Source organism: Pectobacterium sp. PL64, from assembly GCF_022477975.1.
GTDB lineage: Bacteria > Pseudomonadota > Gammaproteobacteria > Enterobacterales > Enterobacteriaceae > Pectobacterium > Pectobacterium jejuense.
The window spans coordinates 922,741-1,845,486 of sequence record NZ_CP092070.1 but is presented as its reverse complement, the minus strand read 5'-3'; the positions used below and the strand labels follow the sequence as shown (position 1 = coordinate 1,845,486).

Annotated in this window: 762 protein-coding genes, 6 tRNA genes, 36 pseudogenes, 1 riboswitch and 2 other annotated features (2 of these 807 cut by a window edge); of the genes and pseudogenes, 364 read left to right on the top strand and 440 right to left on the bottom strand. The window is 51.4% G+C overall.

What is annotated here, in order from left to right; all coding sequences use genetic code 11:
• On the top strand, positions 1 to 672 hold the 3' portion of the coding sequence (locus HP572_RS08095; protein WP_205550588.1) for a tagatose-bisphosphate aldolase. Its footprint begins 228 nt before the window's first position; 672 of the gene's 900 nt are visible here — the last part of the coding sequence; the start codon falls outside the window, past its left edge; it ends in the stop codon at positions 670 to 672.
• A 242-nt stretch (positions 673 to 914) separates the two neighbouring features.
• Positions 915 to 2,456: a SpoVR family protein gene (locus HP572_RS08090; RefSeq protein WP_205550589.1), complete on the top strand. Its 1,542-nt coding sequence runs from the start codon at positions 915 to 917 to the stop codon at positions 2,454 to 2,456.
• A gap of 105 nt (positions 2,457 to 2,561) precedes the next feature.
• Here the strand turns inward: HP572_RS08090 and fadR are convergent, their stop codons facing one another.
• On the bottom strand, positions 2,562 to 3,281 hold the full coding sequence (gene fadR / locus HP572_RS08085) for a fatty acid metabolism transcriptional regulator FadR (protein WP_205550591.1): 720 nt from the start codon (positions 3,279 to 3,281) through the stop codon (positions 2,562 to 2,564).
• Between the two features lie 230 nt (positions 3,282 to 3,511).
• On the opposite strand from fadR, the gene nhaB reads away from it, so the two are divergent.
• Entirely contained in the window at positions 3,512 to 5,092 is a 1,581-nt protein-coding gene (gene nhaB / locus HP572_RS08080) for a sodium/proton antiporter NhaB (protein WP_240585289.1), read from the top strand.
• Between the two features lie 194 nt (positions 5,093 to 5,286).
• Positions 5,287 to 5,817 carry a disulfide bond formation protein DsbB gene (gene dsbB, locus HP572_RS08075; protein WP_205550594.1) on the top strand — a complete coding sequence of 177 codons (531 nt, stop codon included), beginning with the start codon at positions 5,287 to 5,289 and terminating at the stop codon, positions 5,815 to 5,817.
• A 203-nt stretch (positions 5,818 to 6,020) separates the two neighbouring features.
• On the opposite strand, the gene HP572_RS08070 is transcribed toward dsbB, so the two are convergent.
• The 4 genes from HP572_RS08070 to HP572_RS08055 all read right to left on the bottom strand — a co-directional run bounded on the left by HP572_RS08070 (position 6,021) and on the right by HP572_RS08055 (position 8,280).
• Complete coding sequence (locus HP572_RS08070) at positions 6,021 to 6,218, bottom strand: DNA polymerase III subunit theta (RefSeq protein ID WP_010275471.1); 198 nt, start codon at positions 6,216 to 6,218, stop codon at positions 6,021 to 6,023.
• A gap of 236 nt (positions 6,219 to 6,454) precedes the next feature.
• Positions 6,455 to 6,901 carry a YcgN family cysteine cluster protein gene (locus tag HP572_RS08065; RefSeq protein WP_015840178.1) on the bottom strand — a complete coding sequence of 149 codons (447 nt, stop codon included), beginning with the start codon at positions 6,899 to 6,901 and terminating at the stop codon, positions 6,455 to 6,457.
• A gap of 122 nt (positions 6,902 to 7,023) precedes the next feature.
• Positions 7,024 to 7,680 (bottom strand): fumarylacetoacetate hydrolase family protein, encoded by a 657-nt coding sequence (locus tag HP572_RS08060; protein ID WP_240585288.1) that lies wholly within the window; start codon positions 7,678 to 7,680, stop codon positions 7,024 to 7,026.
• A 342-nt stretch (positions 7,681 to 8,022) separates the two neighbouring features.
• The gene (locus HP572_RS08055; protein WP_039315168.1) at positions 8,023 to 8,280 is read right to left on the bottom strand and encodes a YcgL domain-containing protein; all 258 of its coding nucleotides are present in this window, start codon (positions 8,278 to 8,280) and stop codon (positions 8,023 to 8,025) included.
• A gap of 136 nt (positions 8,281 to 8,416) precedes the next feature.
• Between HP572_RS08055 and minC the strand changes: the two genes are divergently transcribed.
• Genes minC through minE form a run of 3 tightly spaced genes read left to right on the top strand, consistent with a single transcriptional unit; the run spans position 8,417 to position 10,209 of the window.
• Positions 8,417 to 9,103, top strand: a complete 687-nt coding sequence (gene minC, locus HP572_RS08050; RefSeq protein WP_205550598.1) for a septum site-determining protein MinC — start codon at positions 8,417 to 8,419, stop codon at positions 9,101 to 9,103.
• 20 nt (positions 9,104 to 9,123) lie between these two features.
• Positions 9,124 to 9,936, top strand: coding sequence for a septum site-determining protein MinD (minD, locus tag HP572_RS08045; protein WP_010275490.1), 813 nt, complete (start codon positions 9,124 to 9,126; stop codon positions 9,934 to 9,936).
• Between the two features lie 3 nt (positions 9,937 to 9,939).
• Positions 9,940 to 10,209, top strand: coding sequence for a cell division topological specificity factor MinE (gene minE / locus HP572_RS08040; protein ID WP_005968801.1), 270 nt, complete (start codon positions 9,940 to 9,942; stop codon positions 10,207 to 10,209).
• A 343-nt stretch (positions 10,210 to 10,552) separates the two neighbouring features.
• Here minE and rnd read toward each other — a convergent pair whose 3' ends face one another.
• The 5 genes from rnd to HP572_RS08015 all read right to left on the bottom strand — a co-directional run bounded on the left by rnd (position 10,553) and on the right by HP572_RS08015 (position 17,386).
• Entirely contained in the window at positions 10,553 to 11,677 is a 1,125-nt protein-coding gene (rnd, locus tag HP572_RS08035; RefSeq protein ID WP_240585287.1) for a ribonuclease D, read from the bottom strand.
• A 212-nt stretch (positions 11,678 to 11,889) separates the two neighbouring features.
• Positions 11,890 to 13,575: a long-chain-fatty-acid--CoA ligase FadD gene (gene fadD / locus HP572_RS08030; protein WP_240585286.1), complete on the bottom strand. Its 1,686-nt coding sequence runs from the start codon at positions 13,573 to 13,575 to the stop codon at positions 11,890 to 11,892.
• 338 nt (positions 13,576 to 13,913) lie between these two features.
• Positions 13,914 to 14,510, bottom strand: a complete 597-nt coding sequence (locus tag HP572_RS08025; RefSeq protein WP_240585285.1) for a Slp family lipoprotein — start codon at positions 14,508 to 14,510, stop codon at positions 13,914 to 13,916.
• A gap of 139 nt (positions 14,511 to 14,649) precedes the next feature.
• Positions 14,650 to 15,351 (bottom strand): tRNA (adenosine(37)-N6)-threonylcarbamoyltransferase complex dimerization subunit type 1 TsaB, encoded by a 702-nt coding sequence (tsaB, locus tag HP572_RS08020; protein WP_240585284.1) that lies wholly within the window; start codon positions 15,349 to 15,351, stop codon positions 14,650 to 14,652.
• 115 nt (positions 15,352 to 15,466) lie between these two features.
• Positions 15,467 to 17,386, bottom strand: a complete 1,920-nt coding sequence (locus tag HP572_RS08015) for an ATP-dependent DNA helicase (protein WP_240585283.1) — start codon at positions 17,384 to 17,386, stop codon at positions 15,467 to 15,469.
• 200 nt (positions 17,387 to 17,586) lie between these two features.
• Between HP572_RS08015 and HP572_RS08010 the strand changes: the two genes are divergently transcribed.
• Positions 17,587 to 17,931, top strand: coding sequence for a RidA family protein (locus tag HP572_RS08010; RefSeq protein WP_127156498.1), 345 nt, complete (start codon positions 17,587 to 17,589; stop codon positions 17,929 to 17,931).
• Positions 17,932 to 18,092: 161 nt separating this feature from the next.
• On the opposite strand, the gene HP572_RS08005 is transcribed toward HP572_RS08010, so the two are convergent.
• Positions 18,093 to 18,341, bottom strand: a complete 249-nt coding sequence (locus HP572_RS08005; RefSeq protein WP_240585282.1) for a YoaH family protein — start codon at positions 18,339 to 18,341, stop codon at positions 18,093 to 18,095.
• Positions 18,342 to 18,484: 143 nt separating this feature from the next.
• Between HP572_RS08005 and pabB the strand changes: the two genes are divergently transcribed.
• The 3 genes from pabB to sdaA all read left to right on the top strand — a co-directional run bounded on the left by pabB (position 18,485) and on the right by sdaA (position 22,277).
• Complete coding sequence (pabB, locus tag HP572_RS08000; RefSeq protein ID WP_240585281.1) at positions 18,485 to 19,927, top strand: aminodeoxychorismate synthase component 1; 1,443 nt, start codon at positions 18,485 to 18,487, stop codon at positions 19,925 to 19,927.
• A complete protein-coding gene (locus HP572_RS07995; RefSeq protein WP_119888757.1) occupies positions 19,924 to 20,517 on the top strand; it encodes a CoA pyrophosphatase in 594 nt (197 codons plus the stop codon). The genes pabB and HP572_RS07995 overlap by 4 nt, the downstream gene beginning before the upstream one ends.
• A 395-nt stretch (positions 20,518 to 20,912) precedes the next feature.
• A complete protein-coding gene (sdaA, locus tag HP572_RS07990) occupies positions 20,913 to 22,277 on the top strand; it encodes an L-serine ammonia-lyase (protein ID WP_039511315.1) in 1,365 nt (454 codons plus the stop codon).
• Between the two features lie 91 nt (positions 22,278 to 22,368).
• Here sdaA and HP572_RS07985 read toward each other — a convergent pair whose 3' ends face one another.
• Positions 22,369 to 23,925, bottom strand: a complete 1,557-nt coding sequence (locus HP572_RS07985) for a TerC family protein (protein WP_205550614.1) — start codon at positions 23,923 to 23,925, stop codon at positions 22,369 to 22,371.
• Positions 23,926 to 24,497: 572 nt separating this feature from the next.
• Here HP572_RS07985 and manX point away from each other — a divergent pair.
• The 5 genes from manX to mntP all read left to right on the top strand — a co-directional run bounded on the left by manX (position 24,498) and on the right by mntP (position 28,811).
• Positions 24,498 to 25,466 (top strand): PTS mannose transporter subunit IIAB, encoded by a 969-nt coding sequence (gene manX, locus HP572_RS07980; RefSeq protein WP_240585280.1) that lies wholly within the window; start codon positions 24,498 to 24,500, stop codon positions 25,464 to 25,466.
• Between the two features lie 156 nt (positions 25,467 to 25,622).
• Positions 25,623 to 26,420, top strand: a complete 798-nt coding sequence (locus HP572_RS07975) for a PTS mannose/fructose/sorbose transporter subunit IIC (protein ID WP_010299942.1) — start codon at positions 25,623 to 25,625, stop codon at positions 26,418 to 26,420.
• Positions 26,421 to 26,434: 14 nt separating this feature from the next.
• Positions 26,435 to 27,277 (top strand): PTS mannose transporter subunit IID, encoded by an 843-nt coding sequence (locus HP572_RS07970; protein ID WP_205550618.1) that lies wholly within the window; start codon positions 26,435 to 26,437, stop codon positions 27,275 to 27,277.
• A gap of 78 nt (positions 27,278 to 27,355) precedes the next feature.
• Positions 27,356 to 27,814 carry a DUF986 family protein gene (locus tag HP572_RS07965; RefSeq protein ID WP_240585279.1) on the top strand — a complete coding sequence of 153 codons (459 nt, stop codon included), beginning with the start codon at positions 27,356 to 27,358 and terminating at the stop codon, positions 27,812 to 27,814.
• A 424-nt stretch (positions 27,815 to 28,238) separates the two neighbouring features.
• A complete protein-coding gene (gene mntP / locus HP572_RS07960) occupies positions 28,239 to 28,811 on the top strand; it encodes a manganese efflux pump MntP (protein ID WP_205550622.1) in 573 nt (190 codons plus the stop codon).
• A 64-nt stretch (positions 28,812 to 28,875) separates the two neighbouring features.
• Here mntP and rlmA read toward each other — a convergent pair whose 3' ends face one another.
• The 3 genes from rlmA to HP572_RS07945 form a co-directional block, all read right to left on the bottom strand.
• Entirely contained in the window at positions 28,876 to 29,706 is an 831-nt protein-coding gene (rlmA, locus tag HP572_RS07955; RefSeq protein WP_240585278.1) for a 23S rRNA (guanine(745)-N(1))-methyltransferase, read from the bottom strand.
• A gap of 128 nt (positions 29,707 to 29,834) precedes the next feature.
• The gene (cspE, locus tag HP572_RS07950) at positions 29,835 to 30,044 is read right to left on the bottom strand and encodes a transcription antiterminator/RNA stability regulator CspE (RefSeq protein ID WP_005968829.1); all 210 of its coding nucleotides are present in this window, start codon (positions 30,042 to 30,044) and stop codon (positions 29,835 to 29,837) included.
• 41 nt (positions 30,045 to 30,085) lie between these two features.
• Positions 30,086 to 30,202, bottom strand: coding sequence for a DUF2627 domain-containing protein (locus tag HP572_RS07945; protein WP_085996916.1), 117 nt, complete (start codon positions 30,200 to 30,202; stop codon positions 30,086 to 30,088).
• Between the two features lie 949 nt (positions 30,203 to 31,151).
• On the opposite strand from HP572_RS07945, the gene HP572_RS07940 reads away from it, so the two are divergent.
• The 5 genes from HP572_RS07940 (at position 31,152) to HP572_RS07920 (ending at position 35,802) form a co-directional block, all read left to right on the top strand.
• Positions 31,152 to 32,066 carry a metal ABC transporter substrate-binding protein gene (locus HP572_RS07940; protein WP_039469270.1) on the top strand — a complete coding sequence of 305 codons (915 nt, stop codon included), beginning with the start codon at positions 31,152 to 31,154 and terminating at the stop codon, positions 32,064 to 32,066.
• The gene (locus HP572_RS07935) at positions 32,063 to 32,953 is read left to right on the top strand and encodes a manganese/iron ABC transporter ATP-binding protein (protein ID WP_039315210.1); all 891 of its coding nucleotides are present in this window, start codon (positions 32,063 to 32,065) and stop codon (positions 32,951 to 32,953) included. The genes HP572_RS07940 and HP572_RS07935 overlap by 4 nt, the downstream gene beginning before the upstream one ends.
• A complete protein-coding gene (locus HP572_RS07930) occupies positions 32,953 to 33,816 on the top strand; it encodes a metal ABC transporter permease (protein WP_010275570.1) in 864 nt (287 codons plus the stop codon). The genes HP572_RS07935 and HP572_RS07930 overlap by 1 nt, the downstream gene beginning before the upstream one ends.
• The gene (locus HP572_RS07925; RefSeq protein ID WP_240585277.1) at positions 33,813 to 34,670 is read left to right on the top strand and encodes a metal ABC transporter permease; all 858 of its coding nucleotides are present in this window, start codon (positions 33,813 to 33,815) and stop codon (positions 34,668 to 34,670) included. The genes HP572_RS07930 and HP572_RS07925 overlap by 4 nt, the downstream gene beginning before the upstream one ends.
• Positions 34,671 to 34,941: 271 nt before the next feature.
• Positions 34,942 to 35,802: a fructosamine kinase family protein gene (locus tag HP572_RS07920; protein WP_039469262.1), complete on the top strand. Its 861-nt coding sequence runs from the start codon at positions 34,942 to 34,944 to the stop codon at positions 35,800 to 35,802.
• Positions 35,803 to 35,889: 87 nt separating this feature from the next.
• Here the strand turns inward: HP572_RS07920 and HP572_RS07915 are convergent, their stop codons facing one another.
• Positions 35,890 to 36,438 (bottom strand): YniB family protein, encoded by a 549-nt coding sequence (locus HP572_RS07915; protein ID WP_205550626.1) that lies wholly within the window; start codon positions 36,436 to 36,438, stop codon positions 35,890 to 35,892.
• 306 nt (positions 36,439 to 36,744) lie between these two features.
• Here HP572_RS07915 and hxpB point away from each other — a divergent pair, with 306 nt between their 5' ends.
• Positions 36,745 to 37,410, top strand: a complete 666-nt coding sequence (gene hxpB / locus HP572_RS07910; protein ID WP_240585276.1) for a hexitol phosphatase HxpB — start codon at positions 36,745 to 36,747, stop codon at positions 37,408 to 37,410.
• 102 nt (positions 37,411 to 37,512) lie between these two features.
• Here the strand turns inward: hxpB and HP572_RS07905 are convergent, their stop codons facing one another.
• On the bottom strand, positions 37,513 to 37,845 hold the full coding sequence (locus tag HP572_RS07905) for a cupin domain-containing protein (protein ID WP_010275594.1): 333 nt from the start codon (positions 37,843 to 37,845) through the stop codon (positions 37,513 to 37,515).
• A gap of 317 nt (positions 37,846 to 38,162) precedes the next feature.
• Between HP572_RS07905 and HP572_RS07900 the strand changes: the two are divergent.
• The 11 genes and pseudogenes from HP572_RS07900 to HP572_RS07850 form a co-directional block, all read left to right on the top strand.
• Positions 38,163 to 38,373 (top strand): annotated as a pseudogene (locus HP572_RS07900) (5-dehydro-4-deoxy-D-glucuronate isomerase); the annotation flags it as partial.
• 83 nt (positions 38,374 to 38,456) lie between these two features.
• Positions 38,457 to 39,218 (top strand): 2-dehydro-3-deoxy-D-gluconate 5-dehydrogenase KduD, encoded by a 762-nt coding sequence (gene kduD / locus HP572_RS07895; protein WP_044207793.1) that lies wholly within the window; start codon positions 38,457 to 38,459, stop codon positions 39,216 to 39,218.
• Between the two features lie 273 nt (positions 39,219 to 39,491).
• Positions 39,492 to 41,123, top strand: a complete 1,632-nt coding sequence (pelW, locus tag HP572_RS07890) for a pectate disaccharide-lyase PelW (protein WP_127031028.1) — start codon at positions 39,492 to 39,494, stop codon at positions 41,121 to 41,123.
• Between the two features lie 47 nt (positions 41,124 to 41,170).
• A complete protein-coding gene (locus HP572_RS07885; RefSeq protein WP_005968854.1) occupies positions 41,171 to 42,061 on the top strand; it encodes a carbohydrate ABC transporter permease in 891 nt (296 codons plus the stop codon).
• Positions 42,054 to 42,959, top strand: a complete 906-nt coding sequence (locus tag HP572_RS07880) for a carbohydrate ABC transporter permease (protein WP_044207784.1) — start codon at positions 42,054 to 42,056, stop codon at positions 42,957 to 42,959. The genes HP572_RS07885 and HP572_RS07880 overlap by 8 nt, the downstream gene beginning before the upstream one ends.
• 13 nt (positions 42,960 to 42,972) lie before the next feature.
• Entirely contained in the window at positions 42,973 to 44,100 is a 1,128-nt protein-coding gene (locus HP572_RS07875) for an ABC transporter ATP-binding protein (RefSeq protein ID WP_044207782.1), read from the top strand.
• Between the two features lie 15 nt (positions 44,101 to 44,115).
• A complete protein-coding gene (locus tag HP572_RS07870) occupies positions 44,116 to 45,408 on the top strand; it encodes an ABC transporter substrate-binding protein (RefSeq protein WP_039469249.1) in 1,293 nt (430 codons plus the stop codon).
• Between the two features lie 246 nt (positions 45,409 to 45,654).
• Positions 45,655 to 46,377, top strand: coding sequence for an oligogalacturonate-specific porin KdgM family protein (locus HP572_RS07865; protein ID WP_039496091.1), 723 nt, complete (start codon positions 45,655 to 45,657; stop codon positions 46,375 to 46,377).
• 334 nt (positions 46,378 to 46,711) lie between these two features.
• Entirely contained in the window at positions 46,712 to 47,665 is a 954-nt protein-coding gene (gene paeX / locus HP572_RS07860; protein ID WP_240585275.1) for a pectin acetylesterase PaeX, read from the top strand.
• Positions 47,666 to 47,745: 80 nt separating this feature from the next.
• A pseudogene (locus HP572_RS07855) lies at positions 47,746 to 48,252 on the top strand (metal-dependent hydrolase); the annotation flags it as partial.
• A gap of 239 nt (positions 48,253 to 48,491) precedes the next feature.
• Positions 48,492 to 49,886, top strand: coding sequence for an L-cystine transporter (locus tag HP572_RS07850; RefSeq protein ID WP_039275127.1), 1,395 nt, complete (start codon positions 48,492 to 48,494; stop codon positions 49,884 to 49,886).
• Between the two features lie 97 nt (positions 49,887 to 49,983).
• Here HP572_RS07850 and osmE read toward each other — a convergent pair whose 3' ends face one another.
• Positions 49,984 to 50,313, bottom strand: a complete 330-nt coding sequence (gene osmE / locus HP572_RS07845; protein ID WP_010297828.1) for an osmotically-inducible lipoprotein OsmE — start codon at positions 50,311 to 50,313, stop codon at positions 49,984 to 49,986.
• Between the two features lie 225 nt (positions 50,314 to 50,538).
• On the opposite strand from osmE, the gene nadE reads away from it, so the two are divergent.
• The 4 genes from nadE (at position 50,539) to HP572_RS07825 (ending at position 54,750) form a co-directional block, all read left to right on the top strand.
• On the top strand, positions 50,539 to 51,363 hold the full coding sequence (gene nadE, locus HP572_RS07840) for an ammonia-dependent NAD(+) synthetase (protein WP_240585273.1): 825 nt from the start codon (positions 50,539 to 50,541) through the stop codon (positions 51,361 to 51,363).
• A gap of 88 nt (positions 51,364 to 51,451) precedes the next feature.
• A complete protein-coding gene (yddG, locus tag HP572_RS07835; RefSeq protein ID WP_240585272.1) occupies positions 51,452 to 52,339 on the top strand; it encodes an aromatic amino acid DMT transporter YddG in 888 nt (295 codons plus the stop codon).
• Between the two features lie 131 nt (positions 52,340 to 52,470).
• Positions 52,471 to 54,189: an ABC transporter ATP-binding protein gene (locus HP572_RS07830; protein ID WP_039509227.1), complete on the top strand. Its 1,719-nt coding sequence runs from the start codon at positions 52,471 to 52,473 to the stop codon at positions 54,187 to 54,189.
• Between the two features lie 135 nt (positions 54,190 to 54,324).
• Positions 54,325 to 54,750, top strand: coding sequence for a nitrous oxide-stimulated promoter family protein (locus tag HP572_RS07825; protein WP_240585271.1), 426 nt, complete (start codon positions 54,325 to 54,327; stop codon positions 54,748 to 54,750).
• Between the two features lie 60 nt (positions 54,751 to 54,810).
• Here the strand turns inward: HP572_RS07825 and ihfA are convergent, their stop codons facing one another.
• From ihfA to HP572_RS07725, 20 genes and pseudogenes are all read right to left on the bottom strand, one after another.
• Entirely contained in the window at positions 54,811 to 55,107 is a 297-nt protein-coding gene (gene ihfA / locus HP572_RS07820) for an integration host factor subunit alpha (protein ID WP_009112984.1), read from the bottom strand.
• A 4-nt stretch (positions 55,108 to 55,111) separates the two neighbouring features.
• Positions 55,112 to 57,500 (bottom strand): annotated as a pseudogene (gene pheT, locus HP572_RS07815) (phenylalanine--tRNA ligase subunit beta).
• 14 nt (positions 57,501 to 57,514) lie between these two features.
• Positions 57,515 to 58,498 carry a phenylalanine--tRNA ligase subunit alpha gene (pheS, locus tag HP572_RS07810; protein WP_014915263.1) on the bottom strand — a complete coding sequence of 328 codons (984 nt, stop codon included), beginning with the start codon at positions 58,496 to 58,498 and terminating at the stop codon, positions 57,515 to 57,517.
• A 109-nt stretch (positions 58,499 to 58,607) separates the two neighbouring features.
• Positions 58,608 to 58,733: a sequence feature (Phe leader region), on the bottom strand.
• A complete protein-coding gene (pheM, locus tag HP572_RS07805; protein WP_106120997.1) occupies positions 58,683 to 58,727 on the bottom strand; it encodes a pheST operon leader peptide PheM in 45 nt (14 codons plus the stop codon). It overlaps the preceding feature by 45 nt.
• An 84-nt stretch (positions 58,734 to 58,817) precedes the next feature.
• On the bottom strand, positions 58,818 to 59,174 hold the full coding sequence (gene rplT / locus HP572_RS07800) for a 50S ribosomal protein L20 (RefSeq protein WP_005968887.1): 357 nt from the start codon (positions 59,172 to 59,174) through the stop codon (positions 58,818 to 58,820).
• A 43-nt stretch (positions 59,175 to 59,217) separates the two neighbouring features.
• Complete coding sequence (gene rpmI, locus HP572_RS07795) at positions 59,218 to 59,415, bottom strand: 50S ribosomal protein L35 (protein ID WP_010275699.1); 198 nt, start codon at positions 59,413 to 59,415, stop codon at positions 59,218 to 59,220.
• A gap of 95 nt (positions 59,416 to 59,510) precedes the next feature.
• Positions 59,511 to 60,053, bottom strand: coding sequence for a translation initiation factor IF-3 (gene infC / locus HP572_RS07790; RefSeq protein WP_071822580.1), 543 nt, complete (start codon positions 60,051 to 60,053; stop codon positions 59,511 to 59,513).
• A 2-nt stretch (positions 60,054 to 60,055) separates the two neighbouring features.
• Positions 60,056 to 61,984 carry a threonine--tRNA ligase gene (thrS, locus tag HP572_RS07785; protein ID WP_205550652.1) on the bottom strand — a complete coding sequence of 643 codons (1,929 nt, stop codon included), beginning with the start codon at positions 61,982 to 61,984 and terminating at the stop codon, positions 60,056 to 60,058.
• A 256-nt stretch (positions 61,985 to 62,240) separates the two neighbouring features.
• Complete coding sequence (locus HP572_RS07780; RefSeq protein ID WP_240585270.1) at positions 62,241 to 63,641, bottom strand: amino acid permease; 1,401 nt, start codon at positions 63,639 to 63,641, stop codon at positions 62,241 to 62,243.
• A 127-nt stretch (positions 63,642 to 63,768) separates the two neighbouring features.
• Positions 63,769 to 64,032: a YebO family protein gene (locus tag HP572_RS07775; RefSeq protein ID WP_010275709.1), complete on the bottom strand. Its 264-nt coding sequence runs from the start codon at positions 64,030 to 64,032 to the stop codon at positions 63,769 to 63,771.
• A gap of 228 nt (positions 64,033 to 64,260) precedes the next feature.
• Positions 64,261 to 65,052, bottom strand: coding sequence for a DNA-binding transcriptional regulator KdgR (gene kdgR, locus HP572_RS07770; RefSeq protein ID WP_240585269.1), 792 nt, complete (start codon positions 65,050 to 65,052; stop codon positions 64,261 to 64,263).
• A 214-nt stretch (positions 65,053 to 65,266) separates the two neighbouring features.
• The gene (gene ogl, locus HP572_RS07765; protein WP_240585268.1) at positions 65,267 to 66,433 is read right to left on the bottom strand and encodes an oligogalacturonate lyase; all 1,167 of its coding nucleotides are present in this window, start codon (positions 66,431 to 66,433) and stop codon (positions 65,267 to 65,269) included.
• A 354-nt stretch (positions 66,434 to 66,787) separates the two neighbouring features.
• Positions 66,788 to 67,669: a protease HtpX gene (htpX, locus tag HP572_RS07760; RefSeq protein ID WP_240585267.1), complete on the bottom strand. Its 882-nt coding sequence runs from the start codon at positions 67,667 to 67,669 to the stop codon at positions 66,788 to 66,790.
• 163 nt (positions 67,670 to 67,832) lie between these two features.
• Entirely contained in the window at positions 67,833 to 68,681 is an 849-nt protein-coding gene (locus tag HP572_RS07755; RefSeq protein ID WP_240585266.1) for a glycerophosphodiester phosphodiesterase family protein, read from the bottom strand.
• A gap of 30 nt (positions 68,682 to 68,711) precedes the next feature.
• Complete coding sequence (gene ugpB / locus HP572_RS07750; RefSeq protein WP_240585723.1) at positions 68,712 to 70,046, bottom strand: sn-glycerol-3-phosphate ABC transporter substrate-binding protein UgpB; 1,335 nt, start codon at positions 70,044 to 70,046, stop codon at positions 68,712 to 68,714.
• Positions 70,047 to 70,309: 263 nt separating this feature from the next.
• Positions 70,310 to 71,533 carry an OFA family MFS transporter gene (locus HP572_RS07745; protein WP_205550661.1) on the bottom strand — a complete coding sequence of 408 codons (1,224 nt, stop codon included), beginning with the start codon at positions 71,531 to 71,533 and terminating at the stop codon, positions 70,310 to 70,312.
• Between the two features lie 184 nt (positions 71,534 to 71,717).
• On the bottom strand, positions 71,718 to 72,467 hold the full coding sequence (locus HP572_RS07740; RefSeq protein ID WP_205550663.1) for a LytTR family DNA-binding domain-containing protein: 750 nt from the start codon (positions 72,465 to 72,467) through the stop codon (positions 71,718 to 71,720).
• On the bottom strand, positions 72,464 to 74,209 hold the full coding sequence (locus HP572_RS07735; protein WP_205550665.1) for a sensor histidine kinase: 1,746 nt from the start codon (positions 74,207 to 74,209) through the stop codon (positions 72,464 to 72,466). Before HP572_RS07735 ends, HP572_RS07740 begins: the two co-directional genes overlap by 4 nt.
• 179 nt (positions 74,210 to 74,388) lie before the next feature.
• A complete protein-coding gene (locus tag HP572_RS07730; protein ID WP_240585265.1) occupies positions 74,389 to 76,557 on the bottom strand; it encodes an EAL domain-containing protein in 2,169 nt (722 codons plus the stop codon).
• Positions 76,558 to 76,950: 393 nt separating this feature from the next.
• Positions 76,951 to 77,127, bottom strand: a complete 177-nt coding sequence (locus HP572_RS07725) for a hypothetical protein (RefSeq protein WP_240346330.1) — start codon at positions 77,125 to 77,127, stop codon at positions 76,951 to 76,953.
• A gap of 482 nt (positions 77,128 to 77,609) precedes the next feature.
• On the opposite strand from HP572_RS07725, the gene HP572_RS07720 reads away from it, so the two are divergent.
• The 3 genes from HP572_RS07720 to HP572_RS07710 all read left to right on the top strand — a co-directional run bounded on the left by HP572_RS07720 (position 77,610) and on the right by HP572_RS07710 (position 80,770).
• Positions 77,610 to 78,344: a helix-turn-helix transcriptional regulator gene (locus tag HP572_RS07720; protein ID WP_240585264.1), complete on the top strand. Its 735-nt coding sequence runs from the start codon at positions 77,610 to 77,612 to the stop codon at positions 78,342 to 78,344.
• 501 nt (positions 78,345 to 78,845) lie between these two features.
• Entirely contained in the window at positions 78,846 to 79,196 is a 351-nt protein-coding gene (locus HP572_RS07715) for a Mor transcription activator family protein (RefSeq protein ID WP_010275738.1), read from the top strand.
• Between the two features lie 464 nt (positions 79,197 to 79,660).
• Entirely contained in the window at positions 79,661 to 80,770 is a 1,110-nt protein-coding gene (locus HP572_RS07710; protein WP_240585263.1) for a 4Fe-4S binding protein, read from the top strand.
• 51 nt (positions 80,771 to 80,821) lie between these two features.
• Here HP572_RS07710 and HP572_RS07705 read toward each other — a convergent pair.
• Positions 80,822 to 80,989, bottom strand: a pseudogene (locus HP572_RS07705) (NADP-dependent isocitrate dehydrogenase); the annotation flags it as partial.
• 459 nt (positions 80,990 to 81,448) lie between these two features.
• On the opposite strand from HP572_RS07705, the gene HP572_RS07700 reads away from it, so the two are divergent.
• Entirely contained in the window at positions 81,449 to 81,691 is a 243-nt protein-coding gene (locus HP572_RS07700; protein ID WP_039315293.1) for a hypothetical protein, read from the top strand.
• A gap of 52 nt (positions 81,692 to 81,743) precedes the next feature.
• Here the strand turns inward: HP572_RS07700 and HP572_RS07695 are convergent, their stop codons facing one another.
• From HP572_RS07695 to HP572_RS07645, 11 genes are all read right to left on the bottom strand, one after another.
• Positions 81,744 to 89,735 (bottom strand): LPD38 domain-containing protein, encoded by a 7,992-nt coding sequence (locus HP572_RS07695; protein ID WP_240585262.1) that lies wholly within the window; start codon positions 89,733 to 89,735, stop codon positions 81,744 to 81,746.
• Between the two features lie 125 nt (positions 89,736 to 89,860).
• Positions 89,861 to 90,013: a hypothetical protein gene (locus tag HP572_RS07690; protein ID WP_240585261.1), complete on the bottom strand. Its 153-nt coding sequence runs from the start codon at positions 90,011 to 90,013 to the stop codon at positions 89,861 to 89,863.
• A gap of 19 nt (positions 90,014 to 90,032) precedes the next feature.
• Positions 90,033 to 91,316, bottom strand: a complete 1,284-nt coding sequence (locus HP572_RS07685; RefSeq protein WP_227528163.1) for a hypothetical protein — start codon at positions 91,314 to 91,316, stop codon at positions 90,033 to 90,035.
• Positions 91,317 to 91,588: 272 nt separating this feature from the next.
• On the bottom strand, positions 91,589 to 92,905 hold the full coding sequence (locus HP572_RS07680; RefSeq protein ID WP_240585260.1) for a DUF4670 domain-containing protein: 1,317 nt from the start codon (positions 92,903 to 92,905) through the stop codon (positions 91,589 to 91,591).
• Positions 92,906 to 92,917: 12 nt separating this feature from the next.
• A complete protein-coding gene (locus HP572_RS07675; protein ID WP_240585259.1) occupies positions 92,918 to 93,193 on the bottom strand; it encodes a bacteriocin in 276 nt (91 codons plus the stop codon).
• A complete protein-coding gene (locus HP572_RS07670) occupies positions 93,193 to 93,573 on the bottom strand; it encodes a hypothetical protein (protein ID WP_240585258.1) in 381 nt (126 codons plus the stop codon). Before HP572_RS07670 ends, HP572_RS07675 begins: the two co-directional genes overlap by 1 nt.
• A 3-nt stretch (positions 93,574 to 93,576) precedes the next feature.
• Positions 93,577 to 94,251, bottom strand: a complete 675-nt coding sequence (locus tag HP572_RS07665; protein ID WP_240585257.1) for a hypothetical protein — start codon at positions 94,249 to 94,251, stop codon at positions 93,577 to 93,579.
• An 8-nt stretch (positions 94,252 to 94,259) separates the two neighbouring features.
• Complete coding sequence (locus tag HP572_RS07660; protein ID WP_240585256.1) at positions 94,260 to 94,634, bottom strand: hypothetical protein; 375 nt, start codon at positions 94,632 to 94,634, stop codon at positions 94,260 to 94,262.
• A gap of 2 nt (positions 94,635 to 94,636) precedes the next feature.
• Positions 94,637 to 95,350: a hypothetical protein gene (locus tag HP572_RS07655; protein ID WP_240585255.1), complete on the bottom strand. Its 714-nt coding sequence runs from the start codon at positions 95,348 to 95,350 to the stop codon at positions 94,637 to 94,639.
• Positions 95,351 to 95,636: 286 nt separating this feature from the next.
• The gene (locus HP572_RS07650; RefSeq protein WP_240585254.1) at positions 95,637 to 97,001 is read right to left on the bottom strand and encodes a DUF1983 domain-containing protein; all 1,365 of its coding nucleotides are present in this window, start codon (positions 96,999 to 97,001) and stop codon (positions 95,637 to 95,639) included.
• Positions 96,998 to 98,623, bottom strand: a complete 1,626-nt coding sequence (locus HP572_RS07645) for a hypothetical protein (RefSeq protein WP_240585253.1) — start codon at positions 98,621 to 98,623, stop codon at positions 96,998 to 97,000. The genes HP572_RS07650 and HP572_RS07645 overlap by 4 nt, the downstream gene beginning before the upstream one ends.
• A 109-nt stretch (positions 98,624 to 98,732) precedes the next feature.
• Here HP572_RS07645 and HP572_RS07640 point away from each other — a divergent pair, with 109 nt between their 5' ends.
• Positions 98,733 to 98,954, top strand: a complete 222-nt coding sequence (locus tag HP572_RS07640; RefSeq protein WP_240585252.1) for a hypothetical protein — start codon at positions 98,733 to 98,735, stop codon at positions 98,952 to 98,954.
• Here HP572_RS07640 and HP572_RS07635 read toward each other — a convergent pair whose 3' ends face one another.
• From HP572_RS07635 to HP572_RS07480, 32 genes and pseudogenes are all read right to left on the bottom strand, one after another.
• Positions 98,955 to 100,772 (bottom strand): prophage tail fiber N-terminal domain-containing protein, encoded by a 1,818-nt coding sequence (locus tag HP572_RS07635; RefSeq protein WP_240585251.1) that lies wholly within the window; start codon positions 100,770 to 100,772, stop codon positions 98,955 to 98,957.
• The gene (locus tag HP572_RS07630) at positions 100,769 to 101,431 is read right to left on the bottom strand and encodes a DUF6682 family protein (protein WP_240585250.1); all 663 of its coding nucleotides are present in this window, start codon (positions 101,429 to 101,431) and stop codon (positions 100,769 to 100,771) included. Before HP572_RS07630 ends, HP572_RS07635 begins: the two co-directional genes overlap by 4 nt.
• On the bottom strand, positions 101,431 to 102,012 hold the full coding sequence (locus tag HP572_RS07625; protein WP_240585249.1) for a hypothetical protein: 582 nt from the start codon (positions 102,010 to 102,012) through the stop codon (positions 101,431 to 101,433). The genes HP572_RS07630 and HP572_RS07625 overlap by 1 nt, the downstream gene beginning before the upstream one ends.
• Positions 102,012 to 102,449 (bottom strand): hypothetical protein, encoded by a 438-nt coding sequence (locus tag HP572_RS07620; protein ID WP_240585248.1) that lies wholly within the window; start codon positions 102,447 to 102,449, stop codon positions 102,012 to 102,014. Before HP572_RS07620 ends, HP572_RS07625 begins: the two co-directional genes overlap by 1 nt.
• Positions 102,450 to 102,505: 56 nt before the next feature.
• Positions 102,506 to 102,889: a hypothetical protein gene (locus tag HP572_RS07615; RefSeq protein ID WP_240585247.1), complete on the bottom strand. Its 384-nt coding sequence runs from the start codon at positions 102,887 to 102,889 to the stop codon at positions 102,506 to 102,508.
• Positions 102,890 to 102,959: 70 nt separating this feature from the next.
• Positions 102,960 to 104,183, bottom strand: a complete 1,224-nt coding sequence (locus tag HP572_RS07610; RefSeq protein WP_240585246.1) for a N4-gp56 family major capsid protein — start codon at positions 104,181 to 104,183, stop codon at positions 102,960 to 102,962.
• Positions 104,184 to 104,243: 60 nt separating this feature from the next.
• Complete coding sequence (locus HP572_RS07605) at positions 104,244 to 105,293, bottom strand: hypothetical protein (protein WP_240585245.1); 1,050 nt, start codon at positions 105,291 to 105,293, stop codon at positions 104,244 to 104,246.
• Between the two features lie 556 nt (positions 105,294 to 105,849).
• The gene (locus HP572_RS07600; RefSeq protein WP_240585244.1) at positions 105,850 to 107,988 is read right to left on the bottom strand and encodes a portal protein; all 2,139 of its coding nucleotides are present in this window, start codon (positions 107,986 to 107,988) and stop codon (positions 105,850 to 105,852) included.
• Positions 107,988 to 109,652, bottom strand: coding sequence for a terminase (locus HP572_RS07595; protein ID WP_240585722.1), 1,665 nt, complete (start codon positions 109,650 to 109,652; stop codon positions 107,988 to 107,990). Before HP572_RS07595 ends, HP572_RS07600 begins: the two co-directional genes overlap by 1 nt.
• 47 nt (positions 109,653 to 109,699) lie before the next feature.
• Entirely contained in the window at positions 109,700 to 110,572 is an 873-nt protein-coding gene (locus HP572_RS07590; RefSeq protein ID WP_240585243.1) for a terminase, read from the bottom strand.
• Between the two features lie 225 nt (positions 110,573 to 110,797).
• A pseudogene (locus HP572_RS07585) lies at positions 110,798 to 111,160 on the bottom strand (Gp49 family protein); the annotation flags it as partial.
• Positions 111,161 to 111,242: 82 nt separating this feature from the next.
• Positions 111,243 to 111,650 carry a DUF2513 domain-containing protein gene (locus tag HP572_RS07580; protein ID WP_240585242.1) on the bottom strand — a complete coding sequence of 136 codons (408 nt, stop codon included), beginning with the start codon at positions 111,648 to 111,650 and terminating at the stop codon, positions 111,243 to 111,245.
• A 47-nt stretch (positions 111,651 to 111,697) separates the two neighbouring features.
• On the bottom strand, positions 111,698 to 112,243 hold the full coding sequence (locus HP572_RS07575) for a hypothetical protein (RefSeq protein WP_240585241.1): 546 nt from the start codon (positions 112,241 to 112,243) through the stop codon (positions 111,698 to 111,700).
• 108 nt (positions 112,244 to 112,351) lie between these two features.
• On the bottom strand, positions 112,352 to 112,900 hold the full coding sequence (locus tag HP572_RS07570) for a lysozyme (RefSeq protein ID WP_240585240.1): 549 nt from the start codon (positions 112,898 to 112,900) through the stop codon (positions 112,352 to 112,354).
• Positions 112,893 to 113,081 carry a phage holin family protein gene (locus tag HP572_RS07565; RefSeq protein ID WP_240585239.1) on the bottom strand — a complete coding sequence of 63 codons (189 nt, stop codon included), beginning with the start codon at positions 113,079 to 113,081 and terminating at the stop codon, positions 112,893 to 112,895. Before HP572_RS07565 ends, HP572_RS07570 begins: the two co-directional genes overlap by 8 nt.
• 177 nt (positions 113,082 to 113,258) lie before the next feature.
• Complete coding sequence (locus HP572_RS07560) at positions 113,259 to 114,065, bottom strand: TIGR02642 family protein (protein ID WP_240585238.1); 807 nt, start codon at positions 114,063 to 114,065, stop codon at positions 113,259 to 113,261.
• Positions 114,066 to 114,154: 89 nt separating this feature from the next.
• Complete coding sequence (locus HP572_RS07555) at positions 114,155 to 114,940, bottom strand: BRO family protein (protein WP_240585237.1); 786 nt, start codon at positions 114,938 to 114,940, stop codon at positions 114,155 to 114,157.
• A 16-nt stretch (positions 114,941 to 114,956) separates the two neighbouring features.
• Complete coding sequence (locus HP572_RS07550) at positions 114,957 to 115,400, bottom strand: VRR-NUC domain-containing protein (RefSeq protein WP_240585236.1); 444 nt, start codon at positions 115,398 to 115,400, stop codon at positions 114,957 to 114,959.
• A gap of 2 nt (positions 115,401 to 115,402) precedes the next feature.
• Complete coding sequence (locus HP572_RS07545; RefSeq protein WP_240585235.1) at positions 115,403 to 116,659, bottom strand: hypothetical protein; 1,257 nt, start codon at positions 116,657 to 116,659, stop codon at positions 115,403 to 115,405.
• 22 nt (positions 116,660 to 116,681) lie between these two features.
• On the bottom strand, positions 116,682 to 116,993 hold the full coding sequence (locus HP572_RS07540; protein WP_240585234.1) for a nuclease domain-containing protein: 312 nt from the start codon (positions 116,991 to 116,993) through the stop codon (positions 116,682 to 116,684).
• Between the two features lie 2 nt (positions 116,994 to 116,995).
• Positions 116,996 to 117,643, bottom strand: coding sequence for a DUF1367 family protein (locus HP572_RS07535; protein WP_240585233.1), 648 nt, complete (start codon positions 117,641 to 117,643; stop codon positions 116,996 to 116,998).
• On the bottom strand, positions 117,640 to 119,556 hold the full coding sequence (locus tag HP572_RS07530; RefSeq protein WP_240585232.1) for a DNA cytosine methyltransferase: 1,917 nt from the start codon (positions 119,554 to 119,556) through the stop codon (positions 117,640 to 117,642). The genes HP572_RS07535 and HP572_RS07530 overlap by 4 nt, the downstream gene beginning before the upstream one ends.
• Entirely contained in the window at positions 119,553 to 120,419 is an 867-nt protein-coding gene (locus tag HP572_RS07525; RefSeq protein ID WP_240585231.1) for a phage N-6-adenine-methyltransferase, read from the bottom strand. Before HP572_RS07525 ends, HP572_RS07530 begins: the two co-directional genes overlap by 4 nt.
• Positions 120,416 to 121,195 (bottom strand): KilA-N domain-containing protein, encoded by a 780-nt coding sequence (locus tag HP572_RS07520; RefSeq protein WP_240585230.1) that lies wholly within the window; start codon positions 121,193 to 121,195, stop codon positions 120,416 to 120,418. Before HP572_RS07520 ends, HP572_RS07525 begins: the two co-directional genes overlap by 4 nt.
• Positions 121,192 to 121,419: a DNA translocase FtsK gene (locus HP572_RS07515; RefSeq protein WP_240585721.1), complete on the bottom strand. Its 228-nt coding sequence runs from the start codon at positions 121,417 to 121,419 to the stop codon at positions 121,192 to 121,194. The genes HP572_RS07520 and HP572_RS07515 overlap by 4 nt, the downstream gene beginning before the upstream one ends.
• A pseudogene (gene rdgC, locus HP572_RS07510) lies at positions 121,420 to 122,325 on the bottom strand (recombination-associated protein RdgC); the annotation flags it as partial.
• Positions 122,322 to 123,140, bottom strand: coding sequence for a hypothetical protein (locus HP572_RS07505; protein ID WP_240585229.1), 819 nt, complete (start codon positions 123,138 to 123,140; stop codon positions 122,322 to 122,324). The gene HP572_RS07505 and the pseudogene rdgC, both read right to left, overlap by 4 nt.
• Positions 123,127 to 124,053 carry a helix-turn-helix domain-containing protein gene (locus tag HP572_RS07500; protein WP_240585228.1) on the bottom strand — a complete coding sequence of 309 codons (927 nt, stop codon included), beginning with the start codon at positions 124,051 to 124,053 and terminating at the stop codon, positions 123,127 to 123,129. Before HP572_RS07500 ends, HP572_RS07505 begins: the two co-directional genes overlap by 14 nt.
• On the bottom strand, positions 124,050 to 124,223 hold the full coding sequence (locus HP572_RS07495; protein ID WP_072013586.1) for a DUF4222 domain-containing protein: 174 nt from the start codon (positions 124,221 to 124,223) through the stop codon (positions 124,050 to 124,052). Before HP572_RS07495 ends, HP572_RS07500 begins: the two co-directional genes overlap by 4 nt.
• Entirely contained in the window at positions 124,201 to 124,392 is a 192-nt protein-coding gene (locus HP572_RS07490) for a hypothetical protein (protein ID WP_240585227.1), read from the bottom strand. Before HP572_RS07490 ends, HP572_RS07495 begins: the two co-directional genes overlap by 23 nt.
• A complete protein-coding gene (locus tag HP572_RS07485) occupies positions 124,389 to 124,745 on the bottom strand; it encodes a hypothetical protein (RefSeq protein WP_240585226.1) in 357 nt (118 codons plus the stop codon). Before HP572_RS07485 ends, HP572_RS07490 begins: the two co-directional genes overlap by 4 nt.
• Positions 124,746 to 124,761: 16 nt before the next feature.
• The gene (locus HP572_RS07480) at positions 124,762 to 125,007 is read right to left on the bottom strand and encodes a YdaS family helix-turn-helix protein (protein WP_240585720.1); all 246 of its coding nucleotides are present in this window, start codon (positions 125,005 to 125,007) and stop codon (positions 124,762 to 124,764) included.
• A gap of 108 nt (positions 125,008 to 125,115) precedes the next feature.
• Here HP572_RS07480 and HP572_RS07475 point away from each other — a divergent pair, with 108 nt between their 5' ends.
• Positions 125,116 to 125,853: a helix-turn-helix transcriptional regulator gene (locus HP572_RS07475; protein ID WP_240585225.1), complete on the top strand. Its 738-nt coding sequence runs from the start codon at positions 125,116 to 125,118 to the stop codon at positions 125,851 to 125,853.
• Between the two features lie 156 nt (positions 125,854 to 126,009).
• Here the strand turns inward: HP572_RS07475 and HP572_RS07470 are convergent, their stop codons facing one another.
• The gene (locus tag HP572_RS07470) at positions 126,010 to 126,375 is read right to left on the bottom strand and encodes a hypothetical protein (RefSeq protein WP_240585224.1); all 366 of its coding nucleotides are present in this window, start codon (positions 126,373 to 126,375) and stop codon (positions 126,010 to 126,012) included.
• A 44-nt stretch (positions 126,376 to 126,419) separates the two neighbouring features.
• Positions 126,420 to 126,971 carry a hypothetical protein gene (locus tag HP572_RS07465; RefSeq protein WP_240585223.1) on the bottom strand — a complete coding sequence of 184 codons (552 nt, stop codon included), beginning with the start codon at positions 126,969 to 126,971 and terminating at the stop codon, positions 126,420 to 126,422.
• Between the two features lie 394 nt (positions 126,972 to 127,365).
• Between HP572_RS07465 and HP572_RS07460 the strand changes: the two genes are divergently transcribed.
• From HP572_RS07460 to HP572_RS07450, 3 genes are all read left to right on the top strand, one after another.
• Complete coding sequence (locus tag HP572_RS07460; protein ID WP_240585222.1) at positions 127,366 to 127,623, top strand: hypothetical protein; 258 nt, start codon at positions 127,366 to 127,368, stop codon at positions 127,621 to 127,623.
• Positions 127,624 to 127,778: 155 nt separating this feature from the next.
• Entirely contained in the window at positions 127,779 to 128,048 is a 270-nt protein-coding gene (locus tag HP572_RS07455) for a hypothetical protein (protein ID WP_240585221.1), read from the top strand.
• Entirely contained in the window at positions 128,014 to 128,463 is a 450-nt protein-coding gene (locus tag HP572_RS07450) for a hypothetical protein (protein WP_240585220.1), read from the top strand. The genes HP572_RS07455 and HP572_RS07450 overlap by 35 nt, the downstream gene beginning before the upstream one ends.
• Before the next feature lie 206 nt (positions 128,464 to 128,669).
• Here the strand turns inward: HP572_RS07450 and HP572_RS07445 are convergent, their stop codons facing one another.
• The gene (locus tag HP572_RS07445; RefSeq protein WP_240585219.1) at positions 128,670 to 128,831 is read right to left on the bottom strand and encodes a hypothetical protein; all 162 of its coding nucleotides are present in this window, start codon (positions 128,829 to 128,831) and stop codon (positions 128,670 to 128,672) included.
• A gap of 70 nt (positions 128,832 to 128,901) precedes the next feature.
• Here HP572_RS07445 and HP572_RS07440 point away from each other — a divergent pair, with 70 nt between their 5' ends.
• From HP572_RS07440 to HP572_RS07380, 13 genes are all read left to right on the top strand, one after another.
• Complete coding sequence (locus tag HP572_RS07440) at positions 128,902 to 129,162, top strand: KTSC domain-containing protein (protein ID WP_212768490.1); 261 nt, start codon at positions 128,902 to 128,904, stop codon at positions 129,160 to 129,162.
• A gap of 76 nt (positions 129,163 to 129,238) precedes the next feature.
• Complete coding sequence (locus tag HP572_RS07435) at positions 129,239 to 129,574, top strand: hypothetical protein (protein ID WP_240585218.1); 336 nt, start codon at positions 129,239 to 129,241, stop codon at positions 129,572 to 129,574.
• 137 nt (positions 129,575 to 129,711) lie between these two features.
• Positions 129,712 to 129,858, top strand: a complete 147-nt coding sequence (locus tag HP572_RS07430) for a hypothetical protein (protein WP_240585217.1) — start codon at positions 129,712 to 129,714, stop codon at positions 129,856 to 129,858.
• 12 nt (positions 129,859 to 129,870) lie between these two features.
• Complete coding sequence (bet, locus tag HP572_RS07425; RefSeq protein WP_240585216.1) at positions 129,871 to 130,713, top strand: phage recombination protein Bet; 843 nt, start codon at positions 129,871 to 129,873, stop codon at positions 130,711 to 130,713.
• Positions 130,700 to 132,268, top strand: coding sequence for a YqaJ viral recombinase family protein (locus HP572_RS07420; protein WP_240585215.1), 1,569 nt, complete (start codon positions 130,700 to 130,702; stop codon positions 132,266 to 132,268). Before bet ends, HP572_RS07420 begins: the two co-directional genes overlap by 14 nt.
• A 40-nt stretch (positions 132,269 to 132,308) precedes the next feature.
• Positions 132,309 to 133,448, top strand: coding sequence for a hypothetical protein (locus HP572_RS07415; RefSeq protein WP_240585214.1), 1,140 nt, complete (start codon positions 132,309 to 132,311; stop codon positions 133,446 to 133,448).
• Positions 133,445 to 133,867 carry a hypothetical protein gene (locus HP572_RS07410; RefSeq protein ID WP_240585213.1) on the top strand — a complete coding sequence of 141 codons (423 nt, stop codon included), beginning with the start codon at positions 133,445 to 133,447 and terminating at the stop codon, positions 133,865 to 133,867. Before HP572_RS07415 ends, HP572_RS07410 begins: the two co-directional genes overlap by 4 nt.
• A gap of 15 nt (positions 133,868 to 133,882) precedes the next feature.
• Entirely contained in the window at positions 133,883 to 134,467 is a 585-nt protein-coding gene (locus HP572_RS07405) for a hypothetical protein (RefSeq protein WP_371745327.1), read from the top strand.
• Between the two features lie 14 nt (positions 134,468 to 134,481).
• On the top strand, positions 134,482 to 135,291 hold the full coding sequence (locus tag HP572_RS07400) for a hypothetical protein (protein ID WP_240585211.1): 810 nt from the start codon (positions 134,482 to 134,484) through the stop codon (positions 135,289 to 135,291).
• A gap of 133 nt (positions 135,292 to 135,424) precedes the next feature.
• On the top strand, positions 135,425 to 136,039 hold the full coding sequence (locus tag HP572_RS07395; RefSeq protein WP_240585210.1) for a hypothetical protein: 615 nt from the start codon (positions 135,425 to 135,427) through the stop codon (positions 136,037 to 136,039).
• 65 nt (positions 136,040 to 136,104) lie between these two features.
• Positions 136,105 to 136,581 carry a hypothetical protein gene (locus HP572_RS07390; protein WP_240585209.1) on the top strand — a complete coding sequence of 159 codons (477 nt, stop codon included), beginning with the start codon at positions 136,105 to 136,107 and terminating at the stop codon, positions 136,579 to 136,581.
• An 81-nt stretch (positions 136,582 to 136,662) separates the two neighbouring features.
• Positions 136,663 to 136,899, top strand: coding sequence for an excisionase (locus HP572_RS07385; RefSeq protein ID WP_039315419.1), 237 nt, complete (start codon positions 136,663 to 136,665; stop codon positions 136,897 to 136,899).
• Complete coding sequence (locus HP572_RS07380) at positions 136,889 to 138,028, top strand: phage integrase Arm DNA-binding domain-containing protein (protein WP_240585208.1); 1,140 nt, start codon at positions 136,889 to 136,891, stop codon at positions 138,026 to 138,028. Before HP572_RS07385 ends, HP572_RS07380 begins: the two co-directional genes overlap by 11 nt.
• Positions 138,029 to 138,164: 136 nt before the next feature.
• On the opposite strand, the gene icd is transcribed toward HP572_RS07380, so the two are convergent.
• The gene (gene icd / locus HP572_RS07375; protein WP_039286734.1) at positions 138,165 to 139,418 is read right to left on the bottom strand and encodes an NADP-dependent isocitrate dehydrogenase; all 1,254 of its coding nucleotides are present in this window, start codon (positions 139,416 to 139,418) and stop codon (positions 138,165 to 138,167) included.
• Between the two features lie 130 nt (positions 139,419 to 139,548).
• On the opposite strand from icd, the gene rluE reads away from it, so the two are divergent.
• From rluE to HP572_RS07335, 8 genes and pseudogenes are all read left to right on the top strand, one after another.
• Positions 139,549 to 140,175: a 23S rRNA pseudouridine(2457) synthase RluE gene (rluE, locus tag HP572_RS07370; RefSeq protein WP_240585719.1), complete on the top strand. Its 627-nt coding sequence runs from the start codon at positions 139,549 to 139,551 to the stop codon at positions 140,173 to 140,175.
• Complete coding sequence (locus HP572_RS07365; protein ID WP_095994441.1) at positions 140,168 to 140,614, top strand: NUDIX hydrolase; 447 nt, start codon at positions 140,168 to 140,170, stop codon at positions 140,612 to 140,614. The genes rluE and HP572_RS07365 overlap by 8 nt, the downstream gene beginning before the upstream one ends.
• A 144-nt stretch (positions 140,615 to 140,758) precedes the next feature.
• Positions 140,759 to 141,866 (top strand): annotated as a pseudogene (gene mnmA, locus HP572_RS07360) (tRNA 2-thiouridine(34) synthase MnmA).
• A gap of 2 nt (positions 141,867 to 141,868) precedes the next feature.
• On the top strand, positions 141,869 to 142,507 hold the full coding sequence (gene hflD / locus HP572_RS07355) for a high frequency lysogenization protein HflD (RefSeq protein WP_240585207.1): 639 nt from the start codon (positions 141,869 to 141,871) through the stop codon (positions 142,505 to 142,507).
• A gap of 148 nt (positions 142,508 to 142,655) precedes the next feature.
• Entirely contained in the window at positions 142,656 to 144,026 is a 1,371-nt protein-coding gene (gene purB, locus HP572_RS07350) for an adenylosuccinate lyase (RefSeq protein WP_010275755.1), read from the top strand.
• A 242-nt stretch (positions 144,027 to 144,268) separates the two neighbouring features.
• Complete coding sequence (phoP, locus tag HP572_RS07345; RefSeq protein WP_240585206.1) at positions 144,269 to 144,958, top strand: two-component system response regulator PhoP; 690 nt, start codon at positions 144,269 to 144,271, stop codon at positions 144,956 to 144,958.
• The gene (gene phoQ, locus HP572_RS07340; RefSeq protein ID WP_205550682.1) at positions 144,955 to 146,409 is read left to right on the top strand and encodes a two-component system sensor histidine kinase PhoQ; all 1,455 of its coding nucleotides are present in this window, start codon (positions 144,955 to 144,957) and stop codon (positions 146,407 to 146,409) included. The genes phoP and phoQ overlap by 4 nt, the downstream gene beginning before the upstream one ends.
• Before the next feature lie 135 nt (positions 146,410 to 146,544).
• The gene (locus HP572_RS07335; RefSeq protein WP_240585205.1) at positions 146,545 to 147,666 is read left to right on the top strand and encodes a cupin domain-containing protein; all 1,122 of its coding nucleotides are present in this window, start codon (positions 146,545 to 146,547) and stop codon (positions 147,664 to 147,666) included.
• Positions 147,667 to 147,744: 78 nt separating this feature from the next.
• Here the strand turns inward: HP572_RS07335 and pepT (HP572_RS07330) are convergent, their stop codons facing one another.
• Positions 147,745 to 148,977, bottom strand: coding sequence for a peptidase T (pepT, locus tag HP572_RS07330; RefSeq protein ID WP_240585204.1), 1,233 nt, complete (start codon positions 148,975 to 148,977; stop codon positions 147,745 to 147,747).
• A 359-nt stretch (positions 148,978 to 149,336) separates the two neighbouring features.
• Here pepT (HP572_RS07330) and potA point away from each other — a divergent pair, with 359 nt between their 5' ends.
• The 6 genes from potA (at position 149,337) to HP572_RS07300 (ending at position 154,958) form a co-directional block, all read left to right on the top strand.
• Complete coding sequence (potA, locus tag HP572_RS07325; RefSeq protein ID WP_240585203.1) at positions 149,337 to 150,452, top strand: spermidine/putrescine ABC transporter ATP-binding protein PotA; 1,116 nt, start codon at positions 149,337 to 149,339, stop codon at positions 150,450 to 150,452.
• Positions 150,436 to 151,296 (top strand): spermidine/putrescine ABC transporter permease PotB, encoded by an 861-nt coding sequence (potB, locus tag HP572_RS07320; protein WP_240585202.1) that lies wholly within the window; start codon positions 150,436 to 150,438, stop codon positions 151,294 to 151,296. Before potA ends, potB begins: the two co-directional genes overlap by 17 nt.
• Positions 151,293 to 152,069, top strand: coding sequence for a spermidine/putrescine ABC transporter permease PotC (gene potC / locus HP572_RS07315; RefSeq protein ID WP_039277487.1), 777 nt, complete (start codon positions 151,293 to 151,295; stop codon positions 152,067 to 152,069). The genes potB and potC overlap by 4 nt, the downstream gene beginning before the upstream one ends.
• A 90-nt stretch (positions 152,070 to 152,159) precedes the next feature.
• Complete coding sequence (potD, locus tag HP572_RS07310) at positions 152,160 to 153,203, top strand: spermidine/putrescine ABC transporter substrate-binding protein PotD (RefSeq protein WP_240585201.1); 1,044 nt, start codon at positions 152,160 to 152,162, stop codon at positions 153,201 to 153,203.
• Between the two features lie 211 nt (positions 153,204 to 153,414).
• A complete protein-coding gene (locus HP572_RS07305; protein WP_240585200.1) occupies positions 153,415 to 154,047 on the top strand; it encodes a YbhB/YbcL family Raf kinase inhibitor-like protein in 633 nt (210 codons plus the stop codon).
• Positions 154,048 to 154,091: 44 nt separating this feature from the next.
• Entirely contained in the window at positions 154,092 to 154,958 is an 867-nt protein-coding gene (locus HP572_RS07300) for an AraC family transcriptional regulator (RefSeq protein WP_240585199.1), read from the top strand.
• A gap of 137 nt (positions 154,959 to 155,095) precedes the next feature.
• Here the strand turns inward: HP572_RS07300 and prc are convergent, their stop codons facing one another.
• The 3 genes from prc to HP572_RS07285 form a co-directional block, all read right to left on the bottom strand.
• On the bottom strand, positions 155,096 to 157,111 hold the full coding sequence (prc, locus tag HP572_RS07295; RefSeq protein ID WP_240585198.1) for a carboxy terminal-processing peptidase: 2,016 nt from the start codon (positions 157,109 to 157,111) through the stop codon (positions 155,096 to 155,098).
• Between the two features lie 19 nt (positions 157,112 to 157,130).
• Entirely contained in the window at positions 157,131 to 157,874 is a 744-nt protein-coding gene (gene proQ, locus HP572_RS07290) for an RNA chaperone ProQ (RefSeq protein WP_240585197.1), read from the bottom strand.
• Between the two features lie 84 nt (positions 157,875 to 157,958).
• Positions 157,959 to 158,465: a GAF domain-containing protein gene (locus tag HP572_RS07285; RefSeq protein WP_010275800.1), complete on the bottom strand. Its 507-nt coding sequence runs from the start codon at positions 158,463 to 158,465 to the stop codon at positions 157,959 to 157,961.
• 297 nt (positions 158,466 to 158,762) lie between these two features.
• Between HP572_RS07285 and yebS the strand changes: the two genes are divergently transcribed.
• The 4 genes from yebS to HP572_RS07265 all read left to right on the top strand — a co-directional run bounded on the left by yebS (position 158,763) and on the right by HP572_RS07265 (position 164,601).
• Entirely contained in the window at positions 158,763 to 160,043 is a 1,281-nt protein-coding gene (yebS, locus tag HP572_RS07280) for a membrane integrity lipid transport subunit YebS (protein ID WP_240585196.1), read from the top strand.
• Between the two features lie 2 nt (positions 160,044 to 160,045).
• Entirely contained in the window at positions 160,046 to 162,685 is a 2,640-nt protein-coding gene (locus tag HP572_RS07275) for a PqiB family protein (RefSeq protein WP_240585195.1), read from the top strand.
• A gap of 144 nt (positions 162,686 to 162,829) precedes the next feature.
• On the top strand, positions 162,830 to 164,284 hold the full coding sequence (rsmF, locus tag HP572_RS07270) for a 16S rRNA (cytosine(1407)-C(5))-methyltransferase RsmF (protein WP_240585194.1): 1,455 nt from the start codon (positions 162,830 to 162,832) through the stop codon (positions 164,282 to 164,284).
• Positions 164,285 to 164,409: 125 nt separating this feature from the next.
• Positions 164,410 to 164,601 (top strand): YebW family protein, encoded by a 192-nt coding sequence (locus tag HP572_RS07265; protein WP_010302631.1) that lies wholly within the window; start codon positions 164,410 to 164,412, stop codon positions 164,599 to 164,601.
• Positions 164,602 to 164,620: 19 nt separating this feature from the next.
• Here HP572_RS07265 and HP572_RS07260 read toward each other — a convergent pair whose 3' ends face one another.
• The gene (locus HP572_RS07260) at positions 164,621 to 165,316 is read right to left on the bottom strand and encodes an extensin family protein (RefSeq protein WP_240585193.1); all 696 of its coding nucleotides are present in this window, start codon (positions 165,314 to 165,316) and stop codon (positions 164,621 to 164,623) included.
• Between the two features lie 39 nt (positions 165,317 to 165,355).
• On the bottom strand, positions 165,356 to 166,423 hold the full coding sequence (locus HP572_RS07255; protein ID WP_240585192.1) for a malate/lactate/ureidoglycolate dehydrogenase: 1,068 nt from the start codon (positions 166,421 to 166,423) through the stop codon (positions 165,356 to 165,358).
• A gap of 235 nt (positions 166,424 to 166,658) precedes the next feature.
• Between HP572_RS07255 and HP572_RS07250 the strand changes: the two genes are divergently transcribed.
• Positions 166,659 to 167,141, top strand: a complete 483-nt coding sequence (locus HP572_RS07250; RefSeq protein WP_240585191.1) for a hypothetical protein — start codon at positions 166,659 to 166,661, stop codon at positions 167,139 to 167,141.
• A gap of 42 nt (positions 167,142 to 167,183) precedes the next feature.
• On the opposite strand, the gene HP572_RS07245 is transcribed toward HP572_RS07250, so the two are convergent.
• Positions 167,184 to 167,330, bottom strand: a complete 147-nt coding sequence (locus tag HP572_RS07245; protein WP_205550708.1) for a hypothetical protein — start codon at positions 167,328 to 167,330, stop codon at positions 167,184 to 167,186.
• Positions 167,331 to 167,686: 356 nt separating this feature from the next.
• Positions 167,687 to 167,899 (bottom strand): cold shock protein CspG, encoded by a 213-nt coding sequence (cspG, locus tag HP572_RS07240; RefSeq protein ID WP_010275831.1) that lies wholly within the window; start codon positions 167,897 to 167,899, stop codon positions 167,687 to 167,689.
• Between the two features lie 653 nt (positions 167,900 to 168,552).
• Between cspG and HP572_RS07235 the strand changes: the two genes are divergently transcribed.
• Complete coding sequence (locus HP572_RS07235; RefSeq protein ID WP_240585190.1) at positions 168,553 to 169,146, top strand: hypothetical protein; 594 nt, start codon at positions 168,553 to 168,555, stop codon at positions 169,144 to 169,146.
• Between the two features lie 55 nt (positions 169,147 to 169,201).
• Here HP572_RS07235 and HP572_RS07230 read toward each other — a convergent pair whose 3' ends face one another.
• From HP572_RS07230 to ftnA, 4 genes are all read right to left on the bottom strand, one after another.
• Positions 169,202 to 169,576, bottom strand: a complete 375-nt coding sequence (locus HP572_RS07230; protein ID WP_240585189.1) for a hypothetical protein — start codon at positions 169,574 to 169,576, stop codon at positions 169,202 to 169,204.
• A gap of 70 nt (positions 169,577 to 169,646) precedes the next feature.
• Complete coding sequence (locus HP572_RS07225; protein WP_240585188.1) at positions 169,647 to 170,012, bottom strand: ankyrin repeat domain-containing protein; 366 nt, start codon at positions 170,010 to 170,012, stop codon at positions 169,647 to 169,649.
• Between the two features lie 502 nt (positions 170,013 to 170,514).
• Positions 170,515 to 170,871: a YebY family protein gene (locus tag HP572_RS07220; RefSeq protein WP_240585187.1), complete on the bottom strand. Its 357-nt coding sequence runs from the start codon at positions 170,869 to 170,871 to the stop codon at positions 170,515 to 170,517.
• Positions 170,872 to 171,155: 284 nt separating this feature from the next.
• On the bottom strand, positions 171,156 to 171,662 hold the full coding sequence (gene ftnA, locus HP572_RS07215; RefSeq protein ID WP_010275837.1) for a non-heme ferritin: 507 nt from the start codon (positions 171,660 to 171,662) through the stop codon (positions 171,156 to 171,158).
• Between the two features lie 372 nt (positions 171,663 to 172,034).
• Here ftnA and HP572_RS07210 point away from each other — a divergent pair, with 372 nt between their 5' ends.
• On the top strand, positions 172,035 to 172,265 hold the full coding sequence (locus HP572_RS07210) for a DNA polymerase III subunit theta (protein ID WP_010275841.1): 231 nt from the start codon (positions 172,035 to 172,037) through the stop codon (positions 172,263 to 172,265).
• 350 nt (positions 172,266 to 172,615) lie between these two features.
• On the opposite strand, the gene HP572_RS07205 is transcribed toward HP572_RS07210, so the two are convergent.
• Positions 172,616 to 174,667, bottom strand: a complete 2,052-nt coding sequence (locus HP572_RS07205) for a S9 family peptidase (protein WP_240585186.1) — start codon at positions 174,665 to 174,667, stop codon at positions 172,616 to 172,618.
• A 200-nt stretch (positions 174,668 to 174,867) separates the two neighbouring features.
• Here HP572_RS07205 and purT point away from each other — a divergent pair, with 200 nt between their 5' ends.
• Positions 174,868 to 176,046 (top strand): formate-dependent phosphoribosylglycinamide formyltransferase, encoded by a 1,179-nt coding sequence (purT, locus tag HP572_RS07200; protein WP_240585185.1) that lies wholly within the window; start codon positions 174,868 to 174,870, stop codon positions 176,044 to 176,046.
• A 54-nt stretch (positions 176,047 to 176,100) separates the two neighbouring features.
• Here purT and HP572_RS07195 read toward each other — a convergent pair whose 3' ends face one another.
• Together HP572_RS07195 and zwf are read right to left on the bottom strand one after the other, a co-directional pair.
• On the bottom strand, positions 176,101 to 176,742 hold the full coding sequence (locus tag HP572_RS07195) for a bifunctional 4-hydroxy-2-oxoglutarate aldolase/2-dehydro-3-deoxy-phosphogluconate aldolase (protein ID WP_010275853.1): 642 nt from the start codon (positions 176,740 to 176,742) through the stop codon (positions 176,101 to 176,103).
• Positions 176,743 to 176,914: 172 nt separating this feature from the next.
• Positions 176,915 to 178,390, bottom strand: a complete 1,476-nt coding sequence (gene zwf, locus HP572_RS07190) for a glucose-6-phosphate dehydrogenase (protein ID WP_240585184.1) — start codon at positions 178,388 to 178,390, stop codon at positions 176,915 to 176,917.
• Positions 178,391 to 178,773: 383 nt separating this feature from the next.
• Here zwf and HP572_RS07185 point away from each other — a divergent pair, with 383 nt between their 5' ends.
• Both HP572_RS07185 and pyk read left to right on the top strand, forming a co-directional pair.
• Complete coding sequence (locus tag HP572_RS07185) at positions 178,774 to 179,643, top strand: MurR/RpiR family transcriptional regulator (protein ID WP_039286791.1); 870 nt, start codon at positions 178,774 to 178,776, stop codon at positions 179,641 to 179,643.
• Positions 179,644 to 180,026: 383 nt separating this feature from the next.
• Complete coding sequence (gene pyk / locus HP572_RS07180; RefSeq protein WP_014915164.1) at positions 180,027 to 181,469, top strand: pyruvate kinase; 1,443 nt, start codon at positions 180,027 to 180,029, stop codon at positions 181,467 to 181,469.
• Between the two features lie 154 nt (positions 181,470 to 181,623).
• On the opposite strand, the gene lpxM is transcribed toward pyk, so the two are convergent.
• The 3 genes from lpxM to znuA form a co-directional block, all read right to left on the bottom strand.
• Positions 181,624 to 182,595, bottom strand: a complete 972-nt coding sequence (gene lpxM, locus HP572_RS07175; protein WP_240585183.1) for a lauroyl-Kdo(2)-lipid IV(A) myristoyltransferase — start codon at positions 182,593 to 182,595, stop codon at positions 181,624 to 181,626.
• Positions 182,596 to 182,782: 187 nt separating this feature from the next.
• The gene (gene mepM / locus HP572_RS07170; protein ID WP_095699307.1) at positions 182,783 to 184,105 is read right to left on the bottom strand and encodes a murein DD-endopeptidase MepM; all 1,323 of its coding nucleotides are present in this window, start codon (positions 184,103 to 184,105) and stop codon (positions 182,783 to 182,785) included.
• A 12-nt stretch (positions 184,106 to 184,117) separates the two neighbouring features.
• Entirely contained in the window at positions 184,118 to 185,137 is a 1,020-nt protein-coding gene (gene znuA, locus HP572_RS07165; RefSeq protein ID WP_305852621.1) for a zinc ABC transporter substrate-binding protein ZnuA, read from the bottom strand.
• A 76-nt stretch (positions 185,138 to 185,213) separates the two neighbouring features.
• Between znuA and znuC the strand changes: the two genes are divergently transcribed.
• Positions 185,214 to 185,972, top strand: coding sequence for a zinc ABC transporter ATP-binding protein ZnuC (gene znuC, locus HP572_RS07160; RefSeq protein ID WP_039273309.1), 759 nt, complete (start codon positions 185,214 to 185,216; stop codon positions 185,970 to 185,972).
• Positions 185,969 to 186,754, top strand: coding sequence for a zinc ABC transporter permease subunit ZnuB (gene znuB, locus HP572_RS07155; protein ID WP_014915159.1), 786 nt, complete (start codon positions 185,969 to 185,971; stop codon positions 186,752 to 186,754). The genes znuC and znuB overlap by 4 nt, the downstream gene beginning before the upstream one ends.
• A gap of 100 nt (positions 186,755 to 186,854) precedes the next feature.
• On the opposite strand, the gene HP572_RS07150 is transcribed toward znuB, so the two are convergent.
• Positions 186,855 to 187,814 (bottom strand): LacI family DNA-binding transcriptional regulator, encoded by a 960-nt coding sequence (locus tag HP572_RS07150; protein WP_039556801.1) that lies wholly within the window; start codon positions 187,812 to 187,814, stop codon positions 186,855 to 186,857.
• 460 nt (positions 187,815 to 188,274) lie between these two features.
• Here HP572_RS07150 and HP572_RS07145 point away from each other — a divergent pair, with 460 nt between their 5' ends.
• The 3 genes from HP572_RS07145 to HP572_RS07135 all read left to right on the top strand — a co-directional run bounded on the left by HP572_RS07145 (position 188,275) and on the right by HP572_RS07135 (position 191,620).
• Positions 188,275 to 189,603 (top strand): PTS sugar transporter subunit IIC, encoded by a 1,329-nt coding sequence (locus HP572_RS07145; protein WP_240585182.1) that lies wholly within the window; start codon positions 188,275 to 188,277, stop codon positions 189,601 to 189,603.
• Between the two features lie 166 nt (positions 189,604 to 189,769).
• Positions 189,770 to 190,075, top strand: a complete 306-nt coding sequence (locus HP572_RS07140) for a PTS lactose/cellobiose transporter subunit IIA (RefSeq protein WP_240585717.1) — start codon at positions 189,770 to 189,772, stop codon at positions 190,073 to 190,075.
• A gap of 165 nt (positions 190,076 to 190,240) precedes the next feature.
• Positions 190,241 to 191,620: a carbohydrate porin gene (locus HP572_RS07135; RefSeq protein ID WP_205550728.1), complete on the top strand. Its 1,380-nt coding sequence runs from the start codon at positions 190,241 to 190,243 to the stop codon at positions 191,618 to 191,620.
• 76 nt (positions 191,621 to 191,696) lie between these two features.
• Here HP572_RS07135 and ruvB read toward each other — a convergent pair whose 3' ends face one another.
• The 6 genes from ruvB to aspS form a co-directional block, all read right to left on the bottom strand.
• Positions 191,697 to 192,707, bottom strand: coding sequence for a Holliday junction branch migration DNA helicase RuvB (gene ruvB, locus HP572_RS07130; RefSeq protein ID WP_240585181.1), 1,011 nt, complete (start codon positions 192,705 to 192,707; stop codon positions 191,697 to 191,699).
• Positions 192,708 to 192,714: 7 nt separating this feature from the next.
• Positions 192,715 to 193,332, bottom strand: coding sequence for a Holliday junction branch migration protein RuvA (gene ruvA, locus HP572_RS07125; RefSeq protein ID WP_039469129.1), 618 nt, complete (start codon positions 193,330 to 193,332; stop codon positions 192,715 to 192,717).
• A gap of 91 nt (positions 193,333 to 193,423) precedes the next feature.
• Positions 193,424 to 193,945, bottom strand: coding sequence for a crossover junction endodeoxyribonuclease RuvC (gene ruvC, locus HP572_RS07120; protein ID WP_010307920.1), 522 nt, complete (start codon positions 193,943 to 193,945; stop codon positions 193,424 to 193,426).
• 80 nt (positions 193,946 to 194,025) lie between these two features.
• Positions 194,026 to 194,769: a YebC/PmpR family DNA-binding transcriptional regulator gene (locus HP572_RS07115; protein WP_039480440.1), complete on the bottom strand. Its 744-nt coding sequence runs from the start codon at positions 194,767 to 194,769 to the stop codon at positions 194,026 to 194,028.
• A gap of 23 nt (positions 194,770 to 194,792) precedes the next feature.
• Positions 194,793 to 195,236 carry a dihydroneopterin triphosphate diphosphatase gene (gene nudB, locus HP572_RS07110; RefSeq protein ID WP_240585180.1) on the bottom strand — a complete coding sequence of 148 codons (444 nt, stop codon included), beginning with the start codon at positions 195,234 to 195,236 and terminating at the stop codon, positions 194,793 to 194,795.
• Between the two features lies 1 nt (position 195,237).
• A complete protein-coding gene (gene aspS, locus HP572_RS07105; RefSeq protein ID WP_240585179.1) occupies positions 195,238 to 197,034 on the bottom strand; it encodes an aspartate--tRNA ligase in 1,797 nt (598 codons plus the stop codon).
• 476 nt (positions 197,035 to 197,510) lie between these two features.
• Here aspS and HP572_RS07100 point away from each other — a divergent pair, with 476 nt between their 5' ends.
• From HP572_RS07100 to cmoB, 5 genes are all read left to right on the top strand, one after another.
• Complete coding sequence (locus HP572_RS07100) at positions 197,511 to 198,728, top strand: EAL and HDOD domain-containing protein (RefSeq protein WP_240585178.1); 1,218 nt, start codon at positions 197,511 to 197,513, stop codon at positions 198,726 to 198,728.
• A gap of 91 nt (positions 198,729 to 198,819) precedes the next feature.
• Positions 198,820 to 199,632, top strand: coding sequence for a DUF72 domain-containing protein (locus HP572_RS07095; RefSeq protein ID WP_240585716.1), 813 nt, complete (start codon positions 198,820 to 198,822; stop codon positions 199,630 to 199,632).
• A gap of 156 nt (positions 199,633 to 199,788) precedes the next feature.
• Entirely contained in the window at positions 199,789 to 200,184 is a 396-nt protein-coding gene (locus tag HP572_RS07090) for an MAPEG family protein (protein ID WP_014915147.1), read from the top strand.
• Positions 200,185 to 200,353: 169 nt separating this feature from the next.
• Complete coding sequence (gene cmoA / locus HP572_RS07085) at positions 200,354 to 201,097, top strand: carboxy-S-adenosyl-L-methionine synthase CmoA (RefSeq protein ID WP_039273264.1); 744 nt, start codon at positions 200,354 to 200,356, stop codon at positions 201,095 to 201,097.
• Positions 201,094 to 202,077, top strand: a complete 984-nt coding sequence (cmoB, locus tag HP572_RS07080; RefSeq protein WP_240585177.1) for a tRNA 5-methoxyuridine(34)/uridine 5-oxyacetic acid(34) synthase CmoB — start codon at positions 201,094 to 201,096, stop codon at positions 202,075 to 202,077. The genes cmoA and cmoB overlap by 4 nt, the downstream gene beginning before the upstream one ends.
• Positions 202,078 to 202,249: 172 nt before the next feature.
• Here the strand turns inward: cmoB and cutC are convergent, their stop codons facing one another.
• Together cutC and HP572_RS07070 are read right to left on the bottom strand one after the other, a co-directional pair.
• Positions 202,250 to 203,008: a copper homeostasis protein CutC gene (cutC, locus tag HP572_RS07075; protein ID WP_039544582.1), complete on the bottom strand. Its 759-nt coding sequence runs from the start codon at positions 203,006 to 203,008 to the stop codon at positions 202,250 to 202,252.
• 283 nt (positions 203,009 to 203,291) lie between these two features.
• Positions 203,292 to 203,840 (bottom strand): VOC family protein, encoded by a 549-nt coding sequence (locus HP572_RS07070; protein WP_240585176.1) that lies wholly within the window; start codon positions 203,838 to 203,840, stop codon positions 203,292 to 203,294.
• A gap of 655 nt (positions 203,841 to 204,495) precedes the next feature.
• On the opposite strand from HP572_RS07070, the gene argS reads away from it, so the two are divergent.
• On the top strand, positions 204,496 to 206,226 hold the full coding sequence (gene argS / locus HP572_RS07065; protein ID WP_039286819.1) for an arginine--tRNA ligase: 1,731 nt from the start codon (positions 204,496 to 204,498) through the stop codon (positions 206,224 to 206,226).
• A 150-nt stretch (positions 206,227 to 206,376) separates the two neighbouring features.
• Here the strand turns inward: argS and murJ are convergent, their stop codons facing one another.
• The 4 genes from murJ to rimJ form a co-directional block, all read right to left on the bottom strand.
• On the bottom strand, positions 206,377 to 207,912 hold the full coding sequence (gene murJ / locus HP572_RS07060) for a murein biosynthesis integral membrane protein MurJ (RefSeq protein WP_010306786.1): 1,536 nt from the start codon (positions 207,910 to 207,912) through the stop codon (positions 206,377 to 206,379).
• A gap of 127 nt (positions 207,913 to 208,039) precedes the next feature.
• On the bottom strand, positions 208,040 to 209,020 hold the full coding sequence (locus tag HP572_RS07055; RefSeq protein ID WP_240585175.1) for a Gfo/Idh/MocA family protein: 981 nt from the start codon (positions 209,018 to 209,020) through the stop codon (positions 208,040 to 208,042).
• A 28-nt stretch (positions 209,021 to 209,048) separates the two neighbouring features.
• Entirely contained in the window at positions 209,049 to 209,684 is a 636-nt protein-coding gene (locus HP572_RS07050; protein WP_240585715.1) for a YceH family protein, read from the bottom strand.
• 9 nt (positions 209,685 to 209,693) lie between these two features.
• Positions 209,694 to 210,278 (bottom strand): ribosomal protein S5-alanine N-acetyltransferase, encoded by a 585-nt coding sequence (gene rimJ, locus HP572_RS07045; RefSeq protein WP_014915138.1) that lies wholly within the window; start codon positions 210,276 to 210,278, stop codon positions 209,694 to 209,696.
• Between the two features lie 315 nt (positions 210,279 to 210,593).
• Between rimJ and mdtH the strand changes: the two genes are divergently transcribed.
• The 3 genes from mdtH to HP572_RS07030 all read left to right on the top strand — a co-directional run bounded on the left by mdtH (position 210,594) and on the right by HP572_RS07030 (position 213,519).
• Complete coding sequence (gene mdtH, locus HP572_RS07040) at positions 210,594 to 211,799, top strand: multidrug efflux MFS transporter MdtH (RefSeq protein WP_205550745.1); 1,206 nt, start codon at positions 210,594 to 210,596, stop codon at positions 211,797 to 211,799.
• 306 nt (positions 211,800 to 212,105) lie between these two features.
• Positions 212,106 to 212,753, top strand: a complete 648-nt coding sequence (gene grxB, locus HP572_RS07035; RefSeq protein WP_205550747.1) for a glutaredoxin 2 — start codon at positions 212,106 to 212,108, stop codon at positions 212,751 to 212,753.
• 199 nt (positions 212,754 to 212,952) lie between these two features.
• A complete protein-coding gene (locus tag HP572_RS07030) occupies positions 212,953 to 213,519 on the top strand; it encodes a lipoprotein (protein WP_240585174.1) in 567 nt (188 codons plus the stop codon).
• A 78-nt stretch (positions 213,520 to 213,597) separates the two neighbouring features.
• Here HP572_RS07030 and HP572_RS07025 read toward each other — a convergent pair.
• A pseudogene (locus HP572_RS07025) lies at positions 213,598 to 214,177 on the bottom strand (molecular chaperone).
• 64 nt (positions 214,178 to 214,241) lie between these two features.
• Positions 214,242 to 214,979, bottom strand: coding sequence for a phosphatase (locus tag HP572_RS07020; RefSeq protein WP_240585173.1), 738 nt, complete (start codon positions 214,977 to 214,979; stop codon positions 214,242 to 214,244).
• A 279-nt stretch (positions 214,980 to 215,258) separates the two neighbouring features.
• Here HP572_RS07020 and HP572_RS07015 point away from each other — a divergent pair.
• From HP572_RS07015 to HP572_RS07005, 3 genes are all read left to right on the top strand, one after another.
• Positions 215,259 to 215,348, top strand: a tRNA-Ser gene (locus HP572_RS07015).
• A 222-nt stretch (positions 215,349 to 215,570) separates the two neighbouring features.
• The gene (locus HP572_RS07010; protein ID WP_240585172.1) at positions 215,571 to 216,341 is read left to right on the top strand and encodes a lysozyme inhibitor LprI family protein; all 771 of its coding nucleotides are present in this window, start codon (positions 215,571 to 215,573) and stop codon (positions 216,339 to 216,341) included.
• Positions 216,342 to 216,358: 17 nt separating this feature from the next.
• Positions 216,359 to 217,717: a lysozyme inhibitor LprI family protein gene (locus HP572_RS07005; protein ID WP_240585171.1), complete on the top strand. Its 1,359-nt coding sequence runs from the start codon at positions 216,359 to 216,361 to the stop codon at positions 217,715 to 217,717.
• 108 nt (positions 217,718 to 217,825) lie between these two features.
• Here HP572_RS07005 and HP572_RS07000 read toward each other — a convergent pair whose 3' ends face one another.
• From HP572_RS07000 to rlmKL, 7 genes and pseudogenes are all read right to left on the bottom strand, one after another.
• Positions 217,826 to 219,385, bottom strand: a complete 1,560-nt coding sequence (locus HP572_RS07000; protein ID WP_240585170.1) for a methyl-accepting chemotaxis protein — start codon at positions 219,383 to 219,385, stop codon at positions 217,826 to 217,828.
• Positions 219,386 to 219,814: 429 nt separating this feature from the next.
• A complete protein-coding gene (gene rmf, locus HP572_RS06995; RefSeq protein ID WP_010276992.1) occupies positions 219,815 to 219,982 on the bottom strand; it encodes a ribosome modulation factor in 168 nt (55 codons plus the stop codon).
• A 302-nt stretch (positions 219,983 to 220,284) separates the two neighbouring features.
• Positions 220,285 to 220,852 (bottom strand): annotated as a pseudogene (gene pqiC, locus HP572_RS06990) (membrane integrity-associated transporter subunit PqiC).
• Positions 220,852 to 222,519 carry an intermembrane transport protein PqiB gene (gene pqiB, locus HP572_RS06985; RefSeq protein WP_371745305.1) on the bottom strand — a complete coding sequence of 556 codons (1,668 nt, stop codon included), beginning with the start codon at positions 222,517 to 222,519 and terminating at the stop codon, positions 220,852 to 220,854. The pseudogene pqiC and the gene pqiB overlap by 1 nt, the downstream one beginning before the upstream one ends.
• On the bottom strand, positions 222,479 to 223,723 hold the full coding sequence (pqiA, locus tag HP572_RS06980) for a membrane integrity-associated transporter subunit PqiA (RefSeq protein WP_240585714.1): 1,245 nt from the start codon (positions 223,721 to 223,723) through the stop codon (positions 222,479 to 222,481). The genes pqiB and pqiA overlap by 41 nt, the downstream gene beginning before the upstream one ends.
• 220 nt (positions 223,724 to 223,943) lie before the next feature.
• Positions 223,944 to 225,872: an ABC transporter ATP-binding protein gene (locus tag HP572_RS06975; protein WP_240585169.1), complete on the bottom strand. Its 1,929-nt coding sequence runs from the start codon at positions 225,870 to 225,872 to the stop codon at positions 223,944 to 223,946.
• Between the two features lie 3 nt (positions 225,873 to 225,875).
• Positions 225,876 to 227,994 (bottom strand): annotated as a pseudogene (rlmKL, locus tag HP572_RS06970) (bifunctional 23S rRNA (guanine(2069)-N(7))-methyltransferase RlmK/23S rRNA (guanine(2445)-N(2))-methyltransferase RlmL).
• Positions 227,995 to 228,104: 110 nt separating this feature from the next.
• Between rlmKL and HP572_RS06965 the strand changes: the two are divergent.
• Positions 228,105 to 229,208, top strand: coding sequence for a YcbX family protein (locus tag HP572_RS06965; protein WP_240585168.1), 1,104 nt, complete (start codon positions 228,105 to 228,107; stop codon positions 229,206 to 229,208).
• A 72-nt stretch (positions 229,209 to 229,280) separates the two neighbouring features.
• On the opposite strand, the gene HP572_RS06960 is transcribed toward HP572_RS06965, so the two are convergent.
• From HP572_RS06960 to pepN, 3 genes are all read right to left on the bottom strand, one after another.
• Positions 229,281 to 229,868 (bottom strand): cell division protein ZapC, encoded by a 588-nt coding sequence (locus HP572_RS06960; protein WP_014915124.1) that lies wholly within the window; start codon positions 229,866 to 229,868, stop codon positions 229,281 to 229,283.
• A gap of 201 nt (positions 229,869 to 230,069) precedes the next feature.
• Positions 230,070 to 231,080 carry a quinone-dependent dihydroorotate dehydrogenase gene (pyrD, locus tag HP572_RS06955; protein ID WP_010277017.1) on the bottom strand — a complete coding sequence of 337 codons (1,011 nt, stop codon included), beginning with the start codon at positions 231,078 to 231,080 and terminating at the stop codon, positions 230,070 to 230,072.
• Positions 231,081 to 231,449: 369 nt separating this feature from the next.
• Positions 231,450 to 234,065, bottom strand: coding sequence for an aminopeptidase N (gene pepN / locus HP572_RS06950; RefSeq protein WP_240585167.1), 2,616 nt, complete (start codon positions 234,063 to 234,065; stop codon positions 231,450 to 231,452).
• A gap of 223 nt (positions 234,066 to 234,288) precedes the next feature.
• On the opposite strand from pepN, the gene pncB reads away from it, so the two are divergent.
• The 4 genes from pncB to HP572_RS06930 all read left to right on the top strand — a co-directional run bounded on the left by pncB (position 234,289) and on the right by HP572_RS06930 (position 240,199).
• The gene (gene pncB / locus HP572_RS06945) at positions 234,289 to 235,494 is read left to right on the top strand and encodes a nicotinate phosphoribosyltransferase (RefSeq protein ID WP_240585166.1); all 1,206 of its coding nucleotides are present in this window, start codon (positions 234,289 to 234,291) and stop codon (positions 235,492 to 235,494) included.
• A gap of 393 nt (positions 235,495 to 235,887) precedes the next feature.
• Positions 235,888 to 237,288 carry an asparagine--tRNA ligase gene (asnS, locus tag HP572_RS06940; RefSeq protein WP_240585165.1) on the top strand — a complete coding sequence of 467 codons (1,401 nt, stop codon included), beginning with the start codon at positions 235,888 to 235,890 and terminating at the stop codon, positions 237,286 to 237,288.
• Between the two features lie 295 nt (positions 237,289 to 237,583).
• Positions 237,584 to 238,693, top strand: a complete 1,110-nt coding sequence (locus HP572_RS06935) for a porin (RefSeq protein WP_275901592.1) — start codon at positions 237,584 to 237,586, stop codon at positions 238,691 to 238,693.
• Positions 238,694 to 239,008: 315 nt separating this feature from the next.
• Complete coding sequence (locus HP572_RS06930) at positions 239,009 to 240,199, top strand: amino acid aminotransferase (protein WP_240585164.1); 1,191 nt, start codon at positions 239,009 to 239,011, stop codon at positions 240,197 to 240,199.
• A gap of 78 nt (positions 240,200 to 240,277) precedes the next feature.
• On the opposite strand, the gene HP572_RS06925 is transcribed toward HP572_RS06930, so the two are convergent.
• From HP572_RS06925 to cmoM, 7 genes are all read right to left on the bottom strand, one after another.
• Positions 240,278 to 240,925 carry an MBL fold metallo-hydrolase gene (locus tag HP572_RS06925; protein WP_240585163.1) on the bottom strand — a complete coding sequence of 216 codons (648 nt, stop codon included), beginning with the start codon at positions 240,923 to 240,925 and terminating at the stop codon, positions 240,278 to 240,280.
• 83 nt (positions 240,926 to 241,008) lie between these two features.
• Positions 241,009 to 241,557 (bottom strand): YcbK family protein, encoded by a 549-nt coding sequence (locus tag HP572_RS06920; protein ID WP_240585162.1) that lies wholly within the window; start codon positions 241,555 to 241,557, stop codon positions 241,009 to 241,011.
• A 178-nt stretch (positions 241,558 to 241,735) separates the two neighbouring features.
• Positions 241,736 to 243,472, bottom strand: a complete 1,737-nt coding sequence (gene ldtD, locus HP572_RS06915; protein ID WP_240585161.1) for a L,D-transpeptidase — start codon at positions 243,470 to 243,472, stop codon at positions 241,736 to 241,738.
• A 436-nt stretch (positions 243,473 to 243,908) separates the two neighbouring features.
• A complete protein-coding gene (mukB, locus tag HP572_RS06910; RefSeq protein WP_240585160.1) occupies positions 243,909 to 248,354 on the bottom strand; it encodes a chromosome partition protein MukB in 4,446 nt (1,481 codons plus the stop codon).
• Positions 248,355 to 248,373: 19 nt separating this feature from the next.
• Positions 248,374 to 249,096, bottom strand: coding sequence for a chromosome partition protein MukE (gene mukE, locus HP572_RS06905; RefSeq protein WP_010277044.1), 723 nt, complete (start codon positions 249,094 to 249,096; stop codon positions 248,374 to 248,376).
• A complete protein-coding gene (gene mukF / locus HP572_RS06900; RefSeq protein ID WP_240585159.1) occupies positions 249,077 to 250,402 on the bottom strand; it encodes a chromosome partition protein MukF in 1,326 nt (441 codons plus the stop codon). Before mukF ends, mukE begins: the two co-directional genes overlap by 20 nt.
• The gene (cmoM, locus tag HP572_RS06895; protein ID WP_205550778.1) at positions 250,399 to 251,184 is read right to left on the bottom strand and encodes a tRNA uridine 5-oxyacetic acid(34) methyltransferase CmoM; all 786 of its coding nucleotides are present in this window, start codon (positions 251,182 to 251,184) and stop codon (positions 250,399 to 250,401) included. Before cmoM ends, mukF begins: the two co-directional genes overlap by 4 nt.
• Positions 251,185 to 251,350: 166 nt before the next feature.
• On the opposite strand from cmoM, the gene elyC reads away from it, so the two are divergent.
• On the top strand, positions 251,351 to 252,199 hold the full coding sequence (elyC, locus tag HP572_RS06890) for an envelope biogenesis factor ElyC (protein WP_240585158.1): 849 nt from the start codon (positions 251,351 to 251,353) through the stop codon (positions 252,197 to 252,199).
• On the opposite strand, the gene HP572_RS06885 is transcribed toward elyC, so the two are convergent.
• From HP572_RS06885 to HP572_RS06830, 12 genes are all read right to left on the bottom strand, one after another.
• On the bottom strand, positions 252,151 to 253,044 hold the full coding sequence (locus HP572_RS06885) for a YcbJ family phosphotransferase (protein WP_010277054.1): 894 nt from the start codon (positions 253,042 to 253,044) through the stop codon (positions 252,151 to 252,153). The genes elyC and HP572_RS06885 overlap by 49 nt on opposite strands.
• Before the next feature lie 200 nt (positions 253,045 to 253,244).
• Complete coding sequence (gene pelN / locus HP572_RS06880) at positions 253,245 to 254,558, bottom strand: pectate lyase PelN (RefSeq protein WP_205550781.1); 1,314 nt, start codon at positions 254,556 to 254,558, stop codon at positions 253,245 to 253,247.
• A gap of 305 nt (positions 254,559 to 254,863) precedes the next feature.
• Positions 254,864 to 255,616, bottom strand: a complete 753-nt coding sequence (kdsB, locus tag HP572_RS06875) for a 3-deoxy-manno-octulosonate cytidylyltransferase (RefSeq protein WP_205550783.1) — start codon at positions 255,614 to 255,616, stop codon at positions 254,864 to 254,866.
• The gene (locus HP572_RS06870; protein ID WP_005967647.1) at positions 255,613 to 255,795 is read right to left on the bottom strand and encodes a Trm112 family protein; all 183 of its coding nucleotides are present in this window, start codon (positions 255,793 to 255,795) and stop codon (positions 255,613 to 255,615) included. Before HP572_RS06870 ends, kdsB begins: the two co-directional genes overlap by 4 nt.
• Positions 255,796 to 255,906: 111 nt before the next feature.
• Positions 255,907 to 256,908: a tetraacyldisaccharide 4'-kinase gene (gene lpxK, locus HP572_RS06865; protein WP_240585157.1), complete on the bottom strand. Its 1,002-nt coding sequence runs from the start codon at positions 256,906 to 256,908 to the stop codon at positions 255,907 to 255,909.
• A complete protein-coding gene (msbA, locus tag HP572_RS06860) occupies positions 256,905 to 258,653 on the bottom strand; it encodes a lipid A ABC transporter ATP-binding protein/permease MsbA (RefSeq protein WP_240585713.1) in 1,749 nt (582 codons plus the stop codon). The genes lpxK and msbA overlap by 4 nt, the downstream gene beginning before the upstream one ends.
• Positions 258,654 to 258,690: 37 nt before the next feature.
• A complete protein-coding gene (locus HP572_RS06855) occupies positions 258,691 to 260,964 on the bottom strand; it encodes a ComEC family protein (RefSeq protein WP_240585712.1) in 2,274 nt (757 codons plus the stop codon).
• 369 nt (positions 260,965 to 261,333) lie between these two features.
• Complete coding sequence (tmaR, locus tag HP572_RS06850; RefSeq protein ID WP_005967626.1) at positions 261,334 to 261,651, bottom strand: PTS system regulator TmaR; 318 nt, start codon at positions 261,649 to 261,651, stop codon at positions 261,334 to 261,336.
• Positions 261,652 to 261,783: 132 nt separating this feature from the next.
• On the bottom strand, positions 261,784 to 262,542 hold the full coding sequence (locus HP572_RS06845) for an ABC transporter ATP-binding protein (RefSeq protein WP_240585156.1): 759 nt from the start codon (positions 262,540 to 262,542) through the stop codon (positions 261,784 to 261,786).
• The gene (locus HP572_RS06840) at positions 262,539 to 263,546 is read right to left on the bottom strand and encodes an iron chelate uptake ABC transporter family permease subunit (RefSeq protein WP_240585155.1); all 1,008 of its coding nucleotides are present in this window, start codon (positions 263,544 to 263,546) and stop codon (positions 262,539 to 262,541) included. The genes HP572_RS06845 and HP572_RS06840 overlap by 4 nt, the downstream gene beginning before the upstream one ends.
• Positions 263,533 to 264,495 carry an ABC transporter permease gene (locus tag HP572_RS06835; RefSeq protein WP_174868240.1) on the bottom strand — a complete coding sequence of 321 codons (963 nt, stop codon included), beginning with the start codon at positions 264,493 to 264,495 and terminating at the stop codon, positions 263,533 to 263,535. Before HP572_RS06835 ends, HP572_RS06840 begins: the two co-directional genes overlap by 14 nt.
• A gap of 21 nt (positions 264,496 to 264,516) precedes the next feature.
• A complete protein-coding gene (locus tag HP572_RS06830; RefSeq protein WP_371745326.1) occupies positions 264,517 to 265,461 on the bottom strand; it encodes a siderophore ABC transporter substrate-binding protein in 945 nt (314 codons plus the stop codon).
• 303 nt (positions 265,462 to 265,764) lie between these two features.
• Here HP572_RS06830 and sbcB point away from each other — a divergent pair, with 303 nt between their 5' ends.
• A complete protein-coding gene (sbcB, locus tag HP572_RS06825) occupies positions 265,765 to 267,192 on the top strand; it encodes an exodeoxyribonuclease I (protein ID WP_240585153.1) in 1,428 nt (475 codons plus the stop codon).
• Positions 267,193 to 267,267: 75 nt separating this feature from the next.
• Here the strand turns inward: sbcB and HP572_RS06820 are convergent, their stop codons facing one another.
• From HP572_RS06820 to HP572_RS06770, 11 genes are all read right to left on the bottom strand, one after another.
• On the bottom strand, positions 267,268 to 268,638 hold the full coding sequence (locus HP572_RS06820) for an APC family permease (protein ID WP_240585152.1): 1,371 nt from the start codon (positions 268,636 to 268,638) through the stop codon (positions 267,268 to 267,270).
• The gene (locus HP572_RS06815; protein ID WP_240585151.1) at positions 268,628 to 268,834 is read right to left on the bottom strand and encodes a hypothetical protein; all 207 of its coding nucleotides are present in this window, start codon (positions 268,832 to 268,834) and stop codon (positions 268,628 to 268,630) included. The genes HP572_RS06820 and HP572_RS06815 overlap by 11 nt, the downstream gene beginning before the upstream one ends.
• 410 nt (positions 268,835 to 269,244) lie before the next feature.
• Positions 269,245 to 270,000 (bottom strand): flagellar brake protein, encoded by a 756-nt coding sequence (locus HP572_RS06810; RefSeq protein ID WP_014915103.1) that lies wholly within the window; start codon positions 269,998 to 270,000, stop codon positions 269,245 to 269,247.
• Positions 270,001 to 270,468: 468 nt separating this feature from the next.
• Entirely contained in the window at positions 270,469 to 271,374 is a 906-nt protein-coding gene (citG, locus tag HP572_RS06805) for a triphosphoribosyl-dephospho-CoA synthase CitG (RefSeq protein ID WP_240585150.1), read from the bottom strand.
• Positions 271,352 to 271,879 carry a citrate lyase holo-[acyl-carrier protein] synthase gene (citX, locus tag HP572_RS06800; protein ID WP_205550802.1) on the bottom strand — a complete coding sequence of 176 codons (528 nt, stop codon included), beginning with the start codon at positions 271,877 to 271,879 and terminating at the stop codon, positions 271,352 to 271,354. The genes citG and citX overlap by 23 nt, the downstream gene beginning before the upstream one ends.
• 26 nt (positions 271,880 to 271,905) lie before the next feature.
• The gene (gene citF / locus HP572_RS06795; RefSeq protein ID WP_240585149.1) at positions 271,906 to 273,435 is read right to left on the bottom strand and encodes a citrate lyase subunit alpha; all 1,530 of its coding nucleotides are present in this window, start codon (positions 273,433 to 273,435) and stop codon (positions 271,906 to 271,908) included.
• 53 nt (positions 273,436 to 273,488) lie between these two features.
• The gene (gene citE, locus HP572_RS06790) at positions 273,489 to 274,364 is read right to left on the bottom strand and encodes a citrate (pro-3S)-lyase subunit beta (RefSeq protein ID WP_039357952.1); all 876 of its coding nucleotides are present in this window, start codon (positions 274,362 to 274,364) and stop codon (positions 273,489 to 273,491) included.
• Positions 274,361 to 274,654, bottom strand: coding sequence for a citrate lyase acyl carrier protein (gene citD / locus HP572_RS06785; RefSeq protein WP_040031959.1), 294 nt, complete (start codon positions 274,652 to 274,654; stop codon positions 274,361 to 274,363). The genes citE and citD overlap by 4 nt, the downstream gene beginning before the upstream one ends.
• 23 nt (positions 274,655 to 274,677) lie before the next feature.
• Positions 274,678 to 275,742 carry a [citrate (pro-3S)-lyase] ligase gene (gene citC, locus HP572_RS06780; RefSeq protein WP_240585711.1) on the bottom strand — a complete coding sequence of 355 codons (1,065 nt, stop codon included), beginning with the start codon at positions 275,740 to 275,742 and terminating at the stop codon, positions 274,678 to 274,680.
• An 87-nt stretch (positions 275,743 to 275,829) separates the two neighbouring features.
• Positions 275,830 to 276,714: a fumarylacetoacetate hydrolase family protein gene (locus HP572_RS06775; protein ID WP_240585148.1), complete on the bottom strand. Its 885-nt coding sequence runs from the start codon at positions 276,712 to 276,714 to the stop codon at positions 275,830 to 275,832.
• 115 nt (positions 276,715 to 276,829) lie between these two features.
• The gene (locus HP572_RS06770) at positions 276,830 to 278,200 is read right to left on the bottom strand and encodes a 2-hydroxycarboxylate transporter family protein (RefSeq protein WP_205550808.1); all 1,371 of its coding nucleotides are present in this window, start codon (positions 278,198 to 278,200) and stop codon (positions 276,830 to 276,832) included.
• Between the two features lie 419 nt (positions 278,201 to 278,619).
• Between HP572_RS06770 and HP572_RS06765 the strand changes: the two genes are divergently transcribed.
• From HP572_RS06765 to HP572_RS06750, 4 genes and pseudogenes are all read left to right on the top strand, one after another.
• The gene (locus HP572_RS06765; protein WP_240585147.1) at positions 278,620 to 280,215 is read left to right on the top strand and encodes a sensor histidine kinase; all 1,596 of its coding nucleotides are present in this window, start codon (positions 278,620 to 278,622) and stop codon (positions 280,213 to 280,215) included.
• A gap of 91 nt (positions 280,216 to 280,306) precedes the next feature.
• Positions 280,307 to 281,008, top strand: a complete 702-nt coding sequence (locus HP572_RS06760; RefSeq protein WP_240585146.1) for a response regulator — start codon at positions 280,307 to 280,309, stop codon at positions 281,006 to 281,008.
• A gap of 468 nt (positions 281,009 to 281,476) precedes the next feature.
• The gene (locus tag HP572_RS06755) at positions 281,477 to 283,411 is read left to right on the top strand and encodes a methyl-accepting chemotaxis protein (protein ID WP_240585145.1); all 1,935 of its coding nucleotides are present in this window, start codon (positions 281,477 to 281,479) and stop codon (positions 283,409 to 283,411) included.
• A 340-nt stretch (positions 283,412 to 283,751) separates the two neighbouring features.
• Positions 283,752 to 285,705: pseudogene (locus tag HP572_RS06750) on the top strand (methyl-accepting chemotaxis protein).
• Positions 285,706 to 285,792: 87 nt separating this feature from the next.
• On the opposite strand, the gene HP572_RS06745 reads toward HP572_RS06750, so the two are convergent.
• Positions 285,793 to 286,629 (bottom strand): SDR family oxidoreductase, encoded by an 837-nt coding sequence (locus tag HP572_RS06745; RefSeq protein WP_240585144.1) that lies wholly within the window; start codon positions 286,627 to 286,629, stop codon positions 285,793 to 285,795.
• Positions 286,630 to 286,911: 282 nt separating this feature from the next.
• Between HP572_RS06745 and hisL the strand changes: the two genes are divergently transcribed.
• The 9 genes and pseudogenes from hisL (at position 286,912) to hisIE (ending at position 294,211) form a co-directional block, all read left to right on the top strand.
• Positions 286,912 to 286,959 (top strand): his operon leader peptide, encoded by a 48-nt coding sequence (gene hisL, locus HP572_RS06740; RefSeq protein WP_106389040.1) that lies wholly within the window; start codon positions 286,912 to 286,914, stop codon positions 286,957 to 286,959.
• Positions 286,935 to 287,056: a sequence feature (His leader region), on the top strand. (Overlaps the previous gene by 25 nt.)
• 49 nt (positions 287,057 to 287,105) lie before the next feature.
• Positions 287,106 to 288,005: an ATP phosphoribosyltransferase gene (gene hisG / locus HP572_RS06735; RefSeq protein ID WP_010277135.1), complete on the top strand. Its 900-nt coding sequence runs from the start codon at positions 287,106 to 287,108 to the stop codon at positions 288,003 to 288,005.
• A 5-nt stretch (positions 288,006 to 288,010) separates the two neighbouring features.
• Complete coding sequence (gene hisD, locus HP572_RS06730; protein ID WP_240585143.1) at positions 288,011 to 289,339, top strand: histidinol dehydrogenase; 1,329 nt, start codon at positions 288,011 to 288,013, stop codon at positions 289,337 to 289,339.
• Positions 289,336 to 290,410 (top strand): annotated as a pseudogene (hisC, locus tag HP572_RS06725) (histidinol-phosphate transaminase). Before hisD ends, hisC begins: the two are co-directional and overlap by 4 nt.
• A 15-nt stretch (positions 290,411 to 290,425) precedes the next feature.
• Complete coding sequence (gene hisB, locus HP572_RS06720; protein ID WP_205550824.1) at positions 290,426 to 291,493, top strand: bifunctional histidinol-phosphatase/imidazoleglycerol-phosphate dehydratase HisB; 1,068 nt, start codon at positions 290,426 to 290,428, stop codon at positions 291,491 to 291,493.
• Positions 291,493 to 292,083, top strand: a complete 591-nt coding sequence (gene hisH, locus HP572_RS06715; RefSeq protein ID WP_014915086.1) for an imidazole glycerol phosphate synthase subunit HisH — start codon at positions 291,493 to 291,495, stop codon at positions 292,081 to 292,083. Before hisB ends, hisH begins: the two co-directional genes overlap by 1 nt.
• A 6-nt stretch (positions 292,084 to 292,089) precedes the next feature.
• Positions 292,090 to 292,827: a 1-(5-phosphoribosyl)-5-[(5-phosphoribosylamino)methylideneamino]imidazole-4-carboxamide isomerase gene (gene hisA / locus HP572_RS06710; RefSeq protein WP_127156802.1), complete on the top strand. Its 738-nt coding sequence runs from the start codon at positions 292,090 to 292,092 to the stop codon at positions 292,825 to 292,827.
• On the top strand, positions 292,809 to 293,585 hold the full coding sequence (hisF, locus tag HP572_RS06705; protein ID WP_010277156.1) for an imidazole glycerol phosphate synthase subunit HisF: 777 nt from the start codon (positions 292,809 to 292,811) through the stop codon (positions 293,583 to 293,585). The genes hisA and hisF overlap by 19 nt, the downstream gene beginning before the upstream one ends.
• A 62-nt stretch (positions 293,586 to 293,647) precedes the next feature.
• Positions 293,648 to 294,211, top strand: coding sequence for a bifunctional phosphoribosyl-AMP cyclohydrolase/phosphoribosyl-ATP diphosphatase HisIE (hisIE, locus tag HP572_RS06700; RefSeq protein WP_240585710.1), 564 nt, complete (start codon positions 293,648 to 293,650; stop codon positions 294,209 to 294,211).
• Between the two features lie 60 nt (positions 294,212 to 294,271).
• Here the strand turns inward: hisIE and HP572_RS06695 are convergent, their stop codons facing one another.
• The 7 genes from HP572_RS06695 to serC form a co-directional block, all read right to left on the bottom strand.
• Positions 294,272 to 295,639 carry an amidohydrolase gene (locus HP572_RS06695; RefSeq protein WP_240585709.1) on the bottom strand — a complete coding sequence of 456 codons (1,368 nt, stop codon included), beginning with the start codon at positions 295,637 to 295,639 and terminating at the stop codon, positions 294,272 to 294,274.
• On the bottom strand, positions 295,590 to 296,147 hold the full coding sequence (locus HP572_RS06690) for a hypothetical protein (RefSeq protein WP_240585142.1): 558 nt from the start codon (positions 296,145 to 296,147) through the stop codon (positions 295,590 to 295,592). Before HP572_RS06690 ends, HP572_RS06695 begins: the two co-directional genes overlap by 50 nt.
• Positions 296,148 to 296,449: 302 nt before the next feature.
• Positions 296,450 to 296,734: an integration host factor subunit beta gene (gene ihfB, locus HP572_RS06685; protein ID WP_005967571.1), complete on the bottom strand. Its 285-nt coding sequence runs from the start codon at positions 296,732 to 296,734 to the stop codon at positions 296,450 to 296,452.
• Between the two features lie 89 nt (positions 296,735 to 296,823).
• On the bottom strand, positions 296,824 to 298,497 hold the full coding sequence (gene rpsA / locus HP572_RS06680) for a 30S ribosomal protein S1 (RefSeq protein WP_010277167.1): 1,674 nt from the start codon (positions 298,495 to 298,497) through the stop codon (positions 296,824 to 296,826).
• 116 nt (positions 298,498 to 298,613) lie between these two features.
• Positions 298,614 to 299,291 (bottom strand): (d)CMP kinase, encoded by a 678-nt coding sequence (cmk, locus tag HP572_RS06675; protein ID WP_010277170.1) that lies wholly within the window; start codon positions 299,289 to 299,291, stop codon positions 298,614 to 298,616.
• 222 nt (positions 299,292 to 299,513) lie between these two features.
• Positions 299,514 to 300,803 (bottom strand): 3-phosphoshikimate 1-carboxyvinyltransferase, encoded by a 1,290-nt coding sequence (gene aroA, locus HP572_RS06670; RefSeq protein WP_240585141.1) that lies wholly within the window; start codon positions 300,801 to 300,803, stop codon positions 299,514 to 299,516.
• A gap of 81 nt (positions 300,804 to 300,884) precedes the next feature.
• Positions 300,885 to 301,970, bottom strand: coding sequence for a 3-phosphoserine/phosphohydroxythreonine transaminase (gene serC, locus HP572_RS06665; RefSeq protein WP_039472681.1), 1,086 nt, complete (start codon positions 301,968 to 301,970; stop codon positions 300,885 to 300,887).
• 329 nt (positions 301,971 to 302,299) lie between these two features.
• Between serC and ycaO the strand changes: the two genes are divergently transcribed.
• The 4 genes from ycaO (at position 302,300) to pflA (ending at position 308,711) form a co-directional block, all read left to right on the top strand.
• The gene (gene ycaO, locus HP572_RS06660) at positions 302,300 to 304,063 is read left to right on the top strand and encodes a 30S ribosomal protein S12 methylthiotransferase accessory factor YcaO (RefSeq protein WP_240585140.1); all 1,764 of its coding nucleotides are present in this window, start codon (positions 302,300 to 302,302) and stop codon (positions 304,061 to 304,063) included.
• A gap of 438 nt (positions 304,064 to 304,501) precedes the next feature.
• Positions 304,502 to 305,362, top strand: a complete 861-nt coding sequence (gene focA, locus HP572_RS06655) for a formate transporter FocA (RefSeq protein ID WP_039481374.1) — start codon at positions 304,502 to 304,504, stop codon at positions 305,360 to 305,362.
• 57 nt (positions 305,363 to 305,419) lie between these two features.
• On the top strand, positions 305,420 to 307,702 hold the full coding sequence (gene pflB, locus HP572_RS06650) for a formate C-acetyltransferase (RefSeq protein ID WP_240585139.1): 2,283 nt from the start codon (positions 305,420 to 305,422) through the stop codon (positions 307,700 to 307,702).
• 268 nt (positions 307,703 to 307,970) lie between these two features.
• A complete protein-coding gene (gene pflA / locus HP572_RS06645; protein WP_010277183.1) occupies positions 307,971 to 308,711 on the top strand; it encodes a pyruvate formate lyase 1-activating protein in 741 nt (246 codons plus the stop codon).
• Between the two features lie 79 nt (positions 308,712 to 308,790).
• Here pflA and HP572_RS06640 read toward each other — a convergent pair whose 3' ends face one another.
• Genes HP572_RS06640 through HP572_RS06630 form a run of 3 tightly spaced genes read right to left on the bottom strand, consistent with a single transcriptional unit; the run spans position 308,791 to position 312,821 of the window.
• The gene (locus tag HP572_RS06640) at positions 308,791 to 310,359 is read right to left on the bottom strand and encodes a hydantoinase/oxoprolinase family protein (protein ID WP_240585138.1); all 1,569 of its coding nucleotides are present in this window, start codon (positions 310,357 to 310,359) and stop codon (positions 308,791 to 308,793) included.
• A gap of 10 nt (positions 310,360 to 310,369) precedes the next feature.
• Positions 310,370 to 311,479: a DUF917 domain-containing protein gene (locus tag HP572_RS06635; RefSeq protein ID WP_240585137.1), complete on the bottom strand. Its 1,110-nt coding sequence runs from the start codon at positions 311,477 to 311,479 to the stop codon at positions 310,370 to 310,372.
• A 37-nt stretch (positions 311,480 to 311,516) separates the two neighbouring features.
• Positions 311,517 to 312,821: a cytosine permease gene (locus HP572_RS06630; protein WP_240585136.1), complete on the bottom strand. Its 1,305-nt coding sequence runs from the start codon at positions 312,819 to 312,821 to the stop codon at positions 311,517 to 311,519.
• Between the two features lie 275 nt (positions 312,822 to 313,096).
• Here HP572_RS06630 and HP572_RS06625 point away from each other — a divergent pair, with 275 nt between their 5' ends.
• Positions 313,097 to 314,038, top strand: coding sequence for a LysR family transcriptional regulator (locus HP572_RS06625; protein WP_240585135.1), 942 nt, complete (start codon positions 313,097 to 313,099; stop codon positions 314,036 to 314,038).
• Here the strand turns inward: HP572_RS06625 and HP572_RS06620 are convergent.
• The 6 genes from HP572_RS06620 to lrp all read right to left on the bottom strand — a co-directional run bounded on the left by HP572_RS06620 (position 314,024) and on the right by lrp (position 323,190).
• Positions 314,024 to 315,178, bottom strand: coding sequence for an MFS transporter (locus tag HP572_RS06620; protein ID WP_240585708.1), 1,155 nt, complete (start codon positions 315,176 to 315,178; stop codon positions 314,024 to 314,026). The genes HP572_RS06625 and HP572_RS06620 overlap by 15 nt on opposite strands.
• Positions 315,179 to 315,483: 305 nt before the next feature.
• Complete coding sequence (serS, locus tag HP572_RS06615) at positions 315,484 to 316,779, bottom strand: serine--tRNA ligase (RefSeq protein ID WP_039357860.1); 1,296 nt, start codon at positions 316,777 to 316,779, stop codon at positions 315,484 to 315,486.
• Between the two features lie 103 nt (positions 316,780 to 316,882).
• Positions 316,883 to 318,226 (bottom strand): replication-associated recombination protein A, encoded by a 1,344-nt coding sequence (locus tag HP572_RS06610; protein ID WP_240585707.1) that lies wholly within the window; start codon positions 318,224 to 318,226, stop codon positions 316,883 to 316,885.
• A 7-nt stretch (positions 318,227 to 318,233) separates the two neighbouring features.
• Entirely contained in the window at positions 318,234 to 318,845 is a 612-nt protein-coding gene (gene lolA / locus HP572_RS06605) for an outer membrane lipoprotein chaperone LolA (protein WP_240585134.1), read from the bottom strand.
• A 247-nt stretch (positions 318,846 to 319,092) separates the two neighbouring features.
• On the bottom strand, positions 319,093 to 322,581 hold the full coding sequence (locus tag HP572_RS06600) for a DNA translocase FtsK 4TM domain-containing protein (RefSeq protein WP_240585133.1): 3,489 nt from the start codon (positions 322,579 to 322,581) through the stop codon (positions 319,093 to 319,095).
• Between the two features lie 114 nt (positions 322,582 to 322,695).
• Positions 322,696 to 323,190: a leucine-responsive transcriptional regulator Lrp gene (gene lrp / locus HP572_RS06595; protein ID WP_010277211.1), complete on the bottom strand. Its 495-nt coding sequence runs from the start codon at positions 323,188 to 323,190 to the stop codon at positions 322,696 to 322,698.
• Between the two features lie 585 nt (positions 323,191 to 323,775).
• Here lrp and trxB point away from each other — a divergent pair.
• From trxB to HP572_RS06565, 6 genes are all read left to right on the top strand, one after another.
• Positions 323,776 to 324,738 (top strand): thioredoxin-disulfide reductase, encoded by a 963-nt coding sequence (trxB, locus tag HP572_RS06590; RefSeq protein ID WP_039315633.1) that lies wholly within the window; start codon positions 323,776 to 323,778, stop codon positions 324,736 to 324,738.
• Positions 324,739 to 324,975: 237 nt separating this feature from the next.
• Positions 324,976 to 326,742, top strand: coding sequence for a cysteine/glutathione ABC transporter permease/ATP-binding protein CydD (gene cydD / locus HP572_RS06585; protein ID WP_240585132.1), 1,767 nt, complete (start codon positions 324,976 to 324,978; stop codon positions 326,740 to 326,742).
• A gap of 17 nt (positions 326,743 to 326,759) precedes the next feature.
• On the top strand, positions 326,760 to 328,481 hold the full coding sequence (gene cydC, locus HP572_RS06580) for a cysteine/glutathione ABC transporter ATP-binding protein/permease CydC (protein WP_371745325.1): 1,722 nt from the start codon (positions 326,760 to 326,762) through the stop codon (positions 328,479 to 328,481).
• Positions 328,482 to 328,515: 34 nt separating this feature from the next.
• Complete coding sequence (gene aat / locus HP572_RS06575; RefSeq protein ID WP_240585130.1) at positions 328,516 to 329,220, top strand: leucyl/phenylalanyl-tRNA--protein transferase; 705 nt, start codon at positions 328,516 to 328,518, stop codon at positions 329,218 to 329,220.
• A gap of 112 nt (positions 329,221 to 329,332) precedes the next feature.
• On the top strand, positions 329,333 to 329,551 hold the full coding sequence (infA, locus tag HP572_RS06570; RefSeq protein WP_002211347.1) for a translation initiation factor IF-1: 219 nt from the start codon (positions 329,333 to 329,335) through the stop codon (positions 329,549 to 329,551).
• 169 nt (positions 329,552 to 329,720) lie between these two features.
• Positions 329,721 to 331,166, top strand: a complete 1,446-nt coding sequence (locus HP572_RS06565; RefSeq protein WP_240585129.1) for a PLP-dependent aminotransferase family protein — start codon at positions 329,721 to 329,723, stop codon at positions 331,164 to 331,166.
• On the opposite strand, the gene HP572_RS06560 is transcribed toward HP572_RS06565, so the two are convergent.
• The 3 genes from HP572_RS06560 to clpS all read right to left on the bottom strand — a co-directional run bounded on the left by HP572_RS06560 (position 331,167) and on the right by clpS (position 334,502).
• Positions 331,167 to 331,646 (bottom strand): carboxymuconolactone decarboxylase family protein, encoded by a 480-nt coding sequence (locus HP572_RS06560; protein WP_240585128.1) that lies wholly within the window; start codon positions 331,644 to 331,646, stop codon positions 331,167 to 331,169.
• 232 nt (positions 331,647 to 331,878) lie between these two features.
• On the bottom strand, positions 331,879 to 334,152 hold the full coding sequence (gene clpA / locus HP572_RS06555) for an ATP-dependent Clp protease ATP-binding subunit ClpA (RefSeq protein WP_010277232.1): 2,274 nt from the start codon (positions 334,150 to 334,152) through the stop codon (positions 331,879 to 331,881).
• 29 nt (positions 334,153 to 334,181) lie between these two features.
• Positions 334,182 to 334,502, bottom strand: a complete 321-nt coding sequence (clpS, locus tag HP572_RS06550; RefSeq protein WP_005967385.1) for an ATP-dependent Clp protease adapter ClpS — start codon at positions 334,500 to 334,502, stop codon at positions 334,182 to 334,184.
• Positions 334,503 to 334,924: 422 nt separating this feature from the next.
• Between clpS and cspD the strand changes: the two genes are divergently transcribed.
• Positions 334,925 to 335,146 (top strand): cold shock-like protein CspD, encoded by a 222-nt coding sequence (gene cspD, locus HP572_RS06545; protein WP_010277240.1) that lies wholly within the window; start codon positions 334,925 to 334,927, stop codon positions 335,144 to 335,146.
• Between the two features lie 113 nt (positions 335,147 to 335,259).
• On the opposite strand, the gene HP572_RS06540 is transcribed toward cspD, so the two are convergent.
• On the bottom strand, positions 335,260 to 336,924 hold the full coding sequence (locus HP572_RS06540) for an ATP-dependent endonuclease (protein ID WP_240585127.1): 1,665 nt from the start codon (positions 336,922 to 336,924) through the stop codon (positions 335,260 to 335,262).
• A gap of 326 nt (positions 336,925 to 337,250) precedes the next feature.
• Here HP572_RS06540 and HP572_RS06535 point away from each other — a divergent pair, with 326 nt between their 5' ends.
• From HP572_RS06535 to HP572_RS06520, 4 genes are all read left to right on the top strand, one after another.
• Positions 337,251 to 338,150, top strand: a complete 900-nt coding sequence (locus HP572_RS06535; protein ID WP_240585706.1) for a lysine exporter LysO family protein — start codon at positions 337,251 to 337,253, stop codon at positions 338,148 to 338,150.
• A 189-nt stretch (positions 338,151 to 338,339) separates the two neighbouring features.
• Entirely contained in the window at positions 338,340 to 339,992 is a 1,653-nt protein-coding gene (hcp, locus tag HP572_RS06530; RefSeq protein ID WP_039532868.1) for a hydroxylamine reductase, read from the top strand.
• A gap of 139 nt (positions 339,993 to 340,131) precedes the next feature.
• Positions 340,132 to 341,157: an NADH oxidoreductase gene (gene hcr / locus HP572_RS06525; protein ID WP_240585126.1), complete on the top strand. Its 1,026-nt coding sequence runs from the start codon at positions 340,132 to 340,134 to the stop codon at positions 341,155 to 341,157.
• Between the two features lie 216 nt (positions 341,158 to 341,373).
• Positions 341,374 to 342,810: a DUF2867 domain-containing protein gene (locus tag HP572_RS06520; RefSeq protein WP_240585125.1), complete on the top strand. Its 1,437-nt coding sequence runs from the start codon at positions 341,374 to 341,376 to the stop codon at positions 342,808 to 342,810.
• Here the strand turns inward: HP572_RS06520 and HP572_RS06515 are convergent.
• Both HP572_RS06515 and HP572_RS06510 read right to left on the bottom strand, forming a co-directional pair.
• A pseudogene (locus tag HP572_RS06515) lies at positions 342,807 to 343,635 on the bottom strand (N-acetylmuramoyl-L-alanine amidase). The gene HP572_RS06520 and the pseudogene HP572_RS06515 sit on opposite strands and share 4 nt — an antisense overlap.
• 75 nt (positions 343,636 to 343,710) lie before the next feature.
• On the bottom strand, positions 343,711 to 344,034 hold the full coding sequence (locus tag HP572_RS06510) for a heavy metal-binding domain-containing protein (protein WP_005967367.1): 324 nt from the start codon (positions 344,032 to 344,034) through the stop codon (positions 343,711 to 343,713).
• 196 nt (positions 344,035 to 344,230) lie between these two features.
• Between HP572_RS06510 and artP the strand changes: the two genes are divergently transcribed.
• From artP to artJ (HP572_RS06485), 5 genes are all read left to right on the top strand, one after another.
• A complete protein-coding gene (gene artP, locus HP572_RS06505; protein ID WP_280927623.1) occupies positions 344,231 to 344,959 on the top strand; it encodes an arginine ABC transporter ATP-binding protein ArtP in 729 nt (242 codons plus the stop codon).
• 20 nt (positions 344,960 to 344,979) lie between these two features.
• Positions 344,980 to 345,711 carry an arginine ABC transporter substrate-binding protein gene (gene artJ / locus HP572_RS06500; protein WP_010306421.1) on the top strand — a complete coding sequence of 244 codons (732 nt, stop codon included), beginning with the start codon at positions 344,980 to 344,982 and terminating at the stop codon, positions 345,709 to 345,711.
• Between the two features lie 11 nt (positions 345,712 to 345,722).
• A complete protein-coding gene (artQ, locus tag HP572_RS06495) occupies positions 345,723 to 346,439 on the top strand; it encodes an arginine ABC transporter permease ArtQ (RefSeq protein ID WP_240585124.1) in 717 nt (238 codons plus the stop codon).
• Positions 346,439 to 347,107 carry an arginine ABC transporter permease ArtM gene (artM, locus tag HP572_RS06490; protein ID WP_010277266.1) on the top strand — a complete coding sequence of 223 codons (669 nt, stop codon included), beginning with the start codon at positions 346,439 to 346,441 and terminating at the stop codon, positions 347,105 to 347,107. The genes artQ and artM overlap by 1 nt, the downstream gene beginning before the upstream one ends.
• A 217-nt stretch (positions 347,108 to 347,324) precedes the next feature.
• On the top strand, positions 347,325 to 348,056 hold the full coding sequence (gene artJ / locus HP572_RS06485; RefSeq protein WP_010306608.1) for an arginine ABC transporter substrate-binding protein: 732 nt from the start codon (positions 347,325 to 347,327) through the stop codon (positions 348,054 to 348,056).
• 364 nt (positions 348,057 to 348,420) lie between these two features.
• Here the strand turns inward: artJ (HP572_RS06485) and rlmC are convergent, their stop codons facing one another.
• From rlmC to nfsA, 9 genes and pseudogenes are all read right to left on the bottom strand, one after another.
• On the bottom strand, positions 348,421 to 349,551 hold the full coding sequence (rlmC, locus tag HP572_RS06480; protein WP_240585123.1) for a 23S rRNA (uracil(747)-C(5))-methyltransferase RlmC: 1,131 nt from the start codon (positions 349,549 to 349,551) through the stop codon (positions 348,421 to 348,423).
• Positions 349,552 to 349,676: 125 nt separating this feature from the next.
• A complete protein-coding gene (locus tag HP572_RS06475) occupies positions 349,677 to 350,129 on the bottom strand; it encodes a YbjO family protein (RefSeq protein ID WP_240585122.1) in 453 nt (150 codons plus the stop codon).
• A gap of 207 nt (positions 350,130 to 350,336) precedes the next feature.
• Positions 350,337 to 351,184 (bottom strand): annotated as a pseudogene (gene potI, locus HP572_RS06470) (putrescine ABC transporter permease PotI).
• Entirely contained in the window at positions 351,181 to 352,146 is a 966-nt protein-coding gene (potH, locus tag HP572_RS06465; RefSeq protein WP_010277280.1) for a putrescine ABC transporter permease PotH, read from the bottom strand. The pseudogene potI and the gene potH overlap by 4 nt, the downstream one beginning before the upstream one ends.
• A gap of 14 nt (positions 352,147 to 352,160) precedes the next feature.
• Positions 352,161 to 353,294 (bottom strand): putrescine ABC transporter ATP-binding subunit PotG, encoded by a 1,134-nt coding sequence (gene potG, locus HP572_RS06460; RefSeq protein WP_240585705.1) that lies wholly within the window; start codon positions 353,292 to 353,294, stop codon positions 352,161 to 352,163.
• A 206-nt stretch (positions 353,295 to 353,500) separates the two neighbouring features.
• Entirely contained in the window at positions 353,501 to 354,610 is a 1,110-nt protein-coding gene (gene potF / locus HP572_RS06455) for a spermidine/putrescine ABC transporter substrate-binding protein PotF (protein ID WP_095994334.1), read from the bottom strand.
• 371 nt (positions 354,611 to 354,981) lie between these two features.
• Complete coding sequence (locus HP572_RS06450) at positions 354,982 to 355,461, bottom strand: YbjN domain-containing protein (protein ID WP_010277290.1); 480 nt, start codon at positions 355,459 to 355,461, stop codon at positions 354,982 to 354,984.
• Positions 355,462 to 355,725: 264 nt separating this feature from the next.
• Positions 355,726 to 356,637 carry a 30S ribosomal protein S6--L-glutamate ligase gene (rimK, locus tag HP572_RS06445; protein ID WP_205550870.1) on the bottom strand — a complete coding sequence of 304 codons (912 nt, stop codon included), beginning with the start codon at positions 356,635 to 356,637 and terminating at the stop codon, positions 355,726 to 355,728.
• Positions 356,638 to 356,653: 16 nt separating this feature from the next.
• Complete coding sequence (gene nfsA, locus HP572_RS06440; RefSeq protein ID WP_240585121.1) at positions 356,654 to 357,373, bottom strand: oxygen-insensitive NADPH nitroreductase; 720 nt, start codon at positions 357,371 to 357,373, stop codon at positions 356,654 to 356,656.
• 287 nt (positions 357,374 to 357,660) lie between these two features.
• On the opposite strand from nfsA, the gene HP572_RS06435 reads away from it, so the two are divergent.
• Entirely contained in the window at positions 357,661 to 357,927 is a 267-nt protein-coding gene (locus HP572_RS06435) for a GrxA family glutaredoxin (protein ID WP_010277298.1), read from the top strand.
• Positions 357,928 to 357,997: 70 nt separating this feature from the next.
• Here HP572_RS06435 and HP572_RS06430 read toward each other — a convergent pair whose 3' ends face one another.
• The gene (locus HP572_RS06430) at positions 357,998 to 358,369 is read right to left on the bottom strand and encodes an inner membrane protein YbjM (protein WP_010306649.1); all 372 of its coding nucleotides are present in this window, start codon (positions 358,367 to 358,369) and stop codon (positions 357,998 to 358,000) included.
• Between the two features lie 376 nt (positions 358,370 to 358,745).
• Here HP572_RS06430 and HP572_RS06425 point away from each other — a divergent pair, with 376 nt between their 5' ends.
• The 3 genes from HP572_RS06425 to deoR all read left to right on the top strand — a co-directional run bounded on the left by HP572_RS06425 (position 358,746) and on the right by deoR (position 362,361).
• On the top strand, positions 358,746 to 360,434 hold the full coding sequence (locus HP572_RS06425; RefSeq protein ID WP_240585120.1) for an aspartate:alanine antiporter: 1,689 nt from the start codon (positions 358,746 to 358,748) through the stop codon (positions 360,432 to 360,434).
• 453 nt (positions 360,435 to 360,887) lie between these two features.
• A complete protein-coding gene (gene deoC / locus HP572_RS06420) occupies positions 360,888 to 361,556 on the top strand; it encodes a deoxyribose-phosphate aldolase (protein ID WP_240585119.1) in 669 nt (222 codons plus the stop codon).
• Positions 361,557 to 361,587: 31 nt separating this feature from the next.
• Positions 361,588 to 362,361 carry a DNA-binding transcriptional repressor DeoR gene (gene deoR, locus HP572_RS06415; protein WP_240585118.1) on the top strand — a complete coding sequence of 258 codons (774 nt, stop codon included), beginning with the start codon at positions 361,588 to 361,590 and terminating at the stop codon, positions 362,359 to 362,361.
• Between the two features lie 143 nt (positions 362,362 to 362,504).
• Here the strand turns inward: deoR and HP572_RS06410 are convergent, their stop codons facing one another.
• From HP572_RS06410 to HP572_RS06395, 4 genes are all read right to left on the bottom strand, one after another.
• Positions 362,505 to 363,710 (bottom strand): serine hydrolase, encoded by a 1,206-nt coding sequence (locus HP572_RS06410; RefSeq protein ID WP_240585117.1) that lies wholly within the window; start codon positions 363,708 to 363,710, stop codon positions 362,505 to 362,507.
• A gap of 285 nt (positions 363,711 to 363,995) precedes the next feature.
• A complete protein-coding gene (locus tag HP572_RS06405; protein WP_240585116.1) occupies positions 363,996 to 364,655 on the bottom strand; it encodes a methionine ABC transporter permease in 660 nt (219 codons plus the stop codon).
• Positions 364,648 to 365,664 carry a methionine ABC transporter ATP-binding protein gene (locus HP572_RS06400; RefSeq protein ID WP_240585115.1) on the bottom strand — a complete coding sequence of 339 codons (1,017 nt, stop codon included), beginning with the start codon at positions 365,662 to 365,664 and terminating at the stop codon, positions 364,648 to 364,650. Before HP572_RS06400 ends, HP572_RS06405 begins: the two co-directional genes overlap by 8 nt.
• A gap of 81 nt (positions 365,665 to 365,745) precedes the next feature.
• Positions 365,746 to 366,591 carry a MetQ/NlpA family ABC transporter substrate-binding protein gene (locus tag HP572_RS06395; RefSeq protein ID WP_240585114.1) on the bottom strand — a complete coding sequence of 282 codons (846 nt, stop codon included), beginning with the start codon at positions 366,589 to 366,591 and terminating at the stop codon, positions 365,746 to 365,748.
• Between the two features lie 143 nt (positions 366,592 to 366,734).
• On the opposite strand from HP572_RS06395, the gene HP572_RS06390 reads away from it, so the two are divergent.
• Complete coding sequence (locus HP572_RS06390) at positions 366,735 to 367,352, top strand: glutathione S-transferase family protein (RefSeq protein ID WP_240585113.1); 618 nt, start codon at positions 366,735 to 366,737, stop codon at positions 367,350 to 367,352.
• Positions 367,353 to 367,383: 31 nt separating this feature from the next.
• Here the strand turns inward: HP572_RS06390 and HP572_RS06385 are convergent, their stop codons facing one another.
• The 3 genes from HP572_RS06385 to HP572_RS06375 all read right to left on the bottom strand — a co-directional run bounded on the left by HP572_RS06385 (position 367,384) and on the right by HP572_RS06375 (position 369,648).
• Positions 367,384 to 368,550, bottom strand: coding sequence for a PQQ-dependent sugar dehydrogenase (locus HP572_RS06385; RefSeq protein ID WP_240585112.1), 1,167 nt, complete (start codon positions 368,548 to 368,550; stop codon positions 367,384 to 367,386).
• Between the two features lie 139 nt (positions 368,551 to 368,689).
• Complete coding sequence (locus HP572_RS06380) at positions 368,690 to 369,352, bottom strand: zeta toxin family protein (protein WP_240585111.1); 663 nt, start codon at positions 369,350 to 369,352, stop codon at positions 368,690 to 368,692.
• The gene (locus HP572_RS06375; protein WP_127156872.1) at positions 369,340 to 369,648 is read right to left on the bottom strand and encodes a hypothetical protein; all 309 of its coding nucleotides are present in this window, start codon (positions 369,646 to 369,648) and stop codon (positions 369,340 to 369,342) included. Before HP572_RS06375 ends, HP572_RS06380 begins: the two co-directional genes overlap by 13 nt.
• A gap of 155 nt (positions 369,649 to 369,803) precedes the next feature.
• Between HP572_RS06375 and rimO the strand changes: the two genes are divergently transcribed.
• Both rimO and sanA read left to right on the top strand, forming a co-directional pair.
• Positions 369,804 to 371,117 (top strand): 30S ribosomal protein S12 methylthiotransferase RimO, encoded by a 1,314-nt coding sequence (rimO, locus tag HP572_RS06370; RefSeq protein ID WP_010277324.1) that lies wholly within the window; start codon positions 369,804 to 369,806, stop codon positions 371,115 to 371,117.
• Positions 371,118 to 371,299: 182 nt separating this feature from the next.
• Complete coding sequence (sanA, locus tag HP572_RS06365) at positions 371,300 to 372,079, top strand: outer membrane permeability protein SanA (protein ID WP_240585110.1); 780 nt, start codon at positions 371,300 to 371,302, stop codon at positions 372,077 to 372,079.
• 9 nt (positions 372,080 to 372,088) lie between these two features.
• On the opposite strand, the gene yeiB is transcribed toward sanA, so the two are convergent.
• The 3 genes from yeiB to HP572_RS06350 form a co-directional block, all read right to left on the bottom strand.
• Entirely contained in the window at positions 372,089 to 373,264 is a 1,176-nt protein-coding gene (gene yeiB / locus HP572_RS06360) for a DUF418 domain-containing protein YeiB (protein ID WP_240585109.1), read from the bottom strand.
• Positions 373,265 to 373,385: 121 nt separating this feature from the next.
• Complete coding sequence (gene folE / locus HP572_RS06355; protein WP_005967317.1) at positions 373,386 to 374,048, bottom strand: GTP cyclohydrolase I FolE; 663 nt, start codon at positions 374,046 to 374,048, stop codon at positions 373,386 to 373,388.
• Positions 374,049 to 374,393: 345 nt separating this feature from the next.
• Positions 374,394 to 376,076 carry a methyl-accepting chemotaxis protein gene (locus tag HP572_RS06350; protein ID WP_240585108.1) on the bottom strand — a complete coding sequence of 561 codons (1,683 nt, stop codon included), beginning with the start codon at positions 376,074 to 376,076 and terminating at the stop codon, positions 374,394 to 374,396.
• Between the two features lie 703 nt (positions 376,077 to 376,779).
• Between HP572_RS06350 and HP572_RS06345 the strand changes: the two genes are divergently transcribed.
• The 5 genes from HP572_RS06345 to HP572_RS06325 all read left to right on the top strand — a co-directional run bounded on the left by HP572_RS06345 (position 376,780) and on the right by HP572_RS06325 (position 381,078).
• Positions 376,780 to 377,670, top strand: a complete 891-nt coding sequence (locus HP572_RS06345; protein WP_240585107.1) for a LysR family transcriptional regulator — start codon at positions 376,780 to 376,782, stop codon at positions 377,668 to 377,670.
• Between the two features lie 112 nt (positions 377,671 to 377,782).
• On the top strand, positions 377,783 to 378,904 hold the full coding sequence (locus HP572_RS06340) for an S-(hydroxymethyl)glutathione dehydrogenase/class III alcohol dehydrogenase (protein WP_010294737.1): 1,122 nt from the start codon (positions 377,783 to 377,785) through the stop codon (positions 378,902 to 378,904).
• Positions 378,905 to 378,946: 42 nt separating this feature from the next.
• Positions 378,947 to 379,792: an S-formylglutathione hydrolase gene (fghA, locus tag HP572_RS06335; protein WP_305852620.1), complete on the top strand. Its 846-nt coding sequence runs from the start codon at positions 378,947 to 378,949 to the stop codon at positions 379,790 to 379,792.
• A 167-nt stretch (positions 379,793 to 379,959) separates the two neighbouring features.
• Positions 379,960 to 380,604 carry a glutathione S-transferase gene (locus HP572_RS06330; RefSeq protein WP_240585106.1) on the top strand — a complete coding sequence of 215 codons (645 nt, stop codon included), beginning with the start codon at positions 379,960 to 379,962 and terminating at the stop codon, positions 380,602 to 380,604.
• A 261-nt stretch (positions 380,605 to 380,865) separates the two neighbouring features.
• On the top strand, positions 380,866 to 381,078 hold the full coding sequence (locus HP572_RS06325; RefSeq protein WP_039275478.1) for a KTSC domain-containing protein: 213 nt from the start codon (positions 380,866 to 380,868) through the stop codon (positions 381,076 to 381,078).
• An 88-nt stretch (positions 381,079 to 381,166) separates the two neighbouring features.
• Here HP572_RS06325 and HP572_RS06320 read toward each other — a convergent pair whose 3' ends face one another.
• Positions 381,167 to 382,255, bottom strand: a complete 1,089-nt coding sequence (locus HP572_RS06320) for an oxidoreductase (protein ID WP_240585105.1) — start codon at positions 382,253 to 382,255, stop codon at positions 381,167 to 381,169.
• 265 nt (positions 382,256 to 382,520) lie between these two features.
• On the opposite strand from HP572_RS06320, the gene HP572_RS06315 reads away from it, so the two are divergent.
• Together HP572_RS06315 and HP572_RS06310 are read left to right on the top strand one after the other, a co-directional pair.
• Positions 382,521 to 384,032, top strand: a complete 1,512-nt coding sequence (locus tag HP572_RS06315) for a sugar ABC transporter ATP-binding protein (protein ID WP_240585104.1) — start codon at positions 382,521 to 382,523, stop codon at positions 384,030 to 384,032.
• Positions 384,033 to 384,103: 71 nt separating this feature from the next.
• On the top strand, positions 384,104 to 385,024 hold the full coding sequence (locus HP572_RS06310) for an ABC transporter permease (protein ID WP_207193806.1): 921 nt from the start codon (positions 384,104 to 384,106) through the stop codon (positions 385,022 to 385,024).
• Between the two features lie 424 nt (positions 385,025 to 385,448).
• Here HP572_RS06310 and HP572_RS06305 read toward each other — a convergent pair whose 3' ends face one another.
• From HP572_RS06305 to yieE, 4 genes are all read right to left on the bottom strand, one after another.
• The gene (locus HP572_RS06305) at positions 385,449 to 386,438 is read right to left on the bottom strand and encodes a 2-hydroxyacid dehydrogenase (RefSeq protein ID WP_240585103.1); all 990 of its coding nucleotides are present in this window, start codon (positions 386,436 to 386,438) and stop codon (positions 385,449 to 385,451) included.
• A gap of 424 nt (positions 386,439 to 386,862) precedes the next feature.
• The gene (locus tag HP572_RS06300) at positions 386,863 to 388,992 is read right to left on the bottom strand and encodes a TonB-dependent receptor (protein WP_240585102.1); all 2,130 of its coding nucleotides are present in this window, start codon (positions 388,990 to 388,992) and stop codon (positions 386,863 to 386,865) included.
• Positions 388,993 to 389,334: 342 nt separating this feature from the next.
• Entirely contained in the window at positions 389,335 to 390,810 is a 1,476-nt protein-coding gene (locus HP572_RS06295; RefSeq protein WP_240585101.1) for an amino acid permease, read from the bottom strand.
• Positions 390,811 to 390,945: 135 nt separating this feature from the next.
• Positions 390,946 to 391,818: a DNA-binding transcriptional regulator YeiE gene (gene yieE, locus HP572_RS06290; RefSeq protein ID WP_205550910.1), complete on the bottom strand. Its 873-nt coding sequence runs from the start codon at positions 391,816 to 391,818 to the stop codon at positions 390,946 to 390,948.
• Positions 391,819 to 391,938: 120 nt separating this feature from the next.
• Here yieE and HP572_RS06285 point away from each other — a divergent pair, with 120 nt between their 5' ends.
• Both HP572_RS06285 and nfo read left to right on the top strand, forming a co-directional pair.
• Positions 391,939 to 393,018 (top strand): YeiH family protein, encoded by a 1,080-nt coding sequence (locus HP572_RS06285; protein WP_240585100.1) that lies wholly within the window; start codon positions 391,939 to 391,941, stop codon positions 393,016 to 393,018.
• A gap of 57 nt (positions 393,019 to 393,075) precedes the next feature.
• A complete protein-coding gene (gene nfo, locus HP572_RS06280; protein WP_205550914.1) occupies positions 393,076 to 393,921 on the top strand; it encodes a deoxyribonuclease IV in 846 nt (281 codons plus the stop codon).
• A 108-nt stretch (positions 393,922 to 394,029) separates the two neighbouring features.
• Here nfo and fruA read toward each other — a convergent pair whose 3' ends face one another.
• From fruA to fruB, 3 genes are read right to left on the bottom strand one after another with little or no spacing between them, the layout of a single operon-like run.
• Complete coding sequence (fruA, locus tag HP572_RS06275; protein WP_205550916.1) at positions 394,030 to 395,721, bottom strand: PTS fructose transporter subunit IIBC; 1,692 nt, start codon at positions 395,719 to 395,721, stop codon at positions 394,030 to 394,032.
• Between the two features lie 18 nt (positions 395,722 to 395,739).
• A complete protein-coding gene (gene fruK / locus HP572_RS06270; protein WP_005967280.1) occupies positions 395,740 to 396,678 on the bottom strand; it encodes a 1-phosphofructokinase in 939 nt (312 codons plus the stop codon).
• Entirely contained in the window at positions 396,675 to 397,808 is a 1,134-nt protein-coding gene (gene fruB / locus HP572_RS06265) for a fused PTS fructose transporter subunit IIA/HPr protein (protein WP_119870457.1), read from the bottom strand. Before fruB ends, fruK begins: the two co-directional genes overlap by 4 nt.
• A 334-nt stretch (positions 397,809 to 398,142) precedes the next feature.
• Here fruB and setB point away from each other — a divergent pair, with 334 nt between their 5' ends.
• Positions 398,143 to 399,321, top strand: a complete 1,179-nt coding sequence (gene setB, locus HP572_RS06260; RefSeq protein ID WP_039501323.1) for a sugar efflux transporter SetB — start codon at positions 398,143 to 398,145, stop codon at positions 399,319 to 399,321.
• Positions 399,322 to 399,641: 320 nt separating this feature from the next.
• Positions 399,642 to 400,741: pseudogene (locus tag HP572_RS06255) on the top strand (IS3 family transposase).
• 334 nt (positions 400,742 to 401,075) lie between these two features.
• Here the strand turns inward: HP572_RS06255 and HP572_RS06250 are convergent.
• From HP572_RS06250 to HP572_RS06240, 3 genes are read right to left on the bottom strand one after another with little or no spacing between them, the layout of a single operon-like run.
• A complete protein-coding gene (locus HP572_RS06250; RefSeq protein ID WP_240585099.1) occupies positions 401,076 to 402,908 on the bottom strand; it encodes a response regulator receiver domain in 1,833 nt (610 codons plus the stop codon).
• Complete coding sequence (locus HP572_RS06245) at positions 402,905 to 405,871, bottom strand: ATP-binding protein (RefSeq protein WP_240585098.1); 2,967 nt, start codon at positions 405,869 to 405,871, stop codon at positions 402,905 to 402,907. Before HP572_RS06245 ends, HP572_RS06250 begins: the two co-directional genes overlap by 4 nt.
• A complete protein-coding gene (locus HP572_RS06240) occupies positions 405,871 to 407,079 on the bottom strand; it encodes a DNA cytosine methyltransferase (protein ID WP_240585097.1) in 1,209 nt (402 codons plus the stop codon). The genes HP572_RS06245 and HP572_RS06240 overlap by 1 nt, the downstream gene beginning before the upstream one ends.
• A gap of 308 nt (positions 407,080 to 407,387) precedes the next feature.
• Between HP572_RS06240 and HP572_RS06235 the strand changes: the two are divergent.
• Positions 407,388 to 408,501: pseudogene (locus HP572_RS06235) on the top strand (IS3 family transposase).
• A gap of 246 nt (positions 408,502 to 408,747) precedes the next feature.
• Here the strand turns inward: HP572_RS06235 and HP572_RS06230 are convergent.
• Entirely contained in the window at positions 408,748 to 409,008 is a 261-nt protein-coding gene (locus HP572_RS06230; RefSeq protein ID WP_240585096.1) for a YkgJ family cysteine cluster protein, read from the bottom strand.
• Positions 409,009 to 409,362: 354 nt separating this feature from the next.
• On the opposite strand from HP572_RS06230, the gene yeiP reads away from it, so the two are divergent.
• The 8 genes from yeiP to yejF all read left to right on the top strand — a co-directional run bounded on the left by yeiP (position 409,363) and on the right by yejF (position 418,695).
• Entirely contained in the window at positions 409,363 to 409,935 is a 573-nt protein-coding gene (gene yeiP / locus HP572_RS06220) for an elongation factor P-like protein YeiP (RefSeq protein WP_039357670.1), read from the top strand.
• Between the two features lie 87 nt (positions 409,936 to 410,022).
• A complete protein-coding gene (locus tag HP572_RS06215; RefSeq protein ID WP_240585095.1) occupies positions 410,023 to 411,024 on the top strand; it encodes a GTP-binding protein in 1,002 nt (333 codons plus the stop codon).
• A 38-nt stretch (positions 411,025 to 411,062) separates the two neighbouring features.
• Positions 411,063 to 411,764, top strand: coding sequence for a phosphatase PAP2 family protein (locus HP572_RS06210; RefSeq protein WP_240585094.1), 702 nt, complete (start codon positions 411,063 to 411,065; stop codon positions 411,762 to 411,764).
• Between the two features lie 322 nt (positions 411,765 to 412,086).
• A complete protein-coding gene (mepS, locus tag HP572_RS06205; RefSeq protein ID WP_205550928.1) occupies positions 412,087 to 412,668 on the top strand; it encodes a bifunctional murein DD-endopeptidase/murein LD-carboxypeptidase in 582 nt (193 codons plus the stop codon).
• A gap of 471 nt (positions 412,669 to 413,139) precedes the next feature.
• Positions 413,140 to 414,948: an extracellular solute-binding protein gene (locus HP572_RS06200; RefSeq protein ID WP_240585093.1), complete on the top strand. Its 1,809-nt coding sequence runs from the start codon at positions 413,140 to 413,142 to the stop codon at positions 414,946 to 414,948.
• Between the two features lie 9 nt (positions 414,949 to 414,957).
• Positions 414,958 to 416,055, top strand: a complete 1,098-nt coding sequence (locus HP572_RS06195; protein ID WP_205550932.1) for a microcin C ABC transporter permease YejB — start codon at positions 414,958 to 414,960, stop codon at positions 416,053 to 416,055.
• On the top strand, positions 416,052 to 417,077 hold the full coding sequence (locus tag HP572_RS06190) for an ABC transporter permease (protein WP_240585092.1): 1,026 nt from the start codon (positions 416,052 to 416,054) through the stop codon (positions 417,075 to 417,077). The genes HP572_RS06195 and HP572_RS06190 overlap by 4 nt, the downstream gene beginning before the upstream one ends.
• A gap of 1 nt (position 417,078) precedes the next feature.
• Positions 417,079 to 418,695, top strand: coding sequence for a microcin C ABC transporter ATP-binding protein YejF (gene yejF / locus HP572_RS06185; protein ID WP_240585091.1), 1,617 nt, complete (start codon positions 417,079 to 417,081; stop codon positions 418,693 to 418,695).
• Positions 418,696 to 418,735: 40 nt separating this feature from the next.
• Here the strand turns inward: yejF and HP572_RS06180 are convergent, their stop codons facing one another.
• The 3 genes from HP572_RS06180 to rsuA form a co-directional block, all read right to left on the bottom strand.
• Positions 418,736 to 419,080: a YejG family protein gene (locus HP572_RS06180; protein ID WP_240585090.1), complete on the bottom strand. Its 345-nt coding sequence runs from the start codon at positions 419,078 to 419,080 to the stop codon at positions 418,736 to 418,738.
• A gap of 383 nt (positions 419,081 to 419,463) precedes the next feature.
• The gene (locus tag HP572_RS06175; protein WP_205550938.1) at positions 419,464 to 420,654 is read right to left on the bottom strand and encodes a Bcr/CflA family multidrug efflux MFS transporter; all 1,191 of its coding nucleotides are present in this window, start codon (positions 420,652 to 420,654) and stop codon (positions 419,464 to 419,466) included.
• A gap of 40 nt (positions 420,655 to 420,694) precedes the next feature.
• Positions 420,695 to 421,390 carry a 16S rRNA pseudouridine(516) synthase RsuA gene (gene rsuA, locus HP572_RS06170; RefSeq protein ID WP_240585089.1) on the bottom strand — a complete coding sequence of 232 codons (696 nt, stop codon included), beginning with the start codon at positions 421,388 to 421,390 and terminating at the stop codon, positions 420,695 to 420,697.
• A 213-nt stretch (positions 421,391 to 421,603) separates the two neighbouring features.
• On the opposite strand from rsuA, the gene HP572_RS06165 reads away from it, so the two are divergent.
• The 4 genes from HP572_RS06165 (at position 421,604) to HP572_RS06150 (ending at position 425,274) form a co-directional block, all read left to right on the top strand.
• Positions 421,604 to 421,843 (top strand): YecH family metal-binding protein, encoded by a 240-nt coding sequence (locus HP572_RS06165; RefSeq protein WP_039485634.1) that lies wholly within the window; start codon positions 421,604 to 421,606, stop codon positions 421,841 to 421,843.
• A gap of 2 nt (positions 421,844 to 421,845) precedes the next feature.
• Entirely contained in the window at positions 421,846 to 423,606 is a 1,761-nt protein-coding gene (locus HP572_RS06160) for a DEAD/DEAH box helicase (protein ID WP_240585088.1), read from the top strand.
• Between the two features lie 135 nt (positions 423,607 to 423,741).
• Positions 423,742 to 424,026, top strand: a complete 285-nt coding sequence (gene rplY / locus HP572_RS06155; protein ID WP_240585087.1) for a 50S ribosomal protein L25 — start codon at positions 423,742 to 423,744, stop codon at positions 424,024 to 424,026.
• Between the two features lie 99 nt (positions 424,027 to 424,125).
• Positions 424,126 to 425,274: a DUF1624 domain-containing protein gene (locus HP572_RS06150; protein WP_240585086.1), complete on the top strand. Its 1,149-nt coding sequence runs from the start codon at positions 424,126 to 424,128 to the stop codon at positions 425,272 to 425,274.
• 79 nt (positions 425,275 to 425,353) lie between these two features.
• Here HP572_RS06150 and yejK read toward each other — a convergent pair whose 3' ends face one another.
• Positions 425,354 to 426,364, bottom strand: a complete 1,011-nt coding sequence (yejK, locus tag HP572_RS06145) for a nucleoid-associated protein YejK (RefSeq protein WP_205542090.1) — start codon at positions 426,362 to 426,364, stop codon at positions 425,354 to 425,356.
• Between the two features lie 238 nt (positions 426,365 to 426,602).
• Here yejK and HP572_RS06140 point away from each other — a divergent pair, with 238 nt between their 5' ends.
• The 3 genes from HP572_RS06140 (at position 426,603) to HP572_RS06130 (ending at position 428,751) form a co-directional block, all read left to right on the top strand.
• Positions 426,603 to 426,833, top strand: coding sequence for a YejL family protein (locus HP572_RS06140; RefSeq protein WP_005967239.1), 231 nt, complete (start codon positions 426,603 to 426,605; stop codon positions 426,831 to 426,833).
• Between the two features lie 14 nt (positions 426,834 to 426,847).
• Positions 426,848 to 428,596: an LPS biosynthesis-modulating metalloenzyme YejM gene (yejM, locus tag HP572_RS06135; RefSeq protein ID WP_240585085.1), complete on the top strand. Its 1,749-nt coding sequence runs from the start codon at positions 426,848 to 426,850 to the stop codon at positions 428,594 to 428,596.
• A 78-nt stretch (positions 428,597 to 428,674) separates the two neighbouring features.
• Positions 428,675 to 428,751 (top strand) — tRNA-Pro (locus HP572_RS06130).
• 488 nt (positions 428,752 to 429,239) lie between these two features.
• Here HP572_RS06130 and HP572_RS06125 read toward each other — a convergent pair.
• Complete coding sequence (locus tag HP572_RS06125) at positions 429,240 to 429,752, bottom strand: DUF4823 domain-containing protein (RefSeq protein ID WP_240585084.1); 513 nt, start codon at positions 429,750 to 429,752, stop codon at positions 429,240 to 429,242.
• A gap of 420 nt (positions 429,753 to 430,172) precedes the next feature.
• Between HP572_RS06125 and HP572_RS06120 the strand changes: the two are divergent.
• The 3 genes and pseudogenes from HP572_RS06120 to HP572_RS06110 all read left to right on the top strand — a co-directional run.
• Positions 430,173 to 430,369 (top strand): annotated as a pseudogene (locus HP572_RS06120) (integrase); the annotation flags it as partial.
• Positions 430,370 to 430,406: 37 nt separating this feature from the next.
• Positions 430,407 to 430,640: a CopG family ribbon-helix-helix protein gene (locus tag HP572_RS06115; protein ID WP_240585083.1), complete on the top strand. Its 234-nt coding sequence runs from the start codon at positions 430,407 to 430,409 to the stop codon at positions 430,638 to 430,640.
• On the top strand, positions 430,630 to 430,800 hold the full coding sequence (locus HP572_RS06110) for a type II toxin-antitoxin system RelE/ParE family toxin (protein ID WP_240585082.1): 171 nt from the start codon (positions 430,630 to 430,632) through the stop codon (positions 430,798 to 430,800). The genes HP572_RS06115 and HP572_RS06110 overlap by 11 nt, the downstream gene beginning before the upstream one ends.
• A gap of 146 nt (positions 430,801 to 430,946) precedes the next feature.
• Here the strand turns inward: HP572_RS06110 and HP572_RS06105 are convergent, their stop codons facing one another.
• Positions 430,947 to 432,464, bottom strand: a complete 1,518-nt coding sequence (locus HP572_RS06105; RefSeq protein ID WP_240585081.1) for a hypothetical protein — start codon at positions 432,462 to 432,464, stop codon at positions 430,947 to 430,949.
• A gap of 748 nt (positions 432,465 to 433,212) precedes the next feature.
• Between HP572_RS06105 and HP572_RS06100 the strand changes: the two genes are divergently transcribed.
• Positions 433,213 to 434,103: an oxidoreductase gene (locus tag HP572_RS06100; protein WP_240585080.1), complete on the top strand. Its 891-nt coding sequence runs from the start codon at positions 433,213 to 433,215 to the stop codon at positions 434,101 to 434,103.
• Between the two features lie 220 nt (positions 434,104 to 434,323).
• On the opposite strand, the gene HP572_RS06095 is transcribed toward HP572_RS06100, so the two are convergent.
• Both HP572_RS06095 and HP572_RS06090 read right to left on the bottom strand, forming a co-directional pair.
• Positions 434,324 to 434,653 carry a DHCW motif cupin fold protein gene (locus tag HP572_RS06095; RefSeq protein ID WP_240585079.1) on the bottom strand — a complete coding sequence of 110 codons (330 nt, stop codon included), beginning with the start codon at positions 434,651 to 434,653 and terminating at the stop codon, positions 434,324 to 434,326.
• Between the two features lie 71 nt (positions 434,654 to 434,724).
• Entirely contained in the window at positions 434,725 to 435,261 is a 537-nt protein-coding gene (locus HP572_RS06090; protein WP_240585078.1) for a rhodanese family protein, read from the bottom strand.
• A gap of 407 nt (positions 435,262 to 435,668) precedes the next feature.
• Here HP572_RS06090 and HP572_RS06085 point away from each other — a divergent pair, with 407 nt between their 5' ends.
• Entirely contained in the window at positions 435,669 to 437,069 is a 1,401-nt protein-coding gene (locus HP572_RS06085) for an EmmdR/YeeO family multidrug/toxin efflux MATE transporter (protein ID WP_039468820.1), read from the top strand.
• Positions 437,070 to 437,113: 44 nt separating this feature from the next.
• On the opposite strand, the gene HP572_RS06080 is transcribed toward HP572_RS06085, so the two are convergent.
• Both HP572_RS06080 and ompX read right to left on the bottom strand, forming a co-directional pair.
• Positions 437,114 to 438,283: an MFS transporter gene (locus tag HP572_RS06080; RefSeq protein ID WP_240585077.1), complete on the bottom strand. Its 1,170-nt coding sequence runs from the start codon at positions 438,281 to 438,283 to the stop codon at positions 437,114 to 437,116.
• Positions 438,284 to 438,628: 345 nt separating this feature from the next.
• The gene (ompX, locus tag HP572_RS06075) at positions 438,629 to 439,144 is read right to left on the bottom strand and encodes an outer membrane protein OmpX (protein WP_014914977.1); all 516 of its coding nucleotides are present in this window, start codon (positions 439,142 to 439,144) and stop codon (positions 438,629 to 438,631) included.
• A gap of 376 nt (positions 439,145 to 439,520) precedes the next feature.
• Between ompX and rhtA the strand changes: the two are divergent.
• Positions 439,521 to 440,409 (top strand): annotated as a pseudogene (gene rhtA, locus HP572_RS06070) (threonine/homoserine exporter RhtA).
• On the opposite strand, the gene HP572_RS06065 reads toward rhtA, so the two are convergent.
• Entirely contained in the window at positions 440,397 to 440,948 is a 552-nt protein-coding gene (locus tag HP572_RS06065) for an AAA family ATPase (RefSeq protein ID WP_205550964.1), read from the bottom strand. The pseudogene rhtA and the gene HP572_RS06065 sit on opposite strands and share 13 nt — an antisense overlap.
• A 338-nt stretch (positions 440,949 to 441,286) precedes the next feature.
• On the opposite strand from HP572_RS06065, the pseudogene dps reads away from it, so the two are divergent.
• From dps to glnQ, 4 genes and pseudogenes are all read left to right on the top strand, one after another.
• Positions 441,287 to 441,794: pseudogene (gene dps, locus HP572_RS06060) on the top strand (DNA starvation/stationary phase protection protein Dps).
• Positions 441,795 to 442,183: 389 nt separating this feature from the next.
• Complete coding sequence (glnH, locus tag HP572_RS06055; protein ID WP_240585076.1) at positions 442,184 to 442,930, top strand: glutamine ABC transporter substrate-binding protein GlnH; 747 nt, start codon at positions 442,184 to 442,186, stop codon at positions 442,928 to 442,930.
• A 26-nt stretch (positions 442,931 to 442,956) separates the two neighbouring features.
• Positions 442,957 to 443,616, top strand: a complete 660-nt coding sequence (gene glnP, locus HP572_RS06050; RefSeq protein ID WP_005972676.1) for a glutamine ABC transporter permease GlnP — start codon at positions 442,957 to 442,959, stop codon at positions 443,614 to 443,616.
• Positions 443,613 to 444,335, top strand: a complete 723-nt coding sequence (gene glnQ, locus HP572_RS06045) for a glutamine ABC transporter ATP-binding protein GlnQ (RefSeq protein WP_014914973.1) — start codon at positions 443,613 to 443,615, stop codon at positions 444,333 to 444,335. The genes glnP and glnQ overlap by 4 nt, the downstream gene beginning before the upstream one ends.
• Before the next feature lie 51 nt (positions 444,336 to 444,386).
• Here glnQ and HP572_RS06040 read toward each other — a convergent pair whose 3' ends face one another.
• From HP572_RS06040 to HP572_RS06030, 3 genes and pseudogenes are all read right to left on the bottom strand, one after another.
• Entirely contained in the window at positions 444,387 to 446,255 is a 1,869-nt protein-coding gene (locus tag HP572_RS06040; RefSeq protein WP_240585075.1) for a M3 family metallopeptidase, read from the bottom strand.
• 86 nt (positions 446,256 to 446,341) lie between these two features.
• Positions 446,342 to 447,310, bottom strand: a complete 969-nt coding sequence (ybiB, locus tag HP572_RS06035) for a DNA-binding protein YbiB (RefSeq protein ID WP_240585074.1) — start codon at positions 447,308 to 447,310, stop codon at positions 446,342 to 446,344.
• 94 nt (positions 447,311 to 447,404) lie between these two features.
• Positions 447,405 to 447,758: pseudogene (locus HP572_RS06030) on the bottom strand (recombinase family protein); the annotation flags it as partial.
• Positions 447,759 to 447,935: 177 nt separating this feature from the next.
• Between HP572_RS06030 and HP572_RS22995 the strand changes: the two are divergent.
• A complete protein-coding gene (locus tag HP572_RS22995) occupies positions 447,936 to 447,998 on the top strand; it encodes a hypothetical protein (RefSeq protein ID WP_371745324.1) in 63 nt (20 codons plus the stop codon).
• A gap of 1 nt (position 447,999) precedes the next feature.
• Here the strand turns inward: HP572_RS22995 and HP572_RS06025 are convergent, their stop codons facing one another.
• The 28 genes from HP572_RS06025 to dinG all read right to left on the bottom strand — a co-directional run bounded on the left by HP572_RS06025 (position 448,000) and on the right by dinG (position 473,396).
• Positions 448,000 to 448,620: a tail fiber assembly protein gene (locus tag HP572_RS06025; RefSeq protein ID WP_240585073.1), complete on the bottom strand. Its 621-nt coding sequence runs from the start codon at positions 448,618 to 448,620 to the stop codon at positions 448,000 to 448,002.
• Positions 448,620 to 450,671 carry a phage tail protein gene (locus tag HP572_RS06020; RefSeq protein ID WP_240585072.1) on the bottom strand — a complete coding sequence of 684 codons (2,052 nt, stop codon included), beginning with the start codon at positions 450,669 to 450,671 and terminating at the stop codon, positions 448,620 to 448,622. The genes HP572_RS06025 and HP572_RS06020 overlap by 1 nt, the downstream gene beginning before the upstream one ends.
• A 2-nt stretch (positions 450,672 to 450,673) precedes the next feature.
• Positions 450,674 to 451,255, bottom strand: a complete 582-nt coding sequence (locus HP572_RS06015) for a phage tail protein I (protein ID WP_205550978.1) — start codon at positions 451,253 to 451,255, stop codon at positions 450,674 to 450,676.
• On the bottom strand, positions 451,248 to 452,351 hold the full coding sequence (locus tag HP572_RS06010; RefSeq protein ID WP_240585071.1) for a baseplate J/gp47 family protein: 1,104 nt from the start codon (positions 452,349 to 452,351) through the stop codon (positions 451,248 to 451,250). The genes HP572_RS06015 and HP572_RS06010 overlap by 8 nt, the downstream gene beginning before the upstream one ends.
• Positions 452,342 to 452,689, bottom strand: a complete 348-nt coding sequence (locus HP572_RS06005; protein WP_095699143.1) for a GPW/gp25 family protein — start codon at positions 452,687 to 452,689, stop codon at positions 452,342 to 452,344. The genes HP572_RS06010 and HP572_RS06005 overlap by 10 nt, the downstream gene beginning before the upstream one ends.
• 58 nt (positions 452,690 to 452,747) lie before the next feature.
• On the bottom strand, positions 452,748 to 453,329 hold the full coding sequence (locus HP572_RS06000) for a phage baseplate assembly protein V (RefSeq protein WP_205550982.1): 582 nt from the start codon (positions 453,327 to 453,329) through the stop codon (positions 452,748 to 452,750).
• Entirely contained in the window at positions 453,326 to 454,486 is a 1,161-nt protein-coding gene (locus tag HP572_RS05995) for a phage late control D family protein (protein ID WP_240585070.1), read from the bottom strand. Before HP572_RS05995 ends, HP572_RS06000 begins: the two co-directional genes overlap by 4 nt.
• Complete coding sequence (locus HP572_RS05990; protein ID WP_205550985.1) at positions 454,474 to 454,686, bottom strand: tail protein X; 213 nt, start codon at positions 454,684 to 454,686, stop codon at positions 454,474 to 454,476. Before HP572_RS05990 ends, HP572_RS05995 begins: the two co-directional genes overlap by 13 nt.
• Entirely contained in the window at positions 454,676 to 455,605 is a 930-nt protein-coding gene (locus tag HP572_RS05985) for a phage tail protein (RefSeq protein WP_240585069.1), read from the bottom strand. Before HP572_RS05985 ends, HP572_RS05990 begins: the two co-directional genes overlap by 11 nt.
• Positions 455,605 to 458,016 carry a phage tail tape measure protein gene (locus tag HP572_RS05980; protein ID WP_240585703.1) on the bottom strand — a complete coding sequence of 804 codons (2,412 nt, stop codon included), beginning with the start codon at positions 458,014 to 458,016 and terminating at the stop codon, positions 455,605 to 455,607. The genes HP572_RS05985 and HP572_RS05980 overlap by 1 nt, the downstream gene beginning before the upstream one ends.
• Before the next feature lie 224 nt (positions 458,017 to 458,240).
• The gene (locus HP572_RS22990) at positions 458,241 to 458,384 is read right to left on the bottom strand and encodes a GpE family phage tail protein (protein WP_371745323.1); all 144 of its coding nucleotides are present in this window, start codon (positions 458,382 to 458,384) and stop codon (positions 458,241 to 458,243) included.
• On the bottom strand, positions 458,329 to 458,649 hold the full coding sequence (locus tag HP572_RS05975; RefSeq protein WP_039287185.1) for a phage tail assembly protein: 321 nt from the start codon (positions 458,647 to 458,649) through the stop codon (positions 458,329 to 458,331). The genes HP572_RS22990 and HP572_RS05975 overlap by 56 nt, the downstream gene beginning before the upstream one ends.
• Positions 458,650 to 458,788: 139 nt before the next feature.
• Complete coding sequence (locus HP572_RS05970; protein WP_240585068.1) at positions 458,789 to 459,085, bottom strand: 2Fe-2S iron-sulfur cluster-binding protein; 297 nt, start codon at positions 459,083 to 459,085, stop codon at positions 458,789 to 458,791.
• A 56-nt stretch (positions 459,086 to 459,141) separates the two neighbouring features.
• Positions 459,142 to 459,666: a phage major tail tube protein gene (locus tag HP572_RS05965; protein ID WP_225586214.1), complete on the bottom strand. Its 525-nt coding sequence runs from the start codon at positions 459,664 to 459,666 to the stop codon at positions 459,142 to 459,144.
• Positions 459,666 to 461,093, bottom strand: coding sequence for a phage tail sheath subtilisin-like domain-containing protein (locus tag HP572_RS05960; protein ID WP_240585067.1), 1,428 nt, complete (start codon positions 461,091 to 461,093; stop codon positions 459,666 to 459,668). Before HP572_RS05960 ends, HP572_RS05965 begins: the two co-directional genes overlap by 1 nt.
• Positions 461,083 to 461,280 (bottom strand): hypothetical protein, encoded by a 198-nt coding sequence (locus HP572_RS05955; protein WP_010281040.1) that lies wholly within the window; start codon positions 461,278 to 461,280, stop codon positions 461,083 to 461,085. Before HP572_RS05955 ends, HP572_RS05960 begins: the two co-directional genes overlap by 11 nt.
• Complete coding sequence (locus HP572_RS05950; RefSeq protein WP_240585066.1) at positions 461,277 to 461,744, bottom strand: Gp37 family protein; 468 nt, start codon at positions 461,742 to 461,744, stop codon at positions 461,277 to 461,279. Before HP572_RS05950 ends, HP572_RS05955 begins: the two co-directional genes overlap by 4 nt.
• Positions 461,745 to 462,006: 262 nt before the next feature.
• Complete coding sequence (locus HP572_RS05945; protein WP_240585065.1) at positions 462,007 to 462,318, bottom strand: hypothetical protein; 312 nt, start codon at positions 462,316 to 462,318, stop codon at positions 462,007 to 462,009.
• A complete protein-coding gene (locus HP572_RS05940; RefSeq protein ID WP_010281034.1) occupies positions 462,311 to 462,640 on the bottom strand; it encodes a hypothetical protein in 330 nt (109 codons plus the stop codon). Before HP572_RS05940 ends, HP572_RS05945 begins: the two co-directional genes overlap by 8 nt.
• Positions 462,630 to 463,304 (bottom strand): hypothetical protein, encoded by a 675-nt coding sequence (locus HP572_RS05935; protein ID WP_240585064.1) that lies wholly within the window; start codon positions 463,302 to 463,304, stop codon positions 462,630 to 462,632. The genes HP572_RS05940 and HP572_RS05935 overlap by 11 nt, the downstream gene beginning before the upstream one ends.
• The gene (locus HP572_RS05930; RefSeq protein WP_240585063.1) at positions 463,294 to 463,905 is read right to left on the bottom strand and encodes a transglycosylase SLT domain-containing protein; all 612 of its coding nucleotides are present in this window, start codon (positions 463,903 to 463,905) and stop codon (positions 463,294 to 463,296) included. The genes HP572_RS05935 and HP572_RS05930 overlap by 11 nt, the downstream gene beginning before the upstream one ends.
• 1 nt (position 463,906) lies before the next feature.
• The gene (locus tag HP572_RS05925; protein ID WP_205550997.1) at positions 463,907 to 464,236 is read right to left on the bottom strand and encodes a putative holin; all 330 of its coding nucleotides are present in this window, start codon (positions 464,234 to 464,236) and stop codon (positions 463,907 to 463,909) included.
• A gap of 220 nt (positions 464,237 to 464,456) precedes the next feature.
• A complete protein-coding gene (locus HP572_RS05920) occupies positions 464,457 to 465,824 on the bottom strand; it encodes a TolC family outer membrane protein (protein WP_240585062.1) in 1,368 nt (455 codons plus the stop codon).
• Between the two features lie 2 nt (positions 465,825 to 465,826).
• The gene (locus tag HP572_RS05915; RefSeq protein WP_240585061.1) at positions 465,827 to 467,155 is read right to left on the bottom strand and encodes an HlyD family type I secretion periplasmic adaptor subunit; all 1,329 of its coding nucleotides are present in this window, start codon (positions 467,153 to 467,155) and stop codon (positions 465,827 to 465,829) included.
• A gap of 27 nt (positions 467,156 to 467,182) precedes the next feature.
• Entirely contained in the window at positions 467,183 to 468,910 is a 1,728-nt protein-coding gene (locus HP572_RS05910) for a type I secretion system permease/ATPase (protein WP_240585060.1), read from the bottom strand.
• A gap of 17 nt (positions 468,911 to 468,927) precedes the next feature.
• On the bottom strand, positions 468,928 to 469,239 hold the full coding sequence (locus HP572_RS05905; protein WP_138255449.1) for a protease inhibitor Inh/omp19 family protein: 312 nt from the start codon (positions 469,237 to 469,239) through the stop codon (positions 468,928 to 468,930).
• A gap of 105 nt (positions 469,240 to 469,344) precedes the next feature.
• Positions 469,345 to 470,775, bottom strand: a complete 1,431-nt coding sequence (locus HP572_RS05900) for a serralysin family metalloprotease (RefSeq protein ID WP_240585059.1) — start codon at positions 470,773 to 470,775, stop codon at positions 469,345 to 469,347.
• Positions 470,776 to 471,296: 521 nt separating this feature from the next.
• Positions 471,297 to 473,396: an ATP-dependent DNA helicase DinG gene (gene dinG / locus HP572_RS05895; RefSeq protein WP_240585058.1), complete on the bottom strand. Its 2,100-nt coding sequence runs from the start codon at positions 473,394 to 473,396 to the stop codon at positions 471,297 to 471,299.
• Positions 473,397 to 473,574: 178 nt separating this feature from the next.
• Between dinG and HP572_RS05890 the strand changes: the two genes are divergently transcribed.
• Positions 473,575 to 474,420: an AraC family transcriptional regulator gene (locus HP572_RS05890; RefSeq protein ID WP_240585057.1), complete on the top strand. Its 846-nt coding sequence runs from the start codon at positions 473,575 to 473,577 to the stop codon at positions 474,418 to 474,420.
• Positions 474,421 to 474,471: 51 nt separating this feature from the next.
• Positions 474,472 to 475,119 (top strand): LysE family translocator, encoded by a 648-nt coding sequence (locus HP572_RS05885; protein WP_240585056.1) that lies wholly within the window; start codon positions 474,472 to 474,474, stop codon positions 475,117 to 475,119.
• A gap of 288 nt (positions 475,120 to 475,407) precedes the next feature.
• Here the strand turns inward: HP572_RS05885 and idi are convergent, their stop codons facing one another.
• Entirely contained in the window at positions 475,408 to 475,947 is a 540-nt protein-coding gene (gene idi, locus HP572_RS05875; RefSeq protein ID WP_039273042.1) for an isopentenyl-diphosphate Delta-isomerase, read from the bottom strand.
• 100 nt (positions 475,948 to 476,047) lie between these two features.
• Positions 476,048 to 478,355 (bottom strand): annotated as a pseudogene (gene bglX / locus HP572_RS05870) (beta-glucosidase BglX).
• 393 nt (positions 478,356 to 478,748) lie between these two features.
• Between bglX and HP572_RS05865 the strand changes: the two are divergent.
• Positions 478,749 to 479,435: a glutathione S-transferase family protein gene (locus tag HP572_RS05865; protein ID WP_240585055.1), complete on the top strand. Its 687-nt coding sequence runs from the start codon at positions 478,749 to 478,751 to the stop codon at positions 479,433 to 479,435.
• 76 nt (positions 479,436 to 479,511) lie between these two features.
• Here HP572_RS05865 and pbpG read toward each other — a convergent pair whose 3' ends face one another.
• The 8 genes from pbpG to dusC form a co-directional block, all read right to left on the bottom strand.
• Positions 479,512 to 480,459: a D-alanyl-D-alanine endopeptidase gene (gene pbpG / locus HP572_RS05860; protein WP_010280988.1), complete on the bottom strand. Its 948-nt coding sequence runs from the start codon at positions 480,457 to 480,459 to the stop codon at positions 479,512 to 479,514.
• A gap of 149 nt (positions 480,460 to 480,608) precedes the next feature.
• Positions 480,609 to 481,118 carry a DUF6622 family protein gene (locus tag HP572_RS05855; RefSeq protein ID WP_205551019.1) on the bottom strand — a complete coding sequence of 170 codons (510 nt, stop codon included), beginning with the start codon at positions 481,116 to 481,118 and terminating at the stop codon, positions 480,609 to 480,611.
• A gap of 63 nt (positions 481,119 to 481,181) precedes the next feature.
• Positions 481,182 to 481,538 carry an FMN-binding protein gene (locus tag HP572_RS05850; RefSeq protein WP_371745322.1) on the bottom strand — a complete coding sequence of 119 codons (357 nt, stop codon included), beginning with the start codon at positions 481,536 to 481,538 and terminating at the stop codon, positions 481,182 to 481,184.
• Positions 481,539 to 481,598: 60 nt separating this feature from the next.
• Complete coding sequence (gene cyaB / locus HP572_RS05845) at positions 481,599 to 482,141, bottom strand: class IV adenylate cyclase (protein ID WP_240585053.1); 543 nt, start codon at positions 482,139 to 482,141, stop codon at positions 481,599 to 481,601.
• A gap of 399 nt (positions 482,142 to 482,540) precedes the next feature.
• Positions 482,541 to 483,089, bottom strand: a complete 549-nt coding sequence (locus tag HP572_RS05840; RefSeq protein WP_240585702.1) for a hypothetical protein — start codon at positions 483,087 to 483,089, stop codon at positions 482,541 to 482,543.
• A gap of 17 nt (positions 483,090 to 483,106) precedes the next feature.
• Positions 483,107 to 484,054, bottom strand: coding sequence for a homocysteine S-methyltransferase (mmuM, locus tag HP572_RS05835; protein WP_240585052.1), 948 nt, complete (start codon positions 484,052 to 484,054; stop codon positions 483,107 to 483,109).
• Positions 484,047 to 485,459: an S-methylmethionine permease gene (gene mmuP, locus HP572_RS05830; RefSeq protein ID WP_240585051.1), complete on the bottom strand. Its 1,413-nt coding sequence runs from the start codon at positions 485,457 to 485,459 to the stop codon at positions 484,047 to 484,049. Before mmuP ends, mmuM begins: the two co-directional genes overlap by 8 nt.
• Positions 485,460 to 485,883: 424 nt before the next feature.
• Positions 485,884 to 486,816, bottom strand: coding sequence for a tRNA dihydrouridine(16) synthase DusC (gene dusC / locus HP572_RS05825; protein WP_240585050.1), 933 nt, complete (start codon positions 486,814 to 486,816; stop codon positions 485,884 to 485,886).
• Between the two features lie 227 nt (positions 486,817 to 487,043).
• Between dusC and HP572_RS05820 the strand changes: the two genes are divergently transcribed.
• Positions 487,044 to 487,715, top strand: a complete 672-nt coding sequence (locus HP572_RS05820) for an epoxyqueuosine reductase QueH (protein WP_240585049.1) — start codon at positions 487,044 to 487,046, stop codon at positions 487,713 to 487,715.
• Between the two features lie 53 nt (positions 487,716 to 487,768).
• Here HP572_RS05820 and HP572_RS05815 read toward each other — a convergent pair whose 3' ends face one another.
• A complete protein-coding gene (locus tag HP572_RS05815) occupies positions 487,769 to 489,364 on the bottom strand; it encodes an ABC transporter substrate-binding protein (RefSeq protein ID WP_240585048.1) in 1,596 nt (531 codons plus the stop codon).
• 193 nt (positions 489,365 to 489,557) lie between these two features.
• Here HP572_RS05815 and pepT (HP572_RS05810) point away from each other — a divergent pair, with 193 nt between their 5' ends.
• Positions 489,558 to 490,787: a peptidase T gene (gene pepT, locus HP572_RS05810; RefSeq protein ID WP_240585047.1), complete on the top strand. Its 1,230-nt coding sequence runs from the start codon at positions 489,558 to 489,560 to the stop codon at positions 490,785 to 490,787.
• An 82-nt stretch (positions 490,788 to 490,869) separates the two neighbouring features.
• Here the strand turns inward: pepT (HP572_RS05810) and HP572_RS05805 are convergent, their stop codons facing one another.
• A complete protein-coding gene (locus tag HP572_RS05805; RefSeq protein WP_240585046.1) occupies positions 490,870 to 491,742 on the bottom strand; it encodes a helix-turn-helix domain-containing protein in 873 nt (290 codons plus the stop codon).
• A 115-nt stretch (positions 491,743 to 491,857) separates the two neighbouring features.
• On the opposite strand from HP572_RS05805, the gene HP572_RS05800 reads away from it, so the two are divergent.
• Positions 491,858 to 492,757 carry a DMT family transporter gene (locus tag HP572_RS05800; protein WP_240585045.1) on the top strand — a complete coding sequence of 300 codons (900 nt, stop codon included), beginning with the start codon at positions 491,858 to 491,860 and terminating at the stop codon, positions 492,755 to 492,757.
• A gap of 39 nt (positions 492,758 to 492,796) precedes the next feature.
• Here HP572_RS05800 and rhlE read toward each other — a convergent pair whose 3' ends face one another.
• The 7 genes and pseudogenes from rhlE to HP572_RS05765 all read right to left on the bottom strand — a co-directional run bounded on the left by rhlE (position 492,797) and on the right by HP572_RS05765 (position 501,364).
• Positions 492,797 to 494,209 carry an ATP-dependent RNA helicase RhlE gene (gene rhlE, locus HP572_RS05795; RefSeq protein ID WP_205551043.1) on the bottom strand — a complete coding sequence of 471 codons (1,413 nt, stop codon included), beginning with the start codon at positions 494,207 to 494,209 and terminating at the stop codon, positions 492,797 to 492,799.
• Between the two features lie 367 nt (positions 494,210 to 494,576).
• On the bottom strand, positions 494,577 to 495,386 hold the full coding sequence (locus HP572_RS05790; RefSeq protein ID WP_240585044.1) for an IucA/IucC family C-terminal-domain containing protein: 810 nt from the start codon (positions 495,384 to 495,386) through the stop codon (positions 494,577 to 494,579).
• Positions 495,376 to 496,227 carry an ABC transporter ATP-binding protein gene (locus tag HP572_RS05785; RefSeq protein WP_240585043.1) on the bottom strand — a complete coding sequence of 284 codons (852 nt, stop codon included), beginning with the start codon at positions 496,225 to 496,227 and terminating at the stop codon, positions 495,376 to 495,378. The genes HP572_RS05790 and HP572_RS05785 overlap by 11 nt, the downstream gene beginning before the upstream one ends.
• Before the next feature lie 12 nt (positions 496,228 to 496,239).
• Entirely contained in the window at positions 496,240 to 497,271 is a 1,032-nt protein-coding gene (locus HP572_RS05780; RefSeq protein WP_240585042.1) for an iron chelate uptake ABC transporter family permease subunit, read from the bottom strand.
• Positions 497,264 to 498,253 (bottom strand): iron ABC transporter permease, encoded by a 990-nt coding sequence (locus tag HP572_RS05775; protein WP_240585041.1) that lies wholly within the window; start codon positions 498,251 to 498,253, stop codon positions 497,264 to 497,266. Before HP572_RS05775 ends, HP572_RS05780 begins: the two co-directional genes overlap by 8 nt.
• Complete coding sequence (locus HP572_RS05770) at positions 498,250 to 499,269, bottom strand: ABC transporter substrate-binding protein (RefSeq protein WP_240585040.1); 1,020 nt, start codon at positions 499,267 to 499,269, stop codon at positions 498,250 to 498,252. Before HP572_RS05770 ends, HP572_RS05775 begins: the two co-directional genes overlap by 4 nt.
• Positions 499,259 to 501,364: pseudogene (locus HP572_RS05765) on the bottom strand (TonB-dependent receptor). Before HP572_RS05765 ends, HP572_RS05770 begins: the two are co-directional and overlap by 11 nt.
• A gap of 552 nt (positions 501,365 to 501,916) precedes the next feature.
• Between HP572_RS05765 and hlyD the strand changes: the two are divergent.
• From hlyD to HP572_RS05745, 4 genes are read left to right on the top strand one after another with little or no spacing between them, the layout of a single operon-like run.
• Positions 501,917 to 502,945, top strand: a complete 1,029-nt coding sequence (hlyD, locus tag HP572_RS05760; protein WP_240585039.1) for a secretion protein HlyD — start codon at positions 501,917 to 501,919, stop codon at positions 502,943 to 502,945.
• Positions 502,938 to 504,680: an ATP-binding cassette domain-containing protein gene (locus HP572_RS05755; protein ID WP_240585038.1), complete on the top strand. Its 1,743-nt coding sequence runs from the start codon at positions 502,938 to 502,940 to the stop codon at positions 504,678 to 504,680. The genes hlyD and HP572_RS05755 overlap by 8 nt, the downstream gene beginning before the upstream one ends.
• Positions 504,673 to 505,848 carry an ABC transporter permease gene (locus tag HP572_RS05750; RefSeq protein ID WP_240585037.1) on the top strand — a complete coding sequence of 392 codons (1,176 nt, stop codon included), beginning with the start codon at positions 504,673 to 504,675 and terminating at the stop codon, positions 505,846 to 505,848. Before HP572_RS05755 ends, HP572_RS05750 begins: the two co-directional genes overlap by 8 nt.
• Before the next feature lie 9 nt (positions 505,849 to 505,857).
• On the top strand, positions 505,858 to 506,994 hold the full coding sequence (locus HP572_RS05745; protein WP_240585036.1) for an ABC transporter permease: 1,137 nt from the start codon (positions 505,858 to 505,860) through the stop codon (positions 506,992 to 506,994).
• 322 nt (positions 506,995 to 507,316) lie between these two features.
• Here the strand turns inward: HP572_RS05745 and HP572_RS05740 are convergent, their stop codons facing one another.
• From HP572_RS05740 to moaA, 6 genes are all read right to left on the bottom strand, one after another.
• Positions 507,317 to 508,024, bottom strand: coding sequence for a Bax inhibitor-1/YccA family protein (locus tag HP572_RS05740; RefSeq protein ID WP_095699095.1), 708 nt, complete (start codon positions 508,022 to 508,024; stop codon positions 507,317 to 507,319).
• Positions 508,025 to 508,135: 111 nt separating this feature from the next.
• A complete protein-coding gene (moaE, locus tag HP572_RS05735; RefSeq protein WP_240585035.1) occupies positions 508,136 to 508,588 on the bottom strand; it encodes a molybdopterin synthase catalytic subunit MoaE in 453 nt (150 codons plus the stop codon).
• Positions 508,589 to 508,590: 2 nt separating this feature from the next.
• Entirely contained in the window at positions 508,591 to 508,836 is a 246-nt protein-coding gene (gene moaD, locus HP572_RS05730) for a molybdopterin synthase sulfur carrier subunit (protein ID WP_240585034.1), read from the bottom strand.
• The gene (moaC, locus tag HP572_RS05725; RefSeq protein ID WP_240585033.1) at positions 508,833 to 509,327 is read right to left on the bottom strand and encodes a cyclic pyranopterin monophosphate synthase MoaC; all 495 of its coding nucleotides are present in this window, start codon (positions 509,325 to 509,327) and stop codon (positions 508,833 to 508,835) included. Before moaC ends, moaD begins: the two co-directional genes overlap by 4 nt.
• An 18-nt stretch (positions 509,328 to 509,345) precedes the next feature.
• Complete coding sequence (gene moaB / locus HP572_RS05720; protein ID WP_240585032.1) at positions 509,346 to 509,864, bottom strand: molybdenum cofactor biosynthesis protein B; 519 nt, start codon at positions 509,862 to 509,864, stop codon at positions 509,346 to 509,348.
• Between the two features lie 34 nt (positions 509,865 to 509,898).
• Positions 509,899 to 510,888: a GTP 3',8-cyclase MoaA gene (gene moaA / locus HP572_RS05715; protein ID WP_205551063.1), complete on the bottom strand. Its 990-nt coding sequence runs from the start codon at positions 510,886 to 510,888 to the stop codon at positions 509,899 to 509,901.
• A riboswitch (molybdenum cofactor riboswitch) is annotated at positions 510,876 to 511,024 on the bottom strand. It overlaps the preceding gene by 13 nt.
• Before the next feature lie 410 nt (positions 511,025 to 511,434).
• Between moaA and yvcK the strand changes: the two genes are divergently transcribed.
• The gene (gene yvcK, locus HP572_RS05710; RefSeq protein WP_240585031.1) at positions 511,435 to 512,367 is read left to right on the top strand and encodes a uridine diphosphate-N-acetylglucosamine-binding protein YvcK; all 933 of its coding nucleotides are present in this window, start codon (positions 511,435 to 511,437) and stop codon (positions 512,365 to 512,367) included.
• Here yvcK and HP572_RS05705 read toward each other — a convergent pair.
• The 10 genes from HP572_RS05705 to bioB all read right to left on the bottom strand — a co-directional run bounded on the left by HP572_RS05705 (position 512,343) and on the right by bioB (position 521,665).
• A complete protein-coding gene (locus HP572_RS05705) occupies positions 512,343 to 512,774 on the bottom strand; it encodes a glyoxalase (RefSeq protein ID WP_240585701.1) in 432 nt (143 codons plus the stop codon). The two genes, yvcK and HP572_RS05705, sit on opposite strands and share 25 nt — an antisense overlap.
• Before the next feature lie 28 nt (positions 512,775 to 512,802).
• On the bottom strand, positions 512,803 to 514,815 hold the full coding sequence (gene uvrB / locus HP572_RS05700; RefSeq protein ID WP_205551069.1) for an excinuclease ABC subunit UvrB: 2,013 nt from the start codon (positions 514,813 to 514,815) through the stop codon (positions 512,803 to 512,805).
• Between the two features lie 767 nt (positions 514,816 to 515,582).
• Positions 515,583 to 516,008, bottom strand: coding sequence for a hypothetical protein (locus tag HP572_RS05695; protein WP_240585030.1), 426 nt, complete (start codon positions 516,006 to 516,008; stop codon positions 515,583 to 515,585).
• Positions 516,009 to 516,050: 42 nt separating this feature from the next.
• Complete coding sequence (locus tag HP572_RS05690) at positions 516,051 to 516,491, bottom strand: hypothetical protein (protein WP_095699085.1); 441 nt, start codon at positions 516,489 to 516,491, stop codon at positions 516,051 to 516,053.
• Complete coding sequence (locus HP572_RS05685) at positions 516,492 to 517,184, bottom strand: hypothetical protein (protein ID WP_119889517.1); 693 nt, start codon at positions 517,182 to 517,184, stop codon at positions 516,492 to 516,494.
• 79 nt (positions 517,185 to 517,263) lie between these two features.
• Entirely contained in the window at positions 517,264 to 517,743 is a 480-nt protein-coding gene (locus tag HP572_RS05680) for an Hcp family type VI secretion system effector (RefSeq protein ID WP_240585029.1), read from the bottom strand.
• A 272-nt stretch (positions 517,744 to 518,015) separates the two neighbouring features.
• Entirely contained in the window at positions 518,016 to 518,696 is a 681-nt protein-coding gene (gene bioD, locus HP572_RS05675) for a dethiobiotin synthase (RefSeq protein ID WP_240585028.1), read from the bottom strand.
• The gene (gene bioC / locus HP572_RS05670) at positions 518,689 to 519,450 is read right to left on the bottom strand and encodes a malonyl-ACP O-methyltransferase BioC (protein WP_240585027.1); all 762 of its coding nucleotides are present in this window, start codon (positions 519,448 to 519,450) and stop codon (positions 518,689 to 518,691) included. Before bioC ends, bioD begins: the two co-directional genes overlap by 8 nt.
• Complete coding sequence (bioF, locus tag HP572_RS05665) at positions 519,431 to 520,588, bottom strand: 8-amino-7-oxononanoate synthase (RefSeq protein ID WP_240585026.1); 1,158 nt, start codon at positions 520,586 to 520,588, stop codon at positions 519,431 to 519,433. The genes bioC and bioF overlap by 20 nt, the downstream gene beginning before the upstream one ends.
• Positions 520,589 to 520,627: 39 nt before the next feature.
• Positions 520,628 to 521,665, bottom strand: coding sequence for a biotin synthase BioB (gene bioB, locus HP572_RS05660; RefSeq protein WP_205551081.1), 1,038 nt, complete (start codon positions 521,663 to 521,665; stop codon positions 520,628 to 520,630).
• A gap of 95 nt (positions 521,666 to 521,760) precedes the next feature.
• Between bioB and bioA the strand changes: the two genes are divergently transcribed.
• From bioA to HP572_RS05630, 6 genes are all read left to right on the top strand, one after another.
• Positions 521,761 to 523,065 (top strand): adenosylmethionine--8-amino-7-oxononanoate transaminase, encoded by a 1,305-nt coding sequence (gene bioA / locus HP572_RS05655; RefSeq protein WP_240585025.1) that lies wholly within the window; start codon positions 521,761 to 521,763, stop codon positions 523,063 to 523,065.
• 276 nt (positions 523,066 to 523,341) lie between these two features.
• Complete coding sequence (locus HP572_RS05650) at positions 523,342 to 524,136, top strand: glycoside hydrolase (RefSeq protein ID WP_205551085.1); 795 nt, start codon at positions 523,342 to 523,344, stop codon at positions 524,134 to 524,136.
• Positions 524,137 to 524,357: 221 nt separating this feature from the next.
• Positions 524,358 to 524,765, top strand: coding sequence for a CidA/LrgA family protein (locus HP572_RS05645; protein ID WP_240585024.1), 408 nt, complete (start codon positions 524,358 to 524,360; stop codon positions 524,763 to 524,765).
• Positions 524,765 to 525,460, top strand: a complete 696-nt coding sequence (locus tag HP572_RS05640; protein ID WP_240585023.1) for a CidB/LrgB family autolysis modulator — start codon at positions 524,765 to 524,767, stop codon at positions 525,458 to 525,460. Before HP572_RS05645 ends, HP572_RS05640 begins: the two co-directional genes overlap by 1 nt.
• Before the next feature lie 171 nt (positions 525,461 to 525,631).
• On the top strand, positions 525,632 to 526,522 hold the full coding sequence (gene cdd, locus HP572_RS05635) for a cytidine deaminase (RefSeq protein ID WP_240585022.1): 891 nt from the start codon (positions 525,632 to 525,634) through the stop codon (positions 526,520 to 526,522).
• Between the two features lie 206 nt (positions 526,523 to 526,728).
• A complete protein-coding gene (locus HP572_RS05630; RefSeq protein ID WP_240585021.1) occupies positions 526,729 to 528,426 on the top strand; it encodes an NAD-dependent malic enzyme in 1,698 nt (565 codons plus the stop codon).
• Positions 528,427 to 528,484: 58 nt separating this feature from the next.
• Here HP572_RS05630 and gsiD read toward each other — a convergent pair whose 3' ends face one another.
• The 4 genes from gsiD to HP572_RS05610 form a co-directional block, all read right to left on the bottom strand.
• The gene (gsiD, locus tag HP572_RS05625; protein WP_240585020.1) at positions 528,485 to 529,390 is read right to left on the bottom strand and encodes a glutathione ABC transporter permease GsiD; all 906 of its coding nucleotides are present in this window, start codon (positions 529,388 to 529,390) and stop codon (positions 528,485 to 528,487) included.
• 9 nt (positions 529,391 to 529,399) lie between these two features.
• A complete protein-coding gene (gene gsiC, locus HP572_RS05620) occupies positions 529,400 to 530,320 on the bottom strand; it encodes a glutathione ABC transporter permease GsiC (protein WP_039480114.1) in 921 nt (306 codons plus the stop codon).
• A gap of 108 nt (positions 530,321 to 530,428) precedes the next feature.
• The gene (gsiB, locus tag HP572_RS05615; protein ID WP_240585019.1) at positions 530,429 to 531,973 is read right to left on the bottom strand and encodes a glutathione ABC transporter substrate-binding protein GsiB; all 1,545 of its coding nucleotides are present in this window, start codon (positions 531,971 to 531,973) and stop codon (positions 530,429 to 530,431) included.
• Between the two features lie 25 nt (positions 531,974 to 531,998).
• The gene (locus HP572_RS05610) at positions 531,999 to 533,900 is read right to left on the bottom strand and encodes a dipeptide ABC transporter ATP-binding protein (RefSeq protein ID WP_240585018.1); all 1,902 of its coding nucleotides are present in this window, start codon (positions 533,898 to 533,900) and stop codon (positions 531,999 to 532,001) included.
• Between the two features lie 542 nt (positions 533,901 to 534,442).
• On the opposite strand from HP572_RS05610, the gene moeA reads away from it, so the two are divergent.
• From moeA to HP572_RS05595, 3 genes are all read left to right on the top strand, one after another.
• Positions 534,443 to 535,678 carry a molybdopterin molybdotransferase MoeA gene (gene moeA / locus HP572_RS05605; protein ID WP_240585017.1) on the top strand — a complete coding sequence of 412 codons (1,236 nt, stop codon included), beginning with the start codon at positions 534,443 to 534,445 and terminating at the stop codon, positions 535,676 to 535,678.
• Positions 535,679 to 535,680: 2 nt separating this feature from the next.
• The gene (gene moeB / locus HP572_RS05600) at positions 535,681 to 536,439 is read left to right on the top strand and encodes a molybdopterin-synthase adenylyltransferase MoeB (protein ID WP_240585016.1); all 759 of its coding nucleotides are present in this window, start codon (positions 535,681 to 535,683) and stop codon (positions 536,437 to 536,439) included.
• Positions 536,440 to 536,539: 100 nt separating this feature from the next.
• Positions 536,540 to 537,139, top strand: a complete 600-nt coding sequence (locus tag HP572_RS05595; protein ID WP_240585015.1) for a nitroreductase family protein — start codon at positions 536,540 to 536,542, stop codon at positions 537,137 to 537,139.
• Between the two features lie 70 nt (positions 537,140 to 537,209).
• Here the strand turns inward: HP572_RS05595 and HP572_RS05590 are convergent, their stop codons facing one another.
• Positions 537,210 to 538,124: a lipid kinase gene (locus tag HP572_RS05590; protein WP_240585014.1), complete on the bottom strand. Its 915-nt coding sequence runs from the start codon at positions 538,122 to 538,124 to the stop codon at positions 537,210 to 537,212.
• 275 nt (positions 538,125 to 538,399) lie between these two features.
• Between HP572_RS05590 and HP572_RS05585 the strand changes: the two genes are divergently transcribed.
• Positions 538,400 to 539,875, top strand: coding sequence for a sensor domain-containing diguanylate cyclase (locus HP572_RS05585; protein ID WP_240585013.1), 1,476 nt, complete (start codon positions 538,400 to 538,402; stop codon positions 539,873 to 539,875).
• Between the two features lie 81 nt (positions 539,876 to 539,956).
• Here the strand turns inward: HP572_RS05585 and HP572_RS05580 are convergent, their stop codons facing one another.
• Positions 539,957 to 540,124, bottom strand: coding sequence for a YqaE/Pmp3 family membrane protein (locus tag HP572_RS05580; RefSeq protein ID WP_240585012.1), 168 nt, complete (start codon positions 540,122 to 540,124; stop codon positions 539,957 to 539,959).
• A 154-nt stretch (positions 540,125 to 540,278) separates the two neighbouring features.
• On the opposite strand from HP572_RS05580, the gene HP572_RS05575 reads away from it, so the two are divergent.
• On the top strand, positions 540,279 to 540,665 hold the full coding sequence (locus HP572_RS05575) for a lysozyme inhibitor LprI family protein (protein ID WP_240585011.1): 387 nt from the start codon (positions 540,279 to 540,281) through the stop codon (positions 540,663 to 540,665).
• Positions 540,666 to 540,725: 60 nt separating this feature from the next.
• Here HP572_RS05575 and HP572_RS05570 read toward each other — a convergent pair.
• Positions 540,726 to 540,811: transfer RNA gene (locus tag HP572_RS05570), tRNA-Ser, on the bottom strand.
• Between the two features lie 93 nt (positions 540,812 to 540,904).
• On the opposite strand from HP572_RS05570, the gene mtfA reads away from it, so the two are divergent.
• Positions 540,905 to 541,702 (top strand): DgsA anti-repressor MtfA, encoded by a 798-nt coding sequence (mtfA, locus tag HP572_RS05565; RefSeq protein ID WP_240585010.1) that lies wholly within the window; start codon positions 540,905 to 540,907, stop codon positions 541,700 to 541,702.
• 110 nt (positions 541,703 to 541,812) lie between these two features.
• A tRNA-Asn gene (locus tag HP572_RS05560) sits at positions 541,813 to 541,888 on the top strand.
• 213 nt (positions 541,889 to 542,101) lie between these two features.
• Here HP572_RS05560 and HP572_RS05555 read toward each other — a convergent pair.
• Positions 542,102 to 542,439: pseudogene (locus HP572_RS05555) on the bottom strand (DDE-type integrase/transposase/recombinase); the annotation flags it as partial.
• Positions 542,440 to 542,517: 78 nt separating this feature from the next.
• Between HP572_RS05555 and HP572_RS05550 the strand changes: the two are divergent.
• Positions 542,518 to 542,976, top strand: a complete 459-nt coding sequence (locus tag HP572_RS05550) for a hypothetical protein (RefSeq protein WP_240585819.1) — start codon at positions 542,518 to 542,520, stop codon at positions 542,974 to 542,976.
• 86 nt (positions 542,977 to 543,062) lie between these two features.
• Here the strand turns inward: HP572_RS05550 and HP572_RS05545 are convergent, their stop codons facing one another.
• Positions 543,063 to 543,869 (bottom strand): hypothetical protein, encoded by an 807-nt coding sequence (locus HP572_RS05545; RefSeq protein WP_240585009.1) that lies wholly within the window; start codon positions 543,867 to 543,869, stop codon positions 543,063 to 543,065.
• A gap of 137 nt (positions 543,870 to 544,006) precedes the next feature.
• On the bottom strand, positions 544,007 to 544,657 hold the full coding sequence (locus tag HP572_RS05540; protein ID WP_240585008.1) for a hypothetical protein: 651 nt from the start codon (positions 544,655 to 544,657) through the stop codon (positions 544,007 to 544,009).
• Between the two features lie 308 nt (positions 544,658 to 544,965).
• On the opposite strand from HP572_RS05540, the pseudogene HP572_RS05535 reads away from it, so the two are divergent.
• Together HP572_RS05535 and HP572_RS05530 are read left to right on the top strand one after the other, a co-directional pair.
• A pseudogene (locus HP572_RS05535) lies at positions 544,966 to 545,187 on the top strand (IS3 family transposase); the annotation flags it as partial.
• Positions 545,188 to 545,803: 616 nt separating this feature from the next.
• Positions 545,804 to 545,905, top strand: a pseudogene (locus HP572_RS05530) (mobilization protein mobC); the annotation flags it as partial.
• A gap of 33 nt (positions 545,906 to 545,938) precedes the next feature.
• Here HP572_RS05530 and HP572_RS05525 read toward each other — a convergent pair.
• The 3 genes and pseudogenes from HP572_RS05525 to HP572_RS05515 form a co-directional block, all read right to left on the bottom strand.
• On the bottom strand, positions 545,939 to 546,253 hold the full coding sequence (locus HP572_RS05525; protein WP_240585007.1) for a CcdB family protein: 315 nt from the start codon (positions 546,251 to 546,253) through the stop codon (positions 545,939 to 545,941).
• Positions 546,254 to 546,255: 2 nt separating this feature from the next.
• Positions 546,256 to 546,492: a type II toxin-antitoxin system CcdA family antitoxin gene (locus HP572_RS05520; protein WP_029729596.1), complete on the bottom strand. Its 237-nt coding sequence runs from the start codon at positions 546,490 to 546,492 to the stop codon at positions 546,256 to 546,258.
• Between the two features lie 280 nt (positions 546,493 to 546,772).
• Positions 546,773 to 546,874 (bottom strand): annotated as a pseudogene (locus HP572_RS05515) (DNA primase); the annotation flags it as partial.
• 159 nt (positions 546,875 to 547,033) lie between these two features.
• Between HP572_RS05515 and aztA the strand changes: the two are divergent.
• The 6 genes and pseudogenes from aztA (at position 547,034) to HP572_RS05485 (ending at position 552,294) form a co-directional block, all read left to right on the top strand.
• Positions 547,034 to 547,759, top strand: a complete 726-nt coding sequence (aztA, locus tag HP572_RS05510) for a zinc ABC transporter ATP-binding protein AztA (RefSeq protein WP_240585006.1) — start codon at positions 547,034 to 547,036, stop codon at positions 547,757 to 547,759.
• On the top strand, positions 547,759 to 548,649 hold the full coding sequence (gene aztB / locus HP572_RS05505; protein WP_240585005.1) for a zinc ABC transporter permease AztB: 891 nt from the start codon (positions 547,759 to 547,761) through the stop codon (positions 548,647 to 548,649). The genes aztA and aztB overlap by 1 nt, the downstream gene beginning before the upstream one ends.
• Positions 548,650 to 548,654: 5 nt before the next feature.
• Positions 548,655 to 549,590 (top strand): zinc ABC transporter substrate-binding protein AztC, encoded by a 936-nt coding sequence (gene aztC, locus HP572_RS05500; RefSeq protein ID WP_240585004.1) that lies wholly within the window; start codon positions 548,655 to 548,657, stop codon positions 549,588 to 549,590.
• 27 nt (positions 549,591 to 549,617) lie between these two features.
• Positions 549,618 to 550,754, top strand: a pseudogene (gene aztD, locus HP572_RS05495) (zinc metallochaperone AztD); the annotation flags it as partial.
• Between the two features lie 186 nt (positions 550,755 to 550,940).
• Positions 550,941 to 551,528: pseudogene (gene zinT / locus HP572_RS05490) on the top strand (metal-binding protein ZinT); the annotation flags it as partial.
• Between the two features lie 421 nt (positions 551,529 to 551,949).
• Positions 551,950 to 552,294, top strand: coding sequence for a gamma-glutamylcyclotransferase family protein (locus HP572_RS05485; protein WP_240585003.1), 345 nt, complete (start codon positions 551,950 to 551,952; stop codon positions 552,292 to 552,294).
• A 172-nt stretch (positions 552,295 to 552,466) separates the two neighbouring features.
• Here the strand turns inward: HP572_RS05485 and HP572_RS05480 are convergent, their stop codons facing one another.
• Complete coding sequence (locus HP572_RS05480; RefSeq protein ID WP_205551123.1) at positions 552,467 to 552,712, bottom strand: YmjA family protein; 246 nt, start codon at positions 552,710 to 552,712, stop codon at positions 552,467 to 552,469.
• A 453-nt stretch (positions 552,713 to 553,165) separates the two neighbouring features.
• On the opposite strand from HP572_RS05480, the gene HP572_RS05475 reads away from it, so the two are divergent.
• The gene (locus HP572_RS05475) at positions 553,166 to 554,143 is read left to right on the top strand and encodes a DUF1852 domain-containing protein (protein WP_240585002.1); all 978 of its coding nucleotides are present in this window, start codon (positions 553,166 to 553,168) and stop codon (positions 554,141 to 554,143) included.
• Between the two features lie 30 nt (positions 554,144 to 554,173).
• On the top strand, positions 554,174 to 555,205 hold the full coding sequence (locus HP572_RS05470) for a methionine synthase (protein ID WP_095699060.1): 1,032 nt from the start codon (positions 554,174 to 554,176) through the stop codon (positions 555,203 to 555,205).
• A gap of 114 nt (positions 555,206 to 555,319) precedes the next feature.
• On the opposite strand, the gene HP572_RS05465 is transcribed toward HP572_RS05470, so the two are convergent.
• The 4 genes from HP572_RS05465 to HP572_RS05450 all read right to left on the bottom strand — a co-directional run bounded on the left by HP572_RS05465 (position 555,320) and on the right by HP572_RS05450 (position 558,778).
• A complete protein-coding gene (locus tag HP572_RS05465; RefSeq protein WP_240585001.1) occupies positions 555,320 to 555,859 on the bottom strand; it encodes a DUF2058 domain-containing protein in 540 nt (179 codons plus the stop codon).
• A 179-nt stretch (positions 555,860 to 556,038) separates the two neighbouring features.
• Positions 556,039 to 556,521 carry a cold-shock protein gene (locus tag HP572_RS05460; protein ID WP_240585000.1) on the bottom strand — a complete coding sequence of 161 codons (483 nt, stop codon included), beginning with the start codon at positions 556,519 to 556,521 and terminating at the stop codon, positions 556,039 to 556,041.
• Between the two features lie 161 nt (positions 556,522 to 556,682).
• The gene (locus tag HP572_RS05455; RefSeq protein WP_240584999.1) at positions 556,683 to 558,119 is read right to left on the bottom strand and encodes a glycoside hydrolase family 1 protein; all 1,437 of its coding nucleotides are present in this window, start codon (positions 558,117 to 558,119) and stop codon (positions 556,683 to 556,685) included.
• A 212-nt stretch (positions 558,120 to 558,331) separates the two neighbouring features.
• The gene (locus HP572_RS05450; protein ID WP_240584998.1) at positions 558,332 to 558,778 is read right to left on the bottom strand and encodes a helix-turn-helix domain-containing protein; all 447 of its coding nucleotides are present in this window, start codon (positions 558,776 to 558,778) and stop codon (positions 558,332 to 558,334) included.
• Between the two features lie 66 nt (positions 558,779 to 558,844).
• Between HP572_RS05450 and HP572_RS05445 the strand changes: the two genes are divergently transcribed.
• The 3 genes from HP572_RS05445 (at position 558,845) to HP572_RS05435 (ending at position 561,679) form a co-directional block, all read left to right on the top strand.
• A complete protein-coding gene (locus HP572_RS05445) occupies positions 558,845 to 560,080 on the top strand; it encodes an MFS transporter (RefSeq protein ID WP_240584997.1) in 1,236 nt (411 codons plus the stop codon).
• 168 nt (positions 560,081 to 560,248) lie between these two features.
• Entirely contained in the window at positions 560,249 to 561,448 is a 1,200-nt protein-coding gene (locus tag HP572_RS05440; RefSeq protein ID WP_240584996.1) for a multidrug effflux MFS transporter, read from the top strand.
• A gap of 60 nt (positions 561,449 to 561,508) precedes the next feature.
• Positions 561,509 to 561,679: a hypothetical protein gene (locus HP572_RS05435; protein ID WP_240584995.1), complete on the top strand. Its 171-nt coding sequence runs from the start codon at positions 561,509 to 561,511 to the stop codon at positions 561,677 to 561,679.
• 70 nt (positions 561,680 to 561,749) lie between these two features.
• On the opposite strand, the gene HP572_RS05430 is transcribed toward HP572_RS05435, so the two are convergent.
• Positions 561,750 to 562,385 carry an NAD(P)-dependent oxidoreductase gene (locus tag HP572_RS05430; protein ID WP_240584994.1) on the bottom strand — a complete coding sequence of 212 codons (636 nt, stop codon included), beginning with the start codon at positions 562,383 to 562,385 and terminating at the stop codon, positions 561,750 to 561,752.
• Between the two features lie 56 nt (positions 562,386 to 562,441).
• A complete protein-coding gene (locus HP572_RS05425) occupies positions 562,442 to 562,867 on the bottom strand; it encodes a DoxX family protein (protein ID WP_240584993.1) in 426 nt (141 codons plus the stop codon).
• 89 nt (positions 562,868 to 562,956) lie between these two features.
• On the opposite strand from HP572_RS05425, the gene HP572_RS05420 reads away from it, so the two are divergent.
• Positions 562,957 to 563,349: a helix-turn-helix domain-containing protein gene (locus HP572_RS05420; protein WP_305852619.1), complete on the top strand. Its 393-nt coding sequence runs from the start codon at positions 562,957 to 562,959 to the stop codon at positions 563,347 to 563,349.
• 15 nt (positions 563,350 to 563,364) lie between these two features.
• Here HP572_RS05420 and HP572_RS05415 read toward each other — a convergent pair whose 3' ends face one another.
• Positions 563,365 to 563,703, bottom strand: coding sequence for a helix-turn-helix transcriptional regulator (locus tag HP572_RS05415; RefSeq protein WP_095994191.1), 339 nt, complete (start codon positions 563,701 to 563,703; stop codon positions 563,365 to 563,367).
• A 52-nt stretch (positions 563,704 to 563,755) separates the two neighbouring features.
• Here HP572_RS05415 and HP572_RS05410 point away from each other — a divergent pair, with 52 nt between their 5' ends.
• Positions 563,756 to 564,751: a threonine/serine dehydratase gene (locus tag HP572_RS05410; protein WP_240584991.1), complete on the top strand. Its 996-nt coding sequence runs from the start codon at positions 563,756 to 563,758 to the stop codon at positions 564,749 to 564,751.
• A 45-nt stretch (positions 564,752 to 564,796) separates the two neighbouring features.
• On the opposite strand, the gene HP572_RS05405 is transcribed toward HP572_RS05410, so the two are convergent.
• Positions 564,797 to 565,099 (bottom strand): helix-turn-helix domain-containing protein, encoded by a 303-nt coding sequence (locus HP572_RS05405; RefSeq protein ID WP_240584990.1) that lies wholly within the window; start codon positions 565,097 to 565,099, stop codon positions 564,797 to 564,799.
• A gap of 349 nt (positions 565,100 to 565,448) precedes the next feature.
• Positions 565,449 to 565,889, bottom strand: coding sequence for a helix-turn-helix domain-containing protein (locus HP572_RS05400; RefSeq protein WP_240584989.1), 441 nt, complete (start codon positions 565,887 to 565,889; stop codon positions 565,449 to 565,451).
• A gap of 102 nt (positions 565,890 to 565,991) precedes the next feature.
• Between HP572_RS05400 and HP572_RS05395 the strand changes: the two genes are divergently transcribed.
• Together HP572_RS05395 and yghU are read left to right on the top strand one after the other, a co-directional pair.
• Positions 565,992 to 566,603 (top strand): NAD(P)-dependent oxidoreductase, encoded by a 612-nt coding sequence (locus HP572_RS05395; protein WP_240584988.1) that lies wholly within the window; start codon positions 565,992 to 565,994, stop codon positions 566,601 to 566,603.
• 164 nt (positions 566,604 to 566,767) lie between these two features.
• Positions 566,768 to 567,607, top strand: a complete 840-nt coding sequence (yghU, locus tag HP572_RS05390) for a glutathione-dependent disulfide-bond oxidoreductase (RefSeq protein ID WP_226301706.1) — start codon at positions 566,768 to 566,770, stop codon at positions 567,605 to 567,607.
• Between the two features lie 114 nt (positions 567,608 to 567,721).
• Here the strand turns inward: yghU and HP572_RS05385 are convergent, their stop codons facing one another.
• On the bottom strand, positions 567,722 to 568,690 hold the full coding sequence (locus tag HP572_RS05385) for a chemotaxis protein (protein ID WP_095699050.1): 969 nt from the start codon (positions 568,688 to 568,690) through the stop codon (positions 567,722 to 567,724).
• Positions 568,691 to 569,232: 542 nt separating this feature from the next.
• Here HP572_RS05385 and HP572_RS05380 point away from each other — a divergent pair.
• The 5 genes and pseudogenes from HP572_RS05380 to HP572_RS05360 all read left to right on the top strand — a co-directional run bounded on the left by HP572_RS05380 (position 569,233) and on the right by HP572_RS05360 (position 573,460).
• Complete coding sequence (locus HP572_RS05380; RefSeq protein ID WP_240584987.1) at positions 569,233 to 569,895, top strand: DUF3313 domain-containing protein; 663 nt, start codon at positions 569,233 to 569,235, stop codon at positions 569,893 to 569,895.
• A 34-nt stretch (positions 569,896 to 569,929) separates the two neighbouring features.
• Positions 569,930 to 570,565, top strand: a complete 636-nt coding sequence (locus tag HP572_RS05375; RefSeq protein ID WP_240585700.1) for a paraquat-inducible protein A — start codon at positions 569,930 to 569,932, stop codon at positions 570,563 to 570,565.
• Positions 570,555 to 571,179 (top strand): annotated as a pseudogene (locus tag HP572_RS05370) (paraquat-inducible protein A). Before HP572_RS05375 ends, HP572_RS05370 begins: the two are co-directional and overlap by 11 nt.
• Entirely contained in the window at positions 571,176 to 572,819 is a 1,644-nt protein-coding gene (locus HP572_RS05365; protein ID WP_240584985.1) for an intermembrane transport protein PqiB, read from the top strand. Before HP572_RS05370 ends, HP572_RS05365 begins: the two are co-directional and overlap by 4 nt.
• Complete coding sequence (locus HP572_RS05360; RefSeq protein WP_240584984.1) at positions 572,816 to 573,460, top strand: membrane integrity-associated transporter subunit PqiC; 645 nt, start codon at positions 572,816 to 572,818, stop codon at positions 573,458 to 573,460. The genes HP572_RS05365 and HP572_RS05360 overlap by 4 nt, the downstream gene beginning before the upstream one ends.
• On the opposite strand, the gene HP572_RS05355 is transcribed toward HP572_RS05360, so the two are convergent.
• On the bottom strand, positions 573,438 to 574,052 hold the full coding sequence (locus HP572_RS05355; protein ID WP_205551162.1) for a TetR/AcrR family transcriptional regulator: 615 nt from the start codon (positions 574,050 to 574,052) through the stop codon (positions 573,438 to 573,440). The two genes, HP572_RS05360 and HP572_RS05355, sit on opposite strands and share 23 nt — an antisense overlap.
• A 688-nt stretch (positions 574,053 to 574,740) precedes the next feature.
• Between HP572_RS05355 and HP572_RS05350 the strand changes: the two genes are divergently transcribed.
• On the top strand, positions 574,741 to 575,478 hold the full coding sequence (locus tag HP572_RS05350) for a LuxR family transcriptional regulator (protein WP_205551164.1): 738 nt from the start codon (positions 574,741 to 574,743) through the stop codon (positions 575,476 to 575,478).
• A 33-nt stretch (positions 575,479 to 575,511) separates the two neighbouring features.
• Here HP572_RS05350 and HP572_RS05345 read toward each other — a convergent pair whose 3' ends face one another.
• Both HP572_RS05345 and HP572_RS05340 read right to left on the bottom strand, forming a co-directional pair.
• Entirely contained in the window at positions 575,512 to 577,317 is a 1,806-nt protein-coding gene (locus HP572_RS05345) for an ABC transporter ATP-binding protein (protein ID WP_371745321.1), read from the bottom strand.
• On the bottom strand, positions 577,317 to 579,143 hold the full coding sequence (locus HP572_RS05340) for an ABC transporter ATP-binding protein (RefSeq protein ID WP_305852618.1): 1,827 nt from the start codon (positions 579,141 to 579,143) through the stop codon (positions 577,317 to 577,319). Before HP572_RS05340 ends, HP572_RS05345 begins: the two co-directional genes overlap by 1 nt.
• Before the next feature lie 214 nt (positions 579,144 to 579,357).
• On the opposite strand from HP572_RS05340, the gene HP572_RS05335 reads away from it, so the two are divergent.
• The 6 genes from HP572_RS05335 to HP572_RS05310 all read left to right on the top strand — a co-directional run bounded on the left by HP572_RS05335 (position 579,358) and on the right by HP572_RS05310 (position 586,561).
• A complete protein-coding gene (locus HP572_RS05335; RefSeq protein WP_240584983.1) occupies positions 579,358 to 580,326 on the top strand; it encodes a helix-turn-helix transcriptional regulator in 969 nt (322 codons plus the stop codon).
• A 103-nt stretch (positions 580,327 to 580,429) separates the two neighbouring features.
• A complete protein-coding gene (locus HP572_RS05330) occupies positions 580,430 to 580,852 on the top strand; it encodes a hypothetical protein (protein WP_205551166.1) in 423 nt (140 codons plus the stop codon).
• Positions 580,849 to 582,111 carry an MFS transporter gene (locus HP572_RS05325; protein WP_240584982.1) on the top strand — a complete coding sequence of 421 codons (1,263 nt, stop codon included), beginning with the start codon at positions 580,849 to 580,851 and terminating at the stop codon, positions 582,109 to 582,111. Before HP572_RS05330 ends, HP572_RS05325 begins: the two co-directional genes overlap by 4 nt.
• A gap of 225 nt (positions 582,112 to 582,336) precedes the next feature.
• Positions 582,337 to 584,346 (top strand): TonB-dependent siderophore receptor, encoded by a 2,010-nt coding sequence (locus HP572_RS05320; RefSeq protein ID WP_240584981.1) that lies wholly within the window; start codon positions 582,337 to 582,339, stop codon positions 584,344 to 584,346.
• Positions 584,347 to 584,608: 262 nt separating this feature from the next.
• Positions 584,609 to 585,361 carry a CDP-diacylglycerol diphosphatase gene (locus HP572_RS05315; protein WP_240584980.1) on the top strand — a complete coding sequence of 251 codons (753 nt, stop codon included), beginning with the start codon at positions 584,609 to 584,611 and terminating at the stop codon, positions 585,359 to 585,361.
• A gap of 261 nt (positions 585,362 to 585,622) precedes the next feature.
• Entirely contained in the window at positions 585,623 to 586,561 is a 939-nt protein-coding gene (locus tag HP572_RS05310; protein ID WP_039320420.1) for a LysR family transcriptional regulator, read from the top strand.
• A gap of 12 nt (positions 586,562 to 586,573) precedes the next feature.
• Here HP572_RS05310 and HP572_RS05305 read toward each other — a convergent pair whose 3' ends face one another.
• Positions 586,574 to 587,710, bottom strand: a complete 1,137-nt coding sequence (locus HP572_RS05305) for an ABC transporter substrate-binding protein (protein WP_240584979.1) — start codon at positions 587,708 to 587,710, stop codon at positions 586,574 to 586,576.
• Between the two features lie 132 nt (positions 587,711 to 587,842).
• Between HP572_RS05305 and HP572_RS05300 the strand changes: the two genes are divergently transcribed.
• The 11 genes from HP572_RS05300 (at position 587,843) to HP572_RS05250 (ending at position 601,764) form a co-directional block, all read left to right on the top strand.
• Positions 587,843 to 589,561 carry an ABC transporter permease gene (locus tag HP572_RS05300; protein ID WP_240584978.1) on the top strand — a complete coding sequence of 573 codons (1,719 nt, stop codon included), beginning with the start codon at positions 587,843 to 587,845 and terminating at the stop codon, positions 589,559 to 589,561.
• Positions 589,558 to 590,367, top strand: coding sequence for an ABC transporter ATP-binding protein (locus HP572_RS05295; RefSeq protein WP_240584977.1), 810 nt, complete (start codon positions 589,558 to 589,560; stop codon positions 590,365 to 590,367). The genes HP572_RS05300 and HP572_RS05295 overlap by 4 nt, the downstream gene beginning before the upstream one ends.
• 16 nt (positions 590,368 to 590,383) lie before the next feature.
• Positions 590,384 to 592,177, top strand: a complete 1,794-nt coding sequence (locus HP572_RS05290) for an aryl-sulfate sulfotransferase (RefSeq protein WP_240584976.1) — start codon at positions 590,384 to 590,386, stop codon at positions 592,175 to 592,177.
• A gap of 173 nt (positions 592,178 to 592,350) precedes the next feature.
• Positions 592,351 to 593,271 carry an Rpn family recombination-promoting nuclease/putative transposase gene (locus HP572_RS05285; protein WP_240584975.1) on the top strand — a complete coding sequence of 307 codons (921 nt, stop codon included), beginning with the start codon at positions 592,351 to 592,353 and terminating at the stop codon, positions 593,269 to 593,271.
• Between the two features lie 183 nt (positions 593,272 to 593,454).
• Positions 593,455 to 594,288 (top strand): ABC transporter ATP-binding protein, encoded by an 834-nt coding sequence (locus HP572_RS05280; RefSeq protein WP_240584974.1) that lies wholly within the window; start codon positions 593,455 to 593,457, stop codon positions 594,286 to 594,288.
• Positions 594,285 to 595,121: an ABC transporter ATP-binding protein gene (locus tag HP572_RS05275; protein ID WP_240584973.1), complete on the top strand. Its 837-nt coding sequence runs from the start codon at positions 594,285 to 594,287 to the stop codon at positions 595,119 to 595,121. Before HP572_RS05280 ends, HP572_RS05275 begins: the two co-directional genes overlap by 4 nt.
• Before the next feature lie 83 nt (positions 595,122 to 595,204).
• Positions 595,205 to 596,452 (top strand): MFS transporter, encoded by a 1,248-nt coding sequence (locus tag HP572_RS05270; protein WP_039508944.1) that lies wholly within the window; start codon positions 595,205 to 595,207, stop codon positions 596,450 to 596,452.
• Between the two features lie 10 nt (positions 596,453 to 596,462).
• A complete protein-coding gene (locus tag HP572_RS05265; protein ID WP_240584972.1) occupies positions 596,463 to 597,974 on the top strand; it encodes an ABC transporter substrate-binding protein in 1,512 nt (503 codons plus the stop codon).
• 37 nt (positions 597,975 to 598,011) lie between these two features.
• Complete coding sequence (locus HP572_RS05260) at positions 598,012 to 599,790, top strand: ABC transporter permease subunit (RefSeq protein ID WP_240584971.1); 1,779 nt, start codon at positions 598,012 to 598,014, stop codon at positions 599,788 to 599,790.
• A 166-nt stretch (positions 599,791 to 599,956) separates the two neighbouring features.
• Positions 599,957 to 601,417, top strand: a complete 1,461-nt coding sequence (locus HP572_RS05255) for an AMP nucleosidase (RefSeq protein ID WP_119889462.1) — start codon at positions 599,957 to 599,959, stop codon at positions 601,415 to 601,417.
• A gap of 107 nt (positions 601,418 to 601,524) precedes the next feature.
• The gene (locus tag HP572_RS05250) at positions 601,525 to 601,764 is read left to right on the top strand and encodes a hypothetical protein (RefSeq protein ID WP_240584970.1); all 240 of its coding nucleotides are present in this window, start codon (positions 601,525 to 601,527) and stop codon (positions 601,762 to 601,764) included.
• A 62-nt stretch (positions 601,765 to 601,826) separates the two neighbouring features.
• Here the strand turns inward: HP572_RS05250 and proP are convergent, their stop codons facing one another.
• Both proP and HP572_RS05240 read right to left on the bottom strand, forming a co-directional pair.
• Positions 601,827 to 603,329 (bottom strand): glycine betaine/L-proline transporter ProP, encoded by a 1,503-nt coding sequence (gene proP, locus HP572_RS05245; RefSeq protein WP_240584969.1) that lies wholly within the window; start codon positions 603,327 to 603,329, stop codon positions 601,827 to 601,829.
• Positions 603,330 to 603,603: 274 nt separating this feature from the next.
• On the bottom strand, positions 603,604 to 604,596 hold the full coding sequence (locus HP572_RS05240; protein ID WP_371745302.1) for a helix-turn-helix domain-containing protein: 993 nt from the start codon (positions 604,594 to 604,596) through the stop codon (positions 603,604 to 603,606).
• Between the two features lie 66 nt (positions 604,597 to 604,662).
• On the opposite strand from HP572_RS05240, the gene HP572_RS05235 reads away from it, so the two are divergent.
• Positions 604,663 to 605,649, top strand: a complete 987-nt coding sequence (locus HP572_RS05235) for a class I SAM-dependent methyltransferase (RefSeq protein ID WP_240584967.1) — start codon at positions 604,663 to 604,665, stop codon at positions 605,647 to 605,649.
• Between the two features lie 216 nt (positions 605,650 to 605,865).
• On the top strand, positions 605,866 to 607,410 hold the full coding sequence (locus HP572_RS05230) for a carboxylesterase/lipase family protein (protein ID WP_240584966.1): 1,545 nt from the start codon (positions 605,866 to 605,868) through the stop codon (positions 607,408 to 607,410).
• A 137-nt stretch (positions 607,411 to 607,547) separates the two neighbouring features.
• Here the strand turns inward: HP572_RS05230 and ygjG are convergent, their stop codons facing one another.
• The 3 genes from ygjG to HP572_RS05215 form a co-directional block, all read right to left on the bottom strand.
• On the bottom strand, positions 607,548 to 608,954 hold the full coding sequence (gene ygjG / locus HP572_RS05225; RefSeq protein WP_240584965.1) for a putrescine aminotransferase: 1,407 nt from the start codon (positions 608,952 to 608,954) through the stop codon (positions 607,548 to 607,550).
• A 327-nt stretch (positions 608,955 to 609,281) separates the two neighbouring features.
• Complete coding sequence (gene patD, locus HP572_RS05220; RefSeq protein ID WP_240584964.1) at positions 609,282 to 610,706, bottom strand: aminobutyraldehyde dehydrogenase; 1,425 nt, start codon at positions 610,704 to 610,706, stop codon at positions 609,282 to 609,284.
• 120 nt (positions 610,707 to 610,826) lie between these two features.
• Positions 610,827 to 610,997: a hypothetical protein gene (locus HP572_RS05215; RefSeq protein WP_205551207.1), complete on the bottom strand. Its 171-nt coding sequence runs from the start codon at positions 610,995 to 610,997 to the stop codon at positions 610,827 to 610,829.
• A gap of 257 nt (positions 610,998 to 611,254) precedes the next feature.
• Here HP572_RS05215 and HP572_RS05210 point away from each other — a divergent pair, with 257 nt between their 5' ends.
• From HP572_RS05210 to HP572_RS05195, 4 genes are all read left to right on the top strand, one after another.
• Positions 611,255 to 611,764: an RNA polymerase sigma factor gene (locus tag HP572_RS05210; RefSeq protein WP_240584963.1), complete on the top strand. Its 510-nt coding sequence runs from the start codon at positions 611,255 to 611,257 to the stop codon at positions 611,762 to 611,764.
• A gap of 99 nt (positions 611,765 to 611,863) precedes the next feature.
• The gene (locus HP572_RS05205; protein ID WP_240584962.1) at positions 611,864 to 612,817 is read left to right on the top strand and encodes a FecR family protein; all 954 of its coding nucleotides are present in this window, start codon (positions 611,864 to 611,866) and stop codon (positions 612,815 to 612,817) included.
• A gap of 260 nt (positions 612,818 to 613,077) precedes the next feature.
• Positions 613,078 to 615,756, top strand: coding sequence for a TonB-dependent receptor (locus HP572_RS05200; RefSeq protein WP_240584961.1), 2,679 nt, complete (start codon positions 613,078 to 613,080; stop codon positions 615,754 to 615,756).
• Between the two features lie 117 nt (positions 615,757 to 615,873).
• Positions 615,874 to 616,491 (top strand): heme acquisition protein HasA, encoded by a 618-nt coding sequence (locus HP572_RS05195; RefSeq protein ID WP_240584960.1) that lies wholly within the window; start codon positions 615,874 to 615,876, stop codon positions 616,489 to 616,491.
• An 81-nt stretch (positions 616,492 to 616,572) separates the two neighbouring features.
• Here HP572_RS05195 and HP572_RS22930 read toward each other — a convergent pair whose 3' ends face one another.
• Entirely contained in the window at positions 616,573 to 616,701 is a 129-nt protein-coding gene (locus tag HP572_RS22930; RefSeq protein WP_256462096.1) for a hypothetical protein, read from the bottom strand.
• On the opposite strand from HP572_RS22930, the gene HP572_RS05190 reads away from it, so the two are divergent.
• The 4 genes from HP572_RS05190 (at position 616,700) to HP572_RS05175 (ending at position 623,422) form a co-directional block, all read left to right on the top strand.
• Complete coding sequence (locus HP572_RS05190) at positions 616,700 to 618,559, top strand: type I secretion system permease/ATPase (protein ID WP_240584959.1); 1,860 nt, start codon at positions 616,700 to 616,702, stop codon at positions 618,557 to 618,559. The genes HP572_RS22930 and HP572_RS05190 overlap by 2 nt on opposite strands.
• Positions 618,560 to 618,623: 64 nt before the next feature.
• Positions 618,624 to 619,982 carry an HlyD family type I secretion periplasmic adaptor subunit gene (locus HP572_RS05185; RefSeq protein ID WP_240584958.1) on the top strand — a complete coding sequence of 453 codons (1,359 nt, stop codon included), beginning with the start codon at positions 618,624 to 618,626 and terminating at the stop codon, positions 619,980 to 619,982.
• Positions 619,983 to 619,984: 2 nt separating this feature from the next.
• Complete coding sequence (locus HP572_RS05180) at positions 619,985 to 621,340, top strand: TolC family outer membrane protein (protein ID WP_240584957.1); 1,356 nt, start codon at positions 619,985 to 619,987, stop codon at positions 621,338 to 621,340.
• Positions 621,341 to 622,081: 741 nt separating this feature from the next.
• Positions 622,082 to 623,422, top strand: a complete 1,341-nt coding sequence (locus HP572_RS05175) for an anaerobic C4-dicarboxylate transporter (RefSeq protein WP_039516117.1) — start codon at positions 622,082 to 622,084, stop codon at positions 623,420 to 623,422.
• A 117-nt stretch (positions 623,423 to 623,539) separates the two neighbouring features.
• On the opposite strand, the gene HP572_RS05170 is transcribed toward HP572_RS05175, so the two are convergent.
• From HP572_RS05170 to HP572_RS05145, 6 genes are all read right to left on the bottom strand, one after another.
• On the bottom strand, positions 623,540 to 624,256 hold the full coding sequence (locus tag HP572_RS05170) for an aspartate/glutamate racemase family protein (protein ID WP_240584956.1): 717 nt from the start codon (positions 624,254 to 624,256) through the stop codon (positions 623,540 to 623,542).
• Positions 624,253 to 625,266, bottom strand: coding sequence for a D-cysteine desulfhydrase (locus tag HP572_RS05165; RefSeq protein ID WP_240584955.1), 1,014 nt, complete (start codon positions 625,264 to 625,266; stop codon positions 624,253 to 624,255). The genes HP572_RS05170 and HP572_RS05165 overlap by 4 nt, the downstream gene beginning before the upstream one ends.
• A 21-nt stretch (positions 625,267 to 625,287) precedes the next feature.
• On the bottom strand, positions 625,288 to 626,091 hold the full coding sequence (locus tag HP572_RS05160) for an ABC transporter ATP-binding protein (protein ID WP_240584954.1): 804 nt from the start codon (positions 626,089 to 626,091) through the stop codon (positions 625,288 to 625,290).
• A complete protein-coding gene (locus HP572_RS05155) occupies positions 626,088 to 626,861 on the bottom strand; it encodes an ABC transporter permease (RefSeq protein ID WP_205551229.1) in 774 nt (257 codons plus the stop codon). The genes HP572_RS05160 and HP572_RS05155 overlap by 4 nt, the downstream gene beginning before the upstream one ends.
• 6 nt (positions 626,862 to 626,867) lie before the next feature.
• A complete protein-coding gene (locus HP572_RS05150) occupies positions 626,868 to 627,881 on the bottom strand; it encodes a glycine betaine ABC transporter substrate-binding protein (protein ID WP_240584953.1) in 1,014 nt (337 codons plus the stop codon).
• A 64-nt stretch (positions 627,882 to 627,945) separates the two neighbouring features.
• The gene (locus HP572_RS05145; protein ID WP_240584952.1) at positions 627,946 to 628,968 is read right to left on the bottom strand and encodes a malate/lactate/ureidoglycolate dehydrogenase; all 1,023 of its coding nucleotides are present in this window, start codon (positions 628,966 to 628,968) and stop codon (positions 627,946 to 627,948) included.
• 319 nt (positions 628,969 to 629,287) lie between these two features.
• Between HP572_RS05145 and HP572_RS05140 the strand changes: the two genes are divergently transcribed.
• The 4 genes from HP572_RS05140 (at position 629,288) to HP572_RS05125 (ending at position 633,278) form a co-directional block, all read left to right on the top strand.
• Positions 629,288 to 630,310 carry an ABC transporter substrate-binding protein gene (locus HP572_RS05140; RefSeq protein ID WP_240585697.1) on the top strand — a complete coding sequence of 341 codons (1,023 nt, stop codon included), beginning with the start codon at positions 629,288 to 629,290 and terminating at the stop codon, positions 630,308 to 630,310.
• A 54-nt stretch (positions 630,311 to 630,364) separates the two neighbouring features.
• Complete coding sequence (locus tag HP572_RS05135) at positions 630,365 to 631,231, top strand: ABC transporter ATP-binding protein (RefSeq protein WP_240584951.1); 867 nt, start codon at positions 630,365 to 630,367, stop codon at positions 631,229 to 631,231.
• The gene (locus tag HP572_RS05130; RefSeq protein ID WP_240584950.1) at positions 631,191 to 632,057 is read left to right on the top strand and encodes an ABC transporter permease; all 867 of its coding nucleotides are present in this window, start codon (positions 631,191 to 631,193) and stop codon (positions 632,055 to 632,057) included. The genes HP572_RS05135 and HP572_RS05130 overlap by 41 nt, the downstream gene beginning before the upstream one ends.
• Before the next feature lie 117 nt (positions 632,058 to 632,174).
• Complete coding sequence (locus tag HP572_RS05125; protein WP_240584949.1) at positions 632,175 to 633,278, top strand: iron-containing alcohol dehydrogenase family protein; 1,104 nt, start codon at positions 632,175 to 632,177, stop codon at positions 633,276 to 633,278.
• Positions 633,279 to 633,353: 75 nt separating this feature from the next.
• Here the strand turns inward: HP572_RS05125 and gltP are convergent, their stop codons facing one another.
• Positions 633,354 to 634,670, bottom strand: a complete 1,317-nt coding sequence (gene gltP / locus HP572_RS05120) for a glutamate/aspartate:proton symporter GltP (RefSeq protein WP_039287555.1) — start codon at positions 634,668 to 634,670, stop codon at positions 633,354 to 633,356.
• Positions 634,671 to 634,970: 300 nt separating this feature from the next.
• Between gltP and HP572_RS05115 the strand changes: the two genes are divergently transcribed.
• A complete protein-coding gene (locus HP572_RS05115; protein WP_240584948.1) occupies positions 634,971 to 635,177 on the top strand; it encodes a hypothetical protein in 207 nt (68 codons plus the stop codon).
• Here the strand turns inward: HP572_RS05115 and cbl are convergent.
• Positions 635,165 to 636,118 carry an HTH-type transcriptional regulator Cbl gene (gene cbl, locus HP572_RS05110; RefSeq protein WP_010285215.1) on the bottom strand — a complete coding sequence of 318 codons (954 nt, stop codon included), beginning with the start codon at positions 636,116 to 636,118 and terminating at the stop codon, positions 635,165 to 635,167. The genes HP572_RS05115 and cbl overlap by 13 nt on opposite strands.
• Before the next feature lie 486 nt (positions 636,119 to 636,604).
• Between cbl and HP572_RS05105 the strand changes: the two genes are divergently transcribed.
• Together HP572_RS05105 and HP572_RS05100 are read left to right on the top strand one after the other, a co-directional pair.
• Positions 636,605 to 637,444, top strand: a complete 840-nt coding sequence (locus tag HP572_RS05105; RefSeq protein WP_240585696.1) for an AraC family transcriptional regulator — start codon at positions 636,605 to 636,607, stop codon at positions 637,442 to 637,444.
• Positions 637,445 to 637,692: 248 nt separating this feature from the next.
• Complete coding sequence (locus HP572_RS05100; protein ID WP_240584947.1) at positions 637,693 to 638,688, top strand: DMT family transporter; 996 nt, start codon at positions 637,693 to 637,695, stop codon at positions 638,686 to 638,688.
• Between the two features lie 36 nt (positions 638,689 to 638,724).
• Here the strand turns inward: HP572_RS05100 and HP572_RS05095 are convergent, their stop codons facing one another.
• From HP572_RS05095 to HP572_RS05060, 8 genes are all read right to left on the bottom strand, one after another.
• Entirely contained in the window at positions 638,725 to 639,222 is a 498-nt protein-coding gene (locus HP572_RS05095) for a TlpA disulfide reductase family protein (protein ID WP_174869314.1), read from the bottom strand.
• On the bottom strand, positions 639,209 to 639,925 hold the full coding sequence (locus tag HP572_RS05090) for an ABC transporter ATP-binding protein (RefSeq protein ID WP_010285208.1): 717 nt from the start codon (positions 639,923 to 639,925) through the stop codon (positions 639,209 to 639,211). The genes HP572_RS05095 and HP572_RS05090 overlap by 14 nt, the downstream gene beginning before the upstream one ends.
• A gap of 4 nt (positions 639,926 to 639,929) precedes the next feature.
• Complete coding sequence (locus HP572_RS05085; protein WP_306417416.1) at positions 639,930 to 641,069, bottom strand: FtsX-like permease family protein; 1,140 nt, start codon at positions 641,067 to 641,069, stop codon at positions 639,930 to 639,932.
• Positions 641,059 to 642,348 carry an ABC transporter permease gene (locus HP572_RS05080; protein WP_240584946.1) on the bottom strand — a complete coding sequence of 430 codons (1,290 nt, stop codon included), beginning with the start codon at positions 642,346 to 642,348 and terminating at the stop codon, positions 641,059 to 641,061. The genes HP572_RS05085 and HP572_RS05080 overlap by 11 nt, the downstream gene beginning before the upstream one ends.
• A 2-nt stretch (positions 642,349 to 642,350) precedes the next feature.
• Positions 642,351 to 643,748, bottom strand: a complete 1,398-nt coding sequence (locus HP572_RS05075; RefSeq protein WP_240585695.1) for a Fe-S-containing protein — start codon at positions 643,746 to 643,748, stop codon at positions 642,351 to 642,353.
• A 154-nt stretch (positions 643,749 to 643,902) separates the two neighbouring features.
• Positions 643,903 to 644,430, bottom strand: coding sequence for an iron transporter (locus HP572_RS05070; RefSeq protein WP_240584945.1), 528 nt, complete (start codon positions 644,428 to 644,430; stop codon positions 643,903 to 643,905).
• Positions 644,431 to 644,550: 120 nt separating this feature from the next.
• Positions 644,551 to 646,455: an FTR1 family protein gene (locus tag HP572_RS05065; RefSeq protein WP_240584944.1), complete on the bottom strand. Its 1,905-nt coding sequence runs from the start codon at positions 646,453 to 646,455 to the stop codon at positions 644,551 to 644,553.
• A 543-nt stretch (positions 646,456 to 646,998) separates the two neighbouring features.
• Positions 646,999 to 648,678 (bottom strand): methyl-accepting chemotaxis protein, encoded by a 1,680-nt coding sequence (locus HP572_RS05060; protein WP_240584943.1) that lies wholly within the window; start codon positions 648,676 to 648,678, stop codon positions 646,999 to 647,001.
• 531 nt (positions 648,679 to 649,209) lie between these two features.
• On the opposite strand from HP572_RS05060, the gene fdhF reads away from it, so the two are divergent.
• From fdhF to HP572_RS05040, 4 genes are all read left to right on the top strand, one after another.
• The gene (gene fdhF, locus HP572_RS05055) at positions 649,210 to 651,360 is read left to right on the top strand and encodes a formate dehydrogenase subunit alpha (RefSeq protein WP_240584942.1); all 2,151 of its coding nucleotides are present in this window, start codon (positions 649,210 to 649,212) and stop codon (positions 651,358 to 651,360) included.
• An 815-nt stretch (positions 651,361 to 652,175) separates the two neighbouring features.
• Positions 652,176 to 653,489: a CitMHS family transporter gene (locus HP572_RS05050; protein WP_205551254.1), complete on the top strand. Its 1,314-nt coding sequence runs from the start codon at positions 652,176 to 652,178 to the stop codon at positions 653,487 to 653,489.
• 108 nt (positions 653,490 to 653,597) lie between these two features.
• A complete protein-coding gene (locus tag HP572_RS05045) occupies positions 653,598 to 654,491 on the top strand; it encodes a GntR family transcriptional regulator (protein ID WP_240584941.1) in 894 nt (297 codons plus the stop codon).
• 662 nt (positions 654,492 to 655,153) lie between these two features.
• Complete coding sequence (locus tag HP572_RS05040; protein WP_205551258.1) at positions 655,154 to 656,464, top strand: dicarboxylate/amino acid:cation symporter; 1,311 nt, start codon at positions 655,154 to 655,156, stop codon at positions 656,462 to 656,464.
• An 87-nt stretch (positions 656,465 to 656,551) separates the two neighbouring features.
• On the opposite strand, the gene hypT is transcribed toward HP572_RS05040, so the two are convergent.
• Positions 656,552 to 657,451 (bottom strand): hypochlorite stress DNA-binding transcriptional regulator HypT, encoded by a 900-nt coding sequence (gene hypT, locus HP572_RS05035; protein ID WP_240584940.1) that lies wholly within the window; start codon positions 657,449 to 657,451, stop codon positions 656,552 to 656,554.
• A 221-nt stretch (positions 657,452 to 657,672) separates the two neighbouring features.
• Here hypT and HP572_RS05030 point away from each other — a divergent pair, with 221 nt between their 5' ends.
• On the top strand, positions 657,673 to 658,389 hold the full coding sequence (locus HP572_RS05030) for an aspartate/glutamate racemase family protein (protein ID WP_240584939.1): 717 nt from the start codon (positions 657,673 to 657,675) through the stop codon (positions 658,387 to 658,389).
• A gap of 166 nt (positions 658,390 to 658,555) precedes the next feature.
• Here HP572_RS05030 and HP572_RS05025 read toward each other — a convergent pair whose 3' ends face one another.
• Both HP572_RS05025 and HP572_RS05020 read right to left on the bottom strand, forming a co-directional pair.
• Positions 658,556 to 659,500, bottom strand: a complete 945-nt coding sequence (locus HP572_RS05025; protein WP_240584938.1) for a polysaccharide lyase — start codon at positions 659,498 to 659,500, stop codon at positions 658,556 to 658,558.
• Between the two features lie 224 nt (positions 659,501 to 659,724).
• Positions 659,725 to 660,540, bottom strand: a complete 816-nt coding sequence (locus tag HP572_RS05020) for a MetQ/NlpA family lipoprotein (RefSeq protein WP_305852617.1) — start codon at positions 660,538 to 660,540, stop codon at positions 659,725 to 659,727.
• 385 nt (positions 660,541 to 660,925) lie between these two features.
• Here HP572_RS05020 and HP572_RS05015 point away from each other — a divergent pair, with 385 nt between their 5' ends.
• The 11 genes and pseudogenes from HP572_RS05015 to HP572_RS04965 all read left to right on the top strand — a co-directional run bounded on the left by HP572_RS05015 (position 660,926) and on the right by HP572_RS04965 (position 676,869).
• Positions 660,926 to 661,555, top strand: coding sequence for a response regulator transcription factor (locus HP572_RS05015; protein ID WP_010285873.1), 630 nt, complete (start codon positions 660,926 to 660,928; stop codon positions 661,553 to 661,555).
• A 3-nt stretch (positions 661,556 to 661,558) separates the two neighbouring features.
• Complete coding sequence (locus HP572_RS05010; RefSeq protein ID WP_205551267.1) at positions 661,559 to 663,136, top strand: MASE1 domain-containing protein; 1,578 nt, start codon at positions 661,559 to 661,561, stop codon at positions 663,134 to 663,136.
• 89 nt (positions 663,137 to 663,225) lie between these two features.
• A complete protein-coding gene (gene uhpC / locus HP572_RS05005) occupies positions 663,226 to 664,551 on the top strand; it encodes an MFS transporter family glucose-6-phosphate receptor UhpC (protein WP_014914787.1) in 1,326 nt (441 codons plus the stop codon).
• Positions 664,552 to 664,587: 36 nt separating this feature from the next.
• On the top strand, positions 664,588 to 665,622 hold the full coding sequence (locus HP572_RS05000) for an ABC transporter substrate-binding protein (RefSeq protein ID WP_205551269.1): 1,035 nt from the start codon (positions 664,588 to 664,590) through the stop codon (positions 665,620 to 665,622).
• Positions 665,623 to 665,815: 193 nt separating this feature from the next.
• Positions 665,816 to 667,895 (top strand): annotated as a pseudogene (locus HP572_RS04995) (ABC transporter permease).
• A gap of 5 nt (positions 667,896 to 667,900) precedes the next feature.
• Positions 667,901 to 668,959: a ferric ABC transporter ATP-binding protein gene (gene fbpC / locus HP572_RS04990; protein WP_174435808.1), complete on the top strand. Its 1,059-nt coding sequence runs from the start codon at positions 667,901 to 667,903 to the stop codon at positions 668,957 to 668,959.
• Between the two features lie 200 nt (positions 668,960 to 669,159).
• Positions 669,160 to 670,236: a LacI family DNA-binding transcriptional regulator gene (locus tag HP572_RS04985; RefSeq protein WP_240584937.1), complete on the top strand. Its 1,077-nt coding sequence runs from the start codon at positions 669,160 to 669,162 to the stop codon at positions 670,234 to 670,236.
• Positions 670,237 to 670,564: 328 nt separating this feature from the next.
• Positions 670,565 to 673,696 carry a beta-galactosidase gene (locus tag HP572_RS04980; RefSeq protein ID WP_240584936.1) on the top strand — a complete coding sequence of 1,044 codons (3,132 nt, stop codon included), beginning with the start codon at positions 670,565 to 670,567 and terminating at the stop codon, positions 673,694 to 673,696.
• 259 nt (positions 673,697 to 673,955) lie between these two features.
• A complete protein-coding gene (locus HP572_RS04975) occupies positions 673,956 to 675,218 on the top strand; it encodes an MFS transporter (protein WP_205551275.1) in 1,263 nt (420 codons plus the stop codon).
• Between the two features lie 142 nt (positions 675,219 to 675,360).
• Positions 675,361 to 675,436: transfer RNA gene (locus HP572_RS04970), tRNA-Asn, on the top strand.
• Positions 675,437 to 675,597: 161 nt separating this feature from the next.
• Positions 675,598 to 676,869 carry an integrase arm-type DNA-binding domain-containing protein gene (locus tag HP572_RS04965; RefSeq protein WP_240584935.1) on the top strand — a complete coding sequence of 424 codons (1,272 nt, stop codon included), beginning with the start codon at positions 675,598 to 675,600 and terminating at the stop codon, positions 676,867 to 676,869.
• Positions 676,870 to 677,003: 134 nt separating this feature from the next.
• Here HP572_RS04965 and HP572_RS04960 read toward each other — a convergent pair whose 3' ends face one another.
• Positions 677,004 to 677,318: a helix-turn-helix domain-containing protein gene (locus tag HP572_RS04960; RefSeq protein ID WP_025918867.1), complete on the bottom strand. Its 315-nt coding sequence runs from the start codon at positions 677,316 to 677,318 to the stop codon at positions 677,004 to 677,006.
• 186 nt (positions 677,319 to 677,504) lie between these two features.
• Positions 677,505 to 677,804: a helix-turn-helix domain-containing protein gene (locus tag HP572_RS04955; protein WP_117624984.1), complete on the bottom strand. Its 300-nt coding sequence runs from the start codon at positions 677,802 to 677,804 to the stop codon at positions 677,505 to 677,507.
• A 161-nt stretch (positions 677,805 to 677,965) separates the two neighbouring features.
• Between HP572_RS04955 and HP572_RS04950 the strand changes: the two genes are divergently transcribed.
• The 5 genes from HP572_RS04950 to HP572_RS04930 all read left to right on the top strand — a co-directional run bounded on the left by HP572_RS04950 (position 677,966) and on the right by HP572_RS04930 (position 680,716).
• Positions 677,966 to 678,238 carry a helix-turn-helix transcriptional regulator gene (locus HP572_RS04950; protein ID WP_240584934.1) on the top strand — a complete coding sequence of 91 codons (273 nt, stop codon included), beginning with the start codon at positions 677,966 to 677,968 and terminating at the stop codon, positions 678,236 to 678,238.
• 415 nt (positions 678,239 to 678,653) lie between these two features.
• Complete coding sequence (locus tag HP572_RS04945; protein WP_240584933.1) at positions 678,654 to 679,568, top strand: hypothetical protein; 915 nt, start codon at positions 678,654 to 678,656, stop codon at positions 679,566 to 679,568.
• A gap of 153 nt (positions 679,569 to 679,721) precedes the next feature.
• Positions 679,722 to 679,916, top strand: coding sequence for an AlpA family transcriptional regulator (locus HP572_RS04940; RefSeq protein ID WP_039285716.1), 195 nt, complete (start codon positions 679,722 to 679,724; stop codon positions 679,914 to 679,916).
• Between the two features lie 16 nt (positions 679,917 to 679,932).
• On the top strand, positions 679,933 to 680,517 hold the full coding sequence (locus HP572_RS04935; protein WP_240584932.1) for a DUF2857 domain-containing protein: 585 nt from the start codon (positions 679,933 to 679,935) through the stop codon (positions 680,515 to 680,517).
• A complete protein-coding gene (locus HP572_RS04930; RefSeq protein ID WP_103158133.1) occupies positions 680,507 to 680,716 on the top strand; it encodes a TraR/DksA family transcriptional regulator in 210 nt (69 codons plus the stop codon). The genes HP572_RS04935 and HP572_RS04930 overlap by 11 nt, the downstream gene beginning before the upstream one ends.
• A 394-nt stretch (positions 680,717 to 681,110) precedes the next feature.
• Here HP572_RS04930 and HP572_RS04925 read toward each other — a convergent pair whose 3' ends face one another.
• Positions 681,111 to 684,098, bottom strand: coding sequence for a DEAD/DEAH box helicase (locus HP572_RS04925; protein WP_240584931.1), 2,988 nt, complete (start codon positions 684,096 to 684,098; stop codon positions 681,111 to 681,113).
• Between the two features lie 556 nt (positions 684,099 to 684,654).
• Here HP572_RS04925 and HP572_RS04920 point away from each other — a divergent pair.
• From HP572_RS04920 to HP572_RS04830, 19 genes are all read left to right on the top strand, one after another.
• Positions 684,655 to 684,876, top strand: a complete 222-nt coding sequence (locus HP572_RS04920) for a hypothetical protein (RefSeq protein ID WP_109226165.1) — start codon at positions 684,655 to 684,657, stop codon at positions 684,874 to 684,876.
• Between the two features lie 80 nt (positions 684,877 to 684,956).
• Positions 684,957 to 685,622, top strand: a complete 666-nt coding sequence (locus tag HP572_RS04915; protein WP_240585693.1) for a lytic transglycosylase domain-containing protein — start codon at positions 684,957 to 684,959, stop codon at positions 685,620 to 685,622.
• A complete protein-coding gene (locus HP572_RS04910; RefSeq protein WP_240584930.1) occupies positions 685,619 to 685,900 on the top strand; it encodes a TrbC/VirB2 family protein in 282 nt (93 codons plus the stop codon). Before HP572_RS04915 ends, HP572_RS04910 begins: the two co-directional genes overlap by 4 nt.
• Before the next feature lie 9 nt (positions 685,901 to 685,909).
• Positions 685,910 to 688,657: a VirB3 family type IV secretion system protein gene (locus tag HP572_RS04905; protein ID WP_240584929.1), complete on the top strand. Its 2,748-nt coding sequence runs from the start codon at positions 685,910 to 685,912 to the stop codon at positions 688,655 to 688,657.
• Between the two features lie 23 nt (positions 688,658 to 688,680).
• Positions 688,681 to 689,397 (top strand): type IV secretion system protein, encoded by a 717-nt coding sequence (locus HP572_RS04900; protein WP_240584928.1) that lies wholly within the window; start codon positions 688,681 to 688,683, stop codon positions 689,395 to 689,397.
• 10 nt (positions 689,398 to 689,407) lie between these two features.
• A complete protein-coding gene (locus HP572_RS04895) occupies positions 689,408 to 689,632 on the top strand; it encodes an EexN family lipoprotein (RefSeq protein ID WP_038907531.1) in 225 nt (74 codons plus the stop codon).
• Positions 689,633 to 689,643: 11 nt separating this feature from the next.
• Positions 689,644 to 690,684: a type IV secretion system protein gene (locus HP572_RS04890; protein ID WP_240584927.1), complete on the top strand. Its 1,041-nt coding sequence runs from the start codon at positions 689,644 to 689,646 to the stop codon at positions 690,682 to 690,684.
• 87 nt (positions 690,685 to 690,771) lie between these two features.
• On the top strand, positions 690,772 to 690,912 hold the full coding sequence (locus HP572_RS04885) for a hypothetical protein (protein ID WP_181919098.1): 141 nt from the start codon (positions 690,772 to 690,774) through the stop codon (positions 690,910 to 690,912).
• Positions 690,905 to 691,588 (top strand): virB8 family protein, encoded by a 684-nt coding sequence (locus HP572_RS04880; RefSeq protein WP_240584926.1) that lies wholly within the window; start codon positions 690,905 to 690,907, stop codon positions 691,586 to 691,588. Before HP572_RS04885 ends, HP572_RS04880 begins: the two co-directional genes overlap by 8 nt.
• Complete coding sequence (gene virB9 / locus HP572_RS04875; RefSeq protein ID WP_240584925.1) at positions 691,585 to 692,478, top strand: P-type conjugative transfer protein VirB9; 894 nt, start codon at positions 691,585 to 691,587, stop codon at positions 692,476 to 692,478. The genes HP572_RS04880 and virB9 overlap by 4 nt, the downstream gene beginning before the upstream one ends.
• The gene (virB10, locus tag HP572_RS04870; protein ID WP_240584924.1) at positions 692,475 to 693,707 is read left to right on the top strand and encodes a VirB10/TraB/TrbI family type IV secretion system protein; all 1,233 of its coding nucleotides are present in this window, start codon (positions 692,475 to 692,477) and stop codon (positions 693,705 to 693,707) included. Before virB9 ends, virB10 begins: the two co-directional genes overlap by 4 nt.
• On the top strand, positions 693,697 to 694,713 hold the full coding sequence (virB11, locus tag HP572_RS04865; protein ID WP_240584923.1) for a P-type DNA transfer ATPase VirB11: 1,017 nt from the start codon (positions 693,697 to 693,699) through the stop codon (positions 694,711 to 694,713). Before virB10 ends, virB11 begins: the two co-directional genes overlap by 11 nt.
• A gap of 41 nt (positions 694,714 to 694,754) precedes the next feature.
• A complete protein-coding gene (locus HP572_RS04860) occupies positions 694,755 to 695,057 on the top strand; it encodes a conjugal transfer protein (RefSeq protein ID WP_240584922.1) in 303 nt (100 codons plus the stop codon).
• A gap of 417 nt (positions 695,058 to 695,474) precedes the next feature.
• Positions 695,475 to 695,780 (top strand): hypothetical protein, encoded by a 306-nt coding sequence (locus tag HP572_RS04855; protein WP_240584921.1) that lies wholly within the window; start codon positions 695,475 to 695,477, stop codon positions 695,778 to 695,780.
• Positions 695,777 to 697,639, top strand: a complete 1,863-nt coding sequence (locus HP572_RS04850; protein ID WP_240584920.1) for a type IV secretory system conjugative DNA transfer family protein — start codon at positions 695,777 to 695,779, stop codon at positions 697,637 to 697,639. The genes HP572_RS04855 and HP572_RS04850 overlap by 4 nt, the downstream gene beginning before the upstream one ends.
• Positions 697,640 to 697,647: 8 nt before the next feature.
• On the top strand, positions 697,648 to 698,394 hold the full coding sequence (mobC, locus tag HP572_RS04845) for a MobC family replication-relaxation protein (RefSeq protein ID WP_240584919.1): 747 nt from the start codon (positions 697,648 to 697,650) through the stop codon (positions 698,392 to 698,394).
• A 278-nt stretch (positions 698,395 to 698,672) separates the two neighbouring features.
• A complete protein-coding gene (locus HP572_RS04840; protein ID WP_240584918.1) occupies positions 698,673 to 699,347 on the top strand; it encodes a hypothetical protein in 675 nt (224 codons plus the stop codon).
• Positions 699,348 to 699,363: 16 nt separating this feature from the next.
• Positions 699,364 to 699,804: a DUF488 family protein gene (locus tag HP572_RS04835; RefSeq protein WP_240584917.1), complete on the top strand. Its 441-nt coding sequence runs from the start codon at positions 699,364 to 699,366 to the stop codon at positions 699,802 to 699,804.
• A complete protein-coding gene (locus tag HP572_RS04830; protein WP_240584916.1) occupies positions 699,801 to 700,391 on the top strand; it encodes a DUF4326 domain-containing protein in 591 nt (196 codons plus the stop codon). The genes HP572_RS04835 and HP572_RS04830 overlap by 4 nt, the downstream gene beginning before the upstream one ends.
• A 457-nt stretch (positions 700,392 to 700,848) precedes the next feature.
• Here the strand turns inward: HP572_RS04830 and HP572_RS04825 are convergent, their stop codons facing one another.
• From HP572_RS04825 to HP572_RS04785, 9 genes and pseudogenes are all read right to left on the bottom strand, one after another.
• Complete coding sequence (locus HP572_RS04825) at positions 700,849 to 701,163, bottom strand: CcdB family protein (RefSeq protein WP_240584915.1); 315 nt, start codon at positions 701,161 to 701,163, stop codon at positions 700,849 to 700,851.
• A gap of 2 nt (positions 701,164 to 701,165) precedes the next feature.
• Entirely contained in the window at positions 701,166 to 701,402 is a 237-nt protein-coding gene (locus HP572_RS04820; RefSeq protein WP_014699357.1) for a type II toxin-antitoxin system CcdA family antitoxin, read from the bottom strand.
• A 320-nt stretch (positions 701,403 to 701,722) separates the two neighbouring features.
• Positions 701,723 to 702,563 (bottom strand): annotated as a pseudogene (locus tag HP572_RS04815) (ArdC family protein).
• A gap of 1,091 nt (positions 702,564 to 703,654) precedes the next feature.
• A complete protein-coding gene (locus HP572_RS04810) occupies positions 703,655 to 707,506 on the bottom strand; it encodes a hypothetical protein (protein WP_240584914.1) in 3,852 nt (1,283 codons plus the stop codon).
• A gap of 39 nt (positions 707,507 to 707,545) precedes the next feature.
• Positions 707,546 to 708,517 (bottom strand): reverse transcriptase family protein, encoded by a 972-nt coding sequence (locus HP572_RS04805; RefSeq protein WP_240584913.1) that lies wholly within the window; start codon positions 708,515 to 708,517, stop codon positions 707,546 to 707,548.
• Positions 708,498 to 708,788 (bottom strand): helix-turn-helix domain-containing protein, encoded by a 291-nt coding sequence (locus tag HP572_RS04800; protein WP_111778825.1) that lies wholly within the window; start codon positions 708,786 to 708,788, stop codon positions 708,498 to 708,500. The genes HP572_RS04805 and HP572_RS04800 overlap by 20 nt, the downstream gene beginning before the upstream one ends.
• 51 nt (positions 708,789 to 708,839) lie before the next feature.
• Entirely contained in the window at positions 708,840 to 709,079 is a 240-nt protein-coding gene (locus HP572_RS04795; RefSeq protein ID WP_111778826.1) for a hypothetical protein, read from the bottom strand.
• A 498-nt stretch (positions 709,080 to 709,577) separates the two neighbouring features.
• Positions 709,578 to 710,495, bottom strand: coding sequence for a DUF2971 domain-containing protein (locus tag HP572_RS04790; protein ID WP_240584912.1), 918 nt, complete (start codon positions 710,493 to 710,495; stop codon positions 709,578 to 709,580).
• A gap of 586 nt (positions 710,496 to 711,081) precedes the next feature.
• Positions 711,082 to 711,252 (bottom strand): annotated as a pseudogene (locus HP572_RS04785) (SDR family NAD(P)-dependent oxidoreductase); the annotation flags it as partial.
• Positions 711,253 to 711,333: 81 nt separating this feature from the next.
• Here HP572_RS04785 and HP572_RS04780 point away from each other — a divergent pair.
• Positions 711,334 to 712,440: a hypothetical protein gene (locus tag HP572_RS04780; RefSeq protein WP_240584911.1), complete on the top strand. Its 1,107-nt coding sequence runs from the start codon at positions 711,334 to 711,336 to the stop codon at positions 712,438 to 712,440.
• Positions 712,441 to 712,710: 270 nt separating this feature from the next.
• Here HP572_RS04780 and HP572_RS04775 read toward each other — a convergent pair whose 3' ends face one another.
• Together HP572_RS04775 and HP572_RS04770 are read right to left on the bottom strand one after the other, a co-directional pair.
• The gene (locus HP572_RS04775; RefSeq protein WP_240584910.1) at positions 712,711 to 713,220 is read right to left on the bottom strand and encodes a hypothetical protein; all 510 of its coding nucleotides are present in this window, start codon (positions 713,218 to 713,220) and stop codon (positions 712,711 to 712,713) included.
• Between the two features lie 216 nt (positions 713,221 to 713,436).
• Positions 713,437 to 713,937: a hypothetical protein gene (locus HP572_RS04770; RefSeq protein WP_240584909.1), complete on the bottom strand. Its 501-nt coding sequence runs from the start codon at positions 713,935 to 713,937 to the stop codon at positions 713,437 to 713,439.
• 563 nt (positions 713,938 to 714,500) lie between these two features.
• On the opposite strand from HP572_RS04770, the pseudogene HP572_RS04765 reads away from it, so the two are divergent.
• Positions 714,501 to 715,729 (top strand): annotated as a pseudogene (locus HP572_RS04765) (tyrosine-type recombinase/integrase).
• A 320-nt stretch (positions 715,730 to 716,049) separates the two neighbouring features.
• On the opposite strand, the gene HP572_RS04760 reads toward HP572_RS04765, so the two are convergent.
• A complete protein-coding gene (locus HP572_RS04760) occupies positions 716,050 to 716,928 on the bottom strand; it encodes a LysR family transcriptional regulator (protein ID WP_240584908.1) in 879 nt (292 codons plus the stop codon).
• 97 nt (positions 716,929 to 717,025) lie between these two features.
• Between HP572_RS04760 and HP572_RS04755 the strand changes: the two genes are divergently transcribed.
• Positions 717,026 to 717,634 carry a short chain dehydrogenase gene (locus HP572_RS04755; protein ID WP_023345578.1) on the top strand — a complete coding sequence of 203 codons (609 nt, stop codon included), beginning with the start codon at positions 717,026 to 717,028 and terminating at the stop codon, positions 717,632 to 717,634.
• Positions 717,635 to 717,752: 118 nt separating this feature from the next.
• On the opposite strand, the gene HP572_RS04750 is transcribed toward HP572_RS04755, so the two are convergent.
• A complete protein-coding gene (locus HP572_RS04750) occupies positions 717,753 to 718,934 on the bottom strand; it encodes an MFS transporter (protein ID WP_240584907.1) in 1,182 nt (393 codons plus the stop codon).
• Between the two features lie 99 nt (positions 718,935 to 719,033).
• Here HP572_RS04750 and HP572_RS04745 point away from each other — a divergent pair, with 99 nt between their 5' ends.
• Together HP572_RS04745 and HP572_RS04740 are read left to right on the top strand one after the other, a co-directional pair.
• On the top strand, positions 719,034 to 719,930 hold the full coding sequence (locus HP572_RS04745; RefSeq protein WP_240584906.1) for a LysR family transcriptional regulator: 897 nt from the start codon (positions 719,034 to 719,036) through the stop codon (positions 719,928 to 719,930).
• A 421-nt stretch (positions 719,931 to 720,351) separates the two neighbouring features.
• The gene (locus HP572_RS04740; protein WP_240584905.1) at positions 720,352 to 720,807 is read left to right on the top strand and encodes an Lrp/AsnC family transcriptional regulator; all 456 of its coding nucleotides are present in this window, start codon (positions 720,352 to 720,354) and stop codon (positions 720,805 to 720,807) included.
• A gap of 326 nt (positions 720,808 to 721,133) precedes the next feature.
• Here the strand turns inward: HP572_RS04740 and brnQ are convergent, their stop codons facing one another.
• From brnQ to HP572_RS04710, 6 genes are all read right to left on the bottom strand, one after another.
• Entirely contained in the window at positions 721,134 to 722,450 is a 1,317-nt protein-coding gene (gene brnQ, locus HP572_RS04735) for a branched-chain amino acid transport system II carrier protein (RefSeq protein ID WP_240584904.1), read from the bottom strand.
• 36 nt (positions 722,451 to 722,486) lie between these two features.
• Complete coding sequence (locus HP572_RS04730) at positions 722,487 to 722,777, bottom strand: AzlD family protein (RefSeq protein WP_240584903.1); 291 nt, start codon at positions 722,775 to 722,777, stop codon at positions 722,487 to 722,489.
• Positions 722,774 to 723,505: an AzlC family ABC transporter permease gene (locus HP572_RS04725; RefSeq protein WP_240584902.1), complete on the bottom strand. Its 732-nt coding sequence runs from the start codon at positions 723,503 to 723,505 to the stop codon at positions 722,774 to 722,776. The genes HP572_RS04730 and HP572_RS04725 overlap by 4 nt, the downstream gene beginning before the upstream one ends.
• A gap of 198 nt (positions 723,506 to 723,703) precedes the next feature.
• Positions 723,704 to 724,693, bottom strand: coding sequence for an LLM class oxidoreductase (locus tag HP572_RS04720; protein WP_240584901.1), 990 nt, complete (start codon positions 724,691 to 724,693; stop codon positions 723,704 to 723,706).
• Between the two features lie 152 nt (positions 724,694 to 724,845).
• Positions 724,846 to 726,003, bottom strand: a complete 1,158-nt coding sequence (locus tag HP572_RS04715; RefSeq protein WP_240584900.1) for an NADH-dependent flavin oxidoreductase — start codon at positions 726,001 to 726,003, stop codon at positions 724,846 to 724,848.
• Between the two features lie 176 nt (positions 726,004 to 726,179).
• Entirely contained in the window at positions 726,180 to 727,097 is a 918-nt protein-coding gene (locus HP572_RS04710) for a LysR family transcriptional regulator (protein WP_240584899.1), read from the bottom strand.
• Between the two features lie 192 nt (positions 727,098 to 727,289).
• Between HP572_RS04710 and HP572_RS04705 the strand changes: the two genes are divergently transcribed.
• Together HP572_RS04705 and HP572_RS04700 are read left to right on the top strand one after the other, a co-directional pair.
• Positions 727,290 to 728,213 carry a nuclear transport factor 2 family protein gene (locus HP572_RS04705; protein ID WP_240584898.1) on the top strand — a complete coding sequence of 308 codons (924 nt, stop codon included), beginning with the start codon at positions 727,290 to 727,292 and terminating at the stop codon, positions 728,211 to 728,213.
• 26 nt (positions 728,214 to 728,239) lie between these two features.
• Positions 728,240 to 728,761, top strand: a complete 522-nt coding sequence (locus tag HP572_RS04700) for an NAD(P)H-dependent oxidoreductase (protein WP_240584897.1) — start codon at positions 728,240 to 728,242, stop codon at positions 728,759 to 728,761.
• A gap of 356 nt (positions 728,762 to 729,117) precedes the next feature.
• Here HP572_RS04700 and HP572_RS04695 read toward each other — a convergent pair whose 3' ends face one another.
• The 4 genes from HP572_RS04695 to HP572_RS04685 form a co-directional block, all read right to left on the bottom strand.
• Positions 729,118 to 729,585 (bottom strand): SDR family NAD(P)-dependent oxidoreductase, encoded by a 468-nt coding sequence (locus HP572_RS04695; RefSeq protein ID WP_256462095.1) that lies wholly within the window; start codon positions 729,583 to 729,585, stop codon positions 729,118 to 729,120.
• Positions 729,575 to 729,835 carry an SDR family NAD(P)-dependent oxidoreductase gene (locus HP572_RS22925; protein WP_256462094.1) on the bottom strand — a complete coding sequence of 87 codons (261 nt, stop codon included), beginning with the start codon at positions 729,833 to 729,835 and terminating at the stop codon, positions 729,575 to 729,577. Before HP572_RS22925 ends, HP572_RS04695 begins: the two co-directional genes overlap by 11 nt.
• A 59-nt stretch (positions 729,836 to 729,894) precedes the next feature.
• On the bottom strand, positions 729,895 to 730,497 hold the full coding sequence (locus tag HP572_RS04690; RefSeq protein WP_205551296.1) for a TetR/AcrR family transcriptional regulator: 603 nt from the start codon (positions 730,495 to 730,497) through the stop codon (positions 729,895 to 729,897).
• 92 nt (positions 730,498 to 730,589) lie between these two features.
• Positions 730,590 to 731,999 carry an MATE family efflux transporter gene (locus HP572_RS04685; protein ID WP_240584896.1) on the bottom strand — a complete coding sequence of 470 codons (1,410 nt, stop codon included), beginning with the start codon at positions 731,997 to 731,999 and terminating at the stop codon, positions 730,590 to 730,592.
• Between the two features lie 219 nt (positions 732,000 to 732,218).
• Here HP572_RS04685 and dsbA point away from each other — a divergent pair, with 219 nt between their 5' ends.
• From dsbA to HP572_RS04615, 6 genes and pseudogenes are all read left to right on the top strand, one after another.
• Positions 732,219 to 732,842: a thiol:disulfide interchange protein DsbA gene (gene dsbA / locus HP572_RS04680; protein ID WP_205551300.1), complete on the top strand. Its 624-nt coding sequence runs from the start codon at positions 732,219 to 732,221 to the stop codon at positions 732,840 to 732,842.
• Between the two features lie 648 nt (positions 732,843 to 733,490).
• A pseudogene (locus HP572_RS22985) lies at positions 733,491 to 759,119 on the top strand (non-ribosomal peptide synthase/polyketide synthase).
• Positions 759,109 to 766,137, top strand: a complete 7,029-nt coding sequence (locus tag HP572_RS04630; RefSeq protein ID WP_256462092.1) for a non-ribosomal peptide synthetase — start codon at positions 759,109 to 759,111, stop codon at positions 766,135 to 766,137. Before HP572_RS22985 ends, HP572_RS04630 begins: the two are co-directional and overlap by 11 nt.
• The gene (locus tag HP572_RS04625; RefSeq protein ID WP_371745320.1) at positions 766,082 to 778,192 is read left to right on the top strand and encodes an amino acid adenylation domain-containing protein; all 12,111 of its coding nucleotides are present in this window, start codon (positions 766,082 to 766,084) and stop codon (positions 778,190 to 778,192) included. The genes HP572_RS04630 and HP572_RS04625 overlap by 56 nt, the downstream gene beginning before the upstream one ends.
• Positions 778,087 to 780,258, top strand: coding sequence for an alpha/beta fold hydrolase (locus HP572_RS04620; protein WP_240584892.1), 2,172 nt, complete (start codon positions 778,087 to 778,089; stop codon positions 780,256 to 780,258). Before HP572_RS04625 ends, HP572_RS04620 begins: the two co-directional genes overlap by 106 nt.
• A gap of 89 nt (positions 780,259 to 780,347) precedes the next feature.
• Positions 780,348 to 782,012: a cyclic peptide export ABC transporter gene (locus HP572_RS04615; RefSeq protein WP_240584891.1), complete on the top strand. Its 1,665-nt coding sequence runs from the start codon at positions 780,348 to 780,350 to the stop codon at positions 782,010 to 782,012.
• A 299-nt stretch (positions 782,013 to 782,311) separates the two neighbouring features.
• Here HP572_RS04615 and HP572_RS04610 read toward each other — a convergent pair whose 3' ends face one another.
• The 3 genes from HP572_RS04610 to HP572_RS04600 all read right to left on the bottom strand — a co-directional run bounded on the left by HP572_RS04610 (position 782,312) and on the right by HP572_RS04600 (position 785,876).
• The gene (locus HP572_RS04610) at positions 782,312 to 783,436 is read right to left on the bottom strand and encodes an MBL fold metallo-hydrolase (RefSeq protein ID WP_240584890.1); all 1,125 of its coding nucleotides are present in this window, start codon (positions 783,434 to 783,436) and stop codon (positions 782,312 to 782,314) included.
• Between the two features lie 153 nt (positions 783,437 to 783,589).
• Positions 783,590 to 784,666 (bottom strand): alpha/beta hydrolase, encoded by a 1,077-nt coding sequence (locus HP572_RS04605; protein WP_240584889.1) that lies wholly within the window; start codon positions 784,664 to 784,666, stop codon positions 783,590 to 783,592.
• 64 nt (positions 784,667 to 784,730) lie between these two features.
• Positions 784,731 to 785,876, bottom strand: a complete 1,146-nt coding sequence (locus HP572_RS04600) for an MFS transporter (protein WP_371745319.1) — start codon at positions 785,874 to 785,876, stop codon at positions 784,731 to 784,733.
• A 448-nt stretch (positions 785,877 to 786,324) separates the two neighbouring features.
• Between HP572_RS04600 and HP572_RS04595 the strand changes: the two genes are divergently transcribed.
• Complete coding sequence (locus tag HP572_RS04595) at positions 786,325 to 787,308, top strand: AraC family transcriptional regulator (protein WP_240584887.1); 984 nt, start codon at positions 786,325 to 786,327, stop codon at positions 787,306 to 787,308.
• Between the two features lie 536 nt (positions 787,309 to 787,844).
• The gene (locus HP572_RS04590; protein WP_240584886.1) at positions 787,845 to 788,759 is read left to right on the top strand and encodes a LysR family transcriptional regulator; all 915 of its coding nucleotides are present in this window, start codon (positions 787,845 to 787,847) and stop codon (positions 788,757 to 788,759) included.
• 122 nt (positions 788,760 to 788,881) lie between these two features.
• On the opposite strand, the gene HP572_RS04585 is transcribed toward HP572_RS04590, so the two are convergent.
• The gene (locus HP572_RS04585; protein WP_240584885.1) at positions 788,882 to 789,643 is read right to left on the bottom strand and encodes an IclR family transcriptional regulator; all 762 of its coding nucleotides are present in this window, start codon (positions 789,641 to 789,643) and stop codon (positions 788,882 to 788,884) included.
• A 204-nt stretch (positions 789,644 to 789,847) separates the two neighbouring features.
• On the opposite strand from HP572_RS04585, the gene HP572_RS04580 reads away from it, so the two are divergent.
• Positions 789,848 to 791,185, top strand: coding sequence for an amidohydrolase (locus HP572_RS04580; RefSeq protein ID WP_240584884.1), 1,338 nt, complete (start codon positions 789,848 to 789,850; stop codon positions 791,183 to 791,185).
• A gap of 94 nt (positions 791,186 to 791,279) precedes the next feature.
• Here the strand turns inward: HP572_RS04580 and HP572_RS04575 are convergent, their stop codons facing one another.
• A complete protein-coding gene (locus HP572_RS04575; protein WP_240584883.1) occupies positions 791,280 to 791,870 on the bottom strand; it encodes a flavin reductase family protein in 591 nt (196 codons plus the stop codon).
• Between the two features lie 382 nt (positions 791,871 to 792,252).
• Here HP572_RS04575 and HP572_RS04570 point away from each other — a divergent pair, with 382 nt between their 5' ends.
• Entirely contained in the window at positions 792,253 to 792,585 is a 333-nt protein-coding gene (locus HP572_RS04570; RefSeq protein WP_240584882.1) for a DUF1971 domain-containing protein, read from the top strand.
• A gap of 10 nt (positions 792,586 to 792,595) precedes the next feature.
• A complete protein-coding gene (locus HP572_RS04565; RefSeq protein ID WP_205552328.1) occupies positions 792,596 to 792,934 on the top strand; it encodes a DUF1869 domain-containing protein in 339 nt (112 codons plus the stop codon).
• 228 nt (positions 792,935 to 793,162) lie between these two features.
• Here HP572_RS04565 and HP572_RS04560 read toward each other — a convergent pair whose 3' ends face one another.
• On the bottom strand, positions 793,163 to 794,203 hold the full coding sequence (locus HP572_RS04560) for a sensor domain-containing diguanylate cyclase (RefSeq protein WP_240584881.1): 1,041 nt from the start codon (positions 794,201 to 794,203) through the stop codon (positions 793,163 to 793,165).
• A gap of 439 nt (positions 794,204 to 794,642) precedes the next feature.
• Between HP572_RS04560 and HP572_RS04555 the strand changes: the two genes are divergently transcribed.
• The 8 genes from HP572_RS04555 (at position 794,643) to HP572_RS04520 (ending at position 803,256) form a co-directional block, all read left to right on the top strand.
• On the top strand, positions 794,643 to 796,508 hold the full coding sequence (locus HP572_RS04555) for a beta-glucoside-specific PTS transporter subunit IIABC (protein ID WP_240584880.1): 1,866 nt from the start codon (positions 794,643 to 794,645) through the stop codon (positions 796,506 to 796,508).
• Positions 796,508 to 797,971 (top strand): glycoside hydrolase family 1 protein, encoded by a 1,464-nt coding sequence (locus HP572_RS04550; RefSeq protein ID WP_010304732.1) that lies wholly within the window; start codon positions 796,508 to 796,510, stop codon positions 797,969 to 797,971. Before HP572_RS04555 ends, HP572_RS04550 begins: the two co-directional genes overlap by 1 nt.
• A 93-nt stretch (positions 797,972 to 798,064) precedes the next feature.
• On the top strand, positions 798,065 to 798,904 hold the full coding sequence (locus tag HP572_RS04545; protein ID WP_205552345.1) for a PRD domain-containing protein: 840 nt from the start codon (positions 798,065 to 798,067) through the stop codon (positions 798,902 to 798,904).
• A gap of 236 nt (positions 798,905 to 799,140) precedes the next feature.
• Complete coding sequence (locus HP572_RS04540; protein ID WP_240584879.1) at positions 799,141 to 800,190, top strand: Fe(3+) ABC transporter substrate-binding protein; 1,050 nt, start codon at positions 799,141 to 799,143, stop codon at positions 800,188 to 800,190.
• On the top strand, positions 800,174 to 801,871 hold the full coding sequence (locus HP572_RS04535) for an iron ABC transporter permease (protein ID WP_240584878.1): 1,698 nt from the start codon (positions 800,174 to 800,176) through the stop codon (positions 801,869 to 801,871). Before HP572_RS04540 ends, HP572_RS04535 begins: the two co-directional genes overlap by 17 nt.
• A gap of 21 nt (positions 801,872 to 801,892) precedes the next feature.
• Complete coding sequence (locus HP572_RS04530; RefSeq protein ID WP_014914768.1) at positions 801,893 to 802,582, top strand: ABC transporter ATP-binding protein; 690 nt, start codon at positions 801,893 to 801,895, stop codon at positions 802,580 to 802,582.
• 75 nt (positions 802,583 to 802,657) lie between these two features.
• Positions 802,658 to 802,936, top strand: coding sequence for a type II toxin-antitoxin system ParD family antitoxin (locus tag HP572_RS04525; protein ID WP_205552353.1), 279 nt, complete (start codon positions 802,658 to 802,660; stop codon positions 802,934 to 802,936).
• Positions 802,936 to 803,256 (top strand): type II toxin-antitoxin system RelE/ParE family toxin, encoded by a 321-nt coding sequence (locus HP572_RS04520; protein ID WP_240584877.1) that lies wholly within the window; start codon positions 802,936 to 802,938, stop codon positions 803,254 to 803,256. The genes HP572_RS04525 and HP572_RS04520 overlap by 1 nt, the downstream gene beginning before the upstream one ends.
• Positions 803,257 to 803,358: 102 nt before the next feature.
• Here HP572_RS04520 and iolB read toward each other — a convergent pair whose 3' ends face one another.
• From iolB to HP572_RS04470, 10 genes and pseudogenes are all read right to left on the bottom strand, one after another.
• On the bottom strand, positions 803,359 to 804,195 hold the full coding sequence (iolB, locus tag HP572_RS04515) for a 5-deoxy-glucuronate isomerase (protein ID WP_240584876.1): 837 nt from the start codon (positions 804,193 to 804,195) through the stop codon (positions 803,359 to 803,361).
• 85 nt (positions 804,196 to 804,280) lie between these two features.
• Positions 804,281 to 805,171, bottom strand: coding sequence for a myo-inosose-2 dehydratase (gene iolE, locus HP572_RS04510; RefSeq protein ID WP_240584875.1), 891 nt, complete (start codon positions 805,169 to 805,171; stop codon positions 804,281 to 804,283).
• A 158-nt stretch (positions 805,172 to 805,329) separates the two neighbouring features.
• Positions 805,330 to 807,235, bottom strand: a pseudogene (gene iolC, locus HP572_RS04505) (5-dehydro-2-deoxygluconokinase).
• A gap of 57 nt (positions 807,236 to 807,292) precedes the next feature.
• Positions 807,293 to 808,426: a Gfo/Idh/MocA family protein gene (locus HP572_RS04500; RefSeq protein ID WP_240584874.1), complete on the bottom strand. Its 1,134-nt coding sequence runs from the start codon at positions 808,424 to 808,426 to the stop codon at positions 807,293 to 807,295.
• Positions 808,427 to 808,466: 40 nt separating this feature from the next.
• The gene (locus tag HP572_RS04495) at positions 808,467 to 809,498 is read right to left on the bottom strand and encodes an ABC transporter permease (protein ID WP_010281439.1); all 1,032 of its coding nucleotides are present in this window, start codon (positions 809,496 to 809,498) and stop codon (positions 808,467 to 808,469) included.
• Positions 809,499 to 809,510: 12 nt separating this feature from the next.
• Positions 809,511 to 811,058 (bottom strand): sugar ABC transporter ATP-binding protein, encoded by a 1,548-nt coding sequence (locus tag HP572_RS04490; protein WP_240584873.1) that lies wholly within the window; start codon positions 811,056 to 811,058, stop codon positions 809,511 to 809,513.
• A gap of 72 nt (positions 811,059 to 811,130) precedes the next feature.
• A pseudogene (locus HP572_RS04485) lies at positions 811,131 to 812,070 on the bottom strand (substrate-binding domain-containing protein).
• Positions 812,071 to 812,150: 80 nt separating this feature from the next.
• A complete protein-coding gene (gene iolG, locus HP572_RS04480; RefSeq protein WP_014914760.1) occupies positions 812,151 to 813,137 on the bottom strand; it encodes an inositol 2-dehydrogenase in 987 nt (328 codons plus the stop codon).
• A 753-nt stretch (positions 813,138 to 813,890) separates the two neighbouring features.
• Entirely contained in the window at positions 813,891 to 815,822 is a 1,932-nt protein-coding gene (gene iolD, locus HP572_RS04475) for a 3D-(3,5/4)-trihydroxycyclohexane-1,2-dione acylhydrolase (decyclizing) (protein WP_240584872.1), read from the bottom strand.
• Positions 815,823 to 816,300: 478 nt separating this feature from the next.
• The gene (locus HP572_RS04470; protein ID WP_039468242.1) at positions 816,301 to 817,812 is read right to left on the bottom strand and encodes a CoA-acylating methylmalonate-semialdehyde dehydrogenase; all 1,512 of its coding nucleotides are present in this window, start codon (positions 817,810 to 817,812) and stop codon (positions 816,301 to 816,303) included.
• A gap of 327 nt (positions 817,813 to 818,139) precedes the next feature.
• Between HP572_RS04470 and HP572_RS04465 the strand changes: the two genes are divergently transcribed.
• The 3 genes from HP572_RS04465 to HP572_RS04455 all read left to right on the top strand — a co-directional run bounded on the left by HP572_RS04465 (position 818,140) and on the right by HP572_RS04455 (position 820,779).
• Complete coding sequence (locus tag HP572_RS04465; RefSeq protein ID WP_240584871.1) at positions 818,140 to 818,997, top strand: MurR/RpiR family transcriptional regulator; 858 nt, start codon at positions 818,140 to 818,142, stop codon at positions 818,995 to 818,997.
• Between the two features lie 47 nt (positions 818,998 to 819,044).
• Positions 819,045 to 819,350: a putative quinol monooxygenase gene (locus HP572_RS04460; RefSeq protein WP_240584870.1), complete on the top strand. Its 306-nt coding sequence runs from the start codon at positions 819,045 to 819,047 to the stop codon at positions 819,348 to 819,350.
• A 325-nt stretch (positions 819,351 to 819,675) separates the two neighbouring features.
• On the top strand, positions 819,676 to 820,779 hold the full coding sequence (locus tag HP572_RS04455; RefSeq protein WP_095698951.1) for an ABC transporter substrate-binding protein: 1,104 nt from the start codon (positions 819,676 to 819,678) through the stop codon (positions 820,777 to 820,779).
• A gap of 83 nt (positions 820,780 to 820,862) precedes the next feature.
• Here HP572_RS04455 and HP572_RS04450 read toward each other — a convergent pair whose 3' ends face one another.
• The 36 genes from HP572_RS04450 to wecA form a co-directional block, all read right to left on the bottom strand.
• Entirely contained in the window at positions 820,863 to 821,576 is a 714-nt protein-coding gene (locus HP572_RS04450) for a phage tail protein (RefSeq protein WP_205552371.1), read from the bottom strand.
• A gap of 416 nt (positions 821,577 to 821,992) precedes the next feature.
• Positions 821,993 to 824,095, bottom strand: coding sequence for an efflux RND transporter periplasmic adaptor subunit (locus HP572_RS04445; protein WP_240584869.1), 2,103 nt, complete (start codon positions 824,093 to 824,095; stop codon positions 821,993 to 821,995).
• Complete coding sequence (locus tag HP572_RS04440; protein ID WP_240584868.1) at positions 824,095 to 825,414, bottom strand: efflux RND transporter periplasmic adaptor subunit; 1,320 nt, start codon at positions 825,412 to 825,414, stop codon at positions 824,095 to 824,097. Before HP572_RS04440 ends, HP572_RS04445 begins: the two co-directional genes overlap by 1 nt.
• A complete protein-coding gene (locus tag HP572_RS04435) occupies positions 825,411 to 826,238 on the bottom strand; it encodes an efflux RND transporter periplasmic adaptor subunit (protein WP_240584867.1) in 828 nt (275 codons plus the stop codon). The genes HP572_RS04440 and HP572_RS04435 overlap by 4 nt, the downstream gene beginning before the upstream one ends.
• 111 nt (positions 826,239 to 826,349) lie before the next feature.
• A complete protein-coding gene (locus HP572_RS04430; RefSeq protein WP_205552374.1) occupies positions 826,350 to 827,846 on the bottom strand; it encodes a TolC family protein in 1,497 nt (498 codons plus the stop codon).
• Positions 827,847 to 827,902: 56 nt separating this feature from the next.
• Entirely contained in the window at positions 827,903 to 835,087 is a 7,185-nt protein-coding gene (locus HP572_RS04420) for an Ig-like domain-containing protein (RefSeq protein ID WP_256462091.1), read from the bottom strand.
• The gene (locus HP572_RS22920) at positions 835,038 to 835,622 is read right to left on the bottom strand and encodes a DUF4347 domain-containing protein (RefSeq protein ID WP_256462090.1); all 585 of its coding nucleotides are present in this window, start codon (positions 835,620 to 835,622) and stop codon (positions 835,038 to 835,040) included. The genes HP572_RS04420 and HP572_RS22920 overlap by 50 nt, the downstream gene beginning before the upstream one ends.
• Positions 835,623 to 836,152: 530 nt before the next feature.
• Positions 836,153 to 837,214, bottom strand: a complete 1,062-nt coding sequence (gene adrA / locus HP572_RS04415; RefSeq protein ID WP_240584866.1) for a diguanylate cyclase AdrA — start codon at positions 837,212 to 837,214, stop codon at positions 836,153 to 836,155.
• A 232-nt stretch (positions 837,215 to 837,446) separates the two neighbouring features.
• Complete coding sequence (gene licT, locus HP572_RS04410) at positions 837,447 to 838,283, bottom strand: BglG family transcription antiterminator LicT (RefSeq protein ID WP_205552389.1); 837 nt, start codon at positions 838,281 to 838,283, stop codon at positions 837,447 to 837,449.
• 90 nt (positions 838,284 to 838,373) lie between these two features.
• Positions 838,374 to 839,801, bottom strand: coding sequence for a glycoside hydrolase family 1 protein (locus tag HP572_RS04405; RefSeq protein WP_205552390.1), 1,428 nt, complete (start codon positions 839,799 to 839,801; stop codon positions 838,374 to 838,376).
• 280 nt (positions 839,802 to 840,081) lie between these two features.
• Positions 840,082 to 841,710 (bottom strand): protease pro-enzyme activation domain-containing protein, encoded by a 1,629-nt coding sequence (locus HP572_RS04400; protein ID WP_240584865.1) that lies wholly within the window; start codon positions 841,708 to 841,710, stop codon positions 840,082 to 840,084.
• A gap of 18 nt (positions 841,711 to 841,728) precedes the next feature.
• A complete protein-coding gene (locus HP572_RS04395; protein WP_240584864.1) occupies positions 841,729 to 842,286 on the bottom strand; it encodes a chorismate mutase in 558 nt (185 codons plus the stop codon).
• 390 nt (positions 842,287 to 842,676) lie between these two features.
• Positions 842,677 to 844,812 carry a YjbH domain-containing protein gene (locus HP572_RS04390; protein WP_240584863.1) on the bottom strand — a complete coding sequence of 712 codons (2,136 nt, stop codon included), beginning with the start codon at positions 844,810 to 844,812 and terminating at the stop codon, positions 842,677 to 842,679.
• Positions 844,809 to 845,591, bottom strand: a complete 783-nt coding sequence (locus HP572_RS04385; RefSeq protein ID WP_240584862.1) for a capsule biosynthesis GfcC family protein — start codon at positions 845,589 to 845,591, stop codon at positions 844,809 to 844,811. Before HP572_RS04385 ends, HP572_RS04390 begins: the two co-directional genes overlap by 4 nt.
• A gap of 9 nt (positions 845,592 to 845,600) precedes the next feature.
• Positions 845,601 to 846,278 carry a YjbF family lipoprotein gene (locus HP572_RS04380; RefSeq protein ID WP_305852616.1) on the bottom strand — a complete coding sequence of 226 codons (678 nt, stop codon included), beginning with the start codon at positions 846,276 to 846,278 and terminating at the stop codon, positions 845,601 to 845,603.
• A gap of 75 nt (positions 846,279 to 846,353) precedes the next feature.
• A complete protein-coding gene (locus tag HP572_RS04375) occupies positions 846,354 to 846,656 on the bottom strand; it encodes a hypothetical protein (protein ID WP_240584860.1) in 303 nt (100 codons plus the stop codon).
• A gap of 418 nt (positions 846,657 to 847,074) precedes the next feature.
• Complete coding sequence (gene gndA, locus HP572_RS04370; RefSeq protein WP_240584859.1) at positions 847,075 to 848,481, bottom strand: NADP-dependent phosphogluconate dehydrogenase; 1,407 nt, start codon at positions 848,479 to 848,481, stop codon at positions 847,075 to 847,077.
• 230 nt (positions 848,482 to 848,711) lie between these two features.
• The gene (locus HP572_RS04365) at positions 848,712 to 849,608 is read right to left on the bottom strand and encodes a sugar phosphate nucleotidyltransferase (protein ID WP_095698941.1); all 897 of its coding nucleotides are present in this window, start codon (positions 849,606 to 849,608) and stop codon (positions 848,712 to 848,714) included.
• Positions 849,609 to 849,722: 114 nt separating this feature from the next.
• Positions 849,723 to 850,889 carry a nucleotide sugar dehydrogenase gene (locus HP572_RS04360; RefSeq protein WP_240584858.1) on the bottom strand — a complete coding sequence of 389 codons (1,167 nt, stop codon included), beginning with the start codon at positions 850,887 to 850,889 and terminating at the stop codon, positions 849,723 to 849,725.
• A 186-nt stretch (positions 850,890 to 851,075) separates the two neighbouring features.
• On the bottom strand, positions 851,076 to 852,299 hold the full coding sequence (locus HP572_RS04355; protein WP_240584857.1) for a hypothetical protein: 1,224 nt from the start codon (positions 852,297 to 852,299) through the stop codon (positions 851,076 to 851,078).
• Between the two features lie 9 nt (positions 852,300 to 852,308).
• Positions 852,309 to 853,541: a hypothetical protein gene (locus HP572_RS04350; protein ID WP_240584856.1), complete on the bottom strand. Its 1,233-nt coding sequence runs from the start codon at positions 853,539 to 853,541 to the stop codon at positions 852,309 to 852,311.
• A gap of 47 nt (positions 853,542 to 853,588) precedes the next feature.
• Positions 853,589 to 854,437: a glycosyl transferase gene (locus HP572_RS04345; RefSeq protein ID WP_240584855.1), complete on the bottom strand. Its 849-nt coding sequence runs from the start codon at positions 854,435 to 854,437 to the stop codon at positions 853,589 to 853,591.
• A gap of 332 nt (positions 854,438 to 854,769) precedes the next feature.
• Entirely contained in the window at positions 854,770 to 856,299 is a 1,530-nt protein-coding gene (locus HP572_RS04340) for a hypothetical protein (RefSeq protein WP_240584854.1), read from the bottom strand.
• A gap of 40 nt (positions 856,300 to 856,339) precedes the next feature.
• The gene (locus HP572_RS04335; RefSeq protein WP_240584853.1) at positions 856,340 to 857,323 is read right to left on the bottom strand and encodes an EpsG family protein; all 984 of its coding nucleotides are present in this window, start codon (positions 857,321 to 857,323) and stop codon (positions 856,340 to 856,342) included.
• Between the two features lie 73 nt (positions 857,324 to 857,396).
• Entirely contained in the window at positions 857,397 to 858,293 is an 897-nt protein-coding gene (locus HP572_RS04330; RefSeq protein ID WP_240584852.1) for a glycosyltransferase family 2 protein, read from the bottom strand.
• Complete coding sequence (locus HP572_RS04325) at positions 858,290 to 859,396, bottom strand: glycosyltransferase (RefSeq protein WP_226295452.1); 1,107 nt, start codon at positions 859,394 to 859,396, stop codon at positions 858,290 to 858,292. Before HP572_RS04325 ends, HP572_RS04330 begins: the two co-directional genes overlap by 4 nt.
• A 243-nt stretch (positions 859,397 to 859,639) precedes the next feature.
• Positions 859,640 to 860,497, bottom strand: a complete 858-nt coding sequence (rfbD, locus tag HP572_RS04320) for a dTDP-4-dehydrorhamnose reductase (RefSeq protein WP_240584851.1) — start codon at positions 860,495 to 860,497, stop codon at positions 859,640 to 859,642.
• Entirely contained in the window at positions 860,494 to 861,030 is a 537-nt protein-coding gene (rfbC, locus tag HP572_RS04315; protein ID WP_240584850.1) for a dTDP-4-dehydrorhamnose 3,5-epimerase, read from the bottom strand. The genes rfbD and rfbC overlap by 4 nt, the downstream gene beginning before the upstream one ends.
• Before the next feature lies 1 nt (position 861,031).
• Entirely contained in the window at positions 861,032 to 861,901 is an 870-nt protein-coding gene (gene rfbA, locus HP572_RS04310) for a glucose-1-phosphate thymidylyltransferase RfbA (protein ID WP_039482615.1), read from the bottom strand.
• A 19-nt stretch (positions 861,902 to 861,920) separates the two neighbouring features.
• Entirely contained in the window at positions 861,921 to 862,985 is a 1,065-nt protein-coding gene (gene rfbB / locus HP572_RS04305) for a dTDP-glucose 4,6-dehydratase (protein ID WP_039482619.1), read from the bottom strand.
• A gap of 48 nt (positions 862,986 to 863,033) precedes the next feature.
• Complete coding sequence (locus HP572_RS04300; protein WP_240584849.1) at positions 863,034 to 863,939, bottom strand: glycosyltransferase family 2 protein; 906 nt, start codon at positions 863,937 to 863,939, stop codon at positions 863,034 to 863,036.
• A gap of 58 nt (positions 863,940 to 863,997) precedes the next feature.
• Complete coding sequence (gene wbaP / locus HP572_RS04295; RefSeq protein WP_240584848.1) at positions 863,998 to 865,434, bottom strand: undecaprenyl-phosphate galactose phosphotransferase WbaP; 1,437 nt, start codon at positions 865,432 to 865,434, stop codon at positions 863,998 to 864,000.
• Positions 865,435 to 865,690: 256 nt separating this feature from the next.
• Complete coding sequence (gene wzc / locus HP572_RS04290) at positions 865,691 to 867,859, bottom strand: tyrosine-protein kinase Wzc (RefSeq protein ID WP_240584847.1); 2,169 nt, start codon at positions 867,857 to 867,859, stop codon at positions 865,691 to 865,693.
• A 15-nt stretch (positions 867,860 to 867,874) separates the two neighbouring features.
• Positions 867,875 to 868,309 (bottom strand): protein tyrosine phosphatase, encoded by a 435-nt coding sequence (locus tag HP572_RS04285; RefSeq protein ID WP_240584846.1) that lies wholly within the window; start codon positions 868,307 to 868,309, stop codon positions 867,875 to 867,877.
• A gap of 8 nt (positions 868,310 to 868,317) precedes the next feature.
• On the bottom strand, positions 868,318 to 869,454 hold the full coding sequence (locus HP572_RS04280; protein WP_240584845.1) for a polysaccharide export protein: 1,137 nt from the start codon (positions 869,452 to 869,454) through the stop codon (positions 868,318 to 868,320).
• A gap of 144 nt (positions 869,455 to 869,598) precedes the next feature.
• Positions 869,599 to 870,651: a UDP-N-acetylglucosamine--undecaprenyl-phosphate N-acetylglucosaminephosphotransferase gene (gene wecA, locus HP572_RS04275; protein WP_240584844.1), complete on the bottom strand. Its 1,053-nt coding sequence runs from the start codon at positions 870,649 to 870,651 to the stop codon at positions 869,599 to 869,601.
• Between the two features lie 728 nt (positions 870,652 to 871,379).
• Here wecA and HP572_RS04270 point away from each other — a divergent pair.
• The 3 genes from HP572_RS04270 (at position 871,380) to HP572_RS04260 (ending at position 873,901) form a co-directional block, all read left to right on the top strand.
• Positions 871,380 to 872,966: a TerC family protein gene (locus HP572_RS04270; RefSeq protein ID WP_205552438.1), complete on the top strand. Its 1,587-nt coding sequence runs from the start codon at positions 871,380 to 871,382 to the stop codon at positions 872,964 to 872,966.
• Between the two features lie 135 nt (positions 872,967 to 873,101).
• Positions 873,102 to 873,485, top strand: a complete 384-nt coding sequence (locus tag HP572_RS04265) for a nucleotidyltransferase domain-containing protein (protein WP_240584843.1) — start codon at positions 873,102 to 873,104, stop codon at positions 873,483 to 873,485.
• Positions 873,482 to 873,901 carry a DUF86 domain-containing protein gene (locus tag HP572_RS04260; protein WP_102116605.1) on the top strand — a complete coding sequence of 140 codons (420 nt, stop codon included), beginning with the start codon at positions 873,482 to 873,484 and terminating at the stop codon, positions 873,899 to 873,901. The genes HP572_RS04265 and HP572_RS04260 overlap by 4 nt, the downstream gene beginning before the upstream one ends.
• Before the next feature lie 51 nt (positions 873,902 to 873,952).
• Here the strand turns inward: HP572_RS04260 and dcuC are convergent, their stop codons facing one another.
• The 5 genes from dcuC to apbC form a co-directional block, all read right to left on the bottom strand.
• Positions 873,953 to 875,305: an anaerobic C4-dicarboxylate transporter DcuC gene (dcuC, locus tag HP572_RS04255; RefSeq protein WP_039287778.1), complete on the bottom strand. Its 1,353-nt coding sequence runs from the start codon at positions 875,303 to 875,305 to the stop codon at positions 873,953 to 873,955.
• Between the two features lie 264 nt (positions 875,306 to 875,569).
• Positions 875,570 to 877,405 (bottom strand): outer membrane assembly protein AsmA, encoded by a 1,836-nt coding sequence (gene asmA, locus HP572_RS04250; protein WP_240584842.1) that lies wholly within the window; start codon positions 877,403 to 877,405, stop codon positions 875,570 to 875,572.
• A 63-nt stretch (positions 877,406 to 877,468) separates the two neighbouring features.
• A complete protein-coding gene (gene dcd / locus HP572_RS04245) occupies positions 877,469 to 878,050 on the bottom strand; it encodes a dCTP deaminase (RefSeq protein ID WP_005974037.1) in 582 nt (193 codons plus the stop codon).
• A gap of 107 nt (positions 878,051 to 878,157) precedes the next feature.
• Positions 878,158 to 878,799 carry a uridine kinase gene (gene udk / locus HP572_RS04240; protein WP_010281304.1) on the bottom strand — a complete coding sequence of 214 codons (642 nt, stop codon included), beginning with the start codon at positions 878,797 to 878,799 and terminating at the stop codon, positions 878,158 to 878,160.
• A gap of 188 nt (positions 878,800 to 878,987) precedes the next feature.
• Positions 878,988 to 880,097: an iron-sulfur cluster carrier protein ApbC gene (gene apbC / locus HP572_RS04235; RefSeq protein ID WP_010296744.1), complete on the bottom strand. Its 1,110-nt coding sequence runs from the start codon at positions 880,095 to 880,097 to the stop codon at positions 878,988 to 878,990.
• A gap of 222 nt (positions 880,098 to 880,319) precedes the next feature.
• Between apbC and metG the strand changes: the two genes are divergently transcribed.
• The 6 genes from metG (at position 880,320) to HP572_RS04205 (ending at position 889,886) form a co-directional block, all read left to right on the top strand.
• Entirely contained in the window at positions 880,320 to 882,350 is a 2,031-nt protein-coding gene (gene metG / locus HP572_RS04230) for a methionine--tRNA ligase (RefSeq protein WP_240584841.1), read from the top strand.
• Positions 882,351 to 882,630: 280 nt separating this feature from the next.
• Positions 882,631 to 885,678, top strand: a complete 3,048-nt coding sequence (fdnG, locus tag HP572_RS04225) for a formate dehydrogenase-N subunit alpha (protein ID WP_240584840.1) — start codon at positions 882,631 to 882,633, stop codon at positions 885,676 to 885,678.
• 12 nt (positions 885,679 to 885,690) lie between these two features.
• The gene (gene fdxH, locus HP572_RS04220) at positions 885,691 to 886,599 is read left to right on the top strand and encodes a formate dehydrogenase subunit beta (RefSeq protein WP_240584839.1); all 909 of its coding nucleotides are present in this window, start codon (positions 885,691 to 885,693) and stop codon (positions 886,597 to 886,599) included.
• Positions 886,592 to 887,227, top strand: coding sequence for a formate dehydrogenase-N subunit gamma (gene fdnI, locus HP572_RS04215; protein WP_240584838.1), 636 nt, complete (start codon positions 886,592 to 886,594; stop codon positions 887,225 to 887,227). The genes fdxH and fdnI overlap by 8 nt, the downstream gene beginning before the upstream one ends.
• Positions 887,228 to 887,544: 317 nt before the next feature.
• Positions 887,545 to 888,621, top strand: a complete 1,077-nt coding sequence (locus HP572_RS04210; protein WP_095994062.1) for a sugar ABC transporter substrate-binding protein — start codon at positions 887,545 to 887,547, stop codon at positions 888,619 to 888,621.
• A 14-nt stretch (positions 888,622 to 888,635) separates the two neighbouring features.
• Positions 888,636 to 889,886, top strand: a complete 1,251-nt coding sequence (locus tag HP572_RS04205; RefSeq protein WP_240584837.1) for an LVIVD repeat-containing protein — start codon at positions 888,636 to 888,638, stop codon at positions 889,884 to 889,886.
• Between the two features lie 56 nt (positions 889,887 to 889,942).
• On the opposite strand, the gene HP572_RS04200 is transcribed toward HP572_RS04205, so the two are convergent.
• From HP572_RS04200 to HP572_RS04190, 3 genes are read right to left on the bottom strand one after another with little or no spacing between them, the layout of a single operon-like run.
• Entirely contained in the window at positions 889,943 to 890,683 is a 741-nt protein-coding gene (locus HP572_RS04200) for an SDR family oxidoreductase (RefSeq protein WP_240584836.1), read from the bottom strand.
• 46 nt (positions 890,684 to 890,729) lie between these two features.
• Positions 890,730 to 891,650: an NADP-dependent oxidoreductase gene (locus HP572_RS04195; protein ID WP_240584835.1), complete on the bottom strand. Its 921-nt coding sequence runs from the start codon at positions 891,648 to 891,650 to the stop codon at positions 890,730 to 890,732.
• 19 nt (positions 891,651 to 891,669) lie between these two features.
• On the bottom strand, positions 891,670 to 892,116 hold the full coding sequence (locus HP572_RS04190; protein ID WP_240584834.1) for an ester cyclase: 447 nt from the start codon (positions 892,114 to 892,116) through the stop codon (positions 891,670 to 891,672).
• A 96-nt stretch (positions 892,117 to 892,212) separates the two neighbouring features.
• Between HP572_RS04190 and HP572_RS04185 the strand changes: the two genes are divergently transcribed.
• Entirely contained in the window at positions 892,213 to 893,106 is an 894-nt protein-coding gene (locus HP572_RS04185) for a LysR family transcriptional regulator (protein ID WP_240584833.1), read from the top strand.
• Between the two features lie 330 nt (positions 893,107 to 893,436).
• Here HP572_RS04185 and pgl read toward each other — a convergent pair whose 3' ends face one another.
• Both pgl and HP572_RS04175 read right to left on the bottom strand, forming a co-directional pair.
• Positions 893,437 to 894,435, bottom strand: a complete 999-nt coding sequence (gene pgl / locus HP572_RS04180; RefSeq protein WP_240584832.1) for a 6-phosphogluconolactonase — start codon at positions 894,433 to 894,435, stop codon at positions 893,437 to 893,439.
• A 299-nt stretch (positions 894,436 to 894,734) separates the two neighbouring features.
• Positions 894,735 to 894,822, bottom strand: a tRNA-Ser gene (locus HP572_RS04175).
• Between the two features lie 273 nt (positions 894,823 to 895,095).
• Here HP572_RS04175 and HP572_RS04170 point away from each other — a divergent pair.
• Together HP572_RS04170 and HP572_RS04165 are read left to right on the top strand one after the other, a co-directional pair.
• A complete protein-coding gene (locus HP572_RS04170) occupies positions 895,096 to 895,917 on the top strand; it encodes a pyridoxal phosphatase (protein WP_240584831.1) in 822 nt (273 codons plus the stop codon).
• 171 nt (positions 895,918 to 896,088) lie between these two features.
• Positions 896,089 to 896,967 carry a hypothetical protein gene (locus tag HP572_RS04165; RefSeq protein ID WP_240584830.1) on the top strand — a complete coding sequence of 293 codons (879 nt, stop codon included), beginning with the start codon at positions 896,089 to 896,091 and terminating at the stop codon, positions 896,965 to 896,967.
• A 106-nt stretch (positions 896,968 to 897,073) separates the two neighbouring features.
• Here the strand turns inward: HP572_RS04165 and glk are convergent, their stop codons facing one another.
• Positions 897,074 to 898,039, bottom strand: coding sequence for a glucokinase (glk, locus tag HP572_RS04160; RefSeq protein WP_103970717.1), 966 nt, complete (start codon positions 898,037 to 898,039; stop codon positions 897,074 to 897,076).
• 187 nt (positions 898,040 to 898,226) lie between these two features.
• Here glk and HP572_RS04155 point away from each other — a divergent pair, with 187 nt between their 5' ends.
• The 4 genes from HP572_RS04155 (at position 898,227) to HP572_RS04140 (ending at position 902,932) form a co-directional block, all read left to right on the top strand.
• Positions 898,227 to 899,471: an MFS transporter gene (locus HP572_RS04155; RefSeq protein WP_010302766.1), complete on the top strand. Its 1,245-nt coding sequence runs from the start codon at positions 898,227 to 898,229 to the stop codon at positions 899,469 to 899,471.
• Positions 899,472 to 899,607: 136 nt separating this feature from the next.
• Positions 899,608 to 900,678 carry a sugar phosphate isomerase/epimerase gene (locus HP572_RS04150; RefSeq protein ID WP_103970716.1) on the top strand — a complete coding sequence of 357 codons (1,071 nt, stop codon included), beginning with the start codon at positions 899,608 to 899,610 and terminating at the stop codon, positions 900,676 to 900,678.
• The gene (locus tag HP572_RS04145) at positions 900,675 to 901,826 is read left to right on the top strand and encodes a Gfo/Idh/MocA family protein (RefSeq protein WP_125232488.1); all 1,152 of its coding nucleotides are present in this window, start codon (positions 900,675 to 900,677) and stop codon (positions 901,824 to 901,826) included. Before HP572_RS04150 ends, HP572_RS04145 begins: the two co-directional genes overlap by 4 nt.
• 125 nt (positions 901,827 to 901,951) lie before the next feature.
• Complete coding sequence (locus tag HP572_RS04140; protein ID WP_211006524.1) at positions 901,952 to 902,932, top strand: LacI family DNA-binding transcriptional regulator; 981 nt, start codon at positions 901,952 to 901,954, stop codon at positions 902,930 to 902,932.
• Between the two features lie 74 nt (positions 902,933 to 903,006).
• Here HP572_RS04140 and HP572_RS04135 read toward each other — a convergent pair whose 3' ends face one another.
• From HP572_RS04135 to HP572_RS04115, 5 genes are all read right to left on the bottom strand, one after another.
• On the bottom strand, positions 903,007 to 903,870 hold the full coding sequence (locus HP572_RS04135) for a sugar phosphate isomerase/epimerase (protein WP_180745980.1): 864 nt from the start codon (positions 903,868 to 903,870) through the stop codon (positions 903,007 to 903,009).
• A gap of 237 nt (positions 903,871 to 904,107) precedes the next feature.
• Complete coding sequence (modC, locus tag HP572_RS04130; protein WP_109225954.1) at positions 904,108 to 905,166, bottom strand: molybdenum ABC transporter ATP-binding protein ModC; 1,059 nt, start codon at positions 905,164 to 905,166, stop codon at positions 904,108 to 904,110.
• Entirely contained in the window at positions 905,166 to 905,855 is a 690-nt protein-coding gene (gene modB / locus HP572_RS04125) for a molybdate ABC transporter permease subunit (RefSeq protein WP_039473842.1), read from the bottom strand. The genes modC and modB overlap by 1 nt, the downstream gene beginning before the upstream one ends.
• Positions 905,855 to 906,625, bottom strand: a complete 771-nt coding sequence (gene modA / locus HP572_RS04120; RefSeq protein WP_103970712.1) for a molybdate ABC transporter substrate-binding protein — start codon at positions 906,623 to 906,625, stop codon at positions 905,855 to 905,857. Before modA ends, modB begins: the two co-directional genes overlap by 1 nt.
• A gap of 274 nt (positions 906,626 to 906,899) precedes the next feature.
• Positions 906,900 to 907,055 carry an AcrZ family multidrug efflux pump-associated protein gene (locus HP572_RS04115; protein WP_010302737.1) on the bottom strand — a complete coding sequence of 52 codons (156 nt, stop codon included), beginning with the start codon at positions 907,053 to 907,055 and terminating at the stop codon, positions 906,900 to 906,902.
• A 196-nt stretch (positions 907,056 to 907,251) separates the two neighbouring features.
• Here HP572_RS04115 and modE point away from each other — a divergent pair, with 196 nt between their 5' ends.
• The 10 genes from modE to gpmA all read left to right on the top strand — a co-directional run bounded on the left by modE (position 907,252) and on the right by gpmA (position 919,882).
• On the top strand, positions 907,252 to 908,043 hold the full coding sequence (gene modE, locus HP572_RS04110) for a molybdenum-dependent transcriptional regulator (RefSeq protein WP_116361733.1): 792 nt from the start codon (positions 907,252 to 907,254) through the stop codon (positions 908,041 to 908,043).
• A gap of 40 nt (positions 908,044 to 908,083) precedes the next feature.
• Positions 908,084 to 909,559, top strand: a complete 1,476-nt coding sequence (modF, locus tag HP572_RS04105; RefSeq protein ID WP_130637904.1) for a molybdate ABC transporter ATP-binding protein ModF — start codon at positions 908,084 to 908,086, stop codon at positions 909,557 to 909,559.
• A gap of 198 nt (positions 909,560 to 909,757) precedes the next feature.
• Entirely contained in the window at positions 909,758 to 910,777 is a 1,020-nt protein-coding gene (gene galE / locus HP572_RS04100) for a UDP-glucose 4-epimerase GalE (RefSeq protein WP_103970709.1), read from the top strand.
• A gap of 119 nt (positions 910,778 to 910,896) precedes the next feature.
• Positions 910,897 to 911,943: a galactose-1-epimerase gene (gene galM / locus HP572_RS04095; RefSeq protein ID WP_233965039.1), complete on the top strand. Its 1,047-nt coding sequence runs from the start codon at positions 910,897 to 910,899 to the stop codon at positions 911,941 to 911,943.
• 138 nt (positions 911,944 to 912,081) lie between these two features.
• Positions 912,082 to 912,534, top strand: a complete 453-nt coding sequence (locus HP572_RS04090) for a hypothetical protein (RefSeq protein ID WP_103860252.1) — start codon at positions 912,082 to 912,084, stop codon at positions 912,532 to 912,534.
• A 199-nt stretch (positions 912,535 to 912,733) separates the two neighbouring features.
• Positions 912,734 to 913,087 carry a copper-binding protein gene (locus HP572_RS04085; protein WP_130640847.1) on the top strand — a complete coding sequence of 118 codons (354 nt, stop codon included), beginning with the start codon at positions 912,734 to 912,736 and terminating at the stop codon, positions 913,085 to 913,087.
• A 12-nt stretch (positions 913,088 to 913,099) separates the two neighbouring features.
• Positions 913,100 to 914,359 (top strand): TolC family protein, encoded by a 1,260-nt coding sequence (locus HP572_RS04080; protein WP_116361736.1) that lies wholly within the window; start codon positions 913,100 to 913,102, stop codon positions 914,357 to 914,359.
• A complete protein-coding gene (locus tag HP572_RS04075; RefSeq protein ID WP_240584829.1) occupies positions 914,356 to 915,858 on the top strand; it encodes an efflux RND transporter periplasmic adaptor subunit in 1,503 nt (500 codons plus the stop codon). The genes HP572_RS04080 and HP572_RS04075 overlap by 4 nt, the downstream gene beginning before the upstream one ends.
• Positions 915,855 to 918,992, top strand: coding sequence for an efflux RND transporter permease subunit (locus tag HP572_RS04070; protein WP_240584828.1), 3,138 nt, complete (start codon positions 915,855 to 915,857; stop codon positions 918,990 to 918,992). Before HP572_RS04075 ends, HP572_RS04070 begins: the two co-directional genes overlap by 4 nt.
• A gap of 137 nt (positions 918,993 to 919,129) precedes the next feature.
• Entirely contained in the window at positions 919,130 to 919,882 is a 753-nt protein-coding gene (gene gpmA / locus HP572_RS04065) for a 2,3-diphosphoglycerate-dependent phosphoglycerate mutase (RefSeq protein WP_010302707.1), read from the top strand.
• A gap of 145 nt (positions 919,883 to 920,027) precedes the next feature.
• On the opposite strand, the gene aroG is transcribed toward gpmA, so the two are convergent.
• Positions 920,028 to 921,083: a 3-deoxy-7-phosphoheptulonate synthase AroG gene (gene aroG, locus HP572_RS04060; RefSeq protein ID WP_010302704.1), complete on the bottom strand. Its 1,056-nt coding sequence runs from the start codon at positions 921,081 to 921,083 to the stop codon at positions 920,028 to 920,030.
• Between the two features lie 295 nt (positions 921,084 to 921,378).
• Between aroG and zitB the strand changes: the two genes are divergently transcribed.
• Positions 921,379 to 922,329, top strand: a complete 951-nt coding sequence (gene zitB / locus HP572_RS04055; protein WP_161502738.1) for a CDF family zinc transporter ZitB — start codon at positions 921,379 to 921,381, stop codon at positions 922,327 to 922,329.
• Between the two features lie 7 nt (positions 922,330 to 922,336).
• On the opposite strand, the gene pnuC is transcribed toward zitB, so the two are convergent.
• A protein-coding gene (gene pnuC / locus HP572_RS04050) for a nicotinamide riboside transporter PnuC (RefSeq protein ID WP_130622171.1) crosses the window boundary here: on the bottom strand, positions 922,337 to 922,746 show its 3' portion. 295 nt of this gene lie beyond the right edge of the window; the window shows 410 of its 705 coding nt (coding positions 296-705); its start codon lies off the right edge, out of view; it ends in the stop codon at positions 922,337 to 922,339.

Sequence of the window (922,746 nt, the reverse complement as noted above, 5' to 3'; positions counted from 1 at the left end):
GCCATACCGGGTCTGATAGACGAAGACATTCTGCCCCGCGATACGGGCCTGCTCATCGGGCTTGACGCGTCAGGGTGGGAAACAACGCCAGAAGGCTACCGGATCTCCACGATGGTTGAAGGCGTCACGGCACGTAAAGTGCGTGAATGGGGTGCCACTGGCGGAAAAATCATGATCTACCTTCGTCCGGATAGACCAGACGCCAATACCCGTAACCTTGCCACACTCCGTACCGTGATTCAGGATTTTGCGCAGGAAGATTTACTGCTCGTCGTCGAATTCCTGACCTATCCTCTGGAAAATGAATCTCGCGAAGCCTACACGCGTCTCCTGCCTGAGCTCATTCCAGCAGGCTGTCAGGCCTGTATCGACCAAGGCGCAAAGGTCTTAAAAATCCCTTACCCTGGATCTGATGAGGCTTGTGCACACGTAACCGCGCTCTGCGGTGACATTCCCTGGGCCGTCCTATCCGCCGGCGTCGATCACGCGACATTTCTCCCTCAGGTAGAGAGCGCGTTGAAAAATGGTGCCTCTGGCGTGATTGCCGGTCGTTCTCTGTGGAAGGATTGCATCTCACTCGATCGCAACGTTTCTAAAGAGAAGCTGTCTACGATTGCCGTTTCCCGCCTTAACGACATTCAGGCGCTGTTAAAACGGTATCAACGCCCTTAGTTCAAGCAGCATTTCGCGCTCTCTCCGGGGAGCGCATTTCCCTGTCAATCGACCGCGTAATATCGGTTTCTTTTTTCTCCCCTTAGCGACCTTTCTCCATCAAACACGCGCAATTCGTCAATTGCCGCGTTTCCAAAGCTCAGCTATAACTAAATGAACAACGATGATTTTTTGACAGGAGCCAGCGGGAAGGCAGTAAACGAGATCTCACGTACAGACTTGTTATGTTAGGGGGCGCGCTGATGGCTATATCGACGGATAATCAGGTAAAAAAAACACTTCGCCTGAGTGATGGACCGGACTGGACGTTTGAGTTATTACAGGTTTACCTTGATGAGATTGATCGGGTGGCGAAGCTGTATCGTCTGGCAACCTACCCTCATCAGATTGAAGTCATCACTTCAGAACAAATGATGGACGCCTATTCCAGCATAGGCATGCCGATCAACTATGCCCACTGGTCATTCGGGAAGAAGTTTATCGAAACCGAACAGCGTTACAAACACGGGCAGCAGGGGCTGGCGTACGAAATCGTCATTAACTCCGATCCCTGTATCGCGTATTTGATGGAAGAAAACACGCTGCCAATGCAGGCGCTGGTCATGGCGCACGCCTGCTACGGACACAACTCGTTCTTCAAAGGTAATTACCTGTTCCGCAGTTGGACCGACGCCAGTTCCATCGTCGATTACCTGCTGTTTGCCCGCCAGTATATCGCGCAATGCGAAGAGCGCTATGGCGTGGACGAGGTGGAACGCCTGCTAGATTCCTGCCATGCATTAATGAATTACGGCGTTGACCGCTATAAGCGCCCGCAGAAGATTTCGCTCGAGGAAGAAAAGTCCCGCCAGAAAAGCCGCGAGGCCTACCTGCAAAGCCAGGTTAACGATCTCTGGAAAACCTTACCGCGCCGCGAACAAGGTATCGCACCGGAACAGGCAAGGCGTTTCCCGCAAGAACCGCAGGAAAATCTGCTCTACTTTATGGAGAAAAACGCGCCGCTGCTGGAGCCTTGGCAACGTGAGGTTCTGCGTATCGTGCGGAAAGTCAGCCAGTATTTCTATCCACAGAAGCAGACTCAGGTGATGAATGAAGGCTGGGCCACGTTCTGGCATTACACCATCCTGAACCATCTCTATGATGAAGGCCGAGTCACCGAGCGCTTCATGCTCGAGTTCCTGCACAGCCATACCAACGTGATCTATCAGCCGCCGTACAATAGTCCGTACTACAACGGGATTAATCCGTATGCGCTGGGCTTCGCGATGTTTCAGGACATCAAGCGTATTTGTCAGTCACCGACGGACGAAGATCGCTACTGGTTCCCCGATATCGCGGGTAAAGACTGGCTCGATACACTGCATTTTGCGATGCAGAACTTCAAAGATGAGAGTTTTATCAGCCAGTTCCTGTCGCCTAAATTGATGCGTGATTTCCGGCTGTTTACGGTTCTGGATGACGATCGCAATAACTATCTGGAAATTGCCGCGATTCACGACGAAGAAGGCTATCGTTTGATCCGGCAGGAACTCTCCGCCCAGTACAACCTGAGCCATCTGGAACCGAACATTCAGGTCTGGAACGTGGATTTACGCGGTAATCGGGCGCTGACGCTGCGCTATGTTCCGCATAATCGCGCACCGCTGGATAAAAGTAGCCAGGAAGTGTTGAAGCACGTCCATCGCCTGTGGGGATTTGATGTTTATCTGGAACAGGCTAACACGGATGGCAGCATCGAGTTGATTGAACGCTGCCCGCCGCGTAACGGAACGGCAGCTACATAACGAAAATCGGTTCACAGGTCAGCGATACGACTCAAGAAAAAGGGGATTCAGGCAGCAACCTGAATCCCCTTTTCATATTTTCACAATGACGCTGCGGGATGAGCCTTAGCGGCGTACTTCCGCGATGTCCCGCGGGATCGCGCTCTGCATACTGTGCCAGATCGCCCCACTTTCTTTACCGTAATGCCTGACGACATCCATCACCTGATCGTAGAGCTCTTCGCTGCGCAACGCGTCCAACCGACCGTAAAAATTCACCGCCAGCTTGCGGGCTTCCGGATTGGAAAAATAGTAGCGCCCTACGCGAATATACAGCCCTTTCAGGCCGTTCAGGATCAGACCATAAATCGGATTGCCAGAGGCAAAGGCCAAACCACGGAACACGTTGTAGTCAAGCTGCGCAAAAGCTTCTGCGCTATCGTCTACCGCGCTTGCCTGCGTTAATACATCACGCACCTTTTCCGGGTTATGGCGTAACGCCGTCCGAATAAAAATGGCGGCGATGTTGGTGCGCACGGCCAGCAAGTTATCAATCAGTTGCGGCACGCTATCGTGATCGAGTCGCGCCAGCGTTTCCAGAATATTGAGCCCGGAGGTTTCCCAAAAGTTGTTAATCTTTGTGGGTTTCCCGTGCTGTATCGTCAGCCAGCCATCGCGGGCCAGGCGCTGAAGTACTTCACGCAGGGTAGTACGGGTCACGCCAATCAGTTCGGAAAGCTCCCTTTCCGCGGGCAAAATAGAGCCAGGAGGAAAGCGGTTATTCCATATACTTTCGATAATGTATTCTTCCGCGAATCCAGCCGGACTTTGCGCCTTTATAACCATGTGTTTAATAATCCGTAGCGGTGATTGCCGAAAAAAGCCCAGTCATAATACCAGACGAAAGAATCATGATATAGCGCCGCACTCGGACACCGAACCATTTCAATGAAAAATTGTGACTGCAAACCGCCCTCTCGCGGCGTAGAACGGTAGACTTCTGCCCGTTTGTAAAGTTTTTACGATATGATAAAAACCATCAAACTATTCTAACGAATAAGGATTCTCCTTCCATTATGATCGGCATGCCCCTTCATCGCGCGCTGTTAAAAAATTTTCTGGGATACGCGCCAGACTGGTACAAGTTGACTATTTTTTGCTTCTTGCTGATTAATCCGCTGCTGTTCTATTTTGTCAGCCCGTTTTGGGCCGGTTGGTTACTCGTTGTGGAGTTTATTTTTACGCTCGGTATGGCGCTGAAATGTTACCCGTTACAGCCTGGCGGCCTACTGGCACTACAGGCAATCCTCATCGGAATGACCAGCCCGCAGCAGGTGTGGCATGAGGTCACAGGGAATATTGAAGTCCTCATGCTGCTGGTGTTTATGGTGACGGGCATCTATTTCATGAAGCAACTGCTGCTCTTTGTGTTTACCAAGCTGCTGTTGCGCATTCATTCCAAAACGCTGCTTTCCCTTGCTTTCTGTATCGCCGCGGCCTTTCTTTCCGCGTTCCTTGATGCGCTGACCGTGATTGCCGTTGTTATCAGCGTCGCTATCGGGTTTTATGGTATTTATCACCGCTTCGCTTCTCAACAGGGTGAAGACGAGGCCGATATCAGCGATGACAGCGCGCTAAGCAGCGAGGAGCATCATCGTACGCTGGAGCAGTTCCGGGCGTTCCTGCGCAGCCTGCTCATGCACGCTGGCGTCGGTACGGCACTGGGCGGCGTGATGACGATGGTGGGTGAACCTCAGAACCTGATTATCGCGAAAAGCGCCGGTTGGGATTTCGTCAGCTTCTTCCTGCGCATGTCACCCGTGACCGTCCCGGTGTTTATTTGCGGTATCCTGACCTGCGTGCTGGTTGAGCGTTTTAAACTCTTCGGCTATGGCGTAAACCTGCCAGACAACGTGCGCCGCGTGCTTGAGGATTACGATCGGGATATGACAGAAAAGCGCACGCCGCAGGATAAAGCGCGTTTAATCGTGCAGGCGGTGATTGGCGTCTGGCTCATCGTCGCGCTGGCGTTTCATCTGGCGGAAGTCGGGTTGATTGGCCTTTCCGTGATTATTATGGCGACGACGTTCTGCGGCGTGACTGAAGAACATGCCATTGGTAAAGCGTTTCAGGATGCCATGCCGTTTACCGCGCTGTTGACGGTCTTTTTTGCAATCGTCGCCGTCATTATCGATCAGCAGCTGTTTTCACCGATTATCCACTACGTCCTGCAATCTTCTGAAAGCGCGCAACTGACGCAGTTTTATCTGTTCAACGGCCTGCTCTCATCGATATCGGATAACGTCTTCGTTGGCTCGGTTTATATTAACGAAGCGCGCAACGCCTTTGAAAACGGTCAGATCTCGCTTCCTCAGTTCGAGCTGCTCGCTGTCGCGATCAATACCGGCACCAATCTGCCTTCCGTCGCCACACCGAATGGGCAAGCCGCATTTCTGTTCTTGCTGACGTCCTCTCTGGCACCGCTTATCCGTTTATCTTACGGGCGCATGGTGATCATGGCACTGCCTTACACCATTGTGATGACGCTGGTCGGGTTACTTTGCGTTGAGTTCACGCTGGTGCCGTTCACCGATTTTTTGATGAATAAACAATGGATTTCTTTGCCAGACTTGACCATATCGGGCAGTCACTCATAATCACGATCGTGTATAGTAATCGCGGCAGCGACAATTTCGGCCTTGATGATGTTATCAACACCCTTTTCGCCGCCGCAGAATGACAGAAAAGCATCAAATAAACATATCGTTACGTTTTGCGCAGTGAAATGATGGCAGTGAAGCCAGAACGGTTTACACTGCTGCTTTAATCATGTTTAGCATGGAATATTTTTATGTTGCGATTTCTTAATCGTTGCTCACGCGGACGTGGTGCGTGGCTGCTGCTGGCGTTTACCGCTTTAGCGTTGGAATTGACCGCGCTCTATTTTCAGCATGTGATGTTATTAAAACCGTGCGTGCTGTGTATCTATCAGCGCTGTGCGCTGTGGGGCGTGTTCGCAGCAGGTATTGTTGGTGCCATCGCGCCATCAACGGCGTTGCGTTACCCAGCCATCGCGCTCTGGATATACAGTTCTTATGAAGGGTTCCGACTGGCCTGGAAACACACGGATATTTTGTTAAATCCGTCGCCGTTTACCACCTGTGATTTCTTTGTCAGCTTCCCGTCATGGTTGCCTTTGGACAAATGGCTTCCGGCTATTTTCAATGCGACAGGTGATTGCTCAGTACGTCAGTGGGAATTTCTCTCTCTGGAAATGCCGCAATGGCTGCTTGGCATCTTTGCCGCTTATCTGTTGGTTGCCGTGCTGGTATTGATCGCTCAGCCTTTCCGCCCTAAGCGTCGCGACCTCTTCAGCCGCTGACTGACCATATACCCTAAATAATTCGAGTTTCAGGAAGGCGGCAAGTGAAGAAATCCCGATGAGCTTACTCAGGTAAGTGATTCGGGTGACTGAGCACAGCCAACGCACATGCAACTTGAAGTTGCACGGGTATAGACCGAAAAGCCCGACGAGAGTCGGGCTTCTGGTAACTGTTTCTACGCTTCACAGGCTTGTGCTACCCCTCACTGCTGTGGTCTGTAGATATCGCGATAGTGGCCTAATCTTTCGTTAAAAAAAGGTCTTTTTTCCTGCGGGATTCTTCGTGATATTTCATCTGCGTCGATCTTTTTTTCCTGACTTTCCATAAAGGCAATGGTGGAGGCAGCAAAATCGGTGTACTGCTCGCTGTACTCAAGAATAATTTTCTCAAAGTTAATCACATGCTCTCCCTCCTTCTGGTTTGACTGCTCTAAAATTATACAACACGTCACGATTTATGCCGGAGATGACAGCATGATTCGCACAATGAAAAAGAGAAATGTGAAGTGACAGGCAAAATGCAGAGGGGATGACGAGTGAACGCTGATTATCCCCCAATAAAAAGCCCCTCTTCTGAGTGATTCAGATTGAGGGGCTTCTTGTTTTAACCAGATAGCAGCCTAGCGCCGAACAGACACTATCGCGCCCACTCGGGTTTGTTTAAAATATGGTCCTGCCAGTCCACCACCTCAGTCTCACGCACGGCGATATGGCGCACAGAGATACGCTCACGGTGCATCGCCGTTTTAGTACCGCAGACCAGCGGGTGCCACTGCGGTAAATCTTCACGCTCATGAATCAGGCGATACGCACAGGTCGCCGGTAGCCAGTTAAACGTCAGCAGATTCTCGCGTGTCAGCTTGATGCAATCCGGCTCGTACTCAAAGCGTTTCTCATAGTTACGACACTGACAGCTTTTAATATTCAGTTGATTACAGGCGACGTTGGTAAAGTAGATTTCCTCCGTATCCTCATCAATCAGTTTATGCAAGCAGCACTGACCGCAGCCATCGCACAGCGACTCCCATTCATCGTCAGACATCTCAGACAACGTTTTTTGCTGCCAAAAAGGGCGTTCAGTCATGTCTATTCCAGTTACATTAAGTTGTATAAATCGATAGCGTTGTAAATAAAGATGCGTGATTCTGGCGGGCGCAGCGGGGAAACTTTGCTGCCCGTCGTTCAACACGGGCAGCCGGGGGAGCGTTAGATAATACGCGTGCTTAACGTCCGGTCATTTACCGTAATCGTCAGCATATCGCCCGACAGGATCGGACCGACCCCTTTTGGCGTACCCGTTAAAATAACATCGCCCGCGCGCAGCGTAAAGAAACGGCTCATGTAAGCAATCAGCGGCAGAATCGGCGTAATCATATCACGCGTGTTACCCTGCTGGCGCACTTCATCATTCACTTTTACACCCAGATCGGTTTGCTGCGGATCGCCAAACTCGGCAACCGGAATAAAACCGGAGATCGGGCAAGAACCATCAAACGCTTTGGCTTTTTCCCACGGCTGACCCGCTTTTTTGAAGTCAGACTGCAAATCACGCAGCGTCAGATCCAGCGCCACACCAAAGCCTGCAATCGCCCGGGCGACGCGTTCTTCATTCGCCTGCTTTAACGGCGTACCGATCAGCACAGCCAGCTCGACTTCGTGGTGAACCGAACCCAGATTTTTAGGGATGGCAACGGGCTGGCGTAAGTCACACAGTGCGGTTTCAGGCTTGATGAATAAAACAGGCTCACTCGGGGTCGCATTGCCCATTTCTTTGATGTGTTCTGAGTAGTTGCTCCCGACGCAAACGACTTTATTTACTGGGAAATCAAGCAGCGCGCCCTGCCAGTCTCTGTGTTGATACATGGGTATTCTCCTGCCCTGTCTGTTGGATTATCGCTGCTTTCGTGGCACAGAACACGACCAAAAGGAAAACAGCTATATAAGAACACGATGGTGCAAAACCATCGTTATATCATCGCTACGGGGGTTACCCCAACAGATTTCAGGCGAGCAGGGTTGGAGATCCGGTGAGGGAGAAACGAAGCCCTATCCCATCAAAAAGGGAAACAATTAAATTGTGGCGAGGTAAAACTCAAAAGGTGAATATTTATCGCGCGGAATATCATGCAAACGGCTGAGATATTCCACGCTAAATTATGTTTGCGGCTTTATCTGAAAGTACGCCTTGGTATTATTTTTTTACACTTATACTGGCGTGTTTAATAAGCTCTCGACCGGTGGAGGAACTTGCAGATAAAAGCCCTGTTCTTGCAGCGCAAGTTTCACTTTTTCTATATCGGCATTCGCCAGTTTTTTACGCCCATCCAGCGGTAAAACCATGGCTAACTGCGGCGTGCCGAAACTTTTCATTAATTCTTCCGGCACACGTGAGAAATCGTCTTTTTTTTCAACATAAAGATAGGTCTGATCGCGTTTAGCACTTCGATAGATCACACAAAACATTTTTTTTACTCTATTTGATGGGAATGCCATCTTGCCTGTATATAATTGTGACTATAACATGCTTACAGCGCTCTGGAATATCATGCCTTAAATGTTACTCTAGGGATTAAAAGATGCTGAAACTGAGTCAGGATAGATGTCACAAACGCCAATAGAGCTAAAAGGCAGCAGCTTTACCTTATCGGTTGTTCATTTGCATGATTCCCAACCCGAGGTAATTTACCAGGCACTACAGGAAAAAATAGAGCAAGCGCCTGCTTTCCTGAAAAATGCCCCCGTTGTGATTAATGTTGCTGCATTAACAGCGGAAACCGACTGGATAAAATTACAGCAGGCCATTTCGTCAACCGGCCTGCATGTCGTTGGCGTCAGCGGATGTACCGACGACGCATTAAAGAAAACCATTGCGCAGGCGGGGCTTCCCCTTCTGAGCGAAGGTAAAGCACAACGCCGGGTCGTCGAGCCCGTCGCCGCCGTTCCTGCTGCGGTGAAAACGAAAGTCATCAACACCCCCATACGTTCCGGCCAACAGATTTACGCCCGGAACTGTGACTTGATTGTCACAAACGGCGTCAGCGCAGGGGCGGAGGTGATTTCCGATGGCAATATTCATATTTACGGCATGATGCGCGGCCGAGCCCTCGCAGGCGTTTCTGGCGATGTTCAGAGCCAGATATTCTGTACGCATCTGGCCGCAGAACTGGTCTCGATTGCTGGCCGTTACTGGCTGAGCGATCAGATTCCTGAAGCGTATTTTGGGCAGCCAGCACGGATCAATCTGAACCAGCTGGACAATGTTTTAACGATAAAACCTCTAGACTAGAATCTCCCAAGGAAACATTTATGGCACGCATCATTGTTGTTACATCGGGTAAAGGGGGCGTTGGCAAGACCACATCAAGCGCGGCCATTGCTACCGGTTTAGCCCAGAAAGGAAAAAAGACGGTTGTCATCGATTTTGACATTGGTCTGCGTAACCTCGACCTGATCATGGGATGTGAGCGTCGCGTGGTGTACGACTTCGTCAACGTGATTCAAGGTGATGCCACGCTGAATCAGGCGCTGATCAAAGATAAGAGAACGGATAATCTCTACATTCTGCCCGCTTCACAAACGCGTGATAAAGATGCGTTAACGCATGAAGGCGTAGAGAAAGTGCTCAATGATCTGGGCAACATGGAATTCGATTTTATCGTGTGTGATTCACCTGCCGGGATTGAAACCGGTGCGTTGATGGCGCTCTATTTCGCTGACGAAGCGATTATCACCACCAACCCGGAAGTCTCTTCCGTTCGCGACTCCGACCGTATTCTGGGCATTCTGTCTTCGAAATCACGTCGTGCTGAGCGTTCTGAAGATCCGATCAAAGAGCATTTGCTGTTGACGCGCTACAACCCAGGTCGGGTGAGCCGTGGCGACATGCTGAGCATGGAAGATGTTCTTGAAATTCTGCGGATTCCGCTGGTTGGCGTGATCCCAGAAGACCAATCCGTACTCCGCGCCTCTAACCAGGGCGAACCCGTTATTCTGGATGCGGAAGCCGATGCAGGTAAAGCCTACGCGGATACCGTTGAACGTCTGCTTGGTGAAGAGCGTCCTTTCCGTTTTGTTGAAGAAGAGAAGAAGGGTTTCCTTAAACGACTTTTTGGGGGATAAATTATGGCTTTACTGGACTTCTTTCTGTCCCGCAAAAAAACGACAGCCAATATTGCCAAGGAACGGCTGCAAATTATTGTCGCGGAGCGACGCCGGGGAGATAGCGAGCCCCATTATCTGCCGCAATTAAAGCGAGACATTCTTGAGGTTATCTGTAGATATGTACAGATTGATCCTGAGATGGTGACGGTTCAGCTTGAGCAAAAAGGAGATGATATTTCCGTGCTTGAGTTGAACGTTACATTACCGGAAGCGGAAGAAACGCCTAAATGATTTTTCTGCTGTAGTATCCCCTGCTTTTACGCAGGGGATATCTATTCCCGTCATACTTCAAGTTGCAGATGCGTTGGCTGCGTTCACTCACCCGAATCACTTACCTGAGTAAGCTCATCGGGATTCTTTCTCTTGCCGCCTTCCTGAAACTCGAATTATTTAGGGTATATTCGTCATACATAAAATTACGTGCGTTTCATTTCATAATAGACTGTATATTTAGCCAGTCTTTTATTTCTTATTTTGTTTTTTTCACCGCATTCTTATCACCCTATTTGCTGCTTTTTCATGATTGCATCATCACAGCAAATAAGGCGTATTGATAAGATGTGTTTACCGGTGATTAATAGCTCTGCACAATTTCACGCAGTTCATCGCCATATAACTGGCCGCGCCAGCCAGACAACATTTCCGGCATTCCCGCATCTTGCCCGCTTAATTTCCAATGCCAGTTAAGCAGACGATTAATTTGGCGACGTGAAGCCAATAGCTCGGCGGATAATCCACTCTGCTCGCTCGCGCGCTGCACCAGCGCTTTGATATCTTTAAACGCTTTTTTATAGCCGGGATAGTCGATCAAATTAATCACTGGCGGTGGACAATCCGCGTCAGCAATGCCGTCCGTCTGTGCAACACAGTCCAGCAGCGTTTTGCCGTGGTAGCGGATTTCCGGGCCGCTCAGCCCCAGCGAGCTCAGTTCACCCAGCGACGTCGGCAGACAACGCGCCACCTGCAACAGGTTCTCTTCACGTACGACAAAATTCACCGCGCTGTCTCGCTCACGTGCTTTACGCAAACGCCACTCAGCCAGACGCTGAAGGCAAGCCAGATTTCGACCACGCAGCTGCCAGGCGTTGCCAAATTCGCGATAGGCCAGCGCCGGCGCCAAAATATCCTGTTTACGCTGGCACAGCAGGAGACACTCATCCAGCGCCGCGTTCATCCATCCTGCCGCTTCCGTATCAGCCACCAGTTGAATGGCCATCGGCAGCAGATAGAACACATCCGCAGCGGCGTAATCGCACTGTTTTTCGCTCAGCGGACGAGCAAGCCAGTCCGTTCTCGACTCGCTTTTATCCAGCGTCACGCCCATGTAGTCAGCCACCAGCGCAGCGAATCCATAAGAAAGCGGCTTGCCTAAAAATGCGGCCAGAATCTGTGTATCGATGAAAGGCGTCGGCAGTGTTCCAAACGCATTGAGAAACACTTCCAGATCTTCGCTGCCCGCATGCAGGAATTTAGTGACCTGCTCATCACGCAGTAACGCCTGAAAGGGTGCCCAGTCGGTAATCGTTAACGGGTCAATAAGTGAAAGCTGTTCGCCATCATACAATTGAATCAACCCTAATTGCGGGTAATACGTGCGGGTTCTGACGAACTCCGTGTCCAATGCCACCTGCGGAAAACGTCGCGCCTGGGAGCAAACCTCTTGTAACCCGATGTCGGAAGTGATCAACTGATAATTCAAAACGTCATTCTCTTGGTTGTTTTTACTTTACGGTTCTGGGTCAAATCCGTATCGCCGTAAAAAATTCCCGGCGGACATTTTTAACGTCGCAAGCGACGGCCCATAGAGTGACGAGTATAAGCTCGCCATAAAAAAGAACGCCGGATAAACCGGCGTGAAAACATCATATCGCGTCCTGCCTCTCTCTGGCAGTCGTTTTTCGTGGAAAATCGTCAGGCGGCAGCGTCTTTCTTCGCCTTCTTATCGCCACGTAATTCGCGGCGCAGGATTTTCCCCACGTTAGATTTCGGCAAATCGTCGCAGAATTCGATCTCTTTCGGCACTTTGTAGCCGGTAAGATTACGGCGACAGTGGGTAATGAGTTCCTCTTTTGTTAACGAGTGATCGCGTCTGACGACAAAGGCTTTGACTGCCTCGCCGGAGACCTCATTTTCCACCCCAACCACCGCAGACTCGGACACTTTAGGATGGCGGCTGATGACATCTTCAATTTCAGTCGGATAGACGTTAAAGCCGGAAACCAGAATCATGTCTTTCTTACGGTCGATGACTCGCAGGAATCCTTCGTCATCAGACGTGACAATGTCACCCGTTGCTAACCAGCCATCTTTTAACACCTCATCCGTCGCAGCAGGCTGCTGCCAGTACCCTAACATCACCTGCGGTCCACGCACCCACAGCTCACCAGATTCTCCAGGCCCTGCGTCGTTACCGTTATCGTCAATGATTCTGACGTCCGTTGACGGCACCGGCAGCCCGATACTGCCGCTGTAGTGTTTCAGATCGTACGGATTTCCCGACACCAGCGGCGAACTCTCCGTCAGTCCATACCCTTCCAACAGGTGTTTACCTGTGGTTTTTTCCCAACGCTCCGCCACCGCTTGCTGCACCGATGCGCCGCCGCCAACCGATAAACGCAGCGTGGAGAAATCCAGCTCGTGAAACTCTTTGTTGTTGAGCAGCGCGTTAAATAACGTATTGACGCCGGTGATAGCCGTAAACGGATATTGTTTCAGTTCCTTCACGACCGCCGGGATATCACGGGGATTGGTGATCAACAGGTTCTTCCCGCCCAATTCAAGGAACAGAAGGCCGTTCACCGTAAGTGCGAAAATATGGTAGAGCGGCAACGCCGTGACCACCAGTTCATTCCCTTCTTGCAGAACAGCACCATATGCACCTTTACACTGCTCAAGATTCGCCAGCATATTGCGGTGTGTGAGCATGGCGCCTTTAGCGACGCCCGTGGTGCCGCCGGTATATTGCAGGAATGCCAAATCGGTATTGATAATATCGGGGCGAATATACTGCTGACGCCGTCCTTCCTGCAAAACACGACGGAACGATATCGCATCCGGCAGATGGTATTTGGGCACCAGCCGCTTAATGTACTTCACCACGAAGTTGACCAGCGTGCCTTTGGCCGTAGAGAGCTGGTCACCCATACGGGTCAGGATAACGTGTTTCACCGCCGTGTTATGGACGACTTTTTCCAGCGTATGCGCGAAGTTAGACACGATAACAATCGTGCTCGCACCGCTGTCTTTTAGCTGATGCTCCAGCTCACGCGGTGTATACAATGGGTTAACGTTGACGACCACCATCCCCGCGCGCAGCACGCCAAAGAGCGCAACGGGATATTGCAGCAGATTCGGCATCATCAGCGCGACACGATCGCCTTTTTGCAATTTAAGCTGGTTTTGCAGATAGGCGGCAAACGCCCGACTCCGCTCTTCCAGCTTACGAAACGTCATCACTTCACCCATGTTGACGAATGCGGGCCGATCGGCATAACGCCTGACGCTATTTTCAAACATTTCAATCAACGACGAATAGCGATCCGGATCAATTTCCGCCGGCACATCCGCCGGATAGCGTGATAACCAAATTTTTTCCAAGACGTCACTCCCGAGATATTTTTTTAGTGGCATCGTCTTCGCCCTCAGAGGCTTATTGTTATTAACATTATTTTAACTCAGCCTACCAGTTAGCTAACAAACAATGTTAAGGTTGCGAGATCGATCACTAATTTATTCTTTATTCAAAAAAAATCAGGCAACCTGCGTCGCCTGATATCTTCACACTGAACGAAATAATTTTAGAGCCTACCCCATAGGGCGTTATTGGCGCAGTCAGTTTGGACACGGACAGCGCGGAAAAACCGGAGCGTACACGTAGTACGTGAGGATTTTGAGCACTGCCCAGGTTCAAAATGACAAGTAAAATAGCCCTATTCTTATTCTGTCACGACATTCTCAATGCGCGCAGGACCAGACCAACCGCCGTCAAATCCCCATCCGGGCCCCCAACCATAGCCGTAACCCGCACGCCATCCCCACGGGCCATAGCCGCCGGGTGGTACCATAAGACGCTGCACGACATTCCAGCGTTTGTAGCCTTGTGCGTCGATCACGACATAACGATAGGGTTTATCCCCGATAGCGCCCTGTTCGGTGCCGACAATCGGCCCGACAACGGTGACCAGTTGGTCTTTAAAATCGACGGGTTCCAGAAAGCGATTCACATAGGCAATAAAGCGCCCTTCTGACGGCATATCCAACCGCGGTTTCGCGCCGCTATCCAGCGGCATGCTGGCAATTTCCAACCGCGTTTTATTCGCTTCATTGCGGATGCTGACCACCCGTCCGCCAAAGCGTGATTCCTGACCGACATAAATCTGCGGCGCATTCATCACACGCACCAGATCGTCCTGCGGCGTTGGCGAGGTGCCTTTAATGGCATCCGGCACCGTGACACAACCTGAAAGCAGCAGCGCTGTCGCAACCAGCATACCGAGGCGTGCTTTTTTCTGATTCAGATGCACATTCTTCATCTGTACACCTTTTATTTGTACGTTTTTTATTTGTACGGACATGGCACAACCCCTCTTCAGACATCTGATAGTTAGACTGCTCAGCATCGAATAAGTTGCTGTTTATGCCGGGCATACTTCACGCCGAATGTGCATTCTGTTATTCGCGGCCGGGCAGCTTTTTCCAAGTCACTTCATTGCGCAGGTAACGTGGCTGTGCATTCTCGACGCTGACCGCTTTACCTGCCTGCCATAGCTGACAGGCTAGCGGCAACATGTCCTGCGCCTGCGGCAACAACACCTCGCCCTTCGCTAACACCAGAGAGGCATGGCTGACCAGTTCAGGATAGGTTTCCCATCCAGTGCCTACCGTGGCCCATTCGCCTGACAGCGCGGCAGTTAACGCCTGCACCTGTTCAGGTTTCAATACCGCTTCCTCGGGTTCACCCTGCCAGCCGCCGTCAGCATCGCGCTGATAGCAACCCCAGTAGACCTCTCCCATCCGCGCATCAATGGCCGCCAGCACCTGCGTCGCCTGCGTCAGGCGGAAAGCGCCCTGCGCCATGGTAGCCAGTGACGATACGCCAAGCAGCGGTAAATCCGCTCCCAACGCCAGCCCTTGGGCAATACCAATGCCAATCCGCACGCCGGTAAAACTTCCCGGTCCCTGACCAAAGGCCAGCGCATCAAGATCGTTAAGCGTCAGGCCGCTGTCGGCCAGCACCTGCTGAACCATCGGCAGAATACGTTGTGTGTGTTCACGAGGACAAAGTTCGAACAGAGAATGAATTTCACCTTCATTCCAGAGTGCGACGGAACAGGCTTCCGTTGCGGTATCAAGCGCTAGAATTCGCGTAGACATGCCAACCTCAGGCAGGATAAATAAATCTTAACAACCCGTATCATAGCATAAGCCCCTATCGTGCCGCAGCCCTTCCCACCATCGGTCAGGCCATGCAGCAATCGCCAGTGGGGAATTATGTGTTACGCGTCAGGAAATTAATCGCCTGCCCAATATCGCGGGTACGCGGCGTCGGCGGCAGGCTATTAAGGAACACGGCACCATACGGACGCATCACCAGTCGATTATCGCAAATCACAATCACACCGCGATCCTCAACATCACGGATGAGGCGGCCCACGCCTTGCTTCAGGGTAATCACCGCATCAGGAACCTGCACATCGTCGAAAGGCTCACCGCCGCGCAAGCGACAGTCTTCAATACGTGCCTTCAACAGCGGATCGTCCGGCGAGGTAAACGGCAGCTTATCGATAATCACGCAGGAGAGCGTATCGCCGCGCACATCCACCCCTTCCCAGAAGCTGCTGGTCGCCACCAGCAAGGCATTACCTGCCGACACAAACTGCGACAGCAGCTGCGCCTTGCCGGTTTCACCCTGTAACAGCACTGGTAGCGTCAGCGTAGCGCGGAATTCGGCCGCCAAATCGCGCATCATCTGATGCGAGGTACACAGCATAAAGCAGCGCCCCTGATTCGCCTCAATCAACGGCCGCAGCATCGCCGCCAGCCTTTTCGCTGCACCGGGACGATTGGTTTCCGGTAAATTGCGGGGGACGCAGAGCAGCGCCTGATTGGCATAATCAAACGGGCTGGGTAACAGGAGCGTATTCGCGTTATCCAGCCCCAGCCTATCGGTGAAGTGGAAGAGTTGATCGTTAACAGACAGCGTCGCGGAGGTAAACACCCAGGCCGCAGGCTTCTCTTTTATCAGTTCACGAAAACGATCGGAGACGGACAGCGGCGTCAGCGCCAACACAAAATGACGTGAATTACATTCGTACCAGTAGCTGTAACCTGGTAACTGCACGTCTTTCAGCCGTTTCAAGCGATTGCGATAGAGCGTGGCGCGCTCAAAAGCGGCATCCAGCAGCGCTGAACGCCCGAGTGACAGTTTCGCGACGTCGTAACACAGCTCCAGCGCATCATCCAGCAGCACCAGCGCACGCTGAAGCGATGGCTGTTCGAGCACATCACGCAGATTACCGCGAAACCCCGGATCGCCCAGCGCCAGCCGAAAATCCTGCGTGCTTTGCGTCAGGCGATCGGCACTTTTTTGCAGTTGCGAGGCGTCGCGCACTTCGGTGCGGTAAGCAATGATGATGTCTTTCGCCAGATCCAGCAGTTGACGGCTGGAAAGCTGCTGACCGAAATATTGGCTGGCGATATCGGGAATCTGGTGGGCTTCATCGAAAATGACGACGTCGCTTTCTGGGATCAGCTCCGCAAAACCGCTCTCCTTCACCACCATATCAGCCAGATAGAGATGATGGTTAACCACCACGATATCGGCATCCATCGCTTTACGCCGTGCTTTCACCACGAAGCACTCTTTGTAGTGCGGACAGTCGCTGCCCAGGCAGTTATCGTTGGTGCTGGTCACTAACGGCCAGATCGCGCTGTCTTCTGCGACGCCTGAACAGGTCGTGACATCACCTTCCGTCGTTTCCGACGACCAACCGCGCAGCCGGACCAGTTCGCTCAGCGTTTCGCCGGGTAAATCACCGCCCCCCAGCGACTGCTGTTCAAGCCGTTCCAGACAGAGGTAGTTCGAGCGACCTTTCAGCAGCGCTAATTTGCCTTTGTACTTCAACGCCTCCGCGATCGTCGGTAAATCGCGGCTATAGAGCTGATCCTGTAGCGCTTTCGAACCGGTTGAAATGATGACTTTTTTATCTGAACGCAAGGCGGGCGCAAGATAGGCATAGGTTTTACCGGTTCCTGTTCCCGCTTCTACCACCAGCGCTGTTTTATCGTCGATGGCCCGCATGACTGCCTGCGCCATCTGCCGCTGTGGCTCACGAGGCTTGAAGCCTGTGATCGCTTTCGCCAGCACGCCGTCATTAGCAAAATCATCAATTACACGATCGTTCGTCACGCCTGCTCTCTTTTGCTGTATCTGTAAGCCGCTAACCGTTTCAGGTCGTGGCAGAATATCGCGCTGATTATGCCAAGAGTCACCCGACGCTACCACCTTAAATCAGGAAAGCGTGCCGCAACCTGCTGTGTTAGGCTTGGCGGCTGGTATTGATTGATGTCACTATTTTAATTATCCCCACAATGGAGAAACCCCACCTCATGGCGATCACACGAATTAATCCTGAAGCCCGCTGGTCAGACGCCGTCATCCACAACAACACGCTCTATTACACCAGCGTGCCGGAGAATCTGGATGACGACGCACAGGCGCAAACGGAAAACGCGCTGGGCGCGTTAGATGCGATCCTGCAACAGGCGGGAACGGATAAGAGTAAGCTGTTAGACGTGACGATTTTTCTCGCCGATGCCGATGATTTTGCCGCGATGAACGCCGCATGGGATGCCTGGGTCGTGGCAGGTAGCGCGCCTGTACGCTGCACCGTGCAGGCTAAATTGATGCACCCGAAATTCAAAGTCGAAATCAAAGCGATTGCGGCGATATAAGCCACCGTCTTTATCCAATCCCATACCCTAAATAATTCGAGTTTCAGGAAGGCGGCAAGTGAGGGAATCCCGATGAGCTTACTCAGGTAAGTGATTCGGGTGACTAAGCGCAGCCAACGCACATGCAACTTGAAGTATGACGGGTATAGGAAGAAATGTGGTTACTGCTCGTCCTCTTCTTCACCATCGTCAAAATGGTGTTTTTCGTCGCTATCATTACTGTCATTAAACGCGTCATCATCTTCGTCAAACATCACCGCGACGTTGTCACCCTGATGATTCTGACGGATCTCCGCGGCAACCAGTGCTATCGCCTGGCCGCTGCTCATGCCCTCAGACATGAGTTCCTGAATACGCTCTACGGCATCTTGCTGCTGCTTGTGCGTCAGTGCGGGCATACCTGCAATCATGATAATTTCCTGGTTGGTAAATTCGCACGTATCATCGCATGCCCGCTTCGGCATACACCAGTATTTCTGCTTTGTGGTACGCTGTGGGCAGGGAAATCGACACGCTATCAACACAACCATACTGTAGACACAACACGAAGAACATGACTGCCGCCAATACGACTCACGTAACCGACACCAGCGATTCGACTACCGCAACGGGTTCCGCCGCTATCTATCACGCTCTGCCTTACTACCCGACCGTGCTGCTCGATCGCTTTGCGCCCTTTTCCCAACAGCCATGGGCGATGTTGCTGCATTCCGGGTTTGCCGATCATCCGCATAATCGCTTCGATATTATGGTCGCCGATCCGCGAGTCACACTTTGCACGCACGGAAGCAAAACGGAAATCACGCGTGACGGTGTAACGAGAATAGTGGACGGCGATCCATTTGCTTTGCTGCAACAGCAGCTTGATTCACTCGCGCTGTCCGCGGAAACACATCCTGATTTCCCTTTTCAGGGAGGCGCACTTGGCCTGTTCGGCTACGATCTGGGACGGCAGATTGAAACGCTGCCCGCACAGGCCGAGCAAGATATCGATTTGCCGGATATGGCGGTGGGTCTCTACGACTGGGCGCTGGTTGCCGATCACCATCGACAAACGTTAACGCTGATCGTACATCATTCTCTTCAGGCGCGGCTCGACGGGTTAGCCACTCCGCCCGTTACCGTCCCAAAAGCCGATTTCAACCTTACCAGCAGTTGGCAGCCGAATATGTCACGCGAGGCGTACGGCGAAAAATTCCGCACAATACAGGACTACCTTCTGGCGGGAGACTGCTATCAGGTCAATCTGGCGCAGCGCTTTTCTGCGGCTTACGAGGGCGATGAATGGCAGGCATTTTTACGACTGTCAGCAGGCAATAAGGCGCCTTTTTCTGCCTTCCTGCGCCTGCCGGAAAATACCGTCATCAGCGTATCGCCGGAGCGTTTTCTCTGGCTGGAAAATCACCGCATTCAAACGCGCCCGATTAAAGGCACACTGCCGCGACTCTCTGATTCGGAAGCTGATAAACAGCAAGCGGTGCGACTCGCTAATTCGGAGAAAGATCGCTCAGAAAACCTGATGATTGTCGATCTCCTGCGTAACGACATTGGTCGTGTCGCGGTGCCAGGCAGCGTCCGCGTGCCGGAGTTGTTCGTCGTCGAACCTTTCCCCGCGGTGCACCATCTGGTCAGCACCATTGAAGCACAGCTACCGGAAGATTGTCCTGCAACCACGCTATTACGCGCCTGTTTCCCCGGCGGCTCGATTACCGGCGCACCCAAAATTCGCGCGATGCAGATTATTGAAGAACTGGAACCTCAGCGCCGCAATGCCTACTGCGGCAGCGTCGGCTACATCAGCCTCTGCGGAACGATGGATACCAATATCACCATCAGGACGTTACTAACCGAACACGGCAGAATTTACTGCTGGGCGGGCGGCGGCATCGTCGCCGACAGTAAGGAACAGGCTGAATATCAGGAAACGTTTGATAAAGTGGGCCGCATTCTTCCCCTACTGGATGGCTCCCAGACAATTCAGGTACCGAGTGAATGAGTGAGATCGCCTTGCCGCCAACGGCTTTTGCGCTGAACGATTTTATTACGCGCTTTCAGTTACAGCTTCCGCCATCGCTGCGGCCTGTGCACCAGCAGCGTCAGGCTGCGGTTCTGGTGCCGATTATTTGTCATCCTACGCCCACGCTGTTATTGACCCGACGTTCTGCCGAACTGCGTAAACATGCCGGGCAAGTGGCGTTCCCCGGCGGTGCGGCGGATAAAGAAGATCGTTCCATCATCGAAACGGCGCTGCGTGAAGCGCAGGAAGAAGTGGCTATCCCACCGGAAAATGTCCAGGTGCTGGGCGTATTACCGCCGCTAGACAGCGTCAGTGGATTTCAGGTCACACCGGTTGTCGGGCTGATCGCTCCACAGACTCGCTTTCATCCCAATGAAGATGAAGTCGCCGAACTGTTTGAAATGCCGCTGGACGAGGCCTTCGCGTTGACACGCTATTACCCACTGGATATTGAGCGCAAGCAGCAACGCCATCGGGTTTATCTTTCCTGGTATCAGCAGCAGTTTGTCTGGGGGCTAACCGCCGCCATCATACACCAGCTCGCCTTACAGATTTCCGACAAGCCCTAAGCTCAATGCCGCGTTCAGCGGCTTTTGGCTCACCACTTCTTTTCCCTCGCCAAATATCCTTATTTAAAAAGCGGCCTTTGCGCTCAAAAAGCACCCAGCCATAGGATTTACAATGACTTAACTCACATTTAGGATAAGTTAAATTATGCGATGACATAAGTTTATTTCATGCGAAAAAGAAAGCCACACGACATATTCCACACTACAATAGCGCGATTTGACGAGTTTTATTCTAATCTTTGGGTATATATCCACTAAAATTCAGGTCATGTCTCGCCAGAACCGAAATCATCAGATACTTCGCAGCATAACTATCTGATTATGATGAAGGAACCGGATGCAGGCGATCAGATAACAAAGAGTGGGTACGACCCTGAGTCTTTGAGGAGTTTCGCGTGATAAGCGTTTTCGACATGTTTAAGATCGGTATTGGCCCCTCTAGCTCTCATACGGTTGGACCGATGAAAGCCGGTAAGCAATTTGTCGATGAATTGATCACCCAGGATCGACTAACCGCGACCACGCGCATTGCCGTCGATGTGTATGGCTCGCTGTCACTGACGGGTAAAGGCCACCACACGGATATCGCTATCATTATGGGTCTGGCGGGTAACATGCCGGATACCGTTGATATTGATGCCATTCCCGGTTTCATCCGCGATGTTGAGCAACGCGAACGCCTACTGCTGGCTAACGGGCAGCACGAGGTCGATTTCCCACGCGAAGGTGGCATGGTTTTCCGCAGTGAAAATCTGCCGCTGCACGAAAACGGCATGACCATCACCGCCTTTGCCGGCAATAAAGAAATTTATAGCAAAACCTATTACTCCATCGGTGGCGGCTTCATCGTCGATGCAGAGAATTTTGGCAAAGACAGCGCCACTGATGTATCCGTTCCCTATACGTTCAATTCCGCCAAAGAGATGCTGGATCACTGCAAACAAAGTGGCCTGTCGCTTTCCGGGATGGTAATGCGTAACGAGCTGGCGCTGCACAGCCGTCAGGACATTGATGCCTACTTTGCCGATATCTGGCAGACAATGCGTGCCTGTATCGATCGCGGCATGAACACCGAAGGTGTTTTACCTGGACCGCTGCGCGTGCCACGTCGAGCTTCTGCGCTGCGCCGTATGCTGGTGTCTTCCGATAAACTGTCCAACGACCCGATGAACGTGGTGGACTGGGTCAATATGTTCGCGCTGGCGGTGAATGAAGAAAACGCCGCAGGTGGCCGTGTAGTTACCGCGCCAACGAACGGTGCGTGCGGCATCGTCCCCGCTGTCCTCGCTTATTACGACCACTTCATCGAGCCGGTTAGCCCGACCATTTATATTCGTTACTTCCTAGCGGCGGGCGCGGTTGGCATTCTGTACAAAATGAACGCCTCCATCTCCGGTGCGGAAGTAGGCTGTCAGGGTGAAGTGGGCGTCGCCTGCTCCATGGCCGCCGCTGGACTGGCAGAGCTGATGGGCGCGAGCCCGGAGCAGGTTTGCGTCGCCGCTGAGATCGGCATGGAACACAATCTGGGTTTAACCTGCGACCCAGTTGCCGGCCAAGTACAGGTTCCGTGCATCGAACGTAACGCGATTGCTTCCGTTAAGGCGATTAACGCCGCCCGCATGGCAACCCGCCGCACCAGCGAAGCACGCGTCTCGCTGGATAAGGTGATTGAAACCATGTACGAAACGGGTAAAGACATGAACGCCAAATACCGCGAAACCTCACGGGGCGGACTGGCGATTAAAGTGCAGTGTGACTAGTCCGCACCCCACTTCTGTTTTTATTTCCACCTATTAAAAAGCCCCGCTAATTGGCGGGGCTTCATTGTGTCATCTACTTACGCAGAACCACTTACGCGTCTTCATCCTCTTCCCGCTCGATGATGCGTTCTACACGCACCAATTCAATACGGTATTCGGACACTTCGATAATGTGGAAGCGCAGGTTGTACAACTCGATGATGGCACCGACTTTCGGGAACTCATCACTATGCGCCAACAGCATTCCTGCCAGTGAAGCATAATCTTCTTTCGGATCAACCAGCTCGCTGCTATTCACCACCTGTTGCAAAGCGTGTAGATCCGTTCCGCCTTTCACCAGCCAACCTTCGCCGTCAGGGATGATATCCAGCGTTTCGTCTTCATCCGGGAACTCACCGGCAATCGCTTCCAGCACGTCCAGCGGCGTTACCAACCCCTGCACCACACCAAATTCGTTGGCGATGATGACCAAGCTACCTTTCGCACGACGCAGAACGGGCAGCAGGTTAATCACATCCAGCGTTTCCGGCACGACGATTGGCGGGTTAGCCGCAGCAAAGCTTTCCACATCGGTCTGCGTTTCCAGCGCTACAAGCAGATCCTTGGCGCGGACGACGCCGATAAGCTCATCCAGCGAACCGCGACAGATTGGGAACAGGCTGTGAGGCGTATCCAGCAACTGCATGCGGATCTGTTCGACCGAACTTGCACTATCCACCCAGGAAATTTCAGTACGCGGCGTCATCACGCTGCGCAGCGAACGCGAGGCTAATGTCAGCACGCCGCTGATCATATTGCGCTCTTCTTCGGCGAATTCCTCGGTTGTGAGTTTCTTCTGCGGCTCATCCGCATCCACATCGTCCGTGTTTTTCCGTGAACCCATCAGGCGCAGAATGGCCTCTGCGGTACGTTCACGCAAAGGACGGTGCGACTGATGCTTCATAAAGTTATGACGGGCAATTTGGTTAAACAGCTCGATCAGGATAGAGAAGCCAATCGCCGCATACAGGTAACCTTTCGGAATGTGGAAGCCAAGACCTTCCGCCATCAGGCTCAAACCAATCATCAGCAAGAAGCTGAGACACAGGACAACCACCGTTGGATGCTCGTTGACGAATCGGGTCAACGGCTTAGAAGCAATCAGCATGACGCCCATTGCAATGATCACCGCCGTCATCATGACGCCCAGGTGATCGACCATGCCCACCGCAGTAATCACGGCATCCAGCGAGAACACCGCATCTAGCACGACGATTTGTGCCACGACGGCCCAGAAACTCGCATGGGCACGATTGCCATTGCCGTCGTGCGTTTTATTCTCTAGCCGTTCATGTAGCTCCATCGTAGCTTTGAACAAGAGGAACACACCGCCGAACAGCAAAATCAGGTCACGACCCGAGAAGCTGAAATCGCCAAGGCTAAACAGTGGACGCGTCAGTGTGACCATCCAGGAAATCAAAGACAACAGCCCCAGACGCATTAACAGCGCCAGGCTTAAACCGATAATGCGGGCTTTATCTCGCTGTTTGGGGGGTAATTTATCCGCCAAAATGGCGATAAACACCAAATTGTCGATACCCAGAACAATTTCCAGTACCACCAGCGTCAATAAGCCTGCCCAGATTGAAGGATCTAGCAAAAATTCCATGTCAGACTCCAGAAAATGAACGAGCAGATGACATCAATGCATGAATCGCATTGAATGGTAATAAAAAGAGTTGGTGTGAATCAGAGAGATTCTGAATGTGGTCTGAGTGACCAGCTGAGTACAGAAAACCGCCAGCATTAGCGGGAAAACAGAGAACGTTTTGTCGGTGACAGTCCATGGGAAGGGCTGATGCCCGGTGCTCCTAAGCAATTTAAGGGACGTTTACTCTAACAGGTTGTTACCAATTTTCACAAAGAATTTCTTCCGGTCAGCTTCGCATTGATAACGCGCCCAAATTTTCCCATTCAGAGCCCTTTTAGCCCTTGATTTAACTGGTCAGCATTAGAGCATCATCACACTATTTATTTTTTCGATAAGTAAAATAAATCTGTCAGTCACGATTTTCTGGCCTGACAACCTGGAGGAACACAGTGAATGTCATGAATCCACGGTAAAATTTTTTCTTGCAGCCATACTAATACCGCGACGGTTAACGTTTTCACTACCGGAACGCTGACCCGGTTTCCTGACACATTGACTCTTTTTTGATCGTGAACGTGAGGAGGTAGCAAGTGAGTATTGCAATCATGTTATGCACTCACGGCGCCACTGCGGGACCGCTGTTAAAGACAGCAGAAATGATTCTTGGCGAGCAAAGTAATGTCGCCTGGATTGATTTCGTTCCTGGAGAAAACGCCGAAACATTGATAGAAAAATATCAGGAAAAACTCACGCAGTTAGACACATCACAAGGCGTGCTGTTTCTCGTTGATACCTGGGGCGGCAGCCCATTCAACGCCGCCAGCCGCCTCGTCACCGACAAAGAAAACCATGATGTTATCGCCGGCGTGAATATTCCCATGCTAGCGGAAACCTTTATGGCCCGGGATGATAATCCGTCCTTCTCCGATCTGGTTTCTATCGCGTTGGAAACCGGCAGAGATGGCGTAAAAGCGCTGAAGCATCAGGAAAAAGCCAAAGTCGCCCCCCCTTCTCCTCCACCAACCCCAAAGGCCAACGCTGTACCCACACCGGCAGGACCCGGCGAACACATGAAAATTGGGCTGGCTCGTATCGACGACCGCCTGATTCATGGTCAGGTCGCCACACGCTGGACGAAAGAAACCAATGTTTCGCGCATTATTGTTGTCAGCGATGAAGTCGCCGCCGATCACGTGCGTAAAACGTTGCTGACTCAGGTTGCGCCACCGGGCGTTACCGCGCACGTGGTGGATGTGGCAAAAGCCGTTCGTGTTTATGACAATCCGAAATATGCCGCTGACCGCGTGATGCTGCTGTTCACCAATCCGACGGATGTATTAACGCTGATCGAAAATGGCGTAAACATCACCTCGGTCAATATTGGCGGGATGGCATTCAAGCAGGGGAAAACGCAGGTCAATAATGCCGTCTCTATCGATGAGAAGGATATTGCAGCGTTCCGTGAATTAGATAAACGCGGTGTTGAATTGGAGGTTCGGAAAGTATCAACCGATTCCCGAATTAAAATGATGGACTTAATTAACAAAATGCCGCGCTGATACCCATCGAGCTACGAAGGTTATTAACGCTAATGTCACCATCAATAATAGTTTTATAGACCTGACGATTTTCAAGATAGGTATTTATGTCCAAATAGAAAATCAACGGAGATGGCGATTTATTTTTACTCAGACACATTTTATAGGAGAAGTACGATGGAGATTACCACACTTCAAATTGTGCTGATATTTCTCGTCGCGTGTGTTTCGGGGATGGGTTCGATTCTTGATGAATTCCAGTTCCACCGTCCACTCGTCGCCTGTACGCTGATTGGTGCAGTGTTAGGTGATTTAAAAACGGGGATCATTATCGGCGGTACGCTGGAAATGATCGCGTTAGGCTGGATGAACATCGGTGCGGCCGTCGCACCAGATGCGGCGCTGGCGTCCATTATCTCAACCATTCTGGTTATTGCTGGCGGTCAGGGGATCGGCGCAGGGATTGCTCTGGCAATTCCGCTCGCTGCCGCTGGGCAAGTATTAACCATCATTGTTCGTACTATCACCGTTGCGTTTCAGCATGCGGCAGACAGTGCGGCAGAGCGAGGTAATCTAACGGCTATCAGTTGGATTCACGTTTCTGCCCTCCTGCTACAGGCCATGCGTATCGCGATTCCTGCAGTAATCGTTGCCGTTTCCGTTGGTACCGACGCCGTTCACGCGCTGCTGAACTCCATCCCGGAAGTGGTGACCAACGGTCTGAATATCGCCGGGGGCATGATTGTCGTTGTGGGTTATGCGATGGTCATCAACATGATGCGCGCGGGCTACCTGATGCCGTTCTTCTATCTTGGCTTCGTTACCGCTGCGTTCACCGAGTTTAACCTGGTGGCGCTGGGCGTAATTGGTATTGTGATGGCGGTGCTGTATATCCAGCTCAGCCCGAAATATAACAAGGTTCAAGGCCAACCGGTTTCATCAGGCAATAACAACCTTGATAACGAACTGGATTAACAGGAGTGAGCAAAATGGTCGACAATACGAATGTTAAAAAACTCACTGACAGCGACATCCGCGCGGTGTTTATCCGTTCCAACCTGTTTCAAGGCTCCTGGAACTTTGAACGTATGCAGGCACTCGGCTTCTGTTTTTCCATGGTGCCGGTGATTCGCCGTCTTTACCCTGAAAATTCGGAAGAGCGTAAACAAGCAATCAAGCGCCATCTGGAGTTCTTCAATACGCAGCCTTTTGTTGCCGCTCCGATACTCGGCGTAACGATGGCGATGGAAGAGCAACGTGCGAACGGTGCGCCTATCGATGACGCGGCAATAAACGGTCTGAAAGTCGGGCTGATGGGGCCACTGGCTGGCGTCGGCGACCCGATATTCTGGGGCACTGCACGTCCGGTATTCGCTGCGCTAGGCGCAGGGATTGCCATGAGCGGCAGCCTGTTAGGGCCGATTCTCTTCTTCGTTTTGTTTAACCTGGTTCGCCTGCTGGTGCGTTACTATGGCGTCGCCTACGGCTACCGCAAAGGGATCGATATCGTCAGTGATATGGGCGGTGGTTTCCTGCAGAAAATGACGGAGGCGGCCTCGATTCTCGGGTTGTTCGTCATGGGGGCGTTGGTCAATAAATGGACTCACGTCAACATCCCGATGGTGGTGTCGACAGTGACGAATCAGAACGGGGAAACCACAGTGACCACCGTTCAATCCATCCTTGACCAGCTCATGCCGGGACTTGTTCCCCTACTGCTGACGTTCGGCTGTATGTGGCTATTACGGCGCAAGGTAAATGCGCTGTGGCTGATTATGGGCTTCTTCGCCATTGGTATCTTCGGGTACTGGATCGGCCTGCTCGGCGTGTAATGTTCAGTGGCCGGGTGCCAACACACCCGGCTATTTTTATTCACGGACACAGATAGTCAACGGACAAGGGTAATACGGATGACAATGACAGATATCACGCTGGTTGTGTTGATTGCGTTAGCACTGGCTTATGCCATCTATGATGAGTTCATCATGGATAAACTCAAAGGAAAAACCCAACTCCTTGTCCCTCTGAAGCGGATGAACCGGCTCGATACGCTGATTTTCATCGGTTTAGTGGGCATTCTTATTTATCAAAACGTGATGAATAATGGCGCTATTATTACCACCTATCTTTTGATTTCTCTGGCCTTCATGGCGTGCTATCTGGCTTATATTCGTCGTCCAAAGCTGGTATTTAAAAAAACCGGTTTCTTTTATGCGAATATATTCATTCCTTATACCAGAATTAAAAATATGAATTTATCTGAGGATGGTGTATTAGTCATCGAACTGGAGAAACGCCGTTTATTGATACAGGTTACTCAGCTTGATGATTTAGAGAAAATATATAAATTTATGATTGAGAATCAATAAGGTAAATTTATCAGGTAAATCATTTCAAATAACCACGGGTATACACCTTCTCTTTAGATGGCATTTTAACCACATTAACCTTGTCGTTATTTTGTACGATCGTTCTCTTCTGGTAATCAAATGAAAATAATTATCAATTGCATTATTAACACTTAAAACTTTTAGTGTTGTTTGCACCATAAATAATATGGTAAGGTTGCGCCGTCATTGGGGAGTAGCCGATTTCTGATTAATCAACATTCACAATAATTCATCAGAAATGCTCGTATCAACATACTCGTTTTATCTCCTATCACCGGAGCATAGACGTGGTGCGGGCGGCCAAGCGTGATTGGCAGGCAAGACCATAGACACGTAAGATCGTCATTCGGGTTGGGGATGATCTGCGTGTATATGGTTAATCGTCCAGCCGAGGCTATTTACAATGAATATGTCAGCAACACTTATCCTAGCATTTGGTATGTCAATGGATGCCTTCGCCGCGTCAATCGGTAAAGGTGCCGTCCTACATAACCCCCGTTTCCGCGATGCCATTCGCACCGGCCTCATCTTTGGTGTTATTGAAGCAATCACCCCGCTCATCGGCTGGGCACTTGGTTTCTTTGCCAGTCAATATATTCTCGAATGGGACCACTGGGTTGCCTTTACGCTGTTACTGATTCTGGGCGGTCGCATGATCGTCGAAGGCCTCAAAGGTTCTTCAGACTGCCGCTGCGAAAAAGTCAAAAATCATAGTCTGGCGCTGTTAGTTTGTACCGCCATCGCCACCAGCCTGGATGCCATGGCAATCGGCGTCGGTCTGGCCTTCCTTCAGGTCAATATTTTCCATACCGCGATGGTGATAGGTTGTGCCACCATGATTATGGTGACGCTCGGAATGATGATTGGCCGCTATATCGGCCCTATCTTCGGCAAAAAAGCGGAAGTGGTTGGCGGGCTGGTTCTGATTGGTATCGGTTGTAATATTCTGTACGAACACCTCGGCTACGCCGCCTGATAAAATACATTTCACATTAACGGGCAGCCCGATTATCGCGATGCCCGTTTTTTATTCTTCTCGATTACGCTACCGCCCCGCCATCAATACGCTGATGCAAGCGGATAATAAAGTCCGTTTCACAACTAAACGTGACTGCCGCCTGCAGTCGCTCGCTAACGTCCGGCGTTGCTCGCCAGGCGAAGGGCGTCATTTGCAATAACGCCGCGGCTTCATTCCCAGATAACTGCATTGGGTACGCGAGCGTTTGTTGATCCATAAGCTGAAAGCCTGCGAGCACTTCATCTTTACGCGGATGTAATAACACCTCGTCGTAAACTTCTGCTTTTAGTTGATAAAGATGTCGTGGCCCCGGAGACACCGTCACCACCCAACCGCCAACCTTAACGGTGCGCTGTAACTCCGCGTCATTACACGGCGCATAGATTTTTACTACAGCATCAAGGGATTGATCCTGGAAAGGTAACCGCTGGCTGGAAGCAACGCAAAACTCAACGTTGTCATATCGCTTTGCCGCGCGCTGAATCGCCGCTTTGGACACATCCAGCCCGTATATCGTCATCGTTCTGCGCGATGTGAGACGATGAGCCAGCTCGGCAGTGTAATACCCTTCCCCACAGCCGATATCCAGCAGCGCCGCAGCGTCATCGGTCACAATACGATCAACGTGCTGCGCAACAGCATCACGTAGCGGTTGATAGTGACCAGCCTCCAGAAAGCTGCGCCGCGCCTGCATCATTTCAGCACTATCACCAGGCTGTTTTGAACGCTTAAACTGCACTGGCAACAGATTAACGTACCCTTCTTTCGCACGGTCAAAGCTATGTTTACCACACGTCCATTGCCGCGGGTGTCGCTCCAGAGGTAACTGGCATAGCGGACACTGATAACTCATCGGCACATTTTCCTCATTAAAAACGTCTTCATTGCATTACAGGTGTAGATAAAAGTATCACTGGTGCAGATAAAACGCAGACAACAAAAAACCCGCACCATGGCGGGTTTTGCAACAGAACTGTAAAATTACAGCGCAGTGACGTTTACTGCAGAAGGACCTTTCTGGCCATCCTGAATTTCGAATTCTACGTTCTGGCCTTCAGCCAGAGTTTTGAAGCCGTTGCCTTGAATTGCAGAGAAGTGTACGAATACATCTTTGCTGCCGTCAGCAGGAGTGATGAAACCAAAGCCTTTAGACTCGTTGAACCACTTAACCTGACCTTTAATCTTTGCCATTTCAAATATTTCCTTTAATTGTTTAAACCGCCAAAAAGGCGTTATACAGACAAACCAAAGTCGTTACTGCTTGAGGCACTAAGATAAGGATCGGCAGAGAAGCAGCATGCAACACTAAAGGTTGTACTTAAGTCTTCTTTACTGAAAATGCCATTCATATACAGAACTGTACCTCGTTTTACCCAGAAGCGTTATTACACACTATGTAAACGATGGCAAGGGCTTTTTTATCAGTCGTGGACATGCCGCACAAATTCGCGTCATCCTTGATTCATTAATACACGATCATGCTCGCTGACACCTATATTCACAGGCTGTTTCTAACACAGAACAATAAGCACACTTCTGATTCTATTATGCAAAAAAATACGCGACAACCGTCGCATTTCTGGCACAGAAGCATCGGCAATCATAACAAAAAGCTATAATTGGCGCTCTGCTATGAAAGCATATTGACCATTAACAAAAAAGCGTGCCCGACTACAGTCACGCTTATATCAATGTTTAAAATCGATTGTCATTTTTATGCTATCTGTATCTTTTGCATTAATACATTACATAATAGAAATTATTTATAACCTAACATTTCGTCACGTTAGGAATTAACTGCTTTGAACCAGCAGCACTAATAATATCACCAAAAAAGTCAATAAGACTAAACTTGCCAGCTTCCAACGTCGCTCTGATTTTGTGCTCATATCACTTACAATCCTTTCGTATCCAATAGAGACATCTCTCACATTCTTTATGGTTTATCGGCAGTCTTCGGTATTTTCTTAAGGATGCATCAGATTCCTCGCTTCTTTTGGCGTAAATTTCACCATGTGTATAGCTATGTATAGTCGCGCGACAGTTCACTGCCGTTACCGTTAGACTTTCGTTGTAACCTTAAGTACGATTCATTAAATTAAAGCAACATTTCTGTTATCAAAGGAGCATGATGCGTTCCTTACCCGCGCAAGTGCGTACTACGTGCCTGCGAACAGTGATTTCTTGTGTCATGAGACACCCTCAATTATTCACTCCCCGCCTTTCTCTGCCTCTTGACTTAAATGATATTGATAATTATTCTCAAGTAACACTTTCACGGTTTGTAAGGATATCCGCATGATTGGTTTTCACGCTCATTTACCTGCCCTATTCCGTCGCATCGCGCTGCCGTGCGCTTTACTGCTTTTAGCCAGCACCTCTGCTCAGGCGGCTGAAAAGCTTAAAGTCATCACGACCTTTACTATCATTCAGGATATCGCACAGAATATTGCGGGCGATGCGGCGACGGTTGAGTCCATCACCAAACCCGGTGCGGAAATTCATGATTATCAGCCAACACCACGCGATATTGTTAAAACACAGTCTGCACAGCTGGTGCTGTGGAACGGCATGAATCTCGAACGCTGGTTTACGCGCTTTTTCGAGAACGTGAAAAACGTGCCCGCCGTTGTAGTGACGGAAGGCATCACGCCGCTTCCTATCCGCGAAGGTGCCTATAATGGCAACCCAAACCCGCATGCCTGGATGTCGCCCTCCAACGCATTAATCTATATTGAAAATATCCGCAAAGGTCTGGTGCAAGCCGATCCCGCGAATGCAGAAACGTATAACCGTAACGCTAAAGCTTATGCGGAAAAAATTAAGGCTCTCGACGCGCCGCTGCGTGAGCGTCTTGCCCGTATCCCAGAACAGCAGCGCTGGTTAGTCACCAGTGAAGGGGCGTTCAGCTATCTGGCAAAAGATTATCAGTTCAATGAAGTCTACCTCTGGCCAATCAATGCCGACGAACAAGGTTCACCGCAACAGGTGCGTCGGGTTATCGATACCGTACGTGAGAAGGCTATCCCTGTCGTATTCAGCGAAAGCACCGTTTCCGATAAGCCGGCAAAACAGGTCAGTAAAGAAACGGGGGCGAAATATGGCGGCGTGCTGTATGTTGATTCGCTGTCCACAGAGAAAGGCCCCGTGCCGACCTATATCGACCTGTTAAAAGTGACGGTGGAAACTATCGCTAAAGGATTTAATCAATGAGTAGTGATCGAGCAGTACAGTCATTAGAAGTCAATGATGTTTCGGTTACTTACAGCAACGGGCATCAGGCTATTCGCCATGCCTCTTTTTCTCTGACTGGCGGTACGATTTGCGCCTTGGTTGGCGTAAACGGCAGTGGAAAATCAACGTTGTTCAAAAGCATCATGGGGTTGGTCAAGCCAACCTCAGGGCAGGTACTGCTCAACCAGCAACCGATCTACCAGGCACTGAAACAGAATCTGGTTGCTTATGTTCCACAAACAGAAGACGTGGACTGGAATTTCCCCGTTCTGGTTTCCGACGTGGTCATGATGGGACGCTACGGGAGGATGAATTTCCTGCGTATTCCCAGTAAACAGGATCGCGCTATTGTAGCGGAGTCGCTGGAGCGTGTCGGGCTATCAACGCTGCAACATCGCCAGATCGGTGAACTGTCCGGTGGACAGAAAAAGCGCGTCTTTCTGGCACGGGCGCTTGCTCAACAAGGCAGCGTGTTGCTGCTGGATGAGCCTTTCACCGGCGTAGACGTTAAAACAGAGAACGCTATTATCGACCTGCTTCGCACCTTGCGCGATGAAGGGCATTTGATTTTGGTGGCAACCCATAACCTCGGTAGCGTTCCTGAGTTTTGTGACAACGTTATTTTGGTTAATCGCACCGTTTTAGCTGCAGGACCGACACACAGCACCTTTACCCAAAGCAATTTGGAGAAAACGTTCGGTGGTGTTCTGCGACACATCAACCTCGGGGGATCTCATCTTCACGATGATGACGATGTCCGTTCGGTGACGGTGCTAACAGACGATGAACGTCCGGCTGTGTTCTATGGGTCGACCAAGAGCGATCCTCCTGCGTCACGCGTGATACCGGAGGAGAAAAAGCCCTGATGATCGATATCCTGTTGCAGCCATTCAGTTATAACTACATGGTCAAGGCGATCTGGGTCAGCGCGATTGTCGGCGGCGTGTGTGCTTTTCTTTCGGCGTATCTGATGCTGAAAGGCTGGTCATTGATGGGCGATGCGCTCTCCCACTCGGTCGTCCCCGGTGTCGCAGGGGCCTATGCTCTGGGCCTGCCCTACGCGGCGGGTGCATTTTTTACCGGCATGCTCGCCGCGCTGGCGATGACGCTTATTCGTCACATTACCCGATTGCGCGAAGATGCGATTATCGGCTTTATTTTCTCAACGTTTTTCGCTGTCGGCCTGCTGATTATTTCGCTCAACCCGACATCGGTTAACGTGCAGTCCATCATTTTTGGCAATATTTTGGGCATTGCTGACGAAGATATTCTGCAAGTTGAAATCATCATCGGCGTAACGTTCGTGATTCTCTGCCTGCTGTGGAAAGATCTGCTGGCCGTGTTCTTTGATGAGAACCATGCCCGTTCCATTGGCCTTTCCCCGCTGAAGCTGAAAATTCTGTTCTTTACGCTGCTGAGTGCCTGTACGGTCGCAGCGTTGCAAACTGTCGGGGCGATTTTGGTGATCGCGATGGTAATTACGCCGGGTGCCACGGCTTACCTGCTCACCGATCGCTTTGGTCGTCTGGTGGTGATTTCGATTGCACTTGGTGCGATCACCAGCGCCGTCGGGGCGTATCTAAGCTTCTTCCTTGATGGTGCAACCGGCGGCGTGATTGTCACGTTGCAAACCGTCGTCTTCCTGTTGGCGTTTGTCTTTGCACCCAAGCATGGGCTGCTGGCATCGCGCCGCCTGCGGTTACGCGATCAATCAGGAGATGCATTATGACGCTCGTTAGCTGGCTCATCGATCCCCTGTCCTACCCATTCATGCAGCGTGCGTTACTCGCCGCCGTCGTCACCGGTACAGTCTGCGCCGTGCTGTCGTGTTATCTGGTGCTGAAAGGCTGGTCGCTAATGGGGGATGCCATTTCCCATGCCGTGCTGCCCGGCATCGTTGTCGCGTTTTTACTGGGGATCCCATTAGTTATCGGGGCTTTCGTTTCCGGTATTTTTTGTGCGGTCGCAACGGGCTACGTGAAGGAACACAGTCGGGTCAAAGAAGACACGGTCATGGGGATCATCTTTTCCGGCATGTTTGCACTGGGGCTCGTGATGTTTGCGCGCATCGATACCGATCAGCACCTGAACCATATTCTGTTTGGTAACGTGCTGGGTATCACTCAGCAAGAGCTGACGCAAATCTTACTGATTGCTGGGGTGACGCTGGCCGTCATCTTGCTAAAGCGCCGCGATTTTATGCTGTACTGCTTCGATCCCAATCATGCCCGCGTTATCGGCCTGCCCGTTAAGCTGCTGCACTACGGATTGCTAAGCCTGCTGGCGATGACGATTGTCGCATCATTACAGGCCGTCGGCGTTATTCTGGTGATTGCGATGCTGATTGCACCGGGCATTATTGCCTTCATGGTCTGTAAGCGCTTCGAGCGGATGGTTCTCGTCGCCACGCTGGTTTCCGTCATTTCCTGTATTGCCGGCACCTTGATCAGCTTCTACATCGATGGCGCCACAGGCCCTTGCATCGTCATCGTTCAGGCCCTGTTCTTTACGTTAGCACTGACCTACCACCAGCTTAAACTGCGTCGCCAGGCAACATCTCAGGCTATCACCGACGCACTGTAACCCTTTCTCTCGATAAATCCCTTAGTATGACGTAACCGGAAAACAACCGCCGGTTACGTCAGTTATCTCTCTTTTACTTCTTCATCAGCGGATTGAGCGCCATCCTAACCCCGTTGTGTTTAATTCCGACTATACTTGTTTCGCGCTATCTCCACCGATCGGTTATCACTGTGCTATAGATTCCATTTTTATTGCGCTCAATGGGTTACCGTAAACGAATCACCCCAGTGAACAGCAGGGTATCAGGCAACATCAACGGGAGGATGACCTTATGTGGCAAGCTATCAGCCGACTTTTGGAAGAACATCACGGTGCTGCGGATATTCAGGAGCGTCGCGAATTATCTGGCGGTGAAATACATCCGGCCTGGTACATCCGCTACGGCGAGCACGACGTCTTCGTAAAATGCGATAGTCGTGAAATGCTGGCCAAATTCACGGCTGAAGCCGATCAACTTCATTTGCTGAGCCGCAGTAATACGGTGCGTGTCCCCACCGTCTACGGGGTCGGTAGCTCACGCGATAACAGTTTCCTACTTCTGCAATATCTTCCCGTCAAACCGTTGGATGCGCACAGCGCCTGGTGCCTGGGTGAACAGTTAGCACGCCTGCACCAGTGGAGTGACCAGCCGCAATTTGGGCTGGATTTCGATAACGACCTCTCAACAACGCCTCAGCCAAACAGCTGGCAGCGGCGCTGGGCGACCTTTTTTGCCGAACAGCGTATTGGCTGGCAGTTGCAGTTGGCGGCGGAGAAAGGGATGCATTTTGGTCACATTGAAACGCTGATCGCACGCGTTGAGGAACGTCTGGCAGGACATCAACCTCAGCCGTCGCTCTTGCACGGTGACCTATGGCCAGATAATTGTGCGAATAGTCAGGATGGCGCTTATCTGTTCGATCCGGCCTGCTATTGGGGAGACAGAGAATGTGATTTAGCGATGCTGCCGCGCTATCCGGCCCTGCCCCCACAGATTTATGACGGTTACCAGAGCGTGTGGCCGCTGGATAAAGGCTTTATCGATCGCCAGCCCATTTACCAGATTTATTATCTGCTTAACCGCGCCAATCTTTTTGGCGGCAAACATATAGTTGAAGCGCAACAGCTCATTGAACGGCAGCTTTTGATCTAAGGCGGGGCAGCTGCACTAAGATGAGGTGTTTGCTCTAAAGATGAGAAGAATACGGCGTCTGGCGCAATCGTTGCGCCAGACCGTCAATCAGACTGGTAATCCTAATAAACGTAATACCAGATAGCCAATACCCGCGATAATCACCGGCAGGATATAAAGCGGAAAGAATTGCACAAAAATCGTGTGTCCTGGCACAACCACACGTGATTCCAGCGTTTCACGCGTGTTCCCGCCATCCCCTTTCATCTTTTCCAGAATCAGTTGATCTTCAATACCTTCCTTGATGGCCTTAGCCTGACGAGACATCCGGGCACCCGAAACCTGCAACGCCAGGCCAACAAAAATCAGGATGTAGATCAGCCAAAACATCAGCGTCGCCCCACTGAAAAAACGCGTAAAATCCGGTACTGGCGAGTTGTACCAAAAAATGTTCAGGAAAGGCGTATTAAAGCGCACCATATCGACCATCAGGTGCACAAAATCCAGAAGAACAGCATCAATCCCCTGTTTTTTCTGGGTATAAGCGTAGAGATAATTAGCCAGCGAGACGAAGGTTGAAAGCAGCGCGGGGATAAAAAGGATCCATCCGGCAATGCGTTTAACGACGGCAATACGGCCAGCCTGTTGATACGTCATGAGAACCCCTTCTTAGCGACGCAACATCGGTAATGTATCGTTTTAGTACGACGGGTAGCCTACTGTAACTTTACGCGCAGTCAACACTTTATCTCCCGCACCGCCTGATCGGCCACAATAGCGATTGACTCCGTCATACATCGCGCTACGTGTACGTTGGCTGTCATTCAGCCCTGCCAAAGGGCTACCCCTGACGCTCGGTGCTTCACGTTGTTCAAAATGCTCGCATAGCGTCCTGCAACTCAACTTATTTAAGGTATAGTTTATCAGTAAATTTTCTTTTCCTTTGCTGACGGAGCCAGTGGTATGTCCTTTGATTCTTCTATACGAGCAGCGATTTTCGATATGGATGGGCTGCTGATTGATTCGGAACCGTTGTGGGACAAAGCCGAACTGGAGGTTATCGCCTCGCTTGGCGTCGATATTTCACTACGAGAATCCATGAAAGATACTCTGGGTTTACGCATCGATATGGTGGTTGAACTCTGGTATCAACGCTCTCCTTGGGCGACACCAAGCCGGGACGAGGTTGTCCGTCGTATTATCGATCGCGCGATTGAACTCGTTGCCGAACAGCGCCCCCTCCTGCCCGGCGTCGAACATGCGCTGCAACTGTGTCGTGAACAGAATATCAAAGTCGGGCTGGCTTCCGCTTCGCCGCTCCGCATGCAGCAGCAGGTGCTGCGAATGTTTAACCTGGAACACTACTTTGATGTCCTAATGTCAGCCGAGACACTGCCGTATAGCAAACCTCATCCGGAGGTGTATTTGAATGCAGCAAACGGACTCGGCGTTCCTCCGACACAATGTGTGACGCTGGAAGATTCGGTGAACGGCATGATCGCAACCAAAGCGGCACGCATGCGTTCAATCGTTATTCCACAGGCTGAGTTTCGCGATGACGCTCGCTGGGCGCTGGCAGACTATAAGCTGGATTCCCTGAATCAGCTGACCGCAGAACATTTAGGCTAGGGATTTGGGTGTAGGAATAAAGAAGTAAAAGAATAGAAAAGCAGACATCGCGGGATATGACGAAAGCGTGGCCAGTCTACTGGCTGACCACGCTTTGAGGCATTACAGGAAATCAGCTCGCTTAGGCGAGAAAGCATCGATCAGGACGCTGCCGTCTTCCAGCGAGACCACGCCGTGCATCTCGTTTTTCACTGCCAGATAAGCATCGCCGGTTTTCAGGATACGTTTCTCACCTTCGATCACGACTTCAAAGCTGCCAGCAGCAACATAAGCAATCTGATCGTGGATTTCATGGAAGTGCGGCGTACCAATCGCACCTTTATCAAAGTGCACGTAAACCATCATCAGCTCATCGCTCCAGGTCATGATTTTACGTTTAATGCCACCGCCCAACTCTTCCCATGGCGTTTCATCATCAATAAAGTATCTTCTCATCATCATCTCTCCTCTAACGCTTTTACTGCCCATACCTTTTATTGCGTCAACAAACCGTGCATGACCGACAACAAGGGTATGACTATGGATTGCGACATTTTAGCCACATCAGTACCAGAAGAAACATAAAATAAGCAAAACCATGACGGCCCTCAAGAAATAAATAAAACATTATTTCATTTTTATTGAATTCACATCCCATCCAAACTATCATCCCGCATAACAAGAAAGAACCGGGCAGATTGAGGAACAGGTGACGTTGTCACTGCCACGCAGCATCATCTGTTTCGCCCGGCGCTTTCACCAAGACAAGAACGGTTAGTAATGAAACGGCAGTTTTCCACACGATGGGCAGCAGCAAGAAAACCCGTCATTAGAGTAATAAAAAACGAGCGGGCGGTGATTTCACCGATCTGGTCGATGCATTCCGGTGTTAGCACCAGACGCTACACCTTTATCTGGGGCATGGTTGGCGAGAATCAAGTTTTCGGTGACATGGATCACGTCAAGGTTAGCGAGTTACGTTAATCGCTTTCAACCGGAATTACCGGTGTTCCCTACAGTAACAGCTAACGACTAAGTATTTTGTCGCTTATAGAGAGATTACAGATATGATTTTAAATTCTTTTGATTTGCAAGGTAAAGTTGCTCTGATCACTGGTTGTGATACAGGTTTGGGTCAAGGCATGGCTATCGGTCTGGCACAAGCAGGCTGTGATATCGTCGGCGTCAACATCGTTGAACCGAAAGACACTATCGAGAAAGTCACCGCACTGGGACGCCGTTTCCTGAGCCTGACCGCCGACATGAGCAATGTCTCTGGTCATGCAGAGCTGGTAGAGAAAGCTGTTGCTGAATTTGGTCACGTTGACATTCTGGTCAACAACGCCGGTATCATCCGTCGTGAAGATGCGATCGAGTTCAGCGAGAAGAACTGGGACGACGTAATGAACCTGAACATTAAGAGCGTTTTCTTTATGTCTCAGACCGTTGCTCGCCAGTTCATCAAGCAAGGTAAAGGCGGTAAGATCATCAACATCGCTTCTATGCTGTCCTTCCAGGGTGGTATCCGCGTACCTTCTTATACCGCATCAAAAAGCGCCGTTATGGGTGTAACCCGTCTGATGGCGAACGAGTGGGCAAAACACGGTATCAACGTCAACGCAATTGCACCGGGATATATGGCTACCAACAATACCCAGCAACTGCGCGCTGATGAAGAACGCAGCAAAGAAATTCTGGATCGTATCCCAGCTGGCCGTTGGGGTTTGCCACAGGATCTGATGGGCCCATCCGTCTTCCTGGCATCCAGCGCATCTGATTACATCAATGGTTACACGATTGCCGTTGATGGTGGCTGGCTGGCTCGCTAAGGGAAATCTTTCTTAGCGGCATTTCGCCAACCTACGATAAAAAGCACAATTTCGGTTGTGCTTTTTATTTGTTTTTCAAGTTGTTATTTCGTTTTTAATGATTCTTTCTCCTGCCAAAATCCTTTCTTAAAAAAAATCAAAACAACGTTCCGACTTTGATCACACTTTCGATATTGCGTGCATGACGGCAAGGTTAATAGCGCAATATAATCAATCAAAACAGTGTTTCTATTTATAAGGAACTGTTCACACGGTTCCATAAGAAGGTACTCCATGAGTATTTTTGAAAGCTTATACACCAGCAGGAAATCGCAGCTCGACGAATGGGTTGCAGCACTCGATAGCCACATTGCCTGCGTTCAGGAGAAAGGCCGCAGCCAAAGTCAGCCGACGTTATTATTGGCTGACGGTTTTGATGTGGAAAATTATGCACCTGCGATGTGGAAATTCCCAGATGGACATAGCGCTCCTATTTCTAATTTTGCCAGCCAGCAAAATTGGCTAAGAACGCTGTGTGCCATGAGCGTCGTTACGGGTAATGAGAGTTACCAGCAGCACGCTATCGCACAAAGCGAATATTTCCTGGATCATTTCGTTGATGATAATAGCGGCCTGTTCTTCTGGGGCGGTCACCGCTTTATTAATCTGGATACGCTGGCAGGCGAAGGGCCAGAATCCAAAGCTCAGGTGCATGAATTAAAACACCACCTGCCCTATTACGCGTTGTTGCATCGTGTTAATGCGGAAAAGACGCTGAATTTCTTTCAGGGTTTCTGGAACGCACACGTTGAAGACTGGGATTCACTGGACCTAGGCCGTCATGGTGATTACAGCAAAAAACGCGATCCAAATGTGTTCCTGCATGCCCGCCATGATGTCGTCGATCCGGCACAGTGGCCTGTTCTGCCATTAACGAAGGGGTTAACTTTTGTTAATGCTGGCACAGACCTGATTTATGCCGCATTCAAATACGCAGAATATACGGGCGATAGTCACGCCGCGGCTTGGGGTAAACATCTTTATCGCCAATACGTTTTGGCCCGCAACCCAGAAACTGGTATGCCAGTGTATCAGTTCAGTTCACCACAGCAGCGCCAGCCGGTGCCGGAAGACGATAACCAGACGCAATCCTGGTTTGGCGATCGTGCTCAACGCCAGTTTGGCCCAGAGTTCGGTGAAATCGCGCGTGAAGCCAATGTGCTGTTTCGCGATATGCGCCCACTGCTGATTGATAACCCACTGGCAATGTTGGATATTCTCCGCACGCAGCCTGATGCAGAAACGCTGAACTGGGTTATTTCAGGGCTAAAAAATTACTATCAGTACGCCTACGATGTCACCAGCAATACACTGCGCCCGATGTGGAACAACGGCCAGGACATGACAGGCTACCGTTTTAAACGCGATGGCTATTATGGTAAAGCGGGTACGGAATTAAAACCGTTTGCATTAGAAGGTGATTATTTATTACCGCTGGTTCGTGCTTATCGTCTGAGCGGCGATGAGGACCTGTATGCTCTAGTTAACACCATGCTGACACGGCTGAACAAAGAAGAGATTCAGCACATCGCCAGCCCGGTACTTTTGTTGACCGTTATCGAACTGGCCGATCATAAACAATCAGAATCCTGGGCACATTACGCCGCGCAGTTGGCTGACGTTTTGTTTGAACAACATTTCCACCGTGGTTTGTTCGTTCGCTCCGCACAGCATCGTTATGTTCGTCTGGATGATACCTATCCGCTGGCTTTACTGACTTTCGTTGCCGCTTGTCGCAACAAATTAAACGATATCCCACCGTATCTGACACAAGGTGGATATGTTCACGGGGATTTTCACGTTAATGGGGAAAATAGAATTGTTTATGACGTGGAATTAATTTATCCAGAGTTATTAACAGCTTAATTTTATGTTTTTTTTAATGGTTCACAATTAATCAATAGGTAAGCATTATGAATGAAAACAGAATGCTGGGGTTAGCCTATATCTCCCCCTATATTATAGGGCTGATAGTTTTTACCGCTTTCCCCTTTGTTTCGTCATTTATCCTCAGTTTTACTGAGTATGATTTGATCAATCCGCCTGAATTTACGGGGCTAGAAAACTATCACCGTATGTTCCTGGAAGATGATCTCTTTTGGAAATCCATGGGCGTCACCTTTGCCTATGTATTTCTGACCATTCCATTGAAATTAATCTTCGCATTGTTAATTGCGTTTGTACTTAATTTCAAATTACGTGGTATCGGTTTCTTCCGTACTGCTTACTATGTGCCTTCTATTCTGGGCAGCAGCGTGGCAATCGCCGTTCTGTGGCGAGCACTGTTCGCTATCGATGGCTTGTTAAACAGCTTCCTCGGCGTGTTTGGCTTTGACGCTATCAACTGGCTGGGCGAGCCGTCGCTGGCACTGATGTCGGTAACGCTGTTGCGCGTATGGCAGTTCGGTTCCGCCATGGTTATCTTCCTGGCTGCATTGCAGAACGTTCCGCAATCTCAGTATGAAGCGGCGATGATCGACGGTGCATCTAAATGGCAAATGTTCCTGAAAGTAACGGTACCGCTGATTACACCAGTTATTTTCTTTAACTTTATCATGCAGACCACTCAGGCATTCCAGGAGTTTACGGCACCTTACGTCATTACTGGCGGTGGTCCAACGCACTACACCTACCTGTTCTCGCTCTATATCTACGATACGGCGTTCAAGTATTTTGATATGGGCTACGGTGCTGCATTGGCATGGGTTCTGTTCTTGGTTGTTGCGGTATTTGCGTCTATCTCCTTTAAGTCGTCGAAATACTGGGTGTTCTACTCCGCTGATAAAGGAGGAAAAAATGGCTGACATGCATTCAAACCTGACGACAGCACAAGAAATTGCTGCTGCAGAAGTACGCCGCACGCTGCGTAAAGAAAAAATCAGTGCCGCTATCCGTTACGTGGTTCTGCTGTTCGTTGGCTTGCTGATGCTTTATCCACTGGCGTGGATGTTCTCAGCATCGTTCAAACCGAACCATGAGATCTTCACCACGTTGGGTCTGTGGCCAGAACACGCCACTTGGGACGGTTTCGTTAACGGTTGGAAAACCGGTACGGAATACAATTTCGGTCACTACATGATTAACACGTTCCAGTATGTGATTCCGAAAGTGGTTCTGACCGTTATTTCCTCGGTGATTGTGGCTTATGGCTTCGCTCGCTTTGACATTCCGTGGAAGAACTTCTGGTTTGCTACGCTGATTACTACCATGCTGCTGCCAAGCACCGTACTGTTGATTCCGCAGTACCTCATGTTCCGTGAAATGGGCATGCTGAACAGCTATCTACCACTGTATTTGCCGCTGGCGTTTGCAACACAAGGATTCTTTGTGTTCATGCTAATCCAGTTCCTGCGTGGGGTACCACGTGATATGGAAGAAGCCGCACAGATCGATGGCTGTAACTCCTTCCAGGTGCTGTGGTATGTGGTCGTGCCGATTTTGAAACCAGCCATCATCTCTGTTGCGCTGTTCCAGTTCATGTGGTCAATGAACGACTTCATCGGTCCGCTGATTTATGTCTATAGCGTGGATAAGTATCCGATTGCGCTGGCGCTGAAAATGTCTATCGACGTTACTGAAGGCGCTCCGTGGAATGAAATTCTGGCCATGTCCAGCATCTCCATTCTGCCATCCATTATTGTTTTCTTCCTGGCACAGCGTTACTTCGTACAAGGCGTGACCAGCAGCGGAATTAAAGGTTAATAGAGGATTTATCATGGCTGAAGTTATTTTCAAAAAGTTGGAAAAAGTATACACCAACGGTTTCAAAGCGGTTCACGGCATCGACCTGACCATTAAAGACGGTGAATTCATGGTTATCGTCGGCCCGTCTGGCTGTGCGAAATCCACTACGCTGCGTATGCTGGCGGGTCTGGAAACCATCAGCGGCGGTGAAGTCCGTATCGGCGAGCGCGTTGTTAACAATCTGGCGCCAAAAGAGCGTGGGATTGCCATGGTGTTCCAGAACTACGCCCTCTACCCTCACATGACGGTAAAAGAGAATCTGGCATTTGGTCTGAAGCTGAGCAAACTGCCTAAAGAGCAAATTGAAGCGCAGGTTGCTGAAGCATCCAAAATTCTGGAGCTGGAAGACCTGATGGATCGTCTGCCGCGCCAGCTGTCTGGTGGTCAGGCACAGCGTGTGGCCGTAGGCCGTGCCATCGTTAAAAAGCCAGATGTGTTCCTGTTTGACGAACCGTTATCTAACCTGGATGCCAAACTGCGTGCTTCGATGCGTATCCGTATTTCTGACCTGCATAAGCAGTTGAAGAAAAGCGGTAAAGCAGCAACAACAGTCTATGTTACCCACGATCAGACTGAAGCAATGACCATGGGCGACCGTATCTGCGTCATGAAGCTAGGTCACATCATGCAGGTCGATACGCCAGACAACCTGTACCACTTCCCTGTCAACATGTTCGTTGCTGGCTTCATTGGCTCACCAGAAATGAACATCAAGCCGTGTAAACTGGTCGAGAAAGACGGTCAGATTGGCGTTGTGGTGGGCAACAACGCGCTGGTATTAAACAGCGAGAAGCAAGACAAAGTCCGCAGCTATGTCGGACAAGACGTCTTCTTCGGTGTTCGCCCAGACTATGTTTCCGTGTCAGATACGCCATTTGAAGGCAGCCACTCACAGGGTGAGTTGGTTCGCGTAGAAAACATGGGTCACGAATTCTTTATGTACATTAAAGTCGATGGCTTTGAATTAACCAGCCGTATTCCTTATGACGAAGGTCGGCTGATTATCGAGAAGGGACTGCATCGTCCGGTGTATTTCCAGTTCGACATGGAAAAATGCCATATTTTTGATGCAAAAACAGAAAAAAATATCTCTCTTTAACAGGAGTAGTAACCGATGAAAAAAGCGATCCTACACACGTTAATAGCTTCATCTCTGGCGTCATTAGTGGCAATGCCCTCTTTAGCCGCTGATAATGTTGAATTGAGAATGTCCTGGTGGGGCGGCAACAGCCGTCACCAGCAGACGCTCAAAGCCATTGAAGAGTTCCACAAACAGCACCCGAACATCACCGTGAAAGCGGAATACACTGGCTGGGATGGTCACCTGTCTCGTCTGACAACACAGATTGCCGGTAACACCGAGCCAGATGTGATGCAGACCAACTGGAACTGGCTGCCGATCTTCTCTAAAAACGGTACGGGTTTTTATGACCTGAACAAAGTGAAAGATACGCTGGATCTGACACAGTTCGAACCGAAAGAACTGCAAAGTACCACGGTAGAAGGGAAACTGAACGGTATTCCAATTTCCGTTACAGCTCGCGTCTTCTATTTCAACACCGAAAGCTGGAAAAAAGCCGGTCTGGAATATCCGAAAACGTGGGACGAGCTGTTGAACGCCGGTAAAGTGTTCAAAGAAAAACTGGGCGACCAATACTACCCTATCGTATTGGAACATCAGGATTCTCTGGCACTGCTGAACTCTTATATGGTTCAGAAGTACAACATTCCAGCGATTGATGTAAAAGGTCAGAAATTCGCCTATAGCGATGCACAATGGGCTGAATTCTTTGGCATGTATAAGAAGTTGATCGACAGCCATGTCATGCCTGATGCGAAATACTATGCGTCTTTCGGTAAGAGCAACATGTATGAAATGAAGCCATGGATCAACGGCGAGTGGTCTGGTACTTATATGTGGAACTCCACAATCACTAAGTACTCTGACAACCTGCAACCACCAGCAAAACTGGAATTGGGTAGCTACCCAATGCTGCCAGGTGCAAAAGATGCCGGCTTGTTCTTCAAACCAGCACAGATGCTGTCTATCGGTAAGTCAACCAAGCATCCTAAAGAGTCTGCTCAGTTGATCAACTTCCTGCTGAACAGCAAAGAAGGTGCTCAGGCTCTGGGTCTGGAACGTGGTGTACCGTTGAGTAAAGCCGCTGTGGCTCAGCTGACTGCTGATGGCGTGATCAAAGATGATGCACCAGCCGTTGCCGGGTTGAAACTGGCGCTGTCTCTGCCGCATGAAGTTGCTGTTTCCCCTTATTTCGATGACCCGCAAATCGTTTCTCTGTTTGGTGATACCATCCAGTCTATCGATTACGGTCAGAAATCTGTGGAAGATGCTGCGAAATACTTCCAGCGTCAATCTGAGCGTATTCTGAAACGCGCAATGAAATAATGCTGTACCCGTTTTAGACGGTAATTCATCCCTGCCGCACTGACGGCAGGGATTTTTCATTTAAATTAAAACAACCGCGATATTCAATTCGATCTCCCTCACAATTTGAAACCCCATTTTACTTTTTGTTACCCAAGACGATCTCGATCACAGAACGTAGTTTAATAATAAATAAAATAGAACTTGTCCCAAAAAGCATAATGCGTGTTTTTATTAGAGATATCCTAACCAATAGGGAATATAACAATGAAAGTTAAATTACTAGCTCTGGCAGTTACGTCATTAATTAGTGTGAACGCAATGGCTGTAACGATCGATTACCGTCATGAAATGAAAGATACGCCAAAGAATGATCACCGCGATCGTCTGTCAATATCTCACCGTTTTGATAATGGCTTTGGTATTTCTGCCGAGGCAAAATGGCGTCAGGCAAATAATGATAATACCCCTAACAAGCCTTACCATGAAACCGTAAGTAATGGCACTGAAGTCGTTGCCAGCTATGTGTATAAAATTAATAAAATTTTCCAAGTTGAACCTGGTTTCTCTTTAGATTCAAGTTCAACCTCTAACAATTACCGCCCTTACCTACGTGGACGTGCCGCAGTCACCGATGATTTCTCCGTTTCTTTCCGCTATCGTCCATACTATTTAAGAAATAGCGGACTGAATATTGGCAAAGCAAACAGTGACCCTTCTGTTGAAAAGGGCTACAACTTAACAACAGTATTAAGCTATAAATTCCTGAAAGACTTTCAGATTGATTATGAGTTAGATTATAAAAAGGCGACTAAAGCTGGAAAAACTCTTTACGACAACGACAATGATAACTTCGATCATGACGTAAAACTTTCTTATAAATGGGATAAAAACTGGAAACCATATACAGCGGTGGGTAACGTAGCTGAAGATGGAAAAACAGATCGTCGTCAGACTCGTTTCCGTGTTGGTGTGCAATACAGCTTCTAATAACAACCTTATTGTTTAAATAAGCGTTATGAGTTAGAAAAAGGGATGTTAGCGTTAATTGATTCAATCAATTTTATCATTAACGTCCCTTTATTATGATGTTCGTCGTAGGTTAAGCAAGTTAGTTACGTTTCGTTGTTACATGTAGTGTCGTTAAATGCGTTTTAGCTGTTGAAATTGCTGTGTCTGATTTACCCTCTTCGTGTATGAATGTTATTTCTTTATTAAAGTTTGCGGTTCAGGGTAGTCATTTTTTCTCCGATGTGATGGCTACCCTATTTTTTACCATTGCCCAACGATTTACCCCCTCCTTCCCTTTGTCAGGTGATCTATCATGATTGTTCGTTCTCTGCTTGTCGGGGCCATTATGATGTCTGTAAATGGATTAAGTTACGCCCAACCTGTTTTTCCTGTCTGGCCACACGGCGAAGCGCCAGGTGCCTCTTCGTCAACGGTACAGCCGCAAGTGGTCGAGCGTAGCAAAGACTCCTCTCTTCCCGATCGGGCAGCAACCGGGATTCGCAGTCCCGAAATTACCGCTTATCCAGCAGAGAAGCCAAATGGCATGGCTTTGCTCATTACGCCTGGCGGTTCTTACCAGCGCGTCGTGTTGGATAAGGAAGGCAGCGATCTGGCACCGTTCTTTAATCAACAGGGCTATACCCTTTTCGTGATGACCTATCGCATGCCCGGAGAAGGCCATAAAGAAGGCGCTGACGCCCCGTTAGCCGATGCCCAGCGTGCAATCCGAACCCTGAGAGCCAACGCCGAGAAGTGGCACATTGACCCACAGCGTATCGGTATTATGGGATTCTCCGCCGGTGGTCATGTTGCGGCCAGCCTTGGAACCCGATTTGCACAGTCCGTTTACCCCGCGACGGATGCCATTGACAGCGTAAGCGCACGCCCTGATTTCATGGTACTGATGTACCCCGTCATTTCGATGCAGGCGGATATTGCGCACGCAGGCTCGCGTAAACAGCTAATCGGCGAACAGCCAACGGCAGCGCAGGTGCTGCGTTATTCTCCAGAGAAGCAGGTTACCGCGCAGACGCCCCCCACGTTTCTGGTGCATGCCGTTGACGATCCGTCAGTGTCGGTTGATAACAGTCTGGTGATGTTCAGCGCGCTACGGGAAAAACAGATCCCCGTCGAAATGCATCTGTTTGAGAAAGGGAAACACGGTTTCGGCCTGCGCGGCACCAAAGGACTCCCTGCGGCTGCCTGGCCTCAGTTGCTGGATAATTGGTTGCGTGTTTTACCCGTAAGTAACGAACAGCCGAAATAAATCATTACGTCGTCACCGCTTCCGCAGGCAGGGATAATCTCTTATACTGTATAAAATAACAGTTTTATTTGAGAAGTTTCATGACTGCGGAAGGACACCTGCTGTTTTCTGTTGCCTGCGCGATTCTGGCTAAGAAAGTTGAGTTATCGCCTGCGCTGGCTACCGGAGACTGGTGGCACATTATTCCCGGTGCACTCCTTACCGCGCTGCTGCCCGATATCGATCACCCCAAATCCGTCCTCGGGCAGCGCCTGAAGTGGCTTTCTTCGCCCATTGCCCGCCTCTTTGGCCACCGCGGGTTTACACACAGCCTTCTGGCCATCGCCGCCGGTATTTTCTTTATTCAGACACGCCTGCCGCCAGACTGGCCAATTCCGAGCGATGCCTACCATGCCATGATCGTCGGTTATCTGAGCCACATTCTTGCGGATATGTTGACGCCCTCTGGCGTTCCCCTGCTCTGGCCCTGTCGCTGGCGTTTCCGCTTGCCGATTTTAAACAGCCAAAAAGGCAATCAGTTGGAACGCTTTCTGTGTCTTGCCTGTATCGTTTTTTCGCTATATCAGCCACAAAAGAATCTGGATTGCTGCACCTATGAGCAGTCATTTCGCTTTTTACAGTCCGCGCAAACCTATCTCTTTCAATACGTGAAGTAACAGCGTTACCTACCGTCAGACATATCCCTGTAACATGATGGCAAAAGACCTGCTATCCTGTGCGCGTTTGTTATTTTTCATCGCAAAAAATCACGCTACCTTCGCCGATCTCCATTACCGCGCGAGATCGTGGCAGCGTGATGCGATTCACTGATAGGGAGCAAAGCCGGATGAATTTTCCGCTACTCATAAATATTCTGCTATTTGTCGTATTACTGCTCGGATTAGGTTACGCCAGCCGTAACCCATCCTGGAGTCTGGCAAAGAAAGTGTTGCTGGGTTTGGTTGTCGGGGTGCTATTTGGTCTGGCACTGCATCTGATTTATGGTGGCGACAACCCGGTTGTTAAGCAGTCCATCTCATGGTTTAACATCGTAGGTAATGGCTATGTGCAGCTGTTACAGATGATCGTCATGCCGCTGGTCTTTATCTCCATCCTCAATTCCGTTGCCAAGCTGCATAATGCCTCATCATTAGGGAAAATCAGCGTGTTGACGCTTTCTACCCTGTTGATCACCACGCTGATTTCCGCGTTGGTCGGCGTTTTTGTGACTAACCTGTTTGGCCTGACGGCTACCGGTCTGGTGCAAGGTGCGCAAGAAACCGCGCGATTAACGGCGATTGAAAGTAACTATGCTGGTAAAGTCGCTGACCTGAACGTGCCTCAACTTATCCTGTCATTCATTCCTAAAAACCCGTTTGCTGAGCTGACTGGCGCGAACCCGACGTCTATCATCAGCGTCGTCGTCTTCGCCGCGTTCCTTGGCGTTGCGGCGTTACAACTGCTGAAAGATGACGCGGTCAAAGGCGAACGCGTTTTAACCGCCATTGACACGCTACAGTCTTGGGTGATGAAGCTCGTTCGTCTGGTGATGAAGTTGACCCCCTACGGCGTCATGGCGCTGATGACCAAGATGGTCGCCAGTTCTAACCTGCAAGACATCCTCAAGCTGGGCAGCTTCGTTGTCGCGTCCTATTTGGGTCTAGCGATTATGTTCGGTGTCCATGCACTGATTCTGTCGTTCACAGGCATCAATCCGGCACGTTTTTATCGCAAAGTCTGGCCGGTCCTGACGTTCGCGTTTACCAGCCGTTCCAGCGCGGCGACGATTCCACTCAGCATTGAGGCGCAAACGCGCCGCATTGGCGTACCGCAATCTATCGCCAGCTTTGCGGCGTCTTTCGGCACGACAATCGGTCAGAACGGCTGTGCGGGGCTTTACCCAGCAATGCTCGCCGTGATGGTCGCGCCAACGGTTGGCATCAACCCACTGGATCCTGTCTGGATCGCGACGTTGGTCGGTATTGTCACCATCAGTTCTGCTGGCGTAGCCGGCGTGGGCGGCGGTGCCACCTTTGCCGCGTTAATCGTTCTGCCCGCGATGGGGCTGCCGGTGACGCTTGTCGCGCTGCTCATCTCCATTGAACCGCTTATCGATATGGGCCGTACCGCGCTTAACGTCAGCGGATCCATGACGGCCGGTACTGTCACCAGCCAGTTGATGAAGCAGACGGACAAAACGGTTTTCAACGCACAGGATGACGCTGAGTTGACGCACCGCTAAGCCGCATTTGCTGCACAAAAGAAAACGCCGACGGCTGATGCTGTCGGCGTTTCTTTTATGCAGCTTTTCTAATAACGATATCGTGCCATCGGGCTAGTTAGCGCTGCGGGTTAGTATCGTAAGCCTGGCAGCTCTGGAAGCCTTTATTGAGAACGTGTCCCGTCTCGCCGTAGCTAACGAAATAGTTCTGCGCAGTACCATCGCGGTTTTTCAGCAAATAATCGCTACAGGTGCCTTTGGCATTTACCAGACGTTTTTCCACTCCGCTACCTGCGAGTTGATGAACCTGCTGCTTCGTCATTCCCACTTTTACATCTTTCACCACGGGCTCATTGACATAGCTTTCTGCCTTGTTATAAGCCGAACATCCCGCCAACATGACAGCACCTGCTGCCGCAATACATACCAGTAATCTGTTATTCTTCATCTCATCACCTCATTATTAATGGGTCACCCTAAGGCTAGTCGGCGGCGACCACTTTTTCAAATAATAACGCAGGGATGTAACATATTGGCCGATAGTCAAAAACGGGTTATCTATAGGGAAAATGACTACCTGACAGCTTGTTCTTTTTCTTCACGCCAATTCGTTTTACACTCAGGCAATCGTAATAATTCTTTTGCAGTATCAATAAGTTCAGGAGGGGATGGCATGTCATTACAAAACGACATTATCACTGCGTTGGGAGTGAAAAGCAGCATCGATCCAGCACAGGAAATCCGTGTTAGCGTTGATTTTTTAAAGAATTATCTGAATGCTCACCCGTTCGTTACGTCGTTAGTTTTGGGCATCAGCGGTGGTCAGGACTCTACGCTGACCGGCAAACTGTGCCAGACGGCTATCACGGAGTTACGCAATGAGACCGGAAATTCTCGCTATCAGTTCATCGCCGTTCGACTGCCTTACGGCGTACAGGCAGATGAAGCCGACTGTCAGGATGCCATCGCGTTTATCCAACCAGACCGCGTATTAACCGTCAACATCAAACCCGCGATTGAAGCCAGTGAAGCCACCTTACGTACCATTGGCGTAGAGCTTTCCGATTTTGTAAAAGGCAACGAGAAAGCCAGAGAACGCATGAAAGCGCAGTACAGCATCGCGGGCATGAATGCCGGGCTTGTCGTCGGCACCGATCATGCAGCAGAGGCGGTAACGGGCTTTTTCACCAAATACGGTGATGGCGGTACCGATATCAACCCAATATTCCGGTTGAATAAGCGTCAGGGTAAAGCGCTATTGCGAGAACTGGGTTGCCCTTCTCATCTTTATACCAAAGCCCCTACCGCCGACCTGGAAGAAGACCGTCCGTCTCTCCCCGATGAAGTCGCGCTGGGTGTGACCTATGAAAAGATCGACGACTATCTGGAAGGCAAGCAGATCGAGGCCAACGATGCGGCCATTATCGAAAACTGGTATCGCAAAACTGAACACAAGCGTCGTCCGCCGATTACCGTGTTTGATGATTTCTGGCGGTAACTCATCGCGATGAGCAAACCGGACGCAGATATTGGCGTCTGGTTTGCGCTTAGTTTCTTCTGCACAGACTTCATAACCAGGTATGAATATGACGTCACAGCGCGCTACGCTCACGGGCTTACTGGCGATCGTTTTATGGAGCACATCCGTCGGGCTTATCCGTAGCCTGACAGAAGCACTCGGTCCCATCGGCGGTGCGGCGATGATTTACTCCACCAGCACGCTATGTCTACTGGCCTTTTATGGTTTTCCCCGCATTAAAACGCTGCCCAGAATTTATTTATTCGCAGGCGGAGCGATGTTTGTCTGCTACGAGATATTTCTGTCGCTGTCCATCGGACTAGCGAGTAGCCGCATGCAGGCGATAGAAATAGGGATGATTAACTATTTGTGGCCCAGTTTGACCGTGTTCTTTTCTCTTTTTATCAATCAGCAGAAAAGCCGTTTCCTGCTCTGGCCCGGCCTTGCGCTCTCACTGGGCGGTATCGTGTGGATTATGAAAGGAGAAAGCGACTGGACACCAGAGCTACTGTGGAACAACATTCTTACTAACCCGCTAGCCTACAGCCTGGCGTTTTCTGCGGCCCTGACCTGGGCGCTCTACTGCAATATCACCAAGCGCTACGCGCAGGGGAAAAGCGGCGTCTCTCTGTTCTTTTTCGTCTCATCCCTCGTGCTATGGATTCAGTATTCCTTCAGTGCCGAAGGGGTGATTTCATTAACCCTACCGAGTTCGCTGCAACTGCTCTTTATGGGCACATCGACCGCATTAGCCTATTCCGTCTGGAATATCGGTATTCAGCATGGCAACCTGACGTTACTGGCAACCGCCTCTTATTTCACGCCCGTGCTTTCCACACGATTGGCCGCGCTCTGGCTCAATATCACGCCCGCTATATCATTCTGGCAAGGCGTCGTCATGGTCACTGCAGGTTCACTGCTCTGTTGGTATGCGACACGGGCCCCCACAAGCTGATCTGCTGCCGCACCCTGCTGTTTTCGTCTGGATTTACCCGCTAGCAAAAACCCTAATCTGCTCGCGGTCACATTCTTCACGCTAACCTGTTATAGTCATCCCCACATTTCGTTACCTAAAAATAGTCACACATGTTAAGGCGTTTCTTTTCCTACTATTCCCCTTACAAAGGGTTGTTCGTCCTCGACTTCGGCTGTGCCATTATTGCTGGCCTGCTTGAATTAGGGTTTCCGATGGCGATTAAAGCGTTCATCGACAAACTATTACCCGCTCAGGACTGGTCGCTGATCCTATTAGCATCGGTGGCGCTATTAGCGGTATACCTGCTGAATACCGCGCTGATGGCCATCGTCAACTATTGGGGACATGCGCTGGGTGTGGGTATTGAAACCGATATGCGGCGGCAGGCCTTTGAGCATCTGCAAAATTTGCCGTTCCGTTACTACGACAATATGAAGACCGGCCATATCATCACCCACGTCACTAAAGATTTGGAAGAAGTCGGGGAGATTGCCCACCACGGCCCGGAAGACCTCTTTCTCGCGATCATGACGTTTATTGGTGCATTTATCCTGATGGCGACAGTTCACCTGAATCTGGCGCTGCTGACAATCATTATCGTGCCTTTCATGACGTATCTCGTCAGCCGCTATGGCGCCCGCATGACGGAGACGTGGCGTCAGCTATTCGGTCAGGTTGGCAACTTCAACGCCCGCATTGAAGAAAGCGTGGGGGGTATCCGCGTCGTTAAAGCTTTTGCCAATGAAGCACATGAGAAGAAACTGTTCTCTAACGATAACGAAAACTACCGCCGCACCAAGTTGCAGGCCTATCGCATCATGACCGCCAGTATGACGCTCAGCTACCTCAGCACGCGCCTGATACAGCTTATCGTGATGCTGGCCGGTATTTGGTACGTGATTCAGGGCGAACTCAGTTACGGTGGTTTTATCGGCTTCCTGTTGCTGATTGAAGTGTTCTTCCGTCCGGTCGCCAAAATTACCTCGGTGTTGGAGAGCTATCCCAAAGGGATTGCGGGATTCAAACGCTTTACTCAGCTGATCGACACCGTTCCCGAGATCGCCGATGCTCCCGATGCGCATGATGCCGGGCCGCTGAAAGGCGATATCCGGTTCAATCAGGTTAGCTTTGGCTATTCTGCCGACCGTCCGATTCTGCGCAATATTGACCTGTCGATTCGCGCAGGAGAAACCGTAGCGTTTGTTGGCCCCTCCGGCGCGGGCAAAACCACTCTCTGCTCCCTTCTTCCCCGCTTCTACGATTTAACCAGCGGCGCCATCACCATTGACGGCATGGATATCCGCCAGATGACGCAGGCGTCACTACGCAGCCAAATCGGCATCGTACAGCAGGATGTTTTCCTGTTCGGGGGCACCATTCGGGAAAACATCGCCTACGGCAAACTTGATGCCAGCGATGACGAAATCATGGAAGCCGCACGACGTGCGCGGTTAGATGAGCTGATCGAGAATCTGCCTGATGGATTGGATACCGTGGTCGGCGAGCGCGGCGTTAAGCTATCGGGTGGGCAAAAGCAGCGTTTATCTATCGCACGAATCTTCCTGAAAAACCCGCCGATCCTGATTCTGGACGAAGCGACATCTGCGCTGGATACCGCGACAGAGCAGGCGATACAGCAATCGCTCAGCGAGCTTTCCGCAGGACGTACCACGTTGATCATCGCCCACAGGCTGGCAACCATACAGAACGCGGGACGCATTGTGGTGGTAGATAACGGCAGCATCATTGAGCAAGGCAGCCATCAGGTGCTGCTGGAGCAAAGTGGTATCTATGCCAGATTACATCAGGCGCAGTTCGGTCAGGCCTGATACAACCTTCCTCGGCGAGGGTTCTCCTCGCCTTTTTCTCTCTTATTTCCCACATAGATGTGACTTCAGAGGTTTTCCTTGCAATAAATTGCATTTAAAATACATCTATTATGATTTCATCAGGACATGACGCACATGGCGAGAAAACCCCTGGGAAAATACCGACAGCGGGAGATCCGTACCGTCGGATTGATGATCGAGCTGTATGAAAAGCATCATCCTGAAACCGGCGATAACGCGCAGCATAAAGACTTATTCAACTACGCCATCAAGCGTCTGGAACGCTGTCAATTCGGTGAAGATAAACCCGCGTGTAAGCATTGCCCTATCCACTGCTATCAACCCGCCCGACGTGAGGCGATCAAAGCGATTATGCGCTGGTCAGGGCCACGGATGTTGTTGCGCCACCCGATTCTGGCAATACGCCATTTAATTGACGATCATCGGCCAGTGCCAGACTATCCGAAAAAAGAGACAACGCCCAAAACGCCACATGGACGAGCAACGCGTTTAGCCTCGCAGCATACGGCACCAGCAGATACCGAATCGACTTTGAAATAGGAAAAATGAGGCGAATAAGATAGGAAAAGGCCGCTTGCGCGGCCTTTTTGGGTGACTCTGTTACTCTTTGGGAGAGGCGTTCTCTACCCTGCTTTTTAGCTTTTGCCCCGGACGGAACGTGACCACACGGCGCGCCGTAATCGGAATATCTTCGCCAGTTTTTGGGTTACGTCCCGGACGTTGGTTCTTGTCTCGCAAATCAAAATTGCCAAAACCTGACAACTTGACCTGCTCGCCATTTTCCAAAGCGCGACGAACTTCTTCAAAAAACAGCTCGACTAGCTCTTTGGCATCCCGTTTGCTCAGCCCGAGCTTCTCAAACAGGTATTCTGACATTTCAGCTTTAGTAAGCGCCATAGGTTCAATCCCTCAAGGATGCTTGGAATCGCTGTTTTAATGCTGCTACGCATTCTGCAACGGTAGCGGCAATTTCCTCTTCTGCCAGTGTACGCGTGGTATCTTGCAGGGTCAGACTGATAGCCAGACTCTTATAACCTTCCGCTACGCCCTTCCCTCGGTACACGTCGAATAAGTTTACGCCAACTAACTGATTTGCGCCAACTTTCTTACACTCGGCCAAAATATCGCCCGCAGGGACATTTTCAGCGACCACAACGGCGATATCGCGACGGTTCGCCGGGAAGCGGGAAACCTCGTTCGCCTCAGGCAATACGCGGTCTGCAACCTTATCCCACAACAGTTCGAACACCACGGTGCGCCCGTTGAGATCCAACTTGCGCTCCAGTTCTGGGTGAATAACGCCAATAAATCCAATGCGTTCTCCGCACAGATAAATAGCAGCACTTTGTCCTGGATGCAATGCCGGATTATTTTCGGCCTTGAATTCGATTTCAGACAGCTTGCCTGTCAATGCCAGCACAGCTTCCAAATCGCCTTTTAAATCATAGAAGTCAACGGCCTGACGCGCCAGATCCCAATGCTCTTCATAACGCGTGCCAGTAATCACACCCGCCAGCATCAGATCCTGACGAATACCCAGGTCAGCACTGGTGTCCGGTACAAAACGGAGACCGCTTTCAAAGAGGCGCAGGCGGCTTTGTTGACGGTTTTGGTTATACACTGCCGCGCTCAGCAAGCCGCTCCACAGCGATAAACGCATCACCGACATCTCTGCGGAAATCGGGCTCGGCAGGCTCAGCGACGCTTCATTAGGGTGGATTAATCCCTGAATTTTCGGGTCAACAAAACTGTAAGTAATTGCTTCCTGGTAGCCGTGATCGACTAATAATGTCTTCACACGCTTCAATGACAGTGACGCTTCGCGATGCGAGGTCATAATCAACGGAGCCTGAGTCGGAATATTCGGAATGTTGTTGTAGCCGTAAATACGTGCGACTTCTTCAACCAGATCTTCTTCAATTTCCATATCGAAGCGCCAGCTTGGTGCCGTCGCCTGCCAACCTGCATCGGTTTTCGCGACGTTACAGCCTAGACGCTGCAGAATATCGCTCACCTGCTCATCGGCAATCACATGGCCAATCAGACGATCCAGCTTTTCACGGCGCAGCGTAATCGTTGCGCGAGCTGGCAAATTTGCCTCGCTGGTCACATCAACGACCGGACCTGCTTCACCACCGCAGATATCAATCAGCAGACGAGTCGCACGTTCAATGGCTTTGTGCTGTAACGCCGGATCGACGCCACGCTCGTAGCGGTGAGATGCATCGGTGTGCAAACCGTGACGACGTGCGCGTCCGGTAATCGACAGCGGGTTGAAGTAAGCGCATTCCAGCAGAACGTTTTGCGTTTCTTCATTGACGCCAGAATGCTCGCCGCCAAAAATACCGCCCATTGCCAGCGCACTCTGCTGGTCAGCGATTAACCAGCGTATCCGCGTTCAGCTTCGCTTCGTTACCATCCAGCAGCGTCAGCGTTTCGCCTTCTGTCGCCATACGCACGATAATGCCGCCGTTGAGACGATCAAGATCGAACGCATGCATTGGTTGACCAAGTTCCAGCAGAACGTAGTTAGTCACGTCAACCACCGGATCGATAGAACGAATACCGCAGCGGCGCAGCTTTTCGCGCATCCACAGTGGCGTTGCCGCCTTAACGTTAATGCCTTTCACCACACGGCCTAAGTAACGCGGGCACGCCTGCGGCGCATCGACCTGAATCGGGAAGGTATCCTGAATCGTCGCAGCAACGGGCTCAATCGTCGGTTCATTCAACGCCAGCTGATTCAACACGGCCACATCACGTGCCACGCCGATGATGCCGAGGCAATCAGCACGGTTTGGCGTCACGCTGATTTCAATCGCGTTGTCATCCAGCTTCAGGTACTCACGAATATCCGTGCCAATCGGCGCGTCTAACGGCAGCTCGATGATGCCATCGTGATCGTCGGAAATGCCCAATTCGGAAAATGAGCACAGCATGCCTTCAGACGGCTCGCCACGCAGTTTAGCGGCTTTAATTTTGAAATCGCCCGGCAGCACGGCACCGACCGTCGCCACCGCTACTTTCAGGCCCCGACGGCAGTTCGGCGCACCACAGACGATGTCCAGCAGGCGATCGCCGCCGACATTGACTTTCGTCACACGCAGTTTGTCTGCGTTCGGGTGCTGCCCACATTCAACCACTTCACCAACAACCACGCCGTGGAATGCGCCAGCAACCGGCTCAACGCCATCCACTTCCAGCCCTACCATCGTGATCTGTTCAGATAGCGTTTCACTGTCAACCGCCGGGTTTACCCACTCGCGTAACCAGAGTTCACTGAATTTCATGATGTATACCCGCCTTACTTAAACTGTTTGAGGAAACGCAGATCGTTTTCGAAGAATGCACGCAGATCGGTCACGCCATAGCGCAGCATCGTCAGACGCTCCATGCCCATACCGAACGCGAAGCCGGAATACACTTCTGGGTCGATACCGACATTACGCAGGACATTCGGGTGCACCATACCGCAGCCCAGGACTTCCAGCCATTTGCCGTTTTTACCCATCACATCCACTTCAGCAGACGGTTCGGTAAACGGGAAATAAGACGGACGGAAGCGAACCTGCAAATCTTCCTCAAAGAAATTACGCAGGAAATCATGCAACGTACCTTTCAGATTGGTGAAGCTGATGTCTTTATCGACGATCAATCCTTCCATCTGATGGAACATCGGCGTGTGGGTTTGATCGTAATCGTTACGATAAACGCGACCCGGCGCGATGATACGGATAGGCGGTTGCTGCTTTTCCATAGTACGAATCTGAACGCCAGAAGTCTGTGTACGCAGCAGGCGTGTCGCATCGAACCAGAATGTGTCGTGGTCAGCACGCGCAGGATGGTGCCCTGGAATATTCAGCGCATCAAAGTTGTGATAATCGTCTTCGATTTCTGGCCCGGTTACCACGGAAAAACCCAGCTCGCCGAAGAAGGTTTCGATACGATCGATGGTACGGGTCACCGGATGCAAGCCACCATTTTCAATGGTGCGGCCCGGCAGGGAAACATCGATGGTTTCTTGCGCCAGACGCGCATTTAACTCAGCGGATTCCAGCATGTGCTTACGGGCATTCAGCGCGTCCTGAACATCTTGCTTAGCCTGGTTAATGACAGCACCAGCCGCAGGGCGCTCTTCAGCCGGCAACTCGCGCAGCGAGGTCATCTGAAGGGTTAAGTGACCTTTTTTGCCCAGATATTCGACACGCACATTTTCCAGTGCGGCAACATCCTGAGCCTCTTCTATAGCTGTTCTGGCTTTGGCAACCAGCTCTGCGAGATGTGGCATTGTGTTCCTCTTTTTCTGCCTATGTGGCCAACGGTCATGATTGAAGAATGTCGTTTTACTCAAAACGATAAATGTTACTAAAAACAAGAGTAAAAAACCGATTATTGTAAACAAAAAAGCCTCCCTATGGGGAGGCTTAAGCGCTACTTTTCGTTTCTTTTCTTACGCGCAAAGCCCCCTGAATTCAGGCGCTAAAGTAAAAAAAGAAACGGAAAATAGCAGCGTTCATACTTGCGTTACCTTTGTCTTATCAATAATAAAAACGAAACGTGTAGAGCTCGACGAAAAGAGGGAGCCAAAGCTCCCTCTCTCAACTGACTTACGCCAGTGCTGCTTTCGCTTTTTCGACCAGCGCGCTGAACGCTAACTTATCGAATACTGCGATATCAGCCAGAATCTTACGGTCAATTTCAACAGAGGCTTTTTTCAGGCCGTTGATGAATTTGCTGTAAGACAAGCCGTTTTGGCGAGCTGCCGCATTGATACGTGCAATCCACAGCTGACGGAATTGACGTTTACGTTGACGACGGTCGCGGTAAGCGTATTGGCCAGCTTTGATTACTGCCTGGAAGGCAACACGATAAACACGCGAACGGGCACCGTAGTAACCTTTCGCTTGTTTCAATATTTTCTTGTGACGTGCACGGGCAACTACACCACGTTTTACGCGAGCCATATGCTCTCTCCTAAAGTCTTATTCTGAATTAAAAAAAGGTTACTTATGCGTACGGCAGACATGCGATAACAAGACCCAGATCCCCTTTGGAGACCAGACCTTTTGGACGCAGGTGACGTTTACGCTTAGTTGACTTTTTGGTCAGAATATGACGCAGGTTAGCATGCTTACGCTTAAAACCACCGCTTGCGGTTTTTTTAAAGCGTTTAGCGGCGCCACGTACTGTTTTAATCTTTGGCATTGTTATTTCCACTTCGCATTGTTAATAAAACGAATCAGATAAGGCGAACAAAGCCGTACAACACAGAGGTTGTACGGTCTTGCTACTTGAATGCCTTACTGTTTCTTCTTCGGTGCTAGCACCATGATCATCTGACGGCCTTCGATCTTCGATGGGAAGGATTCGACAACTGCCAGTTCACTCAGATCGTCACGAACGCGGTTAAGCACTTCGATACCAATCTGTTGGTGCGCCATTTCACGACCGCGGAAACGCAGTGTGATTTTGGCTTTGTCACCATCTTCAAGAAAGCGAATCAGGTTGCGTAGTTTGACCTGATAGTCGCCATCATCGGTACCAGGTCGGAATTTGATTTCCTTGACCTGAATAACTTTTTGTTTTTTCTTCTGTTCCTTTGTGGCCTTACTCTTCTCATAAAGGAACTTGCCGTAATCCATAATTCGGCAAACCGGCGGCTCGGCGTTCGGACTGATTTCAACTAAATCAACACCTGCTTCTTCGGCTTTTTCTAATGCTTCATTTAGACTTACGATGCCCAGCTGTTCGCCTTCGACGCCTGATAGGCGTACCTCATGTGCGCGAATCTCTCTGTTGATGCGATTAGGACGCGCCGGTTGAACTCGTTTTCCGCCTTTAATACCTATACCTCCAATTGATGAAGACTACGGCTGCGAATCTCTTGCTGCAGCTTACTGATGACTTCACTGACATCCATGCTCCCAAGGTCTTTACCACGACGAGTACGGACAGCAACTTTTCCTGCCTCGACCTCTTTGTCGCCACAAACCAGCATATAGGGAACCCGGCGTAAAGTGTGTTCGCGGATTTTAAAGCCTATCTTCTCATTTCTCAAGTCTGCTTTTACACGAATGCCCGCTTCTTGCAGTTTTCGGGTCAATTCGTTGACATAATCAGACTGGCTATCAGTGATATTTATAATCACCGCTTGAACCGGGGCTAACCAGGTCGGGAAGAAACCGGCGAATTCTTCGGTCAGAATACCGATGAAACGCTCCATTGATCCCAAAATAGCCCGGTGAATCATAACCGGAACCTGACGCTCGTTGCTTTCGCCAACGTAAGACGCGTTCAGACGGCCCGGTAATGAAAAGTCGAGTTGCACCGTACCACACTGCCACGCACGATCCAAACAGTCATGCAGGGTAAATTCAATTTTTGGGCCGTAGAACGCCCCTTCACCCGGCTGATAGGCGAATTCGATGTTATTTTCAGTCAACGCGGCCGCCAAATCGGCTTCAGCGCGATCCCACATCTCATCGCTACCAATACGTTTTTCAGGACGTGTAGACAGTTTCACCACGATTTTTTCAAAACCGAAGGTGCTGTACATGTCATACACCATCTTGATGCAGCTGTTCACTTCATCACGAACCTGCTCTTCCGTACAGAAGATGTGCGCATCGTCCTGAGTGAAGCCGCGTACACGCATTAAGCCATGCAGAGAGCCTGACGGTTCATTACGGTGACAGCTACCGAACTCCGCCATACGCAGCGGCAGATCGCGGTATGATTTCAATCCCTGATTGAAAATCTGTACGTGGCCTGGGCAGTTCATTGGCTTGATGCAGTATTCACGGTTTTCTGATGACGTCGTGAACATCGCTTCTTTGTAGTTTTCCCAGTGACCGGTTTTTTCCCACATCACTCGGTCCATCATGAATGGACCTTTTACTTCCTGATACTGGTACGACTTCAGCTTCATGCGTACAAACGCTTCCAGCTCGCGGAAGATCGTCCAGCCGTCGTTGTGCCAGAACACCATACCTGGCGCTTCTTCCTGCATATGGTACAGGTCAAGCTGTTTGCCGATCTTGCGATGGTCGCGCTTAGACGCTTCTTCAAGACGTTGCAAATAAGAAGCCAGTTGCTTTTTATCTGCCCATGCGGTGCCGTAGATGCGTTGCAGCATTTTGTTTTTGCTGTCGCCACGCCAGTAAGCGCCGGACGTTTTCTGCAATTTAAAATGGTGGCAGAAACGCATATTCGGTACGTGCGGACCACGGCACATATCGATGTATTCTTCATGGTGATACAGACCTGGACGATCATCACGACTGATGTTCTCATCCAGAATCGCCATTTTGTAGGTCTCACCGCGTGCAGCGAACGCATCGCGCGCTTCTTGCCAACTGACTTTTTTCTTAATGACGTCATAGTCAGTATCAGCAAGCTCATGCATGCGCTTTTCGAGCAGCTCAATGTCTTCCTGAGTCAGGGTACGGTCGATATCAACGTCATAGTAAAAACCGTTATCGATAACGGGACCAATCGCCATTTGGGTATCTGGCCACAGTTGCTTAATCGCATGGCCCAATAGGTGCGCACAGGAGTGGCGAATAATTTCCAGACCGGCTTCATCTTTAGCGGTGATGATGGCTAACTGCGCATCGGTATCGATCTTATCGCTGGCATCAACCAGCTCGCCATTGACACGTCCTGCGATACAGGCTTTTGCCAGACCGGGACCAATATCAAGTGCAACATCGAGGGGAGAAACGGCGTGGTCGTAATGACGCTGACTTCCATCAGGAAGGGTGATAACTGGCATTATAATTCCCTTATTTACAGTGGTGAGCCACACGAAAGCTCACATGCAAAAAATCGTATATCAATTGAAAATCAAAAGTGTTAGCCATGCTATTTCTCTTTACTCTGTGAAATATATACACATGATGCGAACTCTAAAGGCGCGCATTAGCGTGACATGGATAACGTCGAGGCAATAATACACCTTATAACTTGTGTGTTAAAGCCGGATGGTGGCCTGTTCATCTTTGCATCGTGATGAACAAGCCACAGCGTGTTTACTGTGTCTGCACCGACTTCATCGCTGCATTATTTTTGCGAGAGAATCGGAAGCCAAGCCAAATGATGGCAATCCAGAACGGAATTAAGATGACCGAAATGCGAATCCCCGGAGACAGCAGCATAATCACCAGAATGCCCGCCAGAAACGCCAGACACAGGTAGTTACCCCACGGATACCAGAAGGCTTTAAACGCAGGAACAACGCCCTTCTCTATCATCGCCTGACGAAAGCGCAGGTGTGCAAAGCAGATCATGATCCAGTTAATCACCAGCGTCGACACCACCAGCGCCATCAACAGCTCAAAGGCTTTGCCTGGCATGAGATAGTTGATCGCTACGCCGAACGATGTCGCTAATGCTGACAGCACGATAGAACGAACGGGGACACCGCGCGCGTTGACCTTCGCAAGAGATTTCGGCGCATTTCCCTGTTTTGCCAAACCGTACAGCATCCGACTATTGCAGTACACACCGCTGTTATAAACCGATAACGCTGCCGTGAGTACCACGATGTTAAGTACGTTTGCCACAATATTGCTATTCAGCGCCTGGAAAATCAGGACAAACGGACTCCCGCCATCGACGACATTTCCCCACGGATAAAGCGATAACAAAATAGATAGCGCGCCGATATAGAAAATCAGGATGCGATAGACCACCTGATTGGTCGCCTGCGGAATAGAACGCTTCGGATCGGCCGCTTCGGCAGCAGTGATACCCACCAATTCCAGACCGCCGAATGAAAACATGATCACCGCCATCGCCATGATCAATCCACTTGCGCCATTCGGCATGAATCCGCCATGGATCCATAAGTTACGCACCGTTGCTGTTTCGCCGCCATTGCCACTCAGCAACAACCAACTGCCGAAGACAATCATCCCAACGATGGCCAGCACTTTGATCAGGGCAAACCAGAATTCCGTTTCCCCAAACATACGCACATTAACCAGATTGATAAGGTTGATCAGCACGAAGAATATTGCCGCGGACAGCCAGGTTGGCGTTTCAGGCCACCAGTATTGAATATAAATCCCCACGGCCGTCAGTTCAGCCATCCCTACCAGAATAAACATCGCCCAGTAGTTCCAGCCCGCCAGAAAGCCGGCAAAATCGCCCCAGTACTTATAGGCAAAATGGCTAAATGAACCCGCTACCGGCTCCTCCACCACCATCTCACCCAACTGCCGCATAATCAGAAACGCAATCATTCCGGCAATCGCATAGCCCAATAAAACGGACGGCCCTGCCATTTGGATAGTCTGCGATATCCCTAAAAACAATCCGGTACCAATTGCGCCACCCAGCGCAATCAGTTGAATATGTCGATTCTTTAACCCTCGTTTTAGAACCAATTCCTGTTGATCGTTTGCTATGTTGTTTTGAGCATTTGCCATGTTGTTTTTGTGCTTCCTGTAAAGCCTTCTTCATTTTATAACAATGCCTGCTTACGCCATCAGCATGAAGGATGACGTAAGCAGGCAAAGGGATAGGTGTTTTACGCGTTACACAGTGATTGAGCCATTAACGTTCCGGGATGACACTTTTAAACGTTAACTCCACATCATCACGATCGCGCTCAGCGGCAAGCGCCTCAGGCTCACTTTTCTCTGCATTCTGGGGCAGCAATTTTTTCAATAACGCTAACTGCTGGCGTTGCTGCTCTACGATTTCCTGCAGCAATTTCACTTGCTCATTCGCTCTGACACTCGCCCGATTAACAAAAAACCAGACCAGCGCGGCCAGCAGCACAATCAGCAAGACAAAAACCACTTCTAATATGTTCACAACGACTCCACTTATAACCACTTATGACAGGTACCTGTGGGCTATCTTACCACCGTGGCATAGCCAAGTTCGATACCCAACCCTATCCGTTACTCACATCGTGTTGATGCGCACCGCTATCATATTGGTGCAAAAATAAAAAACGTGGGGAACGTTTTTCAACGTCGCTTGTGGCACGCCATAAAAAAGCCTGTCGGCAAGGACAGGCTCAGGCATTGATAGGGAATATCAGAAAGGGTAATCGTGGTAGCCCATTTGCTCAGAGATATTTCTGGCTGCGGAGTGCAGCATAGCAACATATTCGTGTTTGTTTTCTTCTGAAAAACGAATCGTTGGGAAAGAAATACTGAGGCCCGCAATCACCACGCCAAAACGATCGAATACTGGAACAGCGATACAACGCAGCCCTTCTTCTTGCTCTTCGTTGTCTTCTCCGTAGCCTTGCTCACGCACGACATCCAATTGGTTGAGAAGCGCTTCAGCAGAGCACAGCGTGTGTGGCGTACTGCGAGTGAATTCGACGGTCGACAGAACCTCTTCCACTTCGCTGCGATCGCGCCATGCCAACAGCACTTTACCAATTGCGGTACTGTGCAGCGGATTGCGGCGGCCAATGCGTGAATACATACGCAGGTTATACATCGAATCAATCTTGTGGATATAAACGATGCCGTCTTCATCCAACGCGCCAAGGTGGATCGTTTCTCGCGTTAGTGCAGACAACTCACGCATCTGTATATCCGCACTGCGGATTAAATCTACGTTCTGCAATGCTTTTGCCCCAAGTTCAAACAACTTGAGCGTCAGCGAATATTTCTCTGATTCACCTTCCTGCGCAACATAGCCCAGGGATTTCATCGTCTGCAAGAAGCGGTAAACGGTACTCTTGGACATCATGACTCGCTGAGAAAGCTCGGTAATACCAATTTCTCTCTCTTCACCTAATGCCTGTAAAATACCAAAAACCTTTAAAACGGACGACACGGAATCGGGTTGTTTATCTAAATCTGCACTAGCCATTTTTGTGGTTACCCTACTCAGGTTTTTTTGTTTTAAAAAAAATAGAACAATGGTTTTAGTATAAAGGGAACGCTTTGATTATGGCAATGGAGCAATAACGATAATCAAGTTAAGTTTGAGAAATAACCGCGTCAGAGACTTAATAAAATAATATGTAAGAAAATATTTTAGAATAATCCGCGCCATAAAATGTGACGCGGATTTATTAGTATTATTAGTGCCAGACTGAATCAGGAACCTTCGCCAGATACAGCGCAGGCTTTCCATCTACGTCAGAAGTAAACAGCACTTGTTTATTATCTGGCGTAAAGGAAGGATGTGGGTGAGTAACCTGACGGTCGCCTTCCAACACGTCCCAAGATGTATTGTGCTGTGCAATGCGATGTTCTTTGCCTGTTTTCAGATTGAAAACATACAGGAACGGATCGTTCTCAATTTTGTAACCGCCATCGTCCTGCACGTCGACCGGCGCATCGGAACCATCACCCACCAGCAGCGTGCCATCATAGTTACTCATCAGGTGAGAACACGGCGGCATTACGCGCAGTTGGCGATCTTCCAGCGTAACCGGATCGATGCTGCGGATGTAGCGATTGGTATCGTCTTTAAGGTAAGAGACGTAAATCATCGCTGAACCATCTGGAACCCAGAATTCGTGGGTGCAGCTTTCGCCTTCCGCATGCTCTTTTACTTTACGCATGTTGGTGCCATCTTCATTGATGAACCACATACGCGCATCAACCAGGTCATGTGGACCTTCGTGGCAGAAAGCAACCGTGTTGTCATCACCCGGACGGTAAATTGGATGACCCAGCCACTGGTTTTCCTGAAGGATAGTCTCCGCTTCGCCCGTTATCAAATCGACACGAATCAGACGACAGCAAGGATTGGTGAAATAGAATTCCTGGAATTTTTTCCAATCGGTCAGTGGTTTCCAGTCTTCTTTTTTGATCTCAATACCGACCATTTTGGTGCAATCGGAGTTGGCAACCCAGGTACCGTAGCCGACCCAATCGTCAGGCACCTGATAAATCGTTTTCTCTTCCAGCGTAACCAGATCGACACGCATCAGATTGCGAGTATTTTTAACGTAATACAGCGCATCGTCATTCGGAGACAGGAAGCCACCGAAGGTGTTGTCGCCTTTGCCTTCTGTCAGCTGCGTGGCGCTCTGCTCTTTTAAATCCAGCAGATAGTAGTTCCACGGGCCATCAAATGCAGCACCAAACAGCAGCTTGCTGCCGTCATTGAAGAAACACTTCTGGTAGAAATAGTTGCGATGGCAGATAACATCGGGCGGGGTTAAGCGCACAACTTCGGTGCCGGTTGCTGAATCCTGGTAGGTATGGAACGTTAGGGGGATCTTGTTACCTTTGGCCATCCGTAAATCCTTAGAACTTATCATGAAGAATCTGACGCCACACGCGCATACTCTTCGATAACCTGACATTTCGTTCGCCCGATAAATCGGTCATCCCGACACCGGTTGTTCAAAAATCAGGCCACCAATCTCACGCGAGACGCCTGTTATATCGGCATTATAGAAACAATGTTTCATTTTTCCGTGATCGTGGTTTTATTTTATAAAACATTCTTCATATTTTCACCACCTGTTTCAGATCTAATGAAAACATTCGGGCGGAGAAAACGCAGGATCGCTGAACCAATAAACGCAGAAATAACAAAGGCCCGAATGGGCCTTTGGGAGGATAGCTTTAGAAGATAATATCGTAAATTACTTCAGGTATTCGCCGGAGCGCAGCGCTTCGATACGCTTATCCAACGGCGGGTGTGACATGAACAGTTCGCTGAAGGATTTCGATTTTCCGTTAATGCAGAAAGCCATCATGCTGCTCTCTTCCTGCGGCTCATAGCTGGTCTTCAGGCGTTGCAGTGCAGCGATCATTTTCTCACGCCCCACCAGCTTGGCTGAACCCGCATCCGCATGGAATTCACGGTAGCGTGAGAACCACATGGTAATGATGCTGGCAAGAATACCAAACACCAGTTCCAGCACGGTGGCGACAGCAAAGTAAACCAGCGGGTTACCATTGCTGCTTTCACCTTCGTCACGGTTGCCGGACAGGAAACCGGAAACAACTTGTGCGATAAGACGAGAGATAAAGATAACGAAGGTGTTTACGATCCCCTGAACCAACGTCATGGTCACCATGTCGCCATTCGCGATGTGGCTAATCTCATGCGCGATAACAGCTTCCGCTTCGTCACGGCTCATGTTTTGCAGTAAACCCGTACTCACGGCCACCAGCGACGCATCACGACGGGCTCCCGTTGCGAACGCATTGATGTCCGGTGCATGGTAGATTGCCACCTGTGGCATCGCGATCCCAACCTGCTGTGACTGTGAACGAACCGTTTCCATCAGCCAGCGTTCAGTTTCGTTACGTGGTTGTTCAATGACTTCACCGCCAACGGACCGTAACGCCATCCATTTAGACATCAGCAGTGAAACAAACGCACCGCCAAAGCCAAACAGCCCAGCCATAATCATTAAGCCCTGGACACTGCTGGACTGAATTCCCGTCAGGCTGAGTACCAGCCCGAAAACCAACATCACCGCCAGGTTGGTGATCAGGAAAAGCGCAATACGCATCATAAAGGTCTGATTTCCTCTTGCAGAAAGATAAAGTTTGCACTCATACATCGTATGGGTTGCCGTGGCATTTTCAAGCATTCTTAACTTTTCAGTTACTAAATCCACATAACTTTACACTTTTCAAAAGGAAAGCGGCATCCTGCCGGCTGTCAATCCTGATATGTCAGCGCGACAACGTTGAGCGAAATTCGATAAATTCGGCAGCGTGATCCACCTGAATCGCCCCCACCCCAGCGCGAATTAATGCGCCCCATACGGCGTCAGGTTCGGCTAAGGCTCGCGTGTCGCTATAGTCGAGCGAATGCGAACAATCCAGCGTATTCACCCAAATCCGTACCCCAAGCCGTTGAAACTCGGCATACGCTTCGGTCACCGCATCAATATGATCAAAATTGGCTTCAACAATGCCGACGCCAATATCATCAATCTGTCGCAAAATATCGACAGTTTTCCCCCGTTTGAGGTGGATCATCGGCATATAGGGCACTTGGGTATCCAGCGACGGTGATACGATCGGAAAACGGGCAGAAGCAAAATCAACCGGGCTTTTCATGATCACGCCCGCACTCAGGCCTTTATCGCGAATATCACGGGCGATCACACCAAATTCCTGCTCGTGTTTGACATCCACATTGATGACAATACGCCCTCGCGCCTCTTCGAGAATTTCATACAACAACGGGACTTTTTCGTTACTCAATGGCCATGACGAACCGCCATCGCTCCCGCGTAGACGAGCCTGACGAATCTCCGCCAGCGTCATCTTGCCAATGCAGCCACTCATATCGCTCGTGCGATCGAGCGTATCATCATGAATCACGACAACGTGGCTATCTGCCGTTAATTGCGCATCAATTTCCACGATATCAACGCCCAGACGAATCGCCTCACGCAGCGCCGCCAGCGAATTTTCCGGTGCCGAATCCCAAACGCCACGATGTGCCACTGCCAGAATCGTCGCGTTTTGCCCCGCAATCACGTCCTGAGTTATGCCTCTATTTTGCCTTGTCATCTGTCGAAAACTCCAAATCAACGAGAAATGTCACGAGTGACGGGAAACCGACTGCGCGAAATGCTGCAACAGGAGATCGCCTCGAGAAACCACATTGTCCAGCGCCTGCTGCGGCGTTTCTTGCTCTGCCCAGACCTTCTCCAGTTCTTCATCCATGATGGTGCGAATTTGTGGCATGTTGCCCAAGCGGAACCCGCGCGTATAAGGCAGTGGCGGTTTATTGGTGAGCTGTTTCATCGCCACATCGCTGCCGGGATATCGGGCATAGAATCCCTGATCGCGCGTGAGCTCGTAAGCGGGTTGCGTCACCGGTAGATAGCCCGTCATCTGATGCCATTCGGCGGCATTTTCCGGCAGCGTGAGGAAATGCAGGAACTCAGCGATCCCTTGATAATGCGATGCTGCTTTCCCTTTCATGACCCAAAGGCTTGCCCCTCCGATGAACGTATTCTGCGGCGCGCCTTTCGCTTCCTCGCTGTAAGGCAGCATGCCTACACCGTAGTGAAATTTGGCATAGTTCTGAATCTTACGTAGCCCACCCGATGACGTCGTCAATATGCCGCAGTCGCCGTTATAAAAGCGCGTGGTGCCTTCATCATTGCGGCCAAAGTAGCTGAATTCCTTCTTCTTCATCATCTCCGCAAGCTGTGTGATGTGGGCGACCTGTAACGGACCATTCACCAACAGGTGCGCATCGACACCATCGAAGCCATTGTTTTTCGTCGCAATCGGCAATCCGTTCCACACGCTAAAGGCTTCCAGTAATATCCAGCCCTGCTGCCCTGCATTCGTATAGCCGCATGTCATCCCACTTTCACGCAGCCGCATCGCGTCGTACGCCAGCTCATTCCAGGTGCGTGGCGGCTTGTCAGGATCGAGCCCCGCTTTAATAAACGCATCTTTGTTGTAGTAGAGAACGGGGGTTGAACTGTTAAACGGCTGGGAAATCAGGTGTCCGGTCTTGCTGTCGCTGTAAAACAGCCCCACCGCAGGCAAAAAGGCGTTTTCGTTATTATCGATACCAACCTGATTGAACAGATCGAACACCGGGATAATCGCCCCGCTGTGCATCATATTCGGTGTACCGACATCATAAACCTGCAAAATATCCGGCGCGTTCCCCGTGCGATAAGCGGCAATGCCAGCGGCCAGCGTCTGTTCATAGCTGCCCTTGTAGATAGGTTCAACGTGATACACCGTCTGAGATTCGTTAAACCGATTGACCAGCCGTATTAATTCCGTGTTCAGGTTGCTGTCCATGCCATGCCAAAACGTCAGCTCAACAGCCGCCGTGGCAGACAGCGGAATGAGCAAGACCACACTTAACAGCATCAAAACAACAGACGTGAACCTAAAACGAATCATCATGATGTTTTCTCCGGTACGATTTATTTTTAGGAAAATCGCGTTATTTTTAGGAAAATTTCATTTTGGAAAACGTGTTTTAGGAAAAAGGCGTGCTGATAACGACGCTAGGGTTCGCCTGTGACACGTAGATGACCGGGGAAGTGATGAACTGTATCGCGATATTTCAGCCGATAAGAGAGGGGAAATCGTGTGGCAGAAAAACCTTATGTCAGAAAAACCTTGTGGCGGACAGTCCTTCGACTACCCGCCGAGGTATTCGATTAGCTCTGTGCGTGTGCCATATCCGTACGCATTGAGGCCGCAACGGGCTGATGTTTCGGTGGTTTAACCCACAGGGTGATCAGAAGCGAAACGACAGACATAATGATGATGGCCATAAAGGTAGCCTGGAAGCCTCCGAGTTGAGCAGCGATAAATGAGCCAGACAATGCGCCAATACCGAATCCCTGATAAATCACGCCGTAGTTTTTGCTGTGATTTTTCAGGCCGAAGAAGTCGCCAACAATCGCCGGGAACACCGTGATATTGCCACCAAAGCAGAAGGCAATCGCGCTGACACAGGTAAAGAACAGCAGCGGGTTAAGCGGCAGGAACGTCATCACTGACACCGCCAGAATCGTCACGAACAGGGTAAAACTGATCACCCGCATACGCCCGACATTATCGGAAAGCGCACCCAGCACAATACGTCCAACGGTATTAAAAATCGCAATCGCAGACACGGCATTGGCCGCCATGGCCATATCCATTCCGGCCATTTGCACACCGATATCTTTCACAATGCCAATCAAATACAGGCCGCTCATACACGCGGTGAAGAAGATAATAAACAGCAAATACGATTCTTTGGTTGCCAACATTTCAGCCAGCGAGAAATCACGCGCCTGCCCCTGAACCGCAGCTTGTTGAACGGGTACCGCAGCAGGTTCTTTCAGCAGTGAACTACCAACCAGAATCATCGCCATGACGATAATGCCCCAGTAGAAAAAGGCTTCTGACACACCCACTTCCGCAATCAAGAAGCTGTTTACGTATTTGAACAGCAGGCTTCCGGTACCAAATGCGCCAACAGAAATGCCCGCAATCAATCCTTTGCGGTTCGGGAACCATTTGATCAAATTAGACAGCGTCGTGATGTAAGCCGTGCCGTCCGCAAAACCGACAACAACGCCCATCAACAGATAAATCAGCGTCAGTGACGGGCTTGCCGCACTCGCCATCAGCCCCGCGCCCAGCGCGATACCGGCGATCATCGTTAAGCGGCGTAAACCAATACGCTCTTGAAACTTACCGGCAAACAGCGTGGCGAAGGCCAGACAGAAACTGGTAATGGAAAACGTCGTCGCCACGGAGCTCAGCGTCCAGCCAAATTTGTCCACCAGCGGCTGGTTGAATAAACTCCAGGTGTAAATCGTGCCGAGTCCCATTTGGGTGATGATCGTACCGAGGACAATCAATCCCCGGTTAACAGGTTTGGTATTCATGGGCTTTCCCCTACATCAAAAATTGGTCCGATTCACTCGGCACACTAAAAAATATAAGCTGATGTGGAGAAGAGAGAATCCATCAAAACACTGTCAGCTTATGGGCTGAGGCCAGTATACAAGCGGGCTGACAGTGGTTGATCGAATGGGGAATGAGATGCCTGAAACGCGGAATGAAATGCCGTTAAAGGCGCATCAATGACCTGAACGCCTTTATCTTGCTTCGGCTTACCGGGACTTCAAAATCCAGATCGTTCAATCGCAGGATATAGGTATTATTAAACCACGGCACAATTTCACGGATTTTCGTCAGGTTGACGCAGTAAGAGCGATGGCAGCGGAAGAAGTACTCTTCCGGCAAGCGGCTGCAAAACTCCGTAATATTCATCGGCATGATGAATTCCTCACGCCGGGTATAAACCAGCGTGACCTTTTCCTGCGCGGCCGCATAGTAGATATTGTTAATATCCGTGACGATAATCCGTTCGTCTTTCATCAGGTTAATGGTGTGCTGCGCACTTCTCGGGGCACCAGAAGGCACGCCCGTTTCAACAGCAGGTGCTATTTGTCGCTGTTGCCAGGTTGCTTCCAGCTTACGCAACATCGTGACGATACGTGATTCATGATACGGCTTAAGAATGTAATCGAAGGCTTCGACTTCAAACGCCTCAACGGCGTGTTCTTTGTACGCAGTAATAAAAATAATGTAAGGCTTATGCGCGAATTTGCTGATATTTTGCGCCAGCCAGACGCCATCTAACGAGGGAATATTGATATCCAGAAAGATCGCATCGACCTCGTTATGTTGCAGATATTTCAGTACATCCAGCCCGTCATCGAATGTCGCCTCAATCGTAATATCACTGTGCTGTTTGATTAGGTAACTCAGCTCTTGCTGCGCGAGGAACTCATCTTCAACAATAATGGCTTTCATGGGTTGCCTCCTGTTTGTTCAGCAGCAGAAGAGCCCGGCGGCGGCACCTGAATGGCATCCGGCAGCGCCGACGGGGTTTTATCTTCTCGTGGAATGTAGAAATAAATTTCGGTCCCCGGTTCCAGACGGCGAATATGCAGCCCATCGCCATAAAGCAGGCGAACCCGGTGATGGACATTCAGCAGACCAATTCTATTCCCCGGCAGTTCATTGCGCGCGACGCGATCCATCGTTTCCTGACTAATGCCATTACCCGTATCTTTTACCGCCACCAGCAGCTTATCGCCCTGCTCCTTCACGGACAGCACCACGGTTCCTTTGCCTCTGCAAGGCTGAATGCCGTGCACAATCGCGTTTTCTACCAGCGGCTGAATTAACAAACTGGGGATTTTGTACGCTAAATCGTCGTCGATATCGTAAATCACCGTTAGCTTGGCACCGAACCGCGCCTGCTCAATCGCGATATAATCCTGAATCTGGTACAGCTCTTTTTTTATATCGATCAGCGCATCGTCGTTAAGCTCGAGGTTATAGCGCAAATAGCGAGACAGATTGATCACCAGTTGGCGCGCGGTATCGGGATTAATACGAATAGATGAGGAAATCGCATTCAGCGCATTAAAAAGAAAGTGCGGATTGATCTTACTTTGCAGCGCTCTCAGTTCCGCTTTATTTGCCATATCACGCAACTGCTCGGTGCGGGACACTTCAATTTGCGTCGACATGATTTGCGATAAACCGACAGCCATCACGCGTAATGAATAGGTAATTTTATGCGCATGGCGATAATATATTTTCAGCGTGCCGGTTACCTGCCCGTGTTCCCACAGTGGGATGACGATCATCGAATGGATTTCCGGCGTCAGGTGCTGTTCATCATTATTTTTAATGATGATTTTCCCGTCATGAATCGCCTGCTGCGTCATGGGGCTGATAATGTCGTGGCCGATATTATACTTTTCTTCCCCAATTCCCACATACGCCTGAATGTGCTGCGTGTTCGTTATTGCCACCGCATCTGCATTAATTTCAGTCCGAATGATCCTACAGATGGCTGTCAGTGAATCGCTGTTGATGTTGCGGAAATACGGCAGTGTTTTGTGTGCGATATCCAGCGCAAGTTTGGCCTGCCTCGCGGCAATCACCTCTTTTTCATTCGCCACGCTTTGCACCAGCAAGACGATCAGGCCAATACAAACAGAGCCAAGAATCATCGGCACCGCAATTTTTGAAACAATATCGAGCCCTAATTCAATCGGCGTCGCCCATACCACAACCAGCAACATGGTTAACGACTCACACAGCATGCCGCCCAGAATCCCGATGCTCCACTGCTGCTCTTTTTTGACTTTCTTATTGATGTAGCCGGAAGTGATACCCGCGATAATGCTGGTAATCAGACAAGGGACGGAGGTGATACCATCAATATCAATGAGGTAACGATGCGCTCCCGCAATGATACCAGTCGCAATGCCGACCCAAGGACCGAAGAGAATGCCGCCGGACATCACGGCAATTACACGCACGTTGACGAGCGACCCTTCAACATTAATGCCGGAATAGGTACCAAACAGCGCAAACAGTGAAAAGATGGCAGTCACCGTCACCCGCTCTCCTGGCGAGTGTTGCTCTTTTTGCAGTAATTGCCGGAACTGACGCGTTCTGGTTAGGAAAAACAGACAGATCAGCATCAGGGCGGCGCGGTCGAAGACCGCAAGGAGCATCTCAAATATTTCGTGCACGGGACATCCGGTACTGGGTTACGAGCCAGCACTATAGAAAAAATGTGATCCAGATTCCACTTTTTAGTCTGTGAACCGCGCAGGGAGCGCAAAGTATGAAAGCCAGCGGGCGCTGGCTTTCTGGTAAGGCTGGATGGTAAAACCGCCGTTCGTCTATCTTGTTTAAACGTCTGTCTTGCTTAAAAGTCTATTGGCTTATTCAATTTCAGTAACTGGGTGAATTCCTCGGCAGGCATTGGATGTCCAAACAGATATCCCTGCGCTTCCTCACACCCTTTACCCCGCAGACGCTCGCTCTGCTCTAATGTTTCGACCCCCTCGGCAATCACCCCCAGACCGAAACTTTTCCCGAGATACAGGATCGCTCGAACAATCGCCGCATCCGGCGGAGACTCGCACATGGTTCTGACAAACGTTTGATCAATTTTCAGCCGAGTCACCGGGTAGTTTTTAAGCATGCTGAGTGACGCATAGCCCGTGCCATAATCATCAAAAGCAATACCGATTCCCGCTTCACGCAGCGTATTTAACGGCTGCAACATACTTTCATCGTAACGCAGGATGATATTTTCCGTGATTTCCAGCTCCAGAGAACCTGGCTGTAACCCGGTACGCGCAAGAATATCCATAATCTTTTGCGCCAACATACCGGTACGAAACTGTGCGCTGAAAAGATTAATGCTGATACGAAAGTAGCTATCGCTCGCCTGGCTCCATTCCGCCGCCTGCCGGCATGCCGTTTCGACGATCCAATCCCCGACGCGTTCTGCCCACGGGCCGTTTTCCAGTGCGGTAAGAAAGGCCGCAGGGCTAAGCAGCCCTCTTTCCGGATGACGCCAGCGCAGCAGCGCCTCGGCACCAACAATCTCATTCGTCGCCAGTTTGACCTGTGGCTGGTAGAACATCTCAAACTCATGCTGCTCGTAAGCACGCACAAATTCTAACTGGAAGGCATGCTTAGCCTGAAAGACCTCAAGCAGCTCGCGCGTAAAAAAGCGGTAGCAGTTTCGACCTTCAGATTTCGCCTGATACAGCGCCAGATCCGCGCTGGTCAACAGGTCCTGCACGGTCAGCCCATATTCTGGGTACAGCACCGCACCAATGCTGGCACTAATATTGATTTGATGATCGTCAATAATCATCGCCTGCGAAATTTCATGGATGATTTGCTCAGCAATTTTGCCCGCGACCTTTTTGTCACTCAGGCCGGGAAACAGTAGCGCAAACTCATCCCCGCCCATTCGCGCGACAACATCACCGGAGCGAACCGTGGCTTTTATTTTTTTGGCGACATGCACCAGAATATTATCGCCGCTGGAATGCCCCAGACTGTCATTCACATCTTTGAACCCGTCCAGATCGACCATCATGATACAAACCGCAGGTTCATTCTTTAGTGCAGTTTCCAGATTGGATGTCAGCAGCGTGCGGTTTGCCAATCCGGTTAGTGGATCCAGATGCGCGAGTAAGAACAGACGCTCTTCATTGCGTCGCCGTTCTGTAATGTCACGCAATATCGCGCCATAGCTAACATTGTCGTTGTCTTCCCACATCGAAACCGACAATTCGACTGGAACCAGACAACCGCTTTTGGCTTGTACGTTCAGTTCCAGCGTCACGCCTTTCATCATCGAATCCCGATCGGTGACCAGATGATTGAGCTGCACGACAAAGGCATCAGGTACGATGGTATTAATACTGCGGCCAATAATTTCCTCGTCAGTATATTCCAGCATGTGTTCCGCTGCGGTATTCCAGAAGGTGATCATCCCCTTCTCATTAACGCACAAAATGGTATCAGGCGAGGTATTGGCAATATTTTCAAAACGCACCTGACTGGCTTTACGCGCCAGTTCCAGACGTCGCATTTCCAGCTTGTCCATGACTAATGAAGCCAGATCCTGCAAATTATGCTCATCACGTTTGGTGAATGTCGTTCTGGGTTTCAAATCGATAATGCACAAGGTGCCGATGGCATGCCCGGACGGCGTAATTAATGGAATCCCGGCATAAAAACGAATGTAGGGAACGCCCACAACCAGCGGGTTATTTTTAAAACGCGCATCCTTAAGGGCATCGGGCACCACCATGATCTTTTTCTTTAGGATCGTATGCGCGCAAAAAGAGATATCGCGAGGCGTTTCGCAAAAAGGAACACCCACGCTGGCGGCAAACAGTTGGCGTTCAGCCTCGACCAACGACACCAAAACGATAGGCACGCTGAAAATGTTAGCCGCCAGACTAATCAGGTTACTCAGACCCGGGTCGAATAATACGTTCTTAATTCCATACTCACGAAGAGCAGCAAGACGTTTGTCTTCATCTTTGCTTATTGGGGCACGACTCATGGGTTCCCCCCTCCCATCGTATTAATGTTCAGATTAGACAAAAATTTAGCTATAAATCCAAAATGTTGCAGCAATGAGCACGATAAGAACAGCAAGCCAAACGTTAGCAAACAAAGTACCCTATCTTGCCAAGAGTCAAGATGCATGGTGGCTGAGTATGAGTATGGCAAAAGATCCAGACTCTATCACCCCTGCGAATCATGAATAATAACAAGTGGAAGCATCAATTAAGATAATAGATGAAAAACGAAATAGAAAGATACCGACGTACTCACAACGTTGAGCAATGAGGGAAGAAAAGGAAGGGGAAGGTTGGTATATTCAAGTACTCATGAGCAGATAACGACAACGTATTATCAAGTTATTAACAGAATATAACCAACCAGAGCGTCATCAGGCGGGGAAATAGGTTATTGAATGCTCAGGCGTATCATTTTTTGCTCGGATCACGACATCCCAAATCCCGGTATAAGGCACCGTTAAATACACTTCGCCTTCTGCATGACGGTAAATCGAATCCTGCGTAGCACTATTCTCTTCCGTCATGGTTTCCTGTTCGCTACTGCTCATTTGCACTTCAAAGGTATTTGTACACCGAACAATTACCGTATCACCACCAAACAGACTTAAACACGTGCGAATTACAGACATACATCCTCCGCGACACGCAGTCATGCGTATGCTTAATGAAACGAATTTATTGGTTATATTTCCCACAGCGGGATTTCCATAAGAGCAAAATGCATACGGCCAGATTGTGATTTAGATCAAGTGACTCACACGTTTAAAGCAAATCAGGCGGTGGAATAAGACGATACTATGACTGCCTGATACTTATTAGGATTTTTGATAGTTGAGCCATAGCGCTTAGGGATGCCGACGTTATCTCATTCAACCACACAGGATTAGCGCCATAGGATAACAACTTAAATCGTACTCAAAGTTGTATTCATGCGTGGCTATTGCATGCGCTAATGACGAACGGCGGTGGTTTTTTTAAACAAGATTAATACCCGCTTGATAAATGACAACCTAGGTTGTACATTGAACGAATGAAAACGACACTTGCAGAACGATTAAAGACCGCCAGAACTGCACAAGGGCTTAGCCAAAAAGCACTTGGCGACATGATTGGCGTATCTCAGGCCGCCATACAGAAGATCGAGGTGGGGAAAGCGTCGCAGACAACCAAAATTGTTGAGCTTTCCAATGCACTACATGTTCGCCCTGAATGGCTGGCAAACGGCGAAGACCCAATGCGTAGCAGCGAAGTCACTCGCTCGCTTCAGGAACCCAGCATTCCGCCAAAATCCGAATGGGGCACCGTATCAGCTTGGGACAGCACAACAGAACTATCAGAGGACGAGGTGGAAGTGCCTTTTTTAAAGGATATTGAGTTTGCCTGCGGCGACGGACGCATTCAAAGTGAGGATTACAACGGTTTTAAGCTCCGTTTCTCCAAAGCAACGCTGCGTAAGGTGGGTGCAAATACGGACGGTTCAGGCATTCTTTGTTTCCCGGCAGCGGGCGACAGTATGGAACCCATCATTCCTGATGGCACCACCGTTGCGGTTGATACCAACAACAAACGCATCATTGATGGAAAGCTCTACGCCATCGCTCAGGAAGGCGGCGGCAACGACAAACTAAAACGAATCAAACAACTTTACCGCAAGCCGGGCGGTCTTCTCGTCATCCATAGCTTCAATCGCGAGACTGATGAAGAAGCCTACGAATCTGACGTCGAGATCATTGGCCGCGTGTTCTGGTATTCGGTGCTGCTATAGCCCGATACTGGCGGTATCCCGCGCTATAGCGCTCTCTTTTCTTCTCATCAAAACCGGTGGACCGATACGGACACCGGTTTGTTTTATCAACAAATATTTTGCCTATAAAAGAGTTGTGAGTAACCGCTTTATCAACAAACGTTTCAGCGCTAAAAAACGTTTACCCCCGCCCAAGTAACCTTACCTACGCGCAACAGTTTTATACAATCACCGTGCTATTGTTTCATCAACCCTTGTTGATGTTGTGTTATTCACCCTGTCTATGTTGTTCCTTTCCCGCCCTGTGGCGGGATTTTTTTTGTCCCTCATCGGCCTCTTTTGCGTGTAGCCCTTCCCGTTGTCATTTCTTTTTACAACCAAAAACAACTTAAATTAAAACTAAAGATGTTGACATGAAAACAACTATAGTTTTAAATAGGCACATAGCAGCAGGGAAGTCTCTGCAAAGGTAACAACCCAGTTTTCACGTCAGTAACAACACACATAACAATAGGGTGATTTATGACTGAGCCACAATTTCGCAGTAAAGGTCCTGAGCTTCTGGTCGAGCTTTCTCAACACGTTGCCGATACGGTCAAAACCGTCACGGAGTTAGATCCACAAACTGCCGAGCTGGTCGGCAATGCTGTTGCCAAACATATGATGACCGTATGGGGCGGGCAAAACGTTTATTTCCCGATGGGAATCTCCTGGCGCGCGTCTCAACGCGATCTTCAAATCTATGAAGAGTTTGACGGACGCAATCACAGCGCGCTGGCTAAAAAATATAATGTCTCGCTGCAATGGATTTATAAAATTGTCAGAACGATGCGAAAAGAGGAGCTACAGGCCAAACAGCACACTCAGGCATAATCTAAAAAGCCATGAATTAAAAGCCCAGGTGATAATTAAAAGAAAACAATAAAAACAGATCATTTAATAACAACTATAATTTTTGCTTTTAATAAAAATAACCTACGTCATGAGAATTGTGCAAATGTAGCAAGGCATTCCTATACGTTGATGCCGGACCACACATGCAATTTGAAGCATGACAGATATATTAAAAAATAATACCGTCCGGTAATTAATAGAATGGGTACGTTTGCGTATCCATTCTTTTTTATATCTCTCATCTTGCTCTTAGAAAAAATCGCCCTTCTGCTCTCTTACCCCTCTCTTCTTATTCAAATCAATCAGCTAAAAAAACCACAAACATGCATTTACAATGCACAAATCAATTTTTAACCATTCTGAGCGTGATAACGTTGCCCCACGATCCCTTCGGTGTATTGAAAGCGCCGAGTGAAAAAAATAAATGGGGGCAATTGAGAGCAATGAATGAGAAAGCAAGAAAGCGGTGGCAACGTCGCCCCGGAACCACTGGCGGTAAACTTCCCTGGAATGACTGGCGCAACGCCCTGACCTGGCGCAGAGCGACGCAAACTCTGCTATTGGCGATTAACGTTTATATCGGCATCACCTTCTATTTTTGGGTACGCTACTTTGAAACTGGCGGCACGAGCCTTTATATGTCGAGGCCAGGCGGCATAGAAGGCTGGCTGCCAATTGCCGGATTGATGAACGTTAAATTCACGTGGGAAACGGGTAATTTTCCCCCTATCCACCTTGCGTCAATGCTATTACTTATCGCATTTGTTCTCACCAGCCTGTTGCTGAAGAAATCGTTCTGCTCCTGGCTGTGCCCTATCGGCACAATTTCCGAGTGGGTAGGTGCATTGGGGAAAAAAATATTTGGACGTCACTTCATTCTTCCGAAGTGGCTGGATATTCCACTGCGCAGCCTGAAATATCTATTATTAGGCTTTTTCCTCTATATCGCCTTATCCATGCCAGCACAGGGCATTTATATGTTCCTGATGTCGCCCTACGGTTTGATCGCCGACGTTAAAATGCTCGGCTTCTTCCGCAATATCGGCACCATCACGTTAGTCTGCGTTTTTCTTTTTACGTTTGTCAGCCTGTTCGTCCGCCATTTTTGGTGCCGCTACCTTTGTCCTTACGGTGCGCTCATGGGAGTATTTTCACTGCTGTCGCCCTTCAAGATTCGTCGCAATGCCACCAGCTGTATCGATTGCGGCAAGTGCGCCAAGGCCTGCCCGTCTAACATCCCGGTGGATAAGCTCATTCAGGTGAGAACAGCGGAATGCACGGCCTGCATGACCTGCGTCGAATCCTGCCCGGTGGCATCGACGCTTCATTTTTCGCTGAAGAAGCTCTCGGGTTCACAGGCAAAAGGCAGTGAAACAACCAAACCGCTATGGCGACACACTGCACTGTCCGGTATCACGATGACGGTACTGGTGCTCGGCATCCTTTTCGGCATGATCGGCTTTGCGATGTACATCGGCGGCTGGGACAGCCCGATTCCCGAACACATGTATTTCCGGCTCATCCCCGGCTCACAGAGTATTGGTCACCCATAAAGAAAAAGGGGCCAAATTGGCCCCTGATTTTCATCTGCGCTGAATAGCAGATTACATATTGTCGATGATGTCTTGAGCAAACTCGCTACATTTACGCAGCTTCGCGCCTTCCATCAGACGTTCGAAATCGTAAGTCACGGTCTTGTTCTTGATCGCGCCTTCAACGCCCTTAACAATCAGGTCAGCCGCTTCGAACCATTGCAGGTGACGCAGCAGTAGATTGAAGGAAAAACCACAACATACTGAACTATATAAAGAAAAATAGAAAATAGCGCATTGAACAGCATCGTTTTCATTAAGATAAATATCGATAGAAAACAGTGAGCTACTTTGTATTTTACTGAATACCTTTCCCCGAAAATTGCCTGTAATTTCGCCCCTTAACAAATTTAACGGACTAATAACATGTCATCTTTGGCTTTCATTCTGTGCCTAATTATGGCCGCCGCTATGGTGCTGGTGCATCCGGTGTTTTCAGTGCCATTTATCATTGGCACGTGCCTAATCACAAGTAAATCCCGTATGCACCTGGATAGCACTACCAGCATCATTATCGGTATCGTTGGTTTTCTCTTTTTTCTGACCTTTATCATATGCATTCGCAACTGGTTGAAATAGAATGCTAATCAGCGTTGAACAGCGCATAGGATCAATAAATAATTAGCATGGAAATAGTTTATGAAGAAATATCTCTGCTTGTTTGTATTGCCTTTACTAACCACAGCCTGCGCCACCCCACAAAACCCCGCCACATGCTGGGGGAAAATAGAAATTGGCCGACATGTCTACGATCAGCCAATTTATAAACAAAGGGACGGTTTCTACATGAAGGAATATTTAGTCGGTGACGCCTTCAAATATACATGGGTTGAGAAGAATAAATTCAAAGACCTATCCGACTGCAAAGATAAGTTTAAGTAGGAAAATATAATCAGGATCAGCCAAGGCTATAGCCCTGGCTGAAATAGAACACTTACTTGTCGAAATATGGATTAACTCGCTTCACCGTCTGCTGAACCAGCATATTCCGTTTCTCCATGAGGCGATCAATACGTTCCCGCTTCTGGTCCGCAGTTAAAATACGATCAATCCGGGTCAGCTCGATTTGGTCATTAAGCTGCTTCACCTGCTTTTGTGTCGCCGTGAACGCCTTGCGCTGTGATAGTTTCTCGCGGTTATCCTGCAACAGCTCATTGGCTTCATCCTGACGGCCCTGTTTGCGATAAGAATTTATCGTGCTGTTTATCTGATTGGCTTCCGTCATCATGCGGTAGAAGTCCTCGGTAAACTGAGTAGACTTCGCAGGATCGGCACCACGGGCAAACGCTTTGATGACAGGCATTTCATCCAGTCGCAGCGACGGCGATGTGCCGCTATCCCCCATGTTTCGCATGATAATATTCGTCGCACCCAGAATGTACGAACCCAGCGTGCCAGTGTACCCAGTGATGATGTGATCTAACATCTTAGGAGAAAGGTTCGCAGCCCCACCGATTTCACGCATCAATAAGCTGGTCTGGTCGTTATAACGAGCGCCGGCTATCACATTGCTATCGGCCATGTTCTCAATTGGGCCGCCCCTGAAGAAATCGTAGTTAACGAATGTTTCCAGAATCGGTCGCGTCGCCTGCGGTATCGGGTTAAAAGCCATCGTTTCAAAGAAGTTGCGTGCGACCACTTTACCAAATTTCCCTGGAGTATCTTCCCCACCCAATGCGCGAACAAAACGCTCTGGCAACGTGCCGAACATCAGGCCAATTTCAAACGGTTTCGGGAAGCGAACATGCTGATCGCCAATCCATGCGTGCCAATAGGCGTCTTTATCCCAATCAGGTAGCTCCTCATAGCGATCATCCTCCCAGTTCAACGCCAGCAGCGCCAGCGATAGCCCTGCAATATATCCGCCTCGCTTCAGAACTTCGCGCGGATCTTCTTTAATTGCGCGGCCAAGTTTGCTCATGCCCTGCAAGCGCGCATTGAAGAACGGCACCATATCAGACAGCGCGATAACGATGCTGCTAGAGCCCTGCATGCTGAAGTCCATCAGATCGCGAGATTCAAAGGCAGCCTGTGCCTTGCTCTTTCCTGCTTTTAGCGCCGCATCGTAAGTCGCGATTCGGTTAGCGTTCTCCGCCCCTTCACTGACTTTCTGGTATTTCTCCAAACCAGCGCCGATTTTGTCCATCACATCTTTGCTATTACGCACAATCGATGATTCAAATTCACGGACTTGGCTATCGTTATAACCTTTACGGCGCAGCACCTTACGAATACTGGAAGCTGTACCCGCTGGATCGTAAACATTGGAGTAGCCACCACCAAACGTAGCGCCAGCAAACATCATATCCACCAGCGTATCATCTGTGCGCATGGCTTTCTTCAGCCCCTGCCATGAAGAAATTGCAGGTTTGAACCCGTCCTTATTTATCGCCCATGAATGGATAGCATCACGCATAAAGTTACGGATGATGAAGTCTGGCATTGATGTGGTTCCGATCGTTAACACGCGCTTGGCCTGTCGCGCAGCTCGCATGAACAGAGAGTTACTACGATCCAAATCGATCATCGTGAAGGCTCGGTAAAGGTCGGGATCGTTAACTTGAACCAAGTGTTCTTGTCCATCCATATAGACCTTAACCACATTCTTCCCGATGCGCTGATAGTCCATTTTATTCGGGCTATCAATGGCCTCCAACATGTCGGTATCAGCCAGATTCGTGACAGAACGGCGCATAGCCTCATTCTTCATCGACGCATCAACCGACTTAGCAACGTAGTTGAACAGGTTTTCAATCGGGTCTTTAATGGTGAGCTCAGAGCCCTTCAGCTTACGGATTGTGCTGCTCTGATTGGCAATGCCGCGTGTTGTCCACGGGCCATGTGTTTCGCCGCTTTCTGCTTCACGATAGTAAGGCAGATACCAGGCATCCTCCCATGTCGCTCGACTCTCAGGATCAATCAGCCCCATATCCTGCTGTAGGTCGATGATGGACTTAATGAACGCGTCATATTTTACCTTCTGATCCGCAAACAGTTTTTCATTGCCACGATTCAGAGACTTCATGTAAGCAATTTCATCAACGGTAAAGTTATTTTCCTTACCCTCTGCCATCAGGCGCTCAGAGCGGTGACCGGCGATCCACTTGAGAAAGTTTTCACGGTGGTTACCAAGCCCGTCCAGAATCCCCATTAAGGAGTCCGCTTTACCCGTGCCGGGAATCCGCTCAGTGATTCCCTCATTTTTGTTATAACGAACCAAACCGTGCTCCAGAACTGCCGCCGTCACCGAGCCAGAACCTGCCGACATGCGCGCAGCGGTGTAGCCGGAAACCATCGCATCAGATTTATCTGCCGCATCTTCTGCGTATTTTAACGGTGCCAGACCGTCAAAGGTCTTCGTGTTCAGTTTGCGGAAGGTTTCTTGCCACCACTGCTTCAGCTCCGTCCGATCTTTATCGGCTGCCATCTGATAGAAGTCTTTGGCTTTATCAAACCAGCCTTTTTCGGCGTTGAAGCCCATTTTACGGCTGGTTTCGGCGTCCATTGCTGGATTGGCAGAGCGGGAGTACAGCGTCTTGTTCTTGCGGATATCAGCGGAAGAGAGTATATTTTGACCTGAGCCATTCAAGGTGTTCGCCTCGGGCAATTGGAGCCCGACTGCATGAAGCCATTGAGTGGCTTTTTCTTTATTCAGATACAGTAAATCATTATCCAACTGCCGTTGTAACGATGATTGGCTATCCTTTCCATAAACACTCGCTATCTTATTAACCTCAGCAAACCCTGCACCTTTACCATTCAAATGAATAGCAACAATCACCGGGCTACCATTAGCATCATGCGCAGCAACCAAAGAAACTAAAGCATCCTTCTCAGTAGCTGACTTCATTACCGCTATAGGATCAGCGATCAACCCAGGCAACCTTTTCATATCATCCAACTTAACGAAATGGTTACGCACTTTTGGGTCGATAGCTTTATGTACAACAGAAGCTGGCATCACTAACTCAAGATTTCTGGCTCCTAATGCCCGATACACTGGAGGCGTGTCTCCAAGACTAATTTGGTATCGAGGTGGGGTATCCATACTCGCTATGTTTTCCACTTCTTGCGCAAACTGTCTTGCATCGTAGCTATCAGGCTTAAATGGATCTGCATCTGATTTAGTTGAATACAGCGCATCTGTACGCGAGAAAGTGTTATCGAACTCACGGGTGCCAGGCTGCTCATTGGCATACATCGCCGTTTTCTGGAAGCGGCCGGTGATTGTGCGCAGGATGTTGCGGATCTCTGCTGGCGTGATATCCATAGGGTTAAGCACGCCCGCTTTACGCAGTGCGTTGGTCAGCAGCGTAACAAACCGATCCCACACACCACCCAGTTTCGTTAGCTCTGTACGCTCGGCCATATGCGCCAGAAACTCATTCGCCTGTGTTTCTAACGACTCCTGCCCGTAGGATTGCTCGACTTGTCGCCAGACATCCTGAATGGTTTTATTCTGGCTGTCCCGCGTCTGGTGTATCACACGCATGATGCGGTCATATTCCACATCGCCGATCACTGAAGCTAAGCCATGGTGCGCAATCACTTCATGACGCAACTTGGCACGCAGTTCACGGGCGTTGGCAATGTTATCGGCGATGACAATCACTCGGCTCAGCTCCGGCTGATAAATAGCGTGAACCGTGCCAAATTCCGCAGGAATGCCATTAGGCATCAGCGCGGCAGCTTCGGCCTGTGTCTGCACCGCCTTCACCTTAATTTTGGCCGCACCATTCAGATGAGAAACAAAGCCGTCCGCCGCAAGCTGTACGCGATCGCGCAACATGCCAGTTTCAGGTTTGCTACCATCACGGCTAAAGCTGCCATCGTGAATGATGTTACCGCCACCAATATCAGCCCCAGAAACAGAAACGCCCCCAGATTTGGAGGCGTTTTGCGGTGAGCGGTTTTGGCTTCGAGAGTGAAGGATGCTTGGGGTTCCCGGATCGAAAGTGCCCCGGTTGCCGATAGCGCTCTTTATCTGCTCTGGGCGAAAGGCCACATAATGATCGGCGGATTTAATGCCGACGTCTGGTGCGTCATTAATGTTTCTGAAAATAACGCCATCACGCCCTTCCCGCTTGGCTTTATCGATGATCGAGCTCAGATTGTCACGGTTAGGATCGTAGGCTCGTCCGCCAAAATCTACCACTGCCGGATTCTGGATAGACAAATAGGTCGGCATAACGTTCGGAGCCATGCCGCCTGTATAGTCATCGGATTCCAGTGAGCGTTCCAGCGCTTCGGCCTCATCGTACTTACCCGCATCCATAAGCCGCTGTGCGCGTTCGTAATCACGATTCCGCTGAAACTCCGGTGTTTCTTCTGCGTAGCTGCTGGCGACCTCCGGCGACGCCGTGAAGAAGAATCCGCGTTTGGCTGATTCACCGCCAGCACCTCGATTGGTATTCATGAACTGCTCAAAATCACTACCGGTGCCATGGTACACCACCAGTGGACGTCCATCAGAATCAGTCACCTTGCTACCGCCGAACCAGTGCTTGAAGGCAGGGGATTCAGTTTGCGAGCCAGATACTTTGGTACGGGAGTAGAGCGTGCCGGTGTTTTTCTTGGATGAGCGCCTGGCAATCAGATGAGCGGCAAAATCATGCTCCGTTTTTGTCACGTTATAGAGATCGCCATCATCAGAAACAATCCGGTACGACGTTTTTACCTTTCCGCTTCCGGACGCTCTCTGTGCGGTTTCTGGATGCCAGCCACGCCCAATCAGCTCCTGAACAGCCTCCGATCTTGTCACTGGGCGGTCAAACTCAGAGTAATGCACCATTTCTTGTAACGCCTTGTCAGCCTTCCCGCGCTGCATAGGGCTGAAAGTCTGAGCATCAAGAAACTCGTTAACTGGCGCACGTCTATCGGCCTCTGCTGCATCTTTCTCTTTACGCTCCGCTTCACGCTTAGCTCTGGATACCGTATTGCTTTCATCGCGATCAGCTAAACGATCTGCATAGGCGATCGCCTTTTCACGACTATCAAAAATACTTGGTGCCATTTTGATAGTGCTATTCGGCTGTGACTGAACAGCCCACGCCTTCACCTTTTCGCCTGTATCACGTCGTGTCGCATCAACCGGAAATAGTGGGTAGCCACGATGCTCAGTGCGAGGGCGAATGTGCTCCAGTGCCGCATTAAGTCTAGCAAGATCACCGATACCACCACCCACTGGACTACCTCCAGCAAGCTCACTTTTGATTCCATCAACCTGTGTTGCGCTTAGGCCAATCAGCTCCCCGCCCTCGGTTGTCAATATGGCAGATCCTGGTACATCATGATCCATCGTCACAGTAAGAACCTCACCAGACGGGAGTGTGATAGTGTCTTTTGTGCGATCTGGTGGTAACCGCACAGCATAACCGCCATCAACCTGTTCAACCGTTGCTCCAGGCGTCTTCGCCCATCGTGACGCTTTGGCGACTCTTTCATTGGAATACGGTTTACCTGGTGCGTATAGTTTTAACTCGCCGTTCAGCAAAGCGTCATCGCCAGCGGCTACGTCACCAGCTCTATCACTGATAGCAGCCTGTTCCGCATCGCCCCGCTCGTCTGCTATCTGCTGCTTATCCACGGGAAGGCGCACGCCATAACCATCGCCAACCGATTCGATAGTCGCGCCTGGCACTTTCGCCCATTGAGTGGCGCGCGCTACGCGCTCGCTGGAATATGGCTTGCCCGGAGCAAACAATTTCAATTGTCCTACCGGTTCCCCGCGAGCGTAGGCTTCCGTTTGTGCATCAACCGGTACGCCAGCAACACGGTGGCGCTGATCGGGCAATGTGGACTGATCGTTAACGCCCATTGCATCACTGAATTGCCGCGTCTGCCGCTGAGTACGTGTTTCCCCTTCTGTAAACTGTGGTGGCCGCGCCGTTTGGCCTTCATCAATAGTTGGCGAGCCGGCGAAAATAATATTTTTATCTTCAATGGCACTGGTTGGCACTGCTTCACCGTCATACGTCTGATTAGCACGACCGACTTCATTCACAGCCATCGGCCGGTCGGCGGGAATGAACTGCTGCCCGCGCACCTGCTGACCACCTTCAAACTGTGGCCCGGCCCCCGCCTGCTGTTCGTCGGGATTTGGATTTGTGACTTCTCCCGGCATAGCGATCACAGATGTTTGACCAGGTGCAGGAAGACGTGGGCGACGCGCGGCGATAATTCTTTCAGCCTGCTCCAGCGCCTCCAGCTCTTGCGGTGAATAACCCTGATCGCCCTGTTCAATCTGCTGGCGAATGAGTTGCTCAGCGGTAGGAGCGTCAGGTTGTTCAGCAAGCGCACGCTGCACGTCACTGTCTTCAGCAAATCCCTGAATACGCGGATCTTCCCTAAGATAGGCTGGTGTATCGCGGAATTCATCAATACGACTTTGTGGCATACCAACGACATTTTCAGGGTTGAGCTGTGAGTTATCCGCCCCCTGAGTAACAGAGATCACAGGGCCGCCATCGCGCCATTCACCCGTATAGCCAGGAGGTGGTGAATCTTCACCCATTTTCACGACGGGAATAGATGAACCATTACCTTCAGCGGACGGCTGCCCAGATACCTGCCACTCAGGCACATCGACCTGCGTAGCCTGCGGCTGGTCACTTGTAAGATCTCCTGCCGTTGGTTCGGGATTGGATTGCTGATCTGCCTGTCGCCCACGAACACCACCGACGGCACCGATGGCGCCACCCATTCCAGCGCCGACAACCGCATTATTTGCACCGGTTTTCAACACATCTTTCATCGGGTCGATTTTTTGCCCCGCAGTGTCGATCAGCTGTTCATTCTGAACATAACGTTGCCCTGCCCCCTGAGCAAATTCAGTTGCACCTTCTGACACAGCTCCTGTCGTCATACCAGATAGCACCCCAGAAGCTGCGCCCCTACGTGTTAGCAGTTTCAGCAACGTGTGATCGCCCAGTGTTGACGCAGCAATATTGACTGCCAGTAAGCGGGGATCTGCGGTTACAGCACTTGCCGCCTGATCAGCTACCTGAGTACGTGCCAGCTCCAGTTTTTGAGTATCGGACAAACGGGCATTGTCTGGATTGGAGTCGATTGCGCTGAATGCAGACTGAAACGTAGAGCTTTCCATCAACTCATTGAATGACAGACTGTTGATTTGCTCACGCATGTCGATACCGCCCTGACCTTGCGCTGAACCAGACATTGCACCAACAAATGTCGTTTTGCCTGCGACCGCTGCGGCCCGATCTGCTGTTTCTTTCGCAAGCTGACGGGCAGCCTCTTCAGGCATTGACTTACTGAGCCGGTTGAACGTCGCACGCTCTGCCATTTCACGCGCAGCACCTGCGCCCAGCTTTGATACACCACCAGCCGTTAATAGTTGAGCAATCGTTGGGACAGCATTGATTAACCAGGCATCCTTATTGAAAAGCCCTTCTCCAGCGCTGACACCCGTAATATCCCCATTCTGATTATGCTCGAAATTGACAAAATCTAGTGAAGCCGCTTTCTTCGCCCCGTCGCTGTAACTATCCTTAATACGCTGGGATGCAGCACCAGCAAGATCACCCGCGCCTTCAATAATGAAATTGCTAGCACGCGATACTGGGTTTCCGGCGTTCTGGCGCATAACACCCATCATTTGGCTATCAATGCCTAGCGGATTGGCGGCATCACCTGCTGTGCCTGCATTTTTTTCATCAAGTATCTGGTTACCAGCTTTAAATAACTGACCAACGCCAGCAACCATGTCTAACGCACCAGCGCCTGCGGATTTAACGTAATCCCCCATTGTTGCTTCTGGCTCAACAACTGGCTTATTCCAGTTTTCAGATGAAAAGAACTGACGATCAAAGTCGGATGGTTCACCCGGTTGCTGAATGTTGAGAGATTGGCGGTTCTTATTCGCTACTTGCTGTTCGGGGCGCTGCTGCTGAGGATCGTAGGCCATTACGGGCTCCTGAATTTTGGGCAAAAAAAAGCCCCACCGGGTTAAGGGTGAGGCTTGGTATCTTTGGAGAATTTAGCGCGTTATAAATGCTAATAAAAGTAGATAATTGAAAATCTAATCAAAAATCACTTAACTTGAGAACAATTCTCATTGGATTTTTTTTGCTTTAACTTCAGAAAATAATTTTCTTCATCAGTAGTTTTTTTCTTATCACCAACGTTGAAAAAATCGTCGATACTCTTTGCTTTCTGACCACTAAACATCTGTTTTAATGTCATAACATTTCTCCTTCTTAAGCTAGCTCCTAGCAAAAAAATGATGATTTAAATTTTTCTCAAAATAATGTTTCCGCCTTACCCAGATGAACCCGTCTGCTTTAGAAATAACAGCGACATCAATTGGCCCTCCGACAGTTTCACTATCCTCCGATACCTTACGCTTGAAAGCAGTCAAGTTAACTAACGATTCAGCCATATAAGCCAAATCTTGTTTTGGTAAAAACCTAACCATTTCAATAACTTTTCTTACATAGTTTTCATGCATGTATACATTTATTTTAGTATCAATTTCACTTAACGTTCTTTTAGCCACATCGACCACCCTAGACTGAAATAATTCACGCTTATCGGGTGTTATTTCTTCATTAATGACTAAATCTATGCCTTCTAAAAAATTACAAATGGCCGTCTCATAATGAGTATGCAAGCTTTCAATCAATTGTCCACTGCACCCCTGCATAAAGGCTGAGACCTCATCATCTTGAGCAAACGGGGTAACTCCACTAATACCATTTTCACTACATTTATCTTTATTATGGGATTTCCTAAGCTTTCCATTAGCAAATCCACATACATCATAAGCAATCACCTTTGGATAGTAATCCGTGTTACCATATCCGGCGATAACTATCCCTGTAACATTACCTAAATCACTTTTCTTACAAAGAATAGCCGCAAAAACTTCATTTATAGCGTTAATTAACCCTACTGGTAATAGATCAATATTTTCTATATTAAGAAATTTCTTTATAATCAGTGGGGAAAATTCGCTACATGACGCAATTGCCACACTCAGATCGCTTTCGCTAAAACCATCTAAAAATTCCATTTCAGATAATGTATCAAGTAGTTCTCTACTATATTTTTCAAGTTCTACAAGATAATTATTTACGTCATAATTTAACCAGTAACTATTATCTTTATCTTTATTGAAGGCATCAAGTAACTGTTGGAAAACTCCTTCAGAAAGAAATGTGAATTGGTGCTCTTCACGCATACCGTCAGAGACGATATCTTTTGTATTTTCTAGAAATTTAAAAAAATCATCCACATACCCTTCAATAGTATCAAAGGAGTCTGAATTGAGTTTGCTTCTATATGCTTTAATAACTAACTCCCAAGGAGCAGAACATAAGTCGCCACTGCCATATACCATTAACCCAACGGGGTGATGCTTACTCAGGGAAAACAGTTTCTCTGCGCCATTGTAAATTTTATGCTTTCCCGCACCAGAGATAGTAACTGCTGAATCAGCCGCCAAAGCAACTGCTGTTTTGTTATAAACTGCTATTTCTGCTGTCATTTCTCACCTTAAACCAATGACATTGGCATAGTGCCAACTATCGTTTCCCATGGTGAAAACAGATGCCAGCCAATCTACGTTGGCTTGGCTGTAGCTGTGTGTAAACAATACAAAATTGCATTAACTATATATTTTAAACCTCTTTATCATCGTTTGAATTACGGCCTCTTTGTATATCATATCGTTTCATTGAAAGATGTGCGCCTCATCTGCATAGTCTATGTATAATTGCATAGACGAAAGTTCCATCAGAAAAAGCTGATAACTAACACTTAGTTAGGTGCACGTGATTGCCGCAACTGGTTAGCTACAGCAGCATCAGCCGACGCCTTCGCCCCTCTCGTATACTGCGAATACTTGGCCTCCAGTTGCTCAGCACTCAATGATGACACGGGTACACCCATAGCTATAGCTTTCTGAGCAAATGCAATTTTGCCCTGATCGCCTGCTGCCCATTGCTGCAACCCACTGTCATCCTTTGCTTTCGGCTGCTGCTGAGTCTGCCCATATGAATCTCTCACCTGCTGTTCCAACTGGTCGTATTGTGAGTTAATCCCCGCCGCAGTCTGCGGATCTTGCGCCATTGGATCAGCTAGAGCCTTCGCTCTCGCCTTGCCAACATCCAGCAAGTCTTTACGCAACCCTTTTGCTTCTTCACGCACTGCTGTCTTATCTGGCGGATTAACCATGTCATTCAAGAACTTCGCCCGGCCACCATAATTTAACTGGCCGACCATCTGGCTATAACCCCGAATCTCTTCCATCAGGCGAGGCAAGGCAATCGGTGCAATCGTGTCATTAGGATCTGTCGAGCCAAAGCGGGTCATAGGTTTATCCGCAACAGAACCATCCGTGTATGTAACTTTCAGGGTTGGAATTACTCGTTGGCCATCTTCAGTTAACCCGATATGTGCCAGCTCTTTTGACTTAATCGTCTTACCAGTTTCTGGATCTTTATCACCTATCCCACGCTGAATATGTGTAGATAACACGTTATTCATCACGCTGATGGCCGCAGGATCGTTATAATCCATATTGCCATTGAGAACGGCGGGCATGATACGATTGATTTCTTTCACATTATTGATAGCTTCATCACCAATAAAGCGCTTAGGATGGCTAGGGTTATCAGTCGAAATTTTACTAATTAACTCAGGATCAACATTTCCAGTTTTATCCAACTGGTCATAGAACATTTTGATAACTGGCATTTCATCCTTAATACGCTGTTGCCGCCGAGTCTCCGCCATCTGGTAATTATGCTCTTCCCTGCGCATGTTTAGCTCTTGAGCACGCATCCCTAAACCGGCTTGCTGAATTCCAAGCTGCTGACGCTCTAATTCTCGTCGCAAACCAAATCGGCGATCATCTTCCTTATCACGGCCCGTTTGGCGATCAAAATTACGGCTATCAGTTTCCCTACCATAGTTAAATTGTTCCTGGGCAAGTCCAAACCGCCGATCATCGTTCTTCTGTTGCTGGTCTATCATTAACCGCCGCAGCTCCGATTCTTCCCGGCGCTGTAGCGCATTATCCATCGTGTTGAATCCGGCCAGAAAACCGTCTGCCAGTCCTCTTACATCTGCCATTGTGTCCTCCTATTATGAAAGTAATGAACCCGCGATCAAACCCACTGCTGCACCAATACCCGCCCCAATTGGTCCACCCCATGCGCCATAAGAAGCGCCCATTGCTGCGCCGCCCATCGCGCCCATTCCGGCCATCGTGCCTTTCATCTGATTGGCTGCCATCTTCTGCTGAGACTTGAGTTGCTCGTTCGCAGATTCTCGCTGTTGCTCAAGCTCTGCCGCCTGCTGCATACCCTGCAACCCCTGCTGACGAGTTTGCGCCGCAATATCGATTAATCCGTATCCCATTAGGTTTCATTCCCGATTTTGAGAAGCTCACGCAGCCCAGTGGAACCGCCGGTTAAGATGCTCATTTGCCGATCCGTTTCAGCATCGCGTATGCCATTTTTCGCCCCTGCGGTGGCAAGTGCAGACTTTAGCCCCAAGCTGTTATCGCTTTGATTGGATTGCTGAGTCGCCCCATAGCGTGCCTGCTGATTAGCTGAGCCAACCGTTGCCGTATTCAATGCCTGTCGCTGTGTCGCATCTGCCCGAGCCAACTGGTTATTCATCAGTTGACCACTGGTTGATAGATCCATCAGGCCTTGTAGCTTTGGAAAATATCGCTGCTGCCAGTCGGCGTATTGTTTGCGCGTAACGTCGGCAAAGGTATCCGATGCGTATCCCATAAATTACCCCTTACTTAGCCAACTACTGTGTGTCGTGCCACCAAATGGCGTATCAGACACACCAAATACACCGCTGGAACTGCCGCCTGTAGGTGTTGGCGTGTTCTTCGGTAAGCTGGATAGCCCCTTACTTACCAAAGCACCACCCACCGTGCTGATCAGCCCTTTCGTAGCCTGTTGCTTCGCCAGTGATGACTCTGCATCCGAAATCGCTTTCTGCTGTGATGCCGCAGCAATACCCTGATAGCCCTGCATTGCCTCCGCTTTTTGTCCCGCGCCCATTGCCTGAACATCTTGCAACCCAGCAACATGCTTATTCTGCTGATCAGTTTGAGAGCGGTTCGTCGCATCAATCGTGCCCGTCACCTGGTCGGTCGCGATATCTTTCAACCCACCTTGGAATTTACCGCTGCTGGGATCGACGCCTACTGATGCAAGACCGTCGGCAGCTTGCCGTCTGACCTGTCCAAACTGTTGCTGATAGCCCAGATTGACATCGCCAGCAATGCCGTCGTATTTTTGCTGATCATTAAGCCCCTCCACCTTATTCATGAATATGTTTTCATAGGGCTTCAACTCATTCTGATAGGTATCCCACTGTTGCCGAGCGACATCAGCCGCCGCCGCTTGTTGCGACGTTTCCTTTACCTCTGTACTGCCACCGCCACCTTTTCCCACGTATCACCTCACACCGATATCTTGAATTTCATTAGCCCGAACTCATCAGGTAGACGCTCAAATCCAAGCCGCCGTGCCACCCGAATGAACCCTTTTCTTGCCGTGTAGAACTCAGCCCAACGCCCACCGGCCATGCGCGTTAGGTCCTGAACGTGGGGCAGCCAGTAGGTCAATGCATCTTTTCTTGTGCTGACACCCAACCACACCACCACATACGGGATGCCGTAATAACTCCGTGGCCGCAGAACAATCCGTGTATCATCTGTCCCAAAGCAAAACGCCTGCTTTTTAAGGCAGGCGCTCTGGATGTTTTTTATTAAATTAGGCTCTCGGCTGTCTAAAGCCACACGCTGAATTAACCTTTCTATTTCCGCCTGATGCATAGTCAGAACCCTGTGACGTCGACTATCATATATTGCGAGTCAGTGCTATTCCTGGTGAAATTAGCGCCCATGGTGTTGTAATTACGTGAATCGAACATGTCGAAGCTGCGAGATATACTCCCAGGTGATACACGTATTCCGTCATAATACCAAGTTAAATCAACTTCCCCGCTAGTTGATTGCTCTACATAAAGATATCCAATTTTATTTACTATTGCCGCATATTTCCTTTCCAAGGGCGTTTCAACTATTACATCTGATGGAAAAGGATCACGCCAATCTCTATAATTAAAACTAGGGAATACCTGTAAGGAATGCACTGTAAGGTATTTTTTATCGCTATCAAATGTCACATAACCTTCTTTGTTCCTAATGATGAGATTACCCGTCCCTTCTTTTGTTAGATCTCCCGCATCAAATATAAAATAATTAGCAGAAAAATTAGGGTTTTGACCTAGCGCACCGATAGAAATAATGACAAAGGTATAAACATTGCCAGTTTTCTTCGTTGATAATAATGATATGTGGTGCGTTGAACAATATAATGCGATAAGGGGGGGAAGTTCAGATTTGGCCGTATAAACAATAGATGCATGCCACCCATCATCTGGAGTCCAGGCAAAAGAAAGCCCCCCTTTCTCCGCTAATGTTAAGTTGAAAACCTCAGAGTCAATGAGTGTAACTTTGTCATCATTGGTAATTCTAATAAAAGCCATGATCAATATATTCCATAAATACAGAAACAGCGAACATCCCTTACTGTCGAAACAGTAATCGAATTTCCGCTGATAGCTGCGCTAGGTGGAGTATTGATAACACCGATATCAAACTGTATCTGTTCCGCTGATGCCGAAACCCATAATCGGCCGCCGAATAACTCAGGGATGGTAACTGTTTTTGATGTGCCTGGCTCTACAGTAAAATACCCAAGTGTTTTCGTTGCACTCTTGGATAAATCAAGAGTGATGTTACCGTATTTGTCCCTAATGATAAATTTTGCCACTATCCAGATATCTCAATTCTGTTTACCCCATTTTCATCCTTAATCAGGATTTCGTTATTTGTTATATTTAGACCATTCCCATTTTCTAAAGATTTAATGTTAATTTGTCCTGCTGCTGATATTTTTACTAACTGCCCAAACGTCGCATTACCTAAAGGGTCAACAGTAAAACCACCGCTCTCAATCCGCGCTGTTTTTATGTGCGGCGAAACAATCTCAATTCCCGCCTTTATGCTGTCTGCAATAATGGTTTGCGCAGCCAATATCTTGATCACCGCCTCTTTGGCAACCAATTCATCAATTACAACCTTGCCGTTGGATACCGCAAACGGAATTGCATAGGTTGTTTTATCGTTGGGATTATTAGGATCGAAGATAAAGAATTGATTGGCGGCCACCGCTACCTGGCTAATGGTATTACCGTTTGCATCACGACCGGCCACAATGCCGATCCCTGCTTTTACATCTCCAGCTTGTGCTTTCGTACTCCACATTGCTTGGTATGATGCAGAGCCATTTTTATCCATTTCAGTAATAGCCTTTGCGTTTGTCTGCACCGCTGCATTATTTTCTCTCGTTGCAGCTTCTACCTTTTCAATGCGTTCTGCTGATGATGAGAACCGATCGGATACCGATTGCGATAACTCCCTTACCGCTGATGCATTGCTTTGTGATGACGTTTCAACATCGGTTACCCGTTTTGCCATCGCACTGTTTTGATTATTCACCGATTCAGATAGCGTTTTTACATTTGAATCAACCGTGCCAATATTTTTTGTATTTGTTTCCAGCTTCTCCGTAAGATTGGCAATCAATGGTGATGTATTCAACTGCTCCTTAATCACCTCGATGATGGCCGCCGGATCGGGATGTGTTTGTGCATACGTGCCTTTTGAATCATTGAATGCCCCCGGATCACCCAACGCATTAACATGTCGTATCCAATAGTACCCTTTCCAGTCTGGATCAACGGGGTCACCGTAAACTCCAGCAGCAGAGCTGGCGATCAACACAGCATTTGCCAGATTATCTTCAGGAGAGCGATAGATTTCTGTCAGTGAGCGACCGCGATAATTGGGCATATCCCATTCAAGCAGCACATAGGCAAAGCCGCCTGTCGCTTTGAAATTGGTCGGTTTGGTTGGCTTCTGTACACCACCACCTGAGTTTGAGCCACCTGAACCATTACCGGGCGTCAACGTAACCTTTCCGCCCCCAAGTTGGCGCAGGTTAGCCAGGCCAAGCGTTGCCAAATCACCATACGTCACCGCCCGATTTCGCCCGTCACCACGTTGGCCGGTAAGCGTTTCAACGTTCTCTAAAACCGCCGACTGGTCTTTGCCCGCTCTAAACTTTGCCGTCATGCTGTCATCTCCTGCATTGATGTAGCTAACGTAATTCTGTCTACCTGCACGCTGCCGTAGACTTCGACCTGCCAGCGTTTACCACGAATGGGAGGCAGCTTAACTAACGACTCTCGCAGGCTGCCCGGCGGCAAATGCAACGCTGAGCGGCCATCAACATGCAGAATGACGCCGACGTGCGATAGCGCATTGCTCATGACTCGCAGGCAGGAGAAGGCCGTATTCGCCGGAGCCAGATATTGCTTCGAGCGCCAACGCATATTCATGTTGAAAGCGCCATCGTTAAACGTATAAAGCTGCCGCCCCTTCATGATATAGAGCGTGTCGCCAGCCGGATCGTTATAGGCTGTATCAAACGATGTCGTGATGTTGCGAATATCCATGCCGACAGGATCGAAAATAAATCCGGCTACACCATCATCGGTGTCATACAGCGCCAGATATTCGTTTTCAACGCGCCAGGCGCGAATCGTCGTCGGGTTAAAATCTTTCCGCCACTGCTTAGCCTCTATGATATTTGCTGTGGCAATCGTTGCCGCACCATCGGCGCTGATAGAAACGAGGCCATTCGGCGAGGCATACAAAGCAAAGCCATCCATCGTTACCATTGATTGGCGCGAAACGCAGGACAGCGCGATCAGGGAATGCGTTGACGTAATATTAGACGGTGTAATGCCTGAAAAAATATAGGGGAGACCTTTCGTGCCAACGACCAGCGTTGTACCTATTGGGGCAATCGCCACAACATCATCCTGCGTGGTCTGCTTGTTGCTGTCTTTCCATGCGTAAGGCAAATAGGCTTCACTGAACATCACCTGATTGCCTTTAAACCCAGCAGCAATGCCGTTAGACATCATGCACAAACCGCTCATGCCATCCGGCGGCATGTAATAATCGTAAGTCTCAAGTGAAGCGCTAAGCTGCGCGTTTGACAGATCGTCAACAAATACGCCGACGGCAATATCCAGTTCGGCCACCAATAAGAAATCCGCTGCCTGGCTGCTGGTCGCCGATCGATAAACACGGCGCTTGGTGATGTTGTTGTTCTGCTGTCCAGGCGGTTGCAAATTCAGTTCCACCGAGCTCCCAGAATACTTTATCGTCTGCTCCGCGGAGGCAGGCCCCGGCGGCCCCTCTTCACCATATGCCGTAACATAGGTTTCAGTGTAGAAGCGGGTTTCGTCATCCGTAGGATCGTCTTCTTCAACGTCAGCCGGCGGCGTGATTGTGCCAATGACGATCGGGTTGGCAGGCGCAGGAACACCAAGGCGGAAAAATGCCGAGGGATAATTGCCGTTACCGCCCGTCGCAATCTGCGCAGAGGTGACCTTCGGAAATTCATCGTCGGTGTAATAAACACGCCCATAATCATCATTGGCTACCGGACTGCGGATCGCATCAACAATCTTGTTCCAGGCAAACCAGAAGTTATCGCGATAGTGGAAGATGGTTTTGGGCTTGAATACAAAGGTCTTGCCATGATCGGTGTCATCTTGCATCGGAGTGATAACGCCATGTCGAAAGTGACAACTCTCCGCCACCGTCGCGTTAGATTCAGGCAAAAGGTGTTCAGCAACGCGCGGCATCATTCCGCGCATTGTTGTGATATCAATGGTCGCCATAATAATCCTGAGACAGAAAACAAAAAAGCCCCGCTTTTTAAGGCGAGGCTTGGTATCTTTGGGGAATTTAGCGCGTATCTTTCACCTACGCAATTTAAAAGGATTGAACATGCACACTATTGATTATCATGGAACGACAATCTGCGTACTGGACGAACATGACATGCTGACGGACTGCCCCATCGGAGCATATGCAGTGATAGAAGATTCTGGGTTTTATGTCGCAGTGCGCGTCGGAGAAACTGATGCACCGGCGATTCACATAGATCCCGCTGAAACGCTGGAAAGTGCACTAGATATTATTGCTGAGCAATTATCTTTTTTTGCGTAATCAGGTAGGTGAGACGCTATTGCAGTAAACGTTACTGCTCATCACTTTCGGCTTCGGCTCGGCACACTCAGGCATGTTGACGCGTACTTGAATGTACATCCCGCGCGGCACGTCGATTGGTGACTGATCCGGCCATGTATTGTTAATGTCGTGCTTCTTCGGGTCAAATTGTTCTTTGTTGAGCGTCAGTCTGTTTTGTGCAAATGGCATGGCGCCGGGGTGGACGCGGTGGAATGTGTAGACAGTTACAGAACCGTCTTCGTCCACTTCGTAATCGTTCCATGTTAGTTCTTGTCCGTTTCGACATTTGGGATTACTAATTCCCCCATCAATTCCGTTCCACGCCGCGTCTGGGTGCATACCCTGACAGCCCGTTATTTTATAAACACCCTCGCTAATACGCTCAACATTGACGCCCTCAGCCTCTTCTGTATTCGTAAATGAACCGTCAGAATAAATAGTGATAATAGGGGACGCTGTTTTGAAGTTTCCGCTGGAGTCAATCGTGTATTGATTCGACAGCAGGACGTTAGACCATCCTGAATATGTGGTGCCGGCTTTTGTTCGTACATACATCCTGACAGTCGGTGCGTACCCCATCGCTATTTGTGATGCCGAATTTACATCCCATGCTAAGTTAATTCCACGCCATGCAATTAACCCGTTGTTAGGCCAGTTCGATAAACCAGCATTTGGACTGCGTATAAACTGCGTGACACCTGAATCAATAGCCGTGTTTGCGTCAGCAGACATAGGAGGGGCGGAACCCAAACCAAATGCACCAACCGAGAGCAACGCGCCTGATGTTGTGTCTGTAGAGCCACTCTGTTTTTTTAAATTAGCGTCGTCCCAGCATACTCGCCACGGGGTAGCTGCATCTATTGCTGTTTCTGTAGTGGACAGACGGTGGCGCAATTGCCCATCTGCGAAGGATTGAAAAATCTGAGCGCGTCTGTTCGGGAGGTAGGCGCTTTGATAGCCTACACCGACCATGTTAAGGCCGATGTGTGCTAGCGCCGTGGCGGGCATTCTGAATGAAAAGAATCCCGATGCGGAATGAACTGGCCGCTCCACGGTATTTCCTAAGCCAAAAGACCCCTCTCCGTTCGCTGCGAGTTTCAATATTCTATTTGGCGTAGCGTCAGTAGATGACGTCTGAGCATCGTATGTCGCAGCAGAGCCCAACTCAACATTTGCGCGAAACGCAGCAGGATCGGAGATATCAGCGCCATTTGCAGATTTTTTCATCGCGTCAGCTAGCGTAGCTTGAGCATTTCCCGCCGCTGTCTCCGCCGCATTTTTAGCAGTTGTGGCGGCATTGGCTGAAGCCGTCGCCGCCGCACTGGCTTGCTGCGCCTGAGCTACCGCTGCGCTGAGGTTTTGGGCGTACTGAGCCGCCTCATTTCTGGCGACTACGGCGGCACTCGCAGCCTCTGCCGCGTTAGTGCCCAGCGTCTGCATCGTCGCCAACTTCGCGGCAACGTCCGTCTGAATCTCACGGAAATAGACAATGATTGCTGGCGTAACAGCCTGCTCCATCGCTGCCCGTTTTAATAGTTCGTTGATCGTCGCTGGCGTCGATTTCTCATTAATAGAAACGGAACCATAGACCGAATTGTAGCCATCACTCTGGATTGAAATGGCGTATTCGCAGATCTCCAACGGAATGGAATAGTTGCCATCCTGATCGGTGATAACGGATGCAGAAAAACCGTTCAATACAGAAGGTCCGTTGGTCAGCGCGCTAAAGGTGACTTCAGCACCAGAAACGGGAACGCCTGCCGGATTCATTAATACGCCACTGATTAATACACTCACGCTTGCGAACTCCCGTTATATTGAGCCTGCTTTTTCTGCCCAGCGGCGGTGTCAGTTTGTGATTTGACACCCAGCAGATCGACAAAGGTTTGATAGTGCTGGGATGAAAGCATCGCGTTATTGCCGTTTTCTGCGTCTTTGCCATAGGCGCGAAAAAGGATGAACTCAAGAACAGGGTTAAAGTACAGCTCATCAAGGGGGAATACCCGGGCATTCTGCGGCGATAGATCGGCAATACTGGCAGGTGAAGGTAAACGCGCTACGTTGATTTCCAATTGAGCACCAGCCAGTGCGCCGGGAAATACAAAGAAGGCTTTAGGCGTCTGCTCGTCGTAGCAATAGCGCTCAATCGGGCCCGTTATGCTGTGCCAATCGGGATACTGATAATCGAGCGCATCACGTGGAAACGGCTGAATCGCACGCCCCCCGACTACTCGCGTAATTTCCAGCAAACGTATTGCGCCATCGGGTAAATGTTGCCGCGTACCCGGCACGCAATCGAATGTCTCAATGGACGCCCCGGCATCTGGCCTGATGATGATGACGGCGTTAATCGCATCATTGTAATAATCCAGCAGCTCGGATTTAGGCCAGCGCAGCCATAGCGAATCCAGCAGCTGCGAGTTTGCTCTGCCGATAATGTCGTTAATCGTTGTCATTAGTAGAATTCGTGTTTACGGACGGGATTGTGGAAGCCAGTTATCGGGGAGTTATCAAGCGCATCACGATAGGCTCGTCGATAACCGTCGGTGAAGATGGATCTGAAATACGCCGCTCGTTGCGGATCGCTCCACGGCTTACCCGGCATCAGATAGAGGTCTTCTAACGCACCGGCAGCAATAACATCCGTGTAATCGTCAGCCAACGCATCAGGCACACTATCCGCAGTGCGCCGCGGTTCCACGGCAAAAACAATGGCGATGCGTCCAAACGGCCGTGTAGGCGCAATGTGATTAGCCGAAATCACGGTAAAGTCTACGCCAGCAATAAGAACGGCCGGATCATCAGGGTTGCTAATATCGGTGACCATTAAGCGCTTGACGCACTTCACTTCCAAACTATCCGTCAGCGCGAGCGTTACGCCAGGCCCAACCTCTGCCAACACCAGTGATTCACGGCAAAACAGCGACTCGCGGCAAAATGTGATAGCGGCTTCCAATACAGATTGCCGCATCATGAAATCTAACGGCCCGCTAATATGCTTACGGATCGCTGGCAGGAATGCGTCAAGCGATGCCATTATTCAGCGTCCTTTGCTTTAATGGCTTCACGAACGCGTGCGCGGAAATCATCAACTTTTTCCTGAGCGCCTTGTTTCAGATCCGCCAGGTCTTCCGCTTCAACCAGCGTCGCCAGTTGGACAGATGTCAGTTTCGCCAAATCGACATCATCGTTACCGATTTTGACCACCCAACTATTCGCTTCAGCTTCAGCCTTCCGGCGTGCCAACTCTTCCGCCGCCAACTGGGCTTTTAATTCTTCGTCTTCCGCAGACTGTGCCAACACCGATTTCACCTGGTCTTCACGCACCCATACAGTGGGGAACTCCAGCAACTGGTGAGCAATTCCGCTTTCAACATTGACGGGTTTAAGGCGAGGAAAGATCAGGCGGCTACCTGTCACGGTATCGCGCTTTTTGTCTTTATCACCGACGTACACAACAGAAATCTCTGCCATTTTTGAATCCCTATAAAAAAGCCCACCGAAGTGGGCTGGATAGTGTTGGAAGCGGCTTAGTAGCCTACCGCGACATATTTCACATTGATGACCAGACGGCCCGTTGCAGCCCCGCCGGCAATCGTGGCGGTAATTTTCTCACCGCTGACCGCAGTGCTGTACGGCACTACAGGCACGGATTTCGCTACCGCATCAGCATGGCTGGCCGCAGCGACAAGCGTATGTGTACCGCTTTTTACTTCCACTGTTACGCCCGCACCCAACGCTTCACTGACCACATCAATGGAACAGATACGCATACCGATCGGCATTTCCAGCAGTTCGACAATATCGCCGGCGGCCGCGGCAGCCAGCACAATCTGGCTCTCTGCCAAAGACAGATTGCCTTGTGGACCTTGGTACACCGCGTCACGCATGGACGGTGCTTGAATCGTTGCCATAAATTTTTCTCCTGATAAAGCAAAGCAGCAGGCCGAAACCTGCTGTTATGAGAGGGATTGAGGGGATTGATTAACGCCCTGTGGAGATCGCGGAATCCACGACGATGATGCCGTGGTCGCTCATGCGGCCATCTTTCTGCTGGAAGCGGATTTTCTTCAGGCCGTTAATCCAACGTACTGAAATCTCAGTACCGTTACCATGATCCACTTTCTCTTCGTGGTAACCGAAGTGGCCGCCGCCTTCGCCCGTACCATAAGCGTTCGCCAGCGCCTGACCGCCCAGCAGCATGGCGCGGTCAATGGTGGTTTTAGCTTCTTTCATTGCGACCGTTGCAGCCAGATCGTTATTGGAAACTGCAACCTGAGAACCTGCATTGAAGCGAATCGGCATCCCGGTGTATTTGCGCACCAAAATGTTACGCCACATCGCGCACTCACCCTTGAACAGCGGATGATCGAAACCTTTAGATCGCTGAATAACGCGTGACAACATCGCCTGCCAGTCTTTACCCGACGTGGAGGTATACCAGTCATTCCACTGGCGCGGCGTGACGTTCAGGACGTAATACGGATCGTCGTTCGCCATTTCGTCTTTCGACATTTTGACAGGCTGGAGCGGGTGCGCCATTTCATCGATAAACAAAGAAAGATTATCGACTACGCCCAAACTGAAGATATCGGCAGCATCCAGACTTTCAAAACTGGTCGCATCACCGGCGTAAAAATGGCGATCGTAGGTTGGCGGCAGCACATCGTTAATCATGATTTTGCCGAACTCACCATGCCCCGCCAGCGGCAGAATGGTGTCATCCGCGATGAAGTCACCGCGTGCACCCGCCAGATGCACTGTCGCACACTGATCTTGCAGGTCATTAAAGTACGTGCCCAGCAAGGTACGTGCGGTTTTGTTCAGATTGTGCTTATAGCGCTGCTCTGACATTTTCCCGCCCGCATCAACCAGGTGACGGCCCTGATTAATCTTGAGAGAGAAATCCGCGAACGCGAGGTTTTCACCGCGTCCTTCCAACTTCGCATCACCCATCGTCGGGCGCTTGCTGAGTTTGTGGACGATCTGCATATCCACTTCATCGCCTTTCTGCTTTTGCAGATCGGTAATACGCACCACAGGCGCGGTATAGCTGGTTTGCTTCACGCCTTTTTTATCCGGAGTTACCGCTTTTGGTGCTTCCTGCTGTTCCGTCATGATGTTAACGAATGAGCGGTTGCGGTTGGCTGCGGTGAACAGCGCAACCTGCATCAACTTATTCGCCTGGGCGGAGGTAATGGTAGTCATGTTGATTCCCTAAAAAAGAAAACCCGCACACGGCGGGTTGGATGATGTAAGTAGGTAACGTCAGATGGCTTGTTCTAGCAGCGCTTCAATCTGCGCATCGGTCATGCCAGCAAACATCACCTGCAATTGGTCAGGATCGGCATTAGCCGCCTGCTCCAGTGGCGATGCAGTATGTTGCGTCGTTGAACCGACATCTGACGGTGACGCAGGCAGCTGTGACGAAGCAGTTGCTTTCGCCAGCAGATCTGCTGCTTTTTGCTGAAGTTCTTCGGCTGTCGGTTGCTGTTGCGCGGCTTGCGTAGGCTGTTGAGGTGCACTCTCCACAGACTCACCATAGGCGGCGCGGGTTCGCTTCACGACTTCACCGAATCGTTCATTTAACGGTTTGTCTTTCCATGCAGGATCAAGTTTGAGTGCTTCATCGATATGCACCGCCAGCGTAAAGCGGTCTGGATCGCTGCCTTGCCAGTTTTTCAGATCTGGCGTGGCGTCCAGTGCCGCAGTCACAGGGTTGTCATTAGCAGGTTGAGAAACTACCGGGGCTGGCTGCGCAGATTGCAGGTATTCCACTTTTTGTGTCAGCGCATCAAGCACACTCGCCACTTCAGGGAAGCTCTCACGTACCGTCGCGATCTGCTCTGGCGTGATCTTAGCTTTTTCCGGCAACTGTGCAGGCTGTAAACCAGCGTCGTTAATCTGACGTGTGAAAACTTCCAACTGTCGCCGAGCTTCAGCCAATTCTGTAGAGGTTCGCTGATTCGCTTCAGACAGTCGTTGCTTTTCGGCACGTTCTGCTTCAAGCACGCCATAAGGAATGGTGTGCTTACCATCCCGGCTGAGAATACTTTTCGCGGTGCCATTACCGTTATCATCGGAGGCTGGCTGTTGAGTCGTGGTCGTCTGTGATTGTGCAGCTACGCCCGGCGTCAGCGTGGTGGTATCGCCCTTATTTTCCTGCTGCCCATTCAGATTATTGGTGGCTGTTTGTCCGGTATGGGTTACCGCCCCCGCCGTCTCATCATAAATATCCACATCGCCCAGATTATTCAGCAACGCTTCCAGCTCTTCCGCTGTTTCTTCACCTGTTAAATTATTAATATCAACACTCACGTCATTACTCCTGCATGTCTATTTGTCGGATAGATCCGAAAGGGAAAAGGCGTATCGCTGCCCATGCGAATAAGCGCTCTAACAAAAACGCTTATCGGCACAAACAAAAAAGCCACCCGAAGGTGGCCGATACTGATTTTGTGGTATAAAAAAACCGGAGCAGCTTTTTAAGGCATACTCCGGTATCTTTCGCGAATTTAGCGCGTATTCATGTTCGAGGCAATTATCGTATGAAAAAATTTAATTCTCTGACAATTATTATCCTTTTTACTGTTTTGCTCTACAAGCCACGAAAATGGGTTTTAATCACAGCCTTTTCATTCTGTCTATCCACTCTCATGTTTATCAGTAAGGTCTCTTATGATCTTTTTGCCATATGTCAAAATTATGGGCTACTAAATATGACTCAAAAGGATTGGTTGGCTGTTCTCTGTATTTTCTCCGTGATTTTCATTTTGAAATCTGGCTATACCATCATGCTTTGTCAAACGGTTACGACGTGCTACAAAAGGTTCGGTGTCGTACCCCTTTGGTCAAATTTATTAAAAAAACCGATCTAAATCGGGATCGAATCAATCTGCCCCTGAATACTCTGCATCATCTGCGCATTCAGCGCCTCAATCTCCCGCGTCGTGTTCTCCATACCCTGAAGGATACGACCCGTTTCCGCCTGCGTTTTCGCATCATCAAAGCGCTGGCTGTTCGTTAAGGTTTGCTCACGCTGAGCCGCAGCGGAAATGCGCCGGGCCTCGGCTTCCAGCTTCGCAACCTTCCCAGCAATCTCACGCATCGCCAGATCTTGCTGCTGCGCCTGCAACTGTTGTTGCTGCTGAGCCGCCTGCTGTTCTTCAGGTGTCATTTCGTCCGGTGCTTTCGGCGTACCCAGCGCGCTACGGATGCGCTCGATAAACTCCGCTTTCTTCGGCACATCCAGCAGCTCGACCCACATATCCAGTACCGTGGCCTGCACCTGCGGCGGCAAACCGGTAATGACCTGCGACATGCGCTCGGCCAGTTGCGACTTATAAGCGGGCGTCTGCTGGATCGGCGCAAGCGCAATATGCGCACGCAGGCGGGAAACATCGTTCGTCATCCCGTTGCCGGATTCCTCATTGATGGTGACAGATTTACGGCGCCGCGGATCGTCGCGATTCACCACAACGGAGTAATTGCGCCGGCGTGTCAGGTCTTCCAACAAATACGACAGCAGCAACTGTCCGACCTGCTGACAAGCAAACTGGTAGTTATCATTGATTTCCGCCAGCGTCGTCGCGCCCTGTTCGACCAGATTGCTGATCGCCACACCGGAAGCGGCGCTGGAGTCTTGCCCGAGAAATGCCGAATACACGCCCATCCCGTCCTGAATCAGTTTCATGCTCTCCTGCATGACCTGAAACTGCTGCTGCGCGACTTGGAAATCCTGCTGAATATTAATCGCATCCGCTGCCGTTGTTTTATTGTGTCTCTGGGGGTTAAGCGTAATCACACCATCTGGCCGCTCAACCTCGTCCGCTAACTGCCTGTCAGTCATGTTGGTTGCATCGGCATCCTTGATGATGCGCTTGGCCTGCAATAGCCAGGTTAATTTGATACGACGGAAGTTCACTTCATCCTGAGCCGGGATCGCACGGCAGGCTAAGCCATAAGGCGCACCTGTTTTGTCTTTGCGATAGCCCCAGAACGGCACCAGCGGGAACATGCCTTGTGGCGCTGAGCATGGGCGGTCGCCAAGAAAGTGAGGCCCGACAAACCACGCTTCACGGATCCGGCTGACGCGAGACATCACCACCGACACACGGCCTGTTGCCAGCGCCACAGCATGCATCACGTTGTTTTTATCGAACTGGATAACGCGGCCATTAGACAGTTCAAGAACCGGCACCCGCTGGTACGTGCGATAGTAGATCACCTGCAACATGACGCGCTTACGGTTGGCAGATACCCATTCAGTATCCTTGCGGCTCCACTGCTGGTACTCGTCATAAGCGCTGATTAAGGCGGACTCCTGCCCCTCGGCAATATCGGTATCTACAAACCCGCGCCACTCATTAATCGAGTAGTCGATAACCTGCGCCATATCGGGAAAAGTGGCCTTCACCTCATCCACGTCCAGCCAGCGTTTGCGCATCAGCCAGCGGCAATCGCTCAGATCCGCTTCGCGGCTGTGCCAATCCCAGAACACTTCATTGCGGTGAACGGTTCCAACCTTGTAGCGCGAACCAAACAGATCGCTATTACGGCGGACTTCAACCCATGATAACCCCGCCTTGATCTGCTCAGCGTAGGCATCGGAGCGAGCCTTATTGATGTTGGACAACCGGCAGACGTCAGCAAATTCCGCATTGACCGCATCAGCCAGTTGCTCCATTTCCTCATCAGGATCATCAGCGATAACCATCAGGTCGGTACGTGTCTTGGCCTCCATGCCCAGTACACCATCGATGGTTGGCGCAATTAGGTTATGCATCGTCAGCGGTTGGCCACGCTCACGCAGTTTCGCCACAACCTCCGGCGCAAGCTGATCGCCGTCGTAATACGCACAGGCGGTATTTGCCGTGGTGCGCCAGTCTGGCTGCGCGTCAATGTCCGATGAAAGATCCAGTAATTGCCGCTGCGTAAAGCGGTCGCGATTGTCCTGCTGGCGAGTGTCCTGCTGCTGTGGCCGAGCCTCAGCGTCAATAGCGGCTGTGTTCATCAATGTGACATCCAGTGAGTGGGTTTAGAACGGTCGATAGGTTTCAGTTTCGGTCTGGCTGGCATGCGAGCACGCATTTCCTGCGCAATTGCATAGCTCATCACCTGGTCATCGAAACAACCGGTTTGTGCGCCCATGCTGCCTTTGGCGTCATAGACATAGGTATTGAGTTCGTTGATGGTGCCGATCCAGCGAATGCCGCTGGCCTTTTCGCGCAGTAACGTTTTCAGCCCTTCCGTCACCACCGGCTTACTCTGCTTGGTAGTCAGCCAGCCCAGCTTCGGCGTCTCGTCGTCGTTATCGCGATCAAGGTGTTGCTCGGCGTAAATAGCGCGAACGGGGTAAATATCACGCAGCTTCTGCAATACCGCATGGCCGTGGTTATTTCGCTCTGGCCCGATGTAAGCGGTGTTATACCACTCGCCGACGTGTGCCAGCAGTTGCGCGAATAGCTCTGCATCCAGATGACCGAACCAGTGCGCCACCTGTTCGCCTGTCGATTTCTTCACGACATCGAAAGATGAACGGTCACCGTTTTCCAAACCTTCCGCCACGTCAGCGCCGATAGCATAATCCTCGTCGGGATCCGGCAATTCCCAGACCAGCAGATGATTTTGTAACGTGCGCTGAAGCTCTTCTTTATCGCCGCCGCGCAGTGCCTGCACCTTTGCGCGTTTACCGGTTTCAGGCTCTACGTCATAGACAATGAGCGGCGGGCTACAGCGCCCTTCGGCATGCATCACATTGATGGCGGCAAATACACGGCGGCCAGAGGTTAAGAAAGCCTCCTGCGGCGTAGAAGGAAATTCCTGCTTCATTTCCTCGCCTTGCTCGACCTCTTTGCGGATATACCACTGCTTTTGCTCATCACTCAGCGTGACACGCGTTGCCGCCTCAACCGCAGCAAAGTATTCCTGATGGTATTTACTCAGTCGCAGGCCACCGGCCGGAACGGGCGCAACGTATTTCGGATCGTCAAACCACGGATAGAAATGAAACTTGTAATCCTGCATCGTCAGATCGACACCGGATTGCGCCAGCTCAAGCGCCCGTGTGCTCATGGTATGGAAATCGCCGCCCACGCCTTCCGCTGTGGATTCGTCAAACACGATACAGCCGTCATGCACGGCGTTCAGCGTACCGGTTCGTACCTCTTTTGCTTTGGCCGGATATTTGGCGCAGATTTTCCCATGCTCGGAAATGTGTAGACGCTGAACCGTACCCGAGCGGAAGGATGTGGCCACCTGAATGCTGGAGCCATGAGAAAACAGAATATAGCCGCCATTCGCCCCGCTGCGTCGCTCGGTAATCTTGAATGACGAACGCAACCAGCCTGGCAGATTATCGAAGGGTATCGATATCTTGGTACGGAAGATTTCGCCTGCGGCATTCTTATCCTGCGCAATGATCCCGCACTTGATGTTCTTATTGAACAGTGCCTGATCGAGTAGGTAGATATCAATCGCGGTGGAGAAACCGAGCTGACGCGCCTTGAGAATGATGTTGCGGTAATGCATGTGCTTGAACAGCCGGCGCTGTGCCGGACGCATCCGAAACGTGACTAACTGGCCTTTTTCATTCTCGATCTTGTACAGATTGTTGAGCCGCCACCACGGATTGCTCAATTTTGACAAAATAAAAAGGCGCTGCTGCGCCTCGGTCATTCCGTCCAGTTCGTCTTCTGCGAGACTGGCATCATAGTGCGGTGTCGTCATTGCGCCAGCATTCCATCATCCGGCATCGCATGAATATCACGCACCACATCGGTTAGCGGCGTCGTCACATCCTTACTTTCCGCTGTCAGCTTCTCTGTTTCGGCCTTCAGCTTGGCGGTCGCCGCCTTAATGCGCTGCGTGTCGGCACTCAGGCGCGGGACATTCACCGCGTCCAACTGTAATTTGCTCAGGCTGTTTTCAATCGACTCAATCCGGGCAATATTGCGATCGAGCCCTTGCTCAGCCTTGATGAACTTATCGTAAAGCTCAATACGCGCTTCGATTGATTCCGCGTTCTGTAAATCCTCCATGATTTTGTTCAAAGTCTTGGTCACTGACAATGCGCGGGCGCGGGTGAAAATCAGCTCATCACGCAGCTCGGTTTCTTGCACCGCCTCAAAAAGCTCATCGGCGTCCAGATATTTGGCATAAGCAGAATGCTTGCGCGGGATTTGATTGCCAGGCTGGAACGCATTAGCCGGAACACCATAATTCCCGCCCAGATTGTTCCCTTTAACAAAGCGACCGCTAGCATCCCGTTGCGGTTCAGTTTCAGGCTGCTGATCGCTGGTGTCACTGTCGTTTGCGTCTGCTGACTCTTCACTATGATTATTGCCAGAATCATCGCGCTTTTCCTCGCTTTTGCGATTCGCGCCTTTCTCTTTGCGAATCTGCGAATCACTTTTTTGCGAACTGCGAATTTGCGAATTCTGCTCAATGAAATCCGTTGCAGCCTTTATCGTGATGTGGCGCTTCGCTGAGCTATACGGCACCTCATTCTGAGCACACCACTCTACTGGGGAGATTCCCGTTGCTGAGTATGCAGTTGCATAATCGGCCAGCAGCTTTTTCCAATCGTACTTTGCCATAGCGTCCTACTGAGTGAGCATTATCGAGCCACCACTGAGAAGTGACTCTGGAATGCCTTACTCACTGCACTCCGGGTGCGACTCAAATGCCAGTGCTGTGCCACCCTTACCAGTAGCTGCTTTGACGTCTCCCATCAGGAAAAACGGGATACCGTTGATTTTCACGCACTGGTCACACAGCAAGGTGGTAGATTCAACGTCATCCGGTAGCGGTTCTGAAACTGATTGCTCATAAAGGCGCTGTTTAAGCAAATAGCCTTCCAACTGCCAGATTTTGTTAACCGCGTTCTGACGGGCAATCTTACGTCCGATCTCCTCGTCGAAGTTTTCAGGCGATGCACAGGCTGATTCGCCAGTAACAGTGAAGCCATTACGCAATACCAGAACGCAGAAGGTCAGCAGGTGGAGATTTCCGTTAATCGGATTAAGGAGTTTGTGGCCATCACAAGCGCCACCCAACCCTTCTGCCGCTGAAAAAAAGTGCTCAGCAACAATGATGCCTTCAATGTGCTCAGGCGTAACACGCGGCGCAGTTAAGCCTTTGGCCTGAATCTCTTTCTCAATGTGTTGATCGGTGACTTGTGTCATGGGATTACCTTTTGTTGGGGCGAAAAAAAGCCCCAGCAGATGCTGAGGCTATGAGTTATTAACTTTGTGATTAAGGCTGTTTTTAATCTGACAAGCCAAATTTTTTCTTGGCATAGGACTTCAATAGCTCAACACCAACATCTTTAAGTACACTCATTGGCTCACTGCCAATGTCTTTTAGCTTTTCAAAAACATCTTTGCTTTCCAGCGCCGAAGCAAACTCAATTCCAGACGTAGTCAGTCTGATATCAACATCAAGTAGATGAATTCCATCAAGTGTTTGAATGTACCCAAGAGCTTCAGGGTCGTGAGTAATCATACTGGAATTGCTCAGAAACCCCTGTTCAATAAGCTGCATGTAATGAAACATGCCTTTCTCAGAAGCAATGTCATAGCCAGCAGCCTCTAACTCCCCTATTGAAATAAAAGTAGTTTCCGCGTCTAAAAAAACAGACAGCATTCCCTTTAAATAATCAAGATCTGTTCTCATTGCTATTCTCTCTTTGCCATGTGTAAAGTTAAAAATAGCATGTGAAATTATTCTGTTACTACAACCCTGCGTAAATCAGCTTCACGTATATCAGCTAACTGGCTGAGAGCTCTGTCTAGCGTCGTTAATAACGGATCAATCCAATACACCGCCTGCCCATACGTCAATCGGCAGCGGGAGGAAGCGGCACCAGTACCGGTTGAGTCAGTTCCGCTGGCAGCGGTACGCATTGCGCTGGCACGTAGACTGTGCGCGTAGTCGAGCAGCCCAGTAGCGACATCATCAGGCACGCACTCACGACTAGCAGAATGATGTTTGATAACTGTCCGGTAAATAATCTGTTTTTCATCCGATTTACCCTTGATGGTGATGGCGTATTGATTCGCCTGCCTGGCGATTTCATTGTAGCGATGGAACTGAAGTGACTGCCCGGCGATAACAGCTTTCTGGCTTGTGCTGATATCTTCCGATTGCTGCTTATCCCGCTGCGCAATATCCGCATCCCACCGCAATCCCTGCACACACCAACCCGCGCCGAACGCAGTAGCCAACCCACCGCATAACAGCAGCGCTTTCATTTTTGTGGTTAACATGGTTTCTCTGTTAAAAAGTGGGAGGATTGATAAGGGTGAGGAATTCAGATTTCACGTAGCGTTACTGAAAGTGGTTACTTATTAATCAATTAACGGCCATTTGGGTATTTATTCCGCTCTCAGGCAAAGTGCTTTCTCTTTTTCGCGTCGAATAACTAGCCCAGCAAGAAGCTCTTTTCCGGCATAAACCCAGCGAGATAACTGATTGCAAGCAGAGTTATAGGACGGAAGCAGAAGCTGCTTGTACATGGTGCTACGCAAGAACTTAGGACACCCAACATTGAAGATAAATGAACCGACACCATCAAAAACGCCCTGCGGCAGTTGGAATCCGAGTTTACGTTCAACATTCAGTTCAATACAGTTCTGTGCATTCAACTGGTCTTCTGCAAACCACTGCGCGATCTGCTGATCGCTGGCTTGCGCCACCATGCCAGTACCTTTTCCAGTGTGTCCGATGCCTTGAGTGATGATCTTGGCCGGACACAAATAGGGATCACGCCGGCAACTCTCTGCGTTCCCCATCACCTCCATCGCTTCCTGGCTAAAACGCAGACTGTTTCCCGTGGCAGACTTATAGTTATCAGCATTGCTCAGCACAATGCCAATAATCACACTGACGGAACAGACAATAGCCGCAGCTTTACGTTTAACCATTCTTTTGTCCGCTCCGTAGTTGGAACTCTTTGCGTTTGTAATACCAATTCAGCGCAAATGTTCCGACGGTACATACAATACCGACAATAATTGCCCAGTCATTAAGTGACAGAGCGCCAAATACTGCTGTCGTGCTGCCGGTGCCAATTGCGGCTCCGTTAGTGAACTTGTCCATACGCATACTCACCTCCGGCCTTGCCGTGGCTCCTGATAAAATGGAAATAAAAAAGCCTGCTGGGCGAACCATGCAGGCTTGAGGACTGACCAATAAAAAACCGGAGCAGCTTTTTAAGGCATACTCCGGTATCTTTCGCGAATTTAGCGCGTATCTGATGCGGGGTCAATCTGGCTCATACGATTAATCAATTTCGTTATGAATTCTCTCACTAAGAACGCTAACTGCCTGAGACTCTTCAACATACAACCAGCGCATGCAGCGTTTAACCAGATCCAGATATTGCAGCCATTCACCGGCAGATATCACAGCCCCTATGATAGCCAGTGATTTACGCAAGTGCTCAAATGTCGCCGCAATATGCCCGTTACCGCCACATTCATTACACACGGCAATGGCTGGGCGTAGCGTTTTCCCCGTTCCGTTACAGCGCGGGCAGACATTCAATTGTGCCGCCTGGTACTCTGACCATTCCCGTAACACTTTACGCTCATGACCGATTCGCTCGTTAAGTTCGGCGATTTCGATCCCCACTCTGATGTAATCGGCATGACTCACCTTCTCGCGGCAGCGCTGCCTTTCAAGTTGCTTTATCTCTACACGCAATACATCAGTATTCTTGCGCGACTGCGCCGCTTTAGCGCCGTATCTGCGCAGTAGCCCAGCTATATGATTGATTTGCGCAGGAAGATTACGCTCAAGCACCATGCTTAGCGCTAACTGACAGGCAGAGAGGGAATGCATAAGGCGGGGTCGAACACTTACCCAGTCAGATATCGCCGCTCGAATACGTTGCTCTGCCTGGCTATCGTGGCGGTATTTTGCCATTAGTAAATCAAAGCCAATGGAATGACGGTGCTGAGTAGTGGCAAATGCTGCCAGTATTTGCTCTTTGGAGAGAACTGCACGTCCGCGTCCCACATTCAGTGATTCAATGCTCATACAGCGCGGATCGTGCATCTTGATAAGTTGTTCTATAGCTATGGTCATTTGGTCAGTCCTGTACATAGATAACAGGACTGATTGTATGGCTTAATTTAAAGGCAGCAACAATATTGTATTTTGCAATTTCGACTAAATCACCCTCTGGCTCTTTCGACCAAACTTTTAGCTTCTTCAATTATTTCCCTGTAAAAACGAGCATTAAGCCGATCTCCAGAGGGGCAAGGTGTACGAGGTTTATTATACTTTAATCCTAAATGCTCACACCAAGTTACAATCTCAACTTCCCTTTCTGACATCAAAACCAATCCAGCTTGTTCAAACCATTGTTTAACTGTGAGTATAAAATCATCAGAAAGTGATTTCTCTTCAAGTTTAGCTAGTCTGTTTGAAACACCACTCACTTCACCTTTGACCAAGTTAAATTCCATTTCTAATTTATCTTGTCTGATGATCGCATCAGCAACCATCCTTGAATTTTGTGCAACAATTTCGGCCATTTGTGCAAGCGCCGATCCTTGTGGCGTCATTGGCGGGGGATACGTCCCATATTTAGTTAGCGAAGGGACAACTTCATGATAAAGCCATCGCTGAAATTTTCTACCAGCTTTGGATTTATCATTTCCCATTATTCTGTTTAAGCCAGGCTGAGTGACAAAAATCTCTTTTTGCTCGTCAAAATCTTTATTGTCAACTGGTAGATTTTTATACTCATCAGAATCCAAATCTTTTATTTGACTCTTAATCAAGTTAGGGATATGTCTAGGATTCTCATCCCCAAGATCCTTATTTTCTTTATTTAAAACAATAAAGATATCCTTTAAAGAAAAGTGAAGAATCCCGTCAATATAGCATGTTCTTATGTCCGTGACCCCAGAGGAACCTTCATAACAAATAGAAATTAAATTTCTGTTCTTACTCATATTAAAATCCAACTTATTATTTATTGAGATAACTAACTATGCCGTGTACAGCATGATCATAACCAAAACACACCTCTGCTTTATACCCTACGGATGACATTTTTTTGAGCCAAATCTCTTGCTGAGCCGATAACTTACCGCCCTTCGCTTTCATCTCAATCCACAAACCTGCATACCCACCGCGAGGAAGTGCCAGAAACAGATCTGGCACACCAGCACGAACACCAAGCCGCTTTGCATCACGCGCCGCCTTCGGCCCACGCTTTCCTTCGTTTGGGATATGCAGCAGATAATCTCCTATTCGAACACCATCGATCACGGTCTTATCTGCCCATTCAATTAGCGCGGCTTGCTCTTCCAATTCAGCTTGATGAGGAACTTTAACTACCTTGCCGTTACGGGTTTCCAGTTTGGCTTTTGTGACAATAGAAGTTAGAGCGTTGATTGAATTGGGCAGCATAATTACTTCTTAGCTGACATAACTTTACCAGCAAGGTCTGCAATCGAGTTAACTCCATCTAATAGTGCGGGAATATTTTCACTATTCATTTGAATAGGGTTGAATATTAATTTTTCAAAATCAGCAGGGAAACCAATAAATCTATCCACACTACCCTCACTAAGTATTTTTTTAACGGTATCATTATTAGTGCTCAACTTAATTATTTCATTCAAGTAACCGTCTTTTTGTTTCACATAACTCCTGATGAATTCACAAGAGGCAATACGATGTTCTATTTGAATCATCTGGGCTTTTAATGATTTTAAATCCACATACATAACTCTTGAGAAATAAAGTAAAACCATTTCAAACGCAAGGACTGGTAAAGTATAAAAAATAACACTCTCCAAGCCAAAACTAACAGATGAAATGTAATCATCAACTTTATTATAGTTGATGAGATTCATTAAAAACGGCACAAAAACATGAACAAGAAACGATAAAACCAAAAATAACAATGGTGAGAAAATAGTAAGAATCATTAACCTTGAATATTTCTTGTTGGCATCAATTAATTGAGATGAAATACTATCTTTTATTCTTATAAAAGATTCCTTTAATAAGTTAACTTGTAGCGTTGACTCTACCCCACCTAACGATTTTTCCAATTTATCAACATCTCTCTTCAAGCTTTTTATCCTTGCTGTTTGAGATGCTAATTCATTTATTATCTTCTCGTTTTTAACAACTAAATCATGCGCACGTTCTACTTTACCTTTTTCTAAAAAAAAATTAATACTTTTAAAGGAAAGACTAGACTTATAGTTTAAATAATCCAAACCAGACTCTAATAAAAAATTGTCATATATATAATCTATAGTTTCCTTTTCTGAATTCGCAAAATGTAAAATGTAATCATATCTATCCCAGAATGAAAACTCTAAAATTATATTTAACATTCTCCTTACAAGTTCGTTTCTTACTAACCTTAATGAATCCCCACTAGCATTTTTTAATATGTCGAGTTCAATATCCGTCAGTAGATTTGAGTCTAAGACATGGTTATTGTATTGAGTGTTTTTATTTAAATTAATTCTATCTCTAGCATACAAACCAAAAAAAAGGGAACATAAACATATGAATAAAGACTCATCTTTATTTTCAGTTATTTTATTATATATACTATTAGACTGTAATTTAGCTTCAGGATAACGCTCATATATGGCATCCTTGATATCCATAACCCTTTTATTATCAAATTTCCTTTCATTACTCATTGATATCATATCCTTTTAATAATTACTCATAGCAATTGAGACCAATTATTTTTATGGTCAAATACAACGCCTGTAGCAAAACCTCTTCTTTCTCCCCCTCCCGCCATTCATACGGCACCCGCCCATCAATCACATCGTGGCACGACGAGCAGCCATAAACTGCCCAGAAATCATCCCCTTTATACCCCATGCCATGTGTTGGACTGGGAAGATGACACAATACTGTCGTTTCTGGGTTACCGTTACAGATACCAGAGATCTGCAAGGTGCAAGCCTGCCCACGGGCAGACTCACGTAACGCTTTGCTTCTGAAAGCAGGAGATTTTCTTATCATAATCAAAAGCTCATCAGTTGGCTAACAGCTTGTTCCATTTCATATTGATCAGCAAAATACTGGCTCAACGTCTCATTCCAGATCACGCCAAATACGCCGCGATAAACCTTGTCGAACTTCTCTTGCCCCATATTGACGAATGCAATGCTCCAACGCTGTTTAAGCGTACCGCCATCAGGATTAGGAGCCAGATCGTAGAATCCGGCTTTTACCATGACGTGATTCAGGTAAGCATCTTTGGTTTTAACTGCCTCTGGATCAAAACGGCGCTTAAGTTGTGCCGTTAGCCGCTCCAGAACTCTTTCAGCAATAATCCTCGTAACGTTGTCATACAAAGCAGGATCACCCGCCTCCTGAGCGACTTCTTTAGAAACCTCATGAGCTATCCATTTCTCCCGATCGCTGACAAACGACCACGCAGGTTCCCAATACGAAAACCCCAGATCCAGCAACGCCCAGAATTTACGGTGATGTTTGATATTGCGCCGGTCGCCGATAGGTGTGAGTGAGATCGGAGTGCCAATTGGCACCCCTTTCATTACGTCACGATCGTGATCGGTACAATATTTGATGCCGCCGCCAGGCAGCAAAACGCCCAGCGCTTCAGTTTTGTGCTTTTTCGGTGATTTGCTGCGGGTAGCGGTTGTCATGCGGCCACCTCTTCACGTTCGGCACACATTTCTGGCAAATTTGCACGCACAAGCGCTTCGGCAAACTGAGGTGGAACGGCGTTACCGCACCGCGCAACCTGAGCGGTTTTCGTGTGCCGAACACCGCGGTAATCCATGCCAATGACGTACCAGCCGGGAAAACCTTGGGCGGCGTATAACTCTGGCGGCTGGAGCATACGCAGGGTGATATCTACTAGTACCCACCAGGCACCGCGATACGTCATCAGTACCATTTCGGCGGATTCAGCGAAATATTCAGGAAGATGAGAGTGAAGCAACTCCGCACAGCGGCGTGCCTTCTCACGCAGTTCAGGGGAAAGGGAACCAGCAGGGACTTTTATAACCTCAACAACACCCGCGCGGTCCTTCGCTGTAATGGTGTGCAACGGTTCATCAGCACGCTGCCATTGCCCGCCAGAGCTGTAATACTTGATCAGGTAGGCTGTCACCAGCCGCTGATTACTGCCAGAAGCAGTAAGAGTAGACATAGGCACGTCGGCAGCATGGCCGTCGCCATCGTAAAATCCTCCGTTCGCCTGCTCGAATAGTGCCGTTGTCAGCGCACTCGGCGCAGCGCTGGCCGTGACAGTGTTCAGCGGCGTTTCCAGCGAACGAATGCCATTGCTCCAGCGCCGCGCACCCGTGCCGCATGATTCGCCATGCCCCATATCAATCAGGCTGGCGGTGATCAGCGCATGGTGCGCACCGCTGGCAGTAACTGTTGATAACGGACGTTCTACGCTATGTCCAAAAAGTTGATTTTCATTCGTTCCACGCAACGGAATCATCGTAGGTGCCACAACAGAAAAATGACCGCCTTTGACCTGAGCGCAGAGCGTCCGCATAGGTTCATCAATAGACATCGTGCGCTGATTGCTCGCATTCGCGTGCTCGTTGATGAATGGTGTTAATACCGGCGTTACCACTGCACGGTGATTTTCAGTAGCGATAGTGCCGAAAGGCTGATTGATAGCGACCGGCTTACCAGAATATTCGGGGCCACCAGCCCCAACAATGAACGGTTCGGCATTGGTAAGGACGTGGCGCCACAGCCCCTTCGCAACTCGGCGTAGAGTGTTGTCGGCTAATGGCTTCTTGCGCTCGAAAATCGACGGAGACGAAATCGACCAGTCAATGCAATCCGCTGCTGTCCGCCATGGTTGCAGTTTCCCAGCCTTAACCTCAGGTGATTTCGGATCACCATGGGTAGGTTTAGGCCAAACGATAGGCTGGCCATCGCAGCGAATCACCATAAAAAAGCGCTTCCGACGCTGTGGCGTACCGTAATTATCAGATCGTAATTCGCGGTGATCTACGTTATACCCCAAACCACGCACCAACCGTTGCGCAGGCTCACTATCAAGGGTGATGCCAAGGAATTCACAACATTCCGCTAACGCTGGATGATCAGCAGCTACGCCATCCGACAGCATTCCGACGAATGCCGCGAACGTTTCCCCTGATCGCGCAGGGTCTGGCTGACGTGTGCCGTCAGCATCAAGCAGCAGCGGTCCCCATGTTTTGAATTCGACCACATTTTCTAACAGAATCACGCGCGGGCGAGTCGCTAACGCCCATCGCACAAGGACCCATGCTAGGCCACGAATCTCTTTTTTCACTGGTGCGCTACCACGCGCCTTAGAGAAGTGCGTGCAATCGGGGCTAAACCACGCCAGACCAACCGGGCGGCCGGCAGTCGCCGCGACGGGATCGATATCAAACACCGATTCGCAATAGTGCAGCGTATCCGGGTGATTCGTCGTGTGCATAGCGATGGCATTCGGATCGTGATTAATCGCAATATCGACACTGCGACCAATCGCCATCTCGATCCCCGTTGAAGCGCCGCCGCCACCTGCAAAGTTATCGACAACAATTTCCCTATTTTTCATGCTGCGGCTCCCATGGCTACTGATAATGTTTCTGCGGTTGTGATGATTGCTGAATCCGGTACGCCTTCGAGCTTCAGGCGGTTGATATGACTGCGGAGTTTGTTTTGCAGACCAGCGGGCAGCGTGGTTGCTGTTGAAACCCGCTCGAACAGGAAATTAACTTCCGCAGGCCAGACGGTATTCTCGGTATCTGGAATGATGATCGACTGCTGAGGTGCTAACCGCCCCGCTTCACGCCGGATCTGTGCTAAAAACGCTTCGCCCGTCACCAGCAGCTTTTCCCGCTGAATGTAGCTGATAGCTGGGCCACGCCATTCCTTATCAAACACGGCGATTGCCGCGCCAAAACCTGCGCTGCTAGGAATTTGTTTATCATCTTTCGGCTTGAACCAGGTGGGAACATCAAAGCCAATACGTCCACGAATGAAGGCAACGTGATCGGCGTACTCCGGCCACCACACTTCAGACGTAGCTGATTTGATGAGAAAGACATAGCGCCCGCCTAGTTCCCGCATTTGAGCCGTGTGAGCCATGATGTGACGCATACCGGTGATGTATTCGCCCTCATGCATTTTCGCTGTGCTGTACGGAGGGTTAGCGAATGCGGCGCCGTTCAACTCGGCCAACCGCGCCGACCAGTCCTGCACCAGCGCGTTATCCTCTGCCGTGTAAAACGCCGGACATTTACTATTTTCGCCATCGGTAAACAGATCGAGCACCAGCGGCCCGAACATTGCGTTGATGCCCCAGAAAAGCGGATCAGGCGTGCGCCATTGGTCACCAACATCTTTCAGAAGATGTGCAAGTTCTGATTTCTGACGCAGCAAGGAAGATACATACTCAGTTTCGGCGAAATCGATCATGGGACATCCCTCCCCGCGATAATCGCCAGAATATCTTCTGCACGCGACTCGAAGAAGTGCGGCTGTGTCTCACGCGGATTCGCCGGGCTGGTGATGTTTTTGCCGTAACGCAGTCCCTGTGATGTAACGGACCAAAATGACTTGATCTGCTTCCCTGTGCTGGGGCGCGTTTTACGCTCAACAATCCCCGCGGCCTCCAGCCGGACATACGCGATCGCCGCCGTCATGGTGAAACCATGCTGACGTAACAAATCGGTAAGGGACTTCGTAGAACGGCTGGATCCATCGGCTGCATCACTAGGCGCATCGATGGCGTAGCTAGGCATCAGGTTAGGTATGCCAATGACCGACTGTAATTTTTGATAAGCCCCGAGCTTGGAGCTGTTCGACAGATTCAGCAGTCGAGCTGCAGACTCTACAATCAAGATGCCAGCCTGTACTCGGTCGCTAATATTACCCGTTGCTGGGTTTGCGTTTGCCACGCTATCGAAGGTGCGAATTACACTCAGGTGGAAAGCAGGAGAAATCCACATCGCATAGGCATAAACCAGCTCTCGGCATACGAATGTCCCGCCGTTGCGCCCTTCCAACTTAACTACCGGAATCCCGGTAGTTTCCAGCTCAGCAACGAGATCAGCGGTTTGCTTGTTCGCCAGCCAATAGCTCGGCGCGTGGCGTTTTTCGCTGCCAGATGCCCGATGCAGATCATTCAGATTGTAGCGACCGTCGGCGTCGCGGCGAACGGCAATATTGGCAATCACGATCGGAGTGTTCATTGCACCACCTCCCCGATCACTGCCCGTGTGCCGTCATGCGTCGGCGCGGAGACTACGCCTTTTCTTTCCATCGCCTCAATTAAATGCGCCGCGCGGTTATAGCCAATACGAAAATGACGCTGGAGCCCTGAAATTGTCGCGCGACCGGATGTCAGTACAAACTGAACCGCATCAGGATAAAGTTTGTCGTCCTGCAAATCGTAGTTCTCTGGCTGAGGTGCCACGCGTTTCACTTCGCCGCCCAATGCCGCCGCCAGCTCACTGATAAGCGTCGAGAGTTCACCCGTCAGCAACACGAAATCAGCGTCAAAGCGCGCGACCTCATCTGCACGATCGATGTCGTCATTCTGCTCGAGTAAAACATCGGAGAATTTCAGCTTTTTCAGGCTACCGTCATCGGCCAGCACAAAGCTGATACGTTCACACCATTCCAGCGCCAGCTTGGTGACCAGTTTGCCTGCATCGATATGATTGGTGATTTCATCACTGGTCAGATCCTGATGCTTGCTGCGCAGAATGCCGCCTTCTTCCAGCACGGCTTTCAGCTCAGCTTCTTCCTGCAAGGCAAAACCCGCCGGCGCTTTACCGTTGCGAACCCACTCGGTCAGAGTCAATTCAATGGGCGTTTCCAGCGCCAGCGGCACGACGGGTAGCGATCCCAGCGTTTTACGCAGCAGCGCCAGCGCGTCTTCAGCTTTTTTGCCGCTTGCAGCATCAACGATGATCAGCCCAGCCCCTGCGTTAATCCAGATCTTGGTGGTATGGTATTTACTGAACGCACGCGGCAGGAGCGTTTGGATAACTTCATCCTTCAACGCATCTTTCTCGGTTTTCTTCAGGCGACGCTGTTGCACGGTCTCCATACTGTCGATTTTCGCTGCCAGCTCACGCGCAATCACCGGCGCAGGCAGGATTTTTTCTTCACGCTGCAACGTAAGCATGATCTGCCCGTTAGCCTGGTGAGAAAGCACATCGAGCAGCGGACAAATCGGCGATACCCAGCCCGTTTTCGCTCTGTCCTGGCTGCCGCATGGGGTGAAGGCAAACGGAGCCAGCTTCTCTTCCAGAGAGTCAAACATCACATCGCTATTCAGGCGATAAATCAGTGCATTTTTAAACGTAATACTCATTGGTCAGCCCTTATTGCTTGGTTTTCATCAGTTGTGCTGTGGTCAGCAGCACGGCGTAATTCGTCTTGGTAGCGCTTATCTAATTCCTTGTTTGCTTGTGCTCGTCGTTCCTCCCGTTCATGCCGTTCCTGCGCTTCTCGTTGTTCTTTCTGATCCAGTAATATCCCGGCGAATGCCTGAATTTTTGCCAACATTCCATCCCGTTTTCCTCTGTCCACCTTTGGCGGCGGCAAGCTGACGGGCGGGGATAAATATCGCGTAGCGTCCGGTGCGGGTAGTAACCCTGCGTTAACGGCCTGCTCTATCGCACCTTTCACAGCCCCTTTGTCCCAGCCTTCCGAAACCGTCCACTGCGGCAAGACGCCAGAAGACTGAGCAGTAGCAACCAGGCGGTCATAGGCTGCGATAAACGCCATCCGAGCCCCAACACGATCGCCATCAGAGAAAATAGGTTCAGCAACGCGCCATGCCTGAGCGATCTCCGTCGTCCAAATCAGCGTGTTAGCCTCATCCTGAGCAGGCAGCGCGATTGCCCACGCTTCATTAGCGCTAACCCATGAAGGCCGGCCGGTGAGCCGCTGGATATTGCGAATGATATCGGCGGGTTTTGGTGCATAGCGCCCCAATTCGGGATCGGTGATCCACTGGCTGAGCGCCTGCCGGATCAGCCCGATATCGAATGAGCCGACGGCATTCCAGTACAGACGGATAACGGATTTCGATGAATCCTTACCGTACACGGCCAGTGTCGCTTTCAGCAGTTCGGCAAATTCACGCTTCTCCGCCAGCTCGGTGCGTTCGTCAGTAGCGACCATCGATATCTCCCGGGTTATCCAGCGCCTGTGCTTCCTCCTGTAGCCACTCTTCGAACACCTGCGCGTTACGGGCTTCAAGCGCTTCCTGCTTGTTCAGCGGTACAACGCCGCGCACAGCCTGATTACGATTCGCCAGCCATTCAAACTTCAGCCCCTGCCATCCGGCGGCCATCGCTTCACCCAATGCCTGATCAACCGTCCAACCAGCGTTAACGGCTTTCGTCAGCTCTTGGCTGAGAATATTCACAACGGTTTGCGTGATCGGGGCGCGCTTGGCTTTGCGATGCTTCACGTAATCCCCCCAGACCTGATCACTGGGCAATGTCGGGAACGCAGAAAAATCGAATTCAGCCAGTGGTGATTTCAGCGCGATTTTTCGCGCGGGCGTACCTTGTGATTCATGTTTTGAATTTACTTGTGGATCATGTGTTGAATTTACTTGTGGATCGCCTCCAGATTCTGGAGGGTCAAAACATGCTTTAGCGCCAGATTCTGGAGGGTGAAAACCGTTTGAACCTCCAGATTTCAGAGGGTCAGATTTTGACCCGTCAGATTCTGGAGGGTGAGGATTTGATACTCGTTTAGCCAGTCTGGCCGCTTTAACTTTGGCTATTTCCTGTAAGGCAACTTCTTCCAATCGCTCTGCGTTCAGGTAATACAGATTTGAGGTATTACGGTTACCTTTACGGCGTCCTTCACGATACAACCAACCCGCTTCTTCCAACTCCGCCATTGCGCCACGTATGGTGCTTTCCCCAGCCCCTAACTGTCGGGCAATGGTTTCCACGCTGGGATAGCTGATACCGTCATCATTCGAGTAATCAGCCAAACGCACCATGATCAGAAGTTTTGTATTTTTTATGCCATTGGCGGCACACGCTTCCCATACGTGGCCGGTTAACTTGCTGCTCATTTGACCTCCGTATAATATTTCTGAAATTTCCACAGCGGCTGGCTGCACTCATGCTCATAGCCAGCACGCATAAAAATCACCTGCTTGTTAGCGCGGTCATACCCTATGACATGCACAATCACGCCGCGCTGATCTCGATAGCGCCGATCAAGAGACTGCACATGTGTCATGATCGCCTGCCGTGTGCATTTCTGCCTGAGGCTGCTGGCGGGAATAAAATGCCTGCGCCATACCAGACAAAGCCCCTGTGATTGCCAAACGCCGAGTTTCATCCCCGGCGATATCAAGTTTTTTACCGATAATTTCGGCAATCATTTCGATACCTTGCGTTTGATTCATCGCGCCGCTCCTTCCGGTGACAGTGGCAACCAGTCAGGGATCGGCAGACCTGCGGCCTTGAGTTCAGAATGAACGTGCTCCAACATTTCAGGGGATTCGGCGAACATAGCCAGAAAGCCACGAATGGCGGCGGTATTAGTTTCAACGGCGGGATTGGATGACATGGCGCCAGCCACGCTTTTGATGGTGGCCGCTTCGCTTTCCGTCCAGCGGGTTTTGATCTGGTCTTCCCGCACAACATGGAACGGTAAACCAGCCTTGCCCACTTTCTTGCGGGAAAGCAATTCCTTGCGAACGCCAGAAGCGATCGCGGCCCCTGCCGTTGGTCCGGCAGGTTGACGTATTGTGGTCATTGGTTAGTCCTTAATTTTACTGCTTTTCCAAACTTTGCACTTGGTCAGGGTGCGGAAATAGATGTGGCAAATCTGGGCGAATTTGGTATGCCGAGATGATGTTGTTTGTTGCAATTTCAATGCGCTTGGCATTTTCAGCAGATACCTTCTTCTTTCCGTGCAGCCATGCCCAAACGGTAGGCTGCTTAACGCCGCAGGCTGTGGCTAGCTTCTGCTGACTGCCAACAAGTTTAATAGCCTCGGAGATAGCTTTGGTAGACATAAATAAAACCCCTAGTTTTAATTCACGAAAATAATAACCAAAGCTATTCATAAAGTAAATAACCATAGCTATTTGACTAAAAATAGCCACAGCTATAAGTTTATGCCTATGAAAAAAGAGACTTTTGCAGACAGGCTGAATCTGGCCATGAGGGAATCAGGGGTTAATCAACCAACCCTTGCAGAGGCTATTGGTATTAAACAGCCAAGTGTGTGGAAGATGACCACTGGCAAGACCCAAAACCCTCGAAAATTGCTGGAAATATCAAAAGTTCTCAACGTCCGGCCGGAATGGCTATCTAGCGGCGAGGGGCCAATGCGTGCCGATGGTTCAATACCATCGCAGCGAGAATCTTCCGTACCTCCCAAGTCAGAATGGGGCGCGGTAGCAGCCTGGGATAGCAAAACAGCCTTATCAGAGGATGAAGTAGAAGTGCCTTTTCTTAGGGATATCGAGTTTGCCTGTGGTGACGGGCGCATTCAGGACGACGACTACAACGGCTTTAAACTTCGTTTTTCTAAATCAACCTTACGCAAGGTTGGTGCAAATACTGATGGTTCTGGCGTGCTTTGCTTCCCCGTTACCGGTGATAGTATGGAACCGATGATCCCTGACGGCACCACTGTCGCAGTGGACACCAACAATAAGCGCATCGTTGACGGTAAAATTTACGCCATTGCTCAGGAAGGTGGTGGCAACGATAAACTGAAGCGCATTAAACAGCTTTACCGCAAGCCAGGCGGAATTGTGGTGATCCACAGTTTTAACCGGGACACCGATGAAGAGGCCTATGAATCCGAGCTGGAGATTATCGGGCGGGTTTTTTGGTATTCGGTATTGATATAGTGCTTTCTGATTATTGTGACTGCCATAGTTGGGATTGGTAGCGATTTAAAGGGTAAGAGTAAATAAAACGCCCATTTTTAATAAGGGCGTTTTTGTAAATTACTTATTACACGCTGGATGATGCTATCTTGTGCTTAGTATCTAAAAATCGGATTTTCAGGCAAGCGCTAACGCAAAAACTAAAGCCAATCCGTTAAAGATCGCCGATATTCCCGCCATCACACAAACAGCGGACAGAAATCGCAACAGGAACGTCTTAATTTCCGACAGCTTTCGCGCTAGTCGCCAGAATCCCATACCAATATTAGCGACATAAATCCCATAGAAAATCATGATCGCTATAACAAAGTATCCCACCCAAACACTACCGTTTCCAAGGCGTCCTAAGAAAAAGTAATTAATGGTAGCAAGGAGAAACGCAACAGTAAGATGCACGAACGTCACACCTACCCCATAGTCTCCACGCGATAGTTTCGCCAACCAACTGTTACTTTTTATATTTTCTGAACGAACAAGAATCATGATATTCTCAGCTATAATTGCAGAATACACCTGAACTAAAAAATTTACCCTTGAGTGATACAGTCCGAGTTGGAATACAGGAGCGTTACATCACCCGTAAGAAAGCTATAGGTGAAACTAGTTTTACCTCTCATTTTTGAAATTGGTAATGTATTACACAGGTTTTTTCTAAAGTTATCTCTGGCTATTTCACTTATTCCCTTTTCTACATCTCGGGTTAACCCAATGCCATAGACGGAGTATTTATAATAAATTGTATGTCCTTCGACATACATATCCTCAAGCACTGTGTATTCATCTATTTTTTTTGGTAGTCCATACTTTATTTTTTCTTTTTCATATTCATTTTTCACTGCACCCCATAATTTTTCATTGCTATAATTTTGCTCTATTGACGGTGCCGAATTATCTGGGTAAAGAAAATTTTTCACATCTTGCTTGGTAACTTGCTTCCCAATATCCTTCCCTATAGTCCCCGCAACAATCGCAACCACAAGAATTATACCTTTTACCAGCCAACCTTTGATTTTACTCTCACCCTTTACCGATGGGTTGCTTTTGTACGCGACGCTTTCACGAGGTAGAGCAAGATCCATTGGTGCTCCGCAGGTCTTACAAAACCTATCCCCAACATCTACTGCTGAATGACACTTCATACAATACACAAATCCTCCTTGACGGTGCTCATGGCACACACTGTTCCGCCCCTTAAGGATTTATACACCGGATATTCAAAAAAATAAATATCCTTTATTTTCAATAACAAAAACTAAAAGCTATATAAAAACAACCAAAGATATTTACATTAAAAATAGCTTTGGTTATATTTATTTCATCCCAAGCGGATACGCTCTTTAAAAATCAGGTTAAGTTGCACATTCCTACGGTCTGCATGTACCGGTGCGACGGCTACGGCTAAACATGACAGCGATTTTACTCAGCATCTGATCGCCAGGTGCTGCAATAAGAGCACTGAATGAGGATAAAAAGATGAGCACAGGCCCTAGATTTGCACGAGTTTCAGTCAGAGATAGCGAAGATTATCGACCATTAAAACTATCTGCAAAAACAGACCGCGAGGCAATGGCGGAGTTAGATAGATTTGTGGTTGATGGAGAAAAAAATGAGGCGTGGGCCGTGACTATTCTCGACGACGGGCGCACATACATGACCAAAAACCATAACGGACAGGCGGTATGTAGGTTTGACTCATCAATGGAATTTACTCCCGCGCAACCTGCCCAGTAGAAATCAGGCGCACGAACCGGATCCCTTGTAAGAACGAAGCAGTGCCATCCCGGTAAACGCGGCGGCATCACCCTATCGCGTAGCCAGCAGATGTGTAGCCTTTCGGCGGTGCGGAGTTTTCCTAGCCAATCCGTCATTTTTTTGAGGACTGACCAATGACCAAACCACGTAAAAAACGCCGTACCGCGAATGCTCGTCAGTGCGTAGAGAACCTTCAGCGCATTACTCAGCGGAAAAGTGACCGCGTAGCCAGAGCGCTGGCGGCTACAGCTTTCCGCGAATCAATGCCAGCCCCTGCCCAACCGCAAAAGTTGCGTTCAGTTAAAGCCAACGACGGTAGCGATCCAGATCGTTACGTTGGCTACTCAGCGGCCGGGCGCCAGAAAATACGTGGCAGCAGCAAAATTCCACGCGGCGTTTACTAAATACCTAAATCAAGCTCACTTCGGTGGGCTTTTTTTTCGCCTGAAAAGCGAGTTTTACGCCTCACCAGGGCAACCACAGCCACCTTCGGGTGGCTTTTTTATTTCATTTATGAGGTATCAGATGGCCTGTAAGTGTTTTCAAGAAACCAAGAAAGCAATGGATAAGCGCTTGCGTGATGCCGTTGCCGACGACTGCTTTGAGGTTGAAGAATCCGATTTTGATAACCGCGTATACGTTCTCGCTAAAGGCGATTACTGCGGTGTCATGCTCCCTTACCGTTTTCGTTACCGCAAGCGCAAAAAGAATGGAGAGCCGGAACAGCGCTGCACCAACGGTGACACAAATATCGCAATCAACTTTTGCCCATTCTGCGGCACCAAGTTTGAGGGTAAGCCGGATGAGCAAATTTTGTGATATGTGCGGCACTAACAAACGTGGCAGCAATCACTGCCCTAACTGCCAAGAAGAGGCATACATATTCCATGAACAATACATGAACCCGGAGTATTTGGGTAATGGGGAAATGCTGGAACCACCCGCGCCAGACAGCGATTTCATGCGAAAAGTGAGAGATCAGCATGGGTGATGTAGGCGATCACTACAGGGATCTAAAACCCTTCTTAAAAGAACAGCGCCGCAAAGCCCGAGATGGTGCGTATGAATGTATCAAGGCGTTCTTCATCAGAAATGGCATTCAATTGGAGGAAGGAAATAACACCCTGATATTCCGTACACCACAAGGCACCGTTTGTTACTACCCACCTAGCCAGAAAATGCAGCATAAAAATTCCTGGAAAGAATGCAGCCCGACCTTCTGCATGAACTATGTACTTAAACTAAGAGGACTCACCAATGACCATCAACATGACTCCCGTTAAATCATCCCAGATCCACAGCATCGGTCACGACCCAGTGACCAGCACGCTGGCTATTCGTTTCAACGGGCGTGATAACGCACCGGGCAACCTGTACCACTACAGCAACGTGAGCGCTGATGATTTTGCGGCGTTCTCCGGCGCTGATTCAGTTGGCAGCCACTTCTATCGCAACATTAAGCCTCACACCGACCGTTTCCCTTATCAGCGCATCAATGAGGAAAAGACCGAAGAGTAACTAAGTAGGCTTTCACCATGCGCCCCGCTCATACAGGGCGCATGAGTAAGTTTATTGGCAAAAAGCGAGGTTTCCGATGAACGAATACAACTACCAACGAATGCGGGAGGAACGGCTTGAGCGGTATGAGAGCAAATTGCATACCAGCCCGAGGGAAAAAGCTGTGCTGGAAGAACGCATTGAATTACTGCGCCAAAACGGAAATTTTACCGATCGCCTGAAACAACTCATCGTATCAGAGTGTGTTTCTGGCATTGAGAAGCGGCCAATTCTTCGGCTAGTCGAATCGCCGGAAATGGCTGAGTGTTTAGGCGAGTTTCAGGAAAGGTTGTTTTTCATGACGGTGGCCACTGAACGCATCAGTGAGCTTGATGCTGAAGAGAACAGCGTACCTGATGAATTTCTCTGGTAGTGCAAAAAGAGAAAAGCCCCAGTTTGCACCGGGGCTATCCCGGTCAACAGCGACCAAACCGTTGACCATAAGGACTGACCAATGACCATAGTCATCAGCAGTTGATCGGGGACCAACCCGATCCGGGGAATCATACCATGACCATCCGTTCCGTTAAATACATCCAGTACCAGCACCGTATCGGCAGCCACAATATTCACCAAAATCCACAGCAAAACAATGGGGTGATGTTTCCTATCATTATCATCCTTGTTGCATTTTCTGTGTTGTCATTAATTCTGTAATAAGGACTGACCATGACCAGCAACACTATGACCACGTCGGCGTTACCGCCAGCGATGGCAAGCCTCGGCATTGATGAGCCGACCTGGAGCGCACTGAAAAGTAGCGTTTTCCCTGGAGCCAAAGAAGAATCCATCATTCTGGCAGTGCATTACTGCCACGCCCGCAGTCTCGATCCGCTGATGAAACCCGTTCATCTGGTGCCGATGAACGTTAAAGACGCCCAATCAGGGCAGTATGGGTGGCGTGATGTGGTCATGCCCGGCATCGGCTTGTATCGCATTCAGGCCGACCGCTCAGGCAGTTACGCCGGGGCAAAAGAACCTGAATTCGGGCCAGATTTCACCCAAAGGCTGAATGAAATCGACATCACCTTTCCTGCCTGGTGCAAGTATACCGTCTACAAACTGATGCCTGACGGCCACATCGTGGAGTTCAGCGCCAAAGAGTATTGGCTGGAGAACTACGCAACTGCCAGCAAAGATACCAAAGCCCCCAATGCCATGTGGAAACGCCGACCTTATGCACAATTAGCAAAATGTGCAGAGGCGCAGGCGTTGCGTAAGGCATGGCCTGAAATCGGTCAGCAGCCCACGGCGGAAGAAATGGAAGGCAAGGATCTGGATTACAACAATGCCCGGGACATTACGCCGAAGGCGGCAACATCTGAAACATTGGCAATTCCCTATTACCCACAAGAGCGTTTCTCCGCCAATCTGACCGCCTGGCAACAACTGATGGAAAGTGGCAAGAAAACCGCGCAGCAAATTATCGCTACCGCCAGCAGCAAATACACCCTTTCCGAAGAACAAGTCCTCGCAATCCGCGATTTGGAGCCACCTCATGCAAATCATTAATGTCCAACAGGGCACCGATGCCTGGCACGCACTGCGTGCCAAATATTTCACCGCCAGCGAAGCCCCCGTGATGATGGCCGCTTCCGGCAAAATGCGCCGCGATGAATTGCTGCGCATGAAAGCAACGGGCACCGAACGTGAGGTTAGCGAATGGGTGCAGAAAAATCTGTTCGATAAAGGCCATGAGTACGAGGCTGCCGCGCGGGTTATGGTCGAAGAGATTATCAGTGATGAACTTTTCCCAGCCACAGCCGTTTCTGACGATGGTCGCTTGCTGGCGTCGTTCGACGGTATCACCATGATGGAAGATACCGTGTTTGAACATAAGATGTGGAACGCATCATTAGCCGAACACGTTAACAATCACGACCTGCCGCCAGAGTATTACTGGCAGTTAGAGCAGCAGCTACTGGTCAGCGAAGCCAGACGTGCCATTTTTGTGGTATCCGATGGCACGGAAGAGAATTTCGCTTGGATGGAATACCTTCCCGTCGCCGGGCGTGCTGCTGCTTTACTCGCAGGATGGGAACAGTTTGAACAAGATTTGAAAAGCTATTCAGCCCCTGTCATTAACGAGCTGCCACAGGGCAAGGCAATAATGCGTTTGCCTGCGCTACTGGTTGAGATTGAAGGAACGGTGAAGCAATCCAACCTCGCGGTTTATGAGGGGGAAGCACTGGCCTTTATCCGCGCTATCAACACCAATCTGACCACAGATCAGGATTTTGCTGATGCAGAAGAAACGGCCAAATTCTGTGATAAAGCAGAAAAAGAGTTGGATCTGATTAAGCAGCAAGCACTTTCGCAAACGGTGCAGATTGATCAGCTATTCCGCACCATCGACATCCTGCGCGAGGAAATGCGCGGTAAGCGGCTGGAGTTAACCAAACTGGTTAAATCACGCAAAGACGAGATCCGCGCGGAGATTATCAGCAAAGCAAAAGAGGATTTGGCGCAGCACATCAATATGCTGAATGCTGATCTGGCCGTCGTCCGCCTTCCTCCTATCCCTGCGGATTTCGTCGGTGTGATTAAGGGCAAGAAAACGTTGGTTTCTCTGCACGGTGCGGCAAACGACGAACTGGCTCGGGCGAAGCTTGAAGCCAATCAAATAGCCGCGCAGTACCGCGAAAACCTTAAACTGTTTAATGCTGTGCCACCGGAATATAAAAACCTGTTTGCCGACCTGAATCAAATCGTTGGCAATAGCCCAGACCATATTAGCTTGTTGATCGAGCAGCGCATTTCCAGCCAGAAAAAATTGGAAGAAGAACGCTTACAGGCACAGCAGGCACAGCAGGCACAAGAAATAGTAACGGAGACACCGGTACAAGCCACACGTACGTCACTCTATCCACCAGGCGCAATCAACTGGCCGGAAAATTTGGGTGAAGCCGCTCAGGTTGCCACAGCACAGCCTGATCTGAAACGGCTTCTGGATTTGTTGTTGGTCGATTTGGCTGGTGCCGAAATTAAGATCACCAAGCCGACAGCAAAAAAATTGCTGGATGCCGTCGCCAACAATCTCGTCCGCTCCTTCACTCTCCGCAATTAATTCTTTTCCCCTTACTGGGGAATAACATCAGGAAATCGTTATGACAACCACAACAACCGCCGCGGGCGTGTTGGAATCTTCCCTGCGCCCCGTTCGGGCGCAACTCGATTTAGCGATCGAGCAAACCACAGGGATCGTTCAGCGCTCGGTCGAAAGCGCTACGGTTTTATTAGACCAAGCACAGGCCCTGTGCATCGAGCAACTTAATAAAGAAGTCGATGACTACAACGCCATTATTGACCGGCTGGAAGCTGCCGAAAACGACCTGACCACCAAATCGTTGGCACTGACACAGACTCAGGAACGCATCGAAAGTGCAGAACTGACAGCAGCAGAAGCCACTGCCGAGCGTGATAGCGTCACTGCAAAATATAAGCTGGTCATAACCGAAAAGGGGATGCTGGCGACTGAGCTGAACCAATTGAAATCCCTTAACCCTGAGCGCCTCAAAGCACAGTTGGCGCGCGTAAAAATCGATCTGAACGATAGCCGCACACTACGCGACCAGCAATTGACTGAAATCCGCCGGCTGAAGAAGGAACTGGCTGATAAAACCAGCAAGCTATCAACGATGGTTCAGCTCAACGATGAATTGAATCACGCGATCACCGATATGAGAGCGCGTCTACAGCGTGCAGATGGTGATGTTGAGCAGCGTCACTGGCAGACTGCCGACGGCGTACAGTTCTACTTCTACACCTTCCAATGGGGATTGCAGCTTTACTCCCCTGAGTATGACGTAAAAATCCTGAACGATATCGACTGGCACCTTGAGATCCGCAGCACCATCGGTATCTGCATGATCGTGTCAGTGTCGGAATGGTCGGTGCCAATCTACCCCACGGTAGAAAACTTCAAAGACTCATGGCCGGAAGGCTTAACGGAAGCCGTTACCGCACGAATTCGCGAGCTGCTGGAAGAAACGCATCCTCACTTAGTCCGTCGTGCTGAATGGGCGGAATCCGTGTTGGCCGGTTCGCTCCCGTTGAAAGAGCAGCACCTCGACCTACTCAGCGCTGCGGGCATTCACTCACTGTTTGATGTGGTGCGCCGCACGCCGGATGCGCTGGCCGAGAAAGTAAAAGGCTTTGGAATCAGCACGGCCCGCCAGGTGCATGCGAAGTGCATGGGGTTGGTAAAGGATTGGGAATTGGCACAAAAACAGAGCGAGGCCGCATGATGGATGAAGAATTGAACCCTGTTGGCGTGTTGTTTAAGCCAGAAGACGACAAATGTAATTGGTTGCCGGTCATCATTTACCGCATGCGCACCCGGTCATCAATACGCGTGGGGGAACCGTATAAACCAGAGCCTAAACCCATTTACACTGGCTATGGCCCTCAGAAACAGCAACCAGCAGCCCCACGTATTGGCGCACGGCGTAATTACTCGTCATCCATCATGCTCGGCATCTATCAGCTGCACCGCCGCGGCATCAACGAAAATGTGATCGCCAAAGATACCAGTATCCCGGTAGGTGATATCCGCAAACTGCTGGCACATAAAACCCAAGTTCAGCGCAAGCAGTGGCAACTTGCTCAGCAGTTACCGTTGCCGTCTAAAGCGGTGATTTTGAATCGTCTGGGTAAGGAGGTTTGAGTGAAAGAACGTGGAATGATTTTCAACGGTGAAATGGTTCGCGCCATTCTTGACGGGCGTAAGACGCAGACTCGGCGGGTTATGAAGGTAGATCATGAGCACGGGATGAAAAATCCCGTTGTTCGCGGGAGGAATGGAGAGGTTAGCTATGTTGGCTGTCGTCTCGCGGCAACCCTATGCCCATATGGAGAGGTTGGCGATCGGCTCTGGGTGCGGGAGACGTTTGCAGCTCTAGAACCCGGAAGCTATGAGCAAGTTAAGCCTAGGCAAGGATATTGCCAAGATTTGCGTTACGCCGCGACAGACTGTCTGGCTAAATCTGATGCCAATATTCGTGGTTATAAGTGGGTGCCATCAATCCATATGCCACGTTGGGCCAGCCGTATTCTACTGGAAATCACCGATGTGCGTGTTGAGCGGCTTAAACATATCCCGCGTGATGGGATCATCGCAGAGGGATATCCAGCGGAACGAGCCACTGATGGTGGTGAATACGATCCGTTCCTCTGGTATCGGGATTTATGGGAATCGATTTACGGCGCAGGAAGCTGGCAAGCCAACCCGTGGATTTGGGTTATCGAATTTAAGCAAATCAAATAAGTAAGGACTGACCAATGACCAATAGCACCACTGAAAAAAGCACTACTGTAGACACGTCTGCACTAAATACGCTCCCCCTTCCCGAATTGCTGGCAAGCCGCATTACTCAATTCGCCGCTAGCCCCGCAATGCTGGAAATCATCGACAAGCATGTTGCACGCTTCGTTGAAGAAGTCGTCAAAGATTCCTTTTGCACTTGGGATAATTTTGGCAAAGGCGTTAAAGATGCTTTCAAAAACGCATTACCGGGCGGCATAGAACGTGTTGTAGACCTTGGGCGATACAACGCCATGATCGAAGAACGCCTACGCGCCACCTTCGCCAGCAGCGGTATAGCAAATGACATGATTGCTAAAGCAGAGGCAGTGCTTAACGATGTCATGGATGAAAAGTTGTTGTTACCAGTTATCAAGTTAAGCGCATTGATGGAGGCGTTTATCAAAGATAACGCAGAGCGTGCCGCCGAAGAAGGCTGGGACTCACCCTCACTTGAGATCGTAGACGGAAGTTACCCCTGTGACGATTACCGGACTATCTATTTCGATAAAAAGCCAGAAAGCAGCCGGAAAAACCGCCATTCCTTATCAACCGCACGCCCCAACAATCGCTTAAGCCTTGCTCCAGTTGATGGCGAAGTATTTGAAGGCGAGCAGGTCTATCGTATTTATGCAGCAGCGATCGATGACAAGCTCGTACAAGACCATCTCAGCACCGATCTTATCCGCAGAGACTGGGAAAAAATGATGTTTGCCCTGTACTACGGGCAGTCAAAAATCATCATTGATTGCTATCCTGATGACTTTTCCTACCCGCACTACGATTAATCCTCTGCTGATATTTCCATAACATAGCCGCATCCGTTCTGTGATACGGCTCTCTCCCCCTAACTACACATTGCAGTATATGTAGATTGGTCTTTAATAAAAAAACACAAGATAGAACTGAATTGGAGAGAAAATGAAAAATGAAAGTAGCAGTATACCTAATGGGTATGTAGCGATCGGAAACAATATGGGGTATTTCACTGACCAGAAAAAATTCGCACAGGTAGCATCATTAAGTGATGAGGCAGCAGCAACGGTTAAAATAACATTAATTCATGAAAACTTCTTAAACATATACATTGAAAACATACGAAAACCAGGCACAGAGAGTTTTGTAAAACCAACAAGATATTTTATGCCAAAGATTGAATTATCCGTGGCATTAGGGCTACCAGTTTCACTAGCAAATGCCTTGTTATCATTTAACTCCATTAGAAATAAATTTGCTCATAACATTGACCATGAGATAAGTTCATCTGATATTGATCTAATTATTAAAACTGCTGAAACCATAACAGTGAAAGAAATAAATTATTGTGGGGCATTAAACACTGAGATAGTATCATCCATTTTAGATGATGGGGTATACAGCGTAACCATTATGAAGAATATACCATACTCAACATCTATCAAACAAAAGAACATCATAAAACTATCTGCTGCGGCATATTACATATCAATCATATGCGCAATGTTTATGGTTAATGAGTTGCATTATCGAGGTATTCTTGAGTTAAAAACCCCTTGATTATAAAAATACCAATAAGCCGCCTAACCAGCGGCTTTTTTATTTCCTAAATTTAGGAGGAACACATGCCTCAAACCTGGTCAGTTCCATTCCCAGAATCGAAAACTGAATATAACGGCCACCCCGTCTACTGGCGATATTTTGAAACCATTCAGGAGGCGGGAATTGAAGTTATCGCCGAGCAATATATTGCCTTTCACCAGACCAATAGCTATGCCTTTCTATGCCCTGCTCGCTGGGCTAAGGATTATGATATCGATCGGGATAAGGCTCGATGGCTCGACGGATGGAAAAAGAAAAATATGCGATACGCGATCAAGAAAGTCGCCAAATCAGCAGAACGCTCTTTTGCCTTTCCATCACAGCGACTGGCGTTAGAAAGCCTGCTACGTCGAAAGAAATATCACCTGGAACGGTTAAAGCAGGATATCGCCATTATCACCACCGTTGTTGAAGAAATGAAAAAACTGGATTTGTCATCCCCTCAGATCGGATACAACTTCGGCCATAACGCCGAAACGGAAACCTGGACTTTCTTCTAACCTAAGCCCCTTCCCTACACTCACCAAACGACCAAAATACGGGTGTGTCTTTGGCATGCCCTTTTATACAAGGACTGACCAATGGCGCGAATGAAAAAACTCAAAGAGTGGGCAATAGATGAATTTGGTGATGCTGCGCCATCGCAAAATACATTAAATAACTACGCTCGGCGCAACATGATTTCCCCCCCACCGAAAAAAGTCGGGCGTAAATGGATGGTAGAACAAGATGCCCGCTTTATAGGCATGATCTCCGAACCCACAATAAATAAATCAGATAACCCACTGCTGAAAAGGATTCTTTCAGATGGCCGGTAGACCTCGGAAACATAACATCAAAGTACAAAATCTATTTTGTTTTACCGACCCGCGAACTAAGCGGGTTTATTGGCAATATAAACACCCTTTAACGGGTAAAAGGCACGGACTTGGAACAAATGAGGCTGACGCTACCGCAATCGCAATAGAAGCCAACCTACGAATTAGCGAGCAACAGGTGAAGCAGGCATTTGCTATCCGTGAACGTACTCTGGCAATTTCAGGAAAAGGTATAACAGTAAGCGGTTGGTTGGAAAAATATAAAGCGATTCAAGACGAGAGGTTGAAATCTGGCGACATCAAGCCCAATACTCACAAACAGCGCAATAAACCCGTATCCTTATTTAATCAACACGTAGGAATGAAATTACTCACGGAGGTAGGGGCTAAAGATATTGCAGAAATTTTAGATGACTACAAAGCTAACGGACAATCGCGCATGGCGCAGGTAGTTCGCTCCGTTCTCATTGATGTTTTCAAAGAGGCGCAGCATGCTGGTGAAGTCCCCCCTGGTTATAACCCTGCACTTGCCACCAAGCAGCCACGTAAAAGAATTCAACGCCAGCGTTTGGATCTGGATGAATGGCAGGCCATTTTTGATGTGGCCGATGCTCAACATCAATACATGGGGAACGCCATGCTACTTGCTCTGGTGACAGCACAACGCTTAGGGGATATTGCCAATATGAAATTTTCAGATATCTGGGATGACCACCTACATGTTGTTCAAGAGAAAACAGGCGCCCGGGTTGCCATCCCACTATCACTGAAATCCAATGCCACAGGATGGACGCTGCGCGATGTTATTGCACGGTGCAGAGATTACGTTGTCAGCCCTCATCTGGTTCACTTCTTTCGTTCCACCTCACAAGCAGAGCGTGGCGCTGCCGTGGCATCCAGAACCATTACGATGCGATTCAGTGCAGCCAGAGATAAAACGGCGCTTGTGTGGGAAAACGGTACACCACCGACATTTCACGAACAGCGGTCATTAGCAGAGCGGCTTTATAGGGAGCAAGGTGACGTCGATACTCGAATGCTTCTAGGCCATAAATCACAGCAGCAGACAGATAGCTATAACGACGATCGCGGTAAAGATTGGTTAACAATTCAGATTAAAGCAGGATAGATATCACAATCAACGTGGTGATTTTTCACTCTATTTTACTGAGGAATTTTACTGCGATTTTACTGAATAGCTTTTTTCGATGTTAAAAATCAGCGAGAGCAAAGCGCCCCCGCCGATCAATGTGATAACAGTAAGATTACATGTTATCGATGATGTCTTGCGCAAACTCACTACATTTCCGTAGTTTAGCGCCTTCCATCAGACGTTCGAAATCGTAAGTCACGGTCTTGTTCTTGATCGCGCCTTCAACGCCCTTAACAATCAGGTCAGCCGCTTCGAACCATTGCAGGTGACGCAGCATCATTTCAGCAGACAGGATCACGGAACCTGGGTTCACTTTATCCTGACCCGCATATTTCGGTGCAGTACCGTGCGTGGCTTCAAACAGTGCGCATTCGTCACCGATGTTCGCGCCCGGTGCAATACCGATACCGCCAACCTGTGCAGCCAGGGCATCAGAAATGTAGTCACCGTTCAGGTTCATACAGGCGATGACATCGTATTCAGCAGGACGCAGCAGGATTTGTTGCAGGAACGCATCGGCAATCACGTCTTTTACTACGATCTCTTTGCCAGTGTTCGGGTTCTTGATTTTCACCCACGGGCCGCCATCGATCAGCTCACCGCCGAATTCTTCACGCGCCAACTGGTATCCCCAGTCTTTGAACGCGCCTTCGGTGAATTTCATGATGTTGCCTTTGTGTACCAGCGTGACGGAATCACGGTCGTTGGTGATCGCGTATTCGATTGCGGCGCGAACCAGACGTTTGGTACCTTCTTCGGAGCACGGCTTCACGCCGATACCACACTGCTCAGGGAAACGGATTTTGTTAACGCCCATTTCTTCACGCAGGAATTTGATCACTTTGTCTGCTTCAGCAGAGCCCGCTTTCCACTCGATACCTGCATAAATGTCTTCGGCGTTTTCGCGGAAGATCACCATGTCGGTCAGCTCAGGCTGTTTAACCGGGCTAGGTGTACCTTCGTAGTAGCGTACCGGACGCAGGCAAACATACAGATCCAACTGTTGGCGCAGTGCAACGTTCAGAGAACGAATACCACCACCGACTGGCGTTGTCAGCGGGCCCTTAATTGCCACACGGTATTCACGGATCAAATCCAGTGTTTCTTCCGGCAGCCAAACATCTTTACCGTAGACTTGCGTGGATTTTTCACCCGTATAGATTTCCATCCAGGAAATCGCGCGCTTGCCCTGATAGGCTTTCTTCACGGCGGCGTCAACGACGTTGATCATAGCTGGCGTTACATCGATACCAATACCGTCGCCTTCGATAAACGGAATGACCGGATTGTTTGGAACAACCAGTTTGCCTTGAGCGTCAACCGTGATTTTCTGACCTTCTGTCGGTACAACTACTTTGCTTTCCATTAACCTCTCCTTCGAGCGCAATTTTGTTAATGACTTGTAAGATGCGTGTCAATACTACTTGAATATTTAGCCCGCGCCAATCGCAAACCATTTGAGTATAATGCTTTTGTTATCCGCGACTATAAAGATGATGAATAAATTCTCTGTTAAAAATCACAAAGTTAAACGATTCAGCTCACAGCCGGCAAGAAAAAGACAGCCTGACAACGCGCCGCGCCGCATCGTTTTGTTCAATAAACCCTTCGATGTGCTACCGCAATTCACTGATGAAGCCGGACGCCGCACGCTGAAAGATTATATTCCGATTAGCGGTATTTATGCCGCCGGGCGTCTGGATCGCGACAGCGAAGGCCTGATGATTCTCACCAATGACGGCAAACTTCAGGCTCGGCTGACCCAACCGACGCAAAAAACGGCCAAAATTTACTATGTTCAGGTCGAAGGTATTCCTGACGACGCCGCACTGACGCGCTTTCGTACGGGTTTAGATCTGAATGACGGCAAAACGCTACCCGCCGGCGCGGAGATCGTACCGGAACCCAGTTGGCTGTGGCCGCGTAATCCGCCTATACGCGAGCGTAAAAGCATTCCCGAGTGCTGGTTAAAAATCACGCTACATGAAGGCCGCAATCGGCAAGTTCGTCGTATGACGGCAAATATCGGGTATCCTACATTGCGTCTGATTCGATACGGCATGGCCAATCAGACGGTAGAAAACCTGTTACCCGGAGAATGGAAGGAGATAATGGATGTTTAAACCCCATGTGACAGTCGCCTGTGTGGTTCAGGCCGAAAACCATTTTCTGGTCGTCGAAGAGTTAATTAACGATAAATTATTGTGGAACCAGCCCGCGGGCCATCTGGAAGCCGATGAGACGCTGATTCAGGCGGCAAGCCGTGAGCTGTGGGAAGAAACGGGTATTCAGGCCACACCGCAGAGTTTCTTGCGTCTGCACCAATGGATCGCCCCCGACAACACGCCGTTTTTACGTTTTTGCTTCGCACTCGATCTGCCTACGCGGGTCGACACCCAGCCGCACGACAGCGATATAGAATGCTGCCGCTGGCTGACTGCCGAGGAAATTCTGCATTCTCGCCAGCTTCGTTCGCCGCTGGTGGCCGAAAGTATTCGCTGCTATCAGCAGCCAGAACGCTATCCATTAACCGTATTGGGTGCGTTCAACTGGCCTTTTTAGACAGAGGTCTGTTTATAAACCTGCCGTGAATGGCCTGACCACTGCGCGGCAGGAATAGCGATGCAGCCCTCGGCTCAACATGCTAAAATATGCCGCTTGTTTTTCGCATCAATGCGTCAGTAAATTTCAGTTCGTGAGACTTCCATGTCAGATAACAGCCAGAAAAAAGTGATTGTCGGTATGTCCGGCGGTGTTGATTCCTCCGTTTCCGCTTACCTGTTACAGCAACAGGGCTATCATGTTGAAGGCCTGTTCATGAAGAACTGGGAAGAGGACGACGACACAGAGTATTGCTCAGCGGCCACCGACCTTGCCGATGCGCAGGCCGTTTGTGACAAGCTGGGTATCGAATTACATACCGTCAACTTTGCCGCTGAATATTGGGATAACGTGTTTGAACTCTTCCTTGAAGAATACAAAGCGGGCCGTACCCCCAACCCCGATATCCTGTGCAACAAAGAAATCAAATTCAAAGCCTTCCTGGAATTCGCCGCCGAGGATCTCGGGGCAGACTACATCGCGACAGGCCACTATGTCCGTCGTCACGACGTTGACGGCAAGAGTCGTTTGCTACGCGGTATGGACGGCAACAAAGACCAGAGCTATTTTCTTTATACGCTGAGCCACGAGCAGATCGCACAGAGCCTGTTCCCGGTCGGTGAGCTGGAAAAACCGCAGGTCCGTAAAATTGCCGAAGAGCTGGAACTGGCAACCGCGAAGAAAAAAGACTCTACCGGTATTTGCTTCATCGGTGAGCGCAAATTCACCGATTTTCTGGCGCGCTACCTGCCTGCACAGCCGGGTCCGATTCTGTCCGTCGATGACAACAAACCGATGGGACAGCATCAAGGGCTGATGTACCACACGCTGGGGCAACGCAAAGGTCTGGGTATTGGCGGCGTCAAAGACGGCGGCGAAGACCCTTGGTACGTGGTGGATAAAGATGTCGCCAACAATATTCTTTATGTCGCTCATGGGTCACGAACACCCTCGCCTGATGTCGTACGGTTTAATCGCACAGCAGTTACACTGGGTCGATCGTCAGCCGCTCACCGCTGAATTACGTTGTACGGTGAAAACCCGTTATCGTCAGGCGGATATCCCCTGCACCGTCACGCCACTGGGCGACGATCGCATTACCGTGCGTTTTGATGAGCCAGTCGCAGCCGTGACTCCGGGCCAATCCGCCGTCTTTTATCTGGACGACGTTTGCCTTGGCGGCGCCATCATTGAAGAACGCTTACAGGAGTAACCGTGGCTAAGAACTATCATGACATTACGCTGGCGTTAGCGGGCATTTGCCAATCGGCGTATGTAGTCCAGCAGTTGGCCCATACCGGTAGCTGTAATAACGATGTGCTGCATACCTCGCTGAACAGCGTTTTGAATCTCAATCCGGCGTCCACGTTGGTCGTTTACGGCAATGACGAGCAAAACCTGAAAGTTGGGCTGGAAACGCTGTTAGGGATTCTGAATACCAGCAGCAACAAAGGCGCGGGTGCAGAACTATCACGCTACGCTTTCAGCCTGATTGCGCTAGAGCGCAAGCTGAATGCGAAGTCTGCCGCGCTTGACGAATTGGGCAAACGCATCGGGCAGTTGGAACGCCAACTGGAGCATTTTGACCTGCTCTCCGAAACGATTGTGAGCGCGCTGGCAGCGATTTATGTGGATGTCATCAGTACGCTGGGGCCACGTATTCAGGTTACCGGTTCCCCGGAAGTGCTGAAAAACAGTCAGGTGCAGGCTAAAGTGCGCGCGGCACTGCTGGCCGGTATCCGCTCTGCGGTGCTCTGGCAGCAAATTGGCGGCGGACGCTTACAGCTGATGCTCTCACGCGGCAAGTTGGTTAAAGAAGCAAAACAGATATTGGCGCGTTGCCCAGCCGATTGATGGTATTCTTGCCGCCATGAGCGACGCTGGTGTGAGTAACGCCAGCGTCGCGAAATGGATTATTGTTAATAACTCATTGTTCTTACTGAAGTTAATCGTTTTTATTGAAATTAATCGTTATTGAAACCAATCTCAGGAGTTGCTTGCGATGGAATTATCCTCACTGACCGCCGTTTCCCCTATCGATGGACGCTACGGCGATAAAGTCAGCACGTTGCGCACCATTTTCAGCGAATTCGGTTTGCTGAAATTCCGTGTGCAGGTTGAAGTACGTTGGCTGCAAAAACTGGCAGCCTGTGCAGAGATCCAGGAAGTTCCTGCATTTGACGCTGACGCAAACGCTTTCCTTGATAAAATTGTCGCCGAATTCAGTGAAGAAGATGCGGCCCGCATTAAAACTATCGAGCGTACGACCAACCACGACGTGAAAGCCGTTGAGTACTTCCTGAAAGAGAAAGTTGCCGCTATTCCGGCGCTACACGCCGTCAACGAATTCATCCACTTCGCCTGTACTTCAGAAGACATCAACAACCTGTCTCATGCGCTGATGCTGGATACCGCTCGCCGCGATGTGATCCTGCCGCACTGGCGTCAAATTATTGATGCGCTGAAAACGCTGGCACAGGAATACCGCGATATCCCGCTGCTTTCCCGTACACACGGTCAGCCCGCTACGCCATCCACTATCGGTAAAGAGTTCGCTAACGTCGCTTACCGTATGGACCGCCAATATCGCCAACTGCAACAGGTTGAGATTCTGGGCAAGATTAATGGTGCCGTCGGTAACTATAACGCTCATCTGGCAGCCTACCCAGAAGTGGATTGGCACCAGTTCAGCGAAAGTTTTGTTACCTCATTGGGCATCAACTGGAACCCGTACACCACGCAGATCGAACCGCACGATTACATCGCCGAGCTGTTTGACTGCATCGCGCGTTTCAACACGATTTTGATCGACTTTGACCGTGACATTTGGGGCTATATTGCCCTGAATCACTTCAAGCAGAAGACTATTGCTGGCGAAATCGGCTCCTCCACCATGCCACATAAAGTTAACCCGATTGACTTCGAAAACTCGGAAGGCAACCTGGGCCTGGCTAACGCCGTTCTGGGGCATCTGGCTAGCAAACTGCCGGTTTCCCGTTGGCAGCGTGACCTCACTGACTCTACTGTACTGCGTAATCTGGGCGTCGGCGTGGGCTATGCGCTGATTGCGTATCAGGCCACGATGAAAGGCATCAGCAAACTGGAAGTGAACCGCGATCGTCTGGCTGACGAACTTGATCACAACTGGGAAGTATTGGCAGAGCCAATCCAAACAGTGATGCGCCGCTACGGAATTGAAAAGCCGTACGAGAAGCTGAAAGAGCTGACGCGTGGCAAACGTGTTGATGCTGCCGGTATTCAGGAATTTATTGATGGTCTGGCGTTGCCAGAAGCGGAAAAAACGCGCCTGAAGGCGATGACACCAGCCAACTATATCGGCCGTGCTATCGCAATGGTCGATGATCTGAAATAACCGTTCTCAAACCCGAACGTGACCTCTCTCTGGCGGGCGCCCTGCCCGCCAGTTTTGCATAAAACCAACCATTTCCAGCCTGTTTATACCCGGTTTATTCTCCCTGTGGATAATTTAACAAATAAAATAAATAACGTTCTCTGCGTATAATGTTGATACGCGGGGGCGACATACGTGGAAGATAGAGTGCATCAAGGTATTTTGATAAATATGATTCTATCTATTCGACAGAGGATATAGCGATGCGAATTCTGGTCGTTGAAGATAATGTATTATTGCGCCACCATTTAACCGTTCAGATGAACGAAATGGGGCATCAGGTTGACGCGGCGTCTGACGCCAAAGAAGCGGATTATTTTCTGCATGAGAATATGCCGGATATCGCCATTGTCGACCTCGGGCTACCCGACGAAGACGGCATGAGCATGATCCGTCGCTGGCGCACCCATCAGGTCAAGCTCCCGATTCTAGTGCTGACCGCCCGTGAAGGCTGGCAGGACAAAGTTGCGGTGCTGGAAGCCGGTGCGGACGATTACGTGACCAAGCCGTTCCATATGGAAGAAGTTGTGGCACGCTTGCAGGCACTGATGCGGCGCAACAGCGGGCTGGCATCGCAGGTTATCAGCCTGCCGCCCTTTGAGATCGACTTATCGCGCCGCGAGTTGATGATCCACGGCGGCCCAATCAAGCTGACCGCGTTTGAATACACGATTATCGAGACGTTGATTCGCAATAAAGGCAAAGTCGTCAGCAAAGAGTCGCTGATGTTGCAGCTGTACCCCGATGCAGAACTGCGGGAAAGCCACACCATCGACGTGTTGATGGGGCGATTACGCAAGAAAATTCAGCAGGCAGAAGCCCCGGATGTGATCACTACCGTGCGCGGACAAGGATATCGCTTTGATATTGATCCCCCTCCAGGATCAGCATGAGCGATAAGAAGCTACCCTTTTCGCTTCGTATTCGTTTTTTACTCGCGACAGCGGCCATCGTGCTGGCGCTGTCGCTCGCCTATGGCGTCGTCGCCATTATCGGGTACAGCGTCAACTTTGATAAAACCTCATTCCGTTTGCTACGCGGCGAAAGTAACCTCTACTACAGCCTTGCGCAGTGGCGCGATAACCAGCTGAATATCGTCACGCCACCCGACGTTGACATCAATTTCCCCACGCTGGTGTTGATATACGATGAGCATGGCAACGTGCTCTGGCGCGAAAAGCATGTTCCCGAGCTAGAAGCGCTAATCAATCCTGAGTGGCTGAACAAAACGGCCTATCACGAGTTAGATACCGACACCGATACCAGCAGCGCGGTATTAACGGGCAATACCTTACTACTGAGCAGCCTGCGGGCGCTGAATGGCGCGCATAGCAATGCGTTAACGCACTCCATCGCCGTGAACGTTTACCCGAAGACCGATCATCTCCCTTCCATCACGATTGTTGTGGTTGACCGCATCCCGCAGGAACTCCAGCAGGAAGACGTGGTGTGGGAATGGTTCAGCTATGTGCTGATCGCCAACCTTCTGCTGGTACTTCCCCTGCTTTGGCTGGGCGCGCACTGGAGTCTGCGCCCTATTCAGCATCTGGTGAAACAGATCGCCGAGCTGGAAAAAGGCACACGCGATCAGTTAGATGAAAACCCACCGCGCGAATTGTTCAGTCTGGTGAAAAACCTGAATATCCTGCTGAATAACGAACGGCAGCGCTATCACAAGTACCGCACAACGCTCACCGATCTCACCCACAGTTTGAAAACGCCGCTGGCGGTTTTACAGACCACGTTACGCGCGCTGCGAACCGGCAAAGAGATCACTATCGATCAGGCTGAACCTATTATGCTGTCGCAGATCAGCCGCATCTCACAGCAAATTGGCTATTACCTGCATCGTGCCAGCGTGCGCTCTGAACATAATCTGCTGATACGTGAAGTGCACTCGGTTCCGGCGCTGCTGGATGGCCTGTGTTCCGCGTTAAATAAGGTGTATCAGCGCAAGGGCGTGGTGTTGACGCTCGATATTCCGCCCGAGTTGACCTTCGTCGGTGAGAAGAATGACTTTATGGAAGTGCTGGGCAATATTCTTGATAACGCCTGTAAGTACTGCCTGGAATTTGTCGAAATTAGCGTGCAATACTCCGATCACAAGTTACATCTGATTATCGATGATGATGGCCCCGGCATCCACGAAAGCAAGCGTGAAATGATTTTCCTGCGTGGGCAACGCGCCGACCGTATGCGCCCCGGACAAGGTATTGGCCTTGCCGTTGCCGTCGAAATTATCGAACAGTATCAGGGTGAGATCCTCATCAGCGACAGCGCACTGGGCGGTGCCCGAGTCGAAGCTATTTTCTCCCGCCAGAACCTGAGCCAGAATGAGGGGTGAAAGGCAGTACAGCGCGCGATGCTTCCGCTATACTTATCGCCAAAATACTGATTGTTTTAAAATACTGATTATTTCACGGAAAATCATATCTTCAAGAACAGTCATTTCCTCAAAAACAAGTTTCTGGAAAACGGTATGGACTATCAGCTTAATCTCGACTGGCAGGATTTTTTAGCGAACTACTGGCAAAAACGTCCGCTCCTGATTAAAGGCGGCTTCACGAATTTTATCGACCCGATTTCACCCGACGAGCTCGCTGGTCTGGCGTTGGAAAATGAGGTAGATAGCCGTCTGGTCAGCCATCAGAACGGGCGCTGGCAGGTCAGCCACGGTCCTTTCGAGAGCTACGATCATCTGGGGGAAAGTAACTGGTCGCTGTTGGTGCAGGCCGTCGATCACTGGCACGAGCCCTCTTCTGCCTTGATGCAGCCCTTTCGACAGCTGCCGGACTGGCGCACCGATGATTTGATGATTTCATTTTCCGTTCCCGGCGGTGGCGTAGGGCCACATCTGGATCAGTATGATGTTTTCATCATTCAGGGAACGGGGCGTCGCCGCTGGCGCATCGGTGAAAAAATACCGATGAAGCAGCACTGCCCGCATCCTGATCTACTTCAAGTCGATCCGTTTGACGCCATTATTGATGAGGAGCTGGAACCGGGCGATATCATCTATATTCCACCGGGTTTCCCGCACGAAGGCTATTCGCTGGAAAACTCGCTGAACTACTCGGTGGGTTTCCGAGCGCCGAATGCTCGCGAGCTGGTCAGCGGCTTTGCGGATTATGTGCTTTCCCGCGAACTCGGCAGCTATCGCTACAGCGATCCTGATGTTCCACCCCGCGATCATATCGCCAGCGTACTGCCGCAAGAATTGGATGCACTGCAAAAAATGATGCTGGAGCTGGTGCAGCAGCCGGAGCATTTCCAGAACTGGTTTGGCGAATTTATTTCCCAGTCCCGTCACGAGCTCGATCTCTCACCGCCGGAGCCACCTTATCAGGCTGGCGAAGTGTATGAATATCTGCAACAGGGTGAACCACTGCGTCGTTTAGGCGGCCTGCGGGTCATCTGCGTTGGCGATAGCTGCTTCGTTAACGGGGAAAAAGTGAACAGTACGCACAAGGCAGCGCTGTTTGCACTGGCTGAGCATCCTGCTATTGGTGCAGAACAACTGGGCGATGCGCTGGAAGATCCCTCTTTCCTCGCACAGCTCACCGTTCTGATTAACAGCGGTTACTGGTATTTCGCGGATTAAGACCCATCTTGAATACGGGTTAGTACAAAGATAAGGCGGGAATATCCCGCCTTATTCATCTCTGCAAAATGGAAACACTTACGGCTTCGCGCGCAGCGCCGTCAGTTCGGCAATGCGCATAATCACAGACACCGCCTTTTCCATGCCTTCCAGCGTGACAAATTCATGTTTGCCATGATAGTTATAGCCGCCGGTAAACAGGTTCGGGCACGGTAGCCCTTGAAATGACAGGTGTGCGCCATCGGTGCCGCCGCGAATCGGCTTCATATTCGGCTCAATGTCACAATCCCGCATCGCCTGCTGCGCCAACGCAATAATGTGCGGATGCTGCTCAACCTGCTCACGCATGTTGTAATAGGTATCGGTAATCGTGACTTCAATGTAGCAATCCGGGTGCAGCCCCGCGCCGACCTTTTCCGCAATATCCAGCATCGTCTGTTTACGTTGTTCAAAGCCGTTGCGGTCAAAATCGCGGACGATGTAATGCAAGTCTGCGCGCTCCACAGAGCCTTTCATCGTGTGAAGATGATAGAACCCCTGATAGCCGTCCGTCTGCTCCGGCGATTCACTCTCTGGCACATGCTGGTGATAGCGAGAGGCCAACGTCAGCGCATTCACCATCACGCCTTTGGCGCTGCCAGGATGCACATTGTTGCCCACGATTTTCACCTGAACCGATGCGGCATTAAAATTCTCATACTCCAATTCGCCGACACCGCCGCCGTCCACGGTATAAGCCCACTGTGCGTTAAACGCGTTGACATCAAAAAACTGAGCACCCTTGCCAATTTCTTCATCAGGCGTAAACGCAATGCGAATATCGCCGTGGGGGAGCTGGCTTTTCTTCAGACGCACCAGCGCGGTCATAATTTCCGCGATCCCCGCTTTATCATCCGCCCCCAGCAGCGTTTTGCCGTCTGTGGTAATCAGCGTGTGTCCCAGTAGCTGGTGCAACACCGGGAACATCACGGGTGACAGCACTTCATCTCCCACGCCCAAGGCAATATCGCCGCCACGGTAGTTTTCCAGAATCTGCGGATTAACATTCTTACCGCTAAAATCCGGTGACGTATCCATATGTGAAATAAAGCCAATGGCCGGAACGGGCCAGGCAACGTTTGCAGGAAGCGTCGCCATCAGGCAGCCCTGCTTGCTCAGCGCGACTTGCTCAAATCCCAGCTCAAGCAGTTCCTGCTGCAACGCACGCGCCAGTTTCAACTGACCGTCGGTGCTCGGCACCTGCCGAACGCCGGATTTAGACTGTGTATCGAACGAAACGTAATTCAAAAATCTGTCGAGTAATTTATCCATCTTATTTATGCCCCCTGAACCCTGAAAGGCATTATGGATAGGGCTACCACGGTAAATATTGCGTCAGGTCAGTTTTTTTCCGATTTAACAAACCGGCAGACCAGAATTCAGGCCAAAAAGCGATGACCACGTCACGAAGAATGCCCAAATCAGGTAACAATCGGGAAACATACGCCCTCACTCATTGGCTTAATCGCCATCAATCGGCAGTAAGTGGGTCACACAAGTTGGCGTCAGGCAACGTTTCCCGTAAAATGCCGCCCTTAACTGCGCACGCTGGCTGAAAGGTGATAACCCTTGGTACGATCGCAACGGACATACCGTTAATCGGCCAAATCAGGACATAGAGCAAGACCTTAATGAAAGAAAACTCCCTGACTGTGCCGGTCGTTGAATTACTCAACGTCCATAAAGGCTTTGATGGCAAAGACATCATTTCACATTTTAATCTCACCATTAATAACGGTGAGTTTCTGACGATCCTCGGGCCATCCGGCTGCGGCAAAACCACCGTATTACGCCTGATTGCCGGTCTGGAAACGGTCGATAGCGGCAACGTCATGCTGGAAAAGCAGGACATTACCCACCAGCCTGCTGAGCAACGGCACGTTAATACCGTATTTCAAAGCTACGCCCTGTTCCCTCATCTCAGCGTGTTTGAGAACGTGGCATTCGGCCTGCGCATGCAGAAAACGCCTGCCGCAGAGATTACGCCACGCGTGATTGACGCGCTGAAAATGGTGCAGTTGGAGGAGCTGGCGCAGCGTCGCCCGCACCAGCTGTCCGGTGGTCAACAACAGCGCGTTGCCATCGCCCGCGCCGTCGTCAATCAGCCGAAGGTTCTGTTGCTGGATGAATCCCTGTCCGCACTCGATTATAAGCTGCGTAAGCAGATGCAGAACGAATTGAAGGCACTGCAACGTAAGCTGGGCATCACCTTTATTTTCGTCACGCACGATCAGGAAGAAGCGCTGACCATGTCTGACCGCATCGTCGTGATGCGTGATGGACGCATCGAGCAAGACGGCACGCCGCGTGAAATCTACGAAGAGCCGAAAAATCTGTTCGTCGCCAGCTTTATCGGTGAAATCAATATCTTTGATGCCGTGGTGCTAGAGCAGTTGGACGAACAGCGGGTGCGCGCTCAGGTCGAAGGCCACGACTGCGTTATCACCGTCAGCTTTCCAGTCAACGTCGGCCAACACCTCAACGTGCTGCTGCGGCCGGAAGATTTACGCGTCGAAGAACTGGGCGACGGCATGCAGGCGGAAGGCATGGTGGGCTACGTGCGCGAGCGCAACTATAAAGGCATGACGCTGGAATCCAACATTGAGCTGGAAAACGGCAAGATGGTCATGGTCAGCGAGTTCTTTAACGAAGACGATCCCGACTTCGACCATTCACTCAACCAGAAAGTAGACGTCACCTGGGTGGAAAGTTGGGAGGTAGTCCTGCACGATGAAGAAGTCGCGTAAACGCTTTCAAAACATCATTATCACACTCATCGTTGCCTGGCTGGTGCTGTTTGTTTTCCTGCCCAACCTGATGATCATCGGAACCAGTTTCCTGACGCGCGATGACACCCATTTCGTCAGTTTGGTCTTTACGCTGGAAAACTATACGCGACTGGCCGATCCGCTTTATGCCTCTGTGCTGCTACATTCGCTGAACATGGCCGTGATCGCCACGCTCTGCTGTCTGCTGCTGGGCTATCCGTTTGCCTTTATTCTGGCGCGCTTACCGAAAAAAATTCAGCCACTGATGCTGTTTCTGCTGATTGTGCCGTTTTGGACCAACTCGCTGATCCGCATTTACGGCCTGAAAATCTTTCTGAGTACACGCGGCCATCTGAATGAATTTCTGTTCTGGACGGGCCTTATCGATACGCCGATCCGGATTATGTACACCTCCGAAGCGGTGATTCTCGGCCTGATTTATATCCTGCTGCCGTTCATGGTGCTGCCGCTCTACTCCAGCATTGAGAAGCTCGATAAATCCTATCTCGAAGCCGCCCGCGATCTGGGGGCGAATAAATGGCAAACCTTCATTCGCGTGGTGATCCCGCTGACCATGCCGGGGATTATCGCCGGCTGCCTGCTGGTGCTGCTACCTGCGATGGGCTTGTTCTTCGTTGCCGATCTGATGGGCGGCGCTAAGAATTTGCTGATCGGTAACGTCATTAAAAGCCAGTTCCTCAATATCCGCGATTGGCCGTTTGGTGCCGCCACCAGCATCTGCCTGACGCTGGTCATGGGCGTACTGCTGTTTATCTACTACCGCACGGCCCGCCTGCTGAATAAAAAGGGAGAGCTGGAATGACCGGACGCCTAATCCGCGGTGGATTTATGTCCATCATTTACGCTTACCTGTACATCCCGATCATCATTCTGATCGTGAATTCGTTTAATCAGGCGCGTTTCGGCATCAACTGGCAGGGATTTACGCTGGACTGGTATCGGCTGCTGATAAACAACGACAGCCTGCTTCAGGCCGCACAGCACTCACTGACAATGGCCGTTTTTTCTGCGACGTTCGCCACGCTGATTGGCTCCCTGACGGCCGTGGCACTGTATCGCTACCGCTTTCGCGGCAAGCCTTTTGTCGGCGGCATGCTGTTCGTGGTGATGATGTCGCCGGATATCGTTATGGCGATCTCACTGCTGGTGCTCTTCATGCTGCTGGGAATATCGCTCGGATTCTGGTCGCTGCTGTTTTCCCATATCACGTTCTGCCTGCCGTTTGTGGTAGTGACGGTCTATTCGCGCCTGAAAGGCTTTGACGTGCGGATGTTGGAAGCCGCGCGCGATTTGGGGGCCAGCGAAGTGATTATTCTACGCAAAATCATTCTTCCGCTGGCTATGCCGGCAGTAGCCGCCAGTTGGCTGCTCAGCTTTACGCTGTCGATGGATGACGTAGTGGTGTCTTCGTTTGTCACCGGGCCCGCGTATGAGATTCTGCCGTTGAAGATTTACTCGATGGTGAAGGTCGGCGTATCCCCAGAAGTCAACGCGCTGGCAACGATTTTGCTCATTCTGTCGCTGGTGCTGGTGCTCAGTAGCCAGCTGATTTTACGCGACCGCACCGGAAAATAAGGTGGCAGCGAGCACAATGAATACCGTTTTTTTCATACCATGCTCTATAGCATTGGTATTTCCTTTGGGACCTGTAAGGAGGTAAATATAATGAAAAAGTGGCCACACCTGCTGGCAGCCTGCGCGATGGCGTTTGGCATCAGCACCGCCAACGCCGACGATAGCAAAACGCTCTATTTCTATAACTGGACCGAATACGTGCCGCCGGGCCTGTTGGAACAGTTCACTAAAGAAACGGGCATCAAGGTGATTTACTCCACCTATGAATCCAACGAGAGTATGTATGCCAAGCTGAAGACCTATAAGGACGGTGCCTACGATTTGGTCGTGCCTTCAACTTATTTCATCTCCAAGATGAGCAAAGAAGGCATGCTGCAAAAGATTGATACCAGCAAGCTCAGCAACTTCCATAATCTCGATCCGAATCTGCTGCACAAATCTTTCGATCCGAACAATGACTACTCCATTCCCTACATCTGGGGCGCAACGGCGATTGGTATTAATCACGAAATGATTGACCCTGCCAGCGTCACCAGTTGGGCCGATCTGTGGGATACAAAGTACAAAAACAGCCTGCTGCTGACGGATGACGCGCGTGAGGTGTTCCAAATCGCGCTGCGTAAACTGGGTTACTCCGCAAATACTACCGATCCCAAAGAGATTGAAGCGGCCTATAAAGAACTGCAGGCTCTGATGCCGAACGTGCTGACATTCAACTCAGACAACCCCGGCAACCCGTTCATCGAAGGTGAAGTCAATCTGGGTATGGTGTGGAATGGTTCTGCCTACGTGGCGCGTCAGGCCGGTACTCCGCTGGATGTCATTTGGCCCAAAGAAGGCGGCATCTTCTGGATGGACAGTCTGGCGATTCCGGCCAATGCAAAAAACGTTGACGGTGCGATGAAGCTGATCGACTTCCTGCTGCGCCCAGAAGTCGCGGCACAGGTTGCGGAAACGATCGGTTATCCAACGCCGAACCTGGCGGCGAAAAAATTACTGCCGCCAGACGTTTCAGGGGACAAAACGCTGTACCCAGATGATGAAACCATCGCAAAAGGCGAATGGCAGAACGATGTCGGCAGCGCCAGCACGCTGTATGAAACCTACTTCCAGCAGCTAAAAGCGGGTCGTTAATCGCTCGTTCTATCGCGATACACCTCGACTTAGTCACTGCGGCTTCCCCTCTCGGAGGCCGTTTTTTTGACATCACCTAACAGTCGATGGCATCTCAACCCATCAAATTGACCGCTAAAAGCATCATCCTGACGGCATTAGGAAAATAATTACGCGCAGCTTCTTCTATAATGATTCTACACCCACCGGAATCACGATAAGGAGCTCCACCATGCTGCAACTCTCCAGCCACAGTTTTCAGGACGGCGAAATTATCCCAGGCGAATTTGCGTTTGCTGTACCGGATGCAACGAGCCACCTTGCGCTGTCTTCTAACCACAATCCCCATCTTGCCTGGCACGGCGCGCCCGAAGGGACACAGTCTTTCGTATTGATCTGCCACGACCCAGATGTACCCAGCCGCGGTGACGATGTGAATCAGGAAGGCCGCGAGGTTAGCGCCTCTCTGCCGCGTGTCGATTTCTACCATTGGCTATTGCTGGACATTCCAGCCAGCATCAACGAAATTCCTGCCGCTTCACATTCCAGCGGCATCACACAGCGTGGGAAAGCAGGTCCGGAGGCACCGGCAGGACTCAGGCACGGCATCAATGATTACACAGGCTGGTTCGCCACGGACGAACAGATGAAAGGCACCTACTATGGCTATGATGGTCCTTGCCCACCGTGGAACGATGCAGTCGTCCACCATTACATCTTTACTCTCTACGCTCTCGCGACGCCTGCTTTAACGATAGAAGGTGAACTTAACGGAGCGAATGTCCGCGCTGCGCTGGCTAACGCACCGGTATTGGCAGAAGCGACACTCACCGGGCTGTATACGCTGAATCCTGAATTGTTGTGATAATCATAAGTTATGATAATGACTCGTTATAAGAATGGCCGTCTATGGGCGTGACGGTATTACGCCCTGCTGCTCCGCCTCTTAGTGCAGAGGCGGACTGGACATTGCCGTCAGGCCAGCCGCTACAGCGGCATGGCCTGTGTGCGCTAGCTCAGCCCCACTTGCGCACACCGCAGCAGACAACGCGTTTTCATTTTTATGAGGCCACGCTTCTGCTGGTTCTCTCTGGCCGATTAACCCTTCTTGAACAGAACGAAACGACGGTTGTCGACACGCCATCTCAGCTTTGTCTGATTACGCCTGACGCAAGCGCCGATCTGGCGAAAACGCCCGGCGGCCATGACTCCGTTTTCCGGTCGATCTTTCTGACGTTTTCCTCCACGCTTCTGGCACGGTTTTATCACCTCTACCCTGAAAAATTAGCCCCTGTGCATCATCCACGTCCCTTCACTACCCTCACGCTGGATGACGACCTCACCCACACATTGCAGTATCTGGTCGAGGGAATTACGGGCAACGCACTGAATGAATCACGTCTCGAACTGCGGCTGATGGATATGCTGCTGGCGCTGTCGGAACGGGGATATCGTTTTGGCGCGCCGCCACAGCCCGGTGTTACCACTCAGCTACGTGCACTTATCAGTAAAGAGCCGGAACACCATTGGACCGCACAGTCTGCGGGCCGCCTGCTGGCGATGAGCGAGGCCACACTGCGCCGGAGGTTATCCGCCGAGCAGACACGCTTTGAAGTGTTGCTGCTGGAGACACGAATGCAGCACGCGATGATGCTGGTACAGACGACGTCATGGAGTATGCAGCGTCTGGCCGAAGCCTGTGGGTATAAATCCTCAGCGCGTTTTTCCGAACGGTTTAAAACCCGCTTTGGCTGTTCGCCAACCAAGATTCGTTAGTCCGTCATTGACGGTACAGCACGGTCATCCCAAAACGCTCAAGATAAGTTAAAAAAAACGCCCCGTTGGATAAACCAGACAGGGCGTTTGATGATCTCAGATGATCGGAACGACTTTAGCGAATTACTCTTTATTTCTTACTCTTTCTGTTCCTGTGCCAAATCGTTAGCGATTTTCACCGTTTCATCCAGATAAGGATCGGGTGCCTGATAGTCCTTCGGCAGCTCTTCCAGCGATTTGAGCGGTTTTTTACCTTCTCTCGCCAGTCGATCATTAATCCGCTTCAGACGCATCGCTTCATCATCGTCATTCTCTTTCTCGCGCTGGGCCAGGTTGAGCGACACGATGTTGCGCTTATCCTTCAGTGCGTTGTAGCGGGCAATATCTTGCGCGACATACTGGAACTCAGGATCTTTGGCGATACGCTCCTGATGGTGTTCATTCAGCTTGCTAATCAGCGCCTTCAGATCGCCGCTCTTCGTGTAGTTAGCCGCTTTGATGCTGTCCCACGGCAGCGCGTTGTCTTCAAACTTCTCGCCAGTGTCTACCGTTTCCGTACCGGTTGGCATCATCACGTCAGGCGTCACGCCTTTCATCTGAGTACTGCCACCGTCAATGCGATAGAACTTCTGAATCGTATATTGCACAGAACCCAGCGCTGGCCAGTCAGGGCGCAGCATCTGATCGTAAATCCGATTCAGCGAGCGATACTGCTGCACGGTGCCTTTACCAAACGTCGGTTCACCCACGATCAAGGCGCGGCCATAATCCTGCATTGCCGCCGCGAAGATCTCGGAAGCAGAAGCACTGAAGCGGTCTACCAGCACCACCAGCGGGCCTTTGTAATACACAATGCCGTCGGTGTCGCTGTCTTCGCGCACTTTGCCATTATTATCGCGTACCTGAACCACAGGGCCGCCAGGGATAAACAGACCGGAAAGCCCTACCGCTTCCGTCAGCGCACCGCCGCCGTTAGTACGTAAGTCAATCACAATGCTGCTGACGTTCTGTTTTTCCAGCTTCTGGAGCTGAACTTTTACGTCATCCGTCAGGCCGACATAGAAACCGGGGATGTCCAGCACGCCGACTTTATCCTTGCCGACCGTCTTGACGGACATTTTAACCGCGCGGTCTTCAAGGCGAATGCGTTCACGCGTCAGCGTGACAATGCGGGTTTTCGTCCCCTTGCCAGCAGGCAGAATTTCCAGACGCACCTTGCTGCCTTTCGGCCCTTTAATCAGCGCAACGACATCATCCAGACGCCAGCCGATAACATCCACCATTGGCTTACCGCTTTGGCCTACGCCAACCACGCGGTCACCGACGGTGATATTTTTACTTTTCGCTGCTGGACCACCGGGCACCATAGAATTAATCATGGTGTAGTCGTCATCCATCTGCAACACCGCGCCAATCCCTTCGAGCGACAGGCTCATTTCGGTATTGAATTGCTCGGTGTTACGCGGAGACAGGTAGCTGGTATGCGGGTCAATTTCACGCGCAAAGGCGTTCATTACGAGTTGGAAAACATCTTCGCTGTTGCTTTGCGCCAGACGGCGAATCGCAAACTGGTAACGCTTGGTCAACGTCTCTTTGATGTCTTTATCATCTTTACCGGTCAGCTTCAGGCTGAGCCAGTCATATTTTACCTTGGCATCCCACAGGCGGTTAAGTTCACCTACGTTCTGCGGCCAAGGTGCTTTGCTGCGATCGAGCTCAAACGTCTCATTGCCCGTCAGATCGACCGGTTTATCCAGCAGCGACAGTGCATATTGAAAACGCTCAAACCGACGCTTCTGCGCCAGATTGTACAACGCGTACGGAACATCCAGTTGACCGGATTTCAGCGCGTCGCCCAACTGGGCTTTTTGCCCGGAAAATTGTGCCACATCAGAGGCCAACAGCACGTTGTGGCTGTAGTCCAGCATATTGAGGTAGCGGTTAAAAATTTTCTCAGAGAACTGCGCATCCAGCATAAACTGGCGATAGTGCGAACGCAGGAAACGTGAGGCCACCCTGTCGCTAACGGTAGCGTGTTGAGGCTCCTGATGTAGCTGAGGAATCTGTTCAACACGCGTAATGTTTTCATTTGCAAAACTAGAGCCCGCCAGCAGTAAGCCTGCAATGGCGGTTATTTTGACTAAGTTGTTCATGCCCAGGTTGGCCTCCGTATCAGAACTGCAAGTGTTCTGCGCGTACAATCATTGCCAGTCCAGAAGCCAATTGTACTCTGACTTCGCCTTTGGCAATTTCAAGCACGGTGGCATCCATGGCGTCTTTGCCGGCTCTGACTTTGATTTCCTGACCGATTTGCAGTTTGGAAACATCCGTAACCGCTACCCGTTGACGCTCATTGCTGGCAGGTTTTGCCTGACGAGATTGAGCATTCACGGATTGCTGCGAAGAAGGCTGCGATTGGCCGGAAGAAGGCTGACGTGGATTACGCGGTGCACGGTTTTGGGATGCATTGTTTGAAGCATCGCGGCGCGGCGCACGTTTCTGAGCGGGGCGAGGAGTACGCGCTGCTTCTGCCGATTCTCCGGCTGCTTCACGTTTTTTCGCCTGTTGCTCAGCACGCTGAGCCTGAACTCGCGCTTTCGCTTCTTCCAATTGCTTACGAGCATGATCGACATGCTGCTGTTCCAACTCACCGCATGGATTACCATCCAGATCCACACGTTGGGCACCCAATTTTACACCGTACAGATACCGCCAGCTTGAGGTATAAAGACGCAGCGCAGAGCGTAATTGCGTCTTACTGACGTTATCGGACTCAGGCACACGCTCAACAAGATCCTGAAAAATACCGATCTTTAACGGACGAGTTTCACCTTCAGTGGTGAAACAAAGCGGGAACCGCTCTGCCAAAAAGGCAATGACTTCTTTACTACTGTTCAACTTAGGTTGATTTTCCATGAAATTTCCTGATTACAACGGGTTTGCCAACCGGCGCAGGCATGAACAGGCGTCATTATAATGACGCCATCGGCAATTGCCACGTTAACCTTGTCTCAACGTGAGAGAATTGATGAATGTCATCACATCGCTCGCTTCCAGTTGAGCACAAAGTACGCTCACCACGGCCTTCAGCCCTTCTTCATCATCTGCGTCAAAACGCTGATAAAGGGTACTGTCAATATCCAGAACGCCAATCGGTTGCCCGTTAACGACAAGCGGTAGCACAATTTCAGCATTACTCGCGGCATCACAGGCGATATGACCAGGGAACGCGTGGACATCATCCACACGTTGAATGCGATTTTCAGCTATCGCTGCACCGCATACACCTTTGCCAACCGGAATACGCACACAAGCAACCTTGCCCTGAAACGGTCCCAGGAAAAGCGTGTCGTTATCCAACAGGTAAAACCCTGCCCAGTTAACCCCATCCAAACGCTCAAACAGCAGCGCACTACTGTTTGATAAAATCGTAATAAAACGGTTTTCATCTGCGATAAGCGATGACATGTCGCGAATGAGATCCTGATAAAATTCTTGTTTATTCATACTTGCTTATTCATAAAGTATATCGTTGTCTTTTCAAAACAGTGCGAACAGTTTCCACACAGACTGCATTAGCATCGGTTACAGAATGCCATAAGATTAGCGCCTTCGCGCGAAGAATCATCCACTTTACTGTACCGCTGTCGTACATATCATGCTATTTCCACCTGTAAAATAATATCGGGCAGAGATCAGAGCCTTATTATGAATTTATCATTCAGTGAGCCTTCAGTTACACTGAATAGCTGTGAATACGTTATCCATCGTAGACTTGACACCTTCTATCGGATCGCAGGAAAGATGAAAATACAGAGTATAGCCAGCCCTGCGCCGTTTCCTTCTCCCCGGCCGCCGTTAACCGAGGGTTCGAAAAGTACCGTACCGGCGATCGTTCGCTATCATCGCTGCCCTGAATGCGATGCCTTTTTTGCGCTGCCGCAGTTGAAGCGGACTCAGACGGCGAATTGTCCACGCTGCGATGCCAAAGTCAGTTCAGGCCGAGATTGGAACATTTCTCGTCTTGCTGCGATGGCCGTCGCCATGCTGGTACTGATGCCGTTCGCCTTCACTGAACCGTTGATCAGTATTCGGCTGCTGGGCGTCACCATCAATGCCAGCTTGTTTGAAGGCATTTGGCAAATCACCCGGCAGGGACACCCGCTCACGGCAAGCATGGTCGCCTTCTGTACCGTTGGCGCTCCGCTCACGCTGGTTTTTTCTCTGTTATACCTGTTCTTTGCTCCCCGAATCGGGATGAATCTGCGGCCCATCCTCCTCATGTTGCAACGGCTAAAAGAGTGGATGATGCTGGATATCTATCTGGTCGGCATGGCCGTTGCCGCAATCAAAGTCCGTGAATTTGCGGATGTTCAGGCGGGAATCGGGCTAGTCGCCTTTCTGGCACTGATGACCTTAAGCCTGTTGACGCTGATTCACTTAAATACCGACCAGCTTTGGCAGCGGTTTTATCCACGCATGAGGCCGTTGATTGCGCCGGATCGCTATCGAATCTGCCTTTCCTGCCACTTCACCAGTTCACCCGACAACCGGGGGCGTTGCCCCCGTTGCCATATTCCGCTTCGCTTGCGCCAGCGGCAAAGCCTGCAAAAATCCTGGGCAGCGCTCATTGCTTCTATAATTTTACTGCTCCCCGCTAACCTGTTGCCCATATCAATTATTTATGTCAACGGTGCGCGTACGGAGGACACGATTTTTTCCGGTATTCTTTCGCTAGCGTCAGGCAATGTTCCGATCGCGCTGGTGGTCTTTATCGCCAGTATTCTGGTGCCGTTTACTAAGGTTATTGTGCTGTTCGGGCTGCTGGTGAGTATCCATCTCCGCTCAGAAGGCAACATAATGATGCGCATGAAGATGCTGCGCGTTATCCGTTGGATCGGTCGCTGGTCCATGCTCGATTTATTTGTGATTGCTCTGACGATGTCGCTCGTCAACCGCGATCAATTACTCGCTTTCACCATGGGGCCTGCTGCCTTTTACTTTGGCGCAGCGGTGATTCTCACTATCCTTGCCGTTGAATGGCTGGATAGCCGACTGATGTGGGATAACACTGATGTGGAATAACAATGCAAGATAATACGCCTGGGACACCAACTGAAGCTACCGTGAAGAACAAGCGTCGCCTGTCGCCGTTTTGGCTGCTGCCGCTGATTGCGTTGATGATTGCCGGCTGGCTGATTTACACCAATCAGCAGGAGCGCGGCACAACGGTCACTATCGATTTTGTCTCCGCTGACGGTATTGTCGCCGGGCGTACCCCCGTGCGCTACCAGGGGGTCGAAGTCGGCACCGTGCAAAATATCAAGCTGAGTGAAGACTTGCGTACGATACAGGTCGAGGCCAGTATCAAAAGCGATATGAAGGAAGCGTTGCGCAGCGGCACGCAGTTCTGGCTGGTTACCCCGAAAGCGTCTCTCGCTGGGGTGTCAGGGCTGGATGCGCTGGTGGGCGGTAACTACATCGGCATGATGCCCGGTTCCGGCGAAGCGCAAGAGCACTTTTCCGCGTTGGATACGCAGCCCAAATATCGCGTGAATACCGGGGAACTGCTGATTCATCTCCATGCCGACGATCTCGGTTCACTGAATACCGGTTCGCTGGTTTACTACCGTAAAATCCCGGTAGGGAAAGTCTACGATTACACCGTTTCCCAAGATAGCCACGGTGTGATGATTGACGTGCTGGTTGAACGCCGCTTTACCCATCTGGTGAAGAAAAATAGCCGCTTCTGGAATGTGTCTGGCTTTAATGCGGACATTAGCGTCAGCGGCGCAAAAATTGAGATGGAGAATCTGGCGGCGCTGGTTAACGGCGCGATCGCGTTCGATTCACCGGAAGAGAGCGAGAATGCGGGTGCCGAGCAATCCTACCGTCTCTATCCCGATCTGGCGCAAAGCCAGCGCGGTGTAAAAATCACGCTGGATTTACCGTCCGGCGACAGCCTATCTGAAGGGCGCACCCCGCTGATGTATCAGGGACTGGAAGTCGGCACGCTAAATAAGATCACGTTGAACCCAGACAACGGCAAGGTCAGCGGAGAGCTGATCATCGATCCTTCCGTCATTTCGCTGATGCGGGAAGGCACGCGTATCGAACTCAGCAAGCCCCAGCTTTCGCTCAGTGATCTGAATGTTTCACGCCTGCTGAGCGGCCCAACGCTGACGCTCATCCCCGGTGAAGGCGAACCGCGCCAGCATTTTGACGTACTGGATAGCGGACAACAGCAGCTCACCCAGCCCGGCGCACTTTCTATTCAGCTCACGGCAGCACAAAGCTATGGCATTGATAGTGGACAACCCGTGCTGCTGCATGGCGTGCAGGTCGGTCAGGTAGTGAAGCGCACGCTGGAAGAACAAGGTGTCAGCTTCCTTTTGGTGATCGAGCCACAATATCGCCAGCTATTACACCGCGATAGCAAGTTCATCGTGAACAGCCGTGTGAATGTGAAGATGGGGTTGGATGGCATTCAAGTGTTGGGTGCCAGCGCGCAAGAATGGGTCAGCGGCGGTATTCAGGTTTTACCCGGCAGCAAAGGTGACGTTCAGACGCGTTACCCACTGTTCAGCGATCTCGAAAAAGCCGAAGAAGGCATTCGCGGTGCCACACCTTCCCCGACGCTCACCTTAGTGACCGACAGCCTGCCGGATATTCAGGACGGCTCCATCGTGCTGTACCGTAAATTTCAGGTAGGCGAAATCATGCGGGTGCGGCCGAAAGCCGATACTTTTGAGGTTGACGTTTATATTCGTCCCGAACACCGCAAGCTACTGACGGAAAACAGCGTGTTCTGGGCAGAAGGCGGTGCCCGTGTGCAGTTGAATACGTCGGGCCTGACCGTGCAGGCTTCTCCGCTGAATCGGGCGCTTAAAGGAGCGATCAGTTTCGATAATCTGGAAGGCGCACCAGAAATTAAAGGTGGCAAACGCGTCCTGTATAACAACGAAACGTCGGCACGGGCCGTGGGAAGCCGCATCATTCTGCGCACCTACGATGCCAGCAAACTCGCGCCGGGCATGCCGATCCGCTATCTGGGAATCGATATCGGCCAGTTGGATTCGTTGAAGCTGTCCGAACAGCGTAATGAAGTGCTGGTACAGGCCGTGCTTTACCCTGAATACGTGCGTAATTTCGCCCGTTCTGGGACGCGTTTCTCCGTCGTCACACCGGAAATTTCCGCAGCTGGTGTGAATCATCTGGAGACGCTATTCCAGCCTTATATCAACGTCGAACCGGGTAACGGCAGCGTAACGCGGAGTTTTGAGCTGCAACAGGCCACCATCTCTGATTCTCGCTATCAGGACGGCTTGAATATCAGCGTTGATGCACCGGAAGCTGGAGCATTGCAGGTTGGTACGCCAGTGCTGTTCCGCGGTATTGAAGTCGGTACGGTAACCGGACTGTCGCTGGGTACGCTTTCCGACCGTATCGCCGTATCGCTGCGCATCAGCAAACGCTACCAGCATCTGGTGCGCGACAATTCCGTCTTCTGGCTGGCTTCGGGTTACAACCTGGAATTCGGCCTCACGGGCGGCGTCATCAAGAGCGGAACCTTCCAGCAGTTCATTCGCGGTGGTATCGCGTTTGCAACGCCACCTAGCACACCGCTCGCCCCCAAAGCACAGGAAGGAAAGCATTTCCTGTTGAGGAACGAAGAGCCCAAAGAGTGGCGGCAATGGGGTACGGCGATTCCAACCCCCAATAATTAAACTCACCACCGGACAGGGCGACACTGGTCGCCCTGTCGTTTTCACGCACCGTCTTGCCGTTTTCACATGATGTATGAAGGATCCGTGCTACACTTCGCCGCTTCTTCCCCTCGTTTTACTGAACAACCTGTACGGAACCACGCCGTGGCAAAATTTACCCCAGCCAGCCTGCCAGCTGAATTTCTCGACACTATGCGGGACATCATGCCTTCATCCCTTTCGATGGAGGATTTTATTGCCGCCTGCCAGCGTCCGCTGCGTCGGAGCATCCGCGTGAATACGTTAAAAATCAGCGTCGATGCCTTTCTTGAGCTTGTACAGCCTTATGGCTGGCAGCTTGAGCCGATTCCCTGGTGTCAGGAAGGTTTCTGGCTGCTGAATGCGGAAGAAGAAAACACGCGGCTAGGCAATACGCTGGAGCACCTGAGCGGACTGTTTTATATTCAGGAAGCCAGCTCCATGCTGCCCGTCAGCGCCCTGTTCCATCGTAACGATGCGCTGGAAACGGTTTTGGACGTCGCGGCCGCACCGGGTTCTAAAACAACGCAGATCGCGGCTAGATTGAATAATGAAGGGGCTATCGTCGCCAATGAGTATTCAGCCAGCCGGGTAAAAGTGTTGCATGCCAACATCAGCCGCTGCGGCGTCAGCAATACCGCGATTACTCACTTCGACGGGCGGGTTTTCGGCGCGGCACTGCCGGAGTATTTTGATGCGATTCTGCTGGATGCGCCGTGCTCGGGTGAAGGCGTGGTGCGTAAGGATCCCGCGGCGATGAGCCACTGGTCGCAAGAGAGCATTACCGATATTGCGGCCACACAGCGCGACCTGATTCTGAGCGCGTTCCATGCACTGAAACCTGGCGGCGTGATGATTTATTCCACCTGTACGCTAAATAGGCAGGAAAATCAGCAGGTTTGCCATTGGTTACAGTCACAGTTTCCTGATGCGTGCGAATTTGAATCGCTACACGATCTCTTCACCGACGCCGAACGCGCTACAACCGAAGAAGGTTTCCTGCACGTCTTCCCACAGATTTATGACAGCGAAGGCTTCTTTGTTGCCCGTTTGCGGAAAACCGCCAGCGCGCCACCACTGCCGCGGCCTGGCTATAAAGTGGGTAAATTCCCGTTCTCTCCGATGCCGCCCAAAGATTCTGCATTACTCACACAGGCGGCAGGCAAACAAGGCATCCACTGGGATGAGACGTTACTTCAGCTGTGGCAGCGTGATAGCGAGATCTGGCTCTTCCCTGCGGCGCTGACTTCCGCTTTTGGCAATATCAAATTCTCACGAATTGGCCTTAAGCTCGCTGAACGCTTCCCTAAAGGTTTCCGTTGGCAGCATGAAGCCATTGTTGCGCTGGCCGATCCGAACGCGAAGAATGCCTACGCGCTGACCGATCGCATCGCCTGTGAGTGGTTTCAGGGGAAAGACAGCTATCCAGAACCGCTTCCTGCTGCGGATGAACTCATTTTAACCTACCAGAACACGCCTGTCGGCCTGGCCAAACGTATCAGCAGCCGAATAAAAAACAATCTTCCGCGCGACCTGGTGCGGGATGGCGCGGCCTCCGCTCAGCCTCTTTCTAAAGAATAAATGCGGTTTCTGCATCAGGTGGCGATAAAACCACCTGATGAACCGCCCGTTCTCCCTTTCCTCACTGATTTTCATCTACAATTATCCTGACAGATAGAGAAAATCGGCAATGTCTGGAGAACGACATGTTTGCGTTAGTAATATTTGTTTGTTATCTCGGGCATGGCTGTGACGATTTGGTCGTCGGTGCCTATAACACTGAAGCACAGTGTCTGCAAGCGATGGACGAACAGCGCCTGCGCCGCGCGGGCTGCTTCCCCATCGAAGAGTATATTGACGGCTTCTGGATCCCCGCTCAGGAATACGCTGATTTCTAGTTTTCCCACCTGCGTATTTTCATCGACACACGCCAAAACCGCGCATGCCAAAGTGAAAGTGATTAGCGTGTGCGGCATTATATTCCGGCCCCAGCGCGTTACCGAAAAAGCGACAGCTTTCCCTGAACGTGGTACGCAAATAGCTGCCGCGGTCATCCGTTGCCGACCACTGATTCAGCACGCTAATCTGCCGACCGTCAGAGAGACGAAACGCGGCAATATCCCACGCGTCCGCCGTTGCATGTTCGCTCAAACGCCCTTCAGGCCGATGGTAGATATTTCGACAGGCATAGCTCCCCATATGGTCGATACGCGTCAGCGACGTGCCAAGAGATTGCGCCTGCGGCACCGCGACCTGTGCCACAAACATGGTGCTACTCAGCGCCAGCGGGCAACTGGCAAGAAAACTGGAACTGAGTGTGACTGAGCCAAAGCCTTGTATCCGCACGGGTGACACGACCGGACATTGCCCACTGATATCATTGGCCTCGGAGAATCGCAGTCGCCCGCTTTCCTGCGCCTGCTTTAACACTGCCAGACAGGCCTCAGGATCGCCGGCGACAGACTTCATTTTCAGCCGGGTAATAAACGTAGGTGGATCATCGACGGACAGCGGAGAAAAGGGATCGTAGCCGGGCGGGAGTTGACGTTGGATCCAGGGTGCCAGAGCCACCAACGCTCCGAGTATCATCACAGCTATTACCCATCCCCGCATCCGTTTCGTCTCCCGATTATTGTCTTCTCCTGAATAATATTATGCTATTAACGTGAACTCGGCTGGATTCATTCCCAAAGAGATCCCTGCCTCCACGATTTTCTGCCACTCCTGATCGGACACATAAATACCGTCTGCACGATGCTGCGCCTGCGAAATACGCTCCGGTTCACCAGCGATTAAAATAGGCTGTGCCGGATCGGGAGCCGTTGACGTGCGAACGTAGTCCAGCATCGCATCATATTCTTTCTGCAACCACGCCATAGAAACCATACTGGCGGGATCGATAACAATCGTCGTCATGTTATTCACTATCGCACCCTGACGCGCGTTTTCCGGTTGAATGGTTCCGCCGCCAGACAACAGCCCTGCCAGCATTTCAGCCGCTAAAATCAACCCGCCGCCTTTATGCTTCGCAATGGGTTTCAGAGCACCGTGCTTTTCGCCTTCCCACATGACTTTCGGATCGTTAGTGGAAACGCCGTGGCAATCCAACATGACCTCTTCATCAAATGTTTTGCCCGCCAGATATGCGACGCGGGTTTTCCCCAGCGCAACCACGCTGGTGGCGAAATCCAGAACAAAGGCTGCGTTGTGCTCCGTTGGCGGGAATGCAATGCAGATAGGGTTCGTCCCGAAACGAGCTTCACTGCCACACCAGGGAGCTACAATCGGGTCGAGATCGTTAACGTTGACAAAGTGTATCGACACAAGCCCGGCGTCCGCCGCCATTTCTCCATAGGTGCCGATGCGTCCCAAATGGCAGGTAGACGACAGCGTCATTAAACACACGCCCGTCGTTTTCACCCGATCAATAGCCGCCTGCATCGCTTCTTTACCCGTACGCTGACCAAAACCGCGATCGCCGGTAAATTGCAGCACAGCCCCACTGTCACGCACTAAGCGCGCGGGCGTATTCGGGTGCATGATGCCTTTCTCGATGAACGCCACATAATGTGGCAACATCCCCACGCCGTGGCTGTCATGCCCTTTCAGGTTTGCAGCCACGAGATGTTCAGTGACAATTCGGGCTTCGTTTTCTTCACATCCTGCTTTTTGCAATACGCTTTGCGTCGTCGCCATCAGACGACTGGCTGAAATCTGCATCTCTCTTCCCTTCATCTACTGATTTACGCTTCACCGATTTCATCCTATTGCGGAACTGGAGCGAATAAAATATAAACAAATCAAGCGAGATACCAATCAGTGCGATTGCTTTAACCATCTGGTGAAGGATCTCCCCCAGCAGTACCATCCCCGACGTTGTAAGACGTACACAGAGACGGCTGACATATATAGGGTTGCCTGCTTATCGGGTATAGATAATATGGATTTTATTTAAATGAAAAAGACATCGCGTTTTCTTCTGGCGCTTGCCGGATTATGGTTTTCCGTTACGGCTTATTCCGCAACGACCTCTTCGAATCAGACAGAGGAAACCCGGATACCGGCCATCAAACTCATCAATACGCCAGATAATCACTCGGCCTTTGTAACAGGCAGCGTGCCTGCGCTGGAAAAAATCACCGCACAAAAATTTTGGCTCAGTAATTCCACGGAAGCGTGGGAGATGAACGTTCACCCGGCACCGCGCAAACAATATGTCATCACGCTGAAAGGCACGTTGAAATTTCGGGTTAGCGATGGTTCCACTTTTCTGCTTTCTCCTGGAACCGTCTTGATTGCTGCCGATACACAGGGAGAAGGACATAGCTGGGAGATGGTTGAAGGGACTGAATGGGTCAGAATTTATATTCCAATTGTGGATGATAGCGATTATTTCACCCCCGATGCATCGGCCACCGTCGCGCCTAAAGCGCACTAGCTTTTCGCTGCATATTGGCGACAGAAGCCTGTCGCCAACCTATTAAGCCTTATTCGCATCAAACGGATCATCGACATCATCCTTGCTGTCATCACGTTTGCGCGGAATCTCTCCCTGATCTTTTGGCGCATCTTTTGCCGGATGATCGTTTTCATCCTTGCGTCCCGTACCCGTATTTTTCTCAGTCATCGCTTCCTCCTATCACATCGTGTTCTATAAATTTAGTCGATAATTGCTATAAACGGGATATGAATCTGTCGAGTAGATTCTGATAAAAGACATTTTATAATGAAGGTAGAGGAATTATTTCCGTTCGCTATGCAGCAGTTAATGAAGCTGAACGCTTAAGGATAATGAGGAATAAAACAATATAGGCTGCTGAGTGCTGAAGATAAAATGCAGTAAGCGGCTATGAGATATAAAAACAAAAACCCCCAGCTTTACGCTAGGGGGTCTAAGTGCTTTTCTTGACTGCTCCGGATTAAACCATCATCGCTATCGCAAGAGAAACATTAATTCAACTTGGCTTATTACAGCGCAACTTTTTACAGTGCGACAACGTTGCCAGCTGCTGGGCCTTTCTGGCCATTTTCGATGGTGAACTCAACCTTTTGGCCTTCGTCCAGCGTTTTGAAATCGTTGCTCTGAATAGCAGAGAAATGTACGAATACATCTTTGCTGCCGTTGTCAGGAGTAATGAAACCAAAACCTTTACCAGCGTCAAACCATTTTACTAAACCAGTCATTTTATTAGACATAGAAATTACCTTAATTTGTATAGTGCCTTCCGGCAAATAGGGCCTGTGCACAGAATTTAATTAGCAACGATAAGGAGGCTCAAAAGAAGGGATATCTATGGATAACACTTGGAAATGAGAACTGCTTTACTAAACTGCTTTTTAGGTCTGCGAATCAAACCGACCACTCATTAACGCATGTATAAATATCTTTAGCAAGCGTTTATTTTTAAAAACCTTTAAAAGCCAACAGTAATCCTGCAACCACCAGTAATCCTTAGTGGGATTAGCTGCCTTTAAAAGGCACAGAGCCAGACGCTGAACCGCGATAATCATGAAAATAAGAGGACGTTTTATCAGCAACCAAGAGGGGGTTTATCGCTTATTTAGTTTGACACAACCGATAGCCTCCTACCTCTGTGACATACTCTTGTTCGTTTCCATTCTCGATAACATCAACAGTCTCCCTATACTTCCGATTGAAACAGCATTGCATTAACTCCAGAGTAAACACTATAGATTATTAACTTAGCTGGTATATCACCTACGGCTCGCTCTTATTACAGTAGCTCCCAAAGGTGGTGACTGTCTGAATATCCGCGGTTATCTGAGTTTTGTATGGTACTGTTGCCCTTGGAGAACTTAAAAACTTCCTGTCTTAGAGAGGGATTTAGATGTTTGGCTGGCGTAAAAAAGAGTACGAGAATAACTACATCAATTTATTGCTCAATATTCCATCACCCCCAACTGAATGGCATCCCAGAATAGAGATCGCTATTGGAGGATTAACAGAGATCGGCTTTTCTCATCGACAAAACCACCTGTTACTGGTCATATCATCCTCAGGACGAGGAGTGTTCAACTGTATCACTGGCGAAAAGGTTGCCAGAGACGTTGAAGAATACGGGAACTGGTACGATCCCATCAATTTAACCTGTAAAGGCATAGGTCCATTAGCAGATGAGGATATTTCCATTGCCGGACTATGTGGTGGCGGATTGCCAATGTGTAATCAATATGGTGAAACATTGGTACGGGCCGCACCAGAATGGCCCCTTGAAGTCCTAATCTGGTGCCCACCAAATAAAGATGCGTTATGCATAGGCCATCAAGAGGGATGCCTCAAACTGCTTTCCGACCATTTCCGTTGTACTGGATTTTCGTGGAATGGTGAATTCATCATTTCCGCTACGAGTAGCGATATTACTGTGTGGCAGAGAAAACCATCGCTTAGCCAGAGTACTACCGCTGCACCAACTCAAACATAGCGGCTAGTTGACTACTACAGTTTAAACTGACCGCATATTTTTCGTACCGCTATAGCTAATTGTTAGTTAAACTCTCTTTTACTTTTGTCACACAACGAGGAACCATCAACTCTCTGAGTGCCCCCCTTATATCATCGTCATACTGTCGATTAGGGGGACGATGATCTTTACGGAATGATTCGGCAATCTTAGCCGATGTAGCAATATACTCCGACTCATCAATACCGAAATCTGAAAGGCTAAAACCGCGTTCTTTGAAGCTAGATACCTCTTCATTAACAATTATCAGCACATCTCTGTCCGTTGATCCCGCCTTGTCAGTAATATTCCACTCAGTCAAGCAGATTTCATGTGCAGCTTTGTTGGTATCATTAATGGCAGCAAATGATGCCAATGGTAAAGCCAGTACTAAAATAATGATGTTGCGCATCTTAACGTCAATCTCTTTGAAATAAAAAGACCCGCCAAAGCGAGCCCAGAAGTGGTTTTTATTTGCGACGTTAAAGTCTTAGCTCCTTGCCGCCGTTCTTTATCAAGATGTCTGCTATATCCTGATTGCCGTTAGCTATAGTCACCACTAAAGGACTGTATCCGCTGTCATTAACAGCATTAACATCTGCCCCTTTTTCCAGAAGAAATATGGCAACCTCTTTGTTGCCAATCATTCCTGCTAAATGCAGCGGAGTGAACCCAGCGCCAGTCCTTGAATTAATTAACTCAGGATTCTTATTGATCAATTGGATCGCTTCTTTGTTTGATGTTTTTGACCAAATTAAATCAGCTAATCTTTGGCCTTCAGCCAAATCGGAAGCGCAGGTAGAAAAGGACAATAAAATAGCGACAACAAACAATAAAACCGATTTCATACACACTCCAATGTTCACTCATCCATAAATAGAGTGCCAATAATACCAGCATTATGCTGCGAATAGTTATCTGTTAATTTACACAGCGAGCGCAAAAGAAGCGGCATCGCTTTAATAATAAAACCACACTAGCGGCGGATTTCTGAAATTGTGTCGCTTGCGAATACGGCCAGTTCACGGATATCTGGATACTAGGGGAAGGAATACACCTACCTATTATCGATTTTCGTAAGAATTTAAAATAATCCCTTTAAAATCATATAGAAAAAAAAGACTGAATACGATTCCTGTATTCAGTCTAGGGAAATGGCTCTTGTTAGAGCCGTGCGCTAAAAGTTGGCATTTATACAAGCTGTACTAGCCCTGTAGACTTAAGCTTAGCCAACTCCCTCGCGTTTTCCAGCCTTAACCTATTCGCAATCATCACAAATGGAACAGATTTCACACTTTATCTTAACCATAAAGAAGTAATTATTTAACATTAATAGGTAAATCAATCACTTCATGGTTTAGCATCTGCCTGACACAACTGCTCTGCACGTTCGATAAATGGCTGAAGGCTTTTTTTCTGTCCGGGATGCTTAGGATCGTCTAGCCAGATCGCGTCTATCGGCTGTGCACTCACCTGCCCGGATTTCATTTGCGCAATGGCAACATCGTTTAGCGGATATTGCATCAGCGTTCCGGTATGTAAGGCGTACAGCGCATTGCCAGGGCGACAAATCAGTTGAACTTCTTCACGCGTAAAAGCCCAGCGTTCGCCGTATTCAAACCGGCTGACATTTGCCAGTTTAGCGGCAGCAAACGCATTCACAGACAGTGAAGTAAGCACGATAGATAGCAAAAATTTCTTCATCATGGTATTCCCGACATGGCGTATTCAAACAATGATGTGTGTGAGTTTTGCAGCCTTATCCGAATCAGAGAAAGACAGCCTCAAACCTTATAAAACATAACGTTGTATATCACGACTGATGCGATCATAGCGACAGAGGAAGGTGAAGTCGAGTGCGGAGTTCAGGAATAATATCGGTAGTTTGCTGCTAGCAGAAAGGTCGTTCAGGAGGGGAGAATGGCGGGATAAGGAGAATATTATCCCGCGTTATTCAACGACTCATTGGCTGACAGAAGCGTCGCTTGCCATTAGGTTGACGGTGCCGCCGCAGACATTTTTTTCAGGTCCTGATCGATGAAGAACAGACCGCCTTCGCTGGCTTTGACTAACGCCAATTTGTCCAGAATAGAACGGAACAATTTCTCTTCTTCGTGCTGCTCAGCAACGTACCATTGCAGGAAGTTAAATGTAGAGTAATCCTGCAGCGCCATCGCTTCATGCGCCAGCTCATTAATTTTTGCAGTGATCAGCTGTTCGTGTTCATAGGTCAGCTTGAAAACATCAGCCAGTGAGTCGAAATCAATCGGCGGTGCAGCAATCGCGCCTAATACAGGCAGGCTTCCGGTGTCGTCCAGATAGTCAAACAGGCGCTGCATGTGCTGCATTTCTTCCTGAGAATGCGTCTTCAGGAAACTGGATGCGCCTTCAAAACCTTTGTCACCGCACCATGCGCTCATTTGCAGATACAAATTCGCGGAATAAAACTCCAGATTAAGTTGCTCATTCAGCTTCTGAATCATTTCTTTTTTTAACATGTTAACTCCCTATTTTCCCGGCAGGTGAAATTATTCAGGGCATTATGCCTGAAAAAATAAAATAAAAAACACTTTATTAACATTGATATCAAATTAACAAAAAACACTATTTAAACAACAAGTTAACATTTATGTTATTGATATTTATTATCACTTAAGTCTTGAGGTAAATATATTATTGCGAATCATTGTTATTATCAAAAATAACAACCGCGAGTGATATCATGTATGAGGCGTTTGTATTAAAAATGATTCCCATTTCGTAATGAGAATAATAAACATCCACATAATAAGGTGAACGCTTGCCATTTTCCTGTCACTACTTTACCGTGACACGCATCAGTCTGTGGCCAATAGGCAGGAGAAAACGGTATGGGATACAATCTGGCGGAATTGTCCAAAGAAGAGATGGATAAAGTTAACGTGGACTTGGCGGCGTCAGGCGTAGCCTTCAAAGAACGTTACAATATGCCAGTCATTCCCGAGGTCGTTGAGAGAGAACAACCCGAGTACTTGCGTGACTATTTTCGCGAGCGCGTGATGTTTTATCGCCAGCGTTCGCTGCAGTTCTCTCGTTTACCCTACGAACCGAAGTCTAAGTAGGCTTATCCCTTCATTATTCCAACCTACGACGACCTTGCCGTGGAAAACATCCCTTTCCACGGGTTACATTCTTACACAGCAAAAACGATTTTCTGCTTGCATATCGGCCCGCACAAGAGGTTAATGGAGTGGCAACCTACCCTTTTATCACGCGAGGCAAGATATGAGTAAAGGTCTGGATAGCAAAAAGAACAGTAAGAAGAAGCCCCTGAAAACGGCCGCCGAAAAACGGGCCGATAAAAGGGCAAAGAAACCGCAGGCTGATATTACCTGAGTTGTGATCTGACCTAAGTAATATGCCGTGCCGATCGGGTAAACCCGAAAACGGGTTTACCCTCATAACCAAAGCTTTATTCGTGCGCTTCCTCAACCATTTCAAGCACCATCAGCAGAAAAGCATATTCCAACGCAATATCATCATAGCGCTTGAAACGACCGGATTTTCCGCCGTGCCCCGCATCCATATCGGTGTATAGCAGCACCAGACGATCGTCCGTTTTGACTTCCCGTAACTTCGCCACCCACTTTGCAGGTTCCCAATACTGAACCTGAGAGTCGTGTAACCCAGTCGTCACCAGCAAATGCGGATAGCGTTGCGCGGTAACACCGTCATAGGGACTATATTGCTTGATGTAGTCATAATAGAGTTGTTCATTCGGATCGCCCCACTCGTCATACTCACCGGTCGTCAACGGGATAGACTCATCCAGCATTGTCGTCAGCACATCAACGAATGGAACCTGGGCAACAACGCCCTTAAATAGATCGGGAGCCATGTTCACTACCGCGCCCATCAATAGCCCGCCCGCACTGCCCCCCATGGCAAACATGTTGTTCCTGTCGCCATAACCTTTTTCTATCAATGCCTGAGACACATCGATGAAGTCGGTGAAGGAATGCATTTTATTGAGCAGGCGGCCATCGTCATACCACTGTTGACCTAGCTCACCCCCACCGCGAATGTGCGTTAAGGCAAAGACGAACCCTCTGTCCAGCAGACTCAAACGGCTAACGCTAAAATCCGGATCCATGCTATGGCTATAAGCGCCATAGCCGTAGACCAGTATCGGGTTCTTGCCTGGGCTGAAATGATCGCGATGATAAACGAGGGAAACCGGAACATCGACGCCATCCCGAACCGTGATCCACAAGCGCTCGCTCCGGTAATTGTCCGGAGAGAAATCTTTCACTTCGGCTTGTTTGAGTAGCTGCTGCTCGCCTGTATCCAGATTCAATTCATACAGCGTGCTGGGCGTTGTCATTGATGAATAGCCATACCGCATCAATGCCGTTTCTGGCGTAGGGTTGTACGACAGCCACGTCACATAGCTCGCATCATTAAAGGTGATCGCTTTTTCTTCCTGCGTCTGCCAGTGAATCTGGCGTAAGCTGGTCAAACCGCGCTCCCGTTCTTCAACCACCAGCCAGTCACGGAACAACTCAAAACCTTCTAGTACGCGGTGTTCATGTGGTGCAATCAGCGTTTCCAGCGCTTGCTCATCGGGCCTATCCGAACGGTAGAGGCCAAAATTTTTCCCTTCTCGATTGGAGCGCAGATAAAACTTATCCTGATAGTGATCGATGCCATATTCATGATCTTTTCGACGTGGAATACCTACCTGCGGCAACGCATCCGGGCGCGTCGCGTCAAGCAGCAACACCTCGCTCGTCGTCGTGCTACTGAGATAAATGGTGATGTAGTGCTCTGATGTCGTTTTACTCAGGCTAACGTAATAGGTGTCGTCTTTCTCTTCATAGACCAGCTCATCCAACGCCGGATCGCTCCCCAGACGGTGGCGATAGACCTGATACGGCAACAGCGTTTGCTCATGTTTGCGCACGTAATACAGAACCGTCGAATCCGCCGACCATTCCGCTCCTGCGGTCACATTTTCGATCACATCCGGTAACCACTCGCCGCTGTTCAGATCGCGAAAACGAAGCGTGTACTGCCGACGGGATAAAAAGTCCTCCGAGAGCGCCAGCAGCCTATTGTCCGGACTAACTTCAAGCGTGCCGAGACTGTAAAACTCATGCCCCTCAGCACGTTGATTCCCGTCCAGCAACGTTTCCCACGCATCTGTTGCTTGCTCAGGCTGACGCAGATAGATGGCGTACTCTTTCCCCTGCTCATAGCGACTTTGGTAGCGATAGCCTTTTCTGACATACGGCACAGACATGTCCGTCGACGGAATGCGTTTAACCATTTCGTCATACAGTGACCGTTTGCGTGCGTCATGAGGTGCCATGACGGCTTCGCTATAGGCGTTTTCCTGCGTCAGATACTCCAACACCTGCGGATCGGTACGCTGGTCATCACGCAGCCAGTAATAATTGTCGATACGCGTATCGCCATGTGTACTTAGTACATGGGGTCTTTTTTCAGCTTGCGGTGTCTTCATGGCGTCGGATCTCGTTGTCTTGACATAAAATTTTCGCTTTGTAAGAAGAGTGGCACGATTGCCCAGCAATGCCAAGCCACGTCCTTGTCTCTTGGTGCGCTTTTGCGCATCGCATTCCACTGCACGCCCTCTTTAATGCGCACGCAAACGTTTTCGTTTATACTGCGGCCATTTTTCACAACCCGATCAGGTATAAGGTTATGTTAACAATTGGAACCGCCCTGCGTGCGGATGCCACACGCGTGATGCTGCTTGGCTCCGGTGAATTAGGCAAAGAAGTGGCGATTGAATGTCAACGCCTGGGAATCGAAGTGATTGCGGTCGATCGCTATACCGATGCCCCCGCTATGCAGGTTGCGCATCGCAGCCACGTCATCAATATGTTGGATGGCGATGCATTAAAAGCGCTGGTTGAAGCCGAACGTCCTGATTACATCGTGCCGGAAATCGAAGCCATCGCAACCGACATGCTGGTGACGCTGGAAAAGCAGGGCCACCACGTTGTTCCTTGTGCCGAAGCGACGCGCCTGACGATGAATCGTGAAGGTATCCGTCGTCTGGCTGCTGAAACACTCGGCGTTCCCACTTCCACCTACCGTTTTGCCGACAGCGAAGAGAACTTTCGTCAGGCGGTAGAGGCGATTGGCTATCCTTGCATTGTTAAACCGGTCATGAGTTCCTCTGGCAAAGGGCAAAGCCTGATTCGCTCTGCTGAGCAGTTAGATCAGGCTTGGAGCTACGCCCAGCAGGGTGGACGTGCAGGCGGCGGGCGCGTCATTGTGGAAGGACTGGTTAACTTTGATTTTGAGATCACCTTACTGACCATCCATGCGGTTGACGGTATTCATTTCTGCGCGCCAATCGGCCATCGTCAGGAAGACGGCGACTATCGTGAATCCTGGCAGCCACAGCAGATGAGTGCGCTGGCGCAGGAACGCGCGCAGAAAATGGCCAGCGATGTTGTAAAAGCGCTCGGCGGCTATGGCCTGTTCGGCGTGGAGCTTTTCGTCTGCGGCGATGAAGTCATCTTCAGTGAAGTCTCCCCTCGCCCGCACGATACCGGCATGGTGACGATGATTTCTCAGGATCTGTCCGAGTTTGCGCTGCACGTGCGTGCTTTCCTGGGACTGCCCATTGGCGCAGTTCGTCAGTATGGTGCTTCGGCTTCCGCCGTGATTTTACCGGAACTGGATAGCAGCAACGTACGCTATCAGGGGCTGGAAAGCGCACTGCTCCCTCATACGCAAATTCGCCTGTTTGGTAAACCGGATATCAGCGGCAAACGCCGTATGGGTGTCACATTAGCCAGTGCGGAAACCACAGATGATGCTGTAGCCATCGCCAAGCGCGTTGCTGCGGGCGTAAAAGTCAGCGGCTAATACAAAAAAGGCCACTCGCAGTGAGTGGCCTTTGTCATTCAGTCACGAGCAAACTTAGGCTTTTGCACCCGCAACGGCTTCACGAGCCAGTTCAGTAATACGTGCGTAATCACCGCTTTCCAGCGCGTCGTTCGGCACCAGCCATGAACCACCCACACACAGCACGCTTTTCAGCGCCAGATAGTCGCGGTAGTTATTCGGCGTAATGCCACCGGTTGGGCAGAAACGGATCTGAGCAAACGGACCGGCGATCGCCTGGAGCGCTTTCACGCCGCCGTTAGCTTCCGCTGGGAAGAATTTGAACTCACGCAGGCCGTAATCCATACCCAGCATCAGTTCAGATACGGTGCTGATACCTGGGATCAACGGGATGTTACCTTCCGTTGCGGCTTTCAACAGCGGCTCGGTCAGACCTGGACTGATGGCAAACTGCGCACCCGCCTCAACCACCGCAGCCAGTTGCTCAGGGTTTGTTACCGTACCCGCACCCACGATAGCTTCCGGTACTTCTTTTGCAATCGCGCGAATCGCTTCGATGGCACAGTCGGTACGCAATGTCAGTTCCAGAACGCGAACGCCGCCCGCGACTAACGCTTTTGCCATCGGCACCGCGTGTTCCAGTTTGTTGACCACAATCACAGGAACAACGGGACCCGTTGTCAAAATCTGTTCCGCGCTCGTTTTCCAGTTTTTCATCAAAAGTTATCTCCAGTCATGCCCGAAGGCATCATTAATTATATAGCGCGCCCCTGCCACAGGGATCTGCGTCGCCGCAGATGTCCGACCGCACCGTGAGCCATACATTAAAAACTGTGGGAGGCCGACCGTTCTCGGCCAGCCTCCCCATTACTGACGTATTACCAAAAAATTACTCAAACTCATTCCAGGAACGGCCATCGCGGGTAATCATCGCCACGGATGCCACTGGTCCCCAGCTTCCTGCCTGATACGGCTTCGGTGCATCGTTGTCCATCGCCCACGCATCCATGATGGAATCCACCCACTTCCAGGCTTCTTCAACTTCATCACGACGGACAAACAGCGCCTGAATCCCACGCATGGTTTCCAGCAGCAGACGCTCGTAAGCATCGGCCAAATGCTGCTGATTAAAGGTTTCCGAGAAGCTCAGATCCAGTTTCACCGTTTGCAGACGGTGTTTGTGATCTAACCCCGGGATTTTGTTCAGAATCTGAATTTCCACACCTTCATCCGGCTGCAAGCGAATGATCAGCTTGTTCTGCGGTAACTGCTGGTAGGAATCATGGAACAGGTTCAGTGCAGGGTTTTTAAAGTACACGACGACTTCGGAACATTTGGTCGGCAGGCGTTTACCAGTACGCAGGTAGAACGGCACACCAGACCAGCGCCAGTCATCGATATCAACGCGAATCGAGACGAAGGTTTCTGTGCTGCTGCTTTTGTTCGCGCCCTCTTCTTCCAGATAGCCCGGCACTTTATGTCCCTGAACAAAACCAGAAGTGTATTGCCCGCGAACGGTAGTTTCATGCACGTTGGAGCGATCGATACGACGCAGTGAACGCAGCACTTTCACTTTTTCATCACGGATGCGGTCGGTCGTCAAATCAGACGGCGGCGACATCGCAATCATCGTCAGAATCTGTAACAGGTGGTTCTGGATCATGTCGCGCATCTGGCCGGCTTTATCGAAATAGCCCCAGCGCCCTTCAATCCCGACTTCCTCGGCTACCGTGATCTGCACATGGTCGATCGTCCGGTTGTCCCAGTTTGAGGAGAACAACGAGTTGGCAAAACGCAGCGCCAGCAGGTTCAGAACGGTCTCTTTACCCAGATAGTGGTCGATACGGTAAACCTGGCACTCGTTAAAGAATTCCGCGACCTGATCGTTAATGACGCGAGAAGACTCCAAATCGGTACCCAGCGGTTTTTCCATTACCACACGCGCTGGCTCTTTATTCAGCCCTGCGGTTCCCAACCCTTTGCAGATCGCACCGAATGTACTCGGCGGCATGGCAAAATAGTTGATGGTGGTACGGTTTTTCTGGTCAAGCATCTTGCCCAGCTTGTTGAAGGCTTTGGTGTCTTCCACATCAAGATTGCAGAAATCCAGCCGACTGCTTAGCGTTTCCCACAACTTATCGTCGATGGCTTCTTTCATAAAGGTGTCAAGCGCTTCGCGCACGACGCGGGTATACTCCGCTTTATCCCAATCCGCACGGCCCACCCCGATAATTCTGGTGTCCGTATGGATGTGACCTGCTTTTTCCAACTGGTAAAGGGAAGGCAGCAATTTACGGCGTGCCAGATCGCCCTTAGCACCGAAAATAACCAGATCGCACGCTTGGGCTGTTGAAGTTACCGCCATGTTCATCTCCTCGTTGCAGGATGCTGTAATTTTATTACAGCGATAATGTACTCTTTTTGACTACAGCCAGTAAACCCATCATAAAAATGCCAAATAATGGTCGGCATTGACTGAAAACTATGCATAAATCGGTCTGTGCAGTGGCTGAAGTCACTTATGCATTCGCCCTAAAACGAAATTTTCCGTCGTTTCTGACAGTCGATTACTTTTCTGAAAGTTAGACACATGTCATGTTCTGGCAAAAAAAGGCCCCAACTTAACCTGTTGCCCTCTGCCAACCACTACAGGGTCGTAGTATATTTTCACGACTTACATTTTTTCACGTAATGCATGCCAGTGTACCTTTAGTTGAAATTGGAAAAAACTTACATGGCCCTTGTCGTATGAATATGCTGGAAAAAATCCAGAGCCACCTGGAACTCTTGAGCAAATCAGAAAGAAAAGTTGCTGAAGTGATCCTGAGCACGCCACAAACAGCCATTCACTCCAGCATCGCGACCTTAGCCAAAATGGCCGATGTCAGCGAGCCAACGGTTAATCGTTTCTGTCGCCGCCTTGAAACTAAAGGTTTTCCCGATTTTAAACTACATCTGGCGCAAAGTCTGGCAAACGGTACACCGTATGTGAACCGTAACGTTGAAGAAGATGACAGCGTTGATGCCTATACCAGTAAAATTTTTGAATCCGCCATGGCTGGCCTGGAGCAGGTGAAATCCAGTCTGGATGTCGCCGCCGTCAACCGCGCCGTGGATTTACTGACGCAGGCGAAGAAAATCTCGTTCTTTGGCCTGGGCGCTTCCGCCGCTGTCGCGCATGATGCGATGAACAAATTTTTCCGCTTCAATATCCCCGTTGTCTATTTCGATGACATCGTTATGCAGCGCATGAGCTGCATGAATTCCAGCGACGGCGACGTCGTGGTGTTGATCTCTCATACTGGCAGAACCAAAAGTCTGGTCGAAATGGCGCAACTGGCACGCGAGAACGACGCGACCGTCATCGCCATCACCTCGGACGGCACGCCGCTGGCGCGTGAGGCGTCGTTGGCCTTGCGGCTTGATGTGCCCGAAGATACCGATGTCTACATGCCGATGGTGTCCCGCATCGCTCAGTTGACGCTAATTGACGTTCTGGCGACCGGGTTCACGCTGCGCCGCGGGGAAAAATTTCGTGATAACCTGAAACGGGTCAAAGAGGCCCTGCGTGAATCACGCTTTGATAAAGACGAGCGGCTGATTAACCCCTTCAGGTGATAGATAAGTTTTACACTGTGCTTTGTTTTTTAGTTATATTTTATACCCTAAATAATTCGAGTTTCAGGAAGGCGGCAAGCGAGGGAGTCCCGATGAGCTTACTCAAGTAAGTGATTCGGGTGACTGAACGCAGCCAACGCACATGCAACTTGAAGTATGACGGGTAATTAAAATGAGCGGTATCATCAACCGGCTTCATCTTGATATGCCCACAGACTGCAGGCATGGAAAGATGGCGGGGATTACCTGTACAGTATGATAATCAGACTCAACACGATGTTCGGATAACGCAGGTGAAATAGTTTTGTTGTAAAGTGACATTTTGCACCGTTATTCGACGCTTAATCGCAACACTACAGCTTCACAAGTGAACGGAGTTATACATGTCCAGACGGCTCAGAAGAACCAAAATTGTCACCACCCTGGGGCCCGCTACCGACCGTGATAATAATCTCGAAAAGATTATCAGTGCGGGCGCGAACGTAGTACGCATGAATTTTTCTCACGGCACACCAGAAGATCATCTATTACGTGCCAACAAAGTTCGTGAAATTGCGGCTAAATTAGGCCGCCACGTTGCCATTCTTGGCGATCTACAGGGTCCAAAAATTCGTGTTTCTACCTTCAAAGAAGGTAAAATTTTCCTGAATATCGGCGACAAATTCTTGCTGGATGCCAACTTAGCGAAAGGCGAAGGCGATAAAGAAAAAGTCGGGATCGATTACAAAGGCTTGCCGAGCGACGTGGTACCTGGCGATATCCTGTTACTGGATGATGGCCGAGTACAGTTGAAAGTCCTCCAGGTTGAAGGCCTGAAAGTGTATACCGAAGTCACCGTTGGCGGCCCGCTGTCCAACAATAAAGGCATCAACAAACTCGGCGGCGGTCTGTCTGCCGAAGCCCTGACGGAAAAAGATAAAGCCGACATTATTACTGCCGCAAAAATTGGCGTCGACTATCTGGCCGTCTCTTTCCCTCGTACCGGTGAAGATCTCAACTACGCACGCCGCCTCGCGCGTGATGCGGGTTGTCACGCCAAGATCGTATCAAAAGTTGAACGTGCTGAAGCCGTTTGCTCAGATGCCGCAATGGATGACATTATTCTGGCGTCCGACGTGGTGATGGTGGCAAGGGGCGATCTGGGCGTTGAAATCGGCGACCCAGAGCTGGTGGGGATTCAGAAGAAATTGATCCGTCGCGCCCGTCAGTTGAACCGTGCGGTCATTACCGCTACGCAGATGATGGAATCGATGATCACCAACCCGATGCCAACGCGTGCAGAGGTGATGGACGTCGCTAACGCCGTGTTGGATGGCACCGATGCCGTGATGCTGTCGGCGGAAACCGCTGCGGGCCAATATCCGGCGGAAACCGTCGCCGCTATGGCGAAAGTGTGTTTAGGCGCGGAGAAGATCCCAAGCATCAATGTCTCCAAGCACCGCCTTGACGTACAGTTTGATAACACCGAAGAATCCATCGCGATGTCTTCCATGTACGCCGCCAACCACCTGAAAGGGGTGACGGCGCTGATCGCCATGACGGAATCGGGTCGGACCGCCCTGATGATGTCCCGTATCAGTTCCGGTCTGCCGATTTTCGCTATGTCTCGTCATGAGCACACGCTGAACCTGACCGCGCTGTATCGTGGCGTGACTCCCGTGCATTTCGACAGCTACACGGACGGCGTCGCTGCCGCCAATGATGCAGTGATCCTGCTGCGCGATAAAGGGTTCCTGATGTCTGGGGATCTAGTCATCGTCACACAGGGTGACATCATGGGTACCGTGGGCACCACCAACACGATCCGCATCCTGCGCGTGGAATAATCGTTGCTATAACCGTCCGCGACGGAGTTAGCGGACGGAGTTGTGATAGCACGAAGCGCGAGACTAAAAAGTGTGATAGCAAAAAGCCGGACGATTTCTCGTCCGGCTTTTTTATCTATGCGGCCTATCAGCCCGCTGTTATCTACCGTATAAGCTAGTTGCGGTATAAATCATCCCGACAGTACGGCTCAATTTCACCCGGCTTACGGGTTTTCAGCAGTTTCAGAATCCAGGTGTACTGCTCAGGATTCGGTTTGACCAGAATTTCCACTTCTTCGTTCATGCGCCGTGCAATATATGCATCATCCGCGTCCGCCAAGTCGTCCATCGGCGGGCGAATAAACACATCGAGGCAGCCGTCCTTAGCGTTATAGACCGGGAACAACGGCACGATATCAGCGCGACACACCTTCATCAGTCGTCCAACGGCAGGCAGCGTTGCCTTATAGGTTCCAAAGAAATCAACGAATTCGCTGTGCTCCGCACCGTGATCCTGATCGGGCAGATAATAACCCCAGCACCCGGAGCGCACAGAGCTGATAAACGGCTTAATGCCGTCGTTACGAGCATGGATGCGACCACCAAAACGACGACGTAACCGATTCCACCAGTAGTCCACCAGCGCATTCTTCTGGTTGTGGAACATGGCCGCCATACGCTGGCCACGTGAGGTCAGCAGCATCGCGGGGATATCAACCCCCCAACCGTGCGGAACCAGAAAAATAACGTTCTTATCTTGTGCTTTAATGCGATCCAGAATGTCTTCGCCATGCCAGCGAACGTATTTTTCGATTTTCTTCGGGTTACGAATCCCTACTTCCACCATCATAATCATCGACTGAGGAGCCGTCGCAAACATGTCATCGATGATAGCTTCGCGCTGTGCTTCCGTTAATTCCGGCATGCAATACAGCAGATTAATACGGGCACGGCGGCGTGCGCCTTTTGATATTCTCCCAACAAAACGCCCTAACCCACCCAGCACCGGATTTCTTAATCGCGCGGGAACATAGGCAGCAAGCGCCATCACTCCAACGCCTAACCAAACGCCCCAATAGCGCGGATGAAAAAAGGCGCGTTGAAACTGGGGAACAAATTCAGCGTTCGATTTTTTTTCTTTTTCCATGCCTAAACTCTTCAGATCAATCAATGAACATAATCATAATTGCCGCTCGGCGTTTAGCAACACCGACGACAGTTACGTAAAAACACGTCTGCTCGATAATAAAAAATCAGGAACTGGTGTTTTATCAAATGTTCTATAAATGAAAATGCCGGCAGCAAGCCACCGGCATAACACGCAGTCAATAGAATTAATCAAACTTAAGCTGCGGTACGACCTCTTTCACCTGCGCCAGATAATCACGACGCTCTTTACCCGCCAGCCCTTCAGAGCGTGGCAGTTTAGCCGTTAACGGGTTTACCGCCTGCTGGTTGATCCAGAATTCGTAGTGCAGATGCGGGCCGGTAGAACGACCGGTATTACCGGACAACCCGATACGATCGCCACGTTTCACTTTCTGTCCCGGTTTAACCAGGATGCGATGCATATGCATGTAGCGCGTGGTGTACTGACGACCATGACGGATGGCAACATAGTTTCCTGCTGCACCGCTGCGTTTCGCAATCACAACTTCCCCATCCCCGACAGCCAGAACCGGCGAACCGACCGGCATGGCAAAATCGACACCTTTATGCGGTGCGACGCGCCCTGTTACCGGGTTCAGACGACGTGGATTAAAATTGGAGGAAATACGGAATTGTTTCATGGTTGGGAAACGCATAAAGCCACGCGTCAAACCAGAACCTTCACGATCGTAGAATTTACCGTCTTCTGCACGAATCGCGTAATAGTCTTTGCCACCGGTATTCAGACGGACGCCGACCAGTTCGCTCTGCTCACTTTTACCATCGAGCATTTCGCGGGACATCAGGACAGAGAAGGTGTCGTCTTTACGTAATTTACGGAAATCCAACTGCCATTGCAGCGCTTTGATCACGTCCCGCACTTCTGTGCTGGTCAAACCGGCGTTTTTTGCACTGCTAACGAAGCTACCACTGACTCGGCCATTCAGAACGCTATTCCGCCACTCGCCTTTCAGCGTCTCAATACGCTCTTTAAAATCGTTACCCACGCGCTCATAAATACGTGTTTCACGGCGAGACATCTGCCAAGTCAAACTTTGCAGGTCACCGTTCTCTGCCAGAGCCCATGAAATTTGCTGACCGATTTTCAGGTTCCGCAAATCTTTATTCTGCTCGGCGAGCTGGGTGACATCGGCAATATCAATACCGTATTGCGTCAAAATGCTGCTTAAGGTATCGCCCGTAGAGACCACGTACTCATGTACGCCGCCTTCATCGGCAACCTTATCATCCAGCTCATCTTGTGGAATGTCGTCATCCGGCGAGGGTTGGTCTATCGGTTCACTGGCTTCAGGTGTCAGCGTACGCAGCTGGCTGGTTTCCAGATCGATATCTTTCACGATGACGGGGGCATCATCGACGTGGGGATAAACAAAAGGCCGCCAAACGGCAACGGCCAATGTCACAACGGTAAGCGACCCCAGCATGACGCGATGGGGCCGAGGTAAGCTGTTATACGCCAGAGCGATAGTTCGGACTATCTGCTGCACTTATTCGTATCCTCATGATTTTTCCTCCAGACAGCTCACATACTGGTTCGATAGCTGCAACAAGAAATCGGCATAGCTATCTCTACCCAGTGCAATATTGCTTCCCAATGGATCGAGCACACCCGAGCGCACGTCAGTTCCCTTGGCAACAGCATTAATAACGGCTGGCCTGAATTGTGGTTCAGCAAAAACGCATACGGCTTTGTGCTCAACCAACTGTGTTCGTATTTGATGTAAACGCTGTGCTCCGGGTTGGATTTCGGGGTTAACCGTGAAGTAACCCAAGGGGCTTAACCCATAGTGTTTCTCAAAATAACCATAGGCATCATGGAACACGAAATACCCTTTACCCTGCACAGGCGCTAGCATCTTAACAATTTTTTCATCTGCTTGCCCGATTTTATCCGTGAAATAAAGCAGATTCGCGTCTAGTTTGTCCTTATTCTGAGGCATAAGTTCCAATAATTTTGCATGAATGGCAATTGCCGCCTGTTTTGTCATCTCCGGCGACAGCCAAATGTGCATATTGTACTCACCATGATGGTGACCATCGTCGCCGTCATCATGGGCGGCATGGCTATGATCGTGCCCCTTTCCATGGTCATCATGCGCCTGTTCATGGCCATCCTCATGGTCGTGTCCGGCTTCTTTTTCCAGCTCGGATTTAATCGCTGGCAGCGCGGAAAGCGTAATCTGCTTTTCAGGTGAAACTTTCGCTAACGGCTTTCCGAGAAAGGCTTCCATTTCCGGCCCAACCCAAATCACCAGTTCTGCGGACTGTAAACGCTGGACATCAGACGGGCGCAAGGCATAATCGTGGGGCGACGCGCCATCAGGTAACAAAACCTCCGTTGGCGTCACGCCATCGGCAATAGCCGACGCAATGAATCCCAAAGGACGAATTGACGTAATGACCGCAGCGGATGCCGCGCTGATTGACATCACGCTTGCGAGTAGCGTGCTGGCAACAAACACACTTTTTAACCATTTTTTTTGCTGAATAGATTTTTTTTGTTGAATAGATTGCTGCATGAAAGTCGATCCCATCGATTTTTATGGTGTTGTTTGTTATATTATAACGTTACATGGGTTATGCAAACCGAATTCTATGTCCACATTGGTATCACTTAATAATATTTCAGTTACATTTGGCAGCCGAAAGGTTCTGTCAGATATCTCTCTTACCTTGCAGGCAGGTCGAATTCTGACGCTACTCGGGCCGAATGGCGCAGGGAAATCGACACTGGTGCGCGTGGTATTAGGTCTACTGTCTCCTACCTCCGGTTCGCTGGTACGGGATCCCGCGCTGCGTATCGGCTACGTTCCGCAGAAGCTGCATCTGGATACCACCCTGCCCTTGACCGTCAGCCGTTTTATGCAGCTGCGCCCCGGCGTGAAAAAGCAGGATATTTTACCGGCGCTTAAGCGGGTTCAGGCTGCACATCTGCTGGAACAGCCGATGCAGAAACTTTCCGGTGGCGAAACCCAACGCGTGCTGTTGGCGCGCGCGCTGCTCAACCAGCCCCAGTTGCTGGTATTGGATGAACCGACACAGGGTGTCGACGTCAATGGGCAACTGGCGCTGTACGACCTCATTAATCAGCTACGACAGGAATTCCACTGTGGCGTACTGATGGTCTCGCACGATCTGCATTTGGTGATGGCAAAAACCGATGAAGTCCTGTGCCTTAATCAACATGTTTGCTGCTCCGGCACGCCTGAAGTCGTTTCGCTTCACCCCGAATTTTTAGCGATGTTCGGCCACCGCGGCGCGGAGCAATTGGCGGTTTATCGCCACCATCATAATCATCGTCACGATCTGCAAGGACGTATCATTTTGAAGAGACAAGGTGGAAACGACGCATGATAGAACTGCTGTTTCCCGGTTGGCTGGCGGGGATTTTGCTGGCAATTGCGGCTGGCCCGCTCGGTTCATTCGTAGTCTGGCGACGGATGTCTTACTTCGGCGACACGCTGGCACACGCGTCTTTACTCGGCGTCGCCTTCGGCCTGCTGCTGAACATCAACCTGTTTGCTGCCGTTATTGCCGTGACGCTCATTCTGGCGTTGGGACTTGTCTGGCTGGAGCGACGCCCTTATCTAGCTATCGATACGTTGCTCGGCATCATGGCACACAGCGCGCTGTCGCTTGGATTGGTAGTCGTCAGCCTGATGAATAACGTGCGCGTGGACTTGATGGCTTACCTGTTTGGCGATTTGCTCTCTGTCACAACAGAGGATCTGTGGGTTATCGCCGCTGGCGTCATCGTTGTTGTTGCCATTATGTGCTGGCAATGGCGCGCACTACTTTCTATGACGATCAGCCCAGAGTTGGCGCACGTCGATGGCGTGAAGCTACAGCGCACCAAGCTGCTATTGATGCTGACCACCGCGTTAACGATTGGTATCGCTATGAAATTTGTTGGTGCGCTGATCATTACGTCACTGCTGATTATTCCCGCCGCCAGCGCCAGACGCTTCGCACGGACGCCGGAACAAATGGCAAGCATCGCGATTATTGTGGGAATGATTGCCGTAACGGGCGGTTTGGCCTTTTCAGCCGGCTACAATACGCCCGCTGGGCCGTCTGTGGTGCTGTGCGCATCGCTGCTATTTATTGTCAGCCTGATTAAGCGACAACCCGCCTAACCTATCAATCCCCCAGTAGTACAAAAACTCAATAGCAAAAAGCCCTTCCGAATACGTGATTCAGAGGGGCTTTATATTTTGAAAGCTGTACGAACAGCGTTTATTTCCGGTTAGCCATATCTGGAATGATTAAATCACCCCGCAAGACATACGATCCCAGCACATCCTGTGTTTTCTCATTAAGCCAGGACACGATTCTGGCCGCTATCGCATCCATCGAATATTCAATGGCCGGTATTGCCGGAATGCCTGGAATATCGAGAGACCCCGCCAGGCTGAATACCATGATGTCTTTTGGCACGGATTTGTTAAACGCCTGAAGCTGCGTAATAACCCGTTTGGCTTCCAACTCGTCCGCCACCAGAAGCGCGTTGAAATTCAGCGTCGTGCTGTTATTGAGCAACACTTGCAGTGCCACCGACGACGATGAAGATGCATCCATAAAGATCAGGTTGCGGTTGAACGGTAAGAAGTTATTTTCCAGCGCCCGCTTATATCCTAAAAGCACCTGCTCCGCTGAACTGCTGGCGGCGGGATTGATCAGCGCAATTTGCCGTCTTCCTTGCCGAATCAGGTAATTACACGCGGTTTCTGTGGCGAAAGCGTGATCGAATTGCAGGCTATTCGTGGTATCCGTTTCCATGCAATCGATCAGAATGATGTTCTTATCGGCCAGATTCAGCGGAAAACGCGCGCCGATGATTAAAATGTCATCACACAGGCCGCTGGTCAGCTCATCAAGCACGTTCATCACTTCAGCCCTGCTGCTGGCAAAGCGCAACAAGAGATGCTTTTGATGTCGGCTAAAGTGTTTTTCCAGCGCATAAAGGTAGCCGGTCGTCTGGTTGATGTTGTCCTGAGCGCAAATGACACCAATACATCCAGTTGATTGACTTAACAGCGATTGAGCGATGACGTTCGGCCGATATTTAAGCTCATCAACCGCTTTTAACACCGCAAGACGGCTAGCTTCCTTTACGCCGCGTGAACCACTCAACACCCGGGAGACTGTGGCTTTAGACACCCCAGCTAAACGCGATACATCGTTGATTGTAGACATCATTTGCCCCTGGAAAACGCTAAATCTGACTCAAAACCCTGAATACCAACCGCGCATTGTGTTGCTTCGCAGTATAACCGTTTCTATCCAGCATGGAAACCGATTATCCGTTTAACATCCAATGCGTATTTCTGCCAATAAGATGTGATGTAAATCTAATTAATACCGCCAGAAATCATCACATCTTGACGGTCATCACACTTCTCTTTTCTCTGCATGGAAAACGGTTTCCATATGATATCCAATCATATTAGCAATAACTTTTTACATTGTGCGTGGCGGAAAATGCGGTCCGCAGCGGAAGAAAGATAACTGGTATAGGCTCACGTTTATAAAAGACTGCCACACGCGACATTTCCGTAAGAGTTTTAGATACAATGGGTTACGGCGTACAACGTGGCGATAACATACTTGGTGACGAGCTGTCGCTGCTACGGCGACACACGAAAAAGGTGTTCACATGGGTTCCGTATATCAATCAATGATTGCCGCTATCGAACAATCGATTACCCCGCTGGCTGGGCGTTTAGGGCAACAAAAGTATGTGATCGCTATCCGCGATGGCTTTACTGCCGCGCTACCTTTTATGATCATCGGCTCATTTATGCTGGTGTTTATTTTTCCTCCCTTTTCCGCCGATACCACCGTCGGATTTGCCCGTACCTGGCTCGATTTTTCTATCACCTATCGCGCACAGCTGATGCTGCCTTTCGAGCTGAGTATGGGACTCATGACCTTTTTCATCTCCATAGGTGTGGGTGCCAGTCTGGGACGACAGCTTAATCTCGATTCCGTCATGTCCGGTCTGCTGGCATTTATGGCGTTCCTGCTCGTTGCCGCGCCTTACGCCGATGACAAAATTTCCACCGAGTATCTGTCAGGGCAAGGGATCTTCACCGCCTTACTGACGTCTATCTATGCCACCCAAGTTTATGCGGCGCTGAAACAGCACAACATTACTATTCGCTTACCGAAAGAAGTACCGACGGGGGTCGCTCGCTCATTTGAAATCCTCATTCCCGTGTTGGTGATTGTCGCGACGCTGCACCCGCTCAATCTTTTCATTGAAGCGCAAACGGGCATGATCATTCCCGAAGCGATTATGCACCTGCTGGCACCGCTGGTGTCCGCCTCAGACTCGCTGCCTGCCATTCTTTTGTCCGTACTACTGTGCCAGCTTTTCTGGTTCTCAGGGATCCACGGTTCGCTGATTGTCACGGGCATCATGAACCCATTCTGGATGACCAATCTGGCCGTGAATCAGGCCGCGCTGGCAGCCGGTGAAGTCTTACCGCATATCTATTTACAGGGCTTTTGGGATCACTATCTGTTGATTGGCGGCGTCGGTTCGACGCTACCGCTGGCATTTCTGCTGTTACGCAGCAAGGTCACGCACTTGCGCACCATCGGCAGAATGGGCGTCGTACCCAGCTTCTTTAACATCAACGAGCCGATCATGTTCGGCGCGCCCATCATCATGAACCCGATGCTGTTCCTCCCCTTTGTCTTCGTACCGATGGTTAACGCCGTGCTGGCTTACACCGCAACCAAGATGGGATGGCTGGCGCAGGTGGTGTCGTTGACGCCGTGGACAACACCGGCTCCCATTGGCGCATCGTGGGCTGCAAACTGGAGTTTCAGCCCGCTAATCATGTGCCTGCTGTGCATGGTATTTTCCGCACTGATGTATTTACCGTTCCTGCGAGCTTATGAACGCACATTAATGAAAACCGAGGAACAAAAAATACAGGGCGACCTGCCACTGACGAAAACCGTGAGCAGTAATTAATGGGGTTAATAAAAACAGAAATAGATATTAAATAGAAGAAAGAAAATAAATCGTTCAGCGTCGGGATATTTTTATTATTCACATTAACCGACCTAGACGATATTCAAGAACGCGGCATAGAAAATACATGCTGCGAATATTCGTTCACATAAAAATAGGTCATATGATGATTACATTAGAAGATGCAGTAATGGAAATTATCGTCAATGCTGGACAATCGCGCAGCCTGTGTTTTGAGGCGCTACACGCTGCGCGTAAAGGCCACATCGATGAAGCCAAAAGTCTGTTGAAGGAAGCAGATGACTACGCGCGCAAAGCCCACCATATGCAGACCCAACTGATTGAACAGGATGCGGGAGAAGCCAGACAGCCGATGACATTAATTATGGTGCATGCTCAAGACCATTTAATGACATCATTACTCGCTCGCGAATTATCAGAAGAAATTATTCATCTTTACCAGAGGCAATAGTTCATTTTAATACCCTTATAGGGAGGGTCGATTACGTCAGTTATTTAATTACGCTGTACCGTTAAAAAAATAACAATCACCTTGTTCTGAGCGTCGTGCCATTATTCACGTCAATCAGAGCGGGATGGTTATTGTCTGAAAATAACTTACCGAATTGAGATGACTATGACAAATTCCAAAAAACTGCCCGTTACGCTGGCGGTACTGGCTGCCCTTTGCTCCGGTTCCGCATTCGCACAAGAAACGATTACTCAAGAGCAATTAGATCGTATCGTTGCTCAGGCCGTAGAAAAAGCGCTGGCGGAGCGTCAGGCCAAATTAGACGCGATTGCCAGTAAACAGGTCGACCCGCTGACCACGCCGGAAGCCCCCAAGACGCCTGACATGGCGATACCTTATGGTATCAACTTCACCGGCTATGCGCGTTATGGGGCGCAATTCCAGAGCGGTGACCAGAAATATGTTGCGGTTGACGGCTCCTATAACGGTGCCTCCGCGCTGGGTCGTCTGGGCAACGAAGGCAATGGCGGTGAATTCCAGCTTTCCAAGGCTTTCAAGAGTGACAACGGCGCAATCTGGGATGTCGTCGTGATGATCGACCACTGGGGCGACGAAGTTAACCTGAAAAAAGCCTATGCGGGCGTCACTAACCTGTTTGCTTCTCAGCCAAACGCCTATCTCTGGGCCGGACGTGATTTCCACCAGCGACCACAGCAAGGTATTAACGACTACTTCTGGATGAACCATGACGGTCAGGGCGCGGGGATAAAGAACTTTGATCTCGGCGGCATTCAATTCGATGTCGCGGCCGTCGCGGCCGTGGAATCCTGTAATCCCGAAATCATCACGAGTAATTCGAACCCCTCACGCATCAGCTGTACTGGCAGCTCTGGCACGGGCGATAAAGGCAATTACGCGCTGACGTCCAAAGTGCATGGCATCAAGCTGGGGCCGTTGGATCTCGCGCTGTACGCGAACTACGGTTTTGACTCGAAAGCGGTAGATAACGATGCGCGCCTGAAAGCCTGGCAAGGCGGCGCGGTCCTGAGCCACACGGGGAAAAATAGCCTCAATCAGTTTATCACTCGCTATTCGAACAATGCGGATAACAGCGTTTACAACAAAACGGACAACCTGAAAACCTTCTATGCCAGCTTTGAAGGCAAATACAAATTCACACCGCAAACGCAGGTCGAATACCTGCTGGCCTACCACGACTACTCGAATGACTCAGCCAGTCAGGACGATCGTCGTAACTACAATGCCATCGTGCGCCCGATGTATTTCTGGAATGATGTGCATTCCACCTGGCTTGAAGCAGGTTACCAGCACGTAGATTACGGTCAGGGCGGTGATAACAAAGGGTGGAAACTGACGCTTTCCCAGAATGTCTCGATCGCCATGGGGCCTGAGTTCAGACCGATGCTGCGCTTCTACGTTACCGGCGGTGAAGTGGATAACAAACACACCGCGCGGACAACGACCGGCGTCAATACGCAGCTGGATTCGTTCAACGTTGGGGCAATGTGGGAAGCCTGGTTCTAATCACATAAAGTCAGGGAGACCGCGTGGTCTCCCTGAGTATGGAAAGCATTTCTTAAGCGATACACTTCTTCGTACGTTAACCCAAATCTTCACGCGTTAAGCCAAAATGACGATAGGCATGCTGCGTCGCCATTCGACCACGCGGCGTACGCTGAATAAATCCTTGCTGAATCAGAAACGGCTCCAGCACGTCTTCAATAGTTTCGCGTTCTTCGCCAATCGCTGCCGCTAAATTGTCCAGCCCAACGGGGCCGCCCATGAATTTATCGATGATCGCCAGCAGCAGCTTACGGTCCATGTAGTCAAAGCCTTCGGTATCGACCGCCAACATATCCAGCGCCTGCGTCGCTACGGCACCGGTAATCGCGCCTTCCGATTTAACTTCGGAGAAATCACGTACCCGTCGTAATAATCGGTTAGCAATACGCGGCGTACCCCGCGCGCGCCGCGCCACTTCAAGCGCGCCTTCGGATGTCAGATCCAGCCCTAAACACTGTGCGCTGCGGCTGACGATATACTGCAAATCCTCAACTTTATAAAACTCCAGACGCTGCACAATGCCGAAACGATCGCGCAGCGGCGAGGTTAACGAGCCAGCACGCGTCGTTGCGCCAATCAGCGTAAAAGGCGGCAAATCAAGTTTGATCGAACGGGCAGCGGGCCCTTCACCGATCATGATATCCAGCTGATAGTCTTCCATCGCCGGATACAGCACTTCTTCCACAACGGGTGACAGGCGATGAATTTCATCGATGAACAGCACATCATGCGGTTCAAGATTGGTCAGCAGTGCGGCGAGATCGCCGGCCTTTTCCAGCACCGGGCCCGACGTCGTGCGCATATTCACGCCCATCTCGTTGGCAACGATGTTCGCCAGCGTCGTTTTACCCAGACCGGGAGGACCAAAAATTAACAGATGGTCCAGTGCATCCCCACGTTTGCGGGCCGCCTGGATAAAAATTTCCATCTGCTCACGCACCTGCGGCTGCCCCACATACTCGGTCAGTAATTTAGGGCGAATCGCACGGTCGATAAATTCTTCTTCGGGAACGGCGTCAGCGGAAATTAAACGATCGGCTTCTATCATGAATACCTCACAGCGCCGCGCGCAGTGCATCCCTGATCAGGGTTTCACAATCAGCATCAGGACGCGCAATTTTGGAAATCATGCGGCTGGCTTCCTGTGGTTTATAGCCCAGCGCAACCAGTGCCGCTGCGGCTTCTGTTTCTGGATCGCTAACACGGCTGTCTGCAGTCGCGGGCGAGGCCAGCGGAATATCGCTGATCGGATTAAACAGATCGCCGCTCAAGCCTTTGAAGCGATCCTTCATTTCAACAACCAGCCTTTCCGCCGTTTTCTTACCGACGCCCGGCAGTTTAATCAATGCACCGATTTCTTCGCGCTCAACCGCGCTGACAAACTGCGTCGCGGACATCCCGGAGAGAATTGCCAGCGCCAGCTTCGGCCCGACGCCATTCACTTTGATCAGCTCACGGAACAGCGCCCTCTCCTGCTTATCATTAAAACCGAACAGCAGCTGTGCATCTTCGCGGACAACAAAATGGGTAAAGATGATCGCTTCCTGATTGAGTTCAGGGAGTTCGTAAAAGCACGTCATCGGCATATGGACTTCGTAACCCACGCCGTTAGCTTCTATCAGCACCTGCGGCGGCTGTTTTTCCAGAATAATGCCTCTGAGACGACCTATCACGTTGCGCTTCCTTTTACGTAGGGAAAGAATGGCTTGAAGTATGACGAGTATATAACATAAAAAAGGCTGGATGAATATCCAGCCTCCTGTTTCAGCGCAGTCTTCCTGCCAGCGGGTTCACTTTCGCCGCCGCGGTTCGCAGCAGGCTTTGGCTAAAGTGGCAGTGAGTAATGGCAATCGCCAGCGCGTCGGCGGCATCCGCCTGCGGACTGGCCGACAGTTTCAGCAGTGAGCGAACCATATGCTGCACCTGCTTTTTATCCGCCGCGCCCGTTCCCACCACGGTTTGTTTCACCAACCGCGCCGCGTATTCAAACACGGGCAGATCCTGATTCACACCCGCGACGATAGCCACACCGCGTGCCTGTCCCAGCTTCAAGGCTGAGTCTGGGTTTTTCGCCATGAAAACCTGCTCAATCGCCATACAGTCTGGACGAAATTGCGTAATGATTTCACTAACGCCGGCGTAAATCAGTTTAAGCCGCGTGGGCATGTCATCCACCACGGTACGGATACAGCCGCTGCCGAGATACGTCAGATGACGTCCCTGCTGGCGGATAATGCCATAACCCGTCACGCGCGAACCGGGGTCGATGCCTACTATTATTGTCATAGTGCTACGACTGTCATCGTGCCGCTCCGCCGATTCGCTCGTGTGGATAGCTGTTGCTACGTTGCATTAACGACCTGCCATTACAGCAGCTCAGCTATCTCATCGGAGATCTCACCGTTGTGGTAAACCTCCTGCACATCGTCGCAGTCTTCCAGCATGTCGATCAGACGCATCAACTTCGGTGCCGTTTCTGCATCCATATCCGCTTTGGTAGACGGAATCATAGAGACTTCAGCCGATTCCGCTTTCAGGCCAGCCGCATCTAACGCATCCTTCACATCACCGAACGTTTCCCACGGCGTGAAGACGTCAATCGCACCATCGTCGTACGTCACAACATCATCAGCACCGGCTTCCAGCGCTGCATCCATTATCGCATCTTCATCCAGACCCGGCGCGTAAGAAATGACGCCTTTCTTGGTGAAGAGGTACGAAACGGAGCCATCGGTACCCAGGTTGCCGCCAGTTTTCGTAAACGCGTGACGCACTTCGGAAACCGTACGGTTACGGTTATCACTCAGGCATTCCACCATGACGGCCGTGCCGCCCGGACCGTAGCCTTCATAAATGATGGTTTCCATGTTGGCATCATCGTCACCGCCGACGCCACGGGCAATCGCGCGGTTCAACGTATCGCGCGTCATGTTGTTGGACAGAGCTTTATCGATCGCGGCGCGCAGACGTGGGTTAGAACCCGGATCGCCACCGCCCAGACGGGCTGCGGTAACCAGTTCGCGGATAATCTTGGTAAAAATTTTACCGCGTTTGGCGTCCTGTGCTGCTTTACGATGCTTTGTGTTAGCCCACTTACTATGACCTGCCATAAAAATCTCCGAAAAAAGCCTGTTCAGGCCGGATAAATAACAAATTCCTCAATCGCCTGCCGGTTGCTCCAGGACTTGGTCAACTGTGCCGCGTGGGGCACATCCAGCCACTGGTAAGCAAGATGCTCGGATAATTGCACCTCGCGCTCAGCAGGTAACGCCAGACAAAACCAGTGTTCGGTATTGTGCGTGACCCCCGGCGCATAGCGACGTCTCAAATGAGCAAATAGCTCAAACTCAATACAGCGTTGACAGTCAAAGAGTGATAACGCTTCCGCGGATATATCGATGTTAACTTCTTCTTTGACTTCACGCTGTGCGGCATACGGCGCGCTTTCCCCTTCTTCTATGCTGCCTGTTACCGACTGCCAGAAGTCAGGATCGTCACGCCGCTGCAACATCAGCACCCGCCCGGTGTTACGGGCATAGATCACCACCAGAACCGAAACGGGTCGCTTGTATACCATCTTATTCGTTCTCGGATTTTCCATCCTGAGCCGCTTTCCCTTTCACAACAACCGCAATGGCGAGCTCTTCCAGCGAAGCCGGGTTGGCGAAACTTGGTGCTTCCGTCATCAGACACGCTGCTGCCGTCGTTTTCGGGAAGGCGATAACGTCACGAATGTTATCGGTACCCGTCAGCAACATCACCAGACGGTCAAGGCCAAACGCCAGACCCGCGTGCGGCGGGGTACCATATTTCAGCGCATCCAGCAGGAAGCCAAACTTCTCACGCTGTTCTTGTTCGGTAATGCCCAGAATGCTGAACACGGTTTGTTGCATCTCACCACTGTGAATACGCACGGAACCGCCGCCCACTTCATAACCGTTAATGACCATGTCATACGCGTTGGCGATTGCCGAAACCGGGTTGGCAGCCAGTTCAGAAGGCAGCATGTCACGCGGTGCGGTAAACGGATGGTGCATCGCCGCAAGACCGCCTTCGCCATCTTCTTCAAACATTGGGAAATCGACAACCCACAGCGGTTCCCAGCTATTGTCTTTCGTCAGGTTCAGATCGCGACCCAGCTTGAGACGCAGCGCGCCCAACGCATCAGTCACCACTTTCGCACTGTCCGCACCAAAGAACAGGATGTCGCCATCTTGTGCCGCAGTACGATCCAACACGGCAGACAGAACGTCTTCACTCAGGAATTTTGCTACCGGGCTTTGAACGCCTTCCAGACCCTTGGCACGCTCGTTGACCTTGATGTAAGCCAGACCTTTCGCACCGTAGATCTCAATAAACTTGCCGTATTCATCAATCTGTTTACGGCTCAGCTGTGCGCCGCCCGGTACACGGATAGCGGCAACGCGGCCTTTAGCATCGTTTGCCGGGCCGGAGAAGACTTTGAATTCAATGTCTTTAACCAGATCGGCAACGTCGACCAGTTCCAGCGGGTTACGTAAATCGGGTTTGTCGGAACCGAAACGGCGCATGGCTTCTGCGAACGTCATGATCGGGAAATCGCCCAGATCGACGCCTTTCACGTCCTGCCACAGTTCGCGCACCAGCTTCTCCATCACTTCACGCACCTGTGGCGCGGTCATGAAAGAAGTTTCCACATCGATCTGGGTAAATTCTGGCTGTCTGTCGGCACGCAGGTCTTCGTCACGGAAACATTTGACGATCTGATAGTAACGGTCAAAACCAGACATCATCAGCAGCTGTTTGAACAGCTGTGGAGACTGCGGCAGCGCATAAAATTTGCCTTTATGTACGCGGCTCGGCACCAGATAGTCACGCGCACCTTCCGGCGTCGCTTTCGTCAACATCGGGGTTTCGATGTCCAGGAAGCCGTGGTCGTCCATAAAACGACGCACAAAACTGGTGATACGAGCGCGCGTTTTCAGGCGCTGCGCCATTTCAGGACGGCGCAAATCCAGATAGCGGAATTTGAGACGCGCTTCTTCGGTATTGGTTTGGTTGGAGTCCAACGGCAGCGCTTCAGAACGGTTAACGATCGTCAGTGCGTTGGCAAAAATCTCGACTTCACCCGTCGCCATATCTTTGTTGATTTGGCTTTCTGGACGGGCGCGTACGACACCGGTAAGTTGGATGCAGAACTCGTTACGCAACTCGGATGCCAGTTTAAATGCGTCCTGACGATCCGGGTCAAAAAACACCTGAACCAGCCCTTCGCGGTCACGCATATCAATAAAAATCAAACCACCCAGATCGCGGCGGCGGTTAACCCAACCGCACAATGTCACTTCCTGGCCCACATGGGACGAATTCAACTGCCCGCAATAATTAGTACGCATCACGATGTCCTTTTACTCATCCGCCAGCTCACACGTTCTCACGGTAGATTACTTTTCACGGTAGATCACAGTGCAAAAACAGTGGCATTTTCGCTGCACGGCATGGTTTTTCTGGGTTACTGTCCGATGAAAAAAGGCGGCTATTATAAAGGATATTCGCCCGAACGATAAGCATGAAGGTAACGCTCTGCGACGCTGCCGCCTACACTTTTTACGAAATTTCCTTTCCGGTTAACGGAATGTTCACTAATCCGCATAGAGTTGTTGCAAAACTGAACGTCTGCGGAAGCCCCCAATCATCGGCTCAAAGATGCAGAACTCGCCGGTACGCATCGCGTGAGGATTTGCGGAAACCGACCTTCCCTTTTAGTAAAACCTGCTAAAATTACCAAGTAACTGCTGATTTTTATAAAAATTTTAATAAAAAGCGCTTTCCCATTGCTGGCAAATGCGTATGGTTTACATGGAGAACAACTATGTATTCATTTGTTGCCCGTCAACCCATTTTAAATCAACACCTCCAAACCGTTGCTTACGAGCTACTTTTTCGCATGGACGTCACCAATAGATTTCCTGATGTGAGTCCTGAATTTGCAACCGCACAGCTTATTTCCGATCAGTTCTTAACCAATCCGTTGACAAGATCCGTGGTTGAGCAGCCTTACTACATTAATTTTCCCCATCAGATGCTGATCAACGGCCAGGCTGAAGTATTACCACAGGAAAAGGTTGTTATTGAGATCCTTGAAAATTCGATCCCCAATAATGATCTCTTCGCTGCCGTAAAAAAGCTAAAAAGGAAGGGCTTCAAAATTGCACTTGATGATTTTTCGATGGATTCAGAATGGGATCGGTTTTTGCCTTACGTTGATATCATCAAATTCGATTTAACCCTGTCGACCTTTGGTGACATCGAAAATTTCATCAAAAGAGCCACGCAGCGCAAGTTAATCTATCTGGCCGAGAAGGTAGAGACACATGAGCAATACCTGCAAAGTAAAAAGCTGGGTATCTCTCTGTTTCAGGGATATTTTTTCAGTCGTCCTGAAATGATCAAATCGAAAAAATTGGTCAGTAACTCCAGCAATACCATCAGGCTGCTGAGAGAGGTCAATAAACCAGAGATCAACTATGCCACGATCGAAGAATTGGTCTGTGCTGATCTGTCGCTTTATTATAAATTGATGCGCCACATCACCAATATCAAATACAACACCCGCTTTGGTATCACGGCAACGTCGATGTCTTTCCGTTCCATGGCGATGCTGCTTGGACAACGCGAGCTTAAACGTTTTGTCTCGTTAATTAGCATTACCAACAGTAATGAAAATAAACCCAGCGAGCTTTACCGCACCAGCTTAATTCGCGCCAGATTCTTTGAATTATTGCATGCCTCTTTTAATGTGAAGGACGATACCACCGAGGCGTTTCTGTGCGGATTATTGTCTCTGCTCGATGCCGTATTAGATTCCCCCATGCCGCTACTGCTTTCGCAAATTGCTCTATCGGAAAAAATTAACCAGAGCTTATTGGATCATACCGGTGAACTCGCGGTTTATCTGACGTTAATCACTAAATACGAACAGCAAGAATGGGAAGAGCTTGAACAACTGTTAACCCAGTTGGGTATCGATGAGGAAAACTTCTTTACCATGATCATGGAGGCAACACAGTGGGCGGACGAGATTTTATAAACGATTTCTCTCGGTTCACTCGCGCTGCCCTGACAATTACGCGATAATCACCACTATTCTGCTTGAGATTCAGTGACGTTATGGTGCGATGATGTATATCGGATTACCGCAATGGCAGCATCCCGCCTGGAGTCGGCTAGGATTAAACGATCTTGCCGACTACAGCCGCTATTTTACCTGTGTTGAAGGTAACACGACCTTTTATGCGCTGCCTTCACGCGAGGTTGTCGAGCGCTGGCGTGATATGACGCATGATGACTTCCGCTTTTGCTTCAAATTTCCCTCAACGATCAGTCATAAAACAGCCTTGCAGAATTGTGATAGCGATGTCGGGCTTTTTTATCAATGCCTTGAGCCGATTGCCCACCGTATCGGACAGCTCTGGCTACAGCTTCCCGCCGCCTTCGGCCCCACACAGTTGCCCGTTTTATGGCGTTTTCTTGATGCCTTGCCAAAGGGATTTAGCTACGGCGTAGAAGTCCGTCACCCGCTGTTTTTTGCCAAAGGCGATGAAGAACGTGCGCTGAATCAGGGGCTACAGCAACGCGGTATCAACCGCGTGATTCTCGACAGCCGCCCGGTTCACCACGCCGCGCCAGACAGTGCAGCGATGCGTGAAGCCCAGCGGAAGAAACCTCGCGTGCCGGTACATGCCGTGCTGACCGCTACGCAGCCACTGATTCGCTTTATCGGCAGTGAAAAGCAGGAAGAAAATCTTCGCTGGTTCGAGTCATGGCGTAACAAGTTGCCGCAATGGCGTGAGGCAAATCCCTTCTTCTTTATCCATACACCGGATATCGGTGATGCCCCACCGCTGGCGCAGCAGCTTTGGCCATTACTCGCCGAGATCGATCCGACCCTGCCGCCTCAGCCGGATTGGCCACAGCAGGCGACGCTCTTTTGAACCACTCAATATTCCTATGAGTTAGTTCGTTTGGTTATAAGCAATTTCGCAACGTCATCCATTTCCGCTAAAAAAAAACGGCCTTTCCAGGCGACAGTTGCGTTAGGTAAAGCTATTATTCTGCAAGCCGTTTTCGGTTAGGTCACGGAGTAAAAAATGGTAAGTGCGCTCTATATCGTGCTTGGCGCAATCTTGTTGATAAAGCTGTCGATTGATGTTGTGAAACTCAGAATGCAGTATCGCGTGGCGTATGGCGACGGCGGGTTTTATGAATTGCAAACGGCGATCCGGGTACATGGCAATGCGGTGGAATACATTCCGATTGCGGCGATTCTGCTGGTGCTGATGGAAATGAACGGCGCCCTTATCATCATGATCCACTTCTGCGGCATTTTATTGATTACGGGACGTTTAGTTCACTACTACGGCCTTCGGCATCGCGAATTCCGCTGGCGGCGTTCAGGTATGGCGGCAACCTATGCCTCGCTCATCCTGATGATTGCAGCAAACCTCTACTACCTCCCTTGGGATCTGGTTTTCACGCTGTACTGATGGCGTGAGGCAAAAACTATTCCCCGCCTCTCTCGGACGCACAGTTATTATGCGTCCGGGAATCAAAAACCGCGTCCACCCTATGCGTCTACACAATGTGAGAGGTGAAGGCCACGGTGTATTCTGCTAGAATACGCGCCTCTTTATTACTCTCAGTGCACTTTCTGCCATGCCAAACCGCGATATGCTTTTCTCTGTGCCAATTGCCAATTTAGGCGACTGGACATTCGACGAACGCGTTGCCGACGTATTCCCCGATATGATCCAACGTTCCGTGCCCGGCTATTCCAACATCATCTCGATGATTGGCATGCTGGCAGAACGCTTCGTCCGCCCGGATAGCCACGTTTACGATCTAGGATGCTCGTTGGGCGCAGCCACGCTGTCTATGCGACGTAATATCTCTGTGCCGGGTTGCAAAATTATCGCGGTAGACAATTCTCCGGCAATGGTGAAACGCTGCCGCAGCCACATTGACGCTTTCCGTTCCGATACGCCCGTCGAGATTATAGAAGCCGATATTCTGAATATTGATATCGAAAATGCGTCCATGGTGGTACTGAACTTTACCCTTCAGTTTCTGGAACCTTCCCAGCGTCAGGTGCTCATCAAGCGTATTTATCAGGGCTTGAATCCCGGCGGCGTGCTCGTGCTCTCAGAGAAATTCAATTTTGCGGACAAAGACGTCGGTGAATTGCTGTTCAACATGCATCTCGATTTCAAACGGGCAAATGGCTACAGCGAGTTAGAAATCAGTCAGAAGCGCAGCATGCTGGAAAACGTCATGCTGACCGACTCGGTAGAAACCCATAAGGCCCGACTGGCAGATGCCGGTTTTGAGCACAGCGAAATTTGGTTTCAGTGTTTTAATTTTGGTTCGTTATTAGCCGTGAAGGCAGAGGAAAAGGCGTGATCGATTTCGGCAATTTTTATCAGCAAATCGCAAAAGGCCCGCTCAGCCACTGGCTTAACACGCTGCCTTCACAGCTAAGTAGCTGGCAGCAGGAATCCTTGCACGGTAAGTTCAAACTCTGGTTTAACTCGCTGGAACATCTTCCGTCGCTGACGCCAACCTCTCTGGATTTGAACGACAGCGTCACAGCACGCATGGAGCCCGATATTTCTGAGGGCCAGCGTGAAGGCATTGAAAAACTGCTGCGTAACCTGATGCCCTGGCGTAAAGGCCCTTTTTCGCTTTACGGCGTGGATATCAACACGGAATGGCGTTCTGACTGGAAATGGCAGCGCGTTCTGCCCCATATTAGCCCGCTGAAAAATCGCCTGATTCTGGATGTAGGCTGCGGCAGCGGCTATCACCTGTGGCGGATGGTCGGCGAAGGCGCCACGATGGCAGTTGGCATCGATCCTATGCAGCTGTTCTTATGCCAGTTCGAAGCTGTGCGTAAGCTGCTCGGCGACGATCAGCGTGCGCACGTTCTACCGCTCGGTATTGAGCAACTCCCCGAACTTGCTGCGTTTGACACCGTGTTTTCTATGGGCGTGCTGTACCACCGCCGTTCCCCGCTTGATCACCTGTGGCAATTGAAGAATCAGTTGGTGGCAGGTGGCGAACTGGTGTTGGAAACGCTGGTTATTGAAGGCGATGAAAATCAGGTGCTAGTACCGGGGGAACGCTACGCGCAAATGCGCAATGTGTATTTCATCCCTTCCGCCGCGGCCTTGACGAAATGGCTTGAGAAATGCGGCTTTGTTGATGTCCGCGTCGTGGATATCTGCACCACGACAACGCAGGAACAGCGCCGGACAGACTGGATGATCACGGAATCACTGGCTGAATTCCTCGATCCTGAAGATCCGACGAAAACGGTGGAAGGTTACCCTGCACCAGTACGGGCCGTTCTGGTTGCCCGTAAACTTGGGATCTACCAGTAAGTCTCATTCGTTCTAAATTACTGCGCTTGACAAAAAAAGCCCCAGCAACACGCTGGGGCTTGGTACTTGCCATGCACACCTGATGGTATGCGGCGCGGCAAAATTGAAGAATGACGGTATGGTGTTTAGAACAACGCTGTCGATCTATCTCTACACCGTGAAATCCCTTACGTTATGACACGTACTGCATTTCACGGTCCGGGCTGACGGCCCGCTTCATGGCTTCCACCACATCACCATCCACGCAATACTGGCTAAACTCATCTAATTCCGTATCAGAACACATCGACACGCCGATTTTACGATAGCGCATCGGAGACGGTGTCCACTGGCCTGCCGAACTGTGCAGTTCTCGGATACCGGCCTGCTGAAATTTGTGCACGTTAGTCAGCCGCACGCCGGAACCCGCCATAATAATTGGACCGCGACTGGCCTGTGTTAGTTCACGTAATAACCGCAGCCCATTTTCCGCCGTCTGCTGCTGCCCAGAGGTCAATATGCGCGATACGCCAAGCTCAGTGAGCTGCTCCAGTGCAATGTATGGGTTCAGACACATATCGAACGCGCGATGGAAAGTCACCGCCATCCCCTGCGCTGCCGCCATAATTTCACGCATTTTGGGCAAATCAATGTGCCCTTCCTCATTGAGTGCGCCGACAACAACGCCGGGAAAACCCATCTCACGAATCTGCTCAATATCGTATTTAATGGCAGCAAATTCCGTCGCGCTGTAGCAAAAATCGCCCCCTCGCGGGCGCACAATCGGGTGGACAGGAATCGCGACCTTTTCGCGCGCGCCACGTAGCGCACCATAGGATGGCGTTAACCCGCCTTCTCGCTGTCCTGCACAGAGTTCAATCCTGTCAGCCCCAGACTGCGCTGCTGTTATCGCGCAATCAACGCTATAACAGCATACTTCCAGTTTCGTCATCGCTGCTCCTCCATGTAAACTCCCAGACCACTTTTCTTAATTATCGAAAAATCGGCGAATCATCACGCCGATTAAAGTAATAACTATGGCATTCGCATTCATATCGTGAGGAGACAGGAGTCACAATGAACGCGATACATTGCCGAAATAAACATGACATAAACCACAGTTTTATTAATCTGTTCCGCAGTAAAAGAAAATGGCATGAATAACGTGGCACACCATTTTATCTTTCCGCCAATGTTATCTTTCTGATTACGTTACGTACGAGCCATACGCTATTTTATAGCGTCGACATTTCGCTTGCGACAACATCGCGTATATCAAATGCATGAAACTTTATTGTCACTTTCCCGTCGGTTACCGCCAGCGTCGGATTAGGAATTCGCTCTTTTTCGCCTTGCGGAGAACTGAATTTAAGCTTGATGCCCGGCGTACGCAGCGCATCATCAGACAAGCAGGCTAGCGCACGCTGATGCAGCGTTTCCGCCTCCCCGGGCAACACCAGTTCCACATGCTCCCATCCTTCATGCGGATAATGCTTTTTCCCCGGCCACGGTAGCTCGATACAGGTAATCTTCCAGGGGCCGACCGCGATGGCATTGTCCAGAATAAACAAGCAGATTGTGCGGCCATTGATTTGGTTTTCAGACAGCAGCTTACCGACCTTAAGCAGCGCCGCTTTCCATGATTCAGCCGTCGTATTCTGATGACAGCGCAACGAAATATGATCCGCATGAAATGCGTCTAAATCCAGCTGTAACACCTCGGCCAATTCCTGTAACGCTTGCTCAAAACGCGCTAAATCCGTTATCAAATCATCGGGTAACATATCGGGTAACACTCCTCGCAGCATCTCACATTATCAATCACCATTTGCGCAATGAGAATATCACACCCGTGACACATTCTAATTAAATTCTATTTTCCCCCGAGTACATTTATTTACACCTTCATTACGTGAAACGCATTAAATGCAAAGAAAAGGTAACCATGCTGTTTGATTAATAAACGGAAATGTTTTTTACCTGGTGTAATCTGCGATACTTCTCGCAATCTATTCTGGGAGGAATCTTAAATAATAAGCGCCCCATTGAACGCCGAAAAGAAAACGTATAAATTAAGAAAGCATATAATAACACAGAGATATCATTATGGTTTTACTCATTATATCCATCGCACTTATCGCTATTGCGGCATATGCTATTTTTCGTCATTTTAAAACCAGAGACTCACATAAAATTGGTGCAAATAGTCGGTCAAGAAAACGTTAAGACCGCGATTTGATTTATTTTTATTCTACCTAAAACTACTTTTCTTTTTTGTCGTGTTCTCCTTATCTCTTTTTCCCCTATCATCTCGCCTTTTTTATCTCCCGCTCTGCGGGTATTCTTTCGCCTGAACATCCCGTTGCATCTCCCCGTCTGCTGACGAGGAAAGGCAAATATGGTATAAGCAAGGCTTAATTTTTTATTTAAGGTAAACCGGTGAATATTCAGGCTCTTCTCTCCGAAAAAGTCAGCCAGGCGTTAACCGCCGCGGGCGCGCCAGCAGACAGCGAAGCTCAGATTCGTCAGTCGGCAAAAGCACAGTTTGGTGATTATCAGGCCAATGGCGTCATGGCCGTGGCAAAAAAACTGGGCATGCCGCCGCGACAATTGGCCGAAAAAGTCGTCCAACTTTTGGCGCTGGAGGGCATTGCGGAAAAAACAGAAATCGCAGGCCCGGGATTTATTAATATTTTTCTCGATAAGCAGTGGGTTGCGAGCCAGGTTGAGAACGCCCTGAATGCACCAAAACTGGGTTTAACCCCAGTTGAACCTCAAACGATCGTAATTGACTACTCCGCCCCTAATGTCGCGAAGGAAATGCACGTCGGTCACCTGCGCTCAACCATTATTGGTGATGCATCAGCCCGTACGCTGGAATTTTTAGGCCACAACGTGATTCGTGCGAACCACGTTGGCGACTGGGGTACGCAGTTCGGCATGCTGATCGCCTACCTTGAAAAAATGCAAAACGAAAGCGCCAGCGAGATGGATCTCTCCGATCTTGAAGCGTTCTATCGTGAAGCGAAGAAACACTACGATGAAGATGCCGATTTCGCCGAACGCGCGCGCGCTTACGTGGTGAAATTGCAGGGTGGCGATGAATATTGCCGTCAGATGTGGCGCAAGCTCGTCGATATCACCATGACGCAAAATCAGATCAACTATGAACGCCTCAATGTCACGCTGACCAAACAGGATGTGATGGGTGAAAGCCTGTATAACAGCATGCTGCCGGGCATCGTTGCCGATCTGAAAGCAAAAGGTCTGGCAGTTGAGAGCGAAGGCGCAACGGTTGTTTTCCTTGATGAATATAAAAACAAGGAAGGCGAACCGATGGGCGTTATCATCCAGAAAAAGGATGGCGGCTACCTCTACACCACAACGGACATCGCCTGCGCCAAATACCGTTATGAAACCCTGAACGCCGATCGCGTACTTTATTACATCGACTCCCGCCAACATCAACATTTGATGCAGGCCTGGACCATCGTGCGTAAAGCCGGCTATGTCCCTGATTCCGTCAGTCTGGAACACCATATGTTCGGCATGATGCTGGGCAAAGACGGGAAACCATTCAAAACGCGTGCAGGCGGAACGATCAAGCTGTCCGAGCTGTTGGATGAAGCCTACGATCGCGCATTGAAACTCATCGCAGAGAAAAACCCACAGATGGAAAGCGATGAATTAACCGCGCTGGCGAAAGTGGTTTCTATCGGCGCGATCAAATACGCCGACCTGTCGAAGAGCCGTACCACGGACTACGTTTTCGATTGGGACAACATGCTGGCATTTGAAGGCAATACCGCGCCTTACATGCAATACGCCTATACGCGTGTCGCGTCTATTTTCAAGCGTGCAGGCATCCAGGAAGACAGCTTAACGCAGCCGATTACGCTGAGCGATGAGCGTGAATTTGCGCTTGCCACGCGTCTGCTGCAATTTGAAGAAACCATCACCTCCGTCGCCCGTGAAGGCACGCCGCATGTGATGTGTAGCTACCTGTACGATCTGGCGGGTCTGTTCTCTGGTTTCTACGAACACTGTCCGATTCTCAATGCCGAAAGCGACGACGTGCGTCAAAGCCGTCTGAGATTGGCACTGCTGACTGCGAAAACGTTGAAGCAAGGTCTGGATACACTCGGCATCGAAACCGTCGAGAAGATGTAATTCTCCATCAAGTGACAACAAAAACGCCATTGGTGCTGCCACCAATGGCGTTTTTTATGACGGACATCCTTGTCCATCACCCTACGGGCCGTTGCTGTGCAACGTTGAAAAACGTTCCCTACGTTTTTTATTGCGTAATGCTTAGCGTTGTCACACGCTACGGCGGGCGAAATCCCGAGGGCGGAATCCCAACAGCGCCAGCGTGGCAAAATAGGAACCCGCCCCCGCAACCACGACCAGCAACAAGCGCAGGATTCGCATTGTCATATTGCCGTCATCCCACGCGGGCATCCACCACAGCATACCCAGTAACACCAGCGACATCACAATAACTGCCGTCAACAGACGAACCAGAAATCCCCGCCAACCCGGCAGCGGCTGGAAAATATCCTGCTTACGCAGTTGCCAATACAGCAGCCCTGCATTCAGGCAGGAAGCCAGGCCGATAGACAACGCCAGACCCGCATGTTGCAACGGGCCGATAAATATCAGGTTCATAACTTGCGTTAGGATCAGCGTGACTATCGCTATTTTGACTGGCGTCTTGATATCCTGCCGAGAATAAAAACCGGGCACGAGTACTTTGACAACAATCAGTCCCATCAGCCCAACCGAGTAGGCAATCAGCGCTCGCTGGGTCATCAGCGCGTCAAAAGCGCTAAATTTGCCGTACTGGAACAGCGACACGGTTAAAGGCTTAGCCAAAATGCCTAATGCCACAGCGCTCGGCAGCGCCAACAGGAAGCATAGGCGGAGCCCCCAATCCATCAGGCGGGAGTATTCATCATGATTACCACTGGCAAAACTCTTCGCCAGCGACGGCAGTAAGATCGTCCCTAATGCCACGCCGAGAACGCCGGAAGGAAACTCCATCAGGCGATCGGCGTAATACATCCATGACACCGCGCCTTCGCTGAGGAAAGAGGCGAAAATGGTGTTGATGATGAGCGAAATCTGGCTCACCGAGACGCCAAGAACCGCAGGCCCCATCAGCTTCATGACGCGCCAGACGCTCGGGTCACGCCACTTCAAACGCGGCAATACCAGCATGCCAATCTTTTTCAGATGCGGTAGCTGATAGCCGAGCTGCAATAAACCGCCAACCAAGACTGCCCAGGCCAGCGCCATCACCGGTGGGTTAAAATACGGGGCAGCAAACAGCGAAAAGCCAATCATGCTGACGTTAAGCAATGTCGGAGCAAATGCGGGCACCGAGAAACGGTTCCAGGTATTTAGCACCGAACCGACCATAGAAGTCAGCGAGATCAGCAGGATGTAGGGAAACGTGACTCTTAATAGATCCGAAGTGAGCTCAAAGCGCTCTGGCGTCGCGGCAAAACCGGGCGCAGTCACCATGATGACCCACGGTGCGGCGACCATCCCAGCCACGGTGACTAACGCCAGAATCAGCGTCAGCATACCAGAAACATAAGCGAGGAACGTCCGCGTAGCCTCGTCGCCCTGCTGGCTTTTATATTCGGCCAGAATCGGCACAAAGGCCTGTGAAAATGCACCTTCCGCGAAAATTCGCCGGAGCAGGTTGGGCAGTTTGAACGCCACAAAGAAGGCGTCCGTCGCCATACCTGCACCAAAAATACGGGCGACGATGGCATCGCGCACAAAGCCTAAAACACGCGATAACATGGTCATGGAACTGACGGCAGCCAGTGATTTAAGTAGATTCATCCGATTATGTTCTGAACGGTTCAGGACCGATTATTAACCCGTTGAGGTTATCCTGATTGCGAGGTGCGACTAGTCTACGCATTGCACGTGTAATAGCTACCGCACATTGTCATAACCGTCGAACTTTTCAGCTTTTTCCCAGCAATTTTTCAATCATACGCTGGGACAGCAACGCCTGGTTACCTGATGTTTCCGCTGGTTTCCGTTGTTCAATGGAAGCGATGAAATGCTGCACTGCACCGACAAATCCGCGTTGTTCCAGCGTGGTTTGCCAGGATGGCACGGCCGGGCGGATCGTTATTCCTTCACGATCTTCGCGCCATTCACGCATCTCATCCACCTGATAAAGCCCGCCCTGGGTAACAGCCTGAACACATTCACGTTGGCTTCCGGCATGACGATGCATGCTGGTCGTCACCTGACAGCCGCCGCTCTGGAAATGGTGCTCGGCATACAGTAGTTGACCGTCCGCATTCGCATGCAGCACGCCATCAATCAGTTGAGCGTCGCCGCCCGCTAGCCAAAGTGCGGTGTCCACTACGTGCAGATAATCGTCCAGCAGAGTAAAACGGACATCCTGCGGCCCAACGCCATTAATACGGTGTTTATCCATGCGCAACGAGGCTGTCTGATCCAGCCGATGTTTTAGCTGCTGATAGCACGGCGCGAAACGACGATTAAAACCGACCATCAGAATTTTTTGTCGTTGCTCTGCCAATTCGACCAGCGCTTCCGCCTGCTCCAGCGTCTCTGCCAGCGGTTTATCTACATAGACATCAACACCGGCATTCAGCAGTTGGCTCACAACGGAAAAATGGCTGGCGGTGCTGCTGTGCACGAAAACGGCATCGCACTGTGCTGCCAGTTCATCCAGTGCAGAAAAACTCGTCATCCGATACTGATGACAAATCCGCTGCGTTTTTTGCTGGTCGGGAGAAAACGCGCCAACCAGCTCCCAGCGTTCAGCCTGACTGAGAATCGGCAAATAGGCTTTCTGCGCGATGGATCCCAGCCCGACGATGCCGATACGAGGACGTCGGGTGGAAGCGTTATGTTCTGAACTACGATGTTCTGCAACGCTTTCCGCAGACGTAAATTGAGGCTTCATGACAAGTGTTCTCCCTGATACAGATTTATTACGCTAACAGCGCAGCAAGCTGGCATTTGAGTTCAGCAACCTCTTTTTCTAACGCCTCAACACGCTCAGCTAGCGGTGAATGATCGCTTCCGCTATCCACTTCAGGAGCAGCAACATCACTGGCCTCGCCGCTGAAAAGGTGCTGATAGCGACTTTCCCGCTTCCCTGCTTCACGCGCCAGCCGAACGACAAACGGCCCATCCTCACGCTGTTGCAGCTGTTCAAGGGTAGACTCCGCTTCACCGACATCAGAAAATTCATACAGTCGGGCCGCACGCGTACGCAGTTCGCCCGGCGTCTGTGGGCCGCGCAGAAGCAGCGTCGTCACCAGCGCCACTTCCGCAGGCGAGAGCTTCAGGTCACCAAACTCAGAATTGCAAAAACGATGTTCATATTTCACGACACGGTTACCAAACCCGCTGAGCGTGCGCAGGAAATGCTTCTTCACGAGCAAATCCAGCGTTTGTTGGACCTCGCTTTCGCTCAGTTCCATCACGGGTTCGCGGTTGGTTTTCTGATTACAGGCCGTGGTGATGCCGTTTAACGACATTGGGTATTGATCCGGCGTAGTGATTTGCTTTTCCAGCATGCAGCCAATCACGCGGGCTTCACGAGCATCCAATTGGTATTTCATCATTTTTCCTTAACGCGGAGACTTCCACTCGGCGTTGGTCAGCGCGGTTAATACATGGTCCTGCCATTTGCCATCAATGAGCAGATAATTCTTCGCATAACCTTCACGTTCAAACCCCAAACGTGTCAGTAACCCTCCGCTACGCTGGTTATGCGGCATATAGTTAGCCATGATGCGATGCATATGCTGCTGACGCTGCATATAACGTATTGCCGGCTGCAATGCTTCATACATCAGCCCCTGCCCCTGCCATTTTTGGCCGAGTGAATAACCCAGATAGCAGGCGTGAAACGATCCTCGCAGTACGTTGCTGAAATTCGCCACGCCGTACACTTCGTTTTCATTCGGATCCAACAGGAGGAAGTAATAGGCGCTGCCCTGCTTATGCATATCGTTAATCACGCTCAACCGCGCCTGCCAGCCTGATGGATAGCAATGGCTCGCGTCTCTCACGGGCTCCCACGGCTTAAGAAATTCACGGTTTTCAGAATAGTATTCGGCCAGACGCCATGCATCGCGTTCATGGGCCAGACGCACCACCAGCCTGTCAGTTGTCAATTGCACTCTTGCTGGCGTTGAACGGTAGCCAAACATTTTTCCCCCTGCCTCTCCATGTTATCGATAAGTAAAATTCATCGCCGCTGAAAAAGTGACTATTCCGCATAAGCAGAAAATATCGGTATTTCCGATAATCCTTACTATAACCACATAAATTCATAGACGTAAAATCCCCGTCGCCGAGTTATTGCGCAGTTGAGTCAGGAAAGGCATTTTTTCTCACCGAAATGCTACTAGGATAACGTTAAATCGATAAAAAAATATTATCCAACAATAGGCTATACCAAAGTCGAATTAGAGTACAAAATAGTCACGTCTGTTATTTTCCTCCTTTCTTCGTTGTGGTGAAACATGCCTCTGATGTCGCAAGCTCGGAGCTTGGGTAAATATTTTTTATTACTCGATAATATGCTGGTGGTTTTGGGATTCTTCGTTGTCTTTCCCCTTATTTCCATTCGCTTTGTCGACGATCTCGGCTGGGCCGCATTATTAGTCGGTATCGCATTGGGATTGCGCCAGTTTATTCAGCAAGGGCTCGGTATTTTCGGCGGGGCCATTGCTGACCGTTTTGGTGCCAAACCGATGATTATTACCGGGATGCTGCTACGTGCCTCCGGTTTTGTGTTTATGGCGATTGCCGATGAACCCTGGCTGCTCTGGTTGTCTTGTGCGCTATCCGGCCTTGGCGGCACGCTATTCGATCCGCCACGTACCGCGCTGGTCATCAAGCTGGTTCGTCCGCAGGAACGCGGTCGGTTCTACTCCCTGTTAATGATGCAAGATAGCGCCGGTGCCGTTATCGGTGCCCTCATCGGCAGTTGGCTGCTCCAGTACGATTTCGAGATCGTCTGCTGGGCGGGCGCGGTCATTTTTGTGCTTGCCGCTGCGCTCAATGCCTGGCTGCTGCCAGCCTACCGAATCTCAACGGTCAAGACGCCAATCCGGGAAGGCCTGATGCGCGTGATTCGCGACCGCCGTTTCCTGATGTATGTCTTAACGCTGACGGGCTACTACATGCTGGCCGTTCAGGTTTTGCTGATGCTGCCCATTATGGTCAACGAGCTCGCCGGGACGCCGTCTGCGGTGAAATGGATGTACGCCATTGAAGCGGTGCTGTCGCTGACGCTGCTGTACCCTATCGCCCGCTGGAGCGAGAAACGCTTCCGGCTGGAACAGCGCCTGATGGCGGGGCTTTTCATCATGTCCGTCAGCATGTTCCCAATCGGGATGACGACGGAGTTGCAAACTCTGCTGCTGCTGATCAGCCTGTTTTATATTGGCTCCATTATCGCCGAACCTGCGCGTGAAACCTTGAGTGCCTCGCTGGCAGATGCCAGAGCCAGAGGCAGCTATATGGGGTTCAGCCGCCTTGGATTGGCACTTGGTGGCGCGATTGGTTACAGCGGCGGCGGCTGGTTATTCGATACCGGACACGCACTGAATCAACCGGAACTGCCGTGGTTCATGCTCGGCACCATCGGGTTCCTGACGTTAGCCGCACTGTATTGGCAGTTCAACCAACGCCGCATTGAGCCCGCGATGCTGGGTGGTCATTAGTCTGAATTTTACCGACGAGTTTGATCTCGTCGGTAAAGCCCTCCTATACTTTCCTAATACATTCAAACAATTGTTTCGTCGCGAGCCTTCTCGCACACTCGACTTATCTTGTTTGATGATGGGTTACACGCTTGGTCGCCCTGCGGCCTTTGTCTATACCCTAAATAATTCGAGTTTTAGGAAGGCGGCAAGCGAAGGAATCCCGATGAGCTTACTCAAGTAAGTGATTCGGGTGACTGAACGCAGCCAACACACTTGCAACTTGAAGTATGACGGGTATACAACCTGTAATTTAGGAGACGATGTATGAAGCTCTACATTTACGATCACTGTCCCTACTGCGTTAAAGCGCGCATGATCTTTGGCCTGAAAAATCTCCCTGTCGAACTGCAAATACTGGCGAATGATGACGCTGCAACGCCAGAGAGACTGATTGGCCAGAAAATGGTGCCCATTCTGCAAAAAGACGATGGTAGCTATATGCCAGAAAGCATGGACATCGTTCATTACATCGATAATTACGACCGCAAACCGCTGCTGACTGGCTCAACCAATCCGGCCATCGCCGCCTGGCTGCGTAAAGTCACCGAGTATACGCCACGTCTGATTATCCCTCGTTTTGCTCAGGCAGCCTTTGAAGAGTTTGCCTCCGCTTCCGCCCGGCAATATTTTATTAATAAGAAGGAAGCTCAGCTAGGCAATTTTGCTGACCACCTGAGCCACTCTCAGGGGCTGATTAAGAAATTGAACAATGATTTACAGGATCTGGATCCGCTGATTGTTCAACCGAATGCCTGTAACGGCACCTTATCAACGGACGACATCAACCTCTTCCCGCTGCTCCGCTCGTTGTCCATCGTTGCGGGTGTTACGCCGCCTTCTCGTGTTGCGGACTATCGGGATAACATGGCGAAACAGACTCAGGTCACGCTACTCAGCAGTCTGGCAATTTAACCGTTTAGTTTTACTCCGCCGCTTCGTCCTGAAGCGGCATTATCCGCCATTTCAGTGCTATCCTATTGTTTACCCTGCGCATCAGGCGCACGCTGCCCGTGCAGAATCGTGTTGATTATTCGCATAAAGCGCTCGTTCATGTGAATAGACCACCGTAGGAATGAATTGTGCGCGTCAATAGCATCAAGAGGTCAGAATAATGAAAAAATCAGGATGGATGGCAGCGGCCGCAGTGCTGCTGGCTTTTACACTCAGTGGCTGTAATAAACTCACGCAATACACGCTCAGTGAGCAAGAAGTGAATGAGTACCTGCAAAAACACAATGATTATCAGAAACAGCTGGGCGTGCCTGGCGTGGTGGATGCTCATATCGTGTTGACCGAACTGTCGAGCCAGATTGGTCGGGCAGAACCGGGGAAAGTGACTCTAACAGGCAACGCGAAGGTCGATATTTCGTCCCTGTTGGGCAATCAGGCTGCCGACATGAAGCTTACGCTGAAAGCACAGCCAGTCTTTGATAAAACGCAGGGCGCGATTTATCTGAAAGATATGGAACTAGTTGATTACACCGTACAGCCAGAAAAAATGCAGGCGGTAATGAAAACGCTAAGCCCGTATCTTAATCAATCACTAAAAAGCTATTTTGACCAAAAACCAGCTTACGTGTTGGATGCGGATAAGAGCACAACGGAGTCGATGGCGAAGAAGATGGCAAAAGGCATCGAAATCAAACCTGGCCAGATCGTTATCCTGTTTACCGACTAATACTGACTCGCCGATAGCACACGTCATGTTTGCTATCGGCGCACTAAGTTTCATACTGCGAGGCTTCATACCGCGGTATTATTCTTCCGCTTCTGACTCGTCTTCTTCGTCGCTTTCACCCAGTTCATCTCGCATCGCTTCCAGCGCTTCACGGCACACTATCGCCAACGTACGATAAAATGCAGTGGTGGCGTGACTTTCTACTTTCCCGAGAAAACGATCGCTCCACGGTAAAAGATACTCATCGAACAGGGTAATCTGTGCCGCTGTTTCGTCTTCTTGTGCCTGATCTTCCAGCCATGACGCGGCAAGCAGCAAGCTACCAAAATGACCAACCACACCACCATCATTTAACGGCATGCCACGCTGTTGCAAAAAGGTACGAATTTCCGCGTCATCAGCATCGCTTTCATAGAACGAACGCAGCGGTGACACCGAGCCATTTTCGCTATCGAACAACGCCTGATAATCCGCCGCCATTGCGGGCAAATCCAGCCCCTTTTGCAAACGTTCCAACAACGCATCCTGCTCCAGTGGCCAGTGCTGCGCTAGCTTCCCGTCTTTAATCAAGCGTGAATAACGGAGTCAGCAAAGGATCCTGCGGCTGGCGATAAAACAGCGTGCCCAATAGGCGGCACACAATAGAAAACTCGTTCATTCATAACCCTATTTATTGTTAAGTGACATTGGCTTTTAAGTGACACTACCCTTAAGTGACATTGTCACAAATCAGCGAGTTCAGCGATAGCCGGCATTCCACGCTGTTCGAGGAAATCCAACACACGCCGAGGGCTTACGTTCAATATCCGATCCTGTGGGAAATTCACTTCCTGCAAAATACGTTCGCAGTGGGTAAAGTCTCCCAGAGAAAACGCAATATGGGAATCGGAACCTAAAGAAAGTAATCCACCCGCGTCACGAACAGCTTCCGCAATCGCCCGACAGTTTGGCTCACTGCCTTGGCGTGAATGCACGAAAGAGGAGTTATTTAGCTCCAGCGCCACGTTGTATTTCGCAGCGGCTTCCGCAATCGCGCGGATATCGACAGGAAATTTCGGGTTGCCGGGGTGGCTAATGATATGCGCGTCGCCACGTGCCATGGTCGCGATCATCGCCGTAGTATGCGTGTCTTTATCCTGTGGTGGAAAAACCGGCTCATGAAAGCCCGCAATAATCACATCCACCTGACCCAACATCGGTCCGGTGCAGTCGATATCGCCCTCGATGTTTTTAATATTCGCTTCGATACCGCGCAGGATGCCGACGCCATCAACCAGACGCGGCCAAACGCGCATGTTCATAAAGTGCCAGTAATGGGGCGCATCCGCCATATCCGGGCCATGATCGGTGATGGCAAACAGCCGGATATTCTTCTGCTGTGCTTCGACGATGTAATCATGCAGGGTACTGTAAGCGTGCGTACTGGCAACGGTGTGCATATGTAAATCGACGGGATACATAGGTTCTCCTGGGTCAACGTTTGCAAATCAGCATACCATTTCTAGGGCTATTCCGCAGCCAGCGAACAAAATTACAACGCATGATTAACACAACTGAAACATCGTCTTTTTGCGTAGCGACGGGGAAATGGATGAAGGCGAGCGCAAAAGCGGTGAGCAAAGCAACAAATTGCGTTAACTTTAGCTAATTGCGCGCATTGAGTGTAGAAGTTTGTTGACGCTGTTCGGCAATTTCCCTACATTAGCGCCGTCCGCTGCTATGCGATACAGTGAGACCACGGTGAGGTGTCCGAGAGGCTGAAGGAGCACGCCTGGAAAGTGTGTATACGTGAAAACGTATCAAGGGTTCGAATCCCTTCCTCACCGCCATATAAAAGAAAACGCCCTTGACGCAAGTCAGGGGCGTTTTCTTTTATGGTGATGGAGCGAATGAGAAGCAGAACTCACGAGTCAATCCCCCTACCTACTCACACCAAGCACCCTTGACGTAAATCAAAGGGGTGTCCTTTTATCGTGATGGAAAGGACGAGAAACCTTGACGAAGGGTGACAAAACGGCAGGATATAGCCACTCTGATAAAAGGATAACATCATGCGTCATATTTCGTTTTATAGCCTCTGCGCAGGGATAATATATAGCTTATTTTTTGCCAGTTCAGTAAGTGCTGCAAGCTTCGACTGTAAGAAAGCAGAAGGAAAACTGGATCGTACAATATGCAAGAACCCTGAGCTTTCCTCTCTGGATGAAGAAATGAGCGCATTGTATTTTAGTATAAAAAACGATCCTATCATTCCTCCTGAAGACCTCAAGATAAGGCAGAGAGCATTCCTTTCAAAAAGAAATAATTGCATGCGCGAAAGGCATTTAGCGACATGCCTGGACAATCGTTATCAAGAGATTATTAATGAATATCACCAAATACCAAAAAGCATAGATATAGACACCTTCCAGTTTAGTATGAATATCAAGAAAACTTACATACGGTTTGATATTGCGCATCCTGAATGGCCATACCTGGCTGAAGTTTATATGAAAGCAACGGGGTGTTCAGACGGAGCATGGTGTGAGTCAAATGGATATCTGGCCGTTAAAGACACCACGACAGAGTTAATCACGCAGGTCATTTATTTACCTCGCGCCTATTTCTTTACCGAGTACAGTGATAACAAAGTAAGAATTTCCTACAATAAGCAAAAAAATGGTTTATTATCCATATTTGACAACACCCAAGGAAACGAGGTGAACATTACTATCCCGTGCTCATCGCCCAGAGACAACACCAAAGAGAATAACTTTAAATATACTAACAACAAGCTTTACTTTCTGATTGATAAAAGTAGCTGCGCAAGAGCAATGGATTGATTAGGCAGGAAAATAAAATGACAAAAAATAAATTGATACTATTATCTTTACTGGCATTTTCAAGCGCACCACAGGCCATTGTTTGCCCTGCGGCGCAAAGTGATGTAGAAAAGAAAATATGTTCTTCTGAACCTCTCATGCAACTGGATGCTGCATTAAACAAATGGTTTTATCAGGTAGAAAAATCACAGATCAATCCTGAAAGACTTCATGAGGATGAAAAGAATTGGTTACAGCAACGCGATCAGTGTACTGATGAATCGTGTCTCATTGCTTCATACAAGTTTCGCCTCTCACAGCTGAGAGAAATTGAGCGCTACAGCGATACCAGAACTGTCGCCAGTACTCTGGATCAGGTCAGAATGACTCAGGTCATGCCATATGTATCTGAGGAAAATCCCGTTTCATACAGTGGTTCTGAATACGCTCTCCAAGCGGAAGATTGGGTCTATAAACCGTTCTATACAAATAAAGAGCGTATAAAATTACGAGATATGCTGAAAGAAACCATCCCACATTCAACGAATGACACTCGAATAGAAAAAATTGTAGGAAGCATTATCGAAAACAAAACAACTTACCTCTATATTCTTCATTACAATGGTATTCATTACTATGACAAAGCATTGCGAAAGAATAAATATTATAACACATCGCAATTAATTCAAATATCCGAGCAAGGCGATCTCAGGATCGTTGACAATAGCAGTGATGAAAACATCCCCAAAGATCAAAACATGAATTATCGGTTAAATAGTTTTGAAATCGATGACGCAGGGAATATTTACTTCATTAATAATGATAATGCCCATCCGACATTAAAAAAATGGTCAACCCTTCAGCAGAAACTCGAAACGCTTTCCGATGATGAGTTTTCTCAGTATAAAAACAAACACCCAGATAACGGAATATGGTCATGGACCGGTAAGTGTGGCGATGTCGAATGTAAAAGCCGAGTTGGGTCAGATAATTCAGCACATTATGCATTGCATTACCCTAACATTGCCAGAAAAAAACCTTCTGATAATTATACCGGTTATGATGCTTCTTTCGCAGATAGTCTATTTTATGTTAACGATAATGGCGAAGTTAACACGATATTAAAAGAGAATGATGATAACAGGGATACCTGGTATTTGTTTTGGGAACCAACATGCGCTCACAAAAATGCATGTTACTTTATCAACCATCATGGCATGGCTGGCATTTGGCAAGTTAATCAACAAGCCAAAACGTTAACACACACTACACCATTAAGCAGAATAGATGAGATAAAAGCTATTCACCACGACAACAAAGACTATATATTCATGTTATTTAGCTCATTAAATGACATATATGTCACAACAGCAGCTAATACCAATAAAAGTGAATAAAGATATTTTGTTATCCTGTAAAACCACCTTACACCAAGGTGGTTTTTTAGCATCATGAGACAGCGGCAGAGTTCACGCTGATACCTGAACCCTGCCGTTTAGTTGCAGCTATCTTGCCCCCAGCGCCAGATAGTTGCCCGCAGATTCATCGACGCGGAATTGTTCAACGGTGCGCGACAGCTCCTGTGCCTGTTCATTCAGCGATCTCGCCGCGGCCAGCGCTTCTTCAACCAGTGCCGCATTCTGTTCGGTACTCTGATCCATCTGCGATATCGCGAGATTGACCTGTTCAATACCAGAACGCTGCTCTGCACTCGCCACGCTAATCTCGCCCATCATGGACGTGACGCGGTGTACGCTTTCAACGACTTCACTCATGGTATCACCAGCCTGCTTCACGAAATCCGTGCCCTCGCCAACCTTGGCAACGGAATCATCAATCAAGCCTTTAATTTCCCGAGCGGCAGATGCCGATCGCTGTGCCAGCGTGCGGACTTCACTCGCGACGACGGCGAAGCCGCGACCTTGTTCACCGGCCCGTGCCGCTTCTACCGCCGCATTCAGCGCCAGAATATTCGTCTGGAAAGCAATGCTGTCAATAACGCCGATGATATCCACAATCTTACGCGATGATGTGCTGATGGAGTCCATCGTCACCACGACCCGGCTGACAACATCCCCACCGCGCACCGCTACATCCGATGCCGACACCGCGAGTTCATTCGCATAGCGCGCATTATCCGCATTCTGTTTCACCGTCGCGGTCAATTGCTCCATTGCTGCGGCCGTTTGTTCCAGAGCGCTGGCCTGCGATTCGGTACGAGATGACAAATCGCCGTTACCCGATGCAATCTGCGTTGAAGCAGTGGCAATCGAGTTGGTACTACTGCGAACCTGATTAACCAGATGCGACAGGTTGTCGCGCATCGCACGGATAGCATAAAGAATGCTAGTTTGATCGCCCGACTTCGTTTCAACATCGACGCGCAAATTGCCTTCCGCAATTTCACGCACAACCTCCACCGCATATTGCGGCTCGCCGCCAAGCTGGCGCATCAGCGTACGCAGCATATTCCATGCAAACGCGGAAATAATTAACAGCAGAACCAGCCCTAAAGACAGCAGGATCAGTGCATTGCGCCAGAACGTTTGTTGGATATCGTCAATATAGTCACCGTAGCCAATCGTCCAGTCCCAAGGCTCGAATTTAATGACGGCATAAAGCTTCTCAACTTTATTCTGCTGTCCTGGACGCGTCCCTTCCGCGATCACCGTGCCAATCGTATTGCCTTGAAGCGACGCACGGTAGCGCTCTCCTGCTTCTTTACCACCATTGGCGTCGATAATGCCAATACGTTTAGGATTAGGGTGAACGTAGTTCACATCATTCGTATAGCCGCGTACGAAGAAATAGCGATCGTCCTGATGGAAACTGCTAATTGCCCGTTTGGCCTCTTTCTCCGCGTCCTCACGTGACAGCTGACCACTTTTCTCAAGGTCATATGCTTTTTGTGCCGCCGCGTGGGCCAGTTGAACCAGCGTAGAAAGCTGGCCAGTGCGTTCGCTCATCATCGTGTTATAGAGCGTATTCAGCGCCACCGCAGATAAAATTAACATCCCTAACAAGGTCGTACCGCATAGCAGTGCAATTCTGGTTCGTAATTTCACGATATTCTTCTCTCTAACCACTTTTCAGAAAATTCCGAGCAAAAAACTACACTACATTGCCGCCTTGAGCCATACCATCCAGGTAGTAATGATAGATTTTTTAACAATAAATAATGAAAAATTACCTTAATCGCTCAATTTAAAGTCAATATCGAGCAATAACGATAAGAAAATAGAGGTGAAATGATCGAAATCGAAATTAATAGGTAAATAACGTTACAGGGATAGCAAAGCGTCGGATCATGACTCGAAGCCCGAGATGTCTACTGAACGTGTCTATTGATCATCTGTGGTGATCGTGCGTATTGATCGTGTCTGTCGACGGTGAACTCGGTATCGATTGAACCGAGAGGCAGAATCAGGGCTCTTCGCCCCTAAAAACAAAAGCCTCCGCAAAAGCGGAGGCGTTCCCTCTAACGACAAGGCGCGCTAAGCGGTAACAGCCCTGTCCTCCATGGCTTTTCGCCAGCCTCCCAACCAGTAAGACCGGGCATTAATTGATTGATAAGGACAAAATTCCTTTGGTCTACCGACAATACCTGCTTGATAACCACGTGAATGAGCCCGTTCCAGGCGATCGCGTTTCTGTCTCTTCATGCCTTATTTCCCTCATTATTTATCTGGTGGAAAGAAAACAATGATTACTTTGTAAGCAATCACAGACTATCAATACCGATTCTGTCGCCAAAGGTCAAGGCGCAAAATTCACGCCAGTGTCATATTTGTGATCCAAAATAGGAATTTTCCCCACTAAAAAACGCAAAACCCTAACTGATTGAAAACAATAAAAAACCTCTAAAAACGTAATGCAATCACAGCATTACATCTTTAGAGGCCTGATTTCTTAGCACGTTGTTTGTGTCAAACCGTGACCGGATAATACCGAGTCCCTGTCATCGTTATTTCAGCGTATCCGCCTGCTGGGCAATCGACTGGGAAACCTGCTGCCAGCCTTGCGCCAGCGTTCTTACCAACGCGTCGTAGCCATCTTCTTTTTGTGGCAGCACTACGCTAAAGGGGCGTTTAACCACTTTTCCCTGATAGGTCAGCATCCATTCGCCACTGACGATGACATTGCCATCATAACGGCCGTGAAAGCCTGTAACCGCCACGTTCAGCACAGCCTGTTCGCTTCCCTGCGGCTGTGTAGTCACGACCCAACCGGGCAGTTTATTTCCCAGGTTCGTCACCAGCGCCTGCTGCATATTGCTGATCCAACGGGCTGGCCCACAGGTTGTTACTGGCAATGACATACTGCACATCGTTAGTCTGATACACCAAGCCTGCATTGACGAGATAATCCGCCACGCTGACATGTTCCACCCATAGCGGATGCCCCTGAGTCACCGCAGTTTGCGTCGTATTGGTCCCCGCGATTGTCGGCAGTTGATAGTACGTTTTCTGCGTATTACTACTGCTGCACGCGCTCAATAGCAAAGCCAGAACCAATGTCCATGCTTTCATCATTATTTTGCCCTCTTCGGCTGAGGATCCTGACTACCCGAGGCCTCAAAGACCAACGCATTACTTTTCTCGTTCAGGGTACGCAGCACAGGCTGTAGCTCTCGCAGCACCTGATCCAACCGCTGCATATCCGCCACCATCTTGTTATACGCCGGTGAGCCGGGTTGGAAGCCTTTCATACTGCGATTCAATTCAAGCAACGTTTTTTGCATATCTTCCGGCAGATCCTGCATCGCTTTGCTGGATGTCAGCTTGTTCAGCGCGGCCATCGTTTTTTGCATTTCGCGCAGCGTTGCCTGACTTTCCGTCAGCGTCTTCGTTGCTTCATTGACCATCGGGTTCAGCGGCAGGCTATTCACCTTATCCAGTACCGCCATCAGCTTCTGCTGAATCTGTGACAGGCCACCGTCAATGGTAGGCAGAACCGGGTAGCCGTCCAGAACGAACAGCTGTTTATCCACTTTCTCTTTTGGATAAAAATCGAGATCGATATAGAGCGCACCCGTCAGAAGGTTCGCCGACTTCATCGATGCGCGCAGCCCCAGCGACTGGGCTTGCTTCAGATGCTGTTCAAAGTCGAACGAGCCGCCAATCTTCTTCTCGAACCGATCGGGTTCAATACGGATCAGCACCGGAATACGGTAGTCATCATCCAGTTCCTGCTTCATATTGCGCGGGAAAAACGGCGCTTCGGCAACGGTTCCCAGTCGAATGCCACGGAATTCAACTGGCGCACCCGCCTGTAGACCACGGATCGATTCGCTGAAGAACAGCAGATACTCTTTATATTCAGTATATAGCGAGTCCTGAATGCTGCGCTGGCTATCAAACAATCGGTACTGTGCCATTGTCTTGGCCGCATCGCCCAGCTCCCACCCAGCAGGGACATCAAAGCTGACGCCACCGCTGAATAGCGTAGTCAGCGAGCCCATTTCGACACGCATGCCCTGCGCCGACATATCGAACGCTACGCCGCTGTCTTTCCAGAAACGGACGTTGGTCGTGACCAAGCCGTCATACGGCGCAGAGATAAACAGCTGATAGCGCATCTTGCGTGCTTTCGGATCGAACTCGCTGGTTTCCACCGACCCCACCCGATAGCCGCGGAACAGGACCGGATCGCCCGCATTCAGTTGCCCGGATTGCTCACTGTCCAGTATTACCCTAATGCCTTTCGCATCCGGCGAGGCCAGCGGCGGCGCATCCAGCAGAGTAAACTCGCTTTTACCCTCTTTACTGGCTCCGGGCTGTAGCTCAATGTAAGCGCCGGATAACAGCGTCCCCAGACCGGAAACGCCTTCGCGACCAATTTGCGGTTTCACCACCCAGAAAGCGGAATCCTGCTTGAGCAGTTTATCCATACCATCATGCAGGCGTGCTTTGATCTCCACTTGATGGAGGTCGTCACTCAGTACGACGCTCTCTACCACCCCGACGTCTACGCTACGGCTTTTGATGGCCGTTTTTCCCGCTTCAATGCCTTCTGCGTTGCTGGTAATCAGCGTAATTTGCGGCCCTTGATGGCTGAAATGGTAAAACAGTATCCAGGCACCGATCAGTACCGTGACAATCGGCACAATCCAGACCGGAGACCAGCGTTTAATCGTTTCTACATCCGCAATGGCATGGTTATCTTTCGCCAACGGCAGGCTCCTTATGAAGAACATCATCGCGACGATCCCACAACAAACGGGGATCAAACATCATCGCGGCAAACATGGTCAGAATCACCACGGCCGCGAACAACACCGCCCCAACGGCGGGATAAATACTCATCAGGCGACCGATGCGCACCATCGCCGACAAGACGGCAATAACGAACACATCAATCATCGACCAGCGTCCAACAAACTCCACCATCTCATAGATGACATGCATACGCTCGCTGTCTTCCGTTTTTTTGGTTTTGCCATTGGCCTGCCAACACAGCCAGCCTAGCGCCAGCATTTTTAGCGATGGCACCATGACGCTGGCGACAAAAATCACCAGCGCGACAGGGTAAGATCCCATTCCCCACAACAGGATGACGCCCGACATAATCGTCGATCCCATGCGATCGCCGAAGGCTTCAGTCACCATGATCGGCATCAGATTCGAGGGGATATACAGCATGATAGAGGTGATCAGCAGGGCCAACGTCCATTGCAAGCTGTGCTTCTTGCGAGCATGTCCGCGTGAGTGGCAGCGCGGGCATACTAACTGACTAGCAGGCAGAATGGCGGTGCAGCATGAACACGAACGCAGCCCTTGCGATAGCCCGCTTTGTCCCAGAACCGGTGGCGCAGGCAGCGCGGGCGGCGGCACGATGTCATTCCACAACCAGCGGCGGTCGAGGCTTTGGAAGGCCAGCAGTTGTAGCAGACAGAACAGGACAAAAGGCATAAAGCTGGTGCCGATGCCGATGTCACCATAGGCCATTAGTTTGACAAAGCTGACTAGCACGCCAGCCAAGAAAATCTCTGCCATCCCCCAGCTTTTGAGGTGGAACAGCATTTTGCCCAGGTTTTTTTTCAACGCCAGCGGCAGCGAGGCATGTAGGCAAAGCAGAATGAGGGTCGCCATACTGAAAGCCGGAACCAGTTGGACAAAAAGCATAAACAGCGTCGCGACGCTGGCGTAGTTTTCCGCCACCATCACTTTAGGTATTTGTATCAGGGTAATTTCGCTGGTGATTCCCGCTACACGCATAGAAACGAAGGGGAAGAGATTTGCCAGTAATAGCATGAATAACGCGCTCACCGCATAGCCAACCGGTCGTTTACGCGGTTCCGTCTGGTGGCTGGTTAGCGCAGTTTTACAGCGTGGACAAGTCGCTTTCTGGCCGTGTAACAGCTCAGGTAATTCCACCAGCAGGTCGCACTGCGGGCACAGCATATAGTCATCATGGTGATGATGTTCGTGTTCAGAACCCTGTTCAGGGCTATGCCCATGAGCAGGGTCATGTTGAAGATCGTGCTTGTGTTGAAGATCAGGGTCATGCCGATCGTGATGGGAACACACGCATTCTCTCCTTCAAAATTCGTCAGCTTATAACCAAAAAACCATCAATACGAGACGTTGCGCCCGTATTGATGGTGCTACACAGCAACGTGGATTAGCCGTTTTTCTGTGCTTCCAGCTCTTCCCAACGTTCGAAACAGGTTTCCAGCGCGCTTTCCGCTTCCGCCAGCGCGCTTAAGACCTGCTGCGTCTCTTCGCGTGGGCGGTTAAAGAAACCCGCGTCATTCATCTGCGCTTGCAGCGACGCAATGTCCTGCTCCAGTTGCTCAAGACGCTGCGGCAACTGATCTAATTCGCGCTGCTGGTTATAACTTAATTTCCCCGCGCTTCGTTTAGCGGACGGTGCGGTGCTCGCTGCTGTCGCTGTCGTGGTTACTGCCGGCGCAGCCGTCGTGCGCAGTGGCGTGGCTGTGGCTCGCTGCTGTTGTGCATCGTAATACCCACCGACGAAGCGAGAAATCTTGCCGTCACCTTCAAAGATCCAGCATTCAGTCACCGAATTATCGACGAACTGACGGTCGTGGCTGACCAGCAGCACCGTTCCCTGATAGCTTTCGATTAACTCTTCCAGCAATTCCAGCGTTTCCACGTCCAGATCGTTGGTCGGTTCATCGAGAATCAACAGGTTGCTAGGTTTGAGGAACAAACGCGCCAACAACAGACGGTTACGCTCCCCACCCGACAGCGCTTTGACTGGCGTCATGGCACGTTTAGGATGGAACAGGAAGTCTTGCAGATAGCCCAACACATGGCGCGAGCGGCCGTTGACCATCACTTCCTGTTTGCCTTCCGCCAGGTTGTCCATCACCGTACGTTCTGGATCGAGTTCAGCGCGGTGCTGATCGAAATAGGCAACTTCCAACTTCGTGCCACAATGCACACGACCGCTGACCGGTTCCAATCCACCCAGCATCAATTTTAGCAGAGTGGTTTTACCGCAGCCATTCGGCCCCACCAGCGCAATCTTGTCGCCGCGCTGTACCTGAGCGGAGAAATTGCGCGTCAGCACTTTCTTTTCGCCCAGAGAACCCTGGTCAACATGGTAGTTCACGTCTTCCAGCTCAAACACAATCTTGCCGGAGCGGGCAGCTTCTTCAACCTGCATTTTCGCCGAGCCCATCACTTCACGGCGCTGCGCACGTTCCTGACGCATGGCTTTCAGCGCCCGCACGCGGCCTTCGTTACGGGTACGGCGAGCTTTGATGCCCTGACGGATCCACACTTCTTCCTGCGCCAATTTGCGATCGAACTCCGCATTTTGCAGATCTTCCACCCGCAGCGCTTCTTCTTTCCCTTCCAGATATTTATCGTAGTTACCCGGCCAGGAAACCAGCTTGCCACGGTCAAGATCGACAATGCGGGTCGCCATATTGCGAATAAACGAACGGTCATGGGAGATAAAGATAATGCTGCCCTGGAACGTTTTCAGGAAGGTTTCCAGCCAGTCAATCGTTTCAATATCCAGGTGGTTAGTCGGTTCATCCAGCAGCAGCACACGCGGCGAACTCACCAGCGCTCTGCCGAGTGCGGCTTTACGCAGCCAGCCACCGGAAAGTGAAGCCAGCGGAGCATCGGCGGACAGACCAAGCTGTTCCAGCACTTCGTGAATGCGGCTTTCCAACTGCCACAGACCTTGATGCTCCAGAACGTCCTGCAACTTAGCTAACTGATTCAGGTTCTTTTCGCTCGGGTCGCTTTCAACCAGACGTAGCATGGCGTGGTAGTTTTTCAGGTGATCCGCCTGTGCGGCGACCCCTTCAGCGACAAAATCAAAGACGCTACCGGCAACATCCCGCGGGGGATCCTGTTGCAGGCGCGCGACAATCAGATCCTGTTCATAGGTGATACGACCATCATCCAACGGAACCTCTTTGGCCAGAATTTTCAACAGTGTCGATTTTCCGGCACCGTTGCGACCAACCAGACAAACGCGTTCATTCTCTTCGATATGGAGTTCGGTGTTATCCAACAGCGGCGCATCGCTGAACGACAGCCACGCACCTGAAACACTGATTAAAGACATCGGTTACTTTTCCTCACCGGCATGCGTTAGCAGCCAGCAGTTATGAATTTGACGATTACGGGCAAAATCCTGCGATTGGGTCTGCGCGGTAATTTCTTTGGCGTTCAGCCCCAGTGCGGTCAGGCCAGCGGTATCCATCTGGAAGCCGCGTTTATTATTCGAGAACATGATGGTGCCGCCACGGCGCAACAGACGTTTGAGATCTTTCATCAGCGCCAAAATGATCGCGCTGGACATCAAACGACTCTTCCATACGTTTTGAGTTGGAGAAGGTCGGCGGGTCAATGAAGATCACATCAAACTGTTCATTGCAGTTATGTAACCATGACAGGCAATCCGCCTGAATCAGGCGATGCTGACGCCCGGTCAGGCCATTCACCCGCAGGTTTTTTTCTGCCCATTCCAGATAGGTGCGTGACATATCAACGGTGGTCGTTGAGCGTGCACCGCCCAATCCCGCGTGCACACTCGCCGTGCCGGTGTAGGCAAACAGGTTGAGAAAATCTTTGCCACGGCTCATCTCACCCAGCATTTTGCGGGCAATACGGTGGTCGAGGAATAGGCCGGTATCGAGGTAGTCGGTCAGGTTGACCCACAGCTTGGCACCAAACTCTTCCATCAGCAGGAAGTCGCCTTTCTGCGCCAGTTTCTCGTACTGATTTTTCCCTTTCTGACGTTCGCGCGTTTTCAGCACCAAACGGTTCGACGGTAATTCCAGCACGCTCAGCGTCGCGTTGATCACATCAAACAGGCGCTGACGGGCTTTTTGCGCATCAATGGTTTTCGGTGGCGCATACTCTTGTACGACGACCCAACTGCCGTAGCGGTCAACCGCCACATTATATTCAGGCAGATCGGCATCGTAGAGGCGATAGCACTCAATCCCCTGCTGCTTCGCCCACTTCTCCAGCTTGCGCAGGTTCTTACGCAGACGGTTGGCAAAGTCTTCCGCGATTTGTCCCGCAGATTCCCCCTGCGTTTCCGCCAGTTGGTAGTTCTTCTGTACGCAGTCCAGCGGACCGTTTTTCGCCTTGAATTGGCGTTCAGCACGCAGTTGCAGACAGCTCAGCAGCTCCGGCGATGCGCTGAACAGCGAGAGCTGCCAGCCACCAAAGTCGCTTTTCATCTTACGACCCAGCATATTATGCAGGGCGATCAGCGCGGGTTCACTTTCCAGACGCTCACCGTAAGGCGGGTTGCTGACAACCGTACCTTTCGGACCTTCCGGCAATGGATTTTTTAGCTGTGCGGCATCCCTCACGTCGAAAGAAATCAGTTCGGCAACGCCTGCGCGACGCGCATTAGCTTTGGCGATCTCGATCACTCGACGATCGTTATCCGATCCGAAAAAGCGGGATGTCGTTGCCTGCAACCCCTGACGGGCGCGCTGCTGCGCTTCCGACGTCACTTCTCGCCACAGTTCGGTATCGTGTTTTAACCAGGCGTTAAATCCCCAGTGCGTACGATGTAAACCGGGCGCGCGATCGGACGCGATCATCGCCGCTTCGATCAGCAGCGTACCGGAACCACACATCGGATCGACCAGCGGCGTGCCATTCTGCCAGCCGGAGCGTAAAACAATCGCCGCCGCCAGATTCTCTTTTAGCGGTGCCAGCCCAGCCAGATCGCGGTAACCACGCTGATGTAAGCCGTCGCCGCTTAAATCCAGCGACACGCTGGCCATATCACGCTGTAAAAAGACGTTAACGCGAATATCCGGCTGCTGTTTCGCTACGTCTGGACGCTGCCCGGTTTTGCGTGTGAAGCTATCCACAATCGCATCTTTAACTTTTAATGCGCCGTACTGGCTGTTGCGGATATCTTCATTGGTACCGGTAAAATGCACGGCAAAGGTTTTATCGATGCTGAAGATCGTTGACCAGTCAATCGCCTGCACGCCCAGATATAAATCCAGATCGCTGTGTACCTTGAATTCATTCAGCGGCAGCAGAATGCGCGATGCCAGACGGCTCCACAGCAGGCTCTGGTACAGCAGGCGATTGTCACCCTCAAAATGGACACCGCCCTGCACAACCGCACAGGACTGCGCACCCAATGATTCGAGTTCGCTTTTTAATAACTCTTCCAATCCCCGCGCCGTACTGGCAAACAAAGCATTCATGTCGTCACTATCACCAAAAAATAGATTCATAAAAGAAATTGAGGCGCATTATAGCTAATCCGAGACGCTTGTCATAAAGTTGCCGTTTTAGTTTGGCAAGGAACAGGTCAGTGATTGGCGTAACGCGGCTTTATATTCATCCGGTAAAATCGATGCGGGGGTTACAGCTGTCCCACGCGATGGCGTCTGTCAGCGGTTTGGCGAACGATCGTGCCTTCATGATTACCGAATCGGATGGCACATTTATTACTGCTCGCCAGTATCCGCAGATGGTGTTATTTACCCCCGCCTTGTTACCCGATGGACTGTTTATTGCCGCGCCAGATGGTCAAACGGCCACGATACGTTTTGCCGACTTCACCGAGGCACCTCAACCGACAGAAGTCTGGGGAACGCACTTTACGGCGCTCGTCGCCCCTGAAGCCATCAACCTCTGGTTAAGCCACTATTTTCAGCGTGCCGTACAGCTTCGCTGGGTGGGCAATGAACCATCGCGGCGAGTTAAGCATTATCCTGATGTTCCTCTGGCATTTGCCGATGGCTATCCGTTTCTGTTAATTAATGATGCCTCATTTCAGGCGCTGCGCCAGCGCTGTTCCGCCGGCATTAAAATCGAACAGTTTCGCCCCAATTTGGTCGTAACAGGCGCGGAAGCCTTTGCCGAAGACAGTTGGAAGACCATTCGGATTGGCGAGGTTATTTTTGACGTCGTCAAACCCTGTAGCCGCTGCATTTTCACCACTGTCAGCATCGAACGTGGCCGTAAGCACCCGTCAGGAGAACCGCTGGCCACGCTGCAATCTTTCCGTACTGCCGAGAACGGAGACGTCGATTTTGGACAAAATCTGGTCGCCAGAAATACGGGCATCATTCGCGTGGGCGACACATTGGAAGTGTTAGCGACCAAACCACCGCGTCCTTATGGTTCTGGTCAGGTGGTCGAAAGCCTTGTCGTTCCCGAAAAAAGCGAACAGGCCGTCACCATCCACTATCAGGGAAAAGCGTTACAAGGGAACAATCAGCAGATTTTACTGGAACAGCTGGAGCAACAGGGTATTCGAGTCCCCTATTCTTGTCGGGCAGGATTGTGCGGTTGCTGTAAATTGACGTTAGTCAGCGGAGAGGTTTCCGCACTGAAGCAAAGTGCGATTAAAGGAAACGGCGAAATTCTTACCTGTAGCTGTATTCCGCAGAGTGACCTTCATTTGCAATAAAAAAGCATCTGCAATAGCCGAAGAAAAACCAGCGCGCACGCGGCTTGAAGTATGACGGGTATATGACGAGGTTTAGACGACCTTGGCGTACTCAAATGCCGACGTGCCTTCACCCAACGTGGTTTCCCACTCAGCCCTATTCTGAACGACGGCAGGCATGAGTCTGTCGTGCATGATTTTTATGGCGTCACCCAGACCCATGGTTTTTCCACTTAATGACAGCTGTTCTTGCGCCAGCAAACAGAGGCAGGCTTTATCCCCTGCTTCCGCCACCAGAAAACAGGCCGTTTCATGGGTTTCAGTGAGTTGTACTTGTACAACATCACCCGCCTGCGGCGAATACGTTACGGCATCCGGCTGTTGGATGAAGTGCCAACTTTTTGGCATCAGCGGTTTTAGGAACCGGCTTGCGACCAGCGCATTCAAAACTAATTCGCCCTGGAGGTCACGATGCAGTGCCGCTTTCTGACATTTGTCGTTATAGGTAAAAAATAACGCGGCATCGTCGACACAGAATGCGCATTCATTGAATGCATCCGGCGTTAGCATTTTAGACGGAAAACGAGAACGGAATAACATGCCGTTAGCCAAATCCAACATCAGGCGGTCGTGTTCGGTATCAAAATACCAGCGCCAGTTATCGTCAGGTTTTAGCTTCATATTATTTACCCTTCGCCTTCATAGTAGAAATATCAGAAATGGCTGATTGTGTTTTCTCACATCACAATAATCGTTCATCGTCACAAACATTGCGGCAAGAAGATCAGTCATCCGTTGATAGATTATTTACGCAAACGGATAAAATATAGACTAGCCGGGGGGATAAATAAACCCCCAGCTAAAAATGAAAGGCATTTCGGATTAAATATGTGTAACGATATCTTTAATCAGGCGTGGACCGTGGAAAATAAAGCCTGAATATATCTGTACCAGCGATGCGCCAGCCGCCATTTTTTCGCGTGCGGCGACCAAAGAATCAATTCCGCCAACGCCAATAATCGGTAAACGTCCCGCTAATTCCTGTGACAAACGGCGGATAATTTCCGTGCTGCTTGTCTGCAACGGACGTCCACTTAATCCCCCTGTCTGCCCGCAGTGGTTTAATCCCTGAATCAGTTTTCTGTCGAGCGTCGTATTGGTTGCAATCACGCCGTCGATGTTATGGCGAACCAGGCTGTCGGCAATTTGGATCAATTCTTCTTCAGAAAGATCCGGCGCGATCTTTACCGCCACAGGAACATATTTCTGATGCTTATCTTTTAATTCTGTCTGCTTGTTCTTTATCGCCAGCAAAAGATCGTCCAGCGCTTCACCATATTGCAAGCTGCGTAACCCCGGCGTATTGGGTGACGAAATGTTGATCGCGATATAACCTGCGTGAGGGTAAACCTTATCCATGCAGATCAAATAATCGTCTTTACCTTGCTCAACCGGCGTATCTTTATTCTTGCCGATGTTGATCCCTAATACACCGCCAAAACGTGTTTTCTTTACATTCTCAACCAGATAATCCACGCCTTTATTATTGAAACCCATTCGGTTGATTAATCCTTCCGCTTCCACTACGCGGAATAATCTCGGTTTGTCATTACCGGATTGTGGACGCGGCGTTACCGTCCCCACTTCAATAAAACCAAATCCCATTGCGCCTAACGCATCAATACATTCGCCGTCTTTATCTAATCCCGCCGCCAGACCGAGTGGGTTTTTAAAAGATAATCCCATGCAGGTAACGGGCTTAGTAGGAACGGATTGGCGGACGAGAAATTCAAAAGGCGTGTTGGTAATACGGCGTAATTGTTGGAAGGTCAGCTCATGTGCTCGCTCTGGATCGAGCTGAAACAGGGCTTTTTTGATAACGGGATAGAACATATTGTCTCCTGAGATCCCTATCGCAAAGGTATCTTGCCTACGCTGGAAGTAAGCAATAGTGGATTAGCGCTTGATAATAACGTACGTCACGCTGTGGTAAGGGATAGATCGTAAAGACGCTGCAAGTACATCCCTGTAAGCTCGAGCCGCGCCATCCCTGGCGCGGACGCTTTACTCTTCTATCCCCTACCACCGTTATCATTCCGCAAAAATAATCGTCACAATCTAAGATTGTGAATTCACGGTCGGTGATGGTAATTCCATCTTTGCGGAAAGTAAAACGTTTGCGGAAACGGGGAATCGTGATGCGGGAATTATCGCCACACGCGGCAGGATACCGCGTGTGGCTGTGCTAATCGCGTGGCAGGATTAGTCTTGCAGCGCCTTGCTGATCTTCTCGAACAGATCGCCAGACAAATTTTCCAACGTCTTCAGTTGCTCCAGCGCCTGACGCATTTGCGCCTGACGTTTAGCATCATAGCGTTTCAGACGGATCAACGGTTCGATCACTCGCGCCGCGACCTGCGGATTGCGGGTGTTCAAGTCACTCAGAATCTCCGTCAGGAAGCGATAGCCACTGCCGTCTTCAGCATGGAACGCCGACGGGTTCGAGGCTGCAAACGCCCCCACCAGCGAGCGCAGACGGTTAGGGTTGTTCAGGCTGAATGAACGGTGTTGCAGCAGCTCACGCACGCGGGTCAGCACATCGGCTGCCGGGCTAGTGGCTTGCAGTACAAACCATTTATCCATGACCAAACCATCCTGATGCCAGCGGTTATCAAACTGCGTCAACAGTTCGTCACGCACTGGCAACTGTGCTTCAACCGCCGCCGACAGCGCCGCCAGCGAATCCGTCATGTTATCCGCCTGACGGAACTGCGCTTGTACCAGTTTATCCGCCTGATCGGCATCGTTGAATGCCAGATAATGCAGGCAGACGTTGCGCAGTGCGCGTTTGCCCATATCCGCGTGTTCGATGCGATATTGCGGCGCGTGATTCGCGTGGTATACCGCCAGCCACTCATCTGCCATCTCTTTCGCCATCGTACGCGTCATGCTTTCGCGCACCGCAGCGATCGCCGTCGGATCGATGATGTCAAACAGCTCGGCAATCTCGTTTTCGCTCGGCAATGTCAGAATCTGAGAAGCCAGCATCGGATCCAGTTTTTCATCCAGCAACACGCCACGGAAAGCATCCACAACATGCATCGGCACGGAAAGCGGCTGTTTCTGCTGATAGCGGGAAACGTTCAGACGGATATAGTTAGCCAGCAGGCTCTGTGCTGCATCCCAACGCGAGAACGCATTGCTGGCGTGGCGCATCAGGAATGTCAGCTGTTCATCGCTCCAGGCATAATTCAGTTTTACCGGCGCAGAGAACTCACGTAATAAAGAAGGAATCGGTCGGCAAGGCACCTGATCGAAAATGAACGTCTGTTCAGATTCGGTCACATTAAGCACCGACGCCAACAGTTGGCCATCTTTCTGTAGCGGAATGACCTGCCCTTGTGGATCGTACAGTTCGATATCCAGCGGAATGTGCAGCGGCAGCTTTGGCTGTTTGTCGGCACCGACTGGGGTCATCTGGCTCACGCTCAGCAGATATTGTTGCGTCTGCGGATCGTAATCATCACGCACGGTCAGCACCGGCGTGCCCGACTGGCTATACCAGCGGCGGAACTGCGTGAGATCGACACCGGAAGCATCTTCCATCGCCAGCACAAAGTCATCACAGGTCGCTGCGCTGCCGTCATGACGCTCAAAATACAGACGAATACCGGCCTGGAAGCCTTCTTCACCTAATAAGGTGTGCATCATGCGGATCACTTCCGATCCCTTTTCATAGACCGTCAGCGTGTAGAAGTTATTCATCTCGATCACCTGATCGGGACGAATCGGATGTGACATCGGGCTGGCATCTTCAGCAAACTGCGCCCCGCGCATCACACGCACATTATCAATACGGTTCACCGGGCGCGAACCCAGATCGGAGCTGAACTCCTGATCGCGGAACACCGTCAGCCCTTCTTTCAGGCTAAGCTGGAACCAATCGCGGCAGGTGACGCGGTTACCTGTCCAGTTGTGGAAATATTCATGGCCGATCACCGCTTCAATATTCAGATAGTCTTTATCCGTCGCGGTTTCCGCCTTGGCCAGCACGTATTTAGAGTTGAATACGTTCAGCCCTTTGTTTTCCATCGCCCCCATGTTGAAGAAATCAACAGCGACGATCATATAGATGTCGAGATCGTATTCCAGACCGAAGCGCTCTTCATCCCACTTCATCGAATTCTTCAGTGAAGTCATCGCCCAACCGGCACGATCGAGGTTGCCACGGTCAACATATAGTTCCAGCGCCACATCGCGGCCAGAACGTGTCGTAAAGCGATCCTCAAGGACATCAAAATCGCCGGCAACCAGCGCAAACAGATAAGCGGGTTTCGGGAAGGGATCCTGCCATTCAATCCAGTGGCGGCCGCCTTCCAGCTCTCCTTGCGCAATACGATTGCCGTTAGAGAGTAAATAAGGATAGCGAGCTTTATCCGCTATGATGCGCGTCGTGAATTTCGCCAACACGTCCGGTCGGTCGAGATAATAAGTAATGTGGCGGAATCCTTCGGCCTCACACTGCGTACAGAGCGCATCGCCAGAGAGGTATAGCCCTTCCAGCGCGCTATTGGCGGCGGGATTGATTTCCGTTTCGATGCTGAGCGTAAAACGTGCGGGTAATTGCGTCAGAGTCAGGCCATCATCCTGCTGCTGGTAATGTGTCCACGGCTGACCATCAACGCTCAGGCTAATCAGTTTCAGCCCTTCGCCATCCAGCTTCAACGGCGCGCCAGCGTCCCCCTGCAACACCACCTGACTAACGGCTTTTACGTGAGTTTTTTCGGCATGGAGCTCGAAATCCAGTGCAATATCAGTAATGGTGTAATCCGGCGCACGGTAGTCATGGCGATATTTTATTTGCGGCTGTTGATTCATATAAAGTTTCCACCTCGTCATAAGCATCAAAGATCAAGTCTAAGCCTGTTATCTTAATGTTACCACGACAAAATAATGAGGATAATCATCGTACCGCGGTTCACTCCCGCACGTCTCGCTATGTTGTCGTAATGTAATAAACGGATAATCAAGGTATACTGACTGAACATTGCTGATTGTCCCAATGGTGGATAGGCATCTTACAAGGATGCTGTAACGCATTATGACTTTGCACACTTCCCCGATTCTGCACTCATTGCTGGATACCGATGCCTACAAGCTGCACATGCAACAGGCGGTGTATCATCATTATTATGATGTCGACGTTGCGGCCGAATTTCGCTGTCGCGGTGATGAATTATTAGGTGTTTACGCTGATGAGATAGCCCATCAGGTCGATCTGATGCGTTTCTTGTCATTGAGTGACGATGAGTTCACCTATCTTTCTTCTTTGCCGTTCTTTAAGCCGGATTATTTACACTGGCTGCGGGACTTCCGTTTTAATCCGCAGCAGGTTTCGATCAAAAATCATGCTGGCAAGCTGGATATCCGCATCACCGGGCCATGGCGTGAAGTGATTTTGTGGGAAGTTCCCTTACTGGCCGTGATCAGTGAAGTCGTGCATCGCGATCGTTCGCCCGACATCACAGCCGAGCAGGCACTCACCCAACTGTCTGCCTCGCTGGAAAGCTTCCGCCAAAACAGCGCGGATGTGGATCTCAGCCAATTCAAGCTAATGGATTTCGGCACGCGCCGGCGTTTCTCTCGTGATGTCCAGCAGACGATTGTTACGACGCTGAGAGCCAATTTCCCTTATCTCATCGGTACCAGCAATTACGATCTGGCACGCCGTTTGGATATCACGCCTGTCGGTACGCAGGCGCACGAGTGGTTTCAGGCGCATCAGCAGATTAGTCCGACGCTGGCAAACAGCCAGCGCGCCGCACTACAAATGTGGCTACGGGAATATCCCACACATTTAGGTATTGCGTTGACAGACTGCATCACTATGGATGCCTTCCTGCGCGATTTCGATTTGCCGTTCGCCGAAGCCTATCAGGGGCTGCGTCACGATTCTGGCGATCCGGTCGATTGGGGCGAAAAAGCCATTGCACATTATCAGCGCCTGAACATCGATCCGATGAGCAAAACGCTGGTCTTCTCCGACAACCTGAATCTGGATAAAGCGCTGACGCTGTACCGTCATTTCGGGCAGCGCGTGAATCTGGTGTTTGGTATCGGCACGCGCCTGACATGTGATATCCCCGGCGTGAAACCGCTGAATATCGTGATCAAGCTGGTGGAATGCAACGGCAAACCGGTGGCAAAGCTCTCTGATAGCCCAGGGAAAACCATCTGCCAGGATCAGAACTTCGTGTGTGAACTGCGCAAAGCGTTTGACTTACCCCGGGTGAAAAAGGCCAGCTGAAACGTCCCTCTTATCCCCTAATACCCTAAATAATTCGAGTTTCAGGCAGGCGGCAAGAGAAGGCATCCCGATGAGCTTACTCAGGTAAGTGATTCGGGTGACAAATCTGCCGGGAGCAGATTTGAACGCTGCTTGCAGCGGCCCTTCAGGGCGAGGCCCACGATGGGCCGAGTATTTGAACGCAGCCAACGCACATGCAACTTGAAGGATGACGGGTATTGACCAACTTTGCAGCAGATTCACCAGCATGAGCGAAAACTTCGCGCCATTCCGGTGATTTCTGCTTGTGTCCTGTTGCATCGCAAGTAACATAGCAAATGGCTCGGATTGGGCCATTTAGCGTTTTAACCACGATATATTTCTTACAACACGATTAATTAAAGAGAGAATTTTATGAGCGTAGTGCCTGTAGTCGATGTACTGCAAGGCCGTGTCGCCGTTGACAGCGAAGTCACCGTGCGCGGCTGGGTACGTACCCGGAGAGATTCTAAAGCCGGTATCTCCTTTATCGCCGTTTATGACGGCTCCTGCTTTAATCCATTACAGGCTGTCGTTAATAATAATCTCTCCAATTATCAGGATGACGTACTGCGCCTGACTACCGGCTGCTCCGTTGAAATCACCGGTAATGTCGTCGCGTCTCCAGGTGAAGGCCAGAGCTTCGAACTGCAAGCCACCAACGTCAATGTTGTCGGCTGGGTTGACGATCCTGATACCTACCCGATGGCGGCAAAGCGTCACAGCATTGAGTATCTGCGTGAAGTGGCGCATTTGCGTCCACGCACCAATCTGATCGGTGCCGTTGCGCGCGTTCGCCATACGCTGGCGCAAGCAATTCACCGTTTCTTCCACGAGAACGGTTACTTCTGGGTATCTACCCCGCTGATTACCGCATCCGACACCGAAGGCGCGGGTGAAATGTTCCGCGTTTCTACTCTCGATCTGGAAAACCTGCCGCGTACCGAACAAGGTAAAGTAGATTTCAGTGAAGACTTCTTCGGTAAAGAAGCGTTCCTGACCGTATCTGGTCAGTTGAATGGCGAAACCTACGCCTGTGCGCTGTCCAACGTGTATACCTTTGGCCCAACGTTCCGTGCAGAAAACTCTAACACCAGCCGCCATCTGGCTGAGTTTTGGATGATCGAACCGGAAGTTGCTTTCGCTTCTTTGGATGACGTCGCGGCGCTGGCCGAAAACCTGCTGAAATATGTTTTCCAGGCTGTACTGAATGAGCGTGCCGATGATATGGCGTTCTTTGCTGAGCGCGTTGATAAAGAAGCCATCACTCGACTGGAAAAATTCGTCAGCTCCGATTTCGCACAGGTGGATTACACCGATGCCGTCGAAATCCTGCTGAACTGCGGGAAGCAGTTCGAAAACCCAGTTTACTGGGGTGTTGATCTCTCCTCCGAGCACGAGCGTTATCTGGCAGAGCAACACTTCAAAGCACCGGTTGTCGTTAAAAACTACCCGAAAGACATCAAAGCCTTCTATATGCGTATGAATGACGACGGTAAGACCGTTGCCGCAATGGATGTTCTGGCGCCGGGAATCGGCGAAATCATCGGTGGTTCTCAGCGTGAAGAGCGTCTGGCGCAGTTGGATAGCCGTCTGGAAGAGATGGGACTGAATAAAGAAGACTACTGGTGGTATCGTGATTTACGTCGTTACGGCACCATTCCACATTCCGGTTTCGGTTTAGGTTTTGAACGATTGATTGCCTATGTTACCGGTGTACAAAATGTGCGCGATGTCATTCCTTTCCCACGCACACCACGGAACGCCAGTTTCTAAATAAAAATTTAATATAAGTAAAACAAATATGTAGAAAAGAAGAGTCGGGTTTCCCGGCTCTTTTTTTTTAATTTTTGTTATGCCTCACAAAGTTCCCTAACTTTTACATTTAGACACACATTATTTCCATTTGTTACTCGATTACGAACTTTGTAGCATCTTTAGGGTGGATTAACTGGCGAGTGAATGGAAAACTGCGTTCAGACACAGGAAGACACCAAACTTTCAGGAATAGTTCCGTAAAGAATTATTTATGGCAGTGGCAGGTGTCTAAATAACACCAATGAGGGTAATAATGATGAAACGCAACATTCTTGCAGTAGTAATCCCAGCTCTGTTAGTCGCAGGCGCAGCAAACGCCGCTGAAGTTTATAACAAAGACGGCAACAAGCTGAATCTGACTGGTCGTGTGCACGCAGGTTATACGTTCAATAACCAAAGCGAAGAGAACGCAGATAATACTACCGCTCGTCTGGGCTTCAAAGGTGAAACTCAGATCGCTGACCAACTGGTTGGTTTTGGCCGCTTCGAATACCAGTTCGATGCTAACTCAACTGAAGATTTGAACGGTGGCGCGGGCAAAGAAAAAACCCGTTACGCTTTTGCTGGTCTGAAATTCGGTGATTTCGGTTCTTTCGATTACGGTCGTAACCTGGGCGTTGCTTACGACGGTCTGGCTTATACCGACGTTCTGCCAGAAAATGGCGGCGACAGCAGCATCACTGATACCCTGACTGGTCGTATCGGTAACGCAGCAACTTACCGTACCACCAACCTGTTTGGTTTAGTTGATAACCTGGGTTTCGGTCTGCAATACGTTGCTAAAGACGAAGAGAAAAATAGCGCTGGTACATCAGTTGACAGACTGGATCGTCGCCATGGCGATGCATGGTCAACCTCTCTGTCCTATGACACTGATTTCGGTGTAGGCGTGGTTGCTTCTTACGGTTCTTATGGCCGTACAGCAACGCAGCAGGGCGTAACTACTGGTGCTGTTGGCGGTGCCAAAGCTGACGTATGGTCTACTGGTCTGAAATATGACGCGAACAATGTTTATCTGGCAGCAGTTTATGGCGAAGCCAGCAACTTCTACAGAATCAACGGTGCTAACGGTATCGCTGATAAGAGCCAGATTTTTGAAGTTGTTGCTCAATATAACTTCGACTTCGGTTTGACTCCAACTCTGGCCTACGTTTCTCGTAAAGACAAAGTTGATAGCTCGAGCGCTACCAACACTGGCCGCAATGACTACGCAGTGAAATACGCAAGTATTGGTGCAACTTATGCGTTCAACAAAAACTTCTCTGCTTACACTGAATACGATATCAGCCTGATCGATAAAGACAACGCTTATGGTATCGAAAACAACGATGTTGTAAACGTTGGTGTAATCTACCAGTTCTAAGTTGCCGCAGCATAACGTAACGAGTTAATCGTTCGTATTGCATGAAAAGACAGAGCCTCGGCTCTGTCTTTTTTATTGCGTGCTAAGTAACGCCTTACGGACCTCGCCAGCGACGTTGAAAAACGCGCCCCGGCATTTTTTGTTTCTGCTTTACGCCACGCTGCGCCAATTATTCTCGCCTAACCAGTCTTTTATTTCGTCTCTCTCCTTCTCCCTGTTATTTCCCTTTCTTTTTGACATCAACGGTTGGCAAAGCCTTTTACTGACGGTACTCTGAGAATTCTTATTTCATCTCAGTTATGGAACATTCTGGCAATGTTTGAAAATATCTCTGCCGCACCGGCCGATCCTATTCTCGGGCTGACCGATCTTTTCCGCGCCGATGACCGCGCGAATAAAATCAATCTGGGTATTGGTGTCTATAAAGATGAAACCGGTAAAACTCCGGTTCTGACCAGCGTAAAAAAAGCAGAACACTATCTGCTGGAAAATGAAACCACCAAAAATTATCTGGGCATTGACGGTCTGCCAGCATTCGGTCAGTGCACGCAGGAGCTGTTGTTTGGCAAGCAGAATGCCATCATTGCCGACAAACGTGCCCGCACGGCGCAAACACCAGGCGGAACAGGTGCGTTGCGCGTAGCCGCTGATTTCATTGCAAATCAGACGTCTGCAAAACGCATTTGGATCAGCAACCCAACCTGGCCAAATCACAATAACGTCTTCTCTGCTGTCGGTCTGGAAGTATGCCAGTATGACTACTACGATGCTGCAAACCACGCGCTGGATTTTGATGGCCTGCTGAACAGCCTGAATGCCGCACAAGCCGGTGACGTGGTGCTGTTCCACGGCTGTTGCCACAACCCAACCGGTATCGATCCTACCGCTGAGCAGTGGGCTAAACTGGCCGAGCAGTCAGTAGCAAAAGGCTGGCTGCCGCTGTTTGATTTCGCTTATCAGGGCTTTGCCCGTGGGCTCGAAGAGGATGCGGAAGGCCTGCGTCTCTTCGCTGCGAAGCACGATGAACTGATCGTATGCAGCTCGTACTCTAAAAACTTCGGTTTGTACAATGAGCGCGTCGGTGCCTGTACGCTGGTTGCCGCCGATGCCGCAACTGCAGATAAAGCATTCAGCCAGGTGAAAGCCGCTATTCGTGCAAACTACTCTAACCCGCCGTCACACGGTGCGACTGTTGTTGCGACCATTCTGGGCAACGATGCACTGAAGGCCATTTGGGTACAGGAATTGACGGCGATGCGTGAACGCATTCAACGTATGCGTCAACTGTTCGTGAATACCTTGCAGGAAAAAGGCGCGCAGCAGGATTTCTCCTTCATCATCGACCAGAATGGGATGTTCTCATTCAGCGGTTTGACCAAGGAGCAGGTTCTGCGTCTGCGTGACGAATTCGGCGTTTACGCGGTGAATTCTGGCCGTATCAACGTTGCAGGAATGACGCCGGAAAACATGGCTCCGCTCTGCGAAGCGATTGTTGCCGTACTCTAATCGTTCTGCGATCAAAAAAGCCGACACCCTGTGTCGGCTTTTTCATTTCTGACCTTTACTGATAAAAGAGAACAGAAACTACCAAATCGCCGCATCTTCACGCAGGAAAGGATTCGTTTTACGTTCATGTCCTAAGGTCGACATCGGGCCGTGTCCCGGAATAAACGTCACATCGTCACCCAACGGTAGCAGCTTATTCTTGATGGACGCAATCAACGCCTGATGATCTCCCTGTGGGAAATCAGTGCGCCCTACGCCACCGTTGAAAACTACATCACCCACCTGCGCCAGACGCGATTCCGCATCAAAGAAAACAATGTGGCCCGGCGTATGGCCTGGACAGTGGAAAACCGCCAGCGTCGTCTCACCTACGCTGACTTCATCGCCTTCCTGTAGCCAACGCGATGGCGTCAGCGGCGCGCATTCTTCCAGACCAAACATCCGGCTCTGTGCCGGTAGCCCTTCCAGCCAGAACGCATCTTCAATCTGCGGGCCAATAATTGATACCTGATAGTGCTCGGCCAACTCGGCAGCCGCACCCACATGATCCAGATGGCCGTGCGTTAACAGAATCTGTTTAACTGAAATCCCTGCATCCGCGACGGCACGTTTGATTTTTTCTGCATCGCCACCGGGATCGACAATCGCCGCTTCATTCGTTTTTTCGCACCATAACAACGTGCAGTTCTGGCTAAATGCCGTCACCGGGACAATTTGATATTTCATATCACTCCATGTTGAATAAACTGAACGGTTCGCTCTGCATTAGCGAACCGTATCAGAAAAAAATTTAACGCTGCGGTAGCGAATTACCAGGTGCGGACTGGGCCGGTATCGATGTGAACGAAATCGCTGCGGGGGTAGTAGCCGACGCCGCCGGCACGCATCTTCATCGCCGCTTTACGAATGTTAGCGAGTTGAACACCTTCAATATGGAAATCCATCGCCTGCCCTTTCGTGTGGTAGCTCTGCTTTGCCACCCCTCTGCTATGCGCGCGTAATTCATTATTCGTATCTATCGCGCGATAACCAGAAATCAGCTGTACGGGCTTGTTGGTACCCAACATCACCTGTAAGCGATAGAGCTGATCGAAGAGTTGGGGATCAATCGTTTTGACTTTATTGGCGCGATAGTCGCGGAAAAAGTGATTCAGGCGGGAAAGTTCTGACTTGTTATACCGTTTGCCATCAAAGAATTCCGTTTTCAGTCGCTCTCCGGTATTCAGATTGCTCAGCGTCAAAATTCGTGGTCGGGGTGTAGATAACGTCGCAAATGCCTGACCGGGAAGCAGTGCGATACCCAACGCGGCACCACCCAGTGCAAGCCACTTACGGCGATGATTGTCAATGTGATCCATAGAACAAGTACCCTGGCTAAAGAACGGTATAAAAGGAGGCACAAAACGTGCCGCCTTGAACCTTAACTGCCAGAGAAAAGTGAGTCAACCCGCTTTGCTTACAGGTTTGCGGGAGATCGCATCGATCACCCGCAAAACGATAAAATACCGATACCGCTAATGCTCGTGTTTTCAATACTTACTGAAGCAACAGCCCTGCTCTGGACAGCACTTTCGTCCCGGCACGAGCGGTGTCATCATAATTGTAAATATCTGTTCGGAACTGTGGTCTACCATCTTCAGCCACCCACGCGGTCAGATAATAGAGGTTGACCGGAATCCGATGTTTCATTGACACAAAGGTGGTATTTCCCTGATCCAGCGTGGAAGAAATACGACTATTATTCCATCCCGCATCCTGCAATAGCATGCTAGCCAGTTCCGATGCCTTATTAACTCGCACGCAACCGGAGCTCAGCGCCCGGATATCGCGCTGGAACAGATTGTGATTAGGCGTGTCGTGCAGATAAATCGCTTCTGAATTGGGCATATTAAATTTATAGCGTCCTAGCGAATTATTCGCACCTGGGGCCTGACGCAGTCGATAGGGGAAGCGCTCTGCTGAGACCATCGGCCAATCGATCATGGAAGGATCGATCGCTTCAGCATCCTGGCTCCAGCCGGATAACACCGTGTAGCCATGACGCTCTAGATAACCGGGATCGCGCACCACTTTAGGGATGATGTCTTGCCGAGTTAGCGTCGTAGGGACATTCCACGGCGGATTGACCACCACGTTATACAGCGAGCTGCTCATCAATGGCGTTTTGCGTTTAGGCTGCCCCACAATGACACGCGATGACAAGCGTTCAGCGCCATCCTGATAATAGATCAGTGAATAATTGGGGATGTTCACCATGATACCGGTGTGAACATTGTCCGGTAACAGGCGCAGACGCTGGATATTCAGCGCCAGCAGGGTTGCGCGCATTTGCGGGGACACATTGAGCCAATCGCGCGTACGCTTACCAATAACGCCATCATCGTCCAGCCCTTGCCAGTGCTGGAAGCGTTTAACCGCGTCAACCAGTTCGCCAGTATAACGATCGTCGATAGCACCGCTCTCAACCAGCGGTGCCTGCCCTGTCGATACTGTCGTCGCTGCGGTATTTTCGTTAAATAGCGTAATGCTCTCCGTTGAAGACAGCATGCCAGTACGTTGCAGAATTTCGCGCAGTACCGCCAGTTCCCGACTCTGCTGCTCTGGGCGCAGAGACTCCGCCAGATTCAAGCTCGGCCACGGGCGATTGTCAGCCAGCATCGTCTTCAGCGCTTCATGCATTTTAGCGTATTGCGAATGCTGTGGTGCCAGCGAAACGACATAAGCCGCGCTGGTACCGGATTTAACGGCCTGTTGCCATTGCGAAACGATATTGAGCGCTGGCGATTGCAGACGGTAAGGTACGCTGCTGTACAGCCAGTCGTTACCGCTGCGTTCTACGCCCGAGACGAACTGCAAATAGCCCAGCATCGCATCCGAGAGTACGACATCACGCGCAAATCCGGTCAATTGCGGGTCGGTCAGCCAGGTTACCCACGTAGTGAACTGCGGCTGTACGCCAGCTATCGCCAGTTCGGCCAGCTGTTGCTGAAACTGTTGAACCGCACGGTTATCTGCCCACATAGCTTGCATCTGATGTTGGGCATAAAGCGATGATAAATCAGAGAGATAATGTAACGTCATACCGTGCGGCAGCGCTGCCAGAAGCCCTGCACGGCTATTTTCTACAGACACCACGCCCGAGCTTTGCGATAAGCCGGATACCACCGTCGGAGATGCTGCCAGCACCGAAAACGAAGGAGACAGGCTTCCGACCCAAATACAACCCACGCGTAACAGCAGCCTGACCATTTTTCGCTTATGTAACAACAACATCCATTTATCCCCTGTACTCATTAATCACTATGCTTTCACGACAATCCGCGTTGGATATGGAAATAACAAACCGAATTCGCTCGTATACGGTCATACTCGCGTAAGCACATTCTTTAGGTTTTTCTTGTGTAGAAAACGAGAAAGAATGAAATATGAGCATTTTTATATCGCGCCCGTTATTACGGTACGCCACCTTGCAACATAAAACCGCAAATCCTTCTACGGCCTGCAATCGTTTTATCGTCAGTATATAAAGAGAAAAATATTTTTGCTTCTTCTTCTGGTTATTATCTTACGCGTTTGATGAAGCTATTCGTATTCAACATTCCCTTTACGCAACGCTTTACGAAAAAATAAAGCCGCTTAAAAAAGCGGCTTTATCATTATAGAGGAAAATAGCGGCAAGGTTTACAACGATAAAATTTACCGCTCCCCACTATGAGGCTTGCTCTTGTGTCTCTGTCTCTGGTGCTTCCGCTCCGAAACCGCGCAGCCCGACCACATGGACGTGCTCGTTGTTCTGGTAGACTTTACGCACCAGCTTATAGGTGGTTCCCTTCTCGGGGCTGATATTTTCCGGTGCCGCGATGACCAGCTGCATTTCCAGACGATCGCAAAGCTCGAACAGCGTCGCAATCGACTTGGCATCCAGACGCGCTGCCTCATCGAGGAACAGCAGACGGCATGGAATAATATCTTTGCCACGCAGGCGCTTAGACTCTTCTTCCCAGCTCTGTACCACCATAACCAGAATCGACATCCCGGTACCGATGGCTTCCCCGGTCGACAACGCCCCACTTTCCGCCCGCAGCCAGCCATCCGCGCCACGGTTAACTTCAACTTCCATTTCAAGGTAGTTTCGGTAATCCAGCAGCTCTTCACCGATGGTTTGCGGCGTGCGCTGTCCCATATCAATTTCAGGATTCAGGCGCTGATACAGTTTTGCCAACGCTTCCGAGAAGGTCAGACGGTTGCTGTTAAACAGATCCTGATGCATCTCCTGCTGTTCGGACAACACGTTGAGCAACGTGGTATGCGTTTCGCGCACGTTAACGTTAAGGCGAACGCTCTTCACCTGACCAAATGCGACCGCTTGCAGCCCCTGGTTCAGCATCCGAATACGATTCTGCTCACGCTGGATCGTTTTACGAATGATGTTTGCCACGCTGCGTGAGCTGATGGCCAGCATCTGTTCACGCGCCGTCAGCTCTTCAGTCAGACGGTTCAGCTCGATCTCCATCTGCTCAATCGCTTCTACCGGATCATCGGTGCGGATAATATCCTGACGGATACGCTCGCGCAGATGCTGGTAAACGGCGATGTAGAACTGGATCTTGCGTTCCGGCCGCTTCGGATCTTCGGAAAGCCGCAGCACATCGCGCAAATGTTCGTTATCCGCAACCGCCAGACGCAGCGCACCCAGCGCCTTATCCGACATAGAACGCAGTTCATCGCCTTCCATGTACGCCAGCTCACGACGATGCAGACGACGCTCGACGCCGTTGTCTTTCACCAAACGCATGACGGCACACCAGCCCGCTTTCGCCGTAACAACCTGCTCACGCATCTGGTGATAATCACGCTCAAGTTTGCGCAATTTCTTCTGCAAGCTGTCCATTTCCGCTTCACAGAACGTAATCTGTTTTTCCAACTGATTCCGGCGTGAGCGGTTGGTGCTTAATGCAGCATGCAGCTCATCACGACGCTGACGGGCGCGCGCTTCGGCATCAGCGTCCGCACGTACGCCGATATCCTGAAGCTCTTGCGTCAGCTCCTTCAGCATGTCCTGCTTGGCATCGTAAGAGCTTTTCAGCGATGCCTGAACCTGGCTGTACTGCGTCAGCTGTGCCTGATGCTGGCGTAGCTGTTCACGCGCTTTTGTCCGTTCGGCCTCAGCCTGTTCCAGACGATGACGCAGTTTGTCATTCAGACCGGCATTCTCACCCAGCATTCCAGCCGAATCGGCATAGCTGAAGTGTGCGCGACGCTGCACCACCTCAGTCAGTGCAAACGCCTGCTGTTTTGCCTGCCGCTGTGCGTTCTGCGCCTGCGTATAATCTTCCTGCAACTGCTCATGCTGCTGCGGGTCGCTTTGCAGGACAGAAACCAACGGTTCCAGCTTAGCCAGCGTTGCACCGTGCTGCTGAATGAAGCGAGCAGACTCTTCGGTTTCATCCAGTTCCGCACGAATCTCTTCCACGCGATCCTGCAATGTCTCATCGCAAAGCAGGCTAATACGCGGAATCAGTTTATTCAGCTGTGCGCTGGCTTCTTTCGCCTGCTCATACTGCTGACGCTGCTGCTGGTTTTCGCCATCAAAGCTGGCCATCGCACGATCCAGTTCGCCGCGACGGGAGCTGAGCGTACGAATTTCCGCTTCGGGATCTTCATCAAAAACGACAGCCAGATGCGTACCGATAAAGCGGCTAAAAGACTGGTGCAGGCGCTGCGTTTTTTGCACGTCAAACGACATCGTCGCGTACTGTTCCGCCAGCGCTTCTCGCTCATCACGCAGGCTTTCCAGACGCATTTCCCGCGCGGCGCGACCAAACAGCGGCACTTCTGGGAAGCGCGAATAACGCCATTGGCGCTCGGCGACTTTCACCACGACAGCACGTTCTAGCTCTTCAACGGCAAACACGCTGTCATCAAACGACTGCGGATCCCCTTCGATCAGATACAGGTCTTCCGGACAATCTTCCAGACCGGCAAGCTGATCGCGCACCAGCGAAAGATCGGACACCACGATGGCATGGCGGGAGGGACCATAAAGCGCCGAGAAGTACGGCGCATCATCCAACGTCACGTCATCATAAATCTCAGACAGCAGCACGCCGCCAAAGCGTTCCGCCAGCGCGTTCAGGCGCGGGTCTTCCGAACCGCCGGGCTGACTCAGGCGCTCAATCTGCGTTTCGATCTGCCGCTTGCGGGCCGCGATGTCGTCACGTTCAACCGTAGTTTCACGCTCGCGCTCCAGCAACTGCTGCATGAATTCCGTCACCTGACGGCTATCTTCAAACGTTTCGCCGCTCTGCTCGCTCAGTTGCGTCAGCATTTCCTGTGCAGCCAGCCAGACTGGCGCACGCGTCGTCAGCTTCTGAATGCGCTGTTGAGTCTGCTCCAGCTCTTGGCGCAGCGCCATGCGACGTTCACCCGCTTCTGCCACCAGCGATGACAGCGTTTCGATGCGGGCATCAAGTTCTTGCTGGAGTGATTCCAGCTCTTCCGGTTGATAATCCTGGCCGTTGCGTTTGCTGAAATCCTGCAATAACCGCTCGGCATCCTGCTGTTCGCGCAGGCGCTGTTCCAACTCAGACAGGCGCATCCGCAGCGGCTGTACCCGCTCCGCCTGATAGCGTTGTGAAGAGCTATCGCGCAACAGGTCGCGTGCAACCTGCCAGGCTTCGTTGCGATTCACCGCACCGGCAATCTTAGTCACCAGCTGATAGGCTTGTTCAAACTGGCCGTGCGCCGCATCGGCCACGCTCAGTTTCTGCTCCAGCATCAGCAGAATTTCTGTCGCTTCCTGCTCTTTCGCCTGATAGCTGTCCAGCCACTCATCCGCGTTGTCTGCCGTTAAATCTGGCAACTGACACAGCGAGCGGGCGCGTTCCAGCGCTTGCTGAGCCTGCTGATACTGAATGGCGCGCGTCTGCTGCACGTCCAACGCCTGCTGATAGTCGGCAAGCTGGCTTTTCAGCTCATCCACTTCCAGTTCGGCAGCATCGGCGCGTTCTTCGTTTTCCGCCTGCTGCTCCCGCGCTTCTTCCACCACCTCGTTCTGTTCTTCGAGGCGATAGCTCAATTCTTCCAGGTCGGCGTTATAGCGCTCAATTTTTTCCTGCTGACGCATTGCTGTCTGCACCAGATTCAGGTGATCGCTGGCCGCCTGATAATCCGTTTCCAGATCGCCTTCGGCACCGCTTTGCTCTGCCAGCTCCCGCGCCATTTCTACATGACGATATTGCTCACTCGACAGCTGCTTACGGCTGGAGAACAGATCGCGGCGCAGTTCCAACGCCCCATCCAGATGAATACGACGCTCATTGGCGTGCCGCATGTAGTCGGCGGCCACATAGGAGGTCGCTTCAGAGATCAGGTGCTTAAACAGGTCGCGATCGGACTGAGTGACGCGAATCGCCTCCAGCGTCATGCGGTTTTCACGCAGCGCGGCTTCCATATCCTGAAACGCTTTACGCACGCCGCTGTTTTCCGGCAGCAGGTAGTCACGCAGCGAGCGAGTAATGGCGCTGGAAATACCACCGTACAGCGAAGCTTCGATCAGGCGATAGAACTTACTGCGATCGGAAGCCGAACGCAGGCGACGCGGCACCACACCCAAATCAAACATCAGCGAGTGATAGTCGGTGATGGAGTTAAACTGCTTGAACTGAACGCCTTCCATCTCTTCGACACGCTCTTTCAGTTCCTGCAATGAGAGCACGCGCGCCTGACGATCGCCGACCACCTGCGTCAGAATTTGCGTCGGCTGTATCGCCGTCGGTAATCCCTGAATGGTGAAAGGCTTGATGTCGACTTTACGGTCGCGCCCCGCAACCTGCTGGAGACGAACCCCAACCAGCACGCGCTGATGACGCGAGTTAACGACATCCAGCGTGGAGTAGCAGACGCCGGCGCGCAATTTACCGTGCAGGCCTTTATCGCGTGAACCGCTGGTGGCGCCGGCTTCGGTGGTGTTCCTGAAGTGCAACAGCGTCAGGTCAGGGATCAGCGCCGTAATAAAGGCGGCCATCGTGGTGGATTTCCCGGCACCGTTACCGCCGGATAGCGTGGTAACCAGTTCATCCAGATCGAAGGTGCGGGCGAAAAAGCCGTTCCAGTTGACCAGCGTTAGTGAGCGAAATTTACCGCGTTCAATCATTCCTGTTCATCCTCAACACTTATTCATCCTCGCCCGTTTCTGGCGCGGTATCATCGGTGCGATCGTTATCGTCGCTGTCATCTTTCAGCGACAAACTACCTTCAACAGGCATCGCTTCACCATCGCGAATCATACGTAGCTGTGCTTCGCGGGCATCATCGCCGCTGCGCACATCAGCTCCGAAGCGGAACACCGATTCGGTAATTCTGAATTTGCTGCTGTCATTGCCCATAAAATAGATCATACCTAACCGACGTAAGCGGTTAAGCGAGGTTCTGACTTTCTCCTGCAGCTTCTGGCGATCCAGATCGGAACCGGTAGAGCGCTGGTTAACCAGCTTCAGCAGTTTGCTTTCATCCGCCAGACTCAGCAGCTCTTCATACAGCTCCTGCTGGCTGAAAATGCCTTCGTGCGCTAAGCGCTCCGGGCTCAGATAGAGATAACAGAGAATTTTCCCTACCATCATATCCAGCTCAGACAGCACCGAGCGCGGGATCAGCGTGGTAGAACGCGGACGCAGATAGAAGAATCCCTCCGGCGCGCGGATCAGCTCCACGTTGTAACGGCTGTAGAACTCTTCCAGCACTTCCTGGAAATCCATCAGAAATACGTGGTTCTCCAGCTCTTCAATGCCAATATGACGCCCGGCGCGCAATTGGCTGTCCAGCGCAGGAAAGAGGTTATTCGACAGCGCGGTTGCCAGCTTCACTGGCATAAATTGTTCAATATTTGTCGATGACATGGGCCTGCACCTTGGCTCCGTAATCATTGATTGCCTGCCACAATGCAGGCAATCCGGTGAAATCTGTTTCGGCTACGCCCAGACGTACTGCCTGGTCGACCACGATTCGGGCAACATCAAAATGCCGCGAGCGAGGATGCTGCGCGAGGTACTCACGCATCACTTCACTCAAATCCAGCGGAATCTGTTGCGCTTTGTATTTATGCAGCGCCTGCTCGACTAGCGCGATCAGCTGCTCGCGCATTTCACTAAACTCTTCGTATTCCAGCTCCGGCGGCAGTTCACCGGTGACTTCTTCGCTACACAGCGTCAGCTCTTCGTCGCGCATATCCAGCAAGCGATCGGCGTTGGCGAACGTCAGCGCCCAAGGGCTATCGAAATAGCTCTGCACCGACTGACGCAGCCGCTGGGCAAAGACGCGGTTTTTATCCATATCAATCGCGGTACGGATAAACTTATGTACGTGGCGGTCGTAACCAATCCACAGATCTATCGTCTGCTGTCCCCAGCTCACAATGCGATCGAGTTTGTTTTGCAGGTCAAACACCAGCTTGTCGACAAACTCCAGGTTATGCGGATTATTCATAATCGCATCCTGAATGCTCAACAAGCTCGTCTGCAATTTGTCGCCCGCGGCTTCCAGCGTATCCTGTAGCTCACGCAGCGTCGATGACGTTTCCGTCAGCAGTTGCTCACAGCTACTGATCGCGGCTCGCCAGTCCTGATTTAACAGCGCAGCGATATCGTCTTTAACGCCCTGCTGCTGCTCATCCATCACGCGCTGTGACAGATCGATACTGTCAAAAATTTCTGCAACGGAGTATTTCAGCGGCGCAAATACATTGCGGTGCCAGTGAAACTCATCACCGTCTTCCTCCGCCGCATCGGCTGCGCGACTGAGTTCTTGCGCCACGATAGAGAGCTGCATGGAAAGGCGCAGCGTCGAGAACTCACGCTGCCGAATGTAATAATCGGTAATGCCAATCCCCAGCGGCGTCAGACGATAAATCGCATTACCTTCGGCCTGCTCGCTGGTAAAGCGGTTAAGCAAGCGCTGGCGCACCAGATCGTTAATCGCGTTATTGGCGCGAAGGGTAATGGTTTCGTTCGTCTGATCAAATCCCTGACTCACATGACGGAAGGCATCAATCAGCTCACCTTCACTCATTTCACCATCCATGCGTTCGCCGTTAAGCGTGGCAATCGCCATCAAAAACGCCAGGCGTTCGGTGGGGAGGGAAATGGAGAAATCGTTTTTTCGTGCCCAGGCGACCAGTTCGGGTACAGTCTGGGAAAAATCACTCATAATGCATCCTTCAAATGGGGTTTATGCGCCATGACATGGATATAACGGCCCAAACTCACAAAAGGCTCTTGCCGACAATACCGCTGTTCAATCTCCAGAATGTCGTCAAATTTCTCAACTTGCTGCTGTTTATTTTTCAAGTAGTCATGAAACACGCGCACGCCAGTTTTCCCGCTAATGGTCAGCCCCATCTCATCAAGCCAGCCGTACACGTCTTGCGGGTTCAGCGGGTGATCCGGCGAGAGCGAGCGCCGTTTACCCTTAGGCATCCCGGCCTGAACATAATCAAAGTTACCCACCACCATGTTACGCATCAACAGCCCATGATGGTTATAGAACATCAGGGACAATGCGCCACCCGGCGACAGGCTATCGTACAGTATTTTCAGTACCTGCTGCGGTTGCGCGACCCACTCCAGCACCGCATGGAACAATATCAGATCGGCGGGACTATCCATATATTGCGCGATATCCTGTGCGGCACACTGCACAAAACGCATATTATGGGTAACGCCCTGCGCCGCTGCCGCATTTTTGGCGCGCTGAATCATCTCACCGGAAACATCGCACAACAATACCTGATGTCCTAAAGCCGCCAGACGACAGGCCATCTGCCCTTCGCCGCCTCCCGCATCAAGGATGCGCAAAGGCCGTGCCGGAAGCTGGGTCAAAAGATCGCTAAGATCCTGCCACAATACCGCCAGCCGAAGTCTCCCCTTCGTCGTGCCATAGATATTCTGAGCAAATTTTTCGGCGATATCGTTAAAATTGCGATCCTGCATCAGTCATTGTTCCGCATCATATAAACGGGGATCTCGTGCAGGACATGTCTGCGCGATGCGATTTTTTCCAGCCTGCCATTTTGGCACAGGCTGGCTTAGAATAAATGGCCTTACCGCATGATATCTTCCCGGATGCGGGTTTTTCACTCAAAAGGAATGCAATTTTATGCTTTTCACACTCAAAAAGTTCGTCGGTGGCCTTCTTCAGCCTCTGCCATTGCTATTGCTTCTGATGGGTGTTGGCCTGTTGCTGCTCTGGTTTACCCAGCGGCAGCGCACGGGGAAAGCAATAATACTCGCCAGTTGGCTGATGCTTATTCTGCTCAGCTTGCAGCCTGTTGCCGATCGGTTGCTATTACCACTGGAATCACACTACCCAACCTGGCGACAAACGCCGCAGGCGAGCAAAGCCGAGTATATTGTCGTGCTAGGCGGGGGATATACCTATAACGCGGAATGGGCACCCAGTTCTAATCTCATCAGCAACAGTCTCCCGCGTGTCACAGAAGGTGTTCGCCTTTATCATGCCAATCCCGGCGCAAAGTTGATTTTTACCGGTGGAGCCGCGCAGGGTAACCCTGTCAGCAGCGCGAAAACTGCGGCGCTGGTCGCCGAAAGTCTGGGCATTCCCCAGCAGGATATCATCATTCTGGATACGCCAAGGGATACGGAAGAGGAAGCGGCTGCAACCGCTAAGATTGTTGGCGAGCGCCCTTTCTTGCTGGTGACCTCAGCCAACCATTTGCCCCGTGCCATTCGATTCTTCCAGGCTCAAGGGCTAGCGCCGATTCCCGCGCCAGCAAATCAGATGGCAATTACCTCCGCGCTCAACCCGTGGGAAAAAGTGTTCCCTTCCGCTTACTACTTATCGCACAGCGAGCGCGCCTGGTACGAAACGCTCGGCCGCCTCTGGCAGGCACTGAAGGGAACCACGGCAGCACCGCACGACGCGGAACCACCGCAGGCTCACTCCAGCCAGGGAGATAGCTCTCGGGAAGCGACATCAAATAGCTGACGGTCCAGCTGTCCCGTATGGATATAGCGGGAGACGGCTTCCCAAATAACATATAGCCAGCGCCGGTAGACAAAGGATTCGGATACCGGTGCCTGTTTCAGGTAGTGATAAAGCAGCTGCTCCGGCATGCCAGATTCACAAAGCCGGAAAAGTTCATACTCTCTGGGCGCCCATAACATCATTCCCGGATTGATCATGGCCAATAGCTGATCGCTACGTGCGTCCTTCAACATACTGCGCAGCGACAGGTTACCGTGTACCAACACACAACCATCCTCGAAATCGTCAAACAGCATCTCTAAGCACTGGCGCGAACGATACAGCACGCTCCGATCCTGCTGCGTAAGCTGCGGCGCATTAACATTGAGCAACGTGGACCACAGGACTTCCAGACGCTGTTGATACCAGCTAAACCAGTCATTATCCTGCGTGCTGTCCACGGAACCGACGCAGCCATGACTATCAATTCGGTGCCAGGCCAATACGTTTTCAACAATTTGATCCATCAGCAGCGTCCAGCGCTGGCCGTTTCTTGGCGGTGCTTCCACCGACACACCGCGCAAGCGCTCAATCAGCAGCAGTTCCCGATAAGGCTGCTGTTGCGTCAGTACCAGCCCATAAACGGTTGGCAGACGCACGTCGCCCTCACGCGCCAGCATCGAAAGTTTGTAGGCTTCCTGCTGCGCCACGCCCTGACAAACATAACTTTTAGCCAACAAAGGAATGGCGTTGCCTTCTTTATCATACAAGGCATACAGATCCGCATACGGCTGCTCGCTTATGCGCTCAAGTCGGCTGAGGCTTTCCCCCAACACCGTACTGAGTTCTGATTTCAACTGTTCCATAAACGGCGATACCTCAGTTGAGCCAAATAGCCCCACTCACCATGATGCGGCGAGCAGGCAATAAATACTTCAACGCAGATCAAATAAAAGGGGATCAATGACGGCAGGGAGTACGCCCTACCGGAGCTGTTGCAGCGATATTCCCTACTCGTCAGCAGGGAATATCGTGAGTGACAGGCTAGCGTGTTAACACACTGCCATTATTCGCGCTCAAAGGCACCCAGGTCTGGGGCTGATCCTTTGTAAGGCAGTTTGACATCCCCACCCTTGTTGATCAGCGCACTACCTGACGCAAGACGCAGGCTCTTCAGTACAGGCAAGCTGCCGTCAGCCTGACGCGGTGCATCCCATCCGGTTACGGAAACGCTCTCGAAGTCAGAATCTGATACCGCAATTTTCAGATCCCACGAGTTGTAGCGCATGTTCGCACCATCGGAGAACGACAGGTCTTTACCACCGTGAGAAACGTTATTGCGCAGCGTACCCAACCCAATCGCTTTTCCGTTTGCATCGATGCCACGGATATTAAAGTTCGGGTTATTTTTATAGCCCGTGTTATTGAAGAAATCGTTCGCTACCGGATGGTGATTGGCATAAAAACCGGCCGCTTTATTTAAAAACGCAACCGAGTTACGCACGGTATGTTTCACCGCATTCGCCACATAAACACCACCGTAGCCGCCGATTTTAAAACCGTTACCGTTACCCGCAGCCAGTGATTGTGTCGTCCCCGGTAAATAACCGTGCGACCAGGCCCAGGAATTTTCAATCAACACCGGAGAATAGGCATTAATTAAATCGAAGCCATCATCCGAGTTTGACCACGCCCGGCAACCGCGGAAGATATTACCTGGTTGGTTAGCAGGGATATGCGCACCAAAACCATCTCCGCTTTGGCCAGCACCATTAGAGGTCAGTGGATCGTAATTATGGTGAGAGTCACTATTCAATACCAGGTTATTCCCTCCACGCTGGATGAACAATCCCGTCCCCATTATATGGTGAATATTCAACTGCTCGAATATATTATTGCTGCCTCTTATCCACACGCCCCAGGACTCATGGTTAAGGTTATTACGCTGTGGGACACCCGTTATTTCGAGTCCTTTTACGGAAACCCAATCTGCAACGACGTTGAACCCTTTAACCCGGCAATCATCTTGCATCTGGCTGAAATCAAAAATCGGCACTTCCCCGCTAGATGCCCAATACTCAATGCGCTTACCTTCAGTACCACTCTTACTCAGCGTGATCGCATTCACCACATCGGTACGCGTCGTACAGACATTTAGCCCTTTGGTAAACACATATTTACCGCCACGGATCCACAGGCGGTCACCAGGGTTTAATGTTTTCTGTGCGCGGTCGATTGTTTTCCAGGGGGAGTTTTTACTGCCGTTATTCGCGTCGTTGCCGTTGGGGGCCATGTAATAAACCGCCGCGCTGCTGCCCGCGGCAGCCCCCATTAACATACCGCCGAGAAAAATTTTTGCGATATAACGTTTAGCACTCATATCATTACCGTCCTTAGTTGAAATAACAAAAACGCCATGCGAAAACATGGCGAATTGATAGTAGCATTTAACTATGAAAATAAAAGTTCCACTCGCAACGAATCAATTCAGAATGGGAATAAGCCATCCGCATAAATAAAGAGGCACAGCGTAATTTTAGAGTTTTTAAGAATAGTTATCTAAATAAGTGCTAAATAATTTAAAAGATAATATGTCGCATAAAGAAAAAACGTCATGGAGAAAATCTATTCCGGTAAGAATAGATTCCCCCATGACGTATTCATCACAGCATAGCGTGATAGATCTTACTGATTCGCCATGACGTGTCGTACACGGGCCAGATCTTCTGGGGTATCCACGCCGACGCTAGGAATAGCTTTGGCGACCGCAACATGAATTTTCTCGCCGTACCACAGCACCCGCAGTTGCTCCAATAATTCGATTTGCTCCAGTTGGCTCGGCGCCCAAGTGACATAACGACGCACAAAGCCCGCACGGTAAGCATAGATGCCGATATGGCGTAGGAAGTGATCGCCAATGGTTTCCTTAGACTGAGCAAAACGCTCTCTGTCCCAGGGTATAGTCGCACGGGAAAAATAGAGCGCGTATCCTTCAGCGTCAGTAACGACTTTTACCGCATTCGGGTTGAATGCTTCTTCACTGGTTTCAATCGGCACCGCCAGCGTCGCCATTCCTGCTTTACTGGCAGCGAGGTTTTCCGCCACCTGACGAATGATAACGGAAGGAATGAGCGGTTCATCGCCCTGAACGTTCACGATGATGTCATCATCGGTAAAGCCGTAACGCTCGATGACTTCAGCCAGACGCTCTGTGCCAGAATTATGATCGGCGCGGGTCAGGCACACTTCCCCACCGGCTTGCTGCACGGCAGCTTCGACGTCGGGATGATCGGTGGCCACAATAACGCGCTGCGCCCCCGATTCCAGCGCCCGCTCCATCACATGGACGACCATCGGTTTGCCATTGATGTCCGCCAACGGCTTACCCGGCAGTCGGCTTGACGCAAAACGCGCAGGAATGATCACAGTAAAGGTCATTGTGTTATCTCATCAGCCCCGAGTTTACGCGCTTCGTTTTCCAGCAGCACAGGGATACCATCACGAACCGGATAGGCCAAACCATCAACCTTGCAGATCAGTTCCAGTTTCTCTTTATTAAAGTACAGCCGACCATTACAAACAGGACAGGCAACAATCTCAAGTAAACGGTGATCCATGCTTCCTCCATCTTTGGCCGATCGATGACCGGCATGTTCTTTCTCGCTATGACAGCGATCTAATAAGGTGATATCCACAAGGGATATCTGAAACCGTGGTAGCAGACCAATTTATGCTCTGCTGCTCGTATTCCGATTAAGCACATTTTCCAGTTTGTCGAGCAATTGCGTGCCGTAGGGCTCAGCTAACACGGCATCGACGGGCAAGTACCACCAGTTATCCTGTGCAAATGCCTTACATTTTACGGCATCTTTTTCCGTCATCAGCAGCGGCTGTATCGCATCCTGAGTCAGCGAGTTGAGCTGTTCTGGCTGGTACGATTGATGGTCAGCAAAAGCGACTTCACGTGAAATGCTAACACCAGCATCGCGCAGCGTGGCAAAAAAACGCGGAGGATGTCCGATGCCTGCCATCGCAACGACATCATGCAGTTGGCTCAGCGGCCGTGACTCACCAGAAAGTAAGTTAATCGCCATACCCGCCGTGAGTGTCATACCTATCTCATTTGCTCTCGGCGTGCCGCCGTTAACAATGACAGCATCCACCGACGCCAGACGGCTTTCTCTTTCCCGCATTGGACCAGCAGGTAGCCACCATCCGTTGCCAAAACGCCGCACTCCGTCAATCACAACCAGCTCAATATCTCTTTCCAACGCATAGTGCTGTAATCCATCGTCGGTGATCACCACATCTAGCGTGTGCTGTGCCAATAGCGCACTCACGGCATCTCGCCGACGGGGAGCGACCGCCACGGGCGCACTGGTACGCTGGAAAATCAGCACCGGTTCATCGCCAGCCTGCGCCGTCGTTACCGACTCATCCAGCAGCAGCGGGTAACGTTCAGCTTTCCCACCGTAACCGCGTGATACCACGCCGACACGATAGCCTCTGCGTTGCAGTTGTTCGACGAGCCAAATGACTAGCGGCGTTTTCCCGTTGCCACCCGCCGTCAAATTCCCCACCACCACGACGGGCACGGGAGATCGCCAGCTTTTCCGCCATCCCAATCGATAGCTCTGGCGAATCAGAAACGTGATGAGTCCGTATAGCCACGAAAGCGGCAACAGCAGCCAATAGAGCGGCGACCGTCCAGACCAGATGCGCTCAATCATTCGCCAAACTGCATTTTATGCAACTGAGCATAAGCACCGTTCGCCGCCAGTAACGCAGCATGGCCACCACGTTCAATGATTCTGCCGTCTTCCACCACCAGAATCTCATCCGCCTTTTCAATCGTGGAAAGGCGATGTGCAATCACCAGCGCGGTACGATCTTTTTGCAACTCGTCTAATGCAGACTGAATGGCACGTTCAGATTCCGTGTCCAGTGCCGACGTCGCCTCATCCAATATCAGGATCGGGCTATCACGCAATAGCGCACGGGCAATCGCGATACGCTGCCGCTGTCCGCCAGAAAGCATCACGCCATTTTCACCAATGATCGTATCCAGACCGTGTTCCATCTTATTGATGAAATCCATCGCATACGCCATTGTCGCCGCACGCTCAATTTCCTCACGGCTGTAGTGCTCATTGCGTGCATAGGCGATGTTGTTCGCTACCGTATCGTTGAACAGATGGACGTTTTGAGAAACCAGCGCCACCTGATTACGCAAGGAGGCCAGGCGATACTCACGTAGGTCGTGACCATCGAGCAGGATTTCACCTGATTGAATGTCGTAAAAACGCGTGATCAAACTGGCAATCGTTGATTTACCGGAACCAGAGCGACCAACCAACGCTACCGTTTTACCCACGGGAATATGCAGATTGATATTCTTAAGCGCCAGATTTTCTCTTCCCGGATAAGCGAAATTCACCTGACGGAATTCGAGTTCACCTTTCGCACGTTCGATCTCGAGTTTGCCCGTGTCACGTTCCTGCTCCATGTCAAGAATCGCAAACAGCGTCTGACACGCGGCCATACCGCGCTGGAATTGCGCGTTAACGTTGGTCAGTGATTTTAACGGACGCATCAGGGCGATCATGGAAGAGAACACGACTGTGATTGTCCCCGCAGTTAGCGTTTCCATCACGCTGGGGAAGCTGGCAGCATACAGCACAAAGGCCAACGCCAGCGAAGCAATCAACTGGATAATAGGGTCGGAAATCGACGATGCGGACACCATTTTCATGCCCTGCTGACGCATCCGATTGCTGACCTGATCAAAACGCTTGGTTTCAACTTCCTGACCGCCAAACATCAGCACTTCTTTGTGACCTTTAAGCATTTGCTCCGTGCTGGTGGTGACATGCCCCATCGTATCCTGCATGTTTTTACTGATATTGCGGAAGCGTTTGGATACCACACGCATGGCAATCGATACGATTGGCGCAATCACAATCAGAATGATGGACAACTGCCAGCTGTAGTAGAACATCAGAATAAACAGGCCGATAATTGAGGCCCCTTCTCTGACAACCGTAATCAACGCACCAGATGACGACGCCGCAACCTGCTCCGAATCATAGGTGATGCGAGAAAGCAGCGTGCCAGTTGACTGTTGATCGAAGAACGCCACGGGCATCCCCATGATATGGGAGAACAAGCGGCGACGCATATTCATCACCACTTTGCCGGAAACCCAGGCAACACAGTAGCTGGAGACAAACCCGGAGAGCCCTCTTACTAGCATCAACCCAATGACGACCAGCGGCATCCAGAGCAATACGGAACGTTCCGCTTTGCCAAACCCTTCATCCAGCAAGGGCTTAAGCAGGGAGAGCATCAATGTATCGCCAGCGGCGTTAATAATGAGTGCGATTGCAGCAGCAGCAAGCCCTGCCTTAAAAGGAGAGATCATCGGCCATAGGCGGCGAAACGTCTGCCAAGTGGAGAGATCTTTATCATTCAGCATGTAGTGAACCTGAATCGGGAAGAAATAGCCGACCATTTTACTCATTATACCGCTCTACGCCAAACCACTGATGATACCAACGAGGCGATATGTGATCCCTAAACCGCAGAATGTGCCATGAATCGCTGAAAAAACGAGCACTTAACTGCCCAAATGACGCGGTATCCAGCCACGAGTAGCCATATTGCCGATATCGTTCAACAATCTTTACTGAAGGCAACCGCCACGGGTTATAACGCGCCGCAGAAGCCATAGCAAACTCAGCATTAACCGCACGAATGAAGGGAGGCGATGATGATGTCTTACTGCCATGGTGAGGGATTTGTAACAAATTCGCACGCAGAGCACTGCGCTCTAGCCTAATCAATGCGTTTTCCGCATCCGATTCCAGATCGCCCGTCAGTAAGACGCTGTATTTTCCATCATCAACGCGGATAACGCAGGAGTCGTTATTTTCTGCTCTCTCGACAAGCGCCAACGGCCACAGCACGGTAAACGTGAGATCCTGCCAGCGCCAACGCTCGCCGCGTTGGCAAGAACGATGATTCATCGCATTGGTAGCGCTATATATCGTTGCTTTAGGGTAAGCAAGCTGTAGCGTTCCCAGCCCCCCAATGTGATCCATATGGCTATGGCTCAGGATAATGTTTTCCACGTCAACTCCCCGCCATCGCAGGTAGGGTAGAATTTCTCGCGTCGCCATATCGCCCCCTTCCCAGCGGTTTCCCGTGTCATATAGCACTGCTTTCCCACGCTGTTCGATCACAATCGCCAGACCATGACCGACATCCAACATGTCCACACGCCAATCCGGCTCATCAGTCTTTATGCGAAAAATCAGTAAAACCACAATCAGAGTACCGACACTCGCCGGATAGACGCGCCACCAGCTAAAGCGCCATATTACAACCGCGCCCCAGCCCGCGACGCTCGCGAGCAGCAGCGATGCATCAAGATACACCCACCCCGTCTGTAAATAGGTCAACGGGGCAAATACCACACGCAGCGAAATATCCGCCAGCCACCAGAGCATTTCACTCAGCGGTGCGAATGCCAGCGTGCTCAATGCCAGCAAAATGAGCGGAGTGGTAACGAAGGACACCAAAGGCACAGCCCAAAGGTTTGCGGGCAGCGAAGTGATACTGAAGCCGTGGAAAATATGAAGCTGCAAGGGCATTAATAGCAGCGTGATTCCCGTTTGCAGGTGGATCCAGCGCAGCCAGAACCAACGCCGTCGGGTCTGTAGCCGATGCGGAAGCGGTGCCCACTGAAACCAAAAAATGAGTGACGCAACGGCAAGGCAAGATAGCCAAAAACTGTCTGACAGTACGCTCAATGGATCGCTGACCAGAATCAACGCGACACACCATAGCCAGACCTGCCAGGCTGAGCCGTTGACGCTCCACACTTTTAGGCAAACCCATACGCTAAGCGCCAGAGCAGATCGCACCGCAGGCGGATTCCCCCCTGCCAGCCAGACATATCCCCAGGCAACCACGGCGCTCGTCAGTAATGGGAAGCGATAGCCAATCCACTGCACGGGAAAACCATATTGTAACGCCCGCGCCATTCCCCAACCAACCAGACCCGCAAGCACGATATGGAGGCCAGAGATCGCCATCAAGTGCATCGTCCCGGTATTCTGAAGCAGCGCCTTGAGCTCTGGGCTAACCGTTTTCATCTCACCAAACGTCAGCGCCAATAAAATAGAACGCCACGCTAGTCCCTGTACCTGCTGCTCCGCCTGTACAATCGTGCGCTGGCGAAAGTCACAATGGCTATCAACCGCCTTTGCCGTTATCACACGACCCGACAACGGTTGCCGTTTGGCTATCGCCCAGCGTTGGCTATCAAAGCCGCCTTCATTGAGTCGACTGTGAATAGGCCGTAAGCTGGCGGTGATTGCCCAACGTTGACCTCCACACCAGTTTTCCATAGCCGATGATAAGGTCAGTTGGGCATATAACGGAGGGAAGATCCGGCGCTGATTGATCTCTTCCAGCCGAACCGTGATCCAATCATCATCATGCTCATTGAACCGTATGCTGCTGATCGTCACGACAGCGTTAACCTGACCCTGCGTAACGCGCTCAATCTGTAACAGTAAGGTTTGAGCATTCAACGATGCCCAGCAAAAACTCATGGCAACAAGCGCTACACAGCGTATCCCCACGTGACGATATCCAATAAGCATCACGCAGGTGGATAGCCCGATACCCCACCACAGCAGCATTTGCGCGGGAATCTGCGGTAAGAAAAGCAACGGCAGAATACCCAGCACGCTCGCCCAAGCCAGACTATTTACTGACATCATCCCTTTTGCTGATATCGTCCTTTGCCATGACACACCCTTACCTCTTCCCTTGTTGTTCGCTCAGGAATGTTGCAATAACTCAACCTCATGCAACAGAACAAAAAACGCAGGTAGGAAAGTGCCTCGCAAGAAAGTGGTTAACTTGCAAAAAACGGCATTCGGCATGCGAGCTGGATTCCAATTCTCGGGGCGTTTAACATCATCAGCAGCGACAAAATCATTAACGGTCACCACAGACCGTCAAATAAGTGGATAAGCAAAAAAGCAGGATGTGGCGTAAGAGCCAAAAGAAAAAGGACCGCAGAAGCGATCCTTTTACAGTAGCTATTTACCATAGCTATTTACCATAAGAAATGGTGCGTCAGGTTACTTGACTTCGCCCATCGCTTTCAGCTTTTTAGACAGCTCACGGCGCTCTTTCGACAGATCGGCGTTTTTGATGATGTAGTCATCAACGCGGTCTTCATAATCACCGCGCATGTTGGCGATGATATTCTGTACGTCCTCAATGGACATGCCAGGTTTAAGATATTCGCTCAGGTTGTCCAGCAGCAGAACGCGCTTCTGGTTATCACGAATTTTCTTTTCGTTGTCGACGATTTCACGCTGAAGTTTGTTTTTACGACGAAACATGCGCACGAATTCCAGCACATCCTGGAAACACGGCTTAGTGTCCTTATCCATCTTTTACCCTTACCTTAAGTCATACATAAATTCTTTATGCATTCACCATACAGGTTATACCCAGCGTCTTTCAAGCAGTGCTTACGCCCTTTGCGCTAACACTTCGCTGAGCGGATAATCTGTCATCAACCATCAACGATAATATACCGCGATACGCTGGTTATGAACCTGCTCGATGGTCACTTCCGTATCGAAAATATCTTCAAGTACCTCGGATACCATGATGTCTTCCGGTTTTCCCGTGTAGATGATCTGTCCTTTGCGCATCGCAATGATGTAATCCGAATAGGCGGAAGCAAAGTTGATATCATGGATAACCAGCACGATGGTTTTGCCTAGTTCATCGGCCGCACGGCGAATTTGCTTCATCATCGCCACCGCGTGTTTCATATCCAGATTATTCAGCGGTTCATCCAGCAGTACATATTCCGTGTCCTGACACAGCACCATCGCGACGTAGGCCCGCTGACGCTGGCCGCCAGAAAGCTCATCTAAAAAGCGATCTTTCAATTCGGTCAGGTTGAGGAATGCCAGCGCGGCGCTGATGCGTTCACGATCGTCAGCATTCAGTCGCCCTTTGGTATAAGGATAGCGGCCGAAACCTACCAGCTCTGCTACCGTTAAGCGGCTGGTAAACTGGTTTTCCTGCCGCAACACAGACAAACACGTCGCCAGCTTATCGCTTGGCGTGGTCATCACGTCCATGCCGTTGACCTTTACCTGTCCGCGATCCGCGTCCAGCAGGCGACTGATGATGGACAACAATGTCGACTTCCCTGCACCATTCGGGCCGATAATCGACGTGACGCCACCGCGCGGCACCGTCGCGGTGACATTATCTAATACCTTAACGTTGTTATACGCTTTGGTTACATTGCCGATCTCAATCACACGGAAACCTTTTTCAGTAGCAACACAATAAACAGCGACCCACCCACAAATTCGATCACGACAGACAGCGCCCCAGACATATCCAGCAGATGCTCAAGCACCAGCTGTCCACCAACCAGTGAAATGACGCCCAGCAGGAAAGCCGCGGGCAGCAACAGGCGATGCTGGCTGGAACCAATAACTAAATAGGCAAGGTTCGCGACCATAAAGCCCAAAAAGGTGAGCGGACCGACCAGCGCCGTTGAAATGGCAACCAGCACGGAAACCAGCAGCAGAATGATCGTGACGCTGCGCTTGTAGTCGATACCCAGGTTAATCGCGTTATTACGCCCCAGCGCCAGTACATCAAACCGAAAGCGCATACGCCAGATCACCACCGCGACCACCAGCGTAATTCCAACCGACAGCGCCACCAGTTCAGGCACAGTACGGGTGAAGGTGGCAAACATCCGCCCCTGTAAGATGGCGAACTCGCCGGGCGTCAGCAAACGCTGCATTAAGCCCGCCATGCTGCGAAACAGCGTGCCGCAGATAATCCCGACCAGTAAAACCAGATGCAGGTTATTGCGGCTGCCGGTAAACAGCCAGCGGTACAGCAGCGCGGAGAAGAGAATGAGCAGCAGCGTTTCAAGAACAAACTTACCTTCAACGCCCAGACCCGGAATGCCGCTAATGCCGAAAACAAATACCAGCGAGGTCTGAATCAGGATAAACAGGGCTTCAAACCCCATAATCGACGGCGTCAGCACCCGGTTATTCGTCACCGTTTGAAACAGCACCGTCGACGCACTGGCGGCAAATGCCACCAGCAACATCGTCGTCAACATCAGCCCGCGGTGCGTCAAAATGTAGCGCAGGTTGCTGCCTAGATTGATGGTCATAAACAGCACGATCACCACAGCAGCAGCGATAGCCAACCACATCAACCGCTGCGTCGGCGATAACCCCGCACGTTTTTCGCTGACGGCTCCGGTCAGCACCGTATTACGTTCATTGACTGACATGGCGTTTCTGGCTTAGCAATAGGAGAAGGAAAACGGCAGCGCCAATGACGCCAAGAATCACGCTCACCGGAATCTCGAAAGGATAGCGAATCACGCGGCTGATAATATCGCAGCACAGCACCAGACCGCCGCCGAGCAGGCACACCCACGGGATCGTTTTGCGTACATTGTCGCCCATCATCATGCTGATCAGGTTCGGCACGATCAGCCCGATAAACGGCAAGCTGCCGACCACCACGACTACCACACCGCTGACGATGGCGATAATGCTCAGCCCCATCATCATCACCTGCCGATAGTTAAGACCGACATTGACGGAGAACTCGCGCCCCATGCCTGCGACCGTGAAGCGGTCAGCAATCCAGCAGGCCACCAGCGTTAACGCCCCAACCAGCCAGAGCAGCTCGTAACGCCCCTGCAAGACACCGGAGAAATCGCCGGATTCCCAACTGCCGAGCGCCTGTAGCAGATCAAAATACATCGCGCCAAACGTGGTGATTGAACTGATCACCGCACCCAGCATAATGCCGACCAGCGGCACCACCAGCGCAGATTTCAGCACAATCCGCTGGAGCAGCATCATGAACAGGAAGGTACCCGCTAAAGCGAACAGGCTCGCCACCACCATCTTGGTGAAAATCGTCGCACCGGGCACGGCGATCATCACCACCAGCAAACCTAAGCTAGCCGACTGTGTCGTCCCCGCCAAAGACGGTTCAACAAAACGGTTTTGCGTCAGCAACTGCATGATGAGACCAGCCACACTCATGGCACTGCCTGCCAGCAGCAAAGCTAGCGTGCGAGGAACGCGGCTGATAAAGAAAATATCGCGCATTTCCGGGTCGTTCCACACAGCCTGCATATTCAGTTGCCCTGCCCCAACAAACAGACTGACAACGATCATGCAGGCCAGAAAAACGAGGCCCAGCGAATAGTAAAGAGACTTCATTGATTCTGCCGTAACCTGCCGTTATTGCTTATCTAACGCGTCACTGACGGTAGTCACGAGGTTTTTATAGCTTTGCAGCCCCCCAGCGATATACAGCGATGCAGAATCCAGATAGATCACGCGATTATTTTTCCAGGCGTTGGTTTTGTGAATCAGCGGGTTATCCAGCACCTGCTGGGCCGATTCGCCACCCGGGCGACCAATCGCACTGTCACGATCGAGGATGAACAGCCACTCCGGGTTTACGCTCAGTAAGAATTCAGAGGTCACCACGTTGCCATGACGGCCGGATTCAGGGAACTCGGTCGCGGGTTTAAAGCCCAGCTCATCAAACACGAAGCCAAAGCGCGACTTAGGACCGTAGGCAGACATTTTGCCGCCGCTGACCATCAGAACCAGCGCATTGCCTGCATTTTCCGTTTTAGCGCGCGTTTGGGCGATCTGCTGTTTGAAATCATCAATCTGTTTCTTCGCTTCATCTTCTTTACCGAAGATGGTGCCCAGTTGTTCGATGCGTTGGATAAAGCTCGTCATAAACTGGTGCTCATCCACATCCATCGAGATCGTCGGTGCAATGCCGCTCAACTTGTCGTAGGCATCGCGCGTACGTCCACCGGCAATAATCAGATCGGGCTTCGCGCTGCTGAGCGCTTCATAGGCAGGCTCAAACAGCGTCCCGGCGTTCAGGTAAGTATCGCTGTTGTATTTTGATAAAAACGCGGGCAGCGGCGTGCTGCTTTTTGGTACACCGGCAATCCCTTCAACCTTCAACGCGTCCAGCGTATCCAATGAGGCAGGATCAAACACAATCACTTTCTTCGGCGGCTGTGGAACCTGAGTGGTGCCCTGCGCATGCTCAATGCTGACCGTGTGACTTCCTTCTGAAGACGATGCCTGCTGATCGCAGCCGGCCAGAACAAACATAGATGCCAATAACGTCGCCTTCACTGCAAACGCTGCATTCAATCGCACCGCATTTAACCGCATAAGTGTGTTCTCCATTTCGCTGTTTGTTGCCGAATGCCACCCCGCAGAGTGATCTACGGGGTAATAAAGAATTTAATTATCATTCGCATTAGAACGAAAATTGTAACCGAATGGACACAGTCATGCCTAGCGATTCTGTCTACCCTCCTATTGATGTAAGTCAGGGAAGTGACGCAAATCAGGAAAGCGCCACAGAAAAGTGGATTCAATGGTATCCTTGCCGTTTTCCAGATTGTTTTGCCTGATTTCAGGCTCAGCGCGCACACGTAGCTAACTGCATATATGGCCGAGAAAACACAACCCACTTTTTTCATACATGACTACGAGACGTTCGGTAAACATCCAGCACGCGATCGCCCCGCGCAGTTTGCGGGTGTCCGTACCGATATGGATTTCAATATTATCGGTGAGCCGCTCGTCATTTATTGTCGTCCGGCGGATGATTACCTGCCGGAACCAGAAGCGGTGATGATCACCGGCATTACGCCACAGGTCGCGCTGGCAAAAGGCGTCAATGAAGCGGAATTTGCCCGTCAGATCCACGACGCGTTCAGCGTGCCCGGCACCTGCATTATGGGCTACAACAACATTCGCTTTGATGATGAAGTCAGCCGCAATATTTTCTATCGCAACTTCTACGATCCTTACGCCTACAGCTGGCAAAATGGCAATTCCCGCTGGGATTTGCTGGATGCGTTACGTGCCTGCTATGCCCTGCGACCGGAAGGCATCGTGTGGCCGGAAAACGATGACGGCCTGCCCAGCTTCCGCCTTGAGCATCTGACAAAAGCCAACGGTATTTCGCACGAACAGGCGCATGATGCGATGTCCGACGTTTATGCCACCATCGCTATGGCGAAGCTGTTCAAGCAGGCGCAGCCTAAACTGTTTGAATATCTGTTCCCGCTGCGTAACAAAAACAAAATTTCCGCGCTGATTGATATCCCGCAAATGAAGCCGCTCGTTCACGTGTCTGGCATGTTTGGCGCGGCGAGGAGCAATACCAGTTGGGTTGTGCCGCTCGCCTGGCATCCGGACAACCGTAATGCGGTCATCATGTGCGATCTGGCTGGCGATATGACACCGCTGCTGGAGCTGGACAGCGCAGCATTACGCGAGCGGTTATACACTCGCCGGGATGCGCTGGAAGCGGATCAGAGTGCCGTTCCACTCAAGCTGGTGCACATCAATAAATGTCCGGTCTTAGCACCAGCCAATACCTTACGGCCGGAAGACGCAGAAAGATTGGGTATCGATCGTCAACGCTGTCTGGATAATCTGGCGCTGCTGCGCAACAACGCGAGCGTCAGAGAAAAAGTGGTGGAGCTGTTTGCTGAAGCCCCCGCGTTCGCCGCATCTGATGATGTCGATTTACGGCTTTATGATGGCTTCTTTGGCGATGCCGACCGCATGGCGATGAAGATTATTCAGGAGACCGCCCCGCAGAACCTGCCCGCGCTGGATCTCACGTTTGCCGATAATCGCCTGGAACCGCTGCTCTTCCGCTATCGCGCCCGCAATTTCCCCGGCACGCTGGACGACCGCGAACAGCAGCGCTGGTTGCAGCATCGGCGTGCAATATTTACGCCGGAGCGCTTGCAGGACTATCTGTCAGAACTCAGCAATCTGTATCAACTGCACGAAGATGATAAAGAGAAGATGGCACAGCTAAAAGCGCTGTACGCCTATGCGCAGGAGCTGGTGGGCTAAGATAGCCGCCTAAAGCCATAAAAAAAGCGGAGCACATGGGCTCCGCTTTTTCTTTCATGCAAGTCGTCGGTTTATTTAAACCGGCTCTTCGCTACATTGCGGTACTGGCTGACGGAAACTGCGCGTCACAAATGCCAGATAGAGCAATCCAATCGTTGCCCACACCAGACCCAGCGTCATCGAGCTGGCTTCCAGATTCACCCACAGCGCACCCACCGTCAACGCACCCAGCACAGGCAGTATGAGGAAGTTAATAGTGTCTTTCACCGTGCGGTTACGGCGCTCACGAATATAGAACTGTGAAATGACCGACAGGTTCACGAACGTAAACGCCACCAGCGCACCGAAGTTGATCAGCGCAGTGGCCGTCACCAGATCGAACGACACTGCAGACAGTGCAATCACGCCAACCAGCAAGACGTTCAAAGACGGCGTACGCCATTTCGGGTGGATATAGCCGAAGAAACGCTCTGGGAATACGCCATCACGACCCATGACATACATCAGGCGAGACACGCCTGCATGTGCCGCCATACCGGATGCCAGTACGGTGACGCAGGAGAACACCAGAATAACGGACTGGAAGAATTTACCCGCAACGTACAGCATGATTTCCGGCTGAGATGCATCCGGCTCTTTAAAGCGCGAGATATCCGGGAAATACAGTTGCAGGAAGTACGCCACGGCAACAAAGATCACGCCGCCGATCAGCGCCGTCAGGAAGATGGCTTTTGGAATCACCCGACCGGCATCCTGCGTTTCTTCCGACAGCGAGCTGATGCCGTCAAAACCAAGGAACGAGAAGCAGAGAATGGTTGCACCGGTAATCATCGGCACCACGTGGGCGTTCTCAGACCAGAACGGACGCGTACTGGCCAGCGTACCGGCTCCTTCGCCCAGGTAAACACCGTGAATCACCAGACCGAGGAATACCGCCATGATCGCAACCTGCACCACCACGATAATGGAGTTCAGGTTAGCAACCAGACTGATGCCACGCAGGTTAAACAGCGTCATCAAGCCGACCAGCGCCGCGACAAAAATCCATGATGGTACGCCGGGGAAGATCGCTTCCAGATAGATTTTCGCCAGCAGGATGTTGATCATCGGCATGAACAGATAGTCCAGCAGCGACGACCAGCCGACCATAAATCCGACGTGCGGACTGATCGCTTTTTGCGCGTAGGTATAAGCAGAACCTGCAGATGGGAAACGTTTTACCAATTTGCCATAGCTCAGCGCCGTGAACAGAATGGCGACCAGCGCAAACGCATAGGCCGTCGCCACATGACCGTCGGTCAGGCCAGACACGATACCGAACGTATCAAAAATGGTCATCGGCTGCATGTACGCCAGCCCCATCATAACGACAGGCCACAGCGTGAGCGTTCTTTTTAACTGAGCACGTTTTGCGCCAGCATTAGGCAGCTGAGAATCAAGCGACATGGCGCACACCTCCGTTCATCACGGCAGGCGCATACGCACCGGAAACAAATAGATGGATACAGGACTCGCCTGAATCACGATGAGAAGAGGTGGCTGTAATAGCACCAGAGATAACTTGCGACTGCGTCGCGCCATAACCAATACCTTTGCAGCACAAACCGGCGGGCACCGGTGCGAAACGTGTTAATTGCCCCATCTTTCCTTTCCTCACTGTGCTCACAGGCACACACAAAATTATCTATCCGGATCGTTGTCCGGCCTCTTTGGTTGAAGACCCTATACCCAGCAAACCTGAGCCACAGAGAAGGTAAGAAACCACACCAATACCCCTGTAACCTTGAAGGTTGACGAGCATAAATGTAAAAAAATAACCGACGCTATTAGACGTCGGTTATTTGCAAGGCGCGTATTCTGCACCACTCGATCTCATCTGACAAGGCTCTGAGAACGTTGGAAACCATTTATTTATCCCTACCCTTCCTCGAGAAGCCCATAAGTTGGCTTTTCGCATGACTTATGGGTAATAAGTAGGATAAATAAGCGAATACTCGTTATAAAAACGTTGCTGTTATGTGTGAAGCCCAAACAAAACGTTGTGCTTAAAAATTACAACTCCTGGAATCGCTTTTTCTTTTCGTTTTGTAATCTTTCCAACTCAAAAATCACCTGCTGAAGATCCCGTTCCTGCGACGCGTTCAGTGAGGGGAACTTGAAGCTCAAACGCTGCGTCAGTTTCAATTCACCTTTGTTATCGACGATCTTCACCATTGCCTGACCGACGAACTGCAAATCAACACAGAAAAAACCGTGGTCAGCCAGATCCATCTCCACGCTCTTAATGATGTCGCCTTCGGTCAACAGCCCCGTGGTATCACGGTCGGTATACAGGCTCAATCCACCCAAAGAGAGATCTTTGATGGTGAACAGGAAAACGCTCTCATCCGGCAGTTCGCCACGGCACGTCAACGGCGGCCACAGCGGCGTGTTGATGCGGAAATAGGTTCTGCGTTGGATAAGATAAAGCAGTTCAGGAATCTGCGCGCTAAAGGCTGGCAGCCCGTCGTAAGTTACCGTTTTCGCAATTTCAGCATTGAATTCAACTTTTGCACCGGCAGGTTCTGCAACAAAAGACAGCGCCCCGGCATACAGCGCGCGGTTATTCTCACGCTCAATGCCGCCTAAATCGAAGACAAACAGGTTGTTATCGGGTACAACGTCAAGAATTTTACTGATGAACTGTCCGTGAGAATGATGAACCATCAAAGACGTATCATTCTTCTTTAACTCGCGCAGTGTTGCACAGATGGCCAGTTTGTTGCGCTTAACAAACTGCTCTTTCAAATTTTCATTCACCGCTTTCATCCCCACCATTGTTTACACAGAGTATGTGTCAATGGCTTATATTGATGCACGCCTCTTCGTTATCTTTCAAGTCCCATGTGCGCCAACACGATGCACTGCACTGGCTGCATATTGAAAACGATTACTCGGAGTACCTAAAACAGCATGAAACCTACCTTAAATACATCGAATGACAGGACAAAACGCTATCGTTTTGAACAACGTAAAACGTTGGCCCTTAGGGCGAGGCACACTTATGCGCCTCGTCACGTGACAAGCGAAGAACAAACTCGTAGAAAGGAATTTGAGCAGCCAGCACGTACGTAACTCGAAGTATGACGGGTAGAAGTTGGTGAAAACGATATCGGCAATTTTCTCAATAACTTTAGTGGAACAAGAGGAAAAGTGTTAAGGCGCGGTCAAATAATAAAATGTGCCGCGGCTACCAGCGCGTCGCTGCCAGCGTCTTTTATCGCCCCCGTTCGTTTGCTATTCGGCAGGATAGTGATACAGCAGCCAGGTTAACGCCAGTAAATCGGCGCTGCCGCCGGGGCTAAGGTTTCTGGCAATCAGCGCGTCGTCCATTTCTCTCAACGCCTGACGATCCAGTGGACCCGCCAGTAATCTCCGTGCGTAATCTTGCACAAACGCCAGTCCGTCCATGCCGCCGCGTGAAACGACATTGGTGTCAGGATTGTGAGCCATCAACACCAGTAGCGTATGTAACAGCCCGGTGTCGCCATCCGCCCCGGCAGCCATTGCCTGCTGCAAGGCAGGCAACGCATATTGGCATACGGTATTGAAACCACTGGCAGCTTCTCCCCTCGCCCCCGTCAGGCCATGACGCTGATAGAGATGTTCACCCGCCGTCGCCGCTCCAGAACACGTCTCCAGCTCATTTCGCACCAAATCGTGACACATTGCTGCCACGCTATCGCACAGGCTGCGCTGCGTTACACGCTCTCCCCGCCCTGCCAGCCAACCAGCGGCGGTACACAGCAGGCCAAACGCGAAAATCCCACCTTTATGGGTATTCACACCTTTCGTCGCTGACAGCATCGCCTGTTCGCAGGCGATACCGATAGGCCGAACCAGAGACAGCAACTGCGCTAGCGGTGTGTTAGCGTGCTGATAACCCGCGTCGGTAAAATGCCAGAACCAGGGGGAGATCGCCTGAATACTGGCCTGAAACAGCGCGACATCCATATCGCGGTGAGATCCGTTATTAGCGCGATCCACCAGTCCGGGCTTCGGCGTCAGCATCACTTCCATCGTCAGCGCATTCGCCACGCGCCGGTCGATATCCGGTAACGAGTCGCGCTCCCGATAATCGCCGACTACGGAACGGGATACCGCAGCCGACAGTACGCCGTCAAGCTGGCATAAAGTAGGCATTCACCTTTTCCTCAATGTGCTCAAGCAGCTCAGGCAGCGAATGACGGCGCGAACGGCTACAGGCGTGTGCCATCTGGTCGCACAATAGACACGTTCGCCCGCTGTGCGCCAACATCGACCGGCCAATCGATCCCTCTTCTGGGCTGAAGATGTCGAAATCCCATAGTCGCCCTAGCTCATGGCTATCTTCCAACGCAATGGTTGCGGCCTTCACCGATAGCGCATCTTTGGTGATCGCCCACAGCCCTTCCGCGCCCGTTGCCAGCCAGCATGTCTGCTGCTCCAGCACCGTCCACCCCCGTATCTGACACAATAAGGCAAAAGATTTGATAGCTTCGGCCATCACCTGCCGATAGCTTTCGCTATCTTTTACCGGCCCCGGCGTGACTAGCGTCAGCGACACCAGCGTCGCACCGTGGCGGGCAAGCCATTCTTGTTGGCGAACTGCGCGGCGTTCCTTCGCCGCGAGTAAGGTTTCCAGCGAGATGGAAACAGTCTTTGTCATCGTCGATTCCCTCATGCGTTTACCGCTTATTCGTCGGCTTCTTTCACCTGACGAACGACGTCAATCACGCTGCCATCGCGATAGCGAATCACACCAACGATGCGATCGTGAAACTCGATAGCGCGTGGTTCACCCACCAGCGCAATCGCACGCTGATACAGCGCTTCAATCGTCATCACCGTCAGCCCCGCCTGTTTCAGGCGTTCAGCTACCTCAGGGCGCGCCGGGTTGACGGCAATGCCGTGATCGGTCACCAGTACGTCAATGCTTTCTCCCGGCGTAACCCGCGTCGTCACCTGACGCACCACGGTCGGGATGCGGCTACGAATCAGCGGCGCAACGACGATGGTCAGGTTCGCTGCCGTTGCGACGTCACAGTGCCCGCCGGACGCGCCGCGCATCACGCCGTCTGAACCGGTGATCACGTTGACATTAAAGTCGGTGTCAATTTCCAGCGCGCTGAGAATCACCATATCCAGTTGGTCGCAGCAGGCTGCTTTAGAACTGGGGTTGGCGTAAACGTTAGTGGAAATCTCGACGTGATTTGGATTCTTCGCCAGCGATGCGGCCGCATTGGCATCGAAACATTGGGTATCGATCAGTTTTTCGATCAACCCTTTTTCGTGCAGATCGACGATACCGCCCGTGATGCCGCCGAGGGCGAAGCGCGCCACGATGTTCTGCTGACGCATTTTATCTTCGAGGAAACGCGTACACGCCGTCGAGGCCGCGCCCGAACCGGTCTGGATCGAGAAACCATTTTTGAAATAACCGGCATGCTCAATCACGTCTGCCGCAGAACGGGCAATCAACAGCTCACGCGGGTTGCTGGTGACGCGCGCCGCGCCTACGCTGATTTTGGCCGGATCGCCAACTTCATCGACCTGAACGAGGTAGTCCACCTGATCCTGCACAATGCTGGCCGGCATGTTCGGGAACGGCACCAGCGCTTCGGTCAACAGCACCACTTTACGGGCAAACTGCGCATCGACCATCGCATAGCCCAGCGAGCCACAGCTGGATTTCCCAGCGGTGCCGTTGGCGTTGCCAAATTCATCGCTGCACGGCACGCCGAGGAACGCGACGTCGATATTCAGTTCACCGTTTTGCAGCAAATGGACGCGACCGCCGTGGGAATGAATCTGTACCGGTTCTTTCATTAACCCATGAGAAATGGCATCGGCCAGTTTGCCGCGCATCCCCGAGGTGTAAATCCGGCTGACTACGCCCGCTTTAATATGGTCGATCAGCGATGCGTTACAGCTCATCAGCGAGCTGGATGCCAGCGTCAGATCGCGAAAACCCATCCGTGCCAGCGTATCAATCACCCGATTAATGACTTTATCGCCTTCGCGGAAATGGTGGTGGAAAGAGATCGTCATCCCGTCTTTCAGTCCGCTGTGACGAATCGCCTCTTCCAGATCGGCACACAGTTTGCGTTCATGTTTTTGTGCGACATCATTCAGCCACGGCGTATGTTGATTAGCGTTGACGAAGGGTTGCAGATGGCGTTTTTCCGGGTACTGCTTTTGCAGTGCTTCAATAAAATGACTCATTGTCTAATCCTGTGATTCCTGAGAGCGGCAATTGCGGTGCAATCACGCAATGGCTATTTGCGAACGCCAGAGGCCTGAGCACGTTCCAAAACTCTTCTGGCGTGGTCGATAATCGGCCCGTCGATCATTTTCCCGTTCAGGGAAATCACGCCCAGACCGGCACGTTCACCCTCTTCGGCGGCTTTGATCACCAGATGGGAATAGTCCACTTCATCCTGTGTCGGGGCATAAGCGTTGTGTAACAGCTCAATCTGACGTGGGTTGATCAGGGATTTACCGTTGAAACCCAGTCTGCGGATCAGATCGACCTCTTTCAGGAAGCCCGCATCGTCATTAACGTTGGGATAGACCACGTCAAAAGCGTCGATACCGGCAGCGCGAGCCGCGTGCAGCACCGCGCAACGGGCATAAAACAGCTCCGTGCCGTCACCGCGTTCCGTTTGCATGTCCATCACATAGTCAAACGCCGCCAGCGCAATGCCGATCATGCGTTCGGAAGAGCGTGCAATCGCGACGGCGTTAATTACGCCAACCGCAGACTCAATCGCAGCCATGATGCGCGTAGAGCCAACTTCACGACCGCAGGCTTTTTCGATACGAACCAGATGATGTTCCAGCTCATCGACATCGTCAGTAGAGTCAGTTTTCGGCAGGCGAATCACATCGGCACCGCCGCGCACGGCCGCTTCCAGATCCAGCAGGCCAAACGGCGTACTGAGCTGGTTGATGCGCACCACGGTTTCAATATCACGGTACATCGGGTGTTGGAGCGCATGGAAAACCAGCAGGCGCGCGGTATCTTTCTCGCGCAGGGAAACGGCATCTTCCAGATCGAACATAATGGAGTCAGGCTTATAAATAAACGCATTGGACAGCATGGCGGCGTTCGCACCCGGGAGGAATAACATACTGCGGCGAAGTTTATTCATGACAATTTCTCCCATTCAATCTGCTGTCCGTCTGCAGCGCGCAGTACCGCGCTTTGCACGCGAGCACGGATGACACAATCCAGCGCGCCTTTGTCATCCACAATGATCGTCCCTTCCTGTACGCCCAACTCTTTCAGCGTGTCATTCACGACCTGTTTGATTTGGTGACCGAACTGTTTCATCACTTCACTGTTGATGACCACGGTGAGTTTCCCGTCAGCCGGTGCCACTTTGACCAGCAAATCGCTGGATTCAAAGGTGCCTGCCAGGGACTCCTTAACAATCTTCATAGACTTATCCTGATTAATTTTAATTACGCGTATTCGGGTTCGTAGTAGTGCTGTAAATGCGCAAAGGTTGAGGCCGGCACGATGTCCTGAATACGGCTGTACTGCCGAAGTTTGAGTAATTTCCTGACTTCCGAGGCGGAAATAGCCAGTCCTGAGGTTTGCCGTTTACGTTCAATTTCAACCACGTTTAACGCCGGGGAAGACACCGTCTGGTCTTTCTCCAGCCAGTAGTGCATGTCCTGGTTGTACTGATACGTCACCGGGCAAAAGGGTTCGGTGCCGACGAAGCGCTGGGTAATGCCGAGCGCTGGCGCGATATATTTCCTGAAAATAATTAAATCCAGCGCCGCATGGGCACGGGTGATAAGTTTCTCTTCCTTCAGGAAATAGCCGGGAAAGGTCGCCTTAGAGATCATGTAGTTCGAACCAGCATGTACCGTCACATTGCGGATGTGTTCCACGCCGCGCTGCACCATCTCCAGACGTTCACTGAACGGGAAAAAGGACACGTCTTCCCGCACTACGAATACGTGCAGCCAGTCACACGACTGCGCCGCATGTTCCGCCAGATAGCGGTGGCCCAACGTGAAGGGATTCGCGTTCATCACGATCGCGCCGATCTTTTTATCTGTTCGCGTGGTAAGCGGTTCAGGGTGCGCAAAGGCCGCCAAAGACTGGCAATACTGCTGGATGCCAATCGGCGTGTTTTCCATCAGCACCGCGCTATCCTGATAGCACGCCAGCGGGTAGAAGCCACATCCGCGAAAGATGTCGACATTTTCCGGTCGGGTATAGAGAAACAGGTGGAAGTGGCCGCGCTGCGCCGCCTGCTGCATGACTTCGTTCACCACCTGCACGCCCAGATTCAGGTGTCTGAATTCCGGATCGACCGCAACGCACTTAATGGTGTTGGCGGCCAGCCCCGCGCAGGCAATCAGCCGCCCGCCCCGTTTGCCAACCACCACGATGTCAATATCGTCATCCATGCCGAGCTGGCAATGTGCGAGGAACTGGCGCACCGCGTTCCTCTCCTGCTCCCGAAGGCGCACATCCAGCGTGTCAAAAAAGACGGAATCATTGGCATACATCACGGTTCTTCCTGCAACTCGAATTATTTAGGCAATCTATTGCAGGCTGCCGGTTTAGCGCCGGCAGCCTGGTACTGACACAGATATTCAGTGCGCGACGGCTTCAGCGGCTGCCGGAACCGATTTCACCGGCGCAGCGGCATCCACGATCGTGTTACGCAAATGGCCAATGTTTTCGATTTCAACTTCAATGCAATCACCCGCTTTCATAAACAGCGGCGGATTGCGTTTTTTACCCACGCCGCCCGGCGAACCGGTAATGATCACGTCGCCGGCACTCAGCTCGGTGAAGGTGCTGATGTACTCAATCAATTCCGCGACTTTGTGGATCATGCTGCTGGTATTGTCGTCCTGCACCATGCGGCCATTCAGATACGTGCGGATTGCCAGCACATGCGGATCGGGAATTTCATCCGTGGTGGTCAGATAGGGGCCGAATGCGCCGGTTTTCTGCCAGTTCTTGCCAGCGGTAAACCAGCTGTGCTGCCAGTCACGCGCAGAACCATCCATGTAGCAGCTGTAGCCTGCGACATGAGCGAGCGCGACATCCTGAGCAATATTCTGTCCACCTTTACCGATAACGACTGCCAGCTCGCCTTCATAATCGAACTCGCTGGAGTAATGCGGTTTGATCACCGGCGTCGCATGTCCAGTTTGCGAATCTGCAAAGCGCACAAATAAGGTTGGCGCGGGATTCTCTTCATTAAATTCCTGACGCTTAGCGGCGTAATTCATCCCCACGCACAGTATTTTCCCCGGTGCGGTAATAACCGGTAAGAACGTCACATCCGCGACCGGAATATCCGGTGTGCTCATACTGAATTCGTGTGCCACGTGTAGCGCATTCTGCGCCAGCAGCGTTTTCAGATCGGGATAGCGGTGGCCAATTTTACCGCCGAGATCGATTAATCCCGCTGGCGTATAAATGCCGTAACTGTCCTTACCGTTATAACGATAGCTTGCAAGTTTCATAATATTTCCTGTGCAAAATAAACCCACGCGCAGTGGCGGTTTTATTCTGTTAACTCAGCTCATTTCTCAACGTAATACTTATTTAGCTCAGCGCCTTTTTATTTTCTGAATGGCATCAGACTAAAAAGTTGGCGAGCACCAGCAGTGAAATCGAAACGTTAATCGCACCGCCGATACGCGTAGCAATCTGCGCGAAGGGCATCAGCACCATACGATTACCTGCCGTCAGAATGGCGACGTCACCGGTACCACCCTGTCCGCTCTGGCAGCAGGAAATAATGGCAACATCAATCGGGTGCATACCGATTTTTCTACCCACAAAGAAACCGGTCGCAACCAGCGTCACCACGGTAGAAATAATCACCAGCAGGTTTTGAATCGTAAAAGCGTTCACCAGTTCCTGCCACGGCGTAATCGCCACGCCAACGGCAAACAGAATCGGATACGTCACAGAGGTCTGGAAGAATTTGTAAACGACCTGAGAACCTTCCAGCATTTTCGGTGAAACACCGTGAGCCAACTTCACCAGCACCGCCGCGAACAGCATGCCAACCGGTGCAGGCAGGCCAATGACTTTGTGGCCAAGCATGCCCACCATGTACAGCAGGATTGCCAGCAGCGCGCCAGAGGCAATCGTCGTGACATCGGCTTTGCCGCTAAAGGCTGAAGCCGGTGTGCTGCTTGCGCCGCCGCCCAGATTATTGTCTTTATTCGGCATCAGTTCGCCTTCACCGGTCAGGTGTGGATAGCGTTTACCCAACTGATTCAGAACACCGGCAAGGATGATCGCGGTCAGGCTACCCAGCATGACGATAGGCAAGACGCGCCCTAGCGCAACGCCCTGATCCATATGCAGAATCGTGGCATAGCCGATAGACAGCGGGATAGCACCTTCCCCCACCCCGCCCGCCATAATCGGCAGAATCAGGAAGAAGAAGATTTGGAACGGATCCAGGCCAAGCGCAATACCGACGCCCATGCCCACCAGCATGCCGGCAACTTCACCGCACAGCATAGGGAAGAAAATACGCAGGAAGCCCTGAATCAGCGTCTGCCGATTCATACTCATGATACTGCCGACGATAATGCAGCAGATGTAGAGATACAGGATGTTGGTACTTTTATAGAACTTGGTCGTGGATTCAACGACAACGTCCGGCAGCAGGCCGTAATGCACCATCGCCGAAGGGATAAAGGTCGCACAGATTGCCGCCGCCCCCATCTTGCCGATAATCGGCAGACGTTTACCAAATTCGCCACAGGCAAACCCGAAGAATGCCAGCGTCGCCACCATCACGACGATGTCGCTCGGCAACTTGCCACTTAGGCAGTCGATGCCGATTAATACCCCCGCCAGCATAAAGAGTGGCACAGGGATAATACCTACTTTATAGGTATCCAGAACGTGCCACCATTTTTCCTTTAATGAGGCCTTCCCAGCCGCCTCATTATTTACCACAATATATGAATCATCAGTCGTACTCATAACTCTGTCCCCGTTTTATTTTGTCCGCGAATGATAGGGGTCGAGTGCCTATTATTATGTGATTCCCTTCAAATTAAAAAATGAGTTTTAAAGGCGTTTATGGTTTTTATGGTTTATATTCAAAAATCGTTTATTACGCAGGCGGTTAGATGATTTTACGCTCAAAATAAACTTTACGGTTTCTATGGAGTTTATGGTTTTTATTTCCTAAAAATGACTATGTTGATAAAACGTAATTAAGTTGTTTATTAAAGAAAACAGATGCGTTTAATTTTATCTATTTATTACCGTCATCATATTGGTAACAACCTATTTAAACGTGTTATTGCTCACAAGTTTTTTCCTCTCAGCCCATTCTTATTACCATTCGTGATAAATTCATCAGCTATTTTTCGTCCACCAGTAGGCTACCGCACATCATGAGAGTGAGACTTTCCTTTCATATCAAATTATTTATCTATTTGATCGTCTTCTTCTCTTCGTTACTTCTGATGACGGGTATTTATTATTATCACGATATCGATAAGCAGCTCTATTCCGAGCTGGGTACACGAGCGCAGGTACAGGCCAGAGAAATCGCCATCATTCCGTCCCTGATTGAGTCCGTGAAGCATAAAGACATTAAGCAGATAAGCACGCTCGTCCAGCAATTGAAGCTGCGCAGCGACGCCAGCTATATCGTGGTCGGGGATAATCAGGCGCATCACCTGTTTCATTCTGAAGATGCCAGTCTTGTCGGCACGCAGATGGTGGGCGGTGATAACGTTGAGGTGCTCGCCGGGAAAAGCACTATCACCGTGCGCCGGGGCGGCATTGGCATCTCACTACGCAGCAAAGCGCCGATCGTGGCTGATGGCCAGGTGATTGGTATTGTCTCCGTCGGCTATCTGAAAACCCATATCGATAATCTGACGCTCAGTAAACTGGCGCATATCCTGCTGGCGATTCTGGCGATGTTTGTCGCGCTGTTTCTCTTTTCCTGGTGGTTCTCGCGTAATCTGAAGAAACAGATGTTTGGCCTCGAACCCCTTGAGATTCGTATGCTGGTCAGGCAGCAGAAGGCGTTGCTCGAATCGATCTACGAAGGGGTGATCGCCATCGATAAGCAGCACCGCATTGCCGCCATTAACCATGCGGCCAAAGAAATCCTCGGGCTGAACGAACCCTCCTATCTGTTGCGCGGCAAGCCGATTGATACCGTCATTAAGCCCGTGCCCTTTTTCTCCGGCGAGGCCATGTGGAACAGCGACACCCACGATGAAATCTGCCGTTTTAACCACGCGACCGTGATTGCCAGCCGGGTGCGGATCATGCTGGAAGATGAGCTTCAGGGCTGGGTTATCAGCTTCCGCGGTAAAAACGATATTCATACGCTTAGCATGCAACTCAGTCAGGTGAAGCGTTACGCGAATAGTCTGCGCATTTTGCGCCACGAGCAGTTGAACTGGACGGCGACGCTGGCCGGACTGCTGCACCTAAAACGCTATGACGAAGCTATCAAATATATTGAAGCGCAGTCGGAAAGCGCACAGGTGGTGCTGGATTTTGTTTCCCGCCGCTTCTGTTCGCCCGCGCTGTGCGGGCTGCTGCTGGGCAAGTACGCGACAGCACGGGAAAAAGGCATTGAGATTGTTTTCGACCCACGCTGCCAGCTCACCCACATTCCCCCCGCGCTGAGCGAAACGGAGCTGATGTCCATCATTGGTAATTTGCTGGATAACGCGATGGAAGCCACATTAGCCACCACCGCGCCACATTATCCTGTCGAGGTGTACATCTATAACAGTGAACAAGAGCTGGTCATTGAAATCGCCGATCAGGGAACGGGTATCGATCCAGCTATTGCCGATAGCCTGTTTGAAATGGGCGTGACCAGCAAAACACAGGGCGATCACGGGCTGGGGCTGCATCTGGTGGCCAGCTACGTCAATCAGGCTCAGGGAATGATCGAGGTCTCGGCCAACCAGCCGAGTGGCAGCATATTTTCCCTATTTATTCCGATGTCCCCCCCATAATTTGAGCGGCGCGTAGTGAACAACGCACAGGCCGCTTGAGGTATAGCGGACACACTATTTTATAATTCAGAGACTAACAGGGATTTACACCATGCAGCACACTGAACATTTCGATGTCTTAATCGTTGAAGATGAAAGTAAGCTGGCAAACATTCATGCTGAATTTATTGAGAAACATTTCAATCTGCGTGTCGTCGGGATTGCCGCTACGCTTTTTGAAGCTAAAAAGCTCCTTCAGCAGCACAGGCCGCGCCTGATCCTGCTGGATAACTATTTGCCCGACGGCGAAGGGGTTTCGCTAATTGAAAGCCAACTACTCAAAGGGATGGATTGTTCCGTCATCTTTATTACCGCCGCCAGCGATATGAACACCTGTGCTCAGGCGATTCGCTGCGGGGCTTTTGACTACATAATCAAACCGCTTTCCTACCCACGGCTGCGCTCTTCGCTGGAGCGATTTATTCAATTCGTGAAAACCCAGCACACTTACAAAATTGTCGATCAGCAGAACGTCGATATTCTCTATCAGTTGCAATCGTCCGGCACAGCCACCTCCTCCTCAGCAAAAGGCATTGAAGAGAACACGCTGGGGCTGATCAAGCAGATTTTTGCCAACGATGGCGGCGATACCCTCTATTCTGTTGATGATATCGTCGAAAAAACCGGACTCAGTAAAACGACGGCGCGCCGCTATCTGGAGTTCGGCGTTGAAAACCAGTTCCTCGACATCGAAATGCGTTACGGCAAGATTGGTCATCCACGCCGGCTGTATCGCACAAAAAGCACCGGCTAGATCCCGCCCCTATCCTATGGCGGCGAGGTTAGCCGTCATAGGGCATGCGGTACAGTCAGACGACAGTCTGCGATAAAAATTGAGATAAAAGTCAGATAAAGTAATAACGTCATTCACTACTTGGGTACGCGTCAGCAATATTACGTCCAAACTTAACCATTCGTTATTTTTATCCTATTTATATTTCAATTTATGTCTGAATTAACCTATTCCCTCTCAAGTTTTTAAAAATTAAAAAAAACAATCACAATTTTCTGTGTTTATTCTTATACCAGTTAGCATAACGCAGATTGGTAATTCAACCGGCGCCTGCTGTGCAGTTGTCCAAAAATAAGAGAGAAGCCTCACAAATTATTATTAGTTTCTTCACTCACACTAAAAAAAATCACTATAAATCCGATAAGCATTATGGGTCGTGCCTTCATTAATTTTTACCTGACACCAGTAATTCATCCCCGGAGAGACGTCATGTTCTTAGCCAAAAAAATCAGAAATCTTAAAATATCCCAAAAGCTGTATCTTGGGTTTGGGGTGATCCTGCTACTGGTCATCATTGCATCGCTACTGAGCGCAGGTCGCTTCAGAGAAATTCGTGATATTTATGAGAAAACCAATCTTATTTACAACATCAACATCGAAGTCTTTCAGGCCAAAATAAACCGCCTGAAGTATTTTTATTCGTATGAAGAGAAGTCGCGTGAAACCATGGCGGGCTTCGTTAAACATGCTTCAGAGTTAACCACGGAAGCGAAAACGCTCTCATGGAGTCCAGAAGGCACTCCCCTCGTCAACGATCTCGGCCAGAACCTGACCAAATTCCAGAACGCGATCACCAAGATGGGGAAAGCCACGCAGCGCGTGGTAGAAAATCGCGACAAAATCAGCGCCGCCAACGGACAAAACGTTACCGCAGATTTTTACGCCAAGCTGCGTCAGCAGCCTTCTGATAGCGCAACGCAATATCAGGCTGAAGATTTGGCAACGCAGGTTTCAGATCTCAAGCAGTTATCTTATGAGTTACAGCTTAAGCAAAATGCCGATGCTGCGAAGAAGCTCGATGAGGCTTTTGGCCGCTTTGACAGCAGCTACCAGGCCGCCACTGCGGCACTGACGCCTGAACAGCAGGTCGCCGCAGAGGGCCTGCGAAGCTATGTCACCAGCTATAAAAAGCTCAACGCTGACTACTTCCAGAGCGTCAGCAATCTGAAAAAAGCCGAAGACGGCGTGAAGATCGGAGGGGATAAAAGCAGCGCCTCGATTAAAGCGCTTATCGCTATCGTCAAAGAGAAGAATGACGCACTGGCATACGGTTCCGCGACCATCACAATGATCATTGGCCTCATCGCCGTCGTGATCGGCATTATCATCTCGCTGCTGATTACCCGCCAAATCACCCGCCCTGTGATTCACAACCTTTCTCTGGCGGAAAAAATCGCCGCAGGCGATCTGACGTCAACCATCGTGGCCGATCGCGATGATGAGCTGGGTCAGCTAACGGCCGCCATGGGGAGAATGAACGAGAAACTGCGCCATATGATCAGCGATGTGCGTGACAGCGTGGACAGCGTGTCAACCTCTGCGGCCAAGATTGCCGCGGGTAACAGCGACCTCTCCTCGCGCACCGAGCAGCAGTCTGCCGCAGTGGTAGAAACTGCCGCCAGCATGGAAGAACTGACGTCGACCGTGAAAAACAACGCCGAAAACGCCAAACAAGCGAGCCAAATCAGTACCGAAGCCTCGCAAAATGCGCACAAAGGCGGCGAAGTGGTACGGGATGTAGTGGACACTATGTCAGGCATTTCAGACAGCTCACGGAAGATTGCCGACATCACCGCAGTCATCAACAGCATTGCTTTCCAGACCAATATTCTGGCGCTGAACGCCGCGGTAGAGGCCGCACGCGCCGGTGAGCAAGGCCGTGGATTCGCCGTGGTTGCCAGCGAAGTGCGGACGCTTTCTCAACGCACATCGCAAGCGGCAAAAGAAATCGCCAGCCTGATATCTGAATCAGTGTCGCGTATCAATGTGGGCACGCAACTGGTGGCCAATGCGGGAACGGCGATGGATCAGATCGTTTCCTCTGTCTCGCGGGTTAACGACATCATGGGGGAAATTGCCTCCGCCTCCGATGAGCAAAGCCGTGGCATTGAACAAATCTCGCGTGCCATCAGCGAACTGGACACCACCACACAGCAGAATGCGGCGCTGGTGATGGAATCCTCGATCTCCGCTAACTCGCTGGAAGAACAGTCTGCGATACTGGAAAGCATGGTAGCGAACTTCCGCCTATCCGATCACGAGGGGCGCAAACCTAAAGCAAATCTCTCCGGTTTACCGCCACAGCAGAAACGCCTGCCGCCTGCATCAAAACAATCGCAGGATTCCGGCTGGACAACGTTCTAGCTCCTAACTTCTAACGTTCGATCCCTCAGCCCTGATATGACGTCAGGGCTGAGTTCATCAATAGAATATTATTTCAACGATAAGTAAATCGCTAAATAATCAGTAAGCTACGTTATTTTGGCCGTATTCCCATAAAACACTATGCATTTGCACAGCCCGCCTTGATACCCATCACAAAATGTTATTATCCCCTACTTTGGCTCTAACATCGTGATAAGAAAACCCGATAACTCATAGTAGTTACAGTAGTTAGAAACGACATCGTCGTTAACCGCGAAATAATCGTTAGCAATAAAACCGTAGTCATTATTACTAAAATCGTTATACATGGAGAGTTGTAATGCAGAATCTTGCTAGTCGAATCCGTAACACAAAAATCGCTCATAAACTGTATGCGGGATTTGGCATTATTTTATTACTCGTTATTGTTGCCTCATCGCTTAGTACAAAAAGATTTAAAGACATCAAAGATATCTATGAGAAGACCAATCTTATATACAGCATCAATATTGAGGTATTTCAGGCAAAAATAAATCGTGTTAAATATTTATACGCCCCCGATGAGAAGACAAAAGATATTCTGGCGAAATTTGTTAAAAGCGCGACAGATTTAACAGACAGCGCAAAAACTCTGGCCTGGAGCGCCGATGAGTTAGGCCACATCAACAGCTTAAAAGAAAACTTAGAGGGCTTTCAGACCTCAGTATCCGCTATGTCTGTTGCAACACAAAAAGCGGTTGAGATTCAGGGAAAAATGAATCAACTCCATGCACAAGCCACGCTGGAACCTGTTGCACAGACCATTCAGAGCACCAGTTCATTTCCCGATAACGATGCTTATTACGCGATGAGCAGACTGGCTTTCTTGTTAAGTGAAGTGCAAAAGCTGAGTTATGAGCTGCAAATAACAAAAGATGAGAAAACAATCACTGCACTAAATAACCGTTATGCGGAAACGGAATCAGCCTATCAGGCCTTACCGATTTTACCTGCCGACCTGAAAAGCCAGGCTGACGCGTTACGCAATTACATCAAGCAATATCAACAGATTAACGCAGACTATTACACCGCTTTCGATGACGTGAAAAAAGCAGAATATCTGGTCATGAGAGCGGGAACGAAAAGCAGTGCAGACATCAACGCGTTGACGGCCATTATCAAAGCGAAAAATGATGAACTGGCCTATCACTCCGCCACCGTTACCATGATTATAGGTCTCATCGCCGTCATCATCGGTATCATTATTTCGATCTACATCACCCGGATTATTACCCGGCCCATCATCCATAATCTATCGCTGGCGGAACGCATTGCCAGTGGCGATCTGACTACCTCGATTCAGACCGATCGCCACGATGAGTTGGGACGGCTTACCCACGCAATGGGGACGATGAATGAACAGCTGCGCCACGTCATCTCCGAAGTGCGGGACAGCGTCGGTAGCGTCAGCCAGTCGGCAAGTAAAATTGCCACAGGCAATAGCGATCTGTCATCACGCACCGAGCAGCAGTCGGCAGCCGTCGTTGAAACCGCGGCTAGCATGGAAGAATTGACGTCAACGGTGAAAAACAACGCCGACAACGCCAAACATGCCAGCCAGATCGCTGCCGATGCCTCCAAGAATGCGCTGAAAGGCGGCGAAGTCGTGAAACAGGTTGTGACGACCATGGACAATATCGCCGGCCAGTTCCAAAAAAATCGCCGATATCACTACCGTCATTAATAGCATTGCTTTCCAGACCAACATTCTGGCACTGAACGCCGCGGTAGAAGCCGCGCGTGCCGGTGAACAAGGCCGTGGTTTTGCCGTGGTCGCAGGCGAAGTACGCAGTTTATCGCAGCGCAGTTCTCAGGCTGCCAAAGACATCGAGTCCCTGATCGCAGAGTCCGTCGAGCGTACCAATGCGGGGAGTCATCTTGTGGCGGTTGCGGGCGAAACCATGGAGCAAATCGTCGATTCCGTTTCCCGCGTGAACGACATCATGGGGGAAATTTCTTCCGCCTCTGAGGAACAGAGCCGGGGAATTGGGCAAATCGCGCAGGCGATCAGTGAACTGGACACCACGACGCAGCAGAACGCCTCGCTGGTAATGGAATCCTCGATTTCCGCCAACTCGCTGGAAGAACAGGCCGTGTTGTTAGAGAAGTTGCTTGAGCACTTCCGCGTGTCCCAATCTGACAACCGTGCGGGTTCACGCGCCTCATCCTCTACGCCACGACACGCGCTGCCAAAACGTGTATCAACGGCAGACAAAAAAGCTACGTCGTCAGAAGGCGACTGGACGTCGTTTTAACGTTTCACGCCCGGATGGCCTCATGCGCATCCGGGCGTATCAGAAACCCTATAGCGGTATCAAAAGCAGCACCGATTTCGGTTAGCGCTACAAGCCTTCGTTCTGCGGCATCGTTGAAGGATTAGGGTACTGATACTCAAACCCAAGTTCATGGCAGATACGCTTCCCATCAACAATCTTCCCCTGATCGTTGTCGGTTACGGGTGCAAACTGCGGCGGAGACAGGTGCAATCTGCGCGCCTGCTCAGGATAAAAATCCTGTTTGGCCGGATGTTCTGGCGCACACAGGTTATAGATATGCCCACCGTTTGGTCGCTTCAGCAGCAGCAGGATCGCCGCCAGCACATCCTCTTGATGCACCAGATTCACACCCTGGTTACCGCGTGGCAGATTAGTTTTGCCCGCAAGGAAACGCCCAGGATGGCGTTCACCTCCGACCAGCCCCGCGAGACGTAAGATATCCACGGAGGTATCCGGTAGATGCTGCAACCACTGTTCGAGGGACACCAGCGTTTTCCCTGCTACCGTCGTCGGCTGTAGCGGCGAGTTTTCTCTTGCTGTGCCGCTGCTATCGCCATAAACCGAGGTTGAACTGGTGAAGATAATACGCGGGACATGAAACACGCGCGCCATATTCACCAGTTGCTGTACCGCTTGCGCATACCCTTCGCCCCCTTCCGCCGTTCGGCTGGCGGGCAAGGTCACGATCAGCACGTCGACCTGTAGTAACGCGCTAAGTTCGTCTGCATCACATTCCAGTTCCGGCGTCAGCGCCAGTTGATAGCACTCAATCCCGCTCATTCGCGCTGCTTCCACGCCATCCTGAGTGGTTTTCGTCCCTGTCACGTGGTAACCGTGCCCATTCAGCGCCAGAGCCAGCGGCATACCCAGCCAGCCCAATCCCACAATCGATACTTTTTTCATCAGCTGTTCTCCCCTGCAAGGAGCCTGTTAATTAACATCATGCACCAACAACAGAGTAAACGGCTTTTACACCCATCGCTACGGCTGCCTGTTCGATTTCAGTAACGTTTTCTGTCTATCACAAGCCGATAACGCGTGCGATTTGGCAAGCACATCACGCAACCAAAACGAACTTCCCACATCTGCTAAAAAAATGTTGCACAACAACCCGAACATGGTTTAGGTTATTCGACAGAAATCGTTACTGATTTAATAAATACTGACACAACAAAGAGACAACTTATGACACGCGTTCTGTTTAACCACCATCATCACCATCATCCTGATTAGTCTTTCGGGCAGTTGGTGCTGGAAGACGTTAAGATCTTCCAGTGGCGCAGAACACAAAGAGAGCCCTCGGAAGATCATCTTCCGAGGGTTTTTTTATGCTCGCTCTATTTCCAAAAATTTAAATTTGACAGGTTAATGAGGTTTCCATGCTGGATAAAACACGTTTACGGATAGCAATGCAGAAGTCAGGCCGCCTGAGCGACGATTCACGCGAACTGCTGGCGCGCTGCGGGATCAAAATCAACTTACAGCAACAGCGTCTGATCGCGTTCGCAGAAAATATGCCGATTGATATCCTGCGCGTACGCGATGACGATATCCCCGGTCTGGTGATGGATGGTGTGGTCGATCTGGGCATCATCGGCGAAAACGTGCTGGAAGAAGAGCTGTTAAACCGTCGTGCACAGGGCGAAGATCCGCGTTACTTCACGCTGCGCCGTCTGGATTTCGGCGGCTGCCGCCTGTCGCTGGCGATGCCGCTGGACGAGGCCTATACCGGTCCTGAATGTCTGCAAAACAAACGTATCGCCACCTCTTATCCTCACCTGCTCAAACAATATCTCGACAGACAATCTGTCAATTTCAAATCCTGTTTGCTCAACGGTTCCGTTGAAGTGGCACCTCGCGCCGGTCTGGCAGATGCCATCTGCGATCTGGTATCAACCGGTGCCACGCTGGAAGCCAACGGCCTGCGCGAAGTGGAAGTGATTTACCGTTCCAAAGCCTGCCTGATTCAGCGCGACGGCGAAATGCCAGAAGAGAAACAGCTGCTGATCGATAAACTGCTGACCCGTATGCAAGGCGTGATTCAGGCGCGTGAATCGAAATACATCATGCTGCACGCGCCTAGCGAACGTCTGGAAGAAGTCATCGCCCTGTTGCCTGGCGCCGAACGCCCGACCATTCTGCCGCTGGCTGGCGATCAAAGCCGCGTTGCCATGCACATGGTCAGCAGCGAAACACTATTCTGGGAAACGATGGAAAAGCTGAAATCGTTGGGCGCCAGCTCCATTCTGGTTCTGCCTATTGAAAAAATGATGGAGTGATGACGATGGCTGATAACACCAACAGCACCGGCAGTTTCAGCACGCTCGTTGACTGGCAGCGCTGTTCCGCAGAAGAGCAGCGTCAGCTACTGACTCGTCCGGCCATTTCTGCGTCAGACCGCATTACCGCCATCGTGAGCGATATTCTGGCAAACGTGAAAAGCCGCGGTGATAGCGCGTTACGCGACTACAGCGCGCAGTTCGATAAGGTTCAGGTGAATGCGATTCGCGTCACCGAGGCTGAGATCGCCGCCGCCTCCGCCCGTCTGGGTGATGACGTAAAACAGGCGATGGCGATCGCCGTGCGTAATATCGAGACATTCCACAACGCGCAAAAACTGCCGATTGTCGATATCGAAACGCAGCCGGGCGTACGCTGCCAGCAGCTCACCCGCCCTATCGCGACCGTCGGGCTGTATATTCCCGGGGGCTCTGCCCCGCTGCCGTCAACCGTGCTGATGCTGGGAACGCCTTCGCGCATCGCTGGCTGTGGTCGCGTGGTGCTGTGCTCGCCGCCGCCGATTGCCGATGAAATCCTGTATGCCGCCCAGCTGTGCGGCATTAAAGAAGTCTTTCAGCTCGGTGGCGCGCAAGCGATTGCTGCGATGGCATTTGGCACCGAGAGCGTGCCGAAAGTGGATAAAATTTTTGGCCCCGGCAACGCGTACGTCACGGAAGCTAAGCGTCAGGTCAGTCAGCAACTTGATGGCGCAGCCATTGATATGCCAGCCGGCCCATCCGAAGTTCTGGTGATCGCCGACAGCGGTGCGACGCCCGCGTTTGTCGCCTCCGACTTGTTGTCACAGGCAGAGCACGGCCCGGATTCCCAGGTCATTCTGCTCACGCCAGACGCTGCAATGGCCAAAGCCGTGGCGGACGCCGTTGAAGAGCAGCTCACGCAGCTGTCCCGTGCGGACATCGCGCGTCAGGCGCTTGCCAGCAGCCGCGTCATCGTCGCGCGTGATTTAGCGCAGTGCGTTGAAATCAGTAATCAATATGGCCCAGAGCACCTGATCATCCAGACGCGCGGCGCCGAATCACTGGTTGATAGCATCACCAGCGCGGGTTCAGTCTTCCTTGGCGACTGGTCGCCAGAATCCGCTGGCGACTACGCCTCCGGTACAAATCACGTTCTGCCGACCTATGGCTATACCTCGACCTATTCGAGCCTGGGTTTAGCCGATTTCCAGAAGCGCATGACCGTACAGCAGCTCACGCCGCAGGGGTTACTGCAACTGGCACCGACCATAGAAATATTGGCACAGGCCGAACAGCTGACCGCCCACAAAAACGCCGTTACCCTGCGTGTTGCAGCACTGAAGGAGCAAGCATGAGCAGCATTGAAGAACTGGCACGCGCCAACGTCCGTGCGTTGACCCCATACCAATCTGCCCGTCGTCTGGGCGGTAACGGCGATGTCTGGTTGAATGCCAATGAATACCCTGAAGCACCAGAATTTCAGTTAACGCGGCAAACGCTGAACCGCTACCCGGAATGTCAGCCGGTCACCGTGATCAACCGTTACGCTGAATATGCTGGCGTAACGCCGGAGCAGGTTCTGGTCAGCCGCGGTGCCGACGAAGGTAATCGAGCTGCTGATCCGCGCGTTCTGCGAACCGGGGAAAGATGCCATCCTGTTCTGTCCACCAACCTACGGCATGTACGCCGTCAGCGCCGAGACGTTTGGCGTGGAACGTCGCACCGTGGCCAGTAAAGCAGACTGGCAGTTGGATCTCGACGCGATTGAAGCGCAGCTGGATGGCACGAAGGTCATTTACGTGTGCAGCCCGAACAACCCGACCGGTAATCTGATTGCACGGGAAGATTTACGCCAGTTGCTCACGCTGGCTCAGGGCAAAGCACTGGTCGTTATCGATGAAGCCTATATTGAATTCTGTCCGCAGGCGACCACATCAGTCTGGCTGGCCGAGTTTCCTCATTTGGTGATTCTGCGTACCTTGTCCAAAGCCTTTTCACTCGCTGGATTGCGCTGTGGCTTCACGCTGGCAAACCCTGAAGTGATTCAGCTTCTGCTGAAGGTGATTGCCCCTTATCCGCTGTCTACCCCGGTGGCAGATATCGCCGCGCAGGCGCTGAGTCACGAAGGGATCGCCAAAATGAAGGCGAATGTTGAGGAAATTACCTCCGCTCGCCGCTGGTTGAGCGATGCCTTAAAAGACATTCCCTGCATTGAAGAAATCTTCCCCAGCGAGAGTAACTATTTGCTGGTGCGCTTTACCGCCTCTCCTTCTGTATTTAAAACGCTGTGGGATCAAGGCATTATTCTGCGTGACCAAAATAAGCAACCGAGCCTCGCAGGCTGTTTGCGCATTACTATCGGCAACCGCTACGAATGTGAACGCGTTGTCGCTGCATTACAATCATTGCCGGGCATCAACGCTTAATTTTAAGGAGCTCACGTGGGCCAGAAATACCTCTTTATCGACCGTGACGGAACATTGATTGCTGAACCGCCTGAGGATTTTCAGGTTGACCGTCTGGATAAACTGGCGCTGGAACCAGATGTCATCCCCTCACTGCTGGCGCTGCAAAAAGCGGGCTATACGCTGGTGATGATCACCAATCAGGATGGACTGGGAACCGATAGTTTTCCGCAGGAAACCTTCGATCCACCGCACAACCTGATGATGCAGATTCTGACATCGCAGGGCATCAATTTTGAGCACGTGCTGATTTGCCCGCATTTGCCAGCGGATAACTGCACCTGCCGCAAGCCCAAGACTGAACTGGTCACGGCCTATTTGAATAGTGGCCTGATGGATGTGGCGAATAGCTACGTCATCGGCGACCGCCAGACAGATATTCAACTGGCACAGAATATGGGCATAACCGGCCTGCTTTACCAACGTGGTGGACTGAACTGGCAAGCCATTACCAACCAACTGACCAAACGTGACCGTCATGCGCACGTCAACCGCGTCACGCGTGAAACGGCGATTGATGTGAACGTCTGGCTGGATCAGGAAGGCGGCAGCAAAATCAACACTGGCGTCGGTTTCTTCGATCACATGCTGGATCAAATCGCCACCCACGGCGGGTTCCGCATGAACATTGAAGTGAAAGGCGACCTGTATATCGACGATCACCACACGGTAGAAGATACCGGTCTGGCGCTGGGCGAAGCCCTGAATAAAGCGCTGGGCGACAAACGCGGCATTGGCCGTTTTGGCTTCGTCCTGCCGATGGATGAGTGTCTGGCACGCTGTGCGCTGGATATTTCCGGGCGTCCGCATCTGGAATATAAAGCAGAATTCAGCTACCAGCGCGTCGGCGATCTGAGTACGGAAATGGTCGAACACTTCTTCCGCTCGCTGTCTTATTCCATGGCCTGTACGCTGCACCTGAAAACCAAGGGACGTAACGATCATCACCGTGTGGAAAGCCTGTTTAAAGTCTTCGGACGCACGCTGCGTCAGGCCATTCGCGTCGAGGGTGATACGCTGCCGAGCTCGAAAGGGGTGCTCTGATGAAGGTCGTCATTCTTGATACCGGCTGCGCTAACCTCTCTTCGGTGACCTACGCCGTGCAGCGGCTGGGGTATACGCCCGTGGTGAGCCGTGAGGCCGAGATTGTCCTGCAAGCGGACAAGCTGTTTCTACCGGGTGTTGGCACCGCGCAGGCCGCGATGAATCAACTGGAAGAACGCGACCTGATTGCGTTGATCAAGGCCTGTACCCAGCCCGTTCTCGGCATTTGCCTCGGCATGCAGTTGCTGGGCACAAACAGCGACGAAAACGGTGGTATCCCCACGTTGGGGATTGTCGATACACCAGTGAAAAAGATGGTTGACCACGGTTTACCACTGCCGCATATGGGCTGGAATCAGGTCATTCCGAAGGCCGGACATCGTTTGTTCCGCGATATCGATGACGGTGCCTATTTCTATTTCGTTCACAGCTATGCCATGCCGGTCTGCGAAAACACGATTGCACAAGCCAACTATGGCGAAGCCTTCACCGCCGCGCTGGAAAAAGATAACTTCTTTGGCGTGCAGTTCCACCCTGAGCGTTCGGGTGCTGCGGGCGCGCAGTTGCTGAAAAACTTTCTGGAGATGTAGAACGTCATGATTATTCCCGCATTAGATCTGATTGATGGACAGGTTGTCCGTCTGCATCAGGGTGATTATGGCCAACAGCGCCAGTACGGCAGCGATCCGCTTCCTCGTTTACAGGATTACCAGCAGCAAGGCGCAGGCGTGCTGCATTTGGTGGATTTGACCGGTGCAAAAGATCCTTCTGCCCGCCAGATCCCCTTGTTAACCACGCTGTTGGCAGGCGTTAGCGTACCGGTTCAAATCGGCGGCGGTATCCGCACCGAACAGGACGTGGAAGCGTTATTAAAAGCCGGTGCCAGCCGTGTCGTTATCGGCTCCACCGCAGTTAAACAGCCAGAACTCGTTCAGCAATGGTTCACCCGCTACGGCGCAGAAGCGCTGGTGTTGGCGCTGGACGTGCGTATCGACGCCAACGGCACAAAGTTCGTCGCCATCAGCGGCTGGCAGGAAAATTCAGACGCCACGCTTGAGCAAGTCGTCGAACAATATCTGCCGTTCGGTCTGAAACATGTACTGTGCACCGACATTTCCCGTGACGGTACGCTGAGCGGTTCCAACGTCGAGCTCTATCGTGAAATCAGCCAGCGCTACCCGCAGATCGCCTTTCAGGCATCCGGCGGCATCGGCAACCTGGAAGATATCGCCAATTTGCGCGGTAGCGGTGTGCAAGGAGTTATCGTTGGTCGTGCGCTGCTAGAAGGTAAATTTAACGTCGCGGAGGCTATTTCATGCTGGCAAAACGGATAATCCCCTGTCTGGACGTGCGTAACGGTCAGGTCGTCAAAGGCGTACAGTTCCGCAACCACGAAATCATCGGTGACATCGTGCCGCTGGCGCAGCGCTACGCGCAGGAAGGTGCAGATGAGTTGGTTTTTTATGATATCACCGCCTCTTCCGACGGCCGTGTGGTCGATAAAAGCTGGGTATCCCGTGTCGCGGAAGTGATTGATATTCCTTTCTGCGTGGCGGGCGGCATTAAAAGCGTGGAAGAAGCGGGTCAAATCCTCTCTTTCGGCGCGGATAAAATTTCCATCAACTCACCGGCGCTGGCCGACCCTGAGTTGATTACTCGCCTGGCCGATCGTTATGGCGTGCAGTGCATCGTCGTCGGGATTGATACCTGGCACGATGCGGCGACGGGCCGCTACCATGTCAATCAGTACACCGGCGATGAAGCGCGCACCAAAGTCACGACCTGGGAAACGCTGGATTGGGTAGAAGAAGTGCAAAAACGCGGTGCGGGTGAGATTGTCCTGAACATGATGAATCAGGACGGCGTGCGCAACGGCTACGATTTACACCAGTTAAATTTGGTGCGTGATGTCTGCCATGTCCCGCTTATCGCTTCCGGCGGCGCAGGCACCATGGAGCATTTTCTGGATGCGTTCCAAACCGCCCACGTTGATGGCGCGCTGGCCGCATCGGTGTTTCACAAGCAAATTATTAATATTGGCGAACTGAAACAATATCTTAAGCAACAGGGTGTGGAGATTCGAGTGTGTTAAGCGAAGCAGTTTTTCTAAACGACGAACAACGAAACCAACTCGATTGGGAAAAAACAGACGGCATGCTGCCAGTTGTCGTGCAACATGCGGTGTCCGGTGAAGTGTTAATGCTGGGCTACATGAACCAGGATGCCTTGCAGGCCACGGAAGCCAGCGGAAAGGTCACGTTTTTCTCGCGTACCAAGCAGCGGTTGTGGACGAAAGGCGAATCTTCCGGCCATTTCCTGAATGTCGTCTCTATCACGCCAGACTGCGATAACGACACGCTGCTGATTCTGGTTAATCCTATCGGCCCAACCTGTCACCTTGGCACCAGCAGCTGTTTCTCACCTGCAGCCAGCGACTGGACGTTCCTCTATCAGTTAGAGCAACTGCTGGCCGAGCGTAAGCATGCTAACCCGGATAGTTCTTACACTGCACGTCTGTATGCCAGCGGCACCAAGCGCATTGCGCAGAAAGTCGGTGAGGAAGGATTGGAAGCGGCATTAGCAGCCACGGTGCATGACCGTGAAGAACTGACCAACGAAGCCGCAGATTTAATGTACCACCTGCTGGTGCTGTTGCAGGATCAGGATTTAGATCTGGCGACCATCATTAATCGCCTGAAAGCGCGTCACAATAAGTAAACCTGTTCCCGCGTTATCAGTCGTTGATAACGCGGGCTTTATCACTGCGATATTACGGCGTTAGGAATAAACGTCACCTGAATGTACCTTACGCCCGCCTTTCCAGGTTTCCAGAACCGGAATATCACGCATATCTTTAACTGGGTTATTCTTATCTGCTGAGTCATAGGTCAGAGGAGAATCCGCCAGAATAACAAAGTCCGCACATTTACCTGCAACCAGCGAACCAACCCATTGCTCCGCATGACACTGCCAGGCTGCATCATAGGTCGCGGCTTTAAGCGCGGCAAAACGAGAAATCCGTTCATGAACATTCAGCACGGCTGAAGGAGCATCCTGAGGTGCACCTTCCATTACGCGAGAAATGGCTTGTTCCATCATACGCAGCGGGCCAAGCGGCGTAACACAGTTATCGCTGTGTAGTGTAATCCTCATCTCGTTATTAAGAGCGGACTGGCAGCGGTCAAGGTGATCAGCCCGCTCCTCTCCCAATATGGTTTGCTGAAACGCCCAGCCCCAATATCCCACATGACCAATTAAGAAACTGGGAGAAATACCACGTTGCTTCATTTCAGACAGATTGTCATCAGTCAGCAGGGATGCATGTTCCAGACGATCGCGGCGCTGTTCATAGGTAGCCGATGTCACACCAGCCTCTTTAAATGATTCTAACGTCAGCCTAATGGCTTCGTCGCCATTCGTATGAATCATCAACGGCCATTCATGCTGCACAACGCTACCTACCAGCCTATCGATCTCAGTTGGCGGAGCAAAGTTAAAGGCACCGACATTTTTCTCACTCGGCGTTTTTTGATAGTGGTTATCACAGCAGTACGGCGTGGATTGATACCCCGTAAGCCCTTGGTTTGAACCATCTGAAATAATCTTGATATACGGCAAATGAAAATATTCATCTCCATAGCCTGGAGAGTAATGGTCCACCACTTTATTATCGAAATCGTCATTACTCGTAACGATCAGCGCCCCACCTATCCGCACCGGACAGATCGGCAGATGCGCCCATTTGTCCAGAAAGTTAACTTGATCGAAGCCCGGCTGAGCCCCTTTGGGTTCAACGCCAGCATCGAGCATATAAGTTACGCCGCGCTGACTCGCCACACCAAACAGCTTGCTGACCGCCGCAATGAGCTTTACCGCCAATTCCGCTTTGGGGTAACTATTAACAATGACATTCACGACGGGCTGTATACCTTCTATTTCTTTAAGGATGCCATCTTCATTAATCGGCGGAATAGGGAGTTTTTTATCTGCATAATAGTCTCTAACACACTTAATCGCCGTATGATTGATATAGGCCAGGTGCATTGAAGCATTGATGACGAACACCGGTTGTGTATTCGTGATGTGATCGAGATCATCACGCATCAAATCCCTTATCTCCGTCAATAAATAATGAGGGATCGGCACCAAATCCAATAAGCCATTCCTTTTTTTTATCCGGTTTCGCCTTAGCCTTAAGATCGGATGTCACCCAGTTCTTATTATAATTTTTGCGTAATCTCTGTTTATCAAACGGGCTAACATCATGGCCGATAGCAGAAACCAACGCAGTATTAATGATGTGCACATGCGGCTCGATCAGCCCCGGCAACAGTGTTTGTTTACCTGAGAGTTGATGTTCCGAGGTGTTTTTCGGCATTTTGGCCTTCACGTCTTGATATGAACCCGTCGCCACAACCCGTCCACCATGAATGCCCATGGCTTCAACCGCAACCTCTTGCCCATCCTCCAATGTCAGAATCGCTTTTCCAGGGCTACCATCCTTATTTAGCGCGGAACGGAATAACTTCGTTTCGATGAACAGACTGTTCTCACTTTCTGGGACATCGATAGGGGTATCGGGAAGAAACGATTTCCACAGAGGGCTACAGCAGGAACAGCTTATGCTGCCAGAATGACTACACGCTTCACTCATACACTTTCCTTATTTAGAGGTAACGCATTAGAAATGTTAATGTACCGAATAAAAAATAGGCAATAACATTAGAAACTTCAACGTCCAAGCAGTTGAAAATCAAAAAATTCATATTTCGTGTGCTGGCGATCACTTAGCAGCGTGAAGGGCAAAAAGGAAAGTGTATTACGTGAGATCGCCCCCTGATAAATAATCAGACCTAATCGTCAATCGTGAGGAAGTTTGGAGAGGAAAAGAGGCCATAAATGTAAAAAAGCACCCGAGATGGGTGCTTTTATAAGGCTGGTATTTAAGACTAACGATTAGCCGTAAATATTAGCGCGGTCGCGGAGTTCCTTACCCGGTTTAAAGTGAGGGACGTACTTACCTTCCAACTCAACTTTGTCACCCGTTTTCGGATTACGACCTACACGAGGTGCACGGTAGTGAAGTGAAAAACTGCCAAACCCACGGATTTCAATACGGTCGCCTTCGGCTAGCGTAGAAGCCATTTGTTCGAGCATTTCTTTCACTGCATCCTCAACCACTTTGGCTGGGATATGAGATTGCTGTCCAGCAAGCCTTTCAATAAGTTCAGACTTGGTCATAGCTCCTCCAAGTGCGGTTATCAATAACCAGGATAACTGACTACCGTTACAAGAATGAGCAACTTACGTTGCTCATTCCACCGTAGTGATTACTCGCCTTTAGCTGCCTTGAACGCTTCTGCCATCGCGCTGGAGAAATTGTTTTCTTCCGGCTTGTTGTTAACAGTTGCGATTGCATCTTTCTCGTCAGCTTCGTCTTTCGCACGAACAGACAGGCTAACAACGCGGTTTTTACGATCAACACCAGTGTATTTCGCTTCAACGCTGTCGCCAACGCTCAGTACCAGAGTTGCATCTTCAACACGGTCACGTGAAGCGTCAGAAGCACGCAGATAGCCTTCAACACCGTCTGCTAATTCAACTGTAGCACCTTTGGCGTCAACTGCTGTAACTTTACCAGTAACAATAGCACCTTTCTTGTTAACAGACAGGTAGTTATTGAACGGGTCTTCAGCCAGTTGTTTCACGCCCAGGGAGATACGCTCGCGCTCTGCGTCAACCTGCAGAACAACAGCGGCGATTTCATCACCTTTCTTGAATTCGCGAACGGCTTCTTCGCCAGCCACGTTCCAGGAGATGTCGGACAGGTGCACCAGACCGTCGATGCCGCCATCCAGACCGATAAAGATACCAAAGTCAGTGATAGACTTGATTTTACCTTCAACGCGGTCGCCCTTGTTGTGGGTTTCTGCGAACAGCTGCCATGGGTTGGATTTACACTGTTTCAGGCCCAGAGAGATACGACGACGTTCTTCGTCGATGTCCAGAACCATTACTTCCACTACATCACCAACGTTAACAACTTTGGATGGGTGGATGTTTTTGTTGGTCCAATCCATTTCAGAAACGTGTACCAGACCTTCAACGCCTTCTTCGATTTCAACGAAGCAGCCGTAGTCAGTCAGGTTGGTCACGCGGCCAGTCAGACGAGTGCTTTCTGGGTAACGCTTAGCGATAGCGACCCATGGATCTTCGCCCAGCTGTTTCAGACCCAGAGACACACGAGTACGCTCGCGGTCGAACTTCAGCACTTTAACAGTGATTTCGTCGCCCACATTGACGATTTCGCTTGGGTGTTTAACACGTTTCCAAGCCATATCAGTGATGTGCAGCAGGCCATCAACGCCGCCCAGATCAACGAATGCACCGTAGTCAGTAAGGTTCTTAACGATACCTTTAACTTCCATGCCTTCCTGCAGGTTTTCCAGCAGTTGATCGCGCTCAGCGCTGTTTTCAGATTCGATAACTGCACGGCGGGAAACAACAACGTTGTTGCGTTTCTGATCCAGCTTGATAACTTTGAACTCAAGCTCTTTGCCTTCCAGATGCAGCGTATCGCGAACCGGACGAACGTCTACCAGAGAACCTGGCAGGAACGCACGAATGCCGTTCAGCTCAACAGTGAAACCGCCTTTAACTTTACCGTTGATAATACCGGTAACAGTTGCAGCTTCTTCGTAGGCTTTTTCCAGCGTCAGCCATGCTTCATGACGTTTAGCTTTTTCGCGAGAAAGCAGCGTTTCACCGAAGCCATCTTCGATAGCGTCCAGAGCAACGTCAACTTCATCACCAACCTGAATTTCCAGTTCGCCCTGTGCGTTCTTGAATTGCTCTACCGGAATGGCAGATTCAGATTTCAGACCGGCGTCAACCAGTACGACATCTTTATCAATAGCAACAACAACACCACGTACGATGGAACCAGGACGGGTTTCGATTTCTTTCAGGGATTCTTCAAAGAGTTGAGCAAAAGATTCAGTCATGTTTGATAATCTTAAGGGTTTCAATTTAACGTCCATCTGGCATCCTGCTCGATGGGGTTGTTTAACATGCCCCGCTGTGCATCCTTACAGCGAGGTAAAAATTCAGTTTTCTGTGATTACGCTAAAATTTCGCGGGCATAAGCCAACGCGCGCGCTATCACTTCATCGATTGTCATTTCCGTTGAATCCAGCACCAACGCATCGGCAGCAGGCACTAACGGGGCAACGGGGCGGCTGCGATCGCGCTCATCCCGTTCCTTTATCTCAGACAAAAGACGTTCAAAGTTAACATTAAAGCCCTTCCCCTGCAACTGTAGCATGCGACGTTGTGCACGTTCTTCCGCACTGGCATCCAAAAAAATCTTCACTGGCGCATCAGGAAAGACTACCGTTCCCATGTCTCGGCCATCAGCAATCAACCCCGGAGCCTCGCGGAATGCGCGCTGCCGACGTAATAATGCTTCACGAACGCGAGGGAAAGCCGCGGCCTGAGACGCCGTATTGCCTACCGCTTCAGTACGAATTTCATGGCTAACGTCTTCACCTTCCAGGATGACTTTCAGCTGCCCGTCTTCAGCAACAAAGCGCACATCAAGATGAGAGGCTAGCGGAACCAGCGCGTCTTCCGAACCGATATCCACATGGTGGTGCAATGCCGCCAGAGCCAAAACACGATAGATAGCCCCCGAGTCCAGCAGGTTCCATTGTAAAGCTTCAGCCAATGCCTTACACAAAGTACCTTTGCCTGCGCCGCTCGGTCCGTCAACCGTAATTACCGGTGCCATCACCGTCATTTCTCTCTCCTTTAATACTGGGAAGTTCCGCTTATGCCGTTTTATGGCATCACGGAGCCTCATTATACGCATCAATACAGAGAAAGGTTACCCCAATGCCGGAATGGCGGGAAAAATAAGGCATTCTCTGAACGCGGTACGCAATTTCAGAAGAAAAGCTGAGCGTAACTCGGGAAAAATCGATAAAGGAAAAAGGCACGGAAACCGTGCCTTAGAGAAGAATCAAGCCAGCTCGCTGAGGCGTGCCAGTTGCTCAAAGTAGTCAGGGAAGGTTTTAGCCGTACATTTCGGATCCAGAATCGTAACTGGCGTATCCGATAGCGCAACCAGCGAGAAACACATCGCCATACGGTGATCGTTGTAGGTACCGATTTCTGCCACTTTCAGCTTGGTCGGCGGCGTAATGCGAATGTAGTCATTACCCTCTTCCACTTCCGCGCCAACTTTACGCAGTTCAATCGCCATTGCCGCCAGACGATCGGTTTCTTTCACGCGCCAGTTGTAGATATTACGTAGCGTAGTGGTGCCACCTTGAGCGAAAAGCGCCGCCGTCGCGATAGTCATCGCAGCATCAGGAATGTGATTCATATCCATGTCGATCGCGTGCAGTTCACCGCGTTCGCATTCAATATAATCCTCACCCCAGCGCACAATTGCACCCATTTTTTCCAGCACATCAGCAAAACGAATGTCGCCCTGTACGCTATTACGGCCTACGCCGGTCACACGCACAACACCGCCTTTAATCGCCGCCGCCGCCAGGAAATAAGAAGCCGATGACGCATCGCCCTCCACCAGATAATCACCCGGTGAACGATACTGCTGGCGACCCGCCACGAAGAAGCGTTGATAGTTTTCATGACGCACTTCAATACCAAACGCTTTCATCATATGCAGCGTGATATCGATATACGGTTTGGAAACCAGATCGCCCTGAATGCTGATGTGCGTATCCTGCGCGGCCAAAGGCGCGGTCATCAACAGCGCGGTCAGGAACTGGCTTGATACGCTGCCATCTACGCTGATCTCGCCGCCCTGAAAACCACCGTGCAGGCGAAGCGGTGGGTAGTTTTCCTGCTCCAGATAGTCAATTTTCGCCCCGCCCTGACGCAGTGCATCGACCAGATGCCCGATCGGGCGCTCTTTCATCCGCGGTTCGCCTGTCAGCACAATGTTGCCATCGGTCAGACACAGCGCGGCAGCCAGTGGGCGCATCGCGGTACCTGCATTCCCTAGAAACAGTTCCAGCGGTTGCGATGCTGTAAACGCACCACCCAGCCCCGTAATCTCACACACCGTCCGGTCAGACGACAGGTGGTAGTCCACTCCCAATGCCGTTAGAGCGGTAAGCATATGGCGGACATCGTCACTGTCTAACAGGTTAGTCAGCCGGGTCTTTCCTTCAGCCAAGGCCGCCAGCAGCAGCGCACGGTTAGAGACGCTTTTTGAGCCAGGAAGGTTAAGGATACCGTTAATCAGTTTGATGGGTTGTAGCGTCAGGGATTCCTGCATGTAAAGCCTATTCTTTCAACGTGGACATAAAAACCCCGGAGAGCCCGGGGCTGATCAAAATGTATCGAGGGGCGGTCTTAATCAACCGTGGCGACGAGCGAAGTCAGCCATGAATTCCGTCAACGCTTTCACGCCTTCCAACGGCATCGCATTGTAGATAGAAGCACGCATGCCGCCCACTACGCGATGGCCTTTCAGCGCGTGCAGACCTGCAGCAACGGATTCTTCCAGGAAGACTTTATCCAGCGCAGAGTCCGCCAGCAGGAATGGCACATTCATGCGAGAACGGTTCGCTACTGCGACGTCATTACGATAGAAATCGTTACCGTCAATCGCGCTATACAGCAGGTCGGCTTTCTCTTGGTTACGTTTTTCCATTTCAGCCAGACCGCCGTACTCTTTCAGCCATTTGAAGACCATACCGGACAGGTACCAGGCAAACGTTGGCGGCGTGTTAAACATGGAGTCATTGTCCGCCAGAACCTGGTAATCCAGAATCGATGGCAGTTCACGGCGCGCTTTGCCCAGCAAATCTTCACGTACGATAACCAGCGTCAGACCGGCCGGGCCGATGTTTTTCTGCGCACCAGCATAGATCACGCCGTAACGGCTTACATCAATACGGCGAGACAGGATGCTGGAAGAATAGTCGGCGACCACAATTTTATCGCCAAAGTCCGGCTCTTCTTCGATCGCAATACCGTCGATGGTTTCATTCGGGCAGTAATGCACAAACGCCGCGTCATCAGACAATTTCCATTCACGCATCGGCTTAATGCCGCGCAGATCGCCTACGCGCGTTTTCACGTCAATCACATTAGGCGTGCAGTACTTTTCTGCTTCATTGATTGCACTGTGTGCCCAATATCCGCCGTCGATGTAGTCAGCCGTTGAGCGTTCGCCCAAGAGATTTAACGGCACTGCGGCGAATTGCGCGCGAGCACCGCCGTGGCAAAAGAGCACTTTGTAGTTGGAGGGGATTTTCAGCAAATCACGCAGATCTTGTTCGGATTCAGCGGCAACCTGCATAAACTCTTTACTGCGGTGGCTGATTTCCATAACCGATGTGCCCAGGCCATTCCAATTACACAATTCCTGTTCAGCACGACGCAGTACTTCAACCGGCAGCATTGCTGGACCGGCGCTAAAATTAAAAATCTGAGTCATTTCCCCTCACCACACCTGAAAAATAGCGGCTCTTTTTATCACCGTTGTTACAAATACCATTTTTATAAACCTGACGGTTATAAAAATACCGCTGTTACAAGATAGTAGTTATAACTGAACGACCGCTATAACCACACTACTTTTACCCTGCTATCGGTTTTATCACTCGTCAATCGCGGCTGCAACGCTTATTGCGCTTTCATTATGCAAAACGGCACGTTACGCAGTCTGTTCTTTTTCACTGTTGCCGATCGGTTATGAATAAATAGAGTCTGAACAGAAAAATCCGTATCATGCCGCTTCCGCTAATCTCGATAAGAGTGAACACCATGACTCAAACGTTTATCCCAGGCAAAGACGCCGCCCTGGAAGATTCCATCGCCCGTTTTCAACAACAGCTCCAGGACCTGGGGTTTAACATCGAAGAAGCGTCATGGCTGAACCCGGTGCCAAACGTCTGGTCTGTCCATATTCGAGACCGCGATTGCCCGCTCTGCTTTACTAACGGTAAAGGTGCCAGTAAGAAAGCGGCGCTGGCCTCTGCGTTAGGCGAGTATTTCGAGCGTCTATCCACCAACTATTTCTTTGCTGACTTCTATCTCGGCAAAAACATCGCTAACGGCGATTTCGTTCACTACCCGAATGAAAAATGGTTCCCGATTCCAGAAGATGATGCCTTGCCGGAAGGTATTCTGGATGCCCGTCTGCACCAGTTTTACGATCCTGAGCAGGAACTGAGCGCCAGCGATCTGATCGATCTGCAATCTGGCAATGCCGACAGAGGCATTTGCGCACTGCCGTTTACCCGTCAGTCCGATCAGCAAACTGTCTATATTCCGATGAACATCATCGGTAACCTGTACGTTTCTAACGGGATGTCCGCAGGTAACACCGCCAACGAAGCCCGCGTTCAGGGTCTGTCTGAAGTGTTTGAGCGCAGCATCAAGAACCGCATCATTGCCGAATCCATCAGCCTGCCAGAAATTCCGCAAGAGGTGCTGAACCGCTACCCAGGCGTGGTCGAAGCGATTGCAACGCTGGAAAAAGAAGGTTTCCCGATTTTCTCTTACGATGCCTCACTGGGCGGGAAATATCCGGTCATCTGCGTGGTGCTGTTTAACCCGGCTAACGGCACCTGTTTTGCCTCCTTCGGCGCACACCCTGACTTCGGCGTGGCGTTGGAACGTACCGTGACCGAACTGCTGCAAGGTCGCGGTCTGAAAGATCTGGACGTGTTCACTCCGCCAACGTTTGATGATGAAGAAGTGGCCGAGCACGCCAATCTGGAAACCCACTTTATCGATTCCAGCGGTCTGATCTCCTGGGATACGTTCAAGAAAACAGCGGATTATGAATTTGTCGACTGGAGCTTTAAAGGATCGACGGAAGAAGAATTCGCTACATTGATGGCGATCTTCAAGCAGGAAGATAAAGAAGTCTACATTGCTGACTATGAGCATCTGGCCGTTTATGCCTGCCGTATCATCGTGCCGGGAATGTCGGACATCTACCCTGCCGACGATCTGTTGTTAGCCAATAACAGCATGGGCGCTCACCTGCGTGACACGCTGCTGGCGCTACCTGACAGCAAATGGGAACAAGAAGACTATCTGGCGCTGTTGCAACAGTTGGATGACGAAGGGCTGGATGACTTCACCCGCGTACGCGAGCTGCTCGGCATTGCCACTGGCAAAGATAACGGCTGGTTTACACTGCGCGTTGGCGAACTAAAAGCCATGCTGGCACTGGCCGGCGGCGATCTGGATCAGGCGTTAAGCTGGACAGAGTGGACACAGGACTTCAACGACTCCGTCTTTACGGCACAGCGCAGCAACTACTACCGTTGCCTGCAAACGCTGCTGTTACTGGCGCAAGAGCCTGAGCGCGATCCAGCAGAATATTACGATGCCTTTACCAAAATGTACGGCAGTGAGACCGTCGATGCCGCTAGCGCTGCGGTTGCTGGCGAAGCGTGCTTCTATGGTCTGTTTGCCGTGGATGACACCTTTGCTTCTTTACCTGCGCACCAGTCGCTGCTGGCAGCCTATGAAAAACTGCAACAGGCGAAACGTCGTTATTGGCAAGCAAAATAATGCCAGAGTGATGCAGTCAGCACGCGTCTTATATCGATGAGTGCGATCGCGTACAAATAACACCGCCAAATAGCCCTTTATTTTAAAGGGCTATTTTATTATCCAAAGGGCAATATTTATTATTCGTAATGCATAATCAGAACATTGTTATTGAATGGTGAAGTTTTAATTAAATTACATCGATAAGGTGGTACTGAAATTCTACAAAACGTGATTTTTATTAACGCTAAATCGGTAGGTTTAACGTATCCCATTCAACTCTTTTTGCAAAATTTAAAATATTTTTTTATCATAAAATTCAAATAGTTAATCTTAAAAACACAGTATCCAACCCTCTTCACCACCTTGTTAATTTCTTGCAATATGATCCACGTCAATTTTTACCGTATACTGCTTTGTTAGTATCTCAACGCTGATAATTTTTAAGAGAGAGTTAGTGTGAAAGCTGACAACCCCTTTACTCTATTACTCCCGGCTGCGATGGCAAAAGTTGCTGAAGATGCCGGAGTCTATAAAGCTACTAAACAACCGTGTACGACGTTTTATTTAGCGATCACAGCGGGTGTGTTTATTTCGATCGCCTTCGTCTTTTATATTACGGCCACCACGGGAACCGCGACGATGCCTTTCGGTATCGCGAAATTAATCGGTGGTATCTGTTTCTCCCTTGGCCTCATGTTGGTAGTCGTCTGCGGTGCGGACCTGTTTACCTCAACCGTTCTCATCGTGATTGCCAAAGCCAGTGGACGTATTACCTGGAAGCAACTAGCCTGTAACTGGGCAAATGTCTATGTCGGTAACCTGATTGGCGCGCTTTTCTTCGTTGGACTTATCTGGTTCTCGGGAGAGCATATGGTCGCAAACGGTGCGTGGGGTCTTAACGTCCTGCAAACAGCTGAACACAAACTTGAACACACGTTTGTTGAAGCGCTGTGTCTGGGGATTCTGGCCAACCTGCTGGTTTGTCTGGCCGTGTGGATGAGCTATTCAGGCCGTACGCTTACAGACAAAATGTTTGCCATGATTCTGCCTGTCGCCATGTTCGTTTCCAGCGGCTTTGAGCACAGTATCGCCAACATGTTCATGATTCCTATGGGCATCGTTATCAAAAATTTTGCGGCCCCGGAATTCTGGAATGCCATTGGCATGGTGCCGTCTCAGTTTGAACATTTAACCGTTAGCCACTTCATTACCGATAACCTGATTCCCGTCACCTTGGGGAACATCATCGGCGGCGGCGTAATGGTCGGTTTGACATATTGGGTAATTTATTTGCGCGGTGGAGACAAGCACCACTAAGGTGCAATCGGCCGCAACGTCGGGTTTTAAGAAATCCATATCAAAGGTAGGTGTAAAATGACCGAGCTGAATGAAAAATTGGCCAATGCATGGCAAGGCTTTAGCAAAGGTGAATGGCAGGATAACGTCGACGTTCGTGACTTTATCCAGAAAAACTACACGCCGTATGAAGGTGATGAGTCTTTCCTGGCTGGCGCAACCAAAGCGACCTCAGCGCTGTGGGACAGCGTCATGGAAGGCATCAAACAGGAAAACCGTACTCACGCGCCTGTTGATTTTGATACCAATGTTGCTGCAACTATCACGTCTCACGACGCGGGGTACATCAACAAAGGTCTGGAAAAAATCGTTGGTCTGCAGACTGACGCTCCGCTGAAACGTGCGTTAATTCCGTTCGGCGGCATCAAAATGGTTGAAGGTTCATGCAAAGTTTACGGTCGTGAACTGGATCCTCAACTGAAAAAAATCTTCACCGAATACCGTAAAACGCACAACCAGGGCGTGTTCGATGTTTACACCCCAGACATCCTGCGTTGTCGTAAATCAGGCGTTCTGACGGGTCTGCCAGATGCCTACGGTCGTGGCCGTATCATCGGTGACTACCGTCGCGTTGCGCTGTACGGTATCGACTACCTGATGAAAGACAAATTTGCTCAGTTCACTTCTCTGCAATCCAAACTGGAAAACGGCGAAGATCTGGAAGCAACAATCCGTCTGCGTGAAGAAATTGCCGATCAGCATCATGCACTGAGCCAAATTAAAGAAATGGCCGCTAAATATGGCTGTGACATTTCTGGCCCAGCAGCAACAGCTCAGGAAGCCGTGCAGTGGACTTACTTCGGTTACCTGGCTGCGGTGAAATCACAGAATGGTGCGGCAATGTCCTTCGGACGTGTCTCTACCTTCCTGGATATCTACCTTGAGCGCGATCTGGCTGCAGGCAAAATCACTGAGGAAGAAGCTCAGGAAATGATTGACCATCTGGTCATGAAACTGCGCATGGTACGTTTCCTGCGTACGCCTGAGTATGATGAGCTGTTCTCTGGTGACCCAATCTGGGCAACAGAATCTCTGGCTGGTATGGGTCTGGATGGTCGTACACTGGTGAGCAAAACCAGCTTCCGCTTCCTGAACACCCTGTACACCATGGGGCCGTCTCCAGAGCCAAACATGACCATTCTGTGGTCTGAAAAACTGCCACAAAGCTTTAAAAACTATGCAGCTAAAGTCTCCATCGATACATCTTCTCTGCAATATGAGAATGACGATCTGATGCGTCCTGACTTTAACAACGATGATTACGCGATTGCTTGTTGCGTAAGCCCAATGATCGTTGGTAAACAAATGCAGTTCTTCGGTGCTCGTGCAAACCTGGCGAAAACCATGCTGTACGCAATTAACGGCGGCGTGGACGAAAAACTGAAAATGCAGGTTGGTCCGAAATCAGAACCGATCAAAGGCGATGTTCTGAACTTCGACGAAGTGATGGATCGTATGGATCACTTCATGGATTGGCTGGCGAAACAATACGTCACCGCTCTGAACATCATTCACTACATGCACGACAAATACAGCTACGAAGCGTCGCTGATGGCACTGCATGACCGTGACGTGTTCCGTACTATGGCGTGTGGTATCGCCGGTCTCTCTGTTGCTGCTGACTCCCTGTCTGCCATCAAATATGCCAAAGTTAAACCGATTCGTGATGAAGACGGTCTGGCTATCGACTTTGATATCGAAGGCGAATATCCGCAATTCGGTAACAACGATGCTCGCGTAGATGAACTGGCTTGTGACCTGGTTGAACGTTTCATGAAGAAAATTCAGAAACTGAACACCTACCGTGGCGCAACACCAACGCAGTCTGTTCTGACCATCACCTCTAACGTGGTATATGGTAAGAAAACGGGTAACACGCCAGATGGTCGCCGCGCAGGTGCGCCATTCGGACCAGGTGCTAACCCAATGCACGGTCGCGATCAGAAAGGTGCTGTGGCTTCTCTGACTTCCGTTGCCAAACTGCCGTTTGCTTACGCGAAAGATGGTATTTCTTATACCTTCTCCATCGTACCTAACGCGTTAGGTAAAGATGACAATGTGCGTAAAGCTAACCTTGCCGGCCTGATGGATGGTTACTTCCACCACGAAGCCAGCATCGAAGGCGGTCAGCACCTGAACGTCAACGTCATGAACCGTGAAATGCTGCTTGATGCGATGGAAAACCCGGAGAAATATCCGCAGTTGACTATCCGCGTATCTGGCTACGCAGTGCGTTTCAACTCACTGACGAAAGAACAGCAACAAGACGTCATCACTCGTACTTTCACCCAGTCAATGTAATTTCCATGACTGTCTGAAAAGGCGTAAAATAAAGGCTCCACGTCAGTGGGGCCTTTTTCTCACCCTCGCTTGTCGTTCGGTTGTTAGCCTGTTTTGCCAGCCCGCTATGTTGCTCCCTTCATGTGGATGGCTCGCAAAACAGATTCGACGCAGCATCTGTCACACGGTGTTTTTCTGTCAGCAATCCCTGTCAGATTGATACTTGCTTTCTTATGACTGCGCTCATAAAGACCGCTATTGTTCGGTCAAATTTGGAGAAAACCTCGCAATGTCACTTATCGGTCGCATCCACTCCTTTGAATCCTGCGGCACCGTCGATGGCCCAGGCATCCGTTTCATCATCTTCTTTCAGGGCTGCCTGATGCGCTGCCTGTATTGCCATAACCGTGATACCTGGGATACGCACGGCGGTAAAGAAGTGACGGTTGAAGAACTCATGAAAGAAGTCGTGACCTACCGCCACTTTATGAATGCATCCGGCGGCGGCGTAACGGCATCCGGCGGCGAGGCTATTCTCCAGGCCGAATTTGTGCGCGACTGGTTCCGTGCCTGCAAGGCAGAAGGCATCAATACCTGTCTGGACACCAATGGGTTCGTACGTCGTTACGACCCCGTCATTGACGAACTATTGGACGTCAGCGATTTAGTGATGCTTGACCTGAAGCAAATGAATGACGACATACACCAGAATTTAGTGGGCGTATCCAATCACCGTACTCTGGATTTCGCTCGCTATTTGGCAAAGCGCAACCAGCGTACCTGGATACGTTATGTGGTCGTTCCCGGCTGGTCTGACGATGATGCGTCCGCACACAAGCTGGGCGAATTCACCAAAGATATGACGAACATCGAGAAAATTGAGCTTCTCCCTTACCATGAGCTTGGGAAACACAAGTGGATCGCGATGGGTGAAGAGTACAAATTAGACGGCGTTAAACCGCCGAAGGCCGATACGATGGATCGCGTTAAATCGATTCTTGAAAGCTACGGCCACAAGGTCATGTACTAACCTCTGACGCTTTCTGGAAAAATAGCGCGCTCAGGGCGCGCTATTTGCATTTTGGCGGGTAAACTATCTCTGCACTGCGCTAAGCCAGATTCCCTGCTGCCTTGATTTTCACCTGTACCGCATTCCCCGGCAGATACGCCAACGGAATTTCCTGATAATCGATGATCTCAACGCTGCCCGGCCTCGCGCCCATCTCTTCTGCAAGGCAAATGCTTTGCTGCTGCAATTCGTTTTTTATCTTTTCACGATCGTTATCCGGCATTTTAACCACACGTTCGATCTGTGCGCCTACCGCTCCTAACGCCACACCAACCGCATTAGCCGCATCAAAGTTCTGCGGACGCATGACCTGACTGACACCGGATAAAACGTCAGGCAGTAAAATACTGCCGCCGCCCACAAGCACGGCGGGAATAGCCGCGCTTGACGATTTAATCCGGTCGATAGCACTTTCCACTTTCTCAATCATCTGATGATAAGCCTGCTGGCAAAGTGCGTTATCCAGTTCGGGCAGTGGATGAGGAAGATCCGTAATCCATCGTTCACGATGAAGTTGCAGCATGATATCGCTGAGCGTTAACGTCTCCCCACCAAAGCTGACGCCCTGTTCAAGCAGGCGATAGCCGACACTATCCGGCCCAAGGGTAAGTTTTCCATCCTGAGACTGCCGCACGCAGGTTCCACCGCCAATGCCGATAGAAATAATGTCTGGCATTCTGAAATTCGTCCGCACATCACCGACTTCAACGGCAATTGCCGATTCACGTGGAAAGCCATTCACCAACACGCCAATATCCGTCGTCGTGCCGCCGACATCGATAATCAGCGCATTATCCAACCCCGAAAGGTGACATGCCCCGCGAATCGAGTTCGTTGGCCCACAGGCCATCGTCAGAATGGGATATTGCTTCACCATGCTCTCGGACATCAATGTGCCATCGTTTTGCCCGAAGAACGGCGTAGCCTTGATACCGTGTCGAACTAGCGCTTGTGTAAAACCGTTAACAAAGCGGTTTGCGGTACTTTGCAACGATGCATTGAGGATGGTCGCATTTTCCCTTTCCAATAGTCCCGTACTGCCTATCCGGTGGGATAGCGATAGGGAGACATCCGGTAATGCCGCATTCACCCACTGGGCAACCCGCAGTTCCTGCTCATTATTTACGGGAGAAAATACGCCACAGATAGCCACGCTATCGACATGCCCGCGCATCTTGTCACAAACCGCGAGTACTTCATCCTGCAGTACGGGATGAATCTCTCTGCCATCAAACTCATAGCCGCCATGAATCTGGTAGAAATGCTCGCCTAGTGTCCTTTGCCACTCGTCATCCCAGCCACACAGCGGCGGAACGCTATCGCTACTTGGCAGGCTCAGGCGCAGTAATCCAACGCGATCCAGCCCTTTGCGCTCAACAATCGCATTGGTACATTGGGTTGTGCCCAACATCGCATAGCGAATATGCTGCGGTGCGATACCAGACTGCGCCAATATCTCAGCAATCACCCGTTCGATGCCGCTATAGATATCAAGACTGGTAGGAAATTTGGCCGTCGCGACGCAGCGCAGGTTTGCATCTAAAATTGCCGCATCCGTGTTGGTGCCGCCGACATCAATCCCGAGTCGGTAATCATTTTTATGTAACATCGGGAAAGCCTCAGCGATTCGCAAGCAGTTCTATCGGTACATACTGCACCGGATAACCGAAATACTCCGGCCCCGCAACGTCAATCCCTTTTGGCGTGCGCCACTTGTCATTGCACGGATAGGCAATCACATCAACTCGCTGCCCATAACGTAAATGTTCCGTGATGATCGGACGTCCGGTTTCACTATCTACTATGGAGATTAAATCAGGCACAACAGCCAGCAGATTATCCTGCGTAGGTTCTGTTGTCTGTGAAGAACGATAAGCCAGCAGGAGCTCATTCTGGAAAAGCACCGTAAACGATTCGCCTTTGTCGCTACCCATACCATCCAGCACCACTTTACCCCGAGCAAAACCGCCCGTTGTGCGCCGGGCTACATCAACAATTTTGCCAGATGCAACGATATGGCCATTCAAGACCGTGAGCAGGGACTGTACCGGATGGCTGCCTGACTGATGAGACTCTCGCAGCGTTTTTCCGATATCCTGCGCCAGCGTCAGCGTCCCCTCGATGGCGCTACGCTTAAGCTGACTACCGAGTAAGGGGTAGTCACACATCGCGCAGGCAGCCCCCATTTGTTCCGAAATCATCCTGGCTAAACGTTCAGACCACATACCGTCAATAGGATTTAAGGTAACTGTGTTTCCCTTTTCATCGGCTAACGTATTTGGGGCAGAGGATAAACCATCGAGAAAAAAGGTCACCATCTGCGCTTCGGGGAAGGCTCTCCCCATCGCGTCACAGTCGATAACAGGCAATCCTTTTGCCGCCGCAACAACAAACGGCATTAGCGAATTGATACCGCCGACTTCGATGGGAAAGGTCGCCGCAATAGGTCGCTCAAGCGCTTTTTCCATCGCGTCAAATGCCCGCACGAATTGGCTCGCTGACATGATCTTTTCTACAACAACCGTCGTTGCACCGATCATGCTGCAAGGAACAAATATATCGTCATCTTTAATTTCATCTAAACCGAATACAGGTACTTTATCCGCATTCTTTAATGCGTGTTTTGCCATTAAAGAACCTACATACGGATCGCCGCCGCCTCCTGTACCGAGAACAGCGGCCCCTAGTGCTATATCATCAATTGTTTGTGCATTAATATAACGAGACATACCTTACCCAAGATCTCGTGTTATCTGTGTAACACGTTCAATCTGCCAATTGAGGAAAAATTTTATGTATGCCGATATACATCGCCATACTGACAATTACGCCATCCAGGGCAGAGATCGAGCTTATCGTAAATAAATCGAAAAAATCGGGGGAGGTCAACAGGCTCACAATACTACCGAGTGACCACGATATAGCTGCCGCCACATTCAAGAATGATGCCTCTGATACATTTTTCTGCAAATGAGAGGACTTAATAAAATAATATTCGACGAGATAGACACCTGCTATAGGAGAAATCAGTACACCGAGCAGTGACAAGAATTGAGTAAAATTATTAATCATACCGTTGTAGGCTAACAGCAAACCGACAATAGCCATTAGCACAACCAATACTGGCCGAGATAGAGTTCGAATAACAACAGATAGCCCTAATGATGCAGAGACCAGGTTGGTACTATTTGTCGTCCATTGTGCAAAAATAAGTACCACAATGGCAGACATACCCAAACCGATACCAAAGAACACTTCAACGAGATCCTCTGTACCAACCAGATGAGTCAAAATGAGTGCAACTAATATTGTTGAGCTATTGCCTAAAAAGAACCCTAAACCAGCGCCGAGAAGCGCGTCTTTGCGTGTTTTGGCATAGCGGGCAATATCCGGTGACATCACGGCAGACACAATCCAGATAGAAACAACGTAAGAGATAGCACTTCCCATGCTAATTGGCGCTTTAATTATCGGAATCGGTATTTCGGGATGATTACTTGCGGCTAAAACTAAACCTGTAATTATCAATATCAGCATTAATGGCACGCTGAATATACTCAGTTTGCCCAATGCCCTGACACCCCAAATAGCGGTAGAGGTCATCAGCACCATACCGAAAACCAAAATAGGGAAACGTCCAGGTTCTAATTGATAATGTAGCAATGCTTTTTGCAGCATTACGCCAAAAAAGTCGAGTTGAAAAGCAAACCAGCCAATCAATGATATAGCAGAGAAAATACCGATTATCTTTCCACCAAGACGCCCAAAAACGGAGATACTGAGTAGCGTTGTTGATAATCCGCATCCATAGCCGACATTAGCACATAATGCGGCCAACACCCCTAAAAAGGCAGAGCCGATGAGCGTAGCACTAACGGCCTGAGAAAAAGGTAACCCACCACTTAAGAAAGCGCCAAGAAATAGGCCTGAAATGTCAATTCCCATTGCCAGCCATATTAAAGCGATAACATACCAGCTTTTTCTAGCTTCAGCAGGAACACGTTCATATTCGTAATCATAAATTTGCCGCCCCTGTTGTTCTTTTTCAGGTACAGCATTCCCTTGAGACATAACCCCTCCATTAAATAAGCAGCAAATAATTATTGTATCATTGTGATATTTTATAGAGGTTGCCTGACGGCGTATAGAACAATGGTGCCGTCAGCAAGCTAACAACACCATTATGCTTTATGAGAGACCCTGATGTGACGCATAAAACCACGATTTTTTGTGGCGACCACATCAGTGATGTGGCGTAACAACAAGATAAATGGGTTTCATATCGATTAATACAGATATATTTTGATGTTAACATTCAGATATGTAATGTATGCGAAGGACATGCTATGCGCTTAGATAAACTGGAGATTCGCTGGTTAAAGCTTTTTTGTAAAATCGTTGAAAAACAAGGGATTACTAACGCACAAGTCGCAACAGGCTTAAGCCAGCCCGTGTTGAGTCACTATCTATCTCGTCTGGAGGATACGCTCGGGCTAGTTTTGTGTGAACGAGGACGTGGCGGATTTGCTCTCACAACGGAAGGCGAAGTGGTCTATCAGGAAGCCAAGTCGGTTATCGCCACGCTGGATGACTTTGCAAATCGATTAGCAAGGATAAAGCATCAGCTCATTGGTGAAGCTCGTATTGGCTGTTTGGATAACACCGTTACTCACCCTGCTAAAGTTATCTCCAACGCGATTGGGAAACTGTATGCCCAAAGCCCTGACGTTGCCGTTGAGCTGGAAATCGGTGATTACACTCCGCTAATGGAACGTTTGAAAAATGGGCATATCGACATTATTCTGAGCGTTTTACCGGACGATGTTCCACCAGACATCTATTTTCAGCCTGTTTTTGTTGAAAAAAGCTATTTTTATTCCACATCGGAAAATGCGGCAAGAATAGAAAAAGAATGGCGTGACGGAACGCTTAACCCGAACAGATTGCTCATTGGCGGTCATGCATTACACGAGATTAGTAAACAGTTAGGCCCGGTAGCAAAAAAAGGTTTGCAAAATACCGCCTGGAACGTAGAAGGCAGTTTACTGCTCTTACTGGCTGGCACACATGTTGGTTTTCTTCCCGATCACTATGCCGCCAAATGGGTTAAGAATGGGCAACTCACAGCAATTTCATCGGAAAAACTCATGCTAACCAGCATATTTTATCTGGTGCGAAACGCGAAACAGCGCCTTAGCCCAGTGGCCGAAGCGCTGTGGAATAACATGGTGGAAGCCGGACAAAGTTCGCTGGCCAGCCTCGATGTCGTTAGCTCAAGCAGCAGCTAATGGCGTTGGGTGGTGATCGGCCTTTCTGAGCAACATCATCAGGTAGATCATGGCAACAACAGCGATCAGAACAAACAGCAAGCGATCGGAGTAGCTCTGCATCAATACCGCAGCAACGCTTGGTCCGCAAAGACTGCCAAGCGTATAGCTGAGGAGCAACGCCTGATTCATCGCGACCAGTTCGTCAGGGCGCACTTTTTCACATGCCCAAGACATGGCAACGGGATACAGCGTAAACCCTGCGCATCCCAGCAGGAACAGCGACGGTGCCATGGCATAGTGGCTAATGCTCAGCATAGCAATACAGCCAATAATCACCACAAAGACTAATACCCGCAGAACCAACAATCGACCATAGCGATCGGCCATACGTCCAACAGGCCATTGCCCGATAATCCCGGAGCTGATCAGCAGCGCCATCCAGTATCCGACCTGCGCATCATTCATTCCCTGATGGGAGAGATACAGCGGCATCAGACCATACAGCGATCCTAAAATTGCGCCGGAAATAATACAACCGTGAACGCCTAAACGAGCACTGCGATACGTCAGCATTTTCCACATGTTGACATGCTTTTCTTGCTGCTCTGGCGGCATAGGGAGACGAGTAAACAGCAGCGGTAATACGGCCAAAATAACTAACGCGACCATCCACGGCAGCACGTTCAGCAATGCGCTCGGCAATATGCCAAGCAGGAGCTGTCCAACTACGCTACCGAGATAATAGGCAATCATATAGGCAGCCAGAAGTTGCCCTCTCTGCGTCGGTGTTCCGCTACATAACAAAGCGCTTTCAACCACGACCCAGATTAATGCACAGCCGATACCGGCAAGGAAGCGCCAGAACAGCCAGCTACCGATATCCCCAGAAATACCGAGGCCAACGATCGCGATACCAAATAATAAAGCCGCGAAATAATAGCTACGGTTAAATCCATAAAGTTTGATTAACTTACCGGCTAATAACGTGCCAACCAAATTGCCGCCGAAGTAGGATGACCCAACGAGGCCAACCTGCCAGACAGGAAGAGATTGATAACTCAGCCACAGTGGTACCATGGTATTTAATACCGCAATACAAACCGTCAGCAGCAAGAGTCCGCAGAGCAATAACAGCACTGGGCGGGAATAAGCAGACATAGCGAAGTGGATAACCAAACAACCGGAGAAGAGTGAGCGCATCATGCCACTGCGTATATAAAAGTCAATCCGGGCAAAAAGTGCTAAAAGTCCTTTCCCAAATTATGGATTGAAAGTATTCATCAACGTCCATAGGAAGGCCGTCACGTTTAAAAACAGGGCGCTGCTATTTCGCTGATTTTAAATCATTTTTAACTGAAAAATTAAGTCGCTCGAGTTGATAAGTTATTTTTACGATGAAAAAATATTACCGATGCTATGGCATAAAAAAAGCGCCCTTAGGCGCTTTATTCAGATAACCGCAATTAGCCAATAAATTCCAGTCCGCCCATATACGGACGCAACACTTCTGGAACTTCAATACGGCCATCAGCCTGCTGGTAGTTTTCCAGAACGGCAACCAGTGTACGACCGACTGCCAGACCAGAACCGTTCAATGTGTGAACCAGTCGAGTCTTCTTATCGGACTTACTGCGGCAGCGGGCCTGCATACGGCGCGCCTGGAAATCCCACATATTTGAGCAAGAAGAGATTTCACGGTACGTGTCCTGCGCCGGCAACCAGACTTCCAGATCGTAAGTTTTGGTTGAGCCAAAGCCCATATCGCCCGTACACAGCAAGACCTTACGATAAGGTAATTTCAGCAGTTGCAGCACGGTTTCGGCGTGAGTCGTCAACTCTTCCAGCGCCTGCATGGAATCTTCAGGGCGGACGATTTGTACCAGTTCAACCTTGTCAAACTGGTGCATACGAATCAACCCACGCGTATCGCGACCGTACGAGCCCGCTTCTGAACGGAAGCACGGCGTGTGTGCAGTCATTTTCAACGGTAAGGATTCTTCATCAAGAATCTCGTCACGCACCAGGTTGGTCAGCGGAACTTCAGCCGTCGGAATCAGCGCATAGCTGCTGCTTTCCGCTTCTTCGCTCAGCGGAGTGGTATGGAACAGGTCTTCACCAAACTTAGGCAGTTGGCCTGTACCGTATAACGTGGCGTGGTTGACCAGATAAGGGACGTACGCTTCCTGATAGCCATGCTGCTGTGTGTGCAAATCCAGCATGAACTGGGCAAGCGCACGATGCAGACGGGCAATCTGTCCTTTCATCACGACAAAACGCGCACCGGTTAATTTCACCGCAGCGGCAAAATCCAGCCCGGCAGCCATCTCTCCGAGCTCAACATGGTCACGTACGGGGAAATCGTACTTACGTGGCTCACCCCAGCGAGTTACTTCCTGATTCTGCGTGTCATCCTTTCCAAGCGGCACAGAGTCGTCCGGCAGGTTCGGGATTGTTAACGCCAGATCGCGAATGTCATTCTGCAACTGGTCCAGCTCGGCTTTTGCGGCATCCAGTTTTTCGCCTAATGTGTTAACTTCACGACGCAAAGGTTCGATATCTTCACCGCGTGCTTTCGCTGCACCAATCTCTTTCGATCGGGAGTTACGCTCTGCCTGCAGGTTTTCAGTTTCTACCTGCAATACTTTACGACGTTCTTCCTGCTTACGCAGGGTCTCAACATCCAGCTTAAAGCCTCTGCGAGCCAGTAACTTTTCGGCGACTGCGTCTAGCTCATTGCGCAGTAAATTGGGATCGAGCATGCTAATCCTGTGCTTATGATTATCAAATGAAATGGTGGCGTACACGGCGCGCTACGCGGCCGGTTTCAGAAAATACCGCAATAACCTTACCGCAACGCTTAGTTCAACGGTAGCGTTTTGTCGGGCTATTTTGATCCTGAGTGGCAAGCCAGGCGAGCTTTTCACCAATTTTGCCCTCAAGGCCGCGTGAGGTCGGCGAGTAATAGTGCGTATCGGCCATTTCCGGCGGAAAATAGCTCTCGCCAGCGGCATAGGCATTGGGTTCGTTGTGTGCGTACCGATACTCTGCACCGAGCCCCATTTCTTTCATCAACCGGGTAGGCGCATTGCGCAAATGCTCGGGAACATCATAGTCTGGCTTCTCGCGTGCATCCTGCATCGCGGCTTTAAACGCGCTATAGACGGCGTTACTTTTAGGGGCACAGGCCAGATAAACAATCGCCTGAGCAATGGCGCGCTCCCCTTCTGCGGGGCCGACACGAGTGAAGCAATCCCAGGCGGAGATAGCCACCTGCATCGCACGCGGATCGGCGTTGCCGACATCTTCCGACGCGATAGCCAACAGCCGTCGGGCAACATACAGCGGATCGCCACCGGCGGTAATGATTCTGGCATACCAATAAAGCGCCGCGTCCGGTGAGGAGCCTCTTACCGATTTATGCAACGCCGAAATCAGGTCGTAATAGCGGTCCCCTTTGTTATCAAAGCGGGCACTGCGCTCGCCAGCGATTTCGTTGAGGAGTGCTGGCGTCAGAACACGCATGCCCTGCGCGTCGATTTCCGCCATGTCGGCCATCATTTCCAGACTATTCAGCGCACGTCTGGCATCGCCGTTGACCAGTTCGGCAAGCATCCGAGCGGTTTCGGCAGGCAGAACAATATTCTGTCCGCCATATCCTCGCTCGCTGTCGCTCATGGCCTGCTGCAAGACCTGCTCGATATCTTCTGCCGTCAGCGCTTTTAGCAAATAGACGCGGGCGCGCGATAACAACGCGGAATTGAGTTCGAAAGAGGGGTTTTCCGTTGTCGCACCAATGAAGGTGATCGTTCCATCTTCGATATGTGGCAGAAACGCATCCTGCTGACTTTTGTTGAAACGATGGACTTCATCGACAAACAAAATAGTGCGGCGCCCCGCATTGCGATTTTGTCGGGCACGCTCAATCGCTTCGCGAATTTCTTTAATGCCGGACGTCACGGCAGAAATACGTTCAACATCGGCCTGCCCGTAATGCCCAATCAGTTCTGCCAGCGTGGTTTTTCCCGTTCCTGGCGGCCCCCAGAGAATCATGGAGTGCAACTGCCCTGCCTCAATGGCTCGTGGCAGAGGCTTACCGGCCCCTAACAGGTGCTGTTGGCCGATATACTGTGCCAACGTCGCTGGCCGCATGCGCGCGGCCAGCGGTTGGAATTCATTATGGGAAAAATCAAGTGACAGGTTGCTCACTCTGGCCTCACTGACGCTGGTCATCCAGCGTGACGCCTTTCGGCGGTGTGAACGTGAATTGCGCGGCATCAACGGCGCCGTTTTGCTGGTTCTTCAGCACATAAGTGCTCCGCTGCCCATCTTGTTCCGTCGCGGTAAACTGTTTGATTGTGCCGCTTGTCGTCACATTAATCGCAAACTGCTTCAGATTGCCGCTCGCTGACTTCGGCGTAAGCTCAAAATCATCGCCTTTCTGGCGCACATCGTATTTATTCCAGTCGCTGACATCGTTACGCGTAATCAGAATGAACGGCGTATTCCCTGTCGCATCTTTCAGCCAGGTTGCCGTGACTTGCTCAACAAACGGATTGTAGAACCAAAGCGTTTTGCCGTCAGAAATCAAAGTACTTTCGTCAGGTGATGTGGTTTTCCAGTTAAATAGGTTTGGACGTTTCAACCACAGTTCGCCTTCCCCTTCCTGCACCGCTGCGCCGTCAGCGCTGGTGACTTTCTGGCTAAAATTGGCGTGGAAACTGTTTACTTTATTAAGACGACCCTGCAAATCTTTTGCCGCGTCCGCATAGACAGCGGTTGAGGTAACACCTGCAATCAGGCAACTGATAGCTAACCACTTTTTCATACGCATAATCCTTTGAATTTCTTAATATAACGAACCTTCATCTATCGAGGTCAGACGCTTTGCCTAGCGCCTATGTTCTTTACAGATCGGTGTTATTCGTCGAGCTACGGTATCTATAGATCTATGTTATCTGAACCCACTCGGACGGTGATAGGTGAATTATCTGCTTATTGCCGCTTTTACGCTTCTTTGCATAAGGGCTGCTCGCGCAGCCCTTAATGGATGGACGTCAATCAGTACAGCATGCTTATTCCATTGATGGCGGAGCCAATACCTCGCGGTTACCGTTGTGCCCTGGAGAGCTGACGATACCCTGCGCCTCCATTTGCTCAACAATTCGCGCGGCACGGTTATAGCCGATTCGGAACTGACGCTGTACGCCAGAGATTGATGCACGACGCTTATCGACGACAAACTCTACCGCCTGATCGAACAGCGGATCGAGCTCTTCATCGCCATCAAGACCGAGGCTTCCGCCTTCAGCATCGTCGCCACCGCTGACAATATTATCGATATATTGAGGGCGACCGCGCGCTTTCCAGTCCTGAACAACAGCGTGAACTTCCTCATCACGCACAAAAGCGCCATGAACACGAACAGGTATCGAGGAGTTAGGTGCCATATACAGCATATCCCCCATCCCCAATAGCGACTCTGCGCCACCTTGATCGAGGATAGTCCGTGAGTCGATCTTGCTGGAAACGGTAAACGCGATACGCGTCGGAATATTCGCCTTGATCAATCCGGTGATGACATCAACCGAAGGACGCTGCGTCGCCAGCACCAAGTGAATCCCCGCCGCACGCGCTTTTTGTGCCAATCGGGCAATCAGTTCTTCAACCTTCTTACCCACCGCCATCATCAGGTCAGCAAATTCATCGACCATAACCACAATATACGGCAGTTTTTCCAGCACTGGCGGCGTCATATCCATACTGTCACCTGGCTTCCAGAACGGATCGGGGATCGGACGGCCCATCGCATTTGCCGTCATCACCCGTTCGTTGTATCCCGCCAGATTACGTACGCCAAGCGCCGACATCAGCTTGTAACGACGTTCCATTTCACCGACGCACCAGCGCAGCGCATTGGCCGCATCCTTCATGTCGGTCACGACTTCCGTCAACAAATGCGGAATGCCTTCGTACACCGAGAGCTCCAGCATTTTCGGGTCGATCATGATAAAGCGTACGTCTTCCGGCGTGGCTTTATACAACATACTGATGATCATCGCGTTGACACCGACCGATTTACCCGACCCGGTCGTACCCGCAACCAGCAGGTGTGGCATTTTCGCTAAATCGGCAACGACAGGTTCGCCCGCAATATCTTTACCCAATACAATCGACAGCGGCGATGGATTATCACGGAACTGATCGCAGTCCAGCACTTCTCGCAGATAAACCGTCTGGCGATGTGCATTCGGTAACTCCAACCCGACGTACGGTCGGCCGGGGATAACCTCAACAATACGCACTGCGACAACCGACAGTGAACGTGCCAAATCTCGCGACAGGTTCGAGATACGTGCGGCTTTAACACCCGGTGCCAGATCCAATTCAAATCGTGTGATCACCGGCCCAGGGGAGTGATCGACCACATCCGCTTTTACCCGGAAATCAGCCAGACGCGCTTCAATCAATCGCGCCGTCTGTTCCAGTGCAAAATTATCAACAGGCGCTTCGCTAGCCGGCGGTGGAGTCAACAAATCCAACGTTGGCAGCGGCGTAGTTGGCTTCTGCAGCGGTTGTTCATTACGCATCAAGAACGGGTGAATCAAGCCATCCATTGCCGGATGATGCGTTGGTGTTGCCGCAGTTTCCTGTTTTGCGACCTCAACAGGCGCTGACGTTGGTTGCGCTGGCTGACTAAACGTCAACGGGTTGTGCTCATCCTCGTCGTCCTCATCTTCACCAGCATGCATCGGCGGAAGCTCGGGTTCAACACGGTAGGACGGCTGCGAATAGGTGGATTCACTGAACGTATGCGACTCAGGCTCGCGTTCATTCTCCGCACTAAACGGCGAGAATGAAAAAGCGTTATGCGATGTAACAGGATTTGGCTGAACGGGCGCACTGACCACAGGCGGTGCTATCGGAGCAGGGATTTCCTCAGCGCGCTGCGATGCGCTGTCATCATAACGTGACTGCTGCTGTGCCGCGAAATCTCTGGCTAACTGCGCTTGCAGAAGTGCGTCTTCATCGTCTTCCTGTAACGGGTATTCATCACCGTAACGCTGGCGTTGCTGATCCAGATACGCTTGCTGCAATGCGGCTTCCTGCTGGGCGATATCATCCGGTGTCTCTTCCTGATACACGTCATTCGCCACTTCCGCTTCTTCGCTACCGTTCTGCGCCTGCAGTCTGGCTTGCTCTTCAGCCAGCCGCTGCGACGGCAATTTGATTCCGTATGACGCCAGCTCGCGGCGAGTAGGGATACGTACTGGATTAGGACGCGGCAGTTCAGGCCCTACGCCGCGTTTAATCTGCGGGTTATCATCCCCATCGGCACTGAACGCCGGCATAAAGGTGTTATTCGCGTCGAAACCTGTATCGCGTGCAGGTTGTGGCGGCTCAGCAAACGGTTGAACCACAGGCGCCGTGACAATTGGCGGTACGGCACTCTCTCCGTAACTATTGCCGTAAGGTGCATACGCACTGCTATGGAGGTCAGGCGAGCTTGCGATCTCTGGCATTGCCGCTGGCGTTTCAGGGACTTCAAACGAATACAGCGGCGGATTTAGCGACGGCGTCGAATCAATCGCAGAGGGAGTAACAGGCGGCACAATGCCAGCCGATGAACCGGAGAATGCTGATCCTGCTAATGCTGAGTCAGGCGTTGCCACATCAGACAGTGTTGACCCAACCACCGGCGCTTCAGTTGAGAGAGCCGTTTGTATCGCTGTCGGTGCGTTCTCAGCGAGCGGTGATGACGCTTCTATCGTATTGTTTGCCGCCGTGTCGTTTACCGCATCAGCCACGGAAGGCGCAGAAAACAGAACGTCATCGTCATCACGCTGTTGTGTTACTGCCTCACCCGACGCCTCATCGTGGCGCAGATTAAGCGCATCACGCTCATCGTCTTCACGATCGTGTTCTTCGCGGTAGTCCTCATCGCGGCGTGAACGGTTTGACATAAACGTCAAACAACCCAAGACACCCGCACCAATTTTTTCAGCGATCGTTAACCATGACCAGCCGGTAAACAGCGTTAACCCTGCCCCCCACACGCACAGCAGAATCAGCGTCGCACCCATGCTATTGAAACGCGGGATCATTGAGCTGCTCAACAGGCTTCCCAAAACACCACCGGAAGCAAAATAGTAGAGATCGTCAATATTCAACGCAGCCAAACCGCAAGAGGTCAGGATCAGCGCCAATGTCCCAATCAGGCGAAGTGAAAAGGTAAAGTAGTCGATAGTCTGGTTGTTATCACGCTGGCGGAAAGCCGCCCAGCACAGAGATAACATAATCGGCGGAATGGCATAGGCCAGCACACCAAAAATGAAGAACAGAGTATCCGCCAGCCATGCACCTGCTACACCACCAAGGTTGTGAATAGGTTCATGCCATGCAGTCTGTGACCAACTGGGGTCGGAGGGGCTGAAACTGAGTAGTGCGACACTAAGATAAACCGCAAAAAGTGCCACAACGATTAAAATCGCTTCAAGCAAACGACGTGTTCCACTGAGTTTTTTCAGGGTAACGTCTTTATCTTCTGTATATTCCTGGCTCAAGAGTCTCTCCAGGGGCCTGTAAGGTTTATGACAAAGCGCCGAGAAAACCCGGCGCTGGGACTGTATAAATTCACAGGAGTGTAGCTGAATTTATCGGGTTTTGCACCCACACGTTTATCGCGTCTTAATGACCAGACGGTTGCTTTGCTTCACTTCTTCCATCACCACGTAGGTACGGGTGTCGTTTACGCCCGGTAAACGCAGCAGCGTTTCGCCCAGGAGCTTACGGTAAGCGGACATGTCTGGCACACGCGTTTTCAACAGGTAGTCAAAATCACCGGAAACCAGATGACATTCCTGAATTTCTTCCAGCTTCTGCACCGCAGCATTGAACTGTTCAAATACATCAGGCGCGCCGCGGTTTAGCGTTATCTCAACAAAAACCAGCAGTGACGCATCCAGATAATGCGGGTTTAGCAGCGCTGTATAACCGTTAATGAAACCCTGTCTTTCCAGACGACGTACACGTTCCAGACAAGGCGTTGGCGACAGCCCAACACGTTTGGAAAGCTCGACATTGGAAATACGTCCATCTTTTTGCAATTCGTTCAGGATGTTACGATCAATACGATCGAGATCTTTGCCTGGTCGTTTTTTAGTGTCTACCATTATTATTGTCTCTCTTCACTTTTCCCTGCACCCGCTTTACCCCGATAGACCTCATGTATCAGAGCTACCCTTAAAGAAGACACGCTGCCCATTTTGTATATCAACAGTCATTAACTTCTCGTTCTCGCCCCACGTATTGCTCACCCGCGAAAAGACCATCACGTCATATCCGTGGCCCAAAGGCCTACTACCTGCGCAAAAACGAATAAAAAGCCGAGCTTTTAACTGTTCACATACAAAAAATTTCCTCTTACCCAGATGTTTTCGCAAATGCACAGCCGATTGTCAAAGCAAAACAACGAAAATCAGAAGAAACTGCCAGATTGGATAAGCCAGAGCCATTCTCCGAGGTGACTTCAATCATTTTACTTATGAATGTGGCTGATTTTTCAGCGATTTGTCATCCTCATCGTCATTAACGATTAAACAAATAGCCAGCAACTTTTCTGCATACTTTTTTTACTCTTGTAATTTCCTTACAATCGTTCGCATTGTCCGTGGTAGAGACTGTTCGTAGTAAGGAAGCAGGTTTGTTGTAGAGACCGTTCATATGAGCATTATCCGCCGTCATGAAATGAGGAAAGCATGGGTACTGTTAAACATCACAAGTTATTGATTCTGGGTTCAGGCCCGGCTGGCTACACTGCCGCTGTTTATGCTGCACGGGCGAATTTACAGCCAGTATTAATCACGGGTATGGAAAAAGGCGGTCAGCTGACGACCACGACCGAAGTCGAAAATTGGCCGGGTGATGCCGATGATTTAACTGGCCCGCTGTTAATGGAGCGTATGCACGCACACGCGACCAAATTCAATACTGAAGTGATCTTCGATCATATTGAACGTGTTGATTTGCAGAACCGTCCCTTCCGTTTATTCGGCGATAGCGCCGAGTACACCTGTGACGCGCTGATCATTGCCACGGGGGCATCGGCTCGTTATCTCGGCCTGCCGTCTGAAGAAGCGTTTAAAGGCAAAGGGGTTTCTGCCTGCGCAACCTGTGACGGGTTCTTCTACCGTAACCAGAAAGTCGCCGTCGTTGGCGGCGGGAATACCGCAGTAGAAGAAGCCTTGTATTTGTCTAACATTGCGGCGGAAGTGCATTTGATCCACCGTCGCGAGACGTTCCGTTCAGAGAAAATTCTGATCGACCGCCTGATGGACAAAGTTAAAAACGGCAACATCATCCTGCATACCAACCGTACGCTGGACGAGGTGTTGGGCGATGACATGGGTGTAACCGGTGTCCGTATCCGCGATACGCAGAGCGACGCGGCAGAAGAACTGGAGCTGGCTGGCGTGTTTATCGCTATCGGCCACAGTCCGAACACGGCCGTATTTGGCGGTCAGTTGGAACTGGAAAACGGTTATATCAAAGTGCAGTCCGGTATTCACGGCAACGCAACACAAACCAGCATTCCTGGCGTCTTTGCCGCAGGCGACGTCATGGATCACATCTACCGTCAGGCCATTACCTCCGCAGGTACTGGCTGTATGGCAGCACTGGATGCTGAACGTTACCTTGACGGGCTGACCGTCAACAAGTAAGACGTTGCTGATAACGGAGCGGCGACAGCCGTTCCGTTTTCTTCACTTCTGATTTGCCTTCCGCAACACAAAATTGATCGCCTCACCCATTTCCCCTCTCCTTTTCGTTTGCAGCGCGTCCCTGTCGCGGTAACATGGCGTCATTCTGCGTGATAGAAGATAATTTTGTTAACTAACAGTTACATGAGAGTTATTTTCTGTTAAGTCCATTTCTGCAATACAACGAACTGGTGCCTGATGAAAAAAACCAGACAGCAAGAACTGACCGCCTGGCTGAAACAACAGAGTAAGCTGGCGCAACGTTGGCTACGGATTTCACTCCTGCTTGGGTTCCTGAGCGGTGCGTTAATCGTGGCACAAGCCTGGCTGTTAGCTACGCTGCTTCACGCCTTGATCATCGAGCATGCCACGCGCGAATCGTTGCTCTCCCCTTTCCTTCTGCTGATTGCCACATTTATTCTGCGCGCACTCAACAGTGTGTTACGCGAGCGTGTTGGTTTTCTTTGCGGGCAAGCCGTTCGGCAGCAAATTCGTAAGCTGGTACTGGATCGATTACAACAGCTTGGCCCTGCCTGGGTACAGGGCAAACCCGCCGGCAGTTGGGCAACGATGATTCTTGAGCAGGTTGATGATATGCAGGATTATTACGCCCGCTACCTGCCGCAGATGTATCTTGCCGCGCTGATTCCACTGCTTATCTTAATCACGATTTTCCCGCTCAACTGGGCTGCTGGCCTGATTCTGTTTCTCACTGCCCCGCTCATCCCACTGTTTATGGCGCTGGTTGGCATGGGCGCAGCGGATGCCAATCGACGTAACTTTCTGGCGCTGGCACGCCTGAGTGGACACTTCCTCGATCGCCTGCGCGGCATGGAGACGCTACGCCTGTTCCATCGTGGCAAGGCTGAAACCGAACAAATCCGTCATGCTTCCGAAGATTTCCGTAGTCGTACGATGGAAGTGCTACGCATGGCGTTTCTCTCCTCGGGCGTACTGGAGTTTTTCGCCTCTATCTCGATTGCCGTTGTCGCCGTTTATTTCGGTTTCTCTTATCTCGGGGAACTGGATTTTGGTCATTACGGCATGGGGGTGACGCTCTTCGCTGGCTTTCTCGTATTGATTCTGGCTCCAGAATTCTTTCAGCCTTTACGCGATCTGGGCACCTTCTATCATGCCAAGGCTCAGGCTATCGGGGCAGCGGAATCGCTGGTGACGTTTTTGTCAGAGGAAGGCGAAACAGTCGGCTTTGGCACACACGAATTCAGCAGCAATACCGCCATTGCCATCAGAGCGGAAGATCTGGTTATCCTCGCGCCGAATGGCACACCGCTGACCCAGCCGTTGACGTTCGATATTCGCGCAGGTGAACGTATCGCGCTGGTCGGCCTCAGCGGAGCAGGAAAAAGCTCACTGCTTAATGTACTGCTGGGGTTCCTGCCCTATCGCGGTTCACTCACCGTCAACGGTCAGGCATTAAACACGCTGACGCCTGAATCATGGCGTAAGCAGTTAAGCTGGGTCGGACAAAACCCCCACTTGCCGGAGCAGACGCTACGCAGCAATATTCTGCTGGGTAATCCGCAGGCCAGCCCCCTGGCATTGCAGTGTGCGATTGAGCGCGCGTATGTACAGGAATTTTTACCGCAGCTTCCGCAAGGGCTGGAAACGACCGTCGGTGACGGTGCGGCACGCCTCTCCGTCGGACAGGCACAGCGCGTTGCCGTTGCCCGTGCGCTCATTCACCCTTGCAACTTACTGCTGCTGGATGAACCGTCAGCCAGCCTGGATGCTCATAGCGAGGAGCTGGTTATGACGGCGCTGAACGACGCGGCGCGTTCGCAGACCACGCTGCTGGTCACGCATCAGCTCACCGAGATCGCCGAGTATGACACGATCTGGGTCATGGACGGCGGTCGGTTAGTTCAACAGGGTGACTACCAAACACTCCGAGCCGAAGCGGGTCCCTTCGCAACGCTGCTGGCACAACGACAGGAGGCGCTGTAATGACTCAGATGAAAACGATGCAGGTATTAAAACCGTTTCTGGCACTTTATCGTCAGCACTTCTTGTATTTGAGTCTGGGCGTGGTATTAGCCATTGCTACGCTGCTGGCCAGCATTGGTCTACTCGCGCTATCCGGCTGGTTTCTGGCGGGTGCCGCGCTGGCAGGGATCGTCGGGCTGCTCACCTTTAACTATATGCTGCCCGCCGCTGGCGTGCGGGGCGCAGCGATTGCACGTACGGCCGGACGCTACGGGGAAAGAGTCGTCAGCCACGATGCCACCTTCCGCGTTTTGCTGCGCTTGCGTGTATTCACCTTTTCCCGCATTCTGCCGCTCTCTCCGGGAGGACTGGCACAATTTCGTCAGGCTGAACTGCTAAACCGGCTCGTGGCGGACGTAGATACGCTCGACCACCTCTATCTCCGCGTGATTTCACCCATCGTCAGCGCTTTTGCCGTCATTCTTATCGTTTGCTATGGCCTGAGTTTCATTGATGCCTCACTGGCTCTGACGCTGGGTGCCATTATGCTGGTACTGCTGCTGTGCCTGCCGATTGTTTTCTATCGGGCGGGAAACGGCATCGGACAGGATTTGACCGCGCTGCGTGCACAATACCGCCTTCAGTTAACGACCTGGCTGCAAGGTCAGGCGGAACTCACCGTCTTCGGCGCGCTCAGTCGCGTCCGTCAACAGCTGGCTCTGGTGGAAATTAACTGGCTGCGCCGCCAGCGTCAGCAGGCCAATCTTACTGGTCTGTCTCAGGCAGTGATGATTTTATGCAGCGGGCTGACCGTTACTTTGATTCTGTGGCTGGCAGCCGATGGCGTTGGCAGTAATCCACAGCCCGGCGCGTTGATTGCGCTATTCGTGTTCGCCTCACTTGCTGCTTTTGAAGCACTGGCTCCTGTTACGGTGGCCTTCCAGCATATGGGGCAAGTGATTGCCTCTGCCGCTCGGGTCGATCAAATCATTCGCCAGCCCGTTGACGTCACGTTCCCAGAGCATGGGCCAGAAACGTCGCGCAAGGCGTCACTTGATGTCTCACATGTCGGTTTCACGTATCCCGGCCAGCCACAGCCCGTATTGCAGAATATTACGCTTTCCATTCAACCGGGCGAGCATCTGGCGCTGCTGGGGCGTACCGGATGCGGGAAATCGACGCTATTGCAATTGCTGACCCGGGCATGGAATTGTGAATACGGAGAAATTACGCTGAATGGGCATCCCCTTGCCGATTGGCGGGAAGACGATCTCCGCACCATGATGAGCGTGGTGCCACAACGCGTGCATATTTTCAGCGCATCACTGCGTGATAACCTGCTGCTAGCAGCACCAGCCGCACGGGATGAAAAACTGGCCGAGGTATTACAGCAGGTTGGGTTAGAAAAACTGCTGGAAAACGAAGGGCTGAATGCCTGGCTGGGCGAAGGCGGTCGACAGCTGTCCGGTGGCGAGCAGCGCCGTATCGCATTAGCACGCGCCTTATTGCACGATGCACCGCTCGTGCTATTGGATGAACCGACTGAAGGGTTGGATGCAGAAACCGAAAAGCGTATTCTGCAACTGCTCCGCCAGCACTGTGCCGATAAAACGCTGATCGTCATCACTCACCGGCTATACGGTTTAGAATCGATGGATCGCATCTGTATTCTGGATGACGGCAAAGTGATCGAACAGGGGAGCCATCAGGACTTAATGGCACAACAAGGTCGTTATTGGCAGTTCCGCCAACACGTTTAGGGCAAACTCTGTTGAAACATAACGTTTGAAAAACATGCGTCTATACCAACTTTCGCTTCAATCGCTTCAGTTCCCTGATCCGAATCATGCGCTAGATGACCCCAACGGCCTGCTGGCCGTTGGCGGCGACCTCTCCGTTGCCCGCCTAAAAGCAGCTTACCGACAGGGCATTTTCCCCTGGTTCTCTCCCGGTGAGCCGATCTTATGGTGGTCTCCAAATCCACGCGCGGTCCTGTTTCCTGGTGAACTGCATCTCAGCCGCAGCATGAAAAAATTTCTGAAGCGCCATACGTTTCACGCAACGCTGAATCAGGCATTTGATGATGTCATTCACGCCTGCGCGCATGAGCACCATGACGGCACCTGGATTACGCCGGACATTATCTCGGCTTATCGCCAGCTTCATCAGGCCGGAAAAGCGCACTCTGTCGAAGTATGGCAGAATGGCGCACTGGTTGGTGGGCTATATGGTATTGAGCAAGGACGGTTATTTTGCGGCGAGTCGATGTTCAGCCGCACGGATAATGCGTCAAAATACGCGCTGCTGGCGTTTCAACAGCATTTTATTCGCCACGGTGGTGAGTTGATCGATTGTCAGGTGTTAAACGCCCATACCGCTTCTCTGGGCGTGAGTGAAATACCCCGCGATCGCTTTCTGCAACAGCTTTCTCAGTGGCAGGATCTTGCTGTCGATAACGGCTGTTGGCTACCACAACTGCTCGCAGAACCCGCATTTTGATAGAGAAATCGGGTAAATAACGCCCCAAACGTGAACGCTTCTTTACATAATGTCGGTTTTTCGGCATTATCTTGCGGTTAAAAAATAAAGGTAGTTAGACCTAGAGGATTCGATGGCCAAAGAAGACAATATTGAAATGCAAGGCACCGTGCTTGATACGCTGCCCAACACCATGTTCCGCGTTGAATTGGAAAACGGGCACGTGGTTACCGCTCATATCTCCGGTAAAATGCGTAAAAACTATATCCGCATCCTGACGGGTGACAAAGTCACTGTAGAGTTAACCCCGTACGACCTGAGTAAAGGCCGCATTGTCTTCCGCAGCCGCTAACCGGTTCGCTCATCGCTGATCACAGCGATATATGAGGATGTGACTCCCTCCCCAGCCCTTCCCTTCATGGCAAGGGCTTTTGTTTTTTAAAACATTTTCCGGGGAGCCAACCGTTTTTTAACGGCCAACAGTTTCAGGGGCAACAGCCTGCTTGTCATGGATTCCCTATATGAAACCTGACTCTCCCCTATTTTCTCCCCTTTCCTTTCAGGAGAGTACGCCGCTCTATCGTCAGCTTTACGAGCGCGTGCATCGGGCTATCAGCACAGGCTTATTGTCACCGGGTGACCGTCTGCCTTCCGCACGTATGCTGGCGAAAGAGCTCGGCGTCGCACGCGGAACGATAGAACAGGCTTACTCGTTGCTGATTGCCGAAGGTTATCTGCAAGCTCGTGGGCAGGCAGGAACGCTGGTGAATCCCGATTTACCCTTAGCGCCAACGTCCGTTACCGATGCGACGGTATCCCCCTCGGCGCCAGACGATGAACAAAACATAGTGTGGCGTCCATCGCAACTGTTGCCTTTTCAAATGGGCGTTCCCGCTTTTGACGCCTTTCCGCGCAAACTCTGGGCTCGACTGGGTGCACGCTATCTTCGCAGCATGCAGTTACCGGATTGGGATTACCCTGCACCTTATGGCTTGCCCGCGCTAAGAAACGCTATCGCCTCTTATCTGCAAGTAGCGCGTGGCATTGACTGTACCGCCAGTCAGGTATTCATCACCTCTGGTTGGCGCACCAATTTACAACTCGCCGTTCTGGCCTTGCTGAAATCCGGGCAGCGCGTCTGGGTTGAAGATCCCGGCTATCCGCCTACTCGCCAGTTGCTATCACAGTCTGGGTTATGTCCGGTTCCGGTCACCGTCGATCGTGAAGGACTCAACGTGGAGCGCGGTATCGCGCTGGCGAATGATGCCAGTATGGCCGTTATCACGCCCGCGCATCAAAGCCCCTTGTCGATGTCGTTATCGCTTCCTCGGCGACAGGCATTATTGCAATGGGCAACCGAGCAGAATGCCTGGATAGTAGAGGATGATTATGATGGGGAATATCGCTACGTCAGTCGCCCACTTCCCGCGCTCGCCAGTCTGGATCGCAATGGTCGGGTGCTGTATGCGGGCACCTTCAGCAAGGTGTTATTTCCGGGGATTCGGTTGGCTTATTTGGTTGTACCGCAGGCACAGATTGCCACCTTTGAACACATCAGCCGAATTTTCTTCGCTTCCGCATCGCCTACCATGACGCAGTCTATCGTTGCCAGCTTCATCGCTGAGGGTCATTTTGCCCGACACATTCAGCGCACACGGCGCCTTTATGCAGAACGTCGCACCGCTACCATCGCTGCGCTACAAGGTATTTTGGGGAACCGCATACATATCGACGCGCAGCCGGGCGGCATGCATTTAGTGTTACGCCTGCCGGATAAGATAAGCGATCGGCTGCTTGCCGACCGCTTGCTGGCTCAGGGGGTTACCGTCCAACCACTATCACGTTGGGCAGTATCAGGAAACGGTGACAACGCGCTACTCGCCAGTTTCACCAACTGCGCCACGATGGCAGAGCCAGAGCGGCTTGCCATGTTGATTCTGGCCGAGCTTGAACAGCACGGGCGCTAATTAGCTCAGATTGGCTTTTTCCAGACCGTACAGCTTATCTGCGGATCCGGGAACAACCTGAAACGCGACACCCAAACGATTCCAGCCATTAATCGAGATAATCATGAAAGATAAGTCAGCCAGATCTTCTTCTGACAGCTGTTCACGAACGCGCGTAAACACCTCGTCCGGTACGCCATGCGGCGGAAGATGGGTCAAGACTTCAGTCCACTCAAGCGCAGCACGCTCACGCGGGGAAAAAAGCGGTGATTCACGCCAGACAGCCACATGATGCAGACGTAGCTCGCGCTCCCCATTAATCTTGGCTTCTTTAACGTGCATATCAACGCAAAATGCACAGCCGTTAAGCTGAGAGGCACGCAGCGTAATCAGATGGCCTATTTCCGCCAGAAATGGCTTCTTGTGCAGAATGTTATTGAATTCCAGATACTTCTTGGCAGCATCGGGAGACTTGCTGTAGTAATCAAGACGTTGGCTCATGGTGAACTCCAAAACGAGACGGGATGAAAGAGAAGAGCGACAGCCACACGCCAGCGACAATGCACAGGGCCGACTACTCGGTAGCCAGGATTGTGCAAAATCTTGGCCTATCAGAAAAGATCCAAGAATCGTATTTTTAACTGGGCCATAATGCAAAATAGCGCACCAAGATCGGTTTGCGACCCAATAAAAAAGGGATGCCTCAGCATCCCTCTTAGATCACACGTATTGATTAATTAACGCTTTCTGCTTTCCGCTTCTGTGCGCTCTGGAAGCCGTACGTCAGCTGTTGCGTCTCTTTATCCAGTTCCACCGTAACAGAGCCACCGTCCACCAGCGAACCAAACAGCAGCTCGTTGGCCAGCGGTTTCTTGAGGCTTTCCTGCATCACGCGTGCCATTGGTCGGGCACCCATCGCTTTGTCGTAGCCTTTTTCTGCCAGCCAGTCGCGCGCTTCATCGCTCACTTCCAGCGATACGCCTTTCGCATCCAACTGCGCCTGAAGCTCTACGATAAACTTATCGACAACCTGCTGAATGACGTCAGTCGACAGATGGTTGAACCAGATAATGCCATCCAGACGGTTGCGGAACTCTGGCGTAAAGACCTTTTTGATCTCTTCCATTGCATCCGTACTATTGTCCTGATGGATGATACCAATGGATTTACGCTGTGTTTCCCGCACGCCTGCGTTGGTGGTCATGACGACAATGACATTGCGGAAATCCGCTTTACGGCCATTGTTGTCCGTCAGCGTACCGTTATCCATCACCTGCAACAGCAGGTTAAAGACGTCAGGATGCGCTTTTTCGATCTCATCCAACAGTAGCACCGCGTGAGGATGCTTAATCACGGCATCCGTTAGCAGACCGCCCTGATCGTAGCCCACATAGCCCGGAGGCGCGCCAATCAAACGGCTAACCGTATGGCGTTCCATGTATTCGGACATATCAAAGCGCAGCAGTTCGATATCCAGCGCTTTAGCCAACTGTAACGTGACTTCCGTCTTACCGACGCCGGTAGGACCAGCAAACAGGAAGGAACCAACCGGTTTACGCTCCTGACCCAACCCTGCACGACTCATCTTGATAGATTCGGACAGCGCTTCGATTGCCTTGTCCTGCCCAAACACCAGCATTTTCAGGCGATCGCTGAGGTTTTTCAGCACATCGCGATCGCTGGCAGAGACAGTTTTTTCAGGAATACGGGCGATACGAGCGACAACCGATTCGATATCACTCACGTTGACCGTTTTCTTACGTTTGCTAACCGGCACCAGACGGCTGCGCGCGCCCGCTTCGTCGATCACATCGATCGCTTTATCCGGTAGGTGACGGTCATTAATGTATTTCACCGCCAGCTCTACCGCCGCACGAACCGCTTTCGACGTATAGCGAACATCATGGTGAGCTTCATACTTCGGCTTCAGGCCATTAATGATTTGTATGGTTTCTTCCACGCTAGGTTCAGTGATATCGATTTTCTGGAAACGACGCGCCAGCGCCCGATCCTTTTCAAAGATATTGCTGAACTCCTGATAGGTGGTCGAGCCGATCACGCGAATCTTGCCGCTGGAAAGCAGCGGTTTAATCAGATTAGCCGCATCAACCTGACCACCGGACGCCGCACCCGCGCCGATAATCGTGTGGATTTCATCGATGAACAGAATGCTGTTTTTATCCTGTTCCAACTGTTTCAGCAGCGCCTTGAAACGTTTTTCAAAGTCACCGCGGTATTTGGTGCCTGCCAGCAGCGCGCCAATGTCCAGCGAGTACAGCGTGCACTCCGCCATCACTTCCGGTACATCGCCCTGCACAATACGCCAGGCCAGCCCTTCAGCAATCGCCGTTTTACCGACGCCAGATTCGCCGACCAGCAGCGGGTTATTTTTACGGCGACGGCACAATACCTGAATCGTGCGCTCCAGTTCCTTATCCCGGCCAATGAGCGGATCGATACCGCCAACGCGAGCCAGTTGATTCAGATTGGTGGTGAAGTTTTCCATACGATCTTCCCCTCCTGCCTGTTCTTCATTGACGGGACTTTCAGGGTTCGGCGCCTGATCGGATTCTTCTTTACGCGTGCCGTGAGAAATAAAGTTCACCACATCCAGACGGCTGACGTCATGCTTGCGCAGCAGGTAGGCGGCCTGAGATTCCTGTTCGCTAAAAATGGCGACCAGGACGTTGGCACCGGACACTTCGCTGCGGCCAGAGGACTGCACGTGGAAGACGGCGCGTTGGAGTACGCGCTGGAAGCTAAGCGTGGGCTGAGTTTCGCGCTCGTCGTCACTCTGCGGTAATGTTGGTGTGGTTTGCTCAATGAACGCTTCCAGTTCCTGACGCAGCGCGGCTAAATCTACCGTGCAGGCTTCCAATGCTTCACGGGCGGCTGGGTTACTGAGCAGAGCCAACAGCAGGTGCTCCACGGTCATAAACTCGTGTCGGTGCTCACGCGCTCTGGCGAAAGCCATGTTGAGACTGAGTTCCAGTTCTTGATTGAGCATAGGCACCTCTCCCAATAAATCGCCTGACTTCAGGCTTTTTCCAGCGTACAGAGCAGCGGGTGCTCATTTTCTCTGGCATAACGATTGACTTGTACGACCTTGGTCTCAGCCACTTCAGCGCTAAATACGCCACAAATCGCTTTACCCTGATAATGCACGGTTAACATAAGCTGTGTGGCACGTTCAATATCATAAGAAAAGAACTTTTGCAGAACGTCAATAACAAATTCCATCGGGGTGTAATCATCGTTATTCAACACCACGTTATACATGGAAGGCGGCTGCAATTTTTCTTTCTGTTTATCGGCGGTCAGGTTCTCAGATTGTGACCACGTACTGTTGTTTCCCATTCTCTATCCACATCATGTAACGAATATCGCGACTCACGACATTGGTCTGTTTATTCCTAATAGATCCGAGAAGCAGGAGGTGAGCGCCTGCGACTTGAAAGATGACGGGTATCTCTACATTTACAGTAGCACGTCTGCTTTTTATTTTACCACCTGAGGGATTAAATGGTTCCCGGAAAGCAAAATTCAAGGCCTGTAACCGATATCTTGATTACGCAACGCGATCGTGGGTTCATCAATAGCGTTATCTGCATCAAACTTTGACACACTGCCCTCCTCACCACGCGGTGGATCGCTTGACGCCGGGATCGATTTCACTAAAGTGTACGGATGAATTGATGGGGTTTTAATCAATTCGTATTCGTAGTAACCAAATAACCACACCTTACTGAAAAGAATACTCTTGCGAAGGATGTCAATGCATGGAGACAGGTACTGTTAAATGGTTCAATAATGCCAAAGGGTTTGGTTTTATCTGTCCAGAAGGGGGCGGTGACGATATCTTCGCGCACTACTCAACCATTCAAATGGATGGCTACCGGACTCTGAAAGCCGGACAGGTTGTCAGGTTTGATGTTCATCAAGGGCCGAAAGGCAATCATGCCTGCCTGATCGTCCCGCAAGTCGCCGAGGCCGCATCCTGACCCCTGCTACACCCTACACGTCTACTCAGAACACGCTACGCTAAACCGTAAAATGACTATAATGCGACAAATGCCGTTCGTTATATCGAACGGCATTTTTTTATATGTTTACACTAATCCGCACGCCCGCGGGCCAGCCACAGCACGCGGGAGAACATGCTGCGAATAAGCGGCGGGATTGCCTCGCTGCCCATCGCCGCGGCTTCCATTGCTACTTCAATTGCCAGATCGGGCTTGGATGAACGATGGATAGCCTTGATGATGATTTTATGCATCGAGAGCGGCACTTTTTCCGGCAACTGCGCGATGCGGTGATAAACGTGGCTGAATCCCTCACGGTACATGTAGTGTTCCATGTCCGATGCGGGCAAGACGGTCAAATGATCGCGCTCGCGCTCGTCCTGTACGGTTAACATGCTTTTTGCCGTCGCGGCATATTTTTTCCCCGCATCGTCGCCATCGACCAGCACATGCCATTCAATCCCCATACGACGTGCGAACCTCAGCAATGGCCGGAGCCCAGACTGGGCAAATTCAATCACTTTCACCCCTTCCGCCTCAAAATGATGTCCGCATTGGCGCGCCAGTTCATTCAGCATCCAAACTTCGGTTTCCCCTTCCACCAGCAGCCAGCAGCGGGCAAAGAGTGACGCGGGTCGATTCATACGAATGTGAAACGCGATGCGTCGGCTATCTTCCGCACTCATCCCCTGACGACCAATGCGATATGTCGCCACCCGTGAGGATTCCCGCACCAGACGGCACACCTGCTCCATCGGCACCAGCGACAGCAGCTCGCCTGAATTTGTTGTGGTGACCTTTTGGAGCGGCAACTGCACCAAAAGCCCCCAGGCGACAGATAGCATAATCGGGTGCAGCCGGGTTTCCGGGTCTTCAATCAGCAAGAGCGGACGCGCATGGGGATCTAACGCAACCGATCCTTTCGCCTGTAACAGCGTAGAAAACAGCTCCAGCAGGATAATCCGGCGACTGCGGCTATTGGGATCAGCAATCAGGCGATTGATGTTGTCCAGCGATCGCCACGATTTACCGTTATGCGTTCGCGCATGCCGATGATGGCGTCGGTCATTACCCGTGGCATTCTGCTCGGAAAAATAGTGCTCCAGCAGTTGCCGCATCGCCACCAGCCCCTGACGCAGTTCTTTATCCGTCAGCTTCTGCGGATTTTGCACCAGCTCACGCATCAGTTGCTCGAACTGCTGGGCCAGCTTTTCATTGCTGTTATCTAACGTCGCAGCCAACGTCCCGGAGCGCAAACGCCGCATAAAACGTGCATCACGCAGCCGCAGCACCGGATGCAGGCGGATAATTTCTCTGGCCAGTTCATCAATATCATCCAGCGCTATCGGGTGCCCGTCGGCGTCCAGGAAGCTGCGCCAGGTGAAAACCGACTGACTTTCGTCCACCTCACTTTCTAATCGATAAAAAACGCGGTATAGCGACGCCTCGCCTTCTACCCAAACGGGGCTAAGCGAACGGTAGCGAGGGGATAGATGATGGCCAGGTGCCGTCTCGCAAAACGTGAAAATAACCTGAAGGTGCTTTTCCCGACTATTTTCATCTCCCGGCGTGAAGTGAAAATCCTGCATATCAAAATGGTAAAGCGGCAGCGTCGGTGCCAGCAGCAGCGAGAGCGCATCCAGCAGGCTTGATTTCCCCCAGGCGTTCTCACCAATCAGTACGTTGTTCTCGTCCAGCGTCAGCGACAGACGATTGATTCCCCGAAATCCCAGGATTTCAATACTTTCCAGATGCATCTTTCTCTCCTGTAGCAGCTGCCTGCAAGTTTCTGCTGCAAAAATGCTCACTGTATAGAATATCCTGCCAGACAGCGCTTTACTCACTCCGATAATTTGTTTAATTTTAATAGATTATCGTTTTTCTTCCCGCCAAGTGTAGCCGATGAATCCCGCGATGCTGTTAATGACGATGCTGTCAACGCACGGTTTGTGTTTCCGCCGTGTCGATGCCTATCGGGGTAGAACTGAAGAAGAAAAGCCTCATGGTTTAACTACGGCAACCCCCGCCAATCCTAAAATACGGGTTAGCGCCGTTTTTCTCGCGTAAGGACATCAATTCTGTGATGTATTCAGGATTATTAATTATTTTATTACCGCTCATCATTGGCTATCTGGTACCGCTGCGCGGCAAAAAAGGATTACAGCGGGTTAACCAACTGCTGAGTTGGATGGTGTACGTTATTCTGTTTTTGATGGGCATAAGCCTGGCTTTTCTGGAAAATCTCAGCAGCAATTTGTTACTGATCTTCCGTTACACTGCCGTCTTCGCTTTCTGTATTGTCGCGGCAAACGGCATTGCCTTATGGCTATGGGAAAAACGCAGCGCATGGCGTAGCAAGTACAAAGACGCGACTCCGCCGTCCAGACTGCGAATGATCCTTGAATCGTTCAAACTCTGTGGCGTGGTATTCGGTGGTTTTTTGCTGGGCTTAACGCAATGGCCGGGATTCACCTACGCCAGTAAAGGCAGCGAATATGCCCTGATCTTCCTGCTCTTTCTGGTGGGCGTTCAACTGCGTAACAGCGGGATGACGCTGCGCCAAATCGTATTAAACCGTCGCGGTCTGGTCATCGCGCTTATCGTTGGTATCAGTGCGCTCGGTGGTGGCCTGCTGGCCGCATGGATTCTGGGTCTGCCGCTGAAAACCGGTCTGGCGATGGCATCCGGCTATGGATGGTATTCGCTGTCAGGCATTCTGCTGACCGATGCCCTCGGGCCTGTCATCGGCAGCACTGCGTTTTTCAACGATCTGACCCGTGAGCTACTGGCGATTATGCTGGTTCCCGTTCTAGCACAGCGTAATCGCTCCTGTGCATTAGGCCTTTGCGGCGCCACCTCAATGGATTTCACGCTGCCCGTTTTGCAGCGCAGCGCGGGTATCGATGTCGTGCCTGCTGCCATCGTACATGGTTTCTTATTAAGCCTCGCGGCTCCCATCTTGATGGCGTTATTTTCTTCATAAGCGCACACTGAACACCGTTTTTCCCCTCGTTTATGGGCTGTGATTGAGAGTGATTTTCATTGCCCATCGCCAAACTTGCGCTAAATCAAATTTACCTAAAGTTGCAGTAAAAAAGCCTTTTTACCTGCCTCGGCTAACACTATGCTTTAAACAAGCATTTAAAATGCAACTTAAAAAAAGGAAGTCATTATGTTTTGTGTGCAATGTGAACAAACGATTCGTACCCCTGTTGGAAACGGCTGCTCTTACGCGCAGGGCATGTGCGGCAAAACCGCAGAAACCTCCGATCTGCAAGACCTGCTGGTCGCTGTGCTGCAAGGGCTTTCTGCCTGGGCGCTGAAAGCGCGCGAGCTGGATATCATCGATCACGACGTCGATAACTTTGCGCCACGCGCCTTCTTCTCTACATTGACCAACGTTAACTTCGATTCCCAGCGCATTATTGGCTACGCACAGGAAGCCATTACACTGCGTGAATCATTGGCTGTTCGCTGCCGTCTGCACGATGCCACCGCGACCGTGGATCATCCAATGGCAGCCCTGCAACTGGCGGGTAACGATATTCCGACCTTACTGCAACAGGCGGCGGATTTTGCGCTGGACAGCGATAAAGCCAGCGTTGGTGACGACGTTCACGGCTTGCGCATGCTTAATCTTTACGGCCTGAAAGGCGCAGCGGCCTACATGGAACACGCCCACGTTCTCGGTCAGTATGACAACGCGATCTATGCCGAATATCACGCCTTCATGGCGTGGCTGGGTACACAGCCATCCGATGTTGACACCCTGCTGAACAACGCAATGGGCATCGGCAAAATGAACTTCAACGTTATGGCGATCCTCGACCATGGCGAGACTAATGCTTACGGCCATCCACAGCCAACCTCCGTTAACGTCCGCCCAATTGCGGGTAAAGCGATTCTGATTTCGGGTCATGACCTGAAAGATCTGCGCATGCTGCTGGAGCAAACCGAAGGCACAGGCGTGAATATTTATACCCACGGTGAAATGCTGCCTGCACACGGTTACCCAGAGCTGAAAAAATTCAAGCATCTGGCAGGCAACTACGGCAGCGGCTGGCAGAACCAGCAGACTGAGTTTGCCAAATTCCCTGGCGCGATCGTCATGACCTCCAACTGTATTATCGATCCAAACGTGGGTAACTACGGCGACCGCATCTGGACGCGTAGCATCGTAGGCTGGCCGGGCGTGAACCACCTGGAAGGCGACGATTTCAGCCCAGTTATCGAACAGGCACAGGGTCTGGCTGGTTTCCCATACAGCGAAATCGAGCACATGATCACCGTCGGTTTTGGCCGTGAAACGCTGCTAAGCGCCGCGGATACCGTCATCGATCTGGTTGCACAGAAAAAACTGCGCCACGTCTTCCTCGTTGGCGGATGTGACGGTAGCCGTGAAGAACGTAGCTACTTCACGGACTTTACGCTGAACGTTCCGCAAGACTGTCTGATCATGACGCTGGCCTGTGGTAAATACCGTTTCAACAAACTGGACTTCGGTACGCTGGAAGGCCTGCCACGTCTGCTGGATGTCGGCCAATGTAATGACGCCTACGCGGCAATTATTCTGGCCGTTAAGCTGGCGGAGAAACTGGGCTGTGGCGTGAACGACCTGCCGCTGAGTCTGGTGCTGTCCTGGTTTGAACAGAAAGCGATTGTCATCCTGCTCACCCTGCTGTCCCTCGGCGTGAAGAATATCTACACCGGGCCAACGGCACCGGGCTTCCTGACGGACAACCTGCTTGCCATTCTGAACGACAAATTCGGTATGCGAGCGATTACCACCGTTGAACAGGACATGAACACCATTCTGGCCGCTTGATAAATCAATGCGGACGGAGGAGCGTGTTCCTCGTCACGCAGCGTGAGGTGTCGGCATTGATGCCTCACGCTAAGCCCACTGTCTTATGGGCCGCCATTTTTACACGCTTCACCGTACCCGTTTGTTATGGAGATTGATTATGACTATGCCCGCACTACAGATTGGGCCGACACCGCTTTGCTCTAACCGCATGCAGGTACATTCGATTACTCAGGAAACGCCTGATGTCTGGACGATTTCACTGGTTAATCATGATTTTTATCCGTATCAGCCGGGTCAGTATGCGTTAGTCAGCATTGCCAACAGCGCGGAGACGCTACGGGCTTATACGATTTCATCTTCACCAGGCCTCAGCCGTTTTATTACCTTGACGGTCAGAAGACTGGACGACGGCGTCGGTTCCCGCTGGCTGACCCAAGCGCTGAAAGTCGGTGATTATCTGTGGCTGTCCGATGCACAGGGCGAGTTTACCTGCGCCAACGCGGTCAGCGATCGTTACCTGATGGCGGCAGCAGGCTGTGGCGTCACGCCGATTATGTCGATGTGCCGTTGGCTTCTGGCAAACAAACCGCAAACCGATATCCACGTTATTTTCAACGTGCGCAATCCGTTGCAGGTGATCTTCGCCAAAGAATGGCAGGATCTGGTGCAGCGCTATCCGCAGCAGTTGCATCTGACGCTGATGGCAGAGTTTGACGCTGCGCCCGGTTTCCTCTCTGGACGCATCAGCGGCGACCTGCTGATCGAACACGTGCCGGATATCGCCAGCCGCACCGTGATGACCTGCGGCCCAGCACCATACATGAACCAGATTGAAACACTGAGTCAGCAGCTTGGCGTTGCCTCAACCTGCATCTTCAAAGAACAGTTCCGCCCGGCAGATGAAGTACTGGATGAAGATGCCGATCAGCTCACGCTGACCATCAGCCGTCCGCTGAAAAACCTGCGCGTTCCGGTCGGCATCAGTCTGCTGGCCGCACTGGAAGCCAATAAGGTGCCGGTTGTCGCCGCCTGCCGCGCCGGTGTTTGCGGTAGCTGTAAAACCCGCGTGCTATCCGGTAATTACACCACCAGCAGTACCATGACGCTAACACCAGCCGAGATCGAACAGGGCTATGTTTTGGCCTGTAGTTGCCAGCTGCAAGGCGACACCGTTCTGGCCTGATACGCCCGCGTTTTACCCCCTTCTGCCCGGTAGCCTCGGCTATCGGGCAGGTAGGTCATGTTTAATTACGCTTGGTTTCAGGCGAGCATTAACCCCATACTTTTCATCGCTTTTTGCCCTTTCCCTATTCATCTTTTCCCGATTTGTCTTTTCCAGATTTGCCTTTTCCCGATTATAGTAAGCCATGGTTATATTTTGCTGTGGAGCCGCTGGCACATGACATCCCCCTCAGTCCCGATCCTGATTCTGGGCGCAACTGGCTACATTGGCCGCCATTTAACCGAGCGCTTGAGCAAACAAGGCAACCGAGTCATCGCTGCCGGCCGGAATATCGAGTCCCTCGCGTCACGGAATTGGCCGGGCGTCGACTGCCAACAGGTTGATCTCGCTAAACCAGAAAGCCTGCCTGATGGTCTGTGGGGCGCGGAGACGATCTATTATCTGGTGCACAGCATGGGCGACGGTGCGGACTTCGTTGCAAGAGAACGAATGACCGCCATGAACCTGCTGCTGGCACTGGCCTCCAGCAACGTAAAACAGATTATTTATCTGGGGTCGCTTCAGGCGAAAGACGATACCTCACCGCACATGCAGGCACGCCAGATCACGGGAGATGTTTTACGCAGCAGCGGTATTCCCGTCACAGAGCTGCGTGCGGGCATTATTATCGGTACCGGTTCGGCAGCGTTCGAGATTATGCGCGATATGGTCTATAACCTGCCGATACTGACGCCGCCGCGCTGGGTGCGTTCTAAATCGTCCCCCATTGCACTGGAAAACCTGCTGGTGTATCTGATCGGCATCGCGCAGCATCCCGCGACAGAAAACCGCATCATGGACGCCGCAGGCCCCGAATACATCAGCTACCAGACCATGTTCGAGCGTTTCATTCAGATCAGCGGCAAGCGCCGCTTGCTGATTCCCGTTCCCATGCCGACGCATCTGGTGTCTGTCTGGTTCTTGCATCTGGTGACCTCGGTTCCTCCCTCCATCGCCCGCGCCCTCATTCAGGGGCTAAAACACGACTTACAGGCCGATGGCAGCGAATTGCAGGCATTAATCCCACAAACGCTGATGAGCTTTGATGACGCCGTGCGCCTCACGCTGCAAAGCGAAATGGAGAGCGTACAGCAGGCGGACTGGGGCGATGACACCGAGGTTCGCGCGCGCTGGAAGCCAAATTACGGCTTTTACCCTAAACAGGCGGGCCATACGATGGAAACGCCCGCGTCCAGTCAGGCGCTCTGGCAGGTCATCCAGCAGGTCGGTGGCAAGGAAGGCTATTTCTACGCGAATACGCTGTGGAACATCCGCGCCCGGCTCGACGATCTTTGCGGTAACGGCGTTACTTATGGACGCCCCGAGCGTCCAACGCTAGAAGTGGGCGACAAGATTGACGGCTGGAAGGTTATCTCGATCAAGCCACAGCGTCAGTTGGTGCTGTTATTCGGCATGAAAGCACCGGGGCTGGGGAAACTCAACTTTACTATCACGGACAAAGGCACTCACCGAACCGTGGACGTCCGCGCCCGCTGGCACCCTTCCGGGTTCAACGGGCTGGTCTACTGGTTCCTGATGATGCCTGCTCACCTGTTTATCTTCCGTGGTATGGCGGCGCGTATTGCGAAACTGGCAGAGAAGGAAACGGTTTAGCGGCTGCCGTATTTCTCCAGCAGCGCATCGACAATCGCTTCACTCTGCGCATCTGGCTGGCCTTGATAGTTCTCAGGGCGGAAATGCATCTGGAAAGCGGCGATCACCTGCCGCTTCTCACGCGCGGTCATCGCGTCCTGCACCGAGTAGCCATAGCGCCCCAGCTTTTCCAGCAGAACCGCTTCATCTACTGGCTGCAATGGCAGCCGTCCGTTCAAATAGAACGCGACCCGCTGCGCGTCCGGCCAGGCACCAATGCCTGCTTGCGCCAGCGCCTGCCAGGGGAACAGCGGCCCAGGGTCTTGTTTGCGCTGTGGGGCGATATCGCTGTGTGCCACCACGTTCTGCGGCGCAATCTGATAGCGGTCGACAATATCGCGGGCGATCGCGGTCACGAGCTGAATCTGCGCGGCGGTAAACGGCTCCCACGTATAGCCCGTTAGCGAGCGTTGATAGCCTGCGTTTTCAATCTCAATACCAATTGAGGAATTATTCAACCGACTAAACCCACGCCAGCTACTGGCTCCCGCATGCCAGGCTGCCTGAGATTCCGGCACCAGTTGCCAGGCAAGCGGCTTGCCGCGTTGCAAAGGTGGATGGGCCGGAATCAGATAATGAGCGCTGACGTGCTCATCCGTCAGAATATTCAGCGAGGTGGCAAAATCTTCCGCCGTATAGTGAATCACCAGAAAGCGGATACGCGATTCCTGCGCCCGAGACTGCAATGCCGTCTCCAGCACATAATTATTCTGTTCTTTCAACGAAGAGGCTGATTGGCAATCCCGCCAACAACCCCAGCGCTATGCAGACCATCCATTTCAACATCGTTATTCCACTATATACGCTTTACACATCATCTCTTCGCCTGCCCTAATCGGCTATTTCAGTCATTAGCGGCCATTAGCGGCGAACTTTTACTGCGGTACCGCTAACGGTCACCATCAGCATGCTGCCGTCCTTCCCGACGGTTTCATAGTCAAGATCAATGCCCACAATGGCGTTCGCCCCTAAATCTTCGGCCTGCTCCTGCAGCTCTTTAAACGCAATCTGTCGCGCCTTACGCAGTTCCTTCTCATAGGCACCGGAGCGGCCGCCGACGACATCGCGGATACTGGCAAAAAAGTCACGGAAGATGTTCGCGCCCAGAATGGCTTCGCCAGTCACGACGCCACAATATTCAGTAATGGTGAAGCCTTCCAGATTCGGCGTAGTGGATAATTGCATGTCGTCTCCTTTTACTGCGTTTTAATGTCAATGCTCAGCCTGCTGATGAGAAAGCGCCTGCTCAGCCGTAAGTCACTATTTTGTGCTATTATTTAACCAACAAATCGCTTATTGGCAAATTTTAACCCACGGTGATTGCATAACTATTCTGCCGACGTTAACATTCGCCGCATCAATGTCTATTCAATTCTTACGCATGAGTATTCAACTAAACGGCATTAACTGTTTCTACGGCACATACCAGGCGCTATTTGATATCACCCTCGATTGTCCTGCGGGTGAAACGCTGGTGCTTCTTGGTCCCAGCGGTGCGGGAAAGAGCTCGCTGATACGCGTTCTTAATCTGTTGGAAATGCCACGTTCTGGCAAGCTTTCCATCGCCGGTAATCAGTTTGATTTTCAGCGCACGCCATCCGACAGCGCGATCCGTGAATTGCGTCAGAATGTCGGGATGGTGTTCCAGCAGTATAATTTGTGGCCGCATCTGACCGTGGTGCAGAACCTGATCGAAGCGCCCTGCCGCGTGCTGGGACTGAGTAAAGAAGAAGCCAAAGCGCGGGCGGACAAGCTGCTGACGCGCCTGCGCCTCAATGACTTTGCCGATCGCTTCCCTCTTCATCTTTCTGGCGGACAGCAACAGCGTGTCGCGATTGCCCGTGCGCTGATGATGGAACCTCAGGTTCTGTTATTTGATGAACCGACTGCCGCGCTGGATCCAGAAATTACCGCTCAGGTCGTCAACATCATCCGTGAATTGGCAGAAACCGGGATTACGCAGGTGATTGTGACCCACGAAGTTGAATTTGCCCGTAAAACGGCCAGCCGTGTGGTGTATATGGAAAACGGCCGCATCGTTGAACAAGGGGATGCGACGCATTTTACCCAGCCGCAGACGCCTGAATTCGCTGGTTATTTGTCACATTGATTACTATCAGGAAAATGATAATGAAAAAATTGATTGTTGCAGCCTTATTCGCCGTTGGTGCCGCCTCTGCTAACGCCGCAGATACCATCCGTTTCGCGACGGAAGCCTCTTACCCTCCGTTCGAATTTGTCGATGCCAATAACCAGATCCAAGGTTTTGATATCGATCTGGCGAATGCGCTGTGCAAAGAAATGCAGGCAACCTGCACATTCAGCAATCAGGCTTTCGACAGCCTGATCCCTGGCCTGAAATTCCGTCGTTTCGAAGCCGTCATCGCGGGAATGGACATTACCCCTGAGCGTCAGCAGCAGGTGTCGTTCACCCAGCCTTACTATGATAACTCCGCGCAGTTTATTGCCCAGAAAGGGAAAGTGGCCGATATCGCCGCGCTGACAGGCAAACGCGTTGGCGTACAGAATGGCACTACCCATCAGAAATACCTGATGGAAAAGCATAGCGATATCAAAACCGTGCCTTACGACAGCTACCAGAATGCCGTGCTGGATCTGAAAAATGGTCGTCTGGATGCCGTATTCGGTGATACCGCCGTAGTTAACGAATGGCTGAAACAAAACGATACGCTGAGCACCGTAGGCCAGAAGGTGACGGATAAAGGTTACTTCGGTATCGGTCTGGGCATCGCCGTGCGCCAGAACAACGATGAGCTGCTGAAGAAATTCGACACTGCGCTCAACAAAATCAAGCAGGATGGCACTTACGAGACCATCTACAAAAAATGGTTCCAGCAGTAATCTGACGCTCAATGATTGAATTTCAACCTCTTGCAAGCGCCGCCGGGATGACCGTCGGCCTTGCCGTTTGTGCACTGGTGCTCGGCCTCGTACTGGCGATGCTGTTTGCCGTTTGGGAAACTGTCCGCTGGAAAGCCGTTAGCTGGACGGGAACCGCCGTCGTGACGCTGCTGCGCGGCCTGCCAGAAATTCTGGTCGTGCTGTTCATCTATTTCGGCTCTTCTCAGCTGCTGATGATGCTGGCAGACGGGTTTACCCTGAATCTCTTCATCGTGCATATTCCGGTAAAACTGGATATCGGCATGTTTGAAATCAGCCCATTCCTGTGCGGCGTGATTGCGCTGGCGCTGCTGTATGCGGCCTACGCCTCCCAAACGCTACGCGGCGCGCTAAAAGCCGTTCCGCAAGGGCAATGGGAATCGGGTCAGGCGCTGGGACTCAGTAAAGCCGCGATCTTTTTCCGTCTGATCATGCCGCAGATGTGGCGTCACGCCCTGCCGGGATTAGGCAATCAGTGGCTGGTATTGTTAAAAGATACCGCGCTGGTGTCGTTGATCAGCGTGAACGATTTGATGCTGCAAACCAAAAGCATTGCGACACGGACGCAGGAGCCCTTTACCTGGTACGTTGTCGCGGCGGCGATCTATTTGATTATTACGTTGTTAAGTCAGTACGTGCTGAAACGCATTGAACTGCGCACCACGCGTTTTGAGCGGAGGCCTTCCTGATGCTCGCTTATTTACCTGAGCTTGTAAAAGGCCTGCATACCAGCCTGACTTTAACGGCGGTCTCCATCGTCGTGGCGCTGGTGTTGTCGCTGCTGCTGACCGTCGTTCTGACGCTCAAAACGCCGGTCATATCGCTGTTGGCGAAAGGCTACATTACGCTGTTTACCGGTACGCCGCTGCTGGTGCAAATCTTCCTGATTTACTACGGCCCAGGGCAATTTACCTCTATCCAGCAAATCCCCTGGCTGTGGAACCTGCTTTCACAGCCGTGGCTATGTGCAATGGTGGCACTGGCGCTCAATAGCGCGGCTTATACTACGCAGCTGTTCTATGGTGCGGTAAAAGCGATTCCCGCCGGGCAGTGGCAATCTTGTGCCGCGTTGGGCATGGATCAGAAGCAGACATTACGTATTTTGCTGCCGTTTGCGTTTAAACGCGCGCTGTCTTCTTATTCAAATGAAGTGGTGCTGGTGTTTAAGAGTACCTCACTGGCTTACACCATCACGCTGATGGAAGTCATGGGCTACAGCCAGTTGATGTACGGCCGGACGTATGACGTGATGGTGTTTGGTGCCGCTGGGATTATCTACCTGTGCGTCAACGGGTTACTGACGCTGCTGATGCGCTGGGTCGAGCGTCGTTCGCTGGCATTTGAACGCCGCAATTAATCCTTATTGCATTTATCCGCACATTTATCTACTTAGAAAGCAGGCTTTGATAGCCTGCTTTTTTTATTGCCAGTTGATGTAAAAACATGCAATAAATCGACTCATTAATCATTTTAATTGCATATAAATTCAATCAATGGCATGGTAATCGCCATGACGTCGGAACCCTTCCGCAAGTCTATTGATGAACAATAAGAAAAACAGACAGGAGTAGGTAATGAAAAAATTAGTGCTCGCCACGTTACTGGCAGGAATCGCCTTCAGCGCCACCGCCGCAGACACCATCCGTTTTGCATCATCAGCTACCTACCCGCCATTTGAGTCACTGGACGCCAGCAACGAAATCGTCGGTTTCGATATGGATCTGGCAAAAGCGCTCTGTAAGCAAATGCAGGCGACCTGTACGTTCACCAATCAGGCGTTTGACAGCCTGATCCCGGCGCTGAAATTCCGTCGCTATGACGCCGTGATTTCCGGTATGGACATCACGCCAGAGCGCAGCAAGCAGGTCGCGTTCACGCAGCCGTACTATGCCAACTCAGCCGTGGTTATCGCGCAGAAAGGGAAATTCAGCGACTTTGCCGCGATGAAGGGCAAGCGCATTGGTATGGAAAACGGCACGACACACCAGAAGTACATGCACGATAAGCACCCAGAAGTGCAAACCGTTTCTTATGATAGCTACCAGAACGCGGTACTGGATCTGAAGAATGGCCGTATCGACGGCGTATTCGGTGATACCGCCGTCGTCAACGAGTGGATTAAAACGAACCCTGAACTGGCAACGGTTGGCGAGCATGTAACTGACGCAGAATACTTCGGCACCGGACTGGGCATCGCCGTTCGTCCTGATGACAAAGCGCTGCTGGAGAAACTGAATAAAGCGCTGGACGCCATCAAAGCGGACGGCACGTACAAAACCATCAACGACAAGTGGTTCCCGCAATAAGATTCACTTCGCGTAGCGCGGTGTGGATGCACCGCGTTATAGAACGCTTCCACTATTACGTGTTAGGTCGTTTAAAGGTTTCGGGCGTGTTAATTACAGTATTCTTCTGTCATTTCATCATACGCCCGACAAGGCGCGCTCAAACGCCGCAGCGCCTTGACCACTGGCTTTTCGGCGCTAATTGCGCCGCTTCGCGGTGCCTTCGGCGTTCGTATCCGCTGTTCGGACCGTCTGCGACGCGTTCCTTACGCGGCGCAGACTTTCGCGGCGTCCATGCCGCTCATCCAGCGGCCACGCCCACCTCAGCGCAATTTTTTACGCCTACGATAGTTCCCACAAAAAGCGTAGATATCGCAGTTTTTTCCTATATTTCCCGCTTCAGTAACGTCAGCACTTCGTAGTGCGCCGTGTGCGGGAACATGTCGAACAGCTGTACGCGCAGCGCGCGGTAATTCGTCAGCTCTGTCATGTCTTTCGCCATGCTTTCCGCGTTACAGCTGGAATAGAGAATATAGTCCGGTGCCATGCGGCTCAGGTAGGCGCACAGTTCACTGCCGATACCGCGGCGCGGCGGATTAACTAATACCAGATCCGGGATTTCCGCTTTAGCGGTCGCAAACTGCGTTGAATCCAACGCCTGAAACTCCACCTGCTTCAATCCTAACTGTTCCGCAGAGCGACGCGCGCAGGCTATCGCCTCAGCACTGATTTCAATCCCCGTCAGACGCATCTCCGATGACGCACAATGCAGGCCAAAACCCCCTACCCCGCAAAACAGATCCCACATGCTGGTAATATTCAGCTCTGCCACCCAGTCGCGAGCCGTCGCATACAGGGCGGCTGCCACCTGCGGGTTCGTCTGGAAAAAGCTTTGTGGCCGGATATACAACGGCACCTGATTGAACTGTTCAGCCAGCGCGGCAGCGTCACTCAGGATAATCTCCGTTTTCCCTTCCATAATCGCCTGATGCACGGGCTGAATATTGGCGGAGATCACCTCAATCTGAGGCAACTGCTGCTGTAGCCAGGGCAATGCGGCACGCAGCTGCGCCAGCTTGGTTTCCGAGCGTAAGACAAAGCGCAGCATGAATATACCGTGCTGCGTACTTTCCGTCAGCAGCAGGTATTTCAGCTCCCCGCGGCGTCGAGCCACGTTATAAGGCGTTAGCCCCGCCCGAGCGATGAAGACTTTAAGCACGTCGAAAATCGGTGCAAAGCTGGACGGATAAAGCGGACAATCGCAGAGATCCACCGCCGTTCCATCACGATGTAGCATCCCCAGCAGCGGGCGTTCCACGCTGCCGCTCACCACCATTTTGGCTTTATTACGAAAGGCAGACTGCGCAGAAGGCTGCACGGGCAACCAGCACTGCACGGCGTGCGGTTGCAGCAAACCTTCAAGATGCTGCTGTTTATCAGACAATTGCTGCGGGTAGGCTTTTTCCAGCCATTGGCAGGAACGACAGGTTCCCGTGCTGTAGCGGGCACAATACATAGAAATCTAACTATTAAAATAATACGGAATGCGAGGATTATATCACTCTGATGGCGTCACCCTGCGACCTTTTGCCGATTTATGGGCGACGCCTGCAGCCAGAGTGGCTTATAAGAGAGAAATGTCTATTTCTGCCGCAGAAAAAAACGCTTACTGCGTCGTGGCAGAAACAGTAAAACAATCACCAGAAGATCGGGGATCTTTTGCAGTAGGAGCTGATGCAGCACGGCAGCATTGTTCCCGCCTGAGATATGAAATATCGCCGGCATAAATTCACTCAGCGATGCCAGCAGCAGGTAACACACCACGACGGCCTGGCAGACCACATAACCCCATCGCCCCCAGTTCACGCCGGCCAAAACGGCAAAGCCACAGCGAATTTCAACGCCGACGACAACCAGCGACAGCAGTAGCACCAGCGTCGAATCCCAGGCTTCCGCATTGCTGCCAATCCAGCCGCTCAAATCGCTGAACCCTAGCTCCCAGACAAGCAGCAAAATCCCCAAAATGCGGGTAGCAATAATCGCAATCCCCGCCACCATCACAGGCACCGGGGCATAAACTTTGCGTTGTGTCATTTCCTTCTTCATATACAGAATTTCAACGCTCTCCCTTCATGCGGCATTTACCCGCCAAAAATACAGCATCAATATAACGTCTGATGCCAATATAAAACTTGATAGTCATGCAAAACTTGATTGCCATACAAAACAGCAACGCCCCCATACTCTGGCGGCGTTGCTGGTCATCTTCGCTAGGCTAACAAATTACGGTGAGAGATCGAATCAGCCGCGTCTCGCTTTTTGCATATCGCGATAGCGCTGCTTTTCTGCTCTCGCCATAAACCACCAGGCGATAAACCCAATAATACCAACGACTAACAATATCAGGGAAGCCAATGCGTTAATTTGTGGATTAACGCCCATTCTGACGCTGGAGAACACCAGCATTGGCAGCGTTGTCGAGCCGGGCCCTGCTACGAAGCTGGCGATAACCAGATCGTCCAGCGACAGCGTAAACGCCAGCAGCCAGCCGGAAAGCAAGCGCAGGAGCAATCATCGGCACCGTGATAATGAAGAACACCTTGAGCGGGTTCGCCCCCAGATCCATCGCCGCTTCTTCAATCGAACGGTCCAGCTCACGCAGCCGCGCGCTGATCACCACGGTGACATACGCGGTACAGAACGTGACGTGTGCCAGCCAGATGGTGAACATCCCTCTTTCCGCTGGCCAGCCAATGGCATGCCCTAATGCCACAAAGAGCAACAGCAGCGACAGGCCGGTAATCACATCTGGCATAACCAGCGGCGCTGTCAGCATAAAGGCAAACCCATTGGAGCCACGGAAACGGCCAAAACGCACCATGACCACGGCGGCGATCGTCCCAAGAATCACGGCCATCGTTGCCGAGGCGGCAGCAATCGTCAGGCTCAGGAGTACCGCGCTGATCATCGCCGTATTGTGGAACAGCTCGACGTACCAACGTGCCGACCAGCCAGCCCATACGGTCACCAGCTTGGAACTGTTGAACGAGTAGATCATCAAGCATCAGCATCGGCGCATAGAGGAACGTAAAGCACAGCACCAAAATCACAATACGCCACGGTGAGCGAACAACAGGTAAATTATTCACGCTTCACCCTCCGCTGTTTTGCTCTGATGTTTGTGGAACCAGATAATCGGCATAATCAACAGCAGCAGCATGACGACGGCAACGGCAGATGCAACCGGCCAATCGCGGTTATTGAAGAATTCCTGCCACAGAATACGGCCAATCATGATGCTGTCCGGCCCGCCGAGCAGTTCTGGAATCACGTACTCCCCCACCGCGGGGATAAAGACCAGCATCGAGCCCGCAATAATTCCGCCTTTCGTTAACGGGACGATCACGCTGAAGAAGGTTTTCAGCGGTCGCGCACCGAGATCCAACGACGCTTCCACTAACGAATAGTCCAGACGCATCAGCGCGGTATAGATCGGCAGCACCATAAACGGCAGATAGGAATACACGACGCCGATATACACCGCCAAATTGGTATGCAGAATAACCAGCGGTTCATCGATCACGCCCAGCCACAGCAGGAAGTTATTCAGGATACCGTTATTTTTCAGAATCCCCATCCAGGCGTAGACGCGAATCAGGAATGACGTCCACGATGGAAGAATCACCAGCAACAACAGGATATTACGCGTCGACGGTTTACTGTGTGCCACAGCCCAGGCTAACGGGTAGCCGATAAGCAGGCAGCACAGCGTCGACACGGCAGCAACCTGAAGCGATTGCATATAGGCATCGAAATACAGCGGATCGTCCAACAGATGTAGGTAGTTCCCAAGGTTCAGGGAAATATCCAGCTTGCCGTCCAGCCACGAGACCAGATCGGTATAAGGCGGAATCGCCCGCGCCATCTCTGCAAGACTGATTTTGAACACGATCAGGAACGGCAGCATAAACAACAGCAGCAGCCACAGATACGGCAGCGCGATGACCAGCTTGCGTCCGTGTTTTTGACGCCAGCGCGCCATCAGCACACGGAGCCAGAGTCTGGCCTTGCCCGGTGGTTCCGCCGTGTTATGTTCGGGAAATAGAGTCATGACATTGTTCCTCGCTACACCGTCAGAACCACACAGCTATCCGCATCCCAACACAGCCGGACCTCATCTCCCCAGGTCGGCGTGCCTTTGCGATAGCGGTAGGCATTTTGTAACTGCGCGCTGATGATTTGCCCGCTGTTGAGCCTGACGTGGTAAATCGACAGGTCGCCCAGATAGGCGATGTGGACCACTTCCCCTACCGCGAAGTTACAGCCATCAGCCGGCACCTCTTCGCACAGCATGATTTTCTCAGGACGCAACGCGATGTAGACCGGAACGCCATCGATCACCGAGACATCCGAATCCACCTTCAGCGGATGGACCAGCCCAGGGCTTTTGATGATCAGCGCATCGTCCTGACGTTCCTGCAAGATCCCTTCAAACATATTGACCGAGCCGATGAATTCCGCGCTGAAACGCGTGTTTGGGTGCTCATAAATCTCTTCCGGCTCGCCAATCTGTACGAACTTACCGCGATTCATAATGGCAATACGACCCGCCATCGTCATGGCTTCTTCCTGATCGTGCGTCACCATCACACAGGTCACACCCACGCGTTCCAGAATGTCGACGACTTCAAGCTGCATGCGGTCACGCAGTTTCTTGTCCAGCGCCCCCATCGGTTCGTCCAACAGCAGCAGTTTGGGACGCTTCGCCAGACTGCGAGCCAGCGCAACACGCTGACGTTGACCGCCGGAAAGCTGATGCGGTTTGCGATTGGCGAACTCTTGCATGTGCACCAGCGACAACATCTCTTCCACACGATCTTTGATTTCTGCACGCGGCAGTTTGTCCTGCTTCAGACCAAACGCGATATTCTTTTCCACCGTCATGTGTGGGAACAGCGCATAAGACTGGAACATCATATTGATGGGACGCTGGTAAGGCGGCACCAATGATAAATCCTGACCATCCAGAACAATCTGCCCCTGCGTGGGAAGCTCAAAACCTGCCAGCATACGCAGCAGCGTGGATTTCCCACAGCCGGATGCCCCCAGCAGCGCAAAAATTTCGCCTTTATAAATAGTCAGACTGACATCATCGACGGCGGCCTGACCGTCGAACGACTTCGTCAGGTTACGCACTTCCAGCAGCGGTGTGGCTGCTTTTTGAGGTTTTGATTGAGGGCGGGGGATCGCGTCATTCACTTCGCATTGCTCTCCGGCAAAAGCAGAACAAGCCACACCGCAGATGCCGCCATTCGGCGCTTTTTGCATTCAGCAGTGTGACACAATATAGAGCACGAACAGGCGGATAATCCGCCTGTTCTTTGCCACGTTTTATACCCATCCATTCTCAAGTTGCCGACACCAGCAACCGTCAAGCGTTTGGGTAACGATTCAGATCCAAGAGGCTACTTGCCGCTTTTAACCTTAGTCCATGCACGCGTACGCGTACGGTCAATCTGAGGAGACTGCACCTTAAGCGTAAACAATTTGGCACGCACATCCGCTGGCGGATAAACGCCTGGGTTATTACGAATCTCTGCGTTCACCAACGGCAAGGACGCCAGATTACCGCTCGCGTAATACACGTGGTTACTGATTCCCGCCATCACTTCCGGCTTCATCAGGTAATCCAGAAACGCATAAGCTTCATCAAGATTTTTAGCATCTTTTGGAATGGCAAGCACATCAAAGAATGCCAGTGCGCCCTCTTTCGGAATGCTGTATTGGATATTCACGCCGTTCTTCGCTTCTTTCGCACGATTTCCTGCCTGCAGGATATCGCCCGCCCAGCCTACTGCGACACAGATATCGCCGTTTGCCAGGTCGTTGATGTACTGCGATGAATGGAAGTAGCGAATGCTCGGACGCAGTTTCAGCAGCAGATCGGTCGCTGACGTGGTGTAATCGCCCGGCTTAGTGCTGTTCGGATCTTTACCCTGATAGTTCAGCACGGTTGCGAAGATCTCTTCCGGTGCATCCAGGAAGGAGACGCCGCAGCTTTTCAGCTTTTCCAGGTTCTCTGGCTTCAGAACCAGATCCCAGCTGTCAACCGGTGCATCAGCACCCAGCGCGGCTTTCACTTTCTCAACGTTATAGCCGATGCCCGTAGTCGCCCACAGGTAAGGCAGGGCATATTTATTGTCTGGATCGTGCTGTGCAATCAACTTCATCAGCTCAGGATCCAGATTTTTGTAATTCGGTAACTTGCTCTTGTCTAATGGCTGAAAAACTCCCGCAGAGAGCTGGCGCTCCAGGAAGCTGGCAGAAGGTACCACCAGATCAAAACCCGTGCTGCCCGCCATGAGCTTGCCTTCCAACACTTCGTTGGAGTCAAACACGTCATAGACGACTTTAATGCCGGTTTCTTTCTGGAAATTGGCTAACGTGTCCGGCGCGATATAGTCGGACCAGTTATAAACATGCAGCGTTTTCTCTTCCGCAGATGCGGTGACGGACGCGGCCATCAGCAAGCCGGTAACAACACCCGATAGCCATTTTTTACGTTGGGTGAACATCCGTTCCTTCCTCCATTCAAGGGGGTGATTCATGGGAGTAGTATGTATCGTTCCGATACAAAATATGTCCTGCCGCGCTATCCAAGCGGTGAATGAGTATGCACCGATTTTTATTCGCCCAGACACAGACATAGCCCTGATTCCGCTGTCTGTGTCTTACAGGAATAAAGCATAACCCCACAACATCGTGTGCACCATACTTGAACGTAAAAAATGGGTTTTAACGATTATTTATTCACATTTTATCGATGTGATGAAGGCGTTTAGCGGCAAACAAAGAGAAATATCTGGCAATAATGCGAAATAACCAGAATAAATGGTGGTGAAAGGAAAATAAGTAAAACCAATTGCTGCCGTTGGCAGCAACCGTATCAATGCAGATGAGAGGTATTGACTCTGGCAGCAGAGCCCTCTTCTTCCTCGCCGATAAACAGCAGATTATTAGCACCGGCCTCAAGGATCACCATTGAGATTTGTTCTTCGGACTGCTGCATGAAATGTCTGAATTGTTCCAGCGTCATGCCAGCAGCCACGCTGAATGACTGGCAGACAATCAGCTTCGGCAGGTTATCGTCCTGAACGTCGATAAACGCCTTAACGGTCAACGAGCTGGCATTGATTTGGCTCAGGTCGCCAACCAGAGGAATCAACGCGCTGGGCTTCACTTCGGCAAGGGCAGAAAACAGGATCACGTTATCTACCAGATCAACTTTCGCATCGAACACGCCATCAAAATTTTGCATATGAGGAAGATGGAGCGCCTGGCAGGAATCACATTCGAAATACAGAATGTTCAGTTGATCCAGCCACCGCCGTAGCATAGCCAAATCCGGGACGATGAGTGAATCCATCATGTTTGCCTCATACCTGCCGCCGTACAGACAGCGTTGTTGAAAAGAAAACACCGTTTACACAGAAGCGATGTTGAAACAAAAACAGCCTTAAAAACGGCCCATAGCTTACGGAATATTGCGCGACGATGCCATGATAAAAGCGCCCCATGTGCCGCTTTCCTCGTTCCGCGACACGTAACGTACCGCATAGCGCCGCTGTCCGGTACGTCACGCCAAAATAAGGAACGCCGTATTTTACGGCGCGGTCCCTGTTTCAGAAAGCTAACTTTTGCTTATTGTTGCCGATATTGCGAAGCGCCTCTGGGTATTTTGCTCAATAAACTCAATCATCATGTCGGCAATATCGAGTCCGGTCGTCGTTTCAATCCCTTCCAGCCCCGGCGAGGCGTTAACTTCCATCACCAGCGGCCCCCGTTCGGCACGCAAGATATCGACGCCCGCGATATTCAGCCCCAGCGTTTTTGTCGCCTTGATAGCAATCGCACGCTCCTTCGCCGTAATTTTCACTTTATTCGCCGATCCGCCGCGATGCAGGTTTGAACGGAATTCCCCCGCTTTCGCCTGTCGCTCAATCGCCGCAACAACACGGTTGCCGATCACAAAACAGCGGATATCTTTACCCTGCGCTTCATGCACGTACTCCTGCACCAGAATGTGCGCATTCAGCCCGCGAAAGGCATCAATCACGCTTTCCGCCGCCTGTCGCGTCTCGGCCAATACCACCCCAATCCCCTGTGTACCTTCTACCAGTTTTACGACCAGCGGCGCACCGCCCACCATCGCGATCAGATCGCCAGTATCATCCGGCGAGTGAGCAAATCCGGTGATCGGCAGGTCAATCCCCTCACGCGCAAGCAGTTGCAATGAATGTAGCTTGTCGCGGGCGCGAATGATGGCGACAGAATTATTCAGCGGGTAGCTGCCCAGCATTTCAAACTGGCGCAATACCGCCGTACCATAAAACGTGATCTGTGAACCGATACGCGGAATAACCGCATCAAATTTATCCAGCCGACGCCCGCGGTAATGCACCGACGGCGCCGCCGAATTGATATTCATGTAGCAGGAAAGCGGGTCGATAATCTCAATGCTGTGTTGGCGCGCCTCAGCCGCTTCACGCAGACGCTTGCAGGAATATAACGCCCCATCACGAGACAGAATGGCTATCTTCATAAATATCCTACTGATACTAGCGTATCGCCCATCCTTGTTGATGTAAGTAGTCCAGCATGAATGGACGTAACTCTTTTTTCAGCGTCCGTTCCACGTGCTCACTCCAGCTTTCACGACGACTACCGGTACGTTGCAGATAATATTCCACCATTTGCTGGTCGTATTGCGCCAGCACATCGCGGTCGAGCGGCTGATAGACATTTTCATGCAGCATCATTGCGGTTGGCATGCGCGGTTTCAGCATGGGTTCCGCGTCCGGGTGCCCCAGACACAGACCAAACAACGGCAGAACTAACGGTGGCAGTTGCAACAACTGCGTCACGTCAGCGAGGCGATTGCGGATCCCGCCGATAAATACCCCACCCAGCCCCAGCGATTCGGCGGCAACCAGTGCATTCTGCGCCATGAGGGCGGTATCGACGCAGCCAATCAGCAATTGCTCAGCCAGCCCGGTTTCTGCCTGTGGGAAGATCGCCACATGCCGATGGAAATCGGCACAAAAAACCCAAAATTCTGCCGCCTGCGCCACATAGCCTTGCTCGCCGGTATAGTGAACGAGCGTTTCACGCACCGCAGGATCGGTAATACGGATAATTGAGCTGCATTGTAAAAAACTAGAGCTGGACGCACTTTGTGCGGCGGTAATGATGGCGTGGCGTTGCTCATCCGTTATGGCCTGAGACGTAAACGCGCGAATAGAACGGTGGCGCTGTAGCAAATCAATCGTTGGTGTCACACTGGCATCCTTCAGTCGGTAAAGTACATCTCATAGGCAGCTTGAAGTATGACGAAATTATATCGTAGCTCGGGTGGAATCTGCATTACCCCACCGCCTAATAGCTTCAGCAAATCGTTGTAACAGGTAATGACTACTTTTTTTCATCAATGAATACGGGCATAGTAGCGAGATTCGCAGTAACCTCATTAACCGTAACACTTTTAGCCGTGACCTTGTCTGTAATAGGCGTCACGCTATGCGTTTCAAGAATGAGAACATTTTTCTAATTTTACAAAGGAGTTTACATGTTCGCTGTAATTTTCGGGCGCCCCGCTTGCCCTTATTGTGTACGTGCGAAAGAACTGGCAGAGAAATTAGCCGAGCAACGTGATGACTTCAGCTTCCGCTATGTAGACATCCACGCAGAAGGCATTTCGAAAGAAGATTTGTCCAAGACGGTAGGAAAACCGGTTGAAACCGTACCGCAGATTTTCCTGGATGAAAAACACATCGGCGGCTGCACCGACTTTGAAGCCTATGCTAAAGAGCATCTGGCCCTGTTCCAGTCATAATCATCAAACTGATCAGAACAATAGCGCGGCGACAGTCCGCGCTTTTTTATGGCTTCGGAATAGAACCCACTCAACGAAGATAGCGTCGATAAAGACTCCGTAAACACAACACGCCCATCGCCCCCAGCACGCACCAAAAGACCGCACTCATCACGTAGGCCAGCTCTTGCCAGAAAGAACGCATTGGCGTATTCCATAGGTGAAGCACCAGCAAACACACGGGCATTGCCGCCAGCGCGCCAAACAGCGGGTAAAGCAGGCGACCGCGCGCGGAAAGAAAACAGGCAACCATACCGGGCAACAGAAAAAGCAACATCCCTGGACTACCGCGTAGCCCATCACTCACCGCAACCTCTGATACCTCAATCTTTTGGCTCAGAAACACGACGGTGAACAATAAAAAACAGCAGGTCGCACCCACCCAGCCTTTATTTCTTGCCATAAATCGCCCTCACTCAATATGCCTCCCAACCTACATCAACCAGATACCGAAAATATGCGGCATGGTAAAAATGATTGGCGTATCTATTCCCCGATATGAAAAACATGAGGCTTCGCTACGATTTATTCGACACGCTGGCCATCTACAGAAACAGACGATAACCCAGCGCATTTCTTCAACAGCGACACCACAATCATTAAATTAAACAATAATTACACTGAACAATTTTTATCGGATAAATTATACTGAACGAGGCTGATTCCTTTCAGCTGACGCGTATTGATACCGTCACGGGAATTCATGCATTTCATGGCTAAATCTAGCCGCTATAATGAATAACATCAAGAACTTACTGGTAAAAAACAAGTTACATTCCATGAATATAAACGTCGCTGATTTGTTAAATGGGAATTACATTCTACTTTTATTCGTGGTTCTTTCATTAGGACTCTGCCTGGGGAAATTGCGCCTCGGACCAGTACAACTCGGTAATTCTATTGGAGTTTTAGTTGTTTCTTTATTACTCGGCCAACAGCATTTTTCGATTAATACCGAAGCGCTGAGCCTCGGCTTTATGTTATTTATTTTTTGCGTGGGCGTGGAAGCCGGACCAAATTTCTTTTCTATTTTCTTCCGCGACGGAAAGAATTATTTCATGCTGGCGCTGGTGATGGTCGGCAGCGCCATGTTACTGGCGTTAGGCTTAGGCAAATTCTTTGGTTGGGGAATTGGCCTGACGGCGGGGATGCTGGCCGGGTCCATGACCTCAACGCCGGTGCTGGTCGGTGCGGGTGACACGCTGCGCAACACGGCCAGCTTGGGTAACCAGCTCGGTATTGAGCAAGATCATCTGAGTTTGGGCTATGCGCTGACGTATCTGGTAGGGTTGGTCAGCCTCATTTTTGGCGCACGCTACCTGCCCAAACTCCAGCATCAGGATTTGCCTACCAGCGCTCAGCAGATTGCACGCGAGCGCGGATTAGACCCAGACAGCCAGAGAAAAGTGTACCTGCCGGTGATTCGCGCCTATCGCGTTGGGCCGGAACTGGTTGACTGGGCGGATGGCAAGAATCTGCGCGAGCTGGGGATTTATCGCCAGACTGGCTGCTACATCGAGCGCATCCGACGCAACGGGATTTTGGCTAGCCCTGATGGTGATGCCGTCTTGCAAATCGGCGATGAGATCGCGCTGGTCGGCTATCCCGACGCCCATTCTCGCCTGAACTCCAATTTCCGCGATGGCAAAGAGGTTTTCGACCGCGATTTGCTGGATATGCGCATCGTAACGGAAGAGATCGTCGTCAAGAACCACAATGCCGTCGGCAAACGCCTAAGCCAATTGAAGCTGACCGATCACGGCTGTTTCCTCAACCGTATTGTCCGTAGCCAGATTGAAATGCCGATTGACGATAACGTCGTGCTGAATAAAGGCGATGTCTTGCAGGTCAGCGGGGACACCCGCCGGGTCAAAAGCATTGCTGACAGAATCGGGTTCATTTCTATTCATAGCCAGGTCACCGACCTGCTGGCCTTCTGCGCCTTTTTCGTTATCGGCGTGATGGTCGGACTGATCACCATCCAATTCAGCAATTTCACCTTTGGTATCGGTAACGCGGCAGGGTTGCTGTTCGCTGGTATCATGCTCGGGTTCCTGCGCGCCAACCACCCGACCTTCGGCTATATTCCGCAAGGCGCACTTAACATGGTCAAAGAATTCGGCCTGATGGTTTTTATGGCCGGTGTTGGTCTGAGCGCAGGTAGCACCATCAACAGTAGCCTGGGAGAAGTCGGTATACAGATGCTGGCTTCAGGGCTAATTGTTAGCCTGCTGCCGGTGGTGATTTGTTTTCTGTTTGGTGCGTATGTGCTGAAAATGAACCGTGCGCTGCTGTTTGGCGCCATGATGGGTGCACGAACCTGCGCCCCTGCGATGGAAATTATCAGCGATACGGCGCGCAGTAACATCCCTGCGCTCGGCTATGCGGGCACCTATGCCATTGCTAACGTGCTACTCACCTTAGCGGGTTCTCTTATCGTGGTTATCTGGCCTGAACTGCCCGGCTGAGAAAGTGTAAAAAACCGTCAATATTATTTTCTAAACGCCAGAACTTTTTCTTTGCCCTACAGTCTGAATAAGTGCCACTGCTTTTCTTTGATTCCCCTTATTGAGGAGCCCATCGTTCCCGCCTTTCAGGTTCAAGAACGATGGGCGTTTTCTTTTCCGCTTATACTCGTCATACTTCAAATTGCATGTGCGTTGGCTACGTTCAGTCACCCGAATCACTTACCTGTGTAAGCTCATCGGGATTCCTTCGCTTGCCGCCTTCCTGAAATTTGAATTATTTAGAGTATACCTCTTCCCTATTTCCCGATATCCACACATCCGCTATCACATTCGCTTCATTTTTTGTTATTAAAATAACAAAATTTAATTTTATTGTTATTTTTATGACATAAAAATCATTGAGTGTCATAATCACGCTATATGACTTTTTATCTACACCTCCAAGGATTTACCATGACTGACTACGCACGCTATATCGACCACACACTGCTGGCAGCCAATGCCACCGAACAACAAATCGCCACCCTGTGTGATGAAGCGATCGCTCACCATTTTTATGCCGTCTGTGTGAACTCAGGTTACGTTCCCTTAGTGGCCGAAAAGCTGAAAGGCACTGAAGTACAGGTATGTTCTGTTATCGGTTTCCCTCTTGGTGCAGGCCTGACATCCAGCAAAGCTTTTGAAGCGAAAGCGGCGATTGATGCCGGTGCGCAAGAAATCGATATGGTGATTAACGTCGGCTGGCTGAAAAGCGGGAATGTTGCTGCCGTCAAAGCGGATATTCAGGCCGTGCGTGAGGTTTGCGCCGCTATACCGTTGAAGGTAATATTGGAAACCTGTCTGCTTGATGACGAACAGATTGTTCTGGTGTGTGAAATGTGTCGTCAGTTGGATGTCGCGTTCGTCAAAACGTCTACCGGTTTCAGCACCGGCGGCGCGCGTGAAGAACACGTTCGACTGATGCGTAGTACCGTCGGCAGCGAGATGGGTGTCAAAGCATCCGGCGCGGTTCGCGATCGCCAAACGGCACAGCGTATGATTGAAGCAGGCGCCACACGTATCGGCACCAGTTCAGGCGTCGCTATCGTTTCAGGTGAAACGGCCGCAGCAGGAAACTACTAACAACAAAAATAGCTTACTAGCAGGGAATTTTATGGAAACGCGGCGCGACGAACGAATCGGCAGACTGGCTCAGGCATTAAAGAAAACCGATAAACTCCATCTTAAAGACGCCGCACAGCTACTCGGCGTGTCCGAGATGACCGTGCGCCGCGATCTGAATGCAGATTCCACCAGCGTCATGCTGCTCGGCGGCTACGTTGTTAGCGACCTGAAGAATAACGGTGTCACGAACTATTTTGTCTCCGATCAGCAGACCAAGCACGTAAGAGAGAAGCAGGCTATCGGTACTGCGGCTGCCTATCTGGTGGAAGCAAACGATACCGTTTTTTTCGACTGTGGCACCACGATTCCTTTCATCATTGATGCCATTCCTGATGAGTTGCCCTTTACCGCGATTTGCTATTCCCTGAACACCTTTTTAGCACTACAGGAAAAAAAGGCGTGCAGAGTGATTTTGTGCGGCGGGGAATACCATCCAGATAACGCGATTTTTACCCCACTCAACCAGCGAAGTGAACTGGACAACGTCTGTCCGAACAAAGCCTTTATCTCTGCGGCAGGTATCGAACTGACTGCGGGTGCCACCTGCTTTAACTTTGCCGAACTGGGCATGAAGCAACGCGCGATGGCAACCGCACAGCGAATCATTATTGTGGCGGACAGCAGCAAGTTCGGTCAGATTAAACGCGCCTGCATCGGCCCGATGACGCTGTTTGATACCGTCATTTCCGACAGCTCCCCGAGCGATTCCTACTTACGCTATTTTTCCAACAACGGCATTCAGTTAATCCACCCCGGAAATTAGAGTCTGTCCGAGTAGGCGTTATTAGTGCAGCCAGTTTGGACAGGACAGCGCGCAAAAACCGGAGCGTACACGTAGTACGTGAGGATTTTGAGCACTGCCCAGGTTCAAAATGGCAAATAAAATAGCCCTAATGGGATAGACTCTTAGCCGAATATCCCACCGAACCACTGCTGCACCTTCATCATCACCGTATCCCAGAGGCGGCTAAAGAAACCGGCCTCGGGGATATCATCCATCGCGACCAGTTCGCGCTGTCCGATGCTTTTACCGTCCAGTTGGAAATCGATAGTGCCGACAACCTGATTCTTGGTCAGCGGTGCAGAAAGCTGCGGCTGATTGAGCGTAAAACTGGCCTTCAGGTTCTTCATTTGTCCTTTCGGGATGGTCAGCGCAGCATCCTGTGCGACGCCGAGTCGTGCCTCTTTCTCAGTACCAAACCAGACTCGCTGCGTAGTAAAAGGCGCATCCGTCTTGATAGGCGTTACCGTTTCGAAAAAGCGGAAGCCCCAGGTGAGCAGTTTTTCACTTTCACGGAAGCGAATGGCATCCGTTTGCGCCCCCAGCACCACGGAAATCAGGCGCATATTGCCTTCGGTGGCCGAGGCCACCAGATTGTGCCCCGCACCGTTGGTATGGCCGGTTTTCACACCGTCCACATTCAGGTTAGTGCTCCACAGCAGACGATTACGGTTAGGTTGGCGAATGTTATTGAAGGTGAACTCTTTTTCCTTATGCAACGCGTATTCTTCCGGCACATCGCGAATCAGCGCCTGCCCTAACAGCGCCATATCACGTGCGGTGCTGTACTGCCCCGGCGCATCGAGACCGTGCACGGTCAGAAAATTCGTATTCGTCAGGTTAAGGGCCTTCGCATAATTGTTCATCAGGCTAACGAACGCATCCTGACTACCCGCGACGTAATCCGCCAGCGCGATGCTGGCATCATTGCCTGACTGAATGACAATGCCTTTATTTAACTCAGAAACGGGGATGCGGTCGCCCGGCTTAAGGAACATCAGCGACGAGCCACGCAGCGCCGGATTGCCGGTTGCCCAGGCATCTTTTCCGACGGTCACTTCATCCGTAGGACGAATTTTACCGGATTTGATCGCCTGCCCAATCACATAGCTCGCCATAATTTTTGTCAGGCTGGCAGGGTCAAGACGCTCATCCGCATTGCTTTCCGCCAGCACTTTACCGCTGTGGTGATCGATCAGGATATAGGCTTTAGCATCAATCTGAGGCACCGCTGGCAACTGTTCGGCATAGGTGAATGGCACTAAACCAGCAAGCAATACCGTACCTACAGAGAAAGACGTGAGTCTGGTCAGGAAAGGAGTTGTTTTCATGAGTTCGCCGCGATATCCATCAGTCGTTAAAAATTCTTAATTTTCAATATGTTTTGAAAACTTTAGTAACATACAAAGGTAACGCGTCATCTGTAGGATGAAAACCGTTCATTCTGTAAAGATAGTCAAAGAAATGAAAGTTTCTAAAAAAACGCAGATAAAAAAAGGACTTAGGGAAAATTAAGGAATGTCTGAAAATGCAGACAGCAGGACTACCAGAAAAATGGCGGATAGCACGAGGGACATAGCAGAGTAGCTTCCCTCGTGCCAGTGATGGACATTCCCTTAACGGCGTTCGCGCTTATCGGCACGTTTTGACAGCCAGTCGCCCAGCGTCTGTACCACCTGTACCAGAATAACCAGCGCAATAACGGTAATCACCATCACCTCGGTTTCATAGCGATAATAGCCGAAGCGGATCGCCAAATCCCCCACCCCGCCGCCGCCAACAATGCCCGCCATTGCCGAATAACCAATGAGGCTCACTAGCGTGATCGTCAGGCCACGCAGTAATCCCGCTTTCGCCTCCGGCAGCAGCACCGTGCCGATAATACGCATCGGACTGGCTCCAAATGCTTCGGCCGCTTCCACGATACCGGGGTCAATTTCACGCAGCGCACTATCCACCAGACGCGCATAAAACGCGATCGCGGCGACCGACATTGGCACCGCCGCCGCCACAGGCCCAATCGTATTGCCTAAGAGACACTGCGTCAGCGGTAACAGCAAGACCAGCAGAATCACGAAAGGAATAGAACGGATGATATTCACCAGTACCGTGCCAAACAGATAAACGGCGCGGTTTTGCCAGAACAGGTTCCTGTCGGTGACGTAAATCAGCAGCCCCAGCGGTAAACCGCCAATCACGGCGAGCAGCGTGGAGATCCCCACCATCTGGAACGTTTCGCCAAACGCCGCGATCAGATCGACCCATAAATCAGCCATGCAGCACCTCTACGTTCGCCGTTCTTACCTGAATATGTTCCACTGCTTCGGTCACTTTTCCGGGGTCGGATGGGTGAGTTAGTAGCGCGACGAGGATGCCTAGCGCACGGTGACCAATGTATTCGATCTTGCCGTGCAGAATGTTAACGGACACACCAAAGCGCGTCGCAACGTCCGACAGCACGGGCTGCTCCGCCGATTCGCCAACGAACAGAATCTTCAGTAGTGTGCCCTGCAAATCCACCAGCAAGCGAGGCGGCAATGCAAGATCGAGCGTGTGGGATACCAGTTGACGCGTAAATGCGTGCTGCGGCGTCGCAAAGATATCGAAAACATCGCCCTCTTCTACAACTTGCCCACCCGTCATTACCGCCACGCGATCGCAGACGGCCTTAATCACGCTCATCTCATGAGAAATTAGCACGATGGTAATGCCCAGCGTCTCGTTAATCTCTTTCAGCAGCGCCAGAATAGCGGCTGAGGTTTCCAGATCGAGCGCAGACGTTGGCTCATCGCACAGCAACACTTCGGGATCGTTGGCAATCGCTCTGGCAATACCCACACGCTGTTTCTGACCGCCGCTGAGCTGCGCCGGATAAGACGACGCTTTATCCGTCAGCCCTACCACGTTCAGGATTTCCGGCACGCGCGCCGCGATATCCGCATTGGATTTCCCTGCGGCTTTTAGGCTAAACGCCACGTTTTCCGCCACGGTACGCGTCTGCATCAGGTTGAAATGCTGAAAGATCATACCGATTTTCTGTCGCTGTTCCCGCAGCGGCTGCCCCACTAATTCGCTGATGAGCACGCCATTGACAAGCACGCGACCAGCAGTCGGTCGCTGCAAGAGATTAATGGTCCGCAGCAGCGTGCTTTTCCCCGCGCCGCTGGTGCCAACAATCCCGTAGACCTCGCCACGTTGGATGTGCAACGACACGCTGTCCACCGCGAGATTTTCTGGTTGCTTCCCTTGTGAGAAGTCAACGCTTACCCCTTCTAGCTGAATCATTATCCGCAAACTCCTGGCCTGAGCGGAAAAGAAGAAAGCCGGTCATAGACCGGCCAAAAGACATTCTGTGTAGCCTAAAACTTACTGTGCGGGCACTGGCGTTTTCGCCTGCATCCACTCTGGTTTCTGGAACTGGCTATACATCAACGCGGGATCGTTGATCACCGCAGCATACGCCGGTGATTCCACAATCGCTTTGGTATCTTTAACAAAGGGCTTATCGAGATCGTCGGTACGCACGGCAATAATATTTTTCAGGTTCTCATCCAGAGTTTCCAGCTTGATAGCCGATGACAGTTTCATACCGGACGCCAGCGCAAAATTACCGTTCACCAGCGATGCCGTCACGCTATCCAGCGTGCGGGGTAACTGCGCCGCTTCCATCGGTTTGAAGACCAAGCCGCGTGGGTTTTCAATAATATCTTTCTCAGATGCTTTGGTCGGATCGATATCGGCCTTGATCGTAACCAACCCTATCGATTGCAGGAAACGCAGACCGCGCGCCAGATTGGTGGCGTCGTTAGAGAGCGTGACTACATCGCCTTTTTTCAGCTCATCCAGCGATTTGATTTTCTTCGAGTAGAAGCCCATGCTGGCTGTCGGTACGGTAATCAGCGGGGAAATTTTTAACCCTTTATCAGCGGCGAATTTTTCCAGATACAGCGTATGCTGGAAGAGATTGGCATCAATGCTGCCGTTGGCCAGCGCCAGATTGGGCTGAACGTAATCGCTGAATTCACGCACGACGACCTTGTAGCCTTTTTTCACCAGCTCAGGTTTGATGGCCAGATTCACCATGTCGCCATACGGCCCGGGTGCTACGCCAAACGTGATCGTCTGTGGATCGCTGCTGGCCAGCGCCAGTTGCATACCGGCGGCAAGCAGTGTGATGCCCAGCGCGGCGCGAACAGAATGCGTCAATTTCATTGTGTAACTTTCCTGTCTGAATGTAACTTGCTGTCATTATTAAGAATGGCGAGTTAAATCATAAAGACTAAAAAGGCATATCATTATTTCTCATCGACTGTCGCGGATAACCGGGACAGGCTTCACGAAGAAAGGGGGCAACTATGATAACGATTTGGGGTCGCGATAACTCGACCAACGTAAAGAAAGTCCTGTGGTGTGCAGAAGAACTGGCGTTGCCTTATCAGCATATTGCGGCAGGTGGACAGTTCGGTCTTAACCATGAAGTCGACTATCTGGCGATGAATCCTAATGGCCTCATCCCCTGTTTACGTGACGGCGATCTGGTGCTGTGGGAATCCAACACCATCGTACGTTATCTGGCGGCACAGTACGGTCAGGATTCGCTGTATCTTGCCGATGCGGGAAAACGCGCCAGTGCCGAGAAGTGGATGGACTGGGCCACCTCCTTCGCCGTCTCTTTCGGGCCAGTGTTCATTAATATGGTACGCGTCGCGCCAGAAAAACGAGATATGGCGTTAGTGCAGAAAGGTATCGCCGAATGCGAACGTTTGTTCGATATTGTGGATACCGTTCTGGCTAATCAGCCGTGGCTATCCGGCGATCAATTCGGCGTTGGCGATATTCCGCTAGGCTGTATTGCTTACGGCTGGCTGAATATGCCGATTGAACAACAGTCGCATCCGCATCTGGAGCGCTGGTATCAGCAGCTCACCGAGCGTCCGGCGTATCAGAAGCACGTCATGATTCCACTGTCTTAAGTGAAACAGGCACCGTAAGGTGCCTGATTTTTTACTCCAGCCCGACTTTCAGCAATTTGCCATTGTCATGATCGGTCAGCAGATAGAGGTAGCCGTCTGGCCCCAGCCTTACGTCGCGGATACGTTCACCGCGATCGCTTAGCAAGCGCTCTTGGGACGCGACTTTGTCGCCATCAAGCGTCAACCGAATCAGGTTCTTCTCTGCCAGCGCACCGATAAAGACTGAATTTTTCCATTGAGGGAAACGGTCGCTGTTATAGAAGGCCATTCCGCTGATGCCCGGTGATTTTTCCCAATAAAAATCGGGATTCACCATACCGGCGATCTCTTTTCCTTTCGCTTCTGGAATTTTCAGCCCGGAATAGTTAATACCATGCGTTGCAATCGGCCAGCCGTAATTTTCGCCCGCTTTGGGAATGTTGATTTCATCGCCGCCTTTCGGGCCATGCTCATTTTCCCACAGCACGCCAGACCACGGATTAATCGCCAATCCCTGCGGGTTACGATGTCCGTAAGACCAGATTTCCGGTCGTGCGTTAGGTGTATTCACAAACGGGTTATCGGACGGCACCTTGCCATCTGCTGTCAGGCGAACAATTTTGCCCTGTAATTTATCCAAATCTTGTGCGGTCGGGCGTTCGTTGTTTTCGCCCAGTGCGATAAACAGATGCCCTTGTCGATCAAAGGCCAGCTTGCCGCCGAAATGGTTACCCGTCGATAGCTTCGGTTCCTGACGGAAGAAGACCGTGAAATTCTCTAACCGCTTATTATCCTCGGAGAGTTTACCGTAGCCGACAGCGGTTCCTGCTTTACCATCATTCCCCTCTTCGGCAAAGCTCAGGTAGATGCGTCGATTCTGCGCAAAGTCTGGCGATAGCACGACTTCCAGCAATCCGCCCTGTGATTTAGCGAAGACCTTCGGTACGCCGGCTATCGGCGCAGACAGCGCACTGCCCGCTTTCCATAAACGCAAATTGCCGGCGCGTTCCGTAATCAGAATTCCCTGATCTTCCGGCAAAAACGCTAATGACCACGGGTGATCCAGCTTATCCTGCAATTCCGTCACTTTCGGTTCCGCCGCCAAGAGCTGGCTGGAAAATAGCAGCGTTGCGCTAAGCAGTAGCCAATGTGGCGCAGCAGAAAATCGTCGTAACAGGGTATGTGAAGCAGAATTGCGAGGCGTCAGGCGATAGGGCATAGCGTTGTCTCCATCCAACAAAAAGTCCTGTAAATTTAGGCGGCAGGCCGTGTTTGTGCAAAAAAACGTGGCAAGGTTTACATTTATTGAAGAAATTCAGAGAAACCAGAAGCTAAAGCGGCGGAAATGATAAGTTGGATTATCTCGGCTGAATCGTCCTGATTTTATTTTCATCCCACGACATCATCACATTTTTGTACAACCACATAGGCTGCACGTTATCAAACGCTTCCTCGACGATATCAAGAAAGCCATCCGGCGTAACCTCACCAAGAAACGTCAGTGTAGTCGTTGAATTATCGAAGAAGTAAGCGCGATGGCAGAGTCGGATCATCTCGGAGAGATACATCAAGCTACGCTGATAACGCCCAAAGACCTTATCCTTTGGCACACTATGCCCGCCTAATGCGACACGCTGAGTTATTCGCTCCTCGTTGAGTTCTGGATCTGACGTACAAACATAGTAAAGGTAGGGTTTATAGCCGTTTTTTCTTGCCGTCTTTACAAAATCGAGGTGACTTTCGTGACTCATCACGGACTCATAGGTAAAAGAAAGCCGATCGCGAATCCAGTCCTCTCTCAAACCTAAGGAAATTCTCTGTGCCAGCCTGGCGGCTGATTCATTAGACAACAGTGCTTTATCGACCGTTTCCCCCAGCAACGCAGGGAGATCAATATGCTTTGCAATATCATCGGGGTTAAGGTACTGCCCCAAAGGAACGGCGTATGTCTCTCTCAATTCTTTAGTCAACGTCGTTTTGCCCGATCCATTTGGGCCTGCAACCAGTCTCAAGCTCGGCAAAGCAGCTCCCTAAGCTTAATTGGTGGTTGGCCGTCCACGGGTTTAATTTCTGAGAGCGTACCATCAGGTGCTTGGCTGACCAGCCAGCCATCTTTGATATAAGCGATTGATACACCGGAATCCAACGCTTCTTTGATCGCCTGCTTTGAGGCACGGGCACCGATCTGCATTAAGGTCCGATTATCATCAATTTTGCTTTTACGCTGATGCTTACGCACGACTTTAATTCGCTGCACCATCATGCCTCCAGAATCATGGTAATGATGAAAAAGTATACCATAACGTTCTGTGCGCATTTACTATTTAGCCCCTCTTTGCGAAGCGCCTTCCACAAAAGCGTCATCTCCACAGCGATAAAATGCTGAGTTTTACACCACTGACTATAAGGATAATCAACTATGGTGTAGAATCCTCCGGTTTTTATTTTCTGTTTATTTTGTGAGCGAATAATATGCAACAACCACGTATCGGCTTTGTTTCCCTCGGTTGCCCGAAAAACCTCGTCGACTCCGAGAGGATTCTGACCGAACTGCGTACTGAAGGTTATCAGGTCGTCCCACGTTATGACGACGCTGAACTGGTGATCGTCAATACCTGTGGTTTTATTGACAGCGCCGTACAAGAGTCGCTGGAAGCCATCGGCGAAGCGCTGAATGAGAACGGTAAAGTCATCGTAACGGGCTGTCTGGGTGCCAAAGAAAATCAAATACGCGAAGTGCACCCCAAGGTTCTGGAAATTACCGGTCCGCACAGCTACGAGCAGGTGCTGTCGCACGTGCATCAATATGTTCCCAAACCAACACACAACCCGTTTACCAGCCTGGTTCCCGAGCAGGGAGTGAAGCTGACTCCGCGCCATTACGCGTATCTGAAAATTTCAGAAGGCTGTAATCACCGCTGCACGTTCTGCATCATTCCTTCCATGCGTGGCGATCTGGATAGCCGCCCAATCGGTTCGGTGTTGGATGAAGCAAAACGTCTGGTTGATGCCGGGGTAAAAGAGCTGCTGGTGATTTCTCAGGACACCTCAGCATACGGCGCGGATGTGAAGCAACGTACCGGTTTTTGGAACGGGCAACCGGTCAAAACCAGCATGGTCAGCCTGTGTGAGCAACTGGCATCGCTCGGCGTATGGGTGCGCCTGCACTATGTCTACCCGTATCCGCACGTAGACGATGTGATCCCGTTAATGGCAGAAGGCAAAATCCTGCCTTATCTGGACATTCCGCTCCAACACGCCAGCCCGAAAATTCTCAAGCTGATGAAGCGCCCTGGCGCAGTAGAAAGAACGCTGGAGCGCATTAAGCGCTGGCGCGAAATCTGCCCGGACTTAACGCTGCGTTCTACCTTTATTGTCGGCTTCCCCGGCGAAACGGAAGAAGATTTCCAGATGCTGCTCGACTTCCTGACAGAAGCCAAGCTTGACCGCGTAGGCTGCTTTAAATTCAGCCCGGTCGAAGGCGCGTCGGCAAATGCATTGCCGGATCAGGTGCCAGAAGAGATCAAAGAAGAGCGTTTCCACCGCTTCATGCAGCTCCAGCAGGCGATTTCTACCCAGCGTTTGCAGGATAAAATTGGCCGTGAAGTGCTGGTGCTGATCGATGAAATCGACGAAGAAGGCGCAATTGGTCGCAGTATGGCCGATGCCCCTGAGATTGACGGCGCGGTTTACCTTAACGGCGAAACCGGCGTGAAAGTCGGTGACATCGTTAAAGTGAAAGTCGAACACGCAGACGAGTACGATCTGTGGGGTAGCCGAGTTTAACTTTCCCATCACGCCAGCTTTTCTGCCCGAAAGGCTGGCGTTTTATTTTTACGCCATCTCGTCCCGAACGCTGAAAATTCAATCAATAAACCGCCCGTTCCTCGCCTTCGTCTTGCGTCCCCCTGTCAGGTAAAGTAGCCTTGGGGCATGATTAGTCTACTCGCCTTACCTGAGGCATAAGCATGTGGAAACGCCTGACATTCGGTTTGTTAGCCCTCATTGGCGTGCTGCTGCTCTCTGCTTTTGCCCTCGATCGTTGGATCAGCTGGAAAACCGCGCCATTTATTTACGATGAGCTTCAAACCTTGCCGAAACGGCAGGTCGGCGTCGTACTGGGGACAGCGAAATACTACCGTACCGGCGTAATCAATCAGTATTACCTGTTCCGCATGCAAGGGACGATTAACGCTTACAACAGCGGTAAAGTCAGCTATCTGCTATTAAGCGGTGATAACGCGCTACAAAGTTACAATGAACCGATGACGATGCGTCGCGATTTGATCGCCGCAGGCGTTCCACCTTCGGATATCGTGTTGGACTATGCGGGATTCCGTACGCTGGATTCCATCATCAGAACGCGCAAAGTGTTTGATACCAACGATTTCACCATCATCACCCAGCGTTTCCACTGTGAGCGTGCGCTATTCATCGCACTGCATCTTGGCATTCAGGCACAATGTTACGCTGTGCCCTCCCCAAAAAACATGATGACCGTGCGGGTTCGTGAATTTGGCGCTCGTTTGGGCGCGCTGTTCGATCTGTATATCCTTAAACGCGAACCGCGCTTTTTAGGGCCGCAGGTGCCGATTCCCGCCGAGCATACCATCCCAGAGGATGCCCCAGATTATCCTGCCGTCCTGCCGGAGCAGGTGCTTCCCGCGCCAGCGCATCAGGCTAAACCGGAGCAACCAGCAAAAGCCGAGCCCGAATCCGGGCCTCACCACGAGCAGGCCGCACCGTAGCGTATTTCTTTACGCCGTTTTCCCTATCGCATTCGTGAGCGTACGCCATAACCATTCGAGTGGTCCCTGACGAAAATAGCGCAGCCAGTAGTGAGAGAAAACCAGATTGACGATCCAAATAGCGGGAACCAGTGCCAGCAGTTGCAGGCGGCTGAACGCCATAAACAGGCCAAGCTGATTAAACAACGCGACGCAAATCAGCGTTTGCAGCAAATAGTTGGTTAACGCCATGCGCCCGATATCCGTAATCCAGTAGGTGATGCGCCATTGGCACAGCGTGGCCCAAAAGCCGTAACACAGCGCCAGATACCCTATCGCCTGCAAAGGTGAACTCAGCTCGCGCGGAATCTGCAATAACAGCCCGCTCCAGCGATATTCCCAGTCCACCAGCCACTGCCCCACTACGCCAACACTGTTAATCACCACACCCAACGGAATCAACCACAGTGCAACCTTACGATAGTGTGCCGTGCTGAATTCACCTTTCAGCCAGCCGCTGCGCATCAACCCAGCCCCCAGCAGCATCGATCCCGCCAGCAGCCAACCGTACTGCACGCCCAGCGACAACAGGCTTTCCGTGAGCAGATCGACGCGATTACTCCACGCTTCCGGTCCGCCTAACACCCGCCAGTAGGCTTCATAGGCGATATCCGCCATGCCCGGCAGCCAAAATCGTCCCGGTTGCAGGCTCAAAATCTGGCTCAACACAAACAGTACGCCGATCCCCACCAGATACAGAACCGCCCCCGTCCGCATTAGCAACCGACTGCTTTCCGCATGACGAATCATGCCGTAACACACCAGTCCAATCAGCGCATAGTCGAGCAATATGTCGCCATCCCACAGGAAAATGGCATGAATCAGACCGATGACCATCAACCAGAACAGGCGTGCATGTACCCAGCGTTTCCCCCGCGACAGCAGCAACTGTAGCCCCGCACCAAAAAGAAGAGAAAACAGCGTCAGAAATTTCGCCTGCGCAAGCAGATCCATCGCCGCCCAGGTTAAGACATCAGACAGCGTGGGTTCCCCTTGCCAGGCGGGATTCAGGTAGGCCGCATGCGGTAAACCAAACGCCGTAATATTCAGCAGTAAAATGCCCAAAATGGCGACGCCGCGCGCGAAATCCAGCGCAACGATCCGCGAGGGTGGCGAATGAGGTGACGGTATAGAGTGAGAAGGCATACAAATTACATTTTCAAATCATCGAAGTAGCGATTGTATGCACATACAGAGAAAAAGCGAAGATGCTTGCTGATTTGACGATGATAAAGCGTATTTTCTTCATCATCGTCAATAAGAAGTCTTAATTGTGGTGACGTACCGCGCGCAAGAATTCCTGACGCGTATTTTGGCTGGATTTAAACAGACCACCGAGCGATGTTGTGGTCGTGGCGCTCGTCGCATCACGAATGCCGCGTGCCTTCACACAGTAGTGCACCGCATCAATCGAGACCGCAACGTTATTGGTTCCCAACAGCGTTTGTAGCGCAACCAGAATCTGCTGCGTTAAGCGCTCCTGCACCTGAGGGCGCTGAGAGAAAAACTGGACGATTCGGTTGAGTTTCGACAAGCCGATGACGCCATCTTTCGGAATATACGCCACCGTCGCTTTCCCATCGATCGTCACGAAATGGTGTTCGCAGGTGCTGGTCAGCGTGATATCCCGCACGGTAACCATTTCATCGACCTTCATTTTGTTTTCAATGATGGTGATTTTGGGGAAATTGGCGTAGTCCAAGCCGGAGAATATTTCATCAACGTACATTTTAGCGATACGAGTCGGTGTTTCAGCCAGGCTGTCATCGCTCAGATCGAGACTCAGCAAATTCATAATTTCCGTCATATGCTCGGCAATACGTTGCTTACGCGTATCCCGATCCAACAACGCCCCGCGCAGCGGCGTTTCCAGACCACGTGCCAGCAGTGCTTCGTGCACCATAACGGCTTCTTTACTTAGTGATGACATTATTATTCTCCTGCAGGTGTAACTATGCCTATCGCACTATCACGGCCTTGGTCAGACCCTAGCGCCGTCAACACTCTAGTTGAGAGAGTCACGATTATCCAGCGATTGTATGTCATGATTGTTGAAATAGATTCAAGTTATCAAGCGTGGCGGATATGCCCGTACGCAGTAACAAGGCCGAATCATATGCATAAAAAAACGCCTGTTCAGTCTTAACTATTCAGTGATAAACAAAAAAGTCAGTGATAAATAAAAAAGCACCAGGAGGCTATCCCAGTGCTTTTAACGATAAATCACCTGATTTTTGCGGCTGTCAGTGCCCTAACACCGCGTGTTGTCGGGTTATCAGAAGGTTTCCCAGTTATCGTTGGCGTTGCCTTTCTTACCACCAGCGGCTGCTAATAACATCGGCTTCTGCGCTGCTGGCGCTTTCTCTGCCAAACGCTGCTGAGAACGACGCGGAGCATCTGCGGCCGACAGCTGGAATACCGATACTGCTTCAGTTAACTGACGTGCCTGATCTTCCAGCGATGCAGCGGCGGCCGCAGATTCCTGTACCAGTGCGGAGTTCTGCTGTGTGACGCCATCCATCTCGGTAACAGCCTGACCAATCTGGGTAATCCCACGACTCTGTTCATCCGATGCTGATGCAATTTCACCCATCAGATCGTTCACTCGGGTAATGGCGGAAATGATGGAATCCATCGCATCGCCGGTTTGGGTGACCTGATTCGAACCCACGTTGATACGTTCAACCGATTCCGTAATCAGACTTTCAATTTCTTTCGCCGCCTGCGCACTGCGCTGCGCCAGATTGCGAACTTCACCCGCAACCACCGCAAAACCACGTCCTTGCTCACCGGCTCTGGCGGCTTCTACGGCTGCGTTCAGCGCCAGAATATTGGTCTGGAAGGCAATACCGTTGATCACGCTGGTGATATCGGCAATTTTCTTCGAACTGGTCGTAATACTTGCCATCGTCGCCATCACATCAGCCGTGACGTCGCCACCTTTCTTCGCCGCAACAGAAGCGTCCTGCGCCAGCTTGGTAGCCTGATGGACGTTATCGGCATTCTGTTTCACCGTCGCGCTCAACTCTTCCATACTGGCAGCGGTCTGCTCCAGTGCCGCGGCCTGCTGCTCTGTACGTGCCGACAGATCGTTGTTACCGCTTTTGATTTCGCTCGAGCCCTGATGAATCGATGCAGAACTGTCACGGATAATGGAAACGGTATTAACCAGACTGCCCTGCATCTCTTTCAGATAAGGAATCAACTGTCCGGCACAGTTGCGGCCAAACTCTTCAAGTGGGTGACCAAGCTGCCCGGCGGCCAGTACCTGGAAATAGCCTTTGATCATATTCAACGGCTTGACCAGATAGTTAACCAGATAGCGATCCGTCAACAGCAGGATAAGCAGCCCAATAACCGCTGCGCTCAGCAGAATACGATTACTCCAGTCAACCAGGCCGTAGACCTCGCTCATTGATCGCTCTGACGACGACATAATCGCGGTCTGGTATTTATCCATATTCGCGCCAAACGCCACGCTCAGCGGCGGGTAAGTTTTCCGGAAAAGCTGGCGAAACTCTTCTTGACGATTCTCACGCGCGGCATTCAGCATCGGCGTCAACCCGTTATCCAGTAGTTGGGTCCACGCAGCGATCATATTGTCTGCCGTTTCTTTATCGACGCCGACATGCCCAACGGCTTTGAACGCAGCCAGTTGATCTGACGTGTTTTTAAACGCGGTTGTTGCTGACGTAAATACTTTTTCTGCTTCCGCAGTTTCACCTGTTTGCTGGAAATCCATAGAACGCAACAAGCGAGTAACCGTACGAAAATACTGGTCATTGCCTTTCACCAGCATCTCTACGTTTTTACGCTGAGTTTCGCCGGACTCCAATAGTTTAGTCATGCTGCTTAATGAGGTGGTAGTAAAGAAAGACGCGCCCCCCCATACAACCAGAAACAGACCCAATATTGTTAAAAGCATTGCCCTGATGGTGATATTTTTTAAAAAATTCACAGAAGACTCCTATAAATTATCTGGCGATTTTCCTCTGCGCTTTCTGCAAGATAGCCGCACATTTTTAATTGGAAATACGCCGGGTGTTACGTCATTTAATGAAGAGCAGAGGCTCTCATTAGTTAGAGTTATTTTCCTTTAATGACAAAAAGAAACACTTCCTTACAATAATGATAAAGTATTCCTACGATACATTAACATTATCGGCACTTTAGGCAGGCACTTTACGCTTTCCCATCAATAAATGCGATAAAAATGAAGAATTGCGATAGTTTCTGGCTATTGCTCCGATACAATAATTTATCTTCACATTTAACTGTCTATTTTAATTATCTATTTATTTTCGCGCTTCCGCTATTGTGTCAGGGTAAAATACGGTTTTATTTTTCTGTGATTATTCTTATTTTTTCATTCTGCCCTATTCATTAGAAAATATGCCCTATTCGAGGCAATAGTTGATTGTGGTGCTATTAATTCCGGCCGCGATCATTTTATCGCTTTCTTCTCTTTCTCATCTCTCCATTATTAATCCTGATGATAATTACGTCCGTCATTTTTATCATTCAGAGCACATCCCATCGCGCTGAGTTTACGTTACGTTCACATCCGTGTGGCGTAAGCCAGTTGCGAAATGATCCACTTGCCGCTACAATTCACAAAAAATGAATAATCAAATGCCAGTTCATTACAAAAAGAGAAAGATATGGATTTGACCCAGCTCCGCATGTTCTGTCTCGTTGCCGAAACGGGCTCCGTCGCGCGCGCCGCAGAGCAGCTTCATCGGGTACCCTCAAATCTGACCACGCGGCTGCGCCAGTTGGAACAAGAGCTGGGCACCGATCTGTTTATCCGTGAGAAGCAGCGCCTGCGCCTGTCCCCTATTGGTCACAATTTTTTATGCTATGCGCAGCGCATTCTGGCGCTGAGTGAGGAAGCAATCAGCATGACGCGCACAGGTGAACCCGCCGGTAACTTCGCGCTCGGTTCGATGGAAAGCACTGCGGCAACCCGTTTGCCTACGCTATTAGCGGCTTACCATCAGCGTTACCCCAATGTTTCGCTGTCCCTGAATACCGGTACATCGGGGGAAATCATCGAACGCGTGCGGGCGGGAACGCTGGCTGCCGCGTTAGTCGATGGCCCTGTCGTCTACGATGAGCTGAATGGGTGTTCGTGTTTTGCGGAACGATTAGTGCTGATATCTGACCCTGCGCACGCGCCGATTACCCATGCGCGGGATGCCAGCCACGATACGCTGTTTGCCTTCCGCCCCAGTTGTTCCTATAGAAAGCGCCTTGAGAACTGGTTCCGGCAGGATGGCGTGGTGCCCGGTACTATCATGGAAATCCACTCATACCATGCCATGCTTGCCTGTGTAGCCAGCGGTGCCGGACTCGCCATGCTCCCGTATGCCGTTCTTGAATCACTGCCCGCAGGCACGCGCGTTCAGGTACATGAATTACCGCCAGACATCGCCGCCGCGTCCACCTGGCTTGTCTGGCGACGCGACGCCTTCGGCCCGAATGTCGAGGCGCTTAAAAAGCTCATTATTGAACAGGGCAGCATTATTGAACCACCCGCTCAGCAGGAATGAGCCCATTATTTCCCTGAGCGACCATTTTCAAGAGAGGACGATACAGTGAGTAATGCCACGTCCTGTCATTCAATTTACCACCCATAACGGAATGCCATTAGGAGCCTCCACCATGCAAATGATTAAAACCCGTGCCGCTATCGCCTGGGGTCCCAACCAGCCACTGTCGGTTGAAGAAGTGGATCTGATGCCACCGCAGAAAGGTGAAGTATTGGTGCGCATCGTCGCAACCGGCGTATGCCACACGGATGCCTACACACTGTCCGGTAAAGATCCTGAAGGTGTGTTCCCGGCGATTCTTGGCCATGAAGGCGGCGGGATTGTCGAAGCCATCGGGGAAGGCGTGACCAGCGTTGCCGTTGGCGATCACGTTATTCCGCTTTACACCCCAGAGTGTGGCGAATGTAAATTCTGTCGCTCCGGCAAAACCAACCTGTGTCAGGCTATTCGCTCCACGCAGGGTAAAGGCCTGATGCCAGACGGCACCACCCGTTTCTCTAAAAACGGCCAGCCGATTTTCCATTACATGGGCACCTCTACCTTCGCAGAGCACACCGTTGTGCCTGAAATTTCGCTGGCGAAAGTGAATAAAGAAGCCCCACTGGAAGAAGTTTGCCTGCTGGGCTGTGGCGTGACCACCGGTATGGGTGCCGTGCTGAATACCGCAAAAGTAAAAGCGGGCGATACGGTTGCGATTTTCGGCCTCGGCGGCATTGGTCTGTCGGCGATTATCGGTGCGCAAATGGCCGGTGCCGGACGCATCATCGGTATCGATCTCAACACCAGCAAATTCGATCTGGCGCGTAAACTGGGCGCGACCGATCTGATCAACCCGAAAGATTACGATAAGCCGATTCAGGACGTCATCGTTGAATTGACCGATGGCGGCGTGGATTTCTCCTTCGAATGTATCGGTAACGTTAATGTCATGCGTTCTGCGCTAGAGTGCTGTCATAAAGGCTGGGGTGAATCCATCATCATCGGCGTAGCGGGTGCTGGAGAAGAAATCGCCACTCGTCCGTTCCAACTGGTGACCGGTCGCGTGTGGCGCGGTTCTGCTTTCGGTGGCGTGAAAGGCCGTAGCGAGCTGCCAGGCATTGTCGATCGTTACCTGAAAGGTGAATTCCCGCTGAATGACTTCATCACCCATACCATGGGGCTGGACGAAATCAACACGGCATTCGATTTAATGCACGAAGGCAAATCGATTCGCTCTGTGATTCATTTCGGTTAATTGCGCTACTGTCAGGAACAGAATAAAGGAGGCTGTACAGCGATGACCTCATCACTGGAACTGCTGGAAGAACACCGTATGTTTGGCGGCTGGCAACAGCGCTACCGCCATGTGTCAGAAACGCTGAACACCGCGATGACGTTCAGCATTTATCTGCCGCCGACACAGGATGACACACCGCCGCCCGTGCTGTACTGGCTGTCTGGGTTAACCTGCAACGACGAAAACTTTACGACGAAAGCCGGTGCGCAGCGCGTTGCCTCCGAGCTGGGTCTGGTGCTGGTCATGCCGGACACCAGCCCGCGCGGCGATGGCGTAGCAGACGACGCGGGATACGATCTGGGTCAGGGTGCGGGATTCTATGTGAATGCCACGCAGGCTCCTTGGGCGGCACACTACCGGATGTATGACTACATCAGCAGCGAATTGCCGGCGCTGATCCAGCAACATTTTAACGTGAATCGCCGTCAGTCCATCAGCGGACATTCGATGGGCGGCCACGGCGCGCTGATGCTGGCGCTACGCAACCCGGATCAATTCCAGTCTGCGTCGGCGTTCGCACCGATCGTTAACCCAAGCCAGGTTCCCTGGGGACGCAAGGCGCTGACCGCCTACCTCGGTGAGGATGAAACGCAGTGGTTGCAGTATGACAGCTGCCATTTGCTGGCAAATAGCCAGAAGAAGCTGCCTATGCTGGTCGATCAGGGCGATTGCGATCAGTTCCTTCCCGATCAGCTGCAACCGGCGAAACTGGAAGAACTGGCAAGCCAGTATGACTGGCCGCTGACGCTGCGGACCCAGTCTGGCTATGACCACAGTTATTTCTTCATCGCCAGTTTCATTGAAGATCACCTGCGCTTCCACGCCCGCTATTTATTGGAAGACTAGCTGTTCGAATAATAGTGCTATGCTTACCTCGTTGAGCACCGCGCTCAGGCATCTCCTGAGCGCGTTTTCTCTCCCTGTAATGACTCAATCGTCATACCCCCTGAAAGACATGAGCGCACCTGCCGCGTGCAACATGACGGATAAAAAAAGAAAAAAAGGAAACCTTGATGATACACGTTCATCACCTCGAGAAATCCCGTTCAACCCGTGCGACCTGGCTGCTGGAAGAGCTGGGCGTTGACTATGAAATCATTCGCTACGCGCGTGATCCAAAAACGTTTAGCGCTCCGGCATCACTCAAACAAATCCATCCGTTAGGGAAATCACCGGTGATTACCGATGGCGAACTGACGATTGCCGAATCCGGGGCCATTGTGGAATACCTGATTGAGACTTACGGCAACGGCAGGCTCCGTCCACAGAGCGGGCAGGCACTGCTGGACTATCGCTTCTGGCTGCATTTTGCGGAAGGTTCACTCATGCCGCTGCTGGTGATGCGTTTAGTCTTGGCGAAAACAGAATCCGCGCCGATGCCGTTTTTCATCCGCCCCATCGCACGCAAAATTGTGCAAAGCATCGAGCAGGCCTTTATTGTGCCGCGGCTAACGACGCAGCTTCAGTTCATCGAACAGCATTTGAGTAAACAAGAGTGGTTTGCGGGAGAATCGCTCAGCGGTGCCGATATACAAATGGCCGTCCCACTGGTTTTGGCGAAAACACGTCTGGACTTCAATCTCTACCCACACATCGGGCAATACATCGGGCGGGTAGAAAGCCAGCCAGCGTTTCAGCGGGCTCTCGCTCAGGATTAACGGTGCGATTGGAATATCACCTCATCGACAACGACAAACAAAGTTGGTCGCTGGACGACAGAGCAAAAATTCTGTGAGCGTTTACTGATTATTCATGAACTGATAACGATATGCTGCTGTTTACCCGAGATATATTTCGAGCTATAACACTGTTCTTCAGGCTATAACACTATTTTTCAGGTTATAACACACTGTAGTTAGAACGCTCGAAAGGTGGTATACCGTCAGGATGCGGCATTGATACGTTGGGAGTGATTAATTTTGCAGAGAAAACGAGTTTCATCAACAGAGTTGTTTTCAGTCGGATACGATGCAGAAAAAAGCCAGTTGGAAGTCGAACTGCTGAACGGGAGCATCTATCTCTACAGCGGCGTAGCACGCATGATTTATGAAGAGCTGATGGCAAGCAAAACGAAGTACCGTTACTACGCCAGCTTTATCAAAAATTCATTCCCCTACGAGAAAACGCAGTAGTTTTTAAAGGCAACAGAGCAGTAATTTTTAGAGATAAACAATCGTCTTTAGGGCGGAGAATGTTCTCCGCCCTTCGCTTTCTACCCGCTTATTTTCCAGCAGATTCAACGGTGTTAAACGCGGCCAGCAAGACCTCTCCATTAAGCGTCAACGGCAGATAATGAATGGATTCACCCGCTTGCAACGTGCGAGCAATAATCGCCTGAAGCGCGGCGCGATCGTGAATATCCACGTCCAGAGCCGCCAGCGAGGTCGGCAAACCAAACGCCTTAAACGCTTCCTTCAACTGGAGCAACGTGTCGCTATCGCCCAGTAAAGCACTTTGCACCAGAATGCCATAAGCCACCTTGGTACCGTGCAGGAAGCGTTCAGTTTGTGGCAACACCGTTAAACCGTTATGCACCGCATGCGCCGCCGCCACACGGGTATAGCGCTCACCCAACCCGCCAACCATGCCGCCACCGGCAATGATCGCATCCACCACATCCAGAAAATCCTGCGTCAGTTCACCGCGCTCGACGGCTTCCAGCGCCGCTGCACTTTGTTGCAGCAACACATTGCGGATATCCAGCGCAGCCTGTAAGCCCAACCGAACAGAAAGCGGCAGCGTTTCCGGCTGGGGACTGAGAACGACGGCTTCATACCATTTCGCCAGCGTATCACCGACGCCAGCCAGTAAGTATTCCACCGGTGCCGCCAGCATAATCCGCGGTTCCACCAGCACCAGATGGTTAGCATCAGTGAAAATCTCGAAGCGCAGCGCCTGTCCGGCATCGTTATACCACACGGACAGCGGCGTCCAGGCCGCGCAGGTCGCCGCAATAGTCGGAATAGCCACCAGCGGCACGCCGATATGACGCGCAGCGACCTTCGCGGTATCCAGCACCGCCCCGCCGCCGACGCCAATGACGACCTGACATTCATCGCCCGCCTGCGCCACCAGTTTTGCAACTTCCCCTTCGCTACAATGCGCACCAAACTGTACGCGTCTGGCCGAAGGCGCATCGAATTCGGCCGGTAAATACGGTCGAGCCGCAGCAATCGCCCGTTCGCCGTAGATCCACAACGCGTTTTTCAGCACGTCCGGTGGATAAAACTCCAGCAGCTTATCGATAGCGCCAGAGAAAGAGAAATAGTTAGCAGGGCCAACCTGTACGCGGACTGTCGTTGTGTGCATGTTTGAATCTTCCTCGCCGCGCCCTCTCTTGAACACGGTTCTATATTATGTTTGTCTGATAGATGAATCTGCTGCGCTACCCTATTGATAACCCCATCTTATTCACTTGCCTGCACCAGCTTAAGAACTTTTTTATTTAATTTATGCCTTTTCGTTCATAGCCAATAACTCTCAAACACTTGAAGCTGTATTAAATTCTCTGGGATATGTGCTACCTTTCTTTTCCGTTATTTCATGACCCTGACCGCCAAGAGCGTTACCGACCATGATTCCTACCTCCCAAAGCCGACTGGAAATGCACAACATTTCCATCTCCTTTTCTGGTTTCCACGCCCTCAAGCAGGTTAATTTCACACTGGAAGGTGGTTCGATTCATGCCCTGACTGGCGCAAACGGCGCGGGTAAATCCACGCTCATGACGATCTTATCAGGCGCTTACGATCACTATCAGGGCGATATTCTGATTAATGGTAAGCAGGTCGATGTCCATTCACCGCGTGATGCTAAGCGGTACGGCATTCATCTGGTGCAGCAGGAAGTCGATGTCGCGCTGGTTCCCACGCTGTCCGTGGCGGAAAACATTATGCTGGATACGCTGGCGCAGGACGGACATCTGCTGAGTTGGCCGCAGATCTATCGTCAGGCGCAGGCGCTGCTCGATCAGCTTGGCGTTCACCTCAATGTTCGTCAACGGCTGGATACCTGCTCGCTCGCTGAGAAACAGCAAATTCTGCTCGCCCGCGCGTTATCTCACGAATGTCGTTTCCTGATTCTGGATGAACCCACCGCCCCGCTGGATCAGGCCGAAAGCGCGCGCCTCTTCGAGGTGGTACGCCGTTTACAGGCCGATGGCATCGGGATCGTGTTTATTTCGCACCGTATTCATGAGCTGAGCGAAATCTGCGATACGTTGACTGTTCTGCGTGACGGCGAGTTTGTCAGCAGCGGTGCGATGCAGGGACTCAGCGGCGAAGAGATCGTAGAGAGAATGCTGGGGCATCGGCTTGACGATATCTTCCCACCGCGCCGAACGACACCTGCAGCAGGGACGTTGCTTCAGGTCACGGGTTTGCACGACGAAACGCTGCTGCACAATATTTCTCTCACGCTGCGCAAAGGGGAAATTCTGGGCATTGCCGGGCTGGCTGGCGCGGGGAAAACCGAGCTGTGTAAAGCGCTGTTCGGCGCAGAGCCCTGCCAGATCGCGCAGGGAGAATATCGAGGTAAACCCTGGCGGCCGCATTCGCCGCACCGCTCCGTCGAACAGGGTCTGGCGCTGGTTCCTGAAGAGCGGCGCAAAGAAGGCATTTTTATTGATGAATCCGTCACCATGAATCTCAGTATCACCGCCACCGATAGCTTTTCCCGTTGGGGACTGTTCAGCCGTCGCAAGGCATTGAACTGGGCAAAACAGATCGTTGAGCGGCTGGCGGTTCGCACCACGGGTCCGGCGCAAAAGCTGGCGCGTCTGTCGGGCGGGAATCAGCAGAAAGTAGCTATCGGCAAGTGGCTGCGCAGTGAAGCACAGGTTTTGATTTTTGACGAACCTACCAAAGGCGTGGATATCAAGGCCAAACAGGACTTGTTCACCCTGATTGATGGCCTCGCCCGTCAGGGCAAAGGCATTATTTATGCGTCAGGCGAGTTCTCTGAACTTGTCGGGCTCTGCGATCGCATCTGCGTGCTATGGGATGGCCGCATTGTCGCAGAGCTGAACGCGGCTGAGATTGACGAAGAAACCCTACTTTTATATTCAACTGGAGGAACTCCCGCGTGAGTCACCCACTTTCATCTAACGGGGCGCTCCCCTTCCGTCACCACGTTTTCGAATTTCTCTATAAGTGGGGCATGCTGATCACGGTTGTTGCGCTGATTGCCCTATTCGGGCTGGCGTCGGAGAACTTTCTCGATCCGTATAACATCATCAATATTCTGCGTTCTATCGCCATCGTGACGGTGATTGCCATTGGCGTCTCCATTTCGCTGTCCGTAGGCGGATTCGACCTTTCCGTGGGGTCAACCGCTTCGCTGGCGAATGCGCTGGTTATCTCGCTTTTCGTCTGGCATGGATTCGGCACCACCGGAGCGATTGTCCTGACGCTGCTGCTGTGTACGCTGGTCGGGCTATTCAACGCCTTCCTCATCGTCGTGTTGAAGATTCCCGATATGCTGGCGACGCTCGCCAGTCTATTCGTCATTCAGGGCGTGGCGATGACCTACAGCTATGGCGGTTCCATCACGCAGAACATGGTGCTGCCTAGCGGCGAAATGGCAGAAGGCGTGATTCCCGAGTTCTTTGCCACGCTGGGTCAGGTGCCGGTCATTGTTGTCATCATGCTGGCGGTAACGGTACTGGTGCAGCTGTACCTATCCCTCACCAAGCACGGTCGCCGGATGTATGCCATCGGCGGCAACCCAGAAGCTGCGCGACTGGCGGGCATTCGCACGGCGCGTTATCGGGTACAGGCGTATGTGTTTTCTTCACTACTCGCAGCGCTGGGCGGCATCTTACTGGCATCGCGCATCGGCTCTTCGCAGGTCAATGCTGGAGGAGGCTATTTGATGGATGCCGTTGCCGCGGCCTACATCGGCTTCTCGCTGGCGGGATCCGGCAAGCCGAACGCGCTGGGTACGCTGCTCGGTGCCGTGATTCTTGGCGTCTTGCAGAATGGGCTGGTGATGCTCTCCGTGCCTTATTACGCGATGGATATCATCAAAGGGCTGGTTCTGGCACTCGCGCTAGCCATGACGTATATCCAGAAGCGCTAATTTCTCTCATTTTCAGTAACGTCTCGCTTCCGCCCCCTTCATCCGAATTCGGGGCGGATTCACAAGACCGCTCACCAATGCCTTCTCTCATTAAGCAGCATTTGGCCGCCGGCACATGTCGCTGTACTCGCTCTATTATTTACTTCCGTTATTATTAAGAAATAAATATTCGCTCATACAATCAAGAGTGGCTCAGAATAATCACAAATAATAACGTTTCCACTTTAGGTCTGACGTGCGCCGCTTTCATTCCCTGTCGATATAGCGAGAGCGACAGAGATAATCGACAGGGAAAGATTCAATCCGATGAAACGTTCAATTTTGATAATCAATTAAAATTGATGAATATCATCATTCCTCTGCCGGGCAATATTCCGTCATACCCGGCGAAATCAAACTATATCCAGATAAATCAAACTACAGGTTATTTGTATCCGTTCTGCTGAGCATACTCATCAATATTTTCAATCGTCTTTTCCATCAGTAATTGCAGCGATGAGGCAGACGTCCAGGAGATATGTGGAGTAATCAGAAGATTAGGCAGGGTTTTCGCTGCGACCATCAATGGATTGTCTTTTGCTGGTGGTTCCTGCGTCAGGCAGTCTAGTGCCGCACCGGCAATAACGCGCTGTTGCAAGGCTTCTGCCAGCGCGTGTTCATCAATCAGCCCGCCTCTGGCAGTGTTAATAATAAACGCGGTGGGCTTACACAGTGCGAGCGTCTCCGCATTAATCAGATGCTGAGTGCTCTCATTGAGCGGGCAGTTGAGTGAAATCACATTCGCCAATCGCAGAACGTCTTCAAACGGCAGATACCCCGCGCGACACTGTGCGGCTCCTCGGTGCTCGGCAAAAATCACCTTCATCCCCAGCGCCTGTGCCAGGCGTGCGACTTCCCGCCCAATCGTACCCGCACCGATGATGCCCAGCGTAGCACCGGCGATGTCCTTAACCGGATGATCAAAATAAGCAAATTGCGACTGGCTGGCCCAGCGGTCACCCAGTTGATCGCGATACCACGCCATCAGGCTGTGCTTTAGCGCAAAAATCATGGCAATCACGTGCTCGGATACGGCTTGCGTCGAGTAGCCCGGTACATTTTTGACTGTGATGCCCAGTTCTTTGGCAGCAACAAGATCGATATTGTCGGTACCCGTTGCCGTTACAGCAATCAGCTTCAACGCAGGTAACGCGGCCAAAGTGTCTCGCGTTAATAGGGCTTTATTCGTGATGATAACGTGGGTGTCTTTTGCTCGGGCGATAACGTGATCGGGCGAGGTATAGTTATATTCAATCCATTCATGGCGGCACTGTGGACGCCTAAAACTCGTCTTTTTCAGGAAAATGGTTTCAGGCAGTGAGCCTTTATCCAAAAAGGTAATTTTTAACATCATCGTGCCCTGGTTGCTATTCATACACTGATTTCCGTTTGCAGATATCAAGGGCTCCGCAGTCGGCAATCACGACAGGTATTCTCATACAAAAATAATGAATTAAATTCTCTGTATGACACAAGACAACGAACGTATTAATAACGTTACACTTCCTGCCTCATCGGAAATCCATCACTCCGTAACGTGAAGCGTAGTCAGCATTAAAGCAATTAACAATACTTAATATAATGAATTTCACTCATCGACATTGTTAGTGTCGATATTCAGAAATATCACAAAAATATAACAGCAAGCCATAATCAAAATAGAAAGGATAAATGTGCAGTGAGGAATGGGCTGAATTTGCGTAAACGGCGTGAATCTGAAAGGTAGATGAAAGAATCTGTGAGCGTATCAGGTTAGCTCCCCAAAACGGATGGAAACCCGCTTTGGGGAAGAAGGGTTATCAGAAATTAATGTTTACTGACATCCAGTAGTTACGACCTGGCAGTACGGAACCCGTAGTCACCTGACTTGACGTAAAGTAATCACCAGCCGTCGTGGTACCCGTACCAACTGGGAAAACATAGGTTTTAGTGAAGTCTTTATCTAGCAGGTTATTGACTGACCCATTCAATGTTACATCTTTGGAAATCTTGTACGAGCCGCCCAGATTTACGACGGTAAACGATTTGAAATCCGAGCCAAGATTGTCATAGACGACTCTGTTTGCTTGATTGTTCGCTGCGGCAAGCGTGGAATAATTTTCCGTAAAGCGTGCCGTCTTACCCCGATATTCAGCTTTAAGCCAGGTGGTCAATTGCTCGTTCACATTCCAGTTTAAACGAGCATTTGCCATGTGCTTAGGCGTATTGGTCAAGCGAGCACCGGGATTTTCTCCACCTTTCTGTTCGCTGTCGGTAAAGGTGTAATTCACATTCAGCGTCCAGTTATCCGACCAGAGCGGGATCGTCGACCCCAGTTCCAGACCTTGCGTGTTAGCTTTACCGATATTGCGATAGCTAGACGTTACTGTATCAATGTCGTAACTATCGATCTTATTGCGGAAGCGGTTATGGAAAAGCGTAGCGTTAGTAGAGAAACCGCTAAAATGCTCATAGTACGCACCCAGTTCCGTATTCACGCTTTCTTCTGGCTTCAGATTAGGATTACCGACCGTATTGATCGTTCCTTGACCCGTTACGCCACTGATCCCATTATGTAACCGAGCCAATGATGGCGTCTTGTAGCCAGTGCTCACCCCACCTTTGATCGTTAATTCATCCAGCGCATTCCACACTAAATAGGCACGCGGGCTTACATGGCCACCAAATGCTTCATGATGTTCATAACGAGCACCTGTCGTTAGTGCGAGCGAATCAACAATACGCCATTCATCTTCAGCAAAAAGTGACCACGAATTCTGTTCGAATTTTTCGCCCGTATTCGCCAGAACAATCCCGTCTTTCATGACGGCATTCCAATATTGCCCACCTAACGTCAGTAAATGACTGTCTCCTAGCGGGCTCACCAGTTTCGTATCAAGGATGTAGTTAGTGTTTTTAAGCTCGCGCTTTTGCCCTGCCGTTGCTGAGCCCGCAGGTACCGTAGAGCGAGGGATCAAACGTCCTTTATTTTCAGTCTGGTTGAAGGACAAGCTTGAATTCCATGTACCAAAATCGAGTTGATTATCGCTACCCAGCGTAATCTTGCGACGCTCATAACGCAGTGTATCTTCATAACCACCGCCCCGAGTTGCGGCACCCGCTCCCAGCGCGCCAAGCTGTTCTTGCTTGTTATCATATTTCTGGTTGGAGACTTCACCATCGAGCCACAGTGTATTGCGGCTATCTAACAGCCAGGATAGTTTGCCACCGAGGAGATAATTATCTGACTTAACTGGATTCGGGCCGCGCGTACTGAGTTCCTGTCCAGTCGAGGATGAACTTACCTCTGACGCATCACGGCGTAAAATATTACCGCGCAGGGCGAGCCCTAGTTTGTCTTCGATCAGCGCACCGCTGGAATAAATCGAGAACTTGGAAGCGTCACCATAGTCTCTGTCTTCCTGGAAGGTATGATCCAGCGTGATATTCCCAACCCACTCTTTCGACGCTTTTTTGGTGATGATATTGACCACACCGCCCATCGCATCAGAGCCATATAGCGTTGACATCGGCCCACGAATAACTTCAATACGTTCGATCGCTGCCAGCGGGGGAATAAAGCTGGTGTTCATCGTACCAAACCCATTCGGGGTGACGTCCGATGAACCATTCTGGCGAATACCATCAACCAGAATCAGTGTGTAGTCACTTGGCATACCGCGAATGCTGATGTCCAGACCGCCCGTTTTGCCCGTTGAACTACGCACATCCACGCCTTCCACGTCGCTGAGCGCTTCGCCAAGATCGTTATATTTACGCTTCGTCAGTTCATCCTGACTGACAACGGAAATACTCGCTGCCGCCTCAGTGATTTTTTGTTCATAGCCAGAAGCCGTTACAACCAGCGTATCGTCCTGTGCGGCGATAACGGGTGTCGATACGGTTGTAGCAAGTGCCAATGCGATCGATTTTCTTATATTTATTGCCATGCGTCTGTGTCCTCAGAACGAATATTTTACATTGAGTTTTTTTGTCGGACACATTGTAATGATCGGGAAATAATTGTAAATGAAAATTAAAATCATTTGCATACTCAATAAAAACAAATGGAAATTAATATAAAATCATTAATAAACAATATATTAATCGTTATTTTCAATCATTAAATCGCGTTAATGTAAAATACCCCTAAAAAATCAATGTGAATAAATTTGATTTAAATCAACATGCGAGAGTAAAGAAAGACATGAGGCGTAACGGCAGAACAGAAAAAAACCAATAAAAAAGGCGACCCCCGTCAGGGAGTCGCCCGTTAACCGCGTTCTTACGATTTAGTCTTTATGATCGGGGTACATCATCTCTTGATACTTGATGAAGTGCGTTCCACGGCACAGCTTATAGCCGAACCAAATCAGCAGGAACAGCGGAATACCGATGTACGTCGCCGTCACGCCATACCAGTCGATTTTATCTTCCAGAAACGCCTGATAGTTTTGCCCCAGCGTAATGATCAGACAGAGCACAAACGCAAAGATCGGCCCCAGCGGGAAGAAGCTCGACTGATAAGGCAGGCGGCTCAGATCATGGCCTTGCATGACATAGCCACGGCGGAAACGGTAATGGCTGATCGCGATCCCCAGCCAGGCAATAAAGCCTGTCATGCCGGAGGTATTCAACAGCCACAGGTAAACCGTTTGGTTGCCGTATAAAGAAGATAGGAAACACAGCGCCGCCACCACGGTGGTAGCGTACAGCGCATTACGCGGCACGCCGCCTTTTGACAGTCTGGCGAAAATGCGCGGCGCTTTACCTTCCGATGCCAGCGTAAACAGCATACGCGTAGAGGCATACATCCCGGAGTTACCCGCCGACAGCACCGCCGTCAGGATAACCGCATTCATGACCGCCGCCGCAGACAGCAGACCTGCGTTCTCAAACACCAGCGTGAACGGGCTTACCGTAATGTCTTTTACATCATTACGCAGCAGGTTCGGATCGGTATACGGAATGATTAAGCTGATAATCAGAATCGCGAAGATGTAGAACAACAGAATGCGCCAGAAAACCTGACGGATGGCACGCGGAATGTTTTTGCTTGGCTCCTGAGATTCGCCAGCCGCCACGCCGATCAGTTCCGTTCCCTGAAAAGAGAAGCCGACGATCATGGCAACACCGATCATGGCAGAGAAGCCGCCAGCAAATGGCGCATCACCAATTTCCCAGTTGTGGAATCCGGCATTTTCCGCGCCGCTCATGATGCCCGTAATCATCATCACGCCAACGGCAATGAAAATGACGACCGTGACCACTTTAATCAGTGAGAACCAATATTCCGCTTCGCCAAATCCTTTCACGGAAATGTAGTTAAGCAGGAACATCAGCGCGAGGAACAGCGCGCTCCAGATCCAGCCGGAGACATCGGGGAACCAATATCCCATCACCAGCTGTGCCGCCACCAGATCGACCGCGATGGTCACCGCCCAGTTGTACCAGTAGTTCCAGCCCAGCGCAAAGCCGAACCCTTCTTCTACATAGCGGGAACCGTAGCTGGAGAACGAACCGGAAACCGGCATAAACGCCGCCAGTTCGCCCAGACTGGTCATCAGGAAGTAAACCATCAGCCCAATCAGGGCATAAGACAGAAGTGCGCCACCTGGGCCAGCTTGTGAAACCGTCGCACCAGACGCGACAAATAATCCGGTACCAATCGATCCGCCAATGGCGATCATCGTTAAATGCCGTGCTTTCAGTTCACGGCGCAGGGTCGGTGCGCCCTGTGTAGTTTGTTGAATATCGTGCTGAGCCATTGTTATCCTGCATGCTCGTGCTAAAAATCGAGGCGGGATTGTAGCAAATAGCGTTGTGCTGAATAGTTAAGATCGTCGAGTTATAAGAGAGGTTAATAACTCGCGTCCGATTATTAGCAGCAGAAAATATTTTCGCTATGGCATTTCGCAGCAATAACTCAAGAAACGCTGTAGCACATTTGAAAGATGTTTCTGTCGGTGATGAACCAGATACAGCGTCCGCGTAAGTTTAGGCAGCGGCACCTTCAGCTCCACCAGCGAACCTGACGCCAGCTGCTCGGCAATGACATGCCGCGACAGGCAGCTGATGCCAATCCCGTGGCGAACCGCATGTTTGATCGCCTCTGAATTACCTAATTCCATCACCAGATGAAAATGTGACAGGTGCGTCAACAGCAGGTGATCCAGCACTTCGCGCGTGCCTGAGCCACGTTCACGCAGGATCCAGTGCGCATCCGCCAGCGCGGTTAATGAAACAGAACCTCGACTGAGCGGATGTTCGGGAGAGCAAAACACCACCAGCTCATCTTCCAGCCAGGGCTGCGTAATCAAATCAGGGTGATGGCAAGGCCCTTCGATCAAGCCCAAGTCGACACTGAATTCAGATACGCGCGTGATCACATCTTTCGTATTGCCAACATGCAGTTCCAGCGGAATATCGGGGTAGTCATGACGATAGCGGGCAATCATCGCAGGCAATAAATAGTTGCCAATGGTGCTGCTGGCATACACCCGCAGCGCCCCATTATCACGTCGGAACAGTTGCTCAATTTCCATCGACTGTTCAAGCAGTGCCAGTGCTTTGGGATACAGCAGGCGGCCATGCTCATTAACCACCAGACGTTTACCCACGCGGTCGAAAAGTTGAACCCCCAACTGCCCTTCTAAATCCGCCAGAGCCGCGCTGACAGCCGATTGAGACAGGGCAAGCACAACGGAGGCCTGTGTCGTTGAACCACTTTTCAGGACTTCGGCAAAGACTTCCAGTTGACGTAACGTGATATGCATAGTGCGCTCTTTATCTGAAATACTTATAGGTTATAAATATATAATCAATTTCTCTTTTAATCTCGTGGATTATAAGCTGGCTTCTCAATTTTCGGTACGGTCAGAATAGGCACCCAATCCATGGCTCTTCCTGCGACATTACACACGATAGCCCCGCCCGATGGAGCAAAAGCGCGATTACCCGGCCTGTTGTTAGTAAGTTTAATAACTTTTTCGCTCCTCTGGCTGGCAAATATTCCGAAAATCGCCCACTGGGGACCGGGTTCGCTGACATTGGCGATCTTGATTGGGATCGTGCTGGGAAATAGCGTTTATCCACGTCTTCATCCTCTGTGCGATCCGGGCGTGCAGTGGGCCAAACAGCATTTACTTCGCTGGGGCATCATACTTTATGGTTTTCGTCTAAGCTTTCAGCAGGTTGCTGCCGTTGGCTTTACCGGTGTTGCGGTCGATCTTACCGTTGTCACGCTGACATTTTTACTCGCCTGCTGGGTCGGCAAGCGCTGGCTGAAACTCGACAATGAAACCGTGATGCTCATCGGCGCTGGCAGCAGCATCTGCGGTGCGGCGGCGATCATAGCAACCGCGCCCGTTGTCAAAGCGTCCAGCAATGCGATTGCCGTCTCCGTTTCTACCGTGGTGATTTTCGGTACGACAGCGATGTTTTTGTATCCGTGGCTCTATCAGCTCAATCTCGAACATCACTGGATTGACGTCACACCCCAGATCGTCGGTCTGTACTTCGGCTCAACGATACACGAAGTCGCTCAGGTCGTTGCAGCCGGACATGCGGTTGATGGTGCGACGGAAAACATCGCCGTCATCAGCAAGATGCTGCGCGTGATGATGCTGGCCCCTTTCCTTCTCATTCTTGGGTTTTACCTGAAAAAAACGGCGCAAAAAAGTGACGCGCAAGACGCGATTCCACTGATGTTCCCGTGGTTTGCACTGGGGTTTATCGCCGTAGCTGCCTTCAATTCCTTCCAGCTACTTTCTCCTGCACTCGTCACACAGCTGGTACAGCTCGATAATGTACTCTTGACCATGGCGATGGTTGCGCTGGGGCTCACAACCCGATTCAGCGCCATCCGTCAGGCCGGAGCAAAACCGCTGCTGCTGGCACTCGTTCTGTTTCTCTGGCTGGTCGTTGGCGGTGCGGGCATCAATCTGTTCTTCGAGCATTTCGCACATGCAACTTGAAGTATGACGGGTATGCAGGTCGATGCCATAATGTCTCCGTTACCAAAGGAGACCAACATGAAATACATCGGGGCGCACGTTAGCGCATCTGGCGGGGTCGATCAGGCCGTGATTCGCGCACATGAGATAAAGGCGACGGCCTTCGCTTTATTTACCAAGAACCAGCGCCAATGGCAGGCTGCACCGCTCAGCGCCGAGGTCATCGAGCGTTTTAAAACCGCCTGTGAGCAATACGCGTATACGTCAGCACAGATTCTGCCCCACGATAGCTATCTGATTAATCTAGGTCACCCGGACGCCGAGGCGCTGGATAAGTCACGCCTCGCGTTTATTGATGAAATGTCCCGCTGCCAGCAGCTTGGGCTAAGCCTGCTGAATTTTCACCCCGGCAGCCATCTAAAGCAGATTGAGGAAGATGACTGTCTGGCACGTATCGCCGAGTCCATCAACATCGCACTGGCGGAAACGGACGGCGTCACCGCGGTGATTGAAAACACCGCCGGGCAAGGCAGTAATTTGGGTTTCCGCTTTGAACATCTGGCGGCCATCATCGATGGCGTAGAAGATAAAAGCCGCGTCGGCGTCTGTATCGATACCTGCCACGCCTTCGCTGGTGGCTACGATCTGCGGACGGAAGCAGATTGCGAAGCCACCTTCGCTGAATTCGATCGCATTGTTGGGTTTCGCTATCTGCGCGGAATGCATTTGAATGATGCCAAAAGCGCGTTCGCTAGTCGCGTTGACCGACACCATAGTCTGGGAGAAGGCAATATCGGCAAAACCGCTTTCAGCTATATCATGAAAGATGCTCGCTTTGACGGTATCCCGATGATTCTGGAAACGATCAACCCCGATATTTGGGCCGACGAAATCGCCTGGCTCAAATCCGAAGCCCAGCGCTAGCTAGTTTTTATCCCGTAAAAAAGCGCCAGTCGGCAAATACCAACTGGCGCTATCTCATCCACATCCTTGTGTTATGGCATTACTTTTTATTTACGACGATGATCAAACTTACGCAACTTTCGCCAGCTGTTCATCAGAGCGTTTCAGCAGTGCGTACAGCACGCCAGCGACGACAGTACCTGCAACGATCGCTAACAGGTAGCCGATAACCGGGGTAATCGCGCCAGGAATCAACAGCACGAACAGACCGCCGTGTGGTGCCATCAACTTAGCGCCCACCGCCATTGACAGCGCACCCGTCAGTGCCCCACCGATGATGCAGCAAGGCAGAACGCGCATTGGATCACGCGCCGCGTAAGGAATCGCCCCTTCGGAGATAAAGCACAGGCCCAGTACAAACGCCGCTTTGCCCCCTTCACGCTCGGTCGGGTTGAATTTTTTGCTTGCCAGCACAGTCGCCAGACCCATTGCCAACGGTGGCACCATACCGGCTGCCATAACGGCGGCCATCGGTGCGTAAATCTGGCTACTGAGTAAGGTCGTACCGAAGACGTAAGCCACTTTGTTAACTGGCCCGCCCATATCCGTACACATCATCGCACCCAGGATCGCACCCAGAATCACCGCATTCGCCGTGCCCATGGATTGCAGCCAACCTGTCAGGCCAGTCAGGATTTTCGCCACTGGCGTGCCAACGACGTAAATCATGATAAGACCGGTGATCAACGTAGCAAACAGCGGAATAATCAAGATCGGTTTTAGCGCAGTCAAACTTTGCGGCAGAATCAGTTTATTGTTGATCGCTCTGGCAATATAGCCCGCAAGGAAACCGGCAATGATCCCACCGAGGAAGCCTGCTCCCGTACTCACTGCCAACATCCCGCCAACCAGACCTGGCGTTAAGCCCGGACGATCTGCAATGGAGAACGCGATATAGCCCGCCAGCACCGGCACCATCAGCGCAAAGGCAGAACCGCCGCCGATCTTCATCAGCGCCGCTGCCAGCGTACCTTCCTGTTTAAAGGCTTCGATACCAAAGACAAACGACAGTGCGATACACAAACCACCCGCGACAACCATCGGCAGCATGTAAGACACGCCGGTCAACAGGTGACGATACGGGCCTGCTCCGCCTTTCTGGCCAGATTCGCTAGCGCTTGACGCACTGGCTTGCCCAGACGGCTGGTACACTTTCGCTTCAGCCTGCGCTTTATCTAACTCCTGCGCCGTCTTCTTCAGTGCCAACCCGGTTGACGTGCGATACATCTTCTTACCAGCAAATTTCGCCAGATCGACTTCAATGTCCGCAGCAACGATCACCAGATCGGCCTGTTCCACTTCTTCAGGGGTAATCGCGTTGCCCGCGCCAACAGAGCCGCGCGTTTCTACTTTTACCCACCAGCCGCGTTTTTTCGCTTCACTTTCAATCGCTTCTGCTGCCATAAACGTGTGCGCGACGCCCGTCGGGCACGCCGTTATCGCCACAATACGCTTGGCAGCGGCGGGCTGCTGAACAGGCGCTGACGCTGCGGCCTGATAGACCGTGGCTTCAGCCTGTGCTTTCGCCAAAAAGGCTTCCGGCTGCGAAACTGCCAGTTCGATGTCACCGACATAAACCCGCTTGCCATTCAGTGCGCTGTCCGCCGCAGCGGATGCACCCAGAACGATCGCCAGTTCAGCGTCGTTAACCTGTTCTGTAAACGTCACCCCTGCTTTCGCAGCGGCAGCGCCGAGTAGGTTCTTCACCAGTTGGCTTCTCGCCAGGCCCAGTGATTTATCCAAAATCAGCAGCGTTTTCATTGTTTATCTCCTGCTGTATCAGTTAAAGGGTTTGAGGTCGACACGCGCCATCATTGCGGCCAACTGAGGACGATCGGTAATACCAACATTACTTTGGCTGACGGCCAGCGCTGAAACCGCCGTAGCCAAACGCAGAGTGTGCTCACTGGACTCACGCATTAATAAGCCATAAATCAACCCCCCAACCATGGAGTCGCCCGCACCTACCGTACTTACCACATCACAAGCCGGTGGTTTTGCCAGCCACGCACCCGATGCATTCACCCACAGCGCGCCTTCCGCACCCAGTGAGATGACAACATGCGCGATACCCTGTTCACGCAGCGCGTGGGCGGCATCCACCACATCAGCCAGCGTAGGTAATTTACGCCCAGCCCATATCTCCAGCTCCCGGCGGTTTGGTTTCACCAACCAAGGAGAGGCTTTCAGTCCCGCCACCAGCGCTTCACGGCTGCTGTCGAAAATAATGCAAGGACACTGCGTGCGCAGACGCGACATCCAGTCGGTAAACGCATCAGGATCGACGCCAGCAGGCAGACTGCCGCTCACCGCGACCATGTCGAACTGCCCCAGCCAGCTCAGCGAGTCATTGACGAAACGCTGCCAATCCTGCTGTGTCACTTCAAAACCGGAAAAGTTGAAGTCGGTTACGTCGCCATCTTTTTCGGTTAATTTGACATTAATACGCGTACGTCCTGGCACAACCTGGAAACGGTTGGCAATGCCCAGTTCGCTGAACAATTGCTGAAAACCATCCTGATTGTCTTTACCCAGAAAGCCACCTACCGTGACATCAATCCCGAGATCTTTCAGCACCTTGGCAACGTTAATACCTTTGCCTGCGGCGTGCAGACCCGCTGTCTGAACCAGATTGACTTCGCCTTTCTCAACTTCTGGGCAATAGCCAACCAGGTCATAAGCTGGATTCAGGGTGATTGTGGCTACTCTCCTGCTCATGCTGCCCCCTCGCCCAAACCGGACGTAATCGCATCGCCAATAGCGGCCAGTGCTTGTTCTGCATCGCTACCACTCGCGGTGAAACGCAATTTGTGACCTTTCTTCACGCCTAGCGCGACGACTTTCATCAGGCTGCGGCCATTTGCCGGTTTGCCTGTGCCATCCAGATTGGTGACGGTGATGTCACTGCTGAACTGCTTGATCACGTTCACCAGCATGGTGCCCGGACGCGCGTGCAGACCGTGTTCGTTGCGAATGGTGAACTCTGCCGTCAGCACTTCGCTTTCTTCTGGTACGTCGCTGGTCAAGAGTGCCAGCAGCGTCGGCGCGTCAGCCGTCAGCAGACGTTCCGCTTTTTGCGCAATCAGCAGGTTGCTCAGGTAATCGATCGGGGCAAAAGCCTGATCGTCAGCCGCAGCTACCGTCACCAATAAGGCCACGTTTTCGCCGTCAACGCTGAAAGGCGTAGCCGGACGTGCCACCGCAGCCGCGCTGCTGAGGTTACCGACAGCGCTATCGCTGAACCACACACCTTGCCCCAGATTCAGCGGCTTGTTGCTGACTGCCGTGCTGACGAAGCTGGCGTCTGCTGCACCGATCTGCTGAAGACGACCGGCGTTCAGCGCCTGAAGCGTCAACAGATTATCGGTAGCCACATCCAGCGCAATCAGTGAGGTATCAAAGCGGAACTCCGCCAGTTGCTGCTCGCCCATCAGCAGGCTACGCAGTTCTTCTGCTGACGTGGTGCTTGCCAAACGTGCTGCCACGCGATCGTCGCTCAGGACGTGGGTCAGCTGACGCAGCAACGCAAGGTGTTCATCAGAACGGGCTGCAATCCCCAACACCACGTAGGCGGTTTGATCTTCACCCCAGGAAATACCCTGAGGAAATTGAAATACTTGAACCCCGGTCTTCAATACCAGATCGCGGGTATCGGTTGTGCCGTGAGGGATAGCAATGCCGCTTCCCAAATAGGTGGATGTTTGCTGTTCACGCTGGAGCATGCCGTCGACATACCCTGCGTTAACGCACCCGGCCTCGGTCAGTGCTGAAGCAACAAGCTGGATAGCTTCCTGCTTAGTACTGGCCGCTGCGCCCAAATGAATATCTTGCTGTGACAACTGGAACATGGCACTCCTCTCTTGCTGAAAGTTGAATCGTTTCAGCTTTTATGAGAAAAAAATGTGTCGATTGTTAGGGCGTTTCAAAAAAAATTCCGCTGAAACGTTTCAAAAGTCTCATTCTATTACGTCATTTATGCAAGCTTTCTACGCTGCTGACGTAACAGAATTTTGACATCACGCACATTTTACCGTGGATGACGCGCTGCCCGCCAACAAAAATCCGCAAAAGGCTGAAGCCGTGCTGACGAAAAATAATGAAACAAGATTTCTGTTTCATTATAAACCCGAGTAGTATGTCGCGCTCGACAGCCTCTGCCTATTTTCCAAGCGCCATCAATTTATGTTCACTCCTGCAAACACAACGCGACGTCCGCTCGACCTGACATCGTCAGCATTTTTAGTTATTGCCTTCCTGACTGGAACGGCTGGCGCCCTACAGCTGCCTACGCTCAGCCTCTTTCTTTCCAGCGAAGTACAGGCTCGTCCTTTCTTAGTCGGGATGTTTTATACTGGCAGCGCCGTTATCGGTATTGTCGTCAGCCAAATGCTGGCCACACGGTCGGACCGTCAGGGCGATCGCAAATCGCTGATTTTCGTCTGCTGCCTGCTAGGCGCACTGGCCTGCATGCTGTTTGCCTGGAACCGTAACTACTTTATTCTGCTCTTTATAGGCGTGTTGCTGAGCAGCTTTGGCTCGACCGCGAACCCACAGCTTTTTGCGCTAGCGCGGGAGCATGCGGATAAAACCGGTCGTGAAGCGGCGATGTTCAGCTCCATCCTTCGCGCACAAATTTCTCTAGCCTGGGTTGTCGGCCCGCCCATCGCCTTTGCGCTGGCACTAGGGTTCGGCTTCACGGCGATGTACCTGACCGCCGCAGTCGTCTTTATCCTGTGCGGCATTCTGGTCAAACTCTTCCTGCCTTCCATGCCCAAAGCCGTGGAAAAGACCACCTCGACGCTGGAATCGCCGCGCCGCAACCGCCGGGACACGCTTTTGCTGTTCGTTGCCTGTACCTTGATGTGGACCTGCAATGGCATTTACCTCATTAATATGCCGCTGTATCTGGTGCATGAGCTGCATCTGCCGGAAAAGCTGGCGGGTATCATGATGGGTGTGGCCGCCGGGCTGGAAATTCCGGTGATGCTGATTGCTGGCTACGTTGCTAAACGCTTCGGTAAACGTTTCCTGATGCGGCTTGCCGTTGCTTCCGGTTTGCTGTTCTTCGGCGGCTTGCTGGTTCTTGATGGCGAAATAGCGCTGCTAGCGTTACAAGCGTTGAACGCTATTTTCATCGGTATTCTGGCAGGAATCGGCATGCTTTACTTTCAGGACTTGATGCCCGGACAGGCAGGCGCGGCAACCACGCTGTTTACCAATACCACACGCGTTGGCTGGATCATCTCCGGCTCACTGGCTGGGATTGTTGCTGAAATCTGGAACTATCACGCCGTCTTCTTCTTCGCGCTGCTGATGATCGCCGGTTCTATCTATTGTATGTGGCGCATCAAAGACGCTTGATCGCTGCACATTAAGGGGCGGTGTCGGCTTCCAGTTTCAGTAGATAAATCAGTGCCTCATCACGATGGCTGAAGCGCGCGGCTTTAGCCCCGCGCAAACCGCAGGCCGCAGTGGAGAATGGAACAACCCGCAGCGCATCGCATCATCGAGATGAATACAAGATGTGTTGGCAGGCTTACCGAAAGTACAATTATTCACTGTTTAAAATTTGGATGTCTGCTGTTAGCATCTGAGCATCAGTGTAAGTATCCCGCTAAACCGAACCATTCACTTTTAGAGATCTTCCGACATACTGATTATGTCCCGTTGAGGAGATCGCTATGCGCAAAGCCCGATGTACCGAGCACCAGATCATCGCCGTTTTGAAGTCCGTTGAAGCCGGACGTACCGTCAAAGACGTTTGCCGCGAAGCGGGAATATCCGAGGCGTCGTACTACAACTGGAAAGCGAAGTTTGGCGGTATGGAAGCCTCTGATATCAAAAAGATGAAAGATCTGGAGGACGAAAACCGTCGGCTGAAACAGATGTTTGCCGATCTGAGTCTGGAGTGCCGCGCACTCAAAGATGTTATTGAAAAAAGCTTTAAAACCAGCGATAAAGCGTGAGCTCGTCAGTTATCTGACCGCGCAGTTTGCGATGAGCATCCACCAGGCATGCAGGACAGTTTATTTTTATCAGCCTGACACCCGGCGTGATGAGCCAGTCATTCAGGCACTGACTGAAATGGCAGAACGCTATCCGCGATACGGCTTCAAGAAATTGTTCCAGAAGCTACGCAGGCAGGGGCATACATGGAATCACAAACGCGTTCATCGTATTTATTGCTTACTGAAACTGAATTTTCGTCGTAAAGGAAAGCAACGTTTGCCAGTGCGTGATCCAGCACCATTGGCGGTGCCGGAACACCTGAATCAGAGCTGGTTAGTGGATTTTATGCATGATGCACTGGTGTGTGGCAGACGTTTTCGCACGTTCAACGTGGTGGATGATTTTAATCGTGAAGTGCTGGCGATAGAAATTGACCTGAATATCCCGGCACAACGCGTTGTTCGGGTGTTGGACAGGATAGCGGCAAATCGAGGATATCCGCTAAAGATGCGGATGGATAACGGTCCGGAACTGGTCTCGCTGACATTGGCACAATGGGCTGAAGAGCACGGTGTGGCACTGGAATTTATTAAACCGGGCAAGCCAACACAGAATGCCTTTATCGAACATCGAACGTTTTAACCGAACGTACCAAACAGAAATACTGGATTTTTACCTGTTCAGAACACTGCATGAAGTAAGGGAAATTACGGATCGCTGGCTGCATGAATATAACAGCGTGCGTCCTCATGAATCCCTGAATAACCTGACGCCGGAAGAATATCGGCTGATGGCTGAAAACCCGGAAATCTCAAAAAGTGCGTGGAACTAAAACGGGGCGCTTACACCGAAATGGCGAATATATCACCAAGATAGAGATTTAATAGGAATAAAATGAAACTCACGCTTAAGATTCATATTAATTATACCAGCCATGGTCGTAGTGATGCACTAAGGTTTCTATTTCCTCAAAGAACTTATTGCCAATTTATGCCAACCGAAACAAAGATTAAGTAAATTTCTAATACGGTACCTTCATTTCAATCGTCACAGACGTTAATATCATCGATATGATGCATTTATACAGTAACCTGCACCGGGGGAATTCTGTAGATTAATGATAGAAGTGCCGAAGCGATGTCAGCACCTCTGTCTATTAAAGCAAATTAGCCCCACATACTCCTAATATCCTGAAAATCAAGTCCCACTCGAGTTTGAGATGCTCCAAATTTATGCAAGATATTTAATGCATATTCATATCGTAATTCAGCAATTGCAACTGCATTCACATCTTTCATTACCAATGTTTTGATATTTTCCTTTTCTTCTTCTCTGGCAGCATACAGAATAATTGACTGCCCTTCTTTATAATACCCCTGCTCAGTTGCAAAAAAAGTATCCCAGACAATGTTATCTTTTCCTAAAGAATATGCCAAGGGAGTATTGTTTTCATTCAGAAAAAGGTAATCATTACGGTTAGCATTTTTGTTCGCCTCCTTTATTGCGACAGCTTCCAACTTAACAGCTTTAAAGGCTAAATAGGTGTCCCCTATGCGAGATTGCCATTGGTTTACCCTCTGGCCAGGAACCATGTCACACGCAGGGGTAACACAAACCCATTTATCATCTCCAATTTTCAATATGGTGCCAGTTCTTAAGTGATTATTATTTACTGACATGGAGCAACTATATGCGTTTAAAAGCCCTAAGGTCTTATCTTTATCTGCCATGCACTCACTAAAAAAACCTTTGACAAAATCCCTATTCTCTAAAGATGTAGTGCAGCTGGCAGCTTTAATAAGCCTTTTAGAAAAATCTCGTAGCTCTAAACGAGATGCTGTCGCTAGCTGCTCCCAATGTAGATTAATAGCTTTATCATGAGCTGAATCATTGTCAGCTTGTTCCAATAGATTAAAGAGCCATCCAGCTTGAGCTGGTCGGTTGTTTATTATATTACAAGCCTGCTCAATACCTCTTTCATCTAACTCATAACGCATTTTAGCCATAAGGAGATGCATTGGTGAAGCATTTCTCTTAACCAAAGCCGCATGTAATGAACCTACCAACTCTTCGGCTGGATCGTCTGAGCTTTTTCTTATTACTGATATGAATGTCTTCCCTGTGCTTATAAAGTTAGATTCATCATCCCATTCCCATACTAAGTCTGAACCAACCTGTTTTTCAAACTTTACTGCATCTTTTAGTAGATCATAAAACTTCCATTTAAGTAACTCGTTAACTTCTATACCTGCCTCTGTAGAGATCTCATTGATCTGAGATAAAAAACCATACATAACATGTTGTTCATTATGTATATCTGTAAGCGCCTCACTGTTATGAGATGTGTAAGCCCTGAGTATTGAAAGGAAGTCAATCGAACCACCGACCCATGGATAAGCCATGCCATCATTATTCTCATCGAGCCAGTCATTCATTCTAGTATTCGTATCTTCAGATGGGATAAAAGGATTATCGGCATCTATAACAACTAAATTAGAAAGTATTTCAACAAATACATTCTTTATATCCCCAGCATAGCCTTTTGTGTGAACCAAGATCGAATTGTAATGATTGTTTTGGTCAAGAGATTTAATAATTTCTCGAGCTCTAGTTCCATCGTCCTCGGTGTCACCATCCAGATGGTAATCTAATATAATTAAATCACTATGATGTATATGTGGTGGAACTTTGCTGTCCCCCCCAATATTTGGCGACTGCCCATTAAAGACATCCACCCCCCACTGATATTGGGAATGACACATGCTAATGATTTTTTTCAGCCTAGCTATATTTACATCAATATCTACATTTGCATTGGTAGCTGTAGCTGTAGCTGTAGCTGTATTTCCGCCAGCAGGCTGATTATCAGCTTTAGAGAATTGTTGCTCTATTAATGATAAAAGAGTTGGATATTCATCATCAATGACTGTAACATTTCTTATGGTTTTTATAAATGCTTCTTCTATTAAAGAAGAATATGTTATTGCTGTATCAGTCATTTTATCAATCCTTTAAAAGTTAGAGCGAAATTTGCACCACAAAGAATTTTGAAATCATGTCTAGTTTCATAGCGTATACTATGCCCACCAGCCATAAGGTTCTGCTTGCAGAGATACAGACCTACCCCTCGCCCTCCTCTTTGTTTCCGAGTAAAGAAAAGAGTAAATAGACTATCTATATCATCCTCATCAACACCAGGGCCGTTATCACTAACAACTACTTCACCATCCTTGATGGATAGAAGTATTTCTTTATCTACTCTATTTTGCCTTTGCACCCAATAAATTGAATTATTTATTAAGTTTATGAAAACCGGATAAATACGTGACTGTAATTCCATAATGGAAAAATTATTGAACTCAGGAGTGCATGTAAAGGTTATATTGCCATTTTCAAAATATTTAGAGAAATAACCACGTATATACTCGCTTATGCTATGACCTGTAATACTTTGAATTTCTTTCTTGCCAGAAAGCTTCAATGGCGAAAGAAACTTCAATTTATCAATTAATGACTCATGATACGTAAGTGCCAGCTCTAAATTTTTTCTCTGCAAGTCAGTCAGATCGGTATTGCTCATCATTTTCAATGCATGTGTGAGTTCTTGATCAAGCCCATCAAGCTCATGTCCAATGATTTCTACAGTAATGCCAAGTTGAGCTAAAGAATGAAGTCTAGTAATCTCCTCTTGAAACTTTACAGACTCATTCATGCTGTGGATTGCCAATCCTTCCAGATCTATCTGCTCATTAATTCGCTCTAAGGCAGTTATATATGGCGAAAGTTTCTGCCCATTTTCAATCTCTATTTTCTGGTGTTCTGCATCTAACTTCTCAAGTACATATGCAAGCGATATTTTTTGAAGATTTAGATCTTCAAGGCTATCTTCCATAGCATTTTTATATTGTTCACGACAAACTTTAACCAGTTCCTCGAACTCACTTTGTTGCTTCACAAGCATTTCTTTGCCTCGAGAGGCATATCTTGTTATAGCACTATTGATGCTAGCCAGCTTGCTTCGGTAAACCTCGCTTGCTTTCTCGTAATCACTTTTATCGGTTGACTCTTCAATTGCTCGGTTAATTACATATGTAAGACCTTTTATCATTTCTCTACATTGAAGTTCTTCTTTTCTGTAAGAACGATAATCATCCTCTAACCGGCCTAGATTCGTAGGTATTGGACTTAGAGAAAAAGCTTGAATCCGTTCGGCAAACTCATCAACAGCTTTCTTTAAGGCTTGAATGTCATCGATTGAATTTAGATTGATTCTGCTTTCTAAGTTTTGATTAAACTCGAAAATTGTTACTGCTAAACTATGTAAGGAATCTGCATTGTTTTTTATAGCAGTGCGTATTCTTTTTCTTTCTTTGGAAAGAAGTTTGTTGCGATCCTCTATAGCTTTTTGTAAATTCTTCTTCTCCCTGATATCCTCTAAGGCATCCCCTCTTCCTTTAGAGTAACTTCCGAAATGTTTATCAGCAGAATCAATCAATATTTTTTGTACAATCTCTCGGAAGATCTTAGACGCTCGATTTTCAATAAACCCTTCTCGACCAGCTTTATCTTTTAAATTTGGGTTATCGTGACGCGTAATTGCAATACGACCAAACATACGGCGCCCGGACCAAAAATATCTACCAGCATTTTTTGAACGGCGTTCTTCTATTGAAAAATAATCACTATCAGCACGCCCATACGGCATTACTCGTAATCCATCTCGATATACTCTGAACCCAGAATATCTTTCAGATTGTTCAAGAAAGTGTGCATGCTGTGAGTCATTTAACGATGTACTGTTGATATTGAGTTCAAATGCACCAATACGTAAATGAAATGGCCCAAAAGCACTATCTTTTCGAGTTTTATATACTTGCTTTGGTTTGATTACATAATCCTCTATCCATTCCCCAAAGACTTTCACTCGTCCTTTAAAATAGCCATCATTATCAACACTCCCTTCAATAATATGCTCTATATCTTCTAAACTACTTAAGTCAAACTCGCGATTTTCTCCAATAATTACTTTTGGCAATCCATTAACCCAGCCAGTTACACTGTAGTTAAAATCGTTAATCAGTGGTTCGCCATCCCTAGAAAATGGATCAGTAAAATTCGAAAGCGTTTGGAAAAAGCGTTCGCGTGTACTTCTCTCCGCATCGTCAGTTTGGTCAAGAGCAGCATTTGAAAGTTGTATGTACAAATCGTATTGCACATCAGCTATGAACATCGCTGTTCCATGCGAAGACTCACCTGTCCATACAGGCCACTTACTAAAATGCTTCTCTTTAAATACATCTTGAATAAGGGTCTGTTCTATTTTCTTTTGAGTCGTAACATCAAGCCCGTCTTCTTTCTCTTGACGGCTAAATGAATCCCATGCCGCCGCAATTCTTTTCGTTCGCTCAAGATCATTAGAGTCTCCCCATACATTCCCCATCATCTGATCGAACAAAAGAGGGAGAATCTCGATGAGTTCATGTTTGTTGCTAAAGTCTCTAACCGGTATTTGGACATCACTTAAAAACAAAAAAGGATTTTCAAATAAACGCCAATCTATAAGAGCGGCTACATAATCGCTATTATTTCTTTTTGATAACAGCAAAAGTAATGGACCAATAGCTGCGGAAGATAATCGTCCTATTCCTTTTTGACCTTGTTTAGGTCGTTCCGGTAAGCCATCACGGTCATCTTCAGGGATGTTGAACCCATTTGTTTTGGACTCAGTACCAACCACAAGCCATTTAGACTCAAATTCACTTCGGTTCATGCCATGACCATTATCTACAATGGCTGAAACATTGAGTTCACCATCAAATATGTGAAGGACTACATCACGTGCATAAGCATCATAAGCATTCTTCCACAATTCTGAAATTGCTGTAGGGCAATCGGCGATTTGTTCTCGCCCTAAGTGGTCAATAGTCCTTGCTCTAGTTTGAAACGTGACATGATCAGTCATCAAATGCATTCCTTATCAAAATCAATATTTCCACATCCATCTGAATCAACTTCAATCTGCTGCGCTGACAGCAACTTGATAATAGATTTAAGCAATGCTTCACCTAACTTTACTGGAACTGCATTACCTATTTGTTTAGCAACTGCCATAGTTCCCCCATGAAAAATATAGTCATCAGGAAATGTTTGTAGACGGGCTGCATGTCTTAGCGTAATACCATGATGCAGCCAGGGATGGACAAACCTCCCCTTCGAGGGGTTGTTGCAACCAGTAGTTATCGTGTTCGAAGGCAGATGTGGATAAATCCGACCATATACATCCAAATGACCACTATAGTTTTTATGGCAGGCAAGTTGCCTTCCCGATTCGGTTCTATCGCCCAGCAAAGGTGTATTTTTAAACAACAACTGCAATTCAGCCGAGTGTTCCATATGAACATTACATGGATCATCTTTTAGAATCGGTGAACCCCATCGCAATTGCTTTATACGGTATTCTGCCAATTCTCTAGACACATTGAACTTTTCTACTAAACGTTCTTTGAATTCAATTAAAACCGACTCAGGTGGACGTTCGAACACGCAAGAAGATGTAACCCATTCTTGTGGACCAGATTTGGTATGGGTCGGTTCTGGAGGCCAGACAAAGCCACTAGCATCTATATCCGCCCTCACCGCCAGTATAAATGCCCGCTTCCTGTTTTGTGGTACACCGTAATCTCTTGCATTCAGTATGAAAGGTTTCTCACCTATGACCCGATAGCCATGTTCGTGTGTTAATGAAAAGAATTGAGTCAGATACTCAGCATGACGAGGCCAAAGCAGACCAGGAACGTTTTCAACAAGAAAAACCTTCGGCCTGAACTTTTCTACGAAATCAAAGTAACGAAGCAACAATGCGTTTCGAGGATCATCTTTGCCAGCATCATTGATCCGATGTGTCGAAAATCCTTGGCAAGGTGGACCTCCTAGTATCAGGTCTAGTTCTCCAGCCTTTATGCCCTGAAATCTCATTAGAGAATCTATGTCTACCTCATTGATATCTTGAGAAAAAACCTGAGTTTGAGATTCATTACTTTCTACTAAGTTCATGTAATAGGTTTCTGAGGCCAGCTTGTCTAGCTCGATTGCAGCCTGAACATCAATACCAGTTCTGTGTGCTGCAAGAGAAAATCCCCCTGCGCCGGCAAATAAATCAATAGCTTTCAATTTTAGGTACTCAGATTCTATGTTCAGTTCTCAGTATTATACGCAGCATATCCTCCTTGTCCTACCCCTCCAACTTGTGTGAAACATATTCACAAGCCATTGTGCACTTATGGGTTATCGCTTTGTAAGAACTGCTTTTATCTGGGCCACATGTCTAGTTCAACCTAAGTATCAATAGTATGTAGATGGTTCTAAGGCTGGTATCAGCAATTGAATCGCAACAGGTTTAACAGACACCTCAGAGTCATTTAAGATGACTGAAAAGAGAGGTGCTCATGAGCGGTAAACGTTATCCCGAATAGTTTAAAATTGAAGCGGTTAAACTGGTTGTTGACCGCGGCCATTCCATTGCAAGCATCGCCACCCGTCTTGATATCACCACGCACAGCCTTTACGTCTGGGTAAAAAAGTATGGCCCTGATTCATCAGCCACTAAAACGCAGTCCGATGCTCAGTCTGAGATCCGGCGACTTCAGAAAGAATTGAAGCGGGTTACCGAGGATAGAGACATACTAAAAAAAGCCGCGGCGTACTTCGCAAAACTGTCCGACTGAGGTACGCCTTTATCCGTGACAACAGCCATTGCTGGCCTGTTCGTTTGCTCTGCCGGGTTCTGGATGTCCATCCGGGTGGATTTTATGCCTGGCTTCAGCAGCCACATTCACAGCGTCACCAGGCAGAGCAGATGCTGACCGGGCAGATCAAACAGTTCTGGCTTGAGTCAGGCTGCGTCTATGGTTATCGCAAGATCCATCTCGATCTGCGTGATACCGGGCAGCAGTGCGGATTGAACCGAGTCTGGCGGTTGATGAGACGTGCCGGAATAAAGGCTCAGGTCGGGTACCGAAGCCCGCGGGCACGCAAAGGTGAAGCCAGCATCGTGGCACCCAACAGGCTTCAGCGGCAGTTCAATCCAGACGCCCCCGATGAGCGTTGGGTGACGGACATAACCTACATCCGAACCCACGAAGGCTGGCTGTATCTGGCTGTGGTGGTTGATCTGTTCTCCCGAAAAGTTATCGGCTGGTCAATGCAACCCCGGATGACAAAAGATATTGTCCTGAACGCATTATTGATGGCGGTGTGGCGGCGTAATCCTCAAAAACAAGTGCTGGTTCATTCTGATCAGGGCAGTCAATACACAAGCCATGAGTGGCAGTCGTTCCTGAAATCATACGGTCTGGAAGGCAGCATGAGTCGTCGCGGTATCTGCCCCGACAACGCGGTTGCGGAAAGCTTTTCCAGCTACTGAAACGCGAACGGATAAAGAGAAAGATCTACGGAACGCGGGAAGAAGACCGCAGCGATGTTTTTGATTACATCGAAATGTTTTATAACAGTAGGCGTCGGCATGGTTCGAGCGATCAGATGCCACCGACAGAATATGAAAACCAGTATTATCAACGGCTCGGAAGTGTCTAGATTATCCGTGGCGATTCAAAAACAACCTATAAGAATACGCAACCAGATAAAGAATATGGATATATAAATCTTCGATTTGACTCTGAATTCACCCTAGTAACGAAACGTCGTGGCGCTGCGAAATCAGAGAAAGCTCCTTCTTCGGCCCTTGTAAGGGTGATGGCAGAAAATGAGGCATTGCGAAGGGAGTTCGAAGAATTAAAAAAAGAAAAATACTTGAGTCGGAATACTTGATTGCAAAAATGCTTACCTGGAAGGGGTCGTTTCCTCTTCCAGTTTGATAAGGTAAATCAATGCTTCTTCACGGTTTGCTGCGCACATATCAAGAGACGGCACCAAGCTAGCGCATACTCTAGGTCGCAAAGTCGATCCGAAGATATTGCATAAGTTATCTTCCGATAACTGAACACACCTGACATTGGCTGGCTTACCCTGCGGCATTCCAGGGATAGGGCTTGATATAGAAGGAGCGATGCAGCATGCACCACAATCAATACGGCACTGCATTAGCCCCCCTGATAAGACCGTTGAATTTCCCATGACTTTAACAGCAGATCACAATATCCGATAGCCTGCTTCAGACCCTTTGATTTCATACTATGAGTAATTGACTATTAGGCTTACCGTGCGGCAGACCCGGCATCGGCGTTGAAATCGATGGCGCGGTACAACAGGCACCGCAATGGGAGCGACAGTCCATCAGCAAACTCTCCGGTGGGCTGACAAGAAGTAGAGAGCGCCACGATATCAGCCCCGTCGTCAAAAACCAATATCAGCCCCTTCATCTTATACTTGCCTGAACCTTCTGGCGCGAGTAACGTGTCGCCACAAAAATCACACTCCTTATAGCAGGTAATTTTTATGGCAAGAGCGAACGAGATTAAACGCGGAATGGTCGTTAACTATAACGACAAGTTATTGCTGGTAAAGGACATCGACGTCCAGAGCCCCAGTGCCCGCGGTGCCAGCACGCTGTACAAAATGCGTTTTTCTGATGTCCGTACGGGTTTGAAAGTGGAAGAGCGTTTTAAAGGCGACGACATTATCGATACCATCACGCTGACGCGCCGCACGGTGACTTTTTCCTATATTGACGGCGACGAGTACGTCTTTATGGATGATGAGGACTACACCCCTTACCTCTTCAAAAAAGATCAAATAGAAGACGAGCTGCTGTTTATCCCTGAAGGCGGCATGCCAGGAATTCAGGTGTTGAGCTGGGACGGCCAAATCATCGCGCTGGAACTGCCACAAACGGTCGATCTGGAAATTGTTGAGACGGCACCGGGTATTAAAGGTGCCTCCGCCAGTTCACGCAACAAACCTGCGACCATGAGCACCGGTCTGGTTATCCCCGTTCCAGAATATCTGAGCGCTGGTGAAAAGATCCGTATTCATATTCCAGAACGTCGCTACATGGGTCGCGCAGACTAACATTCTACATTGTGCTTCCCGCTCAATACTTGTCGCCGGATGAACTATCCGGCACACGTCAACCCTCCCCCGCATTAGGAGCCAGCCATGCTAACGAAAGTCAATTTGATTACAGGGTTTCTCGGTAGTGGAAAAACCACCACGATCCGTCATCTTCTGTCGCAAAAGCCTGAAGACGAAGTCTGGGCGGTGCTGGTCAATGAATTCGGCGAAGTAGGCATTGACGGCGCGCTACTGGCGGACAGCGGTGCGGTGTTGAAAGAGATTCCCGGCGGCTGCATGTGCTGCGTAAACGGCTTGCCGATGCAGGTTGGCCTGAATATGCTGCTGCAACAGAAGAAGCCCCATCGGCTGCTCATCGAACCTACGGGGCTCGGCCACCCGAAACAAATTCTCTCCTTGCTGACGAGTGATATCTATCAGCCCTGGCTGACATTACAGGCTACGCTGTGTCTGTTGGATGCTCGCCAGTTAAGTGAAACGCGTTACACGGAAAATGAGAATTTCCGCGATCAGCTTGCCGCCGCGGATATGATTATCGCCAACAAGCGTGATACTTATACCGCCGACGATCTCGCGGCCTTACAGCAGTGGCAACAGGCAAGCGGTGATGGTCGACAAATTATCGAGGCCAGTCAGGGAAATGTGGGCTGGCAACTGCTCGATCAGCCTCGCCCCACTTCATCGCAAGAACGTATGCGCGAACTGCCGGACGGTGCGCATCACCACGCGCATCAGCCCAAAAATGGCTTGGCCGCACTGCAATTACCGGGTGGACAACCCTGGCGACGCTCTCTCAATCAGGGACAGGGCTACCACGCCTGCGGCTGGATATTCGCACCTGAAACCGCTTTTGATACCGCCGCCCTGCTGGACTGGGTCCGCCTTTCTCCTGTGAGTCGGGTTAAAGGGGTGATGCGTATAAAGGAAGGGACGCTCGTCGTGAACCGTCAGGGACACGATCTGCATATAGAAACCCGATCGGCAGCACCGATTGATAGCCGTATCGAAGTCATTAATGAAACACCAGCAGAATGGAACACGTTACAAGCCTCATTGTTAAAGGCTCGTTTAGCTAACGTGGAGTAAACTGGAGTTTTTTCGTCTTTGTTTGGATGGTTTGCCTTATGTCATTTGCCCGTTTTTCTTCTATTGTAGTGCTCAATGTGTTGGGCATCGGTCTATTTTTATCCTGGTATCTACCGGAAAATCATGGTTTTTGGCTCACGCTCGACAGCCATATCTTTTTCTATTTCAACCGTCTCTTGGTTGATAGCCCGACGTTTTTACATCTGGTTGCCATTACCAATAACCGCGCTTTTGACGGTTTTGCGCTCGTTGCGATGGGATTGCTGTATTTGTCGTTTTATCTAAAAGCGACCTCAGCAGAGCGCCGTCGTTTGTTGGTCCTCGGTTTTATCATGCTGTTAACTGCCGTCGTGCTGAATCAGGCAGGGCATTTATTACCGGTGCAACACGCCAGCCCAACGCTCTATTTTAGTGACGTCAACCGCGTTTCAGACTTAACCGGTATTCCGACCAAAGATGCGTCATCGGACAGCTTCCCCGGCGACCACGGCATGATGTTGATGATCTTTGCTGCTTTTATGCTGCGCTATTTTACCCGTACCGCTTTTGCTATCGGTCTGGCCATCATGGTGATTTTCTCATTGCCTCGCATCATGATTGGTGCACATTGGTTTACCGATATTGCCGTCGGTTCTCTGTCGGTTGTTCTGGTCGGACTAAGCTGGTGGTTATTAACGCCAGCAAGCGATGCCGCTATTGCCCTATTAAATCGGCTATTACCTAAAAAATCGACAGTATAAATCTCTATGATTTCAGATTTTTTACATCGACATTTTTTAGCTGAATACATCATTAAATCTTATAAATAAAATGGTTAAAACTTCTCGCAATCCTGCTGCTGTTGCGGTAGTCTCGTTCAAGTTTGCTTTTTAGCGCACACTGAACTACCAGCGGCAAGAGAAATAATGTGCATTCCGGCACATTTTCACCGATGAGTGTTTGGCTAAGAAGAAACTCTGATTTAGTCTGAGTCTCGTTTTCGTTTGGCATTTATACCCCAATGAAATGGGGATACTACATAGCGATATTTATCGTTAAGGACAGCAAGGGAACATAACAATAATGGTCAAGTCTCAACCGATTCTGAGATATATCTGGCGGGCAGTGCCTGCCGTTGCGGTAGCAATGATGCTTTCCGCATGTGGAACTAATAGTGCATACAACAATAAAGCTCAAACTGATATGCATGCAGTTAATGACAAAGATGGTCTTTTACTGCAAGCCTCTCAGGATGAATTTGAAGCACTGGTTCGTAACGTGGACATCAAGTCCAAGTTGCTTAACCAATATGCCAGTTGGAAAGGTGTTCGTTACCGTTTAGGCGGTGATAGTCGCCGTGGCATTGACTGCTCAGCTTTCGTTCAGCGCACGTTCCGCGAACAATTTGGTATGGATTTACCGCGTTCAACCTATGAACAGCAAGAGATGGGCCAGCAAATTCAGCGTAGTAAACTGCGCGTTGGCGATCTTGTTCTGTTCCGTGCAGGTTCGACCGGTCGCCACGTTGGCATTTATCTCGGCAACGATCAGTTCGTCCACGCATCAACCAGCAGTGGTGTCATCATTTCTAAAATGACAGAAGACTACTGGAATAAGCGTTATCAGGAAGGACGTCGTGTCCTGAGTAAAGGAAAAACCAGCTAAGCAATATCGCTCCCTTGCTGTGATATTGTTTTGTTAGTAAAAGAACTTTGCTGTTAGCCAACGAAACCAGACGACATCAACGCCGCTTATCACCATAAGCGGCGTTTTTTTATGATGGACATCCTTGTCCATCACCCTGCGGGCCGTTGCTGCGCAACGTTGAAAAACGTTCCCTACGTTTTTTTATGCCCAATTCCCCCCCCCCCGAATATCACCGAGTTCCTCCCCTTCTGCGGCACACTGCGCAAAATATGACTTGTTCAACAACCTGAAACATTAACAGGCCGTGATTAAGGTAGGTTTATCACCTAATTTCATGATAAAAAGAAAACACGCAGCTTCCCAATGGGAATGTTAATTATTTCAAGAACTTTATGCCGAGGAAATCGGCATTGTGATGTTACGGTATGGCATGTCTGCATCAAACGACGCCCAGCCAGATAACGTCCACTCGCAGGAGATTACCGTCAGATGTTAAAACGCGTTATCGCTGCCGTATTGCTTTGCACGGCCCATTTTGGGGCGCATGCCGAGACGATTGAAAACAGCACCAGCTTTGCACTTTTGGGGGAGCCCAAATATGCCGAGAACTTCAGTCATTTTGATTACGTGAACCCTGATGCTCCCAAAGGCGGCAGTATCACCCTCAGTGCATTGGGCACCTTTGACAATTTCAACCGTTACGCGCTACGTGGCGTGGCAGCAGCACGTACTGAACGCCTCTACGATTCGCTCTTTGTCTCCTCTGATGACGAGCCCGGCAGTTATTATCCGCTGGTCGCACTGACAACACGCCATTCGGCGGATTTCCGCTGGATTGAAATCGAGATGAATCCCAAAGCCCGCTTTCATGATGGCTCACCAATCACCGCAGCTGACGTCGCGTTTACCTACAATATGTTTATGACTCAAGGCGTGCCGCAGTTTCGCATCTATTTTAAAGATGTCACCGCCAAAGCCGTTGCACCACTGACCGTACGTTTCGATTTTCCTGTATCCGACAAAAACCGAATGTTCAGTCTGATGACATTGCCCATCATGTCGGAGAAATTCTGGAAGAATCATAAACTCAGCGATCCACTATCGTATCCACCACCGGCCAGTGGCCCTTACCGCATCACCGCCTATCGCACCGGACAATATGTTACCTATTCACGCGTGAAAGACTATTGGGGTGCCGACTTGCCGGTCAATAAAGGCCAGTACAATTTCGATAGAATCCGCTACGACTACTATCTCGACGACAGCGTCGCGCTGGAAGCGTTTAAAGCCGGCGCTTTCGACCTGCGTGAAGAAGGTTCACCAAAGCATTGGGCAACACAATATCAGGGCGGCAACTTTGCGCGCGGCTATATCATCAAACAGGATCAGGTCAACCAATCCGCTCAGGATACGCGCTGGCTGGCATTCAATATTCAGCGACCGCTGTTTCAGGATCGACGCGTGCGTCAGGCGTTAGCACTGGCATTTGACTTCAACTGGATGAACAAGGCGCTCTATTACAACGCTTATCAACGTACCGATAGCTATTTCCAAAACACCGAGTATGCCGCTAAAGGCGAACCCAGTGCAGAGGAACTGGCATGGTTGACGCCGCTGAAGGACAAGGTGCCAGCCGAGGTCTTTGGCCCCAGCTATCAACCCCCCTCCTCCGATGGCAGCGGCTATGATCGACAAAACTGGCTGAAGGCACTCAAACTGCTGGAAGAGGCTGGCTGGGAATTGAAAGATCAAAAGCTGGTCAATAGCAAAACCGGACAGCCGTTTACATTTGAACTGCTATTGCCAAGCGCTGGCAACTCGCAGTATGTCCTGCCCTTTCAGCAGAGCCTGAAAAAGCTGGGCATCACCATGAACGTACGTAACATCGACAGCACGCAGTTTAACAACCGTATCCGCAAGCGGGATTTCGATATGACGGCCACGGTTTACAGCGCATTCCTTTACCCTAGTGATGACCTGCAAATCCGCTGGAGCTCACAGTATATCGATTCGACCTACAACAGACCGGGGGTCAGCGACCCTGCGATTGATTCTCTCATCGCGGAAATCGTTAAGCATCAAGGGCAGAAAGTCCCCCTGCTGTCATTAGGTCGCGCGCTGGACAGGGTATTGACCTGGAATCAGCTCATGATCCCAATGTGGTATTCCAACCATGACCGTTTCGCCTATTGGAACAAGTTTGCCATGCCCGCTGTACGCCCGGCCTATTCGCTGGGTTTTGATGGCTGGTGGTTCGATACCAAACAGGCGGCTACGCTGCCCGCAGAGCGACGTTAAGGAATAAAAATGGGAACGTATCTGTTACGCCGCCTCTTGCTGGTTATTCCAACTCTGTGGGCAATCATCACAATTAATTTCTTTATTGTGCAAATTGCCCCCGGCGGCCCGGTAGATCAAGCCATCGCGGCAATTGAAATGGGTCACGGCAGTGGTTATACCGCCAGTAGCGGAATGGATGCCGGAATGGCACGAACAGGCACCAGCGGCGCACCAAACATCGAGAACGCTTACCGGGGTTCACGCGGGCTTGACCCAGAAGTCATCGCAGAAATCACCAAACGCTATGGCTTCGATAAGCCGATCCATGAGCGCTATTTTAAACTGCTGTGGGATTACGTACGTTTTGACTTCGGCGACAGCCTGTTCCGGGGTTCTTCGGTGATGCAGCTCATTAAGGAGAGCATGCCGGTTTCGATTACGCTGGGGCTGTGGAGTACGCTGATCGTCTACCTAATTTCCATTCCTCTTGGCATTAAGAAGGCCGTAAAAAATGGCACGCCGTTCGATACCTGGAGCAGCACGTTAATCATTATCGGCTATGCCATTCCAGCATTTTTGTTTGCGATCATTTTGATTGTGCTATTCGCGGGCGGCAGTTACCTGGACTGGTTCCCGCTTCGAGGGCTGGTTTCCAGCAATTTTGATACCCTGCCTTGGTACAGCAAGATTACCGACTATTTGTGGCATATCGCGCTACCGGTTCTGGCTTCCGTGATTGGCGGTTTCGCCACGTTGACGATGCTCACCAAGAACTCCTTTATGGATGAGATTCGTAAGCAGTACGTGGTTACTGCGCGCGCTAAAGGGCTGGATGAAAAGAGCATTCTCTACCGCCACGTATTCCGTAATGCCATGTTGCTGGTGATTGCCGGCTTCCCCGCCACGTTTATCAGTATGTTTTTCACCGGCTCTCTACTGATTGAGGTGATGTTCTCACTCAACGGGCTGGGCCTGTTGGGCTATGACGCCACGCTGCAACGTGACTATCCCGTCATGTTCGGCACGCTGTACATTTTCACGCTGATCGGCTTATTGCTGAATATCGTCAGCGACATCACCTATACGCTGGTGGATCCGCGTATCGATTTTGAGGGACGCCAATGAGCCGCTTAAGCCCGATTAATCAGGCGCGCTGGGCACGCTTTAAAAGTAATCGTCGCGGTTACTGGTCGCTGTGGATTTTCATGGTGCTGTTTATCGTCAGCCTGTTTTCCGAATTGATCGCCAACGACAAACCGCTGTTGATGAAATATGACGGCCAGCTCTATACGCCGGTGCTCATTGACCACAGCGAGAGGACGTTCGGCGGACAGTTGGATACCACCGCCGACTTCCGCGATCCTTATATCGCCGAACGTATCAGCAGCCACGGTTGGGCCATCTGGCCGCTGATTCACTACAGTTACGACACCATAAACTACGCCACTACCGCATCCTTCCCCTCTGCACCAAACTGGCAGAACTGGCTGGGCACGGATAGCCAGGGGAAAGATGTGGTCGCTCAGGTGCTGTATGGCTTCCGTATCTCACTGCTGTTCGGTCTGGCGCTCACGATCCTGTCCAGCGTGATTGGTATCGCCGTCGGTGCAACACAGGGCTATTACGGCGGGCGTCTCGACCTATGGGGGCAACGCTTTATCGAAGTTTGGTCCGGCATGCCGACACTGTTTCTGATTATCTTGCTGTCCAGCGTGATTCAGCCGGATTTCTGGTGGCTATTAGGCATTACCGTCCTGTTCGGCTGGATGAGTCTGGTTGGCGTGGTACGGGCGGAATTTCTGCGTACCCGAAATTTTGACTATATTCGTGCCGCGCAGGCGATGGGCGTCAGCGACCGCGCCATTATGTTCCGCTGCATGCTGCCAAACGCGATGGTCGCTACGCTGACCTATCTGCCCTTTATTCTTTGCGGCTCGATTACCACGCTGACATCGCTGGATTTTCTCGGCTTTGGTCTGCCGATGGGCTCGCCATCATTAGGCACTTTATTGCTGGAAGGGAAAAATAACCTTCAGGCGCCGTGGCTGGGCATTACCGTATTTATGGTGCTTTCCATTGTGCTTTCCTTACTCATTTTTATCGGCGAAGCAGTGCGCGACGCCTTTGACCCCAGCAAGGCGCATTAATATGTCCAGTTCACCTTTATTGCAGATAGATAATCTCAGCATTGCCTTCCGCAAAGGCGGTCAGGAGCAGCGCGTTGTCGACCAGCTTTCACTGGCGGTGAACGCGGGTGAGACGCTGGCACTGGTCGGTGAATCAGGTTCGGGGAAAAGCGTCACCGCGCTGTCGGTTTTGCGTTTGCTCCCCTCCCCGCCCGTGGTTTATCCGCAAGGGGATATCCGCTTCGCAGGGCAATCGCTGCTGCATGCTGATGAAAAAACACTGCGCCAGATACGCGGCAATCGGATCGCGATGATCTTTCAGGAACCGATGGTGTCGCTTAATCCCTTGCAAAGCATCGAGAAACAGCTGATTGAAGTGCTTTCGCTCCACCGCGGCATGCGCACCGAGGCAGCCCGCAGCGAAGTCATCACCTGTCTGGATCGCGTGGGTATTCGGCAGGCTAAGAGTCGATTGAATGATTTCCCGCACCAGCTTTCCGGCGGGGAACGCCAGCGTGTCATGATTGCGATGGCACTGCTGACACAGCCAGATTTACTGATTGCCGATGAACCCACAACGGCATTGGACGTGACCGTTCAAGCGCAAATATTGAAATTGCTGAACGAGCTGAAGCAGGAACTGGGGATGAGTTTACTGTTCATCACCCATAACCTGAATATTGTCCGCCAGTTGGCAGATAACGTGTCGGTCATGAAAGCCGGTCAGGCCGTGGAGCATAATAGCTGTCAGCAGCTTTTCAGCGCACCGCAGCATCCCTACACGCGCCAATTGCTGGATGCAGAACCGTCGGGCGAGCCGCTTCCGGTAACGGATGACGGTGAACCTCTTTTGCGGGTGGAAAAACTGCACGTTTCGTTTCCCATCAAACGCGGCCTTTTACGCCGTACCGTTGACGAAAAGCAGGTAGTGAACAATATCAACTTCACCTTACGACGCGGCGAAAGTCTGGGTCTGGTGGGGGAATCCGGTTCAGGAAAAAGCACGACCGGACTCGCGCTGCTGCGACTGATTCAATCACGTGGCGATATCTGGTTTGACGGCCAGCCATTGCAAGGGCTAACCCGTAAGCAAATGCTGCCTTTCCGCCACCGGATTCAGGTTGTCTTTCAGGATCCGAACTCCGCGCTGAACCCACGGCTGAATGTGGAGCAAATTATTGCTGAGGGATTGACCGTCCATCATAAGTTGAGCAAAGAGGCACTCGACCAGCGCGTGGTTGAGGCGATGCAGGAAGTCGGGCTGGATCCCACGACCCGCTACCGCTATCCCGCCGAGTTTTCCGGCGGGCAGCGTCAGCGTATCGCTATCGCGCGCGCCCTGATACTGCAACCGGAGCTGCTGATCCTTGATGAACCAACATCATCGCTGGACAGAACGGTGCAGGCGCAAATTCTGGCGCTGCTGAAATCATTACAGGAAAAGCACAAAATCGCCTACCTGTTTATCAGCCATGACTTACAGGTTATCCGTTCGCTGTGCCATCAGGTTATTGTGTTGCGACAAGGCGAAGTGGTCGAACAGGGTGAATGCAAACAGGTATTCGCGCACCCTGCCGAGCATTACACGCGCGAACTGCTACAGTTTTCATCCTATTCGGTGGAAACGCAGTCAGCCTAAATGAGGGAATACCGCAGCGTCAGTCTGCTGACGCTGCGGTTTAAAAGGGGTATTGTGCTGATACGGACTCAGCGATAGCGACACCAACATTCTTCAGACGGCACATTGCCGTGCTTTCATCATTGCGATGCAAAAACAGGCACGGTTCGCCTTCCCATTCCAGAACGGCGCATTCAACCTGAATTTCAGACAGAGACTGATGCAAATGGTGCATGATTTTCCATGCAATATCGCCGTCATGGCTCAACAGCTTGAGACCAATCAGGTTGTTATCTTCTTCTCTGCCGCTCAGCGGAATCGGTTCAACATTGATGCCTGTAAAACCCGATAACCAGCGATAACTTTGCGGCAAACGATGAACTACCGAAAGTTGGAAACTGTCCACTACTGTTTTCCTCAGGTAATAATTCACAAAATAGTAACATATTTATCATAGTAGCGTGTTCACACCATTTCTTGCCACTTTTAGTGAACAAAAAAACAACAAACACGCTTTTTTCATATCGTTCTAGTGGTTAACAGCTCTGATTGCAAGGGCTATTAATGCCAAACTGATCACGAATCTTTCTTCTTTTCCGGCTATATGTAACCTTTTCCATTTAATATCTCAACCCTTTTCAGCCCATTTGTTCACTTTTGGGTCAAATATTTTACATTAACAAAACAAAAAACCATGCCAGGGTAGCGCCTTAAGAAGGAAAATGGGGAATCAGAGAGAACAGACTCAGATGCAGGAACATCTTTCCTGCATCTGAGAAGAAGGGAAAATCAGGACGCGGGGGAACGGGCTGCGTACAGATACAGCAGAAAGGCACCTATCGAACAGAGTGCCATTGATAGCACCATCGGCCAGGCGCTGTTGAATGAGGCCAGCGATAGGATAACGCCTACGATCGCCCCCAAGCCGAAGCGTAGCGTGCCAGCCAACGACGAGGCCGTCCCTGCCATATGCGGGAAATCATCGAGAATCACCGCCATCGCATTCGACGCCACCATCGCAATACAGCCGACAAACAGTGCCACGCCAAACACCAGCGGTAAGAACCCGAGATCGAACAGGCAGACAATCACCAACCATATTCCCATCGCAAACTGGATCACCAGCCCTGCGCGGAACATCGCCAGCGCGCCCAACCGCCGTACATTGCGGCTGTTAAACAACGTCACCACAAAGAGAAAGACGACGTTCAGGGCAAAGTAGTAGCCGAAATTCTGAGGAGAAACGCCATACAGATTGATATACACAAACGGCCCGGCACTCAGGAAGGAGAACATGCCGCAAAACGACAGTCCGCTTGCCACCATATAGCTGAACACCCGCTTATGACGGAACAGGATGGCAAAATTCCCGATGGTGGTACGCAGATGAAATTTCTGCCGCTTAGCGGGCGGTAAGGTTTCTTTGATAAAAAAGAATATCAGCGCTGACGCCAGAAAAGCCGCACCCGAGATCGTCCAGAAAATGGAATGCCAGCTAAACCACAGCAGCAGCCAGCCACCAGCAATGGGCGCAATGAGCGGCGCGACGGTCATCACCAACACGACAAACGACATCATGCGAGAAAAATCATCCCGCGAGAACATATCGCGCATTAGGGCATTAATCACCACCGCAGCCGCCGCAGCGGAGACACCGTGCAGAAAACGCATGTAGATCAGCTGCTCTACCGTTTGTGCCAGCGCACAGGCCACGCCTGCAAACGCAAAAACCAGCGTACCGCCGAGAATCACAGGCTTACGTCCCAGACTGTCCGCCATCGGCCCGTAGAACATCTGGCCAATCGCAAAGCCCAGTACATAGGTACTGAGCGTCATTTGGACATGCCCGTCCCCCACGCCAAATTCGTTAGCAATAGTCGGCAACGCAGGTAAATACATATCGATAGCTAACGGCATTAGCATCGAAATCAGGCCGAGAATAAAGATCAGCCCGAAATGAGAAGAGCGGCGTAATTGCACTAATAACTCCAGATAAGAAAAAAGGTCATGCTATGCAGCATTATTTTACGCTGGCGATCTCCTCAGCACTTAACTCCCGGTATTCACCCGGTTCCAGCTCGCTATCCAGATAGATGCCACCGATACGTTCGCGATGCAGCTCAACGACCCGATTCCCCACTGCCGCAAACATCCTTTTGACCTGATGATAGCGACCTTCGCTAATCGTCAGTCGAACGACATAATCCGTTATCTTCTCAAGCGTAGCGGGTTTGGTGAGGTTCTTCTCGTTATGCAGTTGCACACCCGCTGTAAATTGCGCGGAGGTGTCCTCGGCCAGCGGCTGTTCCAGCGTTACCAGATAGGTTTTTTCACACTGGTGCTTAGGCGAGGTAATGCGATGCGACCATTGCCCGTCGTCAGTTAGCAGTACCAGTCCCGTGGTATCGATATCCAGACGCCCTGCCGCGTGCAGTTTGTACGCCACCGGGACATCCATGAAATACAGAATGGTGGGATGATCGGGATCGTCCGTTGAACAGACGTAGCCCTGCGGCTTATTCAACATGAAATAGCGCGGGCCATTCTGTTGTTTCAGCGGATTGCCGTCAAACTCAACATGATGCTCAGGGGATAACTTGAACGCGCCGCTTTTTACCACTTCACCATCAACGGTAACACGCTCTGCATGGAGTTCACGCGCTACCAGTGAGCGGCTAATTTCCAATTGCTGGGATAAAAATTTGTCCAATCGCATTAAAACTCACTGCCTGTCTCAAATAACTACCGATCTCAAATCGTGAGATCGCGAATTGTGAGATCGTAGTATAACGGGGCTTTGTCCGCTCGTCCTGCAATTCACCGTCCATAAGTGGCTCTTTTTAGCCAGCCTTCAGGCTGCTCGGCCCTCGCGCCAGGTATTATCAGCAGGCATAATAGGGACAATTTTTTATCTTTTGAGGGCAACCGCATGTCATCTATTCACGGCCATGAAGTTTTGCAAATGATGCTCGCGTCCGGTGAGTCGTTTACCACTGAACAGTTGATTACCACCATAGAAGACCGCTTCGGCAGCGCAGCGCGCTTTCATACCTGCTCCGCCGAAAATATGACGGCTTCAATGCTGGTGCAATTTCTGTCTGAACGCGGGAAATTCATCCCGCACGATGCAGGCTTTACCACCAGCGCCAGTAAAATCTGCCAGCACTAGTTATGTCGTTCACACTACGGCCTTACCAGCGTGAGGCTGTTTCCGCCACACTCGACTATTTTCGCCGTCACACCCAACCGGCCGTCATCGTTTTGCCTACCGGTGCGGGGAAAAGTCTGGTTATCGCCGAACTGGCGCGGCTTGCCCGTGGTCGTGTACTGGTGCTCGCACACGTCAAGGAACTGGTCGCGCAAAACCATGCCAAATACTGTGCCTTGGATTTGGAAGCGGATATTTTCGCGGCAGGGCTACAGCAGCGAGAGAGTCAGGGAAAGGTGGTCTTTGGCAGCGTGCAGTCCGTCGCGCGTAATCTCGATCAATTCGATAGTGCCTTCTCCCTGCTGATCATTGATGAATGCCACCGCATTAGCGACGACGATAACAGCCAATATCAACAAATCATCCAGCATCTGCAAAAGACTAACCCACAGCTGCGGCTGCTCGGCTTAACGGCGACGCCCTACCGGCTTGGCAAAGGCTGGATATATCAGTATCACTATCACGGCATGATCCGTGGCGACGAACGCAGTTTGTTCCGCGACTGCATCTATGAGCTGCCGCTGCGCTATATGATCAAGCATGGCTTTCTTGTACCGCCAGACCGACTGGACATGCCAGTGGTGCAATATGATTTCAGTAAGCTCGTCGCCCGCAGCAACGGGCTATTCAGCGAAGCCGACCTGAACCTCGAACTCAAACGTCAGCAGCGTATTACGCCGCACATCATCAGCCAGGTCATCGATTATGCGCAAACGCGGCGCGGCGTGATGATTTTTGCGTCCACCGTCGAACATGCCAAAGAAATTACGGCCTTGCTACCGGCCGGACAGGCTGCATTGGTTAGCGCCGATACGCCAGCGGCTGAACGTGATGCGCTGATTGACGCCTTTAAACAGCAGTCGCTGCGGTATCTGGTCAACGTGGCGGTGCTGACGACCGGGTTTGATGCCCCGCATGTCGACCTTATTGCTATCCTTCGACCAACAGAATCCGTCAGCCTGTATCAGCAAATCGTCGGGCGTGGTTTACGTTTGTATCCGGGGAAAACGGACTGCCTGATTCTGGATTACGCTGGCAACCCGCACGATCTCTATACGCCAGAAGTCGGCAACAGCAAACCGCATGCCGGCAGCCAGCCGGTACAGGTCTTCTGTCCCGAATGTGGCTTTGCCAATCTGTTCTGGGGGAAAACGACCCCGGACGGCGACATCATTGAACACTATGGCCGCCGCTGTCAGGGTTGGGAAATAGCGGAAAGCGGCCAACGCCAGCAGTGTGATTTCCGGTTTCGTTTTAAAGTCTGTCCGCACTGCGGCGCGGAAAACGACATTGCCGCGCGGCGCTGCCACCAGTGTGACGAGGTATTGGTCGATCCTGACGATATGCTGAAAGCGGCGCTGAAGCTGAAAGATGCATTGGTTTTACGCTGTAGCGGCATGAGTTTCGAGCAGGGACAGGATGCGAAAGGAGAATGGCTGAAAATCATCTACCACGATGAGGACGGTGCCGAAGTTAGCGAACGTTTTCGTCTGCACACTACCGCTCAGCGCCACGTTTTCCTGCAACAGTTCTTACGTGTTCACCAACGCGCACCGGGAACCCCGTTTAACTGGCAAAATGCCGCTGACGTCATCGCACAGCAGCTGTTATTACGCGCACCCGATTTTGTCGTCGCCCGTAAACATGGAAAATTCTGGCAAATACGCGAAAAGCTCTTTGATTATCAGGGACGCTTCCGCCGCGCCAACGAGCTCCGCGGCTAAGTAATTTTGGGATTCATTTGCCCGCAGAGCCATATTCCGCTAGAATTCAGCCCGCTTTTGTTCGCAAAAGCTGAATAACCCAACCTGCTGCTGGGTCGCCTGTAGCAGGATTACTTTATATAAGTAGAGAAGAAAATGATTACTATCAAAGCAGAAGCACGTCAAGGTCAGGGTAAGGGTGCGAGCCGCCGCCTGCGTTCAGCTGGTAAATTCCCAGCCATCGTTTACGGTGGTTCAGAAGCACCAGTATCTATCGAACTGGATCACGACTCAGTAAAAAACCAAGAAGTGAAAGAAGGCTTCTACGGTGAAACCGTGATCCTGTCTATCGATGGCAAAGAAGTTCAAGTTAAAGTTCAGGCTGTACAACGTCACGTTTACAAGCCAAAACTGACTCACATCGACTTCGTTCGCGTTTAGTTTGCGCTGAAGTTGTTTTCCGGGACGCCGGAAAAGAAGAACGCCGCTTATGCGGCGTTTTTTTTATAAAAATTGGTTCATTCACAAAGGAATGTGAACATGTCTCGTGATATCTCACAGCGACTTATCGCTATCGATGCCCTGCGCGGTCTGGTTATGGTACTTATGCTACTGGACCATGTGCGGGAAACCTTTTATCTACACCTGCAACTCGCCGATCCGATTGATGTAACCAGTACCGATCCCATGCTATTCATCAACCGTACGCTGGCGCATCTGTGTGCTCCCGTGTTTGTCTTTTTAACCGGGCTTTCTGCCGCGCTTTATCATCAGAAAGTGCAAGATCGCCGACAAACCGCCCTCTTCCTGTTCCAGCGCGGCTTAATTCTCATTCTTCTTGAGCTCACGCTAATCAACTTCGCGTGGACGTTCCAGTTCCCGCCGCAGGTCATTTACTTACAGGTCATCTGGGCCATCGGCATGAGCATGCTCGCCCTCAGCGCGCTGATCTGGTTACCTGCCGGGCTGGTTTTCATAATCGGTATCATTATCGTGGGCGGACATAACCTGCTGGACCCTCTGCATACTTCAGCAGGCTCCATCTGGTCCATTCCCTGGGCGATTTTGCACGATCGCGGTTGGATAGACATCGGCGACACATTCCGTATGCGTACTTCATACCCGGTATTGCCTTGGATTGGCGTCATTTCACTTGGCTACGTGGCTGGGGCATTATATCGAAAAGAGGTCTTTCCGCTTCAGCGCCAGAAAGTCCTGCTCACTCTGGCAGGGATCACGCTAGCACTGTTCTTCGTTCTGCGTAGCATCAATCTGTATGGCGAAAAGCCCTGGCAGCGGGGGGATGTCATCACACAGACGCTCATGAGTTATTTCAACATCACGAAATACCCGCCATCGCTGCTGTTTCTCTGCCTGACGCTGAGCATCGGGCTTTGTCTGCTTGCCGTGTTTGAGCGTCAGCAGCAACGGCGCTGGCTCGTTATACTGGCGAGTTTCGGTGCCGCACCGATGTTTTTCTACCTACTGCATCTGTATGTTTTAAAAGGAATGTATTTAACCGCTATCGCGATCTGGGGAAAAAATCAGGGAGAATGGTTCGGCTTTTCCGCCGTCTGGCAATTGTGGGTATGTACTGTGGTGCTGATGGTCGTGTTATTTGCGCCGGTTCGCGCGTTTGCCCGCTTAAAAGCCCGCCGCAGAGACATCCGCTGGCTTAAATACTTCTAATCACTATCGTTTCAACCCGTTATCAGCAGCGGCCCTTTTCCTGAAATAAGAAAAAGGGCCGCGTCTTCTGGTGCGATGTCTACGACTTACCGCTGCTTGTCCGACGCTGTAACTGATCGCGCAGATTCGGTGGCGTGCCTTTAATCGTCAACGTATCCGTCGCCGGATCCCAGAAAATTCGCTCACCGAGCAATAACGCATCAAAATTCAGGCTGATACCGCCGCCGCTGCCAGCAAATTTGGTCAACTGGCGCAGTGTTCCACGATCGGCAGGGAAGCTCTCTTCCAGCTCATAGCCCTGATCGGCTGAAAACTGCTGAAAGGTTTTCTCGCCCAGCGGAGGTAGCTCCTGCGACAGCGACGCCAGCTCGATTTCCTCACCGGACTGCAACTGTTCATTGCAGTAGCTATATACCTGCTGACGGTAATTCTGGCGCTCGTTTTTATCTAACTGCGCTTCATCACAATACTCATCAACGGCTTTCAGCAAGCCACGGTTTTGTGCTTTGGTATCCAGCCCTTCTGACGCGGCCAGAAAATCCATGAAGAAGTCAGATACTTTGCGCCCAACGCGGCCTTTAAGGAAGGTCAGATAACGCGTAGATTCTGGATTGGTTTCCCATTCCGTCAAATCGATACGCGCCACGATATCGGCATGGTTGATATCCAGATAGTGCGTGGTGCTGATATCCAGCTGTTCATTAACTCGCATGCTGTTGCAGCTATTGAGCACCGATATCAATAAATACTCGACCGCCAGATAACGATACTGGCAGAACAACACGATACCGCCTTCGGCAAACGGGTACTTCGCCAGCTCATCACGCAAACGCCCGGTCGCGGCACGTGAGAAACTCAGGAAGTCCTCATCCCCTTTGCGACAAGCTCGCAGCGCATCCGCCAGCTCGCTTTGCTCATTAAACAGCCCATAGGCCTTACTCTTAGCGCTGTAGACGCGATGCAGTTCAGCCATCATCTCTTCTACTGCCGCATTGGTCGACAGCAGGGAATCACGCAACACCATTTCCAGCGTTTGTTCGTCACGTTTAATTAGCTGATGCAGGGCAATCTGGGCGATATCCAGACTCATGATAAACTCTCCTTTTGGCAAGGCGCGTATTCAAACACTGATACGAACAGCCCGCAACACATTAAAGCTGGCTCTTTACATCTGTACGCGCACTAAGCGTCTACACTACTTATTGATAAAATTCCGTTTATTGATAAAAGTACGCCAGTGATAAAAGTACGTTAATGATAAAAGTGCAGAAAAGCATAAGCCTATACGGTAAGATAAGCGACTTTACCAGCTTGAGATACGCCATTTTATGCCACAATCATCCCGTTATAGTGACGAACACGTTGAACAACTGCTTTCTGAGATGGTCAATGTTCTGGAAAAGCACCACGCCCCAACCGATCTTGCTTTGATGGTGCTCGGTAACATGGTGACGAACCTGATTAACACCAGCATCGCACCTGCACAACGTCAGGTTCTGGCGCGTTCTTTCGCTGAAGCCCTGCAGGCTTCGATTAAAAAAGCCGATAAAGCTCACTAAGTTTTGACCAACGTATGGTAACCAACCGTCAGCGCTACCGCGAAAAAGTCTCCCAGATGATCAGTTGGGGACACTGGTTCGCCTTATTCAACATTTTGCTCACTTTGGGGCTGGGTAGCCGCTACCTGTTTGTTGCCGATTGGCCGACGTCCCTGTTCGGTCGACTTTACGCGCTGGTTAGCTGGCTTGGTCATTTTAGCTTTATCGTCTTTGCCGCCTATCTGCTGGTCATCTTCCCGCTCACGTTTATTGTGATGTCGCAGCGCCTGCTGCGGTTCCTGTCTGCGGCGCTGGCAACGGCCGGGCTGACGATACTGTTAGTGGATGTTGAAGTCTTTACACGCTTTCACCTGCACCTTAACAGCACCGTTTGGGAACTCGTCGTCAACCCCGGACAGGGTGAGATTGCCCGCGACTGGCAGTGGATGTTTATCGGCATTCCGTTGATTTTCATGGCGGAAATGCTGTTCGGCACCTGGTGCTGGCAAAAGCTCCGCAGCCTGAACCGCCGCCACTTTGGCAAACCGCTGGCGGGCGTTTTCATCTCGGCGTTCTTCGCATCGCATCTGATGTACATCTGGGCCGATGCGAACTTCTATCGCCCGATTACCATGCAGCGCGCCAACCTGCCGTTGTCTTATCCGATGACGGCACGTCGTTTTCTGGAAAAACATGGTCTGCTGGATGCACAGGAATATCAGCGTCGCCTAACGCAGCAGGGTAATCCTGAAGCCATGACGGTGGAGTATCCGCTCAGTAACATCACCTTCCGCGATAGCGGCAGCGGATACAACCTGCTGATGGTGATGATCGACGATACACAGCCCGACGCCATACAAAACCGGATGCCTAACCTGTCGCGTTTCGCCGCGGAAAACGTGCGCTTCAGTGACCATTACGATTCAGGTTCTCAGCCAGACGCCGCCTTGTTTAACCTGTTTTACGGCCTCTCGACGACCTATATGGACGGCATTCTGAGCGCGCGTAAACCTTCTGCCTTGATCACCGCGTTAAGCCAGCAGGGTTATCAGTTCGGGCTATTTTCAGCAAACGGCTTCAACAGCCCGCTTTATCGTCAGGCGCTGCTTTCTGATTTCTCCTTACCTGCGCCGCAGCAGCAAAGCGGCGATGCCATCATCACGCAATGGCAGGAATGGCTCAGTCGCGATAATAACCCGGCTCCTTGGTTCTCTTACGTTGAACTGAGCAGCGCACCGAAAACCGCAGATGGCAAAGGCACTGAATCAAACGGCCGCATGAATATTCAGGACGTTGACCGCCAGATTGGGCAAATCATTAGTACCCTGCAGGAAAAAAACATTCTGAATAACACGGTCGTGATTGTGACAACCGCACAAAACCAGAATGCTAATGCCAGCAACGGGGCACGTTTCGCCCGTACCCAGTGGCAAACGCCGCTCATTGTTCACTGGCCGAACACGCCTGTGCAGACCATTACGAAAATGACGGATAACAAAGACGTCATGACCACATTGATGCAGCGCCTGCTCCACGTTAAAAACAGCACGGATGACTATTCACAGGGCGAAGATTTGTTCTCGGCCCAGCGACGCTACCCGTGGTTGATTAACGGCAACGGCGGCACGCTGCTCATCACTACGCAGGATCAGCTCATCGTCTTGGAAAGCAACGGCAACTACCGGGCTTACGACACGGCGGGAAATCGGCTGAATGATGAAAAACCGCAGCTTGCCCTACTCTTGCAGGTACTAACAAACGAAAGACGCTTTATTGCCAACTAACTGCCTAAATCTAAAGCAGTCGTTCCATCCGGCTATTGCAATAAGGTCAGGAAAAGGTAGTATAAATGCCCATAGCATCGGCACGTAGCGCAGCCTGGTAGCGCACCGTCATGGGGTGTCGGGGGTCGGAGGTTCAAATCCTCTCGTGCCGACCAAATTTCCCCAGAAAAACCAACCTCTTACGGTTGGTTTTTTTTATACCTTAAATTTGCCGATGGTAAAACAATGGTAAAATGATGGTAAAACCACTGACGGAAGGAACCGAAAGAATGAGACAAATCGACTATCACGGAACGACGATCTGCGTACTCGACGACAACACACTCACCAATTGCCCTGTCGGATCATGCGCAGTTATTGAAGATTCGGGGCGCTATGTCGCAGTGCACGTCGGAGAAACTGACACACCGAAAATTCCATATTGATCCTATCTCTATCCTCACAGTCACCTCAAAGTAATGATTGTAGGAAATCGGAAGAAACTCGCAGAAGATACGAGATACAGAGTTTTCTGTGGTCCTGCACTTCATGATAACTCGCTGGATAAAAACAGATTTTTTCGTAAATTAATTGTGGAGCATTAAACTCCTTATCTAATTAATAAGCTATCCAGCACCCATCTATAGGGTGCTGAGTACTTTATTTAGTATAGAGAAGCAACATACTCACTTACTGGGGCAGGTAATAAATCTTGAGGGTGATCTCCACCGAACGTTGCAAATTTACTTTTCCCAGACAGGATCACTGAGGACAATAGTTTCTGGTTATCAGCCTTATAGATAGTTATTTTTACTTCCATCTTATCAGGAATGCCAGACCATTCTGTCGCTCTATCTTCCCAATGAAGAATTTGAGGAACTATATAATATCCATCAGATACTGGTGATTTTGACACTAAGCAATTCATATTGCTGCATTCAGAAATGGTTTTTACATTGTCGCTATAACGTAAAAATGCGGCTTTAATAACGTTTGCTGTGCTGCTCCCAGAACCAGCGTACTCTTGTGTAGAGTAGATACCGTTAGCTGGGACAGCTATTACAATCTCTTTATTTTTGATGAGTAACTCTTCATTTTTTTGTATTGCCGTAGAATTGTACTTAGCAGAACAGCCAGCAAGAAAAATAATGCTAAAAGCGATAAAAAATTTCCTCATGTTATTTTCTTTTCTTAAAAGAAGAATAATTATTATATCTATGTAACCTTATAGGAGTGCTTACTACCAAATGTAAGATTGATACTTATCAGATTGAAATTTTAACTCTCCCAAACGTTGTTTATAACTGACCAGCTTTATATCTCACATTACCACTATTTGACCAGCAAACCTGCTTAACTATCTGCACTGACCGGATAACTCCAGTTTCATTGAAGGCAAGCAAGAATCAGCCTGTTAGATAGAAAAATCCTGTTAAAGAAAGGAGGGAAATCTATTCGCTACGTTAGCACGGACTGTAAGCACTACTCACTTTAGTTTCACACATTTTTTAAGATTTCCATTTTTTGACTGGGCCTACCTGTCGGTTATTGCCATAGCAGCGCATAAGTTTCCATTTCACCTAGGCCGTAAATCTTTATACAGGCCAGCGGCAAACTGAAAACCGTCAAGCGAGTGAGCCAGCGAATTAACGAGGTAATGGATTATGCGGTTAGCTCCGTCGGATTCCCGCTAACCCCGCAGCTAAGATCCACAAAGCCTTTCAGACGCCGGTTAAAACCCATATGCCAACTATCTGCCCAAAGGCATTACCTCGCTTGATGAAAACACTATCATGACTACTACCAGCAGCATGGCGCTGCGGTATCAATATTGGCCTTTGCTGCCTCACTTTATCAGCTAGGAAAAAATGCGCTGGCTAAAGCTACGGGACACACCCGCTCTTTTCTGGCCGGACAAGCCATTGAAGACTATCTTGCACGGGAAGCCTGGCAGATAGCAGAGATCGAGCAAGCCATAAAAGAAGCCGATGCAGGTGATTTTGTCTCACCAGATGAGATGAACAATCTATTTAAAAAATTAGGTACGGCAAGGCATGGAAATTAAATGGTTACGTAAAGCCGCGGCCAATTTAGAAGCCGAGTACCTCTATATCGAGCAAGACGATCCATTGGCTGCCAGCCAGTTCATAGATGAAGTCCAAAGATTAACGGAATTACTACTGCAACAGCCGGCAATGGGAAGACCAAGCCCCCAGAACACGTGAACTGCTCCAGATTCTACGCGTCTTTCATACGCACAGGCGTTTACCATCAAAATGGTGAAAAACCACCTTTCAGGGTTTTAACGAATGTATATTCACCAACTAACCGCCACAGAGCCATGAAAAACGGCAAAAAACATAACCAACAATCAAGATCGCCTGGTTGCGGTGCGGTTGATACGAACAATGCCATCCGAACCAGCATACAGGCCATTGGCTCCGGCCGCTTCCGCCGTGGCAGGTAACACGGGTAAGCGAATCGTATAGTCGGATAAGTATACTGACTGTACTTCGCTTCCGTCATATAGCACGTTGAGTGACATACCAATCCTGTTTGTATGACTGCCGCTTTCGGTACGAATCATGGCAGCACCGTATGCATTTCCCAATGCGATGTATGCAGAATCAGCATTAGCCTTCCACGCATTTTTATTCAGTATTTCCAGGCCAAGCCCCCGCATACGTGAAATAGCGTTATTAACACCAACCGTCGCCCCTTCGTTGACCAACGTCAGTCCCTGTAATTGAGACCCCGAGCCAAGCACAGTACCTAGCGAGATATTTGTTGCGACACAATTCATTACACGAATGCCATAGTCGGAGCTAGGGCTTACACTAAATAACTGCCTCTTATTATCACCCGAATTATTGATGAAGTGGATATTTGAAAGCGTCAGCCCGGTAAACGCCGATGCAGCAACAACGGCGAAGAGAGTCTGTGTTGATGTTGATTTATTGGCGAACCAACCATTCGATAACGCGCAATGGCCACCATTGGTGAACTCGAAGAAGCGTTCTGAGCAAAAATCGAACTGGAAGTTGCTAATAAATAGTGCAGTAACCCAAGTTCCTTTTATCGGCAGTGCGATATTTGCAGTATCAATGTTAGTCACATACACCCCTTCCGTGTGATATCTGTTCTTGGGGTGTGGGGTATTGGAAAAATTTAGCAGCGTTGCCGCGTAAGCATAATAACCGCCATCGATGGTGTTATTTACACAGTAGTTAAAATCCCAAACAATTCCTGTCTCTCCTTCAGGATCGATGTCAATACGATTATTCGACCACGATGATTCTTTAACGTTATACATTTCCCAAAATTTACCGATGGTGCCCGCCGTCCCGGTGCTCACATTCCTATTAAATCGGCAATTTAATGTGTTTGTCATCTTAAAAACAGACGTTACAGACGTATTCCTCGGAGGCTTATCGAATGCACAGTCTTCAAAAACCAAACCTGATAGGGTGCAATTAAACATCAGCGGCAAAACAACTTCACCTGCGGCAAAGAATGGGGCGAATCTCACCCCTTTAAATTTTGCAGATGTACGATCGGTAGTCAGTTGTAATGCAGCGACATAAATTGCTTTCATGTCGCTGAGCACTGTTGAATCAGGCGGTAAATTATCCAGCATAAACTCGACTGCTGCCGTTTGATTCTTACCATCCGAAAGAATCCCCCAGTTGCGGGTATGTGTGATTGGCCAACCATTTAACAGCCCGATGCACCGATAATTATCATCAGGAGACATTTCTAATGTGGTATGTGGCAGTGTTCCTTCATAGATGTAATACATATCATTGAATTTAACAGCATCAGTTTTGTTCTCTATTAAAATACCAGAGCCAACGCTACCGACACGTTTAAATGGTGATAAGCCAATCACCTGTTGAACACTCCCGTCGAATGGGGTATTTACAAGAGCGGCCCCTACTCCTTCGCCCGAGCTTGCCAGAGCATGTCTGAGTGCTGTATCACCGGCGTTCTTCCAGACGTTGCTACCTACACCGCCAGTTGACTCAAGTGTCGAACTGGCGGGAGCAACTTTGGGCAGCGGTCCGTCCCATCAGTAACGTTCCCCATCGCTTTCGCTGAAGAGAGCTTCGTTAGAATTACAGACGGAATTATCCAATTCAAAAGACTTCTTCGTGATATCGCCATAAGTCATCATCGCCCTGTTGACAGTCATATTGATGCCAACAGTGTACGATGACGAATACCTAGACGTTCAACCTAAAATTCGTCACGAGAATTTACAGCCCCATCAACAATCTGTGTATTATTTAACCAGTCTTCGTAATCGCAGGATTAATCACATCATCGTGGGTATAACAAGTCGTTTCAGCGGAAAATATTGTTAGCCAGCTAAATCCGGTTGAGGTTTGGGATATTTGGCTATAGATAAAGGCACTATATAAAAACTTAAGCTATTTGTTGCGTTGCGAAGGCTTTCAGATCTTATAATTCAGCAAGCATGAGCCATTTTCACGATTTGGCCTACGGTCTGGATCTACGCTGCTACAGAAGCCCCCAGCTCCGCAAGAGCCAAACGTTAACGCGAAGAACCATGCTGCCGTGTATGATGACTACCACTGGCACACTGATAATGGGTTATCAAATAAGGAGAATACGGCATGTCTACCCTTACTACGATTGCTCTGATTGGTCCGGGCGCTATCGGAACCACTATCGCTGCTGCACTCCATGAAGTTAACCGCACGCCGATCCTTTGCGGGCGCACCGCACATCCACAGTTAATTCTGCGTCACGACCACGGTGAAATTGTGGTGCAAGGTCCGGTATTGCATCATCCGACGGCGATTAACCACCCATTCGACCTGGTGTTTATCGCGGTGAAAACCACTCAGGTCGCTGACAGTGCCAACTGGCTCGCCGCGCTGTGCGATGAACATACCGTAGTATGCGCACTGCAAAATGGTGTCGAGCAAAAAAAACAGCTAAAACCCTATGTCAACGGCGCAACGATATTACCTTCAATAGTATGGTTTCCTGCTCAGCGTGAACCGGATGCCTCCGTCTGGCTCCGTGCCAAACCGCGCTTGACGCTGCCGGATGTGTCGCAAGCAATTCAGGTAGCCGCTGCGCTGAGCGGCACGCTCTGCGACGTTGAGCTTTCGGCAGATTTTATCTCCCTAGCCTGGCGAAAACTGTTACAGAATGCTGTCGCTGGTCTGATGGTACTTGCAAATCGTCGTGCCGGAATGTTCTCACGCGTGGATATTACTGAGCTGGCACACGCTTATCTGAGTGAGTGTCTAACGGTAGCACGTGCGGAAGGAGCAGCACTGAACGATAACGTTCCACAGGAGATCATTAATGGCTTTCATCATGCACCAGCGGATCTTGGCACCTCCATTCTCGCCGATCGTCAGGCCAACCGCCCACTGGAATGGGATATCCGCAACGGTGTGGTGCAGCGCTGTGGCCGTTCACATGGTATTCCTACGCCGATTAGTGACGTGTTGGTGCCGCTGCTGGCGGCAGGAAGTGAAGGGCCAGGTTAATTCGTTAATTTAAGGGGTGTTTGTAAGACGACAACATGCTGTTTAGATAAGGTTCAATACATGGTTAACCAGAGTAACGCGAGTATTAATCATAAAGTCGATCAACAAGTTTTGCCAACAATAGGTTTAACAAGCCAATTATCACCGATAAAAGAATGGGCAGAATGAGGCTAACTAAAATCGAGGGCTAATCTCCGTACTCTGGGTTAGCCCTCTGGCATCAATCGACAACAAACAGCTTGGCACCCGTCTCGGTGTAGGAGCGATGGGATTCCGCGTTATCCGCAACCTGATAGCTCATTCCCGGTTTGAGGACAAAAACACGTCCATCGTCCAATTCCGTGTGAAGTTCACCTTCAAGGCACAGCAGAATATGCCCTTTAGAGCACCAGTGATCGGCCAGATAGCCTGGCGTGTACTCAACAATACGAACTCGAATGTTATCAAAACGCTGCGTTCGCCAATAGGCGATCCCCGTGTCTCCCCGGTGCTCGGTGGGCTCTATTTGCGACCAGTCAGTCGTACCAAACGGAATGTTTTTCATGTCCATATTACTGCCCCTATTCTTTAACGTTATCGGTTAACACTCCGCTTACTCTTCCGGCAAGCTATCCCGGCACATCAGCGTTTGGTGCCACGGTTCCACGGCATTTTCATCAACAGTTTTGCCATGCCACAAAAACCCGTAATCCCTGCAAACAGCAGTCCTACTCCTACAAAACCAGAAAGCAGGAAGAAAGCGCTGTTTACGCTGTAACCCAGTAATACACCACCCAGAATAAGTACGCCAGCGGCGATTTGAACCTGCCGCATGAGTTCAATCGGCTGTTTACGATTCACTTCCGTCGGAAATCCTGCTTTTTTCCATGCCGTCATTCCCCCTTCCAGAAGAAATACCGTTGCGGGGGAAACAGCCTGCGCCAGCAAGCCGGCATTCTGTTCCGAGCGCATGCCGGACAAACAATGGAAAATCACAACCTGTTCTTCTTTGTCATCATCAGGAAGGACATACCCAGCAGAGGAATTCAGCGGGTGCAACCTTGCCTGTGCGATGTGCTCGCGGGCATATTCTTCCGGCTGGCGAATATCAATGAGCACCGCACCTTCATCTAACAATTTACGGGCCTGAGCAGGTGAGATAGCAAGTGGCGTTGGCATGGTCGTGATCCTCTTTTTGAACCGCTGAAACCCGTCATCATGCATCATTCAACGTGGTATTCAGTCAGCAAGGAAGGTGATATCGCTGATTGTTTGCGTGCCACCATTAATTTAGATAAATCTAATTAAGTAAAATCTAAATTAAATGATGGACACGCGCAACAACTTTCCACGCGGAGAAAGCAATCCAGACTGGACATCGATTTAGCGGCTGATACTCTGTAAACAGAAACGCTATTTTAAAAAACAGCCATGCTGCCACGATCGTACAAAATGGATCAGTAATGGTATGGATAAGTCACTGTATGCACATAAGTACCGTGCAAAAATAATGTTATTTGTGAGCCACCTTGTGGCTCTGTTTACCGTGCCGACTGGGAAACTTGAGATACCGCCAAGATCGTTTCATGAAAAAATTAAAAGACACAGACTGGTATAAAAAGCGTTACTCCAACCGCGTCCTCTTCTGGAGAGAAATCTCACCGCTCGCCTTCCCGATCTTTATTGAAGGTCTTTGCGTCGTGTTGATGGGGGTTTTCAGCACCTTCCTGGTCAGTTGGCTGGGGAAAGAGGCCATGGCAGCCGTCGGTCTGGCTGATAGCTTCAATATGGTCATCATCGCGTTCTTTACCGCCGTCGCATTGGGAACCGCCGTTGTTGTCGCGTTTAGCCTGGGACAACGCAATAGAAAGCAGGCACGATCGGCCGCTCGTCAGTCGATGTCACTGCTGGTTTTGTCATCGTTTCTGTTAGTCGCACTGGTTGAATTCGCCGGCTCAGCAATTATCGATCTGATCGCAGGACAGGCCGACGTACAGGTTAAAGCACTTGCCCTCACGTTCCTTCGCTGGACGGTGTGGGGCTATCCTGCTGTCGCTATCGCGCTGGTAGGCTGCGGCGCGTTGCGGGGCGCGGGCAATACCAAGTTGCCGATGGTCATCAACATTGGAATGAATATTCTCAATATTGGCATCAGTAGCCTGCTGATTTATGGGGCATTTTCCTGGGATGGCCTTGGTTTTGTTGGCGCGGGCATTGGTATTACCATTTCACGCTATATCGGTGCGGTATTCGTGATTCTGACGCTAATGCACGGTTTTAATGGTGCGCTGCGCATTCCCTTCAAGTCTTACTTTGCGCCTTTTACCCTGTCGATCCTCTATGAAGTGCTCAGTATCGGTATTCCCGCCAGCATTGAATCCGTGATGTTTAACATCGGCAAGCTGATTACCCAGCGTTTTGTGGCAGATATGGGGACTGAGGTCATTGCCGGAAACTTTATCGCTTTCTCTATCTCAACGCTGATCAACCTTCCCGGTAATTCACTCGGCGCGGCCGCCACCATTATCGTTGGTACACGGCTGGGGAAAGGCCAAATCATGCAGTCCACCCGCCAGTTGAAGCACATCTTCTGGCTCTCCAATATCGGACTGTGCGTACTTGCCGTCCTGTCGGTGCCCAGCGCCAGCTTTTTGGCGTCGTTTTACACCAATGAGCCGGAAGTTATCGAAGTGGCAAAACATCTCCTGTGGCTCAACGCGCTATTTATGCCGATCTGGGCGGCGTCCTGGGTGCTTCCTGCCGGTCTAAAAGGCGCGAAAGACGCCAGCTACACCATGTGGGTAGCAATGGCAGGCATGTGGGGATGTCGAGTCATCGCGGGATATATCCTCGGCGTGATGCTCGGTTTTGGCGTGATCGGCGTGTGGATGGGGATGTTCTTTGACTGGATTGTCCGCGGATTCTTCTATTACCGCCGTCTGATGAGCGGACGCTGGCTATGGCGCTATCGCCCCCCAACAAATTGATGATAGCGAGCGGTTTTCCGCTCGCTTACAACACCACAAACCGCTTAGCGACTCGTACTCTTCACCGGAGCAAAACGGGTCGCCATGATAATCAACACGACCACACCAACAGTCATAATCATCCAGGCCTGCTCCAGACCTGCCGTATGCTGACGAATGAAACCGGCCAGCAGCGGCATCAGGCTGGCGAGGATGTAGCCACCGCCCTGCACAAAGCCCATCAGTGAACCGGTTTTATGTGATTCGGTTACCTGATCCAACGCCACGATGAGCGATAGCGGGAACAGTGCACCAATGCCAACGCCCAACATGATAATAATGGGATACGTAAACGTCAGCGGCGCCACAATCAACCCAATCATTCCCACCAGCATCACGGTCAGGATAGGAAGCAACAGCTTGCGGCGATCGGGAAAACGGTTGATGAACGTTGATACCAGCAGGCCGGAAATCACTTCGGTCAGCGTTAATCCGCCCAACATCAGGCCGCTTTGCGTCGCATCTAACCCCAATTGAATGTAATACGGTGGCAGCCATGCCAGTACCAGCGTATACGCCCCCGTACCAATGCCGAAGAACACCATCAGCAGCCAGTCCATTCCGCTTCGGCGCGTTGCTACGACAGCCACTGCATCCTGCTTCACGGTATACGCTTTAGGAATACACCGCCAGGCCACCGCAGCCACTAGCGCGACCATTCCCCAGCAGGCCAGCGCATTTTGCCAGCCCCACGCATTTGCCAGCGGAGAAACCGATGACGCCGCAAACGCCGCACCGGTCATAATCGCCGTGGTATAAAAGCCCATGAGGAGACTGCTATGGCGACCAAAATGGAGCTTGATGAACGATGGCACCAGCGCCTGAATCAAGGCAATCCCGACTCCGGCAAGCCCAGCGCTAACCAGCAGCGCAATACCGCTATTCAGCCACCAGCGGGCACTACACGCCAAGGCAATGACCACAATACCCAGCGTGATTCCCCGGTATTCACCCAGACGCGCCTGCAACTGGCCGCCATATAGCGCGCACCACCCCATAGCGAACACCGGGAGCGTAGTTAACATTCCCGCCATGCTGTCATCCAGGCCCGTTGCAGCCTGAATCTGATTCAGCAATGGGCCAATCCCCGCCAGAACAGGACGTAAATTTAGTCCCAACAGGATAATTGTGAAGAACAGAAAAGCCCGCGTGCGGGCCGTTGATGTCACTACCATGTATAACCTCAATAGCTTGAGTAAATCACTACAACTTGATGAACATTATCTTCACATAAAGAATCTTAACGTCAAGATAAAATCTTATGGCAGACCGATACCGCATGAATTTGATCAACGGTAGCAAGAAGGACTGGATATCGACCAACTGGAAAGTGGCTGGATAAATGACTGATGATACTCATCGCTGATTTAGACAAATAGCCGTAAAAAAACGTCGCTTGCGACGGTCCGCAGGGTGGCGGGCAGGAAGCTTGCCATAAAAAAATCCGCCCTAAAAAGAGCGGATTCTTTCGACACATCTAACAACCAACACTGAGGGTAAACAACCCCTACAGGGCTAGATTAGAAACGGTAACCTACGCCAACAGCCCAGGCACCAACGTCAACACTGCGGATACGGCTTTGTTCGTAACCCACATCCAGAGCAACGTCCTGCATTGGGTTGAACTGAACGCCCGCACCGTAGGTGAAGCCGTAATCGTCGTTGCTGCTGTTGTTCAGACCGTTGGTCGCGTTATTCGTTACTTTACCGTGGCTGAAACCAACAACACCATACAGGCTTGCCCAGTCATTCAGACGGTAAGCTGGACCCGCAGTGAAGCCCATGTACTGACCTTTGCTGTACAGACCGTTATCGCTACCGTTTTTTTCCAGGTAGGTGAATGAGCTAATAACGCCCAGTGGGTTATTATCTTGCTCGTAACGATATTTCAGGTTAAAGCCTTTAACTTTATTTTGTACGCCCTGAGCATCACCTTGAGCATAGCCTGCAGTTACAGTGCTTTGACCAGCAAATGCAGAACCTGCGCCAACGGCTAATACACAAGCCAGAGCGGAAAGACACGCGATTTTTTTCATATTTACAGCCTCAAATTCATTTTATGAAAGACTAACTAACGGAGTAAATATAACAAAGAAATTCGGGACTTGCCGCCCTATAAATATTTATCAATTAGGCTTTAGATGTAACAAATATTGTCAAAATCGACCTATCACGCTAATTACATTGAGTTTTTTATTGTGACAGTTAGATTAAAAATAAATTCACCACGGTGCTGTAAAACAGATAATTCCGAATCACCCGCTCAGTTTGTATGCTAATTATATTGCACAAAAACACGCCAGTTAAATGGTACGTAAATAAAGGTCAATAAAAGTCAATTCATACCAGACAAATTGTTTACAATTGGATATAATAGCAACGGAACGTTATACCTGTTTTAAGGCCAAAAGAATGACCTTATTTTCCCACCGCTCGTCATCATTTGTACCTGTCTTGCTCATCATTATCTCGATGCTTTCTATCCAAAGCGGTGCCGCCCTGGCCAAAAGCCTGTTTCCACTCATTGGAGCCACTGGCGTCACAGCACTGCGTCTGGGAATTGGTACGATCATTCTGTGCATCATCTTTAAACCGTGGCGTATGCGATTTAGCAGTAACCGCCTGCCGCTGCTGGTGTATGGCATAACACTGGGCGGGATGAATTTTCTGTTCTACCTGTCATTACAGACGGTGCCGCTTGGCATTGCTGTCGCACTGGAATTCACCGGCCCACTTGCCGTTGCGATGTTAGCCTCACGCAGACCGATTGATTTTCTGTGGGTTTTTCTGGCCGTTGCTGGGCTATGGTTCTTGTTGCCGCTGGGCCACAATATCGGCAATGTTGACTTAACGGGTGCAGCTTGCGCCGTGGGTGCCGGTGCCTGTTGGGCACTTTATATTCTGTTTGGGCAAAAAGCGGGGGCAAATCACGGGCCGGGAACCGTTGCTATCGGCTCCTGTATTGCTGCGCTGATCTTCTTGCCCTATTGGTACGTATTACGCCGAGAGCACGCTGTTTTCGCTCTCTATACTCCCGCTCGGTATTGCTATCGCCATCCTGTCCACCGCACTTCCTTATTCTCTGGAAATGGTGGCATTAACCCGGCTGCCCGCCAGAACGTTCAGCACGCTGATGAGTATGGAACCCGCTATTGCCGCCCTCTCCGGGATTCTTTTTCTCGGCGAACATTTATCGTTTATTCAGTGGATGGCGCTGATCTTTATTATCATCGCGTCAATCGGTGCAACGCTGACAATCAAACCAGCGGGTGCAGCCAAAGTAACGACTCAAGCCGAATGAGTGTGTATTTCCTTGGGGAAGTGTTGCAGAAAAGTTTCACATTCCCGAGGAGAACGCAAAGTAATAAAACGGATATGGCGATAACGAGGATCGGCTAAATCCGCCAAATACCGTTTCTGGTTTCTTGAATAGGTTTTTATTGTCCAGAGGATAATTGAATCCCGGCTAAGGAAACTACGGAGAAAAGATTCTTTATTACCCGTGCCGCTCCAGAGCTCCTCTTTACGCCATGCCCGAAGAAAGGCACGCCGTACCGCCTGAAAAAGCGTGCGACTAAAGCTGTAATCGACCCAAATCACGACATCAACATTACGCCATTTGATATCACGCGTTCGATTATAGTTGCCATCCAACACCCAGCTGTCAGGCTCCAGCGTGCTTTCAAGCCGTTGAAAGAAATCGGCATCCGTCCGTTCTTGCCAATCTTTTAACCAAAACAGTGCATCCATTTCAATGTACGGAATAGCCAGCTTTTCAGACAAGCGACGAGCAAGCGTAGATTTGCCACTTCCACTGGTACCAATAATATTCACTCTCATTCGCCACGACTCCTTTTACTCGTACACAGTATATTTCAAGATGAAAGCGATGCCGTCATTCTATTTAAGAAGCAGAGAATAATAACTATTTTCATCTAACCAGTGATGATATTTATCAATATATGACATTATGTTTCAGTAGTAATTAAAACATTACCTTCACATCACCGCTGCCACATTATTGATATCAGAGAAATCCTGACTACAAATACCCACACCATCGTTATGCTATAGCTATCCATTTGATAGGTGATTCTTTTCAGTATTAATTTTTATCGCTGCTATAATTAGTCACATTGAACAGCAAGACTATCAATAATTAAAGAGAGGATACTATTATGCCTACCGCTAAACTCGTGAAATCAGTACCGTCCGAACTGCTTTACACTCGTAATGATTTGGACGATAGCGTTAAGACCTCGACGATCGCTCTGTTAAACCAACTGGTTGTTGATTTCATTGACCTGTCATTGATTACCAAACAGGCGCACTGGAACATGCGCGGTGCAAACTTTATCGCCGTTCATGAAATGCTGGATGGCTTCCGCACCTCGATTATTGATCATCAGGATACCATCGCCGAGCGCGTGGTGCAGATAGGCGGTGTTGCGCTGGGTACTGTGCAAATCGTGGGTAAACAATCGCACCTCACTGAAAAGCTACCCAACCAATATCCATAGCGTTCAGGATCATCTTAAAGCGCTGGCCGAACGCTATGCGATTGTTGCCAACAACGTACGCAAAGCCATTGGTAAAACGGAAGATGAGGCCTCTGCGGACATTCTAACCGCCGCGTCACGCGATCTGGATCAGTTCCTGTGGTTCATTGAATCAAACATCGAATAATCGGCGTTATCATCCCGCGACGCGTTCAAGGCTGCTTAGGCAGCCTTTTTTCTGCCAGTCACCCGACTCAAACCGCCCTCTTTCTTAGCCCAACCCGCACAAACCACGCATTTTATCCGTTAAGACGCTCAAAAAATTAGCTTTTGCCCGTATTAATTGGTCATAACGCTAATCAACGGTTGTTTCCCTTCTGTAAATCAGTTAATCATAGCAGCGCCTTGCCTGTGAGAATCGGAGGTGAAAATTTCACCGCTGGCAGGGCAATAAATAAAGCAACAGGTTAAGTACAACGCAGGGTAACTGACCCAGGTTTCACTTTCGTACGATGTACTATGCTTAAAACGCCTGTAAAACAAAAAGCTCCCACAACTGCTAATAGGAAGGGTTTGATGAAATCACTACTTAAGGCCTCTTTGGCTGCACTGACGCTAATGATGAGCGTATCTAGCTATGCTGCTGAGAAAGAACTGATTGTCGCAACAGACACCGCTTTTGTCCCTTTTGAATTCAAACAAGGCGACAAGTACGTCGGTTTTGACATCGACCTCTGGGATGCTATCGCTAAACAGCTCGACCTGAAGTACACCCTGAAGCCAATGGACTTCGGCGGCATTATTCCCGCACTGCAAACACGTAACATCGATCTGGCGCTTGCAGGCATTACGATTACTGAAGAGCGTAAAAAAGCAATCGATTTCTCTGACGGCTATTACAACAGCGGCCTGTTGGTAATGGTCAAAGCGGACAACAACGACATCAAAGGCGAGCAGGATTTGGCGGGCAAAGTCGTTGCAGTGAAGAACGGCACAGGTTCCGTTGATTACGCGAAAGCCAATATCAAAACCAAAGACCTGCGCCAGTTCCCGAATATCGACAACGCCTACATGGAACTGGGCACCAACCGTGCTGACGCCGTGCTGCACGACACGCCAAATATCCTCTACTTCATCAAAACCGCAGGCAACGGCCAGTTTAAAGCGGTAGGTGACTCCATTAAAGCCCAGCAATACGGCATCGCGTTCCCGAAAGGCAGCAACGAGCTGCGTGAAAAAGTGAACGGCGCCCTGAAAACACTGCGTGAAAACGGCACTTATGCTGAGATCTACAAGAAGTGGTTTGGCGTAGAACCTAAGTAATTGCCGATTTAATCTGGAGATATTCCATGCAGTTTGACTGGAGCGCCATTTGGCCTTCTCTGCCCCTCCTGATGGAAGGGGCAAAAATGACGTTGTTGATTTCTGTTCTGGGTCTGCTTGGCGGCCTGGTGATTGGCGTGGTCGCGGGTTTTGCCCGCGCCTACGGCGGCTGGTTTTCCAGCCGCATTTCGCTCGTTTTTATTGAAATTATCCGCGGCACCCCGATCGTTGTGCAGGTGATGTTTATTTACTTCGCCTTGCCGATGATTTTCACCTCCGTACGAATCGATCCTTTTGCCGCCGCCGTCGTCACCATCATGATTAACTCTGGTGCTTACATCGCGGAAATCACCCGTGGCTCGGTATTGTCGATTCATAACGGCTTTCGTGAAGCGGGTCTGGCGCTTGGGCTGTCTCGCAGCGCGACGTTACGCCATGTGATTGCCCCACTCGCCCTGCGTCGCATGCTGCCGCCACTGGGTAACCAGTGGATTATCAGCATCAAAGATACGTCACTGTTTATTGTCATCGGCGTGGCTGAACTCACGCGTTCAGGTCAGGAAATCATCGCGGGCAACTTCCGTGCGCTGGAAATCTGGACTGCGGTTGCCATTATTTACCTGTGCATCACGCTGGTACTCAGCTTTATTCTGCGTCGTCTGGAAAGAAGACTTAAGATTATATGATTGAATTTAAAAACGTATCCAAACACTTTGGCAAGACACAGGTCTTACACAATATCGATCTCACCATCGGTCAGGGTGAAGTGGTGGTCATCATCGGGCCTTCGGGTTCCGGTAAATCCACGCTGCTGCGCTGCATCAACAAGCTGGAAGAAATTACCAGCGGTGAATTGGTTGTAGATGGCCTTAAGGTAAACGATCCGCGCGTTGACGAGCGTTTAATCCGTCAGGAAGCAGGAATGGTATTCCAGCAGTTCTATCTGTTCCCGCATCTTACCGCGCTGGAAAACGTCGCGTTCGGTCCTATTCGGGTTCGCGGCGCGAGTAAAGCCGATGCCGAGAAGCTGGCGCTGGAATTACTGGCGAAAGTGGGTCTGTCAGAACGCGCGCATCATTACCCTTCCGAGCTTTCCGGTGGTCAACAGCAGCGTGTGGCCATCGCCCGCGCATTAGCGGTTAAACCGAAGCTGATGCTGTTTGATGAGCCGACCTCTGCACTCGACCCGGAACTGCGTCATGAAGTGCTGACCGTCATGAAAGATCTGGCAGAAGAAGGCATGACGATGGTGATCGTCACTCACGAAGTGGGCTTTGCCCATAAAGTGGCTTCGCGTCTGATCTTTATTGATAAAGGCCGCATCGCAGAAGATGGCGACCCGGAAACACTGATTACGAATCCACCCAGCGACCGTCTGCGTGAATTCCTGCAACACGTATCTTGATCAACAAGGGGGCTTTCGCCCCCTTTCTCTTACTTGTAATGTGAGCGAACGTTATGCCTGCGAACGCGGATATTCTCGTTCAATAAACGCCGCAAAATCCTGGCACATCTTCTCGTCGCTCTGTTCATTATCTGCCAGCACGCGACTACCATCGACCACGCGAATACGTGCAGACAGATCGAAATCCGCAGCAGGCTGTGGACGACCCGCCGCCTGAGCCATCATCTCTTCTGCCTGTTGCCAGGCTTCATCAACCGTCAGATTACAGGCCTGCGCCAGATAAGCGGGATTGAAACCCTCACCGGTCAGGCTACGCAGCGTATCGTCATGACTGACGCTATTGCCCGGATGCCAATAGTGTTGCGCCAAATCAGGACCGATAGCCGGGTTATCAGTCAGGTAACCGTCACGTTGCAGGAAATAGCTGCGCGTCTGCTCCACCGCCATCAATGCCAGCAGATATCCCTGATAAGAACACGCCGACTCCATAGACAGCAGATGAGGGATCGCCAGCGTCGGGCGTGGGCTACCGCTAATACCCAAAATGCGCTGCTCAGTGTCACGCGCCAGTTTCGTCATCGCTTCCGGCGTACGCGCTTCGTCATCCCATGAGTAGAGTTGCCACTCAAAATACGGCACCAGCAGGATATGTCGCTCACTAAAGGCACGCATTGGCTGCTGCGTGCTGATATCCGCACGGATTAATTCATCAGGAATCGTCTCTCCCTGCGCATTCTTTGCATAGCGTTTTAACCAGTCGGCATCACCCAGCAGGCTGTCGCAGAACATGGACTGCGTTTCCGCATAAGCCATTGAAGTTGGCGGGAACTCCTGTGAAAAACAGGGCGCGTTCTGCCGAATATTGGCAAAATGCGCGGCGTGTCCACCTTCATGAAACAGCGTATTAATGCCGCTGGCACCGCTGCCAATTTGATCCGGCTTTGCCAGACTGGTGAAATTAATCCGCGCCGGAACCCATTTTCCTTCCTGCACAAACGGCGGCACGGGGCCATGCATAAAGCCGTTCTCGTATTTACCTTTGCGCACCAGTAAATCGAGCTGCATTTCTGCACCGTTAAACCCAATGCGCAGACGCTTAAAGCTGTTGATCCAACGCTCAAGCGACGCAGAGAAAGGGAAATAAGGATCAAGCTGGCGCGTCACATCGCCCGCGCTGGCATAGCGAATATTCCACGGCTGCAGCGCATCCTCACCCTTTTCATCCGCCAGATTTTTCAGGCTGCGAGTATTCGCTTCACGCGTTTGTTCTTCAAAAGGATCGAGGATGGCAAAAAGCTGCTCCGGCGTCATCCGCTCCGTCTTGTTGACCTTATAGTCAAAATAGTTGCGGTAGCCCATCTGACGAGCAAAGCGGTTACGCAGTGAGATCAGCTCTGGGAAGCCATTCTGCAACAGCCACTGTTCGAGATCGCGCAGCGCTTGCTGGGAACTTTGACGATAGGCTTCGGTATCATTGGTCGTCTGGTTGGTCAGCAGTTCTCCGAGTGAAGCGGAAACCCGTTCCCCCTTGGCATCCAGATGCGTCATTTCATAGGATTTGCGCTTGGCGTATAACGCACTTTCGGCGGTGATAATCTCATCCATCAACGCCTGAGCCTGCGGATCTTCAATCACATTGCAGTCGAAAAACCGATACCAGCCTTGTAAACCGTGCGACAACGCCTGCTGTTGCTCGTCACGCGGACTGTTTTCCAGTGTCGCAAGATGGGTTCTTAGCTCAGCCAGACGCTGCGGCTGCGAAATAAAACGCTTATATGCACTTTCTGCAGCGGAGAAACGCTCGGACACGTCATCGTTGCCCGTTCCCATATACAGTTGCCAAAACAGTTCTTCTTTCGCCTGATGAACCGCAAGATAGTCGCGATTCAAGGCGTTAAAGTAGTCCGCTACCTGTTGCATGCTATTCCTTCTCTCTTCAAATGACAGCCGTCTGGCTGCGTGAAGTGGCGCGATAAACCGCGTCCGAACTCGCTCCGGCAAACCAATCAGCCGAGGCGTTTCTTAATCGTGGCGACAGCCTGTTCCATTGTCGCCGCTTCGCCAGCGGCAACCAGACAGCACGCCAACTGCAGACGAATCGCCTGCGGTATGGCAATTTCCCCCGTCAGACACTGTACCGTCCACCGCGCCGTCGTTGCGGCATCCTTCGCAATCGGCAACGCATCGGGTGCAACGCTGATCTCCTGCCGAAGCTGCAGCACGTTGGTATTTTGCTGATGGATAAAATGAATTTCCGGGCAGCGCTGCGGATTGGCGTAAACCTCACCTTCCGTGCCGTGCATCAGAAGTGCACGCCCGTTGATGTCATTAAAAAACGTCCCCACGCGGGAAACATATTCAGGATGGGAAACGCTGGCGATGCGCAGCGCGTCGCTTTCACCAAACGGCGTCGCCACCTTAGCCAGCGTGTGGCTACTGTTACGCACCCCCATCCGCCAGCGTAGCTGTAGCTGGCGATCGATGGCCGGACATAATGTCGACACAGGGATAAATACCGGGCTGCCGTTATCAAGCTCCTGCTGAGCCTGCTCGGCACTCTCCGCAATTGTCACGCCGAGGTTACGCAAAATTTCAGCACTGGTGACACGGGTCGGATCGTCGCTGACGCCGTGAACCACGACCGGAAAACCCAGTTTTGCCAACAGCAGCGCCAACAGCGGCGTCAGGTTTGCCTGCTTCCGCGCCCCGTTATAGCTGGGCACCACGATGGGCATAGGAAAGCCCGCAGGCGGCGTCAGGTGCAACACATGCTCGTTCATCGCCTGATAAAAACCCAGCATCTCGGCTTCGGATTCGCCTTTGATGCGAAACGCAATCAGCAGCCCACCGAGCTCCAGCTCCGGCACGTCACCGCGCAGCATCGCGCTATACAGTTCATAAGCCGTTGCCTGATCGACATCACGCGCATGATTTTTCCCGCGCCCCACTTCTTTGATAATTTTGGTGTAATCCATGCTAGCCTCTTATTTTCGGCGACACAGTAAAGAACTTATCAATGAAAATAACATGTTTACCGGGTTTCTGGTCACTGTAGCGCAGAGGAAATTGCTATCGCGCTGCTTTTGGGCCAGCGGCAGGAACGCAATCCTTACTCCGCGCAGGAAAGTATTTATAGATGGTTTTTTCTGACACACCGACGACATTCGCCACCTGAAGGCGCGTTGCGCCTGTCGCTAACATCGCCTCGGCTCGACAAAGCATATCTTGCGTCATAAGCCGTTTACGCCCGCCGATGCGACCCTGCAACCGAGCGGCATCGAGGCCAGCCCGCGTGCGTTCGACAATCAGTTCCAGTTCCATCTTCGCCAGTGCGCTCATCACATGAAAGAAGAAACGACCCGCGGGGGTAGAAGTATCAATACTATCTGTCAGGCTGCGAAAATGAATGCCTTTCGCCTGCAAATTATGCAATGTTTTATTGATTGGGGATCAACAAATCCAATCGAACCAGCTAATGGTAATGCCACTATTCGTTTAGCCTCTGGAAAATAAAAATCTAACACTATTAAATCATTGGAGTTAATACTTTTCACAATGGAATTTAAATAAAATCATCTTCCATTAAAAAATCGGACGCTGTTGATACGTTTTGATACATCAACAGCGCCAAACGTTGAATGGCCTGCAGAACCTGTTAGTTAAATTATGCTAAGGACGGTGCATCCGGGAAAAAAACTTCATCTGAATTAATATCAACTCGACTGAGCTGTAAGCGGTAAGTTTTCCACGCTTTCAGCTCATTTTTTTCTTCTTCCGTTGCCAAGTTTAGCTCAACGGCATCGCTGAGTACCTGAATGCGCTCACTTGCTTGAGATAATCTGGTATTAAGTTCCACTTTTTTATTTGCGACTAATACTTGACGTTGAGCTTCCAGATCGGTTACCCATTGACCATCTACCCATTTATCAAATTCAGAGATCGGTACCAATAAAGTCTGATTGGCTTGCAATTCGCCCATATCCGTAACCTTATTGGGTTGACGGGTTTCCGTATTATAAACAGTCTGCCCACGGTAGTCAGATACGTGCTCCCACTGCTTTCCATCTGCACTACGCCTTAGAGCCAAATCTACCTGAGGAAGTTCTGGAACATCAATGTAACTACCAGCAGGCACACCTACACCAATAGGCAAATATTCATAATTCGCACGGATATACTCTCGGCTTGTTGGATGAGTCTGATAAACAGTAATCCAGCCCGCCTGAACGCTAAAACCTGATTCATTCATTTTTGCTGAGTTAACTTCAATAGAATAATTTTTCATTATGCTGCTCTCACGATGTAGTTAAATGCGATATTACGGGGGCGGACATACATACTTGCTTGCGATGCTGTTGCTAGATCGAACCGACCAGCACCACTTAATACTTTCACAGCATCCTCATTTATTTCTACAGGTATTTCCCCATTCAAATTTGAAGCAATAGTCGACAAGTTGTTATCAACATTATTATATAGAGATGCTAATGCTGTAGAGCTGATATTTGGATCTCCAACACCAACAATCGTTGCTTGCTGAGAGGTAAGTAGCCCTCTTCCCTTATCAATTTGTCGCCCATCATCCCAGCCACGAATAAATTCACCACGGAGATCTGGTAATATTCCAGCTGGATAAATTTGTGCTAATTTAGGGTAAATATTTTTATCAAATGTCTGCCCATTACATTTTAGCCAACCAGATGGCGCTGTCGTTTGCGGCCATGGCATTGGCATACCAACAATCTCATTAAGCGATAATGCCCCAATATCATCAGCTGTTGGCTTATCCTGATCGGTATAAATACGCGCCCACGGTTTTTCAAAACCGCTATTATCACGAGAGCTTCGATATTTTATTCCGCCATTAGCAAAGTCAAAATAGAATTGAGCTGCTGATGCAGAACCAGTATTTAAACCCATATGCCAAATTAGGGATGAGTGTGTACCGTTATCTTTTAAATACGCACCGGTCGGGCTATTCCATGCGAGGTCGCTGTCCTGATAGATAACACCTGATGACCCCTGATGAACATAATGACTATCGGCATCCGTTTTTGTTATAGCACCCACATCAGCAGCTGTCGGTACGCGTGACGAACTAAGTGCAATAACCCAAGGTGGGTTAATACCATCATCCCACTTCTGCCTCCAAGCGTGATCCCCTCTATGATTGATATATTCTTGTCCTACGAAATTACCGTGCTGAAAAACATGAAGCACACCATATCCGTATAATTTCTGCCCTTTATAAACAGGCATGTCAGAAACGGTATTGGGATCGTTTATCGCAACAACATAATCACCCGTTTTATCGCAGTTGGCGAAGGTCATACCATCACCTAACGTGCCACGTAATGTCACATTGTTGTAAAACGCAGTTTTATCAGAAATATCCGCGCCATTCTTGGCTTTTTCCAACGCCCCAGCAGCAAGATTAACCGTCTCAGTTAAACCGAGGTTTGCGGGAGTCAGCGCAATATTGGCCGTGCCATCAAACGGCACGCCGTTGATTGTACGAGGCGTTGCAAGTTTTGCCGCCGCCTGAGCAACTGCATTCGCCGGTAACGCACCAACATCAGCGGCTGTAGGTTTATTTTTCGTATTGTAATCACGTCTCCAGCCAGGAGAATAATCAACACCGTTATAGACATAAGTAAATTGTGCATTCGCTGAGTCGCTAAACCCAGCTGGTGTTGTTGAAGGCGTAGTTACCCTGATTGTCGTGGCATCGTGTTGCCCCATAACCTCAACAACAGAGCCAGCCAGTGGTATCTGACCACACTCTGTATCAGAGATAATTTTATTGTGGGTGTACGACCACGAACCACGACACACCCAATAAGCATGAACAAAAGCACCCTGACTTTCTAACCAGCCAATAAACTCAGCGGTTGTCCATAAACCGGCACTTCCTCCGATGGGGATCGAGGAACTGTATGCACGCGATGAACCAAGATTGCGGTTAAACAGTTCTCTATCCTGAATATCTGCACCGTTTTGGTCTTTCGCCAGCCTCGTTGCGCCGACTGAACGCACAAACGCTGTCGTCGCCACCTGCTGACTATTGCTGTCAGTTGCAGGCGTTGGCGCTTTCGGCGTGCCGGTGAAGGTGGGGTTCGCCTTCGGCGCATATTGCGTATGCGGATCGGCGGCGGCGGCGTGCGTCGCCAGATCGCTACCCGTTTTTTCCTGCTCTTTTTTCAAGTAGCTGGTACGACTGGCCAATTCTTTAGCCTGTCGGTTTGAAACACCGTCCGGTCCACCTACGACCGGATCTGACGTTTCGATTTGGTAAATGCCGTCAACCCATTGTGGGTTCTCTGACAAATTCGCCATGTTCAAGCGCTCCCATGATTGTAGTTACTGTCGTATATTGCCGTCCGGTTGTAGCGGATAGGCACTTCCCAATATTCGATACTGGCCAGATGACACCGTGCTGGGGCAAACATCCCAATGGCATTGCGCAGCATTCTGACCTGATCGTTGGTAATCGGTTGTTTTAGCAGTACGCGATAAACCGCCCACGCTGCTTTATCGCCGTGCACATAAAGGTTGTTGTAGGTGGCTTCGCCGTCGTAGCTCAGGCGGCCAATGTTCTCGATCAGCGTACTGTCACCGAAGCCGAAGCGGCGGATGATCTCTTTAATACTCCAAGGGGTACCTTTGCTTCGATGCAGATCGATAGCGGCCTTGATCAGCGCACGTTTAGAATCATCCGACTCCGCCAGTTCCCAGCCGTCGCCAAACAACGAGAACTGTTCTGCTAGCCAAGGCAATGCGCTGCCGTCAGTGATATCGATCAGATAAACCAGCAAGGCATTCAGATCGATGTCATCAAAGCGGTCGGCCAGCTCCGCCAGCGAACGAAAGCGAGCATCAGCCGCCAACGGCGGTGGCAACAGTTGCAGTGAATCAGCCATTCGACACCCCTACGACGCTGACATTGATACCCGTACAGTTCGCCCATTCACTGTCATCAAGCACTATCAATGACGGCGAAACGAGCTCCACCTGATACACGCCGGGGATGGATAACGTAGCGATAATCTGGCTTGGGACAATGTCGCGCCCCAACGTGGCAGTACGGGTTTCAACCCAGGCTTGCACCGCTTTCTCCGCAGCGGCCTGAACGACGCCAGCCTGTTCGCCGTTAAACAGCGTCAATTTGGCGCTGATGGCGTAATCCACCTGCGTGGGGGATTTGGCGGAAACAAAATCCGTCAGTGGACGCACCTGTTCGTCGGAGCAAAAACTTTCCACCAGCGAGAGCATGCTGCTGTCCGGCAGGCCAGTGCTGAGCAACGGATACAGCACCACTTCACCCGGTTCAGGCGACATCACCGTCACATCAACAATGTTTTGGTGTGCCCGCATCGCATGGAAGCGATACGCCAGTTTCGATCCCGCCGTGCTGAACGACTCCGGTGCCAGTTGAACTCGTTCACGCAGGCGATCGTCATCTTCCTCGGCGGAACCGCCGCTGCTCTTGGTGATATTGATGACGCTTAAATCGCTGTCGCTAATCTCATCCAGCAGCGTACTGATCTGAGCAGGCAGCCAGTCATTGCCCACATCGCCACTTTCGGTACAGGTCGCCAGCACGGTGACACCGCTGCCGTTCGCTCTTAGCAGCGCGTCGCTGTCAGTGGTGAAAATCACGCTGTCCGATGCACTAACGCGAGTACCCGCAGGAATCAGCAGATCGCTGACTAACGGCGTTTCAGGGGTAAAGCGAAGTTCTGCACGCGCCGGCTGCGCCGCCAAACGGTAGACGCCAACCAGTTCTGCCAGATAATCCAGCATCGGTGCACGAGCAAACGCAACCAGGTTCTGCTTGGCGGTTTCCTGGACCGCACTACGCAATAAAGTTTCCCGGTAGGCAAAGAGGTTAATCAACAGGCGTTCGGCCTGTGCCGGATAGAGTGTTTTCCCCGAATCAGCTTCATATTTCGCGATCATTTCGGCGGTAATCTTCGCCGCATCGCGTTCAATAAAATTGGGTTCTGTCAGCGCCATAACAACTCCGTGGTCTGTGTCGCGCCATTAGCGGTTTTCCAGCTAACGTGCAGCGTCAGGTGAGCCCCATTCACAGAAGGTTTAACCGCCAGTAGCTGGCAGCGAGGTTCCCATCGTTTGATCGCTTCTACCGATTCCCTGACGACATGCGGGATCGCACGATCGATCGGATAATCGAGATACAAATGTAGATTGCTACCAAAGTCAGGCCGATGTGGGTCGCTGCCGCAGGGTGTCCGCAGGATGATGTGAATCGCCTGCATGATATCTGCCGTTCCTTCGACGATGTCGCCAGAACGTTGCAGCGCCGGTTGCCAAAAAACAGATTGAGTTTTCATAGGGGGCTATTGTCGCCCCCGGTGAGAGGAAAGAATTGTAAAGCGGTTTAGGAAAATGCTAGTGCGAGTGGTGGTTGGAGTTGCCGCCGGCGTCCATGACGCTACCGCTGGCGCTGACGTTGCCGGAGATACTGACATCACCGCTGAGGCTGGCACCGCCGGAACCGGACATCCCGCTCTCGTAGGTGAGTTGCCCTTGCACCAGTAGCTTGCCAGTCACCGTCGTTTCTGGCGCATTAATAGTGACACGCTGAGCGTTAACCACCACGTCAGTCCCGCTGCTAATCGCAATATGCTGCACGCCGCCGTTGATCGTTAACGTATGCGTCCGGCGATCGTATTCAATATGCGCGCCGTCAGCGAACGTTACCGCCCTTTTGTCCTTATCTGCCAGCGTTGGCACATCAGTGGTAGAGTAAATCGCCCCTAGCACCAGGCCATCCTCGCCGTTGCCGTCCAGCAGAACTTCAACCTGTTCACCAATATCCGGCAACCAGTAATCCTTATTATTCTGCGTATTGCGCTGTAATACTGGCAACCAGGCCGTACGCAGATTGTCGCACTCTGGTAGACGAACGCGCACCATGACGCGAACCTCATCCACCGCACTGATCGTGCCAATTCGACGAGATAAACTCATAACCCTATATCCTTTTTACTCTTGACCGTCTGTGTTGTCTGGCTGCCATCTGGGTGGTAAGTCACCAGCGTTTTTCCGCCGTCCGATTTCCGCTTGCCCGCCGTAATTGGCCCACGAATAAACCCAATCTCCGTGGTGTAGCCACTGCCACGTTCCAGAGCATGGCGAGCCGATTCGATCAACCAATGGCCGGAAAGTTGGCCGAACGACACCAGTTCCACTTTATTACCCGCCGCCAACTGTGGGCTGCCCATCAGCGTCATCGACCCCTTTTGTTGCTTTTCGTTGTGCGCATCCAATGCGGCATCCGTTTTCATCCTCGCTCCAGAAGCATCCGCCGCGCGCACGTTAACTTTCAACGTATCCGCACTGGTCTCAGCACCGGCAGGCTTCATTTCGTTGTTCGCGCCACCGTTGGCTTCATAAACCATCAGTTTCTTTTCACTCCCTTTCTGATATTTCGTCTTGGCATTTTTATAGACGTGACTGATCGTGTCGCTCAGTGAAAAACGCGCGACGTCCGTTGGCTTAATTTGTCGAACAGACGCCTGATTGCGCAGTGTCGCCAGATGGGAAAAAATCAGCTGGTCGCTGACCACCTTCACGACATAGCCATATTCACTGGCGAGCCGCTTTAGAAAAGCGACATCGGTTTCCGCATATTGCGTAACGCGATCGATCTTGATGATTTGAATCTTCCCTACCAGCATCAACTGATGCTTTTTCGCGATACGTGTTGCAATCGCGGCTAACGTTGTATCTTCAAAACCGCGGTTTGATTTGGTTCGCAACGCACGATTGACCGATGTCGCAACGCCGCGAATCATCACTTCGCTCGGCGGTGAGCTCACCTCAATTTCATCAATCGAGAAAGTGCCGCAGTCAAACAGCATTTCACCGAGATAGCCGAGCTTGAGCGATAATGTATCGCCCGTACCGGGATACCACTTATCCATCCAGCGGCCATCAGTATCATCGAGCCTGACCTCGATCGAATCCGATTCATTCTTGATGCTATCGGTATACGTCACGCTGGTGACATACGGCGCGATATCATTGGTGATGTCTTTTTGCTGATACCACAACGTGAACGCCGGTTGCAGTACTTCCGACACGGCGGGAGAAGACAGGGTTAGTTCTTCCGTTAACGCAGCCATGGTGGGGTGTCCTCCGCTTTATTGGCCTCTGCCTGTTCAATAATCGGAATCAGCACCACTAGGCCCGATGGCAACAGCGGCACGATGGGGATATACGGGTTAGCCGCAATGATCCGCGGATAGCCGAGCGGATCGCCGTAATACCGGTAGGACAAGGTATCCCAACGTTCGCCCTGTGTAGTGATATGTTCAAGGTGCATATGCTTCAACCCTCTTCACGATTTCCGCCGTCAGTTTGCTCAGCGCAGGCTCAGCACCCTTAAATGTGTCGCTAGCGGCCTCAACATGTTTACTGATGGCTTCCAGCTTCTCGATAACATTCTTGCTGTCGACGTCCTGCAACAAGGTGGCAACTTGCTTGACCTGCTTCAGCATTTCATTCGCCGCTTTATTAACCGCTGTAATTTCAGGCATCATCTTCTCTGCCTGAACCGCCGTATCAGATATGGCCTCTGCCGCTGTTTTAAACGCCGGCACCACCTGACTTAACGGCGTCAATACATTCCCGACTTGCGTTAGCAGTCCGGGAATTTGCAACAGCGCGGTTTCGGGATTGTTCTTCATCCGTTTTACAATCTGAACGGTGGTTCTCACCGCCTTAACGGCAGATTGTGCCTTCTTGGCATACGTGACAGCCGTGCGTAGTGAAGCTGAAAAATTGCTCACTTTCTGGACCGCCGTGGTGATGGCGCTGACGTTAGGAACAGGGGTCTCTATCGCAGGCGGCTTGAGCGGATTTTTCGGATCGCCAATGTATTCTCGCAGCGTTAGCGAGGCATTCATGGCCAATACGTTGCCCTTCGCGTCGGTATGCTCGCTGGTCGAGGTCAGTGCCGTAATCACAAACCAGCCGCGATAATCCCCATTGCCGAAGACTAACGCCATTGCCTGATGCGCCCGCATCGCCTCCGTCAACCGTTTCAGCTCCACATCCGGCGTGCAGTACTGCTTGTGAAACACGAGACTAATAGTAATCTCGTCCAGTTTCGCACCGATGAACTGCAGACCGGGTTTACCTTCAATGCGGCCATGCTCGGCATAATCTGCGCCGAATGACGTATTAAAGCCGTCCCAGTAGGCGGTCACTTCAAATTCAATATTTCCTAATACTGCAAACATCAGGCGTACCCCCTGCGCTCACGCTGAGCGAGCAGCTTGTTCAACATATTTTCCAGTTCATTCATGCTAAGCGTCAGCGTCTTCGTCATTTCAGGCGTTGGCATCGCCTTCTGGCCGTTGAGATAAATGGTGGGTGAGAAAGCAACCTGAACACGCTCGGAAGGGGCTGCGCTGACTAACTTACCTTTCGCTCCACCGACAGTTGGTGTCAGTGCAACACGCTGTTGCGGGGTTGACGCAGTGTTCTCAGCCTTAGGTGATTCAATACGCAGTGTTGGTTCTAGCGACAATGCAGATACCGACGTAGGTTGCAGAACGGGGGGAGTCATAACATTAGCAGCCACAGGTTGGCCGCTAGCTTCGATAGAGACGGTTTTCGAGCCGATACCCAGAAAGTTTTTAACGCTATCGGGAATAAATTCGTCGATCGTTTTCAGGACGTTTTTTAGCTCGGGGAAATAACTGATCAGCCCCTTAACCAATCCATCAATAATCACGCCACCGAGTTCACTTAAACTACCGGGAAGTTGAATGCCCAATTCGCTGACAGTATCGGCGAAGATGGAATACAGCACGCCAAATGGCGACCAGTCGAGCAGTAAAGCAGTAATACCTACTACGCCACCAGATACCGCATTGCTGAGCGCCTCCCATCCCGCATTAAAAGCCTGACTGACTTGCGACCAGAGGTTTTTAAAGAATGCACTAATTGGTTCCCAATATCGGTAAATCAGGTAAACAGCCCCCACAATTGCCGTTACTGCCAAGCCAATCGGATTCATCAGCAGAATACGTGCGAATGCTCCAACTCCACCAACCAGCCGGCTCAAAAGCCCCCCAATACCTTGCAACACTCCGGTCGTTCTTAATCCCGCATTGAACAGCTGCCAGCCACGCTGAACCTGCAAAATACTTTCCCAAACGCTCAGTAAAGGCGATAACAGTGTAGTAATCCCCAGCTTCGCACCGCTCAATGCCATTCTGAACGCGAAGAAACCGGCCACGGCCATCACGATCCCACGAACCAATTCAGGATTCGCCGCCGTCCAGGTCACCAGTTGATCCAGAATAGGAATCAGTATGTCACTCAAGGAAACCAATACTGGCACCAGCGCTTCACCCACATTGAGTGCAATATTCATCACTGACGTTGTCATTCGATTCCAGCGCGCGGTCAATGTGTCATTCTGCCGGGCGAAGTCGAGACCCAGCGTTTGCGTGGCTGCCGGGCTGTTCATTCGCTGTTGGTTCGCTTGATAGCTCTGCCAGTTCTGCTTCATCGACATCGCATGATTCACGGCTTCTGGCGTACGGAATACCTCCTGTAACCCGTAGCTCCGCATTAAACTTTGCTGTGCGTCTACGTTGCCCGCTTTACTAGCCTTATCCCACAGTTGCTGGAATTGACTGCCTTTACTGTCGATGAATCGGTTACTAATCTGAACCGCAGCGTCGTACTGTGAATACCCACCTTTCATGTAGCTTTTTAGTGACGCGTTATAATCTACGCCCGCGTTGTAGTAGCTGTCGGCAATGTCAGTTCGTCCCACCGAATTAATGAAACTCTCCAGCCGGGCAGCCGTGTTCGCTTCTGTATCCGCGCCTTTTGTCGCGCTCAGGCTGGAAACCAACTGACTCAACGCCTGATTGCCCGTCGCCCCCATCGCCGTAAACCCAGGAGCTAGCGCAGTCGCGTATTGCGTCATCGACGCCATGGAGAAACCCTGCTTAGTGCCCGCTAGCATCCGGGAGAAGGATTCCTCCAGCGCCTTAGCACCTTTCAGGTTAAACACGTCATCTAACGTGGCCGAAAGTGCAGTAAGATCGGACAGCGCCGCGCCAGAGGCCGTTGACGTTTTCCCTACAACTGCCGCAACATCCGTTGCCTGATCCGGTGACATGCCGTAAGCAAGCAGTTGCCCGGCACTACCGAGCAATGCATCTGGCTTTTGGTTCACCTGTTGAGAAGATTGACGCAGTTTCTGCCCCATCAATTTTTCTTGCTCACTCGATATCCCATGAGCAACGCTGATGCCACGCAACTGCGCCTCAAACGACGCATAGCGTGTGACCGACGCCACAATCGGCTTCATGACAGAATCAAACTGCGCACGCTTAGTCTGAAAATCCTCGGCGAGTTCACTCCGACGGCTACGTAGCGTTTCCTGACGTGACTGGATACTCTCCAGCCGTTCCTGATTGGTTACCAATTTACTTAGTGACTGGCTCAATCGGGACGTCACTTGTGTGCTACGCAAACTGACATTGCCAAAACGCTCCAGCGACTGATTAAACAGACGCTGCCACTCCTCAGCTTGTTTGAGTTTATCGCTAAGTGGCTGCAGCGATTTTTTTGTGTCATCCAGCGTGGCGCCAAACGCCCTGCCCAGCATGACACCGTTTAAAAGCATATCCACGGTTCACTCTCATTCAGAAAAGCCCCTTGCGGGGCGGATCGGAGACGGCGGCTTGCGCCGCTCCAGTGGTGGTTTCCCCATCACAAATAGGGAATAAAACGAGGAAAAGGACGGGTGATAAGCAGGAGAAGAGGACAGGTGGTGAGGGAGCAAAACGGCCAACGTCCTGTCGCTGGCCGGGTTAGGGTGGATGGTGGCCTAATTAATCCTGTCAGTAATCAGTCTTCCTTACCGTTCTCACGTTTTATCTGTTCGCTGGCTTCATCCAGCCAGCGTTCAAAGTCGTCCAATTCCAGCGCATCAATCTCACTCGGCTGAAAGCGAAACCACCTCGCCAGCAGGGCCTGCGCTTTCCACAGCAGCGCCGGCTGCGTTATCCAACCCAAGTAGCTGCTGAAATCGTTTTTGCAGCGCCATATAGTCCTGCGCGTCCATCTCATCGATGTCTTCCGGCACCAGACCGGTCATGCGCGACAGCAGCGCGTCGTCCCAGTTGCTTGGGTCATCGCTGATTTTTTTCACCGCTTTGATGTCTTTGACTTTCAGACGCTTGAGCGAAATGGACTCCACGCGCTGGCCAGCAGAGGTGGTGTAAGGGAATTGCAGAGAATAGGTTTCAGTGTGCATAACGGCTCCTTAGTAAATGTCGGGAGCAGTATCGCGTGCGGCGAGGAATAACGATTTTAAAGTAAATTAGAAAACGAAAGGGGCGGGCATAAAAAAGGGGCCGAAGCCCCTTTCATTACGATAACGCGAACATTAGTAATTAACGAGGCAGCTCGTCTTCAGCAAAAAAGCGAACAACACAGTCACTAAGTGGATAAGCAACATCGCTCAAAAAGAAACCGGCCGCGATCTGTTCATCATCTAAATAACTCTGATCACTCTGATCAACCTGGCCAGAGATCAAACGGGCTACAGATGCCGAGTCCGCACCAGCACGGCTGGAATACGGCAGAGAAAAACCAGCTTCTTCTCCTGCATCCAGAATGTAGACATCCTCACGGCACTGGAAATGAATATTATTTTCCAAATCGATAATATCAAATACTTTTGCTGACATCGTCACCTCACTGATTGATAGAAACGCCCGCCCCACTGGCGGGCCTGGAAGATAAATTAACCGCCGATATTGGCGCGGTAGCTGTTCAGTTGATCCACGCCGCCAACCATAAAGATGTTGGACAGGTAATCCAGCTCCAGCAGATCTTCACCGTTCATCACCTGCTTGATGTAGGTGCAGCTGAACGCGCTGCTGAAATCCGGGTTTTCGTGCTGCTTGAACGTACCCAACGGATTCTTTTTGAACATGATGGTCATGTACGTCACCAGCGGTACTTCTTCGATACGGCCTTGTGAGCCATAGCGTTCCACGCTGGAGCGACACTGCAACGCCAGCGACTGGTAAGGATTCGCCGCCGCCAGCATCGCTTCGCGGTAGAAGGAGTTCCACTTGATCTCGCCTTCCAGCTTGTCGAAGCCCGCAGGCAGTTCGATCTTGCCGACCATACCCAGCGCTTTGTGCTCCTGCATGATCATGGAGACATCCGGCAGTTTGATTTCCTGCGCACGCCCCAGCAGGTTGGTACCGTTGATGTAGATGTTGGCGTTGGTAATACGGTTTACTTCAATTTTCCCGGCCATCAGTTAGTGCCCTCCAGCGTTACCAGGTATTCCGAGGTGATCTCCGTCTCAAAGGTCAGACGCTCAAGCGGCGGCGGCGGAGTGAATTTGTAGTTAAGCAACAGGTGCCCTGCCGCCAGCTCGGTTTGCTCGTTACGCGCAGCATCGAACCAGCATTTGAAGCCCAGCAGCGCGCCATCACCGATCAGCTTGCGACCGTAAGCGTTGACGGATTCCACCAGCGCATCGATCAGCGCCTGATTGATCGGCATATCGATGTACTGCTGGCTGAAATAGCGAATGGATTCGTTAATCACATCGCCAGTACGACGCACGTTTTCAAAGTTCTTCATATGCGTCACGGTTGGCCAGGCGGCGGTGCGGTTGCCCCACAGACGCAGGCCGGAGCCGTAGCTGTTGAAAATGGTGCTGATACCCTGCTCGTTCAGCAGGTTCACTTCACTCTGCGGATCGTCAATCATCGCGGACAGCTGGCGCTCTACGCCGGTGATCCCTTTGATTTCCTGATTGGACGACGACCACCAGAAACCTTTTTCCAAATCGACTTTGGCACGCAGACCCGCAGCACGCGCCGACAGCGGTTCCAGACGTTCGCTGTTGGTTTCCGCGTCGTACACTTTTACGTGCGGATAGCACAGACGAGCGCGTTCAGAGCTGGTGTTGAAGTTGATCGTGCCTTCTGGGCCACGACCGCTCAGCGCCTGCGCAAAGGTAGTACCGATTGGCGCATCGATATAGGCAATCGCGCCCAGCTTGTCGGCCAGCGAAATCAGCTCGGTCGTTACGCTATTTTGCGTACAGAACACCGGCGAAATCAGAATCTTGGCAAAGAAGCCGTACAGGTTGTAGGTATCGTTCAGCAGCTTCATACCGGTGCGTTTGCCCGCGGCGTTGATGCTGCCGATGATATCGGCGGCAGTCACTTTCGTGACATCAGCAAAGTCGTAAGACGCGCTGACCACAGCGGTAACATCGATGTTTTTACCCAGATTTTTCAGTACGCCGGTTTGTGCATCCAGCGTATAGTCCTGACCTTCGACAAACGGCTGACCGCCTTCTGCCGCCGTCAGCACCAGCTTGGCAACCACACGGTTCGCGAGTTGCGCCGCACCGGTCGCTTTGTCAAAAGTGACTTTTTCTGCGCTCACAGACGATTTATGTTTCGCCGGATCCAGCACGTTAATGACCAGAACCGTACCCGCACCATGATCGTAAATTGCATCCAGCGCCTGCGGGATGGTATAGCCGCTGAACTGGCCACCAAACTGTGCTGCGTCTTTTTCGGACAGGCACAGCGTAACGTCATTCACCGCACCCTGCGGCGCCGTACCAATCAGCCCAATCACCGCAGATTTGACGGTTTTCACCGGACGAGCACCGGTTTCAACTTCAATTGTTTCTACACCATGTAAATAATTAGCGGCCAAGGGTCACCTCCGTTGCGCTATCAGCCAGAACCTGATCCGCGACAGGCAGCAAATAGCCCAGCGCGATCAGCGTTTTCACGTACTCATGATCTGCCGGCAGTTCAGTCACCTGAGCGGGCCAAAGCAGAATTTCCTGACCATCTGCCAGCGTGACGCCGCTGGCGGGGCCGGTGTAGCGGTATTTCATGCGTCTTTCTCCTCATAATTAACCGTGGTAAGCAGCGGACCATCCGTCTGCTCTCGGTCTTCGATAAAAAGGGTTTCTGTGGTGTAATCGATGGCGTAATGCCAGCGTCCTTCGGTGTAACCAACGTAGCGGTCGCGTACTAGCCGAATACCGCGATGACAGTCAGGCAGTCGGTATCCTCCCAGCGCCTGACGGACGATATCGAGCGTGGCCAGCACGCCGTCTTCGCCATCCAGCTCCGGCAGCAGCACGGCAACCATCAGCTGTGGCCGCTGCGTCTGAACCGGAGAATCCGCATCTTCCGGTGCGGAAAATTCGGAACCGCGATACCCCACCAGCACATCGCCAGGTGTCAGGAGATCGGGTCCAAGCAGAATGTTTTCTGGGCAGGACGCAATCCGCCGTGCAGGTAAGTGCTGCTGGAGGCGGGCTATCACCGCATCGATAATTGGTCTGGTATTCATATCCGTTCACCCGCTGTGTTAATGGCGCACTGTTTTGGTGGCACATCGTGTTGATGGCGCTAGTATCCGGATAATGATTGGCTGCGGCTTTTAATCTGTTTTAGAAAAAACAGCGAAGTGATGTATTTGAAGAAATACGGATAACACACTGAGAAATAAAAATTATTTCGATAAAAAAAACGCCAACACAATCGTGCTGGCGCAAAGAAATATGACGATACTGATAACGCGCAAAGACAGAAGAGAAACCCATGCGATGGGATTACCGATCCCAATATTTTTCTGGTCGGGCAATGCCAACCATACCGTCAACCGCATATTCCACGACATCCACACCAAGGCGGGTAAGATTCGCCAGCCAGACGCCGCCCACCTCCTTGGTCAATACGGCCATCTTGCGATCGGCCAGATAATCCAGTGCGTGACGCAGCTCCGGCGCTGATGCATCGGCATACAGCCGCTGCATCAGCGCTAGCAGGAACATTTCATTCGCGGTGTAAGGCCGCGTTTTATTTAATGCGATAAGCAAGTGCCAACGCATCGATTCCTGTCGGATACGCTGCGTATCAGCCATGATTGCCTCCTGAATACCGCTGCTGCACCAATTCCAGCTTGTTATAAAGCGCATCCAGCTTGGCTTCGATGACCGTCTGACCACGGATGTAATCCTCACGTCGCACGTAAATCAGCGGTAAGTCAGCACGAAATTCCAGAAACTCGCGCTCCAGTCGCGTCCAGCCTTGCTCGCTCTTCTGGCGTGCATTTTCCAGGGCGGCAAAACGCTCGTTCAGTCGCTTTTCAATCTGCGTGAGCAGAATCCGTCCGGCAGCAAACAGGAAACTCATAAACGACAATAGCAGGCCGACCAGCGACCAGAATTCCACTTCAATCTTCACGTGTTACCTCCCCTGCCTGTTGTAGCGCTTCGATGTAATCCAGCAGCGCGTTAACCTGTGCGCTCAGCGCCTGATAGCGCTCTCCGTTGTCGCTGATGTTGGCGAGAATATCGCGCTGGGAGACGCCTGAAGGTTGTAATTCGGCGTCAGTGGTTGCGCCGAAACCGGACGCTGCGCCAGTGCGGCGGGCAGCGGCGGTAATGTCTGAGGCACCGTCGGCGGACAGACCGAAAGCGGCGTTGTAGTGCTGCACGAAGCCACGAGTAAACACGCACTGCACAGGCTGAATTTTGCCTTTTTCGTCAATGTATTGCTGAGTAACATGGTCGATTTTCCGTTGCAGAGCGGCGTTATCCGCCGCCAGTTTCTGACGCGCTGCGACATAGCGCTGTTCGAGTTGATTCCCACGCTCTACCTGCTGCTGGTATTGCTCCGCCGCTGCACGTAGTAGCTGGTTCTGGGTTTCGGCCTGCTGCTGCTGTAGCAAGTTGAATGCTGCCTGCTGTTTCGCCAGCTCGGCATCCCCCAGTGCCTGCGCCAGTTGATAACCCTGATGACGGCCAGTCAGATAGACCGCGAGTAGCAACACCACGACAAGCAGGACGGCGACCACGCGTGGAGAAAGAAAGGATTTCAGGCTATTGAGAAACAGACTATTCCACACAGCTCGCCCTCCCCCAGCTCAAATACCGTGGCGCCAGCTGATGCAAAATACGGTCGGGATAATGGCGATTTTCACGCCAGTTGGCGGCACTGCGTCCTGCATTGACGGTTTCCACATGACCAAACCATCGGAGTATGTCCTTCTCAGCGATCTTCGCGCGTTGCTTATCACGCTGTAACCAGCCAAGACCGCCGTTGTAGGACGACAAGGTCATTGCCATGCGTTCACAGTCATTACTGGCGCTGATGCGCGTCCACAGCCAGCGATCGTAGCCTGTCAGAGCACGGATAGCCCAGGCGGGATTAAACGGTTGATTAGCGCGAAGTTCAGGGACGATACCGCTAAACCAGTCGGCGGTGGTCGGCATAAACTGCGCCAGCCCCTGCGCACCGACGGGTGAAACGGCCCGAGGATTCCAGCTGCTTTCCTGATGCAACTGCGCCGCAAAGTCAGCAATCGGGGCATTCATGCCCCAATCCAGCCGTGCGCTGCGGATCACATCACTGCGGTACGCCTGCGCGGCACGAGGGATCGTGTCGGCGCAGACCGTCGCGCTAAAAAGCATCGGGCTAACAAGCAGCGTGATGAGAAGGTGTCGCATATCACAACCCCATCGCTACGCCGATGCAAACGGCTGACACAATCAGCGCTCGTCGTAACATCGCGGCGGCAAATACGGTGTGGTGGCCATCCCGAACCGGGAAACGTCCACGCGGTACAGGTTCATCACCTTGTTCGAGGAACAAACCAGGGCGTGCTTTAGGAAACAGCGAGCGATCCAGCCAATAACCTAATACCGCCGCGAGTGAAATAAGCGAGAGCTTATAGACGGTGACGGGAAGCTGTTGCGGTGAAATCAGCCCGATAACAGCAAAAAGTAAAGCGGATGTCACAATCCAGCCGGTAAGACGCGGTTTTTTGATTTTTTTCACGATAAAGCCTCCTGATAAGAATGGAGGCCATTATGCAAAATGCGGGGGTTTTATGATTTTAAAGGAGTTTAAGTATTACTAAGGCGCGATATCACACAAAATCGAACCATTTCTATTCGTCATCCCTTTCTATTCTTCATACTTCACGTTACACGTGCGTAGACTTCTATGGTGATAAAAATCATAACCGACTATCCGCATATGATTTTTATCATCTGTTTTAGTGTCTGATGGTCTTGTTATTGGCAAATGACGTTGTTGCAGGCTGAAACCAGGCCGCCAGTTCCAGAATATCTTTCTCGTTCAGCGTACCCGCGGTATAGCGCAGTAATAGCCACGCCTGAAGCCAGCTGTATTTCGCTTCCGCCAGCTCTCGCCGGGCGTTATACCAATCCTGTTCGGCCAGCAAAATATCCAGATTGATACGTTCCCCACCTGCAACACTCAGCCGCGTGGCGTTGACCGCTTCTTGCGCGGATGACGCCGTCATTTGCCAGGCCTTAATTTTCGCCGACCCGTTGTTATACAGGTTGTAGTACTTTTTCAATTCCGCCAGCGTTTTCTTGGTTTGATCGTCCAGCTCCGCCTGACTTTGTTGGTATTCCGCCGCCGCCTGCCGCATAGATGCGGAAACAGAGCCACCAGCGTAAAGCGGGACATTCAGCTGCAAACCGACACTCTGTGTGTCGTATTTCTGGTTGTAGTTGTATTCACTTTCCGAACGGCTATTACGCGATGATGCGACCAGCGACAGCGTGGGCAAATGCCCGGCACGGCTACGTTCGATTTCATAGCGGCTAACCGCCAGCCCTTCACGCTGCGTCGCCAGTTTGGCATTGTGCTGCACGGCAAGATCGCGCCACTGCGCCAGCGTCTGCTTACCTGATTCCGCAGACGGCAGTTGAGTCAGCATCATGGGATACAGCGTCGTGATATCCAGCGCCGTCCCCGTCATATTTTCCAGATCGGTGATCGCGGCATCCAGATTGTCCTGCTGCTCAATACGTTGCGCTTCGATCAGCGTAAAACGCGCTTCCGTTTCCCGCACATCCGTTAGCGTGCCTTCGCCCGCGAGCAGCAGGCGTTTATTTAGCACCAGCTGTTCCTGATACGCCCGCTGCTGTGCATCCAGCAATTGCAGCTTTTCCTGCGCCAGCAGCGCGCTGCTCCAGGCTTGATATAACCGCACCATCAAGTCCTGACTGCGATCGCGAAAACGCTGATCGGCCATCAGCGTGCGGGCAACGCCCTGCTGATAACGCGCCCAGGCCGCATAGTCCAGCAGCGGCTGGCGCAGCGACAGCGTTGACGTATAGCTGTCATAATCGCGTTTTAGCGTGTTACCCGTGAAGCTATCCGTTTGGGTGACTTTGGAATGGCTGCGGTTAGCGTTATAGCCATACTGGAGATTGGGAAGCAGATTGGCGCGCCCTATCGTCTCCTCTTCCTGACCTGCCGCATGCTCAAACCCCGCCGCGCGAAACTGAGCGTCGTTACGCAGCGCCAATTCCCAGGCGTCAAGCAGCCCTAATGCGTTGGCACCCGAAGAAAGCAGCCCAAACAGCACGATTATCGCGATCCTTTGCATGATTATTCTTCCGTTAATGCCAGATGCAGGCGATCCATTAAAGGCTTAAAGAGATAATTGACGAACGACCGCTCTCCGGTACGAACAAATCCTTGAACCGGCATACCGGGCTTGACTTCCAGCCCCTCCAGCGCCCGTTTCCCGGCCTCATCCACCTGAACACGCAGGCTATAATAAGGTGAACCGTCTCGCTCATCCAGCAGGCGGTCGGCGGACAGCAGCTCGACCGTTCCCGCCACGCGCGGTGTCGTACTCTGGTTAAACGCGACGAACTGAAGCTCGACGGATAACCCCGGCCAGACCTTATCCACCAGCTCAACGGGAAGGCGTGCATCCACCAAGAGAGGCTGATCGTCCGGCACAATCTCCAGAAGCGTTTGCCCCGGCGCAATCACACCGCCTTCCGTAAACACTTTCAGCCCGACCACCGTGCCGGAAACGGGGGCGCGCATCTGAATATTCGCCAGATTGAAATCGGCTTTTTCCTTCTTACTGCCCACATCGCTCAGCAGCGCCCGCACGTCCGCCAGCTCGCTGTTCACTTCTTTGTCGTATTCCTGCTGGCGCTGGGCGATCAGCAGCGTTTGTTGTTCAATATCACGGCGGGTACGATTAATATCCCCCGCCAGCTGGGCGATATCGCCGTTAAGCTGCGCCAGCAGACGTTCGTTCTCCAACATTTTGTTGCGCGGGACATAGTTTTCCGCAGCCAGTGAGCGCAGCCCTTGCAGCTGTTGTTCCAGCGTCTCCCGCTGTTTCTGCTTACTGGACATCACCTGACGCTGGGCGCTGAGCGATGCCTCCATCCCCGCGATACTTGAGCGCATTCCTTCCGCTTCAAGCTTGAGCGACTGCTGACGACTGTGCAGTAAATCACGCTGTAATGTCGTAATCACACGCATCTCCGACTTTTCCGCTAGCGGTTGCAGGCGAGACGTCATCACCATGTCACTCAACCGCTGCTGCTCGGCAAGCAGACGACCTTCACGCGCCACCAGCTGTAAGTACTGACCATCCAGTCCTTCACTCGCCGAACGCGCATCGACCTCATTCAGCGTTAGCAGAATCTGACCGGCCTCGACCCTGTCGCCATCTTTCACCTGGATTTTATCGACGATGCCGCCCTGATTGTGCTGCACAACCTTGCGATTGCCAGAAATCACGACGCTGCCATTCACCATGACGCCCTTGTCCAGCGGTGCAAACAGTGCCCACAGGAGAAAACCGCCAAACCCGGCGAGCACCAGCAACCACCCCAGACGCACGGCACGTTTTTCATCGCGCCGCGCCGTCTGGTTCATACTCTCTTCACTTATTTCTGATGCGGACATGTCTTTCCCTGTATTCGTCATTCCCTGTTACTGCTGGACAGCGGCGGCAGGTGTCATTTGTGCTTGATTGGCGGCACGACGCGGCTGCAATTCGTTCAGAATGTCGCGCGCTGGCCCAAAACGCTGTTGTCTACCTTGGTTAAGAACCAGAATCTTATGCGCCAGCGTGGTTAATGCGGGACGATGTGTAATCAGTACCACCGTCGCTCCCCGCTTCTGAAGATGCGAAATCGCCTGCGCCAGCGCTATTTCGCCTTCGTTATCGAGGCTGGAGTTTGGCTCATCGAGAACCAGCAGGCAGGGATCGCCATACACCGCACGCGCCAGAGCGATACGTTGCCGTTGCCCGCCCGACAGCCCGTTGCCGTCAGCGCCAAGCGGCGTGTCATATCCCTGCGGTTGGCTCAGAATCATTTCGTGGACGCCAGCCAGCTTCGCCGCTGCGACAATCTTTTCCGCATCATGCTCGCCAAAGCGGGCAATATTCTCCGCCAGCGTGCCTTTAAAGAGCTGCACATCCTGTGGCAGATAGCCCATTGCCGGGCCAAACGCCGTTTTATCTACCTGACTGAGATCGGCCCCATCCAATCGAACCTTGCCACGCGTCGGTGTTTGCGTCGCAACCAGCAGGCGTGCCAGCGTAGATTTACCTGAACCCGATGCGCCCAGTATCGCCAGCGTTTCTCCTGCCTGAAGCGAGAAATGGATATCCTGCAATCTTGATGCCCCTTGCGGCGTCTGCAATAACACATTCTCGACGCTAAGCTGGCCAACTGGCGCAGGCAGCGCCATCGCCTCCGCCTTGGGCGGATAAGCCGTCATGATACGGCTGAGTCGATACCAGGCCTGCCGCGCGCTGCTCAGCGGCTTCCAAATACCGATAAACTGATCGATAGGGCTCAACACGCGCCCGACAAGAATTGATCCCGCAATCATCATCCCCGGTGTGATTTCGCCCTTAATCGCTAGCATGGCCCCCACGCCGAGCATCAGCGATTGCAGAAAAATGCGCGCATGTTTTGATGCAGCCCCGACAACTGCTGCCCGTTCGCTCGCCAGATTTTGCAGCGTAATAAAACGGTAGTGTTGCCCCAACCAACGGCGGCGCAAATTAGGCAGCATTCCCATCGATTCAATGACTTCAGCATTGCGCAGTTGCGTATCCGCAAGATGGGTCGCCTGTAGCGCTTCATGGTTTGCCTCTTCTAAGGGCGACGTGGTGAGATACTGATTCAGCCATGCCAGCAGCACCAGCACCACCGTTCCTCCCAACGCCAACAGGCCGAGAACCGGATGGATCAGAAACAGCACTAATAAAAAGAAGGGAAACCAGGGAATATCGAAGAAGGCAAACAATGAGTTGCCCGTAATAAACTGCCGCAATAACGTGAGATCGTTCAGCGCCTGACCCGCTTTGCCCTCGCCGGCTTCCAGATTGCGCTCAAATGCGGCGTTGAAGACCTGCTGATTCAGCTGTAGATCGATACGGGTACCGAGCCTTACGACCACCAGGCTTCGCACCCATTCGAGTGCCGCCATGAATATTCCCAGACCGGCAATCAGCAGAGTGAGCATCAACAACGTGGTGCCATTCCCCGAAGCCAGTACGCGATCGTAAACCTGAAGCATATAAATTGAAGGCGAAAGCATCAGTAGATTAACGATGGCGCTGAAAATCCCAATGCTCCAAAAGCTGCGCCGGAAAGGACGCAGTATACTCAACAACGAACGTTCCTTATTTGCTAGTTGACTCACTGCGTTTGCCTCTCCTGTCAGGGCTGTTTCTGCAACGTACGTGCACTGCCATCAGGCAATATCAGCGTATAGCCCTCTTTTTCCTTGCTAAAGAACGCCACGGACTGGCCCTGTTCTTTCGTCAGCGTGATACCGTCCGGCGTCGGCCGCCATCCAGCAGGCACATCCGGCAGCAGCGCTTTTAAGCACGGCGCATCCCCCTCAAGACGCCAGGTGTTATCCACTAACGGCGTATTGTGCAGCACAACCTCACACTGCTGTTCCCCGCCACGCAATTGCCATACGCCGCTTAGCTCACTTGCTGAAGGCAACTTCAAACTACTCGCCATACATCCTCCGCTTATTGCACTTAACAGCGCCGCGATGATTAACTTTTTCATAGTGGCCCCAAGTCGATAACAGAAAAGGACGGGGATTACCCCGTCCTTGCTACATCACACGATAAAATCGGTTGCCGCTGAAGGCTGACCAACAATATGTACAACAAAGTCTGGCGTGGTCTGACCCGCAAAGTTCAGCCACAGATCGGTGGTATTGCTCTCTGCATTCCAGTTAAGCAATGCTTCATTACCGAGTCCGGTGAATGAATTGACGAACTGCAAATCACCTTTTTGATTCAACGCTGACAGATCGATTTTGTCGATACCGCGTTGGAAATCAGTGATGGTGTCATAGCCGTTCTTATAGGAAGAATCGCTGGCGCTGGCATAGACAAAAATATCTTTGCCCGCACCGCCCGTCAGCGTATCTGCACCGCCGCCGCCGTAAATAACGTCATTACCCGCGCCACCGTTCAGGATATTATTCGCGTCATTGCCGATAATAATATCATTGCCAGAGCCGCCAATGGCGTTTTCGATCGTGACGCCGTGAGCGATAGAGACGTTACCTTTCAGGCCGCCAACATCAGAGAAGCCGCCTTCATTCAGGTTGATACGCTGATCGTTTCTGTAACCAGAGAAATCAAACGTATCCGTACCGCCCGCATCCCAAACGGAGAAGATCAATTTGTCACTATTGCTATTCGCTGAATAGAAATCACGGCCGGTATTGGAGTTGAAACCGTATACCGTGTCACCGGTACGCGTGTTCATGTTTGCACCGTACAGATATTGGATTGCCGTGATGTCATCAATCAGCGGACCCGCAGCATAGTGCCCCTGGAAATCGCCCCCAGTGTTTTGCTCACTCCAGTAGCTCATCAGGCTGAACTGGCGTGTATCTTCCGCGTAGGTTACATCGCGGTAGGTCGGATTGCCTTCGCCCGCATTGTAAGAACCCGGGTGATTCAGACCCAGAGCATGACCGATTTCATGCGTCAGCGTCTGCTTGCCGTATTCCGTCGCCGGATTACGTACTGTGTCGGAGTTGTAGTTAAACCAGGCGCTGCCCGCTGCCGAGTGGTTACCCGGCATATAAGCGTAAGCCTGAGTATCGTAGTCCATCCGACCGCTTGAATCACGGGTGTAGTTACCAAACGTGATGGTAGCTTTTTGGGTAGGGCTAACCTGAGTAAACGTGATATTAGCGACATCTGACCAGGATTGCAGAGACAGTTTGGCTTGTTGTTCCTGAGCTGCGCTGAATTTCACAAAACCCTGATCGCCAGAAGGGATAGACCGCACGTTCTGTAAGAACGAATAGGTCAAATTAGCGGATTTACCGAATACGTTCGTGCCATTCCAGGTCAGACCGTCGCGGACAATTTCCTTAGCTGCCAGATCGCTTGTGAACGAAGGTTTGCCATTAAGCTGTCCATCGCCACGGGAGTGGTAATTATACAGGTCGTACACATCACTATATCCCGTACCCGCTGCATGCAATGCCGATTCAGCGGTATCCTTATCTTCATCTCGTAAAGCCATCTTTTCTTCTCCATAAGTCTGATCGGGATGATCAGAATCCTAAATCCCTTCATGCAATCGAGGTATTGCATGTACCGCACATAGCCGCGGTCTAATCGTCTCCTGGGTAGACAAAGCTCACTAAAAATATTTATATCCAAAAAACGCATATAAATAAAAATTATCTCTATAAGGAAATAATTAAGAAAGAACGCCAATTATTTTCGTTATTATCAAATGATAAATAATAAGGTCACGGTGACTAATTTTTATTATTGGTATTGAGATGGACAGCAAGAAGAACGGATGCCAGACGGCATTCATTTTTGAAAAGGAAGGAGTTTTTATTCACTGCGTTAATTTTCATCATGCTACCAGTCCTTGGTTGATAAAAACCGCGCTACGTAATGACATACTTTGTCACACGTATTAACGGCATCCTTGCTGTTCCGAGACAAATCTAACAAATAAGAATAAAAAAATATAGCGCTAAATAGGGACTAATTACCCCCTTATTCGGGGGACTGATATAGAAGAATTTGTTATGGCATATCCCGTTGTTCAATCGGGAAGACGGGCAGCGCCGCCAGCAGCTGTGCGCCATAGCCTTTGGTCAACAGGCGACGATCGTAAATGACAATTTCACCAAAGCAGTCATGGCTACGAATAAGGCGTCCAACCTGCTGGATGAGGTTAAACGAGGCGCTAGGTAAGCTTTGTACGATAAACGGATGCCGTTTGAGGCTTTTTAACCATTCGCCTTCCGTCAGAATGACCGGGCTGTCGATAGGCGGAAACGCAATTTTATGGATATGCACCTGAGAAAGGAGTTCCCCTTTCAGATCCAACCCTTCCGCAAAGGACTGCAAACCAATCAGCACGCTGGTCTGGCCTTCCTGTACCCGCTGACGATGTAGCTCGACCAGCCTGTAGCGCGGCTTATCTCCCTGCACCAGCAGCATCAGGCGCAAATCGGTCACCTGCGTCAGAAAGAGCTGCATCGCACGCTGGCTAGCAAACAGCATCAGCATCCCTTTATGCTTATCCTGTTTTAACTCCGCTCGGAAAAACTGTGCCATTTCAGCAATATGCTGCGCTTCCGATTCCATCAGCGGTTCATAACGCATTTTGGGAATCACCAGGCGCCCCTGCTCGCGGTGGTTGAACGGCGAATCCAGCGCGATGAAGGTGTCTCCTTCCTGCTCGCTCAGGCCAGATAGCTCCTGTATCCGAGAAAAACTGTTCAGCGAGCGCAGCGTGGCCGAGGTCATCACAACGTGCGAGACCTTCCCCCACAGCAGCCTTTCAAGCTGATCGCAGACGCGAATGCCCGCGCAGTGCAGGTGAAGATGCGGCTGGTTATCGCGCATTTCCCGTGTGATCCATTTGGAAACCGGCGCATTCGACGATTTCTCCATCGCCGCCAATCGCCACAGTTTACTCATAGACTCAAGGTAGCCCTGCTGGCGGCTCATTTTCAGCAGAGCCTGATAGACCCGCACTACGTCATGTTTGCCGGTTTTCTCGCTGAGATCGTTAAGCATATACTCCGCCAGCGCCCGCAGCGTATCCGTCAGTTTGAACAACCGCACGCAGAGTTCACGCATTTCATCCGGCATTTTGCCCATCGCAAAACGGTATTCGGTTTCCTGCCCGTCATGCGGAAGGAACAGCCCGCACATTTGCGAGAAAGACAGCACACACTCGCGGATCTCCTCACAGTGGCTGGTTAACCGCTCGCTGTTAGCGAGTCGCGGCGGTGATTTAGGCGCAAATTGCGCCATGCACTGGCCGATAAGCTGCACCAGTTGTTCCAGTTGCGCCATCATATACGCAGGATGAATATCGCCAGACATCTCCAGCGTATCGCGGGCAACATCGGGAATATGATGCCCTTCGTCGAGCACCAGCAGGAGATTTTTAGGAGGAGGAAGTACCGATTCGCTTTCCATCGCCGCCATCACCAGCGCATGGTTGGTGACGACAACATCGGCCTGTTCGATTTCACGCCGTGCGGTGAAGAACGGGCACTCGCGGTAGTAATGGCAGTTATGCGCGAGACAGTTCGCTTTGTCCGTACTCAGCTTCTGCCACAGGCTATCGTCAATCGCGTCTTGATAATGGTCGCGCAATCCGTCCCAGGCATAGCCTTGCAGCGCTTTCTCAAGCCGTACACAGGTGCGTTTTTCCTCCTTGCTGGCGGACATCAGTTCATCATCCAGAAAGAGCGGTAAGTCCCCCTGCGCATCGGGATCGGTTGCCAGCATCGCCAGATTACGTGGGCAAATATAACGACGACGGCCAAATGCAGCGGTAAATTTCAGTTCGGGAATAAACTTCTGCAACAGCGGCAAATCTTTGCTGTAAATCTGATCCTGCAACGCCACATTCGCGGTGCTGACCACCAGCGTTTTATCCTCCGCACGCCCTACCGCAATACCCGGAATCAGATAAGAAAGCGTTTTCCCGACGCCGGTTGGCGCTTCAATAGCCAAATGGCGTGGGTAATCACCCGCCAGTGTTTTCGCCACTTCGGCAATCATCTGTCGCTGGGGAACGCGGGAAATAAAATCCGGGATTTGCTCTTGCAGGGCCTTATACCATTGGCCAATCTGCAATTTTATTGCGGGGGACAGCGTCATGCATACTCTGTATCTGTGTAATCTGGCCGCCATTGTCCCACAGACTCCCGGCGACGTCAGCCGATATCACGTTCGCGACAATTCCGACCTCGACAATCGTCTGTCCAACGATTAGGGTAAACGATTAGGGTAAACGATTATTTTTATCAAACATGGTCTTTCTCGCGAGCGGTAAATTATGTCTTCAGTCCACGCCATTAACCAATCGTACTGGTTTTCGCCACGACTACCGCATGTTGAAAGCCGCAGCACGCGCAACAGCAGCCACGCCTATAAAACACACAGCCATGCACAGTTCTCGATTGGCGCGATAGAACACGGCGAAACGCTTTGCCATTACCGCAACGAAACCCATCACTTACAGGTTGGCGATCTGATCTTCATCGATCCTCAACAGCCGCACAGCTGTAACCCTCTGCCCGGAAAGTCGCGCAGTTATCACATGCTTTATCTGGATACCGAATGGTGTCTCGATCAGATCGCGGTTCACTGTGGTTATCAGGCGGAGACCTTGCATTGCAACCGCGTTATTCTGCGCGATCCCACCCTGTTTATGCGTTATCAGCACGTGGTTGCCCTGCTGTATCGGGGAGACATAACATTGGCAGATAACCAGCTCAAAGCGATGCTGGAGCCCATTTGGCGACAATATTGCCAGCCTGCGCCGTCCTGTTTGCCCGCCTTACCCCATCATGCTTCGCAAACTACGACGCGACACGTACGCGAGCGTCTGCTGAATAATTTGCAAGAATCGCCCTCGCTGGAAACGCTGGCGGAGGAGCTGAACCTGCGGCGTGAAACCATCGTGCGGCAGTTTCGTCACGATACCGGCATTACACCGATGGCCTTCCTGAATAATGCCCGTATTGAATATGCCAAGTCGCTGCTGAAACAGGGCACGCCGCTGGTTGATGCCAGCTATCAAAGCGGCTTCTGCGATCAAAGCCATTTCCACAAAACGTTTGTGCAATATACCGCCGCGACGCCGGGTCAGTACGCGCGATCAATATTTGACAATAAATAGCCGAACACCTTGTCTAGACTGGCCTCGATTACTATCGAGGTCAGAAATATCATGTTTATCAGTACTCTTTTTTCCGCCGATTCGCTCTTTCCCACCCATTTTCCTGCTCTGGCGCTGGCGCATTTTGTGGCGCTACTGAGCCCTGGCCCGGACTTCTTTCTGCTGACGGCCTATGCCATTCGCTACCGACTGCGCGGCAGTGCGGGAATTTGTCTGGGCATTGCGCTGGGCAACGGCGTTTATATTCTGCTGGCGGCAATCGGTTGGGCAGGCATTCAACATTCGCCCACGCTGTTTACCCTCATCGAATTAGCCGGGGCGGCTTATCTGCTCTGGGTTGGCTATCAGTTAGTGAAAAGTCGTTCTGTGCTATCGCTAAAGGCGGAACAGCAGTCCGAGCGTTGCCCGACGCTGCGTAAACAAATTCTGCTAGGGCTCGGTTCGGCGCTGTTGAACCCCAAAAACATGCTGTTCTACATCAGCCTGATGACCAGTATTCTTGGGCAACATGTGACGCCTACGCAGCAAGTAGTCAGCGGTAGCTGGATGTTTTCTGTCGTGCTGGTGTGGGATCTGTTGATCGCCGCGCTGATCGCTCGCCCGCTGATTCAACAGCGTTTAACCCGCTGGCTTAACCCGATTGAGCGCGGAGCCGGCGTCATTCTGATGTTTTTCGGTCTGCTGCTGTTATTTCGATAATTGTTATTTCGCTAATGAAGGGCAGTTAAAAAGCGCGGAGTGTTTTGGCCTTGTTTCATGGGCGGAAGGCTTTATAATTCGGGGCAATTAACAAAAGGATAACCTGATGACTCTTAAAAAAATCGGTATTATCAGTCTCTTTGCCCTGCTTGCCTTAGGTGGCATGTCCGGCATGATGCTCGTGGGCTACATTATTATCGAGCACGCGGGCTGAGGCTTTCGGCCCATAGCGCCCGCCGATTGCACGAACGGTGCCGCACGGAAACGCGGCAATCAGCATCGCTTTAATTAATTTGGTTGTTCAGACTGAAACGTCTGCCAGTACTCAGGAATACGTGCGAAGGTCAGTTGGAACCAGGCCGTAAACTGTTCGGGCGTCGTCGCCATTTGCTGGGCAATCTCGTCTATCGACTGGTATGCATAGCTCGACACTTCATCGGGATTCATCTGCGGGACGTCGTCCGTCACGCCAAAATACACATGCCCCAATTCATGCTCAATCAGCCCGTTATCCAGCGGCAAACGATAGGTCAGCGTAAACATCGGCGTCAGCGCACAGCGTAACCCCATTTCTTCATACAAGCGGCGATGTGCTGCCTGCAACGTCTCTTCACCGGGCGCAGGATGGCTACAGCAGGTATTACTCCATAAACCGCCGCTGTGGTATTTCTCCTCTGCGCGCTGCTGCAATAACAACTGCTGGCGAGAGTTGAAGACATAGACGGTAATCGCACGATGTAATGCTCCTTTTACATGCGCTTCCTGCTTTTCCATTACGCCCGTTGGCCTGTCATTTTCATCAACCAGCACCACTTCAGTCAACGGCATAGCTTTCTCCTGCAATACCCTACTCTCCGGCAGTCACACTGTATTACTATCAGCACAATTCGTCTCGCCGCCGGAGTTTTCGGCGGCGAGACGAACATCATTATAGCAGGGTGAAGCTGTCGCTCTTCACACGCTGTGAATCCAGACCAATCATCACATCAAATTTGCCGGGTTCCACCACCTGCTGCATGCTGGCATTGTAGAACTTCAGCGCGTCCTGATCGAGCGTGAAGGTGACCGTGCGGGATTCTCCCGGCTGTAACATCACTTTCTCAAAGCCACGCAGCTCTTTCAGCGGGCGGCTGATGGAAGCCACTACATCGTGCACATACAGCTGCACGACCGTTTCCCCTGCGCGGCTACCGGTATTTTTCACCGTAACACTGGCGTTGATCGTCCCGTTACGCTTCATCGTCTGGCTGGACAAACGCACGTCTGACACGCTAAACGTGGTGTAGCTCAGGCCATAACCGAACGGATAGAGCGGCCCGTTGGCCTCATCGTAGTAGTGAGACGTATATTTGCCCGGATTTTCCGGCGTGTAAGGACGGCCTGACGGCAGGTGATTGTAATAAATCGGGATCTGACCAACGGAACGTGGGAAGGACATCGGCAGCTTGCCGGACGGGTTATAATCGCCAAAGCAGCACATCGGCGATCGCATTGCCCCCTTCCGTACCGCTGAACCAGGTTTCCAGTAGCGCATCGGCCTGCTGATCTTCACGCACCAGCGCCAGAGGACGTCCGTTCATCAGCACCAGAACCAGCGGTTTACCCGTGGCTTTCAGCGCGGCAATCAGGTCGCGCTGACCTTGCGGCAAATCGATGTTCGAACGGCTGGACGCTTCATGCGCCATCCCCGCCGCTTCACCGACAACCGCGACTACTACATCCGCCTTCTTCGCTGCTGCTACGGCTTCATCGATCATCACCTGCGGCGGACGTTTATCCACCTGAACGGCATCTTCATACTGATTCAGGAAATCGATAATGCCTTTGTGATTACTGACGTTGGCACCTTTGGCATAGAGAATAGTGGCTTTATCGCCGACGGCATTCTTCAGGCCCTGATAGACAGTAATCGTCTGTTTCGTGACGCCCGCGGCAGACCAGCTTCCCATCGTATCGCGCTGGCTGTCAGCTAATGGCCCCACAACGGCAATCGTGCCTTCTTTCTTCAACGGCAGCGTTTGCAGGCGGTTTTTCAACAGCACCAGACTCTTACGCGCCACGTCACGCGCATCCAGACGGTGTAAACGACTTTCCGCATTGGTATCCACCGGATCGGAACCGACTGGCCCTAAGTGACGATACGGATCTTCAAACAGCCCCATATCATATTTCACGTTCAGCACCTGACGGCAGGCATCGTCAATCTCCTGCACGCTCACCGCCCCGCTTTTTACCAGCTCAGGCAGATAGCGCACAAAATACTCGTCGCTCATACTCATGCCGATACCGGATTTCACCGCCAGACGTGATGCATCACGCGGATCGCTGGCCACGCCGTGCTTAATCAACTCTTTAATCGCGCCGTGATCGGTAATGGTGATGCCTTTGAAATTCCACTGATCGCGCAGAACGTCTTTCAGCAACCAGCTGTTGGAGGTTGCTGGCGTACCGTTGATTGAGTTCAGCGCGACCATCACGCCGCTGCTGCCCGCATCAATCGCCGCTTTGTAAGGCGGCATATAGTCCTGGAACATGCGCTGAGGGCTCATGTCCACGGTGTTATAGTCACGTCCGCCTTCCACCGCACCGTAGAGCGCGTAGTGTTTTACGCTGGTCATCAGCGAGTGGCGTCCCGTGACATCATCGCCCTGAAAGGATTTGACTACCACACCGGCAATTTTGCTGGTTAACCAGGTATCTTCACCGAAGCCTTCTGACACACGGCCCCAGCGCGGATCGCGGGTAATATCCACCATCGGCGCCCAGGTCATGTTCAGACCGTCTTCCGTTGCTTCATACGCCGCTACGCGTGCGCTTTTCGCAATCGCGTCCATATCCCAACTGGAAGCCAGCCCCAGTGCGATAGGGAAAATGGTGCGCTGGCCGTGTACCACGTCGTAGGCAAAAAACAGGGGAATCTTCAGGCGGCTGAGCTGCATGACCTGATCCTGCATCGCACGGATATCCGGGCGGGTCACCGTATTAAAAATCGCGCCAACCTGGCCGTTTTTGATCATTTCCCGAATGGCTTCTTTCGGGTTATCCGTCCCAACGCTGATTAATCGGAGCTGGCCGATTTTCTCTTCCAGCGTCATTTTCTTCAGCAGATCGGTGACAAACGCATCACGTTGCTGATGTGAAGGCGATAGCGAGGTCGGCGCAGACGTCAGCTCCTGCGCAAACGCCGGATTACAGGCAAGTCCAATTGCTATAGTCAGTGAAGTAAGCCATTTCATTCGTTATAAAGACCCAGTCAATCCAGGCGTCAGAGTCAGAACAGCGCGCTGAAGCACAAGACAGGTTGAAGATTCCGACGGTCACATCCCTTCTCTGACAAGGCGAAAAACACCTTCTCTTGCCTTAAGCGAATAAGGCTTCCCGATAGTGGTTGCCGCACCGACGCACTCAAATGCACAGCGCGTAATATAGTGCATTTGTTGAGGTTTCATTTAATAAAAACTGCAAGAATAATGCTAAACGATACGCATAATTCACATTCCCCGTCTTCCGTTTGCACCCACATCCTGACAGAGCTGCGCAAAACCGATAGATGAACCCCGGAGAGGAGGATGATTTCTCCTACCTTTCGTGCTAATCCTAAGGCTTCGTTAACACAAGGAGCATCAGACATGTATCAGCTGTATATCGCCAATAAAAACTATTCGTCCTGGTCACTGCGTCCGTGGGTGCTGTTGAAAGCACTGTCGATTCCTTTCGAAGAGAAACAGGTTGCCTTTGCACCGGGCATGTCACAGCCAGCATTTAAGGCCTTTTCGCCGACGGCAAAAGTTCCCTGCCTGATCGATGGCGAGACCACCGTCTGGGATTCATTGGCGATTACCGAATATCTGGCTGAACAACACCCCGGCGTCTGGCCTGCTGATGCCAAAACCCGCGCCTGGGCACGCTGTGCCGCTGCCGAAATGCATTCCGGCTTTACCGCACTGCGTAACATCTGCTCCATGAGCTGCGGCGTGCGCGTTAAAATGAACGAAATATCGCCAGACCTCAGTAACGACATTAACCGCATCTGCGAACTGTGGCAGGAAGGACTGACGCGCTTTGGCGGACCGTTTCTGGCAGGAAAACAGTTTTCGGCCGTGGACGCCTTCTTTGCACCGGTTGTCTTCCGTATCAAAACCTACCAGCTTCCCGTTTCGCCGGAAGCCACTGCCTATTGCGACCATCTGTTAGCACAGCCAGCCATGCAGCGTTGGCTACAGGATGCGTTAGCGGAAACCTGGCGTGAAGGTGCGCATGATGACGAAGTGAAAAAAGCGGGTGAAGTGATAGAAGATTTTCGCGCTCAAGCGTGACAACCCGTGCAGGCGGTGGCTTGCTCGGCCACCGTTAAGACATCCCCTTCCACACCATCAGGAAGGGGAGTACTTATTATTCGGTTTCGATACTCGCCATGCTCTGCGGTTGGCGGGAAGCCAGCGATTTTTGTTTCTTATAGCTCAATGCGGCGGCAGGCACCTCGCTAACCTTACCGGTTTCAATCCACTTACGCAGGCGGTTAGCATCCGCAAAGTGCGTGTATTTACCGAAGGCATCCAACACCACCAGCGCAACAGGCCGCTGATTAATGACGGTACGCATCACCAGACAGTGCCCCGCCTGATTCGTAAAGCCCGTTTTGGTGAGCTGAATACTCCAGTCCGCTTTATAGACCAGATGGTTGGTGTTTCTGAACGGCTGGCTGTACGCCGGGTGGGAGAACGTCGCGGTTTTCTCCTGAGTGGTACTAAGCTGGCCCAGCAGCGGATATTGCTTGCTGGCAATCAGGAGCTTGGTGAGATCGCGGGCAGTCGAGACATTATTGATGGACAGCCCAGTCGGCTCCACATAGCGCGTGTGGGCCATACCCAACGCACGGGCTTTGGCATTCATCGCGCGGATAAACGCCTGATAGCCGCCCGGATAGTGGTGCGCCAGACTGGCCGCCGCGCGGTTTTCTGATGACATCAGCGCCAGTAGCAGCATGTCGCGGCGGCTGATCTCACTGTTCAGACGAACGCGCGAGTAGACCCCTTTCATTTCTTTCGTCTGGCTGATATCGACAGAGATGATTTCATCCAGCGGTTGATTGGCATCCAGCACCACCAGCGCCGTCATCAGTTTCGTCACCGAAGCAATCGGCACCACCACATCAGGATTGCTGGAATAAAGGATGTGGTTATCACGCAGATCCACCACCATGGCGCTACCGGAAGCAATTTCCTGATGCGCCGTGCCAGCAGAGTACGTCGGCGCTTTCGCCACAGCCTGAGGCAACATCACTGCATGGGTTGATAGTACCAACAGGCCAAAAAGAGAAAGCTTAAAATTTTTAGTCATTCTTCAATAACTTAAACAGTATTCTGTTAAATGAAAGGGATGGGCAGCGGCATTATAATTTACCGCCCTTCCCTGCGCACTCATACAGCAGAAAAGCTTTGTGACAAATGTTGACAGACGGTTTGGGCAACCTACTGTTTTTTATTATGTTACGTCAGAGACGGTCTTATTTTGCGCATGTGGTTGAGCAACCGCAGGCTGACGCCGCTGAATATCCCTGCGGTAATCCCACTTGCCGCGCCGGACAGCAGGCAGAATACGGGGTCATGCGCCAACGCGGGAAACAGAGCCAACTGGACGGAAAAGTAGAAATGAGAACAAAACGTCAGCAGCATCAAGACCAGAGACCACCACGAACCGGTACGTTGAAAACAGCGTGATTCCGGCAAATAAATGCCTGACGTTTTCCCCCATGCCCAGCCGATGCCCAGGCCAATCATCAATGCCAGCAGAAATCCGCCCGCTGCCGCAAGCGGGAGCCGCAGCGTATGAAAAATTGCGCTGATGCCCCACACCATAAAAATGGTCGGCACAACTAACATCCGTGCCAGCGATTGCTGCCGTGGCTGACTGGCTTTTACGCCGGCATAAATCAGGTAACCCAACACGATCCACACCCAATAAGGCGTGTGACGCAGAATAATCAGCAGGTTTTCCACGGCAGTACGACTCCTTAATCACTTAGGCCTTCATTAACAGTAATAGCCAAAAAACCGGGGTGACTACGGCGTGACTTTGGCCTGTTCCAGCGCCTGTTTCACCGCATTAATCACCCCCTGGCTCGATAACGTTGCCCCCGTGACCGCATCCACCTTGTTAATGTCCTGCTTCTCAATGAGTTCCGGCACAATCTGATCCGTCGCGCTCAGCATCATCGCTTCGGTATCGCCATGCTTCAGCACTTCAGCATTGGCGATCTTCCCGTCTTTAATGCTAACCGTGACCTCAACTTCTGCTGCCTTCCCCTGCGCTTTACCGATGTAGGCACCGTCTTTGTAGTGCACCCCATCACTACCATGAACGGACAGAGAGAACGCCATCACTAACGTAGCCAGCGTCGCCGAAATAGATTTTTTCATCATTTCCCCCTGTGCAAATAGAACAATAAAAACAACAATTCAATAACCAGAAAATAACAGTTAATTAAAGCCTAATAATTGATAATAAGATTTCGTTTCAATATTATCCAATGGCAATTGAAGCCGTAACGCACACTCTATACACCGTTCTCTGAGTGCTTTCAACTGGGTCTCATCATCGGTCATTACTGATATTTCCACGAAATAACCCAGTGATTCAATATAATCGAGCGTAATATGGAAGGCGTTTAAAAAGTAGATGCTACGGATTTTATGTATTTCAAAAAGAGGTCGATACCCCAACGTCTGTAGCATGCTGTCGGTTTTTTCAAAGTCTTCGACGTTAACCGCTTCGCAGCGATCGACGCCCGGCCCTTTCACAATCCAGAGCTTAATGCCCGATGGCTCCATGCGGCGCACCCGCATTTTGATATTTTGCTGCTGTAGGCGATTCTCTGCATCATCGTAATAAACATCGTGTTCTTTATTTTCAAAGACGAAAGCCTCGGGATGAAGGCTAAAAAGCGTATTCCTGAAAACAGCGATATCGTCGATGCGAAATTTAAGCTCAACTTCATATTTCCCTGTGAAATGTTCAACCATGTTCTTTCCCCTCACTGGATTCCCTGAAATAACATTGACTCTCCGCTACATCATTCAGCGTTTTATTACGCTGTCATACGGAAATTCAAGATAATAATGATTCGGTCATCCGCAAAATAGATCATACAGGTAACATAATATGGCCCAGGGGCCGTCCTCTAACCCTCCTTGATTAACACCCCCACATCCTGTCACATCCTGGTACCGCGATAGCATGACCTTGATAATCATGCTGCGTTATTACCTTACAACGTCAGATATCCCGATCGCAATTTCCTGACAACGAATATTGTTAGATGAATGCTATCGGCGATTTCTCAGCAAAAAAATGCGGTCAGAATCCTTGCTGGACGCTGACCGCCGTTAATAGTAGCTGAGAAGGGAAAAACCGCTAGTTCTTCACGCAGCAACTGCAGGTAATAGCAAAATCAGTGCAGAATCGAAGCTGTGATGGTGCATAAACTCACGAAAAATTAGTAATCGGGCGGAAAAAGCGTTCTCTAGTGGAATCCCCTCCCAGCTTGCCGGACTCCCCTGCATGACGCGTTCCAGACGTTTAAATGTCCGTTCCATATCATCTTGCGGTAAACGCCAGCCTGCTTCCTCTTCTTCTGCTCCCGAAATCTGTGCAAGAGCCACTAATGCGGGGTCGAAAGAAAACAGAACGGAATCCGCTGGGATGTCGTGGCGAATGCGCGTCACTTCATCCTCTACCGCCATGATCGCCCGCTCCATCTCGTCTGGCGTGGGGGGAAGATGCTTGAAAAACGCCGCCGCCGTTTTGTCAAAACCGATGGTCAATTGCAGGGTTGCCGACGGTTGTGACGCCGTTCCGCAGACAACCGTCGTCTGCTGTTCGCCAATGTACAGCACCGTTACCGGCACATCCGGCGCGACACGCTGTCTGGCAAGCGAATACGCCTGTTGCAGATTCACATCATTTTCCATCACGGCCCCCCCCTTATTTAGTGCTGCCCCTCATGCTGGCAGCAGCGTGCAATACCAGCGATATCGGCGGGCGTGGTTCGGCAACAGCCGCCAATCAGCCGTGCGCCTGCTGCTTGCCACTCGGGCAAATACGCTGTCAGTGAGCAGGCGTCATCGTGAGCGTTGCTCCAGGTCTTCGTTACCGCATCATACTGCTCGCCGGAATTGGGATAAACCACCAGCGGCAAATCCGTCAGTGAAGACAGGTGCGTCAGCGCGGGCGTCACGTTTTCCAGCGCGATGCAGTTGATACCCACGGCAACCACCTGCGAACAGGCATTGACCCGCGCCAGCACAGTGCGCAACGGCGTGCCGTCACTCAGATGCTCGCTGTCACGCAGCGTAAAGGAGAACCAGGCCTGCGCCTGAGGGAATTCGGCCAGTAACGCAATCAGCGCCTCTATTTCGGCAAAAGACGGCAGCGTCTCGCAGGCCAACAGATCGGCACCCGCTTCATGCAGCGCCGCTATACGCGGCCGATGAAACGCCATCATCTCAGCCTGCGGCAGCTGATAATCACCGCGATACTCGGAACCATCCGCCAGATAGGCACCGTACGGCCCCACCGATCCCGCCACCAGCAGCGTGCCAGCCTGCGAATTATCGCGACGGTAATCATCCCGCGCCTGCGCCGCCAGCTGTACGCTCTTGGCAATCAGCGTCAGTGATTCCGCCTCGCTATACCCGCGCGCCTTAAACCCTTGCGGCGTCGCCTGATAGCTGGCGGTAATCGCACACTGTGCCCCGGCTTTGAAATAATCGAGATGCACCTGATAAATCAGCGCCGGATTTTCAACCAGCACTTTCGCCGACCATAGCGGATCCGTTAAATCACAGCCGCGCGCTTCCAGTTCGGTCGCCAACGCGCCGTCCAGCACAATCGTTGATGCCGTCGCCAGCATTTCGGTAACCGTATTCTTACGCAATGTCTTCCGCTCCCGTTAATCTACGTTTCTTCATTGACTGCGTGAAATAATAAGCACCATAGCACAGCGCGACAAACGGAATTCCACACCACAGGGCAATCCGCTGGCTTGGGTCAAACGCCAGCCCGACGCAGGCCAGCAAGCACAGCAGGAAGCCAAGAATCGGCGTGATGGGGAACCAAGGGGCGCGATATTGCAGGTCGGAAAGCGGTTTGCCCGAACGGACATGGTGACGGCGGAACATATAGTGCGAGGCGCAGATGCTCAGCCACACCGCCACCACGGCAAAACCGGAAATCGCGGACAGCGCCACATAGACGGTATCCGGCGCGACCACGCTGGAAAACAGCGCCAGCAGCCCGCCCAGCATACTGACGGAAATCGCAAAAAGCGGAATACCACGACGCGTCAGACGAGAGAAACGGCGCGGCAACGTGCCTTCGTTGGACAGCGACCACAGCATACGCCCCGAGGCATACAGCCCCGAGTTAGCGGCAGACAGGATCGCCGTCAAAATCACGAAATTAAAAATGTCGGCGGCGTAAGGAATACCAATTTTTTCAAACACCAGCACAAACGGGCTTTTAGCGATCCCGGCCTCTTCCATCGGAATGATCGCTGCCAGTACCAGCACCGTGCCCAGAAAGAAGATCACCAGTCGCGCAACGGTAGTACGAATCGCCATCGGCACCACCTTCTGCGGATTCTCGGTTTCTCCAGCCGCGATACCGATCAGCTCCGTACCGGAGAAGGCGAAGTTTACCGCCACCATCGTCATCAGGATCGGCAGGCCACCGTGTGGGAACCAGCCAGACGCGGTAATGTTCTGGAAGAACGGTGCGGGTGAACCGTCCTGCATCGGAATAAAGCCAAACATCGCGCCAGCACCGAGCACGATAAAAGCGAGAATCGTGACGACTTTAACGATAGAGAACCAAAATTCGCCTTCGGCAAAGAAGCGGGACGACACAATATTCAGCAGATAGATCAGCACACAAAACAGCAGACACCAGGTCCAGACTGGCACCAGCGGAAACCAATACTGCATGCAAAAGCCGGCCGCGGTCAGGCTGGAGCCCAGTGCAACCGTCCACGTCAGCCAATACAGCCACGCCACGGTATAGCCGGTTGCAGGGCTGAGATAGCGGGACGCATACACATGGAACGCCCCGGTTTCCGGCATGGCAACGGACAGCTCACCCAAACTCAGCATCACCAGATACACCACCAGCGCGCCGATCAGATACGCCAATAGCGTTCCGGCCGCACCCGTCGTGGAAATAATGTAGCCCGTATTAAAAAACAGGCCGGTACCGATGACGCCACCGAGCGAAAGCATCACCAAATGGCGAGCTTTCATGGTGCGCTTAAACTGACCTTCCGTGCCTGATGCGTGTTGTTCCATAATGACCTTTCGTTATAGACGTCTAAACTTCCAGATAGATAGAGTGTTATACCGTCAACCGATTCGTAAAGTAAAGTGCAGGCCAGCGCGAGAGTGATGGGGTGCGTTAAAACTGAACAGCGTCATGAGAACACGAAGCGTGGGAAGACAGGAAAAAAGAAACGGTAAGCCTTTATGGCTCACTACAGACCGTGACAAATCTATTTACCAAACGAAAACGGAAGTAACGGAATAGAAGAGTAAAGCGTTTGCGCCATGGACAAAAACGTCAGGAACGTTTTTGAACGTCGCTAGCGACGGCCCTAAAAGGGTGAATCTCAGGGATGAGATTCATATCCGCGCAATCCGAGCGCACAAGGATGTGTTTACAGCGTCTTTACGATCTATCCGTTACTACCGCTCTACGGGCTTTATCAGCAATCGCCTATGGCTCACCAATCACACGTGCGATATCCGCCGAGGTCTTCAATGTGCGAATCTCGCTGAATAAGTCGGTGGCGTCGTCGTACTCTTTACGCAAATAGCCGAGCCACTGTTTGATGCGCGCGACGTGATACAGTCCCGTGTCGCCCTGCTTTTCCAACTGCACATACTTTTGTAGCAGCAGCATGACCTCCGGCCACGGCATGCGCGGTTCGTTATACTTAATCACGCGGCTCAGGTTCGGCACATTCAGCGCTCCCCGCCCGATCATCACCGCGTCGCAGCCCGTTGTCGCCATACAGTCCTGCGCGCTTTGCCAGTCCCATATTTCGCCGTTGGCGATCACAGGAATCCGCAATCGCTGGCGGATTTCCCCTATTGCCTGCCAGTTAATGCATTCGGCCTTGTAACCGTCTTCTTTCGTGCGGCCATGCACGGCCAGCTCGCTTGCGCCCGCCTGTTGCACCGCGTCAGCAATTTCAAACTGGCGAGCGCCGGAATCCCAGCCCAGCCGGATTTTCACCGTGACTGGCAAGTGTGCGGGCACCGCCTCACGCATCGCTTTTGCGCCCCGATAAATCAGTTCAGGATCTTTTAACAGCGTCGCCCCACCCCCGCTGCCGTTCACCAGCTTCGACGGGCAACCGCAGTTAAGATCGACACCATACGAGCCTAGTTCGACAGCCCGTGCCGCATTTTCCGCCAGCCACTGTGGATATTGTCCCAGCAGTTGAACACGTACCAACGTGCCTGATGGCGTGCGGCTGGCATGGTGTAATTCCGGGCAAAGGCGATAAAAGGATTTAACCGGCAGACACTGATCCACCACGCGTAAAAATTCGGTGATGCACAGGTCATAATCATTTACTTCAGTCAGCAGTTCTCGCACCAATGAGTCGAGAACCCCTTCCATCGGGGCAAGCAGAACACGCATAACGCTACTCGGTAACCATTCGATCGTTAATCACAGCCATTCAGGCCAAAAAAAGCAGGCAATCTTAGGGGGTATTGTACGGGGAACGCAACGGGAAAGATAACGCAGGGCAGGCCATGAGGTTGCCTCTTGTGAACATATCATCAATAATTCGTGACGAACTTGTGCCGACACCGTCCTTACGGACCACAACGAAGTGACCATTTCTTATGTCGAATGTCAAAACTATGCAGAACGTCAAAACCGCTGCACTGCAACGTCCACAGCTTTCTCTGCCGAATGATGCCGACAAGCTGTTGCTGCACTCCTGCTGCGCGCCCTGCTCTGGTGAAGTCATGGAAGCCATCACCGCTTCTGGCATAGATTACACCATTTTCTTTTATAACCCCAATATCCACCCGCAGCGCGAATACCTGATCCGCAAAGAGGAAAACATCCGTTTCGCCGAACAGCATAACGTGCCTTTCATCGATGCGGATTACGATACGGATAACTGGTTTGAACGCGCCAAAGGCATGGAGTGGGAACCGGAACGCGGCATTCGCTGCACCATGTGCTTTGATATGCGCTTCGAGCGCACGGCGCTGTACGCCGCAGAAAACGGCTTTAGCGTCATTTCCAGCTCATTGGGGATTTCCCGCTGGAAAAACATGCAGCAGATTAACGAATGTGGTCAGAACGCCGCGCAGAAATATCCCGGCATCACCTACTGGGATTACAACTGGCGCAAAGGCGGCGGCTCATCGCGCATGATCGAAATCAGCAAACGCGAACGTTTCTATCAACAGGAGTATTGCGGCTGCATTTATTCTCTGCGCGATTCCAATAAGCATCGCAAATCACAGGGGCGCGATATTATCCGCATCGGTAAGCTGTATTACGGTGATGAAACCGAGTAACTGTGCTCTACCTAAATCAGGCACGCCGTGCAGCGTGCCGTTTTCACTGCATCTTATTTCTTCACGTCTACCTGATAGAAAATATGCTTACCGAACGGATCAACCTCATATCCGGTCACTTCCTTACGCACGGGTTCAAAGATGGTGGAATGCGCAATCATGACGGCTGGCGCCTGATCGTGCATCATCTGCTGCGCCTGCTTGTACAGGGCAATACGCTGCTCGTGATCCTGTGAAGCGCGCGCTTCGATAATGAGTTTATCAAACGGCTCATAACACCATTTTGCCGAGTTGGATCCGCCGTTGGCCGCCGTACAGGTAAAGAGCGGCCCGAAGAAGTTATCAGGATCGCCCGTTGCCGTTGTCCAGCCCATCAGTGCCGCCTGATGCTCACCGCCTTTCACTCTTTTCAGGTATTCGCCCCACTCGAAGGTGACAATTTTGGCCTGCACACCAACTTTCGCCCAGTCCGCCTGAATCATCTCCGACATGCGGCGGGCGTTCGGGTTATACGGACGTTGCACTGGCATCGCCCACAGTTCGATAGCGGTGCCCTCCGCCAAACCGGCTTCCTTCAGTAACGCCTTTGCCTTCTCAGGATCGTATTCATAGTCTTTCAGGTCGCTATCGGCACTCCAGACACCCGGCGGCAGCAGGTTTTTCGCCGCCGTTCCGGTCCCCTGGAAAACGGCTTCGATTATCGCCGGCTTGTTAATCGCCATCGTTAACGCCTGCCGTACTTTCACATTATCCGTCGGTGCTTTCTGAGTATTGAACGACAGGAAACCGGTGTTCAGTCCGGCCTTTTGCATCAACACGATGTCCTTATTTTCTTTCATGCGCGGCAGGTCGGCGGGATTAGGGAACGGCATCACCTGACACTCATTCTTCTCCAGCTTGGCGTACCGCACGGAGGCATCCGGTGTAATAGTGAAAATCAGCCGATCCAGTTTGGCCTTGCCTTCCCAATAGGCGGGAAACGCCTTAAACAGGATGCGGGAATCTTTCTGATACTGCGCTAATTCAAACGGTCCGGTGCCAATCGGCTCCATGTCCACGCGCTCCGGCGTCCCGGCTTTAAGCATCGCATCGGCATATTCCGCAGAGAGAATAGACGCGAAGTACCAGGCTAAATCGGCCAGAAACGGCGCTTCCGCATGGGAGAGCGTAAAGCGTACCGTGTGGTCATCCACTTTCTCGATGCTCTGAATCAACGAGCCAAAGGACAAGCTCTCAAAATTGGCATAGGTTCCTTTCGAGACGCTGTGGTAAGGGTGCTGCGGATCTTTTTGCCGCATGAAGGAGAAAATAACGTCGTCGGCGGTAAAATCGCGCGAAGGTTTGAAGTATTTATTGCTCTGGAATTTCACGCCTTTGCGCAAATGGAAGGTATAGACGCGCCCATCAGCGCTGATGTCCCAACGCTCCGCCAGACTCGGCACCAGCTCAGTGGTCCCCACCTTGAAATCCACCAGACGGTTATAAATCGGCACGGCGCTGGCATCCACGCTGGTGCCGGAGGTGTAAAGCTGCGGATTAAAGTTTTCCGGCGATCCTTCAGAGCAGTACACCAGCGTATTCGCCGAGGCCGCTGAGGCGACCGCAAGCGTCAATGCTGCCAGAGTCAATCGTATTCCTGCTTTTTTCATTCCAGTCCTCGCTTGTTGTGTTATTCGTGTCCCATTTAGTGTTATTCGTGTCCCATTTAGTACGTTTGCTTTCTGACGTCCCCTGCCTGAAAGAGAAAGCCATGACAATAAAATGACAAATAAAACCACCGAATGAAATAATTTCTACGTTAGGATAACTGTCATAGCTATTACTGAATAAAAAGGATTCGTTATGACAGACCGTTTAGCTCAGCAGCTCAGCACGCGTTTTTACCGTTACCTCGCCGTCACCAGCCAAAGCGATGCCCGTTCGACAACGTTGCCTAGCACACCGGAACAGCATGAGATGGCGCGATTGCTGGCGGACGAACTGCGCGCGCTGGGTCTACAGGATGTGGTGATTGATGAGCACGCCACAGTGACGGCCGTGAAGCCGGGTAACTGTCCGTCCGCACCGCGCATCGGTTTTATTACTCATATCGATACAGTTGACGTTGGTCTGTCGCCGCATATTCACCCGCAAACGCTGCGCTTTACCGGTGAAGACCTGTGTCTGAATGCCGAACAGGACATCTGGCTACGCACGGCGGAACACCCAGAAATTCTGCCGTATGTTGGGCAGGACATTATTTTTAGCGACGGCACCAGCGTACTCGGCGCGGACAACAAATCTGCCGTTACCGTGGTCATGACGCTGATGGAGAACCTGACTGGCGCGACGCCGCACGGCGATATCGTGGTAGCCTTCGTGCCGGATGAAGAGATTGGGTTGCGTGGAGCGAAAGCGCTCGATCTTAAACGCTTCGATGTTGATTTTGCCTACACCATCGACTGCTGCGAGCTGGGTGAAGTGGTGTATGAGAACTTCAATGCAGCTTCCGCAGAAATTCGCTTTACCGGTGTGCCAGCGCACCCGATGTCGGCGAAAGGCGTGCTGGTTAATCCGCTGCTCATGGCGCATGACTTTATCAGCCAGTTCGATCGCCAGCAGACGCCGGAGCATACGGAAGGACGCGAGGGCTATGTCTGGTTTAACGACCTGACGGCGAACGCCAATGAAGCGAAGCTCAAAGCATCTATCCGCGATTTTGATTTAGCCACGTTTGAACAGCGGAAGCAGCAGATTGCCGCAATCGCAGAGAAGATTGCTGCGCAGTACCCGACTGGCAACGTGACCTACACCCTCACCGATATCTACAGCAATATCAGCAACGCCATCACCGACGATCGCCGCGCTATCGACCTGCTGTTTGCCGCACTGGACACGCTAGGCATTGAACCCAAGGTGACGCCAATGCGTGGCGGCACGGACGGCGCTGCGCTGTCTGCCAAAGGGTTGCTGACGCCGAACTTCTTTACTGGCGCACACAATTTCCACTCGCGCTTTGAGTTTCTTCCTGTGCCATCGTTTGTGAAATCGTATGAAGTAGCGCTGAATTTATGCCTGCTGGCAGCGAAGTAATCGCGTCCAGAAAAGCGTGAGGCGGACACCTGTCCGCCTCAACAACGCCTCACTGACTGTTTGCCCGTCTACTTTCTCCGGTCTACTTCTGCGCCAGCCGCAGCGCCGACGGCGTCAGGCCATATTCCTTTTTGAATTGGTGGCTCAGGTGGCTGGCGGAGCTGAACCCGCAGGCCAGCGCAATGTCCGTAATCGACAGCGCACCCTCTCGCACGAGCGCCTCCGCGCGGGTCAACCGCTGTTTCAGAACATACTGATGCGGTGCCATGCCCACGCTCTGGCGAAACATGCGTGCAAAGTGAAACTCGCTAAGCCCCGCCTCCGCCGCCAGCGTCTGTAGCGTCAGCGGCTGATCGAGATGTGCCTCAATTTGCATCTTACTGCGCCGCAGTACAGCAGGTGCCAGCCCGCCGCGCACCGTCGGCAGTTCCCACTGCAATTGGGTGTAGCCACGCAGCACCTGAATCATCAACAGCGTTGCGGCGCTACTCAGCACAAGCTGATTCGCCGAGTCGTCCCAGCGGTTGCTGAGCAGAAATTGCCGATACAGCGAGGTAATCAGCGGATCGCTACCAAATATCCGTTCTTCCGTGCAGATCGACGCCGGGCTGCGATCCCAGGTTTGCTCGGCCAGCTGCCGCAGGTGCGTATCGTCAAAATACAGATGCACAAACTCGAGGTCGCCACGGATGTCCCAGGTCGATGTACTCTGTTTCGGCATCAGGCAGAAACGATCCGGCCCGCCGCCGTTATGCCAGCCGTCCGCCGTTTTATGATAGCTCTCATAGCCATCCGCAATATAAAGGCTAAGCGTATGGTGTTCGGTGTTTTCCATCGTGACGCGGTCATGGCGGTTAAACCAGGAGGCCAGCCGTACGCCGGACGTCAGCTCAACGGTGTCGCGCAGCTCGGTTTTATGATGCAGCATGGTATCGAACGCTTTATAACGATGCATTGCTGCCTCCGTTTTTCATTTAACCGCAAGATTCTGTTATTCACCGCAAGGGGCTGAAAGCCCGCGACAAACGCACGCGCCATACTGCCGTCATGCACTCATGCGGAATCACTCAATGAATATCTTACTCTATTTTTCTGTCGTCCTGATTTGGGGCACGACCTGGATCGCGATTAGCCTGCAACACGGTGAAGTCACTGCCGAAGTCTCCGTGTTCTGGCGCTTTGCGCTGGCATCGGCCATCCTGCTGACGTTTCTGGCCCTGACACGTCGCCTGCGTCCGCTTTCGTCACGCGCTCATCTGCTGTGTATGGTACAAGGGCTATGCGTATTCGGCGTCAACTTTCTCTGTTTTTATCACGCCATCGCCTGGATTTCGAGCGGATTGGAATCCATCATTTTTTCGATGGCGGTACTGTTTAATGCCTTTAATAGCCGTATTTTCTTCGGCCAGCCGTTAACACGCAACGTGGCGATCGCCACACCGCTCGGGCTGATCGGCATCGTCGCGCTGTTCTGGCATGACCTGATGCAAATCGATGCTCAGCCCTATCTGCTGTGGGGCGTGGGATTGAGCATTCTGGGCACCTACTGCTTCTCACTCGGCAATATGATTAGCGCTCAGCACCAGCGACAGGGCCGCGACATACTGACGACCAACGGCTGGGGCATGGGATATGGCGCGCTGTGGATGGGGCTGTTCAGCCTGATTCAGGGGTATAGCTTCGCACCGGAGTACAGCGCCAGCTATCTGGGTTCCCTGTTCTATCTGGCTATCTTTGGTTCAGTCATCGGCTTCGGTGCCTACTTCAGCCTGATCGGTCGCATCGGTGCCAGTCAGGCAGCGTATACCACGCTGCTCTTTCCGCTGGTGGCACTGTCGATTTCGACACTATTTGAAGATTACCAGTGGCGGCCGAACGCGCTTGTCGGCCTGCTGCTGATTCTGGCGGGCAACGCAGCAATGTTCTATCGCCCACGCCGTCTGGCCGCACAGCCTGCCACGGTGAAATAACGCGATAAAAAAAGGGAGCCGCCGGGCTCCCTATCGATTTTACTTGTCCGCTGGCTTACTGCGGTTTTGCGGACGCGGCGCGCGGCGTTGACCTTCGCCACTGCCCTTACCGCTATTGCCTTTATTCCCACCCCACGGGCTGTCGCTATTACCGCCCGCTTTACGCGGCTGGCGATTGCCATCGGCCGGACGGCGCTCAGACTGACCGCGTGGTGCGCCAGACTGTGCGCGAGGAGATGCGTTACGCGCACCGCCACCGCCACGGTTGCCCTGACGGCCATTCACAATCGGCTCGGCCTTGATGGACGGATCCGGCTCGTAGCCTTCGATAGCGATACGTGGAATCTCACGCTTCAGCAAACGCTCGATGTCGCGCAGCAGTTTGTGCTCATCCACACAGACCAGCGACAGCGCTTCGCCCGTCGCTTCCGCACGACCGGTACGACCGATACGGTGAACGTAATCTTCCGGCACGTTTGGCAGCTCATAGTTCACCACGTGCGGCAGTTGGTCGATATCCAGGCCACGTGCAGCGATATCCGTCGCCACCAGCACACGAATGCTGCCATCTTTGAAGTTAGCCAGTGCACGAGTACGCGCCCCCTGACTTTTATTGCCGTGGATAGCGGCAGCGGTAATGCCGTCTTTTTCCAGCAGCTCAGCGAGGTGGTTAGCGCCGTGCTTGGTGCGGGTAAATACCAGCACCTGCTGCCAGTTATTTTCACCAATCAGCTGCGACAGCAGTTCACGCTTGCGGCGCTTATCAACAAAATGCACGTGCTGCGTAACCAGTTCAGACGGCGTATTACGACGCACGACTTCAACAGAGGCAGGATTCGTCAGCAGCTTGTTCGCCAGCGCTTTGATCTCATCAGAGAAGGTCGCGGAGAACAGCAGGTTTTGGCGTTTAGCAGGCAGCTTCGCCAGCACACGGCGAATGTCGTGAATGAAGCCCATATCCAGCATACGGTCCGCTTCATCCAGCACCAGAATTTCAACCTGTGACAGGTCAACGGCGCGCTGATGCTCCAGATCGAGCAGACGCCCCGGCGTTGCCACCAGAATATCTACGCCGCCGCGCAGTTTCATCATCTGTGGGTTAATGCTCACCCCACCGAATACGACCAGTGAACGCAGGTTCAGATACTTGCTGTACGCCTTCACATTTTCATCAATCTGCGCAGCCAACTCACGGGTTGGCGTCAGGATCAGCGCGCGTACCGGACGGCGACCTTTCCCTTTATGCTGCGCTTCACGGCTGGTCAGCAATTGTAATAACGGCAGCGTAAAGCCCGCTGTTTTACCCGTACCGGTTTGCGCGCTAGCCATTAAATCGCGCCCTTCCAGCACGACAGGAATCGCCTGACGCTGAACAGGAGTAGGATCGCGATAACCCTGCTCGTCAATCGCGCGCAGAATATCGGCACTCAGGCCGAGAGAATCAAATGACATAAAAAGAACAACTCCAGATCCGCTCTGACCGGACAGCAGCCGGTGTAGTTTTCAGAGGGTCAGTAAGACGGGTTTGCTGGGCCACTATTTACGTAACAACTCACGTAACACTTCACGTAACAACGACATACGCAACAACCACGGTGAACGAGCACAACTACGGTGCATGACTGCCGACGATTGTAGCAGAGATTCTGAGTACTAAGGGATTTTTATCTGTGCCAGCTCGTTTTTGTATGGCGAGCTTCCTGCCCGCCACCCTACGGGCCGTCGCAAGCCGAGCGTACATGGACGTATTCACAGCGTCTTTACGATCTATCCGTTATTCCCGCTCTACGGACTTTGTCAGCAATCTCAAAAACGTTCCCTACGTTTTTCTAGCGGGGCGCAGTAATGGGCAGTTTTGGCAGTATTCCTGCGGCTGTGACGCCTTGTAATAAAAACAGCAGGTGCGGCGAAAGCGCACGTCACGAAAGCTCACCGAGCGCCCCGCGACGGGAACCCGCGTTTTCGCACGAAAGAACGGTTTCAGCGGATTATCATCACAGCCAAAACGTTTGCCGGGCGCAGCCAGCAAGGCGTCAAAGTCCTGCTGCACCTGCTGTTCCAGCGTCATTCCCGGCGAGCACTCCGCCGCAGGATCGTCCCACTCAATACGCTGTTCGTATAACGAGAACACCCGCACCGCGACGTTTTCCCACAGAATGCGCAGCGGTGCGCCCGACACCGCCGACAGCGTATGCAGGATCGGCGACAGGTGTTGAGCAAACAGCGTATCGAATAGGCTATCGCGCCACGCGTCCCGTTGCCCTAGTTCCGGCAGGGAGACAGTGAGATCGTACAGCGGCATGGTCGATGTCCACAGACGCGCGTGTCCGAATTCCAACACGCAGTTATCCAGCGTCATGTTCAGCCCTTTGTTATACACCGACATGGCGTACAGGCTGGCGGCCGTGGTTAAGAAGCCAATCCGCTTCGCCAGCAGCGAAGCGGTAATCTTGATTGATGGCGACAGCAGCGGCGGCGTCAGCGTTTCCAGCAGCCAGCGGCAATACTCAGGATCCAACACCCTACGGCTCGGGCAACTCTCCTGCCCTGCGCGCTGTGCGGCATCCGTTAATTGCAGCGTGCCGGAGAGCATCGCCCACTGCGGTGCGGTCAGGCGGTTAGCCGACATCGGCCGCGCGCTCCGACGCTTCACGTCCAAACGGAATACACAGTGGCGTGCCGAAGAACGGATCGTCAATGATGCGACAGTTCAGGTTAAACACCGTCTTTACCGTGGCTTCCGTGAGAATATCGCGCGGGTTGCCCTGCGCAAATACCGTCCGATTATGGACGGCCACCATGTGATGTGCGTAGCGACACGCCAGATTCAGATCATGCAGCACCATAACGATGGTCTTGTGCTGCTGCGCGTTCAGTTCCCGCAACAAATCCAGCACCTCCATCTGATGCGCCAGATCGAGATAGGTCGTCGGTTCATCCAGCAGGACGATGTCGGTATCCTGCGCCAGCGTCATCGCGATCCAGACGCGCTGGCGCTGTCCGCCAGATAGCGAATCCACCGCGCGATCCTTTAATGCCAACACGCCGGTACTGCGCAACGCCTGAAGCACTTTCTCTTCATCCGTTGCCGACCACTGCCTCAACCACGACTGATGCGGGTAGCGCCCCATCTTCACCAGTTGATAGACCGTCAGGCCTTCCGGCGCGGTCGGCGTTTGCGGAAGAATCGCCAGCGACTTCGCCACCTCAACGGTGGATTGCCGATGGATATCCGCTCCGTTGACGATAATCGTCCCGCTCGTGGGTTTCAGCAGACGGGCAAACGACTTCAATAGCGTGCTCTTGCCGCAGCCGTTACTGCCCACCAGCACCGAAATCTTCTGGGCGGGCAGCGTGATATCCAGCGCATCAATCACGACCTGCTTTTCGTAACTCAACGTCAGCGACTGGCTGGCAATCGCCTCTCGGTTAGTGTGGGGGATGCGTGTTGGCTGCACATTCTCTGGCATAATCTTACAATCTCAATAACGTTGCCGAAGCAATAAATAGATAAAGAAAGGCGTCCCGAGCACGGAGATAAAAATGCCGGCCGGCAGATCCAGCGGTAAGAACGCCGTGCGGCCAATCAAATCGGCCACCATCACCAGTAATCCGCCCGTCAGCGCCGACACCAGCGCCAGTCCAGGGAATGAGCGACTCGCCAGCTTTTTCGCAATATGCGGGGCCAGCAGGCCGACAAACGCCATCGCGCCCGCATAGGCAATCGCCGCCCCTGCCAGCGCGACGCTCAGCGTCAGCAGCGCCAGCCGGATGCGCCCGACAGATTGCCCAACGCCGCAGGCCAGCGCGTCATCCAGCTCATGCACGTTAACGTGCCGCGCGAGCCCCACCAGAAACGGCGCGCCAAGCAGCAGCCAGCCCGCCAGCGCAGACACATGCTGCCACTGCGCGCCATAAATACTACCCGTCAGCCACACATAGGCCGTCAGCGTGGTGCCTATCGGGCTAAACACCAGCATCATCGTCACCGCCGCACCCATAATGGCGGACAGCCCAACGCCAACCAGCACCAGCCGCAACGGCGATGCGCCCTGCTTCCAGGCCAGCAGATAAATAGCAATAGCCGTCACCCACGCCCCGCCCATTGCCGCCAGCGGTAGCCAACGCTGGCTTATCGCCGTCGCCAGAAACGAGAGGAAGAACACCGCCGCCGCCGATGCCCCGCTGGTAATCCCCAGAATATCCGGCGAGGCCAGCGGATTGCGCACAATGCTTTGCAGAATCAGGCCGGATATCGCCAGCGCGCCGCCCACTAACAGCGCCAGCAACGCACGCGGCAAACGCAGGTCGTTGACGATAAAGTGCACACCGCTGTCTGCTTTTCCCTGCAGCGCTGACATCACCTGTGCGGGAGACAACACCACCTGTCCTAATGACAGCGACAGGAACACGACGGCTAACAGCACCAGCAGGAGCGACAACGCCACCGCAGACGTACGGCGATCAATCTGGCGCGAGACCCTTCCCACGCGCACGGTATACACCTTACCCATGCCGCATCCCCCTTCTCGCCAGATAAATGAAGAAGGGTGCACCCAGCAGCGCGGTCATCGCCCCAACTGGCACTTCCTGCGGCACGATCAGCAGACGCGAGGCGACATCGGCCAACAGCAACAGCGTGGCACCGAAAATAGCACAGCCCGGCAACAGCCAACGGTGATCGGCAGACAGCACGCGACGCACAATATGCGGCACAATCAGCCCGACAAAACCGATATTTCCTGCTATCGCCACCGCGCCGCCCGCCAGCCCGATCACGCACAGCCCGGACAGCGCACGCACCAATGCGGTTCGCTGCCCCAGTCCTTTGGCGATCTCGTCGCCCGCCACCAGAATATTCAGGTGGCGCGCCAGCAGCAGCGCGAGGAATAGTGCGATAACAAAATATGGCAGGAGCGGTAACAGCATCGACAGGCTGCGCCCGGACACCGAACCAGCCAGCCAGAACAACATGCTGTCCAGCCCGTCCTGATTGATCACCAGCAGCGCCTGCGTAAACGAAATAAACAGCGCGCTAATCGCGGCACCGGCCAGCACAATGCGTAAGTGGCTGGAACGGGCGTTGCCCAGCGTTCCCAACACATACACCATGACACCCGCAATGGCCGCACCCAGATAGGCCGTCCACGCCAGCGCGATCTGCGAGGAAAAGGTAAACAGGGAAGACAGCAGGACGATGGCAAACATGGCGCCGGCGTTAATGCCGAATATCCCCGGCGACGCCAGCGGGTTACGCGTCAGCGCCTGCATTAATGCCCCGGCGACGGCAAGACTGGCACCGACGACGATAGCAATCACCGTCCGCGACAGGCGGGTCGTCAGCACCAGTATGTGATCGATCTGCTGCGGATCGTAATGGAACAGTGAATTGAACACGGTTCCCAACGAAATAGTGGTTTGCCCCAGCATCAGGCTGGCGACGATACTCAGCAGCAGAAATACGACACCCGCTGCCGTCACGATGCCCTGTCTCATCGCGTAGGGTTCTCCTCTGCGATATCGCTTTTTTGACCGGCAGATTCGGCCTTGCCAGCAAACTGCCGTTCGATATCGTCCAGCATATTATTCGCTCCCAAGATACCGCCAGACAAACTCCAGGCCACGTTGTCCACCGGATAAACCTGTTGCTGCTGGGGCGCATGCAGCCGCTGCCAGAGCGGATGCGCCTGCCAGTCGCGATAGTTCTGCGCCACCGCAGGCTTGTCCGAACGCAGCAGAACAAAGAACAGATCGGCATCCACCACCGGAATGCTCTCTTTACTGGTGAGCTTTTGCATCACGCCTGACGTATAGCTTTCCGGCCGCGACCAGACAAAGCCGATTTCCGACAGCACCGATCCGGCAAAGCTGGCGGGCAGATAGCTGCGCATATGATCTTCACGGAATTCGAGAATAGACACGCTGAGCGGCCAGCGTTCGCCGAACCGCGCTTTCAACCGGTCACGCAGCGCATCCACGCGCCGATCCCAGTGGGCTAAAATCTCGTTCGCTTTCTCTTCCCTGTTCAGCGCCACGCCCATCATCTGCACTGTTTCTTTAAATTCAGACACCCTGTCTAGCGCAATCGTCGGCGCAATCTGCGATAGCAGGCCGTAGATTTTCTCATGCCGAAACGTAGACGCCACGATGAGATCGGGCTTGAGTAGCGCGATGGTTTCCAGACTGGGCTGCGTTTCCAGCCCGACCAGCGTTACGCCCTGTAAAGCAGGGCGAAGGTAGCGATAAGTCGGCTTCTCCGTCCACGATTCCACCACGCCAATCGGCTTAATTCCCAATGCCACGGCAGAGTCCGTCGCGCCCTGAAACAGCGTCACGATACGCAGCGGCGTCCCAGCCACGTTAGTCACACCGAGCGCATGCCGAATCTGACGCGGTGACTCAGCCGCCGGCACTAATGTCACCAGCAGAAAAGACAACAACACGGCCAGCGTAAAACGCTGCCGTGTTGCTGAACTGAGGACGTAATTAAATCGGTTAAGCTTAGAAATCAATCGAATAACCCAGCGTCACCGTACGACCACGCCCGGAGAAATAGCGCGTATTGTTAACAAGTCCCGCCTGCGAATAGTAGGTGATGTACTGTTTATCCAGCAGGTTCGCCACCGCAACGTTGAGGCGACCATACGGCAGCTTGTACCCCACAGCAGCATCCATCAACAGGTAACCGTCAAACGCCATACCTGCATCGTCAAAGCTGCGGCCAAAGGCATAATTCGCCTGCACGAATGAGCTCCATTGATCGTTCCAGTTCGCGGACCAACTGGTAATCAGGCGATCCGGCGCGATATTCAGGCCGTTAAGTTTTTTGTCCACTTTGCCATCTTTATTACTGTCATACTTACCTTCACTGTGCGCATAGGAAGCATTCACTTTGTGGCGTTCATTGATCTGATAGCCCGCTTTGACTTCGAAGCCTTGAATACGTGTTTTTTCACGCACGGAGACAAAGTTATCACCTCGAGCCTCTACACGGTCGCCCATCTTAGCGTTGGACTGATAATAGTTGGCCTCAAAATCAAAGCGATCTTTTTTAACCCGGAATCCCGTTTCCACGTTATTGGTGACAATCGGTTACAGGTCAGTAAAGTCGCTCATGCTAACACCTGGATTGTCTATAGCACGCAGCACACGCCCTACTTCCGGCATCCCGAAACCTTCGGAATAACTGGCAAACAGATCGACTGAATCGGTAATGGAATACACCGCACCAGCGTTATAAAGCGTTTCGTTAAACTTCAACGATCCGCCTTCGACAGCTACGCGGTTATTCGCTGCCACAGCCTGAAAACTGTCTACTTTTAGCTTCGCGGCTTCGTGGCGTACGCCACCATGCAGCACCAGATTATCCAATAATTGATATTCACCCTGAATAAACGGTGAGTAGCTGGTGTATTCCATCTCCGGCACATAGGTACGCTTGGTCAGATAGAGATCCTGTTTCCCCTTATCGTACAGGGTATCGAAACCGACTGTGACTTTCAGCGTATCATCCAGCAGATCGTCTTTGGTCAACGCCAGCTTGGTTCCGTACTTATTGGCTACTGAGCGAGATTGATCGTAAAGCGTTTTATCTGGAGCAATCGTCGTATCCTGGAAAGAGGATGAATTCGTCGCACCAAATAATGCTTCATAGCGCTGGTTAAAAAGCAGCGCCGACAGTTTCATTCCTGCCAGATCGTGGTGTTCATAGGTTAATCCTGAAGTCCAGATACTGTTATTCGGTGCCTCACCCGGTGGTGTGCCGCGTACCGACGTCGTCGGAATACCTTGTGTACGAATACCATCTACGCTGAGGTAGTTATTCTCGCCTTTGATGTGGTAGCGATTCACGCTCAGTTGAATGCGCTGATAGTCATCCAGCCAGTAGCCGACTTTCGCCAACAGGTCGTAAGAGCGGGAATCCATGGTATCGCCCTGCGTATTATCCACGCCGACGGGTCGGTTGTTGCCATCCAGATACAACCCTTGATTCTCATAGCCAATTGAGAACAGATAATCGAGATAGTCCTCACGTCCATCAACCCGATAGGTGGTTTTATAGCTGGCAGTTTCACCGCGAATTTTCTCTGTGGGCAGCGTGGTTTGCACATTGACGTGCTGGTTAAACGAACCATTTTCCGGCCGACGGGTGATGATATTAATCACTCCACCCAATGCGCCCAATCCGTTAGTGGCACTGGCGCCATGAATTACCTCTACACGTTCAACCATCGAAAAATCGATAGTGTGCATCTCACGACCGGTCGGACGCAGCGGGTTAGATTGTGGAATGCCGTCGATCATCACCAGCGGCGCACGCCCACGGAAGGTTTCACCGCTGCCGCTCATTTTCTGACGGCTGGGGGAGAACGAAGGCAGCAGGTTGCTGAGAATTTGTGACGAGTCGGAGGTGACCTGCATCTGCTGCTCGATTTGCTCTTTGGTAATCACCGTGACTACCTGCGGCGCTTTCTGCTGCTGGATATTCGAGCGTGAGGCGGTAATCACCATCTCATCACCGCTCGCCTCATCCTGTTTGGTCGTGTCATCCTGTGCATACGCCGGAGCAATCAGCACGCATGGCATCAATGCGAGTAAAGTGCGCATCTGGTTCACTGTCCTTCCCCTTTGGTTATGTATCCAACCGTCAATAAACGTCACGCCTGTGACGAGGTGCTTACCTGAAAACAGGCACGTCGTCGCAGACAAAAAAATGCCAAAATGCTTCGTCTCACGCGAAACATCTTGGCGGGTGATGATCCGTTCAGGCATTGAACACAGGTTTTTTCACTCTGTACGCCGTGTCAGTGCTGTCAGACCACTATGTCAGTACCAATACATATGTAATTGCTAATAACAATTATTATCATTCAATGAAATAAATTACAATTCTTTCTAATTCCTGCCATTTCTTTAACAAAATAAAGGCGTTACGCCAGATATGGGCGGAATTACGTGCGAACTGTAGCCGGATGCAATGCATTTTTGTGAACCCGATCACACCAAATCACCATCAACCCTTGTAACTCGTCATATGATTAATCATTTCCAGAAGTTAGAAACGACCTGCCCTCTTAACGGCCTGCGGGATCGCTACCGCTGCCAAGATCACCGCTGACAAACCAGGAACTATTCTTGATAAACAAGGAATTATGCGTGATGAACAAGAGAAAACTGGCGTTCGCCGCCCTCGTTCTTGTCCTGCTCGGTGCGGGTTATGGCCTTTATCACCACCAGCAACAGCAGGAAAAACCGTTAACGCTCTACGGCAATGTGGATATCCGCACCGTCAATTTGGCTTTCCGCGTCGGCGGCAGAGTGGCCGAGCTGAACGTTGATGAGGGCGATGCCGTGCAGGTGGGCCAGCCGCTGGCAACGCTGGACACCGCGCCTTATCTGAACGCACAGAATCAGGCACAGGCGAACCTCGCCAGCGCGCAGGCACAGCTTCAACTTTCGCAGGAAGGCTACCGACAGGAAGAGATCGCGCAGGTGCGATCTCAGGTTGCACAGAGTCAGGCGGCTTATGATTACGCCAACAGCTTCTACCAGCGTCAGCAAGGGCTGTGGGACAAACGCGCAATTTCCGCCAACATGCTGGACGACGCCAGAACGTCACGTAATCAGGCGCTTGCAACACTACAGGCCGCGAAAGACAAGCTGAGCCAGTTCGAAAGCGGTAACCGACCGCAGGAAATTGCCGCTGCTCAGGCAGCAGTAGCACAGGCCGAAGCCGGACTGGCGCAGGCAGAACTGAATAAACAGGATGCCGAACTGTTGGCACCGTCTCCCGGCGTAATCCTCACCCGCGCCGCCGAAAAAGGCAGCATGTTGGCGGCGGGCAGTACCGTTTTCACCCTTTCCCTCACTCGCCCGGTTTGGGTTCGCGCCTACGTGAGCGAGAAAGATCTCGGCCGCGTCGTGCCCGGCAGCCAGATGCTGATTTACACCGATGGCCGCCCCAATCAGCCCTATCGTGGCAAAGTCGGCTTTGTCTCGCCGAGTGCCGAATTCACACCGAAAAGCGTCGAAACGGAAGATCTCCGCACCGATTTGGTTTATCGCCTGCGCATCGTCGTTAACGATCCCGATGATGGCTTACGGCAAGGGATGCCGGTCACGCTGCGTTTTGAAGACGCACGCACGGAGGATGTCAATCGCGCTCACGAGCCCGTTCGCCATGACTAATTCTCCCGCGCAGATCGCGCTGGACAGGCTGGAAAAACGCTTTGCCGGACAGGAGAAACCCGCGCTCGCCAGCCTCACCGCCGAGATACACAGCGGTGCGGTTACCGGGCTGGTTGGCCCCGACGGCGCGGGTAAAACCACCCTGCTGCGCATGCTGGCGGGATTATTAACGCCCAGTAACGGAACACTGCGCGTGGCGAATCTGGATCCCATCAAAGAAGATCGTCAGCTCCATGCCATTTTGGGCTATATGCCGCAAAAATTCGGCCTGTATGAAGACCTGACGGTGATGGAAAACCTGACGCTGTATGCCGACTTGCGTGGTATCACTGGCGAAGTGCGCAGAGAAACGTTCGAGCGCCTGCTGTCATTTACCGATCTGACCCGCTTTACCGACAGGCTAGCAGGCAAACTGTCCGGCGGCATGAAACAGAAGCTGGGGTTGGCCTGTACGCTGCTGGGGCAACCCAAGGTGCTCCTGCTGGATGAGCCGGGCGTGGGCGTCGACCCGATCTCTCGCCGTGAATTGTGGCACATGGTGCACGAACTGGCTGACGACGGTATGTTGATCCTGTGGAGCACGTCTTACCTCGATGAAGCGGAGCAATGCCGGGATGTGCTGCTACTGAACGAAGGGGAACTGTTGTATCGCGGTGCGCCGCGCGATCTGACCGCCCGCATGGCCGGACGCTGCATTCTGATTGATACCGGAACGCGCCGACATCGGGATGTGTTACAGGAAGCGCTGCGTCTGCCACAGGTCAGCGACGGCGTGATTCAGGGGCAGTACGTCAGGCTGATGCTAAAACCCGATGCGGATCGAACATCGCTGCTCTCCGCCTTGCATCTGGAAGCAGGCAGCCTGCACGACACCGATCCACGCTTTGAAGATGCCTTTATCGACCTGCTGGGCGGCGGCCCAGCCAGTGATTCATCGCTGGCGAGCATCATGCCGCAGATTGACGTTAGCGGCGGTGAAACGGTGATTGAAGCCCAAGCGCTAACGAAAAAATTTGGTGATTTCGCTGCCACCGATCACGTCAGTTTTCAGGTGAAGCGAGGAGAAATCTTCGGTCTGCTCGGCCCGAACGGCGCGGGAAAATCGACCACCTTCAAGATGATGTGCGGCCTGCTGGTACCGACTGACGGTAAAGCGTTGGTGCTCGACATGGATTTGAAAACCAGCTCCGGCAAAGCCCGCCAGCATTTGGGCTACATGGCGCAGAAGTTCTCGCTCTACGGCAACCTGACCGTCGAACAGAACCTGCGCTTTTTCTCCGGCGTCTATGGACTCAAGGGCAAGGCGCAGCGCGATAAAATGGCCGGCATGACCGACGCCTTTAACTTTCAGCCCATTTACCACCAAACGCCGGACGCCCTGCCCCTAGGGTTCAAGCAGCGGCTGGCGCTAGCCTGTGCGCTGATGCACGAACCCGACATTCTGTTTCTCGACGAACCGACCTCCGGCGTCGATCCGCTGACACGGCGCGAGTTCTGGATACATATCAACGGCATGGTCAACCGTGGCGTCACGGTGATGGTCACCACGCACTTCATGGACGAAGCCGAATACTGCGATCGCATCGGGCTGGTGTACCGCGGCAAGCTGATCGCCAGCGGCACGCCGGACGAACTGAAGCATCAGGCGGCCAGCACACAGACGCCATCACCGACGATGGAGGAAGCGTTTATTGCGCTGATTCAGGCGTACGACGGGGAGGCGGAACATGGCTGAACAGAATAGGCCAGAGCAGGATAAAACGAGCCAGCATGGCAGCACGCATTTTTCCACGCGTCGCCTGCGGGCGCTGTGCCTGAAAGAGACGCGCCAAATCTTGCGCGATCCCAGTAGCGGGCTGATTGCGTTCGTCATTCCGCTGTTGCTGCTGTTTATCTTTGGCTACGGCATCAATCTGGATTCCAGCCGCCTGCATGTCGGTATCCTGATGGAACAGCAGAGTGAGGATGCGCGCGATCTGGCGAATACCTTCGCGGCGTCGCCGTTTATCGAGCCGACCATCAGCAATAATCGTCAATACCTGATCCAACAGATGCAGGCCGGCAGCATTCGCGGGTTGATCGTCATTCCTACTGACTTTGCCGAACGGCTGGCGCGGCCGGGCGATCGCGCGCCGATCCAGGTCATCACCGACGGTAGCGAACCCAACACGGCGAATTTTGTGCAGGGATACGCAGAAGGCATCTGGCTGCTTTGGCAACAGCAGCGGGCGGAAGATCGCGGCGAAACCTTCGAGCAGCTTATCGAGGTGCAATCGCGCTACTGGTTTAATCCGGCCGCCATCAGCCAGCATTTCATCATTCCCGGCGCGATCACTATCATCATGACGGTGATTGGCGCGATCCTCACATCGCTGGTGATTGCCCGTGAGTGGGAGCGCGGGACGATGGAGGCGCTGCTCTCTACGCAGGTCACCCGTGCCGAGCTGCTGCTGTCCAAACTCATCCCGTATTACTTTCTTGGGATGATCGCCATGACGCTGTGTATTCTGGTTTCTACCTTCATTATGCAGGTGCCCTATCGCGGTTCGCTGATTTTGCTGTTTGTCATCAGCAGCCTGTTCCTTGCCAGCACGCTGGGCATGGGGCTGCTGATCTCCACCCTCACCCGCAACCAGTTCAACGCCGCGATGGTAGCGCTGAATGCAGCATTTCTGCCAGCCATCATGCTGTCCGGCTTTATTTTTGAAATCGACAGCATGCCGGAATTTGTCCGCGGCGTGTCGTACATCATCCCGGCGCGCTATTTTGTCAGCACGCTGCAAACGCTGTTTCTCGCGGGGAATATCGGTACGGTGCTGATGACCAACCTGCTGTTTCTCATTCTCTCCGCGCTGGTCTTTATTGGCCTGACGGCCTGGCAAACCCGGCGCAGGCTGGATTAGGGAGCGATTATGCTGCATCGTCTGTGGACGTTGATTATTAAGGAGCTGCAATCGCTGCTGCGCGATCCGCAAACGCGCTCCATTCTGGTGCTGCCCGTTATCCTCCAGGTTTCGCTGTTTCCTTTCGCCGCAACGCTCGACGTGACCAACGCGACCATTGCGATTTACAGCGAAGACAGCGGCCCTCACGCGATAGAACTGACGCAGCGCTTTGCCAAGGCCAAGTCCTTTTCTCACGTGCTGATGCTGCATAACTCGCAGGATATTGCACCGACGCTGGATAATCAGCACGCGCTTCTGATCCTGCGCTTTCCGCCGCAGTTCTCGCGCGAGATCGCCAGCGGGAACAGCACATCGCTCCAACTTATTCTGGACGGCAGACGCTCTAACAGCGCACAGATCGCCGCTAATGCCGTGCAGCACATCGTGCGGGACTATCAGTTGGCATTGCTGGCGGCCAGACCGGTTCAAAGCGGCGCGAATCAGAGCACGTCCAATCCAAACAACAGCGAGCTGGTGGTACGTCACTGGTATAACCCAAATCTGGACTACAAATGGTTTGTGGTGCCGTCGCTGATTGCCATGATTGCCACTATCGGCGTGCTGATTGTTACGGCGCTTTCCGTGGCACGCGAGCGGGAACAGGGTACGCTGGAACAGCTGCTGGTTTCACCGCTGTCCACCAGCCAGATATTTATTGGCAAAGCGGTACCCGCGCTGATTGTCGCCACGTTTCAGGCCACGATCGTGCTGCTGGCGGGCATACTGATTTTCCATATCCCTTTCGCCGGATCGCTGCTGCTCTTTTACACCACGATGCTCATCTATGGCCTGTCGCTGGTCGGCTTCGGTCTGCTGATTTCCTCACTCTGCTCAACGCAGCAGCAGGCATTTATCGGCGTGTTCGTCTTCCTGATGCCCGCGATTCTGCTTTCCGGCTATGTGTCGCCGGTTGAGAACATGCCGATCTGGTTGCAGCATCTCACCTGGATTAACCCGATCCGCCACTTCACCGACATCACCAAGCAGATTTACCTCAAGGATGCAGATTTCAGCATTATCTGGGGCAGTTTATGGCCGCTGTTTATCATCACGCTGACCACAGGCTCAGCAGCCTACGCCATTTTCAGGCGGAATATCGCGTAATAGCGGGTAAGGGAAAAAGATGACCAAGTGGCGTAAAAAATTGTGCTGAGGTGGCGTGACCGCCGTGTGAGCGGCAGGACGCCGCGAAAGCCAGTGCCGCGTCGAGAACGCGTCACTGGCAGCACGAATAGCGATCACGATCGCCGAAGGCACCGCGTAGCGGCACAATTAGCGCCAAACAGCCATAGGTCAAGGAGCTGCGGCAGCTGAGCGCTCCTTGTCGGGCGTGTGATGAGTCACAAAAAACGCTATGTTTGACACGCCCGAAACCTTTGCACGGATTCACATAACGCAGTGAAGCCTTTAGATTACAGCCTTGCCCTTAACGACGATTACCGAAAATACGCAGCAGCATCAGGAACAGGTTGATGAAGTCGAGGTACAGGGTCAACGCGCCGACGATAGAGTATTTACGGAAGCTGTCTTTGTCATCAACAGACAGCTGCTCGCCGATATTTTTCAGCTTCTGGGTGTCATACGCGGTCAGACCGACAAACACCACAACCCCGATATAGGTCACGGCCCACATCAGCGCTTCGCTTTTCAGCCACAAGTTCACCAGCGAGGCCAGCACAATCCCGATCAGCGCCATGAACAGCATGCTGCCGAAGCCGCTCAAATCACGCTTCGTGGTGTAGCCGTACAGGCTCATCGCCCCGAACATCCCCGCCGTAATAACGAAGGTGCTGGCGATGGATTCACCGGAGTACATGATGAAAATGCTGGAGAGCGTCAGCCCCGTCAGCGCGGAATAAAGCATAAACAGCGACGTGGCGACCGTACCGCTCAGGCGCTGTACCATGCCGGAAATCACAAAGACCAGCCCCAGTTGGGCAATGATCAGGCCGAAGAACGTGATCTGGCTGGAGAAAACAAAATTCAGTACGGCGGGCGTATTCGCCGCATACCAGGAGACGAACGCCGTCAGCAGCAGGCCGCAGGTCATCCAGCCATAAACCTGTGCCATATAGGCCTGGAGACCCGTCTGCGAGCGTTCAACAATCGAACCCGAGCGTGGATATCTGTCCATGATGTTACCTTTGCATAAAGTTATCTGATTAACGCGGCGCGAACCGCCCGTTTGAGGATCGAGACGACATATTCTTTCCCCACCATCCTTTTATCCTAACACAGAAATGGACTACCAGCGCTGCGCGGCCTGCTTATCACTGTCGCGTGATTCCACCCAGCGTTCGCCTTCCGGCGTCGCTTCCCGCTTCCAGAATGGCGCGCGAGTTTTCAGGTAATCCATAATAAATTGGGCGGCATCGAACGCCGCGCTGCGGTGAGCGGCACTCACGCCAACAAACACAATTTCATCGCCCGGATAAAGAGCGCCCACTCGATGAATCACGCTCACACGCGGCAGTTCCCAGCGCTCGCGAGCCAGTTCAACAATCTCCTCCAGCGCCTTTTCCGTCATGCCGGGGTAATGTTCCAGCGTCAACGCGCTGACGTCTTTTGCCAGATTGTGATTACGCACCTTACCGGTGAACGTCACCACTGCGCCGTCTTCATCACACTGCGCCAGCCACTGATATTCATCCCCTACGTTGAAGTTCTCTTCACCAACCCGAATACGCGTCTCTGCCACGATCAACCTCCCGTTACCGGTGGGAAAAACGCCACTTCATCGCCATCCTGTAACGGGTGCGAGAGCTCAACCAGCGACTGGTTCACCGCAGCCAGCAGCTTGCCCGACTCCAGAGCCAGCGCCCAGCGTGCACCGCGTTGGCACAGCGACTGTCGGACATCTTCTACGGTGGCATACTCGGCAGGCAGCGACAGGCTGTCTGTCTCGATCAGTTCACGGACTTGTGCAAAAAACAGAACCTTAATCATGATCCCTCCGCCGTAAAGTCGCCGGATTTGCCGCCGCTTTTCGCCAGCAGGCGCACCGGACCTATCACCATGTCTTTCTGCACGGCCTTGCACATGTCATAGATAGTCAGCGCAGCGACGGAAGCCGCCGTCAGCGCTTCCATCTCCACACCGGTTTTTCCCGTCAGGCGGCACACGGATTCGATACGAACCCGATTGTGCTCCGGCTGTGCTTCCAGCTCGACAGCAACTTTGCTCAGCAACAGCGGATGACAAAGCGGAATCAATTCCCAGGTGCGTTTCGCCGCCTGAATCCCGGCGATACGCGCGGTGGCAAACACATCGCCCTTGTGGTGGCTGCCGGCAATAATCATCGCCAGCGTCTGCGGTGCCATTTCAACGAAGGCTTCCGCGCGGGCTTCGCGCACGGTTTCAGCTTTGGCGGACACATCCACCATCGCGGCTTCGCCAGCGGCATTAATGTGGGTCAATTGTGGGTTAGATGATGACATAGTGAATAAGGCTTACCGTTAAGAGGATTTTTTCAAGTGCGGGTAAAAATTGCACGGCTTCTGGCGCGCATCCAACTGTTCCTGAATGATGCGTTCCCATGCGGTGCGACAGGCACGAGTCGACCCCGGCATGGCGAAAATAACCGTCTGGTTAGCCAGACCGGCAAGCGCACGGGATTGCAGCGTCGCCGTACCAATATCTTCATACGACACCATGCGAAACAGCTCGCCGAAGCCTTCAATTTCACGGTCAAACAAGACGCCAATGGCTTCCGGCACCACATCCCCTGCGGTAAAGCCCGTCCCACCATTAATCAAAATGCCCTGCACCTTGTCGTTGGCAATCCACGCCGAGATCTGCGCCCGAATCTGGTACAGGTTCTCTTTCACGATGGCGCTGTCAACGATGTGATGCCCCGCAGACTGCGCTGCTTCACGCAGATAGTCGCCGGAGGTGTCATCTTCCGCCGTGCGGCGTTCGGAAACGGTCAGAACCGCAAGATTGAGAGAAACAAATTCGCTGCTGACTTTGCTCATGTCAGGCTCCTTTAAGAATCAGTGATGTCGCGGATTAACCGCCGATAAATGACAGGTTTTGCGTGATGCCGCTATTCCCTTCATGCAGGAAATGGGTCTGCTTTTTCGCCGACAGCCCGCCCGAGATACGCATTTTCAAATCATCGAGGTGACGATCGTCAGCCAGTAAATCGCGCAGCGGAATACCCTGTTCGCCAAAGAGGCACAGGTGAAGATTCCCCACGGCAGAAACCCGCAGACGGTTGCAGCTCAGGCAGAAATCTTTCTCATACGGCATAATCAGCCCGATTTCGCCCTGATAGTCAGGATGGCTAAATACCTGTGCCGGGCCGTCGCTGCGTGCGCGTTGTTGTTGTTGCCAGCCTTGCTGCAACAGCTGCTGGCGAATTACTTCTCCGGAAACGTGATGACGGCGGAACATATCGCCCCCTTCCCCTGTTTCCATCAACTCAATAAAGCGTAGTTGAATCGGGCGGTGTTTAATCCAGTCGAGAAAGGTTTGCAGGCTGCCCGCGTTCACATCCCGCATCAGCACCGTGTTAACTTTGACCTTGGCAAAGCCACAGTCAAAGGCGGCGTCGATGCCGTCCATCACCTGCCGGAATTTGTCCTGCCCGGTAATCGCGTGAAACTGGCGTGCATCCAGACTGTCCACGCTCACGTTCAGCGCCGTTAGCCCTGCATCGCGCCACTGTGCGGCATCCCGCGCAAGGCGATAGCCGTTGGTGGTGACGGCCAGCGTACGAATCGCCGGATTTTCACGAATGGCTGCGATGATATCGACAAAGTCGCGGCGCAGAGACGGTTCACCGCCGGTAAGACGAACTTTTTCCGTCCCTAATTCGGCAAAGGCGCGGCTGACGCGACGAATTTCATCGAGTGATAAAAAGCGATGTGGATTAGTACCATTGGCCTGATAACCATCCGGCAGACAGTAGGTACAGCGAAAATTGCAGACGTCTGTGATAGACAGACGCAAATAGTAGAACTTGCGCGCAAACGCATCAGTCAGTTGACTCACCATAAACACCTTTCCAAATACGGGAGATGCAGGCATTTCTGCCTCGCACCCTGGTGACCGCGAAGGCCACGGCCAGGGCACCGTATCACGCGCAATCAGCGCATCACTTAGGCACCAAGGCTAGGAGTTTGATTCCTATCAGTTTCCGTTAAACCGCAGCGAGATAACCGATCAAGAATCGTGATTTCATTAAGCAGTCTACTGCGAAAAAGCACAGTCAACCACTCTCAAAAGCGATATATAATTAAATATATAGCGAATTTTCAATATCTTATGGTGTACAGCATACGGAAAAATACGCGGCAGAAATTGTCTCAGGTCATGCCTGCGTGAGGATTTTTCGCGTTTTAAGGTTAAATCAGCTACCTTAGCGACAATTCTTATACCCTAAATAATTCGAGTTTCAGGCAGGCGGCAAGAGAAGGCATCCCGATGAGCTTACTCAGGTAAGTGATTCGGGTGACTTAGCGCAGCCAACGCACATGCAACTTGCAGTATGACGGGTATACACGTTATTCATATTCCTCTGACTTATTCATAAGGTTTTCTATGCGCAATCGCACGTTGGCCGACCTCGACAGGGTTGTCGCACTCGGAGGCGGACACGGTTTAGGTCGTGTGATGTCTTCGCTCTCTTCCCTGGGTTCACGGCTAACCGGCATTGTCACAACGACAGATAACGGCGGTTCAACTGGCCGTATTCGTCGCTCTGAAGGCGGCATTGCCTGGGGCGATACTCGTAACTGCCTGAATCAACTCATTACGACGCCCAGCGTGGCATCTGCGATGTTTGAGTATCGGTTTAACGGTAACGGGGAACTTGCCGGACACAATCTGGGGAACCTGATGCTGAAAGCGCTCGACCACCTGAGCGTGCGTCCGCTGGAAGCCATTAACCTGATTCGCAACCTGCTCAAAGTGGACGCCTTTTTAATTCCGATGTCCGAACATCCTGTCGATTTGATGGCAATTGATGAACAAGGCAATCCTGTTTATGGTGAAGTCGAGATCGATCAGTTGGCAGCCTTGCCACAGGACTTGATGCTGTACCCGACGGTGCAGGCTACGCGCGAAGCGATTGATGCCATCGCAAAAGCCGACCTGATTTTGATTGGTCCCGGCAGCTTTCTGACCAGTCTGATGCCGCTGTTGCTGCTGGACGATCTGACACAGGCGCTCCGCCGCACGCCCGCCCCCATGGTATACATCGGTAATCTGGGCAGCGAGCTGAGCAACCCTGCTGCCCGTCTAACGCTGGTGGAGAAGCTATCCTGGATTGAGCACAAGGTAGGGAAACCCGTGGTTGATGCCGCGATTGTCGGTCCAAAAGTCGATATCAGCCAGATTGGCGACCGGCTGGTCGTGCAACAGGCGCTGGCCGCAGAAGATGTTCCTCACCATCACGACCGTGAGTTACTGCGCCAGGCCATCGATCGTGCGCTACAGCTGCTGGGCTCTCAATCCCGCAGCCACGGTGTATAAGTCACGCCAACCAGAATGCCTTCGGGACTCAGGAAACGTGTGACCTGCTGTCCCCAGGGTTCAAGCCGGTTTTCCACCAGCAATACATAGCCTTGCGCTTTCAGCGTGCTGGTTGCTTCCACCATGTCAGCCACTTCGAACTCCAGCCAGCTTTGTGGCTCAGGATGTTGTGCAGGCCAACTTTCCTGTCCGAAACAGGATTCGCTAGCCTGTGACAGCGGCCATAACGCGAAATGCTTCACGCCTTCCATCTCATCGCTCACCAGATAGTCGCTCCCTTCCGCAACGGGCTTCAGCGGCAACTTCAGCGTATCAACATAGAGCGCATGGCTGGCAGAAAGTGATTTCACGATCGGCCCAAAACCTGCCACAAACAGTACCTCAACACCCGATATAGAATGATCCATCATTGCTCCTTAGTGAACGCCTGCATCGTTAGGATACCGCGATAAATTGTGCGCGCAGTGCTTGCACTTCATCGCGCAGAGCGGCTGCCTCTTCAAATTCAAGGTTCTGCGCGTGCGTCAACATCTTGCTTTCCAACTCGCGGATTTTCAGTTCCAGCGCCTTCGGCGTCATGAGTTCATAACGTGCTGCTGGCTCTGCCGCTTTACGATTGCCACGCCCTTTGCCTTTGTTCGCCGACTGACCCAATTGCAGGATATCGGAAATCTTCTTATTGATTCCCTGAGGCACAATCCCATGCTCGGTGTTGTAGGCTTCCTGCTTCTCGCGGCGACGCTCCGTTTCACCAATCGCTTTCGCCATTGACGCCGTAATCCTATCGCCGTAAAGAATGGCTTTGCCACGCAGGTTACGTGCCGCACGGCCAATCGTCTGGATCAGGGAACGTTCAGAGCGCAGGAAACCTTCTTTATCGGCATCCAGAATCGCCACCAGCGACACTTCAGGCATATCCAGCCCTTCTCGCAGCAGGTTGATACCCACCAGCACGTCGAACTCGCCAAGGCGTAAATCACGGATGATTTCCACACGTTCGACGGTATCGATATCCGAGTGCAGATAACGTACCCGCTCGCCGTGTTCTTCCAGATATTCCGTCAGGTCTTCCGCCATTCGCTTGGTCAGCGTGGTTACCAGCACCCGTTCGTTAATCGCGGCACGCAGACGAATTTCGGAAAGCAGATCGTCCACCTGTGTTGCGACAGGCCGCACTTCGATGATGGGATCGAGCAATCCGGTGGGACGCACCACCTGATCGATCACTTCACCGCCCGATTTTTCCAATTCATAGTTACCCGGCGTCGCAGACACGTAGATCGTCTGTGGAGCCAGCGCTTCAAACTCTTCAAATTTCATCGGTCGGTTATCCAGCGCAGAAGGCAGCCGGAAACCGTATTCGACCAGCGTCTCTTTACGCGCGCGGTCGCCGCGATACATACCGCCGATTTGAGGCACGGTGACGTGGGATTCATCGATGACCAGCAGCCCGTCCGCAGGCAGATAGTCAAACAGCGTCGGTGGCGGCTCGCCAGGACCGCGACCGGAAAGGTAGCGTGAGTAGTTTTCGATACCGGAGCAGTAACCCAGCTCGTTCATCATCTCCAGATCAAACTGCGTGCGCTGACTCAGCCGCTGCTCTTCCACCAGCTTGTCATTGGCCAGCAGCACCTTTTTACGGTCGGCCAGTTCAACCTTGATCTCTTCCATCGCCTGCAAAATACGCTCACGCGGCGTGACGTAGTGCGTTTTTGGATAGATGGTATAGCGCGGCACCGTCTGGAGGACGTGACCTGTCAGCGGGTCAAACAGCGACAACCGCTCGACTTCCTCATCGAACAGTTCAACACGCAGCGCGATTTCGTCAGATTCCGCAGGGAAGATATCAATCACCTCACCGCGCACGCGGAACGTGCCGCGCTGAAACGCCTGATCGTTGCGGGCATACTGTAATTCCGCCAGACGTCGCAAAATAGCGCGCTGGTCAATCAGCATCCCCTGCGTCAGGTGCAACATCATTTTCAGATAGAGATCGGGATCGCCCAGACCATAGATCGCGGATACCGAGGCCACGACGATCACATCGCGCCGCTCCAGCAGCGCTTTTGTTGCAGAAAGACGCATCTGTTCAATATGTTCGTTAACCGACGCATCTTTTTCGATGAAGGTATCTGAGCTTGGAACGTAGGCTTCTGGCTGATAATAGTCGTAGTACGAGACGAAGTATTCGACGGCATTATCAGGAAAGAATTCTTTCATTTCGCCATACAGCTGGGCTGCCAGCGTTTTATTCGGCGCCAACATCATCGTCGGCCGATTGAGATCGGCAATCACATTGGCGATCGTGAACGTCTTACCTGAACCAGTTACCCCGAGCAGCGTTTGGTGCGCTAACCCGTCTTCCAGGCCCTCTTTTAAACGACGAATGGCCTCAGGCTGATCGCCTGCCGGTTTAAAGTCGGAATTCAGTGTAAATACTTTACTCATCGTTAAGCACGCTACTTATCGTTATTACCCATCGCGCAATGCGACGTTCGTGGATGGATGCTCGGAACTTTATTTTGAATGCCAATGACGAAATTCGCCACCGCAATGATACTGGATATAAAAACAGCATCAAGGAAATTATCGCTGGATTGGATGATTAATCGACAAATGAATTTGCTAGCACATTCATATTCAATCTACCAGATAAAAACATCATCATTTATCCCCAGATTTGGTAAAAATGTAACATGCGTGGATGACCGATGACGTTAATTTATGCAACTACGCCCCATTGATGTTCAAGACGCTTGATTTTACTTAAGCATATGATAATAAATAGATTAGCAAAAGCGTGGAGAATAGCGTCAACCTGGCGACAACCCGCGCCAGCTCTCGGTTGAGGCGCGTTGTCTATCCATAATACACATAGTTATCCACAGAAATGGTGGATAACTCCCACAACCCCGCATCAGCACTGAGTTAGAGAAATACCCGCTTCATTCACGATTCCCCCTGATATGGATTTTCTTCACACTCTTTCTGTGATTTATCGCATAAGTATTAGACGGAAAAAGACTAAAAACAGCAGAGGGCTAAATCGCAACAATTCAGGCGTAGCGGGGAGTGAGGGGAAAATTCAAGAAGGTTTTAGCTATTAATCGGCATGGAAATGTAGGTTTTACACGCATGAAACAGATGCCGGTAAAAAACAACAAAAACCGTTGCTTGATTAAACGCAGGCGAAGGGTTGCTAAAAACGCTCATCGCTACAACGATGGCAACAGTACCACCTGCATACTGACAGTCTTTCTCTCCAAATCCACAGATAGCACTATTCTCTTGGTGCTATCCTTACTCAGCCACTCTTCCCAACCTTGCTCTACCTTTTCACGGGTACAACCGATGGAAATAAGGTAATCCCTCAACGAGGCAACATCCGTGGTGTCTTCAAAATGAACTGCACTCACTTCCGATGCAGGGCCCTCAGGAGGCGCGTTCACAAATTGATAAACCGCCGATATGCGCGGCGCGCCTTTGACGATATCGTCAGTGAGTTCTTCGTAGAGGGCTTTGTCTTCCATGGTGTAGTGGTTACTTTCAAGATCAAAGCCTGAAAAAAACCACCACAGCAACCCCACCGCGATGATACAAGCCATACCCAGGTCACACAGAAATCGATATAGCGTCGCCATTTATCCTCCCCAAAAGCACCTATGTCCCCCAGTTCATCATCATCACCACGACGGTGGCGGCAATCGAATTTCCAAACCCACTGTTTTTCCCTTTGGGTCGACAAAAATCGTTATTGCTTTGGTCTTATCCTTACTTAGCCAGTTTTCGACATTGACTTCAGTCCTCTCAAGGGTACAACCGATGGAAATAAGGTAATCCCTCAACGAGGCAACATCCGTGGTGTCTTCAAAATACACCGCGCTCACTTCCGATGCCGATTCCTGTGGTGGATAGTAAACAAACCGATAGTTTGTCGAGATGCGCGGCGTGCCTTTGACGATATCGTCAGTGAGTGTTTCGTACAGGGCTTGGTCCTCCACTGTGTAAAATTCAAAACCAGAATCAAAACCAGAATCAGAACCAGTCGAAAACCACCACAACAACCCCACAGCGATGAGACAACCCATAAGCAGATTTTGCAGCAAACGATATAGCGTCGCCATTTACCCTCCTGAGAATTTCAGGTGCCACCCGGTTCCATCATCAATCACAGTATCAACCCGTTCAGACGGAACAGAAGCATAGGGTTTTATTCTCGTCATAAATGCAGGCAACACGCCAAAATAGGGCTGCGCATTCGGGTTCCGCTCTGGATCGGGGAAGAGCAGCGGCCTGAATGATTTATTCTTGAACATCCCGATAGAGCCGTAAAAATCCCAGCGTTTTAATGCCTCATCCCTGCTAATCGGTTTGAGTTCAGAGAAGTAATGTATGCCATCAACAACGCGATAAAAGCCCAATAAATCCGAGACGAGATCTTCGCCGCTAAACCCGCTGTCTGTGAAAAAATTAAACGGAAAGCCATCTTGGAACCCCTCAAAACGGGGAGCGACTTTCATCATCATCGCTAACGCGATGCTGAACTGTTCGCTACGTGATACACCTTTCTTGATGCGCCAGACGGTATATTTAGATGTACCGATTCTTTTCCTAAATTTCCGCATATCCTGGAAATATTTCACATCATAATACGGTTTATCCCCACTCTCGCCAGCCTCAAATTGCAGTAACAACTTTCTGATATCATCGCCTTGGGCATGACCTAAATCAATCCAGCCAAGCACTTCGGTATAAATTAACCCACTCTTACTTGACGATGCCGGTAGGCCATCCACGATCTCTGATCGTTTACTCATAAATTATCAACGCCTTCTTATTACAGGCAATAGCGCCGAAAGATAACTGCAGCCAAAATGAAATGAAGAAGTCATCACTTCACATAACGGTATCTTGCCAGAACAGATAGGAACTGGTGCGTGCAGCCACATGTTCCCATTCAATGGTGTGAAATTTAAAAGACACACTTTCGCTCGGTTGCAAATCGTTGTGCGTTAAAGAATTAGGATACACAGCATTAATGGCAGAAATAATTCCGCCTAATAACCTTATTTTAAAATACAGTTCATTACCGCCCGCCATGGCGGTCCGATAAAGAGACAGTTCACAGGTTAATTTTTCTTTATCACCCAGAGCCTGGGATAATAGCGGCGTGGATTTATCGATGGGTTTTCTGATTTGGAGGGGATAGAATGAAACGTTATCTTCCCGCATAACGCTGGTATTTAATTCGTAAACAAAAATCTCATCTTCGTGTCCAGACTGATGCAGGTTGCCTATCGACGCCATGGTGGAGCACCCTGCTGATATCAACCCTTGTTTATCACCAGTAAGTGAAAGATAAATAATGTTTGCCATGATACATTCCTTGGACCATGTTAGTTGTTCGCATAAGTATTTTAATAAAAAACATATAAGAAATGTTACGGAATTTATTCTATCACTATTATTTCACAAACAACCAGTCATTAATAAAACATAGCTTTTAAAACAAGCAATGGATTAGCACTTTCATTAAAAACACCGAACTAATCCATTGAGTGAAGGAATAATAAGTAACGTCTTTATCATTCAGCATGAAATTATCAGCTGAGAATAAAAAATATATCCCATTTTTTTAGTGACGTTACTCATTTCGCTAATAATGTAATATCAATATACTGCCCCAAATTATGCAACTGAAGATCCAATACATAAGGAATTTCGCCCAGCATCGGCGCGGGCAGGCGCTGTTGCAGCGTTTGCAGATACGGCTGGTGCCATTTTCCGGGTGGCGTGATGTCATTAGCAATCCAGCCGCCAAGGCGCAGGCCCGCGTGTTGAATGGCGTGAGCCGTTAACATCGCGTGGTTGATACACCCCAGCTTGATGCCAACCACCAAAATCACGGGAAGCTGTTCCTGAACCACCCAGTCGGCAAACGTTTCCTGATCTGACAACGGCGTAAACCACCCGCCAGCGCCTTCGACCAACAGCCAATCCGCCTGCGTTTCTAATGCCCGTAGCCCTGCGGACAACGCTGGGAGCTGGATAGGCCGCTGCTCCACCGCACTGATAATATGCGGTGACGTCGGTTCCATAAACGCCAGCGGGTTCACCGCCTGATACTCCAGTTGAACGCTGCTGTTGGCCTGAAGCGCCAGCGCATCGCTGTTGCGAATGCCATCGACCGTCATTTCACAGCCAGACGCCACGGGTTTATAGCCTGCGGTACGGTATCCAGCCTGATTGGCAGCCTGAAGCAGCGCCGTACTCGCGACCGTTTTCCCAACCTCGGTATCCGTGCCCGTCACAAACCAGCGCTCAATCACGATAAATCACTCCATAAACCAGTTGATAGCTGAGCGGGTAACCGCCCTGCTCTTGCGGATAGTGGGCAGACAGCGCCGCCAGACGTGCCCGGCTTAATAGTCCCGGCGTACGCCCTTCGTGCAGCCAGGTCGCACCAATCCCCTTCAGCGATTTCATCAACGTCAATACATCGGGGAAAAGGCAGACCTCACGTTCTTGTACTAAATGATGTCGGTAAGGCTGACAGGCCGCGTCGATAGCCGAGAGCGGCAGAAAACGATTCGTCCGCTGCGTGCCGTCTAGACGCTGCCATGCCTGCGACAGTTCGCTTAAGGAGCCGTCCGCCAGCGTCGCAAACGCAATCACGCCCCCCGGTCGTGTAACCCGATACAGCTCGGCCAGCGCACGCGGTAACGAGTCGCACCACTGCACGGCCAGATTGCTATAGCTGATGTCTACACAGCCATCCGCCAGCGGCAGGTTTTCGATATCCCCTTCCTGATAGCAGTCTGCTGCGTCCAGTTCACGGGCATACGCCAGCATGTCTACTGACAAATCTAGCGCGGTCACATAGTTACCCGCCTGACGCCAGTAGCGGCTAAAATGCCCGGTTCCGCAGCCCGCATCCAATACCTGTAAACCGCTGTGCGACGGCATCAATGCCAGCAGACGTTCTCCGCTAGTACGTTGCAGCTCGGCAAAACGATCGTAACACCCCGCCGCACGCCCAAACGCCTGCGCAATCGCCTGTTTGTTATAGTTTTCTGTCAACATGGTGCAATACCGTAAGCAAGCGACTGATATCATCCGGCTGATGTTCCGCCGTCAGCGTAATCCGCAGACGCGCGCTGCCGACAGGCACTGTCGGCGGACGCATCGCACTGACCCAGACGCCCTGTTCACGCAGATGGCTCATCAGATCCATTGCCCGCGCGTTCTCACCGACAATCAGCGGCTGAATCGCGCTCTGTGAATCCATCAGTTGACAGGACGAGTTGGGAAAGCCCGCGCGAAACTGGGCGATGTTGCGTTGTAGCGCCTCACGCCGCGCGTCACCCTGTCGGACACAGTTAACTGCCGTGCTGAGCGCACAGGCCTGCGCCGCAGGCATTGAGGTGCTGTAAATCAAATGACGAGCGAATTGCAGGAAGTATTCGGCCAGCGGTTCGGCGCACAGTACCGCCGCGCCGCTCACCCCAAACGCCTTGCCAAACGTGACAATTAGCAGTTCGGGTTTAACGCCCTGCTGCCAGCAACTACCGCGACCTTCATCACCCAGCACGCCAATTCCGTGTGCATCGTCCACCATCAGCCAGGCATCGTGCGCTCGGCACTGAGCCTGCAACGCCGACAGCGGTGCGGTATCACCATCCATGCTGAAAACGCCTTCGGTCACCACCAGCGTCTGGCCGTCCACTGGCTTTTCCAGCAGCGCTTGCAGGCTATCGACCTGATTGTGTTTAAAACGGCGCAGCGTCGCGGGTGACTGTGCAGCCGCTTCCAGCAGTGAAGCGTGGCTGAGCTTATCGGCGAAAATACGGTCTTCCGCCTGTGCCAGCGCGGCCACCACCGCCTGATTCGCGGCATAGCCGGAAATAAACAGCAGCGCACGCGGGTAGCCCAGCCAGTCGGCAAGCTGGTTTTCCAGCGCGGCATGGGCATCGGTATACCCCGTCACATGCCCGGAACCGCCGCTGCCAATACCGTATTGCTCCGCGCCCTGCTGCCAGGCGCGCACAATCTCTGGGTGGTGGCTCAGCCCCAGATAGTCGTTGCTGGAAAAATTCAGGTAGCAGCGATCGCCTTGCATCAGCCAGCGCCCGCTACCACCTTGATTCACCCGCCGCACACGGTAGGCATCATCGCGCTGGCGTTGTACCAGCGCGGCGTCAATACGTTGCTGCCAGCTCATGATTCAGTACGCCTTGCCCGATGGTTTGCAGGCTGGCCGTTATACCGCGGCATTATAAAATTGCTCGCTATCGGCGTTAATCAGCTGTTCTGCCAACCGCTGCTGCTGTTGGTTATCTCCGTATTCCGTCCCCGTCTGCTGCGGATTCAGACCTAATTTGAGGAACAGCGCCAGATCTTTGTCTTCTTTCGGGTTTGGCGTGGTAAGCAGTTTGCAGCCGTAGAAAATGGAGTTCGCCCCCGCCATAAAGCACATCGCCTGCGTTTGCTCGCTCATCTGCTCGCGTCCGGCAGACAGGCGTACATAGGAAGCCGGCATCATGATGCGTGCAACGGCAATAGTCCGAATAAAATCAAATGGATCGACATCATCATTATCCGCCAGCGGTGTGCCTTTCACCTTCACCAGCATGTTAATCGGCACGCTTTCCGGCGGCGTCGGCAGGTTAGCCAGTTGCACGAGCAGCCCGGCGCGGTCGCGCACGGTTTCCCCCAACCCAACGATGCCGCCCGAGCAGACTTTAATGCCCGCGCCGCGCACTTTATCCAGCGTATCCAGACGCTCCTGATACGTGCGGGTCGTGATGATGCTGCCGTAAAATTCTGGCGAGGTATCGAGGTTATGGTTATAGAAATCCAGCCCGGCAGAGGCTAGACGCGCAGCCTGATCGTTGTGCAGCGTTCCCAGTGTCATGCAGGTTTCCATTCCCATCGCTTTCACGCCTTGCACCATCTGTTCCAGATACGGCATGTCACGCTCGTGCGGGTTTTTCCACGCCGCACCCATACAAAAGCGCGTCGATCCTGCGGCTTTCGCCTGACGGGCTGACTCCAACACCTGTTCAACCTGCATCAGGCGTTCGGTATCAATTCCAGTGCGATAGCGGGAACTCTGCGGACAATACTTACAGTCCTCAGGACAGGAACCGGTTTTGATCGACAGTAGCGTACTAACCTGCACCTGACGGGGATCAAAATGCTGACGGTGGATCTGCTGCGCTTCAAACATCAGCTCCAGAAATGGTTTATTAAATAAGTCTTGCGCTTGCTCAAGCGTCCAGTACATGCGGTCAGCCATCTCGGCATCTCCAAACTAAAAACGTTTCGCCAGTGTAAATTAACCCGATATACTGTCAACCAAATAGAATCCATTTTGGTTTACGAAAGATCATCATGAGCCCGGAAGACATTGCTTTTGACCAACGCCACATTTGGCATCCCTATACCTCAATGACCGAACCGCTGCCCTGCTATCCGGTCGTATCGGCCAGCGGCGTCGAGCTTCAGTTGGATGACGGAAGTCGCCTGATTGACGGCATGTCATCGTGGTGGGCGGCGATTCACGGTTATAACCATCCGACGATCAATCAAGCGGTGCAAACCCAGCTCAGCCAGATGTCGCACGTGATGTTTGGCGGGATCACCCATCCGGCAGCGGTGGCGCTGTGCCGCCAACTGGTGGACATCACGCCGGATGCGTTGGAATGCGTGTTTCTGGCGGATTCCGGCTCGGTAGCCGTCGAAGTAGCGATGAAAATGGCGCTGCAATATTGGCAGGCACGCGGTGTAACCCGTCAGCGCTTTCTCACCCTGCGTCATGGCTACCACGGGGACACCTTCGGTGCGATGTCCGTGTGCGATCCGCAGAATTCGATGCACAGCTTGTATCAGGGTTATCTGCCGACCCACCTGTTTGTCGATTCACCGCCCTGCGCCGCAATCAACGAAGGCGGTTTTACCGACGACTGGCAGGAAGCGGAGATCGCGCCGCTACAGTCGATGCTGTCAGCGCACGCGCATGAGATTGCGGCCGTGATTCTGGAACCCATCGTACAAGGTGCGGGCGGCATGCGCTTTTATCATCCGGCCTATCTGCGCCGGGTACGGGAACTGTGCGATCAATGGGGGATCTTGCTGATTGCCGATGAGATCGCCACCGGCTTTGGCCGCACCGGCAAGCTGTTTGCCTGCGAACATGCAGGGATTTCACCCGATATTATGTGTCTGGGAAAAGCGCTGACCGGCGGTTATATGACGCTCTCCGCCACGCTGACCACTCGAATAGTGGCGGAAACCATCAGCAACGGCGCGGCAGGCTGTTTTATGCACGGCCCCACATTCATGGGCAATCCGCTCGCCTGCGCGGCAGCCAACGCCAGTTTGTCGCTGCTGGCGGAGAACCGCTGGCAGGACCAGGTCAAACAGATTGAACGGCAGCTACGAGAAGCGCTGCAACCCTGTGCGGATTCGCCGCTGGTGGCGAACGTTCGCGTGCTGGGCTCTATCGGCGTGGTGGAAACACAGCGTCCAGTTAATATGGCGCGGTTACAGCGTTTCTTTGTCGAACGTGGCGTGTGGATTCGCCCCTTTGGCCGACTCATTTATCTGATGCCGCCGTTTATCATTCAGCCTGATGAACTGCGTAAGTTGACCGACGCGGTCTGTGCCGCGATTCGTGATGAACGGCTATTTGACTAATCAGTCAGCCAAGGCGCACGCATTCGTGCGCCGAAAAATATGTCGCCTATTTCATCTCAAATGATAGCTATTTATTACCGCTCTTATAATTATGCACACGAATAAGTTTTTCATTTTATTCATGGTTAACGTATTGAATTACTCTGATATCGGTAGAATAAATATAAAATGTTAAGCACGCCACAGTTTATATTCAACCGACCATAGACACGTGATGAATACGTGTTAGATTTTAACGTGAAACACCTCAAGCATATATTTAAAAGGAGATTTATTATGCTTACAGCAAATAAGAAGCCGTACCGTATATTCCGCACATTATTTCCCGTATTATTTTCTGCCTTGTTGCTTTCTCCATTCACTGCTTCTGCGGTCAGTTCATCCAAAGACGCGGACAAACTCTATTTTGAGAATAATAAATATTATGTATTCAATAACGTCTGGGGAAAGGATGAAGTAAAAGGATGGCAACAAACGGTTTTCTATAATAGCCCAACCAGCATGGGGTGGAACTGGCACTGGCCAAGTAGCTCCTCCAGCGTTAAAGCCTATCCGTCGCTGGTGAGCGGTTGGCACTGGACGGCGGGTTATACAGCAAATAGTGGCTTGCCGATAAAATTATCCAGTAATAAAAGTATTACCAGTAACGTCACCTATTCCATCAAATCCACCGGGACTTACAACGCGGCTTATGACATTTGGTTCCACACCACAGACAAAGCCAGTTGGGATTCTACCCCTACCGATGAATTAATGATCTGGCTAAATAATACCAATGCAGGCCCGGCGGGTGATTATATTGAAACCGTTTTCCTCGGTGGCAGCAGTTGGAACGTATTCAAAGGCTGGATTAACGCCGGTAACGGTAAAGGGTGGAATGTTTTTTCCTTTGTGCGTACCTCCAATACCAATAGTGCGTCACTCAATATTCGCCATTTCACCAACTATCTGGTGGGAACCAAGAAATGGATGAGTAATGCAAAATATATCAGCAGCGTTGAGTTTGGCACTGAGATCTTTGGTGGTGATGGGCAGATTGACATCACCAAGTGGAGCGTAGACGTAAAATAACACGCCTGTCATCTCAATCTTTTCCGGTTCAACGTCGATGCCCACACTGGCGAGGGGTTGAACCGAATTTATTCCATCGACTTCTCGATTCCTGTCGGATCGGACAACTATCGCTCATCTTTTAGACGGATTTGCCTTCCCTTCCCAACAAAATTCGTGATCTATGGCACGTCAATTCCATTAGCGTTATGATAATCCTCTATGCTAATCAGGAATTTCCCATGCGTAATACGTTCATCGTTTGCTGGCAGTATTTACGCGCTTTCGCATTGATTTATCTCTGCCTGCTGGCAGGCAATGCGGTATCCGCGTTACTTCCGTTTACTATCCCCGGCAGTATCATCGGCATGCTGGTCTTGTTCACCCTTCTCGCCTCGCAAATCCTGCCTGCACAGTGGGTAAAACCGGGTTGCCATCTTCTTATTCGTCATATGGCGCTGCTGTTCGTCCCCATCGGCGTCGGCGTGATGAATTATTACGATCTGGTCAGCCAACAGTTTGGCCCTATCGTGGTTTCCTGCCTGATCAGTACCTTTATTGTGATGTTGGTTGTGGGTTTCAGTACCCAGATAATGCAGCGTGAACGAGCCGTGGCTGGCGATCGTACGCCGCCGAAGGATAATAAATAATGTTCAGCTATTTGTGGTGGTCGCTGCCCCTCACTCTGATTGTCTTTTTCGCCGCGCGTAAACTGGCCGTGCTGACCCGAGTTTCCCTGTTGAACCCGCTGCTGGTATCGATGGCGATTATTATTCCGCTGCTGCTGGTATTGAAGATTCCCTACGAGCACTATTTTCAGGGCAGCAAAGTCCTTAACGATCTGCTGCAACCGGCGGTGGTCGCGCTGGCGTTCCCGCTTTATGAACAGCTGCACCAAATTCGCGCGCGCTGGAAGTCGATTATCAGCGTGTGCTTCATCGGTAGCCTGACCGCCATTATCTCCGGCACGCTGGTGGCGCTGTGGATGGGCGCATCGCCAGAAATCGCCGCCTCGGTACTGCCTAAATCCGTCACTACGCCGATTGCGATGGCCGTCGCCAGCTCGATTGGCGGGATTCCGGCTATCAGCGCCGTCTGCGTGATTTTTGTCGGTATTCTCGGCGCAGTCTTAGGCCACAGTGTGTTCAACCGTGTGGGTATTAAAACCAAAGCCGCACGCGGGCTGTCGATGGGCACCGCCTCGCACGCACTCGGTACGGCGCGCTGCGCGGAAGTTGACTATCAGGAAGGCGCATTCAGTTCGCTGGCGCTGGTCATCTGCGGAATCATCACGTCGCTAATCGCGCCGTTAGTCTTCCCTCTACTGTTGCACGTCGCTGGCTAAATCTCGCGGGGGACGGTGCGCCCCTCGCATCGCCATCATAAAATTGAGATACATCTCGCATTTAACAGTTAATTTGCATTCCTTTCATTCAACAAAGAGATTTTGATCACAATTTATTGCTACTCTGCTCCCTAACATGACGTCATTGACGGGTAAAAAGAGTACGCCGATATGCATCCACGATTTGAAAACGCCTTCCAGCAATTACCTGCCAGTCTGCAAGCCGCGATCGGTCCTTTGATCGATAAACCAGATTTCGCCGCCATGCTCACCGCAGACGACGTGAATGCCGTCTGCGAAGCCAGCCAGCTAGACGCCGACGCGTTGGCCTTTGCGCTATTGCCTCTGGCAGCCGCTTGTGCGCAGGCGCCTATCTCGAATTTTCAGGTTGGCGCAATTGCGCAAGGGCTCAGTGGCAATTTCTACTTTGGTGCCAACATGGAGTTCAGCGCGGTTCAGTTGCAGCAAACGGTGCATGCCGAGCAAAGCGCCGTCAGTCACGCCTGGATACGCAATGAACGTGGATTGCGGGCCGTGACCGTGAACTACACGCCATGCGGCCACTGTCGTCAGTTTATGAATGAATTGCGTAATGCTGCTTCGCTGCGCATTCAATTGCCGGGTCGCCAGCCTGCCATGCTCAGCCACTATCTGCCGGATTCCTTTGGCCCCGTCGATCTGCACATCGATACCTTGCTGATGGATGACGTCAACCACGGCGCCACCTTGCAGAATGTGAACGCGCTTGCGCGTCGGGCGCTGGATGCCGCCAACCGTAGCCACGCGCCCTATAGCAAAGCCATCAGCGGCATTGCGCTGGAAACCTCAAGTGGCAACATTTATACCGGACGCTACGCAGAAAATGCGGCATTCAACCCGAGCCTGCCACCTTTGCAAGTTGCATTGAACCTGATGAACCTTGCTGGCGAAGATGCGTGCACCATTAAACACGCGGCGGTCGTTGAGCGTCGTAATGCGGTTGTCAGCCACTGGGCTATTTCGCAAATTATGCTGGCCGAGTTAGGCTGCACCGACATTGAACATCACTTTATTGAGGAATAACGGCAGAGGTCAGCAAAAGATTTCAGCAAAGGGAAGTGTTAGAAACGAGAGGTGAATCGATAAAGCCTGCATTTTGACTAAGATGCAAGCCATCTGTAACTATTTAAATTAACAATTCCTGTACATATTTTCTGGGTAATTTAAGATCCGCAACAGTTTTGATCGACAACACCTGAGTTTTTTCTGTTATCCGAGAGTAAAAAGTCATGGAATTAGAATACGAAAGCAAACGTCCTCTCCATATTCCCTACGCTGGCCCAATCTTGCTTGAATTTCCTCTGCTGAATAAAGGCAGCGCGTTTACCGAAGAAGAACGCGCTAACTTTAACCTGCATGGTCTGCTGCCTGAAGCCGTCGAAACTATCGAAGAACAGGCAGAACGCGCCTGGCGTCAGTATCAGGAATTCAAACACGATATTGAAAAACACGTGTACCTGCGCAACATTCAGGACACCAACGAGACACTGTTCTACCGCCTGTTGGACGGTCACCTCAGTGAGATGATGCCTATCATCTACACCCCGACCGTTGGCGAAGCCTGTGAACACTTCTCCGATATCTATCGTCGCGCCCGCGGCCTGTTTATCTCCTACCCTAACCGCGCGCATATCGACGATATGCTGCAAAACGCCACCAAGCAGAATGTAAAAGTCATCGTTGTGACCGACGGTGAGCGTATTCTGGGTCTGGGCGATCAGGGTATCGGCGGCATGGGGATTCCAATCGGTAAGCTGTCGCTGTACACCGCGTGTGGCGGTATCAGCCCAGCCTACACCCTGCCTGTCGTTCTGGATGTCGGCACCAACAACCCGCAGCGCCTGAACGATCCGCTGTACATGGGCTGGCGCCATCCGCGTATCACCGACGACGAATACTATGAATTTGTTGACGAATTCATTCAGGCAGTGAAGCGCCGCTGGCCGAACGTGCTGCTGCAGTTTGAAGACTTCGCGCAGAAAAACGCGACGCCGCTGCTGAACCGCTATCGTGATGAGATCTGTAGCTTTAACGATGACATTCAGGGCACCGCCGCCGTTGCGATTGGCAGCCTGATTGCCGCCAGTCGTGCAGCAGGTACTCAGCTACGCGATCAGACCGTTACCTTCCTGGGTGCGGGCTCCGCAGGCTGTGGTATTGCTGAGCAAATCGTCGCGCAGATGAAGTCTGAAGGGCTGAGCGAAGAAGAAGCACGCGCACGCGTCTTCATGGTTGACCGTTTCGGTCTGCTGACGGACAAACTGCCGAACCTGCTCGATTTCCAGAGCAAGCTGGTGCAGAAAAGCGAACTGCTGGCTGATTGGGATTGCAGCAGCGACGCGATTTCACTGCTGGAAGTGGTACGCAATGCCAAGCCGACCATCCTGATCGGTGTATCTGGCCAGCCGGGTCTGTTCACGGAAGAAATCATCCGTGAAATGCACAAGCACTGCGCACGTCCTATCGTGATGCCGCTGTCTAACCCGACATCCCGCGTGGAAGCTCGTCCAGAAGATATCATTCGCTGGACAGAAGGCGCGGCGCTGGTCGCAACCGGCAGCCCGTTTGCTCCGGTTAACTATCAGGGCAAAGTCTTCCCTATCGCCCAGTGCAACAACTCCTACATTTTCCCAGGTATCGGGTTAGGTGTACTGGCGTCGGGTGCCAAGCGTATCACTGATGGTATGTTGATGGCCGCCAGCCGCGCTCTGGCTGACTGCTCGCCGCTGGCGAACAACGGTGAAGGCGCTCTGCTGCCGGATCTGTCCGATATCCAGCAGGTGTCCAAGCGTATTGCACTGGATGTGGGTAAAGCCGCACAGCTGCAGGGCGCAGCCGTAGTGACCTCAGCCGATGCGTTGCAGAAGGCGATTGACCATAACTTCTGGCAGCCGCAGTACCGCAGCTACAAACGCACCTCGTTCTAACTGTCTGACTGCTAAAAAGCGCGGTATTTACCGCGCTTTTTTTATCACTGATTTTTATTCAGCTTTTCAGTTTCGGGTCGAGCGCATCGCGCAGGCCGTCACCCAGCAAATTAAACGCCAAGACCGTCAGAAAGATCGCCAGGCTAGGGAAGATCGCGACGTGCGGGGCAATCACCATATCCGACCGCGCTTCGTTCAGCATCGCTCCCCACTCCGGCATCGGCGGCTGTGCGCCCAGCCCTAAAAATGACAGGCTGGCTGCCGTGATGATCGACATCCCAATGCGCATCGAGAAAAACACCACGATGGAAGACACCGAACCGGGCAAAATATGCCGAAAGAGGATCGTCCGATCGCTGGCACCAATGCTGCGGGCCGATTCAATATAGGTAAGCTGCTTCAGCACCAGCGTATTGCCGCGCACCAAACGGGCGAAAGCCGGAATGCTGAAAATCGCCACGGCGACAATCACATTCGCCATTCTACTGCCCATAATCGCCACAACAGCAATCGCCAGCAGAATACCGGGGAAGGCAAACAGCACGTCGCAGAGGCGCATGATGATCCTGTCCGCCCACCCTTCGTAGTAGCCGGCAACCAGACCGAGTGTCGTGCCAATAATCATCCCGACCAGCACCGAGAGAATGCCTGCAGCCAGCGAGATACGCGTTCCCATCAGGATCCGGCTGAAAATATCACGTCCTAATGAATCCACCCCCAGCCAGTGTGCCGCCGACGGGCCTTCATTCAGGCGGTCATAATCGAAGTAGGTCTCGGCATCATAGGGCATCAGGTACGGTGCCAGAAACGCGATCGCAATCAGCAGCAGCACAAACACGCCAGCGGTGACCGCGACATGCTGCCGAAGAAAGCGCCGCCAGAATTCACGCCACGGCGTACGAACCGATTTATCCCTAATGACAGGGAGCGTCGCCAGCATAGCGTTACGTCGCCAGTGTCTCATTCCCTTTCCTTATTTATAACGAATGGCTGGGTTAATCGCGGCATACAGCATATCCACCAGCAGATTGATCAGAATAAACTCCAGCGAAAACAGCAGCACCTCGGCCTGAATCACCGGATAGTCACGCATCTCCACCGCATCCACCAGCAGCCGCCCTAGCCCCGGCCAGTTGAAGACTTTCTCGACGACGATGGAACCGCCGAGCAAGAAACCAAATTGCAGCCCCATCATCGTAACCACCGGAATCAGCGCATTGCGCAGCCCGTGCTTCACTACCACCAGCGATTCGCGCACGCCCTTTGCCCGCGCCGTACGCATATAATCTTCTTGCAGGACATCAACAAACGATGCGCGGGTAAACCGCGCCATCACCGCCGCGACCGCCGCCCCCAGCGTCAACGAGGGCAAAATGTAATGCAGCCAGGTGTCTGCCCCCACCGTCGGCAGCCATCCCAGTTCAACAGAAAAGACCTGCATTAGCAGCATGCCGAGCGCAAAAGCAGGGAAAGAGAGGCCGGAGACCGCCAGCGTCATTCCGATTCTGTCCGGCCAGCCGTTGCGCCACACGGCGGACACGATGCCGATCGCCATGCCAAAAATGACTGCCCACACCATGCTGCACACCGTCAGCCAAAACGTCGGCATAAAGCGCATGGCGATCTCTTCGGTGACGGGGCGTTTCGATACGATCGACGTACCAAAATCCCCTTGCAGGACATTGGTAAAGAAGTGCCAGAACTGGTGCGGCAGCGGTTTATCCAACCCCAAATCCTGCCGGACCATCTCAATAACGGCAGCATCCGCTTCCCGCCCGGCGGCTAAACGCGCCGGATCGCCGGGTAACAGATGAACGAACAGGAACACCAGCACCATCACAATCAGGAGCGTGGGAATCAGTCCCAGTAGTCGTTTGATAAAATAATTCAGCATGAACAGTTTTCCACAGACATGCGTCAGACTCCCTATGAGTGAACGTGTGTTGACCACTGCGGGCAGCCTCACGGCTACCCGACTCCCTGGTCATTCTTTTGCGGTGGATTACTCCGCTAGATCGGCATCCTCAAAACTGAATAAGGTATCCGGCATCACGTAAAACCCGGTCAGTTTTTTGCTGTTCGCCGACACCAGGCGCTCTGTCGCCAGGAAAATCCACGGCGCATCGGCCCAGATTTTGTCCTGTGCATCTTTGTACAGCTTCTGCTTTTCCGCACGATCCGTTGTTTTCAGCGCATTCGCCAGATCCGCATCGACTTGCGGATTGCTGTAAAACGCCGTATTGAACTGCGCGGGTGGCCAAGAAGCCGTTGCGAACAGCGGCGACAGCGCCCAGTCGGCTTCACCCGTTGAGGCAGACCAGCCGGTGTAGAACAGGCGAACGCCCGTTTCTTTCACGCCCTTGCCTTCCACTTCCGCCGCGCGCTGCCCCGCATCCATGGCGGTCACCTGCACTTTCACGCCAACCTGTGCCAGTTGTTGCTGCGTAAACTGCAAGACTTTCTGCGCCGTACTGTGGTTATGCGACGACCAAAGCGTCGTGGTGAAGCCGTCCGGGTAGCCCGCTTCTTTCAGCAGCTCGCGCGCTTTGGCCGGATCGTAAGGCCACGGGTGATATTTTACGGAATAATCAATGCTGCTTGGCAGTGGCCCTTCGGCTGGTGTCGCATAGCCGGAAAACGCCACTTTAATCAGCGCCTCTTTGTTGATCGCGTAGTTCAGCGCCTCGCGCACTTTGGGGTTATCAAACGGCTTCTGCGTGACATTCATACTGATGTAGCGGTGCAGAATCGACGGTGATGCCACCAGTGCCAGCTTGTCATTTTTCTCCAGCACCTTGGCCTGCTCGAACGGTATCGGATAAGCAAACTGCGCTTCACCGGTTTGCAGCAGCGCCGCGCGCGTGTTGTTATCCACCACCGGACGCCAGGTGATACTGTCCAGCTTAGGCAGCCCAGCCTTCCAGTAGCCGTTGAATTTCTCGACTTTGACAAAATCGGTCTGATTCCAGGTCACAAAACGGTACGGACCGGTGCCGACCGGATGGAAACCAATGTCCTTGCCGTACTGCTTTAACGCTGCCGGCGAGATCATCACCGCCGCCGGATGCGCCAAATTGTTCACGAACGCGGAGAACGGCGTCTTCAGCGTAATTTTCACCGTCAGATCGTCAACCGCCTCGGTTTTGTCGATCATCTTGAACAGGTTATATCGCTTCAGGCGACTGTCTGGGTTACTGGCGCGATCCAGATTCACTTTCACGGCGGCGGCGTTGAACGCCGTTCCATCATGAAATTTGACACCTGGATGCAGCTTGACGGTATACGTCAGGCCGTCCGGGCTGACGTCATAGCTGTCCGCCAAGACGTTCACCAGCTTCATATCTTTATCGAAGCCAAAGAGCCCCTGATAGAAGGACTTCGCCACCGTCTGCGATAGCGAATCGTTGGCATCATACGGATCCAGGCTGGTAAACGTGGAACCCACGGCGATAACCGCATCTTTGGCTGCCCAGACGGGTGAAGCCGCCATCGCAGCGGTTACTCCTGCGGCCACTAACCAGCGCCGCTTTATCGTCATTACGCTCATGCTACGTTCTCCTAGTGAATCCCTGTCAATACGCGCCGGCTATTGGATGGTGCGCAACAAAGTGTCGCTCACCGACCTGAACCAGAGGCGCCGTGATCGGCTCATCGCCAAGCGCCCGAATCGGGCTGGGTATTTCATCAACCAGCAGCACCTGCTCACGCTGGCGGCGTGAGGGATCGGCAACCGGTACTGCCGACATCAGCTTGCGGGTATAAGGGTGCCGAGGCCGCTCGAATACATCTTGCCGCGAGCCGATCTCGACAATCTGCCCCATGTACATCACCGCCACGCGATGGCTAATACGCTCAACCACCGCCATATCATGTGAAATAAACAAAAACGCGATGCCGAATTCACGTTGCAGTTCCAGCATCAGGTTAATGATTTGTGCCTGAATCGACACATCCAGCGCGGATACCGCTTCATCCGCAATCACCACTTTAGGGTTCAGCGCCAGCGCTCTGGCGATGCAAACGCGCTGGCGCTGGCCGCCAGAAAATTCATGCGGATAGCGTCGGGCGTGTTCCGGCTCCAGCCCGACGCGCGACAACAGCCACTCAACGCGCTTTTCCGCCTCTTGCCGGCGGCAAATGTTGTGCACCAGCAGCGGTTCCATAATCGAGAAACCGACCGTCAAACGAGGATCCAGTGACGCATAGGGATCCTGAAAAATCAGCTGAATATCACGCCGCAGGTGCTGTAACGCGGCCCCTTTTAACTGATGGATTCGCTGACCGTTAAAGGTAATCTCGCCCCTCTGGCTTTCAACCAACTGGAGCAACGCGCGGCTGGTGGTGGACTTGCCGCATCCCGATTCGCCAACCAGCGAGAGCGTTTCACCCGGCCAGAGATCGAAGCTGACGTTTTCCACCGCATGCACCTGTCGGGTCACGCGGTTCAATAAACCACTGCGAATGGGAAAACGCGTCACCAGATTGCTAACCTGTAAGATCGGTTCTGACTGCGCGGGCACGGTATCTTGCGGTACGTTGTCCGCAATACGCCCCGAGTGTTGATCCAGCAGCGGAAATTTTTCCGGGAACGGCTGGCCGCGCATAGACCCTAACGCCGGCACCGCGGCCAACAGCCCCTGCGTATACGGATGCTGCGGTGCAGTAAAGATCTGCCCAACGCTCCCCGCTTCGACGCTTTCTCCACGGTGCATCACCAATACGCGCTCGGCCATTTCCGCCACCACGCCCATGTCATGGGTGATGAAAATCACGGCCATTTCCATTTCACGCTGTAGCACGCGGATAAGTTGCAGAATTTGTGCCTGAATGGTGACATCCAGCGCGGTCGTCGGTTCATCGGCAATCAGCAGCGACGGCTTGCAGGAGAGCGCCATCGCAATCATCACCCGCTGGCGCATACCGCCAGACAGCTGGTGCGGATAGCGATCCAGCACGTTGCGCGCTTCCGGTATTCTGACCAGATCCAGCATGCGCAAGGTTTCTGCTCGCGCGGCGTGTCTGTCCATCCCCTGATGTAAACGAATCGACTCGGCAATCTGTTCGCCGACGGGAAAAACCGGATTCAGCGACGTCATCGGCTCCTGGAAAATCATCGCCAGATCCGCCCCACGCAATGCGCGCATCGCACGCTGACGGGCACCACGGAGATCCAGCACCTGCCCGTCGCGACGGCGAAATAGCATATCGCCCTGATGAATCACGCCGCCCGCATGCTCAACCAACCGCATCAGCGCCAGCGACGTTACCGACTTACCCGATCCCGACTCTCCGACGATAGCCAGCGTTTCGCTCCGATCGACAGAGAACGTCAAATTACGCACCGCGTCTGTCCGCTGCCCCTGCTGCTCAAAATAGACGCTCAGGTTGCGCACCTCCACCACCCGTTTTTCAGGCAAAATCAGCCCCGGAACAGGGGAAGACAGCGAGGCATAATGATCCTGTGTGGGCGACATGAACGGCGAATCTCCATATAAATGCGGCTGAAATCAGCGCAACGCGGTCAGGGACAAATTATCAACGATTTTCGACTATATTTAGCGCAAGGTATGATGTAAAGCGGAAACTGAAATCGGCACGATGAAAAATTTCTTTTTATAACATTAAGTTAATTGTCATAAAGACACGCCATCAGGGGCAATATGTCCTGCAAATCCGCCCACTTTTGCCCGAAATAGGGCGAGTCGAGGGGAAAAAAGTGACGCTTTCGCCTCCCATCCTTGTCGTTTGATGCCTGACGAGTCATTCGCTATACCCTAAATAATTCGGGTGACTGAACGCAGCCAACGCACATGCAACTTGAAGTATGACGGGTATAAAAGCCCTATTCCTTGACCTGCGTACATTCACCCACGTTACGAACTCTGACATAATTAATACTGGCATAGGAAACGGGTTTTCGCCTATGAACGGCGTGTTGCCGGAACACGATTCTTACTGATGAAATAAATCATATTAATGAAATCAGTCGTATTGATAAACAAGCTGTGGAGTGAAGATGGAAAGCGTTAACGCAGGTTTACTGACTCTTGAACAAGCTCTGGAAAACATGTTTTCTCAGGTTCCTTCCCTTACCGAGACAGAGCGCGTATCCCTGTTCGACGCCGCAGGACGGATTACCGCCCATGCTATCGCCTCCCCGATTAACGTCCCACCTTTCGCCAATTCCGCGATGGATGGCTATGCCGTACGCTGCGCCGAGTTGTCCGCTTCAGCAACGCTGCCGATGGCTGGCAAAGCATTCGCTGGCGCGCCCTTCACCGGCGACTGGCCTGCGGGAACCTGCATTCGCATCATGACCGGTGCGCCGATCCCTGCAGGAGCCGACGCCGTCATCATGCAAGAACAGGCCGAAGTCAGCGAGGACGGCATCCGCTTTTCGCATGAGGTAAAACCCGGCCAGAATATTCGTCTGGCGGGAGAAGATATTCAGGCTGGTGCCAGCGTGTTACCCGCAGGCTGCAAGCTTGGCGTAGCGGAGCTACCGCTGCTGGCGTCATTGGGGATTGCGCAGATTGACGTGGTGCGCCGCCTGAAAGTCGCGGTGTTTTCAACCGGTGATGAACTGCAACCCGTCGGCGAGCCGCTGGCAGACGGCCAGATTTATGACACTAACCGTTTTGCCGTCCGTTTGATGCTGGAACAGCTGGGCTGCGAGGTACATGACCTCGGGATTATCCGCGACGATCCGGCTGCACTGCGTGCCGCGTTCCATGAGGCTGACCAGCTTGCCGATCTGGTGATTAGCAGCGGCGGTGTTTCCGTTGGCGAGGCGGATTACACCAAGCAAATGCTGGATGAGCTGGGCGATATCCACTTCTGGAAGCTGGCGATCAAGCCCGGTAAGCCCTTCGCCTTTGGCAAGCTGCAACACGCCTGGTTCTGCGGTCTGCCGGGGAATCCGGTTTCTGCTGCGCTGACGTTCTATCAACTGGTTCAGCCGCTGCTGGCTCGCCTGTCTGGCTATACGCAATGGCGTCTACCGCCGCGGATTCGCGTCAAAACCACCAGCGCACTGAAAAAGACGCCGGGGCGCACCGATTTCCAACGCGGCATTTTCAGCCGCAACGCGCAGGGCGAGCTGGAAGTGAGAACCACCGGGCATCAGGGTTCACACGTTTTCAGCTCGTTCAGCCTCGGGAACTGCTTCATTGTGCTTGAACAAGATCGCGGTCGCGTTGCCGCTGGCGAATGGGTTGAAATCGAGCCCTTCAACGCGCTGCTGGGGCACTGAGTATGTTGCCGGAGCTGAGCGATGAAGAGATGCTGCGCTACAATCGACAGATTGTGCTGCGCGGCTTTGATTTTGACGGACAGGAAAAGCTGAAGGCTTCGCGCCTGCTGATTGTCGGGTTGGGTGGGCTAGGCTGTGCCGCCACGCAGTATCTGGCCGCGGCGGGCGTTGGCCATTTGACGCTGCTGGATTTTGACACGGTCTCTTTGTCTAATCTGCAACGTCAGGTTTTACATCGCGATGCCCGTATCGGGATGGCGAAGGTGGAATCCGCACGCCTGACATTATCTGACATGAATCCGCATCTTTCGCTTGATACGGTTGATGGCGATCTCGATGACGAGGCGTTGAGCGTGCTAGTCAGCAAACACGATGCCGTGCTGGACTGTACCGACAATGTCGACATTCGCAACCGCCTAAACCGCATTGGCTTTCAGCTCAAGAAGTCGCTGATCTCTGGGGCGGCAATTCGAATGGAAGGCCACATCAGCGTCTTTACCTATCAACCTGATGAACCTTGCTATCATTGTCTCAGCCGTCTGTTCGGTGCCAATGCGCTGACCTGCGTCGAGGCAGGCGTGATGTCGCCGCTGGTGGGCACCATCGGAAGTTTGCAGGCGATGGAAGCCATTAAGCTGCTGACCGGTTACGGCAAGCTAGCGACAGGTCGACTGCTGATGTTCGATGCGATGACGCTGCAATTTCGCGAAATGATGCTGCCGAAAAATCCACACTGTGACGTCTGCGGCGAATCAGGCTGAAAAAGGAAAGATTGGTATCCGGCACGATAAGCCATTGAATACGGCGAAAATCAGTGACACATTATCAGGGCAAATCATCACGTAAACTGAGGAACACACCATGAGTAATGCTTTTTTGCAGTCAATCAAGGCCCGTCGTTCAATCTATGCCATCGGTAATAAATTACCGATATCAGAAGATCAGGTTACCGCCCTCATTACCGCAGCCGTTAATGAAAGCCCCTCCTCTTTTAATTCACAAAGCTCACGCGTTGTGATTCTGTTCGGCGAGCAGCATCACAAACTGTGGGATATTGTTAAGCAGCAGTTGAAGAAAATTGTACCAGCGGACGCTTTTGCCCCGACAGAAAATAAACTGGCTTCCTTTGCCGCTGGCGCAGGTACTGTCCTGTTCTTTGAAGACACCGCCGTGATTGACGCACTACAGGAAAAATTCGCGCTTTATGCCGATAACTTCCCGGTCTGGTCTGAACATTCAACCGGTATTGCTCAGTTTGCCGTGTGGTCTACGCTGGCGCAGGAAAAAATTGGCGCCTCGCTCCAACACTACAATCCGCTGATTGACGATGATGTTAAAGCACAGTGGAATCTGCCAGCCAGTTGGAAGCTGCGTGCTCAAATGCCATTTGGCTCAGTCGAGCAACCAGCCGGTGAGAAAACCTATATTTCCTTTGAAGAGCGTTTCCGCGTATTTAAATAATCCGCTGAATCATTCTTTATAAACAAACAGGGACACCATGCGGTGTCCCTGTCTATTTTAGGTTCACGTTCTAATCAGACACCGGTGGCGCAAAAACCTGAATCGCCTTTTCTCTGATCCCGAATACCGCCGGCGTTTTGCCAATCAGCTCGCCGTCGGCATTGATATCGTGCGGTTTCGGGGTACTCAACGTCAGCTGTTTGGCGGAAAAAGCGCGGACCTTACGCCAGCGACCGTGCGTCCCCTTGCGGATAAAGGGGATCAGTGCCACCATTTCCCACCAGTGAGAAACCTCCAGGCTATACACATCCAGCCGACCGTCATCGGGTGCGGCACTGTCAGCTACAGCCATGCCGCCGCCGTAGAAACGCCCGTTTCCCACCGACACCTGCACGGTTCTCACCCGCTCTTTGATACCGTCATGCTCAATCTCAACGCGGAAAGGACGACTTTGCTTCAAGAGCTTAAAGGCCGCCAGCGCATAGCCCAATGTGCCCCAGCGCTTCTTGGATTTCGCCGACAGCCCGCGTGCCAGTGCCGCAGAAAACCCAATACTGGAAACGTTAAAGAACAGATGCCCGTTGACCTCCCCCAAATCAACGGCGCGCCGCTGCCCGCTAGCGATAACCTGCACGGCCTGTCTTATCTCTCGGGGGATGCCCACCGTACGGGCAAAGTCATTTGCCGTCCCTAATGGCAGCACGCCTAGCGGCAATCCGGTATCGACCAGGCCGGGTGCGGCAGAATTCAGCGTGCCATCGCCACCGCCGATAATCACAAAATCCACCCGATCCGCATACGCACGTATAATATCGCTGCACGAACCCGTGTCTTTTTCATCCGGTTCGACGATGCTGATCTGGCTTTGCTGCAATAATTCTTTCACATAGCGTGCTGAGGAATTGCCATTCCGCGCCTGTTTATTAATAAATAAAAGCGCTGTTGGGCCTGATTCCTTCGCTGCTGAATAATGGCTCATGGTCATCCACCCAACATCATTGATTGATGAAATCTAACCATAGGGATAATCAAACCGACAAGGGAGCTTTAACAAGCCCACAATAAAATACAAAACATTACGTTCCAGCCGTCTGTCACTAATACTTCCACATAAGAACCACTATACTGAATTCTACGAGTCAGCAATTCCTGTATCCACTGTGCCATACCGTCATTCCAGTAAAACGTTGTGCCACCATTTTTAGGTGAAAACAGACGCCTATTCACCTATCTCATCAATGATTCTCTGGGGAGATTATTTTGCAGACAGGATTCATCAATAACGCCCGCTGGCTGGATAAAACACGCGCAATCATAATACTCGGCTCCATGCTGCTCGCCGCCTTTCTGGTTATCAGTTGGACTAGCTATGAAGTCGCTAAAGAATCACTGGAAGAAGAAATTGAAGAGAATACCCTGCCGCTAACCAGCGATAACGTTTATTCGGAAATCCAGCAGGATTTGTTAAAACCGATCTTTATTTCGTCGCTAATGGCGCACGATACCTTTTTGCGTGACTGGGTACTAAAAAATGAAAGCGATCCGCAGGCGCTATTCCGCTATCTAAAGGAGATCGATCGCCGCTTCAACACCGTATTTTCTTTTTTCATTTCTGATAAAACCGGGCTCTATTACGACCAACAACGCATCCTGAAAACCGTCTCGGAGTCATCCCCCGACGATCAGTGGTATTTCCAGCACAAAGCGCTATCGGATGATATGCCTTACGTTGTCGATCTCCGCGTCGATCCTGAAGAACGCACGCGTCTGGACATCTTCATCAACCATAAAGTCATGGATTATGAAGACAATTTCATTGGCATTACCGGCGTGGGCATCCCGGTTGAGCGTGTTAAGCACCTGATTGAAAAATATGAACAGCGCTATAACCGGACAATTTATTTCATTGATAAAGAAGGTAACATTACGTTGCACGGAGAAAGCTACACGCGCCCGCTGCAAATTCAAGAACAGCAGGGGCTGAACCGGATTGCGACCACGATTTTGACCGCCCCCGGCGGTGCCTATGAATATCAAGCAAACGGGGAACATATTTTCCTCAATACCCGATTCATCCCTGAATTCGGCTGGTATTTGGTGGTTGAACAAACCAGCCACCCCAGTGAACAGCGACTGTTCACCACACTGCTTAAAAATCTGGGTATTAGCATGTTCGTCAGCGTCCTTTTCCTGTTCCTGCTGTGGTTGACCATTGGCGGATATCAACGCCGTCTGGAACAGATGGCGACGACCGATAAATTAACAGGCCTGATGAACCGTCAGGCATTTGATTATTTATTCCGTCGTCTCGGGACGAAAAATGCCTTACAGCATAAATCGCTCTCCATTATTCTGATTGATATTGACCACTTCAAAAAAATCAATGACAAGTACGGCCACAACGTCGGAGATCTGGTGTTAAAAGAGGTTGCCTCCATCTTATCGAGCAACACCCGCTCCAGCGATCAATCCTGCCGCTGGGGAGGCGAGGAATTCGTCATTTTGCTCGACGATTGCGATCTCAACGCCGCGCAGCAGCGTGCCGAAGCTCTGCGTCACAGTATTGAAACCACGCACCTTCCCTACCGCGAATGCGTCATTCAGGTGACAGCCAGCTGCGGCGTTGCGGAATATCGGGCGGGCGAGACGCTCAGTATGTTGATTAACCGCGCCGATATCGCGCTCTATCAGGCAAAACAGCAAGGGCGTAATCAGGTGGTGAGCGCAGCGCAATAGCGCGCCATCAATAAAAAGGTAACGGGGAGCACGATGTCTCCCCGTTATTTCATCATAATCGTCGAACAGGCTTATCAGACACTAAATGCCATCATCTTTCGTCTGCACCCAAAACTCATGCACCAACCCAGGAAAATAACCTAACAGCGTCAGAATAATATTCAGAATAAATGCCCCACCGATGCCTTTCCCCAGTAACACGCCCAACGGTGGCAAGAGAATAGTCAGTACAATACGCCAAAATCCCATATCAACCTCCGTAACGTGATGATTCCTTATGAAAGTAGTTCAGTACATGGGATTTGTCAGTACGGGACGGGATGATTGAGAGTAATCTTTGCAAGGCCGTTCCCCCATCACATGTGCACCTGAATACAGAGTGCCGACTTACAGAGGGTCAATAATGAAAAAGCTAGCCATTGCTCTTTTTGCGCTGCTTCCCATCACTCAAGCCACCGCCGCAGACTGTGGCAACGCCAACACACAGTTGGAGATGAGCCAGTGTGCTGCTAATGAATATAAAAAAGTGGATGGCGAGCTTAATCGGCTGTATCAGGATGTCGTAAAACGCCTGGTGATTGAAGAACACAAGGCGTTGCTCAAGTCAGCGCAGAGAAAATGGATCGCGTACCGCGACGCTGACTGTGAGTTTCAGACCTTCCCGACAACCGGGGGATCGGTGCATGGCATGGTGTATTCCCAGTGCCTGACGCAGAAAACCGCCGAACGCGTAGAGGAGTTCAAAGGCATGCTACGTTGTGAAGAAGGGGATTTGAGCTGTCCGCTTTAAGCCACTGCCAAGTGTGGAAAGCGTCACAGACTAAATGCGGGGTAAGTGTTTGAATAGCGGTGGAGAGACGGGGGATTTGAACCCCCGGTCGCGTTGCCCTACTCCAGTTTTCGAGACTGGCCGTTCAGCCGCTCCGGCATCTCTCCGTTTAGCAGTTGCCATGATGCCTACTTTTACGGCATGTTAACAGCACCCGCCCTCGCCTTTAAATTCAAGTGACGACTGAACGAGCAATAACAATGATTAAATGGCCGTGGAAAAACACTCAACCTCAGGTGCAGACGCTTGAACATTGGCAAGCTGCGATTTCCATTCCGCTTCTCGCACCTTTAAGCGACGAAGAGCTCCAGCAACTGGTCGCCCTTGCCGATCAGTTTCTGAAGCAAAAGCGCCTGATTCCGTTGCAGGAGCTGGTGTTGACGGACATCATGCAGCAGCGCATCGCCCTGCTGTTTTCCCTGCCGGTGCTGTCACTGGGAATGGATGCGCTGGATGGCTTCCATGAAGTTCTGATTTACCCCGGCCCGTTTATTGTTGAGGAAGAGTGGCAGGATGACATCGGGCTCGTGCATAAGGGGAAAATGGTGCAATCCGGCCAAAGCTGGGATCAGGGACCGATTGTCCTCAACTGGCAGGAAGTGCAGGATTCCTTCGACCTCTCCGGTTTTAACCTCATCATTCATGAAGTCGCGCACAAGCTGGACATCCGCAGCAGCGGCGAAGCGACGGGCGTCCCCCTTATCCCTCTACGCGAGATTGCTGCGTGGGAACAGCATCTGCACGGCGCGATGGATGCCTTGCAGGAAGAAATCGATTTGGTGGGCGAAGATGCCGCCAGCATGGATCCCTACGCCGTCCACGATCCGGCAGAGTGCTTCGCGGTGCTGTCGGAATACTTCTTCAGCGCCCCCGAACTTCTCGAAGAGCGTTTCCCCGATCTGTACCGCTGCTTCCAAAAGTTCTACCGACAGGATCCGCTCACCCGTCTAAAAAACTGGCAAAGCAGCACGAATTACCGTGCACCATCCATTTACTAACCCATAAAAAAACAGCGAATTGTACACAGCCTAAACAGTCAGACGATAAAGCTGATTTTGCCGTTGACAGTACCGCGGGTGGCGGATATCATGCGCCCCGTTCACACGATTCCTCTGTAGTTCAGTCGGTAGAACGGCGGACTGTTAATCCGTATGTCACTGGTTCGAGTCCAGTCAGAGGAGCCAAATTTAGAAAATCCCGCTTAAGGATACTTAAGCGGGATTTTTGTTTTTATCATTTTATTCAGTATGTTCATGTGAAAATTCGTCCCGATGCATTTTCAATTTTCCCTCCGCATCAGGAAAATGTGGTGGTCAGATTTGGGGTCAAGTTGGTTCGATAATGATGTGACCCCCAAATGTCTCTTAACGGCTCAAAAAACTGCAACGTGAAAGCATTTGTGGGTCAAGCCTCCACAGCGCCATTAGCAATACATTCAGCACGATATCCCTCGTCATTCTGACCTGCGTCGACCAGCCCATGATTTCACGGGAAAACAGGTCGGCCTCCACAGCGAAATATAACCAGCCTTCATGCGTTCTGATATACGTAATATCTGTCGCCCTGTGCCATCAGGTTAAATTGTTGCTGGAGCTTGTTGGGTGTCACAATGCTTGCTTCACCTTTGTATGCTCTTGGACTGCAATATTCGACTTGTGCCTTTATTCCAGCGCCGCGCGCCAGACGCCAGCCAGACCCGGTTTGCCCCACACTGTTCACCCGTATTGTAGTCCCTCCGGTTTTTAGTACCACCGCCACTGAGGATCTCCGGTCAGTTTTTGCCACGCATAGATAACAGGTAGCATATCACCCAGTGAACTATGCGGGCGTTCTTCTTGTTGCATTAGTTAGCGCATGCTCTGGCGCTTACCTTGCTCTTCTCAAGGGTAAGAAAGAACGGCTATGGTCAGATCGATATGAGACACTCAGAGAAATTGTTCTTGCCCTTGAGACTGTCGAATCTCGGTTCTCTTCTTCACACATGGGGCTGTTAGGTGTCAGTGTAATTAGTCGGGCAGAGAGTAATAAATTATCTGAGGAGTGGCCCGTTGCTATGCTTTTGCTCCATCAGAATATAGCTAAGCTCCAACTGTTGTTTAAATATACTGAGATTTCAGCATTTCATGAGGCAGTTGTTAAACTCAATTCAGCCTTCACGGATATATATAATGGTAATCCGGTTGATATGCCAGAACACCATGAGATTATTGCTATTAAGGCTAAAGGGGCAACAGAGGCTGCGATAGCAATGGGTCAGAGGCATTGCCTCTGAACACGGATTCTGCTATAGAACACAACTATATTGAATTGAGTAATAAACGAGGTAATGCAACTCATCATTAACCCGCTTCAACACTTTTAGTTATCTTCATCTATGGATAGACGCATTATATGTCTACTATCTAATGAATGGGCTAATACTGATTTTCTCTTATCCCCACTTTGGCATCGGAGAACTTCACAAAATAGAATGTTGATACTTTTAACATCATTACGAGCAGATGACTTATAAGTGCTGAACCCATTTTCACTGTATTGAAATACATAGCTTTCATTAGTTATTCTTTCCATTTTATTTATTTGTTCTTCAAGCCTTGAGATGTTATGATTTGCTGTGAAAGGGTTTTTGACTTTTTTGGATTGTATTAATATACTTTTTATTATCCTCCGACCACTCTTATCTTTTATATCAAATATGAAACTAAGATCGGCACCATTAATTGGCTCTTTTTTAACTGATGAATATGATTGAAATTTAATATCAACATCCATTTCCTCGTCATTAAATTCATCATATAGTTTCTCTCCAAGAACAGCAGTGATCATATCTTCAGATGCAAATGAATGATATTTTCTAATTATGCTATTGATTGATTTTTCTACATGGCTAGAGATTTTTTGAATCAATTCATCGGACAAGTGTATATGCTCTTTTTCATTATACTCCCACATATCATGAAACATTAGAATAGCTTGTTTTTCATATTTACTGCTTAATTGATGAAAGTTGGTTATTTTTAATCCATCACTGTTTATTTTTATTTCAAGTAACAGAATGGCTAATTTAAATATTGGATTGTCATGATTTTTGATGAATTCTGATGAGGTTAAATCCATTTCATAAATATCATTTTTAATTAGATAATATCTACATTTAGTTTTCACGTAACACCCCAGTAAAATAAATATGGTAATCTATAGAGAAAAACCTATCGACTGACAAACGAATAATTTTTAATAATAGTTCACCACAGATAATCAAGATGATTGCGAATTTCCTGGTAATCATTAAACAATCACCCCTAAGTTTTATATAAATTATCAAAAAAAACATCCATGATATCAACAATCTGAGTTAGATAAACTAGCTCAATGAATATAAACTCATGATTTCTAGATAGTCCGATTTCTTGGTCGGAAACTTTGTCAAATCTTTCAAAATCATTCGATTCAAGCTCCCCTCCTTTATGGACTATAATATTTCTAACAAATCTGAAACCATTAATTCTCCCCCATATTTCCTCTAATCCATCAAACTTGACATCATGATTTTCCACCAAATATTCTTTGTAACGTTCAATGTTTATTTTATTATTTCGAGAGATTGATTTATTTTTATTTAACTTCACTTTGTCATTTGAAATATATGAGGGGATTTCTGCAGCGGCGCACAAAGATGTTTCAAAGGCAGAGTAAATCATAACTGCAGAAAATTTCAAAAATAAATTGTATCTATCATTATGAGATTTACGTTGTATTTTTAAAATAAATTCATCTGAATCAAAATTTAAATCTTTATTTTCGTGTTGTTTCCAATATATTTTGTCCTCTTCTGCATCTAATTTAAATTCGTCTCTTCGGAAAAATCTATCGATTTTATTTATATAGGAACTAACTTCTCGCATAGACATTCTATATTCCGACCGTACTAAAATTGACAGTTTGTCTACCATAGTTCTACCTCCTTGAGTATTATTTTTTAATTTTATTCACCCCATCGATTCATATTATAAAATACAAGTCAAGTTTTTTCACCAGAAAATTTCTTAGCCTCGTATATTCTGGTTGTTTTTCAATCAATGGGAAGCGTCCATCATAGTTTACGAATGAACAAATCGATTCTCTGAGCTCTTTGATATCCATATCATCCTAATTATTATAATTGCATCAATGGTCTAGAGGGGGTCATTAACGATGATATACAAAGCGCAAAACCATTGAAGAGGAAATTTATATAGCTAATTATGCATAAGGGAAATCACAGAGCAACTTTCATGATAACGCCGTTGCCGAAAGTTTTTTCCAACTACTCACACGTGAACGGATAAAGAAAAGGATCTACGAAACACGGGAGGATACTCGAAGCGATATTGTTGATTACATCGAAATGTTTTATAACAGCAAACGTCGACCTGATTCGAACAATCAGGTGTCGCCGAATGAATATGAACAGCAGTATTATCAACGGCTCGAAAGTGTCTAGATTACCCATAGCGATTCACAATTACGAGCATACCCATTCCACACAACGAGAACTATCTGTTCGATGTTTTAAATTTTAACACCGTCGAAATGACTGATGTAAAAGACCCTATATTTTTAGCTTTTCAACTCAGAAAAAGAGTTAGTCTTTTCATAACCTTTTTCCTTACCACGCCACTGCTGTGGTACCACAGTTTTTATTTGGTGGTCATTCTGGTGGTCTTGACAACAAGAGCTTTCAGGTTTAGCTTATTTATTAGCCAGTTACTGGCAAAGGCGATCCCAGTCAGGGAGCCAAATTTAGAAAATCCCGCTTAAGGCAACTTAAGCGGAATTTTTTTTTATCATTTTATTCAATGCTTTCACGTGAAAAGTCGTCCGATGCACATTTCGTTTTCCTTCTGCATCGGGAGAATGTGGTGGTCAGATTTGGGGTCAAGTTGGTTCGATGACGGAGTGACCCCCCAAACGTCTCTTAACGACTCAAAAATCTGCAACGTAAAATCATCCGCGCCCCCTTCAAAGTTTCTGGTTATCACGCGTTAAACCTACTGGTTCGCGTCTCTGTTACTTCAGATACTATTTTTTGGCAAAGAGACCCGCATAGCGTTGGGCGCTTAAGGAACGGAATTTCGGTTCCGTTTGATGCGAAAAACCGGGAGATGTTTCTCTTCCGCACGATAGACGAACTTGAACAGGCCCCCGTTAGCCATGATTAAAGGCATGCCTGTTTAACAGCATAGAAAGAAACGTCAGAACCCGTCGATGAGGAAGTCTATTGCAGCCTTTACCTGAGAACGGTACTGCGAGGCATCACAAAACACCGCCCCCAGGGCCTGGACAGGGATACTTGCCAGCTCGTGGGTCATTACGGCGTATTCTTTGCCGTCCGTCAGCCTGATGACGGGGACAAAGCGATCCGGTCGGCGGCCTGCCGGATACTTTTCAATAGGGAGCAATGGGATCACTATCCGACGATTCAATTGCCCAATAATATCGCTCGTGACATCGAGCAACAACGGGTAAACGACGCTTTTCCCGGTATTACCGTATACGGTGAATTGCATGGTTAAAACGTCCTGTATTCATCGCTGAAACAACCCTGTTCATCATGAAAACGATTGAGTGCTGCGAGAGCCTCCCTGTTTTCTTCCTGCCATTTTTTCGCTTCATGAGAGCGAAGCTCTGCATCCAGGGCGGTTGTCAGGGTAGCACTCAGATTAATGCCCGCTTCACGCGCTCTTACCAGTAAGGCACGCTCTACTGTCATGGTCACGCTCTGCGTGTTGCGTTGTTTCGCGGTCATGGTTTCTCTCCCGTATAAGATACGTGCGCATTACACGGCACAATACACTTATCATAACACCAAAAACAGGCTCTGCTACCATTACAGTCCTGCAAACTTCACTGTCAGTCGTCATACCCGAGCCGTCGTTTACAGCAATCACCGATGTACAAACGACGTTTACGGGATGCGCGGGCTCTTTGCCGCCCGAATTCGCAGGGAAATTTAAACATCTGTCACCTTCCCTGCCCCACAATAAGGTTAAAGCCGCACTACTTTTTTGCGGCTTATCATCTCCGACTCAAATCTTACCCATTAGGTAACGATGCGCTTTTGAGGCGGCGCTGGCCGCTTTGAAAACATCACGCTTGTCGTTTTTCCACGCCTGGATCCATGAGGCAAGTACGACATCATTATTGGGTTCAGTACAGTCTGGCACTCATAGTTAGGTTGATTTTCATACAGAACTTCACTTTGCGGTAAAAACTGTCTTAAATATTTACACTCATTAATGATATGTTATAACATTACAAAATCAGTGAAATAATGGAACATTAATGAGATGCCGGATTTTGCAGTACAGGTCGAAGAGCTGACGCTCGGCTACGATGGAAATCCAGTATTGAGCACTATCACCGGTTCGGTTCGCACAGGTTCTCTGACTGCGGTAGTCGGCCCGAATGGCTCGGGTAAATCGACGCTACTGAAGGGTATTGCCGGAATACTGCAACCTCAGTCAGGTATCTGCCGTATCGCATCAGGTGCACGGATCGCTTATTTACCCCAGATCTCGGAGCTCGATCGCAGCTTCCCTGCCACTGTCAGCGACCTGGTATCGCTAGGGCTCTGGCAAGATAGAGGCTTGATGGGCTGGCATCGCCGCCAGGATCGGATACGCGTCGTTCAGGCGCTTGCAGCGGTTGGACTGGCGGGTTTTGAAAATAAACCACTCAGCACACTCTCTGGAGGTCAGTTTCAACGCGCCCTATTTGCCCGAGTGATTGTTCAGGACGCCAGTATCATTTTACTCGACGAGCCCTTCAATGCCATTGATACGGCGACCACGCAGGATATGCTGGCCCTGATCAAAAACTGGCACTCACAGCAACGCACCGTCGTTGTGGTGATACACGACCCTGAACTTGTGAGCCGTCATTTCCCAGAAACATTAATGGTCAATGGTACCGTGGTCGCCTGGGGAGAAACCTCGTGGGTGATGAAACACAGCCCAATCCCACCCGCATTCTGTCGGCATGACACCACGCTTTACGTGGCTGGAGACCGATAATGACCTGGCTTTACGATCTACTCATCAATCCGTTTGTCGAATTTAACTTTATGCGCCGAGCCCTTATGGGGGCATTGCTGCTATCGCTCAGCGCGTGTCCGGTGGGTGTGTTCCTGACCCTACGCCGTATGAGTCTGGTCGGGGATGCCATGTCCCACGCCGTGCTACCCGGTGCCGCTTTTGGCTTTCTGCTCTATGGTCTGGAAATCATTCCAATGACGCTCGGCGGCATGGTTGCCGGGCTGGTCGTGGCGATAGGTTCCGGGGTCGTGTCGCGTCTAACGGTACAAAAGGAAGATGCCTCCATGGCGGCGTTTTACCTTATCTCACTGGCGCTCGGGGTGCTTATCGTTTCGCTGCGCGGATCGAGCGTAGACTTGATGCATGTGCTATTCGGTTCTGTTCTGGCGCTGAATGTGCAAGCCCTGACCCTCATCGCCTGCGTTTCCGCCACCTCTTTGCTGGCACTGGGACTCTTGTGGCGCGCGCTGATTGCTGAGTGTCTGGACCCACTGTTCCTACGTACCGTGTCCCGGCTCAGTTCGCCGGTTCATTTCCTGTTCCTTACGCTGGTGGTGATAAACCTCGTGGCAGGATATCAGGCGCTAGGTACGCTGCTGTCGGTTGGTTTGATGATTCTCCCAGCCGTCACCGCTCGTTTCTGGACCCATCGCGTCATCACGCTTTGCCTGTTTTCGGTGCTGATTGGGATGGTAGCCTGCGTGACGGGTTTACTGTTCTCCTACCACTATTCGCTGCCATCAGGTCCAGCCATTATTCTCGCTAACGGCGTTTTTTATCTGGTCTCAACCGGCCTTGTCATGATGAAAAACACCCGCCGCCCTTCTCACTCTTCGTTAGTTAACACGCGCGCTTCACGCACGGAGTAAATCCTATGAAAATTACCACGGCGCTCAGCGTCGCTGCCTTGCTTTCCCTGTCACTGCCGTTTCAGGCGAATGCCAAGCTCAATGTCATTGCGAGCTTCTCTATTCTGGGCGATATGGCAAAAAATATCGGCCAAGATCGTATTGAGCTGCGCACCATCGTCGGCCCCGACAGCGATGCACATGTGTATGAACCATCCCCTGCGGATGCGATTGCGATGGCGAAAGCCGACGTAATTTTAATTAACGGCTTACAGTTTGAGGGATTCATTAACCGGCTTATTGAGGCCAGCGAGAGCAAAGCACCGGTGATTGAAGTGACTAAAGGTGCAGAGATTATTCGCGACCCTGCTGGCGGGCATTACCATTTCTATAACGGTAAAGCGGTATTCCATGCCGCCCCTTTCGACCCTCATGCCTGGCAGTCGCTGCCTAATGCCCATGTCTATGTGAAAAATATTACCGCCGCCTTTTGCGCCGCGGATAAAAGCGGTTGCGACACCTATCAGGCTAACGCCAAAGCCTATGAGGAAAAACTCATCAAACTGGGCACGGCCATCGATAGTGCAATGGCTCGCATCCCAGCATCACGCCGCACCGTGGTGGTCGGCCACAATGCCTTTCGCTATTTCGAGCACGCCTATGGCATCCACTTTTTATCCCCTCAAGGGGTGTCTACCGAGTCTGAAGCTTCTGCCGCCGATGTCGCAGGCATTCTGCGCGAGATAAAGAAAAACCGCGCCGCCGCCGTCTTCACCGAAAATATTTCGAACCCACGACTGGTGGAGCAAATTGCAGCCGAAGCCGGTTTACCCATCGCAGGCGTGCTCTATTCCGACGCGCTTTCCGGTCCTTCCGGCCCGGCACCAACCTATATCGCAATGATGCAGCACAACGTCAACACCATCGTGTCGGCGCTGGCTGACGATAAGCAAACTCCCTGATTTCACTCGAATCTGGACTATTTGATAATGGAGATCCACATGAAAAAGCTTTTATTACCGCTATCTATTTCAGCCATTCTGCTGGGTACGGCGGGATCAGCAATGGCGGCAGAAGAAGATGTCACAGCCTGGCGTCTGTTCGTCGCCGATCACGACAAACCCGTCGTAAACGTGATTGATGCCCTTAATGGCGACAAGCTGACCTCCTTTACCGTGAAAGGGCCAGCATCACTTTATCGCAGTGAAAATGGTGCGACGGTGTTTGCCGTTCAGGGCAGCGCGGAAACCGTCTCTATGATCGGTTCCGGCATCTCATTCCATGATCACGGCGATCACGCCGATATTGATATCGATGAACCCGCATTACTTAAGACCCAACTGACAGGCAAAAAGCCGGGACATTTCGTCGAACGTCAGGGCAAAGTCGCCCAGTGGTTTGATGGCGAACGTTACGCGATGGTCTTGAGTGAACACGCAGTGCTGGACGGCGGCAATGACGTGAAAAGAGTGTTTGTTGGTGCGGCGCATCATGGCGTTGCTGTTCCGTATGACAACCATATCGTCGCCTCTATTCCTAACCCAGAAGATGCTTCCAAACGCCCAATCGGCGCCCATGTGATCAGTCTGGATAGTAAAACTGTCAGTGAAAATGTAGCCTGCCCCGGTCTGCACGGTTCCGCCAGTTCCGGCGATACTTACGCTCTGTCCTGCGAAACGGGCCTGCTGCTGGTAACCCAGAAAAGCGATACGCCCCAAATCCGTCATCTGCCTTACTCCAGCGCGTTACCGAAAGGCAGCGTTTCTACACTGATCGGCGGTAAAGGCATGCAGTACTTTATCGGTAACTACGGCCCAGACCGCATCGTACTTATCGACCCAACCGAAGCGCAGAGCTTCCGTTTGGTACAGTTGCCAACCCGCCGCGTGCATTTCGCCGTCGATCCGGTACGTCCAAAATACGCTTATGTCTTTACGGAAGACGGCAAGTTAAATCAGGTTGATGTACTCAAGGGTGAGATTACCAAGTCTGTGCGCGTCACCGAACCGTACTCTATGGACGGACATTGGAACGATGCGCGTCCGCGTATCGCCGTCGCGGCTAACAGCATTTATATTACCGACCCTCTAAAGAGCAAAATTCACGTGCTGGATGCGGTGGAGCTGAAAGAAACAAGCACAATGGATGTACAGGGACATCCGTTCAACATTGTTGCTGTCGGGGGATCGGGCAAAGTCCATGAGCACGGTGCTTCTCACGATCATGGTCATTCCCACGATCACGGTCATGAGCATTCTCACGACCATGCCCATGCCCATGCCCATGACCACGAGCACGAGCACGAGCACGAGCACGAGCACGACCATTTACATGGTGCACCCATGACCGAAATAGAAAAGAAAGCAGCCAATGGTGCTTTCAATAATAGCGATGTAAAAGATAGAGCGCTTACCGACTGGGAAGGTATGTGGCAGTCTATTTACCCTATTATGCTGTCGGGTGAAATGGATCCGGTTTTCAAAAAGAAAGCGGAAAACGATAAGAGCAATACCTTTGAAAAAGTTAAAGATTATTACCGTAAAGGCTACGCCACCACTGTTTCAGAAATAAAAATAGAAAATGGCATCATGGAATTCCATAAAGATGGCGAAGTCACCTCATGCCATTATGACTACGCTGGGCATAAGATCCTTAATTATGTATCGGGTAAAAAAGGTGTGCGCTACCTCTTTGAATGTAAAGATGCCCAATCGAAAGCACCTAAATACGTCCAATTCAGCGATCACACCATCGCGCCGCGTAAATCAGCCCACTTCCATATCTTTATGGGAAATACCTCTCAAGAAGAGATCCTTAAAGAAATGGATAACTGGCCAACGTATTATCCTTATCAGCTTACCAGCGATCAGGTTGTTGATGACCTGCTGCATCATCATTAATACCCGCTGAATTCCTGTATTAAAAGGCATCGTTGTATTAAAAGGCATAGCTATTTTTCACGCTATGCCTTATTTCATCGCCGATGCAAACATCACGTATCAGCGTATTAATAAACGGACTGGGAAAATATTTTTCCTCATACCAAACGAGCAATCTTTGTAGGCCAGGGATCCAGAAAGGCACCGCCAGACAATTTCATCACTTCGGGTGGTGCCATCAGACAACACCATCTCAATCACGTCTTTTAGCTCATCAAGCTGCAAATTCCCCCTCGGGACCGCCATTATGCCAACCTGCGGGTTAAGGGGATGGTAACCGACCATTTTTAGGCAGAACCTGTTGCGAACCGCTTTATTAACCCCTAACGTGAGCACTATTCTTCGCCCGTTGGGTATTCATTGTTTTGATTGACGAGGGAAAATGGAACGCTTGTTTGTCTACGGGACGCTGCGTCCCGGTCATGAAAATGCCTACATTCTGGAAAACATCGGGGGAGACTGGCTGCCGGGTTACGTGACAGGCACGTTTTATGAGCGTGGCTGGGGCGCTGCCGCAGATTTTCCGGGGATCGTGCTGGATGATTACGGGCCGCGCGTCAACGGTTACCTGTTTTTGTCCGCTAATCTTGAGGCACACTGGCCAATGCTGGATGAGTTTGAAGACGGCTACGATCGCGTTGAGGTTGTGGTTACGACAGCGGAAGACCAGCAGGTTACGGCATGGATTTATCAGTTACAGCCACAGACATGCCAGTATGCGGGATAGATAAACGACGTTCCCTGCCCTAACCTGCCCCAGCAGAGACCACATTTAAAAATCCCGCTTCAGGAAACCGAGCCGGGATTTCTGTTTTTAGCATCTTATGACGACCGGCCAAGATGGGAAGCGGACACAACCACACTCGCTTTGCATCCTTTCACCATGACCTCAACAAGCGTTATTCATTGCCCCATTGATTCAGGAACGTCGCGATCTCATCAATACGAAACTCGTCGATACCGGCTTCACTGGCCATCTCTTTCTGCGCCTCTTCACTGATCTCTTCGTTATTCATTAAGCGGGTGATCAGCAGTTGGAAATAGCGCGCCAGAGCGTCACGTTCTGACTCGCTCACCGGCTTGTCAGATTCGGTCGAATACTCATCCGTGATGTCATAAAATTTAAGCGGTATTTCATTGTTCATGAGTCGTCCCCAAGGGTTAAGGTCTATGTCCGTTGATGCTTGCATCATCTGGCCTGAATAATACCATTCTTATGTCGTTTTCTGTCATCCGTGTGGGACAAGGCACTAAACGAGGACAGTGTAGCCTCTTAAGAGCGAAAGGCAGTGTGAGCGTTTCCGTTTTAGCCTTACCATGAGATTATGCAGCCACTCGACTCTAACCCAATGAATTACAAGTGTAAATTCCGCATAACAAAGACCACGGCAACGTTACCGATCCAGACCATACATCAAGTCATGAAGATGGCTCATGTCTATTGAAATTAAATCACTTTTACTCACGCAATGACTCTGGCATAAATTGTGCACTACTATAGACAAGATGAAACCTGCAAAATTTATAAGACCTGAAAACCTTGGAAAAACAAGCAATAAATTCAGGTTTTATATCAAGAATTAGGATGCTAGATCGCGATGAATAAGAATTTTACCTTTACGATTAAGAACACGTGTTTCGATGAAAATTATAACCCCTCCGAAAACACGCGTATCACGACCAACTTTGCGAACCTGGCGAGAGGAAAAAACCGCCAGGAGAACTTGCGCAACGCCTTAACGATGATTGACAATCGTTTCAATTCTCTGGCGAGTTGGGATAACCCCAAAGGGGATCGCTATTCTGTCGAACTTGATATCATTTCCGTTGAGGTTGATATAGAAGGCAATGGCGACAGCTTCCCAGTCATTGAAATACTGAAAACCAATATTGTTGATAAAAAAACCAACGAGCGCATTGAAGGCATTGTAGGAAATAATTTCTCCTCCTACGTGCGAGATTATGATTTTAGCGTCTTGCTGTCAGATCATAATAAGAATCACCCCGGATTTAGCACCCCCGATAGCTTTGGCGTCTTGCATGGCAACCTATTTAAATGCTTTGTAAACTCAGATTCTTACAAAGAAAATTTTAGTAAAGCGCCGGTTATATGCCTGAGTGTTTCAAGTAAAAACACCTATCATCGGACTGGAAATCAGCATCCTGTGTTAGGCGTCGAATACCAGCAAGATGAATATTCATTGACCGATCAATACTTCCATAAAATGGGATTGCAGGCTCGCTATTTTATGCCGCCAAATAGTGTCGCGCCTTTAGCTTTCTATTTTTCTGGTGACTTACTGAGTGATTACACGAATCTTGAGCTGATCAGTACCATCGCCACGATGGAGACTTTTCAAAAGATTTACCGACCTGAAATTTACAATGCGAACTCTGCAGCAGGCCAGTGCTATCAGCCAAGCCTGAATCATCAGGATCATTCATTCACTCAAATTGTTTACGATAGAGAAGAACGTAGCCTGTTGGCTATCGAGCAGGGAAAGTTTACTGAGAAAAACTTCATCAAACCATACCAAGCTATTCTTGAGCAATGGTCTGCTAATTACGTTCTTTGATTAACCAAACACACAAGGTCATCGATTATTATGAAAATATTGTTACCCACTTCCACTGCAGGCAGCTTACCGAAACCTTCTTGGCTGGCACAGCCTGAGACCCTTTGGTCCCCTTGGAAATTGCAAGGCGAGGAACTGATTGAGGGCAAACAAGATGCGCTACGTTTGAGCCTGGCAGATCAACTACAGGCAGGGATTGATATTGTCAGCGACGGCGAGCAAACGCGCCAACATTTTGTCACAACGTTTATTGAGCACCTCAGCGGTGTTGATTTCGAGAAACGTGAGATCGTTAAAATTCGTAATCGCTATGACGCGAGTGTACCGACAGTCATTGGTGCGGTGGTTCGCCAGAAGCCCGTTTTTGTTGAAGACGCCAAATTTTTACGTCAGCAAACCACAAAACCCATTAAATGGGCCCTGCCTGGTCCCATGACGATGATCGACACGCTCTATGATAGCCACTATAAAAGTCGCGAAAAACTCGCCTGGGAATTCGCCAAAATTCTTAATCAAGAAGCCAAAGAATTAGAGGCTGCGGGTGTCGACATTATCCAATTTGATGAGCCCGCCTTTAATGTCTTTTTTGATGAGGTGAATGATTGGGGAATTGCCGCTTTAGAACGAGCCGTTGAAGGGCTTAAATGTGAAACTGCGGTACATATTTGCTATGGCTATGGCATCAAAGCCAATACCGATTGGAAAAAGACGTTGGGATCCGAGTGGCGGCAATATGAAGAAATTTTCCCTAAGCTGCAAAAGTCGGCTATCGATATCATTTCACTGGAATGTCAGAACTCTCGTGTTCCAATGGATCTTATTGAACTCATTCGCGGTAAAAAAGTGATGGTAGGTGCCATTGACGTGGCAACCAATACCATTGAGACACCCGAGGAAGTCGCCGATACGTTACGAAAAGCACTTCAGTTTGTGGATGCCGACAAGCTCTATCCGTCCACCAACTGTGGCATGACTCCTTTATCTCGTCGCGTCGCAAGAGGCAAACTCAATGCGTTAAGTGCAGGTGCAGAAATCGTCCGCAGAGAACTCTTGGGTAAATAACGTCGCCAAGTAGTCAATCACTTGAAGCGAGCTCAGTCCGAGTTGAGTGATACATGGCCTTAATGAAAAGCCCGTAAGGGCTTTTCATCTATATACGCATCGGCAAAGCGTTAATTACCACATTAAATCATCAGGCACTTTAAAATCAGCATACGGATCGTCTTCGTCTTGCTCTTCCTGACTCAGCGCACTATTTAATACAATACTGCTCGCATCTCGCTGTGCAATTTTATCGGCTACGATCGCGGGAATAATCGCGTATTCACTCTCGCTGCTGCCATCAACCACCAAACGAGCAATAGCGAGACGGCCGCTAATCAGCTGAGCCTGCGTCAGCTTATCCACAGTTATTTTTTTAATTAAATTATTATCTGTGAAGTTAAAACCAATATCGCCTTTTGAAATATTGATTCTGTTCATTTCAATGAGCTGCTTCACCTGCGCTTTATACTCTTTAGATAAAACAGCTTGTTTTTGTTGTTCGCTTAGCTGCTTATCACGCTCAAGCTGTGCTTTTTTATTTTCTTCCACAGCCTCTCTTGCTTCACGAGCCTGAACGCGTGATTTTTTCGCCGTTCTTTGGACTTTGGCCATTTTTTTACTGGTCACTAATCCCGCTTTTAGCATCTGCTCTTGTAAGGTGAGCTTTGTCATCTTCGTTCCTAAACCCGTTAAATAATATGTGGGATTATACCTGTAATTTTTGAGGGTGCACCAGGTTGCAGGGTCCGATCGCTGTGTGGCGTGAGTTTGGAGGGAGCTAGCGGAAACAATGCCGAAATTCTGCTGGTGAGTGGCGCAGAGATTTCGGCACAGGGTCAGTCCGAATGATTTCAGACGTTGAGCATTTTCACCGTGGCATCGATGTCTATCTCATCTTCCGAGAAGATTAACGTCGTTCCCTGGAAGGTGGTGATCGCCAGTTTTTTCAGCGAGCGCATTTCACCCGGCTTCGCGGTTGATTTAGGCCTGATACTATTCATCAGTATCCCCACAGACAGCACCACATTTTCTTTATCAATACCGGTGTCGGCGGGCACTTCTTCGCTGTAAACCAGATAAGACTTGATCGACGTGAGCTTAAGGCGCTCACCCGCGATATAGATGTATTTACTTTCCGGCACCACTTTCACAGCATAAGCTGACAACCCCTTGTTATTCGTGGTGGGTTCGAAAGTGACCTCCGCATCTTTCTTAATCAGATCAGGATTGGCGACCTTAATCACATGAAAATAACGGTTATCGCCGTTTTCATCTTTGATAAACCCAAAACCTTTATCTTTAAACCAGGTTGTGATCGTTCCGTTCATCGCCATTGTCGCCTACTTAATCGTTTATCTACTCAGTTTTTGCAGCGCGCAGTGTAAAGCACAATGCCTGCGCAGACTACGTCTTTGGGTTAAGTCTGGACGATAAATTTCTGGTCTGCGAAAAAACATTCCCGATGCCCATACCCCCAGCATCGGGAAAGATCCACTTAACTGATATCACCACCGTTAGTGGCAATCACTTTCTGATACCAATGGAACGATTTCTTCTTATAGCGGTTGCCGCTGCCGGAAATCGTGTCATCCAGCTCAACGTAGATAAAGCCGTAGCGTTTGCTCATCTCACCGGTAGACATGCTGACCAGATCGATGCAGCCCCACGGGGTATATCCCATCAGCTCAACGCCGTCGGCAATCGCGTCGGCCATTGCTTCGATGTGCTGACGCAGATAGTTGATGCGATAGTCATCGGCGATGTAGCGATCTTCATCCGGCTTATCCACCGCACCCAAACCGTTTTCGACGATAAACAGCGGTTTTTCGTAGCGGTCATACAGTTGGTTGAGCGCAATGCGCAGCCCCACCGGATCAATTTCCCAGCCCCACTCACTGGCTTCCAGGAACGGATTACGCGCCCCGCCCAGCAGGTTGCCGTGGGCCGCCGCCGCATCTGGATCAGTTTTGTAGGTGGTGGAAGACATGTAATAACTGAAGCCGATATAGTCGACGGTGTGCTGTTTAATCAGCGCCAGATCTCCCGGCTGAATATCCAGCGTGACGCCCAGCGACTGCCACAGGCTTTTCGCGTAGTAGGGATATTTCCCGCCCGCCTGCACGTCCGCACAATAGAAGTTAAATGACTGAGTCTCTTTCAGCGCCGCCAACTGATTGATAGGGTTACAGTCATAGGCGTAATTCGTGGCAAACAAGATCATGCAACCGATCTGGATCTGCGGATTGGTCTCATGCGCAATTTTCACTGCCAGACTGCTGGCAACAAACTGGTTATGCCACGCCTGAAATTTCGCCTGTGGCTCCAGCGCGCCAGTTTGCACCGTCAGCCCCTGACTCATGATCGGGAAGTGGGCAGCGCCGTTGATCTCGTTAAAGGTCATCCAGTACTTCACTTTATGACCGAAGCGCTCCAGCACCGTACGAGAAAAACGTTCGAAGTGGCCGATTAACTCACGGTTTTTCCAGCCGCCAAAAACAGTGGCAAGATGCAGCGGCATCTCATAGTGAGAGATCGTAATCACGGGCTCAATGCCGTGGGCGATACAGGTATCAATCACCTGTTCGTAATGACTCAGCCCCGCTTCGTTGGGCTCCAGCTCAATGCCATTCGGGTAGATGCGCGTCCAGGCAATGGAGAAGCGATAGCATTTGAAGCCCATCTCAGCAAACAGCGCAATATCCTCACGGAAGCGATGATAGTGATCGATGCCTTTATGGTTAGGATAGGTGTAGCGCTGCTCATCCAGCGTGAAGTCAAACGCGTCGGAAGCCACGATGTTTAAACGCGCTTTGCCGCCGGGAATGGCGTCAACAATCGACAGCCCTTTACCGTCGATATTGTAGGCCCCTTCGACCTGATTCGCGGCGGTAGCCCCACCCCACATAAAGCCGTGCGGAAATCTTTCGCTCATGGCACTTATCCTTTATCAATGCTGATTATTTATCGATGATGATTATTTAATGTCGAGGGTCTGCCTGACGTTGACTTGATTCAGCGCGGCCCGAATGGCAGAAATTCTAGAGGAAAAACGAGGGCATGAACAGAAATAAGAAACCGGTTGCATATCCGGTGCGCGCGGGTCTGTTCGCATAAGAAAATCCGCCACGGCCAGCGGATTACACGTTATTTTTTCGTCTTCTGGGGAGCCTTTCGAATGGCTGGCTTGCTCGTTTTATCCCGTCTTCGGTGCGTGATCTCAACGAGCTTCCTGAACGTCGGACACTCCATATGCGATGGCGCAGAACAGTCGGCAACGTGCCGCAGCGTGTCGCGCAATATCTTCAACTCATGGATTTGCCGATCGATTTCGTCGGCCTTCTGATGCAACGCGGTGCGGGGCAAGTCCGGCATCCCATCCTTGTTAAACATGCCGGCGATTTCCTGCAGTGAGAACCCCGCCGACTTCCCCATCGTAATCAACCTAAGTTGCAGCAGCACATCGGCAGGAAACTGCCGCCGAAGCCCATGTCGGGACACCGAAGCAATCAGCCCAATTTCCTCGTAATAACGCAGCGCCGAAGGCTTGATTCCACTCTTCTCCGCGATTTCGCCTATATCCAGAAATTTCATGCTTGACCTCAAGTCGACTTTAATTTGTAGCATGCTCTGGAACCCACATTCTGACAAGGATAAAAAATGACAATTAACCAACCGGGCGAACCAGAGCAGGTTAAATCGGGGGGCACCATCACACTGGCACTCGCAATACTGTCGGCCTCGCTGGGAACAAGTATTGCCAATATTGCCCTTCCGACGCTGACAGCGGTATTTTCAGCGCCCTTCGCGCAGGTGCAGGCCGTTGTGATCGCCTATCTTGCGGCCATGGCGCTTTCGGTCGTGATTGCGGGTCGCCTTGGCGATCGCTATGGGCTGAAGCCCGTTTTCATTGCAGGTCTTGTGCTTTTCGCCCTCGCTTCGCTGCTGTGCGCCATTGCTCCCCAGCAGTGGCAACTTATCGCGGCAAGAGCACTTCAGGGGATCGGTGCGGCCTTCCTGATGACACTCGGTATGGCACTGCTGAGGCAGACGGCTGGAGAGAAGCATGTCGGACGAGCGATGGGGATACTGGGAACGGTGTCCGCACTGGGTACCGCGCTTGGCCCTTCTGTCGGCGGCTTCCTGCTTGCGATCGCAGGATGGCGTAGCCTGTTCTGGATACAGATCCCGCTGGTCACGATCGTTCTGTTCATGGCTTTTACTCTACTGCCAGCCACGCCGGTGAAGGAAAAGGCTGCGCTATCAGGAGGATCGCCGTTGCGGAACACCACACTGTGGCCGAATCTCACGATTAATGCAGCCGTCACCGCCATTATTATGACGACGCTAATCGTCGGCCCCTACTACCTTGGTCTGGGTCTTGGATTGAAGGAAACGCTGGTGGGACTGGTGATGGCCATTGGCCCTGCCGTTGCGACCTTTAGCGGGATTCCATCAGGACGACTGGTCGATAGCTGGGGATTTAAACGGGCTCTCACCGCTGGGCTCTCTCTCGTGGTAACGGGCACCTTCATGCTGGCGATCTTGCCCAATCTGCTCGGCGTCACGGGTTATATCCTTGCCATTGTTGTCCTGACGCCCGGCTATCAGCTCTTTCAGGCGGCCAACAACACCGCTACCCTCGCTGAGGTTCCAAGCCACCAGCGCGGTACCGTCTCAGGCCTGCTTAATCTGTCGCGCAATATTGGGTTAATTGCTGGTGCTTCAATCATGGGACAGGTCTTCGCTCTGGGAGTCGGCACGGAAGATTTTACCCATGCCGTCCCCGCTTCCCTCGCGAATGGCATGCAGCTCACCTTCTTTCTGGCTGGCGGTATGGCGCTTGTTGCCATCGCATTCGCTTACCTGCCACGTTGGAAGCGTGCCGTACAGTAATGATCTAAACCTACGCCTTTTAAATTCACGGGGCTTACGCCCCCTTCCTCACTTAAATCAGCACTGATTCATGAGCGCCACTCATAACGCCTATCCTGCCGAGCCCGATTATCACCAGACACAATCCCGATAAGATAGTCCGAAGAATATAAGACCCAATGGATAGATATGACTCAAGTTCAAACCCGCCCGGAAAAAGCATCAGGACTATTTTTTATTGCCATTCTCAGTGCACTGATGGCATTCACCTCGTTATCAACAGACATTTATTTGCCCGCCATGCCCATCATGGCGAAAGATTTACAGGGCGATGCCGAGCTGACTATCACCGGCTTTCTAATCGGCTTTTGCATCGCGCAGCTGATTTGGGGGCCGTTAAGCGATCATCTGGGGCGTCGGGTGCCGCTGTTTATTGGTATGGTCCTATTTATCATCGGTTCTGTCGGCTGCGCCTTGTCTACGGATATGTCGCAAATCGTTTTTTGGCGAGTCTTTCAGGCACTGGGCGCGTGTACCGGCCCTATGCTGGCCCGAGCGATGATCCGCGACCTCTTTAGCCGCACCCGCGCTGCGCAAATGCTCTCGACGCTCATTATCGTGATGGCCATTGCACCGATTGCCGGGCCACTTCTCGGCGGACAGCTGATCAAAGTAACATCATGGCATGCCATTTTTTGGCTGCTGGCGGTGGTTGGTATCGCCATGCTGATTTCATTACGCTGGTTGCCTGAAACGTTACCCGAAGATCGGCGGGTGAAAGCGTCATTGCCCAGCGCCTTTCGCAACTATTATGCCCTGCTGACGAACGCTAACTTCATGCGTTTCACCTTATGCCTAACCTTCTATTATGTCGCCGCCTACGCCTTTATTACCGGTTCGGCCTTTGTCTACATCACCTACTTCGGGGTTGATCCACAGCACTACGGCTGGCTATTTGCGCTGAATATCGTCGGCGTGATGGGAATGAGCGTGGTAAACCGTCGTCTGGTTCAGCACTACTCGCTAGAGAAACTGCTTAAATTTGCTGTGCTGATCGCCACCGCTGCCTCGTTCGTTCTGGCTATCGGCACGAAACTGCATATCGGCGGAATGGCCCTGATTGTGGTTTCGGTGTTTGTCTTCTTTTCGATGAACGGCATCATCGCTGCCACTTCCACCGCCGCCGCGCTTGATGCGGTACCGAACATTGCCGGTTCAGCGTCCGCCCTCATCGGATCGCTACAATACGGTAGTGGGATTATCTCCTCGTTATTGCTTGCGCTGCTAAGTGATGGAACACCGTGGACGATGGCGTGGATCATCGCCTTATTTACCTTCGCCAGTGCGCTCATCGCGCTGACCGCACGAGGAGAAAAAATAACCAGCTAGATATTGCTACCGAAGCGCATATCAAACGTGCCCATCATAGGATTAATAAGGAACCTGACCATGACTGACGAACATGATTCCACCCGAAGGATGCTGATTAGCGCACTGGCAGGATTAACGCTGACGCATGTCGCTCTGCCCTCTGCTGCTGATGTCAGAAATAATCCCAAGATACGCCCCAAACCGGATAGAGGGTTTAGTCCAGAGGATAATCGTGCCAAATCGGCATGAGTTTATGAGCAGTGATCATGAATCAAGGCCTCGATTTATGATCACACGCGCACACTACTCTAGACGCATTTCATTTCGTGCTAATTCCCGGAGCCCTGTTTATGAATTGATCATCCAGTAATTGATCGAACATAAACGTGGCTAATGCCTCACGGGATAACGTCATGGTGTGCTTGGTCTTGCCATAAAGCCCCACATTAAGGGGGCCCGAGGCGGGATGGTTATTAAGAAAGGCGACGCGAACCAACGTCCACTCTACTTCCGAGGCGCGGATTGTTTTTGCGAGAGCAATAATGTCCTGATAAGCGCTCGCCATCATTATTTTGATCAACCATGCAGGAAACCGAATTCTCCAGTCCGAACCGTCGTCCGGGTCAGCCGCCGTTCCAGTCGAAATCGCAATCAGGCGGGTGACATTTTCCTGTTTCATCACCGCAATAATGGATTGCATCGCTCGGGTAATCGGTAACGCGTTGGGGTGCTTCAACGCGGTTGGGCCAAGCGCAGACAACACAGCATCTGCGCCCTGAATCGCATTTTTCAGCGCTTCTTTGTCGGTCAATTCACCGCGAATAACACGGACGTTTGGATCGTCAAATAAAGAACCCGTGCGCGCAAACACCGTCAGTTCTATTCCGCGCTTAAGGCCCTCGGAAATCAAATAACGCCCTGTTTTCCCCGTCGCACCAAACAGTGTCACTTTCATGTTGCTCCCTTATATCTTGATAAAATGTGAAAGGCCAAAAAGAACGACGCTTCAGGTCAGTACGCACTCCCCTTCCCGCTACTTGTCAGATGGTGTTCTGTGACGATATCGCCATAAGGCGAAGGGGTCTCACGCGCGGCATTTTGGGTAGCAAAGGACGCTATCAACAATACGAGCCCTAGCCCTGCCGGTAAGGCACCACCAGGCTTACGTACGCCAATGTGCGCAATAGCCGAAAGAAGCAGATGAAAGAGCATGCCCGCATAGGCCAGATCGCTGAGCGGCACGCTATTGCGGGAAAGGATGGTAGCGACAGCGAGGATCTTCACTGCGGTGAGGATCGGCACAAGATAGCCGGGGTAACCAAAGTCAATTATCGTCTGGCGGACCCACTCCCTTTTGGTGAGGTATATCGTCGCTGAGGCGATATACAGCAGTGATAACAGTGCGGTACTGATCCAGTAAATGTAGTGTGCTTGCATGACATTTCCTCACGGGTGTTTTCCAATGTTGGTGCAGAATGTCTGCTAACATGAATTACCGCAAGTAGGATGAAATAGTGATGGTTAGTATGGAAAATAAGACTAATGGCAATCCTGAAATCAACATGCACGAGGAAATGCGCCGGGCATTTAGGCTGCTGGCAGGCAAGTGGAAGCTAGAAATTATGTGGCTGCTCAATCAACGGATTTATCGCTTCGGAGAGCTCCGAAAAGCGATACCCGGCATTACGCAACACATGCTGACAGCTCAACTGCGTGAGCTGGAAACGGACGGTCTGGTATCTCGCACCGTTTTCGCGGAAGTCCCTCCACGCGTCGAGTATGAAATTACGGATAAGGCTCGCGGACTTGGGCCGACGATGCAGGCGTTAACTGCCTGGTGGATGGAATACGGCCAAACGGTACCCGTCAAACCTGCTGCGCGGGGACGCACAGCCAGGCCAAAATCGCAGGGAAAGTAATACCTTGAGCGCCCTTTACTGCTGACGAGAGGCAGTCTTGGCCAGTTCAGATAATACGGCGGTCGCCTCATCTAAACGCTCAGGGACGAGCTTGTAGAACACCCAATTTTTGATGCGTTTCGATGTGACAATCCCGGCTTTTGAAAGATATTGAAGATGGCCGGTGACGGTTGGCTGGCTCAAGCCAATTTTCTCAGTGATAAAACCGACACAAACCCCATCGTTAACCAGATCCCCGTCCTGCTGTTCCGGGAAGTGCGCACGGGGATCGGCCAGCCATTCCAGAATAATGAGCCGTTGCTCATTGCCGAGCGCTCGCAGCAAATCGGCCGTTGTCGTCACATGCTTGTTCATATAGCCAAATACCTATATAGTTATTTACATATACAGCTGAGTGGAGAATACTATGACAAGCAAACACCAAAGGGCAACCGACTCTGTAACGTTGAAGGATATTTACGCCGCCTCTCAGCAGATCAAGGGGACAATAAGCAGGACTCCGCTGGATCATTCGCCACCGCTATCCGCCCTTGTTGGTGCGGAAATCCGACTCAAAATGGAAAATCTCCAGCAGACCGGTAGCTTTAAGCTGCGTGGTGCGGCAAACGTGCTTGCCAATCTGGATACAGAACAGCGCCGCGCTGGCGTCATTGCCCCCACGGCAGGAAATCATGGATTAGGGCTCGCCTATGCCGGGCAGGTTGCGGGCATCCCCGTAACCATCTTTTTGCCACGCGCGGCAGATCCCATGAAGGTCGCAGCCATGAAAAGCTGTGGCGCACATATTACGTTCTTTGATGACATCGAAGAAGCGAGGCTGGCGGCTATCGCAGCGGCGCAGCAGTCAGGTGCCGCCTTCGTTTCTGCCTACGACAACCCGCATATGATTGCTGGCGGTGGCACCGTCGGTCTTGAAATCATGGAAGACTGGCTGGATGCAGAGATTATTCTGGTGAACATCGGCGGCGGCGGGCTCATCTCCGGGATTGCGACAGCGGCCAAAGCAATCAACCCCGCTATCGAAGTGTGGGGCATACAAAGTGAAGCGAGCCCGACGTTCGCCCGCTGGAAAGAAGCGGGTGAAGCGATTCCCGTCGATCTGGCCCCCTCCATCGCCGAGGGCGTAAGTGGCTATATAGAGCCCAGCGCGATGACCTGGCCGTTGGTTCGCGATCGCGTCGATCGCGTGCTCACCGTCTCAGAAGACGAAATCAAAGCAGCGATGCTATCAATGCTCGATCTGCATCGCCATGTTGTCGAGCCTTCAGGGGTGCCCGCTGTCGCGGGAGCCATTCGCTACGCGAAGGAGATTGGCGGACGCAAAACCGTCTGCGTCATCACCGGCAGGAATATTTCGAGTTCACGCTATCTCACGCTGCTTAATGAGGCGACAGCAGTGTAAACCAGTAGAACAAGCGCCTCTTTGCTGGGTAACCTACGGGAGGTGTTACAGCGTGAAACCGTAGTGAGAGCCGTCCGGCAGTTCAACATCAAGGCGTAGTTTACTGCCGGTCGCCTCGACATAGCGTTTAAGCGTGGAAAGTTTCAAATCGCGACCGGGTTTTTCCATTCCCGCCACCGTCGGCTGTTTTAAGCCAAGCACCTGCGCCATTTCCACTTGCGTTTTTTGCACCCTCTCACGCAGTTCGGCGAGATGAATATTGAGTAACATGTCTGCCGCTATAGCGTGAGCATCGGCGGCGACATCTGGTTTTTCATCCGCAAGAAGCTGTTCCAGCGTTCTGCCCATAGCATTACCCCTTCTTCTCTGATTTTTTCAGATACTTTGTGAATTCCCGATCGGCAAGCGGGATCATCTCATTGTAAAAGCGCTGAACCAGTTATCAAACACGTCCGTCGTTTCAATTTTCCACACTGGGCCACCTCTAATATAGCTCAAATGCTATATAGGTTAAAAGCTATAATGTGAATAATGACGTGATAACAAACGACATGCACCGACACAACTAAAGAAGCCGAAGCGGCATTCCAGATTTAAGATGCAAGTGAAATGACATGCTGGCCTCGTGCGAGCAAGGTCGCACAATGCCGTGATATGTAGATTGGATAGAGCAATTGATTAAGCGTCAAATGGCGATTCAGACATCGCGCAGTCTGGCCTGACGGCGAGAGCGGCAAATTTCGGCATGGTTCTTATCGGCCCACTGAATCAACAACTGCATGGGTTGCAAAAAGGAGTGTCCTAATGGCGTCAGCGTGTACTCCACGCGCGGGGGAACTTCCGCATAGATCGTCCGATGTATGAATCCATCAGCTTCGAGTCGTTTTAGCGTGCGTGACAGCATCTGACGCGAAATATCGTCGATATGGCGGTGTAATTCATTAAAGCGCAGCGTCTGTTGCGCCAGCGCTTCCAGTATTAACAGACTCCACCGATCACCGATGCGATCCAACACATCACGGATCGGACAAGGATGATCAAACGCGGAATCGTCGGCGTTTTCCGCTGGCGATGTTTTTTGGCTAACCGCGTCATGATTGAGGGTGTCATTAGTCATTGTTGTGTGACCTGGTTGCATACTGGTGACTTCTTGTAGGGAGAAAGCCGGGAATGTACCATCCAGATTCTCTATAGTCTATTTTTGTTACTTAGTCCCAAAACAAGATAATAAGGAGTCTACATGTCACATATCGCTCTCATTGGCGCCTCAGGCGATGCCGGTTCACGCATTCTTAAAGAATTATCAGACCGTGGGCATACGGTCACCGCCATCGCACGCTCGCCAGAAAAAATTGCTTCACTGCCGAACGTTACCGCTAAGCAGGGTGACGCGCTGGACAAAGATGCGCTGGTCGCATTATTCAAAGGACATGACGTCGTGGTCAGCGCCGTTAAATTTGGTTCGTCCGATCCGGCTACCCTGATTGCAGCCGTTAAAGCCGCAGGCGTGAAACGCTATCTGGTCGTCGGCGGCGCGGGGAGCCTTGAAATTGCACCCGGCCAACGCCTGATCGATCAGCCAAACTTCCCTGATGCTTATCGTCCTGAGGCCTCTCGAGGCGCAGCCTTCCTTGACTTGTTAAAACAGGAAAAAGATCTTGATTGGTCGTTCCTCTCACCGTCCGCCGAATTTGTTCCAGGCCAACGCACAGGCACCTTCCGCCTCGGCAAAGACACGCTGCTAAGTAACGATAAAGGCAGCAGCATTTCCTTCGAAGACTATGCCGTTGCGCTGGTTGATGAAATTGAAAATCCGGCACACTCTCGTCAGCGCTTTACCGTCGGCTATTAAGCCTTGATGGCGATCCGTACATTGATTTCTTCCCTCAGCAATGTGCGGATCTCACGTTATATCAATATGCAGTAGAGATAGAACAGAACGGTATCAGCGAGCCGCGTGAGTTTGTTATGGTATTGACTTAACTCGCTCTCTTTTCATGCATAAGGAGTTTTTGAATGGCTACCTCCCCAACGTATGTGCCGCCAAAAGTGTGGCAGCCCGCTTCTTCCGGCGGTGCTTTTGCCAATATTAACCGCCCGATAGCTGGCCCAACGCACGAAAAAGCGCTGCCCGTTGGCAAACATCCGCTTCAGCTTTATTCGCTGGCGACACCAAACGGTGTGAAAGTGACGATCATGCTGGAAGAGTTGCTGGCGCTGGGCCATTCAGGTGCAGAGTACGATGCCTGGCTGATTAAGATAGGCGATGGAGATCAGTTCTCCAGCGGGTTTGTCGACGTCAATCCGAACTCCAAGATCCCCGCCTTGCTTGACCAAAGCGGCGAAAAACCGGTTCGCGTGTTTGAGTCCGGTTCCATTCTGGTGTATCTGGCCGAGAAATTTGGTGCGCTGCTGCCGAGCGACCTCGCCACACGTACGGAAACCCTTAACTGGCTCTTCTGGCAGATGGGTTCCGCCCCTTACGTTGGCGGCGGATTCGGCCATTTCTACGCCTACGCGCCGGAAAAATTTGAATACCCGATCAACCGTTTCACGATGGAAACCAAGCGTCAGTTGGATGTGCTCAACCGCCAACTGGCAGAGAACCGCTATCTGGCCGGCGACAGCTATACGATTGCCGATATTGCGGTTTGGCCGTGGTACGGTGGACTGGTACAAAACGCGCTTTACTCCGCCGGAGAGTTCCTGTCCGTACACGAATATGAACATGTGATTCGTTGGGCTGACGAGATTGCCGCCCGTCCAGCAGTGATCCGTGGCCGCAAGGTCAATCGCACCTGGGGTGAAGAGTCTGAGCAGGTCGCCGAGCGCCATCAGGCATCCGATTTGGATTAATCTTCTGCCGCAGATCAATACTGGCCGTATTCAACGACTAAAAAAATCGGCCTCTGCCCTCTCCCGTCAAGGAGGAGGCAAAGGCCGAGTAGGGTAATACGCGCGATTGACTAATTAGCGGCGTTTCACTTTATTCAGTACCGTCTGAATCGCCGTCGACAGTTCATTGATCTCGAATTTCGCGACGTAGGCATCTGCGCCAACATTGCGTACGTGATCTTCGTTAGCGCTACCAGACAGTGAAGAGTGAATCACCACCGGGATATTCTTCAGGTATTCTTCACGCTTGATATTTCTTGTCAGCGTAAAGCCGTCCATTTCCGGCATTTCCAAATCGGTCAGGACCATTGAGATCTTATCCGAGATAGGTCGGCCTTCCGACTGTGCTTCTAGCGCAATTTGTCGAATCTTGTTCCAGGCATCCTGCCCGGTGATGTGCATACTAAACGGAATGCCCATCTGGGTTAGCCCCTGCTCAAGCAGCGAACGAGCGACTTTGGAATCTTCCGCGACAATCGCAATCGCACCTGGCGTATAAGGGTAAATTTTCTCTTCTGCGTTCTTGAGCTTGGTTTCGCGATCGCCAGGAATGATATCAAACAGAATCTGTTCAACATCCAGCACCAGCGCCAGACGGTTGCTGTCTTTGTCGTTATCAAGACGCGCAATACTTGTGATATAGGAGCTGCTCACGCCCGCTTCAGCGGCCAGAACCTGACTCCATTCCAGACGCACGATATCGTCGACTGACTCCACGGCGAATGCCTGCGTACTACGCGCATACTCCGTGATAAGGAGGATGTTCAGGCCAGTTTCCGATGAACTGCCGACTACAGCAGGAAGATCGATAACGGGAATGATTTGTCCACGAATGTTGACCATACCCAGCATCGGCGATTTCATGCCAGCCGCTTTGGTCAGCGTAGGCATCGGCACGATTTCACGCAGTTTAAACACGTTGATGCCAAACAGCTCAGATTTGCCACCTTCGGGTGATTTGCCCAGCTGGAATAATAAGAGTTCAAATTTATTAGCAGAGGTGAGGTTTGTTCTCTCATCAATTTCTTTTTGAAAATTATCCATGCTTTCCTCAGTGCGAGTCATTGTCATTATAGGTATACCGTAACCAGGCAACATTCGAGATGTGAGCAAACAGGAACCAACATCCGACCGCTCCACTGTACGTGATAGTCGTGTTCTTTAATCTTATCCAGCGTCAAACGTAAATATTTGTTAAGTGTGTCAACCTTATCATCCAACGATGCTAATCATCGGACCAGTAGACGGATATCAGCCCTCTTCAGTATAACAGTCGGCTAGCATCCTTAAGGTGCAGATAACATTCCCTGAATCATTAATATCGGCAGAATTTGCCAACACCTTATCCCAAATCGTGACAGAAATGTTGCCTGAGAAGAAAACCTCACACCTCTCTTGACACAGCAGTCAGAAAAAACTAAAAACATACCGTACAGTTCAGTTTTATAAAAAGTACGCATGCCGACATTTACGCATAGCAACTGTGACGGTGCTCTGGCACCTAAGCGGCTGGCGTGGCTGGACGTCGTGTGGCTAAGGCTGCGTGTTATCACGCTATTTCGCGGTTCTCTTTACAGGATTCTCATATGTTCACATTATCCCGGGTTGCACGTCCTACCGTATTGGCTCTGGCTGTCGTACTCGCGGGCTGCGCGAGTAATCCCCCCGTGCGCTACAGCGGCATCGCATCGTCTTCGCAATTGGCGCAAAACACCGGTGAGCACGCAGATCGCATTCCTTACCGCTACACCACGCCCGTCGACTGGACGCAATACACTCACATCATCATCGACCCGGTCAGCATTTATCAGGGCAGCGATAACCAGTTCAAGGACATGTCACAGCAGGACAAGCAGTCGCTGGCCGCCTATATGCAGGATACGTTCAGTAAAACCTTGCGCTCCCGTTTCAACGAAGTGACCTTACCTGCCCCCGGTACACTGCGGCTGAAACTGACCCTGACGGGGGCCGATACCACGACGCCGGTTGCCGGCACGTTTACCAAATTCGACCTGGCTGGCGGGCCATACAACATCGTGCAGTCCATCCGTGGCAAAGAAGGTCTGCTCAACGGATCTGTGAACTATGCCGTTGAAATTTATGATGCGACGACCAACAAACTGCTCAATGCCTATGTCGCGAAGCAGTACCCGAACGCCATGAACGTCAGCGCCAGCGTGGGCGCACTAAGCGCCGCGGAGGTCGGTATCGATAAAGCGGCTGAAGAACTGGCTGACATGCTGAAGTAAGCGGAAAACGACTATCACGGTGCGGAACAGCATGATGACAATCTATCCCCACTTAATTATCTGTCCGCACTGTGACAGCGTGCATCATTACCGGGTGTTAAATCCCGGTGAAGCAGCACGCTGCACGCGCTGTCAGGCCACACTGTATCGTTCAGGCTGGATGAATATCGGGCATCGGCTGGCACTGATACAAACGGCGGCCATCCTGTTTTTTATCGCCAATATCTATCCAGTACTGAGCGTCAGTTTCCATGCGCTACAGAATACGGCAACGCTCTGGCAAGCAGCGCTCGCATTGGCTAACGGGGCGACCTTGCCGCTGGCAGTAGGCTGTTTTTTTCTCCTGATTATTGCCCCATTTCTACAAATCATGCTGACAGGCTGGATACTGATGTTCGCCAACCAAGGCCGCTGCGCCCCCGGATTTATTCCCGTCATGAAGATACTGCTGTGGCTTCGTCCCTGGAGCATGTTGGAGATTGCGACGCTCGGCTTTCTGATCGCCGCCATCAAGCTCTCCGGCTTTATGCAGGTCATGCCGGGAGCGGGCTGCTGGGCGATAGCCGCGCTGATGCTGCTGCTCGTTGTCGTCAACAGTCTGGATCTGCGCCCACTGTGGTCGCTGGTGCCCACGGACAGCAACCGCAGCGTGGTCAGCCATGAAAAGTAATCCGTCCGCCCAACCGTTGCCGTTGGTCGCCTGTCCGGTATGCGGGCTCGTCTGCCAGCATGATGCCGACACGCACGACGCGGCGCGTTGCCCACGCTGTCGGTCGCGACTGACGTCTTCCCACAAGGACAGCACCACGTTCTCTTCCGCATTACTGATCGCCGCCCTGATTTTCTACATTCCCGCGAACGTGTTACCCGTGATGTACACCCGTTTTTTCGGGTTGGGGAGCGAAAGCACCATCCTAAGCGGCGTGATGGATTTCTGGCACAGCGGCGATTACGGCATCGCCCTGCTGATCTTTACCGCCAGCATTGTCATCCCCTGTATGAAATTTCTGATTCTCGGCCTGCTGCTCGTCATGTCTCGCCAAAAAAGCCGTAAGGCGATGGCCGAGCGCGCGGCACTGTATCGGCTAACGGAATGGGTGGGTTACTGGTCCATGCTGGATGTCGTCGTCATTGCCGCCGTCTCAGCGCTCGTCAGATTTCCACCGCTGAGTGAAGCGGAACCTCGCAGCGGCATTTCTTTTTTTTGGGCTGGTGGTGGTACTGACCATGTTATCTGCCATGAGCTATGACCCGCGTCTTATCTGGAAAGGTGACAAGAAATGATCGACGAACAACCCGGCGAGCCGGTGATTATCCGCCAACGCTGGCGAATCTCATTAATCTGGCTGGTACCGGCACTCGCCATGCTAACGGGGCTCGCTATGCTGATTCACACCTGGTCGGATACCGGGTCGGAAATCGTGATTTCTTTTCAGAGCGCAAGCGGCCTTGAGGCGGGCCGCACCGTCGTCAAATATAAAGACGTCGTGATAGGCAGTGTAAAAGACATCTCGCTGAGTCAGGACAGCCAGCAGGTTCTCGTCACGGTACAGCTCAATAAAAATGCGGAAAATCTGGCGCATACCGATAGCCGTTTTTGGGTGGTTCGCCCACGCGTCGCCATCAACGGTGTGACAGGCATCGATACCCTGCTTTCCGGCGCTTACATTGGAGCCGATAAAGGCGAATCGACTCAAGGAGAAACTCGCTTTATCGGTTTAGAGTCGCCGCCCACGGTAATTAACGGCATGCCGGGCAGCCGTTTTGTCATTCAGGCGGACGATCTCGGATCGCTGGATAGCGGTTCGCCGGTTTACTACCGCCGCATCCCCGTCGGCCGCGTCGCGTCTTACCAGTTGAATCGCGATGGTCGCAGCGTCCAGCTTCAGGTTTTCATTGATGCGCCCTATGACCGCTTTGTGACGCCCAATACCCGCTTCTGGAATGCCAGCGGGGTGGATCTCTCGGTGGACGCCAACGGTTTTCGCCTCAAAACACAAACCCTCGCTGCCGTCATGACTGGCGGCATCGCGTTTTCCACGCCCGATCTGGACAACACGATTGCCCGACCGGAACCGCTGACCACCTACAAACTGGCGAGCGATCGGGAATCAGCCCTGTCACCGCCGGATGGTCCGCCCATCTCCTTCAAACTCCGCTTTGACCGTTCGCTGCATGGTCTGGAGGTCGGTGCACCCGTTGAATTCTCCAGCGTCAAAATCGGCCATGTCACTGCTATTGAGCTGGATTACAGCAAAACGGGCTATCGCTTTCCAACCGTCGTCAGCATTGACGTGTTTCCTAACCGCCTCGGCAACGTACTGGATAAGTTACCTAAACAGGCGATGTCGCTCGAACAGCAAACGGCTGAGTTTACGCGCGATCTGGTTGAACATGGTCTGCGTGCACAGGTGGCACCGAGCAATTTGCTGACCGGACAGCTTTATATCTCACTTGATTTTGTGCCCGATGCGGCGAAGACACCGTTTGATCTCAACGCCCGCCCGTTAGTGCTGCCCACCGTCGATGGGGGATTCGATCGGTTACAAACGCAGATGGCGAGTATCATCGGCAAGATCGATAACCTGCCGCTGGATGCGATCGGCCGCAACATGAACACCACGCTGATAGAAGCCAATAAAGCGCTACGACAGGTTAACGGACAGACATTGCCAGAGGCTAATCGGTTGATGAAACAAATGCAGCAGGCCACACGCCGCGCACAGGATGTTCTGGAAGAGGATTCGCCGCTGCAACTGGGCATCACGCAGTCACTACAGGAAATTCAGCGCACCTTGCGCGCCCTGCGCAGCCTAGCCGAGCAAATTGACCGTCATCCGGAGTCGCTGCTGCATGGGCGACCAAGCGACTCGTCGGCGGCATTTAACCGCGATCCCCTTTCCCGAGAAGGATCTTCAAAATGAAACGAGCGGCATTGTTCTTATCGCTTACCGTGATGGCGTTGCTGAGCGCCTGCTCGTCGCCTCCGGTGCGTTACCACACGCTGCTGACGCCCGCCTCGCCTGCTGCAACGCTATCCTTTATGACAAACACAACACATGCAGCACCCTTTTTTATCGATGTGCTGCCCGTTGGTGTCCCGGCACAGCTTGATACGTCGCAGCTCGTTATTCGACAGGGTGATAGCGGTGCCGTCGTGCTGGATAACGAGCGTTGGCTCAGCCCGCTGAGTGAGGAAATTCGTACCGCGCTTTCCGCCGATCTGACGCAGCGTCTCAACACGCAGGATGTTTCAGGCTTGGTGCGTTCGGCAGACACGCCGGTGGTCAGAATTCAGCTTCAGGTTCGGCGATTTGATAGCTGGCCGGGCCAATCGGTGACGTTCGACGCCGACTGGAGCCTAAGCGCCGTTGGAAAAGAAGATGAGCGCGCACGGTTGATCTGTCGCAGCCAGTTTACCGAGCAGGCGGCGAACAGTGGTACTGCTATGCTGCACGCTCAGCAGCAGGTCATCACGCGGCTAGCGGAGCAAATCGCCGCAACGGCGACTCGCTGGATGCCGAATCGCCAAGGCACCTGCTCTACGCCGCCGCCCCGGCCATAAACATACTGACCGCATCCCCGACGATCTCGCGGATACGTTCGAGGCTTATTGGCTGTAAATGACGGTGGAATATGCGGTCATCGATTTCTGCCGTCAGCAGCGCCAAAAACTGTAACGCCCGCAAACGTGGGTTTCCCGGCTTGAGTTCCTGCCGTGCTATCGCCGCCGCCATCAGTTCGGACAGCTTATCAACGTTTTCTTTCGGGCCAGAATCATAAAACAGCGAACCAATATCGGAATGCCCGGCCTCTGCCACCACCATCCGATAAATCGCCATCGCGCTGCTATCGTTGGTCAACACGTACAGAATGCGTTCGCCGAAGCGCGACAGCTGTACGTCCAGCGTTTCGGCTGCCAGCGTGTCCGTCATCAGCTCCGCCGTTGCCTCGGACAGATGCATGGTCGCATGTTCACGAACGACAGCCGTAAACAGTTCTTCTTTGGTTGAAAAATAGCCATACAGCGTCGCCTTGGAACCGCCGACCCGCTTCGCCAGCTCATTCATGGTGGCGCGTTCATAGCCCATTTCCTGAAAAAGCAGCGCCGCTGTTTTCACGATAGCCTCACGGCGAGCCTTAGTGCGGACTTTCATCACCACTCCTGCCAGCCGATGCTGACGAGCAAAATAGAATTCGATATAGCAATATTATCAAAACATTAGCCTCGCCGCCGCCTCTTTACACAAAGCCGCATTGCAGCCTGTAACAACGAGAGAAGAACGAGAAAGGCATGACGATGAACAGCAAAGTACAACGGGGGTTGATAAGCGAAAACGGATTATTTACTATCCAGCTCCGAATGACGGCATACCCCTAAATAATTCGAATTGCAGGAAGGCGGCAACTCAGTGAATCCTCAGGGGCTTACTTCAGTAAGTGACTGGGGTGAGCGAGGACAAATCAGCTTAGCTGATTTGAACGCCGCTTGCGGCGGCCCATCAGGGCGAGGTTCAGAGATGAACCGAGTATTACCAACGCATATGCAATTTGAAGTATGACGGGAGAACTGTTTTTAGGGTGCGTGGTTTGACACCACACACCCTAAATTCAGTAGACAGAACAGGAACAAAATTATGGGTAATTCCCTGGGTTGGCAAATCAATTTGTAACAATTTTTTAAAATTTACTTTCTTGAATTTTTTTATAAATTGTCCTGTTCATGAAAAAATTATAAGTGATATCATGGGGTAACAGTAGTTAGACTTAGGTATAGGTCAGCACTATACTTTTAGGATGCCATCTATATCATGGGTACTTTCTTGCTTTTATTGAGGCCGTTACATGTCTGTATTTTGCTCTGACAATGAAATTATCAATAACACGATAAAAAGCTATCTCGGCCGAAAATTAAAGCAGTATGGCGACCTGAAATACGCCTACATGATCATGAATAAGAAGAACCCCTCTCAGGTTGTGATCATCTCAAATTACCCGCAGGAATGGGTTAATACCTATAAAGAAAATAACTATCAGCATATTGATCCGGTTATTTTGACGGCGATAAATAAAGTCTCGCCGTTCTCCTGGGAAGACAACATCGTTATTAACTCTAAGCTGAAGTTCTCCAAGATTTTTAATCTGTCAAAAGAGTACGATATTGTTAATGGCTACACCTTTGTCTTGCATGACAACAATAATAATCTGGCGGCGTTATCGATTATGTTTGAAGAGCACGCGCCAACGGATATGGAAAATATTGTTGAGGAAAACAAAGACAAACTGCAAATGCTGCTTATTGCTGTTCATGAGAAAATCACCAATCTTTACAAAGAGATGACGCAAAGCCCTCAAAGCAAAAAGCAAGGTGACAAAGAGATTTTCTCCCAGCGCGAAAACGAAATTCTGTACTGGGCCAGCATGGGAAAAACCTACCCGGAAATTGCGCTGATTCTGGATATCAAAATCAGCACCGTGAAATTCCACATTGGTAATGTAGTAAAAAAACTGGGCGTGCTGAATGCCAAACACGCCATCAGGCTGGGCGTAGAATTACAGCTCATCAAGCCCGAACCGTTATAATCCCATCAAATCTATCCCCCCTCGACATGCCCCTTAAACATGGGCATGGTGGGATAGGCTCTTACTCTTCTGCTGCGCGTTCCACAACGCGCGATAACGGCCTTCAGCATGCAGTAATTCATTATGTGTTCCCTGCTGGGAAATCCCCCCATTCTCGACAACCAAAATTCGATGTGCGCCCACAATTGTCGATAGCCGATGCGCAATGACAATCACCGTCTTGTCCTGAACCAGCCTGTCAATCGCTCGCTGTACGGCGAGCTCGCTTTCGGTATCCAATGCCGCCGTCGGTTCGTCCAGAATCACAATCGGCGCGTCCTTCAGTAAGGCTCGCGCAATCGAGATACGCTGCCGTTCACCGCCGGATAATCTGCCGCCGATATCGCCCAGTCGCGTTTGCCATCCCTGCGGCAGTCGCTGAATAAAGTCCAGACACTGTGCAGCCTCAGCAGCCCGCTCGATATCTGCATCGCTGGCATCCGGGCGTGCCATCCGAATGTTTGCCAGCACGGAATCATCGAACAGATAGACATCCTGAAACACCACGGAAATCAGCCGATTCAATTCACGCGTTGGAATGTGGCGAATATCCACGCCGCCGATACACACGCGTCCACGTGGCGGATCCGCATGACGCATGAGTAATCGCGTTATCGTCGTTTTCCCCGAGCCCGACGGCCCGACCAACGCCGTCATCCCCTTCTCCGGCAGCGCGATATCTACCCTATCGAGCACCATCTCAGCCTCGTCCGCATAGCGAAAACTCACCTGCTCGAACGTAATCGCATACGTCGTCGGCATCTCAACAGGCTGGTGTACAGGAAGTGGTTCAATCGCCAGCAGATCGTCAATGCGATGCAGCGCCGTATCAATCAGTTCCAGCACGGCCGTATAGCTGACAAACGTCGCCAGCGGTTCAGAGAAACGTATTACAATCACCATCATCGCGGCGACGATAGCTATATCCCACGCGCCCACCACAACGCCGCTGATACCCAGAATCAGCACGCCCTGAAGACCTAACTCAACGACGCTAGTAACCACTGCGCCGGGTTTAGCACCACTACGATGAGCCGACGTTTGTATCTGCTGTAGATGCTGAAAACGCTGACGCAGCGCCGATGTACGTTCAGCCTGCTGACAGCTGGTTCTCAGCACAGCGAGCCCCTGCACATATTCCACGATATCGGCGCTGGTTTGCTGATTCGCCTCCGCCAGCGCCTGCATCGTGCGGGAAAATGCCGGTCGTCGCCAACGATAAAGCAGCGCGATAGCGGGAAAGATCAGTAGCAGGCTCACGCCCAATCGCCATTCCACCATCAGCATGACGAGCGCTATCAAGACAGGCGTCACGATAGCCAACAGCAGTTGGTTTATTATCGCCAGCATATAGTTCAGGTTCTCATCCACGCTGCCCAGCAACAGCGCATTGATATCCCCCGCCCGCGTGGACTGAAGCGTGGTTAACGGCATGTTCCGCAGCTGTTCTCCCAGACGCATACGCAGCTCATGAGTTGCCGCCGCAAGCTGCCCACGATATTCAAACCCTTGACCATACCAGCGCAGCACCAGCGTCAGCAGGCTCAGGAGTGTCATGAACGCCAGCCACATCGCTATCTCGTGGGAAGCCGCCGCATGGGCAAAAGCCGACAGCAGCGGAAACAGACACGCCAGCGCCAGTCCCTGCGTCATCGCCGCCGCCAGCAGGCTTAAGCAACACCGACGGAACAACCGAGACTGTGAACCCGTCACCCGCTCCAACTGACGATACGTGTGCCACCACGCGGATAGCCGCGCCGTTATGGCGGAATGGCTTATGACGGTATGGTTTTTGTTTATCACGCGCGCTCTCCTGACTGCCCGTTGCTCGACGATGTGCTGCCTAGCGCCCAGTTCTGCGCCTGCTCATAGTGTCGCCACAGTGCGCTATAGCGGCCTTGTGCCGCCAGCAGCGCCTCATGCCGACCCGATTCGCTCAGCCGTCCACGGTCGAAGACCACGATCTGGTCAGCATCACGAATCGTCGACAGTCGGTGCGCCACCATGATGACCGTCTTACCCTGCATTAAGACGCCAAGCGCCGCCAGCAGCGCCGCCTCGTTTTCCGGGTCGGCAAAGGCCGTCGGTTCGTCCAGCACCAGTATCGGCCGGTTATGCAACAGCGCCCGCGCGATGGCGATACGCTGGCGCTGCCCACCGGACAGGAACTGGCCGCGCTCACCGGCCAGCGTGTCGTACCCCTGCGGCAACGCCATGATAAAATCGTGCGCCTGCGCCGCCGTCGCAGCGGCAATCACCTCTTCCATGCTTTTTTCAGGCAAACCGAGTCGGATGTTATTAGCGATGGTGTCTGCAAACAGGAATGACTCCTGAAAAACAAACGACACCTGCTGCATGAGCGTGGCGGTTTTCATCTGCCGGATATCAACACCGCCGATCAAAATGCGCCCGGCTGTTACGTCCCAAAAACGGGGAATGAGTCGCGCCACGGTGGTTTTCCCTGCGCCAGACGCCCCCACCAGCGCCGTCACCGATCCTGCCGGCACCTGAAAACTGACATCCTCCAGCACCCAGTCGCTCGCATGCTGATCGTAGCGGAAACCCACCTGTTCAAAGCTCACACTGGCATCGACGGGCAAGGCATCGCTTTCCGCTTCCGGCAGCGGCGATAACGCCAGCACGTCCTGAATCCGGCTGATACTCAATCGGGTTTTCGCCACCATATGGTTCAGCGCCATCATCGGCATGACGGCCTCCGCCATACCATTACCGAGCAGCAGCACCGCGATCCACAGACTGAAATCAAGATCGCCGGCGTGATAGAAACCGTAGGCCGCCCAGCACAGCACCAGCAGCGTTGGAAGCGGGTTAAGCACCGCGAAGGAGAAACGCGCCGAGAACCCCGCCTGCTGATACCAGCGCGTAAGCACGTCCAGATAATTTTCCAGCGCCTGTTGGTAGCGCCCAAACGTTGACGCGCCGGTATCGAAGGTGCGCACGACTGGCATCGCCTGCACAAATTCGATCACGGCAGTACTGACGTCTTCCCGCGCCTGGTTATAGCGCTGGTTCATCTCACCGGCATTGCGCATCGCCAGCATCAGCACCACGGCACCGATGACCAGCACCAGCAAGGCCGCCAGTGCTAAACGCCAATCTAACCAGAACAGTAACGCCCCCGTACACAGCGGTGCCACAAAGGCACGGGTATAGAGCGGCGTGCTGTCCGCCACAAACAGGTGGAGGGCTTTTACATCGTCCTGAACGATTTTCGCCAACGAACCTGTACCCAGACGCTGTACCTCACCCAGCGGGATCCGCGCCAGCTGTTCCGCCAGCGCGCTGCGAATCTGATTTTCCAGTCGGAACGCGGCGTAGTGAGACTGATTAAACGCCAGCAGACGTAGCAGATAACTGGCGCACAGGCACAGCACGGCCCCGACCATCGTCAACAGCGGCCATGACGCGGGCTGTAAAATTAGCAGCCGGATGCTCCACGCCAGAAAAAGCAGAAATGCGATGCCAGCCAGAACCGACAGCCCCGACAGGCACATCGCCAGACGAATTTGCCCTCTTACGGGGTGCATAATGTGCCAGGCACGGTTCTGTGGCGTAGAAGGCGGCGCGGCAGCGGATGAACCGCCTTCAACAGCAGAATGTGGCATAATTTTCTCTTTTCTCCTTCCCGCACAGTCGCTTACCCGTAACGCAAGCAAATCAACTCGACGACGGCAATAAAGTCAGGAATAATAACTATTCTCAATTGCGTATCTACCCGATTCGAGCCGATTTCTACCCGAATCGGTACGGGTTTCTGTCATCAACTGCGGTGCGATGATCGTTCGATAACCGCAACCCGTATCTTCAGGAGTCTGTCCATTGAATGCCTCCCCACTGAAAGCCACCAGCGAGCCTGAAGTCACCATTTCGAATTTGATCGCGGAGCTGCACGTCGTGCGGCCGGATACCGGCGCGGACTGTAGCCTGCTGCGCGCGACGCTTCAGGAAGGGCTGGATATTCTGGTGTGGCGTGGGCAGTTCCGGCAGCCGACAACCATGCATTTGCACGACGACTGGGGACGCATCAATTTTTCCTGTTCGTTGCAGGGAGATTCGCAATTCTCGCTGAAAGGCGATCGGGGACGGGAGCACGTGCTGAAGCAAGATTCGGGCTGCATTAGCTACACCCCGGACTGTCAGGGCACGTCGTCCTACGCCGGACGGTTTGAAAGCGTCACCGTGTCGCTGAGCCCTGAACTACTGGCTAACTGGGTGCCGGATCTCACCGGTAACCTGCGACAGCAGCTGGATTCCGGCCGACTCTGCACCCGCTGCGACTGCAATGCAGAGATGCGGGCAACCGCGCAGGTATTGAGCCACGCGCTGTCCAGCCTGACGCACCCGCAGCAGGCCGGCGAAAACCGCCATGCGCCGCTGTGGCTACTGGGGCAAAGCATGATTCTGGTCAGCCTCGCCGTTGCCGGACATGCCGATACCGTTCCGCAGCAGGGCACGCTCAGCCTGGCCGATCGCCAAAAGCTGCTGCGGGCCAAAGATCTGCTGCTGGCGGATCTGTCACAGGCCCCCACTATCGCCATGCTCTCCAGAGAAACCGGATTAAGCGTACTCAAGCTGAAACGCGGATTCCGCCAGCTCTTCAATAACAGCATCTATGGGTTATTTCAGGCCGAACGCATGCACGAAGCGCGGCGTCGGCTATTTGTCACGGGCGCGCCCGTCATGGTGGTCGCCACCGATCTGGGCTATGCGAACGCCAGCCACTTTAGCGCCGCCTTCCAAAAGCAGTTTGGCGTCACGCCTTCTGCTTTCAAGCGCCTGAACATTTAGCAGCCCCCGTTCATCCCGATACGGGTACAAATAGACTGGATTCGGGTAGCGCCGCAACAGCGAATGATTATCATTTTCTCCATTATAAGCAGGAGAAACCGCCATGCCCGATTCCATTGCAACGCCACATCCTTTCCTTGATACAGACGCCTGGCCGGTGGTCTTCTTACACATGCCGGAACAGGTGCCCGACGATGAATCCGCTGGTTATATGGCGCAGATCGTTCAGCTGTATGCCGCACAAGAACGCTTTGTACTCTGTATGACGGGTGCCGACCTGCCCCATCGCTCCCCTGTTTTTATGAATGCTTATCTTCAGTGGACACGCGATAACGTCAGCCTGCAACAGCAATACTGTGCGGGTGCGATTCGTATCGAAAGCGACGAAGCCAAAAGGCAAAAATACGTAGAGTGGGCGGAGAACTGGGCGCAGTCTGGGCAGGCGCCGTATGCCTATTTTGTCGTCGCCACCTCGCTTGAAGCACAGGCGCTGGCGATAACGCTGCTGGATTGCAGTAAACCATGACGTACAATTCGATGACACGCTATCTGCCCTATTGGTGTTTCTACCTCCATCAAGGCATGATCACCGCCCTCATTATGCAGGGCGTAGCGGGCTATTTTCGCCACGCGGGTTTGGATCTTGCGCAGCTAAGCTGGCTGTCGCTGACCTTTCTGCCGTGGATTGCCAAATGCCTGTGGGCACCGTGGGGCGAGCGTCACGCGCTTCCCCTGCGCGGCAATCCCTATTTAGGCAGTCTGGTGCTGCTCCAGATCGCGATGGCGGCAACGCTGGTTGTGATTGGCGTCATATCTCCCGAGCACTCTGTCCTCACGATTATCATTGCGCTGATGCTGCTGGCGCTGCTCTCCGCCAGCCACGATATCTATGCCGACGGTATCACGATTTGCACCACCAGCGCCGCCAGTCGCGCGCTGGCAAATACCGCGCAGGTCGGCGGCAGCTATCTGGGTATTCTGTTCGGCTCTTATGCGTTCCTGAGTATTGCGGAACAGGCCGGGTGGCGAGGCGGCTTCTTCGCGCTGGCGGGGCTGTCGCTGCTGATGCTCATCCTGCCGCTGCGCTATCTCCAGCAATCCCCTATCCAGCATAGCCAAACTCAGGATCGTCAGAGTCAGCAAGCCGCACGCCCGACGCTAAATCGTCTGACGTTTAAAGCGCTCTGGCCGGTATTAGCCTTCACGGCCATTTTCTATCTGGCGATGCGCGGCATGATGGCGCTACAGACCGTCATGTTGATCGACAGACAGCTTAGCCTGAGCCAACTGGGTATCATCATGACCGTGTACAGCACCGCCGTCAGCGGCGTAGGGATTGTGCTCGCCAACGTCCTGATTCGACGCATGGGCGCACTGCGCTGTCTGCTGCCCGTCATGGTCGTGCACGCTCTGTTAGCCATTGTACTGGCCGTGGGCTACCCGCTGTATTCATTGAACGCCTGGATCGCGCTCTTTGGCGTGGTCAATCTGGCTGCCGCCATCGGGTTTGTCACGCTATACAACGTTCTGATGGGCTTAGTCAGACCCCATCAGCCCGCGTCCGACTATGCGCTGTTCCAATCGACCGACGCCGCCGTCGCCATGATCGTGTCGATTGCTGCGCTCCAGTTAGCCCATCACACGAATTACCAGACCACGCTGGGCGTGCTGGCCTGCTTCGCCGTCGCCAGCCTGTGGCCCGCCAAACGGCTATCAGTGCGCTTTTCCCGCCTATTTTCAGAGGGGATTCCCCCGGCTACAGCAAGCCAGCAGGGGCAGGATTAGTGGAAGGGAAAACTCGCAGGCAGTCTGCTGTATTCGGGTTGAAATAGACCCGATACGGGTAGCTCAAAAAATGCAAACGATTATCATTTAACTTTCATCATTCTCTGTCTTACGCGCTTTTCGTACCGTAGCTTTCGGTATCGTAGCTTTCCGTATCGTACTACAGCGCGTCGTGATGAAAGCCGTTACGTTGACAGCAATTTTAGTCTTTTCAGGGATTTAATAATGAAAATAATGCGTCTTTATCCGCTTGCCTTAACTGGCATGTTTCTCTCTTCTTATGCCTTTGCTGCTCAGGACGATACGCTTGTTGTTACCGCCAGCAAACAGTCGCCCTATTCCGCCTCGGCCAATAACGTCTCTTCTACCGTCGTAACGGCACCGGAGTTGAAAGATGCTGGCGTGACCAGCACAGACAAGCTGACCCGCGTGATGCCCGGCCTGAACCTCGGCAATAACGGTAGCCTGCTGTTCCCTTCCATCTCACTACGCGGCGTGTCTTCCGCCCAGGATTTCTACAGTCCGGCGGTGACGGTCTACGTGGACGGCGTACCACAGCTCGCCACCAACACCGTGCAGGCGCTCTCCGATGTGGAAAGCATCGAAATGCTGCGAGGCCCACAGGGGACGCTGTACGGTAAAAGCGCACAGGGCGGCATTATCAACATCGTAACTCAACAGCCGGACAGCACGCCGCGTGGTTATGTCGAAGGCGGCGTCGCCAGCCGCGACGGCTATCACGGCAAAATCAACCTCAGCGGCCCCATTCAGGATGGTCTGCTGTACGGCAGCGTTACGCTGCTGCGTCAGGTCGATTCAGGCGCGATGACCAACCCTGCCACGGGCAGCGACAATCTCGGCGGGACAAAATCCAGCGTCGGGAATCTTCGACTGCGACTGGCACCCGATGGTCAGCCGTGGGAAACCAGTCTGGCACTGACGGAAGACTGTACGCGCGCCACGCAGGATACCTATCTGCCGTTTGGCGATGCTAAAAATCGGACACTGGAGATCGCCGCGGGCGCACCCGACCCGACATTACGCCGCTGCACGCACAGCCAGTCGCTAAGCGGAAAATACACCACCGATAACTGGATCTTTAGCCTGATCGGCGCGTGGCAGCAGCAAAATTACGACCGTACCTTCCCGAACGGTACGCTGATGGCCGACATGCCGGAGCGCTGGGATCAGGACGTGCAGGAACTGCGTGCCGCGACACACGGTGCAGGCCGCACGGTGGATATGGTGTTCGGTCTTTACCGACAGGACACGCGTGAAAAACTCGATCTGACCTACAGCACGGCAGGTGCTCCGTTCATGAAGAGCAATGCCAATACGTCGTCGGAGACGTTAGCTGCCTACAGCGATCTGACCTGGCATCTGACCGACCGCATCGATCTGGGCGGCGGGCTGCGCGTGTCGCACGATAAAGCCGAAACCCGTTACCACCAGCAGTTCTCCGGCATGAACGTGGGCGACCGCAATAGCGTCGATGACGATCAGGTGCTGGGACAGCTCTCCGCCAGCTATCTGCTGAATAATGACTGGCGTGTCTATACTCGCGTCGCGCAGGGCTACAAACCAACCGGCTTTAACTATTCACCTGCCGCCGGCACGCAGGCCATTCCGTATAGTGCGGAGAAATCGATTAACTATGAAATCGGCTCACGCTACCAGAGCGGCGATGTGCAGCTTCAGGGCGCAGTGTTCCACACCCACACGCGTGATATGCAGCTGTATTCCGGCCCGGTCGGTATGCAAACGCTCAGCAACGCAGGTAGTGCCGACGCCAGCGGCGTAGAGATGATGCTGAAGTGGCAGTTCGTTCCCAACTGGTCATGGGATATCAACGGCACCTATGTCCGTTCTGAATTTACGGGCGACAGTGAGAGCTATCAGGATAAACGCGTGCCCTTCGTCCCGCGCTACGGTGCCGGCACCAGCCTGAACGGATTGATTGATACCTCGTTTGGCGCGTTAATGCCGCGTCTGGCCTTCAACGTGGTAGGTCCGCACTACTTCGACGGCGACAATGCATTGCGTCAGGGCACCTATACCACGACCGACCTGCGCCTCAGTTGGCAGGCTACCGACCGGGTGAATATCGCCGGCTATGTGGATAACGTTTTCGACCGCCGCTACCGTACCTTTGGCTTCATGAGCGGTACATCGGGCTATGCGCAAGTCAACGAAGGCCGAACCGTTGGCGTAGACGTGCGGGTAGATTTATTCTGATTTTGTTCTGACTTCGGTCATGACACATTCATAGCATAACGGCCTGCCGGGATAATTTTCTGTCATCCCGGCAGGCCGTTTCCTCTTACCGTGCATACCTCTTACCGCTGATTCCCTTACAATCCGTTACCGATTAGGCTTTCGCCTTTTCCGCTAGGTCATATTAATGACATCGCTCCTGCACCATACTGACCCTCGCCACTTTCTCATGATCCGTTTACCCTGATGTTTTGCGCCAGCTGCATTCTGCCGGAGATCCATCATGACGCGTAATAAGCTCCTTCTCCTTCTGATTCCCGTTGTCGTCTTGCTGATTGCCGTGCTGTGGTGGTCGTTCGGCCGAGGAAACAGCAATGCACTGTGGGAGATCGTCAGCGAACAATGCGTGCCCAATCAGCAGCGCAACGGCAAACCGGCCCCCTGTCTGGAGGTTAATCTGGCAGAGGGCTACGTGCTCTTTGATGACAGAAACGGTCCCTATCACGATCTGCTGCTCCCAACGGATAAAATCAGCGGCATCGAAAGCCCTGAACTCTTGCAGCCAGGTATACCCAATTTCTTCGAGCAGGCCTGGGCGCAACGCGGTCGTCTCTCCAGCGAGGCAGGTAAACCGATCAGAGATGACTATCTGTCGCTGGCGATTAATTCACGCTATGGCCGCACGCAAAACCAGCTGCATATCCACATTGCCTGCCTGCGCCCAGAGATTTATCAAACGTTGAATCAGCAGTTCCCGACGCTTTCTGGCGACTGGAAAACGCTGCCGGTCAAAATCAACGGGCATATCTATCTGGCAAAAACCCTCACAGCAAACGAACTGACGCAAAGCGATCCGTTCAAAACGCTCGATCGCTACGCCCAGCAGCGGGATGAATCTATCGGCAAATACGGGCTCGCGATGGTCTCCACGCCAGCAGGCGAAAAGGTACTGCTCGCCAGCGGCCTTGACGTGTTCAATATGAGTCTCGGGTCCGTGGAAGAAATTCAGGATTTTTCCTGTGCGCTGGCGAAATAGCCGCTAACCGCGCCAGACAGCGGCCTGAAGGTCGATATACCCTAAAGAATTCAAGTTTCAGGAAGGCGGCAAGTGAGGGAGTCCCGATGAGCTTACCCAAGTAAGTGATTCGGGTGACCGAGTGAAGCCAACGCGCATGCAACTTGAAGTATGACGGGTATAGCAATCAATTCGCTATAAGTTATAACGTTTTGTTCATTGCGTTGCCAGCCGACCTCCGCCTAAAAAGTGGGGAAAATCGATACGGTAGGTAGCTGCAACATGCATCTGGATTTACGGCAATTACGCAATTTTCTTGCACTGGCCGAACATGGGAGTTTTGTACAGGCCGCAGAGGCCGTCTGCCTGTCGCAATCGGCGTTCAGTCGCAGCATTCAGGCGCTGGAACAAACGATGGGGCATCCGCTTATCGACCGTCAGAGCCGCCGTTTTGCGCTGACGTGGCAGGGCAATACGCTGCTGCCGTTTGCGCGGCGTATGCAGGAACTGTCCTGGGAATTGATGACCGACATGCGACAGATCAGCGAGGCGCAGGAAGGCGAACTGACGTTTGGCTGTGGTCCGGCACCGTCGACCACGCTGATCCCTAAAGCTGTCGCGCATTTCCATGCCCTTCGTCCGCGCGCCAGAGTCACCTACAGCGTAGATAACTGGCAATCCCTGCGTGAGCGGCTGCTGGCCGACGAGTGGCCTTTTATCGTTGCCGATACCTGGCAGGCCGAAATGGAAACCAACCTCCACGTACAGCCATTAAGCCAGCAGCGCTGCTTCTTTATCTGCCACTCCTCACATCCGCTGGCGCAACAGGCAAACGTGACGCCGGACGATCTCCTGCGCTTTCCGCTCGCCTCCCCTTTTATGCCCGTTGGCATGCGCAAGGTGCTGGCGGCGTTAACGCGTCAGCCCGATTATCGACCACAGATTCAGTGTGATCATATCTATTCCGTCTTCAGCATCCTACGGCACACGCAGGCCATCAGCTTCGCCAGTGAGGATGGCTTTGCGCTGGGACGATTAAGCCATCAGTTGGTAGAAATTCCGCTGACGGGTACGCCGCCAGAATGGGGGAATATGCAAACCCGCTTCGGTATTGTCACCTGCTTGCAAAGAACGCTGCCGCCGCTGGCTGAGCTGATGATCGAAAGCATACTGGCGCAGGACAGGCTGCGCTCACCGGCTCCGGCACTGCCGACCCTGTGAGCGCATTCGTGATTATTTCACCGGATTACCGCTGGCGTCATACACCGCCCAGTTCGATTCCAGCCCTTTAGCTTTCAGCGCCCGATCAACAAACTGGCCGGCAAACCAGTCGCTGGCCGAGAACGTGTTGCGAATCAGCCCTGCGGCTTTCGCCCGCTCGATACTGTCCTGCAAGCTGCTGAGCAGGAATGGATCAAGACGCGGCGAACTTTGGAAAGGGAGGTCTTCCGCTTTCAGCTCTTCCTGAAAAATCGCCTGCGGAATCTGACTCTGTTCGGACATCAGCGCGGTGTATTCCGGCAGGTGCTGCGCATCGCCGATCCACTGCGCATTGTCCACCAGCACATTCACCAGCTGCTGCGTCGTGCCCGGATAACGGTCGATAAAGTCTTGCGTCGCCAGCACGGCCGCCTGCGTGGTGTTCGACCAGCCCAGCGCCCGGCTGGTGGTCACAATATTGATGCCCTGCTTACGCAACGCCAGCAGAGAGACGCCGCCCCACACCGCATCCACGCGCCTGGCCGCCAGCGCCGCTTTGCCCGCCGTCCAGTCCAGATTGATCACCCGCACGTCCCGCTCGTTCAGCCCGACGCTTTTAATCGCACGCTCAAACGACAACTGATCGGCCGTCCCCTTGTAGACCGCAATCCGCTTGCCGCGTAGGTCTTCAATGCGCTGAATGCCCGATTCCGGTGTCGCCGCCAGATAAGAATTAGAGCCGCGTGACCCGACCAGCACCCGCGTTGGCAGACTCCCCGAACGACCGATAATCGCCGCCAGATCGCCCAGATACACCACATCCAACTGCTTGTTTGCTAGCGCCTCATTCACCGCTGGGCCCGCCCCTTTAAAGAACGACCAGTGAATTTTAATACCCTGCGGCTCAAATTCTTTCTCCAACTGTTGGCGAATGTGCGCCAACCCCAGCGGCCCGCGAATAAAGGGTTTGCTGCCTGCACTCTGATCCGGCAAACCAATGCGAATCTCCGTCGGCTTCTGTGCATCCTGCGGGGCGGCGTCGTTTGCCTGAACGGCGGAAACGAGCGCTGCCCCCATCAACAGGGCGGTACTTAATACCTTCATCCCCCAGCGCCAGCGGGAAGATGCCGCTATCGGCGAGGCGGTGATCAACTGGGTGGCTTGTTGCATACGGTTTTCCTTAATAATTCGTTTCATCTGTCATGAAACTAGCGAACCGTTGGCGTCAGGCTTAAATAACATTTACAGGTTTGTTCAGCGGAAAAAAGCATAAATCAAGGCTGGCGGGCTCGGGCTACGCATATGCATTTATTGCACGGCGACCATCGCTTTATTGCATTGGCGTTCAACGTCGAAACCTGTTTTTTATTCCCTATTCATCCAACTGCGATGGTTTTCGGGAATAAAATGAATAAGTCGATGCCGCTGAAAAAAACCACGATCGTCTGGCCTTCTCTGCCGATAGCGCGGGCCTATTCTCTTGTCATGCCACTAGTCGTGTCGCTTGTAGTACCACTGATCGTGCCACTGGCAGTGCTGGCCCTGTGGTATATCAGCACCCACTACGGTTGGATGCCCGCCCAGATTCTCCCAGCTCCCGATGTCGTCGCTAAAACTGCCGTCGAACTCTGGCACAACGATCTCCTGCCGCAGCTCTTTATCAGCCTGCAACGGTTGGCTAGCGGCCTGCTGGCAGGCGTTCTGGCGGGGACGCTGCTTGGCGCACTGATGGGCGCCTCGCGCCGCGCCGAACACCTGCTGCACCCGACGGTATACGCGCTGGCACAAATTCCAACGCTGGGCTGGATCCCGCTGTTTATGGTGCTGTTCGGCATTGATGACGGTTTAAAGCTCGCGGTCATCATCAAGGCCGTAATTATCCCGGTAACGCTGCATACGCAAACGGGCGTGCGTAACGTGCCGCATGCGCTACAGGAAGTCGCTCGCACGCTGCGCCTGCCGTGGCATCAGCGCTTCATCAAATTAACGCTGCCCGCCGCGCTCCCCACCTGGTTAACCGGCTTACGGCTTGCGCTCTCGCAGGCGTGGGTGTCGCTAATCGTGGTCGAACTGCTGGCGTCGTCTCAGGGCATTGGCTACCTGTTGGTGTGGGGACGCCAGCTGTTTCAGCTGGATATTGTGTTTGTCTGCATCGCCGTGATTGGGTTGGCAGGGCTGACGATGGAGTGGGCAATCAATCAACTGGAACGCCGTCTGGTCTTTTGGCCACACCCGCCGCTCAGTCGCTTAACTACCGCACCGTCTCGCCGCTTATCCGCGCTGGTTTTACCCTTTCTCCTTCTGCTGCTCTGGCAACAGGCCAGCCGTTTTGGCTGGATCGACCCGCTGCTGCTGCCACCGCCCGCTGATGTGTGGCACATGCTGCTGCAAGGCGTCCGTGACGGTTCGCTCACCGAGGCGATGCAGGCCAGCCTGACTCGTGCGCTCGCCGGTGCAGTATGCGGCATTATCGCAGGGCTCGTGTGCGGTGTGCTGCTGGGGCTGAATGCCACCAGCGATGCCCTCTTTACCCCTACGGTCGCGACGCTGCGCCAGATCGCGCTGTTTGCCTGGCTACCGCTGCTGACTGCTTGGGTTGGCAACGATGAAGTCGGGAAAATCACGTTTGTCGCACTGGCCTCATTCTTCCCCATGCTGGTGGCCAGCCATCGTGGTATTCGCCAGCGTTCTCAGGCGTTACAGGAAGTCGCACAGGTATTGCAACTCCGTCTCTGGACCCGCCTGCGAGTGCTGATCCTGCCGGGTGCCGCACCTGCGATCTTCGCCGGTTTACGTCTGTCGCTGATTTACGCCTGGCTTGGCACCATTGGCGCAGAATATTTCATGTCATCCGGCACCGGGATCGGCAGCCTGATGATTAACGCCCAGCAGCTACTGGATATGCCCCTGATTATCAGCGGCATGCTGTTGATTGGATTAACGGGCGCGGTGCTCGACCGCGTCGGATTAGGTCTGGAACAGCGGATGACGCGCTGGCGTTCCGCAGGAGAAATCTCATGACATCCACAACCCTTGACGAATCACCGCCGGTGGTGCAGTTCGATCGGCTTCGTAAACAGTTTCGCGTGCAGGGCGAGGCGTTAACGGTGATTGAGGATTTTTCCCTGTCGATTCACAGCGGTGAACTGGTGGCGATTGTTGGAAGCAGCGGCTGCGGCAAATCCACGCTGCTGCGTATGCTGGTCGGCCTGGACAACGACTATCAGGGACGCGTGCTGGTCGAAGGGAAAACCGTGCGCGGTATCGGACGTGAGCGCGGAATGGTGTTTCAGGAACCGCGCCTGTTTCCGTGGCTGACGGTGCGACAAAACATCGCGCTCGGACTGGCGAATGAAGCCATCGACGACAAAGAACGGAAGCGCCTGATCGACCACTTTATTCAGCTCGTGCATTTGCAGGATTTTGCCGATGCCCTGCCTGCTCAGCTTTCCGGCGGCATGGCACAGCGTGTGGCTATCGCACGCGGGCTCGTCGCCAATCCGCGCATTCTGATGCTGGATGAACCTTTTGGCGCACTGGATGCGTTGACCCGCCAACAGATGCAACAGGAGCTGCGCCGCATTCATCAGGCGGAGGGCACCACCACGCTGTTGGTCACGCACGACGTCGAGGAAGCGGTCTATCTCGCCGATCGCGTCGTCGTGCTGGCCCCGCGACCGGGCCGTATCCGCCAGATTGCGACGATTTCGCTGCCGCATCCGCGCCAGCGTGACAGTCAGGCCTTTCACCAGCAGTGCAGCGAGTTGCTCGCCTTGCTGACGCAGCCTGCCGATACGGCTGCCGACTTCTCTTCTCTGAACACGTAAATACTGGAGCACAACTATGGGACACCCTTCCGTCTACCCGACCGGCACAACGATTTACAACCCGGAAAAAGCCTGGGGCGGCTACACCGTCTTTCAGGCGCTGGAACGTGGCGCGGTACTGGTGGATATGAATGGCACCGAACTGCGCCTGTGGGAAGGTCTGCACGGCTTCCCCAATAAAATCCTGCCCGGCGGTTACATCCTTGGGCACAGCGGCGAACGCGATTCGCGCTACGGTATGCAGGACATGGTCGACCTGATTCAGGTGGACTGGGACGGCAACGTCGTGTGGAAATTCAACGGCTATGGGCACATTACCGATCCCGATCTTCCGCCAGAATGGATGGCGCGCGTCCATCATGACTACCAGCGCAGCGGCAATCCGGTAGGCTATTACGCGCCGGGGCAGGAACCGCAGTCGATCGGCGGCAACACGCTATTGCTGGCGCATACCAACCTGCATAATGAACGGATCAGCGACAAACTGCTGCTCGACGACACCATCATCGAAGTGGATTGGGAGGGCAACATTTTGTGGGAATGGCGTTGCAGCGACCATTTCGATGAGCTGGGCTTTGATGACGACGCGAAAACCGCGCTGTACAACAACCCTAACCTGCGCAAAAGCGGCGGCGGGATGGGCGACTGGATGCACATCAACTCCATGTCAGCACTCGGCCCCAATCCGTGGTTCGATCAAGGCGATACCCGCTTCCATCCGGATAACATCATCTGGGACGCGCGCGAATCCAACATCATCGCCATCATCGACAAGCAGAGCGGCAATATCGTCTGGCAGCTTGGCCCGAATTACAACACGCCTGAACTCAAACACATCGGCTGGATTATCGGTCAGCATCACGCGCATATGATCCCCGCAGGTTTACCGGGCGCGGGCAATATTCTGGTGTTTGATAACGGCGGTTGGGCAGGCTACGGCGCACCCAACCCAGCATCGGCCGACGGCGTGAAAAACGCCTGGCGTGACTATTCCCGCGTGCTGGAAATCAACCCGATAACGCTGGATATTGTCTGGCGCTATTCGCCGTACGAAGCGGGCATCCCGCACCCGACCGACGCCTTCCGTTTTTACAGCCCGTATATCAGCAATATCCAACGTCTGCCGAACGGCAATACGCTGATTAACGAAGGGGCCAATGGTCGGCTGTTTGAAGTGACCGTCGATCACGAGATTGTCTGGGAGTTTATTTCCCCCTACTGGGGCAAGACGGTGAACACCAACATGCTGTACCGCGCTTACCGCGTGCCTTACGAGTGGGTGCCGCAGCTGCCACGCCCACAGGAAACCCCGGTGATTGCCCCCGACAACACCCAGCTACGTCAACCCGGTGCCGCCGCCCCCGGCTTCGCCAGCGTGGTTCGTATCGACGGCACGCGCCCCTACAAAAAAGGCGGCGATGCCCTGTGCGTCGCGACCGACAGCGAAGACCTCAAGCGCAGCCCGAAGCTCTTTGCCGTCAACCGCGAGCGTTTTGCTCCACTCACCGCCGACGACTGGCCTGAGCTGGCAGCCCAACCTGGTCCACAGCTGCTGCTGGTCGGCGCTGAACGCTGCGTCCACTGCAAAAGCCTCTACCGCCAGTTAGAAGCGATTCTGGATAACGAGGAATACCGCCAATTACCAAGCCATTATCTGGACGCCGATCATCACATTGCGCTGGCGGAGCAATTGGCGGTCCGGACGCTACCGACCCTGCTATGGCTCGTCAATGGTGAAGAACAGGCTCGCCTGAGCGGCGCACAGCAGCCTGAACGCCTGCGCCAGTGGCTGGCCGCACAACAGAACTAAGCCTCACACCTTAACGCGATCTCGCTCCCAGTGAGATCGCGTCGTTACTTTCATTTCTCACTTTTCTTGCGTACATCCTTCCATACCGACGCAGTTGCCCTCCGCGCTTCTTCCCTGTCCGTATCTGCTTCTTTTACCATTGCCTACAGATTATTCAGGGACGGAAAAACAGCATGGCCGCGCATGATGCGATTTTTAAACAGTTTCTCAGCGATCCAGCCGTCGCAAAGGATTTCTTCGCTATCCATCTGCCAGAAGAAATCAGGACTATCTGCGACTTCAGCTCGCTACAACTGCAATCGGCCTCTTTTGTTGACGAGGAACTACGCGCAAGAATATCGGATATGCTGTACTCGATTCAGACCACCGCAGGGCAAGGTTATATCTATTGTGTGATTGAGCATCAGAGTCGCCCAGAAAAGCTGATGCCATTTCGCCTGCTGCGCTACGCGCTGGCTGCTATGCAGCAACACCTCTCTCAAGGCCACGATACATTGCCGCTCGTCGTTCCTTTGCTGTTTTATCACGGCCAGCGTAGCCCTTATCCCTATACGCTGCGCTGGCTCGATGGTTTTGCTGACGCTATTCAGGCTGAGAAACTCTACAACGCCCCCTTTCCTTTGGTTGACCTCACGGTGATACCGGATGAGGATATCAAGACGCATCGCCGCGTGGCGCTGTTGGAACTGGTACAAAAACACATCCGCACGCGAGATATGCTGGAACTGGCGCAGGATATCGGGCTATTATTTGAGCGCTGGCAGGTACCCCTGCTGCAAAAAAGAGCGATACTGTTTTACATCGCGCGGAGCGGCAACACCTCAAGGCCAGCAGAGTTTATTGAGGCCGTCGCGCAGTCTCTGTCAACGGATCGGGAGGCGATCATGACTATCGCACAGCAGCTTGAGAAAATCGGGTTTGAAAAAGGAATCAAACATGGCATGGAGCAAGGAATGCAACAAGGTATGAAAGCCAGTGCTCGAAACATTGCTCGTCAGCTTCTGCTTAGCGGGATGGAACCTGCTCAGGTTTGTCAAATTACTCAGTTGAGCGCGGCGGAACTGGCACAGCTGGTTGACTCATCGAATGACTAGGCTCTAAAGATAGCCCGCACTCCCTGCAATTATTCTCCCCTCATTTTTTCATCATCGACGTGGTCGGCTAAGAGCACGTCGATGCGCCAATTTATAAGCTCTGGATCACATTTCCTTTGCATCACTTCGTCGTAGTTTGTTATGTTATTACATATCGATTTACACTGACCCTATACGTTAGCCATGATTAACTGGAACAGACACACAGACGCCATTCTTCAGGTAGAGAACCTGAACCTGTCTATTGGTGGTGAAACCAAAGTCAGTGATATCAGCTTTACGCTGTTTGCGGGTGAACGTGTCTGTTTACTCGGCGCATCCGGTTCCGGTAAATCCCTCACCGCCAAAGCGGTAATCGGCACACCGCCATCGGGCTGCCAGATTAGCGGCAGTATTCGGGTTAATGGCGAAGAAGTCAGTCAGTTGAAAGCGCTGGCACGCCCCCCCGTTAGCCGCGTCTCTGCCGTATTCCAGGACTCAGCAACAGCGCTCAATCCCCTCATGCCGTTGGGAAAACAGCTGTCTCTGGCGTTGAAAGCCACCTCTTCCGCTGAACTTTCTGCCCTTCTGGCTGCTATGAAGCTGGATGATATTCCCAACCTGCTGCAACGCTATCCTGCCGAATTATCCGGCGGTCAGCGCCAGCGCATTTGTATTACTCTCGCCCTACTCGGCAAGACGCGCCTGCTGGTGGCCGACGAACCCACAACCGCGCTTGATGTCATGACCCAGCAGCAGGTATTGCAGGTCTTACAGGAACGTAGCACGCAGCCGGATGCGCCCGCCCTGCTGTTTATTACGCATGATATCGCCGTTGCTGCCCAGCTCTGCCAACGTGGTCTGGTGATGGAAAACGGGCGAGTCATTGAATCTGGCAGCATGCAGCAACTACTGAATGCACCACAGCAGCCCTATACCCGCAGTCTGGTCGCTGCCGCCCGTCGCGCTGACACACTTTTATCTGACACACTGTTATCCGACAGGATGTTACCCGCTGCCGGAGCGCTCGCCGGATGAACCACCATCTGCATGCGGTTCCCTCACCGTTTTTAAGTCTTGAGCGCGTCAGCCGCTATCGCCAGACGTCACGTTTGCCGTGGCAAAAGGCCGATCCCGCCAGTGCGATTTTTCACGACCTGTCGCTGAGCCTGCAACAGCACGAACGCGTCGGGCTGGTTGGTGCGTCCGGCTGTGGTAAATCCACGCTGCTAAAAACCCTGCTCGCGCTTGAAGCGACGGAGAGCGGCGTAGTGTACTGCGACGGCAACCTGATTACGCCCGGTTCGGTGCGTTCACTGCTCTGGTATCGCCGCCGCGTTCAGTACATTCCGCAGGATCCGGCAGGCTCGCTCGCGCCGCGTCAGCGCGTCGCCGATCTCCTCATTGAGCCGCTGAAGCGACTCCGCCCCGATGAGAACCGTCGCACTAATAAAAGTAATTCAGCCCGCCTGCATGAAGTCATGGATCAGGTGGGGCTTAGCGTCACACTTCTGGATAAGGTCGCCGGACAGCTTTCCGGAGGACAGGCACAGCGCGTTGCGCTGGCGCGAGCGCTGATCGTTCGACCCGAATTCTTACTGGCGGACGAGCCCGTCAGCGGTCTGGATTTGCCGCTGCGCGAACAGATTAAAGCCCTGCTTCAACAGGTCACCGAACAAAACAAGATGGGTTTGCTGATGGTGTCGCACGACATTTCCATGCTCGCCGGGCTGTGCGACAGAATGCTGGTCATGGACGGCGGTCGCATTATTGAAGATCGCCCCACCGCAGAAGTGCTGGCTTCGCCGCAGCAGGCGCACACAGCCCGTTTGTTGCAGGCCGTACCCGCGCTATCGACGTCAGGCTATTAGCTCGCTGAAAACGCGCTTTTTACCATAAAATATCGCATCAATAACACATTCCCCGTAACGGGCTTTTTATAACGGATCATGACATGTCAGACCTTACCGCCAACCGCGCCCCACGGCCTTATCCCCCGTTACTTCTGGGTAGCCAGCTGGTTTTCAATATTGGCTTTTATGCCGTCGTGCCGTTTCTGGCCATTTTCCTGCGCGACGACATGCTGCTTTCCGGCTGGGCCATCGGACTGGTAATTGGCTTACGCACCTTCTCTCAACAGGGCATGTTTTTAGTCGGCGGTGCGCTGGCTGATCGCTTCGGTGCACGTGTGATCATCCTGTGCGGCTGCGTCGTGCGTATCAGCGGCTATCTCCTGCTGGCGTTAGGCGACTCGCTGTGGCCGATCATCCTCGGAGCCTGTTTGACCGGTGTTGGCGGTGCCCTGTTCTCCCCCGCCATTGAAGCGCTGATGGCACAGGCCGGTACGCAAAGTGAAAAAGAGGGAAAACGCAGCCGCTCCGAGTGGTTCGCCCTGTTTGCCATTTGCGGCGAGTTAGGCGCAGTGCTGGGGCCATTGCTCGGTTCGGTGCTGGCAGGATACGGATTCCAACGCGTGGCGCTAGCCGGTGCGGGCGTTTTTGTGATTGCACTTATCATCCTGTTTTTCAGCCTGCCGCCAACACAGCGCAATCGGGGCGAATTACAGATTGCTCCATGGTGGGAAACCTTCCGCCAGCGCCGCTTTGTCGCGTTCATCATTGCCTACAGCGCTTATCTGTTCAGCTACAACCAGCTCTATCTGGCGCTACCGGTTGAACTGCATCGCTCCGGCAGCAGTGAGAAAGATCTCGGCCCGCTGTTTGTGCTGGCTTCCCTGCTGGTGATCGGGTTGCAGCTCCCGCTGGCGCGTTTTGCCCGCCGGGTTGGCGCGGCACGCATGCTGCCACTGGGCTTTGCGCTGCTAGCTGCCTCGTTCTTTAGCGTCGCGCTGTTTGCTTCCAGTACGCCGCCTGAAGGCTGGCAGCGCCTGCTTCCGGCTATCTCGCTGATTACCCTGCTGACGCTGGGACAGATGCTGATCGTTCCCGTCGGGATGGACCTTATACCACGCTTTGCCAACAACCAGAATTTGGGTGCGCACTATGGCGCGCTGGCGTCGATGGGTGGCATCGCCGTTCTCGTCGGCAACTTTATACTCGGCAGCCAGCTTGACCGCGCGCTGACGCCGTCGCCGCAGGCCGCCATTCCGTGGGTGCTGCTCGCTGCCGTGCCGTTGTGCAGTTCGCTGGCGATGATGGTCATCTGCCGCCCGTTTAAATCCGCTTCAACCGTGAATGAATAAGGACAGACTGATGAATATGCGTAATCGCCTGTGGCCCATTTCTGGCCTGCTATCAGCCACGCTGCTGCTTTCAGGCTGCTTCAACGAGCCGGAGGAAAATCACACCTCACATCATGACGGTCGAATCAAACTGGCGATGCTTCAACCACCGCGCTCCGGCCTGACACCGCTGAGCGATGATGCCTTTAAGCTGTCGCGTTGGAGCACCGCAGAAACGCTAGTGGTACTCGACAAACTCGGCGAAGCCCAGCCTGCGCTGGCGACGAAATGGCAGCAGATCGATGATAAATCCTGGCGTTTTGAACTGCGCCCGAACGTCCATTTTCACGATAACACCACCTTAAACGCTGCCACAGTAGTGAATGCGCTCACCGTGGCCTCCACCGCTGCCCCCAAACCGCGCATTCTGGACGGCGTGCAGTTAACGGTAAAAGCCGATGGCGATAACGCCGTCATTGTCTCCACAGCTAAACCGGATCCGCTGCTGCCTCAGCGGTTATCCAGCCCGCAGTTGGCAATTCTCTCCACCGCGGCATATGGCAAGAATGGCGTCGTTAATCCGATTAACACCGGAAGCGGCCCATTCGTTCTGCGTACTGTCACCGGCACCAGCAGCGCGGTATTGGATCGATTCGACGGTTACTGGGGTGAGAAAGCACAGGCCAGCGGTATCGACGTCAGCTTTGTCTCCGACGGCGCGGCGCGTGCTGCGGCATTACGTACCGGCACGGCAGACATTGTCGAAGCCATTCCGGTTTCACAGGCACCGCTGCTGGATCAATCGCTGGTGCATGAAGTGCCAATGCCGCGCACCAATACGCTGTATCTGAATACACGTCATGGCGTGATGCAAGATCCTGCGATGCGTGCTGCCGTGCGCGATGCGATTAATCGCCAACAGCTGGTGGATAACGTGTATGAGAAGCGCGCCGATATCGCGCAGGGTCTGTTAGGTCCCGCGCTACCGTGGGCGGCAGAACTGCGTCAGCCGGTGGCGAACCCGGTCAAAGCTGGTACGCCTGCGGGCGCCACCATTACGCTGGCCACCTTCAGCGATCGCGCCGAACTGCCTGAAGTGGCAGTTTATCTGGCACAGCAGCTCACTGCTGCTGGGTTTACGGTGAAGCAGGTGGTGCGTGAATATTCGCAGATCGAATCCGACGCGCTGGCGGGTAAGTTTGACGCCTTTATCTTATCGCGCGCGACGGTGCTGGATTCCGGCGATCCGGTCGCTTATCTGTACAGCGACTTCGCCTGCGAAGGGTCGTTCAATATCGCCCAACTGTGCCGCCCGGAAATCGATCAGGCGCTGCAAAAAGCCGCGACGATTCCTGCGGGTGTTGCACGCCGTCAGGCCATCATGCAGGCAGAAAATCTGATCCTTGCCAGCGATGCCGCGATCCCAATGCTGCATGAGCGTGTGATTCAAGGTGAAAGCGCACAGGTAAAAGACGCACTGCGCGACCCGCGTGAACGCACGCTGATTAACTCAGCCACGCATATTGTTACCGGCGCGAAGTAACGGATAGCGCACCCGCAACCAGAAAGATGACGAGTTTATGAGCGAATCGCTGTATTGCCGCACCTGTGCAACCATCAACCAGACGCAACGCCCGCGATACGGCGTGCTGATCCCGCTGTTTTCGCGGCTACTGACGCTGGCGGGGATTGTAGTGCTGATTGGTATGCTGCCGTGGTTATCCGGTCAGGATCCGGCGCTGGCGCTGTTGCGCGCCCGTTCCGGCGATCAGGAAGCGACTGCGGAAACGCTAAACGCGATTCGTCACTCTCTCGGACTGGATCAAGGTCCGCTGCAATTGCTGTTGAACTGGCTGACGGGTCTGTTGCACGGCGATGCGGGCAACTCCTGGGTGTCTGGTCGTCCGGTCCTTCCGGGGATGCTGCAGGCGGCGGGCGTCTCGATCACGCTAATGGCCTCCTCGGCACTGGTGGCCTTCACGCTGGCTGCCGTGCTGTGCGCCCCTACCTTTCGGCAGGGGTTGCGCGGTCAGGTTCATCGTTCAGGCGGTCTGTTTGCCGCCTTGTTTACCGCACTGCCTGAATTCCTACTGGCGTCGTTTCTACTGATCGTCGGTGCCGTCTGGCTACAGTGGTTTCCCCCTTATGGCTGGCTAGGCCTGCACTACGCGGTGCTGCCGTCGCTGGCTCTCGGTATTCCTGCTGGCGGTTACCTTGGCCGGATTATTGCCGACGCGCTCTCCGCCACCTTCAGCGAAAACTGGCTCACCACCTGGAGCGTGGCGGGCGTGAACCGTCGTCATATCGCACTAGCTGTGCTGAAACGCACGTTACCCAGCGTGATGCCACTAGTCGGGCTGGTGCTGGTCTCGTTAACCGGCGGTGCCATCGCCGTCGAAAAAGTATTCGCGATTCCCGGTCTGGGACGTGCAACGCTGGGGGCGGCGGCGGCACAGGATCTGCCCGCCTTGCAGGTCGGCGTGCTGATTATCTTACTCATCGCCTCGCTGGCTGGCATCGCCGCCAGCGGCGTGCGGCTGCTGATTCTCGGACGCGCGCTGCGAAGCGGCGCAATGCCCGTGCCGGAAGAGCGCGGTAGCCCTGCGTCTCGTCATGCCATCTGGCTGCCGATTATCTGCGTGCTGCTGCTGGCACTGCTGTTGCTGGCTGGCCTGCCGCGCGATCCCTATACGTCGGCCTTTCTGCGTCTGCAACCGCCGTCGTTCCTGCTGCCTTTTGGCGCGGATGCGATGGGGCGTGATTTGCTGGCACGCGTCGCACACGGTACGTTAAATACTTGTCTGCTGGCGCTGGCGGTCTCGCTGGCCTGTCTGGCGATTGGTCTGTTCGTTGGGCTCTTTCCGCGCCTGTTCACCGGCCCGATTGAAGTGACTAACGCCCTGCCGCCAGTCATTGCCGGACTGCTAGTCGCTGCGGTCAATGGCCCGACGGCAACGGGCGCAGCGATTGCCGTGATTGCCGTGAGTTGGGCACCGCTCGCGGCCCACACGGCAGCGCTGGTGGCAGAAATCAATGCGCGCCCCTATATTCGGATGCTGCCGATTCTCGGCGTCGGCCCGATACGGCGCAGCTTGTTCTATATTCTGCCCGCGCTGATTGGCCCGCTTTTCCGTCACGCCATGCTGAAACTGCCTGGCATCGCGTTGGCACTGGCCTCGCTCGGCTTTTTAGGTCTGGGCGCGCCACCGCCGACGCCGGAATGGGGGCGCGTGCTGGCTGAAGGGATGCCGTATATCGAACGCGCCTTCTGGGGCGTGCTGGCACCGGCGGCTGCGCTCGGCGTGCTGTCGATACTCGCGGTGAGCGCAGCGAACCTCTCCGGTCGCCACAAGCACTAATCTATCGCGCTATATCAGAATACTGCTTAAGCGCTCGCTTCTCTCCACGTTTACAGCTCCGCCAGATTTCACGATGGCGGGGCTGTGCATCTTCAGTTACGCTGTGGGCTAACCTCTACCGAAGTACAAAATTGAATATGTCTAGAGCGTGATTAAAGGAGAGAATATGCACAACAGCGGATCCCACGTCAGTCTTACCGTCACTCAGACTCTGGATAAACTGGAAGCGCTGTATGATGAGGCCGTCTCAGCACTGCGCGATGCCATCGGGGACTTCATCAATGATGGCACGCTGCCTGATGCCAACGCGCGCGCGGCGGGGCTATTTGCCTACCCTGCCCTGCGCGTTAGCTGGAGTGGCAATTCGACCGGCCATCCACGCCATCGCGCCTATGGGCGTTTTACCCATCCCGGCAGCTACTCCACCACCGTTACCCGCCCGGCATTTCTGCGCGCTTATCTGGCGGAACAGCTGGCGCTGCTGGAAGGGGATTATGACGTCACCATCGAGGTTAGCCCGTCACAGCAGGAAATCCCGTTCCCCTACGTGCTCGACGGTTCCGACCTGATTCTTGACCGGTCGATGAGTGCGGGTATCGCCAAGCATTTCCCCACGACTGAGCTGTCGCAGATTGGGGACGAGACGGCAGATGGGCTGTTTCACGCCACCACCACGTCACCGCTGTCACACTTCGACGCGCTGCGCACCGATTTCTCGCTGGCGCGGCTTCGCCACTACACCGGCACGCCAGTAGAACATATTCAGCCGTTCATCCTCTTCACCAACTACACGCGCTATGTCGATGAGTTTGTGCGCTGGGCCTGTGCGCAGATTGCCGATCCCGATAGTCCGTATGAGGCGCTGTCCTGCGCAGGCGGTATTTACATCACCGCGGATACGCCTAATCCCGAGCAGACAGTGTCCGATCTGGCATGGAAGAACCACCAGATGCCGGCCTATCATCTGATTCCCCGTCAGGGTAAAGGGATTACGATGGTCAACATTGGCGTCGGGCCATCCAACGCCAAAACCATCTGCGATCACCTCGCGGTGATGCGTCCGCATGCCTGGCTGATGATCGGCCACTGCGGTGGCCTGCGCGAAAGCCAATCCATCGGTGATTATGTGCTGGCGCACGCTTACCTGCGTGACGATCACGTACTGGACGCCGTGCTGCCGCCGGATATCCCAATTCCCAGCATCGCCGAGGTGCAGCGCGCGCTGTATGACGCCACCAAGATGGTCAGCGGTATGCCGGGGGAAGAAGTCAAACAGCGCCTGCGTACCGGCACGGTTGTCACCACCGATGACCGCAACTGGGAGCTACGCTATGCGGCCTCTGCCCTGCGGTTTAACCTCAGCCGCGCCGTCGCGGTAGATATGGAAAGTGCGACGATTGCTGCGCAGGGTTACCGCTTCCGTGTCCCTTACGGCACGCTGCTGTGCGTTTCGGATAAGCCGTTGCATGGTGAAATCAAGCTGCCGGGACAGGCGAACCGTTTCTATGAAGGGGCGATTTCGGAGCATTTGCAGATTGGCATCTGCGCTATCGATCTGCTGCGGGCGGAAAGCGACAAGCTACATTCGCGTAAACTGCGCACCTTTAACGAACCACCGTTCCGTTAATCAAATGGCGCTGTTCAGACAGCCGGCCCCATTCGGGCGGTCGGCTGCTCTGGCGCGGCTAAATACGTTATGTTATAACAGACCAAACTCCATAGCGGATAAGCCCGATGAAAAAAGGTCTGTCAGTTCTGTTTCTTTCCCTCGTTGCGACACAAGCCTCGGCGTTTCAGGCCAAAATAGCTCAGTCTACTGAGACTGGATTGCGCAATATCGATGAGGCTAAGCGCACCTTTTCTGGTTTTACGCCAATGGGGCTGGAAACCATTCACCCCGACCAGTGCGATGCGACCTCCGTTAACGGCTGCGGTTGCCCGTTTTGCACCCAGCTGCGACTCATTGGTCGCTAGGTTGTAGGTGGCATAGCAAAAGCACCACATTCGTGGCGCTTTTCTCACACAGGAAGATGAGACTAATTAATCTCAGGATGCTGTTCGGTCAGCCGTTTTCTTTTCTTCTCCAGTTCTACAATTTGCTCATCAATCTCTTCGATTTTCTGCTCAATATTGTCGTACTGTTCCTGCAACAGCTCTTTGGCTTCCGTCCGATCCGATGCCGCTGGCGTGGCGCCTTTCAGCGGCTGGTTAGCGGTTTCACGCATCGACATCCCGGTAATCAGACCGATCAGCCCAATCACCATCAGGTAGTACGCCGGCATATATAAGTTGCCAGTCGATTCCACCAGCCACGCTGCCGCCGTTGGCGTAAAGCCCGCAATCAGCACGGAAACGTTAAATGAGGTCGCCAGCGCACTATAGCGAATATGCGTGGGGAACAGGGCGGGAAGCGTTGAAGCCATCACCCCCGTGAAGGAGTTCAGCAGTACTGCCAGCATCAGTAATCCGCAGAAAATCAGCCCAATCACATCGCTGTTGATCAAGATAAAGCTGGGCACCGACAGCAACAACAGCCCAATACTGCCGCAAATAATAAACGGCTTACGCCCATAGCGGTCGCTCATCAGCCCCATCACTGGCTGCACAAACAGCATCCCGATCATGACGGCAATAATAATCATCACGCCGTGATCTTCCGAGTAATTCAGGCTGTGTGAAAGGTAGCTCGGCATGTAGGTCAGCAGCATGTAATAGGTGACATTGGTGGTAATCACTATCCCGATACAAATCAGCAGACCTTTCCATTGCTTGGTCACAATTTCACGCAGGGAGATCTTCGGCGGGGATTGGATGCTGTCTTTTGATTCTTTATCAATCTTGTCAACGTGCTGTTGGAACGTCGGCGTTTCTTCCAACGCATGGCGCAAATAAATCCCAATTAACCCGAGCGGCGCAGCAATAAAGAACGGAATACGCCATCCCCAGTCCAGAAAACTTTCTTCTCCCACGATGGAGGAAATGAGCACGACGACGCCCGCCCCCATCACAAATCCAGCAATAGAGCCGAAATCCAGCCAGCTCCCTAAAAAGCCGCGTCGTCTGTCTGGAGAATATTCGGCAACGAAAATCGCCGCGCCGGTATATTCGCCCCCAACGGAGAATCCCTGCGCCAGTTTCGCCAACAGGAGTAATATCGGCGCCCAGATACCAATCGATTCATAGGATGGAATCAAGCCGATACAGAATGTACTCACCGACATGATAATAATGGTGATCGACAAGACTTTCTGGCGACCAAATTTATCCCCCATTGCACCAAAGAATATCCCGCCGAGTGGCCGAACCAAGAAGGGGACCGAAAACGTTGCCAGCGCGGCAATCATTTGTATGCCGGGATCGGCTCCGGGGAAAAAGACCTGTCCGAGCGCATACGCCACAAAGCCATATACACCAAAATCAAACCATTCCATCGCATTACCCAATGCGGCAGCGGTAATGGCTTTTTTAAGTCTGGCATTATCAATAATGGTAATGTCCTGAATTTTCATCGGTTCGACTTTTTTCTTTTTTAATCTCATCCTTTTTTCCTTTGCTTAAAAAGCGACCATTTATTAAAAATAAAACGCTCTCTTCCATGCACAGGGAACCACCCGACTGCACGCTGAGAAATGAACAGCTTATTGGCCGCAATATTCATTACACGTTGATACTGCTGGATGAAGTATAGAAGAATTTGGACAAAAGCTCGGATTCAGGAACCGTATGCCGAAATAACGCCCAGGAATATAATCAAAGGAAAATAATGGTAAATAGTTATGACAAAATCATCACATTAATGTCAGTAGGGTATTTTTACTTACGCGAAGTAATCATTTTTGGGTTGCGGTTAAAATAGCGGGTAAATGCCAGACTGAAATTAGCGGGATGTCGATAGCCAACTTGCCAGGCAGTCTGTGCCACCTGAAATCCCTGTTCCAGTAGCTGATGCGCCCGCTCCATCCGCATCCGCAATAGCATCTGACCCGGCGTGGTCGCAAAGCAGCGATGAAACCCGAGTTTGAGTCTGGATTCACTCATTCCCGCCTGAGCCGCAATGCAGCCCAGCGTCAGCGGTTCCGCCAAATGTTCACGCATCCAGCGGCATACTTGATCCAATTGCTGCCGTTCCTGTGGATGAATAGCGCCGCATTTCTCTTCCGGTTGTAGGACGTGCCGATACTGCGCCAGCAGGCTTAAGGCGTGGATATGGCGATTTAGCGGATCGCCATCACCGCACAGCGCATTGACATGAACCTGACTGGCCGCAGAGAGGGGCGTAAATACTCGCTGCTGTACCCCAACATCGTTGAACAACTGCTCAGCACCGTCCGCGCCAAAATAGCGCGCCGCCGCCGTTTTCCCCACCAGCAGCCGTAGTTGATCGACCTGCTGTTGAGCCTGATAATGGCGTTCGCCCACGCTGGCACCAAACGTCGTAATCGTGACATGCTGCTGGCGAAACCAGATTGATGAACCGCCGGAATCGTAATAAACGGACTCCCCTGCCAGCGCAAAGGTCATAACCAGCATGGGTTGCGAATGCGGGTTCTGCGTTTCTTCCACCAAGGCACGGTGTGGGCGATATTGCGAACGAGCCAGCGACAGATCCGTATCAATACGGCTGAAATCCGACCAGCATTCGCCAATGCCGTCCGGCAGTATTCGACGCGAATCAGCGCGATTCACCTCACTCATCCGGCACCGATCGCCTGACGGTAGTCCCTCTCGCACCTGCTGCTGTTTTTGCGCCATCTTCCCCCCGCCGTTTCGCATATGAAAAACGCCGTCTCGCATAACAATGAACATAATAACGATTCTCATTTATAGATAGCATATTCCCTATCGACTGACCATCAATGGGAAAAATCACTTATGAATCCATTAGAGACGTTATGGCAACTTGCCGCCAGCAGCGTGAAGGCGGATGCCTTACATCTGGCGCTGGAACAGCAGATTTTCGACAGGCTGGAAGAAACCACCACGCCGCAGCAGCTGGCGGGAGCGCTGGGCTGGCAGCCGGAGAAAACCGGGTTTCTGCTTGAACTGCTGTGGAGCATGCAGCTATTGACGCGCCATCACGACGGCTATCGCACCGCTCCGGCCTGCGCCGCCGTGCTCTGTCGCAGCAGTTCACGTTTTCTGGGCGACGCCTGGCGCTTTCGCCTGACCAGCCTGCGTCAGTTTGGTCAGGGGCTCAGCGACGGTATGTGTCAGCCGCTGCAAACGCAGTTGAGCGAGTTACCGCGCGATGCGGCGTGGGCCAACGCCGCGGAACAGCAAATTGCACAAGAGCAGCGAGCGATAACGGCCGACCGTGCCGAGCAGTTGATCGCCAGCTTGCCGGATTTCCCGCAAATCAGACAGGTTCTCGATCTGGGCGGCGGCCCCGGCTGGGTGGCGATTACGCTGGCGCTGCGTCACGCTCAGATCTCCGGTACGGTGTATGATCTGCCGCAAACCGCCGCCGTGGCACAACGCAATATCGATGCTGCCGGATTATCTGCACGGCTGTCGGCGCAAAGCGGCACGTTGCCCAGCGAAAAATACGATCTGATCTGGAGTTCCTCGTTCCTGCATTTTGTCGAAGACATTCCCGCTATGCTGACGACGCTCCACGATACGCTGGCACCGGAGGGCACGCTGGTTCTGGCACAGGCGGAAATTGCCGAAGCGCCAGAGGATGCGGCACCGGTTCTGCCGTTCTATCTACCGATGCAAATGAGTGGACGCCACGTCACACGAGAGGGGCAACTGACGCAGTGGCTACTGGCTGCCGGCTTTAGCTCTGTCGAAACTCGTCGTCATCAGGCATTTCCCATGGCACCGCTGAATGTGCTGATCGCCCGCAAACACCGATAACCGCACATACTTCGTACCCGCTGGCACTAACAGCAACGTTGCTGCATCATGTTGATGATTCTCATATTTCTGCGTACCTAAGATTGTCAGCCCGGCGCAAAGCGCCTATAACTGACATTACAGGGCGTGACTGATTGATAAAAGGCGAACCTGCCAGGCGTGATGGACACATCACGCCTGGCAGGTTTTTTTGTTTTCATCCCTAAGGAAAAACGCATGGATAAAAAAATCACTGCCAGCCTGATATTACTGATGGCTGCCGCCAGCCAGCCGGCTCTGGCAAACGATCCGCAGGTTACGCTAGACAGCGGCCGCATCAGCGGGACCGAGACACAAGGCGTCGACGCCTTTAAAGGCATTCCCTTTGCCGCACCTCCCATCGGCGAACTGCGCTGGCAGCCGCCGCAGCCGGTGCAAAGCTGGAGCGATATTTTCCCAGCAACGGCATACGGCAAGGACTGCATGCAGAATCCTTTTCCCGGTGATGCCGCGCCGCTCGGTGTTGGGTTCAGTGAAGATTGCCTGACCGTCAACGTGTGGCGGCCAGCTAACGCCACAGGCCCGCTGCCGGTGATGGTATGGATCTATGGCGGTGGTTTCGTCAACGGCGGTGCATCGCCCGAGATTTATTCTGGGCAGGAATTTGCACGTCAAGGCGTCGTTTTCGTCAGCTTCAACTATCGCGTCGGCCGCTTTGGCTTTTTTGCTCATCCGGCGCTGGCCGATCAACCGCTGCGTGGCAACTACGGTCTGATGGATCAAATTGCCGCGCTGAAGTGGGTGCAGAAAAACATCGCCGCTTTTCATGGCGATCCGCAAAACGTCACCCTGTTTGGTGAATCCGCAGGCGGTTTTGCCGTCGGATCGCTGCTGACCAGCGAGCTATCTCAGGGATTATTCCAGAAAGCGATTATTCAATCCGGCTCCGGCAGACAAAACATCGTGCCTAACCAAAGCTGGCAAAAAGCAGAACAGGCTGGCCTCGCCTTTGCCAGCGCAAATGGCATTAGCGGTCACGATGCGGAAGCCCTTAAAGCACTGCGGCAAATTCCCGCAGATAAGGTGGTTAACGGCCTGAATATGGCCTCCATGAATGCACCGGATTACTCCGGCCCGATGTTCGATGGCAAAGCGATCGCCTCAGAGCCTCAGGATAGCTACCGTAAGGGCAACTTCCAGCACGTGCCGCTGATGATTGGCGCGACGGATGCAGATATCAGTTTCCCGCCAAAGGTCACGACGTCAGACGATGCCGTTGCCATTTTCCCTGCCAGCGATCGGCAGCAGGCTCTTCAGGCTTACCACGGTATGTCACCGCAGGAGATAGCAAAGGCCGTTTCGAGCGACCGTTTCATGGTGGAACCGGCGCGTTTTGTCGCACGCATTTGGGAAAAAGCCGCGCTGCCCGTCTGGCAGTTCCGTTTTGGCTACGTTGCCGACAGCATGCGCGCGCAGTGGCCTGCTGCCGTTCACGCCAGTGAAATTCCGTATGTCTTTAACACGGTAACCGCACGCTATGGCGAGAAAACCACGCCGCAGGATCGTGCCGTTGCCCAGCAGATGAATCAGTACTGGGTGAACTTTGCCCGCACCGGTAACCCTAACGCCAGCGGTTTACCGACATGGAACGCCTATAGCAGCCAGAAAGACAACATTCTGTTTATCCCTGCGGCAGGTGCAGAACAGACTCGCGATATCGCCGATCCGTGGAAAACGCGTCTTGATCTGGTCGAGAAACTGGCAGAGAGCGGTGCGCCATAGCGTACGTTATCCGGCGTGAAGCCATTGCAAAGGCGTTTGCGAAATGCGGATCGCCGACATAAAAAAAGCCAGTCAGTAAGGGCTGACTGGCTTTCGGAATGAAGATAATGGGGTGCTGCGTGTTTCCGTCTCGTTTTTCACTCTACCGCATATTCCTTCATTTTATTTTCGTCAGGCATGGTGCCATTGAGCTTCTTGAGCACTTCCTTCGCTTCTTTCAGCACTCGGGCACATTGCTCGCGCGTGATGGTAAGCGGTGGCTCAATCCTGACCGACTTAGCATTATTCAAGGTGCCCGCAACCAGAACATTACGTTGAAACAGCTCCTTCGCGAAGGCATACCCAATCTCGTTTTTCCTGAACTCGATAGCCTGCAACAGCCCCATTCCTCTCGCTTCGATAATCAATTGAGGATACTCGGCCGCCAGTTGCTGTAAGCCCTGTAACAAAAATGCCCCTTGTATCGCCGCCTGTTCCGGCAGATTCTTCGTCAGCAACTCATTGACCGTCGCCAGCGCCGCCGCGCAGGCCAGCGGATTGCCGCCAAACGTGGTGGTATGCAGGAACGGATTTTCAAACAGCACGGAGAATACCTCTTCCGTTGCCACCGTTGCGCCAATCGGCATCACACCGCCGCCCAGCGCCTTCGCCAGACACAGAATGTCAGGCTGCACGCCATAATGCTCACAGGCGAACATCTTGCCCGTGCGCCCCATGCCGGTTTGCACCTCATCCAGAATCAGCAATGCCCCAACCTCATCGCATAATGCTCTGACCGCAGGCAAGTAACTTTCCGGTGGCACAATCACGCCGCCTTCTCCCTGAATCGGCTCAAGGATGATGGCAGCCACGTCATCGCCGGTCTTCTGGCATTGCTCAACCTGCTTGCGCATGGCGTTGATGTCGCCAAAAGCAACATGATGGAAGCCGGGTAACAGCGGCATGAAAGGACGGCGAAACGCGGGTTTGGCGGTAGCAGAAAGTGCGCCCAGCGATTTCCCGTGGAATGCGCCTGTCGCGGCGATAAAGGTATATTTGCCGCGCGGTGACTGGTAGGCCTTCGCCAGCTTTAAAGCCGCCTCAACCGATTCCGTTCCGCTATTACAGAAGAAGCTGTATTTCAGATCGCCTGGCGTCAGCGCCGCCAGCGTTTTTGCCAGTAATCCCCGCAGCGGGTCGAGCAGTTCCTGACTGTGCAGCGGTTGTCTGGCGAGCTGGCGCTCAACGGCAGCAATGACGTTAGGATTACGATGCCCGACGTTAAAAATGCCGTAACCGCCGAGGCAGTCCAGATATTCATTCCCTTGGGTATCAATCAGCGTATTCGGGCCGCTGGCGCGCCATTCGACTGCACCGTAATCGCCGCCGGTGGTGACAGATTTTCGGTACTCCAGAAAACCTGGGTTGACATATTCACGAAAACAGCTCAAAACTTCTCGATTCAGTGCCGCCATGTCATCGTGGGATAGCGTGTCACTATGAATCCAGTGCAGTGCCTGCTGAGTACACTCTAGCGGGTTAAGGTGGGCGTTTAATCTGGACAAAATGCGCTCCTTGAAAACGGACATCACGCGATGCCACTTTAATTAATGCACATAACACGCCAGTCGCCCGCCCCAAATCAGAATAAAATACAAAAACGCGATCTAATCCAAAAATTCAGCAGATGATTTGAACCAAATACGAATAGGTGGAATTAATAACCAACAAGAATGGCAAATGCCAGTATGAAGAAAATCAACGCAACATGTGATGCCCCGATTTTGCCCAGCGTGCCCTTTTTTGGGGAACGCTGGGGCTGGACAAACGCGCTATGTCATTACCCGCTTCTCGTGCAGGACAAACAGAATCCCTAAGCAGGCAGAAGATCCTCAGTGCCGGATCATGATATGACGCACGATGGTGTAATCCTCCAGACCGTACATCGACATATCCTTGCCATAGCCGGACAGCTTCTGCCCACCGTGCGGCATTTCGCTCACCAGCATGAAGTGGGTGTTCACCCAGGTACAGCCATATTGAAGACATGCGGCCAGACGGTGTGCCCGCCCGATATCTCGCGTCCAGACCGACGAGGCCAGCCCGTAATGCGAGGCATTCGCCCAGCCAATCACCTGCGCTTCATCGTCAAACGGCGTGATGGAGATAACCGGCCCAAACACCTCTTTCTGGACGATTTCGTCTTCCTGCTTTGCCCCCGCCAGCACCGTGGGCTGGAAGTAGAATCCCTGCCCTTTCACCCGCTCGCCGCCAGTCACTACCGTAATGTGAGGTAGCGCTTTGGCGCGTTCGACAAAGCCAATCACACGTTCCAGCTGCGGCTCGGTAATCAGCGGCCCCAGCTCGGTGGTTTCATCATGTGGATCGCCGATTTTCAGCGTCGCCACCGCTTTTCCTAATGCCTCTACGACCTCATCGTAAATCGCACGCTGGACATACAGCCGACACGCCGCGGTACAGTCCTGTCCCGCATTGTAGAAACCGAAACTGCGGATCCCATCCACCACCTGATCGATATCAGCATCGTCGAAGACAATCACTGGCGCTTTACCACCCAGCTCCATATGCGTCCGTTTTACGCTCGCGGCGGTATGCGACAGAATATGCGCACCGGTCGCAATCGAACCGGTCAGCGACACCATGTTCACTTTCTCATGCCCCGTCAGCGCATCACCGATATCCGCCCCGCGCCCGAACACGATATTCACCACGCCAGCGGGCAGTATCTCCGCCAGCAGATGTGCCAGATAGAACGTAGTCAGCGGGGTTTGCTCCGCCGGCTTCAGCACCACGCAGTTTCCCGCCGCCAGCGCCGGTGCCAGCTTCCACGACGCCATCATCAGCGGGTAATTCCACGGGGCGATGGACGCCACCACGCCAACTGGATCGCGCCGGATCATCGAGGTGTGCCCTTCAAGATACTCTCCTGCCGCCGAACCGCTTAGGCAGCGCGCCGCGCCGGCAAAAAAGCGAAACACATCAGCGACCGCAGGCACTTCATCATTCACCGCCGCATGGTAGGGTTTACCGCAGTTCAGCGATTCAAGCTCGGCAAACGCCTCGGCGTTTTCCTCAATGGCATCGGCAATCTGTAGCAGCAGCGTCGCGCGCGTTTTCGGCGTGGTCTGTCCCCAGTGTGCAAACGCGGACTCCGCGGCCAACACGGCTGCATCAACCTGGTGCAGGTCGGCCTGCGCAATGGCGGCAATTTGCTCTCCTGTGGCAGGATTAAATACCGCTAACGCCTCGCCTTTCCCCGCGACCAGCTTGCCTTCTATGAGTAATTTATCGTGCATACATTTTCCTTACAGAGAGAAAACCGTCTTGTTTTTCATCACTATCTGCAAAATGTCTGTGCAAAAAACCTGCCACGTTGCGCTTACCTGTCGCTCCGTTCTGCAACCCGCGGCATTACATTAGGGCGCGTTGCCCGACTCTTTCTGCGTCTGCGTGGCGGCTTGTCTGGCTTCCTCCGCCAGCGCTTCAATCTCTTCCTCCGTCAACTGATCTGACGCCTCATGCACCTTTGCCAGCCCTTCGCTGACTGTCACCTCTTTAGGATCCTGCGCTGAGTCCTTCGTAGTCATTGCTGCACCTCCTGATCAAATAATAAGCCAGCAAAGATAAGTGTAGTCGATGACAAAAATCCGCCAATCTGAAGAAGATTTAACTCTGCTTTTCTGTTCGGCATATGTGATAATAATTATCAATTACACATATTTATTATTCAGGGCCTTACCCCGTAACGGACAGTGCCGTGCATTGCTATGGATAGCGCCGTGACAAGGGAAAGGGGTTCTGTTGCCGCAGAGTCGGCGGGAAGGTCACCTGACGGGACGTTGGCATGTCAGAGTCTGAACTCAGAATGCTGTTCAACCACTATGCAGAGCGGTTGGAACGCTATCTCAATCATAAACTGCGCGACCCTCAGGCAGCAGCAGATCTGGTGCAAGAGAGTTTTTTACGGTTGGCACAACGGCTGGAACAGCAAGATGATGTAGACGACAAGAAGGCGTATCTCTATAAGACAGCAAATAATTTGCTGCTTGATCATGTCCGCCACCAGCAGCGCTGGCAGATGGCAACGTCCGTTGACGACGCGGAAGCGACGCTGGAATACCTGCCGGATGCTGCGCCCCAGCTCGATCAAACGGCCATCGCCCTGCAGGAGTTGGAGCGTCTGGCAAGCGTACTGACGACGCTGCCTGAACGCACGCAGCTGATATTTCATCTGCACCGCTTTGAACACATGACGCAGGCGCAAATTGCTCAGCAGTTGGAGATTTCCCTCAGCACCGTTGAGAAGCATCTTGCCATGACGCTGAACGCGATGATGACGATCCGCGCCTCGTGAAACGCGTCGCCCAGCGTGAAATAATCACAAATTATTTACGGGTTTATTGCCGTCAGACGTCTACCTATTTAGAGACCCTACACACTCCAGGCCTACAACATGAACGATTATCCCCCTGAAATCCAACAGCAGGCAGCACGTTGGGCCATCCGTTTGGCCGAAGCGCCGCAGGACGATGAACAGGAACTGACATTCCAACACTGGCTGGCACAGGATCCGCGCCATCGCCACGCGTTGGAACAGGCAGGGATGCTCTGGCATGGGCTTGGGTCGCTCAGCGCTGAGCAACAGCAGGTACTGCAACCACAACCGCCAGCAACCTTTCTCATCAGGCGCGTTAATCGTGCAACACAGTGGAAAATCGCCGCCTTACTGCTGCTGGGTTTCAGTCTCGGCGCGACGTGGATTTCCGACGGCATCCTCCTGCTGCGCTCGGATTATCATGCGGTGCATCAGGTCAAACACATTACGCTGCCGGACGGCAGTGAAGTCGATATGGATGCGGGCAGCGCCATTTCGCTCGCCTATACGCCGCAAGAACGACGCGTCACGCTGCTGCAAGGTTCCGCCTGGTTCACCGTCGCCCCAACGACCGCACAGGAAAAGCGCCCTTTCTTGGTTGATGCTGCATCGGGCACCACACAGGCGCTGGGCACGCAGTTCATCGTGCAAAACTCCTCACAGACCACGACCGTCGGCGTGGTGGAGCACAGCGTTCAGGTCACGGCAAACGGGCAAACACTGCGGCTTGATGAGCAACAGGCGGCACGCTACACCGAACAAGGGATGACTCGCCTCCCCGGCTGGAATAGCCGCGAGCGCGGCGACTGGCGACGCGGCCTGCTGATCTTCGATCAACAACCTCTGGCTATCGTGATCGCACGTATCAATCAGTATCGATCGGGGACGATCGTCATCCCTACATCAGCCCTGCGTCAGCGTCAGGTTAGCGGCATTTTTTCGCTGAACGAGCTGGATGGCGCGCTGCAAACCATTGCCACCGAACTGGGTGCCAAAACCGTTTCACTCCCCGGCGTCACGGTTCTGTACTAATCCTTTCTCCCACCTGTCTTCCCCACTCTTGCCACGCCGCTCAGGCGTGGTAATCACGCATAAATTCCCTTTACGTTCACAAGGCCGCAACGCGCCGGAGAAAAAAATTTAAATATTTTTTTACGGGTTCTGTCATCTCAGCCGTCTTCATATTTAGGTAATGATTTTTATTATCATTTTCATTAAGAAAAAGAGGGCTAATTATCCCTTTGTTTATTAATGCTTATTGATGATTTAACCGATGGCAGACCAGGCGAAAAATGTTTAAAAGAACACAACAGCAAGACAGCCGCTTATTACAACGTAATCCACTTTCTCTTGCCGTCGGCATCGCACTGTCGTTGTCTGGCTCGCTCCACTATGCGCAAGCAGAAACGCAGGCCGCCAGCGTTCAGGAAGCGGCTCGTCAAAGCTCCGCCTTTTCCATTGGCGCTCAGCCGTTGAGCAGCGCGTTGCTGCGTTTCGCCGAACAGGCGGGGTTACAGGTCTTTTTTGCCGACGTTAAACTGGAAAATATGCAGGCCGTTGCGCTTCAAGGGAGCTTCACGCCAGAACAAGGGCTGCGCAGGCTGATCGGCACTAATCCGATCGATTTCCAAATCGGCAGCAATGGCGTCATTACCCTGCGCCCTCGTTCAGTCAATGTCGATACGGCAAAAATAGACGACGTGATGACGGTTCGCGCATTTACCGTCGCCAATCCCGGCGACTGGATCTACGAACAGCCGCGCGCCATTAGCGTTATTTCACGCGAGCAGATGGATAACCGCCCTTCCCGCCACGCCGCCGATCTGCTGGAGCAGTCCGCTGGCGTTTACTCCAGCGTCAGCCAGCAGGACCCGTCGCTGTCGGTCAACATTCGCGGCATACAAGACTTCGGTCGCGTGAATATGAACATCGACGGCGTGCGGCAGAATTTTCAAAAAACCGGCTACGGCCAGCGCAATGGACAGATGTATATCGATTCGGAGCTGCTCTCCGGCGCAACGATTGAAAAAGGCGCGACAAACGTGATGGGCAGCGCAGGTACGTTGGGCGGCGTCGCGACATTTAACACCGTCAGCGCTCAAGACTTTCTGGCTCCGGGTAAAGAGCTGGGCGGAAAACTGCATGCCAGCACGGGCGACAACGGAACGCATTTTATCGGCAGCGGCGTGCTCGCGTTAGGTAACGAAACTGGCGACATTCTGGTCGGTGCCAGCGAGCGTCATCTGGGCGACTACTGGCCGGGCAACGATGGCAACCTCGGTAATATCCGTATCCCCGGCAATTCAAGTAATTATGAAGAGTGGGCCAATAACTTAAAGCACCAGAAAGTGACCAGCGCGGCTTACACCATGCGCTCACGGCTGGCGAAAATCGGCTGGAATCTGCCTGCTAATCAGCGCTTCCAGCTCAGCTATATGCAAACGCAAACCTCTTCTGAAAATGTCGGGACGTTGTCCAACCTTTCCAATACCGAACTGGGTTGGAAGGCTAGCGGGCACAGCGAAATTATGGCGCGCAGTACCGCGCTGGATTACAGCCTGAAACCGGACAACCAGCGCTGGCTGGATTTTAAGGCCAAGATTTATTACGCCGATACCAATAACGACACCGAGAATTATGCTGTTTCCAATACCAGCGCGTATCACGAGAGCACACGGTTACGTACCTACGGGGCACAAGCGCAAAACACCTCGACGCTGTGGCAGCAGGGCGCGCACGATCTGAAAGCCGACTACGGGCTGGATTTCTATTACGACAAGATCACCACGGACAGCGCGAATAGCACCGCCAGTAACGCGACCCCGGAAGGGAACCGTGCAATGGCCAGCCTGTTCGCGAATCTGAATTACGCGTACGACGAGTGGGTAACGCTGCAAGGTGGCCTGCGGTACGATCGCTATCGATTACGCGGCGCCACCAGCATCAGCTATCGGGAAATCCCCTATACCGTCACGAACCCCTGTACTGCACGGTCGATCGCACTCTGCCCGCCGTTCGTGACCACCACGCAGGATTGGAATGTCGATGACGAGCACGGCAAGCTGTCCCCCACGCTGTTTGCTGGCGTCCGCCCCGGCGTTGAATGGCTACAGCTGTACACCAGCTACGGCCTGTCCTGGCGTCCACCGTCAGTCAGCGAAACCTTTGCCAACGGCACCTACAGCGCGGGCAACTATTACCTGTATCCGAACCCTAATCTCAAGCCGGAACGTTCCCGCGCCTGGGAGGTCGGGTTCAATATTCAGCAGCCCAACCTGCTCGTCGATGGCGACAGACTGGTCAGTAAGGTGTCCTATTTTGACACCCGGATAAACAACTACATCAGTCTGAACGGCGCGCGCAATAAGCCGGGCTATAACGGCTACTCCCTCAGCAACTCCGTGTTCCAGAACAATCTGGCGAAGAGCCGCTTCCGCGGCATGGAATACCAGCTTAATTACGACGCGGGCTTTCTGTATGTCGATGCCACCTACACCCACATGATCGGCAATAACGATTTCTGTGCGCCGGTGGCCTGGATGGGCGGCGTCACGACCGTCGGCGGTTCCCGAGGCAACTACTACTCCACGCCTGTCGATACCACGGCCAGCGATGCCTCTTGCCAGAAAACGCTGCTATTCAGCAACGCCGCCTATCTGCCGGGTGACCGCGGTTCCGTCACGCTGGGGACGCGCGTCTTCGACCGCAAGCTGGATATGGGCGTCACGATGCGTTTTGCTCCCGGCTATCAGGATGCTGCCGCACCGGCCAACTCCGCCTATTTAGCCGACTGGCCCAAGTATGAAGTTTACGATCTGTACGCCAGCTATCGTCTGACTGACAGCCTGACGGTGCGTGGTTCCGTCGAGAATATCGCTAACCGTACTTACATCGTGAGCTATGGCGAATCACTGGGTTACACGCCAAGCCGGGGAAGAACGGTGCAGGCTGGCGTGGAGTATCGATTCTAATTTCTCTGTTTCCCAATACGGGAGGCAGGAAAACAAAGGGGATGGGATGGCTCATCCTCTTTCACGACAGACACGGATGACCGTGCCTGTAGATCGTTAGTTAATGAGGAATCTATTATGAGTTTTGCAATTACCTACGATGCCTACTATGCCAATTACAGCATTGCCAGCTACCTGACTGAATGGTCTGCAGCATTTGGCGACGTTAATCATACCGCGGGTAATACACAAGTCGGTGGCAATAATACCGGGGGCTTTTACGGCGGCGACACCTTTATAGACGGTACTCAATATGCGATCACGAGTACGCAGAACGACGTCTCTGCACTTATTGCAGGCGGCGATCTGACCTATAGCCTCTTCACCCCACCGGCCCACACGCTGTACGGCGATCTGGACACCCTGTCCTTCGGGAACCTCCTGCAAGGCGGTACCACCGCAGGCACCACGTACTCACTCGTTGAGCCAGAAGTGACCTTCAGCGGACTGGATCTCTCCACGGATGTTGCCAACCTGACCGTTAGCGATCGCGGCGTGGTGCATGACGTGATTTACGGTCTGATGGGCGGTCAGGTTCAGCCGCTGCTGGATGCACTGGCTAATGCGGGTATCGATATTAACGCGAGCCTGGATAGCCTGAGCTTCGCCACGGCGACCTCCGATGCCGCGCTTTCTGCCGATACCGTGGTTGACGTCGTTGGCGTCGCAGAAACGGCCGATCTGCTGGCGGCATAAGAAAACGGCTAAAAGATGACGCTTTTAGCCGTTTGAGTGAACACCGTCGCGGTACGGAGAGAACATCTGAACCGCGACGGTCTAGTGAGTGTAATAACCGTTGGCAAACCGCGTCAATAGCGGTACGGCTAACCGCTTTTCCCCCTCTTCCACCTTGTGGGTACACCACGATGGAACGATGGCGACTTTATTGAAGAAGGAACATCCCATGTCCGCATCCCATCCGGCTTCATCAGGCCGGGAGATTATTGACGCGCTGGCCGCCTACCGTCAGGGATTTTGGGGAATTGGCCTGTTCAGCGCCGTCATCAACCTGCTGATGCTGGCACCGGCGATTTATATGCTCCAGGTTTATGACCGCGTACTGCCTTCCAGCAGCACCATGACGCTGGCGATGTTGACGATCATTATGCTGGGCCTGTTTTTACTGATGGGATTACTGGAATGGATACGTAGCGCCGTGGTGATCCGCCTCGGTACGCAGATGGATATGCGACTGAATCAGCGTATCTACAATGCAGCGTTTGAAAGCAATCTCAAGAACGGCACGGCCGGAGCCGGACAAGCCTTAAACGATCTGACCGCCCTGCGCCAGTTCGCCACCGGGAACGCGCTATTCGCCTTCTTTGATGCGCCGTGGTTTCCGGTTTATCTTCTGGTGATCTTCTTACTTCATCCCTGGCTGGGCGTAATGGCACTGGCGGGGGCTATCATACTGATTGTGCTGGCCTGGCTGAATCAAAAACTCACGCGCGAACCCTTGGCCTTAGCCGCACAGAACACCGTTCAGGCAACGCAGCAGGCTAACGCTAACCTGCGTAACGCCGATGCCATTGAAGCGATGGGGATGCTGCCCGCCATGCGTGAACGCTGGCTGACGCAGCATAACGCTTTCCTCTATTATCAGAACGTTGCCAGCGAAAAAAGTGCCAACATTACCTCGCTGACGAAAAGCACCCGACTGGCGCTCCAGTCGCTGATGCTGGGGCTGGGCGCCCTGCTGGCCGTCAACGGCGATATCACGCCCGGTATGATGATTGCCGGTTCCATTCTGGTGAGCCGCGTACTCAGCCCGATCGATCAGATCATTGGCGTCTGGAAACAGTGGATGCAGGCGCGCCTCGCCTGGCAGCGCGTCAATATCTTGCTCGACAACCACCCTGCGCGCCCTGCTGGCATGGCGCTGCCCGCCCCGGAAGGTAAACTTCAGGTGGAACAGCTTAGCGCCAACGCGCCCAACACGCGCACGCCCATACTCGCCAATATCACGTTTGAACTGGCTCCCGGCGATGTGCTCGGCGTTTTAGGCCCGTCGGGTTCCGGTAAATCCACTCTCGCCCGCCTGCTGGTTGCCGCCATGCCCGCTCTTGGTGGCAAAGTCAGGCTGGACGGCGCAGACATGCATCAGTGGGACAAAAGCGATTTAGGTCGCTTCGTCGGCTATCTGCCGCAGGATGTCCAGCTTTTCAGTGGGACGATTGCCGAAAATATCGCTCGTTTCACTCAGCCGGATGCAGAAAAGATCGTTGCCGCCGCCGTCACGGCAGGCGTTCACGAGATGATTCTGCGGCTGCCACAGGGCTACGATACGCCACTCGGTGAAGGCGGTGCCGGGCTGTCCGGCGGTCAAAAGCAGCGTGTCGCCCTTGCCAGAGCCATTTATAACCAACCGCGCCTGATTGTGATGGATGAACCGAATGCCAGTCTGGATGACGACGGCGAAAAAGCCTTATTGGCCGCGATTGCCGCCCAACAGGAAGCCCAAAGTACGCAGATACTGATCACGCATAAGCCTGCTCTGCTGTCCTGTGCCAACAAGCTGTTAGTCCTGCGCGCCGGACAGATCCAGTATTTCGGCCCAACCGAGCAGGTGTTAAAAGAACTACAGCGCGCCAAGCCTGCCAATGCTTCTATTGCCAAACCGATGACGAACCCCGCCAGCGCCAAACCCGCGTCGGTTAAAACAGCCGACGCCGCAAATGCCTTTACCCCAAAAGAACCCGGTTCATCCGGGCTGAGTATGGTGTACAGCGCGCCAACGCCGCGCCGAGCCGCACCGGATAAATGAGGCTCAGCGCATTGATAACGCACGCCTGCCGTCAGAACAGCATCATGGAAAGAAGAGGATAACCATGTCCGCGTTACGCGAAGTCACATCACAGCCGACAACGCCCCTCCATCCGGTGGCGGATAACGTCGCGGCGATGCCGCTACACACCGACGCCGGACGCTATTTGAAGTACGGTCTCTGGCTGGTTCTGGCAGGCTTTGGAGGCCTTCTGCTGTGGGCTGGCATGGCACCGTTGGATAAAGGCGTCGGCGTATCCGGTCGGGTTATCGTTGCGGATAACCGCAAAGCGGTACAGCCCGTCAGTAGCGGACGTATCGCCTCGCTCACCGTGCGAGACGGCGACCACGTGCAGGCTGGGCAAGTCCTTGCCACGTTGGATCAAACGCCCGCTCAGGCACAGCGCGACAATCTTGTTACGCAGCTTCAGGAAGCGTACGCGGGCGAAGCACGTCTGCTGGCGGAACGCGACGATCTGAATACGATCGCCTTCCCTGCCCCCACTGAGCAACACAGCACCGTCACGCAACAAATTCAGATTGCCCAGCAGCAGCTCTTCATCAGCCGTCGTGCTGCGCTGCAGCAGGAACGCGCCGCGATACAGGCCGCTATCATCGGGGCAAAAGCGCAGTCGCAGGGTTCACAGGCGCTGCTTGCCAGTAGCCAAACGCAATTCCAGATTATCAGCGAACAGCTGAATGGGCTGCGTCCGCTGGCGCAGGAAGGCTATATCGCTCGTAATCGTCTGCTGGACGTCGAGCGACAGGCTGCCCAACTGGCGGGCGCGATCGCGCAGGAGCGAAATAATCAGGTACAGCTCCAGCAGCAGGTCGTCGAACTGGAGCAAAAGATCCAACAGCGTCAGAACGAGTACCAGAAAGAGGTACGCGCCCAGCTCGCCGATACCCAGCGTTCCATTCAGGATCTCACTCAACGGCTGAAAACGGCGGAGTATGAACTTCAGCACACGCACATTCGCGCCCCTGCCAGCGGCACGGTAGTCGGGCTGGCGCTGCACACCGAAGGCGGCGTAGTGAATAGCGGGCAAATGCTGATGGAGATTGTACCCGAGGGGCAACCGCTATTGATTGACGCACAGCTGCCTATCGAACTGGTGGACAGAGTCAGCAACGGGCTACCGGTCGAGCTGCTGTTTTCTGCCTTCAACCAAAGCACCACGCCGCGTATTTCCGGCGTTGTCGCGCTGATCGGTGCCGACCAGCTCGTCGAGCAGCAGACCGGGAAACCCTATTACGCACTGCGTATTCACGTTGATGAACAAGGTAAGCAACAGCTCGCTGGGCTGGACGTGCGCCCCGGCATGCCGGTGCAAGCCTTTATTCGTACCGGTGAACGCTCCCTGCTCAACTACCTGTTTAAACCGCTTTCTGACCGCCTGCATCTGGCGCTGACCGAGGAGTAATCATGCTGCGCCTTTCATCCGTTTATCGCGCGGCGATCCGCTCCAGCTATGCCGTCCCGTTTTTTCTCTCGCTGATCTACAGCGCGCCGAGTCAGGCATTGGGATTAATGGAAGCCTGGCAGCAGGCGCTGACGCACGATCCGGCCTTTCAGGCCGCCGTGCACGCGCGCAATGCCGACAGCGAAGAGAAGAACATCGGGCGCGCCGGGCTGCTGCCAAAAGTCACTTATGACTACAGTCAGTCCCGTAACGACTCTACGGTGACGGCGGGTGGGCAACAGTCAGAGCGGGATTACACCAGCCGCGCTTCCAGCTTCTCTCTGCAACAGCCGCTGATCGACTACGCGGCATGGTCGCGCTATCAGCAGGGCGAAGCCAGCGCCGTGCTGGCAGACGAGCAGCTGCGCGATGCCAGCCAGCAGCTATTGGTGCGTCTGTTTCAGGCCTACACTAACGTGCTGTTTAGCCGCGAGCAGATTGCGCTGGTTCAGGCACAGCAGCGCGCTTATCGCGAGCAATATCAGTTGAATCAACGCTTCTTCCAGCAGGGAGAAGGCACTCGCACCGATATGCTGGAAACCGAAGCGCGGGTTAATCTGACGGAGGCGCAGCTCATAGAAGCGCAGGACAATCTGGATATCAGCCTGCGTGAACTGGAAACGCTGCTGGGGATGCCCGTTGGCGTGGATCAGCTTGCGGCGCTAACGCCACGCTTCACGCCGCAGCCGCTTCAGCCTGCGGGCTATCAGCACTGGCAATCGCTGGCGCTGCGCCACAACGCACAGCTATTGGCGCTAAACCAGTCGCTGGCCGTAGCGAAATACGGCATTGAGCGTAATCGAGCAGGTCACCTGCCACAGGTCACGCTGGTCGCCAGCACGCGTAATACGCAGTCAGATACCGAAAACAGCTACAACCAGAAATACGATACGCGGTCGATTGGTATCCGCGTCAGCGTACCGATTTTTGCCGGCGGCGGCGTCTCTGCCGCAACGCGTCAGGCAAAAGAGCGCTATCAGCAAACCGCGCGGGAAAAGGACGAACAGACGGCGACAATCCAGACGGAACTGCGTCGCCAGTTTAATCTGGTCACCAGCAGTCAGGCGAAAATCCGCGCCTATGAACTGACGGAAAAGTCTGCGCTGGCGCTGGTCACCGCCACACAGAAGAGCGTTCAGGGCGGAGAACGCGTGAATCTTGACGTGCTGAATGCCGAACAGCAACTCTATGGCGCACGACGCGATCTCACCGAAGCGCGTTATACCTGGCTGACGGCCTGGCTACAGCTGCGTTACTACGCTGGTACGCTGGATGAACAGACGCTGCGTCAGCTGGCGACCTATTTCGTACATACCTAGCGACATAAGTTCGGAAAGCGATATAGAGATAAAGCGAACGTGGCTGGTATTCGGCCACGTTCAGTTTAGAAAGGAAAATAACTGACATCCAGATATTCTAAAATATTTATAAAAATTTCATATTAATAACCAATCACACTATAAAGAGTCTCCCTCTTCGCATTCAATGTAAAAATAGCAGAAAGCCCGTCAGCTATATTCCTGATGTGAATAATGATGTCGCGGCTGCTCTTTTTATTTTCCGGCTATTGTTCAGTAGCCTGACGTTGACTTCATTATCAAAAAGGGATTCATTTTATCATTTTTAAAGTAATCATTTAAAAACAACATAATATGCAAAAATACCTCATTAGGGGTATCTGTAATGACATTAAGGCAGGGGTTTTTTATGGCAATCATTAACGAAAACAAAAAATAGAACCACATTGAACGCAACAAAATAAAAACGAAAATTTAATCACTTTTAAAAATCTCCACCCAATCATTAACAACCTCACCAGCCAGCGCTCGACCTAGATATTAATAAATTAAAATTACACTTAAATAACTAAAGAAACCATAAAGACATAATTATTGCGAGCGAGATCTTTTATTTTCAGGAAAGCAGGCAAAGGTAAAAATTAATAGACTTAGATCAAGAAAATAAATAACAACCCGTCCATATAGTACCCACAGTAAAAACTCACTTATTTTAATTCTAACTAATCAGTTCATTATATTGAGCAATGCAATGGGGCTACTATGGACTTCATCATTCAATTAGTCATTGTCCTGATCTGCCTTTTTTACGGGGCAAGAAAAGGCGGGATCGCGCTGGGTTTATTAGGCGGGATTGGACTTGTTATTTTGGTCTTTATTTTTAAACTGCAACCGGGTAAACCGCCCGTCGACGTTATGCTGGTCATCATCGCCGTGGTGGCTGCGTCGGCAACGCTTCAGGCATCGGGCGGACTGGATGTGATGCTGCAAATTGCAGAGCGTATGCTGCGGCGTAACCCGAAATACGTTTCGATTATCGCACCGTTTGTTACCTGTATTCTGACTATCCTGTGCGGTACCGGCCACGTGGTGTATACCATTCTGCCAATTATTTATGATGTCGCCATCAAGAATAATATCCGTCCTGAAAGACCGATGGCCGCCAGTTCGATAGGCGCTCAGATGGGGATCATCGCCAGCCCGGTGTCTGTTGCGGTGGTGTCGCTGGTTGCCATGCTGGCTAATTTCACCTTCCAGGGTAAACATCTGGGATTCCTCGACCTACTGTCTATTACTATCCCCTCTACCCTGCTGGGTATTCTGGCGATTGGGATTTTCAGCTGGTTCCGCGGCAAGGATCTGGACAAAGATGAAGACTTTCAGACATTCATCGCCGATCCAGAAAACAAACAGTATGTGTATGGCGATACCGCCACGCTACTAGACAGAAAACTACCGCGCAGTAACTGGATCGCCATGTGGATCTTTCTGGCAACCATCGCAGCGGTAGCGATTCTGGGTGCCGTTGAAGAACTGCGTCCGGTCTTTGCTGGTAAGCCGCTGTCGATGGTGCTGGTCATTCAGATGTTTATGCTACTGTCTGGTGCCATCATCATTATTGCGACCAAAACCAATCCGTCCTCGATCTCGAAGAATGAAGTGTTCCGTTCAGGGATGATTGCCATCGTCGCGGTATACGGTATCGCCTGGATGGCGGAAACCATGTTTGGCGCGCATCTGGAAGAAATCAAAGGCACGCTCGGTTCACTGGTGAAAGTCTACCCTTGGGCTTACGCCATTATCCTGCTGATTGTGTCCAAGTTCGTGAACTCGCAGGCGGCGGCGCTGGCGGCCATTGTGCCCGTTGCGCTGGCAATCGGGGTGGATCCGGCGTATATCGTGGCGTCTGCGCCAGCCTGTTATGGTTACTACATTCTGCCGACCTACCCAAGCGATCTGGCGGCTATTCAGTTTGACCGCTCCGGCACCACCAAAATCGGCCGTTTCGTTATCAACCACAGCTTCATTCTGCCGGGCCTGATCGGTGTGAGCACATCCTGCGTCTTTGGATGGGTGTTCGCCGCGATGTACGGCTTCCTGTAATTCGGTTCGCTATCCCTAAACGCCGTCCAGCAATGGGCGGCTTTTTTATAGCGTGCCCTGCGGCACGCCCCCTCACGGGTCGTCTCAAACGACGTTGAAAAACGCACTATGCATTTTTTATCTTTGCAACCAAATACGAACGCAGGCCTGTGCCAGTGCTCGTGTCGGATCGATGCTGATACCTCGCCAACGTGATGATACCGTCTCCAGTGCAGGAGGAACTTCCGTGCAGGCCAGCACCAGACGTTCTGCACCTCGTGCTACCAGTTGCGCAGCAAGCTGATCCAGCAAGCGTCCACCGTGCTGTAATTCTCCGCGTTTTACCGCATAGCATCCCGGCACGAAGAGTGTCGTCATTTCCTGCTCGTTCGGTACCACCGTTTCGGCACCTTGCTGCGCGGCAAAACGCTGCTGATACCATCCGGCATTTAGCGTCCCGTGAGTCGCAATCAGCCCGATTTTACGCGGTACTTTCTTTGCCTCCGCAGGCAGTGTGATGGCGTGTAACGTGGCATCAGCAATATGTACCAGCGGTGCATGACTTTCCTCCGCCAGCGCATCAAACCAGTGGTGTGCCGTATTGCACGGCACCACGATATGGCTGACTGACAAGCGATTAAGCTGCCGAACGGCATGCAAAAGCATCGGCAATGGGGATTCGCCCGCTCCTGCCAGCGCCTGTTGGCGATCTGGAATCTGCGGCACATTCCAGGCAACCACTGGCACATGATCCTGATCGCGGCTGGCTGGTGTTTCTTCAATGATTTTATGCAGCAGATCGACCGTCGCCAGCGGCCCCATACCACCCAGCACACCAATCAGCGGCAAACTCATTGTGCGGCCGTTTGTTCGAACAGTTGACGGTAACCAAACAGCCCAGCCGACCCGCCGGTATGGATGAAGACGATGTTTTCATCGACGCGAAAATGTCCCTGACGAATCAGGTCGATCAACCCCGCCATACCTTTGCCGGAATAGACCGGATCGAGCAGAATCCCTTCCAGTTGCGCCAGCAGCCTGAGTGCCTCCAGCGTTCCTTCGGTTGGAATGCCATACCCTTTACCGACGTAGTCACTGTTCACCTGCACAGCACGGCGCGGCAGTTCACCCGGAATACCGAGCAGTTGCCAGGTACGCTGCGCTAATGCGTAAACATTTTCTTCCTGCTTCGCTTTCGGCGCTCTGACGCTGATGCCTAACAAGGGAATCTGGCTGTGTGTTGCCGTCAGTCCAGTCACCAATCCCGCCTGTGTTCCCGTGCTACCCGTCGCATGGACAATATGATCGATGCGCAGACGCTGCTGGCTGGACTGAAACAACAACTCTTCCGCGCAGGCGACATAGCCCAGTGCGCCTACCGGACTGGAGCCGCCGCCGGGAATGACATAAGGTTTCAATCCTTCTTTACGCAGTGATGCTGCCAGCGTTTCCATCGCCTGCTGCATGTCCGTTCCAGCGGGCAGATGATCGACAATTTCACCACCAAGCAGATGATCCAGCAGCACATTGCCGGAACGCTGGTAGTCATCGCCGTAGTCCTCCACGCGCTTTTCCAGCAGTACTTTGGTTTTCAGCCCCAGCTTTGTCGCCGCCGCAATGGTTTGTCGTACATGGTTAGACTGCGTCGCGCCCTGCGTGATAATGATATCCGCGCCCTGCTGTTGCGCATCGGCGAGCAGGAATTCCAGTTTGCGGGTTTTATTCCCACCCGTTGCCAGCCCTGTAGCATCGTCGCGTTTGATATAAATCGTCGGTCCGCCCAGATAGGCAGATAGGTTCGGTAACGCCTCCAGCGGCGTAGGAAAATGGCCCAGAGACAAACGGGGGAATCGGGCAAGGTGCATAATATTCTCCTGAAATTCGGATTACAGATTAAGGTGACGACGCGCTTCTTCACGAACGCGATGTAAAATACGCTGCTTCAATGCGGCGTAGTCAGGATGCCGTGCCAGCGTCTCAATGTCTCTTTCGCGGCCAAATGGCAGCGGGATCGCTTCTGCAATACGACCGGGACGCGCGGACATCACCAATACCCGGTCAGCCAAGAACAGCGCTTCGTCCACGTCATGCGTGACAAATAACAGCGTGGTGCCGGTTTTTTGCCAGGCAGATAGCAGCAGTTCCTGCATCATCAAACGGGTTTGTGCATCCAACGCTCCAAACGGCTCGTCCATCAGCAACGCCTCGGGATTTGGAAGCCAGGCACGAGCCAGCGCAACCCGCTGTTTCATTCCACCAGAGAGTTGCCAGGGGTAGTGCTGTTGGAATCCTTCCAGCCCGACCAGCGCCAGATAATTTTCTGCTTCACGCTGGAGCTGGGCTTTATTTGCGCCCTGCATCCGTGGTCCAAACGTCACGTTTTCCAGCACGGTGAGCCAGGGAAATAAGTTGGCCTGCTGAAATACCATGCCGCGCGAGGGGCCTGGACGACGAACAACTTCATCACCGCACAGCACGCGCCCCTTATCCGCAGCGTCAAAACCAGCGATCATGTTGAGAATGGTTGATTTTCCGCAGCCAGAAGGACCCAGCAACACCACGAATTCACCTTTGGCGATCTGGAGAGAAACGTCATCCAGCACCGTTAGCGGGCCGCGTTGTGACGGAAATGTGAGGCTAACGTGCTCCACAACAATGTGTGGCGCAACGGGCTGAGAAGGTTCTGTCATGATGATTTACCCGCCCACGGCACGAAGACGCGCTGCGCACCAACCAATAACAGATCGAGCACATAGCCAATGCCGCCTAATAATAAAATGCCCAACATAACAATATCGGTACGCAGATAAGCGCTGGCGTTCATGACCATCCAGCCAATCCCCGAAGTGGCAGCAACCATTTCCGCCGCAATCAAGGATGTCCAACCGATACCAATAGCCAGTCGCACCGTGGTGAACAATTCCGGCAGCGTATCGGGCAAAACGACGTGGAAAAAGATCTGTCGGCGACTGGCGCCGAGCGTTTGTGCGACGCGGATACGGGAACGTTCCACGCGCTCAACAGCGGCACAAGCCCCCACCACGACGCTGAGAAAAGTCGCGATAAAGATCAGGAAAAATTTGGATGCCTCACCGATGCCCAACCACACTACCGCCAGCGGGATCAGTGCGATTTTAGGCAGTGGCCGGAGAAACTGAACGAAAGGGTTAAAAACGGCAGCAATCGGAGGCGATAGCCCCATCAACAGGCCAAGCGGGACACCAAGAATAATGGCGACGCTGAAAGCGCCTAGCGCCCGAGCGACGCTGACGGCAATATGTTCCCATAGCGGCACCTGCCGATAGCCATCCTGCGCCAGTTCCCCAGCGGTCAGGATGATGTCTGACAGTGGCGGTAGCAACAGCGGATCCACCCACTGCTGCGCCCCCGCCCACTGCCACAACGCGAGCACCGCCGCCACAGAAGTGATACTCAATAATACATAAGACGTTCTTTTCACGACCCGTTAATTCCCTTTCGCAGCCTGCTTCAAATAAGAGGAATTAATGGAGTCGGCGAACGATGCAGGAATATCGCGTTGGCGAACTTCGCCGATACTCTCCAGAAAATGCGCTGTTTTTGCGACTGCCTGACCGATACCGCTGCGATCGGTGTTGCTACCGTCACCCAGCCACTGTGCTGTCGCCTGCTGTTCCAGCGTCGGGTATTCCAGCCCTGACAGCGTATTGGTTGCCGTCGTAACGGGCGCACCGACTTCTTTTGCCACAATCGCCGCCGCTTTTTCCGGGTCCTGACGGAACTCATCCACTTTCAGTTGGTGTACCCGCAGAAAGCGCGCCACCGTTTCAGGGTACTGCTGGGCAAAAGCCTTTCTGACTACATAGTTGTTGTAAATGAGATAGCCATCTTTTTGCAGATCTTTGGTCGCAAAAATCGCATGTCCGGCGGAGGCTTCCAGCTCCTGCGCGAATGGTGCCCAGACGTAGCCTGCATCAATGTCGCCACGCTTCCATGCCGCCACCATCTCAGCCGGACGTAGCGGAATAAGGGTAATCTTGCTGCGGTCGAGTTTATTCACCGCGATGGCCGCTTCCAGCGCGTACTGCGCTGTGGAATTTGGCGGATAGGCGACACGCTTACCTTCGATATCTTTCAGCGTGGCGATACCAGACTTGGCAATCAGACGCTCGTACGTGGCGATCACACCAGATACACCGACGATCTCCACCGGCAGTTTCCTGACAATACCGGCTGTCGCCGGGCTGGAACCAAAGTTGGCGATATCTATTGCATTACTGGCGAAATAATTCAGTGCATCAGCACCAGAAGCAAACTGCACCCACTTTACTGGCGCACCCAATGCTTTTTGCAGCGAACCATCGGCTTTGGCTAAGACTAATACCTGCGAACCGCCACTGTAGGCCACGCGCACTTCATCAGGATGTTTTTCCGCCGCCAGTACAGATGTCGTGATTAATAACAATCCACCGATGCCGACAACACTCAATTTATTTTTCATTATCTCCCCTATGGAGTTAAATAAACAACCAGTTAAATAAGTTAATAAATTATTAATTAATCCTTCAGGCCACTTTTTTATTTAAATAAGAGAGTTGCCCCCAACTGACATCATCGACAAAAATACCGTTCTCCTGCCGCTGGCGATAGATTTGCTTTTCTTTATCGCCCGGCAGTAATAATTCATTATCATCACGGGATTGACGCACCCATTCTAATAACGCAGGTATTTCCTGCTGATAGGTGGCCGCCCCGCCTAATTTCTGCGGATCGATTAAAATCGACAGCATACTGTTAATAATCTGCTTGCCCTCGCCTTTCGCCGTACGCTCAGTTTTCCCACTGGTAAGCGCCGCCCCCAGTAAAGAGCAAACCAACGAGAGCCCCGATCCTTTATGCTCGCCAAACGGCAACAGCGCGCCCAAAGGCTGTTCCATCAGCCAGCGGGGATCGACCGTCGGATTACCTTCGTTATCGACGATACAGCCGGGCGCGACCGATTTGCCCTCATTCCAGGCGATACGCGCTTTATTACCCGCAATCACGCTGGTAGCAAAATCCAAAATCACCGGATCGTCATGTTCAACCGGAATCCCGGCACAGAACGGGTTCGTCCCGAAGCGCGCCTGCTGACCCTGCCACGGCAGCACCACCGGTTTGGTATACACGTTGGCGAAATGCAGCGAGACCAACCCGACTTCTGCGGCCTGTTCCGCCCACGCGCCGATACGCCCCAAATGGTGTGCATTAGCTAAACTTACCACCGCCAGACCGTGTGTTTGCGCACGCGCAATGCCTTCCGTCAATGCCTGCTTCGCGACCACCTGCCCGAAGCCCTGCTGCCCGTCAAACGAAATCAGCGGACCGAAATCCAGCGTTTTCTCCGCCAGTGCGTGAGGCGAAAGCCCGCCTTCCCGCATGGCGTCGATATAGCGCGGCAACATACTGACGCCGTGCGAGTCATGCCCTTTCAGGCTGGACTCAACGAGATTATCCGCCACCGTTTCTGCAATTGATGCGTCGACGTCATTCTCTGTCAGGCGGTCACGTAAATAATCGCGTAAATAATGATGAGTAAAGACAGGCATATTTTTCTCGGTATAAAAAATGACAATTAACACTAACGCCACTATAACGCGCCGATTTTTATCCATAACTGACAAATAAGACTATCTATAGCGAATATTTAGCTAAGGTGGTTATTTACTTGTTTTCCCTTATTCATCACCAATTAAAAACACCTTTCTTCTAACTTATTCCAAAAAACACTTTATCAGTGACGCACCAAGAAAATAGGATGCCTTCTTTCACACCACCTTTATTACGCATTATTTATTGAAATAATAAATGATGGCTCTGAGCTACTTTATTACCGATTCTATTACTATTAAAAATGAGACAACAATGATGAATCACTCACTCCCCGCGAAAAAATCGACACGTTTCACACACCTTGCTGCCCTGTTCGGCCTGACGCTAACGGCCTTTGGCGCCAGTGCGGAAGGCACAATCAGCATTGCGCAGCAGTTTGGCATTGGCTACCTGATTCTGGATGTGGTGCGCGACCAGAACCTGATAGAAAAGCACGGTAAGCAGCAGGGCCTGGATATCAAGGTAGACTGGCGTACACTTTCTGGTGCGACGGCGATTAACGAAGCGCTGCTATCCGGCGCGCTGGATGTGGCCTCCGCGGGGGTTCCTCCAATGCTGACCGTATGGGATCGCACGCAGGGTCGCCAAAATGTGAAAGCCATCGCCTCTCTCGGCTCCATGCCCAACTATTTACTCAGCAATAACCCAGCGGTGAAATCTATCCGCGATCTGAGCGATAAAGACCGTATCGCCGTGCCTGCGGCAGGCGTAGGTTTCCAGTCCCGCACGCTGCAAATCGAAACCGCGAAGCTCTACGGCGCGGAAGATTTCAAACGTTTCGATAAGATTTCTGTTAGCCTGCCACATCCCGATGCCAGCGCGGCGCTTATCGCCGGCGGTTCCGAAATCAATGCTCACTTTTCCAGCCCACCGTTCCAATATCAGGCGCTGGAACATGCCAATGTGCACAAGATTCTAAGCTCTTATGACGTGCTGGGCGGTCAGGCAACGTTCAACGTGCTCTACACCACGCAGAAATTCCATGATGAAAACCCAAAAACCTACCGCGCCTTCTATGAGGCGCTGAAAGAAGCATCCCAGATTATCAAAGCAGATAAAGCCGCAGCGGCAGAAACCTATATTCGGGTAGAAAAATCGAAGCTGGATCCTGAACTGGTCAAACGCATCGTCGCCGATCCCGAAATCGATTTCACTATCACGCCAGAACGCACCTACGTTTATGCCGAAAAGTTGCAGCAGCTTGGCGTGCTGAAAAACAAAGCTGCCTCCTGGAAAGACTATTTCTTTGCTGAAATCCACGACCAACCGGGTAGCTAAGCGGTCAGCACCACCCCATTCGACAAGCATCTCGTCGCTACGCAGGAGAACAATATGACACACCGCTCCCACGATATCGTCGCCCAGCCGCTGTTGCAGGTTGATGGCGTCGGACTGGAATATCGAACCCGTCGCAGTTTGGTTCGCGCCACCCATGATGTGAGTTTCGACGTCTTTCCCGCCGAGCGCTTTGTACTCTTAGGGCCTTCAGGCTGTGGTAAATCCAGCTTGCTCAAATCCATCGGCGGTTTTTTGTCTCCGGTAGACGGCGAAATCCGCCTTGAGGGTCAGCCAGTCACACGTCCGGGCCCAGATCGCATCATGGTCTTTCAGGAATTTGATCAACTGCCGCCGTGGAAAACCGTGCTGGAAAATACGCTGTTTCCGCTGGTTGCCAGCCGTCAGGCAACGCGAGCCGAAGCCGAGGAGCGTGCACGCTATTTTCTCGATAAAGTTGGGCTGGCGAAATTTACCGATGCCTATCCGCATACGTTATCCGGTGGAATGAAGCAACGCGTCGCCATCGCGCGGGCGCTGACCATGCAGCCTAAAGTGCTGCTCATGGATGAGCCGTTCGCCGCGCTGGATGCGCTGACCCGACGCAAAATGCAGGAAGAACTGCTGGCGCTGTGGGAAGAGGTGCGCTTCACGCTGCTGTTTGTCACCCACTCGATAGAGGAAGCGCTGATCGTCGGCAGCCGGATCTTGCTGCTCTCACCGCATCCGGGTCGTGTGCGAGCGGAAATCAACTGCCATCAGTTCGCGCTGAGCGATCAGGGCAGTGAAGCTTTTCAAACCACCGCACAGCGTATTCACCATCTTCTTTTTCCAACGGATACTGACGTGCCTTCACCCGTCACCTCTACGCAAGGTAAATCTTATGAGCATCCAGCCCCCCGTGCGGCCCGAGTATCAGCGTGAACTGGCGCCGCTGAAAGACTTCACACTCACCCAGCCTCTGCCGCTGACCACGCGCCTGTGGAATCAGACCTGGATTCGTAAGCTGATACTGTTGGCAGGGCTGCTATTGCTGTGGGAGTTCGCCGCACGCTGGCAAAACAACGATCTGATGCTGCCGGGTTTCCTGCAAACCTTTCAGGCATTTCGCGACGATCTCGCCAGCGGCGAACTGCCACATAAAATGGTGATTTCCCTCGGCACATTGCTAAAAGGCTATATCATTGGCAGCCTGTTGGCACTGGCCCTCAGCGCGTTGGCGGTATCCACCCGTTTCGGACGCGATCTCTTAGGCACCTTAACCTCCATGTTCAACCCGCTCCCTGCGATTGCGTTACTGCCGTTAGCGCTGCTGTGGTTTGGACTGGGAGAAAAGAGTCTGGTATTCGTTCTCGTCCACTCCGTGATGTGGCCGATGGCGTTGAATACCTATTCCGGCTTTCTCGGCGTTTCGGAAACGCTGCGTATGGCGGGCCGCAACTACGGCCTGACAGGCTTTCGCTACATCAATGCCATCCTGATTCCGGCTGCGCTGCCATCGATTATCTCCGGTCTGAAGATCGGCTGGGCGTTTGCCTGGCGCACCCTGATAGCCGCTGAGCTGGTGTTCGGTGCCTCCAGCGGCAATGGCGGTTTGGGCTGGTACATCTTCCAGAACCGTAACGAGCTTTACACCGACCGCGTTTTCGCCGGACTGGCGTCCGTCATCATCATCGGACTACTGGTTGAAGGGCTGGTGTTTTCCACCATCGAAAAGGTCACGGTGAAACGCTGGGGAATGCAGCGCTAAACACCATTCTGGTTATGCGAAATCTAGCCATTGATAGCCAGAATTGTTCTTTTGTGGCGCTCGATATCGCTGTTACAACTGATTTATCTTTCCCCACAGAGATGAGAGATCGCGACCATGATTGCAATACAAGCGCCACAAACCTATCTGAATCGTGACGGCGTCATTCGTTCTGTCGGCGACTATGCGGCTCCTTACGCCAGCACAATACTGATTATTACCAGTCCACAGGCATGGAAAACGACGGCAGATGCTGTCGAACACAGCCTCAATGAGCACGGTTTACGCTATCAGATCGAATTTTTGCCGGGTGATTGCACCAAACCCGCAATAGAAGCGATGACTGCACAGGCGCGTGCCTTCAACGTGGAACTGATTTTAGGCATTGGCGGCGGGCGCGTGCTGGATGTCGCCAAAGCTGTCGGCGACATTTTGGGACAGCTGCCTGTCATTGCCGTGCCCACCATTGCCGCTACCTGCGCCGCCTGGTCACCGATCAGCGTAATATACAGCGACAGCGGTGCGCACAACGGCCCCTTTCCGCTGACGCGGTTACCGGTGTGGGTACTGGTGGACAGCGAGATCATCGCTCACAGCCCTTCACGTTATCTCAAAGCCGGTATCGTGGATGCGTTGGCGAAGTGGTATGAATTCCAACCTTATTTGCGTCACGGCGATGACGGGCTGGCGTTAGCGCTTAAAGCGCAGGCGGCGAAACTGGCTGTGGAAACATTTAATACGTATGGCGAACAGGCCATCGTGGATAACGAACAAGGTCTGGTCACGCCAGCGCTGCGCCGTGTGATCGATGCCGTTATCGCGCTAGCGGGCGTCGCGAACAGCATGAAAGATGAGGTACCACGCATCGGCGTTGCCCATGCCATTCACAACAGCATGACGCGCCTGCCGGAACTACACGACTGGCTGCATGGTGAGAAAGTAGGTTTTGGTCTGGCCGCACAGGCCTTTCTGGAACACGATAGCGACGCTGATCGCGAAGAACTCTTCACCCAACTGCGCCGCTACGGTAGCCCGATAACGCTAAGCGCCCTCGGTCTGAATGAACGCCCACAGCTAGTGGAAAACATCGCGCAGCACGTGAAAATCGCACCGAAAATTGCCTCACGTCTGCCTTTCGCCACGGATGCCGAACGAATCCAACAGGCGCTGTGGCGCACGCAAACGTTAGAGACTGGTGTGATAAATAGCCATGCTGCATGACGGTGGATTAAGAAAAAACGGGCGCCTCGATCACTCGACGCGCCCGTTGCATAGGCTACTTGAAAAGGTTCGGGATTATCCCTGCTGGGCAGGCTGCGTGCTTATCCCTTTAAGCTCACGCTCATAGGCCCGCGCTTTCTGCTCATCGAACTGGTTTTCCCACTTGGCAATGACCAGCACCGCCAGTGCATTCCCAACCACGTTCAGCGCGGTACGTGCCATGTCGAGGATACGGTCAACGCCAGCAATAAATGCCAGACCCTCCAACGGAATACCGACGCTGCCCAGCGTAGCCAGCAGTACGACAAACGACACGCCCGGTACGCCGGCAATGCCTTTAGACGTCAGCATCAGCGTCAGTACCAGCACGATTTCCTGCCCAATCGACAGTTCAATGCCGTACAGCTGCGCGATGAAGATCGCCGCAATGCTCTGGTACAGCGTAGAACCATCGAGGTTAAAGGAGTAACCGGTCGGCACCACAAAGCTGGTAATCGACTTCGGCGCGCCATAGGCTTCCATTTTTTCGATGATGCGCGGCAGCACGGTTTCGGAACTGGCGGTGGAGTACGCGAGGATCAGTTCATCTTTGAGAATACGGATCAAGATGGTGATACGCAGCTTACACAGACGTGCGACGATACCGAGCACCACCAGCGCGAAGAAGAAAATCGCGGCATAAACCAGCATAACCAGCTTGGCTAACGGCCACAGCGACGCAAAACCGAAGTTGGCCACCGTGACGGAAATCAGCGCAAACACCCCAACAGGCGCATAACGCATGATCATGTGTGTCACCTTGAACATGGTTTCCGACACGCCGCGGAAGACGTTCAGCAGTGGTTCGCGGTGATCTTTCGGCAACGAAGATAGCCCTAAACCAAACAATACCGAGAAGAAGATAATCGGCAGCATGTCACCGTGTGCCATCGCGGCGAAGATATTCGGCGGAATCAGCGACAGCACCGTCCCCACCAGACTGTGCGAACCGCTCTGCACCTGCTCGGTGGTCTTTTGATACTGCGAGATATCAACAGCGGTCAGCGTCGACATGTCGATGCCGTGACCCGGCTGGAAGACATTCGCCAGCGTGATGCCAAGGATAATCGCTACCGTCGTGATGATTTCAAAATAGAGGATGGTTTTGAAGCCGATACGCCCGAGCTTTTTGGCATCCCCTACGCCTGCAATCCCGACAATCAACGTGGCGATAACAATCGGGACAACGATCATTTTAATCAGGCGGATAAAGATGTCGCCCGCGGGGCTAAGAATATTGCTGATAAGCCACTGGCGGCTTTCTTGCTGTTCATGCAGTACGGCACCGAGTGCAATACCCAGAACCAACGCGATAAGGATTTGCCAGGCAAGGCTGATTTTTTGTGTTTTCATCGTCATTTTCCGTTTTAAACTCCCCGCCATCACAAACATGGCGCTAGCGCGACTCCGGCGCAATACGAACCGAAAAAATCAACGTGGAGGTGACTGACTAGTGAGAAGGATGTCTGATGGATTACCCCGTCATACTTCAAGCTGCATGTGCGGTATTCAAAACGCACACGTTTTGTCCTGCCACTCGAATTATTTAGGGTAAATGTTCTAGTGCGATACCAAAATCATTAACATAATTATTCAATAAAAACGCACAAGTATTTGTATCGCTTAACAAAAATTCAGACATAAGTTATTGTTATGGCGGGAATGCTACTATTCCAGCACGATCAGATCAAGCAGATTATCGGCACGATAAACCATATTTATGCTGAATCGAGCACAGAAAACGGCGGGTATCGCGATACAAAAAATCGCGACAAAATCGAAAGAAAAACACCTGCCCAGTCAGAAAAACGCTGGCTGGGCATCGGGTTAGGAAAGCGCGCTATCCGTCAGATTTGGTAATCAATCACCGCTTCATCGTTATCCGAGAACACCTTATCTTTAATGTCATCCAGCGACAGTTCTGTATTACACAGCTGAATAAATTTCCAGGCATAGTTACGCTGTAACTGACCCTTTTTTAACCCCAGCCAAACCGTGTTCGCTTCAAACAAATGCTCGGCATTCAACCGTACCAGACCTTTGTCTCGCACTGGATCGAATGACATATCGGCCACAATCCCCACCCCAAGCCCCAGCTCGACATAGGTTTTAATCACATCTGAATCCTGCGCGCTCAGCGTAATATCCGGCGACATGCCCACCGCCTGAAACGCGCGATCCAGACGCGAACGACCGGTAATCCCCTGACGATAGGTGATTAACGGCTCCGCATTGAGCATTTCCAGCGTAATCACCGGCTCCTGCGTCAGCGGATGGTGCTCCGGCACAATTACCGAATGGTGCCAGCGATAGTAGGAGAACGCTGCCAGCGAGGGATCGTTAATCAACTGCTCACTGGCAATACCGATATCGGCCTCACCGGAATGAAGCATCGCCACGATTTCATCCGGCGTGCCCTGATTCAGCACCAGACGCACCTGCGGATACAGAGAGCGGAAGGCTTTAATCACCGGCGGCAGGCTGTAACGCGCCTGCGTATGCGTGGTCGCGATCACCAACTGGCCGGTGTCGTTATTGGTGAAGACATTCGCCAGCCGCCGAATATTGCTGGCGTCATTCAGAATGCGCTCAGCTACTACCAGCAGCTCTTTTCCCGGTTCGGTCATGCCTAACAGGCGTTTGCCACGACGGATGAAGATTTCAATCCCCAGCTCTTCTTCTAGCTCACGGATGTGGCGGCTCACGCCGGATTGAGAGGTAAACAGCGTATTCGCCACCTCGGTCAGGTTGTAATTGCACCGTGCTGATTCACGAATAATCTTCAGTTGCTGAAAGTTCACCTTTCACTCCCTTGTCCTTTATTACAGATAGCAATATTGATGCAAGTAATGAGAGCCAGAACAAATAAGCAAATGGAGTTGATTATATTTTTTTATACTAACGGTATGTCTGCCGCGCTATCTTATCTAACAAGGAATAGAGATAAATAGTAGAATCAAATAGTTATAAAAAATCACTATTGCCACGCGCACACCGTTAATCAACCATTTCGCTATGATTTATGCCTTTCTGATCTATTTATCTCAGCGCTTTTATTCTCTGTTTTCGCTATTACCGTACACGCTAAATAGAACGCACGACTTCAAGCTGACGTGCTATACCCCAAATAATTCGAGTTTCAGGAAGGCGGCAAGAGAGGGAATCCCGATGAGCTTACACAAGTAAGTGATTCGGGTGAGTGAACGTAGCCAACGCACATGCAACTTGAAGTATTACGGGTATATCACTGCTATGATGAAGGTCAGGATCAGAGACGAGGTAGCAGCATGCAGGGCGTACCGGAACACTTTACCGATGAAAGAGACTATGCCCAGTTCCGGCATTTGCCGACGCTGCCCGGCATTGAACTTTACCACGCGCATATCTGCCGTTATGCCTTTGAGCCACACACGCATGAGGCGTTTGGTATCGGCACCATCGACGACGGTGCGGAGCGATTCCGCTATCGTGGCGCCAAGCATATTGCGCCTGTCGATTCGTTAGTGTTGATGAACCCTGATGAGCTACATACGGGGGAATCCGCGACGGAAGACGGCTGGCGCTATCGCATGATCTACATTCCACCCGATGTGTTGGAGAGCGTCTCCGGTGAGAAAGGCTGGTGGTTTACCGACGTCGTGCGCCACGATCCCGCAACTGCACGCCAGCTGGCGATAACGCTGGCCGCGCTGTGGCAGACGACCGATCCCTTGGCGAGTGAAAGCCTGCTGCTGTCGCTGATTGCGCTTTTCCGACCTCACGCGCACATTGCCCAGCGCCAGAGGATTGAGCCGCTGCACCGCTTTGATGTGGTGAAAGCCTATCTGCGCGAGAATTTCGCCCATACGATTACCTTAAAAGAGCTGGCGGCGCTGGTTTCCCTGAGCCCGTATCATTTCCTGCGCCAGTTCAAAGCTCAGTTTCACGTCACGCCGCACCAAATGCTGATGGCGATCCGGTTGTATGAAGCCAAACAGATGCTGACACGTGGCATGGCTGCCGCGCATGTCGCCGTCGCCGTCGCCGTCGGGCTGACCGATCAGGCGCATCTGACCCGCACCTTCGCCCAACGCTATGGCGTCACGCCCATCCGCTACCAAAAGCAGGTGTATCCGGTTCAGCGCTAACGCTTTCAGCACGCATGCCGTCATCGTTACCCCACAGATGATATACCCTAAATAATTCGAGTTGCGTGAAGGCGGCAACCGAGCGAATCCCCAGGAGCTTACACAAGTAAGTGACTGGGGTGAGTAAGGGCAGCCAACGCACAAGCAGCTTGAAGTATGACGGGAATAAACAGCAATATCCTACAATCATTCGACACCGACTCCCCCTAGACTGGTGCGATGCACTATTGTGAACAAACGGGTTTATCATGCTGATAGGGGTTTTATTTGCGCTTGCCGCCGGACTGATGTGGGGGCTGATTTTCGTTGGGCCATTGATCGTACCGGACTACTCTGCGGCTTTGCAGTCCACCGGACGCTATCTGGCTTTTGGGCTGATTGCCTTACCGCTGGCGTGGCTCGATCGCCGTCGTCTGCGCCAGTTAACCCGCAGCGACTGGCTGGAGGCCACGAAGCTCACCATCATCGGCAATCTGCTGTACTACTTTCTGCTCGCCAGCGCGATTCAGCGCACGGGCGCACCGATCTCAACGATGATTATCGGCACCCTGCCCGTGGTGATTTCCGTTACCGCCAATGTGCTGTACAGCAAGCACGATGGCCGCGTGGCCTGGCGTCGGCTGCTGCCTTCGCTGCTGCTGATTGCGGCTGGGCTAGTTTGTGTCAATATTGCGGAACTGAAAGGAACCACCGTCGAATTCGATTTATGGCGTTACGCCAGTGGGATTGCGATGGCGTTTCTCGCCGTGGTTTGCTGGACCTGGTATCCGCTGCGCAACGCCCGCTGGCTGCGCGACCACAAAGGCAATACGCCGACCACCTGGGCTACAGCGCAGGGGCTGGTCACGCTACCGCTGGCGTTCTTGGGTTATCTGCTGGTGTGCGGCCATCTGGCGCTAACGGACAGCACCTTTACGCAGCCGTTCGGCCCACGGCCTGAGGTTTTCATTCCGCTGATGCTGGCGATTGGGCTGTTTTGTTCGTGGATCGGTACGCTGTTCTGGAACGAAGCCAGCCAGCGCCTGCCGACGGTGCTGGTAGGGCCGCTGATTGTGTTTGAAACGCTGGCGGGGCTGACCTATGCCTTCATCATCCGGCAATCCTGGCCGCCGCTGCTAACGCTCTGCGGCATCACCTGCCTGATTGTCGGGGTGATCTACGCTATGCGGGTGAAACCGGAACCTGTCGTTGTGAAAAAATCAACGGTGGTAGAAGTCCCGATGCCGGCTTCACGAACCGAATAAACGCACGCCTAAGAGGCTGTGGAAATAAGCCGGTCTTTATGTCCGGCTTGCCAGCTTCTGAAACAGCGCGGTCAGCTGTGCTTCATCTCTCGCCCCCTGATGCTGATCGGTCACCTTGCCGTTGGCATCAATAATAAACGAGGTTGGCGTGCCGCTGACCTGATAGCGCTCTTTGGTAATGCCCAACTGATCGCGCACCACCGGATAGGTCACCTTGTGGTGTGCCAGCATCGAGGTGATATCTACGCCGTCAGGATCGGTGTTAACCGCCACCACCACCACTTTATCGCCATACTCCTTGCTCAGCTTCTCCAGCGCGCCCATTTCCACCATGCAGCCGCCACAGCCCGACGACCAGAAATTCAGGTACACGCTTTTCCCCTGCCAGCGCGACAGTTCTACCTGCTGCCCCGCCAGATCGTAGGCCGCCAGCGCCGGTGCCTGCGCCCCGACGCTCACCTGTTCTTCCTTACAGCCGCTTAACGCCACTGCGCCCAGCAGGCACAGTGCGGTAATCCCGTTACGCCATTTCATGATGATTCACCTCTTCACCGAAATACTTGCCGTGTTGCAGGCGGATAATGCGGTCAGCAAACCGCCCCAGCTCAGGATTGTGCGTCACCATCACAATGGTGCGCCCCTGCCGATGCAGATCTTTCAGTAGATCCAGCACCCGCCGTTCATTCTCTTCATCCAGATTCCCCGTCGGTTCATCGGCGAAAATCACCGGAGGCTCATTCACCAGTGCGCGGGCAATACACACACGCTGCTGCTCACCGCCGGAAAGCTGGCTCGGTAAGTGATCGACGCGATGCGCCAGCCCAACCTGTTCCAGCACGCGCTGCGCCGCCGCTTCATCCACCACGCTGTGGTAGTGCTGCGCCAGCATGACGTTTTCCAATGCGGTCAAGAATGGAATCAGGTGGAACTGCTGGAATACCAGCCCAATTTTATCGGCCCGGAACTGGCGTCGCCCTTCTTCATCCAGCCCAGCGGCATCGACGCCGTCCAGCAATACCTGCCCTTCACTCACCGTATCCAGACAGGTGAGAATATTCATCAGCGTGGTTTTACCCGAGCCGGATGCGCCCATGATGGCGACGAACTCGCCGCGTGCGATGCGGATATTGATGTTCTCCAGCGCGGTAACCTGACCAAAGCGTTTATAGAGCTGGCGAGTTTCAATCACCGCCTCCGCGGCCTGCGCCCTTTCCTGCGCGTTCACCTCTACAGACATCGAACTACTCTCCTTTCAAGACTTTGGCTGGTTCGACGTAGATCGCCCGCCGAGTAGGAACCACTGCCGCGACGGCAGCAACCAGCAGAGACAGCGCCAGCGTGAGCGGGAACACCGGCAAACGCAGCGAGATCGTCGCATTGAATACGGCCATCCCCAGCACCTGTGCCAGCAGATAGCCCAATAGCAAACCGCATAACACGGCCGCCAGCGCGATAATGCCGGTTTCCGCCAGCATCTGCCGGATGATGTCTCGTCCGCTCGCCCCCAGCGCTTTCTGTAGCGCGAATTCGCGGGCACGTTCGCCGACAATCGCCATCAGCGTCGTGTTCACACACAGCGAAGACAGCACGAGGATCACCGCCGATACCAGCCCCATCAGCCCCTTGATTTTATTCAGCACCTGACCTTCCGACGCCGACACTTTCAGGATCGGGCGGATCTCCAACTGCGGATACTGCTGCTGGAGCTGGGCGGCAAAGCGATCGACCTGCCCCAAATCGTTGCTGACGCTCAGCAGCGCATTACTGATCGCGCCTTCTTTATCCAGCCACTTTTGTGCCAGTTCCAGATTCACGATCAGCATGTTGTCCGTCGCATCGCCGGATTCCACGATGCCTTTGATCTGCAACCGCTGCTTCCCGCCGTCGCCCACTAGCGTGATGCTGTCGCCGACTTTGACGTTCAGTCGTTCCGCCAGCTTCACCCCGATCATGGCATTACGGTCATCGAAGCTGACGCCAATCCAGTTACCCGTGACCTGCCAGTACGGTGCCAGCTGTCGCAGCGATTCGAACCACACGCCCATCAGCACCACTTTCTCCAGCTCCGTACGCGCCATACCGTACAGATAAGGGCTGGACGCATTGATTAACCCAGCCGGTGCGTTGTCGATAATCGGTTGAAACGTACTCTGTGGGATCGTATTACCTCGCGCCGGACCGATGTAAAAATTCGCGCCGAAGGTGCGCAGCTCCTGACTCATCTTGGCGTTAATATCGAAATAGACGGCAGACATCGCCGTCACAATCGCCGCCCCGACCATCAGCGCCGCGAACACCACGCTGACGCGCTGCATACGCAGCCGCAGCGCACGGAACACCAGCCGCCAGAACATACTGTTCATCCAGCCGTTAGCGCCCATACAGCACCTCCACCGGATAAAGTTTGGCGATCCGGCGCGCCGGGAACCACGTTCCGATGATGGCGATCAGCATCGAGATCACCAGCACACAAGGGATAACAATCCACGCGAAACTCAACGGTACGCCGAACAGCATCAGGCCAATGGCTTTAGCCAGCCCCCAGCCTGCGACACAGCCCGCGATCCCACCAGCCAGTCCACTCAGCGCCGCTTCGAGATAAAACAGCAGCATGATCTGCCACTGACGTGCACCCAGCGCTTTCATCAACCCGATCTCTTTGGCCCGTTCCATGATGGTGCTGGTCATCAGCGAGGCAATCCCCATCGCTGCCGCCACCAACGCGGCGAAGGTCACCACCGCCAGAAGCAGTTGAATCTTGTCGATCACCACACCTTCCGAGGCGGCGACCTGCCAGATAGGACGCACCACCGAGCCAGAAATGGCTTCTTCCAACTGGTGCGCAATCGAAGAGACATACGCGGTGCAGTACCAGAGGTCATACTCTTCGGCATTCAGCGCTTCCAAATTTTCCCGCGCCCGCCGCGACAGTTCGTTTTCCGGCACGGTCAGCGCCGATACGCGGATCGCCTGAATTTTACCGGCCAACCCCAGTAGCGATTGCACCGTTGCCAGCGGCATTACCAGACGGCTTTCTTCATCACCACCGCTGCTCAGAATGCCGCTCACCTCTACCGTTGCGTCGCCTTTTGCGCCGTGCAGCGCGAGTTTATCCCCGACTTTCCAGCCCGTTTGTGCCGCCAGCTGTTTTCCTACCAGCGTTTGCGCCACATTGTCCGTCGTCACCGATTCCTGCGGCCACTGCCCGGCCACCTGCCAGTAAGGGCTAACGGTCATTTGTCCCGTGCGATAGTCTTCTTCATCCGGCACCGCGACAGGCTGAGAAAAGAAGGTGCCCAGCACGGCAACCGGCTGTCCCTTGATCTCAACATCACCGCTCAACAGCGGCGCAAAGCCGACAATGTTATTACGCCAGAAGATATCTTTGATGTTCGGCAACTCGGCCTCATCGAGGAAATCTTGCCCTTCCAGCGGGTTACTGCGCTCGCCAAACAGCGCGGGTAGCGCAGCTTGCCCTGCTGGCTCAATCAAAATATTCGCGCCGTAAGACTTCAGCTCGCGCGCCATTTTGTCGCCGATGTCGATAGACACCGCCAGCAGCGCGGAGATCAGTCCCGCTGCCAAAAACACGGTCAGCACCGCCAGCGATTTACGCCGAATATTTCTGCGCCAGGACTGACGTAACAGTCGCCACAGCATGATTATTCCCCCTCAGCCTGCTCGTCAGCCGCCGCTTTGGCAGTGGCAAATTTCGCGGGACTTTCGCGGAAGCGGTTGTAGTTGGCCTCCGACGAGAAGAAGTATGTTTTACCGCCGTAGCGATATTTATGTTCTGCACTCACGTTAGTCAGTTTGGAGCCATCAACCGGGTCGATAACCTCCATCGATACCACCGTCGAGAAGTAGTTAGTACCTGCCGCCAGTGACGCTCGTCCAATCACCAGTTCGTTATCGTCGTTGCTCCACCCTTCAATCGGCACCGGATTACAGCCGCCCGCCTTCCCAATAGAAGGAATGAAAATATGCACGCCGCAGGCGACACAAATCACCTGATTACCTTCCATCACATAGCCCTGATCGCCGCACAGCAAGCAGGCATCAAACACCACGCCCAGACGCAGGCGATCGGGATAGCGGTTAATGATGAAGAAGCGCACGGCCTTGCCGTCATCAGCAATCCACACGAAGCGGTGCAGCTTGCCATCACGCACTTGCTCAATCGGAATATGCACTTTGCCATCGGCCGCCAGCGTCACCGGCTGTGCTTCCGACAGACGAGGCGGCTGCGACGCGACCTTGTCCCAATAGAGCTGGGCCAGCACTACCACCAACAGCGCCGTGACCGTCGCCAACAGCGTGCGGCGCAGCGTGCGATAGCCTGCCGTCGCTTTACGCTTTTCAATCGCCTCATGCGTGGCCAGCATCTGGCGACGCGCATGAAGTAGCGGCCAAACCAGCCCGACAGCCAGCGCAGCCATGAACAATGCACTGAGGTAATTTAATAAATACGCGCTGTTGGTGACGTGTGCCACATAGCTCAAGCGCGGCTTGGTGAGCCCCAGCACCTGTAATTTCATCAACAGCAGTAGCAAGTTGCCGCTTATCGGCAACAGCAGAAGTGCGACCAGCAGCGCCAGCAATGGCCAGCGCAGTAAACGAATGCGGCGCACGATCATGCCGCACAGCGCGGCACAGAACACCAGCCAGCCAAACGCCAGCAGCACGGCGCTGAAATTCAGCAGCAGATCGGTATTCACCACATGAGTGGTCGTCAGCGCGGTCAGATTGGGATCGTTGCCCCAATGCACCGCCGCGCCCGCCACCAGCAGCGCCTGCCACAGATAGCCAATACGCGGGTGGGAAAAACACTGACAGGCAAGAAACAGGATCAAGGCCAGCGCCTGAAGCGCCGTAAAGCCCAGCAGAAACGCCTGCCCGTTAGGAAAATGCACGCCAATAAACGTACCGGCGAACAGCGCCAGCAGCGTGGTCCAACCCAGCGATCTAACCGTCGGCGTGGAACGATGGCTCCAGTTCAGCCCCAGCAATAGCGCTATCGGCAGGAAGGATTGAAGTGTCGTGATAAAGAAATAACTCATATTCTCGTCATACTTCACGTTGCAGGTGCGTTGGTTGAGCGTGATCCCGGGTGGCATCAGTACACGAACCGAAAAATCGCCGCCTCTGCGAGCCGCGATAACGACCCACAGAGGCGTGAACATGGCCGCGACAGAACATCGCGGACAGAAGACCTTATTCTAAGCCGACGTATTTGAAGTCAAAGCTGACATCAAACGGTTTCCACCAGCGGCCTACGCCCGTTTCACCATCGGTGTGGCGGTGCATACCGGCTTTTGATGGCGGATCGATGTGGTAAGTCACTTTGTAGTTACCCACGCCCATCATTTTGATGTTCGCACCGTAGTGCGGGCCATCGCTGGCCACCATCGGCATGAAGATGCCTTCCTGCTTCGCACCGGTATCGGTGTTAGTCAGGGTGTAAGCGATGGTCAGGAACGGCATCCACTCGCCGGCACCGAAGCCATTCTTGTTACCTTCAGCGGCGTGAATATCAGCTTCCAGATGGATGTCCGCTTTCGCAGCAGGCAGGCCCATCCCACGCGGTTCCATATCGATAGGTTGCAGATAAACAGCGGCAATTTCCATTTCGTTCATGGAAACAGGCTCACCTGCTGGGTATTCTTTAAACGCCAGCGCGGCAGGCGCAGTGAAAATACCGGCAATAACGGCACCCGCAATCAGATTTTTTTGCATATTCATCAAACCCATCCTCATCTCAGTCGTCCCTCCTCGCTTAATTTGCTAAGCGATTGGGGTTGTTATGGTTATTTGCTGCTCTTATTGCTTTCAGTAGTAAATTAACGTCGGATGCTTGCTTTATCAGACGGCAGACGCCCTGCGCCGCATCACCCACAGAGCGATTAACGCCGCGACCACCAGCACCCCTTGTGGAATCAGCGTTTCCACATAAGGATAAATCCCCAACCCGCTGATTTCCGGCACGCCGGTCAGCAGCGTTGGTTCAAACAGCTTGCCTTCGATCAGTTCCAGCACGCCTTTACCCGCGAACACAAACGCCATCAGGTACATAAAGCAGCCGGTAAACATGAAGAACGGCTTCAGCGGCAGTTTGACGATGGTGTAGCGCATCACGAAGTAGGCGATCAGCAGGATCACACAGCCGATGGCAAACCCGGCCAGAATGGAGAGGTGCCCCGCCATGTTGCTGGCATCACCGACCAGCGCGTAATAGAACAGCACCGTCTCCGCGCCTTCGCGGTACACGGCCAGAAAGCTGGTGAGCCACAGGCCAATCATGGAGCCGCTGCTTAGCGAATGGGACAGCTTGCCTTCCAGATAGGCCTTCCAATGCCGTGCTTCCACTTTGGACAACAGCCAGTAGCTCATGAAGAACAGCATCACGACGGCAATCAGCATCGTAATGCCTTCCAGCAGCTCACGGCTGGCACCGGAATTGGTGAACACGAGTTGGAAAATGACAGCGGTAATCACGCTACACAGCAGTGCGACGTAAACCGACTGGCGAATCAGCGGCAGCTTGCCCTGCTGATTGTTTTTCACCAGATAGGCCACAATCGCAGCCACAATCAGCAAGGCTTCCAGCCCTTCGCGCACAATAATCAGCAGGCTGTAGATCAACAGGCTCCAGTGGGTTTCACCGCCATCGCCCAGCATGGTCACCGCCTTCGCCAGTTCCTGCTGCAACGCATCGGCCTGCCCTTGCAACTGCTCCGCGGGCTGTTTGGCATTCATCAGGCTCACCAGACGGGTGAAATAGCCTTCCAGCGTCGATTTGAACGCCGCATCGCGAGAACCAATTTTGTTCTCCATTCCGGTGGCTTCAAACAGATCGAAATAGGTGTCCTGCACCGCCATGATCGCAGGTTTGACCTGACCCTGACGGTACTGCGCGATCGCAGCGGCAATGGCCTGATTGATATCGTCGGCAACTTTCGCCCAGTTTGCGTCCGGCACGGCCCCCGTATCGGCGTTCGCGGCAGGTGTTGCCGTGGCCTGCTGGCTGTCTCGCGTTGTCGGCAATCCCGGCAAGACATCTTCGATATCCTGCAACAGCGTGGTGACCCGATAGGCGACATCCGTCAGTTGATCGGGTTGACTGGCTAGGGTAATCAGCGCGGAGAATTGTTGATTAATTGAGGCGGCCTGCTGCGCTGAGCGATTCTGTCTGACCGACATCTCCATTTCAGAGTTTTTAAAACCCTGATAGTGCGCCTGCTGCACGCTCTGGCTGGCTTTTTTGTAATCGCCAGCCTGATATTCGGTCACGGCCTGAGCGAGCTGATCATCGATGATTTTAAAACTCTGCTGCCAGTACGGCGCGATCTCAGCATTGTCATAGGCACCGTGCTGCTCCTGTGCGACCAGCTTGTGCCCTTCCGACAGCACCGGCAAAACGGCATCCAGTTCGCCCTTCAGCCAGGAAATTTTGGCCTGCACCTCGGCCTGCGGTTTTCCTTCGCCAATCATGCGGCGAATTTCACCGAAGGTCGCTTCCAACTGATAGCTTTTCTGCGCGGAAATGTTGATACGGATGGGGCCTTCAAGGTTTTCAAACACCTCGAAATAGGCCATCTGAACTTCGGTGCGGGCATCATCCGGCTTTTGCTGCTCATAGAGCTGAGCCGTTTTATCCAGCCGGGTTTCGATATCTTGAATAAATGAGGCGTAATCGGTCGCGGCAACTGCCACTGAACAACTCAACAGCCAACACAACACGAGAAGCGTTTTTTGCCAGATAGACATAAGCGAGTGATGAAGCACAAATGATATTTATTCTTATTATCACTTTGAAGCCGCCATCTGTCTTGATTTACGTCACGAAAACATGAGCAACAACCACTTTAGTATGTAACAAATGATTTCAAATTTAACTGAATGCCAATAAATTCCGTTTTATTTCTATAACCCCAGAAAAACACGGCTTTTTAATCTAAAAAACGGCAAAAAACCGCCAAGAAAATAAGGCAATAAATATGCCACTATTTTAAACAAGCCATCCAAACGCTGGACGCACCCGTCTTAAAATGGTATTTCTTTACATTAACACAGTCAGATTTACAGAGAAAAACGCCATTTTCCCTCAGTAATCCAACGCATTACACGCGTCACGGCTAACGCGCTTCCCCGATTATTTTTAGGCGATGACACTGCTATTCAAGTCAACCTGACGTTCAAGCGATAACCCGCGATCAACAGAACCGGGCAGATTCCTTTCCGCCCGGCTCGCAACCCGCCTCGTGGGTTATCTTGCGTTCAACGTCTGTCCCATGTTTAGCCCGCTACGGATCAGAATTTTTCCCATCCTTCACCGTTGCGACCCTGTGCCGACAGTAGCGGCGTGGAACTCTGCCCAACCGCGCGATGAGCGGGGGCAGCAATCGCCTGACGGGAAAAAGACATTGTCGGATCGCAATCTGAATCCAAATCGAACACATCCACCACGGCAGATAGCTCACTGGATTGTTCATCCAGACGGGCGGCCGCTTCCGCCGATTGGGTCACCAACAATGCATTTTGCTGCGTGACGCTATCCATTTCATGCACTGCCTGGCTAATTTGCGTAATACCGCGCGTTTGTTCGTCCGTTGCCGCCGCGATTTCGCTAATCAGATCGTTCACATGGGCGATAGCGGTGATAATTGACGTCATTGCTTCGCCGGATTGTTTCACCTGTCCCGCGCCAGTTTCTACCCGCGAAACCGATTCCGCAATCAGCGCTTCAATCTCTTTCGCCGCCTGCGCACTGCGCTGCGCCAGAGTTCGAACCTCACCCGCCACCACGGCAAACCCTCGTCCTTGTTCACCCGCACGCGCCGCTTCAACCGCCGCGTTCAGCGCCAAAATATTGGTCTGGAATGCGATGCTATTAATCACCGAGGTGATATCGGAAATTTGCCGGGAACTGGCACTGATCCCTTCCATCGTCGTCATCACATTGGTGCTGATATCCCCACCTTTTTTCGCCATGTCGGCGGCGTCCTGCGCCAGCTTACGTGCCTGATGTACGTGATCGGTGGTTTGACGCACCGTCGAACTAATCTCTTCCATACTCGCAGCCGTCTGCTGCAGTGCCGCAGCCTGCTGCTCCGTACGGCTGGAAAGATCATCATTGCCATCCTTAATGTTCGACGTCCCGTTGTTGATTTCCGTCGTACTTTGCCGGATGACGGTCACCGTATCGCGCAAACTTTTCTGCAACCGCTTGATATCGGGAATCAACCGCCCCGCACAGTTCTTGCCGAATTCCGCCAGTTCACAGCCTAAGCGGCCCGCAGTCAGCTGCGACAGGTGCGATTTCAGTACGGCAATCGGTATCACCAAATAGTTTCTCAGGTAATACTCGGTGAAAATCAGCACAATGATCCCAATGAACATCCCTGCAATAAGTGCATTGCGGTTTTTATCATTGTGTTCATTCACACTTGGAATCAACGAAGAGGCGGTAATACCGTCCGAGTATCGCTTGATATTCTCTCCAAACGTCAGGCTGACAGGAGGATAAACTGAGCGGAAAATTTGTCGGAATGCTTCGGGATCGTTGCGTTGCAGCGCCGCATTCATCGGATCGATAGAAGAAGAGATCAGTGTGTTCCAGGTATTCTTCACCGCATCAACCGTTGCCTGATCGACACCAACGTGCTCCGCTGTCTGGAACTTATCCAGCGCTTCTTTGGTGTTTTTGATCGCACTCTGTGCCATTTCCAACGTCTGTTTGGCGTTTTCTGGCTCATTGCGCTGCAAATAATCCATGGTTCTTTCCATGCGAGTTACAGCCCGAAAATATTGATCGGCGCCATAGACCAGATGGGAATACGTTTTTCGCTGAGTCTCACTTTTATCAAGCAAATTCGTAACCTGATAAAGCGAGTAAAGACTGAATCCTGATGCTACTCCCCACGCCACTAACAGGGAAGCCACTATGACCAGCACCATTAATTTTATGCTGACATTTCTTAGAAATTCCATAATGCACTCCGCGACGTTAACAAATACCGCCCGCACGCTCTGTCGGAAAAGTATTTACTTTTTACTCATGACGGTGCCGCCCGTTGTCTCTCGCCCTTATCCCACGCGATCTAACAGACGTTCTGGAATTCCCTGATTCATGCCCCATTAGATGGGAAACTAAGCTAAAAAATTAACGAATAGAATGCGTTATCTTCCTTGAGATGCCAATTTCCGTTGTTTTAAACAGCCGACAGGCATGACTACTCCAGCCCAATCGGTGGCACATAGAGTTAATATCGTCAAAAACAGTATAGGCATTAACGGATAAAGAGGATGAATACGCTGTCAGGTTATTTTCCAGACGAATGTCCTATGGAAAAAGGTCGCAGCACTCAACGCGTTAGGACGATTTATCATCGCCCTGAGCATGACCACGATCAGTAAATTAATTTTCTTTATCGGTGATTATCTAAGGTTAGATGACTGCATCAACAGCCTGCCGCAGAAATGCAGTTCTTACGATCCAAGACTTGGCTTTGGAGAATAATCATGCAGAAAGTGCTTACCGTCTGCCCGTATTGCGGGTCAGGCTGCAAAATTAACCTGCTGGTAGAGAACGGCAAAGTGGTTGGTGCGGAAGGGGCAAACGGCGTCACCAATGAAGGTGAACTGTGCCTGAAAGGCTATTACGGCTGGGATTTTCTTAACGACACGAAAATTCTGACGCCGCGTTTAAAGCAGCCGCTGATTCGACGTCAGAAAGGTGCCCCCTTTGAGGCCGTATCCTGGGATGAAGCTATCGGCTTCGCCAGTTCCCGTCTGAAGGCGATTAAAGAGAAGTACGGTGCCGAGTCGATTATGCATACCGGCTCGTCACGCGGTCCCGGTAATGAAACCAATTACGTGATGCAGAAATTTGCCCGGGCAGTCACCGGGAATAATAACGTCGACTGCTGCGCCCGACTCTGCCACGGCCCTTCGGTTGCCGGGCTACAGGTTACGCTGGGCAATGGCGCAATGAGCAACTCTATCTGCGAAATCGAAAAAACCGACTGCATCCTGATTTTTGGCTACAACGCCGCAGACTCACACCCCATCGTGGCGCGTCGGATTCTGAAGGCCAAAGCGCGCGGAGCAAAAATCATCGTGTGCGATCCGCGCCATATTGAAACCGCTCGTATCGCCGATCTGTGGCTGCCGTTGAAAAATGGTTCCAACATGGCATTGGTCAACGCGTTTACTAACGTGTTGATTAACGAAGGCCACTACGATAAAGCGTACGTCGCCCGCCACACCGAAGGCTTCGAGGAATTCAGCAAGACCGTCGCGAAATACACGCCGGAGTATGTCGCTGACATCACCGGACTGTCGCCGAAATTGATTCGCGATGCGATGCGGATCTATGCCGCGGCGCCGTCCGCCACCATTCTATGGGGAATGGGCGTGACGCAGTGGGGTCAAGGCGTGGATGTAGTCAAAGGGCTGTCCGGCCTGGCCCTGCTGACCGGGAATTTGGGGCGACCAAACGTTGGCGTCGGGCCGGTGCGTGGGCAAAACAATGTACAGGGTGCCTGCGATATGGGGGCGCTGCCCAATATGTTCCCCGGTTATCAAAACGTCACGGATAAAGCGGTACTGGCGAAATTTGCCGATGCCTGGGGCGTGCCTGAACTCTCCGACAAAATTGGCTACTCGCTGACCGATCTCCCGCACAAGATAAAAGAAGGGAAGATCCGAGCCAATTACGTGATGGGCGAAGATCCGCTGCAAACCGAGCCGGATCTGTCGATGCTGCGCGATGCGTTCAACGAGCTGGAGTTGCTGATCGTCCAGGACATCTTCATGACCAAGACCGCCGCGATTGCCGATGTGATTTTACCCGCGACCTCCTGGGGCGAACACGAAGGGGTTTATACCGCCGCCGACCGAGGCTTCCAGCGCTTTTATAAAGCCGTGGAGCCGCAGGGCGATGTCAAACCCGACTGGGAAATCATCAGCCTGATGGCAACGGCGCTCGGTTATCCGATGCACTATAACAATACGCAGGAGATCTGGGACGAGCTGCGAGAACTCTGCCCGCTATATTACGGCGCGACTTACGAGAAAATGGCAGGACTGGGCTATGTGCCGTGGCCGTGCCCAACGGAGGACAGCCCCGGCACACCGTGGCTGTATGCCGGTAATCACTTCGATCGTCCCGGCGGGAAAGGCCTGCTGCTCACCGCAGAATGGCGACCACCGATGGAGCTGGTGGATGAGGATTACCCGCTGGTCTTGTGCACCGTGCGCGAAGTTGGCCATTACTCCTGCCGTTCCATGACGGGCAACTGCACTGCATTACAAACGCTGGCGGATGAACCGGGCTACGTGCAGGTTAGCCCCTATGACGCTGAGCGTTTAGGCATCCGCGATCAGCAGCTAGCCTGGATTTCGTCACGACGCGGCAAGGTGATCTCTCGCGTTGCCGTCAGCGAGCGCATCAATAAAGGTGCCGTCTACATGACCTACCAGTGGTGGATCGGCGCCTGCAATGAATTGACGCTGGATCATCTCGATCCGGTATCCAAAACGCCGGAATACAAACACTGCGCCGTGAAGCTGGAAGCCATCGACGATCAGCAGGCAGCAGAGAATTATGTACAGCAGGAATACAGCCAGTTGAAAGATCGGCTGCGCAGCACCGCAGAAAACGTCAGTTAATCACCCTAACCTAAGCCGCCGCGAACCTAAGCCGTCAGGTAAAAGCCGTGGCGGCTTAGGAAAATACATACTCTAAATAATTCGAGTTTCAGGAAGGCGGCAAGCGAAGGAATCCCGATGAGCTTACTCAGGTAAGTGATTCGGGTGACTGAACGTAGCCAACGCACATGCAACTTGAAGTATGACGAGTATAGATGGTTTAGACACCGTTTAACCTTCCTCGCCGATAATGCCTTTATTCCCCACCTCATCTTGTAAAATTTCATTAATGAAAACGGATAAATTTCCGTTAATCGATAATAAACTTCTACACATAACTTAAATTTTCACATCTCTGTTTATCTTTTAAAATTATGTTGGCTATCACCGCCCTTCCCTCCGCCCAATTGTTTTTTATTCCAATTTAGCGCAATTTGCGTTTCATTTTACAATGCTTTAATTTGTTTTTAACAAAAAGAGCCCCTTGTAGCGGCTGTTATCAAGTCGATTAAAATAATTACTAAACAATCGGTTAGATGGACGCTAGCGGGGATAAAAGGAATATTATTATTGCTCGCATAGAGGTCGTTTATGTTACCGATTACCGTTACCTTATCGCTCCCTCATTATCTGTCCTTTATTATTCGTATCGACCCTGGAAGCTAATCCCCGCCTTTCATTCGTATTCTTCTGAACGTCGCTGACGTCGGAAAATAACCTAATTTCATCCCTTTCGATATGCAGTTATAAAAAACTGTACGGCTTTTTGTACCCCAAATTCGCCGAAAGAAAGGCAGTAAGTTATTCAGAATATAATAAAAAACAGGAGATTCACTGTGCTCACTATTCTCGGTTTCTCTATGGTCATCTGCTTTATGTACCTGATCATGACCAAGCGGATGTCTGCGCTAATCGCGCTGATTCTTGTCCCTACGCTGTTCGCACTGGCCGCAGGTTTCTATCAGGGGCTGGGAGCGATGATGCTGGACGGCATCAAGACGCTGGCACCAACCGGCGTGATGCTGACGTTTTCTATTCTCTACTTCGGCATCATGATCGATGCCGGGCTGTTCGATCCGCTGGTGCGCTTCATTCTCCGTCTGGTTAAAGGCGATCCGTTGAAAGTGTTGGTCGGCACCGCCGTATTAACCTTGATGGTCGCGCTGGACGGCGACAGTACGACGACCTATATGATCGCGATTGCCGCCTTCCTACCGCTCTATCAGCGGTTGGGTATGAACGTGCTCGGGTTGACCTGTCTGGTTAACATCGCCAGCGGCGTGATGAACCTTTCCCCCTGGGGCGGCCCGACGGCGCGTGCCGCCGCCGCATTGCGCGTTGATGCACTGGATGTTTTCCTTCCCATGCTCCCGGCGATTGTTTTAGCCAGCCTGACGCTGGTCGGCGTGGCCGTGTTTCTGGGTCTACAGGAGCGCAAACGGCTGGGGATCATTGATGTCAGCAGCTTCCAGAATGCCTCGATCAATCTGGGCAACGGCAGCGACGAAGAAAGCGACGCCAACCGCCGCCCCAAAATGTTCTGGCCTAACTTTATTCTGACCACCCTGCTTCTGGTGTTTTTGGTGATCGGCATTCTGCCTATTCAGGTGCTGTTTATGGTCGGCTTCGCTATCGCCGTCATGCTCAACTACCCCAAACTGGAGGAGCAAAAAGCGCGGATCGGCTCACACGCTGCTAACGTGCTCGCGGTAACATCACTTATTTTCGCCGCTGGGATTTTCACTGGGATTTTATCCGGTACGGGCATGGTGGATGCCATGGCGAAGAGCCTGTTGCAGGTGATACCAGAAAGTTTCGGCCCGTATCTTGCGGTGTTCACCGCGCTTATTAGCCTGCCGTTTACTTTTTTGATGTCCAACGACGCGTTCTATTTCGGAATCTTACCGGTTATCGCCCAGACGGCGGTCAACTATGGTATTACCCCAGAGGAGATCGCCCGTGCGTCGATTGTCGGCCAGCCGTTCCACCTTCTCAGCCCGCTAGTGCCGTCGCTTTACCTGCTGGTCAGTCTGGCAAAAGTGGACATCGGCGATCACCAACGCTTTGCAATCAAATGGGCGATTTTTGTCAGCCTGTCGCTGCTGGTCGGTGGTATTGTCTTCGGCGCATTTCCGTTCTATCACCAGTAAAACAGGATTGCTCCGGCCTCGCCGGAGCGTTCACTGCTGGCAGGCGAGCCGTACTGACAAAAACATAACGATTCCTCGTAACACCCTAAACGACATAGCAGGATAGCCATGGCTTTAACTCCCCTACAGACAAGGATTGTCAGACAGATTGTCGCCTATATTCGCCGCGAGCAGTTGCAACCCGGCGCTCATCTGATCGAATCGTCGCTGGCGCAGGTATTGAACGCCTCGCGCACGCCGGTCAAGGTCGCGCTGCTGTATCTGACGGAAAAAGGCATGCTGCATTACCACCGCAACCGGGGGTTTTACCTCGATCGCCATGCCCATGAACTGGGGGATCTGGTCACAGAGTTAGCTGCAAGCAGCGAAGAGCCGCTCTACCGGAAGATTGTCGATATGCGCCTCTCCCGTCGGTTGCCGGAGCAGTTTTCAGAAGTGGATCTGATGCGAGAATGTCAGGTGTCGCGCTCCGTACTGCGTAACGTTCTGACGCGTATTCAACAGGAAGGTTGGCTGGAGTTCCGCACCGGTCAGGGCTGGCGAACCACGCCGATTATCGATTCCGTCACGGCCTATGAGGAAAGTTTTACGTTCCGCTTGCTGGTCGAGCCGCTCAGTCTGCTGTCGCCGCAGTTTCGTATCGATCAGCACACGCTCAACGCCTGCCGTAAGCAGCAGGAAGACATTCTCAATGGGGGTTACCTGACGCTCACACCGCATGAAATGTTCGATGCCAATACGCACTTTCATGAAACGCTGCTTGCCTGTAGCGGCAACCGCTTCGCCCACCATAGCTTGCAACGAATCAATCAGTTACGGCGTCTGGTGGAATATCGACAAGGGAGTCCAGCCTTCAATCCCAAGCGGTTGGAACAGATTGCAGAGCATCTGACGATTCTGGATTTCCTGCAACGGGGAGAGATCGAAACGGCGGCAGACTGGATGAAAAAGCATCTGGAAAAAGCGTGCCACGATAAAGTCAGCATCGATCTTTTTCGGTGAAATAACCAACAGCGAGGTCTCAAATCATCAGTAACATATGTTTAAAAAATAAAAAACACCATTTTAAACACTCTAAATGCCCGCTCAGTTACAAATAGAAACACATAGAACAATAATTAAACTCAAACTTCATAACAAAAGAATGAAGCCAAGAACACAAAAACAAAGTCACGATTTAAATAATTAAAAAATTAATTTTTTTATAAAATATCATGTATATAAAGTTTTCGTTAATTGTTCTTTTATTTTTACTTAATCTTTAAGTAATTCACCATCTGTTTTATTGATGTATCGCCACATATCATTAGCAACACTACTTCAACACTTTGACTCATCTGATTTTACCTGCAAAAAAACCAACGCAAGCCATTGTTTAATAATGAATTAATAAAAATATCACGATTTGCGCGATCTGCGTACCACATCCCCATTTATCATTACAAGCGACAAGGACATGCATTTTTCGCATGACAAAGATCACAATTACATAACAATCCGCAGAAAAAAAATGTAAAAAGCAAGAATCGTTGTAATATCGGCGGGCAGACACAACACCCCAATAACAGGTTCGGGTGAGGGATTGGTGTATTCAGGGAAAGCACCAGCCATCACGCGGCAATAATATTGTGTTGTCTGAATCAATTCATCAACATGAGGTTTATATGCAAAGGCAGAAGTTACTTGTACAGATAGTCTTGGCTATCGTCCTGGGAATATTAATCGGCTGGGCTTGCCATCAATATCTTGACGGCAGTCGAGCAAAAGAAGTTGCATCTTATTTCAACATGGTTACCGATATCTTCCTGCGTCTGATCAAAATGATCATCGCGCCACTGGTCTTCGCTACGCTGGTTTCCGGCTTGGCAAGCATGGGAGGAAACTCTTCTGCCGTTGGCCGTATCGGTATGAAAGCGATGATCTGGTTTGTCAGCGCCTCGTTCATTTCCCTGCTCATCGGTATGGTCTTCGCCAACCTGTTCCAACCTGGCGGAGGCATGAATCTCGAAATCCCCGCACAGCATGTTGCGACAGGTCTGAACACCGACAGCTTTACGCTTAAGAGCTTCATCAGCCATATCTTCCCGAAAAGTATCGTCGAAGCGATGGCGAACAATGAGATCCTGCAAATTCTGGTGTTCTCTCTGTTCTTCGGCTCCGCGCTTGCCTATGTAAAAGGCAAAAACAAACACGCGACCACGATCATTTCCATGATCGAGGAACTGACCAAAGTGATGTTCCGCGTGACCGACTACGTGATGGCGCTGGCTCCTATTGCTGTCTTTGCCGCAATCGCTTCCGCTATTACCACACAAGGTCTGGGCCTGCTTTACGACTTCGGTAAACTGATCGGTGAGTTCTACCTCGGTCTGGGCGTACTGTGGGGCGTTCTGTTCCTGGTTGGCTACCTGTTCCTGGGCAAAGGCATCGTTAGACTAGCGAAGCTGATTCGTGAACCTACCATGCTGGCTTTCGCCACGGCGAGCAGTGAATCTGCCTACCCGAAAACCATGGAAGCACTGACCAAATTCGGCGTGCCGAAAAAAGTCACCAGCTTTGTGCTGCCGCTCGGTTACTCGTTCAACCTCGACGGTTCTATGATGTACCAGTCCTTTGCGATTCTGTTTATCGCACAGGCTTACAACATCGACCTGAGTGTTACTGAGCAAATCCTGATTCTGCTGACGCTGATGATTACCAGTAAAGGAATGGCGGGCGTAGCGCGTGCTTCTATCGTAGTGGTTGCCGCAACGCTGCCGATGTTCAGCCTGCCGGAAGCCGGTATCCTGCTGATTATCGGTATCGACCAGTTCCTGGATATGGGCCGTACTGCAACTAACGTCATCGGTAACAGTATCTCTACCGCTGTTGTGGCCAGTCTGGAAAAAGACATCCACGATGATGATGAGAATGAAGAGGTTACCGACGAAGTCGTCGCCTACAAGGAACCTCAGCAGGCTACGCAAAATAGCTAATGCTGAGTGAGTGAATCGTTCATCTATAGCGGCCTTCGGGCCGCTATTTTTTTATCTCTCGTTGCACTGCCAACGCAGTGACGACGTTTAGAGTCCAGATGCTGATGACAGCCCTTTCATGTAGCGCCAGAATTTCTCAGAAGCCACGTTCAACCGCGCATCGAGACGATAGAGATAAACGCCCATGCGGATCACGGCATTTTCCATGCTCAGGATCGTCAGCTCTTTGTTTTTCAGCTCTTCCTGAATGGAATAGTCCGGCAGCCAGGCGATACCATAACCTTTCTTCGTCATACGTTTGAGCAAGTCGCTCATGGAAGAAACGAAATTGACCGTAAACTTATCGCTGTCGACGCTGGATAAGTAGCGGCTGACCTGACGCCCCATGTAGCTCGTCTCGGTATAGTTGAGTAGCGGCACCGATGAGGCGCTGACATCAAACAGCGGCTTCCCTGTGCTATCACACGCACAGACCGGATAAAGCCGTGATTCCAGTATCTTCTCGTGCATGAAGGGCTCCCCCATCAGATCCTCATTGTAGAATGAGAAAATGAAGTCACTGCGCCCTTCTTTGAGATTCAGTACCGCTTCATCCACATCGATCGATTCGACATAGAAGATTTTTTCCTGCGGATCCGGCACGTCTTTTAACAGCTCAGGCATGATGAATACCGACAGCGAATGCGCCGCGGCGATGGTGATCTTATTCTTGTAATTGTCCCCGCCGTGCAGCTTATTGAGTTGATACTCCAAGTCATCCAGCGTATTGCGGATATAGGCGTGGAACACGCGCCCCTGCTCGGTTAACTGTAGCGGCAACGCGCTGCGGTCGAAAATATCAAAGCCAACCGCCGCTTCCAGCGCCTGAATTCGCCGACTGAATGAAGATTGAGAGATATTCCGCTTCTCGGCCGCCAGCGTAAAACTCCGGTGCTCTTCCAGCACGATAAAATCATACAGCCACTTGGTTTCGATATTATTCAGCATCGTCCCTCACTCAAAACGCTCAGCGTCATGTTTTCGCTCTCTATGCCAACGTTCGTATCGCCAATAAAGAGGCTTCCCACCGAACGCGGTTAAAACCAATAAAAGCATAGGGATGCCAATAGTTATGCAAATCATACATAGCAGATGGGAATTTAGCAATTCACATTGCCCGCCAGTGTGCGATTATCCTTTTAATTTCATAATGCTACAGGGTTAACAGCATGAACAGTCTCGTGGGAATTCTTGGTGGTATGGGGCCGGGTGCTACCGTCGATGCGATGCAAAAACTGATCAAAAACACGCCAGCGTATCGGGATCAAGACCATATTCCGATGATTGCGGTTTCTATTCCTGATATCCCTGACAGAACGAAATGCATTCTCCAGCACAGCGCATCGCCGCTGGATAAAATGCTGCAATATATGAAAATTCTCGAAAACGCGGGCGCTGAATGCATCATTATCCCGTGCAATACCGCGCACTATTGGTTTAATGACTTAAAAAAGCAGTGTCGTGCAGAAATGATCAGCATTATTGATGTGACCTGTCAGGCGATTAAACATGCCAACACTACACGCGTCGGCCTGTTGGCGACGACGGCGACGGTCAAAGCGAGAATTTATCAGGACAACCTGATTACCGATAATATTGAGTGCTACACGCCAGATGATGCAGACCAACACCAGGTAATGGAAAGCATCTACGCTTATAAATCCGGTGATATCGCCGGCGCCTATAGCATGCTGTCACCAGTAAAAGATCGCCTGTTGCAGGCTGGCGTTGAGAAAATTATTCTGGGTTGTACCGAGCTTCCTCTGATTCTGGAGCAGGAAGTCAGAACGTCGCCGCAACACTATGTTGATGCAACGGAAGAGTTAATTAAGAAAACGGTCGAGTGGTATTTCACTCACAGTCCGAGAAATGATATCGCTGCTTAATTTCTTAACGAGTCTATTATATTTCGTTGAATAAAAAAATAACTATGCCACTCGGCATAAATGAATTCGCCGAGTGGCATAGTGCGATAGACTCAGTATTTAATGCATTTCACTTCACAATAAAATACTGTGAACACAGGAACGTAATTCACTATACGTTCAACTATTACGACGGGAATTTCAGCGCACTATTTTGCGCGCCGGAATTAGAAACCACCCAGGATTTCGCCGCTGACGTGGTCATCAGACTGTATGAATAGTTAGATGACGCCGTCCATTTAGCCGCAGGCGATTTACTCGCAACGGCAGCCGGTGAACTGCCATTATCCGTAAAGGTTGAACCATTGCCTTTATCGTCAACCATCCCTTTCTTTTCCGCACCGGTACCGAATACGTTACGCTCAGAAAGTACATTGGCATTCTGCGCAACCGTAAAGGCCAGGTTGAATTTATTGACGTAGTTGTTGAAGACGTGGAAATAACCATAACGCATCAGGCCGGGTGCACGAACCTGAATATTTTCGTAATAGTTATGGCAAATAGTCAAACGCGGATAGCCATTGTAAGCACTGTTATTATCATCTGCCGGATGGCCGAAGATACAACCATATTTATGGTTTGAGAATAAGCAGTTACTGATCGTGATGTAATCCGCCTTCTCACCGATATAAATCAGTTTATCGAGGCTACCGTCGTTATCACTCCACGTATGCCCTGGCCATGAACAGTGATCCACCCAATACCCCTTACCGTAGTTCAAATACAGCTGGATATCATCATTATCTTTGATGCCAACATCATGTTTAAAAACCAGATTCTGGAAAATGACGTTGGATGAATTGCTATCAGCACGCAGGTGGATATTGGTCAGTACATTAGCGCCACCGAAAGAACCGACGATGGTTTTATTGCTGCCAAATACCACCTTGGTTAGTGCAGATGCTTTCAGCGATGCGCCCAGCACCACAATCGTTTTTGTGGAACCGCTCACGGCTGATTTAAAATCGGCCAGAGAATTTACCGTAACAACTTTACCGCCTGTTCCTCCGGTGACATTTGCTGCTTTTGCAAAGCCAATAATCCCAGTAAGATTCGTTGTTGGATAAGCCATAAATTTTCCTTTTTACAATGAGTGAATAGTAATGTCATTTGAGGTGTTAATTAACAAAATAAATAACACGCCTTCGACAATTACAGAGTGTATATAGGAGAATTCATTACGCTTATTAATCGAGTTTAATAAAAAAAGAACCTTGCGAATAGTTTCTTATTTAATTAATTTGCAGCCACCTTATTAATAAAGGTGACTGCATCGTAGCCTTCAAATTATTATCGCTACCATCCTTTTACTGCGCCACCATTAAAAATACGGTTCGCAGCCTGTTCAACTTCATCAGACTGATAGGCCTGAATAAATTTTTTGACGTTTTCCGCCTCTTTATTATTTTCACGAGTCACAATAATATTCACATACGGTGACTCTTTATCCTCAATAAAAATACCGTCTTTCGTTGGCGTTAAGCCTGTTTGCTGAATATAGGTCGTGCTAATGATCGCCACCGTCACTTTCGGGTCGTCTAATAAACGTGGCAACTGTGCCCCTTCCACTTCCATAATACGCAGGTTGTGCGTGTTGGTTGTAATATCCAGCACCGTCGGCAATAAGCCTGTATCAGGCTTCAGCGTAATTAATCCAGTTTTCTCCAGTAATAACAGCGCGCGTCCCAGATTTGTAGGATCGAAAGGTATCGCGATAGTGTCGCCAGCTTTCAGATCGTTGATATTTTTAATCTTCTTCGAATAACCCGCCATCGGGAAAACGAAGGTATTTCCTACCGCCACCAGCTTATAACCGTGTTCGCGGTTTTGCTGTTCCAGAAAAGGACGATGTTGAAAGACGTTCGCGTCCAAATCACTTTTATCCGTCGCCTCGTTCGGCAATAGCGAACCGCTGAAACCCACCAGCTCGACATCTAGGCCATATTTCTCTTTTGCCACTTTCTTCGCGACGTCGGCGACGTCCTGTTCCGCACCGTTAATCACGCCGACTTTAATGTGGTTGGCAGAATTGCTTGCGCTATCGCATGCGGTCAACGCCATCGCCGCCGTGACCATTCCCGCCACCAGCGCTATACGCCATTTCTTCATCATTCCGATTCCCTGACATCGTAACTACATTGATTTGTAGCTACACTGTTTTATAACTACATGGAGTTAAAGAGAAAAACAGTATGTCTCTCGATTAACCGAGTCAAATAACTCCGCGTTCTATCAATATGCTTTTCATCATTCGGTCAATGAAGAGTGATATATATCCTAAATAATTCGAGTTGCGTGAAGGCGGCAACCGCACGAATCCCCAGGAGCTTACTCAAGTAAGTGACTGGGGTGAGTAAGGGCAGCCAACGAACAAGCAGCTTGAAGTATGACGGATATATCTGTTAAGCCGATTCCATTTTACCTATCTGCTATTGCTCGCCTCTTGATTCCCCCGCATTATGACGTTTTGATGACCTTGAATTCACACGGCGAAACCATGATTAATGTGGCTTTGGTTGACGATCACATCGTTGTACGGTCTGGCTTTGCACAGCTTCTGACATTAGAAAATGACATTCAGGTTGTTGGACAATATGCTTCGGCGGCGCAGGCGTGGCCCCATCTACTCAAACAGCCGATTGACGTTGCCGTGATTGATATTGCCATGCCGGATGAAAGCGGCCTGTCGCTATTAACACGCCTGCGTCAGCAGCGCCCCAATTTTCGCGCCATTATTCTAAGCATCTATGACACCACCGCATTTGTACAAAGCGCGCTGGATGCAGGTGCAGGCGGCTATCTCACGAAGCGCTGTGGCCCGGAAGAGTTAGTGCAGGCGGTTCGCGTGGTCAGCAGCGGTGGCCTTTACCTGTGTGCCGATGCACTACACGCCATTCGCCATCAGCAGCAGCCACCGAAAGAGCTGCTGGCGCTAACCCCGCGCGAGCGGGAAATATTCAGCCTGCTGATCAACGGGATTAGTGTGAAAAGCATCGCTGAACAGCTCGAGCTCAGCCATAAGACCGTTCACGTTCACCGCGCCAATATTCTCAGTAAATTACAGTGCGAATCCACGGTAGAGCTGGTGCACTTTGCACTGCAACACCAACTACTGGCTGGGAAATAAATCATGCGCCGCCTGCACGTCATCGGCATGACGCTGTTTCTGGCCTTTTTCTATAGCCTGATTTGGCTGGCGCTGTGGACCATCAGTTTCTATTTAAGCAACAACGGCCAGCAGGCGGCGCTGCTGTTACCACAAGGGCTGCGGCTGGCGTTGATGATTTTGCTGCCTAGAAAGTACTGGCCGACCTTGCTGCTTGCAGAAATCGCCATCCAGAGCTGGCTTATCAGCGAGCAGCTTATCACGCGTTCTCTGCTGCTACTTTCCCCATTCCTCAGTCTGATTCCGGCCATCATCACGCATAAAATCTGGCATCGCTATACGCTTTATTGGCAGCGACTCCTGCTATTGCTGGCGGCACTGACGCTCAATACCGTTCTGCACGGCATCGCTATCGGCCCCTGGTTACACTCGCAGCTGACACAAACGCTGCTGGCGACGTTTACCGGCGGCGTCCTGCTGATCCCGTTCATCTATCTGCTGTACGAATACATCAAACAACAGCATTTGCAGACGCTGCTGGCACAGGAGATCCCCGATCCGCCGCTGCGTACCTCGCTGCTGATTTGGTGCTCGCTGTTTTTTTCTATCGGCGTTTGTCTGCAAATGACGTTCACACCTGAGATGGAACGCCTGCTGCTGATTTTCGTTTTTCTGCCTAACGTGGTCATGGCGTATAAATTCGGCTGGCAAGGCGGCGTGCTCTCCGCCGTACTCGGCAGCCTGATGATTGCGGTCACGCGTCAGGTGAGCGGTGCTTTCGACGATCTGCGCGAGCTGGAACTCTTTCTCTCTACGCAGGCGCTGCTCGGCATTGGGCTGGGGATCGCGATAAGCCGTCAGCAACAGCTGGCACAGCGGCTCCAGCGCTATCGTCATCAGTTGGAGCAGGAGCTGAAAACCCGGCGGCGGCTTATGGAGCGCATCATCCATACCGAAGAGGCCGTGCGCAAAGATATCGCGCGCGAACTGCACGATGACATCGGCCAAAACATCACCGCCATTCAGATTCAGGCCATGCTGGTGAAACACAGCGCGCCAGCCGATGCGGCTCAGCATGCCGCCGGACAAATCAGCGAGCTGTCGCGGCGCATCCACCACACCACCCGCCAGCTTCTGCGCCAGTTGCGCCCACCGGTGTTGGATGAAATGGTGTTGGATAAAGCGCTGCATCATCTGGCGGATGAATTTGCCTTCTCGGCTCGCGGTATCCAGTTTCAGCTGGATTATCAGCTCCCTACGCCTCCGCATGATGACGTGGTGGTTTTCACCCTTTATCGGCTGGTGCAGGAGTTGCTCAACAACATCAATAAACACGCCAGCGCCACGCAGATTACGGTTCGCCTTTCCCAGCAGGATGACCTGATTACGCTCGACGTCGTTGATAACGGCGTGGGAATTGCACAAAAAGACAGAGCGAATCCGACAGGCGGTGGCTTCGGCCTGCGGGGCATCGAGGAACGCGTACAGGCGTTGGGCGGTAACTGGCTGGTAAAAGCCGCCACCAGTGGCGACTCTGCCACGCCGCGTGGTACGCACATAATTGTTAACTTGCCCACAAAATTTAAACAAAAAGACGATTAGCTAGGAATTATTCCTAGCCGCCTAAAACCTTGTCTCATCCTTTTTAATTCACATCCCCCTACTCTTCTCTCAACGCGACGGAGAACCCCATGCAGGCACCCATGTTTCCAGCGGGACAGCTTTCACCCACACAAATCAGTCAGCGTTATCGCTACTGGCGACCACGGTTGCTGATTTCCATGGTCATCGGGTACGCCACGTTTTACCTGACGCGTAAAAGCATCAACTTCGTCATGCCGGTGATGCAGTTGGAATTAGGGTTAAGCAAAGGCGATATCGGTCTGCTGGGGACGCTGTTTTATCTCTGTTATGGCGCGTCCAAATTTATTTCCGGCATCGTGTGCGATCGCAGCCAGGTGCGCTGGTTTATGGGCGTCGGGCTGATGATTACCGGCGTGCTGAACATTCTGTTTATGTACTGCCAGTCGCTCACGGGGTTATTGATTGTCTGGGCGCTGAATGGGTTCTTTCAGGGCTGGGGATGGCCCCCTTGCGCCAGATTGCTGAGCAGCTGGTATTCGCGCAATGAGCGTGGCCTCTGGTGGGGATGCTGGAATACGTCGATCAACATCGGCGGTGCGGCGGTTCCTCTGCTGGCGGGCTATCTGGCCTCCGAATGGGGATGGCAGGCGGCGCTGCTGGTGCCGGGCATCATCGGCATTGTGATTGGCCTGTGGCTGTGCTGGCAGCTGTGCGACAAACCGCAGCAGCAGGGATTGCCCAGCGTCGGCGAGTGGCGGCGCGATGCGCTGGAGCTTCGTCAGGAGCAGCAGAGCCCGCCGATGCCAATGCGCCAGATTCTGCGCGATGCGATTTTGCGTAACCGTACCATCTGGCTACTCGGGTTTTCCTACATTCTGGTGTACCTGATTCGTATCGCACTGAATGACTGGGGGAACATCTGGCTGTCGGAGAGCCACGGGTTCAACCTACTCAGCGCGAACGCCACGCTGTCGCTGTTTGAACTGGGCGGATTGATGGGGGCGCTGTTTGCCGGTTGGGGTTCGGACCTGCTGTTTCGTGGTCAACGCGCACCGATGATTTTGCTGTTTGCATTAGGGCTGTTTTTAACCATGACCGCGCTGTGGCTGGCACCGATTCACCACTATTCACTACTCGCGGCCTGTTTCTTCAGTATCGGTTTTTTTGTTTTTGGACCACAGATGTTGATTGGTCTGGCTGCGACGGAATACAGCCATAAGGATGCCGCAGGCACGGTGACAGGTTTTCTTGCGTTGTTTGCCTATCTGGGGGCAGCGCTGGCGGGCTGGCCGCTAGCACAGGTGCTGCAACACTACGGATGGTCGGGATTTTTTACTCTGCTGGCGTTGGCTTCAGCCTGCATCGGATTGTTACTGATGCCGCTGCTGATGGCAGGCGTCAGCCGCCGGGAACGTTTGATGACATCAAAATAGCAATAACAACAGATAGACACCTATAAGGAAAACATCATGAAACTGAGTACCTTAACTACCCTCATCGCCGCTGGACTGACCGTTGCTGCTGTTACCACCACCACCGCGCGTGCCGAAGGTCGCCTGGTCATTTACTGTAGCGCCACTAACTCCTTCTGCGAGGAAGAAGCCAAGGCCTTCGGTGAAAAATACAACGTTAAAACTTCCTTTATCCGCAACGGCTCAGGCAGCACGCTGGCGAAAGTCGATGCCGAGAAGAAAAACCCACAGGCTGACGTCTGGTACGGCGGCACGCTGGATCCGCAGTCTCAAGCGGGCGAAATGGATCTGCTGGAACCTTATCAGTCTAAAAACCTTGAGCAGATCATGCCGCAGTTCCGCGATCCCGCCAAACGTAAAGGCAACTACTCGTCTGCCGTTTACGTCGGTATCCTCGGCTTCGGCGTCAACACCGACCGCCTGAAAGAGAAAAACCTGCCCGTTCCACAGTGCTGGAAAGATCTGACCAACCCGGTCTACAAAGGCGAAATCCAGATTGCCGATCCACAAAGTTCCGGTACGGCCTATACCGCACTGGCGACCTTCTCCCAGTTGTGGGGTCAGGATCAGGCCTTTGATTACCTGAAAAAACTGAATACCAACGTGTCGCAGTACACCAAATCCGGTATTGCCCCGGCACGTAACGCCGCACGTGGCGAAACCGCTATCGGTATCGGCTTCCTGCATGACTACTCGCTGGAAAAAGAGAAAGGCGCACCACTGACGCTGATCTCCCCTTGTGAAGGTACCGGCTATGAAATTGGCGGCGTCAGCATCCTGAAAGGCGCGCGCAATATGGATAACGCCAAGCTGTTCGTTGACTGGGCGCTGTCAAAAGAAGCACAGGAACTCTCCTGGAAGAAAGGCCAGTCCTACCAGATTCTGACCAACACCACCGCCGAAGCCTCTCCGCTGTCGCTGAAGTTGCAGGATCTGAAACTGATCAACTACGACATGGACAAATACGGCGCGGCAGACGTGCGTAAAGAGCTGATTTCCAAGTGGGTTAACGAAGTCAAAATGGGCCAATAATCTCGATTCATTGCTCTTGATGCATTGACCTTTATTGATTGCAAAAACAACGGGAACACAGCGGTAAGCTCGCGTTTCGCTTAACGCCGTGTTCTCAGCATCGCTGATTAACCATTACTCAATATTATTCACCACCTAATACCTGTGACGATTCAATCTTATAAAACAACGCTATAAAGCACCAGGGAACCCTATGTCACACACACTAACTCTTTCACCGACGCCTAAGCGGGATCCCGTTTTCCTGTGGCTGGCGCTGATTGCAGCAACATTTTTGCTGCTGCCAGCGTGGAGCCTGGATTACGGCCTGCTGGATGCCTCACGCGATGAACTGCTGGCGGCCTACAGCTGGTCGAGCCTGAATATCAGCCTGCTGTGGTTCCTGCTCCCTGTAGGGTTGCTGGCACGTCCGCTGCTTACGCCCGGTCGGGAACAGCGTGGTCGCCACCGTTTTGATGCGGCTTACGCGCTGTTCTGTGCCCTTTTCGTGGTCATCAGTGCCACGGTTGAAGGTCGCGGAATGGGCTACGGCACCATCGCGCTGTTTGTCGCGCTGAGTGCAATTATTACGCTGGCGCTGTCGCGGCTGGACTGGCTGGGTGGCGATCGCTTCGTCATCGGCTCGCTCATCAGCATCATCGCGCTGATTGGCGTGTTCATTCTTTACCCCAGCATCGCTATCTTCATCCCGATGTTCACCAACGACAGCGGTGAATTCGCGCCGCTGGCATTTATGCAGATTTTGGGTCAGACGCACATTTTACGGGTGATCTGGAACTCATTCCTGCTGTCGGTTGCCGTCGGTATCGGCTGTACTTTCTTCGGTATGGTGCTGGCGATCTACACCTCGCGCATCGCCCGCCGTTCCGCAATTATTGGCCGTATTTTCTCCATTCTGCCTATCGTTACACCGCCGTTTGTCGTCGGGTTAGGCGTGACGCTGATGATGGGCCGCTCCGGTTACATGAACCGAGCTGATGGTGGATTGGTTCGGGCTGACGAACACCAACTGGCTGTACGGTTTTACCGGCATCTGGCTGGCGCAGGTGCTCGCCTTCACACCAATGTCATTTATGATTCTGGAAGGCGCGATGAAGACCATTCATCCGTCGCTGGAAGAAGCGTCGTACACCCTGCGTGCTAACCGCTACCAAACCTTTCAGCGGGTTTTTCTGCCCTTGCTGAAACCGGCGCTCGCCAACTCGTTCCTGATCGTGATCGTCCAGTCGCTGGCCGACTTCAGTAACCCACTGGTGCTGGGCGGTAACTTTGACGTACTCGCCACCCAGATTTACTTCTACATTACCGGGGCACAGCTGGATTACCAGTCAGCCAGTACGCTCGGCGTTGTCCTGCTGGTGTTCTCACTGGCTGTATTCTGCGTGCAATATCTGTGGATCGGTAAACGCTCCTACGTGACGATTTCTGGTAAATCCTCTCGGGGTGATGTACAGCCGCTACCCGTTTCGCTGGTGTGGATCGTCAGCATCCTGCTCTATGTCTGGATTGCCTTTAACGTCCTGCTGTACGGCAGCATTTTCTACGGCAGCTTTACCGTTAACTGGGGCGTGGATTACACCCTGACGCTGGCAAACTTCAGCAAGCTGTTCGGGCAAGGCTTTAGCGACGGCGCCTGGCCTTCCCTGCTGGATACGCTGTTGTTCGCAGGTATCGCAGCACCGATTACGGCACTGTTCGGGCTACTTATCGCCTACATCGTGGTGCGCCAGCAGTTCTACGGCAAGAAGGCTATCGAGTTCACCACCATGCTGTGCTTTGCTGTACCGGGCACGGTTGCCGGTGTGTCTTACATCCTGGCCTTTAACAGCGCGCCGGTTTACTTAACGGGAACGGCGGTGATCGTCATCATGTCGATGGTGATGCGTAACGTGCCGGTTGGTATCCGTGCGGGTATTGCCGGACTGGGACAGCTGGATAAATCGCTCGATGAGGCGTCACTCAGCCTGCGTGCGGGTTCAATGCGCACGGTGTTCTATATTCTGCTCCCGCTGCTGCGTCCGGCCATTTTGTCTGCGCTGATTTACAGCTTCGTGCGCGCCATTACTACCGTCAGCGCCATTATCTTCCTGGTTACACCAGATACTCGCGTCGCCACGTCTTACATTCTTAACCGCGTGGAAGACGGTGAATACGGTATGGCGATTGCCTACGGTTCCATCCTGATTGTGGTCATGCTGGCCATTATTTTCCTGTTCGATTATCTGGTCGGTGAAGCGCGGATTTCTCGCACCAAAGCCAAGAATAATGCCTAAGCGGAGTGATTACCTTGAATACTGAAAAAAGCTTTGTCGAACTGAAGCACATCACTAAACGCTTCGGCAACAACACCGTCATTGATGATTTGAATCTGGCGATCCCTCAGGGAAAAATGGTCACGCTGCTGGGGCCGTCTGGCTGCGGTAAAACCACGGTACTGCGGGCCGTTGCCGGTCTGGAAAAGCCGACAGAAGGCCAGATTTTCATCGATGGCGAAGACGTCACCGAGCGCTCCATTCAGCAGCGCGATATCTGCATGGTATTCCAGTCTTACGCCCTCTTCCCACATATGTCACTGGGAGAAAACATCGGCTACGGGCTGAAAATGCTCGGTCGTCCGAAGGCAGAAATCAATCAGCGTGTAAAAGAAGCGCTGGCGCTGGTCGACCTGGCAGGATTTGAAGATCGCTACGTCGACCAGATTTCTGGTGGACAGCAGCAGCGTGTCGCGCTGGCGCGTGCGCTGATCCTCAAACCTAAAGTCCTGCTGTTCGATGAGCCGCTGAGTAACCTTGATGCCAACCTGCGCCGCAGCATGCGTGAGAAAATCCGTGAGCTTCAGCAGCAGTTCAACATCACCTCGCTGTATGTTACGCACGATCAGAGCGAAGCCTTCGCGGTATCCGACATGGTTCTGGTGATGAACAAAGGCAAAATCATGCAGTTGGGTGCACCGCAGGAGCTTTATCGCCAGCCGGCTTCCCGCTTCATGGCCAGTTTTATGGGGGATGCCAACATTTTCCCTGCCACCTTCACGGCAGACAGCGTGAATATCTACGGCTACCTCATTCCGCGTCCGCAGGGCTTTGCCGCCGGCTTAAGCGAATCGACCGTCGGTATTCGCCCGGAAGCCATTACGCTCAGCCATCAGGGTGACGAAAGCCAGCGCTGCACCATCACGCAGGTCGCCTACATGGGGCCGCAGTACGAAGTGCAGGTGGACTGGCACGGACAGTCGATGCTGTTGCAGGTTAACGCAACCCAGCTTCAGCCGAACCCGGGCGACAGCTACTATCTGCAAATCCACCCTTACGGCATGTTTGTGTTGTCCGAGCAGTAAACATCAAGTAACCATCCCTCAAACCGGGAGCGCTTGCTCCCGGTTTGACTTTTTACAAACATCTAAAAACGCCTACGAACCTTAGTTTCTCTTCGGTCTATTTTGATTGAGCCGGAATACATACGCCTGTTACGGATTCCCTGTGCGATTTGTTATGATGATGCTCTTTTACGCATAGAATCACGCACGGAATAGCCGCTATGAAACAGAAACCCATAACCTTAAACGATGTCGCCGAGTACGCTGGGGTTTCCTATCAGACGGTTTCCCGCGTGCTGAATCAAGCACCTCATGTTTCATCCCGTACTCGCAGTAAAGTGGAACAGGCGATGGCGGATCTTAACTACACGCCAAACCGCGTTGCACAGCAGCTGGCAGGAAAAACCATCACCACATTGGGGCTGGTCACCACCGATCTTTCACTACACGCGCCTTCACAAATTGCCGCCGCGATTAAGACCACCGCCAGTCAGCTAGGGATTAACATCGTGATGTCCATGCTGAGCAGCCCGGATGTCAACACCTGCAATAATGCCGTTAACGACCTGCTTTCTCAGCGTGTCAGCGGCGTTATCGTGAATGTTCCGCTATCCACGGATGACGTCGCCCACATTAGCCAGACCTGTGCCGACACGCCCGTCCTGTTTATGGATGCCGATCCGCATACCGACATACTCAACGTCATGTTCGACCCCGATCACGGCGCACGTTTAGCCATCACGCATCTGGTACAGCTGGGGCATCAACACATCGCCCTGTTGACCGGACCAATGACGTCGATCTCCGCCCGTCTGCGTTATGAAGGCTGGCTAGCCGAGCTGGAAAAACAGCAGCTCACCCCCGCTTCGGTGCTACACGGTGACTGGAGCGCCGCATCCGGTTACCACCAGACGCTGGCCCTGCTGGGGCAATCCCTGCGCGTCTCCGCCATTGTTGTCGCGAACGATCAAATGGCGCTTGGCGTCCTGCGTGCGCTGCACGAGTATGGCCTGCGCGTACCGGAGCAGATGTCAGTGATCGGTTTTGACGATACCCAGGACAGCGCCTATTACACTCCGCCACTGACAACCATTCGCCAGGATTTCAGGCTATTAGGTAAAGAAGGCGTCACTCGTTTGCTCGCCACGCTGCGCGATCCTACCCAGAGCACATCACTGCTGCTACCCACCGAACTGATCGTACGCCATAGTACCGCCGTACATTCATCAACCCATGCCTCCTTGCAAGAACTCACCAAAAACCTGTTGGACATTACACGTCAGCTACAAAGGCTGTAACCCTTTATGTTTGTAACCCCTTACACGACTTGTAACCCTTTACACAGCAGCACCGTTTTCACCACCGATGCACAACCCTAACAAAATAAGATGATAAACAATAAGTTATTTGTCACCTCTTGTTAATTTACTGCGTAGCGCTTTCCAAATCCGATGTATCGCCACTCATTTTACAAACGATCTTTGTGATCGCTTCCACTTTATTGTCACGTTCCACTTTACTCGCCCTGACGAGTCGATATGTTATGAGCAACAAAATTGTGAGCGGATAACAATTTAAATATCCAACCACAGAAATAGACTCAAGACGTTCAGGAGCCAAGCCATCATGAGCGATACCGTTTTACCGTATCCAGCACGCCATCGCGCCACACTGCAAGAGATCCTTGCCCGCCGTGATTGGGAAAACCCAGCCTGTACTCACTATCAGCGGCTCCCAGCTCACCCACCGTTCAACAGCTGGCGCAGCGTGGCTGCCGCACAGCAAGATGAGCCTTCTCAGCGGCTGCGTCGCCTGAATGGTGAATGGACGTTTAGCTATTTCACCCGCCCGGAAGCCGTACCAGAAAGCTGGTTACAGCAGGATCTGCCTGATTCAGATACCATTCTGGTTCCTTCGAACTGGCAGTTACGGGGCTATGACGCGCCAATTTACACCAACGTAAAATACCCTATCCCCGTCAACCCACCCTATGTGCCAGAAGACAATCCTACCGGTTGTTACTCGCTCACTTTCAAGGTCAATCAAGACTGGATCAATAGCGGACAAACCCGGATTATTTTTGATGGCGTTAACTCCGCGTTTTATCTCTGGTGTAACGGCCACTGGATGGGATATTCGCAGGATAGTCGCCTGCCTGCGGAGTTTGATATCGGTCGCTATCTGACGACCGGCGAGAATCGGCTGGCGGTGATGGTGCTACGCTGGTCTGACGGCAGCTATCTGGAAGATCAGGACATGTGGCGTATGAGCGGTATTTTCCGCGACGTTACACTTCTGCACAAACCGACGGTTCACCTTAGCGATATCCAGCTCACTACGCCGCTCAGCACCGATTTCCGCCACGGCACGCTGGATATTCAGGTGAAGGCAACGCTCTCTGAAGCGGAGGCCAAAAACCATCGCGTCCACGCACAGCTTTGGCGTGGTAGTAAGCTCATCGGTGGTACACGGCAGGCGTTCGGCAACAATATTGTCGATGAACGCGGTGCCTATCACGATAAATCTTTTCTCCGCATTGACGTGCCACAGCCCGACCTATGGAGCGCCGAGCTGCCGCACCTGTATCGCGCTGTTATCGCACTGGAAACGGCGGAAGGCGAGCTAGTCGAAGCGGAAGCCTATGATGTCGGTTTCAGAAAAGTTGAAATCCGTAGCGGCCTGCTGCTGCTGAACGGTCAACCGCTGCTGATCCGCGGGGTTAACCGTCACGAACACCATCCGCAGCACGGTCAGGTCATGGATGAAGACACCATGCGGCGCGATATTATGATGATGAAGCAGCATAACTTTAACGCCGTACGCTGCTCACATTATCCCAACCATCCGCTGTGGTATCGGCTGTGCGATCGCTACGGCCTGTATGTTGTGGATGAAGCAAACATTGAAACGCACGGCATGCAGCCGATGAATCGTCTGTCGGACGATCCCGTCTGGCTGCCAGCCTACAGCGAACGCGTGTCAAGGATGGTGCAGCGCGACCGCAATCATCCCTGCATCATTATCTGGTCATTGGGGAACGAATCCGGCTACGGTGCAAACCATGATGCGCTCTACCAGTGGATCAAACGCCACGATCCGACTCGCCCTGTACATTACGAAGGCGGCGGCGCGAATAGCCGGGCAACCGATATTGTGTGCCCAATGTACGCCCGCGTTGATGAAGATCAGCCCTTCCCCAGCGTACCTAAATGGTCGATCACCAAATGGGTCAGCATGCCAGACGAGCATCGGCCTCTCATTCTCTGCGAGTATGCACACGCGATGGGCAACAGTCTGGGAGGATTCGCGCGCTACTGGCAGGCATTCCGCCAATATCCTCGGTTACAGGGCGGATTCGTCTGGGACTGGGTCGATCAAGCGCTGACCCGGCGTGACGAACAAGGCAATACCTATTGGGCGTACGGCGGAGATTTTGGCGACAAACCTAACGATCGCCAGTTCTGTCTGAATGGCCTACTTTTTCCCGATCGCACCCCGCATCCCAGCCTGTATGAAGCCCAGCGGGCACAGCAACACATTCAATTCGCCTGGCAGGCTGAATCGCCGTGTGAGCTGCATGTCACCAGCGAATACCTGTTTCGCCATACGGACAACGAGCAGTTGAACTGGTGCATTACGCTGAATGATAAGACGCTCGCAGAAGGTTCGCTGCCGCTGGCGCTCGCGCCGCAGACGACCCAGACACTGACGCTGCTGGAAGCCTTTCCCACAGTCGATCGTGCAGGAGAGCTTTGGCTCAATGTTGAAGTTGTACAGCCGAAAGCCACCGCCTGGTCAGAAGCCAATCACCGCTGTGCCTGGGATCAGTGGCAACTTCCTGCACCGCTTCATCTTCCCGAGGCACCGTGTTCTGGACAGAGGCCCCCCCCCGTTCTGCGATCGTCCGATGCGTACTTTGACATCGTTCAGGGCGAACAGCATTGGCGCTTTAACCGCCAGAGCGGCTGGCTGGAACAGTGGTGGACGGCGGATGCGCCAACGCTATTAACTCCCTTGCAGGATCAGTTTGTTCGGGCAGCGCTGGATAACGACATCGGTATCAGCGAGGTCGATCGCATCGACCCACGCGCCTGGGCCGAACGTTGGAAATCGGCCGGACTTTATCAACTGCAGACGCAGTGTGTTGCGATTCAGGCTGACCAACTCGCCGATGCCGTGCACATTGTCACCGAACACGTATTCCGCCATGCCGGACAGATCCTGCTGCGGAGTAAAAAGCGCTGGCAGATTGATGCACATGGCGTGATGACCGTGGATGTCGATATTGATGTCGCCACGGTGCTGCCGTCACTGGCCAGAGTAGGCTTGAGTTGCCAGTTAGCCGACGTCGCGCCTCAGGTCAGTTGGGTCGGACTTGGGCCTCATGAAAATTACCCAGACCGACAGCTCGCAGCACAGCATGGGCACTGGAATCTGCCGCTGGATGATCTTCACACGCCTTACATTTTCCCGACGGAAAACGGGCTGCGCTGCAATACGCGCACGCTGACGTATGACAAATGGACGATCGCCGGCAACTTCCACTTTGGGTTAAGCCGCTACGGGCTAACGCAATTGATGACGTGTACCCACCATCATTTATTAGAAAAGGAAAAAGGCGTTTGGCTCAATCTGGATGGCTTCCACATGGGAATTGGCGGCGATGACTCTTGGAGCCCTAGCGTTCATCGCGATGATTTACTCACGGCCACGCATTATCACTATCGCGTCGCCATGCAACATCACCAGCCGTATTGATATGAAAAAATAGTATTAAAAAAACAACGAAAGAGAGCGGGTATCTACCCTAAATAATTCGAGTTGCAGGCAGGCGGCAAGAGAAGACATCACGATGAACTTACTCAAGTAAGTGATTCGGGTAACTGAGCGTAGCCAACACCCTGCGGCTTGAAGTATGACGGGTATACCGCCTCTTTCCATCCTGATGGTATCAGGCAAGTATATATCCGCCATCAAAATAAACGTTGCGGATATTATGCATATCGGAGAACGCAACATGTACTACCTACATAATAAGAATTTCTGGATATTCGGCCTGTTTTTCTTTTTCTATTTCTTCATCATGGGGGCTTACTTTCCCTTCTTCCCTATTTGGCTTCATGATATTAACCAAATAAGCAAAAGCGATACGGGAATTATCTTCGCTTGCATTTCCTTTTTCGCCCTGTTATTTCAACCGATATTTGGTTTGCTCTCCGATAAGTTGGGATTGAGAAAACATCTGCTATGGATTATTACCATAATGCTGGTGTTTTTTGCTCCGTTCTTTATTTATGTTTTCGGCCCATTACTAAAATACAACATCGTTTTAGGCTCTATCGTCGGCGGGATTTACCTGGGGTTCATCAACAACGGCGGTGCACCGGCTATTGAGGCCTATATCGAGAAAGTCAGCCGCCGTAGCCAGTTTGAATTTGGCCGTGCGCGTCTGTTCGGCTGCCTCGGCTGGGCGCTCTGTGCGTCTATCGTCGGTATTATGTTTACCATCAATAACCAGTTTGTTTTCTGGCTTGGCTCCGGTTGTGCCGTCATCCTCGCCATTCTGTTGCTACTGGCAAAGCCAGAAGCCTCCTCGAGCGCTCTCGTTGCCGATCAGGTAGGTTCCAACCAAAAACCCTTTAGCCTGAAAATGGCGGCCGAACTGCTAAAAGAACGCAAAATCTGGTTCCTGACTCTCTATGTCGTCGGCGTTTCTTGCACCTATGATGTATTCGATCAGCAATTTGCCAACTTCTTCACCTCGTTTTTCGAGACCCGACAGGAAGGGACACGAGTATTTGGTTACGTCACCACACTGGGTGAATTGCTTAATGCCACTATCATGTTTTTTGCACCGCTGATTGTGAACCGTATCGGTGGTAAAAACGCCCTGCTCATCGCCGGGACGATTATGTCCGTGCGCATTATTGGTTCGGCCTTTGCCAGTTCCGTACTGGAAGTGATTGTGCTGAAAACGCTGCACATGTTTGAAGTGCCGTTCCTGATTGTCGGCTGCTTCAAATACATTACTACGGTCTTTGAAGTCCGCTTTTCTGCGACAATTTATCTGGTGTGCTTCTGCTTCTTTAAACAAGTATCGATCATTTTCATGTCGATCTTTGCTGGCAATATGTATGACAGCATCGGCTTTCATGGCACTTACCTGATTTTAGGCGGCATCGCCCTCTCCTTTACCGCGATATCCCTATTTACGCTGTCAGGAAAAGGGCCGCTGTATGCGTTTTCTGATAAACAAAAAGCACCGCTGAATACCCTCTAGCGATGACAGGACACGATAAAATGCCGGTATTTGCCAAAAATATCGGCAGATTGCACATTCTCTCACCGAACAGTGCAATTTTGTGGTTTACGCCTTTGACATGCGCGGCACACGCCGTTATTATGCGCCCCGTTCACACGATTCCTCTGTAGTTCAGTCGGTAGAACGGCGGACTGTTAATCCGTATGTCACTGGTTCGAGTCCAGTCAGAGGAGCCAAATTCTTGTTTTCATGCCGCTTTGCGAATCCTTATGTGATTCAGATTCAATAGGTTAGCGTGAAAAGTCTTCCCGATGCATTTTCAGTTTACCCTCCGCATCGGGAGAATTTGGTGGTCAGATTTGGGGTCAAGTTGGTTCGATGACGGAGTGACCCCCAAATGTCTCTTAACGACTCAAAAATCCGCAACTTAAAACCATCAGCAAAACCCTTCAAAGTTTCCGATTCTCACGGTCTGTACCTTTTAGTTAATCCAGGCGGTTCACGTCTCTGGTATCTCAAATATCGCATCAATAGAAAAGAATCCCGCCTCGGCTTAGGTGCCTACCCTGATGTATCTCTGGCCGACGCTCGTCAGCAGCGTGACGGTATCCGCAAATTGCTGGCGCAGAATATCAATCCAGCACAACAGCGCTCTGCTGAAAGAACCACTTCCTCACCAGAAAAAACCTTCAAGCATGTGGCATTGGAGTGGCATAAAAGCAACCGCTCATGGTCAGAGAACCATGCCGCCCGTTTGCTTGCCAGCATGAACAATCACATATTTCCGATAATTGGACACCTGCCGGTCACAGAACTGAAAACTCGCCACTTCATCGAAGTGCTGAAAGGGATTGAGAAAAAAGGTCTGCTGGAAGTGGCGGCACGAACCCGACAGCATATGTGCAACATCATGCGTCATGCCGTGCATCAGGAGTTGATAGAGCACAACCCGGCGGCAAATCTGGACGGGATAATCGCCCCTCCCGTTAAACGCCACTACCCTGCCCTTCCGCTGGAGAAACTACCGGAACTGTTAGCCCGCATTGAGGACTACAAGCAAGGGCGAGAATTAACCCGTTTGGCAGTATCACTTACTCTGCACCTTTTCATCCGTTCCAGCGAATTGCGCTTTGCCCGTTGGTCTGAGATCGATTTCAGAAACAAAATCTGGACCATTCCAGCCACCCGCGAAGCCATCCCCGGTGTCCGCTACTCTGGGCGTGGGGCGAAAATGCGCACGCCGCATATCGTTCCCCTCTCCCGTCAGTCCATCACTATTCTGAAACAGATACGTGAAATATCCGGGAATCAGGAGCTGCTATTTCCCGGTGATCATAATCCGTATAAGCCGATGTGCGAAAACACGGTCAACAAGGCACTACGGCTGATGGGCTATGACACGAAAGAAGAAATTTGCGGTCACGGATTTCGGGCAATGGCCTGTAGTGCGCTGATGGAATCTGGTCTGTGGGCGCAGGATGCGGTTGAACGGCAGATGAGCCATCAGGAGCGCAACAGTGTTCGAGCTGCTTACATCCATAAAGCAGAATATCTTGATGCCCGTAAAGCGATGATGCAATGGTGGTCGGATTATCTGGACACTAACCGGGAAAAATATGTTGCGCCATACATTTATGCTCAACAACATAAGACGGCAGGAGCAGCCTGATCGATAACGCACCCAAGAGCAGATCCTGATAACAGGATCTGCTTTTCAGACTATGAGAAATCTTCCCCCTCAGCATTTCATAAAAAATCCAGAAATGTCAGGAAATTACTTAGGCCAGATACATGAATGAAGGTCTATTGCGGGGTAATCAACAACGTAGAATTAGGGTTACTTTTCTTGTAACGATGGTACTGCAAGATTAGCGTTGCGAGATCCTCATCGACAGCATAGAAATACGCTTCCGGCACATCCAGCACCGCCGCAAACCGACAAACCAGACCAAAATCCGGTGAACTGACTTCCCTTTCATATTGGCTTACGCGGGAACTCGACGTCTCTTCATCCAGCCCAGCGAGACAACCGAGCTCGACCTGTTTTAATCCTGCATTCACTCGGGCCAATCTTAATCGTTTACCAATCACGGCATTACCTGCTTCGCAGATTAACATAAGCCGATTATCGCCGTTCCCGCCATGTCCCTCTTAAAGCGGTTCTTTATCCAGTAAATTTAAAATTTATTTTTGGTTATTTAAAACTCAAAAATGAAGGTTTAATTTATTGAGAGTAGGAATCATTAAATTTAGGAGGGAAAACGCACAGAGATTGAACACCATGACGCATTAGGGCATCAAACCTTACTGAGGTGTGATGAGCAGCGTGGTGTTAGGGTTGGCTTTCTTGAAACGATGATACTGTAAGATCAAGGTGGCGAGATCGTCATCAACAGCATAGAAATACGCTTCAGGAACATCCAGCACTGTAGCGAACCGAGAAACCAGCCCAAAATCTGGCGCACTGACTTCTCTTTCATATTGGCTCACACGAGAGCTTGCCGTTTCCTCATCCAGACCAGCTAGGCAACCGAGCTCTGCCTGCTTTAATCCCTTGTTCACTCGAGCTAGTCTTAATCGCTTACCAATCACGGTGTTATCCATGGTACTGATCAACATAGACTGATTATCACTTCTCTCAGCAAGCCTTTCTTAAAGCATTTCTTTCCTAAATAAATTTTATCTTTATTTTTGGTTTTTTTTTCATCCATAATAAAGATATAGTTTACTGGAAGAAGTAAAGTTTCAATCCAAGAGGAGGAAGTATGAACATTGAACAACAGGAACAACGAATGGACTGGCATCCTGCCGATATCATTGCAGCCCTGCGCAAACGAAAGACGACGTTAGCAGCCGTATCACGTGAGGCGGGTCTTAGTTCATCAACGCTTGCAAATGCACTAAACCGCCCCTGGCCGAAAGGTGAACGACTGATCGCCGACGCACTGGGCATTTCAGCGAGTGAAATCTGGCCGAATCGTTATTTCGATTCACAAGGGCAGCGCATTCCGCGAGAAATTCGTCATAAAAACAATTAGATCACTTGCTGGGCTTAATCGCCAACCATCAGGGAATAACATTCTGGTCTCCACTCAATTCAACCATTCCGCATCATCAATTGGTTCATTAATTACCTCGAACCAATTGATATGCCTGATTCAGGGGATGTCCCTTCTTTTTTGATACAGAGCTTTGACTGTGTTGATCTGAATAAAATCGGCAACGCGTGGAGTAACAATCGACATGAGCGAGATAGCTCGTTTGGTGATGGCTTCCTAATTTAAACATTTTTTGTGACGGCCAGCGAAAAGCGATCAATAACATCATCGTTATCCCAACAACCCCTCACTAATCCTATTCCTCATTTTCAGAATCCTATCTATACGTCATGGCTGCATAAGGAAACGTTAGCCACCTATGCAATATATCATTTTCATATAAAGGAGATGAATCATGATAACGAAAAATAGGATATTTAATACCACGAATGATGAATTTAGCTGGATTACGATACCAGAAGCCATAGTGATAGCGACTCAGGTAAGAAACTCACCGTTAACAGAAGCTGATATTTATCGCCATGCCTTATACGGAGATATCAACCTTTCGATCTACTTCCAATCTCCAGTCATCTTACGAAGAATAAAAACATCAAATGCTAAGGCAAAGCTTAAGCCTATAGGCAATCATTTGATTAACCAGCTATGCAGTCTCGAAAAAAACTGTTTCATCAATAACAGAAACTTAATCGTCACCACCGAGGGTAAATATACTTACCCCACTCAACAAGTGATTGATACAACGCTTATCGGCTATGAATACGTTCTGGTTCAACGTTTATTAGCCAGATCTCTGGGTATTCCACAACCCGTAATCGGAGAAAATCACGTTAACTATGGTCTTACTGTCAATATCGGCGACAATCACTTTCAAATATTTGAAAAAATCAGGTATCGCGAAAGGATAAAACAGCAAACCATGAGACTTCCTAAAAATATTGCATCACATATTACTGAAAAAATCCCATACCAGAAAACAACGCAGTATAGCCAAAGAGAATATTTTCCGATTCACGATTTACCAAAGGACGCCTGTTTTGTCATCAAACATGCCGAACTTGAAAAATTAATTAGCATGCCTGCCAAAAATGATACTTCTCCTCCCTCCTCAACACGTATATCTACGCCGTTATCCAGACTGTTCTGGCTTGCCTGTAAAAACAATGAGTCTATCAGACCATTAATCAGGCAACCCTATAAGCTTCTGTCCATCTTTGAACAGTGGGCCTCAGACGAAGGCATGACCGATCGATTCAGCGGCGATACGTTAAAAGCGGCGCTTGAACGTGGTTCACCGACGTCCGTTTAAGCACCCAATTAAAATGACATTACACGCTTCAATCTAAAAACCCGTATTAAGGATTGTGGTGTCCGTAATACGGGCTCTTCAACTTTCACTCCTTTCCTCACTATGTTTTTTTGTCATCTCCGGGCATATCCCATTTCTGCACTGGAGGTATTTATGACAGCTCATCAGTTATTACGTCTGAAACAAGTGGAAGTAAAAACCGGTCTGAAACGCTCGCAAATCTACCTGTACATGAAAGAAGGCACCTTTCCCTCTTCAATAAAGATTGGGCCAGCCAGCGTCGCCTGGCTGGAATCTGAAATTGATGAATGGATTAACTTCAAATTAGCTAACCGTTTAACGCGCTGAAGGGGGATAGAAAATTATGTTTCCCTCACTAAACTATGCGGTATTAACAAACGCCCTAGCCGCGCTCAAGGAAGGCAATTTTCGTTATTGCGAAACGTTAGGATTCACATTCGACGAATTGAATGCCCTCAATCAACTATCCCTCGACGAACTGTTTATCGTCAGTCGGGCATCGGCACAATTTATGTCGATCGCTGTCCGTCACGACGTTCTACAACAGATCCTGACGCTATCCCACCAGGAAGCGCAGCGCCAGCAACAGATAAATCGCGCCGTCAGATTGGGAGGATCTATTGCACTCCTGAACCACTTTTTTGGCCTCACCTCTAATGAGGTCTGCGCTCGCCGCCGCTTGCTGGGTGTCACAATCCCTTATGGCCGAACGCCTATCCCAGATGAAGCCATTGATGCAGAAATTTGGCTGTCATGGAAAAAGAAACGCACTGAAAACCTTGATACACCTGACGCACTAGAAGCCATGATGCAGGTCACTGAATCGTTGTCCTCTAGGGAAAAAGGGCCTTCCCTGACCGCCGTCTGGAACCGTATCACCCTTTGTGAGAAAGAAGCACTGAACAGGAGGACATCGCATGCCAGATGAGATCGATCGCGATCAAGAATTTAATGAGCAACGTCTGGAAGAGATGATTGAACAGAATCGTTTTAAGCCAGCAACCACCCCCTCATTACATTACTGTCGTTTGTGCGGTGAACCCATTCCTGAGCAGCGGAGAAAAACTCTACCGGGCGTGACAACCTGTACGGAATGCCAAACCATACTTGAGCGTCATCAGCGCTGATAGTAGATAACACACGTGCAGAGAAGTTATCCTCTCTGCACGTTTTTTATTATCTGAATAAATACCGTGTATATTATCAATAGTGAAATACTGCACAGGAACCTATCACCATAGTTACTTAGCTGTGCTGTCTCAGACTTGTTCTCAAAGTGTTTTGTGTTAGAGCTCGATTAAATTTGGCGGTCTGCAACGAGCGAGAAGCAGACCTGCCATTGTACTATATCGAACAATGGCAGGTTAAATTCAAGGAATTTTTCCTTATGTTTAATTAAAAAATAGCCAAGCATAGTTGTTAATCTGGATTTTTTTGAACTGATAATATACCTAACTCACCCTTTAAAAAAGACAGCCATATTAGTTATGAGCTGTCTAGCGTTCATCCTGTACTAAAATTTTACTTGTTAATAATTACTCTCAGCTTAACTCCGGAGATTTCATCTAAGTATGCCGCTGTTGAACCTAACAGGGTCAATATTTCATTAGACACTTTCCCCTTCGAAATAGCTGGCTGTACAATAGTAACTCCATATTTAAAAGTTGCGTATCGGGCAATCCTTGCATAATAAGTCAAGTCAGTGAATGCCCCTTTTTCTATCCTAGATGATAGACCTTTTTCTAAACGTCCTTTTTCGCGCTCAACTAGTCTTAGCAACATTTTTTCATTGTCAGCGAACCATTTTACACTTTTAACTGCTTGACCAGCAACTTGATACACATCATCCACTCGAGCACCTGGCGTGGCTACACCTTTGACTGCAGGACAGTATTTACAATGATATAAATGAATCACCAATTCACTATCATTGATATTTTTAATGGCCACAATATCTGCAACTTCTCCTGTATCATCATCATCAAAAACAAAATCATAGTCATTCAATATGTTTTTTATCGTACGATACTGTACTGAGTGTGTTAATTTCATGGCCGTTTGTGACTCTACCGATATATTTACCCCTGCCCAATCCCATTCTTCTAAATTATCCACACTATAAATATACTGGTAATTATCATTAGGGATAATATGGAGCCCACCATCAATAAAAGAAGTATCCTCTAAATAAATTAATGGTGGGTATTCATTGAAAAAGTCAACCAGACCGTATTTTTGACCACCGAATAAAATATGAACATCCTCAGAACAACTGAAGTCCACTTCTCCCTTAGAAGTAAATTTCATCGTCACGTTAAGTAACCCTTTGCTTGAGCGAATCTCAAATAAGAGTGCTTCTTTTTCCGATGAGTAGTAATGGCTAAATAGTGGCTCGCAATGAATAAGCGAATCTTCCCATTTTTCTGTAGTGATAACTAGTTTTGAGTCGTTTTTTCTCAAAATAGAAACTGGCCATTCTATTGCTATTATTTGAGAATCTGGGAAACAATCAAGCTCAACCATTTGCATTGCTGTTTTCATTATTGCATTAGTATCGATAGTGTCATCAAGAATTTTTTTCCCTATTGAGTTACACCATATTATCCATTGATCAACTGAGTCACTGTCCATTGACCAAATTTTTCCTTTATATGAACAGCCAATACTTACAGGTTTTCCATTTTCATAACCTTTTCCAAATATATTAGATTTAGTCGCACGATTAGCTTCAATATCCGGTATTTGATCATTGATTTCGGTCCCTGTGTGCATTGAATAACGCAAGCCTTTTTTATGCTTATTTAACCCAACGTTTTGCAGTTTTAATCTTTTCAAACCAGCTAATGTTCTGAAAACGCGTTCACCCTGAATTCTTGTTGCATTTTTTGCGATCAAATTTACAAGCCTTGTTACAAGCCCATCTTTAGCTGATGAATGAACAAATAACAAACTACTTTTAATATCGAAATATACAATATATAAATCCCATAACTCATCATAAAACTCTTTTGAGTTGGTCCATCCCACAGGAGAGAAAGTTTTAACAGAAAAGATTATAATATTTTTTTCTTCATTAACACTCGAGTCATATATATTAAAATGTTTACTCCCAAACTTAAGGAAGTTATCAGGTTCCCATTTAGATAGATACATATTAAAAACAATGGTGCTAATGGATGGCATCAACCCTAAGTCGAGTAATTTTCCATGTTCAGTAAACTCCCCGCGAAATGCTTGGTATTCTTTTTCATTTTCTATTTTTCTAGAGCTAATATCACTTATTATATCATTCCAGTCCGAATCTTCCTTATACAGTTCCTCCAGACTATCATTTACTGCAACGCTAGCAACATTGGCGATAAATTTTGCCGTCCCGACATTGTTTATATTTCTTGTAAATCGGCCTGTAAACTGAAGCATCACATTGATACTTTTATGAGGATCATGGATAGCACATACTTTCAATTGAGGGAGATCAAATCCTTCACCTAACATATCAACACAAATGATCGCTTTATGTAGCCCAGCTTTGATGTCCTGTATTATTTTATTTTTCCCTTTTGTTTTGCTATTAACTAATATAGGGTTTAGGTCTTTATACTCACTATAAATCTTCAGTATTTCTTCAGCCCTTTTTATAGGGTAGGCTCTTGCCATTAAGATGTGGTCAAGACCTGATTTTAAATCCTCTCGCAATAGTGAAACAGCTTTTTCTGCTATCGCCTTATCTGATTTTCTATCCAAGAATTCACGCACGGGATGAAACTCTATAGCTTTAAAGTATCCATCTTGTTGTGCTTTTTTTAGAGGGTAATTAAATATAATTCTGCCTTCAATTCTTGAACCATCAGTTCTGAATGGTGTTGCTGTAAACTGAAAAACACTTTTGTGAGAAAATTTCTCTTTAACCCGAGACCATGTCGTTGCAATGACATGATGTGCTTCATCTATAATCAGATGGGAACAGTGCGAAGCTAATTTACTAAGATACTCATCAGGGAAAAAGGATAGTGCGGGAGCAGATGCTACGATTACATTTGAATCTAGGATTTGATTCAGTTCTTCATCATTTTTGATACCATGATTTAAAACGGCCACTATTGGATTTTGAATGTTAGCATCAATCAACCCAAATTGTCTCAATAATCCGTATTCTATGATTTTTTTTGCTGTTTGAGAGCGGAGGGCGTCTGAAGGAACAACAACCAATGTCCGATTAAATTTTCCTGCAATTATAATTGATAGTATAGTTTCGGTCTTTCCTGTACCTGTAGGCATGATAACGGTGGCTGAGTACCCCTTATCAGATTTATCATATCCCAAGGCTGCATATATCCCACCTAGTTGAGGTGGGCGTAAACCTATAGCATCCGTTCTTTCCTCTTTAAAAATAAAGTGATTCATCTTCCAAGTTTCAAGGATTTGGTCCCTGTTAAGCTTTGTATCATTTAGTGGTAACCATGCCACATAGCTTTTACTTTTTCCTACTTTTTGCTGTATCAAGTCCATGGAAGTCTCCATCAAGGATATAGTACAATAGAAAATTATAAGCTTTATAAATGCTAGTTTTTCCGTTACTCAATAAACCTGATTAAATCAAAACTTAAGTAAACACAATATGATGCGCCTCTCACTTATTCAACAACAATCAAGATTTTATATAGTAGCAATATGAATGAGCAATGTCCGATTTGGCACAAACCTGTCTGTCACATTAGATATGTCCATAAGTGGCAATAGCGCTAATCCCAATCTGAGCTAATACAACCCATTAGCCAAAATAATTACCACGCTATTCATTTTCTCTCTCATTCCCTTTTTGATTTTCTCATTCTCATCCTAACGCTGATATCGCACGCTAATCGCGCCACCTTCCACTGGCGAGCTTTATGGACGTTTATTCGTCCGGGCCGAGTATTGCTCTTTAAAAATATGAGTCGGGCTATCACACAACCACAATTCAGGGTGCCGCTGAATGTTCTCGCTGACCCGTTGAAACCGGAATGCAGAATCGGGATGTGAACGATTGAGTTAATTCACCATAACTTTTATGAAAGGAAATAGCATGAGAAAACCTACCTATCACGTATTCGTCACGCAGGAAAGCCAACCCGATTCAAGCCGTGAGAAGAACACGTACTGGACAAAGGTCGGCGTAGCGTTCGCTCATAACGGAAAACCCGGATTGAACATCGTACTGACACCCGGTATTGCTGTCTCCGGCAAGCTGGTGCTCCTTGAACCCAAGGATGATAGCGATACGCCGCAGGCAGCCCAGAACGATTAACGCTCAATTATCCTCCTTCTTTTCTCTTGCCACCGACTATCCGATGGCTGCGTGTGGCTCGACTTGTTACCGAGGCAACCATGCTTTCACCCACTGCCTTTCTAGTGGCGTCCATGCAATGTGCCGCCACGATTCACCCCTCCACCGCGTTTGATGTAGCAAAGGTAGAATCCGGCTTTAATCCTTACGCCGTAGCTGAAATTGTGCCAAAGGAAGATAGAGCGCCCGGCAGCGTAGGCATCATTTCTCATCAGCCTACCAACAAGCAAGCTGCCGTCAACATCATCAAGCAGGTAGTCGCGAAAGGTCGCCGTTATTCGGTCGGTCTGATGCAAATCACCAGTACCAACTTCCGCGATTACGGCGTGACGGCCCATGACTTGTTAGACCCCTGTACTAATCTGTCCGTTTTTGAACGCATCCTGACAGACTGCTACCAGCGAGGTGGCACGCTGAAAAGAGCACTCAGTTGTTACTATTCAGGCAATTTCGATACGGGTCAGCAGCCAGAATCTGCCTTTAACCAAACCAGTTATATCCAGCGTATTGGCTATGCGATCCCGTCTACGCGGGAAGCTCTTAAGCACAGTACCACCAGCCAATCCACATCATATGTTCATTATCCGACCACCGTCCTGCGCGGTGAACTTACCGATAAAACCACACCGGCTTTAACCTCCTTGCACTATCCCGACGCCATCCTTCGCGGCGATGTATCCCTACCTGTAACTAATGAGGAGAAATGACGATGCAAAAACATAAATACTGGCCTGCGTTTTCTTCCCTATTGATATCAAATCAAACGCTGGCAGCAGGGAGCGGGTTTAATAAAGCCAACGATACGCTGAGTAATACGTCCACCGGTTTGCTTGGGCTGGCCGCCGTCACGATCACGCTGGCAACCATGTGGGTGGGTTACAAGGTACTGTTTGACGGTAAAAGCCTGCATGATATGCGCAACGTCATTATCGGAGCCATCCTGATTGTCGGCGCATCGGGCTTTGGTGCCTATTGGGCATCCTAGGGGGAAGTGATGACTACCCTGAACAAAGCACTGACCCGCCCTGCCGCCATTATCGGCATCCCTCTCGTCCCGTTCGTGATCGTCAGCGGGGCTATTGTCCTGCTGTCGGTTTACACAAGCTATTACCTTGCCTTGTTATTAATCCCTGTCTGGCTGGAAATGAAGGCAAAAGCCCGAACGGATATTCATTATTTCGGACTGCTGTGGCTGGCCTTTAAAACCCGTGGGCGATTTGCCACGAATCGCTATTTCGGTACCAATGCAGTGCTGGCAAACCACTATGACGCCGTCGATGTTTCGGAGTTTACCGATAAGATGAAATTAAACGAGCGCACTACTCTGGATAAATACATTCCTTACTCCTCCCACATTCACCCTCACATCATAAGAAATCGCTCCGGTGATTTAGTCACTACCTGGGAATTGGGCGGCACTGTTTTTGAATGTGAGGATGAACATCATCTGACATTGCTGGCAAGCCACCTTAACAACCTGATCCGCGCATATGAAGGGCTACCGATCACCTTCTATATTCACCGCATACGGGAGCAATATCAGGATGGCTTTGAGGCCAGTTCAGGCATCCCCTTTTCGGATGAAGTCACGGAACGCTATTACCAGCCACTTAAAGAGAAACCACTCTGGCGGCATCGGCTGTTTTTCACCGTCTGTTATGCCCCTTTCTCCACGCTGGAGAAAAAAGTCATGAAGACGCAGCCTGCCGGAAAAAGGAAAGCGGCGCTGGATGATGCCTTGAAAGCGATGCTGGAACACCATGAAGCTATCAACACCGCTCTGTCACGTTACGTGGCAACACCATTGGGCCTCTATGAGGAAAAAGGTCGGGTTTACTCTTCACAACTGGCTTTCTACCATCGGCTGATTACGGGCAAATGGCAGAACGTAGCGGTGACACGAACACCGTTTTATCACGCACTCAGCACGCCGGATGTGTTCTTCACTACCGATACTGCCGAATGTCAGACGATCGGCGGTTCCCGCTTCTTCCGCAGTCTGGAAATTAAAGACTATTCACCGGAGACCTATACCGGCCTGCTCGATGCGCTGCTGTATGCCGAAAGCGAGTATGTGCTGACGCAGTCTTTTACCTGTATGGCACGGGATGAAGCGCAAAATCATATCCGACTGGCGGAAAAACGGCTGAATTCAACCGACGATGACGCCATTTCACAGCGTGAGGAATTGATCGTCTTACGCGATCTGCTCCAGTCCGGACATGTGTCTTGCGGCAAGTATCACTTCTCACTGCTGGTCTCCTCTACCAGCGCCGATCAGGTGGTAAAGGAGACTAATACGTTAGCCCAGCCTTTTAACGATCTCGGCATCATGACATCCCTGTCTACACTGTCGCTACCTGCTGCCTACCTGGCTCAACTACCCGGCGTCTATACGTTACGACCCCGTCTGGTGGTGGTCAGTAGCCAGAATTACGCGGATATGGGGAGTCTGCACAACTTTCATTCTCACAAGCGTAACGGCAATCCGTGGGGTGAGGCTATCGCCATCCTAAAATCCCCCAGTGGCGGCGGTTACTATCTGAACCTGCATGACAGTCAAGCTGGACGGAATGACTTCAATGAGAAAACGCCGGGGAATACTGCCATCATCGGTAAAACCGGTTCAGGAAAGACCCTGCTGATGACGATGATGAAACAGTTGATGCAGAAGTACCGCAATCCGGCGACATTTTCCGCCTCTGCCACCCTCAAACGGCTGACCACCATTTACTTTGATAAAGATAGAGCGGCAGAGATGTCTATCCGCCAGATGGGCGGTCGCTACTTCCGTATCCGAACCGGTATCCCTACCGGATTCAACCCGTTTTCACTTGCACCCACGCGACGGAACATCAGCTTTATCAAGCGGCTGATCCGGATGCTGTGCCGTCGTGACGGTAAGCCACTCGATCCCCGCGATGAAGAGCGTATCAGCACTGCGGTGGACACCATCATGCTGGACTATCCGCCGGAATATCGCCGCTATGGTATTACCCGATTGCTGGAAGTGTTACCCGAACCACCGACCAAAGAGGCCCGGACTAACGGCCTGCGTATACGCCTGAAACAGTGGGCGCAGGGCGGTGAATTCGGCTGGGTATTCGATAACGAGGAGGACACGTTTAACATCAGCAATATTGATAACTTTGGTATCGACGGTACGGAATTCCTGGATGACGGCGACATACGCGGGCCGATCACCTTTTACCTGCTGTACCGCGTCACTAGCCTGCTGGATGGTCGCCGACTGGTGATGTTCATGGATGAATTCTGGAAATGGCTGGCTGATGTCGAGTTTTCTAAATTCTCCCTCAATATGCTCAAGGTGATCCGCAAACTGAACGGCATTTTTATCCCCGCCACTCAGTCACCCGATGAAATCGTCAGGCACCCCATCGCTCCAGCGATTATTGAGCAGTGCAGTACCCAGATTTTTCTCGCCAATCCCAAAGCCAGCCATACGGATTACGTGGAGAAAATGAAAGTCCCTGAAAGCGTTTACGACATGGTTCGTAACCTTGATCCGAGCGAACACTATATGGTTGTCCTGAAAACACCACTGCGTGCTGGTGAAACTCGCCCGTTTGTCGCCATGGCAAGAATGGATTTATCGGGCCTCGGGTACATCACCAAAATCCTGAGCGGCAGCGAAGACAACCTGAAAATATTTGATGCCATTTATCAGGAAGGCATGTCCCCTCAAGACTGGAAAGAAACGTTCCTTAACCAAGCTATCTGATATTCACCTCGGAGGTTATCACCATGCAAACCAGAAAGATGTGTCTGGCGTTATCGCTATTGATATCTACACCGGCGATAAGCGCTGGTATACCGGTGTTTGATGCCGCCAGTAATACCGAGTCAATTAACCAATGGGTACAGAAACTCCAGCAATGGCAGGAAACAGTCATCCACTATAAAAGCGAGCTTGATGCCTATAAGCAGCAATTAGCGACCGCAACAGGCATACGAGATATTCAGGGATTTCTCCGCGAGGCAAAATCCCTGAAAAACGATATCGAACATCTGCGTAAAAATGGTATTTCACTGGATGATCTGCTGACCAACCCAAGCGGTTATTATTCTTCTGACCTTCAGCGCCTATATAACAAATATCAATCGTTCGATATTTGTAATCAGTCCAGTTCATCGCAGCGTTATCTGGAAAGTTGCAAACAACTTGTTCTCAATCAGGCGGTCTCGATTGAGAATACCAGTGATGTTCAAAACAAGATTAATAGCACATTAAACGATATATCAGACTTATCCGACCGCATTGCCAACGCCAAAGACTCGAAAGAGTCACAGGACCTGGCTAACGCGGTGGCAGCCAAAAGCGTACAATTGAACGCATTAACCAGCCAATGGGAAATGTCAGTCAAGCAGGCTGAACAGCGATCCGTGATGTTGACTCAACAGCGGCAAAAAGCATTCAATGAACAACAACTCGTCTCCCCGATTCCTGACTTCAATCATTGAGAGGGTAAGAATGAAAACGTCACTTTACATTTTCCCGGTTATTTTAGGCTCATTATTTCTGGCGGGGTGTGATAACCCGAAATCAACGCAGTGGTACAAAGAACATCCGGATGAAATGAGTCAGCGATATAAAGCGTGTGAATCATCCGGTGATGACTCTCAGGATTGCAAAAATGCACGAGAGGCGCGATTTGAACTCCGTCAGGAAAATGCCAAGGTTCCCGATTTGAATTAAAGGGGTCATCTATGTCAGGTGGTATGTTTGTTGGAATGAACAACACGATCACTGACGGTTTACATGCCGTACTGCGGGGACAAACCTCCGTGTACGGCGATATGGTAAGCGTTATCGCCGTCAGCTCCTTCACGTTATTTGTCACTTATCGGGGTTATCAAACCCTAGCAGGAAAACTCCACACACCAGTAGAAGATGTCATATGGGATGTCGGGCGAATGCTATTAATCATGACATTCGTTTTAAATCTCGATGGCTGGCTGGATTTAGCCATTTCTGCCATTCACGGATTAACCGACGGCGTCAGCGGTGATGACAATGTCTGGGTGTTACTGGATAGCGTCTGGGCGAAAGCGCAAACGATAGGACAAAAGCTTTATCAGCAGGATGACTCCACCTATGTAAAGCTCAACGGCGGTATTGCCCAACTTCTGGTTTGGGGCGGTGCAATCGTCACCCTGCTATTTGGTTCGGCGGTTAACCTGTTAGCCGGAATAATCATTGTATTAATGACCACCACCGCACCGTTATTTATTTTCTGCCTGCTGTATGGATTCCTTATTCCGATGTTTAACAACTGGCTTAAAACTATCTTCACGGTGATCCTGACGATTATGTTTTCCGCGTTATCTATCAGGATTGTCATCAATTATCTTAATGGGCTATTAGATAAAGCGGTTAATTTTGCAGATAGCGCCAATATCATCACACTGGGTGTTCAGTGCTGCGTTGCGGGTGTTACTTCTGGCGTCATTATCTGGTTTTCAGCAAAAATCGCGAACGCATTAGGCGGCGTCGCCGTTCAAGTCGCACTACAGGGCGCCGCTATGGGCGGTCTACGTGGGCTGACAAAACCGTCTTCTGACGCGGCGAAACCCGCTATGAAAGCCGGCGCGGCGGGTGCCAGGTTAGCGGCAAAAGGCAGTACCAGCGCCGCTACTGCAACAGGTTCACTTATCGCCGCAGGCACCAACAAAGCCCTATCCGCATGGCAAAAACGTGCGGCTTCTATCGATAGTATGAAGCGCTTCAACCAACAGCGTAACCGCTAATCCCCTTCTAACGCAGCCTCTCCACCGCATGCCGTGGCAACCGCCATCGCTATGGCATTTCTGTCTTCGACAAACACAGGAATCAATATGAAATCCAGCCTCGTCTTTCTGATGCTGTGCGTCCTCACGGGCTGCGCACCGCGTCCGCACGATTTGACGCCAGTATCTGGCGATCCTCAACCGGTTAATTCTCCCGCGATTATTCAGGAGCTGACAAAGCATGTCTGAAACAGAAAACATCATTGCGTCATCCCGTACCTTTGAATCTGTCCTGCTGGAAAAGGATGAACGGGAAAAAAAACTGGCGTGGCGCATAGCAGCCATAGGGTTTGCTTTGGCAGCTATGGCGATCACCGCACTGATTATTCTGCTACCGCTGAAAAACACCGAAATAGAATTATGGTCGGTGGATAAACAAACCGGGCGTTATGAATATATGACCCGGATTAAAGAGCAGAATATTTCCTCTGAAAAAGCACTGGCTCAGGCGTTAGCGGCGCATTACGTCAGGCTCCGCGAGGGGTATAACTATTTTGCTCTTCAACGCGATTATGACGATGTGCAGTTATTCAACAGCGACAGCGTTAACAGGGATTATCTCGACGGGTTTAACAGCAATCAGGCTCCCGATGTCATTTTCAATAAAGCAGAATATATCGTGTCTATCGACATTATTTCCAACGTTCACGCGACCGCGACAGCGCCTGACCATCTGGCGACCTTACGCATTAAACGCACTATCCGCCGCATTGTCGATAACTCGGTTAAAACAGATGTCTGGAATATCCGTCTGACTTATCGCTACCTCCCACGAAAACAACTGACAGACAGCCAGCGAGAAGTGAACCCGCTGGGGTTCATCGTGACCAGCTACCAACGCGATAAAGAACTGAGGGGTGAATGATGCTGAAAACAACAGTGACCTTATGGCTCCTTCTGATGTCATCCACAACCTGGAGCGCGGCGATACCAAGATCCAGTACATATGACAGCCGAATGCAGAATGTCACCTATAACAGTCAGAATGCTACCATCGTCAACACCCGCTCCGGCTACCTCACTACACTCCTGTTTGATGACGATGAAGAAGTTATCGACGCGCAGGCAGGCTTTCCAAAGGGCTGGAAAGTCACAAAAAGCGATAACCGGGTCGGTATCAGCCCTAACCCTATCACCCAACCGGTAACCGATAACAACGGCAACAACGTCAATAAAGTGTTTCTGCCAACGGCGAGCGAGTGGAGAACCAATCTCTTTGTCGTGACATCAAAGCGCGATTACAGTCTGGAACTGAACGTGCTGGAAAATGACTCGCCTTCTCAGGCCTTTATTATCCGTTTTCGCTATCCGGATGACGAACGCAGGCGAGCAGACACAGCCAGCACAGCGCGTCTGAAACTCCTACGTGAAACACAGGAAAAGCAGCAGATAACGACAGCGTTTGAGCAGGCTACCACGCCGCGTAACTGGCTCTATACCAAGCGAGTCGCGACAGGTTCAGCCTCCATAGCACCGGATTTTACTTACGATGATGGCCGCTTTATCTATCTCGGTTTTTCTCCCGCCAAAATCCTTCCGTCAATATTCCGGGTCGTTAACGGGCGAGAACAGACCGTCACACCCCGCATAACCAAACACGGAAACTACACCGTGGTCGTCGTGCGGGCAATGTCGCCACAATTGGTATTGCGCTATGGCGGTTCGGTAGTCGGGATTGAGAATACGTCATTCGGCAACGCCACCGTTGGCAGCAGTGACACCGTTTCACCTGTCGTCACACTGGAGGCCAGATGACTGGTAAAGCAGACTCAGAGATAACGGAAAAAACCGTGGCGGAGCTGGAGGCTGAAGCCCGTGAACGCGCCCGTTCAGCGATGGCGAGTCAGGCACCAGAGCAAAACACACCTCCCGGCCGACCTGAAGTGACCCGCTTCAAAAAAGCCTCCAGCCGCCGGACGCTGCTGGTCAGCCTGCTGAGTCTGGGCGCACTGATTGCACTGGCATTGGGTGGAGATCGCTTCCTTGCCGCATTAAAGCAAAGCGATGATAAGTCGGTTGAAACCCCTGCACCGCCATCAGCCAGTACGGGGCAACATGAGCGTAAAAACCTCGGCATGGACAACAATCCGTTCGGCCTGTTCGGCCAGGACAAACAGGAAACCGCAACAGATAATCACCCAATACAGGCTGCACCACCGTCAGAGCCATCTGCTTTAAATAAGGCGGCGGCACTGACCGATGTGTCAAATAGTGCCGTTGATTCCGCACAACGCGGTAATACTCAGGCTTCACCAACGGCACCTTCCGGCACACAACGCAATCAGAGCAAAGACACACCTGCAACCACGTCTGGCACAGAGGCTAACGACGCCAATTCTAGTATTGCAAAAGTGATCAGCGTTAGGCGACTGGGTCTCGATCCCAATCTCTATCTTCCGGTTGATCATTATATTCCGTGCTCAATCATGCGGCGTTTTGTCTCTGACGTAGGCGGTCGTATTTCGTGCCTTATCGTCGAAGATGTCTACAGCGCTAACCATTACGTGAAGTTGCTCCCTGCCGGAACCGTCGCCAGAGGGTTCTACCGCACCGGGGCGCTGCAACATGGCCGGAGCCGGATGTTTGTCATCTGGACGGAATTACGCACACCGGAACCCGGTAGCCTGCAAATCCCACTGATTGATACCGAAGCCACCGGTACATTGGGTGAGGCCGGGATTAGCGGCTGGATTGATACCCATTTCTGGGAACGATTCGGCAATGCGTTGATGTTGAGCACCGTACAAGATGTGGCTGCTGCCGCATCAGATTCAGCGCCGGGGAAAGATCGCAATACCGATTACACCGAAAACACCCGCGCTGCCGCGTCAGAAATGGCGAAAACGGCCTTAGAAAACAGCATCAATATCCCGCCCACGATGTACCTCAATCAGGGCGATGTGATCGGGATCATGACCGGTACGGATATCGATTTCTCTTCCGTTTATCAACTGCGTCTAAAAAAGAGGTGGTATGAACGCTGAAAACCTATCGCTGGATTTTATGAAAAACCAGTTATTTGGTGAATTTCTGCCACTGGCAGGCCTGACGGAAATCGCCATCAACCGCCCCGGAGAGATCCACACCAAAATAAACGGTCAATGGGAAAAGCATGATTCTCCGATTACGTTGTGTCAGTGTCATGCTTTTGCCAAAGCGTTGGCCTCATGGAATGAGGACAATATCGATGATACCTCCCCTATCCTTTCCGCCACATTGGGATCAGGTGAACGTGTCCAGACCATTATTCCCCCGGCCTGCGAGCGGAATACCGTATCTATTACGCTGCGAAATCCGTCATTTGAGCAGAAAACACATCAGTCCTGGATTGATGCCGGGTTTTATAACCGGATCGCGGGTAAGGAGAGAAACGAAGGTAAAGACGATGAACTGACTCGATGCTATAACAATGGCGATATTCCCCACTTTATCGAAAAGGCCGTTGAGTACGGTAAAACGATCTTTATTGTTGGTGAAACCGGCTCCGGTAAAACCACCTATATGAAGACGTTGCTGCACTATATTCCGTCACATCTCAGGCTAACCACGATTGAAGACAATCCCGAAATCCGGTTTTACCGCCATGCTAATTATGTCCATCTGTTTTACCCAGCAGATGCCGGAGACGATGCGATTATCACGCCCGGCAGACTTATCCGGGCGAATTATCGAATGAATCCAGATCGAATTCTGCTGGCGGAAATTCGTGGTCGGGAGGCGTGGGACGCGCTGAAAATTATCGGCTCAGGGCATGAAGGCCTTATCACCTCCCTGCACGCAGGCAGCCCGGAAGAATGTATTGAAGGGATCATTGACCGCTGCTATGAAAATCCTGACTGTAAAAATATCCCGTTCGATGTGTTGTTACGCAAGGTGCTTAAATGCGTGGATATCATCGTCAGCGTAGATATTCACGGTGATATTCGTCGGATGGGGGATATTTATTTCAAACCGATACACCTTAATCAAATGAAGAAAAATTTCAGATAGACGAACCGTTACCCCTCTCATTCCCAATAAAGGTATTCAGTATGAAAACGATCATATTCACCGCCAGCCTTTTCTGCATGAGTTTGCTACTGCCTTCTTCCGTAATGGCCGCTGATGCCTGTGAGATTGTTTTATGCCTGTACGGTAAAACAACCGGTAACGGCGGAGGAAATGAGTGTCAGTCTGTTGAACGCTCTTTCTTTAATGTTGTAAAAAAGAACAGACATGGATTTCACCCTAACCGTACCGCCGATGCCCGAAGAGACTTATTGCTCGAATGCAAATCAGCCGACCCGAAAATTATCGACCAGATAATTAATAAATTTGGCCGCGTGCGTAATTGAATTCAAAAAAACGGTAATAGCAATACTTGGATTATTACCGCCCCCAGTCAAATCTGGATGGCAAACTCGGCACCGGTCGACGGTTTTAGGCTTTTAAATTTATGCGAATAGCAAAAATTTAAAAGTGGCGTAAGGCGAGTAAATTCAATTTCAAAGAAATTGCTAATTTGCGTCGCCGAACCCATCTGCAAACAGCAGCGCCCACGCGGATTTTGCAGGCCGGGGGGAGCCGAATAAATTTCGCCGCCCCAGCGAGCGAAAAGCTATCGCCCACGATAGCGGTTTATTTGGGGGGCTTGCCCCGCACACCGTCGCAGCTAAGTCTCCGGCCAAAAGCCGGTAGCGTGGCGCGACCAACCGCTTTGAAGGCGTTTTCCCATTTTTTCGCTTGGCCGGGACGGACAAAAGAAAAAATAGGTGAAAAACGGCGTCTCAAAGGGGTTGGTCGCGCGTAGCGTGCGACGGTGTGCCGCCTTTGACCCTGGGGGTTTTGGCGCGGCGTCCAGCCACGACACTACCCCCATGCGCCAGGCAATAAGGGCGTCCAGCCCGCATGAACTGGCGCACACTGTTTCGTGTCAGGAAGCATGCTTTCTGACACATGACCGCAGTGCGGTCACCTTCTTCGCCCCAGACGTTCGCCCCGCCTTTTCGCCCAATACCGTGGGGCGAATTGATGGGGCGATGCGTGGGGGCGAGTCTCTGGCGAAGGAGGCATCATGATTTTAAATAAGCTTGCCGTTTCACTGTCGCCGATAGTGAATGGTGCGCAGGCCTTTATTGATGTTATACAACAGCATCAATTGATGATGGCGCTATTATCTGGCCTGACCCTGCCATTTTTTGCTTCAATGAAGAGCGATGAACGGCAGAAAGCCTCGCTATGGAAAAAGCTGATTATTACTTTTTCCCTGCTGTGTTTTCTGTTTGGCACAACGGGGCCATTACTTATTAGCGTTTTTCAGTGGTTTTATAACGGTAGGATACTTACCCGCACTCCCATTCTGGACTGGTCAATATTAATCATATTTACCGTGGCAGGGTTTATTTTCCATATTACTCTGCGCCGAGCATTAACGCCTGAACTGGATAAAATAAAAAAACGACTCATCAAAAAGACCAGTCTTGAACGAGAATTACGCACCGATGTCCGCACGGTGAAATCGCTGCTGCCGGAAACACTGCATTATGAACCACTGGATTATATCGACCTAAACAAGGGTATTTTCATCGGGATGAACCGGGATAAGCAACCGATGTATCTCCCGTTAAAAGGCTGGCAAAAACAACACGCGGATATTATCGGCACCACAGGGGCTGGTAAAGGGGTCGCAACCGGTATACTGCTTTATCAAAGTATCTTGGCAGGTGAAGGGGTATTTATTATGGACCCCAAGGATGATGAATGGGCACCGCATCTTTATCGGAAAGCCTGCGAGGATGCAGGTAAACCCTTTTGCTTAATTGACCTGCGAAAACCGCAATACCAATTAAATCTAATTGAAAATATTACGCCTGACGAACTGGAGGAATTGTTTGTTGCGGGATTCAGCTTGGCGGAAAAAGGTCAGGAATCCGATTTTTATCGTATCGACGACCGAAAAGCGGCACGTATGGCGGCACAATTTGTCAGCCGTAATACTGAGTCAACCATCCGGGATGTTTATAACAGTGAATATGTTCAGGGCATCGCGGAAGATATTAAAGCTTTTTTCGGCAAAATTGAGGAATTGGCGTTGCTCAATGCCATCAACGCGCCAAAGGGATGTTCACTTAAACAGATCTTTGATGAAGGCGGCTGCTGTTATGTCATCGGCTCGATGCGCAACAGCAAAATTATCACCGCACAGCGTATGCTGCTGGTACGTCTGTACCAGTTAGCAGAACGGCGCGACCGGGTAAAAGAAACGCCCCGCCCCATAGCCATCTTTCTCGACGAATTAAAATACCATCTGTCAAAACCGGCGCTGGAGGGGTTAGGCGCAGCACGGGATAAAGGCGTGCATATTATTATGGCGCATCAGTCCGTCGCCGATTTGAAAGACTGCCCGGCAGATTTAAAAGGCGATGCTGTTGTCGGTGCGGTCGTTGAAAATGCCAAATTCAAGCTAGTTTACCGCGTTATGGACCCGGATACGGCGGAATGGGTGGCGAGAATGTCCGGCACCATCTTAGTGGATGATGAAATCCGCAAAGCCAAAACTGATGCCGTACTGACGGAAACCATCAACGGTGAACGTACTATCAGACAGGCCGAGCGTTTCTTTATCGACAGCAATATGATCCTGAACCTACCCGATTTTGTCAGCTTTATCTTTACTACGAGAACGCTTCCCTCCGCCTCACTGATTTCCCCCATCAAGGTACAAAAACGCGAGCTGGAGATCTATTCCGTTTCTCCGGATATTGCCGCGTCGGCAGCACCGGCAAAAATCGCGCTGGACTTCGACGAGGAAGGGGCAACACCCACTTCAACGCCCAATGTCGTAGCAACCCGGCCCGATCTTTTCTTTGAAGGGGAAAGGGAATCAACAAAGCCGAGATCTGATGATGACGAAACACCGTCCTTGCTCGATTTTTAGGAGGAGTCATGCTTATCGCCACGCATAACGAACGCACCGCTCGCAACAGCGAAAAGATAAAAAGGCTGCTGAATTTCCTGAAGGAAGAAACCTACAGCGACTTTAAAACGCTGATGCTGCTGTTTGGCTTCCGGGATCACAAATCGCTTTATTCACTGCTGGCTAAAACTGAGCGAATGGGGTTAATACAAAAGTATGTGTTTGAATCACGGACGATGAAAATGTCATTATGGGGAATAACCAGCGACGGACTGGCTATCGTTTTAACGCCGGACGATAACATTTTCCCGGCGCGCTTTGAACCCTCAAAAATCACTGGCTGGACGCTGGAACACCACCTTGATAATCAGGTGGCTCGGCTGATTCTGGAGAAAAAAGGCGCATCCGGATGGATAAACGGCGATCGCTCAACGTTCCTCAGCCAATATCAGGTCAAACACCGTCCGGATGGACTCATCACATTCCCTGACGGACAGGTCATCGCAGTAGAAACCGAGCGCCGCCTGAAGACCAAAGCCCGCTATCAGTCAATCATCGCCAGCCATTTGCTGGCCCGGACACAGAAACACTGGATTTACGTCTTTTATATCGTGCCGGACCTACAGAAAAAACGCGCCCTTGAACTGCTGTTTGGCAGCGTCAAGCACGTCATCATCAACCATCAGCACATACCGCTGGAAGCACGTCACCGCAATGTTTTTCGCATTTATACTCTCGATGAGCTGCGACAACTGGAGCCGAGGCAATATTCATAAGCAGGATATGGCGTTGCCAAATTTCATGGTCGGCTAAGAGCGAGGAGCGGACGTTTCGTGGTTCTAGAAATATTCTCATGTCGTGGCCAGTTTTTGTTGACCACTTCAGATATGATTATTTGAAGATAACCATGGTTATATATGCGGTGCAAAACTGCCTGATATATAGGCGCGCAAAGAAAACCCAATGTTATAACATAACAATATGAATTCGTTGACAATTTTATCACCTGGATTTATAAGATCATTCTCATTTACTTAAAAGGAATTTTTTGAAAATGCCATCTAAAGTATTTGTCGTTCTTGCTAAATCCATTAAACATAAAAAGTTCTGTGTTGCAGGAAAAATTTACTCTAAGGGAAGTATCGGTGAATGGGTCCGTCCAATAAACCCTTTGGTTGATAGTGATGCACTAACCTTTAATAACATTGAATATTCATCCAAGAAGCAACCTGAACTGCTTCATATAACTTCATTTAGTTATTTAAAGAAGGAGCCACATCAAATTCAACGTGAAAATTATTCAATTGATCCATCATTTTATTGGGGAGAAGTGGGTGTTTTCGATAAGAAAAACATCAATGAGCTTTTAGATTACCCAACAACTCTATGGGCTAACGGTTACTCATCATATCATGGTGAAAATGATAGGTTCCTAATGTCATCAGTCACAACCCCTATTCAGTCATTGTTTTTTGTCTATGTTTCTAATTTAAAAATAAGAGTTAAGAAAGAAGGAATTGATTTTGGAAATGATTTAAAAAGATTCAGAGCTTTCTTCTCATATAATAACATTGATTACGCGTTCATTATTACTGACCCAAAGGTATATAGTGAATATGGTCAATTGAAAGAAGATACCTATGATGTTGGCGGGTGTTATGTTACTTTGAGTACAGCACCACATAATGACGGTTATTGCTACAAATTTTTGACAGCAATCATTAAGTAAACCAGAGGATGATCACATGAAAGTATTTTCAATTGGTTTCACTGAAAAATCTGCCGAAAAGTTCTTTAGCCTAATTAAATCTCAACCAGACTTGAAAACCTTAGTTGATGTACGTCTTAATAATGTTTCTCAGCTTGCGGGTTTTGCTAAGAAGAACGATTTGATGTACTTCTTAAAGGAACTTTGCAATGTTGATTATGTTCATCTACCAGACCTTGCACCAACTAAAGAGATGTTAGATCCATACAAAAAAGGTAATATCTCATGGGAGGTTTATGAGAGTAGTTTCATGAATTTAATGGCAAAAAGAAACATTGAGCGAATAGAAAAGTCAGTGATTGCAGATAGCTGTTTGCTCTGCAGTGAGAACAAACACCATCACTGCCACCGCCGTCTTGTGATAGAGTACTTAAACAGCCATTGGGATACTGATTTTGAGGTTAAGCACTTGATATGATGAAAGTAATGATAATGTATCATCCTGACTTTGTATCCAAGGGAAAGTTTGAGCGTAAGCTCTCACGGATTTTTTCCAACTCAAATGACTATCAGATATTTTACTTTGTCGATCATCATGATTTATTAAGTCAATATTTTAAATCAGATGTATTGAATAAACTTGAGCCTGAAATATTAGCAGACCCTTTTTCAATTGGTTTAACTCATGCTGTTATTTTTGATTCAGCTAATACACCGGAATTCATCACGACTAACGAAGTCTTATCCAAGAAGATTCCTGTTCGATACATCAAAGATAAGATCACCTCAGTATCAAATAAAGATAGAGGTGAACACTTTGATACCTATTGCGGTAGAGGAACGCTTTGGGGAAATCCTTACGCGATAGGTGCAGATGGTGATCGTGATGAAGTCATAAGAAAGTTTAAATACGATTTTGATCGTGACTATCTCAAAGGTGGCTCAGAGTTTAAAGAAAAGCTGAAAGCACTGAGAGGACACACTTTAGGATGCCACTGTAAGCCATATGCTTGTCATGGGGATGTGCTGGCACAGTATTTGAATGAATTGGATGATGGTGAGTAATGCACCATCATCAGTTTCAGAAATCATCTGTTATATGATTGTAATTATCCCAGCTTTAGTTCCAGGCACTTTTTTAGGGGGAGATCACTCTCAGAGCTAAGCGTCGCTTGTACACTGATTGGAGATGGTACCAGAGTTCGACAGCCACATAGATCCATGAATCGGTGTTCTTCCGTAGATGCTTTAGAGAGACTGCTTCTGGCACGGAGCGGACAGAAAGTAAAGTCACCAAGCATCTTGAACAGCACCGTCTGATGCTGCAATGGTGGGCTAATCTTCTGGATGCTAACAGCAACGGTCTGGTTAGGCTGTTTGACAGCATCAGAACAGTGGCAAGGAACGGTATTCCGGTTCCGTTTGACGCCAGATGTTTCTCTTCCGCACGATAGACGAACTTGAACAGGCCCCCGTCAGCGACGATTAAAAGCATGCCTGTTTAACAGAATAGAAAGAAACGTCAGAATCCGTCGATAAGGAAGTCTATTGCCGCCTTTACCTGAGTGCGGTACTGCGACGCATCACAAAACACCGCCCCCAGAGCCTGGACAGGGATACTTGCCAGTTCGTGGGTCATTACGGCGTATTCTTTGCCGTCCGTCAGCCTGATGAGGGGGACAAGGCGATCCGGTCGGCGGCCTGCCGGATATTTTTCAATAGGGAGCAATGGGATCACTATCCGACGATTCAATTGCCCAATAATATCGCTCGTGACGTCGAGCAACAGCGGGTAAACGACGCTTTTCCCGGTATTACCGTATACAGTGAATTGCATGGTTAAAACGTCCTGTATTCATCGCTGAAACAACCCTGTTCATCATGAAAACGATTTAGTGCTGCGAGAGCCTCCCTGTTTTCTTCTTGCCATTTTTTTGCTTCATGATAGCGAAGCTCCGCATCCAGGGCGGTTGTCAGGGTAGCGCTCAGATTAATACCCGCCTCACGCGCTCTTACTAGTAAGGCTCGCTCTACTGTCATGGTCACGCTCTGCGTGTTGCGTTGTTTCGCGGTCATGATTTCTCTCCTGTATGAAATACGTGTGCATTACACGGCACAATACACTTATCATAACACCAAAAACAGGCTCTGCTACCGTTACAGTCCTGCAAACTTCACAGTCAATCGTCATACCTGAGCCGTCGTTTACAGCAATCACCGATGTACAAACGCCGTTTGCGGGATGCGCGGGCTCTTTGCCGCCCGCACCCGCAGCCTGAGAATTTTCCGGGCATTCAATGCCCGGAAAATTCTCAGGGAAATTTAAACATCTGTCACCTTCCCTGCCTCGATATAAGGTTAAAGCCGCACTCCTTTGCAGCTTTTTATTCTCCAACTCAAACCTTATCCATCAAGTAACGATGCGCTTTTGAGGCGGCGCTCGCCGCTTTGAAAACATAGCGCTTGTCGTTTTTCAGCGCCTGAAGCCATGAGGCCAAATTTCCCTATCATTTCACGGTTAAGGCGTTTTTTACCACCACTCCAGTGAACCAGCTCATGCAGGCCGGTAGCATAGAAATTAGCTGCATCTGAAAACAGATGGCGCTCTGGTAGCCAGACTTCATCGGTTGAGGGTCTGAAAAAGGCGTTTTGTCCTTTCTCAATGATGTTTGCGCCACTCTTCTGGAACAGATTTTCAGCCTCCGGCAATGGGTCAAAGGTTGCTTCCGGGCTGACTGTTTCAGTTGTCAGAGGCAAGCCGTCAATTTGTTCAACATTGAACACATTGAAGGTTTTCAGCATCGGGATCTGGTCGATGTCACCGTCTTCGTTTTCTTTCTCTAAGGTTGTGTAGAAAATGGCTGTCGTGCCGTGTTCACCTTTTCGAACCTGCCCACCTACTGCCTGCGCCTGTTTGTAGGTCATCCAACGTGAATCACCGAAGCCCTGTTCTGACGCACTGCACCACAACAGCATGATATTCATTCCGCTATACGCGATACCGGTTGCGAAGTTGGAAGGCAACCCAGACATACCCGGCACTCGTTTCCACGGGCAAGACCACGGTTTTACACCGGATTCAAGCGCTGCAATGATGTTGTTGGTGACAGTCTGATAAATATCAGTTTTGGCTTTAGAAAATTTCGTTTTTGAGGAGCCTGACTGCTCCAGCGGGGATACGCTGGTCGCCGCTGCGGCGTTAGGAGCGTTGATCTGGGTATGCAGGGAAGTCGTCATGGTTTTTTCTCCGTCAGTGGTGTGATTTTCGTCTTCGTATCGCCTGACGGCTCGCTTTCCCGGCATCGTTCCGGCACGCAAGGGCGCAGAATGCGTGCCATTTACCCTTGCGGGACGGGTTGTGTTGGGAAACGATTAACCGGAAGCTGATACGAGGAACGGAAAACTCGCGGGAGAAAAACTGGCCCTGCATAATCGGGCGTAGCGCCCCTTGGTCTACGGCGGTGAAATGGGTTTGGGGTTTGAATTTACAGGTATTAGTTCGGACCTGGGCGTCCAGTAAATTTGTATGATAAAAAACCAAGGAAATTATTTATTAACCTCAATTCAGAAACAGAAACCCAGTGTTAATTTATCTAATAATGTTTACGGAAGAACAACATAAAACAGAGCAATTTTAATTCAGGAAAACAAATAAAAAGAGTGACCAGCATATTCTCTGAAGCGATGAATATCATCAGGAGATAAACAATGAATATCCAGAGTCCCCTTTTCGCCAGCATCATGCTGGTTCTGTCAGTGTTCTCATCTGCACAATCAATCCCTCTTACCCGAGCACTCCATCCTGAGGGTTCCATTCAACATCCTGCCATCGTCAACTGTTCCGATACCGCAGAATTACCCGATGAGAAAATCACCCCACCAGTATCCTCAGCATCCCGAATGCTATCCTAAAAAAATATCTGCCGGAGGCTGGAACCTGAAGGTGAAACTGCAGGTTCCACTCTATGGTTTACCTTCCCTGTCTGGATATATGCTCACCAGGAGCAATCCAAACCTGATGAGGGGATATTTTCCATTTTAATCAAGCGTTAAAGAGCGGACAAACTCAATCAGATCCTTGCTTTTCCTTAATTTCGGCCAGCAAAGAGTTAAGGTCGGTGTAGCTGCAGGATTGTGCAGAGGGCAGTAACAGACATTGGGGCAAAGTTACAGAACACGGGGTTTCCGGCACCAGCCTGACTCCTATTGCCATCGACACCATGCCAATAGTGTAGTGGCACACTAAATTGACGCTTACTTTACCTGCCGGGCAATAGATTTATGTGTCTTTAGGCATGGTGTGAAGTTGCGGCTTATACAGCTAGCCTTCATTCAAACCGCTGCTCTCGTTCACTATCTTCCCGTTGTTCGCGTTCTTTTTGGCATTCCACCAACTGAATCATTTTTTCACAAACTATTTTGCTAGCCTCGGCGATATCTGAACGCTCATGTTTGCTCAGTGTACTGATGACCCTTGATCTAGCTTGCATTATGTTCGCTAGGCTACCAGTACAGGATGATGGAGTGATTCGCTCAGCGAAAGACTCCAGTACAGCTAGTGGCTCTGGTGACGCCTCTAAAAGTTCTATAGCCGTCTCGTGTATGGTCAGTGCACTCTGCTCACCATTTTTTGACCAAAGAGTTACGCCACCAGCTACAACGGGCCAAATAAAGGGATCATTTCTGGCGTGGCACCATGCAATTAGAACGCTTGTATTTATCTTTGCTAGGGGATAGGTGCGTAAGCCACCACGTCCAATAAAGAATTGTCTTCTTTGCCGCTGTTCCTCAGTACCTTCAAAAATGCGATTGAGAAATGCTTCTGGCATCGATGCAGCAGTTGTAGCTATAGTTTTATGAAATCCAGACACATATCCATAATGTTCATCAATGACGCTGAGTATTGTGTCCAACCACTCTATTTTTTTTGCTTCATTACCATCGAAACGCAATGCAGCATCGATAACTTGTTCCATGCGATAATCAATTGTACCCCCTTGGTCTCTGTCGCTGTTTTGAATCCTCTGGATGGCTGCAGCGAGACCGATTAATCGAAAGTCTGCACCGAGCGTATCTGTAGATTCATCTTTGCCATGAAGCTTCATGGATAGTGCATCCAAAATGACATCGTCACCGCTAACTTTATTTAGGAGGCGCTTAGCTAGATCAAGTAAAAGGACTCTCGGTAAATTGGCGTATTGGTCTCGCCAGAGAATTGGCTCATACATGAAAGGGCGAATATCTGGATCATCCAAATGCTTCATGCAGCGATCCAAATCATTTACTGTAAATTTCGCCCAAGGATGCAAGCCAACCAATACCTGTCGAAGTTCAGGATGCTGCGCACATTGGTCGAGAAACTTCTGTGCTAATGATGGATCGACAGAGTCAACTTCTTCTATGAATCCCCCAATAACTCCGAAGTCTTTGTTAGCATCTGGCTGTTTTTCAATTTGTTCAACAAGTCTCTGCCAGCCAACACGTAGATCATGTGCCCCTCGAGCAAGCCCTCGGCCAAAGACAGCACGATAAGGCATTCCACCCATAGAAAATAGATCAGATCCTAACTCCTCAAGCACATGATCTGATAAGGCAAAGTCGCGTCCTAATTGAAATGCTTTATCTTCTAGGCGTTTTCGGGCTGCGGTATATCTATTGGTGTCCTCATGATCAAAATCCGCATCCAGTGCCCAATAATCATGATTTGTACTCAACACGTATGTCTTTATTGTTGGAATTAGCTCAATGGGCTCTAACTCCTTCTCTAAGGCAGCAAGATTGTCCGGCACCGGCTCAACATCATCTCCATCGCTATGCTTGGTATAGTCAAAGTAGATCGTTGAGCGAACGGCTTTCCAACCTTCCTCCCAAGGACTATAAGCATTTAATGTACGGGCAGCATCGACGAGTTTGTCTCGCATTGCTTCTTGAAACCAAATTCCCCTGAATTTGTCAGCTAGAATTGATCGTGCTGGCCTTCCAAGCTCAGGATCTCCGGATGCCGCTAATTGGATAACAACGTCAATAAAGGCGCTGCGCCATTCGACAAGTTCATCATAGTTGGGTTCGTATCCATAGTCTCTTGGTCGAGCTCCAAACTCATTCCCCCCAAACCCTGACCATCGTGGGCCATCCAGGGCGGTTGACAGCATTTTGAAGCCCAGAGATCTACGCCTAATAATGCTTGATGCAATGCATTCGTTCATTAAAGCAATACGCTGGCTTAGGGATGCATGAGTACCAGACAGATACGCCTGGAAAAACCTTGGGACCATGTTTCTAGCAGAATCCAGGTCATTATTATCGGCTTCGTCCTCTGCTATTCGAATGAGAAGCCTGGCGCATCGTTCAAAGGCGTTCGGTTCGTATGCCATCAAATGTAAAAGACGGAGAATACTTCGTCGCTGCGGATTGTAGCCCGGCTCCATACCTTTGAAATCAGATGATGAGAGTACGGCCTCAATTCTGTTGAGCAATGCTTCAGGTGCAACCGGCCCGATATACCTGAGTATTCGTGACGAAATATCATTTAACTCGGCTATTCTTCCTAGCATCCCTTCAGGCTGGAGCCAGGCTTCTACAATTTCTTTCGCAACAGGATGATCATGCAACAACCCCAGACGATGCGAAAAAGACATTAATAAACGCTCACGATCCGGTGCTTCAAAAGTTTTCCTAAGTTGATCAATCGGAATACTATTAAGTGCGGACGCTGCCAACTTGTTCGCAATGGCATGAGGTAAGATAGCTCTCCAGTGAGCTCTTTTCTGGACAACGTGACGTTCCATTAGCTTCGTAACGGCTTTGAATAACTGGATTTTGGAATACCCTAGGAGCGCCCCCAATATTTCCAGTTCACCGGTAGCAGCATCTGTACTAGATACCGAGAATGAATATACCAGTGACAATATTTCAGCTTGCTCCCGTAAATTTCCGTCGGGATGATTACGCTGTTCAAACAAGCGATTAAATAACTGCGCATCAGAAAGTAGAGCCAAACTCTCTCCTTCCTCTCCTCTCTCCGCTATAGCCAAAGCAACTCTTGCATTTCCATCTGAAAACTCAGCAATTCGGCGGGCATTATTCTGACCAATAGACGGGAAGCGACAGAGAAGAAGTTGCTCTGCCACCTCCGGACCATCTGTCTCAATATGGATAACCTCAGTTGTCTGTGGTTTGTCATCCCTGATGTCGTACTCGATCGTGATGAGACTTACTTCTTTTCCTGCGGCTGATACTTTGCTGGCAAGCGAAGCATGGAGTTCTGATGGGCAATTATCAAGGATCATAATTGCTCGTCGGCCCTCAGCGATCAGCTTATCAAGCATTGCTGTAGCCGACGGTACTGGCTCAGAGCCAGTATCAACATAAATAGCTACTGTCCGGTCAAGCGCATCTGTTCCAACAGTTTCATCGAAGAGTGCCTGAACGATTCGGGTCTTCCCAACACCAGACAATCCTGTAATACGAACCGCCTTATTCGTCGACCGAATAAGGGCTCGCATTGGACTAATTGCTTCATCAATTTTGAGTTTTTGCCCTTTTCCCGATGGCAAAGTAATGGTTACGCCAGGGGCTGAGATTAAATTGTCTGTAACACCTTGTGGTGGATTGCTCCACGCACCGTATGGTTGCCAACCAGAATACCCTTGTCCAAGCTTCCCTTTTACCCACAGCATAACTGACGGGTGTTGGCGCAACCATTGAATGAGTTTGGACCGGCCGTAGAAATCAAGATGCAGATTTTTTTTGTTAGGATCATCTTTTACTGCATCCCTCATTGCTTTGAGACGGTCCGCCTTACCTGACGGCGAGCAATCATCCCCCGAGCTGACAATGACGTAGCTGCCTTGCTTTCTGGCTTGTTCAGATATGATGGGTGAAAGCGCTTTGCCGGTGCCCATTTCCCTCTCAATAGCAGCCTTTGGCATCTTATGTTTCTTTGCCTGAAAGACCGTATCAGGTCTTACAAGAAAGCCCGCTTTCAGTTGATCAACTGGAACCTGAACATGGATATCAATTCCTCCGTCAGGGGCGGTAATTGAACCTGACCAATTTACACATGCTGGGCTATGGCCGTGCATTGCTACTTCAGCTTCAGCAAGCCGAGCAATCAGCTCTTCTAGCTGAGAATCGGAGAGCCGAAGTAATTCGTCCTTTTCAATGTCAAAGATTGCCACGCTTTCACCTTAGTAAAAATTTCTGTCATGGTTCTAACACTATGGGCAAATATTCGTCCGCTCCACACTCTTCATAGCAAGCAAGCGCTGTTTGAGTTTTTTTGCTTTACCGGGATGGAATCTGGCCAATAAATGAACCTGCCCCAATGTTTGTGCATAGGAGCCCTTATCGAACTCGATAATTTCGCCCCTGAGAAACGCTTGCTCCAAATGATGGACCGCCGAGCGTATCTGACTTTGTCTTGCAGAAGAGAGGCCTGGCTTTGAGTTTACCGAAAGTCGGGTAACTTCCATCCGTTCTCCAGACGTTTTGATTTCGTGTTTAGTTCGTTTTGGCTGGTAACCGTGCCTGAAAAGCATGCCATAAATCGAGGCTATCACATTCTTTTTAGTCGGATTGTCAAGAAAGTTTACTGAAGAGACGGCAATATCATCAACGTAGCGAGAGTAAATTATCCCTCGCGTCCTGAGGCTAGCTTGCAGTGCCGGTTCATCTTTCCAAAACGCCAGGTTAGCCAGAAATGAACTAGTGATAGCCCCCTGAGGTAGCTCCCCCTTCCGGGTCGTCAGTTTGGTCAAACACTCGGCTACTTCCTTATCGAAACAAAAAAAATGTCGCCATATGTTTTGCACTATTGAGACTGAAGTTGACGGGAAGAAACGCGTGATATCTTCGTTAATAACGATCGTAGAACCAGCGTGCAAGGATGCGTTGATTTTATAGTCACAGCCTTTCAGACTACCTGTCAGGTATGCTGGATAAACAACGTGATCTAGGATATTACGCCTGATGTTGCGTTGTATTTTTTTGAGAGGTTCATATGCATCCCAGGTCTGACGCACACTTCCATCAGGCTTAGTGATTGTACTGGCGAGTCGGTACATATGATCCGCTCGATGGGCTAGGCTGAGGAGTTCGATAAGAGAAATATTCAGCGCTTTTGAGAGCGCTGTCATACTGCTGATGCGTCGTCTACTATAGAAGGGTGAGTCAGGCGGAGTGTGAATCATTAAGCAGCTCCAATGCGGTACGCGCAAGTTCCCCTTGGAGTCCCTTATCAATACCTTGAAGATCACCGGCCTCTGCAGCAATAAAGAAAATAATGCTAACAGGAATGTTGAGAGCAGAAGCAATGCTGGTAAGAGTTGAAAGCGTCGGATCGCGTTTATTGTTTTCCAGCATGGAAAGATAGGAAACTGAGCATTCTGCCTTCTGCGCCAAATCCGTCTGTGATATTCCCCTTCGCGTCCGGCATAACTTGATGGCCTGTCCGATATTCATAATTAACCCCGTAAATAAATATTGGGCCTGCTGCGTCTTGGCTCTGTTGCATTAGAGCATCCAATCATCAATGTTTGTGATCAGACGAATGACAACGTCAATAATACGCAGTGCCCGGAAGACAATATCGTCAAACCGGAACCCGCTTCTTACCGGGCTGTCACGATGAATGCGTAACTGACGCAATACATCTTCCAGCTCTGCCAGAGCGCCAGCATCGAGTTGGCTGCAGTGAGCATCGCGCAGCTTTTCAAGCGTTGCGATGGTGTTCTTTAAAGTATCGTGATTCATGTTGCTCTCCTTTGAATCGGCAAAACGCCGAAGCCCCGTAACAAGGCGATGGCCGAAAGGAGCCAACCCGATGCGCAAGCCCAACACCAGTCTTCGCGACGATGAAGCCCCGTTAATTCCGATAGTGCAGTTACCCAGCAGCCGCATATCGCGACTGGCTACATACCACCATCATGACGAACGTGCTTCAGACTGACCGGTTACGCTGGTCTGCCCGTCAAAATCTCCAACACCGGATGAAGGAGCGGCCTGATAAGCAGGCGATTACGCTAGACCTTCGCTGTTACGATGAGAACAATCATTTTTAAAGAACACAGCTCAGGCGGAACGCCTGACCTGTGATGAGTAAACTATATTTTTCGATTTTAGGCAATAAAATTTCACTGTCAGTGAAATTTTATTGCCTATCCAGTACACCTCATGCCTATAGCTTGATGTCTGCTTTGAGCGAAAAGCGGACATTGCTAACAGCGGTCTATGTGAAACTCGCGGAGCAGGTCACCTATATGTCTGAATTTTGAACTCACTGAGATCACTACTTTCAACTATCTCAAAAAAACTGATGTCATTTTTCATATGTTTATCAATAAGGTTTTTGAAGAATAATTTACGTTCTTTACTCATTCTCAAGCCAAAAATGACTTGATTGAATGTCCCGGGAAAATCAAACAAACCAGATTCTTCTTCAATGTAACGCCATTCTTTTTCATACTCCCAGGCAGGAGTTTTAGTGCTGATGGTTGATCTAAATGTATCGTCTTCAAATGAAACTCTTTGAATATTAGATACGCCACTGTAGGGCGCCATAATGTGCACTTCGTTTTTAAAACCAACCTTGAACATAGGTTTTTCTTTGGCGTAATTAACAGGTAAACAATTTCGGGCGCTAGCTAATTTACAATCACCAGATGTACTAAATCCAAATACAATACCTTTATGATTATCTCCATAATGTGCCCACATCAATTCATTGCTACAAGTTTCACTAAGACTAAAAACCCCAACTAAAGACAGGCGGTGTCGCATATCTTTAAATATATCTCTTGGATTTGACAACTTCATACCATGTTCAAAATATAGAGTCCGAAGAGCCTTCATTTTTCGATCGTGACTCAAGTTTCTAAAACGCTTCAACCATTTTCTAGTAGATCGTTCATTCAGTGAAAAAAGGGTTTCCGGTGGCTGAAATTTAGGCAGAGTAGTTACAGCCCCCATTATTTGCGCCCGCTCAAGTTCAAGAATTGTCCTTTCCTCCCAATCTTTGGGAATCTCACCAATTCTACATTCTAACGGATCATTTAGTTGTCTTGGGGATGCAAGCCAGACTTTTTTATTTTTTATTATTTCTTCTGTTCGCTCAGAATCATCTCTATACTTATAAAGAGTCTCGGGTTTTATTTTTTCAGGCTCAGGCACTTATAAACTCCCTCTTCTTTTTTTGATTTTCACAAAATATTAAAATTCGTAGGTGGTTAAAATAAAATGCAAAATTGGTTGTGGGACTAAATGCAGAACAATTAGGAATAATCAGAAACTACTGGCTCGCATTGAAATACACTTTGCTATAATTGCCAAGTTTCCATGAATTCAATAGACCAGTAATAGAAGTTCATGAATAAAATTATCATTAATCAGGTGGCAACATAATCCTATTGCATCCTACATCATATCAAGTTCGATGTCAGCTTTTGGCACTCAACTGCCATAGGCGGGCCCAAGGGCAGCTTCGAACGCAGGCTGTATGAAAACTCTGATTGCTAACAGAAGGTCACGCGTTTAGATGGCTTCTTAGAAAATTTGCATAGAAAGATGATGCAGATTTTACTTAAAAGCGCAGGCGTCAGCCTCTTTTGCATTCACCTCTGAAGCTTAAACCGTTTTCACACAGTCTGGGCACGAGGCGGACATGTCAGCGGTATTGCCCACTCAGATCGAGGAACGAGCATAACATCTTGCCGAGTCGAGCTAAAGAAGGCAACGCAACTGATGATGAACAATCTTGTTCCGACATCTGACGTATAGCCTCAGCGGCAGCATGATTAGGAGCATGTATATTGATGCAGAACAAACGATCTGTGACATCGCATTCCAACTCATGCGCATCACCGAATCATGCGATGCCTGTATTGACCACCAGAACATCCAGCGGACCGTAATTACGCACCAGCTTAATACAGTGTATGATAGCGAGAAATGTGACACTTACAGTGTAAGAACCGATTAACTAGGAAGACAGAATATTTAGGGAGACTTAATGACCGACCACTCCGATATCATCCGTATGTACACTATGGAAGGAGCTACGCATTTATACTCAAGTGACCCCTTTCTTCTAACGCCAGCTGATCTTTACCATGTTAATAAAAATCCGATTTATCAGCAGGCGCTTGCAAACTGCAATATTTACTTGATTGTAAGTAGGGAGAGAATATATATTAACCCTGCTAAATTTTCGTTGGATGGTAGAGTTGTCAGTGGGTATTTTTTGGTTAACAGATCCATGCGAAGTGTTAACGTCCCGTTTGAATATACTATTCCAGAAAATATCGTCTATGATGAAAAAGATATTCTGGATGTCTATGTCGACTTAAACGGTACCAAGCTCATTGTCATGACGCCGGCCATTAAAGAAATCATTGCGGTCAGCACCATTGTGGTTCAGGCTCATTCGCTTTTGACCTCTGCAGACACTGATCTAAACGTTATGTATGTTGGACAAGGGATTGGCAGGAAAAGAACGCGCACCGCTGTCGATAGACTGCATGCACATTCAACGCTACAACGTATCCTTGCAGAAACAAGCACCCATTTCCCTTCAACGGAAGTGCTGCTCATGCTGTACCGGTTTGAGCATGGCAGGACAATTATAAGCAGCGGTGGAAACCTAAATGTTGAGCCTCTGTCTTCTGCGGAGGACGATTCAGTTCATCTGTCACAGTTAAGCAGCGTGAAGCTCAACAGAAATGAGGTCGTTTCCCTGGCAGAGGCTGGCCTGATCAATTACTTCAAACCCCAATATAATGTGTTAATTAAACATTCCGACTTCTCTTCAAAATCCCGGCTCACAGTATTAAACCGGCTCATTAACAGAGGTATAACGGGCTTAATCGTTGAGATTTGCAGTGCGAATACGCGATCCCGAATCGGAACTCAACATGCTATACCCATAGGATTAGAAGAATTATATACTCCTGAACAATTAGCTGGAACACTCATTAAAGATGAAGCGGTGCGTGTGCAATGGCAACAGGAATTATATCTACAGGCTCACACTCATCTAGCTCGTTTTCCTCTGACACACCAGTCAGAGCGCAATACCTTTCTGCATGGAACAGTTTTTATGAATGATCCCGACATTTAATGGGACTGAGCCTGCATCCGCTCACAAAGTTTTCCTACTTTGGGAGTGAACATTTGAAAGTTTGACCTGCCACTCCTTAGATTAACATTGGCTGTTGAAAGCGGAGTTTGCTTCACTTGTGAAAGGTGATATGCTGGGAGAGTACTGTCCGCGAAGAGCGAGAAGCGGCCCCCCTCATGGAGTAAACCGCCCCCGAGTGCTGTGAAAATGATACGAGAAATATAGATTACTTAACTCGCCTCCCAGTCTCATCAATGAATATTATTCTTGTTATCTGTGACCGTTTTTATTGTAGTGGTAATGAGAAATTGCGCTAGCAAAATAGGCTTTGGTTATCATTATGAAGAAATTCAATAAGTCTGCTATATTATCAACATCAATATCAGGTTTATTTTTGTTTTCTTTTGTTATCTTTATGTAAAAGTCAACAAACTTACTTTTTTCTTTATCGGTTATACGATAGTTTAATTGATGGCTGATTTTATTTCTTATGCTGTTAAAGTCTTTTATTCTTACATATATCTCATTGTATGGAGGTTTAGCAGACTCATGTTCTATTAAAGCAATTTTTTGGGAGAATGTGAGTTTTGCATCGCCCCAAGACAACGAGGGATATCTTAAATTAAGATAGTCACTTATATACTTTTCAGGACTCAAGTGTGCGGTAAGAAATGCACCTATGAACTCAACATCAACTCCATCAACATGTTCCCATATATTTTCATTTTCAGTAGTGATACCTGTGTACACAACGGTTGATGCCAGATCTTTCCAGTCCATATTTAATCCTTTCAATCTCAACATTGACAGAATGTAATTTTTATCAAGATATTATTAATTTAATGTTAACTATTAGATATCATATTTCTAAACAACGCAATAAAACAAAATTCTTATAAAAAAAGTTCATAATTCAAGTTAATAGAAAAATTGGTTTAATGGCACATATTAGGAATGTGGCGAATTTTACATCTGGAGGCATAATATCTCCGATGGCTATCTAAGCCGTGAGGACTCAGTATTTTTGGCGTACTCTTCTAGATCGTAGGCTACTTGAATAAAAAGATCCGCCAATCCAACTCCGTATTTTTCTTTTGTTTCAAGTAGATTATCCGATTTTTCTAGAGCATCATGAAGCTGCTCGAGTCCATCGGTCATATCATGAAAACTATTTATACATTGTGCTATTAGATGCAATAGCTCACCCTTATTTGGTTTATAGCCTAATTGATGAGCAAATTTATTTCTCATCTTGTTAATATTTTGCAGGCAACCAGCTACTTCATCTGGTATTAATTCCAAGGAATTAATGAAGGCGATTTTTCTACTATGGTTCAATGAAAGAAAATACTTTTTTAGCTTAATGTCGTAGCTTAGAATTATCTTTTCAAGAAGATGTTCAACTACTAAGTGACCTATAACGAATCCTGTCAGCAAATCTGAATCATCAATCCTATAGAACAAGAATTCTTCATATTCATTCATATTATCGGGCATTTTTACTTGACTCCCTATGGTTAACGAATGACATTTATCATCTCTAACACGTTTCTTGCTGATTCTACGAGATAAGCGACAAGTGTAAAAGGTAGGTGATGTATTCCTCTTCAATTGACTCACCGTGAGGTAAGTATGTCCGCTTCTGGCACTGAGCTGACTTTTAGATCTCTTTGAACATAGTTCCACTTAGGCAGACTCTTCGATGCCCGCTCTAACTACGTTTTCCTTTCAGGTAACGATCACCAGCTATAGTAGAGCGCTCAAATCAGTTTTGCGAACCCCGCAACTATTGGTGGTCATTCTGGTGGTCTTGACAGAAATAAATTTCTGATTTAGCTTACTTATTAGCCAGTTACTGGCAAAGGCGATCCCAGTCAGAGGAGCCAAATTTAGAAAATCCCGCTTAAGGAAACTTAAGCGGGATTTTTGTTTTTATCAATTTATTCAATGCCTTCACGTGCAAAATTCTTTCCGGTGCACATTCCGCTTTTCCTCTACATAGGGAGAATGTGGTGGTCGGATTCGGGGTCAAGTTGGTTCGATGACGGAGTGACCCCAAAATGTCTCTTAACGACTCAAAAATCCGCAACGTAAAACCATCCGCAAAACCCTTCAAAGTTTCCGATTATCACGGTCTGTACCTTTTAGTTAATCCAGGTGGTTCACGTCTCTGGTATCTCAAATATCGCATCAATAGAAAAGAATCCCGGCTCGGCTTAGGTGCTTATCCTGATGTGTCTTTGGCCGATGCACGTGACGGTGCAACGCTGGCGCAGAATATCAATCGCAAAATGCTGGCACAAAAAAAACCATTCAAGCAACATTGGAGTGGCGAACCTGGTCAGAGAACCATGCTGCCCGTCTGCTCGCCAGCATGAACAATCATATCTTCCCGATAATTGGACACCTGCCGGTCACAGAACTGAAAACCCGTCATTTCATCGACCTGCTGAAAGGTATTGAGAAAAAAGGTCTGCTGGAAGTGGCGGCCCGTACCCGACAGCATATGTGCAACATCATGCGTCATGCTGTGCATCAGGAGTTAATAGAGCACAACCCGGCGGCAAATCTGGACGGCATTATTACCCCTCCCGTTAAACGTCACTACCCTGCCCTTCCGCTGGAGCGGCTACCTGAACTACTGACTCGCATTGAGGACTACAAGCAAGGACGAGAATTAACCCGCTTGGCGGTCTCACTTACCCTGCACCTTTTCATCCGTTCTAGCGAATTGCGCTTTGCCCGTTGGTCTGAGATCGATTTCAGAAACAAAATCTGGACCATTCCAGCCACCCGCGAAGCCATCCCCGGTGTCCGCTACTCTGGGCGTGGAGCGAAAATGCGCACACCGCATATCGTTCCCCTCTCTCGCCAGTCCATCGCTATACTGAAACAGATACGGGATATATCCGGGCATCAGGAACTGATATTCCCCGGTGACCATAATCCATATAAACCAATGTGCGAAAACACGGTCAACAAGGCGCTGCGCTTGATGGGTTATGACACCAAAGATGAAATCTGCGGCCACGGATTCCGCGCAATGGCCTGTAGTGCCCTGATGGAATCTGGACTGTGGGCGCAGGATGCGGTTGAACGACAGATGAGCCATCAGGAACGCAATAGCGTTCGAGCGGCCTACATCCATAAAGCTGAATATCTCGATGCTCGTAAAGCGATGATGCAATGGTGGTCGGATTATCTGGATGGATGCTATGAAAAATATATTGCGCCATGGATATGTGCCAGGAAACATAATTACTCTATGAATACGCTATACAACTCTTAGCAGTTTGGTACCAACTTTTAATTTTAGAGCGGGGATTAAGCCCCCTGCTCTCTGTTCTCACAGTTCCTTTCATACATCTTTTATAAATAAAAGGGTTATTGAGGCCAGATTAGATATCATTCAGTTCAACAATCTAGGAACTCTTACATGGGATCTAACGCCAAAAAATCTCGCATAATCATAATAACTCGCTGAATCGCAAAGCCTACATCTAACATTACCATCTCAGCCGCAAGATAACGGTTCCGTTATCCTCTTTGTGCTGTCTATCTTGAGACCTTTTACAGGCCTAGACGATAAACGCTTAACTTGCCTAGTGTTCAGTCGAGTGTTTCAAGAATATTAGTCAGCCATATTCGAAGTGGGTTATCGTTACTTTTGCGATGCCATGCAACTGTGACATCAAATTGGGTCATTGTCTCTTTGGTATCAATTTTAAAATAATTACCTAGGGCACCAATCGCTGATGGAATAAATGCAATAGCGTCATTCGCAGTGAAAAAAGCGCTGAGCGTCGTATAACACGGTAACGTAGCGATGACGTTATTTTTCATTCCGGCTTTGTCAAAAAAATCATCAACCAGATTTTCAATGTTACCGGCACTCGGAGCAAACTTAACGGCGGGAATGTCTGAGAATGACATGTTCATTTCAAGTTTTCCCGGAATAGCTGAGCCATGTCTGACCACACAGCAGTATTCTTCACGCCGGATATTTTTGCGTATCAGTCCGGCATCAATATGATTCGAAAAACCCAGCACCAGATCGACATCACCGGAATTAAGACATTCAACGTGGTGGCTGGCATTGAAGTCTATGATTTCAACGCTGGCACGTGGTGCCAGCGCATGTAGTGTCTTCAGTAAGGATGGGATAATAGTAAGCTGAGCATATTCGTTTGCCATTATGCAGATGCTGAAATCCTGAATGTTCGGATCAAATACCTGGGGTGAACGAAGCTGGCTAACCTCATCCAGAATTTTTTCTACTTTAGGCACAAGAGAAAGGGCATAGTCGGTCGCCTCGAGTCCTGCATTCCTGCGTACAAACAGCTCGGTGCCGAAATAGGTTCTGAGTCTTTTAAGATATGCACTGACCGCCTGCTGAGAGATATCCAGCTTTGAAGCTACCCTTGAGACATTAAGTTCTTTAACCAGCTGTAAAAATACACGCATGTGTTTGATATCAATGAAATCCACGTTTAGTTGTACCTCATACAATTATTGCTTTATTTAAATTGTATCATAACCCATATATGATTTCTCCTGTCTTTCATAAACATATCCGAGGTAAATAATGAAAACTGTAATTCTGATTGGTGCTCAGGGGAAAATGGGCAAAGCGGCGCTAACCGGTTTGGGCGATCACAAAGTGATTACCGCCAGTCGCTCAGGAAAAGGTACGGACTATCAGGTAGATATTACCAGTCATGAATCCCTGAGAGCACTTTTCAAAAACGTCGGCGCCTTTGACGCTGTTGTTAACGCCGTTGGCCACTGCGAGTATGCCAATTTTGTCGATATGACGGCTGAGCAGTGGGAGCTCACTGTCCAGAGCAAAATGCTGGGTCAGATCAATGTCGTTAAAATAGGCCTTGAGTACATCAACGACCGCGGCTCATTCACTTTAATTTCCGGCATTCATAATGTGAAACCTATCCCCGGCTCTATTGCGGACGCGACAACCAGCGGTGCTATCGACACATTTGTACAGTGTGTGGCTAACGAACTGCCCCGCGGGATCCGTATCAATGTAGTGAACCCAACTGTACTGGAAGAAGCCTGGGATGTTTATGGCCCTATGCTGCCAGGGTTCCAACCAGTTCCGGGCAAACTGGTCGGAAAAGCGTTCCAGCGTTCTGTTGACGGATTTATCAACGGTAAAGTTCTCTTTGTCGATGCCTAACTACCAGTCGGTCTGTTATTCAGCGTAACTGCTATAGCCTGAGGAGGAGCATAACTCCGGACTCAGGCTATATGCGTTGGGAACTAAATGAATTTCAGAGTGATGCTCACGACGGTTTTCAGTACGCAGCTTCAGTGTTTCTTTCCCTTTTTTCTAGCGCTCCCGCGAAAATACTGAGCAGGAAAGCGAAGAAAACGACCACACCGGCAAGCCATGTGGTATGCAGGAGACCGAAATGGATTACGACCAGGCCACCTATCCAGGTTCCGCCAGCGATACCAATATTGAAGGCCGATATATTCAGCCCTGATGCCACATCCACAGCTTCAGGAACGAATTTTTCAGCCTGCCTGACAGCCAGATATTGCAGTACAGGGACGTTTGCAAATGCGGCAGCACCCCAGACAAATGTAGTGACCAGCATCAGCCATGAATTAGATGCTGTCAGATATAAAGCGAACAACACCAGGGACAGTAATAAAAATATAATTTTCAATGCATTAATAGGGCCATGTCTGTCAGAGATCCGTCCGCCATACAGATTACCCAGTGCAGCTGCAAAACCGTATACCAGCATGACACCGCTTACAGCAGCGGGTGAAAATCCGGATATTTCCTCAAGAGTAGAGGCAAGGTAGGTAAACGTTATAAACGATCCCCCATACCCGACCGCGGTCAGGGAATATGCCAGTATCAGTTGGGGGTTTGTCAGAACCCTGAGTAGAAATCTTACTGGCGCGGGTTCAGATTTTTTTATGCCGCGAGGGATCAGTAACAAGCTGCCTGCAAAGGCGATCATCCCGAGAACAGACACTGACAAAAATGTGGCTCTCCAGCCAAGGTGCTGAGCGATGAAAGTACCCAAGGGAACACCGGTGACCAGAGCAACGGTCAGCCCGGTGAACATGATAGCTATTGCACTCGTGGCTTTATCTCTTGGAACAAGGCTGGCAGCGATAGTTGAAGCAATGGAATAGAACACGCCGTGTGCCATGCCGGTGATGATCCTCGCCACAATCAGCGAAACGAACCCGGGAGCTTGCCAGGCATACAAATTGCTTAGAGTAAAAACGGCCATCAGGCATAGAAGAAGCGTTTTGCGGGACATTTTTCCTGTGGCTGCAGTTAAAAGAGGTGCACCCACTGCCACCCCCAGCGCATAGAGACTGACAAGCAGACCCGCTGACGGTAATGAAACTGATAAATCAGCTGAAATGATGGGAATGATTCCAACAAGAACAAATTCAGCTGTCCCGATAGCATAAGCGCTGATCGTCAAAGCGAAGAGTGCTATTGGCATAAAAATCCTTAATCGATAAATGTAAGGATTAATACTGAAATATCTCTGTGAATAAGAACAGATTTATGCCGTTAAAACACTTTTGACTCAAAGGCAAAGATGAAAACAACTTTAGCAGAAATGCAGATATTTATTGCTGTTATAGAAACAGGGACATTATCACGAGCTGCGTATGAGCTGGATCTTACCGTATCAGCTGTTAGCAGAGCGCTTCGACGACTGGAGGAGAAATTAGATACAGTACTGGTCAGACGCTCAACGCGGAGACTGGAATCCACTGAAGAAGGAAGGACATTCCTGGAATATGCCAAACAAATCATTGCTTCAGTAGAGGATGCAGAAGAACATGTCACCATGAAACGTCGTCATCCATCCGGGAAGATTCGGATCATTGCGTCCACGTCTCTTGTACTGCACGTCATTACACCGGTTCTGCATCGATATCAGAAATGCTATCCTGAGATAGAGATTGAAATAATTTCAAATGACAATGTTTATGATTTGCTTGAACACAGAAGTGATGTTGCTGTTTGCATCGGAAAACTCAAAGATTCCGGCTTACATGCGAAGATACTTGGGCTGTGCCAGATGATGTTTGTCGCCTCTCCGCGATACATTGCAGAGCATGGTATGCCTCATCGAGTTGATGCATTAAAAAGCCATAGGCTGATAGGTTATAAACAAAACTCCTTAATGAATGACTGGCCCCTGGATACGGGCGAAGAACACTATTATAAAATTCAGCCGTCCATTGTCGCTTCAAACAGTGAGATTATAAGACAGCTGGCCATTCACTCGTCGGGTATTGCTTGCCTGCCAGAACCGTATGTAAAAAATGATATTACAAAGGGTGATCTTATCAATCTTGATATAAAAGAGAAACTACGTGTCCGTGAACCACTCAATGCGGTTTATTATAAAAACATTATTCTTCCATCAAGAACCTCATCATTTGTAGAGTTCCTCGCGGAAAGTTTAGTGTTGCCCTCGGAATAAATACGTTATCTGATATCATCATAAATAATAGAAAGTGCTACCCGGTAAATGTGGGACTGTAATCAACGACACAGGAAAGGGATTAGGGTTTCCCCGTTCGTAGTAATGACATCCCGAAACCAGTAAAAACTATCCTTTGGATACCTTGCATAATCGCCATCGCCGCTGTTGTAATAGCTGAACGAGATGAAGTCCACGTGTAAGTATCCCGGCAAAACGAACCATTCACTTTTAGAGATCTTCCGATCATACTGATTTAACCGCTACGATCGACCCGTTGAACTCAAAGCACAGAGCGACATTTGAATTTTACCCACCTCAGATATCTGAACTTAGTTTTGACACCGAAAATGTCAGGTTTCATAACTAATGTGGCATAATGTACCTATTATTTGTCCATGGTTAAAATTCAACATCAAAAATGGATGAGATTGATAACCGCATTTTGCGGGAATTACAAAAAGACGGGCGCATTCCCAATAATGTGCTGGCTGAAAAAGTAGGTCTATCTCCCTCCCCTTGCCTGCGTCGGGTGAAACAACTCGAGGAAAGCGGCGCGATCGAGCGGTATGTTGCTATCGTCAACCCAGCCACGTTGGGGCTCAATTTATCAATCTTCGTTCGCATCTGGCTCGACAGCCAAGGTGAAGAGACCGTGGGGCATTTCTGCCGCGAAATCAAGCTACTGCCTGAGGTCGTAGAGTGCCACCTGATGGTGGGAGACTGCGATTTTTTATTGCGGGTCGTAGCAGCAGACCTGAATGCGTACCGGCAATTTCAGATCAAACATTTAGCCCGCATCAAGGGGGTTCAAAGCATGAAAACGGAACTGCCAATGCAGACAATTAAACACACCACCGAACTCCCCATCCGTTAGGCTAGCCGCGGGCTCATGCCCGCCAAATCACTATTTAGCGTAAATTTCGATTCTGTATACGCCCTCGATACCTGGAATTCCACACCTCAGATAGAGCCCATTACGCTTCGGGGTAAGCTCAGGTTGCGTGAGCGGCTGACGGCATATCGTCTTGATAGACTGAGGCGTCAGATACTTCACATTATCAACGTAGCGCGTTTGCGAAAGCATAGACGGATAGCTGTCAGACCAGCGCCATATCAGGCCTTCTGCGCAACATGCGACCACCAGAAACATGCTGCACACGCAAGGATAAAAAACCGCTCTCTGAATCCGTGTCATACCCATTATTGTTGCCATGAGGTTTCACGATTGGCTGATTTTCTTCTGTCAAACAGTGACGCGACAACCGTCACCACCAAAACAGGCATCAACCAGCCCAGCCCCAAATTAGTTAACGGCATCAGCCGCAGAAGTGATAGTGGCCAGACATTGAAACCCACTGCATCAAGAGCATCAGCTATACCAAATACAAAGGCGATGAAGGCTGCCGGGGCAATGACTCTCCCTGGAGAGTGAAATTTTGCGCGAACAAACCAGGTTAAAATCAACACGACAAAAACAGGGTAGATAGCAGTAAGTGCTGGTACGGAGACATTAATCAGCGCCGTCAGCCCCAGGTTAGATACCGCCATGGAAAATAAGGCAAAAATCCAGACCAGGACGGCATAGCTTACCGGTACAAGAGCTGTGAAATAACTCGCACAGGCGCAGGTTAACCCTATCGCTGTGACCAGACAGGCAACGGTGATGAGCACACCGAGGAAAACAGAACCGGCGGCGCCATAACTAAAGGCGACATAGGCACGGAGCACTTCAGCACCATTCGTTGCATTGCTCACCAATCCCCCGCTCCCCATTCCCAGACGGAAGAGGCTTAGATAAACCAGCATCAACCCTACGCCCGCGATCAAACCAGATAGCACGGCATAGCGCGTGATTAACCCGGGAGAGCTTACGCCTCTCGATTTAATGGCATTCACCATGACCAGGCCAAAAGCCAGTGCAGCGAGCGTATCCATAGTCAGATAACCATTGGTCAATCCCTGTGAAAAAGCGGATGTCGCGTAAGCCCCCACAGGCGGTTGTGCTGTTCCAGCCGGTAGCACCAGCACTGTCACAGCAAGCACAATCAGAGCGGCGGCCTTTATGGGAGAAAGAACTTTACCGACCGTATCCAGCAATTTTCCTGGGTACAACGAGACCAGTGCCACAACCCCGAAATAGATAACGCTCCAGGCGAACAGCCACTTTTCACTCTTAACAAAAGGTTGAAGTGCAAGCTCATACGAAACGGTTGCCGTTCGTGGTGTGGCAAAAAGTGGCCCAATGCAGAGATAGCATACAATGACCAGCAGCAGCCCCACCCGCTTGCCGACAGGCCGGGTAATTAACGCCATTGAACCGGCTGCACGCGCCATTGCAATGGTGGTAATAACAGGAAGCCCAACCCCGGTCATTAAGAATCCAAACGCGGCGGACCAAACGGATGTCCCAGCCTGCAAGCCAATAAAAGGCGGGAAAATAATATTCCCAGCACCGACGAAGAGCGCAAAGTTCATAAAACCTAAAACGATAATGTCTGTGATACGAAGTGTTTTCATTTTTATATCAGCGTTGTGTTTGTTGGGGAAAATCGGTTAAAGCAAAAAACGGAGTAAGGCAGTAGCCAGTACACTGATCAACACCACCGGCAGCAGCGAAAACCGCATGGCTGCCAGCAGCGCAATAACCAGCGCCAGCTGATCGGCTACATTGGTGGTGACAAAATGTGGTGCAATAACGGTAATCAACACACAGCCAGGAGCCGCTTCCAGAACGGCCTTCAGCCTCGGGCCAGGTTGTCGCCCATGTAGCACTGCATAACCGAGAATGCGCGTCAGATAGGTCGTCAACGCCATCAATAAAATGGTCAGCAACGTCAGGCTCATCGGTTTCTCCCATTCATCAGCAAGATAGCAACAATCCCTGAGAGTGCACCGACGGGGACATAGGCGGCTCCCGGCCACAGATGCCACGTCAGGCCTGCACAGACAAGACTCACCAGCCAGGGAATTGCTGGCCGAAGTCCTTTCCACATCCCTTTCAATAACACCAGGAATACGGCCGGAAATGCCATATCGAATCCCCAGGCCGTGATGTCACCCAGAACCGGGCCAACGACAACGCCAATGCCTGTAGACAGAACCCAAATAAGCCAGAGAGAGAGGGCTACGCCAGCGTAGAACCCCATACTAAAACCCGAAATACCTTGCTGCCTGCGCTTTGCTTCATCGGCAATCCCCATTGCCCAACTTTCATCACACATAAAGAACAGCGCGAGAAATGCCTGTCTGCGTGGAAGATGCGCTAAAAAAGGCGCAAGTGAAGCTCCCATCAACAAATGCCGGCAGTTCACGAGAAGGCTGACGAGAACAATGGTCAGGACATGAGGTGGTGAGGTCCAGAGCGACAAAGCAGCAAACTCCGAACCGCCGCCAAAGTTGAGCCCGGTCATTAACATTAGTTCCGGGGCCGTCATCCCTTTTTGCGCAGCCTGCGTGCCCAACAACAATCCAAAGGGAATAAAACCAATCATGACGGGGACAGCAGCCATAGCCCCGCGGCTGATTTCGTGACGATTAGCTGATCGAAAAAAGAAGGAAACACTACCGAACATAAATACTCCTTTTAAGAAGGCGTATTATAAGTCTTCGGGACTGGCATCGGGATGCGTGTTCGTCGTGATAAGCACCTTATTTGGCACTGAATTTTAATAACTGACTCATTTATGAAATTCAGTGTTATCAATGGCCGAATCTATAGATAATGCGCTGGTGGGAGAACGAGTCACTGTCCGTTCTCTCCTTTCATAACGTTAAGATGCCGCATTATCCGAGGTTGTGGAAAACGAGGGCAGAACATCCTCAATTAATTCCTGTAACACCTCTTTCGCCGGGCGCTGGCTTGGCTTGAGGTTAAGCGTGATATGCGAAACTCCCACGCTCTCCTGCTGCTTCCAGAATTCCATCAATGTGTTACGCCCAGCACGCATGAAAATATTGTTGAACAGGCGTAAAGGCTCGTTCGGGTTTTCACTCAGCTCCAGGAAGTTTGCGTAGCCAAAGGGATGCCAGATTTGACCATCACCCAGTTCAGCAATTTCCTTCACGATATCGCCGGAGCGTTTAGGATCAACACCGTGCCAAATCCAGGCATCGGAGTGATTCGCAATCCAGGACATATCCTGACGGGCACGGCCAATAGTGATCATTGGCAGACGCGGAACAGCGGGTTTTGGCACCAGATCAATCCCGCCGTTGAAATTGCCGTAATATTCCGTCGTGCCTTTAGGAAAACTGTTCTCTGTGAGCAAGCGAATCACATCCCACGCTTCCCTGAAGCGTTCGGCACGATTGTTAAACTCATAACCAAACGCTGGGTACTCTACCGGGCGGTCACCGCTCGACATTCCCAACAGCAGGCGGCCACCAGACAAGCGATCCACACTTGCCGCCTGTTTTGCCGTGAGTACCGGATTTCTCAGCGGTGAAACTATTCCGGCAGTACCCAGAGCAATATTTTTGGTCACGCCAGCGAGGTAGCCTAAATCAACCATCGGATCATATACCTGGCCTGCATCACCAAAGTTGGGATCGTAGAACGGGACATCTCGCAACCACAATGCTGAAATTCCGCCTTCATCCGCCATTTGTGCTAATTCACGGTGATCGTCCATATTCGGGATAGGGCCGTCCGGATACCCCTTAAACGGTGCAATAAGCCCAAAGGTCAGTTTCCCGGGCTGGAATACGCGTTTGAAGGCGGTATGCTGTTGCAGATGCGAGGGTAATGTGAGTTGAGTCATTTTAATTCCTGCTGATCAATTTAATTAAGTCTGTTGCAGTACAATAAAACAAATATTCGGGAATGTGCTTCCCATGTGTCGGGACGAATTCATTCAGTGGATAAATGGGCAATAAAAAGCCCGCTACTGGAGCGGGCTGAGGGGGAAGATAATCAAAGATAGGTGACGTTATCTATCTGCCGTTTTGAGTCGTCATTAAGACCAAGAATATCAAAACCTGGCATGTCGCGTATAAATTCAAGGAATGGTGGCTTAATCCCTAAATCATCTAGATCGGCGGCGTGAAGTTGATAACGAATAGCATCTTCATCACCGGTAATCACTTTTTCCACCCAGTTAGGCTCAATAATAAGCTGGTGCCCCAGCGCAACAAAATCAATATCAGCCTGTAACACCTCCTCGGCTTGCTGAGGCGTGCGGACATTGCCGACTGCAATGATCGGCTTTTTCGGACTGACTTTTTTCAACTGGGTAATAATCGGCTCAATGTTTTCTTTATCACGCATCGATGTACGCCATACCGATCCCATAGAAACGTGGATATAATCAAGCTCAGTCTTTTGTAACTCGCCAATAAAATATTTAGTGTCATCCAGCATAATGCCCGGTTCTTCCAGCTCTTCCGGCGACAAACGATACCCAACAATAAATGACGGTAAAGCGTATTTATTTTTTACTTTCATCACTTCGTCAATCACCGCCAATGGCAGATTGAGTCTTTTATCCAAGCTGCCACCCCATTCATCGGTACGACGATTTGAGTGTGGAGAGACAAACTGCTGTAACAGGTAGGTGTTTGCGCCATGGAGTTCGATACCGTCAAATCCGGCCTCGATGGCACGGCGTGTAGCCTGCGCGAAATCTTTAATGAGGTTTACCACTTCATCCGCACTTAATTCTCGCGGTATTGCTGCCCCATTACGCGGTGCAGCAACAGCACTGGCACTTACCGGCTGAAGGCCACGGGTGATCCATGGGTTAGTCATACGACCCGCACTGAAAATTTGCAAAATGGCTTTAGCTCCGCGCGCTTTAATCGCATGGGCAAGCTTCGCAAGTCCCGGGATTTTGCTGTCGTCATCGGCTCCTAATTGCCCTTCAAAGCCTTTTCCTTCTTTATTAATATAGGCCACTGGTGTAATAAATAACCCAACGCCACCTGCCCGCTGCTGCATATAATTAATTTCTTCGAGAGTCACCGTCCCATCTTCAAATGACATTTGTTCAGTCATTGGAGGTAGTACAACACGGTTTTTAATGACGACACCATTAGGCAACGTGAAAGGTTTTAAAAAACGATAATCCTTCATTTCAACTCCAGAATGAATGTGAAAACAACAACGTGATTTATCAAGTTTTCACATACTAGAGTAAATATTCGGGAAAGTGCTTCCCATCATCAGGGAAGCACTGGCACAGATTAAGCTCAGGCATTAACGCTAAATATTAATATCTGAAGATTTAAATAACAGCGCGAGGTTTAGTTTTATGGCTTCTTCCAGGGCACGCCATTTTCCGTCCAGTCTTCGGCAATCATATCGACAAACCCGCGTATTCTGGGTGATAAATGGCGTTTACTGGGATAAATAATTCTCACGGGTTCAGGGTCAACTTTAAATTCCGTCAGAATGGCGATCAATTCACCGCGCTCTAGTGACTGGAACGCCAGATAATCAGGCAACTGAATAATGCCAAACCCGGCAATCGCAGAAGAAAGCATTGCTTCTGAGCTATCGATATCCATTCGCCCAGGCCCGTCGTAGAGGTAGTACCCCTCAGGAGTTTGATACCGCCAGACCCGTCTTTTATCCGCGCTGCGGAAAAAGATGGTGTCATGCCTGGAGAGGTCTTCGGGCATGACGGGTACGCCGCGTAAAGAGAGGTATTCGGGTGACGCGCAGGTCACCATGTGCTGGGTGGCAATGGTTCGGGTTAATATTCTGGAGTCATCTTTTGGTTCACCTATTCGAATGGCGATATCAAATCCCTCCTCGATCAAATCAACATAGCGATCGCTGAACACGATATCGGCTCGTAATTCTGGCCATTTTTTTAAGAACCTGTCGATAACCGGGAGTATATGCCGCTGCCCAAGAGACAGTGGCGCGGTAAGGCGAAGCGTGCCCGTCGGTTTTTCCCGCCGCAGCGCCATAGTGGCATCGACCTCTTCCAGATCTTCCAGAATCTGTTTACACCGGTCATACATAATCCGCCCTTCTTCCGTCAGGCTGAGCTGTCGTGTTGTCCTGTTAAGAAGGCGTACCCCCAGTTGCGCTTCCAGTCGCGTAATACTCTTGCCAATAGCCGACCGTGAAAGGCCAACGCTTGACGACGCACGGGTGTAACTTCCCGAGTCAACAGCCGCGACGAAGGCGGCAATATCACCAATACGGTTCAGTTCCATCAGCTCACTCTCTTCATGGAAGCGTCTACTTCCCGTGATATGGGAATCACATTCCCCAATTTTTCGATTACTCTTCGCATTAGCTTAACAACAAGCCGTTAACAGAGAAGCTTTATTTTTCGTACATCTGCTATGCAGCACGTTTGACTAACACACTTCCCACAATAATTGTGGCGAAGAAATATCAATAAAGTGATAAAACTCATTATGTTAATAGATTCCAATGCCATTCTTGATGAAGTGATTACCGCATGGGCGGGCAAATGCCACTGGCCAACATTTATGGGTGATAATGTCGTTTACGAAAGTAATCACCAGGGAAGTGCTACAGGAGAATTTGCCGTCAGGCAACTGTTTGAAGATAACTTTCCCGGTGGAATGACCGTCCATGTCAGCACCACCAATAAAGTTGTCAGATCACAAAACCAATCCAGTACTATCGCCGCCTATTTCTATGGGGATACAGCGGATATTCGGTTGCAGAACAACGACAGCGTCAATTTTGGCGGAATGATCGTGATTAATACCCTTAGCGGTTCTGTCGAACGCGTACGCGTTCATTTGAACTGGCTAAAAGGGAACAAGAATATTGTGCATCACTGGCACTTCCCCTATGAACGCCAATGGCAACCAGGTGACAGCGTTTCTCCCCTGATCAGCGAAATTGACGCTCCGTGGCACGCTTACAAGCAAGCGCACACACCTTTAAGTGATGAAGACGCGATTGCAGAAGCCTGGTTCCAGTACGCATGGGCGCTGGATATGGCAGATTTTAGCTTGTTTAAAGGCGCGTTTTCCGACGATGCGAATGCAAACTTACCACCTATGGGAAAACTAAAGGGGCGTCGCATGCTGGTCTCAACGCTAAAGGCCTTCAGAATGCCCTGGCCCTGGATTCAGCATTACGGTGTTCCATTGCAAATCGACATCGCTGAAGATCGCCAGTCTGCTTCGCTTTTACTTGGCCGCATTATTCCGGAGCAAGATAAAACGGCTGACGGCGAAGCCTTGTACGGCGCGCATTATAAAATTGAGCTGAAAAAAGAAGATGGCGAATGGAGGATGTCGCGCATGGATTATTTATCTGGATGGTTCACCGTTAAAAACAAGGGTTAATCTTGCATTATGCAGGGGTATCTATCATGAATAAGATAATAGGTTTAACTGGCGTTTTAACCACTCCTTCAAGGACCGAGGGACTGGTTAGTCATTTAACAGAAGCGTTCGTTTCACAAACTGGGTATGCGCGTTCTTTCATCAACCTGAATGACTTTGGTGAGAGTCTGCCATTAGCAAAAACACTTGGGGATCTCGACCAGAAAGCACGAAGTTTTGTTGATGATATTGTGAATGCGGACGCACTTATTATCGGCGTCCCCACCTGGAACGCGGGTTATCCGGGAATGTTCAAACATTTGTTCGATCTTATTCCTCCAGATGCCATGGTCGATAAACCCGTAATATTATCCGCAACGGGAGGCTCCGATCGTCACGCGTTAATGCCCGAGTATCAATTGCGGCCATTATTTACCTATTTGCGCACGCGTGTCGCGACAACAACGTTGTTTGCCACTGCAAATGATTTTGATGGCCATCAACCTTCCCGAGAATTTGAAACGAGAATGTTTCGCGCAGTTGATGAATTAAAAGCGCTGGTTCATTGATTCCAGATCAAGCCAACAATTTAGGAACAGATACGAAGGTAAATTTATGCTCAGCAGACAGTCAATGCAATCCATCCTTAAGGAGCATTCGCCATTTTATTATCTCCAACTAATGCTGCTGAAATGGATTGCTCATGACTGCCTGTTTCGGGTATAGGTGTCGCTGATATCGCATTTTTAATAGAAATACCCATCTCAATAGGGATCGTAATGTCACTCTTATAAATGCTATGACCATATCCTGCATGGTTGTATAAAAACTGCTGAGAGATTGAAAAAATACAGCCATGCATCTCTAATTAGATTAGATTTACTTGGTTTTGTCTAAGAGTAACTACAAAACTAAAAGCGATTATCTAAAAATTGGAAAAATGATGTTCCAGACCTTTTGGATCACTTCCCCAGAAGCCGGATACTTGCTGTGAAGTAGGGTCAGGATAAATATCTTCCAGATCGTTAATGAGGCCTTTTACTATTTCTTCTGCAGCAACATTTGCCGGGGTTTTATCAACCATGAGTTCAGAAGAAAGTCGGGTGTCTATCGGGCCAGGATAAATACCCACAACTTTGATATTCTTTGTCTTAAGAAGGCCCCTTGCGGCCTGTGTTGCTGAGTGCATCGCTGCTTTAGATGCTGCATAACCTGCGGTGAATGACATTGGTGCCAGAGCCAGCACGCTCAGTACGTTTGCAATAACGCCGCCACCATTTTTTTCCATCACAGGAATAAAGGCCTGCATAACTTTAATGGTACCAAAATAGTTAACATCAAGGTCCGAAGCTAATTCTTCCTGTGTAGCAGTGACGATATTATTAGACAGCATTGCTGCCTGCATTATTCACTAAAATATCAATCGCACCAATTTTTTCAACAGCTGCGGCGATATCTTCAGTTTTAGTAATATCAAGTTTGATAAAAGTAACTCGGTCATCACCGAAATCCGGTAAATTACTCAATTCTCGGGTGCCGGCATAAATTCTCCCTGCACCATTCAAAATGAGAGCATGAACCAGTTCTGCACCAATACCGCGATTGGCACCTGTTACTAAAATTGTCTTACCCTGAGTATTCATTTTATTACCTACCAGTTAGTTGATTAACCATCAGAGAATGTATCCACTTAGGGATATATTTACCTGTGTTCCTGTATGGCCATTTTTTCGGCAAGCATTAATGCGTTTGCTTTGCCATCACGAAGCAACTGAGCAGACAATTCCTTATCCGGGATTATCCGTGCAAGTTGCAATGTTCCCATCATGGCAGCCCAGATAGATCCGGCAACGCGCATGCGTGTTGCAGAATCTGCTTCTTTGGAAAGACTGTCTGAAATACGCTCAATGATCCTGGTTATCTTGTCTGACATCAGGTCGCGTGTATCTTCCGGCCGGTTCCTCAGTTCAGAAGCGAGCGCCGCGATGACGCATCCAAACTCCGGTGAATCCCGATGTTCGGGGCTGAGATATCTGTCCAGTATCTGTTCAATACTGAGGTCTTCACCGTCTTTCGGATCACCGAATGCAGCGCAAAATGTTTCATCTGCCGCAAGGTCTACCGCTTCTTTTATCAGCTCTTCTTTAGACTTAAAGTGGCTATAAAACCCACCTACCGTAAGCTTGGCATCAGCCATCAGGGTCGCCACACCGACTTTTTCAATTCCTTCTGTACGAAATCTTTTTGAGGCAGCATCAACGATTCTTTTACGCGTCTCTTCTTTATGGTCTTTGGAATATCTCATGTTAAAGTCCTCATCCTGTATTTCCTGAATAGCATTATTACCATAATGCTATTCAGGGCAAAGATTAAGATGCCTACCTTTAACCTGTCCGCTTAAGATCGGGCAGTCCTGATCGTTGACGAGCTCAGCTTACTGTATTTGGGCCACATTGCCCCTGAGCGATCTATCGCGATACTCATGATTGCGGCAATCACCATCGCGGCCATGACGATAACAAACAGTCCGGCCTGGCCTACACCGAAGAACTCGACGGCAACCCATCCGCCACCGGCTGCAAGGATCAAACGAACGGTTCCGGCCAGGAACATCCTCCACATATAACCACTACCCTGAGCAGCAAATCCGAGGGCGAATAAGATCCCGTTAGCAGCATAGAAAGGGGCGACAATCTGCAGATACAGTTCGCCAGTAACCCGAACACTCTCATCATGTGTGAACAGACCAAGCCAGACGTCAGGGAATACTGCGACAAACAGGCCGACAACTTCAGTGAATATTACGCTGACAGCAACTCCGACCCAGGTAATACGCTTCGCTCTGTCTATCTGGCGAGCACCAACGTTTATCCCCACCATTGTCACAATCGCCGTACCGATACCGAACAGAACCGGTATCAGTACATAGTCAAGACGTGAGGCTGTGCCAAAACCACCGATTGCATCGACACCAAACACCCCCACAGCTCCGGTGACCAAAAGGACCATCACATTGAGCTGAATAGTCCCCAGCGCCGCAAGCAGACCCACCTTAAGAATTTCGCGGAAAAGAGGCCAGCGTAAACGAACTAACGTCATTCGGATGCCGGCATGTCCGCTAGACATGTAACGCAACATAGCGAATGCAGCAACCCAGTAAAATAGGTTGATCGCAATACCGGCTCCCGCCAGTCCAAAGCCCTTAATAGGTCCGAGACCAAAAATCAGCAGCGGTGAAAGTGGGATGAGCACCAAAGCTCCGATAAGCGTGACGGCAGCCGGCACTTTCACATTCCCAATACCTCGCAGTACGGCAGAGAGAAGATTCACAATCCAGATAGGTACCGATGCAAAAAAAACATAGACAGAATATTCATGTGCTGCGCTCAGTGCCTCACCAGACCCGCCCATAGCCGCATAGATGTGCTCACCGAACCCGATAAAGAAAACGGTAAAAGCCAGCCCAAAGACAATGCTCACGACAACCGAGTGCAGGATCAGCGCGTTAACATCATCATGTTTACCGGCTCCCGTTGCGCGCGCTACAGCTGAAGCCACGCCGCCACCAATTCCCCCGGCAGCCATCATGGTCATCAACATCCATACCGGGAAAACAAGAGCTACACCAATCAACGCCGACGTTCCTAAAAAAGAGACGTAATACGTTTCAGCAACGTTGACTAACGTTTGCGCTATCAGGACGAGAGTCGTTGGTAGAGCGAGTTGCATCATCGTGGTAAACACCGGTCCGTTGAGAATCGCTTCCTGCCGGGATAATTTGGCCGCCTCGCGACTGTCAGGTTTCATCTAAATCTCCAGAGCCTTTGAACACTCAGAAGCACGCTGGTTCGACATAGTTGCGCCAGCGAGCCCCTTTATATTATGATCATAATACTATGAGTATGAAACAAGGGAAGCGCTTTATGAAACCTCATCGCTACTGATCTCCGAAATACCTTGTATGACCATGAAATTTAATGAGAATTATTTTTATTTCGCAACACTATGAACGGGAGGTTACGCATCATGAAGATTTTATTCGCAGCTTTTACATGGGCTTTTCTGACAGCCAGCGCTAATGCAACGCAGTTTAATGAAGGTAAACAGTACGTTGCTTTGAACAAAACGGTGCCTGATGCCCCTGAGGTAATGGAGTTTTTTTCGTTCAACTGCCCGCATTGCTACCAGTTTGAGCAGGTAATTCACGTCTCAGAAAAAGTCGCTGAAAAACTACCGGAAAATACAAAGATAGTTAAGTATCACGTCGAATTTCTTCCGCCGTTAGGTAAAGAGCTGACACAGGCGTGGGCGGTAGCAATGGCGTTGGGTGTTGAAGATAAAATCACATCTCCGATGTTTGAGGCAGTTCAAAAAGAACGGCGTATCCAGAGTATTGATGATATCCGTGGCGTCTTTATTAGTGCCGGCGTTAAAGCAGAAGACTTTGACGGTGCGTGGAGCAGTTTCGCAGTTAAAGCCCTTGTGGCTAAGCAGGAGAAAGCGGCTGCGGATGTTGAACTCAGTGGGGTGCCGGCTATGTTTGTCAAGGGTCAGTATCAGCTCAACTCACAGGGTATGGATACAAGCTCTCTTGATAATTTTGTCAAAGAGTACTCGGCAACAGTTAGTTACCTTGTAGAGTCGAAGTAGCGCAGCAAGGTCTGCACTCACTATTTTAAGGTACACCTTAAAATAGTGAGTGTACTCAATCCGGTCAGGACTTGTTTTCAATTAACACTTTAGTCATGGTCCCCATAAGCCGAGAGTTGCTCGAACCAGATTTATTTGCTCTGCCACTATTAGTGGTCATTCTGGTGGTCAGATTCGGGGTCACATTGGTTCGATGACGGAGTGACCCCCAAATGTCTCTTAACGATGCCAAAATCCGCCCCCTCAAGCCTTCTGTTAAACCTTCTACTCTCTGCGCCTCACATGATTCTCCATATCCTGAGCAAGTCATACCATCTATCGTGATGGTTAATATTTTGCGTATTACTTTTTCACCCCGGATAATTAATTAATATTTTTAATTGATAAACCAAAATCCACGTCTATATTTAACCCAAACCCTCAAAAAATATTCTGTAACATTTGATTTTAAACAGATAAAAATCCAACAAATTAATGACACTAACACAAAAGAATGAGCGAAATTATTTCGCTTAGCCGACCTATGCTCAAAAAATAAAATATTAGTTAAATTAATTAATAGCAGACAAATTAAGTCATAAAAAATTTAGTTGGAATGCGAACTTAGTAAAAAACACAGCCTAAGTGAATCAGAATTGGAGCGCCTCAATGTCATCTATTCAAAACAATTCTCTGAAAAACCCATCCGTCTTAAATAGCGACCATTCCTCCGACTCTAACAAGTTACCCCTTAGTTCCACTCAGCAGGTTGTCTGGCTCGATCAGACGCTTAATCCAGACTCACCTAATTACAACATTGGTACATGGCTGCGTATCGATGAACATCTGGATGAAACGCTTTTTAGTCAGGCTTTTGAAATGCTTGTCTCGCGTCATGATGCATTACATTTGCAGTTAATTCACACTCACGGCCTCCCCTTACAGGCGCTGACGGATGCCTCCTCCACATCAATAAACGTGTACGATTTTTCTCACTATGATGACGCTGAGGAACGCGCACAGCAGCATATCCATGCCACATTTATGCGTCCGTTTGATCTCCGTGGGAAGCTATGGTCTTCCGATCTTTTGAGGGTCAGCGATACACACCGCTATTGGCAATTCTGCTGCCATCATCTGATAGCCGATGGATGGAGTTTGAAATTACTGGTCAATGAACTTGTCGCTACCTACAACCAATTGAAAAAAAGCGATAATTCAGGTGAAGTCGCTCCAGCCTACCTTGATTACATCGCCGAGGATTTGATTTATCTTGATTCCAGACATTATCAATCTGACCTGAAATTCTGGTTAGATCGTTATAGCACTCTACCGCCAGCACTGATTCCCCTCTCAAACCAAGATCAGGAACTTACCAGTGAGCTTCCTGCTCCTCATCTTTGGCAATTAAAAAGCGAGTATTTTCATAAAATTGAAAATATTGCGGCGGAGCAAGGGCTCTCAGTTCTCCATTTTATGTACGCCATTCTGGCCTGTTATTTTTCCCGCACGACAGAAACAGAAGATATTGTTATTGGCATTCCGATTCATAATCGTAGAAATGCAAAACAAAAGAATACAATAGGGATGTTTTCGTCCGTCATTCCTATCGGCGTGAGTATTAAGAAAGAAGATTCTTTCCTTGATATCATGCGTAACGTGGCGGCAGAACTACGCCGTTGCTATAAACACCAGCGATTACCCATCACAGAAATTAACCAGAACACACGAATCAGACAAAAAACAGGTCGCGCTCAGCTTTTTGATATTACGTTATCGCTTGAATGGTTTGAGTTTAACGTACATATGGAAGGGACTAACACCACCTTCCTGACACCACATCGCGCGACGCAGTTCCCTCTCGCTATCAGTATTTATCAGTATAATTTTGAAGATAAAAACAACCCCGTTACCGTAGAGTTCAATTTCGATACTCGCTACCTGAGTCGTGAAGACGTGATGGCCATCCAGTCACGTCTGGCTCTGCTGGTTGATGCAGCTATTACTTCTTTGGATATGACGGTTGAGAATGCTCCTATCCTGCCGCCAACAGAACGACAGCAAATACTTGTGGATTTCAATGCCACCGATGCCGAGTTCCCGCAACACACCTTGATACATGAGCGTTTCGAGCAACAGGTTGAACAAACACCTGATGCCATCGCGGTTGTCTTTGAAGAACAGTCACTCAGCTATGCGGAGCTCAACCGTTGTGCGAACCAGTTAGCGCACCGCCTGCTTACTTTAGGGATTAAGCCAGATGACCGGGTAGCGCTGTGCGTTGAACGCGGTCTGGAAATGGTCGTTGGCCTGATGGGGATACTGAAATCGGGTGCCGCTTATGTGCCGCTCGATCCGACCTATCCGGCTGAGCGACTGGCCTACATGATCGATGATGCCAAGCCTGTGGCGTTGCTGACCCAAGCAAACCAGATAGCAATCCAGACCACAGATATTCCGGTAATCATGCTTGATACGGACACATTTGACGCTTACCCCACCTCGAATCCTGACGCTCAGGCGCTGGGTGTCACATCAACACATCTGGCCTATGTAATTTATACCTCCGGTTCCACGGGTAAGCCCAAAGGCGTGATGGTCGCACACAAAAACGTGCTCCACCTCGCCACCAGTCTGAAAACGCTGCTAGCGTTCGAGCGCCCCAACCGCATCGCCCTCAATGCCAGCATTGTGTTTGATGCCTCAGTGAAAAACTGGATCCAAATACTGTCAGGCCACACGCTTGTGATCGTCCCAGAGGCGATCCGTACCGATGCACGACAGCTCTGGCACTATTTTTCCCACCATGCCGTGGATTTGTTTGATTGTACCCCTGTCCAACTGCAATGGTTGCTGGACGCTGGTCTCGGCACCGATCCTGACTATCAACCCGCACAGGTTTTAATCGGCGGGGATGCCATTTCACAGGGGGTCTGGTCCCGCTTGCAGCAGCTTACCGAGACCCGATTTATCAACGTGTATGGACCGACAGAATGTACCGTCGACGCTACCGCCTGCCTTGTCGATACCTCGCAACCGACCCCGACTATCGGTCGCCCTCTCACCAATACGAAGATATATATTCTGGATGCACAGGGCCAACCTGTTCCTATCGGTGCGATCGGAGAAATCTACATTGGTGGAGCTGGCGTAGCACGCGGCTACCTCAATCGCCCAGAACTATCCGCAGAGCGCTTTATTGCCAATCCTTTTGTCGATGAGCAGGATGCCAGACTTTACAAAACAGGCGACCTTGGCCGCTGGCAATATGACGGTAGTATCGCCTATCTGGGACGTAATGATTTTCAAGTCAAACTGCGCGGCTTCCGTCTTGAACTCGGTGAAATCGAATCAATCCTCCTGCAACATCCAGAGGTTCAGGAAGCGGTCGTCATCGTTCGCGAAGATATACCCGGTGATAAACGTCTAGTGGCCTATTTTCAGGCTCAGCCGGGTACCCAACCGACGCCGGCCGACCTGCGTTTACCGCTCTCACAACGGTTAGCGGAATACATGATCCCCAGTGCCTTTGTCGCACTGGATACGTTTCCGCTAACGCCCAACGGTAAACTCGACCGCAAGGCACTTCCCGAACCCGATCAGTCAGCGATGGTCACACGCCACTACGAAGCCCCGCAGGGAGAAATGGAAACGATGCTGGCCACTATCTGGCAAGCGTTGTTGGGGGTGGATCGCGTTAGCCGCTATGACCATTTCTTCGAACTCGGTGGTCACTCACTGATGGTGGTTAGCCTGATTGAACGGCTGCGTAATCAAGGGAAAACACTCGATGTTCGCAGCGCGTTCTCATCACCAGTATTGTATGAAATGGCACGGGCAATACAGGTACACCAAGGCGACGCGGTTTTGGTCATTCCTCCTAACCTCATTCGTCAGGATTGCACCACCATTACACCGGATCAGTTGCCTCTGATCGCACTTTCGCAATTTGAAATAGACACTATCACCAGCACGGTACCGGGTGGCGTCACCAATGTACAAGATATCTACCCACTCGCCCCGTTACAGGAAGGCATTTTCTTTCATCGGCTATATCAGCAAACGGGCGATATTTACCAGTTAGACCTGTTAGTTGCCTTCGATACCCGAGAACGTCTCGATATCTTTCTGAACACGTTGCAAAAAGTTATCGACCGTCACGATATCCTTCGTACCGCGATCTGCTGGCAAGGTCTGAGCCAGCCAGTACAGGTAGTCTGGCGTCATGCACCGCTGCCGGTGAACACTTTCGAACCAGAATCGCCAGAGAACATTGCCGCTCAATTACGGGCTTACATCTCCCCTCAGACACGCAGCCTCGATCTGAATCAGGCGCCGTTGCTTGCCGCTGATATCGTCTACGATCCGTCACGCAGTGAGTGGCTGATGGCATTAAGAGTCCATCATCTCGTCAGCGACCATATGACGCTTGACCTGATTATCGCGGAAGTCCGCCTTATGCTGTGGGGGAGAACGGATGAACTCCCGATACCTCAGCCTTATCGTAACTTTATTGCTCATGTTCTTAGCATCCCCAATGCCGTTCACGAACAATATTTCCATGCTCGTCTTGCCGACGTCGACACCCCCACGATCCCCTTTGGTCTGGCACAGGTTCAGGACTATGACGGAGAAATGGCTGAAGCCACACTCTCTCTGGATCACGGCTTAGCAGAGGCTATTTACCACCACGCCCGCCAATGCAGCGTCAGCCCTGGTGTGTTGTTCCATGTTGCCTGGGCGCAGGTTTTGGCACACATCAGCGACAGTAGCGATGTTGTCTTCGGTTCAGTACTGCTGGGTCGCCTGCAAGGCTTCAGCGGTGCCGATCGTGTAATGGGGATGTTCGTCAACACGTTACCGCTGCGCATTACCCTTGACGATCGCAGCGTGTTAGACATCGTGCATAGCACTAATAATGAGCTTTTGTCCTTGCTGGAACATGAGCAGGCACCTTTGGCGCTCGCTCAACGCTGTAGCGGTGTCGCCCCTCCCATGCCGCTTTTCAGCACGCTTCTCAACTATCGTCGAACTCAGGCAAATACGGCGGCGACAACGTGGGCAGGTATGACGCTGTTGGCTGAAAGCCGACGCACGACCTATCCCTTTAATCTTTCTGTGGACGATCAAGGTGACGGTATTGAGATACTGTCTCAGACCATCGCAGACGTCGATCCCGCACGAACGCCAAAGACTGCTGGTCGATTTCAACGCCACCGATGTCGACCTGCCACAGACGCTGATTCACCAGCTCTTCGAACAACAGGTCGCACAGACCCCTGATGCCACCGCTGTCGTGTTCGAAGCACGGTCGCTCAGCTACGCGGAACTCAATCGCCGCGCCAACCGGCTGGCCCATCATCTGCTTTCGCTCGGTGTCAAACCCGATGACCGCGTCGCCCTCTGCCTCGAACGCAGCCCTGACATGGTCATCGGCCTGCTCGGTATCCTCAAGGCCGGCGCCGCCTACGTTCCGATGGACCCCGCCTATCCGGCTGAGCGCCTCGCCTATATGCTCGACGATGCCGCGCCGGTTGTCCTCCTGACCCACTCATCACTGCGTGACGCTTTCCGCCACTCGCTGCCGGTTGTGATGCTGGATAACGCCGCCCTGTTCGACGCCTGCCCGGAGACCAATCCTCGGGTTCAGGGACTGAACGCCAACCATCTCGCCTACATCATTTACACCTCCGGCTCTACCGGTAAACCTAAAGGCGTCATGGTCGAACACCGCGGACTCAGCAATTACCTCCTCTGGGCGCGTGGTTATTACGCCACATCTGGCACCCTCGACAGTATCGTCTCCTCCCCTATCGCCTTTGATGCCACCGTCACCAGCCTCTATCTGCCTCTCCTGTGCGGTGGCAGCATGCGGCTTATCCACGACGGACAGGAGCTCACCGAGTTACTGCCTGCGCTGCTTGATGCCCAACCCGGTACGCTGGTCAAAATCACACCGACGCACCTTGCCGCACTCGGTCAGGAGTTGCAGTCCGCCCGCAAGACCTGCCCGGACCTGCTCTTTGTCGTCGGCGGTGAAGCGCTATCCCCTGCCACCGTCGCACTCTGGCAGACGCTCTCTTCCGGCTCCCGCATCATCAACGAATACGGCCCCACCGAAACCGTCGTCGGCTGTATCACCTTTGATGCCCGTACCCCCAATTCGCTCACCGACAGCGTCCCCATTGGCCGACCCATTGCCAATACCCGCATCTATATTCTCGATGCGAAAGGTCAGCCCGTACCGGTCGGCGTCGCCGGCGAGCTCTATATCGGCGGGGCCGGCGTCGCACGCGGCTACCTCCACCGTCCCGACCTCACCGCCGAGCGCTTTATTGCCGACCCGTTCTCTGATGCAAAAGAGGCCCGGCTCTACAAGACCGGTGACCTCGGCCGCTGGCTGCCTGACGGTAATATCGAATACTTCGGCCGCAACGATTTCCAGATTAAGGTGCGCGGTTTCCGCATCGAGCCGGGGGAAATCGAAGCCCGACTGCTGCAGTGTACCGGCGTGCAGGAAGCGCTGGTCATTGCCCGTGAGGACAGCCCCGGTGATACCCGGCTGGTCGCCTACCTCATCGCGCAGCCTGGAACCGAACTCATTCCCTCCGTATTACGCAAGGCGCTTGCTCTCCATCTGGCCGAGTACATGGTGCCCAGCGCCTTTGTCACCCTTGATGCCTTCCCGCTCACGCCAAACGGCAAGCTGGACCGTAAAGCTCTACCGGTGCCAGAGCAATCCGCGATTGTCAGCCGTGGATATGAAGCCCCTGTCGGCGAGCTGGAAATGGCGTTGACTGAGATATGGCAGAATTTACTGGGACTGGAACGTATCGGACGTCACGATCACTTTTTCGAACTTGGCGGTCACTCAATACTCGCCGTGCAATGCTGAACCGCTGGACAAAGTCAGGCATCAGCGTCCCGCTGGTACAGACCCTGTTTGCGCACCCGACGCTGTGCGATCTGGCGGCGGCCATCAGCGGGCTGTCCCACGCGGCACCATCCGCGCTGCCGTGGCCGACCGCACGTCTCCGCTCCCACTCTCGTTTTCTCAACAGCGGCTGTGGTTCCTCACCCAGCTCGATCCAACGGCCAGCCGTGCCTATAACCTACCTGCCGCACTGCGTCTGATTGGTCGGTTCGACAAGAACGCCTTCATCACCGCACTCGACGGGCTGGTCGCGCGTCACGAAAGCCTGCGTACTCGTTTTACGTCGTTCAATGGCCAGCCCTGCCAGCAGATTGACCCAGAGACCATCGGCTTTAGCCTGACCTGTCTCGATATGCGAGAACTGGACGATGCGACCCGCGCACAGCGCGTGTCTGAACTTGCCACTCAGGAATCACGCAAGCCCTTTAATTTGACGGAAGGGCCGCTAATCCGCGGTCAGTTGCTGCAACTGGGCGATGAGATACATGTGCTGCTGCTCACCATGCACCACATCGTTTCCGACGGCTGGTCTATCGGCATTCTGGCCCGTGAACTGGCGGCACTGTATCAGGCTGCGTTGGATGGCTGCGACGCACGCTTGCCGACACTGTCAGTCCAGTACGCCGATTATGCCGTCTGGCAACGTGAGTGGTTGCAGGGTGAGACGCTCAACGACCTGCGTGATTTCTGGCGTCAGCAGCTACAGGGAGCGCCTGCTCTGCTGGAGCTTCCTACCGATCGGCCTCGCCCATCAGTACAACGCTATGAAGGTAACATTCTCCCTGTCAGCCTCGATCCAGAAGAGCTGGCAGCCTTGAGAACACTATGTCGCCAGCAGGGGACGACCCTGTTTATGACGCTGCTTGCCGTATGGAGTGTCGTGCTCTCCCGTCTCAGCGGTCAGGGCGATATCGTCGTCGGTACACCACTCGCTAACCGTAAACACAGCGAAACGGAAGGGCTGATCGGCTTTTTCGTCAATACGTTGGCTCTGCGGATTACTCCCAGCCAGTGCCAGACGGTCGGCGATCTCTTTACCCAAATTCGCGAACGGGCGATTGCCGCTTACACCTATCAGGATCTGCCTTTTGAACAAGTGGTGGAAACCCTGCAACCCGCTCGCAGCCTCAGTTACAGCCCTATTTTCCAGGTAATGCTGTCGCTGAATAATACCCCGATGCAGGCCTTGACGCTGCCCGGTCTGGAACTTTCTGCCATTGAGCGCCCACAGCGTAGTACCCACTTTGATCTGACGCTCTCCCTGACCGAAACTGAACGCAGTTTAGAAGGTGGGCTGATCTATTCCACCGACCTGTTTGATCGCGAGACGATTGTGCGTCTCAAAGGCTATCTACGAAATGTTTTGATCGCGATGGCAGATGATGTGGCACAGCCCGTCGCCACCCTGCCAATGCTACCGGACAATGAACGCCGGCAGGTCATGCTCGACTTCAACGCCACCGACGCCGATTTCCCACAGGATGCTCTCATCCATCAGCTCTTTGAAGACCAGGCCGCCCGCTCGCCTGAGGCCATCGCCGTCCTCTTTGAAGACCAGCACCTCTCCTATGAGGCGCTCAACCGCCGCGCCAACCAGCTCGCGCACCACCTGCTGTCGCTCGGCGTAAAACCCGATGACCGCGTCGCCATCTGCGTCGAGCGCTCTCTCGACATGGTCATCGGCCTCCTCGGCATTCTCAAGGCCGGCGCCGCCTATGTCCCGCTCGACCCCGGCTACCCTGCCGAGCGTCTCGCCTACATGCTCGACGATGCCGCCCCCGTCGCCCTGCTCACCCAGGCCGGCCGCCACGAGCTTCAGACCGGCTCCCTTCCGCTCATCCTGCTCGATACCGCCGACTTCAGCACGCTGAGTGACGACAACCCCGACATCGCCGGACTCGACGCCCACCATCTGGCCTACGTCATCTACACCTCCGGCTCCACCGGCAAGCCCAAGGGCGTCATGAACAGCCATCGCGGCCTCTGCAACCGGCTCGTCTGGATGCAGAACACCTATCGCCTCACCCCCGATGACCGCGTGCTGCAGAAAACCCCCTTCAGCTTCGACGTCTCCGTCTGGGAGTTCTTCTGGCCCCTGCTCTACGGCGCACGCCTCGTCATGGCTCGTCCCGACGGCCACAAGGATGCCGCCTACCTCGCGCAGCTCATCGAGCGCACCGGCATCACCACCCTGCACTTCGTCCCCTCCATGCTTCAGCAGTTCGTCCAGTGGGCCGATGCAGACTGTGCCTGTGACTCCCTGCGCCGCGTCATCTGCAGCGGTGAAGCCCTCCCGGCCGAGCTGCAGCAGCGCTTCTTTGCCCGCTTCAATGCCCAGCTCCATAACCTCTATGGCCCCACCGAGGCCGCCATTGACGTCACCTTCTGGGCCTGTCAGCCTGACGACCACCGCAGCTTTGTGCCCATTGGCCGCCCCATCGCCAATACCCAACTCTATATCCTCGATGCCCTCGGCCAGCCCGTTCCCCTCGGCGTCGCCGGTGAGCTCCATATCGGCGGGGTCGGCGTCGCCCGCGGCTACCTCAACCGTCCCGACCTCACCGCCGAGCGCTTTATTCCCGACCCGTTCAGCGACCGGCCCGGAGCCCGGCTCTACAAGACCGGTGACCTTGCCCGCTGGCTGCCCGACGGCAGCATCGAATACCTCGGCCGTAACGACTTTCAGGTCAAGCTGCGCGGCTTCCGTATCGAACTCGGTGAAATCGAAGCCCGCCTCATGCAGTGCCCCGGCGTGCAGGAGGCCGTTGTGGTCGCCCGTGAAGACAGCCCCGGTGATACCCGGCTGGTCGCCTACCTCTGTCCGCAGCCCGGCGTCACCCCCGACCCCGCCGACCTGCGTCAGCAGCTCAGCCTGCATCTGGCCGAGTACATGGTGCCCGGCGCGTTTGTCACCCTCGACGCCTTCCCGCTTACCCCCAACGGTAAACTGGACCGCAAGGCGCTGCCCGCCCCCGATCAGTCCGCCGTCGCCACCCGCGACTATGCCGCACCGCAGGGTGAGGTCGAAACCGCGCTGGCCGCTATCTGGCAGGAGCTGCTGGGGCTGGCGCGCGTCGGCCGCCACGACCACTTTTTCGAGCTCGGCGGTCACTCGCTGATGATTGTTAATCTGATCGAAGAAATGCGGCGTCAGGGTTACCCGCTTGATGTGCGAGGTGTGTTCTCAACACCGATTCTCAGTGAAATGGCACAGGCAGTGCTGGCGCATCAGGATAAACCGGCTGTAGTGGTGCCGCCCAACCGCATTCCGGCAGACTGCACCGCCATCACGCCCGACCTGCTGCCGCTGGTGACGCTCACCCAGCCGGAGATCGATACCGTAATGGCTACCGTCGCCGGCGGCGCCGCCAACGTACAGGATATCTACCCGCTTTCGCCTCTGCAGGAAGGCATTCTTTTCCATCACCAACTGCAGAAGCAAGGCGATGCTTACTTATTAAGAAATCTGGCAGCCTTTGACACGCGTGAGCATCTCGATAACTTCCTTGCCGCATTGCAGCAGGTTATCGATCGTCACGACATTCTGCGCACCGCCGTCTGCTGGCAGGGACTAAGCCAGCCGGTACAGGTGGTCTGGCGTCAGGCGGCGCTGCCGATACGTCATTTTGAAGCCACCTCATCAGAAGCGGTATTGGCACAGTTACAGGCACATACCGATCCATGCACCCATCGCGTCGATCTGAATCAGGCTCCTTTGTTTAGGGCCGATATCGCTCACGATACCAAACGAAACGAATGGCTGCTGGCGCTGCGCTTCCACCATCTGATTAGCGATCATATGACGCTGACGCTGATCGTCGGTGAAATCCGCCAGTTGTTGCAGGGTCAGCAGGACGCCCTGCCAACGCCGCTGCCGTACCGTAACTTTATCGCGCAAATATTAAGCGTACCGACCTCAGAACACGAGGCCTATTTCCGCGAACGGCTAGCGGATATCGATGCACCGACAGCGCCTTTTGGCCTGCTGGATGTACAGGGAGATGGCGGCAGCGTCACCGAGGCACATTTACCTCTGGAAGCCGCTTTGGCATCTGCGATTCGCAGTCAGGCTCGCCGTTTTGGCGTCAGCCCCAGCGTGCTGTTCCATGTGGCCTGGGCGCAGGTGCTGGCGCAGACCAGCGGTCGTGATGACGTGGTATTCGGCTCTGTTCTGCTGGGTCGACTCGCAGGCACCGCCGATGCCGATCGGACCATGGGGATGTTTATCAATACGCTGCCGCTGCGAGTATCCCTTGCCGAGAGTCGCGTGGAAGAAGTGGTTCAACGCACCTCACACGATCTCATGACGTTGCTGGAACATGAACAAGCCTCGCTGGCATTGGCACAACGCTGTAGCGGTGTGACGCCACCGATGCCGTTGTTCAGCACGCTGTTCAACTACCGCCATAGTTCACAGGATATTGACGATCTTGCCTGGAGCGGCATGCGTTTGCTCACGTCGGAAGAGCGTACCAACTATCCACTCATTCTTTCTGTCAACGACCGAGGTAACGCGTTTAGCCTGGAAGCACAGGCTATTGAGGGAATCGATCCTGAGCGCGTGGTGAATTACCTGATGACGGCAATCAGTGGTCTGACAGCGGCATTGGAAACGGAACCTCAGCGACCGATACGCAGCCTATCCGTGCTACCGGAATCCGAACGTCAGCAATTGCTGATTGGCTTTAATGCTACCGGCACGGATAGCCTGCCGCACGCGCTGATTCACGAGCGCATTGAACACGCGGCACGCCAGACGCCAGATGCCATTGCAGTCGTGTTCGGCGAACATACCCTCAGTTACGCTCAACTCAACCGCCGCGCCAACCGTCTTGCCCATCATCTGCTTACGCTCGGCGTACAGCCGGACGATCGGGTTGCGATTTGCGTCGAGCGTGGTCTGGAGATGATTGTTGGTCTGATCGGCATCCTCAAAGCCGGTGCCGCTTATGTGCCGTTGGATCCCTCTTATCCCGTCGATCGTCTGACTTATATGCTGGAGGATGCCGCCCCTGTTGCATTGCTGGCGCAAACCGATCTGGTCGCCCTGTTGGATAGCCCTCTGCCCACTATCGAACTCGATAATCTGCCAGCCGCTATCGCGGACGAGGCACCAGACAGTAACCCGACACCGCAATCGTTCGGCCTGACGCCACATCACCTGGCATATGTCATCTACACCTCTGGCTCCACGGGTAAACCCAAAGGGGTCATGGTTGAGCATCGTAATCTGTGTAATCTGGTTGATGCACTGTCTGATGCCTTCAATATCACCCGCGACAGCCGCTTGTTGCAGTTTGCTTCTTTCAGTTTCGATGCCTGTGTGTTTGAAGTCGCAACCACACTTTCTCAGGGCGGTAGTCTGGTACTTGCCCCCCGAGAAGCGCTGCTGCCCGGCGAGGCGCTGCTGACGACGCTACAAACGCAGGCGGTCACGCATGCGTTATTACCGCCTATTGCTGCCAGTGCTCTACCACCCGACGCCGACCTTCCTATGTTGAAGACCCTGATTCTGGGCGGAGAGGCGTGCAGCGCGGCGCAGGTTAAGCGCTGGACATCGGGCCGACAGGTGTTTAATGCCTACGGTCCAACGGAGATTACCGTCTGTGCTACTTTGTATCGCTGCGATGGGAGCCACAGCGGAGCACCACCGATTGGCAGCCCGATTGCCAACACGCAAATCTATATTCTGGATGAGCAAAAACAGCCAGTTCCGCTTGGTGTCGCCGGTGAAATCTATATTGGCGGTGCTGGTGTCGCACGCGGCTACCTTAATCGCCCGGCATTGACAGCCGAACGTTTTATTGCCGATCCGTTTAGCGATCGTCCTGATGCTCGGCTCTACAAGAGCGGCGACCTTGGCCGCTGGTTGCCCAATGGCGATATCGAGTATCTGGGTCGTAACGACTTCCAGATCAAACTGCGCGGTTTCCGTATCGAGCTGGGTGAAATAGAAACGCACTTGATGCAGTGCAGCGGCGTCGGCGAAGCGGTAGTGATTGCCCGTGAAGACAGCCCCGGTGACACCCGACTGGTGGCCTATCTTTGCCCACAATCGGATGCGGAACTCCACCCGACTGACCTGCGTCAACAGCTCAGCCAGCATCTGGCCGAGTATATGGTGCCTTCTGCCTTTGTCGTGCTTGATACGTTCCCACTCACGCCGAACGGCAAACTCGACCGTAATGCGCTACCCGCGCCCGGCCAAACGGCAGTCGCCCGTCATGACTATGAAGCACCGCAAGGCGAGTTGGAGACAGCTCTCGCGCAAATCTGGCAAGACCTGCTGGGGCTGGATCGCGTCGGCCGCCACGATCAGTTCTTCGAACTCGGTGGTCATTCGCTGATGATTGTCAGACTTATTGAACGTCTGCGTAGCCTTGGCTGGACACTTGAAGCCCGAAGCCTCTTTTCTACCCCAGTTCTCTGCGACATGGCGCAGGAAATACTGGAGAACCAAGATAAATCGGCGTTCATCGTTCCGCCTAATCGGATTGTCACAGACACCACAATCATTACGCCCGAGTTGTTGGCACTGGTCAAACTGTCTCAGGAAGAAATCGATACGGTTATCGCGACGGTACCCAACGGCGTAGCCAATGTGCAGGATATCTACCCGTTGGCTCCCTTGCAGGAAGGCATTCTGTTCCATTATCAGTTGCAGGAGAAAGGCGATACCTATCTGTTAAACAGCCTGCTCGCCTTTGACACGCAAGCACGCCTTGATGATTTCCTCGGCGCATTGCAACAGGTGATCGCACGCCACGATATTCTGCGCACCGCTATCTGCTGGCAAGGGCTCCATCAACCCGTGCAGGTGGTTTGGCGGCAGGCACCGCTGACGGTAAATACCCTGACGGCAACATCATCGGACGATATCCCAGCACAATTGCGTGCGGCTACCGATCCCAGCAATCATCGGCTCAACCTCAACCGTGCTCCGCTGCTTTCGGCGACGACAGCGCACGATCCGGTTCGCGGCGAATGGCTATTGTCGCTGAGCATCCATCATTTGATCAGCGACCATATGACACAGGCGCTGATCATCGATGAAATCCGCTTACTGTTGCAGGATCGGGCGGAAGCTCTGCCTGAACCACTACCGTATCGCAACTTTATCGCGCAGATCCTGAGCGTTCCACTTTCAGAACATGAGCACTATTTCCGCAGTCGACTGGCGGATATTGACACCCCGACAGCGCCTTTCGATCGCGTGGATGTGCAAGGCAACGGCGAGGACATCACCGAAGCACGTCTTTCACTCGATCCCGTACTGGCTGATACCATTCGCCGTCAGGCTCGCCAGCAGGGAATTAGCTCAAGTGTGCTATTCCATGTTGCCTGGGCACAGGTCCTTGCACTGACAAGCGGTCGTGATGACGTGGTCTTTGGCTCCGTGCTTTCGGGTCGCCTGCAGGGAAGCTCGGGGGCCGATCGAGTGATGGGGATGTTCATCAACACGCTGCCGCTGCGTGTATCGCTCCGGGAGCGCAGCGTACACGATGTTGTTCAGAATACGTCTCATGAGCTGATGGCGCTGTTAGCACATGAACAAGCACCGCTGGCATTGGCTCAGCAATGCAGTCAGGTTATCCCTCCTCTGCCACTGTTCAGCACGCTATTCAACTATCGTCATTCCCAGAAAGATACCAGCAACACATTCTGGGAGGGCATGCGCCAACTGAGCGGGCGAGAGCGCACTAACTATCCGATCACGCTGTCAGTGGACGATCTGGGCGATGGCTTTAACCTGACCGCCAAAACCGTCATGGGCGTCGACCCTGAACGGATCGTCCACTATATGCTTACCGCGCTTGAGAGTCTGGTCACGTCGCTGGAGAGCACACCGCAACAGGCGGCGTTAAGCCTGCCTATATTACCGGAAGTCGAACGTCAGCAGGTGCTGGTCGATTTCAATGCCACCGATGCCGACTTCCCGCGGCAGACGTTGATTCAGCAACCGTTTGAAGCACAGGCCGAACAGACCCCCGACGCCATTGCCGTGCTGTTTGAAGACCAGCATCTGACCTACCGCGAACTCAATCGCCGTGCCAACCAGCTGGCCCACCATCTGCTTTCGCTCGGTGTCAAACCCGATGACCGTGTCGCCCTCTGCGTCGAGCGCAGCCCCGAGATGATGGTCGGCCTGCTCGGTATCCTCAAGGCCGGCGCCGCCTACGTCCCGATGGACCCTGCCTATCCGGCGGAGCGCCTCGCCTATATGCTCGACGATGCCGCTCCGGTCGCCCTGCTGACCCAGTCCGCACGAGTGGCATCACTCAGCAGCACGCTGCCCACCGTCCTGCTGGATACGCCCGCTTCCACGGACTACCCGGATTCCAACCCCGTGGTACAGGGGCTGAACGCGACCCATCTGGCCTATGTGATTTACACCTCCGGCTCCACCGGCAGGCCCAAAGGGGTCATGGTCGCACACCGCAACGTGCTTCACCTTGCCACCGGTCTGAAAACGCTGCTGGCGCTCCGGCACCCCAGCCGCATCGCCCTCAACGCCAGCATCGTATTCGATGCCTCGGTGAAAAACTGGATACAGCTGCTGTCAGGCCACACGCTGGTGCTGGTGCCCGACGCTATCCGCGCCGATGCCCATCAGCTCTGGCACTATTTCGCCCGGCACGCCGTCAACCTGTTTGACTGTACCCCGGTGCAGTTGCAGTGGCTGCTCGACGCCGGACTGGGCACCGACCCGGCCTACCAGCCCGCACAGGTACTCATCGGCGGGGAGGCCATTTCGCCTGAGGTCTGGTCGCGCCTGCAGGCACTTTCCGATACCCGCTTTATCAACGTTTACGGCCCGACCGAATGTACCGTTGATGCCACCGCCTGCCTTATCGATACCTCGCAGCCGTTGCCGACCATCGGCAAACCGCTCACCAATACTCGCGTCTACATCCTGGATGCTCAGGGCCAGCCCGTTCCCGTCGGCGTCACCGGTGAACTCCATATCGGCGGGGCTGGCGTCGCCCGCGGCTACCTCCACCGCCCTGACCTCACCGCCGAACGCTTTATTGTCGATCCGTTCAGCGATAATCCTGACGCCCGGCTCTACAAGACCGGCGACCTCGGCCGCTGGCTGCCCGACGGCAGCATTGACTACCTTGGCCGTAACGACTTCCAGATCAAGGTGCGCGGTTTCCGTATCGAAGCAGGGGAAATCGAGTCCCGCCTCCTGCGCTGTCCGGGGTACAGGAGGCCGTGGTAATTGCCCGTGAAGACAGCCCCGGCGATACGCGGCTGGTGGCCTATCTCTGTGCCGCACCGGCGGCAACGCTGACGCCAGCCAGTCTGCGCCAGCAGCTCGCCGGCTCTCTGGCGGACTACATGATCCCGTCGGCCTTTGTCACGCTCGACGCGCTGCCGCTCACCCCGAACGGCAAGCTCGACCGTCAGGCCCTGCCCGTACCGGATCAGGCCGCCTTCGCCACCCGTGACTATGAAGCGCCGCAGGGCGACATCGAAAGCACGCTGGCTGCGCTCTGGCAGGACCTGCTGGGGCTGGATCGTGTCGGCCGCCACGATCGGTTCTTCGCCCTCGGCGGCCACTCGCTGCTGGCGGTGCAACTGCTGAACCGTCTGGACAAAGCCGGCATCAGCGTCCCGCTGGCTACCCTGTTTGCGCACCCGACGCTGTGCGATCTGGCGGCGGCCATCAGCGGGCTGACCCACGCGGCACCATCCACACTGCTCGTGGCCGACCGCACGTCTCCCCTGCCGCTGTCGTTTGCCCAGCAGCGGCTGTGGTTCCTGGCCCAGCTCGATCCGGCCGCCAGTCAGGCCTATCACCTGCCCGCCGCGCTGCGCCTTACCGGCCGGCTTGACCGCCCGGCGCTCACGGCCGCCCTCGACGGACTCATGGCCCGTCACGAAAGCCTGCGCACCCGCTTTACCGCCCGCGACGGGCAGCCTGCCCAGCAGATTGCCCCGGATACGCTCGGCTTCAGCCTCAGTTGCCATGACCTGCGTGAACTGGACGCGGCGGCACGCGACCTGCGCGTGTCCGAACTGGCCGAACAGGAGGCGCGTGCACCTTTCGATCTGACACTGGGGCCGCTGATCCGCGGTCAGCTGCTGCAGCTGGATGATGACACCCACATTCTGCTGCTGACCCAGCACCACATTATCTCCGACGGCTGGTCTATCGGCATTCTGGCACGCGAGCTGGCCGCGCTGTATCAGGCCGCGAGAGAGGGGCACGACGCCCAGTTGCCGCCGCTGCCGGTTCAGTACGCCGACTACGCCGTCTGGCAACGTCAGTGGCTACAGGGGGAGACGCTCGACAACCTGCGCGACTACTGGCGTCATCAGTTGGAAGGCGCACCGGCGCTGCTGACGCTGCCGACCGACCGGCCCCGTCCGGCGGTACAGCGCTATGCGGGCGATCAGGTTCCCTTCTTCCTCGATAGCGAACAATTGCACCGTCTGCATACCCTGAGCCAGCAACAGGGCACCACCCTGTTTATGACGCTGCTGGCCGCCTGGACAGTGGTGCTCGCCCGCCTCAGCGGGCAGGACGATATCGTTATCGGCACCCCGGTCGCCAACCGCCCCCGTCAGGAGCTGGAGGGCATGGTCGGCTTCTTCGTCAATACGCTGGCGTTGCGCACCGAGCCGGGGCGCTGCCGCTCGGTCGCGGAACTGCTCGAACAGATCCGCGAGCGGGCGCTGGACGCCTACGCCCATCAGGCCCTGCCGTTTGAACAGGTGGTAGAGGTGCTGCAACCCGTTCGCAACCTCAGCTACAGCCCGCTCTTTCAGGTGATGCTGTCGCTGAATAACACCCCGGCGCAGGCCCTGACGCTGCCCGGCCTTGAGATCTCTGCCGTTGAGCGTCCGCTGAACCGCACCCACTTTGATCTGTCGCTATCGCTGATTGAGACAGAAAATGGCCTCGAAGGCGGGCTGATTTACGCTACCGACCTGTTTGATCGGGACACCATCATCCGTCTGGTGGGTTATGTAGAAAATATCCTGATGGCAATGGCCGACGATGTGACGCAGCCGCTGAATTCGCTGCCCATGCTGCCGGAAATCGAACGCCAGCAGGTGCTGGTCGATTTCAATGCCACCGACGCCGACTTCCCGCGGCAGACGTTGATTCAGCAACCGTTTGAAGCACAGGCCGAGCAGACCCCCGATGCTATTGCCGTGCTGTTTGAAGACCAGCATCTGACCTACCGCGAACTCAATCGCCGTGCCAACCAGCTGGCCCACCACCTGCTTTCGCTCGGTGTCAAACCCGATGACCGCGTCGCCCTCTGCGTCGAGCGCAGCCCTGAGATGATGGTCGGCCTGCTCGGTATCCTCAAAGCCGGCGCCGCCTATGTCCCGATGGACCCCGCCTATCCGGCGGAGCGTGTGGCCCAACTGCTCGCCGACTGCCGCACCGGTCGCCCTGCTGACCCAGTCCGCTCGAGTGGCATCACTCGGCAGCACCCTGCCCACCGTCCTGCTGGATACGCCCGCTTCCACGCCTACCCGGACGACCAACCCCGTGGTACAGGGACTGAACGCGACCCATCTGGCCTATGTCATTTACACCTCCGGCTCCACCGGCAAACCCAAAGGGGTCATGGTCGCACACCGCAACGTGCTTCACCTTGCCACCGGTCTGAAAACGCTGCTGGCGCTCCGGCACCCCAGCCGCATCGCCCTCCCCGCCAGCATCGTATTCGATGCCTCGGTGAAAAACTGGATACAGCTGCTGTCAGGCCACACGCTGGTGCTGGTGCCCGACGCTATCCGCGCCGATGCCCATCAGCTCTGGCGCTATTTCGCCCGGCACGCCGTCAACCTGTTTGACTGCACCCCGGTGCAGTTGCAGTGGCTGCTCGATGCCGGACTGGGCACTGACCCAACCTACCAGCCCGCGCAGGTACTCATCGGCGGGGAAGCCATTTCGCCTGAAGTCTGGTCGCGCCTGCAGGCGCTTTCCGACACCCGCTTTATCAACGTTTACGGCCCGACCGAATGTACCGTTGATGCCACCGCCTGTCCTGTTGACCGCGCGCAGCCGCAGCGTCCCCATTGGCAAACCCTCACCAATACGAAGGTATATTCTGGATGCTCAGGGCCAGCCCGTTCCCGTCGGCGTCGCCGGTGAGCTCCATATCGGCGGGGCTGGCGTCGCCCGCGGCTACCTCCACCGTCCCGACCTCACCGCCGAGCGCTTTATTGCCGATCCGTTCAGCGATAATCCTGACGCCCGGCTCTACAAGACCGGCGACCTCGGCCGCTGGCTGCCCGACGGCAGCATTGACTACCTCGGCCGTAACGACTTCCAGATCAAGGTGCGCGGTTTCCGTATCGAAGCGGGGAAATCGAGCCCGCCTCCTGCAGCTGTCCGGGGTGCAGGAGGCCGTGGTCATTGCCCGTGAAGACAGCCCCGGCGATACGCGGCTGGTCGCCTATCTCTGCGCCACGCCGGCGGCAACGCTGACGCCAGCCAGTTTGCGCCAGCAACTGGCCGGCGCTCTGGCGGACTACATGATCCCGTCCGCCTTTGTCACGCTCGACGCCCTGCCCGCTCACCCCGAACGGCAAGCTCGACCGTCAGGCCCTGCCCGCACCGGATCAGGCCGCCTTCGCCACCCGTGACTATGAAGCGCCGCAGGGCGACATTGAAATCACGCTGGCCGCGCTCTGGCAGGACCTGCTGGGGCTGGATCGTGTCGGCCGCCACGATCGGTTCTTCGCCCTCGGCGGCCACTCGCTGCTGGCGGTGCAGCTGCTGAACCGCCTGGACAAAGCCGGCATCAGCGTCCCGCTGGCCACCCTGTTTGCGCACCCGACGCTGTGCGATCTGGCGGCGGCCATCAGCGGGCTGACCCACGCGGCACCATCCGCGCTGCCCGTGGCCGACCGCACGTCTCCCCTGCCGCTGTCGTTTGCCCAGCAGCGGCTGTGGTTCCTGGCCCAGCTCGATCCGGCCGCCAGTCAGGCCTATCACCTGCCCGCCGCGCTGCGCCTTACCGGCCGGCTTGACCGCCCGGCGCTCACGGCCGCCCTCGACGGACTCATGGCCCGTCACGAAAGCCTGCGCACCCGCTTTACCGCCCGCGACGGGCAGCCTGCCCAGCAGATTGCTCCGGATACGCTCGGCTTCAGCCTCAGTTGCCATGACCTGCGCGATCTGGACGCGGCGGCACGCGCCACACGCGTGTCCGAACTGGCCGAACAGGAGGCGCGTGCACCTTTCGATCTGACACAGGGGCCGCTGATCCGCGGTCAGTTGCTGCGGCTGGATGATGACACCCACATTCTGCTGCTGACCCAGCACCACATTATCTCCGACGGCTGGTCTATCGGCATTCTGGCACGCGAGCTGGCCGCGCTGTATCAAGCCGCGAGAGAGGGACACGACGCCCAGTTGCCGCCGCTGCTGGTCCAGTACGCCGACTACGCCGTCTGGCAACGTCAGTGGCTGCAGGGGGAGACGCTCGACAACCTGCGCGACTACTGGCGTCATCAGCTGGAAGGCGCACCGGCACTGCTGACGTTGCCGACTGACCGGCCCCGTCCGGCGGTACAGCGCTATGCGGGCGATCAGGTTTCCTTCTTCCTCGATAGCGAACAGCTGCACCGCCTGCATACCCTGAGCCAGCAACAGGGCACCACCCTGTTTATGACGCTGCTGGCTGCCTGGACGGTGGTGCTCACCCGCCTCAGCGGACAGGACGATATCGTTATCGGCACCCCGGTCGCCAACCGCCCCCGTCAGGAGTTGGAGGGCATGGTCGGCTTCTTCGTCAATACGCTGGCGTTGCGCACCGAGCCGGGGCGCTGCCGCTCGGTCGCAGAACTGCTCGAACAGATCCGCGAGCGGGCGCTGGACGCCTACGCCCATCAGGCTCTGCCGTTTGAACAGGTGGTGGAAGCACTGCAACCGACGCGCAGCCTCAGCTACAGTCCGCTCTTTCAGGTGATGCTGTCACTGAATAACACCCCGGCGCAGGCCCTGACGCTGCCCGGCCTTGAGCTCTCTGTCGTTGAGCGCCCACAGCGTAGCACGCACTTTGATCTGACCCTGTCACTGACCGAAACTGAAAGCGGTCTCGAAGGCGGGTTGCTCTACGCTACCGACCTGTTTGATCGGGACACCATCATCCGTGTGGTGGGTTATGTAGAAAATATCCTGATGGCAATGGCCGACGATGTGACGCAGCCGCTGAATTCGCTGCCCATGCTGCCAGAGGCCGAACGCCAGAGACTGCTGGTCGATTTCAACGCCACCGATGTCGACCTGCCACAGACGCTGATTCACCAACTCTTCGAACAACAGGTCGCACAGACCCCTGATGCCACCGCTGTCGTGTTCGAAGAGCAGCACATCACTTATGACGAACTCAACCGCCGCGCCAACCGGCTGGCACACCATCTGCTTTCACTCGGCGTCAAACCCGATGACCGTATCGCCCTCTGCCTCGAGCGCAGCCCTGACATGGTCATCGGCCTGCTCGGTATCCTCAAGGCCGGCGCCGCCTATGTTCCGATGGACCCCGGCTACCCTGCCGAGCGCCTCGCCTATATGCTCGATGATGCCGCACCGGTTGTGCTCCTGACCCACTCATCACTGCGTGACGCTTTCCGCCACTCGCTGCCAGTCGTGATGCTGGATAACGCCGCCCTGTTCGACGCCTGCCCGGAGACCAATCCTCGGGTTCAGGGACTGAACGCCAACCATCTCGCCTATATCATCTACACCTCCGGCTCTACCGGTAAACCTAAAGGCGTCATGGTCGAACACCGCGGATTCAGCAATTACCTCCTCTGGGCGCGTGGTTATTACGCCACATCTGGCACCCTCGACAGTATCGTCTCCTCCCCTGTCGCCTTTGATGCCACCGTCACCAGCCTCTATCTGCCTCTCCTGTGCGGTGGCAGCATGCGGCTTATCCACGACGGACAGGAGCTCACCGAGTTACTGCCTGCGCTGCTTGATGCTCAACCCGGTACGCTGGTCAAAATCACACCGACGCACCTTGCCGCGCTCGGTCAGGAGCTGCAGTCCGCCCGCAAGACCTGCCCGGACCTGCTCTTTGTCGTCGGCGGCGAAGCGCTGTCCCCTGCCACTGTCGCACTCTGGCAGGCGCTCTCTTCCGGCTCCCGCATCATCAACGAATACGGCCCCACCGAAACCGTCGTCGGCTGTATCACCTTTGATGCCCGTATCCCCAATTCGCTCACCGACAGCGTCCCCATTGGCCGGCCCATTGCCAATACCCGCATCTATATTCTCGATGCGAAAGGTCAGCCCGTACCGGTCGGCGTCGCCGGCGAGCTCTATATCGGCGGGGCCGGCGTCGCACGCGGCTACCCTCCACCGTCCCGACCTCACCGCCGAGCGCTTTATTGTCGACCCGTTCTCTGACGCAAAAGAGGCCCGGCTCTACAAGACCGGTGACCTCGGCCGCTGGCTGCCTGACGGTAATATCGAATACCTCGGCCGCAACGATTTCCAGATTAAGGTGCGCGGTTTCCGCATCGAACCGGGGGAAATCGAAGCCCGACTGCTGCAGTGCCCCGGCGTGCAGGAAGCGCTGGTCATTGCCCGTGAGGACAGCCCCGGTGATACCCGTCTGGTCGCCTACCTTATTGCGCAGCCCGGAGCCACACCTGAACCGGCAGACCTACGCCAGCAGCTTAGTCAGCATGTAGTCGAGTACATGGTGCCCAGTGCTTACGTCATCCTTGACGCCTTCCCGCTCACGCCAAATGGCAAGCTGGACCGCAAGGCGCTGCCCGTTCCCGGTCAGTCCGCTGTAGTTACTCGTGGTTATGAAGCCCCGCAGGGCGACGTCGAAATCACACTGGCTGCGCTCTGGCAAGAGCTGTTGGGGTTGGATCGTGTTGGCCGCCACGATCACTTCTTCGAACTCGGCGGCCATTCGCTGATGATCGTCAGCCTGATTGAGCGACTCCGCCGTACAGGATTGACGCTTGATGTGCGTGGCGTTTTCTCAACACCGGTTCTCAGTGAAATGGCGCTGGCGATACAGACGTATCAGGATCAACCGACCGTTGTCGTACCGCTTAACCGTATTCCGGCAGGATGTACTGCGCTTACTCCTGATATGCTGCCGCTAGCAACGCTGACTCAGGCGGAGATCGATCGGATAACCGATACCGTGTCTGGCGGTGCGAGCAATATACAAGACATCTATCCGCTCGCACCGTTGCAAGAAGGCATTCTCTTCCACCATCTCCTGCAAGATCAGGGGGATACCTACCTGCTGCGCAGCATGGTGGCCTTTCCCCACCGCGAACGTCTTGATGCGTTTCTCGGAGCACTTCAACACGTCATTAATCGCCACGACATTCTGCGCACTGCCGTTTGCTGGCAGGATTTAAGCCAGCCAATGCAGGTGGTATGGCGTCAGGCAATATTGCCAATCAACCATTTTGAACCGACCTCACAGGACGAGGTACTGGCAGAGTTGCAGGCCCATACTGAGCCGCGCACACGTCGGATAGATCTCAGTCAGGCACCGTTGTTCAGAGCCGATATTGCTCACGATCCCCAGAAAGGTGAGTGGCTGCTGGCGCTGAGTTTCCATCACCTGATCAGCGATCATATGACGCTGGCGCTGATCGTCAGCGAAATCCGCTTATTATTGCAGCATCGTGCTGATGCGTTACCGACCCCGCTCCCGTACCGCAATTTCATCGCCCAGACGCTAAGCGTACCGAACTCAGCGCATGAAGCGTATTTCCGCGACCAGTTAGCCGATGTTGATGAACCGACCGCACCTTTCGGGTTACTTAACGTACAGGGTAGCGGCGAGGACATCCACGAAGCCCGTCTGGTACTGGATTCCACATTGGCATCCGCTATTCGACAACAGGCTCGTTCTCTTGGCGTCAGCCCCGGCGTGCTGTTCCATGTTGCCTGGGCGCAGGTACTGGCACAGACCAGCGGTCGTGATGACGTGGTATTTGGCTCTGTTCTGCTCGGTCGTCTTGCCGGCGCAGAAGGGGCTGACCGAATCATGGGGATGTTCATCAATACGCTGCCGCTGCGAATTTCTCTTGCAGATCGCGGCGCAGCAGAGGTGGTTCAGCACACCTCACACAATTTGATGACGCTACTGGAACATGAGCAGGCACCGCTGGCGCTGGCTCAACGCTGTAGCGGTGTGACACCGCCAATGCCGTTATTCAGTGCTTTACTCAACTATCGCCATACGCAGGCCGGCTCGACCGACAATACCTTAAGCGACATTCGTGTACTAACGTCAGAAGAGCGCACCAACTATCCACTCACGCTTGCAGTAGACGATAGGGGCGAAGGATTTAGTCTGGTTGCGCAGACACTGGCAGACATCGACCCTCATCGTCTGGTGAGCTATATGATGACGGCAATCAGCAGCCTGGTCGATGCGCTGGAAACAGAACCTCAGCGTTCCATACTGAGCCTGCCGGTTCTGCCGGACAGCGAACGTCAACAGATGCTGGTTGATTTCAACGCGACCGACGTGGATATCCCACGGCATGCGCTTATCCACGAACTGTTTGAAGCACAGGTTGCCCGCACACCTGATGCCATCGCGGTGGTATTCGGGGAAACCGTCCTTAGCTATGACAATCTTAATCGCCGGGCTAATCGCCTTGCCCACCATCTTCTCTCGTTCGGCGTACAGCCCGACGCGCGCGTCGCGATTTGCGTCGAACGCGGTCTGGACATGGTTGTCGGGCTACTCGGTATCCTCAAAGCAGGCGGAGCCTATGTACCATTAGATCCGACTTATCCCGTCGAACGTCTGCGCTACATGCTCGATGATGCCAAACCCGTCGTACTGCTCACTCAGTCGGCGCATATCGGGATAATGAACGACAGCTTGCCTGTGGTTCTGCTTGATGGCGGAGACGCCAGTCCGTTTGATAACGAACCGGATACTCCGACTGAGGCTCGGAAACAAGGGCTAACGCCAGGGAATCTGGCTTATGTGATTTACACCTCTGGCTCAACAGGGAAACCCAAAGGCGTCATGGTGGAACATGCCAACATGGTTAATTTCCTCTGTTCGATGCGTAAGGAACCCGGCATAACCCAAGAGGATGTTCTGCTCGGCGTCACATCTCTGTCTTTTGATATCTCCATATTGGAGATCTTCCTGCCGCTATTGAACGGTGCTCAGCTGGTTCTGGCCACGCAGGCACAGGCGGCAGATGCACAACAGCTGGCGATGCTGATCGAACGCCACGCGGTGTCCTTCATGCAGGCCACGCCGTCGACCTGGCGTATGTTACTGGAGTTAAGTGATTTCACCCTGCCGCCGGACTTTAAAGCACTGTGCGGGGGGGAAGCGCTGCCTGAGAATCTGGCGACCGCGTTGCTTCAGAAGGTAACGACGCTCTGGAATCTGTATGGCCCGACAGAAACTACGATCTGGTCCACGCTAAATGGCCTGACGGCACCGACACCTTATATTGGTCACTCCATTGCCAATACCCAGATCTATATTCTGGATCCGCAGGGGCGCGTGGTTCCTCTCGGCGTCGCGGGGGAAATCCATATCGCCGGTGCCGGCGTCGTTCGCGGCTATCTTGGTCGTCCCGATCTCACGGCAGAGCGCTTTATCCACGATCCGTTCTCACGTTCGCCAGAAGCCCGGATGTACAAGACGGGCGATCTCGGGCGCTGGCTGCCTGACGGCACCCTTGAGTATCTGGGGCGTAACGATTTTCAGGTCAAAGTCCGCGGCTTCCGTATCGAACTGGGCGAAATTGAAACCCGCCTCGTCCGCTGCCCAGGGGTACACGATGCCGTGGTCATTGCACGCGAAGATAGCCCCGGCGACAAACGACTGGTTGCCTACCTGCGTGCTCAGCCTGATACGGCGCTTGACCCTGCCGAACTACGACAGAGGCTCAGCGAGGAATTGGCCGAGTACATGATCCCGAGTGCATTCGTCACGCTGGATGCCTTCCCGCTCACGCCAAACGGCAAACTTGATCGCAAGGCACTACCGGCACCAGACCAGTCGGCAATAGCCACTCGCGGTTATGAAGCACCACAGGGTGAACTGGAAACCGCGCTGGCTCGGATTTGGCAAACGCTGCTGGGGCTGGAGCGTGTAGGACGACATGACCATTTCTTTGAGCTCGGAGGACACTCGCTCCTTGCCGTGCAGCTAAACGCCCGCATACGTGCGGAATTTTTAACCGACATCCCCATCGTTGCCATTTTCCAACATCCGCAGCTATCCGCGCTGGCGGAGGTCATTCTGGCCGCACAAATTCACGCAGCCTGGGGAAATGACACCGACGCTCTCACACACGATCTCGACTCAATGTCAGCAGAAGAATTAATGGCGATTTTAGACGGAGACACAAATGATGAATAAAGAAAACATGAGCATTGAAGAGCTAAAACGCGCCGTTCTGGAGAAAAAAGTTAAAGAACAGCTGAAGCAGCGTGGACATCAACAGCGCCCGTCGATTAAGAAAGTTGATCGGAATATGCCGCTGCCGCTCTCTTTTGCTCAACAGCGGCTGTGGTTTATTGGCCAGCTCGATCAGGCAGCCAGTCAGGCCTATCATCTTCCCGCTGCCCTGCGGCTTACCGGCAAACTCGATAAACTGGCGCTCACGGCCGCACTTGATAGCCTGATCGCTCGCCATGAAAGCCTTCGCACGCATTTTGCGCTGGTTGATGGGCAGCCCTGCCAGCAGATTGCCCCCGAAGAGACCCGCTTTTGTTTATCCAGCCTCGACCTGCGCGACCTTGACGAAACAGCACGAGCCCAACGGGTGGCCGAGTTGACCGAGAGTGAAGCGCGTGAGCCGTTCGATCTCATGCAAGGTCCGCTGATTCGCGGCCAGCTATTACAGTTGAGCGATGAAGAACATGCTTTGCTCATTACCCAGCACCACATCATCTCCGATGGCTGGTCTCTGGGGATCTTCGTTCGTGAATTTTCTGCCCTGTATCGCGCCGCACTCAGCGGCCACCCGGCCCATTTACCACCGCTACCGATTCAGTACGCCGATTATGCCGCCTGGCAACGCGACTGGCTCAAAGAAGATACGCTCGCCGAACAGCGTGATTTTTGGCATAAGCAGTTACAGGGCGCGCCCGCGCTGTTAGAGCTGCCAACTGACCGTCCGCGCCCTGCCGTGCAGCGCTATGTGGGCAGCCATGTGTCTTTCCATCTCAGTGCCGATGTTCTTAATGCGCTCAAAATACAAGGTCATCAACAGGGAACCACGCTGTTTATGACCGTACTTGCCGCATGGAGCCTCGTGCTGTCTCGTCTCAGTGGTCAAGACGACATCGTCATTGGTACGCCGATCGCCAATCGTACCCGCCATGAACTGGAAGGGCTGATTGGCTTCTTCGTTAATACGCTGGCACTGCGTATTGAGCTGACCTCGTGTAAGACGCTGGAAGCGCTGCTGGCTCAGGTTAAAGAACAGTCACTTTCCGCTTATGCCCATCAGGATCTCCCGTTCGATCAGGTAGTGGAAGTGCTGCAACCCGCACGTAGCCTCAGCTACAGTCCAATTTTTCAGGTGATGCTGGCTCTGAATAATACGTCCTCACAGAGATTAACGCTGCCCGATCTGGATGTCTCTTTTATTGAACAACCTAAACACAGCGCTCAGTTTGACCTGATGTTATCGATTAGCGAGACAGATAATGGTCTGACTGGCTCGCTAGAATATGCTGTCGATCTTTTCGATCGGGAAACCATTGAGCGCGTGGCTGGATACGTAGTAAATGTACTCACAGCCATTGCCACCGACGTAGCACAGCCTCTGTGGTCCGTGCCGATGCTGTCGGCAGACGAGCGCCAGCAGGTGCTGGTCGACTTTAACCCAGCTAACGCCGAGTTGCCTGCTCCCGCGCTGATTCAGACTCGCTTCGAAGCGCAGGTGCAACGCTCACCCGACGCCACCGCCGTCGTCTTCGAATCACGTTCGCTCAGCTATCAGGCGCTCAACCGTCGTGCCAACCAGCTCGCCCATCACCTCATCGGCCTCGGCGTTAAACCCGATGACCGCGTCGCCATTTGCGTCGAACGCAGCCCTGAAATGATTATTGGCCTTCTGGCTATCCTTAAAGCTGGAGCTGCCTATCTTCCGTTAGACCCCGCCTACCCATCCGAGCGCCTTGCCTATATGCTGGAGGACGCCACGCCCGTGGCTCTGCTCACCCAGTCGGCACTCACCACTGTCCTACCGGACACCGCGCTGACCACCGTACTGCTCGACGCAAACGACGACGTTGACATGCAGCCTGACCACAACCCCGATGCGAACGCGCTGGGCGTCACGCCAGGTCATCTCGCCTATGTTATCTACACCTCCGGTTCCACCGGTAAACCCAAAGGTGTCATGGTCGAGCATGCCAGTGTCACCCGCCTGCTCGACGCAACGCAGGACGATTTCCATTTTGACAGCCACGACGTCTGGACCCAGTTCCACTCCTTTGCGTTCGACTTCTCCGTCTGGGAAATATGGGGAGCACTCACCTACGGCGGCAAGTTGGTTGTCGTTCCGGCCCTGTGTGCCCGTTCACCGCAGGAGTTCTATTCCCTGATCTGTCGGGAGCGCGTAACGGTACTTAACCAGACGCCGGGGGCGTTCCGCCAGTTGATTGCCGCACGGGATGACGCTGACCACACGCTGCGGTGCATCATCTTCGGCGGGGAGGCGCTGGAGCTACATATGCTGGCTCCGTGGATAGCGGATAACCCGGTTGAACACACCCGTTTGATTAATATGTACGGCATCACCGAGATTACCGTTCATGCCACCTTCCGCGAACTGACTGCCGCCGATATCAACGCCGGACGCGGTAGCCTCATCGGCAAGCCCTTGTCGGATCTGCGCGCCTACCTGCTTGACCCGCACGGTCAGCCGGTGCCGGTCGGTGTCTCCGGTGAGCTCTATATCGGCGGAGCCGGCGTTGCGCGCGGCTACCTCAACCGTCCCGAGCTGACCGCTGAGCGCTTTATTGCCGACCCGTTCTCTGAAAGCCCGGCTACCCGCCTCTACAAAACCGGCGACCTCGCCCGCTGGCTGCCTGACGGGACGCTGGACTATCTGGGGCGTAACGACTTCCAGGTCAAGGTGCGCGGTTTCCGTATCGAACTGGGGGAAATCGAGTCCCGGCTGGTACAGTGCCCTGGGGTTCAGGAAGCAGTGGTGCTCGCCCGTGAGGATGTCCCGGGGGATACCCGTCTGGTGGCCTACATTCAGCCTCAGCCCGAAGCGGTGCTGGAACCGGCCGAACTACGCCAGCAGCTCTCGACACATTTAGCCGACTATATGCTGCCTAGTGCCTTTGTCACGCTCGAGACTTTCCCGCTCACGCCAAACGGCAAGCTGGATCGTAAGGCACTCCCTGCACCTGAACGTTCCGCCGTGGTAACACGCGACTATGAGGAGCCTGTCGGGGACATTGAAACGGCATTGGCTGAAATCTGGCAAGACCTGTTAGGGTTAGAACGGGTGGGACGGTATGACCACTTTTTTGAACTCGGCGGCCATTCATTGCTGATTGTCAGTTTGATTGAAAAACTGCGTCACCTCGGCTTAAAACTCGACGTTCGTAGCGTATTTACCGCACCGACGCTCATCGAACTGGCTGATGCCGTTCAACACGACCGGGGCGAACCCCGCTTCACGACGCCAGACAAACTGATCCCCGATGATGCTGAACGAATCACGCCGGACATGTTGCCACTGGTAACCCTGTCGCAGCAGGATATTGATGCTATTGCTGATACCGTGTCTGGCGGCGCCGCCAATATACAAGACATCTATCCTCTGGCTTCACTACAGGAAGGGATTCTTTTCCATCATCGCCTGCATCCAGATAACGATCCCTATGTGGTATCGGCGCTCTTGCGGGTCGAAAATCAGACGAAGCTGGATGCGTTTATTGCCGCATTACAATCCGTGATTAACCGGCACGATATTCTGCGCACGTCAATTCATTGGACGGAATTAGCGCAGCCGGTTCAGGTGGTACATCGCCACGCGCCGCTGAATGTGCATCATCTGGAACCAGAAAACCGCAACGATGTGGTCACCACGATGCGAGATCGCGTCGTTTCCTCACATACCTCAATGGATTTGTCTCAGGCACCCTTAATGCATTTGTATGTTGCGCCTGATTCAACATCACCGACGCGTTATGTCCTGCTTCAATTTCACCACATTATTGATGACAACCTTTCATTGCGTCAGCTACTCGCGGAAACCACTGCGTTTCTACAGGGAAAAGGTGAGGCGCTCCCACCCTCATTCCCGTATAGAAATTTTGTGGCTTACTCCCGTCAGGAGGAGAAAAACCAGGCAGCAGAAGCATTTTTTCAAGACTATCTGGCGGACATCGACGAAGTTACGGCACCGTTTGGCGTGGCAAATATTCAAGCCAGCGGTGAAAGCGCTACAGAAGCGCGTCAATCACTGAGTCCCGAATTTTCACAAACGATCCGTGACGTTGCCCGTCGGTTCGGCATCAGTCCGGCTGCACTGTTCCACGCCAGTTGGGCATTGGTTATCGCCCGCACCAGCGGACGGGACGATATCGTATTCGGCACGACATTATCCGGGCGAATGTCAGGTCTCGATGGCAGTACAACGGCATTAGGCATGTTTATCAACACGCTTCCCTTCAGGATAAAACTGGCAGGGATGAGCGTGGCTACGCTGGTCAACACCGCGAATGACATTTGCGCCAATTTATTACGCTATGAGCAAACCCCGCTGTCCACTGCCCAGCGATGCAGCGGGCTCGGCACGATGCCGCTGTTCAGTGCCTTGCTCAATTGCCGCCACACTAATGACAGAGGTGTCGAAGCGCCGAATTTAAGACAGTTCGGTGTAGAAAGCCTGTTTAGCCGTGAACGCACCAACTACCCATTGGGCATCTCAATTGATAATAATCGTGAGTATTTTTCGCTCTCAACCCAAACTATCAGTCCTATCGACCCGAATAGGGTGAATGCCTATCTGTTGCAGGCAATAGAACAGATCGTCTCTCTATTAACCGCTGCGCCGGAAACGCTGGCGGAGGCTATCGACATATTGCCGGCCTCAGAATACGAACAATTATCGGTGGGCTTCAACGCAACCCATCGTGATTTCCCTGATGGTGCCTTAATCCATCAACGGTTTGAACAACAGGTTGCCCAAACGCCTGACGCGATTGCGGTCATGTTCGACACGCAGACGCTCAGCTATGACGAACTTAATCGTCGCGCCAATCAGTTAGCCCACCATCTCCTTTCGCTCGGCGTGCAGCCGGATGACCGTATCGCCATTTGTGTAGAACGTAGCGTGGAGATGATCGTCGGTCTATTGGGTATTCTTAAAGCGGGTGCGGCTTATGTACCGCTCGATCCTGCTTATCCAACCGAGCGTCTGACCTACATGCTGGATGATGCTAAACCGGTCGCACTGTTAACCCAGACAGCGTTGATTGAGACGCTGAACAGCACGTTGCCGCTGGTGATACTGGATGATCCGCAATCCGCCGCCTTTAAGTCTGCCTCGCAAGACAATCCGGATGCGGATGCGCTGGGGCTAACGCCACATCATCTGGCTTATGTTATCTATACCTCAGGCTCCACCGGTCAGCCGAAAGGCGTGATGATCGAGCATCGTAGCCTGTGTAACCTGGCTAACGCCCAGATTCACGCATTTGGCATCACTGAAAATAGCCGGCTTTTACAGTTTGCTTCTTTCAGTTTTGATGCCTGTATCTCCGAAGTGACGACCACGCTGTGTCAGGGAGCCTGCCTCGTTCTGGCCTCTCGTGAGGCGTTATTGCCCGGTGACGCGTTACTCAATACGCTACAAACACAGGCTATTACTCATGTGACGCTCCCGCCAATTGCTGCCAGCGCCTTGGATCACTCCGCTGAGCTTCCTGATTTGACGACTCTGATATTCGCGGGCGAGGCGTGCCCTCCGGCACTAGCCAAACGCTGGGCAACCACGAAGCGGGTCATTAACGCGTATGGCCCAACGGAAAGCACCGTCTGTGCAACGATCTATCAATACTCTCACACCGGGGACGATTTTCTGCCCATCGGGAAACCGATCGACAATACCCACGTTTATATTCTTGATGCGAAGGGTCAACTAGCCCCCCTTGGCGTCGCTGGCGAAATGTATCTGGGCGGCGTCGGTATTGCGCGCGGCTACCTCAATCGCCCCGAACTGACCGCTGAGCGCTTTATTCCCGATCCGTACTCCGACCAATCCGATGCCAGAATGTATAAAACCGGCGACCTTGGCCGCTGGCTGCCCGATGGCAATATAGAATATTTAGGTCGTAATGATTTTCAGATCAAACTACGCGGTTTTCGTATTGAGCCTGGCGAAATCGAAGCGCGTCTCATGGCCTGCACTGGAGTACAGGATGCCGTTGTTATCGTCCGGGAAGATAACCCTAACGATAAACGGCTGGTTGCCTATATCCGGCCCCATACCGGTGCTGAAATCGAACCGGCCACATTGCGTCTGCAGCTCTCACAGCATCTGGCCGAATATATGTTGCCCGCCGCGTTTGTCACACTGGAACAGTTTCCACTAACCCCGAACGGGAAACTTGACCGTAAGGCGCTCCCCGCACCTGACCAACTTTCTGTTGCAACCCGCGGCTATGAAGCGCCGCAAGGAAGCATCGAGATCGCATTGGCGGATAGCTGGAAAACGCTACTGCGGCTGGATCGCGTTGGACGCTATGACCACTTCTTTGAACTCGGCGGCCACTCGTTAATGGCCGTCAACTTGATAGAGCGGCTGCACCATCTGGGTTGGACAATTGATGTCAGCCGTATCTTCTCTACGCCGGTGCTGTGCGAGATGGCGCAGGCGGTACAAGCGAATCATGACAAACCGGCGTTCTCGGTGCCGCCTAACCGTATTCCCAAACACTGCTCAGCGCTCACGCCCACGATGCTACCTCTGGCTACACTCACTCAGGCAGAGTTGGACACCGTTGTCGCTACCGTATCCGGCGGCGCGGCCAACGTGCAGGATATCTATTCTCTCTCGCCGCTCCAGCAAGGCATTTTGTTCCATCATCGCCTACAAGAGCAGGGTGACGCCTATCTGCTTAACAGCTTGCTGGCCTTTGATAACCGCGAGCGGCTTGATACGTTTCTGCACGCCCTGCAACAGGTTATCGATCGCCACGATATTTTGCGTACCTCGTTCTGCTGGCAGGGGCTGACTCAGCCGGTTCAGGTTGTATGGCGTCACGCACCGCTGCCAGTGAGTACGTTTGTCCCAGCCTCAGACGACAATATTCTCTCGCAGTTGAAAGCCTACACCGACCCGCGCCATCGTCGCCTTAAATCTCAATCAGGCACCGCTGCTCTCCGCCGATATCGCCCATAATCCGGCGACGGGTGAATGGCTATTGGCATTTGGTTTCCACCATTTGGTTGGCGACCATATGACGCTGGACCTCATCGTCAGTGAAATCACCTCACTGCTTCAGGGACGCGCGGAGACGCTACCACCGTCGCTTCCCTATCGTAATTTTATTGCTCAAATCCTGAGTGTACCGCCCTCTGTTCATGAACAGTACTTCCGTTCTCGTCTGGCGGACATCGATACGCCAACCGCACCTTTCGGCATATTGCAGACGCAAGACGACAGCGAACAGATAGCTGAAGCACGTCTTCCTCTGGATACCGCATTAGCACTGGCGATTCGCCAACAGGCTCGCCAACTCGGCATCAGCCCAAGCGTGTTGTTCCATGTTGCCTGGGCACAGGTGTTAGCCCATGTCAGCAACAGCGATGATGTGGTGTTTGGTTCCGTATTCCTCGGTCGTTTGCAAGGAACGGCAGGGGCAAGTCGAATTATGGGGATGTTTATTAACACGCTACCTCTGCGTATCACCCTCGCAGACCGCAGCGTGCTGGATGTTGTGCAGGAAACCTATCGCGATTTAACCGCGCTTCTGGAACACGAGCAGACACCGCTAACACTGGCGCAACGCTGTAGCGGCGTCATGCCACCAATGCCGCTGTTCAGTGCGCTATTCAACTACCGTCATAGTCAGCCGGGCACAACGACAGACAGGGTATGGCGTGGTATGCGTTTGCTCACAGCGGAAGAACGTACTAACTACCCTTTCACGCTTTCAGTTGACGATCTTGGCGAGCGGTTCCGTCTGGTTTCTCAGGCTATTGAAGGGGTCGATCCACTGCGCCTTGCGCGCTATCTGGAAACCGCAATTCAGGAGTTAATTGAGGCGTTAGCCACTGAGCCACAGCGCCCTATTATGACGCTGCCAATCCTACCGGACAGTGAACGCCGGCAGGTCATGCTCGACTTCAACGCCACCGACGCCGATTTCCCGCAGGATGCACTCATCCATCAGCTCTTTGAAGACCAGGCCGCCCGCTCGCCCGAGGCCATCGCCGTCCTCTTTGAAGACCAGCACCTCTCCTATGAGGCGCTCAACCGCCGTGCCAACCAGCTCGCGCACCACCTGCTGTCGCTCGGCGTAAAACCCGATGACCGCGTCGCCATCTGCGTCGAGCGCTCTCTCGACATGGTCATCGGCCTCCTCGGCATTCTCAAGGCCGGCGCCGCCTATGTCCCGCTCGACCCCGGCTACCCTGCCGAGCGTCTCGCCTACATGCTCGACGATGCCGCCCCCGTCGCCCTGCTCACCCAGGCCGGCCGCCACGAGCTTCAGACCGGCTCCCTTCCGCTCATCCTGCTCGATACCGCTGACTTCAGCACGCTGAGTGACGACAACCCCGACGTCGCCGGACTCGACGCCCACCATCTGGCCTACGTCATCTACACCTCCGGCTCCACCGGCAAGCCCAAGGGCGTCATGAACAGCCATCGCGGCCTCTGCAACCGGCTCGTCTGGATGCAGAACACCTATCGCCTCACCCCCGATGACCGCGTGCTGCAGAAAACCCCCTTCAGCTTCGACGTCTCCGTCTGGGAGTTCTTCTGGCCCCTGCTCTACGGCGCACGCCTCGTCATGGCTCGTCCCGACGGCCACAAGGATGCCGCCTACCTCGCGCAGCTCATCGAGCGCACCGGCATCACCACCCTGCACTTCGTCCCCTCCATGCTTCAGCAGTTCGTCCAGTGGGCCGATGCAGACTGTGCCTGTGACTCCCTGCGCCGCGTCATCTGCAGCGGTGAAGCCCTCCCGGCCGAGCTGCAGCAGCGCTTCTTTGCCCGCTTCAATGCCCAGCTCCATAACCTCTATGGCCCCACCGAGGCCGCCATTGACGTCACCTTCTGGGCCTGTCAGCCTGACGACCACCGCAGCTTTGTGCCCATTGGCCGCCCCATCGCCAATACTCAACTCTATATCCTCGACGCCCTCGGCCAGCCCGTTCCCCTCGGCGTCGCCGGTGAGCTCCATATCGGCGGGGTCGGCGTCGCCCGCGGCTACCTCAACCGCCCCGACCTCACCGCCGAGCGCTTTATTCCCGACCCGTTCAGCGACCAGCCCGGAGCCCGGCTCTACAAGACCGGTGACCTTGCCCGCTGGCTGCCCGACGGCAGCATCGAATACCTCGGCCGCAACGACTTTCAGGTCAAGCTGCGCGGCTTCCGTATCGAACTCGGTGAAATCGAAGCCCGCCTCATGCAGTGCCCCGGCGTGCAGGAGGCCGTCGTCGTCGCCCGTGAAGACAGCCCCGGTGACACCCGGCTGGTCGCCTACCTCTGTCCGCAGCCCGGCGTCACTCCCGACCCCGCCGACCTGCGTCAGCAGCTCAGCCTGCATCTGGCCGAGTACATGGTGCCCGGCGCGTTTGTCACCCTCGACGCCTTCCCGCTTACCCCCAACGGCAAGCTGGATCGCAAGGCGCTGCCCGCCCCCGACCAGTCCGCCGTCGCCACCCGCGACTATGCCGCACCGCAGGGTGAGGTCGAAACCGCGCTGGCCGCTATCTGGCAGGAGCTGCTGGGGCTGGCGCGCGTCGGCCGCCACGACCACTTTTTCGAGCTCGGCGGTCACTCGCTGATGGCCGTCAGCCTGATTGAGCGACTCCGTAATGTGGGCCTGACGCTGGACGTGCGCAGCATTTTTTCCGCACCGGTGCTGAGTGAAATGGCACAGGCAGTGCTGGCGCATCAGGATAAACCGGCTGTAGTGGTGCCGCCCAACCGCATTCCGGCAGACTGCACCGCCATCACGCCCGACCTGCTGCCGCTGGTGACGCTCACCCAGCCGGAGATCGATACCGTGGTGGCTACCGTCGCTGGCGGCGCCGCCAACGTACAGGATATCTACCCGCTTTCGCCTCTGCAGGAAGGCATACTCTTCCACTATCGCTTTCAGGAGCAGGGTGACACCTACCTGCTGTATCACTTGCTGGCGTTCCAGGATCGCGCTCGTCTTGATGCCTTTTTAGATGCGCTTCAGCAGGTTATCGATCGCCACGATATCCTGCGCACCGCCGTGTGCTGGCAGGGACTAAGCCAGCCTGTGCAGGTGGTCTGGCGTCAGGCAGTCTTGCCTATCAACACCTTTGAACCGACGTCATCAGATGACGTTCCGGCTCAGTTGAAGAAACAGACCGACCCACGCACCCGCCGTCTTAATCTGAATCAGGCACCATTGCTCTCGGCCGACATTGCTCACGATCCGACAACGGATGAATGGCTACTAGCGCTGCGCTTCCACCATCTGGTCTGTGACCATATGACGCTGGCACTGATCGTCGGTGAAATCCGTCAGCGGTTGCAGGGCCAGCAGGACGCCCTGCCGACGCCACTGCCGTACCGTAATTTTATCTACCAAACCTTAAGCGTCCCGAACACGGAGCATGAGGCCTATTTCCGCGAACGGCTGGCGGATATTGACGCGCCGACAATTCCTTTTGATTTACTGGATATACAGGGAGAAGGCGAAAATATCGCTGAAGTCCGCATGCCGCTTCCTGCGCCATTATCCAGCGCGATATATCAGCAGTCCCGTCGTTTAGGGATCAGCCCCGGCGTGCTGTTCCATGTGGCCTGGGCGCAGGTGCTGGCGCAGACCAGCGGCCGTGACGATGTCGTCTTCGGCACCGTGCTGTTAGGCCGTTTGCAAGGTTCTGCGGGTGCCGACCAGGTCATGGGGATGTTTATCAATACGCTGCCGCTGCGGATTTCTCTTGCCGAACGCAGCGTTTTGGACGCGGTACAGGAAACCTATCACGATTTGACAGCGCTGTTGGCACATGAGCAGACACCGCTTGCGCTAGCCCAACGCTGTAGCGGCGTGGCACCACCCATGCCGCTATTCAGCGCCCTCCTCAACTATCGCCATACGCAGATAAATAAAGATACCCGCCCTTGGGAAGGCATTCGGGTGCTGACGGAAAATATACGTACCAACTATCCGTTTACGCTTTCGGTGGATGATATCGGGGACGGGTTCAGTTTCCTGGCACAAACCAGCACAGAAATCGATCCTGCGCGAATCGCTCACTATCTGCTCACCGCGATCCACGGTCTGGTTGAGGCATTGGAGAACGAGCCACAGCGCCCGGTCCTGACGTTATCCGTCCTGCCGGAAAACGAACGCCAGAAACTACTGGTCGATTTCAACGCCACTGATGTCGTACGACCTGACTCTGCACTGGCCCACGTGCAGTTCGAAGCACAGGTTAAACGCACCCCTGACGCCACAGCCGTGATATTTGAGTCGCAATCATTGAGCTACGACGAACTTAACCGTCGAGCCAACCGCCTCGCCCATCACCTGCTCTCACTCGGCATACAGCCGGACGATCGGGTCGCGATTTGCGTTGAACGCAGTCTGGAGATGGTTGTCGGTATGCTGGCGGTACTCAAAGCAGGCGGAGCCTATGTGCCGTTAGATCCGTCTTACCCCGTTGACCGTCTGACTTACATGCTGGAGGATGCCGCCCCTGTCGCCCTGCTGACGCAAACCGAGCTGGTCACCCAGTTGGGTAGCCATCTCCCTGTGATCGAACTCGATAATCTGCCAGCCGCTATCGCTGACGAGTCACCAGACCATAACCCTGAGCCAGGATCGTTCGGCCTGACGCCACGCCATCTGGCCTATGTTATTTATACTTCCGGTTCTACCGGCAAGCCGAAAGGAGTGATGGTTGAGCATCGCAGTATGTGTAACCTGCTTAGCGGACAGATAGAGGCTTTGCATATTGCAGCAGACAGCCATGTGATTCAGTTGGCTTCTTTCAGTTTTGATGTCTGTATGCAGGAATGCTGCATGACGCTGCTAGCAGGTGCGACGCTCTACCTTGCCGAACGCGCGGCTATCCTGCCGGGGGCAGCACTTCGTCAAACGCTGGAAGACAATACAATTACGCACATGCTGATAACACCGACAGCATTGGCGGCACTGGATGGACTCCCGGAAACATTACAGACGCTGGTCGTCGGCGGTGAAATTTGCCCACCTGCCTTAGTCAAACGCTGGGCAGCCGGACGGCATATGTTTAACGCCTATGGTCCGACGGAAACCACCGTCTGCGCCACGCTTTATCCGTGCAGTATTCAGGATGAAAGAGAACCTTGCATTGGTCGCCCGCTTGCCAATACGCGGATCTATATTTTGGATCCACAAGGCAAACTGGTTCCCATCGGCGCGACCGGAGAGATTTACATCGGCGGCATCGGCGTCGCACGCGGCTACCTTAACCGCCCAGCGTTAACGGAAGCGCATTTTATTGCCGATCCATTTACCGATAATCCCGATGCCCGCCTCTACAAAACGGGCGACCTGGGTCGCTGGCTGCCGGATGGTAATATCGACTATCTGGGCCGTAATGACTTCCAGGTGAAAGTACGCGGCTTCCGTATCGAACTGGGGGAAATTGAAGCACGCCTTATTCAGTGCACGGGCGTGAAAGAAGCTGTCGCAATCGCCCGAGAGGATGAACCGGGGGAGGTTCGTCTGGTCGCTTATCTCATTGCACAGCCCGGCGTTGGGCTGGTGCCAGCCGAGCTGCGTCAGCAACTGGCTCACCATTTAGCCGAATATATGGTGCCCAGTGCTTTTGTCACGCTTGATACTTTTCCGCTCACGCCGAATGGCAAACTCGATCGCAAAGCGTTACCCGTTCCCGATCAGACAGCCGTAGTGACCCGTACCTACGAAGCGCCCGTGGGTGAAAAAGAAACCGTGCTGTCGTCCATTTGGCAACACCTGCTGGGCTTAACGCATGTCGGACGCCGGGATCACTTTTTCGAACTCGGCGGCCATTCACTGATGGCGGTTAACCTGATTGAGCGATTGCGTAATCTGGGTTACCGGCTTGATGTGCGTAGCGTCTTTGCGTCACCAACGCTCGCCGATATGGCGGAGTCGATGCAGGTACAGCAGGAGAGTAATCTCAGCAGCGTTGCGGCTAATCTCATCCCCAACGATTGCAAACAAATTACGCCCGACCTGTTGCCGCTGGTCACACTGTCTCAGAATGAAATAGACGCTATCGTAGATAGCGTACACGGTGGCGTGGCCAATGTGCAGGATATCTATCCGCTCTCTCCCTTACAGGAAGGCATTTTATTCCATCATCGGTTGCAGGCGCAGGGCGATGCCTATCTACTCACTAACCTTGTCGCTTTCGATACCCGTGAACGCCTCGATGACTTTTTGGATGCGCTACAGCGCGTCATCGATCGCCACGATATTCTGCGCACCGCTCTCTACTGGCAGGGATTAAATCAGCCCGTACAGGTTGTCTGGCGTCAGGCACCGTTGAGCGTGAATACGTTTATTCCTGCGCAAACAGAGCACGTTCTGGCGCAGTTAAAGGCATACACCGATCCCAGCGTTCGTCGGCTTAACCTGAATCAGGCACCGCTGTTTGCCACCGATATTGTTCACGACGCTGAGCGGAATGAGTGGCTACTGGCACTGACCTTTCATCACCTCATCGGTGATCACATGACGCTGGCGCTAATCATTGAAGAAGTGCGACTGCTATTGCAGAACCGTGGCGACGTACTACCGACACCGTTGCCCTATCGTAACTTTATTGCGCAAAATCTCAGCGTCCCCACGTCAGCACATGAGGACTATTTCCGCAGCCGCTTGGCTGATATCGATGAACCTACTGCCCCCTTCGGTTTGCTGAATATACAAGGTGACGGAGACAATGTCGTGAAAGCCAGCCAGCTACTCGCCCCGTCGCTCGCCATGGCAATCCGCAAGCAGTGCCGCCAGTTAGGTATCAGCCCGGGTGTTCTGTTCCACGTTGCATGGGCGCAGGTGCTGGCACAAACCAGCGGTCGCGATGATGTCGTCTTCGGATCTGTGTTGCTGGGGCGCCTCCAAGGGTCGGCCGGCGCGGATCGGGTCATGGGCATGTTTATCAATACGCTGCCGCTGCGCCTCTCACTTGCCGAGCACGGCGTGCGGGATATCGTTCAATCCACCTACCGCGATCTCACCGCCCTGCTTGAACATGAGCAAACCCCGCTTTCCGTGGCGCTGCGCTGTAGCGGCGTGACGCCTCCTCTACCGTTGTTCAGTACGTTGCTTAATTACCGTCATAGCCAGACAGGGGCAAATGACAACAGCGCCTGGAGCGGTATAAAACTTCTGGCGACCGAAGAACGGACCAACTACCCAATCACACTGTCCGTAGACGATCTGGGAGAAGGATTTAGTCTGGTGGCACAAACCGTCAGCGAGATCGATCCCGCCCGCATCGTGAATTATATGATGACGGCGTTACGTGGACTCGTTGAGGCGTTAGCCATTGATCCGCTACAGCCTATTCTTGGCTTATCAGTCTTACCGGAAGAGGAGCGTAAAACGCTGCTGGTCGACTTCAACGCGACCGAGGCCGAGCTCCCACGCGAGCTGCTTCATCAGCTCTTCGAACAACAGGCTGCGCGGACGCCAGATGCCATCGCTGTCGCGTTCGAAGAACAGTTGCTCAGCTACGCGGAACTCAACCGCCGTGCCAACCAGTTGGCCCATCATCTGCGTTCTCTGGACGTAAAACCGGATGACCGCATCGCGATTTGCGTCGAACGCAGCCCGGAAATGGTGGTCAGTCTGCTGGGTGTTCTCAAGGCTGGCGCAGCCTATGTGCCACTTGATCCGTCCTATCCGGCAGAACGTCTCGCTTACATGTTGGATGATTCTGCCCCGGTCGCACTCCTGACACACTCATCACTGCTTGAGTCGTTGCGTTGCGATCTGCCGACAATTCTGCTGGATAACGCTTCCCTGTTCGACGCCTACCCAGAGAGTAATCCAGAGGCCCAGACGTTCGGGCTGACGCCTCACCATCTGGCCTACATCATTTATACCTCGGGTTCGACAGGGAAACCCAAAGGCGTCATGGTTGAGCACCGCAACATTGTGGCATCGACTTACGCCCGACAGTTAACCTACCCCACGTTCGAACGGGTATTGCTGCTGTCCTCGATTGCCTTTGACAGCGCGCTTGCCAGCGTATTTGGCACGCTCACGCGCGGAGGAAGCCTGTATCTACCAGAACAGGCGATAACCGTCGATCCGACAGCCATTCTACATATGCTTCATGAGCACCGCATTTGCTGTCTTTTGTGCGTGCCATCTTTGGCCCTGAGCCTTTTGCAGATGAGCCACAATGAGGAACTGACCTCTCTGCAAGCGCTGATTGTGGCGGGTGAACGCTGCCCGCCGGAAATCCACACCGCGATTGAACAGCTCGGTCTGTCAACCGCACTGTATAACGAATATGGCCCCACAGAAGCCGCCGTGTGGGCGTCCGTCTACCCAGTGGCGTCGTCCGAGACGTTCCACGAACGATTCACCGTGCCAATTGGTCACCCTATCGCCAATAGCCAGATCTATATTTTGGATCCGCAGGGACGCCCCGCTCTGCTCAATGTCGCCGGGGAAATTCACATCGGCGGCGCAGGCGTGGCACGGGGCTATCTGAATCGCCCAGATCTGACGGCAGAACGCTTTATTCCCGATCCCTTCTCACATGAGCCAGAAGCCCGAATGTATAAAACCGGCGATCTCGGCCGCTGGCTGCCGGACGGTAATATCGACTATCTGGGTCGTAACGATTTCCAGGTCAAGGTACGCGGCTTCCGTATTGAACTGGGTGAGATTGAGGCACGCCTCATGCAGCTTCCTAACGTGCAGGAAGCGGTGGTCGCCGCGCGCGAAGACATCCCCGGTGATACGCGTCTGGTTGCCTACCTTCGCTCTCAGCCTGGTACCGATCTCAATCCCGCCGATCTGCGTCAGCAGTTGGCAGAACAGTTGGCTGAGTACATGGTCCCCAGTGCCTTTGTCACGCTCGATGCCTTCCCACTCACTCCAAACGGCAAGATTGACCGCAAAGCGTTACCCGCGCCGGATCAATCTGCCGTCGCAACACGCGGCTATGTCGCACCGCAGGGAGAACTCGAAACCGCATTGGCCCAGATCTGGCAAGATCTCCTGGGGCTGGATCGAGTTGGTCGCCATGACCAGTTCTTCGAGCTTGGTGGCCATTCCCTGATGGCAGTCAGCCTGATTGAGCGGTTACGCAATATCGGCCAGACACTGGACGTTCGTAGCGTGTTCTCCGCTCCTGTGCTCTGCGATATGGCGCAGGCCATACTAACCAATCGCTCAAAACAACCTCTGGTCGTTCCTTCTGGCCTGATTTCACCGGACTGCACGGCCATTACACCGGAACTGCTGCCGCTGATTTCACTTTCTCAGCGTGATATCGACGCGATTGTCGCGACCGTTCCCGGCGGCGCGGCCAATGTGCAGGACATATACCCGCTTGCGCCGCTGCAAGAAGGGATCTTGTTCCATTATCTGCTTCAGGAACAGGGAGATACCTACCTGTCGCAAACCGTGATTGCTTTTGATAAACGTGAACGTCTTGATACTTTCCTCAGCGCGCTACAACGCGTTATCGAACGTCATGACATCCTGCACACCGCCGTCTGCTGGCAGGGACTTAGCCAGCCTGTCCAGGTGGTCTGGCGTCATGCACAGTTACCGATAAACACGTTGGAGATCGACTCGGACGATGATGTGCTCGGTCAGCTACGCGCCCATACCAGCTCGCATACGCGCCGTATCAACCTGAGTCAGGCACCGCTACTCACCGCGGATATCGCTCACGATGCGGCCAATCAGGAATGGCTGCTGGCGCTAGGCTTCCATCATCTGGTCTGTGACCACATCACACTCGCCCTGATGATTGACGAGATACGCACAATCTTGCAGGGCCATGATGATGATCTGCCAACGCCGCTGCCTTACCGTAACTTTATCGCTCAGATTTTAAGTGTGCCGATGTCCGCTCATGAAGCGTATTTCCGCTCCCGGCTGGCTGATGTAGAGGCACCAACCGCGCCTTTTGGTCTGATCGATATAAAAACGGCTGGCGAGCATGTGGACGAAACCATGCAGTATCTTGAGCCTGCATTAGCACAAGCAATACGCCACCGGGCAAACCGACTGGGCGTCAGCCCCAGCGTCCTGTTCCATGTGGCCTGGGCACAGATGCTGGCACACATCAGCAATCGTGATGATGTGGTGTTTGGTTCCGTCCTGCTTGGACGTTTACAGGGGACGGATGGCGCAGACAGGGTCATGGGGATGTTTATTAACACACTGCCGCTGCGCATATCTCTTAACGACCGCAGCACAATTGATGTCGTACGTTCAACCTATGATGAACTCATCTCGCTTCTGGAGCATGAACAAACGCCGTTGGCGCTGGCACAACGATGCAGTGGCGTCATGCCGCCGCTCCCGCTGTTCAGTGCGTTATTCAACTACCGTCATAGTCAGCACAGTGCCGCTAACAGCGACACAGCCACCAGAGTCTGGCAGGGTATGCGTCAGTTGACCGTAGAGGAACGCACCAACTACCCGTTAACCGTATCAGTAGACGATCTCGGCAAAAATTTCCGTCTGATTGCCCAAACCAGTCCAGAAATCGACTCTAACCGTATCACCCAGTATCTGGAAACCGCGATTCAGGGGTTAATTGAGGCGTTAGCCACCGAGCCACAGCGCCCTATTATGACGCTGCCGATCCTACCGGACAGTGAACGCCGGCAGATTATGCTCGACTTCAACGCCACCGACGCCGATTTCCCGCAGGATGCTCTCATCCATCAGCTCTTTGAAGACCAGGCCGCCCGCTCGCCCGAGGCCATCGCCGTCCTCTTTGAAGACCAGCACCTCTCCTATGAGGCGCTCAACCGCCGTGCCAACCAGCTCGCGCACCACCTGCTGTCGCTCGGCGTAAAACCCGATGACCGCGTCGCCATCTGCGTCGAGCGCTCTCTCGACATGGTCATCGGACTCCTCGGCATTCTCAAGGCTGGCGCCGCCTATGTCCCGCTCGACCCCGGCTACCCTGCCGAGCGTCTCGCCTACATGCTCGACGATGCCGCCCCCGTCGCCCTGCTCACCCAGGCCGGCCGCCACGAGCTTCAGACCGGCTCCCTCTCGCTCATCCTGCTCGATACCGCTGACTTCAGCACGCTGAGTGACGACAACCCCGACATCGCCGGACTCGATGCCCACCATCTGGCCTACGTCATCTACACCTCCGGCTCCACCGGCAAGCCCAAGGGCGTCATGAACAGCCATCGCGGCCTCTGCAACCGTCTCGTCTGGATGCAGAACACCTATCGCCTCACCCCCGATGACCGCGTGCTGCAGAAAACCCCCTTCAGCTTCGACGTCTCCGTCTGGGAGTTCTTCTGGCCCCTGCTCTACGGCGCACGCCTCGTCATGGCTCGTCCCGACGGCCACAAGGATGCCGCCTACCTCGCGCAGCTCATCGAGCGCACCGGCATCACCACCCTGCACTTCGTCCCCTCCATGCTTCAGCAGTTCGTCCAGTGGGCCGATGCAGACTGTGCCTGTGACTCCCTGCGCCGCGTCATCTGCAGCGGTGAAGCCCTCCCGGCCGAGCTGCAGCAGCGCTTCTTTGCCCGCTTCAATGCCCAGCTCCATAACCTCTATGGCCCCACCGAGGCCGCCATTGACGTCACCTTCTGGGCCTGTCAGCCTGACGACCACCGCAGCTTTGTGCCCATTGGCCGCCCCATCGCCAATACCCAACTCTATATCCTCGACGCCCTCGGCCAGCCCGTCCCCCTTGGCGTCGCCGGTGAGCTCCATATCGGCGGGGTCGGCGTCGCCCGCGGCTACCTCAACCGCCCCGACCTCACCGCCGAGCGCTTTATTCCCGACCCGTTCAGCGATCGGCCCGAGCCCGACTCTACAAGACCGGTGACCTTGCCCGCTGGCTGCCCGACGGCAGCATCGAATACCTCGGCCGTAACGACTTTCAGGTCAAGCTGCGCGGCTTCCGTATCGAACTCGGTGAAATCGAAGCCCGTCTCATGCAGTGCCCGGGCGTGCAGGAGGCCGTTGTCGTCGCCCGCGAAGACAGCCCCGGTGACACCCGGCTGGTCGCCTACCTCTGTCCGCAGCCCGGTATTGAACTGATGCCTGCCGAGCTACGTCAGCAGCTCTCGACACATTTAGCCGACTATATGATCCCGTCAGCCTTTGTCATGCTGGATACTTTCCCACTGACGCCAAACGGTAAACTGGACCGCAAGGCGCTGCCCGCGCCCGACCAAACGGCCGTCGTCAGTCATGGCTATGAAGCGCCACAAGGCAAGGTGGAAACGAAGCTGGCGCACATCTGGCAAACGCTACTGGGTCTGGAGCGGGTAGGACGGCATGACCACTTCTTTGAACTTGGCGGCCATTCGCTGCTGGCAGTACAGTTGCTCAACCATATGCGTGAACAGGGAATGGAAGTATCACTCGCCACCCTCTTCTCTCATCCCACGCTGTCCGAACTGGCCTTCGTGGTTGGCAGCGATACCTCACCGACATCAGACTCGCCGTTTGATGTGAATCCTGTGCCGCTCAGCCCTGAAGGGAATCTCCTGCCGCTATTCCTGATACACGAGTCGACGGGAGATCCGTTAGTTTATTCAACCTTCGCCACGCTGCTACCACCAGCCTTGCCCGTCTACGCGCTACAGTCGCTAGGCCTGCATGCGCTGCCGTCACCGCCAGCGTCTATTGAGGAACTGGCGACGGACCATCTGAATGCGATCCGTCGTATTCAGCCTCATGGCCCTTATCGCCTTGCCGGATGGTCATTAGGTGGATCGATTGCCTATGAAATCGGGCTACAGCTGATTAATAGCGGCGAGGAGGTCGCGTTTCTTGGCATGATCGATTCCTATAACTTCAATCGGACAGACGCGCAGTCTGGTGAGCCAAAAAGCGTCTATTCCCACAGGGGCTTAAGCGACGAACAGGAAAATATCAATATCATCCTCGTCTACTTACGTAGTCACATGACGACAGCCGATGAACACGAGTTGGAGGATCTGCGCACGCTGGGAGACATCGAGCTAATCATTGCGCGCTGTCATGAACGTCAATGGCTTCCGTCCGGTATTACAAAAGAGGATATTCTTCTACGCATCAACAGCCAAAGAGCGATCTTGCAGTTGTCTGAACATTACCGGGCTCCGGCTTCAATCCTGCCGGTTCACCTCTACCGTTCAGAACACACCACCGATGACGATATTTGGGGGGAATGGCAGGGCATCGTCGGTAAGGATTCCGTGCTTCATCCTATTGGTGGAACTCACTACACGATCATGCAGCCGCCCTTGCTGAATCAGGTTGCCGACTCATTTAGCGAATTCCTGTTACCGAATGACTATGTGCCAAACATCGTTATCCAGAACGGCACGCCGGGCGCGCCTCCGCTCTTTTGTATCCCTGGGGCGGGTGCCAATGCTTCCAGCTTTATTGAACTGGCGCTGGCGCTGCCGACGCAACAACCCGTGTGTGCCTTGCAGGCGCGCGGCCTGACAGAAATCAACCAACCGCCTTACATCAGCGTAGAGGGGGCTGCACGAGCCTATCTTCAGGGAATACGGCAAAAGCAACCTCATGGGCCTTATCACCTGCTCGGGCATTCCTTTGGCGGATGGGTCGCCTTTGAACTCGCATTACAGCTACAGGCACAGGGAGAATCGGTTGCCAGCCTGATACTGGTGGATACCGATGCTCCCGACATTCAGGGGTGCCCGCCAAAATCAATCGATCGCGTTGAGACGATCATGAAATTGATCGACATCTACAACATGATTCTGACGCAGCCTTTAGCGCTGACGCGATCTCAGTTTGTGGATATGGCACCGGAGGAACAGATCAAACAGCTGCACCGCGCTCTGGTAAAAGCCGGTATTTTCTCTACGCACACGACCACATCGCTGTTGCAGGGAATTGTTCAGGTTATGCAGGCCAATCTGAACACGGTGTATACACCACGCACTCACTATGAAGGTGACATCTATCTGGTCAGTGCCAAAGAGGGGGATACCGATGAAAGAACGACGAACGACAGCGAATGGAGGAAGCATGTTACCCAGTTAGACCCGGTATTGATGCCGGGCAACCACATGACGATGCTCTCTATGCCACAGGTAGAACGGCTTGCCGACTGGTTATGGCAAACCCTAAACCCTAGAAAATAGCGAAAGCAGGCTGTTGACGCGGCCAGCGTATCAGGCTGGTCGCGAATCTCGGCATCGTGTACGTCTCAATAACGTGTGGACATAATAATATGAAAACGTCGACGACCAAAAACCCAGCGATACAGCTTTTACTCTCACTGTTGTTCGATTCACGATGGATACTGACGGTTGCCACAGTAGCCAGCGTCACCAATGGTATTTCCAGCGTTTTACTGATTACCTTAATCAACAAAGCGCTGCTGACCCCCACCGATGACTATGCTCCGCTCGCCTGGTATTTTGCCATATTGACTGTTCTGGCGATTGCCTGCCGTATTCTCAGCGGCGTCATTTTTGCCAGACTGAGCCAGGGAACCATGGCGAAAATGCGCGAACTTATTTCAAGCCGCGTGGCTCGTGCGCCCTTCCGTCAGATAGAAGAACTGGGTGCCTCGCGTGCGCAGTCGATCATCACGGATGACTCCACCAATGTCTCGCTCTTGTTTTTCACGCTACCGAACATTGTGATGCAAGGTTCTATCGTCATCGGCTGTCTGGGATACCTTGCCTGGCTATCGCTCCCTATCTTCTTTTTAGCGCTGGCAATTGTTGTCATTGGCTCGCTGGGTTACAGCCTGGGTGGAAGCACGGCATTCACCTCTCTGAGAGCCGCTGGACAGGCACAGGATCGCTTGTTTACCCACTTTAATGCGCTATTTTCTGGTGCAAAAGAGCTCAAATTACACGTCTCCCGCGCACACGCATTTCTCAATCAGTCACTTGGTAAAGAAATCGACACCGTACGCAAAAATCGTACCCGCGCCTTCGGTGTTTATGCTTTCGGCGTTGGCTGGATCCTCTTTCTGTTCTACAGCTTCCTTGGCCTTGTCATTTTTTCTCCCACCGTCATACCCGGGCTTGAATCAACCGCGCTGGCGGGCTACGTCATCGTATTTTTATTCATGCTGATGCCGCTGGAAGGATTACTCAATAGCGTTCCAACGTTAAATTCTGCCCGCGTCTCATTACGAAGAATTAGCGCGATATTATCTGAGCTGGACGAGCGCGACGCCATCGATCATACCGTCTCCGCACATGAATTTGGCAATGCAGAAACTATCCGTCTGTCCGGTGTCCTCCATAGCTATTACCGTGAGAAAGAGGACCGGGTGTTTCAGCTAGGGCCTATTGATATGACGCTCAGGAGGGGGGAAATTACGTTTCTGATTGGCGGCAACGGAAGCGGAAAAACGACTCTTGCCAAACTGCTGATCGGCCTATATACGCCGGAAAGCGGCACAATTACCGTTGACGGTCACGAGGTCGTTGATAGTAATCGAGCCAACTATCGACAACTGTTCTCCGCCGTATTCTCTGACTTCCACCTTTTCGAATCACTGATTGGGTTGAATGATACCGACTCAACGCTGGACACTCGCGCTAATGCGCTGCTGGCCAAACTGCATCTGGAACATAAGGTCACGGTGGAAAACGGCTATTTTTCTACCCGCGACCTCTCGCAAGGACAGCGTAAACGCCTCGCTCTGGTCGTAACCTATCTGGAGGATCGCCCTTTCTATCTTTTCGATGAGTGGGCAGCCGATCAGGATCCCTTATTCAAACGCGTCTTTTATCAGGAACTTCTGCCCGAATTGGCCGCGCGTGGTAAGGCGGTATTGGCGATCACACATGACGATCGCTTTTTCCACTTGGCCGATCATTGTATCAAGCTCGAAAACGGTCGGCTCATCGCTGATGAAGGTAATGCTGTTTAGCCATGGGGTTCATGCTGGTGGTTTTGACAGAAAGAAAATTCATATTTATATTATTTATTAGCCAGTTACTGGCAAAGGCGTTCCCAGTCAGGAGCCAAATTTAAACAATCCCGCTTAAGGAAACTTAAGCGGGATTCTTGTTTTTATCACTTTATTCAATACCTTCACGTGCAAACGTCTTTGCGGTGCACATTCCACTTTTCCTCTGCATCGAAAGAATATGGTGGTCAGATTGAGGGTCACGTTGGTTCGATAACGCAGTGACCCCCAATTGTCTCTTAACAACTCAAAAATAAGCGCTATTGCACTTGTTCCCACCACCGGGTAAACGTCTGTGCCTGGTCGTCTAAATAAATCGCGCGACCAATTTCTGGCGTCCATAGCGCATACCCACGCCCGGCGCTTGCCGTTGTGATTCGCTTGAATGGGTCATCCCAGTCGTGAGGCGAGATTGAGAAGCGACCTGCATGGCCTGGTGTAAACGTGCGTGCCCTCAAATCTTCAGCCGCCTGAGCAGCCTCTTCGGGATTCATATGCACATAAGCCCAGCGCGGGTCATACTGCCCTGTATCGACCGTTGCCCAGTCAAAAGGGCCTAATTGCTGGCCGATTGCGGCGAAATGCGGGCCGTATCCTGAGTCGCCACTAAAGAAGATACGACGTTGCGGCGATACCAGCGCAAAGCCAACCCAGAGTGACGGGTCCCGCGTCAGCGTACGACCGGAAAAATGTCGGGCCGGAACGACGTGGATATCCAGCTCAGGAGATTCCTTGACGATGTCATTCCAGTCAGCTTCCTGAATCTGGTCAGCAGAGTAGCCCCACCGTTTAAAGTGCGCCCCAACGCCAAGGCCAGCGACCACTCGTTTGACCTTGTCTCGAAGCGCCAGAACGGTGGGATAGTCCAGGTGGTCGTAGTGATCGTGGCTGATCAGCAATACATCAATGTCTGGCATGTCCTGTGCGCTATACAGATTTGTGCCTTCGAATGCCTCGTTGGCCCACGGGATTGGCGCAGCGTTGGCACTGAACACCGGATCAATCAGGATGCGTTTCCCAGCCATTTGTACAAAGTATGACGAATGCCCCAGCCAGACTACCAAATCCCGCTTTGCATTAAGGGCTTTGAGATCTGTTTTCATAGCAGGGATCGCGCCAGGAGGCCGCGGATTGCCATTGTTGCCGAAACTGTTACTTAACATGATTGAGAACTGTGATTCATCAGTTGTCAGTAACGGCGTTTCGAGTTGGTTTCGGAATTCACCCTCAAGGTAGTTCCGCGACTGCGTGATGCGTGCCAATTGCTCCTCAGATGGAAGCTGACCAAACAAGGGATGCTGCAGATAAGCAACCACGGCCAGTACAGACACAAGAGCAATAATCAGCCCCACTTTGATCACAAACCAGATATTGAAAGCTTTCACTGATGAACTACCTCGGGTGTAAGACCTAAGCCAAAAACCGTTGAGTGGAAAATAGCGGCCTGCTGTCCGCCATTCCCACCGCTGCGCCAGTGACCAGGGCAACTTTTCCTTTGAGGTTGTAGGTGATATCCATATACCCCAAATTTATCGGTTTTACAGGTATTTATTGAAGAACGTCGCCATCGCGTCGAAGGGAATCTTGTCCATGCGATCATACAGATCAACGTGGCTGGCACCTTTAACGATCAGGAGCTCTTTCGGCTGCGCGGCGGCTTCATAGGCGGTTTCCGCAAAGTAACGCGAGTGAGCCTTTTCACCGTGGACAAACAGGATAGGACGTGGCGAAATTTCCTTGATGTAAGTCAGGATCGGCATATTCATGAACGACAGCGGCGTGGTGACCGTCCAAGAGTTACCAGAGTTGACAGCTCTCGGGTGATAACCACGTGGCGTCATATAGTAGTCAGCGTAATCAACCAGAAACTGCGCTTCGCCGCCCTTCAAGTGGTTATAGGCCGGTTGGTAAGCCGGTGTTTTGTTTGCTGCATCTTCCCAGCGCTGCCGACTCAGTTTCTCCAGCGTCTGCTCCCGTTGTTCAGGCGTCACGCTGTCGTTATACCCTTTAGACATGACACGGCTCATGTCATACATGGTACTGGCGACAACGGCTTTGACACGCTTGTCGGCAGCCACGGCATTCAATGCCATGCCGCCCATACCGCAGATGCCGATCACACCGATACGCTCACGATTGACGTAGGGTTGCAGCCCGATGAAATCCACCGCCGCCATGAAATCCTCAGTGTTAATATCCGGTGACGCTACGTTACGTGGCTCGCCGCTGCTCTCCCCTGTATAGGAAGCATCGAAGGTTAGCGTGACAAAGCCGCGCTCGGCAAGCGTTTGCGCGTACAAGCCCGATGCTTGTTCCTTCACAGCACCGAACGGACCGCCAACCACCAGCGCAGGCAGTCTCTGATTCTCACGGTTTTTCGGTAGATACAGGTCGGCGGCGAGGGTGATGCCATAGCGATTTTTGAAGGTGACCTTCTGGTGATCCACTTTCTTGCTCTGGGGGAAGGTCTTGTCCCAAGTTTGGACCAATTGCAACGGTGTGTCTGCGGTAGACGCCTGGGTCTCAGCCATAGCTGACTGTACGCCGACCATTGATATAGCACTTGCGATGAGGGCAACTTTGAAGAAATTCGTTGGAGAAAATAAAAGGGTCATGGCTTTACTCCTTCAGGATCAGGTAAATAGTGCTCGCCTCACAGCGCGCGTTTGAGAATATCTGTCACGACATGGGGGAGATAGGCATCTGCGATGCTGACCGGCCCGCGAGATAAGAGAGAACGGCAGTCGCAGCAAGCAGAAGTGCACTGGCTTCGAACGTTGCCCGGTAGCCGAGCGTGTCAAAAAGGATTCCGCCGACGGTGCCTCCGAGAGCAATCGCGAGTTGGCAAATGGCAACGAAAAGGCCACCACCTGCCTCGACGTCATTCGGAACAGAACGTGCAATCCAGGTGAACCACGCCACCGGCGTCGCCGTCGCGATTAGCCCCCAAATGACCAGAAGTACTGCGGTCGTTAACATGGCATCACCATATTCCACCAGCGCCAGTGCGATTACCGCCATCATGATCGGCACGCTGACCAGTGTTTTGTACAGGCCACCGTCTTTCAGGAAGGCTCCGATCAGAAACGTACCGATAAGACCACCGACGCCGATCAACAACAACACGAAAGACACCATCGAGATATCGAGTCGGGTTACCGTTTCAAGGAAAGGTCGCAGGTACGTGAACAGCATAAACTGGCCCATGAAGAAACCCGCGACCGCTAACATCCCTAATGCGATGTGCGGCTTCTTGAGAAGCAGGAGAACATTGCCCGAGCCTGACGATGTGGGACGGGGTGCCAGTCTGGGCATGCTGAGCATGAGCCACGCAAGTGCTACCATGGCAACCGGAACCACGGTAAAGAATGCCCATCGCCAGCCGATGAAAGCGCCGAGGTAGCTGCCCACTGGCGCAGCAATAACCGTGGCGAGTGCATTGCCACCGTTGACGAATGCAAGGGCTTTCGGCACTTGATGAGCTGGAACAAGACGAATGGATGTGGCAGCGCTAAGTGACCAGAAACCGCCAATTGCCACGCCGATGAGTGCTCGTCCAACCATGAACATTTCGTAGTTGGCAGCGAACGCGACTATTGTTCCAGAAATGACCATCAGCAGGATCATAGACAGCAGTAGGCGCTTGCGTTCCACTTTGGCGGCGATGGGTGTAATCAAAAGCGCGGTGAACAGGGCAAACAGTCCGGATACCGAGATACCCATACCTGCCTGACCCTCGGTGATCAGTAAGTCAGTTGCCAGAGGTGTTAGCAGGCTGACAGGCATAAACTCCGAGGCAACCAAAGCGAAGGCGGCCAAAGACATCGCAACTACGGCGCCCCACGCTTTTCGTTCTTCGCCATGAAAATGTTGGCTGCTGCGATCTAATAACACGTAAGTATTTCCTCATTACTCATAGCGCAGGAGATGCTGGCATGCCGTTGACATACCCGTTTTGTTCATTGATTTGGTACTTTGCCGATGAGCGTTCCAGCGCGACCTATAAACGGTTCTGGTAACACGGCCACTGTTCTGATTTGTCTAGTCCAGATCCAACCGCTACCACGGCTCGGCCTGTTGACGTGTCTACTGGCTCCAAGCGCCGAGGCATGCTCGTTCTTGGTGTGAGGATTGTAGAATCTTTGACCTGAGCGCCATTAGCATATTTCTATGGTTTACATGCCTAATCCTATGAACCTTTGCAGGTCCTATAGGATTAGGCGCCTCAGATAGGCTACAGTGAGAAGTGAAATTCGTAGAGGAGCGAGCCAAGATGAGTTCTGCACAATCCCCCAAGAAGCAACGAGAGGACTACCTGAGTGCGCTGATTAGCGACATCGGTGAGCGCACACCTGGCACAGGCGATTTCGGCACTGTGATTCCGGGTTTGGATCTCTTTCGCCGCAATGCACCAGCGCCACCAGTCAGTTGTATGGTTCCCCCCAGCATCGTTCTGGTTGTGGATGGGGCCAAGAAGATGTGGGTAGGTGGTGAGGGCTACGAATATGATTCATCGCGATTTCTGGTCACATCGCTTGACCTGCCCGCGAACTCAGAAGTCACAGAGGCAAGCAGTGATCGGCCGTGTTTAGGGCTAGCATTCAAACTGGATCAGCGAGTTCTGGCTGAGTTGATCGCCCACGGCAATTTGTCGTCTCGAAGGGATAGATCAGTAAGTAGTGGCGTAGGTATTGGTACCGTCACAGACGCGATCTTAGCGCCGTTCTGCCGTCTAGTGGCATTGTTGGATGAACCAGAGGCCATCCCCATTCTTGAGCCAATGATTCAACGTGAGATTCACTACAGGTTGTTGATGAGCGATCAGGCTGCCAGGCTGCGACAAGTTGCAGCCGTCGATGGCCATGGGCACCGGATTGGAAAGGCGATAGATTGGCTCAAGGTGAACTTTGCCTTGCCCTTACGGGTTGAAGAGTTGGCTCACCATTCTCAGATGAGTACGCCATCATTCCATCAGCACTTTCGGCAACTGACGGCGATGAGCCCAATTCAGTATCAAAAATGGTTGCGCCTGAATGAGGCGAAGCGATTGATGCTGAACGAGCACCGTGACGTTTCAACGGCAGCTTTCGAGGTTGGATATGAAAGTCCATCACAATTCAGTCGTGAATACAGTCGTATGTTTGGCGTTGCCCCGAAGCGGGATATAGCAACGCTGCGAGAGAAAGCGAGAGAAAACGTCGGCATAAATGTCACTGCTTATGCCCAAATCTCTAAGCCTAATACCGCGACGCTTTAGTCACCCTATGCTTATTTGCAGGAATTTTGTTGTTCGAGGTCATACCGTGTTCAACAACGGCCACATCGAGTTGCTCTGGTGATGGCGTGTTATTATTTCATACAAGGCCTACCACGACCTTTTTATCACTTGATATCTACTCTAATTCACCCTCAGAAATTGCCATCCTTGATTAAATGGCAATTTCTTTTGGGCTGATTAGCTCTTGGTTAAAACTTAATAAAATTGAAACTTCGCGTATTAATAACGCTACTTACCCTTTCGTTATTCCTTTTCTTTCTCTATAGAAATAACGGTATTACCATAGCGATTGACAATACATCTTAAAGAGCCAGCCTCAGAATTTCCCCAACCTTCTCAGTCGTGATAGTAGTTTTGAAGAATCTGCACCGTTGTTGTATGCAGGCATTACTACCTACTCCCTTCTGGCTTTTAATAGCCTGCAGCCTGAAAACAGGTACATTTTACGGAGCCAATTCTTTAGTATGTAGAGCAGAAAATGAAAGTAGATCTTCCATATCTGAGAGGATGAAATATTGGATCTGAATGCGCTTAACATGTTCGTCATGGCCGCCCGGAGCGGCAGCCTGACTGCTGCTGCACGAGAGAACAACATCCCGCTGCCGACCCTAAGTCGCAGGATTCAAGATCTGGAAAAAGAACTCAAGGTGCTGCTGCTTGAACGAACAGCGAAAGGCTGCAAGGTAACGGAAGCCGGGAAAAGATTACTTAACCACGCAAGCTCTGCGATGGATATCCTTAACGATGCTGAACAGTTTATGGTGCCAGACCATCCCCATATCACCGGACGCCTGCGATTGACGCTTCCCCAGTCTATGGGGCCCTGGTGGGAAATCATCAGGCAGTTTCAGCAGACATACCCACGCATTGCGGTAAATGTGTATTCCACCGAGAGAAGAGTGGATCTGATATCAGACGGGGTCGATGTTGCGTTACGGGTCGGTAGCATCGCTGATGATTCCGTTGTTGCACGACACTTAATGGATTTTCGCCATATTCTTGTTGCCAGCCCGGGATTACTGAATGCGTCACCGCCACTGCGTGAACCAGCTGACCTGATGAGGTTCCCGTGCGCAGCCTGGGGCTCTGTTATTGACGCCCGCCCGGTGTGGATGCTGGGCAATCACGCTTATGACGTCTCAACCGTATTGACGGTTAATGATTATCTTCACTTACGAGCAGGCGCTCTTGCCGGGGATTTCATCACCGAGTTACCGGCGTTTTTCGCTGCTGAATATATTAAAAGAGGAGAGCTAACCGAGCTGCTTCCAGAGTACCCGCTGCCCTATTCGTCTTTGCATCTGGTATACAAAAAGCAGCAGCACATCTCTTCAACGGCCAGAGCCTATATCGATTTTTGTACAGCGCACATCGCCGAATTATCAGAACAATGCCGCGTTCCGTCTGACGCTTATTTTAGGGAAGAATGATGTTCGCAGAGAGTAAAAAAGACAGTAAAAAACAGGGAAAGCTAAGTAAGGCGGTTGAATTAAACCAACAGCGCCTAGACTTATGACCCTATCCTCTTTTCAGTAGATAGGATCGCATTGACCTACTTTGCCATACGATTGTGTAAATACTCATGGCATTCGCTAACACAGTGCCTCAGGGCGTCTTCTATCGCGCTTCGATGTGAGTGAAACCGGCTGGTAGGGACAACAACCGATATGGCGAGGGGAAGCTGGCCCGGATTCATGAGAGGAAGACCAATCGCACATGAGCCCATTGCGTGCTCTTCAATATCGTAGGCAAATCCCCCGGCCCGAATGGCATTCAACTGTTCAATTAAATCATCAACATTAACGACCGAACAGGGTGTTGCTCTCTCCAGAATATCCGTTCCATAACGTGCATAGACGTCATCATCAGATAACGTTGAAAGTAATGCTTTTCCGTTTGCCATTGTATAAGCGGGATAGGTCACACGCACATCTGGAACCGCTCGGATGCGCTGCTCTGACAGAAAGCGATCCATGAACAAAACGGACGTTCCATCTAACGTTGATAAATCAACGGTTTCTTTTGTTTTTTCGTACAGTCGATACAACGCAGGACGGAGATCGTGAGCAGGCCCTGGACCTGATATCTCCCCCAAACGCCGCAGCCCCCAGCCAGGGCGAACACCCTTGGCACCAGCCTGAACGAGATGTTCACTTTCCAGCGCATCGACAATCCGCTGGACGGTCGATCGAGCTAGCCCTGTCAGTGCAGCAAGCTGTCCCAGGCTGAGGCCGTCTGGGCTCTCACAAACTTCACGCAAGATAGCCGCGGCCCGTGAGATAACCTGAATACCGCCCCCAGATTTATCGATCATAATAGCTCACCTTGAATCACTATGTGGTACGGAAAATGTATCGCATTGTGATACACTGTTCATATTACATGCCGACACGCTACCGTTCTTCATCCTCAGATTCTCACTGCGTAGTGACACAGGAGACAGGGCTCAGTATTTCTCTGCTCAGGAATAAGCAAGGCATTAACCGCCCAACTCTTTAATCAAAAAGGACGATATTTCATGAAACTGAACGCAACATTATGCCTCCTACTGACAATGAATTGCATTCCCAATATTGCAAACGCAGTGGATATACAGGAAATAAGCAAGAAAACGGATCTCTATCTCAATCAGCATTACCCTCAGTTGGATAGCTTATATAAGGATATTCATAAGAATCCTGAACTCGGGTATCAGGAAGTCAGAACAACCAAACTTCTTGCTGATAATATGCGCAAGATCGGTTTCCAGGTGACGGAAAATATCGGCGGCACAGGGTTGGTTGCCATATTCCAGAATGGGGCTGGCCCTACCGTCATGGTACGCACAGAACTTGATGCTCTGCCCATGCAGGAAAAAACGGGTCTGCCATACGCCAGTACCGCTAAGCAGACAGGTCGGGATGGGAAAGAGACATTCGTTGCGCACTCCTGCGGTCACGACATTCATATGGCATCATGGTTCGGCACCGCCTCTGCACTAATAAGTATGAAAGACAGCTGGAAAGGAACCTTAATGTTTGTCGCCCAGCCCGCTGAAGAGGAAATTACGGGTGCCAGCGCAATGATTCAGGACGGCATTTTCAAAAAATTTGGTAAGCCAGATTACGCCTTTGCCCTGCACACTTCCCCAATGGAATACGGACTGGTTTCTTTTAAACCCGGCGTCCAGACATCCAACGGCGATTCATTCGCCATTACCTTTAGCGGGAAAGGGGGACATGGTTCCATGCCGGAAAAAACCATTGACCCCATTATTATCGCTGCACGATTTGTTACTGACGTCCAGACGCTAGTCAGCCGTGAAACGTCCCCTAACGCGTTTGGCGTTGTGACAATAGGCGCATTTAACGCCGGATCATCCGGCAATATCATTCCTGATACGGCGAATATTCAAGGGACGTTGCGTACTTACGATGAGAACGTACGTAAAAATTTGATTGAGGGTATCGCTCGGTTTGCCAAGGCGTCTGCCGACATGGCCAAAGCACCAAAACCGGAGATTGTGATTGGTCAAAGCAAAGTTGACTCTGTCGTGAATGACGACAGGCTATCCGAATCTACCGCGAAGGTGTTTAGCCAACGATTCGGTCAACATTTCATACAGGCGAAAGAACCCAGCTCTGCCAGCGAAGATTTCTCTGTCTTCGTCAACAATGGCATTCCGTCTGTCTATTTTAACATCGGTATCTATTCGCCAGAGCAAATTAAAAAATGGGCAAATGAAGGCGTAGAAATACCCAGCAACCATTCCCCACAGTTTGCGCCAGTGCCGGAACCGACCATTCGCACTGGGGTTGAAGCCATGACGCTAGCGGTAATCAATGCAATCGATAAAAATGCGGAAAATAAACAATAGCATCAATATTTTTTCATGCCGCTCTACGCCGCAATAAGAGAGGTGAGAGAACGCCGCTATCAGTAAACGCCGTGGCAGCGTTCTCTCGATAAGATTAATGGCCGTATTTAAAATTAAAACCTAATGCGTCACCCGTGGTGTCGTATTCGCGGAAGTTGTAGATCAGAGGCTTCCATTTTGACGAATCAACAACGTCATTTGCTCCTAATAGCTCACTCTCCACCCAAACATTCACAATATCCAGCTCAACAAGAATAAAACGCCCTTTGTCCGTCGTGCTGACGGTCTTACATTCCGCCTGGATAGGACATTCACTCACCCGAGGTGGCGTAATATCGGTAGAGGCTTCTGTGTGAAGGCCGACTTTAGAAAATTTGTCGTGGCAGACCTCAACGCCCCATTTAATCTGGCCTTCAGATAGCGTATCGCTTCCGGTCAACTTACCCAGCGCTTCAACTTTCTCCCACAGTTTATAATCAGGAATATTGATGACAACATCAGAACCGGATAACAAGTTATTGTAGGTTTTACTTCCTTTCGTGACACCGATAATAATTTTATCGCCGAGGGAAATTGACGATGATATAGAAGCGACATTGACTTCTCCGTTGCTATTATCTGTTGTCGTAACAAGAAAAACGGGGAAACCATAATAAAACGAGCTGAGCTTTACGTTCTTTTTCATTTGAGTTCAAACCTCACCAGAGAGTAGCGTTATATTTTCTCATTTCTACTCTTTTGATTTATTTTTAACAATAACTCTAATTGAGTAGCGGCAAGGGGGATGTATTACATTCAACATCCCTAATAAGTAGACCATCAAAAAATCACTTAATGTAACTATTCCTTGATGTTAGTTTTCGCCTCCCTTCCATAAGCGCAGAAAAATAATCGATATGAGAAACGTCGAACCTTGATAATACAGCCTTTCTGCGATGTGTTGCGGTATTGTAAAAAATTAATTAGCAGAAAATAATTCACAAACATTAAAACAGGTATATGATATGCACTATATGGTTTTTCCTTCCTGCCCTGCAATGTAGCAGGGTAAAGCATGAGGTTTAAACATGGAACGAATTGTTATACCAGCGAATTATGTTCATACCCGCACCACGCCTTTCTGGACAAAAGAAACTGCCCCAGCGTCTATCTGGAAGCGCCATTTGGATGCAGGGACGCGTCAAGGCGTCTACCCGCGCTTGTGCGTGATGCAAGGGACGATTCGTTATTATGGCTACGCCGATGAGACTAGTGCTGACCCCGTAGAAACGCTAACTATTGAAGCCGGACAATTTGGCGTCTTCCCCCCAGAGAAATGGCACAGAATCGAAGCGTTATCTGATGATACGCTATTTAACGTGGACTTTTATGTCGATCCAAAAATTTTGATAGAAGGTTGAGGTAAACATAATGACAAGTGAAAATAAAGGCTATTCATTAACACTGTTGAACCGCGAAAATAATGAAAAAGCAGAAAAAGTTTATCTTAAACCGATGGCTTTTTATGTACCAGATTTCGCCGCAGGTGCAGTCGTGGAATTACTCAACGAACTGCCTTCAGCCAGTGAGAATAAAAAAGGGTTTTTGCTGACAGTCACGAATAATAATAACGGCGTGTCCGTTGATAAAGATCTCGCTACAGTCGAAGAATTAAAAGACAAGGCGATTTCAGCTGACGCCGTAAAAGATCTGGTTAATATCGTGCGTGGCTACGATGCGGATGAAGACACTAACGTCTGCGGTTGGTAACACAGTATAGACTCGTCATATTTCAAGTTGTATGTGTATCGATTTTCCGCAACGCGGATTATTTAAGCGTTACCTTTCGTACCCCTACTCATTAAAAAAAACAGGCGCTGGATGTCTTTTGACTTAACAAGCGCCCCTGTACCCTACCCACGCGACATACAACCCAAAATGCCTGAGCATGCTCATCAGGCAATAAGCCGATGATTACACCCACACAGGAATTTACGACTATGCTGTGATGACGTCAAAAGCGCGAGTTTGATCTTTTTTTCGCATCACTTTATTGGCGTACATTGCGGCATCGGCTCGACGGATCACAGCATCAGGCTCCTCGACGGAAGGATCGGCCATGACGATCCCCATGCTTGCGCCTAAGTATTCGATGCTGACCGTACCGAGTGAATAATTCCCCTGTAGCAAAGGCGTAATCTCGTCTCTGAAGGAAGAAATCACGCGTTCGTTCTCTTCCGGCGCAACGTTGACCATACGGGCAAAGACAAATTCATCACCACCAAGACGCCCGACAACATCCCCCGGATTCCCCCACGTCAGCAAGCGTCGACCGACCTCTTGCAAGAAGATATCACCGGCTTCGTGGCCGAACTGGTCGTTAATTCTCTTAAAGCCGTCGAGGTCAATGAATACAATGAGCGCCTGCTGATAGTCATTCTTTGCCTGAGAAAACATCGCTTCCAGCGAGTAAAACACGCCCCGGCGATTAAGCAGTCCGGTCAGTGAATCGGTGTAAGAGTATTCATGTAATGCGGCATTAGCAGCCGTCAATTGCTGCACCAACCACTCTTTCTGCACCTGCTGAGCAATAAGCTGCGCGAATAGACTCAGGATCTGTTCACCCTTGGTTGTCAGCGGCTTATGGTCAGAGCTCGCAGCACAGAGCGTACCGTATAATTGCCCGTTATCCATACACACTGGCGTACTGGCATAGGTCGTAATACCTAACGCTTGCGCCGCCTCAGAATCCCCCCAGCATTCGGCCACGTTAGGCGTGTAACTTTGCCCTTCGTCCAACGCACGCTTGCACAACGTGTCATGCCACGGAACCGAGGCCCCTTCAGGGATGTTGAGCGTTTTCGTGTTGTGAGCAAACAGGATATTTTGGAAACCCGCTTCGGTGTCAACCTGCGTCAGGTAAGTCGATTCCAGATCGGTGACCAACTCCAGCATGACCAATAACTGGCGAACCAACCCCTCGAAGGTATCCTCTGAACGTAATGCGTTCGAAAGGTGAGAAAGCAAATCATCAGTCATAACAGTAAATCCCAACGGTAAGTATTTTAATAAAAAACAATCAACTAACTAAAACATGGCGTACACCAACCTATCGTCTGTGCAAACGGGTGACTTCCCCATACGACAGAAATCCTACGCGCTTTTCGCTTCTCGCTGCCCCATTTGCACCTGGCGAGTTTATCTCGTTCTGTTTTCTATAATCGGTTAAAAAGCGCCATGTTTTATGCAACATGCCTGAGATTCATCGGCGCTGTCAGGCTAAACCCTCCATTCTGCTATTGCCATCACACTTACCTATTAAGGCTGCACGATCTGTTTGACTTTCCCGCGTGCGAGGACTTACAACAGCAGCACAGGCGTGTAACTAGTTTTCTAGGCAAGACCTGAAGCTCTCCCACTCAACATCATGGGAAGTGCTTCAGGTCTTTTTTCGTTTCTGGACCCGGGGAATCGTCGTATGAGCCACACAGCAGCAGATAATAACGCGACAGCCTATGCCACTACCGCTGAAAAAATCATCACGTTAGTCGGTGGAATTGACAACATTGAGCATATTGAACACTGTTCTACACGGCTACGGCTCAGTCTTTATGACAACAGCCAAGTAAACCAGAACGAGCTGGAGAAGGTACCGGGTGTGCTGGGCGTTCGGGTTAACGTGCAGTGCCAGGTGATCATCGGCAGCGAAGTGATGCAGGTGTACGAAGCGGTGCAGAACCTCGCGGCAGGCCGTAAGAAAACAGATCGCGCCGTGCCAGCAAAAGCCAACCGCACGGCTTTTGTTATCGATTTTATTATCAGCGTTTTTCAGCCGCTGGTGCCTGCAATTGCCGGTGGCGGCGTGCTCAAATCGCTGTTACTGCTGCTAGACCTGCTCGGCTGGCTCACTAAAGACAGCTCAACGTATAAAGTGCTGGATAATATCGGTTCCGCCCCACTCTATTTTCTGCCGATTCTGGTGGGTATCACCACCGCGATGAAGCTGAAAGTAAATGTGCTGGTTGCCGTTTCCGCCGTCTCTGTGATGGTGCTGCCAGCCATGTCTAAACAGCTGGCAGAAGGCGCGGAATTTCTCTCCCTCGACCTGAAAAACGTCGCTTACGCGTCGCAGGTTTTCCCGGCGATTCTGTGCGTCATTTTTTATGCGCAAACCGAAAAGCTCTTCAATCGCTACTCGCCGAGCGCGCTGCGTATTTTCCTGTCACCGATGCTGTCGCTGCTGGTCACCGTTCCCGTCACGCTGTTGGTACTTGGCCCGCTCGGTTATGAACTCGGCGCGGGTCTGGCTAGCGTGATCCTCTGGCTGTACAGCAAGCTGGGTTTTGTGGCGACGGGGTTGCTCGCCGCTGCGCTGCCCTTCATGGTGGCCTCGGGGATGCATAAGCCGATGCTGCCCTATGCCGTTTCCTCCTTGAGCCAGTTTGGTAAGGAAATGCTCTATCTGCCTGCGTCGCTTGCGCACAACATTGCCGAATCGGGTGCCTGCATGGCGATTGCGCTCAAGAGCAAAGACAAAACGCTAAAATCAACGGCGATTTCAGCCGGTATTTCTGCCCTGTTCGGCATCACCGAACCCGCGCTATACGGGATTACGCTGCTGAATAAAAAGGCGCTCTACAGCGTGATCGCAGGTAGCCTGGTCGGCGGTGCGTTTATCGGTTGGATGGCGATTGAAGCCTTTGCGCTGGTTGGCCCCGGTCTGGCTAGCATCTCCATGTTTATCTCGCCGGAAAATAGCTGGAATATCGTCTACGCCATCTCCGGTGCCGCGCTCTCTTTTGTCATCGCCTTTCTCTCCGCCCTGTTCCTCTGGCGGGAAGAGAAACCTGTCGCCGCCGTAGAAGAAAACCATCACGCGATTACCGAATGCCAGTTCACCAGCCCGATTGAAGGAAAAGTGATTGCGCTGGACAACGTGAACGACGAAATATTCTCCAAACGTATTATGGGTGACGGCATTGCCATCATCCCCGAGAAAGGCGTGCTCTACGCGCCGGCGAGCGGCACGATTGAGAACGTATTTGAAACCGGCCATGCCGTCAGCATGCTCACCGACAGCGGTGCCGAACTGATTTTTCATATCGGTATCGATACCATCAAACTCAATGGTCAGGGCTTTCAGCCGAAAGTCACGGCCGGCCAACAGGTTAATACCGGCGATGTCCTCGTTGAATTTGACCTCGATAGCCTCATCGCTGCGGGTTACGATCCCGTCGTCATGATGGTTATCACCAACAGCGAGCGCTTTCGCGTGATACCGGAAGCCACTGACGTCGTCATCCATCCCCACACCATCATCATGACCTTAAAGGAGTCTGTGTAATGGATAAAAACATCGCATTCCCGGAACACTTTTTATGGGGCGGCGCGATTGCCGCCAATCAGGCCGAAGGCGCATGGAATGAAGACGGCAAGGGGCCGTCAGTCGCGGACGCGATTACCTGGAAGCCGAACCTCGACCTGAAGAATTACCATGCCCACATGGCACTGACGGACGAAAACATCGCCGACGCGCTCAACGGAAAAAATGACGCGTTCTATCCCAAGCGGCGCGGCATCGATTTTTACCACCGCTACCAAGGCGATCTGGCGCTGTTTGCCGAAATGGGCTTCAAGGTGCTGCGCGTCTCTATCGCCTGGTCGCGCATCTTTCCAACCGGAGAAGACAGCGCGCCGAATGAAGCGGGCTTGCAGTTTTACGACGACCTATTCCGCGAGATGCGCAAGCACGGTATCGAACCGCTGGTGACGCTTTCACACTACGAAATGCCGCTGGCGCTGAGTGAGAAATACAATGGCTGGGTGCACCGCAACGTGCTGGATGCCTTCGTACGCTTCAGCAATGTCTGCTTCGATCGCTATAAGGATCTGGTGCGCTACTGGCTGACCTTTAACGAGATCGACAGTATCCATCGCCATCCGTTTACCACCGCGGGTATCCGTGAAGAAAAAAGCGCGCCGGGGCAGGCCAAGCAGGATATTTATCAGGGGCTGCATCACCAGTTTGTTGCCTCGGCTATCGTTACCCGCGACTGCCATGAAAAAATCCCAGGCAGCCAGGTCGGTTGCATGCTGACCAAGCTGACGACCTATCCGCACTCCTGCCGCCCGGAAGATGTCGAAGCCGCGCTGAAAAAGAACCTCGAAAACTACTTCTATGCCGATGTGCAGGTGTTCGGTGAATATCCGCCACTCATCAAGCGCGACCTTGAACGCCGTGGTATTCACCTCACCATGCAGCCCGACGATCTGGCCATTCTCAAACAGCACACCGTTGATTTTGTGTCGTTCAGCTATTACATGTCGCTCACCGAATCCACACAGCCGGACGCAGAGAGAATTCCGGGCAATACCGTTCTGGGCGTGAAAAATCCGTACCTGCCGGCCTCAGACTGGGGATGGCAGATCGACCCTGTCGGGCTGAAAATTTCCCTGCTGGAGCTTTACGATCGCTACCAGAAGCCGCTGTTTATTGTCGAAAATGGGCTCGGCGCGAAAGACGTTGTCGAAAACGGCAAAATCCACGATCCTTACCGCGTTGACTACTTCCGTTCACATTTCGAGCAAATGCGTGAAGCGATTGGCGAAGGCGTTGAACTAATGGGATTCACCAGTTGGGGCGCGATTGACATCATCAGCGCGGGCACCTCACAGATGTCCAAACGCTATGGCTTTATCTATGTCGATCAGGATGATGAAGGCAACGGTTCTCTGGCGCGGCTGAGGAAGGATTCGTTCTACTGGTATCAGAAGGTCATCGCGACCAACGGTGCCGACCTCACCTGACAGACAGCGCGGCCGCAGGCTACGTGCGCAATGACAGGAAAGACGGTGATTGGGAAAACGTAATGAGAAAACCAGCATGATTGGAAGAAAAACGTGATTAAAGTGAAAAAAGCGTTAAATAACAGCATGCTGTTAGTCGACCATGAACAGCAGGAGATGATCCTGTTGGGTAAAGGTATCGGATTTGGTGCCAAACCCGGTTCATTGATTGATGTGACGCACGTTGAGCAGGTTTTCATTCCGCTGGAAAACCTGAAATCACGGCATTTTCTTTCATTGACCGACACCATTCCTGCGGCTTTTTTTGACATCACGCATGAGATCGTCACGCTGGCGCAAAGTCAGTACGCCGAAAAGCTTAATTCGGTGCTGTTCTTTACGCTGGCGGAACATCTCTATTTTGCCGTTGAACGTAGCAAAACAGGCAGCCACTTCATCAATAAGCTCAGTTGGGAAGTGAAACGCTATTACCAAAAAGAGTACGCCCTCGGCGTGCAGGCAAAAGATCGCGTATCGGCACGCTTTAACGTCACGCTACCCGACGACGAAGCCATCAATATCGCTTTCCACCTCATCAATGCCGCCGGCAGCGCCGAAATTGCCGATGCCCACCAGCAGGTTCAGTTGGTGAATCGTCTGGCGGAGATTGTCCGCTATAAGTTAAACAAGAATATTGATGTCAACGCCGTCGATTACCTGCGTTTTATCACCCATCTACGCTATTTCTCCGAACGGGTGATTGCCCGCAAAATCGCACCGGGACGCACAGACGATTTCTATCAGGAACTGCTGAAACACTATCCTGACGCGATGGCGATTTCCTGGGCTATCAGGGATTACGTGCAGGAAAAATATCAAATGGCCTTGCCAAAAGAAGAGCTTACGTGGCTGACCATGCATATCAGCAGGCTGGCCGAAAGCCAGACGCCATAGCACTCGCCTCACGCAACCTCATCAATCGCTGCTATTTTTATCAACGTGCTGAAAAATAAAGCAGCGGTTTTCTCTCTCAGTAAGTCCGTATGTTGACCCTCATCACGATCGCGGATCGTGTAGCGCAATGAGATTGAAAACAAGAGTGATTATCATATATAGTTTTTGTCACCTGCAGAAAATATCTCCTTATTTTATTAATTTAGCCCCACATTCACTCTGGAGAAGATAACAACATGTCAAAAACGCTGTCTGTTCTGCGCAAAAAAGCGCGCCTGCTGACGCTGGCTTCATCGCTGATGGTTGCCTATGCCCTGCCTGCTGCTGCCGCAGATGACTCTCTGACCCTCTACACCACGCGTGAGCCCGGGCTGATTCAGCCGCTGCTGGATGCATTCACCAAAGAGACGTCGGTTAAAGTTAATACCGTGTTCATCAAGGACGGCATGCTGGAGCGTGTGAAGGCGGAAGGCCAAAACTCACCGGCTGACCTGCTGATGACCGTTGATGCCGGTAACCTGATCGATCTGGTAGAAGCCGGTGTTACACAGCCGATTCAGTCCAGTGCATTAACCGACGCGATCCCGGCGGCGCTGCGCGACAAAGATAACCAATGGTTTGGTCTGTCAATGCGCTCTCGCGTGCTCTATGCAGAAAAATCACTGCCGCTGACCAGCATCACTTACGAAAATCTGGCCGATCCAAAATGGAAAGGCAAAGTGTGTATCCGTGCGGGTCAACACCCATACAATACCGCACTGGTTGCTGCGATGATTGCTCACCACGGTGAAGCCAAAACCGAAACCTGGCTACGCGGTGTGAAAGACAACCTGGCGCGTAAAGCGACTGGCGGTGACCGCGACGTGGCGCGCGATATCCTCGGTGGTATCTGCGATGTAGGTCTGGCGAACTCGTATTATGTCGGCCATATGAAGAACGCCAAAGAAGGCACCGATGCCCGTAAATGGGGCGATGCCATCAAAGTCGTTCAGCCTACCTTTGAAAACGGCGGCACACACGTCAATATCAGCGGTGCAGCGGTTGCACGTCATGCTCCGCATAAAGATCAAGCCGTGAAATTGATGGAATATCTGGTCTCCGCTCCAGCTCAGCAGATCTACGCTCAGGCAAACTACGAATATCCGGTTCGCAAAGGCGTCACGCTGGATTCCACCATTGGCAGCACGATTGGTGAAGTTAATGTGGATAGCACTCCGCTGACCGACATCGTTAAATTCCGTAAACAGGCCAGTCAGTTGGTAGATAAAGTTGGATTCGATCAATAAGACCAGTTCGTCAACCATGCGCGGCGCCTTCGGGCGGCCGCGCCTCTTTTTTTCTCCGCTTCGCATCGCTGCCGTCATCATTGCACTCGGCGTACTGGCTCCGCTGGTTTCCCTGCTTTGGCTAGCGGCTGGCGCAGGTGTTGGCCATTGGGATCACCTGATGCGCTACGTGCTACCCGATGCCGCACTCAACACGCTCATTCTGCTCGTCGGCGTCGGCGCACTCGTCATGGTGATTGGCGCAGGCTGCGCCTGGCTGGTGACGGCGTTTGATTTCCCCGGCAGGCAGTTCGTTAGCTGGGCGCTGCTGCTACCGCTGGCGATGCCAACCTATATTGTCGCTTTTGCCTGGCTCGATCTGCTGCATCCTATAGGGCCGATTCAGGAAGCGATCCGCAGCGTGCTGGGCTACGACAGTCCGCGTCAGTTCCGCCTGCCGGATCTGCGCTCCATGACGGGCGCGATTCTGCTACTCGGGCTGGTGCTCTATCCGTACGTTTATCTGACTATGCGCGCGATGTTTATCAGCCAGCCTGCACACCTGCTGGAAGCCGCACGCACGCTGGGTTTGAGCACAACGGGCACCTTCCTGCACGTTGCCCTGCCGATGGCACGCCCTGCGTTGGCCGTCGGCACCAGTCTGGCCTTGCTGGAAACGCTGAATGATATTGGTGCCTCCGAATTCCTTGGGGTCAATACGCTGACCGTGACGGTTTACACCACCTGGGTCACCCGCTCGGATTTACCTGCCGCTGCGCAAATTGCCTGCACGATGCTGACGGTCGTCATCCTGCTGCTGACGCTGGAGTATTACGGCCGGAAAAACCAGCGCTACGGCACCAGCCGACAGATGCGCGGCATCATGCCCGCACCGCTGAAAGGTGTTCGCGCCTGGCTAGCGACCTGTGCGACCGCGTTACCTATCCTGCTCGGCTTCATCGCCCCTGCCCTCTTTCTGGCATGGGAAAGCGCGAAACGACTGGGCGATAGCGTGACGATCTCCGCTGGCCTGATACAGTCGTTGCAGAACTCGCTTCTGCTGGCCATTGGCGTCACGCTGGTCGTCACGTTCGTTAGCCTGATTATTGCGTGGTATGCCCGTCATTCAGCTATCAATGATCGTTCACCGGAACGCCGCCGCACCATACTGAGAATTGCCTCGCTGGGCTATGCCGTGCCCGGTACGGTACTGGCAATTGGCATGCTGACGCCCGGCATGGCGACGGATAATTTCCTCGCTGACTTGATTGGCTATAAGGGATTGCCGCTGCTTTCCGCCGGTGTCCTTCTGGTGGTCTGCTGCGCCATTCGCTTTATGGCGATTGGGATCGGTGCACTTGATGCCGGGCTGACGCGCATTCCCCCGGTGATGGAACAGGCATCGCGTCTGCTCGGCGAAAGTGAATTCGTCACTTTTTTCCGTGTGCACCTTCCCCTGCTGCGTCCGGCGCTGGTGACCAGTGCGCTGCTGGTGTTTGCCGACGCGATGAAAGAACTCCCCGCCACGCTGCTGCTGCGGCCGGTCAATTTCGAAACGCTGGCGACCGTTCTGTATGCCGAAGCCGCCAGAGGCACCTACGAAGAAGGCGCGATTGCCGCACTGCTGATTGTGCTGGCGGGTACGCTGCCCGTTGTGCTGCTAGCTCGCAGTCAGCTAAAAACGTCGGTTGAGAAAGAATGAAAATCATGAGGAAGAGTCAAGGTGTCTGAGGCTACACTCGTTCTGAATAATGTCCATGTCGCCTACGGGCACAAGCATAATGTTCATCACGTGCTGAACGGTTTTTCCATGGAAGTTGCCGCTGGTGAATTAGCCTGTCTGCTGGGCGCATCAGGATGCGGTAAAACGACGGCTTTACGCGCGATTGCGGGTTTTGAGCACCTGACTCAGGGGACGATTCACGTCGGCGGACGCTGTGTGGCAGGTCCAGACGTGCATCTGCCGCCGGAACAGCGCAACGTCGGGATGGTGTTTCAGGACTACGCATTGTTTCCCCATCTGACCGCCGCGCAGAATATTGCCTTTGGCCTGAGAAAACAGCCGAAAGATCTTCAGCAGTCGCGCGTCCGCGCCATGCTTGAGTTGGTCGATCTTGTCTCGCTGGCACAACGCTACCCGCATGAGATGTCCGGCGGACAACAGCAGCGTATTGCACTCGCGCGGGCGCTGGCCCCGCAACCTGCCGTGCTGCTGCTCGACGAACCCCTATCCAGCCTCGATCCCGACAGCCGCAAACGGCTGGGACAGGAAGTGCGCGACATCCTGCGCGACGCCGGACAAACCGCGCTCCTCGTCACGCACAGCGAACAAGAAGCCGAACTGATGGCCAGCCACATTGGCTATTTGAAAGCAGGTAAACTCGATAATATTTCGGTGAACCGAGACGTCTGATTCAGTGGTTCACCCCTGACAACATGGGAAATAATAAGTATGATTAAATCCTATCGGTAAGTTCAAGGGGTAGGTATGAGAACAACACAGCAGATGAGTATAACGTTACCGAATGAAATGGCTGCACAGGTGAAAGCTCGAGTTGCCAGCGGTGAATACGCGTCAGAAAGTGAAGTTATTCGGGAAGGACTTCGAGCGTTGATTGCACGCGATAATGCAGTAGAAAATTGGCTGCAGGAACAAGTTGTTCCTGCTTGGAACGCGCTGCAACGCGGTGAAACAGAAAGCCTCAACAGTAGCGACATTAGGAACAGATTAAAAGCCGAGTTCAGGAAGATGACCGGAGAAGAGTAATGGATTACAGGGTAGTATTCGCACCGGAAGCGGAGGAACAACTCGCAACACTATACCGCTACATCGCGAGGGTTTCGTCACCCAAAACAGCTCTCAGCTACACCGAAAGCATTGTCAGTTACTGTGAATCACTTGAGTTATTTCCTGAAAGAGGAAACCAGCGCAACGATATTTTGCCTGGACTGCGCGTCACTAATCACAGCAAACGAACACTCATTGCTTTTATGGTGGAAAAAGAGAAAAAAACGGTAACGGTTCTGGGCATTTGGCATGGCGGACAGGATTATGAAAGCGACCTGCTGTCAGATGAAACTGATTAACAGTTTCGGGTTAGCTAGCTAACTTCCCCAAGTACATTATGGCAGTAGCCTACAGGTTACCCATAAGCCACTGCCCATTCTTACGTTCGTTTGCCTGTATCGCTACGCGTTGCCCTGCCTATGCTTATCCGCATACTCGGGGCTGTTGATCCACTGATGATCGGCTTCCCAGGTGAAACGCCACTGGCGCGTCGGGCCGGCCATCACATTCAGATAGTAGCTGTCATAGCCTGCAATAGTAGCGACCGGGTGATAGCCGCGCGGCACCTGCACCACGTCCCTATTGTAGACAGCCATACATTCATCTAATGAACGGTCATCGGTATAGACACGTTGCAGGCAGAATCCCTGTTCTGGGTTCAAACGGTGGTAGTAGGTTTCTTCCAGATAGGTTTCCTGCGGCGGACTATCGACATCGTGCTTGTGGCTAGGATAAGAACTGGTGCAGCCTTCAGCGGTGTAGACTTCGACCACCAGCAGGCTGTCGGCCGCTTTGTCCTCCGGCAAAATATTATGCACATAGCGCTGGTTATTGCCGACGCCACGTTGCTCGGCGTCAATATCCTGTGGCGCAATCAGTCGGGTCGGATGCGTGCCGAACCCCGGAGCGGCGCAAACTGCCAGTTCCAGCGCCGTGTGCGCCGTCACCGTAATCGTCTCACCCGGCGTGACATAAACCGCATAGGGTTTTCTGCGCTCAAACGGGCTCATTCTGTCGCCAATCTGCTCGAAGCACTCACCCGGCGTGACAACCGTTGCTTTGCCGCTGACTAGCACCAGACAGCGTTCGTTATCGCTGGCGGGCAGCGATAGCACCTGTTCCGGTGCCAATTGATATACCTCGAACCCCACGTATCGCCAGCCCGCCGTTTCCGGCGTGATGTGCTGTATACGCCCGTGTTCGTCAGGGGTGCGATGGCGTGATAACAGTCGGGACATCTTTTGCCTCCTTATCTCCCCCTACTTCAAGCTGCCTGCTCGTTGGTCTGCTGGCAGCGTGAAGATGCGGGGATATCACCACGAATCAGATCAAATCCGCCTGCTGGGCGAAACGCTGCAAGTTATTGTAGCCTAGCGTCGCGTACGTCAACGGATGCGCAACGGCCGGATCCTGTTCTGCTTCGACCACCAGCCATCCGCTGTAGTTATGAGCCTTCAGGATGCTGAATACCGCCGGATAATCGACGCAACCATCGCCCGGTACGGTAAAGACGCCGCTCAGCACCGCGTCCAGGAAGCTGGTCTTACGGTTTTTCACGTCTTTCAGCACATCTGGACGAATGTCTTTACAGTGAACGTGATTGATGCGGTTAATCCAGCGCTTCGCCACTGCAACCGGATCGGCACCCGCAAACGTCAGGTGTCCAGTATCCAGCAACAGCCCGAGTTCCGGCCCGGTATGTTCCATCAGATTATCCACGTCCTGCGCACTTTCAATCACCGTGCCCATATGGTGATGATAGGCAATCTGCACGCCCTGACTTTGCGTGTAGCGCGCAAACTCGGTCAGCTTTTTGCCGTATTCTGGCCAGCGTTCTTCGGGAAAACGCGGACGCAAATGAACAGGTTTCTGTTGGTCGCCGTGAATCGCGCCCGTGACTTCGGCAAACACTAGCACCGTCGCGCCGAGGTCGCGCAGCAACGCCAGATGCCCCTGCACCGCTTCAATCTCTTCTTCTACTGAACGAGTAAGCAGTTCGCCGGAATACCAGCCGGAGACTAAGCGCAGATCGTGCGCTTGCAGGATCGGCCCCAGCACGCTGGCCTGACGCGGGAATTTATTACCTAATTCAAAACCGGCGAAACCCGCCTGCCGCCCTTCGCTCAGACAGGTTTCCAGCGGGGTGTCCGCGCCCAGAGAAGGCAGATCGTCATTGGTCCAGGTGAGTGGATTAATACCAAGTTGAACAGTCATGTTATGTCCCTTATTCAAATATATATGCTCGTCATACTTCAAGTTGCATGTGCGTTGGCTACGTTCAGTCACCCGAATCACTTACCTGAGTAAGCTCATCGGGATTCCTTCGCTTGCCGCCTTCCTGAAACTCGAATTATTTAGAGCACAGAAATGGGTTAGCCGCGCTGACGCCAGACGGCGATCAGTTGCAGGTAGTTATGCTTAACTTGCTCAATCAATTCGGCGTCGTCGATCTCGTTACGCAGCCATTTTTGCGCTGGCTGGGCAAACAGGGTACGACCAACGGCAAAACCTTTCACAATCGGGAAACCCACGGCGGCGCTGAAACCCTGTTGCAACGTTTCCAGAGGCGCATCCAGCCCCAGAATCACCACGCCCCGACAGTAAGGATCGCGCTGCGCCAGCAGCGGCGTAAGCTGTTGCCCAGCCTTCGGAGGACAGCGGCGGCAGTTTCCACCAGTCAGGCCGTACGCCGAGGTTGTAGAAGCGTTGAATCGCGCGCAGATAAAGCGCATCGCTGTGCGGCATTCCCGCAGGCAGAATGACTTCGAGCAGCAGTTCATGGCCGGACTGGCGACAGGCCTGATAGACCTCCATCACCTTCATTTCCTGCTCGCGCCGCAGCGCGTGGGCATCTTCCGGGTGGAAGAACACCAGACATTTCACGACGTGCTCTAGCGGCCAGCTCACCAACTGTGAGCCAATATTGCCGCGCTCCATCATTAACGGGCGCGATCCCGGCAGCTCAATCGGTCGGCCGATCCACCAGCCTTTTCCGGTGATGTCATTCAGCGCATCCTGTCCGAACGTGCCGTCGCACAGCAGACCCGCTTTACCGTCCAACCCTGCCTGCTGTGCCGCGTCATAGCTGGCACGCAGAATCAGCTTTTTCAGTGCCGGAATACGGCTGATTTCTGTGCCGCAGTTCAGCGCCATGTCTTCCAACTGGCTGCGGTGATCGAACGCGATCACACACAGCTCATGCCACTGTTTACGACGCGTCGTAACACGATGCAGATGGTTAAGTTCTTCGTCCAAATCGGGACGCGGGACACTTGCCGCGCGGGCTAAATAGTTATCCAGTTCGATCTTACTTGGCATCGCGGGCGCACAGCCGTGGCGTGACACCACCAGCGCGCCGCAGGCATTGGCGTACGCACAGGCTTTTTCCCAGCCTTCGCCGTTGAGGTAGCCGCGCAGCAGGCCGGACATAAATGCATCGCCTGCCCCCAGCACGTTCAGCACATCCACGCGCACGCCTTTGATCGTGATGCCTTTATCCAGATGGTTAGGAATCGCGTCGCTAAACACCGAGCAGCCCAGCGCCCCGCGTTTGCACACCAGCTCCGCCTGCGTGTGCTGCCGCACCGTGCGCAGCGCCTGCAAGGTATCCGTGCTGCCACCCGCAATGTGGAATTCCTCCTCGGTGCCGACAATCACGTCGAACAGCGACAGCACCTGCTGCAACTGCTCCGTGACCGCCTGCGCTTCAACAAAACGGGTTTCGCCATCGCCCAGCGATGTCAGCCCCCACAGCACCGGACGGTAGTCGATATCCAACGCCGTTTTCACCCCGTTGCGTCGCGCATATTGCAGCGCCGTTAGCACCGCTTCACGCGTGTTAGGGTGAGAGAGATGCGTGCCGGTAATCGCCAGGCAGCGCGACGACGCGATGTAATCCTCGGTGAAATCCTCCGGCGAGATCGCCATATCGGCGCAGTTATCGCGGTAGAAAATCAGCGGAAAGGTATCGCGATCTTTGATGCCCAACAGCACCAGCGCCGTCAGACGTTCCTTATCGGTAATCAAATGGCTGGTATCGCAGCCGACCTGATTCAGCTCTTCACGCAGGAAGCGCCCCATATGCTCGTCGCCCACCCGCGCCAGCATAGAAGAACGTAGTCCCTGTCGCGCCGTGCCATAAGCTACGTTGCCGGACGACCCGCCCAGATACTTGGCAAAGCTGCCCATATCTTCCAGACGCGCGCCGATTTGCTGCCCGTACAGATCGACAGCAACGCGCCCCATGCAAATCACATCAAACGTCTTTTCCTTATTCATAGCGGCCAATCCTGTAAAAAATCCTGCAAAAAAGAAGAAATCACGTCAGCTGGCTGATTAGCCCACCTCATGCACGTTCACCCAACGCGCCGTTTCGTGTGACTGCACGATCGCATCCAGAACTCGCGAGACTTTCCAGCCCTCTTCGAAATCTGGCCACATCGGGACATCAGCCGCAATACCGTCGATCAGATCGCGCACCTCTACCGTTTTCTGATCGTTAAAGCCAATACCGTGTCCGGCGCTGGCGCAGAAGGCTGCATAGTCAGGATGCTGCGGCCCAGTCAGCAGCGTTTTGAATCCCTGCCGGTTCTCCGGTTCGTCATGCCGATAGAGCTTCAGCTCTGCCATGCGTTCCTGCGTGAAACTCAGCGTACCTTTCGTTCCGGTCACCACGTAGGTCAGCCCCATTTTGCGGCCGCAGGCGATACGCGAGGTTTCAATCACGCCGCGTGCACCGTTGGCAAACCGCACCATTGCATGCGCCTGATCTTCATTCTCCACCTGCACGAATTCGCTGCTGCCCGGTGCTGTCGGGCGCTGCGTAATCACCGTTTGCAGGTCACCGCAGACGCTGGCGATATCACCCACCAGATACTGCGCCATGTTGACGATATGCGCCGCCAGATCCCCCAACGCGCCCAGCCCAGCCGTTTCTTTGAAACAGTGCCAGTCGGCCGGTTTGTTCGGATCGGCCAGATAATCTTCGTTATGCGTGCCGTAAAAATGCACCACGTCGCCAATCTCGCCGCTGGCGATAATCTCTCTGGCCAGCTGTGAGGTCGGGTTCTTCATGTAGTTGAAGCCCACCAGCGTTTTCACACCCGCCCGCTGCGCGGCGTCGACCATTTCTCGGGCATCACGCGCGTTCAGCGCTAGCGGTTTTTCTGAGTAAACGTGCTTACCGTGCTGGATAGCCGCCATCGTCATCGTCTTATGCAGAAAGTTCGGCGCACAGATATCCACCACGTCAATGTCTGGATCCGCCACCAGCGTACGCCAGTCTCCCGTTGAGCGCAGGAAGCCAAACTCCTGCGCCTTTCGGGCTGCCAGCTCCGGTGACACTTCTGCCAGCATCGCCTTCACCAGATTGCCTTTCAGCGGGAAGACCGTCGGCGCCTGCGCGTAGGCGATGGCATGCGCACGACCGATATAGCCGGTGCCGATTAACCCAATGCGTACATCCTTCATATCCACCTCGGTGCGAAAAGAGAGTCGGTACGGGTGCGGCTTAGATAGCGCCGCGACGGCTCTTGGCGTAGGTATCAAACGCCACGGCCAGCACGATAATTAACCCGGTGATAATCTGCTGGTAGTAGGCCGATACGTTCATCAACACCAGTCCGTTAATCAGGATCCCCATGATGATCGAGCCGATAATCGTGCCGCTGATCCGGCCGTAGCCGCCCATCAGCGAGGTACCACCGATGACCACTGAGGCGATGACGCGCAGTTCGAAGGTGATCCCCGCGACCGCTTCTGCGCTACCGAGACGGGCGCTGAGAATGAAGCCCGCCAGCCCGGCCAGACAGCCAATCACGACGTAGACGCTGACCAGTACACGCTGCACGTTCACCCCAGCCAGCCGTGCAGCTTCGGTGTTGCCGCCGATGGCGTACACGAAGCGACCCCAGCGGGTTTTATGCAGCGCCAGATAACCCAGTAAGGCGACCAGCGCGAAAATCCAGATCGGCACCGAAATACCCAGGATCTCGCCTCGTCCCCACCAGCGATAGCCGGGGTCAAAGCCAGCAATCGGCGCGCCGTCGTTCATTACCAGCGTTAATCCACGCCAGATCGTCATCCCGCCCAGCGTGACGATGAACGGCGGCAGACGCAGCTTGGTGACACCCAACCCATGCAGGAAACCAATGAAGGTGCCCATCGCCAGACAGACGCCTAACGCGACCAGCCAGCTTAAGCCGTACCAGGCATCAGGATCGACGGTGGTGAAGTTGTCGCCTTTAATAACCGAGGCGGCGGTGATGGCGCACACCGCCAGAATCGAGCCGACGGACAGGTCGATCCCCGCAGTCAGAATAACGAACGTCATCCCCACGGCCATGATGCCGTAGATGGACACTTCGGTCAGGATGTTGGTGATGTTGCGCTCGGACAGAAAATTGCTGTTCTGCGACTGAAAGAAGATCAGCAGCAGAATCATGAAAATAAACACGCCAAAGCGTTCAAAAAAGGCAATCGGATCAAAACGTCCACGCGGATTGGACGGCGTAATGCTCTTAGAAAGCGGCTGCTGGGACATGCGTCACCTCCGTTATGCTGCGTGTAATACGTCGTGGCAAATGGCCATCATCGTCATCAGTTTTTCTTCTGTGGCGTCATCGCCATGAATTTCCCCGCTAATCCGCCCTTCGCTGAGCGTGATAATGCGGTCGGAAATCGCCATGATTTCCGGCAGGTCGGAGGAAATCACAATCACGGCGACGCCCCGTTTCGCCATATCGAACAGCACCTGATGCACCTCGGACTTGGTGCCAACATCGATGCCGCGCGTGGGCTCATCCACTATCAATACCTTGGGATTCAGTGCCATACAGCGGGCAAGAATCACCTTTTGCTGGTTACCGCCCGACAGCTTGCGCACTTCCTGCTCGCTGTTCACCATCTTGATATGCAGCGCCTGACGGTAGGCCTCAATCAGGTCGTCCTCCTTACGGGGGTCGACAAACCAGCGCCAGCGCATCAGCGACGAGAGGTTGGAAAGCGAGATGTTTTCCCTGATCGACAACCCCAGCACCGCGCCCTCTTTCTTGCGGTCTTCCGGCACCAGCGTGATGCCTTGCGACAGCGCATGCAGCGGCGTGGAGGGATAATAGGGTTCGTCATCCAGCACAAATTCACCGGTAGAGAATGCGTCTGCACCGAACAGGCAGCGCGCGATTTCCGTACGTCCCGCGCCCACCAGCCCGGCAATACCGAGCACTTCGCCCGCATGCACCTGGAAGTTGATGTCCTTCAGCGCGATGCCGTGCGCATCCAGCGGCGGTTTTTCCCGACTTAAGCCCTTTACGGCCAGCCGTACTGGCTTATCCTGATGATGCGTTTCCGATGGCGGACGGCGGTTGAACACCACATCACGGCCGACCATCAGGCGAATAATTTCCTGCACATTCGTGCTGGCAACATCGCCGGAACCGGTGTAGCGGCCATCCTGAAATACGGTAAACCGATCGCACAGTTGGAAGACTTCGTGCAGACGGTGCGTGACATACACTACGCTCACGCCACGCCCTTTCAGCTCGCGCACCACACGGTGCAGGCTGTCGACTTCACTGTCGCTCAGCGCCGCCGACGGTTCATCCATCACAATCAGCTTGGCGTTCAGCGTCAGCGCTCTGGCAATCTCTACCATTTGCTGCTGCGCCACGCTCAAACGCGCCACCTGCGTCGTCGGCGCAATGTTCAATTTCAGATAATCCAGTACCGCTTTCGCCTCGCGATTCACCGCTAGCGCGTCCACGAATACACCTCGGCTCTGCGGCTCGCGTCCCAGGAACATGTTCTCCGCCACGCTCATATTGGGCAGCAGATTAAACTCTTGATAAATGGTGATAATCCCCCGCTTTTGGCGCTCAACGGGCGATTCGAGCGGTAACAGCGTCTCGCCGCCAAACCAGATGTCGCCGCTGGTCTGCGGCTGCGCCCCTGCCAGCGCCTTCAACAGCGTCGATTTACCCGCGCCGTTTTCTCCCAATAGCGCATGAATCTCTCCCGGCTGTACGGTCAGCTGCGCGTTGCTCAACGCCCAAACGCCGGAGAAGCTCTTTGCCAGATTGGTAATGTTCAGTAGGGGTTCCGTCATGTTTACCTTCCTCCCGCAAGGCCGCGCGGACGCGGCCTGCTGAATACCTTTATTGATTACGTAGAAAACGGCTTATTTACCCGCTTCGCCAATACGTTCAGCATCGTTCAGGTTATCTTTGGTAATCATGGTCGGTTGGTAATCTGCCCCGGTGATAGGCGCTTTACTGCGGATGTTATTGGTCAACTGCGTCAACGCGGTAGTCACCGCGTATCCCGGACGTTGATCGGCAGTCACGGCCAGCCAACCGTCGCGTACGCGAGCCAGCGCTTCCGGTACGGCGTCAAAGCCGGTTACCATCACGTCGCCGGGTTTCAGGCCTTGCCCTTGTAACGCTTCAATCGCGCCCAGCGCCATGTCGTCATTTGCAGAGAGGATCACCTGCGGGCGTTTAGGCAGCGAAGGAAAAACGCTTTCCACGATGCGCATCCCTTCGGAACGCATCCAGTTCCCCGTCTGGTCAGCGACAATGTGGTATTTGCTCCCGCCAGCTTTCAGGCTGTCGCGAATCCCCTGCGTACGCTCGATGTTAGAAGAACGACCCCGGTTGACCGGTCAGCAGAATGATCTCTGCGCCATCTGGGAATTTGGTTTTGACGTAGTCGGCAATCGCCTGACCGCCTTTATAGTTATTGGCACCAAAGTGCGGCACCGCTTTTTCGGTTTTTACCGAACGATCCAGCGTCACCACGGGCAGCTTGGCATCCTGAATATCGGTAACCGCGCTGGACACGGCGTTGACGTCATTCGGCGATACAACAAAGCCCTGTGCCCCACGCGTAATAGCATTTTCCAAGTCGGCGGCCTGCTTCGGTGAGCTACCCTGCCCATCCAGCACCTGCAAATTCACGCCCAGTTCTTTGGCGGCTTTAACGGCGGTGCGCTGCATATGTACTTCAAACGGCATAGCGAGATTCGGCGTACTGAAAACGATTTGTTCATTTTGGGCCTGAGCAAAACCAGACAGACCCAGTGCGATGGCGATTGCGGAAACGCTGATGATCTTTTTCATATGTCTTTTCTCTGCTTCTGTTATGAGTATGGGTGTAGGGTTGAAAGCAGGTAAAACGCGATGTGCCGATGCCGATACGGTTACACGGCGACCTCCTTGCCTTGAGCCAGTGATTCAAAGGCTTTATCCGCCAGGTTCAGCGCACGCTCACCGTCCAGCCCGGAGCATTCCGGCTGCGTGCGGCCATTCAGCACATCGACAAAGTGCTGCCACTCTGCCGCGTAGGCGGCGTGATAGCGTTGCAGGAAGAAGTATTCGGGTTTTGCTGCCAGACAGCCGTCGTCGGTCCACTGCTCGACCACGTTTTCACGGATGTTGCCCGCACTGAGCACGCCTTTCGCGCCATGTAATTCGAGACGCTGATCGTAGCCGTAGCCAGAGCGGCGGCTGTTGACGATGGTCGCCATCGCGCCAGAGGCGAATTTCAGCACGATAAACGCGGTATCGATGTCGCCCGCTTCACCAATCGCCGGATCGACCAGGTTGCTGCCTTGCGCAAAGACCGACACCGGCTCTTCGCCCATAATGAAGCGCGCCATATCGAAATCATGGATCGTCATGTCGCGGAACATGCCGCCGGAAACGCGGACGTACTCAGCAGGCGGCGGTGACGGATCGCGGGAGATAATCAGGAGAGATTCCGGCTTGCCGATGCGGCCTTCACCCGCCAGCGTTTTGACGCGGCGGAATTGCGGGTCGTAGCGGCGGTTGAAGCCCACAAACAACGGCACGTTCTGCTGTTTGACGACGGTCAGGCAATCGCGAACGCGAGCGATATCCAGATGTACGGGTTTTTCACAGAAAATGGCTTTGCCATGTTTGGCGGCCAGCTCAATCAGGTCGGCGTGCGTGTCGGTCGCGGAGGCAATCAGGACGGCGTGTACCGCCGGATCGTTCATGACCTCATCCACGGTTTGCACTTTGGTGTGGTAACGTTCGGCCAGCGCCGTGGCATTGGTTGGATTGGGATCGACCACCGCGTACAGGTTGGTTTCTTTGTGTGCCGCGATGTTCACTGCATGGACCTGACCGATGCGGCCCGCGCCCAGTAAAGCGATGTTAAACATAGGTGCTCCCTTGCTGCCTGAGTGGCATTTAATGCCAGACTGAAAAGTGACGGATAACGGCTAGTCGCATTCTCCCCAGCCCCATCATCACCCGCTCTTTACCGCGAATCCTGATAGATAAAATAAAACATTTATTTCAGTTTTGTATAAATTGAAAATTATGTTTTTGCGCGTCAGTTAACATTTTCATGACATCTTCGCTGTTTTCTGCAACCCCAATCACACATCGAATGAATACGTTTATGGCGGTATACCGGAATGTCAGAGGATCGGTCAGACGCTGGCGCACCGCGGGAAGGAAAATGAAACCGTGGTTTGAAAATGAAATGAATATTTCAATTCGATTCGGGAGTCTAGAGGAAGGATTAGGCAGCACTAAAGATCGCAAACTTCATCTGCACAAGCTTTCTCTTCGTCACATTTTATGCGAACGAGGAGACGGTTTCGTGCGCCACAATGCTGTTATTACATGCCACCTCGTAGCACGCGCCCGACGCAGGTCGCTCAGTCGCCGCCGCCCTGTGAACCCTGGCTTCCGGCTAAATTATGTCGCTACGCGATGCCTTTGTCGGTATCAGGCTTAACGGACCGCCTGCGACGTGCTCCCTGCACGGCGCAGGCTTTCGCGGCGTCCATGCCGCTCATCCTAAACCTGCTCTCTCCTCAGCATAATTTCTTACGCCGGATTATGCCCAACCTCACTTGCACCCCTGCGTTATTTGTAGATAAGAGACAGCGTGAAAGGGAGATCATTTAATACTGGCGGGCGCGGGAAAGCGCAGCTTTCACGCTATTGGCGGCAGACTCGATCTCTGGGTTGTCAGCAACCTGCGCCGTGCCGGTACGCCACCAGGATTCGTAGCCGTGCGTCATGGTCTTCGGTAGTACCTTGATGTCGAGCAGCACGGGCCCAGAATGCTGGCGTGATTCCGTCAGCGCCTGCCTGAGCGAGGCTTCATCATGTACCCGCCACGCCTTGCAGCCATAGCTTTCCGCATTCTTGGCGAAATCCACCGGAAAAAGCGCACCACGCAGCTGCCCCGATTCTGCATCACGGTAGCGGTTTTCCGTACAGAAGCTGCCCATTCCCTGACTCATTTGCAGGTTGTTGATACAGCCAAAGCCCGCGTTATCGAATAGCAGAACGGTGATTTTGATGCCCTCTTGCACCGCCGTTTGCAACTCGGTATGCAGCATCAAATAGGAGCCATCACCGACCATCGCGTAGACCGGCTGCTGCGGTGCCGCAAGGCGTGCACCAATCGCCGCCGCAATTTCGTATCCCATGCACGAATAGCCATATTCCAAATGATAGCTGTCCGGCGTTTTCACTTGCCACACGCGCTGTAGATCGCCCGGCAACGAGCCCGCCGCGCCCACCACAACCGCGTTGTCTTCCAGCTCTTCATTCAATATGCCCAACACACGCGTTTGCGTCAGATGGGTATTCAACATCTGGCGATATTCATCCAGCTTGTCTTCCAGACCGTCCACCACTTCCGGTACCAGCTCGCCCTTATCCTGCACGGTAAACAACCGCTGTAGCTCGCGTTCCCATTCTGCACGAGCCTGTTCAACAGCCTGCTGCCAGCCGCTGCGATACGATGCCGCCGCCAGCCGTTCAGCCAGTGCCTCCAGCCCGACACGCGCATCGGCGATCAGGGGCAGCGCATCCAGTTTTAACGCATCGAACTCGGCCACGTTGAGCAGTAAAAATTCGACGTTCGGGTTCTGAAACAGCGATTTGGAGCCAGTGGTAAAATCAGTTAAACGCGTCCCGACGCCGATAATCAGATCCGCCTCGTGCGCCAGCCGATTCGCTGCCAATCCGCCCGTCACGCCAATACCGCCACAGTTCAGCGGATGTGAGGAAACAATCGCGCCTTTGCCCGCCTGCGTTTCGCCAAACGGAATCGCAAACTGCTCGGCAAACTGCGCCAGCGCATCATGAGCGCCGGAATAACGTACACCGCCGCCGCAAATCAGCATCGGACGGCGCTTGCTCGCAATCAGCGCCGCCGCCTCATCCAGCCTTGCAGCGTCCGGCGGACGGCGTTCGAGGTGATGGACACGTTTGCGGAAAAACGATGCTGGATAATCCCAGACTTCCGCCTGCACATCCTGCGGTAAACACAGCGTTACCGCGCCGGTATCTGCCGGATCGGTCAGTACGCGCATGGCGTTAATCAGCGCGCTCATCAGCTGCTCAGGGCGATTAATGCGATCCCAGTAGCGGGAAACGGGTTTGAAGCAGTCATTGGTGCTGATCGACAGATCGTGATATTGCTCGACCTGCTGCAGAACTGGATCCGGCTGGCGGCAGGCGAAGAGATCGCCGGGTAGCAGCAGCACCGGGATGCGGTTAGCAGTGGCGGTCGCGGCAGCAGTCACCATATTTGCCGCTCCCGGCCCCACCGACGAGGTCACTGCATAGATTTTCCGCCGCTTGTGCTGTTTAGCGAATCCAACGGCAATGTGCGCCATTCCCTGTTCGTTGCACCCCTGATGCACGGTGAGACGATTCGCCTCCTGTTCCAGCGCCTGGCCGATGCCCAGCACATTGCCGTGACCAAAAATGGTCATGACGCCCTGCACAAAGGGGGATTCTTCACCGTCTACGCTGAGGTATTGCTGGTTGAGAAACCTGACCAGCGCCTGCGCCATGGTGATGCGACACGTATCCATTGATCTACTCCTACCTGTTTTATCCAGACGGCTAGCCACCGTGTTGGCCATAGAAACGATTTCTATGTCAGTCGGCATAAAGTTTCGTGCGTGTTACGCAAGTTACTTCTTTTCCACACTGCTGCACACGCCCGACACGGGGCAGCTCAATCGCCGCTGCCCCATGACCCCAGGCTTTTCCACGGGAAATTGCGTCGCTACGCGATACCTTCGGCGTGCGTGCCCGTGGCCGGGCCACCAGTGACGCGATTACTCGCCCCATAAACGGGGCTCGCCCTTCGGGCCAGCACAAGTGCTGTTCAAAAACGTCTCTGACGTTTTTGTCCGACGCGGCACTGGCTTTCGCGACATCCTTGTCGCTCACCCGACGGTCACGCTACCTCAGCGCAATTTTTTACGTGAAAGGAAAAACAATAAAAATCCGCACAACTATTTATCGTAATAAGCCAGCCGGAGGTTTAGTGCTTTCATGACATCCTCACTCCAGTGTGGGCATGACGAAGCTGCTGGTGTGGTGTTCCAGACGGACGCTGGCAGGCCAGCGGCTGGTGACGGTTTTCATACGGGTGTAGAAGCGTACGCCGTCGTTGCCGTGGACATTCAGCGGCCCAAAAATGGAGCGTTTCCAACCGCCGAAGCTGTGGAATGCCATCGGCACCGGAATCGGTACGTTCACGCCGACCATGCCCGCCTGCACCTCTTCGCAGAACTGACGCGCCGTTTCACCGTCGCGGGTAAAAATAGCGGTACCGTTGCCGTATTCATGGTTGTTAATCAGCGTCACCGCCGTCTGGTAATCCGGCACGCGCACCACAGACAGCACCGGACCAAAAATCTCTTCCTGATAAATCTTCATCTCCGGCGTGACGTTATCGAACAGTGTCGGCCCGATAAAGTAGCCTTGCGGGTGCCCCTGTACGGACAGCGTGCGCCCATCGATGCGCAGCGTCGCGCCCTGATCGACACCGCTTTGAATATAGTCGGCAATCTTCGCCCGGTGCGGGGCGCTGATCACCGGTCCCATTTCATTTTCCTGCCCGTCAACCAGACCTGGCCCGACGCGCATTGCTTTGATTTGCGCGCTCAGGCGCTGATGCAGCGCTTCCGCCGTGTCATCACCAACGGCCACCACTACCGACAGCGCCATGCAGCGTTCGCCCGCTGCGCCAAACGCCGCGCCCATAATCGCGCTGGCAGCCATGTCCATGTCAGCATCCGGCATCAGGATACAGTGGTTTTTCGCCCCGCCCAGCGCCTGACAGCGTTTGCCGTGCGCCGACGCCGTCTGATAAATGTATTCCGCCACCGGCGTCGATCCCACAAAGCTCACCGCCTGCACGCGCGGGTCGGTCAGCAGGATGTCCACCGCTTCTTTGTCACCCTGAACGACGTTAAACACGCCGTCCGGCAGACCCGCTTCTTTCAGCAGTTGCGCTAACAGCAGCGAGAGCGAAGGATCTTTTTCCGACGGTTTCAACACAAAGGTATTGCCGGTCGCCAGCGCGATCGGGAACATCCACATTGGCACCATCGCCGGAAAGTTGAACGGCGTAATCCCGACGCACACACCGAGCGGCTGCATGAGGGAATGGCTATCCACACCGGTACCGACATTCGCCGAGTGTTCGCCTTTTTGCAAATGCGGAATACCACAGGCAAATTCAACGACTTCCAGACCGCGCGTCACCTCCCCCACGGCATCGGAATAGACCTTGCCATGCTCCTGTGAAATCAGCCGGGCCAGCGTATCCATGCGTTCTTCCAACAACGCTTTGAAGCGAAACAGCACGCGCGCACGGCGGAGCGGAGAGTGTTTTGACCACGCAGGGAATGCCGCCGCCGCGCTGGCAATAGCCTGCTCGACTTCCGCCTTATCAGACATCACAACCTGGCGAATCTGCTCGCCCGTCGCTGGGTTATACACTGCGGCGTAGCGTTGGCTGTTGCTGGAGGCAATCGCCCCCTGAATGAAGTTAGATACGGTTTCCATGTTTACACCTTTGTGGGTTTTGAGGAGACAAACGGCTGACATCGGATTACAGTATATGAAATGAATATTCCATTTAACGTAAAAATAAAATAAATGTTGATTATTGTGATCCGCTGCGAATTTTTATGTAAACTTGAAGACAGTTGTCCATAAAGACAGGCGAGCAGCCTCTGAAAATAGCGTTATCGATAAAAGGTGTGCCGCCAGAAATGTCGTACAGATAAAACAACCGTATCCAGAAATGAATTTTCTGTTCCATTTCAGGCGCCAGTCATGAAATCGCCCTAATGGGATAGGTTCTTATACGTCTTTGGGAGATAACCCGATATGCCCATGGCAACCAGCCTGAGAGAATTACAGGAACAGATCCGCGAGCGTTATGATTCGCTCAGCAAGCGGTTACAGCAGGTGGCACACTATGTGCTGGATAATACCAACAGCATCGCTTTCGATACCGTCGCGGTAATCGCCGAACGCGCTGACGTTCCTCCCTCAACCTTGATTCGCTTCGCCAACGCCTTTGATTTCAGCGGCTTTAATGAAATGAAACAGCTGTTCCGTATGAATCTGGTGGAGGAAACGGCCAGCTATACCGACCGGGCGCGACTGTTTCGGGCGATGGAGGCTGATGCCATACCAGAAACGCCGCTGGATATTCTGCATGAGTTTGCCCGTTCAAACGCGCAGGCGATGCAACAGCTAGCGGCACGTACTCCGCAAGAGGATCTGCAAAAAGCTGTCGATCTGCTGGCACAGGCGGAAACGATCTACATCGTCGGGCTGCGGCGCTCGTTCAGCGTCGCCACTTACCTGACCTATGCGCTTAGTCATTTGGAAAGCAGTCCCATTCTGGTCAACGGGTTGGGAGGCATGTTTCGCGAACAGCTCAGTCGTGTCAGCTCACGTGATGTGGTGGTTTCCATCAGCTTCTCGCCCTACTCACAGGAAACCGTGATGGTCAGCGAGATGGCCGCGAAGGCTGGGGCGAGACAAATCGTGATTACCGACAGTCAGATCAGCCCGCTGGCGACGCTCAGCGACGTCTGCTTTGTGGTGAAGGAAGCGCAGGTTGATGCATTCCGTTCACAGTCCGCCACGCTGTGTCTGGTGCAATCGCTGATGGTATCGCTGGCTTACCGGCAGGGAAACGGCGCAGATCAGAGTGAAAAACAGCAACGCGGCTAGTCGGAACCGTTTACTCAGCAGGACTTACAGAAAGGGAGAGTCGTTTTATGCTTAAAGTGATCGCTCAGGATTTTATTAAGCCTGAATGCATTGAGGCAGTCATGCCGCTGTACCGCGAATTAGTGGAGAAAACCCGACAGGAGCCGCTGTGCATCTCCTATGAGCTGTTTATCAATCAGAAAGATCCGGGGCATTTCACCTTTATCGAAACCTGGCCGGATAGAGCCGCACTGGATATTCACTGCCAGACTGAGCACTTCCAGCGGCTGGTTCCGCTGATCAATAGCCACCAGCGCGCCGAGTGCACCTTCCTGCTGATGGATCCGTTTGACAGTGCTTTCCCCACCGTTTGAATTAATCCGGCTTTAGGTCGCAGGGCGGCCTAAATATCGCCGTAATTCCCTGTTATTGTGCTTCCTTTCACGCCAAATTTTAATTCATTTTTTTTGAATTAAAATCTCAATTTCTTCTCATTTAACATTATTCACAACTGGATAACATACGTAAACCCGCAGATAGCAGCCAGATTAACCGTTATCTCAGCAGGGTAATGACTATCAAGCAAATTAAATAATTTGATAATCATTCAATGATTCTGCTTATGCACGCTTATCTTGATCAACAGCGACAAGGATAAAAAGTGCGTCGGTAGAAACGGCTCTCATTCAGGAGGAATCGATGTTTAAACTAAAACAGGTGGTCGCATTTACGGCGCTGATGGCGACGGCAGCAGCCAGCTATGCGGCAGTAGAGGCCGATAAACGCCCGATTAACGAGCTTTATCAAAATGCGTTACGGGAAGGCGGTATCGTGACCGTCTACGCGGGCGGTGACACGCCAGGCCAGCAGGATGGTATCAAGCAGGCGTTTGAAAAACGCTTTCCGGGCATGACACTCAACGTCATTGTGGACTACAGCAAATTCCACGATGCTCGTATTGATAACCAGCTGGCGACGAATACGCTGGTGCCGGATGTTGTACAGCTACAAACCTTGCAGGATTACCCACGCTGGAAAAAAGAAGGCGTGCTGCTGAACTACAAACCTATCGGCTGGGACAAAGTGTACCCTGCATTTAAAGATAAAGACGGCAGTTGGACCGGTGTCTTTGTCGATGCGTTCAGCAACGTGGTCAATACCAAGCTGATTGCCGAAAATGCCTGGCCAACAGAAGCCAATGACTATTTACGTCCCGATCTGAAAGGCAGCATTGTCTTAACCTACCCGAACGATGACGACGCTGTGCTGTTCTGGTTTAAGCAGGTCGTAGATAAATACGGCTGGGAGTATGTCGCTAAATTCAAAGAACAGAACCCGGTTTATGTTCGCGGTACGCAGGCTCCCGCAGACGATGTTGAAAGCGGTAAATCAGCGGCGACATTCTCAACCGACGGCGCGCTTTCTCCCGATCAAAACGCGAATTCCCGTTTCGTTCTGCCTAAAAGCGATCCGTTTGTTTCCTGGGCACAGCGTGCCGCTATTTTCAAACAGGCTAAACACCCAGAAAGCGCCAAGCTATATCTAAGCTGGCTGCTGGATAAAGAAACGCAGAGCAATGTCTGGTATATGTGGTCGGTGCGAACTGACGTTACGCCACCCGCTGGCTATAAGCCTATCTGGGAATATAAGAATACCAGCCCGCAGGCTTTTGCCGATTTCATGAGCGACCGTGCGGCGGTGGAGTCATTCCGTGCCCAGATCGGTTTGTACCTCGGCGAAGTGAAAGGTGAGCCGTCTCCGGGTCACTTGGGGCTGCATCCTAAAGAAGCCTTGCCTCATTAATACGTTATTCGCGTATTGATTACGTTGAAATAACCCCGTCTCAAGACGGGGTTATTTTTTGCTTCACTTTTGCAGAGTAGTAATTATGGGCGAGGCGGATAGTAACCGTTCGCCACGATACAGGCTCGCAACGCCGTTTGCGGCGGGATGATGCTTACAGGCTGCGAACCGCCGTTGTTGCCCACCGCAACCGTCCCACCGCCACCTGAACCACCGCCGCTCACGCCCGCCAACGGCACCTGAGTACTGGCGGCACCCTCTGGGGCATAAATTTTGGCCGCTGGCGTCACTGGCGTCGCTAACTGGTTATTCGTCGCGCTGGGGGTTGCGGACTGGCCCGCCTCCGTCGTCGCCTTGACGACCACTGGCCCACCCGACCCCGCCGTTGGCGTGAACGTAGCCAAGTGGCTATGCACTGGCATCTGAGCGACCGTCAGCGTCGCCGTTTCTGCACCACGCAAACTTGAGGCTTGAGGCAATCCCTGAGGAACATTTTGCAGCCCTGGCCCTTGCCCCTGCCCTACCGGGCTTCTTCCGCGCAAGTCGGGTATCCCAAAGGTAGTGCGACCATCGCCACCGTATTGTATGCCCACCACACTGAAGAGCGCCTGATAATCACGAACTTGCAAAGTTTGTCCGTTCGCTTCCAGGAAGCCACTAGGACAATAGACCGCAGCCGTAAAACACACGGAACCGGTGAAGTCTTCAGTTGAACAGGCTTGCGCCACCTGAGAAATGGAGAACAGAGAGAGCCCCGTTGCTGCCATGCATAAATACGTTTTCAGACTTTTTTTCATGTAACTATTCCTTATCCCATCCCATTGATAATCGCGACAGGGTTTCCCCTCTCACCTAAAAAAGCAGCGGTAATAACATTGCCGTTAAACTATATCGGTAACGTTAATCATTAATTAATTAGTCTGATTATTTATGTATAGATGTAAATTTCATTTCGTCAATGCGAACAGAAAGAAATAAAAATCACAGAAAAACAAAGAAATTAAAATAACAATCACCACCTCCCGAGGCGGTGGTTTAAAGCTGACAATAAATAAAAAAACAAAACACAAAAAATGATCGCGATAATTATTTCATTAGCATGAATATCAGTAGCGATTTTAAAATAAAACTCTCATGGGATTATTTTTAAGAAGAATACCGTGATGGTGGCGGAATGCTATCCGCCTTATGACCGAGGGAATACGCTACTTACCTAGAAGCCGCTTTCTCTCACACCTAAAGCCGCAACCTGCCGCCATATCCCGGTGAACAGCGACTCCGCTTCGCCGTTTATCACCACCAGCCCACGCAGTGGCTGTGCGGGTAGCACCAAATCAGCGGCAACATCAAGGTTCACACCATACCAACCCTGGACCGGGCGCAGCTGTTTTTGCTCATCCCGCCTGACCGCTATCGGCCCACCGTGCTCGGAAGCCAGCATGCTACGCTCAATGAAGGCAATGCCCGTCGGGTCAATGTCTTTCAATATCACAGGCACCGAGGCACGTGCCGGATCATCTGCAATAAACTGGCCGGACATCCCAGCGGAAATACGATTAAGTTTGTCTTCACGTAGATAGCCACGCAGGCGGCCCCCTTCGCTGTCCACAATGCGCAGCAGCGGCAGATCGGCATTCAGCCACCGTCCCGGCGTTAAATCGACGGCGATGTCCCTCACCACACCGGACTGCGGTGCACGGATCTGCAACCGTTCCTGCTGTGCTTTCAGGCCACGGTATTGTGCCAGCGCCGCCGCCAGCTCCTGTTCCAGAATCAGCGAATCGCCCACCGTGTCACGATTTGCCGCCTGACGACGCATTTGTAATTGCAGGATGCCAATACGCTGACGAATAATCGCCAGCCGGAAATCGAGATCGCCGGAGGTCAGCGTCAACAGCACATCGCCCGCCTCAACCCGCTGTCCATCCTTCACCTGTAGCTGTTTCACCTGTGCCGCAACGGGTGAATACAGCGTATTGACGCGAGACGCTTCCAGCACCGCCGGTATTTCTACCTGACTGCGCCAGGGAAAAAACAGCACCATGAGCAGTAGCAATAAACACAGCGCGGTACGCCAGACGGCACGAGACTGCGAGCGTTTACGCTGATGCCACCACTGTGCGCACTCTTGCACAATAGGCAAAACGATGAACCAGCCAACCTCAACCAGCATCAGGAAGATACCCAGAACTTTGAAAAAATAGTGGTAGACCGCCAGCGCAATACCGAAGAACAGGAAGAAACGCCACACCCAAGAGGCATATCCCCACAGCAGCAACCTTTTCACCATCGGAGGTGACCAACGCTCCGGCGGCACGTCACCATAGCCAAACAGTTTTTCTCGCAGGTGCCAGCGGCACAGGGCATAGGCGCGCCCTTGCAGATTATCGATACGCCAGGCATCACTCAGCATAAAATAGCCATCAAAGCGCATCAGCGGATTAACGTTGATGATCAGCGTGGTAATCCAGGTGGCGCTGGAAAGAAGGAATGCCGCCGAATGCAGCGGCCCTTCAGGCAACAGCGACCAGGCCAGCAGCGCCAGCGTCGCCAAGAGCAGCTCCGCTAGAATTCCCCCCGCGCCAATCAGCACACGCACACGATGATCGCCGACCCGCCAGGCATCGCTGACATCGGTATACAGCATCGGGAACATCACGATGAACGCCACGCCCATACTCTGAACCCGGCAGCCCGCCTTTTTCGCCATGTAGGCGTGGCCCAGCTCATGAATAAATTTTGCGAAAATCAGGGCGCAGCCAAATGCCATCATCCCTTCAAGGCTGAAGAGATGCGGAAACGAACTGCGATAGCGCGGCCAGTCTCGGCTGACCAGAAATATGCCCAGCAGTAACACCAGCGGAAAAACCACGCGTAGCAGCGTGATGCCATAGCGCTGTAGCCACGGCCACGTGTTATTCAGAAAAGGATCGGGACGCCACAGCGGAATGCGGAAAAATAGATACTGATGTAACACCTGTTTGATCAGGCTACGACGGCGGCTGGCCGCTTTAGCCTCGTAGCTGCTTCGTTGTTCGTTATCGCTGCCCGCGATCAAATCGTGTGTGCGTAAAAAGCGCAGGAACTGCTCCAGATCGTCATTCCCAAGCGGTATGCCGGGCTCTTTATTCACCGCGGCTATCACCTGCTCCGCTTCACGTAGGGGCCAGTGACGCAGCAGGCGGATTGCCGTGTTGTTCAGTTTAAAATAGCGGCCAGAAATCGTATCCGCTAACGTCCACTGCGGGGAACCATCTCGTGCAGGTGCTGCCGGGGACAGGTGTAGATCGTCACGTAGCGGAGGTAAAACAGCCATCAGAATCCAACCGTTTTACGCAACGCCGCGACAGGACGGCGGAACAGATAGACGCCCATCGGCACATATTCACCATAAATCTTCGCCGTGCCACGTAAGCCGATACGCGGTGCGTCGGCGATAAAACGGGCATCAAGTCGATAGGCCAACGTGCTGCGATCGGTTAGCGCCGCTTCATAGGCAATGCGTTGCAGCGTGGCTTCATGACGTTTCAGCGGATCGCTGTCAAGGAAGAGCGCAACATCGGCTTGCGCCGGAAACTGGATCGCATCGCCCACATCCAGCTCAATCTTCAATTCTGCCTGCTGCGGACTGGCCAGCTCCATCAGGCGCTCCCCCGTTCTGACGGGCTTCCCGCGCAGCCGATCACCATCGGCAAATACGGCAATACCATCGCGCTCCGCCCTGACCTCGCTGCGCGACAACAGATCGTTGGCATACATCAGCTCGGCACGTTTTTGCTCGACCTGTGCCGACAATAAATCGAGTTTCGATTTGGAATCTGCATCCTGAAAAGCGCGCTGCGCCCCCGAACGCCACTCGGCTTCGGCTACACCCAGCGCCCGCTCTGCCACATCGGCCTGAGCTTTCAGCGTGGTGTTATCAAACCGTACCAACACCTCATCTTTCTTCACGGCCTGATTCGGCTTCACTGTGATTTCAGCGATAACACCGTCCAGCGGTGCCGTCACGATCCGCCCATCCAGCGGCACCACCTCCGCCGGAGCCAGTACCGACTGACGAACCGGTATCAGCAGCGCCCCAATAAGTACAGCGAGACCAATCAATACTTTGGCTTTCGGAATCCCAGGCCGCCACGCTTTGCGCGGCTCCAGCGCCAACCAGGCATGTGCATAGGCATCGGCTAACTGCGCCATCAGCGTCCTATCGGTTTCCTGCCACGGCAAATCTCGCGCATACCACAATCCGCCAATCAGCTGTTCCTGCCGATCTTTTAACGGTACCCAGAGCGCTTCTTGTGCGGACAACGTTTGCCAGTCATTCTGCGTTTGCGTATCAAACCACTCGGCACGCACCGTCGTAACTTGCTCTGCGGCTTTTTGAGTAACCAGTTGCTTGCCTGCGCGTTCAATAAACGCGACAAACGGCGCATGGGGATCCGGAACGGACACCCCGGTGACGGCACGTACACGCCCATTGATCACCAGCGCGACGTGACGAAAACCGAACAGCCTCTGGCTGTCATTTACCATCGAGTAGGCAAGCGTCTCGCTATTTTTGGCGCTACGCGCCAGACGTTCCAGATGAATAAACTCGGCAAATGCCCGCTCAAGCGTGAAGGAATGCGATTCGCTCACGGCTGCCCCGTAAAGCGTGCGCTGCCGCTCATTCCGGCGAGCAAGCTGTTATCGGGTTTGAGCACTCGACCAATCAGCGTCAAGGTCTGGCTGCTTTCATCAATGCGCGCGCCGATGCGCAGCACTTCCGCCTGTAGCGGCACGCCGGTTTCATCGGGAATGAAGGTAAATGTCTGCTTCGGTTTAAGTGAAGCGAGCCAGCGGGACGGCACCAGAACGTTGATCTCCAGATGGCGGTTATCCACGATTTCAAGCAGTGGAATCCCCTGACCCACATATTCCGAAACCTGAATTTTACGTGACACAACCTGACCAGAGAACGGGGCAACAACGCGGCAGCGGTTAGTCTGGATCTGATAAACCTGACTTTCCGCCGTGGCCTGCGCCAGACGAGCTTCCGCCACCGCGACCGCATTCCGGCCGACAGATTTCATCTCTGCCAGCTGTCTGTTCTGAATCAGCTCCTGCTGTGCCGCTCTCATAGCGGCCTGCGAGGCGGCAAGCTGTGCCTGATAGGCCGAGCAGTCAAAACGCACCAGCAAATCGCCCTTCAGGAACGCTTCACCGTCGCGAAACGGCATCTCAACCACTTTCGCATTCAGCTCACCGGATAGCGTCGCCTGATCCACCGCCCTTAGTACCCCTCTGGCCTCTCTCGCCGAGGTTTCTGTCGTCGCATTGCTTACTGGGGCGAGCTGTAGCTCATCCTCTATCTTTTCTGCCATAGCGGAATAAGGCACACCGGAGAGCAACGCGATTAGCACGAGGGAAAGCGTCGTTTTCTTCGGCAGAATGTTATGCAGCGTCCTGTGATGAAACATCATGTTCAGCGGTATCGTTTTCCGAAATAGGGTTGTCTTATTCAACGTCGTCATCCAACACGCAGTGTGTTATGAGGCGGTCTGAAGAGGAATATCCAGACCGCACACCGTTCCTTACAGCGAAAGGTTACCGGTCGCCCAGCGCTTCTCCGTTTGATCGAGCGCTTTCCCTACCGACGGGATATCATTCAAGGTCTGCGTTGCTGGCAGAGGATCCAAGCCCGCGGTAACAAAGATCTGGCCATACGCATTACGTAATTCAGCATAGGCCAAATCATTGCGCAAAGAAGTATTCACCGCGTTCAACTCACCCTGAATCAGTTGTAATTCACCGATGTTGCCAGCCTTGTAGCGGTTATTCAGCTGTTCAAGGATATCCACATCCAGCTTCTGCAACTCTTTACCGGTACGGTATTGGCGCTGCGCTTCATTGAAATTGGCACGAGCCACATAAAGCTGCGCCAGTACCGCCATCGACATCGCCTGACGACGCATTTCGGAGACGGTTTCGCCCGCTTTTGCCACATCGATAGCGGCCGGACCAGAGAACAGGTTGAACAGGTTCCAGGTCACTTTCACCCCGGCATCCGCCCAATGTTGGTTAACCAGGAACGAGTTGCTGTCGTAGTTGCCCCCGACCGACATTTCAATCCCCGGCAGCATACGAAGCAGCGATTTACGCGTTTCTGCCGCGCTGATACGTACCTGATAGTCCTGTTCGCGCAGCTCAGGGCGGCTCACTAACGCGGCTTTCTCCAGATCGCTAAAGGCCACTTTCAGCTCTGGCTCGACGAGTTCATTCTCCTTCGGCAACACCAGTTTGTAATCTGTGCCCAGCGGCAAATTCATCAGCGTTGCCAGCTCGGTTTTTGCCAGAGAGAGCGCTCGACGCTGCTCTTCCAACTGGCGCGTCGCATCCAACAGCGCACGCTGGTAGCTGTAGGCTTCAATAATGTCACCGACCTTTTGCGTCGACATTTTCTGACTGCTCTCACGCGCCATGTTAACGCGCTCGATTAAGGCATCAATACGATGTAGTAAACGTTCAGCCGCTACCGCACGCCAGTATGCCGACTGTACATCCTGCACGATGGTGTGCGTCACTTTGCGGCGGCGCTCTTCGGCGATCCAGCGTTTATCCGACTGTTGATGCGCCGTAACATAGCTGACGCCAAAGTCGAGGATATTCCACACCATATTCAGATCCGCGACGCGGCGGGTTTGATCCTGTGAGGTCGACGGCTCCAGTGAGGTGACGCCCCTTTCTATACTACGGCTACTGGAAGCGCTCACGTTGCTGCGCGTCACATAGCCCGCATTCGCTGCCATTCTGGGCAACATATCAAAACGTGCCAGATCCACCTGCTCCTGCGCCAGCGCCTGTTCCATCACTTTTAAACGCGCTTCGAGGTTATATTTCAGCGCCCTTGCCATCGCATCATGTAACGTAATGGGTGCCGTCACGGGCTCTTGATTGCTGAACATCACGCGCAGATCGGTATCCGCACGTCGGGTACTTTCTGCTTTATCGATCGGCTGAGTTGATACCGCACATCCACTGACTAACAGCGCCAGCAGCGTGACGCTGAAAATTTTCGGGCATCTTTGCATAGTCGATTCCTTACCCCTGTTTTTTATTGTATTCATCACACCCTGCCACCGCCGTTTCAGGCTGGTTTGCTCATGTTTTGCAATGCGCCTTCGAGAGAGGCGATTTGCAGACGTTCATAGTCATCCAATGCTTTTAGCTGCTGGCTAAATACGGGCGCGCCAAAGACGGAGACGGGCGACATGACGGATGTCGAGTTGCCCTCCGACACGGATTGCCAACTGCCGCCGCTGAACACCTCAAGCGCGGTATTACCTGGAATGATATTGTTCGCAAACATCCCCGCCAACGTAGATTTCCCACCCATTGACTGGTTGAAATCAGAGACGTTGCTGCGTGGTATACCGGGCTCGTAACGGTTTACGCCATTGTTGGCAAATGCCACTGCAACAGCAGAACCGCCAGCCGCACCACCACCTTGTGCCGCGGTGCTAAACACACTGGCGGTTCCCGGCGTAGAGCCTTCCGCCGTATCAGCATTGAAGAGTGAAGACGGTGATCCCAAGAGGCCATCGCCACTGGTTGACGCCGCTCCAATTGTCAACAGAGAAAGTTGACTTTGGACCGCGGCGTTATTACCAACGATCGCCACCGCTGGTCTACCAGCATTCGTTTTGAATTCGGGATCGCCATCCGGTTGCGTAGAAGGCAGGACGCGTAAAACAAATGTGGTGCTCACACTCGCGCCCGCAGCATCCGTTGCGGTGACCAGAATTGACAGATCGCCGCTATTCGCGCGCCCCGGCAATCCGCTAAAGGTGCCGGTTGCAGGATCGAAACTCACCCAAGCTGGCAGCGCAGAACCATCCGCCCGCGTTGCACTGAGGCGCAGCGTATCGCCCACATCAATATCAGAGAAGGTATTAGCAGGAATCTGGAAGCTAAATGTCCCATCGCCATTCACCGTCTGGTTACTAATGCCCACGGTAGTTGGCGCATCATTAACGTTATTCACGACCACCGTAAAATCGCTGGACACCGAGACGCTGTTTTTATCGGTTGCGGTAATACGAATCGCTAACGATCCCACATCAGCGTTTTGAGGCGTACCTGAGAAGGTCTGCGTCTGAGGATTGAACACCAGCCAGGATGGCAGAGCCGAACCATCAGACAACGAGGCACGGTAAGTCAGGCTATCGCCCGCATCGTTATCGACAAACGCGCTAGCGGGTAGCGTGAAGGTAAACGCACTCCCTTGGCTAGCGGACTGATTGCCAATGCCGTTGGCAACCGGTGCTGTATTGCTATGAACGTCGCCGCTGATCCCCTGACCGTTCAGGTCATTGCCAGCCAGATCCGTCACCCCACCGTGATTGCCGGTAAAGACCAACTGTACTGCACCCGCCCCTGTCACATTGGTTAAATCAATTCGATAGGTTGTCGGACTCAGTGCTGTCACCGCACCAATTGTCGCCGTGGTGCCGTTGGCGTTAAGCAGAGAGAAGTCACGAACATCTAATCCCGTCACCGCTTCTGAAAAGACCAGCGTGTAGCTCAGTGCCTGCGAACCTGACGTTTCAGTCAGCATCAGGCTGACCGGCACAGGGCGAGCGGTATCGATGCTAAAACTATCGGAAGTGATGCTGCCCACGCCCGCGTTGCCCGCTGCGTCGGTGACCCCACTGTAGGTCAGGCCGATCGCCGTACCCGCATTTGTCACGTTAGCATTAGGCGTAAAGGTCGCTTTCCACGTTACACCGCCGTCGGTGCTAGTCACGTTACTCAGCGTACCGTCCGCCACCGACAGGTTGGCGTTGCTAAAACCACTCACCGCTTCCGAGAAGGTAATGGTGACTTCAGCACTTTCCCCCGCTTTCAGGGCGTTGTCGCTGACGGCTATCGTCGCTGTCGGCAGCGCCGTATCGATGCTGATATTTCCGGAGGTCTCGCTGCCCACGCCCGCGTTGCCCGCGGCGTCGGTGACGCCAGTGTAGGTCAGGCCAATCGCCGTGCCCGCATTGGTCACGTTGGCGTTTGGCGTAAAGGTCGCTTTCCAGGTCATGCCGCCGTCTGTGCTGGTTACATTGCTCAGCGTGCCGTCCGCCACCGACAGGTTGGCGTTGCTAAAACCACTCACTGCTTCAGAGAAGGTAATGGTGACTTCAGCACTTTCCCCCGCTTTCAGAGCGCTGTCGCTGACCGCTATCGTCGCTGTCGGCAGCGCCGTATCGATACTGATATTCCCGGACGTCTCTGTACCCACGCCCGCGTTACCCGCCGCATCAGTGACACCGCTGTAGTTCAGGCCAATCGCCATGCCCGCATTGGTCACGTTGGCGTTCGGGGTAAAGGTCGCTTTCCATGTCACGCCGCCGTCTGTGCTGGTTACATTGCTCAGCGTGCCGTCTGCCACCGACAGGTTGGCGTTGCTAAAACCACTCACCGCTTCCGAGAAGGTAATGGTGACCTCAGCACTTTCCCCCGCTTTCAGGGCGCTGTCGCTGACGGCTATCGTCGCCGTCGGCAATGCCGTATCAATGCTGATATTCCCGGAGGTCTCGCTGCCCACGCCCGCGTTACCCGCCGCATCAGTGACACCGGTGTAGTTCAGGCCAATCGCCGTGCCCGCATTAGTCACGTTCGCGTTCGGGGTAAAGGTTGCTTTCCACGTCACACCGCCGTCGCTGCTGATTACGTTACTTAGCGAGCCGTCTGTCACCAACAGGTTGGCGTTACTAAACCCGCTCACTGCTTCGGAGAAGGTAATGGTGACTTCAGCACTTTCTCCCGCCTTCAGCGCGCTGTCGCTGACCGCTATCGTCGCCGTCGGCAATGCCGTATCGATGCTGATATTCCCGGACGTCTCGCTGCCCACGCCCGCGTTACCCGCCGCGTCGGTGACGCCGCTGTAGTTCAGGCCGATTGCCATGCCCGCATTGGTCACGTTAGCATTAGGCGTAAAGGTCGCTTTCCACGTTACACCGCCGTCGCTGCTGGTTACATTGCTCAGCGTGCCGTCCGCCACCGACAGGTTGGCGTTGCTAAAACCACTCACCGCTTCGGAGAAGGTGATGGTGACTTCAGCACTTTCCCCCGCTTTCAGGGCGCTGTCGCTGACGGCTATCGTCGCTGTCGGCAGCGCCGTATCGATGCTGATATTTCCGGAGGTCTCGCTGCCCACGCCCGCGTTACCCGCCGCATCGGTGACGCCGCTGTAGGTCAGGCCAATCGCCATGCCTGCATTGGTCACGTTGACGTTTGGCGTAAAGGTCGCTTTCCAGGTCATGCCGCCGTCTGTGCTGGTTACATTGCTCAGCGTGCCGTCCGCCACCGACAGGTTGGCGTTGCTAAAGCCCGTCACCGCTTCCGAGAAAGTAATGGTGACTTCAGCACTTTCACCCGCTTTCAGGGCGTTATCGCTCACCGCTATCGTCGCTGTCGGCAGCGCCGTATCGATGCTGATATTTCCGGAGGTCTCGCTGCCCACGCCCGCGTTGCCCGCCGCATCGGTGACACCGCTGTAGGTCAGGCCAATCGCCGTGCCCGCATTGGTCACGTTAGCATTCGGGGTAAAGGTCGCTTTCCACGTCACGCCGCCGTCGGTGCTGATCACGTTACTCAGCGTGCCGTCCGCCACTGACAGGTTGGCATTGCTAAATCCGCTCACCGCTTCGGAGAAGGTGATGGTGACCTCAGTTGTTTCACCCGCTTTCAGGGCGTTGTCGCTGACGGCTATCGTCGCCGTCGGCAGCACGCCATCAACAACAATGGCTTTCTGTGCCGCCAGTGAATTAAGGCTATTGAGCCCTGGCAGAGTCAGCACCGCCGCGCGGTTGACGTTATCCTGAATCGTCGCGCCATTGAGCGACAGGGCAGACGTGCTGGCGTAGTTCAGATCGGCGCTCAGATCGCCACTTTGCACGATATATTCGAAGGTCAGCGTGTTAGATCCAGAACCTGTCACATACGTCGCCACGCGATCGATCGCGCCTGTTTCGAGTAATAGGGTTGGCACACCACCAGTGGTATCTACAACGACATTGGAATCAAACGCTACCGTAACCTGAATGGCTTGCCCTATTTTATAGGCCCCATCGGCGCTACTCGCACTGACGCTGGTAATTGTGGGGTTATTCGGATTCACCGTAATGGCGATGGTATCGGTGTCCGTTTGTGCCCCGCCGGAGCCTGAGCTACCTAAATCATTACTGACAATTTGGATCGACGCGCTACCGTTATAGCCGCTGGTTGGGGTGAACGTCAGGCCATTTAATGCATTGTTAATATTGGTCAGACTACCCTGGAAGGTCATCGTGCTATCGCTTGTACCCGATCCCACGCTGAAAACCAGCCCGGAGAATGTCGACAAGGTCAGTAATCCATTCGACGCATTCAACGTCACCTGCATGGTGTTACCACCAATGTCGACGTCACTGACGGAAATCAGGTTGCCGTTAGCGGTATTAAATACCAGCGAACCATCCTGTTGTACCGCCTGTGCCGCAGGTACGCCATTGACTGGCGCGTCGTTAACCGCATCAATGCTAAGCGTCACGCTGCCCGACGCGGTTTTGGCCCCACCGCTTCCCGAGTTACCACCGTCATCAATGCCGATCGTCAGCGTGACATTCCCTGTTGCGTTGCTGGCCGGGTTGAATAGCACATTACTGCCTGCGATATAAGCATTGATAGTGGCGATAGACCCCGTCAACGTCAGGCTACTCGTGCCATTTCCCACTACGCCAACGCCGACACCGTTAGCATTGAGCACGCCGCTGCCCACAGATAAGGTCACCGTGACGTTATTACTATCTGCATCAATATCCGCAAAACTGATGCCGGTAATCGCCTTCGCCAGATCTTCCGTTACAGCGATCGACGTGGGCGCACTGATAGTCGGTGAATCGTTCACCGCCACCACGGTTATCGTGGAAGCAATCGACAGCGTTGTGGTTTCTACACCACCATTACTCGTCCCGCCATTATCAGAAATACTCATCAATGTCACAGTACGAGCTGGCCCCGTGGGGTTTTCGCTGGTATTGCGATAAGTGATGCCGTCGATCGCCGTGGCCGCTGCTGAAGCGCTGATACCACCCGCTTTACTCAACGTTAGCGTGGCAGTGCCCGCAGCCACGCTAACGGAATAAGACAAACCGTTAGCGGCCGTGGTGCCGCTATTACCGTTGATCAATACAATGGTTGTTCCATCGATTTGCAGTTGTTCACTGCTGCCATTCGACACATTGCTGACGACAAGAGAGAACCGAGTAATGCTCTGCCCGGCTTCAACCGTGCTGACAGAAACGTTACTGAAGAGATCGACGGCGCTACCGTTTTCGGTATAGGTCACATTATTACCAGTGGCAGATAGCGTTGGGGCATCATTCACGCCAGTCACGCCAACAGCCACCATGGCAGAAGCACTCCCGCCGTCGCCATCATTCACGGTAATGCTAACGAAACGCGTCGTGATAGCAGGATCGGCTGTATTGCTGTTTTGATAAGAAAGTGCGCGAACTAATTCCTGAACGGCTGCTGGAGTGGCACTGGCGTTTAAGGCCACCACTAGATCGTTCGTGCCAGAGCCGCCGGTAAAGGTGCCAATCACGACGCCACCATAGGTGACATTCGATCCAGACACGCCGATTTGCCCGACGCCCGTTCCCAGATTCATGATGCCTAACACATCTTCACTACTATTACGGTTAGTGGTGATCGCTACCCGCACGCTGCCGCCGTTGAAATCGGCTGAATCCGCATCCGTAACCGTAGCATTACCGCCCGCGTCTAAACTAATCGGTGACGCCCCCTCGGTAAAGTTAACGCCATCACCGTTCAGGTTACCAATGACTGGCGCAGCGTTTATCCCCGTTACCGTAATCCCATTGCCAGTCAGATCCGCAATATTTCCGCCCGTAATTGGCCCGTTCCAGTCGTCGGCGGCGGCCAGATTATAGGTCGTCCCACCCGAAGAGGACGCCCCGTTCTGGTTAATTATAGCGCTAAGCCCTGCTCTATCGGTTGCGCTTAATACCACCACAAAGGAGGTCGCGTTGATGATTTCAACATTGCTGGTAGCGCTGAGCGTGTAGGTACTACCGCCTTGGCCAGTAAAGGTGAGCTTAGAGACATCAATATCGTTATTTAATCCACTCTGCTTAACCAGATTGGTGCCCGTCACCGTTAATGTGCCTGTCGCGTTATCGTAAGTCGAAGAGGTAATGGTTGGAGTTTGCACATTGCTAACGGTGACGCCATTGCCCGTCAAATCGGCAGGCGTTGAGGATTGTGTCGTATTCCATCCCGCAGCAGCAGCCAGATTAAAGGTGGTCCCACTGGCCGCAGAGGTTGTCCCGTTTTTGTTCAGCAGTCCCTCAACATTGAGTTGATCAATCGTGTTCAGGTTGATGGTAAACGTAGTGCTACTGCTGGCAGTGACATTGCTGCTAGTTAACGTATACGCATTGCCGTTTTCACCCACCAACGTCAGTTTGGAGACGTCAATGGTGTCACCCGTTGCCAGGTTGACACCAGTTACAGTCAACACGTTAGTGCCGGCGTTGTAGGCGGCGGACGTTATCGCTGGGGAGGGTACATTCAGTTTGATATCGGAAATGACGATATCCTGAAAGGCAGAGTAGTTATCAGAAGAGATGACGACCTGTGTGACATCATTCATTGCCGAGGGAAAACTCGTTATGGTCGAAAAACTATCAGTAACGGTTACATTGAATGACGAAATACCCCCGTTGCTATCGGTCACAGTAAAGGTCAGTACGCCTGTCGTCGCGCCGGCTCTGATTGCCGTGATATCGAAAGTATAGCCAGAGGGTGGTGTGATCGTCAGCTTAGTATCGCTCCCATTTTTCGTTCCATCGAGCGCATACAAACCACCATTTTGCGGCCCGCCATAGCTAGGATCTACCGCCAACCCGCCATTTCCCTCACCACCAGAAAAGGTGATCACGTGCCCATCAACGGTACGAGTGATAGTTGTCTCGCTATACTGCAAATCAGGATCGTAATCATTAAACACTACTGTTCCCAGCGCATCGCTGTAAGCCTCAATAGCCATGACTTCGGTGTCAATGCCGCCCGTCGTTTTTTCTAAAACCCAATCGCCACCGATCAGGCTGCTGCCCGTTGCATCCACGGACGCGGCGACATCCGCTCCGGTGGCCTGTGCCAGATTCGCTAAGAACACATCCCCGTTTGCGCCACCGGCAATATCACAACCGTAGAGTAGTAAATCACCTTCGGTGGTTAATGCCGCGCCTAAGGTCGCAAGCTGCGCCTGCACCTCGCTCGACTTTCAGCGATGAATCCGTCAGCACCTGCGTACCCAGATTCACTTTGCCTTCGGAACCGTGGGAAAAGACATGGATAGCGTCATAGCCGGTATGCGTAGCTGCCCAGTCGGCCATTTGCTGCAAACCATCCTTCGAGCCGTCGATCAGTACGACCTCAACGCCGGGCTTAATTCCTGCCACCAGCGTTTGGTAATCCTTCACCGACGTATCGACAAAAGCGACTTCCTTACGTGAGGAAACCGATCCGTCAGCCACGGCAGCAATATCAATATCCTGCGTCGCGGTAGATTGGGAATCATGAGCGGTTTGATCTACCGTGGAGGCATGGGTGCCAGATGCGGCGGTCGGTTCCGATGTGTTTGCCGCCGTGTCATTCACCGTTGCAGCAATCGCACCATCAAAAAGTATACGCGGCTCCAAAACATAAGCCGGTAGTGAAGAAGCCTGCATCGGATTTGTCGCCGCCTGCTTACTGACCGCATTTGCTGACTGAGGATGCCGAGTAAACCAATTACGCCATGCCATAGCGGGACTCCTTTAAGCGGCGCTGTTCCTTGCCCGATGTTTAATTTAAATGATGTTTTTTGGTGACCAGACATCACGCATTCACTCCATTCCCGCCGACAGAGGGTATCGGATAAGAAAGGAAAAGGCTGGAAAGATAAGACCTGCTGACATATTTTCATAAAAACACATCTATTAACAATAGCTTTTAAAAAGAAATATCCTTCCAAAAACCTTAACAAAGACTAATGATAGAAATATGTTATAAATATCAAAAAAATAGCGTTTCTTTGCGGGATTTCTCCACTTAAACGTAAATTTTCCCTGCATGAATCCCTACCTGTTTTATGTAAAGATAAAACAGGAATTACGCGTATTATTTCCCCTCATTTCTAAAAAATTAGCAGGGACAGTTCGGGATCGTTTGAGAGTGGTATGGTATTACTGAAGGCATAAAGAAGACGAAACCCCAATCACCACCTCGATAGCGATAAGGGCCTATTGATCATTATCAGACAGGATAAAAGCGATCAGACTATGGCCTAGTGTATTCAGGCAACTTCGGTTCGGCGGCGGCCTTTGTTTTTTGCCCGATAAAGTGCCATATCGGCGGCCTTTAACCAGTCAATATATTGATCCATTTCCGGTGAAATCTCCGCAATGCCGACGCTGACAAACACCGCCAGCTGCGGGGTCTGGTTCAGGAACTTCAGCGACAAACTCTCCCGAATACGATTCACGGCGTCCAGCGCCTCTCCCGCGCTAGTCTGCGGTAAAATAACGGCAAACTCATCTCCGCCAAATCGTCCAATAACATCTGTTTCCCGAAAGCCGGATGTCAGTTCACGCGCCAGCAGCAATATCGCCTGATCGCCGACGTTATGCCCAAAGTTATCGTTAAAGTCTTTAAAATGATCGATATCAAACAGGACTAACGTCGCCGTACGCTTATAACGCTGGCAAATATCATACTCATGCTTCAGCAGACGTTCCCAGTGGTGACGGTTATAGAGGCTGGTCATCCCGTCATGAATACTGACTTCCATCAGCATACGTTTGTGTTCCGCCAGTTTCAGCGCGGTGGTGTAAGTGACATAACCCAGAAAGATCGGGTAGACCAGCAACATCGGTAGACAGGCATAAAGCTGTAGCGGTGTCGTATCCAGCGATACAGGTACGGCAAATAGCACAAGAACCAGCACACAGGCAACACACTGTAATACGATGCCCTGAACAAGCAGCTTTACGCCACCGCCAGCCGTACAGTTCATCCCTACCATTGCCGCAATCAGGGCACTGGGCAGAAGATTCATGCCCATAAACCCAATCCAGATGCCACCAAACACCACATCAATCAATAAATTACGCTTCTCGCACTGCATCGGGTCGCGTGACCGCAGGGACAGCGTGTAGGCAATGTGAGGCCAGATAAAGGTGTTAAGAAAAAGCAGCACCCATAATAGCGTCGGGATAGGTCGGGTAATCAGCACCGAGGAAATAAAGAGCGCGCACAGTATCGTACCGACAATCCGTGGAATATAGACTCGCTGGGAAAAGCGTAGCCCTGAGCGACGTACATCTACCGTCAAAAACGTCGGCGGCGAGGCTGACATAACGACCCCCATGCGGTTCACTAACAAATAGCGAGGAAAAAGAACATTATGGCTGAAAGCATGTCAGCAACAGTGAGCAATTTTTGAATTTATTTTGTTACATAACGAAACGAACGGATGTCGTCAGGGTTGGAGAGAGTAGCACGGATGTTATCGGTAGCTGGTATTACCCGTGACTTTCGCCCCATTCCGATTATTGCCGTAGACGTCCCCATCATGATAGCCCATGTTATTAAGCTGGAGAGGGCTGTAATCGGTTAATGTGAATGGTTAAAAACATGATCTCATCAGTGGTGAGATGGCAGGCGTAATTTTTTTCCACATAGTCATACACCTTCATCGCACAGGCATAGGCCCGCGGCATCAATTCGGTAATCCCCTGATAGATAGAGTCATCACCGTGGTTCACCGTTTCCCGATTTAACAAACGCAGAGCGAAAAATTTCAGATGTGTAATCAAACGTTGATAATTAAGAGAATGTTCATCGAACGTGATGTGTAGATCGTATTTCAGAATGGTCAGAATATCTTTAATAATCCCCGCGCTTTGCATCGTGCTCTGCATATCGCTGTTATTGGTCGCATTCGCCAAATGCAGCGCAATAAACCCCGCTTCATCCTCCGGTAAATCGATATCCAGTCTGCTGCGAATCAGTTCCAGTGCCTCTAACCCAACGGCAAACTCACCGCGATAGAACTGGCGAATATCCCACAGCATCAGGTTCTTGATCGTCTGCCCTTTCTTATGGCGTTGAATAGCAAAGTTAATGTGGTCGCTTAAGGCCAGAAACAGCGTGTCCTGCACATCAAGCCGCAGCGTTTTTTGCGCCAGCGTAATGATCTGCTGCGTGACCGCCAGACAGTCAGGCGGAATATCCGCCAGTAGTTGTGACAGCACATCCGCTATGCCGTCGCTTTTTTTCACGAACTGGCTTTCAATGCGCTGCGGGTCGATAGGGTCACCCACTTTCTTGCCAAAGCCGACACCTTTTCCAATTGCCACAATTTCCCGTTGGTCATCTGCCAGCACCAGAACGGCGTTATTGCTCAGTATTTTTTCAATGATCATCGCATCAGCCGTCCTGTCTGACGGGAAGGCACGCTGGCCTTCCCTACCGTTTAGCGCCTCAACGAGATATCGGCGAGGCGTCTTCTTTCATTACTTAGCTTCTGAGCTATCCAGCCCATTGTTTTTAATCACATCAGCATACCAGTATGCGCTTTTTTTACGGATACGCCGCAGATCTTTCAGATCGAACTCTTCACGGTTAACGTAAATAAAACCATAGCGCTTCGAGCATCCCTGATGGGTGGAAATAAGATCTAACGCCGACCATGGCGTGTAGCCGAAGACATCCACACCGTCAGTGATCGCAAGCTGGATTTGCTCAATGTGGCGTTGCAGATAGTCAATGCGGTAATCATCGTGAATCTCACCGTTTTCATCCAGCGTATCAAACGCGCCCAGCCCATTTTCCGTAATGATCAGCGGTAAATGGTAGCGATCGTGCAGCTCACGCAGCGTATTACGGAAACCAATCGGATCGATCTCCCAGCCAAAGGCATTTTTCTGCAACCACGGATTGGTTGCGCCACGATGTACGCCTTCTTCACCTGATTTCAGATGCTGGTCGCCGCCGCGCGCCGTTTCATCCTGTCCGTCATTTTTACTGGCTTCAACCGTTTGCGAGGTGTAGTAGTTAAAGGCGATGAAATCGGGTTTGGCCGATGCCAGAATATCCATATCACCAGGAAGAATCTCCGGCGTATAGCCTTTTTCTTCCATATAGCGCCAGGCCGCGGTGTTGTAACGCCCGTATACCGCCATATCCAGATACAGCCAGTTGCGGATCGCGTTATAGTTGAACGCCGCCATCACATCTTCAGGCTTCGATGAGGCCGGATAAATCAGTGCAATGTTGGGTGCCGGACCAATTTTCGCACCGGGCACTTTTTCATGCAGTGCATTCATCGCTTTTGCCTGCGCCACCAGCATGTTGTGGTTCTGCTGATAGAGATTCTGCTTCGGATTTTCCAGCGTAGGATCCAGTGTCCCCAACGCGGAACCGTGCAAAATCATCATGTTTTGTTCATTGATGGTCAGCCAGTACTTCACCTTGTCGCCGTATTCATCAAACAGCACGTTGGCGAAGCGCTCAAATGCATCCACCGTTTCCCGGTTATACCAACCGCCTTTTTCCTGTAACGCCTGCGGCAGATCGAAATGGTACATCGTGACAATCGGCACAATACCGTAATGCAGCAATTCATCGATAAGATTGTGGTAAAACGCAATGCCCGCGGGGTTTACCTCGCCGCTACCATCGGGAATGATACGGCTCCAGGCGATGGAAAAACGGTAGGTTTTAAAGCCGATATCGGCAAACAGCGCGACATCCTCCTTGTAACGGTGATAATGGTCGCTGGCGACTTTAAAGTCCGTTGTGCCCTCAGGATAGGACGTTCTGGCATCAATCACTGACGGCCCTTTGCCGTCTTCATTCCATGCCCCTTCAACCTGATAAGCCGATGTCGCCGCGCCCCATAAAAACCCTTCAGGGAAACGTTTAAGATGACGGTATTTCACGGTTTCTCTCCTTTTCTCAACGAAATGTCACTGATGTTATGGGTGGCACGCGATCGAGCTAGATTCAGGCAAAAAAAAACCTGATACGAACATGTCTGAATAACATGCGTCGTATCAGGTTTCGCTCGGGCCTTCGCCCGATCACGTCCTTCTTATCGGGTTATATCTGCTAACCGCCCTAGACTCAAACCGAGGTCGGGCAATCTGTGATGAATATCACCGATAATGTCCTCGTCTGAGCAGGGTGTGTCCCTGCACCAGTCCTCTCAGGCAGGCAAACTCACCGCTCGTGCTTCTCATCGCGGTCGTGCACGCCATTACCATTGAGCCTCACAAGCCGTTTCAATAGCCTTAGCAGTTTCATTCCATCCGGCGACCCCAACCCGGTGCAGGCGTCCCATCCTTCAGAGGCGACAAATGCCCCATTATTTCCCCGCACGATATCCTTGCAGCTATTACGATTACGGTACAGCAAGGGAGGGATAAACAGCGATGCCGAGTGGGTCAACGCCAGCATTCGCGCCAATAACCCTGCCCACAGCGGGGCAACCGCGCTGGTTCCCCCAACAACCCCTTCCCGTCCGTTAACTTCAATCAGATAGCCGGTTTCGGGATCGGCATTACCGCTGACGTCAGGCACGCCGCGGTGTTGCAAGGGATGATGACCGCCATATTTGTCGACCAGAGACATCCCTAGCTGCCAACCGGGCAACGCGAAATGCTGGCTAACGCCACCGCCCGTCGCGCTGCCGTCTCGGCTATGCCAGGTGGTTTCTTCCATCGATTTTTGCAAGCGCGTGCCGCCACAGGCTAAAACGTAGGGGCTGGATGCCGGGAAATCGACGTGCAAACCATGAGGTTCACCATCCTGTGAGCCATGATCGCCAGACGCCACACACACCGTAATCCCTAGCGCCGCGGCGGTTTGAAAGGCCTGGTTGTACACCTGTAATGCTTGCGCGGTCCATTCTGACTCGCTGGCTCCCCAGCTAATCGAAATCACCGACGGCGCATTTTTCTCATCATGAATCGCCGCGTTAATCGCCTCTAAAAACCCGGCATCGGTATTCGGCGCAAAATACACCACCACTTTAGCGGCGGGTACCAATGTACCCGCAATCTCGATATCCATCTGCACTTCGATATCAATCGGGTTCACCTCTTTGTCGTCATCTGACGAAGCAAGGGCATTCTTAGCGCCACCGACACAAACATCGACGATCTGCGGCGGGTTGACGCCCATTCGCTTAAAATAGTGCTCCAACTGCGGTAAGCGATATCCGCCCCCCAGTTCAATAATGCCGATGCACTGCCCCGCACCGTCATGCTCCGGGAAGTGGTATAGCTCTGCCAATTCGAGCGGCGTATAGCCCGACAGACGCTTTGCCGTAGCAGAGAACGCGTCATTCATACGCAGGTAACAGTTCGATGCAAGACGCTCATCAAGGCCTAATACGGCGATCACCACGCCCTGTAGGTATCCCGGCAGATAAATTCCCCCCGCTCTGCCACGAAATGCCCCGTGTTTGTGGTCATACCGAGCTAAGCTCACGCGAAACGCCTGCTCCATTTGCTCCACCGTCCCCGTCAAGAAGACGGTACGGCTGGCCGCGTGTTCACGCTCGACAGATAACTTATAATGCCGCGCAAATGCACGCACATGCTCGATATCGGCCTCATCAGCGCTGAATTTTCTGGCGTAGCTGGCTCTCGATAGCGGTTTATTGGCGCTGATACCGCCAAATTGCGGATCGATGCTATCGTGTAGTTCGGTGTAGTACTCATCATCTGGCGTCGTAAAACGCAACACCAGCATAACTCTAACATTTTCATTAACATCGCAGCGTTCGCGGTACACGGCGTCAGCGATATTTCCGCGTTCACTCCCTTTCAATAATTGGTAAGTCATCGTCTTCTCTCCACTCAGCTATTTGCCGTCTGGTTCAATTTGACTCAATGCCGCATAAATCTGGCGTTTGTCGTTCTGTGACAGATGCTCAACATTAATAGAAGAAAGAAATGTAGCCTCTTGCTGGGGCGTAAAATGCCCGCCATTCGCAAGATAACGTTTAATACTCACCAGGAGCTGGTCATCAATTGTGAGTAGCGTGGGTCTAATGGTGTCGTTCAGCGAAAGCGGCGTCCAGTCGCTCTCCGGTGTCGCAAGCCAGTCCGCCATGTAACGATACTGAATCGCTTTGCTGGCATTCATTAATGAAGTAAAAAACAGCTGTGTACTCTGAGGGGATAAACCAACGGCAGCAGATTTATCCCGTGCCTTACTCAAAATACGTTCCTCTTGTTTTAGATCCTCAACGGGCAGGTGTTGACGGGCCTTGTACCCCGCGACATCTTTCATCAACACCATCCGCTCCTGAATCAGTTGATAGATACCAAGAGGATTGTCCTGCGCTGTGGCATAGAGAGGAACACACCAAACAGAGCTCATCATTAACGAGATAACGGCGGAAATAGGCAAATTCATCGGGTTGCACTCTCCTGTTAGCACTACCATGAAGATTTATGGCTATGTTTTATTTCACCATTGCGGCAGGAGATAATAGGTTTCGCTATATGAATCTTCCATGACGAAACTATTTCAATCATTACCCTCAGGACACACTTCGTCTTAAAAATGCCCCGACTCGTCACGACGATCGTGGTTAAGCTATTAAATTATCATCAATTTATGGCTAAAGACTCAGAAGCGTCATCCGCAGTACGACATGATTAAGATACAAACGATAACCAAATGAAATAGTTCACTTTGGTTATCAAATGGATTTACTCCGCAAAGTAAACACGCACAAAAAAGCCCGTCACGGCACTCGGCGATGACGGGCTTGATTAACACCCTAAACGAACGGAGGATCGATTAGTGTTCGGTTAGACCATACAGTGAGCTGCGACGCTGTAGCATCTGACCACCGTCGCGCGTCAACGGTACCCAACCAACGGCTCCACGTTTCACCGTCGGCTCGGTGAACAGCAGATCAAACGGTATCGAGACGTAGAAGCCTTTAGTAAAGCTTCCTTCACCATATTCAGCGGCGCTGACGTTGGTTTTAGTCGCAAAGGCACCCGCTATGATTCCGCTATCAAAGCGGCGAGACAGATCGAGAGTGACCCCTTTGTCCCCGGCCAGATAACGACCCACGCTCACCTTCGCTACCGCACCTTCAACAAACGGCAGTTCCCAGTAGGCGGTCAGATGGCCTGTCACCACATCGTAATCGGCCATACGCATGATGTCGTTCCAGTCACGCTGTTTGACATAGTTCACATCCATCCCCAGCGCCCAACTTTTACCGAACGGACGATACAGCACTTCAGATCCGACACCTGCGTACATCATTTCCAGATAGCCGCCGTAGACCTGGGTATACCAGTCCTGCGCGGGATTATCCCTGCGGGTCAATTGCAGATTGGTCAACATCAGATCCGAAGAGGTAACGTATTCACGCACCCAGGTTCTGACACGCGGCAGCGCAGCGCCGTCTGCTGGTGGCGCTTTAAAATTGAACTTGTCGTAGTTATTCACCAAGTTCAGCGTCGCGGTTCCACCTACGCTCCAGTGATCGCTCAGGCGATAGTCCACGTTGCCTTTCAGGGCGACCTGATACATGTAGAAGGATTCAGGGCCACCGAAAGACTGCGTCAGCGTTGGGTCTAATGAATACGTCAGACGATCGGGCTCTGCGAGCAACACCTGCTGACCACGCACGTCGGATACCGGCTCTTTGCGATGCGTGACAGGTTCCGGTTGCCCCAGTGGAATAGCCGCCTGTTTAACCTGATGGAAAGGTTTGGCATCGACTTCCGTGCTGGCAATCGGTAAGCGCTGGCTGCGCTGAACAATGTGGTATTCGTCAATACTGCCCGGGACATGGTTTGCTAATACCGTAGCCGCACGCTGCGTCGCCTGTTCGCTATCACGATACTTGGTCTGCTCGGCAACAATGGTGACCTGCTTTTGGTCCGCGTAAATATCGGCGTCCTTAAAGCCGGCCTTATCGTTCAGCTCTTTCGAAACGAGCTGCCAGTTTGTGCCTTTGCCATCCTGCACTGGTGCATAGACAGGTGGCGCATCGTCTAAATAGTTCGGCTTCAAATCGTTGAAATTAGTGCGTAAAGTAAAGCCCCACATCAGGGTATTGCCACGCTGCCACGATAACGTGGTATCTAGCACATCGCCGACACGATAGACCGCACCGATGTTAAAGGGGGAGTCCTGTTTGATTTTTTCACTACGTCTACTGCGATCCGCAGCCTCACGACTATAATCGTTACCGTCATACTCAATTTTCAGGCGCAGCGGATCCCAAGGCGTCTGGTACTCAACGCCACCAAACAACGCTGCAGGGCCATGGAAGAAATTGCCTACCTCAAACTGGCCGGTTTCTGTATTCTGAGTCCGATTACAGAAGCTGGCTTTCAACGAACAGGCAGGATTTTTAATATTCCCACTCTCCGCCATATTGCCCCACCCCATACCTAGGGTGAAATCAAATGGGCCCATACGCTTACTGGCTACAACATATTCGCTATCAAACAGCCCAGTACCGGCAATATCTCGCAACCCCAGCGACACATCCGGCATCCAGTAGCTTTCCTGCCACAAGCGGGCTTTGACATCAAATGCCTTATCTTTGTAGGTTTGACTACCACTGAAATTAGGATCGTCACTGTAAGGGAGAGTACGAATATCGGTATAACGTACCGTCGTTTCCAGCCAGTCAAAGAGCTGGAGGGATATGGAATAACGCCGATATTCTTCGTTGTCACGGTAGTTCAGACTAAATTCGCCCGTTTTCGCCATACGCGCCGTAGGCATCTGTAGCAAACCTGTGCCACCGAAATCAGACTGTGATACCCCCGCGGGCTGAAAGCGCAGATTCGAGTTGGTCGCAGTACGGCTGCTTTCGGTTTCAGCCGCCATCGCCTGTGCACTCAAGATGCTGCCAATCGCCAACGACAGACAGCCTAGTTTAACGTTTCTATTCTTTGTCATTCGAGTGGCGTCCGGTTAGCGAGGTAGTCAGCAAGCTGATCGTTGAGTGATGACATATCCTGTGGCAAAACTGAGGGATTAAAACCAATAAAGAGCGTTTCGCCCGCAGCGGGTTCGACGTGCTGGCGGTTCCATAACGCCAGCGGCACTTTGCGCCACTTGCCGTTGCCAGCAATCAGATAGCCATAGCTATTATCCGCCCCCGCGAGAAGTCGACGTCCAGAGAGATAATTTTCGACCGACCATCCGGCACGCAGCGCCACTTTCCCCGATGTCTCCAGTTCTCCCACATCAGCGGCGGTATTCACCAGACCGATCAGGGACAGTTTGTCATCATGAGATGCCACATACAGTGCATATTCCCCCACCAGAGGGCGATTATTTTCTACATAGACACGCACGCGGTCAGGATCCAGATCGGTACGGATACGACCCGCAACATTAATCGGGTTAATGGTCTTTCTCAGTAACCAGGCAGAGATCGCCAGATCGCCATCACCTGAATTACGCCAGCGCGTTTCCAGTTCAGCCAGCTTTTGCAGCAAGACATCCCTTTGCGCACGAACCTTCTGTGTCGTCGCAAAATCAGAAATAAACGCCGTTTGCCAGTTGATATTCTGTGGCCAGGGAACCTGTTCGTAAAATTTTTCAAGGCGCGTGCCATCATCCAATTTGACGACGGCGATCGTCTGTTGAGGCGATTTCACAGTCAACTGCGCAGACGTCGCAACACCGGAAACCAGCAGCAACAAGGTAGCGATACGATTGAGTGCCAACATTGCAGCCCCTTATTGGACGTAGGGTTTTAATACGGTGAATTTGACCAATGCCATATCTGGCCCCATATACTGCTGGCTTTGAATGACATTTCCGTTAGTCGGATCGAGCCAGTAGCTATTGGTGTAAGATTCATTCAAAGCAGGGACGGTCACCTGCTCATCAAAACGCAGCAGCTCACGCGAGGTATCCAGAATTTTTACGGTTTCTTTGCCACGGGCCTGAAAAACGGACTGGGTCTCGTAACCACCGCGGAAGACTTGAGACCACTCAACCCGGCTCTGCCATGTCATTGGCGTTGATGTCTTCAATAGACCTAACGTCAGGGGATCTTGTTGAAGGTTATCCACATAGGTAATGTCTTCACCGAAGCCCTGCGTTTTCACTAAACGACCATGCTGGGTCGCTACCATATTTTTATCAGCCCCAATCCACTTCAACTGGTTCTGTTCGGCAAAAGCGAGCACAACAAACGCCTGTGGTGCTTTACCCACTTTTAGATAGGCCGAGGCATAGGGCGTGTTGGCAACCTGTTTGGCCGTCACATGGGTATCATCCTGACCAAAAAATGCCAGTTTGAACGTTTTCCCCACCTGATCCACATTCTGGGAACAGCCAGTCAACACAATCGATAAAAGAGGTATGGCAATCAGCGAGCGTAATTTTGCCATTCGTTTTATTTTTGTCATGAAATGCAGTTCTCGTTGAACAGCGCAGCCTAGAAAAAGAAAGGCCACCGAAGTGGCCTTAGAGTTGAAACGAACTTAAGTACGAGTCGTTGTACCAGTCGCAGTCGCTGGAGAGCTATCATCGTTGCTGGAAACAGCAACAGCAACACCAACAGCAACAGCGGCAGCAACACCCACAGCAATCAGTGCAGTGGTACCAGCAGCAACACCAGCACCCGCAGCACCAGCGGCACCAGCAACGCTTGCGCCGGTAACTGTGGTGGTAGTAGTACCAGTGGTCGTGGTGCCAGCAGCCGTAGCGCTGGAGACGCCATCAACAGCAAACGCGTTTGACGACATGGCCAGAACAGCGGCCAGCGTGATTAACGTTTTCTTCATTACGATTTCCTTTTTAACATGAAGTACTTCAGGGTGGGGTACCGTCGAAAAGACCATACCCCGTCCTTCATTCCAGCCAGCACAACGGCAAACTGATTTAGTTTTGCGTCGTTACCAACCGTTACCGGGATCCTCCCAGTAATGAGTTACAGTTCAATGGCGATAAAACCACCTCTGATAAGCAAAACTACAACTCAATTTTTGCAACACCGATAAAAATAGCAAGATCCCGATGTAATAAACAGCAATGATCTCGGTAAAAAAGCAGATTTCTTTAATGAAATTTACAGTATTCTAGGAAAAAAGTCATAGATATCCTAACGATATCAATCCACTAATTCATCAATACGAAAAACGCCAGATATTTCCTAATCTGGCGTTTTATTAACAAACGGCACTATTTAATCATAAGAAACGACTATTCCAGCCACTCGGTATGGAATACGCCTTCTTTATCCGTACGCTTATAGGTATGCGCACCGAAATAGTCACGCTGAGCCTGAATCAGGTTAGCAGGCAACACGGCTGAGCGGTAGCTGTCGTAATAAGCAATGGCCGCAGAGAAGGTTGGCGTCGGGATGCCTTGCTGAACGGCGTAAGAGACGACGTCGCGCAGTGCTTGCTGGTATTCATCAGCCACGTTCTTGAAGTAAGGGGCCAACAGCAGGTTAGCGATATCGGCTTTCTGCTCGTACGCATCGGTAATTTTCTGCAGGAACTGTGCACGAATGATGCAGCCAGCGCGGAAAATCTTGGCGATTTCACCGTAGTTCAGATCCCAGTTGTTCTCGTCTGATGCCGCTTTCAGCTGTGAGAAGCCCTGAGCATAAGAAACGATTTTACCCAGGTACAGCGCACGGCGCACTTTCTCAACAAACTCGGCTTTGTCACCACCGAATGTCTGAGCCGTAGGGCCAGTCAGCACTTTAGAGGCAGCAACACGCTGATCTTTCAGTGAAGACAGGTAACGGGCAAAAACGGATTCCGTGATCAGAGACAGCGGCTCGCCCAGATCCAGAGAGCTTTGGCTGGTCCATTTGCCGGTGCCTTTGTTAGCTGCTTCATCCAGAATCACATCAACCAGATATTTACCGTCTTCATCTTTCTTCCTGAAGATATCGGCAGTGATCTCAATCAAATAGCTGCTTAGTTCGCCTTTGTTCCACTCAGAGAACGTCGCGGCAAGCTCGTCGTTGCCCAGATCCAGTGCCTGTTTGAGCAATGCATAGGCTTCAGCAATCAGCTGCATGTCGCCGTATTCAATGCCATTATGCACCATCTTGACATAGTGACCTGCGCCATCAGCGCCAATGTAGGTCACACAGGCTTCGCCATCAGCACGCGCGGCAATCTGTTCCAGAATCGGAGCAACCAGCTCATACGCTTCTTTCTGCCCGCCAGGCATGATGGAAGGCCCTTTCAGCGCGCCCTCTTCCCCACCAGATACACCTGTACCGATGAAGTTAAACCCTTCAGCGGACAGTTCGCGGTTACGGCGAATCGTATCTTTATAGAAGGTGTTACCGCCATCGATCAGAATATCGCCCTTTTCCAGGTAAGGTTTCAGCGATTCAATCGTTTTATCGGTTGCTTCACCGGCCTTCACCATCAGCAGAATACGGCGGGGTTTTTCCAGGGATTCGACAAACTCTTCAACGGTGTAAGAAGGCACCAGTTTTTTACCCGGATTTTCCGCGATAACTTCATCGGTTTTATCGGAAGAACGGTTAAAGATGGAAACGCTATAGCCACGGCTCTCAATGTTCAGCGCCAGATTGCGCCCCATCACCGCCATACCGACAACGCCAATTTGCTGTTTGGACATTAAAGCAACTCCTGTCTGAAGGATAACCTGCCTGCAACGGCGACAACGCCTCGCATTGCGACCTCGCAAGCAATTTAAAAACAGGCCGACATGGTAACTCAGCTTTGCGTGAGTGGGTAGTGATTGGTTTGATAGCGAAAGCTCACCCAACCGGAACGTATGGTGGGAAAAAGAAAAAACCGCAGAACGATTCAACGATCTGCGGTTTTACAGCGAGTTATCACGCAATATTACTTTTTCAGCAGTGCCTTAATACTTTCTTTAAATTCGGCACCAAACTCAGGATTACGTAATCCATAGGACACAAATGCCTGCGCATAACCCAATTTACGGCCGCAGTTAAAGTTCTTACCTGACATTTGCACAGCATCAACCTGCTGAGTCGCGATCATATCGGCAATCACATCCGTCAACTGAATACGTCCCCACGCGCCAGGGACCGCTTTTTCCAGCAACGACCAGGCATCGGCAGTTAATACATAGCGCCCAACCGCAGAAAGATCAGAGCCGGTTTCAGACGGCGCCTCAGGTTTTTCAACCATAGACGTAATCGCTGCGGCATCGCCTGGGTTCACCAGCGGTTTGTCACAATCGACGACAGAGTACTCAGGCAACACCTCATAAGGACGATGTTTAACTAGCACCTGACTACGCCCGGTTTCTTCAAAGCGGGAGATCAGCAGCGCCAGATTTTCCGTCGTCTGATCGGCCGTGCTTTCATCCAGCACGACATCAGGCAACACCACCACAAACGGATTATTACCAATGATTGGGCGAGCACAGGAGACCGCATGCCCTAACCCCAGCGTTTCTCCCTGACGGACGTTCATGATTGTAACGCCTTTCGGGCAGATGGACTGTACTTCAGCCAGCAGTTGACGCTTTGCACGTTCTTCCAGCAAGGACTCAAGCTCAAACGAGGTATCGAAGTGGTTTTCAATAGCGTTTTTCGACGCATGTGTCACCAGAACAATTTCTTTAATCCCCGCCCTCACACACTCGTTGACGATTTTCTCAATCACCGGGCGGTCAACCAGTGGCAACATTTCCTTAGGAATTGCCTTGGTCACAGGTAACAAATTCATCCCTAAACCTGCTACAGGGATAATAGCTTTCAATGATGTCATGGATTGACTCTCTTCAATCTGATGGTTTTTATTTAAATAGCTGTTTTGATCTGGCAGAACATATTCACTTGGTAGCGTAATGCCATAACGCCACGCATGACACTAAGATTACACCTAATCCGAACCGAAGAGATCTCGCGTATAGACTTTTTCTGCTACATCAGACAATTCTGGTGCCATACGGTTTGAGACGATGACATCCGCAATTTCTTTGAATTCGGAAAAGTCATTGATTACCCGAGATCGGAAAAATTCTGCCTCTTTTAGAACCGGTTCATAAACAACAACCTCAATACCTTTTGCTTTTATTCGTTTCATGATGCCCTGAATAGCGGATGCGCGGAAATTATCCGACCCCGTTTTCATGACCAACCGGTAGATCCCCACGACTTTAGGATTGAGCTCGATAATGGAATCGGCGATAAAATCTTTTCTCGTTCGGTTCGCCTCTACTATTGCGCTAATTAAGTTATTCGGCACAGCATCATAGTTAGCGAGTAACTGCTTTGTATCCTTAGGCAAACAATATCCACCATAGCCAAACGATGGATTATTGTAATGTGTACCAATCCGTGGATCTAAGCCAACACCGTCGATGATCTGCTTACTATCGAGCCCCAAAGTTTGGGCATAAGTATCCAGCTCATTAAAGTAAGCCACGCGCATCGCTAAATATGTGTTAGCAAAGAGTTTAATCGCTTCTGCTTCCGTCGAACCAGTGTACAGTACAGAAACATCCTTTTTGATCGCACCTTGTAGCAATAAATTAGCGAACGTCTTAGCGCGTTCTGATTTTTCACCAATAACCACCCTTGACGGATATAAATTATCATAGAGCGCTTTACCTTCTCGCAGAAACTCAGGAGAAAAAATAATATTTTCTGTATTGAAGCGGGTTTTTGCCTGCTCAGTAAAGCCGACAGGGATCGTCGATTTTATAATCATAACCGCACGCGGATTAATTGCCAAAACATCCTGAATGACCGACTCTACAGAGCTAGTATTAAAATAGTTTTTTTTGGGATCGTAATCAGTCGGTGTAGCGATAATGACAAAATCAGCATCTTGATAAGCAATTTTTTTATCTGTCGTTGCCAGAAAATTAAGCTCTTTAGTTTCTAAGAAATTTTCTATTTCTTTATCAACAATAGGCGATTTTTTGTTACTAAGCAAATTAACTTTACTTTCAATGATATCTAATGCCACCACATTGTTATGCTGAGACAGCAACATTGCATTAGACAGCCCAACATACCCTGTACCTGCTATTGCTATTTTCATATCTTAATTTACCTAGGATAAAATAATTTATCAGCCGACAATAAAAAACTGGAAATCTTTAAAATTAAAGTCATTTAATTTAATCGTGCAACATCCTATGAACCATAAAAATACACTTATTTCTTAATAGAGAAGTAAATATAAAACAAGAGAGTGCCATAATAGTAATGCACGTAAACCTGATTTTTAACAAGACTGTAATTTCAAATTTTTCGCATACTTATTATAATAGAATAGTTGAGTTAACAAACCTGCAACCTCTGCTAAAATCTCTCCCAAAAGTCCTCCCCAGACACCATAATAATAGCCCAGACAACAAATTGCTGACACACCAACTACCGCTGACGCGATGTTTGCAATTGATATTTTTTTCGACGCCCCCATAGCGACTAATGCTAGACCATACCCTCTGGATGTACAAATTGTAGCAACTACGGCACCGGCAAGGAGTGAATATTCCAGACTAATATTAATCGTGTTTGAGTATATGTATGGGCTAATAAAATAACACGCGATAGTAAACCCTATCATACTAAATATACCAACACCAAAATTAATAACAATCGAAAGTTTTATTCTTTTAACTCGTACATCAGCTGGTGCCGTTCCTATCCAACTTTGCAATCGACTAGGAAATCCACTTAAAATAGACAGCGCCATTCTGAATAGACGCTCAATACCTGTAAAAGTAGCCACAGCCGCAGGGTTAACAAATCCGATTAACGTAATGGGTAAAGAGGTATAAAAAGTACTAACCATACGTCCAAAAACCAACTGATAGTGTTCTTTAAACAACAACGTCAATTCATTAAAATCCTTTCGACCTGGTATTAATGGTACTTTTAAAAAGTATGACAATAGTATCATTGATATGAAAAAAGAAAATAATATTGCCAGACTATAAAAAATCAAACCGCCATAAATATTAATAATTAAAATACTAATACCACACAATATCAGCTTCGGTATAACAATAAAATAGAGAATATATTCCGGTTTATTTAAACCGATTAAATACCAATTAGGTAAAAGGGCCCCACACGCAATAGCAATAGCCATTACAATCGCAGAAAGCAAAAAATCGTCAACCAAAAGGAAGCAAACTAATGTGGCAATAAAAACACAAAAAACACTCGAAATTAACCGGGATGATAAAGATTTTCCATACCAAAATTTTCTCTCATTATCATTTAATCCTGCAACTAATTGAGGGCCGATAACCCCCCAACCTAATTCACCTATCACTGCACCTGCGCCACCAATGGACTGGGCAATACCAATCGCAATGATAACCTTGTTTCCATACAAGGCGGTTATTGTCGGGTAAACGATAAAGGGGATAATAGCTGACAATAATGGAAGAACAAAATATAAAAACATTTTCCATATATTTTGTTTAGTAAATAACATTATATTATCTCAATTTTTGATATATTTAGATATAGCGGAAATCACTTCACTCATCGGTCTTCCATAAGATTGCACCAAACTTTCGTCATATTCATAACAACCATTTTTATGTAGATCTTGAATAGCACAAAGCAATTTATCTGCCAATTTATCAGGAGATGCAGCAGCTACATACATTCGAGGGTGTAGCCCTACTCTCGTTCCATTAAGATCATTTGTGACGGCATATGCACCACTTGTTATCGCATCTAGCGGAGGATGAGATGGATGCGGACTATACTGAAGGGAAAAGACAATATCTGTTTCACTAAGTTTGTTAAAATATCCATCCCATGATAACTTACCTAATGATCGTAAAGTAACCTTTTCAGACAGAACTATATCGCTATGTTTTTCACCTGCACTTAAAACCTCTAATTCATAACCAGTTTTATCAATTTTTTTGGCCAGAAGAGTCAGTGCGCCAATACCAATATCAAATAAATTTCGAGATTTACTCGGTCTTCCATAAAATAATACTCGAATTTTTTTTGACGGTTTCCTATTCGCAGATGATTCTTTCAGCATATGCAAGTCAATTTCAGGGAAAAACACCAACTCCTCTGAGCAAGGTATATTCGCTTTCTTTAATGCATTAAAGAGTGGATATGAATTTACTACATGATTAAACCCTGTCAAATATGTCTCTTCCGTCAGAGCAAAAGCTGTTGACCATGGGTGAAATCCAGATTCATAATCCTGAATCAGATAAATAACATTTTGTGGTTTAATGATCCCCAAATGGGCTGCCACAGTTAAAGAATGTGCTGTTGTCCAATAAGTTGCTACCCATATGTCGTCAGTATTTATAGTAAGGTTTACGATATCAATATCACTTACAAACTCAACACTACTATCAGGAAAAATATTATTCTCTATCCATGAACGAGTCGAGTTATCTGGTGATTTCCCAAAAGTAATAATTCTAACGCTTAAGGATAGACTTAGTGATAAACGAGAAGAGAACTCTAACGCTGTTTTAATCCCTGCAAAAATACCATTTGGTGGTAACCCCGGTAGGATTAAGTTTAATTTTTTTTCTACATTTAAATCTACATTAATGCATGACGAGGCTAAACTATATGTAGTTAATCTCGAATAAGCCGCTGCGTGATCGTATTTGGAACTATTATTTACATATAATTCCTTCAACTTTTTTTCCTTTATTTTACCAAGGATTTTTGATTGAATTTCCCTTAACACATTGACCTCGTCTATTTATAAAAAATCACATAAATCAAAAAGCAATACTACTTTGAACATCGTGGATGACTACCTAACAAATATGCCTTCACTATATTATATGCATTACCCCAATTCATTTTAATGGATTCAGAAATAAATTTACGAACAAGTAAATAGTGCAAATGCAAAGTCGGATAGCGTCTGGCAGAAATGGCCACATCTAATGCACGCTCTATATTCCTAAAACTATTTTCTCTTAAACTATCATCTAATCTAGAAAGAGAATGTACTAAAAAAGAGGATGACCTAATTTTTACACGTTCACCTTTATCCAGAATTTTGTAAATACGGCGAAAAAGGCTATAATCAACACCATATAATGCATAATGTTCATCGAAAAGTTTTAAATCATGCCTCTTAAATTTTTCTATCAAGGTTCTATTTATTATTAAACCAGAACCAATAGATAACGCAGATTCAGGATCTAAATCTCTGTCAGTTGTAACAACCATATTCTCACATATAGGATAATAAATTTTTCTATCACCGGATGAAATTATCTTAGGGACTTCTAGATCCACATGGCTATTTTTTATTGCTTTTACAAATGACTCCGATATTTCAGTATCATCATCCAAGAGAATATATCTTTCAGAATCTTTATATTTCAAAAAAAAGTCATTATATATAATACTAAGCGGCATATTATCAAGACAGTTAATTAGTTCCACTTGACTGTTAAAACATTTATTCAATCGCACAGAAAGCTCGCAATCATAGCCTATTTCGTAAGGGCCATTATTTTGAATCACAAGTTTAGTATTACTAAAATGATGATCGGATAACGTAGTCAGGGTCGTGGACTCTTGAAGAGTCTTATTATATATAATTACCAATATGGCATTAGTCCACATGCTTGCCTCTTATAAAATGCACGACTAAAAAAAATAAAAACCATGTAACTAATTTTCATCCCAAAAAATAAAAAATCAATTAAAATCATAAATAAAAATATATTTCAATGCAATTATTAAATATTAACTTGCGTTTTATTTTTATTTCCAACTGAAAACCATGTCCTGTGGGCGTGGTCATCAATAGGTTTTGGCTCTGCTTTATTGTCTTGGATTTAAATATTACAGGTCCGAAAGAGACTTCTTTTTCAGGGTTTTGCTACGCCCTCATTAGGGCGCAATCAAAGCCGGCCTTCTATGAAGGAGGCTTTTTACTTTTCTTATATTCACAGCTAGTTAGGAACAATATAATCTTTCAAAGGGATAACCAAATGGTAGTTATCATCACCGATAAAATTAATTTTTTCGCCATTCATACCTGGAACTAAATTAATGCTAACATTTTCTGTTTTTTTTATTTCAACAAGGATTTTATTCTTATCATTGATTATAAAACTAGTGTTTTTTATACCTTCCAGATAAAACGATACTATGCTATCACGATCAATTACATAGTTATTATTTTTTATTCTATTTACATCGTGACCTTCAATTTTGAATAAACCGTCTTCTAATGAAGTAGAACCTTTTTCAGTATTATATATAGCAATTACTCTTTTGAAGATTTTATTATAAAAAATTTTAAAATTAATTTTCCCACAAGTTTCTTTTTTATTTGATATAATTAACACAGCATACTGACAAGTATCGGCATAAACATGACCTGAAATATTTTGACACCCTGAGCTAATTCGTAACCCCGAACCTTTTATCGCCTCAGTTGTACTTATATCTAAAATAACCGATTCTATATTTTTATGTAAAATACAACCATGCATATAAGGTGATTTTGAGATAACTTTTACCTTCCCATTTTTACAATTGGGTTCAATTTCACATCCGCAATATGCACTATTTTCAGATGTAATATCTAATATAAAATTTTCAGAATTAGATATCTTTAATCCTGATCCTAATTGTAGATCATCTCCCTTTACAGGATGGACTTGTCCTGAGTTATTAAAGCACCCTGATATATATATGTCTTTGCAACCAGATACAAAACATGGGAATACGGCATCCTCACAAACCACATCTTCAATATAGATATCTTTGACATTTTGGATAAATAATCCATGTGAGCTAGTTACTGCTCTTGTATAAAAATTTGAACTTATACGATTATTATTTTTATCAACAAGATAAGTACTTTTTTCGTTCCCACTAATATTTAATCCACCTATAACTTTAAAATTATTCCCTGATATTTTAAGCGTAGCTAAGTTATCATCCTTTTCAAAAAATATTGTAGGCCTACGAATTAATGACGCATTATTACCAATGATAGTTATATTATCTTTCTTAATAATCCACTCAGAGTTTCTATCTTTTATTGCATTATAATAAATTGCATTTTTTTTAAGAAAAATCACACTACCAACATCTAGAAAAAGAAGCATTTTATTAAAGGGATCAGCATCATCGGATAAACCATCTCCGATGCAACCAAACCACTCAGGCTTTATAATAGAATTATTACCAGTTATTCTCTTCCAAATAAAGTTATTGTTTTGACGAATATTTATACCGTTATCATCGGTTAATTTACTATCTTCTATGGCAACAAATACTCCACCACCAATATTCGTATGCTCATAGTAAGAAGATAATCTTATTTTTTCACCTGCGTATTGTGGGGTATATTTCCTTAATTCAGACATTGAACGGAAAATACTTATACTTTCCTTCGAATGAGCAAAAACTAAATTTTTATGACATAACATCAAACATGTAATAGAGTGAATGAAACTTCGTCGTTTCATATACCACCTCCGTTGTCATAAGGTTTTGAATCAATGATTTCTAATTACCTAAAGTGATCAATGCAGACTCTCCAAAGAACATATTTTTCATACCTACTAATACATAAAGCGAGCAAATTATCATTATTATTTTTGATGACAAAAACACCCTTGATAAGAGAATAATATAAAAAAACATTGTTATCTCGAAAAGTCTGAAAGATAGAACTGGTACTTGAATAAACATATAAAAAAATAAAATACCAAGCATAGAAAAAAGATATTCAAAGCTCTTAATATTCTCTTTCAATTTCGGTGATATATATATATATATTAATCCAAGCATCTGAAGTATTGGTTGAGACGAAAATATGTTTGCAGTAGCGTATTGTTCTTTGTATTTCGCCAATTCGATATAAGTTTCAAGCCTGGCATTTTTTATAATTCCAGAAAAGAATAGCATTGGTAAAAATAAAGAAGAAATAATCACTATGACAAACCATCTAGCACCGAATCTTGTATAAAAAAGATAGGGGAGAATGACGGCAAGAGATGTAACATGCATCAAAACTGCCATAAAGAAAGAAATAAAAATAGTTATCTTTGACTTACCGGTATAAATTCCAAAAGCAACAAAAGCCATACTTAATGCAATCCTTATTTGCACATAATCATGTAGGCATAACAAATAAGATGAATATAAGATTAGTAAAACAATAAAGTTGTTTGTACTATTTCTTAATCCTGAGAATTTAAAAACTAGCGTAATGAATGCACATACAAGCAAAAAATAACTATACCCATCATCAAACGAAGAAAAGATCTTCATAAACATGATAAATAATGGATCCACCCCATTCCTTATTATGTCTATATAACTATTGTATTGTGCCAAAAAGAAATAATTTTGATAGGTCGGATTGTCAATCCAATAATTTAAATTTTTATAGCCAACTAAATAAGTCAAAAAAGGAATTATTGCTATATACAGCCAAAAAAAAACCCCTATATTCTTTTTTCTAACAACCAATATGTTTTTTTTCATATGATTAAATATCACTAATAATCTTGAGATGATTTAATATCGCGTTTTTTAATTAGTCGTTGAATAATCACTTTTAATAAGAAATCATTCCTTTCTTGTTTATGAAAAAATGTTTGACACCATAAAAATACGCCTTTAGTTTATTTTTTTTATCACTTTCAAATAAAATCACTCTTAAAAAATCAAGAGCAAATGCAGAAAAATCGTAGAAAACAAATCCTGGATATTTAAAAAAATACGTTTTATAGACAAAAAGTCTATTCCTTGTAATATAATATTTTCTATAAAAAGGATAGTTGGTAGGAGAAAAATTCACTATCGATTTTTTTATTGTTCTATTTCCTAATGCATGATTGATACAGATTTTAGGATCCACGCAAACACGATATCCATTATTTTGAAGCCTTAGACAAAACTCATTATCAATATAATCTATAAAAAAATCTTCATCAAAAAAACCGATCTCATCGAAAACTTTAACTGGATACAATGTGCCAGATGTAATAATGCTTAACACATCTTGAATTTTACTTTCACCTGATAACGTTCTTCTAACAACAAAAGGACCAGAACTAACCGGGAAACGACATTCCCGATTTACATTTATATCCTTATAAATAGGGCCGATAGCTCCTATATTTTTTTCACTTAAATAGGATAGTGTTAAAGATTCAACATATGAATTGGGAACTTCTGTATCTTGATCAAATGTCAAAAGTAAATCATATCCGTCTTCTTTAGCTTTAATGACAGCATAATTTAATGCTTTTCCAATACCCTTGTTTGATTCTTCAGAATGGTATGTTGCATTATCTATTTTTAGTATGTTATTTTTATTTTCCGTGATAACATCAGAATCAATAGAGTTATCATACACAATTAATTTATCTACCTGAGAAGCTATCGATAAGCATCGATTAAAGTAATCACCCTCTGGATTATAAAAAACCACAACGGCTAAAATTTTCATTTTACCTCCAATAAAAATTGAAGTTGTTTAGACCATGTGAGGTTTTTTTTAGCAAAATCAATTTCGTTTTTAGAAAAATCACTAGGGAGAGAGTCTCTCCATTTTATCAACTCGTTAATATCAATATATTTATCGTCTGCCATGACTTGTAATATAAACTCTTCGTTACCAAAAGAATAATCAACGTGACTCTTGATAAAAGGTAAACCTCTTGCAGTATACTCTTTTGACTTTATAGAACTATTAGTATTATTCCCGCTACGATGTCTAGCGACAGCATCAACACAAACATCAGCATTCTCTAATAACATATCTAGATCTTTACCAAATTTTTTACCATGGAATATCACGTTCTCCTCTAGTGAATACTTTGTAACCATGCTTTTAAGTCTATCATATTCAAGCGGTGAATAACCAATAATGTTAAATAATACTTGTATATTCCCTCTGTAGTGATACAAACCCTCAATGAGGCGATCATAGCCATGCCAAGCCTCTAATTTTGCTACACCAACAATAATGAATTCCTCTTCTTTTTTTCTTTTTTTCTCCTTTATCGGTTTTATGGACTTTATATCTATTCCATTAGCAATCCGTCTTGATTTAACCCCCCATATTTCAGCTGTAAAATCTCCCATATAAGTAACTTCATCAATATATTTTTTGAAAAAAAACAAAGATAAATCAAAAATAAAATCAAGAGATTTTTCTTTGTACGATTTAAATTCTTTTTTATAAGGATATGTAGGAACTTCAATAACAATCTTAGTGGCCATTTTTTTCATAAAAGCAAGCAAGTTTGCTAAAAACACCACAAACAAACCACCATGGGGTTTTCGTATATAAGCTAAATCGAATTTTTTATTTTCCTTTTTGATGTAATTTTTTAGATCATAATAGAAAAAATATTTGCATTTATATCTACTCTCTATTTTTTTTAAGGTAAAGCCATCATCATGAACCATGATAGAATCATCCATATAAAAAAAATCGACACTAGCCCCCATACTCCTAAGAGCAGAGACCTGAGAGCTTATTTTTTTCCAAACTCCATCACTCTCATCCGCATTGTTATGAGTCGCAAATAATATTTTTCGAGTCATTTGATATTTTCTTCACTCTTTATTCATAGCGCGAATAAAATCTGCTTTCATAGAAAGCGGCTTTGATTGCGCCCTATAAGGGCATACCAAAACCCTTAAAAAGAAGTCTCTGCCGGTCCTGTAAGATTTAAATCCAAAGATAATAAGCAGAGCCAAAACCTATTGATGACCACGCCCACAGGACGTGGTTTTCAGTTAGCAATAAAAAACCACAGAGATAGAAATACTCTATGCAAAGCCAATCTAACCAAGTTTTGATAATACTAGAGAGATTGCTTTTAACCAGTCTGAGGGGGTAATGCCTATCTGAATGATTTTATTATTATTCAGAGTTGAATATGAAGGACGCTTTGCCGGAGTGGGGTACTGATCAGTACTAATTGCGTTAACAACAGGAGCATTAGCGAGCATACCTTGTTTTTTGACCGAAGAGAAAATAGCATCAGCAAAGTCGCTCCATGCTACCTCATTGTCTCCACAGTAATGATAAATACCAGCCTCAGCCTCTTTTTCAAGCAAATCAATAATCGCCTGAGCAATATCCCCTGCATAAGTTGGGCAGCCGCGCTGGTCAGAAACTATACTCAACTCATCACGATCTTTTGCTAACCGCAGCATAGTCTTGACAAAGTTATTACCATATTCACTAAATACCCATGCCGTGCGGATAATAATCGCATCAGGGAGTACAGTGGAAACGGCAATTTCACCGTCTAATTTAGTCTGCCCATACACACCTAAAGGGTTTGTTTTGTCCGTCTCAACATAAGGAACCGTCGCGGTTCCATCAAAAACATAGTCCGTTGAGACATGAACCAGACGGGCACCAACCTCTTTTGCCGCTCGTGCCAAATTCTCAGGTCCGGTTTTATTCACCAGAGCTGCTAATTCCGGTTCACTTTCCGCTTTATCAACAGCGGTATATGCCGCAGCATTAACAATGGCATCTGGCTGGTATTCTTTTACTGCAGCCAGTACTTTTGCATAATCAGTGATATCAAGCTCGGCAGTGTCAGTAGCCCAGACTTGCCAGCCAGCAGGTAAACGATCCTGGAAACAACGACCGAGCTGGCCGTTTGAACCCGTTAGTAAAACGTTCATTCGCTCAGTTCCTTAAAAAATCTTCCTAACTTATCTTTTTCAGAAAGCAATGGACTGGTTACAGGCCATTCAATTCCAACATCAGGATCGTTCCATAACAAGCAGCCTTCATTTGCCGGATTGTAATAATCCGTACATTTATATTCAAAGTCGGCTACGTCTGATAGCACAACAAAACCATGTGCCAAGCCGGGTGGAATCCAGAACTGTGTTTTGTTTTCTTCTGACAAGATCACCCCTTCCCAGGCACCGTAAGTTGGTGAATCAGGACGAATGTCAACAGCAACATCAAACACTTCTCCACGCACAACCCGCACCAATTTTCCCTGCGGATTCGATCGCTGAAAATGCAGACCTCGCAGAACACCTTTTGAAGATCGAGAATGATTGTCCTGTACAAAATCCAGATTAATATTGAGCATTTCCTGGTAACGCTTCTTTTCAAACGTTTCCAGGAAAAAACCCCTGTCATCGCCAAAAACTTTCGGCTGAATGATCTTTACCCCCTCAATACGGGTATCCTTAACCTGCATGTTATTCCCCCCCAATCAAGCGGGCTAAATATTGCCCATAATTTGTTTTACTTAATGCTTTTGCCTCTTCAGCAACCTGTTCTCTACTCAACCATCCCTTACGAAATGCAATTTCTTCCAGACAAGCAACTTTAAATCCTTGTCTCTTTTCAATAGTATGAACAAACTGAGAGGCTTCCATTAGGCTGTCATGCGTGCCCGTGTCTAACCAAGCAAAACCTCGGCCTAGTTGCTCAACATTGAGTAAACCTTTTTCCAGATACATCTCGTTCAACGTTGTAATTTCAAGTTCTCCACGCGCAGACGGTTTGACTTGTTTAGCCATGTCTACGATCTGATCGTCATAGAAGTAAAGACCGGTTACTGCCCAGTTGGATTTAGGTTTCAGCGGCTTTTCTTCCAGAGAAATTGCTCGATTATTTTCATCAAATTCAACCACGCCAAAACGTTCAGCATCTACGACTTGATAACCGAATACTGTCGCGCCTTCCATTCGTGCCGATGCAGTTTCCAACTTTTTACCGAAGCTTTGACCGAAATAGATATTATCCCCCAGTACCAAAGCACAGCGATCGCCATTAATAAACTCCTCACCGAGGATAAACGCCTGAGCCAATCCATCAGGGCTAGGTTGAACGGTATAACTGAAGTTAACACCAAAACGGCTGCCATCGCCCAAAAGGCGTTTAAACGAAGGCATATCCTCCGGCGTAGAGATAATCAAAATATCTTTGATACCAGCTAGCATCAGAACAGAAATCGGGTAATACACCATGGGTTTATCATAAATCGGCAATAGCTGTTTAGATACACCGCGGGTAATGGGGTGCAAACGTGTTCCAGAGCCACCAGCTAATACAATACCTTTCATATTTTTTATATCTCCAAAATTAATGCTTTATACCTAAGCGTTCACCAGCATAGGAACCATCTTTAACACGACGCCACCATTGCTCATTAGCCAAATACCATTCCACCGTTTTTCGGATACCGCTTTCAAAGGTCTCCTGCGGTTTCCAACCTAATTCGTCGTATATTTTTCCAGCATCTATCGCATAGCGCATATCGTGGCCGGGACGATCGGTAACGTAACTAATTAGCTCTTCATATTTATCAATGCCAATAAGTTTATTTGGCACCATTTCATCCAATAGGCGGCAAATGGTTTGCACCACTTCAATATTTTTTCGCTCGTTATGTCCGCCAATATTGTAGGTCTCACCGATTTCTCCTTCAGTAACCACTTTGTACAACGCACGTGCATGATCTTCTACATACAACCAATCACGAACCTGAGCGCCATTGCCATATACCGGCAGCGATTTGCCTTCCAATGCATTGAGAATAATTAGCGGTATTAATTTCTCTGGAAAATGATACGGGCCATAGTTATTAGAACAATTTGTCACAATAGTCGGTAACCCATAGGTACGCAACCAGGCTCGAACTAAGTGATCGCTAGATGCTTTAGAGGCAGAATATGGACTGCTAGGCGCATAAGGTGTGGTTTCAGTAAAGAGATCATCGGTACCATGAAGATCGCCATATACCTCATCGGTCGAAATATGATGGAAGCGAAATGTTTTTTTAGCATCATCATCCAATGTATTCCAATACTGGCGAGTGGCTTCCAATAACGTATAGGTACCGACGATATTGGTTTCAATAAATGCGGCAGGTCCGTCAATGGACCGATCGACGTGGCTTTCAGCGGCCAGATGCATAATGGCATTTGGCTTAAATGCATCAAGAACACGGTCTAATTCTTTACGATCGCAAATATTTACTTGTTCAAACTTGAAACGCACATTATCAGCAACCGATTTTAATGATTCAAGATTCCCTGCATAGGTAAGGCTATCCACGACCAATACTTCATCATTGGTATGGTTAATAATATGACGAACAACGGCTGACCCTATGAAGCCCGCCCCGCCAGTTACTATGATTTTCATACTACCCTCGTAATATTAATAGCGCGATACTAAATTTTATAGATAGGGTCAATTCCAATAACGCTTATGCATACTAAATGATTTAACTAGCGCAGATGGAATACGTTTATAGTTCTGTCCTAACTTATACCCTGAAATCTTCATAAAGTTATTCAAGAAAGCTAAAGGAACATATAAAATATTTCGCTTCAAGAGAAACTTCAGTTCCGAAAGTATAAATTTTTTACCTTCTCCACCGGCCCCACCAAATCCTTCTCTAATCCAAGGTTCATCAGCGTGGAAAACACCAATATCAAAATAACGCTTGAATTCGTCTAATGGACTATAGTTATGGGAGTGTCTCACTATGGCATCTGAAACATAGGCTACTTTATACCCGGCCAAAACAGATTTTGCCGTAAAGTACATGTCTTCACATAGAATCGTGTTTGAGGGAAAGCCGCCTAATTCTCTAAATATATTGATGCGATAGGCAGAAAAAGAATTAGACATAAAAACAGTTTTCAAGCCCATTTCTGCAGCATCATTAAAACTGAAAACATAATTTTTTTCAGGGTAATTAAAGTATCTAGCATGCTGAGCGATTGGGTTTGCATCACTGTGTGGTAATTGTCTGCCATAAGCGCAGGCTACATCTGGATCGCTAAAAGCAGAGAGAATGCGCTCAATATAATCTGGCTCGGGGATTGCGTCCTGAGTTAAGAATATAACCACATCCGAGTCATCATTAGCATCAACTAATTGGTTACGCGTTCCTCCGTGATTAAAATCACTAGCTTCAATGTTAATAATATTAAAGCCTAAACCATTTGCTACCTGAATAGTTGTATCTTTACTACCAGAGTCTATCACCTGAACATCCAGGTCATCGGGGCCATAGTGCTTTAGGCTTTCAGCTGCATCTTTCCAAACATCACCACCATTATAAGTTGGAACAGCTATAAAATATTTCATACTCTTCACTAATTAATAGATATAAATTTCCGACAGACAGATTAAAAACACAACCCAATCAATACGCTCCATCTCTTTTTAATACAACACTGACAGTTTTAAAAAGGATGGCGATATCATTCCACAATGACCAATTTTTAACATACCATGAGTCAAAATAAACTCTGGTATCATAATCGACATCATTTCGACCGCTAACTTGCCATAGTCCCGTCATACCCGGTTTAGCCATCAAATAATAATCGACATCTCCGGCATATTTATCCAACTCATCTTCGATAATTGGTCTTGGGCCAACCAAACTCATTTCACCTTTAAGGACATTAAAAAGCTGTGGTAACTCATCCAGACTGGTTTTTCTTATAAATTGGCCAACTTTTGTTATTCTAGGGTCATTTTTAAGTTTAAAATCTTTTTCCCATTCAGCTCTTGCCTCTGGACTATTTTCCAACAACTCATTGAGCACCTCTTGGGAATTTATCACCATGGAACGGAACTTAAGGCACTTAAACTTTTTCCCATTTCGCCCCACACGCTCATGTCCGTAAATTGCACTCCCTCCATCTTTTGAGACTAAATAAAGGAGAGATATCAGAATCGGGGAAAGTATAGTAACAATCGCTAAAGCTCCAAAAATATCAAAAGTGCGTTTAATAAACCGTGAGGTTCTTTTTGCTAAACTATTACTGACACGCAGGATCATGACTTCATGGCTAAATATAAAGGACATGTCAGTTCCATATAAGGGAACGCCACGTAATGTAGGAATAACTGAGATAGACCGGCAATTATGCTTAGCAAGATTTTTCAACCAATAATCTCTCAAAGCATGTTCCTCAAACTCTAAAGCGACGATAAACTGCGTATCGTTAGGGCAACCTTGTAACCACAGCTCCTCCTCGCTACTAATAACTGGCACACCGGAAATATATCTGGCATTATCAACATCAGTAGTAGAGTAGAAAGCGCCGATAGAAAAACCTAAAACCTCTTCACTCTGAAGAGCGGCATATGCATCTCTGGCATTTTTCCCTGCACCAATGATGATTGTATGTTTCTTCCAAAGATTAATCTTATCTAAAATTCTTTTTGCTATTACACGTCCAACTGGTACCAAAGTAATTGCCAGCAACCAAGTAATACACCAGACATAGCGAGAAAATTGCCATTTCGAAAATGCAACTAAAGCCAAGTCAAAAATTGCAAAAATGACTAATGTTCTGATGATTTCTTTTAGTTCAAACCAGAAAGGTTTTCTGTATGTATAGTGACGCAATCTTATCCAAAACCAGCCAACACATAAGAGTGATAACGTTATATGTGATAAAAATCTTGCAGGCAATTCAGATGCAGGGATAAATGAATAAACATCATATCCAAGTAAATAAATCATGCATAGTGTAAATAACAATGCCAAATTAAAAAACAAGAAGTCAGACAACGCTAAAAACAATTTTACAAAATTGTTTTTTCTAAAAACAGTTCGTAAATTCATTAAATTAACACCCCAAATGGATTTATAAAAACCACAAACAGCCACGCAATTAATATAGACGTTTGTATTTTTATTAAAAAAGAATAAGTGACATAGAGAAGTCAGGAAATTATATTTATAGTATGATAAAAAGAATTTTCATGAGAAGAATATTAATAGAGACAATATGATGACTATATTTTCAAGACTCAGAGGTAAGTTTAGAAATTATATATTCCGGTTTGCCATTCACAATAGCAAACCGGAATTGAGAGTATTATTTTGACTTATATTCGTAGGTATAATAGTCGTAATTACCATACCCATAATAACTTGCTGCTCTCTTCATTACAGCATTCAAAATAACCCCTTTAATTTCTGTACCATTCTGCTCAAACCGACGAATAGCGACTTCAATCTCTTTCAGAGTATTCATTTCAAAACGCGCCACTAACAAAGATGTACCTGCATGGCGGCTGATAATTGCGGCATCAGTCACAGCCAGAATCGGCGGCGTATCCAACAGCACAAGATCGTAGTGTTCGCCTGCCCATTTAATAAATTCGACAAAACGATTGTGCATCAAGAGTTCAGAGGGATTCGGCGGAACCTGTCCACGAGGGATGAAGTCCATATTTTCCACAGCGGTTTTGCGTACGCTTTTTTCTACACCACACTGACCAGATAGAATATCTGACAAGCCATCCGTCCCATGAGTCCCCATCAGTTCATGCGCGTACCCTTTGCGCATATCACAGTCAACAATCAGCACCCGCTGCCCAGATTGGGCGATAACCGCACCGAGGTTAGCACTAACGAACGTTTTACCTATTGCTGGGCTAGCGCCGGATATCATCAACACATTATTTTTGGCTTCCATCATGGCAAAATGCAGGCTGGTGCGCAGGCTTCTGATGGCCTCAATTGCCAGATCGGTAGGGTTGCCAACCGCCAGTAGATCCGTTGCACGAGTATTAACTTTTTTATTCTTCTTACCTAGCAAAGCCCTATCTTTTTTCTGTTGCCATTCCGAAAGTGGTACGCTGGCATAGACGTTAATTCCTAATTCTTCCAATTGTTCCGGGCTTTCGATGCCTTTATGTAACAGCGTTTTTAGTATGACAAAAGCCGTTGATACCACTCCGCCCAGGAACATTGCGATTAATACAATCAGCATTTTTTTCGGCTTCACCGGCTTAGGTTGAATCACCGCATTGTCGATAATACGTACGTTACCCACAGTGCTGGCTTTATTAATGCTAAGTTCCTGCTGTTTATTAAGCAACTGCATATACACTTCCTGCCCTGCCTGGACATCACGTGTTAAGCGCAAAATCTCCTGCTGGGTTTTAGGCATCGCCCCTACACGTTTATTAAGCTTATCCCTTTCCTGCTCCAGCGTTTTACGCTTTTCAAGTAGGGCACGGTAGGCAGGGTGTTCACGGGTATACAGTTTAGATATTTCAGCTTCTTTAAACGTCAACTCATTCAACTGCGCTTCAACCGCTACCGTAGTATCAAGTACAGCTTTAGCTTCCAATGAAAGATCGACCGATTCATTCTGTTGGCGAAACTGATTAAGCTTATTTTCCGCCTCATTAAGTGAAGTACGCACATTCGGCAATTGTTCTTTCAGAAATTCCAGGCTTTTCCCTGCTTCCTCAGATTTACGTTCTACATTTTGCTGAAGATAGTTCTGGCTAATGCTACTCAGAGTTTTATTTGTCAAGACAGAATCTTCCCCCTCAAGACTTAACTCAAGAACTCCCGTATCTTTGCCTTTGTCCGCGACGACTAACTTATCCAATACGTTGTTAACAGCTGTCAGTTGATTGAGTTTCTTAATGTTGAAAATAGTGCCAGGTTTGGCCGCAATATCACTAATCAGCAACGTAATACTATTATGCGTCTCAAGTTGTCCGACTGAGCCCGTAAAAGTCAACGAATCCCCAGCCTCAACGGAATATTGTTTGCCGTCAAGAACCGTCAGAGTGAATACTTGATCCTGCCAACTTTCCGGTACATCCAAGCGAGAAACCGCTATTTTTGCGGGTTCTTCGCCTGCTAATCTAGCCAAACCTTTACCGATGATCGGAAAATATTGTTGTTGGACATCAATATCCAATGCCAGGTCATTGACAGTTTTTCCGATTACCATACGAGATTTAATGAGTTCTATCTCAGCATCGGATTTCGGTTTAGAGTCCGGCAACATACTAGAAATATCATTTAATAGTGAATTCCCCTGACTCTGCTCAACCTGGATGAGCGCATCAGTTTTGTATACTGGTGTTGCAAGCACAGCATAGAAAATACCGATAATAGTGAATAATGCTGTTACTGCAATTATCAACCAGCGGTTATCCAGTAATGTCCCTAATAAACGCCCTAAATCGATCTCATCTGAATGGGTTTCAGATACTTTTCCTGAAGTTTTCTCTGTCATCGGATTCTCTGATGATTAACGATTCAACGCCTGCGCCCATTTTTGCGCAGACAGCTCAAGTTGTGAGTAAACTAATTCAAACGCTTCGCGGCTTTTACGATATGGATCGGCAATTTCCTGCTGATTCAGCCAATGGCCAAATAACATCGTTTTACCCCGGACCTCTGGCGCGATGCGGCTCACCCCATCAATATGCCCTTTCTCCATAACCAGAATCAGATCGTATTGCCGACACAGGGCAGAAGTCAGTTGCTGCGCTTCATGCCCTTCAAGCGAAAGATTATGTTCAGTTGCCACCTCGATAGCCATTACATCCGCAGGTTTTCCCACTAATGCACCTAATCCAGCCGAAGAAATTCTCTTTGTCGGCAACGCTTGCTTTAACAACCGCTCTCCTGTTGGGGAGCGGCAGATATTGCCCACACAAACCACTAATATGGAATTAAACATACTTGTTTCTACGGCCAGTTACGAATACGTAACGTCCCCTCTGTTAATTCATTAAATCCAGAAATTGTCGGAACAATCTGACTGATTACGCGATTCCAACGTACCATTGGTGCTGTAGTTACATAAACAATATCGTAAGGTTGAAGTTGGAATTCTGTCCCCATCACCATCGCGGTCGCATCTGACATATTCAACTGGTAAATATTTGCCAGCTTAGGCCCTTCAGTACCACGCAGAGAACGAATGACAAACACTCCGGTTGCATCAGATGCAGCCTGATCAATGCCTTCAGCATTGCCCAATGCTTCGGTCAGCGTCATGCCGCTGCGGTCCATCTTAAGTGTGCTTTGCTTTTTCACTTCCCCCATAACAAAAACCTTGAGGTCATCATTACGCGGAATATAAAGAATATCACCGGGATAGAGGAGATAGTTTTGTGAAAGGTCACCGTTTTGCATCAATGCCTGAAGCGAAAGACGTTTTTCTTTTCCATCATGAGTCAATACAATATTGCGCCAGTCAGCATTTTCCGTCAGCCCGCCCGCTTTATTAATCGCATCCAATACGGTAAGGGGGACGTTGGTAATTGGCTGTTGCCCTGACGTTGCCACTTCACCCGTAATGTAGGCTTTCTGTGAGCGGAAGGCGGCAATACTGACATCAACTTGTGGAGACTCTATGTATTGCGCTAAGCGGCTAGTTATCTGATCGCGAACCTCAGTGACCGTTTTACCCGCTACGCTAACTTTACCGATGTAAGGATAAAAAATCGTGCCATCGGAATGTACCCAGTTGCCAGTATCTGCTGCGGTACGATATGTTCCCGCTGGAGTTGTCAATTCAGGGTGATCCCATACCGTCACCATGATGACATCGCCAATACCGATGCGATATTCATAACCCTGTAATTCTTTTTCAAGCACAGAATTTTGCTGCGCAATCAATGGCTTAGAGCGCATCTTCTCCACTAAATAAGGCGTCAACGGGTAAACATTAACCAGCTTATTGATATTGAAATCCGCATCTTGCTGCTCGACTACATTTTTACCGCTAGTAGAAAGGTGAGAACCGGGAATCAAGGTACAACCGCTAAGTAGCGCTACCGACACCATCAAGGGCATCAATTTTAGTTTGTGCTTTATCATCCTATCTATGCCATCGCTCTTAATAGAAAATTGTGCAGATCCCTACAAAATAGTCAGTGATTATAGAGAAAAACTATTCAGATGAACTCAAGATCTAACGTATAAAATAAGGGTAAATCTCTCTTTAGCAACTTTTCGATCCTGCTATTGCCTATCTACAGTGAGAGGGCGACGAAACCATGCTAGTACTCGAGCCATCGAGGTTATTACCGTCACATAGCCAGAGAAAATCAGCAAAAAGACGCTTAACATAATAGACTCACTTATGTTGTTACGCTCGCAAATGATGCCAGCTGTTGCAAATAAAGTAGCGATAGCCACAATCACTGCCAACGTCTGGTTCTGCGTAAATCCCGAACGAAGCAATACGTGATGCAAATGTTCTCGATCGGCTTTGAAAGGATTTCCGCCTCTGGCAAGACGCCGCATCATTACGGCAACCATATCCATGAGGGGAACAGCAATCAGCCATAGTGCAGTAACGGGTTGGATTACGCGCCCTTCCCCTTGAGTCGCCAAGAGCAGTAGCCATATAACAGAGAATCCGATCAGCGTACTCCCCGCATCTCCCATAAAGACTTTGAATTTTTTCCCGAAAAACATACCCGAGTTTAAGAGGGTATACGGCAATGTTGCCGCCAGAAAACACAGACTCCAGCGAGCAAGTTCGTTACTCCCTCCGAGATAAAAAACGATAACCAAAGCGCTAAGCGTAACAAATGAAAGTCCACTAAGTAAGCCGTCCATCCCATCAACCATATTGAAGGCATTGATAGAACCCCAGACCGCAAAAAGTGTGACCACATAACTGAACGAACCCAAAAAAAGTTCATCGCTAGAGAAAATATTTCCTAAAGAGGAAATAGACAACCCCGCGAACATCATCACGATAGCAACACACGTTTGTAATACGATTCGTGGTAAAACAGGCAGGTCAAAACGGTCGTCAATAATGCCCACAACTAGCAGAACCGTTGAACACGCCATATATAGGAAAAAATGCGGCAGCAAATCAGTCTGGAGTAGATAAAGTATCCACAGCGCCAAGTAAATCGACACGCCGCCAACCAATGGAATATGGCCCTGATGTTTTTTACGGACATCAGGTTTGTCCACCAATCCGATTTTAAACGCCGCCTTTCTAGCCAAAAAAAGCGAGGCAAAAGCACTAATAAATATTAGAGTGGACTCTTGCATACCTGTACCATCGTAGCCCATATTGAGTTTTTGCTTTAGACACGCTACCGCCCTTGGCTTGTAGCTACCAATGCACTATCAAAGTACGGCCCCTGTCCTGTGGTTTAAATTGTAAAGCGTTAAGTTGCGTATTTATTGTGATTTTTATTATACAAGCAGAGTACACCGTCAGCCGGATCCCCTTATGACAACTGATACATTAGGCAAACCACATCATCGATATGGGGGATCTGACTTAGCCCAAAGAACTAACATAGTATTGACCACTCAAGTGGGAGCACAAGAACAAGATGTTTAGGGCGGGGTTTTTAGGAATAAGACTATGAACATCCATTGTGGCAAAACCTCCATAAGTATAAAAAACCGACTAAAAGAATAAAATCAGCCTGTTTCAGTCATCAAAACGGCTACTCGGGATGTAAAACCACATAATTATGTGGAGATTAGCAGCGGCGCGTTATTCTATGCTCGGATACATAACGTGATCAAATATTACGACCTGTATCCCCGTGATACAGCATAAAATTTTGTTTAAAGGGAATAATGGGATTTTTTTAACATTAGCCAACCTTAATCTGACATGCTGCATATAAAAAACGTGCAAAAATACGTCATAATTCCTGCACACGACACGACATACTAAAGAATATCCCTGCAAATTCTGGTTCATCTGTGCCTGCCCTGATACGCTATCGAGGTTATGTTCATTTAAAGGTGAAAAAAGAGATATGGAGTGGATCGCTGATCCAACGATATGGGCCGGGTTGGCCACGCTGGTTGTCCTGGAACTGGTTCTGGGCATTGATAATCTTATCTTCATTGCCATTCTGGCTGAGAAACTACCAAAAGAACAACGCGATAAAGCCAGAGTCGTCGGTCTCTTACTTGCCCTGATTATGCGGCTGGGCCTGCTGGCGTCCATTTCATGGCTGGTGTCTTTGACTACCCCCCTCTTCACGTTCCTTGGGCACACATTCAGCGCTCGCGATGTCATCATGCTGGTTGGAGGGCTTTTTCTACTCTTTAAAGCCACCATGGAACTCAACGAACGTCTCGAAGGAAAAGATGAGGAGCAGCAAGCCCAGCGTAAAGGTGCACGTTTCTGGCCAGTAGTGGCACAGATCGTGGTACTGGACGCCATATTCTCGCTGGACTCCGTGATTACCGCCGTCGGCATGACCGATCACCTGCTGGTCATGATGTCCGCCGTGACCATCGCTATTTTCCTCATGCTGCTGGCCAGCAAACCGCTGACCCGTTTTGTCGCTGAACACCCGACCATCGTTATCCTGTGTCTCAGCTTCCTGCTGATGATTGGTTTCAGTTTGGTCGCAGACGCCTTTGGTTATCACATCCCTAAAGGTTATCTCTACGCCGCGATAGGTTTCTCGGTGATGATTGAGATGTTGAATCAGGTCTCCCTGTTCAACCGTCGCCGCTTTCTCTCCTCCTCGGTTCCACTACGCCAGCGCACCGCGGAAGTGGTTTTGCGTATCTTGCGCGGTAATCATGAAGAAGCAGAACTGGACAATCAAACCTCATCGATGATTGCCGACAACACCCGGGCAGGTCAGGAAGTCTTCAATATTCAGGAACGCCGGATGATAAAGCGGGTATTGGGGCTGGCACAGCGAACCATCAGCAGCATTATGACGTCTCGGCATGACATCGACTCGGTCGAGCTGGATATTACACAGGATGCGCTCGCTAAACTGTTAACGACCAACCAGCATTCCCGATTGGTGGTAACCGACAGCAATACCTCCGACGAACCGTTGGGTATCGTACATGTTGCCGATTTACTCCAGCAGCAGCTAAACCGCGAGCCGTTCAATCCACGTATTCTGATTCGTCAGCCGCTGGTCTTTCCCGAACAGCTTTCACTTTTACAGGCTTTAGAACAATTTAGAGAAGCGCGAACGCACTTTGCGTTTGTCGTTGATGAATTTGGTTCGATGGAAGGGATAGTCACATTAAGCGACGTGATGGAAACCATTGCCGGCAACCTGCCGCGCGAAGGGGAAGATCGCGATGCGCGCCACAGCATTCAGCAGAATGACGACGGCAGTTGGACTGTAAATGGCTATATTCCGCTGGAAGACTTAACGATGTATGTTCCGCTGACGCTGGATGAAAAGCGCGAATACTACACGCTGGCGGGGCTGTTGATGGAGCACGCACAGCGGGTTCCGCAAGTGGGCGATACACTATCAATCGATAGCTATCAGTTCACTATTCTGGCGGTGGAAAGCCACCGTATCGTAGAGGTCCGAATCACACCAAACGACGAACCACAAACTGATTTTGAAGTGTGAGCAAATAGGTCAATCAAACGTGAAATAGAGGTGGAAGGGATAACTTCTCTTCTTCCTTTCCACTGGCTGGCAATACATTGATGTTCGGGCAATCCTGTCAGACAATAAGAGAATCGCAGGGGCGGGAGCTATCACATGTTCGATGAGATCGTTTTGACACTGAAAAAACAGATGCCTGACATCAAGATGATTTACCTCTTTGGTTCCCAGGCAACAGGCAATGCCAGAGCAGACAGCGACGTTGATATCGCAATCATGGCTACGAGAGCCTTGGATCCCGTTGAACGCTGGGAGCTCTCCCACCAGTTAGCAAAAACAGTAGGTCATGATGTCGATCTTATCGATTTATTGCAGGCCTCGACGGTATTAAAAATGGAGATCGTTCGTAACGGCAAGCTACTTTACGATGCGGAAGCAACAGCGGGAGAATTTGAAATGACAACACTTTCGATGTACCAGCATCTGCAAAAAGAGCGTGCGGATATCATTCGTAGCTTTAATCAGGATCTAAAAGCATGACAGATATCTTACTCAACAAAAGCAGCACCATACAAAGATGCCTACGTCGTATCCGTGAGGAATTCGATACTGAGGAAGGGTTTCGTCAAAACTTCACCAAGCAAGATTCTGTCATACTCAACATACAACGCGCCTGCGAAGCCGCTATTGATATCGCTAATTATCTTATCCGTATCAAGCAGCTAGGTATACCACAGAGTAGCCGCGACAGCTTCGCGCTTCTTGCTGCAAACCAGATTATTACGATTGATCTGTCTGATAATTTGCAAAAAATGGTGGGATTAAGAAACATTGCCGTGCATGACTATCAGGCGCTCAATTTGGATATTGTCATCCACGTCATTTCTCATCGTTTAAGCGACTTTGAGCGTTTTATCAAAGAAATAGCCCGATACAGCGACAGCCAGCACCTTTAGGCCATATAACCTAATAGCCTAAAGGTGTGGCTGTTTACCTCATTTCGATTATCAGGCAGGCACCATAATTTCTGTGGCAACTACCACCACAATCAGCCCAACCAAAACCGGAACTGATGTGCGCTTAACCACCTCGAACGGCGATATTTTCGCCATCCCGGCGACCGCAACGACTACGCCGGATACTGGAGAAATGGTACGGCCCAAGTTGGAAGCCTGAAGCATCGGAATCGCCAGATAGGCAGGGTTAATACCCATTTGCGACGCCAGCTTTGGAATCAGCTCAACAAACGCATAGAACGGTGCATTGCCCGAGCCCGTTGTCATCGCAGCCAACATCGTGATCGCGACCAGTACCAGCATAATCACCAACCCACCGCTGCCGAATGACTGCGCCAGACCAATCAGGCCGCTGATAAAACCAATAGTGCCAAGACCCTGGGCAAAGACACCGGCTGCAACTAACAGGATGACAACGCTAGAGAAGGCATCGGCCATCCCACGGTAAGCCACATCCAGCCCGTCAAACACTTTTTGCGCACTGAACGAACGAACAAATTCCAGTACCGCGGCCAGCACCATACAGATCACCAGTACAGTGATAATGTGGAGTTCCGGCCCCCATTTGCCATCAAACACCAGTACACCCATGATCGGCGTAAACGGCAGAATGGCGTAAAAACGCGGGGCATCCGTCGTGATCTCGCTGACGTCCAGAATCTCATGGCTGACATTCGCTTTGTTATCCAGATAGCGCTGCCAGAAGAAATGCGCGACGGCCATGCACACGATCGCCATGATGGAAATAGGCAGCGTGGCTTTAAAGGCAAAATCCACTAATTTCATCTGTGATGCTTGTGCGGCAAGTACGACGTCGCCCGACGTCGGCGACAGAATCAATGCCACAGGAGAGGCACAGATTGCAGCAGCGGCACCGCGACTAATCCCAACGTTCACCATGACAGGGAACAACGTTGCCATCAACAGCACACCTAATCCCGTGGCTGATGACACCGCCAACGACATCAGGCAGGCGACAAAATAAGCCGCAATCATCAGTAAATAAGGCGAGTTAATCATTTTCAGCGGGCGGGAAACCAGCTTCACGACGACATCATTGGCACCGATATGCGTCATATAAGCCGCAAATCCACACAGCACCATAATCATCATGCCGAGATCGCCACCGCGGCTCATCAGCAAAATTTTTACGTATTCAACAATATCCGTTGCACTCCAGCCCGTCGCCTTCGCACTGGCTGGTAATACGTTTTTCCCCAGCATGGCACTGATTGCCAAAAGTAAGAGGCCTCCCACCAGCAACACGCCAGTCGCGGAGTACCCTTTTATAATGTAACGACCAACCAGAATCGTTACAGCAACACCAATCAAAAGTTCGAGCATAGTGGGTTTCGATACCTGAGTAATAAATTATCTGACAGAAATTCCCCGGCAGCGGAATAGCACCGCACCGAAAACAGGGAGCGAAGTTTACTGCTTTAGAAAATAAAAAAAGAGAAAAATATTAACCTGCAGCGTTAAAAAAGAGACACCAAGCACATAGCCAGTCTGGAGGAGGATGACAAACTGAGAGAAAACGTTAGCGAGAAGCTGCCGGTTTGCTGACAGGAATCAGCAAACCGGCTAAGCGCATAGCATTTCAGAAAATTAAAGGCGATCGAGGAGTTGCTTCAGATCCTTACCCTTCTGGCTTTGCTGATTTTGGCTGGCCCAGTCATTCAGGCGTTTTTTCAATTCGTCCTGCAGACGTTTACGCAGCAGTTGATCCACCTGTAACTGGTAATTCAATTTATCCCACTCGCCATAGATGCGTAACGGGATCGCCGTGTTTTTCAACACGCTGACCAGTTGCTCATCGCCCTGCCACCCTTGCGTGATAGAGACATTCAAGTTGACGTCACACGTCTGGGCTGGCAAATCGACTTGGCCGGCACCCGTTAGCGACAGCAGCTCTGATCGGCCATTGAGATCGGTAAGGCGTAACTTACCCGCGTTCAGTTGTACTTTCCCGGCCAGTTGTTGCAGTTCGGTATAGCGCTCATAGCGCTCTTGTCCTCGCACATTCCCATTGCTACGCGCGACGGCCATCTGCACCATTTGCTGGATATTCAAACCCTGTAAACGAACGTTATTGCCTTGCAGCGTCGCTGTCCCCTGCCACTGCTGGAGCAACGCAGGTAGCGCAAAGCTATTGCCGCTGAACTGCCCCACCATCGACAATTTCCCACTGACCATCTCAGCAGGCAGCGCAAATGCGGACATCAACTGGGATAACTCAACATCCTTGAGGTCTGGCCGTAAGATGATGTTGGTCGATGACTTCGTCACAACTTTACCGGGCAATGAGAAATGTCCACCGCCTAGTTCACCGCTCAAGGTCGTCACATCCAGCAGCCCCGGTTGATTGTCTGCCCGTAACGTAAATTGACGGACATCGAGCCCACGATAGATCAGCGTCGCGGCCTGTAATGACAGGCGCGCGGTGAATGTCTGTAAGCCGTCTTCTGGCTTGGCTAACCCACTTTCATTTGAAATCACAGGAGCTGATGATTTAGCCGGCACGACAGCGGCATTGTTCTCTTTTACCGATGCGATCCCCAGCAGGGAATCCAAATCCAGTTTCTCTGACAACAGATCCAATTCGTAATGGGGGATATCCCCCAGCGTCACGCTACCGGCACCCGACAGTTGGCTATTATTGGTATTGAGTGACAGCTGGCTAAACGTGATTTTTTCAGGCTGCTGTTGATAGCTTGCCTGAACACTCCCCGTTCCACTGATACCGTTTGCTGGTATTCCGGCCCCCTGAAGCTGGTAATCTAGCTTGGTAATATTGGCATTGACCTGCTGGGGGAAATGCAGCAAATCGACATCTGCGGCAAGGGAGAAGGCAATATCACGCTGATCGCGATTGATGCGGCTTGATAATTCGATGCTAACCTGACGGTCGCTGTTCTGCTCCATCGCAAGATTAATGTCGCGCACGTTAATCTGCTCATTATTGCTGCGTTGCAGAATCAACAGGCTATCGGCGACTTTGATCTTATCAATATCCAGCCGCCAGTGCCGTTCTTCGGATGGGGCTTGCGATCCCGCTGGGGCAATGGGCGCATTGTTAGACTGTTTGGCTTCACTTTCCGGCGTCAGGCGAATAATGGCACCTTTCAGCATCACCTGCTTGACCGCTAGCTTGTGCGACAGCAGCGGCCACAGCTGCACATCAAGACGCATGTTCTCGGCGCTGACAATCGGCGCAGTGGATCCCGGTGCGCTCAACGACATCCCGCCTGATAATATGCTCAGTTGCGGCCACACGTGCCAACGCAGATCGCCATCCAGTTGAAGGCGATAGCCGCTACGTTCCTCAACTTGCTTCACCATGTAGGCGCGGAAGTCATTGGGATTAACCAGTACGACCAAGGCCGTCATTCCTGCCACCAGCACCACAAGCAGAATTGCCAGCGTCGTCAGAAATCTTCTCATGCCATCCTCATTGCGAAACGCACGGCCACCTGCTTTTTACCTGACAGGCCTGTCGCCAGACGCTTAGTCTTTATCGATCCGGCTCGCTACCGCACCCTGTTGATCTTTATATTTGGCATCCTGACGGCGGTTGTAAGGACGAGCAGCCGGCCCGGAAAGCGGTTCAAAACTCAGAGCGCCAATCATCATGCCGGGGCGTAACGCCAACGGCAACTTACCTGAATTATAGAACTCCAGCACAATTCTTCCTTGCCAACCTGGATCAATTCGGTGTGCGGTGACGTGAACCATCAATCCCAGACGGGCTAGCGAAGAGCGACCATCCAGCCAGCCAACCAAATTATCCGGCAGCGTAACGGATTCAAACGTCACTGCCAGCGCTAATTCTCCTGGGTGCAGGAAAAACGCCTCGCCTTCTGGCAAATTGATTTCATCACTCATGACGCGATCCAGCGCCGCGCTGACTTCATCTTTTGGGCCACTTAAGTCAATGAAGGCCGCAGTATGTCCACGGAAGACGCGAAACTGATTTCCCAAACGAACATCAACGGTCGCACCACTGATCCTCTCAGTAGGTGGACGGGGTGTAATCACCAGTCGGCCATCATCCAGCCAGGCTTCAATGTCACGGTCACACAGTCTCATCTTATTCTCCATTCGGCGCCGGTAACTATCAGATAAACCTCATCTACCCGTCATGCTTCACATGACCTCCACGTTAGTGAGGCAACGCGGATTATTTAGGGTATCGACTACTCAAAAAACTGGCTTATCTTGGCTTTCAAAATATCAATCGCAATACGGTTTTTCCCGCCGCGCGGCACAATAATGTCGGCATACTGCTTAGAGGGCTCGATAAATTGCAGGAACATCGGGCGCACGGTCTTCTGATACTGTTCCATCACGGAATCCATTGAACGCCCGCGCTCATTAACGTCGCGACGCATACGGCGCAGCAGGCAAATATCCAGCGGTGTATCGACAAAAATAGAGAAATTCATCTCACTACGCAGACGCGCATCCGTCAGCAGCAGGATACCTTCCAGAATAATGACCTTTTTCAGCTCGATATGCACGGTTTCCTGCTTACGGGTGTGCTCGACATAGCTGTACTGCGGGACTTCGATCGCCTGACCGGCTTTCAGCATCTGCAAATGCTTGAGCAGCAGACTATGATCCATCGAGCTCGGGTGGTCGTAGTTAGTTTTTACCCGCTCTTCCATTGTCAGGTGGCTTTGATCTTTATAATAACTGTCTTCAGATATCACCCCGATATGCTGATCACCAACCTGATCGCGCAATTCTCGATACAAGGTGCTGGAAATAAGACTTTTACCCGAAGCGGATGCTCCTGAGATCCCGATGATGACGCACTGGTGAGACTGATCAGTCATGGTATTAACGACCTGATTAACATAAATAAAAGAGAGGGGAACGCGCCAACGGGCGCTTTGACGCGGCAATTATAGGGAGTTACCCCCCTTCACGCCACCCTTTCCGCGTATTGCGCCCGAGGGAAATCGCATGCTGGCGCAGGATCAAGCCGGGACAGAGCCCGGCTTATTACTCTCTGGCGGAAGCGTTACAGCGCCCGGAAAGAAATTTCGCCGGGAATCGTGTCACCCTGCCAGTAGAGCTGAGCGGCAACCTGCCCCGCCAGTTCGCGGTACAGAGAAGTAAACTCGCTGTCCGGCTGGCTGACTACCGTCGGCTCACCGCGGTCAAGGTCTTCACGCAGGGAGATATGCAGTGGAAGCTGACCTAACAGGGAACAGTGATATTTTTCCGCCAGTTTCTGCGCGCCGCCCGTGCCAAAGATCGGCTCCAGATGACCACAGTTGCTACAGATGTGTACGCTCATATTCTCAACTATGCCCAGTACCGGCACGCTGACTTTTTCAAACATCGCGATGCCCTTCATGGCATCCATCAGCGCGATATCCTGTGGCGTCGTCACCACGACCGCACCAGTGACAGGAATACTCTGCGCCAGCGTCAGTTGAATATCACCCGTACCCGGCGGCATATCTAATACCAGATAGTCCAGATCCGGCCAGAGCGTATCCTGCAGCAGCTGCAATAACGCTTTGCTGGCCATCGGCCCACGCCACACCATGGCGTTATCGTCCGTCACCAGATAACCAATCGAGTTGGTTGCCAGGCCATGCGCGATAATCGGTGCCATATGTTGGCCGTCTGGCGAGGTTGGGCGCTCACTGGCCGAACCCAGCATGGTCGGAATGGAAGGACCGTAGATGTCGGCATCCAGAATGCCCACATTCGCGCCTTCAGCCGCCAGCGCCAGGGCCATATTGACCGCCGTGCTCGATTTGCCGACTCCGCCTTTGCCGGAACTGACGGCAATGATGTTTTTCACGCCCTTAACGCCAGCCTGATCGTTAACCCGACGCAGCGTCGCGATGTCGTGCGTTAAACGCCACTCGATCGCCTTTGCACCTGATAAACGTAATAGCTCATCGCTAACCGTTTCCTTTAATACAGCCAAACCGCTCAGCCAGACAAACGGCATCGTCAGATCGATATGCAACACGTTGTCCAGCAGCGCACAATGGCGCAGCGCATTCAGTGTCGTCAGGTTGTTTTTCAGTGTCGGGTGCTGAAAAGTAGATAAAACCCCGGTGACCATCGCACGCAGTGCTTCAGGGCGTTGTTCGGGGACTGTCGCGTTCATTCCGGCTCCTTGAAATTCTCATATTTGACCGTTGAGACCGTATATAGCATACCAGAGCGAGGGAAGCCTGACGCCCTTCGGCATCAAAAACGTGGAAACGCTACGCAAATTAAAATCTGCTATGTGGTTTCCTGCCGTTTTACTCACGCCAGCGGTTTACGCAGCAAGGCGCTATCGGTTAACATCGATCTCCCTCTATTCACAAAAGAAAGCAAGTTCCTCATGACTCAAGTCGCAAAGAAAATCCTGGTAACGTGCGCGCTGCCTTACGCTAATGGTTCAATCCACCTCGGTCATATGCTTGAACACGTTCAGGCCGATATTTGGGTTCGTTACCAGCGAATGCGCGGCAACCAGGTTCACTTTATCTGTGCGGACGACGCCCACGGCACGCCAATCATGCTGAAAGCGCAGCAGATGGGAATTGCGCCGGAACAGATGATTGCGGCAATGAGTCAGGAGCATCAGCAGGACTTTGCCGGTTTCAATATCAGCTATGACAACTACCACTCTACGCATAGCGAAGAGAACCGCGAGCTGTCAGGTCTGATTTATGGTCGGCTGAAAGAGAACGGCTTTATTAAAAATCGCACCATTTCTCAGCTGTACGATCCAGAGAAAGGCATGTTCCTGCCGGATCGTTTCGTCAAAGGCACCTGCCCGAAATGTAAGGCTGCCGACCAATACGGCGATAACTGCGAAGTCTGTGGCGCGACCTACAGCCCAACGGAGCTGATCGAACCAAAATCAGTGGTGTCTGGTGCCACGCCAGAAATGCGTGAAACAGAACACTTCTTCTTCGATCTACCTGCGTTCAGCGAGATGCTGCAAGCCTGGACGCGTTCCGGCGCATTGCAGGAGCAAGTCGCTAACAAGATGCAAGAGTGGTTCGATTCGGGTCTGCAACAGTGGGATATTACCCGCGACGCGCCCTATTTCGGTTTTGAAATCCCCGATGCGCCAGGCAAATATTTTTACGTCTGGCTGGATGCGCCAATCGGCTACATGGGGTCGTTCAAGAACCTGTGCGACAAGCGTGGCGATCTGAATTTTGATGATTTCTGGAAGAAAGACTCCGACGCGGATTTGTATCACTTCATCGGTAAAGACATCGTTTATTTCCACAGCCTGTTCTGGCCAGCCATGCTGGAAGGCAGCGGTTTCCGTAAACCGACAAACCTGTTCGTACATGGTTATGTCACGGTCAACGGTGCGAAGATGTCTAAATCACGCGGCACCTTCATCAAAGCAGGCACGTACCTGCAACATCTGGATGCCGATTGCCTGCGTTATTACTACGCGGCAAAACTGTCTTCTCGCATTGATGACATCGACCTCAATCTGGAAGATTTCGTTCAGCGCGTGAATGCTGACATCGTTAACAAAGTCGTGAATCTGGCATCACGTAATGCCGGTTTCATCAACAAGCGCTTTGACGGCAAGCTAGCGGACAAGCTGGCCGACGCCGAACTGTACAAAACCTTCACCGATGCTGCCACCAGCATTGCCGAAGCCTATAACAGCCGTGAATCCGGCCGTGCCATTCGTGAGATCATGGCGTTGGCGGATATCGCTAACCGCTATGTTGACGAACAGGCACCGTGGGTTGTGGCGAAAGCAGAAGGTCGGGATGAAGATCTGCAAGCCATTTGCTCAATGGGCATCAACCTGTTCCGCGTACTGATGACATACCTGAAACCGGTTCTGCCTTCGCTGTCCCAGCGCACAGAAGCGTTTTTGAACACGGAACTGAGCTGGGATGCGATTGCCACGCCGCTGCTGAGCCATCAGGTTAATCCATTCAAAGCGCTGTTCAACCGCATCGATCTGGATAAAGTTAACGCAATGGTTGACGCATCGAAAGAAGACATGGTCGCCGCACAAAAAGTCGTATCTGGTCCGTTGGCAGACAACCCGGTGCAGGACACCATTAACTTTGACGATTTTGCCAAAGTCGATATGCGTATCGCACTGATTAAGCAGGCTGAACTAGTTGATGGCTCTGACAAGCTCTTACGTCTGACGCTGGATCTGGGCGGCGAAACCCGTCAGGTCTTCTCCGGCATCCGTGAAGCTTATCCCGATCCGGCGAAGCTGGAAGGCCGTTTAACCGTGATGGTTGCCAATCTGGCACCGCGTAAAATGCGCTTCGGCATATCAGAAGGTATGGTGATGGCAGCCGGTCCCGGTGGGAAAGATATCTTCCTGCTGAGCCCAGACAGCGGCGCCCAGCCGGGTATGCAGGTCAAATAATCATCACATCAAGCCGGATTCTTATCCGGCTTTTTTTTGCAACAATTTCTCCACAAATCCCCGTTTATTCCTTTCTGACTGACACGCGGCTCCGCATAGTTTGTAACCATGAAATAACAAAACCGTTATGCATTACAATATATAACGAATAAAAAATATACCTCTTTATAGGTGTTATGGGGGTTTAAATACTTAAATTTTGATTTTGCGCAAAGCCCACAACTTGTGTGTTGTTAAATTGCTCGCAACAAAAATGACACATAATTACACAGGGAAACTAATGCAACTAAATAGAAGAGGTTTCTTTAAAGTTTGCGCGGGGGGGATGGCTGGAACCACTCTCGCGGTATTGGGCTTTACACCCACGGAAGCAATGGCATCAGTACGTCAATATAAGCTGTTACGGGCAAAAGAGACGCGTAACAACTGCACCTACTGTTCAGTGGGTTGTGGTGTGCTCATGTATAGCCTGGGCGATGGCGCCAAAAACGCGAAGCCTTCCGTTTTTCATATCGAAGGTGATGCGGATCACCCAGTCAGCCGCGGCTCCCTTTGCCCGAAAGGTGCGGGTCTGGTTGACTATATCCACAGTGAAAACCGCCTGCTCTACCCTGAATACCGCGCGCCGGGCTCAGACAAATGGCAACGAATCAGTTGGGACGACGCGATTGAACGCATCGCGCGCCTGATGAAAGCTGACCGTGATGCCAACTTCGAACGCACCAACGCCAAAGGCGAAACCGTCAATCGCTGGCTGACTACCGGTATGCTGTGCTCTTCTGCTGCCAGCAACGAAACCGGTATTCTCGACCAGAAATTTGCCCGCGCACTCGGCATGGTTGCCATCGACTGTCAGGCGCGTTTGTGTCACGGGCCAACCGTTGCGGCACTGGCACCGACATTCGGCCGTGGCGCGATGACTAACAACTGGGTTGATATCAAAAACGCCAACGTCATTATCGTGATGGGCGGAAACCCGGCAGAAGCGCACCCGGTCGGTTTCAAATGGGCCGTTGAAGCGAAAACACACAACAATGCGAAACTGATTGTTGTCGATCCGCGTTTTAACCGCTCCGCTGCCGTTGCCGATCTCTACGCACCGATTCGCGCCGGTTCAGATGCCGCCTTCCTGTTAGGTATCGTTAATTACCTTATTACGAACGATAAAATTCATCGCGAATACGTGGTGTCTTACACCAACGCCAGCCTGATCGTACGTGATGACTTTAGCTTCGACGAAGGCTTGTTCAGCGGCTACGACGAACAAAAACGTCAATATGATAAATCCAGCTGGCAGTATGAGTTGGATGAAGCCGGTTTCGCCAAACGCGATAACACGCTGTCCCACCCGCGCTGCGTCTGGAACCTGCTGAAAAAGCACGTTTCCCGCTATACGCTGGAAATGGTGACATCCCTGTGCGGTACCTCAGCCAAAGATTATGAAGAGATTTGCCGTACGCTGGCTGAAACCTGTGTACCGAATAAAACCGCAACCTTCATGTATGCACTGGGTTGGACGCACCACACCAACGGCGCGCAAATCATCCGCTCCGCCGGCATGATCCAGCTTCTGCTGGGGAATATTGGTATGGCAGGCGGCGGCATCAACGCCCTGCGCGGCCACTCCAACATTCAGGGGTATACCGATCTGGGTCTGCTGTCGTTAAATCTGCCGGGTTATATGCCACTGCCGTCAGAAAAACAGCCGGATCTGAATACCTATCTGGGCCAAATCACGCCAACCGCCGCGCTGCCCGATCAGGTTAACTATTGGAAAAACACGCCAAAATTCTTTATCAGCATGATGAAGAGCTTCTACGGCGACCACGCGCAGGCCGCGAATAACTGGGGTTATGACTGGTTGCCGAAGTGGGATCGTAGCTACGACGTTATGGTGCAAACCGAGCTGATGGTAGAAGGCAAAATGAACGGCTACATCGTTCAGGGCTTTAACCCTGTCGCGGCGTTCTCCAACAAGAACAAAGCGACCGAAGCGCTCTCCAAGCTCAAATACATGGTCATCATCGATCCGCTGGTCACGGAAACGTCCACATTCTGGCAGAACTATGGCGAATTCAACGACGTAGATACGAAATCCATTCAGACTGAAGTCTTCCGTCTGCCGTCTTCCTGCTTTGCCGAAGAAAATGGTTCTATCGCCAACTCCGGTCGCTGGCTGCAATGGCACTGGGCGGCGGCTGAGCCACCAGGAGAAGCCCGTCACGACGGTAAAATCCTCGGTAAGCTGCTGATGCGTCTGCGTGAGCTGTATAACGAAGAAGGCGGTACTTACCCGGATCCGTTGATGAACATCAACTGGAACTACAAAGACCCGGAAGATCCGCATCCAGAAGAAATCGCCCGCGAAGCCAACGGCATGGCGCTGGCTGATATCTACGACGACAGCGGCAAACTGATCCTGAAAAAAGGTCAGCAGCTTGCCGATTTCTCACAGTTGCGAGATGACGGCACCACGTCCAGCTTCTGCTGGATTTATGCCGGGAGCTGGACAGAAGCCGGTAACCAGATGGATAAACGCGACAACGCGGATGCCGGTCTGGGCTGTACGCCGAACTGGTCATGGTGCTGGCCGCAAAACCGCCGCATTCTCTACAACCGCGCCTCCGCCGACCTGCAAGGGAAACCGTGGGACAGCAAGCGTAAATTGCTGGAATGGACCGGTCAGAAGTGGCAAGGCATTGATGTGCCTGACTTCGCCTCAACCGTACCGCCGGGCAAAGACACCGGGCCGTTCATCATGCTGCCGGAAGGTCTGGCACGTCTGTTCTCCGTGGACAAACTGGTAGACGGGCCGTTCCCTGAACACTACGAGCCGATCGAATCGCCTATTGGCACCAACCCGCTGCACCCGTCGGTGATTTCCAGCCCGGTCGCGCGTTTGTTTGCGCGTGATGCGAAAACCATGGGCACCGCGAAGGACTTCCCTTACGTGGCGACCACGTACTCGATTACCGAATTGTTCCGTCACTGGACAAAACACGCGCGTCTGAACGCGATTGTGCAGCCGGAACAGTTTGTTGAGATCGGTGAAAATCTGGCGAAGAGCAAAGGCATTAAAGCGGGCGATGAAGTCAAAGTCTCCTGCCAGCGTGGCTACATCAAAGCCAAAGCGGTGGTCACCAAGCGTATCAAAACGCTGCAAATTGCCGGACGCAACGTGGAAACCGTTGGTATTCCCTGCCACTGGGGTTTTGAGGGAACCACGCGTAAAGGGTTCCTGGCTAACACACTCACCCCGAGCGTCGGCGACGCTAATTCACAAACGCCTGAGTACAAAGCGTTTTTGGTTAATGTAGAGAAGGCGTAAGGGTAGCCAACTATGTCAATGCAATCACAAGATATTATTAAACGTTCGGCCACCAACGGCTTTACACCGCCTCCGCATGTGCGTAATGACAAAAGCGAAGTGGCAAAACTGATCGATGTCACTACCTGTATCGGCTGTAAAGGCTGTCAGGTGGCCTGTTCCGAGTGGAACGACATTCGTGACGAGGTCGGACATAACTTCGGCGTTTATGATAACCCAGCGGATCTGAGCGCCAAATCCTGGACGCTGATGCGCTTTTCCGAAGTGGAAGAGAACGATCGTCTGGAATGGCTGATCCGTAAAGATGGCTGCATGCACTGTAGCGATCCGGGCTGTCTGAAAGCCTGTCCTTCCGCCGGTGCGGTTATCCAGTATGCCAACGGTATCGTCGATTTTCAGTCCGAACACTGTATCGGCTGCGGCTATTGCATCGCCGGCTGCCCATTCAATATTCCGCGTCTGAATAAAGAAGATAACCGCGTCTATAAATGTACGCTGTGCGTCGACAGAGTCAGCGTTGGGCAAGAACCTGCCTGCGTGAAAACCTGTCCGACGGGTGCCATTCGTTTCGGTACGAAAGAAGAGATGAAGCATCTGGCAGAAGAACGCATCGCCGATCTGAAAAGTCGTGGTTATGCGAACGCGGGCCTCTACGATCCGCAGGGCGTGGGCGGTACACACGTGATGTATGTTCTGCACCATGCAGACAGGCCGTCGCTCTATAACAATCTGCCGGATGACCCGCAGATTTCTACGCCGGTCAACCTGTGGAAAGGCATTCTGAAGCCGCTGTCTGCATTAGGGTTTGTCGCCACGTTCGCCGGGTTAATGTTCCACTACATCGGTGTGGGTCCAAACACAGAAGAAATGGATCATGACCACAAGGGAGAAGATAAAGAAGGGGGAGACAAACATGAGTAAATCAAAAATGATTTTGCGCACCAAGTTTATCGATCGCATCTGTCACTGGATTGTGGTGATTAGCTTTTTCCTGGTCGCGCTCTCAGGTATTGCTTTGTTTTTCCCAACCCTGCAATGGCTGACGCAGACGTTTGGTACGCCGCAGATGGGACGTATTCTGCACCCGTTTTTTGGCGTGCTGATTGTCATCTGCCTGATTCCGATGTTCTTCCGGTTTGTTAGCCATAACATTCCGAAGAAGCGTGACTTGCCGTGGTTCCTCAATATTGTTGAGGTATTAAAAGGCAATGAGCATGAAGTCGCTGAAGTGGGTAAATACAACCCAGGCCAGAAGATGATGTTCTGGAGCATCATGGGGCTGACGCTGGTACTGCTGATCACCGGAATTATCATGTGGCGTCCTTATTTTGCCCACCTGTTCCCGATTGATGTCGTGCGCTACGCCATCCTGCTTCATGCGGTTGCGGCTATCGTCCTCATCCATGCCATCCTGATCCATATGTACATGGCGTTCTGGGTCAAAGGGTCGATCAAGGGCATGATTGAAGGCAAGGTTTCTAAGCGCTGGGCACGTAAACACCACCCACGCTGGGCGCGTGAAATGGAAGAGAAAGAAGTGAAGAAATAACCCACTCTCTTCTATTCCGTTACTCCCGTTTTCGTTCGACAAATAGGTTTGTCAACGATCTGAAATGCCCGCCTTGCGGGCATTTTTCTTTTTATCCGCAGTCAGCACGAATCGTTATAACTTAAACCCAAAAGTCATAATGCTCCCCTCTTCCTCGTCTATCGCTCAACGGCTATGATGCAGTATCATTTTTAAATAGACATCCAGACATAAAGACAGCTATAAAGTAGTGACGCAGAAAACATAACAATACTGCCATCAGCACGACACACTTTCATCAACACAAGATTCCTTTATAAAACGCCATGGAGCTGATAATGAAGAAATTTACGCCCGCCCTGCTTGCACTGAGCTTACTGACTGCATTACCGGCACTGGCTAATCAGAATGCCACCATTGCTCCCGTTCCAGCCGCTATCGCCAATCATGACGGTCCGGTTCGCATCGCGGTTATCCGCAACTTGGGTTCGGACGACAACACCACGCAGTTTGTTTCCGGCGTGCTTGAAGAAGGTAAAAAGCTGGGCTTTAAGGTCAGCACTTTTCTGAGCAACGGCGATGACGCCCGCTTTCAGGATTTCGTGAATCAGGCGATTAGCCAAAAATATGATGGCATCATCCTGTCACAGGGCCGCGATCCCTACTCTACTGATTTGATTAAACGCATTGTCGACAGCGGCATTGCCGTTTCCGTATTTGATACCGCCGTGAACGGCGAGATTCCGGGCGTGACCGTCACCCAGCAGGATGACGCCTCGCTGACTAACGAATCACTCGGCCAACTGGTGAAGGATTTCAACGGTAAAGCCAACATCATCAAACTGTGGGTTGCCGGCTTCCCGCCGATGGAACGCCGCCAGCTTGCCTATCAGCAGATCCTGAAAGCCAACCCCGGCATCAAGGAACTCGAATCGATTGGTGCCGTGTCCTCTGACGTTCAGGGCGATACCGCTAACAAAGTCGGTGCGGTGCTGGCGAAATACCCGAAAGGCAAAATCGATGCCATCTGGGGATCCTGGGATGCTTTCAGCCAGGGCGCTTATAAAGCGTTGAAAGAAAACGGCCGGACCGAAATCAAACTGTACAGCATCGACATCTCCAATCAGGATTTACAGCTGATGCGCGAAGCAAGCAGCCCGTGGAAAGTCAGCGTGGCTGTCGATCCTAAGCTGATCGGTAAAGTGAATCTGCGTCTGGTTGCCAACAAGATTGCCGGTGAACCAACGCCTGCGACCTACGAGTTCCGCGCTGCTGCGATTCCACAGGCGCTGTTAGCCAGCCAGCCGGGTGCAGTCAACGTCGCCGGATTGGCGAAAATCATCCCTGGCTGGGGCCATACGGATGATTTTATCGCACCGTGGTTTGCTACACTGGAAGCCAAACAGGCGAAATAACACGGAGATAGCTCATGGCATCGACTCCTCTGCCCACCCCCGATTACAGCCGTAACATGCGGCTGATTGGGCACAGCGATCAGGGTGGCAGACCCGATGGCGTACAGGTGATGGTTCATCGCGGCTACGCTTATATCGGGCATATGGTTTCACAAGGTGTGTCGATTGTGGATGTGCGCGATGCCAGAAATCCCAAGCCAGCGGGGTTTATTGCTGCCCCGCCCGGCACCTGGAATATCCACCTGCAAACGCACGATGACCTGCTGCTTGTCGTCAACGCGCGTGATTTGTTTGCCGACGCCAGCTTCGCCGAGGAAAAGGTCTATTACACCCGCTCCGTCGCCGACACGGTCAGTACCAAACAGCAGGACAAAAGCTGGAGCGCCGGATTACGTATTTTCGATATCTCAACACCGGATAAACCACGCGAAATCAGCTTCCTGCCGCTGGATGGCATCGGTATTCATCGCATCTGGTACGTAGGTGGGCGCTGGGCTTATGTCTCCGCGCTGCTCGATGGCTACAGCGATTACATCTTTCTGACTATCGATCTGGCCGATCCACAGCGTCCAGAGGTTGCGGGCCGCTACTGGCTACCCGGCATGCATACCGCCGGTGGGGAAACCGCAAGCTGGCCGGAAGGCAAGCGTTACGCCCTGCACCACGCCATCATCAGCGGCGACACCGCCTATGGCAGCTGGCGCGATGGCGGATTGACGCTGCTGGACGTGAGCGATCGCACCAATCCTCAGCTCATTAGCCACCGTAACTGGAGCCCGCCGTTTGGCGGCGGTACACACACGGCGCTGCCGTTGCCGGATCGCGATCTGCTGATCGTGTTGGATGAAGCAGTATTGGATAATCAGGAAGATGGCGAGAAATTGATTTGGGTGTTCGATATTCGTGAGCCGAGCAATCCGGTGAGCATCGCCACTTTTCCGCAGCCGAAAGAGGCGGACTATGTGAAGAAAGGCGCACACTTTGGCCCACATAACCTGCATGAAAACCGGCCCGGCAGCTTCATCAGTTCGTCACTGATTTTCGCCACGTATCAAAATGCTGGGGTACGGACTTACGACATCAGTAACCCGTATCAGCCGAAGGAAACCGGCGCATTGGTACCTGCTGCGCCAGCCAGAATGGTCGATAAACGCCCCGGCAGACCGCAGATTATTCAGTCTTGCGATGTGTTCGTTGATGCCAACGGCATCATCTACAGCACAGACTACAACGCGGGTTTATCGATTATCGAATACCGGGGTTAATGACCTTGCGCTGTATTAGCATCAGTGCATAACGGGGGCTTTGTGCAGCACAGCACTTAAGCAAAGCCGCCGTTGACTCGGACAACTTGAGAATTGACCCATCCTCCCTCTTTTCCGAGCAAGAAGGAAACCGCATTAGCGATGTCGACAGGCTGCCCCAGGCGTTCCAGTGGCGACATCTTCGTCAGCATATCCACCTGCTCCTTGGTCTTGCCCTTCATGAACAGCTCGGTACTCACTGGGCCAGGGGCAACGGCATTCACCGTAATATTGCGTCCCCACAGTTCGTTGGCAAGGACATGCACGAGCCCTTCAACAGCAGCCTTAGAGGCGATGTAAGGCCCATAGCCAGGCGTTGCCTTAGCGATCACACTCGTGGACAAGGCCACAATCCGCCCACCGTCCTTAAGCACTTCCGCAGCTTTCGCAAGGACGAGAAAGGTACCTCTCACATTCGTGGACATGATGCGATCAAAAACGTCCACATTCGCAGTCTTGATAGGTGCGAGATCCATGACACCCGCGTTGCTGACCACCGCATCCACCTGTCCAAAAACCTCCAGCACGGTTGAGAACAGTCTGTCTACATCGTCAGGGTTGCTGACGTCCCCTTGAACAGCCAGAGCGCTCCCGCCGTTCGTCTGTATCTCTGCAACCGTCTGGCAAGCTTGCTCATGATTGCCAGCATAGCCGATGGCGACGGAGAAACCATCAGAGGCCAGCTTCAACGCGATCGCTTTGCCAATGCCGCGTGAAGCGCCGGTCACGATAGCCACCTTGTTTGGTGTTTTGCTCATGGGGATCCTCTTCTTATGTTGATTGGTTTTAGTCACATAGGGCCGGTCAATGTGATGCTCGGATAAGCACCTTACCGCAAGCATGTCGGGTAGCCACCTTTTCTAGCGCCAAACGTGCTTCACTCAACGAGAAAGTAGAGTCAATAATAACCTGCAACTGACGCGTCAGAAACAGACGCATGGCGTGCGGCAAGAAGGGTGTTGCACTGGCAAAGAAGACAAACGTGCCCGAGTATCCATCCATTGGTTTAATTCCGAACTCAACGAGCGTCGCAATACGCCCCCCCGTACGCAGAACGGACCAGGATTTCTTCAGCGTATCGCCGCCGACGGTATCTAGCACGAGGTCGATATCGCGTGTTTTTTCAAAATCTTGGCTCCGGTAGTCGATGACCTCATCAGCACCCAGTTTTCTGACTAGATCAAGGTTCTTGCTTGACGCCGTGGCAACGACATAGGCACCCGCCTGGTGTGCCAGTTGAACAGCCATGCTGCCCACGCCCCCCGCCGCCGCATGAATCAGCACGCGTTGCCCACGTTGCAGGCTACCGACGTCAAAGAGCGCTTGCCATGCCGTACCGAATGCCGTCGGCAGAGCGGCAGCCTGTTCAATATTCATCTCCGATGGGATGAGACACAGGTCATCTGCAGAAATGACAAGACTTTCGGCGAAAGCACCACCGACATCAGGCGCAGTACGCCCGACCACTCGGTCACCGGACCGCAGATGCGTCACTTGCGCACCGACAGATTCGATGACGCCGCTAAAATCAGTGCCTGGAACGTAAGGAAGTTCGGCCGGGAAGAGTTGCTGCATATCCCCTGCTATCATCTGTAGATCCAGCGGGTTTACGCTCGCAGCTTCAACACGCACTGTAACGTCGTTGAGGTGCGGAGTACGTGTCCGACGCTCGCCGAGAGTGAGGATACCAGGGGCACCAAAAGTATGAATAAATGCTGCCTTCATCGCGTTATCTCCAAAATGATTAGCCTTGAGCAGGGAATTGGCCGAGTTGAAGGAACAAACCGAACCAGTCTTCCATGTGCCACGTGGTAGTCAGACGATTGGCTTCGAGCGTGTGGAATTCGTGAAGGCGGAAGCTGACTTTCTTGCCAGTGGGAGCAATGCCGAAAAGCTCACCCTGGTGCGTACCACTGATCTCGGCACGTACCGCGATCCTACCGGGTTCCTGAATCATATCGTGAATGATGATCTGAACATCAGGGAATGCCTCCCCCACGCTTCGGATGATGGGCTTAATGCCGATCGGCCCAGAATCCTGCCCCAGCGCCAGCGGAATGTCTTCCCACGAAGGGGCAAGAACGTCATCGACGAGATCAGGATTCTTTTCGCTAAATGCCAGATAGAACGTCCTCACAATGTCACGCTCATTGCGAAGCTGTTCGGAAAGATCAGTATTGCTTGTGCTCATTATTTATTCCGCTTGTGGTGATTACCGATGGCGCAATTCTGAAGACCTCAGTAAAATCCGTCCAACAAATAAACAATATATACCTATATTACTTTTATGAATTTTCATGGCATTGATCTCAACCTGCTCGTGGCCTTTGATGCCTTGATGAGCGAACGAAACGTGACTCGCGCCGCGATCCAGGTTGGCGTGAGTCAACCTGCAATGAGCTCAGCGCTTTCGAGACTCCGTAAACGCTTCGGTGATCCACTCTTCTTGCGTAGCGCCGATGGTCTATTACCTACAGCACGCGCACGAGAGCTCTCTGAGCCAATCACACAAGCCTTGCGACAGATCGAATCCACGCTCGTGCAGAGAACCATTTTCGAGCCCGGAAACACATCGTTAAACGTCAATCTGGGACTGTCTGACTATCCAACTTTTGTGTTGCTGCCGACCCTGATACAGGCGCTTGCAAAGCACGCACCGGGTGTGTCATTGAACGTGCATGCTTTCAACGATAGGGATCATGCAGTCGATCTGTTGGATGCAGGGGTGATTGATGTGGCCATTGGTGTCCCTCCCACCCATGCTGATGGCCGGATACTGACACGGCCTCTATTTCGTGACGAATTCGTCACGATCATCACCCGAAATCATCCGGCGGCCGAACGGGGGATGACCATGGAAGAATACCTCGCGCTACCCCATATTCTCGCGTCCCCCGAAGGTGAGCTATATGGCGTGGTAGATAAGGCACTTGCACAGCAGGGTAAGAAACGCAAACTTGCGCTAACCTTGCCACAGATGTTCATTGTGCCGACTATCGTGGCGCAAACGCTCATGACAGCCACGGTGTTGAAGCAAGTTGCCCTGCATTCCCCCGTCGGCAGCCAGTTGACGCTATTTCCGCCGCCGATCTCCTTGCCCGATGTCGTGTTCAGCCTCATTTGGCACCGTCGCAGCGACTCGCATCCTGCACAGACATGGCTCAGAGAATTTCATTGCTGAGCATGTCGCGAAGGAGTAGCACAGGGAAGGTACGGCGGGATGTATGTGGAATTCAGCAAACAGGCATGATTGCCAGCGATGACAGTCAGCACCAGCACCTTAGTGCTGATGGCTCCCCGAGAAGCCTGATTTCCAAGAGCCGCACAGGGGCCACACGAGGGGAAGACCGCTCAAGTCTCGGAAAAAACTTGCATACACTGAAATAAACTAACTAATTGATAAAAAAACAGAATTTAGTATTGTGTGGTCTAACGAATTACGCTACTGGAGGTATGGTGAAACAAAAAACCCTGCGGTTAAACGCAGGGCTTACTGTTGTGCTTAGCTAACTTAGTCCAGCGCCAGCATCGACACCCACATTGGCCCCTGACCGACGGCGTAACGCGCCAGCGGTTGCAGATCGCCCGTGTTCTGGTCGATGTGATACACCTCAATGTGCTGAGATTTCTGCCCTGCTGAAATCAGGAACTCACCGGTGTTGTCGATATTGAAACCGCGCGGCTGCGTTTCGGTCGGCTGATGTCCGGTCAGCGTTAACGTGCTGCCATCTTCAGATACCTGGAAAACACTCAGCAGGCTGGCAGTACGATCGCTGATGTACAGGAAGCGACCATTCGGCGTAATGTGAATATCTGCCGCCCAGCGCGTGTCGCTAAAGCCCGCAGGCATGGCATCCAGCGTTTGCACTTTCTGCAGTTCGCCGCTGGCGGCATCCAACTGATACACGTCTACCGAGCTGTCCAGTTCATTCACACAATAGGCAAAGCGTTGATTCGGATGGAAAGCCATATGGCGTGGACCGGCACCCGCTACTGTCGTCATTTCGGCCTGACGGTGTACGCTCAATTCGCCCGTCGCACCCAGATCGTACAGGCGAATACGGTCTTCTTTCAGGCACGGCGCCCACACGACAGAATTGGTTGGATCGATATTGGTAGAGTGGCACCCTTCCAGTCCATCCAGTTGCTGGATCGGCTCGCCGACAATGCCATCAGTACCAATCGGGCTAACGCTAACGCAGGCACCGCTGTAAGACGCGCTGAACAGGAAACGTCCGTCGTTATCGGTCGACAGATGCGTCGGGCTGCCCGGTAAAGATGCGACACCCGCTTCAGTCAATTTACCCTGTTCATCAATACGATAGCTCAGAACCCTGAAATCAGGACGAACCCCAACATACAGGTGATGCTTGTTCGGTGCGATCACCATCGGCTGAACCTGTCCTGGAACGTCAACGGTTTGCAATAATGTCAGATTTCCCTGAGCACCGAGTTGCCAAACATGAATCTGCTGGCTCTCTGGGCTGGCGACATAAACCACTTGCTGCATCGTATTCTCCTTATTTTTCACGCGAATGTGGTGGTACAGGAAGGCTCAAAAGAAGTTCATCAGAAGGATAACGAACCTGCTCAACCCGACGCACGGCATACCATAAATGACCAATCACTCTATTCTACAGAGACATCGCAAGGCTACTATTGATTTAAGTATGATTGATTAAAGTAATGATTGATGTAGCTAACGGGGGCTGGTGATAAGCAATGGAAAATAAGTGATGAGAATGATGCTTCAGACTATCAGGGGAAGATAAGAGAGTAATAACAAGATATATAGGGGAAGACTTGAAGTGGCGGAGGAGTAGAGATTCGAACTCTAGAACGCTTTCGCGTCGCCGGTTTTCAAGACCGGTGCCTTCAACCACTCGGCCACTCCTCCGCAATGACGCGCACTATAAACAGTACACCGCACATTGTAAAGCAGCGTTGTGGTCAACTGCTTAAAAAATAGATGATAAGCAGTTGAAAGCATAGAAAATCAACAATAGCGCTGTAAAACCATCCGTTTCGCCTTATTTCACACCGCCACGCTGAATCGTTCGTCATCAAATGAACCTCAGATACTTTTATCTCGCTGTTGTCTGTCTATTTTTCGTCATGTCCTTTATCGTAAGGGTAATTTGATACCCACATTTTTATTTGCGAGATAACGATGACCTACCGAGTAATTGCACTTGATCTTGATGGTACGCTACTGAATCACCAGAAAAAAATCCTGCCAGAATCCCTTAGCGCACTAGCACTGGCCCGTCAGCAAGGCATAAAAGTGATGATCGTCACCGGACGCCACCACTCGGCAATCCACCCTTTTTATCAGGGATTGCAGTTGGATACGCCCGCCATCTGCTGTAACGGTACCTACGTCTATGATTACCAGCAGGGTCAAGCGTCGCACACCAATCCGCTCTCTGTCGAACAGGCAAAAAACGTCATCACGCTGCTAGACGAATTTGATATTCATGGGCTGATGTATGCCGATGACGATATGTATTACCAGTATCCTACCGGGCACGTAGTCCGCACGCTGGCATGGGCTTCTGGCTTGCCGGAACAGCAGCGCCCTCGTTTCGCTCAGGTGGAAAATCTGGTGCGTCAGACCGAAGCGTCTCACGCTATCTGGAAATTCGCGACCACGCATGCCGATGTTCCCACGCTGAACCATTTCGCCGCAGAAGTGGAAAAGCAGCTCGGACTCGCCTGCGAGTGGTCATGGCAGGATCAGGTTGATATCGCCCAAACTGGCAACAGCAAAGGCAAGCTGCTCCAGCAATGGCTTGGCGAACAGGGCATCAGTATGAAAGACGTCGTGGCATTCGGCGATAACTTTAATGATATCAGTATGCTGGAAGGCGTAGGGTTGGGCGTCGCGATGGGCAACAGCGCCGATGAGATCAAGGCGAGAGCCGATCTGGTGATTGGCAGCAATGAAGAACCTAGCATCGCCGATGTCATCCGCACCCGTATTCTGGCATAAATTATCGTTTTTTAATTAATCAGTAAAAAGCTCCTTTTTTCCAAAAACACATTTTAATTTCCAAATAATAGCCTTAATTTCATTGACCGCAGTTCTAATTTTGAACTAGTCAATGAATTAAGGCTCAGTGTAGAATGCATATCATTAACCTTGAACGAAAGGTGTTAGAGAGTGAAAAAAATATTTCAATTGGTGTTATGGATCTCTGCCATAGCTACGATATTAAGTTTTTTATTGCAACTAAAAACTCCAAGTAATGAATTAGAATTGAAACTCATATCGCGTGATTTACTAACACGCCCAATTGAAGTAGATGGGCTAAAATCAAGTTATGCTTATAATGATCAACCTATTCAAAAATTATGGCAACTACGTTACATACTTACGAATGTAGGAAGTAAATCATTAATAGGAAGTGGTGATAAAAGCTCATTAATAAACCAAACGCTTACTTTAGAACATGGGGATGACTACGAGGTTTTAGAATACATTTTAAACTCAAATGACTTTGAGCTTTACACTGATAAGAAAGGCATTCACCTAAAATTTCTACAATGGAAACCTAAGGAATCTATTGAAATATTACTTTACCTCTCGCAAGTTAAAGGTTCAGACGAACCGAATTTAAAAATCAACGAGAGAGAAATTATTGATGGGAGCATAACAACATCCTCATTGATTTCATCAGATACTAAAAGAAAGTTTCTCTATGAATATCTCCCAGAATATTTACATTTCCTCTTGAAATGGTTCACCACCATCACGTTTGTAATAATCTTGTTAATTATACCATTCATAATCACAAGTACGATAAGTGAAAATCGCAATTATAAGAACTGGTGTAAAGATTACCAATCATTGGTAGAAGATCTCTCTAAAAATGGTTCTAAATTTCCTAAAAACATCGAAAATTGGTCTAAAGAAAATTGGGAATCCGCAGGTATTCCTAAGCCTAAAATACCGTCAGACACAATCAGAGAAGCCTTGTTTATTTCTTTAATTTTAGGCTTTTTCCTTGGTGTACCATTATTATTCATGATTTCCGTTTAGATAAAATTGAAATTTATCCTACTTCCACTAATGTAATCTCTAGCTATGCTAGCATAGGACCCATGAAATATGAGTTCTATGCTAAACAACGATTCATCGCCCAAGCTTACAGCGCGCTACCCAGCACCTGTCGCAGGTACGCCCCTGCCCCCATTAATCCTGGCTGTTCATGGGTAATCAGGTACACAGGGATATCCTGCATATAGCCTTTGAACCGCCCTTTGTCTTCAAAAGCCGCCCGGAAGCCGGAGGCTTTAAAAAACTCCAGAAAGCGCGGAACAATGCCGCCAGCAATATACACGCCGCCAAATGTGCCTAAATTTAACGCCAGATTGCCGCCGAAGCGTCCCATGATGACGCAGAATAGCGACAGGGCGCGGCGACAGTCCACATCCGTATTGTTGACGGCACGTTCGGTAATATCTTTTGGCTCCAGCGCCTCCGGCGTGCGGTCATCAGACAGCACCACGGCACGGTAAATATTCACCAGCCCCTGCCCGGAGAGTATGCGTTCAGCGGAAACATGCCCGAGCGACTGGCGCAAAACAGAGAGAATTTTGTCTTCTTCATCGCTATTCGGCGCGAAATCCACATGTCCGCCCTCACCCGGCAGGCTAATCCATTGATTGGCGGCATGCACCAGATGGGCGACGCCTAATCCGGTACCTGCACCATACACGGCAATCGGTTTACCTGGCACGGGCTCCCCGCCGCCAAATTGGAGTAAATCCGTGTTAGTCATCACCGGCACCGCCATGGAAACGGCGGTAAAATCGTTGATAACCTCAAAATGGCGCAGACCCAGACTCGCTTTCATTTCTGCGATGGAAAACGCCCAGGTGTGATTCGTCATTGCCACCCAGTCACCGGTAATCGGGCAGGCAATAGCGATACAGGCATCCTGTACCGTGACCTGTCGCGAATCGAGATAATCACGAATGGCCCCTTCCAGAGAAGGGAAATCCAGCCCGGAATAGGTTTCGGTTTGCGACAATTCGCCCGTTGTGGCGTCACACAAGGCCAAACGCGTATTGGTACCACCGACATCGCCCACTAAAACAAAGTGCGTCATTCTTCTTTTCCCCTCAAACAAAGCAGATACTCGATCATTGCGCGAAAACAGCCAGCTACGCTATGGCTATATAACTTTCTAGTGATAAGGATCTCATTTATGGCTAAAAGCTGCGGTTAAGTTAAAAGTAATCGATTACATTTAGAAAACACAAATTGTAATCGATTACTTTTAAGAGGGATACCACATGGTTTCTTCATCTGAAAACACAGCTACCAAATCGTTACAACCGGCCTTCGTGGTTCCCAGACTGTCACTCATGATGTTCTTAGAGTTCTTCATCTGGGGTTCATGGTCAGTTACCTTGGGCCTGGTTATGACACAGTATAATTTGGCCGCCATGATTGGCGACGCCTTCTCTGCCGGGCCGATCGCCTCGATCCTGTCGCCGTTCGTACTAGGCATGGTGGTTGACCGCTTCTTCCCATCGCAAAAAGTCATGGCGCTGCTGCACCTGATCGGCGCGGTCATCCTGTGGTTTGTGCCTACTGCGTTAATCAACGAAGATGGTTCACAGCTGCTGATCCTGCTGTTCGCCTACACGTTATGCTTTATGCCAACGCTGGCATTAACCAACAACATCGCGTTCCATAACCTGACGAATAGTGAGAAGAGCTTCCCGGTTGTACGGGTCTTCGGCACCATTGGTTGGATCGTTGCCGGTGTCTGCATCGGGACCGCGGGCATCTCCGCAAGCGTCAATATTTTCTACGTCGCTGCCGCCTGCTCTGCCATTCTGGCAGCTTACAGCCTGACGCTGCCGCATACTCCAGCGCCGGCCAAAGGCTTGCCGCTGGCAGTGCGCGATCTGTTCTGTGCTGATGCGTTCGCGCTGCTGAAGAAAGGCCACTTTCTGGTCTTTGCCATCTGCGCCATGCTGATCTCTATTCCGCTGGGCACCTACTACGCTTACACCGCATCCTTCCTGAGCAATGCAGGGATCAGCGACGTCAGCACCGCCATGTCGTTTGGTCAGATGTCCGAAATCGTCTTCATGCTGATCATTCCGCTGCTGTTTAGAAAGCTGGGCGTGAAATACATGCTGTTCATCGGCATGCTGGCGTGGTTCGTGCGCTATGCCCTCTTCGCGATGGGCGTGAATGAAGAAACGCGCTGGCTGCTCTATATCGGTATCCTGCTGCACGGCATTTGCTATGACTTCTTCTTCGTCATCGGCTTCATCTATACCGACCGCATCGCGGGAGAGAAAATCAAAGGTCAGGCACAAAGTCTGGTGGTCCTGTTCACCTACGGTATCGGCATGCTGCTGGGCTCACAGGTTTCCGGTGCCATTTATAACCGCCTCTTCGACAACGGTACGTTAAACGCGCCTGAAATCTGGGCGACCTTCTGGTGGATCCCAGCGGTTGCTGCCGCCATCATCGCCGTCATTTTCCTCTTCTCCTTCAAATATAAAGAAGAGCAGGCTTAATCATTTGAGACGGATTATTTAAGGAGAAAACGGGATGAGATCGCCTATGGCATCTCATCCCAGTGCATTCTCCGCTACGGCTATCACAATCGTGCAACGGTATTCATGACCACACCTGTTGCCAAAGGAGGTAATAATGAAAACGTTAAAAGGACCGGGTATTTTTCTCGCCCAGTATATTGGCGATCAGGCTCCCTTTAACACGCTGGAAAATCTGGCGCAATGGGCAGCTGGATTAGGCTTTAAAGCGCTACAAATCCCCTGCAATCACCCGCACATTTTCGATCTGGCTACGGCCGCCGACAGCCAAACTTACTGTGATGATGTGAAAGGCCTACTGGCACAGCATGGGCTGACCATCAGCGAACTCTCAACCCATCTGGAAGGCCAGCTTGTTGCCGTCCACCCTGCGTATGACGATGCTTTTGACGATTTCGCACCACCGGCTTACCGCCGCAATCCGCAGGCTCGCCAAGCGTGGGCTATCGCGGCAATCAAGCAGGCAGCAAAAGCCTCTTCACGCTTAGGACTAAACGCCCACGCTACGTTTTCCGGTGCGCTGGCCTGGCCCTATTTTTACCCTTGGCCACCGCGTAAAGAAGTCCTGATTCAGGAAGCCTTTAAAGAGCTTGGTCGCCTGTGGACGCCGATCCTCGACTGTTTTGACGAGCACGGTGTGGATGTGTGCTACGAGCTGCATCCCGGAGAAGATTTACACGACGGCGTGACATTTGAACGCTTCCTTGATGTCGTCAATCATCACCCGCGCGCCAATATTCTTTACGATCCTAGCCATATGCATTTGCAGCAGATGGACTACCTCGGCTTTATCGATCGCTACCATGCGCGAATCAAAGCGTTCCATGTGAAAGATGCAGAATTTGTCACGTCGAGCAAAAGCGGCGTCTACGGCGGCTATCAGTCATGGGCTGAACGCGCCGGGCGCTTCCGTTCACCGGGAGATGGCCAGATCGATTTTGGCGGCATCTTCAGCAAACTTGCTCAATACGATTACGACGGCTGGGCGGTGCTGGAATGGGAATGCTGCCTGAAAGACAGCAACTGCGGTGCGAAAGAAGGGGCCGCGTTCATCAACCGCCATATTATTCCTGTCGCAGGACGCGCTTTTGACGATTTCGCCGCGACCAGCGACGATCGTCCGTTAGTAAGAAAAATGTTGGGATTAAAAGAGGAGAGCGCAGAATGATTCGCGTTGGCATTATTGGTTCCGGTTTTATTGGCCCAGCACATATTGAAGCGATTCGTCGCCTTGGTTTCGTCGAGGTGGTGGCACTGGCGGAAAATTCGCTCGATCTGGCGCAGCAAAAAGCGCGTCAGCTCAACATTCCCCATGCCTACGGCAGCGTCGCTGATTTATTGGCTCATCCCGGTATTGATGCGATCCATAACTGCACGCCGAACCATCTCCATGCGGCGATCAATAAGCAGATTATTCAGGCAGCCAAGCACGTCTTTTCAGAAAAGCCGCTGTGTATGACCAGCGAAGAAGCGCGTGAGCTGGTGGCGCTGGCAGAAGAAAAAGGCGTTGTCCACGGGGTCAGCTTTGTCTATCGCCAATTTGGCATGGTGCAGCAGGCTGCCAGCATGATTAAGCGTCAGGAGATCGGCCGCGTCTTTGCCGTACACGGTGGCTATCTGCAAGACTGGATGCTGCGCGACACCGACTATAACTGGCGTGTTGAACCGGAGTTCGGCGGCGTTTCCCGCGCGGTGGCCGACATCGGTTCGCACTGGTGCGACACGGTGCAGTTTATTTCCGGTCGGAAAATTGTCGAAGTCTTCGCCGATTTAGCCATCGTCCACCCGATCCGAAAATCCAATCGGAACGGTACGGCCACATTCTCATCATCCGACGCGCCGCCAGAGTACGACGACAAACCGGTCAAAACCGAAGACTACGCGACCGTTTTACTGCGCTTTGAGGATGGCAGCCGCGGCTCCTTTACCGTTTCTCAGGTCAGCGCCGGCCGGAAAAATCGCCTGACGTTTGAAGTGAATGGCAGTGAACAGTCGCTGGCCTGGGATCAAGAAACCCCGCAGCAGCTGTGGATCGGCCATCGAGATAAACCGAATCAGGTGTTGTCGGACGATCCTGGACTGCTGAACCCAGAAGCCGCCGCCGCGGTCCACTTCCCCGGTGGGCATATCGAAGGCTGGCCAGATGCGTTCAAGAACATGATGGCGAACTTTTATACCTATCTGCGTGACGGCAAACAGCCGGGCGTCGATCCGTTCACGTTCGCCACCTTCTACGACGGTGCGAACGTCATGTTCATTATTGACGCCATCGTGCAAAGCCATCAGCAGCAAACGTGGGTGAAGGTCGCCAATTAAGGCATCAGACTGTTCATTCTCTCACGGTATTCATCCCGCAGGTGCGACGTCTGCGGGATGCAGCCAGAGATATTTATGGTAATCTGCTCAGCCAAGCAATAAGTAGCGTGAGTGCCTTCTGAATTATGTCGATTCAAAAAATAGCACGGATAGCTGGAGTCTCGGTCGCCACCGTTTCACGAGTGTTGAATAACATCGATACCGTGAAACCGCAGAACCGGGAACGAGTTCTCAATGCGATAAAAAACAGTAATTATCAGCCAAATTTGCTGGCACGACAGCTACGTACTGCACGCAGCCAGATGTTATTAGTCATGGTTTCCAACATTGCCAACCCCTTCTGCGCCGATGTCGTGAAAGGCATTGAGGCAGAAGCGGAAGAAAACGGCTACCGTATTCTACTATGCAATTCAGGCGCCGATATTGTTCGCGCCCACTCCAGCCTGCAACTGCTGTCCGGTAAAATGGTCGATGGCGTGATCACCATGGATGCCATTTCAACGCTTTCTGCGCTTCAAGACATGATTGGTGCGGCACCTTGGGTACAGTGCGCCGAGCATGACGATACATCTGCCATTTCATCCGTTGGAATTGATAACGCAGAGGCATCCCGCTTTGTGATTAATCACTTTATTGGCAAAGGTCGCCGCCGTATCGCCATGATTAACCACGATATGAATTATCTCTACGCCCAGCAGCGAGAGAAAGGCTATCGCGACGTTATCGCAGAAAATGCGTTTGATTACGGCAAAGTCGAATACGCCAGCACGCTGAGTTATGCAGGCGGAAAGGCGGCAATGACCGCGCTGCTTAACGATCCAGAGCGGCCAGATGCCGTCTTTGTGGTCTCCGATACGCTGGCCGCAGGCGCGCTGTCTGCAATCTGTGAGGCGGGGCTAAGTGCGCCGCAGGATATTGCGGTGATCGGTTTCGATGGCTCGGAGCTGGGTTACATCACCTCGCCCCAGCTCAGCACTATTCAGCAGCCATCCGCACATATCGGCAGAGAGGCCGTGAAGCTGTTATTACAACAAATCGACCAGCCGGACAGCGAAACAGAAAAGCGCTTACTGGAATGGACGTTTGTCGAACGGGCATCCAGCTAACCCAAGCAGAATAAACCGATCCTTTTTCATGTCTGATAACCTGCGGTCCGCTGACCGCAGGTTGAATCTATTCCTTACTTACTTTTTATCTTACTCAGTTTTTCATACAGCGATTGGTAAGCCGCAGAAACAATGGCCTGTGGATCTTTCGGCAAGTCATGTTCAGCAACAAACCACTGGGCACCCGCTTTGGACGCCGCAGGGAGAATCTCTTCCCACGCCAAAATCCCCTCACCCGGTGGGGCAAAGTTCATTTCATCATCGCGGATGCCGATAGACGTATTGTCTTTCGCATGAATTGAATAAATACGCCCTTTGTACTGACGCAGGAGACGCACAGGATCCTGTCCTCCGCGAGATACCCAGGCAACATCCATTTCCAGCATCAGGTTCTCTGGCTCTGCAGCATCCATCATGATTTCCAGCGCCGTTTTACCGCGATACTTCTTCATCTCGAAATTATGGTTGTGATAAGCCAGCTTCATGCCCTGCTTATTCAATTCACGCCCAAGATCGTTCATTTCCAGACCAAAGCGCTTCCAGCCCTCTGCGCTATCCGGTCGGTCTTCAACATTGAGCCACGGCACGATAATCATGCTGTTGCCGATAGCTTTGTTAAAGGCCACGACCTCAGCCATATTACTTTTCAGTTCGCCAAACTGGACATGTGCAGCAATGGCTTTTAACTGATATTTACCTAATAACCCCTTCATCTCTGACGCACTAATGCCATGTGTCCCCACCAGCTCAACCGCCTTAAACCCAGCGTCTCGCGCCATGGAAAATTGCTCATCAAGCGTATTCAAGCTGCGCAGCGTATACATCTGCAAGGCTATTTTCTGGTTTTCTGCTGGCCGTTCGGCAAACGCCAAACCCGATGAAACTATCAACAATAGCGGTATAGCGAACGCACGGCGCAATAACGTCATACAAGGCATGTCCTTCTCCTATTTTTATCCCGTTGCACAGGTGAAAACAAAAAGTAATCGATTACTTTTTATGATGAAAAAATAATAACGCGGGGATAATTTATCTGACTACCTTGTTCACGCGGTAGAAAAAACGAATTGAAAATCACTCTCAATACTCATTTTGTTATCTTGGTCACAGAATATCGACTGATTCACGAAATAGACCGAGCGATGTGAACGACTGTTCTATCACTCGGTCTGTGCTTACGCCGTAATCGATACGCTCTTAATCTGCGCGTAGATCGTTTGCCCAGGGTGAAGCACGAGATCGTCCCGTGCCCACGGTGTGATACGGGACCACAGCGTCTGCTGGCCGACCGCAAGCTTCACTTCAACCTGTCCATCGACATCAATGCACTCTACCACGCTGGCACACAACACATTACGGATGCTGCTTTTTTCCGGTGGCTGTAGCACCAGAGAAACATCGGCGGCATTCACGCGAATGCGCAATGCGGCGTCCTGAGGGAGTTCGACTTTTCCAACCCACACCTGCTGGTCGCCTAATGCCAGCGCCGTCATCGCGTAATGCGCATGCTGAGCCAACACACGCGTACTCAGAATAGTGCTCTGTTCGTCTTTCGGTAACCACGGGCGTAGCGCACTGCTAGCCCACACTTCTTCCAGCAGACCCTGCGCTTTCACTTTGCCTTTATCGAGCACCACAACATGATCGGCTAACCGGACAATCTCTTCCAGACTGTGGCTGACATACAGGATCGGAATATTGACTTCTTTCGCCAGACGTTCCAAATACGGCAACAGCTCGCGCTTTCTGGGTAAATCCAGCGACGCCAGCGGTTCATCCATGAGCAGCAATTCCGGTGCGGTCAGCAAGGCCCGACCAATCGCGACACGCTGTTTCTCTCCACCGGACAGCGTCCGTGGATAGCGATTCAGCAGCGGTTCGATACCCAGTAAACTGACGATATCATCGAACTGCGATTCCATTGTTTCAGCCATACCGTAGCGTAGATTACCGCGCACGCGATAGTGCGGAAACAGCCGAGCATCCTGAAATACATAGCCGATTCGCCGCTTTTCCGGCGGAAGAAAAATACGCTTCTGCGTATCCACCAGCACATGATTATTGAGCACTATTCGCCCGCCATCTGGCCGGGTCAGGCCAACAACAGCGTTGATCAGCGAGGTTTTCCCTGCACCGGATACGCCGAAAATAGCGGTAATACCGTTCGCAGGCAGTTCAGACTGAACGCGAAGTTCGAGGCTACCCAGCTGTTGATGAAAATCGAGTTGCAGCATTATCCCCCCAACCGCTTGCGGCTCCAGTTTGTTAGCCATTCCGATGCTAACAGCGCAGCCAGCGACAAGACGATGGCAATGATACACAGCCTTGCTGCATCAGCCTCCGCGCCGGGCGTTTCAATCAGGGTATACATCGCCAGTGGAATGGTTCGGGTTTCGCCTGGAATGTTAGAAACAAACGTAATGGTCGCGCCAAACTCGCCAAGCGAACGGGCAAACGCCAATACGGTTCCAACAACAATCCCAGGAAAAGAGAGAGGTAATGTGATGGTGAAAAACACGCGCCACGGCGAGGCACCCAATGTCCGAGCGGCCTGTTCCAGATGCTTATCGACAGCATCAAGCGAAAGACGGATCGCCCGAACCATCAGCGGAAACGCGACAATCGCCGACGCTAATGCGGCACCGCGCCAGCTAAAACTAAAGCTGAAGCCGAACCAGTCATAGAGCCAGGAACCGATTACGCCGCGTCTTCCCATCGCCACCAGCAGCAGATAACCAATAACCACTGGCGGCAACACCAGTGGTAAATGGATAATGCTATCCAGCAGTGATTTACCGGGGAACCGACAGCGCACTAAAATCCACGCCATCAGTATCCCAAACGGCAAGCTGCACGCCACGGCCACAACGGAAACTTTGAGGCTCAGCTCAACCGCCTGCCATTCGTAATCACTCAGCATCATTAACGCGGCGCGAAGCCATAGCGTTTAAATACGGCTGCAGCTTCAGGCGTTTTCAAGTAGTCATAAAAACCGGTAACCGCGGCGTTTTTATGCTCTTTGACTATAGCCATCGGGTATTCAACAGGCTTGTGGCTCGTCGCTGGGAATATACCGATGACCTTAACTTTGTCGCTGGCAACCGCATCAGAACCGTAAACAATACCCAGCGGGGCTTCTTCACGTTCCACCAGCGCCATGGCTGCACGTACGTTGTTGGCGCGCGCCATCAGTGGAGAGAGTTCATCCCAGGCTTTCAGATTCTGTAAGGCTTCTTTGGCATAGATCCCAGCAGGCACGTGATCTGGGTCGCCAACGGCCAGACGTCCATCTTTCAGCAGGCTTTTCCAGTTGGTTTTATCATCAATTTTAATGTCTTTCTGCGCACTCGCCTTCGGCGCAATCACCACCAGCTCATTGCCCAGCAGCGTGTGACGCGTCGCGGTATCCATCAGGTTTTTATCCTGCGCGTAGTCCATCCACTGTTGGTCAGCGGAGATGAACAGATCGGCAGGCGCACCTTGCTCAATCTGGCGCGCCAGCGTTGAGGATGAGGCATAAGACGCGACGACAGCGACATTTTTCTCTTTCTGATATTGCGTAGCGATTTCCTGCAACGCATTGGTCAGTGATGCCGCGGCGAACACCGTGACTTTATCTTCTGCTACAGCGGGCAACGCAATTCCTGCACTGAGGGTTAGTGCGGCAAACCATTTTAACCATTGCTGCTTCATTCTTGTCTCCTGACAATTATCGTTGTGTAAATAATGATATAACGAATAGTGAAGCAGTGTCATGTGCTTTAAAGAGGTATATTACCCGTCATACTTCAAGTTGCATGTGCGTTGGCTACGTTCACTCACCCGAATCACTTACCTGAGTAAGCTCATCGGAATTCCTTACCTTGCCGCCTGCCTGCCTGAAACTCGAATTATTTAGGGTAGATATGGGGGTAGAAAAGAAATGTCCGGCCAGAAGCCGGACATCAAAATAGGAAAGGATCGTGAATCAGTGCTGATTCTTTGCGCGCTGACCGTCGGAATGACCGATGCGGGACAACACGTTAAACACTTCGCCCAGGCAATAAATCGAGCCCATGATAATCACCATCATCACAGGAACCATGGCAACTGCAAACAGCAGGCTCTTCAATAACTCCAACATGCTTACCTCACTTATTGCAACAGTTTCCGCTACTTTAGCCCGTCTACTGCGCTATTTCACTGTAAACCGAGATCGTCGTAATTGCCACGTAGTCTACCGCAGTAATAGAAATTAGTGCGTCTATTTGTGCGATTTGCCCCTGATGAAGAAAATAGCGACAATACAGAGAATTAAACTCACCGACGGTGCCCTCACTATGCAGGCTGAAATTCTCCTCACCCTGAAACTCCAACAACGTTTATTCGCCGACCCGCGGCGTATTGAATTGCTCAAGCAAATTCGTCATACCGGTTCAATCAGTCAGGGGGCCAAACTGGCGGGGATTAGCTATAAAAGCGCCTGGGATGCCATCAATGAGATGAACCAGCTAGCCGAACAGATCATCGTCGAGCGCATGACCGGCGGCAAAGGCGGTGGCGGTGCTCAGCTCACCCGCTATGGCGAACGTCTTCTCCAACTGTACGATTTGCTCGCGCAGATTCAGCAAAAAGCCTTTGATGTCTTGCAGGAAGACGGTCTGCCGTTGGATAGCCTTCTGGCAGCCATTGCGCGTTTCTCGCTGCAAACCAGCGCCCGTAATCAGTTTTTTGGAACCGTGCTCGCACGCGGCGAAGAACAGGTGCAACAACATCTGGATATTTTACTCGCCGATGGTAAAACAACGATCAGCGCCCTGATTACGCAACAAAGCGCCGAGCGCCTGCAATTACAGAAAGGGAAAGAAGTGTTGGCGCTGATTAAAGCACCATGGATCGATGTGTACGCTGCCACGTCCACCGCGCCCTCAGTCGATAACGTCTTGCCTGGGCAAATTAAGGCCATTCAGCACGGTGTAGAAAACAGCGAGCTTCTGATTACGCTGGCGGGGGGAGAAACCTTGTGTGCCATGGTGCCGAATGCCTTGCTTGAGCAGCAAAAGCTGCAACAGGGAGCGAACGTGAAAGCCTGCTTCAATGCTGACCGGGTTATCATCGCCACGCTTTGTTAATGTCGCTTTAGCGCTATCGCCATCTGACGAAGGATAGAAAATGTCATTGTTAAACATCACTCAGGGGTTATTTCGTCTCAGCGACACCCGCATGCTGCGTCTGGACGACCTGACGCTCGAACAAAACCAGTGCTGGGCCTTTGTCGGGGCCAACGGAAGTGGTAAATCTGCACTGGCGCGGTCGCTATCCGGCGAACTGCCGCTATTGAGTGGTGAGCGAACCACGGGATTTCAACGCCCTGTTCGCCTGTCGGTTGAACAATTACAAAAACTGGTTTCCGACGAGTGGCAGCGTAATAACACTGACCTGCTCAGTGAAGGTGAAGATGACACTGGCCGCACCACAGCAGAAGTGATTCAGGATAGCCTCAACGATCCCGCGCATTGCCAACAGTTGGCACACCAGTTTGGCATTGCGCATTTGCTGGAGCGCCGCTTCAAGTACCTCTCTACGGGGGAAACCCGTAAGGCGATGCTGTGTCAGGCGCTGATGCCTCAGCCCGACCTGCTGATTCTCGACGAGCCTTTCGATGGGTTGGACGTTGCCTCCCGCCAGCAGCTTGCCGATGAGCTGAGGAAACTGGCAGGCACCGGTTATACGCTGGTGCTTATTCTGAATCGCTTTGATGACATCCCTGACTTTATCAACCATGTCGGTGTACTGGCAGACTGTACGCTGACCCGCGTCGGCGAGCGTGAAACGATCCTCTCTGAAGCGCTGGTGGCTCAACTCGCGTTTAGCGAAAAACTGTCGGGAAGTTCGCTGCCAGAGCCGGAAGATCCGCAGCGGTATATGACGCTTCCCGCTGACGAGGCACGCATTAGGCTGCGTAACGGCGTGGTGCAATATAACGACCGCCCTATTCTGCACGAGCTGACGTGGGAAGTGTTGCCCGGTCAGCATTGGCAGATTATCGGGCCAAATGGCGCGGGCAAATCGACACTGCTCAGCCTGATTACAGGCGATCATCCACAAGGCTACAGTAACGACCTCACGCTGTTTGGCCGTAAACGCGGCAGCGGTGAAACCATTTGGGACATCAAGCGCCACATCGGTTACGTCAGTAGCAGCTTCCATCTGGATTACCGCGTCAGCACCAGCGTGCGCAACGTTATCCTGTCAGGCTTTTTTGACTCTATCGGGATTTATCAGGCCGTTTCCGACCGTCAGCGCCACCTGACCGAACAGTGGCTCACTCTGCTTGGGCTCAATGGCGCTATCGCCGATACGCCGTTTCAGTCGCTCTCCTGGGGCCAGCAGCGTCTGACGCTGATTGCCCGCGCATTAGTCAAACACCCCGCCCTGCTCATCCTTGATGAACCGCTCCAGGGGCTTGATCCGCTCAATCGCCAACTGGTGCGTCGCTGGCTGGATATCTTGATTGGCGAGGGCGAAACGCAGCTACTCTTTGTCTCTCACCATGCAGAGGACGCGCCCGAGTGCATCACGCATCGACTCACTTTCGTCCCGCAAAATGATATCTATGGCTACCAAATTGACGCGTTATGTAAATAACACCTGAAAACAGGGATGATAACGCTACCACAAAATAAAATATTGGGTAGAAAGCCGGGCTCATTTACACTGTAATCTATGCTTCACTAAGTTTATTCGTAAAAAATTCATCGATAACAGAGGCGGATTCTCGCTGCAGATCACCTTTTTCAGCATCCAGCCATGTTATTTTGCAGTATTACGATAATAGAGGTCATTATGAACGTTCTTGTTACAGGTGGTAGCGGTTACATAGGAAGCCATACTTGCGTACAATTGCTCGCTGCCGGGCACACACCCGTTATTCTCGATAACTTGTGCAATAGCAAGGCTAGCGTCGTTAAAACCATTACGCGCTTAACCGATAAGGCACCCATTTTTTATCAAGGCGATATCCGTGATAGCGCGCTGCTGGACGACATTTTCGCTACGCATTCCATTGATTCCGTCATCCACTTTGCCGGCTTAAAAGCCGTGGGCGAGTCAGTGCGTGAGCCGCTGAGCTACTATGACAATAACGTCTACGGTACGCTCGTGCTGGTAGAGGCGATGAAGAAAGCCGGCGTGAAAAACCTGATTTTTAGCTCCTCCGCCACCGTCTATGGCGATCAACCACACACGCCCTATCAGGAAAGTTTCCCCACAGGTCACCCTGCCAGCCCCTATGGCCGTAGCAAGCTAATGGTCGAACAAATCCTGCAAGATTTACAACATGCTGAACCGGAATGGAGTATTACGCTGTTACGGTATTTCAACCCAGTAGGTGCCCACCCATCGGGTGAAATGGGCGAAGATCCACAAGGTGTGCCTAATAACCTGATGCCTTATATCGCTCAGGTTGCTGTCGGGCGTCGCGACTCACTGGCGATCTTCGGTAATGATTACCCTACCGCTGATGGCACTGGCGTGCGAGATTACATCCACGTCGTCGATCTGGCTGACGGTCATATCGCCGCCATGAACACCCTGCAAAATCGTGCTGGCGTACATATTTACAACCTGGGCGCAGGCGTAGGCTACAGTGTATTACAGGTCGTCGAGGCTTTTAGTCAGGCCTGTGGTAAACCGCTGGCTTACCATTTTGCCCCGCGTCGTCAGGGCGATCTGCCTGCTTATTGGGCAGATGCCGAACGTGCAGCAAACGACCTTAACTGGCGAGTCACACGCTCACTGCAAGAAATGGCGCAGGACACCTGGCGCTGGCAGTCCAACCACCCCAATGGGTACGACGAAGCGTGACGGCACGTTTTCACGCCGAGTGACGGATTAGGGGGAAGCTCCGATCTGCTGGCCTTCCCCCAACATTGCAGACATCGGCCAACCCTCTCTATCTTCTCGGGCCTCTACAGGAGCAAGTCATGTTGAATGAAAGTCTTAGCACGCTGGCACCAGATGGTCAGCCGTTTCAGTTAACGACCTTGCAGAATCAGGCAGGTATGCGCGTGTGCCTGATGGACTGGGGTGCAACCTGGCTTTCCTGTGAGTTGCCGCTACCCGAGGGTGAGGTGCGAGAAGTCCTACTAGGCTGTGCATCACCCGAGCAGTATCCGTTACAAAGCGCTTATCTCGGCGCGTCGATTGGCCGCTATGCCAACCGCATAGCCAAAGCCACATTCAGTCGAGAAACCGAAACGTTTCATCTGGTTCCAAACCAGAACGAGCACCAGTTACACGGTGGCCCAGAAGGCTTTCATGCCCGCCGCTGGCGAATCGTCAGTCAGGATGCAACGCAAGTGACTTACCAATTGCATTCACCGGATGGCGACCAAGGATATCCAGGCCACCTTAACGTACAGGTGACGTACGCGCTGACCGAACATAACTCGCTGGAAATCTCGTATCAGGCAACCGTAGAGAAAGCCTGCCCCGTTTGTCTGACCAACCACGCGTATTTCAACCTTGATGGCGATTTGACTGACGTACGTAAGCACCAATTGCAGCTGTTTGCCGACTATTATTTACCGGTCAATAGCGCGGGCATTCCTAACGCCGATCTGATACCAGTAAACGCTACCGGAATGGATTTCCGCCAACCCAAAACGCTGGAAGAAGATTTCCTGCGCGACAGCGATCAAATGGCCGTCGGCGGCTACGATCACGCTTATTTATTGCATCGCACCTGCGGTTCCAGCGAAAGTCCTGCTGCCAATTTGTGGTCATCCGATGGCCGTGTGCTGATGAGCGTTTTCACCAGTGCCCCCGCCTTACAGCTCTATAGCGGCAACTTTCTGGCCGGAACGCCCTCGCGTGACGGCGGTCAGTATGAAAACTATGCCGGTGTCGCACTGGAAAGCGAATTCCTGCCGGACAGCCCAAATCACCCAGACTGGCCGCAGCCCGACTGCTGGCTGAAACCGGGGAAGGTCTATCGCTCGGATACCACGTACCAGTTCCTTACCCAGTAACCGAACAGCAAAAGATAATTAACCCATTGATAACATTGGCAGATGGCTATCTGCCAATTTACAAAACTATGCTATTCCCCGCTTGCCCCCTTCCCGCTCAGACGCATACACTGCCAAAACGTCCAAAAAGGAAACGCCATGTCCGCATCATCACGGTCTCCATTATTCATTCATCATCTGCGCCATAAAGGCAGGTGGGGATGGCTATTGGCGCTGTGCTGGCTTTTCCTGAATGCGCAACTGGCTATCGCAGGTCATCAATGCGATATGACGATCAGCCAGACCTCCCCCGCGATCCAGCATCAGGCACATCTGCAACAGGCTGACATTCAGCCGTTATCATCTCACGCTCAGCATACGGCTACAGCGTCTTACGCTGCCGACCAGCAAACGCCGCTGTGCGAAAAACACTGCGTGCCGGATAGTGTGAAGCAGGATAATGGCTCGCTGGCATTACTAGCGCTGCCAGTGAGCGGTGAGCTGGTCTTAGCGGATAATCCTATCATCCTTAGCCCAGCCTCTGATGTCTGGCTCTCCCCCCCAGCGGTCGGCCCTCCGGCTGAGATCCGCTTCTGCCGATTTAGAGAATAACCCAAGCGATTGATAACCCCTGCGCCAACGGGCGCAACACCATGTTTATCAATTATTTTTACACTCCAAATAATTCGAGTTTCAGGAAGGCGGCAAGAGAAGGAATCCCGATGAGCTTACTCAGGTAAGTGATTCGGGTGATTGAACGCGGCCAACGCACATGCAACTTGAAGTATTACGAGTATATTGGGATTATTTTATGCGTATCACTTATATGGCGCTGATTAGCGGCCTGATTTTTTCTGTTTCTTCCTTCACCTTTCCCGTGTGGGCCAACGACCACCAGCATCACGCAATGATGCTGACCACTCCCCCTGCGGCCACGACAGCCGTTTATCAGACTACTGGGGTTGTTAAGCAGTGGAACGCTAACAGCGTCACGCTCTCCCACGCGCCGATTGCCGACCTAAAATGGCCCGCCATGACGATGGCCTTCATGCTGCCATCCAGCGGCGAAATAACGCCATTGCCAATCAACACCCCGGTCACGTTCAGCTTTATCCAGAACGAGAGCGGCTACATCCTGACCGCAATTACGCCACAGCAGCCTTAACCGGAGCACAACATGAATTTATCCAAACACGACGCCGCGCGCGCGTGTCTGGCGATGTTGCTGTGGCTGCCTGCCGCCGTCTTTGCGGCAGATCTGAGTCTTGAACAGGCTTTACAGGCGGCGGAACGTTACTCCGCCGACCTGTCAGCCAACCAACACCAGATTAACGCGCTTCAGAACATGGCCGACTCTGCCACGCAGCTTCCCGACCCTAAGTTGAAATTTGGCGTCGAAAATCTGCCATTAGGCGGCAACAACGGTAGCCGACTCACGCGAGAAGGTATGACGATGCAGCGTATCGGCATCATGCAGACCTACGTCAGCAGCAGTAAGCGTGATAGCAAAGCGCAGGCCATTCGGGTAGAAGCCGATGCGCTGCAAAGTAATAGCGAAAGTATTCGTGCTCGTCTGCAACGGGAAACGGCACAGGCATGGCTGGATCTGGCGCTCTCACGAAAAGCGTTGAGCGAGGTAACCGCGCTGGTCACAGAAAGTCAGCGGCAGATCGCGTCGCAAAAAGCGAGTGTGGCGGCAGGTAGTGAAGCCAGTAGCGTGCTGGATGCCCGCCTGACGTTGGCAACCATGCAGGACAGGCAGTCTGATGCAGAACGGGACACGCGCATCGCACATGCCCGGCTGGTGCAGCTTACCGGCATCGCAGATATCAATGTAAACGGCGAACTTCCCCGCTTTGAACGGCTGCCTGCCTCACGGGAGGTGCTGAGCAACACCATTCATCAGCATCCAGAAATGCAACTGGCGCTGCGTGAGGCCGAACTGGCTCAGGCTCGCTCCGCACAGTCAGCCGTTGCCGCCATCCCCAATGTTGATGTTGAAGTCTATTACGCGAAACGTGGAGATGATTACGACGACATGGCGGGCATGATGGTGACAATCGATCTGCCGCTCTTCACATCCAAACGTCAGGATAAGGACTATGCCGCAGACGTCTCGCGCAGCATGGAAGCACGCGACAGAGTGTTGCTCACCGAACGAGAGCATCAGGCGCAACTCAATACGCTGATTGCTCAATATCAAGCCGCACAGTCTCGCTGGCAGCGCCAGAACAACGAGGTTCTCCCTCTCCAACAGCAGCGCATCAAACTGATTCAGGCTCAGTATCAATCCGGCAGCAGTAATCTTTCCGCCGTATTGGATGCCCGTCGGGCGTTACTCGAAAGCCGGATTGCCGTTCAGGATACCGCACGGGAGATGGCGCAATATTGGGCTGCCATCCGTTATCTGACACCACAAGGAAGCCCTACGCGATGAGCAAAACAGTCACAAACAAATCACTGATGTTTAGCCTGATGGCACTGGCTATTCTCAGCGCGGGTGGCGTGGGCTATCTGGTTGGCAAACAGCAAACGCCGCACTCGCCTTCTACCGCAGAGCCAGAACGTGCCGTTCTCTATTGGTATGACCCGATGGTGCCAGATAAACGTTTCGACAAACCGGGGAAATCGCCCTTTATGGATATGGAACTGGTGCCCCGCTACGCCTATGACGTGCAGGAGGACGGCGGTGTCATCGTCAGCGCTCGTCAGCAACAAAATCTCGGCGTTCGCACCGCCCGTGCGGAAATGCGCGAACTGACTGACCGCACCACAGGTTATGGCACCGTCGCCCTCAACGAACGCGGTTTACATACGCTGGTGGCACCCAGCGGCGGCATTGTCGAGAAACTCACGGTCAATGCGCTGCAACAACAGGTGAAGAAAGGCGAAACGCTAGCCACATTATGGAACCCGACCTGGGCGGCGGCACAGCGCGAATATCTGGCGGTACGGCAGTTGGGCGACGACACTCTCACCCAATCGGCCCGCCAGCGGCTGGCGCTGTTATTTATGCCGGAAGCGATTATTCGGCAGATCGAGCGGAGCGGCAAACCACAGGACAGGATCGCGATTACCGCACCAGAAGACGGCTACGTGAATAAGCTGGAGGTGCGGCAAGGCATGCAGTTAAGCCCTGCTCAGCCGTTATTCGAGCTTGCCAGTCTGAACCCGGTTTGGGTCGATGTCGATTATCCCGAAGCGCAGGCGGCACAGCTAACGATTGGCAGCGACATCAGCGCCACCAGCAGCGCCTGGCCGGGTAAAACGTTCCACGGCAAAGTCAGCGAACTGCTGCCTATGCTGGATAGCACGACGCGCACGCTAAAAGCCCGTGTCGTGCTGGATAACCCGCAACAGCAGCTTAAACCTGGCATGTACCTGACCGTTCAACTTTCTCACGCTCAGGCACAACCGCGTCTGGCGATCCCGCAGGAGGCGCTATTGGTCAGCGGTAGCCAAAACCGAGTCTTACTGAGCGACGGCAACGGCCATTTCACCCCACGCAACATCACGGCAGTCGCAACCTTGGGAGATTGGGTCGAAATCATCGATGGACTGAAAGCAGGCGACAACGTAGTCACTTCGGGCCAGTTCCTGATTGATTCCGAAGCCAGCCTGCGCAGCGCCTTACCGCAGTTTGATGCGGAGACATCGGCAAACCCAGCAACGCCGACGGCCCCCGCGGGCTATCGCACTCAGGGAGTCATCAGAGCGATAAACGGCAATCAGGCCACCATCGAACACGAAGCGGTTCCGGCACTCAACTGGTCACCAATGACGATGGACTTCACGCTGCCATCGTCAGGGCTGCCACAGGGAGTGGGGATCGGTAGCACCGTCAGTTTCCAGTTCAGCATGGACGACAGTGGGATTCGCGTCCTGCATTTTTTACCCGCTGACGATCCGCATGCCGGCCACGGAGGCCATCCATGATTGCCTACATCATTCGCTGGTCGCTCAAAAACCGGCTTCTGGTTTTACTGGCCGCGCTGCTCATGGCCGCATGGGGCCTGCTTTCCCTACAAAAAACGCCTCTGGATGCCCTGCCCGATTTATCGGACGTACAGGTCATCATTCGCGTCAGCTATCCGGGGAAAGCGCCGCAGGTGGTGGAAAATCAGGTGACCTACCCGCTGACGACCACCATGCTTTCCGTGCCGGGTGCCAAAACGGTACGGGGCTTTTCCATGTTCGGCGATGCCTACGTTTATGTGCTGTTTGAAGATGGCACCGATCCCTACTGGGCACGCTCCCGCGTGCTGGAATATCTCAGTCAGGTGCAATCCAGCCTGCCCGCCGATGCGAAAACCTCGCTCGGCCCAGATGCCACTGGCGTCGGCTGGATCTACGAATACGCACTGGTCGATCGCAGCGGCAAATACAGTCTGGCCGATCTGCGCGGTTTTCAGGACTGGCTGCTGAAATATGAGCTGAAAACCGTTCCCAATGTAGCAGAAGTCGCCAGCGTGGGCGGTATGGTCAAACAGTATCAGATCGTCGTCGACCCAGAACGCATGCGAACGCAGGGCATCACCCATCAGCAGATCGTCAGCGCTGTTCAAGCAGCCAATCAGGAAAACGGCGGTTCCGTGCTGGAGTTGGGCGAAGCGGAGTACATGGTGCGCACCACCGGTTACCTGAAAACCGCACAAGATTTCAACCATGTGGTAATTACTACCCGCAACGGTATTCCTGTGCTGTTGCAGGATGTGGCGACGCTCAGAGAAGGGCCGGAGATGCGGCGCGGCATCGCAGAACTGAATGGCGAAGGCGAAGTGGCGGGCGGTATCATCGTCCTACGCTATGGCAAGAATGCGCTGAATACACTGCATGCCGTCAAAGCGCGGTTACAGGAAATACAAAAAAGCCTGCCAGCGGGTGTAGAAATCGTCCCAACCTACGACCGCTCGCAGCTGATTGAACACGCCATCGATACGCTCAGCTTCAAGCTGCTGGAAGAGTTTGTTGTCGTCGCGATCATCTGCGCCCTGTTTCTGTTTCACTTCCGCTCGGCGCTGGTGGCGATCATCAGCCTGCCGTTGGGGATTCTGGGGGCATTTATCATCATGCGTTATCAGGGCGTGAACGCGAATATTATGTCGCTGGGCGGTATCGCGATAGCCATCGGCGCGATGGTGGATGCCGCGATTGTGATGATAGAAAACATGCATAAAGTCATTGAACAGTGGAGGCATGAAAACCCTGGGAAGCAGCCGCAGAATAACGAGTGGTGGCAGCTAGCAGAACGAGCTGCGGTGGAAGTGGGGCCCGCGCTGTTTTGCAGCCTGCTGATCATTACGCTGTCGTTTGTCCCGGTGTTCTCACTGGAGGCACAGGAAGGCCGCATGTTTTCACCGCTGGCCTTTACCAAAACCTATGCTATGGCTGTCGCCGCCGGATTAGGAATTACGCTGGTGCCGGTATTAATGGGGTATTTCGTACGCGGCAAGATACCGGACGAACAGGCGAATCCGATTAACCGCTGGATGATTGCAGCCTATCACCCAGTGTTGCAAAAGGTGTTGAGCTACCCGAAAACCACGCTGCTGATTTCCGGCATGCTGCTGCTCCTGACGCTCTTTCCACTCAGCCGTCTGGGGAGCGAATTTATGCCTCCGCTGGATGAAGGCGATTTGCTGTATATGCCTTCCACCCTGCCCGGCATCTCTGCACGGGAAGCTGGCCGACTGCTGCAACAGACGGACCGGCTGATTAAAACCGTGCCCGAAGTTGAATCGGTCTTCGGCAAAGCGGGCCGTGCCGAAACGGCAACCGACCCAGCACCATTAACCATGTTGGAAAGCACCATTCGGCTGAAACCGCGCGACCAGTGGCGCGAGGGCATGACCATGGACAAGCTGGTTGCCGAGTTGGATCGTACCGTCAGCCTGCCGGGTATCGCGAACGTGTGGGTTCCCCCTATCCGTAACCGTCTGGACATGCTGGCCACCGGCATCAAAAGCCCGGTGGGCATTAAGGTTAACGGCAATAATCTGGAAGACATAGAGCGTACTGCTGCACAAATCGAGCAGGTGGTTAAACGGGTTCCGGGCGTGACGTCCGCACTGGCGGAACGGCTGGCGGGTGGACGCTATATCGATATTGATATCGATCGTCAGCGCGCCGCACGCTATGGCGTGTCCGTCGAGGAACTTCAGTCGGTGGTTTCCACACTCATCGGCGGGCAAAACATCGGCGAAACTATTGAAGGCCGCCAGCGTTATCCCATCAACATCCGCTACCCGCGTGAATTACGCGATTCGCTACAAAAATTGCGTGACCTACCCATCGTGACGGCCAACGGCAGCAGAGTGACGCTGGCAGAGCTGGCTGATATTCGCGTCAGCGAAGGGCCACCGATGCTGAAAAGTGAAAACAGCCACCTGTCGGACTGGATTTATGTCGACCTGCGTGGACGCGACCTAAAATCTGCCGTTGAAGATATGCAACAGGCCGTTGCCCAACAGGTCACGCTGCTAGAAGGCGTTTCCCTGAGCTGGTCCGGTCAGTTTGAGTATCTGGAACGCGCCACGGAAAAAATGAAAGTCGTCGTGCCCTTTACGCTGCTGATCATTTTTGTGCTGCTGTATGTCACCTTCAACCGCATAAAAGACGCGTTGCTGATTATGGCAACGTTACCTTTCGCGCTGATTGGCGGCGTCTGGCTGCTCTATCTCCTTGGCTATAATTTTTCTGTAGCGAGTGCGGTGGGCTTTATTGCACTGGCGGGCGTGTCGGCGGAATTCGGCGTCATCATGCTGCTGTACCTCAACCATGCGGTAGAGAAACACCGTGTGGCAGGTCAGGCGCTGTCACGCCAGAAGTTGATGGATGCCATCCACGAAGGGGCGGTTCTGCGCGTACGGCCGAAAATGATGACCGTGGCTACGATTATGGCGGGACTGCTTCCCATTATGTGGGGCGGCGGCAGCGGATCCGAAATCATGCAGCGGATTGCCGCGCCAATGATAGGCGGGATGGTGAGTGCTCCCCTGCTGTCGATGCTGGTGATTCCAGCGGTCTACCTGTTATTGCACAAGGGGGATTCCGGTTTGCTGAAACGGTAAAGCCAGAGCGTGATTTTACGCAAACAACCTGCGGATAAATCACGCTTGCCATCGACTATCGATTGCCGATAACCGTTCTCCACCCCTATAATGAAATCAGTTATCACAGAAATCTTAGGATAGGAAGGAGTTTAGCTATGGCTGTAACTAAGCTGGTACTGGTAAGACACGGTGAGAGCCAGTGGAACAACGAAAACCGCTTCACAGGCTGGTACGATGTCGATCTATCCGACAAAGGCCGTTCAGAAGCCAAAGCCGCAGGTCAGCTGCTGAAAGACGAAGGTTTTGCCTTTGATTTCGCGTATACCTCCGTGCTGAAACGTGCCATTCATACACTGTGGAATGTACTGGACGAGCTGGATCAAGCCTGGTTGCCAGTTGAGAAATCCTGGAAACTGAATGAGCGCCACTACGGTGCGCTGCAAGGTCTGAACAAAGCCGAAACCGCTGAGAAATACGGTGACGAGCAGGTTAAACAATGGCGTCGTGGTTTTGCAATTACGCCTCCAGAGTTGACGCGTGATGACGAACGTTTCCCGGGTCACGACCCGCGTTACGCTGCTCTGAGCGACAAAGAGCTGCCGCTGACTGAAAGCCTGGCGCTGACCATCGAACGTGTTGTGCCTTACTGGAACGAAACCATCCTGCCACGCGTAAAAAGCGGTGAGCGTGTGATCGTTGCAGCTCACGGTAACTCACTGCGTGCGCTGGTGAAATACCTGGACAACCTGGGCGAAGACGAAATTCTGGAACTGAATATCCCAACTGGCGTGCCGTTGGTTTATGAATTCGACGAGAACTTCAAGCCGATCAAACGTTACTACCTGGGCAACGCAGACGAAATCGCTGCAAAAGCTGCCGCAGTAGCGAATCAGGGTAAAGCGAAGTAATTTTCCCCTGAATGACAAAAACCCGGCCTGTGCCGGGTTTTTTTATGGCGAGCTTCCTGCCCGCCACCCTACGGGCCATCGCAAGCGACGTTGAAAAACGTTCCCTACGTTTTTTATGACGTGCCAGTTAGCACGTCACTCAGTGTTACTTGCTACGACGTTCACGTACCGCAGAAGCCAGCTGACGCAGCAGGGATTCTGTATCTTCCCAGCCAATGCAGGCATCGGTCACGCTGCGGCCATAAACCAGCGGCTCACCGCTTTCCAGATTCTGGTTGCCTTCGACCAGATGGCTTTCCACCATCACGCCCATAATCGCTTTCTCGCCCTGCGCGATCTGCCCGCAGACGTCAGTGCAGACATCCATCTGCTTTTTGAACTGCTTGCTGCTGTTCGCATGGCTGAAATCGATCATGACCTGCGGTGTCAGACCCGCTTTTTCCAGACCAATTTTCACGTCTTTCACGTGCTCAGCGCTGTAGTTCGGCGTTTTGCCGCCGCGCAGAATAATGTGGCAATCGTTGTTACCGCTGGTATTCACGATAGCCGAATGGCCCCACTTGGTGACAGACAAGAAGCAGTGTGGCGCACTGGCGGCGTTGATCGCATCAATCGCAACCTTGATCGTGCCGTCGGTACCGTTTTTAAAGCCGACAGGGCATGACAGGCCGGAGGCCAGTTCACGGTGTACCTGAGATTCAGTCGTACGTGCGCCAATAGCGCCCCAGCTCATCAGATCTGCCATGTATTGCGGGGTAATCATGTCCAGGAACTCACCCGCAGCCGGTAAACCGATGTCGTTAATTTCCAGCAGCAGCTGGCGCGCAATGCGCAGGCCGTCATTGATCTGGAAACTATTGTCCATATGCGGATCGTTGATTAGCCCTTTCCAGCCAATCGTGGTGCGTGGTTTTTCAAAATAAACCCGCATAACCACTTCCAGATCGTCGCTCAGCTCGTTACGCAGCGTCAGCAGACGCGCGGCATACTCTTTTGCTGCTTTCGTGTCGTGGATCGAGCAAGGACCAATGACCACCAACAGGCGGTCATCATTGCCGTTAAGAATTTTATGGATGGCAGTACGCGCGAACGATACCGTTTCCGCGGCCTTCTCCGTGGCTGGAAACTTTTCTAGCAAAGCAACCGGCGGCAAAAGTTCATTAATCTCTTTAATTCTTAAATCATCATTTTGGTAATTCATAAATAAATCCATCGGTTCCGAAACGGTATGTTAACCCCATCCAATACGCGCCATCCCGCCTGTACGGGTCGCCTGAGAAACGGGATGTTTCATATTGAAGATTGATTATTATATGTCAAGCTGGTGTTGTCAGGGCGCTGAAATCAGCGGGATTTACGCGATCAAATGCTCTCAGATACCGCATACGTCCTATTTTCACCAGAAAATAGCGCAACTGACAGGTCGGTGAACCGCAGAATAGGTTTTCTCTGTGGGTTTCAGTAAAGTGGGATAAAACCGCAACTCAGGATGATCTATGGCACATAACCACAGCCACACAGAATCAGGCAACAGTAAACGTCTGCTGGCCGCGTTTATCATTACCGCCACGTTTATGGTGGCAGAAGTCATTGGCGGCCTGCTGTCCGGCTCACTTGCCCTGCTGGCGGATGCTGGCCATATGTTGACGGACGCCGCTGCGCTGTTCGTCGCGCTTGTCGCCGTACGTTTCGCACAGCGCAAACCTAATGCTCGCCATACCTTTGGCTATTTACGGCTCACTACCCTCGCCGCCTTTGTGAACGCGCTGACGCTGATGCTGATTACCGCCTTCATCTTCTGGGAAGCTATCCAACGCTTCTATGATCCACAGCCCGTCGCTGGCGTCCCTATGCTGCTTGTCGCCGTTGCCGGGTTACTAGCAAACATCGTGGCATTTTGGCTGTTACACCACGGCAGCGAAGAGAAAAATATTAACGTCCGCGCAGCTGCTCTGCATGTGCTGGGCGATCTGCTCGGATCCGTCGGCGCGATTGCCGCAGCCATTATCATTCTTTATACCAACTGGACACCTATCGACCCGATTCTCTCTATTTTGGTGTCGTGTCTGGTGCTGCGCAGTGCATGGGCGCTATTGAAAGAGAGCATTCACGAGTTGCTGGAAGGTACGCCGAGCCAGCTCAGCGTTGAGGTTCTACAGAAAGATCTGACGCTGAATATTCCCGAGGTCAGGAACATTCACCATGTTCATTTATGGCAGGTGGGCGAGAAACCGATGATGACGCTGCATGCACAGGTGGTTCCGCCTCACGATCACGATGCGCTGTTAAGACGTATTCAGGAATATTTACTGAAGCATTACCAGATTGAACACGCGACGGTTCAGATGGAATATCAACGCTGTGATGATGACCACTGCGCTTTCCACCATCAGGAAAGCCATCATCATGAAAGCCATGATGCAGAAGGCCACCACCACAAGCATTAAATTTGGATTACGCGCGGTTTTCCTGTGCGCTCTTAATCCACAGCCAGGAGCCGTTCAGGGCAATCAGCGTCAGGATCGCGTACTCTACCGCCATCGCATACACGCCCTGATAAGCAAAAATCACCACGCTTATCACATCAATCATCACCCACAGCAGCCAGTTCTCGACGTATTTGCGCGTCATCAAGATCATCGCCACAATCGACAGCACCATCATGGTGGAATCCCAGAATGGGAACGCATCCGGCTGAAGGTTCGGCATCTGCACAGACAACCCTAACCCCTGCATACCGGAAACGGCAATACGCGTCAGCACGGCAAACACCGCATCGATGTAGAACGTCATCAAGCCAATCGCGACAACGCACGCTACCGACCAGCCAATCAATTTCTGCACCGGTAGCCAGCGGATGCGTA

Excerpts from the sequence above, each read along its gene's own strand:
- HP572_RS08090 (WP_205550589.1), top strand. The coding sequence starts at position 915 with ATGGCTATATCGACGGATAATCAGGTAAAAAAAACACTTCGCCTGAGT.
- fadR (WP_205550591.1), bottom strand. The coding sequence starts at position 3,281 with ATGGTTATAAAGGCGCAAAGTCCGGCTGGATTCGCGGAAGAATACATT.
- nhaB (WP_240585289.1), top strand. The coding sequence starts at position 3,512 with ATGATCGGCATGCCCCTTCATCGCGCGCTGTTAAAAAATTTTCTGGGA.
- dsbB (WP_205550594.1), top strand. The coding sequence starts at position 5,287 with ATGTTGCGATTTCTTAATCGTTGCTCACGCGGACGTGGTGCGTGGCTG.
- HP572_RS08065 (WP_015840178.1), bottom strand. The coding sequence starts at position 6,901 with ATGACTGAACGCCCTTTTTGGCAGCAAAAAACGTTGTCTGAGATGTCT.
- HP572_RS08060 (WP_240585288.1), bottom strand. The coding sequence starts at position 7,680 with ATGTATCAACACAGAGACTGGCAGGGCGCGCTGCTTGATTTCCCAGTA.
- HP572_RS08055 (WP_039315168.1), bottom strand. The coding sequence starts at position 8,280 with ATGTTTTGTGTGATCTATCGAAGTGCTAAACGCGATCAGACCTATCTT.
- minC (WP_205550598.1), top strand. The coding sequence starts at position 8,417 with ATGTCACAAACGCCAATAGAGCTAAAAGGCAGCAGCTTTACCTTATCG.
- minD (WP_010275490.1), top strand. The coding sequence starts at position 9,124 with ATGGCACGCATCATTGTTGTTACATCGGGTAAAGGGGGCGTTGGCAAG.
- minE (WP_005968801.1), top strand. The coding sequence starts at position 9,940 with ATGGCTTTACTGGACTTCTTTCTGTCCCGCAAAAAAACGACAGCCAAT.
- HP572_RS08025 (WP_240585285.1), bottom strand. The coding sequence starts at position 14,510 with ATGAAGAATGTGCATCTGAATCAGAAAAAAGCACGCCTCGGTATGCTG.
- tsaB (WP_240585284.1), bottom strand. The coding sequence starts at position 15,351 with ATGTCTACGCGAATTCTAGCGCTTGATACCGCAACGGAAGCCTGTTCC.
- HP572_RS08010 (WP_127156498.1), top strand. The coding sequence starts at position 17,587 with ATGGCGATCACACGAATTAATCCTGAAGCCCGCTGGTCAGACGCCGTC.
- HP572_RS08005 (WP_240585282.1), bottom strand. The coding sequence starts at position 18,341 with ATGATTGCAGGTATGCCCGCACTGACGCACAAGCAGCAGCAAGATGCC.
- pabB (WP_240585281.1), top strand. The coding sequence starts at position 18,485 with ATGACTGCCGCCAATACGACTCACGTAACCGACACCAGCGATTCGACT.
- HP572_RS07995 (WP_119888757.1), top strand. The coding sequence starts at position 19,924 with ATGAGTGAGATCGCCTTGCCGCCAACGGCTTTTGCGCTGAACGATTTT.
- HP572_RS07985 (WP_205550614.1), bottom strand. The coding sequence starts at position 23,925 with ATGGAATTTTTGCTAGATCCTTCAATCTGGGCAGGCTTATTGACGCTG.
- HP572_RS07975 (WP_010299942.1), top strand. The coding sequence starts at position 25,623 with ATGGAGATTACCACACTTCAAATTGTGCTGATATTTCTCGTCGCGTGT.
- HP572_RS07970 (WP_205550618.1), top strand. The coding sequence starts at position 26,435 with ATGGTCGACAATACGAATGTTAAAAAACTCACTGACAGCGACATCCGC.
- HP572_RS07965 (WP_240585279.1), top strand. The coding sequence starts at position 27,356 with ATGACAATGACAGATATCACGCTGGTTGTGTTGATTGCGTTAGCACTG.
- mntP (WP_205550622.1), top strand. The coding sequence starts at position 28,239 with ATGAATATGTCAGCAACACTTATCCTAGCATTTGGTATGTCAATGGAT.
- rlmA (WP_240585278.1), bottom strand. The coding sequence starts at position 29,706 with ATGAGTTATCAGTGTCCGCTATGCCAGTTACCTCTGGAGCGACACCCG.
- cspE (WP_005968829.1), bottom strand. The coding sequence starts at position 30,044 with ATGGCAAAGATTAAAGGTCAGGTTAAGTGGTTCAACGAGTCTAAAGGC.
- HP572_RS07945 (WP_085996916.1), bottom strand. The coding sequence starts at position 30,202 with ATGAATGGCATTTTCAGTAAAGAAGACTTAAGTACAACCTTTAGTGTT.
- HP572_RS07940 (WP_039469270.1), top strand. The coding sequence starts at position 31,152 with ATGATTGGTTTTCACGCTCATTTACCTGCCCTATTCCGTCGCATCGCG.
- HP572_RS07935 (WP_039315210.1), top strand. The coding sequence starts at position 32,063 with ATGAGTAGTGATCGAGCAGTACAGTCATTAGAAGTCAATGATGTTTCG.
- HP572_RS07930 (WP_010275570.1), top strand. The coding sequence starts at position 32,953 with ATGATCGATATCCTGTTGCAGCCATTCAGTTATAACTACATGGTCAAG.
- HP572_RS07925 (WP_240585277.1), top strand. The coding sequence starts at position 33,813 with ATGACGCTCGTTAGCTGGCTCATCGATCCCCTGTCCTACCCATTCATG.
- HP572_RS07920 (WP_039469262.1), top strand. The coding sequence starts at position 34,942 with ATGTGGCAAGCTATCAGCCGACTTTTGGAAGAACATCACGGTGCTGCG.
- HP572_RS07915 (WP_205550626.1), bottom strand. The coding sequence starts at position 36,438 with ATGACGTATCAACAGGCTGGCCGTATTGCCGTCGTTAAACGCATTGCC.
- hxpB (WP_240585276.1), top strand. The coding sequence starts at position 36,745 with ATGTCCTTTGATTCTTCTATACGAGCAGCGATTTTCGATATGGATGGG.
- HP572_RS07905 (WP_010275594.1), bottom strand. The coding sequence starts at position 37,845 with ATGAGAAGATACTTTATTGATGATGAAACGCCATGGGAAGAGTTGGGC.
- kduD (WP_044207793.1), top strand. The coding sequence starts at position 38,457 with ATGATTTTAAATTCTTTTGATTTGCAAGGTAAAGTTGCTCTGATCACT.
- pelW (WP_127031028.1), top strand. The coding sequence starts at position 39,492 with ATGAGTATTTTTGAAAGCTTATACACCAGCAGGAAATCGCAGCTCGAC.
- HP572_RS07885 (WP_005968854.1), top strand. The coding sequence starts at position 41,171 with ATGAATGAAAACAGAATGCTGGGGTTAGCCTATATCTCCCCCTATATT.
- HP572_RS07880 (WP_044207784.1), top strand. The coding sequence starts at position 42,054 with ATGGCTGACATGCATTCAAACCTGACGACAGCACAAGAAATTGCTGCT.
- HP572_RS07875 (WP_044207782.1), top strand. The coding sequence starts at position 42,973 with ATGGCTGAAGTTATTTTCAAAAAGTTGGAAAAAGTATACACCAACGGT.
- HP572_RS07870 (WP_039469249.1), top strand. The coding sequence starts at position 44,116 with ATGAAAAAAGCGATCCTACACACGTTAATAGCTTCATCTCTGGCGTCA.
- HP572_RS07865 (WP_039496091.1), top strand. The coding sequence starts at position 45,655 with ATGAAAGTTAAATTACTAGCTCTGGCAGTTACGTCATTAATTAGTGTG.
- paeX (WP_240585275.1), top strand. The coding sequence starts at position 46,712 with ATGATTGTTCGTTCTCTGCTTGTCGGGGCCATTATGATGTCTGTAAAT.
- HP572_RS07850 (WP_039275127.1), top strand. The coding sequence starts at position 48,492 with ATGAATTTTCCGCTACTCATAAATATTCTGCTATTTGTCGTATTACTG.
- osmE (WP_010297828.1), bottom strand. The coding sequence starts at position 50,313 with ATGAAGAATAACAGATTACTGGTATGTATTGCGGCAGCAGGTGCTGTC.
- nadE (WP_240585273.1), top strand. The coding sequence starts at position 50,539 with ATGTCATTACAAAACGACATTATCACTGCGTTGGGAGTGAAAAGCAGC.
- yddG (WP_240585272.1), top strand. The coding sequence starts at position 51,452 with ATGACGTCACAGCGCGCTACGCTCACGGGCTTACTGGCGATCGTTTTA.
- HP572_RS07830 (WP_039509227.1), top strand. The coding sequence starts at position 52,471 with ATGTTAAGGCGTTTCTTTTCCTACTATTCCCCTTACAAAGGGTTGTTC.
- HP572_RS07825 (WP_240585271.1), top strand. The coding sequence starts at position 54,325 with ATGGCGAGAAAACCCCTGGGAAAATACCGACAGCGGGAGATCCGTACC.
- ihfA (WP_009112984.1), bottom strand. The coding sequence starts at position 55,107 with ATGGCGCTTACTAAAGCTGAAATGTCAGAATACCTGTTTGAGAAGCTC.
- pheS (WP_014915263.1), bottom strand. The coding sequence starts at position 58,498 with ATGCCACATCTCGCAGAGCTGGTTGCCAAAGCCAGAACAGCTATAGAA.
- rplT (WP_005968887.1), bottom strand. The coding sequence starts at position 59,174 with ATGGCTCGCGTAAAACGTGGTGTAGTTGCCCGTGCACGTCACAAGAAA.
- rpmI (WP_010275699.1), bottom strand. The coding sequence starts at position 59,415 with ATGCCAAAGATTAAAACAGTACGTGGCGCCGCTAAACGCTTTAAAAAA.
- thrS (WP_205550652.1), bottom strand. The coding sequence starts at position 61,984 with ATGCCAGTTATCACCCTTCCTGATGGAAGTCAGCGTCATTACGACCAC.
- HP572_RS07780 (WP_240585270.1), bottom strand. The coding sequence starts at position 63,641 with ATGGCAAATGCTCAAAACAACATAGCAAACGATCAACAGGAATTGGTT.
- kdgR (WP_240585269.1), bottom strand. The coding sequence starts at position 65,052 with ATGGCTAGTGCAGATTTAGATAAACAACCCGATTCCGTGTCGTCCGTT.
- ogl (WP_240585268.1), bottom strand. The coding sequence starts at position 66,433 with ATGGCCAAAGGTAACAAGATCCCCCTAACGTTCCATACCTACCAGGAT.
- htpX (WP_240585267.1), bottom strand. The coding sequence starts at position 67,669 with ATGATGCGTATTGCGCTTTTCCTGATCACCAACCTGGCGGTGATGTTG.
- HP572_RS07755 (WP_240585266.1), bottom strand. The coding sequence starts at position 68,681 with ATGACAAGGCAAAATAGAGGCATAACTCAGGACGTGATTGCGGGGCAA.
- ugpB (WP_240585723.1), bottom strand. The coding sequence starts at position 70,046 with ATGATTCGTTTTAGGTTCACGTCTGTTGTTTTGATGCTGTTAAGTGTG.
- HP572_RS07745 (WP_205550661.1), bottom strand. The coding sequence starts at position 71,533 with ATGAATACCAAACCTGTTAACCGGGGATTGATTGTCCTCGGTACGATC.
- HP572_RS07740 (WP_205550663.1), bottom strand. The coding sequence starts at position 72,467 with ATGAAAGCCATTATTGTTGAAGATGAGTTCCTCGCGCAGCAAGAGCTG.
- HP572_RS07730 (WP_240585265.1), bottom strand. The coding sequence starts at position 76,557 with ATGAGTCGTGCCCCAATAAGCAAAGATGAAGACAAACGTCTTGCTGCT.
- HP572_RS07725 (WP_240346330.1), bottom strand. The coding sequence starts at position 77,127 with ATGAGCAGTAGCGAACAGGAAACCATGACGGAAGAGAATAGTGCTACG.
- HP572_RS07720 (WP_240585264.1), top strand. The coding sequence starts at position 77,610 with ATGAAAACGACACTTGCAGAACGATTAAAGACCGCCAGAACTGCACAA.
- HP572_RS07715 (WP_010275738.1), top strand. The coding sequence starts at position 78,846 with ATGACTGAGCCACAATTTCGCAGTAAAGGTCCTGAGCTTCTGGTCGAG.
- HP572_RS07710 (WP_240585263.1), top strand. The coding sequence starts at position 79,661 with ATGAATGAGAAAGCAAGAAAGCGGTGGCAACGTCGCCCCGGAACCACT.
- HP572_RS07700 (WP_039315293.1), top strand. The coding sequence starts at position 81,449 with ATGAAGAAATATCTCTGCTTGTTTGTATTGCCTTTACTAACCACAGCC.
- HP572_RS07695 (WP_240585262.1), bottom strand. The coding sequence starts at position 89,735 with ATGGCCTACGATCCTCAGCAGCAGCGCCCCGAACAGCAAGTAGCGAAT.
- HP572_RS07690 (WP_240585261.1), bottom strand. The coding sequence starts at position 90,013 with ATGACATTAAAACAGATGTTTAGTGGTCAGAAAGCAAAGAGTATCGAC.
- HP572_RS07685 (WP_227528163.1), bottom strand. The coding sequence starts at position 91,316 with ATGACAGCAGAAATAGCAGTTTATAACAAAACAGCAGTTGCTTTGGCG.
- HP572_RS07680 (WP_240585260.1), bottom strand. The coding sequence starts at position 92,905 with ATGGCAGATGTAAGAGGACTGGCAGACGGTTTTCTGGCCGGATTCAAC.
- HP572_RS07675 (WP_240585259.1), bottom strand. The coding sequence starts at position 93,193 with ATGGGATACGGATTAATCGATATTGCGGCGCAAACTCGTCAGCAGGGG.
- HP572_RS07670 (WP_240585258.1), bottom strand. The coding sequence starts at position 93,573 with ATGGGATACGCATCGGATACCTTTGCCGACGTTACGCGCAAACAATAC.
- HP572_RS07660 (WP_240585256.1), bottom strand. The coding sequence starts at position 94,634 with ATGCATCAGGCGGAAATAGAAAGGTTAATTCAGCGTGTGGCTTTAGAC.
- HP572_RS07655 (WP_240585255.1), bottom strand. The coding sequence starts at position 95,350 with ATGGCTTTTATTAGAATTACCAATGATGACAAAGTTACACTCATTGAC.
- HP572_RS07650 (WP_240585254.1), bottom strand. The coding sequence starts at position 97,001 with ATGACGGCAAAGTTTAGAGCGGGCAAAGACCAGTCGGCGGTTTTAGAG.
- HP572_RS07645 (WP_240585253.1), bottom strand. The coding sequence starts at position 98,623 with ATGGCGACCATTGATATCACAACAATGCGCGGAATGATGCCGCGCGTT.
- HP572_RS07640 (WP_240585252.1), top strand. The coding sequence starts at position 98,733 with ATGCACACTATTGATTATCATGGAACGACAATCTGCGTACTGGACGAA.
- HP572_RS07630 (WP_240585250.1), bottom strand. The coding sequence starts at position 101,431 with ATGACAACGATTAACGACATTATCGGCAGAGCAAACTCGCAGCTGCTG.
- HP572_RS07625 (WP_240585249.1), bottom strand. The coding sequence starts at position 102,012 with ATGGCATCGCTTGACGCATTCCTGCCAGCGATCCGTAAGCATATTAGC.
- HP572_RS07620 (WP_240585248.1), bottom strand. The coding sequence starts at position 102,449 with ATGGCAGAGATTTCTGTTGTGTACGTCGGTGATAAAGACAAAAAGCGC.
- HP572_RS07615 (WP_240585247.1), bottom strand. The coding sequence starts at position 102,889 with ATGGCAACGATTCAAGCACCGTCCATGCGTGACGCGGTGTACCAAGGT.
- HP572_RS07610 (WP_240585246.1), bottom strand. The coding sequence starts at position 104,183 with ATGACTACCATTACCTCCGCCCAGGCGAATAAGTTGATGCAGGTTGCG.
- HP572_RS07600 (WP_240585244.1), bottom strand. The coding sequence starts at position 107,988 with ATGAACACAGCCGCTATTGACGCTGAGGCTCGGCCACAGCAGCAGGAC.
- HP572_RS07595 (WP_240585722.1), bottom strand. The coding sequence starts at position 109,652 with ATGACCGAGGCGCAGCAGCGCCTTTTTATTTTGTCAAAATTGAGCAAT.
- HP572_RS07590 (WP_240585243.1), bottom strand. The coding sequence starts at position 110,572 with ATGGCAAAGTACGATTGGAAAAAGCTGCTGGCCGATTATGCAACTGCA.
- HP572_RS07580 (WP_240585242.1), bottom strand. The coding sequence starts at position 111,650 with ATGAGAACAGATCTTGATTATTTAAAGGGAATGCTGTCTGTTTTTTTA.
- HP572_RS07575 (WP_240585241.1), bottom strand. The coding sequence starts at position 112,243 with ATGTTAACCACAAAAATGAAAGCGCTGCTGTTATGCGGTGGGTTGGCT.
- HP572_RS07570 (WP_240585240.1), bottom strand. The coding sequence starts at position 112,900 with ATGGTTAAACGTAAAGCTGCGGCTATTGTCTGTTCCGTCAGTGTGATT.
- HP572_RS07565 (WP_240585239.1), bottom strand. The coding sequence starts at position 113,081 with ATGCGTATGGACAAGTTCACTAACGGAGCCGCAATTGGCACCGGCAGC.
- HP572_RS07560 (WP_240585238.1), bottom strand. The coding sequence starts at position 114,065 with ATGACCATAGCTATAGAACAACTTATCAAGATGCACGATCCGCGCTGT.
- HP572_RS07555 (WP_240585237.1), bottom strand. The coding sequence starts at position 114,940 with ATGAGTAAGAACAGAAATTTAATTTCTATTTGTTATGAAGGTTCCTCT.
- HP572_RS07550 (WP_240585236.1), bottom strand. The coding sequence starts at position 115,400 with ATGCTGCCCAATTCAATCAACGCTCTAACTTCTATTGTCACAAAAGCC.
- HP572_RS07545 (WP_240585235.1), bottom strand. The coding sequence starts at position 116,659 with ATGAGTAATGAAAGGAAATTTGATAATAAAAGGGTTATGGATATCAAG.
- HP572_RS07540 (WP_240585234.1), bottom strand. The coding sequence starts at position 116,993 with ATGATAAGAAAATCTCCTGCTTTCAGAAGCAAAGCGTTACGTGAGTCT.
- HP572_RS07535 (WP_240585233.1), bottom strand. The coding sequence starts at position 117,643 with ATGACAACCGCTACCCGCAGCAAATCACCGAAAAAGCACAAAACTGAA.
- HP572_RS07530 (WP_240585232.1), bottom strand. The coding sequence starts at position 119,556 with ATGAAAAATAGGGAAATTGTTGTCGATAACTTTGCAGGTGGCGGCGGC.
- HP572_RS07525 (WP_240585231.1), bottom strand. The coding sequence starts at position 120,419 with ATGATCGATTTCGCCGAAACTGAGTATGTATCTTCCTTGCTGCGTCAG.
- HP572_RS07520 (WP_240585230.1), bottom strand. The coding sequence starts at position 121,195 with ATGAACACTCCGATCGTGATTGCCAATATTGCCGTTCGCCGCGACGCC.
- HP572_RS07505 (WP_240585229.1), bottom strand. The coding sequence starts at position 123,140 with ATGGTCGCTACTGACGAACGCACCGAGCTGGCGGAGAAGCGTGAATTT.
- HP572_RS07500 (WP_240585228.1), bottom strand. The coding sequence starts at position 124,053 with ATGAGCAGCAAGTTAACCGGCCACGTATGGGAAGCGTGTGCCGCCAAT.
- HP572_RS07495 (WP_072013586.1), bottom strand. The coding sequence starts at position 124,223 with ATGACACATGTGCAGTCTCTTGATCGGCGCTATCGAGATCAGCGCGGC.
- HP572_RS07490 (WP_240585227.1), bottom strand. The coding sequence starts at position 124,392 with ATGAATCAAACGCAAGGTATCGAAATGATTGCCGAAATTATCGGTAAA.
- HP572_RS07485 (WP_240585226.1), bottom strand. The coding sequence starts at position 124,745 with ATGACCACAATACGTCAACCTGCCGGACCAACGGCAGGGGCCGCGATC.
- HP572_RS07480 (WP_240585720.1), bottom strand. The coding sequence starts at position 125,007 with ATGTCTACCAAAGCTATCTCCGAGGCTATTAAACTTGTTGGCAGTCAG.
- HP572_RS07475 (WP_240585225.1), top strand. The coding sequence starts at position 125,116 with ATGAAAAAAGAGACTTTTGCAGACAGGCTGAATCTGGCCATGAGGGAA.
- HP572_RS07470 (WP_240585224.1), bottom strand. The coding sequence starts at position 126,375 with ATGATTCTTGTTCGTTCAGAAAATATAAAAAGTAACAGTTGGTTGGCG.
- HP572_RS07465 (WP_240585223.1), bottom strand. The coding sequence starts at position 126,971 with ATGGATCTTGCTCTACCTCGTGAAAGCGTCGCGTACAAAAGCAACCCA.
- HP572_RS07460 (WP_240585222.1), top strand. The coding sequence starts at position 127,366 with ATGAGCACAGGCCCTAGATTTGCACGAGTTTCAGTCAGAGATAGCGAA.
- HP572_RS07455 (WP_240585221.1), top strand. The coding sequence starts at position 127,779 with ATGACCAAACCACGTAAAAAACGCCGTACCGCGAATGCTCGTCAGTGC.
- HP572_RS07445 (WP_240585219.1), bottom strand. The coding sequence starts at position 128,831 with ATGCTGCATTTTCTGGCTAGGTGGGTAGTAACAAACGGTGCCTTGTGG.
- HP572_RS07440 (WP_212768490.1), top strand. The coding sequence starts at position 128,902 with ATGACCATCAACATGACTCCCGTTAAATCATCCCAGATCCACAGCATC.
- HP572_RS07435 (WP_240585218.1), top strand. The coding sequence starts at position 129,239 with ATGAACGAATACAACTACCAACGAATGCGGGAGGAACGGCTTGAGCGG.
- HP572_RS07430 (WP_240585217.1), top strand. The coding sequence starts at position 129,712 with ATGACCATCCGTTCCGTTAAATACATCCAGTACCAGCACCGTATCGGC.
- bet (WP_240585216.1), top strand. The coding sequence starts at position 129,871 with ATGACCAGCAACACTATGACCACGTCGGCGTTACCGCCAGCGATGGCA.
- HP572_RS07420 (WP_240585215.1), top strand. The coding sequence starts at position 130,700 with ATGCAAATCATTAATGTCCAACAGGGCACCGATGCCTGGCACGCACTG.
- HP572_RS07415 (WP_240585214.1), top strand. The coding sequence starts at position 132,309 with ATGACAACCACAACAACCGCCGCGGGCGTGTTGGAATCTTCCCTGCGC.
- HP572_RS07410 (WP_240585213.1), top strand. The coding sequence starts at position 133,445 with ATGATGGATGAAGAATTGAACCCTGTTGGCGTGTTGTTTAAGCCAGAA.
- HP572_RS07405 (WP_371745327.1), top strand. The coding sequence starts at position 133,883 with ATGATTTTCAACGGTGAAATGGTTCGCGCCATTCTTGACGGGCGTAAG.
- HP572_RS07400 (WP_240585211.1), top strand. The coding sequence starts at position 134,482 with ATGACCAATAGCACCACTGAAAAAAGCACTACTGTAGACACGTCTGCA.
- HP572_RS07395 (WP_240585210.1), top strand. The coding sequence starts at position 135,425 with ATGAAAAATGAAAGTAGCAGTATACCTAATGGGTATGTAGCGATCGGA.
- HP572_RS07390 (WP_240585209.1), top strand. The coding sequence starts at position 136,105 with ATGCCTCAAACCTGGTCAGTTCCATTCCCAGAATCGAAAACTGAATAT.
- HP572_RS07385 (WP_039315419.1), top strand. The coding sequence starts at position 136,663 with ATGGCGCGAATGAAAAAACTCAAAGAGTGGGCAATAGATGAATTTGGT.
- HP572_RS07380 (WP_240585208.1), top strand. The coding sequence starts at position 136,889 with ATGGCCGGTAGACCTCGGAAACATAACATCAAAGTACAAAATCTATTT.
- icd (WP_039286734.1), bottom strand. The coding sequence starts at position 139,418 with ATGGAAAGCAAAGTAGTTGTACCGACAGAAGGTCAGAAAATCACGGTT.
- rluE (WP_240585719.1), top strand. The coding sequence starts at position 139,549 with ATGAATAAATTCTCTGTTAAAAATCACAAAGTTAAACGATTCAGCTCA.
- HP572_RS07365 (WP_095994441.1), top strand. The coding sequence starts at position 140,168 with ATGTTTAAACCCCATGTGACAGTCGCCTGTGTGGTTCAGGCCGAAAAC.
- purB (WP_010275755.1), top strand. The coding sequence starts at position 142,656 with ATGGAATTATCCTCACTGACCGCCGTTTCCCCTATCGATGGACGCTAC.
- phoP (WP_240585206.1), top strand. The coding sequence starts at position 144,269 with ATGCGAATTCTGGTCGTTGAAGATAATGTATTATTGCGCCACCATTTA.
- phoQ (WP_205550682.1), top strand. The coding sequence starts at position 144,955 with ATGAGCGATAAGAAGCTACCCTTTTCGCTTCGTATTCGTTTTTTACTC.
- HP572_RS07335 (WP_240585205.1), top strand. The coding sequence starts at position 146,545 with ATGGACTATCAGCTTAATCTCGACTGGCAGGATTTTTTAGCGAACTAC.
- pepT (WP_240585204.1), bottom strand. The coding sequence starts at position 148,977 with ATGGATAAATTACTCGACAGATTTTTGAATTACGTTTCGTTCGATACA.
- potA (WP_240585203.1), top strand. The coding sequence starts at position 149,337 with ATGAAAGAAAACTCCCTGACTGTGCCGGTCGTTGAATTACTCAACGTC.
- potB (WP_240585202.1), top strand. The coding sequence starts at position 150,436 with ATGAAGAAGTCGCGTAAACGCTTTCAAAACATCATTATCACACTCATC.
- potC (WP_039277487.1), top strand. The coding sequence starts at position 151,293 with ATGACCGGACGCCTAATCCGCGGTGGATTTATGTCCATCATTTACGCT.
- potD (WP_240585201.1), top strand. The coding sequence starts at position 152,160 with ATGAAAAAGTGGCCACACCTGCTGGCAGCCTGCGCGATGGCGTTTGGC.
- HP572_RS07305 (WP_240585200.1), top strand. The coding sequence starts at position 153,415 with ATGCTGCAACTCTCCAGCCACAGTTTTCAGGACGGCGAAATTATCCCA.
- HP572_RS07300 (WP_240585199.1), top strand. The coding sequence starts at position 154,092 with ATGGGCGTGACGGTATTACGCCCTGCTGCTCCGCCTCTTAGTGCAGAG.
- prc (WP_240585198.1), bottom strand. The coding sequence starts at position 157,111 with ATGAACAACTTAGTCAAAATAACCGCCATTGCAGGCTTACTGCTGGCG.
- proQ (WP_240585197.1), bottom strand. The coding sequence starts at position 157,874 with ATGGAAAATCAACCTAAGTTGAACAGTAGTAAAGAAGTCATTGCCTTT.
- HP572_RS07285 (WP_010275800.1), bottom strand. The coding sequence starts at position 158,465 with ATGAATAAACAAGAATTTTATCAGGATCTCATTCGCGACATGTCATCG.
- yebS (WP_240585196.1), top strand. The coding sequence starts at position 158,763 with ATGAAAATACAGAGTATAGCCAGCCCTGCGCCGTTTCCTTCTCCCCGG.
- HP572_RS07275 (WP_240585195.1), top strand. The coding sequence starts at position 160,046 with ATGCAAGATAATACGCCTGGGACACCAACTGAAGCTACCGTGAAGAAC.
- HP572_RS07265 (WP_010302631.1), top strand. The coding sequence starts at position 164,410 with ATGTTTGCGTTAGTAATATTTGTTTGTTATCTCGGGCATGGCTGTGAC.
- HP572_RS07260 (WP_240585193.1), bottom strand. The coding sequence starts at position 165,316 with ATGCGGGGATGGGTAATAGCTGTGATGATACTCGGAGCGTTGGTGGCT.
- HP572_RS07255 (WP_240585192.1), bottom strand. The coding sequence starts at position 166,423 with ATGCAGATTTCAGCCAGTCGTCTGATGGCGACGACGCAAAGCGTATTG.
- HP572_RS07250 (WP_240585191.1), top strand. The coding sequence starts at position 166,659 with ATGAAAAAGACATCGCGTTTTCTTCTGGCGCTTGCCGGATTATGGTTT.
- HP572_RS07245 (WP_205550708.1), bottom strand. The coding sequence starts at position 167,330 with ATGACTGAGAAAAATACGGGTACGGGACGCAAGGATGAAAACGATCAT.
- cspG (WP_010275831.1), bottom strand. The coding sequence starts at position 167,899 with ATGTCTAATAAAATGACTGGTTTAGTAAAATGGTTTGACGCTGGTAAA.
- HP572_RS07235 (WP_240585190.1), top strand. The coding sequence starts at position 168,553 with ATGTTTGGCTGGCGTAAAAAAGAGTACGAGAATAACTACATCAATTTA.
- HP572_RS07230 (WP_240585189.1), bottom strand. The coding sequence starts at position 169,576 with ATGCGCAACATCATTATTTTAGTACTGGCTTTACCATTGGCATCATTT.
- HP572_RS07225 (WP_240585188.1), bottom strand. The coding sequence starts at position 170,012 with ATGAAATCGGTTTTATTGTTTGTTGTCGCTATTTTATTGTCCTTTTCT.
- HP572_RS07220 (WP_240585187.1), bottom strand. The coding sequence starts at position 170,871 with ATGATGAAGAAATTTTTGCTATCTATCGTGCTTACTTCACTGTCTGTG.
- ftnA (WP_010275837.1), bottom strand. The coding sequence starts at position 171,662 with ATGTTAAAAAAAGAAATGATTCAGAAGCTGAATGAGCAACTTAATCTG.
- HP572_RS07210 (WP_010275841.1), top strand. The coding sequence starts at position 172,035 with ATGGGATACAATCTGGCGGAATTGTCCAAAGAAGAGATGGATAAAGTT.
- HP572_RS07205 (WP_240585186.1), bottom strand. The coding sequence starts at position 174,667 with ATGAAGACACCGCAAGCTGAAAAAAGACCCCATGTACTAAGTACACAT.
- purT (WP_240585185.1), top strand. The coding sequence starts at position 174,868 with ATGTTAACAATTGGAACCGCCCTGCGTGCGGATGCCACACGCGTGATG.
- HP572_RS07195 (WP_010275853.1), bottom strand. The coding sequence starts at position 176,742 with ATGAAAAACTGGAAAACGAGCGCGGAACAGATTTTGACAACGGGTCCC.
- zwf (WP_240585184.1), bottom strand. The coding sequence starts at position 178,390 with ATGGCGGTAACTTCAACAGCCCAAGCGTGCGATCTGGTTATTTTCGGT.
- HP572_RS07185 (WP_039286791.1), top strand. The coding sequence starts at position 178,774 with ATGAATATGCTGGAAAAAATCCAGAGCCACCTGGAACTCTTGAGCAAA.
- pyk (WP_014915164.1), top strand. The coding sequence starts at position 180,027 with ATGTCCAGACGGCTCAGAAGAACCAAAATTGTCACCACCCTGGGGCCC.
- lpxM (WP_240585183.1), bottom strand. The coding sequence starts at position 182,595 with ATGGAAAAAGAAAAAAAATCGAACGCTGAATTTGTTCCCCAGTTTCAA.
- znuA (WP_305852621.1), bottom strand. The coding sequence starts at position 185,137 with ATGCAGCAATCTATTCAACAAAAAAAATCTATTCAGCAAAAAAAATGG.
- znuC (WP_039273309.1), top strand. The coding sequence starts at position 185,214 with ATGTCCACATTGGTATCACTTAATAATATTTCAGTTACATTTGGCAGC.
- znuB (WP_014915159.1), top strand. The coding sequence starts at position 185,969 with ATGATAGAACTGCTGTTTCCCGGTTGGCTGGCGGGGATTTTGCTGGCA.
- HP572_RS07150 (WP_039556801.1), bottom strand. The coding sequence starts at position 187,814 with ATGTCTACAATCAACGATGTATCGCGTTTAGCTGGGGTGTCTAAAGCC.
- HP572_RS07145 (WP_240585182.1), top strand. The coding sequence starts at position 188,275 with ATGGGTTCCGTATATCAATCAATGATTGCCGCTATCGAACAATCGATT.
- HP572_RS07140 (WP_240585717.1), top strand. The coding sequence starts at position 189,770 with ATGATTACATTAGAAGATGCAGTAATGGAAATTATCGTCAATGCTGGA.
- HP572_RS07135 (WP_205550728.1), top strand. The coding sequence starts at position 190,241 with ATGACAAATTCCAAAAAACTGCCCGTTACGCTGGCGGTACTGGCTGCC.
- ruvB (WP_240585181.1), bottom strand. The coding sequence starts at position 192,707 with ATGATAGAAGCCGATCGTTTAATTTCCGCTGACGCCGTTCCCGAAGAA.
- ruvC (WP_010307920.1), bottom strand. The coding sequence starts at position 193,945 with ATGACAATAATAGTAGGCATCGACCCCGGTTCGCGCGTGACGGGTTAT.
- HP572_RS07115 (WP_039480440.1), bottom strand. The coding sequence starts at position 194,769 with ATGGCAGGTCATAGTAAGTGGGCTAACACAAAGCATCGTAAAGCAGCA.
- nudB (WP_240585180.1), bottom strand. The coding sequence starts at position 195,236 with ATGGTATACAAGCGACCCGTTTCGGTTCTGGTGGTGATCTATGCCCGT.
- aspS (WP_240585179.1), bottom strand. The coding sequence starts at position 197,034 with ATGCGTACTAATTATTGCGGGCAGTTGAATTCGTCCCATGTGGGCCAG.
- HP572_RS07100 (WP_240585178.1), top strand. The coding sequence starts at position 197,511 with ATGTATTCATTTGTTGCCCGTCAACCCATTTTAAATCAACACCTCCAA.
- HP572_RS07095 (WP_240585716.1), top strand. The coding sequence starts at position 198,820 with ATGTATATCGGATTACCGCAATGGCAGCATCCCGCCTGGAGTCGGCTA.
- HP572_RS07090 (WP_014915147.1), top strand. The coding sequence starts at position 199,789 with ATGGTAAGTGCGCTCTATATCGTGCTTGGCGCAATCTTGTTGATAAAG.
- cmoA (WP_039273264.1), top strand. The coding sequence starts at position 200,354 with ATGCCAAACCGCGATATGCTTTTCTCTGTGCCAATTGCCAATTTAGGC.
- cutC (WP_039544582.1), bottom strand. The coding sequence starts at position 203,008 with ATGACGAAACTGGAAGTATGCTGTTATAGCGTTGATTGCGCGATAACA.
- HP572_RS07070 (WP_240585176.1), bottom strand. The coding sequence starts at position 203,840 with ATGTTACCCGATGATTTGATAACGGATTTAGCGCGTTTTGAGCAAGCG.
- murJ (WP_010306786.1), bottom strand. The coding sequence starts at position 207,912 with ATGAATCTACTTAAATCACTGGCTGCCGTCAGTTCCATGACCATGTTA.
- HP572_RS07055 (WP_240585175.1), bottom strand. The coding sequence starts at position 209,020 with ATGAAGCCTCAATTTACGTCTGCGGAAAGCGTTGCAGAACATCGTAGT.
- HP572_RS07050 (WP_240585715.1), bottom strand. The coding sequence starts at position 209,684 with ATGAAATACCAATTGGATGCTCGTGAAGCCCGCGTGATTGGCTGCATG.
- rimJ (WP_014915138.1), bottom strand. The coding sequence starts at position 210,278 with ATGTTTGGCTACCGTTCAACGCCAGCAAGAGTGCAATTGACAACTGAC.
- mdtH (WP_205550745.1), top strand. The coding sequence starts at position 210,594 with ATGCCTCTGATGTCGCAAGCTCGGAGCTTGGGTAAATATTTTTTATTA.
- grxB (WP_205550747.1), top strand. The coding sequence starts at position 212,106 with ATGAAGCTCTACATTTACGATCACTGTCCCTACTGCGTTAAAGCGCGC.
- HP572_RS07030 (WP_240585174.1), top strand. The coding sequence starts at position 212,953 with ATGAAAAAATCAGGATGGATGGCAGCGGCCGCAGTGCTGCTGGCTTTT.
- HP572_RS07020 (WP_240585173.1), bottom strand. The coding sequence starts at position 214,979 with ATGTATCCCGTCGATTTACATATGCACACCGTTGCCAGTACGCACGCT.
- HP572_RS07010 (WP_240585172.1), top strand. The coding sequence starts at position 215,571 with ATGCGTCATATTTCGTTTTATAGCCTCTGCGCAGGGATAATATATAGC.
- HP572_RS07005 (WP_240585171.1), top strand. The coding sequence starts at position 216,359 with ATGACAAAAAATAAATTGATACTATTATCTTTACTGGCATTTTCAAGC.
- rmf (WP_010276992.1), bottom strand. The coding sequence starts at position 219,982 with ATGAAGAGACAGAAACGCGATCGCCTGGAACGGGCTCATTCACGTGGT.
- pqiB (WP_371745305.1), bottom strand. The coding sequence starts at position 222,519 with ATGATGTTCTTCATAAGGAGCCTGCCGTTGGCGAAAGATAACCATGCC.
- pqiA (WP_240585714.1), bottom strand. The coding sequence starts at position 223,723 with ATGCTGTGCCCGCAGTGCGACCTGCTGGTGGAATTACCTGAGCTGTTA.
- HP572_RS06975 (WP_240585169.1), bottom strand. The coding sequence starts at position 225,872 with ATGTCTTTAATCAGTGTTTCAGGTGCGTGGCTGTCGTTCAGCGATGCG.
- HP572_RS06960 (WP_014915124.1), bottom strand. The coding sequence starts at position 229,868 with ATGAAGCTAAAACCTGACGATAACTGGCGCTGGTATTTTGATACCGAA.
- pyrD (WP_010277017.1), bottom strand. The coding sequence starts at position 231,080 with ATGTTCTATCCCGTTATCAAAAAAGCCCTGTTTCAGCTCGATCCAGAG.
- pepN (WP_240585167.1), bottom strand. The coding sequence starts at position 234,065 with ATGAATCAACAGCCGCAAATAAAATATCGCCATGACTACCGTGCGCCG.
- pncB (WP_240585166.1), top strand. The coding sequence starts at position 234,289 with ATGACTTTGCACACTTCCCCGATTCTGCACTCATTGCTGGATACCGAT.
- asnS (WP_240585165.1), top strand. The coding sequence starts at position 235,888 with ATGAGCGTAGTGCCTGTAGTCGATGTACTGCAAGGCCGTGTCGCCGTT.
- HP572_RS06935 (WP_275901592.1), top strand. The coding sequence starts at position 237,584 with ATGATGAAACGCAACATTCTTGCAGTAGTAATCCCAGCTCTGTTAGTC.
- HP572_RS06930 (WP_240585164.1), top strand. The coding sequence starts at position 239,009 with ATGTTTGAAAATATCTCTGCCGCACCGGCCGATCCTATTCTCGGGCTG.
- HP572_RS06925 (WP_240585163.1), bottom strand. The coding sequence starts at position 240,925 with ATGAAATATCAAATTGTCCCGGTGACGGCATTTAGCCAGAACTGCACG.
- HP572_RS06920 (WP_240585162.1), bottom strand. The coding sequence starts at position 241,557 with ATGGATCACATTGACAATCATCGCCGTAAGTGGCTTGCACTGGGTGGT.
- ldtD (WP_240585161.1), bottom strand. The coding sequence starts at position 243,472 with ATGTTGTTGTTACATAAGCGAAAAATGGTCAGGCTGCTGTTACGCGTG.
- mukB (WP_240585160.1), bottom strand. The coding sequence starts at position 248,354 with ATGATTGAACGCGGTAAATTTCGCTCACTAACGCTGGTCAACTGGAAC.
- mukE (WP_010277044.1), bottom strand. The coding sequence starts at position 249,096 with ATGTCATCGACAAATATTGAACAATTTATGCCAGTGAAGCTGGCAACC.
- mukF (WP_240585159.1), bottom strand. The coding sequence starts at position 250,402 with ATGAGTGATTTTTCCCAGACTGTACCCGAACTGGTCGCCTGGGCACGA.
- cmoM (WP_205550778.1), bottom strand. The coding sequence starts at position 251,184 with ATGCAGGATCGCAATTTTAACGATATCGCCGAAAAATTTGCTCAGAAT.
- elyC (WP_240585158.1), top strand. The coding sequence starts at position 251,351 with ATGCTTTTCACACTCAAAAAGTTCGTCGGTGGCCTTCTTCAGCCTCTG.
- HP572_RS06885 (WP_010277054.1), bottom strand. The coding sequence starts at position 253,044 with ATGGAACAGTTGAAATCAGAACTCAGTACGGTGTTGGGGGAAAGCCTC.
- pelN (WP_205550781.1), bottom strand. The coding sequence starts at position 254,558 with ATGAGTGCTAAACGTTATATCGCAAAAATTTTTCTCGGCGGTATGTTA.
- kdsB (WP_205550783.1), bottom strand. The coding sequence starts at position 255,616 with ATGACCTTTACTGTGATCATTCCTGCGCGTTTTGCGTCAAGCCGACTG.
- HP572_RS06870 (WP_005967647.1), bottom strand. The coding sequence starts at position 255,795 with ATGGATCACCGTTTACTTGAGATTGTTGCCTGTCCTGTTTGTAATGGT.
- lpxK (WP_240585157.1), bottom strand. The coding sequence starts at position 256,908 with ATGATTGAGCGCATCTGGTCTGGACGGTCGCCGCTCTATTGGCTGCTG.
- msbA (WP_240585713.1), bottom strand. The coding sequence starts at position 258,653 with ATGCTGAATGATAAAGATCTCTCCACTTGGCAGACGTTTCGCCGCCTA.
- HP572_RS06855 (WP_240585712.1), bottom strand. The coding sequence starts at position 260,964 with ATGTCAGTAAATAGTCTGGCTTGGGCGAGCGTGCTGGGTATTCTGCCG.
- tmaR (WP_005967626.1), bottom strand. The coding sequence starts at position 261,651 with ATGGATAAGGACACTAAGCCGTGTTTCCAGGATGTGCTGGAATTCGTG.
- HP572_RS06840 (WP_240585155.1), bottom strand. The coding sequence starts at position 263,546 with ATGTCAGTCAATGAACGTAATACGGTGCTGACCGGAGCCGTCAGCGAA.
- HP572_RS06835 (WP_174868240.1), bottom strand. The coding sequence starts at position 264,495 with ATGAAGTCTCTTTACTATTCGCTGGGCCTCGTTTTTCTGGCCTGCATG.
- sbcB (WP_240585153.1), top strand. The coding sequence starts at position 265,765 with ATGGCCGAGAAAACACAACCCACTTTTTTCATACATGACTACGAGACG.
- HP572_RS06820 (WP_240585152.1), bottom strand. The coding sequence starts at position 268,638 with ATGTCGCTTGATTCTCAGCTGCCTAATGCTGGCGCAAAACGTGCTCAG.
- HP572_RS06815 (WP_240585151.1), bottom strand. The coding sequence starts at position 268,834 with ATGGGGCAATTAACACGTTTCGCACCGGTGCCCGCCGGTTTGTGCTGC.
- HP572_RS06810 (WP_014915103.1), bottom strand. The coding sequence starts at position 270,000 with ATGAAAGCGGTGAATGAAAATTTGAAAGAGCAGTTTGTTAAGCGCAAC.
- citG (WP_240585150.1), bottom strand. The coding sequence starts at position 271,374 with ATGCCTACTTTATGCCAGCTTGACGGCGTACTGTCGGCTGCGGTATCC.
- citX (WP_205550802.1), bottom strand. The coding sequence starts at position 271,879 with ATGACAAAGACTGTTTCCATCTCGCTGGAAACCTTACTCGCGGCGAAG.
- citF (WP_240585149.1), bottom strand. The coding sequence starts at position 273,435 with ATGAGTCATTTTATTGAAGCACTGCAAAAGCAGTACCCGGAAAAACGC.
- citE (WP_039357952.1), bottom strand. The coding sequence starts at position 274,364 with ATGAATAAACTTCGCCGCAGTATGTTATTCCTCCCGGGTGCGAACGCC.
- citD (WP_040031959.1), bottom strand. The coding sequence starts at position 274,654 with ATGAAGATTGTTAAGGAGTCCCTGGCAGGCACCTTTGAATCCAGCGAT.
- citC (WP_240585711.1), bottom strand. The coding sequence starts at position 275,742 with ATGTATGCCAATGATTCCGTCTTTTTTGACACGCTGGATGTGCGCCTT.
- HP572_RS06775 (WP_240585148.1), bottom strand. The coding sequence starts at position 276,714 with ATGAAACTTGCAAGCTATCGTTATAACGGTAAGGACAGTTACGGCATT.
- HP572_RS06770 (WP_205550808.1), bottom strand. The coding sequence starts at position 278,200 with ATGAGTACGACTGATGATTCATATATTGTGGTAAATAATGAGGCGGCT.
- HP572_RS06765 (WP_240585147.1), top strand. The coding sequence starts at position 278,620 with ATGAGAGTGAGACTTTCCTTTCATATCAAATTATTTATCTATTTGATC.
- HP572_RS06760 (WP_240585146.1), top strand. The coding sequence starts at position 280,307 with ATGCAGCACACTGAACATTTCGATGTCTTAATCGTTGAAGATGAAAGT.
- HP572_RS06755 (WP_240585145.1), top strand. The coding sequence starts at position 281,477 with ATGTTCTTAGCCAAAAAAATCAGAAATCTTAAAATATCCCAAAAGCTG.
- HP572_RS06745 (WP_240585144.1), bottom strand. The coding sequence starts at position 286,629 with ATGAAAAAAGTATCGATTGTGGGATTGGGCTGGCTGGGTATGCCGCTG.
- hisG (WP_010277135.1), top strand. The coding sequence starts at position 287,106 with ATGCTGGATAAAACACGTTTACGGATAGCAATGCAGAAGTCAGGCCGC.
- hisD (WP_240585143.1), top strand. The coding sequence starts at position 288,011 with ATGGCTGATAACACCAACAGCACCGGCAGTTTCAGCACGCTCGTTGAC.
- hisH (WP_014915086.1), top strand. The coding sequence starts at position 291,493 with ATGAAGGTCGTCATTCTTGATACCGGCTGCGCTAACCTCTCTTCGGTG.
- hisA (WP_127156802.1), top strand. The coding sequence starts at position 292,090 with ATGATTATTCCCGCATTAGATCTGATTGATGGACAGGTTGTCCGTCTG.
- hisF (WP_010277156.1), top strand. The coding sequence starts at position 292,809 with ATGCTGGCAAAACGGATAATCCCCTGTCTGGACGTGCGTAACGGTCAG.
- hisIE (WP_240585710.1), top strand. The coding sequence starts at position 293,648 with ATGCTGCCAGTTGTCGTGCAACATGCGGTGTCCGGTGAAGTGTTAATG.
- HP572_RS06690 (WP_240585142.1), bottom strand. The coding sequence starts at position 296,147 with ATGAGTGAAGCGTGTAGTCATTCTGGCAGCATAAGCTGTTCCTGCTGT.
- ihfB (WP_005967571.1), bottom strand. The coding sequence starts at position 296,734 with ATGACCAAGTCTGAACTTATTGAAAGGCTTGCTGGACAGCAATCTCAT.
- rpsA (WP_010277167.1), bottom strand. The coding sequence starts at position 298,497 with ATGACTGAATCTTTTGCTCAACTCTTTGAAGAATCCCTGAAAGAAATC.
- cmk (WP_010277170.1), bottom strand. The coding sequence starts at position 299,291 with ATGACGGTGATGGCACCGGTAATTACGGTTGACGGACCGAGCGGCGCA.
- aroA (WP_240585141.1), bottom strand. The coding sequence starts at position 300,803 with ATGCAGGAATCCCTGACGCTACAACCCATCAAACTGATTAACGGTATC.
- serC (WP_039472681.1), bottom strand. The coding sequence starts at position 301,970 with ATGACTCAGATTTTTAATTTTAGCGCCGGTCCAGCAATGCTGCCGGTT.
- ycaO (WP_240585140.1), top strand. The coding sequence starts at position 302,300 with ATGACTCAAACGTTTATCCCAGGCAAAGACGCCGCCCTGGAAGATTCC.
- pflB (WP_240585139.1), top strand. The coding sequence starts at position 305,420 with ATGACCGAGCTGAATGAAAAATTGGCCAATGCATGGCAAGGCTTTAGC.
- pflA (WP_010277183.1), top strand. The coding sequence starts at position 307,971 with ATGTCACTTATCGGTCGCATCCACTCCTTTGAATCCTGCGGCACCGTC.
- HP572_RS06640 (WP_240585138.1), bottom strand. The coding sequence starts at position 310,359 with ATGTTACATAAAAATGATTACCGACTCGGGATTGATGTCGGCGGCACC.
- HP572_RS06635 (WP_240585137.1), bottom strand. The coding sequence starts at position 311,479 with ATGTCTCGTTATATTAATGCACAAACAATTGATGATATAGCACTAGGG.
- HP572_RS06630 (WP_240585136.1), bottom strand. The coding sequence starts at position 312,821 with ATGTCTCAAGGGAATGCTGTACCTGAAAAAGAACAACAGGGGCGGCAA.
- HP572_RS06625 (WP_240585135.1), top strand. The coding sequence starts at position 313,097 with ATGCGCTTAGATAAACTGGAGATTCGCTGGTTAAAGCTTTTTTGTAAA.
- HP572_RS06620 (WP_240585708.1), bottom strand. The coding sequence starts at position 315,178 with ATGTCTGCTTATTCCCGCCCAGTGCTGTTATTGCTCTGCGGACTCTTG.
- serS (WP_039357860.1), bottom strand. The coding sequence starts at position 316,779 with ATGCTCGATCCCAATTTACTGCGCAATGAGCTAGACGCAGTCGCCGAA.
- lolA (WP_240585134.1), bottom strand. The coding sequence starts at position 318,845 with ATGAAAAAGTGGTTAGCTATCAGTTGCCTGATTGCAGGTGTTACCTCA.
- lrp (WP_010277211.1), bottom strand. The coding sequence starts at position 323,190 with ATGGTAGACACTAAAAAACGACCAGGCAAAGATCTCGATCGTATTGAT.
- trxB (WP_039315633.1), top strand. The coding sequence starts at position 323,776 with ATGGGTACTGTTAAACATCACAAGTTATTGATTCTGGGTTCAGGCCCG.
- cydD (WP_240585132.1), top strand. The coding sequence starts at position 324,976 with ATGAAAAAAACCAGACAGCAAGAACTGACCGCCTGGCTGAAACAACAG.
- cydC (WP_371745325.1), top strand. The coding sequence starts at position 326,760 with ATGCAGGTATTAAAACCGTTTCTGGCACTTTATCGTCAGCACTTCTTG.
- aat (WP_240585130.1), top strand. The coding sequence starts at position 328,516 with ATGCGTCTATACCAACTTTCGCTTCAATCGCTTCAGTTCCCTGATCCG.
- infA (WP_002211347.1), top strand. The coding sequence starts at position 329,333 with ATGGCCAAAGAAGACAATATTGAAATGCAAGGCACCGTGCTTGATACG.
- HP572_RS06565 (WP_240585129.1), top strand. The coding sequence starts at position 329,721 with ATGAAACCTGACTCTCCCCTATTTTCTCCCCTTTCCTTTCAGGAGAGT.
- HP572_RS06560 (WP_240585128.1), bottom strand. The coding sequence starts at position 331,646 with ATGAGCCAACGTCTTGATTACTACAGCAAGTCTCCCGATGCTGCCAAG.
- clpA (WP_010277232.1), bottom strand. The coding sequence starts at position 334,152 with ATGCTCAATCAAGAACTGGAACTCAGTCTCAACATGGCTTTCGCCAGA.
- clpS (WP_005967385.1), bottom strand. The coding sequence starts at position 334,502 with ATGGGAAACAACAGTACGTGGTCACAATCTGAGAACCTGACCGCCGAT.
- cspD (WP_010277240.1), top strand. The coding sequence starts at position 334,925 with ATGGAGACAGGTACTGTTAAATGGTTCAATAATGCCAAAGGGTTTGGT.
- HP572_RS06540 (WP_240585127.1), bottom strand. The coding sequence starts at position 336,924 with ATGCATCTGGAAAGTATTGAAATCCTGGGATTTCGGGGAATCAATCGT.
- HP572_RS06535 (WP_240585706.1), top strand. The coding sequence starts at position 337,251 with ATGTATTCAGGATTATTAATTATTTTATTACCGCTCATCATTGGCTAT.
- hcp (WP_039532868.1), top strand. The coding sequence starts at position 338,340 with ATGTTTTGTGTGCAATGTGAACAAACGATTCGTACCCCTGTTGGAAAC.
- hcr (WP_240585126.1), top strand. The coding sequence starts at position 340,132 with ATGACTATGCCCGCACTACAGATTGGGCCGACACCGCTTTGCTCTAAC.
- HP572_RS06520 (WP_240585125.1), top strand. The coding sequence starts at position 341,374 with ATGACATCCCCCTCAGTCCCGATCCTGATTCTGGGCGCAACTGGCTAC.
- HP572_RS06510 (WP_005967367.1), bottom strand. The coding sequence starts at position 344,034 with ATGCAATTATCCACTACGCCGAATCTGGAAGGCTTCACCATTACTGAA.
- artP (WP_280927623.1), top strand. The coding sequence starts at position 344,231 with ATGAGTATTCAACTAAACGGCATTAACTGTTTCTACGGCACATACCAG.
- artJ (WP_010306421.1), top strand. The coding sequence starts at position 344,980 with ATGAAAAAATTGATTGTTGCAGCCTTATTCGCCGTTGGTGCCGCCTCT.
- artQ (WP_240585124.1), top strand. The coding sequence starts at position 345,723 with ATGATTGAATTTCAACCTCTTGCAAGCGCCGCCGGGATGACCGTCGGC.
- artM (WP_010277266.1), top strand. The coding sequence starts at position 346,439 with ATGCTCGCTTATTTACCTGAGCTTGTAAAAGGCCTGCATACCAGCCTG.
- artJ (WP_010306608.1), top strand. The coding sequence starts at position 347,325 with ATGAAAAAATTAGTGCTCGCCACGTTACTGGCAGGAATCGCCTTCAGC.
- rlmC (WP_240585123.1), bottom strand. The coding sequence starts at position 349,551 with ATGTATTGTGCCCGCTACAGCACGGGAACCTGTCGTTCCTGCCAATGG.
- HP572_RS06475 (WP_240585122.1), bottom strand. The coding sequence starts at position 350,129 with ATGACACAACGCAAAGTTTATGCCCCGGTGCCTGTGATGGTGGCGGGG.
- potH (WP_010277280.1), bottom strand. The coding sequence starts at position 352,146 with ATGACTCTATTTCCCGAACATAACACGGCGGAACCACCGGGCAAGGCC.
- potF (WP_095994334.1), bottom strand. The coding sequence starts at position 354,610 with ATGTTCACCCAACGTAAAAAATGGCTATCGGGTGTTGTTACCGGCTTG.
- HP572_RS06450 (WP_010277290.1), bottom strand. The coding sequence starts at position 355,461 with ATGGATTCACTCATCGTCCCGGATTTGGCTATGCTACGGCGGTGGCTG.
- rimK (WP_205550870.1), bottom strand. The coding sequence starts at position 356,637 with ATGAAGATAGCCATTCTGTCTCGTGATGGGGCGTTATATTCCTGCAAG.
- HP572_RS06435 (WP_010277298.1), top strand. The coding sequence starts at position 357,661 with ATGTTCGCTGTAATTTTCGGGCGCCCCGCTTGCCCTTATTGTGTACGT.
- HP572_RS06430 (WP_010306649.1), bottom strand. The coding sequence starts at position 358,369 with ATGGCAAGAAATAAAGGCTGGGTGGGTGCGACCTGCTGTTTTTTATTG.
- HP572_RS06425 (WP_240585120.1), top strand. The coding sequence starts at position 358,746 with ATGAATATAAACGTCGCTGATTTGTTAAATGGGAATTACATTCTACTT.
- deoC (WP_240585119.1), top strand. The coding sequence starts at position 360,888 with ATGACTGACTACGCACGCTATATCGACCACACACTGCTGGCAGCCAAT.
- deoR (WP_240585118.1), top strand. The coding sequence starts at position 361,588 with ATGGAAACGCGGCGCGACGAACGAATCGGCAGACTGGCTCAGGCATTA.
- HP572_RS06410 (WP_240585117.1), bottom strand. The coding sequence starts at position 363,710 with ATGAAAACAACTCCTTTCCTGACCAGACTCACGTCTTTCTCTGTAGGT.
- HP572_RS06405 (WP_240585116.1), bottom strand. The coding sequence starts at position 364,655 with ATGGCTGATTTATGGGTCGATCTGATCGCGGCGTTTGGCGAAACGTTC.
- HP572_RS06400 (WP_240585115.1), bottom strand. The coding sequence starts at position 365,664 with ATGATTCAGCTAGAAGGGGTAAGCGTTGACTTCTCACAAGGGAAGCAA.
- HP572_RS06395 (WP_240585114.1), bottom strand. The coding sequence starts at position 366,591 with ATGAAATTGACGCATTCTGTTCGCGCCGCGCTGGGCATCACACTGCTT.
- HP572_RS06390 (WP_240585113.1), top strand. The coding sequence starts at position 366,735 with ATGATAACGATTTGGGGTCGCGATAACTCGACCAACGTAAAGAAAGTC.
- HP572_RS06385 (WP_240585112.1), bottom strand. The coding sequence starts at position 368,550 with ATGCCCTATCGCCTGACGCCTCGCAATTCTGCTTCACATACCCTGTTA.
- HP572_RS06375 (WP_127156872.1), bottom strand. The coding sequence starts at position 369,648 with ATGCGCACAGAACGTTATGGTATACTTTTTCATCATTACCATGATTCT.
- rimO (WP_010277324.1), top strand. The coding sequence starts at position 369,804 with ATGCAACAACCACGTATCGGCTTTGTTTCCCTCGGTTGCCCGAAAAAC.
- sanA (WP_240585110.1), top strand. The coding sequence starts at position 371,300 with ATGTGGAAACGCCTGACATTCGGTTTGTTAGCCCTCATTGGCGTGCTG.
- yeiB (WP_240585109.1), bottom strand. The coding sequence starts at position 373,264 with ATGCCTTCTCACTCTATACCGTCACCTCATTCGCCACCCTCGCGGATC.
- folE (WP_005967317.1), bottom strand. The coding sequence starts at position 374,048 with ATGTCATCACTAAGTAAAGAAGCCGTTATGGTGCACGAAGCACTGCTG.
- HP572_RS06345 (WP_240585107.1), top strand. The coding sequence starts at position 376,780 with ATGGATTTGACCCAGCTCCGCATGTTCTGTCTCGTTGCCGAAACGGGC.
- HP572_RS06340 (WP_010294737.1), top strand. The coding sequence starts at position 377,783 with ATGCAAATGATTAAAACCCGTGCCGCTATCGCCTGGGGTCCCAACCAG.
- fghA (WP_305852620.1), top strand. The coding sequence starts at position 378,947 with ATGACCTCATCACTGGAACTGCTGGAAGAACACCGTATGTTTGGCGGC.
- HP572_RS06330 (WP_240585106.1), top strand. The coding sequence starts at position 379,960 with ATGATACACGTTCATCACCTCGAGAAATCCCGTTCAACCCGTGCGACC.
- HP572_RS06320 (WP_240585105.1), bottom strand. The coding sequence starts at position 382,255 with ATGCACACAACGACAGTCCGCGTACAGGTTGGCCCTGCTAACTATTTC.
- HP572_RS06315 (WP_240585104.1), top strand. The coding sequence starts at position 382,521 with ATGATTCCTACCTCCCAAAGCCGACTGGAAATGCACAACATTTCCATC.
- HP572_RS06310 (WP_207193806.1), top strand. The coding sequence starts at position 384,104 with ATGCTGATCACGGTTGTTGCGCTGATTGCCCTATTCGGGCTGGCGTCG.
- HP572_RS06305 (WP_240585103.1), bottom strand. The coding sequence starts at position 386,438 with ATGAATAGCAACCAGGGCACGATGATGTTAAAAATTACCTTTTTGGAT.
- HP572_RS06300 (WP_240585102.1), bottom strand. The coding sequence starts at position 388,992 with ATGGCAATAAATATAAGAAAATCGATCGCATTGGCACTTGCTACAACC.
- HP572_RS06295 (WP_240585101.1), bottom strand. The coding sequence starts at position 390,810 with ATGGCTCAGCACGATATTCAACAAACTACACAGGGCGCACCGACCCTG.
- yieE (WP_205550910.1), bottom strand. The coding sequence starts at position 391,818 with ATGCATATCACGTTACGTCAACTGGAAGTCTTTGCCGAAGTCCTGAAA.
- HP572_RS06285 (WP_240585100.1), top strand. The coding sequence starts at position 391,939 with ATGGCTCTTCCTGCGACATTACACACGATAGCCCCGCCCGATGGAGCA.
- nfo (WP_205550914.1), top strand. The coding sequence starts at position 393,076 with ATGAAATACATCGGGGCGCACGTTAGCGCATCTGGCGGGGTCGATCAG.
- fruA (WP_205550916.1), bottom strand. The coding sequence starts at position 395,721 with ATGAAAACGCTGCTGATTTTGGATAAATCACTGGGCCTGGCGAGAAGC.
- fruK (WP_005967280.1), bottom strand. The coding sequence starts at position 396,678 with ATGAGCAGGAGAGTAGCCACAATCACCCTGAATCCAGCTTATGACCTG.
- fruB (WP_119870457.1), bottom strand. The coding sequence starts at position 397,808 with ATGTTCCAGTTGTCACAGCAAGATATTCATTTGGGCGCAGCGGCCAGT.
- setB (WP_039501323.1), top strand. The coding sequence starts at position 398,143 with ATGTTCACTCCTGCAAACACAACGCGACGTCCGCTCGACCTGACATCG.
- HP572_RS06250 (WP_240585099.1), bottom strand. The coding sequence starts at position 402,908 with ATGACTGATACAGCAATAACATATTCTTCTTTAATAGAAGAAGCATTT.
- HP572_RS06245 (WP_240585098.1), bottom strand. The coding sequence starts at position 405,871 with ATGACTGATCATGTCACGTTTCAAACTAGAGCAAGGACTATTGACCAC.
- HP572_RS06230 (WP_240585096.1), bottom strand. The coding sequence starts at position 409,008 with ATGCAGTGCCGTATTGATTGTGGTGCATGCTGCATCGCTCCTTCTATA.
- yeiP (WP_039357670.1), top strand. The coding sequence starts at position 409,363 with ATGGCAAGAGCGAACGAGATTAAACGCGGAATGGTCGTTAACTATAAC.
- HP572_RS06215 (WP_240585095.1), top strand. The coding sequence starts at position 410,023 with ATGCTAACGAAAGTCAATTTGATTACAGGGTTTCTCGGTAGTGGAAAA.
- HP572_RS06210 (WP_240585094.1), top strand. The coding sequence starts at position 411,063 with ATGTCATTTGCCCGTTTTTCTTCTATTGTAGTGCTCAATGTGTTGGGC.
- mepS (WP_205550928.1), top strand. The coding sequence starts at position 412,087 with ATGGTCAAGTCTCAACCGATTCTGAGATATATCTGGCGGGCAGTGCCT.
- HP572_RS06200 (WP_240585093.1), top strand. The coding sequence starts at position 413,140 with ATGTTAAAACGCGTTATCGCTGCCGTATTGCTTTGCACGGCCCATTTT.
- HP572_RS06195 (WP_205550932.1), top strand. The coding sequence starts at position 414,958 with ATGGGAACGTATCTGTTACGCCGCCTCTTGCTGGTTATTCCAACTCTG.
- HP572_RS06190 (WP_240585092.1), top strand. The coding sequence starts at position 416,052 with ATGAGCCGCTTAAGCCCGATTAATCAGGCGCGCTGGGCACGCTTTAAA.
- yejF (WP_240585091.1), top strand. The coding sequence starts at position 417,079 with ATGTCCAGTTCACCTTTATTGCAGATAGATAATCTCAGCATTGCCTTC.
- rsuA (WP_240585089.1), bottom strand. The coding sequence starts at position 421,390 with ATGCGATTGGACAAATTTTTATCCCAGCAATTGGAAATTAGCCGCTCA.
- HP572_RS06165 (WP_039485634.1), top strand. The coding sequence starts at position 421,604 with ATGTCATCTATTCACGGCCATGAAGTTTTGCAAATGATGCTCGCGTCC.
- HP572_RS06160 (WP_240585088.1), top strand. The coding sequence starts at position 421,846 with ATGTCGTTCACACTACGGCCTTACCAGCGTGAGGCTGTTTCCGCCACA.
- rplY (WP_240585087.1), top strand. The coding sequence starts at position 423,742 with ATGATTACTATCAAAGCAGAAGCACGTCAAGGTCAGGGTAAGGGTGCG.
- HP572_RS06150 (WP_240585086.1), top strand. The coding sequence starts at position 424,126 with ATGTCTCGTGATATCTCACAGCGACTTATCGCTATCGATGCCCTGCGC.
- yejK (WP_205542090.1), bottom strand. The coding sequence starts at position 426,364 with ATGAGTCTGGATATCGCCCAGATTGCCCTGCATCAGCTAATTAAACGT.
- HP572_RS06140 (WP_005967239.1), top strand. The coding sequence starts at position 426,603 with ATGCCACAATCATCCCGTTATAGTGACGAACACGTTGAACAACTGCTT.
- yejM (WP_240585085.1), top strand. The coding sequence starts at position 426,848 with ATGGTAACCAACCGTCAGCGCTACCGCGAAAAAGTCTCCCAGATGATC.
- HP572_RS06125 (WP_240585084.1), bottom strand. The coding sequence starts at position 429,752 with ATGAGGAAATTTTTTATCGCTTTTAGCATTATTTTTCTTGCTGGCTGT.
- HP572_RS06110 (WP_240585082.1), top strand. The coding sequence starts at position 430,630 with ATGGAAATTAAATGGTTACGTAAAGCCGCGGCCAATTTAGAAGCCGAG.
- HP572_RS06100 (WP_240585080.1), top strand. The coding sequence starts at position 433,213 with ATGTCTACCCTTACTACGATTGCTCTGATTGGTCCGGGCGCTATCGGA.
- HP572_RS06095 (WP_240585079.1), bottom strand. The coding sequence starts at position 434,653 with ATGGACATGAAAAACATTCCGTTTGGTACGACTGACTGGTCGCAAATA.
- HP572_RS06090 (WP_240585078.1), bottom strand. The coding sequence starts at position 435,261 with ATGCCAACGCCACTTGCTATCTCACCTGCTCAGGCCCGTAAATTGTTA.
- HP572_RS06085 (WP_039468820.1), top strand. The coding sequence starts at position 435,669 with ATGAAAAAATTAAAAGACACAGACTGGTATAAAAAGCGTTACTCCAAC.
- HP572_RS06080 (WP_240585077.1), bottom strand. The coding sequence starts at position 438,283 with ATGGTAGTGACATCAACGGCCCGCACGCGGGCTTTTCTGTTCTTCACA.
- ompX (WP_014914977.1), bottom strand. The coding sequence starts at position 439,144 with ATGAAAAAAATCGCGTGTCTTTCCGCTCTGGCTTGTGTATTAGCCGTT.
- HP572_RS06065 (WP_205550964.1), bottom strand. The coding sequence starts at position 440,948 with ATGAGAGTGAATATTATTGGTACCAGTGGAAGTGGCAAATCTACGCTT.
- glnH (WP_240585076.1), top strand. The coding sequence starts at position 442,184 with ATGAAATCACTACTTAAGGCCTCTTTGGCTGCACTGACGCTAATGATG.
- glnP (WP_005972676.1), top strand. The coding sequence starts at position 442,957 with ATGCAGTTTGACTGGAGCGCCATTTGGCCTTCTCTGCCCCTCCTGATG.
- glnQ (WP_014914973.1), top strand. The coding sequence starts at position 443,613 with ATGATTGAATTTAAAAACGTATCCAAACACTTTGGCAAGACACAGGTC.
- HP572_RS06040 (WP_240585075.1), bottom strand. The coding sequence starts at position 446,255 with ATGCAACAGGTAGCGGACTACTTTAACGCCTTGAATCGCGACTATCTT.
- ybiB (WP_240585074.1), bottom strand. The coding sequence starts at position 447,310 with ATGGATTACACCAAAATTATCAAAGAAGTGGGGCGCGGGAAAAATCAT.
- HP572_RS06025 (WP_240585073.1), bottom strand. The coding sequence starts at position 448,620 with ATGAAAAATTATTCTATTGAAGTTAACTCAGCAAAAATGAATGAATCA.
- HP572_RS06020 (WP_240585072.1), bottom strand. The coding sequence starts at position 450,671 with ATGGCGAATTTGTCAGAGAACCCACAATGGGTTGACGGCATTTACCAA.
- HP572_RS06015 (WP_205550978.1), bottom strand. The coding sequence starts at position 451,255 with ATGGCTGATTCACTGCAACTGTTGCCACCGCCGTTGGCGGCTGATGCT.
- HP572_RS06010 (WP_240585071.1), bottom strand. The coding sequence starts at position 452,351 with ATGGCGCTGACAGAACCCAATTTTATTGAACGCGATGCGGCGAAGATT.
- HP572_RS06005 (WP_095699143.1), bottom strand. The coding sequence starts at position 452,689 with ATGAAAACTCAATCTGTTTTTTGGCAACCGGCGCTGCAACGTTCTGGC.
- HP572_RS06000 (WP_205550982.1), bottom strand. The coding sequence starts at position 453,329 with ATGAGTTTATCTCGTCGAATTGGCACGATCAGTGCGGTGGATGAGGTT.
- HP572_RS05995 (WP_240585070.1), bottom strand. The coding sequence starts at position 454,486 with ATGGCTGCGTTAACGGAAGAACTAACCCTGTCTTCTCCCGCCGTGTCG.
- HP572_RS05990 (WP_205550985.1), bottom strand. The coding sequence starts at position 454,686 with ATGCACCTTGAACATATCACTACACAGGGCGAACGTTGGGATACCTTG.
- HP572_RS05985 (WP_240585069.1), bottom strand. The coding sequence starts at position 455,605 with ATGTTTGCAGTATTAGGAAATATTGAATTTGAAGTGACCGCCTACTGG.
- HP572_RS05980 (WP_240585703.1), bottom strand. The coding sequence starts at position 458,016 with ATGCTTTTAAACGGTGTCATGCTGGGCAGGGCGTTTGGCGCCACGCTG.
- HP572_RS05975 (WP_039287185.1), bottom strand. The coding sequence starts at position 458,649 with ATGCACACTGAAACCTATTCTCTGCAATTCCCTTACACCACCTCTGCT.
- HP572_RS05970 (WP_240585068.1), bottom strand. The coding sequence starts at position 459,085 with ATGTCAGCAAAAGTATTTGATATTATCGATTTGGAAAATAATATTCAT.
- HP572_RS05965 (WP_225586214.1), bottom strand. The coding sequence starts at position 459,666 with ATGGCCGGGAAAATTGAAGTAAACCGTATTACCAACGCCAACATCTAC.
- HP572_RS05955 (WP_010281040.1), bottom strand. The coding sequence starts at position 461,280 with ATGAAATACCGCTACACCGGCCCCGCCAGCGGCGTCACGCTGGCAGAT.
- HP572_RS05950 (WP_240585066.1), bottom strand. The coding sequence starts at position 461,744 with ATGAATACCAGACCAATTATCGATGCGGTGATAGCCCGCCTCCAGCAG.
- HP572_RS05945 (WP_240585065.1), bottom strand. The coding sequence starts at position 462,318 with ATGGCTGATACGCAGCGTATCCGACAGGAATCGATGCGTTGGCACTTG.
- HP572_RS05930 (WP_240585063.1), bottom strand. The coding sequence starts at position 463,905 with ATGCGACACCTTCTCATCACGCTGCTTGTTAGCCCGATGCTTTTTAGC.
- HP572_RS05920 (WP_240585062.1), bottom strand. The coding sequence starts at position 465,824 with ATGCAAAGGATCGCGATAATCGTGCTGTTTGGGCTGCTTTCTTCGGGT.
- HP572_RS05915 (WP_240585061.1), bottom strand. The coding sequence starts at position 467,155 with ATGTCCGCATCAGAAATAAGTGAAGAGAGTATGAACCAGACGGCGCGG.
- HP572_RS05905 (WP_138255449.1), bottom strand. The coding sequence starts at position 469,239 with ATGGCGAGTAGTTTGAAGTTGCCTTCAGCAAGTGAGCTAAGCGGCGTA.
- HP572_RS05900 (WP_240585059.1), bottom strand. The coding sequence starts at position 470,775 with ATGGCTTTACGAGATGAAGATAAGGATACCGCTGAATCGGCATTGCAT.
- dinG (WP_240585058.1), bottom strand. The coding sequence starts at position 473,396 with ATGACGCTGTCCCCCGCAATAAAATTGCAGATTGGCCAATGGTATAAG.
- HP572_RS05890 (WP_240585057.1), top strand. The coding sequence starts at position 473,575 with ATGTCTTCAGTCCACGCCATTAACCAATCGTACTGGTTTTCGCCACGA.
- HP572_RS05885 (WP_240585056.1), top strand. The coding sequence starts at position 474,472 with ATGTTTATCAGTACTCTTTTTTCCGCCGATTCGCTCTTTCCCACCCAT.
- idi (WP_039273042.1), bottom strand. The coding sequence starts at position 475,947 with ATGCCGTTGACTGAAGTGGTGCTGGTTGATGAAAATGACAGGCCAACG.
- HP572_RS05865 (WP_240585055.1), top strand. The coding sequence starts at position 478,749 with ATGTATCAGCTGTATATCGCCAATAAAAACTATTCGTCCTGGTCACTG.
- pbpG (WP_010280988.1), bottom strand. The coding sequence starts at position 480,459 with ATGACTAAAAATTTTAAGCTTTCTCTTTTTGGCCTGTTGGTACTATCA.
- HP572_RS05850 (WP_371745322.1), bottom strand. The coding sequence starts at position 481,538 with ATGAAAAAATCTATTTCGGCGACGCTGGCTACGTTAGTGATGGCGTTC.
- cyaB (WP_240585053.1), bottom strand. The coding sequence starts at position 482,141 with ATGGTTGAACATTTCACAGGGAAATATGAAGTTGAGCTTAAATTTCGC.
- HP572_RS05840 (WP_240585702.1), bottom strand. The coding sequence starts at position 483,089 with ATGGAAAATGATGTGAATCTGCAACAGGCGTATTCGCTTGCCAGACAG.
- mmuP (WP_240585051.1), bottom strand. The coding sequence starts at position 485,459 with ATGGAACAACACGCATCAGGCACGGAAGGTCAGTTTAAGCGCACCATG.
- dusC (WP_240585050.1), bottom strand. The coding sequence starts at position 486,816 with ATGCGTGTTCTGCTTGCCCCGATGGAAGGGGTTCTCGACTCATTGGTG.
- HP572_RS05820 (WP_240585049.1), top strand. The coding sequence starts at position 487,044 with ATGCAGAACGTCAAAACCGCTGCACTGCAACGTCCACAGCTTTCTCTG.
- HP572_RS05815 (WP_240585048.1), bottom strand. The coding sequence starts at position 489,364 with ATGAAAAAAGCAGGAATACGATTGACTCTGGCAGCATTGACGCTTGCG.
- pepT (WP_240585047.1), top strand. The coding sequence starts at position 489,558 with ATGACAGACCGTTTAGCTCAGCAGCTCAGCACGCGTTTTTACCGTTAC.
- HP572_RS05805 (WP_240585046.1), bottom strand. The coding sequence starts at position 491,742 with ATGCATCGTTATAAAGCGTTCGATACCATGCTGCATCATAAAACCGAG.
- HP572_RS05800 (WP_240585045.1), top strand. The coding sequence starts at position 491,858 with ATGAATATCTTACTCTATTTTTCTGTCGTCCTGATTTGGGGCACGACC.
- rhlE (WP_205551043.1), bottom strand. The coding sequence starts at position 494,209 with ATGTCATTTGATTCTCTCGGCCTGAGTGCCGATATTCTGCGCGCGATT.
- HP572_RS05790 (WP_240585044.1), bottom strand. The coding sequence starts at position 495,386 with ATGTCGGCTAACCGCCTGACCGCACCGCAGTGGGCGATGCTCTCCGGC.
- HP572_RS05785 (WP_240585043.1), bottom strand. The coding sequence starts at position 496,227 with ATGCCAGAGAATGTGCAGCCAACACGCATCCCCCACACTAACCGAGAG.
- HP572_RS05780 (WP_240585042.1), bottom strand. The coding sequence starts at position 497,271 with ATGGGTAAGGTGTATACCGTGCGCGTGGGAAGGGTCTCGCGCCAGATT.
- HP572_RS05775 (WP_240585041.1), bottom strand. The coding sequence starts at position 498,253 with ATGAGACAGGGCATCGTGACGGCAGCGGGTGTCGTATTTCTGCTGCTG.
- hlyD (WP_240585039.1), top strand. The coding sequence starts at position 501,917 with ATGAACAAGAGAAAACTGGCGTTCGCCGCCCTCGTTCTTGTCCTGCTC.
- HP572_RS05755 (WP_240585038.1), top strand. The coding sequence starts at position 502,938 with ATGACTAATTCTCCCGCGCAGATCGCGCTGGACAGGCTGGAAAAACGC.
- HP572_RS05750 (WP_240585037.1), top strand. The coding sequence starts at position 504,673 with ATGGCTGAACAGAATAGGCCAGAGCAGGATAAAACGAGCCAGCATGGC.
- HP572_RS05745 (WP_240585036.1), top strand. The coding sequence starts at position 505,858 with ATGCTGCATCGTCTGTGGACGTTGATTATTAAGGAGCTGCAATCGCTG.
- HP572_RS05740 (WP_095699095.1), bottom strand. The coding sequence starts at position 508,024 with ATGGACAGATATCCACGCTCGGGTTCGATTGTTGAACGCTCGCAGACG.
- moaD (WP_240585034.1), bottom strand. The coding sequence starts at position 508,836 with ATGATTAAGGTTCTGTTTTTTGCACAAGTCCGTGAACTGATCGAGACA.
- moaC (WP_240585033.1), bottom strand. The coding sequence starts at position 509,327 with ATGTCATCATCTAACCCACAATTGACCCACATTAATGCCGCTGGCGAA.
- moaB (WP_240585032.1), bottom strand. The coding sequence starts at position 509,864 with ATGAGCAAAGTCAGCAGCGAATTTGTTTCTCTCAATCTTGCGGTTCTG.
- moaA (WP_205551063.1), bottom strand. The coding sequence starts at position 510,888 with ATGGTGAGTCAACTGACTGATGCGTTTGCGCGCAAGTTCTACTATTTG.
- yvcK (WP_240585031.1), top strand. The coding sequence starts at position 511,435 with ATGCGCAATCGCACGTTGGCCGACCTCGACAGGGTTGTCGCACTCGGA.
- HP572_RS05705 (WP_240585701.1), bottom strand. The coding sequence starts at position 512,774 with ATGGATCATTCTATATCGGGTGTTGAGGTACTGTTTGTGGCAGGTTTT.
- uvrB (WP_205551069.1), bottom strand. The coding sequence starts at position 514,815 with ATGAGTAAAGTATTTACACTGAATTCCGACTTTAAACCGGCAGGCGAT.
- HP572_RS05695 (WP_240585030.1), bottom strand. The coding sequence starts at position 516,008 with ATGGCGACGCTATATCGATTTCTGTGTGACCTGGGTATGGCTTGTATC.
- HP572_RS05690 (WP_095699085.1), bottom strand. The coding sequence starts at position 516,491 with ATGGCGACGCTATATCGTTTGCTGCAAAATCTGCTTATGGGTTGTCTC.
- HP572_RS05685 (WP_119889517.1), bottom strand. The coding sequence starts at position 517,184 with ATGAGTAAACGATCAGAGATCGTGGATGGCCTACCGGCATCGTCAAGT.
- HP572_RS05680 (WP_240585029.1), bottom strand. The coding sequence starts at position 517,743 with ATGGCAAACATTATTTATCTTTCACTTACTGGTGATAAACAAGGGTTG.
- bioC (WP_240585027.1), bottom strand. The coding sequence starts at position 519,450 with ATGTTGACAGAAAACTATAACAAACAGGCGATTGCGCAGGCGTTTGGG.
- bioF (WP_240585026.1), bottom strand. The coding sequence starts at position 520,588 with ATGAGCTGGCAGCAACGTATTGACGCCGCGCTGGTACAACGCCAGCGC.
- bioB (WP_205551081.1), bottom strand. The coding sequence starts at position 521,665 with ATGGCTGACCGCATGTACTGGACGCTTGAGCAAGCGCAAGACTTATTT.
- bioA (WP_240585025.1), top strand. The coding sequence starts at position 521,761 with ATGAGCCCGGAAGACATTGCTTTTGACCAACGCCACATTTGGCATCCC.
- HP572_RS05650 (WP_205551085.1), top strand. The coding sequence starts at position 523,342 with ATGCTTACAGCAAATAAGAAGCCGTACCGTATATTCCGCACATTATTT.
- HP572_RS05645 (WP_240585024.1), top strand. The coding sequence starts at position 524,358 with ATGCGTAATACGTTCATCGTTTGCTGGCAGTATTTACGCGCTTTCGCA.
- HP572_RS05640 (WP_240585023.1), top strand. The coding sequence starts at position 524,765 with ATGTTCAGCTATTTGTGGTGGTCGCTGCCCCTCACTCTGATTGTCTTT.
- cdd (WP_240585022.1), top strand. The coding sequence starts at position 525,632 with ATGCATCCACGATTTGAAAACGCCTTCCAGCAATTACCTGCCAGTCTG.
- HP572_RS05630 (WP_240585021.1), top strand. The coding sequence starts at position 526,729 with ATGGAATTAGAATACGAAAGCAAACGTCCTCTCCATATTCCCTACGCT.
- gsiD (WP_240585020.1), bottom strand. The coding sequence starts at position 529,390 with ATGAGACACTGGCGACGTAACGCTATGCTGGCGACGCTCCCTGTCATT.
- gsiC (WP_039480114.1), bottom strand. The coding sequence starts at position 530,320 with ATGCTGAATTATTTTATCAAACGACTACTGGGACTGATTCCCACGCTC.
- gsiB (WP_240585019.1), bottom strand. The coding sequence starts at position 531,973 with ATGAGCGTAATGACGATAAAGCGGCGCTGGTTAGTGGCCGCAGGAGTA.
- HP572_RS05610 (WP_240585018.1), bottom strand. The coding sequence starts at position 533,900 with ATGTCGCCCACACAGGATCATTATGCCTCGCTGTCTTCCCCTGTTCCG.
- moeA (WP_240585017.1), top strand. The coding sequence starts at position 534,443 with ATGGAAAGCGTTAACGCAGGTTTACTGACTCTTGAACAAGCTCTGGAA.
- moeB (WP_240585016.1), top strand. The coding sequence starts at position 535,681 with ATGTTGCCGGAGCTGAGCGATGAAGAGATGCTGCGCTACAATCGACAG.
- HP572_RS05595 (WP_240585015.1), top strand. The coding sequence starts at position 536,540 with ATGAGTAATGCTTTTTTGCAGTCAATCAAGGCCCGTCGTTCAATCTAT.
- HP572_RS05590 (WP_240585014.1), bottom strand. The coding sequence starts at position 538,124 with ATGACCATGAGCCATTATTCAGCAGCGAAGGAATCAGGCCCAACAGCG.
- HP572_RS05580 (WP_240585012.1), bottom strand. The coding sequence starts at position 540,124 with ATGGGATTTTGGCGTATTGTACTGACTATTCTCTTGCCACCGTTGGGC.
- HP572_RS05575 (WP_240585011.1), top strand. The coding sequence starts at position 540,279 with ATGAAAAAGCTAGCCATTGCTCTTTTTGCGCTGCTTCCCATCACTCAA.
- mtfA (WP_240585010.1), top strand. The coding sequence starts at position 540,905 with ATGATTAAATGGCCGTGGAAAAACACTCAACCTCAGGTGCAGACGCTT.
- HP572_RS05540 (WP_240585008.1), bottom strand. The coding sequence starts at position 544,657 with ATGGTAGACAAACTGTCAATTTTAGTACGGTCGGAATATAGAATGTCT.
- HP572_RS05525 (WP_240585007.1), bottom strand. The coding sequence starts at position 546,253 with ATGCAATTCACCGTATACGGTAATACCGGGAAAAGCGTCGTTTACCCG.
- HP572_RS05520 (WP_029729596.1), bottom strand. The coding sequence starts at position 546,492 with ATGACCGCGAAACAACGCAACACGCAGAGCGTGACCATGACAGTAGAG.
- aztA (WP_240585006.1), top strand. The coding sequence starts at position 547,034 with ATGCCGGATTTTGCAGTACAGGTCGAAGAGCTGACGCTCGGCTACGAT.
- aztB (WP_240585005.1), top strand. The coding sequence starts at position 547,759 with ATGACCTGGCTTTACGATCTACTCATCAATCCGTTTGTCGAATTTAAC.
- aztC (WP_240585004.1), top strand. The coding sequence starts at position 548,655 with ATGAAAATTACCACGGCGCTCAGCGTCGCTGCCTTGCTTTCCCTGTCA.
- HP572_RS05485 (WP_240585003.1), top strand. The coding sequence starts at position 551,950 with ATGGAACGCTTGTTTGTCTACGGGACGCTGCGTCCCGGTCATGAAAAT.
- HP572_RS05480 (WP_205551123.1), bottom strand. The coding sequence starts at position 552,712 with ATGAACAATGAAATACCGCTTAAATTTTATGACATCACGGATGAGTAT.
- HP572_RS05475 (WP_240585002.1), top strand. The coding sequence starts at position 553,166 with ATGAATAAGAATTTTACCTTTACGATTAAGAACACGTGTTTCGATGAA.
- HP572_RS05470 (WP_095699060.1), top strand. The coding sequence starts at position 554,174 with ATGAAAATATTGTTACCCACTTCCACTGCAGGCAGCTTACCGAAACCT.
- HP572_RS05465 (WP_240585001.1), bottom strand. The coding sequence starts at position 555,859 with ATGACAAAGCTCACCTTACAAGAGCAGATGCTAAAAGCGGGATTAGTG.
- HP572_RS05460 (WP_240585000.1), bottom strand. The coding sequence starts at position 556,521 with ATGGCGATGAACGGAACGATCACAACCTGGTTTAAAGATAAAGGTTTT.
- HP572_RS05455 (WP_240584999.1), bottom strand. The coding sequence starts at position 558,119 with ATGAGCGAAAGATTTCCGCACGGCTTTATGTGGGGTGGGGCTACCGCC.
- HP572_RS05450 (WP_240584998.1), bottom strand. The coding sequence starts at position 558,778 with ATGAAATTTCTGGATATAGGCGAAATCGCGGAGAAGAGTGGAATCAAG.
- HP572_RS05445 (WP_240584997.1), top strand. The coding sequence starts at position 558,845 with ATGACAATTAACCAACCGGGCGAACCAGAGCAGGTTAAATCGGGGGGC.
- HP572_RS05440 (WP_240584996.1), top strand. The coding sequence starts at position 560,249 with ATGACTCAAGTTCAAACCCGCCCGGAAAAAGCATCAGGACTATTTTTT.
- HP572_RS05435 (WP_240584995.1), top strand. The coding sequence starts at position 561,509 with ATGACTGACGAACATGATTCCACCCGAAGGATGCTGATTAGCGCACTG.
- HP572_RS05430 (WP_240584994.1), bottom strand. The coding sequence starts at position 562,385 with ATGAAAGTGACACTGTTTGGTGCGACGGGGAAAACAGGGCGTTATTTG.
- HP572_RS05425 (WP_240584993.1), bottom strand. The coding sequence starts at position 562,867 with ATGCAAGCACACTACATTTACTGGATCAGTACCGCACTGTTATCACTG.
- HP572_RS05420 (WP_305852619.1), top strand. The coding sequence starts at position 562,957 with ATGGAAAATAAGACTAATGGCAATCCTGAAATCAACATGCACGAGGAA.
- HP572_RS05415 (WP_095994191.1), bottom strand. The coding sequence starts at position 563,703 with ATGAACAAGCATGTGACGACAACGGCCGATTTGCTGCGAGCGCTCGGC.
- HP572_RS05410 (WP_240584991.1), top strand. The coding sequence starts at position 563,756 with ATGACAAGCAAACACCAAAGGGCAACCGACTCTGTAACGTTGAAGGAT.
- HP572_RS05405 (WP_240584990.1), bottom strand. The coding sequence starts at position 565,099 with ATGGGCAGAACGCTGGAACAGCTTCTTGCGGATGAAAAACCAGATGTC.
- HP572_RS05400 (WP_240584989.1), bottom strand. The coding sequence starts at position 565,889 with ATGCAACCAGGTCACACAACAATGACTAATGACACCCTCAATCATGAC.
- HP572_RS05395 (WP_240584988.1), top strand. The coding sequence starts at position 565,992 with ATGTCACATATCGCTCTCATTGGCGCCTCAGGCGATGCCGGTTCACGC.
- yghU (WP_226301706.1), top strand. The coding sequence starts at position 566,768 with ATGGCTACCTCCCCAACGTATGTGCCGCCAAAAGTGTGGCAGCCCGCT.
- HP572_RS05385 (WP_095699050.1), bottom strand. The coding sequence starts at position 568,690 with ATGGATAATTTTCAAAAAGAAATTGATGAGAGAACAAACCTCACCTCT.
- HP572_RS05380 (WP_240584987.1), top strand. The coding sequence starts at position 569,233 with ATGTTCACATTATCCCGGGTTGCACGTCCTACCGTATTGGCTCTGGCT.
- HP572_RS05375 (WP_240585700.1), top strand. The coding sequence starts at position 569,930 with ATGACAATCTATCCCCACTTAATTATCTGTCCGCACTGTGACAGCGTG.
- HP572_RS05365 (WP_240584985.1), top strand. The coding sequence starts at position 571,176 with ATGATCGACGAACAACCCGGCGAGCCGGTGATTATCCGCCAACGCTGG.
- HP572_RS05360 (WP_240584984.1), top strand. The coding sequence starts at position 572,816 with ATGAAACGAGCGGCATTGTTCTTATCGCTTACCGTGATGGCGTTGCTG.
- HP572_RS05355 (WP_205551162.1), bottom strand. The coding sequence starts at position 574,052 with ATGAAAGTCCGCACTAAGGCTCGCCGTGAGGCTATCGTGAAAACAGCG.
- HP572_RS05350 (WP_205551164.1), top strand. The coding sequence starts at position 574,741 with ATGTCTGTATTTTGCTCTGACAATGAAATTATCAATAACACGATAAAA.
- HP572_RS05340 (WP_305852618.1), bottom strand. The coding sequence starts at position 579,143 with ATGCCACATTCTGCTGTTGAAGGCGGTTCATCCGCTGCCGCGCCGCCT.
- HP572_RS05330 (WP_205551166.1), top strand. The coding sequence starts at position 580,430 with ATGCCCGATTCCATTGCAACGCCACATCCTTTCCTTGATACAGACGCC.
- HP572_RS05325 (WP_240584982.1), top strand. The coding sequence starts at position 580,849 with ATGACGTACAATTCGATGACACGCTATCTGCCCTATTGGTGTTTCTAC.
- HP572_RS05320 (WP_240584981.1), top strand. The coding sequence starts at position 582,337 with ATGAAAATAATGCGTCTTTATCCGCTTGCCTTAACTGGCATGTTTCTC.
- HP572_RS05315 (WP_240584980.1), top strand. The coding sequence starts at position 584,609 with ATGACGCGTAATAAGCTCCTTCTCCTTCTGATTCCCGTTGTCGTCTTG.
- HP572_RS05310 (WP_039320420.1), top strand. The coding sequence starts at position 585,623 with ATGCATCTGGATTTACGGCAATTACGCAATTTTCTTGCACTGGCCGAA.
- HP572_RS05305 (WP_240584979.1), bottom strand. The coding sequence starts at position 587,710 with ATGCAACAAGCCACCCAGTTGATCACCGCCTCGCCGATAGCGGCATCT.
- HP572_RS05300 (WP_240584978.1), top strand. The coding sequence starts at position 587,843 with ATGCATTTATTGCACGGCGACCATCGCTTTATTGCATTGGCGTTCAAC.
- HP572_RS05295 (WP_240584977.1), top strand. The coding sequence starts at position 589,558 with ATGACATCCACAACCCTTGACGAATCACCGCCGGTGGTGCAGTTCGAT.
- HP572_RS05290 (WP_240584976.1), top strand. The coding sequence starts at position 590,384 with ATGGGACACCCTTCCGTCTACCCGACCGGCACAACGATTTACAACCCG.
- HP572_RS05285 (WP_240584975.1), top strand. The coding sequence starts at position 592,351 with ATGGCCGCGCATGATGCGATTTTTAAACAGTTTCTCAGCGATCCAGCC.
- HP572_RS05280 (WP_240584974.1), top strand. The coding sequence starts at position 593,455 with ATGATTAACTGGAACAGACACACAGACGCCATTCTTCAGGTAGAGAAC.
- HP572_RS05275 (WP_240584973.1), top strand. The coding sequence starts at position 594,285 with ATGAACCACCATCTGCATGCGGTTCCCTCACCGTTTTTAAGTCTTGAG.
- HP572_RS05270 (WP_039508944.1), top strand. The coding sequence starts at position 595,205 with ATGTCAGACCTTACCGCCAACCGCGCCCCACGGCCTTATCCCCCGTTA.
- HP572_RS05265 (WP_240584972.1), top strand. The coding sequence starts at position 596,463 with ATGAATATGCGTAATCGCCTGTGGCCCATTTCTGGCCTGCTATCAGCC.
- HP572_RS05260 (WP_240584971.1), top strand. The coding sequence starts at position 598,012 with ATGAGCGAATCGCTGTATTGCCGCACCTGTGCAACCATCAACCAGACG.
- HP572_RS05255 (WP_119889462.1), top strand. The coding sequence starts at position 599,957 with ATGCACAACAGCGGATCCCACGTCAGTCTTACCGTCACTCAGACTCTG.
- HP572_RS05250 (WP_240584970.1), top strand. The coding sequence starts at position 601,525 with ATGAAAAAAGGTCTGTCAGTTCTGTTTCTTTCCCTCGTTGCGACACAA.
- proP (WP_240584969.1), bottom strand. The coding sequence starts at position 603,329 with ATGAGATTAAAAAAGAAAAAAGTCGAACCGATGAAAATTCAGGACATT.
- HP572_RS05240 (WP_371745302.1), bottom strand. The coding sequence starts at position 604,596 with ATGTTCATTGTTATGCGAGACGGCGTTTTTCATATGCGAAACGGCGGG.
- HP572_RS05235 (WP_240584967.1), top strand. The coding sequence starts at position 604,663 with ATGAATCCATTAGAGACGTTATGGCAACTTGCCGCCAGCAGCGTGAAG.
- HP572_RS05230 (WP_240584966.1), top strand. The coding sequence starts at position 605,866 with ATGGATAAAAAAATCACTGCCAGCCTGATATTACTGATGGCTGCCGCC.
- patD (WP_240584964.1), bottom strand. The coding sequence starts at position 610,706 with ATGCACGATAAATTACTCATAGAAGGCAAGCTGGTCGCGGGGAAAGGC.
- HP572_RS05215 (WP_205551207.1), bottom strand. The coding sequence starts at position 610,997 with ATGACTACGAAGGACTCAGCGCAGGATCCTAAAGAGGTGACAGTCAGC.
- HP572_RS05210 (WP_240584963.1), top strand. The coding sequence starts at position 611,255 with ATGTCAGAGTCTGAACTCAGAATGCTGTTCAACCACTATGCAGAGCGG.
- HP572_RS05205 (WP_240584962.1), top strand. The coding sequence starts at position 611,864 with ATGAACGATTATCCCCCTGAAATCCAACAGCAGGCAGCACGTTGGGCC.
- HP572_RS05200 (WP_240584961.1), top strand. The coding sequence starts at position 613,078 with ATGTTTAAAAGAACACAACAGCAAGACAGCCGCTTATTACAACGTAAT.
- HP572_RS05195 (WP_240584960.1), top strand. The coding sequence starts at position 615,874 with ATGAGTTTTGCAATTACCTACGATGCCTACTATGCCAATTACAGCATT.
- HP572_RS05190 (WP_240584959.1), top strand. The coding sequence starts at position 616,700 with ATGTCCGCATCCCATCCGGCTTCATCAGGCCGGGAGATTATTGACGCG.
- HP572_RS22930 (WP_256462096.1), bottom strand. The coding sequence starts at position 616,701 with ATGGGATGTTCCTTCTTCAATAAAGTCGCCATCGTTCCATCGTGGTGT.
- HP572_RS05185 (WP_240584958.1), top strand. The coding sequence starts at position 618,624 with ATGTCCGCGTTACGCGAAGTCACATCACAGCCGACAACGCCCCTCCAT.
- HP572_RS05180 (WP_240584957.1), top strand. The coding sequence starts at position 619,985 with ATGCTGCGCCTTTCATCCGTTTATCGCGCGGCGATCCGCTCCAGCTAT.
- HP572_RS05175 (WP_039516117.1), top strand. The coding sequence starts at position 622,082 with ATGGACTTCATCATTCAATTAGTCATTGTCCTGATCTGCCTTTTTTAC.
- HP572_RS05170 (WP_240584956.1), bottom strand. The coding sequence starts at position 624,256 with ATGAGTTTGCCGCTGATTGGTGTGCTGGGTGGTATGGGGCCGCTGGCG.
- HP572_RS05165 (WP_240584955.1), bottom strand. The coding sequence starts at position 625,266 with ATGCACCTTGCCCGATTCCCCCGTTTGTCTCTGGGCCATTTTCCTACG.
- HP572_RS05160 (WP_240584954.1), bottom strand. The coding sequence starts at position 626,091 with ATGACAGAACCTTCTCAGCCCGTTGCGCCACACATTGTTGTGGAGCAC.
- HP572_RS05150 (WP_240584953.1), bottom strand. The coding sequence starts at position 627,881 with ATGAAAAATAAATTGAGTGTTGTCGGCATCGGTGGATTGTTATTAATC.
- HP572_RS05145 (WP_240584952.1), bottom strand. The coding sequence starts at position 628,968 with ATGCCTGTCTTTACTCATCATTATTTACGCGATTATTTACGTGACCGC.
- HP572_RS05140 (WP_240585697.1), top strand. The coding sequence starts at position 629,288 with ATGAATCACTCACTCCCCGCGAAAAAATCGACACGTTTCACACACCTT.
- HP572_RS05135 (WP_240584951.1), top strand. The coding sequence starts at position 630,365 with ATGACACACCGCTCCCACGATATCGTCGCCCAGCCGCTGTTGCAGGTT.
- HP572_RS05130 (WP_240584950.1), top strand. The coding sequence starts at position 631,191 with ATGAGCATCCAGCCCCCCGTGCGGCCCGAGTATCAGCGTGAACTGGCG.
- HP572_RS05125 (WP_240584949.1), top strand. The coding sequence starts at position 632,175 with ATGATTGCAATACAAGCGCCACAAACCTATCTGAATCGTGACGGCGTC.
- gltP (WP_039287555.1), bottom strand. The coding sequence starts at position 634,670 with ATGAAAACACAAAAAATCAGCCTTGCCTGGCAAATCCTTATCGCGTTG.
- HP572_RS05115 (WP_240584948.1), top strand. The coding sequence starts at position 634,971 with ATGGCGGGAATGCTACTATTCCAGCACGATCAGATCAAGCAGATTATC.
- HP572_RS05105 (WP_240585696.1), top strand. The coding sequence starts at position 636,605 with ATGCAGGGCGTACCGGAACACTTTACCGATGAAAGAGACTATGCCCAG.
- HP572_RS05100 (WP_240584947.1), top strand. The coding sequence starts at position 637,693 with ATGCTGATAGGGGTTTTATTTGCGCTTGCCGCCGGACTGATGTGGGGG.
- HP572_RS05095 (WP_174869314.1), bottom strand. The coding sequence starts at position 639,222 with ATGAAATGGCGTAACGGGATTACCGCACTGTGCCTGCTGGGCGCAGTG.
- HP572_RS05090 (WP_010285208.1), bottom strand. The coding sequence starts at position 639,925 with ATGTCTGTAGAGGTGAACGCGCAGGAAAGGGCGCAGGCCGCGGAGGCG.
- HP572_RS05085 (WP_306417416.1), bottom strand. The coding sequence starts at position 641,069 with ATGGGCGCTAACGGCTGGATGAACAGTATGTTCTGGCGGCTGGTGTTC.
- HP572_RS05080 (WP_240584946.1), bottom strand. The coding sequence starts at position 642,348 with ATGCTGTGGCGACTGTTACGTCAGTCCTGGCGCAGAAATATTCGGCGT.
- HP572_RS05075 (WP_240585695.1), bottom strand. The coding sequence starts at position 643,748 with ATGAGTTATTTCTTTATCACGACACTTCAATCCTTCCTGCCGATAGCG.
- HP572_RS05070 (WP_240584945.1), bottom strand. The coding sequence starts at position 644,430 with ATGAATATGCAAAAAAATCTGATTGCGGGTGCCGTTATTGCCGGTATT.
- HP572_RS05065 (WP_240584944.1), bottom strand. The coding sequence starts at position 646,455 with ATGTCTATCTGGCAAAAAACGCTTCTCGTGTTGTGTTGGCTGTTGAGT.
- HP572_RS05060 (WP_240584943.1), bottom strand. The coding sequence starts at position 648,678 with ATGGAATTTCTAAGAAATGTCAGCATAAAATTAATGGTGCTGGTCATA.
- fdhF (WP_240584942.1), top strand. The coding sequence starts at position 649,210 with ATGCAGAAAGTGCTTACCGTCTGCCCGTATTGCGGGTCAGGCTGCAAA.
- HP572_RS05045 (WP_240584941.1), top strand. The coding sequence starts at position 653,598 with ATGGCTTTAACTCCCCTACAGACAAGGATTGTCAGACAGATTGTCGCC.
- HP572_RS05040 (WP_205551258.1), top strand. The coding sequence starts at position 655,154 with ATGCAAAGGCAGAAGTTACTTGTACAGATAGTCTTGGCTATCGTCCTG.
- hypT (WP_240584940.1), bottom strand. The coding sequence starts at position 657,451 with ATGCTGAATAATATCGAAACCAAGTGGCTGTATGATTTTATCGTGCTG.
- HP572_RS05030 (WP_240584939.1), top strand. The coding sequence starts at position 657,673 with ATGAACAGTCTCGTGGGAATTCTTGGTGGTATGGGGCCGGGTGCTACC.
- HP572_RS05025 (WP_240584938.1), bottom strand. The coding sequence starts at position 659,500 with ATGGCTTATCCAACAACGAATCTTACTGGGATTATTGGCTTTGCAAAA.
- HP572_RS05020 (WP_305852617.1), bottom strand. The coding sequence starts at position 660,540 with ATGATGAAGAAATGGCGTATAGCGCTGGTGGCGGGAATGGTCACGGCG.
- HP572_RS05015 (WP_010285873.1), top strand. The coding sequence starts at position 660,926 with ATGATTAATGTGGCTTTGGTTGACGATCACATCGTTGTACGGTCTGGC.
- HP572_RS05010 (WP_205551267.1), top strand. The coding sequence starts at position 661,559 with ATGCGCCGCCTGCACGTCATCGGCATGACGCTGTTTCTGGCCTTTTTC.
- uhpC (WP_014914787.1), top strand. The coding sequence starts at position 663,226 with ATGCAGGCACCCATGTTTCCAGCGGGACAGCTTTCACCCACACAAATC.
- HP572_RS05000 (WP_205551269.1), top strand. The coding sequence starts at position 664,588 with ATGAAACTGAGTACCTTAACTACCCTCATCGCCGCTGGACTGACCGTT.
- HP572_RS04985 (WP_240584937.1), top strand. The coding sequence starts at position 669,160 with ATGAAACAGAAACCCATAACCTTAAACGATGTCGCCGAGTACGCTGGG.
- HP572_RS04980 (WP_240584936.1), top strand. The coding sequence starts at position 670,565 with ATGAGCGATACCGTTTTACCGTATCCAGCACGCCATCGCGCCACACTG.
- HP572_RS04975 (WP_205551275.1), top strand. The coding sequence starts at position 673,956 with ATGTACTACCTACATAATAAGAATTTCTGGATATTCGGCCTGTTTTTC.
- HP572_RS04965 (WP_240584935.1), top strand. The coding sequence starts at position 675,598 with ATGTCTCTTAACGACTCAAAAATCCGCAACTTAAAACCATCAGCAAAA.
- HP572_RS04960 (WP_025918867.1), bottom strand. The coding sequence starts at position 677,318 with ATGTTAATCTGCGAAGCAGGTAATGCCGTGATTGGTAAACGATTAAGA.
- HP572_RS04955 (WP_117624984.1), bottom strand. The coding sequence starts at position 677,804 with ATGGATAACACCGTGATTGGTAAGCGATTAAGACTAGCTCGAGTGAAC.
- HP572_RS04950 (WP_240584934.1), top strand. The coding sequence starts at position 677,966 with ATGAACATTGAACAACAGGAACAACGAATGGACTGGCATCCTGCCGAT.
- HP572_RS04945 (WP_240584933.1), top strand. The coding sequence starts at position 678,654 with ATGATAACGAAAAATAGGATATTTAATACCACGAATGATGAATTTAGC.
- HP572_RS04940 (WP_039285716.1), top strand. The coding sequence starts at position 679,722 with ATGACAGCTCATCAGTTATTACGTCTGAAACAAGTGGAAGTAAAAACC.
- HP572_RS04935 (WP_240584932.1), top strand. The coding sequence starts at position 679,933 with ATGTTTCCCTCACTAAACTATGCGGTATTAACAAACGCCCTAGCCGCG.
- HP572_RS04930 (WP_103158133.1), top strand. The coding sequence starts at position 680,507 with ATGCCAGATGAGATCGATCGCGATCAAGAATTTAATGAGCAACGTCTG.
- HP572_RS04925 (WP_240584931.1), bottom strand. The coding sequence starts at position 684,098 with ATGGACTTGATACAGCAAAAAGTAGGAAAAAGTAAAAGCTATGTGGCA.
- HP572_RS04920 (WP_109226165.1), top strand. The coding sequence starts at position 684,655 with ATGAGAAAACCTACCTATCACGTATTCGTCACGCAGGAAAGCCAACCC.
- HP572_RS04915 (WP_240585693.1), top strand. The coding sequence starts at position 684,957 with ATGCTTTCACCCACTGCCTTTCTAGTGGCGTCCATGCAATGTGCCGCC.
- HP572_RS04910 (WP_240584930.1), top strand. The coding sequence starts at position 685,619 with ATGACGATGCAAAAACATAAATACTGGCCTGCGTTTTCTTCCCTATTG.
- HP572_RS04905 (WP_240584929.1), top strand. The coding sequence starts at position 685,910 with ATGACTACCCTGAACAAAGCACTGACCCGCCCTGCCGCCATTATCGGC.
- HP572_RS04900 (WP_240584928.1), top strand. The coding sequence starts at position 688,681 with ATGCAAACCAGAAAGATGTGTCTGGCGTTATCGCTATTGATATCTACA.
- HP572_RS04895 (WP_038907531.1), top strand. The coding sequence starts at position 689,408 with ATGAAAACGTCACTTTACATTTTCCCGGTTATTTTAGGCTCATTATTT.
- HP572_RS04890 (WP_240584927.1), top strand. The coding sequence starts at position 689,644 with ATGTCAGGTGGTATGTTTGTTGGAATGAACAACACGATCACTGACGGT.
- HP572_RS04885 (WP_181919098.1), top strand. The coding sequence starts at position 690,772 with ATGAAATCCAGCCTCGTCTTTCTGATGCTGTGCGTCCTCACGGGCTGC.
- HP572_RS04880 (WP_240584926.1), top strand. The coding sequence starts at position 690,905 with ATGTCTGAAACAGAAAACATCATTGCGTCATCCCGTACCTTTGAATCT.
- virB9 (WP_240584925.1), top strand. The coding sequence starts at position 691,585 with ATGATGCTGAAAACAACAGTGACCTTATGGCTCCTTCTGATGTCATCC.
- virB10 (WP_240584924.1), top strand. The coding sequence starts at position 692,475 with ATGACTGGTAAAGCAGACTCAGAGATAACGGAAAAAACCGTGGCGGAG.
- virB11 (WP_240584923.1), top strand. The coding sequence starts at position 693,697 with ATGAACGCTGAAAACCTATCGCTGGATTTTATGAAAAACCAGTTATTT.
- HP572_RS04860 (WP_240584922.1), top strand. The coding sequence starts at position 694,755 with ATGAAAACGATCATATTCACCGCCAGCCTTTTCTGCATGAGTTTGCTA.
- HP572_RS04850 (WP_240584920.1), top strand. The coding sequence starts at position 695,777 with ATGATTTTAAATAAGCTTGCCGTTTCACTGTCGCCGATAGTGAATGGT.
- mobC (WP_240584919.1), top strand. The coding sequence starts at position 697,648 with ATGCTTATCGCCACGCATAACGAACGCACCGCTCGCAACAGCGAAAAG.
- HP572_RS04840 (WP_240584918.1), top strand. The coding sequence starts at position 698,673 with ATGCCATCTAAAGTATTTGTCGTTCTTGCTAAATCCATTAAACATAAA.
- HP572_RS04835 (WP_240584917.1), top strand. The coding sequence starts at position 699,364 with ATGAAAGTATTTTCAATTGGTTTCACTGAAAAATCTGCCGAAAAGTTC.
- HP572_RS04830 (WP_240584916.1), top strand. The coding sequence starts at position 699,801 with ATGATGAAAGTAATGATAATGTATCATCCTGACTTTGTATCCAAGGGA.
- HP572_RS04825 (WP_240584915.1), bottom strand. The coding sequence starts at position 701,163 with ATGCAATTCACTGTATACGGTAATACCGGGAAAAGCGTCGTTTACCCG.
- HP572_RS04820 (WP_014699357.1), bottom strand. The coding sequence starts at position 701,402 with ATGACCGCGAAACAACGCAACACGCAGAGCGTGACCATGACAGTAGAG.
- HP572_RS04805 (WP_240584913.1), bottom strand. The coding sequence starts at position 708,517 with ATGATTCACACTCCGCCTGACTCACCCTTCTATAGTAGACGACGCATC.
- HP572_RS04800 (WP_111778825.1), bottom strand. The coding sequence starts at position 708,788 with ATGAATATCGGACAGGCCATCAAGTTATGCCGGACGCGAAGGGGAATA.
- HP572_RS04795 (WP_111778826.1), bottom strand. The coding sequence starts at position 709,079 with ATGAATCACGATACTTTAAAGAACACCATCGCAACGCTTGAAAAGCTG.
- HP572_RS04780 (WP_240584911.1), top strand. The coding sequence starts at position 711,334 with ATGACCGACCACTCCGATATCATCCGTATGTACACTATGGAAGGAGCT.
- HP572_RS04775 (WP_240584910.1), bottom strand. The coding sequence starts at position 713,220 with ATGGACTGGAAAGATCTGGCATCAACCGTTGTGTACACAGGTATCACT.
- HP572_RS04770 (WP_240584909.1), bottom strand. The coding sequence starts at position 713,937 with ATGCCCGATAATATGAATGAATATGAAGAATTCTTGTTCTATAGGATT.
- HP572_RS04755 (WP_023345578.1), top strand. The coding sequence starts at position 717,026 with ATGAAAACTGTAATTCTGATTGGTGCTCAGGGGAAAATGGGCAAAGCG.
- HP572_RS04750 (WP_240584907.1), bottom strand. The coding sequence starts at position 718,934 with ATGCCAATAGCACTCTTCGCTTTGACGATCAGCGCTTATGCTATCGGG.
- HP572_RS04745 (WP_240584906.1), top strand. The coding sequence starts at position 719,034 with ATGAAAACAACTTTAGCAGAAATGCAGATATTTATTGCTGTTATAGAA.
- HP572_RS04740 (WP_240584905.1), top strand. The coding sequence starts at position 720,352 with ATGGATGAGATTGATAACCGCATTTTGCGGGAATTACAAAAAGACGGG.
- brnQ (WP_240584904.1), bottom strand. The coding sequence starts at position 722,450 with ATGAAAACACTTCGTATCACAGACATTATCGTTTTAGGTTTTATGAAC.
- HP572_RS04730 (WP_240584903.1), bottom strand. The coding sequence starts at position 722,777 with ATGAGCCTGACGTTGCTGACCATTTTATTGATGGCGTTGACGACCTAT.
- HP572_RS04725 (WP_240584902.1), bottom strand. The coding sequence starts at position 723,505 with ATGTTCGGTAGTGTTTCCTTCTTTTTTCGATCAGCTAATCGTCACGAA.
- HP572_RS04720 (WP_240584901.1), bottom strand. The coding sequence starts at position 724,693 with ATGACTCAACTCACATTACCCTCGCATCTGCAACAGCATACCGCCTTC.
- HP572_RS04715 (WP_240584900.1), bottom strand. The coding sequence starts at position 726,003 with ATGAAGGATTATCGTTTTTTAAAACCTTTCACGTTGCCTAATGGTGTC.
- HP572_RS04710 (WP_240584899.1), bottom strand. The coding sequence starts at position 727,097 with ATGGAACTGAACCGTATTGGTGATATTGCCGCCTTCGTCGCGGCTGTT.
- HP572_RS04700 (WP_240584897.1), top strand. The coding sequence starts at position 728,240 with ATGAATAAGATAATAGGTTTAACTGGCGTTTTAACCACTCCTTCAAGG.
- HP572_RS04695 (WP_256462095.1), bottom strand. The coding sequence starts at position 729,585 with ATGCTGTCTAATAATATCGTCACTGCTACACAGGAAGAATTAGCTTCG.
- HP572_RS22925 (WP_256462094.1), bottom strand. The coding sequence starts at position 729,835 with ATGAATACTCAGGGTAAGACAATTTTAGTAACAGGTGCCAATCGCGGT.
- HP572_RS04690 (WP_205551296.1), bottom strand. The coding sequence starts at position 730,497 with ATGAGATATTCCAAAGACCATAAAGAAGAGACGCGTAAAAGAATCGTT.
- HP572_RS04685 (WP_240584896.1), bottom strand. The coding sequence starts at position 731,999 with ATGAAACCTGACAGTCGCGAGGCGGCCAAATTATCCCGGCAGGAAGCG.
- dsbA (WP_205551300.1), top strand. The coding sequence starts at position 732,219 with ATGAAGATTTTATTCGCAGCTTTTACATGGGCTTTTCTGACAGCCAGC.
- HP572_RS04630 (WP_256462092.1), top strand. The coding sequence starts at position 759,109 with ATGATGAATAAAGAAAACATGAGCATTGAAGAGCTAAAACGCGCCGTT.
- HP572_RS04620 (WP_240584892.1), top strand. The coding sequence starts at position 778,087 with ATGCAGTGCCCGGGCGTGCAGGAGGCCGTTGTCGTCGCCCGCGAAGAC.
- HP572_RS04615 (WP_240584891.1), top strand. The coding sequence starts at position 780,348 with ATGAAAACGTCGACGACCAAAAACCCAGCGATACAGCTTTTACTCTCA.
- HP572_RS04605 (WP_240584889.1), bottom strand. The coding sequence starts at position 784,666 with ATGACCCTTTTATTTTCTCCAACGAATTTCTTCAAAGTTGCCCTCATC.
- HP572_RS04600 (WP_371745319.1), bottom strand. The coding sequence starts at position 785,876 with ATGTCTTTGGCCGCCTTCGCTTTGGTTGCCTCGGAGTTTATGCCTGTC.
- HP572_RS04595 (WP_240584887.1), top strand. The coding sequence starts at position 786,325 with ATGAGTTCTGCACAATCCCCCAAGAAGCAACGAGAGGACTACCTGAGT.
- HP572_RS04585 (WP_240584885.1), bottom strand. The coding sequence starts at position 789,643 with ATGATCGATAAATCTGGGGGCGGTATTCAGGTTATCTCACGGGCCGCG.
- HP572_RS04580 (WP_240584884.1), top strand. The coding sequence starts at position 789,848 with ATGAAACTGAACGCAACATTATGCCTCCTACTGACAATGAATTGCATT.
- HP572_RS04575 (WP_240584883.1), bottom strand. The coding sequence starts at position 791,870 with ATGAAAAAGAACGTAAAGCTCAGCTCGTTTTATTATGGTTTCCCCGTT.
- HP572_RS04570 (WP_240584882.1), top strand. The coding sequence starts at position 792,253 with ATGGAACGAATTGTTATACCAGCGAATTATGTTCATACCCGCACCACG.
- HP572_RS04565 (WP_205552328.1), top strand. The coding sequence starts at position 792,596 with ATGACAAGTGAAAATAAAGGCTATTCATTAACACTGTTGAACCGCGAA.
- HP572_RS04560 (WP_240584881.1), bottom strand. The coding sequence starts at position 794,203 with ATGACTGATGATTTGCTTTCTCACCTTTCGAACGCATTACGTTCAGAG.
- HP572_RS04555 (WP_240584880.1), top strand. The coding sequence starts at position 794,643 with ATGAGCCACACAGCAGCAGATAATAACGCGACAGCCTATGCCACTACC.
- HP572_RS04550 (WP_010304732.1), top strand. The coding sequence starts at position 796,508 with ATGGATAAAAACATCGCATTCCCGGAACACTTTTTATGGGGCGGCGCG.
- HP572_RS04540 (WP_240584879.1), top strand. The coding sequence starts at position 799,141 with ATGTCAAAAACGCTGTCTGTTCTGCGCAAAAAAGCGCGCCTGCTGACG.
- HP572_RS04525 (WP_205552353.1), top strand. The coding sequence starts at position 802,658 with ATGAGAACAACACAGCAGATGAGTATAACGTTACCGAATGAAATGGCT.
- HP572_RS04520 (WP_240584877.1), top strand. The coding sequence starts at position 802,936 with ATGGATTACAGGGTAGTATTCGCACCGGAAGCGGAGGAACAACTCGCA.
- iolB (WP_240584876.1), bottom strand. The coding sequence starts at position 804,195 with ATGTCCCGACTGTTATCACGCCATCGCACCCCTGACGAACACGGGCGT.
- iolE (WP_240584875.1), bottom strand. The coding sequence starts at position 805,171 with ATGACTGTTCAACTTGGTATTAATCCACTCACCTGGACCAATGACGAT.
- HP572_RS04500 (WP_240584874.1), bottom strand. The coding sequence starts at position 808,426 with ATGAAGGATGTACGCATTGGGTTAATCGGCACCGGCTATATCGGTCGT.
- HP572_RS04495 (WP_010281439.1), bottom strand. The coding sequence starts at position 809,498 with ATGTCCCAGCAGCCGCTTTCTAAGAGCATTACGCCGTCCAATCCGCGT.
- HP572_RS04490 (WP_240584873.1), bottom strand. The coding sequence starts at position 811,058 with ATGACGGAACCCCTACTGAACATTACCAATCTGGCAAAGAGCTTCTCC.
- iolG (WP_014914760.1), bottom strand. The coding sequence starts at position 813,137 with ATGTTTAACATCGCTTTACTGGGCGCGGGCCGCATCGGTCAGGTCCAT.
- iolD (WP_240584872.1), bottom strand. The coding sequence starts at position 815,822 with ATGGATACGTGTCGCATCACCATGGCGCAGGCGCTGGTCAGGTTTCTC.
- HP572_RS04470 (WP_039468242.1), bottom strand. The coding sequence starts at position 817,812 with ATGGAAACCGTATCTAACTTCATTCAGGGGGCGATTGCCTCCAGCAAC.
- HP572_RS04465 (WP_240584871.1), top strand. The coding sequence starts at position 818,140 with ATGCCCATGGCAACCAGCCTGAGAGAATTACAGGAACAGATCCGCGAG.
- HP572_RS04460 (WP_240584870.1), top strand. The coding sequence starts at position 819,045 with ATGCTTAAAGTGATCGCTCAGGATTTTATTAAGCCTGAATGCATTGAG.
- HP572_RS04455 (WP_095698951.1), top strand. The coding sequence starts at position 819,676 with ATGTTTAAACTAAAACAGGTGGTCGCATTTACGGCGCTGATGGCGACG.
- HP572_RS04450 (WP_205552371.1), bottom strand. The coding sequence starts at position 821,576 with ATGAAAAAAAGTCTGAAAACGTATTTATGCATGGCAGCAACGGGGCTC.
- HP572_RS04445 (WP_240584869.1), bottom strand. The coding sequence starts at position 824,095 with ATGGCTGTTTTACCTCCGCTACGTGACGATCTACACCTGTCCCCGGCA.
- HP572_RS04435 (WP_240584867.1), bottom strand. The coding sequence starts at position 826,238 with ATGATGTTTCATCACAGGACGCTGCATAACATTCTGCCGAAGAAAACG.
- HP572_RS04430 (WP_205552374.1), bottom strand. The coding sequence starts at position 827,846 with ATGCAAAGATGCCCGAAAATTTTCAGCGTCACGCTGCTGGCGCTGTTA.
- HP572_RS22920 (WP_256462090.1), bottom strand. The coding sequence starts at position 835,622 with ATGGCATGGCGTAATTGGTTTACTCGGCATCCTCAGTCAGCAAATGCG.
- adrA (WP_240584866.1), bottom strand. The coding sequence starts at position 837,214 with ATGTCAGCCTCGCCGCCGACGTTTTTGACGGTAGATGTACGTCGCTCA.
- licT (WP_205552389.1), bottom strand. The coding sequence starts at position 838,283 with ATGATCATTGAAAAAATACTGAGCAATAACGCCGTTCTGGTGCTGGCA.
- HP572_RS04400 (WP_240584865.1), bottom strand. The coding sequence starts at position 841,710 with ATGACTTACCAATTATTGAAAGGGAGTGAACGCGGAAATATCGCTGAC.
- HP572_RS04395 (WP_240584864.1), bottom strand. The coding sequence starts at position 842,286 with ATGAATTTGCCTATTTCCGCCGTTATCTCGTTAATGATGAGCTCTGTT.
- HP572_RS04390 (WP_240584863.1), bottom strand. The coding sequence starts at position 844,812 with ATGACAAAGAATAGAAACGTTAAACTAGGCTGTCTGTCGTTGGCGATT.
- HP572_RS04385 (WP_240584862.1), bottom strand. The coding sequence starts at position 845,591 with ATGTTGGCACTCAATCGTATCGCTACCTTGTTGCTGCTGGTTTCCGGT.
- HP572_RS04380 (WP_305852616.1), bottom strand. The coding sequence starts at position 846,278 with ATGACAAAAATAAAACGAATGGCAAAATTACGCTCGCTGATTGCCATA.
- HP572_RS04375 (WP_240584860.1), bottom strand. The coding sequence starts at position 846,656 with ATGAAGAAAACGTTAATCACGCTGGCCGCTGTTCTGGCCATGTCGTCA.
- gndA (WP_240584859.1), bottom strand. The coding sequence starts at position 848,481 with ATGTCCAAACAGCAAATTGGCGTTGTCGGTATGGCGGTGATGGGGCGC.
- HP572_RS04365 (WP_095698941.1), bottom strand. The coding sequence starts at position 849,608 with ATGACATCATTGAAAGCTATTATCCCTGTAGCAGGTTTAGGGATGAAT.
- HP572_RS04360 (WP_240584858.1), bottom strand. The coding sequence starts at position 850,889 with ATGAAAATAGCAATAGCAGGTACAGGGTATGTTGGGCTGTCTAATGCA.
- HP572_RS04355 (WP_240584857.1), bottom strand. The coding sequence starts at position 852,299 with ATGTTATTTACTAAACAAAATATATGGAAAATGTTTTTATATTTTGTT.
- HP572_RS04345 (WP_240584855.1), bottom strand. The coding sequence starts at position 854,437 with ATGTGGACTAATGCCATATTGGTAATTATATATAATAAGACTCTTCAA.
- HP572_RS04340 (WP_240584854.1), bottom strand. The coding sequence starts at position 856,299 with ATGAAACGACGAAGTTTCATTCACTCTATTACATGTTTGATGTTATGT.
- HP572_RS04335 (WP_240584853.1), bottom strand. The coding sequence starts at position 857,323 with ATGAAAAAAAACATATTGGTTGTTAGAAAAAAGAATATAGGGGTTTTT.
- HP572_RS04330 (WP_240584852.1), bottom strand. The coding sequence starts at position 858,293 with ATGAAAATTTTAGCCGTTGTGGTTTTTTATAATCCAGAGGGTGATTAC.
- HP572_RS04325 (WP_226295452.1), bottom strand. The coding sequence starts at position 859,396 with ATGACTCGAAAAATATTATTTGCGACTCATAACAATGCGGATGAGAGT.
- rfbD (WP_240584851.1), bottom strand. The coding sequence starts at position 860,497 with ATGAACGTTTTACTAACGGGTTCAAACGGCCAGCTCGGTCGTTGTTTC.
- rfbC (WP_240584850.1), bottom strand. The coding sequence starts at position 861,030 with ATGCAGGTTAAGGATACCCGTATTGAGGGGGTAAAGATCATTCAGCCG.
- rfbA (WP_039482615.1), bottom strand. The coding sequence starts at position 861,901 with ATGAAAGGTATTGTATTAGCTGGTGGCTCTGGAACACGTTTGCACCCC.
- rfbB (WP_039482619.1), bottom strand. The coding sequence starts at position 862,985 with ATGAAAATCATAGTAACTGGCGGGGCGGGCTTCATAGGGTCAGCCGTT.
- HP572_RS04300 (WP_240584849.1), bottom strand. The coding sequence starts at position 863,939 with ATGAAATATTTTATAGCTGTTCCAACTTATAATGGTGGTGATGTTTGG.
- wbaP (WP_240584848.1), bottom strand. The coding sequence starts at position 865,434 with ATGAATTTACGAACTGTTTTTAGAAAAAACAATTTTGTAAAATTGTTT.
- wzc (WP_240584847.1), bottom strand. The coding sequence starts at position 867,859 with ATGACAGAGAAAACTTCAGGAAAAGTATCTGAAACCCATTCAGATGAG.
- HP572_RS04285 (WP_240584846.1), bottom strand. The coding sequence starts at position 868,309 with ATGTTTAATTCCATATTAGTGGTTTGTGTGGGCAATATCTGCCGCTCC.
- HP572_RS04280 (WP_240584845.1), bottom strand. The coding sequence starts at position 869,454 with ATGATAAAGCACAAACTAAAATTGATGCCCTTGATGGTGTCGGTAGCG.
- wecA (WP_240584844.1), bottom strand. The coding sequence starts at position 870,651 with ATGCAAGAGTCCACTCTAATATTTATTAGTGCTTTTGCCTCGCTTTTT.
- HP572_RS04270 (WP_205552438.1), top strand. The coding sequence starts at position 871,380 with ATGGAGTGGATCGCTGATCCAACGATATGGGCCGGGTTGGCCACGCTG.
- HP572_RS04265 (WP_240584843.1), top strand. The coding sequence starts at position 873,102 with ATGTTCGATGAGATCGTTTTGACACTGAAAAAACAGATGCCTGACATC.
- HP572_RS04260 (WP_102116605.1), top strand. The coding sequence starts at position 873,482 with ATGACAGATATCTTACTCAACAAAAGCAGCACCATACAAAGATGCCTA.
- dcuC (WP_039287778.1), bottom strand. The coding sequence starts at position 875,305 with ATGCTCGAACTTTTGATTGGTGTTGCTGTAACGATTCTGGTTGGTCGT.
- asmA (WP_240584842.1), bottom strand. The coding sequence starts at position 877,405 with ATGAGAAGATTTCTGACGACGCTGGCAATTCTGCTTGTGGTGCTGGTG.
- dcd (WP_005974037.1), bottom strand. The coding sequence starts at position 878,050 with ATGAGACTGTGTGACCGTGACATTGAAGCCTGGCTGGATGATGGCCGA.
- udk (WP_010281304.1), bottom strand. The coding sequence starts at position 878,799 with ATGACTGATCAGTCTCACCAGTGCGTCATCATCGGGATCTCAGGAGCA.
- apbC (WP_010296744.1), bottom strand. The coding sequence starts at position 880,097 with ATGAACGCGACAGTCCCCGAACAACGCCCTGAAGCACTGCGTGCGATG.
- metG (WP_240584841.1), top strand. The coding sequence starts at position 880,320 with ATGACTCAAGTCGCAAAGAAAATCCTGGTAACGTGCGCGCTGCCTTAC.
- fdnG (WP_240584840.1), top strand. The coding sequence starts at position 882,631 with ATGCAACTAAATAGAAGAGGTTTCTTTAAAGTTTGCGCGGGGGGGATG.
- fdxH (WP_240584839.1), top strand. The coding sequence starts at position 885,691 with ATGTCAATGCAATCACAAGATATTATTAAACGTTCGGCCACCAACGGC.
- fdnI (WP_240584838.1), top strand. The coding sequence starts at position 886,592 with ATGAGTAAATCAAAAATGATTTTGCGCACCAAGTTTATCGATCGCATC.
- HP572_RS04210 (WP_095994062.1), top strand. The coding sequence starts at position 887,545 with ATGAAGAAATTTACGCCCGCCCTGCTTGCACTGAGCTTACTGACTGCA.
- HP572_RS04205 (WP_240584837.1), top strand. The coding sequence starts at position 888,636 with ATGGCATCGACTCCTCTGCCCACCCCCGATTACAGCCGTAACATGCGG.
- HP572_RS04200 (WP_240584836.1), bottom strand. The coding sequence starts at position 890,683 with ATGAGCAAAACACCAAACAAGGTGGCTATCGTGACCGGCGCTTCACGC.
- HP572_RS04195 (WP_240584835.1), bottom strand. The coding sequence starts at position 891,650 with ATGAAGGCAGCATTTATTCATACTTTTGGTGCCCCTGGTATCCTCACT.
- HP572_RS04190 (WP_240584834.1), bottom strand. The coding sequence starts at position 892,116 with ATGAGCACAAGCAATACTGATCTTTCCGAACAGCTTCGCAATGAGCGT.
- HP572_RS04185 (WP_240584833.1), top strand. The coding sequence starts at position 892,213 with ATGAATTTTCATGGCATTGATCTCAACCTGCTCGTGGCCTTTGATGCC.
- pgl (WP_240584832.1), bottom strand. The coding sequence starts at position 894,435 with ATGCAGCAAGTGGTTTATGTCGCCAGCCCAGAGAGCCAGCAGATTCAT.
- HP572_RS04170 (WP_240584831.1), top strand. The coding sequence starts at position 895,096 with ATGACCTACCGAGTAATTGCACTTGATCTTGATGGTACGCTACTGAAT.
- glk (WP_103970717.1), bottom strand. The coding sequence starts at position 898,039 with ATGACGCACTTTGTTTTAGTGGGCGATGTCGGTGGTACCAATACGCGT.
- HP572_RS04155 (WP_010302766.1), top strand. The coding sequence starts at position 898,227 with ATGGTTTCTTCATCTGAAAACACAGCTACCAAATCGTTACAACCGGCC.
- HP572_RS04150 (WP_103970716.1), top strand. The coding sequence starts at position 899,608 with ATGAAAACGTTAAAAGGACCGGGTATTTTTCTCGCCCAGTATATTGGC.
- HP572_RS04145 (WP_125232488.1), top strand. The coding sequence starts at position 900,675 with ATGATTCGCGTTGGCATTATTGGTTCCGGTTTTATTGGCCCAGCACAT.
- HP572_RS04140 (WP_211006524.1), top strand. The coding sequence starts at position 901,952 with ATGTCGATTCAAAAAATAGCACGGATAGCTGGAGTCTCGGTCGCCACC.
- HP572_RS04135 (WP_180745980.1), bottom strand. The coding sequence starts at position 903,870 with ATGCCTTGTATGACGTTATTGCGCCGTGCGTTCGCTATACCGCTATTG.
- modC (WP_109225954.1), bottom strand. The coding sequence starts at position 905,166 with ATGCTGCAACTCGATTTTCATCAACAGCTGGGTAGCCTCGAACTTCGC.
- modB (WP_039473842.1), bottom strand. The coding sequence starts at position 905,855 with ATGATGCTGAGTGATTACGAATGGCAGGCGGTTGAGCTGAGCCTCAAA.
- modA (WP_103970712.1), bottom strand. The coding sequence starts at position 906,625 with ATGAAGCAGCAATGGTTAAAATGGTTTGCCGCACTAACCCTCAGTGCA.
- HP572_RS04115 (WP_010302737.1), bottom strand. The coding sequence starts at position 907,055 with ATGTTGGAGTTATTGAAGAGCCTGCTGTTTGCAGTTGCCATGGTTCCT.
- modE (WP_116361733.1), top strand. The coding sequence starts at position 907,252 with ATGCAGGCTGAAATTCTCCTCACCCTGAAACTCCAACAACGTTTATTC.
- modF (WP_130637904.1), top strand. The coding sequence starts at position 908,084 with ATGTCATTGTTAAACATCACTCAGGGGTTATTTCGTCTCAGCGACACC.
- galE (WP_103970709.1), top strand. The coding sequence starts at position 909,758 with ATGAACGTTCTTGTTACAGGTGGTAGCGGTTACATAGGAAGCCATACT.
- galM (WP_233965039.1), top strand. The coding sequence starts at position 910,897 with ATGTTGAATGAAAGTCTTAGCACGCTGGCACCAGATGGTCAGCCGTTT.
- HP572_RS04090 (WP_103860252.1), top strand. The coding sequence starts at position 912,082 with ATGTCCGCATCATCACGGTCTCCATTATTCATTCATCATCTGCGCCAT.
- HP572_RS04085 (WP_130640847.1), top strand. The coding sequence starts at position 912,734 with ATGCGTATCACTTATATGGCGCTGATTAGCGGCCTGATTTTTTCTGTT.
- HP572_RS04080 (WP_116361736.1), top strand. The coding sequence starts at position 913,100 with ATGAATTTATCCAAACACGACGCCGCGCGCGCGTGTCTGGCGATGTTG.
- HP572_RS04075 (WP_240584829.1), top strand. The coding sequence starts at position 914,356 with ATGAGCAAAACAGTCACAAACAAATCACTGATGTTTAGCCTGATGGCA.
- HP572_RS04070 (WP_240584828.1), top strand. The coding sequence starts at position 915,855 with ATGATTGCCTACATCATTCGCTGGTCGCTCAAAAACCGGCTTCTGGTT.
- gpmA (WP_010302707.1), top strand. The coding sequence starts at position 919,130 with ATGGCTGTAACTAAGCTGGTACTGGTAAGACACGGTGAGAGCCAGTGG.
- aroG (WP_010302704.1), bottom strand. The coding sequence starts at position 921,083 with ATGAATTACCAAAATGATGATTTAAGAATTAAAGAGATTAATGAACTT.
- zitB (WP_161502738.1), top strand. The coding sequence starts at position 921,379 with ATGGCACATAACCACAGCCACACAGAATCAGGCAACAGTAAACGTCTG.